Below are 893,704 nucleotides of genomic sequence, written 5' to 3'. Positions count from 1 at the left end.
CGGCGTCGCGCTGCGGACGCTTGCGCAGCGCGGTGGCGCGGCCCGAGAAGCTGGCGCCGCCGGCGGCCAGCCAGTCGCGGTATGGCTGGCGGAAGGCCTCGTAGGTGTCGAAACCCAACTGGCGCGCCAGGCGCAGCATGACGCCGGCCTGCACGCCGGCATGCCCGGCCGCGGCGCGCATCGACTCCAGCGCGATGTCCTTGGGATGATCGATCGCGTAGCGGGCCGCCTGCCGCAGCCTGGGCGGCAGGGCGGAAAACTGGGCTTCGATCAGTTTGTCGATGGCGGCTTTATCCATCTGCGCTCCGGGTAAGGTGCCGCGTATTATGGCGTATCGTCGGCCAGCGCCTGATCGATCGCGCGGGCCAGCGCGTCCACCGCGAAGGCCAGCTCGTCGGCGGTGCTGATGTAGGGCGGGGCCAGCAGCACATGGTCGCCATGCGTGCCGTCTATGGTGCCCGCGCCCGGATAGCACAGCAGGCCGAACTCGCGCGCCTGCGTCTTGATGCGCGCGTGCAGGCGGCGCTGCGGCGCGTAGGGACGCAGGCTCGCGCGGTCCTCGGCCAGCTCCACGCTCCAGAACATGCCGCGGCCGCGGATGTCGGCCACGTGCGGATGGCCGCCCAGGCGCACGCCCAGCATGGCGCCGAACTGCGCGCCGAGTTCGCCCACGCGCTGCACCAGGCCGTCGCGCAACACGATGCGCTGCACCGCCAGCGCGGCGGCGCAGGCCACCGGATGGCCGACATAGGTATGGCCGTGCTGGAACGCGCCCGAGCCCGCGTTGATGGCCCCGATGACGCGGTCGTGCGCCAGCACGGCGCCGATGGGCAGATAACCGCCGCCCAGGCCCTTGGCCAGCGTCAACAGGTCCGGCGTCACGTCTTCCTGCTCGAAGGCGTGGTAGCTGCCGGTGCGCCCCAGCCCGCACATCACCTCGTCCAGGATCAGCAGCACGCCGTGGCGGTCGCACACCTGGCGGATTTTGCGGAAGTAGCCGGGCACCGGCGCGACCGTGCCGGCGGTGGCGCCCACCACGGTTTCGGCGATGAAGGCGGACACCGTGTCCGGGCCCAGCCGCAGGATCTCGGCCTCCAGTTCGGCGGCCAGGCGGTCGCCGTACTGCTCGTCGGTTTCGTCGGCCTCGCGGTAGTGCAGCGGGAAGCAGGGCGAGACATGGTGGCTCTCGATCAGCACGGGCTGGTAGAGCGCGCGCCGGCCGGCGTTGCCGCCCACCGACAGGGCCGCCAGCGTGTTGCCGTGATAGCTCTGGCGCCGGGCGATGTAGCGGTAGCGCCCCGGCTCGCCGCGCTCGACGTGGTATTGGCGCGCCATCTTCAAGGCGGTCTCGACCGCTTCCGACCCGCCCGACACGAAATAGGCGTTGCCCAGGCCGGCCGGGCTGTTGGCGGCCAGCAGCTCGGCCAGCTCTTCGGCCGCCGGCGTGGTGAAGAAGCTGGTGTGCGCATACTCCAGCGCGTCCAGCTGCGCGACGGCCGCGGCCCGCACTTCGGCATGCGCATGTCCCAGGCACGAGACCGCCGCGCCGCCGGAGGCGTCGAAATAGCGGCGGCCGGTCTGGTCGACGATGAAACAGCCCGCGCCCTTGACGGCGACGGGCAGGGGACTGGCGTTGCGATGGATGATGCGGCTCATGGTGTAGGCGAGAGGGTTCGTCAAATAAAACACATGGTATATTTGTTGAAAAAATAAACCAAACGGTTTTATTGCCGTATCGGCGGATTCGCTCAAGGGGGCGTCATGAACTTTTCCAGTCTGTTGCGTGTTTGGACTTTGGGGATCGCGGCGGCCGCCGCCTTGGGCGCGGCGGGGCCGGCCCAGGCCTGGCCGGACCAGCCGCTGCGGCTGGTGGTGCCGTTCGCCGCCGGCGGCACCACCGACCTGCTCGGCCGCCTGATGGCCGAGGGCCTGGGCGCCGAACTCGGGCAGACCGTGGTGGTGGTCAACAAGGCGGGCGCGGGCGGCAGCCTGGGCGCCGCCGAGGTGGCGCGCGCGCCGGCCGATGGCTACACCCTGCTGCTGGGCACGCCCGGCACGCAGATCATCAACGCCTACGTCTACAAGCAGATCGGCTACGACCCCGCCAGGGATTTCGCGCCGGTCGCCTACGTGGCGCAGGTGCCCAACGTGGTGCTGACGCATCCGGGCTCCGGCCTGAAGAACATGGACGACCTGCTGCGCACCGCGCGCGCCGAGCCCGGCCGCCTGAACTGGGGTTCGCCGGGCGTGGGCAGCTCGGGCCATCTGGCGCTGGAGATGGTCAAGCGCATGGGCAAGGTGGACATCCGCCACGTGCCGTACAAGGGCGCAAGCCAGGCCAACAACGACCTGCTGGGCGGGCAGATCGACCTGTCGGCCGACAACCTGCCCACCGCCCTGCCGCTGATCAAGGCCGGCAAGCTGGTGGCCCTGGGCGTGACCTCGGCCCGGCCGGTGCCCGCGGCGCCGGAGGTGGCGGCCATCGCGCAGGCCCTGCCCGGCTTCGACCTGACCTCATGGTTCGTCATCATGGCGCCCGCCGGCACGCCGCAACCGGTCGTCGACAAGCTCAACGCCGCCGCCCAGCGGGTGCTGGACGCGCCCGCCACGCGCCAACGGCTGGCCGCGCTGGCCGCGCAGCCGATGGGCGGCCCGCCGCAGGCGCTGGCCCGGCACCTGGAGGCCGAACGCGAGAAATACCGCGTGCTGATCGAGGGCACGGGCATCCGTCCGGAATAGGCAGGGCAGGGGACACGCATGGGCAAGGGCACGAAAAAACGGCTGGCGGTGGCGCGTTTCTGGTACGAAGGCAACGCCTTCTGTCCGGTTCCCTGCGTCATGGCGGACTTTGAACGGCGCGAGTGGCGCAAGGGCGGCGACGCGCTGGCCGCGGCCGCCGGCACGGCCACCGAATTGGGCAAAGTGGCGGAATTCGCCCGCGCGCATCCCGACTGGGAGGTCGTCGTCCTGCGCTGCGCTTCCGCCTTGCCCGGCGGACCCATCGAGGACGCCGTGCACCGCGCCTTCATGGACGACGTGCTGGCCGACCTGGCGGCGGGCGAGGGCTGGGACGCGGTGTACCTGTCGCTGCATGGCGCGGCCATCACCGACCGGCGGCAGGCGCCCGACCTGGACTTCGTGCGCGCGGTGCGCGCCCTGCTGCCCGGCGTGCCCCTGGGCGCGAGCTTCGACCTGCACGCCAACCTGTCTCCCGCCCTGGACGGCCTGCTGGATTGCGCCAGCGGATACAAGACCTATCCCCATATCGACATGCGCGAGGCTGCAGGGCGCGTGCTGGACATGCTGGTCCGCACGCAGGCCGGCGCGCTGTCGCCGCGCGTGCTGCTGGCCAGGCCGGACCTGCTGCTGTCCAGCTTCAACATGCGCACCGATGCCGGTCCGATGCGCGAACTGCAGGATCTCGCCGCCGCGCAGGCGCAGGGCGGCGTGGCCGAGGTCGCGGTGTTCGGCGGCTTTCCCTACGCCGACACGGCCGACACCGGCGCCTCGGTGCTGGTGGTGGCGGACAGGGCCCGCGATGCCGATGGCGCGCAGGCCGAGGCCGCGGCCGCAACCCTGATGGCGGCCATGCGGCGCCTGGCGCCGCAATTCGCGGTCAGCCTGCCCACGCCGCAACAGGGGCTGGCGCAGGCCGTGGCCCTGGCGCGCGCCGGCGGCGGCCTGGTGGCCGTCACCGATCCGGGCGACAACCCGCTGTCGGGAGGCGTGTGCGACACGCCGGAACTGTTTCGCGCGCTGCTCGACGCGCGGATCGAGCTGCCTTGCGTATTCGCCAGCTTCGCCGATCCCGACGCGGTGCGGCGCGCGCACGAAGCGGGCCTGGGCGGGCTGTGCGAACTGGCGCTGGGTGGGCGCGTGAGCGCCGATTTCGGTCTGCCGGTGCGCGCCGCGTTCCGGGTCGAGCGCTACACAGATGGCGAATTCAGCAACATCGGACCGATGGAGACCGGCGTGCGCACGAGCTGCGGACGCACCGCGCTGCTGTCGCTGCGCGACCGGCCGAACCTGCGGGTCATCGTCACCGAGTCGGTGGCGCCGGCCAACGATCCGGGTTTCTTCGCGCTGCACGGCATCGCGCTCGATCAGGTGCGCCTGCTTTGCGTGAAGGCCAAGAACCATTTCCGCGCGGCCTTCCAGCCGCTGTGCGCGGCCATCATCGACGTGGACGCGCCCGGCCCCGCGGCGCTGGACCTGCGGCTGCTGCCGTTCCGGCATGCGCGCGCGCCTCGGCCTCGGTGTTGACCCGGCGTTACAGGGCGGGGGGCCTTGCGCTATATTGCGACCCTTGTGCGCAAGTCCCGCCGGGCGGGGCGCACGCGCGTTGAACCCTCTTACCCGGAAGCCGCTTTATGCCCCAGACACTTGAAGTCATCGCCACCCTGTTGTTTGCCGTGGCGGTTCTTCATACTTTCTCGGTCCCCGTCTTCGCGCGCCTGGCGCACCGCGGCGGGCCGCATGCGGGCATCTGGCATCTGTTCGCCGAGGTCGAGGCCGTCTTCGGCGTCTGGGCCTTCGTGCTGATCGTGGCGATGGCGGCGTTGGCCGGGCCGACGCACGCCATCGAGTACATGGACACGCGCAATTTCACCGAGCCGCTGTTCGTGTTCGTCATCATGGTGGTGGCGGCCAGCCGGCCCATCCTGGAACTGGTGGGGCTGCTGGTGCGCCTGGTGGCGCGCGTGCTGCCGCTGCCGCGCGAGCTGGCCACGTTCTTCGTGGTCATGTCGCTGGTGCCGCTGGGCGGTTCGTTCATCACCGAGCCGGCCGCCATGACGCTGGCCGCCATCCTGCTGCGCGACGCCTATTTCCGCACCAGCGGGCGCGCCGGCTTCAAGTACCTGACCCTGGGCGTGCTGTTCGTCAACGTGTCCATCGGCGGCGTGCTGACCTCCTACGCCGCGCCGCCGGTGCTGATGGTGGCCTCCACCTTCGGCTGGGATTCCAGCTTCATGATGCAGCATTTCGGCTGGCGCGCCGCGATCGCCGTGTGCCTGAACGCCGCCCTGCTCACGATGCTGTGCCGCAAGGCGCTGCTGGAACGCTCGGTCGGCACGGGCGGCGGCGTGGACGGTCCGGAAGGCGCGGACAAGCGTCCGCCGGTGCCCGTGGTGGTCATGCTGGTGCACGTCGCGTTCCTCGTCGCCGTGGTGCTCAGCGCCCACCATCCGGCCATCTTCCTGGGCCTGCTGATGATGTTCATCGGCTTTGCCGAAGCCTACAAGCGCCACCAGAGCCGCCTGATGATCAAGGAAGGCCTGATGGTGGGTTTCTTCCTGGCCGGGCTGGTGGTGCTGGGCGGCCTGCAGAAATGGTGGCTGCAGGACCTGCTGGGCGGGCTGGAGCCTTTCGTCCTGTTCTGGGGCGCCACCGCGCTCACGGCCATCACCGACAATGCGGCGCTGACCTACCTGGGCTCGCTGGTCGAGGGCACCGGCGAGGCCTGGCGCTACATGCTGGTGGCCGGGGCGGTCACCGGCGGCGGCCTGACCGTCATCGCCAACGCGCCCAATCCGGCCGGCTTCGCCATCCTGAAAAACCACTTCCCGGACGGCAGCATTTCGTCCGGCCGGCTGTTCCTGTCGGCCCTGGCGCCGACCCTGGTGGCGGCCGTGATGTTCCTGCTTCCGGTCTGAGACGGCGGTTCGGGAAGGCCCGCCGGCACGTGCCGGCGGGGACGGACACCGGCGGTTCAAGAAAAACCGCTAAAATTCAAGACTTTCCCCGTTTTTTCCGGCCTCGCCCACCCGCCGCTTTGGCCCGGATCAGGTTTTCCACCCGGTCCGAACCCGGACCTTGCGTCCGGCGCCAGGCGGTTTTTGATTTGCCGGGCCCGCGCCTGGGAGCCCCTTGATGCCCATCTACGCTTACAAATGCAGCGCCTGCGGCCATGCCAAAGACGTCTTGCAGAAGATTTCCGATGCGCCGCTTTCGGTTTGCCCCGAGTGCGGCCAGAGCACGTTTTCCAAGCAGGTGACCGCGGCTGGATTCCAGCTCAAGGGCTCCGGCTGGTATGTCACGGACTTCCGCGGCAACGGCAGCGCGCCGGCCGGCGCGCCGGCTCCGGCCGCGGGCGCCGCGCCGGCGGCAGCCGCCCCGGCCGCCCCGGCCGCGCCCGCGCCCGCCGCGCCCGCCGCCGGCAGTCCCGCCTCCTAGAGCGCGCGCGATGCGTATGCGCGTCATCAAGAAGTACTTCATCACCGGCCTGCTGATCTGGGTTCCCCTGGTCATCACGGTGTGGGTGCTGGGGCTGCTGGTCGCCACCCTCGAAGGGTTCGTGCCCGGCTTCCTGTCGTCCGAATCCCTGTTCGGCATCGACATCCCCGGCTTCCGCTTCGTCCTGGTCGTGGTGGTGGTGCTGCTGACGGGCATATTCGCGGCCAACCTGATCGGCCGCACCATGGTGGACCAGTGGGAAAGCCTGCTGGGCCGCATACCGCTGGTGCGGTCCATCTACAACTCGGTCAAGCAGGTCAGCGATACCGTGCTTGCGCCGAACGGGCAGGCGTTTCGCCGCGCGGTGCTGGTGCAGTATCCCCGGGTCGGCAGCTGGACCATCGCCTTCGTCACCGGCACGCCGGGCGGCGAAGTCGCCGACAACCTGCCCGGAGATCACATCAGCGTCTACGTGCCCACGACGCCGAACCCGACCTCGGGCTTTTTCCTGATGATGCCGCGCGCCGATACCATCGACCTGCAGATGAGCGTGGACGCGGCCCTGAAGTACATCGTTTCCATGGGCGTGGTCGCCCCGGTCCAGGCCTCCGGGCCTGCGGGCCGGCCGGCCGCGCCCGTCCCGGCGCCCGGCGAATCCGATCCGCCCCGCGCCGATTCGTAACCCTTACGCTACTACCAAGCACATAAACGGAGTCATCCCGCATGCGTACCTGCTACACCGGCCAGGTTTGCCGTGACCATCTCGGCCAGACTGTCACCCTGTACGGCTGGGTGAACCGCCGCCGCGACCACGGCGGGGTCATCTTCATCGACCTGCGCGACCGCGCCGGCCTGGCCCAGATCGTGTTCGATCCGGACAACGCCGCCTTCGCCACCGCCGAGCGCCTGCGCAACGAATTCTGCATCCGCGTCACCGGCCTGGTGCGCGAGCGTCCGGCGGGCACCGCCAACGCCGAGCTGGCCTCGGGCGAAATCGAAGTGCTCTGCAAGGAAGTCGAAATCCTGAACGCCTCGGTCACGCCGCCGTTCCAGCTCGACGACGACAACCTGTCGGAAACCACCCGCCTGACGCACCGCGTGCTGGACCTGCGCCGCCCGCAGATGCAGCGCAACCTGATGCTGCGCTACCGCGTCTCCATCGAAGTGCGCAAGTTCCTGGACCAGCTCGGCTTCATCGACATCGAAACCCCGATGCTGACCAAGAGCACGCCCGAAGGCGCGCGCGACTACCTGGTGCCCTCGCGCGTGAACGCCGGCCACTTCTTCGCGCTGCCGCAGTCGCCGCAGCTGTTCAAACAGATGCTGATGGTCTCGGGCTTCGACCGCTACTACCAGATCACCAAGTGCTTCCGCGACGAAGACCTGCGCGCCGACCGCCAGCCCGAATTCACCCAGATCGACTGCGAAACCTCGTTCCTGAACGAAGTCGAGATCCGTGAAATCTTCGAAAGCATGATCCGCCACGTGTTCAAGGTGGTGCAGGACGTGGACCTGCCCACCCCGTTCCCGATCATGCCCTGGACCGAAGCCATGCGCCGCTACGGCTCGGACAAGCCGGACCTGCGCGTGAACCTGGAATTCACCGACATGACCGACGTCATGCGCGACGTGGACTTCAAGGTCTTCGCCGCCGCCGCGGCCGCGCCGGGCAGCCGCGTGGTCGCCCTGCGCGTGCCGGGCGGCGCCGAAATGTCGCGCAGCGAAATCGACGGCTACACCCAGTTCGTCGGCATCTACGGCGCCAAGGGCCTGGCCTACATCAAGGTCAACGACGTGGCCAAGGGCCGCGACGGCATGCAGTCGCCCATCGTCAAGAACCTGCACGACGCCGCGCTGGCCGAACTGGTCAAGCGCACCGGCGCGCAGGACGGCGACATCATCTTCTTTGGCGCCGACCGCGAGAAGATCGTCAACGACGCCATCGGCGCGCTGCGCGTGAAGATCGGCCACAGCGAATTCGGCAAGAAGGCCGGCCTGTCCACCGGCGGCTGGAAGCCGCTGTGGGTGGTCGACTTCCCGATGTTCGAATACGACGAGGAAGACGGCCGCTACACCGCCGCCCACCATCCCTTCACCAGCCCCAAGGACGGCCACGAGGACTTCCTCGAATCCGATCCCAGCAAGGCCTACGCCAAGGCCTACGACATGGTGCTCAACGGTTGGGAAATCGGCGGCGGCTCGGTCCGTATCCACCGCGAGGAAGTGCAGAGCAAGGTGTTCCGCGCGCTCAAGATCGGCCCGGAAGAAGCCCGCGAGAAGTTCGGCTTCCTGCTGGACGCGCTGCAGTACGGCGCGCCGCCGCACGGCGGCATCGCCTTCGGCCTGGACCGCATCGTCACCATGATGACCGGCGCCGAATCGATCCGCGACGTGATCGCCTTCCCCAAGACCCAGCGCGCGCAGTGCCTGCTGACGCAGGCGCCCTCCGAGGTCGACGAGAAGCAGCTGCGCGAACTGCATATCCGCTTGAGGTGACCCCCCCCGGAGCGCCTGCGGCGCTTCCCCCCAGGGGGGCGCCGCGCGGGACCGGCAAAGCCGGCTCCCGGCGGCCCCGCTTGAGTGGCATTGCGTGCTTGCGCAGGGCGGGTCTCGAAGGCGCAGGTTTTTGACGTTTGCATCGGTTTGAATTGGAGTAATCTGGCAGACGCCGTCTGAGTCGGCGGTTTTTCTGTTTTGAAAGGCGCCATCGCTTCCATGTCGCTCATCCGTGTCGTCAGCTACAACATCCACAAGGGCCGCTCGGCGCTGGGCCGGCGCGACTCGCTGAATGAACTGCGTCTGGGTCTCTACGGCCTGCGTCCCGATCTGGTTTTCCTGCAGGAAGTCCAGGGCCGCAATGAACAGAAATCGCTGCTCGACGCGCAGCACGAATCGCTGGCCGCGGCCTTGCGGCTGGACGTGGCCTACGGGCGCAACGCCGTCCGCCACGAGACCGACCACGGCAACGCGCTGTTGTCGCGCTTTCCCATCCTCGACCACGAGAACCAGGACATCTCGGACCACCGCCTCGAACAGCGCGGCCTGCTGCATGCGCGCATCGAGCTCGACGGGCGCGCGGTGCATTGCTTCGTCGTGCACCTGGGCCTGTTCGCCGGCAGCCGCAGCCGCCAGATCCTGGCGCTGACCGAGCGCATCCGGCGCATGGTGCCGGACGGTGAACCCATCCTGATCGCGGGCGATTTCAATGACTGGGGCGATCGCCTGGCGCCTCTGTTCGTGCAGCAGCTGGGCCTGTACGAAGTGTTCTCGCATGCCCCGCGCAGCCACGGCGGCGAACTGCCGCGCCTGCGCGATTCGGTCAAGCGCCTGAGCAACGCGCTGCGCGGCCTGCCCAACGGCGGCATCTCCGTCATGGAGCGCACCAACCAGCTGGGCATGGACGGCAGCTCGCGCCTGCTGCTGCCGCCGCCGCGCACGTTTCCCGCCGTGTTCCCGTGGTTCCGCCTGGACCGCATCTACCAGCGCGGATTCGCCGTGCGCAGCGCACGCGTGCTGCGCGGCCGGGAGTGGGCGCGCCTTTCCGACCATTCCCCCCTGCTGGCGGAGCTAGAGCTGCCGTGAGGGCCGAGCAGTCCCAGCTGGACTGGACGCTGGGCAACGACATCCGGTTGCTGCAGAACGGTTCCGACTTTTTCCCGGCGCTGTGCGCGGCCATCGACGCGGCCCAGGTCAGCGTGCACCTGGAAACCTACATCTTCATGCCCGACCGCACCGGCGCGCGCGTGCTGGACTGTCTGGAGGCGGCGGCCCGGCGCGGCGTCAAGGTGCGCGTCGTGCTCGACGGCTTCGGCAGCGCCGAGAACGTCGACCTGCTGCGCACCCGGCTGACCAACGCCGGCGCGCAATGCCGCATCTTCCGCCCCGAGCCGCGCTGGTTCGCGCGCTACATCCCGTCGCGCAGCCGGCTGCGGCGCCTGCATCGCAAGGTCACCGTGGTCGACGGGCAGATCGCCTTCATCGGCGGCATCAACATCATCGACGACTACGACGACAGGGACCCCACCGACGGCCTCACCGGGCCGCGCTACGATTTCGCGGTGCAGGTGCAGGGGCCGCTGGTGACCGCTGCCGCCTATGCGCAGGAACTGCTGTGGGTCAGGCTGAACTGGGCGCGGCTGCGCCGCCATCCGCGCGACTGGAACCGCATGCGGCTGCTCAAGCCGCGCCACGCCTCGGCCGCGCCGCGCGGCCATCTGCGCGCCGCGCTGGTGCTGCGCGATAACCTGCGCTTTCGCCAGACCTTCGAGCGCGCCTATCTGTACGGCATCTCGCAGGCGCGCCGCGACATCCTGATCGCCAACGCATACTTCTTTCCGGGACGCCAGTTCCGGCGCGCACTGGCCAAGGCCGCCGCCCGCGGTGTGCGCGTGCGCCTGCTGCTGCAGGGCAAGATCGAATACCGCATGCAATACCACGCCACGCGCTCGCTGTACGACCAGCTGCTGCGCGACGGCATCGAGATCTACGAGTACATGCCCAGCTACCTGCATGCCAAGGTCGCCGTCATCGACAACGTGGCCACCGTGGGCTCGTCCAACCTGGATCCCTTCAGCCTGCTGCTGGCGCGCGAGGCCAACGTGGTGGTCGACGACCAGCCGTTCGCCTGGGACCTGCAGGAACGGCTCGAAGCCGCCATCCGCGAAGGCGGGCGCTTCATCCGGCCGCTGGACTACCAGCGCCGCGGCTGGCTGCGGCGCTGGGTCGACGCGGTTTCCTACACGCTGCTGCGCATCGGCGTGGCGTTGACAGGCACGTCCGACAAATACTGAGCCGGCGCGTTCAGCGGCGCCGCTTGAACAGGTCCAGCGCCAGCGCGGTGCCGACCAGGATGATCGCCGCGCCGGCGGCGATCGATCGCGTGATGCGCTCGTCCAGCAGCCAGGCGCCCCACACCACGCCGAACACCGGCACCAGGAACGTGACGCTCACCGCGCCGGTCGGGCCGACGTTGGCGATCAGGCGGAAGAAGATGATGTAGGCCGCGCCGGTGCAGACCACCGCCAGCAGGATCGTGGAGATCCACGCCTGCGGCGAAGCCGGGGCCGAAGGCCAGAACGCGATCGCCAGCGGCAGCAGCGCCAGCGACGCGCCCACCATGCTGCCGGTCGCGTTGGCCAGCGGGTCCACGCCGCTCAGGAAACGCTTGGTCCAGTTGGCCGCGATGCCGTAGAACACCGGCGCCGACACGGCGGCCAGCACGGCGGGGCCGGTGCCGCCCTGGCCGAAGTCCAGCTTGTCCCACACCAGCACCACGATGCCGGCCACGCCTATCATCAGGCCGAGCGAACGGGTCCAGGCCAGCCTGTCCTTCAGCCACAGCCAGCCGATGACCGCGCCCCAGACCGGCGTCACCGCGTTGGCGACGGACAGGAAACCCGCGCCCAGCGACTGGGCGGCGTAGGCATACAGCAGGAACGGCACGGCGGCGTTCAGGATGCCCACCATCAGCAGCGCCTTCCAGTGCCGCGCGATCACCGCCAGCTTGCCGCGCCACATGGCCGCCGGCAGCAGCACCAGCGCGGCCAGTCCCACGCGCAGCTCGATCAGCGCCACCGGCCCGAAGTCGGCGACGGCCACGCGCATGAACAGAAAGGAGCCGCCCCAGACGGCGGCCAGCAGCAGCAGGTCCAGCAGATCGCGTTGACGCATGTTCGGTTCCGGGCGGGTTGACCGCCGCGTTTCACTTCCGGTTGGAGGCCAGGTTCTTCATCTTGACCCGGTGCGCCAGCAAGGCGCAGGTCAGCGACAGCACGATACACAGGACCAGCCCGGCGCGCACTCCGTTTAGTACCGTGCTGTGCGAAATAATGATCCCCACCACCGCCGTGCCCAGCGCGCTGCCGATGGCGCGCGTGGTCTGCACCAGCGCCGAGGCCACGCCGACGTCGCGCCGCTCGCTCAGCATCTGCATGAACAGGGTCAGGTTCGGAAGCAGGAACCCCAGGGCGCAGCCGTTGACGAAAAACGCCGCCAGGATCCACCAGGCCGAGGTGCCCGGGGAGATCAGCAGCACCATCAGCGAACCGGCCGCCAGCAGGCCGCCGCCGAACACCATCAGGCGCTGCGGCTCCGACTGCTTGGGAAAAAGCCGCCCGTTGATGATGCTGCCGACCGAAATCGCGGCCACCAGCGGCGTCAGCAGCAGCCCGGCCTGGCTGGGCGTGTAGCTCAGCACCTGCTGCAGCAGCAGCGGGCTGTAGAAAATCAGCACGAACATCACCGCGCCCACCATCATCGCCGCCACGTTCAGCAGGCGCGACTGGCTCGCCGCCAGCACGCGCAGCGGAAAAATCGGCGAGCGCACGCGGCGCTCGATGGGGATGAGTATGGCGATGGCCGCCGCGCCCGCCAGGGCCAGCGCCACGCCCAGCATGGGCTGAGCATGGTCGCCGCTGGCGAACGCAAGCTCCAGCGCCGCCAGCGGCGCGCCCACGGCGATGCAGAGCAGGATCGCGCCCAGCCAGTCGATCTTGCGGCTGGCGTCGTGCACGGGCCGGATGCGGGGAAAGTAGCGCGCCACCAGGAAAAAAGCGCCCGCGGCGGCGATCGGCGCAATGAAGAAGGCCGCCCGCCAGCCCAGCGCCTGCGTCGCGGCTCCGCCCAGCACCGGACCGATGCCGCTGGCCATGGCGAAGGCCGCCGACACCAGCGCCATCCAGCGCACCCGCTGCTTGGCGTCGGGAAACAGGTCGGCCGGCGCGGCGAAGGCCGTGGCGATCATCATCCCCCCGCCTATGCCCTGCAGCGAGCGGAACACGATCAGCTGCATCATGTTCTGCGCCAGGCCGCAGGCGATCGAGCCCAGCGCGATGATGAGCACCGACAGCAGCATCAGGGGCTTGCGCCCGAACATGTCGCCCAGGCGCCCGAAGACCAGGATCGAGGCCGCCGTGGTCAGCAGATAACCCGTGCCCACCCAGGCATAGAGCGCCATGCCGTTGAGCGCCTCCGCCACCCGCGGCAGGGTGGTGCTGATGATGGTGGAATCCAGGGCGGCCAGGACGACGGTGGCGGACACCCCCGCCATCCCCATCAAGAGATCGCGTCGCGTATGGGCGGGGGGAGCAGGGGGTGTATCGGGCGGCATCGTCATGCCGCAGAGCATATCACCGGCGCGTCAGGGTTTTTACTTGTAGAACGTGTGGTAGCCCAGGAACACCGCGATGACCAGCAGCACCATGATCCACGACCAGCGCGAATTCGACAGCCCGCGCGGTTCCGGTTCGGGCGGCGGGGGCGGCGGCGCGAGCCGGGGCTGGCTCGCCATATGGTCGATGAAGGCGGCGAAGAACTTCTGGATGATCTTGTCGCAGCCTTTGAGCAGCACGCTCTCGCCGCACTCGGCCAGCTTGCCGCCGGCCATGCAGGCCACGGTATAGGCCAGCCGCGTGCCGTGGTCCTTGGCGCTGAGATTGATCTGCGCGGTCCCGATGGCCAGGCAGGCGGCGCGGCCCTTGCCCTCGAAAGCCAGGGTACAGCTGTTGTGCGGGTCCACGTCGGACATCAGGATCTCGCCGTCGTAATCGGTGTCGATCCCCGCGACCTTGGCGCGCAGCTTGAACGCATACTCGGTCGGACTGAGCCGGACCACCTCCACGCAGCCGGGTATGCATTTCTGCAACACGACCGGGTCCGTCAACGCATCCCAGGTCTGGTGCTGGGTAGAAGGAATCCACTGGGCATCTGCAATGCGCATGGTGTTCTCCTTGGAAGGGCCATGTATGCATTCTCACCCCAGTTTGGCAATTTGACCATAGATCGCCCCGCACGCTGGGTTATTGCCGGCCGGATTGCGCCGGCCCCTGTGCTTCTGATTCCGAACGGCACAGCGCCAGGAACCAGGCTAACAAGGTGACGTAAAGCGAGACGTTCTGCATGGAACGGAACATCAATTCAGTGAGGCCGAAGACTGCGAAACCCAGGGCCAGTGCCGCGCCCATCGTCGCGGCAGCTCGCAGCGGCGCTGGATTGGGAGCGGCGAGCCGGCGCAGAAAGAAGCCGGCGGGGACGCAGTAGAGCAATGCCAGTCCCAGACCTCCGAGCAGACCGTAACTGCTTAGCATCTGCAGCATGTCATTGTGGGGTTCACCGAAATCCTGCGCCACGAACGGTGAGACCACACCGCGGGCCACTCGTGCCTGCAGTTCCGGAATGAAGCGGGCCGGGGTGCCAAGTCCGACCAGGGGCTCCGCCTCGATCATTTCGACGCTCGCCCGCCACAACTGCAACCGAATGCAGACGGAGGTGTCCGCCGTCGCCTTTGCGCCATGGCATTCCTGCAACTCGTGGACGCCCTGCGCCACGCGACTGCGCAGGGCCTGACTGGTTGAGCCCAATGCGACGAGGATGGCGAGGCTGGCGGCCAGCACACCTAGCGCGCGCCACGGCCGCTGCATGTGGCAAAATAACCACATTCCCAGAAACAGAAACAAGGGGATTGCCATCCATGCTGTGCGGGTTTGCGTCAGGATGACGCCGGCGAAGCCACAGGCGACCGTCAGCAACTTGAAGCACTGTTCGAGCCGAGGGCGCTTCAAGAGGGGCCAATGCATGCCATACAGGGTAATGAACAGCCAAAGCATCATCAGGTTGGCATATCCCACGGCGTTGTACTGCGGCGTATCTGGACGGTTCCATGCGGGCAGCGACAGCCACAGAACCGTTGCGGTGGATGTCCACAACGCGGCTGCTATACCCCAGAACGCATGACGCAGGCGTGCTGTTTCGATGCTGAGCAATGCTCCCAGAATGACGGGTAGCCCGATACCGATTCTCAGGCCGCGCTCGAGCGAGGGGCCGTGGAACAGGCCATGCGCATACTGGCTGAGCGCGATAGCGCACAAGGGCACGGACATCGCGACGATCACGATACGGTAGGAACGCAGGCTGTGCAGCGTTTCGCGCCAGCCTCCGGGGCGGCTCAAACAACGCAGCGAACAAAGTAGCGCCATTGCGTAGAAAAGGGCGCTGCCGCCGCCGACGGTCATGGCGGCGACAGGCATGGCGCACAACAGCGCCGTAAGAATCAGCGGCAAAGAGACCATCGGGAAATCCGGCCAAGACCGCAGTCGTCACACGATGTGGAACCGCCGATGAAAATAGCGAAGGCGCATCGATTTGGCATCTTCAATAGATCTTTTGGGATAGTTGTAACGACAAGAGAGTTACACCGTTACGGCTTTGTCGCAATCGTACTGCAGGAGGACTCGGCCGGAAGCATTAGGAGGCGTGCTCCCACTTTTTATCGATATGAATTCTCATTACTGCTGCGAGACCTTCATACTGGAGGCCGCGACGACAGCGGCACTCGGACATCTGGCGCGGAAACCGTTAAACGGATCAACCGTAGTGGTGAGCGCGTCATCGGTCCCCAAATTTCTTGAAGGATTTCTTGGCAAGTGCCTACTCCTTATTACGCCCCTGCCTAACGGCGAAAGTGCGATAATTGCGCCATTGTTGCGCCTGGGTGATGGCCAGGACGTAGCGGGTAGGCTTGTAGACGCAAGAGCCGCCAGCAGGTAGAACCTATTTTTCTGCCGGCGCCGCAAAGAAACGGTGAAGAGGTTGATGTACGCAGTCCCTCGTTAAGCGTGGTTAAAGGTCAAGCCGCTGATGCGACTGAGATATTCGGACGGCGTGCCTAACATTAGAAATTCATCATATAACGGCGCTTAAATAGAATATGCTTTATTTGCTTGTGGCGTTCATTGTCTCTTTGGTTTCTACGTTGTTGGTATTGCGATTTAATGCAGTTCATGGAAGATTTACCGCCGACCACGATACCAAGGGGGTGCAAAAGTACCACGACAAGCCAGTGCCGCGGGTGGGAGGGGTGTCCCTCGTATTTGCGATGTTATGTATTTTCATACTGGCCACGATACGCGAATCCTCTTTGACCTACGAGCCCTTGACATTGCTGGCAGTGGCTATGCCGGCCTTTCTCGGCGGCCTCGCGGAAGACATAACCAAGCGTGTGAGGGCGGTGCAAAGGCTGTTGCTGGCGATGATCTCCGGCATGGCGGCCTATTATTTCCTGGGTGCCACGCTGACCCGGCTGGATATCTATGGGGTCGATTGGCTCTTGCAGTTCGGGCCGATTTCCTTTGTGGTCACGGCATTCGCCATTGCTGGTGCGGCAAACGCCATAAATATTATCGATGGTTACAACGGGCTGGCCGCGGTCGTGTCGGCGATGATATTCGCGGGATTTTCGTATGTTGCCTACTATCTGGGCGATCGCCTGCTACTGGTCACTTCGGTCGGAATGATCGGCGCTATCCTCGGGTTTTTGCTCTGGAACTACCCGCGCGGCCTGATCTTTCTCGGCGATGGCGGAGCCTATTTCATCGGCTTCATGATCGGCACGGTTTCGGTGCTGATGCTGGCACGTCACCCCTATGTTTCGGCGTGGTTTCCGCTGCTGCTCTGTATTTATCCGGTTTTCGAAACCCTGTTTTCCATCTATCGTAAGAAATGGCTGCGGGGCGTATCTCCTGGAGCGCCCGATGGTGTCCACCTGCATATGCTCATCTACAAGCGGGTGGTGCGTTGGGCGGTCGGCTCCAGGGAATCCCGCCATCGCAACCAGCGCAATTCGATGACCTCGCCGTATCTGTGGCTGTTGTCGTCCATGGCGGTCATTCCCGCCGTGCTGTTCTGGCAAATGCCCTATGTGCTGATGGCCTGTGCGGCGGCCTTTTCCGTCACCTACATTCTGTTGTATCGCAAGCTGGTGTTGTTCCGCATGCCGCGATGGATGATTATCAAGAAGCGCAGTCGCCACGGCTCGAGTCGCTCACTGCGCAAATGATATTTTTTGTCCGCTCCTATATCGCCGACTTCGACGCCCGTTTGGGGAAGTACTTCGCCGCCCTGGCCGAGGCCGGGATCGGCTTTGGTTTCATCGGCTGGAAAAAGGACGAACAGCAGGCCCAGGAGCGTGCTGGTTTTCATTATTTTTCCAGGCGCGCCCGGCTGGGCGCCGGATGGAAAAATGCCGTCGCGCTGCTTCATTGGAATCTCTACGTATTCTGGAAGCTGGTAAAAGAGCGTCGCAGGATCTGCGCTGTGCATGCAGTCGACCTCGATGCCGGTCTATCGAGCTGGTTGTTCTGCCTGCTGTTCAGGCGGCCGTTGGTGTTGGATCTGTATGATAAATACACCGCCGTGCGCAATATCAAAGGACCGGTAGGACAGATTCTGGACCTCCTGGAAAAGCTCATTGCCCACGCTGCCGCCCTGACGATCATCGCAAGTCCGGAGCGTTATATTCAGCACGGCCTCCGGCCCGGAGATTCCAGGGTCTTGGTTCTGGAAAACGTTCCGAACGCAGCCGTCGAACCTGTTTCGCCCTGGCAGGCGAGCAAGCCGTGGAACATCGGCTACTTCGGCGTTCTAGAGGAGCGCCATCGTGGTCTGGAAGCGTTGCTGGCCGTCTGCAAGGGGCGCGCCGACGTACAGTTGCACGTCGCTGGTTACGGCCGCCTGGCGCCGCAGTTCGCCGCGGCCACCGAAACCGAGGCGAATGTGCATTATTACGGAGCCATGGACAGCCAGGCGGGCCTTGACCTGATGGCGAGAATGGATGTTGTCGTAGGCATGTATTACCTGTCCGTTCCCAATCACCGGTACGCCTCTCCGAACAAGTACTATGAACATCTGATGCTGGGCCGGCCCTTGCTGACGTCCGCCGGAACACCGCCGGGAGCGCGTGTCGAGCAGGATATTTCGGGCTGGGCCGTTGCCGAAGGCGAGCCGCCGCTGGAACAGTGGCTCGGCGGGTTGGACGCCGCCGCGATCATGGCGCGCGGCGGCCGGGCGGTTCGGATTTGGAACGAGCGCTATGCTACGTACTACCGGTCGCACTATTGCGGCCAGTACGTCACGCGGATAAGGCGGCTGTGCGATGGTGGGCGGCGCAATGGCTAATGAGAAACACCCGATTGTTTCTGTGGTGATGCCTGCATACAATGCGCGGCGGTTCATCGGCGAGGCCGTTCAGTCCGTGCTTGACCAGACATACGGGGCCTGGCAGCTGATCGTGGTCGACGACGCCTCCACCGACAATACGGCGGAGATCGTTGAGTCTTACCGGCGGGATGACGAACGGATCTTGTACGTGCGCAATCCCGGCAACATGGGAGTGGTGCATAGCCGGAACCGGGCGCTCGACCTGGCCAGCGGAAAGTATGTCGCGTTCCTGGACGCGGACGATGTCTGGAAACCCGCGAAACTGGCGACCCAGGTTTCGTTCATGGAAGAAACCGGAACATCGGTCTCCTATGGCAGCTATCTTCGAATCGATGGCGACGGGCGGCCAGTCGGCACAGTCCTGGCGCCGGACGGGTTGAGCTACGACGATATGCTGAAGTCCAATTTCATCGGCAATCTGACCGGCATATTTCGCCGAGCGGATCTGGGCGATCTGAGATTCGAGGACATCAGGCATGAGGATTACGTATTCTGGTTGAGGGCGCTGGACAGGGTGGGCTCGGCCCGCGCCACGCCGTCGAGCGAGCCATTGGCGGGCTACCGGGTAAGCGCCGGCTCGCTGTCGGCCAATAAGTTCAAGGCCGCCAGATGGCAGTGGGTGATTTACCGCTCGGTGCTGGGCCTATCCGTTCTTCGCAGTACGTCGTGTTTCATCTGGTATGCATGGTTTGCAGTGATGAAGCGTGGTGTATGGCGAAAATCAATCAATAAAGTCAACCTGTAGGAACTATTGCGCGTGTCTCAAAAGTCAAAACACCGTGCATCTCCACTGTCGCTGCTGAGAAGTCTGGTCAGAAACCGTCAGCTTATCTGGAGTCTCGTCAGGCGTGAGGTTATCGGCCGCTATCGTGGTTCGGCACTTGGGCTGTTGTGGTCATTCTTCAACCCGGTGTTTATGCTTCTGGTCTATACGTTCGTATTCAGCGTGGTCTTCAAGGCGAGGTGGCCCGGCGGCACCGAATCAAAAACCGAATTTGCTTTGGTGCTGTTCGCCGGCCTGATGCTGTTCAATTTCTTCGCGGAATGCATCAACCGCGCGCCGTCGCTGATTCTGGCCAATGTCAACTATGTGAAGAAGGTGGTGTTTCCCCTGGAGATCCTGCCTTGCGTCGCATTGGGCTCGGCGTTCTTCCACCTGTTGATAAGCCTTTCCGTCTGGATGGTGTTTTATGTCGTTTTCTATGGTGTGCCACACCTAACGGTGCTGCTGTTCCCCGTGGTCGTTTTTCCGTTGGTTGTCGTGGTACTGGGTCTGAGCTGGTTCCTGTCGTCGCTGGGCGTATTCCTGCGTGATGTTTCGCAGTTCATCGGCATCCTCACAACGGTGCTGATGTTCATGTCGCCCATTTTCTATTCGGCATCCATCCTGCCCGCAGAATATCAGGGCTTTCTGCACCTGAGCCCGCTTACCGTAGTGGTGGAGCAGGCGCGCAATGTGCTTTTTTGGGGGCGGGGGATCGATTGGGGCATATGGTCGATGTATACAGTGGCCGCTTTCCTGATCGCAGCATTGGGTTATGCATGGTTTCAACGTACCCGAAAAGGCTTCGCCGATGTCCTCTGATAATTTGGCAATCGCAGTCCGGAATCTGAGCAAGTGCTTTCATCTCTATGACAAGCCGCGCGATCGCCTATTGCAAATGGTCTCCTTCGGCCGTAAGCAGTATTATCGTGATTTCTGGGCGCTGCGCGATCTGTCGTTCGAAGTGCAGCGCGGCGAAACCATAGGCGTTATCGGTCGTAATGGGTCGGGTAAATCGACCTTATTGCAGATGATATGTGGAACGCTCACGCCGACTACAGGCGAGATCTGGACGCGAGGCCGCATTGCCGCGCTTCTGGAGCTCGGGGCGGGCTTTAACCCGGAGTTTACGGGCCGTGAGAACGTATACCTAAACGCTTCTATCCTCGGGCTTACGAATCGCGAGACTGACGAGCGCTTTGACGATATTGCGGCCTTCGCGGATATCGGGAGCTTCATAGATCAGCCGGTAAAGATGTATTCGAGCGGAATGTATGTCCGTTTGGCCTTTGCCGTTGCGATCAATTCAACTCCCGACGTTCTGATCGTGGATGAGGCGCTGGCCGTTGGCGATACCCGCTTCCAGTACAAGTGCATGCGGCGTATCAAGGAGATACAGGGCTCGGGTGCTGCGGTCTTGTTCGTCAGCCATGACGTCGGTTCGGTGCGCACGCTTTGTCAACGGGCGGTGTGGCTCGATAAAGGCGGGCTGCGCATGATAGGCCAAGTCGCGAACGTGACGAGCCGGTACGCCGAATTCATGTATCACGACGAAAATGGCACGGAGCCGCCGGCCGAGGTTGCGGCAGGGCAAGAGGAACCGGCCGCGGCCGTCGACGAGGTTACACAGCCGGCGACCGCGACCATGCCTGAGGCGGTGTCGCAGGAGTCCGACGCGTTGCATCTGGACGCGAAGCCTGCCTCGCACTGGGGCAAGCAGACGGGGCTGATCAGCCACGCCGCGGTCCACAGGGCGACGGGGGAGCGCAGAGACGTATTCGAATGGGGTGAAAGCCTCTGCGTGAGGGTCATTTTCCGCCCACCGGTTGGGGTGGATATCGACAAGGTGGGCGTGGCCTTCTCCATCAAAAACGAGAAAGGCATGGATCTGCTCGTGACCAGCACGCAAGAGGACGCAGCTTTTGCGGTGCCCGGTGACCGCTCTTCGGTTCAAGTGGAGTTTCGATTTGACAATTATCTGGTGCCAGGCAAGTACATGCTGGTGGCAGCGCTGGAGGACGCCAGTTTGGGGGATAGATCCTATTTCGAGTACGTGGAAGGCGCACATTATTTCTCCGTCACGGCTCCCACCAGATTCATGGGCGTGTTCCGCCCGGAAGTGACCACAACATGTATTGGAGGGGCTGTATGACCTCGACGGATATCAATAGCCACGAATATTGGAACGGCCGGTTCGACAAAGACTGGGAATCCAATCTCGGAAAGGAACAATCCCGTTTCTTCGCCAGCGTAGCGCTGGCCAACATGCCTCAATGGTTGAGGCCGGTGGCCAACCAGGAAAACTGGACGGTGTGTGACTGGGGATGCGCGCAGGGCGACGGAACCGACGTCCTGGCGAGTCACTTCATTCGGGAACGAGTGACTGGAGTGGATTTCGCCGAGTCGGCGGTCGAGAAGGCTCGTGCCGCTTATCCCGGCCTGCGCTTCGAGGCGGAGGACTGGATCGCGGAGGACGGCGTCGGCGGAAAATTCGATATCGTATTCTCGTCCAATACCCTGGAGCATTTCTTCGATCCATTCAGTGTATTGTCGAAATTGTTCGAGCATGCCGAGCATTGTGTGATACTTGCTCTGCCTTACCGTGAGCTTGACCGGATATCGGAGCATTTTTTCACGTTCACTGCCGAGAACATCCCGCTGGTTGCCGATTCCGATTGGCTATTGGTTCATTCTGCAGTGGCTAACTGCCGAGTAATGGAGCCGACCTATTGGCAGGGTGATCAGATCATTCTGGTATATGCCAACCGCGTATGGGCGCAACAGAAGAAAATCGCTCTGGCGGATGGCGCGTTGGCTTCCGACGCGGTGGAGATACCTGTCGATATCATGCCCGAGCAGATGAGCGCCCTGCGCCAGGAGAACGAGCGCCTGGCCAGCGGCATTTTGGAGATCAAGGAGTTGCTGCATCAACAATCGCAGCAGCTGGAGCAATCCGCGCAATCCGCAGCGCAATCAGCAGCACAGTCCGCAGCGCAATCGGCCGCCCAGTCGGCAGCGCAATCCGCTGCCCTGTCCGCCGAGCATGAAGCAGAGATCCAACGCCTGGAAGGGGAACGGCAACGCCTCGAAGGGGAGCGGCAACGCTTGGAGATCGATCGGGACCAGATGGCGGGAATGCTGGAGCAGATGAAATGCAGCATGTCGTGGCGTGTGACCGGACCTTTCAGAGCCGTGTCGGCAAGCCTGCGAAAGCTGTTCAAAGGCTGAGTCGACCCAGGCACCGGATGCCCCCATTAATGCAGCCGATAAATAGCGCGGCTGCGGTATGGCTGAGTCGGCATCAGAACGACGGATGGCTGCAAACGACTCAAACGGTTCATCGATAAATCGATCTTCGCCATCCGGAATTTTGGCGACATATTTCGAAAATTGCTGGATGCGTTCAAAATATATGGCGGAGCATTTTTAATTTGTGGATTGATTTCAAGTATTAACCGATTTACAAATTTTGTTTTGTCGTGATGATCAGTAATTTTTCCGATCGCTTTTCAGGACCAGTGAAAATAGAGTATCGTGCGGCTAGCCAGGCTGGGAATGCACGGCAATAGATAAGATGCCAACTATATGAATAACCTCAACGGATTCGCAGTTTCTTGGTTTTTTGCACCCTACGTCGGGTCTGCAGATACCGACTTTTTCAAGCGCATAAAAGATACGAGGATATCGTATCTGGTCGCACAGGTGGCTCGTGATACTCGCGATGATTCCATGCTGCGCTATGCGTCCACCGACATCGAACGAGTCGAGATCGAACTGGATCACCAGAATCCGCGTAATATTTCCGTACGTGCGCGTTTCTGTGAAGAGGTTTTAAGGATCTTCAAGGAGTCGAAACGAAAATTCGACTTCCTGATTTCTCATTCCAATGAGCTGGTAAGCCACGAGGCAGTTGGAAAAATAAAGAAACTGCGCCCCGACTTGCCGTGGGTTGCCTATTTCGGCGATCTTTTCGTGCGCAATCCGTATATCCGTCATATGCCAGGCTATCCTCTGGTGGCGGAAGATAGCGCGATCGAGCGGGAGACGCTGCGTGATGCCGACCTGATCATCCTGAATAACGAATATCAGCGCGACCTGATGTTCACGGGAAATCTGGCCACGTTCAAGCATAAGGCCGTGATCATTCCGCATTGCTATGACCCGGCGATGTACCCGGCTGACGTCGTGCCAAAGAACGATAAGTTCGTCTTTTCGCATCTGGGGACGCTGTATTACGTCAAGCGCACCGCCGAGCCGGTGCTTCGTGCGGTCGATCGTCTGCTCGAAATCTATCCGGAATACCGCGGGAAGTTCGAGCTGCGTTTTTACGGCGCCAGCCCTTGCGATAGCGATCGGGCATGTCATGAGGCGATGCGCAATCCCAGCCATGTACGTTTTCTCGGGCCGGTCTCTTACTCCGAAAGCCTGCGCCTGATGGCCGAGTCCGATGCGCTGCTCCTGATAGACGGCCTGTTTTCCGAGGCGGACGACGGTCTGGACTGCAATCCGTTCTTCCCTGGGAAATTGACGGACTACATGGGGGCGCGCCGACCGATAGCGTCGATTACGATGGCCAAGGGGCCCACCGCGGATATTATGACCGAATCAGGAAACCTGATTGCGGACAGCCGCCTGGATCGCGTCGCGTATGTCTTGAAGAGATATATCGACCGAAAAATCCAGCCCAAGTATGACGTATACGATAATTATTCCGTCGGCAAAGTAGCGGGACTGATGGAAGACGCGATCAAATCTATATTGAAGGTGTGAAATGAAGCACTACGACGTAATTATAGTTGGAACGGGTTTTGCGGGCTCCATACTTGCCGAGCGCCTGGCCTCTCAAATGGATCGCAAAGTGCTGCTTATCGAGCAGCGCGACCATATTGCCGGCAATATGTACGATTATAAGGATGAACACGGGGTAATGGTGCATAAGTATGGGCCGCACCTGTTCCGCACGAATAGCCCGCGAGTCCTGTCATATATTTCGCAGTTTACCGACTGGGAGCCATATCAGCACCGAGTCCTGGCGCACGTGCAGGGACAGCTCGTGCCGGTGCCGTTTAATCTGACATCCTTGGAAAAGCTGCTGCCTGAACAGGCCGAGGAACTGAAGTCCATTCTGATCGCCGAGTTCGGCATGGATGTCAAGGTTCCGGTTTCTGTGCTGCGCAAGCACGCAGATGTCCGGGTGCGTGAGCTGGGCGAGTTCATTTTCCAGAACATCTATCTCAACTACACGACCAAGCAGTGGGGCGACAAGCCCGAGAACCTGGATTTTGAGACCATCACCGCGCGCGTGCCGGTGCACTTGTCCTACGACGACAGATATTTCCAGGAAAGTCATCAGGCCTTGCCCAAGCAGGGATATACAGCCATGTTCGAAAGAATGCTGGCCCATCCGAATATCGAGGTTCGCCTGAATACCAAGGCTTCGGAATTGTTGGAGTTCGACTCCAGCAGCGGCAAGGTGCTGTTTGAAGGTCAGCCTTTCGAAGGCGATTTGATCTATACGGGTCCGGTAGATGAACTGTTTGGATATGTATACGGCGAGCTGCCGTACCGTTCGCTGCGTTTCGATCTGGAAACACACGACATGGAGTACTACCAGCCCACGACTACGGTGAACTACCCGAACACCGAACGTTTCACGCGCATCACGGAATACAAGCACTTGATGGGCGATAAGCCGGAAAAGACCACCATCATGAAGGAGTATCCGCAGGAGTACGACCGGAATGTGCCCGCTCAGAGCATTCCGTACTACCCGATACCGAAGGACGCCAGCGCGGCGTTGTATGCGCGCTATGTCGACCTGACGCGCAAGTTCCAGAATCTCAAATTGGTGGGACGGCTGGCCGAATATCGTTACTACGATATGAACAACATCATCGAACACGCGCTTGATGTGTTCGAAAACGACTTCCAGCGGAGCGCGCAGGAATGAGACCCAAGGTAAGCGTAGTGGTTCCGGTCTACAACCTCGAGTTCTATATCGAGCGTTGTCTGGCGTCGCTGGCCAACCAGACTTGCAAGGATATTGAGGTGTTGGTCATCAACGATGGCGGCACCGATGATAGCCAGTTGATCATCGAGGAATTCGTCGCGCAGTATCCCGGAATGTTCCGGTCGTTCGTCAAGCCGAACGGCGGCCATGGCGCCGCCTGCAACTACGGAATCGACAGGGCTAATGGGGAATACATCATCATCGTTGATGGCGATGATTTCCTCGACGAAGATGCGATCGAGTTCATGTACGACAAGGCGCAGAAGACCGGCGCGGACCTGCTCATCGGCAACCTGCGCTATTACTTTACCGATCACACCGCCCAGTTCAAGCCGATTCCCCTCGATTCGGAACGTGAATTGAACGATGCCGATCGCGATCTGCTTTACCGCAACTGGGCCACGCCTTGCGGTCGGATTTACCACCGCTCGATCTTCGAGGATCCTGATGTGCGCCTGCTGCCAGGCATCCTGTTCGCTGACGCGAATTTCGTGCCCAAGAGCTATCTGGTGGCCAAGAAGATTTACTACGTCGACAAGGAACTGTACAACTACGACAATACGCGGCCGACCCAGTCGATGAAGCAGACGGACAAGCGTATTCTGAATATTGTTCCGGCGCTCAATGATATGTTGGCCTTCTACAGGAAGAAGGGCGCTTTCGAAACCAAGCGCAAGCAGCTGATGTGGTATGTCGGCATGCACTGCGTGGCGTGGATCCGGAGGGTGCAGACGCTAGTCGGCTATCCGAAGCTGAAGGCACTGCGCGAGATCTTTGCCGTGGCTGACGGAAACTTTGGCTCTGATTGGCTCAAGACGGGCATCATCTGGGACGTGTTTGGCGTCAACGTGCATCGTGCCATCAAGATTGCACGCATGTTCCAATACGCACCCATTACTCTTTGCTGGCGCTTTGTCGGCGTATGCCGGCGGGTCGACGGCCGAATCGAGCGAGTGCTTGGCTTGCCGTTGCGTGGGTATAAGTGGTTCAAGCGCGGGCTGCGATCACGCCTTGGAGCCTTGCCATGAGTACGACCGGTAAACCCGGGCATATGCGCCGCGTGCTGGTGGCTGGAGGGGCGGGCTTCATTGGCACACATACGCTGGTCAGCCTGGTGGAGAATGGTTATCAGCCGATTGTGCTGGACAATTTTTCCAACAGCTCTCCCGAGGCCTTGGCACGGGTATGCCAGATCACCGGGGTCGAGGTATCGGCCGTGAATGGCGACATTCGCGATCGGACAGCGTTGGACCAATTGTTCCAACGCTGCGCCGATGAAGGCCGCCCGATCGAATGTGTGCTGCATCTTGCCGCGCTCAAGGCTGTGGGGGAGTCTTCGGTCAAGCCGTTGGAATACTACGACAACAATGTGACCGGGACATTGCGCCTGCTCGAGGCAATGCTCGCGGCCGGGGTCATGCGCCTGGTGTTCAGTTCATCCGCGACCGTATACGGCGAACCCGAGTCGCTGCCGTTCCAGGAACAACACCGTATTGCGCCGACCAATCCTTACGGTCAGACCAAGGCCATGGTCGAACAGATCTTGCGCGACCTTTGCGCGGCTCAACCGGACTTCGCGGCCGTCTGCCTGCGTTACTTCAATCCCATCGGTGCGCATGAAAGTGGACTGATTGGAGAGGATCCGCGCGGCGAACCCAATAACCTGTTTCCTTACATCATGCGGACGGCTGTTGGAAAGGCGCCGTTTCTGCGAGTCTTCGGTGATGATTACCAGACGGTCGACGGCACCGGCGTCAGGGACTATCTGCACGTTTCGGATCTGGCGGACGGCCATTCGAAGGCGATCGACTACATCTGCACCGGGAAAGCGGGGGCGAACTTTTCGGCTTTCAATCTCGGTACGGGGCGCGGCACCTCGGTGTTGGAACTGGTCGCGGCGTTCGAACGCGAGAGTGGCGTTCGCGTGCCGTACCAGGTCACGGCACGCCGGCCGGGCGATATCGCCGAAGCATGGGCTGACCCCTCGCAGGCCAACCAGGTGCTGGGATGGGCTGCCCGGAGAACCGTGGACCAAATGTGTCGCGACGGCTGGAACTGGCAGAAAAACAATCCGGATGGATATCCGGAATAGCATGCGGCTTGTCAACCGCATGGGCACGGAGAACAAATGAGCAGTTTGAAATCCATGACGCAGAGCCTGTTCGGCCCTGTGTACCGCGCTTTGCCGCAAGGTGCGCGCGACCTGCTGGCGCCATTGAAGCGCGCCATCCTGGGGGCGGCGGCGGCTCCGCGCACGGAGCCGGTGGCCGAAACAGCGCCGGTCGCACGCACGCCGAAGCAGTTGCACGATATCGATTGGCCGACCTTTCGCGATACCGTGCTGTCCCGACGGCATGAATACAAAGGCGTGTTCATCCAGAACCGTACCATCGATTGGGATGTACCGCTGTTCCAGCGGCCACAGCATATCTGTATCGCTTTTGGCAAGCTGGGATATTTGGTGATCTATCGGACGATCAACGGCGAGTTCGATGACGTGATCGGTTTCCGTCACATGGGCGGAAACGTCTGGCTGACCAACAGCCCCGAAATCGATTCGATCGAGGGAGCTGTGCGATCCATCTACAGTACCGTGGATCCGACTCCGCCCGAGGCCCTGGCGGATTTCCGCAAGAAGGGAAAAATTGTCTACGAATACATCGATCATATCGACGAGGCGGTGTCCGGAGCCACGCGGTTGAAGATGCTGGCCGATGCGCGCGATCATGCATTCGAGAGCGGCGTGGATGTTGTGGTGGCTTCGGCCCGCATGCTGGAGAACGAGGCGCTGGCCAAGCGCCCCAGGGATGAAGTCATTTACGTGCCCAACGGTGTGGATTGTTCCCATTACCGAAAGGATTGGTCTCACATTCCATTGCCGCAGGAATATCGAGACTTCCTGGCGCGCCACGACAAGATCGTCGGCTATTTCGGCGCGCTGGCTCCCTGGCTCTGGTATGACCTGATCCGGGATATTGCAGCGGCACGGCCGGATTATGGCTTCGTGTTCATCGGGCCAGACTATTTTGGCGGGTCCGATAACTTGCCGAAGGCGGACAATTTCATATGGCTGGGGCCGGTCGATTACCGCATATTGCCGGCCTATGCGAAGGAGTTCGATGTCGCCATCATTCCGTTCGCGCATAGCGATGTCGCCCGTACGACGTCGCCCTTGAAACTTTTCGAGTATTTCGCGATGGAGGTGCCAGTCGTGGTGACCTCCTCCATGGACGAATGTTGTGCCTATGACGTTGTTTTGTCTGCGGAAAATGCGCAGGAATACGTGCAGGCTATCGACAAGGCATTTGAGTTGCGCGACGACTCCGGCTATCGGCGTTCGATGGCGGCGCTCGCCGATCAAAACGACTGGATCGTTCGAGCGCAATCGATGGAAGCGGTCTTCAAGCGCCTTTGATCGCCGCAGCGCGCCCGGACCAGTCCGTGAGGACCGGTCCGGATGCGTCGATCAGGATTGGACTTGCTTCAGGCTTTCCACGATGCGGGCACTCGCAGCGCCATCGCCATATGGATTATGGGCGAAGCTCATGGCTTCGTACGTCGCCTGATCTGTCAGCAGCAGGGCCAACTGACCGGTGATGGCATCCACATCGGTTCCCACCAGCTTGACCGTGCCGGCGGCGACCGCTTCCGGACGCTCGGTGGTGTCGCGCATGACCAGCACAGGTTTGCCCAGTGAGGGCGCCTCCTCTTGAATGCCCCCTGAATCCGTCAGGATAACGTGGGAGCGATCCATCAGGTAGACGAAGGGCAGGTAGTCGAGCGGTTCCACCAGGAACACGTTGTCCAGCCCGGTAAGCAGTCGGTTCACCGGCGCACGAACATTAGGGTTCAAATGCACCGGGTAGATGAAATCGTGGTCGGGAAATTGCTTGGCCGAGGCCGCGATGGCCTGGCAAATGCGTTCGAAGCCTGCGCCGAAACTTTCACGGCGGTGGCCCGTGATCAGCACGACACGGCGTCCTTCACGCAGGAACGGAAGCTGCGCCGCGACATGGGCGCGCAGCGCTTCGTCTTGCTGGAGCTTGTTTTGCACCCAGAGCAGCGCGTCGATGACGGTATTGCCGGTGATGACGATGGAAGCAGGCGAAACGCCTTCACGCACGAGATTGTCATGCGAGGTCTGGGTGGGTGCGAAATGCAGGTTGGCTAACGCGCCGGTGAGCTTGCGGTTGGCTTCTTCCGGCCACGGCGAGTAAATATTGCCCGTGCGCAGGCCGGCTTCGACGTGGCCAACGGGAATGCGCTGGTAGTAAGCCGCCAGCGAAGCGGCGAACGTCGTGGCTGTATCGCCGTGGACCAGGATATAGTCCGGGCGGTAGTTTTGCAGCACGTTGCGCATGCCGAGCAGAATGGCGCTGGTTACGTCTGTAATGTCCTGGCCCGCCTTCATGATATCGAGGTCGAAATCCGGCCGGATCTCGAACAGGGACAAGACCTGGTCCAACATTTCGCGGTGCTGGGCGGTCACGCATACGCGTGCCTCTATGGTCGGATCGTGCGCCAGTGCATGTACGAGAGGCGCCATTTTGATGGCTTCGGGGCGAGTGCCGAACACGGTCAGGATTTTCATGAATCGGATCTGGGCTGAAGTTGTTGCAGTGGGCGACGCTGCGCGGCGCTGGCAATTGGGTTTGTAGCCGATTCTACTCCGGGGGCGTCCGGACGCTTCTCCCTGTGTTTCCCCGGGATTTTGTGTTGTACATTCCATCTTTCATCGTATTGCCCAATTCTTGATGCCCACCCGCATTCTCATCGTCCGCACTTCGTCCCTGGGCGACCTCGTCCACATGCTGCCGGCTATCACCGATATAGCCCGGCACGTTCCTGACGCCGAGATCGACTGGGTAGCGGAGGAGGCCTTCGCGGAGATTCCCGCCTGGCATCCGGCGGTCAATGAGGTCATCAAGGTGGCGCACCGGCGCTGGCGCAAGGCCTGGTGGTCGCCCCAGGTGCGGGCCGAGCGGCACGCCCTGAAAGAGCGGCTGCGGGCCAAGCAGTACGACGTGGTGCTGGACATGCAGGCGCTGTTGAAATCGGCCTGGCTGGTGCGCCAGACCCGCGGGGTGCGCCACGGGCTGGACTGGCGTTCGGCGCGCGAGCCGCTGGCGTCGCTGTTCTATAACGTGCGCCATCGGGTGGAATTCTGGCAGCCGGCGGTCATCCGCCAGCGCAAGCTGGCCTCGCTGACGTTCGGCTACCAGTACGCCGGCCAGCCCGATTTCGGGCTGCAGGCGTTTTCGCGCCAGGCCGCCCAGGCCCGCGAGGACGAGGCGGGGGCGGACCAGGGCCAGGCCGAGCCGCCGCGCCTGCATCACGTGGATACGGATCACGGCTACGCGGTCATCATGCCGTCGGCCAGCCGCGACGACAAACTCTGGCCCGAGGACGATTGGCGCGCGGTGTTCCGCCGCCTGCGCGACGCGGGCTGCACGCTGCGCCTGCTCTGCGGCAACGAGCAGGAGGCCGAACGCGCCAGGCTGCTGATCGCCGGCATGGACGGGGCGGAAGTGCTGCCACGCATGGATCTGACCTCGGTGGCCCGGCTGCTGGCCGGCTCGCGCCTGATGGTGGGCCTGGACAGCGGCCTGACCCATCTGTCGGCCGCGCTGGGCCGTCCCACCATCGGCATCTACCGGGCTTCGACCCCGGTGCGCACGCCGCTGGTCGGGTCGAACTACACCGCCAGCCTGGGCGACCGCGGCGCGTCGCCGTCGCGCGAGGCCGTGATGGCGTCGGTGGAGCAGGCGCTGGCGGCCCAGTGACATGAACCGCGGCGTCTACACACTGGCGCTTCGGGCCCTGTCGCCGCTGATCTGGCTGTGGATGGGCCATCGCGCCCGGCGCGCCGGCGGCCAGTGGGAAATCTTTTCGCCGCAGCGGTTCGGCCGGCTGCCGGCCGCTTCCTCTTCCGATTCCCAGGCGGCGCCGGTGTGGGTGCACGCCGTGAGCCTGGGCGAGACCCGGGCCGCGCAGCCGCTGTTGCAGGCGCTGCTGGACCGCGGCCTGCCGGTGCTGCTGACCCACGTGACGGCCACCGGACGGGCCGAGGGCGCGCGGCTGTTCCAGGACGCCATCGGCCGCGGGCAGTTGCGCCAGGCGTGGCTGCCGTACGATTTTCCGGGGGCGACCCGCCGTTTCATGGCGGCCAGCAGGCCGCGCTGCGGCCTGCTGATAGAGCGCGAGGTGTGGCCCAATCTGCTGGCCGCGGCGCGCGCGGCGGGCGTGCCGATGGGGCTGGTCAGCGCGCGGTTCTCGGCTTCTTCGTTGCGCCAGGCGGGCCGGATGGGCGGCGTGATGCGCGAGGCCCTGGCCGGGCTGGACGCGGTGCTGGCCCAGACCGCCGAGGACGCCGCGCGGCTGGCGCAGGCCGGCGCCCGGCAGCCCGTGGTGACCGGCAACCTGAAGTTCGACCTGGCGCTGCCGCCGACGCAGGTGCAGGCCGGCCAGGCCTGGCGCCAGCGCCTGGGCCGGCCCGTGGTGGCCGTTGCCAGCACGCGCGAGGGCGAGGACGGCGCCTTCATCGAGGCCATCAAGCGCCATGTCAAAGTATCAGGGACGCATGATGCGCCCCTGTTTCTGCTGATTCCGCGCCATCCCCAGCGTTTCGACGAGGCCGCGCGCCTGCTGGACGAGGCCGGCCTGGCGTATGCGCGGCGTTCGGCGGGCGCGGAGCCCGGCGCGGACACCACGGTGCTGCTGGGCGATACGCTGGGCGAAATGGCTTTCTACTACGCGGCCTCGGACGTCGCGATCGTGGCGGGCAGCTTCGCGCCGCTGGGCGGGCAGAACCTGATCGAGGCCTGCGCGGCCGGGGTGCCGGTCATCGTCGGGCCGCATACGTTCAATTTCAAGCAGGCGGCCGAGGACGCCATCGAGGCGGGCGCGGCGCAGCGCGCGCCGGATGCGGCGCAGGCGGTGGACGCCGCGATGGCGCTGCTGGCCGACGAGGCGCGGCGGCGGCGCGGCGGCGAGGCGGCGCGGGCCTGGTTCGGCGCGCACGCGGGCGCGACCGGGCGCACGCTGGACGCCTTGGCGTCCTGGCTGGACTAGGACCCGCTGCGGGGAACCAGCTTGACCGCGCCGGGGTTCAGTTCCTGGCTGAAACGGCGGGTGTCGCGTCCTTCGTCCTCGGGGCGCATGCCCAGCCAGCCCTGGCCGAGCGCGTAGACGCCCAGGTTCGCCAGCAGGATGAGTACGAAAAGCACGCGCATGCAGGCCTCTCAGTCGGCGGCCGGCGGGTTGGCGCGCGCGATCGCGGCCAGCCCGTCCAGCACGGGATGATCCAGGTAGACCGGCACGGGCGTCGCGCCGAATGCGCCGCCCGCGTCGGCCAGCAGGCGTTCGATTTCCTGGTGGACTTCGGGCCAGCCGCCGCCGGCGGCAAAGATCTGCGGCGTCTGGCCGTAGCGCTGGCGTCCGGCCAGCCATTGGCGCACGACCGCGCCGGCCTGCGCCGCGGCGATACCCGAGGCGATGGCTTCGTGCGTGTCGGCGGGGTAGGCCACGACCTGGCCGTTGGCCACCGGCAGGTTGGCGGTGCCGTGCGCCAGGGCGTTGCGCATCATGGCGGGGCCGGGCAGGATCAGGCCGCCGGCGAAGACGTTGTCGGGGCCCACGGTGTCGATGGTGGTGGCGGTGCCGAAGCTGGCCAGCACGAAAGGCGGGTGGTCTTGCGGCAGGCGCGACAGCACGCCCAGCAGCGACGCCCAGCGGTCGGCGCCCAGCTGCGTGGGCTTGCGGTAGCCGTTGACCAGTCCCAGCGTCGCGGCCTGGGAGGGCGACCAGGTCATGCCGCAGCCGTGTTTTTCGAGGATGGCGGCGATGGCCTTGCCGCGGGCCTCGCCGGCGACGTTCACGCCTATCGCGCGCTGCGGGCGGCGCGGCAGCGCGGCCAGCCAGCGATCCAGGGCGTCCAGGTCCACGCCCTCGAAGGCGACCGCCGCCGGTTCGCGCGGCGCGTCGGCGTTGGCGGCGTCCAGCCAGCCTACCTTGAGACGGCTGTTGCCGGAGTCGATGAGAATAATCATGCTTGGCGTCGGATCGAGATTTCGCCGACCAGGATCGGCTGGGCGCCCTCGGGCGTTTGCACCAGCAGGCGGCCGTGGTCGTCCACGCCGCAGGCGGTGCCGCTAAGAAGGATAGCGCCCTTGTCCAGGACGTTGACCTTGCGGCCGGCCAAAGCGTCCACCTGGCCGAAACGCTGCCTGAATGCGCCGAAGCCCGCGCGCTGCAGCTCCCGGACCGCTTCGTGCCAGGCCGTGGCGCTGGCGCAGACCAGGTCGGCGGCGCTGGCGGCGCGCCCCTGCACCTGGCTCCAGTCGGCGACGTCGCGCCCGAGTTCGGCCGACAGGCGCTCCGCGTCGCGCAGGTTCACCCCCATGCCGATGACCACGGTGTAGCCGGCGTCCGGCCCGCCCGGGTTGCGGGTGGTCTCGACCAGCACGCCGGCGAGCTTGGCGTCATGCCACTGCACGTCGTTGGGCCATTTCATGCACAGTCCCGCCGATTCCGGGCCGGCCACGGCACGCAGGGCCTCGCACGCGGCCACGCCGGCCAGCGGCGACAGCGCGGGCAGTTGCGCGGCGGGCAGGTGCACGTCGAAGGCGCAGGAGAACATGAGATTGGCGCCCGAGCGGTTCTGCCAGGGACGGCCCGCGCGGCCGCGTCCGGTCTCCTGCAGGTGCGTGCCCAGCAGCCAGGGCTTGCCGCCCGCGCCCGCGCGGGCGCGGGCCAGCAGGTCGGCGTTGGTCGATCCGGTGCTGCCGGTCCAGGAGACGTCTTGAAACGCGGGCAGGCGCGTGGCCAGTTCCCGGGCCAGGTCATCGGGCGCGGGCAGATCGATGGTTCGGGCTTGAGCGGACATGGCGGCGATTGTAGGGCACGCAAGCCCGCGCTCGCGGTCGGCACGCGCCTGCGTATATCATTAACGATACATTTTGCATTGGTAAGCTCCCTGCATGCCGCATTCCGTTTCGTCCGCACCCGTCGCCACGCCCCTGCGCCATGAAGGGGGCGTCTGCCATGTGGCCGGCGACTGGAGCGTGCTGGCGCTCGCAGAACCCGGCGAGGTGGAGCGCCGCCGCCAGGCCCTGGCGCAGGCGGCCCGCGATGGCGCGCGCTGGGACCTGCACCGCATCAGCCGGCTGGACACCATCGGCGCGCTGCTGATCTGGCAGGCCTGGGGCGAAAAGCTGCCCGAGCGCGTGCGCTGGTCGCCGGGGCCGCAGGACGTGTTCAACGCGCTGGCCATGAACAAGGGCGGCACGCCGCAGGCCGCGCCCAAGGGCGATCCCTGGGCCTGGCTGCGCGCGGTGGGCGACGCGGTATTCAAGGCGGCCGCCAACGGCCGCGCGCTGCTGACCATGCTGGGGCAGCTGGTGCTGGACCTGGGCGGGCTGCTGCGCCGCCCGCGGCTCGGGCCCTGGCGCGAGATCTCGGCGCAGATCTACCGGACCGGCGCGCAGGCGCTGGGCATCACGGCGCTGGTGGGCTTTCTGATCGGCGTGGTCCTGTCCTATCTGTCGGCGCAGCAGCTGCAGATGATCGGGGCCGACCGCTTCATCGTGCGCCTGCTGGGCGTGTCCATCGTGCGCGAGCTCGGGCCGGTGCTGGCCGCCATCCTGGTCGCGGGCCGGTCGGGCTCGGCGATCACGGCGCAGATCGGCGTCATGCGGGTGACGCAGGAGCTCGACGCGATGCTGGTCATGGGCATTTCGCACGGGCAGCGCCTGATCCTGCCGCGCGTGATCGCGCTGGCCGTGACCATGCCGCTGCTGGTGCTGTGGACCGACGCGATGGCCATCCTGGGCGGCATGCTGGCCGCGCAGGTGCAGCTGGGCGTGTCGGCGCAATGGTTCCTGCAGTCGCTGCCGGACGCCATTTCGCTGACCAATTACTGGATCGGCATCATGAAGGGCGTGACCTTCGGCATGCTGATCGCGCTGATCGCATGCCACTTCGGGCTGTGCATCCAGCCCAACACGGAAAGCCTGGGGCGCGGCACCACCACTTCGGTGGTCACGTCCATCACCGGCGTGATCCTGCTGGACGCGCTGTACGCCGTGGCCTTCAGTTCGGTGGGCATCTGATGGACAGCGTCGCCCAGCACCGGCTGTTCGCGCAAGACGACGTCACCGTCGAGCCCGTCATCACGGTGCGCGGCCTGCGCACCGCCTTCGGCGACCACGTGGTGCACGACAACCTGGACCTCACGGTGTTTCCCGGCGAGATCCAGGTGCTGGTGGGCGGATCGGGCACCGGCAAGACCGTGCTGCTGCGCCAGATCATCGGGCTGGAGCAGCCGGCGGCCGGCTCGATCAAGGTGCTGGGGCACTCGCTGTCCGAGCTGAGTCCGGCCGAGCGCCGCAGCCTGTCGTACCGCTGGGGCATGCTGTTCCAGGCCGGGGCGCTGTTCTCGGCGCTGTCCGTGTACGACAACATCGCCTTGCCGCTGCGCGAGCTGCGCACGGTGCCCGAAGACCTGGTGCGCGACGTCGTCATGTGCCGGCTGGCGATGGTGGGCCTGTCCTCGCGCGATGCCGACAAGCGGCCCTCCGACCTGTCCGGCGGCATGGTCAAGCGCGTGGCGCTGGCGCGCGCGCTGTCCCTGGACCCGGAATTGCTGTTCCTGGACGAGCCCACGGCCGGCCTGGACCCGCTGCGTTCCGACGAGTTCGTGGACCTGGTGCGCAACCTGCACCGGCAGCTGGGCTTTACCGTGGTCATGGTGACGCACGACCTGGATACGCTGCTGGCCCTGGCCACGCGCGTGGCCGTGCTCGCCGACAAGCGGGTGATCGTGAACGACACCGTGCAGGAAGTCCTGAAGGTCGATCACCCGTTCATTCATACGTTCTTCCTGGGCGAGCGCGGCCTGCGCGCGCTGGGAGACATGGCGCCGAAGGGATTGCATCATGGAAAACCGTAGTCATGCGCTCATGGCCGGTATCTTTACGCTGGTCTTGCTGGCCGCCGCTGCGCTGGCGGCCATCTGGATCGGCCGCGACCGGACCCAGCTGCAACCATACGAAATCATCTCCGCCACCGCCGTCAGCGGCCTGAATCCGCAGTCCACCGTGCGTTACCAGGGCGTGCCCGTGGGCAAGGTGCAGTCGCTGGCGCTGAACCCGGACAAGCCGGGGCAGGTGCGCATCCGCATCGGCATCGCGCCGAACACGCCGATCACCGAATCGACCTGGGCCGAACTGGGCGTGCAGGGCGTGACCGGCATGTCCAACATCGAGCTGCGCGACGACGGCACGTCGAGCAAGCGGCTGGAATCCTCGGCGCTGCATCCGGCCGCCATCCCGCTGCGGCCGGGCTTTCTCGAGCGCCTCGGGCAGCGCGGAGACCAGCTCATCTCGAACGTCGAGCAGGTCTCCGAGCAGATGCGCCGCATCCTGAGCGAACAGAACGTGCAGGCGCTGACCGCCAGCCTGCAGAACGTCACCGACCTCACGCAATCGCTGAAAGAGGCCAGCAGCGGCCTCGGCCCGGCGATGGCCAAGCTGGGGCCGCTCATGGAATCGCTGAACGCCACTTCGCGCCAGGCCGATCACGCCGCGCGCGAAGTCGGCGGCCTGGCGCTGCAGGCGCGCCAGTCGCTGGCGCGCCTGACGGCGCCCGGCGGCGCCTTGTCGGTCGCCACCAGCAGCCTCAACGACATCGCCCTGGCCGCCGCGCGGCTGGACGGCGAAACCCTGCCGGCCATCACCGGCATGGCGGCCAGCGTCAACGAGGCCGCGCGCGGCGCGGCCATGACCCTGCGCCGTGTGGACAACACGCCGCAGTCCTTATTGTTCGGCCCGGCGCCCCGCGAGCCCGGACCCGGCGAGGCTGGCTTTGCCGGTTTCGGGAGATAGCCCATGATCAAGATGCGTAGCGCCGTTTTCATCCTGACCCTGGCCTTGGCGGGCTGTGGCTTTGGCCGCGTGCCCGCGCCGCCCACGGTGTTCGACCTGGGCCTGGACGCCGCGCCGGTGCCGGCGCTGCCGTCGCGCGAGCCGATCGCGATGACGTTCCAGGCCGTGCCCAGCCTGTCCGATACCAGCGTGATCTGGCGCGTGGGCGACAGCGCCGCGCCCAAGGCCTATGCCACCTACCGCTGGGCCTCGTCGCCCACCGAGCTGCTGCGCCAGCGCATCGCCGAGCGCCTGTCGCGCCAGGGGCCGGTGCTCAACGAACGCGTCAGCCTGCAGACGCCGCAGCTGCAGGTGTTCCTGTCGCAGTTCGAGCAGGTGTTCGCGGCCGACGGCAGCGCCAGCGAGGGGCGCATCCTGCTGCAGGCCGTGCTGGTGCAGGGCCGGACGGTGCTGGGCCAGAAGCGCATCGTGGCGCAGGCCGACGCGCCCACGCAGGACGCCGCCGGCGGCGTGGCCGCCTTGCGCCAGGCCAGCAATGACGCCGCCGACCAGCTGGCGCAATGGCTGGCTGCGACTCTGAAGCCCGCGCCCAAGGCGGGCGGTTAACATCCTCCTCTTCTTTCCGCTTTACGAGTTTCGCCATGTCCGCACGCACTGAAACCCACGCATTCAACGGCCCCGCAGGCCGCATCGATTGCGCCGTAGACTGGCCCGCCGGCGCGCCGCGCGGCTGGGCGCTGGTGCTGCACCCGCATCCGCTGCAGGGCGGAGCCCGCGAGAACAAGGTCGTCACGACCGTGTCGCGCGCCTGCGTGCAGCACGGCCTGGTGGCGGTGCGCCCGAATTTCCGCGGCGTCGGGCTGTCCGAGGGCGAGTTCGACAAGTCCGTCGGCGAGACCCAGGACATGCTGGCCGTGGTCGCGCAGATGCGCGAACTGCATCCGGAGCTGGCGCAGGCGCCGTGGGTGCTGGCCGGCTTTTCGTTCGGCACCGCCGTCGCCGCGCAGACCTATGCCGCGCTGGCCGAGCAGGGCGACGCGGTGCTGCCGTCGGCGCTGATGCTGATGGGGCCCGCGGTCAACCGCTTCCAGTCGCACGAGGTGCAGGTGCCGGACGACACGCTGATGGTGCATGGCGAAGAGGACGAAGTCGTGCCGCTGTCCGAGGCCATGGACTGGGCGCGCCCGCGCTCCATTCCGGTGGTCGTGGTGCCGGGCGCCTCGCATTTCTTCCACGGAAAATTGCTGGTGCTGCGCCAACTGGTGCAAGCGCGACTGAAGGTCTCCCTAGACTGAACGGGTTGCATCAAGTTGCATGTTTTCGCGGCGGCGGGAACCCTGCCCGGGCTGAACGGGTCTTAGCGTCTGCCTATAATTGTCAGCCACCTGACCCGCGCCGGCGGGCGTCAATCCTGGACCCACGTTGCCGATGAAGAATTTGCCCCACCCCGTTCACTCCCCCGCAGTCTTTACCCGCCGCCTGCTTAGCGGCGCGGTGTTGTCGGCGATGCTCGCGGCCTCGATGCCGGCCTGGTCGCAGCAACAGCAGGCGCCCGCCGCCGCGGCGCCGGCCACAGGCGCGGCCGCTCCCGCGCCCTCGGCTTCGGGCGTGGTGCCGGTGGGCGAAGTGTCGGCGGTGCCGGCGCCCACGATCGCGGCCAAGGCCTGGATCGTGATGGACGTGAACAGCGGCCAGACTCTGGCGGCCTCCAACCCGGACATGAAGGTCGAGCCGGCCTCGCTGACCAAGATCATGACGGCCTACGTCGTCTTCAACGCGCTCGAGGAAAAGCGCCTGACGCTGGAGCAGACCGTGCCGGTTTCCGAGCACGCGTGGCGCACCGGCGGTTCGCGCATGTTCATCGAGCCGCGCAAGCCGGTCACCGTGGACGAACTGAACCAGGGCATGATCGTGCAGTCCGGCAACGACGCCTCGGTGGCCCTGGCCGAAGCGGTCGGCGGCAGCGAAGGCGCGTTCGCCTCGCTCATGAACCAGGAGGCCGAGCGCCTGGGCATGCGCAACACGCACTTCATGAACGCCACCGGCCTGCCCGATCCGCAGCACATGACCTCGGCGCGCGACCTGGCGATCCTGTCGTCGCGCCTGATCACCGATCACCCGGACTACTTCCACTACTACAAGCAGAAAAGCTTCACCTACAACAAGATCACCCAGCCCAACCGCAACCGCCTGCTGTGGGCCGATCCGTCGGTGGACGGCATGAAGACCGGCCATACCGAATCGGCCGGCTACTGCCTGGTGTCGACCGCGATGCGCGGCGACCGCCGCATCCTGGTGGTGGTGGTGGGCACCGACAGCGAAGCCACGCGCGCCGAGGAAAGCCTGAAGCTGCTGAACTGGAGCTTCCAGAATTTCGACACCGTGAAGCTGTTCGACAAGAGCCAGCCGGGCATCGACGCGCGCGTCTGGGAAGGCGTGGCCGAGAACGTCAAGCTGGGTCCGCCCAACCCGGTGTCGATCGCGGTGCCGCGCGGCAAGGCCGGCGAGCTCAAGCCGGTGGCGCAGCGCACCGACCCGCTGATCGCCCCGCTGGCCAAGGGCCAGCAGGTCGGCACCCTGCAGTTCACGCTGGACGGCAAGGTGCTGCGCAGCGAGCCGCTGGTGGTGCAGGACGCGGTCGAACGCGCGGGCTTCTTCGGCCGCATGGTCGATACGGTCAAGCGCTGGTTCGAATAACAGAACGGCCGGGGGCGCGGCCGCGCGCCCCGTGGGTGTAAGCTAGCGACGGGCGTTTCGTGATGAAACGCCCGTCTTCATTCCCGGGGCGGACCTGCCGGTGCGCCCCTATCCTTCGATTCTCAGGAGTGCGTCATGATTCCGGGCGTGCCGGGCGATAGCCAGGTGTATCTCAACGGTGAGTTCCTGCGGGTGGACGAGGCCAAGATCTCCGTCCTCGACCGCGGCTTTATTTTCGGCGACGGCATCTACGAAGTCGTGCCCGTGTACCAGGGCAATGCGTTCCGCATGGCCGAGCATCTCGACCGCCTGGACCGCAGCCTGGCGGCGCTGCGCATCGCCCAGCCCTTCGACCGCGCCGGCTGGATCGACCTGATCCAGCAACTGCTGGCGCGCACCGAGCTGGAAACCTGCATCGTCTATCTGCAGGTGACGCGCGGCGTGGCCAAGCGGGACCACCAGTTCCCGTCGGTTCCCGTGACGCCCACCGTCTTCGGCATGGTGTCGGCCTGGTCGCCGCCGGCCGCCGCGCAGCGCGCCCAGGGCCTGTCCGCCATCAGCATCCCCGACGAGCGCTGGCTGCACTGCGAGATCAAGTCGGTCTCGCTCCTGGGCAACGTGCTGGCCAAGCAGCAGGCGGTCGACGCGCAGGTCGACGAGGTGCTGCAGTTCCGCGACGGCTACCTGACCGAAGGCTCGTCCACCAACATCTGGGTGGTTTCCGGCGGCAAGCTGCTGGCCCCGCCCAAGAACAACCTGATCCTGGAAGGCATCCGCTACGGCCTGATGGGCGAGCTGGCGGCGGAGGCGGGCATCCCGTTCGAATCGCGCCGCATCTCGCGCCAGGAGGTCGAGCAGGCCGACGAACTGATGCTGTCTTCGGCCACCAAGGAAGTGCTGGCCATCGTCTCGCTGGACGGCAAACCGGTGGGCGCGGGTAAGCCCGGCCCCGTTTTTGAGCAACTGCGCGCGGGTTATGATGCCCGCATCGCCGCGCTCTAGGCTTCAAGGCCTTCGGGCCTGCGGCATCGGGCGGCCCCGGCGGGGCCGCGCCGGCGGCCTTGCCGGTGCGCTGCCCGGCTCAAGGTTAAAAGGTAGATCATGCATATCCCGCCCGAAGAGTCCCTCATCGAATATCCCAGCGACTTTCCCATCAAGGTGATGGGCAAGCAGCATCCCGATTTCGCGCAGACGCTGACCGAAGTCGTCCTGCAGTTCGACCCCGGCTTCGACGCCGCGACGGTGGAAATGCGGCCCAGCAAGGGCGGCAACTACATGGGGCTGACCTTCACCGTGCGCGCGACCTCGCGCGAGCAGCTGGACGCGCTCTACCGCGCCCTGCACGGCCATCCCATGGTGTCCATCGTTCTCTGAAGCAAGGCGTGTCGTGATCAAGTGGCTCGCGCGGCCGGCGGATTACCTGTCGACCTGGCAGGAGATGCAGGCTTATACCAACCTGCGCGGCGCCGATACGCCCGATGAGATCTGGCTGTGCGAACACGCGCCGGTCTACACCCTGGGCCAGGCCGGGCTGCCGCAGCATGTGCTCAACCCCGGCAACATCCCCGTCGTGCGCTGCGACCGCGGCGGGCAGGTCACCTACCACGGCCCCGGCCAGGTGATGGCGTACGCGCTGTTCGACCTGCGCCGCGCCGACATGTACGTCAAGGAATACGTGAACCTGCTGGAAGGCGCGGTCATCGACACGCTGTCCGATCTGGGCGTGGCGCACGCCTGTCGCAAGCCGGGCGCCCCGGGGGTATATGTGCCCGACCCGGACGGCGGCGGCGAGCTGGCCAAGATCGCCGCGCTCGGCATCAAGATCCGCAACGGCCGCGCCTATCACGGCGTGTCGCTCAACGTCGCAATGGACCTGGTGCCTTTTCTGGGCATCAATCCCTGCGGCTACCAGGGCCTGCGCACCGTCGACATGGCCAGCTGCGGCGTGCGCTGCGCGCCCACCGAGGCCGGCGACGCGCTGGCGCGCAATCTGCAGCAGGCCTGGCGGCGCGCGAGGGAAACGGCATGAAGACCTACAGCGCGGCCGACGTCGCCGCCACCACGCCCGAGCAACTGGCCCGCCTGCGCGAACAGGGCCCGCCCGAGGAGTACGCCGCCTGGATCGGCGCGGCCGCCGAGCTGGGCCTGGCCGAGGCCCAGGCCATCTACGGGCAGATGCTGCTCGACGGCGCCGGCGTCGAACGCGACCAGGCGGCCGGCCTGGCGTGGTTCAAGCGCGCCGCCAACGCCGACCACCCCATGGCCATCAACATGGTCGGGCGCTGCTACGAGAACGGCTGGGGCGTGGCGCCGGACGATACCGTGGCGGCCTACTGGTTCCGGCTGGCCGCCGATCGCGGGCTGGACTGGGGCATGTACAACTACGCCCACATGCTGCGCAGCGGCCGCGGCGGCGTGGCGCAGAATTCCGCCGCCGCGCTGGCGCTATACCAGCAGGCGGCGCAGGCCGGCCACGTCAAATCCATCGGCATGGTCGGGCGCTACTACGAAGCGGGCGACGTGATCGCCCAGGACATGGAACGCGCCTTCGACTGCTACCAGCGCTGCGCCGAAGGCGGCGATTTCCGCGGCATGTTCCACCTGGGACGCCTGCTGCTGTTGCGCGGACGCAAGGAAGAGGCCGTGCAATGGCTGGTCCGCGTGCCCGAAACCGCCACCCCCGCCTTTCTGCGGGAAGCCAACGCCATGCTGCAGGCCAGCGGATTCCCGGCGTTGTACGAGGGCGTGTAGCCCCGTTACGTGCTCAACCGCTCCTCGAATACGGCCTCGATCGTTTCCCGTTCGCCGGCGGCGCGTTCGCCCTGCAGGCGGTCGAGCAGGAACCGGGCGGCGCGCCGGCCCAGGTCGGCGGCGTCCACGGCCAGGGTGGTCAGGCCTTGCGCCCATTGGGCCGCGCTGCCGTCGTCGCTGAAGCCCAGCACCGCCAGGTCCTGCGGCACGTGCAGGTCGCGGTTATGCGCTTCCGATACGGCGGCGGCGGCCAGCAGGTCGGAGCCGCAGAACACCGCGTCGAAGATGGTGTTGGTGGCCAGCAGGCGCAGAAAGGCCATGCGGCCGTCGTTCAGGTGCTGCACCTCGGGCTGCACGATGTCGGCCACCAGTTCCAGCCCCAGCGCGGCGGCGCTGCCGATGAAGCCGGCGCGCCGCGCGCGTTCCCAAGGGCAGTCGGCGCTGACGCAGGCCACCCGCGCGTAGCGTTTGGCCGCGAAGTGCCGCGCGGCCCGGCGTCCCGCTTCCTCGTTGTCCACCACGACCGCGCCGTCGGGCGGCTGCGCCGAGGCGCTCCAGGTCTCGACCAGCGGGATCTCCAGCGCGGCTACCGCGGCCCGCAGGCCGGGGTCGTCCAGCGGGCCGATGACCAGCGCGGCCGCCGGGCGCAGCGCGTCCAGCATGGCCAGCGCCGCCGGGTCCTGCCAGGGCGCGGCGGCCAGATAGTAGCCGGCGGGCGCCAGCGCTTCGGCGCAGGCCTGCATGGCGCGGGCGGCCGGGGCGGCGTCCAGGCGCGGTGCGATCAGGGCGATGGGGCGGGGCGGGAGCAGGCTGGCCATGGGGAAAACCGGGATTCGTCAGGCGTGACGATAACCCAGGCGGGCCGGCCGCGAGGCGGGCCGTCCGTCCTGGGATCGGTCCGCTTCGGGGGCGTTTCCGGCCGCCAGGGGTAAAATGCCATTTTTGTCCCAAAGCCGGCCCGTTCGCGCGCCGGCCGTGAAGGTGTCCAATGTCCACGCTCGCCGAGTCTCCTGTGCCCTCGAACGAATCCGCCGCCACGCCCGCGGACGCGGCCTACGATCCGACGCAAAAGCAGAAATCGCAGGCCAAGACGGCGCGCATTCCCATCAAGATCGTTCCGGCCGAACGCCTGAAGAAGCCCGAGTGGATCCGCGTGAAGGCCGCCGCGCCCGGTTCGCGTTTCTACGACATCAAGCGCATCCTGCGCGAACACAACCTGCACACGGTCTGCGAGGAAGCCTCCTGCCCCAACATCGGCGAGTGTTTCGGCAAGGGCACGGCCACCTTCATGATCATGGGCGACAAGTGCACGCGCCGCTGCCCGTTCTGTGACGTGGGCCACGGCCGTCCGGACCCGCTGGACACCAAGGAACCCGAAAACCTCGCGCGCACCATCGCCGCGATGAAGCTGAACTACGTCGTGATCACCTCGGTCGACCGCGACGACCTGCGCGACGGCGGCGCCGGCCACTTCGTCGACTGCATCACCCACATCCGCGAACTGTCGCCCACCACCCGCATCGAGGTGCTGGTGCCGGACTTCCGCGGCCGCCTGGACCGCGCGCTCACCATTCTCAACGCCGGCCCGCCGGACGTGATGAACCACAACCTGGAAACCGTGCCGCGCCTGTACAAGCAGGCGCGTCCGGGCTCGGACTACATGCACTCGCTGAAGCTGCTGGCCGAGTTCAAGAAGCTGCATCCCGAAGTCCCGACCAAATCCGGCCTGATGCTGGGCCTGGGCGAGACCGACGAAGAAATCCTGCAGGTGATGCGCGACATGCGCGCGCACGGCGTGGACATGCTGACCATCGGCCAGTACCTGCAGCCGTCCGAACACCACCTGCCGGTGCTGCGCTACGCGCATCCCGACACCTTCGCCATGTTCGAGCGCGAAGCCTACGCGATGGGGTTCTCCCACGCGGCGGTGGGCGCGATGGTGCGTTCTTCGTACCATGCCGACGAGCAGGCGCATGCGGCCGGGGTGAACTGATTCAGTAGAGCGGCGCGTCGCCGAGCAACGCGCCGGCGCGGTCCTTGTCGGACAGTCGCGGCGCCTGTTCGCAGGGCCAGTCTATCGCCAGCGTCGGATCGTCCCAGCGGATGCAGCGCTCGTGCTGCGCCGCGTAATAGTCCGTGGCCTTGTACAGCACCTCGGCCACGTCGGACAGCACCAGAAAGCCGTGGGCGAAGCCCTCGGGTATCCATAGCTGGCGCTTGTTATCGGCGCTCAGCACGGCGCCCACCCATTTTCCGAAGGTGGGCGAGGCGCGCCGCAGGTCCACCGCCACGTCGAAGATTTCACCGGCGCAGACGCGCACCAGCTTGCCCTGCGCCTGGGCGACCTGGTAGTGCAGGCCGCGCAGCACGCCCCTGGCCGAGCGCGAGTGGTTGTCCTGCACGAAGCTGCGTTGCAGGCCGGTGGATCGTTCGAAATCGCGCTGGTTGAAGCTCTCGAAAAAAAAGCCGCGCTCGTCCGCCAGGACGCGGGGCTCCAGGACCATCACGTCCGGAATGGCTTGCGGGATGGCTTGCATCAGAACACCTTGTCGACCAGGATGCGCATCAGGTATTGGCCATAGCCGCTCCTGGCCAGCGGGCGTGCCAGCTGTTCGAGCTGGTCGGCGCTGATCCAGCCCTGGCGGAAGGCGATTTCCTCGGGGCAGGCCACCTTCAGCCCCTGGCGGTGTTCCAGCGTGGCGATGAACTGGCTGGCTTCGAGCAGCGATTCATGCGTGCCGGTGTCCAGCCAGGCGTAGCCCCGGCCCATGATTTCCACCGCAAGCCGGCCCTGTTCGAGATAACGCTGGTTGACGTCGGTGATTTCGAGTTCGCCACGGGCCGAAGGCCGGATGCCGCGGGCGATTTCGATGACGTCGTTGTCGTAGAAATACAGGCCGGTCACCGCGTAGCCCGAGCGCGGCTGAGCGGGTTTTTCCTCGATGGACAGCACCTTGCCGCCCGCATCGAATTCGGCCACGCCGTAGCGTTCGGGGTCCTGAACGTGATAGGCGAAGACGGTGGCGCCGTCCGGGCGGGCATGGGCGCGCTGCAGCAGCCTGGGCAGTTCGTGGCCGTAGAAAATATTGTCGCCCAGCACCAGCGCGCAGGACTCGCCGCCGATGAAGGGCGCGCCGATCAGGAAGGCCTGCGCCAGGCCGTCGGGCGTAGGCTGCACGGCGTATTCGAGGTTCAGCCCCCATTGCGATCCGTCTCCCAGGAGCTGGCGAAAGCGCGGCGTGTCCTGCGGCGTCGAGATGATGAGGATCTCGCGTATGCCCGCCAGCATCAGCGTGGCGAGCGGGTAGTAGATCATCGGCTTGTCGAATACCGGCAGCAGCTGCTTGCTGATGGCCAGGGTGGCCGGGTGCAGGCGGGCGCCCGAGCCGCCCGCCAGAACTATGCCTTTGCGCGCCATGCGGAATCTCCGGGTTCGATGAGCTGGTCGAGCACGCGGTCGACGTGCTCGGTCCATGCGGACAGCGTCAGGTCCAGCGCGCGCGACAGCAGGGTGGTGTCCAGCCGTGAGTTGAGGGGCCGCCGCGCGGCGGCGGGATAGTCGCGCGTGGCGACCGGACGGATGCGTTCGGGGGCCAGCGCCAGGGCCGCGCCGCGCGCCGCGGCGCCCGCCACGATGTATTGCGCGTAGCCGTGCCAGGTGGTCGAGCCGCCGGCGGCCAGATGGTAGGTGCCGGCGGGCAGCCGGGCGTCCAGGCGCCGGCGGATGGCCAGCGCCGTGATGTCGGCGACCAGCGCCGCCGAGGTCGGCGCGCCATGCTGGTCGGCCACCACGTCCAGGCAGTCGCGGCTGCGGGCCAGATGCAGAATCGTCTTCAGGAAGTTGCCGCCGTGCGCGGAATGGATCCAGCTGGTCCGGAACACCAGGGCGTCGCAGCCCGCGTCCCGGATGGCCTGTTCGCCGGCGAGCTTGGTCGCGCCGTACACGTTGATCGGGTTGGGGGCGTCGGTTTCCACATAGGGGCGGGCGGCCGCGCCGTCGAATACGTAATCGGTCGAATAGTGCACCAGCAGGGCGCGCGTGGCCGCGGCATGGCGGGCCAGCACGCCAACCGCTTCGGCATTGACGCGGGCCGCGGCCGCGCGGTCGGTTTCGGCCCGGTCCACCGCGGTGTAGGCCGCGGCGTTGACGATCACGCCGGGCCGGCGCGCTGACAGGACCGCGCCCAGGCCGTCGAGGTCGCACAGGTCCGCCTCGGCGCGCCCCAGCGCCGCCAGCTCCCCCACAGGAGCCAGCGCGCGGCACAGCTCGCGGCCCACCTGGCCGTTCTTGCCCAACAGTAGGATTTTCACGCCGCCCTTGCTATGTCTCGTACTGTTCTTTCGCCCAGTCGCGATAGGCGCCACTGGTGACGTTCGCCACCCACTGGGGATGGCCCAGATACCAGAGTACCGTTTTTCTGAGGCCGGTTTCGAAGGTTTCGGCCGGCATCCAGCCCAGCGTGCGCTGCAGGTGGCCCGCGTCGACCGCATAGCGGCGGTCATGGCCGGGGCGGTCGGCGACGTGGACGATCTGGTCCGCGTACGGGCGCCCGTCCGGCCGCGGGCTGAGTTCGTCGAGCAGGGCGCACAGCTGGCGCACGACGTCGAGATTGGTCTTTTCGTTCCAGCCGCCCACGTTGTAGGTCTCGCCGGGCTTGCCGGCCTCCAGGATCTTGCGGATCGCGTCGCAGTGGTCGCTGACGTAGAGCCAGTCCCGGATCTGCCGGCCGTCGCCATACAGCGGCAGCGGCTTGCCGGCCAGCGCGTTGTGGATGACCAGCGGGATGAGCTTTTCGGGGAACTGGTAGGGGCCGTAGTTGTTGGAGCAGTTGGAGGTCAGCACCGGCAGGCCGTAGGTGGTGTGGAAGGCCCGCACCAGGTGGTCGCTGGCCGCCTTGCTGGCGGAATAGGGGCTGTTCGGCGCGTATCGCGTGGTCTCGGTGAACGGCGGGGCGCCCGCGTCCAGCGAGCCGTAGACCTCGTCGGTGGACACGTGCACGAACCGGAAGCCGGCCCTGGCCTGCGGCTCCAGTCCGCTCCAGTAGTCGCGCACGGCGTCCAGCAGGCGCGAGGTGCCGACGATGTTCGCCTGGACGAAGGCCTCGGGGTCGGCGATGGAGCGGTCGACGTGGGTCTCGGCGGCGAAGTTGATCACCGCGCGCGGCGCGTGCTTGCGCAGCAGGCGCGAGACGGCCGCGGCGTCGCCGATGTCGCCGCGCACCAGGGCATGGCGCGCGTCGCCGCGCAGGCTGGCCAGGTTGTCGGCGTTGCCGGCGTAGGTGAACTTGTCCAGCGTGACGACGGGTTCGTCGCGATGGGCCAGCCAATCCAGTACGAAATTGGAACCGATGAAGCCGGCTCCGCCGGTGACGACTATGCTCATGTTCTTGGAGCGGGGCTAGCGGCGCGCCTGGGCGCCCGCCCAGTACGTGTCTTTCTGGCCCGCATGCAGGTTGATACAACGCGCCAGTACGAACATCAGGTCCGACAGGCGGTTCAGATATTGCCGGACCGGCGGGTTGACCGGCTCGGTCGCGGCCAGCGTCACGACCGCGCGTTCGGCGCGGCGGCAGACGGTGCGGGCCACGTGCGCCTGCGCGGCGCCGCGCGATCCCCCGGGCAGGATGAATTCGCGCAGCGGCGGCAAGCTGGCATTGTAGTGGGCCAGGCGGGCGTCCAGGCGGGCGATATGGGCCTCGGACAGCGCTGTGTGGCCGGGTATGCACAGCTCCGCGCCCATGTCGAAGAGGTCGTGCTGGATCGCCAGCAGGTCGGCGGAAATTTCCGGCGGCGGCGATTCGGCCAGCAGCAGCCCGATGACGCTGTTCAGCTCATCCACGTCGCCCAGCGCGGCGATGCGCGGCGCGTCCTTGGGCAGCCGCGACCCGTCTCCCAGTCCGGTGGTGCCGTCGTCCCCCGTGCGGGTGGCTATGACTGATAAACGGTTGGCCATGCGTGCGTCCTGGAAGGGCTAAAGGAGAATGCGGTTTGCGTCCGGCGGTAAGTCTATGCCCCGGCTCGCGGGGCGGCGCGCAATCATCGGTCAGGATTGTTGCGTTCTGCCGCAGGAACTGTTTCATATCAGCGGTATCCTAGCACTGTGGAAAGCGGCGGGGGCGCCCCGCGCTTTCGCTGTTCAATGGAGGACGCCTAATGGCTTTTGACCGCAAATATGCAACACCCATGGCCGTGGCCACCGCCATGGCCGTCGTTTCGCTGGCCACGCCGCTGGCATTCGCCCAGCAGGCCGACGCCAGCGGCGAAGTGCGGCGCGTGGACCCGGCCGCGGGCAAGGTCACCATCAAGCACGACGCCATCAAGGAACTGGACCTGCCCGCGATGACGCTGGTCTACGAGGCCGATCCGGCGCTGCTGGCCAAGATCAAGGCGGGCGACAAGGTGCGTTTCACCGCCACGCGCCAGGGCGGCAAGTACGTCGTCACGGCGATCACCAACTAGCATCCATGTAAAAACGCCGCCCGCCGCGGCAGCGGTGGACGGCGTTTTGCTGCCGGACAGGGCAGGGCTTACAGCACGTAGCGGGCCAGGTCCTGGCTGCTGGCGGCTTCGGCCAGTTGCGCGTTGACGTAGGCGGCGTCGATCTTGACGTGCTTGTCCTGGCTGGACGTGGCGTCGAACGACAGTTCCTCGAGCAGCTTCTCCATCACTGTGTACAGGCGGCGGGCGCCGATGTTCTCGGTGGTTTCGTTGACCTCGAAGGCCAGTTCCGCCAGGCGGCGCACGCCGTCTTCGGTGAACTCCAGCTCCAGGTCCTCGGTGGCCATGAGGGCCTTGTACTGCTTGGTCAGCGAGGCGTCCGTGTCGGACAGGATGCGCACGAAGTCTTCGGCGGTCAGCGATTCCAGTTCGACGCGGATCGGGAAGCGGCCCTGCAGCTCGGGGATCAGGTCGGACGGGCGCGACAGGTGGAACGCGCCGGAGGCGATGAACAGGATGTGGTCGGTGCGCACCATGCCGTAGCGCGTGTTGACCGTGGTGCCTTCGACCAGCGGCAGCAGGTCGCGCTGCACGCCCTGGCGCGACACGTCGGCGCCGCCGGATTCCTGGCGCGCGGCGATCTTGTCGATTTCGTCCAGGAATACGATGCCGTTCTGTTCGACGTTGTTGATCGCCACGGTGCGCAGGTCTTCCTCGTTGACGCGCTTGGCGGCTTCTTCGTCGACGATCAGCTTGAAGGCTTCGCGCACCTTCATTTTCTTGGGCTTTTTCTTGTCGCGGGCCATGCCGGCGAACATGCCGCGCAGCTGCTCGGCCATTTCTTCCATGCCGGGAGGCGTCATGACGTCCATCTGCGGCACGGCCTGGGCCACTTCGATCTCGATTTCGAGATCGTCGATCTTGCCTTCGCGCAGGCGCTTCCTGAAGGTCTGGCGGGCGCTGTTGTCCTCGCCGCGCTCGGGTTCGCCGGAGGCGCCGCGCGCCGGCGGCACCAGGGCGTCGAGGATGCGGTCTTCGGCGGCGTCCTCGGCCTGGGTGCGCACGCGGCGCATTTCCAGTTCGCGGGTCTGCTTGATCGAGTATTCGGTGAGGTCGCGGATGATGGTGTCGACGTCGCGGCCCACGTAGCCCACTTCGGTGAACTTGGTGGCTTCGATCTTGATGAAGGGCGCGTTGGCCAGCTTGGCCAGGCGGCGCGCGATTTCGGTCTTGCCCACGCCGGTGGGGCCGATCATGAGGATGTTCTTGGGGTGGATTTCATGGCGCAGGGGTTCGGCGACCTGCTGGCGGCGCCAGCGGTTGCGCAGCGCCACGGCCACGGCGCGCTTGGCGCGGTTCTGGCCGACGATGTACTTGTCGAGTTCGGAGACGATCTCTCCGGGCGTCATGTTGGATGCGGACATGAGGGCGAATCCTTGAAGCGAGAGCAGGCTGGGGGGCGGCGCGGCGCCGCGGGTTACTCGCCCAGCGTTTCGATGACGTGGTTCTGGTTGGTGTAGATGCAGAGGTCGCCGGCGATTTCCAGCGATTGCTTGACGATGTCCTCGGGCGGCAGCTCGGTGTTGCGCAGCAGGGCCAGCGCCGCCGACTGGGCGTAGGCGCCGCCGGAACCGATGGCGGCCAGGCCGTGTTCGGGCTCGAGCACGTCGCCGTTGCCGGTCAGCACCAGGGTGTGCTCGGCGTCGGCCACGATCAGCATGGCTTCGAGCCGGCGCAGCACGCGGTCGGTGCGCCAGTCGCGGGTCAGTTCGACCGCGGCGCGCATCAGGTTGCCCTGGTGTTTTTCGAGCTTGGCCTCGAAGCGTTCCTGCAGCGTGAATGCGTCGGCCGTGGCGCCGGCGAAACCGGCAAGAATCTTGTCGTGGTACAGGCGGCGGATCTTGCGGGCCGTGCCCTTGATGACGATGTTGCCCAGGGTGACCTGGCCATCGCCGCCCAGTGCGACGCGGTTGCCGCGGCGCACGCACACGATGGTGGTGGCGTGAAATTGTTCCATGCGTTCCTTCCTATGAAGGGATTAGCTGGGGGCGGCCGCGGAAAAATCAAGACGAGAAAAAAGGCCATGCCGGAAAACCAGCATAGCCTTTTCGGGACGGGGCGAATACGGGACGGATCAGTCGCCGTACAGCTTCTGGCGCATTTCGCGGCGCTCCTGGGCTTCCAGCGACAGGGTGGCCGTGGGGCGGGCCAGCAGGCGCGGAATGCCGATGGGTTCGCCGGTTTCTTCACACCAGCCGTATTCGCCGCTGTCGATGCGGGCGATGGACTGTTGCACCTTCTTCAGCAGCTTGCGCTCGCGGTCGCGGGTGCGCAGCTCGAGGGCGTGTTCTTCTTCGATCGTGGCGCGGTCGGCGGGGTCGGGCACGAACTGCGTTTCACGCAGGTGCTCGGTGGTTTCGCCGGCGTTGGCCAGGATGTCCTGTTCGAGTTGTTTGAGCCGTTCCTTGAAGAACGCCAGCTGGCGGTCGTTCATATAGTCGGACTCGGGCATGGCCAGCAATTCTTTTTCGCTGGGCAGATCAATCGCCGTATCGCTCGTCGACTTGCTTGGTTTCTTGGTTGCTGCCTTGGTAGCCATGAAAACACTCCACTATGAATCGATCCTGGCGCGGGCGTCCATTCCCCGTCCGTTACTTGTTGCCTACGCTATTCGTACCTCACAGTACTGCCTTCGTCGCATCGCGTCACGTCAGGAAGGGGGATTACCCCGCCAGGCACTGCTCCAAGCCCCGGGTAAAAATCTCCTGGGGCAGCTTGCGTCCGATGAACACCATCTTGGTGGACGGTTTCTCGGCCGCGGTCCACGGCTTGCCGGGTTCGGCGCCCATCATCATGTGCACACCCTGGAACAACATGCGGCGGTTGATGCCCTTCATGTACAGGATGCCCTTGTAGCGCATCAGGTCGGGACCATAGACCTGCACCACGCCACCCAGGAATTCCTCGAGCCGGGCGGGATCGAACGGCTTGTTGGAGCGGAACACGAACGCGCCGATTTCATCGTCGTGCTGGTGGTGGTGGTGATGGTGGGCATGATTGCAGTGCGCCCCGCATTCGCCTTCGTGGTCATGATCGTGATCGTGGCCATGATCGTGGCCGTGGTCGTGATCGTGCCCATGGGAATGGGCGGCGTCGGGGTGCTCATCGGCCAGGAATTCCGGGTCGATGTCCAGAATGGAATTCAGGTTGAAGCCGCTGATGTCGATGATGGACTTCAGGTCGGCGTCGCCGAAGTTGACGGGGGTGATCGGCGCGCGCGGGTTCATGTGAACCAGGCGGTGGCGCAGCGCTTCGTAGTCGACTTCGTTGACCAGGTCTTTCTTGGAGACCAGGATGCGGTCGGCGAAACCGACCTGCTTCTGGGCCTCGGGCTGTTCGTCGAGGGTGGCCATGCCGTGCTTGGCGTCGACCACGGTGATCACCGCGTCCAGGCGGTAGTACTCGGCGATGTCGTCATCCATGAAGAACGTCTGGCAGACGGGGCCGGGATTGGCCATGCCGGTCGTTTCGATGATGACGCGTTCGAAATTCAGTTCGCCGGCTTCGCGCTTGGCGCGCAGTTCGCCCAGCGTGCGCATCAGGTCGCCGCGCACCGTGCAGCAGACGCAGCCGTTGGACAGCTCGATGATTTCCTCGTTGCTGTCCTGCACCAGCAGGTCGTTGTCGATGCTTTCCGGCCCGAATTCGTTTTCGATGACCGCGACGCGGCGGCCATGATATTCGGTCAGGATGCGTTTGAGCAGGGTGGTCTTGCCCGCACCGAGAAAGCCGGTGAGGATGGTGACGGGAACCATTTTGTCCAAACTGCGCGGGGTATTCATGGCGAAGCTGCTAGCGTGAAGTCAAGGCGTTAAACGGAACTCTCGGCGCCGGGACTGCAATTCCGGAAGGTGTGATTCCGGCGATTGCCCTGCCCTGTGGACCGGAGTTTCCGATCCTGGCCGAAAGGCGTGTTTGCCACGGGCTGCAAAGGCCGCCGACAGCGGCCGGACGCAGGATTACAGCACAGTCGGGGGCAGGGGGCAAACCCAGGGTCAACCCTTGGCCCGCGGCCTCCCGGATCGCGGCCGTACGCCGTCGCGTGCCCGGCGATAACCCTATTTTGGGACGGTTTTCCGGATTTCAAGAGCGGATCGGTCCGCATGGCCGAGCAGGCCGGCGCGGCGCTACGCCAAAAGCATGAGACCGCAGGGATGAAGCGAGGCGCGGCGGCGCGATTCAGTGCTGGTGGTGATGGTGGCCGGCGGCCTCGGCGGGCTGCTTTTTCTGGCATTGCGGGCACAGCGCGCGGATTTCGGTTTCGTGCGTGGCCAGGGCATAGCCGGTCTGGGCGACGCGTTCGGCCAGCTGCCGGCTCATGGCCGGGTCGGACACTTCGGCGACCGCGCCGCAGCCGGTACAGACCACCAGCAGGTCGTGCGGGGCGCCGCCGGCGTCATGGCAGGCGCTCCAGGCGTTGACCGCGTCCAGGCGGTGGATCAGGCCCTCGTCCATCAGGAAGTCGAGCGCGCGGTAGACCGTGGGCGGCGCGGCGCCGGGGTGCACCGCGCGCATGGCGTCCAGCAATTCGTAGGCCTTCAGGCTGCGGCCATGGCGCAGCAGCAGCTCCAGCACCTTGCGGCGGATGGGGGTGAGGCGGCGTCCGCGCTGCTCGCACAGCGTCTCGGCGACGCCGAGCTGGGCGTCCACGGTGTCGCTGCGGGGAGAGCGGGGCGTTGCGGGCATGGCTGGCTTCATGTGTATGGCTGACGCGCGCGATGCGCGCGAGATGCCTGGAAGGTAGCAGAAAACACCCAGATGCGGGCGAAACCCGGTCAATCAAGATTTTAGTTATGATATAACATAATAAAATCTTCGATCCCATTGCCCGATCTCCGATGTCGCATTTCACGCTGCTGCCCGCGCGGCCCGGCGCCGCGCCGCCCGCGCGCTCCGCTTTTCTCGTCTCCGCCTGGCGCCGCATGGCGATCGCGCTGGCCGTGGCCGCGGTCTTGTGGGCCCTGACCGGCTGGGCGCTGGACTGGTGGCCGCGATGAGCGCGCCCATCGCCATCGAGCTCGACAACGTCTCTTTCGGCTGGCATGGCCATGCCGCGCTGAAGTCGGTGTCGGGACGTTTCGCGGCCGGCGGCATGACCGCCGTGGTGGGGCCCAACGGCGCCGGCAAGTCCACGCTGATCAAAGGCATCATGGGCGTGCTGCGCCCCATGAGTGGCAGTGTGCGCGTGACCGGCGCCGGCCGCGCCGGGCTGGCGTGGCTGCCGCAGGCCGCCGAGCTGGACCGCTCGTTTCCCGCCACGGTGCTGGAACTGGCAGCCATGGGCGCGTGGCGCCGCGTGGGCGGATGGCGCCGCGTCGCGGGCGAGGAACTGGAGCGCTGCATGGCCGCGCTGGAAACGGTGGGCCTGGCCGACGCGGCCGGGCGCGCCGTGGGCGCGCTGTCCGGCGGCCAGATGCAGCGCGCGCTGTTTGCGCGCATGCTGGTGCAGGACGCGCCGGTACTGCTGCTGGACGAGCCCTTCGCCGCCGTCGACAGCCATACGGCCGACGAACTGATGGCCTTGCTTTGCGGCCTGCACGGCCAGGGCCGGACCGTGATCGCGGTGCTGCACGACCTGGACCTGGTGCGCGATCACTTTCCCGAATGCCTGCTGCTTTCAGGCTCGGTGGTGGCCTGGGGCGATACCGCCGGCGCGCTCGACGACGCGCATCTGCGGGCGGCGCGCGCCTGGCGCGCGGAGTTCGCGGCATGAGCCTGGCGCAATGGGTGGTGTCGCCCTTCCTGGACTACGGCTTCATGCGGCGGGCGCTGGCCGGCGCCTGCGCGCTGTCGCTGGGCGCGGCGCCGCTCGGCGTGTTCCTGGTGCTGCGGCGCATGAGCCTGATGGGCGATGCGATGTCGCACGCCATCCTGCCCGGCGTGGCGGCGGGTTTTCTGCTGTCGGGCCTGTCGCTGGGCGCGATGATGCTGGGCGGCATCGCCACGGGCCTGGCCGTGGCCCTGCTGGCGGGCCTGGTGGCCAGGCTCACGCCGCTGCGCGAGGACGCCAGCTTCGCCGCGTTCTACCTGATCTCGCTGGGGCTGGGCGTGCTGCTGGTGTCGCTGCGCGGCTCCAACATGGATCTGCTGCACGTGCTGTTCGGCACGCTGCTGGGCCTGGACGACGCGGCGCTGCTGCTGGTGACGGCGGTGGCCAGCGCGACCCTGCTGGCGCTGGCCGCGATCTACCGGCTGCTGGTGGCCGAATGCCTGGACCCGGGCTTTCTGCGCGCCGCCGGCGGCGCGGGCAGCCGCGTCCACATGGGCTTTCTGGTGCTGGTGGTGGTGAACCTGGTGGCGGGGTTCCAGGTGCTGGGCACCTTGATGGTGGTCGGGATCATGATGCTGCCCGCCGCCGCGGCGCGGTTCTGGGTCCGTTCCGCGGCCGGCCAGATCGGGCTGGCTGCGGGCCTGGGCGTGGCGGCGTCGGTGGCCGGGCTGCTCGTGTCGTACCACTTCGACGTGCCGGCCTCGCCCGCCATCATCCTGGCCGCCGGCGCCGGTTATCTGTTTTCCGTCGTGGGCGGCCCGCAAGGCGGGCTGCTGCGCACCCCGCGCCGCATGCGGCCGGCCTGATTCAAAAGGAGATTCGACATGGGTTCCGTTTTCCGCGCGCTGCTGGCCGCGGCCGGTTTCTCTCTTGCGGCTGCGTCCGGCGCCGCGCCCGCCGATGCACCGCTGCGGGCGGTGGCCAGTTTTTCCATCCTGGGCGACATCGTGCGCGAGGTGGGAGGCGACGACGTCAGCGTGGCCACGCTGGTCGGCCCCGATGGCGACGCCCACGAGTACGAGCCCACGCCCAGCGATGCGAAGCAGCTGTCCGCCGCCCGCGTGCTGTTCGTCAACGGCCTGGATTTCGAGACCTGGATGCCGCGCCTGGCGAAGTCCGCGGGCTTTTCCGGCCTGACCGTGGTGGCCTCGCAGGGCGTGGCCCCGCGCAAGTTCGCCGGGCCGCGGGAAGAACACGATCACGACCACGACCACGGCCACGGCCACGGCCACGATCATGACGACGACGCCGGCCACGATCACGACCACCATCACGGCGACCTGGACCCGCACGCCTGGCAGGACCTGTCCAACGGCGTGATCTACGCCCGCAACGTGGCCGAAGGCCTGGCCGCCGCCGACCCGGCGCGCGCCCCGGCCTACCGCCAGCGCGCGCAGGCCTACATCGCGCGCCTGCAGGCGCTGGACGCCGAGACCCGCAAGACCTTCGCCGCGATCCCGGCCGAGCGCCGCAAGGTCGTGACCTCGCACGACGCCTTCGGCTATTTCGGCGACGCCTACGGGGTGGACTTCATTGCCGCGATGGGCGTGTCCACCGACGCCGAGCCTTCGGCGGCCGAGGTGGCGCGCATCATCGGGCAGGTCAGGCGCGAGCGCGTGCCGGCGGTGTTCGTGGAAAATATCAGCAGCCCCAGGCTGGTCGAGCAGATCGCGCGCGAAACCGGCGCCAGGGTGGGCGGCACGCTGTATTCCGATGCGCTGTCCAAGGCCGGCCAGCCCGGCGCTACTTATCTGGAGATGTTCGAATGGAACGCACGCCAGCTCGCCACGGCCTTGCGGCCCTGAGCGCCGCCGCGTCCTTGCTGGCCGCCGGCGACGCCGGCGCGCATCCGCATATGTGGATAGACGCCCGCGCGGCCGTCGAGATCGACGCCGGGCGGCGCATCACGGCGCTGCGGCAGGTATGGCTGTTCGACGAGATGTTCGGCGCCTACGCCACGCAAGGCCTGAAGAAGGACCGCAACGGCGCGCTGGCGCCGGATGTCCTGCAGGGCATGGCGCAGGATTGGATGAAGGCGCTGGGCGAACCCGTCACGCACTACTTCACCCGCGTCACGGTGGACGGCAAGAGCCTGGCCTTCGGCGCGCCGCAGGACGCGCGCGTCGACTGGAACCCCAAGACCGGGCGGCTGAGCCTGTCCTTCACGCTGCCCCTGGCCGAGCCGGCGGCGCCGGGCGCGGCAGGCGCGCAAGTGGACATCTACGACCCGACCTACTTTGTCGCCTACGCCTTCGACGCCAAGGACGCGGTCGCGCTTGGCGGCCCGCAAGGCGCGTCCTGTACGTCGGCGTACCGCAAGCCCAAGGAACTGGATTGGAAAACCCTGCAGCAACTGGCCGCGATACCGGCCGACCCGGACGCGTTGCCCGACGAACTCTTCGCCATCACCAAGGGGCTCACGCATCGCATCGAGGTGCGCTGCCTGTAGCTGCGGCCGCGCTGCTGCTGTGGCTGGGATGGAGCGCGGCGGCGGCGCAGGGCGCGCATCCGTTCGGCGTGCCGGAAAGTGGCGGCGCGGGCGGGCCGGGCTGGCTGTCGGGCGTCTTCGGCCAGGTCGCCGTCTGGCAATCGCATTTCTATCGCCAGCTGACGGGCGCGGTGCGCGCCTGGCAGCAGGACGGCGGCGCGGCCTGGGCCCTGGTCGGGCTGTCGTTCGCCTACGGCGTGTTCCACGCGCTGGGGCCGGGGCATGGCAAGGCGGTGATCTCCTCCTATGTGCTGGCGAACCGCCAGACCGCCCGCAACGGCGCGCTGCTGGCGCTGGTGTCCGCGCTGGTGCAGGCGCTGGTGGCGATCGCGATGGTGGCGGTGCTGGCGCTGGCGTTCAACGCCACGGCCGCGCTGATGAACGCGGCTACGCGCTGGCTGGAACTGGCCTCGTATGCGCTGGTGACGGCGCTGGGCGCCTGGCTGGTCTGGGCCAGGGCGATCCGTCCGCTGCGCGCGCGCGCCGCCACTTCCGCGCACGTCCACGCGCACGCACACGATTGCGGCTGCGGGCACGCGCATGCGCCCGAGGCGGCAAGCGTGGCCGGCCCGCTGGACCGCCGGCGCGCCGTGTCGGCGGTGCTGGCCGTGGGCCTGCGGCCCTGCAGCGGCGCGCTGATCGTGCTGGTGTTCGCCTTGTCTCAGGGCTTTTTCCTGGCCGGCGTGGCCTCGGCGCTGGCGATGGGCGCGGGCACGGGCCTGACCGTCGCGGCGCTGGCCATGCTGGCCGTGGCGGCCGGCGGCGCGGCCGACCGCCTGGGGCGCCGGCTTTCGGGCGCGGGCGCGGCGCGCCTGCGCTACGGCGTGCAGGCGCTGGCGGCGCTTGCCGTGCTGTTGCTGGGGGTGATGCTGCTGGGCGGCGCGCTGGCCGCGGGCGGCTAGGTCAGGACTTGCGGCCGGCGCGCGGATGGGCCTGGTCGTAGGCGCGGGCCAGATGCTGGAAGTCCAGCCGGGTGTAGACCTGGGTGGTGGAGATGTTGGCGTGGCCCAGCATTTCCTGCACGGCGCGCAGGTCCTGCGCGGATTGCAGCACGTGGCTGGCGAAGCTGTGGCGCAGCACGTGCGGATGCACGTGGGTGGGCACGCCGGCCGCTTGCGCCACGCGCGCCAGCTGCAGCTGCACCACGCGCGGCGAGATGCGGCGTCCGCGCGCGCCCAGGAACAGCGCGGCGGCGTCGGCCGGCGGCGCGCTGAAGGGCGCGAGCTGCGGGCGCGCGGCGATCCATTTGCGCAAGGCTTCCAGGGCCGCGTGGCCGACCGGCACGGAGCGGCGCTTGCCGCCCTTGCCCAGCACCACGACCTCGGCTTCGTCCAGGTTCAGCCAGCCGCGCGATTCATAGCCGTCGGCGCGTTCGTAGCGCAGGTCCAGCCCGACCAGCTCCGACAGCCGCAGGCCGCTGGAATAAAGCAGTTCGAACATGGCCTGGTCGCGCAGCGCGGCGGGCTCGGTCGCCACCTGCGCGGGGGCGCGGTCCAGCAGCGCCTGCGTCTGTTCCACCGACAAGGCCTTGGGCAGGCCGCGCGGGGCCTTGGGCGCGCGCACGCCCGCCACCGGATTGCCGGCCAGCCCGGCCGCCGGCGCCCACCATTGATAGAAGCCGCGCCAGGCCGCCAGCGTGCGAGCCAGGCTGCGCGGGCCGCGGCCCTCGGCGTGCAGGCGCGCCACGAACTGGCGGATGTGGCCGTTGCCGACCTGCTCCAGCGGCAACCCGGCCTTGTCGGCCAGGGCGCGCAGGAAGTGCAGTTCGCGGCGGTAGCCGTCCAGCGTATGGGGCGAATAGCGGCGGTTGGCCGCCAGATGCTGCAGCCACGCGCACATCGCGTCGGGCAGGGGCGCCGGGGCGGTGTCGTGGGCGGCCTCTGCCATGCTAGGCCTTGGGGCTGGCCGGATTCAGGCGGTGCAGCGCGGCCGAGGCCAGCTGGGCGATGGACTCCAGGAAGGTGGTGCCCATTTCCGGCGTGAAGCGGGCGGGGTCGTCCGAGCCCAGCACCAGCAGGCCGACGGCCGGGCCGTCGGCTTCCAGGCGCAGCGGCACCAGCGCCAGCGACTGGGGCTTGGCGTCCAGCCAGCCGGCGGCTTCGAAGCCGGTGTCGTTGCCGCAGTACGGCGTCTTGAGGCTGTCGGTGAAGGTGCGCACGTCCTGCGAGACGGGCTCGCCATAGCCGGTCGGGGGCAGCTCCGACAGGTCCCACAGGCGCAGCGCCACGTGGTTCAGGTCGAACTGTTCGGCCAGGCCCAGCGCGATCTCGCCCGGCACGCGCTGCGGGTCGCATTCGGACAGCATGCGGCTGCACCACTTGGCCACGTGCGTGCCGATGGTTTCGTTGGCGGTGGCGTTGCGCACCAGCTCGTTGAGGCGCCATTCCAGTTCGCGGTTGCGCTCGCGCAGCGTCATGATCTGGCGTTCGCCTAGCGAAATCGCGCGCGAGCCGTGCGGATGGGGCACTTGCAGCGTGGCGAAGACGTCGGCGTGTTCGTCGAAAAAGCCCGGGTTGTCCTGCAGGAAGACGGCGATGTCCTGGGCGGTGAGAGCGGTATCAGTCATGGCTTATCGGTTCAGCCCCATGGAGAAAACGAGCTTGTCGATGTCGACCTGCCCCGTGTAGACGGATTGCGCCGGGCCCGTCATGCGCAGCTGTTCGCCGTTCCAGGCGACGGTCAGCGTGCCGCCGCGCGTCTGCACGCCCACCGGGGAATCGAGCAGGCCGCGGCGGATGCCGGCGGCGACGGCGGCGCAGGCGCCGGTGCCGCAGGCCAGGGTTTCGCCCGCGCCGCGTTCGAACACGCGCAGGCGGATATTGCCGCGGTCCAGCACCTGCATGAAGCCGGCGTTGACGCGGCGCGCAAAGCGCGGATGGGTCTCGATCAGCGGGCCGAGGATGGCGACGGGCGCGGTGTCCACGTTTTCCACGACCTGCACGGCGTGCGGGTTGGAGATCGCCACCGCCGAAAGCCAGACGCCGCGCGGCAGGCCGGCGGGCGCGTCGAGTTCCAGCTGCCACAGCGTGTCCTCGCCCTCGGGGCGCGAGGCCAGGCCGGCGGTGTCGAAGGGCAGGGCGGCCGGATCGAAGCGGGTGCTGCCCATGTCGACCGTGACCTGCTCGTCGTCGCCTTCGTCCAGGACCAGGATGCCGGTGGCGATCTCGGCGCGCAGCGGATTGCGGTCGGACAGGCCCTGCTCGTGCACGAAACGCACGAAGCAGCGCGCGCCGTTGCCGCAGTGTTCGACTTCGCTGCCGTCGGAATTGAAAATCCGGTAGCGGAAATCGGCGTCGGACCGGGTGGCCGGCTCGACCAGCAGGATCTGGTCGGCGCCGATGCCGAAATGCCGGTCGCCCAGGGCGCGCGCGCGCTCCGGCGTCATTTCGATGGTTTGGCGCACGCCGTCGAGCACGACGAAATCGTTGCCCGCGCCATGCATTTTGGTGAAGTTCCAGTTCATCACCGGATTATCGCCCATTATCGGGGCGCGGGCCGCGCGGCCGGGCTCAGTAGAGCTTGGGCTCGCCCGGCGGGCGCGTCTTGAAACGGCGGTGGACCCAGTAGTACTGGCTGGGGCAGCGGCGCACCCACGATTCGAGTTCGCGGTTCAGGCGGGCGGTGGCCTCCTCCAGCGAGTCCTCGCCCGGGAAGTCGGCCAGCGGCGGCAGCACGTCGATGTGATAGCGGCCGGTTTGCGGATTCCAGAAGCCCACGATGGGCATGACCGCGGCGTTCCACTTCTTGGCCAGTTGCGCGGTGGCCAGCAGGGTGGCGGCCGGCACGCCGAAAAACGGCACGAACACCGAGCCCTGGCGGCCGAAGTCCATGTCGGGCAGGTAGTAGACCGGGCGCGGCGCGCGCAGGTGGCGCAGCAGCTCGCGCACGCCGTCCTTGCGGCTGACCAGAAAGACCTCGTTGAAGCGGGCGCGGCCCGCGGCCACCACCGCGTCGATGTGCGGATCGCTTTGCGGGGTGTACATGGTGGCGCCGCTGGGCACCTCCATGGTGAGCCGGGTGGCGGCGGCGTCGAGCGCGATGAAGTGCGGGGCCAGCAGGATGACCGAGCGGCCTTCGGCCGTCAGGGCGTTGATGCGCTCGCTGCCGGTTTCCGTCACCATTTCCTTGATGGCCTCCGGCGTGCCGTACCAGAGCACGCCGCGGTCGACGATGGATTGCGCCAGCGCGCGGAAGTGTTCGGCCAGCCAGCGCTCGCGCACCGCTTCGGGCTGGTCGGGAAAGCACAGTTCCAGATTGCGCCGGACGATGCGCGCGCGCGACTTGGCCAGGCGCGGCGCCAGCCAGCCCAGGCAGGCGCCGATACGCAGCCGGGTCGACGGTTTGGCGCGGCCGAACCATTTCATCAGGGAGACCAGCGCGCGCGTTTTGAAATCAGTCATAAGTATCAGCAGGGAAACGGGCGGGGGGCGCGGCGGGATTCAACCCGCCGTGGAGTCCGGCGCCGGCGGCGCCCCGCGCGGCGTCTTGTAGCGGTTGTAGCTCCAGAGGTATTGCTCGGGGCAGCGGCGGATCAGCGTTTCCATGGCGGCGTTGAGCAGCGCGGCCTGGGCCTGGGGATCGGCCGGCAGCGGTTCGGGCACGCGCACGTAGTGGATGCGCCAGCCCCGGCCCTTGGGCAGCCGTTCGCCAGCGGTCAGGATGATGGAAACGCCGGTCTGCGTGGCCAGCTTGCCGGGCAGCGTCATGGTGTAGGCCATGCGCCCGAAGAACGGCGCCCACACGCCGTCGCCCACGCTGGGCGCCTGGTCGGGCAGCATGCCCACGGACTCCCCGCGGCGCAGCGCGCGCACGAACTCGCGCACGCCCTGCATGGTGGCCGGCACCGCGTTGACGGCCGAGCTGTTGCGCGCGGTTTCCAGCAAGGGAGCCAGGATGTCCTTGCGCGGCGGGCGGAACATGACCGTCATGGGCATCTGGCGCGCCAGGTAGCGGGCGGTGATCTCGAAGCAGCCCAGGTGCGGGGTCAGGAAGAGGATGCCGCGGTTCTCGGCGCGGGCCGCGTCGACCACCGCGTTGTCGTCCGACACCACCTTGGCGAGGCTGTCCTCGTTGCGGAACCAGACCCGCGGGCTTTCCAGGATCATGGCGCCGATCTCGCCGGCGGCGCGGCGCGCGAAGGCCGGCGAGGGATAGCCGGCCTGGGCCGCGTTGGCCTGCAGCCGGCGCCGGTACTTCCCGGGCCAGGCGTAGATCGCGCGTCCGGCCAGGCGCCCCAGCGCGTGCGCAACGGGAAGAGGAAGGGCGGCGAATAGTCTGAACAGGAAGAGCAGCATGCGGCAATGGGATGGAGCGGGCAGGGGCGCGCCCGGGGCCGGAGCACGGGCGGGCGCCCCGGCGCGAGCAGCAGAACGGCATTTTCGCTTAAAATAGCGCAGTCGCCGAGTTAACCGACAACTTGCGGGGCGACGGCAGGGGGCAGCGCATGCGCGAGTCCTTTGCCAAATCCGCTAAAGCGTCGCGCCCAGATCAGTCATGCATGCCCCCAGGCATGCGATCCGGGGTGCTACGCGCCTCGTGAACCTATGCGCCGGCCAGGCCGGACACGTAAGGACGCATCTGTGGCCAACAACGACTTTCTCTTTACCTCCGAATCCGTCTCTGAAGGGCATCCCGACAAGGTTGCCGACCAGATCTCCGACTCGATTCTCGACGCCATCTTCACGCAGGACCCCAACGCGCGCGTCGCAGCCGAAACGCTGTGCAATACGGGCCTGGTGGTGCTGGCCGGCGAGATCACCACGACCGCCAACGTCGACTACATCCAGGTCGCGCGCGACACGATCCGCCGCATCGGCTACGACAACACCGACTACGGCATCGACTACAAGGGCTGCGCGGTGCTGGTCGCCTACGACAAGCAATCGCCCGACATCGCCCAGGGCGTGGACCGCAGCTCGGAGGACTACCTGAACCAGGGCGCCGGCGACCAGGGCCTGATGTTCGGCTACGCGTGCGACGAAACGCCCGACCTGATGCCGGCCCCGATCTGGTACGCGCACCGCCTGGTGCAGCGCCAGAGCGAACTGCGCAAGGACGGCCGCCTGCCGTGGCTGCGCCCGGACGCCAAGTCGCAGGTCACGTTCCGCTATATCGACGGCCGCCCGGCCGAAGTCGATACCGTGGTGCTGTCGACCCAGCACGCGCCCGAAGTCTCGCAGGAAACCATCCGCGAGGCCGTGATCGAAGACATCATCAAGCCCAGCTTCCCCGAAGGCCTGATCACGCCCAAGACCAAGTTCCTGGTCAACCCGACCGGCCGCTTCGTCATCGGCGGCCCGCAAGGCGATTGCGGCCTGACCGGCCGCAAGATCATCGTCGACACCTACGGCGGCGCGTGCCCGCACGGCGGCGGCGCGTTCTCGGGCAAGGACCCGTCCAAGGTCGACCGCTCAGCTGCCTACGCCGCGCGCTACGTGGCCAAGAACATCGTGGCCGCCGGCCTGGCGCGCCAGTGCCAGGTGCAGGTCAGCTACGCCATCGGCGTGGCCGAGCCCATCAACATCACCGTCTACACCGAAGGCACCGGCGTCATCCCCGACGACCAGATCGCCAAGCTGGTGCGCGAGCACTTCGACCTGCGTCCGAAGGGCATCGTCAACATGCTGGACCTGCTGCGCCCGATCTACGCCAAGACCGCCGCCTACGGCCACTTCGGCCGTTCCGAACCGGAATTCTCGTGGGAAGCCACGGACAAGGTGCCGGAACTGAAGAAGGCGATGTAAGCCTTCCAGGCCAGGTGAACGCCCTCGCGCTGCGAGGGCGTTTTCATTTCAGCCCGGGCTCAATGCCACGGCGGCGGCAGGTCCAGGCCGCGGGCGACGCTTTCCAGCTCGCGCGCCACGGCTTCGGGAATGCGCAGGCCGTCGGCAAGCGCGGCCTGCTCACAGGCCGCGGCGCGGGCGCCCGGTAGGCGGGCCTGCGCGCCGCCGCGCTGCTGAAAGCCCGCGGCCCATTCACGCATGTAGTCGGCAAAGGTAGACGAACCGGCGCGCTGCGGATTCACCAGCCAGATCAGGGTGCTTTGCGCGCCGGCGGCGCCGCTGCGCGGTGCGTGCTGCACTTTCTGGCGCGACTCGGGTTCGCCGCCGGCCAGCGCGCCGGCCAGGCATTCGGCCATGATGGCCAGTCCCATGCCCTTGTGGTCGGCCATCGGCAGCAGCGAGCCTTCCAGCGCGGCCTCGGCGTCGGTGGTGGGGCGGCCTGCGCCGTCCAGCGCCCAGCCGGGCGGAATCCCGCGGCCTTCGCGCGCGGCCAGCAGGATATGGCCGCGCGCGGCCACGCTGCACGCCATGTCGAACACCAGCGGCGGCCCGTCCGGGACCGGGCAGCCGAAGGCGATCGGATTGTTGCCGACCGCGCGCCCCGCATAGCCCGGCAGGGCCATGAGCGGCGGCGTGCGCTGGACCACCAGCGCGATGTGGCCGCGCTCGGCCGCCAGCAGGGCGTAAAGCCCCAGCGCGCCCAGGTGCCCGCAATCGCGGATGCGGCATATGACGGAGACCTCGGTCTCCAGCATCGCCAGGCCTTCCTCGATGGCGGTCAGGGCGGCCACCTGGCCCAGGGCGCCGTCGGCGTCCACGGTGCAGATGCCGGGGCTGCGCTGCACGCGGATGCGGGGCGTGGGATTCACTTCGCCGGATTGCAGCTTTTCCAGATAGGAGGCCAGGCGCGTCAGGCCGTGGGTGGCGACGCCGCGCAGCTCGGTGCGCACCATGGCGCCGGCGGCCAGCGCCGCATGCGCGGCGCCGACGCCGGCGCGCCGCAGCACGGCTTCGACCCAGCCGGTCATCAGGGACGCGGCAACGATGCGGGCGCTCATGGCTGCAGCTCCGGCGCGTGTTCGCGCAAGTGGCGCATGAAGCCCAGTTCGATGCGCGAGATGGAGATCTCCGTGTCGCCCAGCACTTCGCTTTGCGTCATGCGGCCCGCGGCCACGCGCAGCATGGCCTCGCGCAGCGCGGCGGCGGCCTGCTCCAGCGTCTGCCCGTCCGTCAGGATGCCGCTGACGTCCACGTCGATATTGTCGGCAAAGCGCTGCGCGGTGGCCGGGTTGCCGGTGATCTTGACGGTGGGCGACAGCGGATGGCCCACCGGATTGCCCACCCCGGTATTGAACAGGATCAGGTGCGCGCCGCCGGCGGCCAGCGCGGCGATGTTCTCGACGCCCGGCGCCGGCGCATCCATGAACACCAGTCCCTTGCGGCCGGGTTTCTCGCCATAGCCGACCACCTCCTGCAACGGCGAGGTGCCGCCCTTGCGCACCGCGCCCAGCGACTTTTCCTCGACCGTGGTCAGGCCGCCGGCGATATTGTCTTCGCCCAGCGGCCACAGCTGTAGCCCCTGGAACGCGGACAAGGCCTCCAGGCGCGCCACCGCGGCCAGCAGCCGCGCGGCCACTTCCGGGTTGGCGGCGCGCGCCGCGAGGCTGGCCTCGGCGCCGACGATTTCATCGGTCTCCGACAGCATCACGACCCCGCCGGCCTGCACCAGCCAGTCCGCCACCAGCCCGGTGGTGGCGTTGGCGGTCAGGCCCGAGGTGGCGTCCGAGGCGCCGCATTCGACGCCGATCACCAGTTCGCTCAGCGGCATGGGCGCGCGCTCGATGTCCGAGCTTGCGACCACCAGCGCGGCGGCGGCGCGTATCCCCTGGGCGACCGCCTCGACGGTGCCGCCGGCGCTTTGCACGTCCAGCACCCGCACCGGGCGGCCGGCGGCCGCCACCGCGTCGGCCAGCCGCTGCGACGTTACCGGTTCCAGGCCCACGATGAGCACGGCGGCCACATTGGGATGGGTGGCGTAGTTCAGCAGCACGCGATCGTGCCGCGCCAGATCTTCGCCGAACTGGCCGCGCCCGTAGGCCACGCAGACCGGCACTGTGCCCTTGACCGATTCGCAGATCCGGCGCGCCACCGGATTGACGTTGTCCATCGCCGCGATGACGGCGACATGGTTGCGGATGCCGAAGCTGCCGTCGCCGCGCGGATATCCCCAGATGGTTGCGGTCATGAACGGTCCCCCCTGCCGCGCAGGCTTTCCAGATTGTGCAGATGGATGTGCGCGCCCGCGGGAATGGCGCACAGGGCGCGCCCGATGCAAGCGCCGTATTTGCGCACTTCGCCGCCCGCGGCGATGTCGGTGACGGCGAACTTGTGCCCCGACGGGATGGCGTCGCGCAGGGTAATCCGGTAGGCGGCGGGGCCGGCCTGCACCGCGATGGCGTCGCCGGCGGCCAGCGCCGCGAAGGCCGTGGCGACGTGGTCGCCGGGGTCGATCAACAGGGCGAGATTGGCTTTCATCATTGAACCTTGTAGCGAAGAATGGCGTTGCGGTAGTAAGCGGATTCGGCCTGGAGCGCCTGCGAGAACGCGGCCTGCTGCAGCCCCGTGACCTGCACGCCCAGCGCCTGCAGCCGGGCTCGCACCGGTTCCCGGCCCAGCAGCCGTCCGAATGCGGCGGAGATCCGGTCCACTTCGTCGCGGTCCGCCTTGCCCGGCATGAAGAAGCCATACCAGACCTGCGGCAGGTCCTGCTGCTTGAGGTCCTGCTCGCCGATCGCCGGCACCTGCGGCAGCAGCGCGGACCGCTGTTGCGCCAGCACCGCCACGGGGACCAGGCTGCCCGCGTCGAGCAGGGGCTTGGCCGCCGAATAGCCGACCGCGCCGTATTGCGTGGAGTCCGACATCACGCCGGCCAGCACGTCCGGCGCGCCCTTGTACGGCACGGCCAGGAACTGCCCGCCGATCTGGTGCGCCACGTCTTCCAGCGCGACGTGCATGGGCGTTGCGCGGCCGGGGATGCCGATGGACAGGTCTTGCCGTTTTTTCAGGCCCTGCAGCAGGACGGCCGGGCTGGCGTCGGCGCCCGCCTTGGCCACCACCACCGACGGCACCACGCCGACCTGCAGCACCGGCGTCAGGGTTTGCAGCGGCCGGTAGCCGGGGCCTTTCAGCAGGTGTGGCGCGATCGTGATTTCCTGGTTGCCGCCGGCCAGCAGGGTGGTCTGGCCGGCGGGCGCGTTCATGACCGTGCGGGCGGCGATGGTGCCGCTGCCGCCCGGGCGGTTTTCCACCACTACGGTGCGTTGCAGCTCCGTGCCCAGCTGCTGGCCCAGATAGCGCGCCACCGCGTCCACGCCGCCGCCGGCCGGCAGCGAGACGACGATGCGGATGGCCGGGTCCTGGGCCTGCACGGAGCCGGCCAGCAGCGCCGCGCCCAGCGCCGCCAGGACCGCGTGCCGCCGCTTGTGCGTTTCAGACATGGTGTTCTCCTTTCAGCGCTCGGCGTATGGCTGGGCCGCGCTGGAAAAAAAGCGGGATTCGCGGCGTAGTTCCTCCGCGAACGGCTGCGGCGCCAGGGGCCGCGCCTCCAGCCCCGCGCGTTGCAGCGCCTGCCCGACTTCCGCTTCCTGCACGACCTGCTCCAGTTCCGCCGCCAGCCTGGCGCGCACTGCCGCGGGCGTATGCGCCGGCGCGAACCAGCCGAACCATACCGATGGCAGATGAGGAACCTGGACCCCGCCGGCTTCCTGCACCGTGGGCACGTCGGGCACCAGCGGGCTGCGCTCGTCCTGCAATACCGCCAGCGCGCGCAGGCGTCCCGTCTGGATTTGGCCGATCACCGTCGACAAGGTGATGGCCAGCATGTCTATCTGTCCGCCCATCAGGTCGGACATGGCCCGGGCGCCGCCGTTGTAGGGAATGTGGTGCACGCGCACGCCGGAGGCCGTGAAGATGCTGTCCATCATCAGGTGCATGGGTGTTCCTATCCCCGGTGTGGCGTACGAGAGCGTGTCCGGGGCCTGTTCGGCCGCGTCCAGCAATTGCCGCAGGCTGGCGCTTTGCGCGCCCTGTTCGCGCACGACCAGCACGATGGGGGCGGTCGCCGTGCGCAGCAAGGGGACGAGATCGGCGTCCGGGTCGTACGGCAGCGAGGGCCGCAGATGGCGCACGATCGTGAGTTCCGGGTTGGTGGCCGCCAGCAGGGTGTAGCCGTCGGGCGCGGCCCGGGCGACGAAATTGGCGCCGATGGTGCCGACGGCGCCCGGATGGTTTTCCACCACCACGGACTGCCCCAGGCGCGCGGCCAGGCGTTGCGCGGTGATGCGTGTGGCCACGTCGGCCGCGCCGGCCGGCGGATAAGGCACCACCACGCGCAGCGGCTGCCCTGGCCAGGGGCGCTGTTGAGCCATCGCCGCGGGCAGCGCGACGGCGGCGCACAGCATGGCCGCCGCGGCGCGCCGCATCCATGCCGCGCGGCCGGCGCCGCTGGGCTTGATTCGGTGCATGTTGTCTCCAGTGTTATCGGTCTATGCGCCGCGCACGCTCGTCATCTGCCTATAGTGTGTCGAATACCGGGCGCACTGTGCGGTGGCGCAGCAGCCATTGCCCGTTCTCCAGGCATAGCTGGTCGCGGTACTCCGCGATGGTTTCCGGCGGCCGCGCGGATACCGGCAGCGCCGGCGGCACCGGCTCCTGGCCCAGGTGCCGGTAGACGGAGACATAGCTGAAGGCCGCGATCCGGCCGGGGCCGGCGGGCTCCAGCAGCACGTTGCTGATGACGTGGCGCGTCAGGCGCTGGACCGGGCGCGTCTTGAAGGACGAGAGCAGCGCCTGGCGGCCTTCGATGCGCTCATTGGGGCGCTGCAGCACGCCATCGACGGCGAACAGCTGCGCGGCCTCTTCATACCTAGCGGCGTCCACCAGCATCGCGAAGCGTTGAATGGCGGCCACGCAGGCCACGTGGTCCTGCGGTGTGATCGATTGCGGATTCATGGTGCGGGGCGTCTCCTTTGGCGCTGGCCTTATTTTTGCCGCGTTTTTTCTAAACTTGTCGCCATTGATCGTTAGAATTTCTAATGTGACCAATCGAATTGCTTGATCTGCGCCCGACGATGAGCCGCAAACTTCCTCCCTTGAAAGCACTGCAGGCGTTCGAGGCCGCCGCCCGCCTGCGCAGCTTCGCCCAGGCTGCGCAGGACCTGCACGTCACCCCTGCGGCCGTCAGCCAGCAGATCAAGAGCCTGGAGGAATGGCTGGGCTTCGCGGTGTTCCGCCGCTCGCGCGCGGGGCTGGAGCTGACCGAGCGCGGCGAGACCCTGGCGCCTTCGCTCAAGAGCGCCTTCGACCTGATCCAGACCGCGACCGAGGACGTGACCGGCGCCGAGGCGGCCGCCACGCTGACCCTGAGCGTGCTGCCCAATTTCGCGATGCGCTGGCTGATTCCCCGGCTGCCCGATTTCACGCGGCGCCATCCCGGAATCCAGATCAGGCTGCTGTCCGTGACCCATGCGCTGACCGACCTCTACGACACCTGCGATCTGGCCATCCGCGCCTACGAGCACGATCCGCAGTTCTGCTTCGAGCCGCTGGTCAGCCCCGACATGGTGCCGATGCTGTCGCCGCAGCTGTACCGCCGCGGCGCGCTGCGCCAGCCCGATGAACTGCTGCGCTTTCCCCTGCTGCACATCACCACCTCGCCGGAGGACTGGCCGCGCTGGTTCCGCGAGACGCGGCAAGACGGCGAGCGCCAGCCCGATCCCGCGTTGCTCGCCAAGGGGCACCAGTTCGATTCCTACGTGGTGGCGGTCGAGGCCGCGATCGCCGGCCTGGGCGTGGTGCTGGGCCGGCCCTCGTTCGCGGCCGCGATACTGCGGCGCAAGGAACTGCTGATCCCGTTCGAGCGCCGCATCGCCAGCAACAAGAGCTGGTACCTGGTGTATCCGCGCGCCGAGCTGCCGCGCAAATGCCGGGCGTTCCGCGACTGGCTGCTGGAGGCCTGCGCAGCCGGGGCAGGGCTGCCCGAAGGGTGACGGGCGTGGACCGGGGGCGGCGTCACCACACCGCGCCGTCCGAGCCCGGCGCCCGCAGGTGGCGGGCGAAGCGCTGCGCCAGGAATTCGACGAAGGCCAGGGTCTTGGCCGGCAGGTTCAGGCGTTCCGGATACAAGGCGTGGATGTCGGCCGGCGGCGTGCGCCAGTCGGGCAGCACCACGCGCAGGCGGCCGGCGCGCAGGTGCGCGGCCGTCTCCCACTCGGAGCGCATCACGATGCCGTGCCCGTCCAGCGCCCATTCCAGGGCGCTCTGGCCGTCGTTGGAGCTGACCGGGCCGCGCACCTTGACGGTCTCCGCGCGCAGGCCCGATTCCAGCCGCCAGGTGCCGTAGGCCACGTCGTTTTCGCGCACCACGATGCAGCGGTGGCGCTGCAGGTCGCCCGGGGCGCGCGGTTCGCCATAGGTCTCCAGATAGCGCGGCGAGGCGCAGAGCAGGCGCCGGTTCGAGGCGATCTTGCGCGCGGTCAGGCGCGCGTCCGGCAGGTCGCCGAAACGCACCGCCACGTCGAAGCCTTCCTCGATCAGGTTCAGCGGCCTGTCGGTCAGGCGCATCTGCACTTCCACCTCGGGGTACTGGCGCGCGAAGTCGGACACGGCCGGCACGATATGGGCGCGTCCGAAGCCGAAGGTGGCGTTCAGCCGCAGCAGGCCCTGGGGCTGCGCGCGGGCGCTGGACACCGAGCGTTCCAGGGCTTCGAGGTCGGCCAGGATGCGTCCGCCCTCGGCCAGGTACAGCTCGCCTTCCTGGGTGACGCTGACGCGGCGCGTGGTGCGGTTCAGCAGCCGCACGCCCAGGCGCTGTTCCAGCTTGGCCAGCCGCGTGCTGACCGCCGGCGGCGTCAGGCCCAGTTCGCGCGCGGCCGCGGACAGGTTGCCGTGCTTGACCACCAGCGAGAAAAAAGCGAGGTCCGATAGGGCGTCCATGGGCTTATTTATAAATCATATTTAATAAAGCTTTATTCGGATTATTAATTATAAGAATCCAACAGGCCTATACACTGGACTCGCCATACAGAGCCGCCTATCGCGGCCACACGAGGAGACCAGGAATGAAGATCAACACCGCGGCCGGCGCCTTGTGCGCGGCCCTTGCCGTCGCATCCTGTTGGACCCAGGCGGCGGCCGCCGCCGGCGCGTTTCCCGAACGCGCCGTCACGCTCATCGTGCCGTTCGCGCCGGGCGGCAGCGTGGACATCGCCGCCCGCCTGATCTCCGACGCCTGGGGCCGCGCGCTGGGGCAGAGCGTGGTGGTGGAAAACCGCGCCGGCGCTTCCGGCAATATCGGCATGGCCGCCGTGGCGCGGGCCCAGCCCGACGGCTACACGCTGGCGATCAACACCATGTCGCTGGCCATCAACCCGGCGCTGTTCCAGAGCATGCCGTTCGACACGAAGAAAGACCTGCGCTCGGTGGGCACGGTGGGAACCTCCCAGCACGTGCTGACGGTGACCAACGGCCTGCCGGTGGCCAACGTCGGCGAGCTGCTGTCCTACGTGCGCGCCCGGCCGGCCAACGACCTGAGCTTCGGTTCCGCGGGCACCGGCAGCACCTTCCACATGGCCGCGGAACTGTTCAAGTCCGTCTCGCAGACGCAGATCCTGCACGTGCCGTACAAGGGCGGCGGTCCGGCCATGCTCGACACCATCAGCGGCCAGGTGCAGATGAGTTTCCCGGTGCTGTCCGCGGCCAAGCCGCAAGTCGACGGCAAGAAGCTGCGCGCGCTGGGCGTGACCGGCACGCGGCGCTCGCCGCTGTTGCCGGACGTGCCCACCATCGCGGAATCGGGCCTGCCCGGCTACGAATTCAATACCTGGTTCGTCATCAGCGCGCCCGCCAATACGCCGCAGGCGGTGATAGACACGCTCAACGCCAAGCTGGAGCAGGCGCTGCGTTCGCCCGAGCTGGCGCAGCGCATGGGCAAGGAAGGCTTCGATCCGCTGATCTCCACGCCCGCCAGGACGGACGCGATGGTGGACGAAGAAATGACGCGCTGGGCCGGCATCGTCAAGCAAGCCGGCATCAAGGCCAACTGATTCAAGGATGCAAGACATGCCCGGCATGACGCTGTACGACAAACTGGTGGCCAGCCATGAGGTGGCCCGGATCGACGACGAGCACGTGCTGCTGTACGTCGATCTGCACATCATGAACGAATACACCAGCCCGCAGGCCTTCAGCGGCCTGGCCGCGCGCGGGCGCGCGGTGCTGCGCCCCGGGCAGCAGATGGCGGTGGTGGACCACGTCATCCCCACCCATCCGGTCGCGCCGGCGCTGCGCGTCATCGCCGACGAGGCGTCCTCGCGCCAGGCGGGCAACCTCAAGCGCAATTGCGATGCGCAGCAGATCGCGCTGTTCGACACCACCGATCCGCTGCAGGGCATCGAGCACGTGATCGCGCCCGAGCACGGCATGGTGCTGCCGGGCATGGTGGTGCTGTGCGGCGACAGCCACACCACCACCTACGGCGCGCTGGGCGCGCTGGGCTTCGGCATCGGAACCTCGGAAGTCGAGCACATCCTGGCCACGCAGACCCTGGTGTACCGAGTGGCGCGTAACATGCGCATCCGCATCGACGGCACGCTGGGCCGCGGCGTCACGGCCAAGGACCTGGTCATCTGCGTGGTGCATCGCATCGGCGCGCAGGGCGCGCGCGGCCATGCCGTGGAGTTCTGCGGCGAGGCGATAGACGCGCTGTCGGCCGAGGCCCGCATGACCCTGTGCAACATGACGGTCGAGGCCGGCGCGCGCGCCGCGCTGATCGCGCCGGACGCCACCACCGACGCCTATGTCGCCGCGCACGCGCCGCAGTTGCGGGGCGACGTCCTGGCGCAGGCGCGCGCCAGCTGGGCCGGATTGCGATCGGACGCCGACGCCGTCTTCGACGTGGAGTACGTGCTGGACGCCGCAACCATCGCGCCCTTCGTCACCTGGGGCACCAGCCCGGACCAGGCCGTGCCGATCGATGGCGTCGTGCCCGACCCGCAAGCCGAGCCCGACGCGCTCGCCCGCCTGGCGCTGGAGAAGGCCATGGACTACATCGGCCTGACGCCGGGCGCGCCCATCGCGGGCCTGCCGATAGACCGGGTGTTCATCGGCTCCTGCACCAACGGCCGCATCGAGGATCTGCGCGCCGCGGCCAGCGTGGTGCGCGGGCGCAAGGTCGCGGCCGGCGTGCGGGCCATGGTGGTGCCGGGCTCGGGTGCGGTGCGCGCCCAGGCCGAGGCCGAGGGCGTGGCCGCGCAATTGATCGAGGCGGGCTTCGAGTGGCGCCAGCCGGGCTGCTCCATGTGCCTGGCCATGAACGACGACGTGCTGAGCCCGGGCGAGCGCTGCGCCTCCACCACCAACCGGAATTTCGAAGGCAGGCAGGGCCGGGCGGGGCGCACCCACCTGATGAGTCCGGCCATGGCCGCCGCCGCCGCGCTGGCCGGCCGCATCGTCGACGTGCGCGAATGGGAGAAATGAATGAACCCGATGATCGAAGGCGTGGCCGCGCCCCTGCCTTTTTCCAATCTGGACACCGACCAGATCATGCCCAAGCAGTTCCTGCGCATTATCGACAAGTCGGGCCTGGAGCGGGGGCTGCTGTATGACCTGCGCTTCGACGCCGACGGCGCGCCGCGGCCCGGTTTCGTGCTGAACCAGCCGGCCTACGCCGGCGCGCGCATTCTGGTGGCGGGGCCGAACTTCGGCTGCGGCTCCAGCCGCGAGCATGCCGTGTGGGGCCTGCAGCAGTTCGGCATCCGCGCGGTGATTGCGCCCAGCTTCGGCGAAATTTTCTACTTCAACGCGGTCAACAACGGCTTGCTGCTGGTCAGCCTGGCGCCAGCCGAGGTCGATGCGCTGCTTGCCCGGGTATCCGATACGGCCGCCAACCGCGTGAGCATCGACGTGGCGGCCGGCCGTGTCAGCGCCGCCGACGGCTGGACCGCCGGTTTCACGCTGCCCGAACGCCATCGCCGGATGTACGCTCAGGGCCTGGACATGGTGGGCGCGTCGCTGCAGCGGCTGGACGAAGTGCAGCGTTTCGAGGCCGGACATTGGGCGCGCCATCCATGGATGAAAGACGTGGCGCGCCGGGTGCGCGACCGCCTGGACGCCGGCCGCGCAGACTGAGGCAGACCCATGACCGATTTCTTCGACCTACCCATCCGCCGCATCGCCGTCGACGGCGTGCGCATCGCCGCGCGCATCGACGGCTCGGGGCCGCCGCTGCTGCTGCTTCACGGCCATCCGCAGACCCATGCCATCTGGCACCGCGTGTGGCCCGAGCTGACGCGGCACCGCACCTGCGTGGCGGCGGACCTGCGCGGCTATGGCGACAGCGACAAGCCGCCCGCCAGCGCCGGCCACGCCGCGCATTCCAAGCGCGCAATGGCGGCCGACATGGCGGGGCTGATGCAGGCGCTGGGCCATGCGCGCTTCGAGGTGCTGGCGCACGATCGCGGCGCGCGCGTGGCGCACCGGCTGGCGCTGGACCATGCCGCGGCGCTCCAGCGCATGATGCTGCTGGACATCGCGCCGACCCTGGACATGTACGAAGGCACGACGCGCGCTTTCGCCCAGGCCTATTTCCACTGGTTCTGGCTGATCCAGCCGGCGCCGCTGCCGGAAACCATGATCGAGCGCGACCCCGTTTTCTACCTGCGTTCGGTCATGGGCGGGCGGCCCGGCGGGCTGGCGCATTTCTCCAAGGAGGCGATGGCCGAGTACGAGCGCGCCGCGCGGCTGCCGGGCTGGGCCACCGGCATCTGCGAGGACTACCGGGCCTCGGCCACCCTGGACCTGGAGCATGACCGCGCCGGCCGCAAGGCCGGCGAGCGCCTGACCCAGCCGCTGCGGGTGCTGTGGGGCGAGCGCGGCGCGGTAGGCAGGAATTTCGACGTGCTGGGCCTGTGGCGCGCGGTGGCCGACGACGTGTCGGGCGGCCCGCTGCCGGGGGCGCACTACCTGGCGGAGGAGTGCCCCGAGGCGCTGATGGCGCAGGTGCGGGCGTTCTTCGGATGGGACGGCGATCCGGCCCCTTAGCCCACGGGGGCAAGCCTGGACGCGGAGTAGGGCCATCCAAAAAGGGACGCACCGTGGATGTTAACCTTCGGCCCATGAATCGCTACACCGTCGACCTCTCCGAGCTGCCCGCCGCCGAAGACGCGCAACGCGCCTTCAAAGCCACCGATTCGCCCTGCGTGGCGGTGTGCTCCACGCTGTTCGACGAAATCTGCCGCGGCTGCGGCCGCACGGCCATGGAAGTCGCCAACTGGGTCTTCATGACCGAGGAAGAAAAACGCGAGGTCTGGGTGCGCATCAAGGCGCAGGGCTATCCGCGCCGCAACAACTAGTGTGCTGTCCCGTAGATACGCCCGCACGAAATTCCCCCCTTGACGCCAGGGCGTCGTTGCAAATCCTCGCGATACCTACGGGTATCGCTGCGGTTTGCGCCTAGCCCTGACGCCAAGAGGAGAAATTTCGTCGTGCGGACGCATCTACGGGACAGCACACTAGCCGGGCGTTGCGCGGCCGCACAGGCCGTCTTGGGCGTGTCACATGGAGCGGGCTAAATCGCGCTTGTCATCCATTTCCGGCCCCCGCCACCGGCTCCATCATGCGCATCGTCCTGGTCACGGATGCCTGGCATCCGCAAGTCAATGGCGTCGTCCGCACCTGGACGACCATGCAGCAGATCCTGAGCGAATGGGGCCACGAGCTGATCGTGGTGAATCCCCAGGGCAGCCGCACGGTGCCCGCGCCATCTGAGCCGGACCTGCGCCTGTGCCTGCAACCCGGCCGGCAGCTGCGCCGCATCCTGGGCGAGACCGTGCCCGACGCGCTGCACATCGCCACCGAAGGGCCGCTGGGCCTGGCGGCGCGCCGGCTGGCGCTGGCGCGGGGCTGGCGCTTCACCACCTCCTTCCACACCATGTTCCCCGACTATCTGCAGGCGCGCATGGGCATTCCGGCGGCCTTGCCGTGGCGCTACCTGCGCTGGTTCCACCGGCCCTCGCAGCGCGTGCTGGTGCCCACGCCCACGGTGCGCGACGTGCTGGCGCGGCGGGGGCTGGCCAATCTGCGGATCTGGTCGCGCGGGGTGGACCCGCGCAAGTTCCGGCCTGGCGCCGGCGCGGTGTTCGAAGGCCTGCCCCGGCCCGTGTTCCTGAGCGTGGGGCGCGTGGCGCGCGAGAAGAATCTGGACGCCTTCCTGGAGCTGGACCTGCCGGGCAGCAAGGTGGTGGTCGGCGCCGGTCCGGACGAGGCGCGCCTGAAAAAGCGCTTTCCCGGCGCGGTCTTCATGGGCATGCAGCAGGACCCCGCGCTGCCGGCGCTGTATGGCGGCGCCGACGTGTTCGTGTTTCCCAGCCTGACCGACACCTTCGGCCTGGTCATGCTGGAGGCCATGGCCTGCGGCACGCCGGTGGCCGCGTTTCGCAGCGAGGCGCCGCTGGCGGTGGTGGCGCAGGGGGTGACCGGCGTGCTCGACGAGGACCTCGGCCACGCCTGCCGCGCGGCGCTGTCGCTGGACCGCCACGCGGTGCGCGAGCACGCGCTGACCCGCAGCTGGGACGCGGTGGCCTCGGACCTGCTGGCCGCGCTGGTGCCGCTGGACGGCACCGCCCGCGGCGCGCACCTGTTCAGCATGCCGGAGAACGCTGGCCGGCCGGCGCAGCAATAAGCGCCCGTGGCCCCGCGCCTGCTGCCCGCGGCACGGTTCCCGGGTACAATGCTCGGCAATCCTGAGGAGCGTTGCGACGACCCAGCGGTCGCCAGGCTCAGGAATCCTTGTTCAAGCGGCGCGCCCTCGGCGCGGCGCTGCAGCAACGGCGCTCACCTTTGTCGCATATGGCGGAAAAGGCGGGCACTCGACTGTCGTGGTGTATTCGCGTTGTCCGGCCATCTTGCGCGCCGTTCGTATTTCACGTGGAGCCTACACACCATGAACGCTGTGACTGACAAATCCTTCTCCGACTACATCGTCGCCGACCTGTCGCTGGCCGGCTGGGGCCGCCGCGAGCTGGCCATCGCCGAAACCGAAATGCCCGGCCTGATGGCCATCCGCGAGGAATTCGCGGCCCAGCAGCCGCTCAAGGGCGCCCGCATCGCCGGCAGCCTGCACATGACCATCCAGACCGGCGTGCTGATCGAAACGCTGGTGGCCCTGGGCGCCGAAGTGCGCTGGGCTTCGTGCAACATCTTCTCCACGCAGGACCACGCCGCCGCCGCCATCGCGGCCTCGGGCACGCCGGTCTTCGCCGTTAAGGGCGAGACGCTGGAAGAGTACTGGCAGTACACCCACAAGATCTTCGAATGGCCCAACGGCCAGCACGCCAACATGATCCTGGACGACGGCGGCGACGCCACCTTGATGCTGCACCTGGGCACCAAGGCCGAGAAGGACATCTCGGTGCTGGCCAACCCGGGCAGCGACGAAGAACGCATCCTGTTCGCCGCCATCAAGGAAACGCTGCAACGCGATCCCAAGTGGTATTCGACGCGCCTGGCCCAGATCAAGGGCGTGACCGAGGAAACCACCACCGGCGTGCACCGCCTCTACCAGATGTCGCAGAAGGGCGAACTGGCCTTCGCCGCCATCAACGTCAACGACTCGGTCACCAAGTCCAAGTTCGACAACCTGTACGGCTGCCGCGAATCGCTGGTCGACGGCATCAAGCGCGCCACCGACGTGATGGTCGCGGGCAAGATCGCGGTGGTGGCCGGCTACGGCGACGTGGGCAAGGGCTGCGCCCAGGCGCTGGCCGCGCTGCGCGCCCAGGTCTGGGTCACCGAGATCGACCCGATCTGCGCCTTGCAGGCCGCCATGGAAGGCTTCAAGGTCGTGACCATGGAAGAGGCCGCCGCGCACGGCGACATCTTCGTCACCGCCACGGGCAACTACCACGTCATCACGCGCGAGCACATGAACGCCATGAAGGACCAGGCCATCGTGTGCAACATCGGCCACTTCGACAACGAAATCGACGTCGCCAGCCTGGCCGACTGCAAGTGGGAAGAGATCAAGCCGCAGGTCGACCACGTCATCTTCCCGGACGGCAAGCGCATCATCCTGCTGGCCCAGGGCCGCCTGGTGAACCTGGGTTGCGCCACCGGCCACCCGTCGTTCGTGATGTCCTCGTCGTTCGCCAACCAGACGATCGCCCAGATCGAGCTGTACACGCGCAACGAGGCCTACAAGTCGGGCGAAGTCTACGTGCTGCCCAAGCACCTGGACGAGAAGGTCGCGCGCCTGCACCTGAAGAAGCTGGGCGTGAAGCTCACCACCCTGCGCCAGGAACAGGCCGACTACATCAGCGTGCCGGTCGAAGGCCCGTACAAGCCCAACCACTACCGTTATTGAGGGTTGTAGCAAAATAGGGGAAGTACCGCGCCATGTCGGCGCGGGCTTACCGGTCCGCAGCTCCCTCTCGCGACCGCATTGCGGCCGCGAGGCCGGCGGACCCAACACAGGAGGTCGAACATGGCATTGATACTCGTCTGGATCCTGAACGCGGTGGCCCTGCTGGCGGTTGCCTATCTGCTGCCCGGCATCACCGTGGCCAGCTTCGGTTCTGCACTCATCGCCGCGCTGGTGCTGGGCCTGGTCAACATGCTGGTCAAGCCGGTGCTGGTGCTGCTGACGCTGCCCATCACGATCGTCACGCTGGGCCTCTTCCTCATCGTCATCAACGCCTTGTTGTTCTGGTTCGTCGGCTCCGTGCTGAAGGGCTTCCAGGTCAACGGGTTCTGGTGGGCCGTGGGCGGTGCGATCCTGTACAGCATCATCTCGGGCCTGCTCACCAAGCTGATCCCCTAGAGTCGATCCCACCCCCGAGCGCTGCGCGCTCCCCCTCAAGGGGGCATGCCGGCGGACCGGCGAAGCCGGCTCCGCGGCATCCCAGTGGGGCGCACCCGGTTCATGCGGGACGCGTAGTGCTTATAGATAACTGCTGATATGTCCGATTCGATTTCTCCTGCTTTCAGTCTGGAATTTTTCCCCCCGCGCGACCTGGCCGGCCAAGAACGGCTGGTGCGCGCGGCCAAGCAGATGCTGGCCATCCAGCCCAAGTACGTCAGCGTGACGTTCGGCGCGGGCGGCTCCACGCGTGCGGGCACGGCGGACGCCGTGCGCACGCTGCGCAACCTGGGCTGCGATGCGGCGCCGCACCTGTCGTGCGTCGGCGCCTCGCGCCAGGACCTGCGGGACATCCTCCAGGCCTACAAGAGCGAAGGCGTGCGGCGCGTGGTCGCCCTGCGCGGCGACCTGCCCTCGGGCATGGGCGGCGATGCGGGCGAGCTGCGCTACGCCAACGAACTGGTGACGTTCATCCGCGAGGAGACCGGCGACTGGTTCCACATCGAAGTGGCGGCCTATCCCGAAATGCATCCGCAGGCGGCCAACCCCTCGGCCGACCTGGACCATTTCGTGCGCAAGGTGCGGGCCGGCGCCAATGCCGCCATCACGCAGTACTTCTTCAACGCCGACGCCTACTTCGACTTCGTCGACCGGGCCCAGGCCAAGGGCGTGGACGTGCCCATCGTGCCGGGCATCATGCCCATCACGAACCACACGCAGCTGCTGCGCTTCTCGGAAATGTGCGGCGCGGAAGTGCCGCGCTGGATCCGCCTGCGCCTGGCGGAGTTCGGCGACGACAAGGCCTCCATCCGCGCCTTCGGCGTGGACGTGGTGACCGAGCTGTGCCAGACGCTGCTGGACAACGGCGCGCCGGGCCTGCATTTCTACACCCTGAACCACGCCGAAGCGCCGATGGCGGTGTGGCGGGAATTGTCGCGGCAGGGATGAGGGCGGGGGCTTTGGGCGCCTGATGGGTTCCGCGCGCTCGAGCCTTGATTTCTTGTGTCGAATATCGCGCGCTGCACCCATCCTACGGCCTCACCACCGTAGGATGGGCGCAGCGCGAGAACGCCTGGGCAAGAACACGAATATCGAACGCGCGTAGCCCATCGGCCCCCCGGGCCGCCTATTCCGGCTGAATCCCCGCCTGGCGGATCTGCTCGCCCCAGGCTTCATACTGCGACCGGACGAATTGCTGCAAAGGCTCGCCGACCGCCAGGTCCGGCTCCATGCCCATCGCGCGCAGCCGTTCCTGGACGGCGGCATCGCGCATCGTCGCGCTCAACTGGTCGGCCCACCACTTGGCCGCCTCGGGCGCCAGGCCGGCCGGGCCGGCCACGCCGATCCAGCCGGTCAGGTCCAGGCTGCCCATGCCCAGCTCGCCGGCCGTGGGCACCGCGGGCAGAATCGTCGAGCGCTTGCTGGAGACCAGCGCCACGGCGTTCAGGTTCTGCGCGCGGATCTGCGGCAGCACCGCGCCCAGGTCGGCCGCCACGAAATCGATGCGCCCGCCCAGCAGGTCGGTCACGGCGGCGGGCTGGCCCTTGTAGGGCACGCCCAGCACCTCGGCGCCGGCGGCGCGGCTGAAGGCGGCCGCGACCACCTGGCCGGTGCCCGAGCCGTAGCCGCTGGTCACCGACTGCGGCTTCTGCCTGGCCGCCGCCACCAGCTGGCGCGCGTCGCCGTACGAGCCGCTGGCGCGCGTGACGATCACCACGTCGAACCGGACCACCCGGCCCACCTGGGTGAAGTCCTTGATCGCGTCATAGCGCTGGAACGCCTTGGACAGGTAGGGGCCCGAGGAACTGGTGGCGCTGGAGCTGGGCATCATGGTGTAGCCGTCGGGCGCGGCCCGGGCCACGGCGTCCACGCCCAGCACGCCCAGGGCGCCCGGCTTGTTCTCGACGACGATCTGCGCGCCGGTGCGGGCGCGGATGTCGTCGACCACCACGCGCGAGACGTTGTCGATGGTGCTGCCGGCCGGAAAACCGACGATGAAGCGTATGGGCTTGTCGGCCTGCGGGTAGCCGCCGGCGGCGGCCAGCGCGGGCACGCAGAGCGCGGCCGCCGCCAGGGCGGCTCGGATCGGGTTGTGCATGGTTGTCTCCTCTGTTTCTTTGTGCGGGTCAGCGAGCTTGGCCGGCGCGCGCCAGCGCCAGGATCTCGTCGGTGTGTTCGCCCAGCCCCGGCGGATGCCGGCGGATCTCGCCCGGCGTGCGGCTGAACCTGACGGGCAGGCCGGCCTGGATCAGGCGTCCTTCTGTGGGATGCTCCGATTCATGCCAGAAGCCGGTGGCCTTGAGATGGGGGTCGGCCAGCAGCTCCTCGAAGCCGTTGACCGGCGCGAAGGGGATGTCGGCGCTGGCCAGCAGTTCGGTCCATTGCGCGGTGCTGCGTTCGGCCAGCACCGTCTCCACGTAGCGGTACAGCTCCGGGAAATGGCGGCTGCGGCTGTTGAGGGTCTGGTAGCGTGGGTCCTGCGCCATCTCGGGATGGCCGGTCAGGTCGAAAAAGCGCTGCCATTGCGGGGTGGTGTAGGGCACGACGCTCATGTAGCCGTCGCGCGTGCGGAACGGGCGGCGGTATTCGTTGAGCAGGCGCGTGTAGCCCGCCGGGCCCTCGGGCGGCACGAAGGTCAGGCCGGCCAGATGTTCCGGCGCCAGGAAGGCCACCATGCATTCGAACATCGGCACCTCGACCGCCTGGCCGCCGGCGCCGCGTTCGCGCGCCAGCAGCGCGCTGGTCACGGCGTTGGCCACGTACAGGGCCACCACCTTGTCGGCGACCACCGAATTGACGTAGCAGGGCGCGCCGGCGCCCGCGCCGCCTTGCAGCCAGGCCATGCCCGAGGCCGCCTGGATGGTGTCGTCGATGGCGGCGCGTCCGGCGTACGGGCCGGCTTCCGAATAGCCGTAGCAGGCGCAATACACCAGCTCGGGAAAGCGCGCCGCCAGCGTCGCGTAGTCCAGGCCCAGGCGGCGCATGGCGGGCGCGCGCATGTTGGAGATGAACACGTCGGCCCCGCCGATCAGCGCGTCCAGCTGCGCGCGGCCCTCGGCGGTCTTGACGTCGATCACCGCGCTGCGCTTGTTGCGGTTGAGGTTGAGGTGGGTGTGGCTCATGGCGGCATGGCGCTGCGGCGTGACGTGGCGGAACACGTCGCCTTCGGCGGACTCGATCTTGATCACGTCCGCGCCCATGTCGCCGAGCATCTGGGTGGCCATGGGCCCCATGCCCACGCTGGTCATGTCGATGACGCGTATGCCGTGCAGCGGTCCGGGCATGCTCAGTCCTCCCCCAGCAGGCGGCGCGCCAGGCGCAGGTGCGGCCGGTCGATCATCTTGCCGTCCAGCCGCAGCGTGCCCGCGCCGGGATGCTGCGCGAACGCGTCGATCACGGCCCGCGCCCATTGCAGCTGCTGCGCGTCGGGCGTCAGCGCGGCGTTGACGGCGTCGACGTGGCGCGGATGGATCGCCATCTTGCCGACGAAGCCGTCGCGGAAAGCCTCGCGGGACTCGTCGGCCAGCACGTCAGGCGCGTCCAGGTCCACGCAGACCGTGTCGATGGCGCGCACGCCGGCGGCGGCCGCGGCCATCAGGCACAGCGAGCGCGCCAGCCGGAACGGTTCGGTATAGCGGCCGGCATCGCGGTTGCGCAGCGCGCCCACGTCGGCGGCCAGGTCTTCCCCGCCCCAGGACAGGCCCCAGAGGCGGGCGGTGGCGTCGCGGTAATCGTGCAGCCCGAACAGCGACTGCGCGGTTTCGGTGACGATGGCCAGGATGCGGGTGGCGCCGGCGGCGGCGCCCGCGGCCGCCTCGAACGCGTCCAGGTAGTGCGCAAGCTGGCGCATGTCTTCGCGGCTGCGGCACTTGGGCAGCACGATGCCGCAGGGAGCGGCCGGCATCACGGCCGCCAGGTCGGCCAGCGCCGCGCCGCTGTCCAGCGCGTTGATCCGCACCCACAGGGACTTGCCGGCCGCGCCGCGTTCCAGCATGGCGCGCACCTGGGCGCGGGCTTCGGCTTTCTGGTCCGGCGCGACGGAATCCTCCAGGTCCAGGATCAGCGCGTCGGCCGCGCTGGCGGCGGCATGCTCGAATTTGCGCGCGGAATCGCCGGGCACGAAGAGCAGGGATCGGGTCATGGCGAGCCTCCTAGGGCTGCTTGCGCATCAGGGCCGAGCGCTTGCAGGTGGCGACCACTTCGTCGCGGTGGTTCAGGGCGGTGTGCTCGAACTCGACGATGCCCGCGTCCGGGCGCGAGCGGCTCTCGCGCATGGAGAGCACGCGGGTGCGCACATGCAGCGTGTCGCCGGCGAAGACCGGCTTGGGGAAATTCACGTCGGTCATGCCGAGGTTGGCCACCGTGGTGCCCAGCGTGGTGTCGTTGACCGTCATGCCGATCAGCAGGCCCAGCGTGAACAGGCTGTTGACCAGCGGCTTGCCGAATTCGGTCTTCGCGGCGAAATGCGCGTCCAGGTGCAGCGGCTGCACGTTCATCGTCAGCGAGCTGAACAGCACGTTGTCCATCTCGGTCAGGGTGCGGGTCCAGGCGTGATCGAAAGCCTGTCCGACGGAAAACTGTTCGTAATAGAGGCCAGCCATGTTTCTTCCTTCTGGGGGAGAGCGCCGGGCGCCAGCCCGGTTCCGGAGTCGCCGCAACAGAGGGGATTCCGGCGGCGTTCTTACTCTTGAACAAAAGTTTATAGTCATGAACGCGTATCGGCAACGCCCGGGCCTAGGCGTAAACCCGCATGGCGTCGCCGCGGGCCTGGCGGGCGGCCGCGGGAATCCGGGGAAGGAAAGGGGGAAACCGCGCCCGGGAACCGGGCGCGGGCAGCGGCAGGGGAAGAGCCCTACCGGGCGAGCGGGGCGGGGGTGTCGATGCGCTGGGCCAGCTGGCGGCTGGCGGCCAGCAGGGTCTGGCCGATGGCGTCGGCCTTGGCCGCCGACCGGTCCAGCGGCGCGCCCACCACCAGCGCCAGCACCGTGCCGTACAGCACCAGGGGGGCGGCGACCGACAGCGTGTCGGCCTGGTGTTCCGCCAGGTTCACGTGCCAGCCGCGCTCGGCCTCGGACGCGATCAGGCGCAGCAGCTGCTTGTGGGTCTTGACGGTCTGGCTGGTGTAGCGGTCCAGGCTCAGGCGCGCAGCCAGCGCCTCGCGCTCGGCGGGCGCCATGGCGCCCAGCAGGGCGCGTCCGGAGGCCGAGGCGTGCAGCGGCTTGCGCTGGCCGGCCTTGGCCGTGAACCGCACGATGCGTTCGGGTTCGACGACGTCCAGGTAGACCACGTGGTCGCCGGCGCGCTGCGCCAGGATCAGCGTCTCGCCCAGCTCGTCGCGCAGCGCTTCCAGCGTAGGCCGGATGCGCGTGGTCAGCTGGTCATGTTCGGCCACCGTGCTGGCTTCGTTCAGCCAGCGCCGGGTCAGGTAATAGCGCCCCGCGGTCTGGTGCGCATAGCCATCGCCTTCCAGCGTGTCGAGCAGGGCCAGGCAGCTGGATTTGGGTATGCCCAGCCCCGCCGAAATCTGCGACAGGGTGGCGGGCGCCTGGGTGGCGGCGAAGAACTGCAGGATGTCCAGCACCCGCCGGGCGCTTTTTACGTCGTTCGTACTCATGCACGGCAATATATATTCATGAACGGGCACCGGCAACCGCCGCTGCCCGCCGTGCTTCAGTCGGCGTATACCCCCGCCTTGCGGATCACGCCGCCCCACTTGTCGACCTCGCTCTTGAGCCAGGTCTGCAGGCCTTCGGGCGTCTGCTTGGATTCCGGCACGATCTCGGCGCCCAGCTCGGCCATCTTCTGCGTGAAGGCCGGGTCCTTGAGCGCGGCGCGCAGGGCCGCGTTGAACTTGGCGATGGCCTCGGGCGGCGTGCCCTTGGGCGCGTAGACGCCGTGCCACACCTTGACCTCAAAGCCCTTCAGGCCGCTTTCCTGCAAGGTCGGCGCATCGGGCAGCGTCTTGATGCGTTCCAGCGTGGTGACGCCGTACAGCTTCACGCGGTCGGCCTTGATTTGCGGAATGGTCTGCGTGGTCTGGTCGCACAGCACGTCGACCTGGCCGCCCAGCAGCGCGGTCATCGCCGGCGCGGTGCCGGCGTAGGGCACGGTGGTGAACTGCACGCCCAGCGATTCCTGCAGCAGCATGCCGCAAAGCTGCGACACGGCGCCCAGGCCGGCATTGGCCAGGTTGATCTTGTTGCCGTTTTCGCGCGCGTACTTGATGAAGGCCGGCATGCCGTCGGCCGGCAGGTCCTTGCGGCCCAGCAGCGTCATGGGCACGTCGGCCACCTGGCCGACATAGGCGAAGTCGGTCAGCGGATTGAACGACAGCTTGCGGTACAGCGCCGGCGCGGTGGCCATGCCGTTGTGATGGATCAGGAAGGTGTAGCCGTCGGGCGCGGCGCGCGCCACGTGCTGCGAGGCCAGCGTACCGCCGGCGCCCGTGCGGTTCTCGATGACGATGCTCTGGCCCAGCGTCTTGGCCATGGATGCGCCCAGACTGCGCGCGACTACGTCGGTGGGTCCGCCCGCGGCGAAGGGCACGACCAGCGAAATCGGATGGTTGGGATAGGCGCCTTGCGCGGCCGCATTGCCGGCCGCCAGGCACGAAAGGGCCAGGACCGGCCAGGCGGCGCGTCGGGCCGCGCGCATGAAAATAGGGGGCATGTCTCGCTCCTCGTGGTTTTATCGGGGGCCCCCAGGGCAAAGCATGACGGGCCATGGCCAGTGTGGCCCACCTGCGCCCGGATGAGAATTCGCGGTTCTGCAAGCCGGGTTTCGGTAGCTGGAAAGGAGGGTTTATACGGAAGGCTGGCTACCCGCGGGCATCGCTGGCCGTTCGCATCGTTCCAGGCCGCTGCAGGGCAGGGCGACCGCCTGCAGCCGATCGTAAAAGTAGCGGTGGAATATCTCCCAGTCCCGGTACTGGCTGGACGCCACCTCATACGCGCACGGGCGGCCCACCAGACCACAGATCCAGTCCGCGCACTGCAGCGTCTGGAAAAGATGGCTCTCGCCTTGGATCAGCGGCTCGATCAGGGTTCTGCATCGGTGGGCGGCATCTTCGAACATTGCCAGCGTGCAGACCTCCACGTTCATTTCGCGCCAACTGCCGCCGGCTTGTTGCTCGTCGACCAGGAGCATGAAGGTGGCCTGCCGCGCCGAGAAGAAGCGGTCCGCACGTCGGACAATGCGTAGCAGCTGGTGTTTGAAGCGTTCTGCGGACTGGTGCCGCGAGGTGCTGGCCGTCTTGCGTTCGCCGCTGTAGACCACGTGCCCGCCGATCTGCCGGATATGGTTGAGCAATCGGCCCGTGGCGGTCCGCAGTTGGCTGTATCGCTGCACATTCCTGACGGTATAGCGCAGTGTATTGCGCGGGAGCCGGTTGTTTACCCTTCAGTGCATGGAAATGTCACGCATGAAGCGGCCCGGACCAAAACACGAAAGCCCGCCGCAATTCATTGCGGCGGGCCTCGGAAGGTGGGCACATGACGGGCATATGCGTTGGCGAAAATGTAGTCCCCTGCGCGCTCCGGTGCAAGAAGCCGGGCGCCTCGACACCCCTGTATTGGACTGAATCCCGCCAACGAGGGCTAGCGGCCGGATTCGATGGCCCGACGCTAGCCCGCCTGCTTCTTGCCCGGGTCTTCGGCGAGCGACTGCGGCGCGGGGTGGCTTGCGCCCGTTTCGCCGACCGGTTCGGCGCGCAGCGGCTGGTGCACGCGGCTGGGCGGCACCAGCGAGGTCGGGGCCTCGGGGCTGGTCCACAGCGGAGCGGGGATTTCGGCGAAGACCTGGCGCAGGCGCTCGCCCCAGCTGCCGCGGATCATGCGGAAGTATTCATTGTTCTCGTCGATGCAGGCGAAATGCGTGACGCGCAGCGTATCGGCGCCGTAGACCAGCAGATCCAGCGGCAGGCCGACCGAGATGTTGGAGCGCAGCGTGGAGTCCATGGAGATCAGCGCGCACTTGGCGGCTTCGTCCAGCGAGGTGTCGGGGCGCAGCACCCGGTCCAGGATGGGCTTGCCATACTTGGCCTCGCCGATCTGGAAGTACGGACATTCCTGGCCGGCCTCGATGAAGTTGCCGGCCGAGTACACCTGGAACAGCCGGCAGCGCTCGGCGCCGATCTGGCCGCCGAAGATCAGGCTGACGTTGAAGTCGACATGCTGCTCGTGCAGGGCGGCGGCTTCGTGGCGGTAGACCTCGCGCACCGCCGCGCCGACCACGCAGGCGGCCTCGAACATGTCGGGCGCGCTCCAGAGCGTTTCGCAGCCTTCGGGGCGAGGGCGCGTGAGCGCGTTCAGCACGGCCTGGCTGACCGCCAGGTTGCCCGAAGTCATCAGCGTCATGACGCGGTCGCCGGCGCGCTCGAAAACCGTCATCTTGCGAAAGACGCTGATCTGGTCGACGCCCGCATTGGTGCGGGAGTCGGAAAGGAACACCAGGCCGGAATCGAGACGGGCCGCGACGCAATAGGTCATGATCGGAACCGGGAAAAGCCATGCCGCATTCATTGTATTGCGGGGCGTTCCGGCGCGCGTTACGGTTTGCACCGTTTTGGTGCAAACCGCAGGCCGTCGCGGCGGCGTCAGCTCAGGCGGTAGCTGTGCAGCGTGGTGCCGCCGGCGCCGCCTTGCTCCAGCGGCGCGGCGGGCACCCAGCCGTCCTCGGTCAGGACCGCGTCCAGCGGGAAGTCATGCGCGGCCGGCGCGTAGCCGGCGTCCAGCGCGCCGCAGCTCCAGGCGATGCCGATGGCGATGAACGGGTGGCCGCGGTCGCGCAGCGCGGCCAGGCTGCGGTCGTAGTAGCCGCCGCCGTAGCCCAGGCGGTCGCCTTGGGCGGTGTAGCCCAGGGTGGGCACCAGCACCACGTCGGGCAGCAGTTCGGCGCCGTGCACCGGTTCCTGGATGCCGTAGGGGCCCGCGCGCAGTTCGGCCTCGGGCGTCCAGGGCAGGAAGGCGAGCGGCGCATTGCGTTCGCGCACCACCGGCAGCGCCACGGCCACGCCGCCGTCGGCCCATTGCTGCAGCAGGGGGCGCAGGTCGGGCTCGTCGGCCATGGGCCAGAACGCGGCCACGGTGGCCGGCGCGGCGCGGCCGGCGCGGACCGCTTCGTCGCGCGCCGCGTTCAGCCAGGTGAACAGCCGCGCGCGCATCAGCAGGGCGCCGCGGCCGCGCTGGTTTTCAGGCAGTTCGGCGCGCATTTTCCGCAATCGCGCGCGTAGCTGGACTGCGGTATTCTCTGGAATATTTTGCGTACTCATGCGGTGGTAGTGACAGGAATGGACAAAGATGGCGGAAGTGGCGGCGGCTTTGGCGGTCGAATGAGGGACGGCGCATGACACAAACTCTCCAAACCGGACGGTATCAGAAATCCGCGCACAAGGCCGCGGGCCCCGTCGCCGGAGCCGGGCTGCGCCGCTGGTTGCCGCTCCTGGCGCTGTTCACCGCGGCCTGTGCGCCGGTGGACGCGCAGCAGCGCAACGCGTCCATCAATGCCCAGCCGCAGGCCGCCGCCCAGGCCGCGCAGCCTGTCATTTCCGTGCCGCCCGCCGTGCTGGCGGGCCTGCCGCCCACCAACGATACGCCCGCGCTGGCCGCCGTGGTGGCCGCGCGCGAGGCCATGCAGCGCAAGCAGTGGTCCATCCTGGGCGCGCTGGTGCCGCAGGCCAAGTCCGACCCGCTGGGCATGTATCCCGAATACTGGCTGCTGCGCTATCAGCTGTGGACGCCGCCGGCCAGCGGCAGGCCCACCGCCGCGCTGCAGCAGTTCGTCAGCAGCAATCCGGATTCCTATCTGGCCGACCGGCTGCGCGGCGACTGGCTGCTTGCGGCCGCGCGCAGCGGCGACTTCGAAACCGTGCGCAAGCTGGCGCCGGTGAAAAACAGCAACGCCCAGATCGAATGCGCCATCCTGGACGCCCAGCACATGACCGGCAAGCGCGTCACCGCCGCGCAGGCCACCAGCGCCTTCGCGCCGGGCTCGGCCTGCTGGGCGCTGTATGACCAACTGGTGGCCGACGGCGTGCTCGGCTGGCAGGAGATCGAGCCGCAGCTGCGCGACGCCATCGAGGCCAACAAGACGACCGATGCGCGCAAGTTCGTGCAATACATCTTCGAGCCCGGCGACCTGAAAGCCTACGATCAGCTCATGAAGGATCCGATGCGGTGGCTGACGCGCCAGGACCGCCTGCCCGTGGGCCGCAACGAAAAAGAGCTGGTGACCATCGCGCTGGCCCGCCTGGCGCGCTCTGATGTCAGCGTGGCCGATTCCTACCTGCGCCGCGAATGGTCCAAGTCCGGGGAGTGGTCCAAGGCGATGGCCAAGTCGAACCTGGCCTGGGTCCGCAGCCAGTACGCGCTGACCGCCGCGCTCAAGCTCGACAGCCGCGCCGACGACTGGTATCGCGAGGCCGGCCATATCCGCATGACGGAATACAACGCCGCCTGGAAGGTGCGCGCGGCCCTGCGCCAGCCCAAGATCGACTGGAAGTGGGTCATCGAATCCATCGACCAGATGCCGCCGGCGCAGCAGGCGGACCCTTCGTGGGTGTACTGGAAGGCGCGCGGCCAGGCCGCGCTGGGCAACAAGGAACAGGCCGCGGCCGCCTACGCCAGCATCGCGGACCGCTTCGACTTCTACGGCCAGCTGGCGGCCGAGGAGCTGGGCCGGCGCATCAACGTGCCGCCGCGTCCGGCGCCCGTGACCGACCAGGAAATCGCCGAGGCCCGCGCCAACCCGGGCCTGCGCCGCGCGGTCCAGCTGTTCCGCCTGGGCTGGCGCGCCGAGGCGGTGCCGGAATGGAATTACAGCCTGCGCGGCATGAGCGACCGCCAGCTGCTGGCCGCCGCCGAACTGGCCCGGGCCGAGAACATCTACGACCGGGTGGTCAACACGTCCGACCGCACCGAGAAGGAATTCGATTTCAGCCAGCGCTTCATCGCGCCCTTCGAGGGCCGCGTCACCGCCAAGGCCAACGCCATCGCGCTGGACCCGGCCTGGGTCTACGGCCTGATCCGCCAGGAATCGCGCTTCATCATGGACGCGCGTTCGCACGTGGGCGCCTCCGGCCTGATGCAGCTGATGCCGGCCACCGCCAAGTGGGTGGCGGGCAAGATCGGCATGAGCGACTTCACGCCCGACAGCGTCAACGATTTCGACACCAACACCGTGCTGGGCACCAACTACCTGAACATGGTGCTGCGCGACCTGGACGGCTCGCAGATGCTGGCCAGCGCCGGCTACAACGCCGGTCCGCGCCGCCCGCACAACTGGCGCTCGACCTTCACCCATCCGGTCGAGGGCGCGATCTTCGCCGAGACCATCCCCTTCACGGAAACGCGCACCTACGTCAAGAACGTGATGTCCAACGCGGTCTATTACGCCGCCATGTTCAGCGGCCAGCCCCAGTCCCTGAAAGAACGCCTGGGCAGCGTCGTGCCGCTGGGCGCCGAAACCACCGCGCTGCCATGAGCCGCGATCCCGCCATCGCGGGCCTGCGGGTCTATATCGTGGGCGGCGCGGTGCGCGACGCGCTGCTCGGCCTGCCGCCCGGCGACCACGACTGGGTCGTGGTGGGCGCCACGCCGGAAGACATGGCGCGGCGCGGCTTCATACCGGTGGGCGGCGATTTTCCCGTGTTCCTGCATCCGCGCAGCAAAGAGGAATACGCGCTGGCGCGCACCGAGCGCAAATCGGGCCGCGGCTACAAGGGCTTCACCTTCTATACCGGCTCCGACGTCACGCTGGAGGAAGACCTGCGCCGGCGCGACCTGACGGTCAATGCCATTGCCCAGACGCCCGAGGGCGAGCTGGTCGACCCGCTGGGCGGCGTGGCTGACGTGCGCGCCCGCGTGCTGCGCCACGTGGGCGAGGCCTTCGAGGAAGATCCGGTGCGCATCCTGCGCCTGGGCCGCTTTGCCGCGCGCTTCGGCGATTTCACCATCGCGCCCGAGACCCTGGAACTGTGCCGGCGCATGGTCCAGGCCGGCGAGGCCGACGCGCTGGTGCCCGAACGCGTCTGGAAGGAACTGTCGCGCGGGCTCATGGCGTCCACGCCATCGCGCATGCTGGGCGTGCTGCGCGATTGCGGCGCGCTGGCCCGGGTGATGCCGGAGCTGCAGGAGGTGGACGTCACGGCCGCCGACGTGGACCGCGCGGCCGGACTGGGCCTGCCGTTGCCCGGCCGCTATGCGCTGCTGTGCCGCCTGACGCCGGAACGCGAGGCGCTGGGCCGCCGGCTGCGCGTGCCCACCGAGTGCAACGACTACGCGCGCCTGCTGCCCGAGGTGCTGGCCGGGCTGGACGCAGCGCAGCAGGCGGCCGACGCCGCCGACGCGCAGCTGGCCTTGATGGAACGCGCCGACGCGCTGCGCAAGCCGCAGCGTTTCGCCGATCTGCTGGAGACGGCGGCGGTGTTGCGTCCGGTGGACCGGCAGGCGTGGCGCGCGCGCGTGGAAGCGGTGCGTGGCGTGGATGCGGGCGCGATCGCGCGGGCCAGCGCCGGCGATCCGGCGCGCATCAAGGAAGGGGTGCGCGCCGCGCGCCTGCAGCAGCTGCGCGCGGGCGCCGCGCCGCTATAGCTTGCCCAGCCGGTCGCCGCGCGCGAAGCCGGCCAGCGGCTGCGCGATGCCGCGCCCCACCGCCAGCACCTTGAACAGTTCGCCCATCTCCGCTTCGGACAGCAGCTTCTGCACGGGCGCGACGGTCTTGGCGTAGTTCTGCACGTCGGCCGGATCGAGCTGCGCGAGCAGCTCCATCAGCCCGGCGTTCATGAGGAAGCGGGCCTGCGAGGTATAGCCCAGGACCTGCAGGCCGGCGGCCTGCGCCGCGTCGGCCATCGCGGTGAAATCGACGTGCGCGGTGATGTCCTGCAGGCCGGGGGCGGTAAAGGGATCGCCGTGCGCGTGATGGCGCAGATGGCACATGAGCGTGCCGCCGGCGCGTTGCGGGTGGTAGTACTCGCCTTGCGGAAAGCCGTAGTCCACCAGCAGCGCCGCGCCGCGTTCGAGCCAGCGGCCCATCGCGGCGATCCAGGCTTCGGCCTGCAGATTGATCTCGGACACGTAGCCCGGCAGCGGCGGCATGCGGTCGGCCACGGCGGCGGCCAGCGCCGGCGGCGCCGGCCGGTCTTCCCAGACGAAGCCCTGCGCATCGTCGACCGCCACGCCGCGTTCCAGCACGGCGGCGCCGTCGTCGCTCCAGCGAAAGAGCGAGACCGGCATCGCGTCCAGCACTTCGTTGGCCAGCACGCAGCCGGCAAAGGCCTCGGGCAGCGCGTCCAGCCACTGCACGCGGTCGCCGAACGGCGCCAGTCTTTCGGCCTGGCGCGCGCGCAGGTCGGCCGACACTTCCAGGATCAGGTAGCGGGTCTGCGCCAGCCCCAGCGCATCCAGCTCGCGCAGCACGCCTTCGGCCAGCGCGCCGGTGCCGGCGCCGAACTCCAGCACGGCGTCGGCGCCGGTCTGGCGCAGCACCTCGGCGGCCTGGCGCGCCAGCGTGCGGGCGAACAGCGGCGTCAGCTGCGGGGCCGTGACGAAGTCGCCCGCCGGTGTGGCGGCGGAGGCGTCCGCCTCGGCCAGCTTGACGTTGCCTGCCGCGTAATAGCCCAGGCCGGGCGCGTACAGCGCCTGCGCCATCCAGCGGTCGAACGGCAGCCAGCCGCCATGGGCCGCGATGGCATCGCGCAGATGGGCGGCCGCGGCCTCGGAATGTTCGAGGGCGGCGGGCGACAGGGTGGGGAGATTGGCGGGGGCGGAGCGTTGCATGATCGGATGAGGCGGTGGCAGGCCGCCATTTTAAGAAAACCCCGCGTCCGTTACCGGAGCGCGGGGTTTGCGTGGCTCAGACCGTCGGATCAGCCGCGGCGGTCGAAGCGCTTGGGGCCGCCGGGGCGCTTGTCGAACGAGGGCTTGCCGCGGAAACCGCCTTCCGGACGGTCGCCGCCGCGGAAGCCGCCTTCGCGTTGCGGGCGGTCGCCGAAGCTGGCGCGGTCGTTGTAGCTGTGGCGCGAATCGCGGTCGCCGCCGCGGAAACCGCCTTCGCGCGGGCCGCGCTCGCTGAACGGACGCGGATCGCGCTGCGGACGGTCGCCGTAGCTGGGACGATCGTTGTAGCCGCGCGCCTCGCGCTCGCCGCCGCGGAAACCGCCCTCGCGCTGGGGACGGTCGCCCCAGGAGCGGTTGCCCTGGTAGCCGCCCTCGCGCTGGGGACGGTCGCCGAAGCTGGGACGGTCGCCGAAGGAACGCGCCGGACGGTCGCCGAACGGACGATTGCCCTGGTAGCCGCCCTCGCGCGGGGCGCTGTCGCGGTGGCCTTGGTAGCCGCCTTCACGCGGCTTGAACTCGCCGCGCGGGCCGCCGAAGGAACGGCCTTCGCGATGGCCCTGGTAGCCGCCGCCGGGACGCTTGCCGAACGGTTTGCCACCGCGCGGGCCGCCGGTGGACGGACGCGGGGTGCGCTTGGGCTCCAGGCCGGCGATCACTTCGGGCGTGATCGACTGGCCGATGTAGTGCTCGATGCGGCGGACCTTGTGGCGCTCGGAATGCGTGGCCAGCGTGAACGCCAGGCCGTTGCGGCCGGCGCGGCCGGTGCGGCCGATGCGGTGCACGTAGTCCTCGGCCTGCATCGGCAGGTCGAAGTTGACGGCGTGGCTGATGCCCTGCACGTCGATGCCGCGGGCGGCCACGTCGGTGGCCACCAGGATGCGCAGCTGGCCGCGCTGCAGCTGCGACAGGGTGCGGGTGCGCTGGCGCTGGTTCATGTCGCCGTGCAGGGCGGCGGCGGCGAAGCCCTGGTCGGCCAGGTGGTCGGCCAGATCGTCGGCGCCGCGCTTGGTCGAGGTGAAGACGATGGCCTGGTCCAGCGAGGCGTCGCGCAGCACGTGGTCCAGCAACTGCATCTTGTGGCTGGCGTCGTCGGCGTACAGCAGGCTTTGCGTGATGTTGGTGTGCTTTTCCTTGTGGCCGGCGATCTCGATGCGTTGCGGCTCGCGCATCATGCGCGCGGCCAGCTTGGCGACGGTGCCGTCCAGCGTGGCCGAGAACAGCAGCGTCTGGCGGCCTTCGGGCAGGCGGCCGACGATGGTCTCGATGTCTTCGATGAAGCCCATGTCCAGCATGCGGTCGGCTTCGTCCAGCACCAGCGTGTGCACGGTGTTCAGCTTGACGCGGCCCGAGTTCAGGTGGTCGATCAGGCGGCCCGGGGTGGCGACCAGCACGTCCACGCGGCGCGACAGCGCCTTCAGCTGCGCGCCGTAGGGCATGCCGCCGACGACGGTGGCGGTGCGCAGGTCGGCCAGCTTGCGGCCGTAGGTGGCGGTGGCGTCGGTGACCTGCAGGGCCAGTTCGCGGGTCGGGGTCAGCACCAGCACCTGCACGCCCACGCCCTTGTTGGCGGGGTGCTGGGCGATGCGGTGCAGGGCCGGCAGCATGAAGGCGGCGGTCTTGCCGCTGCCCGTCTGCGAGGACACCATCAGGTCGTGGCCGGCCAGCGCCTGCGGAATGGCGGCGGCCTGGACGGCGGTGGGGGTGGTGAAGCCAGCTTCTTGGACGGCCGACAACAGGGCGGGAGCGAGACCCAGGTTTTCGAAAGACATTACTTTCCCTTGCCGCAATCAATGCGACGCAATGCTTGGTCGGGCCAGGGGATTAGGCGGCCGGATCCAGGCGACGGTTGATGGAGCATCGTGCCGACCGGATCAACCATGCGCGTGGCGCGTTCTCGTGTACTGACTGGAACGCAGGGCGAAAGGAAAGGGGTCAGGAATCGATGATAGTTCGGCATGGGGCCGGGGCGGTTGCCCGGCGAACTGCGAAAACTTCCGCTAAATCAAGGCGGTAAATGCCGAACTCGTTTTGTGCAGTGCGGCGATCATAACCCGAATTCGCCTTGCAAGGGAATTATTTTTTTGTCCAGCTCCCAATCAATAGGGTTTTTCCCTTGGTTGGCCAGCCATTCGTTGGTTTTCAGGAAATGGCCGCAGCCCAGGAAGGGCACGGGCGGCCTTCTGGCCGACAGCGGCGAGGGGTGGTTGGCCATCAGGACCAGGTGGCCGCTGTCGGCCGGCAGCAGGGCCTGCTTGGCCTGGGCGTGGGCGCCCCACAACATGAAAACCTTGGGGGACGGATCGCGCGCGACCAGGGCGATCAGCGCGTCGGTCACGGTTTCCCAGCCGCGCCGGGCGTGGGAGGCGGGCTGGCCGTCCTCCACGGTCAGCGCCGTGTTCAGCAGCAGCACGCCCTGTTCGGCCCAGCAGCTCAGGTCGTTGCCGGCCGGCACGCGGGATCCCGGGTACTCCAGCGCGATTTCGTTGAAGATGTTGCGCAGGCTGGGCGGGCGCTTGCAGTCGTCCGGCACCGAGAAGGCCAGGCCCTGGGCCTGGCCGGGGCCGTGGTAGGGGTCCTGGCCCAGGATCACCACGCGCACGTCCGAGGGCGCCAGGCCGTGCAGGGCGCGAAACGGCGTGGCGGGATAGACGGTGGCGCCTTCGGCCAGGCGTTTTTCCACGTGGGCGGTCACCGCGGCCAGCGCGTCGGCCACCGGCCGGTCGGAAAAGGCCGCCAGCCAGGCGGCGGGAAGTTGCGCCGTCTGGGCGGCGAGGGCGGCGGGAATCAGGCGGTTGTCGGTCGGCATGGGCGCGATTTTGGCACACGGCGCGGCCGCGCCTCAGGCCGGCCAGCCGGCCTGGCGATAGGCCGAGTCCCAGAACATCCATTCCAGCTGGGCCGCGTGCGTGTAGGCCTGGTGCATCGCCGCCAGCGTCTGCGCCGAGGCCGATTCCGCGGCGCGATCCACCGAGGCGATCACGGCCCGCACCAGCGCATGGAATTCGTCGCCCGCGTAGGTGTCGATCCAGGCGGCGTAGGGATTGGGCCGGGTGGCGCGCGCGTGGATCTCGCGGCCGATCTCGGCGTAGATCCAGAAGCACGGCAGCAGGGCGGCCAGCGCCACCGGGTACGGCGCGCTCCAGGCGGTGGCGATCAGGAAGCTGGTGTAGTGGTGGCTGGCCGGCGTCAGCGGCGTGGCTTCGAAGGTGGCGGCGTCGATGCCGTACTGCTTCATGAAACCTTCGTGCAGCGAGCGTTCGGCGACCACCGCGCCGCGGGCGGCTTCGGCGAACTGCACCACGCCGTCGGCGTCGTCGGCCTTGGCGGCGGCGATGGCCAGCGCGCGTCCGAACGCCACCAGATAGTGCGCGTCCTGGATCATGTAGTGCTTGAACGCGCTCTCGTCGAGCTGGCCGCTGGCCAGTTCGCGGTTGAACGGCATGTCGCGCGTTTTTTCGTAAAGCGCGGCGTTGCGCGCCCAGGCGTCGGAGCTGAAAGACATGGGGATTCCTCGAGGCGGGTGGGCAGGCTGCCCGGCCAAAGGAGGCTAGGGTACCAAAGACCGGCGCGCCCCGAGGCGGGCCTCAGGCGTGGCGCTTGCCGTGCCGTTGGGCGTAATCCAGCAGCGCGTCGCGCAGCACCACGGCCTGGTTGTGCTCGGCGTCGTGGGCGCCATAGAGCAAGGTCAGCGGCCGCTTGCCGGCGGCCTGCAGCAGGGCTTCCAGGCGGGCCTGCTGCTCGGGCGCGGCCAGCTCGGCCAGGTATTTGCGGCGGAACTCGTCCCAGCGTTCCTCGACGTGGTTGAACCACTTGCGCAGTTCGGTGGTGGGCGCGAGGTCGCGGGCCCATTCGTCCAGCCCCAGGTCGTCGCGGCGCAGCCCGCGCGGCCACACGCGGTCCACCAGCGCGCGGTAGTTGCCTTGCGGTCCGGTGCCTTCGTAGACGCGTTGCAGGGTGATGGCGGGCGGTTTCATGGCGGCTCCTCGGGGTCGTGGCGGCTGACCCCGTCTACCGTCTACTTTAGCGCCGCCCGCCCGTCGTCATGGCGTTTCGGCGCGGCCGCCGGCGCGCAGCAGCACGAACCCCACGATGGCCGAGGCCAGCGAGCCCGTCAGCACGCCGATCTTGGTGGCGTCCACGGCGGCCGGGTCGGTGAAGGCCAGGGCGCCGATGAACAGGCTCATGGTGAAGCCGATGCCGCACAGCAGCGCGACGCCGTAGAGCTGGGTGTAGGTGGCGTGGCGCGGCAGGGTGGCGAGGCCGCTCTTGATGGCCAGCCAGGCAAAGCCGAACACGCCCAGCTGCTTGCCCAGGAACAGGCCCAGCGCCACGCCCAGCGGCACCGGCTGCGCCAGCGTGGCCAGCCCCAGGCCGGCGAAGGAGACGCCCGCGTTGGCGAAGCCGAACACCGGCACGATGAGCAGGGCCACCGGCTTGTGCAGCGCGTGTTCCAGCGCATGCAGCGGGGAATATTCGCCGGTATCGCCCTGGTTCTGCGGGCGCAGCGGGATGGCCAGGGCCAGAGCCACGCCGGCCAGCGTGGCGTGCACGCCGGATTTCAGGACGAAGTACCACAGCACCGCGCCGATCAGCAGATAAGGCGCCAGGCGCAGCACGCCCATGCGGTTCATGCAGAACAGCACGACCAGCAGGGCGCCCGCCATGCCCAGCGCGAAGGTATTGAGCGTGGACGTATAGAAGAGCGCGATGATGACGATGGCGCCCAGGTCGTCAAGAATGGCCAGCGCGGTCAGGAAGACCTTCAGCGAGGTCGGCACCCGGCTGCCCAGCAGCGCCAGGATGCCCAGCGCGAAGGCGATGTCCGTGGCTGCCGGGATGGCCCAGCCGCGCAGCGTCTCGGGGCTGCCGGCATTGATCAGCACGTAAATCAGCGCAGGCAGCACCATGCCGCCCACCGCCGCGATGCCCGGCAGCACGATGCGGGCCGCGCCGCGCAACTGGCCGTCCAGCACCTCGCGCTTGATTTCAAGGCCGACCAGCAGGAAGAACACCGCCATCAGGCCGTCGTTGATCCAGTGCAGCACGCTTTCCTTGAGCACGACCGGGCCGGCCTGGAAGCCGAACTTGGTTTCGAGCGCGCCGAAGTAGTACGGCGCGGCCGGACTGTTGGCGACGATCAGCGCGACCAGCGCGGCCAGCATCAGGACATAGCCGCCGAGCGCTTCGGACTGCAGGAAGGCCTGGAAGAGGGAGGGGGATCTGGGGGTGGACGAAGCCGGTCGATTCACTTTTTACGGCCTTGATTACATTTTGATAATATACGCGGCGAGAACCTGAATTTTACCTGAATACATGAACGATGGCGCTCTATTTCGGATATCTTCGCTGATTTTCAGCAAAAAACGGGCGATTCGCATTCAATCTTTATCCCGCGGTCTCGGACCGATTCCCCTGCCGTATCCGAAAATCCTCTACTAGAGTCTGGCCCAGGCGCATGACCGCGCGATAACCATCCGCCGATTCCCGCAATCGGCCTTTCCCGACATTCCGATCCGCCCCTCGGTCGAGCCGTCCCGGCAACGCCGGCCAGTACATGCCTTTATCTCCTCTCACGGTATTGACCTACACCCCCGCCCGGCCCGGCGCCGCCAGCCGCCTGGTAGATGTCGGCGACGCCCTCGTCGTGCCGGCCGGCCCCATCGCCCACGGCGTTTACCGAACCCACAGGCTCGCGCCCAGCGCGCGCCTGCTCGCCTGGGCCCGTGCCGGGGCGCGTTTCGACCTCTCCCGCACGGGCGCGGCGCGCGTCTGGGCGGACGGCAGCCTGCAGGCCTCCGAGTGCCCGCATGAATGTTGCGCCACGGGTGCGGCCGCGCTGGACCCCGAAGACATCGCCTACCTGGGCGCGTACCTGATGCACCAGGGCCGCCGCTGGAGCGATACGGACGACGCCTCCCCATCATGCTGAACGCCGCCGAAACGCCGCGTCGGCCCGCCGCGGGCCTGCGCATCCTGCATACCGAAGCCGCCACTTCGTTCGGCGGGCAGGAGTTCTGCATCTACAAGGAAATGATCGCCATGCGCGAGCGCGGCCACCATCTCGAGGCGCTGTGCCAGCCCGAGGCGGAACTGGGCCGCCGCCTGCGCATGGCGGGGTTCACGGTGCACCTGATGCCCATGGACGGCCTGCACAATTTCCTGCGGGGCGTGGCGTCGGTGCGGCGCCTGCTGCGGCGCGGGGGCTTCGACGTGGTCAATACGCACAGCCGGCGCGACACCGTGCTGGCCGCGATCGCGGCGCGCCTGGCCGGCACGCCGCTGATCGTGCGCACGCGGCATCTGGCCAAGCCCATCAATTCGCTCTATGCCTACACCTGGCTGGCGCATCGCGTCATCGCGGTCAGCGCCTATGTGCGCAAGCAGCTGCTCGACGGCGGCGCGCGGCCCGCGTCCATCGCCACCATTTATTCGCCGGTGGCGCTGCCGCAGGCGCGCCAGGGCGTCTGCGTCCGGCGCGAACTGGGCCTGGCCGCGGACGACCTGGTCATCGGCTGCGTGGCCGTGATGCGGGCGGACAAGGGCCACGCCGACCTGATCGAGGCCTTCCACCGCATTTCCGGCGCGTTCCCGCAGGCCCGGCTGGTGCTGGCGGGCGACGGCATGCCGCTGTTCGAGCGCCTGCAGGCGCAGGCGGCTTCGCTGGGGCTGGCGCCGCGCGTGCATTTCCTGGGCCGGCGCGACGACATCGGCGACGTGATGGCGGCCTTCGACGTGTTCGCGCTGCCCACACAGCGCGAGGCGCTGGGCACCGTCTTTATCGAGGCCGCGGCCATGGGCGTGCCGGTCATCGGCGGCAACGTGGGCGGGGTGCCGGAAACCATGCAGGCGGACGTGACCGGCCTGCTGGTGCCGCCGCGCGATCCGGCCGCGCTGGCGGCGGCGCTGGAGCGCCTGCTGGCCGACCCCGGGCTGCGCCGGAGCATGGGCCGGGCAGGCAGAGACTGGATACGCGGGCAGGGGTTGTTCTCGGCGGAAACCGCCGCCAGCCAGGTCGAGCAGGCCTACTCGCGCTGGCTGGCCGAACTGGGCGCGCGCTAGTGCGCTAGTGTGCTGTCCCGTAGATGCGTCCGCACGACGAAATTTCTCCTCTTGGCGTCAGGGCTAGGCGCAAACCGCAGCGATACCCGTAGGTATCGCGAGGATTTGCAACGACGCCCTGGCGTCAAGGGGGGAATTTCGTGCGGGCGTATCTACGGGACAGCACACTAGTGCCAGAGCAGGGCGTTCATCGCCTCGACCAGCCGGTTGCGGTAGCGCGGCAGCAGGGCCTGCAGTTCCGCGCGCCGCGCCTTCCATTCCTCGGATTCCGCGCCCTGCGCCACGCGCGGCGGCGCCCAGATCGCGTCGGGGAAGTGGCGGTCGCCGCGCCAGCGCGGGATCACATGCCAATGCAGGTGCGGCACCATATTGCCCAGCGAGGCCAGGTTGACCTTGTCGGGCGACAGTATCGATTGCTGCGTTTCCTCCACCACGTACACGGCCCGCATCAGCAGGTCGCGTCCATGCGTGGACAGGCTGGTCATTTCGGCCAGGTGGCCGTTCCAGACCACCCGCGTGAAGCCGGGATAATCCGGATCGGCGACTTCGATGATGCGCAGGTGCGGGCCGCGCCACAGCAGCGCGCCGCCGTCTTCCTGGCACAGCGGACAGTTGGGATCACGTGCGCTCATGTCAGCGTTTTCCGGTATTGAATGAAGCCGGAGCGGTCGGCGATGCGGTCGTACAACTGAATGGCGGTGGCGTTGGTTTCATGGGTCAGCCAGTATACGCGCGCGCAATTGGCCGCGGCCGCCTGCGCGTAGACGTGTTCGATCAGCTTGCGGCCCGCGCCGGCGCCGCGCACGTCCGGGGCCACGTACAGGTCCTGCAGATAACAGTAGTCGCCGGCGGTCCAGGTCGAGCGGTGGAAGATCCAGTGCACCAGTCCGATGGCGCGGCCGCTGTCGTAGGCCAGCGCGGCGTGCATGGGCTGCGCGCCGTCCAGCAGGCGCGCCCAGGTGTTGCGCGTGACGGCGTCGTCGATGTCGACGCGGTAGAAGTCCTGGTAGCCCTTCCACAGCGGCAGCCAGGCGTCGAAGTCGGCGGCGACGATGGGTCGGATCTCTACGGTACTCATGGCGGGGCCCTCCGGCGGGATTTCAGAGCTGGGTTTCCAGGGCTTCGACGATGTGCCGCAGCACCTGCACGCGAGCGTAGCGTTTGTCGTTGGCCGAGACCACATGCCAGGGCGCGCGGGCCACGTCGGTGCGGGCCAGCATTTCGTTGGCCGCGGCCGCGTAGTCCTGCCATTTGTCGCGGTTGCGCCAGTCCTCGGCGGTGATCTTGAAATTCTTGAACGGCGATTTCTCGCGTTCCTTGAACCGTTCCAGCTGCACGTCCGGCGTGATCGCCAGCCAGAACTTCAGCACCAGCGCGCCGCTGGCGGCCAGCTGCCCTTCGAAGTCGTTGATCTCGGCATAGGCCCGGCGCCATTGGGCCGGCGGGGTCAGTTTCTCGACGCGTTCGACCAGCACGCGGCCGTACCAGGACCGGTCGAAGATGGCGATGCGCCCATGGCGCGGCACCTGGCGCCAGAACCGCCACAGATAGGGGCGGGCCAGCGCTTCGCTGCCTGGCGCGGCGATGGGCGTGATGTCGAACTGGCGGGCGTCCAGCGCATGCGTCACGCGCCGGATGGCGCCGCCCTTGCCGGCGGCGTCCTGCCCCTCGAACACCAGCACCAGCGAACGCTCCTGGAACTTGCGCGAGCGCGCCGCGCGCGCCAGCCGGCCCTGCAGCAATCCGAGTTCGGATTCGTAGTCGCTCTTGTCGAGGCGCGCGTCATAGTCCAGCTGGCCCAGCCGGTCCGCCACGCGCGTCGGCCGCGAGTGGGGCACGAAGCTGGCCGGAATGCGCGGCACGCCGCGCTGGCGCATGGCGGCCAGCACCGCCTCGGCCGTGCGCGCCGTGCGCATCTGCTCGTCGGCGCTGGGGATCACGACCCAGGGCGCATGGCCGCTGTCGGTATGGTTCAGCACCGTCTGCCCGGCGTTGCGGATGCGGTCGTACTTCTTGTAGACCTTGAGGTCGACCGGGCTGACCTGCCACGAGGTCTCGGGGCTGGCCAGCAGGCGCTTGGCGCGCGCCTTCTGGGCCTGGGCCGACAGGTGGAACCAGAGTTTCACGATCTGCACGCCTTCGGCGGCCAGCATCGCCTCGAAGCGCCGGATCGCGACGGCCTGCGCCTCGATGCTGTCCTGGTCGGGCCGCTTGCGCATGGCCTCCAGGATCATCGGCGCGTACCAGGAGCCGAACACGATGCCGGTGCTGCCCTTGGGCGGCAGATCGTTCCAGTAGCGCCACAGCGGCGGACGTTCCAGTTCCTCGCCGACGCGCGGGCCGTAGGCCAGCGTCTTGATGTGGCGCGGGTCCATCCATTCGTTGAGCAGGTTGATGGTGGCGCCCTTGCCGGCGCCGTCGATGCCGGCCACCACCACCAGCAGCGTCTTGTCGGCCTTGGCCAGACGCTGGTATTGCGCATTCAGCAGGGCGACGCGCAGCCGCGCCTCCATCGGCTTGAATGCCTCTTTCGAGAGGCTGGGGTCGGCTTCGGCTTCGGCAAACATGGACGGTCCGTCGGTCGGCATTTCTGCGATCGGCCGATCTTGCGGGATAAGTCCGGGGCACGCAAGCCCGGGGCGCAAGCCCGCGCCGTTCAGAGCGCGTCGACGGGTATCTTCAGGTAGCGCACGCCGTTGTCTTCGGCCGGCGGGAAGTGGCCGGCGCGGATGTTGACCTGGATGGCCGGCAGGATCAGGGTGGGCATGGAAAGCGTGGCGTCGCGCCGCGTGCGCATGGCCACGAACTCGTCCTCGCCGATGCCGTCGCGCACATGGATGTTGGCGCGGCGCTGTTCGGCCACCGTGGTCTGCCAGGCGGCTTCGCGGCCGGCGGGCGGGTAGTCGTGGCACATGTACAGCTTGGTCTCGGCGGGCAGGCTCAGCAGGCGCTGGATGGAGCGGTACAGCTGATGGGCGTCGCCGCCGGGGAAGTCGCAGCGCGCGGTGCCCACGTCGGGCATGAACAGCGTGTCGCCCACGAAGGCGGCGTCGCCGATCAGGTAGGCCATGTCGGCCGGCGTATGCCCCGGCACGTGGATGGCCTGCGCCGTCAGCGCGCCGATGCGGAAGGCCTCGCCGTCGGCGAACAGGTGGCCGAACTGCGAGCCGTCGAGCTGGAACGCCGGCTCCAGGTTGAAGATCTTCTTGAACACGCCCTGCACGGTCTGGATGCTTTGCCCGATGGCGATGACGCCGCCGAGCTGCCGCTGCAGATAGGGCGCGGCCGAAAGGTGGTCGGCGTGGGCGTGGGTTTCCAGCAGCCATTCGGTCTTCAGGCCGTGCTGGCGCACGTAGTCGGCCACGCGATCGGCGCTGCCGGTGCTGGTGCGGCCCGACTTGGGATCGTAGTCGAGCACGGAGTCGATGATGGCGCAGGCGCCGCCCGGGGCCGTTTCATGGACCACGTAGGTGATGGTGGCGGTGACGGGGTCGAAAAAGCCTTGGATATGAGAGGGCATGGACGCTCGCCTGGCAGCGCATTGCTGCGTGCATAAAACAATATATGTTTTTCAATAATATTGTTGAATATTCTATCGGTCAATATAATGATCAACATCCTCCAGGCAGATTGATGCTCATCAAATGAACGAAGTGCTGACCGAATGCGAGGTCGCCGTCCTGCGCGAATCCGCATCCCAGGCCTGCGCGCTGCTCAAGGCGCTGGCCAACGAAGACCGTCTGCTGCTGCTGTGCCAGCTGGTGCAGAACGAACGCAACGTCGGCGAACTCGAGGCGCTGACCGGCATCCGCCAGCCCACGCTGTCGCAGCAGCTGGGCGTGCTGCGCGACGAAGGGCTGGTGGCGACGCGGCGCGTCGGCAAGTATGTGTACTACCAGATGGCCAGCTTCGAGGTCAGCCAGGTCATGAAGACCCTGTCCAGCCTGTATTGCGGGCGCGCCATGGAGTCGCTCAAGTGACGCTGGACTGGCCGGCCTTCACCCCTGTTGCCTCCGCCCTGGGCGGCCTGCTGATCGGCGCGGCCGCGGTGCTGATGATGGGCGGCGCGGGCCGCATCGCCGGCATCAGCGGCATCCTGGGCGGACTGCTGGGGCCCGCGGGCGCGGGCCGGAGCTGGCGGCTGTCCTTTCTGGCGGGCCTGTTCGCCGCGCCCTGGCTGTACCGGCTGGGCGCGGCGCTGCCCGCCATCGCCGTCGAAGCCGGCACGGCCAGGCTGATCGCCGCCGGCCTGCTGGTGGGCCTGGGCACGCGCTATGCGTCGGGCTGCACCAGCGGCCACGGCGTCTGCGGCATATCTCGCGGCTCGCCGCGTTCGCTGGCGGCGACCGCGCTGTTCATGGCGGCGGGCTTCGTCACCGTCTACGCCTTGCGCCACCTGGGAGGCAGCTGACATGGCCGCCTTGTTCGCATTCGCATCGGGCCTGGTGTTCGGCCTGGGACTGATCGTCTCGGGCATGGCCAACCCCGCCAAGGTGCTGGGTTTTCTGGACCTCGCCGGCGCCTGGGACCCGTCGCTGGCCTTCGTGATGGGCGGCGCGGTGCTGGTGACGGCGGCCGGCTTCGCCGTGCTGCGGCGCCGTCGCGCCAGCCTTTCGGGCGAACCGCTGCACTGGCCGACCGCCGCTCGCATCGACAGGCGCCTGGCGCTGGGCAGCCTGACGTTCGGCGCGGGCTGGGGCCTGGCCGGCTTCTGTCCGGGCCCCGCGCTGGTGGCGGCGTCGGCCGGCGTGCGCGAGGCGCTGGTGTTCGTGGCCGCCATGCTTGCCGGCATGGCGGTATTTTCAATCCTTGAAAGAATCAAAAGCCGGTAGACCGGCATGGAGACAAGCATGCCCATGACGCAAAGCCAACGAGATTTCGACGTGCTTGTGGTGGGCGGGGGCGCGGCAGGCATAGGCGTGACCGCCAGCCTGCTGCGCCGGCGTCCGGACCTGCGCATCGGGGTCATCGAGCCCAGCGACAAGCACTATTACCAGCCCGCCTGGACCCTGGTGGGCGGCGGCGCTTTCGACGTGGCCAAGACCGTGCGCGCGACCCGCGACGTGATGCCGGCGCGCGCCACCTGGCTGCAGGCCGCCGCGGCCGGCTTCGAACCCGAGGCCGACCGCGTGCTGCTGGCCGACGGCCGCGCCGTGACCTACCAGCATCTCATCGTCTGCCCCGGCCTGCGCCTGGCCTGGGAACAGGTGGACGGCCTGACCGAGACGCTGGGGCGGCAGGGCGTCACGTCCAACTACCGCTACGACCTGGCGCCCTACACCTGGGAACTGGTGCGCGGCCTGAAGGGCGGGCAGGCGCTTTTCACGCAGCCGGCCATGCCCATCAAATGCGCCGGCGCGCCGCAAAAAGCGATGTACCTGGCGTGCGACCACTGGCGGCGCAGCGGCGTGCTGGACCGCATCGAGGTCGAGTTCGACCTGGCCGGCGCCGCGCTTTTCGGCGTGCCGACCTTCGTGCCGCCGCTGATGCGTTACGTGGAAAGCTACGGCATCGCGCTGGCCTTCAATTCGGCGCTGGTGGCCGTGGACGGCGGCGCCCGCAAGGCCTGGTTCGACGTGAAGGGCGAAGACGGCGCGGTGGCGCGCGTGGAGAAGTCTTTCGACATGCTGCACGCCGTGCCGCCGCAGACGCCGCATGCCTTCATGAAGAACAGCCCGCTGGCCGACGCCGCCGGCTGGTGCGAGGTCGACCCGGCCACGCTGCGCCACGTCCGCCACGCCAACGTGTTCGGGCTGGGCGACGGCATCTGCACGACCAACGCCAAGACCGCGGCGGCCGCGCGCAAGCAGATCGTCACGGTCGCCGAAAACCTGCTGGCGCTGCGCGAAGGCCACGCCATGCCGGTGGCCTACGACGGCTACGGCTCCTGCCCGCTGACGGTGGAGCGCGGCCGCGTCGTGCTGGCGGAATTCGGCTACGGCGGCAAGCTGCTGCCGACCTTCCCGCTGGACCCGACCGTGCCGCGCAAGAGCGCCTGGTTCCTCAAGGCCAGGATGCTGCCGTGGATCTACTGGAACGGCATGTTGAAGGGCCGTGAATGGCTCGCCCGGCCGTTCGGCAACTGAGCGCGCGTCCATGATCGCGACAGTCTGGGCGGCCAGCGCGGCGCTGGGCGGCTGCGTGGGCCTGATACTCGGGCTGACCGGCGCGGGCGGGGCCATCATGGCCGTGCCCCTGCTGGTCTTCGGCCTGCATCTGCAACTGGCGCAGGCCGCGCCCATCGCCCTGCTGGCCGTGGGCCTGTCGGCCGCGCTCGGCGCGGTGCTGGGCCTGCGCAAGGGCCAGGTGCGCTACCGGGCGGCGGGCTTCATGGCGCTGACCGGCATCATCGTGTCGCCGCTGGGGCTTTGGGCCGCGCGGCGCCTGCCGAACGCGCCGCTGTCCATTGTTTTCGCAGGCGTGCTGGGCCTGGTGGCGTGGCGCATGTGGCGCCAGGGCGCTGGCGCCGCGGCAGCGGCCGTGCAGGCGACGCGCGTGCCGCCGTGCCAGCTCAACGCCGGCACCGGCCGGCTGCGCTGGACCGCGCCCTGCGCGCGCGCCTTGACCGGCACGGGCGTGATCGCCGGTTTCCTGTCGGGGCTGCTGGGCGTGGGCGGGGGCTTCGTGATCGTGCCGGCGCTGCGCCGCGCGACCGACCTGCCGATGCAGGCCATCGTGGCCACCTCGCTGGGCGTGATCGCGCTGGTGTCGGCCAGCGGCGTGGTGGCCGCGGCGGCGGGCGGTCACCTGGACTGGGCGATCGCGGCGCCGTTCACGGCGGCCGCGGTGCTGGGCATGCTGGCCGGGCGCGCGGTCGCCGACCACTTCGCACCGCGCCGCCTGCAGCAGGGTTTCGCGCTGTTCGCCGCCGTGGTGGCCGCGGCGATGCTGGCCAAGGGCGTGATGGCGCTGGCCGCCTATTCGTAGGTGCGCACGTCGTCGATGACCTTGCCGTCGTTCGGCAGGCTGCCGACGTCCACCCATTGCACGTCGCTGCGCAGCTTGGTGACGTCGCGCACCGATTCCGCGATGCGCTGGCCGAGTTCCTCGCTGCGGTCCTGCGATTCCACCTTGAGCACCATGCGGTCGGACCCGGTGTTGCCGCTGATCACCAGCCGCGCGCGCAGGATTTCCGGATGGCGGCGCGCCACGTCGGCCACCTGCGACGGATGCACGAACATGCCGCGCACCTTGGTGGTCTGGTCGGCGCGGCCCATCCAGCCCTTGATGCGGGTATTGGTGCGCCCGCAGGGCGACAGGCCCGGCATGACGGCCGACAGGTCGCCGGTGCCGAAGCGCACCAGCGGGTAGTCGGGATTGAGCGTGGTGACCACGACCTCGCCGACTTCGCCGTCGGGCACCGGCTCGCCGGTGCCGGGGCGCACGATCTCGACGATGATGTCCTCGCCCAGCACCAGGCCTTCGCGCGCCGGCGTCTCGAAGGCCACCATGCCCAGGTCGGCGCTGCCGTAGGCCTGGTAGCCCTCGATGCCGCGCGCCGCCAGCCAGTCGCGCAGCGACGGCGGGAAGGCCTCGCCCGAGACCAGCGCGCGGCGCAGCGAATCCAGCTTCACGCCGAGTTCGTCGGCCTTCTCCAGGATGATCTTGAGAAAGCTGGGCGTGCCGGTGTAGCCGGTGGGCGCGAGATCCTGGATCGCGCGCACCTGCTGTTCGGTCTGCCCGGTGCCGCCGGGAAACACGCTGCAGCCGACGGCGTGCGCCGCGGTTTCCATCATGGAGCCGGCGGGGGTGAAGTGATAGGAGAAACAGTTGTAGGCCAGTTCGCCGGCGCGGAATCCCGCCGCGTGCAGGGCGCGCGCGAAGCGCCAGTAGTCGGCGCGCGCGCTTTCCGGTTCGTAGATGGGGCCGGGCGAGGCGAACACGCGCAGCGCCTCGCCCCAGCCGATCGCGGAAAAACCGCCGAAGGCCTTGCGCGGCCCGGCGGGCGCGGCCGCGTCGCCGCGGCTGTGCTGCTGGCGTTCCAGCAGCTCGTGCTTGCGCAGCACCGGCAGGCGCGCCAGCGCGGCGCGCGAGGTGATGGTGGCGGGGTCGACGCCGCGCAATTGCTCGGCGATGGCCGGCGCCCGGGCCATGGCCCGGGCGATCGCGCCGGGCAGGGCGGCCATCAGATCGCGCTCGCGCTGCTCGGGCTGGCGGGTTTCCAGAACATCGAAAAACTCGGACATGGGATCGCACCCTCTCGTGTGCCGTACTGCGGTGTCGTTGCCGGCGGCGGGCCGGGCCGCGCCGGCTTCGCCGCGTCAGGAATCAGGCCAGCCAGCGTTTGCGGCGGCGGTAGAACTTGTTGTCCCGGAAACTCTTGCGCTCGCCGCTGGAGATGCCCAGGTAGAACTCTTTGACGTCCTCGTTCTCGGCCAGGTCGGAGGCGGCGCCGTCCATCATCACGCGGCCGTTTTCGAGGATGTAGCCGTAGTCGGCGTAGCGCAGCGCGATGTTGGTGTTCTGCTCGGCCAGCAGGAAGCTGACGCGCTCGCGCTGGTTCAGGTCGCGCACGATCTCGAAGATCTCTTCCACGATCTGCGGCGCCAGCCCCATGGACGGCTCGTCCAGCAGGATCATGTTGGGATTGGCCATCAGCGCGCGGCCGATGGCGGTCATCTGCTGCTCGCCGCCCGAGGTGTAGCCGGCCTGGCTGGCGCGGCGCTGCTTCAGGCGCGGAAAATACTGGTAGACCCGGTCCAGCGCCGCCGCGGTGTCGCCGCGCCCCATGTTGCGCGTATAGGCGCCGGTCAGCAGGTTCTCTTCGATGGTCAGGTGCGCGAAGCAGTGGCGGCCTTCCATCACCTGGACCACGCCGCGCTTGACCAGCTCGGCCGGAGACAGCTTTTCGATGCGCTGGTCGCGGTACTGGATATAGCCCTTGGTCACGTCGCCGCGCTCGCCCTTGAGCAGGTTCGAGATCGCCCGCAGCGTGGTGGTCTTGCCCGCGCCGTTGGCGCCCAGCAGCGCCACGATCCGGCCTTCCGGCACCTGCAGGGACACGCCCTTGAGCACCAGGATGACGTGGTTGTAGATCACCTCGATGCCGTTGACGTCGAGCAGCACCTTGGGGGCGTCAGCGGCGGCGATATTGGTGGCGTTCATGATCGTTCCTGCTGCGTGGTGAAAGTCGGCCCGCTAGGACCGGCCATCGATTCATACGAAAGTCGAAAGAAAGAGAAAGAACTTCCCCGAAGCACGCCAGACACCGCATGTAGCCAGCGCCCCCAAGCGGGGCCGCGGCAGATCCGGCTTTGCCGGTCTCCTGCGGCGCCCCCCCTGGGGGGGAAGCGCCGCCGGCGCTTCGGGGGGGGGGTCTACTTGCACTCGCGGGGCGTGATGTTCTTTTCCTTGGCGTACTTCGCGGCGCCTTCCTTCACCATCGGGTCCAGGATGGACTTGTCGGATTGGTACCAGTCGGAGACGACCTTGAACTTCGCGCCGTCCCACTGCACGATGCGGGCCCAGTCGTCGCCCATGTGGTTGCCGCAAGAGGTCTTGACCGGGCGCATGATCTTGCCGAAGCCCAGCTTGTCGAGCTTCTCCTGCGTCAGGTCGAGGTTCTCGAAGCCCCAGCGCACCTGTTCCGGCGTGAGCGCCTTGCCCTTGCCGTACTTTTCCTGCGCGGCGCGGATCGCCTCGACCTGCAGCATCGAGATCATCATGCCGCGCGTGTGCGCGATGGTGCCCAGCGTGGTGTTGCCCGACTTGTCCGAGCCCTGGCCCTTGTCGTAGACGTACTTCTTCAGGTCGTCGTAGACCTTGTCGTGGTCGGCGCCGCTGTTGTGGATGGTGATGGCGTTGTAGCCCTTGGCGACGTCGCCGAGGTCCTTCACGTCGCCTTCGGAGCCGGCCCACCAGATCGCGTACATCTTGTCCCGCGGATAGCCGCTGGCCTGGGCTTCGCGGATGGCGGTGGGCGTCATGATGCCGGCGCTCCACAGCAGCACGTAGGCCGGACGCGCCTGGCGGATCTGCAGCCAGGTGGACTTCTGTTCTACGCCGGGGGCGGTCACGGGATAGAGCAGCAGCTCGAAGCCTTCCTTGGCCGCGCGCTTCTGCAGCAGCGGGATCGGCTCCTTGCCGTAGGGCGAATCGTGATAGACCAGGGCGATCTTCTTGCCCTTGAGCTTGGCCATGCCGCCTTCTTTCTTGGCGATGTCCTGGATCATCACGTCGGCCGCGGTCCAGTACGTGCCCAGCAGCGGGAAGTTCCATTCGAACACGCTGCCGTCGACCGACTGCGACAGGCCGTAGCCCATGGTCTCGACCGGCACCTTGTCGACCATGGCCTTGTCGCTGACGGCGAAGGTAATGCCGGTGGACTGGGTATCGAAGCCCGAGGCGCCGGTGCCCTTGCCCTTGAGGCGTTCATAGCACTCCACGCCGCGGTCGGTGGCGTAGGCGGTTTCGCACTCTTCGTACGTGATCTTGACGCCGTTGACGCCGCCGTCGCGTTCGTTGACCAGCTTCAGGTAGTCCAGCTTGCCGTCCGCCCAGGGAATCCCCAGCGGGGCGAAGGATCCGGTGCGATACACCAGCAGCGGAACGAACTGCTCTTCTGCCGCCATCGCCGGCGTGGCCACGGCGCCAACGGCGCCGGCTGCGGCCACCAGGGCTGCCGCCAACTTCAGGTTAAGACGCTTCATCTCCATTTACCTCCTGCGTGGTGTTGGGTCCATGAACCCTGGGACACCGGGGTTGGCCCGGTCTTGAGCCGGGTATTCAGTACAGCAATGTGCTAGTGGGGGAAGGGCCAGATGCGGAGTTTTTCCTTGCCGATGCTCCACAGGCGGGCCAGTCCATGCGGTTCCGCGATCAGGAAGAACACGATCAGCGCGCCGAACACCATGTGCTCGACGTGCGCCGCGGTGTCCACCGACAGCGACAGGCCCAGCATGTGCGGCACGTTGGTCAGCGCCACCGGCACCAGCACGATGAACGCGGCGCCGAAGAAGCTGCCGATGATCGAGCCCAGCCCGCCGATGATGACCATGAACAGCAGCTGGAACGAACGCCCCAGGTCGAAGGCCAGCGGTTCCCACGAACCCAGGTGGATGTAGCCCCACAGCGCGCCGGCCACGCCGACGATGAACGAACTGACCGCGAACGCCGTGAGCTTGGCGTACATGGGGCGGATGCCGATGACCGAGGCCGCCACGTCCATGTCGCGGATCGCCATCCACTGGCGGCCGATGGCGCCGCGCACCAGGTTCTTGGCCAGCAGGCTGAATACCACCACCAGCGCCAGCACGAAGAGATACTTCTCCAGCGCGCTCTGCACCGGCAGGCCGAAGAAGTGCAGCGGCGGCACCGACACGTTGCCCGACGAGGAGTAGTTGGTGAAGAACGGGATGCGCAGGAACGCCCAGTCCACGAAGAACTGCGCCGCCAGCGTCGCCACCGCCAGGTACAGGCCGCGGATGCGCAGGCTGGGTATGCCGAAGACCACGCCGACGATGGTGGCGAAGAAGCCCCCCAGCAGGATCTGCACGATCAGCGGGATCTCGGGAAAGCGCACGCCGAAGTTCCACGCCGCATAGGCGCCGACGGCCATGAAGGCGCCGGTGCCCAGCGAGATCTGGCCGCAATAGCCCACCAGGATGTTCAGGCCCACGGCGGCCAGCGCCAGGATCAGGAACGGGATCAGGATGGCGCGCAGCAGGTAGTCGCTGGCCAGCGCCGGCACGGCGATGAAGGCCGCCGCCAGCAGCAGCCAGATGAAGATGCGGTCCTGGCGGATCGGGAAGATCTGCTGGTCGCTGCGATAGCTGGTCTTGAATTGGCCGTTTTCGCGATAGAACATGTTTTATTCCTCAGACCCGGTCGATGATCTTCTCGCCGAACAGCCCTTGCGGACGGAACAGCAGGAACACCAGCGCAAGCACATAGGCGAACCAGATTTCGATGCCGCCGCCCACGAGCGACCCCAGGTAGACCTCCGACAGTTTTTCTCCGACGCCGATGATCAGGCCGCCCAGGATGGCGCCCGGCACCGAGGTCAGCCCGCCCAGGATCACCACCGGCAGCGCGCGCAGCGCCGCGGTCGAGAGGGTGAACTGCACGCCGAACTTCGAGCCCCAGATCACGCCGGCCACCAGCGCCACCAGGCCCGCCACGCTCCAGACGATGACCCAGATGCGGTTCAGCGGAATGCCGATGGATTGCGCCGCCTGGTGATCGTCGGCCACCGCGCGCAGGGCGCGGCCGGTCGAGGTGTACTGGAAGAACAGCGCCAGCGTCGCCACCAGCAGGGCGGCGATCACGGCCGCGGTCAGGTCTTCCAGGTTGATCAGCAGGCCGCCCTCGAACACGGAGTCCAGGATCAGCAGCGGGTCCTTGGGCATGCCGACGTTGATGGAATACACCGAGCTGCCGAAGGTGATCTGGCCCAGGCCGTCCAGGAAGTAGCTGATGCCCAGCGTGGCCATGAGCAGGGTGGTGGCCTCCTGGTTGACCAGGTGGCGCAGCACGTAGCGTTCGATGGCCATGGCCAGCAGGAACATCACGCCGGCGCTGACGATGAAGGCCAGCACGTTGGCCAGGATCATGTTGTCGAAGCCCAGCCATTGCGGCAGCCACTCCGAGAAACGCGCCATGGACAGCGCGGCCACCAGCACCATCGCGCCCTGCGCGAAGTTGAAGACGCCGGAAGCCTTGAAGATCAGCACGAAGCCCAGGCCGATCAGCGCGTACAGCATGCCGCTCATCAGGCCGCCGAATAAGGTCTCTAGAAAAAATCCCATGTCTGTCCGCCTCAGTGCGACACGCCTAGATAGGCCTTGACCACTTCTTCGTTTGCCCGGACCTCGTCCGGCTTGCCGTCGCCGATCTTCTTGCCGTAGTCCAGCACCACCACACGGTCGGAGATGTCCATGACCACGCCCATGTCGTGCTCGATCAGCACGATGGTGGTGCCGAATTCGTCGTTCACGTCGAGGATGAAGCGGCTCATGTCCTGCTTTTCTTCGATGTTCATGCCGGCCATGGGCTCGTCCAGCAGCAGCAGGCGCGGCTCCATCGCCAGCGCGCGGCCCAGGTCCACGCGCTTTTGCAGGCCGTAGGGCAGCCGGCCCACCGGGGTCTTGCGGTAGGCCTGGATCTCCAGGAAGTCGATGATGTTCTCGACGAACTCGCGGTGCTGGATTTCCTCGCGCTCGGCGCGGCCCAGGCGGAAGGCCTGCGCCAGCAGCCCGCACTTCATGCGCAGGTTGCGGCCGGTCATGATGTTGTCCAGCACGCTCATGCCCTTGAACAGCGCCAGGTTCTGAAAGGTGCGCGCGATGCCCATTTCGGCGGCGCGGCGCGGATTCATGCGCGAGAAGTGCTCGCCGCGGAAGGCGATGGCGCCTTCCTGCGGCGTATAGACGCCGTTGATGACGTTGAGCATCGAGCTCTTGCCGGCGCCGTTGGGGCCGATGATGGCGCGGATCTCGTGTTCGCGCACGTTGAAGGAAATGTCGGTCAGCGCCTTGACGCCGCCGAACGACAGGGAAATGTTCTGCATGTCCAGCATGACGTCGCCGATACGCTGGTCGCGGTCGTTGTGGCTCATGGTCTACGCGGCTCGGGCGGTGATGGCGGGAAACGTCTTTACCGGGCGGATTTTCAGGTCCGCCGAAATCTTGCCGGTGCGTCCGTCTTCGAATTTCACTTCGGTCTCGATGAACTGCGACTGCTTGCCGCCGTACAGCGCGTCGATCAGCACGCCGTACTTCTGCGCGATGAAGGCGCGGCGCACCTTGCGCGTGCGGGTCAGTTCGTCGTCGTCGGGATCGAGCTCCTTGTGCAGGATCAGGAAGCGGCTGATCTGCGAGGCCGACAGCTTGGGATCGGTGGCGAGATCCGCGTTGACCTGCTCCACGCAGTCGGCGATGAGCTGGTAGACCTCGTCCTTGGAGGCCAGGTCGGTATAGCCCGCGTAGGGCATGCCGCGGCGCTCGGCCCAGTTGCCCACGGCCTCCAGGTCGATGTTGATGAAGGCGCAGACGTCGTCGCGGTTGGCGCCGAAGGCCACGGCCTCTTTGATGTGCTGGAAGAACTTGAGCTTGTTCTCGATGTACTTGGGCGCGAACAGGCTGCCGTCGGCCAGCTTGCCCACGTCCTTGGCGCGGTCGATGATCTTGAGCTGGCCATCGGTGTCCAGATAGCCGGCGTCGCCGGTATGGAACCAGCCGTCGGCGCTGCGGGCCTCGGCCGTCGCTTCCGGGTTGCGGTAGTACTCCTTGAAGAGGCCGGGGCTCTTGACCAGGATCTCGCCGTTTTCGGCCACGCGGATCTCCACGCCGTCGACCGGCGGGCCGACGGTGTCGTCGCGCACGTGGCCGTCGGGCTGCACGCAGACGAACACCGAGGTCTCGGTGGAACCATACAGCTGCTTCAGGTTGATGCCGATCGAGCGGTAGAACACGAACAGGTCGGGGCCGATGGCCTCGCCCGCCGTGTACGCCACGCGCACGCGGCTCATGCCCAGCGCGTTGCGCAGCGGGCCGTAGATCAGCACATTGCCCAGCGCGTAGCGCAGGCGGTCCCACGCGCCGACGGATTCGCCGTCCAGGATGCGGGTGCCGACGCGGCGCGCCAGCTTCATGCAGCTGGCGAACAGCTTGCGCTTGATGAGGCCGGCGTCTTCCATGCGGATCATCACATGGGTCAGCAGGCCTTCGAGCACGCGCGGCGGCGCGAAGTAATAGGTGGGGCCGATGTCGCGCATGTCGATGGACACGGTGTCGGGCGACTCGGGATGGTTGACGGTGAAGCCGGTGACCAGCAGCTGCGTGTACGAGAACATGTTCTGGCCGATCCAGGCCGGCGGCAGATAGGCCAGCACGTCTTCCTGGTCGGTCAGTTTTTCCAGTTCGGAGACGGCGCGCGCACGGTCGATCAGCGCATGGTGGGTCAACACCACGCCCTTGGGCTTGCCGGTCGTGCCCGAGGTGTAGAACATGGCGGCGGGGTCCTGCGGCTGCACCGCGGCGATGGCGGCGTCCAGAAAGCCGGGGTGCCTGGCCGCGTATTCGTCGCCCAGCGCTTCCAGCTTTTCATACGACATCAGCATGTCGTCGGCGTAGTGGCGCAGGCCGCGCGGATCGTCGAACACCACGCGCCCGAGCGCGGGGCACTGTTCGCGGATCTCCAGCATCTTGTCGACCTGTTCCTGGTCCTCGACCACGGCGACGCTGATCTCGGCGTCCTGCAGCACGTAGACCATTTCCTGGGCTACGGCGTCCTGGTAGAGCGGCACCGGGATCGCGCCCAGCGACTGCGTGGCCATCATGGCCATGTACAGGCGCGGCCGGTTCTCGCCGACCACGGCCACGTGCATGCCGGGCTGGATGCCCAGGGCGGCCAGGCCATTGGCGACGCGCCGTACGTGCTCGGCCACTTCCGACCACGTAAGGGTTTGCCAGATCCCCAGATCTTTTTCGCGTATCGCGGGCCGCGACCCGCGCACCTTGGCATGCGTGAACAGCAGCGCCGGAAAAGTATCCGACGCCGCCGGCATCCGGGCGGATGCGGGCGGTGTATGTGCCACGTTGTCTCCTCCGGTTTGGGCGCTACGGGCCGGGGCCGCGCGGGGCGGCGCTGGCGATGGGCGCTTGACCAGTTGGTTTTAGATTTACGGCAGGACTTAAGGTATAAGGTTGGGTTGCTACCAACTGTCACCATCGCGACATTCAAGGACCTTTTAGGGTATTCCCGATGCAGCTAGCCGACTCCCTGCAACTCGCCGCGGCCTGGTTTCGCGTGCTCGACCGCGACCAGCAATCGCGGGTCGAGCGGGACCTGACCGTGCAGCAGGCCGCCGCCGGCTCGATCATAGAGCGCAAAGGGGAGCTCGCACAGGCTTGGATCGGCGTGCTGGCGGGGCTGGTCAAGGTGTCGGTGGGCAATGCCGAAGGCAAGGTCGCATCGCTGACCGGCGTGCCGGCCGGCGGCTGGATCGGCGAAGGTTCGCTGCTCAAGCGCGAGATCCGCAAATACGACATCGTCGCGCTGCGCGACTCGGTGGTCGCGCGCCTGCCGGCGGCCACCTTCGACTGGCTGCTCGACACCAGCATTCCCTTCAACCGTTATCTGCTGCATCAGTTGAACGAGCGCGTCGCGCAGTTCATCGGCAAGGCCGAATACGACCGCCTGCTGGACCCGGACGCGCGCGTGGCGCGTTGCCTGGCCGAGCTGTTCAACCCCTTGCTGTATCCCGGCATGGGGATGCGATTGACGATTACGCAGGAAGAGGTCGGCTATCTGGCCCGGGTATCGCGCCAGCGCGCCAACCAGGCCCTGCGCAAGCTGGAAGAAGCCGGCCTGCTGAATGTGGAGTACGGGGCGGTGCGGGTGCTGGACCTGGACGGGCTGAAAGGGTATGGGTCGGATCGTGGGGCGGAGGATGGGACGGGCGGCGCCTGATGGGTTGCGCGCGTTCGGCCGCGGGTTTCTTATGTTGAATGTCTCGCGCTACACCCATCCTACGGATATCGAACGCGCGCAACCCATCTGCCGCCCTCCCTAATGCGATCCCCCCAGATACGCCGCCACCACCGCCGGATCGTGCTTGAGCTTGTCGGCGCTGCCGTGCACCGAAATCCGCCCGTTCTCCAGCACGTAACCATAGTCGGCGACGTTCAGCGCGGCGGCGGCGAATTGCTCCACCAGCAGCATCGTCACGCCCTCGCTCTTGAGCCGCTCGATGATCCTGAATACTTCTTCCACCAGGATCGGCGCCAGCCCCATCGACGGTTCGTCCAGCAGCACCACTTCGGGGTTGAGCATCACGGCGCGGGCCATGGCCAGCATCTGCTGCTCGCCGCCGGAGAGCGTGCCGGCGAGCTGGGTGCGGCGTTCCTTCAGGCGCGGGAACAGGTCCATGGCGCGGCCCAGGTCGGCCTGGACGTCGCCTTTGGGGCGGCTGCCGCTCAGGCGCGGAAAGGCGCCCAACAGCAGGTTGTCGGTCACCGACAGGGTGGGGAACACGCGCCGGCCCTCGGGCGAGTGCGCCAGCCCCAGCCGCGCGATACGGTGGGACTCCAGCCCGTCGATGCGCCTGCCGCCCAGCGTGACCTCGCCCGCGGCGGGGCGGATCATGCCCGAGAGCGCGCGCATGGTGGTCGTCTTGCCGGCGCCGTTCGAGCCGATCAGCGTCACCACCTTGGCCTTGGGCACCTCCATGCTGATGCCGTGCAGCACCTTCACCTTGCCGTAGCCCGCTTCCAGATTCTTGATCGATAGCATGTTGTCGTCTCCCTGGCGTCAGGCGGGCGCGCCGCCCAGATACGCCTCGATGACCTTGGCGTCGCTTTGCACTTCGTTGGGCAGCCCCTCGGCGATCTTCTGCCCGAAGTCCAGGACCGACACGGTGTCGCAGACCCCCATCACCACGTCCATGTGATGTTCGATGAGGATCAGCGTGAGGCCGTGGTCGCGCACCTTGCGGATGATGGCGAGCAGTTCGACGATGTCGGGCGCGGTCAGGCCGGCCGCCGGCTCGTCGAGCAGCAGCAGCTGCGGGTCCAGCGCCAGCGCGCGCGCGATCTCCAGCAGGCGCTGCTTGCCGTAGGGCAGGTTGCGGGCTTCTTCGCCGGCCAGGGACTGGAGGCCGACGAATTCCAGCAGCGCCATGGCGCGCGCGCGGGCGCGCCGTTCCTCGTCCTTCCATCGGGACGTGCGCAGCGCGATGCCGGCCAGTCCGGTGGTAAAGGTGTGGTGCAGGCCGACCAGCACGTTCTCCAGCGCGGTCATTTCGCCGAACAGCTGCACGTTCTGGAAGGTCCGCGCGATGCCCGCCTCGGCGATGTCCGCCGGCGCCAGGCCCACCAGCGACTTGCCGGCGAATTCCACCGCGCCGGCCGTCGGCACGTAGATGCCCGTCAGCACGTTCATCATGGTGCTCTTGCCCGAGCCGTTCGGTCCGATCAGGCCGTGGATGGTGCCGCGCCTGACGGTCAGGTCGACCTGGTTCAGCGCCTTCAGGCCGCCGAACTGCATCAGCACGCCCTTGGCCGCCAGCAGGGTTTCGTTCTTGCCGCGGGCCGCGTCGGGCACGGCGTCCTGGGTTCTGACCAGCTCCGATTCGACCGCCAGCGCGCTGCGGCGTCCCGAGAAGAACAGATTGCGCACGAAACCCACGATGCCGTCCGGCAGGTAGTACACGACGAACAGGATCATGGCGCCGAAGATCGTCAGGCGCCAGTCGGTCACGGCATCGAGCCAGTACGCGAAAATCGCCAGCACGATGGTGCCGGCCACCGGCACGGCCACCCGGCGCGGTTCGGCGCGGCCCTTGGAGACGGCCACCGCGCTGCCGATGGCGACCACGATCGCCACGCCGAGCGCGATCAGGCGGAAGGTGGCGATGTCGTCCAGCATCTTGGGCAGCAGCACGATGATGGCGGCGCCCAGCAGCGCGCCCGTGCGGCTCTTGCGCCCGCCCATGATGATGGCCAGCAGGAACAGGATGGTGAGCTCGAAGTTGTAGGTGTTGGGCGAAATGTACTGTTCCGAGTACGAGTACAGCGCGCCCGCCAGCCCGGCGAAGCCGGCGCTGATGACGAAGGCGAACACCTTGTGCCGGTACACCGACACGCCCATGCAGTCCGAGGCGATCGGGCTGTCGCGCAGGGCCTCGAACGAGCGGCCCAGGTGCGATTTCAGGATGCGGTGCACCACGATCAGCGACAGCACCAGCAACGCGGCCACCAGCCAGAAGTACTCGCTCTTGGTCAGGATGTGCCCGGCGATCGACGGTTTCGGGATCTTGATGCCCAGCGGGCCTTCGGTCAGGAAGGTCATCTCGTTGATCAGGATCTGGATGATGGTGCCGAACGCCAGCGTGACCATGGCCAGGTATGGTCCCGTGACCCGCAGCGCGGGCAGCGCCAGCACCGCGCCGAAGGCCGCCGCGATCAGGATGGCCGCCGGAAGTGTGGCCCAGATCGGCAGCTGCAGATGGAAAAACAGCGCGCCGGCCACGTACGAGCCGATGCCGAACAGGCCGGCATGGCCGAGCGAGACCTGGCCGGTATAGCCCACCACGATGTCGAGCCCGAACAGCAGGATCGCGTAGATCATGATGGTTTCGATCAGGTGCAGGTAGTACGTGTTGGTGACGCCCAGGGGCACGGCGGCCAGGCAGGCCACGGCCACGATGGAAAGCAGGAGGTGCAGGGGTTTCATCGTCACACCTTCTTGATCGCGGTCTTGCCGAACAGGCCGGCGGGTTTGAACGTCAGCACGAGCAGAAGCAGCACCAGTCCGGGCACGTCCTTGTACCCCGTCGACAGATAGAAGCCGGTGGTCGTCTCGGCGATGCCCAGGATGAGTCCGCCCACCACCACGCCCATGCCGCTGGACAGGCCGCCGATGATGGCGACCGCGAAGGCCTTCAGGCCCAGCACCGCGCCCATGGTGGCGCCAGTCAGCGTCAGCGGCGCCACCAGCACGCCGGCGAATGCGGCGGTCAGCGAAGACAGCGCGTACGAGAACGTGATGACCATGCCGGTGTTGATGCCCATCAGGCCGGCGGCGTCGCGGTCGTTCGAGGTGGCGACGAAGGCCTTGCCGTAGATGGACTTGCGGTTGAACAGCTCCACCAGCAGCATCATGGCCAGCGCGCCGAACACCACCAGCAGCTCCATCGGCAGAACGTTGGCGCCCAGCACCTGTATCGGCGCCTCCGGCAGGGGCGAAGGGAAACGCAGGTCGTCGCGGCCCCAGATGTTCTCGGCCACGTTCTTGAAGATGATGCCCAGCGCGATGGTGGCCATGATCCAGCCGAACTCGGAGCGGGTCTTGATGGCGGGCCGCACGCCCACGCGTTCGACCAGCGCGCCCTGCGCGAAGCCGAAGATGCAGACGATGGGAATCATCACCCAGTAGTTCACGCCCAGTCCGACCAGCGTGAGGCCGACGAGCGCGCCCAGCATGAGGGCTTCGCCCTGGCCGAAGTTCAGGGTGCCCGAGGTGGCGAAGGTGAGCTGGTATCCGAACGCGATGACGGCATAGATCATGCCCAGCGCGATACCGCTGTAGACAAGCTGTAGAAGAATCATGGTGTCAGTGTGGTGTAGCGGGACGGAACGCGGCTTGCGGGCGGCACGAGGCCCGCGCCCCGGCGGCCGGGGCGCGGATGGCGGCGCGGCCGCCGCGATGCGTTGCTAGTTGGCTTTGACGACGCGGCCGCTCTTGACCTCGCCGATGACCACTTCCTTGGCGGTGATCGCGTCGTGGTTGTCGTGGCTGAACGGCTTGTTGTAGGTCATCACCACGCCTTCGACCGGCGTCTGCAGGTTCTCCAGCGCTTCGCGGACCTTGGGGCCGTCGGTGGAATTGGCCTGCTTGATCGCGGCCGCCAGCAGGAAGATCGAGTCATAGCCCTGGGCCGCCGACACCGGGGAATCGATGCGGTCGTTCTTGGGCTTGAACTTGGCCAGATAGGCGTCGATGAAGGCCTTGCGCTTGGGCGTGTCCGGGTCCTGGATGAAGGTCTGCGGCATGCGCGCGCCTTCCCCGTTGGCGCCCGAGTTATCGATATAGTTGGCCATCGACAGGGTCCAGCTGCCGATCATCGGCACCTTCCAGCCCAGCTTGGTCATGCCGTTGGCGATCTGGGCCAGCTCGGGTCCGATGCCATAGGTCAGCACGGCTTCGGCGCCGGCGGACTTGGCCTTCAGCAGCTGGGCCGTCATGTCGACGTCCTTGATGTTGAACTTCTCCACGGCCACCGGCTTGATGCCCTTGCTGGCCAGCGCCTTCTCCAGGTCTTCGCGGCCGAGCTGGCCGTAGTTGGTGGAATCGGCCAGGATCGCGACCTTCTTGTAGCCGCGGCGGGTGATCGCCTCTTCGACGATCATGGGCGCCTGGATGCTGTCGTGCGCCGCGTTGCGGAACACGTAGTTGTCCGGGTATTCGGGCGCCTGGAACTGATGCGTGATGACGCTGCCGGTGGCCACGTTGTTGAACACCGGGATCTTGGCGTCCTGGTAGAAGCGCTGCGAGGCCAGCGCCACGCCGGTATTGATGTAGCCGACGGTGGCGGTCACCTGTTCCTTGTTGATCAGCTCCTGCGCGATCTGCACGCCGCGTTCGTTCTTGGCTTCGTCGTCGCGTTCCACCGCGACCAGCTGCCGACCCAGCACTCCGCCGTTCTTGTTGATTTCTTCGATGGCCAGGCGCACACCGTCACGCATGCTCACGCCCATGGAGGACGACCCGCCGGTGTAGGGACCGGCGACGCCGATCTTGATGGGGTCGGCGGCGTGGCTGACGGCCGTTGCGGCAAATGCGAGGGTTCCTGCAAGCAGCTTCAAACGAAAATCCATGGATGTCTCCGTTGTAATTGGTAGGACTGCGTGGAAAACCGAATGCCGGCGCGTAGGTGCTGCGGCGCGCTCTATGTTGCAAGGGTGTGACTGTCTGCCCTATCACTTACGCGAATCTGACGCGATGGGGCTTGTGCGCGTAAATACCTACGCGTGGACGAGGACGCCGGAAACGGCGCCGCGCGCGCCTGGCCAGGGCGGCGGCGCCTTAGGCGGAATATCGTTCCGCCTCTTGCTGGAAATTTATTCCTGACTGGTCCGCGCGCCGCGCGGCCATTGCGATACCCGCCGGCATACGTCGTGCAGCCAGTCGGAGAACGCCTGGCGCGCGCGGGTCAGCGGACGCGAGGCTTCGGTGCAGAGGTAGTACTGGGATTCGCCGGGGATCTCGATGTCGAAGACGCGCACCAGCCTGCCTTCGTCCAGCCACTGCGCGGCCAGGGTGCGGCGCGTAAGCGCGATGCCCTGGCCGGCGCGCGCGGCTTCCAGCGTCATGCCCAGATCCACCAGCCACACGCCGCGCGACGGCTCGGGCCAGTCCAGCCCGGCCGCGTCCAGCCAGGGGCGCCAGGGCTCCATCGGACAGCGCAGCAGCTGCGCCCGCGCCAGGTCCGCGGGCTGTCTGAAGGGACCGTGCGCGTCGAGATAGCCGGGCGTGCAGACCGCGAACACCGGGTCGGCGGTGAGTTGGCGCGTGTGCAGCCCCGGATACTTGCTGCTGCCGAAGCGGACCCAGACATCCGCGTTCGGCGGCATGATTTCCAGGTAGGGGATGGAGAGCATGATCTCCAGCTCCACGTCGGGATGCGCGGTGGTGAACTCGGCCAGGCTGGGGATCAGGACCTGGCGCGCGAAGGTCGGCGTGGACACCACGCGCAGCGTTTCGGGCTTGGGCTCGCCGCGCTTGTGCAGCGAGGCGTCCGACAGCAGGTCCAGCGCGGTGCGGACCTGTTCCAGGTATTCCTGTCCGGCCGAACTCAGGGTCGCCCCGCGGCGGCTGCGTATGAAGAGCGAGACGTCCAGCAGCGCTTCGAGCATGGCGATGCGCTTGCCGATGGCGCTGGCCGTGACGAAGAGTTCTTCGCTGGCGCGCTCGAAGGAGCCGAGCCGCGCGGCCGCTTCGAACGCCTGGATGGCGGCCAGCGGCGGCAGGCGCACGTCTTTGGAGGAGGGTCCGCGCATGATCGTCTGGCGGGCCGGCGCTGCGCCCGACGCAAGATTGGCAAGGGGCCGATTATAAGGACGGCGCCCTTGCCGGGCTGCGCGTCATACGCCCTTGAGGGCCAGGCTCACCGCCAGCGCCGCCATCACCACCGCGATGATGCCGTCCAGCACGCGCCAGGCCGAGGCGCTGGCGAAGAACGGGGCGAACAGGCGCGAGCCGATGCTGAGCACGGCCAGCCACAGCAGGCTGGCGGTGAGCGCGCCGGCGGCGAACGCCATGCGGGCGTCCTCGAAGCCGTGCGCCAGCGAGCCGACCACCACCATGTCCAGCCAGAAGTGCGGATTGAGCAGCGAAAAGCCCAGCGCGCCCAGCATGGCGGCGCGGCGCGACGGCACCACGTCGCGGGCGGCGGCCAGCCCGCCGTTGGCGGTCCAGGCGCGGCGCGCCGATTGCAGGGCGTACCAGGACAGGAAGGCGACGCCGAACCACAGCACGGCGGTCGTCAGCCACGGAAACCAGGTGGTCAGGGCCTGCAGCCCGGAGACGCTGGCGAAGATGAAGACGGCGTCGATCAGCGCGCAGATCGCGACCACGCTCAGCAGGTGCGCCCGCATCAGCCCCTGGCGCAGGATGAACGCGCTTTGCGCGCCCACGACGGCGAACAGGCCCAGCCCGGTGGCCGTTCCGCTGGCCCAGGCAGTGAAGAAGAGGGGGGAAGACAACGTGGCGAACATGACGCAAACACCTTATGACTGCTACGCCTGTGGCGGCGCTTGATTTGGCGCCGGCAGCGGCGGGGCGTGCCGGCAATGCGTCATTTTCCCTTGCCGGATAGATGAAATAAAACTAATTTTCCTTCACTATCTTAAGCAAAGCTAATGATATGAAACTCGATCACGGCAACCTCAGGGCCCTGGCGGCGGTGGTGCGCGAAGGCAGCTTCGAGCGCGCCGCGCTGTCGCTGAACGTCACCCCGTCGGCGGTGTCGCAGCGGATCAAGGCGCTGGAGGACCGCATGGGCCGCCTGCTGGTGCAGCGCACGGTGCCGGCGGCGGCCACCGCCGACGGCCAGGTGCTGGTGCGGCTGGCCGAGCAGACCGCGCTCCTGGAGCACGACGCGCTCAGCCGGCTGGGCGTGGCCGACGACGACGTGCCCTATGCCAGCATCCCCGTGGCGGTGAACCACGACAGCCTGGAAACCTGGTTCGTCGACGCGGCGGTGCAGTTCTCGGCGCGTACCCGCGCCACGCTGGACATGCAGTCCGAAGACCAGGACCACACCGCCGCCTTGCTGCGCAACGGCTCGGTGCTGGGCGCGGTGACCGCGCTGGCCGAGCCGGTGCAGGGCTGCCGCATCCATGCGCTGGGCAGCATGCGCTACGTCGCGACCTGCACGCCGGCATTCCACAAGCGCTATTTCTCGCAAGGGGTCAACGCGCAGACGCTGGCGCAGGCGCCGGTGCTGGTGTTCAACCGCAAGGACGCCCTGCAGGCCCGCTTCGCCCACAAGATCGCCGATCCGGCGCCGTGGCAGCCGCCGGTCTGGTGGGTGCCGTCGACGCGCGCCTTCGTGCAGGCCACGCTGGGCGGGCTGGGCTGGACCATGAATCCGCTGCCGCTGGTGCAGGAGCACCTTGACGCAGGTCAGCTGATGCTGCTGCGCGGGCGCGCCTGGGAGGATGTGCCGCTGTATTGGCAGCATTGGCGGGTAAACTCCGAAGCCATGGAAGCCCTGACCGATTCGGTTCTGTCAGCCGCCCGCAGCCTGGTCAGGAGGCGTTGACCCGCGGCGTTAACCCTTAGGAGTACTAGTCATGAACATCCGCAAGTTCGCTGTGATCGCCGCCCTGGGCCTGTGCACGGCCGGCACGGCCTGGGCGAAGGACTACAAGGTCGGCCAGATCGAGATCGACGACCTGTGGGTGCGCGCCTCGGCGCCGGGCCAGTCCAACGGCGCGGGCTATATGGACATCGACAACGACGCCAAGACCGAGGACCGCCTGCTGTCGATCACGTCCGACGCCGCCGAACGCGTCGAGCTGCACACCGTCCAGACCGAAAACGGCGTGTCCAAGATGCGCCAGGTCGAAGGCGGCATCGCCTTGCCCGCCGACACCGAGGTCAAACTCAGCCCGGGCGGCTACCACGTCATGTTCATCAAGCTGAAAGCGCCGTTCGCCGAAGGCGCAACCGTGCCCGCCACCCTCAAGTTCGAAAAGGCCGGCGAAGTCGCGGTCCAATTCAAGGTCAAACCCGCCACCCACAACCCCGGCATGAACATGAACCACGGCACGATGAAGCATTAAGGAGCACGAAGGCGCGCGCCGCGCGCCTTCGCCCCACGGGGCAAACCCTCCCCAAGAGCGCGGGGCCGCACGGATCCGGCTCCGCCGGTCCGTAGCGGCGCCCCCCTGGGGGGGAAGCGCCAAAGGCGCTTCGGGGGGGGTCTAGTACAAGCCTTGCTGCCGCATAGCGTCAGCCACCTTCACGAAACCGGCGATGTTCGCGCCGTCCAGGTAGTTGACGTATTCGCGCTCGGTGTGGCCGTGGCGCACGCAGTTTTCATGGATGTCGCGCATGATGGCGTGCAGGCGGGTGTCGACTTCCTCGCGCGTCCAGGACAGGCGGGCCGAGTTCTGGGCCATTTCCAGGCCCGATACCGCCACGCCGCCGGCGTTGCTGGCCTTGCCCGGGGCGTACAGCACGCGGGCCGCGACGAAGGCCTTGGCGGCCTCCAGGGTGGCCGGCATGTTGGCGCCTTCGGCCACGCACAGCACGCCGTTCTTGATCAGCGTCTTGGCGTCGTCCAGCTCCAGCTCGTTCTGGGTGGCGCAGGGCAGGGCCACGTCGACCGGCACGTGCCACGGACGCTTGCCGGCTTCGTATTGCAGGCCGAATTCGCGCGCGTAGGTGTCCAGGCGGCCGCGCAGGTCGTTCTTGATGTGCATCAGCGCGACCAGCTTTTCATGGGTGAAGCCGGCTTCGTCGACCACGGTGCCGTTGGAGTCGGAGACGGTGACCACCTTGGCGCCCAGCGCCATGGCCTTCTCGATGGCGTACTGGGCGACGTTGCCCGAGCCCGACACCGAGACGCGCAGGCCGTCGAACGAACGGCCGACGCGCTTGAGCATTTCTTCGGCGAAATAGACGGTGCCGTAGCCGGTGGCTTCGGGGCGGATCAGGCTGCCGCCGAAGGTCAGGCCCTTGCCGGTGAACACGCTGGCGGTCGAGTTCGACAGCTTTTTCATCATGCCGGCCATGAAGCCGACTTCGCGCGCGCCCACGCCGATATCGCCGGCCGGCACGTCGGTGTCCGGACCCAGGTGGCGGTACAGCTCGATCATCAGGGCCTGGCAGAAACGCATGACTTCGGCGTCGGACTTGCCCTTGGGGTCGAAGTCCGAACCGCCCTTGCCGCCGCCCATGGGCAGCGTGGTCAGCGAGTTCTTCAGGGTCTGTTCGAAAGCCAGGAACTTCAGGATCGACAGGTTCACCGAGGGGTGGAAGCGCATGCCGCCCTTGAACGGGCCGATGGCCGAGTTGTGCTGGATGCGGAAAGCGCGGTTGACCCGGGCCTGGCCGCGGTCATCGGTCCAGCACACGCGGAACTGGATCACGCGTTCCGGCTCCACCAGGCGCTCGAGCAGGGCGTGCTCGGCGTAGTGCGGGTGCTTCTCGATGAAAGGCCACAGACTCAGCATCACCTCCTGGACGGCTTGCATGAATTCAGGTTGTTGCGGGTCGCGCGCGGCAACGCCACGCAGGAAGTCGTCCAGACTCTGCACTTTCAACATGTTCTCCTCGGGGGTGCTTCGAATAGGTGCGGGGTGGCCCCGGATTGGGGCGCGATAGACACGGGTTTGGTGCAAGTTCGCACCCGTATGGTGCGGAATTGTAGGGCTAAATTATTGCCCTGCGCAAAGCCGTGAAATGCTGCATCACATTGATATCAAAGCGATTTTTTGCGACCCAGTAATTGGGGCCGCATCATGTCGAAATGGGCGGCTCACGTCTGGAAAATTCCCTGGTCCGGTGGAATTCCGTTGAATTTCCTGGGGGAAACAATATGTCCCCAAATAATTGCACAGGGAGAAATCGGCGCCGGGCAGGCCGGGCCGCACGTAAATCGGACCATTAGCCATGCCTGGAAGCCTCATCAGGCGGACAGTCCGATTTAATGCGTCCCCATTATTAATTTGAGAAAAGTCACACGCAGGCAACAGTTCAGACCTGCGCGACCGCCAGCGCGCCGCCCAGGGCCATCAGCACGGCCCCCACCACCCGGTCCGCGGTGCGCTGATGGTCCAGCAGCGCGCGGCGCAGCACGGGCGAGGAAACCGACCATGCCACGACGCTGAACCACGCCCAGTGCGCGAACGACATGAACAGCCCGTAGCCGAATTGCCGGGTCAGCGGCGTGCCCGGCGAAACCAGCTGGGTGTAGGTGCTGACCACGAACAGCGTGGTCTTGGGATTGAGGGCGTTGGTCAGAAAGCCGTCGTAAAGCGCCCGCCAGGCCGAGATGGCCGGGCGCGCCGACAGGTCGCGGTCGACCGGCGTGCGGTTGAAAAACGTCTTCCAGCCCATGTAGATCAGATAACAGGCGCCGGCCAGCTTGATGCCCTGCAGCACGGGCCGGGCGTAATGGGCCAGCAGGCTGACGCCGAACATGGTGTAGAACACGTGCACCTGCACGGCCAGCGCAATGCCGGCGGCGCAGGTCAGGCCGGTGCGCCGGCCATACAGATAGCTGTAGCGGGTCACCATCGCGAAGTCCGGCCCGGGGCTGATGACGGCAAGAACGGTGATCAGGGCGACGGCTATCAGTTCGGTCATGGAAGGGAAGCGCAAGCAAGAGGGAGCCGGTATTGTCCGGCGCTGGCGCACGCCCGAAAAACGATTTTTAATGCCGGATATACGTCAGAAAAACTCACCGATAACCATGAAACTCCCGCCGCTCAACGCGCTGCGCGTCTTCGACGCCGCCGCCCGCCACCAGGCCTTCGGCAAGGCCGCAGAAGAGCTGAACGTGACCCATGGCGCGGTCAGCCGGCAGATCCGGCTGCTGGAGGACAGCCTGGGAATGCGCTTGTTCGAGCGGCGCAACCGGGGTGTTTTCCTGACTGATCGAGGCGGGCAGCTGCACGAGCTGACCCGCGCGCTTTTCGAGCAGCTCGCCACGGGCCTGGCCAGGCTGCGCCAGCCGGCGCCGGACGCGCCCCTGGTGCTGTCCTGCGAGCCCACGATCGCCATGATGTGGCTGATTCCGCGCCTGCCGGATTTCCAGCGCCTGCATCCGGCCGTGCAGGTGCACCTGTATGCGGCCGGCGGTCCGCTGGATTTCGCGGCCCAGGGCGTGGACGTGGCGCTGCGGCGCAATGATTTCGAATGGGACGCCGCGCTGCATGCCGAGCGGGTGTGCGAGGAATGGACCGGGCCGGTATGCCGGCCGGGCCTGCTGGGTGCCGCCGGCGAGGGCTGGGACGGCGCGCCGGCGCTGGGCAGCGCGACGCGGCCGCAAGCCTGGCGGCAGTGGTCCCAGGCCGCGGGCGGCAGGCCGCCCAGGCGCGCCGGGCCGGCCTATGAGCATTTCTACCTGAGCCTGCAGGCCGCCGCCGCGGGGCTGGGCGTGGCCATCGGGTCAGCCCTGATGGCCTGCGACGCCGTGCGCGACCGCCGCCTGGAGGCGCCGCGCGGCTTCGTGCGCGACGGCTCCGCCTATTTCCTGCTGTCGCCCCGGCCGTATGCCGAGGATCCGCGGGCGCGGGTCTTCCTGCAATGGCTGCGCCGGGAGGCCGCCGAGTCGCTGCGGCAATCCGGCGCCGGGGCCGGCCATCAGAGCGTGGCGTCGTAGTCGATCGTCAGCGGCGCGTGGTCCGAGAAGCGTTCGTCCTTGTAGATGGCGACGCTGCGGGCGCGGGCCGCGATGCCCGGCGTGGCGATCTGGTAGTCGATGCGCCACCCGACGTTCTTGGCCCAGGCCTGGCCGCGGTTGCTCCACCAGGTGTACTGGTCGGGCCGGTCGTCGATGGTGCGGAACACGTCCACGAAGCCGCGCTTGTCGAACACGTCGGTCAGCCAGGCCCGCTCTTCGGGCAGGAAGCCCGAATTCTTCATGTTGCCCTTCCAGTTCTTCAGGTCGATTTCCTTGTGGGCGATGTTCCAGTCGCCGCAGATGATGAACTCGCGGCCGGTGGTCCGGTGCTCGTGCATCAGGGCGTCGATCCAGGGACCGAACCGGTCCAGGAACCGGTACTTGGCCTGTTGCCGCTCGTCGCCGCTGGAGCCGGACGGCAGGTAGGCGCTGATGACGGACAGGTTCTTCCAGTCGGCGCGGATGATGCGGCCCTCGGGGTCGAATTCCTCGCATCCCAGGCCGGTGTGCACGCGTTCGGCGGCATTGCGCAGATAGATGCCGACGCCGCTATAGCCTTTCTTCACGGCATGGTGGAAGTGGCCGGTATAGCCGGGCGGGTGGCGCAGGTCTTCGGTCAGGTCGTCGTGGGAAATCTTGATCTCCTGCAGGCACAGCACGTCCGCGGCGTGCTTTTCCATCCAGGGTTGCAGGCCCTTGCGAAAGGCGGACCGGATTCCGTTGAGGTTGATCGAGGTAATGCGCAGCAAAGCGAAACTCCTATAGGCGGGGCGCGAGGCCCGGGCAATGCCAGGAATTTAACCGACTCGGCGCCCAGGCCAGGGAAAAGCCCCGACAACGGATAAAATGCCGGGGTTTGCCATCTACCGGATCCCTCGCATGACCGCCGCCCAATCCTCCGCCACCGCTCTCGACTTCGTCCGCTTCGCCCTGAACGAGGGCGTGCTGCGTTTCGGCAGCTTCAAGGTCAAGTCGGGTCGTATCAGTCCGTATTTCTTTAACGCGGGGCTGTTCAACAACGGCGGTTCGGTCGGCAAGCTGGCGCAGTTCTACGCGCAGGCGCTGCTGGATTCGGGCGTGGCCTTCGACATGCTGTTCGGCCCGGCCTACAAGGGCATTCCGCTGGCCACCGCCACCGCCGTCGCGCTGGCCGGCCACCCCGACATGCAGGGCAAGAGCGGCGTGCCCTTCGCCTACAACCGCAAGGAAGCCAAGGACCACGGCGAAGGCGGCACCCTGGTGGGCGCGCCGCTTGCCGGCAAGGTCGTCATCATCGACGACGTGATCACCGCGGGCACTTCGGTGCGCGAGTCGGTGGAAATCATCCGCGCCGCGGGCGCCCAACCGGCGGCCGTGCTGATCGCCATGGACCGCATGGAACGCGCCGGCCCGGACGACGCCCTGTCGGCGCACTCGGCCGTGCAGGACGTGTCCAAGACCTACGGCATCCCGGTGGTGGCCATCGCCTCGCTGGCCGACATCCTGGCGCTGCTGCAGGACGACGCATCGTTTTCCGAACACCGCGACGCGGTGCTGGCCTACCGGACGAAGTACGGGGTGTAGCCGGTGCGCAGGGCGCTGCAACCGATTTCGACGTAATCGGTTGCCGGCGGGATGCCATAGTGAGCAGTGGGCTCCTCGAGCTTGTCGGCTAGCGTCGTCTCGAGGGATACGCCGCAGGTGCCGGCAGCCTGCGCCAGCCGCTTGTCAAAGGTGGCAAGTGGCGCGCCGTGGAACATGGCGAGTTCCAGATAAGTGGCGTCATAAACCGTGATCCGGTGTTCTCTTGCGATCGACACGCTGCTGGCGAGCCAGGCTTGCGTGGGGCGCGACTCGATGATGACCGGCGCGCTTTGCACCAAGTCCGAGAACCTGGCCAGTGCGCTTTCCGTCACCGCCTTGGATCGTTCCACGCGCAACGCCCCGTGAGCGACTTCCAGCGGCCATATCATCGGCACGTACGCGGGATTTTTGTGCAGGAGGCTCAGGATGGTCATGGCTTCCGAACTGAAAGGCTGGGTTGGCAGTTGCAGCCAGCTCAGGGCCACTGAGGCGTCGAGCACGAGTTTCATTCGGGCGCCCCTTTGATGATATGCCACCAGGTCGCTTCGTCCATCTCGATCTTGGGGAAACGCTTGAGTTCTTCAATCGCGTTGTGCGCCTCTTCGGTCAGCAGCGGATTGACTTGGCAGATCTGCGCATGAGCCTGGCCGTTGCGGGTGATGACGACGCGCGCGCCGTCTCGCGCAGCCTGAATCATGTCGTCCAGGCAACTGGCTAGCTCTTCCTGCGGGATGGCGACGTAAGGAATGGCCATGAAGGCGTCTCCGGTCTGGGGCGATCCGGAAATTCTTCGCCAAACAAAAGGCCGCAGCAAGATGCTGCGGCCCTTCGTTTCGTCTGGTACGGGCGCTTGCGCGGCCCGTGATCCATCAGCTGTCCAGCTTCTGCTTGAGCAGTTCGTTGACCTGCTGCGGGTTGGCCTTGCCGCGCGCGGCTTTCATGATCTGGCCGACCAGCGAGTTGAAGGCCTTCTGCTTGCCGGCCCGGTACTCTTCCACGATGGCGGGATTGGCCGCCAGCACCTCGTCGATCATGGCGCCGATGGCGCCGGTGTCGCTGATCTGCTTCAGGCCGCGGGCCTCGATGATGGCGTCGGGCTGGCCGCCGTTTTCGCCGGCCCACATGGCGCCGAACACTTCGCGGGCCATCTTGTTGGAGATGGTGCCGTCGATGATGCGGCCGATCAGGGCGGCCAGGGCCGGGGCCTGCACGGGCGAGTCGGCGATGTCCTTTTCTTCCTTGTTCAGCGTCGCGGCCACTTCGCCCATGATCCAGTTGGCCGCCAGCTTGGCCTGGCCGGCCGGCAGGGCCTGCGCCACCGCCTCGAAGTAGGCGGCCAGGCCGCGGCTGGCGGTGAGCTGGGCCGCGTCGTAGGCGCTCAGGCCGTAGTCGGACTCGAAGCGGGCGCGCAGCGCGGCCGGCAGTTCGGGCATGGCGGCGCGCACTTCGTCGACCCAGGCGCTGGAGATCACCAGCGGGGGCAGGTCGGGGTCGGGGAAGTAGCGGTAGTCGTGCGCGTCTTCCTTGCTGCGCATGCTGCGCGTCTCGTCGCGGTCGGCGTCGTACAGGCGGGTTTCCTGCACCACCGTGCCGCCGTCCTCGATCAGCTCGATCTGGCGGCGCGCTTCATAGGCGATGGCGCGTTCCAGGAAGCGGAACGAGTTGACGTTCTTGATCTCGGTGCGGGTGCCGAATTCCTTCTGGCCCACCGGCCGCACCGACACGTTGGCGTCGCAGCGGAACGAGCCTTCCTGCATGTTGCCGTCGCAGATGCCCAGCCACACGACCAGGCTGTGCAGGGCGCGGGCATAGGCCACGGCCTCGGCGGCCGAGCGCATTTCGGGTTCCGTCACGATTTCGAGCAGCGGCGTGCCGGCGCGGTTCAGGTCGATGCCGCTGCCGGGCGAGCCGTCGGCCAGGCGGAAGTCGTCATGCAGCGATTTGCCGGCGTCTTCTTCCAGGTGCGCGCGGGTCAGGTTGACGGTTTTTTCTTCCTCGCCGACGAAGAAGGACAGCGAACCGCCCACGACCACGGGCAGTTCGTACTGGCTGATCTGGTAGCCCTTGGGCAGGTCGGGGTAGAAGTAGTTCTTGCGCGCGAACACCGAGCGCGGCGCGATGGTGGCGCCCACCGCCAGGCCGAAGCGGATGGCGCGTTCGGCCGCGCCGCGGTTCATGACCGGCAAGCTGCCCGGCAGCGCCAGGTCGACTTCGTTGGCGTGGGTATTGGGCGCGGCGCCGAATTGGGTGCTGCTGCCCGAAAAAATCTTGGAGTCGGTGGAAAGCTGGGTGTGCGTTTCCAGGCCGATGACGATTTCCCAGTTCATATTAGGCGTCCTGCTGAGCGGGCGTTTCTTTGTGCCAGCCGGTGACTTGTTGGTAGCGGTCGGCGATGGCCAGGAGGCGGCCTTCGTCGAAGTAGTTGCCGATGATCTGCAGGCCGACCGGACGGCGTTGGTCCTGCCCCCCGAAGCCGCAGGGCACGGACATGGCGGGCAGGCCGGCCAGGCTGACGCCCAGCGTGTAGACGTCGGCCAGCCAGTCGGCGGTGGGGTCGTCGCGGTTGTCGCCGATGTTCTTGGCCACGGTGGGCGTGACCGGGCCCATGATGACGTCGCACTGGCCGGCGAAGGCGCGCTGGAAGTCCTGCGCGATCATGCGGCGCAGGCGCTGGGCCTGCAGGTAGTAGGCGTCGTAGTAGCCGTGGGACAGCACGTAGGTGCCGATCAGGATGCGGCGCTTGACCTCGTCGCCGAAGCCTTCGGCGCGCGAGCGGCTGATCATTTCGTTCAGGTCGCCGTACTGGGCGGCGCGATGGCCGTAGCGCACGCCGTCGTAGCGGGCCAGGTTGCTGGAGGCTTCGGCCGGCGCGATCACGTAGTAGGCGGGGATGGCCAGCTCGGTGCGCGGCAGCGACACCGGCACGCGCACGGCGCCGAGTTCTTCGTAGCGGGCCAGCGCGGCCTCGACCGCGGCGGCCACGTCCGGCGCCAGGCCGGCGCCGAAGTATTCCTCGGGCACGCCGATACGCAGGCCCTTGAGCGGCTGGCTGCCGGCGGCGTCGAAGCGGGCCTGGGCGGCGTCGAAATCGCGCCGCACCCGGCCGGGCTTGTTGGCCGCGCCGTCGCACTGCTGCAGGCTGGTGGCGTCGCGCGGGTCGAAGCCGCTGATGACGTCCAGCAGTTCGAGCAGGTCGCGGGCGCTTTCGGCCAGGGGGCCGGCCTGGTCCAGGCTGGAGCCGAAGGCCACCATGCCGTAGCGCGAGACCGTGCCGTAGGTGGGCTTGATGCCGCTGACGCCGCACAGGGCGGCGGGCTGGCGCACCGAGCCGCCGGTGTCGGTGCCGGTGGCCGCGGCCACCAGGCGGGCCGCCACGGCGGCGGCCGAGCCGCCCGAGGAGCCGCCGGGCACGGCGGCGTGGTCCCAGGGGTTCCTGACCGCGCCGTAGGCGGAGTTCTCGTTGCCCGAGCCCATGGCGAATTCGTCGCAGTTCAGCTTGCCCAGCGACACGGCGCCGGCCTGGGCCAGGCGTTCCACGACGGTGGCGTCGAAGGGGCTGACATAGCCTTCGAGCATCTTGCTGCCGGCGGTGGTGCGCCAGCCGCGGGTGACGAACGCGTCCTTGTGGGCGATGGGGATGCCGGCCAGCGGGCCGGCCGAGCCGGCGGCCAGCGCGGCGTCGGCGGCGCGGGCCTGTGCCAGCGTCAATTCGGCGTCAATATGTAAAAAGCTATTCAGGCCGCTGGCCGCTTCGGCCGCCGCCAGGGCGCTTTGGGCCAGCTCGACGGCGCTGACCTGGCGTTGCGCGAGGGCCTCGCGCAGGCCGGCGATGCCCTTGAATTGGGTGTGCAGTGCGGGTTTCGTCATGTCTCAGTCCAGGACCTTGGGGACCAGGAACAGGCCGTCCTGGGCGTCGGGCGCGTTGGCCAGCAGTTCCTGGCGGCGGGCTTCCGAGCTGGTTTCGGTCACGGCGTCTTCGCGCAGGCGCAGCACGATGTCCTCATGGGCGGACAGGGGGTGGGCCAGCGGCTCGACGCCCTGGGTGTCGACCGACTGGAGCCGTTCGATCAGGTGGAGGATGCCGTTGAGCTCGGCTTGCGCGAGGGTGCGCTGGTCGGGAGTCAGTTCGATTCTGGCCAGCCGGGCAATGCGGGCCACATCTGTGTCATTGAGCGCCATGGGGAGTGCAAAATCGATAAGCGAAGGCCGAAGGGCGGGACGGGCCAGTATGCATATGCCGAACCCGTTACAAAGCTTGAATAGCCTGCATTTATGCGCTATTTCCGCGGAAATTATAAGTTATGATTCACGGTTTAATCGTCGCGAAGACAGGCGGACCCGTCCCCATCCGGGCCCTACGCCCCGCGGCATGTACCCAATTCCCCCCCAGAGTTAGCTGAGCTCCCATGTTCGGATTCCTGCGCAGTTATTTTTCCAGCGATATGGCGATCGACCTCGGTACCGCCAATACGCTGATCTACGTCCGCGGCAAGGGCATCGTGCTCGACGAGCCGTCCGTGGTCGCGATCCGTCATGAAGGCGGCCCGCACGGCAAGAAGATCATCCAGGCCGTCGGCCACGAAGCCAAGCAGATGCTCGGCCGCGTTCCCGGCAACATCGAAGCCATCCGGCCCATGAAAGACGGCGTGATCGCCGACTTCACGGTCACCGAGCAGATGCTCAAGCAGTTCATCCGCATGGTGCATCCCCGCAACATGCTGGCTCCCAGCCCCCGGATCATCGTCTGCGTGCCCTGCGGTTCGACCCAGGTCGAGCGCCGCGCCATCCGCGAATCGGCGCTGGGCGCGGGCGCCTCGCACGTGTTCCTGATCGAGGAACCCATGGCCGCGGCCATCGGCGCCGGCCTGGCCGTCTCCGACGCCAGCGGCTCGATGGTGGTCGACATCGGCGGCGGCACCACCGAAGTGGCGGTCATCTCGCTGGGCGGCATGGTCTACAAGGGTTCGGTGCGCGTCGGCGGCGACAAGTTCGATGAGGCCATCGTCAACTACATCCGCCGCAACTACGGCATGCTGATCGGCGAGCCCACCGCCGAACTCATCAAGAAGGAAATCGGCTCGGCCTTTCCCGGCTCCGAAGTCCGCGAAATCGAGGTCAAGGGCCGCAACCTGGCCGAAGGCGTGCCGCGCAGCTTCACGGTCTCGTCCAACGAGATCCTGGAATCGCTGACCGACCCGCTCAACCAGATCGTTTCGGCCGTGAAGATCGCGCTGGAACAGACGCCTCCCGAACTGGGCGCCGACATCACCGACAAGGGCATCGCCCTGACCGGCGGCGGCGCGCTGCTGCGCGACCTGGACCGCCTGCTGCAGGAAGAAACCGGCCTGCCCGTGGTGGTGGCCGACGATCCGCTCACCTGCGTCGTGCGCGGTTGCGGCGAGGCGCTGGAACATCTTGAAAAGCTGGGCGCCATTTTCATCAACGACTAATTCCGCGCGCCAGCCCGGAGCCCCGCAGGTTCGCGGCTCCGGCCGCTGCCGCAGCGATGGGCGCGGGCGTCCGGGCTGAAATTCATGCAACGACAAGGGACTCCCCCCCTATTCAGGCGCGGCCCTCCTGCGGAGGTGCGGCTGGTCGTCCTGGTCTTGCTTGCTCTGGCCCTGATCGTCATGGATTCGCAGTGGCGCATGCTGGAACCGGCGCGCCGGGCGGTGTCCGTGGCGCTGTATCCCTTCCAGCGCGCCGTCATGGCGCCGCGCGACCTGGTCGAACAGGTCAACGAATGGGTCAACGCGGCCAATCTCATCCGCAGTGAAAACGAAGCCCTGCAGCGCCAGCGCATCGAACTGGCCCAGGTGGCCACGCACGCGGCCCAGCTGGCCGCCGAGAACGCGCAGCTGCGCCGCCTGCTGGGCGTGACCGATACCGTGGCGCAGGCCGCCGTGGTGGTCGAGGTCATGTACGAACCCACCAACGCCTTCACCCAGCGCCTGGTCTTCAACAAGGGCAGCAAGGCCGGCCTGGCGCCGGGCATGCCGGTGATCGACGAAGGCGGCGTGGTCGGCCAGATCGTGCGCGTCACGCCGATGACGGCCGAGGCCGCGCTGGTCACCGACGAGCAGGTCTCCATTCCCGTGCAGCTGCTGCGCAACGGCCTGCGGCTGATCGCCTTCGGCGGCAACTCGCCGGGCAAGATCGAAGTCCGCTACCTGGCGGCCAATGCCGACATCAAGGAAGGCGATACCATAGTCACCAGCGGCGTGGGCGGCCTGTTTCCGGCCGGCCTGCCGGTGGCCAAGGTGACCTCCGTCGAGCGCGATACGGCCTCGGGCTTCGCGCGCGCCGTGGGCGAACCGCTGGCCCATCCCGAACGCTATCGCCACTTCCTGGTGCTGCAGGTGGACGTGGCCCGCGCCGAATCCAACCGTCAGGAGGTCGATTCCGGTGGATCGGACTAATCAATCCGCGGCCCGGCCCCGCCGCCTGGGCACGCCCAGCAACGTGGAGCCCGACCGCCTGTCCGGTCCGGCGCACGGCCTGTTCGTCTGGGGCACGGTGCTGCTGGTGTGGCTGGTGTCGCTGCTGCCGTGGCGGCTGTGGCAGGGCGCGCCCGACGTGCTGCTGCTGATCATCGCCTTCTGGTGCGTGCACGAGCCGCGCCGGGTGGGCCTGTTCACCGCCTTCTTCTTCGGCCTGCTGATGGACGTGCACGACGCCGGCCTGCTGGGCGAGCACGCGCTGTCCTACACGCTGGTGGCCTACGGCGCGGTGGTGCTGCATCGCCGGCTGCAGCGCTTCGACCTGTGGAGCCAGGCGATGCACATGCTGCCGGTGTTCTTCCTGGCGCGCCTGCTGACGCAGATCATCCACGCCTGGCTGGCCGGCAAATGGCCGGGCTGGGACTGGGGCGTCAGCGTGCTGCTGACCGCGGCCCTGTGGCCCCTGGCGGGCTGGGTTCTGCACCTGCCGCAGCGCGGCGCCGACGACGCCGAATCGTCCTCCGCCTGAGGGCGGCGCCGCGTCATGTTCGAATTCAAAAAAACCGGCCAGCAGCAGAAGCAGCGGTTCCGCCTGCGCGCCTGGGTCGGCGGGCTGTTCGCGCTGGCGTGTTTCGGGGTGCTGGTCGGGCGCTTCTGGTATCTGCAGGTGGACCGCTACGAGGGCCTGTCCGAGCGCGCCGACCGCAACCGCATCGCGGTCGTGCCGATTCCGCCGCGCCGCGGTGAAATCCTGGACCGCAACGGCGAAGTGCTGGCGCGCAATTACCGCACCTATACGCTGGAAGTGGTGCCGGCGCAGGCCGGCAACCTGAACGAGCTGTTCGAGCGGCTGACCGAGGTCGTGTACATCAGCCCGGCCGACCAGCGGCGCTTCAAGCGCCGCGCCGCCGAGTCCAGCCGCTACGCCAGCCTGCAGCTGCGCAACAATCTCAACGACACCGAGGCCGCCTGGTTCGCCGCGCATTCCTTCCAGTTCCCGGGCGTGGAACTGCGCGCGCGCTGGGTGCGCGAGTATCCGCAAGGCGTGTCGGCGGCCCATGTGGTGGGCTATATCGGCCGCATCGCCGAGGGCGACATCGAAGAGCTGGACCGCACCGGCCAGATGGGCAATTACCGCGGCACCGACGTCATCGGCAAAAAGGGCATCGAGAAGACCTGGGAAGAACAGCTGCACGGCAAGACCGGGCTGGAAGAGGTCGAGGTGACCGCCGGCGGGCGTCCCATGCGCACGCTGCGCCGCATCGACCCGGTGCCCGGCTCCGACATCATGCTGTCGATCGACCTGGGCCTGCAGAAAGTGGCCGAACAGGCGTTCGAAGGGCAGCGCGGCGCGCTGGTCGCGCTCGATCCCGACACCGGCGAGGTGCTGGCCTTCGTGTCGCAGCCGTCCTTCGATCCCAATCTGTTCGTCGACGGCATCGACGTGGACAACTGGCGCATGCTGAACGAATCGCCGGACCACCCGCTGATCAACCGGCCGCTGTACGGCACCTATCCCATCGGCTCGACCTACAAGCCCTTCGTCGGCCTGGCGGCGCTGGAGCTGGGCAAGCGCCGGGCCACCGACCGCATCTCCGATCCGGGCTACTTCGAGTTCGGCGGCCAGAAGTTCCGCAACGCCGGCGGCGCGGCCTACGGCATGACCGACATGCACCGCGCCATCGTGGTGTCGTCCGACACCTACTTCTATTCGCTGGGCCCCGAGATCGGGGTGAACGCGCTGCACGATTTCACCAAGCAGTTCGGTTTCGGCCAGATCACCGGCATCGACCTGGAAGGCGAGAAGCGCGGCGTGCTGCCCTCGACCGACTGGAAGCGCTCGGCCTACAAGGACAAGGAGCGCCAGCGCTGGTACGCGGGCGAGACGATTTCGGTGGCGGTCGGCCAGGGCTACAACGCCTTCACGCTGCTGCAGCTGGCGCAGGGCACCTCCACGCTGGCCAACAACGGCCTGTACCGCCGTCCGCACCTGGTGCACGCGGTGCGCGATCCGCGCAGCGGCGTGGCCAAGCCGACCGAATCGACGCCCGACTACCGGATTCCCCTGAAGCAGGCCAACGTCGACGTCATCAAGAACGCGATGGCCGACGTGGTGCGCGTGGGCACGGCGCGGCGCGCCTTCGCCAACACGCCTTACCAGGCGGCCGGCAAGACCGGCACCGCGCAGGTGTTCAGCCTGCGCGGCGGCCATTACCGCGCCAGCGCGATCGACGAGCGCCTGCGCGACCACGCCCTGTTCATGGGCTTCGCGCCGCTGGAGCACCCCCGCATCGCGGTGGCGCTGATCGTGGAGAACGCCGGCTGGGGCGCCAGCGTGGCCGCGCCGGTCGCGCGCAAAGTGTTCGATTACTGGCTGGCCAAGGAGCGCCAGGACCAGGTCGCGCAGCCGCGGCCGCAGCCGCAGCCCGCCGATCCCCTGGCTTCGGTCGAAGCCATAGCCTCCGACGTGGTGCGCCAACGATGAAACGCCTGGGTCTCATTCTGCTGCGGGTGTTCACCGCCTTCGACTGGCCGCTGCTGGCGATCCTGCTGATGTTCGCGGCGCTGGGCCTGACCGTCATGCATTCGGCGGTGGGCGGCACCGACTGGCGCTTCGCCGAGCAGTCGCGCAATTTCGTCATCGCGTTTTTCGCGATGTGGACCATGGCCCTGATTCCGCCGAAGTGGCTGATGAAGCTGGCCCTGCCGTTCTATGTGGTGGGGGTGGTGCTGCTATTGGGGGTGGAGTTTTTCGGCGAGACCAGCAAGGGGGCGACCCGCTGGCTGAACCTGGGCGTGACCCGCATCCAGCCGTCGGAAATGATGAAGATCGCGGTGCCGATGATGCTGGCCTGGTATTTTCAGCGCCATGAGGGCGCGGTGCGTATCCGCGACTTCCTGGCCGCGGCGGCGATGCTGGCCGCGCCGTTCGGCCTGATCGTGCTGCAGCCCGACCTGGGCACGGCGCTGCTGGTGTTCGGCGCGGGCTTTTTCGTGATCTATTTCGCGGGCCTGTCGTTCAAGCTGCTGGTGCCGGTGATGCTGGCCGGCATCCTGGCCATCGGCACGCTGGTCTATTACGAGGACCAGCTGTGCGAGCCGGACGTGGACTGGGTGGTGCTGCACGACTACCAGAAGCACCGGGTCTGCACGCTGCTCAATCCCAGTTCCGATCCGCTGGGCAAGGGGTTCCACACGATCCAGTCGATGATCGCGGTGGGCTCGGGCGGGGTGTACGGCAAGGGCTACATGAAGGGCACGCAGACGCATCTGGATTTCATCCCGGAACGGACGACGGACTTCATTTTCGCGGTGTACGCGGAGGAGTTCGGGCTGTACGGGGGGATTGCGCTGCTGGTGCTGTACGGCTTGATGATGGCGCGCGGGTTGACGATCGCGGCGCGGGCGTCGTCTCAGTTCGGGCGGCTGCTGGCGGGGGCGTTGACGATGATGCTGTTCATCTACGTATTCGTGAACGTGGGGATGGTGACGGGGATTCTGCCTGTGGTGGGAGTGCCGTTGCCGTTCATGAGCTATGGGGGGACGGCTTTGTTCACCATGGGGATTGCGTTCGGCATCATGATGAGTATCAGTCGGCATCGGTCGGCTAAGACCTAGCCGCATTTTGTGCGCTTGCGCGAATGCGCTGGGGGGTGATGGGTGGCGCGGGCGCCACCCATCCGGCGGTGGACGGCTGCTCAGCCTTTTTGCGGCAGTGCCTCGGGGACGCCCAGGTCCACGGCCAGTTTGGTCAGGCCTTCCCAGATGCGGGTGTCGAATTCCACGGTGTCCGCGTTGATGGCGCGGTTGCGGGCTTCGTATTCGCCGGGATATTGCACCGATTCGACGCCGGGTTGGGGCTTGCAGGCGTGCAGGTAGTCGATGAAGGCGCCGACTTCCAGGGAGCGCCAGTCGGTGTTGAAGTCCACCTGCGGGTCCAGCAGGAGCGCGAACATGTTGTTCGTGGCCACGCCGTTGCGGGGGTGTTCCGGCTGGATCGTGCCGCCGCCGGACAGGACGCCGGCCAGCAGCTCGGCCACTAGGCCCAGGGCGTAGCCCTTGTGGCCGCCGAAGGGCAGCAGGGCGCCGGGCGGGTCGGTGAAGAGTGCGCCGGGGTCGGTGGTGGGGTTGCCCTGGGCGTCGATCAGCGCGCCTTCGGGGGCGGGTTCGCCCTTGGCGGCCAGCACGCGGGCTTTGTTGACGGCGATGGAGCTGGTGGCCATGTCCACGATGAAGGGCGGGCGGCCTCCGGGCAGGGGGCCGGCGAAGCACAGCGGATTGGTGGTCAGGCAGGCCTGCGCGCCGCCGAAGGGGGCCACGGTGGGGGCGCGGTTGATCACGTTGGTGAAGGCCAGCAGGATCAGGCCCTTGGCCGCCACCATTTCACCGAAGTGGCCCATGCGGCCCAGGTGGTGGCTGTGGCGCAGGGTCAGGATGCACTGGCCGTGCTCCTGGGTGCGCTCGATGGCTTTTTCGATGACCACTTTGCCGACGTACTGGCCCAGGCCGTTGTGGCCGTCGTAGGCCAGCATGGCGCCGCGGTCGTTGACCAGTTCGGGGCGGCCGTCGGGGCGGGCCAGGCCCTCGGACAGCACGCGGCGGTAGTTCGTCAGGATGGACAGGCCGTGGCTGGCGTAGCCCACGCGGTCGGATTCGACCAGGTGTTCGGCCACGTCGCGGGCGATGTCCTCGGGCACGCCTTGCGCCATCAGCACGCGGCGGCCGTATTCATAGGCTTGGGCGATGGAGAGCTTTTTCATGATGCGCGCTCCTTACAGCCAGCCCAGCCAGCGCCAGTAGGTCGCGCCCATCAGCATCATCAGCGCGTAGCCGATGATGGTGACCAGGATGCCGACCTTGGCGAACTGCTTGGCGTTGAAGGTTTCCGTGCCCAGGCACACCATGTTCTGCGGCGCGTTGATGGGCAGGATGAAGCCGTAGCTCACCACGAAGCCCAGCAGCATGGTCATGCCCAGGCGGCTGAAGTCGCCCGGCAGCGTGGCCAGCACCGAGATCAGGATGGGCAGCATCGCCGAGGTCAGCGCGGTGGCGCTGGCGAAGCCCAGGTGGATGATGATCAGAAAGGCCGACAGGATGGCGAAGATGGCCAGCGGTCCCAGGTGGTCCAGGCCGGTGTGGGCCACGACCTGGTTGCCCAGCCATTGGCCGGCCTGGGTGGTCAGCAGGGCGGTGCCCAGGCTGATGCCGACGCCGAACACGATCACGGTGCCCCATGGGATGCGCGATTGCACGTCTTTCCAGGTCATCACGCCGAAGCGCGGCAGCAAGAGGAGCACCAGGCCGAAGTAGGTGGTGGAGGTGGTGTCGAAGCGGTGCAGCTTGCCTTCGGTCGACCAGAACAGCAGCAGCAGGATGGACACGGCCATCAGGCGTTTTTGCGCGCCGGTCATGGGGCCGAGTTCGAGCAGCGATTTCTCGACGGCTTCCTTGCCTCCCGCGATGCTGTCGCTTTCCGGCGGCAGCAGCTTGAGCACGATGATGATGAGCACGGCCGACATGATCAGCGACCAGGGGGCGCCGGCGATCAGCCAGTCCGACCAGGCCACGCGCTGGCCCAGCATTTTTTCCATGAAGCCGACAGTCAGCAGGTTCTGCGCGGCGGCGGTCTGGATGCCGACGTTCCAGATGCTGGTGGCCTGAGCCACGATGATCATGATGCCGGCGGCGATGTTGGAGCGCTTGTCCACGCCGAAGGCCGCGATCACGCCCATCATGATGGGCACCACGGCCGCGCTGCGCGCGGTGGCGCTGGGCACGACCAGGCTGAGCACGATGGTCACGGCGATGCAGCCGATCAGGATGCGGCGCGTGCTGGTGCCGACCCGGGACAGGGTCACCAGCGCGATGCGGCGGTCCAGCCCGGTGAAGGTCATCGCCGCGGCGATGAACAGCGCGCCCGTGACCAGCGCGAGCGCCGAGTTGGAAAAGCCGTTGAGCGCCATGCTGATCGCGGCCGAGGTGCCGTACATCACCTGGGGGTCCTTGATCGTCGGAGCCGTTCCCAGCAGGAAAGCCATCAGCGTGGTGATCATGATCGCGCTGGCTTCGTAGGAAACGGCTTCGGTGATCCAGACCACGACGGCGAACGCGAGGATGGCGAGCATCCGGTGGCCCGCGACCGGCAGGTCGGCCGGCAGAGGCAGCATCAGCACGCCTATCAGCGCGATGATGCCGGCGATCAATCCGATGGGGATTTTGGTTTTCTTTGGCGCCTGTGTGGCAGGCGCGGCGGCTTGCGCGGTCATATCCATCTCCGGTTGAGGTCAAACTGACGACATGCCGCCCCGCGAGCTCGGGCCCTGTTCAATTCGGCATGTCGATGCTACAGAATGATCGTGACGGCATTAAGGAAAACCCGTATTGATGGAGATCAATCGAACTACGAATCACGCTTGTGGAAAACTTGCCTCGCGCATTATGCTCATCGGCCCCCGCCGGCGGCAAGGCGTCTACCCCAGCGCCAGGCGCAACTGTTCGTCCAGGTGCAGCGTGGGCGCAACACGCCAGCCGCTCTGCGCATAGCGCAGCCAGCGGCCCAGCACCAGGTGCGTCAGCAGGCTGGCGTGCGCCGACACATTGGCCTGCGGCGGCAGGCCGCCGTCGCTGACCGCGATGCGCAGCGACTGCTTGAGCGAAGCCTCGATGCGGTCGTTGATGTGGTTGATGCGTTCCTGCAGGCGGTTGTCTTCGGTCACCAGGGCGTCGCCCGTAAGCACCCGCGTCATGCCCTTGTTGCGCTCGGAGAAGGTCAGCAGCATGGCGACCGTCTGGTGCGCCTGGGCCAGGCCCTGCGGCTCGGCCGCGGCGATCTGGTTGACCAGCGTGAAGATGCTGGTCTCGATGAATTCGATCAGCCCTTCGAACATCTGGGCCTTGCTGGCGAAGTGCCGGTACAGCGCGGCCTCCGAGACTTCCAGGCGCGCGGCCAGGGCGGCCGTGGTGATGCGGGAGGCGTGCGGCTGCTCCAGCATCTCGGCCAGGGTCTGCAGAATCTGGGTCTTGCGCTCGCCGGGTTTGCTCGCCATGGAAGTGTCTGCTCTCGCGCAGGCTGACGGTGGAGGGGAGGGAGGAGCGCGCCGCTACCGCAGGGGGCGTCGGCGTAACAGCAAATCACTGACGCAGTTTACCCGCAAGTCCACGTAGGCCGGACGCTGCGAGCGGCCGCGGGAGAACGGCGTGCCCGGGTGATACACATGGACGGTGCGCAGGCCGGCGCTGCGTGCGCCGCGCAGGTTGGCCAGGGTGTCCTCCACCAGCACCGCGCGGCGCGCCGGCACGCCTTCGCGCGCCAGCACGTAGCGCAGCAGGGCGGGCGAGGGCTTGGGCCGGAACTCGCCGTGCAGCTGCATGTGCTCGATGGCCCACAGGCTGTCGAACTGGCGCAGGATGCCCAGCCGCGCCAGCACCGCGCGGGCGTAGTGCAGCGGCGCGTTGGTCAGCAGCACCTTGCGCCCCGGCAGCCGGCGCAGCTTGTACGCCAGCGCCTTTTCCGCCCGCACCAGCGGATTGACGTCGAAGTCATGGCTGCGGTGCAGGAACTCGTGCGCGTTCACGCCGTGGTGCCGCACCATGCCGATCATGGTGGCGCCATAGCGTTTCCAGTACAGCGACCGCACCCGGTTGGCGGTATCGACGTCCACGCTCAGCGCCTCGGCCACCGCCATGGTCATGCCATGGTCGATCTTCGGAAAAATCGCGTGCGAAGTATCGTGCAGCGTATTGTCCAGATCGAACAGCCACAGCCGCTCGGACGCATCCGCGCCCGTGCGCCGCGACCGGCGCACCCGCACCCCCGGCCGCAGCAACTGACGATGAACCCGCATCAAAAACTCCGTGACCCGAACGAGAAAGCCTGACACAAGCACCAGCAAGAACTAGGCGCTCCAAATCCAGCACCCCCTCCACGAGCCGGGCCGCGCGGATCCGGCTCCGCCGGTCCGCAGCGGCGCCCCCCTGGGGGGGAAGCGCTCCCGGCGCTTCGGGGGGGGACCCTCAATGCGAGCTGATCATCGTGCCCACGCCCTGATCCGTCAGGATCTCCAGCAGCAGGCAGTGCGGCACGCGGCCGTCGACGATGTGCACGGAATTCACGCCGTTCTTGGCGGCGTCCAGCGCCGACGAGATCTTGGGCAGCATGCCACCGGAAATCGTGCCGTCGGCGAACAGTTCGTCGATGGTCTGGGCCGACAGGCTGCGCAGCAGCTTGCCGCCCTTGTCCAGCACGCCCGGGGTGTTGGTCAGCATCAGCAGCTTTTCGGCTCCCAGCACCTCGGCCATCTTGCCGGCGACGACGTCGGCATTGATGTTGTAGGCCGTGCCGTCCTCGCCATAGCCGATGGGCGAGATGACGGGGATGAACTGGTCGTCCTGCAGGGCCTTGACCACGGCCGGCTCGACCGTGGTGATGTCGCCGACGAAGCCGATGTCGATGGGTTCGGACGGGTTGTCCTTGTTGTCCATCAGCTTCTTGCGGGCCTGGATCAGGCCGCCGTCCTTGCCGGTCAGGCCCACGGCCTTGCCGCCGACCTCGTTGATCATCATGACGATGTCCTGCTGGACCTGGCCGCCCAGCACCCATTCCACGACTTCCATGGTCTCGGCGTCGGTGACGCGCATGCCCTGGATGAAGGTGCCCTGCTTGCCGATGCGGCGCAGCGCGTCGTCGATCTGCGGACCGCCGCCGTGGACCACCACCGGGTTCAGGCCCACCAGCTTCAGCAGCACGACGTCGTGCGCGAAGCTGCGCTGCAATCGCTCTTCCGTCATGGCGTTGCCGCCGTACTTGACCACGATGGTCTTGCCGTGGAATCGTCGGATGTACGGCAGCGCTTCGGACAGTACGGCAGCTTTGACGGCAGGAGACGAAACGGCAGCAGGGTCGGGGGTGTCGGTCATGGCAGCTAAGTCGGCAAAATAAATATATGAAAGATTAGAAAAAATGCCTGCACAAAAACGCGTTCGGAACGCGGTAGCGCAAGCATACGACGGATTGTAGTACCCACAGGTTTCTTATGCTTTAAACCCATGTTCATATGCCCGACAAATAACCGCCATTCAGGTAAATTGTGGCGCTCAGGCCCACGGGCTATGTTGGCCGGACAAATTGTCCCCAATTTTTAATTCCTACATAAGAGGCAACACATGCGTTTGAATCTTGTCCGCTCGGCCCTGCTGGCCTCGGCCTTCCTGGTGGCGGCCAACGCGGCCCACGCCGAAAAAGTGGTGGTGGGCGCAACCCAGGTGCCGCACGCCGAGATCCTCGAAGTCGTGAAACCCAAGCTCGCCAAGGAAGGCGTGGAGCTCGACATCAAGGTCTTCAGCGACTACGTGCAGCCCAATCTGCAGCTGGCCGACAAGCAGCTCGACGCCAACTTCTTCCAGCACAAGCCCTACCTGGACTCGTTCAACAAGGACCGCAAGGCCAATCTGGTGCCGGTGGCCCTGGTGCACGTCGAGCCTTTCGGCGGCTACTCCAAGAAGGTCAAGAGCCTGGCCGAACTGAAGGACGGCGCCAGCGTCGCCATCCCGAACGACCCGTCCAACGGCGGGCGCGCGCTGGTGCTGCTGCAAAAGCAGGGCCTGATCAAGCTGAAGGACCCCGCCAACATCCTCGCGACCGCGGCCGACGTGGTCGAAAATCCCAAGAAGCTGAAGTTCCGCGAACTGGAAGCGGCGATGCTGCCGCGCTCGCTGGATGACGTGGACCTGGCGCTGATCAACACCAATTACGCGCTGGAAGCCGGCCTGGTGCCGACCAAGGACGCGCTGTTCATCGAGGGTTCCGATTCGCCCTACGCCAATATCCTGGTGACCCGCGAGGACAACAAGAACGCGCCGGGCATCAAGAAGCTGGTCGACGCCCTGCACACGCCTGAAGTCAAGACGTTCATCCAGGACAAGTACAAGGGCGCGGTGGTGCCGGCCTTCTGAGGCCGCCACCGCGGCGGGCGGGCTCAGCCCGCCAGCGCCTTTTCCACCGTGGCGTGGAATTCGGCGACGTCGTATTCGCCCAGGTAGCGCTTGATGATGTTGCCCTTCTTGTCGATCAGGAAGGCGGTGGGCGTGAGGCGGATGTCGCCGAAGGCGCGGGCGATGTCGCCCTTGGTGTCCAGCGCCACCGGGAACGGCAGCTTGCGCGTCTCGGCGAAATTCAGCACGAAGTTGGGCGGATCGTAGTCCATGGCGACGGCGACCGCCTCATAGCCCTGGTCTGCGTACTGCTTGTAGGCCGCGATGGTCTCGGGCATCTGCTTCACGCAGGTCACGCAGCTGGTGGCCCAGAATTTGACCAGCACGACCTTGCCGCGCAGGTCCTGCATGGAGAAGGTCTTGCCTTCCAGGGTCGTGAAGGTGACGTCGGGCGCGGTCTGGGTGGGCCGCAGCACGAACCAGGCGCCGATGCCGACCGCCACCAGGACGGCGAGCGCTACGATGGCTTTTTTCATTTGATGGGCATGACCTCAACGCCGCCGCCCGTGCCGCCCGCGTTGCCGCTGGGCGCGCCGGAGCCGCTTTCGATGGGCGCTTTGGATTCCGTGGTGGGGTTGGACGAGGAACCGCTGTTCGACAGCCGGATCGCTTCCTCGCGGCTGATCGTTTCAAACAGTTTAACCACCTTGGCCACGCCGCCGACGTCGGCGGCGGCATTGGCCGCGTACTCGCCTTCGGTCTGGGTCAGCTTGCCCATCAGGTAGACGACGCTGTGGTCGGTGGTGACGGCGATGGTGCCCGACGGCACGTACTTGGTGTTGAGCAGGGCGGTCTTGACCTTGGAGGTCAGCCAGGTGTCGTTGGAGCGCACGCTGAACGAGGCGATGGGGCCGACCGTCAGCTGGTTGACGACCTGTTTGACGTTTTCCACGCCCTGGGCGATGGCGGTGGCCTGGCTCTTGGCCTCTTCGGAGGGCACGTCACCGGTCAGCAGCAGGTGGCCGCCGTAGGCCATGGCGTTGACGCGGGCGGTTTCGCCCAGCTTCTGCGAGATCTGGCTTTGCGCCTTGAAGGCGATGTTCTGGTCCTCGAGCTGGACGCCGGAGGTCCGGCGGTCGGTCACGACGACCGCCGTGGTGGCGGCGGCGCCGCCCACGATCAGCGGCGCGCAGGCCGTCAGCGACAGGGCGGCGGTGGACAGCGCCGCGGCGAGCATCAGCGGACGGGCAGCGGTACGGACGTCAGAAATCATTCGGTGTCTCCAAGCAGAAGAGCGTCTATGCCGTCGCACAGCGCGTGCAGCAGCAGAATATGGACTTCCTGGATGCGCATCGTGCGATCGCTGGGAACACATAGATGGACGTCCATGGGCGTGATGAGTTCCCCCATGACGCCGCCGCCCTTGCCGGTCAGGGCGAGCACGTGCATTTCACGGGCGCTGGCGGCCTCCATGGCGCGCACCACATTGGGAGAGTTGCCGCTGGTGGAGATCGCCACCAGCACGTCGCCGGCCTGGCCGAAGGCGTTGACCTGGCGCTCGAACACCTCGTCGAAGCCGTAGTCGTTGCCCACCGCCGTCAGGATGGAGGTGTCGGTATTGAGCGCGATGCCGGCCAGGGGCAGGCGCTCGCGCTCGAAGCGGCCCACCAGTTCGGCGATGAAGTGCTGCGCGTCGGCGGCCGAGCCGCCATTGCCGCAAGCCAGAATCTTGCCGTTGTTCGCCAGGGCGCCGAACAGCACGTCCACCGCTATCGCCAGCGGTTCGGCCAGCACGTTCATGCTTTGTTCGTAGGCAGCCATGGCGTCGCGAAAGTGCGACGTCATTCGAGAGGTCATGTCCATGGCCGCGATTATCTCACGGTGCCGTACCGCCGTTCTGTCCAGGCGTAACCGTGGCGGGCGCGGCGTTACGGCCCGGACTCAGTCCAGCGCGAAGGCCGCGCGCAGCCATTCGGCGCGGCCGGCCTCGAAGACCACGGCGTCGAAGCGGGCCGGCGGCAGCCGGCCGTGCCAGTGGCGGCGCGCCAGTTCGGGCAGCCAGTGGGCGGCGGCGCGCGCCAGCCGGGCCTGTTTTTCGGCCCCGATGCTGGCCGCGGCGCCGCCGTAGCGGCCGGCCCGGCGCGCGCGGACCTCGACGAACACCAGCGTGTCGCCATCGCGCATGGCCAGGTCGATCTCGCCGGCTGGGGTGCACAGGTTGCGCGCCAGCAGCGTCAGGCCGCGGGCCAGCAGCAGGCGCAGGGCGGCGGCCTCGTGGCGGTCGCCGCTGCGCTGGGTGGGCGAGCGTTGCGGACAAGGGCGCGGGGCCGGCGTGCTTCGCGCGCGCCGGCGGCGTTTGGCGGCGCGGCGGCGCGCGGCCAGGGCCAGTTCGCAGGCCAGGCGCAAGGTCTCGTCGTTCATGGGAGGCTCCGGGGGCATGGGCGGCTGCGGCTACACTGACATGGTTTTCCGTGTCAGTAGGCAGCAATGAATTCAAATGTCTCACCCGCGTCCGCCGGCGATGCCTGGTCGCGCGTCGCCGAGCGCGTGACCGAGCAGCATTGGCCGGCCGCGACGCTGTACGTCGTGGCCACGCCGATCGGCAATCTGGGCGACCTGGGCCTGCGCGCCTGGCATGCCTTGCAGCGCGCCGATGTGATCGCCGCCGAGGACACGCGCGCCAGCCGCACGCTGCTGGACGCCTGGGGCGTGGCCACGCCGCTCATGGCGGCCCACCGCCACAACGAGGCCGCGGCGGCCCAGGCTATATGCGAGCGGCTGCAGCAGGGCCAGCGCGTGGCCCTGGTGTCCGACGCCGGCGCGCCGGCGGTCAGCGATCCGGGCGCGCGCATCGTGCGCGCCGTGCGCGAGGCCGGCTTCAAGGTGGTGCCGGTGCCGGGGCCCAGCGCCGTGATCGCCGCGCTCATGGGCAGCGGCGTCACCACGGACGAAAACCCGGCCTACGCCTTCGCGGGATTCGCGCCGTCCAAGGCGGCGGCGCGCCAGCGCTGGCTGCGCACCTGGTGCGCCCTGCCGGCGCCGGTGGTGATGTTCGAGTCGCCGCACCGCCTCGCGGCGACGCTGGCCGACCTGCTGGAAGTCTGCGGGCCGCAGCGCCGCCTGACCGTGGCGCGCGAACTGACCAAGCGCTTCGAGGAAATCGCCACCTTCGCGCTGGAAGCGGGCGCGGCCTGGCTGGCCGCCGACGCCCATCGCGAGCAGGGCGAATTCGTGCTGATCGTGCACGCCGACGAAACACAGCCCGAGCAGGACGAGGCCGACCCGCGCACCGACGCGCTGCTCGACGCCCTGCTGGAATCGCTGTCGCTGCGCGACGCCGCCCGCGTCGCGGCCAAGGTCTCGGGCCTGCCGCGCGACGTGCTGTACAACCGGGCGCTGGCCCGCAAGAAATCATCGGAATAAGCCATGACGTACCCGACCGTGGTGTCCAGGCCCGCCGATTCCGGCGAACGGCTCACCTACCGCGACATCCCCACGCCGCTGGGCGACATGCGCCTGGTCGCCAGCGCCAAGGGCCTGCGCGGCGCCTGGTTCACCGACCAGGACCTGCTGCCTTCGGCCGAGGGCTGGCTGTTGACGCATTCCGATCCCATCCTGGAGCAGGCCCGCCGCGAACTGGACGAGTGGTTCGCCAGCCGCCGCCGCGGATTCGAGGTGCCGCTGGACCCCGTGGGCACGGCTTTCCAGCACCAGGTCTGGCAGGCCCTGTGCGATCTGGAGTTCGGCGTGCTGGCCAGCTACGGCGAACTGGCGCGCCGGGTCGGCCGGCCCAAGGGGGCGCAGGCGGTGGGCGGGGCGGTCGGGCGCAATCCGGTCAGCATCATCATTCCGTGCCACCGCGTGATCGGGGCGGATACCTCGCTGACCGGCTTCGGCGGCGGCTTGCCGCGCAAGCAGGCGCTGCTGGCGCACGAGGGCAACCTGTACCGCAGCCGCAATGCGCGCGCGCGCCGCGTCTGCGACGGGCAGGCGGAACTGCCCTGGTAGCGCTGCGGCCGGGTTATTGCGCGGCGATGCTGGGCAGGATGCCGATGCGCTCGGACACCAGCTGCACGGCGTCCAGCGCGCTCTGGCGGTCGGGGTAGGGCCCGATCTTGACCCGATAGAGATTGTTCGACTGTTCCATCAGGGCCGGCGGCGCGCCGGCCGTGCCCAGCTGCGTGTTGATGCGGCTGACCAGCGATTGGGCGTTGGCCGGCTGGCTGAACGCGCCCACCTGCAGATAGACATTGCCCAGGCCCGCGGCCGGCGCCTGGCGGACCGGCGCGGAGCCGGGCGCGGGCGCCGTCAGCGGCTGGGCCGTGAGCGGCGCGGGGGCGGCGGCGATGGGCGAGGGCACCGGCATCGAGCCGGTGGCGGATTCGGGTTCCGGGGCGGCGGCCGGCGCGCCCTGCGAGGCCAGGCGCCGGATCTCGTCGGGCGGGATGGCCTCGACGACCACCTGCCCGCTGCCGGGGCCGACGATGCCCAGCTTGTGCGCGGCGGCGTAGGACAGGTCCATGATGCGGTCGCTATGGAACGGGCCGCGGTCATTGACGCGGACCACGACGGTCTTGCCGTTGACCATGCTGGTCACGCGCGCGTAGCTGGGCAGCGGCAGCGTGGTGTGGGCGGCGGTCATGGCGTACATGTCGTAGGTTTCGCCGATGGACGTGGAATTGCCGTGGAACTTCTTGCCGTACCACGAGGCGATGCCGCGCTTTTTATAGGGCTGGCCGCTGGTGTCCGGCACGTAGCGCTGGCCGAACACCACGTAGGGCCGGTTCGCGCCGCTGGCGTAGGGTTCGATTTTGGGCACCGCGTCGGGGATCTGGTCCAGGTTCGAGGGCGGATTCGCGTCCGGCCCGTCGTCCTTGTAGTAGCCGCCCTTCTTGCGTCCGCCGGTGGAGGAACAGGCGGCCACGGCGAAGGCCAGCAACAGCGTCAGGATCAGGCGCAGCGGTCGGGACAGGGTCATGCGGATTCGTCGGGCAGTTGGGTGCGGTGGCGCACCAGCAGCGGGTCGTGGTCGGCGAAGCGCAGCGCCAGCTGCTCGACCACATAGACCGAACGGTGCTGGCCGCCGGTGCAGCCGATGGCGACGGTGAGGTAGTTGCGGGTGTCCTGCGTGTATTGCGGCAGCCAGCGGTTCAGGAAACCGGCGATGTCATCGATCATCTGCCCGACCTGGTCGAAGCCTGCCAGCCACGCGGCCACGGGTTCGTCGCGGCCGGTCAGGGGGCGCAGGTTGCGGTCGTAATAGGGATTGGGCAGGCAGCGCACGTCGAACACCAGGTCGGCGTCGCGCGGCACGCCGCGCTTGTAGGCGAAGGATTCGAACGTCAGCACCAGCGGCGCGCGGTCGGCGTGGATCAGGTCGCGGATCCAGACCCGCAGCTGCCCCGGCGTCAGGTCCGAGGTGTCGATGACGTGTTCCTGTTCGCGCAGCGGGGCCAGCAGTTCGCGCTCCAGCGCGATGCAGTCGGTCAGCGAGGGCGCGGTGCCGCCGCGCTGCAGGCGGTCGGTGAGCGGATGGCGGCGGCGGGATTCGGAATAGCGCTGCACCAGCGTGGCGGTGCTGGCGTCCAGGAAGACCACGCGCAGGCTGGTGCCCATGGCGCGCAGCGCGGTGACCACGTCCGGCAGCTCGGCCAGTTCGCCGGGCGAGCGCACGTCGATGGCGACGGCCACGCGCTCCAGGCCCTCGTCGCGGGCGTTGGCGATGAACTCGGTCAGGAACCGCACCGGCAGGTTGTCGACGCAGGTATAGCTGGCATCCTCGAGCATGCGCAGGGCGACGGACTTGCCGGAGCCTGAGATGCCGGTGACTAGGACGACTTTCAACATGGACATGATTGTGGCACGCTTTTCCAGGGCGATGCGGCAAGGCGGCATCTGATATGGCCGTAAACTCGAAATCTGATCTGTACCTTTTTTGCGCCGGTGGCGTAAAGTTGGCCGGCATCAGACAGACTTCATCGACAGATTTCACATACGCGCCCCGCCGTCATGCGCTTCGGGGGGATTGGAATTCGACATAGATGTTAGCCTTCATTTCCTTTCGTAGTGTTTCACTGCCGCGGTTTTGGGCAATTCCGATCCTCGCCGCCGCTTTTGCGGCCACGCCAGCCCAGGCCCAGGAGACCCTGCGCCCGGACACCATGGCGGCGCGCGTGGCGGCCTGTACGGCCTGCCACGGCGAGCAGGGCCGCGCCGGCGCCGACGGCTACTATCCGCGCCTGGCCGGCAAGCCCCAGGACTATCTGTACCACCAGCTGCTGAATTTCCGCGACGACCGGCGCCAGTATCGGCCCATGACGCACCTGCTCACCGGGTTGCCGGACGAATACCTGCGTGAAATGGCGGCGTATTTCGCCGGGCAGCACGTGCCGTATCCGCCGCCGGCCCGCCCCGAAGTGTCCGCCGCCACGCTGGAGGCCGGCCGCAAGCTGGCGCTCGACGGCGACGCGGCGCGCGGGCTGCCCGCCTGCGCGGCCTGTCACGGCGCCGCGCTGGGCGGCGTGCTGCCGGCCATCCCGGGCCTGCTCGGCCTGCCGCGCGACTACATCGGCTCGCAGATCGGCGGCTGGAAGAACGGCCTGCGCCGCGCCGCCGAGCCGGACTGCATGGCCGACGTCGCCGCCAAGCTCACCCCCGCCGACATCGGCGCGCTGGCCGCGTGGCTGTCGTCGCGGCCCGTGGTCGAACCTTATGCTCCCGAGCCCGCGGGCTCGCTGCGCCTGCCGGCCGAATGCGGCAGCCAGGCGCAACGCTAGGGAGCCGCGATGAAACTCATGAAGAAAGTCCTGTGGGTCCTGTTGCTGGCGCTGGTCGTGGCGGCCGGCGGCCTTTACTGGGCGGGCACGCGCGACGACGCCAGCACCGGCCCGGCGGCCGCCGCGCAGGACGCGGCCACGCTGGTCGAGCGCGGCCGCTACCTGGCGCAGGCCGGCAACTGCATGGCCTGCCACACCAGCCGCGGCGGCCAGCCGCTGGCTGGCGGCACGCCCATCCCGACGCCGTTCGGCACGGTGTACGGCCCCAACATCACGCCCGACGAACAGACCGGCATCGGCGCCTGGACGGCCGACGATTTCTGGCAGGCGCTGCACAACGGCAAATCGCGCGACGGCACGCTGCTCTATCCCGCGTTCCCGTACACCGAGTACACGCGCATCACGCGCGCGGACGCCGACGCCTTGTACGCCTACCTGCGCAGCGTGCCGCCGGTCAGCCGCGCGAACCGGCCGCCCGAGCTCGAATTCCCGTACGACCAGCGCGCCCTGCTGGCCGCCTGGCGCGCGCTGTACTTCAAGCCCGGGGTGATGGAGCCCGACGCCGGCCAGTCGCTGCAATGGAACCGCGGCCGCTATCTGGTCGAAGGGCTGGGGCATTGCGCCGCCTGCCATACGCCGCGCAACAGCATGGGCGCGCTGCGTTCGGAGCAGCCGCTGGGCGGCGGCGTGATTCCGGTGCTGGACTGGTACGCGCCGCCGCTCACGAATGACATGCAGACCGGCATGGGGCGCTGGTCGGCCGAGGACATCGCCACGCTGCTCAAGACCGGCGTGTCGCGGCATTCCAGCGTCAGCGGGCCGATGGCCGAGGTGGTGCTGGGCAGCACGCAGCACCTAAGCGACGACGACGCGCTGGCCATCGGCGTCTACCTCAAGTCGCTGCCGGCCGCGCCGGCCGCGGCGCAGCCGCTCAAGGCGCCGGTGTCGCCGGCGGCGATGGAACTGGGCGGCAAGCTGTACCAGCAGCAATGCGTGCAATGCCACCAGGCCGAAGGCCAGGGCAGCGGCATGGCCTGGCCGGCGCTGGCCGGCAATCCCACGGTGACCGCGCCGTCGCCCGTCAACGCGATCCGCATGGTGCTGGACGGCGGCTACGCGCCCGCCACGGCGGCCAACCCGCGGCCCCACGGCATGCCGCCGTTCGGGCAATTGCTGAACGACAGCGATGTCGCCATGCTGGTGTCGTACATCCGCAATAGCTGGGGCAACGAGGCCGGGGGCGTGACGCCGCTGGAGGTCAAGCGGGCGCGCGCGGCGTCTACGCGGAATTAGGGGGTGGTGTTGCCTGATGGGTTTCGCGCGTCCGGCGCTTGATTTCTTATGTCGAATATCTCGCGCGGCACCCATCCTACGAGTTGCATCGCAGGATGGGTGCAGCGCGAGAATCTTTGGACAAGAACGCGAACATCGAGCGCGCGAAACCCATCACGCTATTTGCTGCTCTGCAGGATCGCCATCGCCTGGCGTTCCATGAATTCGCCCAGCGTGTCGATGCCGCGCAGCTTGAGGATGGTGTTGCGCACGGCGGCCTCGACCAGCACGGCCAGATTGCGGCCCGCGGCGACCTGCAGCATCACCTTGCGCACCGGCAGGCCCAGCATGTCCTGGGTGATGTCCTGCAGCGGCAGGCGTTCGAACTTGTCCTGCGCGGTGGCGCGCACTAGGTGCACGATGAGCTTGAGGCGCATCTTGCGGCGCACGGAGGTCTCGCCGAAGATGGTGCGGATGTCCAGCAGGCCCAGGCCGCGTACTTCCAGCAGGTTCTGCAGCAGCTGCGGGCAGTGGCCTTCGATCATGTTGGGCGCGGTGCGCGAGAACTCCACCGCGTCGTCGGCCACCAGGCCGTGGCCGCGCGAGATCAGTTCCAGCGCCAGTTCGCTCTTGCCCAGGCCGGATTCGCCGGTGATCAGCACGCCCAGGCCGAGCACGTCCAGGAACACGCCGTGGACCGTGGTGGTGGGCGCCAGCTTCTTGCCGAGGTAGATGCGCAGCAGGTCGATGAGCTGCGCGGCCGCGACCGGTGTGGACAGCAGCGGCACCTGGTGCTGGTCGCACTGGTCGATCAGGTCCTGCGGCGGGCTCAGGCCGTCGGCCAGCAGAATGGCCGGAACGCCGCCGATCAGCAGCTCGTCCATGTGGTGCATGCGCCGGCGCAGGTCGAAGCGGGTGTAGTACGCCAGCTCTTCCTGGCCGAAGACCTGGATGCGCGACGGGTGGATCAGGTTCAGGTGGCCGACCAGGTCGGCGGCCGACATGCCGTCGTCGGGAATCGCGCGGTCCGCCGCGCCCTGGCCCGAAATCCAGTTAAAGGGGATTTTGTCGGCGTTGTCGTCGACGAGTTCCTGCACCGTGAGCATGGCAGCGTGTCCGCGAGTGGATCAGAGTTGCCCGGTCGTCAGCATCTTGTGGACGACGGCCGGATCGGCTTCGGTGGCCAGGGCCTCGCGCAATGCCTTGTTGGACATGAGCTGGGCCAGTTCGGCCAGGATGTCCAGGTGCTGCTGCGTGGCCGCTTCGGGCACCAGCAGGCAGAGCAGCATCGAGACCGGCTGGCCGTCGGGCGCATCGAAGGCGATGGGCTGGGCCAGCCTGATGAAGGCCGCCAGCGCCTGCTCCAGGCCCTTCACGCGGCCGTGCGGCACCGCCACGCCCTGGCCCAGCGCGGTGGACCCCAGGCGTTCGCGGGCGAACAGGCTGTCGAAGACGAGCGCGCGCGCCAGGCCGTGGTTGTTTTCGAAGAGTAGGCCGGCTTGTTCGAACGCACGTTTCTTGCTCGTGGCGAGCATATCGAGCACGACGTTGCCGGCGGGAAGGATGCGCGACAAATGATTCATCGGATCATTATATGGTTATATGACGCAGTGCAATAATCGGCCTCTGGACGCGTCCCCTGCGAAGGCGCGCCGTGGGACGGCAAGAGCGACAGCATAGACCGTAAGCGCCGGATTGTGGGCATTCTTGCGCCGTGCGCCACGGCGTGGACGGGGAATTCGGGGGGCGGGCGGGAAAACGGGTGCGCCGGGCGGGCCGGTACCGGGGAAAACGCTGGGGGGAGGGGGGGAAGCCGGGAGGGGGAAGTTTGCCGATGCCCCGGCTGGACGCGTGGTCTAGCGGGACACCGGGACTCAGGCAGGATTCGAGAATCGCTGTTTCGTTAGCCGCACATGGCGAGCTGTCGTGAGGCGCGTTACTGCTGGGTTGGCGAGAGGTTCGCCGCTTGCCGCTTCACTGACTCGGCCGTGTGGCTTCGTACCTTGTCCTTGTGCTTGATGACCTGACGGTCGACTTTGTCTGCCAGAAGATCTATGGCCGCATAGAGATTTTCATCGGTAGCTTCACAATGAATGTCCTTACCGCTCAGACGCATGGTGATTTCGGCTCTATGCCGCAGGGGCTCTACCGAGAGCATGACCTGGGTATCGATGACGTGATCGAAATGCCGCAGCACTCGCGCCAGTTTGTTCATGACATATTCCCGGATGGCCGGGGTGACGTCGAGGTGACGACCGCAGATGCTCAGGTTCATAGTGTGCTCTCCTTCTAAAAGAGGGAAAAAAATTGCGCAGAAATGCGCGGCTTGTGCGTTAGGCGTTCTCCTTGAATTCAGCGGTTTCGGTTAGTACTAGTGTATAGACTCGGGCCGATAAAACAAGCTGAGCTAGCGCAATAACATGTCATTTTTATGGCTGAGTCCCTAGGATGTACCGGCGGCCCGCCTAGGGTCTTCCCGGACCCGCCGGTTACATGCGGAAGTGTTCGCCCAGATAGACGCGGCGCACCGCGGGATCGCCCACGATTTCCTCGGGATGGCCGTCGGTCAGCACCTTGCCCTCGCTGATGATGTAGGCGCGGTCGCAGATGCCCAGCGTCTCGCGCACGTTGTGGTCGGTGATCAGCACGCCGATGCCGCGCCCCTTCAGGAAGCGCACGATGCGCTGGATCTCGATCACGGCGATGGGGTCGACGCCGGCGAAGGGCTCGTCCAGCAGGATGAAGCGCGGGCTGGTGGCCAGCGCGCGCGCGATCTCGACGCGGCGGCGTTCGCCGCCCGACAGCGAAATGGCCGCATTGCTGCGGATATGGCCGATCTGCAGTTCTTCGAGCAGGGATTCCATCTGCTCGTTGATCTTGGCCGTGGACAGCGCGCGCCCATCCGGCCCCGTTTGAAGCTCGAGCACCGCGCGGATGTTCTGCTCCACCGTCAGGCGGCGGAACACCGAAGCATCCTGCGGCAGGTACGACAGCCCCATGCGCGCGCGCTTGTGGATGGGCATGGCCGTGATGGCGGCGCCGTCGATCTCGATGCGGCCGGCGTCGGCGGGCACCAGGCCCACGATCATGTAGAAGCTGGTGGTCTTGCCGGCGCCGTTGGGGCCGAGCAGGCCGACGACTTCGCCGCTGACGACGGACAGGGAGACGTCCTGCACCACCGTGCGGCCGTTATAGGTTTTGCGCAAGCCGGTTGCGCGCAGGCTGCCCTGCTTGACGCCCGTCGGGGCGGAGGTCACGGGAGTCTGCACTGTGGGTTGGTTCATCGTGGCTGCGTATGGTGTGGCTGGGAGGCGCTTCAACGCCCTTTCTTGGCGGCCTGCTGCTTGCGGCATTCCGCGATGGCGGCGTCGGACTTGGCGCGCGGCTCGGCGACCGAACGCACCCGCCCGCCGGGGGCCGACGAGTTGGGGCCGCCCTGGGCTTCGTAGGTGCCGGTCTTTTCGTTGTAGCGCACCCGTTCGCCGCGGATGGTGTCGAAGGGTTTGCCACAGACGTAGCGGATCACGACCGCCTGGCCGATCAGGTCGAACGTGCTCTTGGAGCCGTCGTACTCGGCGCGCAGGCCCTTGCCTTCGATGAGCTCGAAGGTCTCGGGGCGCTCCTGGCGGATGGTCACGACCTTGCCCTTGTTGGCGGTGGCCGTGCCGAACTGGTTGCCCTTCGCGTCCTCGTTGACCTCCAGCACGTCCGAGGTCAGCGTCATGAGCCCGCGCGTCAGGCTGACGTTGCCCGTGAAGACGCTTTTCTTCTTCACGTCGTCGTAGTGCAGGGTCTCCGACAGGATCAGCGTGCTGGGCTCTTCGGCCGCAGGCGCCGATTTGGAACCCTGTTCCGCGGCGTGGACCGGCGCCAGCGCCGCGGCCGCCAGCAGGGCGGCGCCGATCAGGCGGGTCGTCGGGGCAAGGAGAATCCGGAGGTCGGTCATGGTTTTTTCTGGTCAGTGTTGTTGGCGGGAACGCCGTTCCGGGGCTGCTGCTTGCCTTCGGAACCGGCGATTTCCACATCGGTCGATGCCGAAACCTGCAGCTGGCGCGTTTTGTTGTTGTAGCGCATGCCCTTGCCGTTCATGCGCGAACGGCCCTTGAGGACCTCCGCCGGCAGGTCGGTATAGACCACGTCCTCGTCGGGCAGGATGATCAGTTGCTGGCTGCGCACGTCCAGCATGTCGTTGTTGGCGTCGGGCTGGCGGTGCACGTGCGCGTCGCCGTTCATGACGATGCGCTTGCCGCCTTGCTCCATCACGGCCGTCTTGGAGACGGCCACCGTGATGGGGTTGGTCTCGCGCTGGCCCACCGCGCGCGGCGCGGTGATGTGATAGGAGTCGTCGTCGGGGAAGTGTTCCGCGTACTGGCCTTCGAGCCGGTTGATGGGCCGGCCGCTGGGATCGGTGCGCAGCATGACGAAATCGCGCGACCAGGCGTCCATCTCGTGGGTGACGCGGCGCGGCGGGTCCACCGGGATGGCCCGCTGCGCGTAATCGGCCGCCCACCAGGAGCTGGTGACCAGCACCACCAGCAGGAACAGGGCGATCAGAGAGGGAAAACGTTCTTTCATCGGGTTCGCCGCAAGGGCGTGTCGGTTGTCGCGGCGGTCATTGGATGGCGCCCGGGCCCAGCAGGCCCGGCGCCGCCAGGAATGCCCCCAGGCGTCCCTGGGACGCCAGCAGCAGGTCGCAGCATTCGCGCACCGCGCCGTTGCCGCCGGCCTGCGTGGACACCCAGTGGGCGGCCTGGCTGACGTAGCCCGGGGCGTTCGGCACGCTGGCGGCGAAGCCCGCGCGCTGCATGGCCGGCAGGTCGATGATGTCATCGCCCATATAGCCGGTCTGGTTCAGTTGGACACCGCAGCGTTGCGCAAGTTCAGCCAGCGCGCCGCCCTTGTCGCGCACGCCCTGGACCACCTCGGCGATGCCCAGTTCGGCGGCGCGGCGCGCCACGATCGGGCCCGAGCGGCCGGTCATCAGCGCCACCGTCAGCCCGCCTTCCATCAGCAGGCGCAGCCCGTGGCCGTCCAGCGCGTTGAAGCGCTTCTGCAGTTCGCCGCTTTCGCCGTAATAGAGGCTGCCGTCGGTCAGCACGCCGTCCACGTCGAACACCATCAGGCGCACGGTGGCGGCGCGTTCGCGCACGGCGGCGGGGATGCGGGCGAGGACCAGCGCGTCGGCCGGGTGAGTCACGGAAGCAGGAAGAGTCATAGTCATACCACTTTAGCGGCCATCAGATCATGCATGTGCAGGGCGCCGAGCAGGGCGCCGTCGGCATCCAGCACCAGCATGTGGTTGAGCCGTTGTTCGTCCATTTGCTGCGCGGCCTCGACGGCCAGCGCGTCGGGATTGATGCTGCGCGGCGAGCGCGTCATGCCGGATTCCACGGTCAGGCTGCGGATGTCGCCGTGCCGCGCGATCAGGCGGCGCAGGTCGCCGTCGGTGAAGATTCCCAGGGGGCGGTGCTGCGCGTCGGTCACGACCGTCATGCCCATGCCTTTGGCGGACATGACCTCGAGCGCCTGCGACACCGGCGTGCCGGCCAGCACGATGGGCAGGGCGTTGCCCTGGCGCATCACGTCGCGCACGTGCGTCAGCAGGCGGCGGCCCAGCGCGCCGCCGGGGTGCGAGCGCGCGAAATCCTGCGGGCCGAAGCCGCGCGCCTCCAGGCAGGCCACGGCCAGCGCGTCGCCCAGGGCCAGCGCGGCGGTGGTGCTGGCCGTGGGCGCGAGGTTCAGCGGACACGCCTCCTGGGCCACGCTGGCGTCCAGGTGCACGTCGGCGAGCTCGGCCAGTTCCGAACGCGGATTGCCCGTGATCGCGACCAGGCGCGCGCCCATGCGGCGGGCCACCGGCAGGATGGTCAGCAATTCCTGGCCGCTGCCCGAATACGAAATCGCGATGATCACGTCGTCACGGGTGATCATGCCGAGATCGCCGTGCACGGCCTCGGCCGCGTGCAGGAAAAAGGCCGGCGTGCCGGTCGAGGCCAGCGTTGCCGCGATCTTGCGGGCGATATGGCCGGTCTTGCCGATGCCGCTCACCACCACGCGGCCGCGACAGGCCAGCAGCATGGCGACCGCCTGCGCAAAGCTGTCGTCCAGCCGGGCCGACAGGTCCAGCAGCCCCTGGCTTTCGATTTGCAGCGTTCTGCGCGCAGATGCCAGCGCGGTCTCGGACGTAGTGGTGGGATGGTCAGTCATGGGCGGATTTTAATATCAGTATGCGGGTTTGCCCCGAGCAGGGGGGTATGGCATCCTGGCGGCTCTTTTCAACGGCTTCCAAACTCTCCTGCAGGTTCGTCCATGTCCAGCCTTCCCAGCCCCGTTCTAGGCACGCCTTTGTCTCCCCTGGCCACCCGCGTCATGCTGCTCGGGGCGGGCGAGCTGGGCAAAGAGGTCATCATCGCCCTGCAGCGGCTGGGCGTGGAGGTCATCGCGGTGGATCGGTATGCCGACGCCCCGGGCCACCAGGTGGCGCACCGGGCGCATGTGGTCTCGATGACCGACCCGCAGGCCTTGCGCAAAGTCATCGAACAGGAGCGGCCGCACGTTATTGTCCCCGAAATCGAGGCCATTGCCACCAATTTGCTGGTCGACCTGGAAGCGGCCGGCGTGGCCCGGGTGACGCCGACCGCCCGCGCCGCCCAGCTCACCATGAACCGCGAGGGCATCCGCCGCCTGGCGGCCGAAACCCTGGGCCTGCCGACCTCGCCCTACCGCTTCGTCGACACCGAGGCCGAGCTGCGCCAGGCCATCGACGGCGGCATCGGCTATCCCTGCGTCATCAAGCCGGTCATGTCGTCCTCGGGCAAGGGCCAGTCCCTGATCAAGAGCGCCGACGACATCGCCGACGCCTGGCGCTACGCCCAGGAGGGCGGCCGGGTAGGGGGCGGGCGCGCCATCGTCGAGGGCTTCATCCGCTTCGACTACGAAATCACCCTGCTCACCGTGCGCGCCCGCGGCGCCGACGGCCAGATCGAGACCCGCTACTGCGAGCCCATCGGCCACAAGCAGGTCGACGGCGACTACGTGGAAAGCTGGCAGCCGCACCCGATGTCGCCCGCGGCGCTGGAGCGCGCGCGCGAGATCGCGCTGGCCGTCACGTCCAACCTGGGCGGTTTGGGCATCTTCGGGGTGGAACTGTTCGTCGCCGGCGACCAGATCTGGTTCTCGGAAGTCAGCCCGCGCCCGCATGACACCGGCCTGGTCACCCTGATCACCCAGGTCCAGAGCGAGTTCGAACTGCACGCCCGCGCGCTGCTGGGGCTGCCGGTGGACACCAGCCTGCGTCAGCCGGGCGCCAGCAGCGTGATCTACGGCGGCGTCGACGCCGCGGCCGTGTCGTTCCACGGCGTGGCCGAGGCGCTGGCCGAGCCCGGCACCGATATCCGCCTCTTCGGCAAGCCCGAATCCTTCGTCAAGCGCCGCATGGGCGTGGGCCTGGCCGTGGCCGACGACGTCGCGGCCGCGCGCGCCAAGGCCAAGCGGGTGGCCGCCGCCGTGTCGGTCCAGGCCGGCTAGCCGCTTTTTCTTCGGTTTTCACCAGCAGCCCCCGCCCAGGCGGGGGCTGCTTGCGTTCGTCCGCCGTCGATGCCCGTCCCGCTTGCGTGCATCCCCATGCCGCCGGTGTGGTTTGCGCTTTCTCATGGTTTGTTCGATAATTTCAGAAATTTCTGAAAGTGACGTAACTGGATTTGTCTGGTTCGCCGCTTCCGTACCGCTGGCGCAGGATCGATCATGGCTCTCACCCCGCAAAACGAACGCTTCATCCTGCATTTCGGGGAAATGGGCAGCCGCTGGGGCGTGAACCGCACGGTCGGCCAGATCTACGCCCTGCTGTTCCTCTCCCCCAAGCCCCTGAACGCCGACGACATCGCCGACGCGCTGGGCTTTTCGCGCTCCAACGTCAGCCTCGGCCTGAAAGAGCTGCAGTCCTGGCGCCTGGTCAAGCTCATCCACCAGGTGGGCGACCGCCGCGACTACTTCGAAACCCCCAAGGACGTCTGGGAGATCTTCCGCACCCTGATGGAAGAAAAGCGCAAGCGCGAGATCGATCCCACGCTCTCGCTGCTGCGGGACACCCTGCTGGAGCCGCCATCCGGGCCGGATGAGGCTTACGCGCAACAGCGCATGACCGAGATGCTGGAGCTCATCGAGCTCTCCACCGGATGGTTCGACGAGGTCCAGCGTCTGCCTCCCGAAACCCTGCAGAACCTGATGAAACTGGGTTCCAAGGTGCAGAAGGTGCTGGGCTTCGCCGGCAAATTGCGCGGCAAGGAATGAAAGTGATCTGTCCTGAATTTATGGATAACCCCTATGAAGTTGTATCCAACGCCCTTACCATTGGGCGCAGACGGCCTGGGAACCATGCCGGTTGCCGTGGCATCTCTTTGGGAGCGCCCCGATGATTGATCTCGACGTCGTGAACCTGTCGCGATTCCAGTTTGCCGCGACCGTCCTCTACCACTTCCTGTTCGTTCCCCTCACGCTCGGCCTGTCTTTCATCCTGGCCATCATGGAAAGCGTGTACGTCATGACCGGCCGCCCGATCTGGCGAAAGATGACCATGTTCTGGGGCACGCTGTTCGGCATCAACTTCGCGCTGGGCGTGGCCACCGGCGTCGTGATGGAATTCCAGTTCGGCATGAACTGGTCCTACTACAGCCACTACGTGGGCGACATCTTCGGCGCGCCGCTGGCCCTCGAGGGGCTGATGGCCTTCTTCCTCGAAGCCACCTTCGTCGGCCTGTTCTTCTTCGGCTGGAACCGCATGTCCAAGGTCAGCCACCTGGTGGTGACCTGGCTGGTGGCGTTCGGCACCAACTTCTCGGCGCTGTGGATCCTGATCGCCAACGGCTGGATGCAGAACCCGGTGGGCGCGGTCTTCAATCCCGACACCATGCGCATGGAGATGACCGACTTCGCCGCGGTGATCCTCAACCCGGTGGCCCAGGCCAAGTTCGTGCACACGGTCAGCGCGGGCTACGTGGCCGGCGCCATGTTCGTCATGTCGATCAGCGCGTGGTACCTGCTGAAGGGCCGCCACATCGACCTGGCCAAGCGCTCGATGGCGGTCGCGGCCAGCTTCGGCCTGGCCTCGGCGCTGTCGGTCGTGGTGCTGGGCGACGAAAGCGGCTACCTCACCACCGAACACCAGAAGATGAAGATCGCGGCCATCGAGTCCATGTGGCACACCGAGCCGGCGCCCGCGTCCTTCAACCTGGTGGCCTGGCCCAACCAGGAAGAGCGCAAGAACGACTTCGCCATCGAGATCCCGTACGTCATGGGCATCATCGGCACGCGCTCGCTGACCACGCCGCTGCTGGGCATCGACGACCTGATCCTGCGCGCCGAGAACCGCATCCGCGACGGCATCGTGGCGTACGACGCGCTGCAGAAAATCCGCGCCAATCCCAAGGACGTGGACGCGCGCATGGTGTTCGACCGGACCTGGCCCGATCTGGGCTACGCGCTGCTGGTCAAGCGCTACCAGCCCGACATGAGCAAGGTCACCGAGGCCGACATCAAGCAGGCCGCGGTGGACACGGTGCCCACGGTGGCGCCGCTGTTCTGGACCTTCCGCATCATGGTGGCGGTGGGCATGTACCTGATCGTGTTCTTCGCCGTGGCCTTCTGGCTGGCCTCGCGCGGCCGCCTGGACAGCCGCCGCGGCCTGCTCAAGGTGGCGCTGTGGAGCCTGCCGCTGCCCTGGATCGCCATCGAAAGCGGCTGGTTCGTGGCCGAGTACGGACGCCAGCCCTGGGTGATCGAAGGCGTGCTGCCGACCTACTACGCGGCCTCGGGCCTGACCGTCATGGACCTGGTCATCTCCCTGGCGATCTACCTGGTGCTGTACACGGTGCTGGCCATCATCGGCGTCAAGGTGATGCTGCACGCCATCAAGGCCGGACCGAAGTCCGATCAGCCGGCGCCCGACAGCGCCGCCGATCCCGTCCACGCCGCCGTGCGCGCCTGAGGAGAGCATCATGGAAAATCTGATCCCCTTCGACTACGGCACCCTGCGCGTGGTGTGGTGGGTGCTGATGGGCGCGCTGCTCATCGGCTTCGCCGTGATGGACGGCTTCGACCTCGGCGTGGCCGCACTGCTGCCGGTGGTCGCCAAGACCGACGTGGAGCGCCGGGTGGTGATCAACGTGGTTGGCCCCGTCTGGGAAGGCAACCAGGTGTGGCTCATCACCGCGGGCGGCGCCATCTTCGCCGCGTGGCCGCTGCTGTACGCGGCCTCGTTCTCCGGGTTCTACCTGGCGATGATGCTGGTGCTGATCGCGCTGATCCTGCGGCCCGTGGGCTTCAAGTACCGCAGCAAGATGGAAGACACCCGCTGGCGCAGCCGCTGGGACGCCGTGCTGTGCTTTTCGGGCGTGCTGGCCTCGCTGGTGTTCGGCGTGGCCATGGGCAACATCATCCTGGGCGTGCCGTTCACGTTCGACCCCGTCACGCTGCGGCCCATCTACGAAGGCCACTTCTACCAGCTGTTCATGCCGTTCGCCTTGCTGGCCGGCGTGCTGAGCGTGGTGATGCTGGCCATGCACGGCGCCGTGCTGCTGGCCTGGCGCACCGAGGGCGCGGTGGCCGAGCGCGCCCGCAACTGGGGCCGGCTGTGCGCGTTGCTGACCGCCGCGCTTTTCATCGTCGGCGGCTTCTGGGTGGCCGGCGGCATCGGCGGCCACGTGATCACCAGCGCCATCGACGTGGCGGCCCCTTCCAATCCCATGCAGAAGACCGTGTCGGTGCAGGACGGGGCATGGATGGCCAATTACGCCAAGTGGCCGCTGATGTGGATCGCGCCCGCGCTGGGCGTGGCCGGGGCGGTGCTGGCGGCGCTGCTGCTGAGCGTGCGCGCCAACATGCTGGCGTTCCTGGCCTCGGCTACGTCCATCACCGGCGTGATCCTGACGGCGGGCTTTTCGCTGTTCCCGTTCATCATGCCCTCGTCGACCAGACCGCAGGCCGGGCTTACGGTCTGGGACGGCTCGTCCAGCCACTTGACGCTGTGGATCATGGTCATCGCGGTCGCCGTCTTCCTGCCGATCGTCACCGTCTACACCGCCTGGGTCTACCGCGTCATGCGCGGCAAGGTCACCGAGGAATCGGTCGGCGGCACGCCCAACTCATACTGACTTAGGAGCCTCCACCATGTGGTATTTCTCGTGGATACTCGGCCTGGGCCTGGCGTGCGCATTCGCCATCCTCAACGCGATGTGGTTCGAACTGCGCGAAGGCCATGCGCATGACCCGCGCGCCGGCCGCGACGACGAGTGAGGGGCGACACCAGCGCCCTCGAGCACGATCCCTCCGCAACGCTGGGCAAACCGCCGCGTGAACAGTCGCGGTGGCTGGCGGCGCTTGCCAGGGCCGCCCGGCTGCCGCTGATACTGGCGGGCGCCGCGCCGCTCGTCGGCGGCATCCTGATGGTGGCGCAGGCCTGGCTGCTGGCCAGCGTGCTGGACGCGGCCATCGTCGGGCAGGCGCCCCGGCACGAACTGATCGGCGGCATTCTCGGCATCGCCGCGCTCATGCTGGTCCGCGCGGCCATCGCCTGGGCGGGCGAGCGCGCCGGCGCCGAGGCCGCGGAACGCATCAAGCTGCACGTGCGGCTGTCGCTGTTCCGGCGCCTGCTGCGCCTCGGGCCGCACTGGAGCCGGGGCCGCGCCGCCGGCGAACTGGCCAGCGCGGTGGTGGACCAGGTCGAGGCGCTCGACGGCTATTTCGCCAAGTACCTGCCGGCCATGGCGGCGGCGGCCATGCTGCCGGTGGCGTTCTCCGTGGTGCTGCTGCCGGTGGACGTGATCGCCGGGCTGCTGCTGCTGGTCACCGCGCCGCTGATTCCGCTTTTCATGGCCCTGGTGGGCTGGGGCGCCCAGGGCGCCAGCCGCCGCCACCTGCGCGCGTTCGCGCGGCTGTCGGGCTTTTTCGCCGACCGCCTGCGCGGGCTGTCGACCCTGAAGCTGTATGGCCGGGCCGAGGCCGAAGCCGCCTCGGTGGCCGCGGCCAGCGACGCCCTGCGCCAACGCACCATGTCGGTATTGCGCATCGCCTTCCTGTCGTCGGCGGTGCTGGAGTTCTTCGCCGCGCTGGGCGTGGCGGGCGTGGCCGTCTATATCGGTCTGACCTATCTGGGCTTTCTGGACGTGCGCTGGACGCCGCTTACCCTGCAGGCGGGCCTGTTCTGTCTGCTGATGGCGCCGGAGGTCTATGCGCCGCTGCGCCAGTTCGCGGCGCACTACCACGACCGCGCCACGGCGCTGGCGGCGGTCACGCAGATCGCCGCCTTGTTCGACGGCCTGCCGCAGGACGACGGAACCGGCGATCGCGTCGAAACCGGCGTCCACGCCGCGCCCGCATCGCGCGTCGCGGGCGCGGCGGTGGCCGTGGCGGGCCTGGGCGTGCAGGCGCCGGGGCGCAGCCGCCCGGTGCTGTCCGGCGCCGCGCTGGCGCTGGCCCCGGGCGAGCATGTGGCGCTGATGGGGCCCAGCGGCATCGGCAAGTCCACGCTGCTGGAGGCGCTTGCGCGCCTGCGCCCGGCCGAAGGCGATATCCGCATCGACGGCCTGCCGCTGGCCGAATGGCGCGAAGCGGACCTGCGCGAACGCGTGGTGCTGATCGGGCAGAAGCCGCAGCTGCTGGCGGGCTCCATCGCCGACAACATCCGCCTGGGCCGGCCCGACGCCAGCGACGCCGAGCTGCGCGAAGCCGCCAGGCGCGCCTGCGTGCTGGAATTCGCCGAGGCGCTGCCGCAAGGGCTGCAGACGCGGCTGGGCGGGCGCGGCCACGGACTGTCCGGCGGGCAGGCGCAGCGCGTGGCGCTGGCGCGCCTGTTCCTGCGCGATCCGGGCCTGATCCTGCTCGACGAGCCCACGGCGTACCTGGACGAGGACACGCAGGCGCGCGTGCTGGACGAGATTCTGGCCTTTTCGGCCGGCCGCAGCCTGTTGCTGGCGACGCATGCGCCGGCCGTGGCGGCGCGGCTGGGCCGGACCTTGCGCGTGGCCGACGCGAAAGTGGAAGACGCATGAAGAACCTGTTGCTGCTGCTGCCGCTGTATGCCCGCCGAAAAAGCGGGCTTTTGCTCGCATTATTCTGCGCGCTGGCCACGGTGGCGGCGGGCGTGGGCCTGCTGGGCGTGTCGGGATGGTTCCTGACCGGGGCCGCGCTGGCCGGCGCGGGCGCCGCGTTCAATCTGTTCGCGCCGTCGGCGCTGGTGCGCGCGCTGTCGTTCCTGCGCATCGTGGCGCGCTACGCCGACCGCGTCGTCGGCCATGCCGCCACGCTGCGCCTGCTGGCGGACCTGCGCGCCGTGGTGTTCGCGGCGCTCACGCGGCTGACGCCGCGGCAACTGGCGCGCTACCGCGACGGCGACCTGGTGGCGCGCATGACGGGCGACGTGGACGCGCTGGACACGGTATTCCTGTTCGTGCTGGCGCCGCTGGCCACCGCGCTGCTGGGCGGCGCCATCCTGACCGCGGTGCTGGGGCGCTGGGTGCCCGCCGCCGCGCTGGCGTTCGCGCTGGCGCTGTTGACGGCCTGCGTGCTGGTGCCCCTGTGGCTGTTGCGGGCCGCGCGCCGGCCGGGCGCGGCGGCGCAGGAAAGCGCGGCCGGACTGCGCGCGGCCACGCTGGACGCGGTGGATGGGCATGCCGACATGGTGGCGTTGCACGCGCAGGCGCAGACCACGGATCACTTCGAGCGGCTGTGCCAGGCCAGCGCGGCCGCGCGCGGCGGCCAGGCGCGGGTCGCGGCCCGGGGCCAGTTCTTCCTGCAGTTCGCCGCCGGCGCGGCGGTGCTGGCCTGGCTCTGGTTCGGCCTGGACACGCTGGCCACCGGACGGATCAGCGGTCCGGTGCTGGCCGGCCTGCTGCTGGCGGTCATCGGCATCTTCGAAGTGGCCGGTCCCATCATGCGCGGCGTCTCGCGCATGGGCTCGGCGATGTCGGCGGCGGCGCGCATCCGCGAGGTGACGCAAAGCCAGCCCGACATGCTCGATCCCGATGCGCCGCAGGCCCTGCCCGAGACCGGCGCGCTGGAGCTGGACGGCGTGCGCTTCGCCTATCCCGCCGCGCCCGGGGAGCCGGCGCCGGCGGTGCTGGAAGACGTGAGCCTGCGCGTGGCGCCGGGCGAAAGCGTGGCCGTCCTGGGGGCGAGCGGCGCCGGCAAATCGACCCTGCTGCATCTGCTGCTGCGCCTGGAAGATCCGCAGGCCGGGCAGGTGCGTTTCGGCGGCGTGGACGCGCGCGCCTGCGCGCAGGCCGACTGGCACCGCCGCGTCGCCTTGCTGTCGCAGGAGGCGCCGGTGTTCCTGGGCACGCTGCGCACCAATCTGCTCATCGGCGATCCGCAGGCCGACGACGCCGCGCTGTGGCGCGCGCTGGACGCGGCGCGCCTGGGCGATTTCGTGCGCGGCCTGCCCGAAGGGCTGGACACCTGGGCGGGCGAAACCGGTTCGCGGCTGTCGGCAGGCCAGGCGCGCCGCCTGTGCCTGGCGCGCGCGCTGCTGTCGCCGGCCGCGGTCATCGTGCTGGACGAGCCCACCGCCGGCCTGGACGCCGCCGCCGAAACCGCGTTCTTCCAGGACCTGCGAGCCGCGGTGCGCGGGCGCGCCGTGGTGCTCGCCACCCACGCGGCCTTGCCGCCGGGGGCGGTCGACCGAAGCTACCGATTACGCGCCGGCCGCCTGCATGAACATGGTCGGAACGCCGTCCTGGCTTAAGCGCGGCCGCGAGGTTATAGTTCGCCTTGCTTCAATTCTTCAGGGCCGTCTTCCATGCAGACCGACTACGCCGAGTACATCCGGCGCACCATCCGCAGCGTTCCAGACTGGCCCCAACCCGGTGTCGTTTTTCGCGATATCACGCCGGTGCTGCAGGATCCGCGCGCATTCCGGGTGCTGATCGATCTCTTCGTCTACCGTTACATGCGCCAGCGCCTGGACCTGGTGGCCGGGATCGACGCGCGCGGGTTCATCGTGGGCAGCGTGCTGGCCTATGAACTGAACCTGGGCTTCGTGCCCGTGCGCAAGAAGGGCAAGCTGCCGTTTCGCACGGTGGCCGAGGAATACTCGCTGGAGTACGGCAACGCGTCCGTCGAAATGCACACGGACGCGGTGCGCACCGGCCAGCGCGTCCTGCTGGTGGATGACCTGATCGCCACCGGCGGCACCATGCTGGCCGCCATCAACCTGCTGCAGCGCCTGGGCGCCAACGTGGTCGAGGCCGCGGCCATCATCGACCTGCCCGGCCTGGGCGGTTCGGCCAAGGTCGCCGCCACCGGCACGCCGCTTTTCACGGTCTGTCAGTACGGGGACGATTGATCACGCATCCAGCAACCGCGGCTGGATGAAGTCCAGGAACGCCTTGGTCTTGGCCGGCAGCATGCGCGAGGGCAGCAGCGCGAACAGCGGCAGCGGCGTCAGGCTCCAGTCGGGCAGCACGCGCACCAGGCTGGATTGCTGGATGGCGCGCTCCATGGCGTCGAACACCAGCAGCGGCGTGATGCCCAGGCCCTGGCTGGCCAGGCGGGCGAGCATGCCGACGTTGTTGGCCGACAGCCGCCCCGACACCTGCACGCGTTCCACCTTGTCGCCCGAATGCAGCATCCAGAAGGATGAGTCCTCGCGCATGGTGGGCCGCAGGCATTCGTGGTGGGCGAGATCGGCCGGCGTGCGCGGTTCGCCGTGGCGGGCCAGGTAGTCGGGCGAGGCGTACAGCTGGTGCGCCATCAGCACGATCTTGCGCGATATCAGGCTGGAGTCCGGCTGCTGGCCGAAGCGCAGCACCAGGTCGAACGGATTGCTGATGGGATCGATCGGCCGCATGCTCAGATCGAAATCGCATTCGATGTCCGGATGCTGTTCGCGGAATTCGCGGATCACGGCGGGCAGGAATAGCTGCGCCAGGCTCGTGGGCAGGGAAATGCGCAGCCGGCCCTTGGGCTGCACCGCCATGTCCAGCAGCTGGTCGTGCGCGATGCGCGCCTCTTCCACGATGTGGCGGCAGCGCTCGAAATAGACGGCGCCGGCTTCGGTCAGGTCGATCTTGCGGGTGCTGCGGTTGAGCAGCCGCATTCCGATGCTGCGTTCCAGTTCGCTGACCCGGCGCGAGAGGGTGGAGGTTGGAATATTCAAGGCTTCGGCCGCGTGGCTGAAGTTCTTGCGCTTGGCGACTTCGACGAACAGGGCGATGTCGTTAAGCTGTATATCCATAGGTCCTCGTCATTCAAAATTCCATTTCTGGCAGATTCATATCATAAATGTAATTATTGTCCCGTCAGCAGGAATGTCTATTCAGCGCGGGATAAAAGTCCGGGGCGCGCATGGCGTAATCCGGCGCCGTTACGTAGCTTGCGCGTGGCTGAATGCCGGACAGGCTTGCGGCACAACGGTTTTTCCAAGTCTTGTGCAAAAATTGATCGGGTTTGGCCGGCGATAGCCAGGAATTATCCCGTTCATGAAAATATGTTCGCCAAATTAAGGGTTTTTACTAGGTCGCAATCGCCAGATACTTCGTCCCAGCAATCAAATTGTCATATCGCGGCGCCAGCCTGGCGCCTGCGGTGTGCAAGGTTTAGGATGGAGTCGTCTCAATGAAAGCCCTAGCTACCGCCCTTATGGTTACCGCCACGCTGGTAGGCATGTCCGCCGCTCACGCCGATGGCAAGACGCGTGAACAAGTCCAACAGGAACTGCAGGCCGCCAAGGCCGCCGGCCAGGTCACGTTCGGTGAACTGGATTACCCGCCTGCCGCCGCCGAGCGCAGCGGCATGTCGCGCGAGCAGGTCCAACAGGAACTGCAAGCCGCCCAGGCCGCCGGCCAGGTGACCTCGGCCGAGCTGGACTACCCGCCCAAGGCCGCCGTGTCGCAATCGGCCGGCAAGACCCGCGAGCAGGTCCGCCAGGAACTGGCCGAGGCCAAGGCGCGCGGCGAATACACCTTCGGCGAACTGGATTACCCGCCCCAAGGCAAGTAAGCCGCTCGCGCCGCAAGGCCGTCGAGAACCCCTCGCGCATGCAGGCCGAGGGGTTTTTCTTTGGCGCGCGCGGATCGATAGTGTTGCGCGCGCGCATCGGAATTGGACGGCGGCCGCGACAACTGTTGTGGGCCGACCTGGGCGCGCCAACAATATCCGGGACGGTCGTTCTCCGAATGCGTGCAATGATTCACATTTGATATCAGTGCGTTAGCGGCGGTTTCCAGAAATCGCCTGACCGGCGGCGCCGGCCATTATTCCAACCATGGAAAGTTGTTCTTCGAAATCCGGGTTACTTCGAATTGGCGCAGGCAGGACACTAGCTTCAGTGCATGCGCCGCGGCGTGCCGCGGCACGCAAATTCCGGCCCGCTTGCGTGGTGGGTTTGCGATTTGCCTTTATCTCGCCATATTGGGGACTTATATGAAGAAGACGTTATTGGCCGCAACGCTGCTGGCCGGCTTTGCCGGCGCAGCGCAGGCCGCCGACTCCGTGACGCTGTACGGCTTGATCGACGCCGGCGTCGGCTACGAAAGAGTGAAGTTCGACGGCCATGCGCAAAGCCGCTTCGGCGGCGTGCAGGGCGTGAGCAGCGGCTCGCGTTTCGGCCTGCGCGGCACGGAAGACCTGGGCGACGGCCTGCGCGCCGTCTTCACGCTGGAAGGCGGCTTCGGCCCGATGAACGGCAACTCGCTGCAGAACGGCCGCCTCTGGGGCCGCCAGGCCACCGTCGGCCTGGACAGCGATAGCTGGGGCCGTCTGGAATTCGGCCGCCAGACCAACCTGGCGTCCAAGTACTTCGGTTCGATCGACCCGTTCTCGATCAGCTACAACACCGCCAACATGGGCACCACGTTCGGCAGCGCCAACACGATGCGCCTGGACAACATGGTGCTGTACCAGACCCCCAGCATGGGCGGCTTCAAGGTTGGCGTGGGCTACTCGTTCAGCGCCGATGACACGGTCACGGACAGCAAGCAGACCGGCTTCGAAAGCGGCAACAACAACCGCGTGCTGACCGCCGGCATCCAGTACGTCAACGGCCCGCTGAACCTGGCCGCCGCGTACGACCGCTTCAACCCGTCCAACGACAGCGCCGGCGGCAAGTCGTCCGCGCGCATCCAGGAATACATCGTCGGCGGTTCGTACGACTTCGAAGTCGTGAAGCTGGCCGCCGCGTTCGGCCAGACCCGCGACGGCTGGTTCGTGGGCCAGAACATGGGCACCACGCCGGACGGCATGGAGAAGCTGGGCACGTTCAAGCTGGCCGATGGCTTTCGCGCCAACTCGTACATGATCGGCGCGACCGTGCCGCTGGGCCGCCACGCCGTGTTCGGCTCGTGGCAGCGCGCGACCCCCAGCAACGACAGGCTGACCGGCGACGACGCGACCTTCAACGTCTACAGCCTGGGCTACACCTACGACCTCTCCAAGCGCACCAACCTGTACGCGTACGCCTCCTACGGCGACAACTACGCGTTCCAGCGCGATGCGACCGACACCGCCGTTGCGGTGGGCGTGCGCCACCGTTTCTGAGCGACAGTACGTCCGGCCGATACCTTGCTGAATGCGCGGCCCGTCTCCGCGGGCCGCCGAGTGACAGCGAACCCCCCCTCCCAGGTTGGGGCCGGACGTATCTGGAGCAGGAAAGGGAAGGGCCTCCGCAAGGAGGCCCTCTCGTTTTTCCGCCGCCGCGCCGAGGCGCGCGCCGGCCGCTACAGGAACAGCTTGTAGGCCGGGTTGTCGGTCTCGTTCCAGTGCGGATAGCCGAGCTCGGCCACGAAGCTGCGGAACTGCTTCTTGTCGGCCGGCGGCACCTGGATGCCGATCAGGATGCGGCCGTAGTCGGCGCCCTGGTTGCGGTAATGGAACAGGCTGATGTTCCAGTCCGGATTCATCGCGTTCAGAAAGCGCATCAGCGCGCCCGGGCGTTCCGGGAACTCGAAGCGGTACAGCAGTTCGTTGCGCGCCAGCGCCGAACGTCCGCCCACCATGTGGCGCAGGTGGGTCTTGGCCATTTCGTCATGCGTCAGGTCCAGCGTATCGAATCCGTGGCGGCGGAAATTGGCCGCGATCTTGTCCGGCTCGGCCGCCGACGACACCTGGATGCCGACGAAGACGTGCGCGCGGTCCGAATCCGAGATGCGGTAGTTGAACTCGGTGACGCTGCGCTCGCCCACCAGTTCGCAGAAGCGGCGGAAGCTGCCGCGTTGCTCGGGCATGGTGACGGCGAAGATGGCTTCGCGCATTTCGCCCACTTCGGCGCGTTCGGACACGAAGCGCAGGCGGTCGAAATTCATGTTGGCCCCGCAGGCGATGGCCACCAGGGTCTTGCCCTTCAGGTTCTGCTCGGCCGCGTATTGCTTGGCGCCGGCCACCGCCATTGCGCCAGCCGGCTCGAGCACGCTGCGCGTGTCCTGGAACACGTCCTTGATGGCTGCGCAGATCGCGTCGGTATTGACCACAACGAAGTCGTCGACGTACTGGCGCGTGAGCTTGAAGGTTTCCGCGCCCACCATCTTCACCGCCGTGCCGTCGGAAAACAGCCCCACGTCGTTCAACTGCACCCGCCGGCCCGCGCGCACGCTGCGCAGCATGGCGTCGGAGTCTTCGGTCTGCACGCCGATGATCTTGATTTCCGGGCGCAGCTGCTTGATGTAGGCCGCCACGCCCGCGATCAGGCCGCCGCCGCCGATGGCCACGAAGATGGCGTCGATCGGGCCGGGATGCTGGCGCAGGATCTCCATGCCCACCGTGCCCTGGCCGGCGATGACATCGGGATCGTCGAAGGGATGGACGAAGGTCAGCTTTTCCTTCTTTTCCAGCACCTGCGCGTGCGCGTAGGCGTCGGAGAAGCTCTCGCCGGCCAGCACCACCTCGCCGCCCAGCCGGCGCACCGCGTCGATCTTCACCTGCGGGCTGGTGGTGGGCATGACGATGACGGCCCGGCAGCCCAGCCGGCTGGCCGCCAGCGCCACGCCTTGCGCGTGGTTGCCGGCGGAAGCGGCGATCACGCCGCGGCTGCGCGCCGCCGGGCTCAGGTTGGCCATCTTGTTGTACGCCCCGCGCAGCTTGAAGCTGAACACCGCCTGGGTATCTTCGCGTTTGAGCAGAACCGTGTTCGAAATCCGCTGCGACAGCAGCGGGGCCGCCTCCAGCGGGGATTCGACCGCGACGTCGTAAACCTTGGAAGTCAGGATGCGTTTCAGGTAATCGGTGGACATGGGGCGTGCAGAGTAGGGAAGTGGGGGAGATTATTGCAGACGGCCGGGCGCGGCTACACTCGCCCCACTATGGAAGAAAGTCTGTTGTCCGCCGTTCACTGGATGCTGGGGGTGCTGGCGCTGCCCTCGGTCGGCCTGTCCGCGATCTTCACGGTTTCGCTGGTGTCGGCGACCCTGCTGCCGATGGGCTCCGAGCCCGCCGTGTTCGGCTATATCAAGCTCGCGCCCGACATGTTCTGGCCGGCCGTGCTGGTGGCCACGCTGGGCAACACCATAGGCGGGGCCATCAGCTACGCGATGGGGCTGGGCGCCGAGCGCGCCGTGCAGCGCTGGAAGGAAAAACACCCCCATCCGCACCCCGACGCCACCGAAAGCGGACGCATGCGCGGGCGCTGGAACGAGCGGGCCCACGACTGGATCCACCGCATGGGCCCGCCGGCCCTGCTGCTGTCCTGGCTGCCCGCGGTGGGCGATCCGCTGTGCGCGGTGGCGGGGTGGCTGCGGCTGCCCTTCTGGCTCTGCGTGCTCTACATGGCCATCGGCAAGTTCCTGCGCTATCTGGTCATGACGGCCAGCCTGCTGTGGTTTTTCCCGGGGCAGATCTAGCGCCGGCGTCCCGATAAATAGGGGACGCATTATTTCGGATTTTCCGCGGTTCCATGCCCGTTCCTGGGGGTATTCAGGGACAGACATGAACGATGGCATAAAATGTTTTTTTACGGGCCCCTCTTGCAGCCATGAACGCCCCACTCGCTAGCCACATCTTGAACGGGGCGATGCCGCCCGCAGCACCCGCGCGCTTGCGCGAAATCCCCTACAACTACACCTCGTTCTCCGACCGCGAGATCGTCGGCCGGTTGCTGGGCGACGATGCCTGGAGCCTGTTGACCGACCTGCGCGGCGAACGCCGCACCGGACGCTCGGCCCGCATGCTGTACGAGGTGCTGGGCGACATCTGGGTGGTGCGCCGCAATCCCTATCTGCAGGACGACCTGCTCGACAACCCCAAGCGCCGCAAGCAGCTCATCGAAGCCTTGCATCACCGCCTGGCCGAGATCGACCGCCGCCGCGAGCCCGACGTGCCTGCCGAGGCCGGCCACGACCCGCACCGCGACGAGAAGGTCGTCGGCCTGCTGGCGCGGGCCCGTTCGGCCATCGCCGCCTTCGAGGGCGAGTTCGACCAGACCGCCATGATGCGCAAGCAGGCGCAGAAGGCGCTGGGCCGCATCACCGCGCGCGACAACATCAAGTTCGACGGGCTGTCGCGGGTCTCGCACGTCACCGACGCCACCGACTGGCGCGTGGAGTATCCCTTCGTGGTGCTGACGCCGGACTCGGAAGACGAAGTCGCGGCGCTGGTCACGGCCTGTATCGAGCTGGGCCTGACCATCATCCCGCGCGGCGGCGGCACCGGCTATACCGGCGGCGCGATTCCGCTGACCTGGAAGTCGGCCGTCATCAACACCGAGAAATTCGACAAGCTGGGCCAGGTCGAGTCCTGTATCCTGCCCGGGCTCACCGAGCCCGTGGCGGTCATCCATGCCGGCGCCGGCGTGGTGACCAAGCGGGTCTCCGAGGCCGCCGAGGCGGCGGGCTTCGTCTTCGCCGTCGACCCGACCTCGGCCGAGGCCTCGTGCGTGGGCGGCAACATCGCCATGAACGCCGGCGGCAAGAAAGCCGTGCTGTGGGGCACCGCGCTGGACAACCTGGCCTGGTGGCGCATGGTCGACCCCAACGGCAACTGGCTCGAAGTCAGCCGCCTCGACCACAACATGGGCAAGATCCACGACGTGGACGTGGCCCGCTTCGAACTCAAGTGGTTCGACGGCCGCGGCAAGCCGGGCGAGCGCCTGCTCAAGACCGAGACGCTGGAGATCCAGGGCCGCGTGTTCCGCAAGGAAGGCCTGGGCAAGGACGTCACCGACAAGTTCCTGGCCGGCCTGCCGGGCATCCAGAAAGAAGGCTGCGACGGCCTGATCACGTCGGCGCGCTGGGTGCTGCACCGCATGCCGCGCCATACGCGCACGGTCTGCATGGAATTCTTCGGCCAGGCGCGCGACGCGATCCCGTCGATCGTCGAGGTCAAGGGCTACCTGGACGGCGAGGGCCGCGCGCGCGGCGCCATCCTGGCCGGTCTGGAGCACCTGGACGAACGCTACCTGCGCGCCGTGGGCTACGCCACCAAGAGCAAGCGCGGCGTGCTGCCCAAGATGGTCCTGATCGGCGACATCGTCGGCGATGACGAGGACGCGGTGGCCGCGGCGGCCAGCGAGGTCGTGCGCCTGGCCAACACCCGCCACGGCGAGGGCTTCGTGGCCGTCAGCCCCGAAGCGCGCAAGAAGTTCTGGCTGGACCGCTCGCGCACCGCCGCCATCGCGCGCCACACCAACGCCTTCAAGATCAACGAAGACGTGGTGATTCCGCTGCCGCGCATGGGCGAATACACCGATCACATCGAGCGCATCAACATCGAGCTCTCGACCCGCAACAAGCTCAAGCTGCTGGGCGCGCTGGAGGCCTATCTGCGCACGCCGCTGCCGGTGGGCAAGGCCGACGACAGCGAGACCGACATCGCGGACACCCGCGCCGAGGCGCTGGCCGAGCGCACCCGCCAGGCGCTGGAGCTGCTGGCCGGCGCACGCCGCCGCTGGCAGTGGCTGCTGGACAACCTGGACATGCCGCTGGCGCAGGCCTTGCCCGAGCTGCACGGCCTGGGCATGGGCGAACTGCAGGCCACGCTGTCGGACCGCGTGGCGGCCCAGCCCGGCGCGCGCCTGTTCGACGTGGTGCAGGACCGCAGCATCCGCGTGTCCTGGAAGGCCGAAGTGCTGGCCGGGCTGCAGCGCACCTACTCGGGCGCGGCCTACAAGAAGATCGTCGACGAGCTGATCGCCATCCACGGCCGCGTGCTCAAGAGCCGCGTGTTCGTCGCGCTGCACATGCACGCCGGCGATGGCAACGTGCACACCAACATCCCCGTCAACTCGGACGACTACGAGATGCTGCAGGAGGCCCACCAGGCCGTCGAGCGCATCATGCAGATCGCCCGCGACCTGGACGGCGTGATCTCCGGCGAGCACGGCATCGGCCTGACCAAGTACGAATTCCTGACCGACGCCGAACTGGCGCCGTTCCAGGAATACAAGCGCCGCGTGGACCCCAACGGCCACTTCAACGCCGGCAAGCTCATGCCCGGCGCCGACCTGCGCCACGCCTGGACGCCCAGCTTCAACCTGATGGGCCACGAGTCGCTCATCATGCAGCAAAGCGACATCGGCGCGATCTCGGAATCCATCAAGGACTGCCTGCGCTGCGGCAAGTGCAAGCCGGTGTGCGCCACGCACGTGCCGCGCGCCAACCTGCTTTATTCGCCGCGCAACAAGATCCTGGCGACCTCGCTGCTGGTGGAGGCCTTCCTGTACGAAGAGCAGACCCGCCGCGGCGTGAGCCTGAAGCACTGGGAAGAATTCGAGGACGTGGCCGACCACTGCACGGTCTGCCACAAGTGCTACAACCCCTGTCCGGTCGACATCGACTTCGGCGACGTATCCATGAACATGCGCGCCGTGCTGCGGCGCATGGGCCGCAAGTCCTTCAATCCCGGCACGGCCAGCGCCATGTTCTTCCTGAACGCCAAGGACCCGGCCACCATCAACGCCACCCGCAAGGCGATGGTGGGCGTGGGCTACAAGGTGCAGCGCGCCGCGCACGACCTGCTCTCGGGCCTGGTCAAGAAGCAGACGTCGGCGCCGCCGGCCACGGTCGGCAAGCCGCCGCTGCGCGAGCAGGTGGTGCACTTCGTCAACAAGAAGATGCCGGGCGGGCTGCCCAAGCAGGCCGCGCGCAAGCTGCTGGACATCGAAGACGCCAACTACGTGCCCATCATCCGCGACCCCAAGGCCACCACGGCCGACACGGAAGCGGTGTTCTACTTCCCGGGCTGCGGCTCGGAGCGCCTGTTCTCGCAGGTCGGCCTGGCCACCCAGGCCATGCTGTGGCATGCGGGCGTGCAGACCGTGCTGCCGCCGGGCTACCTGTGCTGCGGCTATCCCCAGCGCGGCAACGGCATGACCGACAAGGCCGAGCAGATCATCACCGATAACCGGGTGCTGTTCCACCGCGTCGCCAACACGCTGAACTACCTGGACATCAAGACCGTGGTGGTCAGCTGCGGCACCTGTTACGACCAGCTGGCCGGCTACGAGTTCGACAAGATCTTCCCCGGCTGCCGCCTGATCGACATCCACGAATACCTGCTGGAAAAAGGCATCAGGCTCGAAGGCGCCAAGGGCGTGCGCTACATGTACCACGACCCCTGCCACACGCCCATGAAGCTGCAGGAGCCGATGAAGACCGTGCGCGCGCTGGTGGGCGAGGGCGCGGTCAAGAGCGACCGCTGCTGCGGCGAATCCGGCACGCTGGCCGTCACCCGGCCGGACATCTCCACGCAGGTGCGCTTCCGCAAGCAGGAGGAACTGCTCAAGGGCGACGCCGCACTGCGCAGCGACGGTTTCACGGGCGACGTGAAGGTGCTGACCTCGTGCCCGTCGTGCCTGCAGGGCCTGTCGCGCTATCAGGGCGACACCGGCATGGACGCCGACTACATCGTGGTCGAGATGGCGCGCCACATCCTGGGCGAAAGCTGGATGGAGGACTACGTCCGCCGCGCCAACGCGGGCGGCATCGAGCGCGTGCTGGTGTAAGTCGGACACACGCGCCCGGCGGCATTGCGCCGGGCGCGTTCATTGACGTGGCGCAATGCGGCGCGGCCCGGCTTCATGTTGAGATTCGTTTTTAAATAAAATCGATTCTCATTATTGAGTCCGGACACCCGTATTGCGCCATGCCCGCTTCTTCCAGAACCACCATCCTCGCCGCCGCCCTGGCGGCCGCGGCCAGCCTGCCTGCCGGCGCCGCCCTGCAGCCCATGTCCGAAGCGCCGCTGGCCGGCGAGGCCGAACTCCAGTGCCGCTTCGGCGAGGACAACAGCACCGAGTGCGTCAGCACCTACCGGTACACCATTCTGACGCCGGCCGGGCGCGACGTGGTCTCGCGCATCGACCGCAGCTATCCGGAGACCGACAGCCTGGAAGTCTTGCGCGCGGAACTGATCCAGCCGGGCGAGCCGCCGGCGCCGCTGGCCGACGAACAGATCGACACCCGCATGGCGCCCAATCCGGACCAGGGCTTTCTGCGGTTCAAGCAGACCTCGCTGGCCTTTCGCAATCTGCGGGTGGGCAGCACCATCGTCTTCACGCTGCGGGAACGTTCCGCCGGCATCGCGCAGGCCACGCAATTCCATTACCGGCTCAATCTGACGCCGGCGCAGGTGCGCCAGGACCGCTTCCGGGCCGAGTTCAGCGCCGGCCGTCCGATGGTCTGGCGCGCCGAGGCCATGGACGACTATCGCATCGAGGCCTCGCCCGACGCCAGGCGCATCACCGTGGCGCTGAAAACCACGCCGTACTACCACGCCTACGTCAATGAATCCGACAACGGCTATCTGCGCCGGCCCCCGCGCCTGGAGATCGGCAGCGCCGCCGGGCTGCAGGATTATTTCGGCCCGTTCGCCGCGCGCTACAACGAGATCCTGTCGGCGCCGCTGCCGCCGGCCGCCGTCCAGGCCGTCCAGGCGCAGCGCGGCAAGACGCCGCAGCAGGCCGTGGCCGGCCTGATGCGCCACATCCACGAACGCTACCGCTACCTGGCCGACTGGCGCGGCAGCGAACGCGGGTTCATTCCGTTCACGCTGGACGAGATCGAGCGCCGCGGCTACGGCGACTGCAAAGACCTGACCGTGCTGCTGACCGCCATGCTGCGCGCGGCCGGCATCGCGGCCGAGCCCGCCCTGGTGGTGCGCGGCGCCGTGGCCCCGAGCGTGCTGCTGCCGGGCATGGCGGCGCCCAACCACTCGGTCGTGCGGGCCCGCGTGCAGGGCAAGACCTGGTGGCTGGACCCGACCAATCCGGTCTTCGTGCCCGACTTCATCATGCCCGACATCCAGCAGCGTTGGGCCTTCGTCATGGACGCCCAGGGCCGCATGCGGCGCGAGGACATTCCGCTGGAGCGGCCGATGCCCAGCTTCGCCGCCACCCGCCGCGAGCGCTTCCTCCAGGACGGGCAGGCCGAGGTCCGCGCCTCGGTGGATCTGGCCGGCATGGCGGCGGTGCAATTGAGCCTGGGCGACCGGCAAGCGGGCACGACGGCGATGGACCAGGTCCTGTGCCGCAGCTTTGCCCCCGAAAACCGCGATTGCAGCCTGCGCCGTCCGGCCAGCGGCTTCGTGATGCCGCCTGTCTATCGCATCGACGCCACGCTGGTGGACCTGCAGGCGCTGGAACGGGCCGGCGCCGGGTACGTGCGCACGCAGTCCGCGCTGGCCGAGGACTGGGAATTCTTCGCGCGCTATCGCCGCACGGGCCAGCTGGCGGACATCTATCTCGGCGCGCCGGAAGTCCTGTCCCATGACGTGACGCTGACCGGCGCCACAATCGATGCGCCGGCGCTGCGCTGCCGCGTGCGTTCGCCCTGGATCGACGTGGACCTGGAAGGCGCGCCGGCCGGGTCGGACTATCGCTACCGCTACCGCAGCCTCAGGAAGGTAGGCTGGTTCAGCCACGCCGACATCACGTCGGAGGCCTTCGGCCAGGCCATCGAACAGGGCAGGAAGTGCGTGGCGTCGCTGCGCATGACGGTCGCGCCGCCGGACCGGTGAGCGCGCCCGCGCCCAAGTAAAAAACGCGGCCGCAAGGGCCGCGTTTTCATTGCCTGCGAAAAGCCGGCTTATTCGAGCTTGATGCCCGCCTTCTTGATCACGTCCGCCCAGGCGCTGCGCTCCTGCTCGGCGTAGGCCTTGAATTCCTGGGCCGACAGCGGCATGGGGATAACGCCCATGTCCAGCATCTTCTGGGACACGGCCGGGCTCTTGAGCGTGGCGTCCAGGTCGGCCGAGAGCTTCTTGACCACGTCGGCCGGCAGGCCGTCCGGGCCCACCAGGCCTTGCCAGGCGTACGCGACGAAATTGGCCACGCCCTGCTCGGCCATGGTCGGCGTGTCGGGCAGCACCGGCAGGCGCTCCGGCGTGGCGGCCGCCAGCACGCGCAGCTTGCCGGCCTTGACGTTGGGCAGGCCGGCGGCCAGGTCGATGAACATCAGGTCCACCTGGCCGCCCAGCAGGTCCTGGATGGCCGGGGCCGCGCCCTTGTAGGGCACGTGCAGCACGTCCGCGCCGGTGCGCTGCTTGAACAGCTCCAGCGCCAGGTGGTGGGGCGAGCCCGCGCCGGCCGACGCCGCCGTCAGCTTGCCCGGTTCCTTCTTGGCGGCCGCCAGCACCTCGTCCACCGTCTTGTACGGGGAATTGACGTTCACCGCCAGCAGCAGCGGGAACTTGGCGATGCCGCCGATATAGGTGAACTTGGCCGGATCGTAGGACAGCTTGGCGTACAGCGACGAGTTGAAGGCCAGGGTGCCGGAGTCGGCGGTGCCGACCACATAGCCCGAAGGTTCGGCCTGGGCGATGGCGGTGGCGCCGATGATGGTGGCGGCGCCCGGGCGGTTCTCGACCACGATGGTCTGGCCCAGCGTCTTTTCCAGGCTGTTGGCGACGGTGCGGGCCACGACGTCGGTGCCGCCGCCGGCCGGGTAGGGCACGATCCAGCGCACGGGCTGGGTGGGCCAGGATTGGGCGCTGGCCGCGCCGGCGGCCAGGGTCAGGGCGGCGAGCGCCAGCAGGCGCTTCATGGGCTTGTGCATGGGGTGTCTCCTTGTGCGGAAGGGCTAAAGCGCGGCGGTCGCAGCCTTGGTCGCCGTCGAATTCACGCCGCTTTTTCTTGCGCCGCCATTATGCCTTGCGCTTGCGCAAACAAACCGGAAAAAAACCCCATGCCCGGCGCGGATCACTGCGGATCGGGGTAGGTCCGGGCGCCGAACACGGCCGTGCCGATGCGCACCTCGGTCGAGCCTTCCTCGATCGCCAGCTCGAAATCCCCGCTCATCCCCATCGACAGCCGGTCCAGGCCGACGCCGGGGATAGGGTCCTGGCGCAAGCGGTCGCGCAGCTCGCGCAGGGCACGGAAACAGGCCCGCACCTCGGCCGGGTCCGGCGAGTTCACGGCCAGCGTCATCAGCCCCTGCACGCGCAGGGTGGGGAAGTCGGCCGCGATCCGCCGCAGAAAGGCCGGCACGTCGGCCGGCGCCATGCCGTACTTGCTGGGCTCGGAGGACGTCTTGACCTGCACCAGCACGTCCAGGACCCGGCCCTCGTTCTGCAGGCGCCGGTGCAGGGCCTCGGCCAGTTCCACGCGGTCCAGCGACTGGACCTCGGCCGCGTCGCGCGCGGCGTCGCGCGCCTTGTTGGTCTGCAGATGGCCGATCAGCACCCATTGCAGGCCCTCGCCGGCCAGCGCGGCGGCTTTTTGCCGGATCTCCTGCGTCTTGTTTTCGCCGAAGCGCGTCAGCCCCAGCGCCATGGCCTCGCGGATGGCTTCCACGCCGAAAGTCTTGCTGACAGGCAGCAGCGTCACGCTTTCCGGCGGGCGGCCGGCGCGCGCGCAGGCCTCGGCGATGCGTTGCTGGATACGGGCCAGGCGCCCGGCCATGGTGTCTACGGCGGTCATGCAGCTCTCTTGCGGAAACGGAAACGCCTCATAGTGTAGGACCGCGCGCGAGGCTTGCGCCACGAGGCCGGCCGCGCCGTTGACCCTGCGTAATCGGCAGGCTTAGAATTTGCAGATATTTGTTTATATTTCAATCTTTTATGCCCTCCGGCGCCGCTTGCGGCACGGCCCCTCAGCCCTTTCCCCGTCCCTCCGCCATGTCCAGCGCAGCGCCCGAATACGCTTTTGCCCAGCCATTTTGCAACCCGCCGGCCTCGCCGATCCGTTCGCTGATGCCATACGCCATGCGGCCCGGCACCATTTCACTGGCGGGTGGCTATCCGGCCCAGGAACTGTTCGACATCGAGGGTCTTACCATCGCCTCGACCCAGGTCATGGCGCGCCTGGGCGCCTGCCTGCAGTATTCCAACATCGACGGGCAGGCCAGCCTGCGCCATGAACTGGCGCGCCTGTCGGCCGAACGCGGCCTGGTCTGCGACGCCGACACCGAGCTGGCCGTGACCGGCGGCTCGCAGCAGGCGCTGGCGCTGCTGAGCCGCGTCATGCTGCAACCGGGCGACCACGCCATCATCGAATCGCCCGCCTTCCCCAATTCCGTCCAGGCGCTGCGCTACACCGGCGCCACCGTGCACACCGTGCCGTCCGGACCCGAAGGCATCGACGTGGACGCGCTGGACGCGCTGGCCGCGCAGGTCAAGCCCAAGATCGTCTGCGTCGTCGCGTCGTTCTCCAATCCCTGCGGCGCCACGCTGACGCGCCAGCGCCGCCTGCGGCTGCTGGAGCTGGCGGTCAAGCACCGCTTCCTGATCGTCGAGGACGATCCCTACAGCGAACTGCGTTTCGCCGGCGAGGCGGTGCCGCCCATCGCGGCCCTGGCCGAAGGCGAGGCGCGCCACTGGGCGGTGTACCTGGCCAGCATGTCCAAGACCATGGCGCCGGCGCTGCGCATCGGCTGGCTGGTCGCGCCGGCCGAGGTCCGCCGCCGCTGCGTCGGCGCCAAGGCCGCCGACGACATGGCTTCCTCGGCCTGGATACAGGAAGTCGTGGCCCAGTACCTGGCCAACGGCCGCTATGCCGAGCACGTGCCGCGCATCCGCGCCGCCTACGGCCAGCGCTGCGACGCCATGGCCGAATCCCTGGCCCGCGAACTGGACGGCCGGATCACGTTCAGCAAGCCCGAGGGCGGCATGTTCTTCTGGGCGCGCCTGACCGGCGAGGTCGACGCCACCCGCCTGCTGCCCTACGCCATCGAACACGAAGTGGTGTACGTGCCGGGCAAGGCGTTCTATGCCGATCCCGCCCAGGCCGACCTGCACGCCATGCGCATGTCGTTCGCCACCATGAACGAAACCCAGATCGCGCAGGGCATGCAGCGGCTGGGCCGCGCGCTTCAGGCCTGCGAGGCCAACGAGCCGGTTTCGATCTCGCTGGCGGCCTGAGGGAGCGCCGGCGCATACCCAAATAAGCGCCGGTTGTTTGGCGCGCGCGCTTCATGTCTATAAGATTGTTGGCTTCGGCGCGCTCCCGCGCCCTGAAGCACAACAGGAAACAGGTCATGAAGATTGCAAAAGGCTTGATGGGCGCGGCGCTCCTGATGGCGGCCGCGCAAGGCGCGCAGGCGGCCACGCTGGACGTGGTGCGCCAGCGCGGCGCGGTGGCTTGCGGCACGACGACCGGCTTCGCCGGGTTTTCCGCGCCCGACGCGCAGGGCAAGTGGCAGGGGCTGGACGTGGACCTGTGCCGCGCCATCGCCGCGGCCGTATTCGGCGACGCCAACAAGATCAAGGTCGTGCCGCTGAACTCGCAGCAGCGCTTCACCGCGCTGCAATCCGGCGAGGTCGACGTGCTGACCCGCAACACTACCGTGACGCAGCAGCGCGACACCGCGCTGGGCATCATCCACGCCGGCATCAACTTCTACGACGGCCAGGGTTTTCTGGTGCCCAAGTCGCTGGGCGTGAAAAGCGCCAAGGAAATCAACGGCGCCACGGTCTGTCTGCAGACCGGCACCTCGAACGAAAACACCCTGGCTGACTGGGCGCGCGCCAATAACGTGAGCTACAAGCCGGTCGTGATCGAAACCTTCAACGAGGTGGTCAACGCCTTCGCGGCGGGCCGCTGCGACGTCTTCAGCACCGACGCCTCGGGCCTGGCCTCGATCCGCATCTCCAAGCTGCAGAATCCCGACGACTACGTCGTGCTGCCCGAGATCATCTCGAAAGAGCCGCTGGGCCCGTTCGTGCGCCAGGGCGACGACGCCTGGCTGAACGTGGTGCGCTGGTCGCTGTCGGCCATGATCGAGGCCGAGGAATACGGCGTGACGTCCGCGAACGTGGACGAGCAGGCCAAGAGCGCCAACCCCAACATCAAGCGCATCCTCGGCGTGACCCCCGGCAGCGGCGCGAACCTGGGCCTGGACGAGAAGTGGGCATACAACATCATCAAGCAGGTGGGCAACTACGGCGAGAGCTTCGAGCGCAACGTCGGCCAGGGCAGCCCCCTGAAGATCCAGCGCGGCCTGAACGCGCAATGGACGCAGGGCGGGCTGATGTACGCCCTGCCGATACGCTGACGCGGCGCCTTCAGGCGCCGGGATGGCGGTAGAGTTCGGCGATCTTCATGAAGGCGGCGCGCAGTTCGCGCGTGCCGCCCTGGAAGATCATCGGCCGCCCGCGATGCGTGAACACCACCAGGCGCTTGGAGAACACCATGGGCACGAAGCGCGCGTAGCGCACGTCTTCCCAGGCCACTTCGCGGCGCGTGAACCAGGTCTGGCGCAGGCCGCGTTCGTCTATGGTGGTGATCGAGGTCTGCATGTGCCAGGACACGAACAGCAGCCCCAGGAAGCACAGCGCCACCACCACCATCAACAGCGTGTCGTAGGGCTGCGAAGGCGCGCGGATGGCGGTGGTCACCACCTGCACGCCCAGCACGGCCAGGATCACCCAGGTCAGGATGCGCACCCAGTCCGGCCATGCCTGCCCCGACAGCGGCAGCGGGCCGATCGCGCGCAGCAGCGCCGCGCGGTCTTCGGGAGCGGGTGCGCCAGTCGAAGCGCTCATGCCGCCCGTTTCGCGGCAATGGCGTTGCCGGCCCGGCTGGAGCCCTTGCGGTTCAGGTGGGCCGACATCCATTGCCCGATATCGACCACGGCGTCGAAGTCCACGCCGGTGTCGATGTCCAGGCCGCGCAGCATGTACAGCACGTCCTCGGTGGCCACGTTGCCGGTGGCGCCCTTGGCGTAGGGGCAGCCTCCCAGGCCGGCCACCGACGTGTGGAAGATGGAAATGCCGGTCTCCAGCGCCGCCAGGATGTTGGCCAGCGCCTGGCCGTAGGTGTCGTGGAAATGGCCGGAGACGCGCGCCGGATCGGCCACCCGCGTCACGGCGGCCATCACCTCGCGCACGCGCTTGGGCGTGCCCACGCCGATGGTGTCGGCCACGTCGATCTCGTCGACCTGCATGGCCAGGTAGCGCTGCACCACGTCCACCACGGCCTCGACCGGGACCTCGCCCTGGTACGGGCAGCCCAGCGCGCAGCTGATGCTGCCGCGCACGCGGATGCCGGCTTCGCGCGCGGCCTGCACCACGGGTTCGAAACGGGCGATGGATTCGGCGATGGAACAGTTGATGTTCTTTTGCGAAAAGGCCTCGCTGGCCGCGCCGAAGATCACGATTTCATCCGCGCCGGCGGCGCGCGCGCCCTCGAAACCCTTCATGTTGGGCGTGAGCACCGAATAGATGGTGCCGGGGCGGCGCTGGATGCGGGCCATCACGTCGGCGCCGTCGGCCATCTGCGGCACCCACTTGGGCGACACGAAGGACGCGGCTTCCACATTCGGAAAGCCGGCGGCGCTGAGCCGGTCGACCAGTTCCACCTTGATGTCGGTCGGCACGAATTCCTTTTCGTTCTGCAGGCCGTCGCGGGGCGACACCTCGACGATCTTTACGCGGGAGGGCAAAGCCATGTGTGTTCCTGTTCCGGGGTGCAATGGGCGCCGTGTGGCGGCGCGACCGTTCAATATTAGCGCCTACTTCAGGCGCTGGTATCGGCCGTCGTCCAGCCTGGCGATCCGTCCCTGGAGTTCCAGTTCCAGCAGTTGCGCCTGCAGCTCGCCGGTGGACAGCGCGCAGCGGGCCTGTATGGCGTCCAGGTGCAGCGGATCGAAGCCCAGCGCGTCCAGCACGGGATGGTCCGGCAGCGCGGCGGGCGCGGCCTGCGTGCCGCGCGCCGCGGGCATGGGGCCGCCGCCGAGTTCGTCGGTGATGTCGCTGGCGGTCTCCACCAGCTTGGCGCCCTGGCGGATCAGCGCATGGCAGCCGCGCGACAGCGGCGAATGGATCGAACCGGGGATGGCGAACACCTCGCGCCCGCTTTCGCCGGCCAGCCGCGCGGTGATCAGCGAGCCGCTCTGCCTGGCCGCCTCGACCACCAGCACGCCGCGCGCCAGCCCCGCCACGATGCGGTTGCGCTTGGGAAAGTGCTGCGGCTGCGCGCCGGTGCCCAGCGGCAGTTCGGACACCAGCGCGCCGTGCGCCGCGATGCGGTGCGCCAGCTCGCGGTGGCGCGCGGGATAAATGCGGTCGATGCCGGTGCCCATCACGGCCACCGTGCCGGCGCCGTCCGGGCCGGCCTCCAGCGCGCCCTCATGGGCCGCGCCGTCGATGCCCAGCGCCAGCCCGCTGACCACGCGCCAGCCGTGCGCGGCCAGGTGGCGCGCGAAGGCGCGCGCATTGTCGCAGCCGCCCGGCGTGGCGTTGCGCGCGCCCACCACCGCCAGCGAAGGCCCTTGCAGAAACGCCGGGTCGCCGGCCACGTACAGCAGGATGGGCGGGTCGGCGATGGTGAGCAGGCTTTGCGGATAGGTCGGGTCCGCCAGCGTCACCAGGTAGCGGCCGGGGGCGGCGGCCCATTCCAGCGCCTGCTCGACCTGCGCGGCCATCCCGGCCGGCATCGGCGCGGCCAGCTGGCGCGCCAGCGCCTCGGGCAGATGACGCGCCAGCGCCGTGGCGCGCTGCGCGTAGATCTGCTCGGGCAGGCCCAGCGCGCTGAGCAGCGTGCAGGCGGTGGCGGAACCGACGCCCGGCTCCAGGGACAGCCGCAGCCAGGCGGCGAGTTCGGAAGAAGATTGCGTGAGCGGCATGTCGCGGGCGCGTGCAGGATGATTCGGTGCGTGAGTGTCGCATGCGGTGTCGCATGGGCGCGCGCGCCGGCCGCGCCGGGTGGACGGAATTGCGCGCCGGCGGGGCGCCGGCAACCGGGGACGCGGCAATCCCGCCAATCCTGAAATTAGGCGAAAACTATTAGAAATCAAGACTCTAATGAATTAAACTCTTACTCAGCATCATTACCAGGCTCCCCCTTTTCAATGGCTTTACTTCCTATTCTTCGCTACCCGGACCCGCGCCTGCACAAAAAGGCCAAGCCGGTCGCCGAGGTCGATGACCGCATCCGCCAGCTCGTGCGCGACATGGCCGAAACCATGTACGACGCGCCGGGGGTGGGCCTGGCCGCAACCCAGGTCGACGTGCACGAGCGCGTCGTGGTGATCGACGTATCCGAGGAAAGCAACCAGCTGCTGGTCCTGATCAACCCCGAGATCACCTGGCGCAGCGACGACTACAAGGTCTACGAAGAGGGCTGCCTGTCGGTGCCCGGCATCTACGATGAAGTCGAGCGCGCCTCGCGCATCCGCTGCAAGGCTCTGGACATCGACGGCAAGCCCTTCGAGTTCGAAGCCGACGGCCTGCTGGCCGTCTGCGTGCAGCACGAACTCGACCACCTGGACGGCAAGGTGTTCGTCGAATACCTGTCCAACCTCAAGCAGAACCGCATTAAAACGAAGCTGAAAAAGGCCGAGCGCGAAGCGCTGAGAGCTTAACGGATAGGCCCACCCCCTACCCGCTGCGCGGGCCCCCTCAAGGGGGCGGCGCTGGCGGACCGGCGAAGCCGGCTCCGCGGCGCCCCGGATCGGGCAGGGCATCTGCATGCGCGGAAGCGCTATTCTTTGAGCCCCTGTTTCATTCTTTTCCAATTCCCATGCGCCTAGTCTTTGCCGGCACGCCGGAATTCGCCCGCATCGCCTTCGACGCCTTGCGGGCCGCCGGCCACGAAATTCCCCTGGTCATGACCCAGCCCGACCGTCCGGCCGGACGCGGGCTGAAGCTCACGCCCAGTCCCGTCAAGCAGGCGGCGCTGGACGCCGGCATCGAGGTGGCGCAGCCGCGCAGCCTGCGCCTGGACGGCCGCTATCCCGACGAGGCCGCGCAGGCGCGCGCGCTGTTGCAGGAAGCGGCGCCCGACGTGATGGTGGTGGCGGCCTATGGCCTGATCCTGCCGCAGTGGGTGCTGGACCTGCCGCGCCTGGGCTGCCTGAACATCCACGCCAGCCTGCTGCCGCGCTGGCGCGGGGCCGCGCCCATCCAGCGCGCCATCGAAGCGGGCGACGCGCAGACCGGCGTGACCATCATGCAGATGGATCAGGGCCTGGACACCGGCGACATGCTGCTCGAGCACGTGGTGCCGATCACGGCCGACACCAATGCGGCGCAGCTGCACGACGCGCTGGCCCAGGCCGGCGGCGAGGCCATCGTCGACGCGCTCGCGGCGCTGGCGCGGGGCGCACTGACCCCGCGCAGGCAGCCCGATGAAGGCGTCACCTACGCGGCCAAGCTCGACAAGGCCGAGGCCGCGCTGGACTGCGCCCAGCCGGCAGAACTGCTGGCGCGCCGGGTGCGCGCCTTCAACCCGGTGCCGGGCGCCAGCATCCGCCTGCCCGGCCTGGCCGATCCGGTGAAAGTGTGGCGCGCCCAGGCGCTGGACGAGACGTGCCCGGCCGAACCCGGCAGCGTGCTGCGCGCGGACGCCGCCGGCGTCGACATCGCCACCGGCCGCGGCGTGCTGCGTCTGCTCGAATTGCAGAAGGCGGGCGGCAAGCGCCAGCCCGTGGACGTGTTCGTGCGCGGCTGGCAGCTCGCCTGAATCCGCGGCCGGCCGTCAGGGCTGGCCGGCCAGCAGATCCAGATAGGCGCCGGACACCAGATGCTCGGGCGCCACGCCCAGCGCCTGCATCAGGCTGCGGGCCTCCTGCATGCCGGCCTCCACCGTTTCGCCGTCGCGCAGCACCACTTCCAGTTCCAGGAATTCGCCCAGGCCTTCGACCCGGTCCAGGTGGATGCGGGTGCGTCCGGTGATGTACAGCAGGCGCTGCTTGCGCACGCGGCCGATCGCGCCGTAGGCCAGCGCCAGCGTTTCGCGCAGCGCGTCGGGCGCGGCGGTCGGCGTGATGATATAGAAGCTTTCCTTGGGCCCGGTTTCGTCGTTGCGGCGGTAGAAAATCAGTTCGCCCGAGCCGTCGGCAAAGGCGCGCAGCTTCAGCCGGCCCCGGGCGCAGGCAAAGAAGGTGTCGTCCTGCGCGATATGCGTGGGCTCCTGGCCCGACAGCGCCGCCGCCAGCGGTTCGATGGCCGCGAGGCCGGGCACCCGGGCCTTGATCTCGACATTGCGCGCCATGCGGAGCCTGCCGGGTTTCAGTACAGGGTGCTGGCCGCCCGCGCGGGCAGCTCGCGGTCGTAGGCCACGCCGTCGATGGTGCCGGACGACAGGTCGGCCAGGATGCGGCCGGTGCTGGGCAGCGCGCTGCGCGGCACCTGCGTCTGCGGGTCCCACAGCTTCGAGCGCAGCAGTGCGCGCGAGCACTGGAAGAACACGGTCTGCACGTCGATGACCAGCACCGAGCGCGGCAGCTTGCCGTCCATCTCGAAGCGCGCGAGCAGGGCCGGCTCCACGCTGATGCGCGCGGTGCCGTTGACCCTCAGCGTCTCGCCCACGCCCGGCACCAGGAACAGCAGGGCGATGCGCGGATCGGCCAGCACGTTGCGCAGCGTGTCGATGCGGTTGTTGCCGCGGCGGTCCGGCAGCAACAGCGTCTTTTCGTCCTCCACCACCACGAAGCCGGCCGGGTCGCCGCGCGGCGAGGCGTCCAGCCCGCCGGGGCCGGCCGTCGCCACCATGGCGAAGGGCGCGGCTTCGATGAAGGCGCGGTAGTGCGGATGCACGTGATCCACTTCCTTCTTGATCGAGGCCTCGCCGGGCTCGCCGTATAGGTCCTTCAGGGCGGCGGCGTCGGAAATCAGGTGGGCGGGATCGAGATGCATGGCGATGGGCTCCGGTTCAGGCCAGGGTGGCGGGCAGGTCGGCGACAGTCAGGAACAGCTCGTCGGGGCTGCGCTCGCGCAGCGCCTCGACGTGGTTATAACCCCAGGCGACGGAGCCGACGCGCACGCCCGCCTTGCGGGCGGCGTCGATGTCGCGCATTTCGTCGCCCACCAGCAGGAAGCGTTCCGGCGCGGTGCCGTGCTGCCTGAGCAGGCGGTCGATCTTGGCGGACTTGCCGAACAGGTCGGTGCCGCATTCGAAATCGTCGAACAGCGCGGCGGTCTGCTCGCCCAGCACGCGCCGCACGTTCTCGATGGAATTCGAACTGACCACGGCCAGGCGCAGCCCGGCCGCCTTCAGCCGCGCCAGCGCGTCCGGGATGCCGTCGAACAGCTGCACGCTGGGGTCGATCTCCTGCATCAGCGTGCGCACGTGGGCCATGATGGCCGGCAGCTTCCACAGCGGAATGCCGAGGTACTTCAGGATCTCGGCGGCCTCGCGGTGGCGCAGCTGGTCGCGCTCGGCGGCGTCGATCTTGCGAAAGCCGTATTTGTCGGCCACCGTGTTGAGGATGGAATTGAACCAGGGCATGGTGTCGGCCAGGGTTCCGTCGAAGTCGAAAGCGGCGAGGTCGTATTTCAAGTGCAGGGTCCAGTGCGCGTCCGGCGCCGGCGTCAGACGCCGTCGGGGTGGAGGAGGTAGTGCACGACCGGCGCCAGGGCTTCCAGCGGCGGGGCGCCGGCCACGACGCGGGCCGCGTCGGTCCACGGATAGTCCAGCGCCAGCAGCCAGCCGAAGACCGCGTCGGCGTCGGCGGCGGGCAGCGTCACCATGGTCTCGATGGTGATGACCAGGCTGGAGGCGCGGTAGGGCTGCGGCTGGAATTCCCAGTCATAGCGGCCACAGCCCACGCGCACGTTGCCGCTGGCCTTTTCGGTCATGCCGACGATCCAGTCGCAGCGGTAGCCCGGCAGCTGCGCGCCGGCCTCGGGCCGCGACAGATAGAAGGTGTAGACGTTGTCGTAGGTCTGGCCGAACTTGCGCACCAGCGTGTCGGCGATGGCCGCCAGGCCATGCGATTCCGGCGGGAAGGCGATGGCCTGCGTGCGCAGCGCCATCTTCAGCACCGCGTCCGGCGCGAACGCGCGCGCCATGTAGTGCGGGCGGTTCTCGTCCTTGGCGTGGAAATAGTCGCGCAAGACGGATTCGGTGCTGGCGGGGGGCAATGTAGCGGGGGACATCGCAAGAGCTTCCATGAATTGGGGGCGTCAGGCCTTGACCGGGTCGAACCACTTCGAGACGTTGGGCGGCTCGTAGATGGCGTAGCGGTCCAGCAGCAGGGCGGGGTCGGATTCCACCACCAGCATGTCGCGATGCTGGGGGCGGATGAATTCCTCGTCGACGGCGTGGTCCACGAACCGGACCAGCGCGTCGTAATAGCCCGCCGTGTTCAGCAGGCCGCAGGGCTTCTGGTGCATGTTCAGCTGCGCCCAGGTCCAGACCTCGAAGAATTCTTCCAGCGTGCCGGCGCCGCCGGGCAGCGCGATGAATCCATCGGCCTTCTCCATCATCATGGCCTTGCGCTCGTGCATGCTCTGCACCAGGTGCAGCTCGGTCAGGCCGCGGTGCGCCTGTTCCTTTTTCTGCAGCAGTTCCGGGATCACGCCGATCACGCGGCCGCCGCCGGCCAGCACTTCATTGGCCACCACGCCCATGATGCCGACCACCGATCCGCCGTACACCAGCCCCAGATCGCGCTTGACCAGCTCCCTGGCCAGCACGCGGGCCTGCTCGATGTAGTCCGGCCGCGATCCGGGGTTGGAGCCGCAATACACGCAAATGTTCTTCAGAGTCATAGGGTTCGGGCGACGCTGTCCCGTTACAGATTGCGTCACGGGTTTTCGGGAAGCCCATAGTTTACGCAAGGTTCCCGAAGCATCCCCGGCCGCCGCCGTATTCGGGGCCAGGGGCAATGTTTCGACACAGCATGTTCCGCCACGATCGGTAGACTGGGAGCTACGGATCGACTGGAAGCCCCAGGTCGCAGCGCTTTCACTTAACCCAAGAGGAGCCACGATATGGAACAAGCAACCCGTACCCGCCCGTTCGACATGGACGTCAAGGCCATACGCGCCAAGGCCCGCCAGGACATCGAATCCGGCGCCGTCACCGACACCTACCGCGCCGACCGGCAGACCGTGCTCAAGCTGCTCAACGAGGCGCTGGCCACCGAAATCGTCTGTGTGCTGCGCTACAAGCGCCACTACTTCATGGCGCGCGGCCTGAACGCCGAACCCGTCGCCGCCGAATTCGCCGAACACGCCACGCAGGAACAGGAACACGCCGACCGGCTGTGCGAACGCATCGTGCAGCTGGGCGGCGAGCCCAACCTGTCGCCCAAGGGCCTGCTCGACCGCAGCCATTCCGAGTACGTCGAAGGCACTACGCTGGTGGACATGATCAAGGAGAACCTGATCGCCGAACGCATCGCCATCGACAGCTATCGCCAGATGATCGAGTACATCGGCGAGCAGGACTCCACCACGCGCCGCCTTCTTGAAGAGATCCTGGCCGTGGAAGAGGAGCATGCCGACGACATGTCGGACTTCCTGGCCAAGCGTTGAACGGCGGCGCGCGCCGTCAGAGGGCGTCGGCCCAGAGGTCGTACTCGTCGGAATCGGTGACGCGCGCGCGCACCATGTCGCCCGCCTTCAGCGGGCGCTCGGCGCTCACGTAGACGCAGCCGTCGATCTCCGGCGCGTCGCCGGCGCTGCGGCCCACGGCGCCGTCCTCGTCCACTTCGTCGATCAGCACGTCGATCTCGCGGCCCACCTTGCGTTTCAGGCGGGCGGCCGAGATGGACTGCTGCAGCTCCATGAAGCGCTCCCAGCGTTCCTGCTTGACCTCGTCGGGCACCGGGTCGGCCAGCTGGTTGGCGGGCGCGCCTTCCACCGGTGAATACTGGAAGCAGCCCACGCGGTCCAGCTGCGCTTCCTGCATCCAGTCCAGCAGGTACTGGAAGTCCTCTTCGGTTTCCCCGGGGAAACCGACGATGAAGGTCGAACGGATCGTCAGGTCCGGGCAGATCTCGCGCCAGCGCTTGATCCGCGCCAGCGTCTTGTCTTCGAAGGCCGGACGCTTCATGGCCTTGAGGATGCGCGGGCTGGCGTGCTGGAACGGGATGTCCAGGTACGGCAGGATCTTGCCTTCGGCCATCAGCGGAATCACCTCGTCCACGTGCGGATACGGATAGACGTAGTGCAGGCGCGTCCACACGCCCATCTCGGACAAGGCCGTACAGAGTTCGGTCATGCGCGTCTTCACCGGGCGGCCGTTCCAGAAGCCGCTGCGGTACTTCACGTCCACGCCGTAGGCGCTGGTGTCCTGCGAAATCACCAGCAGTTCCTTCACGCCGGCCTTGACCAGGCGTTCGGCCTCGTTGAGCACGTCGCCCACCGGCCGGCTGACCAGGTCGCCGCGCATCGACGGGATGATGCAGAAACTGCAGCGGTGGTTGCAGCCTTCCGAAATCTTCAGATAGGCGTAGTGGCGCGGCGTGAGCTTCACGCCCTGCGGCGGCACCAGGTCCAGGTAGGGGTTGTGGTCCTTCCTGGGCGGCGCGGCCTCGTGCACGGCGCGCACGACCTCTTCGTACTGCTGCGGCCCGGTCACCGCCAGCACGCTGGGGTGCACGTCGCGGATCACCGATTCCTCCACGCCCATGCAGCCGGTCACGATGACCTTGCCGTTCTCGGCCAGCGCCTCGCCGATCGCTTCCAGCGACTCCGCCTTGGCGCTGTCGATGAACCCGCAGGTATTGACCACCACCACGTCGGCGTCATCGTAGTCGGGCGTGACCTGGTAGCCTTCGGTGCGCAGCTGGGTCAGGATGCGTTCGGAATCGACCAGCGCTTTCGGGCAGCCGAGCGACACGAACCCTACGCGCGGCACGCGGCCGTCTGCGGCGGCCGCGGCGATCGCGTCGCCCAGTTGCTTGCCGGTTTCGTTCGCGGGCGCCTTGACGTCAGCGTTGACGGAGCCTTTGCCGGCCCGGGATTTTTCCTGAATTTCCAATCTAGTTCACCGTAGTGTTCGTGTCGTCCGCATGCCAGGGCGGCAGGTCGCGCAGTGTTTCCGGGTGCAGGATGGCGACGCGCAACAGGGTCTTGGCCGCGCCCGAAGGGTTGCGGCGGCCCTGTTCCCAGTCCTGCAGGGTACGCACGCTGACGCCCAGCAGTTCCGCGAAATCCGCCTGGGGCAGGCCGACGCGGCTGCGTGCTTCGCTGATGCGCGACGGCTGCCACCGGGCGGCATGTGCCGGTGGGGCTGCTTTTTTCATGACTCGTTCGAAGGTCGGGCGGCGCCTGGCTGCGGCCGCCCAGGGATACAGACCGTCGTGCCGGGGAAGGCGACGAGGGGTAGGGCGTGATTATACGGCATTGCCGTAGGCGCGCATTTGAGGGGCGTGCAACGGCGCCGCCGATCGGCCCGTGCGCGCGAGCGGGCGTCTGCCCTGAGCAGACGCGGCCGCTGGCCAGCCTAAAGATACCTATCGGTACCTTTGTGATAGCGTCCATTTATTCTTATAAATACCTATTTATTAAGGGTAATTTCCTAGGGTATGCCCTCAAATTGACTTATCTAGATACTGCATAGTATGTTCTACCCAGAAAGTGACCCCGCAGGAGACAGGCGCGCGTAGGGTTCACTCACCGGCTCACCAACCCATGGCAAGGATGTCTGGAAATATGGATACCCCACGTTGGAAGCAGCGTCCGGAGGGGTCGAATTGGGGCGATTTCGGCCCCGACGACCAAATCGGCCGCATGAATCTGCTGACCCCGCAAACCCGCTTGCGCGCATTTCGCGAGGTTCAGGAAGGCTTGGCCTTCTGCCTCAGTCTGCCGCTCGACTATCCCGGCGGGAACACCTTGTTCCAGCATCGCCGCGAACCGCAGTTCTCTTACGACAGGCGCGGCGATGGCTACAACTACAACTACCGCCTGTCGCAGGTCTGTCCCTGCTTCAACGACGTCGTCTCCGACGATGCGGTGCTGATGTTCCTGCAGTACTCGACCCAATGGGACGGACTGGGTCATGTCGGGCAGATGTTCGACGCCAATGGCGACGGCCTTCCCGAAAAGGTCTATTACAACGGCTACCGGGGCGGCCTGGAGGTGGTCGGCCCGGACGACGCCAAGAGCGGCCTGGGGGCCAAGGCCATCGGCATCGAGCGCATGGCGACCGCCGGCGTGCAGGGGCGGGGGGTGATGGTCGATCTGGAACGCCGCTACGGGCGCGAGCGCGCCCTGGTCGGCTATGACGAGCTCATGGCGGCCCTGGAGGGCGTCACGGTGTTGCCGGGCGACTTTCTTTGTCTTTATACGGGTTTCGCCGACCTGGTCCTCGAAATGAACAAGCAGCCCGACGGGGAAGTCCTGGCGCGCTCCTGCGCCGTGCTCGACGGCCGGGATGAGCGGTTGCTGCAATGGATTACCGATTCCGGCATCGTGGCGATCTGCGCCGACAACTTTGCGGTAGAGGCGTATCCGGCCACGCCGGGCAAGGGCGAGCACTACCCGGGCCTGCCCTTGCATGCGCACTGCCTGTTCAAGCTGGGGCTGCATCTGGGTGAGCTCTGGTACTTCGCCGAGCTGGCGCAATGGCTGCGCGAGCATGGGCGCAGCACTTTCCTGTTGACCGCGCCGCCCCTGCGCCTGCCCGGCGCGGTGGGTTCGCCCGTCACGCCAGTCGCCACCGTCTGACTCCGCCGGGCGGGATGCCCGGCTTTCAATTGCTTTTATTCGGAGACCGCAATGCTCGCTCGCATTCCGGCCTGGACCCTCGCGGTCCTGGCCAGCCTCGCGCCGCTGGCGCACGCCGCCCCGGGTTATCCCGACAAACCGGTAACGCTCGTCATCCCTTTCCCGCCCGGGGGCACCAGCGATGTGGTGGGCCGGCAGCTCGCCATGCAGCTGGGCGAGGAACTGGGCGGAACGTTCGTCGTGAACAACAAGGCCGGCGCGTCCAGCATGATCGGCGCCACCTTCGTGGCCCGCGCGCCCAAGGACGGCTACACCTTGCTGCTGTCGTCCGGCAGCACCTTCACCGTCACGCCGCACCTGATGACGCAGATGTCGTACACGCTGGACGACTTCGCGCCGGTCTCGGCCGTTGCAACGGTGCCGTTCGCCTTCGTGGTGAAGAAGGACTTTCCGGCCCGGACCGTGGCCGATTACGCCGCCTACGCCAAGGCCCATCCCGGCAAGATCAACAATGCCACCAATGGGCTGGGCAGCATGGTGCACCTGCTGGGCGAGCTGGCCGCAACCGGCATGGGCGTGGAGGTGACCCAGGTGCACTACAAGGGCGCCGCCCCGGCGACCGTGGACATGATCGGCGGCGTGGTCGATTCCAACGTGGAGGCGCTCACCAGCGCGGTGCCGAATGTGCGGGCGGGGCAGTATCGGGCGCTCGCCGTGTTGAGTCCGCAGCGCCAGCCGTTGTTGCCCGACGTGCCCACGTTCGCCGAACTGGGCTATCCGGAGATCGTCGGGGAAACCTGGTACGCGGTGTTTGCGCCGGCCGGCACGCCGCCCGCGGTGGTGGAAAAGCTGAACGGCGCATTGCGCAAGATCACGGCATCGCCGCAATTCGTCAAGACCATGCAGCAGATCGGCAATCAGCCGCGCAGCAGCAGTCCGGAAGAGCTGCGGGAGATCACCCTGCGCGAAAGCCGGCGTTGGGGCGATCTCATCGAGAAACTGAATATCCCGCCCGTGCAGTAGGCGCAGGGACGGGGCGCCCCGGCGGCGCCCCGTTCAGCGCGGCAGATAACCCAGCGCCTGCATTGCGCGCAGATGATCGAGCACCGCCTCCTCGCTATCGATGCAGTCGCCGAAACCCGCCTGGCGCAGCTTGATGGTCGATACGAGCGGGGGCAGCGGCAGCGGATGTTGCGCCGACCATGTCGCATCGGCGTACTGCCACGACAGCCCGATAAGGTCCGAAAGTTCCTCCACCCGCAGCCGTTCGCGCCGCGCGATCCCGCGCCACGCCCGGGCTTCGCCCGGCATGGCTTCGCGCATGCGGGTGCGCACCGGCTCTCCCAGCGGCATGTCGAAGAACTCCGCCAGGCGTTCGAACAGCTGGCGCCAGACGATCACGTCGCCATTGGCGATATTGAACGCTTCGCCCGAGGCCTGCGGCGCGTCCCAGGCCCATTCGACCGCCCGGGCGATCAGGCGCGCGTCAGTACACTCCGTCAGCAGCTCCGGATGTCCCGGGTAGGCCAGCGGCTGCCCGGCCTCGCGCAACAGCGCGGCGTACGCTCCCAGCGTGGCGACCGGATTCATGGCGCTGCCCAGGGCAACCCCAAGCACGATCTGGGGGCGGAAGATCGTCCAGCCGAATCCCCGCCGCCGCGCCAGTTCGGCCACCAGGTCCTGCTGGTCGAAATAGAAGTTCGCGTGGTCGCGCACGGCGTCCTGCTCGCGCGCCGGAACGTGCCTCATCTGGCCGTTATGCACGCCGTATGCCTTGGTCCCCTGCAACAGGGTTACGTGCGCGAGGGGCGCGCCGTCCAGCGCCGACAGCGTGTTGGCCAGCATCCGCGTGTTGAGGGCGACATTGTCCGGGTCCCGCCAGCCTTTGAGCAGGTCGGCCTGCTCATTCAGGGCGGCGTAGACCAGGTGGGTCGTGTCGCGGTGGCCGGCCAGGGCCCGCCGCGTCGCGTCGGCGTCCCGGAGGTCCGCCGAAATCCAGGTCGCTGCCGGCGCGAAGTCGGCCGTGCGGCGCGACAGCCCCGCGCACTGTATGCCCGGCCTGCCCCCCATATGCTCCATGACGGCCCGGCCCACCACCCCGAGGGCGCCCACCACCAGCACTTTTCTCGCTGTCATTGGCCTGCTCCGAATTCCAACGCGCCGTTATCGATGGCTATCGCGTCGCGTTCGGCCACCACGGCGCAAAAGCGCGCCCGCCCGGGTTCGTCCTGCCACACGTCCAGCCGCAGCGTCTCGCCGGGATAGACCGGCGCGCGAAACCGGCCGCTCATCGCGCGTAACCGTTCCGGCGCGCCGCCGCAGCACAGGCGCACCAGGCCATGCCCGGCTACGCCGAAACTGGCCATGCCGTGCAGGATGGGACGGTCGAATCCAGCCGCGCGCGCGGCCGCGGGATCGATGTGCAGCGGGTTCAGGTCGGCCGAAAGGCGGTAGATGAGCGCTGCCTGCGGCGAGGTCGGGCATTCGGTGCGCTGATCGGGCTCGCGCTCGGGCAAGGGCGCAGGCGCCGGGCGCACCGATGGCGCGCCGCCGAAGCCGCCATCGCCGCGGCAGAACACGGTCTGCTGCATGGTGGCCACCAACGCGCCATCCTCCATGTCGAACAGATCGCGCTCGGCGTACAGCAAGGCGCCTTTGCCTGGCCCCTTGTCGGCCAGGTCGACGATGCGCGTCGCGCTCCTGACCCGCCCCTGGGCGGCGAGCGGCCGGTGCAGCCGGATGGACTGCTCGCCATGCACCGTGCGCCGCCAATCCAGGCCCAGCGGCAGGTCGCGCAGCCAGAAGCCGGGATCGGCCAGCACATTGACCAGGGTGGGCTGGACCTTCAGGCGGGTTTCGTCGACGAAGGCGAGATCCGCCTCGTCGGCCGGATGCATGCCGGCGCCGAGCGCGAGCGAATAGAGCACGCAGTCGCGCCAGCCGTACTGCTGAACGGAGTCGGGGATGCGCGCGGCCAGCAGCGCTTCTGGATCGATGGGCATACGGGCCTCACAAGGTGTCGGCGGTGCCGAGGATGGCCGTGGCCTGGCTGGACAGCACGCCGCCGTTGGCATGCGCCAGCGAGACGCGGGCATCCGGCACTTGCCGTTCGCCCGCCTCGCCGCGCAGTTGCTGCACCGACTCCAGCAGGGTGAACAGGCCATACATGCCGGGATGATTGCAGGAGAGGCCGCCGCCATTGGTATTCACCGCCAGCCTGCCCCCGGGCGCGATCGCGCCGCCGGCGACGAAGCTTCCGCCTTCGCCCTTGGCGCAGAAGCCCAGGTCCTCCAGGAACAGAATGGTATTGATGGTGAAGGCGTCATAGAGCATCACGTGGTCGATATCGCGCGCCGACAGCCCGGCCATGGCGTACGCACGCTGTCCGGACTCGACCGCGCAGGTGGTGGACAGATCCGGCATCGCCGAGATCTGGCGGTGGCTGACCGCCACGCCCGTTCCCAGTACGTAAACGGGCGGCCGGCGCAGATCGCGCGCCCGTTCCGCGCTGACCAGCACCACGGCCGCGCCGCCGTCGGTTACCAGGCAACAGTCCGCCTTGCTGAGCGGGTCGCTGATCATGCGCGAGGCCAGCACGTCGTCGCGTGTGAGCGCGCCGCGCGCGTAGGCGTCGGGATTGCGCTGCGCCCACAGGCGGGCCGCCACCGCCACGTCGGCCAGCTGTTCGCGGGTAGTTCCGTATTGGTGCATGTGCCGGGCGGCCGCGAGCGCATAGCTGGAAATCGGATAGCGCGGCGCGAACGGCGTTTCGTAGGGCTGCGGATCGGGCATGGAGGCCAGCTTGCCGCCGGCCGTCAGCTGATTCGAGCCGTAGCAGATCAATGCCACGTCGCAAAGGCCTGTCTCCAGCGCGGCCATGGCCGATTGCAGGTGGAACAGGAACGATGCGCCGCCCACCATGGTGCCGTCGGCCTGGCGCGGGCGGATGCCCAGGCGCTCGGCCACGTTGAGCACGGGCAGCCCGGACGTGGACATGGCGCAGTAAAGGCCGTCGACGTCGCGCAGTCCCAGTCCGCAATCCTCCAGCGCCAGGACCGCCGCTTCCTGCAGTTGGTCGAAGGGCGAACGATCGGGGGAATTCCAGCGTCGGGTGTTGCCGATCCCCGCGATCGCGCAACGGCCACGCAGGCGGGCGCTCATGGGCGTTCTCCTGCGGCGTCGAACACGACGTAGGCGCCTTCATCGCCGGAAACGATGCGGGCGCGGACAGGCAGGCCGATCGCGGGCGAGGAAGCGCCTTCGATGCGCGTCATCATGCGGGCACCGCCTTCCACTTCGACCAGCGCCACGTTGTAATCGCCGGCGCGGTCGCGTACGGTCGTCGTCGAATACACCACGCCCAGTCCGGGCGATTCCCGCCACGTCAATCGCGGACTGCCGCAAGCCCGGCACACCAGGGCAGGCGGAAACCGCACGCTGGCGCAGTCGTCGCAGTGCTGCAACAGAATCCGGCCTTCCAGCAGGCCCGCCTGATGATGGGCGTCAGGCCCCGGCCCATCGAAACGCGCGTCGCTTGCCATGTCCTACCTCCCTTGCCAGATGGGGGCGCGCTTCTCGGCGAACGCTGCCGAACCTTCGCGCGCGTCGGCCGAGGTGAAGACGTGTTCGGTCAGTTCGGTCTGGCGTTGCCAGATTTCATCCGCCGGCCAGCCCTGCGACTCCACGATGACGCGCTTGCTTGCCGCCACCGCCAAGGGCCCGTTGGCCACGATGCGGCGCGCCAGCTCGCGGGCGCGCTGGAGCGCTTCGCCAGGGGCGCTGACCTGATTGATCAGGCCATAGCCCAACGCCCGCGTTGCGGGGAACATGTCGCCGGTGAGCGCCAGTTCCAGGGCCACCCGATAAGGCAGTTGCCGTGGCAGGCGCACGAGGCCGCCCGCGGTGGCGGCCAGGCCGCGTTTGACCTCGGGCACGCCGAACTGGGCATTTTCGGCGGCAACCACCAGATCGCAGGCCAGCACCAGCTCGAAACCGCCCGCCAGCGCGTAGCCTTCTACGGCGGCGATGAGCGGCTTTTTCGGCGGACGCATGGTCAGGCCGCCGAATCCGCGACCCTCGATGCTGGGACGCTCGCCGCGCAGGAAACCTTTCAGGTCCATCCCGGCGCAGAACGATCCGCCGGCGCCCGTCAGGATACCGATGCGCAGATCGTCGCGGGCATCCAGTTCGTCCACGGCCGCCGCGATCGCGCGCGCCACGGCCAGCGTCACGGCGTTGCGGGCCTGGGGCCGGTTGATGGTGATCGTCAATATGCCTTCGCTGCTTTCCAGCAATACTTCGTCCTGCTCCATGGCGGTCTCCTGTTCGTGTCAACGCGGGGCCATGCGCAGGGCACCGTCCAGACGGATGGTTTCGCCGTTGAGCATGGGATTGGCAATGATGTGTTCGGCCAGCAGCGCATATTCCGCCGGCGTCCCCAGGCGCGCCGGATGAGGCACCGATGCGGAAAGGGTCTTGCGGGCGTCTTCGGATACGCGGGCCAGCATGGGGGTGTCGAAGATGCCGGGCGCGATCGTGCACACGCGAATGGCCTTGCTGGCCAGGTCGCGGGCCGCCACGATGGTCATCCCCACGACCCCGGCCTTGGACGAGGCGTAGCCGATCTGGCCGATCTGGCCTTCATAGGCCGCCACCGACGCCGTCAGGATGCAGACGCCGCGCTCGCCTTCGGCGTCCGGCGCATTGCGGGCCATGTGCGCGGCCGCGATCCGCAGCGTGTTGAATGTTCCGATCAGGTTGATGCGGACGATGTCCGTATAGGTCTCCAGCGATCCTGGATTTCCCTCTTTGTCGACCAGCCGCACCGGTCCGCCCCGGCCCGCGCAGTGCACCAGCACACGCAAGGGGCCGAGCGTGGCCGCCCATTCGCAGGCCGCCTGTACGTCCGCTTCGACGGTGACGTCGGCGGGCGCGAACCGCGCTCCGATCTCGCCGGCCACGCGCTCGCCGTCGGACCCCGGCAGGTCCGCGATCACCACCTTTACACCCTGGGCGGCAAGGCGCCGCGCCGTTGCCAGGCCTAGCCCGGACGCGCCGCCCGTCACGAGCGCGCTACTGCCTTCTGTCTTCATGCCATCGACTCCTTGCCAAAAAGGGAGAACCCATAATACATACCATACGGTATCTTTTCAACGAAGAAGTTAAGTCGATATTTTTACTAGGGAAAATGCCTATGAATAAATTAAAAGGCGGAGATTGACCTTTAAAGATACCGAATGGTATGTTTGCGTCGAGACGCGATTCCAACCAGGCGCAGCCCCGGAAAACAGTCGCCGTCGACCGTTGCACCACGCAGTCCCCCTTCACGCAGCACGGGCGGCCTCGGCCGCCGCAGCGCCGGCGCAGACCGGCGATACAAGACGAGGAGACAGGCATGAAGCGGTTACAACAGTTGTTGCAGATGGCGCTCCCGCTGGCGCTGGCAGCCACGATGGCGGTTCCTGCCGGAGCCGCTCCGGCGCCCATCAAGGTGGGAGTCATCTTCCCGTTATCGGGCGGCGCGGGTCCGCAGGGCCAGCACGTCACGCAGGCCATCCAGGCCATGGCGGCGGTGATCAACGAAGACGGCGGCGTGCTCGGCCGTCCGATCGAGATCGTGTCGCGCGACGACGAATCCACGCCGGCCGTCGGCGTGTCGCGGGCCACGGAACTGGTCAGCGCGGGGGTGTCGGTCATCATCGAGGGCTGGAACAGCCCTGTGACGCTGGCGATGCAGCCGGTGATCGCCCGCGCCGGCGTCCTGGACATCACCGCGATATCCAAGGCGGACCCGATACTCTCCGGCGAAGGCAATCCCCTGGCCATCCGGCTGAACAGCTCCAACGCCCAGGACGGAGCGATCATTGCCGATTACATCGCCAGGACGGCGGGCGCCAAGCGCGTCGCTTTTCTGACCGAGAACGATGCCTATGGCAATGGCGCGCAGGAATCCATCGAAAAAGCCCTGAAGGCGCTCGGCCACCCCTACGAGAAAGTGGCCGAGGAGAAATTTCCTTTCACGCAGGCCGATTTCCGGGTGGCCATGACCAACGTGCGCGCGGCCAAGCCGGACGTTACCGTCGCCATCAACGCGAACGAAGGGCTGGGCATGCCCGCCATCATCCGCCAGGCCCGTCAATCGCGGCTGCCGGGCCAGCTTGTGAGCGCGGTGGGCACCGTGGCGCCCAGCGTCATCAACGTGGCCGGCGATGCGTCGGACGGCCTGATCGGCGCCGACATCTATTTTCCCGACGTGGAGCCCTTCGCGTCGAATCCCGCCAACAAGCGGTTCGTAACGAAGACCCAGCAAATGTTCAAGCTCACGCCCGACAAGTTCATGGCGCTGGGCGCGACCTCGCTGCAGGTATGGGCCCTGGCGGCCAACGAGCTCAAGACGCTGGACCGCGAGCCTGTGGCCAAACGCATCCGCGGCGGCAGCTTCAAGGGCACGCTCATGGGCGACATCACCTTCGACCCCAATGGCCAGCTGCAGTCGCACTACTACCTGTTCACGGTCAAGAACCGCAAGATCGTGGTCAAGCCATGACATCGCCGGCCATGACCGCCGCCTTGCGCGTGCAGGGCCTGGGCGTGTGCTACGGCGCCCTGGTCGCCCTGGAGGACGTCAGCTGGGAAGTCAGCCGGGGCGAGCTGCTGGGCATCATCGGCCCCAACGGCGCCGGCAAGAGCTCCTGCTACGACGCGGTGTCGGCGCTGATTCCCCGGCGTGGCAGCGTTTATCTGCATGGACGCGATATCAGCCGCGTGCCGGCGCACGGCCTGGCGCGTCTGGGCATCAAGCGGGCGTTTCAGCAGAACGCCTTCTTCGACCAGCTGACGGTGCGCGACAACATGGTGGCGGCGCTTGGCGGCACGGCCAGCCTCGGAACCAGCATCTTGCGTCCGCTGGCGGCGGGCCGCCACGCGCAGGCGCTGCGCGAGCAGGCCGGCGATTGCCTGGAGCGGTTCGGCCTGCCGCGGGAAAGCTATGGCCTGCGGCCCCACGAGATCTCGTACGGCATGCAGCGCATGCTGTCGATCGCGCTCGCCTACGGCGCGGGCGCCGAGGTGCTGCTGCTGGACGAACCGGCGGCCGGGCTGGGCGGCACCGACATGACCGCGCTGACCGCCTTGCTGCATTCGCTCAAGGCCGAGGGCGTGGCCCTGGTGGTCATCGAACATCACATGGATCTGATCATGTCGGTCGCCGACCGGATCTGCGTGCTCAACCTGGGCCGGCCGCTGGCCTGCGGGACGCCGGCAGAGATCCAGCGCGATCCGCGCGTGCTGCAGGCCTACCTCGGAGGCGAGCAATGACTTCCTCAACCCCTGTATTGAGCGCGCGCCGGCTGGAAGTCTCGTACGCCGGCAACCGGGTGCTCCAGCTCGACCAGCTGGATATCCGTGCCGGCGAGATCGTCGGCGTTATCGGCGCCAATGGCGCGGGCAAATCGACGCTCATCAACGCGATGCTGGGCTGGTCGCGCGGCCGTCCCGCCGTGAGCGGCGAGGTCTCGCTGTCGGGCAGGCCGGTAGGCCGGCTGCCGACGCACGAGCGCGTGCGCGCCGGCCTGCTGCTGGTGCCGGAATCGCGGCTGGTGTTTTCGCAGATGACCGTCCAGGAGAATCTCACTCCCGCCGTCGCGCCGGTGGAGGAGCCGGGGCGCCGCTACTACCGCCGCGACGACGTCTATGCGCTTTTTCCGCGCTTGCAAGAGCGCCGCCACCATCTCGGCGGGCAGCTGTCGGGAGGCGAACGGCAGATGCTGGGCATCGGCCGATCGCTCATGATGGGGCCGCGCGCGTTGTTGCTGGATGAACCTTCCATCGGACTGGCGCCCATGCTGGTGACGCAGGTGCTGCAAAGCCTGCGCGCCCTGGCCAGCGCCGGCCTGGCCGTCCTGCTGGTCGAACAGAACGTGCGCGCCGCCTTGCAGGTGGTCGACCGCCTGCTGCTGCTCGAGCGCGGCAGGCTCGTGCTGCAGGGGCCCGCCGCCGAAGTCGGCGCGGACCCGCGCATCGCGCAGGCCTATCTGGGAGCACATACGGCATGAGCCTGCTACAACAACTGATCAATGGCCTGGTCCTCGGCCATGCCTATGCCCTCATCGCCATCGGCTGGACTCTGTTGCTGGGCGTGGCCCGGCTGGTCAACTTCGGCCACGGCCAGATGTACATGCTGGGCGCCTTCGTCACCTGGTGGGCCACCACCACCGCCGGCCTGCCGTATCTGCTGGCCTTGCCGCTGGCCATGGCCGCCGGCGCGCTGATCGGACTTTTCATGCAGCGCATCATGCTGCGCGCCACCTTCGAACAGAACCTGGTGTCGATCATGATCATGACGCTGGGCTTCGGCTACGTGATGCACGGGGCCGCGTCGCTGGCCTTCGGATCGACCGGCCAGATCCTGGACACCGCATGGTCCCGGCACGATATCGAATTCGGCGAGCTGTGGCTGACGTGGCAGGACGCGGCCATCGTGGCGGCCGCCATCCTGCTGTTCCTGCTGCTCAAGCGCGCGCTCGATGGCAGCCGCGCAGGCCGCCTGGTCCGCATGGTGGCCGAGGATCCCAAGCTCGCACAGCTGGCGGGCATCAACGTGCGCCGGGTCTATTACGGCGTGTTCGCGTTCGAAGGCGCGGCGGTCGCGCTGGCGGCCGGCCTGGTGGCGCCGCGCACTCCCATCCTGACCTCCATGGGTTTCGAGGAGGTGATCATCACCTTCGTGGTGGTGGTGCTGGGAGGCATCGGGAGCGTGACCGGCAGCTATGTCGCCGGGGTCGCGCTCGGCGTTTTCACCGCGCTGTTCAGCGCGTTGATCTCGCCCGCCTATGCGACGGCCGCCGCGTTCGCCGTGCTGATCGCGGTCCTGGTGCTACGCCCCGGTGGCCTGAGCGCCGGCGCCATGAAAGGAGTCCATTGATGGCCACGTTATCCGTCTCCCGCCTCGCGCTGCTGCCGGGCGCCGCCGTCGTGTTCTTCCTGCCCGCCTGGCTGGGCGGCAGCCAGGCCCTTTATAGCGCCGCCGTGCTGATCGCGATCATGGCCGTCATGGCCTATGGCCTGGACGTCATCGTCTCCGACCTGGGCGAGGTCAGCCTCGGCCACACCGTCTTCTTCGCCGCGGGCGCGTATGTGACGGCCTTGCTCGCCACCCGCACCGGAGCGGGCGCCTGGCTGACGCTGGCCGCGTCCATCGTAGTGGCGCTCGGCCTGGCCGCCCTTGTCGGCCTGGTCACGCTGCGCCTGCGCGAATTCGTCTTTTCGCTGGTGACGTACGCCGTCTCGGTGGTGGCGGTGACCTTGGCCGCGAACTGGGCATTCCTGGGAGGCTCGGACGGCATCCGCGGCCTGCCGACGCTGGATCTGTCGATCGGCCCCTGGCCACTGACCGCGGGCAATGACGAGGCGCTCTGGCCCTATGCGTTCGCACTGCTGGCGGTCACGCTCTATCTGGTGGACCGCTTTCGCCATTCCCGCCTGGGACAGGCCGCGCTCATGGTGCACCTGAATCCGCGCCTGGCCACCATGAACGGCATCGATCCGCTCAAGGTACGCCTGCAGGTATTCCTGTTCTCCGCGCCGATCACGGCCTGCGCGGGCTGGCTCTATGCCTACCAGCGCGCCTACGTGAGCGCCGACATCCTGGAGACCTATTTCCTCATCCTGATGCTGACCGCGGTCGTGCTTGTCGGCCGCCGCCAGCTGCTCGGACCGTTGCTCGCCACGGCGCTGGTGCTGATCCAGGAGAAGTTTTTTTCATTCGGCGGCTATGTCGACAAGATCGTGCTCGGCAGCCTGCTGATCCTTGTTCTGGCCTTTTTCCCGCAAGGGCTCATGGGCCTGCTGACGACGCGTCGCAAGCAGCCCCGAGCCATGGCGACCACACTGGAGAACTCGAAGTGACCGTGATCTGGAATCCGACGCTGGACGATACCGCCACCCGCTGGCAAACCCTGGCCCATCGATTGGGCGCCGAACGCTTCGCGCCGCTGGCGCCCGAGCTGGACCGCGAGCAGCGCTACCCCTGGGAGACCATCTCGGCGCTGGTCGAGCACAAGTTCGCGGGCCTGTTCCTGCCCACCCAATGGGGCGGGCAGGGCGCCGACCTCGTCACCACGGTGGCGGCGGTGGAGGCGCTGGGCACGCACTGCGCGTCGACGGCGGCCATCATGTGCGCCTACCAGCTGGGCGCCTTCCCGCTGCTGCTGGCCGGCACGGACGAGCAAAAGTCCTTCTACCTGCGCGAAATGGCCGAGGGCCGCGCCACCAGCTTCGCCCTTTCCGAGCGGATCGCGGGCTCAGACGCCGCGGCCATCGAAGCCACGGCCGTGCGCGAAGGCGACGGCTGGCGGCTGCGCGGCGAGAAATACTGGATCGGCAATGGCGGCGCCTCGCGCTACTACGTCGTGTTCGCCAAGACCGATCCCGCGGCCGGCGGGCGCGGGATCAGCGCCTTCATGGTCGACAAGGAGCAGGAGGGCGCCGTCATCGACGAACTGTCGGACAAGATGGGCATCCGCGGCACCCAGACTTCGAACCTCAAGCTCGATCTCGTGGTGCCGGAAAGCGCCCGGGTGGGCGAACTCAACCGCGCGCTGCGCCTGGCGCTCCAGACGCTGAACGTCGGCCGCATCATGGTTGCCGCCCAGTCGCTGGGCGTGGCGCTCGCCGGCTACCGCGAGGCGGCCGCCCGCGCGGTCGAGCGGCGGACCTTTGGCCAGCCCATCGGCGAAAACCAGGCCATCGGCTTTCGCCTGGCCGACATGGCGACCGAGATCTCCGCCGCCCGCATGATGCTCTACCAGGCTGCGCAAGCCTATGACCGGGGGGAAGACGTGTCCAACCTGGGCGCGATGACCAAACTGTTCGCTTCGGAGGTTTCGCACCGGGTGGTGGACAATACCGTCCAGATCTGGGGCGGGCTGGGCTACTGCAAGCCAACGGTGGCAGAGCGGCTGTACCGCGACCAGCGCATACTTGAAATCTACGAGGGTTCTTCCGAAATCCAGCGGCTGGTGCTGTCGCGAGCGGTTCGCAAGGAGGCGGAAGAGCTGACTAATTGACCCGAATCCGACACGAGGTAGTAATGGTGAGTGCACAACAGAACCCGGCAGAGATGAGCGGCGGCGAGTCGCGAGAGGAAATTCTGCAGGCGGCCGCCGAACTCTTCATGGAGTTCGGCTACGCCGCCACCTCCATCGATGCGGTCGCCCAGCGCCTGGGCGCCACCAAGGGCCGCATCTATCACCATTACCGGAGCAAGGCCGACCTGTTTTTTGACGTGCAGGTGGCGGCGATGACGCGCCTGACCGACCAGATCGAGCCCATCGCCCGCAGCGGCGGCGATGCGGTCGAACGGCTGTCGGCCATGGCGCTGCGCCATACCCAGATCCTGCTCAAGGAACTTCCGATGCAGAAGGTCGCGGTCCAGGGGCTGGAGCGCCATCTGCTCGAAGCGTCCGCGGCGGCCAAGCGGCTGCGGTCCGTGGTGAAGATGCGCGATGACTACGAGCAGATGTTCGTCGAGGTGATCGACGACGGCATCCGCGCCGGTTCGTTTGTGGATCTTCCCGCCAGGCTGTTGAGTAAACCTTTCTTCGGCGCGCTGAACTGGGCCACGGTGTGGTACAGCCAGCGGCGCCTGCAGAGCGAAGAGGCGATCGACGATATCGCGCACACCCTCGCGGCCTATGCGCTGCGGGGTCTACTCAAGGACTCCAACGATGAAGCAGCAAGAGCAACCCCCTTATTCCAATATCATTTGGGATGAGGTCGAAACCTGGTCGCGGGACCGCATCGAAAGTTTCCAGCTCGATGCCCTGCGCAGGCAATTGCGGCGCGTGGCCGACAGCAGCGCGCATTACAGAAAGGTCTTCGCGGACATGGGCTTCGTGCCCGAAGACCTCAAGACCCTGGCGGACCTGAGGCGCCTGCCTTTCACCCACAAACGCGACTATCTCGACGGCCTGCGCGCCGATCCGCCATTCGGCACGCTGGCCGCCGTCCGGCCCGGCGAGGCCGTCCGGGTGCACTTTTCCTCGGGAACCACGGCCCAGCCCGCGCCCGTGCTCTGGACCCAGCATGACGTGGACCGCTGGGCCGAACTCTACGCAAGATATCTCTATGGCCAGGGCCTGCGGCGCGGCGATGTCTTCCAATGCATGTTCAATTACGCCTGGTTCGTGGGCGGCCTGGGGGCGACGCTGGCCGCGCAACGGGTCGGCGCGCTCGTGATCCCGGCTTCATCGGGAGACACGCAGCGCCAGGTGGAAACCATCTTCGAATATGGCACGGACTGCGTCATCGGCACGCCGTCTTTCATGGCCCATATGGCCGAAACGGCCCAATCCATGGGCCGCGACCTGCGCGAAGCGCGGGTGCGCATGGTCTGCGTCGGCGGCGAGCCCGGCGCTAGCGTCGCCGGCACGCGGGAACGCATCGAACGCCTCTGGGGCGCAAAGATGTTCGATTGCTACGGCGCGCTGGAATGCCAGCCCATCGGCTGGGATACCGCGGCGCAGCTCGGTCCCACGCTGGCCGAAGATTTCATCTACGTCGAGGTCCTGCACCCGGACACGCACGAGCCGGTGGCCGACGGCGAACGCGGCGTGCTGGTGCTCACCCACCTCGACAAACAGGCATGTCCGCTGGTGCGCTGGTGGACCGGCGACATCGTGGTGCGCGACAGCCGCCCCGCGCCGGACGGGCGCACCCACGCCCGCCTGCCGGGAGGCGTGCTGGGCCGCGCCGACGACATGCTGATCGTGCGCGGCGTGAACCTCTTTCCGTCCGCCATCGAAGACGTGGTGCGCAGCTTCGCCGGCGTCAGCAACGAGTACGTCATCATCATCGATGACAGCGTGAAAGACCCCAAAACCGGGTTCCTCACCGGCGTGAAGCTGCGGGTCGAACGCGAACCCGGCGCGGGCGCCGATTTGAGCGAGCAGCTGGCGCGGCTGTTGCGCGACCGCCTGAAGGTGCGCTTCCACGTCGAAGTGGTCGAGAACGGCACGCTGCCGCGCACGATCCACAAGGCGAAGCGGGTGCTCCATGTCTGAGCCCGCGACCCCCAGGCCGCTGGCGGGCAAGCGCATCGTCGAACTCTCGCAGTTCATCGCCGGCCCCACTGCGGCTCAGTATCTCGCCGACTTCGGCGCCGACGTGCTGAAGATCGAGTCGCCGCGCGGCGATGGCGTGCGGACTTTGCCGGGCAACGATTTCGGCAGCTTCTATGCGCGCAGCTTCAACACCGGAAAGCGCAGCGAGGTGCTGGACCTGGCCTCGCCCGAAGGGCGCCAGGCCCTGGAAGCGCTGCTGGCGCATGCCGATGCGTTCATCTGCAATCTCGCTCCGGGCTCGCTGGCCCGTCTCGGTCTCCAGGGCGAGGCGCTGCGCGCCCGGCATCCGGGCCTGACCGTCGTGCTCATATCCGGCTACGGCCAGCACGACGACCGCATCTGCATGGACACCATTGCGCAGTGCGAGTCGGGGTTCGCGCTGCTCAACGGCGACGAGGACGGTTCGCCGCGCCTGTCCACCGGCTGGCCGGTGGATATGTTCAGTGGCATGTACGCGGGACTGGCTTGCGCGATGGCGGTGCTGGAAGGCCGCGGACGGCTGATAGACCTTTCCATGATGGAGGTGGCCTCGGCGATGCTGCTGGGGCCGGCGGCGCTGGCGCTGAGCGAAGGCGAGACGCTGGACCCGCCCATGGGCAACCGCGACCGCGCCTCCGCGCCGTCCAGCATTTACCGCTGCGCCGACGGTCACGTCTACATCCTGGGCGGACTCGACAGCTATTGGGCGCGTCTGCGCCCGCTGGTCGGCGCCGACGATGCCCCCATCAAGGAACGCATACGCCGGGCGGCGCATTTCGATGCTCAGGTGGAGGCCTGGACCCTGCCGCAGACCCGCGAAGCGGTGCTCAGGCAGATGCGCGAGCTGCAGATTCCGGCCGGCAACGTCCGGCCGCCCGCCGAAGCGCTGGCGCTCATCCGCGCAATGCGGCCGGGTGCGGTATCGCACGTGCTCGCCAGCGGCGAGCACGTGCCGGCTTTCCCCGCCCTGTTCGACGGCCAACGCATCCCCCGCAGCCCCACGCCTGCCATCGGCGGCGCGCTGCGGCCCCTCTCTTGAATTGAACCCCTGTCTTCAGGTGAGCACGATGAATACTTCCACTTGTACGGATTCGACCCAGGTCATGCGGCCGGGGGTGTTGACAGGCCGCAGCGCGCTGGTGACCGGCGCGGGCTCCGGCATCGGCCGCGGCATCGCCCTGCGTTTGCTGGAACTGGGCATGGACGTGTTTGGCGTCGGGCGGCGCGAAGAGCCGCTGGCCGAAACGGCGGCGATGGCTGAGCGCCTGCCCGGCAGCTTCGGCTACGCCACCGCCAACATCCGCGACACCGCGGCCATCGAGGCGCTGATCGCCGAGGTGGGGGAGCGGCAGGGCATCGATCTGCTGGTCAACAACGCCGGCGGCCAGTTTTTCGCTCCGGCCACGCAGATCAGCCGCAAGGGCTGGGATGCGGTGATCGACACCAACCTGAACTCGGTCTTCGTCGTCACCAAGGCGGCCTACCCGTATCTTAGAAAGCGCAAGGGAGCGGTCGTCAATATTTCATTGTCGGGCGTGGAGCGCGGCTCCATGGGTATCGCCCATTCGATCGCCGCGCGCGCCGGCGTGCTGGGCCTGACGCGCACCCTGGCCCTGGAATGGGCCGCCGACGATATCGCGCTGAACTGCATTGGCCCGGGAGCGGTGATCACGGAAGGGCTGGCGGGCGAGGCCGCGCAGGTCATGCTGGACCGCCTGATCGCCGCCACGCCGATGGGCCGTGCCACTCCCGTCGAAGATGTCGCCGAACTGGTTGCCTTTCTCGCCACGCCGGCCGGCCATCTGATGACCGGCCAGCTATTGCAGATCGACGGAGCCGCCCATCTGGGCAGCGGCTTGCACATGCTGGCCGCATAGCCGGGGGAAGCGATTTATCTGTCCCCTAATTTTGATCCGGAGGGGCCTCAGGGACCGCTGCGCCGATACAGCGCCAGCGTCCCCGCCAGCCCGATCAGCAGCCCGCCGCAGATGCGATTCAGCCAGCGCAGGCCGGTGCCGCGCAGGGCGCGCACCATCTGCGCGCCGAGGACGGCGTAGGCCAGCATCACTGCGATGTTCATGAGCGCCATGACGCCGGCCAGGATGGCGTATTGGGCGAACAGGGGCGCGGCGGGGTTGATGAATTGCGGCAGGAAGGCGGACATGAAGAGCAGCGCCTTGGGGTTGGTTAGGGCCACCGCGAAGCTGCGCAAGCCCAGGGCCAGGCCGCCGGGGTGGGCGGCGTCGGGCTGGGCGGACGGCATGATGGGGGCGGCGTCGGTGCGCAGCATTTTCCAGCCCAGCCAGGCCAGGTAGGCCGCGCCCGCCCATTTGATGAACTGGAACGCGACCTCGGAGGCGGCCAGCACCACGCCCAGGCCCGAGGCCACGGTCCCGATCAGGACCAGGTCGGCCAGCACCGCGCCGCCCATGCCCCAGCAGGCCGCGCGCACGCCGTGGCGCGAGCCGTTGCTCATGGCGAGCAGCACGGTGGGGCCGGGGGTGACGATGATGGCGGCCGAGGCCACGATGAAGAGCAGCAGGGTGGCTAGGGTCATGGCGGGGCTCCGGAACTGGAAACAGTTTGCCGCCGCGGCGGCGATCCGTCCAGGTCCGGCTACCATAGCGGTCTTGTCTTCTGAATCTGCATTATGTCCACGCGTCCCGACTCCCCCAATCTGGCCCCCCCGCTTTCCGCCGTCCTGCTTTCCAGCGCGGAGGTGGTCGAGAGCGTGCTGGACGGCCGCTCGCTGACGGACGCGCTGGCCGATGTGGAATCGTCGCTGCGCCCGGCCGTGCAGGCGGTGTCGTTCCATGCGATGCGTTATCTGGGCTGGGCCGACGCCGTGGGGCGCGAACTGGTGCAGCGCTATCCCAGCGTGCTGTTCGAATCGCTGCTGCTGGTGTCGCTGACCCTGCTGAAGGAAGAGGGCGAGGCGGCCGCGGCCTTGCCGGGCATGCCGGTCTACGCGCCCCATACGGTGGTGGACCAGGCGGTGACCGCCGCCGCGCGCAAGCGCGCGCTGGCCTCGTACAAGGGCATGCTCAACGCCTGCCTGCGCCGCTTCCTGCGCGAACGCGCCGCGCTCCAGGCTGCGGTGGCCGACAGCCCCGAGGCCGAATGGAACCATCCGGGCTGGTGGGTGAAGCAGCTGCGCGTGGCCTATCCGCAGCAATGGCAGGAGATCCTGGCCAGCGCCAACGTGCCGGCGCCTCTCACCCTGCGCGTGAACCGCCGCCGGGCCAGCCGCGAGCAGGTGCTGGCCGCCTTCGAGGCGGCGGGCCTGCAGGCCGAGCCGGTGGGCCAGTCCGGCCTGGCGCTGTCCACGCCGCGGCCCGTGGCCCAGCTGCCCGGATTCGCCGAGGGCTGGTGGTCGGTGCAGGACGCCGGCGCGCAGCTGGCGGCCGAACTGCTGGCGCCGGCCGACGGCATGCGGGTGCTGGACGCCTGCTCGGCGCCGGGCGGCAAGACCGCGCACCTGCTGGAGCTGGCCGATATCGACCTTCTGGCGCTGGACGCCGACGCCGGGCGACTGGCCCGCGTGCAGCAGAACCTGGACCGTCTCGGCCTGGCCGGCGGCCACGTGCGGCTGAAGGCGGCCGACGCCGCCGACCTGGACAGCTGGTGGGACGGCAAGCCGTTCGAGGCGGTGCTGGCGGACGTGCCGTGCACGGCCTCGGGCATCGTGCGCCGCCATCCCGACATCCGCTGGCTGCGGCGCGAGAACGACGTGCGCCGCACGGCCGCGCTGCAGGCCAGGATCCTGGACGCCCTGTGGCGCACCGTGGCGCCCGGCGGCCGGTTGCTCTATGTAACGTGTTCGGTGTTCCCGCTGGAGGGCGTGCGCCAGGCGCTGGAGTTCGCGCAGCGCCATCCCGAGGCGATCCGGCTCGATGCGCCCGGCCAGCTGCTGCCAGTTGCGCTCGATGCAACACCCGCGGCGCAGCGCGACGGTTTTTTCTATGCCTTGTTTGCCAAGCAGTCCTGAATCGCCAAGAATAGGGGCATGACGTAGTCTCGGTGTCGTATGTCCATTATCTCGCGCGTATTTCTTGGGTTGTTGCTGGCATCTGCCTTGCTTTCGCTCGTGCCGGGCGGAGCGGCCCATGGGGCCGAACCCAAGGTCACACAGGTGCGTCCGATGGTACGCGACGGCAAGCTCGAGATCGACGCGGACATCGAATTCGGACTGAACGACCAGTTGCGCGACGCCGCCCAGCGCGGCGTGCCGCTGTATTTCACGGCCGATCTCACCATCACGCGCGAGCGCTGGTGGTGGTTCGACAAGTCCCTGGTGGACACCTCCCGGACCTGGCGCATCGTGTATAACGCGCTGACCCGGCAGTGGCGCGCCGGCGTGGGCGAACTGTCGTTCCCGGTGGCCTCGCTGGACGAGGCCATGAGCGTGGTCCGGCACGTGCGCAACTGGCCGGTGGCCGACGCCGCCGAGTTCGACGCCGACGTGCTCTACGGCGGCCAGCTGCGCCTGCGCCTGGACACCTCCATGCTGCCGCGGCCGTTCCAGGTCAATGCGCTAAATAGCAGTTCCTGGGTGCAGACCACGCCCTGGACCGACTTCTCGTTCGTGCTGAGCGACAAGGAGAAAAACCCCTCATGAGGCTGTTGCTTCGGCTGGCCCTGATGATCGGCGCGGTGAGCGGCCTGGCCCTGCTGGGGTTGCTGGCCTGGTCTACCGGCAATGCCTCGCGCTTCGCGCGCTATTACGACACGCTGCTGGTGCTGAACGGGATTTTCGCGCTGGCGCTCTTCGTCTGGGTGGTGGCGCTGACCGTGCGGCTGGCCCGGCAGATCCGCCGGCGCCAGTTCGGCGCGCGGCTGACGGCGCGCTTCGCCCTGGCGTTCGCCCTGATCGGCGTGGTGCCCGGCGCCCTGATCTACACCGTGTCGGTGCAGTTCATGTCGCGCTCCATCGAATCCTGGTTCAACGTGCGCGTGGACACCGCGCTGGAGGCGGGCCTGAACCTGGGCCGGGCGGCGCTGGATTCGCTGCTGGCCGACCTGGATGCGCGCGCCCGCTCCATGGCGATGGAACTTAACCGCAGCAGCGACAGCGCGGTGGCGCTGACCCTGACCCGGCTGCGCGAGGCCAACGGCGTGCAGGAAGCGATGGTGTTCACCGGCAGCGGGCGCATGGTGGCGTTTTCCACCAGCCAGTACGGCCAGCTGCTGCCGGCCATGCCGCCGTCCACCGTCATGAACCAGCTGCGGCTGGCGCGCGGCTACTCCGCGGCCGAGGCCGACGATCCCATGACGCCCGGCGCCGAAGGCGGGCTGCACCTGCGCGTGGTGATCCCGCTGACCGGCCCGGACCGCTACGACAACCTGCTGGGCACGGCTTCCGAACCGCGCTGGCTGCAGCTGCTGCAGCCCGTGCCGGAGCAGATCGCGCACAACGCCAACCAGGTGCAGCAGGGCTTTCGCGACTACCAGGAACTGGCGCTGTCGCGGCTCGGCCTGCGCAAGCTGTACGGCATCACGCTGACCCTGGCGCTGCTGCTGGCGGCGTTTGGCGCCATCGCGGTGGCGCTGTCGCTGTCCAAGCGGCTGGTGCGCCCGCTGCTCAGCCTGGCCGGCGGCACGCAGGCGGTGGGGGTGGGCGACTACCGTCCGCTGCCCGAGCCGCCGGAGCGCGACGAAGTGGGCCAGCTGACCCGTTCCTTCAACGCCATGACGCGCCAGCTCGACGAGGCGCGCCGCATGGTCGAGAGCAACCGCCAGCAGCTCGAACGCTCCAACGTCTACCTGGAAAGCGTGCTGTCGAACCTGTCCTCCGGGGTGCTGGTGTTCGACGAATCGTTCCGGGTCACCACCGTCAACCAGGGCGCCCAGACCATCCTGGGCGCCGACCTGCGCTCGGTCATCGGCCGCCCGCTGGAGACGGCCGACGGCATGCTGGAATTCGCCAATATCGTGCGCCAGGCGTTTTCCGCGCATGCGGCGGTGGGCTCCGAGCGCCAGCACTGGCAGCAGCAGTTCGAGATCAGCCCGGTGCAGGGCGGCGCGTCGGCCGCGCCGCAGCCCCTGACCCTGCTGGCGCGCGGCACCCACCTGAAGGTGGACGGGCGCGGCAACGGCTACCTGGTGGTGTTCGACGACATCACCGAAGTGATATCGGCCAACCGCACGGTGGCCTGGGGCGAGGTGGCGCGGCGGCTGGCGCACGAGATCAAGAACCCGCTGACCCCGATCCAGCTGTCGGCCGAGCGCCTGGCCATGAAACTCGAAGGCAAGCTGCCCCCGGCCGAGGCCCAGATCGTCGAGCGCTCCACCAACACCATCGTCAACCAGGTGGCCTCGCTCAAGCAGATGGTGGACGACTTCCGCGAATACGCCCGCACGCCGCCGGCCGTGATGCAGCGGATCGACTTCAACGCGCTGGTGGCCGACGTGCTGTCGCTGTACGGCTGGGAACCCGACGGCGGCTCGCCGCGGCATGGCGAAAAGGCGCTGAACCTGGACGTGACGCTGGGGGCCGACCTGCCGGCCATCGAGGGCGATCCGACCCAGCTGCGCCAGGTGATCCACAACCTGCTGTCCAACGCCCGCGACGCCATCGCCGAGCAGGGCGGGCAGGGGCGGGTCAGCGTCACCACGCAGCTCATGCGCAGCGAACAGCCCGATCGGGCCGATCAGAAGGCGCTCCGGTTCACCGTGGCCGACACCGGGCCGGGCTTCCCGCCCCAGGTGATGCAGCGCGCGTTCGAGCCGTACGTCACCACCAAGTCCCACGGGACTGGGTTAGGATTGGCCATCGTGCGCAAGATCGTGGAAGAACACGGCGGGCGCATCGACCTTGCCAACCGCAAGGACGGGGGCGCGCGGATCTCCATATTGTTGACCCGGCTGGCTTCCGAGGCCGATACTATGGACGCGACCGCGCAAGAAAAGGATAATGCGGCTACGCAATAGGTGGATGCTTTATGGCCAGAATTCTGGTGGTTGACGACGAAGTCGGTATTCGCGAGCTTTTGTCGGAGATCCTTTACGACGAAGGACACACGGTCGAGCTGGCTGAAAACGCCGCGCAGGCGCGCGCGGCAAGGCTGCGCATGCGTCCCGACCTGGTGCTGCTGGACATCTGGATGCCCGACACCGACGGCGTCAGCCTGCTCAAGGAATGGGGCTCGCAAGGCCTGCTGGACATGCCCGTCATCATGATGAGCGGCCATGCCACCATCGACACGGCGGTCGAGGCCACGCGCATCGGCGCCATGGATTTCCTCGAAAAACCCATCACGCTGCAGCGCCTGCTGAAAACCGTGGCCGCCGGCCTGGCGCGCGGACGCGCGCCGCATCCGGCGCCCGTGGCCGCGCATCCGGCGGCCGCCAGCCCCGCCGTGGCGCTCGAAGACGAACTCGATCCCCCCGCCCTGGCCGCCGCCGCGCCGGCCAACGAGATCCCGGCCACCTCCAACGGCCAGCTGGGCAGCATCTCGCTGGACCAGCCGCTGCGCGAGGCGCGCGACGAATTCGAGCGCATCTACTTCGAATACCACCTGGTCCGCGAAAGCCACAGCATGACCCGGGTGTCGGAGCGCACCGGCCTGGAGCGCACCCACCTCTACCGCAAGCTCAAGCAATTGGGCATCGAGTCCGCCCGCAAGCGGAGCACATGAAGATCCTGATCATGGGCGCTGGCCGCGTGGGAACCAGCGTGGCCGAGAACCTGGTGTCCGAAGAGAACGACATCACGGTCGTCGATTCCGATCCCGCCCAGCTTCAGTACCTGCAAGAACACTTCGACCTGCGCGTGGTCCATGGCGACGGCTCGCAGGTGTCGGTGCTGGAAGCCGCCGGCGCCGCCGACACCGACCTGCTGATCGCCTGTGCGGCCTCCGACACGGCCAATATGGTGGCCTGCAAGATCGCGCGCCAGCTGTTCAACATCCCCCGCCGCATCGCCCGGATCCGCTCGGTGGAGTTCGCCGAGCATCCCGAGCTCATGAGCGAAGAGGGCTTCTGTATCGACGCGCTCATCAGTCCCGAGCGCAGCGTCACCACCTACCTGCACAGCCTGATCGAGTTCCCCGAAGCCCTGCAGGTGGTGGAATTCGCCGAAGGCCGCGTCAGCGTCGTGACGGTGCGGGTCGGGCACGGCAGCCCGATGGCGCATTCGCCGGTGGATCGGCTGCGCGACGTCTGGCCCGACGTGAAGGCCCGCGTCATCGACGTGCTGCGCGGCGGACGGCCGCTGCGCGCCGGCAGCGGCACCGTCATCGCCCCGGGCGACGAAGTGGTGCTGGTGGTGGACTCGCGCGACGCGCGCCGGGCGGTGCGCCAGCTGCGCGAAGCCGAGCGCGACGTGCGCCGGGTGATGATCGCCGGCGGCGGCAATATCGGCCTGCGCCTGGCGCGCGAGCTGGCCGAGGAGCAATACAGCGTGCGCATCATCGAGCGCGACCTCAAGCGCTGCGAGTACCTGGCCACGCAGCTGCCCGACAGCGTGCTGGTCCTGCACGGCAGCGGCACCGACGAGGCCCTGCTGGAACGCGAAAGCATCGAGGACATGGACACCTGGCTGGCGCTCACCAGCGACGACGAGGACAACATCATGTCCTCGCTGCTGGCCAAGCGCCTGGGCGCGCGCAAGGTGATCGCGCTGATCAACCGCCAGGCCTATGGCGAACTGATGCAGGGCAGCCATATCGACATCGCGGTATCGCCGTCCCAGGCCACCATGAGCGAGCTGCTGCGCCACGTGCGCCGCGGCGACGTGGCCGCGGTGCACCGCCTGCGCCAGGGCGTGGCCGAGGCGCTGGAAGCCATCGCCCACGGCGACCGCTCCAATTCCAAGGTGGTCGGGCGCAAGGTGGGCCAGATCAGCCTGCCCAAGGGCGCCAGCATCGGCGCGCTGGTGCGCGGCGACGAGATCATCCTGCCCGATGCGGATACCGAAATCGAATCGGACGACCACGTCATCGTCTTCGTGCCCTCGCGCCGGCAGATGCCGCGCGTCGAAAAGCTGTTCCAAGTCTCAGCGTCGTTCTTCTGATCCATGAAGCGCGTCCTGGCGACCCTCTACATCCTGGGCCTGACGATGGTGATGTTCGCGCTCACCATGCTGATCCCGCTGGGCGTGGCCTATGTGGGCGGCGACGCGGCGCGCGACGCTTTCCTGGACGGATTCCTGATCTCGGTGGGCATCGGCGGCGGCCTGGCGGTGCTGACCCGCCGCGCCCGCTGCGAGCTGCGCGCGCGCGACGGCTTCGTGCTGGTGTCGGCGGTCTGGGCCGGCCTGCCGCTGCTGGCGGCCATTCCGCTGCTGCTCTACTTTCATGGCGCGGGGCTGCCGCTGTCGTTCACCGGCGCCTATTTCGAGGCCATGTCGGGCCTGACCACCACCGGCGCCACGGTCCTGTCCAACCTGGATGCGCTGCCGGCCTCCATCAACCTGTGGCGCGCCACCCTGATCTGGGTGGGCGGCATGGGCATCCTGGTGCTGGCCGTGGCCATCCTGCCGCTGCTCGGCGTGGGCGGCCACCAGGTGGTGCGGGCCGAAACGCCGGGGCCGATGAAGGACGAACGGCTGACGCCGCGCATCGCCAGCACGGCCAAGGCGCTGTACGCCGTGTATTTCGCCTTCTCCATCCTGTGCTTCCTGGCCTACCGCGCGGTCGGCCTGTCGTGGTTCGAGGCCTGGTGCCACATGGCCACGACCATGGGGCTGGGCGGCTTCTCCACCTGGGACGACGGCTTCGCCCATTTCGATTCGGTGGCCGTGGAAATGGTGGCGATGGTGTTCATGCTGATCGCCGGCATCAACTTCGCCACCCATTTCAACGCCTTGCGCCAGCGCAGCCTGCGGGCCTATGTGATCTGCCCCCAGGCGATTCCGTACCTGGTCCTGGTGCTGGGGACGGGGCTGGTCATCTCCGTCTTCATTTTCTGGAAAGGCGTCTATGCCGATCCGCTGCAGGCGCTGCGCTACGGGATGTTCAACACCATCTCCATGGCCACCACGACCGGCTACGCCAACACCGATTTCGCGCAGTGGCCGCTGTTCGCGCCGCTGACGATGCTGCTGTTGTCGGGCGTGGCCACCTCGGCCGGGTCCACCGGGGGCGGCATCAAGATCATCCGCGCCATCCTGCTGGTCAAGCAGGCCCGCAACGAACTGGTGACCATGCTGCACCCGCACGCGGTCAGCCCGGTGCGGATCAACGGCAGGGCGGTCGAAGCCCGCACCATGTCCTCGGTGCTGGCCTTCATGCTGTTCTACGGCCTGTCCATCGCCGTGTTCACCAGCCTCCTGCTGCTGTCGGGCCTGGACCCGATCACGGCGTTCTCGGCCGTGTTCGCCAGCATCAACAACACCGGTCCCGGCCTGGGTCCGGTCGGCCCCATGGGCAATTTCGCGGTGCTGTCCGACTTCCAGATCTGGGTCTGCACCTTCGCCATGCTGATCGGCCGCCTCGAGCTGCTGACCGTGCTGGTGCTGTTCACGCCGATCTTCTGGCGCAAGTAGCCCGGCAGGCCTCAAATTTATTGGGGATAACCCTATATAGGGTTATCCCTCTCATCCTCCGAAGCCCCGTCCAGACTGGCCTGGCGAGCACCGCAGGCCGGAAACCCGCGCCATTTCTATGCGGTAAGCGCTCGCTCACTTTCTCTCGCAGGGAAAAACCGAAGGTTTCCTGATGTTGCACATAAATGTCACGATTTTCCTTCGTTTTGCCACAAAGTAGCGGCTATCATGCAAGCACAAGCTGCCGTCTAGTGCCCCCCGGGAAGTTGCCGGGCTTCAAGGTCGAACGGCGCACTCCCTCATCAAACATTCAAAGGAGTCCGAGATGGAACAGATTCCGTTCATTTCGTCGGCCCCCAACACCCTGGGCATCGAGCTCGAGCTGCAACTGATCGACCCCCGCAGTTTTGACCTTACCGCAGCCTCTGACGAGCTGCTGGCCCAGATGGCCAACCACCCCATCGCCGACCGCGTCAAACCGGAAATCACGCGCTCGATGATCGAATTGAATTCGTCGGTGCACGAGCACCCGATGGGCCTGCTGGCCGAGATGCGCGAGATGCGCGATGCGCTTGTCGAGGCGGCCGACGCCGTCGGTGTGTCCGTTGCGGGCGGCGGCGCCCATCCCTTCATGCGCTGGCAGGAGCGCTCCATTTCCGACACGCCGCGCTTCCAGTACCTGGCCGAAATGTATGGTTACCTGGCGCGTCAATTTACTGTCTTCGGCCAGCACATCCACCTGGGCGTCCGAAACGGCGACGACTCCATCAAGCTGCTGCGCCGCCTGTCGCCCTACGTGCCGCACTTCATCGCGCTGTCGGCCTCGTCGCCGTACTGCGAGGGCGTGGACACGCTGTTCGCCTGCTCGCGCCTGAACGCGGTCAACAGCTTCCCGCTGGCCGGCCACATGCCGCCCGAGGTCAAGGACTGGTATCAGTTCGAGGCCCATCTGGCGCAGCTGCGCGCCTACGGCCTGGCCGAGAGCATCAAGGACCTGTACTGGGACATCCGCCCCAAGCCGGAGTTCGGCACGGTCGAGATCCGCGTCTGCGATACCCCGCTGACGGTCGAGCGCGCCTGCCAGATCGCGGCCTTCGCCCAGGCCCTGGCGGTGCTGCTGATGCGCGAGGACGATCCCAGCGACAACGCCTGGCTGTCCTACCGCAGCAACCACTTCCAGGCCTGCCGTTTCGGCCTGCAGGGCAGCTACGTCACGCCGGACGGCCAGCGCCTGCGCCTGATGGACCATCTGCGGGTGCTGTTCCAGCGGCTGATGCCGGTGGCCGAAGAGCTGGGCACGGGCGACATGATCGCCACGTTGCGCGACGAGTCCATGCGCAGCGGCAACGATTCGCGCTGGCTGCGCAGCCAGTTCCACCGCCTGCGCGACCTGCCGCTGCTGGTCGAGGCCATGTCCAACGCCTGGCGCGGCGTGGCCGCCGGCGCCCAGGCGCCGGCCGAGCCCACCGCGGTGCTGCGCCGCCGTATCCGGGCCACGTCCGAGCCCATGCAGGCTCTGCCGGCCTCCGAGCCCGGGGTCAGCGTGCCCATGCCGGACCGTCTGCACTAGCCTGCCGCGCAACCCCGCTTCAGGGGTTGCCGCGCTGGCGCCCGCCGATCGCGCTGACCGACAGGCGGGTCTCGCCCGCCGTCGTGCGGTGCGCGGCGGCGCGCCAGGCGTGGCCATAGGCCACTTCGATGCTTAGCGCGATCACGCCGTCCGGGCGCCGTTGCGCCTCCAGCGCGGCGCACAGCCGGTCGCGCCAGTCCCGGCCCACCAGCCCGCCGCGCCGGCCTTCGGCTGGGTTGCCGCCCAGCGCGCGCACGTCCTGCAGCAGCTTTTCGGGGCTGCGGTAGGTCAGGGTCAGGATCTCCTGGTCCATCACCGGGTCGGCAAAGCCGTTTTCCACCAGCAGATCGCCGAAATCGTGCATGTCCACGAAGGACGGCGTGGCCGTGCGCAGCCCGGCGTCGTCCAGCGCCTGGCGCAGCTCCCGCAGCGTGGCCGGTCCCAGACAGGAAAACATGGCCAGCCCGCCCACCTTCAGGATGCGCCGCCATTCCGCCAGCACGGCGTGCGGCGCGCGGTGCCAGTGCATGGCCAGGTTGGACCACACCAGCTCCAGCGATTCGGGCGCCAGCCCCGTGGCCGCCAGGTCGGCCTGCACGAAGGCCGGGGCGGGCGGGCCGCGGCGCGCCAGCTTGCCGATCCAGGCCGACAGGCCGGCCGGCGCGTGGCGCCTGCGGGCCTCGTCCAGCAGCGGGCCGCAATTGTCCAGCCCGGTGTAGGCGGCCTCGGGATAGCGCTCGCGCAGCAGGGGCAGGTTGTCGCCGGCGCCGCAGCCCGCGTCCAGCATGGCCTGCGGCTGCAGGCGGATGTATTGCAGGCGGCCGAGCATGCGGCGGGCGATTTCGCCGTACAGGAACTGGGCCTCGGCAAGATCGCCGCGGCGGGCGAACTGCCTGGGCACGTCGGCGCTGACGATGGGCAGGGTGGGTAGCGTTGCGGGTTCGGGCAGGGACATTTCGGTCGCGCCTGCGCCCTGCGGGCGCGGCGGATCATGGTTTCATGAGGAATGGCATCCATTATTACGCATCCTGGCCGCGGGCCCCGATTGTCCCTACGCGGCATGGCGCGGCGCCTGCTGTCCCGGATCGGCTGCGACTGCCCGCTGTGCGGCGCGCGGGTGGCCGGGGCCAGACTTTGCGCCGGCTGCGAGGCCGACATCCTCTACGTGGCGCCGGACGCGCCGCCGCGCTGCCCGCGTTGCGCGCTGCGGCTACGGCCTGGCGCGCCCTGCTGCGCCGCCTGCCTGGGCACGCCCCGGGCCTTCGCGCGCACCGTGGCGGCCTTCGACTACGAGCCGCCCGCCGACGCCCTGGTCCGGATGCTCAAGGTCCAGCTCCGGCTCAGCATGGCGCCGGTGCTGGCGCGGTTGATCGCCGCCGCCGTCGCGCGCGACGGCCGCCTGCCTGCCGGCGCCCTGCTATTGCCGGTGCCGGCGGGACGGGCCTCGCTCCTGCGGCGCGGCATGAATCCCGCCGCCGAGATCGCCCGCGGGCTGGCCGCGGAACTGGACCTGCCCCTGGCGCACGGCGTATTGCTGCGGCGGCGCGAAACGCCGCGCCAGACCGGCAGGAGCCGCCAGGCCCGGCGTCGCGGCGCGGTGGGTGTGTTCGCTTGCGCAGGCGGCGTGCAAGGCCGGCACGTGGCCGTGGTGGACGACGTCATGACCACGGGCAGCACGGCCGACGCCGCGGCCGCCGCGCTGCTGGCCGCCGGCGCGGCCGAGGTGACGCTGCTGGTGGCGGCGCGCACGCCGTAGCGTCGGGGGCCGGCAAATCGGCGACAATGCCGGCATACCGGCCATCCGCTTCATCCGCCATGTTTCACGTCATCCTGGTCTGCCCCGAGATCCCGCCCAATACCGGCAACGCCATCCGCCTGTGCGCCAATACCGGCGCGCAGCTGCACCTGGTGCGTCCGCTGGGCTTCGAACTGGATGACGCCCGCATGCGCCGCGCGGGGCTGGATTACCACGAATGGCAGCCGGTCCGGGTGCACGACAGCCTGGAAGAGGCCCTGGCCGACACCGGCGCCGCCCCGTCCAGCATCTACGCGCTGACTACGCATGCGCAGCGCAGCGTGGCCGACGTCGGCTTCAAGCCGGGCGATGTGTTCGTGTTCGGCCGCGAAACCGCCGGCCTTTCGGAAGCGCACCAGGCGCTGTTCCCGCCCCAGCAGCGCCTGCGCCTGCCCATGCGCGCCGGCCAGCGCAGCCTCAACCTGTCCAACGCCGTGGCCGTCACGGTGTTCGAGGCCTGGCGCCAGCAGGGGTATGAAGGCGGGGTGTAGGCGGCCCGCCTGCCCGCTCAATCCAGCGACAGCTTCAGCTTTTCGATGACCTGGTCCCACCGCGCCTTTTCATTCTTGATCCGCGCGGTCAGGGCTTCGGGGGTGGACGGCGCCGGCGTGAAGTACTGCAGCGCCAGCTGCTTGCGCACGGCTTCGCTGTCGATGATGCGGGCCAGTTCGCTGTTGAGCCGTTCGATGATCGGGGTGGGCGTGCCGGCCGGGACCAGCACGGCGTTCCACGAAATCGCCTCGAAATCCGGATAGCCCTGGGACGCCATGGTCGGCACGCCCGGCAGCGCGTCGCTGGGCTGCAGGCTGGTCACGGCCAGCAGCTTGACCTTGCCGTCGCGCGCCTGGGGCACGGCGATGGCGGGCACCATGAAGCCGGCCTGCACGTCGCCGCCGATGATGGCGGTGATGACCTGCGGGAAGCCCGAATAGGGGATGTGCGCCAGGTCGACGCCGGCGCTTTCCTTGAACATCTCCATCGCCAGGTGGGCCGAACTGCCCGGACCCACGGAGCCGTAGTTCAGCGAATTGCCGCGCTGCTTGACCAGCGCGACGAAGTCCTTGACGTTGTCGACCTGCAGGCCGGCGGGCACGACCAGCACGTTGGGGCTGGTGCCCACCAGGGACACCGGCGCCAGGTCGCGCAACGGGTCGTAGCCCAGGGTTTTCTTGTAGAGCGTGGGCGCGGTGACCAGCGGGCCGTTGATCGTGTAGAGCAGCGTGTAGCCGTCGGGCTTGGACTGGGCCACCACGCGGGTGCCGATGTTGCCGCCGGCGCCCGGCTTGTTGTCGATCACGATGGGCTGGCCCAGGGCCTGGGACAGCGGCTCCGAAATCGTGCGCGCCAGCAGGTCGGGCGAGGACCCGGGCGGGAACGGCACGACCATGTGGATGGGACGGTCGGGCCAGTCGGCGTGGGCGGCGGCCGGCAGGATGGCGGCCAGGCTCAGGCACAGGCCGCGTAGCAGCTGGCCGACCCGGAACTTGCGGGTTTGCGTCATGTAGCGTGTCTCCTCGGTGTATGGGATGTCGGGTCGTGGGTCAGCTGGGCGATTCGTCCGGCAGGCCCGCGCCGCTTTCGTAGCGGGCGTCGCGGGCGAGCAGGGCGGAGACCGCCGTCATGGGGGCCACGCCGTCGAACAGCACGGCGCAGACGGCCTCGGTGATCGGAAGTTCGACCTGGATGGCGCGCGCCCGCTCCAGGGCCGCGCGCGCGCAGCGCACGCCTTCGGCGGTGATGCCGCTGGCCAGGATGTCGGCCAGCTTGCGGCCGGCGCCGATTTCCAGGCCGACGCGGCGGTTGCGCGAGAGTTCGCCGGTGGCGGTCAGCACCAGGTCGCCCAGGCCGGTCAGGCCGGCGAAGGTCTCGGCCTGCGCGCCCAGCGCGACGCCGAAGCGGGTCATCTCGGCCAGGCCGCGGGTGATCAGCGCGGCGCGCGCATTGGTGCCCAGGGCCAGGCCGTCGCAGATGCCGCAGGCCACGGCGATGACGTTCTTCAGCGCGCCGCCCACTTCCACGCCGACCAGGTCGGTGCTGGCGTAGACGCGCAGCGCCGCGCCGTGGAAGGCGGCGATGGTGGCCGCGCGCAGCGCCGGGCTGTCGCTGGCGACGGTGAGCGCCACGGGCAGGCCCTGCGCGACTTCGCGCGCGAACGAGGGGCCGGACAGGGCGCCGCCGACGGCGCCGGGCAGGGCCTCGCGCATGATTTCGTGGGGCAGCCTGGCCGTGTCGGCTTCGAAGCCCTTGCACGTCCAGACGATGGGGGTGTCCTGCAATCCCAGCGCGGGCAGCCGGCGCGACAGCTCGCCGCACAGCGCGGTCAGCCCGGCCACGGGTACGCCCAGCACGATGAGGGCTTGCGCGCCGTCGTCCTGCAGGCTGCGCAGGGTGGCGTCGAGATCGGAGGAAATAGTCAGGGCCTGGGGCAGGGGAACGCCAGGCAGGTAGCGCGCATTTTCATGCGTGGCGGCCATGTCGGCCGCCTGGGCGGCGTCGCGCGCCCAGAGCACGGTGGTGTGGCGGCGGCTGGCGGCCGCCGCCAGCGCGGTGCCCCAGCTTCCCGCACCCAGGACGGCGACGCGCAGGCGCGGGGTGGGCTTCATGGGGCGGCTTGCTTACTGGCGGGTCGCGCCGGGGGGCAGGATGATGCCCGAGTCGCCGCCGTTGCCATTGCCGTTGGCCGCGTTCTGCTGTTGCTGCAGTTCGGCCAGGCGCTGCTCGTACAGGGCCTGGAAGTTGACTTCGGTCAGGTGCAGCGGCGGCATCGAGGTGCGGGTGATCGCGTCGGCGATGTTGGCGCGCAGGTACGGGTACAGCATGGTCGGGCAGACGATGCCCAGCAGCGGGTCGAGCTGCTCTTCGGGGATGTTGGCGGCCTCGAAGATGCCGGCCTGCGTGCCTTCGACCAGGTACACGACCTTTTCGTTGACGCGGGTGGTGACGGTCACGGTGACCGTGGTCTCGAACACGGTCTCGGCCAGGCGCTGCCCGCCCACGGTGATGCTCACTTCGACCTGGGGCGCTTCTTGCTCCAGGAAGACGTGAGGCGCGTTCGGCATTTCCAGCGAAAGGTCTTTCAGGTAGACGCGCTGCAGATTGAACGAGGGCGCGTCGTTGCTGCCTTCTTGCTGGGTGTTTTGGTCTTGATCAGCCATGAGTGTTTCCGTTGGTGGGAGGGGCAAAAAGGGAGCGGGTTCAGCCGGCCAGCAGGGGAGCCAGGCCGCCTGCGCGGTCCAGCGCCATCAGGTCGTCGCAACCGCCGACATGGGTATCGCCGATGAAAATCTGCGGCACGGTGCGCCGGCCGGTGCGCTGGATCATGACGTCGCGCTGGGCCGGGTCACGGTCGATCTGGATCAGTTCCAGGTCGGTCACGCCACGTTGTTCCAGCAGCGACTTGGCGCGCGCGCAAAACGGGCAATAGTCCTTGCTGTACATGACGACTTTTTTCATGGGCGCTCCTGTGCTGTGGATACAAGTATGGGCAGATGGGGGCGCAGCCCTGGGATTCAACCCTTGCGGGTGACGGGCAGGCTGGCGGCGGCCCAGGCGCGCATGCCGCCTTCCAGCGGCACCACGTCGGTGTAGCCCTGCGCGCGCAGCTTGGCGGCGGCGCGGGCCGAATCCCGGCCGTTGTCGCAAACTACCACCAGAGGCTTGTTCTTGGGTAGAGAGGCAGCCTTCTGCTCCAGCTCGGCGGCCGGCACGTTTCGTGCCTGGGCGATGTGGCCGGCCTGGAACTGCTCGGCGGGGCGCACGTCGACCCACACGGCCTGGCGCTGGTTGACCATCTGGATGGCTTCGCCCGTGCTGACGGCCGAGCCGGCGCGGCCGCGGCGCAGGGCCGGAATGACCAGCATCACGCCGGAAACCACGGCGACGGCGACAATGAAGATGTTGTTTTTATCGAGCAAGAATTGCAGAAGGTCCACGGGGCATCCTGAAGAGCGGCGGCTAGCCTGGTATTGGCGAACCCTGGGCGAGCCGGACCGAAATCGGGGTGCGCCAGGGCCAAATCAAGGGCAAAATCACTCAATTATAAAATGAGCGCATTCCCAGACCATTTCCTAACTTTAACCCGCGATAAACGCGCGCCTAACCATGCATAAACTTGTCCTGATGCGCCACGGCGAAAGCCAGTGGAACCTGGAAAACCGCTTCACCGGCTGGACCGACGTGGACCTGACCGATACCGGCCGCGAGCAGGCCCGCAAAGCCGGCGAGCTCCTCAAGAAAGAGGGCTACACCTTCGACCTGGCCTACACCTCGGTGCTCAAGCGCGCCATCCGCACCCTGTGGATCGCCCTGGACGCCATGGACGCCATGTACACTCCCGTGGGCGTGAACTGGCGCCTGAACGAACGCCACTACGGCGCGCTGCAGGGCCTGAACAAGTCCGAAACCGCGGCCAAGTACGGCGACGAGCAAGTGCTGATCTGGCGCCGCGCCTACGCCATCGCCCCGGAACCGCTGTCGCTGGACGACGAACGCCACCCGCGCTTCGACAGCCGCTACGCGCGCATCCCGGCCGACCAGCTGCCGGCCACCGAGTGCCTGAAAGACACCGTGGCCCGTGTGCTGCCGTTCTGGAACGAATCCATCGCCCCGGCCATCCGCGCCGGCCGCAAGGTGCTCATCGCCGCCCACGGCAACAGCCTGCGCGCCCTGATCAAGCATCTGGACAATGTGTCGGACGACGACATCGTCAACCTCAACATCCCCACCGGGCAGCCGCTGGTGTATGAATTGGATGATGACCTGAAGCCCATCCGCCACTATTATCTGGGCGATGCGGCCGAGATCGAGGCTGCCATGGCGGCCGTGGCCGCCCAGGGCAAGGCCAAGAAGGGCTGATATCCACAGAAGGACTGATATTTCCATGTGTCGCGCGGCGGGGTTGTTGTTGGCGGTCATGCTGGCCGGAGGGGCGTTGCCGGCCGGCGCCGCAACCGACGACCTTGCCGGCCGTCAGTCCGATGCCGAAAGGCAGCAGGCCGCCCTGCGCGACCGCATCGAAAACCTGCAGAAGGAAATCGACGACCGCGAGGCCGCCCGCAAGGAAGCGGCCGACGCGCTCAAGCAGTCCGAGTCGGCCATTTCCCGGATCAACCTGCGCCTGCGCGAACTGGCCGAGGCCAACCGCCAGGCCCAGTCCGACCTGGCCGGCCTGGAACAGCAGATCGACGCCCAGCAGGCCGTGCTGGCCAAGCGCCGCACCGAACTGGCCGAGCAGCTGCGCACGCAGTACACCAGCGGCCTGTCGCCCTGGACCGCGCTGCTGTCCGGCGACGATCCCCAGGTGCTGGGACGCAACCTGGGCTACCTGGATTACGTCTCGCGCGCCCGCGCCGCCGCGGTGCAGGCCCTGAGGGCCGACATCGACCGCCTGGCCGCGCTGCAGGGGCGCGCCGACGCCCGGCGCGCCGAGATCGAAAAGGTCGTGGCCGAGACCTCCGAACAGAAAACCGCGCTGGTCGCGCAGCAGAAAGAGCGCGCCACGCTGCTGGCGCAGCTTGAAGGCCAGATCGCCGCCCAGCGCGCCGAGGCCAACAAACTGGGCCGCGACGACCAGCGCCTGTCGCGCCTGATCACCGACCTGGACGCGGCCATCGCCCGCCAGATCGAAGAGGCGCGCAAGGCCGAAGAAGCCCGCAGAAAGGCCGAAGAGGCCCGCCGGGCCGAGGAAGCGCGCCGCGCGGCCGCCGAAGCCGCCCGCAAGCAGGCCGAGGCCGAACAGGCCCGCAAGAAAGCCGAGGCGGACCGCCTGGCCGCCGCCGACAAGGCGCGGCGCGAACGCGACGCCCGTGAAGCGGCCCAGGCCCGCGAGCAGGTCGAGGCGGCCTCGCGCCAGAACCGCGGCCCGGTGGCCCTGGCCGATCCGGACGCCGCCGGCCTGCGTCCGGCCGAACAGCGCGAATCCCGCGTGATCGTGCCGCCGGCGCCGCCCGTGGAAAAACCCGAGCCGGCGCCGCAGAAAGCGGAACCCGCGCCCGAGAAACCCGCTCCAACCCGCAGCGAGTCCGCGCAGCAGACGACGCGCGCCGCGCCGCTGGGCGGCGGCAACGGCCTGCGCCGCGGCCTGGCCATGCCGGTGCGCGGGCAGGTGCAGGGCCGCTTCGGGGTCGACCGCCCCGACGGCGGCGTCTGGCGCGGCGTGGTGCTGCGCGCGCCCGAGGGCACGCCGGTCAAGGTGGTGGCGCCCGGCACCGTGGTCTACGCCGATTGGCTGCGCGGTTTCGGCAACCTCATCATTGTGGATCATGGGCAGCAGTACCTGACCGTCTATGCTTACAACCAAAGCCTGCTCAAGCGGGTGGGAGATTCGGTGACGGGTGGCGACACGATCGCCACGGTCGGCGCAACCGGCGGCCAAGTGGAATCCGGCCTATACTTTGAAATTCGCCATCGCGGCGCGCCTGTCGATCCAGCCCAGTGGCTGGCGCAGTAAGCGCCGTCGGCAAATGCGTGTCGTTGGCAATTATGTGTCGTTGGTAGAAAACCGTTGGTAAATTTCAAACCCTACCAAACCCCAACCCATCGGCGAAAACACAATTCGGGAAGTGTGCATGGGCACTCGTAAGTTTCGCGGTTTCGGTCTGATTGCCATCGGTGCGGTGGCTGGTGTGTTGCTCAGCGTGGGCGTGACGGCAGTCGCGCAGCGCGGCAGTCCCCTGCCTCTGGACGAGCTCAGGCAACTGAGCAACGTATTTGCCGCCATCAAGAACAACTACGTCGAGGCTGTCGACGACAAGACCCTGATCGACAATGCCATCTCCGGCATGGTGTCGAACCTGGACCCCCACTCCGCCTACCTGGATGCCGACGCGTTCCGCGAAATGCAGACGGCCACGCAGGGCGAGTTCGGCGGGCTGGGCATCGAGGTCGGCGCCGAGGACGGTTTCGTCAAGGTGATCTCGCCCATCGAGGACACGCCCGCCGCGCGCGCCGGCGTGATGGCCGGCGACCTCATCATCAAGATCGACGACACGCCCACCAAGGGCATGACGCTCAACGACGCGGTCAAGCTGATGCGCGGCGCGCCCAAGTCGCCGATCACGCTGACCATCATGCGCGCCGACCGTCCGCAGCCCATCGTGCTGAAGATCGTGCGCGACATCATCAAGGTGCGCAGCGTGCGCAGCAAGATGCTGGACAACGGCGTGGGTTACGTGCGCATCGCCCAGTTCCAGGAAAAGACCGGCGCGGACCTGGCCAAGCAGCTCAAGGACCTGGGCGCCAAGGAAGCTCCCAAGGGCCTGGTGCTGGACCTGCGCAACGACCCGGGCGGCCTGCTGACCAGCGCCATCGGCGTGGCCGGCGCCTTCCTGCCGCCCGATGCGCTGGTGGTGTCCACCGACGGCCGCACGCCCGACGCGCGCCACAAGTACCTGGCTACCCCGTCCGAGTACGCCCGCGGCGAAAGCAACTACCTGGCCGGCCTGCCGGCCTGGACCAAGAAGGTGCCGATGGTGGTGCTGGTCAACGTCGGTTCGGCCTCGGCTTCCGAGATCGTGGCCGGCGCGCTGCAGGACCACAAGCGCGCCAAGGTCCTGGGCAACCGCAGCTTCGGCAAGGGCTCGGTGCAGGTGATCCTGCCGCTGTCGGAAACCACCGCGGTCAAGCTCACCACCTCGCGCTACTTCACGCCCAGCGGCCGCTCGATTCAGGCCACCGGCATCGAGCCCGACTACGTCGTGGCCGACACCGCCGACGGCGACCTGTTCCGCCTGCCGCGCGAAGCCGACCTGCAGCGCCACCTGTCGAACCAGCAGACGGCCAACGAAGTGAAATCCAACGCCGACCAGGACAACGTCGACGTGCCGGCCAAGGTGTTCGAATTCGGCGGCAAGGACGACTTCCAGCTGCAGCAGGCGCTGAACCTGCTGGCCGGCAAGCCGGTGCAGAAGGGTTCGGCCCGCGCCCAGGCCAAGGCCGATTCCAAGCCCGGCGTGGGCGCCGCCCAGCGCATGACGATCACGCCGACCGGAGTCGAGCCCGTCAAGACCAAATGAACGACGAGCAACTGCTGCGCTACGCCCGCCACATCCTGCTCGACGAGCTGGGCATAGAAGGGCAGGAAAAACTGCTGGCGGCGCGTGTGCTCATCGTGGGGGCGGGCGGACTGGGTTCGCCTGCCGCGCTCTACCTGGCCACCGCCGGCGTGGGCGACATCACCCTGGCCGACGACGACGTCGTCGAGCTCAGCAACCTGCAGCGCCAGATCCTGCACACCAACGCCAGCGTCGGCCGCCGCAAGGCCGAGTCCGGGCGCGACATGCTGGCGGCCTTCAATCCGCAGACGCGGGTCCACGCCCGCGTCGAGCGGCTCGCGGGCCAGGCCCTGTCGGACGCGGTCGCGCAGGCCGACCTGGTGCTGGACTGCACCGACAACTTCACCACCCGCCACGCCATCAACCGCGCCTGCGTCCAGCACCGCAAGCCGCTGGTGTCCGGGGCCGCGATCCGCTTCGACGGCCAGGTCAGCGTCTACGACCTGCGCGACGACGACGCGCCCTGCTACCACTGCCTGTTTCCCGAAGCCGACGACGTCGAAGAGGCCAATTGCGCCACCATGGGCGTGTTCGCGCCGGTGGTGGGCATCATCGGCAGCATGCAGGCCGCGGAGGCCCTCAAGCTGCTGTCCGGCGTGGGCGAGAGCCTGTCGGGGCGGCTGCTGTGGCTGGACGTGCGCACCATGCAATGGCGCAGCGTCAACGTGCAGCGCGATCCGGAGTGCGCCGTCTGCGGCCATCGCGGGCGCTGAACCGGCCCGGGTATTGAACCCGCGGACAATATTAAAGGCGTCACAGACCTGCTATAACGCCAGCCTGCCCATCTGAACCCGGATGGACGTGGCCAGGGACGTGACAGCGTGGATACTGCACTGAAGTTCAGCTTGCCCAGATGGCGCCTGACGCGCTGGCTCACGCATTCCGGGCACGATACGCCGGCGGACATCCGCGCGGCGCTGATCGCCAGCCTGTTCGGCACGCTGCCGATCTTCGCCGGCGGCGTCATCAACACCCTGATGATCTCGGGCGTGGTCGCCTGGCGGCGTCCCGAGCCGCTGTACCTGTCCTGGCTGGCGATGGAAGTCCTGCTGGCCGTGGTCCGCGTGACCGTGCTGCGCTCCGCGCTGAAGGCCGCGCCCCGCGGCGGCAACACCCATACCGACATCTACATCCTGCTGGCCCTGCTGTGGGCCTTCAGCGTCGGCTACGGCGTCTTCGTCACCTTCCTCAACGGCGACTGGCTGGCCGCCACGCTGGCCGGGGTGTCCTGCGGCGCCATGGCCGGCGGCATCTGCTTTCGCAACTACGGCGCGCCGCGGCTGGTCGGCGCCATGATCTTCCTCAGCCTGGGGCCGATGTGCCTGGGCGCGCTGTTCACGGGCGAATACGTCACCGCCATCGTGTTCATCCAGATCCCGTTCTACCTGGTCAGCATGAGCATCGCGTCGCACCGGCTCAACCGCATCCTGGTGTCGACCATGCTGGCCGAGCGCGACAGCGAACGCCGCGCCAGCCAGGACGCGCTGACCGGCCTGGCCAACCGCGCCGGCCTGCAGGCCGCGCTCGAACGCGTCTGCGCCAGCGCGCGCAGCCAGGACAGCTCGGCGGCGCTGCTGTACATGGACATGGACGACTTCAAGCTCATCAACGACACCTACGGCCATGCCGCGGGCGACCAGGTGCTCATGACCATCGGCCAGCGCATGCGCGCCATGCTGCGGGTCGACGACATGGCCGCGCGCATCGGCGGCGACGAATTCATCGTGCTGGTGACCGGCATCGACGCCACCTCCGCGCTGCGCCTGGGCGAGCACCTGCTGCACGACGTCTCGCAGCCGATCACGCTGGCCGACGGCACCCGCGTCAGCGTGGGCCTGTCCATCGGCATCTCCATCGTGTCGGGGGCCAACCGCAGCCCGCAGGCGGCGCTGGATTCCGCCGATGCCGCGCTGTATCGCGCCAAGGCGCGCGGTGGACGCTGCTGCGCGGTGGCCGGCGGCGGCGAGCCGGGCGCGGCCGATGGCGGCGTGCTGCCGGACGGCGCGCGCGCGGTGGCCTGAAACGCCGCACCGGTATGCGGGCATCGTTTTCAATAAAGTTATCAGATAACCTGAAAAGTCTGTCTATAATCGCCCCATGCTGAGCAAGAGCCTGACCCTGACCGAACAGGTCGCCCGCCGAATCGCGGGCGACATCGCCGAGGGCGCCCATCCCGTGGGCGCCAAGCTGCCGCCCGGGCGCGTCCTGGCGCAGCAGTACGGCGTCAGCGCCGCCGTCATCCGCGAGGCCACCGAGCGCCTGCGCGCCCAGGGCCTGATCCAGAGCCGCCAGGGCTCGGGCAGCGTGGTGGTGTCGCGCACCGGCGCGCAGGGCTTTCAGGTGTCGGCTGGCATCGCCGACCGCGAACAATTGGCCAGCGTGTACGAACTGCGCATGGAACTGGAAGGCGGCGCGGCCGCGCTGGCGGCGCTGCGCCGCAACGCCGCGGACCTGGCGGCCATGGGGCAGGCCCTGGCCGCGCTGCAGCAGCATCTGGACGATCCGGAGCAGGGCGTGGAGCACGACATCGCGTTCCACGTCGCGATCGCCGCGGCCACCCACAACCGCTACTACCAGGACCTGCTGCAGTACCTCAACCTGCAGCTGCGCCTTGCCGTCAGCACCGCGCGCAGCAACAGCCGCCGCCAGGCCGGCCTGACCGCGGCCGTGCACCAGGAGCACGTGGCCGTGTTCGAGGCCATCAGCGCCGGCGACGCCGAGCGCGCCCGGCTGGCGGCCACCCGGCATTTGCAGCAGGCGGCCAGCCGCCTGAACCTCGAACTCTTCTTTCCGGCCGCAAGGCAGACATCATGAGCGCAACCGACTTCACGCAACGCCTGGTCCAGGCCCTGGGCCCCGACACCGTTCTCACCGCCGAGGCCGATATCGCGCCCTGGCTTTCCGACTGGCGCGGCCTCTACAAGGGCCAGGCCCAGGCCGTGGTGCGCCCGCGCAGCACCGAAGAAGTCGCGACCTGCCTGGCGCTGTGCCAGCAGGCCGGCGTGCCGGTGGTGCCGCGCGGCGGCAACACCGGGCTGTGCGGCGGCGCCACGCCGGACGCGGGCGCGGCCAACGTAGTGCTCAGCCTGGACCGCATGAACGCCGTGCGCGCCATCGACACCGTGGCCAACACGATGGTGGCGGAAGCCGGCGCCATCCTCGGCAACCTGCGCCGCGCGGCCCAGGAAGCCGGCCGCCTGCTGCCGCTCAGCCTGGCGGCGGAGGATTCCAGCCAGATCGGCGGCAACGTGGCCACCAACGCCGGCGGCGTGAACGTGGTGCGCTACGGCATGGCGCGCGAACTGGTGCTGGGCCTGGAAGCGGTGCTGCCCACCGGCGAAATCTTCCACGGCCTGCGCACGCTGCGCAAGGACAATACCGGCTACGACCTCAAGCAGCTGCTGATCGGCTCGGAAGGCACGCTGGGCGTGATCACGGCGGTGGCGCTGCGCCTGTTCCCGCGCACCGACGTGCGCTCGGTGGTGCTGGCCGCGGTGGAGTCGCCGGCGCAGGCCCTGCAGCTGTTCGAGATCCTGTTCGAGCAGTGCGGCGCGCGCCTGCAGGCCTTCGAGTACTTTTCGGGCGATTGCCTGGACCTGGTGCTGGCGCACGCCGAAGGCGTGCAGGAGCCTTTCGCGCAGCGCTACCCGGGCTATGTGCTGGTGGAACTGGCCGATACCGCCGACGAGACGGCCCTGACGAATCTGCTGGAGCACGTGATCGGCGCCGCGCTGGAGCGCGGGCTGTGCCTGGACGCGGCGGTGTCGGCGTCGCTGGCGCAACTGCAGGCGCTGTGGAAGCTGCGCGAAGAGATATCAGAAGCGCAGCGCGCCGACGGTCCGCACCTCAAGCACGATGTGTCGCTGCCCATCGAACGCATCCCGGAATTCATGGAGTCGGCCGAGGCGCGGGTGCGGGCGCTGTTCCCGGACATCCGTCCGTTCATCTTCGGCCATTTCGGCGACGGCAACCTGCACTACAACCTGTCGCGGCCGGCCGGCGCCGACCGCGACTGGGTGGCGGTGCATGGAGAGGCGATCACGGACGCCGTGCTGGACGAGGTGAATCGCTACGGCGGAAGTATTTCGGCCGAGCACGGAATCGGGCAGCTCAAGCGAGCGCATTTCCTGCATAGCAAGGACCCGCTGGAGCTGCGCTTGATGCGCCAGATCAAGGCGGTGCTGGATCCGGCCGGGATCATGAATCCCGGGAAGTTGCTGTAGGAGGGGTGCAGCGCGAGAGTCCTTGAGCAAGAACTCATATCTCAAACGCGCGTAACCCATCAGGCGGCGCCAGCCGCCGTTTTTCGTAGCAAGAGACAAACGGCCGGCTCTCGCCGGCCGATGGGTTACGCGCCGCCTGTCACTGCCGGTGATAAACCTCGGCTCCCTTCTTCACGAACTCCACCGACTTCTCCTGCATCCCCTTCTGCAGCGCGTCCTTCTCGCTCACGCCCTGCGCCGCGGCGTAATCGCGCACGTCCTGCGTGATCTTCATGCTGCAGAAGTGCGGGCCGCACATGGAGCAGAAGTGCGCGACTTTCATCGAGTCCTTGGGCAGGGTCTCGTCGTGGAACTCCTTGGCGGTGTCGGGGTCCAGGCCCAGGTTGAACTGGTCGTCCCAGCGGAACTCGAAGCGCGCCTTGGACAGGGCGTTGTCGCGGATCGCGGCGCCGGGGTGGCCCTTGGCCAGGTCGGCGGCATGGGCGGCGATTTTGTAGGTGATGATGCCGTCCTTCACGTCCTTCTTGTTCGGCAGGCCCAGGTGCTCCTTCGGCGTGACGTAACAGAGCATCGCGGTGCCGTACCAGCCGATCAGCGCCGCGCCGATGCCGGAGGTGATGTGGTCGTAGCCGGGGGCGATGTCGGTGGTCAGGGGGCCCAGCGTGTAGAACGGCGCCTCGTGGCAGTGCTCCAGCTGCAACTCCATGTTTTCCTTGATCATCTGCATCGGCACGTGGCCGGGGCCTTCGATCATGACCTGCACATCGTGCTTCCAGGCCACCTGGGTCAGCTCGCCCAGGGTCTTGAGTTCGGCGAATTGCGCTTCGTCGTTGGCGTCGTAGCCCGAGCCGGGACGCAGGCCGTCGCCCAGCGAGAAGCTGACGTCGTAGGCCTTCATGATTTCGCAGATTTCCTCGAAGCGCTCGTAGAGGAAGCTCTCCTTGTGATGGGCCAGGCACCACTTCGCCATGATGGAGCCGCCGCGCGAGACGATGCCGGTCATGCGGTCGGCGGTCATGGGGATGAACGGCAGGCGCACGCCGGCGTGAATGGTGAAGTAGTCCACGCCTTGCTCGGCCTGTTCGATCAGGGTGTCGCGGAAGATCTCCCAGGTCAGTTCCTCCGCCTTGCCGTCGACCTTCTCCAGCGCCTGGTAGATCGGCACGGTGCCGATGGGCACGGGCGAGTTGCGGATGATCCATTCGCGCGTTTCGTGGATGTGCTTGCCGGTGGACAGGTCCATGACCGTGTCGCCGCCCCAGCGGATCGCCCAGGTCATTTTCTCGACTTCCTCGCCGATGCCGGAGCTGACCGCGGAGTTGCCGATGTTGGCGTTGATCTTCACCAGGAAATTGCGGCCGATGGCCATCGGCTCGATTTCGGGGTGGTTGATGTTGGCCGGGATGATGGCGCGGCCGCGCGCGATCTCGTCGCGCACGAACTCGGGCGTGATGGCCGCGGGAATCGAGGCGCCGAACGATTGGCCGGGATGCTGGCGCAGCAGGCGCTTGACCATCTTCTCGCCGTCGGGACCGCTGTCGCGCAGCGACTGCAGGTATTGCTCGCGGCGCAGGCTTTCGCGGATCGCCACGTATTCCATTTCCGGCGTGACGATGCCGCGGCGCGCATAGTGCATCTGGGTCACGTTGGCGCCGGCCTTGGCGCGGCGCGGCGGACGCTGCAGGTCGAAGCGCATGGCCGTCAGCTTGGGATCGGCCAGGCGCGCCTTGCCGTAGTCGCTGGTGGGGCCGGCCAGCACCTCGGTGTCGCCGCGTTCCTCGATCCAGGCGCGGCGCACTTCGGGCAGGCCGCGGCGGATGTCGATGCGCACGTTCGGGTCGGTATAGGGGCCGCTGCAGTCATAGACCGTGAGCGGCGGGTTCTTCTCGCCGCCGAACATGGTCGGCGTGTCGGCCTGTTCGATCTCGCGAAACGGCACGCGGATGTCGGGCCGCGAACCGGTTTCGTACACCTTGCGCGATTTGGGCAGCGGCGCGACGGCGGCCGCGTCCACTTCTGCGGTGGCGGCCAGGAATTTGGGATTTGCGTTCATGGAAAGCTCCAAGCGAGTGGTTGGAGCCGATCGGGAAGGAATTTCCGCCGCGCGCGGGCGGACGGAAATACGGCTCCCAGCATCGGCATTATCCGTACTGGTACGAAGGGACTCTCTCAACACGTCGCGGCGTTTAAGCCGCGGCGAGTACCCCTGCACGAAAGCGGAGTATAGATGCTGGCGGGCGATTCCGACGAATCGCGGCGTGCGCGGCCGGCGAGCAGGCTGGTATTACCGCTTTACAATTGGAATCAGACTGCGGCGACACGCCGATTCAGGTTCGGTACACTTTTCAGACGTGCCGGGCGCGCGCCGCGACCTGGTCTTAGTCCACTTGAGAAGGAATCGAGCATGCAACTTACCTTACGCAAATTGGCGCCCGCCCTGGTTGTCGTGACGTTGGCGCTAGCGGGTTGCAAGACCGCCCCGACCAAGACCTCCGACACCGGCGCCACCGCGCCCGCGGCCGGCCAGCAATCGACCACGCCGGCCACCGCCGCCAGCGTGGACTTCTACCTGGCCCACAAGCAGCCCGGCGCGGGCCTGCGTGAAATCAGCCTGCCCGACGGCAAGCTCTACATGCAGGAAGTGCCCGTGCTCACGCGCGCCGACCTGACCGACGCCGCCGCGCTGGTCGACCGCCAGGGCCAGAACTTCGTGGGCCTGCGCTTCTCCGAAGCCGGCGCGCGCAAGCTCAACGACGTCAGCTCCAAGAACGTCGGCAACATGCTGGCGCTGGTGATCGACCGCGAACTGGTCGCCGCTCCGCTGATCGGCGAACCGCTGAACCGCGGCGTGCTGGCCTTCGGCGTGCCCTCGGCCAAGGCCGCTTCGGAAATCGCCGCCAAGATCCGCGGCGACGCCGCGGTGCCCGCCACCAGCACGACGCCGGCCGCCAAGCCCTGATCGGCTCGCGCACGAAAGCCCGCTACGGCGGGCTTTTTTTCGTTTGAAATAGGACCACGATACGGCCCCGATCGTCAGCCGCTCTTGCGGCCGCGCGGCTTGGCGTTGCGGCGGATGCGCAGGACCTGTTCGATATAGGTCTGCGCAATGGCTTCCAGTCCGATGCGTTCGTCGGATGTGAGCGATTCCACCTGGGCTGGCGATATATTGAAGAACGGCCAGGGCGCATGCGGACGATGCCGGCCGCTGGCGCGCGGCGGACCTTCCGCCACGCCGGTGACCGGTAGTGTGTCGCTCAGGTCGTATCCGTCCATGGGCAGTTCCATCGGGCCCTTGCCGGTCTCCAGCCATTCGGCTTCGACCTTCAGCACCTGCGCCAGCTTGCGCGAAGAACGGCTGGAATGCCGCAGTCCGCTCTCATAGCTGCCGATGGCGCTTTGCGAAAGGCGCGCCATACGGGCGAGCGTTTTCTGCGTGTGGCCACGCAAAAGACGCGCATGCTTCAGCCGGTCCGAGAATGTCTTCACAAGGCGATTGAAGCGTGGCGTCAGTTTACGTTGGTAGTTATAAATATTACCTAAGTGATAAACGTATTGATGGGCAGGAGGACGGCATGCAGCAACGAGGCAGCGTTTTCGTACTCGCAAGCGATGGTGCGGCTCGCGATCTGGTCGCAATGTTGCGCACGTTCCATTGGACGGTTTGCGCGTTTGATTCCCTGGCGGCGCTACTGGACGGCCTGCAGGCCCAGATGGTCGATGTGCTGGTGTTGCAGGGCAGTTGGCCGGACGTGGCCGAGCGCGTGGTTTCGCTGGGCCGAGCGGTGCCGGCGGCGGCGCTGGTCTGGCGGGTGCGCGGCGGCGTCACGGTCGAGCGGCGCATCGCGGCGCTGGATGCCGGCGTGGACGTCTGCGTCGAAGCCGGCATGCCCGGGCCGGAATGGGATGCCTTGCTGCGCAGCCTGTGCCGGCGCGGGCGCCGGGGCGGCTCGCCGTGGCGCGTCGACCTGCAGGCCGGCGCGCTGGCCGGGCCTGCCGGCCAGCGCGTGCCCCTGACTGCGGCTGAATGTGCGTTTCTCGTCCGCCTGCTGAACGCGCCCGGCCACAGGCTGCCGCGCGAAGCGCTGCTGCCCGAGGAAGTGCGCGGCTCGCAGGTCGGGATGCGGCGGGTGGACGTGCTGGTGTCGCGGCTGCGCGCCAAGGCGCGCCGCCTCAATGTGGAATTTCCGGTGCTCGCGGTGCGCGGCTGGGGCTATATGCTGCTGCCCGACGGCAGTTAGCGCCTTGCCGCTACAGCACTACCAGGTTGTCCCGGTGCATGAGTTCCGGTTCGGTCATGCTGCCCAGAATGCGTGCAATCTGAGACGAAGGCTGGCGCAGGATGCGCCGCGTATCGGCCGACGAATAATTGATCAGCCCGCGTGCGCATTCATGTCCCTGGCTGTCCACGCAGGCCACCACGTCGCCGCGGCCGAACTCGCCTTCCACGTCGGTCACGCCGATGGGCAGCAGGCTCTTGCCTTCGCGCAGCAGCGCCCGCACGGCGCCGTCGTCCAGCACCACGCGGCCGCGCAGGCGCAGGTGGTCGGCCAGCCATTGCTTGCGCGCCGACCACACCGGCAGCACGGCGCGCAGTTCGCTGCCTATGCATTCGCCTTCGGCCAGCCGCGTGAGCACGTTACGCTCGCGGCCGGACGCAATCACCGTGTGCGCGCCGCTGTGGGCGGCGCGCTTGGCCGCCAGCACCTTGGTCAGCATGCCGCCGGTGCCGATGCCGCTGCCGGCGCCGCCGGCCATGGCTTCCAGCGCCGGATCGCCGGCCTGGGCGTGCGCCATGAACTTGGCGTCGGGATTCTTGCGGGGGTCGGAATCGTACAGGCCACGCTGGTCCGTCAGGATGATCAGCGTGTCGGCTTCGATCAGGTTCGTGACCAGCGCGCCCAGCGTGTCGTTGTCGCCCAGCCGGATTTCATCGGTGACCACCGTGTCGTTTTCGTTCACGATGGGCACCACGCCCAGGCGCAGCAGCGCGAACAGCGTGCTGCGCGCGTTCAGGTAGCGGTGGCGGTCGGCCAGGTCTTCGTGGGTCAGCAGGATCTGCGCGGTGCGCAGGCCGAATTCGGCGAACGCGGCCTCGTAGGCCTGGCACAGCCCCATCTGGCCCACGGCGGCGGCGGCCTGCAGCTCATGCATCACCGACGGGCGCTTGCGCCAGCCCAGGCGCGCCATGCCTTCCGCGATGGCGCCGCTGGAAACCAGCACGACCTGCTTGCCCTGCTTGTGCAGGGCGGCGATCTGCGCGGCCCAGTGGGCCACGGCGGCGCGGTCCAGGCCGCGGCCTTCGTTGGTGACCAGCGACGAGCCGACTTTGGCGACGAGGCGCTGGGCTTGTGAGACGACGGAAACTGCGGGTGATTCGGCAGACATGATGGCGGCGGGCTGCGGCGCGGAAAAAAGGCGTAATCGTAAGGACTGCGATTATGGCTTATTCGTCGCCGCTGCGCGGCGTGGAACGCGGGTCGGCGTCCGAGCGCTTGTCGTCGAAGCGGGGGTCCGGCGCCACGTAGCTGCCATCGGCCTGGTCCTGCGCCAGCTGTTCCTTTTCACGCTCGGCGTCCAGGTAATCCTGCAGCGCGTAGATCAGGTCCTGCGTGCCCTCGCCGGACAGGCCGGAGATGCCGAACACCGGGCCCTTCCAGCCGTACAGTTCCAGGAAGCGGCGCTTGGTGTCCTCGGAGTCGGCCACCATGTCCAGCTTGTTCAGCACCAGCCAGCGCGGCTTGGCGGCCAGCTCGGGATCGTAGCGGCGCAGCTCCTCGACGATGGCGCGGGCATCGGTGACGGCCTGTTCGACCGGGTCCGCATCGGGATCGGGCGTGGACACGTCCACCAGGTGCAGCAGCACACGGGTGCGCGCCAGGTGGCGCAGGAACAGGTGGCCCAGGCCGGCGCCCTCGGAGGCGCCTTCGATCAGGCCGGGAATGTCGGCCACGACGAAACTGCGCGACGGCGAGGTGCGCACCACGCCCAGGTTGGGGTGCAGCGTGGTGAACGGGTAGTCCGCGATCTTCGGCTTGGCGTTGGAGATGCGGGTGATCAGGGTGGACTTGCCGGCGTTGGGCAGGCCGAGCAGGCCCACGTCGGCCAGCACCTTCAGCTCCATGCGCAGGTAGCGGTGCTCGCCTTCCTTGCCCGGCGTCCACTGGCGCGGCGCGCGGTTCACGCTGGACTTGAAATGGATGTTGCCCATGCCGCCCTGGCCGCCGGCGGCCAGCACCACCTTCTGGTCGTGCTGGTTCAGGTCGAACAGGACTTCGCCGGTTTCCGCGTCATGGATGACGGTGCCGACCGGCACGCGCAGCGTGATGTCGGGCGCGGCCGCGCCGTACTGGTCCGAGCCGCGGCCGTTTTCGCCGTTCTTGGCGCGGTGCAGGCGGGCGTAGCGGAAATCGATCAGCGTATTGATGTTGCGGTCGGCCACCGCGTAGATGGAGCCGCCGCGACCGCCGTCGCCGCCGTCCGGGCCGCCCTTGGGGATGAACTTTTCGCGGCGAAAGCTCGCCACGCCATTGCCGCCTTTGCCGGCGACGACCTCGATGGTGGCTTCGTCTACGAATTTCATGGTGTCCGTGCGTATGAAAAGTGAGGGCAGGGCGGGACGTCCCGGCCGCTGCCTTGAAACAAAAAAGCCCTGCCGCATGCGACAGGGCTTTGCCGAACGCGGCGGACCGCGTTGCTGACCGTGCTCTTGCCGATTACTCGGCGGCGACGATCGAAACGGTCTGCTTGTTCAACGCGCCCTTGAAGCCGAATTGAACCTTGCCGTCGACCAGCGCGAACAGGGTGTGGTCCTTGCCCATGCCGACGTTCACGCCAGCGTGGAAACGGGTGCCGCGCTGACGCACGATGATCGAACCGGCGGGGATCAATTCACCGCCGAATGCCTTGACGCCCAGACGCTTCGATTCTGAGTCGCGTCCGTTTCGCGTAGAGCCGCCGCCCTTTTTCTGTGCCATGTTTAGCTCCTGCTAAGTGGTACCGAGTCGCTACTTAAGCCGTGATGGCTTCGATGCGGATTTCGGTGTAGTTCTGACGGTGGCCCTGACGCTTCTGGTAGTGCTTGCGACGGCGCATCTTGAAGATCTTGACCTTGTCGTGGCGGCCTTGCGCAAGAACCGTTGCCTTGACCACGGCGCCGGAGACGAGGGGCGTGCCAACTTTCAGCTGGTCGCCTTCGCCCACGGACAGCACTTGGTCCAGGGTGATTTCTTGCCCAATGTCAGCCGGTATCTGTTCTATCTTGAGTTTTTCGCCAGCGGCAACGCGATACTGCTTGCCACCGGTTTTTACGACCGCGTACATGGGGTGTTCCTTAAATAGGTAAAAAGGTCCATTTGCCTGGCCGGCCCCGTTGGTGTCTTGCTGGGCGGGCTGCGCGCTGTGCCCGCCTGCCGTGCTCCGGATTGCAGGAGCACCACGTGCATCTGGCACAAATCACTCGGCATAAATGAAACCGACGTAATTCGGCCATTGCTGACCGAATCGAGGATATTAGCCCGAGATGCGCGGAAAGTCAAAAAGCGCTTGCAGGGTAAGGGCTTAGGTGTGGCGTACAGGCTTCATGCGGCATCGCCAGGCCTTGCGCCTTCGGTCCCAGAGTTCCGCCCGGCCGGCCGCCGGCGGCCCGGCGCGCGCCCGCGCACGTTACTCCCCGTATAATCGCTGGTCGAATCCCCCGGCCTGGTCCGGCGGTCCAGCGGTAAGAGCCGTCACGCGTACACCCTACGGCTCGTTTCACACTCCGGATACGTCTTGAATCTCCCCGCGCTCATTGCCCCCATTGCTGACGATATGAAAGCCGTCGATGCGGTTATCCGCGAGCGGCTGAACTCCGACGTGGTCCTGATCCGCACCATCGGCGACTACATCATCGGCGCCGGCGGCAAGCGCATGCGGCCGGCCATGGTGCTGATGGTGGCCCGCGCGCTGGGCTATGAAGGGACGCATCACCAGCTGCTGGCCGCGGTGGTGGAATTCATCCATACCGCCACCCTGCTGCACGACGACGTGGTCGACGAATCCGACCTGCGCCGCGGCCGCGAAACCGCCAATGCGGTGTTCGGCAACGCCGCCAGCGTGCTGGTGGGCGACTACCTGTATTCCCGTTCCTTCGAAATGATGGTCGAGGCCGACTCGATGCGCGTCATGAGCATCCTGTCCGAGGCCACCACCGTCATCGCCGAAGGCGAGGTGCTGCAGCTGCTCAACGTGCACGACCCCGACGTCTCGCAGGAGCGCTATCTGCAGGTCGTGCGCTACAAGACCGCCAAGCTGTTCGAGGCCGCCGCCCAGGTCGGCGCCGTGCTGGCCGGCGCCACGCCCGAGCAGGAAGCCGCCGCGGCGGCCTACGGCCGCCATGTCGGCACCGCCTTCCAGCTGGTCGACGACGTGCTGGACTACAGCGGCGACGCCGCCGCGCTGGGCAAGAACGTGGGCGACGACCTGCGCGAGGGCAAGCCCACGCTGCCGCTGATCCGCGTAATGGAAGTCGGCACGCCCGAACAGCAGCAACTGATCCGCGACGCCATCAAGACCGGTGACGCCGACTTCGCCGCCGTGGCCGCCGCCATCCAGGCGACCGACGCCCTGGAACACGCCCGCCAGGCCGCGATCGCCGAGGCAGAACTGGCCAAAAAAGCACTTTCCGACTATCCCATTTCCCCTTTTCAAAAATCTCTGTTAGAATTCTGCGCTTTCGCGGTAAACAGAGATCGCTGAACAAATTCAGCGGTATCGGAAACCAAGAAAAAATAAGAAGCACGCAGGAATAAAAGCAGGACAGCCCAGCCGTACTGAGCACGGCGAAGCTGAAAGTAGTTGAAGTAAATCGGGGCGTAGCTCAGCCTGGTAGAGTACTGCGTTCGGGACGCAGGAGTCGGAGGTTCGAATCCTCTCGCCCCGACCACTCAATGTGGTCGAATTCATGAAGGTGTTTCCCGACGCCTCAAGCTGAAAGCCGGTATCGCACAAGCGCTGCCGGCTTTTTTGCGTTCGCTTGCGCAAAGACCGTTTACATGCAGGCGCGCGGCATTTCGTTCCTCATCTTGTCCCAGCTGTTCAACAAAATGCCTATCGAGTTCCGGGTTGCCGCAGCAAAACCCCCTACGGTCAATCGACTTCGAGAAGGGCACGAATTGGAACGCCATGCCGTGTCAGCCCTTATCGGCCTTCGACTTGACGCAGGATCTTTTTCCGCGTCGCCGCCGCCCGTTTGAGCGCGGCCGTCGGTTCGGATGATTCGGCGTCAATCGCTGCGGCGATTGTTTCGGAGTCCCGTTTGGACAGCCGCAAAATCACCTGATGCTCGATCTGGCGCAGTGCGGCCTGGTGGGCCGCGTGCACCACGAAGTCGGAGAGCGAGCGGCCGGAAATATCGGCTGCGCGTTGAATGACAGCGCGTTCTTTCGCGGTCAATCTGGCGTCCAGGCGAGCGGTTCGGGGCTCGTCCACGCGCTCAAGTTCCTGGCCGATGAGCTCGCGTAGACAGGCGATGACGTCGCTCGGCACCTGCTCTGTGATTCGCGTTTCCTGGGACGGGTTGTGTTCCGGGCCGGGGTGTTTGCGCTTGGGCTTTTGCTTGAGCGCCGCAATGATGCTTTCTTCGTGCTGTGTGGTCATGGCGCATTCTCTGTGTGGTCATGGCGCATTCTTCATGTACGGAAAATCACGTACAAAAATGTAGTGTACGGAAAAATTCGTACCTGCTCAACGCCCAACCGCCTCCCCGTCCGGCGCGACGCTCGCCACCGCTTGCAGGCATTCGATCAGCCCCCGCATGTGCGCAGACAGGTCCAGGCTGCAATGGCGGACCAGGCCGATGGGGCCGAAGACGGGCGGCAGGTCGATGTCGAGGATGGCCAGGCCCTGGCCGCGGGCCAGGTGGCGGGCCACGCAGCGCGGCATGAGCGACAGGGTGTCGCTGCTGTTCATCAGGATGGTGTTGTTCAGCGCGGACGCCGATTCGATCCGGGCGTAGGGATAGACGCCATGGCGTTGCAGCAGCATGTCCAGGCCGATGCGCACCGGGCTGCCGCGCGGCGGCATGATCCAGGGGTAGGCGGCCAGCCGTTGCCACGGCACGCCCGGTTCGCCGGCCAGCGGATGGCCGGCGCGCGCGCAGACGCACATCGGCTCTTCATACAGCACCTGGCTGGCGAGGTCGGGTTTGCGCACGGCCTCGCCCAGCCTGGCGACCAGCAGGTCGAGCTTGCGGGTGTACAGCTCCGGGGCCAGCGCTTCGAGCGAGCCTTCGCGCACCAGCACGTTGACGTTGGCGGCCTGCTGCTTGAACCGCAGCAGCGCGCGCGGCACGAGGAAGGCGGCGGCGGTGGAGTTGACGCCGATGCTGATGGTCTCGACGTCCAGGTCCGGCGCGCCGGACCATTCGCCGCTCATGCGTTCCAGGTCGCCCAGCACCCAGCGCGCATGGCGGATCAGCGATTCGCCGTGGCGCGTGGGGAAGGTGCCTTTGGGCGTGCGGTCGAACAGGCGCGCGCCGAGCATGTCTTCGAGTTCGGCGATCATGCGCGATACGGCCGGCTGGGTGGTGGCCAGGCGCCGGGCCGCCAGGCCGACGTTGTGGACTTCGTCCAGCACCCGCATCAGGTGCAGGTGGCGCAGCCGCAGCCGCCCGCGCAGATACCAGCCGGGCGGCAGGGCGGGGGAGTCGTCGGCGGGCTGCATCTACATATCAACATTGATATGGAAAGGCCAAAATATATCATTGGACCGGAATGTGCCGCTGTTCCATGATCGTCATGACCAGCGCGCCCGCCGACGAGGCGCGCGGCGGGAAGGAGACGATCATGCTGAAGTTCATACGCGCGCCGCTGGCCATGCTGTGCCTGGCGATTCCGCTGGCCGCCGCCGCGGCCTACCCCGACCGGCCGATCACGCTCATCGTGCCCTCCGTGCCCGGCGGCGGCGCGGACGTGGCGGGCCGGCTGGTGGCCGCGGAGCTGGCCAGGCGGCTGGAGGTGCCGGTCATCGTCGAGAACCGGGCCGGGGTCGCGGGCATCATCGGCTCGCAGGCCGTGGCGCGGGCCAGGCCCGACGGTTATACGCTGCTGCTGGGCCTGGACGCTTCGTTTACCGCGGCGCCTTATCTGATGGAGGAGGCGCCGTACCGGACGGAGGATTTCGCGCCCATCGCCACGCTGGCCACCTTGCAGTACGTGCTGGTGGCCTCGCCCTCGGCGCCGTTCGGCTCGCTGCGCGAGCTGCTGGACCAGGCGCGGGCGCGCCCGGACACGATCACCTACGCCAGCGGCGGGCCGGGCTCGACGCATCATCTGGCCATGGCGCTGTTCGAGCACGATGCCGGCATATCGCTCAAGCACGTGCCGTACAAGGCCGCGCCGCAGGGCTTCGTGGGGGTGATGGGCAGCCAGGTCGATCTGATGTTCATCGTGGCCAGCACGGCGTTGCCGCAGGTCCGGGCGGGCAAGGTGCGCGGGCTGGCCAACGCCGGCACGGCGCCCATCGCGGGCGCGCCCGATCTGCCGATGATCGAGGAGGCCGTGCCCGGCTACACCTTCTATAGCTGGTTCGGCCTGTTCGCGCCGGCCAGGACGCCGGCGCCGGTGGTCGAGGCGCTGGGCAAGGCGGTGGCCGCCGCGCTCAAGAGCCCCGAGCTGCGCGACAAGATGCAGGCCCAGGGCATGATCGTGGGCGACGAAGGCGCCGAGGGCCTGCGCCAGCGCATCGCCCGCGACACCCGTGTTTTCGCTCCCATGCTCGCCGACATCAAGACCGCAGCCGCCAGACAGCCATGAAACCAGCCATGAAACGTCCCAATATCCTGCTCATCACCACCGACCAGCATCGCGGCGACTGCCTGGGCTACGCCGGACGGCGGGTCAAGACGCCGCACATCGACCTGCTGGCGCGCAACGGCACGCACTTCTCGGCCTGCATCACGCCCAACGTGGTCTGCCAGCCGTCGCGCGCGTCCATGCTGACGGGCCTGCTGCCGCTGACGCACGGGGTGTGCGACAACGGCATCGACCTGGACCTGCGCACCGGCGAGGCCGGCTTTGCCGGCAGCCTGGCCGCCGCGGGCTACGACACGGGCTTCATCGGCAAGGCGCATTTCTCCACTCACCACACCTTCGAGGCCACGGGGCGTCCGGAGTGCCAGTACAGCGAGGCGGCCCTGGGGCCGGGCTGGAACGGCCCGTACATGGGTTTCGAGCACGTGGAGCTGGTGGTCGAGGGCCACAACTACTGGCTGCCCACGCCGCTGCCGGGCGGCCTGCACCATTCGCGCTGGCACTACGGCGACGGGCAGGGGGAACTGCGCAACCAGCTCTACCAGAAGGACCTGGGGCCGCCCAGCGGCGCGCCGCAGACCTTCAATTCGGCGCTGCCGGCGGCCTGGCACAACTCGGCCTGGATCGGCGACCGGACCATCGAATACCTGCGCCGGCATGGCCAGGAGCGGCCGTTCTGCCTGTGGGCCTCGTTTCCCGATCCGCACCATCCTTTCGATTGCCCCGAGCCCTGGTCGCGCCTGCATCATCCCGACGAGGTCGATCTGCCGCGCCATCGCAGCACCGACTACGACCGCCGGCCGTGGTGGCACCGGGCCAGCATGGAAAGCAAGCCCATGGGCAATGCCGAGGTGCAGGCGCTGCGCCAGAACTTTTCGCGCATGCCGACGCCGTCCGAAGCGGCGCTGCGGCGCATCACCGCCAACTACTACGGCATGATTTCGCTGGTGGACCACCAGGTCGGGCGCGTCATGAAAGCGCTGGGCGAGTACGGGCTGGACCGGGATACCATCGTGATCTTCACGTCCGACCACGGCGAGTGGCTGGGCGACCACGGGCTGATGCTGAAAGGGCCGATGCCGTACGAGGGCCTGCTGCGCGTGGCCATGGTGGCCAGCGGTCCGGGCATCGAGGCCGGCCGGCAGGTGGCCGATCCAGTATCGACGCTGGACCTGGCCGCCACCCTGTACGACTACGGCGGCGCCTCGGCCCTGGGGCCGGTGCACGGGCGCAGCCTGCGTCCGCTGCTCGAAGGCCGGGATGCCGGCCGCGCGTTCGCGCTCAGCGAATGGGACGTGGCGGCCTCGCGCTGCGGGGTCGAACTGAAGCTGCGCACGGCCCGCACCCGCGACTGGAAGCTGACGCTGGAACTGGATAGCGGCGCGGGCGAGATGTACTGCCTGGCCGAAGATCCGGACGAGATGGACAACCTGTTCGACGATCCCGGCTACGCGGCCCGGCGGCGCGAACTGACCGACATGATCAGGAGCCGTCCCGCCGACCAGCTGCCGGCGCGCCTGCCGGCGTCGGGCATCGCCTGAAGGCGCGCGCCGGCATTTGCTTTATATTCCCTGCGAATACCAATTTCCAGGGATACCCGGCCGGCTGCGACTGCGTCATAGTCTGGCGTGGGCAATACCGCCCGCGCCTTTCTCATGACCGTCGCCATGCTTGCTTCCGAGTCGACCCTGCCTGCCCCGGTGCTGCTGGTGGAGGACGAACCCCTGATCTGCCGCCGGCTCGAAGGCCTGCTGCTGCAGCTCGGGTATGCGCCCGAGGCGCTGGTGTTCGCCGCCACGCTGGCCGAGGCGCGCGCCTGCCTGGCCACGCAGCCCGTGGCCCTGGCGCTGGTGGACCTGGGCCTGCCCGACGGCAACGGCACCGAACTGATCGCGGAAATGCACGCGGCCGATCCGGGGCTGGCGATACTGGTCATTTCGGCCTGGAGCACCGAGGACGCGATCCTGGCGGCGCTGCGGGCCGGGGCCACCGGCTATGTGCTCAAGGAGCGCGACGACCTGGAGGTGTCGCTGTCGATCCGCAGCGTGCTGCGCGGCGGCGCGCCCATCGACCCCTTCGTCGCGCGCCGCATCATCGAGGAATTGCGCCCCAGGCCGGCGGAGCCGGCCGGCGCGGCCGCCGGCGAGACGCTCAGTCCTCGCGAAAACCAGATTCTTCGCCTAGTATCCGAGGGGCTGGGAAACCGCGAAATCGCCGAGGAACTGCACCTGTCGCGCTACACCGTCGAATGCCACGTCAAGCACATCTACCGCAAGCTCGCCGTTTCCTCGCGCACCCGGGCGATCCACGCCGCGCGGTCGCGGGGGCTGCTCGATTGAGGCTGGCGATCCGGCTGGCGGTCTTGTGGCTGGCGCTGGCGTTTTCCCCGGTATGGGCGCAGGCGGAATGCACGGCCCAGGTGCTGTCGACCCAGTCGGCGCAGGGCGATGCCGAGGGCGGCCGTCCCGGGCCGGACGCATGGCGGCCGGTGACGCTGCCCGATGACTGGACCGCGCGCTGGCCCGGCTACAGCGGTACGGCCTGGTATCGCATCGACTGGCGGGCGCAGTGCCCGGACGGGCGCGCCGGGCCGGTGGCGCTGGTGCTCGAATCGGTGGTCATGGCTGGCGAGGTCTACGTCAACGATGCGCGCATCTGGAGCGATCCGCAGCTGAGCGAGCCCCTGTCGCGCAGCTGGAACATGCCGCGCTACTGGCTCATCCCCGAGGCCCTGATGCGCGATGGCGTGAACACGCTGTGGCTGCGGGTGGTGGGCGTGGCCGAGCAGACGCCCGGCCTGGGGCCGGTCTACCTGGGAGAACCCGGCCCGCTGCTGCGGCGCTACGAGGACCTGCGGTGGCGCAACCGCACGCTGTTCATGCTCAACCTGATCGTGTCGGCCGTCCTGGGCGGGCTGTGCTTCTGCATCTGGCTGATGCGCCGCGAGCAGCGCGCCTTTGGCTGGTATGCGCTGATGGCGCTGTTCTGGGTGCTGTTCATCGCCAACGTGCTGGTCACCAGCCCCTGGCCATTTGCCGACAGCATCGGGGCGGCGCGCGCCAACGCCATGGTGCTGGTGCTGTACGTGGCGTGCTTCTGCATTTTCACGTGGCGCTTCGGCGAGCAATCGCTGCCGCGCACCGAAAAGGCCTTGTGGATACTGTCCGCGGCGCTGCTGGCGGCGGTGGCCCTGGCGCCGCGGGCGCAGCTGCCCGAGATCCGGCTGGCCGCGGTGCTGACCGCGTCCGCCATTTTTTTCGCGAACTGCCTGCAGTTCCCGTTCCACGCCTGGCGCACCCGGCGGCCCGAAAACCTCATGCTGGCGGCCTGCCTGCTGGTGTTCCTGGCCGTCAGCGTCCATGACCTGCTGCGCATCCTCAAGCTCATCGCCAGCGACACCGCGTATACGCCGTTCACCAGCGTGGTGGTCACGCTGTGCATATCGGCCGTGCTGGGCCTGCGCCACGCGCGCAACGTGCGCCGCATCGAACGCTTCAGCCAGGATCTGGCCGTGGGCATCGCGCAGGCGCGCACCGAGCTGGCCACGACGCTGGAGCGCGAGCACGCGCTGGCGCTGGCCAATGCGCGCCTGCAGGACCGCCTGCAGATCGCCCACGACCTGCACGACGGCCTGGGCGGTTCGCTGGTGCGCATGATGGCCGCGGTGGAGCAGGCCAGCCAGCCGGTGCAGAGCCAGCAGTTCCTGTCCATGCTCAAGCTGCTGCGCGACGACCTGCGCCAGACCATAGACAGCGGATCGAGCGCGGGCGTGAAGGTGCCGGCCACCCCGCGCGAGTGGATCGCGCCGCTGCGCCACCGTTTCATGCAGCTTTTCGACGAACTGGAGATCCGCGCGAGCTGGGCGGTCCCGGCGCAGTGGCGCACGCCGCCCAGCGCCTTGCAGTGCATGGCGCTGACCCGGCTGGTCGAGGAGTCGCTGGTGAACGTGCTCAAGCACAGCCGCGCGCGCCGCGTCGAGCTGGCGCTGCGCCAGCCCGAATCCGACAGCCTGGAGCTGCTGATCGAGGACGACGGCGCCGGTTTCGATGTGGCGGCGGTGCTGCGGGCCGGTATCAGCGTGGGCATGCGCAGCATGCACACCCGCATCGAGCGGGTGGGCGGCAGGCTGGAGGTGGCGTCCCGACCGGGACGGACCGCGCTGACCGCCACGCTGGCGCTGCGCGCGTCCCAGCCCTGAGGCGCGCCGCTACCGGTTTTCGTCGCCTATCGTCAGCCCGCCGGCCTTCATGATGCGTTGGGCGATTTCTTCGGCGGACTTGCCTTCGAAGCCATGTTCGCCCGCGACGATGCGCAGGTTGTCGCTTTCCAGCGGGGCCATGAGGGTGGCCGACGACAGCACCACGCCGTCGGCGCGCAGCTGGATGCGCTGGCCGACGCGCGCGCGGGTGAAGTCGGCCAGTGCCTTGGCGCTTTCCGGCTTCAGCGTGATTTCCACCGTGCGGGCCGAGGTGGCCGGATCGGCGCTCGCCGTCGCCTGCTGCGCCTGCAGCATGACCGTCTCGGCCTGCGCCGCGCAGGGCAAAAGCGCGGCCAGCAGGGCGGCGCGCAGCAAATGGCGGATGGGCGGCATGGAACTCTCCTTCCGGGCAACGGCCCGCGTTTTCGCATCCTAGCCTATCCCCTGGTGTTGTTAATCGGCCAGAAAATTCGACAAAAATGACGAATTTCTGAATTAAGCCTGACAAATAGTTGAATGCAATAATGGTAATGAATATCATTGGCCTTCTTATAAAACCAAGAGCGCATCCATAGCGCACCCGCCGCGGGGCGGTTTCCGAAAGAGTCCAATGAGCAAAGCAGAGAGTTTGACGGCCGGCGCCAAGGCCGGCGGCAGCATTTCGTCTACGAATTCCACGATCTACGCCGCGGTCTGCGGCGCCCTGATGTCGCCGGGCCTGGTCCTGGCGCAGGGCAGCCTGGCGCCGGGAGCGGTGCCGGAACTGTCGCCCGTGCAGGTGCAGGGCCAGGCGGTCAGCGACGGCTACGAGGCGAACGTCGCCTCGTCTCCCAAGATGACGGCGCCCCTGCTGGACACGCCGCGCTCGGTGACCGTGATCACCGAGCAGCTGATGCGGGACCGCGCCGCCTCGTCGCTGATGGACGTGCTGCGCACCGCGCCCGGCATCACTTTCGGCGCGGGCGAGGGCGGCACGCCCGCCGGCGACCGGCCCTTCGTGCGCGGCTACGAGGCCAGCACCGACATGATGGTCGACGGCATGCGCGACCTGGGCCGCTTCTCGCACGAGACCTTCAACCTGGAATCGGTCGAGATCCTGAAGGGCCCCAGCTCGGCCTACAGCGGGCGCGGTTCGACCGGCGGCAGCATCAACCTGGTCAGCAAGACGCCCAAGCTGGAAAACTTCGTCGAAGGCACGGTCGGCGTCGGCACCGACAAGAACTGGCGCCTGACCGGCGACGCCAACTGGGGGCTGGGCGAGAGTTCGGCGTTCCGCCTGAACTTCATGAAGCAGGGCGGCGACATCCCGGGCCGCGACCACGTCGAGACCGACCGCTGGGGCGTGGCGCCGTCGTTCACCTGGGGCCTGGGCACGCCGACCCAGGTCACGCTCAGCTACTACCACCTGCAGAACGACGACACGCCCGACCTGGGCATCCCGTTCAAGAACGAATCGCGCCCCGGGCGCGTGACGCCGCCCGACGTGGACCGCGACAACTACTACGGGCTGGTCGGGCGCGACTACCGCAAGAACCAGGCCGACATGGGCACCCTGATGGTGGAGCACAAGTTCAGCGACAGCCTGAAGCTGCGCAACGGCACGCGCTACACCCAGTCCAGCAACGAATACGCCATGACGCGCCCCTCGTTCGACAACTGCGCGGCGCGTACGGGCGGGCGGCCCAATCCGGCCTATGGCGTGGCGCCGTGCTCCACCGAGGCGCCGGGCGTGCAGATGACCAAGGCGCTGCGCACGCTGAACCAGACCAACCGGTCCTTCATCAACCAGACCGACCTGTTCGGCGAATTCCTCGCTGGCGGCGTGCGCCACAGCTATGCGGCCGGCCTGGAATACAGCAACGAGAAGATCATCAAGCGCGACGGCGTGCCCCGCGGCGGCTTCGACAAGGCCCTGATCGACGATCTCTACCACCCGAACCCGCACCAGGCCTATACCGGCAGCCTGAGCTGGGGCCCCAGGTACGACGCCGCCGAAACCATCACCCGCGCGGCCTACCTGTTCGACACGATGAAGTTCAGCGAGCAATGGGAGGCCAACGTCGGCCTGCGCTATGACAACTACCGCGTCACCAGCGGCGACGCGCAGCGCACCGACAATATGTGGAACTACCAGTTGGGCCTGGTCTACAAGCCCGCGCCCAATGGCAGCATCTACGTGTCCTACGGCACTTCGTCCAACCCGTCCGGCGAAACCGCGGCCCAGTCGGGCGGCGCCGACGGCGCGGCCGGCGGCCGCCTGACCGCGGACACGGCGCAACTGGCGCCGGAAAAGAGCCGCAGCATCGAAGTGGGCACCAAGTGGGACGTGTTCGACGAGCGCCTGTCGCTGACGGCGGCGGTGTTCGAGACCCGCAAGACCGACGCGCGCAGCGCCGACCCGATCACCGGCGACGTGACGCTGTCGGGCAGCAACCGCGTGCGCGGCATCGAACTGGGCGCGGCCGGCGCCATCACGCCGAAATGGCAGGTGTGGGCGGGCTACAGCTACATGGACCCCAAGGTCACCAGCTACCAGAGCGGCGGCACGGACTACAGCGGCAACCAGATGAAGTTCATTGCGCGCCAGAGCGCCAGCCTGTGGAGCACCTACCGCCTCATGCCCGAGCTGACGGTGGGCGCCGGCGCCACCTATACCGGCAAGCGCTACGTGGACGACGCCAACGTCTACCAGCTGCCCTCGTACTGGCGCTACGACGCGATGGCGTCCTACCAGTTCAACCGCAACTTCAGCCTGCAGCTCAACCTGAACAACCTGACCGACGAGACCATATACGAAGCCTCGCACGTGGGCCTGTTCAGCTACGTGGCGCCGGGCCGCTCGGCCATGCTGACCGCCACCTTCCGCTACGACTGAGGCGCGAAGCCGGCCCCGCCGCGGGGCCGGCCATGATTGCGCGCCGGTCCGCCATGGTCAAGAATGTTGCTCACCGAGTGTCGGCAACATCAAAGGAGCAACCATGGCAGACATCAAATCCGAAACCCAGGCCCTGTTCGACCAGGGCCTGGAACTGCGCCGCGAGGTGCTGGGCAGCGAATACGTGGACGGCTCGATGGCCCGGGCCAACGAGTTCATGATGGCGTTCCAGCACATCACCACCGAGTGGTGCTGGGGCTACACCTGGGGCCGGCCCGGCCTGGAGAAAAAGACCCGCAGCATGCTGAACCTGGCCATGCTGACGGCGCTGAACCGTCCGGCCGAAATCAAGCTGCACGTCAAGGGCGCGCTCAACAACGGCGTGACGGTCGAGGAGATCAAGGAGATCCTGCTGCAGGCCACCGTGTACTGCGGCATTCCGGCGGGCCTGGACGCCTTCAAGGCCGCCAATCAGGTGCTGGAGGAAGAGGGCGCCTTCAAGGCTGACGCGCCGTAAGCCGGCGCCGCCCGCGGCGGCGGGCATGAGTCTGATAAAGCGCGGCGGCGTCCCGGACGCCGTGCTTTCGCTGGCATAGTCTGCGGCACTTCAACGGACGGATTCCGTCGCGCCAGCCGCATGACCCTACCACCGCAGTCCTTCCCGCGGGCGCTTCCATGAGCGCCGTCATCACGCTGCTGCGTCCGCAGCAATGGCTGAAGAACGGCTTCGTGCTGATCGGGCTGATCTTCAGCAACGGCTGGGCCGATCCCCGCCTGGTGTTCGCCGTGTGCGTGGGCTTCGTGGCCTTCTGCCTGGCGTCCAGCGCGGCCTACGTGCTGAACGACTACCACGACCGCGGCGCCGACGCCGCGCATCCCGTAAAGCGCCATCGTCCCATCCCGGCTGGCCGGGTCGGGCTGCGCGAGGCGCGCGCGCTGATGCTGCTGCTGGCCTGGGGCGCCCTGGCCATTCCGCTGGGCACGGGGCAGTGGGCGGTGGCGCTGGCCGTGGCGGTCTATCTGCTGCTCAACGTCGCCTACAGCCTGAGCCTGAAGCATCACGTGCTGGTGGACGTGTTCTGTATTTCAGGCGGCTTCATGCTGCGGCTGGCCTGCGGCACGTATGCGGTGGGCGTCGCGCCCTCGCGCTGGATGCTGCTGTGCAGTTTCATGCTGACCCTGTTCCTGGGGTTCGCCAAACGCCGCGCCGAAATCGCCGTGCGCGCCGAAGGCGCGCGCAGCGTGCTGCAAGACTACAGCGCGCAGCTGCTGGACGCGCTGGTCGCCATCACCGCCTGCGCCAGCCTGCTGGCCTACGGGCTGTACACCGTGGACCCGGAGGTCGCGGCGCTGCACGGCACCGACCATCTCATCGCCACCCTGCCCATCGTCACCTTCGGGGTGTTCCGTTACCTGTACCTGCTGTACCGGGAAGGCGCGGGCCAGGAGCCGGGCCGCGATCTGCTGGCCGACGGCCAGATCCGCCTGGCGGTGCTGGCCTGGGCGGCGGCGGCCATCCTGTTGCTGGGAGCATGAACATGACCGCGCTGGCGCGAATGTTCGCCTTCGAGCGTCCGGGCTTGCGCCGGTTCCTGCTGTGCTGCGCCTATGTGGTGGTCGCGGCCGCGGCGTTCAACGGCTTCTACACCAAGTGGCGGCTCAATGACGGCAATCCGGCCCTGAGCCTGGCGCACATGGTGGAGGGCACGGCCCACCGTCCCTATGTGTACCGGCAATTCGTGCCCGCGCTGGCCAACGGCATCCAGGCGCTGCTGCCGCCGGCGATGGTGGCGCGCATCTCCGCGCGTCTGGCGCGGCCGGAGCGGGTCGACAGCCGCTGGGGCCTGGCGATGCGCTATCCGGCCTCGGAATCGCTGATCCCCGCGGTCGCGCTGCGCTATCACCTCGTCTATTACCTGGCCTTCCTCGCGCTGGTGGCCGCGCTTTTCGTCATGCGGCGCGTATGTCTGCGGGCCGGCGCCGACCGGATGGGCGCGACCCTGGCGCCGGCCGCCGTCGCGCTGCTGCTGCCGTTCTTCCTGACCGGGGGCGGCTATTTCTACGACTTCTTCGAACTGCTGTTCATGATGGGCGCGGTGCTGCTGGCGCTGGGCGCGGATCGCCGCCGGCCGCTGCGCATGCTCGGGCTGCTGGTATTGACCGGCGTGGCGGCCTGGAACAAGGAAGCCTTTTTCTTTTTCGCGCTCTCGCTCTATCCGCTGTTGCGCCGCGGGCTGCCGCGCTGGCAGGCCGGCGCGCTGGTGATGGGCATGCTGGCAATAAGCGGCTGCGTATACCTGGCGCTGCGCTTGCGTTATGCCGGCAATCCGGGGGGAACCGTCAGTTATCAGCTGTTGCATACCCTGCGCTTTTACGTCAATCCGGGCAACTGGCTGCTGACGGAAAGCACCTACGGCGTGCTGCTGCCGCGCGGCTTCGGCATCGTGAGCGCGCTGGCGCTGGCCGGCGTGGCGGCCGCCGGCTGGGAGCGTCTGCCGCCGGCGCTGCGCCGGCACGCGCGCCTGGCCCTGTGCATCAATCTGCCGCTCTTCCTGCTGTTCTGCTCGCCGGCGGAAATGCGCAACCTGAGCATGCTGTACCCCACGCTGACATGCCTGATGGCCCTGGCGCTGGATCGGTGGGCGCGGGAACGGCCGCCGCCAACGGGTTAGCCCTAGGTGTGGGGAATCGTCAAAGTTGTATGATGACCCGATTACTTCCAGCGCTGTTTCCCATGTCCGAAGAAGCCCGCATCCGCGAAGAAATCTGCACGGTAGGCGCCAGCCTGTACGACCGCGGCTACACGGTCGGGGCGGCCGGCAACATCAGCGCGCGGCTCGACGACGGCTGGCTGATCACGCCCACCGACGCCTGCCTGGGCCGGCTGGACCCGGCGCAGCTGGCCAAGGTGGACGCGGCCGGCAACTGGGTGTCGGGCGCCAAGCCTTCCAAGACCCTGGCGCTGCACCAGGGCATTTACCGCGCCAGCCCGCAGTCGCGCGGCGTGGTCCATACGCATTCCACCCACCTGGTGGCCCTGACCCTGGCCGGCGTGTGGCGGACCGACGAAGTGCTGCCGCCCATCACGCCTTACCAGGTCATGAAGGTGGGGCGGATTCCGCTGATCGGCTATCGCCGTCCGGGCGATGCGCAGGCCGCGGCCGAGGTCGCGGCCGTGGCGGCGCAGGTGCGCGGAGCCTTGTTCGAGCGGCTGGGGCCGGTGGTGTGGGAGCGCTCCGTGTCGCACGCCTCTCATGCGCTGGAAGAACTGGAAGAAACGGCCAGGCTGTGGCTGATGAGCGATCCGCGCCCGCAGCCGCTGAGCGCCGAGGCCATCGAAGAACTGCGCGCCGTCTTCGGCGCGCGCTACTAGGAGCCGCCATGCCGCGCCTGGCCGCCAACCTGAGCATGATGTATGCCGAGCACCCGTTCCTGGACCGCTTCAAGGCGGCGGCGGACGATGGATTTGCCGGCGTGGAGTTCCTGTTTCCCTACGAATTCGCGGCGGCCGACCTCAAGGCGCGGCTGGCCGATCACGGCCTGACGCAGGCCTTGTTCAATGCGCCGCCCGGCGATTGGGAAGCCGGCGAGCGGGGCATCGCCTCGCTGCCCGGCCGCGAGGACGAATTCCGCCGCGGCCTGGACCGGGCGCTGGAATATGCGGCCGCGCTGGGCTGCCGCCGGCTGCACGTGATGGCCGGCCTGATCCGCCCGGACCAGGACCGCGAGGCGCATCGCCAGGCCTATCTGGAGAACCTGGCGCGGGCCGCGCTGGCGGCGGCGCCGGCAGGCATCACCGTGGTGATAGAACCCATCAACCCGCGCGACATGCCGGGCTTTTTCCTCAACCGGCAGGACGAGGCCCAGGCCATCTGCGCCGAAGTCGGCGCCGACAACCTCAAGGTGCAGTTCGATATCTACCACTGCCAGATCGTGGAAGGCGACATCGCCATGAAGCTGCAGCGCGACATGGTGGGCATCGGCCACATCCAGATCGCGGGCGTGCCGGACCGCCACGAGCCCGACCTGGGCGAGCTGAACTACCCCTATCTGTTCGAGCGCATCGACGCGCTGGGCTACGCCGGCTGGATCGGCTGCGAATACCGCCCCAAGGCCGGCACCTCCGCCGGCCTGCGCTGGGCGCGACCCTATCTTTGCGGCACTGGGCACTCATCATGAAAATACTGATTACTGGCGGCGCGGGCTTTCTGGGCCAGCGGCTGGCGCGCAAACTGCTGGAACGGGGCGCGCTGGCGCTGGATGGCGGCGCGCCCCAGCCCATCGGCCGGATCGATCTGCTGGACGTGGCCGAGGCGGGCGCCTGCGCCGATCCGCGCATGCGGTCGCTGGTCGGCGACATCGCCGATCCGGCCGTGCTGCGCCAGGCCATCGACGCCGATACCCGCGTCATCTTCCACCTGGCCGCCATCGTCAGCGGCCAGGCCGAGACCGACTTCGACCTGGGGATGCGGATCAACCTGGACGCCTCGCGCGCGCTGCTCGAAACCTGCCGCCAGCTCGGCCATCGCCCGCGCGTGATCTTCACCAGTTCGGTGGCGGTGTACGGTGGCGACTTGCCCGAGACGGTGCGCGACGACACCGCGCTCAATCCCCAGTCGTCCTACGGCACGCAAAAGGCGATTGCCGAGCTGCTGCTGGCCGACTACACGCGGCGCGGCTACGTCGATGGCCGCGTGTTGCGCCTGCCGACCATCAGCGTGCGCCCGGGCCGTCCGAACGCGGCGGCCTCGTCGTTCGCCAGCGGCATGATCCGCGAACCGCTCAACGGCGAGGCGGCGGTCTGTCCGGTCGGCCCCGATACCCGGCTGTGGCTGCTGTCGCCGCGCGGCGCGGTCCAGGCGCTGATCGCCGGCTGCGAGCTGCCGGCCGCGGCAGTGGCCGACCGCCGGCCGATCAACCTGCCGGGCGTGTCCGTCACCGCCGGCGACATGCAGCAGGCGCTGCGCGAGGTGGCCGGCGACGAGGTCGCCGACCGCATCGCCTGGCAGGCGGACGAACGGGTCGAGCGCATCGTCGGCAGCTGGCCCGGACGCTGGGACACGACGCGCGCGGCCGCGCTGGGGCTGCAGGGCGAGCGCGATTTCGCCGAAATCATCCGCGCCTACCTGGCCGACGACCTGCCGCGCTGATCGCCGGGCTTTCTGGATCTCCATACCATGAACCATTCGCAGACTACTCCGCGCCGCGTCGGCGTGATCGGCCTGGGCGCCATGGGCGCGGGCATCGCGCAAAGCCTGCGCCGCGCCGGCCACGAGGTGCATGCCTACGACATCCGGCCCGGCGTGGCCGAGGCCTACGCGGCCGAGGGCGGCGTGGCCTGCGCCTCGCTGGCCGAGATGGCGCAGGCCTGCGACATCGTGATCAGCGTGGTCGTCAACGCGCAGCAGACCGAGGCGGTGCTGTACGCCGACGGCGGCATCGCCGCCGCGCTGCGCCCGGGCGCCGTGTTCGTGATGTGCTCCACCGTGGACCCGAACTGGTCGGTCGCGCAGGAGACGCGCCTGGCCGGGCTGGGCGTGCTGTACGTGGACGCGCCCATCTCCGGCGGCGCGGCCCGTGCCGCCGCGGGCGAAATGACCATGATGACCGCCGCCCGGCCGGCCGCCTACGAGGCCTGCGGCGGCGTGCTGGAATCGATGGCCGGCAAGGTGTATCGCCTGGGCGACCGGGCGGGGGCGGGCAGCAAGGTCAAGATCATCAACCAGCTGCTGGCCGGCGTGCATATCGCGGTCGCCGCGGAGGCCATGGCGCTGGGCCTGCGCGAAGGGGTGGACGCCGACGCGCTGTACGAAGTCATCACCCACAGCGCCGGCAACAGCTGGATGTTCGAGAACCGCATGGCCCACGTCCTGGCCGGCGACTACACGCCGCTGTCGGCGGTGGACATCTTCGTGAAGGACCTGGGCCTGGTGCTGGACACTGCGCGCCACAGCAAGTTTCCGCTGCCGCTGGCGGCGACCGCGCACCAGATGTTCATGCAGGCCTCGTCGGCCGGGCATGGCCGCGAGGACGACAGCGCCGTGATCAAGATTTTTCCGGGAATCCTCCTGCCGGAGCCGAAATGAGCCTCAAACTGGGTTGCATCGCCGACGATTTCACGGGGGCCACGGACCTGGCCAACAATCTGGTGCGCGCCGGCATGCGCGCGGTGCAGACCATCGGCGTGCCGGGCGCGCCGCTGCGCGGCGACGCCGACGCGGTGGTGGTGGCGCTGAAAACCCGCACCCTGCCCGCCGACGAGGCCGTGGCGCAGTCGCTGGCGGCGCTGGACTGGCTGCAGGCGCAGGGCGCCGAGCAGATCTATTTCAAGTACTGCTCCACCTTCGACAGCACGCCGCGGGGCAATATCGGTCCGGTCATCGACGCCCTCATGGCGCGCCTGGGCACGGATTTCACCATCGCCACGCCGGCCTTTCCGGACAACGGGCGCACGGTGTTCAAGGGCTATCTGTTCGCCGGCGACGTGCTGCTGAACGAATCGGGCATGCAGCATCATCCGCTCACGCCCATGACCGATCCCAACCTGGTGCGCGTGCTGTCGGCGCAGACCTCGCGCAAGGTCGGGCTGATCGACTATGCCGTGGTGGCGCGCGGCAGCGACGCGATCGGCGCGCGCATGCGCGAGCTGGCATCCGAGGGCGTCGGGATCGCCATCGTCGATGCGGTCGGCAACGCCGACCTGCTGGCCCTGGGCCCGGCGCTGCGCGGCATGCCGCTGGTGACCGCCGGCTCGGGCGTGGCGATCGGCCTGCCGGCCAACTGGGGTTTGGCGCCCGGCGGGCGCGCCGCACTGGCGCGCGTGCCGGGGCCGCAGGCGGTGCTGGCCGGCAGCTGCTCGGCCGCCACCAACGGGCAGGTCGCGGCCTTCATCGAAAGCGGGCGGCCGGCGCTGGCGCTGGACCCGCTGCGGCTGGCGGCCGGCGACGACGTGGCCGGCGAGGCGCTGGCCTGGGCTGCGCCGCGGCTGGCCGACGGACCGGTGCTGATCTATTCCACCGCGCAGCCCGAGCAGGTGCGCCAGGCCCAGGGCGCGCTGGGCGCCGAACGCGCCGGCGCGCTGGTCGAGGCGGCGCTGGCGCGCATCGCGGCCGGGCTGGTCGAACGCGGCGTGCGACAGCTGATCGTGGCCGGCGGCGAGACCTCGGGCGCGGTGGTGCAGGCGCTGGGCCTGGAGCAGATCGCCATCGGCGAACAGATCGATCCGGGCGTGCCGTGGTGCGCGGGCTATGCGCCCGCCGCGCAAGGGGACATCAGCATTGCGCTGAAGTCGGGAAACTTCGGTACACGGGATTTTTTCATCAAGGCATTCGCCAAGGCGTTTGCCTAACGATGCGCCTGCCGCAGCCGCCTGGCTGCGTTCACCATATGGATGCGGGCCGCTTCGCGCGCGCCGTCGACATCCTTGTTGCGTATGGCTTCGACGATGGCGGCGTGTTCCTGCAGTACGTCGCGCATGAGGTTGGCGTGGCGCGCCTCGTTGCCGCGCGTGACGCGGGTGGCGGCTTCGAGGAACTGGCTGACGAAGGCCAGCGTGGTCAGGAAGTACGGGTTGCCGGTGGCGCGCGCGATGCTGCGGTGAAACGCCACGTCTTCTTTCACGCCGTCGCCGCCGTCCGCGACCGCCTGCGAGATCGCGGCCAGCGCCGCGTCGATGTCGGCCATGTCCTGCTTCTTGCGCATGGCGGCGGCCTGCGCGGCGATTTCGGTTTCCAGCGCGCGGCGCAGGTCCACGATATGCAGCACCGCCTCGATCGAGGACAGCTCGGCCGCGTCGATGCGCAGGGGGCGGTTGCCGGTGGCGGCGGTGACGTACACGCCGCTGCCCTGGCGCGCCTCGACCACGCCGTCCTGGCGCAGCCGGGACACGGCTTCGCGGATGACGGTGCGGCTGACGCCGAACTGCTGCGCCAGCGTGGTCTCGGGCGGCAGTTTGGCGCCGGGCGGCAGGCGGCCCGTGTCGATCTCGGCGCGCAGCTGCTTGGCGACCGTATCGGTCAGCGTGGGCGGGGAGGGAAGTCGGGGAAACGACATGGATGCGCAGCGCCTGGGAATGAGCCGCTCACGAGTCGGCGGGGCAGCGTCGATGATAACCGCTAGGCGCGCGCCGCGCGGCTCAGGGTTGCGCGGGCAGGCAGCCCTGGCTTTCCAGGTATTGCAGGAAACGCTGGTCGGCGGGGCTGAGGCCGGCCTGTTCGTGGCGGGCCAGGTAGACCGGCAGGACGATGGGCGGCAGCGGCAGTTCGGCCATGCCGGGGTCCTGCGCGGCATAGCGCCTGGGCAGCGCGCCGATGCCGGCGCCGGCGCGCACCAGCGCGGCCAGCGATTCGCAGTCCGGCGCCTCGGCCACGGTGGGGCCTTCCAGGCCGGCGCGTATGCGGTGCACGGACAGCGCGGCCAGCGGCGAGCCGGTCTGCTCGTCCTCGAAGCCGATCACCGGCGCGGCGCGCGGACCATCGGCGCCGTGGACCGCGCCGTGGCCCGTATAGTGGCCCATCTCCTGGTCGAACAGCTTGCGCTGCACCAGCACCGGGCGCGCGTCGCGCGCCGACACCACGCCCAGCGTGGCGTGCTTCTGGGCGAGCTGGCCGAGGATGTCGGCGCAGGTTCCGCGCTTGACGCGAAAGCGCACCAGCGGATAGTGCTGGCGGTAGCCGGCGATCAGGGCCGGCAGTTCCGGCCAATGGATATGTCCGCTCAGGTGCAGCGTGACGATGCCCTGCACCACGCCGTGGGCGGCGTCCAGCGCCTTGGGCAGCGCCGTGACGATGCCGTAGATATCGGCGCAGTGCCGGTACAGCACCTCGCCGGCGGCGGTGGGCTGGAAGGCGGCGGCGCCGCCGCGTTCGATCAGGCGACGTTCCAGGCGCTCCTCCAGCCGGCGCAGCGCGGCGCTGACTGAAGGCTGGGTCACCGACAGGCGGTGCGCGGCCAGCGTGATGCTGCGCTCCTGCACGATCACCATGAAGGTGCGCAGCAGGTTCCAGTCCAGCTGATTGGCGAATTTGTCCAGGAGAGCGGTCATGCCGGGCGACTCGTATCAGCGTGCAGTTTTACCATTCCCGGTCCGGCTTCGGTGTCAGGGCGCCGGCGCATACAGGTGGCAGCGCGCCTCGTGCGCCGCCCCGGTGGCGTACAGGCCGGGCTGCGCGGCGTCGCAGCGGCCCGCGATGGCCTTGCCGCAGCGCGAAGCGAAGGCGCAGCCGCGCGGCAGGTCGATGGGCGAGGGAATGTCGCCCTGCAGCGTGATGCGCCGCTCGGGCTGGCGGCCCTCCGGCACGGGGATGGCGTCGATCAGCGCCTCGGCATAGGGATGGCGGGGCTGGACGAACACTTCTTCGGTGGGGCCTTGTTCGACGATGCGGCCCAGGTACATGACCGCCACGCGCGGGCACAGGGCGCGGATCACGGCCAGATTGTGCGAGATGAACAGATAGGAAAGGTTGAAGCGCGCCTGCAGCTCTTTCAGGAAGCTCAGGATCTGCGCCTGCACCGATACGTCGAGCGCCGAAGTGGGTTCGTCCAGCACCAGCAGCCTGGGCTTGAGCGCGATGGCGCGCGCGATGCAGACGCGCTGCTTCTGGCCGCCGGACAGCTCGTGCGGATAGCGGCTCAGGAACTGGGCCGGCAGGCCGACCATCTCCATCAGTTCGGCCGCCTGCGCGCGCAGGCGCGCGCCGCGCAGGTCGGTGTGCAGGATCAGCGGCTCGGACACGCTGCGCAGAATCGTCATGCGCGGATTCAGCGCGGAATGCGGGTCCTGGAAAATGAACTGCACCGAGCGGCGCAGCGCGCGCAGGTCGCGCGGGCTCAGCCGGGTCACGTCGCGGCCGTCGAAGTGCACGCTGCCGCTGGTGGGGTCCAGCGCCCGCGCGCACAGGCGGCCCAGCGTGGACTTGCCGCAGCCGGACTCGCCCACCAGCCCCAGCGCCTGGCCGGGTTCGATGCCGAAGCTCACGTCGCTGACGGCGTGCAGGCTGCGGCCGTCGTTCATGCGGAATTCTCGGGAGACGGAGCGCAGTTCAAGCAGCATGGGCATCGGGCTCGTGGGCCGGGCGCCGGGCCAGCAGCAGGCAGGCGGCGCTGTGTTGAGGGGCTAGGGAAACCGTGGCCGGCCGCTGTTGGCTACAGGCGGGCACGGCCGCGCTGCAGCGCGCCTGGAAACGGCAGCCGGCCGGCGGATGCAGCAGGTTGGGCACGGTGCCGGGGATGCCGGCCAGCATCTGCGCCGGCTTGCGCGGATGCGGCACGGACGCCAGCAGGCCGCGGGTGTAGGGATGGCGCGGATCGTCGAACAGGCTGGCGACCGGCGCGGTTTCGACCACGGTGCCGGCATACATCACCGCGACGCGGTCGCACACGCGCGAGATCACGCCCAGGTCGTGGGAGATCAGCAGGATGGCCAGGCCCAGATCGCGCCGCAGTTCGTCCAGCAGGTCCAGGATCTGCGCCTGGATGGTGACGTCCAGCGCCGTGGTGGGCTCGTCGGCGATCAGCAGCGACGGCGAGCCGGACAGCGCCATGGCGATCAGCACCCGCTGGCGCTGGCCGCCGGACAGCTGGTGCGGATAGCGGGCCAGCTGCGTGTCCGGATTGGGCAGGTGCACGCGCGCCAGCATGTCCGCGGCCAGTTGCCGGCGCTGGCGCGCGCTGCGGCGTTGCGCGCGCGGCTTGGCGGCGTCGTGCGCGGCGATCACGGCCGACATCTGGTCGCCGATGGTGAACAGCGGATTCAGGTACGTCATGGGGTCCTGGAAGATCATCGCGATCTCCACGCCGCGTATCCTGCGCATGGCGGCTTCGTCCAGGCCCAGCAGGCTCTGCCCGCGGTAGCGCAGGTCGCCGCCGGCCACGCGCGCCGGCGGGCTGGGCACCAGCCCCAGCACGCTCTTGGCGGTGACCGACTTGCCGCAGCCGGTTTCGCCCACGATGCCCAGGCTTTCGCCCGGGGCGATGCTGAGCGTGACGCCGTCGAGCGCCTGGTAGCAGCCGTCGAAGGTGTCGAAATGCAGGCGGAAGTCGTCGAATTCCAGCAGGGGAGCCGTCATGGTGTCAGCTCCGCTGCTTGGGATCGAGCACGTCGCGCAGGCCGTCGCCGATCAGGTTGAAGCCCAGCACCGTGAGGTAGATGGCCAGGCCAGGAAAGGCCGAATACCACCACCATTGCGGCAAATAGTTGCGTCCCACGGAAATCATCGCGCCCCACTCCGGCGAGGGCGGCTGCGCGCCCAGGCCCAGAAAGCCCAGGCTGGCCGCGCTGAGAATCGCCATGCCCATGTCCATGGACGCCTTGATGACGATGGGCGAGACGCAGTTGGGCAGGATGTGCACGAACACGATGCGCAGCGGCCCGGCGCCCATCATGCGGGCGGCGTCGATGTAGACCTCGCCCTTGAGCGACAGCGTCTTGGCCTGGACCAGCCGCACATAGCCCGGCCACCACACCAGCGACAGCGCGATCATGGCGTTCAGGATGCCCGGCCCCAGCGCGCCCACGATGGCGATGGCCAGCACCAGCCCCGGCACCGACAGGAAGATGTCGGTGACGCGCATGATCAGCTCCTGCACGCGGCCGCCGAAATAGCCGGCGATCACGCCCAGCGGCACGCCGATCAGCACGGCGATGCCGGTGATGGTCAGCCCGATCTGCAGCGAAGTGCGCGCGCCCAGCAGCACGCGCGACAGGATGTCGTTGCCCATTTCGTCGGTGCCGAACCAGTGCGCCGGGCTGGGCGGCAGCAGCTTCTGCGCCAGCTTGACGGAGCCGGCCGCGTCTTCCGGATAGGGCGCCAGCCAGGGCGCGAACAGCGCCACCAGCAGGAAGCCGACGACGATGGCCAGCCCCAGCATCGCGGACTTGTTGCGCGCGAAGGTGGCGGCGTACAGCCGCAGCTGGCGCGACAGCCCGTGGCGGGCCGGTTGCGGCTGCGGCGGGGAAATGGCGGTGGTGGTGGACATGAGGCTCAGCCCTGATGACGGACGCGCGGGTCCAGCGCGCCGTAGACGATGTCGATGACGAAGTTGATCAGCATGAAGCTCGCGCCCAGCACCAGCGTGACGCCCATGATGGGCTGGAAGTCCGAGTTCATCGTGGCCTGCACCGCGTATAGCCCGATGCCGGGCCAGTCGAACACCGATTCGATCAGCACGGTGCCGCCCAGCATCCAGCCGAAGCGCAGGCCTATCATGGCCAGGGTCGGCAGCATGGCGTTGCGCAGGGCGTACTTGGCGATCACGCGCCACGGCGCCACGCCGTGCGCGCGCGCCGCCACGATGTAGTCCTGGCGCAGCACTTCCAGCATCTCGGCGCGGTTGACGCGGATGATGGACGCCAGCGCCGGAAACGCCAGCGCCAGCGCCGGCAGGATCATGTAGCCCAGGGCCGAGGCGAAGGTCTCGACGTCGCCATGCAGCAGGCTGTCCACAGTGTAGAAGCCGGTGATGGTGTCGGGCGGAAAGGCCAGCATGTCCAGCCTGCCGCCCAGCGGCAGCCATTCCAGGTGCTGCGCAAACACGTATTTCAGCAGCAGCCCCAGCGAGAACATCGGAAAGGCCACGCCCGAGGTCGACAGCAGGCGGATGAGGTGGTCGGGCCAGCGGTTCTGCGTGGCCGCGGCCACGGTGCCCAGCAGCACGCCGCCCACGATGGCCAGTAGGATGGAGAAGCACACCAGTTCCAGCGTGGCCGGGAAAAAGCGCAGCAGGTCCTGGAACACCGGCCGGGTGGTGGTGATGGAGCGCCCCAGGTCGCCCTGCACCACGCCGCCCAGGTAGGTGGCGAACTGCGCCAGCACCGGGCGGTCCATGCCGTATTCCTCCCGGATGGTCTGCACCATGGCCTCGGTGGCGTTGGGGCCGGCCGCCAGGCGGGCCGGGTCGCCCGGCGCGACATGCGAGATGGTGAAGGTGATGGCCAGCAGGCCGGCCAGCATCAACAGCATGAACGCCGAGCGTTTGACGATGAAGCGCAGCATGCTAGCGGCCGATGTACAGCGGATACAGGTCGAATTCGCTGGCCATGCGGATCGGCGAGTCCACCAGGCCCTGCACGTAATCGCGCGAGGCCGTGGTGCGGTCGCGGATCATGCCGAAGATCTCGGGCTGGGCGGCCACGATGCGGCGCTGGATGTCCTCGTACAGCGGCTTGCGCTCGGACCAGGCGGACAGCGTGCGGGCGCGTTCGATCAGCGCGAACAGTTCCGGATCGTTCAGGAAGTGCGTGCCGTAGTACTGGCCCCAGGAACCCTTGTGGTACATGTAGGCGACCGAATCGGGATCGATCGACATGACCGAGGTGAACGAGGCGAAGATGTCGGGCGAGGTCTCGGCCTTGGCGCCGCGCGCCACCATGTTGGGCCAGGTCAGCGGCACCATGCGCACGCCGATGCCCAGCGGCTTGAGGTTGTCGATCAGCAGCAGGCCCATCTGGCGTTCTTCCTCCAGGCCCTGCACGTACACGTATTCCAGTTCGATGCCGCCCTGCGGCCATTTCGATTTGGCCAGGTACTGGCGCGCGCGCTCCATGTCGCGGCGCGGCATCTCCGGCATCGCCATGTATCCCTGCACCGACGGCGAGAACGGGCTTTCCATCAGGCGCGCCTTGCCGTTGTAGATCTTCAGCAGCGACTCGTAGTCGAACGCGTAGGCCAGCGCGCGGCGCAGGTTCAGGTCCGACATGTACTTGCCCTGGGTGTTGAACTTCAGGCCGAATCCGCCCATGCCGGGCTTGCGTCCGATCTTCACGCCCTTGACCGAAGAGAGCTGGTCGATGTCCTCGGGCGAGAGGCTGGCGGCGATGTCGATCTCGCCGCGCGCCAGCGCCGCGCGGCGGCTGGAGTTCTCGGTGATGACGCGGTAGATGATGCCGCCCAGGCGCGCCTTCTCGGGCTGCGACCAGCCCTTCCAGTAGTCGTTCCAGGTTTCCAGCTCGTACAGGGAGTTCGGCTCCACGCGCTTGACGCGGAACGGGCCGGAGCCGGCCGTGTGTTCGGTCAGCCATTGCTGGCCGTAGTCGCCGTTCTGTTCGTGTTCCATCGCCTGCTTGACGTTGACGATGTACCACCACGGCATCAGGCCCAGGAACGCGGCGTAGGGGCGCGTGAGCTTGAAGCGGATGGTCTGCGGGTCGTCCACCACGATGTTCTCGGGCTTGAGGAAGTCCGCGTACATCCAGGCCGGTCCCTTGTTCAGCTTGAGCGTGCGCTCGAACGAGGCCTTCACGGCGGCGGCGTCGACGGGGTCGCCGTTTTGGAAGCGGGCGCGCGGGTCGAGCTTGAAGGTCCATTCCGAGGCGTCGGCGTTGGACGACCACGAGGTCGCGAGCCAGGGCTTGAGTTCGGGCGGATCGCCTTCGTACTTGAGCAGCGCGTCGTAGGTGGCCTGCTGGATGGTGCGGATGGACAGGTCGTATTTCTGCGCCGGGTCCATCACGGAGACGGCCTGCTGGCCTCCGATGACGAGGATGCGCTTGCCGTTGGAGGTTTCGAACGCATGCGAGGCCATCGGCGCGCAGGCGATGGTCGCTGCCAGAAGAAAGGTGCTGAGGCGTTGCCGCATTGGTGTTTCCCCTTGTATATCGCTTGCCGGTCGGTGCCGGAGGCCGTGGCCCGATATTTGCAGATGCATCAGGCCACGGCAAATAAATACGAAGAATGCGGCACATAGGTTCAACACATGCAGGCGCATGATTTGGGTCTATGCGAGACATGCGCATATTCAATTTGCCCGCCGTATTCGCAGCGAAGTAAGGTTTGTTTCCCATTCCGGCTCACTTCTGACTTCATCGAACCATGCTATCTGTAGCCGCAAGCACGAACACCGGAACGCGCGTCGTTTCCGCCGAAGAGATGGAAGCCCTGGCCGTGGGCGCCTGGATTCTGGGCACCGGCGGCGGCGGCGATCCCTACCAGAAACTGTTGAACATGCGCCAGCTGTACAAGAAGGGCTACAGCGTTTCGCTGCTGGACCCCATGTACCTGGAAGACGAAGACCGCGTGGCGGTGGTGTCGGGCATGGGCGCGCCGCTGGTCGGTCAGGAACGCCTGGCCGATCCGCATTTCGCGGTCAAGCCGGTGCGCATGATGGAGGAGTATTGCGGCGCGCGCTTTCGCGCCGTGATGGCCCTGGAGATCGGCGGCGGCAACGGCCTGCAGCCCTTCATGGTGGCGGCCCTGACCGGCCTGCCGGTGGTCGACGCCGACAGCATGGGCCGGGCCTATCCCGAAGCCCAGATGACGAGCTTCGCCGCCAACGACCTGCCCATGTATCCGCTGGCGGTGGCCGACATCCGCGACAACGAAGTCATCGTCACCCGCGCGGCCTCGGCCACCTGGGTCGAGCGCCTGAGCCGCAAGGTGGTGGTCGAAATGGGCTCCACGGCGGCGACCTGCAAGACGCCGCGCCGCGGCAGCGAGGTCAAGGACCACGGCATTCTCTACACCGTCAGCAAGGCCATCCGCCTGGGCGAAGTGGTGCTGCGCGCGCGCCGCCAGCATGCCGACGTGATCGGCGCCGTGCTGCAGGAGACGGCCGGCAAGCGCATGTTCAGCGGCAAGGTCATCGACGTGGAGCGCCGCACCACGGCCGGCTTTCTGCGCGGCCGCGCGGTGCTGGAAGGGCTGGGCGAGGACCGCGGTTCGCGCTACACGCTGCACTTCCAGAACGAATTCTCGGTGGGCGAGCGCGACGGCGTGCCCGAGGTCATGACGCCCGACCTGATCTGCGTGCTGGACTCGGTCAGCGGCGACGGCATCGGCACCGACGTGCTGCGCTTCGGCCAGCGCGTGAGCGTGCTGGCGCTGCCCGCGCCTGCCGTTTTCACCACGCCGCGCGGCCTGGAACTGGTCGGTCCGCGCGCCTTCGGTTTCGACTTCGACTATCGCTCGGTCTTCGCATAGAGCCCTCACATGAAACACATAGGCATAGACGTAGGCGGCACCAACACGGACGCCGTATTCGTGCAGGACAACAAGGTGCTGGGCGCGGTCAAGTCGCCCACCACCGCTGACGTCACCAGCGGCGTGCGGCGCGCGCTGGCCGCGCTGATCCAGGCCTGCCCGCAGGCCGGCGAGCCCGACGCGGTGATGATAGGCACCACCCATTTCACCAACGCCGTGGTGCAGCGGCGCGACCTGGAGCCGGCCGCCGCGCTGCGCGTGTGCCTGCCGGCCGCTGCCTCGCTGCTGCCGTTCTGCGACTGGCCGGAGGACCTGGCGCAGAAGGTCAACGGCGGCACCTACCTGGTGCAGGGCGGCCATGAATTCGACGGACGCGAACTGATGCCGCTGGACGAACGCGCGGTGCGCGACGCCGCGCGCGCCATCCGCGCCTCGGGCATTTCCACGGTGGCGGTCAGCGGCGTGTTCTCGCCGCTGATCGGCGCGGCCGAACTGCGCGCCGGCGAGATCCTGCTGCAGGAGCATCCCGATTGCCGCATCACCTATTCGCACCAGCTGGGCCGCATCGGCCTGCTGGGCCGCGAGAACGTGGCGCTGTTGAACGCCACGCTGATCGACCTGGCGCACAAGACCACCGACGCCTTCGTGCTGGCGCTTGCCGACAGCGGCATCCGCGCGCCGCTCTTCCTGACGCAGAACGACGGCACGGTCACGCTGGCCGAGAACGCGCGCGATTTTCCCGTGCATTCCTTCGCGTCCGGCCCCACCAACTCCATGCGCGGGGCCGTGTTCCTGGCCTCGATCAACGACGCCGTGGTCTGCGACGTGGGCGGCACCACGGCCGACGTGGGTTATGTGCACAACGGCTTTCCGCGCCAGGCCAACAACATGGTGGAAGTGGGCGGGGTGCGCACCGCGTTCCGCATGCCCGACCTGCTGTCCATCGGCGTGGGCGGCGGTACGCTGGTGGACCCGCAGACGCTGCAGGTCGGCCCGGTCAGCGTCGGCCACCGCCTGCTCGAAGAGGCGCTGGTGTTCGGCGGCACGCAGCTCACCTGCACCGACATCGCGGTTGCCGCGGGCCTGGCGGACATCGGCGACCGTTCCCGCGTGGCGCATCTGGACCCGGCGATGGTGCGCGGCGCGCTGGCGCGCATGCACGACGCCATTTCCGAAGCCTGCGACCGCATGAAAAGCGACGCGCGCGAGGTGCCGCTGATCGCGGTGGGCGGCGGCTCGGTGCTGATCCCGGATCGGGTCGCGGGCTTTTCCGAAGTGGTGCGCGTCGAGAACCACGCCGTGGCCAACGCGGTGGGCGCGGCCATCGCGCAGGTCTCGGGCGAGGTCGACCAGATCTTCACCAACCTGGGCCGCGAGGAACTGCTGGAGCGTGCGCGCGGCATCGCGGTCGAGCGCGCCGTGGCCGCCGGCGCGGACCCCGCCACGATCAGCGTGATCGAACAGGAAGACATTCCGCTGGCCTACCTGCCGGGCAACGCCGTCCGGGCGCGGGTCCGCGTGGTGGGCGAGATCGCCGGCCGCGCGCACTAGGCACGGGAACCTGGGTTGCACCTGCCGCCGCCATTTCCGGCGTCGGGTTGCACCCGCGCGCGGCGGGCGCGCCGCCGCGCGCATGCAAGAGGCTCGCAATAATGGGTTATCCCTAGTTGAGCCGCGCAGCAACCCGTCGATATGCTCTGGTTAACCGTAGATACCGCAGGTTTCTACCCAGGATACTAGCCGGCTGCTGCTGACAAGGAACCAGGGATTTGCATAACGCGCCTCCTTTGAACTCGGCCGCCACGGCCGTCCGGGACCGGACCCTGCGGGTGATTCCGTGGGCGACGTGGTTGCATCGCGTCTTCGTCGTGCTCATGTACGCGTTCATGCTCAGCCCCATCGTGCTGGTGGTCTGGCTGAGCTTCTTCAAGGACGCCATTCTCTACTTCCCGCCGTCGGGCTATACGCTGTCCTGGTACGTGAAGGCCTGGGAAAACCCGGCTTTCGCCAACGGCTTCATCTTCAGCCTGCAGGTGTCGCTGGTGGCGGCCGCCATCGGCGTGGCCCTGGGCGTGCTGGCCGCGGTCGGCATCGCGCGCTACCGCTTCAGCGGCAGCAAGAGCATCAACACCCTGCTGCTGTCGCCGCTGCTGATTCCCGGCATCGTGGCCGGCGTGGGCATCTACCTGTTCTATCTGCGCGCCGAAGAAGCGCTGGACCAGGACATCATCGGCACCTTCGGCGGGCTGGTGATCGCGCACATCTGCCTCACCATTCCGTGGACGGTCCGGCTGGTCACGGCCGGCATGGCTGGCCTGGACGGCTCCATCGAAGAGGCCGCGCGCAACCTGGGCGCCAGCGCGCCGGTCGCGTTCATGCGGGTCACGCTGCCCATGCTGCGCCCGTCCATCGTGGCCGCGGCGCTGTTCAGCTTCGTGGTGTCGTTCGAGAACCTGGAGCTGTCGCTGTCGCTGGTCGGCCCCGGCCGCACCACCTTGCCGATCGCGATCATGCAGTACCTCGAATTCAACCTGGACCCGACCATCGCCGCGGTGGCCTCGGTGCAGATTCTGCTGTTGGGCATCATCATGCTAGTGACCGACCGCTACGTGAAACTCAGTCAGGTGGTATAGAAGATGGCGAAGGTCTCTATCGAAAACATCCGCAAGCAGTTCGGGCAGGCGGTGGCGGTATCCGATTTCTCGCTGGAGATCGGCGACGGCGAACTGGTGGCGTTCCTGGGCCCCAGCGGCTGCGGCAAGACCACCACGCTGCGCATGATCGCCGGCTTCATCGCGCCCACGGCCGGACGCATCCGCATCGGCGACATCGACGTGACGCGCCTGCCGGTGCACAAGCGCGACACGGGCATGGTGTTCCAGCGCTATGCGCTGTTCCCGCACATGACGGTGGCCGAGAACGTGGCCTTCGGGCTGGAGATGCACAAGGTTCCCAAGGCCGACCGCGACGCCAGGATCAGGCGTGTGCTGGACATGGTGCGCATGAGCGAGCTGCGCGAGCGTTATCCGCGCCAGCTCTCCGGCGGGCAGCAGCAGCGCGTCGCGATCGCGCGCGCGCTGGCCATCGAGCCCAAGGTGTTCCTGCTCGACGAGCCCTTGTCCAACCTGGACGCCAAGCTGCGCGTGGAAGTGCGCGAGGAGATCCGCGCGCTGCAGCAGCGCCTGGGCCTGACCACGGTATTCGTCACGCACGACCAGGAAGAGGCGCTGGCGATCGCCGACCGCATGGCCATCATGCACGACGGCATCGTGCAGCAGGTCGGCTCGCCGGACGCGCTGTACGAGCGGCCGGCCAATCTGTTCGTGGCCGATTTCCTGGGCAAGATGAATGTGTTCAAGGGGCGCGGCGAAGCCGGCAACGTATTCCAGACCGACGCCGGCCAGCGCATCGCGGCTCCCGGCGGCGCCGGCGCCACGCACCTGGGCGTGCGCCCCGAGCGCGTGAGCCTGCGCGCGCAGCCGGCCGGCGGCAACGCGCTGGCGGGCGTGGTCGAGTCCTCGCTGTACCTGGGTTCGGTGCTGGAGGTGCGGGTGCAGCTGGAAGGCGGCGAGCGCATGCTCAGCCAGGTCGTCAACGCCGGCGCGCGCCAGCCGCAGCCGGCGGCCGGCGAGCGCGTCTACGCGTGCTTCGAGTCGGACGACTGCGTGGCGTTCACGCAATAGGAGCCGCCATGACGACCGCGACGCAGAACGGGCCCCGCCGGGGCTGGCTGGGGCCGGGGCTGGCGTTTCCGGCCTCGCTGGTGGTGCTGGCCATCATCATGGTGCCCATCCTGCAGCTGGCGCGCTACAGCTTCAACCGTTTCGATCCCGCGGAGCTGATGCAGTCCGCCTTCACCTTCGACAACTACGCCAAGTTCTTCGGCGACCCCTACTACCGCGACGTATTCCTGACGACGCTGGGCATCGCCGGGCTGTGCACCGTGCTGGCGCTGGTGCTGGGCTTTCCGGTGGCGTATTTCCTGGCGCGCACGCAAAGCCGCTACAAGAGCCTGTTCGTGATCCTGCTGGTGTTTCCGCTGATGGTGGGCAACGTGGTGCGCGCCGCCGGCTGGATGGTGGCGCTGGGCAACGCCGGGGTGGTGAACGCCGTGCTGCAGGCAATGGGCCTGATCGACGGTCCGCTGACCATGATGTACACGCCCACGGCCGTGGTGATCGGCACCACCGCCGTGGTCATGCCGTACCTGATCCTGACGCTGCAAAGCGTGCTTGAAGGCATGGACCTGTCGGTGGAAGAGGCCGCGCGCAACGTGGGCGCCAGCTTTTTCACCACGCTGCGCCGCATCGTGCTGCCGATCGCCGCGCCCGGCGTGGCGGCGGGAACCATGCTGGTGTTCATTCTGTGCATGAACGCCTATGCCACGCCGGTGCTGCTGGGCGGCTCCGGCCTGACCATGATGGCGCCGGCGCTGTACGACCAGATCACCAAGGCCTCGAACTGGCCGTTCGGCGCCGCGCTGGCCGTGGTGCTGGTCTGCGGCACCCTCGTCATCGCCCTGATTTCCAACTGGCTGATCCATCGCCGCTACCTCAAGACCATGGCGTCCTGAGTCCGGCGCCACACAAGGAATTCCTCATGGCTTCTGTACTGTTCAAGAACGCGAACCTGCTCGATCCCTTGCAGGCGGAATTGCTGGAAGGCCAGCACGTGCTGGTCGAGGACAGCGTCATCAAGGAAGTCTCCGACCGGCCGATCGCGGCGGCGTCGGCGCGCGTGATCGACGCCGCCGGCCGCACGCTCATGCCGGGGCTGATCGACCTGCACGCGCACGTGATGGCCACGCAGCTCAACCTCAGCGCCCAGGGCGTGCTGCCCGACGCGCTGGTGATGATGCGCGCCGTGCCCATCATGGCCGCGATGCTGCGCCGCGGCTTCACCACCGTGCGCGACGCGGGCGGCGCGGGTTGGGGCCTGAAATGCGCCGTCAACGAAGGCACGGTCCAGGGGCCGCGCCTGTTCATCTCGGGCCGCGCCATCAGCCAGACCGGCGGCCACGGCGACCCGCGGCCGCGCTCCGACCATCTGCGCCCCATGAGCTTCTGCGGCTGCTGCTTCCGCGCCGGCGACATCGGCCGCGTGGCCGACGGCATCGACGATGTGCGCAAGGCGGTGCGCCAGGAACTGCAGATGGGCGCCGACCAGATCAAGATGATGGCCTCCGGCGGCGTGGCCTCGCCGACCGACCCGATCGCGTCCTACGGCTATTCGGAAGATGAAATCCGCGTGATCGTGGAGGAGGCGGCCGGCCGCCAGACCTATGTGATGGCGCACTCCTACACGGCCGACGCCATCGAGCGCGCCGTGCGCAACGGCGTGCGCACCATCGAGCACGGCAACCTGGTCGACGAACGGGTGGCGCGCTACATGGCCGAGCGCGGCGCCTTCGTCGTGCCCACGCTGGTCACCTACGAAGCGCTGGCCAACGAGGGCGCCGACTACGGCCTGCCGCCGGACTCGGTGGCCAAGATCGCCACCGTGCGCACCGCGGGCCTGCATTCGCTGGAAATCTACAAGAAGGCCGGCGTGAAAATCGGCTTCGGCTCGGACCTGCTGGGGCCGTCGCAGCGCCTGCAGAGCGACGAGTTCCGCATCCGCGCCGAGGTGCTGACGCCGCAGGAAGTGATCCAGTCCGCCACCACCACCGCCGCCGAGGTGCTCAACCAGGTGGGGCAACTGGGGCGCATCCAGGCCGGCGCGCTGGCCGACGTGCTGCTGGTCGACGGCAATCCGTACCGCGACCTTTCCTGCCTGCTGGGCCAGGGCGAACACCTCGCGCTCATCATGAAGGGCGGCGTCATCGAACACGACGGACTGGGGGCATAGGCGCCATGAGCGATCCCACGCAACTGCAATCCGAGGTCGGCGAAGAGTCGCGCGACGTCAACGCCGCCAAGGGCTGGCATCCGCCTTCGGCGCCGGCGCCGCGCGACCGCGGGCTGGGTCCGTTTCCGCGCCTGATCCTGCGCGGCGCCACCGTGATCGACGGCACCGGCGCGCCGCCCTGGGGCCCGGTGGACATCGTGATCGAGAACGAGCGGATCACGGCGCTGGTCAACGTGGGCACGCCGCACAAACCCATCGACCCCAAGCGGCGCCCCGGCCCGGGCGACCACGAGATCGACTGCCACGGCAAGTTCGTCACGCCGGGGTTCGTGGACGCGCACGCGCACATCGGCACGCCGTACCACGCCATGAGCGGCATCGTGCCGCCGGCCGACTACATCTACCGGCTGTGGCTGGCGCACGGCGTGACCACGGTGCGGGAAATGGGCGCCATGGGCGGGCTGGGCTGGACGCTGGAGCAGCGCGAGCTGTCGGCGGCCAACAAGATCGCCGCGCCGCGCATGATCGTGCATTCGGTGTTCCCCGCGGTCAACGACCGGGTCAAGACCATCCACACGCCTGAGCAGGGGCGCGAGTGGGTGCGCAAGCTGGCCGCGCGCGGCGCCGACGGCATCAAGTTCTTCGGCGCGCCGCCGGCCATCATGCAGGCCGCGCTGGACGAGGCGGCGCAGCTGGGCCTGCGCTCGGGCTGCCACCATGCGCAGATGGCCGTCACCCGCGTCAACGCGCTGAAGTCGGCGCGCTGGGGCCTGACCAGTTCCGAGCACTACTACGGCCTGCCCGAGGCCTTGTTCGAGGACCGCGTGGTGCAGTCGTTTCCCACCGACTACAACTACAGCGACGAGTACTACCGCTTCGCCGCCGCCGGGCAGACCTTCATGCAGGCCGCCCAGCCGGGTTCGGCAAAATGGCGCCAGGTCATGGACAGTTTCCTGGAACTGGGCCATACCTTCGTGCCCACCTTCAACATCTACGACGCCAACCGCGACCTGATGCGCGCGCGCCGCGCCGACTGGCACGACCAGTACACCTGGAAGGCGGTGTGGAAATACTTCCAGCCGCAGCGCGGCGGGCACGGCGCCTACTGGTACCGCTGGAGCACCACCAACGAGATCGAGTGGAAGCAGAACTACCGCCTGTGGATGCAGTTCATCAACGAGTACAAGAACCAGGGCGGGCGCGTGTGCGCCGGCAGCGACTCGGGCTTCATCTACCAGATCTACGGCTTCGGCTTCATCCGCGAACTGGAACTGCTGCAGGAAGCGGGCTTTCATCCCATCGAAGTGCTGCGCGCCGCCACCTCGCAGAGCGCGGCGCTGCTGGGCATCGACGACGACACCGGCTCCATCGACGTGCAGAAGCGCGCCGACCTGCTGATCCACAACCAGAATCCGCTGACCGACTTCAAGCTGCTGTTCGGCACCGGCGCCATGCGCCTGAACGACGAGACGGCGCAGGTCGAATGGCAGCGCTGCCTGGAGACTACGATCAAGTCCGGCGTGGTGTACGACACGGCCGAACTGCTGGCCGACGTGCGCAACATGGTGCGCGACAGCTGGGCGGGCGATCCGGACGGCGAACGTCCGCCCTTGGGCGGCTCGCCCGCCGGTTCGCCGTGCGACGACGGACAGGCGGCGCCCTGACATGGCGGTCGATCTGTTCCTGCTTTGCGGGTTCCTGGGCAGCGGCAAGACCACGCTGCTGGTGGACTACCTGCGCACCGGCGCGGCCGATACCGGCGTGATCGTCAACGAGGCGGGCGAGGTCGGCGTGGACGGGGCCATCGTCGCCAACGACAGCGACAGCGTGCCGATGACCCTGCTGGCCAACGGCTGCGTCTGCTGCTCGCTGCGCAGCGACCTGGTCCATACGCTGAGCGCGCTGCTGGACGCGCCGCGCCCGTCCGGCGCCGGGCCGCTCAAGCGCGTCATCCTGGAGTGCAGCGGCCTGTCGCGCCCTGGGCCGGTGATCGCGTCGCTGGCCGATCCGGAGCTGGCCAGGCGCGGCCTGCGGCTGACAGTGGTCTGCACCGACGACTGCGGACGCGATCCCGATGCGCTGGCCGAAATGGACGAGGCCATGGCGCAGTTCGGCGCGGCCCATCGCATCGTGCTGACCAAGACCGATCTGCTGCCCGCGGCGGCCCTTGCCCAACGCGCGGCGCGCGCCGCCGCGCTCAATCCGCTGGCCGCGGTCATCGCCGAGCCGGACCGCGAGCGCGCCGTGGCGGCGGCGTTCGCGCCCGCGCAGGGCACGGCCGATCTGGCCGCGCTGGCCGCGCACATGCTGGCCGCCGGCGGCGCGGCGGCGGCGCATCCGCGCATCCGCGTCATGGCGGCGCGCGCCCGCGCCGGCATCAGCTGGACGGACTTTTCGGAATGGCTGGACGACCTGGCCGGCTTTTGCGGCGAGCGCCTGCTGCGCGTCAAGGCCGTGGTGCGGGTCAGCGACTGCGCCGAGCCCATCCTGATCCAGTCGGTCGGCGCCACCTTCAGCGCGCCGCAGCGCCTGACGCGCCAGCCCGACGCGCGCGACGCCATCATCGTCATCGCCCGCGACATCGACGCCGAGGCGATCCGGGCCTGGGCGCCCGCCGCGCCGGTGGAGATGCTTGCCTGATTTTTCGCAGTAAACCGTCAGTTCTCTTCGATACGAGGTCGTTATGCAAGACAAAAACCTGACTCGCCGTGGCTTCATCAAGACGGCCTCCGGCCTGGCGCTGGCTCCCGCCCTGGGCTGGGTGCCGGGCATGGCGCAAGCCGCGGGCAAGGAAATCGTCGTGGGGACCTGGGGCGGCGACTACCAGAACCTGCTGCAGCAAATCATCAATCCCATCGTCGGCAAGGACGGCGTGAACGTGGTGTACGACACCGGCAACGCCGTGGGCCGCGTGACCAAGCTGCGCGCCGAAAAGAATTCGCGCCGCGGCAGCATGGACGTGGCGCTGCTGGGCGAAGTGGACATGTACGACGCCGAGCGTTCGGGCGCGCTGGCGCCGCTGGACACCGCCAAGCTGCCCAACCTGGCGCACGCCATCGGCGCGTTGAAGACGCCGTATTCCATCCCGCACATCTTCAGCGCGATGACGCTGGTCTACAACACCGAAAAATTCCCTACTCCGCCGGATTCGCTGGAGGTGCTGCTGGACCCGAAATGGAAGGGGCAGGTGGGCTTCTCGGACATCCTGTACCTGTACAACGCCGTGTTCGTCGGCCTGGGCGCGGGCGGCGACACCAAGAGCTTCGAAGGCGGCAAGCGCTTCCTGGCCAAGCTCAAGCCCAACGCGCCGCGGATCTATCCGTCCAACGAGGCGGTGGCGGCGGCCTTCAAGTCGGGCGAGATTGCGATTGCCTGCATGTGGAAGGCGCGCGCGCTGCAATGGCGCGACAGCGGCCTGCCGCTGGGTTTCGTGATCCCGAAGGAAGGTTCGGTGCCGGTGGCGTTCGAGGCCGCCGTGGCCAAGAACAGCCGCAACAAGGACGCGGCCTGGGCATACCTGAACGCCATGCTCGATCCGCAGGGCCAGATCGCGTTCGCCGAGAAGATGGGCTATGCGCCCACCGTCACCAACGCCACGCTGCCCGAGCCGCTCAAGCGGGTGGGCTTCTCGGACGCCGAGGTCAAGCTGCTGCACGCCTACGACCTGAAGGGCCTGACCGAAAAGAAGGCCGACATCCTGGAATTCTGGAACAAGGAATTCAAGGCGGGCTGAGCGCGCCGGCTTGCCGCAAAAGGGGCGTCCCGCAAGGCCGGGGGCGCCTTTTTTTTTGTCCGTAGTGATTGAGATGTTATATCATTCGATTTTTATTTGTAATGATATAACATTTAGAGGATCATCATGCGTGGCAAAAAGCAAGGGCGGGAACATGGACGGGAGTTTCGCGGCAGGCTGGCGCCGCTGGCCTGCGCGCTGATGCTGGCCGCGCCGGCGGCCCAGGCGCAGGAAGAGGGCGCGGCGACGCTGGCGCCCATTACGGTGTCGGCCAATCCGCTCGGCCTGGACCTGAACAGCACCACGCTGCCGGCCTCCGTGCTGGAAGGCGGCGAGCTGACCGAGCAGCGCACTGGGACGCTGGGCGAGACCCTGAAAAACCTGCCCGGAGTCAATAGCGACACGTTCGGGGCCGGCGCCAGCCGTCCGGTGATCCGCGGCCAGACCGCGCCGCGCGTGAAGGTCCTGTCCGACGGTTCCGAAGTGATGGACGCGTCCAGTATCTCTCCCGACCACGCCGTGACGGTCGAGCCGCTGCTGGCCGAGCGCATCGAAGTGCTGCGCGGCCCGGCCACGCTGCTGTATGGCGGCGGCGCCATCGGCGGGGTGGTCAACGTGGTGGACAAGAAGGTCCCCACCGCGGTGCCCGAGCGCGGCGTCGAAGCCGAAGCCGAGCTGCGCGGCGCCACCGGCACGCGCGAACGGTCGGGCGCGGTCGGCATCACGGCCGGGGCCGACAATTTCGCCGTGCGGGTCGAGGGCCTGAAGCGGCGCAGCAGTGACTACGACGTGCCGGACTGGCCCGGCGGCAAGCTGGAAGGCTCGTACAGCGAATCCTCGCAGGGCTCGGTCGGCATGTCGTGGATCACGCCGCGCGGCTATGTCGGCCTGGCTTTCACGCACCTGGAAAGCAAGTATGGGCTGCCCGGGCACAACCACGAATACGAAGGCTGCCACCCGCATGGCACGCACCTGCATTGCGGCGGCCATGATCACGGCGAGGAGGAGGACGGCCACGACCACGATCACGAGCATGAGCACGGCGGCGTGCCCTACGTGAAGCTGCGCAGCAACCGCCTGGACCTGCGCGCCGAATACCAGGACCCGTTCGCGGGCTTTGAAAAAATCCGCCTGCGCGGCGGCCTGACCGACTACCAGCACGACGAGATCGAAGGCGGCGAGGTTGGCACCCGCTTCAAGAACAAGGGCTACGACCTGCGCCTGGAACTGCAGCACAAGCCGATGGCGGGCTGGCGCGGCGTGGTCGGGTTGCAGAACGCCTACAGCGATTTCAGCGCCGACGGCGAAGAGGCGTTCCTGCCGCGCAGCACGACCCGTTCCTACGGCCTGTTCGTGCTGGAGGAATACCAGTTGAACGACTGGCGTTTCGAGCTGGGCGCGCGCCAGGACTGGCAGCGCATTTCGCCGGCGGGCGGCAACCCCCGCAGCAGCCTGTCGGGCACGTCGTTCTCGGCCGCGGCCATCTGGGACTTCGCGCCGCAGTATTCGCTGGCGCTGTCGCTGTCGCGCTCGCAGCGCCTGCCCAGCGCGCAGGAGCTTTATGCCGACGGCGTGCACCTGGCCACCAATACCTATGAACTGGGCAACCCGGACCTGGGCCGCGAGACCTCGCACAACATCGACCTGACCCTGCGCAAGCACGCCGGCGACACCACGTTCTCGGCCAGCGTGTTCCACAACCGGGTGAAGAACTACATCTATGCCGACACGCTGGACCGCTACGAGGACTTCCGCCTGATCGAGTACGCCCAGCGTGACGCCGAATTCACCGGCGTGGAAGGCGAGCTGCGCCACCAGTTCACCCCGGTGTTCTCGGCCGCCGTGTTCGGCGACTACGTGCGCGGCAAGCTGACTGGCGGCGAGGGCAACCTGCCGCGGATTCCGGCGGCCCGCGCCGGCGTGCGCGGCAACGTCAAATGGGGGCCGTGGTCGGGCGGCGTGGAGTACGCGCGCGTGTTCGCGCAGAAGGACATCGCGGCCTATGAAGACAGCACGCCCGGCTACAACATGGTCAATGCGGTGGTGGCCTACCGCGGCCAGTACGGCGGCGCGGGTTACGAGGTCTACCTGCGCGGCACCAATCTGCTGAACCGCCTGGCCTATAACCATGCGTCCTTCATTTCCTCGGTGGCGCCGCTGCCCGGACGCAGCGTGCTGCTGGGCGTGCGGATGACATACTGAGGCAGCCGTTGTGCTATTTTCCAGCCATGCCGCCCGGTCCGGAGTCCGCCATGCTGAAGTTCGCCGCCAATCTCTCGATGCTGTATCCGGAACTCGCGTTCCTGGACCGCTATGAGGCCGCCGCGGCCGACGGCTTCGCGGGGGTGGAATGCATGTTCCCGTACGAGGCGCCGGCCGCGCTGGTGCGCGAACGCATCGACGCGGCCGGCGTCGCCCAGGTGCTGTTCAACGCGCCGCCGGGCGTGGCCGGGCGCGGCGAGCGCGGCCTGGCCGCCTTGCCCGGACGCCGGGACGAGTTCCAGGCCGGGATCGAGCTGGCCCTGTCCTACGCCACGACGCTGGCCTGCCCCAACGTGCACGTGATGGCGGGCCTGGCGCCGCAGGGCGCATCGCGCGAGGCCATGCTGGACTGCTATCGGGAGAACCTGGACTGGGCCGCGCGCCAGGCGCGTTCGGCCGGCGTCAACGTGCTGATCGAACCCATCAACACGCGCGACATCCCCGGTTATTTCCTGAACCGCCAGGAAGACGCGCACGCCGTGGTCCAGGCCGTCAACGCGACCAACCTGAAAGTGCAGATGGACCTCTACCACTGCCAGATCGTCGAAGGCGACGTCACCGCCCGGCTGCGCCAGTACCTGCCCACCGGGCGGGTCGGCCATCTGCAGATCGCCGGCGTGCCGCTGCGCCAGGAGCCGGACCGCGGCGAACTGGACTACGGCTGGGTGTTCGGGGTGCTGCGCGAGCTGGGCTACGACGGCTGGATCGGCTGCGAATACCGCCCGGCCGGCGCCACGTCCTCCGGCCTGCGCTGGCTGGCGGCCGCGCGCGCCTGACGCGCGCGGCGCGGCATGCGTAACAGGCGGCGCAAGGTGTAACGGCGGCGTGCGCGCCGGCGGCGAAAGCGTACGATGAAGCCATGTCGATCCTGCCCGGCGCGCCCGGGCGAGGAGCCTATCATGTCTCTGATCGTAGCTGCCCGCTTCGAGGGCTTCGAAGCGGCCCAGGCCGCGGCCGCGCGCCTGTCCGCCAACGGTTTCCCAGACTGGGACGTCAACATCTTCTATGTCAATCCGGCCGGCGAGCATGGCCGCTATCCGCTGGGCGGCGACCGCCGTTCGGACCCGGACGCGGGCCGCGCCGACATGGGCGCCTTCCTGGGCGCCGGCGGCATGGGGGCGGGGTTCGCGGTGTTCGGCGGCTTCGTGATGTCGGAGCTGAGCGACTCCACGCCGCTGATCCTGGCGGCCGCGGGCGTGGGCGCCTATCTCGGCTCGCTTTTCGGCGCGCTGTGGGTGACCGGCCACGGCAGCACCCAGCACGGCTATTTCAATCCCGATGCGCACGCCGAGATCCGCCAGGCCGGCGTCATGGTGGCGGTGCGCGCGCGTCCGCAACGTGAGCTGCTGGCCTGCCGCGTGCTGCGCGACGCCGGCGGCGCCGACGTCGAACACGCCAACGGCCGCTGGCGCAATAACCATTGGGAAGACTTCGACCCGCTGCGGCCGCCCCAGCGGGAAGTGGGTTTCGGCTAAGACCCGGTTTGGCGCCGGCGCGCGTTCTGGCGGCGGGCCGTGGCCGCGCAGCCGGCCGAGGCCACGATGATGCCGCCGATGGCCAGCCATTGTGTCTTGTCCAGGTGCTCGTTGAGCACCACCACGCCGGCCAGCGCGCCCATGGCCGGCTCCATGCTGAGCAGCACCCCGAAGGTCTTTTGCGGCAGGCGCTTGAGCGCCACCATTTCCAGCGAATAGGGCAGGGCGCTGGACAGGATGCCGACGGCGATGCCGGCCAGGATCAGCTTGGGGTCGAGCAGGGCCGCGCCGGCATGCACGGCGCCGATGGGCAGCGCCACCAGCGCGGCCGCCGTCAGGCCCAGCGAGGTCGCCTGCCCGCCGTGCACGTTGCCGGCCATCTTGCCGAAGATGATGTACAGCGCCCAGCACACCGCCGCGCCCAGCGCGTAGGCGATGCCGACGGGGTCCAGGTCGTGCACCGACTGGCCCGTGGGAATCAGCAGCACCAGGCCGGCGGCCGCGCAGGCGATCCAGACGAAGTCGATGGCGCGCCGCGACAGCGCCACGGCCAGGGCCAGCGGCCCGGTGAATTCGATGGCGATCGCCACGCCCAGCGGCAGCGTGCGCAGCGCCATGTAGAACAGCAGGTTCAGGCAGGCCAGCGTCACGCCGTACAGCGCGATCTTGCCGGCGTCGCGGCGCGTGAGCGGAAAGCGCCACGGCCGCCAGAACGCCAGCAGGATCAGCGCGCCGATGGCGATGCGGTAGGCGGTGGTGCCCTGCGCGCCCACCAGGGGGAAAAGCGACTTGGCGAAGGACGTGCCGATGCACAGCGACGCCATCGCGCCGATCAGCGAGAGGGTGGGCAGCAGGGTGGACGGGGAGGCGTTGCGGCCGGTGTTCAAGGTTGCGGTGGTCATGGAAAAAGGCGGCGCGGGCGGATCAGGGCAGGGTTGCGGTGGTGGAATACAGCACGTACAGCGCCAGGGCCAGCATGATGGCTCCCAGCAGGCCTTGCTGCGTGCGCAGGAACCACGGATTGCGGCCGACCCAGCCGCGGATGCGCGAGGCGCCGTAGGCGAAGCCGCTGCCATAGGGCAGGCTGAGCGCCTTCATGGTGATGCCCAGCACCAGCATCTGTATCCAGACCGGCCCGTTTTCCGGACTGGTGAACTGCGGCAGGAACGCGATCATGAAAAGCAGCACCTTGGGGTTCAGCAGATTGGTCATGAAGCCCTGCCAGAACGCGTCGCGCGCATCGCCCGGGCGCGCCGCCAGCGACACCTCGGCCGAGCGGGCGCAGCGCACGATGGCCTTGACGCCCAGATAGCCCAGGTACAGGCCGCCGGCGGCCTTGATCCCGACGAACAGGGAAGGAAAGGCCCGCAACACCGAAGCCAGCCCCAGCACCACCGCCGGCACCTGGATGAACCCGGCGGCGACGTTGCCCAGCACGCTGTGGAAGGCGGGCCGGAACCCCTGCGTCATCCCCCGCGTGAGGGTCAGGGCCATGTCGGGGCCGGGCGTGAGCTTGAGCGCCGCGTCGGCGGCGAGAAATAGCAGGAAAAGCTGGAGTGACGGCATGATACGAGGGAGCGGCCCGCCCGCGGCGCGGACGGAGGGCTCCAAGTGTAAGCAAGCCGGCTGATTAATTCCTGCATCCGGAGGCGTCGCAATGAGGTTTCCCGTCGAAATGGGGGCGGATTGCGGCGCGGCTCGGCTTAGAATCGACGGCGGGCCCGTCCCGCCCGCTTTCAATACGTTCCGAGACCTTTATGGAACTAGACGATTTCGATCTCCAGATCCTGCAAAGCCTGCAGGAAGACAACCAGCGCACCAGCCAGGAGGTCGCGCAGCGCGTGAACCTGTCGCCGGCGTCCTGCCTGCGCCGGATGAAGCGGCTGCGCGAGACCGGCGTGGTCATGGGCGACGTGTCCGTGGTCGACCCGGCCGCCGTCGGACGCGGAATCATGATGGTGGTGCTGGTCACGCTGGAGAGCGAGCGCGCCGACAAGCTGGACCATTTCAAGCGCGCCATGCTGGGGGCGCCGGAAATCATGCAATGCCTGTCGGTCACCGGGGACGTCGATTTCGTGCTCACCCTCACCATGCGCGACATGGACGAATACGAGGCCTTCGCCCAGCGCCATTTCTGGGGCAACCCCAACGTCAAGCGCTTCTCCACCCTGGTGGTGATGAACCGGGCCAAATACGGGATGACGGTCCCGATCGGCTGAGGCCGGAACGCGGCGCTCGCTCGCGACATCCAACCCCATATGCAAGCGCGTTTCGCGCCATTCCGGCGCGCCGCCACGCCTGCATCCATCGTCTTGGGGGGTGAAATGAAAGCGATTCAGACTACATGGTTCTGTGCCCTGGTCCTGGCCGGCGCCAGCGCGTTCGCGCACGGCAACGGCCCGACCGACCCGCAGATCGCGGCCATCGTCGTGGTGGCCAACCAGGTGGACGTGGACGCCGGCAAGCTGGCGCAGCAGAAATCCGACGCCAAGGAAGTCCGCGAGTTCGCCGCGCTGATGGTCACCGACCATACGGCGGTGAACAAGTCGGCCGGCGAACTGGTGCAGAAGCTCAAGGTCACGCCCGAGGCCAATCCCACCAGCGCCAGCCTGCAGAAAGGCGGCGACGAGAACCTGGCCAAGCTCAAGGGCCTGAAGGGCGCGGCGTTCGATAAGGCCTACGTCGACCACGAAGTGGCCTATCACGAGGCGGTCATCCAGGCCCTGGACGGCACCCTGATCCCGGGCGCGCACAACGCCGAGCTCAAGGCCCTGCTGGTCCAGGTGCGGCCCGCGTTCATCGCGCACCTGGAGCATGCCCGCCAGTTGCAGAAGAGGCTCGCCGGTGGCTAGGGCGAACCTGCCCGCAGTGTGGCGGCGCGCCGGCGCCGCCGCGCTCTGCGCGGGCCTGCTGGCCGGCGCGCCGGCGCGCGCCGCGGACGGGTCGGCGGCCGAACACGTCGTGACCATAGAAGGCATGCGGTTCGTCCCGGCCACGCTGGCGGTGCGGCGCGGAGACCGGGTGACCTGGGTCAACAAGGACCTGGTGCCGCACACCGCCACCGCGCAGTCGAAGGCCTTCGATTCGGGGGCCATCGCCGCCGGCGCGTCCTGGACCTACACTGTCGACGAGACGGGCAGCATCGCCTATGTCTGCCTGTTCCATCCGACCATGCAGGCGACCCTGGTCGCGCAATGACGAGGCGGAGGTTGAACGCATGAACACCGTGGCGGCGCCGGCCGCAGTGCTGGCCGAAGAGAACGACCTGGCGCTCGCGCGCCGCATCGCGGCGGGCGAGGCCGCCGCGTTCGAACTGATGATGCGCCGCCACAACCGGCGGCTGTACCGCCTGGCGCGCGCCACCCTGCGCAACGACGCCGACGCCGAAGAGGCCTTGCAGGAAGCGTACCTGGCCGCGTACCGCTCGATCGCGCGGTTCCGCGGCGACGCCTCGCTTTTCACCTGGCTGTCGCGGCTGGTCCTGAACGAGTGCTATGGCCGCCTGCGCAAGCGCGGACGCCGCGAGGCGCTGTGCCCCATGGCCGACGACATCGACGACGAGGCTGACGCGATGACGATCAACGACTTCGATCCGCCCTATCACGCGGCGGCGCGCGCGCAACTGCGCGCCTTGCTGGAGGCGCGCCTGGACGCGCTGCCGGTCGCGTACCGGACCGTGTTCGTGCTGCGCGCCGTCGAGGAACTGTCCGTGGAGGAAACGGCGCGCAGCCTGGGCATTCCCGAGGCCACCGTGCGCAGCCGCCACTTCCGCGCCAACGCGCTGCTGCGCGAAGCGCTGTCGCACGATATCGACGCCACCGAAAAAAGCCTGTTCGAGTTCGACGGCGACGACTGCGACCGGCTGGTGGCAGCCACGCTGGCGCGCTTGCGCGCGTAAGCGGCGGCCGTTTTTTACCTGGCGCCGCGCAGCCGCAGCGCGTTGAAGATCACCGAGGCCGAACTCAGGCTCATGGCCAGCGCCGCGAGCATCGGCGACAGCAGCCATCCCGTGAACGGGTAGAGCAGGCCCGCCGCTATCGGCACGCCGATGCCGTTGTAGACGAAGGCGAACATCAGGTTCTGCCGCATGTTGCGCACGGTGTCGATGGAAATCTGGCGCGACACCGCGATGCCGCGCAGATCGCCCTTGATCAGCGTGACCTGGCCGCTGTTCATGGCCACGTCGGTGCCCGTGCCCATGGCCACGCCGACGTCGGCGCGCGCCAGCGCCGGGGCGTCGTTGATGCCGTCGCCGGCCATCGCCACCACGTGGCCGTCCTGCTGCAGCTTTTCCACCAGGGCCAGCTTGTCCGACGGCTTGACCTCGCCATGCACCTCGTCGATGCCTAGCGCCGCGCCGACCGCCTGTGCGGTGGTCAGCCCGTCGCCGGTGGCCATCACGATGCGCAGGCCGCTGTCGTGCAGGCTCTGGATGGCCTCATGGGTGCTGGGCTTGATCGGGTCGGTCACGGCCAGGATGCCGGCGAAGCGTCCGTCCACCGCCAGGTGCATGATGCTGGCCCCTTCGCCGCGCAGGCGTTCGCCGTCGGCCTGGAGCGCGGCCACCGGCACGCCTTCCTGTTCCATCAGCGCCGTGTTGCCCAGCGCCAGGCGCCTGCCTTGCACCGTGCCGCGCACGCCGATGCCGCTGGCGGAGTCGAAATCCGCCGCCGGGACCAGCGCCAGGCCCTGCTCGCGCGCCGCGCTGACGATGGCGTCGGCCAGCGGGTGTTCGCTGCCCTGGTCCAGGCTGGCCGCCAGCCGCAGCACCTCCTCCGGCGTATAGCCCTGCGCCGCGATCGCGACATCGAAAGCCGGCCGGCCTTCGGTCAGCGTGCCGGTCTTGTCCACGATCAGCGTGTCCACCTCGCGCATCTTCTCGATCGCGCCGGCGTCGCGAAACAGCACGCCCTGCGTGGCCGCGCGCCCGGTGGCCACCATCACCGACATGGGCGTGGCCAGCCCCAGCGCGCAAGGGCAGGCGATGATCAGCACCGCCACGGCGTTGATCAGGCCGAACACCCAGCTCGGCTCCGGCCCGAACAGGCCCCAGGCCAGCAGCGTGGCCAGCGCCACCAGCACCACCAGCACCACGAACTTGCCGGCCACCACGTCGGCCATGCGCTGCATCGGCGCCTTGGAGCGCTGGGCGGACGCGACCATCTGCACGATCTGGGCCAGCATGGTGGCCGAACCCACTTTCTCCGAGCGCATCACCAGTGTGCCGCTGGTGTTCAGCGTGGCCCCGATCAGCGCGTCGCCAGCGCGCTTGCTGACCGGAATCGGCTCGCCGGTCAGCATGGACTCGTCCACCGCGCTGCCGCCCTCGGTGACGACGCCGTCCACCGGAATCTTCTCGCCCGGACGCACCCGCAGCAGGTCGCCCACGTGCACGTGCGCAAGCGGCACGTCCTCTTCGCTGCCGTCGGCGTTGATGCGCCGCGCCGTCTTGGGCGCCAGGCCCAGCAGCGACTTGATCGCCGCCGAGGTCTGCGAACGGGCCTTCAGTTCCAGGATCTGCCCCAGCATGGTCAGCGAAATAATCACCACCGCGGCCTCGAAATACACCGCCACCCGGCCCATGGACATGAACGAATCGGGGAAAACGCCGGGCGCCAGCGTGGCGACGACGCTATAGACAAAGGCCGCCGCCGTGCCCAGGCCGATCAGCGTCCACATATTCGGGCTGCGCCGCGCGATCGACTGCCAGGCCCGCACGAAGAACGGCCAGCCCGTCCACAGCACCACCGGCAAGGAGAGCACCAGTTCCAGCCAGGACTGCGTCGCCATGTCGAACCAGCCCAGCCGGTGGCCGAACATCGCCAGCACCGTGACCGCCACCGTCAGCGGCAGCGTCCACCAGAAGCGCCGCTGGAAATCCCGCAGCTCGCCATCGTCCTCCGCCTCCAGCGGAATCAGCGGCTCCAGCGTCATGCCGCACTTGGGACAGTTGCCCGGATGATCCTGGCGGATCTCCGGATGCATGGGACAGGTGTAGATCGTGCCGGGCGGCGTCTCGGCCGGCGCCGGCGCTGGAGGCGTCGCCTGGTGGTGCGCGCTGTGCTGGGGGGAGTGCTGCGAATGATGCCGATGGTCCATGCCTGTCCCTCGAGTCCCGGAGCGGTGCCGCTCCCTGATTACGCAGAATTTCCAGTGTGACGGCGCGATGATGGCGCGGGGGTTACGCGGGGATTACTTTTTTGTAATCTTTTCCTAGGGATAGCGCTTGCATAAAATCGCTTCATCGGCGATATTCGCAATTCGCGAATAGCGAATATTGCTCTGAAATGGAACTAAAACCCCAGGACCTGCTCGTGTTGCTGAAGGTGGCCGCCCATCCGCCGCAGCGCTGGACCTATGCCGCGCTGGGCGCTGCGCTGTCCATGAGCGCCTCGGAAACCCACGCGAGTGTGCAGCGCGCCGTGGCGTCGGGCCTGGCCGTGGCGCCGGCACGCGGCCAATGGTCACCGATCCGGGCCAACCTTCTGGAGTTTGTCCTGCATGGCGTGCGCTACGTATGGCCCGCCATACCTGGGCCGGTCAAGCGTGGAGTACCGACGGCCTTCGGCGCCGAACCTCTGGCCAGCCAGTTGACGGCGGCGCCAGGCGAGGCCCCCGTCTGGGCACACCCCAAGGGCACATCCAAAGGCCCCACGCTTTCGCCGCTCTACCGCACAGCACCGCAGGCTGCGCTTGCGGACCCGGCCCTGCACCGCCTGCTGGCGTTGTTGGATGCCTTGCGCACGGGGCGCGCCCGCGAGCGTGCACTTGCGGCCAAACTGATGCAGGCCGAACTGATGCGTCTTGACGCAGGAGATGTCGATGCGAGCAGATGATCCTAACCTGCCCCACTTGCGCAGCATTGCCGAAGCGCTGGGCGACCTGCGCGAGCAAGTCGTATTCGTCGGAGGCGCCGTAGCAGGCTTGCTGATCACGGACCCATTGGCCGATCCCGTACGCGCCACGCGAGACGTGGACGCGGTGCTGCAGGCTGATCGCGCCATGTTCCATCGCTTCGAAGAGTCCGTGGCGGCGCGCGGATTTGCACGCGATGTGAGCAGCGACGTCATTTGCCGATGGGTACACAAGGATTCTGGCGTGCTTTTCGATCTTATGCCCGTTCAGCCCGAGATTCTGGGTTTTTCCAATCGCTGGTACCCCTACGCGGTCGAGACCGCCGTCGCCACGGACCTGGGACGGGGTGTCACGATCCGACTGATAAGCGCCGTGGCCTTTGTCGCCACCAAGCTGGAAGCTTTCGCTGGTCGAGGAGGCGGCGACCTCATGAATAGCCATGATCTGGAAGATGTGTTGAACATCATCGATGGGCGTGAGGAGCTGGCCGCAGAAATGGCCGCCGCGCCCGCCGAGTTGCGCCAGGCCGTGGGCGCCGCATTCGCGCGGCTGCTCAAGAATCCCGACTTTGCCAATGTTTTGCCAGGCCTTATTGCCGAGCCGGAGCGCGCCGGCCTCATCATGGAGCGGCTGAATACCCTGAGCCAGTAAGTTTGCGTCACGAGCAGCGGCGCATTCCGTGTCCCGGCGCACCGTCAGAAACCCGACAGGCCAAAGCAAAAATCCCCGCGCAAGGCGGGGATTCTGGAATTCTGGTGGCCTGGGGCGGAATCGAACCACCGACACAAGGATTTTCAATCCTCTGCTCTACCGACTGAGCTACCAGGCCAACGAAGTCCGCAACTATACACAAAATTCGCCTCAGAAGGGGCCGGGCGGCTGTTCGGGTCCGGAAGCGGGACGGCGGGCCTGGGCCAGCGTGGCGCCGGCGGCCTCGGAGATGCTGCGCAGGTGCAGGTCGGTCTGGGGGTAGGGGATCTCGATGCCGGCCTGGGTCAGCGCGGCGTACATGCGCGACAGCAGGTCGCTGCGCACCACCAGGGAACGGTCGAAGTCGGGCGTCCAGGCGCGCAGGCTGAAGTCCAGGGTGCTCTGGCCGAAGCCCATGAAGAGCGCCAGCGGCGCCGGCTGCACCGAGACGCCGGGCGTGGCGCGGGCGGCCTCGGTGAGCAGTTCGAGGGCGCGGGCGGGGTCCGTGCCGTAGGCCAGGCCCAGGTTGATGTCGATGCGGCGGTTGCGGTCCAGCATGGTCCAGTTGGTCAGCTTTTCCGAGAGCAGGGTGCCGTTGGGCACCACCACGTCGGCGCCGTCGAAGGTCCGGATGCGGGTGGCGCGCATGCCGATGTCGCGCACTTCGCCCGAGGTGCCGCCGATGTCCACGGCGTCGCCCGGCTGGATGGGGCGCTCGAACATCAGGATCAGGCCCGAGACGAAGTTGTTGACCACGTTCTGCAGGCCGAAGCCGATGCCCACGCCCAGGGCGCCGAGCACGATGGCGAGCTGGCTGGCCTTGACGCCGGCCGCCGACAGCGCCACCGCCAGGCCCAGCAGCAGCACCGAGTAATAGCTCAGCGAGGCCACGCTGTTGCCCACCCCGCGCGGCAGCGGCATGCGGTTGAGCAGTTCGTCGTGCAGCAGCAGGCGCACCGTGCGCGCGGCCCAGAACGCGATCAGCACCGAAACGACGAACACCAGGATATTGCCCAGGCTGATCGTGATGTTGCCGACCGCCAGCGTGTACGACAGCGTTTGCGTCACGATGCCGTAGACCGCGCGCAGGATGCGGAAGCGGTCCATCGTGTAGACGGCCCAGCCGATGACCGCGCCGACCGTCACCAGCCGGATCAGGAGCTGCACCAGGGGCGGGGCGTGCTCGCGCGCGATCCGGAAGCGCGACACGCCTGGGCGGGCCAGCAGCAATTGCAGCAGCGTGACGATGATGGTGACGCCGGCATACAGCATGAGGCCGAAATAGCCGCTGCTGACCACCGCGCTGGTCAGCATCTCGGCCAGCGACAGGTTGCCGACGATGTTGGCGATCGCGGAAATGGCCAGCAGCGCCGTGGCGCCCCAGGCGATGGCGTGCAAGGCCTTGCGCAGGCGGCCCGAGGCCTGGGCGTCGGGGGCGCGGCGCGCGCGCGCCAGCAGCCAGAGCGAGGCCGCCAGCGCCAGCAGGGTCAGCACCAGGCTGTGGAGCCGATACCAGGTCTCGCTGACCAGGAACAGCACGCCCAGCCGTTCGATCAGATACAGGCCGGTAATGGCGTAGGGCCACAGGCCGAGCTGCTGGCGCGTGGCCGGCGGGAGCAGCCGCAGCACCGGCACCACCGCCAGCAGCAGCGCCACCTGCTGGACGATGAGCGGCGCGTCCGCCTCCAGCAGCAGCACGCCCATCATGGCCAGCAGCAGCCATGCGGACAGCGGGCGGCCCAGCACCCGGGCGGCCGTTACGCTCATCTCCTGCGCGCGGATCGCGGCGCGGCTGCGCCACGCCAGCCAGAGCAGCAACGGCAGCAGCACGGCCTGCAGCACATGCAGGGCGAGCTGGTTGCTGGTGTCGGCCGCGGCGTACTCGCGCGCGAAGCGCAGCTCCAGTTCCAGGCCGGTGCGCAGCAGCGCCAGCGCCTGGCCGGGGGCCACGGGCTGGTCGGCGACGCGCCATAGCGGCGCGGCGTCGAGCTGCAGCAGGCGCGCGTCGATATCGTCGATGGCGCTGGCGACTTCGCGCTGTCCCGCCATGATCCGGCTTTCGACGGCGGCGCCGCGCTGGCTCAGCGCGATCTGGCGGGCCAGCGGGCCGGACAGCGCGGCTTCGGCCTGCGCCAGTTGCGCGATGACCGCGTCCACGCTGCTCATCAGCGCCGGCGGCAGGCGCGCCGCGCCGGGCGAATTGCGGATGGCCTGCCAGGCGTCGCTGCGCCGCGCCAGTTCGGCGGCCTCGGCGGCGTATGCCGCGGTCGCGCGCTGCATGTCGGCCTGCCAGCGATCGAAGCGGCGGGCATCGAACATCCAGTGCCGTTCCAGGCTTTCCAGCCGCATCACGGGCAGGGTGCGCAGCTGGGCGGGCTGGAACTGGTGGAGTTTCTCGTCGCTGGAGCGGGCGATCGCCTCGAGCCGGGGCGCGAGCCTGTCGGCGGGATCGCTGGCCGTGACGTTCTCGATCACGCCTTCGGCATAGCGGTGATCGGTATCGGCGCGCAAGGGAATGTCCGCCACCTGGATCGCCGCGGCGGAAGCGGGCGCCGGCTGGGCGGCCGGCGCGGGCTTGTCCTGCCCGTAAGCGCAGCCCAGGGCCGCCATCCACAATGCGATCAGGCTGAAAAGCGTCTTGGCATAGGCGCGCATGTCGCGGTTCCGGGGGATGAGAGCGGTCGAGGAGAACGGCGGGGCCGCGCAAGGCGCAGGCGCCTCTTACGATATCCCGGAAGCGTCAGTAAGGGGAGGGGGCGCTGCTATTCAGATCTGGTCGCCCAAGTCCAGACCTTGCTGGCCGTCCAGCCGGAAAGCGCCGGGGTCGTAGCCAGCCGACAACAGGATGGTGCGTACCTGGCAAGCCCCGGTATCGCGTAGCCGCTCGCAATACTTATGCAGGGACGAGGCGTCCTCCGTCAGGAGGAACGGGATGCGTTCGTGGCAGGCTTGGGCGATCAGTTTTATGTCGTCGCGCGCCACGGGGCGGGTAGTCTTGTCGTCGCGTGGATCGAAAAGGCATAAAAAATCCCCGCTCAAGGCGGGGATTCTGGAATTCTGGTGGCCTGGGGCGGAATCGAACCACCGACACAAGGATTTTCAATCCTCTGCTCTACCGACTGAGCTACCAGGCCAACGAAGTCCGCAACTATACACAATTTTTTGGACTTGTGCCAGCCGGCAGGAAAATCCCTGGATATTGTCCGCCTGGAGGCGCGAATGGCCGGCGGTCCGGGCCGCCGCTGTTGTTTGGCGGAGACGTTGGCCGTTGCTGCGGCCCGCGGAAGCCGCGGGCTGGCCTGGGGATAACCCGCAGGAGTATAATCGCTAGCGGTCTGCCGCAGCGCACGTGCCTGTATCCCCCGCCCGTTGCGACGCTTGTCGGCGGCAGTTCTTAACTTACCCGCGGATGGCCTGGCCGTCCTTCCCTCATGTCGGTAGCAGTCCTTGCCTTCGGTCTGAATCACACGTCCGCGCCGGTTTCGGTCCGCGAACGCGTGTCCATGCCCGTCGATCTGGTGAAGCCCGCGTTGGAAGGGCTGCGTTCGGCGTTCGGCGGTTCGGTGCGCGAAGCCGCGATCCTGTCGACCTGTAACCGGACCGAGATCTATTGCGCGGCCGACGGCCACGTGGCCGATCAACTGCCGGCCTGGCTGGCCGAGCACAACCGCCTGGACGCCGGCACGCTGCGTCCGCACCTGTACCGCCACCACCAGGACGACGCCGTGCGCCATGCTTTCCGCGTGGCCAGCGGGCTGGATTCGATGGTGCTGGGCGAGACCCAGATCGTGGGCCAGATGAAGGACGCGGTGCGCGCCGCCGGCGAGGCCGGCGCCCTGGGCACGCTGCTGCACCAGATGTTCCAGCGCACCTTCTCGGTGGCCAAGGAAGTGCGGTCGCAGACCGCCATCGGCGCGCAGTCGGTGTCCATGGCCGCCGCCGCGGTGCGCCTGGCCGAGCGCGTGTTCGGCAATCTGGACCAGGCCCGCACGCTGTTCATCGGCGCGGGCGAAATGATCGAACTGTGCGCCACGCACTTCGCCGCGCAGCGTCCGCGCAGCATGGTGGTGGCCAATCGCACCGCCGAGCGCGCCGAAATCCTGGCCAACCGGTTTTCCGCCAGCACGATGAAGCTGTCCGACCTGACGGACCGGCTGTCCGAATTCGACGTCATCGTGTCCTGTACTGCGAGCTCCCTGCCCATCCTCGGCCTGGGGATGGTGGAACGGGCCACCCGGCTGCGCCGCCACCGGCCGATGGTCATGATAGACCTGGCCGTGCCGCGCGATATCGAGCCCGAAGTCGGCCGCCTGGACGACGTCTATCTGTATTCGGTGGATGACCTGGGCCGGCTGGTCCAGACCGGCACGGACGCGCGCCGCGCCGCCGTGGTGCAGGCCGAAGCCATCATCGAAACCCGCGTCCAGGGCTTCATGCACTGGATGCAGTCGCGCGAAGTGGTGCCTGTCATCCGCGACCTGCACCAGGCCGCCGAGGACGTCCGCAGCGCCGAGCTGGAGCGCGCCCGCAAGCTGCTGGCGCGGGGCGAATCGCCCGAGGCCGTGCTCGAGCAGCTGGCCCACGGCCTGACGCAGAAATACCTGCACGGCCCGCTGGCGGCCCTGAACCGCAGCGAAGGCGAGGACCGCAAGCAGCTGCTTGCCTGGATGCCGCGCCTGTTCCCCGGCCGCGACTCGCGCCGTTAGCGACGCTGTCCCACGTCCCGCCCTCTCTGGCGGGCGTTCCGTTTCTGGGCGCCCGCTGTCCTGCTTTTCTTTTTGGTCATTCCCCATGAAATCTTCCATGCGCAGCCGGCTGGAGCATCTGTGCCACCGCCTCATCGAGGTCGACGCCATGCTCGCCGAACCGGAAACCGCCTCCGACATGGAGCGCTTCCGCAAGCTCTCGCGCGAACGCGCCGAACTGGAGCCCGTGGTCGAGGCGTTCACCGCCTTCACGCGCACCGAGGAGGACCTGGCGGCCGCCCAGGAGATGCTGGCGGACCCGGACCTGAAAGCCATGGCCGAGGACGAACTCAAGTCCGGCCGCGCCAGGCTGGAGGAGCTGGAAGCGGCGCTGCAAGTGCTGCTGCTGCCGCGCGACCCCAACGACGGCCGCAGCGTGTTCCTGGAAATCCGCGCGGGCACGGGCGGCGACGAGAGCGCGCTGTTCTCGGGCGACCTGCTGCGCATGTACACGCGCTACGCCGAGCAGCGCGGCTGGCGCGTGGAGCTGATGTCCGAAAGCCCGTCCGAACTGGGCGGCTACAAGGAAGTGATCGCGCGTATCGACGGTGACGGCGCCTACGGCCGCCTGAAGTTCGAATCCGGCGCGCACCGGGTGCAGCGCGTTCCCGCCACGGAGGCGCAAGGCCGCATCCATACGTCGGCCTGCACCGTGGCGATCATGGCGGAAGCCGACGAGATGTCGGACATCGTCATCAACCCGAACGACCTGCGCATCGACACCTTCCGCGCCAGCGGCGCGGGCGGGCAGCACATCAACAAGACCGATTCGGCCGTGCGCATCACCCACCTGCCTACCGGCCTGGTGGTCGAGTGCCAGGACGACCGCTCGCAGCACCGCAACAAGGACAAGGCCATGCAGGTGCTGGCCGCGCGCCTGAAGGACAAGGAAGTCCGCGAGCGGCAGAGCAAGGAGGCGGCCGAGCGCAAGAGCCTGATCGGCTCGGGCGACCGCTCCGAGCGCATCCGCACCTATAACTATCCGCAGGGCCGCGTGACCGACCACCGCATCAACCTGACGCTGTACAAGCTGCAGCAGATCATGGAAGGCGATCTGGAGGAACTGACCGGCGCGCTGATCGCCGAACACCAGGCCGAGCAGCTGGCGGCGCTGGGCGACGATCTCTGACCGGAGCCGCGCCATGACGCCGCCGCAGCTCAAGACCCTGCTGCTCGATGCGCGCCTGCCGCGGCTGGAGGTGCGCATGCTGCTCGAGCACGTGCTTGGCAAGCCGCGCGCCTGGCTGCTGGCGCATGACACCGATGCGCTCGCGCCGGAAGTCGCGGCCGCCTACGAGGCGCTGGCGCAACGCCGCCTGGCCGGCGAGCCCATGGCCTATCTGGTGGGCCATCGCGAGTTCATGGGCCACCGCCTGCGGGTCACGCCGGACGTGCTGATTCCGCGCCCGGACACCGAGGTGCTGGTGGAAACCGCGCTGGAATGCCTGGCCGGCCTGTCCGCGCCGGCGGTGCTGGACCTGGGCACGGGCAGCGGCGCGATCGCGATTTCGATCGCGCTGGCGCGCCGCGACGCGCGCGTGATGGCTTCGGACGTCAGCGCGGCCGCGCTGGCGGTGGCGGCGGGCAACGCCTGGGACCTGGCGGCCTCGGTCCGGCTGGTCGAGGGCAGCTGGTACGAGGCGGTGCCGGCGGGCGAGGGTTTCGACCTGATCGTGTCCAACCCGCCGTACGTGGCCAGCAACGATCCGCACCTGGAGCAGGGCGACGTGCGCTTCGAGCCGCGCGGCGCGCTGACCGACGGCGCCGGCGGCCTGCAGGACCTGTCCCGCATCGTGCAGGGCGCGCGGCGCCACCTGAAGCGCGGCGGCTCGCTGTGGCTGGAGCATGGCTGGGACCAGGCGCAGGCGGTGCGCGACATGCTGGCCGCCGCCGGATTCGAGGCCGTGCACAGCCGGCGCGACCTGGCCGGCATCGAGCGCATCTCCGGCGGCCGGCTCCCCGCCTGAACGATACCCCGGGCCGCTCCCGGGGTATCCGGGCGATTTTTCCCGCTGTACCTATAATTGACGTATTCCCCTACGCCTGTCCAAGAGACCACCATGAGCGACGTTCAAGAATTCATCCGCGAAACCGTGACCCAGCACCCCGTCGTGCTGTTCATGAAGGGCACCGCCCAGTTTCCGCAATGCGGCTTTTCCGGCAAGGCCATCCAGATCCTGAAGAGCTGTGGCGTGAAGAAGCTGGTCACGGTCAACGTGCTGGAGGACGAGGAAGTCCGCCAGGGCATCAAGGAATTCTCCAGCTGGCCCACCATTCCGCAGCTGTACGTGGGCGGCGAATTCGTCGGCGGCTCGGACATCATGAATGAGATGAACGAGTCCGGCGAACTGAAGACCCTGCTGGAGCAATCCGGCGCAATGGCCTGAGCAAGCCCGTGCGGCGGCTGGTCATCGGCATCACGGGCGCCACCGGGGCGCTCTACGCGGTGCGCATGCTGCAGGCGCTGCGCGGCGTGGACGACGTGGAGACGCATCTGGTGGTGTCGGCGTCCGGCGTGCTCAACATCAAGCACGAGCTGGACGTCAGCCGCCACGACGTCTACGCCCTGGCCGACCACGTGCACAGCGTGCGCGACGTGGGCGCCACGCTGGCCAGCGGCGCGTTCCAGACCGCCGGCATGGTGATCGTGCCCTGTTCGATGCGCACGCTGGCGGCCGTGGCCCACGGCCTGTCGGACAATCTCATCACGCGCGCCGCCGACGTCACGCTCAAAGAGCGGCGCCGCCTGGTGCTGATGGTGCGTGAAACCCCGTTCAACCTGGCACACCTGCGCAACATGACGGCCGTCACGGAAATGGGCGGCATCGTCTTTCCGCCGCTGCCGGCCTTCTATCACCGCCCCGCGTCCATCGAGGAAATGGTGGATCACACCGTGGCGCGCGTGCTGGAACTCTTCGATATCGCCGTGCCCGGCCCCCACTGGGAAGGCATGAAGTAGGTCCTACTGGACCAGGCCCAATCCGTTCAGCGCCGCCAGGTTCTCCGGCCATTGCCGGGCCCTGGCATTCTGCAGTTCGATGCGCGCCCAGGCCATCCATCCGGCCCATTCGATGCGCTTGTCCCAGGCCGTGCCCCAGGCCTGCAGGGCCGCGAGGCCGGCGGCGGCATGCGCCTGCGCGGCGTCGAAGTCGCCCGCGGTCAAGGCCAGCTGCGCGAGCAGCAGGCGCGGCTCTCCCACCCAGGGATTGTGCGCCACGGCGGCTTCCAGCAAGTGGCGCGCGCTGTCCATTTCGGTCATCGGGTGCATGCGGGTCACGACCTGCCAGTACAGCGCGCTGGCGGCGGCTTCGTCGCGCGGGCTGAGGGTGGCGCGGCAGCCGTCGAACGCGGGCGGGACCGGAATGCCGGTGTCGGCGGGCATGCGCGACAAGGGCGCCAGCAGGTGCGACAGCATGGACAGGATGTTCGACGGCGGCTTGAGCGGACCGGGCCACATCGAGGCGGTCCAGTTCGTCTTCAGGTCGCGGCGCTGCTGCTGCGGATAGCCGGCGAAGATCTCGTCCTGCCAGCTGTGCCATTGCTCGCCGATGTCGGCGGCCGACACGACGATGAAAGCGGCGACCTGGCGCGGCGTGAGCGCATAGACCTGGCCGTCCGCGCCTTCCAGCTTCAGCCCGTCCGGGCCCGCGCCCTGGCCTTGCAGGATGGCCTGCACGAACTTCGTGCGCGGCATGGCGCAGAACAGGCTCACCCATTCCTCGGCCTCGGCGCCCAGCGCCTCGCGCAGCGTGTTGCGCTCGCGCTCGCGGTCGAACAGGGTGAGGTCCACGTATTCATTGCCGTAGACGCTGTGGAACAGGCCCAGCAGGCGCACTTCGCGCGGCTGGTTCCACAGCGCCAGCGTGCGGTAGACGCCCAGCAGGTGGTGCTTGAAGGTGCCGGCCTTGTGCCAGTCTTCGCCGGCGCTGCGGGCGAACAGCAGGTCCAGCAGGGCGGGCAGGTCGGCGTCCACGGCGGCGTAGTGGTCGGAGAGCAGGGCGCGCGCGTGGGGGTGGAGTTCTGTGGTGGCGGACATGGGATCGCGATGAATGAAAGCAAGCCCGTATTGTGTCCGGATGCCGCCGGCTTGTCATGGCGCGCGGCTTTATATCGTAATTCGCATATCAATATGAGTATTCATCGCTTCCGGTTTTGAAGCCCGCTCACTAGAATGCGGGGTCTTTCCTACCGACTTTGCGAGACTCGTATGCGCCTACGCCATTTCCTGGCCGTTTTCACCGCCCTGGCGGGCTTTGCCGGCACCCAGGCCATGGCGCAGGACGCCGAACTGACGGTGGGCGTGACCGTCGGCCCGCACGCGCAGATCGGCGAGGTCGCGCAGCGCGTGGCGGCCAGGGACGGGCTGAAGGTCAAGCTGGTGGAGTTCAGCGATTTCATCCAGCCGAACGCGGCGCTGGACGCCAAGGAGCTGGACCTCAACATCTACCAGCACAAGCCCTTCCTGGATTCGCAGAACAAGGCGCGCGGCTACAAGCTGGTGCCGGTGGCGACCGCCGTGGTGCAGCAGATGGGCATCTATTCCAAGCGCCTGAAGTCGCTGGACGAGCTGCCGCAGGGCGGCAAGGTGGCCATCCCGAACGATCCCACCAACGGCGCGCGCGCCCTGCTGGTGCTGGCCGCCGCCAAGCTGATCACCCTCAAGGACGGCGTGACCGTGACGGCTTCGCTGTTCGATGTGGAGCAGAATCCGAAGAAGCTGAAGTTCATCGAGATCGAGGCCGCGCAACTGCCGCACTCGCTGTCGGACGTGGACGCGGCCGCGGTGAATTCGGCCTACGCGATCCCGGCCGGCCTGTCGCCGGCCAAGGACGCGCTGGCCCTGGAAAGCAAGGACGCGCCCTTCGCCGCGGTGGTGATCGCGGCCCGCGAGGACAACAGGAACGACCCGCGCGTCGCGCGCTTCATCAAGGCCTACCAGTCGGACGAGGTGAAGGCCTTCGTCGCCCGGCAGTTCCCCGGCGCCTATTCGACCTCCTGGTAAGCCCGCCGTTTACGCGTACTTGCCGGTAAGTCCGCCGTCCACGACCAGTTCCGTGCCGGTGATGTAGGACGCTTCATCCGACGCCAGGAACGCGACGGCATTGGCCACTTCCCACGGCGTGCCCATGCGCCCCATCGGGACCTGCTTGTCGCGCGCCGCGCTGGCGGCCTTGGCGTCGGCGTCGAACATGCGCGCCACATTCTTCGCCACGCGCGGCGTGTCGATCAGGCCCGGAATCACGGTGTTCACGCGGATGCGGTCGGCGGCGTATTGCTGCGCGGCCATGCGGGCGAAGTGGATCACGGCCGCCTTGGTCACGCTGTACGCCAGGTGCGGATAGCCCGTGTAGCGGATGCCGGCCACCGACGAGACAGTGACGATGGCGCCGCCGCCTTGCCCGCGCATCAGCGGGGCCAGCAGGCGCGTGGCGATGAGCAGGCTGGTCACGTTGACCTGCTGGATGCGGTCCCAGTCCTGCAGCGAGATGTCCTCGGGGCCGCCGACCTTGCCGATGCCGGCGTTGGCCTGCAGCACGTCGATGCGGCCATAGCGGCGCAGCGCCGCGTCCACCGCGGCCTGCATCGCGTCCGGATCGGCGACGTCGGCCTGCACGGGCAGGGCGCTGCCGCCGGCCAGCTCGACTTCGTGGGCCGCGTCTTCGGCCGCTTCCATGCTGGCGTCCAGCGCGACGATGGAGGCCCCCTGGCGCGCCATGGTCACGCAGCTGGCCTTGCCGATGCTCCAGCCGGCGGCCGAGGCGCCGGCGCCGGCCACCAGCACGATCTTGCCCGCCAGGCGGGTGTCGTTGACGGCGGTCATGACTGTTCCCCGCCCTGCTGGTGCGACTTGCCCGCGCCCACGTACGGAATGGCGTGGTCGATGGTTTCCCAGATATAGCGGCCCGAGGGGCTTTGCTGTTCTTCGGCCACGTGCGACACCAGGCCGGCGGCGCGCGAGATCACGGCGAAGCCGCGCATCAGGTCGGTGGGCACGCCGATCTCGCTCAGCAGCGCGGCCACCGCGCCGGTGGCGTTGATGGTGATGTGCTTGCCGTAGGTGGCGTCGATGGCCGAGGCCAGCAGGCGCAGCGCCTTGAGCGAGTCTCCCGGCAGATCCGGCTCGGCCTCGGCCAGCGCCAGCAGCTTGATCGAGCGCGGATCGTCCGGCTTGTGCAGATGGTGGCCGAAGCCCGGCAGGGGGCGGCGCGACTCGCGGAATTCGCGCGCGATGGCCAGCGCCTCGGCCTCGCCGTCGGCGGCCTGGCGGATGCGGTCCAGCAGGCGCGAGCAGTTCTCCATGGTGCCGACGAACTGGCTGCCGACCGCCATCAGCCCGGAGGCCACGGCGCCCTGCAGGTTTTCCGGCGCGCTCATGTAGATCAGGCGCGTGGTGATGGCGCTGGGCGTCAGGCCGTGTTCCATCAGCGTGACCAGCACCGCGTCGACGATGCGCAGGTCCACCGGGCGCGCCTCGCGGCCCAGGATCTGCATGATCATGACTTCGGTGAAGGTCTTCTTGCCGATCAGGTCCTCGACCAGATCGACGTCGCGGTAGGACATGCCGGTGAGATGATGCGCGCACAGGCGGGTTTCGGGCGTTTTCATGCTGTCTCCTTGAGGGCCGCGTCGCGCACGGCGTTCTTCAATACCTTGCCCACGTTGGAGCGCGGCAGGCTGTCATGGATATGGAACTGCTTGGGCGTGGCCACCGGCCCGAGCAGGCCGCGCACGTGCGCCTTGAGCTCGTCGGCGCTGGCCTGCGCCCCGGGATGGAACTGGACGGCGGCGTGCACGGCCTCGCCCCATTTGTCGTCGGGCAGGCCGAAGACCGAGCATTCGTACACGGCGGGATGCGCCGACAGCGCATTCTCGACGTCCACGGGATAGATGTTGAAGCCGCCGGTGATGATCACGTCGCGCAGGCGGTCTTTCAGGAACAGGTAGCCGCGCGCGTCGATCAGGCCGGTGTCGCCGGTATGCAGCCAGCCGTCGACGATGGTCTCGGCGGTCTTTTCCGGCAGGCGCCAGTAGCCGGACATCATCAGGTCGCCCTGCACCACGACTTCGCCGATTTCGCCGCGCGGCAGCAGCGCGCCGTCCGGTCCCATGATGGCCACGTCGCTCAGCCAGGTGACGCGCCCGACCGAGGCGCGGTTCTCCGGCGCTTCGAGGTCGGCGGGGCGCAGCACGGTGACGATCTGCGGCGCTTCGGTCTGGCCGTAGGTGGTGCCCAGCACCGGGCCGAAGAAGGCGCGCGCCTTGTCGATCTTTTCGACGGGCATGGGCGCGCCGCCATAGATCAGGTTGCGCAGGCGCGGAAAGTCCGCGCGCGAGACGCCCGGCTGCGCCATGATCATGTAGATCAGCGTGGGCGGCATGAAGCACAGCGTGCCGCCGCGTTCGCGGAAGGCGGCGGTGATGCTGGCCGGGTTGACGGTGTCGAGCAGCAGATGGGTGCCGCCCTGGGCCAGGACCGGCAGCAGGTAGGTGCCGGTGCCGTGCGTGACGGGGGCGGCCACGACGTAGCGGTCGTCCTCGGTCAGTTCCCAGCTGGCGATCTGGTTGACGATGCCGGCGTTCCAGGCGTGGTACGGCTGCATCACGCCCTTGGGCAGCCCGGTGGTGCCGCCGGTGAACTTGATGGCCTGGGTGGCGTCGCGCGGCAGCGCGTGCCGCACCGGCGTGCGTCCGGCGTTGCTGGCCAGCAGGGCGTCCAGGGCCAGCGGCGCCGAGCCGTCTTCCAGGTGGATGCGATGGCGGCCCTGGGCCTCGGGCGCCAGGGGCGCGCCCACGCCGTCCACGATCACGATGGACGGCTCGGTGGCCTCCAGGATGCGCCCGATCTCGCGCTCGGTGCTGCGGTAGTTCAGCGGCACCCAGACCTTGCCGCTGGCCAGCACGGCCAGCAGCGCCAGGATGTGCCGCGCGGAATTGCCGGCGCAGATCGCCACGCGGGTCTGCGGCGCCGGGTCCAGCTCCTGCAGCGCGGCCGCCAGGGCGCGCACTTCGGCGGCCAGCCGGGCATACGTCGCCTGGCCCTCGGGGCCGTCCAGCGCGATGCGGTCCGGATGGCGTTCGGCGGCGCGGAAGAAGAAATCGATCGGGTACACCTGTGCTCCTTGGTCTTGATAAGGCCTAGTTGGCCTTGATGTCGGCGCTCTTGATGACGGCGCCCCACTTGTCGATTTCGCTGGCGATCTTCTTGCCGAACGATTCGGGCGTATTGGGGGGCTGCGGCGCATAGAAGCCCGACTGCTTGTAAGAGGCCTGCAGCGCCTGGCCGGCCAGCGCCTTGTTCAGCGCCTGGTTGAGGCGGTCGATGACCGGCTTGGGCGTGCCCGCGGGCGCGACTAGGCCGAACCAGGATTCCACGTCGAAGCCGGGCAGGCCGGATTCGGCCAGCGTGGGCGTATCGGGCAGCGAGTCCAGGCGCTGCGGCGACGTCACGCCGATGGGGCGCAGCTTGCCGGCCTGCACGTGGGGCAGCGACGAGGGCAGGTTGTCGAACATGGAGTCCACCTGGCCGCCCAGCAGGTCGGCCACCGCCGGGCCGCTGCCGCGGTAGGGCACGTGCAGGATGTCGGCGCCCGTCTTCATCTTGAACAGTTCGCAGGACAGATGGATGGACGAGCCGGTGCCCGAGGACGCGCAGGTCAGCTTGCCGGGATTGGACTTGGCGTAGGCGATGTATTCCTGCACCGTCTTGACCGGCACCTTGGGGTTGACCACCAGGATGTTGGGGATGGTGGCCAACAGGCCGATGGGCTCGAATCCCTTGACGAAATCGTAGTTCAGCTGGCTGTAGAGCGTGCGGTTGATGGTGTTGGCGATGGAGCCCACGTACAGCGTGTAGCCGTCCGGCGCGGCGCGCGAGACGATTTCCGCGCCGATGTTGCTGTTGGCGCCGGTCTTGTTCTCGATCACGAAGGGCTGGCCCAGCTCCTCGGCCAGGGATTTGGCCACCAGGCGCGCGACGATGTCGGTGGCGCCGCCGGCGGCATAGCCGACCACCAGCGTCACCGGGCGTTCGGGATACTGGCCCGCCAGGGCGGGGGCCGCGAACATCGTAGTCAGGGCAGCCGCCGCGGCCCACCGCTTGCTGAAAATCTTCATTGTTGTCTCCGTCCTGTGTTGTCTAGAATTTGGACAGTTCTTTGCCTGTCCCGCCCCATAATGGGCTTTGATAGGGTCCCCATCAACGCAACTTGTCCAAAAATTGAACAACACGGAACCGGAATCGGAAGGCTCGGGCCCGCGCGTGCTGCGCCGCGGCCTGCGCGTGCTGGGCGTGCTGCGCCAGGCCGGCGCGGCGGGCATGCACGTGGTCGACATCGCGCGCGCCGCCGGCATGCAGCGCTCCACTGTCTATCGCTACCTGGACGTGCTGGTGGAAGAGGGCTATGCGCTGCGCGAATCGGAGGCGCCGCGCTGGCGCGTGGCCGAGCTGGGCGTGATGATGGCGGGCGATCCCCATGCGCAGGCGGTGCGCGGCCTGCGGCCGGTGCTGCGCCAGATCAGCGACGTGAGCGGCGATTCGGTATTCCTGATCTGCCGGGCGGGCAGCGATTCGCTGTGCCTGCACCGCGAGGTCGGGAACTACCCCGTGCAGGTGCTGGCCGTGACGGTGGGACACCGCCAGCCGCTGGGCGTGGGGGCGGCCGGGCTGGCGCTGCTGGCGGCGCTGCCGCCGGACGAGGCCGAGGAAGTGATGGCGCAGAACGAACGGGCGTTGCGCGCCTACGGCGGCATGACGGTGGCGCAGATGCGCCGCCTGGTGGAGAACACCCGTGGCCGCGGCTGGTCGGTGGTGGGCAACTCGGCGGTGCCCGGCGTGCTGGGCGTGGGCGTGGCGCTATGCGACGCCGGCGGCTATCCGCGCCTGGCGGTCAGCGTGTCCAGCCTCATCGACCGCATGCAGGCGCAGCGCCAGCGCAGCATCGCCGACCTGATCCGCGCGCAGCTGGCGCCCGTGCCGATGTTCTAGGCGAGCGCCGGCTCGGGCACGCGGTAGGTCTTCTGGTAATGCACGGTGAACGTCCGGAAGGCCTCCAGCGCCTTGTGCGGATCGTGGCCGGGCTTGACCAGGAAGCTGTCGAAGCCGACCCGCGCCTGGTAGTGGATGGTGTCGATCATCACGTCGCCGACCGCGCGCAGCTCGCCCTGCCAGCGATAGCGGGTGCGCAGCAATTGCGCCAGCGAATAGCCGCGGCCGTCGGTGTAGACCGGAAAGTCCACCGCAATGAAGGCGATGCCGGCGGGGTCCAGCACGCCGTCGGCATCGGCCAGCTCGCGCAGGTCGGCGTCCGGCTCCAGCAGGATCGCGACCGGGTGGCGGTGGCGGCGCAGCGTGGCGCGCGAGGTCTTCCAGACCGCCAGCGGCACGATCCAGCCCGGCTCGTCGCCGGGCACCTGGCCTTCGGCGGCCACCTCGGGTTCGGGCACGAACGGGCGGGACGTGTCGGCCTCCAGCCGGCCGCCGCGGATCAGGTGCGGGCCGGGAGCGTCGTGGGCGTAGATCTCAGACATGGGCGGGTTGCTCGATGGGCGCGGGTTTGGCGAAGGCGGGGTCCGAATACACGTCCTGCTTGAACGGCTCGATCCCGACGCGGTCGACCACGTCGATGAAGCGTTCCGCCTCGCTGTCGCGCAGGCCCAGGTAGGTGCGGATCAGGCGGTCGACCACGCCGGCGACCTGGTCGCGCGCGAAAGACGGGCCGATGATGCGGCCGATCGCGGCGCCGCCGCCGCGCGTGGATTCGATGTCGGGCAGCGGCTTGGCCGCGCCGTTCTGGCGTCCGCCTATGGTGACCTGGTACCACTCCTCGCCGGCCTTGTCGACGCCGAGGATGCCGATATGCCCCACGTGATGGTGGCCGCAGGAGTTGATGCAGCCCGAAATGTTCAGGTCCAGCTCGCCGATCTCGAACAGGTAGTCCAGATCGTCGAAGCGGCGCTGGATCGCTTCGGCCACGGGGATCGACACGGCATTGGCCAGCGCGCAGAAATCCCCGCCCGGACAGGCGATGATGTTGGTCAGCAGGCCGATGTTGGGCGTGGCCAGGTTGAGCGCCTCCAGCGCCTTCCACAGATCGTGCAGGCGCGCGCGGCGCACGTCGGCCAGGATCAGGTTCTGCTCGTGCGAGACGCGCAGCTCGCCGAAGCCGTAGTCGTCGGCCAGGTCGGCCACCGCGTCCATCTGGTCGGCGGTGACGTCGCCCGGCGGCACGCCGGTGGCCTTCAGCGACACGGTGACGGCGGCGTAGCCGGCCACTTTGTGCGGATGCACGTTGGTGCGCAGCCAGCGGGCGAAGCGCGGGTCGGCGGCCGCCTGCGCGGCGGTGTCGTCGGGTTCCTGCGCGGCCGCGGCGTCGTACTGCGGCCACACGAAACGCGACTTGATGGTGTCGACGAATTCCTGCGTGATGGTGTCCGGCCCGCCCTTGATCAGCTGCCACTGTTCATCGACCTGCTGGGCGTAGACCTCGGGGGTCAGGTCCTTCACCAGGATCTTGATGCGCGCCTTGTACTTGTTGTCGCGGCGGCCGTGCAGGTTGTAGACGCGCAGCGCCGCCTGCAGGTAGGTCAGCAGGTCCTGCCATTCGACGAAGGGATTGATCAGCTTGCCGACGATGGGCGTGCGGCCCAGGCCGCCGCCGATCCAGACGCGAAAGCCCAGCTTGCCGTCGCGCTCGACCGCCTGCAGGCCGATGTCGTGCACGCCGACGGCCGCGCGGTCCTGCACCGCGCCGCTGACCGCGATCTTGAACTTGCGCGGCAGGAAGGCGAATTCGGGGTGCAGCGTGGACCACTGGCGGATGATTTCGCACCACACCAGCGGATCGACCAGCTCGTCGGGCGCGACGCCGGCGAAGTGATCGGTGGTGGTGTTGCGGATGCAGTTGCCGCTGGTCTGGATGGCGTGCATCTGCACCGTGGCCAGTTCGGCCAGGATGTCGGGCACGTGCTCCAGCCTGGGCCAGTTGAACTGGATGTTCTGGCGCGTGCTGAAATGGCCGTAGCCGCGGTCCCACTTGCGCGCGATGTGGGCCAGCGTGCGCAGCTGGCGCGAGGCCAGCATGCCGTACGGGATGGCCACGCGCAGCATGGGCGCGTGGCGCTGGATGTACAGCCCGTTCTGCAGGCGCAGAACGCGGAATTCGTCTTCGGTGAGCTGGCCGTCGAGAAAGCGGCGCGTCTGGTCGGCGAACTGCGCGACGCGCTGCTCGACGAGCTGCTGGTCGACGGGGTCATACACGTACATGTCACTGCCCTTGAAGTCTTCTCGGTCTGGGCCCCTCTGGCCGGTCGGCGCAAAGCGCGGGGGGTTCATAACCGTAGCAGGCAGCCGCCGGGGCCGTCTAAGTCATTGTGGTAATAAGGTAATGTCGCTTGACTCGGCGCAAGAAACCGGATGACGGGGAGCCGGCTTACTCGACCGTATCGGAAGTCGCCGCCGGCGAGGCGCCGATGCCGCGCACGATGTGCTCCAGCAATTCGCGCGCGGCCGGGGAAATGTGACGGCCGGCGCGGCTCAGCACCTGCAGGCTGCCCTGGTTCAGGATGGGGTTGGCCAGCGGCAGGCTGGCCAGGCGCCGGGCGCGCATGTCGGCCGTGACCGCGATGGGCGGGGTCAGGGCATAGCCGATGCCGGCGGCGGCGAACTGCCACAGCGCCTTGAACGAGGAGGTGGTCAGCACGTTGCGCAGCCGCACCTGCTCGCTGATCTCGGCGGCCTGGATGTGCTGGCGCACGCCGAAGCCTTCCTGCATCGCGGCCCCGGGATACTCGGCCAGGTCGGTCAGCAGCAGGGGGCGGCGCAGGCGGGCCAGCGGATGGTCCTGGCGCACGATGGCGCGGATCGGCTCGGGGCGCGCGTAATGGGCGCGCAGCCGGGCGTCGTTGGGCGGCTGGAACACCAGGCCGATATAGGCGCGGTCGTCGACGATGCGCTGCACGATCTCGGAGGTGCGGGCCACGTCGATGTCCAGCGTGACTTCCGGATGGCTGCGCCAGTAGCCGGGCAGCACCTGGTCGAACATCAGCTCGACGAAGCCTTCGCCCAGCACCAGGTCGATATGGCCGCGCTCGGCGTTGCGCAGGCTGTCGATCTCGGAGAAAAAGCTCTCCTGGATGTTCTGCTGGCGCTTGACGTAGCGCGCCAGGATGTGGCCGGCGTCGGTGGGCACCACGCCGCGGCCGCGGCGTTCGAACAGCGTCATGCCGCAGTCGCGCTCCAGGGCGGCGATGGCGCGGCTGACCGCCGAGGGGTCCATGTCCAGCGCCTCGGCGGCGCCGCGCACGGAACCCCGGCTCATGACCTGCATGAAGTAATGGGTGCGTCGGGCGTCCAGTTTTTCGTCCATGGCGGCGGGAAGTGCGGCGGCAGGTCCACAGGTCGATGCTAGGGTTTACCCTTGCTTTATCCGGGATCATGCAAAATTTTCCCTGGAAAAGCATATGTGTTGCATTTTACGCAACGCTTGGACGCTTGTCCTGTCATGGTTGCATGCCAGCCCCGGGGCGAAAATCGGCCCTGCCGCGCGCAACGCCGGCGCCTGCGGTCCGGCCAACCGTCGCCGCGACCCATTCACGTTCACCAGGGGAATCCGATGTCTCTAGCCAGCGCCAGCCTGGCCGCGCCCACCATGCCGCTTTCCAGCCGCATCCGCATGCTTGCCGCCATCTTGCTGGTGGTGGTGATTGCCGAAGCGATCGGCAGCCTGACGTTCACGGTGGGCCCGGGCAAGATCATCCTGCAGCCGATGCTGTGGGCCATCTTCATCGGCGCGATCGTGGCGGCCTTCGGCCAGCGCCTGCCCGCCGCCGCCGGCGTCGACACCGCCATGCAGACCCGCATCAGCGGCTATCTGCAATATGCGCTGCTGCCGTTCCTGGCCAAGCTGGGCCTGATGGTCGGCGGCGCGCTGCCGCAGGTGCGCGAAGCCGGCTGGGCCCTGGTGTTCCAGGAGTTCGGGCATTTCTTCGGCACCATGGCCGTGGGCCTGCCGCTGGCGCTGCTGCTGGGCATCAAGCGCGAGGCCATCGGCGCCACTTTCTCGGTGGGCCGTGAGCCCAGCCTGGCCATCATCGGCGAGCGCTACGGCATGAACTCGCCCGAAGGGCGCGGCGTGATGGCCGAGTACATCACCGGCACGGTGATCGGCGCGCTGTTCGTGGCGCTGATGGCCGGTTTCATCACCAGCCTGAATATCTTCGACCCGCGTTCGCTCGCCATGGGCGCCGGCGTGGGCTCGGGCAGCATGATGGCCGCGGGCGTGGGCGCGATCGCCTCGCAGCAGACCCCCGAGATGGCGCACCAGGTGGCCGCGCTGGCGGCCGCCGCCAATCTGCTGACCACGGTGGTGGGCGTGTACTTCACGCTGTTCATCTCGCTGCCGACCACCATCTTCCTGTACGGCAAGCTGGAGCCGGTGCTGGGCCGCTTTTCGCGCGGCAAGGCGCCGTCGGCCGTCGAGGACGGCGTGTCCGAAGACGCGCCGGTCCACGGCGCCAAGCTGGGCTTCGGCGACCGCCTGACGGCCTACATCGTGTGCGGCCTGTTCGCGCTGGTGGGCAACCGCCTGGGCTATGGCGTGCCGTTCGCCGACGCCTTGCCGGGCATGGCCATCATCGTGCTGCTGGTCGTCATTACCGACCTGGTGCTGCGCGTGGTGCCCAAGCTGCCGGCCGTGTTCGTGCTGTCGGTGATCGCCATGACGGCGGGCTGTCCCGGCGTGCTGCCGTACTCCGACCAGATCATCGCGATGGTCGGCAAGGTGAATTTCCTGCCCTTCACGACCGTGATCCTGGCGATGGCCGGGCTGTCCATCCTCAAGGACCTGCCGGCCTTCCGCAAGCTGGGCTGGAAGATCGTGGTGGTGTCCCTGGCCGCCAACGCCGGCACCTTCCTGGGCGCGACGATGATCGCCGAGTTCTTCCACTAAGACCAAGGCTGAGGCGCGAAGCCCGGACGGTAGCGCGCCTGGTCGGTGGCGTTTTCCGTGGCGCCGATGCTGGCGACCTTGGGCACGACCGCGCCCATGGCCTTGGCGGCCGCGGCGGCCTGCCATTCCTGCACCTGCGGGTTGCCCATGGCCAGGCGGTAGGGCTGCAAGGGCGCCAGGCCTTCTATGGTGCCCCAGTCGTTGGCCCGGGCCGCCGCCTCGGCAGGCGCGGCGGCGTAGTCGGCGATGGCGCGGCGCATGCGCGCCTCGGCGTACTGGTCGCGCAGCAGGTCCGGGTCGGGGCGCGGCGCCATGCCGGCGATGGGGGCGGGCGGCGCCTGGTCGCGGCTGCGCGCAGGCAGCGGGGCGGGCGGGCTTTCAGCCGCTTCAGCCGCCCGCGGCGTCGCCCAGGCGGGCCGGGTCTCGTCGATCAGCGGCACGCGCGCCGGGTAGGGCGCGGCGACGCGGGCAATGGCGGGGATCGCTGCAATGTCCATGCGAGGCTCCCTGTCGTGGCCGGTCCGCGGGCGGGCCGGTTCAGCGGGTCACAAGTCCAATGTAGCAGGAAACGCCCCGGCGCTCCGGGGCCGCGGCTTATTCGACGATGCCGGTTTCCAGGCAGGGATTGAATTCGCCCGTCTTGGGATCGCGCAGGAACAGCACGCCGGTGGCCACGCCGAAATAGGTGCCGTGCAGCTCCAGCTCGCCCTTCTGCACGCGGCGGCGGATGGACGGGAACGTCATCAGATTCTCCAGGCTGTGCTCGACCGTGGCCAGCTCCAGGCGCTTGAGGTTGGCCTGGCGGTCGCCGGTGGCCGGGCCGAGGCGTTCGGCCACGGGCTCGATCTGCGACATCCACTTGCCGATGAAATCGCCCTTGGACAGCGGCTTGGCGCCGTCGAAGAAGGAGCGGATGCCGCCACAGGAGGCGTGGCCCAGCACCACGATGTGCTTGACGTTCAGGCCGTTGACGGCGAATTCGATGGCGGCGCTGGTGCCGTGGTAGGAGGATTCGGTGTCGGGGTCGCAGGGCGGCACCAGGTTGGCGACGTTGCGGATCACGAACATTTCGCCGGGGCCGGCGTCGAAGATGACTTCGGGCGAGACGCGGGAGTCGCAACACCCGATGATCAGGATTTCCGGGCTTTGCCCAATTTCGGCCAGTTTCTGGTATCGGCTGCGTTCCGAGTGGAAACGGCCTTTCAGGAATGATTGATAGCCTTCAGAGAGTCTTTTTGGAAACATGATCTTTTCTTCCTCGTTGCGCCGACATACGCGACAAGGGGCTTCGTTGGAAGCCCCTTTTATCGAGTCGACAGCCGTGATTTTCCCACACCTGGACCCGCGCCACGGCCGCTAAACCCTGATGAAATCAGGGTTTTTGGCGGCGGGCTGGCCGGCTAGCGGGCGTCCACGTCCAGCGCCGTGACGCGGGCGAACCGCAGCGGCGTGACCGCCCGGATCGGCTTGATCTGACCGGGCGCAAGCGGCCCCGGCACGTCGTTGCGCAGGCGGCCCACTTCGCGGCCCTGCTCGTCGTACAGCACGAAGGTCAGCCAGACGCCGTCGATGGCGCGGTCGGACTGGTTGGCCAGCAGGCCGGTGATGGCCGAGAGGTTCTGGTTGACGTCGCGCACCGCCTGGACGTTGCCCAGCGTGACGCCATAGACGAGATCCTGCGCGCCGGCCGCAAGAGGCAGGCCGGCGAGCAGTGCGCAGGACACGAGTACGGATTTCATGGCGCTCTCCTGTGCGGCCGGGACGGATTGCGCCTATCTCACACCTTTCCGGGCGCGGACACAACAGGGCAAAGGTATGAATCGCCGCCTTGGCGATTCTTGACTTTCCGGGATCTTGCGGCGGCGTCCGGTTTGTTCGATGATGACCGGGCCGGCGATTGGGCCGGCGGATCGAGCGGTCCGCGTCGCGCCTGACCCCGAGGCGCGCGGACGCCCAAGGGAGGAACCATGCTTTCCCGTACCAGCCAGTTTGCTTCTGCCGTTCTGCTGTCGGCCTGTTTCGCCGGCGCGTCCTGGGCCCAGACGCCCGCCGCGACCACGCCCGCCAAGACCCCCACGCCGCAGCAGCAGCGCATGACGGACTGCAACAAGTCCGCCGAAGGCAAGAAGGGCGACGAGCGCAAGGCCTACATGAGCAGCTGCCTGAAGGGCGAGACCGCGCCGGCCAAGCAGCTCACGCCGCAGCAGCAGAAGATGACGGACTGCAATGCGAAAGCCGGCGAGCAGAAGCTCACCGGCGACAAGCGCAAGGCCTTCATGAGCACCTGCCTGAAGGGCTAGCGCCGCGGCTCGGCGCCTCGGCCTACACCGTCGCGACCGGCGTCACCGGCGAACCGATGGCGTGCGGCAGGCGCAGCGGCGGCGCCGTCAGCATGAAGCGGTGGCGGCCGTTGGCGTGCAGCCAGTCGGCCAGCTCCTTCAGATACCACAGCTCCGCCAGGGGCAGGCCCAGCTTGAACAGGCAGTGGTGGTGCAGCGGCAGCATGGCGCGCGGCCCGCTTTTTTCGCGGGCCGGGTAGGCCTCGACCGCGTAGTTGTCGGCGCAGATGGCGGCGATGCCGCTGTCGGTGATCCATTGCAGCAGCGCCGCGTCGGTGCCGTCCAGCGCGGCGCCGTAGCCGTGCAGCACTTCGGCGTCGGGCTTGCCGTTCATGGCGACAACCGCTTCGGCGTAGCCGGTGCGCAGCACCAGCATGTCGCCGGCCTCGATCTCGATGCCGTCGGCCTCGAGCGCGCGGATCAGTTCCGCGTGGCCGATCAGCGTGCGCCCGGGGCCGTAGTGGCGCAGCAGGTCCACCAGCACGCCGCGGCCCTGCATGCCTTTCTGGGCCAGGTTTTCCACGCCCAGCTTCAGCGCCGCCGAGGGGCCGCCGCTGTTGCAGCCGCAGCCGGTGTGGTCGCCGTCGGCCGGGCCGATCACGTCCACGCCGGCCTGGTAGCCGTTGTAGTAGCGCAGTTCCGGCTTGCCGTCGCCGTCGGCGTCGAACAGCGCGCCGACGTGGGCCAGCGCGTCCCACTGGGTGGAGTACTGCATGGACAGCAGCACCTGGTCGTCGCTCAGCACGTCCACGGCGTCCGGGTTGACGTTGCGCAGCGGAAAGTTCAGGTACGGCGTGTCCGCCAGGCGGGTGGGGCTGAGCTGCGGCGGATGGCGCCGCGGGTTGAGCACGTTGCCGCCCGGCAGGTCCAGCGGCAGCGACAGGCAGAAGGTCTTGCCGGCGCGGATTTCGCGCGCGCCCTTGAGGACCTGTTCTTCGGTGATGAGATTCAGGCGGCCGAGTTGGTCGTCGGGCCCGAAGTCGCCCCAGTTGGAGCCTTCGGGCCGCTGTTTCCAGCGCTGCATGCGGGTTACTCCGTCAGGAAGTCGAGCACCGCGCGGGTGAAGGCTTCCGGTTGCTCCCAGTTGGAGATGTGGGAGGTGTTCAATTCGAGATAGCGCGCGCCCGGGATGGCGGCGGCCAGTTCCTGGCCCTGGGCGGGCGTGGCGGCCAGGTCGTGCGTGCTGCTGATGACCAGCGTGGGCGCCGAGATGGAGGCCACCTGTTCGCGGAAGTCCGCGTCGCGCAGCGCGGCGCAGTTGCCGCAATAGCCGGCGTCCGGCGTGCGGCGCAGCATGTCGACCAGCACCTGGGTCAGGCCCGGCTCGGCGGCGCGGTAGCCGTCGGTGAGCCAGCGCTCGACCAGCGTCGGCGCCATGTTCTCCAGCTTCTGTTCGGTGACCGCGGCGATGCGGGCGCTCCAGCCTTCGGCCGAGCCGATGCGCGCGGCGGTGTTGCACAGGATCAGCCGGTCCACCAGTTCGGGGCGCGCCAGCGCCAGCCACAGGCCGGTGGGGCCGCCCATCGACAGGCCGCAGAAGTGCGCGCGCTTGATGCCCAGGTGCGCCAGCAGTTCGGCGACGTCGTTGCCCAGTTGCTCGAAGCTGTATTCGCCTTCGGGGACCGAGGATTTGCCGTGGCCGCGGGTGTCGTAGCGCAGCACGCGGAAATGCTTGCTCAGTTCGGGGATCTGGCGGGCCCACATGTCGGCGCAGGTGCCCAGCGAATTGGAGAGCACGAGCACCGGCGCGTCGGCGGGGCCATCGATGACGTAGTACAGCCGGGCCTGGCTGAGATCGGCGTAAGACATGTGGGTTTCCTTCAATTACAGATAGCAGGCGCCGTCGACGTAGGCCTTGCGCCAGCGCGTGATGGTCACGCGTTCGAACAGGTCGGCCTTGGAGAACGGATCGGCGTCGATGAATTGCTGCGCGGCTTCGCGGCTGTCCAGGTCGACCACGTACAGGCCGCCGCCGGCGTCCGTGCCGTCGTCATGCAGCTTGGCGCCGCAGGCCAGCAGCAGCCGCTTGTTGGCGTCCAGGAATTCCAGGTGGGCGGCGCGGTGCTGCTTGCGCACCTCCAGGTGGCCGGGCTTGTCGAAGGTTTCGATGATGTACGGCATGGACGCCTCCGTTCAGATCGCCGAGGGATGGCGCGCCAGCGCCGTCACCTGGATGTCCATGTAGGGGAACAGCGGCAGCGACGACAGCAGCGTGTGCAGCTCGTCATTGCTTTCGACGTCGAAGATGCTGACGTTGGCGTAGCGGCCGGCCACGCGCCAGAGGTTCTTCCACTTGCCGTCGCGCTGCAGCTGCTGCGCCAGCGCCTTTTCGTCGGCCTTGAGCTTGTCGGCGCGCTCGGCCGGCATGTCGACGGGAAGATTGACCTGCATTTGGACCATGAACAGCATGATGATTCTCTCCGTAAAAAAATCCGCCCCGGCGGGACCGAGGCGGCGCTTCGAAACTCAGTTGGAAAACTTCAGCGGCAGGCCGGTCAGGCGCAGCAGCTCGTCGGCGGTGGTGCCGCCGAACATGTCGGTGACGGTCACGCCGTCGGCGCCGATGTCGAACACCGCCACGTCGGTGTAGACGCGCGACACGCAGCGCACGCCGGTCAGCGGATAGGTGCAGGCTTCGACCAGCTTGCTCTGGCCGTCGCGGGTCTGCAGCTCCATCATCACGAACACGTCCTTGGCGCCGATGGCCAGGTCCATCGCGCCGCCCACGGCGGGGATGGCGTCGGGCGCGCCGGTGTGCCAGTTGGCCAGGTCGCCGTGCTGCGACACCTGGAAGGCGCCCAGCACGCAGATGTCCAGGTGGCCGCCGCGCATCATCGCGAACGAGTCGGCGTGGTGGAAGAAGGAGCAGCCGGGCAGCTCGGTCACGGGCTGCTTGCCGGCGTTGATCAGGTCATAGTCTTCCTCGCCCTTGGCCGGCGCGGGGCCCATGCCCAGCATGCCGTTCTCGGTGTGCAGGATGACTTCGCGGTCGGCCGGCAGGTGGTTGGCCACCAGCGTGGGCAGGCCGATGCCGAGGTTGACGTAGGCGCCTTCGGGGATGTCCCGGGCGACGCGGGCGGCGATCTGGTCGCGGGTCAGTTTGGTGCTCATTGCTGCTCCTTGGGGGCGGGGCGGGCATCGATCTGCACGACGCGCTTGACGAAGATGCCGGGGGTCACGACGGTTTCGGGGTCCAGTTCGCCCAGTTCCACCACTTCGCGCACCTGGGCCACGGCCACGCGCGCGGCGCTGGCCATGATGGGGCCGAAGTTGCGGGCCGTCTTGCGGTACACCAGGTTGCCCCAGCGGTCGCCGCGCTCGGCCTTGATGAGCGCGTAGTCGGCATGCAGCGGATATTCCAGCACATACTGGCGGCCGTTGATTTCCCGGGTTTCCTTGCCGTCGGCCAGCGGGGTGCCGTAGCCGGTGGGCGAGAAGAACGCGCCGATGCCGGCGCCGGCGGCGCGGATGCGCTCGGCCAGGTTGCCCTGCGGCACCAGTTCCAGCTCGATCTTGCCGCTGCGGTACAGGCCGTCGAAGATCTGCGAGTCCACCTGGCGCGGGAACGAGCAGATGATTTTGCGCACGCGGTTCGCGCCCAGGAGGGCGGCCAGGCCGGTGGTGCCGTTGCCCGCGTTGTTGTTGATGATGACCAGATCCTTGGCGCCCTGTTCGAGCAGCGCGTCGATCAGTTCCATGGGCTGGCCGGCGGTGCCGAAGCCGCCGATCATGACGGTGGCGCCGTCGGGGACGTCGGCGAGGGCGTCCGCAGCGCTTGCAACGAGTTTAGAGATCATGGTGTTCGCTCATAAGGTGGCGTGTCATAATTTGTTCTCAATTAGAACTTTCGTTCTTCAGAAGAACATTGATTTCATGGGGGATGGCAATGCTGCGCCGCCCCGGTACAGGGTTGCCGACCAGGGCAACGTTTCTCTTCGCGGTAGACGGATGGCCGAGCAAATCACCCAGCAACCCAGCGACAGCTACGTTCAATCCTTTGCGCGCGGCCTGTCCGTGATCCGGGCCTTCGGCCCCGAGCGTTCGCAGATGACGCTGTCCGAGGTGGCGGCGGTGACCGGCCTGACGCGCGCCGGCGCGCGCCGCATCCTGCTGACGCTGGAGCACCTGGGCTACGTGACCGTGGACGACCGCAAGTTCTCGCTCACCCCGCGCATCCTGGAGCTGGGCTACGCCTACCTGTCCGGCACGCCGCTGTGGAATCTGGCGCTGCCCTACATGGAAGAGGTGGCCGAAGAGACCCGCGAATCCTGCTCCGTGTCGGTGCTGGAGGGCGCGGACATCGTCTATATCCTGCGCCTGTCCACCCACAAGGTGATGACCATCAACCTGGCGGTGGGCAGCCGCCTGCCCGCCTGGGTCACGTCCATGGGCCGCGTGCTGCTGGCCGGCCTGACGGAACCGGAGCTGGACCGGGTGCTGGCGATGAGCCAGATCCGGACCTATACGCCGCACACCATCACCGGCATCGACGCGCTCAAGCGCGTGCTGGCCGGCGTGCGCGCCGACGGCTACGCCTGCGTGGCGCAGGAACTGGAGCCGGGCCTGCAATCGGTGGCCGTGCCCATCATGGACCGCAGCGGCCGCGTGATCGCCGCGATGAACGTCAGCGGCCATGCCAACCGCTATTCGCGCCAGGAAATGCTGGCGGCGTTCCTGCCGCCGCTGCGCCGCGCCGCCGACCAGATCAACCACGCCCTGCTGCGCCGCTAGGCGGCGCAGGCAGGACGGGAGGAAGGACGGCGTGCGCATGGCGGGCCTCAGACGGGCGCGACGCCCAGCGTCGTGCCGCCGCAGACGTACAGCGTCTGGCCGGTGACGAAGCCGTTGTCCGGCGACAGGAAGAACATCGCCGCGCGCGCCACGTCTTCGGGCGTGCCCAGGCGCTTGACCACGATGCTCTTGATGATGCGCTCGGTCTGCGGGGCGCCGGCGGGATTGCTCTTGGTGAACAGTTCGGTGGCGATGGGGCCGGGGCCGATGGCGTTGACCGTGATGCCGTCGCCGCCCAGCTCCATGGCCAGCGTGCGCGTCAGGCCCAGCAGGCCCGCCTTGGTGGCCGAATAGACCACGCGGTCGGGCTTGCCCAGCGCCGCGCGCGAGGCCATGTTGACGATGCGCCCGAAGCCGGCCGCGCGCATGGCCGGCAGCACCGCCTGCACCAGGATCAGCGCCGTGCGCAGGTGCAGGTTGACCACATAGTCCAGGTCCGCCAGCGTGGCGGTGTCGGCCGAGCCCGGGCGCGTCGCGCCCGCGTTGTTCACCAGCCCGACGATGTCGTAGGCGTCGGTCACTTCCTTGGCCACCGCCTTGGTGCGCGCTTCGTCGGTCAGGTCGGCCTGGTACGACACCAGCCCGGCGGGCGGATTCTCGGGCAGCTTGTAGTCGATGTTGACGACCTTGTGGCCGGCATCGAGCAGCATGCGGATGATGGCCGCCCCGATCCCGGCGCTGCCGCCGGTCACGAGATACGCGGTAGGTTTGCTCATATCGTTTCCCTATGCCAACTTTAAAACTTCGCTGGAACGTCGTCGTTCCGATGCATTGCAACCTCCCCCGATCGGGGACACCGCCAGATCCGGCTCCGCCGGTCTGCAGGTGTCGCCCCCTGGGGGGCGCGCGTCAGCGCGTACGGGGGGCTCATCCAGGTGGCTCAATGGGTCAGATAGCCCCAGAGGAGGACGGCCGTGATGTGGATCACGCCGACCCACAGCATCATGATGACGGTATAGCCCATAACATCGCGCAGTTTCAGCTTGGACAGCGCCAGCGCCGGCAGAATCCAGAAGGGCTGCACCAGGTCGTTCCAGGCGTTGCCCAGCATGACGGCCATGGTGGTCTGGTTCAGGGCGCTGCCGATTTCCTTGGCGGCGTCGATCATGAACGGACCCTGGATGACCCAGTGGCCGCCGGCCGACGGCGCGAAGAAGTTGATGACGAAAGAACTGATCAGGCCCCAGAACGGCAGCGTCTCGGGCGTGGCCACGTCGACGAAGACCGCGGAAATCGTGGTGACCAGCCCCGAGGCGGCCATGATGGCCATGATGCCGGCGTAGAACGGGTATTGCAGGATGATGCCGGAAATCGTCTTGATGCCTTCGGTCAGCTTGGCCACGTAGGCGGCCGGCGTGCCCAGCAGGATGATGCCCAGGAACAGGATGATGAAGTTGATCAGGTTCAGGTCCAGCGAGCCGCCGTCCATGAAGTGGAACACCACGTAGGCCACGCCCAGCGCGCCGATCAGCAGGCTCAGCAGGCGGCTGTTGTTCAGGCGCGAGGCCAGCGTGCCCTTTTCCAGCAGGTCTTCGGCGGCGTTGGCGGCGGTGGTGTCGCGGTCGATCGCGGGATCGACCTCGATGACCTTCTCGCCCTTTTTCGGATGCAGCCAGGCGTTGAGCAGCGGCAGCGTGACGATGATGACCAGGCTGGTGATCAGCATGGGCATCGAGAAAATCGTTTCCGACAGCGGGATGGTGCCCATCTGCTTGGCGGTGGGATGGTTGGGCGTGGCCACCAGCACCGGGATGCTGGCCGACAGGCCCAGGCCGTACATGGTGAAGCCGCTGTACGCGGCGGCGATGATCAGCGGGTAGTGCACGCCCTTGACCTTCAAGGCCAGCTTCTTGGCGACGATGCCGCCGATGACCAGGCCGAAGCCCCAGTTCAGGTAGCTGCCGATGCCGCCGACCAGCGTCGCCACGATGATGGCGGTGTGCGGCTTGTGCACGTGGCTGACGATGCGGTTGAGCATGCGGTCGGTCAGCGGGGCGGTGGCCAGCACATAGCCCATCGCCAGGATCACCGCCATCTGGGTGGTGAAGGCCAGCAGGCTCCAGAAGCCGTTGCCCCAGGCGCGGGTGATGTCGCCCAGGCCCTTGCCTTCGACCCCCATGGCCAGCAGTACGGTAAGCAGGGTCAGCGCGATGGCGAAGACAAAGGGATCGGGCAGATACTTGCGCATCAGCTCCGTGAAAAATGAAGCCAGTTTATTCATGGTGCCTCCAACGAACTCCGGTAAGGCTGGTTTTCTGTGATCGGTTTTCTTTGTGTGGCGGGGCCTTGGGGCCCGACGGCGCGGTAGCGGCAGGCTCCGCGCCTTATGTAGTAATGGGTATGCGCCGGCCTCAGGCGTCGTCGGCCCGGGCGTTGAGCCAGGCGGCCAGTTCTCCGAGCGCCGCGCTCTTCTCGCGCAGCACGCGTTCGCGGCGCTCCGGGCTCCAGGTGTAGAAACCCTGGCCGCTCTTGGCGCCGATCTGCCCGCTTTCGACCTTGCTCTTCAAAAGCGCCGAGGGCTCGGTGCGGTTGTCGAGATCCTTGTAGAGGTAGCTGGCGATGGCGTAATGCACGTCGATGCCGTTCATGTCGCGCTGCTCCAGCGGGCCGGACAGCGCAAGCCGGATGCCCAGGCTCCACTTGACCACTTCGTCGATGTCCTCCGCGCTGGCGACGCCTTTTTCCAGCAGCGAAATGGCTTCGCGCGCCAGCGCGTGCTGGATGCGGTTGGCGATGAAGCCGGGAATGTCCTGGCGCACCAGCACCGGCCGCTTGCCGGCGTGGCGCAGCGTGGCCATGACGCGCGCCACCGTCTCGTCGGACGTGGCGTCGTTGCGCACCACCTCCACCAGCGGAATCACGTCGGCGGGGGTGAAGAAGTGCGTGCCCACGAAGCGGTCGCGCCGCAGCACGGCGGTGGCGATGGCGTTGATGGACAGGCCGGAGGTATTGGTGGCGAAAAGGGTGTGCGCCGGGCACAGCGCGTCGAGCCGGGCGAACAGGTCGCGCTTGAGCTCGAGGTTTTCGGGTACGGCCTCGATCACCAGGTCGCTGTTGCAGGCCGCTTCCAGGCCGGGCGACAACTGGATGCGCTGCATGGTTTCCTGGACCCGGCCGGGCGCGTAGACGTTCAGTTGGCGGTCTATCGTCTTGAGCGCGCGCTCCAGCGCGCCTTCGACCGGGTCGATGAGGACGATGTTCAGTCCCTTCGAGGCGAACAGGGCCGCGATGCCGCTGCCCATGGCGCCTGCGCCGACGATGGCGAGATTTTTGAGGGGAGTATCCATGATGGTTCGCTCGGGCTGACTCGCCGGGCTTGCGGCGGGCACGCGCGGAACCAGGGATTGCCGTCTCTTCCGGGTGTGCCTTCCTGTGCGCCTGGCCAGAAAAATCGTTATGTTCTAGATACGAACATTTGTGCGTATATAGAATTAATGAAAACGATAGTACTAAATGTCGCGGGGGGCGGACAAATCAGGGATTTTGGGTGTCCGGCTGGTGGACGGGGCGTGGGAACGTAGGATGGGTGCAGCGCGGCACCTCCCGGGTAAGAAGCCGGACGCCGAACGCGCGTAACCCATCGGCCGGCGAGAGCCGGCTTTATCTCTTGCCACGAAGCGCAAGCCGGCTTTGTCTCTTGCCACGAAAAGCGGCGGCTGGCGCCGCCTGATGGGTTACGCGCGTTCGATATTTGAGTTCTTGCTTATGGGCTCTCGCGCTGCGCCCATCCTACGCCCCGTCCACGATCAGCCTGGCCCGGCGCTGTTGGACCAGCCCTTGGACAGCTCCACCGCCTGCCGCCAGCGCGCCATCCGCGCTTCGCGTACGGACGCGGGCCAGCTCGGTTCGAACGTGCGTTCGGCCTGCCACTTGGACGCGAATTCGTCCTGGCCGGACCAGAAGCCCACGGCCAGGCCGGCCAGGCCGGCCGCGCCCAGCGCGGTGGATTCGGGCACGCGGGGGCGCACGACCGGCACGCCCAGCAGGTCGGCCTGCATCTGCATCAGCAGGTCGTTGCGGGCCGCGCCGCCGTCGACGCGCAGCTCGGTCAGGGCGATGCCGCTGTCGGCGTTCATGCAGGTCAGCAGTTCGGCGCTTTGCAGGGCGATGGATTCGAGGGTGGCGCGCGCGATGTGGGCGCGGGTGGTGCCGCGGGTCAGGCCCACCAGGGTGCCGCGCGCGTAGGGGTCCCAATGCGGCGCGCCCAGGCCGGCGAAGGCCGGCACCATGAAGACGTCGTCCGTGCTGGACACGCTGGCGGCCAGCGCCTCGATCTCCTCGGAGCGCTGGATGATGCCCAGGCCGTCGCGCAGCCACTGCACCGCCGCGCCGGCCACGAACACCCCGCCTTCGAGCATGTAGGTGGGCTGCCAGCCGCCGCCGTCGCGCGGCAGGCCCCAGCCCACGGTCGACAGCAGGTTGTTGCGCGACTGCACGGGCTGCCCGCCCACGTTCATCAGCATGAAGCAGCCGGTGCCGTAGGTGTTCTTGGCCATGCCCGGCCTGTAGCAGGCCTGGCCGAAGGTGGCGGCCTGCTGGTCGCCCGCCACGCCGGCGATGGGGATGGCGCCGCCCAGCCATTCGGGCAGGGTGTCGCCCACCACGGCGCTGCTGGGGGCGATCCGTGGCAGCACGCTGCGCGGGATCTTGAGCAGCGCCAGGATGTCGTCGCTCCAGTCCTGGGTATGCAGGTCGAACAGCATGGTGCGCGAGGCGTTGCTGGGGTCGGTGCTGTGGACCGCGCCGCCGGTGAGCTGCCACACCAGCCAGGTGTCGACGGTGCCGAAGGCCAGTTCGCCGCGCTCGGCGAGCTGGCGCGCGCCGGGCACGTGGTCCAGCAGCCAGGCCAGCTTGGTGCCCGAGAAATAGGCGTCCACCACCAGGCCGGTGCGCGATTGCAGGAAATCGGCGTGGCCGTCCTGGCGCAGCTGGTCGCACATGGGCGCGGTGCGGCGGTCCTGCCAGACGATGGCGCGGGCCAGCGGCCGGCCGGTGGTGCGTTCCCAGATCAGCGTGGTTTCGCGCTGGTTGGTGATGCCGAGGGCGGCGATGTCGGCCGCGGCCGCGCCGGCGTTGCGCAAGGCCTCGCGGGCCACGTCCAGCTGGCTCTGCCAGATTTCGCCGGCGTCGTGCTCGACCCAGCCCGGACGGGGATAGTGCTGGCGGAATTCGCGCTGGCCTACGCCGCGCACCACGCCTTCGCGGTCGAACACGATGGCCCGGGAGCTGGTGGTTCCCTGGTCCAGGGCCAGGACAAATTCATTCGTCGTCACGATTCTTTGCGCCGTTCAGGTGAGCCCCGGCCAGCGGGTCGAGGCGTCCAAATGAGAAGACCGAGGCCATGCACAGCACGCCGATGACGATGAAGCCCGCGACCACGTCCCGTATCGCCAGCGTCTCGGCGCCGCGCAGGGCCATGCTGATGTTCAGCGTGACCGCCGCCACGCCCACGCCCAGGCTGATGCCGAGCTGCTGCGCCATGGCGGCGAAACTGCTGGCGCGGCTCATCTGGGTCGGGGGAATGTCGGCATAGGTTAGCGTATTTACCCCCGTGAACTGCAGCGAGCGGAAAAACCCGCCCACCAGCAGCACGGCGATCATCAGCCAGACCGGCGTGGCGGGCGTGAAGGCGCCGCAGACCACGATGAAAATGCCGGTCAGCAGCGCGTTGACGGTCAATACCCGACGAAATCCGAAGTGCTGCACGATGGGGGTGGCGACGAACTTCATCAGCAGCGCGCCCGCGGCGCTGGCGAAGGTGATCAGCCCGGCCGAGAACGGCGACAGGCCGAAGCCCACCTGCAGCAGCATGGCCAGCAGAAACGGCGTGGCGCCCACGGCGAAGCGGCACAGATTGCCGCCCAGGGTGGCGATGGCGAAGGTCGGTATCCGCATCAGGGACAGATCGATGATGGGATGGGGCGCCCGGCGCGCGTGCCAGCCGTAGAGCAGGCCGCAGGCCAGGCCGGTGGCGATCAGGCCCAGCAGCATGGGCAGCGGCATCACGTCGCGGCCGATCGCCTCGAAGCCGCTGACCAGCGTCGCCAGGCAGATGGCGCTGAGCAGAAAGCCCGGCCAGTCCAGGCGCGGGGCGCCTTCCACGCGGATTTCCTCCACGTAGCGCAGCACCAGGAAAATGCCCAGGATGCCGATGGGAATGTTGATCAGGAAGATCCAGTGCCACGACATATAGGTGACCATGAAGCCGCCCAGCGGCGGCCCGATCACCGGCCCCAGCAGGGCGGGGATGGACAGGAAGGACATGGCCTTGAGCAAGTCCTGCTTGGGCACGGTGCGCAGCAGGATGATGCGCCCCACCGGCACCATCATCGCGCCGGCCATGCCCTGGACGACGCGGGCCGCCACCAGCTGCGGCAGGTCCTGCGACAGGGCGCAGGCCACGGAGCTCAGGGTGAACAGGCCGATGGCCGCCACGAACACGCGCCGCGCGCCGTAGCGGTCGGCCGCCCAGCCGCTGACGGGCACGAACACGGCCACCGACAGCAGGTAGGAGGTGATGGCCACGTTCAGCCGCACCGGGGTCGAGCCCAGGGCCCGCGCCATCGCCGGCAGGGCCGTGGCGACCACCGTGGCGTCCAGCATCTGCATGAACAGCGCGCAGCCGACGATGAAGGGAATCATGCGTGCCGCGCGCATCGCTTCCGGGGTGAGTGAGGGAGCGGGATGGGCGGCGGCGGCGGATTCTGCGGACATGGGCGAGGATACGTAGGGGGCCCCCAGATTGTAACGCCGGGGGAGGGGCCGTCGTGAAGTAAACTCCCCTCATCCGAAACCCACTGAAATTGGCGTCATGGCGACCAACTACGAATCCGAGATCACCCGTTTCCTGAAAGACTACAAGCAGTCGCATCCCGGCACCGAAGAGCGCCAGCGCGAGGGCCGCGCCCGTCTTTGGGACAAACCGCAGGACCCGGAGCTGCTGGAGGCCTTCCGCGCCGGCCGCGTGCCGCAGAAGCCGTACGTATACCAGGCCGACTGAGCCCCTTGCGGCAACCATGGCCCAGAACGCTTTCCCGGGCGACGCCCTGGCCGCGCTAGTGGAACCGCCCGTCGACAGCACCCCCGACACGGTAGACAGCGTGGCGTTCGCGCGCCTGTACGGCGAGCCGCTGTTCCAGATGCCGACCGACCTGTACATCCCGCCGGATGCGCTGGAGGTCTTCCTGGAGGCGTTCGAAGGGCCGCTGGACCTGCTGCTCTACCTGATCCGCAAGCAGAACTTCAACGTGCTGGACATCCCGATGGCGGATGTCACCCGGCAATACCTCTCGTACGTCGAGCAGATCCGCATCCACAACCTGGAGCTGGCCGCCGAATACCTGCTGATGGCGGCGATGCTCATCGAGATCAAGTCGCGCATGCTGCTGCCGGTCAAGAAGACCGACACCGGCGAAGAGCCCGAGGACCCGCGCGCCGAACTGGTGCGCCGCCTGCTCGAATACGAGCAGATGAAGCTGGCGGCCCAGAAGCTCGACCGGATGCCGCAGCTCGGCCGCGACTTCGTCAGCAGCCAGGCGGTGGCAGACCTGAGCGTCGAGCGCATGCTGCCCGAAGTCAGCGTGGACGACCTGCGCGCGGCCTGGGCCGACATCATGAAGCGGGCCAAGCTGAACCAGCACCACCACATCACGCGCGAACAGCTGTCGGTGCGCGACCACATGACGCACATCCTGCGGCGCCTGAACGACGTGCGCTTCATGGAGTTCGGCGACCTCTTCATGGAGCGTATCCGCGAAGGCGCGCCCGCGGCGGTGGTCGTGGTGCATTTCATCGCCATGCTGGAACTGGCCCGCGAATCCCTGCTCGAGATCACGCAGGCGGAACCCTACGCGCCCATCTACGTGCGCCTGGCCTATACCAGCGTGGCGGCGGTCGCGGCCTGAGGCCGGGCTGCGCGTTCCTACTTCCGGAGACTCCCCTTGAAAGTCGTACACACCATCCAGGAATTGCGCGACCACCTGCGCGGACAGAACCGCGTATCGTTCGTGCCCACCATGGGCAACCTGCACGAAGGCCACCTGGCGCTGATGAAGCTCGCGCGCCAGCATGGCGATCCGGTGGTGGCCAGCATCTTCGTCAACCGCCTGCAGTTCGGTCCCAACGAAGACTTCGACCAGTATCCGCGCACGCTGGCCGCCGACATCGAGAAACTCGAACGCGAGCGCGACGTCTACGTGCTGTTCGCGCCCAACGAGCGCGAAATGTATCCCGAGCCGCAGAATTTCCGCGTGCAGCCGCCCGACGACCTGGGCGACATCCTCGAAGGCGAATTCCGTCCCGGCTTCTTCGCGGGCGTGAGCACCGTGGTGCTGAAGCTGTTTTCCTGCGTGCAACCGCGCGTGGCCGTGTTCGGCAAGAAGGACTACCAGCAGCTCATGGTGGTGCGCAACATGTGCCGCCAGTTCCAGCTGCCGGTGGAAGTGCTGGCGCACGAAACCGTGCGCGCCGAGGACGGCCTGGCGCTGTCCTCGCGCAACCGCTACCTGAGCGAGGCCGACCGCGCCGAGGCGCCGGCCCTGTACGCCGCCCTGCAGCAGCTGGGCCAGCGCCTGGCCCAGGGCGAGCGCGACGCCGCCGCGCTGGAGCGCGAAGCCATCGACGGCCTGACCCGGCGCGGCTGGCAGGTGGACTACGTGGCGCTGCGCCGCCAGCGCGACCTGAAGCGCCCCGAAGCCGCCGACCTGCAGGCCGGCGAGCCGGTGGTGGCGCTGGCCGCCGCCAAACTCGGCGCCACCCGCCTGATCGACAATCTGGAACTGGTCTACACGGCCTGAGGCCCGGGCAGGGGGGGGGCGTTTATGTCCACCCTGACAGAATTGCCAGCTTCCGGCGGCTGGCGCGGCGGGGCAGACTCGATGCAAATCTACTTTGCAGGAGACAAGCCCCATGCAGCCCCGCCCCGACCTGGACGACGTCCTCGCCATCCTGACCCCGCGCGAACGCCAGATCGTCGCCTACGTGGCGGCGGGCAGCCCGAACAAGGTCATCGCCATCGACCTGGGCATTTCGCTGCGCACCGTCGAAGCCCATCGCGCCCGCATCTTCACCAAGCTCCGCGCCCGCAACGCCATGCAACTGGCCTGCCGGCTGTGCGCCCACCGGCGTTCGGGCGCCTCGCCCGTGCCGCTCATGCCGGAGGGCGATCCGCACGGCGGGGCCGTCACCCTGCATGAACAGCCCTCGCCCCGATACGCACCGGCCAAGCCATGATGCCTGCGCGCTCAAAAACATCGGGCCCGGCGAACGAGGCGTTCGCCGGGCCCGATGCCAGGCATGGATTCAAGCGCGCGCGGTGCTCAGGGGCACTTGGGCGCGGCGGCCTTGGCCAGCTCGTCGATGGGGTCCAGGTCCGGCTGGCGGGTCAGGTTGTAGTTCAGGTTCGGCGTCTGGCCGGCGATGGAGCGCACGCGCAGCACGTTGTTGGCGGCCACCACGAACTCGACGCGGGCGTTGCCCTGGCCGTCCATCAGGATGACGCGCGGCGGGCGTTCGTCGGTGGCGTCCCAGCAGCCTTGTTCGGCCACTGGCTGGCCCTTCTGGGGATCGTTCTCCAGGTAGGCGGTGCGGCCGCGCCAGCGGCCGTTGGGCGCCAGCGTCAGCGTCACGCGCTGCGCCGTGCACTGCATGACGGGCGAGAAGCACGGCAGCGTGCCCATGTAGGTCTGGGGTTGCGGCACCAGGCTGTGCGCGGCGGCATTGGGCGCCGGCGCGGGCGCGGCGGTCGCTGCGCCGGCGCTACCGCCACCGCCCTCGGCGTGCTCGGGTACGGCCTGGCCGTCTTCGGTGGTTTCCGCGCCTGCCGCGGCCGCTTGCTGGGCCTGGTTCTGCGGCTTGCGGGCATCCGGCTTGAGCGCGATCTGCACCTGCGAAGGCGCGCGGATCACGGTGCGGTAGCCGGCGCCGGAGCCCTGGTACTGCGCGTCGGTCACGGTGCTTTCCGCGGGCGGGTCGTAATAGCCCTCGGTCTTCTGCTGGGCGCAGCCCGCCGCGCCTATGGCGGTGCCCGCCAGCAGCAGCCCCATGACGCTTAGTTTGCGGGAGCGGGTAACAATGTTGTCGACGCGCGCGGTCATGGCAGCTTATCCGTGAATTGAGTCTGTCTCCGATTTTACGCACTTATGCGAAGATTCGATACGTTGCCCTAGCCGCTCCTGGGTGTATTCCGCACTTTATGCACAAATTACGACATGGCCGCCGCCGGCCGGTTCTACATCGCGTCCCGGGCCCGATCGCGCACGTCGCCGGCGCGCGCTTCGGATGACGGCGATGCGCTACGTCTTCGACCTGCCCCCGGGCCTGTTCATCGTCCTGGCGGCGCTGGCGGGCCTGGCCGTGGGCAACTGGCTGACGCTGCTGACGCACCGGCTGCCGCGCATGATGGAGCAGGAGTGGCAGGCGCACTGCCAGGAGGCGGCCGGCCAGGCGCGCACCGAAAGCCGCTACGGCCTGTGGTCGCCGGCGTCGCACTGCCCGGCCTGCGCCGCGCCGGTGACGGGCTGGCGCCGTGCGCCGCTGCTGGGCTGGCTGCTGCTGCGCGGACGCTGCGCCGCCTGCGGAACCGCGATAGGCTGGCGCTACCCGGCCATTGAACTGCTGACCTGCGCGCTGTTCGCCGCCTGCGCCTGGCGCTTCGGCGCCACGCCGCCGGCGCTGTGCGCGATGGGCCTGTCGGCCACGCTGGTGGCGCTGGCCTGGATCGATTTCGAATCGACGCTGCTGCCCGATGCGCTGACGCAGCCGCTGCTGTGGGCGGGCCTGCTGGCCAATCTGTTCGACGCCTACACCAGCGTGCAGATGGCGGTGGCCGGCGCGGTCGCGGGCTACGTGTTCCTGTGGGTTATCTTTCATATATTCCGCCTGCTGACCGGGCGCGAAGGCATGGGCCATGGCGACTTCAAGCTGCTGGCCGCCCTGGGCGCATGGTTCGGCATCGAGACCCTGCCGATGCTGCTGCTGGGCGCGTCGCTGCTGGGCGTGCTGATCGGCGGCGCGCTGACGCTGAGTGGACGCGCCAGCCGCGGACAGCCGCTGCCCTTCGGCCCTTATCTGGCGCTGGCCGGCATCGCGACGCTGCTGGCGGGCGGGCCGCAGGGGCTGTGGCAATGGCTGGGCTAGTACGCGACACGATGGGACGAGCGGCATGTACAAGATAGGACTGACTGGCGGTATCGGATCGGGCAAGACCCGCGTGGCGGACATGCTTGCGCAGTGGGGCGCGTCGGTGGTCGATACCGACGAGATCGCGCACATGCTGACCGCGCCGCAGGGCGCGGCCATGCCGGCGATCGAACGCGAATTCGGCCCGCGGGCGCTGACGGCCGACGGTGCGCTGGACCGCGCATGGATGCGCGAGCAGGCGTTCTCCGATCCGCAGGTGCGGCTGCGGCTGGAAGCCATCATGCATCCGGCCATCGGCCAGGAGACCGAACGCCAGGCCGCCGCGGCCGCCGGATCGTATCTGGTCTTCGTCGTGCCCTTGCTGGTGGAGTCGCTGCCGCGCTGGCGCGCGCGCCTGGATCGCATCTGCGTGGTGGATTGCGATCCCGAGGCGCAGGTGGCCCGCGTGCGCGCGCGCAGCGGGCTGACGGAGCCAGCCATCAGGCGTATCATGGCAGCACAGGCTGCGCGCGCAAGCCGGCTGGAAGCCGCCGACGACGTCATCGTCAACGATGGCGCCACCACGCCCGAGCAACTGCGCGCGCAGGCGAAGACCCTGCACGACCGCTGGCTGGCGCTGGCGGGCACGACAGACCGGCAAGCCCTGGGCCAGGCCGGCACCCCTGAATAACATTGGCCTGCCGGCCAACCACAGATGGGCCTGTAAAAAAGCGTGATTGTTTACGAATATCCCTTCAACGAGCGTATCCGCGCTTATCTGCGGCTGGAATTCCTGTTCGACAGGTTGTTCTTCTTTGCACGCGAGGGGGATTCACGACTGCACCAGGTCGCCGTCACCGCCTTGTTCGATCTGCTCGACGCCTGCGAACGCACCGACGTCAAGGGCGCCTTGCTGCAGGACCTGGAACGCCAGCGCCTGGCGCTGGTCGGCCTGCGCGACCATCCCGGCGTGGCGCAGGACGCGCTGGAATCCATGCTGCGCGAAATGGAAAAGGTCACCGGCGCGCTGGCCGTGCCCGGCAAGACCGGCCAGCCCCTGCGCGAGAACGAATGGCTCACCAGCCTGCGTGGGCGGCTGTCCATGCCCGGCAACGCCACGCAGGTCGACATGCCTTCGTATTTCGCCTGGCAGAACAAGCCCGAGGCGGCCCGCTGCGCCGACCTGCAATCCTGGATCGCGCCCTTCATTCCCCTCTACGACGGCCTGACCCTGGCGCTGCGCCTGCTGCGCGAATCCGGCCGCAAGACCGACATCGTGGCCGAGCAGGGCGCCTACCAGCAGATGCTGGGCGGCAAGCAGTTCCAGCTGCTGCGTGTGTGGGTGGACCCCGCCCACGGCGTATTTCCCGAGATCAGCGCCAATAAGTACATGATCTGGATACGTTTTTCCACGCAGGATGGCGAATTCAAGCCCCAGCAGGTGGCCCGCGACGTGGGGTTCCAGATGACGTTGTGCAACTCGTAGGATGGGTAAAGCGCGAGCGCATCTGAGCAAGAACCCGGCTCTCCAGCGCGCGACACCCATCAGGCGGCGCCAGCCGCCGCTTTTCGTGGCAAGAGACAAACACCCGGCTGCCGCCGGCCGATGGGTTACGCGCGATGGGCAATTGAGTGCTTGCCCAAGAATTCTCGCGCTACACCCATCCTACGCAGAACCCACGTAGCCCCCCGGTACGCAGGAGGGACCCACCCACCCCCCCATTACCTGTTGCGGGGAGTTTCAACCGCCGCTCCCGGTGCTGGACTACGCGATGGTCTAGTAGACAATACGGCTTTCCCTGCCCGCGTCTGCAACGTACATGCCTGAAAGCCGTCCCGTTTCTCCGCCCGCCCATAGGTCCCGCCGCCGCCTGGCCGTGCTGGCGCTGTTGCTGCTTGCCGGGGCCGGCATCGCCTGGCTGTTGCTGCGGCCGGCGGCCAAGCCGGCGGGCGGGGGCCGTCCGCCCGGGGCGGCAATGGCGAACATGGCGGTGCCGGTGCGCATCGCCACCGCCGTCCGGCAGGACATCGACATTTTCCTGAAGTCGCTGGGCACGGTGACGGCCTACAACACGGTCACCGTGCGCAGCCGGGTCAGCGGCGAGCTGGTCGAGGTGGCCTTCCAGGAAGGCCAGCGCGTGAAGGCCGGCGACCTGCTGGCGCAGGTGGACCCGCGCGCCTTCCAGGTGGCGCTGGACCAGGCGCGCGGCACGCAGATGCAGAACCTGGCGCAGCTGGAGAACGCGCGCCGCGACCTGCAGCGCTACCAGGCCCTGTACAAGCAGGATTCCATCGCCAAGCAGCAGGTCGACACGCAGGCGGCGCTGGTGCGGCAGTACGAGGGCACGGTCAAGAGCGACCAGGCCAACGTCGACAACGCCCGGCTGCAGCTGGACTACGCGCGCATCACCGCGCCCATCGACGGCCGTCTGGGCCTGCGTCAGGTGGACCGCGGCAATCTGGTGTCCAGCTCGGACACCAACGGGCTGGTGGTGATCACCCAGACCCAGCCGATTTCCGTGGTGTTCACGCTGCCCGAGACCCAGCTGCCCGAGGTGCGCGCCGAACTCGCCGCCGGCCGCAAGCTGGCCGTGGACGCCTACGACCGCGCCGACACCCGCCGCATCGCCACGGGCCAGCTGGAAACCCTGGACAACCAGATCGACGTGACCACCGGCACCCTCAAGCTCAAGGCCCGCTTCGACAACACCGACGACGCGCTGTTCCCCAACCAGTTCGTCAACGTGCGGCTGCACGTGCTGACGCGCAAGGACGTCACCGCCGTGCCCACCGCCGCCATCCAGCAGGGTTCGGCCGGCGCCTTCGTATTCCTGGTGCAGCAGGACAACACGGTGCTGGTGCGCCAGGTGAAGCTGGGCGCGATCAACAACGGCATGGTGGCGGTCAACGAGGGTCTGCAGCCCGGCGACCGGGTGGTGGTCGAAGGCACCGACCGCCTGCGCGCCGGCGCCAAGGTGGAAGTGGTGGGCGACGCCGGCGTGATTCCGGCTCCGCGCGACAAGTCGCTGGGCGCGGGCGCGCCGGCCGGCACCACGCCGCCGTCGAAATAGACCGGGAAACGCCGTGAGTCCGTCGCGCCTGTTCATCCTGCGTCCGGTGGCCACCACGCTGTCGATGGTGGCCATCCTGATCGCCGGCTTCATCGCCTACCGGCTGCTGCCCGTCTCGGCCCTGCCGGAAGTGGACTATCCGACCATACAGGTGGTGACGCTGTACCCCGGCGCCAGCCCCGACGTGATGACCTCGCTGGTCACCTCGCCATTGGAGCGGCAGTTCGGGCAGATGCCGGGCCTGAACCAGATGTCGTCGACCAGTTCGGGCGGCGCCTCGGTCATCACGCTGCAATTCAATCTCACCCTGCCGCTGGACGTGGCCGAGCAGGAAGTGCAGGCGGCCATCAACGCCGCCTCCAACCTGCTGCCCGGCGACCTGCCGGTGCCGCCGACCTACAACAAGGTCAACCCGGCCGACGCGGCGGTGCTGACCCTGGCGATCACCTCGCCCACCATGCCGCTGCCGCAGGTGCGCGACCTGGTCGACACGCGGGTCGCGCAGAAGCTGTCGCAGATCTCCGGCGTGGGCCTGGTCAGCGTGGCGGGCGGGCAGCGGCCCGCGGTGCGGGTGCAGGTCAATCCGCAGGCGCTGGCGGCCAACGGGCTGTCGCTGTCGGACCTGCGCACGGCCATCGTCGGCGCCAACGTGAACCAGCCCAAGGGCAACCTGGACGGTCCGCTGCGCTCGACCACCATCAACGCCAACGACCAGCTCAAGACGCCCACCGACTACAACGACCTGATCATCGCCTACCAGAACAACGCGCCGCTGCGCCTGTCGGACGTGGCGCGCGCGGTCGAGGGCGCCGAAGACGTGCGGCAGGCGGCCTGGGCCGGCGACAAGCCCGCCATCCTGCTGAACATCCAGCGCCAGCCGGGCGCCAACGTGATCGACGTGGTCGACCGCATCCAGGCGCTGCTGCCGCAGTTGCGGGCTGCCCTGCCGGCCACGCTGGACGTGAGCGTGGTGTCCGACCGCACCCAGACCATTCGCGACTCGGTCGCCGACGTGCAGTTCGAAATGCTGCTGGCGGTGGCGCTGGTGGTCATGGTGACCTTCGTGTTCCTGCGCAGCCTCACGGCCACGCTGATTCCCAGCGTGGTGGTGCCGCTGTCGCTGGTCGGCACCTTCGGCGTCATGTACCTGGCCGGATTCTCGGTCAACAACCTGACCCTGATGGCGCTGACCATCGCCACCGGCTTCGTGGTGGACGACGCCATCGTCATGATCGAGAACATCGCCCGTCATCTCGAAGAGGGCGAGACGCCGCTGCAGGCCGCGCTTAAGGGCGCGGCGCAGATCGGCTTCACGCTGATATCGCTGACGTTCTCGCTGATCGCGGTGCTGATCCCGCTGCTCTTCATGACCGAGGTGGTGGGACGGCTGTTCCGCGAGTTCGCGATCACGCTGGCCGTGTCCATCCTGATCTCGCTGGTGGTGTCGCTGAGCCTGACGCCCATGATGTGCGCGCGCCTGCTGCGCGCCGAGTCGGCGCAGAAGCACGGGCGCTTCCATCGCGCCACGGGCGCCTTCATCGACCGCGTCATCGCCGGCTACGACCGCTGGCTGCAGGTCGTGCTGCGGCACCAGCCGCTGACGCTGCTGGTGGCGCTGGCGACCTTCGCGCTGACGGTGCTGCTGTACCTGGCGATCCCCAAGGGCTTTTTCCCGCAGCAGGACACCGGCCTGATCCAGGCCATCACCCAGGCGCCGCAGTCGATTTCGTTCAAGGCCATGGCCGAGCGCCAGCAGGCCGCCGCGCGCCTGGTGCTGGAAGATCCCGACGTGCAGGCCGTGTCCTCCTTCATCGGCGTGGACGGCAGCAACGCCACGCTCAGCGCCGGACGCCTGCAGATCGCGCTCAAGCCGCATGCCGAGCGCGACGGCGACCTGCGCACGGTGATGGCGCGCCTGGACCGGGCGCTGGCCGCACAGGACGGCCTCACGGTCTATATGCAGCCGGTGCAGGACCTGACCATCGAAGACCGGGTCAGCCGCACGCAGTACCAGATGACGCTGTCCAATCCGGACCTGAAGGTGCTGAGCGAATGGACGCCCAGGCTGGTCGAGCGCCTGCGCCAGGTGCCCGAACTCAAGGACGTGACCGACGACCTGCAGGACGAAGGCCTGCAGGCCTGGGTCGAGATCGACCGCGACGCGGCCTCGCGCCTGGGCATCACGGCCGCCGTGATCGACGAGGCGCTGTACAACGCCTTCGGCCAGCGCCTGATCTCCACGATCTTCACGCAGTCCAACCAGTACCGCGTGGTGCTGGAGGTGCAGCCGCAGTTCCAGACGACGCCGTCCTCGCTGGGGCAGATCCGCGTGCCCACCGCCTCGGGCGGGCAGGTGCCGCTGTCGTCGGTGGCGCGCATCACCGAAGGGCGCACGGTGCTGGCCGTGAACCGGCTGGACCAGTTCCCCATGGTGACGGTGTCGTTCAACCTGGCGCCGGGCGCCTCGCTGTCCGGCGCGGTCGAGGCCATTACCGCGGCCGAGGCCGACATCGGCATGCCCACCGGCGTCGAGACGCGCTTCCAGGGCGCGGCGCTGGCGTTCCAGAATTCGCTGTCGAGCACGCTGTGGCTGATCCTGGCCGCGGTGGTCACCATGTACATCGTGCTGGGCGTGCTGTACGAAAGCTATATCCATCCCATCACCATCCTGTCGACCCTGCCGTCGGCCGGGGTCGGGGCGCTGCTGGCGCTGCTCATCAGCGGCACCGAGCTCGACATGATCGGGATCATCGGCATCATCCTGCTGATCGGCATCGTGAAGAAAAACGCCATCATGATGATCGACTTCGCGCTGGACGCCGAGCGCAAGCGCGGCCTGACCCCGCTGGCGGCCATCCATGAGGCGGCGCTGCTGCGCTTCCGTCCGATCCTGATGACCACGCTGGCCGCGCTGTTCGGCGCGCTGCCGCTGATGCTGTCGTCCGGCACCGGCGCCGAGCTGCGCCAGCCGCTGGGCCTGGTGATGGTCGGCGGGCTGCTGCTGTCGCAGGTGCTGACGCTCTTCACCACGCCGGTGATCTACCTGATGTTCGACCGCATGTCGCGCCGCTGGCGCGGGGCGCGCGCCGCCGCGGCGGAGGATGCGTCGTGATCCTGTCGGCGCCCTTCATCGTCCGGCCGGTGGCGACCACGCTGCTGAGCCTGGCGGTCGTGCTGGCGGGCCTGCTGTGCTATTTCCTGCTGCCGGTGGCGCCGCTGCCGCAGGTGGACATCCCCACCATCTCGGTGTCGGCCAGCCTGCCCGGGGCCAGTCCCGAGACCATGGCCTCCAGCGTGGCCACGCCGCTGGAGCGCTCGCTGGGCAGCATCGCCGGCGTCACCGAGATGACCTCCCGCAGTTCGCAGGGCTCCACCCGCATCACGCTGCAGTTCGATCTCTCGCGCGACATCAACGGCGCGGCCCGCGACGTGCAGGCCTCCATCAACGCGGCGCGCTCGCTGCTGCCGACCGGTCTGCGCAGCAATCCCACGTACCACAAGTCCAATCCCTCGGACGCGCCCATCATGACGCTGGCGCTGACCTCGGACACGCTCAGCCAGGGGCAGCTCTACGACATCGCCTCGACCATCGTGGCGCAGAAGCTGTCGCAGGTGGAGGGCGTGGGCGAGGTGACGGTGGGCGGCAGTTCGCTGCCGGCGGTGCGCGTCACGGTGCTGCCGGGGGCGCTGGCCAACCGCGGCGTGTCGCTCGACGAATTGCGCGCGGCCCTGGCCAACGCCAACGCCAACCGGCCCAAGGGCGTGCTGGAGAACGACCGCTACCACTGGCAGATCATGGCCAGCGACCAGCTCAGCCGCGCCGAGCAGTACCGGCCGCTGATCGTGGCCTGGCGCGACGGCGCGCCGGTGCGCGTGTCGGACGTGGCCAAGGTGGAGGACTCGGTCGAGGACCTGTACCAGACCGGCTTCTACAACCACAGCAAGGCCATCCTGATGATCGTGCGGCGCCAGGCCGACGCCAACATCATGGAGACGGTGGACGCGGTGCGCGCCCAGCTGCCGGTGCTGCAGGCCCTGATGCCGGCCGACGCCAACATGTCCGTGGCGCAGGACCGCACGCCCAGCATCCGCGCCTCGCTGCACGAGGCCGAATTGACGCTGATCATCGCGGTGGGCCTGGTGGTGCTGGTGGTGCTGCTGTTCCTGCGGCGCTGGCGCGCGGCCCTGATCCCCAGCGTGGCGGTGCCGGTGTCGCTGATCGGCACCTTCTGCATCATGTATCTCAGCGGCTTCACCCTCAACACGATTTCGCTGATGGCGCTGATCGTGGCCACCGGCTTCGTGGTCGACGACGCCATCGTGGTGCTGGAGAACATCATGCGCCACGTCGAGCGCGGCATGTCGCCCATGCGCGCGGCGCTGCGCGGCTCGCGCGAGGTCGGGTTCACGGTGCTGTCGATGAGCCTGTCGCTGGTGGCGGTGTTCATACCCATCCTGCTGATGGGCGGCGTGGTCGGGCGCTTTTTCCGCGAGTTCGCCGTGACGCTGTCGGCCGCCATCCTGGTGTCGCTGGTGGTGTCGCTGACCCTCACGCCGATGATGTGCGCGCGCCTGCTGCAAAACGAACCGCGCGAGCCGCGTCCGCCCGGCAGGCTGGCGCGCTGGGCCGAGCGCGGCTTCGAGGCCATGCTCGGCGGCTATCGCCGTACGCTGGGCTGGGCGCTGGCGCACGGCCGCCTGATGATGCTGACCCTGGCCATCGCGGTGGGGCTGAACGTCTACCTGTACACGGTGGTGCCCAAGGGCTTCTTCCCGCAGCAGGACACCGGCCAGCTGCTGGGCTTTTTCCGGGTCGACCAGGGCACCTCGTTCCAGGCCACCGTGCCCAAGCTGGAAGCGCTGCGCAAGGTGGTGCTGGCCGATCCGGCGGTGCAGAGCATGACCGGCTACGCCGGCGGGCGCGGCGGCAGCAACAGCAGCTTCATGCAGATCCAGCTCAAGCCGCTGGAGGAGCGCAAGGTCTCGGCCGACGTGGTCATCAACCGGCTGCGCGGCAAGCTGCAGAACATGCCGGGCGCGCGCATGTTCCTGGTGTCGCAGCAGGACATCCGCATCGGCGGACGCCAGAGCCAGGGTTCGTACGACTACACGCTGATGTCGGGCGACCTGCAATTGCTGCGCACCTGGATGCCCAGGGTGCAGCAGGCCATGGCCAAGATTCCCGAAATCACCGACGTGGACGCCGACGTGGAGGACAAGGGCCGCCAGATCGACCTGGTGATAGACCGCGACGCGGCGACCCGGCTGGGCGTCAGCATGTCCACCATCTCCACGGTGCTGAACAACTCGTTCAGCCAGCGCCAGGTCTCGGTGATGTACGGGCCGCTGAACCAGTACCACGTGGTGCTGGGCGTGGACCCCAAGTTCGCGCAGGACATCGAATCGCTCAGGCAGGTCGAGGTGATCACGGCGGCCGGCGCGCGCGTGCCGCTGTCGGCCTTCACCCGGCTGGAGAACACCAACGCGCCGCTCAGCGTGCAGCACCAGGGGCTGTTCGTGGCCGACACCATTTCGTTCAGCCTGGCGCCGGGCGTTTCGCTGGGCCAGGCGACCGCGGCCATCGACGCGGCGGTCGCGCGCATCGGCCTGCCGTCGGATCAGATCCAGGCGGGCTTCCAGGGCACCGCCGCGGCCCTGCAGCAGACGCTGGCGCAGCAGCCCTGGCTGATCCTGGCGGCGCTGGTCACCATGTACATCGTGCTGGGCATTCTGTACGAGAGCTTCGTGCATCCGCTGACCATTCTGTCCACGCTGCCGTCGGCCGGGCTGGGCGCGCTGCTGGCCCTGCTGCTGCTGCGTTACGACTTCACGCTGATCGCGCTGATCGGGGTCTTCCTGCTGATCGGCATCGTCAAGAAGAACGCCATCATGATGGTGGACTTCGCGCTGGAGGCGGAACGCAGCCAGGGCATGAGCCCGCGCGACGCAATCTTCCAGGCCTGTCTGACGCGCTTTCGCCCCATCATGATGACGACCATGGCCGCCATCTTCGGCGCGCTGCCGCTGGTGCTGGCCACCGGCGCCGGCGTCGAGATGCGCCAGCCGCTGGGCATCACCATCGTCGGCGGCCTGGTGCTGAGCCAGATCCTCACGCTGTACACCACGCCCGTGGTCTATCTTTACCTGGACCGTTTCCGCCTGTGGGCCGCGCGCGGACGCGCCCGCCGCGACGGATCGGCCGCCTCCATAGAACAAACATGATGCGCAACGCCATGCTGTCCGTGAATCGCCTTCTTCCCCGCGGCGCCGCCGCGGCCGCGCTGTGCGCGCTGCTGGGCGCCTGTGCCGTCGGTCCCGACTACCAGCGTCCGGCGCTGGACGTGGGCGCGGCCTACAAGGAAGGCCAGGTCCAGGTCGACGGCTGGAAGCCCGCCCGTCCGCGCGACGAGGCCGAGCGCGGCCAGTGGTGGCGGGTCTACGACGATCCCGTGCTGGACGATCTGGTCGCGCGCCTGAACGCGTCGAACCAGACCATCGCGCAGGCCGAGGCCAACTACCGGCAGGCGCTGGGGCTGGTGCGCGGCGCGCGCGCCGGCTTCTTCCCGACCGTGGGCGCGGGCGCCGGCATGAGCCGCTCGGGCAGCGGCGGCGGGCAGGGCGGCGCGACCTCCGCCTCCGGCGGCAACGTGTCCAACCAGTATTCGCTGACCGGCAGCGTCAGTTGGGAGGCGGACCTGTGGGGGCGGGTGCGGCGCAGCGTCGAATCCTCGGAAGCCAGCGCCGCGGCCAGCCTGGCCGACCTGGGCGCCACGCGCCTGAGCGCGCAGGCCGCGCTGGTGCAGTCCTACCTGCAGCTGCGGGTGCTGGACGAACAGAAACGCCTGCTCGACGCCACCGTGGCGGCCTACGAGAAATCGCTGCAGCTGACCCAGAACCGCTATGCCGTGGGCGTGGCCGGCCAGGCCGACGTGGCCGTGGCGCGCACGCAGTTGGAAAGCACGCGCGCGCAGTCCATCGACCTGGACTGGCAGCGCGGCCAGCTCGAGCACGCCATCGCCGTGCTCATGGGCCAGGCGCCGTCGCAGTTCAGCCTGGCGCCGGCCGTGTTCACGCTGCGCCTGCCGCAGATCCCGGTGGGCCTGCCGTCCGAACTGCTGGAGCGCCGCCCCGACGTGGCGGCGGCGGAACGCCGCGCCGCGGCCGCCAACGCCCAGATCGGCGTGGCGCAGGCCGCCTGGTTCCCCACGCTGACGCTGTCGGCCGACGGCGGGTTTCGCAACGGCCAGTTCGCCGAGCTGCTGACCGCGCCGGCGCGCTTCTGGTCGCTGGGACCGGCGCTGGCGCTGACCATCTTCGACGGCGGCGCGCGCCAGGCGCAGGTCGAACAGGCCCGCGCATCCTACGACGCCCAGGCCGCGGCCTACCGGCAGACGGCGCTGACCGGCCTGCGCGAGGTCGAGGATTATCTGATCCAGCTGCGCGTCATGGAGCAGGAGCAGGCCGTGCAGCGCCGCGCGCTGGAAGCGGCGCGCGAATCGCTGCGGCTGATACAGAATCAATACCAGGCGGGCCTGGTGGATTACCTCAGCGTGGCCGTGGTGGACGCCACCGCGCTGGGCAGCGAGCGCAACGCGCTGAGCCTGCTGGGCAACCGCCTGGCCGCCAGCGTCAACCTGATCGTGGCGCTGGGCGGCGGCTGGGAGCCGCAGCCGGCCGTCGCCCAGGCGCGGGATGCCGCGCCCGCGGCCGACTAGCGCGGCAACGGCGGCTACAGCCCGATCGCGGCGAGGCCGGGCCGGCGCAGGTGCCAGTCGGTCTGCGCCTGGAACGCCATGCCGATGCGGCCCAGCGCGCCTTCCCCGTTGGGCTTGCCCAGCAGCTGCACGCCGATGGGCAGGCCGTCCGCGGTGAATCCCGCGGGCAGCGCCAGGCCCGAGGCGTTGACGTAGTTGCCGGGCCGGGTGAAGGCCGCCAGCGGCGTGGCGGCCTCGTCCACTTCCTCCAGCGGGCAGGCGGCGAAGGGCAGGCAGGGCGCCAGCAGCGCGTCGTAATCGCGCATCCAGTTGCGCCAGTCCTCGCAGGCGGCGGCGTGGGCCTGCAGCGCGCGGATGTAGTCGGCGGCGCTCACGTGCTTGCCGGCCAGCACCCGCGAGCGCACGTGAGGGCCCAGGGGCAGGTTCCCGTCCTCGATGTAGTCGCGATGCTGCGCATAGGCTTCGGCGGCGATGATCTGGCCGTTGCGCAGCATCATGTCGTGGAAATCGAAGGGGAAGGGCGCCTCGACCAGGTCCGCGCCCAGCCCCGCCAGCACGCGCCGCGCGTCGTCCAGGGCGCCTTGCACGGCCGCGTCCACCGCGATCGGATATTGCGCCGGCGGCATGAGCGCGATGCGCACGCCGCGCAGCGGCTGCGCGCCCGCGGCCGGTTCATGGAAGCGGAAGGCCGGCACGGCCTGCGTCACGGGATCGCGCGGATCGGGGCCGGACAGGGCCTGGGTCAACAGCAGCGCATCGCGCGTGTCGCGCGTGAGCGGGCCGATGGAGTCCAGCGTGTGCGACAGCGCCACCGAGCCGTGCAGACTGATGAGTCCGCGCGTGGTCTTCAGGCCGGTGATGCCATTGAGCGCAGCCGGAATCCGCACCGAGCCGCCGGTGTCGGAGCCCAGCGCGGCCGGCGCCAGGCCCGCGGCCACCGCCACGCCCGAGCCGCTGGACGAGCCGCCGGGTATGCGGGCGCGGGCCAGGTCCCAGGGATTGCGCGGCGTGCCCATCACGGGATTCGTGCCCCAGCCGCCGAAAGCGAACTCCACCATGTGCGTCTTGCCCAGCACCACCATGCCGGCGTCGACCAGCCGCGTCACCGCCGTGGCGGTGACCGCGCTGCGGCGCTGCGTCCACGCCTGCGAGCCGGCCGTGGTGACCTGGCCTTCGATGTCGCACAGGTCTTTCACGGCCACGGGCAGGCCGTCCAGCGGACCGAGCAGCCCGTAGCCCGCGCGGCGCCGCGCGTCGGCGGCCTCGGCCAGCTTGAGCGCGCCTTCGCGGTCGACGCTGACGTAGGCGCCCAGCGCCGGATTGGCGCGGTCGATGCGGTCCAGGTAAAGCCGCGCCAGTTCCACCGAGCTATAGCGGCCCGCGGCCAGCCCGCGCGCCAGTTCGCCCAGCGTGGCAAATGCGATGTCAGACATGTTTTCCTCAGAAGATGGACGAGCGGCACGCACCACCGTGCCCCCCGGCAAAAAAAAGTTCCTGCCCCAACTTGCAACTGGCCCCCCCAAAGCGGGGACACCGCCAGATCCGGCTCCGCCGGTCTGCAGGTGTCGCCCCCCTGGGGGGGCGCGCGTAAGCGCGTAGGGGGGGGGACCTCTACCTCGCCTTCCAGTCAGGAGCCGGGTAAACCGGCTTCTGCGTGGCGACGTCCGCCGGCCACACCGGCACCATGCCCTTGCCGGGCAGCAACTGCACCACGGGGAAGGGCATCAGGAGCTGCTTGCCCGTGTCGTCGATGGCGTACGGACCGGCCATGACGGTGAGCTTGCCGGACAGGTCCAGCGAGGCCTTCTTGAGCGCGGCGGCGTCGGTGCCGCCGGCCTTCTTCACGATTTCCTCGGTCAGCGCGCCCGCGCCGTAGGCCAGCGCGGTCTGGAAGTCGGGCGGGAACTCGGCCTTGGGGAACTTGCGGTCATAGGCCGCGGCGAACTGCTCGCGCGTCATGCCGGCGTTGACGTTCCAGTTGATGGCGGGGTGGTAGTTGGTGTGGCTGTAGATGTAGTTGGCGTCCGCGCCGATGGCCTGGAACTGCGGCGTGGATGCATAGACCATGAAGACATACGGGAAGTTGATGTCCAGCTGCTTCATCTGGCGCGTCATGCTGATGAGGTCGCCTTCGTACGAGGTCGGCACCAGCGCCTCGGCGCCGGCCGCGCGCGCCTTCTGCAGGATGGTGCTGAAATCCTTCTGGCCCTTGGGATACTTCTCGAACAGCACCACCTCCATGCCGTTCTTGGTTGCCTGTTCGCGGCCGCCTTCGGCCAGGCCGGCGGGAAACGGTTCGTCCGAATACAGCAGCGCCACCTTCTTCACGCCCTGTCTGGCGGCCAGCTCCATGTTGGCGCGCAGCATGGCCGAGACCGGCATCTGCGTGCCGGACACCATGTTCTTGAAGCCCTGCTTGTAGAGATCGTCGCTGGCGGCCGACCAGACCATCATGTACTTGCCCAGGCGTTCGGTCACGGTGGCGGCCGCGGCCGTCAGCGTGGAGCCGAAGGGCGCGAACACCAGATCGACTTTTTCATCGACAATCAGGCGTTCGTAAACACGGGTCACCATCTGCTTGTCGCTGCGGTCGTCCAGCTTGACCAGTTCTACCGGGTATTTCTTGCCGTTGAGTTCGATGCCGCCACGGCGGTTGACGTCGTCGACCCACAGCTCCACGCCGCGCACGCCGGATTGCGAGGCCAGCGCGAAGCTGCCGGTGGACGACACGGTCATGCCCACCCGGATCTTGTCCGAGGTCTGGGCGGCGGCGAGGGAGGGCGTCAGGGCGGCCAGGGCCAGGGCCACGGCCGGTAAGCGGAACAGCCAGGATTTCGCGAACATGGGTTGTCTCCTATCGTTTTTGGACGTGGGCACTGTCTCCCGCGCAGCTTGAGCGCCAGGCCCGGTGTTGGGCAATAATTGCCCAACACCCGAGAAAGCGTATAACAAATAGGCATGGAGTGCACGCCTTGAATAAATTGAACTACCGGCAGACCGAAATGCTCTGGGCCATCGTGATGGCCGGGTCGATCAGCGGCGCGGCGCGCCTGTTGAACATTTCGCAGCCGGCGGTCAGCCGGATGCTGGCGCAGACCGAGAAATCCCTGGGACTCACGCTGTTCGAGCGGGTGCGCGGGCGGCTGCGGCCGACGCCGCAGGTGCACAGCCTGTTCGAGGAGATCGAAAAGACCCAGCGCATGATGCAGCGCGTCAACGATCTGGCCGACGCCCTGTCCGAGCACGGCACCGGCGTGCTGCGGCTGGCTTCCATCCCCAGCCTGGCGCAGTTCCTGGTGCCGCGCGCCGTGGCGCGTTTCCAACAGCGCCATCCCGAGCTGCTGCTGCGGCTGAACACCAGTGCGCTGCCCAGCCTGATCACCGAGGTGCTGCAGGGCGAGGCGGAGCTGGGGCTGGTGGTCATGCAGGCGGATCATCCTTTCCTGACGTCCGAGCTGCTGCACGTGGGGCGCATGGTGGCGGCGATCCCGAAATCGCACCCGCTGGCCGGGCGCAGCCTGGTCAGCCTGGCCGACCTTTCCCCGCATCCGCACATCGTGGTGGGCACGCGCATGCCCTTCGGCATGCTGGTGCTGGGGGCGTTCGAGCAGGCCGGGCTGCCGTGCAATATGTGCGCGGACGTGCCCTGGAGCCAGCTGGCCTGCGCCCTGGTCAACGCTGGCGTGGGCATCGCCATCGTGGACGAATTCACCGTCATGCAGAACACCATGCCCGACGTGGTGATCGTGCCGCTGGCCGAGCGCATCCCGCTGAACATCTCGGCCGTCTACGCCAGCGGCCGCGAGCCCTCGGCGATCGCCGTGGAGTTCATCAAGGGGCTGCGCCAGGTGCTGGCGGAGGCCTTTCCGGCCGAAAATCAGGGTTAATACTTAACCTAAAGTTATGGTTGTGTAGGCCATAATCTCCTCCAAAGAAATCGGCCGTCCACCCCGGACGGGCCCGGAGGAAGACACCATGAGCAGCAGTCCCGCCCTGGCGGCGGGCGCGGCTTCGCATCGCGCGCAGGATCAGCGCGCGGTGCGATTGCGCACCCGCATCGCAATCACCGTCTTTGTCGCGCTGACCGCCATCCTGGCCGCGATCCCGCTGGCGACCTCGAACATCTCGTTCGCGTTCTACCTGATGCTGTGGATCACCATGGCCAGCGCCATGAACATCTGCGTGGGCTTCACCGGCTACCTGCCTTTCGGCTATGTGGTGTTCTACGGGGTGGGCTCGTACGCCACCGGCATCTGCTACAAGATCCTGGGCTGGCCGATCCTGCCCTCGCTGCTGGCGGCCGGCGGCGTGGGCCTGGCGATCGCGCTGCTGCTGGCGCCCACGCTGCGCCTGCGCGGGGTGTACTTCGGCATCGTCAGCCTGGCGCTGGCCACCATCGTCAAGCTGGTCATCTCCAACCTGCCGCAGTCCTTCACCGGCGGCAGCATGGGCATCATCCTGTCCAACGCCAACAATCCCTCGCACAGCTACTACGCCATGCTGATCGTCATGGGCGCCACGCTGGCCACCGTGACGTGGCTGTCGGCCTCGCGCCTGGGCCGCGCGCTCAAGGCGATCCGCGACGACGACGGCGCCGCCGCCTGCGTCGGCATCCACGTTCCCAATACGCGGCTGAAGGCCTGGCTGCTGGCGGCGCTGTTTCCGGCCCTGGCCGGCGGCATCGAGGCCTGGTACACGAACGTGGTGGACCCGGAGTACGCCTTCCACGTGCTGATCACGGCCAAGAGCATCATCTACGCCATGGCCGGCGGCTTCGGCACCATCCTCGGGCCGGTGGTCGGCACCCTGGCGCTGCTGGGCATCGACCACATGATCTGGCAGAAATTCCCGGTGGTGAACCTACTGCTGCTGGGCCTGATCATCGTGCTGCTGATGCTGTTCCTGCCGCGCGGCATCGTCGGCAGCCTGATCAAGCGCAAGCCGCAACTGCGCCGCTACATCGCCTGAGGAGGCCGCCATGACCGGACTGATAATCCAGGGCCTGATGAACGGCCTGATCCTGGGGGCCATCTACGGCCTGATCGGCGTGGGCCTGAACGTGGTGTTCGGCGTGCTGCGCGTGGTGAACTTCGCGCACGGCGAATTCCTGGTGCTGGGCGCCTATTTCGCCTACTACCTGATGGAGTACGCCGGCATCAATCCGCTGCTGGCGCTGCCGCTGGCCTTCGCCGCCTTCTTCCTGGCGGGCTACCTGCTGTACTTCGTGCTGATCCCGCGGCTGAACAAGGCGGACGATCCCGAGATCAGCTCGCTGCTGCTGATGTTCGGCGTGTCCATCATGCTGGGCGCGCTGATGCTGCTGGCCTTCGACGCCGACGCGCGTTCGCTGCCGTACGAGATCGATCCGGTGTTCCTGAAGTTCGGGCCGGTGCTGATTCCCACCGTGCGCCTGCTGGCGCTGGTCATCGCGCTGGCCATCATCGGCGGCCTGACCGTGTTCCTGTACCGCAGCCAGGTGGGCAAGGCGCTGCGCGCCATCATCATGAACCGCGATGCGGTGCGCATCGTGGGCATCAACGCCGAGCGCCTGTCCGGCGTGGCCTTCGGCCTGGGCGTGGGCCTGGCCGCGGCCAGCGGCGTGCTGGTGGCGATGGTGTTCCCGGCGTTCTCGCCCTTCATGGGCAACGACTACACGCTGATCGGCTTCATCGTCATCGTGCTGGGCGGCCTGGGCCATCCGGTGGGGGCGCTGGTGGGCGCGCTGCTGTACGGCATCACGGAGCAGGTGTCGGTGGTGTTCTTCAACCCGTCCATCGCCACCATCTGCGGCTTCGCGCTGATGGTGGCGATGATCTTCGTCAAGCCCAGCGGCCTGTTCGGCCGCCAGGCGCTGCGCTGAACGGGAGCCGTACATGTTGAAAGTCACGAATCTGAAGAAGCGCTTCGGCGGCCTGGTGGCCCTGCAAGGGGTGGACCTGCACGTGCCGCGCGGCTCCATCCTGGGCGTCATCGGCATGAACGGGTCGGGCAAGACCACCTTGCTCAACTGTATCAACGGCATCTACACGCCGGACGAAGGCCGTATCGAGCTGGAGGGCCGGGACATCGCCGGCCGCCAGATCCACGAGGTGGCGAGGCTGGGAGTCGGGCGCACCTTCCAGGTGCCGCGCATCTTCCGCCAGCTCAGCCTGTTGGACAACCTGGACGTGGCGCAGCAGCAGGCCGGCCGCAGCGCCGACGAGCGCTATGCGCTGTCGGAGTACTGGCTGCACAAGGTGGAGTTGCACCGGCTGCGGCACAACTATGCCGAGGAGCTGTCCGGCGGGCAGCAGAAGCTGGTGGAACTGGCGCGCATCATGGTGGCGCGGCCCAAGGTCGTGCTGCTGGACGAGCCGTTCGCGGGCGTGAACCCGGCGCTGGCCGAGCTGCTGATTTCGGTGATCCGCGAGCTGCCGACCGAGCATGACTGCTCGGTGGTGCTGGTGTCGCACGACCTGACGTCGATCTACCAGCTGTCGCACCACATCATCGTGATGAACGAAGGCGCGATCCTCTGCGAGGGCGACGCGGACCGCGTGCGCACCGATCCGCGGGTCGTCGAAGCCTATCTGGGAGCCTGACATGAGCACGCCTATCATCGCGCTGGAGGACGTGACGGTCGCCTATCACGGCGACATCACGATCCTGAACCGCATCAACGTGCAGGCGCGCGCGGGCAAGGTCACGGGCGTGATCGGACCCAACGGCGCGGGCAAGTCCACGGTGCTCAAGACGCTGTTCGGCTTTCTGCCGCCGCGCACGGGCCGCATCGTGCTGCGCGGACAGGACATCAGCGCGCAGCCCTCGCATGAACGCGCCGGCCACGGCGTGGCGTTCGTGCCGCAGCACCGCAGCCTGTTCGGGGACCTGTCGGTGCACGACAACCTGCTGCTGGGTTGCTGGCCGTTCCGGCGCGACAAGGCGCGGGTGCGCCAGCGGATCGATTCGGTCTATGACCGCTTTCCGATCCTGGCGCAGAAGCGCAACGATCCCGTGTCGAGCATGAGCGGCGGTCAGCAGCGTTTCGTGGAGTTCGGGCGGGCCCTGCTGATCGAGCCTTCGGTGATCCTGCTGGACGAGCCCACGGCGATGCTGGCGCCCAAGATTTCCAAGGAGATCTACGGCTTGATCCGCGGGTTCGCCGACGAGGGGATGACGGTGGTGCTGGTGGACCAGAACGTGCGGCGCTGCGCGGAGGTGGCCGACTATATGTACATCCTGGAGCTGGGGCGCAACAAGGCCGAGGGCGGGCGCGAGTCTTTCGAGGACGGCGGCGGCCTGCGGGAGATGGTCGCGTCCTGGATGGATTACAGGATCGATTGACGCCGTGCGCGGCGCGGCCGCGCGCACGGCGTTTCTGGAACGCGAATCAGAGCAGGCCGCGTATCCCGGCGATGCCGTGCGCGCCATGGCGCAGCGCCGCCGACAGCGTGGCGGCGGACTGGCCGCCCAGCGCGAAGACCGGGATGCCGGCGTCGCGGTTGCCGGCGACGAAGCCTTCCCAGCCCAGCGTGGGCGCGCCCGGATGCGAGGCGGTTTCCAGGACCGGCCCCAGCACGGCGAAGTCCGCGCCGAGTTCGCGCGCATGCACGACTTCGGCGTTGTCGTGGGCGGATACGCCCACCAGCGCGCCGGCGGGCAGGGCGGGGCGGGTGTGCAGGCGGGCCGCGTCGGCGGCGCGCAGGTGCACGCCGTCGGCTTCCTTCCACCAGGCCGCGGGATGCACGCTGTTGACCAGCACGCGCGCGCCGGCGGCGCGGCAGCGCTTGAGCACGCTTTGCAGCACCTCATGCAGCGAGCTGGCACCCACGCCGTCCGGCCATTGCGGCTCGCGCAGCTGCACCAGCTTCACGCCGCGCGCCAGCGCCGCCTCCAGGCGGCCGAGAAACGCGGGCACGCCGGCGCGCGAGCCGATGCCGCTGATGGCGTAAGCGGTGGGCAGCTGCAGCCAGCGCAGCGGCGGCAGCGTGGCGGGCAGCAGGTCGCCGACCGCGCCGGCCTCGGCCGGGTCCACCCATTCCAGGCGCTGGTTCTCCAGGCCGCGCGGCTCGCCTTCCCAGCCCGTGACGTGGCAGAAGGCCAGGCGCACGGTCGTATGCGGATAGGCGTGCACGTAGGTGACCCAGGGGCGCGACTGCGTGACGCGGATGCCGATCTCTTCGTGCAGCTCGCGGGCCAGGGCTTCGAGCACGGTCTCGCCGGGTTCGAGCTTGCCGCCCGGCAGTTCCCACCAGCCGGCCCAGGGCTTGCCTTCGGGACGCTGGCCCAGCAGCAGTTTGCCGTCCGGACGCAGGATCAGGCCGGCGGCGACGTCGACGATTTTTTCAGACATGCCGGGCCGCCCAGTCGCGCGCGAATTGATAGGCCACGCGGCCCGAGCGCGAGCCGCGTTCGATGGTCCACTGCAGGGCCTCGGTGCGCGAGGGCTCGATCTGCGCTTCGGGACAGCCGAGTTCGCGCAGCCAGTGGTAGACGATGTCGAGGTAGTCGTCCTGCTTGAAGGGGTAGAACGACAGCCACAGCCCGAAGCGCTCGGACAGCGAGATCTTTTCCTCGACCGTCTCGCCGGGGTGGATCTCGCCGTCGGGCTGGTGCTTGGCCGCCAGGTTCTCGCTCATGTATTCCGGCATCAGGTGGCGCCGGTTGGAGGTGGCGTAGATGAGCACGTTGTCGCCCGAGGCCGAAACCGAGCCGTCCAGCACCGACTTCAGCGCCTTGTAGCCGGCCTCGCCTTCCTCGAAGGACAGGTCGTCGCAGAACACGATGAAGCGTTCGGGCCGGGCGGCCACCAGTTCGACGATGTCGGCCAGGTCGCCCAGGTCGGACTTGTCCACTTCGATCAGGCGCAGGCCGCGCTCGCCGTAGGCGGCCAGCATGGCCTTGACCAGCGAGCTCTTGCCGGTGCCGCGCGCGCCCGTCATGAGCACGTTGTTGGCGGGCTTGCCGGCGATGAACTGCTGGGTGTTGCGGTCGATGATGGCCTTCTGGCGCTCGATGTGCTGCAGGTCTTCCAGGTCGATGCGCGCCACGTGGCGCACGGCGTCCAGCCAGCCGCGCGAGCCGCGCTTGCGCCAGCGGAACGCGTGGGCGGTCCAGTCGATTTCGGGCGGGGCGGGGGGAAGCCAGGCTTCCAGCTGGGCCAGCACGCGCTCGGCGCGCTGGATGAGGGTCGAGAACTCGTTTGCGGTCACGGCTGCGGTCCGGAAAGTGCGGGGTTCAGGAACGGTAGTCGGCGTTGATCGACACGTACTCGTACGAGAAATCGCAGGTATAGACCGTGTCGCTCACCTGGCCGCGGCCCAGCGCGATGCGCACCTGGATCTCGGCCTGCTTCATGACGCGCTGGCCGTCGGCCTCCTGGTAGTCGGGATTGCGGCCGCCGTCCTTGGCCACCAGCACGTCATCCAGCCACAGGCGGATGCCGGACACGTCCAGGTCGTCGATGCCGGCATAGCCCACCGCGGCCAGGATGCGGCCCAGGTTGGGGTCCGACGCGAAGAAGGCGGTCTTGACCAGCGGGGAGTGCGCCACCGCGTAGGCCACCTTCAGCGCCTCTTCGGTGCTGCCGGCTTCTTCGACGCGGATGGTCATGAACTTGGTGGCGCCTTCGGCGTCGCGCACGATCTTGGTGGCCAGGTCCAGCGCGGCGGCGGTCAGGGCTTCGCGCACGGCCGCGTAGGCGGCGTCGGACTCGCTGAGGACCTCGACGCCGGACTTGCCGGTGGCGGCGATGATGAAGGAGTCATTGGTGGAGGTGTCGCCGTCGACCGTGATGCGGTTGAACGAGGCGTCGGCGATCTCGCCGGCCAGCTTGGCCAGCAGCGGCTGGGCGATGCCGGCGTCGGTGGCCAGGAAGCTCAGCATGGTGGCCATGTTGGGGCGGATCATGCCGGCGCCCTTGCTGATGCCGGTGAAGGTGACGGTCTTGCCTTCGATCTGCACGCGGGCCGAGTAGATCTTCGGCAGGGTGTCGGTCGTCATGATGCCGTGGGCGGCGCTGGACCAGTGGTCCGGGCCGAGGTCGGCGATGGCGCGGGGCAGGCCGGCGACCAGGCGGTCCAGCGGCAGCGGTTCGAGGATGACGCCGGTGGAGAACGGCAGGATCTGGGCGGCGGGCACGCCCAGCAGCTGGCCCAGGGCGGCGCAGGTGTCCTGCGCTTTCTTGAGGCCTTCGGCGCCGGTGCCGGCGTTGGCGTTGCCGGTGTTGATGATCAGCGCGCTGATGGGGCCGCCGGCGGCCAGGTGGGCCTGGCAGACCTGCACCGGGGCGGCGCAGAAGCGGTTGCGCGTGAACACGCCCGCGACGCTGGTGCCTTCGGCCAGGCGGAACACCGTCAGGTCGCGCCGGTTGGCCTTGCGGATGCCAGCCTCGGCGACGCCGATTTCTACGCCGGCAACAGGGAAAATTTCGGACTCGGAGGGGATCTGCAGGTTAACGGCCATGACTTCGTCTCATGAATGAGCAGGACGGAATCGCCGCCAGGCGAGGCGGCGTACGAGGGAAAGCTTTGTATTATCCCACCGCTTTGGGGCGCCCGATGGGTTTCGCGCGCTCGATGGTCGCGTTCCTGTTTAAAGGATCTCGCGCTGCACCCATCCTACGATCATCGGTCGGTTCGTAGGATGGGTGCAGCGCGAGGCCCCTCGAGCAAGAACCCCGATATCGAGCGCGCGAAACCCATCAGGCGCCGCCAGCCGCCCACACCTCCCCATCAAGGCCCCATCCGCATCGCCGCAACGTCCAGAACGCCCGCTTCCCGGTTGCTGAGCACGCTGCGCACGGCGCCGTCCGGCGCCTGCAGCACCGATTGGCCGGCGGGCACGTCCTCGCCGCCGGCGCGCCGCGCCGAGCGCCCGCGCGAAGGGGAGAACAGCAGGTCGCCCGGCCGCGCGCCGGGCAGGCCGGCGCGCGCGGCCAGCACCCGCGTGCCGGCGGGATAGGTCATGTCGCCCAGCGCGGTTTCGCGCGCCAGCAGGCCCTCGAAATCCAGCATGCGGCGCTGGCCGTCGAGCTGCATGTCGACCTTGAGCAGCGGCAGGGCGGCGACTTCCAGCGCGCCGCTGCCCTCGGTGCGCAGCAGCCAGCGCGGCGAGTTCGGCGCGGCGGCGTCGAGCGCCTTGAGCCAGGCGCCCGGGGGCACGGGCTGCTGGCCGAGGGTGTTGCCGATGGCCAGGTGGCAGCTGGCGAAATGCGGATTGCCGTCGTGCAGCGCGAACTCGACGCGGTGGCCGTGCGCGCACAGCCAGCCGTCCAGCGCCTGGTCCCGGGCGATCTCCGCCGACAGCGTCTCGGGCTGCCTGGCGTTGGCCGGGTAGCGGAACAGGCGCGTGGCGCTGACGCCCAGGATCGAGGCCGGCTGCGTCTCGGGAAAGACGGCGCGGTCGAACGAGTCCAGGTCGCCGGGCGTGGCCAGGCGCAGCTCGGTGCCGGCCGGCATCTCCACGCCGGCCAGCCGCGTGGCCTGGGCCAGCACGGTCTTGCGGCCGGCGTCGGCCTGCGCGTCGCGCTGGGCCGCGAACCAGATACTGAATTGCTGATAGGGAAAAATCGAGCCGATGACGGCCAGCAGCGCCAGCAGCGTGGCGCCGGTGCGGCGATGGCCGCCCAGCCAGCGGCGCGCGCTGCGCGTGGTCGCCAGCACGGCCAGCCAGGTCAGCAGCGTGGACAGGCAGGCCAGCGAGACCGCCATCAGCACGTAGTAATTACCGCCAGGGAGGGAAACCGGAATCATGGCGGCAATTATGCGCCTATCGGCGGCCCTCCATCGGCTCAGTTCTTGGCCGCCGCCGAGCGGGTGGCGACCACCTGCAACTTGAGTTCGCCCAAGGCCTGAAACAGCGCATTGCGGGTGGACTCGGGCAGGTCGCCGAACATGGACTTGACCCAGGATTCATGGGCGCGCGCCATGCGCGCGAAGCTCTTCCTGCCCAGCGGCGTCAGCTTGATGAGCGAGCTGCGGCGGTCGGATTCGACCTTGGTGCGCACCACCAGCCCTTCTTTTTCGAGCTGGTCCGTGATGCCGGTGATATTGCCGTTGGTGACCATCATGTGGCGCGACAGCTCGCCCATCTTCATGCCCTTGGGCGCGCGCTGCAGCTGCGCCATCAGGTCGAAGCGCGGCAGCGTGGTGTCGAACTCGGTGCGCAGGCGGCTGCGGATCTCGCTTTCGACGAGATTGGCGCAGGTCAGCATGCGCAGCCACAGGCGCAGCGCATGGTGGTCGTCCGGCGCGGCGCGGGATTCCAGGTCGGGGGCGTTGATCATGGTGGATTACCGGACGGTTGCCAGACCCATCTGCTCGAAGATGGCGCGGGTCAGCGGGCTGTTGGGATCGTTCAGACTGAGCACGATGTCGTAATGGTTGGTGCCGGGCATCGGCACATAACGGCCGGGGAACCCGCGTTCGCGCCAGGCGGCGAGATAGTCGTCGGACTGGCGCTTGAACTCGTCGGTCTCGGTTTCGCCGTAGCTCACCAGCAGCGGGCAGCCCGTTTGCGGCAGCTGCAGGGCGGGGCTGTTGCGGATGGCGTCGGCCTCGCTCATGCGTATCCACTCATTGATATGGGTGTGCACCAGCGGACGCAGGTCGAACAGGCCCGACAGCGGCGCCGCGCCGCGGATCACGTCGGGCGGGACCTCGTAGCCGGCATGCCAGCCGCCGGCCAGCAGCGCGCCCACCAGATGCCCGCCGGCCGAACTGCCGCAGATGTGGATGCGCGCCGGGTCGCCGCCGTATTCGGCGATATGGCGGTGGACCCAGGCCAGCGCGCGCCGGTTCTGGTCCACGATGCGGTCGAGCGTGACGGCCGGCGCCAGCGAATAGTTCACCGCCACCACCACCGCGCCGGCGCGGGTGAAGGCCGGCGCCATGTTGCTGGAATCGCTCTTGGACAGCAGGCGCCAGTAGCCGCCGTGGATGTATACGAACACCGGCGCGCCGCGCGCGCCGCCGGCGGCCGGGAAGATGTCCAGCGATTCGTCGGCATGCTCGCCATAGGACACGTCCAGCACGCAGTCCAGCGTGCGCCGCGCCAGCGCGCTGTCCTCGGCGTATTGCTTGAGTATGGGCTGGATGTCGGGTACTGTCGCGCGAGCGTTGTACTGGACGTCCAGCGCGGCGCGGTCATAATTGCGGTAGAGGGTGGCCATGGCGGTCGCGGTTCGTGAACCCGTTGGTAAAAACCCTAGACTTGTTTTGGGGGATACTTTAAACCTAAACTATGAACCACGCCAGCTTTCCCCCGTGCAACGACGGGGGATCGGGGTAGCCCCGGAGACGGCGCAAAACGCCGGCAGGCCGGGCACAGAAGTCTTTCGCATCGCACCCTGAAGAAGAACAACCTCTGCGCGGCTCGCGCACGGAGCACACCACCATGCGTTTGATCACTTCCCTTCTGGCCGCCGCGGCCCTGGCGCCGGCGCTGGCCGGCGCCGACACCATCAAGGTCGGCATCGCCAACGACATCTCCGGCCCGTTCTCGGCCCTGGGCGCCGAAGCCCGCGACGGTTTCAACCTGGCCATCAAGCAGCTCGGCGGCAAGCTGGGCGGACAGCCCGCCGAATTCCTGCAGACCGACATGGGCGGCAACCCCGATCAGGCGCGCCAGCTGGTCACGCGCTACATCCAGCGCGAAAAGATCGATTTCTTCACCGGCCCCATCGGCTCGAACGTGGCGCTGGCCGTGGGCCCGGCGCTGTTCGCGGCCAAGGTGCCCTACCTGTCGAACAATCCCGGCCCCAGCCAGTTCGCCGGCTCGCAGTGCAACGCCTACTGGTTCGGCACCTCGTACCAGAACGACGCCTTCCACGAGGCGGCCGGCAAGGTCGCCGCGGACCGCGGCTTCAAGAAGATGTTCATCATGGCCCCCGACTACCCGGCGGGCAAGGACGCGCTGGCCGGCTTCAAGCGCGGCTACAAGACGCCGCCGGGCGACGAGGTCTACACCAAGCTCGGCCAGATCGACTATGCCGCCGAACTGGCGCAGATCCGCGCGGCCAAGCCCGACGCCGTCTACATCTTCCTGCCCGGTGGCATGGGCATCAACTTCGTCAAGCAGTTCGTCTCGACCGGCCTGTCGCAAAGCGTCAAGCTGATCGGCCCGGGCTTTTCCGCCGACGAGGACGTGATCCAGGCGGTGGGCGATCCCATGCTGGGCATGTACAACACCGCGCAATGGGCGCATGACCTCGACGTGCCGCAGAACAAGGCCTTCGTCGAGGCCTTCCGCAAGGAATACAACGGCCGCTATCCCTCGGTCTACGCCGCCCAGTCCTACGACGTGATCATGGCCATGGACGCCGCCGTCAAGCAGGCCGGCGGCAAGGCCTCGGACCGCGCCGCCATCATCAAGGCGCTGGAGAAGGCCGACTATCCCTCGGTGCGCGGCAGCTACACCTACGGCAAGAACCACTACCCGATCCAGGCCTATTACCTGCGCGTCGTCGAGAAGGACGGCAGCGGCCGCGTCACCAACAAGCTGGTGGGCAAGGTGTTCGACAAGTACCAGGACGTGTACGTGGGCGACTGCAAGCTATAGGACGTTGCGGTTGTACGGTGCGGGGTCGCACGGAGCCGGCTTTGCCGGTCCGTCGCGACGCCCCCTTGAGGGGGAAGCGCGCAGCGCTTCGGGGGTGGGCTCTCCAGAGGAAATTTCATGACGTTTACGCTGATCGTCGAGCAATTGCTGAACGGTCTGCAGTTTGGGTTGATGTTGTTTTTGATCGCGGCCGGGCTGACCCTGGTGTTCGGCATCATGGACATCATGAATCTGGCTCACGGCTCGCTCTACATGGCCGGCGCCTACGTGGCGGCCGAGACCATGCAGCGCACGGGTTCATTCACCGCCGCCGTCCTGGTGGCGGCCGTCGCCACCGGCCTGGTCGGCGTGGTGCTGGAACTCGTGCTCATCCGACGCCTGGCGCTGCGCGACCACCTGGCCCAGGTGCTGGGCACCTATGCCGTCATTCTCATCGCCAATGACCTGGTCAAGATGATGTGGGGCCCGGCCCCGGTCATGCTGAACATGCCGGCCGCCCTGTCCGGGCCGGTGCGGCTGCTGCCCGACCTGCTGTACCCGGCCTACCGCCTGATGATCATCGTGTTCGGCGTGGCCGCGGCCGCGGGCCTGTACTGGTTCGTCACGCGTACCCGCGCCGGCGTCCTGGTGCGCGCCGGCGCGTCCAACCGCCAGATGGCCACGCTGATGGGCGTGCGGGTGCCGCTGCTGTTCCTGGGCGTGTTCGCGCTGGGCGCCATGCTGGCCGCCGTGGCCGGCGCGCTGCTGGGTCCGATCACCTCGGTGCAGGTGGGCATGGGCGAGGAAATCCTGATCCTGGTGCTGGTGTGCATCGTCATCGGCGGCATCGGCTCGATCCGTGGCGCCTTCGTCGGCGCGCTGCTGGTGGGCATGGTCGACACGGCGGGACGCGCCTTTCTGCCCATGCTGCTGCGCCAGGTCTTTTCGCCGGCCGTGGCTTCCAGCGTCGGACCGACGCTGGCGGCCATCGCCATTTACGTATTGATGGCGGCGGTGCTGGTGTTCCGGCCGTCGGGCCTGTTTCCGGCGCGGGGTTGAGGATGAGATCGATCGTCTGGACCGTGGTCCTGCTGGCCGCGCTCGCGGTGTTCCCGCTGGTCGCGCCGGCCCTGGGCCTGGACTTCTACATTTCCTTCGTGCGGCGCGTGCTGATCTACGCCCTGGCCGCCACCAGCCTGAACCTGATCCTGGGCTATGGCGGCATGGTGGCGCTGGGCCACGCGGCGTTCTTCGGCGCCGGCGCCTACGCGGTGGGCATCCTGGCCATGTCGGGCGTGACCTCGGCGCTGGTCGCCTGGCCCGTCGCCATGCTGCTGGCCGCGGTGCTGGCCTGCATCACCGGCGCGATCTCGCTGCGCACGCGCGGCGTGTACTTCATCATGATCACGCTGGCCTTCGCGCAGATGCTGTTCTACATCTTCATCTCGCTGCGCCAGTACGGCGGCGAGGACGGCCTCAACCTGCCGGGCTATTCCAGCCTGCCCGGCATCGACCTGGCCAATGACGTCAGTTTCTATTACCTGGTGCTGGCGCTGTTCGCGCTGATCATGTGGGTGTTCGGACGCGTGGTGGCCTCGCGCTTCGGCACGGCGCTGCAAGGCATACGCGAGAACGAATCGCGCATGGAGTCCATGGGCTATCCGGTCTACCGCCTCAAGCTGACCGCCTTCACGCTCAGCGGCGCGGTGGCCGGGCTGGCCGGCGCGCTGCTGGCCAACCACAACCTTTTCATCTCGCCCAGCCTGATGCACTGGACCCAGTCCGCCAACCTGCTGATCATGGTGCTGGTCGGCGGCATCGGCCTGCGCTATGGCGGCGTGGCGGGCGCGGTGGTGATGCTGACCCTGGAGGAAGTGCTGCGGCTGTGGACGGAATACTGGCACCTGCCGCTGGGCGTGCTGCTGCTGTGCGTGGTGTTCGGCGCCCCGCGCGGCCTGGTCGGCCTGTTCGGCCCGCTCTTCGGTGGCCGCGCCGCCGCGCAATCCGGCAAGGTGGGATCATGAACGCGTCCGCAACCCCGGCCCTGCAGGCCACGTCGCTGGTGCGCCGCTTCGGCGCGCTGGTGGCCACCGACAACGTCTCGTTGACGCTCCGTCCCGGCGAGATCCACGCCCTGATCGGGCCCAACGGCGCCGGCAAGTCCACGCTGATCCATCTGCTGTCGGGCACGCTGGCGGCCGATTCGGGCACGCTGCTCGTGGGCGGGCGCGACGTCACCGGCATGAACGCGCACCAGCGCGTGTCCGCCGGCCTGTCGCGCTCCTACCAGATCACCAATATCTTCAAGCAGTCCAGCGTGCTGGACAACCTGGTGCTGGCGGTGCAGGCGCACGCGGGCTCCAGCTTCCGCTTCTGGAAGGCGCGCGCGGCCGAGGCCGCGCTGTACGAGCAGGCGCGCGAACTGGCGCGCGAGTGCGCCATCGACGCCAGCCTGCTGGCGCGCCCGGCCGGCACGCTGCCGCACGGCGAACAGCGCAAGGTCGAGTTCGCGCTGGCGCTGGCCGCAAGGCCGAGCGTGCTGCTGCTGGACGAGCCCATGGCCGGCATGGGGCCGGACGAGACCGTGCGCCTGACCGAACTGATCGAATCCCTGCGCGGGCGCGCCGCCATGCTGCTGGTCGAACACGATATGCAGGCGGTGTTCCGCCTGGCCGACCGCCTGTCGGTGCTGGTGTATGGCCGCGTCATCGCGACCGGCGCGCCGGACGAAATCCGCGCCAATCCCGAGGTGCGCCAAGCCTACCTGGGCGACGAGGAGACCGTGTGATGCTGACCATCGAAGCGGCCAAAAGCGGCTACGGCGCCAGCCAGGTGCTGTTCGGCGTGGACCTGCAGATCGGCGCCGGCCAGGTGGTGACGCTGCTGGGCCGCAACGGCATGGGCAAGACCACGCTGCTGCGCACCCTGTTCGGCCAGCTGCCGCTGCGTGGCGGCAGCATCCATTTCGCCGGGCAGGACATCAGCGGCTGGAGCCCGGACCGCATCGCGCGGACCGGCATGGCCATCGTGCCGGAAGGGCGCCAGTGCTTTCCCAACCTGACCGTGCGCGAGCACCTGACCGCCTTCACGGCCGGGCGGAACCCCGACATCGGCGAGCCCTGGACGCCCGAGCGCGTATTCGAGCTGTTTCCGCGCCTGCAGGAGCGCGCGCGCAACATGGGCAACCAGCTCTCCGGCGGCGAGCAGCAGATGCTGGCCATCGGGCGGGCGCTGGTGACCAATCCCCGGCTGCTGATTCTGGACGAGGCCACCGAAGGCCTGGCGCCCAAGATCCGCGAGGAGATCTGGAACTGCCTGGCGCGGCTGCGCCAGGCGGGGCAGACCATCCTGGTCATCGACAAATATGTCGAAAGACTGCTGAGCCTGGCCGACCGCCACGTGATCCTGGAGCGCGGCAAGGTGGTGTGGACCGGCGACTCGCAGGCCCTGGACGCCGACCGCGGGCTGTGGGAGCGCTATCTGGGCGTGTAGCGGGAAAGCTGCAGTGGCATGATGCCCGGCGGATTTGGATTGATATAAATTGCAATAAACCAGTATTTATATTGCAAATTTGAAACTTCCTCCGCCGTGAATGCTTACACTCGTTTTCGACTGTTTCATTTACATCTACTGTTATCTACACTTGTCGCGCCGGGCAAGCCGCGTGGTGCGCCCGCAACCGGAAGGCGGGGCGATCGCGCGGCAAATGGCCGTTTTTTGGCTGCGGCAAAGCTCGCGTCCCCTTTTTACGCACATCGCGTCTTATTCGAGCTGTCAGGAAGACTTCGCATGGCGAAATGGGGTTTGCGCAAAAAATCGTTGATGGCGCTGTTGCTGGCCTGTGTGGTCGCGCTGGCGCCGGCGGCCTTGATCGGCTGGCAGGTGCTGGACGGGGTCCGGGAATACTTCGGACGGGCCTACGCCGATAATTTCACGCAGTTGAGCCGCCAGCGCGTGCTGGCCCCGATCTCGCGCGAGCTGGCGCTGTCGCTGCGGCTGGCCGACAGCGAAGTGACGCGCCGCTGGCTGCGCCACGAAAGCGATCCGGCCGCGCGCGAACTGTTCTTCCGCGAAGCCGACGGCTACCGCCGCGACCTGCTGGGCCGGGCCTATTTCATCGCCAGCGCCGCTTCCGGCAATTACTACTTCAACGACGACCAGCCGCTGTCCGAGACGCCGCGCTACACGCTCAGCCAGACCGCGGCCGATGACGGCTGGTTCTACCTGACGCTGAAGTCGCCGGCCAAATACAACATCAACGTCAACCCGGACCTGAAGCTGCAGACCACCAAGGTGTGGATCAACGTGCAGGTGCGCGACGGCGACCGGGTCATGGGCCTGACCGGCTCGGCGCTGGACGTCGGCGGCTTCCTGCGCGAGTTCGTGCACAGCGGCCAGCCCGGCGTCACGCCCATCATCGTCGATGCCGACGGCGCGATCCAGGCGCACATGGACGCCTCGCTGATCGCCTACAACTCGGGCGCCGGCGGCGCCGACCAGGGCCGCGGCAAGGTGTTCAACCTGATCGACGGCAAGGGCGGGCGCGAGCGGCTGGCCGCGGCCATGCAGGCCGCCCAGGCCGATCCGCAGTCGGTGCAGTCGGCCTGGGTGACGATGGGCGGCGTGCGCCAGCTGGTGTCGGTGGCCTACATGCCGGAACTGCACTGGCACGTGCTGACCATGGTGGACCTGGGCGCGGCGCGCGTGCTGAACACGGACTGGGTATGGCCGGCGGCGATCGGCCTGGTGGTGCTGTTCGCGGCCATGCTGCTGTGCTTCGGCTACGCCATCGAGCGGCTGATGCTGCGCCCGCTGCGCCGCCTGCAGCAGTCGGCGCGGGCCATCGCCGACGGCAGCTACGACGTGCGTCTGCCGCCGGGCGGGCAGGACGAGATCGGCGACCTCAGCCGCGCCTTCGGCGTGATGGCCGACAAGGTGCGCCAGCACACGGCCGAGCTGGAGACCAAGGTGCGCGAACGCACCTCCGAGCTGGAGGACGCCAACCGCGCCATGGCCGCGGCCCACAAGAAGATCGACGACTCCATCGACTACGCCAGCCTGATCCAGCGCGCCATCCTGCCGGACCGCCAGATGACGCAGTCGCTGGGCGCGCACCATTTCGTGCTGTGGAAGCCGCGCGACGTGGTCGGCGGCGACTTCTACGTGTTCCGCTCCGACGGCGCCAACTGCCTGCTGGGCATCATGGACTGCGCCGGCCACGGCGTGCCCGGCGCGCTGATGACCATGCTGGCGCGCGCGGCCATCGACCTGGCCATCACCGAGGCCGGACCGGCCGATCCGGCGGCCATCCTGGGCCGCACCGACGGCGCGATCCGCGCCATGCTTGCGGACGCGCAACTGCCGCGGGCGCTGGCCACCAATACCGATGCCGGGCTGGTATATATTGACCGCCACGCTGGCCGGCTGCGCTACGCGGGCGCCAAGATCAGCCTGTACGCAAGCAACGGCGAGGCGCTGCAGGAAGTGCCCGGCGGCAGGCGCGCGCTGGGCGACAAGCGCAGCGCCGTCTACGAGAACGTCGAATTGAAACTGGAGCCCGGCTGGACCTATTACCTCGCCACGGACGGGTTCCTGGACCAGGCCGGAGGCGAGCATGGCTTCGGTTTCGGCAACACGCGCTTCGCCGCCATGCTCAAGCGGCATGCGCGCCTGCCGTTGAGCGAACAGGCGGCCGCCTTCACCCAGGCGCTGGCCGAGTACCAGGGCGGACTGCCGCAGCGGGACGACATCACCTTGCTGTCGTTCCGTTTCGAATAATCGTAATCAGGGCGTAACCCTCATGAATGCCTCCGATCTCTACGCATTGGGCGAACGATTCAACCAGAATCGCACCTTGCTGTGCTTCAACGGACCGATTTCCCGCAGCCTGATCGAAGAAATCGGCAATGCGCTCAAGAACTACCTGAACGCCGAGCACGCCCGGCCGGCCGAGGCCATGGACGTGTTCTCGGTCTACATCGAGATGATCCAGAACATCCGCCAGTACGCCGCCCTGCGCGGCGACGGCGATGCGTCGGCCACCGTCGTGATCGGCCGGCGCGACGACAGCCGCTACGTGGTGTCGGCCGGCAACCTGGTCAGGGACGAGGACGGCCAGCAGCTGGTCGCGCGCATCCAGGAACTGGCGGCGCTGGACAAGCCGGCGCTGAAGGCCGAATACAAGCAGCAGCTGCACAAGCCGCGCGCCCAGGGCGTCGCCTCGGGCGCGGGGCTGGGACTGATCGACATCGCCCGCCGCGCCGGCGCGCCGCTGCAAGCCAGCCTGACGCCCGCCGCGGGCGCGGGGCAGGCCTTCTTCAGCCTGAGCGTCGTGATTTGAAAGCGCGAGCGCCCCAGCCATATTTTCGGAGTAACGCATGAAAGACCTCAACATTCCCGGGACCCAGTCCACGCCCGCCATCGATACGGATGCCGCCGCCGGCGTGCTGTCGATGCGCGGCGACTCCTATCCCGAGAATTCCTTCGAGCTGTTCGGCCCGGTCATCGAATGGGTCGAGGCCTACCTGCAAGGCGGCACGGCGCCGCTGAAGCTGGAGCTGGAACTGCTGTACCTGAACACCAGCAGCATCAAGTCCGTCATGGACATCTTCGACCTGCTGGAGGCGGCGCACGGCAAGGGCCGCGAGGTCAGCGTGACCTGGTACTACGACATGCGCAACGAACGCGTGGGCGAGCTGGCCGAAGAATTCAAGGAAGACTGCACCTTTCCCTTTTCCGTCGTCGGCCGCCAATGAAACCCAACGCCGCCCTGCTGGACCAACATATCGCCGAGCTGCTGGCCGACCCCGCCTACGCGGGCCATCCGCTGCGCGAGGCGTTGGAGGCGCTGTGGCGGCATACGGCCGAGCAGATGGCGCGCATCGAGCGCGTGACGCAGCTGTCCGACGCCTACCAGAGCATGGCGCACGAGCGCGAACTGGGCCTGTGCGACCGCTTCGACCGGCAGCTGCGCAGGCTTACCCGCATCGCGCGGATCTCCGATCACTACCAGAGCATGATGCGCGACCTCAACGTCGCGCTCCTGGAGACCTCCAACCGCGATCCGCTGACGGGCCTGCTGAACCGGCGCGCGCTGATGGACATGATCAAGCAGGAGGTGCAGCGCGCGTCGCGCGGCGGCGAGAGCTTCGTGGTGGCGATGCTGGACGTGGACCACTTCAAGTCGGTCAACGACCGCTACGGCCACGAAACCGGCGACCGCGCGCTGGTCGAGCTGGCCGGGGTGCTGTGCAAGAACCTGCGCGAATACGACCTGTGCGGCCGCTGGGGCGGCGAGGAGTTCCTGGTGCTGCTGCCCAGCACCCAGGCCGAGGCGGCCCAGCGCGTCATGGACCGGCTGGTCGGCGCGGTGCGGGCCTTGAGCATCGCCGCCGGCGACGGCATGCTGCGGCTGACCATCAGCATAGGCATGGCCTACCACCAGTTGGGAGAGACTTTTTCGGAGACGTTGAGCCGCGCGGACCAGGCCCTGTACCTGGCCAAGCAGGACGGTCGCGACCGTGTCGCGCTGGGTTTTCCCAAGCGTTGAATGAAGCCGGATCAGCCGCTATCCGGCATGGAGCCCCTTATGCTTGAATCCAATCCAGGCGTTTCCCGAGAGCAGCAGCGAGGCGCCGCCTGGAGCACGGACCATTACCTGACTTCGATGGATCGGGCGCTGCTGCTGTTCGATTTCGATCCGGCCGGCGCCTTGCTGAACGCGAACGAAAACTTCCTCGCCGCGGTGGGCCATGACCGCGCCGAAGTCCCCGGCCTGCGTCACGACATGCTGTGCGACAGCATGGACGAGGGCAAGGGCATCGTCGGCGGCGAACAGATCTGGGCGCGCCTGCTGGGCGGCCGGCACTTCTCGGGCACCTGCCGCTACCGCTGCAAGCAGGGCGGTTTCCTGTGGATCGAGGCCACCTACCTGCCGATCCGCGGCCAGGACGGCGAGGTCGCCCGGATTTCCGTCATTTCGCGGCGCTCCATCGCCGACGCCGAGCGCCAGGAAGAGATCCGCCTGCTGCTGCTGGGCATCAACGAGACCGGCAACGCCGTCGCCGTGTCGGGCCGCGACGGCCGCATCGTCTATGTCAACGACGGCTTCAAGCGCATGCTGGGGTTCTCCCGTGGCGACGCGGTGGCCCAGGAGCTGGGCGAACTGCTGTCGGGCGGACGCCAGGACGGCGGCACGCGCGAAGAGCTGGCGCGCCGCATCGCCTGCCGCGACGGCTACCACAAGGACGTGCTGGTCTACGACCGGGTAGGGCGGCCGATGTGGGTGTCGGTGATGGCCAACTCCGTATTCGACGACCGCGGCGCGCTGGTCAATATCGTCGACGTGCTGACCGACATCACGCCCACCAAGGTGCACGAGGTGCTGCAGCGCCGCGTGCTGCAGGCCATGGTGAACGAGGCCTCCGTGGTCGAGGTCATGAACATGGTGTGCCGCGAGGTCGAGCGCCTGGCCCCCGAGCTGGCGGCCTGCGTGCTGCGCGTGGACGAGGCCGGCCTGCTGCGTCCGCTGGCCGCGCCCAGCCTGCCGGCCGCCTACACCGACGCGCTCGACGGCGCGGCCATCGGCCCGCAGGCCGGCGCCTGCGGCACCGCGGCCTTTCTCGGCCGGCCGGTCATCGTGCCGGACATCTCCACCGATCCGCTGTGGGACGGCTACCGCGACCTGCCGCTGCCCGAAGACATCAAGGCCTGCTGGTCCTCGCCCATCAAGTCCAGCGACGGCCGCGTGATCGGCACCTTCGCCTTCTATTTCCGCGAACGCCGCCTGCCCGACGATTTCCACCACCGGCTGGTGGACGTATGCGTCTACCTGTGCGCGCTCGCGCTGGAACGCGAAGAGGCCCGCGCCCGCATCCGCCAACTGGCGTTCTACGACGAACTGACCGGCCTGCCCAACCGCAACCTGCTGCTGGCGCAGTCCGAACAGGCCATCGCGCGCGCCGAACCGGAACGCAAGCGCGTGGCGGTGCTGTTCCTGGACCTGGACCGCTTCAAACAGGTCAACGACACGCTCGGCCACCCGGTGGGCGACGCGCTGCTGCGCGACGTGGCCCAGCGCCTGCGCCGGCTGGTGCGCCCCAGCGACATCGTCGGCAGGCTGTCCGGCGACGAGTTCGTGATGCTGATGCCCGACTTCGAGCACGGCCGCCTGACCGCCGCCGCCGAACAGGTGCTGGTGACGCTGGCCCAGCCGTTCTCGGTCGGCGGCATCACGCTGAACCCGTCGGTCAGCATCGGCATCAGCGTGTTCCCCGAGAACGGCCGCGACATGGACACGCTGCTGCGCCATGCCGACATGGCGATGTACCAGGCCAAGACGGCCGGACGCAACCGTATCTCCTTCTTCAGCGCCGAAATGAACCGCCAGGCCCAGGAACGCCTGGCGCTGGAAGCGGCCCTGCGCGACGCGCTCGAAGAAAAGGCGCTGCGCCTGCACTACCAGCCCCAGGTCGGCCTGAAAAACGGCGCGCTCTACGGGGTGGAGGCGCTGGCCCGTTGGCGCCACCCGAACCTGGGCGACATCTCCCCCGCGCGCTTCGTGCCCCTGGCCGAGGAATGCGGCCTGATCGGCGACCTGGGCGACTGGGCCCTGCGCGAGGCCTGCTCGCAACTGGCGATCTGGCGCGGCAAGGGCCTGCAGGTCCCGTCGGTGTCGGTGAACCTGTCGGCGACCAACTTCCACAACCTCAACCTGCCGCGCATGATAGAGCTGACCCTGACGGAGTTCGGCCTGGCCCCCGCGGACCTGATGCTGGAAATCACCGAAAGCGTGGTGCTGGACGCCACCGCCGGCACGCTGCGCACCATCGCCGAACTGCACCGCCTGGGCGTGCGCCTGTCCATGGACGACTTCGGCACCGGCTATTCCAGCCTGGGCCACCTGCGCCGCCTGATCGTGGACGAACTCAAACTGGACCGCAGCTTCGTCCAGGGCCTGGAAAGCGACGACGCCGCCCGCGCCCTGACCAGCGCCGTCATCCGCATCGGCGAAAGCCTGAGCCTGCCCGTGGTGGCCGAAGGCGTGGAAAACGAGGAACAGCGCCGCTTCCTGATCGAACAAGGCTGCGCCGCCGGCCAGGGCTTCCTGTTCTCTCCGCCGCTGCCCGCCGACGACCTGGAAGACTGGCTGCGAAGCAGATCCTAAAAGGCAAGCGTCAAAGCGGCGGGCAACCGCGCGCCGCCCATCACCCCCCCCACAAAAACCGAAGATCCATTAGCAAGCACCTCTGCGCAAGCGCGCAAGCGAACCCCCGCCCGCCACAAACATAGGCATATGCCGTTTTCGGCCGCCCGCGCGGCCGAAAACGGCGACCCTGCAAATCTCGTCGCAATCCCAGGCGCAGCAGCGCCACGACCCAAGATGAACGAGCCCGCCCGGACGGGCGGCCCAAGCAAGAAAAAGCACCGCACCCCCCGCCACAAAATACGTCCCCATTTAATACCGCCCAAGCCAAGGACGATCTAGATACTTTCCCCATTTGCACACCCCCACCATCAGGTATATATTTCAAGCCTAAACTATCAAGGTTTAAATTTCCGCGACCGCGGAACACAGAGACATCCGTCGCACATCACGGAGCGCATACGGCAATGAAGATAGTCTGCATAGGCGGCGGCCCCGCCGGTTTGTATTTCGGTCTGCTCATGAAACTGCAGAACCCCGAGAACGAAGTCACCGTGATCGAACGCAACCGACCGTATGACACCTTCGGCTGGGGCGTGGTGTTCTCCGACGCCACCATGCAGAACCTCCGTGACGCCGACCCCGTTTCCGCCCAGACCATCGGCGACGCCTTCAACCACTGGGACGACATCGACATCCACTTCAAGGGCCGCAGCATGCGCAGCAGCGGCCATGGCTTCATCGGCATCGGCCGCAAGAAACTGCTCAACATCCTGCAGGCCCGCTGCGAAGACGTAGGCGTCAAGCTGGTATTCGAGAGCTTCGTGCAGGACGACCAGGCCATCGCCCGCGAATACGACGCCGACCTCGTCATCGCCTCCGACGGCATCAACAGCAACATCCGCACCCGTTACGCCGACACCTTCCACCCGGACATCGACCAGCGCCGCTGCCGCTTCGTCTGGCTGGGCACCAAGAAAGTGTTCGACGCCTTCACCTTCGCCTTCGTTCAGACCGAGCACGGCTGGTTCCAGGCCCACGCCTACCGCTACGAAAACGGCATGTCCACCTTCATCGTGGAGACGCCCGAGGAGACCTGGCAGGCCGCCGGCATCGAACAGATGAGCCAGGAAGAAGGCATCGCCTACTGCGAAAAACTGTTCGCCCCGTGGCTCGACGGCAACCGGCTGGTCAGCAACGCCACCCACCTGCGCGGCTCGGCCATCTGGATCCGCTTCCCGCGCGTCATCTGCAACACCTGGGTCCACTGGAACAGCCTGCAGACCGCCCGCGGCCAGCGCCGCGTGCCGGTGGTGCTGATGGGCGACGCCGCCCATACCGCCCACTTCTCGATCGGCTCCGGCACCAAGCTGGCGCTGGAAGACGCGATCGAGCTGGCGCGCTGCCTGAGCGGCGCCGAAGGCAGCCTGGAGGCCGGCCTGAAGCACTACGAGGAAGTGCGCAGCGTCGAGGTGCTGAAGATCCAGAACGCCGCGCGCAACTCCACCGAATGGTTCGAGAACGTCGCCCGCTACGCCGACCTGGAGCCCGAACAGTTCGCCTATTCGCTGCTGACCCGCTCGCAGCGCATCTCGCACGAAAACCTGCGCATGCGCGATCCCGCCTGGCTCGAAGGGTTCGAGCGCTGGATCGCCGAGCACGCGGGCGCCGCCCCGGCGCCGGGGCAGCGTCCGGCCCTGCCCATGCTCACCCCGTACACGGTGCGCGGGGTGCGGCTCAAGAACCGCATCCTGGTCTCGCCCATGGCCATGTATTCCTGCACCGACGGCGTGCCGGGCGACTTCCACCTGGTGCACCTGGGCGCGCGCGCCATGGGCGGCGCCGGCCTGGTGATGGTGGAGATGACCTGCGTCTCGCCCGACGCCCGCATCACCCCGGGCTGCCCCGGCCTGTGGAACGACGCGCAGCGCGACGCGTTCGCCCGCATCGTCGGCTTCGTGCACGCCAACAGCGACGCCCGCATCGGCATGCAGCTGGGCCACGCCGGGCGCAAGGGTTCCACCCAGCTGGGCTGGCAGAAGATCGACCATCCGCTGCCCGAGGGCAACTGGCCGCTGATTTCGGCTTCCGCGCTGCCGTACATCGAAGGCGTGTCGCAGACGCCGCGCGCCATGACGCGCGCCGACATGGACGAGGTGCGCGACAACTTCGTGGCCGCGGCGCGGCGCGCCGAGCAGGCCGGCTTCGACTGGCTGGAGCTGCATTGCGCCCACGGCTACCTGCTGTCGAGCTTCATCTCGCCGCTGACCAACCACCGCGAGGACGAATACGGCGGCAGCCTGGAAAACCGTCTGCGCTTCCCGCTGGAGGTGTTCCACGCCGTGCGCGCCGTCTGGCCCGAGAACAAGCCCATGTCGGTGCGGATCTCCGCCAGCGACTGGGTCGAGGGCGGCATCACGCCCGACGACGCGGTGGAGATCGCGCGCCACTTCAAGGCCGCCGGCGCCGACATGATCGACTGCTCCTCCGGCCAGGTCAGCAAGGAAGAAAAGCCGGTCTACGGCCGCATGTTCCAGACTCCGTTCGCCGACCGCGTGCGCAACGAGGCCGGCATTCCCACCATCGCGGTGGGCGCGATCTTCGAGGCCGACCACGCCAACGCCATCATCGCCTCGGGGCGCGCCGACCTCTGCGCGCTCGCGCGGCCCCATCTGGCCGACGCCTCCTGGACGCTGCGCGAAGCGGCGCGGGTGGGCTACCGTGACGTAGGCTGGCCGAGCCAGTATTTCGCCGGCAAGCGCCAGCTGGAGACCAATTTCGAACGCGCCGCCGCCATGGCGCAACTGGACATCAAATGAACGCAACTCCGCTTCCCCTGGCCGGGCGCCACGCCCTGGTGACGGGCGGGGCCCGCGGCATCGGGCTGGCCTGCGCCCGCGCGCTGCTGGCGCGCGGCGCCCGCGTCACGCTGCTGGGCCGCGACGGCGCGGCGCTGGAGGCCGCGGCCGACGGCCTGGCCCGCATGGGCCAGGTGCAGGCCGTCAGCGCCGACATCGCCGACGAGGCCTCGGTGCGCGCGGCCTTCGCCCAGGCCGAGGCCGAATTCGGGCCGGTCCTGGTGCTGGTGAACAACGCCGGCCAGGCGGTCAGCGAACGCTTCGACCGGACCGACGCGGCCTTGTGGAATTCCATGATTGCCGTGAACCTGACCGGCACGTTCCACTGTATCCAGGCGGCCCTGCCGGGGATGCTGAAAGAGAAATGGGGGCGGGTCATCAACGTGGCCAGCACCGCCGGCCTGATCGGCTACGGCTACGTCAGCGCGTATTGCGCGGCCAAGCATGGCGTGGTCGGGCTGACCCGCTCGCTGGCGCTGGAAACCGCGCAGAAGGGCGTGACGGTCAACGCGGTCTGCCCCGGCTACACCGAAACCGACATCGTGCGCGGGGCGGTGTCGAACATCGTCGACAAGACCGGCATGAGCCCCGAAGCCGCCCGCGCCAAGCTGGCCGAACGCAACCCGCAGGGCCGCCTGGTGCAGCCCGAGGAAGTGGCCGAGACGGTCGCCTGGCTGGCGCTGCCGGCCTCGGCCTCGATCAATGGCCAGGCCATCGCCGTCGACGGCGGCGAGGTGATGACCGGCTGAGGCCGGCGTCGCGTCCACCGAACAACCCTGAATGGAGACACCATGAGCACCCAGCCCGAAGAGCACACCATGAAGCACCACAAGCGTCCGATGGCCGGCTACCAGGCCAGGACGTTCCTGTGGCAGGTGTCGGCCGACGGCAAGATCGGCTCGATCACCCTCAACCGCCCCGAGCGCAAGAACCCGCTGACGTTCGACTCCTATGCCGAGCTGCGCGACCTGTTCCGTTCGCTGGTGTACGCCACCGACATCAAGGTGGTCGTGGTGACGGGCGCGGGCGGCAACTTCTGCTCGGGCGGCGACGTGCATGAAATCATCGGCCCGCTGACCAGAATGTCCATGCCCGAGCTGCTGGACTTCACGCGCATGACGGGCGATCTGGTCAAGGCCATGCGCGCCTGCCCGCAGCCCATCGTGGCCGCGGTCGACGGCGTCTGCGCCGGCGCCGGCGCCATGGTCGCGCTGGCCGCCGACATGCGCCTGGGCACGCCGGCGGCGCGCACCGCCTTCCTGTTCACGCGGGTCGGCCTGGCCGGCGCCGACATGGGCGCCTGCACGCTGCTGCCGCGCATGATCGGCCAGGGCCGCGCGTCGGAACTGCTGTACACCGGCCGCGCCATGACCGCGGAAGAGGGCGCCAGCTGGGGATTTTTCAACGCGCTGCACGAGCCCGGCGCGCTGGCCGAGGCCGCGCAGGCGCTGGCCGCGCAGCTGGCCGCGGGCCCGACCTTCGCCCACGGCGTGACCAAGAAGCTGCTGCACCAGGAATGGAACATGGGCGTGGACGAGGCGATCGAGGCCGAAGCCGAGGCCCAGGCCATCTGCATGCAGACGCGCGATTTCCACCGCGCCTACGAGGCTTTCGTGGCCAAGCAGAAGCCGGTATTCGAAGGGAATTGATCATGCGCGACGCAAGCTGGCTGGACTGGCCGTTTTTCGACGATGCGCACCGCAAGCTGGCGCGCGAGGCCGACGCCTGGTGCGAGGCCTCCCTGGGGGACGTGGATCACCATGACGCCGACGGCGCATGCAAAAAGCTGGTGCGGGCCATGGGCCAGGCCGGCTGGCTGCGCTACGCCGTGGCGGCCGGTCCCGGCGGGGCCTGGGGCGGGGCGCTGCCCGAGGTGGATTCGCGCGCGGTCTGCATCCTGCGCGAGACCTTCGCCCGCCACGAAGGGCTGGCGGACTTCGCCTTCGCCATGCAGGGCCTGGGCAGCGGCGCGATTTCGCTGATGGGCTCTGAGGAAGTGCGCCAGCGCTACCTGCCGCGCGTGGCGCGCGGCGAGGCCATCGCCGCCTTCGCGCTGTCGGAGCCCGAGGCCGGCTCGGACGTGGCCGCGCTGGCCTGCGAGGCCCGCCAGGACGGCGACCACTACGTGCTCAACGGCGCCAAGACCTGGATCTCCAACGGCGGCATCGCCGATTTCTATTGCGTGTTCGCGCGCACCGGCGAAGCGCCCGGGGCGCGCGGCATCAGCGCCTTCGTGGTGGACGCCGGCACGCCCGGCTTCGAGATCAGCGAGCGCATCGAGCTGATCGCCCCGCATCCGCTGGCCACCATCACGTTCGACAACTGCCGCATCCCGGCCTCGCAGCGCCTGGGCGATGCGGGCCAGGGCTTCAAGCTGGCCATGATGACGCTGGACATCTTCCGCGCCTCGGTGGCCGCGGCCGCGCTGGGTTTTGCGCGCCGGGCGCTGGACGAGGCCCTGACGCGGGCGCGCTCGCGCCGCATGTTCGGCCAGACCCTGGCCGACCTGCAGCTGACCCAGGCGGCGCTGGGCGACATGGCGGCCGCCATCGACGCCTCGGCGCTGCTGACGTACCGCGCGGCCTGGATGCGCGACGTGCAGAAGCAGCGCACCACGCGCGAAGCGGCCATGGCCAAGATGACCGCCACCGAATCGGCCCAGACCGTCATCGACCGCGCGCTGCAGATGTTCGGCGGCGCCGGCGTGGTGTCGGGCATGCCGGTGGAGAAGTTGTATCGGGAAATCAGAGCGCTGCGCATCTACGAAGGCGCCACCGAAGTGCAGAAGTTGATCATCGCCCGCGAACTGCTGAAAACCTAAAAATGCCGACCGGCTCCGCCAAGGGGAATTCCATGGAAGCATCCGCCCACATCGACACTTTCGCCCGGGACAACCTGCCCCCGGCCGAACAATGGCCCGAGTTCCTGCTCGACGGTCCCGACGTGGCCTATCCCAAACGCTTCAATTGCGCCGTCGAGCTGGTGGACGCGATGGTGGGCCGCGGGCATGGCGAACGCGTGGCGCTGCGCTGGCGCCAGGACGGCAAGCCGGCCGCCATGACCTACCGCGAGCTGGCCGCGCTGAGCAATCGCATCGCCCGCGTGCTGGTCGAGGACATGGGGCTGGTGCCCGGCAACCGCGTGCTGCTGCGCGGGCCGAACAACCCCATGATGGCGGCGTCCTGGCTGGCCGCGATCAAGGCGGGCCTGGTCACCGTGCCGACGATGCCGCTGCTGCGCGCCAAGGAGCTCAAGCAGATCATCGACAAGGCGCAGGTGCAGGCGGTGCTGTGCGACGTGCGCCTGAAGGACGAGGCCGAATTCTGCGTGCAGCCCGGCCACGAGCACCATTGCCCGGCGCTGTCGCGGGTCATGTATTTCAACGATGCCGCGCCCGACGCGCTGGACGCGCTGGCCGCGGGCAAGCCGGACGACGCCTTCCAGGCCTGCGACACGGCCGCCGACGACGTCTGCCTGATCGCCTTCACCAGCGGCACCACGGGCGCGCCCAAGGGCTGCATGCACTTTCACCGCGACGTGCTGGCGATGTGCGACCTGTTTCCCAAGCACGTCATCAAGCCGGGCCCGGACGACATTTTCTGCGGCACGCCGCCCCTGGCCTTCACCTTCGGCCTGGGCGGGCTGCTGTGCTTCCCGCTGCGGGCAGGCGCCAGCGCCGTGCTGGCCGAGAAGCTGACGCCGGAAAGCCTGCTGCAATTGATCCAGGATTTCCGCGCCACCATCGTGTTCACCGCGCCGACCTTCTACCGGCAGATGTCCGCGCTGGCGGGCAAGTTCGATATTTCCTCGCTGAAGAAGAGCGTGTCGGCCGGCGAGGCGTTGCCCGACGCCACCCGCCAGCTGTGGAAAGAGGCCACCGGCATCGAGATGATCGACGGCATCGGCGGCACGGAAATGATCCACGTGTTCGTGTCCAGCCCGCCCGAGTCGGTGCGCCGCGGCGCCATCGGCCGCGTGGTGCCGGGTTATGTGGCGCGCATCGTGGACGACAAGATGCAGCCGGTGCCCAATGGCACGGTGGGCCGGCTGGCGATCAAGGGCCCCACCGGTTGTCGCTACCTGGCCGACGAGCGCCAGCTGCGCTTCGTGCAGGACGGCTGGAACCTGCCGGGCGATACCTTCGTGCAGGATGACGACGGCTATCTGTTCTATCAGGCGCGCAATGACGACATGATCGTCTCGGCGGGCTACAACATCGCCGGCCCCGAGGTGGAGGACGCGCTGCTGCGCCACGAGGCCGTGGCCGAGTGCGGGGTGGTGGGCGCGCCGGACGACGAACGCGGCCAGGTGGTCAAGGCTTTCGTGGTGCTCAAGCCGGGCTACGAGGCCGGCGGCGAGCTCACCACGGCGCTGCAGCAGTTCGTCAAGGCCACCATCGCGCCTTACAAGTATCCGCGCGCCATCGAGTACGTGGATGCGCTGCCGCGCACCGAGACCGGCAAGCTGCAGCGTTTCGCGCTGCGCAAGATGGCTTGAACAGACCGGAAGGAAACATCATGGCAGCTCCGTTCATCAGCCAGGTAGAGGTGCGTTTCCGCCACTGCGATCCGGCGGGCATCGTGTTCTATCCGCGCTATTTCGAGATGATCAACGATTTCGTCGAGGAGTGGTTCGACAAGGGGATGGGGCTGCCGTTTCATGCGCTGCACGTGGAGCGCCACATCGGCACGCCGACGGCGTCGGTGCAGTGCGATTTCAGCGCGCCGAGCCGCTGGCACGAGCGTCTGCGCCAGGTGCTGGAGGTGCAGCGCATCGGGGGGGCGTCGTTCAAGGTGCTGGTGAAGTTCGAAGGCCCGGACGGCCAGCTGCGGCTGGCGGCGACGCTGACGATCGTGACGGTGGATTTGCGGACGATGAAGTCCATGCCGCTGCCTGCGGACTTGCGCGAGCGGATGCAGGTCTACCTGGTCCCCGCCGCCTGAGCGGCGGGGACCGCCCTGTAGTTTGTTTTTTTGATAATAGGATGACGTTATGAAGATTCTGCAACCGCCGGATTGGATGGCGCCCCGGGGCTATTCGAATGGTGTGCTCACCGAGATGCAGGTGGGCAGCAAGCTCGTTTTCGTGGGCGGACAGGTGGGGTGGAATGGCCAGCAGCAGTTCGAGTCGGACGACCTGGCGGAGCAGGTGCGCCAGACGCTGGCGAACATCGTCGCGATCCTGGCCGAGGGCGGCGCGAAGCCCGAGCATATCGTCCGCATGACGTGGTACGTGACGGACAAGGACGAGTATGTGGCGGCCTATCCCGCCATCGGCAAGCATTACCGGGAGTACATCGGCCGGCACTTTCCGGCGATGACGGCGGTGGAGGTGGCCGATCTGGTTGAGGACCGGGCCAAGGTCGAGATCGAGGTGACGGCGGTGGTGCCGGCTTGATGGGCGCTTCTATAAACGCCCGTCGCGCGGGGCTGGCCTCCGGTTCTTGAGACGCCCGTCGCGGCGGGGCCCCGGGGTGCGCGGGGCCACGATTGCGGTCCGGAGCCTTCGCTCCGGACTACCCCTTCGTCATCTTCGTCACCGCCTTCGGCGGTTCCTTCAGATTCCCTCGGGCTTATCGACGCCCCGCGCACCCCGGGGCCCCACCACGCCGTGCTGCATCGGCCCTAATGTGGCGTTCGCCGGGAACGGGTGGTGTGCTTGGCATTCTGTTCGCGGGCGGCTGTGTTGCGAAGATCTTGCGGGGTCCGCCCCATGTCGGCCGCGCGGGCGGCCTCATGGGGCTTGCAGGCGTCTTGCGGCGCGGATTCGTTGAACCGGTGGTGTACGGAACGTTGGGCCGTAGGATGGGTGCAGCGCGCCAAGGACTAGGCAAGAATTCAATCGCCAAGCGCGCGTAACCCATCGGCCGGCGAAGCCGGCATCCAGCCCCGGCATTCAAACCCGCCGCGTCTCCCGCGGCAATTCCCCGAACCGTTCCCGGTAATACTCCGAAAACCGCCCCAGGTGTCCGAAGCCCACGCCCAGCGCCACTTCGGTGACGCTGGCGCCGGCGTCGGATTTCAGTTTCTGCCTGGCCGTGTCCAGCCGCAGCGCGCGCAGCGCGTTCATGGGGGTGGTGTCGCGGTGTTCCTGGAACAGCCGCGTCAGCGCGCTGGCGCTGGCGCCGGCGTGGCGGGCGATGTCCATCAGGGTCAGGGGGGCGGACAGGTGCTCGCGCATGTAGGACTCGGCCAGGGCCAGGCGGCGGGGGACCGCCGAAGCCAGGCCGGCGCGCGCCTGCCAGCTGTTGGGCTGGTTGTAGAGCAGGTGCAGCATCAGGGTGTCTTCCAGATGTTCCAGCCACGCCGCGGGCGGGCGCGGCGCGCCGTCGTCCAGCGTGGGCAGCAGATGGATCAGGCTTGCGACCATGCTGCACCAGGCGGCCCCTACGGGCGTGTCCATGCGCAGCGCGGGGGCGAAGTCCAGCGGGCCGGCGGCGGCTTCGCCGAAGGCGCGCAGGCCGATGGCTTCGAGCTTGCCGCGCGGAATCTTGAGCAGCAGCTGTTCGCAGCCGGCTTCCCAGTGCAGGCGCAGCGGGCGGTTGGGGGCGATGACGGCGGCGCAGTCGGGGCCGGCGTCGACGCGGTCGACGCCGCATTCGATGCAGGCGCGGCCGCGCAGCGGCACCTGCACCAGCATGAAGTCCTGGAGGCGGTCGGGTTCGATGTGGACTTCGGCGCCGTAGCGCAGCGTACAGACGGTCAGCGAGCCGAAGCGGGCGCGGTTGAGCTGCGCGTCCACGCGTCCGCCTTTCCAGGTCAGGCGGTGCTCCTTCAGCGCTTCGGACACGAGCGTGCGCGTCTCGTCCTGCTGCGTGGAGCTGAAGACGCGCCGCTGCAACAGGGGCGCCAGCGTGGATCGGGACCAGCCATGCATGCATGCCTCCGGCACGGGAACCCTCCCGTATCTGCGGCCAGGGTAATGTAAAGCGCGCGCGCGTGGAATTAAGTGAATCCCGGATAAGGCTGACAGGAATCGGATAGAGCCGCCCGGCCCGCCGGCCTAAGCTGGCAGGACGGCAGGGTGGACCGTGGCAGACGGCTTCTGTCAGCGTTGCGCCGGCGCGGCCGGCGGGGAAAACGGGGTGGCTCATGAATCGAAACCTATGGCGCCGGCGCGCGCTGGCGGCGCTGGCCTGTATGGCCGCCGCGGCGCATGCGTCGGCGGCCGACCAGATCAAGATCGGCCTGCTGACCACGCTGTCCGGGCCGGGCGCGGCGCTGGGCAACGAGATCCGCGACGGCTTCAATCTGGCGCTGCAGCATACGGGCGGCAAGCTGGGCGGGCTGCAGGCGGAAGTGGTGGTGGCCGACGACCAGCAGAAGGCCGACACCGGGCGCCAGGCGGTGGAGCGCCTGCTCAAGCGTGACCGCGTCGACGTGATGACCGGCATCGTGTTCTCGAACGTGCTGCTGCCGGTGATGCCCGCCATCCTGCAGTCGGGCACGATCTACCTGAGCACCAACACCGGTCCGGAAAACTACGCCGGCGCAGGCTGCAACCCCAACTTCTTCGCCGTGGCCTGGCAGAACGAGGACATCCCGGCCGCGATGGGCAAGTACGCCGCCGACCAGGGCTACAAGCGCGTGGCGCTGATCGCGCCGGACTATCCCGGCGGGCGCGAGTCGCTCAACGGCTTCAAGCGGCTGTACAAGGGCGGCCTGTCCGAAGAGATCTACACCCAGCTCGGCCAGCTGGACTACGGCGTGGAAATCACTCGGCTGCGCGCCAGCAAGCCGGACGCGGTGTTCTTCTTCCTGCCCGGCGGCATGGGCGTGAATTTCATCAAGCAGTTCAACGGCGCGGGCCTGGGCAAGGAGATCGCGCTGCTGGCGCCGGGCTTCTCGGGCGACGAGGACACCATCGCCGCGGTCGGCGCGCCCATCGAGGGCCTGCGCAACACGGCCCAGTGGGCCGCCGAACTGGACAACCCCGCCAACCGCAAGTTCGTCGAGGATTTCACCAAGACCTACAAGCGCAGCCCCACGCTCTACGCCTCGCAGGGTTATGACGCGGCCATGCTGCTCGACAGCGCGGTGCGCCAGACCGGCGGCAAGCTCGGCGCCGACGCGCTGCGCCCGGCCTTGCGGCGCGCGGACTTCAAGTCGGTGCGCGGCGATTTCAAGTTCAACACCAACCACTATCCGATACAGAACTACTACCTGCGCATCGTCGAGGCGGGCGCGGGCGGCAAGCTGTCCAACAAACTGTCGGGCACGGTGCTGACCCAGTACCACGACCCGTTCGCCGCTTCCTGCCGGATGAAGTAGGGCGGATGCCCGCAACCAGGAGACACGCATGACCCCCAGCATTACCACGCGCGACGTGACGGTCGCCTCGCACGACGGCAAATCCTTCGGCGCCTATCTGGCGGTGCCGGCCTGCGGGCACGGCCCGGGCCTGGTCCTGTGCCAGGAGATCTTCGGGGTGAACGACTTCATGCGCCGCGCCGCGCAGCTGCTGGCCGAGGAAGGCTACGTGGTGCTGGTGCCCGACCTGTTCTGGCGCCAGCAGCCCGGCATCCAGCTGACCGACGGCCCGGCCGACATGCCGCGCGCCTTCGAGCTGTACCAGGGCTTCGACGTGGAACTGGGCCTGCGCGACATCGGTTCGTCCGTCGCCGCGCTGCGCGATCTGCCCGAGCAGCGGGGCGGCGTGGGCGTGCTGGGCTACTGCCTGGGCGGCAAGCTGGCCTATCTGGCGGCGTGCAGGCTCGACGTGGACGTGGCGGTGGGCTATTACGGCGTGGGCATCGAACAGAGCCTGGACGAGGCCGCCGGGCTGCGCGGCCGGCTGGTGCTGCACATCGCCGAGCAGGACGGCTATTGCCCGCCGCCGGCGCGCCAGCGCATCCTGGAGGCGCTGGGCGGCAAGCCCGGCGTGGAGCTGTACGTCTACCCGGGCGTGGACCACGCCTTCGCGCGCACCGGCGGCGAGCACTACGACAAGCCCTCGGCGCTGATGGCGCACCAGCGCAGCATGGCCGCGCTGCAGCGCGCCATCGGGCCGGAGTTCGATTATTCGCACCTGTGGGACAAGCATTGCGAATACGAATTCGGCACGCGCGACGTGGCGGCCACCATGGCCACGATGGTGGCCGAGCCCTATGTGAACCATATCCCCACCATGACCGGCGGCGTGGGCTACAAGGAGCTGAGCCGCTTCTACCAGCATCACTTCGTTAACAACAACCCGCCCGACACCCGCCTGGTGCCGCTGTCGCGCACGGTGGGCGCCACGCAGATCGTGGACGAGCTGCTGTTCTGCTTCACCCACACCACCGAGATCGACTGGCTGCTGCCGGGCGTGAAGCCCACGGGCAAGTACGTGGAGATCCCGCTGGTGGCCATCGTCAAGTTCCGCGGCGACAAGCTCTACCACGAGCACATCTATTGGGACCAGGCCAGCGTGATGGTGCAGGTGGGGCTGCTGGACCCCAAGGGCCTGCCCACCGCCGGCCGCGAGACGGCGGCCAAGCTGCTCGACGAGACGCTGCCGTCGAACACGCTGATGGCGCGCTGGCAGGAAAGCGCGGGCAAATAGGAGGAAGGCATGTCATACACCGAAGCGCAACTGGCCGCCCTGGTGCGCGGCGACAGCGTGCATCGCGCGGTCTACACCGACCCGGCCATTTTCGACCTGGAGATGCAGCGCATCTACGGCCGCGCCTGGATCTACGTGGGCCATGAAAGCCAGGTGCCCAGGACCGGCGACTATCACACCACCCGCGTGGGCGACCAGGACGTGCTGATGGTGCGCGCCGCCGACGGCCGCGTGCACGTGCTGTACAACCGCTGCCCGCACAAGGGCGCCAAGGTGGTGGCGGACGGCGACGGCTGCGCCGGCAAGTTCTTCCGCTGTCCCTACCATGCCTGGACCTTCAAGCTGGACGGCAGCCACCTGGGCGTGCCGCTCAAGCAGGGCCTGGAGGGCACGGCCTACGACCCGGCCGATCCCGCGTTCTCGATGCGCCGGCTGGCGCGGGTGGAAAGCTACCGCGGCTTCGTGTTCGCCAGCCAGTCGGCCGAGGGGCCGGGGCTGGAGGAATTCCTGGGCGGCGTGCGCTCGTCCATCGACAACCTCTGCGACCGCTCGCCGGTGGGCGAGGTGGAGGTCGCCGGCGGCATTTTCCGCGTCATGCAGCGCTCGAACTGGAAGGTGTTCTACGAGAACCTGCACGACACCATGCACGCCCGCGTCACGCACGAGTCGTCCTATGCCGCCGCGCGCGACGAGGCCAAGGAGCTGGGCGAGATGCCGCTGGAGCTGCACATCATGGACGGCAACGGCGAGCCTTATGAATTCTGGGAAAAGCTGGAGCTGCGCGCCTACGCCAACGGCCACGGCTACATGGAAGGCATCTTCAACCCCGGCGCGGCCGAGCGCGATCCGGTGTCGCGCGCGCATTTCGAAACCCTGACGGCCGCCTATGGCGAGGCGCGGGCGCGCGAGATCCTGGGCATGAACCGCCACAACACCGTGATCTACGGCAGCGGCTCGCCCCACACCGTGTTCCAGCAGTTCCGCGTGATCCGGCCCATCGCGGTGGACCGGACCATGATCGAGATCCAGACCTTCCGCTGCAAGGGCGCGCCGGACGGCGTGTTCAAGCGCGCCATGCTGTACGCCAACGTCATCAACTCGCCCTCGTCGAACGTGATGCCGGACGACATCGAGCTGTACAACCGCTGCCAGGAAGGCAACGCCACGCGCGGCGGCGAGTGGGTCAGCATGCACCGCTACCACGGCGCCGACCGCAGCGACCCCGACGGCATGGTGTCGGTCAACGGCACCAGCGAGCTGCCGATGCGCAATCAGTTCCACGCCTGGAAGACTTATATGCAAGCCGGCGCCACCACCACCGCCGAGGGAGACCGAGCATGTTGCTAGACCTGGATTTCGACGTCGCCACCGACGGCCTGGCGCCGGCCGAGGTCCCGGCCGACGCCTATCACCGGATCGCGCAGTTCCTGTACCGCGAGGCGCGCCTGCTGGACGAGCGCCGCTACGCCGAATGGCAGGCGCTGTGGACGGACGACGGCATGTACTGGATGCCGCGCGTGCCCGGCCAGCAAAGCCCCTACGACCACATTTCGCTGTTCTGGGAGGACCGCATGCTGCGCGACGTGCGCGTGCGCCGGCTGGAGCATCCGCGCAACTGGTCGCAGCAGCCGCCCACGCGCAGCGTGCGGCTGGTGGGCGGGGTGCAGGTCGAGGGCGTGGACGCCGGCGGCAACCTGGTGGTGCATTCCGTTTTTCAGATGACCGAATGGCGCAAGCGCCAGCCGCGCCAGCTGGCCGGACGCTACACGCACAAGCTGGCCGCCGAGGGCGACAGCTGGCGCATCCGCATGAAGCGCGTGGACCTGGTCAATTGCGAGGACGTGCACGACGTGTTCGAGGGCTTCGTGTGACGGCGGCCGATACCGCGGTGCTGGCGCTGCACTACCAGAACGACGTGCTGCATCCGGCCGGCAAGATCCGCGTCGGGCTGGACGCCGACGGCGACACGCGGCGGCGCGTGCTGGAAGGCGCGGCGGCGCTGCTCGCCGGCGCGCGGGCCGCCGGCCTGCCCATCGTGCACGTGCGCATCGCGTTCCGGCCCGACTACGCCGACCTGCTGCCCAATTGCGCCATCTTCCGCAACGTGGCGGCGATCGGCGCGGTGCCCGACGGGCAATGGGGCAGCGAGTTCTACGAGGGCCTGCAGCCGCTGGCCGGCAGCGCGCGCGAATTCGTGGTCAAGCACACCCGCATCAGCGCCTTCTACGGCACGCCGCTGGAAGAAACGCTGCGGCTGCTGGGCGCGCGCCGGCTGGTGGTGGCGGGCGTGGCCACGCATTCGGTGGTCGAGGGCACGGTGCGGCATGCGGCCGACATCGGTTTCGACGTCATGGTGGCGCAGGACGCCTGCGCCGCGGCTGACCCGGCGGCGCACCAGGCCTCGCTGGCCAGCATGCGCCTGATCGCGCGGATCGGCACGGTGGCGGACGCGCTGCGCTGGGCGGCCGCGCCGCCTGGATAAGGAAGAATCATGGACTACACGGGTTTTCCAGGCGTGGCGGGCAGGACCGCCATCGTGACCGGCAGCACCCAGGGGCTGGGCGCGGACATCGCGCGCGGCCTGGCCGCGGCCGGCGCCAACGTGGTGCTGGTCGGGCGCAATGCCGAGGCCGGCCGGGCGCTGGAGCGCGAGCTGGGCGAACGGGCGCTGTACTGCGAGACCGACATCGGCCAGGACAGCCAGATACGGCGCTGCATAGACGCCGCGCTGGCGCGCTTCGGGCGGCTGGACATCCTGGTCAACAACGCCTGCCAGTACGCGGACCGCGGGCTGGCCTCCAGCCGCGAGGAGTGGCACCGCACGCTGGACACCAACCTGGTGTCGGCGGCCATCTTCACGCAGCTGGCCGCGCCGCTGCTGTCGCGCGGCGGCGTGGTGGTGAACCTGGGCAGCACGGGCGGCAAGTTCGGCGCGGCCGGGCGCGCGCTGTATCCGGCCTCCAAGGCGGCGCTGCTGCAGATCACCAAGAATTTCGCGGTGGAACTGGCGCCGGCCGGCGTGCGGGTGCTGGCGGTGTCGCCGGCCTGGACCTGGTCGCCGTCGGTGCAGCAGTTGTCGGGCGGCTCGCGCGAGACGGCCGACGCCGTCGGCGCGCATTTCCATCCGCTGGGCCGGGTCGGTTCGGGCGAGGAGGTCGCGGCGGCGGTCTGTTTCGCCTGTTCCGACGCGGCGTCATGGATGACGGGCGTGGACCTGCCGGTGGACGGGGGATTCTCCATCCTGGGGCCGGACCGCGGCATTTCGCCGCGCGCCTGGTTCCAGGAACTGGCGCCGCAGGACGGCGTCAGCGGATGACGATCTGGCCTTCCTCCAGGCCGGCCTTGCCGCCGATCTGGTCTTCCAGGAATTCCTGCATCTTGTTGCCCAGCTGAATCGTCACGCCGCTGCAAAAGCGCCGCGCCGCGACGATGGTGGCGGTCTGCAGCGGCTGCAATTCACGCGCCAGCTGGGCCTCTTCGGCTTCCAGTTCGGTCAGGTCCTGGCCGAGCTTGAGGTGCGTGTTGCGCGCGCGCTCGGCCACGTCGGCCGGGGCGCGCTGCGGATTGGCCTGCAGAAAGGTCAGCAGCTTTTCGAGCTTGGCCTTTTCCTCGTTCATCTGCTGGCGCTTGCGGTTCAGCGCCGAACGCTTGATGTCGGCGTGCGGGTCCAGGCCGGCCTGCACCAGCGTCGGAATGCCCGAAGGCGCGCCGATGGTGCCGGCGCGCACGCCGGTCAGCGCGCGTGTCTGGCCGCCCACGATGGCGGTCTGCTGCGTGTTGGGCGGGCCGACGTTGATGCTGCCGCCGGCGGCGATGCTGCTTTGGCGGATCTCGCGCTCCACCTCCACGTTGCGGCCGGCGCTGACGATGGCGTTGGTGATGAAGCGGGCGCGCACCTCGCCGCCGCAGATGATGCGGGCGGTGCGCGCCGCGGCGGCGGCGTTCTGCAGCGCCTCGGCCGTGCCGATGATGCCGCCCTTGACCGTGACGCTGCCGCCGGCTTCCACCAGCGCGGCCTCCATCGTGCCGTTGACGACCACGTCGCCGGTCACGCGCACCTCCATGGTGGCGCTGATGTCGCCGCGCACCTGCAGCGAGCCCTCGAAATTGATGTTGCCGGTGGACAGGTCGACGGCGTCGACTTCCACCACCGGATTGACCTGCACGCCGTGGCTGACCAGGGTGGGCGTGCCCGAGACGGTGGCGCGCAGCAGCAGCGGGTCCTCGGGATCGACCTCGACGCCGGCCAGCTCCTTGGCGAAGGGCGTGTCGGGCATTTCGTCGGGCAGCACCGGCTGGCCCAGCACGTCGGTGCCGTCCACGCCGGGCAGGGGCGGCACGCGCCGCATCAGCGGCGTGCCCGGGGTGACCAGCAGCAGATTGCCCAGGTCGCGGTAATCGACCTGGGCCAGTTCGTCGATGTCCTCGCCGCGCGGTTTCAGGCGGTCCAGCAGGCTTTCGAAGCGGGTGGGCGTGCCGCGCACGGGCGGGGTGCCGCGCGCGACCTCCACGGTTCCGGGGGCGCCGCGCTCCAGCGCCGCGGCCAGTTCCTCTTCCAGCACGCCATGGACGATGCCCTGGTCGGCCAGCGCCTGGCGCACGTCGGCCAGCGCCACGGGCTTGCCGCCCTTGGGGGCGTGCAGGGTGAGCAGCGCCGACATGCGGGCGGGGTCGAGTTCGAGTTCGAAACTGCCGTCCACGACCATGCCGACCGCGCCCTCGACGCCGTCCTGGGCCTGGCGGCATTGCTCGATGAAGGCCTGGACGGCGTGGGCGTCGAGCGCTTCGGCGTTCCAGCCCTGCGCCGTGACGGCGGCGCTCAGCGTGTCCCAGGTGGGCAGATCGGCGGGGAAGCGGGGCGCATCGGCGGCCGGAAGATCGGGCGTCTCCGGGACGTCGGCCGGCTCCGGACGAGTCGGCGGCATGTAGCTTGCCGTCAGGACCCGGGTACTGGCGTCCAGCGCCAGCCGGAGCGTGTTTGTTGCGTCCATTTCAGCCTCTCCGCTTGGCACTGGCGGCCAAGTTCTTCATTTGGTAATGATGCGAAATATTAAGACATATTCTAGCGCAGGATTAGGACGTAGGTAGGAGCGACAAAACCGGCGGTCCGCAGCAGCATATGAGCTCGCCCCCGCATCCGGAGCCCGACCCTATGCGCAGCCCCCTCCGCCCCTTTCTACCGGCCCTGCGCGCCCGCCTGGCGCGCGCCGGCGGCATCGCGGCGCTGGCGTGCGTCATCGGCGGGCCGCTGGCGTTGGCGCCCGCCGCCCCGGTCCAGGCGGCCGAGGTCTATCGTTACAAAGATCCCTATGGCGTCTGGCGGGCCATGAAGGTGCCCAACGGCTACGCCAAGCACTACAAGCGGGCCCAGGTCCGCGCCGGCTGGCGCAGCGCCGGCAAGCCGCTGTGCGTGACCTGCGAACCCCAGCCCGGCGACGGCGCGCGCCAGGCGCCGCTGGCGCCGGCTTCGCGCGCGGCGTACTGGGAAGGCAAGGGGGCCAGCGCGCACGACACACTGATCGCGCGCGCGGCCCAGGATTCGGGAGTGGACCGGGCGCTGCTGACGGCGGTCATCGCCATCGAATCGGGTTTCCGCAGCGACGCGCGTTCGCCCAAGGGCGCGCTCGGCCTGATGCAGCTGATGCCGGCGACGGCGGCCACGCTGCTGACGGTGGACGACGTGGAGACGGCGCTGGTGGACCCCGCCACCAACGTGAAGGCGGGCTCGCGCCACCTGCGCCGCCTGCTGGACCAGTATCCGGGCCGGCTGGACCTGGCGCTGGCGGCCTACAACGCGGGCGAGGGCGCGGTGCGCCGCTACGACGCTGTGCCGCCCTATGCCGAGACCCAGGCCTACGTGCGCGACGTCACGGCCCTGTACGAGCACTACAAGGCGCCCTGAGCGGGCGCCCGGCTCACAGCGAGGCGAAGACCTTTTCCGCGATGTCCAGCGTGGACTGGATCACGGCGTCGTCGTGCGTGGCCGAGACGAAACCGGCCTCGAACGCCGAGGGCGCGAAATGCACGCCCTGCTCCAGCATGGCGTGGAAGAAGCGGTTGAACGCCGCCGTGTCGCAGGCCGAGACCTGGGCGAACGAGGCGGGCACCTGGTCGCTGAAGTAGAGGCCGAACATGCCGCCCACCGAATCCGCCGAAAACGGCACGCCGGCGGCGCGCGCGCGTTCCTGCAGGCCCTGGGCCAGCTTGGCGGTCTGGGCCGACAGCTGCTCGTAGAAGCCCGGCGCCGCGATCAGGCGCAGCGTGGCCAGGCCGGCGGCCACGGCCACCGGGTTGCCCGACAGCGTGCCGGCCTGGTAGACGCCGCCCAGCGGGGCGATGTGCTTCATGATCTCGGCGCGCCCGCCGAAGGCGCCCACCGGCATGCCGCCGCCGATCACCTTGGCCAGCGTGGTGAGGTCGGGCTGCACGCCGGTCAGGCCCTGCACGCCCTGCGGGCCCACGCGGAAACCGGTCATCACCTCGTCGAAGATCAGCAGCGCGCCGTGCTGCGTGCAGACTTCGCGCAGGCCTTCCAGGAAGCCCGGGGCCGGCTTGATCAGGTTCATGTTGCCGGCGACCGGCTCGACGATGATGCAGGCGATGTCGGCGCCATGCTTTGCGAAGGCCTCGCGCACCGCGTCCAGGTTGTTGTATTCCAGGGTCAGCGTGTGCGAGACGAATTCGGGCGGCACGCCGGCCGAGCTGGGGTTGCCGAAGGTCAGCAGACCAGAGCCGGCCTTGACCAGCAGGCTGTCCGAGTGGCCGTGGTAGCAGCCTTCGAATTTCACGATCTTGGCGCGGCCGGTGGCGCCGCGCGCCAGCCGGATGGCGGTCATGGTGGCCTCGGTGCCCGAGCTGACCAGGCGCACCTGCTCCAGCGAGGGCAGGCGCGAGATCAAAACTTCGGCCAGCTCGATTTCCGCTTCGGTGGGTGCGCCGAACGACAGGCCGTCGACGGCCGCTTCCTGCACCGCGCGCACCACCTCGGGATGCGAATGGCCCAGGATGGCCGGGCCCCACGAGCCCACGTAGTCGATGTACTGGCGGTCTTCGGCGTCCCACACGTACGGGCCTTGCGCGCGCTTGATGAAGCGCGGCGTGCCGCCCACGGAACGGAAGGCGCGCACGGGCGAGTTGACGCCGCCGGGGATGCTGCGGCAGGCGCGTTCGAAAAGCTGGGCGTTACTGGACATGGCGTTCAAGGCTTGCGAGTGGGGTTGGCGGAATAGGGCGCGGCGCAGGCCGCGGCGGCGGCGCGGATGCTGGGCGCTTCGAAAAGGCCGGTGATGACGGCGATGGCATCGGCGCCGGACTGCGCCACCAGCGCGGCGTTGTCGGGCGTGATGCCGCCGATGGCGACGACCGCGGGGCGGGGCGCGTCGCGCTGGTCGGCCAGCTGGCGCGCCGCGGCCAGCACCGAGAGCGGCGCGCGCACCGTGTCCGGCTTGACGGTGGAGGGGAACATGGCGCCGAAGGCGATGTAGTCGGCGCCGGCGTCGAGCAGGGCCTGGGCGCGGTCCAGGTCGTCGTAGCTGGAGCCGCCCAGGATCAGGTCGGGACCGGCCTCGGCGCGGATGCGCGCCAGGCTGTCGTCGTCGCGGCCCACGTGGGCGCCATCGGCGCCGACTTCCAGCGCCAGACGCCAGTCGTCATTGATGAGGAACACCAGGCCCAGCTCGCGGCACAGCGGCGCCAGCGCGCGCGCCTGTTCGGCGCGCACCGCGTCGGGCACGTTCTTGCGGCGCAGCTGCAGCGAGCGCATGCCGCCTTCGGCGGCCTGGCGGACCGCCCGCAGCAGGCGGTCGGTGTCGTCCCATTCGGGGGTCACGCCGTACAGGCCGGCGGGGAAACGCAGCGCTTTCATTGGGGAGGAATCCGGTTGGGTATGCGCCGGCCCATGCCGGGCAGGAAACTGGCGGCGATCGCGCTGTCGGCGTGCGCCAGGCCCTGGCGTACGGCCTCCGGCATGTCCAGGCCGCGGGCCAGCATGGCCGCGATCGCGGTGGCGGCCACGCCGCCGGCGTCGCCGTTGCGGTCGGGCGGCGCCTGCCAGGGCAGGGTGGCGGTCTGGCCGTTGGGGCCCAGCAGCATGTTGGCGTAATGGCCGGGACGCTGCGGGCTGCCCAGCACCAGCACCCATTGGGCGCCGGCGGCCACCAGGGCGTGCATGGGCGAAGGTGCGTCCCCGATATCTATGTCGCCGTCGGCGTGCCATTGCGCCAGGCGCAGGTGCTCGATGACCAGCAGGTCGGTCTGCGGCAGCACCAGCTCCAGCGTGGCGGCCAGCAGATCGTCGGCCTCGTCCTCGTCGGCGGCGTTGGCCGGCGGCTGGGCGCGCTGGCCCAGGTGCAGCACCAGCGGCACCTGGCTGTAGTCGGCCGCGACCTGCGCGGCTACGCTGGCCGTTTCGGCAGTGTATAGTCCGCCCACCTTGATGGCCTGCACCGGCATGTCTTCGAGCAGGCAGCGCGCCTGGTCGTCGAGCAAGTCGGGCGAAACGGGATGGATTTCTTCGATACCGGCGGTATCCCGCACGGTGAGGGCGGTCACGGCCGCCAGGCCGTGGCAGCCGAGGGCGGCGCAGGTGACGGCGTCCGCCGGCAAACCATCGGAGCCCGAGGGATCGAGCGGACCGAAGACCAGAACGAGAGGGGGAGTAACGGGGGCCACGTGCACAGCGCTTGAGTATGGCTATCCGGACTCATTTACGATGAATCAGGGGAAGCCCTATTGGGTTTCGGTAAGATTGTCCCCATTCTAATGGAAGCCCCTCACCTTTGCCCCGCCGCCGGGGCGCGGGCCGGGATTTGATGTAAGAGAGAACTATGCGTACATGGATGTGTTTGATTTGCGGCTGGGTCTACGATGAAGAAGCCGGCCTGCCCGACGAGGGTATTGCTCCCGGCACCCGCTGGGAAGACGTGCCGCCGAACTGGGTCTGTCCCGAATGCGGCGCGCGCAAAGAGGACTTCGAACTGATGGAAATCTGACGCGGCACTGCCGACAACTTCCGCCAAGGCTCGTAAGATGGGATCAAGCCCCATCCCTCGCGACCACGGGACGGCCAGGATGCGTTTGCGCGGCCGGTCCCTCGGTTCTCTCAGACTACCCACGAAGGGGTTGCCATGACGGAAAAGCACCAAGACGACACTACGACGCAGGCGGCCAATTTCGCCAACCAGTTCCTGATCGCCATGCCGGGCATGGTCGAAGGCAGCCTGGCGGGCTCGGTCATCTATGTCTGCGAACACACGGAACGTGGCGCGCTGGGCCTGGTCATCAACCGGCCCACCGACCTGACGCTGGGCACCCTGTTCGAGCGCATCGACCTGACGCTCGAAATCGGCCCCGTGAAGGACTCGCTGGTTTACTTCGGCGGGCCGGTGCAGACCGACCGCGGCTTCGTGCTGCACGCGCCGGCCGGCGACTACAGCTCCAGCATCAAGCTGGGCGGCATGGCGCTGACCACCTCGCGCGACGTGCTGCAGGCGGTGGCCGAGGGCAACGGGCCGGCGCGCATGCTGGTCACGCTCGGCTATGCCGGCTGGGGCGCGGGCCAGCTCGAAAGCGAGATGGCCCAGAACGCCTGGCTCAGCGTGGGCGCCGACGACAGCATCATCTTCGACGTGCCGCCCGAGGACCGCTACCCGGCCGCGCTGAAGCTGCTGGGCATCGATCCGGTGATGCTGGCGGGCGACGCGGGCCATGCCTGAAGAGACCCTGCTTGCCTTCGATTTCGGCGAGAAGAAAATCGGCATCGCCATCGGCAACACGCTGACGCGCCACGCGCGGCCGCTGGAAATCATCTTCAGCGAAGTCCGCGAGGCGCGCTTCGGCCGCATCGCGGCGCTGCTGCAGGAATGGCAGCCGCGCCGCGTGATCGTCGGGCTGGCCCTGGACGCCGACGGCGGCGAACAGCCGGCCACCGCGCGCTGCCGCCGCTTCGCCAACCAGTTGCACGGCCGCTTCGGCGTGGCCGTCGAACTGGTCGACGAACGCGGCTCCAGCATGGAGGCGCAGCGCCTGCTGGGCACCAACGCCGCCGATGACGCGATGGCGGCGGCTGTTATTCTGCAACGCTACCTGGATGCCTTGCCGGCGGCCTGAGGCCCGCGAACCGCCCCGCCTATGCTCAATCCGCAACTCGATCGCCGCGGCGAACCGATACACCTGCTGACCACGGAAGGCCTGCCCCGCCGCCACGTCGAGCGCCTGCTCGACATGGCGCTCGCGGCTCCACCCGCCGTGCGCGCGCAGCCGGCCTATCTGTGCCTGCCGGACGACGCCGCGACCGAGCGCGATGCGTACTCGGCCGCGGCCGCAAGCCTGGGCCTGCGCCCGGTGGCGCTGGCCGCCGACGCCGGCGAGACGCTGGCGGACGTGGCCGCCGCCCTGGAGCCGGGCCTGCTGGTGCTGCGCCACGCCGCCAGCGGCGCGGCGCATTGCGCCGCCGCCCATGCCGCGCCCGGCGTGCGCGTCATCAACGCCGGCGACGGCGGCCACGCCGATCCGCTGCCGGCGCTGGCGCTGCTGCAGGCGATGCGCGAAGCCCGCCAGGACCTGGCGAATCTTTCCGTGACGCTGGTGGGCGACCTGAGTCACTCGCGCGTGGCGCGTTCGGCCATCCACGCCATGACCACGCTGGGCGTGGCGCAGGTAAGCGCGGCAGGCCCGGGCACCCTGCAGCCCGAAGGCCTGGCGCAACTGGGCGTGCGCGCCTGCGCCTCGCTGCGCGAGGGCCTGGACGCCGACGTCATCGTCATCCTGCCGCTGGACGTGGAACGGATCAGCGGCGCGCTGCTGCCCTCGGCCCGCGAATACGAACAATCCTTTGGCCTGACGCCCGCCATCCTGGCCGGGGCCCGCGCCGACGCCTTGCTGCTGCCCGCGGGCGCGCTGACGCCGGGCGTCGAGGTCGACGCCGACGTCGCGGCCAGCCTGGCTCCCACGCAGGCGCGCCTGGCCGCACTCACGCAGCAGCTGCGCGTGGCGGCCCTGGCCATGCTGGCCGGAGACGCGCCATGAGGCTGCACATCGCCAACGGCCGCCTGATCGACCCGGCCAACGGCGTCGACGGATTGCACGATCTCTACCTCGCGGACGGCCGCGTCGCGGCGGTGGGCCGCGCGCCCGACGGCTTCCAGGCCGACCGCCGGCTGGACGCGGCGGGGCTGGCGGTGCTGCCGGGCCTGGTCGATCTGTGCGCGCGGGTCGCGCAGCCCGGCGCGGCGGCCTTCGCGCCGACCGAACTGCGCGCGGCCCTGGCCGGCGGCGTCACCACGCTGGTGCTGCCGCCCGACGCCGCGGCGCCGCTGGACGAGTCGGGCAAGGCCGAGGCGCTGCTGCGGCAGGCGCAGCCCGGCCAGTGCCGGGTGCGCCCGCTGGGCGCGATGACGGTGGGACTGGCCGGCGAAACACTGGCCGAAATGGATCTGCTGGGCCGGGCGGGCTGCCTGGCCTGCGCCCAGGGCGAGCATGGCATCGCCGACACCCGCGTGCTGTGGGGCGCGATGCGCTATGCCAGCGCCCTGGGCCTGGCCTTGTGGCTGCGGCCGCAAGACCCGTGGCTGTCCCGCGGCGCGGCGGCCGCCGCCGGCGCCTATGCCGAACGCCTGGGCCTGCACGGCCTGCCGCCGCAGGCCGAGACGCTGGCCCTGCACACCATCTTCGAATTGCAGCGCGCCACCGGCGCGCGCGTGCACCTGACGCGCCTGTCCACCGCGGCCGGCATCGAACTGCTGCGCGCCGCGAAGCGCGAAGGCCTGCCGGTCACGGCCGACGTGTCGGCCAACAGCCTGCATCTGTGCGACGTCGACATCGGCTTTTTCGACACCCGCTTCCACCTGTCGCCGCCGCTGCGCGGCCAGCGCGACCGCCAGGCGATCCAGGCCGCGCTGGCCGAAGGCCTGGTCGATGCGCTGTGTTCGGACCATGCGCCGGTCGAGGCGCGCGCCAAGGCCATGCCCTTTCCGCAGTCCGAGCCCGGCGCCACCGGGCTGGAGCTGCTGCTGTCGCTGGCCCTGAAGTGGGCGCGCGACGCCCGCCGGCCCGTGGCCGACGCGCTGGCGCGCGTCACCTGCGGTCCGGCCGCCGTGCTGGCCGCGATCGCGCCGCAGGCGGCGCCCGTCGGCCAGCTGGGCGTGGGCGCGCAGGCCGACCTGTGCCTGGCCGACCTGGAAGCCGAATGGATGGTCGCGCCCGGCGCGCTGCACAGCCGCAGCGGCCAGACCCCGTTCGCGGGTATGATGCTGCCCGGCCGAGTACGCGCCACCGTCGTGGGTGGCAGCCTGGCCTGGGAGACTCCGGTTTGAAGCTGTTGCGCTTTGTCCTAAGGCTGGTCCTCGTGCTGCCCTGGATCGTTCTCGGCCTGCTCTGCGTGGGCCTGGCGTATCCGCTGCTCGGAATCCGCTCGCGCGCCTGGCTCAACCGCCACTGGTCGCGCTGCCTGATGGCGTTCTGCGGCCTGCAGGTCATCATCAAGGGCGAGCCGCGCCTGACCGGGCCGGTGCTGCTGGTGGCCAACCATGTGTCCTGGATCGACATCTTCGTGCTGAATTCGGCGCGCGCCACGTCCTTCGTCGCCAAGAGCGAGATCCGCAGCTGGCCCGTCATCGGCTGGCTGGTGGCCGGCGCCGGCACCCTGTTCATCGAGCGCGGCCAGCGCCACGCGGTGCACGCGATGGGCGAGGCCATGCAGGGGCGCTTCAAGCAGGGCGACGCGGTCGGCCTGTTCCCGGAAGGCACCACCAGCGTAGGCTTCGAGCTGCTGCCGTTCCACGCCAGCCTGTTCGAGCCGGCGCGCGCCGCCGCCGTGGAAATCCAGCCGGTCGCGCTGCGCTTCCTGCAGCACGGCAAGCGCAGCGGCTATGCCGCCTTCGTCGGCGAGGAATCGCTGGTGGCCAATCTGTGGCGGGTGCTGGGAGTTACCGGACTGGCCGTGGAAGTGGTGTTCCTGCCGCCGCTGCCGGCGCGGCATCCGGACGGCAGCCTGCCGACGCGGCTGGAGCTGTCGCACCAGGCCAGGGACGCGATTTCGCGGGTGTTGTGAAGGGGGGCGATGGGTTCCGCGCGCTCGATGGTTGAGTTCTTGCTTAAGGATTCTCGCGCTGCACCCATCCTACGCTGCGAATCCACGGCTCGACCGTAGGATGGGTGCAGCGCGAGAAATTCGACGCAATAACCCCACCGTCAAGCGCGCGGAACCCATCGACCCAAACCCTCATTCAGACAACGGGTCCTGGAACTGCGAGCATTTCACCTGCACCAGTTTGCGGTCCTGCAGGCGCAGCGCCGTCAGCGACCCGCCCCACACGCATCCGGTATCCAGGCAGATCGCGTCCGGCCGCAGCAGCAGTCCCAGCGTCGACCAGTGGCCGAACACCGTCGTGACGTCGCGGGTGGCGCGGTTGGGCACGTCGAACCACGGCACCAGCCCCGCGGGCCAGGCGCCCGGCGTCACCTTGGTGGCGAATTCCATGTGGCCGTTGGGCGTGCACAGGCGGATGCGCGTGAGCGCATTGATGATGACGCGCATGCGCTTGCCGCCCTTGTGGTCTTCCTTCCAGGTGGCCGGCTCGTTGCCGTACATCTTCTGCAGCGCCTTCTGCCAGTTCGGCCCGCGCAGCGCGTCCTGGACCTCGCCGGCCAGGGCCAGAGTCTTGGCGACGTCCCATTTGGCCAGGGTGCCCGCGTGCACCAGCAGATGGTTCTGCTCGAAATGCGCCAGCGGACGGAAGCGCAGCCAGTTGATCAGGTCGTCGGCGTCCGGCGCCCGCAGTATCGCTTCGAGCGTGTCCGACTTCGAGGGCTTGCGCACGCCGGCCGCGGTGGCCAGCAGGTGCAGGTCGTGATTGCCCAGCACCGAGGTGGCGCGGTCGCCCAGGTCGATGATGCGCCGTAGCGTCTCCAGCGACTGGGGGCCGCGGTTGACCAGGTCTCCGGCGAACCAGAAGCGCGATTGCGGATCGCCGACCACGTCGGGATGGGACAGCAAGCGATCCAGCGGCGAGCAGCAACCTTGCACGTCGCCGATCATCCAGATACTGCCGTTCATGCGGGACTTTTACTCCAGGGCCAGCGTTGTTGGATGACGCGAGTGATGGTGTGGCGGTATTCCATGTAGCTCATGGCTCCCAGCGCCAGGATCACCGCGCCCAGGTTCGGCCCCAGCGCGGTGAGCCAGGGCGGCCATTTGCCCAGCATGCCCACGTTCAACGCCAGCTGGTTGACCATGAAGAAGGCGACGCCGAGCAGAATGCCCACGAACACCTTGGCCCCCACGCCGCCGCGGCGGGTCTGCATCAGGCCGATGGGCGCCGCGATCGTGATCATGACGAGCAAGGTGAACGGATATGCCAGTTTGCGCCATAGGGCGACGACCTGGCGACCATATTGCAATTGGTTGTTGCGGAGATACTCCACATAGTCCAGCAGCGTCACGATGGACATGCGTTCCGGCGTCAGCACGCGCGCGATCAGGCGTTCGGCGCTGAGCGTGGTGTCCACCGTGCGCTCGGGCACCTTCATCACGGTGGCCGGCGGCTGCTTGGGCGGGCGCGCGTCGGCCAGCGCTTCGGCGGCGTTGTCGTCCAGCCGAGTTTCGGACACATCCTTGAGCACCAGGTCGCCGTGCGAGAACACGCCGGTGGGCGCGGTCGACAGGGCCGACAGCGTCAGGTCCTTCTTGAATTCGTAGAGCGTCACGGCGTTGACCTGGCCGTCGCCGCGCAGTTCGCCGATATTGATGATGCGGGTGCCGCCGTTGGCGGTGGGTTCCTTGAACCAGTAGCCGCTCTTGAGGCGGTCGCCGCCGGCCTTGCCGCGGAACATCAGGTTGGCCTCGCCGGACTTGATTTCGGCCCAGGGGGTGACGTATTCGGACAGCAGGGTGGCGCCTATCATCAGCGGGATCGTGACGATCCACAGCATGCGCAGCAGCTTCATGCCGCTGACGCCCGAGACCCGCAGGATCACCAGCTCGTTGCGCTGCGCCAGCCCCGCCAGCGCCAGGATGGCGCCGATCAGCAGGCCGATGGGCAGCAGGTCGTACAAGCGGGTGGGAATGGCCAGCGCCTGCATGTAGAGCAGGGCCATCATGGAGAACTTGTCGCCCACGTTGTCCAGGTCGTCCACCAGCGCGAAGAACGTGAAAAGGCCCAGCAGGGCCATAAGGACCACTGCGCAAGAGCGATAGATCTCGCGGGCCAGGTAGCGACGTGCGGTACGCATGTAGGAAAGAGGGAGCGCGTAAACGTGAAAGCTTAACAAATCCTGCCGTCCCGGTCCGGGCCCGGAGGGTCCCGGCCGACGGCGCCTGTATCAGGGAATGTCGACCATGCGCATGCGGCGGGTCAGGACGCCGACCCGGGAGTTCAGGTAGCGGGAATTGCGGTGGCTGTCATAGAAGCGGGGGTTGGGCAGCATGGCCGCCAGCCGGGCCGACTGACTGGCGCCCAGGCCGGCGGCCGAGGTGTTGAAATAGTGCCGGGCGGCGGCCTCGGCGCCGAACACGCCCACGCCCCATTCCGCCACGTTCAGATACAGTTCCAGTATCCGCTCCTTGCTCATGACGTGTTCGATCATGTAGGTCAGGACCAGTTCCTGGCCCTTGCGGATATAGCTGCGCGAACTCGACAGGAACAGGTTCTTGGCCAGCTGCTGGGTGATGGTGGAGCCGCCGCGCATCTTGCTGCGCCCGGCTTCCTGCTGCTTCTGGTTGTATTCCCAGGCCTTGCGGATGGCGTCCCATTCGACGCCGTCGTGCTCGGTGAAATTTGAGTCCTCGGAGGCCACCACCGCGCGCTTGAGGTTGCGGTTGATCTTGTCGTAGGGCACCCACTCGTACTTCAGCTCCAGGGCCGGATTGGTCTCGCGCAGGCGCGACAGTTCTTCGCGCATGATGGCGCTGCTGCCCGGGTCGCGGTAGTTGTACCAGACGACCTGGGCGAACAGCCAGAACTGGTAGAGCAGGATGGCGCACACCAGCGCCATCAGCGCGCCGGTGACGATGCGGAACCAGGAGCGGCCCTTGCGCGTCGCCATGCCGCTCACTGGCCGGCCGCGAGGTCCGCGCGCAACGCCGCGAGGACCGGCGCGGGATCGGGCCGCAGGCCGTGCCAGATGAAGTAGCTCTCGGCCGCCTGGCCGACCAGCATGCCCAGGCCGTCGGCCGTGAGCGCGGCGCCGTCGGCCCGGGCCTGGCGCATGAAGGCCGTGGGCCGTGCGCCGTACATCATGTCGTAGGCGGCCGCGCCGGGGGCGTACAGGCCCGCGGGCAGGTCGGGGGCGGCGTCCTGCAGGCCGCTGGCGGTGGCGTTGATGACCAGGTTCCAGCCGCCGGGGGCGGCGGCGTCGGCCAGGCCGCCGGCGCTGACCCGGGTCTCGGGCGATACCCCGCTTTCGCGCCAGGCGTCGGCCAGCGCCTGGGCGCGCGCCGCGGTGCGGTTGACGATGTGGATGCGGGCGCAGCCGGCCTGCGCCAGCGGCTGCAGCACGCCGCGGGCCGCGCCGCCGGCGCCTACCAGCAGCACGCCGGCGCCATTCAGGCGCACGCCCAGGCGCATCAGGTCGGCGACCAGGCCGACCCCATCGGTGTTACAGCCGTGCCAGGCGCCGTCGCGCCAGGACAGGGTGTTGACCGCCCCGGCCAGCCGGGCGCGGGCCGACAGCCGGCCCGCGGCCAGGGCGTAGGCGTCCAGCTTGAAGGGCACCGTGACGTTCAGGCCGACCCCGCCGTCGGCCACGAAGGCCGCCACCGCCTCGGCGAAACCATCCACCGGCGCCAGCAGCCGGTCATAGCGCAGCGGCTTGCCGGTCTGGCGGGCAAACATGGCGTGGATCTGAGGCGAGCGGCTGTGCGCAATGGGGTTGCCGATGACGGCATATCGGGCAAGAGGGGGCGCCTCGGTCATGGGGCTTCGGTTTCCAGGGTGTCGTTGACGAAATGCCAGGTCCGGGTGATGACCAGCACGTCGGTGTCGCGGGCGACGTCGGGCGGGAAGGGCGGGAAGGGCGCGGCCAGCTGCACGATGCGGCGGGCGGCCTGGTTCAGCACGGCGTGCGGCGAGGGCTGGTCGATCTCGACGTCGGCGATGCTGCCGTCGGCGCGCACCGACACCGTGATCCGCAGCGAGCCGTAGATGCGGCCGCGCGCCTCGTCCGGGTAGTGCTGGGTGCCGACGGTTTCGATCCGGGTGCGCCAGGCGTCCAGGTAGGCGGCGTAGCGCGAGGCCTCGGCCGACGGCGCCACGAACTGCTTGCGCGGTTCGGCGCTGTACTGCTGGACGCGGGCCGCCAGGGCCGCCACCTGGGCGTTCTGCACCAGGCTGGCCTGGTCCTCGGCGTCGCGGCCGAGGTCGGCGCCGTCCGGCCAGGGATTGACGGCCTGGCGCTCGGCGCCGGCCTTGTCGGCCGAGCGCAACTGGGTCATCAGGCGGGTCTGCTCGGCCTCGAGCTGCACCTGGCGGCGGCGCATGGCCTCCAGCACGATGGTCTCGGCCGATTCGCCGGTGCGCGGCAGCGGCGTGGTGGACATGCCGCGCTCGGCGTTGCCGCCGCCGCTCATCTGCTGCTGGGCCTGCGCGCGCGGCGTGTCCGGCGGGGTTTCGCTGCGGGCGTTGAGCAGCACGATCTCCAGGCTGGTGGCCGGCGGGCGCGAGGGCGCCGGCGCGCCGAAGCGCCACGCCAGCGCGCCGGCGTGCAGCAGCAGCGAGATCGCGATGCCGATGCGCAGGTGCTGCTGGGCAGGCGCGCCCAGCCACCGCAGGTAACGGCTCAGCGGAGAGGGGTGGTCAGCAAGACGTTGCACGCACGCATTGTAGAGCGACTCCCGCTCCCGCGGGCGCCGGGGCGCCCGGGGCCGCCCGCGCCGACGAGCGGCCTACGAAGAAGAGGCCACGGCCGTCAGGACAAACAAACCCGCCTTACGACTCCCCGCCGACAGCAGGACTGACAACCCCCACATACCGGCAATCCAGCTCCAGCGACAACTCATCCATCCCCAGGATATCCAGCTCCACGGCAGTCCCCCGTTCCAGCTCCGGCATCCCGCCGACCCGCGTCACCAGCGGCGCATTGGCGAAGCGCACCAGGTCCTCCCGCAGCACGTGGGCCACCGTGCGCGTCACGTTGTGCTGCTTCAGCCAGCGCAGGCACCAGTAGCGCTCCATCGCGCTCTGGAATTCCGCCCACGCGGCGTATTGCGCGTCGAACGCGCCGATGATGGCGAACAGATCGGCGTCGCGCGGCTTGAACGGCGCCACCAGGCGCGCCGATACGCCATGCTCCACCGCCGCGATCAGCTGCCATTGGTTCACCAGGTCCACGTAGCGGCGCAGCGGCGAGGTGCTCCAGGCGTATTGCGGCACCCCAATGGCTTCGTGCGGCAGCGCCTGCGTGCTCATGCGCACGCGCCCGGCCTGCTGCGAGCGGTAGATGCCCGGCACGCCGTGCTGGTGCAGCAGCCCGCCCCACAGGTTGTTCGCCAGAATCATGTACTCGGCCACCATCCGGTCCAGCGGCGCGTTGCGCTGGCGCGGCACCAGCCGCACCGGGGTGTCGGGATCGTCGGGATCGCCGTCCAGGTAGAAGCTGTATTCCACACGCGAATTGTTCTCGGGCTTGCCGCGCACGTTCTCGCGCTGCGCGCACAGCGCCTGCGCCAGCTTCCACAGCGGGCGCAGCCAGTCGCCGTAGGGCAGTTCGGCCGAGGGATCGGCCAGGCTGGCCTCCGTGACGTGGGCGTCGAGCATGTTGTGGCGCAGGTTCTCGCGCACCACCAGGCGCTCCAGGCGCGTCTCCGACTCGATGATCTCGCCGGTCTCGGGGTTGGCCACCACGTACAGCGACAGCACCGGCGCCTCGCGCCCGGCGTCCAGCGAAAACGCCTGGATCACGTTGTCCGGCTGCATCGGAATCTTGTCGCCCGGCATGTAGACCGTGGACAGGCGCGCCCGCGCCAGCTTGTCGAAGTCGCTGTCGCGCGTCACGCTCAGGCCGGGGGCGGCCACGTGCACGCCGACGCGCACGCGGCCGTCGGGCAGGGTGCTGACCGACAGCGCGTCGTCGATTTCGGTGGTGGTGACGTCGTCCACCGAATAGGCCACGGCGTCGGACAGCGGCAGATCGCGGTCGATCGGCGGCAGTTCCAGCTCCGGAAAGCCCACGCCGCGCGGGAAGTTGGTGGCCAGGAAGCGGCGCTTGTGCAGCGCCAGCGCATGCGGCCAGGCGCCCAGCTCCAGCAGCAGGCGGTCGGGGCTCTTGCCCAGCTTGGCGCAGGCGGCGTCCAGGGCCTTCCATTGCTGGGAGTTCTTGTCGGGGCGGATCAGCAGGGACTCGGCGGCCTGCGCGATCGGTTCGGGCAGGCGCCCGGCGGCCATTTCGTCCACCCATTGCTGCTGCTGTTCGGCCTGGCGCTGCTTTTTCTCCAGCGCGGCCAGCGCGGCGGCGAGGATGTCGGGCGGGGCGGGGCGGTAGCGGCCCTTGCCGCGGCGGTGGAAATAGGCCGGCGCGCCGTGCAGGCGCATCAGCAGGGCGGCCTGTTCGACCGGCGTGGGCGCGTGGCCGAAGTAGTCGGCGGCCAGGGCCGGGGCGTCGAATTCTTCCTGCGGCGCGCATTCCCACAGGAACTGCAGGTCCAGCGCCTCGGCGGCCGCCGCCGCCTGGCTCATCAGCGCGGCCGGTTCCGGCGCGGCGAAGGTGAACAGCGTGTTGGCGCGCTTGATCTTGCTGCGCTTGCCGGATTCCGACTCCACCTGCAGGCTGGCGTCGGTCTCCGACAGGATATTGCCGGCCTTGAAGCTGCCGTCGTCTTCGTAAAACACATACATGGTGGGAATCGTCCTGGGCGGCGCGCACGCGCCGCCTTGCGCAGCTATATAGATAGGGTGTTGATGTTTGAAACTGATTATTGGGGGCGAACCTGCTCGTCGCCAAGGGCGAATTCAAGCACCTCCGGCATCCAGCGCTCGAAATCGGACAGCCCGTGGTCGCTGCCTTGCACGATGCGCTGGCGGCAGCCCGCGTACCGGTCGCGCATTTCGCGCCAGTCCAGCACCTCGTCGCCGGTGGCCGCGACCAGGAAGTAGCGGTCTGGCCGGGTGACGCGGGCGACGCGGATCGCAGCGAGCTCGTCCACGTAGCCGGGCAGGAAGGTGAACGGCGCGTCGGAATGATACATGCGGTGTTCGCCGACCTGAGTGGCCAGGTCGCGCGCGGCCTCGACGGCGGGGTTGAGCAGCACGGCCTTGCAGCCCAGCTGCTCGGCCAGCCAGGTGGCGTAGTAGCCGCCCAGCGACGAGCCGATCACGGTCAGCGCCCGCGCGCACGCCGCGCCTTCGAGCTGGCGCCGGGCGATGTCCAGCGCCAGTTCCACGGCCTCTTTGGGGCTGGGCGGCAGCTGCGGGCAGGCCCAGGCCGCCGACAGGCCGCGCGCGGCCATGGCGTCGGCCATCATCCGGGCCTTGAATGAGGTCGGCGAGGAACGGAAACCGTGCAGATAGAGAATCATGTCTCGCCTTTGCCTTGGGGTCTGGATCAGGGGCGCGCCTGCAGGGCGTCCAGCAGCTTGCCGTGCACGCCGCCGAAGCCGCCGTTGCTCATCACCAGCACCTGGTCGCCCGGACGGGCGGCGGCGGCCACCGCGGCCACCAGCGCTCCGAGGTCATCGTAGCTCGAAGCCCGCTCGCCCAGGGGCGCCAATACTTCCGCGGGATTCCAGCCCAGCGCGTGCTTGCCCGAATGGGCGCCGAAGCAGAACACCAGGTCGGCGTCGGCCAAGGCCTCGGGCAGGCGCGCCGCCATGGTGCCCAGCTTCATGGTGTTCGAGCGCGGCTCCAGCACCGCCAGGATGCGCGCCGCGCCGACCTGGCGGCGCAGCCCCTCGATGGTGGTGGCGATGGCGGTGGGGTGGTGCGCGAAATCGTCGTAGACCTTGATGCCGTTGACCGTGCCGCGCAGCTCCATGCGGCGCTTCACGCCGGCAAAGCGGGTGAGGGCCTCGATGCCCTGCGCCGCCGGCACGCCCACGTGTTCGGCGGCGGCCAGTGCGGCCAGCGCGTTCATCCGGTTGTGCTCGCCGCCGAGGTTCCAGCGCACCGTGCCCGCCGGCTCGCCGGCGCGCAGCACCTCGAAGGCGCCGTCCGCGTCCGGCGCGCCCGCCTGCCAGGCGCCATCGGCACCGAACGTGACGGTTTCCGACCAGCATCCGCGCGCAATGACGCGGTCCAGCGCCTCGCAGTGCGTGGGCCGCACGATGCGCCCGGAGCCGGGAATGGTGCGCACCAGATGATGGAATTGGGTTTCGATCGCGGCCAGATCCGGGAAGATGTCGGCGTGATCGTATTCGAGATTGTTCAGGATGGCCGTGCGCGGACGGTAATGGACGAACTTGGAGCGCTTGTCGAAGAACGCGGTGTCGTACTCGTCCGCCTCGATCACGAAGGGCCGGCGGGCCGGATCGTAGCGGGCCGATACCTGCAGGTCCTGCGCCACGCCGCCGATCAGGAAGTTGGGCGCCAGGCCGGCGGCCTCCAGCACCCAGGCCAACATGGAGCTGGTGGTGGTCTTGCCGTGGGTGCCGGCCACGGCCAGCACGTGCGCGCCGGGCAGGATGTTGTCGCCCAGCCATTGCGGGCCCGACACGTAGCGCGCGCCCGACTCCAGTATGGCCTCCATCAGCGGATTGCCGCGGCTGACCACGTTGCCGATCACGTACAGATCGGGTTTGAGCGCCATTTGTTCGGGGCCGAAGCCTTCGATCAGCTCGATGCCTTGTTCGGCCAGTTGCGTGCTCATGGGCGGGTACACGCCCGCATCGCAACCGGTGACCTTGTGGCCGGCCGCGCGCGCGATCAGCGCCAGGCCGCCCATGAACGTACCGCAGATGCCTAGTATGTGCAGGTGCATTGAAAACTCTCCTGCCCTGCATTGTATATATAGCGACCCGGCGCCTGCCGCGGCCTTGCGCGTGCGCAGCGACAAGAAAAGGCGCAAACGGTTATGATCGCGCCATGAATCGACGTCTACTCCTGTCCGCCGGCGTGGCCATCGCGGCCGCTGTCGCTGGCGGCTATACGTTCATGGAACGCAAGGCGCCGGCGCCCGCGGCAGGGCCTGCCGGCGGCGGCGACCCGGTAGCCGACCTGATGCAGCTGCAGCTGCCCGACCTGGCCGGGGCGTCCCATTCGCTGGCCGGCTGGAAGGGCCAGCCCATCGTGGTCAATTTCTGGGCGACCTGGTGCGCGCCCTGTGTGCGCGAGATGCCGGAACTGGACGCGCTGCAGAAAAAATACCCGGATATCCGCTTTGTCGGTATCGGTGTCGATTCCGCAGCGAACATTCAGAAATTCGTCGAGAAAGTGCAGGTTTCCTACCCCTTGTGGGTAATCGGCGCGGGAGCGATAGATACACTCCGCAAGCTGGGAAATCCCGCCGGAGGCCTGCCTTTTACTATTGTTTTCAACGCAGATGGCAGTATTAACCGGAAGATATTGGGTGAAATCCAGCCAGACGATCTGGACAAGACCTTATCTGGTTTAAAGGCGTAAGTCTGTTGGACAAATAGTAGGAATTGGCGTAAAAAGCTGGTTTATCGACTGTTTTGCCAACAATTGGCAAACCACTCTTGGTCAAGCGCATGGCGCAAAACATACTGGTATTGCATGGCCCGAACCTGAACCTGCTCGGCACCCGGGAACCTCACATCTACGGCAGCCTCACGCTGGCCCAGATCAATGAGGGACTGGAACTGCTGGCAGGCGAATTGGGCGCCACGCTGACAGCGTGGCAAGGCAACCACGAAGGCGCGCTGGTCGACCGTATCCAGGCGGCCCGGCAGGACGGCACTGACTTCATCATCATCAATGCGGCGGCCTATACGCATACCAGCGTTGCGATCCGCGATGCGCTGGCCGGGGTCGCGATCCCATTTATTGAAGTACATTTGTCCAATCTGTATAAGCGAGAGCCGTTCAGGCATCACTCTTATCTGTCCGATCTGGCGGTAGGCCTCATCAGCGGCCTCGGCGCGGACGGCTACGAGGCGGCGCTGCGTTACGCAGTGCGGCACTGATCTCGCACCAACTCACAGCAACTACATATCTTTACGGCGCGCGCCCGATGCAGGGACGTTGCCGACACTATCTCGGGAAGCAGCTTCTATGGACCTTCGAAAACTCAAAACCCTGATCGACCTGGTGGCTGAATCGGGCATCGCCGAGCTGGAAATCACCGAAGGCGAAGGCAAGGTAAGGATCGTCAAGTTCTCGCAAACCTTGCAGCCGGTCGCCTACCACCAGCCGGAAGCGGGCGTGCCCGCCGCGCCCGTGGCCCAGCAGCCCGCCGCCCCGGCCGCTCCCGCCGCCGAGGCCGCCCCGGTCATCCAGGGCCACGTGGTCAAGGCCCCCATGGTCGGCACCTTCTACCGCGCGCCGAACCCGGGCGCCGCGCCGTTCGTGGACGTGGGCGCCACCGTCAAGGAAGGCGACCCGCTGTGCATCATTGAAGCCATGAAGCTGCTCAATGAAATCGAGGCCGACAAGTCCGGCGTCATCAAAGAAATCCTGGTCGAGAACGGTGAGCCCGTCGAGTACGGCCAACCCCTGTTCGTCATTGGCTGATAGCTGAACATGTTCGAAAAAATCCTGATCGCCAACCGGGGCGAAATCGCCCTGCGCATTCAGCGCGCTTGTCGCGAGCTGGGCATCAAGACCGTGGTCGTGCACTCCGAGGCCGACCGCGAAGCCAAGTACGTGCGCCTGGCCGATGAATCCGTGTGCATCGGGCCCGCGCCGTCGCGCGAAAGCTACCTGAACATGCCGGCCATCATCTCGGCCGCCGAAGTCACGGATTCCGAGGCCATCCACCCCGGCTACGGTTTCCTGTCCGAGAACGCCGATTTCGCCGACCGCGTCGAGAAAAGCGGCTTCGTGTTCATCGGCCCGCGTCCCGACACCATCCGCCTGATGGGCGACAAGGTCAGCGCCAAGCGGGCCATGATCGAAGCCGGCGTGCCGGTGGTGCCGGGCTCGGAAGGCGCGTTGCCCGACGATCCGCAGGAAATCCTGCGCGTTGCGCGTGAAGTCGGCTATCCGGTCATCATCAAGGCCGCCGGCGGCGGCGGTGGCCGCGGCATGCGCGTGGTGTACACCGAGGCCGCGCTGCTCAACGCCGTCACCATGACGCGTTCGGAAGCGGGCGCCGCGTTCAACAACCCGGAAGTCTATATGGAGAAGTTCCTCGAGAACCCGCGCCATGTGGAAATCCAGGTGCTGGCCGACGGCGGACGCAACGCCGTGTGGCTGGGCGAGCGCGACTGCTCCATGCAGCGCCGCCACCAGAAGGTCATCGAAGAAGCGCCCGCGCCGGGCATCGCGCGCCGCCTGATCGAGCGCATCGGCGACCGCTGCGCCGACGCCTGCCGCAAGATGGGCTACCGCGGCGCCGGTACGTTCGAGTTCCTGTACGAAAACGGCGAGTTCTATTTCATCGAAATGAACACCCGCATCCAGGTCGAGCACCCGGTCACCGAGCTGATCACCGGCGTGGACCTGGTCCAGCAGCAGATCCTGATCGCCGCCGGCGAGAAGTTCACGCTGCGCCAGCGCGACATTTCGTTCAAGGGCCACGCCATCGAATGCCGCATCAACGCCGAAGATCCGTTCCGCTTCGTGCCCAGCCCGGGGCGCATCACCAACTGGCATACGCCGGGCGGCCCGGGCGTGCGCATCGATTCGCACGCGTTCAACGGCTATTTCGTGCCGCCGAACTATGATTCGATGATCGCCAAGGTCATTACCTACGGCGATACGCGCGACCAGGCGCTGGCGCGCATGCGCATCGCGCTGTCGGAAATGGTGGTGGAAGGCATCTCCACCAACATCCCGCTGCATCGCGAACTGTTGCAGGACGCCCGCTTCATCGAGGGCGGCACCAGCATCCACTACCTGGAAAACAAGTTGGCGCAGCGTCCCTGACCAACGATTCTGGGGCCTCACGGCCCCTTTTTGCGCCAAGGAACCCGTCTCTGCGGAGCCGCTCCAAAGCGATAGGGCCGACGGGCCGCGGCATGCGCCGCGGCCCGTCGGCCAGATGGAAGAACTATCATGCGTGAACTCATGCTCCATTGCCTGGAGGCTCAGGCCGAGGCCCTGTCCGATGCGCTGCTCGAAGCGGGCGTGCTGTCGGTGTCGGTCGAAGACGCCGACCTGGGCACCGATGACGAGCGCCCCTTGTTCGGCGAGCCGGGCACCGAGCCCGACGTCCAGGCCTGGGACCGCAACCGCGTCGTCGCGCTGTTGCCCGATGGCGCCGATCCGGCCCAGATCATGGCCGAGGCCGCCGAGGCCGGCGAGCTCGACCCGGTGCTGTTCGCCGGCTGGAGCCTGCGCGAAGTCCCCGACGCGGACTGGGTGCGCCTGACGCAGTCGCAATTCGGCCCCATCCACATCGCCGAACGCCTGTGGATCGTGCCCAGCTGGCATCGCGACAATCCCGACGTGCCCGGTTTCGAGCCGGACGCGCCGGTGCAGGACGGCGCGATCCACATCGAGCTCGATCCCGGCCTGGCCTTCGGCACCGGCAGCCATCCGACCACGCACCTGTGCCTGGCCTGGCTCGAAGCCGACATGCCGCAGGGCGCCACGCTGCTGGACTACGGCTGCGGCTCGGGCATCCTGGCCATCGCCGCGCGCAAGCTGGGCGCGGGTCCGACCCTGGCGGTCGACATCGACGCCCAGGCCGTGCAGAGCACGGCCTTCAACGCCGGGGTCAACCAGGTCGAACTCCAGGCCATGCTGCCCGACGCGCTGCCCGAAGGCACGTTCGGCGTGGTGGTGGCCAACATCCTGTCCAATCCGCTCAAGGTGCTGGCTCCCATGCTGGCCGGGCGCGTTGCCGCCGGCGGCCATCTGGTGCTGTCGGGCGTGCTCGAGCGCCAGGCCGAGGAAGTCGCCGCCGCGTACGCGCCCTGGATCGCCATGTCGGTCTGGCGCGCCCGCGACGGCTGGGTCTGCCTGCACGGCCGCAAGGCCTGAGCGCCCGCGCCGCGTGACCGCGCCATGGCACTGACCACCCGCTGCCCGCAGTGCGGCACCTCCTTCAAGGTGGTGCCCGACCAGCTTCGGGTGCGCAACGGCCTGGTGCGCTGCGGAGCCTGCGCGACCGTGTTCGACGGCCGCGCCTGCCTGCTGCCGGAGGCGGGCGCACCGCCCGTCGCGCCGCCGCCCGCGCCGCCGCCCGCGGCGCCGTCCGTGCCGCCCGCGCATGCCAACGCCGCGCCGGTGCTGACGCCGCCGGCCGCTCCCGTCGCCGCTCCCGCGGAAATCCCTCCCTGGGAAGACGAGCCGCACATTCCTGCCGTCGCGCCCGAGCCGCCGCCTGCCCCCGCGCCGTCGCCCGCCGTGCTGCGCGGCCGCGACGACATCCGCCGGCGCGCCGAACCCATGATCGGCCCGTATACCGATCCGGACGGCCGCAGCCGGCACGTGGACGTGCGCGACGAAGCGCGCGACGACGAGTACGAGGACGAAGACGAATACGCGCAGGACCAACGCGAGGACTACGACGATCCGCGCGAGCCGGTGCTGGGCGACACGCGCACGCGCTATTCCAGCGCCACCGACGTGGGCCGCGCGCCGCCCGAGTTCCTGGACCAGGACCGCGAGGACCGCCGCAGCCTGATCGGCAAGCTGTGGGGCGCGGCCTGCCTGGCCGGCCTGATCGCGCTGGCCTTCCAGTTGCTGTACGTCTATCGCAGCGACATCGCCAACGCCGTGCCGGCCTTGCGGCCGGTGCTGGAAAGCGTGTGCCGGCCGCCCCAATGCACCGTGGGCTACGCGCGCCGCATCGAGCGCATCGCGATTTCGTCGTCGTCGCTGCAGCCGCCGGCCGGCGCCGCCGCCATCGACGACGGGCGCACCCGGCTGGTGCTGCGCCTGGTGCTGCGCAACCGCTACGACAAGCCGCAGCACTGGCCGGCGCTGGTGCTGGACCTGACCGACCTGTCGGACACGGTGGTCGTGCGCCGCGTGCTGATGCCCGAAAACTACCTGACTCCCGAGCAGCTGCGCGGCCCGTTCGCGCCGGCCGGCGAGCTGAAAGTCTCCGTACCCATTGAAGTGACCGGCGTGCAGGTCAATGGCTACCAAATCGATAAATTCTTTCCTTAAAGGATGACAAGCATGGCGACCCCCGTTCTGGTCTGCGGTTCGATGGCGTTCGACACCATCGCGGTGTTCGAAGGACGCTTCAAGGAACACATCCTGGCCGACCGCGTGCAATCCCTGAGCGTGTCGTTCCTGGTGCCCAGCATGCGCAAGGAATACGGCGGCTGCTCGGGCAATATCGCCTACAACATGCAGCTGCTGGGCGGCAAGCCGGTGCCGGTGGCCACCGTGGGCGAGGACGCCGGCGAATACCTGGAGCGCCTGTCCGGCCTGGGCATCGACGTCAGCCGCGTGAAGGTCGTGCCCGGCACCTTCACGGCGCAATGCTTCATCACCACCGACCTGGATGACAACCAGATCGCGGCCTTCCACCCGGGCGCCATGTCGCACTCGGCCGACAACGACCTGAGCGACGCCGACGCGGCCTGGGCCATCGTCGCGCCCGACGCCAAGGAGGGCATGTTCGCCCACGCCGAGCGCCTGAACAAACGCGGCATCCCGTTCATTTTCGACCTGGGCCAGGCCATGCCGCTGTTCGACGGCGCCGACCTGGAGCGCATGCTCGGACTGGCGCAGGCGCTGGCCGTCAACGATTACGAGGCCGGCGTGGTGGAGCAGCGCACCGGCCGCAGCATGGCCGATATCGCCCGCTCGCTGCAGGCCGTGGTGGTGACGCGCGGCGGCGAAGGCGCCACGCTGCTGACCGAAGGCAAGACCATCGAGATCGAGCCGGTGCGCGCCGCCGCCGTGGTGGACCCCACCGGCTGCGGCGACGCGCAGCGCGGCGGCCTGCTGTACGGCCTGACCAGCGGCTGGAGCTGGCAAGACAGCTGCCGCCTGGGCAACGTCATGGGCGCCATCAAGATCGCTTCGCGCGGGCCGCAGAACCATGCGCCGTCGCGCGCCGAGATCGACGCGGTGCTGCACGCCACCTACGGCATCCGCCTGCCGGCCTGAGCGGCCGGGAACCCGGCGGCGCGGGCCAGGTCGAATCATCGTCGGGACGGCCGCCGCGCGGGCTGCGCTGTTTGCAGCTTCTGGCCTTGCGTTTCAGTATGTTGCAGCAGCGTGAACCGTCCCTCGCGGGCAGAGTATGATCGAATAGTCGTCGGCCTTGCCGATCGAGGAGTCCAAATGAACCAAAGCAAATCCATTACCCTGGCCGCGCCGCGCACCGGCCGCTGGCTCGCCATCGCCGCCGTCGTCACCTCGCTGGCCGTGCTGGGCGGCTGCGCCAACCGCAGCGCTTCCAGCGGCGTCTACAGCTATGACCAGGCGCAGCGCGAACAGATCGTGCGCACCGGTACCGTCACCGGCGTGCGCCCCATCGTGATCCAGGACGACAAGTCCAGCGGCGTCGGCATGGTTGCCGGCGGCGCGCTCGGCGGCGTGGCGGGCAACGCCATCGGCGGCGGCACCGGCCGCACCATCGCCACCGTCGGCGGCGTCATCCTGGGCGCGCTGGCGGGCAATGCCGTTGAAAACCGCGTCGGCAAGAGCTCCGGCTACGAAATCACCGTGCGCCTGGACAACGGCGAAACCCGCGTGGTCGCCCAGGAAGCGGACGTGCCCATCAGCGTGGGCCAGCGCGTCCAGGTGATCAGCGGCTCCGGCCCCACCCGCGTCACGCCGATGTAAATTGCCGCCATCCCGGCACCAAGCCCGCGCAAGCGGGCTTTTTTTCGGCCTGTCGCGGCGCCGCAACGCGGCGTCTCGGGACTTACCCGCAAGCGCCCGCCTACCGCAAAAGTTCAATGGCGGTCCGGCCTGCGTAGTGACATGATTGCGCCTGCGATCGACGCCGCCGCGCGTACATCATGTAACCATCTGCTTCGCGGCGTCGTTCATGGCGGGCTGGAATTTCAGTTCGGTTTCAGCATTTCCTCAGTAATCTCATCGTCCTCTATCCCAGGGCAGGGGACGTTCGCCCACAAGGCAACGCAACGCTGCACGAACCATGCATTCCGAGCAAGAACTCCACACCAGGATCGGCGAGATCGTCGAGTCGATCGTCATGAAGAAAGTCACTCCCGACACGCAACTGATCGCCAGCGGCCTGGTCGACTCGCTGGCCGCCGTCGACATCACGCTGGCGGTCGAGTCGGAGTACGGTTGCAGCATCCCGGCTCCCGAGATCGCGGAGCATCTACAGTCGGTCCGCACGCTTGCCGGCTATGTCGCTGCCCATACTGCGTAATTCGCGCTTCTGTTCGCACGTCGCGGCCGCCGCGACGGCGGTGGCGCTGGCCATCGGCGCCTATTGCGGCGCCGACGAGCTGCTCAGCCGCATGGTGGTCCCCACGCAGCAGGCCGCGGTCGCGGCCGGCAGAAGCAACTACCTGCCCAACCTGGGGCCGGACTGGGGCACGCAGCACGTCAACCTGGAGCGCCTGGGCAACGCCCTGAGCGACGGCACGCTGGTCGTGCTGGGCTCGTCGGAATTGTCCAGCCATGACCTGCGCTTCGTGCCCTACCGCTTTTTCCCGCAAGAGCTGAAGGTGCCCACGCTGGCCTATGGCCACGCCATGTTCCAGTCCTACGGCATCGTCAGCGTGCTGGAGTCGGTGGCGGATTCGCTCACGCCCAACACCCGGCTGGCGATCATGCTCTCGCCGGCCTGGTTCGCCTCGGGCGGCCAGTTGCCGCGCAGCGCCTTCGCCGAGCACGTGACCGGCCCGGTCTGGGACCGCCTGTGGGACCGCCCCAGCACGCGCGAGCAGATGCAGAACTGGATCACCGACAACGCCAACTGGGGCCTGCTCTGGCTGATCGCCAACGGCCAGGTCGCCGAGCTCAAGGACAAGCTGGCGCTGTGGTGGCAGGCGCGCAAGGAGCCGGCGCCCGACCGTCCGCGCAGCAAGCTGTCGGTGCCGGCGCACCGCTACGTGGCCTGGCCGTCGGCGGCGCGCCTGGACGCGGGCCAGTGGAGCCGGATCACGCACCAGGCCCGCGAAGTCGAGCGCAAGCTGGGCGGCCACAATCCCTACGACGTGCGCGACGATTATTACCAGCAGTACCTGGCGCCCCTGTATTCGCCGGCCCGCAACGAGTTCGCCGACGTGGATCCCATCACCCGGGCCGAACTGGGCGACCTGTCGCGCGTCATGGCCTTGCTGCAGAAGCGCAAGGTTCACGCCTATTTCGTCATCCAGCCGTTCAATCCCAAGCTCATCCTGGACGTCGAGCGCTTCGATCCGGTGGTGGCCGCCATCACCGGCATGTGCGCGCGCTACCAGATGGGCTGCCTGGACCTCTACAGCATCCCCTTCGAGCCGGGCATGCTGCGTGACGACATGCACCTGGCCGAGCTCGGCTGGGCGCTGGCCGACCAGGGCATTGCGGAGTACTTTTCCCGATGAACAAATTGTTCCACTGGGCCAGGCCCAAGGCGGGCGATCCCGCGCAGGGTCAGGCGACCCGCAAGGCCGCCGCCGCATGGGGGCGGCGCTTCCTGTGGCACCTGTGCCTGTATCTCGGGGTGATCCTGGTGTTCGTGCTGCAGGCGCAGCCCACCACGGGCAGCGGCGGACCGATCAAGGTCGAATTCCAATACCAACAGTTCTGAGCCCGGCATGGAATTGTTCGCAAGCCTGAGTTTTTTCGGCGGCGCCCTGTGCGGCGGCCTGGGCCTGTTGGCGTACCGCTTCTTCGGCATGCCGATGCGCATCGGCTACCGGCACATCATCGGCGTGGTCTGCCTGGGCGTCTGGATGGCGGTGTTCTGGGCGCGCCCCTACCAGCCCATCGCGCTGATGGCCATCGCCGGCGGCGCGCTGTGGGCGGTGCGGCGCGGCTACATCCCGACCTGGCTGGGCGTGATCGTGACGATGGCGCCGCTGCTGCTGGTGAAGACCGGCGTGTCGCACCTGGGCGCCATGCTGGGCCTGTCGTTCGCGACTTTCCGCGCCATCGACGTGCTGCTGTTCGCGCAGCGCAACGAGCGCGTCTCGCCGCTGGACTACTTCATCTACCTGTTCTTCCCGCTCGCGCTGCTGGCCGGCCCCATGTACCGCTGGCGCAATTTCCAGGCGGATCTGAAGCGCGGCTACGAAGGCGTGAACCTCAACACCTGGCTGGCCGGGCTGGAGCTGATCATGCTGGGCGTGATCCAGAAGTTCGGCCTGGCCGAGCTGATCTGGCGCTACGGCCTGGCGACGCTGGACGCGCACGACTATTCGCTGACCGGCGTGGCGCTCAATGCCTCGCTGTACAGCGCCTACCTGTTTTTCGATTTCGCCGGCTACTCGACCATGGCGATCGGCATCGGCATGCTGTTCGGCTTCACGCTGCCCATCAATTTTCGCAATCCGCTGGCGACGCTGAATCCGCAGGACTTCTGGCGGCGCTGGCACATCAGCCTGTCGGAATGGCTGCGCGACGTGGTCTTCATGCCCATCTACAAGGCGCTGAGCAAGACCGCGTACTTCTCGCGCCACCGCCTGGCCGCGCAGAACATCGGCATCTTCGCGACCCTGCTGGCCATGGGCGTGTGGAACGGCCTGTCGCTGCATTACATCGTCAGCGGCCTGATGTTCGGCGCCTATTCGGTGGGCCACAACCTGCTGGTCAACGCCGCGCGCACCCGCCCTGCATTGCAGGCCGCGCTGGCGCGCCCGCTCATGCGCCTGCTCGGGCGCGTGCTGACCCTGGTCCTGGCGGCGCTGGCGCTCTACGTGTTCAGCGGCCGCAGCCCTATTTGACGCCGGGAGCATCGGCATGCGTTTCGACCTGAAATCCTTCCGTTTCGCGGATTCCGAACTCGCGCCCGAGGCGCTTGCCGTCGCCGGCGCCGACCGCAGCCTGAGCTGGGCGCAGCTGCGCGACGAAGCGGCCGCCTGGGCCGGGCAGGCGCGCCGCCACGGGCTGGGGCCGGACGTGCCGGTGGCGATATACGGCCACAAAGAGGCGTCGTTCTTCGTCGCCATGGTCGGGGCGCTGTCCATCGGCGCGCCGTTCGTGCCGGTCGACACCATCTATCCCGCCGAGCGCCTGCGCCGCATCGTCGAGATCGTGCGCCCCGGCGCCGTCTACGACGCGGCCGCCGGCACGTTCGCGCCGCACGAGGGCGCCATGCTGCAGGAGCGCGGCCTGGCCTACGTCATGTTCACCTCGGGCAGCACGGGCGATCCGAAGGGCGTGCAGATCGGCCGCGAAAGCGTGGGGCTGCTGGGCGACTGGATGCTGGGCAGCTTCGGCCTGGGCGAGGCGCCGGTGTTCATGAACCAGGCGCCGTTCAGCTTCGACCTGTCGATGTACGAGGTGTTCGCCACCCTGGCCTCGGGCGGCAGCTGCGTGCTGAACGCGCGCGAGCAGATCGCGCAGGCCGCCGCCTGGGTGCCGCGGCTGGCCGCGCATGGCGTGACGGTCTGGGTGTCGACGCCGTCCTTCGCGCACCAGCAGCTGGCCAACCGCGATTTCTCGCCGGCCGCGCTGCCCACGCTGCGCACCTTCCTGTTCTGCGGCGAGCCGCTGCCGGCGGCGCTGGCGCGCAAGCTGCGCCAGCGCTTTCCCGACGCGGTCATCCTGAACACCTACGGCCCGACCGAGGCCACCGTGGCCACCACCTGGATCGAAGTCACCGACGCCGTGCTGGCCGCGCACGACCCGCTGCCGGTGGGCCGCGCCAAGCCGGACAGCGTGCTGCTGGTCGACGAGGGCGGCGAGATCTGCATCGTGGGCGACCACGTCATGCGCGGCTATCTGAACCGCGCCGACCTGAACCAGGCCAAGCTCTACACCTATGCCGACGGCCGGCGGGCGTTTCGCACCGGCGACCTGGGGCAGATGGGGGAGGAGGGGCTGCTGTTCTGCCGCGGCCGCATGGACGACCAGATCAAGCTGAACGGCTACCGCATCGAACTGGCCGAGATCGACGAGGCGCTGCACGGCCTGCCGGGCGTGGAGGGCGGCGCCTGCGCCGTGCTGCGCCGGCCCGACGGCACGGCGGTGCGCCTGATCGGCTTCGTGGCCGGCGTGGCGCCGGCGGACCAGCCGGCGAGCCTGCTGGCGCCGCAGGCCCTGGATGACTGGAAGGCGCGGCTGGCGCAGCGCCTGCCGCCTTATATGGTGCCGTCCGAACTGGTGGCCTGCGCGGCGCTACCCATGTCGAACAACCACAAGATCGACCGCAAGAAGCTGGTCGAGATCTACAGCGCGATTCCGGTGTAGCTAGATGCCCATCATGCCGTAGCTCAGGCGGGCCAGGATCATCAGCAGGATCTGCGCGGCCACCAGCAGCACCAGCGGCGAGAAGTCGATCGAGGTGCGCGGCAGCACGCGGCGGATGGGGTTGAGCAGCGGGTCGGTCAGCGCCTGCAGCAGCGGCATCATGGGCGCCATCGGATTGACCCACGACAGCACCGCCTGGATCAGCGTCAGCCAGACCACCAGGTTGAGCGCCCATTTGGCCGCCAGGATCAGCGCCGAGCCCATGGCCGCGGGCAGCAGCTCGGCGGGAATCAGCGCGCCGATGGCCACCAGCCAGATCAGCACCAGGTAGACCAGCGCCGACAGCCATACGGCGACCAGGCTGGTCCAGTCGATCTTGTTGCCGGCGGGAATGATCTTGCGCAGCGGCGACACCAGCCAGTTGGTGGCCTGGTAGACCGCGCGGGCCAGGGGATTGAAGGGATGCAGCCGTATGGCGTGCATCCATGCGCGGGCGATCAGCGCCGCGCCGAACAGCGTGAACAGGATTTCGAGAAGGAAACGGAAGATTTCACCGAGCATGGACACGTTCACCCTGAAAAAGAGGAGTCAATTGTCGCACGCGCCACCGTGAAAAAAACCCCTCCATGCGGCCGGTGCAGACGGCCTCGCGACAAAAAAGCCGCCCGGCATGGGCCGGGCGGCTTCTGGCGAAGCTAGGGCTTCGAACCGTCCTGATTAGGGACGGCCACCGGTCGGGAACGGCCACGACGCGGCGGGGTTCAGCGCGGTCTTCGCGCCCGGGGCGGCAGCCGTGGACGGCGGCGTTACGGGCTTCTTCGGAGCGGCTTTCTTCGCGGCAGGCTTCTTGGCAGCGGCCGGCTTCTTGGCAGCAGCAGGCTTGGCGGCAGCGGGAGCCTTCTTGGCGGCGGGGGCCTTCTTGGCAACCGCCTTCTTGGCGACGGCCTTCTTGGCTACCGCTTTCTTGGCAACGGCCTTCTTGGCAGGCGCCTTCTTGGCGACGGCCTTCTTGGCAACCGCCTTCTTGGCGACGACCTTCTTGGCTACCGCTTTCTTGGCGACGGCCTTCTTGGCAGGCGCCTTCTTGGCGACGGCCTTCTTGGCTACCGCTTTCTTGGCGACGACCTTCTTGGCTACTGCCTTCTTGGCGACGGCTTTCTTGGCAACCGCCTTCTTGGCGACGGCCTTCTTGGCTACCGCTTTCTTGGCGACGGCCTTCTTGGCGGCAACCTTCTTGACTGCCGGCTTCTTGGCGGCAACCTTCTTCACTGCCGGTTTCTTGGCGGCGACTTTCTTGACGGCTACCTTCTTGACGGCAGCTTTCTTGGCCGGGGCGGCCTTCTTAGCTACTGCCTTCTTGGCGGCGGGCTTTTTCACCGCTTTCTTTACGGCTTTCTTGGCTGTTGCCATGGTCATGCTCCTTAGGTTCAGGGGTCCCAGAACTTAAACCCGTGCCCCGACCCACCCTTCGGCGGACCGTGCCCGGGCTATTCATCGGCGCATGCCGCTGTCCTGTGCGAGCAACAGCTACTACGGTTTGCGCTAATGAATTCGGCACAGCCATTTGATATGGCCCCCGCTCCTTTGGCGCGAGCCATTTCAAATGGCGCCGGCCGGCAGCCCGATCACGGGCCCCGACCGCTTGTTCTACGTGTTCGAAAACGATTCCGGAACACCCTGACCAGAGAGCGCATCATCGAGCCTGTCGCGAACGCGACGCCCCTGGTTCAGGGGCGTGCCCGCGCCGGGCCCGATGGCGTACTGCCTTACTCCCAGCTCAGCGTGCCACCGGTTTGGTATTCGATCACGCGAGTTTCAAAAAAGTTGCGTTCCTTTTTAAGGTCGATCATTTCCGCCATCCACGGGAAGGGATTCTCTTCCTGCGGGAACAGCGGCTCGATACCGATTTGCTGGCAACGGCGGTTGGCGATGAAGCGCAGGTAGGACTTGAACATGGGTGCGTTCAGGCCCAGCACGCCGCGCGGCATCGTGTCTTCGGCGTAAGCGTATTCGAGTTCGACCGCTTTGCGGAAGAGTTCTCGGATTTCTTCGCGGAATTCCGGCGTCCACAGATGCGGATTTTCCAGCTTGATGGTGTTGATGAGGTCGATGCCGAAGTTGCAGTGCATGGATTCATCGCGAAGGATGTACATGTACTGCTCGGCCGCGCCGGTCATCTTGTTCTGGCGGCCCAGCGCCAGGATCTGCGTGAAGCCAACGTAGAAGAACAGGCCTTCCATCAGGCAGGCGAAGACGATCAGCGACTTCAGCAGCGTCTGGTCGGCTTCGGGAGTGCCCGTCTTGAAGTTGGGGTCGGCGATCGCGTCGATGAACGGGATCAGGAATTCGTCCTTGGCGCGGATGGACGGGACTTCGTTGTAGGCGTTGAAGATCTCCGCCTCGTCCAGGTCCAGGCTTTCGACGATGTATTGATAGGCGTGCGTGTGGATCGCTTCCTCGAACGCCTGGCGCAGCAGGAACTGGCGGCACTCGGGCGCCGTGATGTGGCGGTAGGTGCCCAGCACGATGTTGTTCGCGGCCAGCGAGTCGGCCGTGACGAAGAAGCCCAGGTTGCGCTTGACGATGCGGCGCTCGTCCTCGGTGAGCCCGTTCGGGTTCTTCCAGAGGGCGATGTCGCGCGACATGTTGATCTCTTGCGGCATCCAGTGGTTGGCGCAAGTGGCCAGGTACTTCTCCCATGCCCACTTGTACTTGAAGGGCACGAGCTGGTTGACGTCCGTCTGGCCGTTGATGACGCGCTTGTCGGCAACCTTCACGCGTTGCGAGGTGGCGGAGCCGCTGACCGCCAAGCCGGCCGCGTGTTCAGGCGCGGCAGGCGTGGGCAGGGCGGCGTCGCCGAACACGCCGGTCGCGGCCCGCACGGCGGGCTCGGCCTGGCCGCCCGCCGCGGGAGCGGGCGATTGCGCAGGTTGCGTGGCGATGTTGTCGTCTTCCCAATTAATCATGATTCATTCTCCGGAGGCGGTTATTGGCAGGCTTCGCACTCTTCGAAGCCGGGGTCGCCCGGCCGCATGGTGCAAACCGCCCCGAGAACTTCGGGTTCCGGCAAAACAGTTGCGGCAGCCACGGCAGGCGCCGTGGATTGGACTCCCGCGCTGACGGCGTTCAGTTCGCCGCCGCGACCCGTGGACTTCTCGGCGCTGGTGGCGCCCAGGGTGCGCAGGTAGTAGGTCGTCTTCAGGCCACGCTTCCAGGCCAGCTTGTAGGTGTCGTCCAGCTTCTTGCCCGAAGCGCCGGCCATGTAGATGTTCAGCGACTGGGCCTGATCGATCCACTTCTGGCGACGCGAAGCGCATTCCACCAGCCAGCTCGGTTCGACTTCGAACGCGGTGGCGTAGAGTTCGCGGAGTTCGGAAGGTACGCGATCGATGCGGGACAGGCTGCCGTCGAAGTACTTGAGGTCGGCGACCATGACTTCGTCCCAGAGACCGAGTTTCTTCAGGTCACGCACGAGGTAATCGTTAACGACCGTGAACTCGCCGGAGAGATTCGATTTGACGTACAAGTTCTGGAAAGTGGGTTCGATGCACGCAGATACACCAATGATATTGGAAATAGTCGCGGTTGGGGCGATTGCGATGCAATTGGAGTTGCGCATGCCGTGTTCTTTGATGCGCGCGCGCAACGCATCCCAATCGAGCGTGCTCGACTCATCGACGTCGACGTGACCGCCGCGCTCATCGCGCAGCATCTTCAACGTGTCTTGCGGCAGGATGCCGCGCGACCACAGCGAGCCTTCATACGATTGATAGCGGCCGCGTTCTTCGGCCAGCAGGCTCGAAGCCCAGTACGCGTGATAGCACACGGCTTCCATCGAGGTGTCGGCGAATTCGACGGCGGCCTGCGAAGCGTAAGGCACGCGCATCATCTGCAGGCAGTCCTGGAAGCCCATGATGCCCATGCCCACCGGACGATGGCGCGCGTTCGAGTTGCGGGCCTTGTCGACGGCGTAATAGTTGATGTCGATCACGTTGTCGAGCATGCGCATGGCGATGCGCACCGTGCGCTTGATCTTCTCGTGGTCGAGTTCGAAACCGCCGCCGGCGGCCGGCTTCATGTGCGCGACCAGGTTCACCGAACCCAGGTTGCACACCGCGATTTCGGATTCGTTGGTGTTCAGCGTGATCTCGGTGCACAGGTTCGAGCTGTGGACCACGCCCACGTGCTGCTGCGGCGAACGGATGTTGCACGGATCCTTGAAGGTGATCCACGGGTGGCCGGTTTCGAACAGCATCGACAGCATCTTGCGCCACAGCGAGACGGCCGGCATCTTCTTGAAGAGCTTCAGTTCGCCGCTGGCGACGCGGGCTTCGTAGCCCAGGTAGGCGCGCTCGAATTCCTGGCCGACCTTGTCGTGCAGGTCAGGGCAGTCCGACGGCGAGAACAGGGTCCATTCGCCGTTTTCCATGACGCGCTTCATGAACAGGTCGGGAATCCAGTTCGCCGTGTTCATGTCGTGGGTGCGGCGGCGTTCGTCGCCGGTGTTCTTGCGCAGTTCGAGGAATTCCTCGATGTCCAGGTGCCACGTTTCCAGGTAGGTGCAGACGGCGCCCTTGCGCTTGCCGCCCTGGTTCACCGCGACCGCGGTGTCGTTGACGACCTTCAGGAACGGCACCACGCCCTGGCTTTCGCCGTTGGTGCCCTTGATGTGGCTGCGCAGCGCGCGCACCGGGGTCCAGTCGTTGCCCAGGCCGCCGGCGTACTTGGCCAGCAGCGCGTTTTCCTTGATGGCGTCGTAAATGCCTTCCAGGTCGTCGGAGACGGTGGTCAGGTAGCACGACGACAGCTGCGAGTGCAGGGTGCCCGAGTTGAACAGCGTCGGCGTCGAGCTCATGAAGTCGAACGAGGACAGGATCTCGTAGAACTCGATGGCGCGCGCTTCGCGGTCGGTCTCGCGCAGCGCCAGGCCCATGGCCACGCGCATGAAGAACACCTGCGGCAGTTCGATGCGGGTGCCGCGGATGTGCAGGAAGTAGCGGTCGTACAGCGTCTGCAGGCCCAGGTAGCTGAACTGCAGGTCGCGCTTGGCGTTCAGGGCCTGGCCCAGCTTGGCAAGGTCGAAGCTGGCCAGTTCGGGCGACAGCAGGCCGCCTTCGATGCCGCGGGCGATGAAGGTGGGGAAGTATTCGGCGTAGCGGGTGCTCATGCCGTCCTGCGAGACTTCTTCGCCCAGCACTTCCTTGCGGATCGTGTGCAGCAGCAGGCGCGCGGTGACCTGGCTGTAGGCCGGGTCTTTTTCGACCAGCGCGCGCGCCGACAGGATGGCGGACTTGAACACTTCGTCGACGGGGATGCCGTCATACAGGTTCTTGACCGTTTCCTTCAGGATCGCTTCGGTGTCGATGAATTCGGCCAGGCCTTCGCCAGCGGCGACGATGGTGGCGCGCAGTTCGGCCAGGTTCAGCGGACGGCGCACGCCGGCGTCGGTCACGTTCAGCGCGTGTTCCTGCGGCGCGGCGGCGGCCTTTTCCTGGCCTTCGGCGGCGGCGGCAGCGGCGCGTTCCTGGGTGCGCTTTTCGCGGTACAGCACGTAGGAGCGGGCGACGTCATGCTGGCCCGAGCGCATCAGCGCCAGTTCGACCTGGTCCTGCACGTCTTCGATGTGGAAGGTGCCGCCGCCGGGGCGATTGCGCACCAGCGCGTTGACGACCTGCGAGGTCAGCGATTCCACCAGTTCGCGCACGCGCGCGGACGCGGCGCCCTGGCCGCCGTTGACCGCCAGGAAGGCCTTGGTCATGGCGATGGCGATCTTGTTGGGTTCGAACCCGACCACCGAGCCATTGCGGCGGATCAGGTTATAGCTGGCCCATTGCCCGTTGTCGGCGGCGGGGGAGTCGGTTTGCGAGGGCGGCACGGCCGTGGGCCGGGTCACAGAGGCGATCGTAGTCTGCATGGAAGCTCCTGTGCGAAAAGCGCGTAGATGACGACATGACGGGGTCATGTCCGGTACGAAATCGGGTCTTTTTGAGGGGAATCGCGACGCTTGGACGCCTAGTCCAAATGGCGTGGCTGAAGGGAATCAGCGCATAAGCGACCACAATATGTAGTGTAGCATCCCTCGATGGACACTAATTCTAGTGATCGAGTGCGACAGCGACAAGAAGAAGATAAGACGGGATTCACAAAAGTTGTTACCAAATGCACTGGGCGCGCCCAGCAAGGCGCGCCCAGGAAGCTGCGGCTGAAAGCAAGCGTTTATGCGGTCTTGCGCAGGGGCATGTCGTGCGGGGCAGGCGCCGTATAGCTTTGCATCAACCGGCTTAACTCGGTCCGATACTTTTCGACGCTTGCCGCCTTCACGTGGCCGTACCCGCGTATGGTTTCCGCAAGGGCGGCGATTGTAGCCGCTTGGCCGATATTGTCCCGGTTCAGGCCCGCAAGCAGCTGCTGCACGGTCTGGCGGTACTCGCCGATCAGCGCCCGTTCCATCCTGCGTTCGGCGGTGCGGCCGAACGGATCGAACCAGGTGCCGCGCAAGCCCTTCAGGCGCGCCAGCGCCTTGAGCGCCGTCATGGTGCGCGGGCCCAGCGTGACCTTGCGCGGCACGCCGGTGCGCGGGTCCTTGCGGGCGAAGATCGGCGGCGCCATGTGAAAGCGCAGGCTGTAGTCGCCCTCGAACTGGCTGTCGAGCTGCGCCTGGAAGGCCGGGGCGGTGTAGAGCCGCGCGACTTCGTACTCGTCCTTGTAGGCCATGAGCTTGAACAGCCCGCGCGCCACCGCCAGCGCCAGGCGCGGGCTGCGGGCGTCGGGCGCCAGTTCGCGCTCGCGCGCGGCCACCGCCTCCACCGTCGCCTGGAACTCGCGCGCGTAGGCGGCGTTCTGGTAGGCGGTCAGGTCCTCGATGCGCCGCGCCACGGCGCGCTCGAAGGTCTCGGGCATGTGCAGCTGCACCACCTGGGCGCGCGGGCGCAGCGCGCCTTCCAGCGCGTCGGGCTGGTGCGCGGCCAGGCGGCCGTTGTCGAACGCGGCGCGGTTGGCGGCCACGGCCACGCCGTTCAGTTCGATGGCGCGGTAGATGGCGGCCTGCGACAGCGGCACGCCGCCGCGCTGCCAGGCATAGCCCAGCATGAACATATTGGACAGGATGCTGTCGCCGAACAGCGCCAGCGCGGCGGCGTGCGCGTCGATCTCGGCGGTGCAGGCCTCGCCGGCCGCGTGGCGGATCTTGGCCAGCAGCGCCTCGGGCCGCATGGCGACGTCCGGATTGCGCGTGAACTCGGACACCGGCGCCACATAGGTGTTGACGGTGACCTTGGTGTGGCCGCGGCGCAGCGCGCCCAGCGAATCCGGCGCCACCGAGGCCACCGGGTCGCACAGGATCGCGGCATCGGCCTGCTGCCAGTCCAGGCGCACCGGGCCGGCGGGCGCGCCGGCCGGGGCCAGCCGGATATGGCTGACCACCGTGCCGCCTTTCTGCGCCAGCCCGGTCAGGTCCAGCACGGCGGCCGACAGGCCTTCCAGGTGCGCCGCCATCGACACGATGGCGCCGATGGTGATGACGCCGGTGCCGCCCATGCCGGCCACCAGCAGGCGGTAGGGCTGCTCCAGCGCCGGCACGGCCGGCAGCGGCAGTTGCGCGATCAGCTGTTGCAGGCGGTCCTGGTCGGCCTTGGGCGCGGCGCTCTTTCTGGGCTTGCCGCCCATGACCGAGACGAAGCTGGGGCAGAAGCCCTCCACGCACGAGTAATCCTTGTTGCAGCTGGACTGGTCGATGGCGCGCTTGCGGCCGTAGGGCGTCTCCAGCGGCACCACCGACAGGCAGTTCGACTGCACGCCGCAGTCGCCGCAGCCTTCGCAGACCGCGCTGTTGATCAGCAGGCGGCGCGCCGGATCGGGGAACTGGTTCTTCTTGCGGCGGCGGCGCTTTTCGGCGGCGCAGGTCTGGTCGTGGATCAGCACGGTCACGCCGGGGATCTCGCGCAGTTCGCGCTGCAGCGCGTCGAGTTCGCGGCGGTGGTGCACCTTGATGCCGGGCCCCAGGTTCACGCCCTGGTACTTTTCCGGCTCGTCGCTGGTGACGACGATGCGGGCCACGTTCTCGCCGCGCAGCTGCTGGCAGATCTGCGGCACCGAGATCGGGCCGTCGACGGGCTGGCCGCCGGTCATCGCCACCGCGTCGTTGAAGAGGATCTTGTAGGTGATGTTGGCGCGCGCGGCCACGGCCTGGCGGATCGCCAGGTAGCCCGAGTGGTAATAGGTGCCTTCTCCCATGTTCTGGAAGATGTGCGGCATCTCGGTGTAGCGCGACAGGCCGATCCAGTCCACGCCTTCGCCGCCCATCTGGGTCAGGCCGCCGGTGTGGCGGTCCATCCAGGCGGCCATGTAGTGGCAGCCCACGCCGGACAGCGCCTGGCTGCCTTCGGGCACCTTGGTCGAGGTGCTGTGCGGACAGCCCGAACAGAAATAAGGGCGGCGGCGCATGCCGTCGGCGTCGTTGGACAGCGGCGCCTGGCATTCGAAGGCGGCCAGGTCCGCGGCCAGCGGCAGGCCGGCCGCGCGGCTGAGCCAGCCGGCCAGCGGGCGCGCCAGCAGCGAGGGGCGCAGCTGGCCGGCCGAGGGCACCATGGGTTCGCCGTCGAAGCCCTTCTTGCCGACGACCGTGGGCCGGTCCGGCAGATTGAACAGCAGGTCCTTGATCTGGCTTTCGACCACCGCGCCTTTTTCCTCGACCACCAGGATGTGCGAGAGGCCGCGCGCGAACGCCAGCAGGCGCTCCGCGTCCAGCGGCCAGGTCAGACCGGGCTTGTAGATGCGCACCGGCGCGTTGGCGGTGACGGTGTCCACGCCCAGGCGCGACAGCGCCTCCATGGTGTCCAGGTGCGCCTTGCCCACCGTGACGATGCCGACGGCGGCCTTGGGCGCCGCGCAGACCAGGCGGTCGATGCTGTGGCGGCGCGCGAACGCGGCCACCGCCCGCATGCGCAGGTTCATGCGCGTCTCGACGGCCAGCGACAGGAAATCGCGCGCCGAATATTCCAGCGATTCGGGCGGCAGGTCCGGGTCGGCCGGCATGTCGTACGAGACCGGCTGCGCCGGCGTGAAGGAGTGGCCGCTCTCGATGGTCTCGGACACCGCCTTGAACGCGACCCAGGTCCCCGAATGGCGCGACAGGGCCCAGCCCCACAGCGCGAAGGTTTCGTATTCGTCGATCGAGGCGGGATGCACGATGGGCATCTGCCAGCCGATCAGCGAGGCCTCGCTGGCGTGCGGGATCGAGGACGAGACGGCGGTGTGGTCGTCGCCCACCACCACCAGCACGCCGCCGTGACGCGAGGCGCCCGCCGCGTTGCCGTGGTGCAGCGCGTCGCCGGCGCGGTCCACCCCCGGGCCCTTGCCGTACCACATCGCGAACACGCCATCGACCTTGCGGTCGGCGCGCATGCCGGCCTGCTGCGTGCCCATGACGGCGGTGGCCGCCATGTCTTCGTTGATGCCGGGCAGGAAGCTGATCTGGTTGTCGTCCAGCGCCTTCTTGGCCTTCCACATCGCCATGTCCACGCCGCCCAGCGGCGAGCCGCGGTAGCCCGAGACGAAACCGGCCGTGTTCAGGCCGCGCTCGCGGTCGAGCCGGCGCTGGGTGAGCATGATGCGCACCAGCGCCTGCGTGCCGGTCAGGAAGATGCGGCCGGCGCTGCGGGTGAGGTTGTCGGCCAGCTGGTAGTCGAGGTCCAGCTCGGGTTCGGCGGCGGGGGTACCGTCCATAGTGAATACTCCTGGTTTTCGGCACTATGATAGGTTCGCCCCGGAGCCGATTCATTGCGTTATCGGATCGTGCTATCCCTATAATTCGAAATAAACATTTCGTTTGTATAAAACCAGGAGACAACGCATGGACAAGACCGATATCGGCATACTCAAGGCCTTGCAGGAGGATGGCCGGGCCTCGGCGCAGCAACTGTCGGAAAAGGTCGGCCTGTCGGCCGCGCCGGTGTGGCGGCGGGTCAAGGCGATGGAGGCCAGCGGGGTGATCCAGGGCTACAGCGCCCAGGTGGACCGCAGCAAGGTCGGGCTGGGCTGCATGTTCGCGCAGATCAGCCTGGAGCGGCATTCCGCCAATACGGTCGAGAACTTCGAGCGCTCGGTGCGCGACGCGCCCGAGATCCTGGAATGCTATGCGGTCACGGGGGATTCGGATTTCCTGCTGAAGATCCTGGTGGAAAGCCCCGAGGCCTACGACCGCTTCCTGCACCGCTTCCTGTTCAACATGCCCGGCATCCGCCAGACGCGCACCATCGTGGCGCTGCGCGAGATCAAGCACGAGCAGCGCCTGCCGCTGTAGCGGCGCCGCCCTCTATATAGATATAGAGGGCGGCGGCTTTATTGCGGCTGGATGCCGGAGATGCGGATCCATTCCTTCCAGCGCTGGGCGTCTTCCTTCACGAAGGCATCGAAGCGCGCCACGTCCATCGATTCCGGCGTCAGGCCGAGCGCGCGCAGCTTGTCCGAAGTGGCCGGGTCCCGCACGGCGGCCTGCAGGTGGGCGTTCATCCGTTCCACGATGTCCGGCGGCGTGCCCTTGGGGGCGGACAGGCCGAGCCAGCCGGCCACCACGAAATCCGGATAGTAGGAAGCCATGGTCGGCACCTCGGGCCAGGCCGGCTGCGCCTGCGCGCCGGTGACGGCGATGGGGATCAGGCCCTTGCCGTCGATCTGGCCCATCGCGGTCAGGTAGTCGACGAAGGCGAAGCCGATCTGCTTGCCGCGCAGGTCGGTGATGATCTGCGTGATGTTCTTGTAGGCCGCGCCGGTGATCTCGATGCCGGCGCGCTGCTTGAACAGTTCGGACGGCACCTGCGACGACGAGCTGTAGTAACCGAAGAACACTTCGCCCGGATGCTTCCTGGCGTAGTCCACCAGCTCGGGCACGCTGCGGTACGGCGCGCCCGGCGCCACCACGCCCACGGTGCCGAAAGTGCCCAGCAGGCCGACCTGGCTGAAATCCTTTTGCGCGTCGTAGGGCAGGCTCTTGTATAGGTACTGGTTGGCGGCGTGGGTGGAATTGGTCGACAGCAGGAAGGTGTAGCCGTCGGGCGCGGCGTTGCGCGCGGCATTGGTGCCGACGATGCCGCCGGCGCCGGGACGATCCTCGACGACCACGGTCTGGCCGGTGCGCTCGCCCAGGAACTGGGCGAAGGTGCGCGCGGTGAGGTCGGCCGCGCCGCCGGCGGCCGACGGCACGATGAGGGTGACGGTCTTCTCGGGCCAGCCGGCGGCCTGCGCCGCCGAGGCCAGCAGCAGGCCGGCGCCGATCAGCGCCGGGCGTAGGAATCGGGAAATGGGCATGGGGGTCTCCTGTTTATGAGCTTGCGCGTGTGGGCGCTGCCGTTGTCGTCATGGGCCGAAGGAATCAGCCGAATTGCGTGCGGTGCCATTGCAGGATGGCGCGGGCGCTGGTCTGCCAGTCGTCCGCGTACATCATGCAGTGCGGCTGGCCGGCAAGCACCGCGTGCGAAAAGCCATAGCGCCGCGCGATGGCGAGGTCCTGGCCGGGCGGATGCCGGTCGTGGGTGTCCAGCCCGGCTTCCAGGCACAGGCCGGGCGCGCCGAAGGGAGCGTCGCCGATCGCCACGCGCAGCAGATAGCGGTCATTGAGCACTTCGGGGCTTTCGGCGCACAGGCGCCGGATCACGGCGTCGACGTCGCGGTCCGGCGCCGTCGCCAGGAAGCGGGCGCGGATCTCGGCGGCCTGCGGCGCCGGGCGCGGCGCGGCCGGCGGCACCGGAGGCAGGGCCAGCGCGCCGGGCAGGTCGCCGGGCGGCGAGGGCGCCAGCAGCACCACGCCGGCCACCGCGCGCCGGCGCGCGGCCAGCAGCGCCGGCAGCGCGCCCATGCTGTGGCCCACCACCACCCAGGACCCGGCCAGCGCATCGAGCGCGTCGGCCACGTCCTGGCCCAGGTCGGCGATGGTGGCGGACGCGAACGCCGCGTCCTGCGCCAGCGCGCCGTGGCCGCGCAGATCCAGCGCGGCGCAGCCCAGGCCGGCGGCGGCGAAATAGGCCAGGTAGTGCGCGTAGCACCAGGCGCCGTGATAGGCGCCCGGCACGAACAGCAGGCCGGGCCGGGCGTCGCCGGGCCGCGCGCCGATCACCAGCCGGCCGCGGCCGGCCTCGTGCGCCGGCAGCCGGTCGATGAGGCTGAAGTCCAGCGGGTCTGCGCCGGTGTCCGAGAGTAAGGGGGAGAGGGCTGCGGTATTCATCTTGCGGCCATGTTAAGTGCCGGCTGCTGATGAGAAAACTTTATTTTTCCTATGCTTTGATAAGATTTCCAAATTGCATCCCCGCCGCTGAACCATGCCCTCGCTGCCCGACCTGTCGATCACGCACTACCGGCATTTCCTGCTGGTGGCCGAACTGGGCAGCTTCCGCGCCGCGGCCGCCCGCGCGTTCCGCTCGCAGCCGGCGCTGTCGCTGTCCATCCGCGAAATGGAGCAGCGCCTGGGCCAGCCGCTGTTCGAGCACGGCAACCGCGGCACGCTGACGCGCTTCGGCCAGGACTGCCTGCCGCTGGCGCGCGAACTGGTGGAACACCACGACCGCGTGGCTGGCGCGCTCGCCGGGCTGGCCACCAGCGGCGCGGGCACGCTGGCCATGGCCTCGGTCGCCACCGTGGCCACGCACTGGCTGCCCGAGCTGGTGGCCGCCTACCGCGAGCGCTATCCGGCGGTGGCGCTGCGCCTGTTCGATGACAACTCCGAAGGGGTCGAGCGCATGGTGCTGGCCGGCGAGGCCGAACTGGGCGTGTGCAGCCCGGTGTCGCGCGACCGCCGGCTGGCGTTCGAACCCTTGCTGCGCGACGCCTTCGGGCTGGTGTGCCACCGCGGCCATCCGCTGGCCGGGCGCAAGTCGGTGACCTGGCGCGAGATCGCCGACCTGCCGCTGGTGGGCACCATCGCGCATCGCCAGCTTGCCGGCTATCCGCAGGCGGCCTTCATGCTGGACCGGCAGGTGTTCGTGTCCAACATGATGTCGCTGCTGGCCATGCTGGAGCGCGGCGTGGGCGTGACGGTGCTGGCCCGGCTGGGCGTGCCGCCGGATTCGCCCGAACTGGCGTTCGTGCCGCTGGCGCGTCCGCGCATCGAACGCGAATTGGGCATTACCCGGCTGGCCGGGCGCAGCCTGTCTCCGGCGGCCGCGCGCATGGAGGAAATGCTGCGCGCGAAAGCGCGCCGCAGCGGCCGCGGTGTCGTTTGAAACCAACGCATTTTTGCGGATTCCGGCGCTAAAACCGGCTTGCCGCCGGCCGCACTGTTGCGCAATTGCACTAGGCGCGGATCGGCGTTGATTCTTGCCTGACGGCTCTTTAGAGTGCGGAGTGTTTGCTGCGCGAGGGTGGTGCCGGTGTGATCGGCGCGGCGCGTCGACAGACGTGTTGAGGAAGTCATGAGCAGTGTGTATTTGCGTTCGGCCGGCGTCGCTTGCGCCGTCCTGATCCTGGCGGGCTGCGCCGCCAGGAAGCCCGCCGCCATCGCCGAGGCCCAGCCGGCGCAGGCCTCGAAACCGGTGGTTTGCACCCCCGCAAAAAGCGGCGATCCCATGATCGGAACCTGGCTGTCGAATTCGCGCCCGCGCGACGTCAGCGGCGAATTCCGGGCGCTGACGGTGCTGTCGGCCGACGGCACCATGTCGTACGAAACCCAGTTGAAGATCGGCCGCAAGACGCGTCCGGCCCTGCGCGAGACGGGCTGCTGGAGCGTGGCCGACGGCGTCTACACCATGCAGACCACGCGGTCCAACGGCGAGGACGTGGACACCAAGGACCCGATCTACCTGAACCGCTATCGCATCGAGCGCGTCGAGCAAGCGAAGCTGACGCTGCGCGAAATCAAGGCCGGCGGCCAGGTCGTGACCGCGCGCCGCATGCCGGCGGGCTACCGCCTGCCGTACTGAGGCATCGCAAGGCACGCCAGGCGGACACGGCGCCCGGCGTCTTCGCCAAGCCGGCCCGGCTGCGGTAAGGTGCGATCTTCGCCTTTTGCAGCAGCGCCGCCGATCCATGTCCGCCCCATCTTCCGAAACACGCGCCATCGCGCTGCTTGCGCTGGCCGCCTTCGTCAGCGCCAGCGCGTTCCGTATCTGCGATCCCATGCTGCCGCAGCTGGCGGCGGAGTTCGACACCACCACCGGCCAGGCCGCGCGCGCCGTGACCGCGTTCGCGGTGGCCTACGGCGTGCTGCAGATGTTCTTCGGCCCGCTGGGCGACCGCTACGGCAAGTACCGGGTCGTCAGCGTGGCGACCCTGGCCTGCGCGCTGGGCAGCGCAGGCGCCGTGATGGCGCGCTCGCTGGACGTGCTGGTGTTCTTCCGCGTGCTGTCCGGCGCGGCCGGGGCCGGCATCGTGCCGCTGTCCATGGCCTGGATCGGCGACAACGTGCCTTACGAGCGCCGCCAGGCGACCCTGGCGCGCTTTCTGACCGGCACCATCCTGGGCATGTCGGCCGGCCAGCTGGTCAGCGGGCTCTTCGCCGATACGGTGGGCTGGCGCTGGGCCTTCGCGGCGCTGGTCTGCGGCTATCTGATAGTGGGCCTGCTGCTGCTGGCGGAAGTGCGCCGCCAGCGCGCCGCCGGCCTGGGCCGCGTCGATCCGGGCGCGGCGCGGCTGAGCTTCGTGGCGCAGGCGCGGCTGGTGCTGGGCACGCCGTGGGCGCGCGTGGTGCTGGCCACCGTCTTCATCGAAGGCCTGCTGGTCTTCGGCGTGCTGGCCTTCGCGCCGGCCTATCTGCATGAACGTTTCGGCATTTCGCTGACCGCCGCCGGCGCGCTGGTGGCGGTCTACGCCGTGGGCGGCCTGGCCTACACGGTGGTGGCCGGCCCGCTGCTCAAGCGCCTGGGCGAACGCGGCCTGGCCATCGCCGGCGGCCTGGTCCTGGGCGTGGCGTTCCTGTCCTATCTGCTGGGTCCGGTCTGGGCCTGGAGCCTGCTGGCAAGCGCGCTGGCCGGCTTCGGCTATTACCTGCTGCACGCCACCTTGCAGACCAACGCCACCCAGATGGTGCCGTCGGCCCGCGGCACGGCGGTGGCCTGGTTCGCGTCCTGCCTGTTCATGGGGCAGGCGGCCGGCGTGGCGCTGGCCGGCGCCTTGCTCGACCGCGTGGGCGCGGCCGCCCTGTTCGGCGGTTCGGCGCTGTTGCTGCCGATTCTGGGAATGGGGTTCGCGCGGGCGCTGCGGGGGCGGGTGGCTGGGGGGGGCTGATGGGTTTCGCGCGTTCGATATTGGAGTTCTTGCGTTGAGGCGCTCGCGCTGCATCCATCCTACGGTCTTGCCATCGTAGGATGGGTGCAGCGCGGCACCATCAGCGCAAATAATCCGACGCCGACCGCGCGAAACCCATCAGGCGGCGAAATCAAAAACCGATCAGATCCCCGCCAGCCGCTTCAACACCGCCTGCTTGCCCAGCAGCGCAAGCACCGCGTCCACGGCCGGCGTCTGCGTCTGGCCGGTGACGGCCACGCGCAGCGGAATGGCGAGTTGCGGCATCTTCATGCCGCGGTCGGCCAGCACGGCCTTGATCAGCGCCGACAGGGCCTCGCGGGTCCAGTCGATGTCCTGGGCGCGGGCGGCGAAGTCGGCCAGCGCTTCGCGCGCGGCGGCGGTCAGGTGCTGTTCGGCGAGTTCGGCCGGCGCGCCCTTGAATTCGGCGCAGAACAGCATCGCGCCGTCGGCCAGCTGTTCCAGGGTTTCGGCGCGGTCCTTGAGCAGGCCCATGACGCCCGGCAGGTCGATCTTCTCCGGATGGCCGCCGCGGTTCGCCACGCGCGGGGCGACGCGCTCGGCCAGTTCGGCGTTGTCCATCTGCTTGATGTAGTGGGCGTTGACCCAGTTCAGCTTCTTCGGGTCCCACTGCGAGGCCGACTTGGACAGGTGTTTGGCGTCGAACCACGACACCAGCTGCTCGCGGCTGAACAGCTCGTCGTCGCCGTGGCTCCAGCCCAGGCGCGCCAGGTAGTTGACCATCGCCTCGGGCAGGTAACCCTCGTTGTCGTACTCCATCACGTTGACCGCGCCGTGGCGCTTGGACAGCTTTTCGCCGTCCGGGCCCAGGATCATGGGCACGTGGCCGTATTCGGGCAGCGTGGCGCCCAGCGCGCGCAGGATGTTGATCTGGCGCGGGGTGTTGTTGACGTGGTCGTCGCCGCGCAGCACGTGGGTGATGCCCATGTCCCAGTCGTCGACCACCACGCAGAAGTTATAGGTGGGCGTGCCGTCCGGGCGCGCGATGATCAGGTCGTCCAGCTCGGCATTGTCGAAGCTGATGGTGCCCTTGACCATGTCGTTCCAGGAGGTGGCGCCTTGCTGCGGGTTCTTGAAGCGCACCACCGGCTTGCGGCCCTCGGGGATGGCGGGCAGCGTCTTGCCGGGTTCCGGACGCCAGGTGCCGTCGTAGCGCGGCTTGTCGCCGCGCGCGCGGGCGGCCTCGCGCATGGCTTCCACTTCCTCGGGCGTGCTGTAGCAGTGGTAGGCGGTGCCGGCGGCCAGCATCTGCGCGACCACTTCGCGGTAGCGGTCCATGCGCTGCATCTGGTAGAACGGGCCTTCGTCGGGCTGCATGCCCAGCCACTCCATGCTGTCCAGGATGGCCTGCACCGCCTCCGGCGTGGAGCGCTCGACGTCCGTGTCTTCGATGCGCAGCACGAAGGTGCCCTTGTGGTGGCGCGCGAAGGCCCAGGAGAACAGCGCCGTGCGGGCGCCGCCCAGGTGCAGGAAACCCGTGGGCGAGGGCGCGAAACGGGTGCGAATGGGGGAAGAGGCGTTGGAAGTCATAGATGGCAATGATAGCGGCTGCGGCGCCACAATACGGCGTCAGGCTTGGCCCGGGTCAAGCGCAAGGCGGGCTGGTCTTGTTACGATGAACGGTATTTTAGATTAGGCCCTGGGCCCCGGCCCGCGACCCCTATGCTGCGACACGCTCTCGCCCCGATGTTCGAGCCCAGTTCGCTGGTGATCGTTGCCGACCGGCCCCTGCCGGCGGCCGCTTCGCTGTCGGCCGCGCTCAAGGCCAGGACCACGGTGGTGGCATGCGAACCGGGCGCCGCGCCCGAGCTGCCGGCGGCCCTGCAGGGCCTGGCGGCGGGCGAGCGGCCCGATCTGGCCCTGGTTTGCGTATCGCCGGCCGTGCTGCCGGAGACGCTGCGGCGCCTGTCGCCGCTGGCGCCGCGCTCGGTGATCCTGCTGCCGCACGAGCTGCCCGATCCCTATCCGCGCGGCACGCTGGCGCTGTGCCGCGCCTGGGCCGAGGAAAACCGCTGCGAGCTGCTGGGCCCGCGCTCCTTCGGCGCGCAGCGTCCCCACGCCGGCTTCAATCTCAGCCAGCATCCGGTGCTGGCGCGCGCCGGCCGCGTGGCGCTCGCGGCGCAGTCGCGCTCCATCATGGCCGCGGTCATGGACTGGGCAGAGGACGTGCACATCGGTTTTTCCACCGTCGTGTCGCTGGGCGACGAGGCCGTGGTCGGCCTGCCCAAGGTGCTGGACTATCTGGCCAGCGACCCGCGCACCGACAGCATCGTGCTCTATCTGGAAGACGTGGGCCCGGCCCGCGAATTCATGAGCACGCTGCGCGCGGCCGCCTCGATCAAGCCGGTGATCGTGCTCAAGGCGGGCCGTTCCGACGCCGACGGCGGCGACGCCATTTTCGACGCCGCCCTGCGCCGCGCGGGCGCGGTGCGGGTGCGCTACTTCGTGCAGCTGTTCTCGGCGGTCAAGGTGCTGGGCTACACGCGCCGTCCCAAGGGTCGGCGCGTGGCGCTGATCTCCAACGGCAGCGGCCCGCCCCAGCTGGCCATGGACCTGATCGGCCCCGAGGCCGCGGTGCTGCGCGCCGAGTTCGCGCCCGCGACCCAGCGCGCGCTGGCCGCCATGCTGGAGCCGGACGCGGCCACCAGAAACCCCGTCATCACCTTCACCCCGCTGACGCCCGAGCGCATCCGCGCCATGCTGGACGCGGTGCTGGACGACAGCGGCGTGGACGGCGTGCTGGTGCTGCTGGCGCCCGACGCGCTGGCCGACATGCAGGCGGTGGCGCGCGAACTGGCGCAGATCGCGCCCAAGGCCAAGAAACCGGTGGTGACGTGCTTCATGGGCGACGCCGGCATGCGGCCGCTGCGGCGCATGCTGGACGACGCCGGCACCCCGGCGTTCCGCACGCCGGAGTCGGCCGCGGACGCCTTCGGCGTGCTGGCGACCCACCACTACAACCAGCAGCTGCTGCTGCAGACGCAGCCGCCGGAGCCGGCCAGCCACGTGCCCGACCTGATCACCGCGCGCGAGGTGCTGGCGCGGGTGCGCGCCGACGGCCGGCGCGAACTCACCAGCTCCGAGATCCGCACGCTGCTGGCGCTGTTCTACGTGCCGCTGCGCGACATGCCCATGGACATCATGGCGGCCGAACCCGAATCGCGTCCGATGGCGATCCGCGTGCGGCGCGATCCGCAGTTCGGCCCGGTCATCCGTTTCGGCGCGGGCGGCCCGGACGCGGCGCTGTCGCAGTCGGACCGCGGCGTGGACCTGCCGCCGCTCAACGGCTTCCTGGCGCGCCAGCTGATCGAGCGCAGCCGGCTCTGGCGCCGCGTGCTGGCGCCGCGCATCGGCCATATGGCGGCCGAGGCGCTGCAGCAGGCGCTGGTGCTGGTATCCGAAATGGTCTCGGAACTGCCCGACATCGAAACCCTGGACATCGATCCGCTGTACGCCGGCGAAACCCATCTGCGCGCCGGCGGCCTGCGCATGACGCTGACCGAAAAGCCCGGTTGCGGTTCGCCCCAGGCCGAGGGCTATCCGCATATGGCGATCCACCCGTATCCAGCGCGGCTGGTGCAGGTGCGCCGCTTCGACGACGGCATCCCCTGGGTGCTGCGGCCGATCCGGCCCGAGGACGCCGAGCCGCTGCAGGAGTTCATCCGCGGCCTGTCCGAGCGTTCGCGATACATGCGTTTCGTGTCCATGATGCGCGAGCTGACCCCGCGCATGCTGTCGCGCTATACCCAGGTCGATTACCACCGCGAACTGGCGCTGGTGGCCGCCACGCAAGTGCCCAACCCGGCCAACCGCGGCCATCCGCGGGAGGTGCTGGTGGGCTTTGCGCACTACCTGCGCAACCCCGACGGGCGCGGCGCCGAGTACGCGCTGGTGATCGGCGACGACTGGCAGCGCCGCGGCCTGGGCCGTCAGCTCATGACGGCCCTGATCGACGCCGCCCGCGAACAGGGCCTGGAATACATCGACGGCCTGGTGCTTTCCAGCAACCGGCCCATGCTGGCGCTGATGACCAGCCTGGGCTTCACCAACGACGCGGACCCCGAGGACCCGACCATGCGCCGGGTCTGGCTCAACCTGGCCTGAGCCTGTCGGTGGCCTCGTCCACCGACAGCACGTCGCCGAAGAACATGATCCAGCCATGCAGCGCGTGCTCGTGCTCGGCCGGCGTCACCGCCGCCAGCGCGTCGTCGATCATGATGCTGCGGAAGTCGCGCATCATCGCGTCGCGCCCGGTGGATTCGCAGCATACGTTGGTGACGGTGCCGGCGATCAGCAGGGTGTCCACGCCGCGCCCGCGCAGCAGCGGTTCCAGCTCGGAAGATCCCGGCGCCATGGCGCTGTAGAAGCGCTTGACCACCCGCAGGTCCGAGTCGTGGGCGCGCAGGTCCGGGTGCAGCGCGAAGCCGGGCGAGTCGCGGCGCAGCGTCTGCAGGCGCCTGGCGCTGCGTTCGGGCGTCAGCATCACGCCGTGGTGGTGCGACCAGAACGAATCGGCGTTGTCGGACGCGGTCTGCACCCAGACGATGGTGCCGCCGGCGGCGCGGACCGCTTCGCACAGGCGGTTGATGGGGCCGATGATTTCGCGCGCGGGCGCGCATTCGCCCTGGTAGCCGGGCAGCGTGAAGTACTGCTGCATGTCGATCACCACCACGGCCAGGCGCGAGGCCGGCAGCTCGTCGTAGGGATGCAGGCAGCCCTGGCGGGCCACCACGCGGTCGCGCACCCACTGCGGGAATTCCATGTCGGCTCCTTATCCGTAGCGCCGCGCGATGGCGGCTTCGATGCGGTAGACGGCCAGGTACATCAGGCTGGAGATCACGGCCAGCACGGCGATCGCGGTCATGACGATATTCAGCTTGAAGATCTGGCTGCCGTTCATGATGAGAAAGCCCAGCCCGGAATCGGCCGACTGGAATTCGCCCACGATCACGCCCACCAGCGCCAGGCCGATGTTCATCTTCACGGCCGCGATCAGCGTGGGCACGCTGCCGGGCAGCACCACCTTGGTCAGCACCTGCCAGCGGCTGGCGCCGAAGGTGTGGGCGAGCTTGACCTTGTTCAGGTCGATGCCGCGAAAGCCCGCGTAGACCACCATGATGGTCACGAACACCGCGATCGCCACGGCCATGCCGTACACCGCGTAGTCCGAGCCCAGCCACAGGTAGAAGATCGGCACGAACGCGATCTTGGGCATGGCGTTGGCCACCACCAGGAACGGGTCGAGCACCTTGTACAGGAAGTCCGACCACCACAGCGCCGCCGCCACCGCGATGCCGATCAGCATGCTCAGGCCGAAGCCCACCAGCGTGGCCGACAGCGTGGTCAGGATGTGCTTGCCCAGGTTGCCGTTGTTCCACAGTTCGATGAAGGTGGGCCACAGCGCGCTGGGATAGCTGGTCAGCATGGGGTTGAGCACGTGCATGCGCGGCAGGATCTCCCAGGCGCACAGGAACAGCGCCAGCAGCAGGACCTGCGCCACGCGGATGTGGCGGCGGCGCGCGCGGTCGCGCCGCAGGTAGTCCAGGTATTTCTCGCTGGGCGCGCGCACGGCGCGCAGCGGCACGGTATTGGCGACGGGGGCGTTCATGGGTCAACCCTCCACGTGGACGTCCAGCTCGTCCCAGAGCTGTTTGAAGTAGGCGTTGAATTCCGGACGCGAGCGCGCCTGGAACGGCGTCGGCCGCGTCTGGCCTTCGTAATGGATGCGGTACTGGCTCTTGAGCCGCCCGGGCCGGCGCGACAGCACGATGACGCGGTCGGTCATCGCGATGGCCTCGCCGATGTCGTGGGTGACCAGCACCACCGTCTTGCCTTCGCGGCGCAGGATGTCCACCACTTCGTCGGAGATCGCCAGCCGGGTCTGCGAATCCAGCGCGGAGAAGGGCTCGTCCAGCAGGATCACGTCGGGCTCGGTGACCAGCGTGCGGGCCAGCGCGGCGCGCTGGCGCATGCCGCCCGACAGCTGGCGCGGCGTGTGCGACAGGAACGCGCCCAGCCCGCATTTCTCCAGCAGGTGCACGGCGCGCGCTTCGCTGCGCGCGTCGCGCCGGCCCTGGATCTCGGCGCCGAGCATGACGTTGTCGAGGATGGTGCGCCACTCGAACAGATAGTCCTGCTGCAGCATGTAGCCGATGCGCGGATTGGGCTTGGTCACGGCCTGGCCGTCTATCGCCACCGAGCCGGAGGTGGGCGGGATCAGCCCGGCGATCAGCGACAGCAGGGTGCTCTTGCCGCAGCCGCTCTGCCCGATCAGGCTGACGAACTCGCCGGCGGCCAGCGTGAACGACACGTTCGACAGCGCCTCGGTTTCGCCTTCCTGCGTGAAGTACGACAGACAGACATCGCGCAGCTCGATCTTCGCGGTGGCCGCGCCGGGTTTCAGGTTGTGGACGACGGCTCCCATCATTGCGCCTTCCTTGCAAAGTCGGTCACCACCACGTCCTCGTACTTGACGCGCGCGCCGTCCTTCATGACCGCGCTGGCGACCAGCATGTCCTGAAGCTGGTTCATGGCCTCGGCCGTCACCAGCGGCGTGCGCTTCCAGATCTGGTACTTCTTGTAGCGCTCGATCGCCTCGGTCACCGCGGCCTGGTCCATGCCGGGGAAAAAGCTCATGATCTGCGGCGTCAGGGCGGCGGCCGGCGTGTCCTGGACGTATTTCTCGGCGCGCGCCACCACGTCGGTCCAGGCCTGTATCACCTTGGGGTTGTCGCGGATGTATTTGTCGGTGGCGGTGAACACGGTGTAGTCCACCTGGCCCACTTCATGGCCGACCGAGGCCACGATATAACCCTTGCCATTGCGCACCAGTTCCCCGGCCTCCGGCTCCAGGAAAATGCCGTACTCGCCCTGGCCCGCCATCCAGGCCCCGGCGCGCGCCGGAATGCCGATGTTGTTCAGCAGCTTGACGTCCTTCTGCGGGTCCACGCCATGCTTGCGCAGCGCCGTCTCCAGGAACACCAGCGGATTCGAGCCGGGCCGGAAACCGATGATCTCCTTGCCCTTGAGCATGGACCAGTCGAACTTCTCCACCGGCTTGCGCGACAGCAGGAAGAAGCCGTCGGTGGCGGTCAGCCCGGCGAAGATCCGCGGCTTGACCGGCGATTCGCTGTTCTGCACGTAGATGGAGGCTTCCGGACCGATCAGCACGATGTCGGCGCTGCCCGAGAGCAGGGCGGTCATGCCCTTGTCGGTGCCCTGCGAGGTCTTCATGGAGACCTCCAGGCCGGCGTCCTTGAAGTAGCCCTGCGACAGGGCCACGTACTTGGGCACATAGAGGATGGAGCGCACCACCTCTTCGTAGCGCACCTTCACGGGGGGATTGAGGGCTTCGGCCTGGGCGGCCAGGGGGGCGAGCAGCGCGAACAGCGCCGCGCCCGCCAGTCGGGGCGATGGCAAGGATTTCACGGGACTTTCTCCTGCGTCTTGAATGCCACGCCGCTACCCGGCGCAACACACGGCCAAGGGAATGGATCGACTGCAACAACAGGAAAGCCCGAACACCTGCAAGCTCGGGCCGATACGGCTTGGATCGAATACTATATTCAATACAAACAGGCGACAAGCCCTTTTGGTGTTGTGGTATCTCTCTATGGACGAGCGGGGAGAAGCCCTGAAGAATTCAGGGTTGAATTGCAGTTGGTATACAGAATGGGAGGGCGCCGGCGTTTGCCGCTGGCCACGAAAGGCGGCGGCCGGGGCCGCCTGATGGGTTACGCGCGCTCGATATTTGGGTTCTTGCCCAAGAACTCTCGCGCTGCACCCATCCTACGCCAGCACTTCCTTCAAGAACCCCGAAATATCCCGCACTTCCTCGGCGCAGACCGAGTGCGGCATCGGGTAGGTGTGCCAGCGCACGTCGTAGCCCAGGCGCTGCAGTTCGGCCAGCGAAGCCTGGGCGCGGGCCAGCGGCACGACCGGGTCGTACTGGCCGTGGGCCAGGAAAATCGGGGTGTCCCGGTTGGCGCCGTCGCGCTCGGCCTCGGCCGTGTCGATGAGGGGCAGGTAGCCCGACAGGCCCATCATGCCCGCCAGCTTCTCGGGCAGGCGCAGGCCGGTGTGCAGGGTCATGGCGCAGCCTTGCGAGAAGCCGGCCAGCACGATCTTGGAGGTCGGGATGCCGCGGGCGTTCTCGCGCGCGATCAGCTTGCGGATCGCGGCTTCGGAGGCGCGGATGCCGCGGCCGTCCTCGACGCGCACCAGGTCCATGACCAGGATGTCGTACCACGACCGCATCGCCATGCCGTTGTTGATGGTCACGCGCTGCACCGGCGCGTTGGGGAACACGAAGCGCACGGCGGCGCCGGCCGGCAGGTCCAGTTCCGGCACGATGGGCGCGAAGTCGTTGCCGTCGGCGCCCAGGCCGTGCAGCCAGATCACGGCATGCGTGGGGTTGGGGGCGGTTTCGATCTCGATGCAATCGAGCAGGTCGGTCGGAGCGTTCATGGACGGCGGCGGAGGAATCAGGGGGTAAGGGTCTTGAGCGCCTGGAACAGCGCGCGGTAGTGCTTTTTCTGCGGTTCCTGGCCCTGCAGCAGCGAGGCGTTGGCCAGCCGCTCCTTGCGCGCGGCGCGGATCAGGGCGCGCAGCTGCTGCGCGTCGGCCTGCGGATTGTTGTTCAGCAGGCGGGTCAGGGCGTCGTCGTCGTCGAGCAGGCGGTCGCGCAGGGTTTCCAGCCGGTGCATGGCGGCGGTTTCCTCGCGCGAGCCGTTTTCCCAGATGTCGAGCTGGGCGCGGATTTCGTCGGCCGGCGCGTCGCGCATCAGCTTGCCCACGAAGTGCACCTGGCGGCGCTTGCCTTCGCGGCCGGTGGTGCGCTGGGCCATGCGGATCGCCTCGTAGAGGCGTTCTTCGAGGGGCAATTGCTTGAGGCGCTCGGGCGACAGTTCGATCAGCTGCTTGCCCAGGTCCAGCAAGGCGTGCATTTCGCGCTTGATCTGGGATTTGCTGGGGCGGTCGTAGCCGTTCTCGTCGTAGCCGTCGCCGGCGGATTCTTCTGCGGGGTGGGAATTCATGGAAAACTGCGCAATGACAGACTTGGCTATGATAACCGTCTCTGCAAATTGGACAGCAATGGTTAAAACTTCCTCATCCTTGCCGCTGGCGGCGAATCACGCGCGTTTTTCCGAACTCGTCGAACAAACCCTCGCCTACGCGCGCCAGATCGGCGCGTCGGACGCCGCGGCGGAAGTCTCGGAAAGCCTGGGCCTGTCGGTTTCCGTGCGCAAGAACGACATCGAAACCGTGGAGCAGACCCGCGACCGTTCGCTGGACCTCACGGTCTACGCCGGCCAGAGTCGCGGTTCGGCCTCGACTTCCGACTTTTCCGAAGCGGCGCTGCGCCAGACGGTGGAAGCCGCGTGGCACATCGCCCGCCATACCGCCGCCGACCCGGCCGCCGGCCTGCCCGACGCCGACCAGCTTGCCACCGAATTCCCCGACCTGGACCTGCACCACGCCTGGAGCGTGTCGACCGAAGAGGCGGCCGAACTGGCGCTGCGCGCCGAGCGCGCGGCCCGCGAGGTCGACGCCCGCATCACCAACACCGACGGCGCTACCGTGGGCACCTACGAAGGCCAGTTCGTCATGGGCAACACCCGCGGCTTCCTGGGCGGCTATCCGTACTCGCGCCACAGCCTGTCGGTGGCGCCCATCGCCGGCCGCGGCAACGGCATGCAGCGCGACTACTGGTATTCGTCCGAGCGCGACCCGGCCAAGCTGGCCTCGCCCGAGGCCGTCGGCCGCTACGCCGCCGAGCGCACGCTGTCGCGCCTGTCGGCCCGCCGCATCCGCACCGGCAAGTTTCCCGTCCTGTTCGAGGCGCCGCTGGCGCTGGGCCTGGTCGGCGCGCTGACCCAGGCCGCCAATGGCGGCGCGCTGTACCGCAAGGCCAGCTTCCTGGTGGACGCGCTGGGCAAGCCCATCTTCCCCGAGCACATCAACCTGACCGAAGACCCGCACGTCCGCGGCGCCATGGGCAGCTCGCCCTTCGACGACGAAGGCGTGCGCACGCGCCGGCGCAACGTGGTGTCGGCCGGCGTGCTGGAAGGCTACTTCCTGTCGTCCTACACCGCCCGCAAGCTGGGCATGGCCACCACCGGCAACGCCGGCGGTTCGCACAACCTGGTGTTCAGTTCCACGCGCACCCGGCGCGGCGACGATTTCGAGGCCATGCTCAAGAAGATGGGCACGGGCTTCCTGGTGACCGAACTCATCGGCCAGGGCGTCAACTACGTGACCGGCGACTACTCGCGCGGCGCCTTCGGCTACTGGGTGGAAAACGGCCAGATCCAGCACGCGGTGCAGGAAGTCACCATCGCGGGCAACCTGGCCGACATGTTCAAGCAGATCGTCGCCGTGGGCGCGGACGCCATTTCGCGCGGCACCAAGACCACCGGCTCGATCCTGATCGAGGAAATGGCCATCGCCGGGATCTGACCGCCGCCGCAACTGCTTTGCCGCCTGTTCTTTGCAATCCCTTACCGGAACAGGCCTTCCTTTCTGTCCCCATCTCGGCGTGTAATATCCGGCGGGTATCGCTCGATGTCCCAGGTGTCGCTGTAAAGGAGCAAAGAGATGCAACGACGTTCGTTCTTGAAGCGCGCCGGCTTGGGCGCGGTCGCAAGCGGTGCCGCCATCAGCGCGCCCGCGTTCGCCCAGGACATGCCGTCCGTCAGCTGGCGCCTGGCGTCGGGGTTTCCCAAGGCCCTGGACCTGCGCATCGACACCGGCGAACGCTTCTGCAAGTACGTCTCCGAGGCCACCGCCGGCAAATTCAATATCCGCCACTTTCTCGAAGGCGAGGTCGTGGCCGCGCCGGACGTGATGGACGCCGTGTCCACCAAAAAGGTGGAATGCGGCCACGTCTCGTCGCGCGCCTATTACGCCAAGAACCCCGTATTCTGCTTCGACGCCGCCGTGCCCTTCGGGTTGAACGCGCGCCAGATGAACGCCTGGATGAGCGAAGGCGAGGGCCTGCGCCTGACCCGCGAGCTGTTCAAGCCCGAGAAGATCATCAACTTCCCGCTGGGCAACACCGGCGCCCAGATGGGCGGCTGGTTCGTCAAGGAAATCAAGCGTCCCGGCGACCTCAAGGACCTGAAAATGCAGGTCGGCGGCCTGGCCGGCATGGTGCTCGAGCGCATGGGCGTGGCGCCGCAGCAGCCGGCGCCGGGCGGGCTGGCCGAGGCCTTCGAAAAGAACGGACTGCAGGCCGTGGCGGGCGCCGGCGCCTACGACGACGAAAAGCTGGGCCTGAATAAAGTTGCCAAGTATTACTACGCACCCGGCTGGTGGGCCGGCGGCGAGCAGCTCTCGCTGTACGTCAACGAAGAGGCCTGGAACGCGCTGCCCAAGCATTACCAGGCGCTGCTCGAAGCCGCCGCGCAGGCCGCGCACGCCGCCGCCACCGCCCGCTACGACGCGCGCAACCCCGCCGCGCTGGCGCAGCTGGCCGCCAACGGCGCGCAAATCCGCGCATTTCCGCGCTCCATCATGGACGTGGCGTTCGAGACCACGCAGCAGGTCTACAAGGATTTAGGCGCCAAAGACCCCAGGTTCCAGGCGATGCACGATAGTTACATGGGCTTTCGCGACAGCGAGATGCCGTGGTTCCGCCTGACCGAAAGTGCCTACGGCCAGTACCTGGGCGTGGCGCTATCGGGCAGAATATAGGGCGCCCGCCGACGCTGAATGGCGTTCGGCAAGCGTTAGGGTTTTTGCTAGTAACCTCGCATTTTTTACAAAAAAATGGGCGGTTTGTAGGCTTTTGTTGAATGGCATTCGAGTTTCGGCCTGATACAAAGGAGTAATATCCCGGGTCTTGACGCGCAAACATGGCGCCTTTAGGCGGCATCCGACGTCAATCCGGCAGGATTACATCAGCCCGGATTACCAATATTCCGAGACAGACTTTAAGGTGGTACCAACCATGCAATCCAAGACCAAGAAGCTGCTGGCCGCGCTGATCGCCGCCGGTGTCGTTCCGGCCGCCTATGCTGCCGACATCAAGATCGGCGTGGCCGAAGCCCTGTCCGGCGGCGCCGCCCAGTACGGCGTGTCGATCCGCAACGGCTTCCAGCTCGCCGCCGATGAAATCAACGCCGCGGGCGGGATCAACGGCAACAAGATCGTGCTCGTGATCGAAGACGAGCAGGGCAAGAAAGAAGAAGCGATCAACGTCTTCAAGAAGCTGATCTTCAAGGACAACGTCCTGATGGTCTTCGGTCCCACCCTGTCGAACTCGGCCCAGGCCGCCGACCCGATCGCCCAGGCCGCCAAGACCGTGGTCTTCGGCACCTCCAATACCGCCGACGGCATCACCTCCATCGGCAACTACGTGTTCCGCAACTCGGTCACCGAAGCCGACGTGCTGCCGGCCACCATCTCCACCGTCAAGGCCAAGACCGGCCTGAAGAACGTCGCCGTCCTCTACGGCAACGACGACGTCTTCACCAAGAGCGGCTACGACAACTTCAAGAAGGCCCTGGAAGACCAGAAGATCCCGGTCACCACCACCGAAACCTTCGCCAAGGGCGACGTGGACTTCAAGGCCCAGCTGACCAAGATCAAGGGCACCAACCCCGACGCCATCGTGCTGTCCGCGCTGCTGGCCGAAGGCGCCCCGATCATGGTCCAGGCCCGCCAGCTCGGCCTGAACGTGCCGGTCATCGGCGGCAACGGCATGAACTCGGTCAAGATCTTCGACCTGGCCCCCGGCGGCGCGTCGAACAATCTGTGGATCGGCAGCCCGTGGTCGATCGAGAACAAGGCCCCCGAGAACGTCAAGTTCATCGACGCCTACAAGGCCAAGTTCAACGGCGCGCCCGACCAGTTCGCGGCCCAGTCGTACGACGCCATGTACATCGCCGCCCAGGCCCTGAAGAACGTCAAGATCAGCGGCGAACTGGCCAAGGACCGCGCCGCCGTGCGCGACGCCCTGCCGTCGGTGACCTGGACCGGCGCCACCGGCCCGTTCAAGTTCCGCCAGGCCAAGGACCGGGCCGGCAAGCCCGCCGGCTACGACGCCGACCAGGCTCCCATCGTCAGCGTGACCAAGGACGGCAAGTACGTCATCGAGAAGTAAGCTGACACGCATCCCCGCGCGGGGGATGTGCCTTGTGGACGGCCGAGGCCGTCCACAAGGCGTTTTTTGATCGCAAGGGCCCGTTCAGGACGAAGACCCCCTCAGGGGGCGGAAAGTCCACGCCAGGGGAGCGGCGTGCGGGCCCGGGTCCCCGGATGAAAGTGCGTCCCTGGAACAGGGGCAGCCGGCCCACGCAGAGGACGTCGCGTGGACGCCTTTTATACAAAGGGCCGCCCCTCGGGGGCCTTATTTTTTGATTTGGAACGTCCCATCATGTTGGAACAACAATTCGTCAACGCCTTGTCGCTGGGCTGCGTGTACGCGCTGTTCGCGCTGGGCTTCACGCTGGTCTTCGGCGTGCTCGGGGTGATCAACCTGGCGCATGGCGCCGTGTTCATGGTCGGCGCCTACGCCGCGCTGACCGTGGTCCAGCACTTCAGCCTGCCCCTGTGGGCCGCGCTGATGGTCGCCTTCTTCGTCGCCGGCTTCACCGGCGTCATCATCGACTACCTGGTGCTCAAGCCGCTGCGCAAGCGCAACGCGCCCCACCTGATCCCCATGATCGCCACCATCGGCGTGGGCATCATCCTGAACAACGGCGCCCAGGGCATCTTCGGCGCCAGCAACCTGCGCTTCCCGCACGGCACCGTGCCGGAAGAGGTGATCGAAATCGCCGGCCTGCACCTGACGGTGATCGAGCTGGGCATCATCTTCCTGTCGTTCGCGCTGATGGCGGTGCTGATGTTCGTCATGCGCCGCACCCAGTTCGGCCGCGCGCTGCGCGCCATCGCCGAATCGCCCAAGGCCGCCTGGCTGCTGGGCATCAACGTCGAACGCCTGTTCGTCACCACCTCGTTCGCCGCCGCCGCGCTGGGCGGGGTGGCCGGCGTGCTGATCGGCCTGTACTCGAACGCGCTGTTCCCGCTGATGGGCCAGCCGATGCTGCACAAGGGCATCGCGGTCATCATCCTGGGTGGCATGGGCGACATACGCGGCGCCATGCTGGGCGGTCTTTTCCTGGGCTTCGCCGAGGTGCTGTCGGTGGCTTACATCGGCTCCACCATGCGCGACGCGGTGGCTTTCGGCCTGCTGTTCCTGATCCTGCTGGTGCGCCCGCAAGGTCTGTTCGGCAAAGTGGTTCAACGCAAGGCTTGAGTATGAGCGGATTCGAAAACTTCTGGGCCATCTATGGCAACCTGGTGCTCACGCTGGGCACCAACGCATTGTTGGCCCTCTCCATCTGGCTGACCCTGGCCTGCGGCATGCTGGCCATGGCCAACGCCGCCTTCATGGGCATCGGGGCGTACACCGCCGCGCTGCTCACCATGAACTACGACGCGCCGTTCACCGTCGCGCTGGCCGGCGGCATGGCCGCGCCCGCGCTGGTGGCGGCCCTGATCGGCCTGCCCACCCTGCGCCTGTCCGGGGTCTATCTCGCGATGGCCACGCTGGGCTTCGGCGAAGTGGTGCGCGTGACGGTGCTGAACACCGAATCCATCACCGGCGGCGCCCTGGGCCTTAACGGCATTCCGCAGCTGACGCAGTGGTGGCACGTGCTGCTGGCGGTCGTCATCGTGCTGCTGGTGCTGTGGCGCGTGCGCGCCTCCAAGGTCGGCCGCGCCTTCGACGCCATCCGCGGCGACGAAACCGCCGCCGGCCTGATGGGCATCGACGTGCGCGCCAACAAGATGCTGGCCTTCGTGGCCGGCGCCGTGATCGCGGGTCTGGCCGGCGCGCTCAACGCCCACCTGACCTTCTTCATCGGCCCCAACGAATACGGCTTCGACCGTGGCGTGGAAATCCTGACCATGGCCATCCTGGGCGGCATCGGCGGCCTGACCGGCCCCGTGCTGGGCAGCTTCATCATCACGGTGCTGCCCGAACTGCTGCGCGGATTCGCGGATTTCCGCCTCGTCCTCAACGGAGTGATTCTGGTGGTGATAGTGCTGTTCCTGCCGCAAGGCATCTGGGATCCGGCGCGCTTCAAGCGCTGGATGCGTCAAGGAGGCAAGCGCCATGCTTGAGCTCTCCTCCGTCTCCAAGAACTTCGGCGGCCTGCACGTGCTGCATGACGTCAGCCTGTCGGTGCCCGAAGGCGCCATCTTCGGCCTGATCGGCCCCAACGGCGCCGGCAAGACCACGGTGTTCAACCTGATCACCGGCCTGCTGCCGCCCAGCGGCGGCGCCATCACCTTCCAGGGCGAGAGCGTGCTGCGCAAGAAGCCGCACAGCATCACGCGCATGGGCATCGCCCGCACCTTCCAGAACATCCGTCTCTTCAAGGAGATGACGCTGCTGGAGAACGTGGTGGTGGGCGCCTACCGCCACATGAACTACGGCTTTCCCGGCCTGCTGCTGGGCCTGCCGGGTTACCGCGAGGCCGAGCAGCGCGCCCGCGAGCGCGCCCACGAACTGTTGACCTGGATGCGCCTGGACCACAAGGCCAACGACCTGGCGGATAACCTGTCCTACGGCGAACAGCGCCGCCTGGAGCTGGCGCGCGCGCTGGCCACCGAGCCCAAGCTGCTGCTGCTGGACGAGCCCGTGGCCGGCATGAACACCGGCGAGCGCGCCGAACTCATGCGCGAGATCCTGGCGATCCGCGACCGCGGCTACACCATCCTCATGATCGAGCACGACATGCGCTTCGTCATGGGCCTGTGCGAACGCATCGCGGTGCTGAACTTCGGCAAGATCATCGCCTGCGGCGGTCCCGAGGAAATCCGCAACAATGAGCAGGTCATCGAGGCCTACCTGGGCCGCGAAGACGACGACGACACCGAACTGGCGGAGGGCGCGAAATGAGCGCAATGCTGGAAGTCCGCGGGCTCGAGGTCAATTACGGCCACATCGAAGCTGTCCGCGGCATAGACCTGGATCTGAACGCCAAGGAAATCACCGCGCTGGTCGGCGCCAACGGCGCCGGCAAATCGACCACGCTGCTGGCGCTGTCGGGCCTGCTGCCCAAGGCGCGCGGCCGCATCACGTTCGAAGGCGAGGACATCACCAACCTGGCGCCGCACCAGCTGGTGGCGCGCGGCATCGTGCAGGTGCCCGAAGGCCGCGCCATCCTCACCACCATGACGGTGCTGGAAAACCTGGAGCTGGGCGCCTACCGCCGCGGCCTGAAGAACGTCGGCGACGACCTGGAATACGTGTTCAACCTGTTCCCGCGCCTGAAGGAGCGGATCACGGGAATCGCCGGCAACCTGTCCGGCGGCGAACAGCAGATGCTGGCGATCGGCCGCGCCCTGATGGCCAAGCCGCGCCTGCTGCTGCTGGACGAACCGTCCATGGGCCTGGCGCCCATCGTGGTCCAGGAAATCTTCCGCTCGCTGCGCGCCATCAACGCCGACGGCCTGACCCTGTTCCTGGTGGAGCAGAACGTGCGCCAGGCGCTCAAGATCGCGCAGCAGGGCTACGTGCTGGAAAACGGCGCCATGGCGCTGACCGGCACCGGCCGCGAACTGCTGGGCCATCCCCGCGTGCTGGAAGCCTATCTCGGCGGCTGATACGGGGCAGGGGGGATGCGTCCCTCCTGTCGGATTCTTCCGTGTGCGCACGGGGTTGCCCATTTTTTGAGCAACTGTGCTAGAATCGTTGGCTTTCCCTCATTTTGGCCAGAAGCACGGGCGGGTAATAACGCTTAGGCAGACGCCGATATGGGCTGGAGTTGCCGGTTTTTTTTCCGGCAATTCGGCTTAGTTGGGGAAAAAACCTGGTTGGATGGTCCAGCCAGAGAAAATTTTTACTAGGAACCATCATGAAGACCTTTGTGGCCAAGCCGCATGAAGTCCAACGTGACTGGTTTGTGATCGACGCCAAGGGCAAAGTCCTCGGTCGTGTGGCCAGCGAAGTCGCACGTCGTCTGCGTGGCAAGCACAAACCTGAATTCACGCCGCACGTTGATACCGGTGACTACATCGTCATCATCAACGCTGCCGATATCGTCGTTACGGGTAGCAAGGCGAAGGACAAGAAGTACTTCCGCCACACCACGTACCCGGGCGGTATCCGTGAAACGAACTTCGAGAAGCTCCAAGAGCGTTTCCCCGGCCGCGCCATCCAGAAGGCTGTCAAGGGCATGCTGCCCAAGGGTCCTCTGGGCTACGCCATGATCAAGAAACTGAAGGTGTACGCCGGTGCCGAGCACCCGCACACCGCCCAGCAGCCCAAGACGCTGGATATCTAAGGAAACGCCATGATCGGTAACTGGAACTACGGAACCGGCCGTCGCAAAACCTCGGTGGCTCGCGTTTTCATCAAGAAGGGCACGGGCAAGATCGTCGTCAACGGCAAGCCCGTCGACGAGTTCTTCGCTCGCGAAACCGGCCGCATGATCGTGCGCCAGCCGCTGGAACTGACCGGCCACCTGGAATCGTTCGACATCAAGGTCAACGTGCACGGCGGCGGTGAAACCGGCCAGGCCGGCGCAGTCCGTCACGGCATCACGCGTGCCCTGATCGACTACGACGCCACCCTGAAGTCCGCGCTGTCGCAAGCCGGCTTCGTGACCCGCGATGCCCGCGAAGTCGAACGCAAGAAGGTCGGCTTCCGCAAGGCGCGCCGTCGCAAGCAGTTCAGCAAGCGCTAAGGCGCTCTGCACCAAAAGCCCGCTTCGGCGGGCTTTTTTCATATGGCCGCCGCGGGCCGGCGCGGAACTCCGCGCCTCGGCCGCGGTCCGAACCTGGTGTTGCGGCGCCATCCCGGCCGCTGTGCCGCAACGCCGCTGTCCCGAGCGATACAATCTATCCTCGTTCTTCGAAGAGCACTTACCATGGCCCAAGCATCGAACACCCGCATCAAGGTCGGCATCGTCGGCGGCACCGGCTATACCGGCGTCGAACTGCTGCGCTTGCTGTCGCAGCACCCCAACGTGGAACTGACCGCCATCACGTCCCGCAAGGAAGACGGGCTGCCTGTCGCCGACATGTATCCGAACCTGCGCGGCCGCGTGAACATCGCCTTCTCGGCGCCGGAAAAGGCCACGCTGACCGATTGCGACGTGGTGTTCTTCGCGACGCCGCACGGCGTGGCCATGGCCCAGGCCCAGGAACTGATCGCCGCCGGCACCCGGGTCATCGACCTGGCCGCGGACTTCCGCCTGCAGGACATCCCCACCTTCGAACGCTGGTACAAGATTCCCCATACCTGCCCCGACATCCTGGCCGAATCGCAGTACGGCCTGGTCGAACTGAACCGCGAAGCCATCGCCAAGGCGCGCGTCATCGGCAACCCGGGCTGCTATCCCACCACCGTGCTGCTCGGCCTGGCGCCGCTGCTCGAAGGCGGCAAGAAGCTGGTCGACGCGCAGACCCTGATCGCCGACTGCAAGTCGGGCGTGTCGGGCGCCGGCCGCAAGGCCGAAGTGGGTTCGCTGTTCTCGGAGGCTTCCGACAACTTCAAGGCCTATGGCGTGGCCGGCCATCGCCACCACCCCGAAATCGTCGCCCAGCTGGAAAAGATCGCCGGCGGCAAGGTCGGCCTGACCTTCGTGCCCCACCTGGTGCCGATGATCCGCGGCATGTTCTCCACGATCTACGCGCGCATCCTGCCCGAGGCCCGCGACACCGACTTCCAGGCGCTGTTCGAAGAACGCTACGCGAACGAGCCCTTCGTCGACGTGATGCCGGCCGGCAGCCTGCCCGAGACGCGCTCGGTGCGCGCGTCCAACAACCTGCGCATCGCGCTCAGCCGTCCCGGCAACGGCGACCAGCTCATCGTGCTGGTGGTGCAGGACAACCTGGTCAAGGGCGCCGCCGGCCAGGCGGTGCAGAACATGAACCTGATGTTCGGCGTGCCCGAATCCACCGGCCTGGACCAGGTCGCCATCCTGCCCTGACGTAAACAAGGTCCGCGGCCCGGCCGCGGGCCGCCGTCCTTCATGCCTCCAGACCCCAACGCAACGCCCCAGACCCGCCCGGCCGGCGGGCTGCTGCGCGTGTTCGCGGGCCTGCTGGCGGGCGTGCTGCTGGGCGGCTCCGCGGGCTATTTCTACGCCCGCCAGCTCTACCGGCCGCAGGACGCCGTCGTCATCAGCGCCCGCCAGGCCGAGGCCCAGGAAGAGTCCATGCGCCAGCAGGCCACGCAGCTGCGCTACGTCCAGGGACAGCTCGACGCCGCTGACGGCGAACTGGTCATCGAGCGCGCCGCGCGCCAGGAACTCGAAACCGAGCTGCGCGCCGTCCAGGCCGAAGTCGGCCGGGTGCGCGACCAGCTGGCGTTCTATGAGCAGCTGCTGCCGCCGGGCCCCGAAGGCGCCGTCGACATCCGCGGCGTGCAGATCGACCGCGGCGGCGGCGGCCTGCGCTACAAGGTCCTGCTCATGCGCAGCGGCCGCAATGGCGGTACGCCGTTCGCCGGGGCCTTGCGGTTCCAGGCCACCGGCACCCTCCAGGGCGAGACGGTCACCGTCGAGCTGGCGCCGCTGCAGGTCAAGGCCGAATCCGGCCCGGTGACCAATACCGGCGAAAGCACCGCCGCGGCCTCGCTGGCCCTGCAGTTCGACCAGTACCAGCGCAGCCAGGGCGTGCTGGCGCTGCCAGAGGGCTTTGTCCCCGAAAGCGTGACCGTCAGCGTGCTGGAAGGCGAAACCGTGCGCGCGTCGCGCAACGTCAAGCTGGAACTTTGAGTCTGCGCAAAGCGTGCGCTATAGTGACAACATACGGGCGGCGAGGCCGCTCACCGAAATATGGCCGAACCGGCCAGGAGTGAACCATGAATGCAGTGACCGAAACCGTCGACCTGCAGGCCGCCCCGCCTGCTCCCTTGCTCTTTACCGACTCGGCCGCGGCCAAAGTGAAGGATCTGTTGGCCGAAGAGGGCAATCCCGAGCTCAAGCTGCGCGTATTCGTGCAGGGCGGCGGCTGTTCGGGCTTCCAGTACGGCTTCACCTTCGATGAAGTCGTCAACGAAGACGACACCGTGCTGGACAAGGCCGGCGTGCAGCTGCTGGTCGATCCGATGAGCTTCCAGTACCTGGTCGGCGCCGAAATCGACTACAAGGAAGACCTGGAAGGCGCGCAGTTCGTCATCCGCAATCCCAACGCCAGCACCACCTGCGGCTGCGGTTCCTCGTTCTCGGTGTAAACCGCCGGTTCCGAGTCGCCAAGAAAAGCCCTTCGGCATGCCGAAGGGCTTTTTTGCGTGTGAGGGGTTGATGCCAGCCCACAGCCCCCCTTTTCATCCCGCCTAAGCCGGATAAAGCCCCCCCAGAATACGCTCCCCCCGCGCTCCCGTGACCGCGGGCATGCCCGCCGGCCGCCGCTCCAGGAACGCCTGCGCCAGCCACGCAAACGCCAGCGCCTCGACTTCCTGCGCCGGCACGCCCAGCGCGTCGGTGGCCTGCACCGGCCGCTGCAGGCAGTACGCCAGCTCGCGCATCAGCCCCGGATTGCGCGCGCCGCCGCCGCAGACGTACACCTCCTGGGTGCCGGGTGCGGCGGCGTCGATGGCATTGGCCACGCTGCGCGCCGTCAGCCGCTCCAGCGTGGCCTGCACGTCCTGCGGGGCCGGGCTGGGGCCGTCGTAGGCCGCCAGCCGGCTGTCCAGCCATTGCATGTTGAACAGGTCGCGGCCGGTGGATTTGGGCGGCGGCAGGGCGAACCAGGGCTCGCCGGCGATCAGCTGTTCCAGCAGCGGCGCCAGCACCCGGCCGGTGGCGGCCCAGCGGCCGTCGGCGTCGAATGGCGCGCCCAGGTGGCGCTGGCACCAGCCGTCGAGCAGCACGTTGGCCGGGCCGGTGTCGAAGCCGCGCGGGGGCTGGCCGGGCGCGAGCAGCGTCACGTTGGCGATGCCGCCCAGGTTGAGCACGGCGCGGCCGTGGGCGGCGCCGAAGACGGCTGCGTGAAAGGGCGGCACCAGCGGCGCGCCCTGGCCGCCGGCGGCCACGTCGCGGCTGCGGAAGTCGGCCACCACGTCGATGCCGGTCAGTTCGGCCAGCAGGGCGGGCGCGTTGAGCTGCACGGTATAGCCGCGATCGGGGCGGTGCCGCACCGTCTGGCCGTGGGCGCCGATGGCCGCCACGTCCTGCGCCGCCACCGCGGCGTCCTGCAGCAGCGCGGCCACGGCCTGGGCATACAGGCGGGCCAGCGCATTGGCGGCCAGCGCGCCACGCGCCAGTTCGTCCTCGCCGGGCTGGTTCAGCGCCAGCAGTTCCTGGCGCAGGCCGGCCGGCATGGGCAGGCTGGCGCTGGCCAGCACCTGGGGCGGCTGCCCGCCGCCCAGGCGCGCCAGCACGCCGTCGACGCCGTCGACGCTGGTGCCCGACATCAAGCCGATGTAGAGCCTGGAATCCTTGGAGACTCGGGAAGTCACGGGATGGCCTCTCGCAATAAAAAAAGCGGCCGCGCAGTGATCGTGCGGGGCCGCCTTCGGGGTGACGTCTTGCCTAGCGGCTGGCCACGTTGGTCAGCGCGTCGGGCAGGGTCTGCTGGAACTGGGTCAGCAGCTGGATCTGCTGCTTGTACGGCGCCACGGCCTGGTTGAACGCGCGCACTTCGGCGGGTTCCAGGCTGCGCGCCACGGGCAGGTCCACGGCCAGCGGGTCGACCGGCTGGTTGGCCACGCGGAACTCGTAGTGCAGGTGCGGGCCCGTGGCCCAGCCGGTGGAGCCGACGTAGCCCAGCAGCTGGCCTTGCGAGATCTTCGCGCCCTTGGTGATGCCCTGGGCGATACGGCTCTGGTGCGCGTACAGCGTCGAGTACTTGCCGTGGTGCTTGACGATGACCACGTTGCCGTAGCCGTTCTGCCAGCCGGCGAATTCGACCGTGCCGTCGGCGGTGGAGTGGATCGGGGTGCCGGACGGCGCCGCGTAGTCCACGCCCTTGTGTCCCGTCCAGGTCTTGTGGATGGGGTGCATGCGCATGCCGAAGGTGGAGCTGATGCGGCTGAACTTCAGCGCGGTGCGCAGGAAGGCGCCGCGCAGGCTGGTGCCGTCGAAGTCGTAGTACGAGCCGCTCTTGTCGTCGGGGCTGAACCAGACGGCGCTGTAGGTCTTGCCGCCGTTGATGAATTCCAGCGCCAGCACGCGGCCGGCGCCGGCGTAGCGCCCGTCGTGCGAGCGCACTTCGTAGACCACGCGGAACTGGTCGCCCTGGCGCAGGTCGCGCAGGAAGTCGATCTTGGCGCTGAGGATGTCGGCCATCTGCATGGTGACCGAATCCGGGATGCCGGCCTCGTCGGTGGCGCCGAACAGCGAGGAGCGGATCGTGCCCACGGCCACGCGGGTCTGGCGCTCGGTGTTTTCGGTGACTTCCTCGGCCTTGTAGCTGTCGCCCGACGGCGCCACGTGCAGCAGGCGCGTGACGATCTGGCCGTCGGCCTCGTTGCCGGGGGTGTGGATGTAGCGCAGCCAGAGCAGCTTGCCGTCTTCGTCGGTCGCGGCCTGCACGGAGCGGCCGGGGTACAGCTTGTAGATGCTGCGGGCGCTGGCGTCGTGGGTCAGGAAGGCCTGCAGGTTGGGCGCGTCCAGGTCCAGGCGCTGCAGCACGGCCGACAGCGTGTCGCCCGGGCGGATGCGGGTCTCGCTGATGTAGGGCGCGGCGCTGGGGGCGCTGACTTCGACCTGCTCGGCGCTTAGCGGCAGGACGCTGCGGATGATGCGCGACGGGGGGAGTTCGGTGCGGTCGGGTTGCTGCACCATGCCGAGGGCGGCGGCGCCGGCAAACAGGCCGAGTGCGGTGACGAGAAGAGTGCGACGGAAAAGTCCCGAGCGGTGCGGCTTGGGTTCTACGGGCGCAAACAGGGCAGCAACTTTGCGCTTGATGCTACTCGCCAGTTCGTGGAGGCCACGAGTCATCGTGAAGTTACCCTCTCAGGTGGCAGGAGCTCGCAGGGTGCGTATGCGGACATACCCTCGCGCGCCACGGTTTCCGGGGCAAGGGCAGGCGCGAGGCGCATCTTGTGAACAACGGGTGAGTGAAACGGAAAAAACCGGGGTAAAGCGGCCGCAACTGCGTATAGCTGGCAATTGCGTATGATTAGGGCGGTATCCTAGCCGATTCGGCTAGAATTTTCGATAGTTTTCGTCACTTTTTACACCTTTTTGTCGGCCAAAGCCGCGTCAGTCCCCCTGCCATGTCATCCTCAGAAGCCCCCATCACTCCCGAAGTCGAAGCCGATCTGCGTATAGCCCAGCGTGGCTGCGACGAACTCCTGGTCGAATCCGAGTTCGTCCGCAAGCTGGCCCGCAGCCGCGCCACCGGCGTGCCGCTGCGCATCAAGCTGGGGCTGGACCCCACCGCGCCCGACATCCACCTGGGCCACACGGTGGTGCTGAACAAGATGCGCCAGCTGCAGGACATGGGGCACAACGTCATCTTCCTGATCGGCGATTTCACCTCGACCATCGGCGACCCCAGCGGCCGCAACAACACCCGCCCGCCGCTGACCCGCGAGCAGATCGAGGCCAACGCCCAGACCTATTACGCCCAGGCCAGCCTGGTGCTGGACCCGGCGCGCACCGAGATCCGTTACAACTCCGAGTGGTGCGATCCGCTGGGCGCGCGCGGCATGATCCAGCTGGCCTCGCGCTACACCGTGGCGCGCATGATGGAGCGCGAGGACTTCACCAAGCGCTTCAAGAACGGCGTGCCGATCTCGGTGCACGAATTCCTGTATCCGCTGATGCAGGGCTATGACTCGGTGGCGCTGAAGTCCGATCTGGAGCTGGGGGGCACCGATCAGAAGTTCAACCTGCTGGTCGGCCGCGAGCTGCAAAAGGAATATGGCCAGGAGCCCCAGTGCATCCTGACGATGCCGCTGCTGGTGGGCACCGACGGCGTCGAGAAGATGTCCAAGTCCAAGGGCAACTACATCGGCATTTCGGAGTCGCCCGACTCCATGTTCGGCAAGCTCATGTCGATTTCCGACACGCTGATGTGGCGCTACTTCGAGCTGCTGTCGTTCCTGTCGCTGGACGCCATCGCCGCGCTCAAGCAGGAAATCGACGGCGGGCGCAACCCGCGCGACGCCAAGGTCATGCTGGCCCAGGAAATCATCACGCGCTTCCACTCGGCCAAGGCCGCCGAAGCGGCGCTGGCCACGTTCGAGGCCCGCTTCCGCGACGGCGCCATCCCCGACGACATCCCCGAAGTGAACATCGGCGGCGCGCCGGTGGGCATACTCAAGCTGCTGCGCGAAGCCGGCCTGGTGGCGTCCGGCTCGGAGGCGCAGCGCAACGTGGAGCAGGGCGGCGTGCGCGTCAACGGCGACCGCGTGGAAGACAAATCGTTGCAATTGCCCGCGGGGTCTTACGTGGTCCAGGTGGGCAAGCGCAAGTTCGCGCGTGTTAATTTGAAGCCGTGACAATCAGGATTTGATACCCTGTGAGCGTACGGGCAGGGGCTGTGGGGCCTTTGCGGCAAATCTAGGAGCACGACATGGAACTCTCGAGTTTGTCCTTTTCCGATCACGAGTCGATTCCGGAGCGCTACGCGTTCGGCAAGATCGATGCGCAATCGCACGTCGCGCTGGCAGACAACTACAACCCGCAGTTTTCCTGGGACGACGTCCCGGCGGGTACGCAGTCGTTCGCCCTGATCTGCCACGATCCCGACGTCCCCTCCAGTCCCGACGACGTCAACCAGGAAGGCCGCGAAGTGCCGGCCGACCTGCCGCGCGTGGACTTCTTCCACTGGGTGCTGGTGGACCTGGCCGCCGACATGCGCGAAATCGACGAAGGGGCCTTCTCCAACGGCATCACGCCGCGCGGCAAGGGCGGCCCGCTGGCGCCCATGGACACGCGCCAGGGCATCAACTCGTATTCCTCGTGGTTCGCCAATGACCACGACATGAGCGGGGATTATTTCGGCTATGACGGCCCGTGCCCGCCCTGGAACGACGCGCTGGTGCACCGCTATGTGTTCACCCTGTACGCGCTGGACGTGCCGACCCTGAACCTGCAGGGTTCGTTCACCGGCGAGGACGCGCTGCGCGCCATGCAGAACCACGTGCTGGCCAAAGCCTCGCTGACCGGCACCTACACGCTCAACCCCAGGCTTGCGCCCAAGCAGATCGGCGCCACCTCGGCCTCCTGAGGCCGCGCCGCCGGCAAGGGGCCGCTTTATGCGGCCCTTTTTTTCTTGCCGGCTTGCATGAAAGTTCCTCAAGCCGGCTTGAGGCGTTTTGCCGTACGCGCCGCGATGCCGTGGTTTTCGCGCCCGTCGAGGCATTTTTGCCCGGGTTGCGCGCATTTTGGCGGCAATTTGCCCGGCCCGACGCGGTAAACTATCCGCCATTGTCCGGGTTTACCCCGTCCGACGCCGTTTTCCTCTCTTTCTTACCGTCTCAGGAACCCCCCGTCATGTTTGACCGCAACCTCACCCTGTCCAAGGCTGACCCGGACGTTTGGGCCGCCATCCAGAAGGAAGACGTGCGCCAGGAGCAGCACATCGAGCTGATCGCTTCGGAAAACTACGCCAGCCCGGCCGTCATGGAAGCCCAGGGCACGCAGTTCACGAACAAGTACGCCGAAGGCTACCCGGGCAAGCGCTACTACGGCGGTTGCGAGTACGTGGACGTGGTCGAACAGCTGGCCATCGACCGCCTGAAGCAGATCTTCGGCGCCGAAGCCGCCAACGTGCAGCCCAACTCGGGCTCGCAGGCCAACCAGGGCGTGTACATGGCCGTCCTCAAGCCGGGCGACACCGTGCTGGGCATGAGCCTGGCCGAAGGCGGCCACCTGACCCACGGCGCTTCCGTCAACGCCTCGGGCAAGCTGTACAACTTCATCTCGTACGGCCTGGACGAAAACGAAGTCCTGAACTACGCCCAGGTCGAGCAGCTGGCCAAGGAGCACAAGCCCAAGCTGATCGTCGCCGGCGCCTCGGCCTACGCCCTGCACATCGATTTCGAGCGCATGGCCCGCATCGCCCACGACAACGGTGCGCTGTTCATGGTCGACATCGCCCACTACGCCGGCCTGGTCGCCGGCGGCGTCTACCCCAACCCGGTGCCGCACGCCGACTTCGTCACCTCGACCACGCACAAGTCGCTGCGCGGCCCGCGCGGCGGCGTCATCATGATGAAGGCCGAGTACGAAAAGATCATCAACTCGGCGATCTTCCCCGGCATCCAGGGCGGCCCGCTGATGCACGTCATCGCCGGCAAGGCCGTGGCCTTCAAGGAAGCGCTGGAACCCGAGTTCAAGACCTACGCCGAGCAGGTCGTCAAGAACGCCAAGGTCCTGGCCGACACGCTGGTCAAGCGCGGCCTGCGCATCGTTTCCGGCCGCACCGAAAGCCACGTGATGCTGGTGGACCTGCGCTCCAAGGGCATCACCGGCAAGGAAGCCGAAGCCGTGCTGGGCCAGGCCCACATCACGGTCAACAAGAACGCCATCCCGAACGACCCGGAAAAGCCCTTCGTGACCAGCGGCATCCGCCTGGGCACGCCGGCCATGACCACCCGCGGCTTCAAGGAAGCGGAAGCCGAGCTGACCGCCAACCTGATCGCCGACGTGCTGGACAACCCGCGCGACGAGGCCAACATCGCCGCCGTGCGCGCCCGCGTCAATGAACTGACCGCGCGCCTGCCGGTCTACGGCAAGAAGTAAGCCCGCCTGCGGGCCGCGCGCCCGCACTGGCCTGGCTAAGGGACGGTCCCGCAAGGCGCCGTCCCTTCGCTTTTTTGCGGGCCCCGGCCTTGCGGCCTGGCCTGTATGGATGGCTGCGGGTCGCCGTTACAATATGCTTAACTATTGCCTCCAGCGCCTTTAGGGATCACACATGCGGTGTCCATTTTGCGGCAATGCCGAAACGCAGGTCGTCGACAGCCGGGTCTCCGAAGAGGGCGACGCCATCCGGCGTCGCCGCCGCTGCCTGTCCTGCGACAAGCGGTTCACCACGTATGAACGGGTGGAGCTCGCCATGCCTTCGGTCGTCAAGCGCAACGGCAGCCGCAGCGATTACGATCCCGGCAAGCTGCGCGCCAGCCTGAGCCTGGCGCTGCGCAAGCGGCCGGTCAGCACCGAAGACGTGGACGCCGCGGTCGCCCGCATCGAAGAGCAGCTGCTGGCCAGCGGGCTGCGCGAGGTGCCCACCGAGCAGATCGGCGAACTGGTCATGAACGAGCTGCGCAAGCTCGACAAGGTGGCCTACGTGCGCTTCGCCTCGGTCTACAAGAGCTTCGAGGACATCGGCGAATTCGTCGAGGCCATCCGCGAGATGCAGGGCCCGCTGCTGCCGGGCAAGCTGCGCAAGGACTAAGCCCCGTCCCGTCAGTGTTCGGCCGCCGCGCGCGCCAGGCTGGGCGTGAGCGGCTGGAACTTGCGCCAGACCCGCCGCATGTGCTGGGCCGAGCCGAAACCCGATTTTTCGGCCACGCGCTCCAGGTCCAGCCGGGTGTCGCGCAGCAGGTCGCGCGCCAGCGCCACGCGTATCTGGTAGAGATAGTCCATCGGCGTGCAGCCCGCGTGCTCGCGGAACAGGCGGGTCAGATGGCGCGCGCTGGTATGCGCGTGGTCGGCCAGCGATTGCGCCGACCACGGCGCCGCCGGATCGCGGATCACGGCGTCCTGCACCCGGTGCACGCCCGGATGCAGGTGGCTGCGGTGGTCCAGCCAGGGCGACAGCGCCGAATCGGTGCCGGCGCGCCGCTGGTAGACCACCATGTCGCGCGCCACCTCGCTGGCCACCCGCGGCCCGCAATGGCGCGACACCATGTGCAGCGCCAGGTCGATGCCGGCGGTAATGCCGGCGCTGCTGACCAGTTTGCCGTCCTCGACGAAGATGCGGTTGTCGTGCAGCCGCGCGCTCGGGTCTATGGCCGCCAGCTGCTGCAGGCAGCTGTGGTGCGTGGTGCATTCGCGCTGCCGCGTCAGTCCGGCGCGGGCCGCGAACAGCGCGCCCGCGCACACGGTCATCAGCGTGAAGCCGTCGGCCGGGTGGCGCTGCGCGAGCCACTCGATGATGGCGCGGGCCTGCGGTTCGTCCAGGCGCGTGGGCTGGCCCACCACGCCCGATACGATGACCAGCGCGTGCGCCGGCAAGGCTGCCGGCAGCGGCTTGACCTGGGCCAGGTGCAGGCCGGGCAGGCCGCTCTCGACCTCGCGCGACGGGCCGCAGAAATGCAGTTCGAACGCGCCGGGGCAGAGTTTGTTGGCCACGCGGAACGCTTCGGCCGGGCCGGCCACGTCCAGCAGGACGACGCCTTGCGACAGCACGAAATACACCGGCACCATGCGCGGCTCCTAGCCCGCCAGCGCGTCGGCGGCCCGCGCGATGCGGGCGAAGCGCCCCTGCAGCACCAGTTCGGTGCGGTCGCGGATCTCGGCCGGCGTGTAGTTCTTGCCGGACGGACTCTGCATGGCGAAGGTCAGCGTGGCGTCGGTCGGGAATACGACCTTGAAACCGGCGTCGCTGGCGTGGCGGGCCGTGGTTTCGCAGCACTGCTCGGTGCGGATGCCGCAGACGATGACGCCCTCGATGCCGTGCTCGCGCAGCCAGTCGTGCAGGCTGGCGCCGTCGGCGTCGACCGCGTAGAGCGAGGAATGCACGGTCTTGTGGAACACGGCGGAGGGGGCGAGGTGCAGCTCCTTCAGCGTGCGCACGTGGCCGGAAGCCAGCGAGAACGGGTTGGCCGGGTCGTTGGCGGCGCTGGTGTGGAACACCTGCAGCACCGGCATGTCCCGGGCGACGGCGGCGTCGATCAGGGACTGGATCTGCCCGAGGAACGCCGGATATTCCGTTTCGTCCCAAAACGGACGCAGCCGGAAAGATTCTTGTACGTCGATGACGATCAGCGCTTGTTTCATGGACCGGCTCCAGGCAGTGGAATAAAAAGGGGTGTAGCGACAGTTTTACTGCAATCCCGGCCCCGCCGGCGCGCCGCGAAAGACGCCTATCGGCCCAAAACGGACATTCACTGCTGGCCCCGTCGCAGGCGGCCGGCGCGGCATACAATCCTGGGCATGATGACCCCGAGCGACCCCGACGACGTTTTCTGGATGCGACGCGCGCTGGACCTGGCGCGCACCGTCATGTACTCCACCGCGCCCAACCCCCGGGTCGGCTGCGTGATCGTGCGCGACGGGCGCGTGCTGGGCGAAGGCGCGACCCAGCCCCCCGGCGGTCCCCATGCCGAAGTCTGCGCCCTGCGCGACGCGCAGGCGCGCGGCGAGTCGGTGGCCGGCGCCACGCTGTACGTGACGCTGGAACCCTGCAGCCATTACGGCCGCACGCCGCCCTGCGTGGATGCGGTGCTGGCGGCGCGTCCGGCGCGCGTGGTGGCGGCGCTGGGCGATCCGAATCCGCTGGTCAACGGGCAGGGCCTGGCGCGGCTGCGCGAGGCCGGCATTGCGGTCACCACCGGCGTGTGCCGGGAAGAAGCGCTGGCGGTCAACGCGGGCTTTATTTCCCGCATGAGCCGCGGGCTGCCCTGGGTGTGGATGAAAATGGCGGCCTCGCTGGACGGCCGCAGCGCCCTGCATAACGGCGTATCGCAATGGATCACCGGCGCGGACGCCCGCGCCGACGGCCATCGCTGGCGCGCGCGCAGCTGCGTGGTGCTGACCGGCATGGGCACCGTGCTGAAGGACGACCCGCAGCTGAATGTGCGCGGCGTGGATACGCCGCGCCAGCCGCGCAAGGCGGTGGTCGACGGCCGCTTCGAGATCCCCGAGCACGCCAGGCTTTTCGACGGCGCCGAAGTCATCGTCTTCACCGCCCGCGAGGACGCGGCCAAGGCCGCGCGGCTGCATGCCATGAACGCGCGCGTCGTGCCGCTGCCCGGCGCGACGCCGGACCGGGTGGACCTGCCGGCGATGATGCGCTGGCTGGCGGCCGAGCAGATCAACGAAGTGCACGTGGAGGCCGGCGCCGGCCTGAGCGGCGCGCTGGTCGCGGCAGACTGCGTCGACGAACTGCTGCTGTACATGGCGCCGGTGCTGCTGGGCGATGCCGCCGGCATGGTGCGGCTGCCGATGCTGGAGCACCTGGAAGCCGCCCGTCGCTACGAATTCATCGACGCCGAACGGGTGGGCGCGGACCTGCGCGTGCGTGCCCGGGTCGCCGAAACGTGGCGCCAGCTCATGCAGCGCGTGGAATTGCCCGCGCTGTCCTGAGGCGCATAAACCGCACTGGCGCAAGGGCTGCTAGCACTCGGCATGTGCGGCTGCCAGCCGCGCAACGCCGCGCGCGCGATGCGATGACGCCAAATTCGCGAGCTTTTATCCGCATGTTTCGTGCCGCCGATGCGCGCCGCCGCGCATGCCAAGATACGGACTATTTTGGGCATTGCGCAAAATGAATTGCCACAAAACCTTCAATTGGCTATAGCATAGGCACATGACTAGGCGATACGTCCTGAAGGCTTAAACCGCTCAGTGCCACATGCCCTCGTCACCACGGATTCCCGTGCCGCGTTATCGGCGCTTTTTCACGACCGGAGCGGCACGCTGCTGAACGAAGACGCCACGCGCCGTTCAGACCGTCCGCTGCCATCGCATAGCGGGCGCATCGGGTTTGGCCCGAATCATAAGAATCCTCGGGATATCGCTCTTCCCTTCAAATCATTGCCGAGCATTTCATTGCAGGCGCGCTTATCGTGCGCGCATACGGCGATATGCTGACAGCGAATGAGCGAACATTCTTCACGTAAGTTGCAATCCCTGACGGAACTTGTGTCCGAAGGGTGCAGCCTAAACGGAAAGGGCCTGATCGTGCTCATGGTTGATGTGTGGCGAAAGCAACATACCTTCCGGCCAACAATGCATATCGCGAGATTGTCTAGTAATGCGCGAGCGCTGAGGCACAATGGGGACACGTAGGGACGTATTGGATTTTTCGCGTGTTGTAGGAGGTTTCCGTGCAAAACATCGTCGAAGGCTTCAAGTCGCAGTATGCAAAAGAGCAGGAATCAGAACTCTCCCTCGAGGAGTACCTGAATCTCGCGAAACGCGATCCCATGGCGTACGCCAGTCCCGCTGAGCGCATGCTGGCCGCGATCGGCGAACCCGAGATCGTGGATACGCGTAACGACCCACGTCTTTCCCGTTTGTTTTCCAACCGGACCATCCGGCGCTATCCGGCGTTCCAGGAGTTCTACGGCATGGAGGACGTGATCGGGCAGATCGTTGCGTTCTTCAAGCACGCGGCCCAGGGACTGGAGGAGCGCAAGCAAATCCTGTATCTGCTGGGGCCCGTGGGCGGCGGTAAGTCGTCCATCGCGGAGCGGCTCAAGGCCTTGATGGAGACCTATCCCATCTATGCCTTGAAGGGCTCGCCGGTCAACGAATCGCCGCTGGGCCTGTTCCATCCGGAACGGTTCGGCGACATGCTGGAAAAGGAATACGGCATTCCGCGCCGCTACCTGACCGGCATCATGTCGCCGTGGGCCGTCAAGCGCCTGAAGGAATACGACGGCGACATCTCGCAGTTCCGCGTGGTGCGCCTGAATCCGTCGGTGCTGCGCCAGACCGCCATCGCCAAGACCGAACCGGGCGACGAGAACAACCAGGACATCTCCTCGCTGGTCGGCAAGGTCGACATCCGCAAGCTCGACCGCCATTCGCAGGACGACCCGGACGCCTACAGCTATTCCGGCGGCCTGTGCCTGGCCAACCAGGGCCTGCTCGAGTTCGTGGAGATGTTCAAGGCCCCGATCAAGATGCTGCACCCCTTGCTCACGGCCACCCAGGAAGGCAACTTCAAGGGCACCGAAGGCTTCTCCGCGATCCCGTTCAACGGCATGATCCTGGCCCACTCGAACGAATCGGAATGGCAGACCTTCCGCAACAACAAGCACAACGAGGCGTTCCTCGACCGTATCTACATCGTCAAGGTGCCGTACTGCCTGCAGGTGTCGGAAGAGGTCCGCATCTACGAGAAGCTGCTGCAGCACAGTTCGCTGTACTCGGCGCCGTGCGCCCCGGGAACGCTGGACATGATGGCGCAGTTCTCGGTGCTGACGCGCCTGAAGGAACCCGAGAACTCCAGCATCTACTCGAAGCTGCGCGTCTATGACGGCGAAAGCCTGAAGGACGTGGACCCGAAGGCCAAGGCCTTGCAGGAATACAAGGACTACGCGGGCACCGACGAAGGCATGGCCGGCGTCTCCACGCGTTTCGCCTACAAGATCCTGTCCAGCGTCTTCAACTACGACCAGACCGAAGTGGCCGCCAACCCGGTGCACCTGATGTACGTGCTGGAGCAGCGCATCGGCCGCGAGGACTATCCCGACGAAATCCGCCGGCGCTACCTTGAATTCATCAAGGGTTACCTGGCGCCGCGCTATGCGGAATTCATCGGCAAGGAGATCCAGACCGCCTACCTGGAGTCGTACTCCGAGTACGGCCAGAACATCTTCGACCGCTACGTGACCTTCGCCGACTGCTGGATCCAGGACGAGGAATTCCGCGACCCGGAAACCGGCGAAAGCTTCGACCGCAGCGCGCTCAACGACGAACTGGAAAAGATCGAAAAACCGGCGGGCATCGCCAACCCCAAGGACTTCCGCAACGAGATCGTCAACTTCGTGCTGCGGGCGCGCGCCAACAACAACGGCCGCAACCCCACCTGGACCAGCTATGAAAAGCTGCGCGAAGTGATCGAGAAGAAGATGTTCTCGAACACCGAAGACCTGCTGCCGGTGATTTCGTTCAACGCCAAGGCCTCGGCCGAGGACAAGTCGAAACACCAGAGCTTCGTCGATCGCATGGTGGAAAAGGGCTACACGGAAAAGCAGGTCAGGCTGCTGTGCGAGTGGTATCTCCGTGTGAGGAAGTCCTCCTGAGCGAGGTGAATCATGAATTCACTGATCGATCGCCGTCTCAACGGGCGCAATAAAAGCGCCGTCAACCGGGAGCGTTTTCTCCGGCGCTACAAGGACCAGATCCGCAAGGCGGTGCACGGGATGATCCGCGACCGCTCGATCCAGGACATGGACCAGGGCGGTGAAATCAACCTGCCCGCCCGCGACATCTCCGAGCCGACCTTCCGGCACGGCACGGGCGGCGACCGCGAGATCGTGCACCCCGGCAACCGCGAGTTCGCCAAGGGCGACACCTTCGACCGGCCGCAGGGCGGGCAGGGCGAGGGCGGCTCCGAGCCGGGCGAAGGCGAATCGGTGGACCAGTTCACCTTCAGCCTGTCGCGGGCCGAGTTCCTCAACCTGTTCTTCGAGGACCTGGAGCTGCCGCACATGGCGCGCACGCAGCTGGGCGAGGTCAGCCAGAAGAAGTGGCAGCGCGCGGGCTACACCACCACCGGCTCGCCCAGCATGCTGAGCATCAGCCGCACGCTCAAGTCCTCGCTGGCGCGGCGCGTCGCGCTCGGCGTGAAGGCCCGCGCCGACCTCGAGGACGCCGAAGAACGCCTGGCCAAGGCGCGCGAGGCGGGCGCCTCCGCCGCCGAAATCCAGGTGCTGGAACAGGAAGTCGAGGACTGTCGCGAGCGCCTGGCGCGCGTGCCGTTCCTCGACGACCTGGACCTGCGCTACCGCAACCGGGTGTCGGTCGCCATCCCCATGGCGCGCGCCGTCATGTTCTGCCTGATGGACGTGTCGGGCTCCATGGACGAAGGCAAGAAAGACCTGGCCAAGCGCTTCTTCTCGCTGCTCTACCTGTTCCTGTCGCGCAAGTACGAGCACGTGGACCTGGTTTTCATCCGCCACACCGACAACGCCGAGGAAGTGGACGAGCAGACCTTCTTCTACGACCCCAAGAGCGGCGGCACCATCGTGCTGTCCGCGCTGGAGCTGATGCGCGACATCCTCGAAAAGCGCTATCCGCCGGGGTCCTGGAACGTCTATGCGGCGCAGGCCAGCGACGGCGACTCGTTCGGCGCCGACGCGGGCAAGAGCGCGCGCTTTTTGGCCGAGCACCTGCTGCCGGCCACCCGTTACTTCGCCTACATCGAAGTGCCCGACTCGCAGGAGGCGCGCAAGAGCAGCCTGTGGGCCGAATATGAACAGAAACTGGAGCCGCATTTCGTGATGCGGCGCATCTGCGAACGCAGCGAAATCTTTCCTGTGTTCCATGATCTGTTCAAGAAGGAGACCGCATGAACACCCACGTCGGAGCACTCGTGGAGCCGGAGACCGCCGGCGGCGCCCGGCCGATCTCCCAAGGTTCCGAATGGACGTTCGAACTGATCCAGTCCTATGACGAGGCGATCTCCAAGGTCGCCGCCGAATACGGCCTGGACACCTATCCGAACCAGATCGAGGTGATCACCTCGGAGCAGATGCTGGACGCCTATGCCTCGGCCGGGCTGCCCATCGGCTATCCGCACTGGTCATACGGCAAGGAGTTCATCCGCAACGAGCAGTTCTACCGTCGCGGCATGCAGGGCCTGGCCTACGAGATCGTCATCAACTCCAACCCCTGCATCTCGTACCTCATGGAAGAGAACTCCATGACGATGCAGGCGCTGGTGATCGCGCACGCCTGCTACGGGCACAACTCCTTCTTCAAGGGCAATTACCTGTTCCGCCAGTGGACCGACGCCGACGGCGTGCTGGATTACCTCGTCTTCGCCCGCAAGTACGTGATGTCCTGCGAGGACCGCTACGGCATCGACGCCGTGGAGGCGGTGCTGGACTCGTGCCACGCGCTCTCGCACCACGGCGTGGACCGCTACAAGCGTCCCACCCCGATCTCCTACAAGGAAGAGGCCGCGCGCCAGGCCGAGCGCGCCGAGCACGCCCGTCTGCAGTACAACGACCTCTGGCGCACCCTGCCGCGGCTCGAGGACGAAAAGGACACCCGCGTCGAGGCCTCTGTGTTCCCGCCCGAGCCCGAGGAGAACCTGCTGTACTTCATCGAGAAGTACTCGCCCAAGCTCGCGCCCTGGCAGAAGGAACTGGTGCGCATCGTGCGCAAGATCGCCCAGTACTTCTACCCGCAGACCCAGACCAAGGTCATGAACGAGGGCTGGGCCACGTTCTGGCACTACACCATCCTCAACCGGCTGCATGAAAAAGGCCTGGTCAACGACGGCTTCATGATGGAGTTCCTGCAAAGCCACACCAACGTCGTCAGCCAGCGCGGCTTCGACGAACGCGGCTACGGCGGCATCAACCCGTACGCGCTGGGCTTCGCCATGATGTCGGACATCCGCCGCATCTGCGAAGCGCCCACGCCCGAGGACCGCCAGTGGTTCCCGGACATTGCCGGCGGCGATTGGCTGAAGACGCTGGACTTCGCCATGCGCAACTTCAAGGACGAGTCCTTCATCTCCCAGTACCTGTCCCCGCGCCTGATCCGCGAGTTCCGCTTCTTCGCCATCTCCGACCACCAGGCCAACCCCAAGCTCGAAGTCGCCGCCATCCACGACGACGAAGGGTACCGCGACATCCGCCGCCTGCTCGCCGCGCAGCACAACCGCGACAACCAGGTGCCGGACATCCAGGTGGTGCGCTTCAACCGCGACTCCGACCGCTCCCTGGTCCTGCGCCACCTCAAGACCCGCGGGCGCCCGCTGGCCGGCGAGGACGCCGAACAGGTCATGAAGCACCTGGCGCGCCTGTGGGGCTTCCGCGTGCGCCTGGAAGAGACCGAGACCGACGGCACCGTCAGCTCCTACCGCGAACAGGACCCGCCCGCCGCCACGTAGAGGCCGAAGCGCAACGAGGGGGACGCTACGGCGTCCCCTATTTTTGCAGCCCTTGCCGCGCCCGCGCCCAATCTGCTAGAATCGCGGATTCGCATTTTTCGCAGCGGCGAATGCCGCCCGCGCAAGACGCAGATAGGACAGGTGGCCGAGTGGTTGAAGGCGCACGCCTGGAAAGCGTGTATACGTGAATAGCGTATCGGGGGTTCGAATCCCCCTCTGTCCGCCAGGAATTCATAAAAGCCCCTGATCTCATCGAGATCAGGGGCTTTTTGTTTGCATCCGCCGATCGATGGGTTACGCGCGACAGGCAGCGGTTATCCTGCGACGGGGGTGCCGCGCTGCACCCATCCTACGGCATCGGTTCGTAGGATGGGTGCAGCGCTAGCATCCTTAAGCAAGAACCCGAATACTCAACGCGCGAAACCCATCAGGCGGGGCCTCAGCCGCCATCCGGGACTTAGGCGCCGACCGGCTTGCCGTCGGTGCGGCGCACGACGATCGTGGCCGAGCGGGCGTCGCCGCCGCCGGCGCGCAGCGTGTTCCAGCTGGCGTTGGGGTGCTGGATGTTGATGAAGAACGTCGTCAGGTCGGGCGTGTAGGCGATGCCGGTGATTTCGCAGCCCAGCGGGCCGACCAGGAAGCGCTTGGATTCGCCGGTCTGCTGGTCGATGTAGTACATCGAGTTGTTGCCGAAGAAATCGGTGGTCGACGTGCCGGTGCCGGCGTCGGTCTGCACCCACAGGCGGCCCTTGGGATCGACGCGGATGCCGTCCGGGCTGGAGAAGGTGTCGCCGTTGACGTTGCCGGTCAGGTTGGGCGCCGCGCCGTCGGCGGGGTCGCGGCCGGCCAGCAGCAGCAGGTCCCATTCGAAGGTCGTCGCCAGCGGCGAATCGCCGCGCTCGTGCCAGCGGATGATCTGGCCGTGCGAGTTGTTCACGCGCGGGTTGGCGGCGCTGGTGCGCTGGCGGCGGCTGTTGTTGGTCAGCGTGCAGTACACGGTCTTGTCCACGCCGACCGTGATCCACTCGGGGCGGTCCATCAGCGTGGCGCCGGCCACGCGGGCGGCGGCCTGGGTCTTGACCAGCACGTCGGCCTGCGTATTGAAGTCGACCAGCGTGCCGGTGATGACGGTGCCGCTGGCGACCTGGGTGAAGTTGCCCGGATCGGTGGCGCCGGTCGTGAGGTTGTTCTTGCCCACGGTCAGCTCGACCCAGTTGCCGCTGCCGTCGTCGTTGAAGCGCGCGGCGTACAGCGTGCCTTCGTCGAGCAGATTCATGTTGTTGGCGCGGTTGGCCGGGTCGTAGGGCTTGCTGGGCACGAACTTGTAGATGCAGCCGGGCGTGGTGTCGTCGCCCATGTAGAACGCGACGCGGTTGTTCTCGTCCAGCATGTAGGCCGTGTTCTCGTGGCTGAAGCGGCCCATGGCGGTGCGCTTGACGGCGGTCGAGCCGGGATTCTGCGGATCGATTTCCACCACCCAGCCATAGCCTTCGTCGGCCGGCTGGCCGGCGTCGCCGGACTTGTAGTGGTAGTTGTTCAGCGTTTCTTCACAGGTCAGGTACGTGCCCCACGGCGTGTTGCCGCTGGAGCAGTTGTTCAGGGTGCCGACGACGGTGGCGCCGACCACCGATTTGGCCGGGCCGCTGACGTTGTAGACCGTGTTGCCGGTGTAGCGCTTGTTGTAGCGCGAGTCGGTCTTGACCGACCACTTGCCGTCGGCGGCGCGGGCGATTTCGACGACGGATACGCCGACGTTCGACAGCCGGGTCTTCAGGCCTTCGACGCTCTGGTCCAGGGTGGCGTCGTCGAGGGCTTCGTGGTTCACCACCAGCAGGCCGCCCTGGTTGGGGTCCACGCCTTCGAGCGGGTAGAAGTGCATGCCATCGTGCTGGCCGCCGGACTGGGTTTCGGTGGCGGGGTAGGACTGCGGAATGCCGGTGTAGCCGACCGAACCGATCACGCACTTGTCGCCGGCCGAGTACAGCACCTCGGCCACGTAGCCTTCGGGCACCGTGACGGTGTCGGCGACGATCTTGTCTTCCAGGGGCTTGAACGTGACGGAGTAGTCGGGGCCTGCCGGCTCCGGTTCCGGCGTCGGGGTGGGCGTGGTGCCTTCGCCGGTGTCGCCGCCGCCGTCGCCGCCGTTGGAGGGCGCGTCGTCGTCATCGTCATCGCCGCCACAGGCCGTCAGCAGCGAGGAGGCGCCGAATACCGACAGCATCGACAGGCCGAAGCTGTTCTTCAACAATGTGCGGCGTTCCGGGTTCGCGGCGACGATGTCTTCCAGCATCTGGCCCGGAACCGTGACTTCTCCCTGGGCTTCACGATGGGGGGCGCGCAGTTTGTCGGTCAAGTAGGACATTCCAACCTCAATAGAGTAGCGAACAATTCGCTAAGTTATTTGTCAGGATTGCGGCAGCGAGGTTAGAAGCTGCGCATGACACCGGGGTGACGGATGGATGAATTCCAGATGCCGCGTTCACATTCTGGCGGGAGGCTCGGCCCGCGAGTAGCGGGCCGGTGGGATTACATCGTTTGGAGAGACTGGCCGACGATGGGAGCGACGTCCAGCACGTACATCTGGCGTTCGCCTTCATGCACGGAGTCGATGCAGACCTGGGTGCCGTCGCGGCTCCAGCGGGGATGCAGGTCGCAGCGGTTTTCCTTGGACAGCGCGGGATCGGCGTAGAAGCTGCCCAGGGCGTGGCGCTGGCCGCTGTGCATGTCGTAGAGGAACAGCACGCGCTCGTGGGTGCGCGAGTCGGGATAGGTGTCGCTGAGCAGCCAGCGCGGGTTCACCGGCGAGAAGGTCATGTGGCCGTTCTCGGTCAGCACGCCGTCGCCCACGACCTCGACGCGGCCGTCGGGCGCGTCCTCGTAGAGATGGTAGTGGATGCTGCCGGCGTGCGGGCCCCAGACGATGATGCTGCGGTCGTCGCGCCACAGCGGATGCGAGATCTGGTATTCGGACTTTTCGTAGTCGAAGGTGCCGACCGCGGTGGGGTCGAAGTCGTCGGCCAGTTGCGGTAGCGGATGGTCGGAGCATTCCAGCAGGCGCATGTCGCTGCCGTCGGCGTTCATGGTGATCAGCCGGTGCAGAAAGCAGGTCTCGTCCTCGACGCGTTCGGTCCAGCGGTGCAGGAACAGGATGCGGGTGGAGGACGGGTTGACCTCGATGTGGCTGACCCAGTGGATGGCGCGCGCCATCGAATCGCGCGGATGGAAGTTGCGCAGGTCGGCGTAGCTGACCAGCAGCCGGTGCTCGCCGCTGTCCAGGTCGAGGCGGCGGATGCCGTCGTCGGCCGGCGCGTTGGCGACCGGGCCGGGCGCGTGTTCGCTGTAGCCGATGGTCTGGTGCGTGATGTAGAGCCGGCGGTAGTCCACGCAAAGCGCGTAGCGGCTGTCGGGCGCGGCCACGTAGATGGGCAGCGGCAGGATGCGCGTCTGGCCGGTGGCCAGGTTGTGGATGGCCGAGCGGAAGCCGGGATACACGCCGCTGTCGTCGCCGCTGCGGCAGTTGTAGATCAGCTGCGGTTCGGCCAGGCCGTCTAGCCATTGCAGCTGGCAGCCCATCTGCCAGTTCCATGCCGTGGTGGTCCCCACGGCATGGTAGCGGTCGCCGTCGCGCAGGTCGAAGTAGCCCACTTCGGCGCTCAGTTCGGGCGTCAGCCGGGCGTCCTTGAAGGCGGTGCGATTGGCCAGCAGATAGCGGCCGTCTCGGTGCCAGACGGTTTTGTTGTAGTAGCCGAAGAAATGGTGGTGCGGCGTGGCGCCCAGGCGGCGGCAGGCGGTGGACGTGGCAAGCATGCGGTTCATGAGAATCAAAGGGGGCGGCGCTCAGCCGGCGGTGATGTGTTCGGTTTCGATGACTTTGTTCCAGCGGGCGCGCTCGCGTTCGACGAACTCGCGCGCTTCGGCCGGGCTGTTGCCCACCGGCGTCATGCCCAGGCGTTCGAGGCCGGCGCGGAAGGCCGGGTCGGCGTAGACGCGGCGCAGGTCCGCGCTGATTTTTTCGATGAGGGCGTCGGGCACGTCCTTGCTGGCGGCCAGCGTGGTCCACGAGGTCACCGTCAGGCCGGGCAGGCCGGCTTCGGCGGCCGTGGGCACGTCGGGCAGGGCGGGCGAGCGCGTCGCGCCCGTGATGGCCAGGGCCTTGAGCTTCTTGGCCTCGATATAGCCGATGGTGGTGGGCACGTTCTCGAAGAGCAGCTGGATCTGGCCGCCCAGCAGGTCATTGGTGGCGGCGGAGCTGCCGCGGTACGGAATGTGCACGATGGGCGCCTGCGCGGCCATTTTGTAGAGTTCGCCGACCATGTGCACCGACGAGCCCACGCCCGCCGAACCGAAGTGCAGTGTCTCCGGCTGGGCGCGCGCCAGCGCGGTCAGTTCGGCCAGGGTATTGGCCTGCAGCGAGGGGTTGGCCACCACCACGTGCGGCATTTCGGCCACGACGGTGATGAGCTTCAGGTCCTGCGCCGGGCGGTAGTTGAGGCTTTTGTAGACGCCGTAGGTGGCGTGCAGGCCGATGGAGCCCAGCAGCAGGGTGTAGCCGTCCGGGCCGGAGTCGGCCACGAACTTGCCGCCGATGTGCCCGCCGGCGCCGGGCCGGTTCTCCACCACCACGGACTGTCCATAGAGCTTGCCCAGGTGCTCGGCCAGCAGCCGGCCCTGGATGTCGGAGCTGCCGCCCGCGGTGAACGGCACGATGATGCGGATCGGGTGGTCGGGATAGTTGGCCTGGGCCTGCGCGGCCAGCGGCGCGACGGCGGCGGTGGCCAGGCACAGTGTTTGAACGAGCTTGCGCCAGTAGCGGCTGGGATTCATGGGGCTTCCCCTGGAAAGTTGGGATCGCGGGCGCGTCTGCCGGCACCCTGGGAAGCCCAGTGTAGGAGGCTGCATGTATTTGAAAAAATTCTTTTTTACGCATAGGCTATGCAGAATTGCCATACTCTATGCCGCCCATGAGCCGTCCGCTGAATTTCCGCCAGATCGAAGCCTTCCACGCGGTGATGCTGGCCGGCACCACCACCGGCGCGGCGCAGATGCTGCGCACCACGCAGCCGTCCATCAGCCGCCTGCTGGGCCAGGTGCAGCAGGCCAGCGGCCTGAAGCTGTTCGACATGGAGCGCGGCCGCCTGCGGCCCACGCGCGAGGCCAAGGACCTGTTCGATACGGTCAAGCGCCATTTCGTGGGCCTGGAACGCATCGAGGACCGCCTGGCCGCCATGCGGCGCAGCGGCAGCGGCGTGCTGCGGCTGGCCTGCACGCCGGCGCTGGGCCTGGGCGTGCTGCCCGGCGCGGTCGAGGCGTTCGCGCAGCGCTATCCCGAGGTCCACATCAATATGCAGACCATGGGCAGCCAGTACCTGCGCGAGGGGCTGCTGCACGGCACTTACGACGTGGTGGTGACGGCGGCGCCGCTGGACGGCGCGCTGCTGGACCTGCACGTGCTGCACGAGAGCGAGGCGGTCTGCGTGATGCGCCCGGACCACGCGCTGGCCGCGCAGGACGGCATCGACATCCTGGACCTGAACGCGCGCAGGCTGCTGGTGCTGAACGCGGACGACGACGTCTACCTGCAGTTGCGCGGCGCGATGCAGGCCCACCGCGTGCAGCCGGCCTCGGAGATCGAGACCACGTATTCCTCGACCATCTGCGCGCTGGCGGCCGCCGGCCACGGGCTGGGCGTGGTCAACCCGTACATTGCGGCGGTGTTCGCCGACCGGCTGGCGATACGCCCGTTCACGCCGCGCCTGCCGGTCCGCGTGTGTATGGCCTATCCGGCGCAGACGGCGGTATCGACGGTGACCGAGGCGTTCGTCGAGATCCTGGCGCAGCGCTTTCGCGACCCGGGTATCATCTCGCCATCCTGACGGGCTCAGCCCTTGCGCTGTTCGTACGAGGTGTCGAGCAGGTCGTCCTCGGGCGTGATGATGCCGGGTTCGCCGGGCTCCACGATGGCGCGTCCGCGCCGCGGCATGCCGGCGACCAGCGGGTTGCGTTCGTCGGGCATGGGCATGATTTCAGTGCCTTTGCGCGGATCGGCGGGGACCGGTTTCTCGGCTTCGGCGGGTTTGGCGAGGTTGGGATCTGGGGCAGTTTTCAACATGACGATTGCTCCGCTTGCGGGCGCCCCGGGATGGCGGCGCGCCTGATTCCACATCCATCTTAGGCCCGCGCGGCGCCGCCGTGGCGCGTCAGGCTGTCACGTTTGCAAGGGGCTGTTGCAGCGCCCGAACCTTATAATTTGCCGCGCCGCCCGGACACCGGGCTTCACTCTTTTCCACACGCCTACTTTGACCGAATCCGCCGAACGCTCCCTTCATGCAGAACTCGTCGCCGTGCTGGTTGCCGTCACCAACGGCGAGCCGCGGGTGCTGACGACCGAGGATGCGCGCGCGTTGCCGGCCGGGCCGTTCGAACTGTCGCACCGTTCGCTGCAGGCCGGCCTGCGCGCCTGGGTCGAAGCGCAGACCCATCATCCGCTGGGCTATGTGGAGCAGCTCTATACCTTCGCCGACGGCGACCGTTCCGACGAATCGGGCGCGCGCGTCATGTCGGTGAGCTACCTGGGCCTGACGCGCGAGGCCGGCGAGACCGGCGTGGCGCAGGTGGGCTGGCAGGACTGGTATCGCTATTTTCCGTGGGAGGACCGGCGCGCCGGCACGCCCGCGCTGGTCGAGCAACTGATCGTGCCGCGGCTGGCCGCCTGGTGCGAGGACAGCGCCGACGCGGCCCTGCGCAAGCGCCGCCGCCAGCGCGCGGCGGTCACCTTCGGGCTGGATGGCGCGTCCTGGAACGAGGACATGGTGTTGCAGCGCTACGAACTGCTGTTCGAGGCCGGGCTGGTGCCCGAGGCGGCGCGGCGCGGCCGCGGCAGCGGCGCCGTGGTGCCGGGCGAGCCCATGCGCCACGATCACCGCCGCATCCTGGCCACCGGCATCGCGCGGCTGCGCGCCAAGATCAAGTACCGGCCGGTGGTGTTCGAACTGATGCCCGAACAGTTCACCCTGTTGCAGCTGCAGCTGGCGGTGGAGGCCCTGGCCGGACGCGGCCTGCACAAGCAGAATTTCCGCCGCCTGATCGAGCAGCAGGCGCTGGTCGAGGAAACCGGCGAGATGGCCACCGGCACGGCAGGGCGGCCCGCCAAGCTGTTCCGCTTCCGGCGCGACGTGCTGATCGAACGCGCCATCGCCGGCAGCAAACTGCCGCTGTCGCGCGCGCTCTGAGGCTTGACACGGTTTATGCTCGGTCTTAGCATAAGTGCTGCGCAATCGTTGCGCGCCTTTTTTTACTCTCAAAATACTCAAAATGAGCATTAAAGCCGCAGCCTCCTCGACCGTCTCCCGACTGGCCGTTCCCCCCTTGCCGGAAGTCATGCTGGAGCCGCTGGTGCGCGCGGCGCTGCTCGAAGACCTGGGCCGCGCGGGCGACCTGACCACCGACGCCATCGTCCCGGCCGACGCCATCGCCGAGACCCGGCTGGTGGCGCGCCAGGACGGCGTGCTGGCCGGGCTGGACCTGGCGCGCCTGGCGTTTCGCGCGATGGACCCGGGCATCGAATTCGCGGTGTCCCAGCGCGACGGCGCGGACCTGCGGCCCGGCACGGAAATCGCGCGCATCCGCGGCAACGCCCGCGCCATGCTGAGCGCCGAGCGCGTGGCGCTGAATTTTCTTTGCCACCTGAGCGGCGTGGCCAGCGCCACGGCCTCGATCGCGCGCGCCATCGCGGGCTACGGCGCGCGCGTGACCTGCACGCGCAAGACCATGCCGGGCCTGCGCGCGGTGCAGAAGTACGCGGTGCGCGTGGGCGGCGGCAGCAACCATCGCCACGGCCTGGACGACGCGGTGCTGATCAAGGACAACCACATCGCCCTGGCCGGGGGCGTCGCCATCGCGGTCGAGCGCGCCCGCGCCGGCGTCGGCCACATGGTGAAGATCGAGCTGGAAGTGGACACGCTGGAGCAGCTGGAAGTGGCGCTTTCGCTGGGCGTGGACGTGGTGCTGCTGGACAACATGAGCCTGGACGACCTGCGCCGCGCCGTCGCCATGGCGCGCGGCCGCGCCATCACCGAGGCCTCGGGCCGCATCACGCCCGAAACCGCGGCGGCGGTGGCCGCCACCGGCGTGGACCAGATCGCCGTGGGCTGGATCACGCACAGCGCCAAGGTGCTGGACATCGGCCTGGACGCCTGAGCCTCGCAACCAACCGGTCCGCAAGATGAAACGCCTGCTGCGCGCCCTGGCGCCGATGCTCGTCCTGTCGCTGGCCGCCTGCGGCAACCCGCCGTCCGGCGAAGCGCCCAAGGACGCCGCCTATCCTGCCCATCCCATCACCATTGTCGTGACCTTTCCGCCCGGCGGCGGCACCGACCTGCTGGCGCGCCGCATCGGCGCCGAGTTGCAGGAGACGCTGGGTCAGCCGGTGGTGGTGGAAAACCGCCCCGGCGCCAGCGGCAATATCGGCGCGCGCGTCGTGGCCGAGTCGCCGCCCGATGGCTATACGCTGCTGATGGTCAACAGTTCCTTCGCCATCAACCCCGGGGTCTACCGCCATCTGGGTTTCGATCCGGCGCGTGACTTCGCGGCCGTCATCAACGTGGCCTTCGTGCCTTCGGTTTTCGTGGCGCCGGCGCATTCCGGCCTGCGCGGCCTGGACGACGCGCTGGCCGCCGCCCGCGCCGGCCAGCCGCTGCCGTTCGCGTCCTGCGGCAACGGCACGCCGCAGCACCTGGCCGGCGAGATGCTGGCGCGCGCGGCCGGCGGGTCGTTGCAGCACGTGCCCTACAAGGGCTGCGGGCCGGCGCTGACCGACGTCGCGGCGGGTCAGGTCGCAATGGGCGTGGTCACCGCGTCCAGCGCGGCCCCGCTGATCGCGGCCGGCAAGCTGCGGGCCCTTGCCGTCACGTCGCCGGCGCGCTCGCCGCTGATGCCGACCGTGCCCACGGTGGCGGAGCAGGGCGTGCAGGGCTACGCGCTGGACCAGTGGCATGGGCTGCTGGCGCCGGCGGCCACGCCGCCCGCGGTGGTGGCCAAGCTGAATGCGGCGGTGGCGCAGATCGTGCAGCGCCCGGCCATGCAGGCGGCCCTGCGCGAACAGGGCTTCACGCCCGCCACCAGCACGCCGCGCGAGTTCCAGGACATGATCGCCGCGGACATGCGGCGCTACGGCGCGCTGACCGCCGCGATCGGGCTGCGCGCGGACTAGGCGGCCGGCGTCCGGGCGTGCTGCTCCAGCTGTTCCTTGAGGCCGGGCTGCAGCTTGAGCTGGCGCGCCAGTTCGTCCAGGTAGGCGCGCTCCATATAGCTTTCCTCGTCCACCACCAGCAGGCTGGCCAGGTACATTTCGGCGGCCATTTCGGGGGTCTGGGCCGACCGGGCCACGGTGGCCGGGTCCAGCGGACGCGAGAGTTCGGTTTCCAGCCATTGCCGGTCCTGCGCGTCGGAGGACAGCTTGGCCAGCTCGGTTTCGAGCAGGGCGCGTTCTTCCGGGCCGATGTGGCCGTCGGCCTTGGCCGCGCCGATCATGGCGGTGAGCACGGCGGTGCTGTGCTGCTCGGCCTGCGGGGCGGGCAGGCGGTCCAGCGTCTGGGGGGCGGGGGCAGCCGCGCCGCCGGCCTGGCTGCGCTGCCAGTCGCCATAGGCGCGGTAGGCCAGCGCGCCCAGCGCCGCCATGCCGCCGTACATGGCGACCTTGCCGCCGATCTTGCGGGCCTTCTTGCTGCCCAGTAGCAGCCCCAGCGCGCCCGCGCCGAGCGCGCCGCCGCCCAGGCCGGTCAGGAAGGACGAGCCCTTGCCGCCCGTGGCGTTCTGCACGCGGCTGGTGGTGTCGGAAAGCAGGCCTTGCCCGGACTGCAGCAGTTGATCGAGGAGTTGTCTGGCGCTCATGCGGCCCCCTATAGGTGTATTCCGGATAGAAATATCCGACCGTGTCCGCATCAGGAAGTTCAGCGTCCAGTCAGGTGTGGCGCAGCGCCGCCTGGTGTTACAACGTCGATTGGGGCCGCCGCGGCGGCCATCCACCGAACCCCAGCCAGGAGACTTCACCCATGAGCAGCATCCGCTTGCGCCAGAACGCGCCCAATACCCTGCAGTTCACCGCCACGGCCGAAGGCCATGAGCTTCCGCTGGCGATGCCGCAGCCGCAGGGCGAGGGCCCCGATCCGCACGATTACTTCGATACTGCGCTGGGCGGCTGCAAGGCGCTGACCCTGATGGTGTATTCGCAGCGCAAGGGGCTGCCGCTGGAATCGGTGGGCGTGGAGGTGGTGCGCGACGACAGCGAAGAGCGCAAGGGGATCTACCGCCTGACCGCCAAGCTGACGCTGCATGGCGAGCTGTCCGATGCGCAGATCGACGAGCTGCTGGCGGTGGCCGAGAAATGCCCGGTCCACAAACTCATGACCGCGGTGGACGTGCAGGTTTCGACGCTGGTGGTGCGTCCGGCCTGAGCGGCCGGACGCGCCGCCGGTTTCAGTCTTCCATGCCCGGGACGACGGTGGAGAAGCCGCCGTCCACGTGGGTGATTTCGCCCGTCACGCCGGCGGCCAGGTCCGACAGCATGAAGGCGGCGACGTTGCCCACGTCTTCGATGGTGATGTTTCGGCGCAGGGGCGCCTGGGCCTCGACGAACTTCAGGATGGCCGAGAAGTCCTTGATGCCGCTGGCGGCCAGCGTCTTGATCGGGCCGGCGGAAATGCCGTTGGCGCGGATGCCGCGCGGGCCCAGCGCCGTGGCCAGGTAGCGTACGCTGGCTTCGAGCGAGGCCTTGGCCAGGCCCATGGTGTTGTAGTTGGGAACCACGCGCTCGGCGCCCAGGTAGGTCAGCGTCAGCACCGAGCCGTTGCGGCCTTCCATGAGCGGCAGGGCGGCCTTGGCCATGGCGGGGAAGCTGTAGGCCGAGATGTCGTGCGCCACGCGGAAGGCTTCGCGCGACAGGCCGTCGAGGAAGTTGCCGGCGATGGCTTCGCGCGGGGCGAAGCCGATGGAATGCACCAGGCCGTCCAGGCCGTCCCAGTGCTGGCCGAGTTCGGCGAAGGCGGCTTCGATCTGGCTGTCCTCGGCCACGTCGCAGGGCAGCACGATCTTGCTGCCGAATTCGGCGGCGAATTCGCTCACGCGGTCCTTGAAGCGGTCGCCCACGTAGGTGAACGCCAGTTCGGCGCCTTGCTGGTGACAGGCGCGCGCGATGCCGTAGGCGATGGAGCGGTTGGAAAGCACCCCGGTGACCAGGATGCGCTTGCCGGCGAGAAAGCCCATATTTCTATCCTTTGATTTTTTCCCTTCTGGAGACCGCCTATTTTAAAGAGTTTGGCGGCCCCTCCATTAAAAAGAAAAGGGCGCGCCCGTCGGGGTGCGCCCTTTTGCCGTGCCGTTGCGCTCAGCCCCGCGCGTTGGTGCCGGGGACCCGCAGCGGCGTGCCGACCTTCAGCGCGCTGCCCTTGAGGTTGTTCAGCGCGCGCAGCGCGTCGATCGAGGTGCCGTATTGCTTGGCCAGCGAGTACAGCGTGTCGCCCTGGCGCACCTTGTGGGTGCGCACGTTGGGACGGGCGCTGGCGACGCGGGCGCTTGCCACGCGCGCGGCGGGCGCCTGCTGGGCGCGGCCGCGCGTGGCCGGGGCCTTCTCGGCGGCGGGCGCCGCGTCCAGCACCGGCGGCGCCAGCGAGGCCAGCTGCACGTTGCCGGCGCTGTCGCCCGGCACCAGCAGGGACTGGCCGGAAGCGGATTTCTGGCGCGAACCGATGTCGTTGATCTGGCGCAGCCGGCTTTCGGTCACGCCGAAACGCTTGGCGATCGAGGCGTAGGATTCGCCGCGGCGCGTGTGGTAGACCTTCCAGGCGCTCAGGTCGCCCTTGTAGTTGGTCAGGTTGGCGTTGAAGATTTCGACGCGGTCGGCCGGCAGCAGCAGGGTGGGGCCGTGGTCGCCGCGGATCAGCGGGCGGTTGAACGACGGGTTGAGCGCCTTGAATTCGTCCAGCGGCATTTCGGCCAGCTTGGCGGCGATTTCGAGGTCGATGTCGCTGTTCTTCTGCACCGTCACGAAGTAGGGCGTGTTGCCCACCGGCGGCAGGGCCACCGCATAGCGCTGCGGGTCGGCGATGATGTTCTTGATGGCCTGCAGCTTGGGCACGTAGTTGCGGGTCTCGTCGGGCATGCTCAGCGACAGGTAGTCGGTGCGCAGGCCGGCGGCCTCGTTCTTGGCCATGGCGCGCTGCACCGAGCCTTCGCCCCAGTTATACGAGGCCAGGGCCAGATACCAGTCGCCCTGCATTTCGAACAGTTTTTCCAGGTAGTCCAGCGCCGCGTTGGTCGAGGCGATGGGGTCGCGCCGCTCGTCGCGCCACCAGTCCTGCTTGAGGTTGAAATGCTGGCCGGTGGCCGGCACGAACTGCCACAGGCCCGAGGCCTGCGAGCGCGACAGCGCGGTGGGGTTGTAGGCGCTTTCGACGAAGGGCAGCAGCGCCAGCTCGGTGGGCAGGCCGCGGCGGTTGATCTCGTCGACGATGAAATACAGGTACTTGCCGGCGCGTTCCGCCATGCGCTGCACCGACTCGGGGTGGGCCGCGTAGTAGTCGGTCCACTGCTGCGAGAGGTCGGTGTTCAGGTTGGGGATGGCGAAACCGCGGCGGATGCGGTCCCAGGCGTCGGCGGGAGGATTGGTGAGGTCCACCGTCCGGGAAGTGTCGCGGGCGATGTAGCGCCCTTGGGAATTGGTGGTGAGATTCTTGCTATCGGGGGATTTGGTTCCTGCGCAACCGGCGAGGACTGCCAGCATCAGCGGCAGAAGGAGTCGGGATAGATTCATCGGGCTGTCACTTGAATTCGTTCTTCCATTCGCGAAGGGAGGCAAATACCTCTACCGGCGTAGCAAGGCTGTGGCCGGCCCAGCGCTCTGCGGCGCGGACGACCTCGGGTTGTTGCGTGCGCAAAAACGGGTTCGTCGCGCGTTCCTGACCGATGGTCGACGGAAGCGTGGGAAGGCCTGCTGCTCTTAATTGCCGGGCCCGCTGATGCCATTGCTGCAGGTTGCGGTTGGCCGGTACGACTGCCGACGCCCAGCGCAAGTTCGCTAGAGTGTACTCGTGTGCGCAAAAAACCTGTGTATCCGCCGGTAAAACAGAAAATTTTTCCAAGGAATCAAGCATTTGCGCGGGGGTGCCTTCGAACAGCCGGCCACAGCCGCCGGCAAACAGGGTGTCGCCGCAGAAAAGAACCGGCTCCACGCCGGCCGCCCGGCCGGTGTAGGCGATGTGGCCGGCCGTGTGGCCGGGCACATCCAGCACGGCCAGGTCCAGGTCCAGTTCGGGTATCAGCACGCGGTCGCCCTGCGCCAGCGGCACGTCGCAGCGCGGCAGGCGTTCTTGCGCCGGGCCATATACGGTAAGGCCTTCGATGCGGGACAATTCGGATACGCCGCCGACGTGGTCGCCGTGGTGGTGCGTGAGTAGAATGGCGCGCAGTCTCAGGCCTTGCTGCTCGAGCAGCCGCAGCACCGGGCCGGCCTCGCCCGGATCGACCACGGCGGCCTGGCCGTCGCGCACGATCGCCCAGATGTAGTTGTCGGTGAAAGCGGGTAGCGGCAAGACCGCGGCGTTGCGCTCGCGGCCGCCGTCGGAGGCGGTCAGGGCTTGCATGGGATTCGAAGGATAGAACGTGGCAGAAGAAGATACTCCGCCGATTGTAGAACTGGCCGAATGGTTCCAGACGCCGCCGGGACAATACGTTCTGGCCTGGGAGCGGGCGCAGTTCGACGCGGCTGTCGCGGACGTATTCGGATATTACGCCTGGCAGGTCGGCCTGGCCGACATGAACCTGCTGGGCGCCAACCGCATGCCGTTCAAGGGATACGTGGGCACCGAGGCGCCCTCGGCCGAGAGCGCGGCCGGCTGGCAGTCGCGGGTGGTGATCGCCCAGCCCGAAGCCCTGCCGTTCGAATCGCAGAGCGTGGACCTGCTGATCCTGCCGCACGCCTTCGAATGCACGCAGGAACCCCACAACGTGCTGCGCGAGGTCGAGCGCGTGCTGGTGCCGGAAGGGCGCGTGGTGATCTCGGGCTTCAATCCCTGGAGCATGTGGGGGGCGCGCACGCGCATGCCGGGCATGGAGCCGTGGCTGCCGCAGCCGCCTTCGTCGCAGGTGTCGCTGCCGCGCCTGAAAGACTGGTTCAAGCTGCTGTCGCTGGAGGTCGAGCAAAGCCATTTCGGCTGCTATGCGCCGGCCTGCCGCAGCGAAAAATGGCTGCAGCGCTGGGCTTTCCTGGAGTCCGCCGGCGCGCGCTGGTGGAGCGTGGGCGGGGCCGTCTATCTGGTGTCCGCCGTCAAGCGCGTGGCCGGCATGCGTATCATAGGCCCCGCCTGGAAGACCAAGCCCAAGCGCGCGCGCGCCGCGTCGGTGGTGGTCAACCGCCAGGCGGACGACGGCTACGACCGCTCCTGAGCGGCCGGCCGGCAACGAATCAAGCACGAAGGAACTCCGGGCAGCACCATGCAGGACAGCAAAGCGAACGAACAGAAAGTGGAAATGTGGACCGACGGCGCCTGCAAGGGCAATCCGGGGCCGGGCGGCTGGGGCGTGCTGATGCGCGCCGGCAGCCACGAAAAAACCCTGCACGGCGGCGAACTCCAGACCACCAACAACCGCATGGAGCTGCTGGCGGTCATCCAGGGGCTGCGCGCGCTCAAGCGCCCCTGCGCGGTCACCATCCACACCGATTCGCAGTACGTCATGAAGGGCATGACCGAGTGGCTGGCCAACTGGAAGCGGCGCGGCTGGATGACGGCCGACAAAAAACCGGTCAAGAACGCCGAGCTGTGGCAACTGCTGGACGAGCAGGTGGGCCGCCATACTGTGTCCTGGCGCTGGGTCCGCGGACACGCCGGCGACCCGGGCAACGAACGCGCCGACCAGCTCGCCAACCAGGGCGTGGAAGCGGCCCGCCGCGCCTGAACGCCCGGGCGCCGGCCCGCAGGGCATTGGGATATACCCTTAAATCGCTTCATCGGGCGAATTTAGTTCTTTCATCCGGCTTCTGGATTGTTCCAGTATGTAAATCCGGGTGCTAAAGTGCCAACCCTCATTCTCCCTTCCTGCGGCGCCCGGCCCGCGCCGCGCGACCGCCACATTCGCGCATGAAAAAAGCAGTATTGCTGGCCGCCGTAGCGGCGGGATTGGCTGCGGGAGCGGCGCTCGGTGTGCTGGTGCCGCGCTGGCTCGCGCCTGCGCCGCCCGCCGTCCAGGCCGCCGCCCAGGCTCCCGTCGCGCCTGCCGCGCCGGTGCGGGTCGAGGTGGCCGCCGTCAAAGAAATCCCGTTCGCGCGCGGCCTGTCGGCCGTGGGCAGCCTGCGGTCCGACGAATCGGTGGTGCTGCGCCCGGAAGTCGCCGGCCGCATCCAGTCCATCGGCTTCAAGGAAGGCCAGCCGGTCAGGCAGGGCGAGGTGCTGATCCGCCTGGACGATTCGGTGCCGCGGGCCGAGCTGGCCCAGGCGCGGGCCAATCTCACGCTGGCGCAAAGCCATTTCCGGCGCTCGGTGGAGCTGCAGGGCAAGGGCTTCGTCAGCCAGCAGGCGCGCGACGAGGCCGCCAGCAACCTGAAGGTGCAGGAAGCGGCCGTGGCGCTGGCGCAGGCGCGGCTGGACAAAATGACGATCAGCGCGCCGTTCGGCGGCATCGTGGGCCTGCGCAGCGTGTCGGTGGGCGACTACGTGAACCAGGGCCAGGACCTGGCGCCGCTGGAGGCGATCGACCCGCTCAAGGTGGATTTCCGCGTGCCCGAAATGTATTTGAGCAAGGTGGGCGTGGGCCAGCAGCTGACCCTGCGCCTGGACGCGCTGCCGGGCCAGGAGCGCCAGGGCATGGTCTACGCCGTCAGCCCGCTGGTCGACGCCGGCGGCCGTTCGATCCTGCTGCGCGCCACCGTCGCCAACAAGGACGCGGTGCTGCGCCCGGGCATGTTCGCCCGCGTGCAGTTGCTGTTCAGCCAGGACAAGGCGCTGGTGGCGCCGGAAGCCGCGCTTTCGCCCTCGGGCGAGACGCAGTACGTTTACCGGGTCAGGGACGGCGTGGCCGAGCGGCGCGAGGTCACCATCGGCGAGCGCCGCGAAGGCCGCGTGGAGATCCTGACCGGCGTGGCCGCGGGCGACCAGCTGGTGGTCTCGGGCCTGCAGCGGGTGACGGACGGCGCGGCCGTGACCGTGCTGGGCAACGGCGCCTGAAGCCGGCCTTTTTCTCTTTTGGGCGGTGGCGCAATGCGTATTTCGGAAACCTGTATCAAGCGGCCGGTATTCGCGTCGGTCCTGTCGCTGATCATCGTGCTGATCGGCCTGATCTCGTATTCGCGCCTGACCGTGCGCGAGTATCCGAAGATCGACGAGCCCATCGTCTCGGTGGACACCACCTACAAGGGCGCCTCGCCCGAGGTGATCGAATCCCAGGTGACCAAGCCGCTGGAGGACCAGCTCGCCGGCATCGAGGGCGTGGACGTGATGACTTCGCGCAGCCGCTCCGAACGCAGCCTCATCAACATCAAGTTCAACCTGTCGCGCGATCCCGACGCGGCCGCGGCCGAAGTGCGCGACAAGGTCTCGCGCGCCCGCCGCTTCCTGCCCGACGAGATCGACGAGCCCATCATCGGCAAGGTCGAGGCGGACTCCCAGCCCATCATCTACATCGCGGTGGAGTCCGGCACGTACTCGGCGATCCAGACTTCCGACTACATCAACCGCTACATCAAGACCCGGCTGTCGGTGCTGCCGGGGGCGGCGGAAGTGCGCGTGTTCGGCGAGCGCCTGCCGTCCATGCGCATCTACGTGGACCGCGACAAGCTTGCCGCCTACGGCCTGACCGTGCAGGACGTGGAGGCTGCGCTGCGCAGCCAGAACGTGGAAATCCCGGCCGGGCGTATCGAGTCCCGGGCGCGCGAATTCTCGGTCGTGTCCTCGACCGACCTGCAGACGCCGGCGCAGTTCGAGGACGTGATCGTCGCCAACGTCAAGGGCTATCCCGTGCGCCTGCGCGACGTGTCCAAGGTGGAAATCGCCGCGGCCAACGACCGCATCCTGTCGCGCTTCAACGGCAAGCCGGCGATCAACATCGGCCTGACGCGGCAGTCCACCGCCAACCCGCTGGAGCTGTCCAAGGCGGCCCGCGAGGAGGTCGAGCGCCTGAACGAGAACCTGCCGGCGGGGATGCGGCTGAACATCGCCTACGACTCGTCGGTGTTCATCGAACGCTCGATCGACTCGGTGTTCAACACCATCGGCGAGGCCATCGTGCTGGTGGTGCTGGTGATCTTCTTCTTCCTGCGCAACCTGCGCGCCAGCATCATCCCCATCGTCACCATCCCGGTATCGCTGGTGGGCGCCTGCGCGCTCATGTATCTGTTCGGCTTTTCCATCAATACGCTGACCCTGCTGGCGATGGTGCTGGCCATCGGCCTGGTGGTGGATGACGCCATCGTGGTGCTGGAGAACATCTTCCGCCACATCGAGGACGGCATGCCGCGCAAGGAGGCCGCGCTGCGCGGCTCGCGCGAGATCGGCTTCGCGGTGGTGGCGATGACGATGACGCTGGTCACCGTGTACGCGCCGCTGGCGTTCGCCACGGGCCGCACCGGGCGGCTGTTCATCGAATTCGCGCTGGCGCTGGCCGGCGCGGTGCTGGTGTCCGGCTTCGTCGCGCTGACGCTCACCCCGATGATGTGTTCGGTGCTGCTGCGCCACCAGAGCAGCCACAGCCGCTGGTACAACCTGATCGAAGGCTGGCTCGACGCCCTGAGCAATGGCTACCGGCGGGTGCTGGCGGCCTCGCTGCGCCATCGCTGGATCGTGGTGGCGGTGGGCCTGGCGGTGGCGGCCGCCAGCGGCGTGCTGTTCAAGGTGGTCAAGAGCGAACTGGCCCCCGTCGAGGACCGCGGCGTGGTGTTCGGCATTGTCAGCTCGCCCGAGGGCGCCACGCTGAACTACACGCTGGAAAGCATGCTGGGCATCGAAAAGTTCTACGCCGATATCCCGGAGGCCAGCGGCAGCCAGGTGACCGTGGGCTTTCCCACCGTGACCGACGGCACCGCCATCCTGCGCCTCAAGCCCTGGGAAGAGCGCGGCCGCCGGCAGCAGGCCATCACCCAGGAGCTGCAACCGCTGTTCGCCTCGCTGCCAGGCGTGCGGGCGTTTCCCACCAATCCGCCGTCGCTGGGCCAGTCCGCGCGTTCCAAGCCGGTGCAGTTCATCATCATGAGCCAGGCCTCGTACGTGGAGCTGGCGCGCCTGACCGACGTATTCATGGCCGAGCTGCGCAAGTATCCCGGCCTCATCAACCTGGACACCGACCTGCGCCTGAACACGCCCGAGCTGCGCGTGCGCGTGGACCGAGACAAGATGGCCGACGTGGGCGCCAACGTGGACACGGTGGGGCGCACGCTGGAATCCATGCTGGGCGGACGCCAGGTGACCCGCTACAAGGACGAGGGCGAGCAGTACGACGTCATCGTCCAGGTCACGCCGCGCGACCGCGCCAATCCCACCGACATTTCCGGCATCTATGTGCGCGCGCGCGACGGCAGCATGGTGCAGCTGGACAACCTGCTGGGCGTGCACGAAGGCGTTTCGCCGCAGTCGCTGAACCACTTTAACCGGCTGCGCGCGGTCAAGATCGACGGCGCCGTGGCGCCGGGCTACGCGCTGGGCGAGGTGCTGGCGCACATGCACCAGGTGGCGCGCGACGTGCTGCCCAACACCATCGTCACCGACCTCGACGGCCAGTCGCGCGAGTTCCGCGACTCCTCGGGCAGCATCTACCTGGTCTTCGCCATGGCGCTGGCCTTCATCTACCTGGTGCTGGCCGCGCAGTTCGAGAGCTGGCGCAACCCGTTCATCATCATGCTGTCGGTGCCGCTGTCCATGACCGGCGCGCTGCTGGCGCTGTGGCTGACCGGCGGCACCCTGTCCATCTACAGCCAGATCGGCCTGATCACCCTGGTCGGGCTGATCACCAAGCACGGCATCCTGATCGTCGAATTCACCAACCAGCTGCGCGACGAGGGCAGGGAACTGTTCGAGGCCGTCATCGAGGCCAGCGTGCTGCGGCTGCGCCCCATCCTGATGACCACCGGCGCCATGGTGCTGGGCACCGTGCCGCTGGCGCTGTCCTCGGGCGCGGGCGCGGAATCGCGCCAGCAGATCGGCTGGGTCCTGGTGGGCGGGCTGATGCTGGGTACACTACTGACCTTGTTCGTCGTGCCGGTGGCCTACACGCTCATCGCCACCGCACGCAAGAAACCCGGCCAGGCCGGCAGCGCAGCGCATTCCGCGGATTCCGTTCCGTCCCCGCATACGCCGCCGGCCGCGCCCGCCCAAGCGTCGGAATAGTTTTATGCGCCAGATCATCTTTGACACCGAAACCACGGGACTGGATCCCGCCCAGGGCCACCGCATCGTCGAAATCGGCTGCGTGGAGCTGGTCAACCGGATGGCCACGGGCAACAACCTGCACATCTACCTGAACCCGGACCGCGACAGCGACCCCGAGGCGCTGGCGGTGCACGGCCTGACCACCGAATTCCTGTCCGACAAGCCGCGCTTTGCCGACATCGCCGATGAATTCGTGCAGTTCATCCAGGGCGCCGAGCTGATCGCGCACAACGCCGCGTTCGACGTGAAATTCTTCAACGCCGAACTGGCCAGGACCGGCCGCGGCCCGATCAGCGATTTCTGCGAGACGGTCACCGACTCGCTGCTGCACGCACGTTCGCTGTTCCCCGGCAAGCGCAACTCGCTGGATGCGCTGTGCGACCGTTTCGGCATTTCCAACGCCCACCGCACGCTGCACGGCGCCTTGCTCGACTCGCAGCTGCTGGCGGAAGTCTGGCTGGCCATGACGCGCGGCCAGGACGCGCTGCTGATCGACGTCGAAGAGGGCGACTCGGCGGGCGCCGACGGCCTGGTGCTGGGCAGGTTCGACGCCTCCGGCCTGCCGGTGATCAAGGCCAGCGACGAAGACCTGGCCGAGCACGAAGCCTATCTGGCCGCGCTGGACAAGGCCGTGGGCGGCGAATGCATCTGGCGTAAACTGGACGCGCCGGCGCCGGCCGCATAAAGTTTTTCGGGGTGACTTGCACACGTTCAAAAAAACGTGCTAATATTTTGCCTCTTTCGGGGTGGTTAGCTCAGTGGTAGAGCACTGCCTTCACACGGCAGGGGTCACTGGTTCGAACCCAGTACTACCCACCAAAGACCCTTGAGAGACAACGCCAGGCCACCAGCCGGCCGTTGTCGGCGTCCAAGGTAAAACGACGCAGCAAAAATAGCCAACCCTTGCGGTTGGCTTTTTTGTTTTTCGCCTATGTTTGGCCGGGTGTTGATATTGCACAACCCCGCGCGCGCCGATTGAGCCGCGCGGCCTGCCAGCTGTCTATGATGGATACCGCGGGGACATATCCACAATAAACCCGCGCAAACTGGAGATGGCGATGTTCGCGAATACCAATACCATGATCATCATCATCGTCACGGCCGTGGCCCTCATGCTGGTGGGCTTCGGGCTGCGTGACCGCAATATCGGCATGGGGCTGATGGGGCTGGGCCTGGTGACGGCGCTGGGCACCATTATCTACAAGGCGTACATCACGTTTTATTGAGCTGGCGCGCCGCGCGCGACAGCAGGGCGTCGAGCTGGTTGGCGAAGGCCTTGCGGTCGGCGTGGCTGAACGAGGCGGGGCCGCCGGTGTCCACGCCGCCGGCGCGCAGTTCTTCCATCATGTCGCGCAGCGCCAGCCGTTCACGGATGGTGTCGGGCGTATAGCGTTCCCCGCGCGGGTTCAGCGCCATCGCGCCTTTTTCCAGGACTTGCGCGGCCAGCGGGATGTCGCCGGTGATCACCAGGTCGCCGGGCGCGGCGCGTTCGGCGATGTGCGCGTCGGCCACGTCGAAGCCGCGCGGCACCTGCACGGCGCGGATCAGCGGCGAGGGCGGGGTGCGCAGCGGCTGGTTGGCCACCAGGGTCAGCGGCCGCTGCCAGCGTTGCGCGGCGCGGAACAGGATGTCCTTGATGACCGCGGGGCAGGCGTCCGCATCGACCCAGATGTGCATCGCGTTACGCGCCCAGCGCCTTGCGCAGCGCCTCGGCCACGATCTCGTTGGTGGACACGCCGCGCTCGGCGGCCGCGGCGCGCAGCCGGTCGGCGTCGGCCTGCGACAGCTTCAGCGGGAACGGCACCAGGCCGGCGGCCTGGTCCAGCTTGCGCTGCTCGCGCCGGTCGGGCGCGTTCGAGGCGCTGCCGTAGCGGTCCGGCGTGCCGGCCTGCTTGAGCTGGCCGGCCAGTTTCAAGGCCTGGTTTTTCTGCAGATCGAATTTATTCATGGGGTTTCCTGATGAGGAGCGCCATCATAAGCGCAACGGCCTCATCGCGGCTTGGCCTTCTCCAGTTCCGTCAGGCCCTCCTGGGCGCCGTCGTGCAGCGGCACGGTCAGTCCGCGCCGCGCGGTGGCGATGGAGACCTGGCTGCCCTGGGTCGATCCCGCGGCCAGCAGGTCCTGTCCGGTCGAATAGACGGCGCGCACGATCACCAGGGCTTCGTCGCGGGTCAGGTCCGCGGTGGTGAGCAGCAGGGCGGCCATGCCGACGGTGGGGATCGCTTCGACCTGGTTGGGATAGGTGCCGGCGACGATGTCCAGCGGCATCAGCGAACTGTCGGCTGCCGTCAGCGCCTTGATGGCGGCGGGATCGAGCGGCAGCAGCTTCAGCCGGGCCTGGGTCAGCGCGTCGCGCAGCGGCGTGGCCGGCACGCCGATCACCTGGGCGGCGGCGTCGACCGCGCCGGAATTCAGCGCCGGCAGCGAGGCCGCGAACGGGGTGTCTGCGACCTTGTAGTCGCGTCCGGCCTGCAGCCCGTGCGCGGCCAGTACCGCCTCCAGCGTGGCCCGCACGGCCGAGCCCTCCGGACCCAGCGCGACGGTCTTGCCCTTCAGGTCGCGCACGCCGCGCACCGAGGCGTCGTCGCGCACCACGATGTGGACCAGTTCCGGATACAGGCTGCCCAGCGCCCGCAGGCCGGTGAACGGCCCCTGGGCCGCGAACGGGCCCTTGCCGTCATAGGCCAGCCGCGCCGTATCGGCCTGGGCCAGTCCGACCACCGCGTCGCCGCTGCGCAGCAGCGCGATGTTCTCGGCGCCGCCGCCGGTGATGAGCGGGGCGACGCGGACCTGCCGCGAGCGGGCCACGTCGCGCAGCGCGCGCGCGAACGCCACGTATTCGCCGCGGTCGGGGCCGCCGGCCAGCGGATAGCCCTGCTGCATGCGGGCCAGCCGGCCGTTGATGCGCGCCACCGAGCGTTCCAGTTCCTGCTGCACCACGTGCTGGGCGGTGCTGGAGCCGGTGTAGGCGACGGAATGGGTGATCTGGTCCAGCGAGTCGAGCAGCTGGCGCGTGACCGGCGGCGGCGCGCCGGTGTCCAGGCTGGGGGCCTGGGCCGCCTTGAAGCCGGCCGGCGTCACCAGCTTCCAGTCCTGGCCGTCCTGCCGGTAGATCGCGCTGGCGTGCGCCACGATGCGGTCGCCGGCCTGGTTGCCGCCGGATTTCACGCCGCTGATGCTGCGCGGACCCGCGCCCAGCAGCGTGACCAGCGAGGCCGCGCCCGGCTGGTCCCAGGCGCCCAGCGAGACGTCGCGGGCCAGGTCCAGCGCGACGTCGTAATAGACCACGCGGCGGGTTTCGCCGGCGGGCGCGCCGTTGTCGACGGCCGATCCCATGCGCTTGAGTTCGGCGATCCGGAACAGCCCTTCGCCATAGGCGGCGTTCAGGCTGCGCTCGACGTCGCCGCGCAGCGCGTCGGCGTCCGGCGCGCGGCCGCAGGCGGCCAGCGTCAGGCACAGCAATACGAGGATGAGACGTTTGAACATGCTTACATCCCTCCCACGAACGGCAAGGAGATCAGCGAGGTCAGCACGATCACGTTGAGGATGTCGACCAGGAACGCGCCGGTGACCGGCACCACGATGAAGGACTCCGGCGCGGGGCCGTGGCGGCGCGTGAGCGCCTGCATATTGGCGATGGCGGTGGCGGTGGCGCCCAGCGAGAAGCCGCAGAAGGCGGCCGACATGACGGCCGCTTCGTAGTCGCGCTTGAGCAGGCGGAACACCACCCAGGCCGCGTACAGCGCGCAGAACGCCGTCTGCACCACCAGCATCAGGGCCAGCGGGCCGGCCAGGCGCGCCACGCTGGACAGGTCCAGCGTCATCATGGTCATGCCCAGGAACAGCGACAGCGAGATGGTGCCGATGATGTCGGTGACGCGGTCGTCCAGTTTCAGTCCCAGGCGCTCGCCGCCGTTGCGGATCACCACGCCCGTGGCCAGGCACCATAGGAAATTGGGCAGGCTGACCGGGGCGTCCTCGACCAGCGCGGCCAGGTAGCCGCCCACCACCAGCGCGACGAAGGCGGCCGTCAGCGACACGATGAAGGAGCCGGCGGTGGTCGGGCCCTGGTCTTCGGTCAGGTCGGGGGCGTCATGCTTGTCGCCGGGCGCGTGGTCCAGGCTGCCGGCCAGCTTGTGGCGCCGCATGATCCATTCCGCGACCGGGCCGCCCACCACGCCGCCCAGCACCAGGCCCAGCGTGGCCGAGGTCATGGCCAGCGCCATCACGTCCTGGATGTTGTTGAAGTCGGCGAAGCGCGTGGCGTAGGCCGCGCCCGTGCCGTGCCCGCCCACCAGCGTGATGGTGCCGCCCAGCAGGCCCATCAGCGGATGCATGTCCAGCAGCCAAGCCATGCCCAGTCCCACGGCGTTCTGCAGGACCAGGAACGGGATCAGGGCCAGCAGGAACGCGATCAGCCTGGGGCCGCCCTTGGCCAGCAGCTTGAGGTTGGCGGTCAGGCCGATGCAGCCGAAGAACAGCAGCAGCAGGGTGGGTTTGATGCTGGTTTCGAGCGAGACGGAGATTCCGCCCCAGGTCGACAGCAGGTAGGCGATCACCGCGAAAAGCAGGCCGCCCACGATGGGATCGGGAATGCTGTAGCGGGCAAGAAACCCGATGCGGGTGGTGAGCACCCGTCCGACGACGAGCACCAGGCAGCAGGCCAGGAGTGATTGAACGGGCGAAAGCGAGATCATAGATACCTTTGCGCCCTGTCGGGGCGCAGTTAGATTTCCGGCTTCGGGAACCCTGCCGCCTCACACACGTGCGGCTTATGTTACGTCCGCGGCGGCAACGTTGTACATGGGGGGACGGAAGCGGCGCTACAGCGGCAGCGCGCGGGACATGTAAAGCGCTTGCGGGCCGTAGCCGGCAAGCTTTTCGGCCAGGCCGGCCGCGGCGACGTCCATCGGCGCGTAGCCGTGGCGCCGCCAATAGCCGGTCGCCGATTCCAGCGATACCAGGCTGGCCCGGCGCAGGCCAGCCTGCCCGGCGGCCGCCGCGGCGGCGCGCAGCAGCGCCTGGCCGACTCCCAGGCCCTGGGCCTGCGGCACCACCGCGCAATCATGCAGGAACCAGTGATCGGCCTTCGACGGCAGCGCTGTCAGCGCGACGTCGAGGGCCGGCGGCAGGCCCGCGTCCCAGGGATAGGAGATCAGATAGCCCAGGAGGTCGCCGCCTTCGGCGCGCGCGACCCAGCAGTGGGCAGGCGCGAGCGCCAGGCGGTTGAGGAAGAACGCCGCGCTCTCCAGCAGGAAATCGGGATAGGCCAGGGTCTGGGCGGCGAGGATGCCGTCCACGTCGCCGGCAAGCATGGGCCTGACTCGGTATTGCATGACTAACGGGAAAAACTGGAATCGGGCGCATTGTAGCGATGCCAACCTGTCCCCGCTTTGCTTGCGGCATTTCATGAAAATTCGACGAGCCCCTGCGCATACTGCCCGCCATAGTGTCCTGCAATCCGAGTTCAGCATTCCATGCATATCCAATTCCGGTCCGATCCCATAGCCGCCCAGGTGCTGGCCAAATCGTTTCCCGTGGAAGCGTTCTGGTCGACGCAGGCGGCCAACGTGCCGTACGACACCTGCGTGACCTGCGTCATCCCCTGCCTGAATGAATGCGACAACCTGCGGGTGCTGCTGCCCCTGCTGCGCAGCCGCCTCACGGCGCTGTGCTCCAGCTGGGAAGTGATCGTGGCCGACGACGGCAGCACCGACGGCACCGAGGCGCTGATGGCGCAATGGACCGAGCACGCCGGCTTTCGCTACGTGCAGCTGTCGCGCAATTTCGGCAAGGAGGCCGCGCTCAGCGCCGGCCTCGAGGCCGCCGCCGGCAATGTGGTGATCTGCCTGGACGCCGACCTGCAGCATCCGCCGGCCCTGATCGAGCAGATGCTGGCGCGCTGGGCCGCTGGCGCCGAAATGGTCTATGCCGTGCGCGAAAGCCGCGCCGACGAATCCTGGCTCAAGCGCTGCGGCGCGCGCTGGTTCTACAAGCTGCTCAGCGGCGCGCGCGGCGTGGACGTGCCGCCGCACGCCGGCGATTTCCGGCTGATGGACCGTAGCGTGGTGGACGCGCTCAACGCGCTGCCCGAACGCACGCGCTTCATGAAGGGCCTGTACGCCTGGGTCGGCTTCAAGGGCGAGGCGCTGGCCTATACACCCGACGAACGCATGCACGGCGACAGCCGCTTCAGCGGCATGCGCCTGTTCCGCCTGGCGCTGGACGGGCTTACCGCCTTCACCACCTGGCCGCTGCGCCTGGTGAGCCTGGTGGGCGTGGCGTTCGCCCTGATGGCGCTGGCCTACGCGGCCTATCTCGTGGCCGACTACCTGCTGTCCGGCAATCCGGTATCGGGCTGGACCACCATCGTCACCGCCGTGCTGTTCTTCGCCGGCGTGAACCTGATTTCCCTGGGCGTGGTGGGCGAGTACGTCGCCCGCATCTTCGACGAGGTCAAGGGCCGCCCCTTGTTCGTGGTGCGCCGCCGCCAGGGCCGCACCTGCCATCCGGACCAGGACCCGCACTGACATGTCCGCCATGACGCAACCGGGGCGTTCCAACTGGACCCCGCCGGCAGGACGCTTCCTGCTCGCCGTCGGCGCCTGGCTGGCGTGGCTGGCCTGGCTCAGGCCCCTGACGCTGCCCGACGAAGGCCGCTACGCCGGCGTCGCCTGGGACATGCTGCGCAGCGGCTCGCATGCCGTGCCGCTGCTGGACGGCATGCCGTACTTCCACAAGCCGCCGCTCTATTACTGGCTGACCGAGCTGTCCTTTTCCGTCTTCGGCGTGCATCCGTGGGCGGCGCGGGTGCCGTCCTGGCTGGCGGCCTGGGCCACGGCGGCGGCGCTGTACGGTTTCGTGCGCCGCTACCGCGACGCGGCGGCCGCCACGCTGACCGTGCTGATCCTCGCCACCATGCCGTTCTTCTACGGCGGGGCGCAGTTCGCCAACCTGGACATGCTGGTCGCCGGCATGATCGCGCTATGCCTGCTGGCCGCGGCCGACGCGGTGCTGCGCGCCGAGCGCGGCCAGGCCTGGCGCCGGATGTCGCTGGCCGCCGCCGCGCTGGCGGCGCTGGCGGTGCTGGCCAAGGGCCTGATCGGCGTGGTGCTGCCGGGCGCGATCCTGTTTCTCTGGCTGGCGTGGAGGCGGTACTGGCGCGGCCTGGCCGTGCTGCTGTGGCCGCCGTCGATACTGCTTTTCATCGCGCTGGCCGCGCCGTGGTTCGTGCTGATGCAGCTGCGCTATCCCGGCTTCTACGATTACTTCTTCGTCTACCAGCATTTCCAGCGCTTCGCCGCCGGCGGCTTCAACAACGCCCAGCCATTCTGGTTCTATCTGCCGGTGGTCGCCGGGCTGAGCCTGCCCTGGTCCTTGTGGGGCGGCGCCATCCTGCGCAAGTCGTTCTGGGCCGACGGCCCGGCGCGCGACCTGAGGCGCTTCGCGCTGTTGTGGCTGGGCGTCGTGATCGTGTTTTTCTCGCTGCCGCATTCCAAGCTGGTGGGCTACGTGCTGCCGGTGCTGGCGCCGCTGGCCTTTTTGCTGTCGGAAGCCATCCTGGCGGCCTGGCGCCGCGAGACCGAGCCCGTCACGCAGCGTCTGGTCCGCCTGAGCGCGGCCGTGGCCGCCGGCATCTGCGTGATCGCGGTGGGCATCGCCGCGCACAATGCGCGCGGCAGCGCCAGCCCGCTGGCCAAGGTGGTGCGCGAGCAGGCCAGGCCGGGCGACACCTTCGTGTCCCTGCACTCCTATCCGTTCGACCTGGCCTTGTACGCCCGGGCGCCGCGGCCGATGTGGGTGGTGGACGACTGGCTCAACCCCGAGGTGCCGGTGCGCGACAACTGGCGCAAGGAACTGTACGACGCCGCCAAGTTCGATCCGCAGACCGGTGAGCAGGTATTGCTTGGCGCGGCCGAATTCAACCAGCGGCTGTGCCGCGCGCCTGACGGAGCGCGCTACTGGGTATGGGGCACCGCCTCGGACAATCAGGCCTATCTGCCGCTGCAAGGCCTGGCGCCCGCGGTCACCAGCGCGAAGTACATGATGTGGCGGGTGGAAGTGGACGCGGCCCTCAGGCAGCGGGTTTGTGGCGGAATGCCCAGAGCCGGCCTGCAATAAAGGTCGCGACGGCAAGCCCGGCCAGTATCAGGGCGAGCAGGACATCGTAGCGGATGGCCGTGCTGTGCAGCAGCCACGCGTAAGCGGCTTCGTTGATGGCGAAGCCGGCGGCTGACACGAGAAAGAAACGGCGCGCTGCTACTGTCCAGGGAATAGTCGAATGTCGGAACGTCAGACGATAGTGGCCCAGGAAGGAAACCACGAAGGCGATCAGCCAGCCGATCAGGTTGGCGGCCAGCGGCGGCATCCCGAAGGCCTCCACGCAGCCCACGGCGACAGCCCAATGGGTGGCGGCGGCGGCGCATCCGACGGCAATGAAGGTGCTTACTTGTTGCAGCAGGGCGCGCATGGAAAGCGTGGCGAAATGGAAGTAAGGGGTATTGCGATGAGCAAACGTATCGTGGTCTGCGGGGACGATTTTGGCATGAATGCCGATATCGATGAAGGCATGATCGAACTGGCCGGCATGGGCCGCCTGAGCGCGGTCAGCTGCCTGTCGCAAGGGCCGTCGTTCGCCGCCCACGTGCGGCGGCTCGCGCCGCTGGACGTGGACGTCGGCCTGCACGTGAACTTCACCGAACAACTCGACCCGAACGCCGAAGCGCTGCCCGCGCTGGGCCGCCTGATCCTCAACGCCTACGCCGGACGCCTGGACGCCGCCTGGATCGACGCCCGCCTGCAGCGCCAGTTCGACGCCTTCGAGGCCGCCACCGGCCGCGCGCCCGATTACGTCGACGGCCATCAGCACGTGCACCAGCTGCCCGGCATCCGCGCGCGCCTGTTGCTGCTGCTCAAGCGCCGCTATGGCGAGAACCGGCCGTGGCTGCGCCAGACCGCGCCCGGCATGCAAAGCGGCATCCCGCTGCGCGAAGCGTTCAAGGCCCGCGTCATCGGCGCGCTGGGCGCGGCCGCGCTGGCGCGCGAGGCGCGCGCCGACGGCCTGCGCACCAATCGCCGGCTGCTGGGCGTCTACGGCTTCGAAGGCGGCAAGCGGCACTACGCCGGCCTGCTACAGAACTGGCTGTTCAACGCGCGCGACTGCGACCTGCTGATGTGCCATCCGGCCGCGGCCAGCCAGGACGGCTGCGCCATGTCGCGCCAGCGCCGCGCCGAATTCGACGTGCTGGCCAGCCCCAAGCTGGGTGATTGGCTCAACGTCAACGGCGTGCATATTTCGCGGCTGCCGGCTGGGGCGCGCTAAGGCCGCCGCTGGGGCGGAAAGCTAGCCGCTGGTCAGGCTCTGCAGCAGCCACGCCCCGGCCGGCCCCAGCGCCCGGCGCCGCGACCAGACCGCATCGACCCGGATGTGGCGCGGCCAGCCCGGTGCCTTCAGCTCGGTCAGCTGGTCCTGCCCGAACCGCTGGATCATCCAGCGCGGCAGCTCGGTCCAGCCGAAACCCCGGCTGGCCATTTCCAGAAGCATCAGATAACCCGGCGCCGACCAGGTCGAATAGGCCGGCTCGGTGTCCTTGTCGCCCAGCTCGAAGGTGCTCAGGCGCAGCGCGCGCTCGGACTTCAGCTGGTCTTCGGTGACGCTGGGCAGCTTGGCCAGCGGATGGTTGCGGCCCACGCACAGCACGATCTCCGACAGTTCCGCCAGCGTGGCGTGGGCCACGTCGGGCGGATAGGTATCCTGCGCGGCCATCAGGCCCAGGTGCGCGCGCCCCTGCTGCACCAGGGCCACCACGTCCTCGTATTCCGCGATCAGGCATTCGAAGCGCAGCGCCGGATAGCGCTGGTCGATCTGGCTGAGCATGGTCTCGAAGGTTTCCGACTGGAACGTATCGGACAGCACCAGGGTGAGCCGGGGCTCCAGGCCCTCGGCCAGCTGGCTGGCGCTGCGGTTCAGGCGATCGTTGGCGGCCAGCACCTGCAAGGCCTGCCCCAGCAGCACCTGGCCGGCCTCGGTCAGGGTGGGCTGGCGCTGGCTGCGGTCGAACAGGGCCACGTTCAGGTCCACCTCCAGGTTGGCAATGGTTTCGCTGATGGTGCTCTGGCTTTTGCCCAGCTTGCGGGCCGCGGCGGAAAACGTGCCTTCCGAGGCGACCTGGGCGAAAGCGGCCAGGGATTCCAGTGAATGGCGCATGGGATGTCCGGCAAAATAGATATCGGTTTTTCCGATGAAAACCATCTTTATCGTACCGGAAATATCGTGGAAAATCCGTTCCGTTCAGTAGTAACCGACCTCAGGTGGGTCATGACGCAAGCCAAAAAATCCCTCAAAGAACGCTTTTTCCACGCCTTTCTGTTCGAAGTCCTGGCCATCGGCCTGTGCGCGCCGGCGGCCGCCTGGGCCATGGGCAAATCCCTGTTCGAGATGGGCGTGCTGACGGCCGTGATCGCCTGGATCGCGCTGGTCTGGAACATGATCTACAACGCTGGATTCGACCGAGTCGAGAACCACTACGGCTGGACCCGCAACCTGAGGGTCCGGGTGCTGCACGCCTGCGGCTTCGAGATCGGCCTGATCCTGATCGTGATCCCGCTGGCCGCCTGGTGGCTGAGCATCAGCCTGTGGCAGTCCTTCGTGCTCGACATCGCGCTGGTGCTGTTCTATCTGCCGTACGGCTTTCTGTACAACCTGGCCTACGACCGCTCGCGTCCCTACGTCATGAAATGGCTGAGCCGCAACGAGCCGGTCGCGGTCGCGCGCCAGACGCCCTGCGCGTAAGCGCGCCGGCGCGGCTTCAGCCCGCGCGGCCGCGGTAGGCGCGGCTGGCGTCGCGCATGAAACTGCCGACGGCGGTTTCGTACTGCGCGCCGCTGCGGAAGGCGCCCGAATGCGAGGCGCCTTCGATCTTCACCAGGCGCTTGAGGTCCGGCGCCACGTTGCGCGCGGCGGCGTAGAGCTCGTCGCTCATCGTATGCGGCACGACGCGGTCGGCGGTGCCGTGCATGAACAGCATGGGCGTGTGCAGGCTGGCCAGTTTCTCCACCGAATCGAAGGGCTGGGTGACCAGCAGGCCGGCGCCCGGCATCTTGCCCCAGCGCAGCGTGGCCAGCATCGCGCCGATGCTGGTGAAGCTGGATTCCACGATCAGGCCGGCGAAGTCCGGCTGTTCCGGACGCGCGGCCAGGTCGATGGCGATCGCGCCGCCCAGACTGTGGCCATAGATGAAGCGGCGCGCCGGGTCCGGCTGCAGCCGGGCCAATTCCTTGAGACCCGCGATGGCGTCTTCCTGGGCGGTGCGCTCGGAAGGCAGCAACGCGGTCGAGGCCCCGAAGCCGCGGTAGTCGATGGCCAGTACGGAATAGCCCATGCGCGTCCAGCCCTCGATGCGAAAGGCGCTGCCGTTCAGATTCCAGCGCGCGCCGTGCAGGTACAGCACGGTGGGGGCGTCGGCCCGCGGGCTCTGCCAGTACCAGGCGCGCACGTGATCGCCGCCGGCCAGCGGCAGGTCATATACCTGGGTGCCGGCGGCCGGCTCGCGCCACCAGGTCTGGGGTTCGGCCTGGGGCGAGAAAATCGTCTGGCGTTGCCAGGAGTCGAGCTGGGTGCAGCCCACCACGCCGGCGCCCGTGAGCAGGGCGGCGGCCAGCAGTCGGCGCAGGGCGGGGCGGGATAGTGCGGGCATGAACGATATGACCCGGGCAGGGCGGCGGGGTTCCGGCATCAGCATACTAGCGGGTCAGCGCCAGCCAGGCCTGGGCGGCGTGCGACAGATAGCCGCCGCGGCGCCAGACCAGCACCATTTCCCAGTCCGTGCCCGCGTCGCGCAGCGGGACGCGGGCCACGCCGGCATGCAGTTCCTCGCGCGCCTTCAGGCGCGGCAGAAAGGCCACGCCCAGGCCGGCCGCCACCAGCGCCACGATGAAATCCACCTGGCTGCTGCGCGCCGCGATCGTGGGGGCGAAGCCGGCGCGCTGGCAGGCGTCATGCAGGATGCGGTTGAGTGCGAAGCCGGTCTCGAACAGGATGAAAGGCGAGTCCCGCAGCTCGCGCAGGCTGACCGACGCGGCGCCCGCCCTGGGATGGTCGGCGGGCATCAGCGCCACCAGGGGCTCGCGCGCCACGGGCTGCCACTCGAAATGCTCGGGCACCGGCTTGAGCGAGGCCGCCAGCTCGATTTCGCCGGCCATCACCATTTCCTCCAGGCGCCGGCTGCCGTGTTCCACCAGGCTGATTTCCACCTGCGGATAGCGGCTGCGAAAGCGCGCGAAAAGCGGCGCGAACAGCGTGCTGCTGCCCAGCGGCGGCAGGCCCAGCCGCAGCACGCCGCGCTTGAGGCCCTTCAGTTCGTCCAGCTCCGCGTACAGGTCGTCGCGCTGGGCCAGCATGGCCTGCGCGCGGCGGTAGACGATTTCGCCGGCGGCCGTCAGCCGCGGCGGCTGGGCGTGGCGGTCCAGCAACGGCATGCCCAGCTCGTCCTCGAGCTGGCGCACCGCCTTGCTGACGGTGGGCTGGGTGGCGTAGACGGCCTTGGCCGCCTGGGAAAAACCGCCCTGGCGGACCACCTCGACCAGCGCGCGCAGGGGGCGCAGTTCCATGGTTATGCCTGATTGGAATACGGTGGATTCAATGAATTCATTTTATCTATGGCGCGCGCCGGCGTAAAACATAGGCATGCCGCTGGAAGTCCTGCCGATGTTTTTGTCCCGTTATTCCATCCTCGCGCGCAGCGCCCTGCGCCGCAGCCGCGTCCTGCAAATCTGCCTGATCGTCCTGTTTTCCTGGCTGGGCCAGGCGCTCGCCGGGTGGCTGGGGCTGCCCATACCGGGCGCGGTCATCGGCATGGCCATCGTGCTGCTCCTGCTGGCCACGCGCCGCCTGCCGGTGCGCAGCGTGCACCGCGGCGCCAGCTGGCTGCTGGGCGAAATGCTGCTGTTCTTCGTTCCCGCGGTCATGTCGCTGCTGGACCACCGCGAATTCCTCGGGCTGCTGGGGCTGAAGCTGCTGGCCGTCATCGTGCTGGGCACCGTGCTGGTGATGGCGGGCACGGCGCTGACCATAGACCTCTGCTACCGCTGGATGAACCGCCATGCCGGTTGATTTCAATCTGCTGTTCTGGCCGGCAGCGACGGTGCTGGCCTACGCCGGCGCCCGGCTGTTCTACCGCCGTTACGCCTATTGGTGCACCTCGACGCTGGTGGTGGCGCCGGCCCTGTTGCTGGCGCTGGCGATCGCGCTGCACACCGGCTATCGCGACTACATGGCCGGCTCGCACTGGCTGATGGCGATGCTGGGTCCGGTGATCGTGGCGTTCGCGCTGCCGCTCTACCAGCAGCGCGCGCTGATCCGCCGCTACTGGCCGGTGCTGGCCGCCGGCGTCGCGGTCGGCAGCCTGGTGGCCGGCGCCAGCGCGTGGATGCTGGGCAGCCTGCTGGACCTGCCGCCCGACCTCCGGCTGAGCCTGCTGCCGCGTTCGGTGGCCACGCCTTTCGCCGTGGAAGTGTCCACGCACGTGGGCGGCATGCCCGACCTGACCGCGGTGTTCGTGATCGTGACCGGCGTGTTCGGCGCGGCCATCGGCCAGCTGATGCGCCGCTGGCTGCCGCTGCGCTCGGCCCTGGCGCGCGGCGCGCTGTTCGGCATGGGCGCCCACGGCGCGGGCACCGCCAAGGCCCGCGAGCTGGCGGCCGACGAGGGCGCGGTGGCCGGCCTGGTCATGGTGATGGCGGGCCTGTTCAACGTGCTGGTCACGCCGGCCGTGGTGGTGGCTTTGCGGGCCTAGTCCGGCAGGGTCAGTGCACCAGTTCGAGGGCCACCGGATACAGCGAGGCCACCAGCAGCAGCGCCATGCTGATGTTGAAGGCGCGGATCGCCCAGGGCCGGTGCAGCACGCGGCGCAGCGCCGTGCCGAAGGTGACCCAGATGCCGACGCTGGGCAGGTTGACGATGCCGCAGACCAGGGTGGCGATGACCAGGTTGGTGAAGAAGCCGTTCTGCGGCGTGTAGGTGGCCACCACGCCCACGGCCATCACCCATGCCTTGGGGTTGACCCACTGGAAGGCCGCGGCCTGCAGGAACGTGAAGGGCTTGCCGCGCACCTCGCCGTCCTCCATGGCGCCCGAATTGGCGATCTTCCAGGCCAGGTACAGCAGATAGGCCGCGCCCACGTACTTCAGCACGGTGTACAGCTGCGGCATCTGCTGGAATACCGAGCCCAGCCCGATGCCCACCAGGAAGATCATCAGCGTGAAGCCGAGGTTCACGCCCAGCAGGTGCGGCATGCTGCGGCGAAAGCCGAAGTTCAGGCCCGAGGACGCCAGCATCACGTTGTTGGGGCCGGGCGTGATCGAGCTGACCAGCGCGAACATGGCCAGCGGACCGAGCAGGGACAGCGACATCAGGGGCGCGTCGGCCCATTGGGAAGAGAGCAGATTCATTTAGGGGTCCTGACTATGGCGCGGCGTCCGCCGGCGATCACGACGATCACGGCGGCGGCGAAGAAGAAGGTCGCCGTTTCCACGGATTCGTCAAACAGCGCTGCCGCGGCCACCACCGTAAGAAAGGGTTGCAGCAACTGAACTTGTCCCACGCGGGCGATCCCGCCCACGGCCAGGCCGCGATACCAGGCGAAGAATCCCAGGAACATCGAGCCGAACGCCAGGTAGGCGCAGGCCAGCACGACCGACGAGCTGGGCCAGCTGGCCTGCGCGGCCATCCAGCCTACGGGGGCCGCCACGACCGGGGCGCTGATCACCAGCGCCCAGCATATTGTGCGCCCGCCGCCCAGCGTGCGCGAGGCCCGCGCGCCTTCGGCATAGCCCATGCCGCCCAGCACCACCGCCACCAGCAGCCACAGATCACCCAGCGACAGCGTGCCGTGGCCCTGGCGCAGGGCGTAGGCGGTGACCAGCGCGGCGCCCAGCAGGGCCCAGGCCCAGAATGCCGGCGACGGGCGCTCGCCGCTGCGCAGCGCCGCGAAGGCCGCCGTCGACAGCGGCAGCAGGCCGTTGAACACTGCGCCGTGCGACGAAGGCACGGTCTGCATGGCGAAGGAGGAGGCCAGCGGCCAGCCCACCACGATGCCCAGCGCGGCCAGGATCACGCCGGGCCATTCCTCGCGGTTCGGCCGCCGCGCGCGCGTCAGCCACAGCAGCGCCACGGCCGGCACCGCCGCCACCAGCGCCCGGCCCAGCCCGATCAGCAGCGGGTCCAGTTCGGCCACGGCCAGCCGCGTCATGGGCAGCGTCAGGGAAAAGACCAGCACGCCCAGGAAGCCATAGGCGTAGCCCTCCCAGACGGGGCCGGCCGCCTTGGCGGCGGCCGGGGAGGAGGGATAGAACGCAGGACGGGTCATGGGCGCCACCAGTTGCAGGTTTTCGTGATTGCTGCCACTCTACGCATAGTCATCGGTACAGTACCGGTACACTTTGGCATATCACTTTAATCACTGGCCTGGTGAAATCTCCATGACAGTTGCCCCCGCGCTCTCATCCTCCCCGCCCTGGCAGCCCGTGCGCCAGGCCGACGCCACCCTGGTGACGCAGCTGGCCGACGGCCTGGCCCGCCGCATCGACGAGCAGGGCCTGCGGCCCGGCACCCGGCTGCCGTCCATCCGCAAGATGGCCGAACAGTCCGGCGTCAGCCGCTTTACGGTGGTGGAAGCCTACGACCGGCTGGTGGCGCGTGGCCTGGTGCAGTCGCGCCGGGGCGCGGGGTTTTTCGTGCGGGCGCGCAGCGGCCCGCTGGCGGCCTCCGCCACGGCGCCGTCCGCCGCTTCGCTGGCGCCGCCGGCGCGCATCGACGTGGCCTGGCTGCTGCGCAGCATGTTCCGCGAAACCGCCGCGCTCGGCATGCCGGGCGGCGCGGGCCTGCTGCCGCCGGACTGGCTGGACCCCGAAATGGTGGCCGGCGCGGTGCGCGCGGTCGGGCGCTCGGTGCGCGGCCACCTGGTCAGCTACGGTCATCCCCAGGGCTTCGCGCCGCTGCGCCAGCAGATCGCCGCCTCGCTGCAGAACGACGGCGTGCCGGCGCATCCGGAGCTGAACCTGCTCACGACCAACGGCGTCACGCACGGCCTGGATCTGATCGCGCGGCACCTGGTCAAGCCGGGCGACACCGTGCTGGTCGAAGACCCGGCCTGGTTCGTCATTTTCGGCCGCCTGGCGGCCTTCGGCGCGCGCCCCATCGGCGTGCCGCGCGGCCCCGACGGCCCCGACATCGCGCTGCTCGAACAGCTGGCCGCGCAGCACAAGCCCAAGCTCTTCATCGTCAACAGCGCGGTGCACAACCCCACCGGCCATACCCTGTCGGCCGGGGCGGCCTACGACATCCTGCGCATCGCCGAGCGCCACGATTTCATGGTGGTCGAAGACGACACCTACGGCGAACTGCATCCCGGCGGGGCCATGAAGCTGGCGGTGCTGGACCGCCTGAAACGCGTGATCCTGGTGGGCGGCTATTCCAAGATGCTGGCGGCCAGCCTGCGCGTGGGCTATCTGGCGGCCAATCCCGACATCCTGCAGAAGCTGGCCGACCTGAAGATGCTGGCCGGCCTGACCTCGCCCGAACTGGGCGAACGGGTCGTGCACCGGGTGCTGATGGAAGGGCAGTACCGGCGCCATATCGAACGGGTGCGCGCGCGCGTGGACGAGGCCCGCCAGCGCTGCCTGAAGGGCCTGCTCAAGCTGGGAATGACGGTGCATCACGAACCGAATGCGGGCATGTTCGTCTGGGCCGATTGCGGCCGCGACAGCGAGGAGCTGGCGCGGGTGGCGGCCGACCACGGCATGCTGCTGGCGCCGGGCACGCTGTTCTCGCCGTCGCAGGCGCCCTCCAGCATGCTGCGTTTTTCGGTCACCATCGCCGATCACCGGGGAATCTGGGCGGACCTGGAAAAAATCTTCGCGCAAACCGGCGCGGGCATTCAATAATATAAAAAGCCCTCATTACCAAGCCATATAAGGAATCGTCATGTCCGCACCCATCAAACCCCTGACCCAGAATTTCGCCGTCGCCCCGCAGCTCGGCCCGGACGACATGGCGGACGTCGCCGCCGCCGGCTACAAGAGCGTCATCATCAACCGTCCCGATTTCGAAGGCGGCCCCGACCAGCCCACCGCCGCCGACGTGTCCAAGGCCGCGCAGGCCGCCGGCCTGCAGATCGAGTACCAGCCCGTGGTGGGCAGCGCCATGACCGCCGCCGACGTCCAGCGCTTCGCCGAACTGCTGCGCACGCTGCCCGGTCCGGTACTGGCGTATTGCCGCACCGGCACCCGCTGCACCAACCTGTTCGCCGCCGCGCAGCAACTGGGGTGAGGCCGCGCTTGACGCGCATCAAGCACATCGGGTTCACATTGATGTACGCGTAGCGGGTTTCCGGTAGCATGGAGACTCCTCTCAAACAGGAGCAGGCAGATGTTCAAGAAGATCCTGATTCCCACCGACGGCTCGCCGCTGTCGGCGCAAGCCGCCAACGCGGGTATTTGTTTTGCGCGTTCCGTAGGCGCTGAAGTCGTCGCGCTGTACGTCACGCAGCCGTTCGCGGCCACCATCGGCTTCGACGGCATGGCCGCGGCCTATGCCATCACCGACGAAGACTACGAAAAGGCCTCGGCCGAACAGGCCGACAAGTACCTCAAGCAGATCACCGACCGCGCCGACACCGCCGGCGTGAAGTCCGAGGCGCGCGCCGTGTCCAACTTCAACGTGGCCGACGGCATCGTGCAGGCCGCCGCCGATGCCGGCTGCGACCTGATCTTCATCGGCAGCCACGGCCGTAGCGGCCTGTCGCGCCTGCTGCTGGGCAGCGTCACGGCCAAGGTGCTGTCGCTGGCAAGCACCGCCGTGCTGGTCTACCGCGTCAAGGAAGACAAGAAGTAAGTCCTTCCGCGCAGGTCGCCCCGAACCCCTCCGCAGCGAGGGGTTTTTTTGCGCCCGGCGCGGCGCGCAAGCGGGCCGCGCGCGTCTTTGTATCTTGCGGCGGCGGGCGTAATATTCATGCATCAGCGCGGGCGCGGCCTCGCCACTACGAAGTCCTTCACGCGGCCTCGCGCCCGCCGCGGCAAGGCCCGGTCGGGCCTGCCGTCTTTGCCTGGCGACTTCAAAGGAAGAGGCCATGACTCGCAAGACGCGTATCGAGCTATACCGCAACATCGGCATCAGCGCCCACATCGACGCGGGCAAAACGACGACCACCGAGCGCATCCTCTTCTATACCGGCATCACCCACAAGATCGGCGAGGTGCACGATGGCGCCGCGGTGATGGACTGGATGGAGCAGGAGCAGGAGCGCGGCATCACGATCACCTCGGCCGCCACCACCGCGTTCTGGAAAGGCATGGCCGGCAACTATCCCGAGCACCGCATCAACATCATCGACACGCCCGGCCACGTGGACTTCACCATCGAGGTCGAGCGCTCCATGCGCGTGCTGGACGGCGCGGTCATGGTGTATGACGCGGTCGGCGGCGTGCAGCCGCAATCCGAGACCGTCTGGCGCCAGGCCAACAAGTACAAGGTGCCGCGGCTGGCCTTCGTCAACAAGATGGACCGCGTGGGCGCGGACTTCCTGCGCGTGCAGCGCCAGATCGCCGAGCGCCTCAAGGGCGACGCCGTGCCGATCCAGCTGCCGGTGGGCGCCGAAGACCATTTCGAGGGCGTGATCGACCTGGTCAAGATGAAGGCCATCATCTGGGACGAGGCCAGCCAGGGCGTGCGTTTCGAATACCAGGACATCCCGGCCGCGATGCAGGCGCAGGCCCGGGAATGGCACGACAAGATGGTCGAGAAGGCCGCCGAAGCCAACGAGGCGCTGCTGGAGAAATACCTGGCGGGCGAGCCGCTGACCGAGGAAGAGATCAAGCAGGGCCTGCGCCAGCGCACGGTGGCCAACGAGATCGTGCCCATGCTGTGCGGCAGCGCGTTCAAGAACAAGGGCGTGCAGGCCATGCTGGACGCGGTGCTCGACTACCTGCCGTCGCCGGTCGACGTGCCGGCCATCAAGGGCCATGACGAGCGCGACCGCGAGATCGAGCGCCATCCCGCCGACAACGAGCCGTTCTCGGCCCTGGCCTTCAAGATCATGACCGATCCCTTCGTCGGCCAGCTGGTGTTCTTCCGCGTGTATTCGGGCGTGGTGAAGTCGGGCGACTCGGTGTTGAACCCGGTCAAGGGCAAAAAGGAAAGGCTGGGCCGCATCCTGCAGATGCACGCCAACGAGCGCCGCGAAATCACCGAGGTCTATGCCGGCGACATCGCCGCGGCGGTGGGGATCAAGGACGTCACCACCGGCGACACGCTCACCGATCCGGCGCACGTCATCATTCTGGAACGCATGGTCTTCCCGGAGCCGGTGATATCGCAGGCGGTCGAGCCCAAGACCAAGGCCGACCAGGAAAAAATGGGCATCGCGCTGGGCCGTCTGGCGCAGGAAGACCCGTCCTTCCGCGTGCGCACCGACGAGGAATCGGGCCAGACCATCATCTCGGGTATGGGCGAGCTGCACCTGGAAATCCTGGTGGACCGCATGAAGCGCGAGTTCGGCGTCGAGGCCACGGTGGGCAAGCCGCAGGTGGCCTACCGCGAAACCATACGCAAGACCTGTGCCGAGGTCGAGGGCAAGTTCGTCAAGCAGTCCGGCGGGCGCGGCCAGTACGGCCACGTGGTGCTGAAGCTCGAACCGCAGGAACCCGGCAAGGGCTATGAGTTCGTCGACGCGATCAAGGGCGGCGTGGTGCCGCGCGAGTTCATCCCGGCGGTGGACAAGGGCGTGCGCGAGGCGCTCAACGCCGGCGTGCTGGCCGGCTATCCCGTGGTGGACGTGAAGGTGACGCTGTTCTTCGGTTCCTACCACGACGTGGATTCGAACGAGAACGCGTTCCGCATGGCCGGCTCGATGGCGTTCAAGGAAGGCATGCGCCGGGCCGACCCGGTGCTGCTGGAACCCATGATGCAGGTCGAGGTGGAAACGCCCGACGATTACACCGGCAACGTCATGGGCGACCTGTCCTCGCGCCGCGGCATGGTCCAGGGCATGGAGGACATCGCCGGCGGCGGCGGCAAGCTGGTGCGCGCCGAAGTGCCGCTGGCCGAGATGTTCGGCTATTCGACCTCGCTGCGTTCGCTTACCCAGGGCAGGGCGACCTACTCCATGGAGTTCAAGCATTACGCCGAGGCCCCGCGCCAGGTGGCGCAGGAAGTGATTGCGGCCCAGGGCACGGGCCGCTGAGGCGGCTCAGGCCGCCGCGGCGGCCGCGCCCGTCGCGGCCGCGCGCCGGCGCGTCGAGGCCAGCCGCACGCCGAACAGAATCATCACGAAGCCGTAGGCGTGGAACAGCTGCGGCGCCTCGCCCAATAGCGGCCAGGCCAGCAGCGCCGCATACACCGGCACCAGGAACATGGCCAGTCCGGCCGTGGCCGGGCCGGCCTGGCTGATCAGCCGGCCGTATACGTAGTAGGCGCCCAGGCTGGGCACCACGGCCAGGAACAGCAGCGTCGCCGCCAGCCGCGGATCGGTCCATGGCGGCACGGCGCCGCTGGCCGCCTCGATCGCCGCGAACGGCGCCAGCGCCAGCACGCCACCCAGCATCAGCGTCGCCAGGCGCGCGCTGTCGGGCACCGCCGCCGGCAGGCTCAACCGCTTCTGCAGCACCGTATAGAGCGCCCAGCCGGTGGCCGCCAGCAGCACCCACAGGTCGCCCTGGCCGAAAGCCAGGCGCGCCAGCGCCTGCGCATCGCCGCGCGACAGCACCGTCAGCACGCCGCCCAGCGCCAGCGCCAGGCCCGCGGCGCGCAGGGCAGACAAAGGCTTGCGCCAGATCGCCGCTTCCAGCAGGGCCACCAGAATGGGGCTGCACGAGAAAATCAGCGCGATATTGGTGGCGCTGGTGGTCTGGGCGCCGATGTACTGCGGCGCCACCGCCACGCCCATGCCCAGCACCGCCAGCGGCAGCAGCGACGGCAGGCTGCGGCGCAGCGTGCGGCGGTGCGCGCGCAGCGCCGGCGCGGCCAGCGGCAGCAGGATCAGCAGGGCGATCAGCCAGCGGCCGAAGGCGAGAAACACAGGGGGGAGGCTGGCGTCGTGGGCCCAGCGGGCCGCGACCATGTTGGAGGCGAATAGCGCCGGGGCGGTAAGAAGCATGGCGGTGCCGGACAGGCCCAGGCCGGATCTTGCGGGTGCTGCTGCGAAGGACATGATTTCCCGCCGCGCGGATCGGCGCGCGGCATGATGCGTTGGAACTGCCGGCGCGCGCGCCGGGTTGTGCCGCAGCGAGCGCGCCGAAATCCGACGGCCGGGGTAGGCGGCCGTCTTGCAGGAAAGTCTACGGCGGGTAGCGAAAAATAGGTTTCCTGATTCACGCCTGATTGGCGGATATAGGAAAATATCTATCCTCTAGAATTGATATTCAGAGAGATTTTCTCCTGGAGCGCCTGCCATCGTGTCCGCCATGCCCAAAATCGACGAAACCGACCGCAAGATCCTGCGCGCGCTGCGCGCCGACGGGCGGCTCACCAACCTGAAGCTGGCCGAGCAGGTGGGGCTGTCGCCCACGCCGTGCTGGAACCGCGTGAAGGCGCTGGAAGAGGCCGGGGTGATCGAGGGCTACGCCGCGCTGTTGAACCAGAAGGCGCTGGGCCTGCCCGATACCGTCATGATCGAGGTCACGCTGGAGCACCACGACGACGACACGCTGGCGCGCTTCGGCGAGGAAATCACGCGCCTGCCGGAAGTGGTCGAGGCCTTTCTCGTGACCGGCGAGTACGACTACCTGATCAAGGTGGCGGTGGCGGGCACCGAGGGCTACGAGTCCTTTCTGCGCAAGCGCCTGTACAAGCTGCGCGGCGTGCGCCACAGCCGCTCCACCTTCGTGCTGCGGCGGCTCAAGCACACGCCTTCGGTCGAGCCCTGATCAGCCGCCGATGAATTCCTCGATGGCGCCGTTGAAGGCGCGCGGATTGCCCAGGTTCATGCCGTGCGAGGAGCCGGCGATGGTCACCCGGTGCGCGTGCGGCAGCCATTGCGCCAGCGCGTCGAGCACGGCGGGGTAGGGGGCGGGGCTCAACGCGCCGCCGATCAGCAGCGTGGGCATTTTCAGGGAGCCGATCTGCTGCGGCGTCAGCGCGGCGGGCGTCTCGCGCGCCTGGCCGAACAGCGTGCCGACGTTGTCGCGCACCATCTCCTTGAACCAGGGCACCATGCGCTGCCAGGTGTTGGGGCCGGTCACGGTATCGACGAACAGCGCCAGGCCGGCTTCGGTTTCGCCGGCGCGGATGAGCTCCAGCGCCCGCAGCCGGAAACCGCCGCGGTGGTCGTCCGCGCCGGGCAGCGGCAGGCCGGGATCGGCCAGGGTCAGGCTGCGCAGCGCGTCGGGACGGCGCAGCGCCGCTTCCAGCGCCACGCGCCCGCCGCGGGAATGGCCCACCAGATGGGCCGGGCCGCCGGCCACGGCGTCGATGAATTCCAGCACGTCGCTGGCGTGCTGCTCGATCGAAAAGCCGTCGCCCGCGCCGTCCCAGGCTTCCGGCCAGTAGCGGCGCAGGCATACCGCCAGCACGCGGAACGACCGCCCCAGCGGCGCCATCTGCGACTTCCAGTAGCGGCTGTCGGACAGGGAGCCATGCACCAGCACCAGCGGCGCGCCGCTGCCATACTCGGTGTAGGACATGGCATAGCCGCCGATCGGCGCGGTTTGCAGGGGCAGGACGGGTTCGGAACGCATGGGAGTCTTGTGCAAAAGCCAGGTGCGCATTCTAGCTCCCCAGCCATCGCGGGCCGGCGCTGATAAACTCGTTTTCCGTTGCGCCGGCCTATCCCAGCGCCGGCATCGCCTGAAACGGAGCCCGCCACGATGTCCCCCGAGTCCCTCGCCGCCCTGCCCGAATCCGCTCGCCGCGTCGCCCAGCTGCTGCTGGACCTGGGGCACGACAAGCCCGTCGTGGTGCTGCCGCAGACCGGCAAGACCTCGGCCGAAGCAGCGGCCGGGCTGGGCTGCGAAGTGGCGCAGATCGCCAAGTCCATCATCTTCCGCCGCGCCGCCGACGATGCGCCGGTGCTGGTGATCGCCAGCGGCGTGAACCGGGTCGACGAGGCCAAGGTGGCCGCGCAGGTCGGCGAACTGGCCAAGGCCGACGCCAAGTTCGTGCGCGACATGACCGGCTATGCCATCGGCGGCGTCTGCCCCATCGGCCACACGGTCAAGCCGGTGATGCTGCTGGACGCGGACCTGTTCAACTACGAAAGCCTGTGGGCCGCCGCCGGCCATCCTCATGCCGTGTTCAATCTGACGCCGCGGCAATTGGCGGACATGACCGGCGCGCCGGTCGCCGACGTGGCGCAGCGCGCCTGAGCCGTCCTTAGCGCGGGCGCGCCTCCAGCCCGTCTATCAGCACCTGCCGCAAGCCGCGCGAGCAGGTTTCGACGCGCCCCTGCACCCCATACACCGCCGCCAGCGAGGCCGGCGTGATGACTTCGGCGGGGGCGCCCGCCGCGTGCAGCCGTCCGCCGTGGATCATGACCGCGCGGTCCGCGTGCTGCAGGGCCGCGTTCAGGTCGTGCAGCACGATCAGGCTGATGAGGCCGTGCTCGCGCGTTTCCTGCCTGAGCAGGCGCATCACGTGGAACTGGTAGTTCAGGTCCAGCGCCGACAGCGGTTCGTCCAGCAGCAGCACGCGCGGATGGCGCACCAGCGCCTGCGCCAGGCCGACCAGCTGCTTCTGCCCGCCGGACAGCGCATCCAGGTAGTGCAGCGCCAGATGGGCGATGCCCAGCCGTTCGAGCAGCCGCTCGACGCTGCGGGCATCGGCCGCCGCGGCGTCGCCGCCGCTGGCCCGCGCCGCCACCAGCACCGATTCCAGCACCCGCAGGTGCACCGCAGCGGGCAGGCTCTGCGGCAGATAGACCACGTGGCGCGCGCGTTCGCCGAAGTTCAGCCGGATCAGGTCCTGTTCGCCCAGCCGGGCGCTGCCGGCGCGGGTCCGGACCAGGCCGGCCAGCGCCTTGAGCAGCGTGGACTTGCCGCTGCCGTTGGGGCCGAGCAGGGCGGTGACTTCGCCGGCGGCCAGCGCCGGCAGGCCCAGCCCGTGCAGCACGTCGCCGCGCCCGTAGCCGGCGCAGAGCCCTTCGATGGCGAGTTGCGGGCTCATGGCAGTTGCCGGCGCAGGACCACCGCCACGAAGAAGGGGATGCCGACCAGCGCGGTCACGATGCCCACCGGCACGATCACGCCGGGCACGAGGTTCTTGGACGCGATCGAGGCCAGCGACAGGATCACCGCGCCCACCAGCGCGCTGCCGGGCAGGTAATAGCGGTGATCCTCGCCGAACAGCCGGCGCGCGATATGGGGCGCCACCAGCCCGATGAAGCCTATCGTGCCGACGAAGGCGACGGCCAGCGACGACAGCAGGCTGACGCGCGCCAGCGCCGCGACGCGCACGCGGCGCACGTCCACGCCGAAGCTGGCGGCGCGGTCTTCGCCCAGCCGCAAGGCGGTCAGCTTCCAGGACTGGCGCATGGCCAGCGGCAGGGCCAGCGCAACGGCGGCCGCCAGCACGGCCACCGCGGCCCAGCCCGGGCGCGCCAGGCTGCCCAGGGTCCAGAACACCAGGTTCTGCAGGGCTTCGGCGCTGGCCATGAACTGCACCAGCGAAACCAGCGCGTTGAAGGTGAACAGCATGGCGATGCCGAACAGCACCACGGTCGACGTATTCATGCCGCCCCAACGGGTCACCGCGTCCAGCAGCAGCGCGGCCAGCAGCGCGAACAGAAACGCGTTGCCGGCCACCAGCCAGCCGTCGGGGATGCCCGGCACGCCCAGCTGCAGCACGATGGCCAGCGAGGCCCCGAAGGCGGCGGCCGAGGACACGCCCAGCGTGAACGGGCTGGCCAGCGGATTGTTCAGGATGGTCTGCATCTCGGCGCCCGCCAGGCCCAGCGCCATGCCCACCAGGGCGGCCAGCAGGGCCGAGGGCAGGCGGATGTCCCAGACGATGACGCGGGCGGTGGGATCGGCGGCGGCGGGCGCGGTCAGCGTCTGCCACAGGTCGCGCCACGGCAGGCCGGAAGGGCCCAAGGTGAAATCGGCCAGCAGCGCCATGAAAATCGCCGCCAGCAGCAGGGCGATCAGCCCCGCGCGGCGGCGCAGGATATGCCGGTAGGCGGCAACCGCCATTACTGGAGCAGCTGCAGGCGGCTCTTGGCGGTGCCGGCGGCCGGCGTGGTGGGGTAGTCGCGCACGATGCGCTGCAGCGTCGTCTTGGCGCCGGCGCGGTTGTTCAGCTCGATCTGGCTGCCGGCGATGACCAGCAGCGCATCGGGGGCGCGCGCGTTGTCGGGGGATTTTTCGACCATGGCGTTGAGCTGTTCGATGGCGCCCTTGAAGTCCTTCAGCGCGTAGCGGCTGCTGCCCAGGTAGAACTGGGCGCTGGGCGCGAGCTGGCTGGAGGGGTAGAGCGCGGTGAACGCGGCGAACGACTCGGAGGCGTCCTTGTACTGGCCCTTGCGGAAGAGGTCGATGGCGCCGTCATAGGCGGCCTGTTCCTGCGGGTCGCCGGCATTGGCGCCCGGCGGGTTGGTGCTGCCGGCGGCGCCGCCCGGGCGCGCGCTGGGCTGCTGGCGCGACACCAGTTCGAGCTGGTCGCGCAGTTGGGCGATTTCCTGCTGCAGGGACTGGATCTGGTCGGCAAGCTGCAGCTTGGCGCGCTGGTTCTGCTCGTTCTGCTGCTGAACCTGCTTGCGCAGATCCAGGATGGCCCGACGGGCCTCATCGTCGGAAAAAGCGTGGGCCGGCGCCGTCAGGGCGGCAAGCACCAGGCCGGTGGCCACAATAAGGGGACGCAGGGACAGAACGTTATCGCGCATGAAAATTCCCGGGTATAAAAACAAACGTCGGGACGGCCGGCTGACCGTCCCGACGCGTGGTAGGACACTCGACTATACGGAAAGTTTAGCGGCGATAGACGATATCGGCACGGCGGTTTTCCGCAAAATCGGCTTCCGACGTACCGGTCGCCTTCGGCTTTTCCTTACCGAAGCTGATGGTTTCGATCTGGTTGTCGCTGACGCCCAGCAGGGTCATCATGCGGCGCACGGCGTCGGCACGGCGCTGGCCCAGGGCCAGGTTGTACTCGGAACCGCCGCGTTCGTCGGTGTTGCCTTCGATCTTGATGTTTTGCTGCGGGTGCGAGGCCAGGTACTTCGCGTGGGTTTCGACCAAACCGCGGTACTGGTCCGACACCGTGTAGCTGTCGAAGTCAAAGTACACCGAGCGCTGTTGCGCCAGGATGCTTTGGGGGTTGAAGGGATCAAGGATTTCGCCGGAGCTCGACGACGATCCTTGGCCAGCGCCTCCGCCCTGACCCGCTTTATCGTCGAGAGGGACGGAGCTGCAGGCTGCCAGGGCGGCAGCCAGAGCGGCGATGGTTAGGCTTTTGGCAATGCGCGACTTCATGATAGTTCCTTTGCAAAGAGAGTCACACGTGTTATCGGGTAAATGGGCCCCAAGTCGGTTCACGTATTTCCCCGTTCAGTACCGATAGCGTCTGCCGTACGCGGCCATCGCTCGAGACACCTGCAAGCACGCTACGACCGTTTTGGACGGCGGCGTAAAGCACTTGCATTCCATTAGGCGCGAAGCTAGGGGACTGATCGTCACGACCATCGGTCAGCAAAGTCTCGGCACCTGAGGACAGGTTCAACGACGCGATACGAAACGCGCCGTCGCGTTTCGCAACGTACAGCAGCGTCGATCCGTCGGGGGAAATTCGGGGTGAGATGTTGTAACCACCATTAAACGTGAGGCGGCGGGCTTCGCCGCCACTCGAGCCGGTCTGGTAGATCTGCGGCCCGCCGCTGCGGTCACTCGTAAAGATAATGGATGCCCCGTCCGGCGTAAAGCGCGGTTCGGTGTCGATGCCGGGAGAACGCGTCACACGGGTCGGATTGGAGCCGTCGGACGCATTAACGATGTAAATTTGCGACAAACCATCGCGGGTCAGAGCCACCGCGAGCTTGGAGCCGTCGGGCGACCAGCCGGGTGCACTATTGTTACCTTTGAAGTTGGCGACGGGAACGCGCGCGCTGGAAGCCAGATTGTGCACGTACACGACAGGTTTGCCGGATTCGAAGCTCACGTAGGCCAGCTTGGAGCCATCGGGCGACCAGGACGGCGAGATGATGGGCTCGCGCGAGCGCAGGGCCACCTGCGGGTTCTGGCCGTCGGCATCGGCCACCTGCAGTTCGTAGGTGGTGCCCTTCTTCAGCACGTAGGCGATACGGGTCGAGAACACGCCGCGAACGCCGGTGATCTTCTCGTAAATGCGGTCGGCGATCTGGTGGGCGACGCGGCGCAGTTCCTGCTCGGTGCCCGAGAACGCGACACCGTCGAGCTGGCCCTTCTTGACCGTGTCGGCCAGGCGGTAGCGGACGTCGTAGCGGCCGTCGGCCCCGCGCGAGATGCTGCCGTAGGCGATGAAGTCGGCGCCCTTGGCGCGCCAGTCGTCGTGCGAGATGGGGGAGTCGACGTTCAGGCCGGAACCGGCGGCGTTGATGAGGCGGAACTGGCCGGTGCGGGTCAGGTCGGCGCGGATGACTTCGGCCAGCGCGCGTCCGTGGGTGTCGTCGACGGCGAAATCGGCGATGGCCACGGGGTACTGGGTGGCGCCGGTCCCCGAGATATCGACGCGCAACTGGGCCTGGGCGGGTCGCATGGCCATCAGGCAGGCCAGCGCCAGCATCAGCAGCCCGAGTCCATACGATCGCCAGAGAGCGAGCTGGGGTACTCGTCGGCTATAAGCGGGAGTCATATTCGTCAATCTCCTGTCAATCATACATTCTGTACACAACGTCAATAATGGGTTCGTAGCGGCCCGTGGAAGGCTTGGGGAAGGGGTTGCAACGGCGGATGCCGGTTTCGACCGCGCGGTCGAAGCCTGCAATGCCCGAAGACCGGGTCAACGTTACGCCGTTGACCTTCCCGTCGGAACCTAACTGTACCCGGTATTGTGCCGTGGGATTTTCCGATCCGCTGCGCGGCGGGGGCGGATAGGCCACCCCGGGCTGCACGCAGGCGCGCACCTTGGCGCCGTAGCCGCTGTCGCGCCCGCCGCCTGCCTGGTTGCGGTCGGCCGTGCCGCCGGGGATGCCGGCGGCGCCCAGGGCGTCGTTGCGGAACGCCTCGCGGAGGGCCTTGTCGGCGGCCGCCTTCTTGGCGGCTTCTTCCTTGGCCTTCTTCTCGGCGGCGGCCTTTTTCTCGGCTGCGGCCTTTTCGGCAGCAGCCTTTTCGGCGGCAGCCTTCTTCTCGGCGGCCGCTTTTTCCTCGGCCGCCTTCTTTTCGGCAGCCGCCTTCTCGGCAGCAGCCTTTTCGGCGGCGGCCTTCTTGGCGGCTTCTTCCTTGGCCTTTTTCTCGGCGGCGGCCTTCTCGGCCGCGGCTTTTTCGGCGGCAGCCTTCTCGGCGGCCTGGCGTTCCTGCTCCAGGCGCTTCTTCTCTTTCAGTTCGGCCTGCTTGCGCTCTTCCTCGAGGCGCGCCTTTTCCTTGGCGGCTTCGGCGGCCTGGCGCGCCTTTTCCTCTTCCTCGCGCTTCTTCTTGGCTTCCTGGAGCGCGATTTCGGGGTCGACCTCCTCGGTCTTGGGCTGAACCTGGGGTTCCGGCTCGGGCGGAGGCGGCGGGGGCGGCGGAGGCGGCGGCTCGGGCGCTTCTTCAGGCTCGGGCTTGGGCTGCGGCTTGGGTTCGGGCTTGGTCGGTTCGGGTTCGGGCGTGGGCGGCGGCGAGTCGGGCGAATTGCCGTCGGCCCAGAGTTCCACCTGCACGGGGCCGGGGTTCTCCGAGCGCCAGCTCACGCCGAAGATCAGCACGATCAGCAGCAGCACGTGCACCGCCACGGCCAGCAGCAATGCCTTGCGGTTGTCGTGATGGGGCGGGGGGGCCGGGGGGCCGCTGCGGTGTCGGATAATGGGTGGCGTCATGGGCGTTGCATGCCTTCGGCGCCGGCCGAAGGCGTCGCGTTAGCGTTTCTTCGCGGGGGCGGGCTGGTTCTGGCCGGCGGATTGGTCCACCAGCAGACCCAGGCGGGTGATGCCGTTGGTGCGCAATTCATCCATGACCTTCACTACCGTCTCGTACGGCACCTTGCCGTCGGCGGCGATGACCACCGGGGTTTCAGCCGTAATGCGCGAGCGCACTTGCGCCACCAGTTCGGGACGCGCGATGTCCTGCGGCGTCGCGCCGGGTTCGCGCATGCGCAGGGCGAGCTTGCCGTCTTCCGAAATCTGGACTTCCAGCGGCTTGACCGGCACCTCGGAGGCGGCGCCGACCGAGGGCAACTGGATCAGGCCGGGCGTGATGAGGGGCGCGGTCACCATGAAGATGACCAGCAGCACCAGCATGACGTCGATGTAGGGCACGACGTTGATGTCGGCCTTCATGCGGCGGCCGGCCCGGCCGCGCGAGCTTACCGAGGGCATTAGCGTACCTGCCGTTGCAGAATGTTCAGGAATTCATCGACGAAGCTGTCGAAGCGGATCGAGATGCGGTCGATGTCGTTGGTGAAGCGGTTGTAGGCGACCACGGCCGGAATGGCGGCGAACAGGCCGATGGCGGTCGCGATCAGGGCTTCCGCGATGCCGGGGGCCACCGAGGCCAGCGTGGCCTGCTGCATGTTCGACAGGCCGATGAAGGCGTGCATGATGCCCCAGACCGTGCCCAGCAGGCCGATGTACGGCGAAACCGAGCCGGCCGAGGCCAGGAAGTTGAGATGCGATTCCAGCGAGTCCATTTCGCGCTGGTAGGCCGCGCGCATGGCGCGGCGCGGGCCGTCGAGCAGGGCGATGGCGTCGCCCGTGGCGTTGCCGCGGCGGGCCTTCAGGAATTCGGTCATGCCGGCATCGAAGATGCGGGCCAGCGCGCCCTGTTCGTCGCGGCGCGAGGCCACGGCCTGCTGCAGCATGGACAGGTCGCCGCCGGACCAGAAATCGTCTTCGAAACGGCGGGTCTGCGCATGGGCGCGCTTGATGGCCAGGCGCTTGGCGAAGATGTAGGTCCAGGACATGATCGAAATGCCCAGCAGCAACAGCATGATCAGCTGGACCGGCACGCTGGCGTCGGTGATCAGGGTAAGCAACGACATGTCGTTGGTGACTTGCATGGTTATTCCTGAATGAATTTCAGTTTGGCGCGAACGTCGGCCGGCAGTTCCGCCGGCCGCATGTGGATGGCATCGACGCAGCAGACTTGGATATTGCCTTCGGCAAGCAGTTCCCCGTCACGCTCGGCGCGCTGCGCGAAGTGTATCGAAGCGCGGCCCAGTCGTGTGATCCGGCTGCGTATGGTAAGCAGGTCGTCCAGCCTGGCCGGTTTGCGGTAGGACATGTCCAGGGAGTGGACGACGAAAAGCCGTTGCTCGCTGGCCGCCAGGGCGGACTGGTTGACTCCCAGGTCGCGCAGCCACTCGGTGCGTGCGCGCTCCAGGAATTTCAGGTAGTTGGCATAGAAAACCACCCCGCCCGCGTCCGTGTCTTCGTAGTAGACACGGACCTGCAGGATGGATTCGGGGAACTTCGGGGCGGTCACGGTACGGATAGGCAGATGTCGGACGGGGCCGATAAGCCCGTAGTTACTATAAGGTTAAAGGGTGTCGAGTTTGCTCAGCACGGCCTCGAGCGCGGACTCTACCGGAATCTTGGCGGCTTCGGTTTCCCGACGGGCCTGCAATTCCAACACACCATCGTTCAGGCCGCGTTCTCCAACTGTTACACGCAGCGGCGCGCCGATCAATTCCCATTCGGCGAACATCACGCCGGGGCGGGCGTCGCGGTCGTCCAGGATGACGTCCACGCCGCGCGCCAGCAGCGATTCATAGAGCTTCTGGGCGGTGTCACGCACGGTTTCACTTTTGCCCCAGCCCACCGGGCAGATCACGACTTCGAAGGGCGCGATCGCGCGCGGCCAGATGATGCCGCGGGCGTCGTGGTTCTGTTCGATGGCCGCGCCCACGATGCGGGTGACGCCGATGCCGTAGCAGCCCATCTCCAGCACCGCCGGCTTGCCGGTCTCGTCCAGGAAGGTGGCCTTGAGCGCTTCGGAGTACTTCTTGCCCAGGTAGAAAACGTGGCCCACTTCGATGCCGCGCTGGATCGACAGCGTGCCCTTGCCGTCGGGCGAAGGATCGCCGGCGACGACGTTGCGCAGGTCGGCGACCAGCTCGGGCTCGGGCAGGTCGCGGCCCCAGTTCACGCCGCGGATGTGGAAATCTTCCTTGTTCGCGCCGCAGACGAAGTCGGCCATGTTGGCCACGGTGCGATCGGCGACGACGTGCACCGGGCGCGCGGTCTTGACCGGGCCCAGGTAGCCGGGCTTGCAGCCGAAAGCCTCGACGATCTCGCTTTCCGTGGCGAAGCGGAAGCCCGCCAGGCCCGGCAGCTTGCCGGCCTTGATCTCGTTGAGCTCATGGTCGCCGCGCAGCAGCAGCAGCCAGATGTCGGCGCCTTTTTCGCCGTCGGTGGCCAGCACGATGGACTTGATCGTGCGCTCCAGCGGCATGTCCAGCAGGCGGGCGACGTCTTCGCACTTGGCCGCGCCCGGGGTGGGCACTTCGGCCATGGCCTCGGCCGGCTCGGCGCGCGTGGCGTACAGCGCGGGCGCCTCGGCCAGCTCGATATTGGCGGCGTAGTCGGACTCGGCGTTGTAGACCAGCAGGTCCTCGCCGGTTTCGGCGATGACCTGGAATTCATGGCTGCGCGAACCGCCGATCGAGCCCGTGTCGGCCGCCACCGCGCGGAATTCCAGGCCCAGTCGGCCGAAGATGCGCATGTAGGCGTTGAACATGATGTCGTAGCTGCGCTGGGCGCCGGCCTCGTCGCGGTCGAACGAGTAGGCGTCCTTCATGGTGAATTCGCGGCCGCGCATCAGGCCGAAGCGCGGACGGCGCTCGTCGCGGAACTTGGTTTGGATGTGATAGAAGTTCAGCGGCAGCTGGCGGTAGCTGTGGATCTCGTTGCGCGCGATATCCGTGATCACCTCTTCGGACGTGGGCTGCAGCACGAAATCGCGCTGGTGCCGGTCCTTGATGCGCAGCAGTTCCGCGCCGTACTGCTCCCAGCGGCCCGACTCCTGCCAGAGCTCGGCGGGCTGGACCACCGGCATCAGCAGCTCGATGGCGCCCGCGGCGTTCATTTCCTCGCGGACGATGGCCTCGACCTTGCGGATGATCTTCAGCCCCAGGGGCATGTAGGTGTAGATGCCGCCCGCGAGCTTGCGGATCATGCCGGCCCGGGTCATCAGTTGGTGGCTGGCGACTTCGGCTTCCGAAGGGGCTTCTTTGAGGGTGTTGATGTGGTAGTTGGATGCGCGCATGTTTAAAGGTGGCAGCAGATACGTATAATCGTCCGTAATTGTATTGAATTCGGTGGGGGTGGCCCATGCTTGACCGCGAAGGCTACCGCCCCAATGTCGGCATCATTCTCGTCAACACCAAAAACGAGGTCTTTTGGGGCAAGCGTATCAGGGAACATGCATGGCAGTTCCCCCAGGGCGGCATCAAGTACGGCGAAAGCCCGGTGCAGGCCATGTATCGCGAGCTCCATGAAGAGGTGGGCCTGAAGCCCGAGCATGTCCGCATTTTGGGGCGTACACGCGATTGGTTACGTTATAACGTGCCCGATCACTTCGTCCGGCGTGAGTGGCGCGGCCACTATAAAGGACAAAAGCAGATTTGGTTCTTGTTGCGCCTGGTCGGCCGTGACAGCGACGTTTGCCTGCGCGCGACGCAGCATCCGGAATTCGACGCCTGGCGCTGGAGCCAGTACTGGGTTCCGCTGGATGCCGTGATCGAGTTCAAGCGCGACGTCTATACCCAGGCGTTGAACGAGTTGTCGGCGATCCTCTTTCGGCGTCACCACGAAACCCGCTACTTGCGCCAGCGGGTGCACGGACAACGTGCGGCTGAGAATTTGCCCGAAGGAACGGACGGTCATGCGCATATTGTTGGTTGAAGACGAACGGGACATGGCGTCCTGGTTGATGCGCGCGCTCGCCCAGAGCGGGTTCGTGCCCGACCACGCGGCCGATGCCCGGACGGCCGAAGCCTTCATGGCCGGCACGGAGTACGACGCCATCGTCATGGACCTGCGCCTGCCCGACAAGCACGGGCTGGTGGTCCTGCGCGAGATGCGCAACCGCGACGACCGCACGCCGGTGCTGCTCTTGACCGCGCAGGGCGCGCTGCAGGACCGCGTGCGCGGCCTGAACCTGGGCGCCGACGATTTCCTGACCAAGCCCTTCGCCCTCGAAGAACTGGAAGCCCGCCTCACCGCCCTGGTGCGCCGCAGCCGCGGCCGCCAGCATCCGCGGCTGCAGTGCGGCTCGCTGTCCTACGACAGCGAAAGCCGCGCCTTCACGCTGGACGGCTCGCTGCTGTTTCTCACGCCGCGCGAACACGCCGCGCTGGCGGCCCTGCTGACCCGCAGCGGCTACCCGGTGGACAAGTCGCAGCTGTTCGGCAAGGTCTTCACCCACGACAGCGAAGCCAACCCCGACGCCATCGAGGTCGTGCTGCACCGGCTGCGCAAGAAGCTGGCCGGCAGCGACGTGCGCATCGTCACGGTCCGCGGGCTGGGGTACATGCTGGAAAGCGTCGCCAGCGAGTCGGCCTAGATGAAGTTGCCGCGCGTCGGCATCCGTGCGCTGCTCATCATCCTGCTGCTGCCGGGCGTGGTGGTGCTGCTGGTCGTCGACAGCCTGAACGACTACCGCACGCTGGCCGAAATCACCAACGAAGCCTACGACAGCGCGCTGGTCGAGCCGGCGCGCGTGCTCGAAAGCAGCCTGGAATTCACGCCCGAGGGCAGGCTGCAGGTGGCCACGCCGCTCTATGCGCAGGTCATGCTGGAATCGCGCGCCGGCCTGCGCAAGTATTTCCGCATCGAAGAAATGGACCCGCCGCTGCCGGACGGCTCGCCGGTGCCGCAGGACCAGGGCAAGACCTTGCTGGGCATGCCCGAAATGCCGCGTCCGCCGAGCTGGCCGCGCTCCAACGGCCAGCCGGTCTTCTACGACAGCGTCTACCGCAACGACCCGGTGCGGGTCGTTGCGGTGGTGCGCGATCTCTACTACAAGGGGCAGCACCGGCAGGTGCTGGTGGTGGTGGCCGAAAGCACCGGCAAGCGCATCGAGGCCGAGAACCGCGCGCGCCGCCAGGAAATCCTGCGCGACACGCGCATGCTGGCCCTGGTGGCGCTGCTGGTGTGGTGGGGCGTGTCGTGGGCCCTGAAGCCGCTGCGCCGGCTGCGCAACGATATCCGCGGGCGCCGGCCCGACGACCTGACGCCGCTGGACGCCTCGCGCGTGCCCAGCGAGGTCAGCCCGCTGGTCGACGCCGTCAACCACCATATCGCGCGCTACCGCCGGGTGCTGGACGAGCAGTCGCACTTCCTGGCCGACGCCTCCCACCAGTTGCGCACGCCGCTGGCCATCATGCTGACGCAGGCGCAGTATGCGCTGCGCGAGCGCGATCCGGCGCGCGCGCAGGAGGGCCTGCGCGCCATCGTCGACCAGCTGGGCCGCACCCGCCGCCTGACCGAACAGCTGCTGTCGCTGGCGCACGCCAACCAGGCCGATCCGCTGCCGCGCCAATTGCTGGACCTCAACGCCGTGTCGCGCGAGGTGGTGCTGCAGTACCTGCCGCTGGCGCACGAGAAACAGCAGGACCTGGGCTGGGTGCCGGCCGGCGCCGAAGAAGGGCAGGAAACCCCCGTGCCGGTCTCGGGCAACGAGGCCGAGCTGCACGAGGCCCTGTCCAACCTGGTCCATAACGCCATCCACTACACGACCCCCGGCGCGCGCATCACCGTATCGGTCTGCCGCCAGGACGGCCGCGCCGAGGTCGCCGTGTCCGACAACGGCCCCGGGCTGGACCCGGTGCTGCGCCAGCGCGCGTTCGCGCGCTTCGAGCGGGTCGGCACCGACAAGCCGGTCGCCTCCTCGGGCTCGGGCCTGGGGCTGGCGATCGCGCGCGCCTACGCGCGCCGCAACGACGGCGACATCGAACTGCGCGACGGCGAGCCCAACGCGCAGGGCGGCGTCGGCCTGGCTTCCGTGCTGTGGCTGCCGATCGCCTCCACGGTCTCGCAGTATCCGCGCCCGGCCGACGTCGAACTCAAGGGCGAGCAATAGCGCGCCGTCACCGTCGCTTACGCGTGCGACACGCCCGCCGCTCAGGGATTACCCCTGGATTCAGCAAGGCGACAGCGCACAGAAAGCGAATCCGCAGCTTCCTTCCGTAATCTGCCCTCCGGCCTGTCGCAAGCGGCCGCGGCGTCCGTTCCGGGCGGCGCATTCAGGGCTGCAAAGGCCTGTGAGGAAGGAGGAAGACGTGCAAAAAACCATCAACAGAAAGGACTATTACGGCGGCGCGCTGATGGTCCTCATCGGCCTGGGCGCCATATACGGCGGCACCGACTATCACGTCGGCACGCTCAGCCACATGGGCCCCGGATTCTTTCCGGCGGCGCTGGGCGGACTGCTGGCGCTGACCGGCGTGCTGATCGCGCTGTCGGCGCGTTCCGGCGAAAGCGGCGGCGCCGCGCCGGGCGAGGGCCACGCCCACGGCCTGCCGGACCTGCGTGGCGGCGCCTGCATCCTGCTGGGCATCCTGGCATTTCTGCTGCTCGGCCACTACGGCGGCCTGCTGCCGGCGACCTTCGCCATCGTGTTCATATCCGCGCTGGGCGACCGCAAGAACACGGTCAAACAGGCGTTCCTGCTGTCGATCGCCATGGTCGCGATCGCGGTCGTCGTTTTCTGGTGGGCGCTGCAACTGCAGATGCCGCTGTTTCGCTGGGGTTGAAGCGCCATGATCTCCCAATCCTTGATGGACCTCTGGTACGGCTTCGGCGTCGCGTTCCAGTGGCATAACCTGATGTGGTCGTTCTTCGGCGTGCTGGTGGGCAACCTCATCGGCGTGCTGCCCGGCATGGGCGCGCTGTCGGCCATTTCGATCCTGCTGCCGCTGACCTATGTGATGCATCCGGTGCCCGCCATCCTGATGCTGGCCGGGATTTTCTACGGCTCGCAATACGGCGGCGCCATCGGCGCGATCCTGCTCAACCTGCCTTCGCATCCGCCGCATGCGGTGACCTGCCTGGACGGCTATCCGCTGACCAAGCAGGGCAAGGGAGGAACGGCGCTGGGCATCACCATGATCTGCTCGTTCTTCGCCGCATCCGTAGGCATCATCGTCATGATCTTCGCCTCGCCGCTGCTGGTGGAGGTGGCGTTCAAGTTCGGCCCGACCGAGATCTTCTCGATCATGCTGCTGGGGCTGCTGGCCGGCGCGACCATGTCGCGCGGCTCGCCGCTGAAGGGCGTGGCGATGACCCTGTTCGGCCTGATGTGCGGGGTGGTGGGCACCGACGTCAACACCGGCACCATCCGCTTTTCGTTCGGCCTGCTGGATCTGTCCGACGGCCTGGAGCTGGTGGCGATCTCGATGGGCCTGTTCGGCGTGGCCGACTTCCTCATGAGCGTCAACCGCATGAGCATCATCGGCAGCGGCGCCAAGCTGCGCCTGAAGGACATGCGGCCCAGCCGCCAGGAGCTCAAGACCGCCTTCTGGCCCATGGTCCGCGGCACCACGGTGGGCACGCTGTTCGGCGCCATGCCGGGCACCGGCCCGACGATCACCACCTTCGTGTCCTACGCGCTGGAACGCAAGATCTCCAAGACGCCGGAAAAATTCGGCACCGGCATGATCGCCGGCGTGGCCTCGCCCGAAGCCTCGTCGCACTCCAAGACGCAGGTCGACTTCATCCCGACGATGAGCCTGGGCATTCCGGGCGACGCGGTGATGGCGCTGATCCTGGGCGCGCTGCTGATCCAGGGCATCCAGCCCGGCCCGCAGCTGATCACCGAACATCCGGACATCTTCTGGGGCCTGATCGCCAGCTTCTGGGTCGGCAACGTGCTGCTGATGGTGCTGAACGTGCCGTTGATCGGCGTGTGGGTGAAACTGCTGCAGGTGCCTTACCGCTACCTGTTCCCGTCCGCGCTGTTCTTCATCGCGGTGGGGGTGTTCAGCACGCAGAACAGCCTCTTCCAGATCTGGGAGGTGCTTGCTTTCGGCGTGATCGGCGCCATCCTGATGACGCTGGAATTCTCGGTCGCGCCCATCCTGCTGGGCTTCGTGCTCGGGCCGATGGTGGAAGAGAATTTCCGCCGCGCGCTGCTGCTGTCGCGCGGAGATCTGGGCGTGTTCATCGAGCGTCCGATCAGCGCCTGGTTCATCGCGGCCAGCGCCTTGCTGATCGCGCTGCAGGTGTGGGCCTTCCTGCGCCGCGGCCGCGGCAAGGGCCGCGGCAAGCCCGAAGTGCCGCAGGCGGCCTGAACGGCGCGATCCGGATCGGCCCGGCGCTTTCGCCGGGCCGTTTGATTTGTCGGGCGGCATCCCTCATGCTTGGGGGTTCCTGAGTTCCGCATACGAAAGCCGCCATGCACATCCTGTTCGCCTGTCCCCACCACGATCCCGACGCCTGGGTGCCCCTGCTGGAGGCCGCCATGCCCGGCTGCCGCATTTCGGTATGGAACCCCGAAGGCCCGCCGTCGGGCGCCGACGTCGCGCTGGTGTGGCGTCCGCCGGCCGAACTGTTCAGGCACGAGACCGGCCTGACCACGCTGTTCAACCTGGGGGCGGGCGTCGACGCCCTGCTGAAGATGCCCGAGATCCCGCCGCACGTGCGCATCGTGCGCCTCGAAGACGCGGGCATGGCGCTGCAGATGGCCGAGTATGCGTTGTACGCGCTGCTGCGCGTCTCGCGCGATTTCGAAGCCTTCGACCGCGCCCAGGCGCGCCAGCACTGGGAGCCGGGCGAAGGCAGCCGGCCGGCCGACTGGCCGGTGGGCGTACTGGGGCTGGGCCAGGTGGGCCTGCGCGTGGCGCAGACGCTGGCCGGCTTCGGCTATCCGGTGGCGGGCTGGTCGCGTTCGCCGCGCGACATCCCGGGCGTCGAGTCCTATGCGGGCATGGACGCGCTGCCGGCGTTCCTGGCGCGCACGCGCTTCCTGGTCAACGTCCTGCCGCTCACGCCGGATACGGCCGGCATCCTCAATCGGGACACGCTGTCGCAGCTGCTGCCCGGCGCCCATCTGGTCAACGTCGGCCGCGGCGAGCACCTGGTCGAGGACGACCTGGTGCAGATGCTGGAAGAGGGCGAGATCGCCGGCGCCACGCTGGACGTGTTCCACACCGAGCCGCTGCCGCGCGACCATCCCTTCTGGCGCGACGCGCGCGTGCACGTCACGCCCCATATCGCGGCGCGCACGCTGCGCGACGAAAGCATCGCCCAGATCGCGGCCAAGGTCGCGCAGTTGCAGCGCGGCGAGGCCATCAGCGGCGTGGTGGAGCGCGAGCGCGGCTACTGAGCCGCCGCGGTCGGCGCCTTTTCCAGCCGCTGATACATGGACGGCAGGCGCTCGGACAGGAAATCGAGCAGCGCGCGCACCGCGGGCATCATGCCGCGGCGCGACGGGTAGATACAGTGCACGATTCCTTCGGGCGACTGCCATTGCGGCAGCACCTGCACCAGCTGGCCGCGGCGCAGCTCTTCATGCGTGGCGATCGACGGCAGCAGCGCGATGCCGCGGCCGCGCACCGCCGCCTCGGTCAGCACGATGAAGTCGTTGCAGGACAGCTGCGGCTTGAGCTCGATGCTCACCTCTTCGCCCTTGTCGTTGCGCAGCGGCCAGCGCACTTCGTGCTGCGGGTCGCTGAAGCTCAGTGTGGTGTGGGTGGCCAGGTCCTGCGGGCTGTCGGGCGTGCCGTGGCGCTGCAGGTAGCCCGGGCTGGCGACCAGCGTGCCGCGTCCGGTGCCGAAGTGGCGCACCACCAGTTCCGCGTCCGTATCCAGCTTGGTGCGCACCCTGAGCGCCAGGTCCACGCCCTCGCGTATCAGGTCCACGCGGCGGTTGGTCACCAGCAGCTGCACCGATATCGCCGGCCAGGCGTCCAGGAATTCCGGCAACAGCGGCGCCAGCACGTCCTGGGCGATGGAAACCGGGCAACTGACGATCACGGGACCGCTGGGCTCGGACTGCAGCTGGCGCATGGCCTCGTCGGCCGCGCGCGCCGAAGCCGCCATTTCGCGGCAATAGTGCAGATAGCGCTCGCCGGCCGAAGTCAGTCGCAGACGCCGCGTCGTGCGTTGCAGCAGGCGTACGCCCAGGCTTTCCTCCAGGTGGGAGATCCGGCGCGACAGGCGGGATTTGGGGATGTCCAGCGCCCGCGCCGCGGCGCTGAAACCGCCTTGCTCGACGACCTGGGAAAAATAATAGAGATCATTGAGGTCTTGCATGATTGTTCTGCACTTGGAACGAACAGTTCATCATAACCCCATTTATATGTGCAATCAGCCCAGTTACAGTGAGGCCATGCATTCGGCGCCTGCCCGAGCCAAGACAGCGACAGGCCCCCGCCCACTGGAGATATTTGCAATGAAGACCCTGGTTATCCTTTCCTCGATTCTCGGCGATCGTTCCAACAGCAAGCAATTGGCCGATCACCTGATTGCGCGCATCAAGTCCGCCAACCCCGCCGCGGCGGTCAAGATCCGCGACATCGGCGCCCAGCCCCTGCCGTATTTCGACGGCGCCACCGTCGGCGCGCTGTTCACGCCGTCCGACGCCCGCACGGCCGAGCAGCACCGTATCGTCGAACTGGGCGATGCCCTGATTGCCGAACTGATGGAAGCCGACCGCATCGTCTTCGCCGTGCCCGTCTACAACTTCAGCCTGCCCGCGCAGTTCAAGACCTACCTGGATTACGTCGCCCGCGCCGGCGTCACCTTCCGCTATACGTCCGAAGGCGTGCCGGAAGGCCTGGTCAAGGGCAAAGAGGTGCTGGTGCTGACCGCCCGCGGCGGCAAGGCCGAAGGCACGCCCGCCGATACGCTCACGCCTTACCTGCGTCAGATGCTGGGCTTCCTGGGCATGGACGACGTGACCTTCATCGCCGCCGAGGGCATGGCCATGGGCGAAGTCGCGGCGCTGGAAGGCGTGGCGCAGGCCAAACAGCGCATCGACGCGCTGCTGGCCGACGCGGCGCCGGTCGGCATCGCTGCATAAGCCCGGTCGTCGGGCCAAAAAAAGGCGAGCCCCAGGGCTCGCCTTTTTGCTTGACTGCGGCGTTCAGTCGCGCAGGCGCTTGATCAGGCTGGACGTGTCCCAGCGGCCTCCGCCCATCTTCTGGACGTCGCCGTAGAACTGGTCCACCAGGGCCGTCAGCGGCAGGCGGGCGCCGTTGTGGCGCGCCTCCGCCAGCACCAGCCCGAGGTCCTTGCGCATCCAGTCCACCGCGAAGCCGAAATCGAACTTGTCGTCGACCATGGTGCCGCCGCGGTTCTCCATCTGCCAGCTTTGCGCCGCGCCCTTGCTGATCACGTCCAGCACCAGCTTCATGTCCAGGTCGGCGGCCTGGCCGAACGCAATGGCTTCCGACAGCCCCTGCACCACGCCGGCGATGCAGATCTGGTTGACCATCTTGGCCAGCTGGCCGGCTCCCGGAGGGCCCACCAGCGTGACGGCGCGGCCGAAGCACTGCGCCACCGGCTTGATCGCGTCGAACACGGCCGGCTCGCCGCCGCACATGATGGTCAGCACGCCGTTGACCGCGCCCGCCTGTCCGCCGGACACCGGAGCGTCGATGAAGTTCAGGCCCAGCTCCTTGGCCTGCGCGTAGAGTTCGCGCGCCACGTCGGCCGAGGCCGTGGTGTGGTCCACGAACACCGCGCCCGGCGCCATGCCCGCGAACGCGCCGTCCGGCCCCAGCACCACGCTGCGCAAGTCGTCGTCGTTGCCGACGCAGGCGAACACGATCTGCGCGCCGGCGACGGCTTCGCGCGGCGTGGCCGCGCTCTTGCCGCCGAATTCGGCCACCCAGGCCTGGGCCTTGGCCGGCGTGCGGTTGTAGACGGTGACGTCATGGCCCGCGCGGGCCAGATGGCCGGCCATGGGCAGGCCCATCACGCCCAATCCGAGGAAAGTGACTTTCTGGGCTACCGCCGCGTCGTAGCTCTTGGTACCGATCGTTGCCATGCAGGACTCCGCTCTATGAGGGTAAGGTCAGTCTGAGGACAGTAACCTTAACGCAATCAAAAGCCGGCGGCGAGCCCATCGCGCCTGCCGTCGCTGGCGCCGACATAGCCATCGACGGCCGGATCGCCCAGCCGCCAGATGAATTGGCCCGACCCGAAATCCTGCCCCGGGTCTTGCGCGGCCAGCAACGCGTGGCCCCGCGCCAGCAGGCCCTGCGCCACGGACGGCGCCAGGCCCGATTCCACGTCCAGCGTCTGGCCGTGGCGCCATCTCCAGCGCGGCGCGTCGCAGGCGGCCTGCGGCTGCTGGCCGTAGTCCAGCATGCGCACCAGCGCCTGCACCTGCCCCTGGGACTGCATGTCGCCGCCCACGACGCCGAAGCTCATCACGGGCGCGCCGTCGCGCATCAGGAAAGCCGGCAGGGCGGCGTGCGCCGGCCGCTTGCCGCCGGCCACCGCGTCCGGATGGCCGGCATCGGCGCTGAACCCGTGGCCGCCGTTTTGCAGGCTGACGCCGGTGCCGGGCACCACCACGCCCGAGCCGAATCCCATGTGGCTCGACTGGGCCAGGCTCACCATCATGCCGTTGCGGTCGACCGCGCTCAGGCAGATCGCGTCCGCACGCGGCGCGTTGCCGCCCGCGCCGCGCCGGGCATGGGCCGGATCGATCAGCCGCGCGCGCTCGGCCAGGTGCCCGGCCTGGAGCAGGTCTTCGGGCGTCATGCCCGGGCGACGCGCGGCGGCGTCGGCCTGGGCCAGCTTCATGGCCTCGATCAGCAGGTGCTGCGTGTCGGGATGGTCGACGGGGCGGGCGGCCACGTCGAAATGCTGCAGCATGCCCAGCGCGAGCAGGGCGGCGATGCCCTGGCCGCCGGGGGCCAGCTGATGCAGCGTATGGCCGCGGTACGTCTGGCCGACGGGGCAGGTCCATTGGGGCGCGTAGTCGCGCAGGTCGGCCAGGGTCAGCACGGCGTCATGCGCCTGGGCATGCGCGACCAGCTTGTGCGCCGTTTCCCCTTCGTAGAAATCGCGTCCGCCGCTGGCGGCGATGCGCTTGAGCGTGGCCGCGGCCCCCTGCAGCACGAAGTGCTCTCCGACCTGAGGCGGGCGGCCGCGGGGCAGGAAGTGCTCGGCGTATCCCGGCTGCGGCTGCAGTTCGTCGGCCTGGGCCGCCCATTTCCGCTGGACGGCCGCGGAGACGGCGTAGCCGCGTTCGGCGTATTCGATGGCCGGTTCGAGCACGTCGGCGAAGGACATGCGGCCCAGCTTCTCGTGCAGGGCGGCCCAGCCCGCCACGCAGCCCGGCACCGTGACGCTGTCCCAGCCGCGCGCGGGAATCCGCCCCTGGTGCTTGCGCCGGAAATAATCCAGGTTCCAGGCCGCGGGCGCCGCGCCCGATGCATTCAGCCCGTGCAGCCTGGAGCCGTCCCAGACGATCGCGCAGCAATCCGAGCCCAATCCGTTGGCGGCCGGCTCGGTCAGGGCCTGCGTGGCCGCCGCCGCGATGGCGGCGTCGACCGCGTTGCCGCCGCGGGCCAGGATACGCAGGCCGGCCTGAGCCGCCAGCGGCTGCGAGGCCGCGACCATATTGCTGGCGTACACCGGCCGGCGCGTGCCGGGGTAGGGGTTGTTCCAGTCGAAATTCATCTCGAATGCCGCATGGGGTAAACCCGTAGCTTAACGTAGGAGATCGGCGCGGCGGAACAATTTGTATTGCGCAGTATCGATTGGTCGCGTCCTGGGACTGTCGGAAAGGCAAAAAAAATCCCCGGCCGGGGCCGGGGATCTTGGCTGGCGTGCGCCGCGGGGCGGCGCGCCGGGATCAGTCTTCTTCGACGAAGGTCTCTTCGCGCTTCTTGCGGATGGCCGGCAGGGCCACCAGCACCACCAGGAACACGGCCACAGCCAGCAGCGAGGCCGACAGCGGACGCGTCACGAAGGTGCTGAAGTCGCCGCGCGACAGCAGCAGGGCGCGACGGAAGTTCTCTTCCATCATGGGGCCCAGCACCAGGCCCAGCAGCAGCGGGGCGCCTTCGCACTTCAGCTTGGACCACACGTAGCCGATGATGCCGAAGATGGCGGTGGTGAAGATGTCGAAGGTGTTGTAGTTCAACGAGTACACACCGATCGTGCAGAACACCAGAATCGCCGGGAACAGGATGCGGTAGGGCACCTTGAGCAGCTTGACCCACAGGCCGATCAGCGGCAGGTTCAGCACCACCAGCATCAGGTTGCCGATCCACATCGAGGCGATCAGGCCCCAGAACAGCTCCGGGTGGCTCGTCATGACTTGCGGGCCGGGCTGGATGTTGTGGATGGTCATCGCGCCGACCATCAGCGCCATCACGGCGTTGCCCGGGATACCCAGGGTCAGCAGCGGGATGAACGAGGTCTGGGCGGCGGCGTTGTTGGCCGATTCCGGACCGGCCAGGCCGGCCGGGTGACCCTTGCCGAAGCGCTCCGGATTCTTGGAGATCTTCTTTTCCAGCGTGTAGGAAGCGAACGACGACAGCACCGCGCCACCGCCCGGCAGGATACCCAGCGCCGAACCCAGGGCCGTGCCGCGCACGACGGCGGGAGCGGCTTCCTTGAATTCCTGCAGGTTCGGGTACAGCGTGCCGATCTTGTCGGTGATGTCGACGCGGTTTTCCTTCTGCTCGAGGTTGGTCATGATTTCGGCGAAGCCGAACACGCCCATGGCCACGATGGCGAAGTCGATGCCGTCCTGCAGTTCGGGAATGCCGAAGTCGTAGCGGGCCACGCCCGAGTTCACGTCGGTGCCCACCATGCCCAGCAGCAGGCCCAGCAGGATCATGCAGATGGCCTTGGGCAGCGAACCCGAAGCCAGCACCACGGCGCCGACCAGGCCCAGGCACATCAGCGAGAAGTACTCGGCGGGGCCGAACTTGAACGCGACTTCAGCCAGCGGGGGCGCGAACGCGGCCAGCAGCAGGGTGGCCACGCAGCCGGCGAAGAACGAACCCAGGGCGGCGATCGCCAGGGCCGCGCCTGCGCGGCCGTTGCGCGCCATCTGGTGCCCGTCCAGCACGGTCACCACCGCGGATGTCTCCCCTGGCAGCGCCACCAGAATGGCCGTCGTGGAGCCGCCGTACTGGGCGCCGTAGTAAATGCCCGCAAGCATGATGAGACCGGCGATCGGCGGCAGCACGTACGTGATCGGCAGCAGCATCGCGATGGTCGGGACCGGGCCGATGCCCGGCAGCACGCCGATCAGCGTGCCCAGAATGCAGCCCAGCAGGGCGTAGGCGAGGTTTTCGGGCGTGAACGCCACGCCGAAACCCAGCATCAGGTGATCCAACAGTTCCATGGCCGATTACTCCTTAATTCATGCCCAGGAAGGACGGCCACAGCGGGAAAATCAGCCCCAGCCCCTTGACGAACGCCAGATACGAGAAGATCACCAGGAAGATGCCGTTGGCGACGGCGACCTTCAGGTTGAACTCGTGGCTGGCCAGGCTGCTGACCACAACCAGGATGAATACCGAAATGTAGATGCCCAGCAGTTTGAGGATGAAGCCGTAGAGCACGACCGATCCGACCACCAGGAAGACGATGCGCCAGTCGAACTTGTCGACGTGCGTTTCATGGGCTTTCTTGGACAGCGAGCCGAGCAGCACGATGGCGCCCAACAATGCCAGAACAATACCTAGCCAGAAAGGAAAATACCCTGGGCCCATCCGTGCGGCAGTACCCATTTGGTAGCTGCTGGCCTGCCAGGCGAATCCCAGTCCGAGGACGATGAACATCACCCCCGACCAGAAGTCCTGTCGATTGCGTAGCTGCATGATTGCTTGGCTCCTGTTTACAGCATGTAGAGAAAAAAAGTTTGTGGCCCGACGGCTTCGCGAAAGGCGGGTGACAGGCACAAAAAAGGCACTTCAGGGTGCCATTTATTCTTTTGAAAGCGACGGCGTGGTTTCTTGGAAGGGCGAATGGTAATGGACGCCTGCCACGCTGCAAACCCTGTAAGTTCGGTGAAAGCCTGGGGTTTTCCCTAAAATTCGGGTACTCCCGAACCTCAGTTGTAACGAGCGGGGAGGTTTGAGGGCTTTTTGAAAGCTAAGTGAAAGTTTATAGAAAGAAATGCGAAAGCCGGATCGGCCAGATGAGGGATTCTTTCCGTGCGCCGGATTCGAGGGTTTCTTTTTCCGGCTGGAATCGGGTAAGGTCGCATCCCGAAATTTCAGACGTAATTCCTACTGAATATTGCCGGGTTTCTCACCTTGCGTGAAGAGGCCCCGTCCAACCCAGGATGGTTTACGATAGCGCCCATGCTGCAAGATCTAGACCAACTCGCTGCCCGCATCGGGCAACTGGTGCAACGCACCCGCCAACTCCACGCAGAGCGTGACGCGTTGCGCGCCCGTCTTAACGAATCCGAAGCTGAGCAGCGCGTGCTGAAGCAGCGCGCCGCCGAGCGCGAGGCCGAGATCGTCACGCTGCAAAGCAAGCTTCAGGAACACGACGGCGCCGTCACCGCCATGCTCGAGCAGGCCCAGCAGGCCGAGGCCGCGCTGCGCGAACAACTGGCCCGCGAGACCGCCGAGCGCCAATCGCTCGAATCGCGTTTCTCCGCCAGGGAAACCGAACTGCAGGGCAGCCTGCAGAACCGCGACACCGAACTACAGCGCTTGCGCGTGGCCGCCGCGACGGCCCGCGAGCGCATCGACGCCGTGCTGGCCCGTCTGCCGGGCGCGCCGTCTGGAGAGCAACACTGATGGAACGCGTAGATGTAACGATACTGGGGCGCGACTATTCCCTGGCGTGCTCGGCCGAAGAAAAGCCGACGCTGGTCGCCGCCGTGCGCCACGTCGACCAGCTCATGCTGCGCATTCAAGGCACTGGCAAGGTCTCCAGCAACGAGCGCATCGCCGTGATGGCCGCGCTGCAGATCGCGGGCGAACTGCTTGCGATGAAAGCGCCCGATGGTCCCCTGGGCGGTTTGGCGGTCGGCGACTTCAAGCGTAGAATCGAGGACATGAATGCAGTGCTCGATGACGCCTTGTCGGGTCAGGAAAAGCTGCTCTAGCATTCGCCAGCTGCAGCCATCAACGCTGCAGTCCAGATTTTTCAGTTTGTCCCTGCCGTGTTCGTGACTAGGCCATACATTCTCTGAACCTATGTCTTATGGCATATTGGTTGCGGGAGTGCAGAGCTGGAGTGATCGTCTCTCGCAGACGAACCCGATGCTCTACGGAACGCGACCACCTTGAACCTCAGGGTTCGAGATGCCGGCCTTGACGGCACAGGCGGGGCATCTATCCCAGCGGGCCTGCCATCGGCGCAGGTCCGCGCCGGGCGCCTCACCCCTCCCCATCGTCCTCTCTCCTAGGACTCGTCCATGTTCAAACACCCTGTTTTTTCGCTGACCAAATTGGGTGCGGCGTGCGCAGCCGTGGCCGCGCTCGCCGCCGTGCAACCGGCTCATGCGCAGGCCCAGGCGCCCGCCGCCACGGAAGCGTCCGCCAGCCGTGCGCCCGAACTGTCCTTGCAGGCCACCGCGTCTTCCGAGGTCAAGCAGGACACCGTGCGCATCACCCTGTCGGCCGAAGTCGACGCGCCGGACCAGCCAGCCGCCGGCAAGAAGCTGAGCGCCGCGCTGGACGACGTGGTCAAGCGCGCGCGCGACGTCAAGGGCGTGGAAGTGCGCACCGGCAGCTACAACGTCTGGCCCAACACCAATAACAAGGGCAAGATCGCATCGTGGCGCGGCCACGGCGAAGTCGTGCTCGAATCCAAGGATTTCGCGGCCGCCGCCGCGCTGGCTTCCAAGCTGTCCGACAAGACCGCCATCTCCAATATCGGCTTCCTGCTGTCGCGCGAGGCGCGCGAAGCCGAAGAGCGCAAGCTGCTCAAGGAGGCCGCGCAGGCCTTCAAGGAGCGCGCGCTGGCGGCGTCCAATGCTTTCGGATTTTCCGGCTACCGCCTCAGCAAGCTCGAGCTGGGCGGCTCCGGCGGGCCGATGCCCATGCCCCGCATGATGGGGGCGGCCATGGCCAAGGATGCTTCGGCCGGCTACAGCCCGGACGTCCCGCTGGAAGCGGGAGACGTCACGGTCAGCATCGCCGTCAACGGGACGATCGTTTTGCAGTAAGGCTGAACATGATGGCGCCCAGGGCGACCATCGGCACGGACAGCCACTGTCCCATGCTCAGCCCGCCCGCGAGCAGGCCCAGGAAATTATCCGGCTCGCGGGTGAACTCCACCAGGAAGCGGAACGTTCCGTAGCCCATCAGGAACAGCGCGCTCACCTGGCCCAGCGGCCGCGGCTTGCTCGAAAACCACCACAGCAGCACGAACAGCACGATGCCTTCCAGGCCCAGCTCATAGAGCTGCGAAGGATGGCGCGCCAGGCCGTCGCCGCTGCCCGGAAACACCATGGCCCAGGGTACGTCGGTGGGCCGGCCCCACAGTTCGCCGTTGATGAAATTGCCCAGGCGGCCGAACCCCAGCCCCAGCGGAATCAGCGGCGCGATGAAGTCGCTGATCGCGAAAAACGGCAGCTTCTTCTTGCGCGCGAAGAGCAGCATCACCAGGATCACGCCGATCAGGCCGCCGTGAAACGACATGCCGCCCTGCCACAGGTACAGCACTTCGAGCGGGTTGGACAGGTAGTAAGAGGGCTTGTAGAACAGCACATAGCCCAGCCGTCCGCCCAGCACCACGCCCAGCACGCTATAGAAAATCAGGTCTTCCAGATCGCGCACGTTCAGCGTGGTGGTGTGGCCGCTGGTGATGCGCCGGCGGCCCAGCAGGTACACCAATGCGAAGCCCAGCAGGTACATCAGCCCGTACCAGTGGATGGCCAGCGGCCCGATCTGCAGGGCCACGGGGTCGAATTTCGGATATTGCAGCATGTTCTGCCCGACACAATGAAGTTGAATGATAATAACCGGCGAGCCCTGAAGATTCGCGAGCCAGCGAGCCAGCTCCCCCGGGGCGCGGCCACCTGCTCCGCGCCCGGCGGCCGACAGGAGACACAGACCATGCCGCATAACGAACGTTCCCGCCACATCACCGAAGGCGTCGCGCGCGCGCCCAATCGCGCCATGTACTACGCGCTCGGTTATCAGCAATCGGATTTCGCCAATCCCATGATCGGCGTGGCCAACGGCCATTCCACCATCACGCCGTGCAATAGCGGCCTGCAGCGCCTGGCCGACGCCGCCATCGACGCCATCCGGGCCTCCAGCGCCAATCCCCAGGTGTTCGGCACGCCCACCATCTCCGACGGCATGTCCATGGGCACCGAGGGCATGAAGTACTCGCTGGTTTCGCGCGAAGTCATCGCCGACTGCATCGAGACCGCGGCGCAGGGGCAGTGGATGGACGGCGTGGTCGTGATCGGCGGCTGCGACAAGAACATGCCGGGCGGCATGATCGCGTTGGCGCGCACCAACGTGCCCGGCATCTACGTCTATGGCGGCACCATCAAGCCGGGCCATTACAAGGGCAACGACCTCACCATCGTGTCCGTCTTCGAGGCCGTGGGCGAATACACCATGGGCCGCATGCCCGAAGCCGACTTCAAGCAGATCGAGAAATGCGCCATCCCCGGCTCCGGCTCCTGTGGCGGCATGTACACCGCCAACACCATGAGCTCGGCCTTCGAAGCCATGGGCATGAGCCTGCCGTACTCCAGCACCATGGCCAACGAGGACGAGGAAAAAGTCGCCTCGGCCGCGGAATCGGCGCGCGTGCTGGTCGAGGCCGTCAGGCGCGGGCTGCGTCCGCGCGACATCATCACGCGCGAGTCCATCGAGAACGCCGTATCCGTCATCATGGCCACCGGCGGCTCCACCAATGCCGTGCTGCACTTCCTCGCGATCGCCCACGCCGCCGAAGTGCCGTGGACCATCGACGACTTCGAGCGCATCCGCAAGCGCGTCCCGGTGCTGTGCGATCTCAAGCCTTCGGGCAAGTACGTCGCGACCGACCTGCATCGCGCCGGCGGCATCCCGCAGGTCATGAAGCTGCTGCTCAACGCCGGCCTGCTGCATGGCGATTGCATCACCATCACCGGCAAGACCGTGGCCGAGACCCTGGCCGACGTGCCCGACGCGCCGCGCGCCGACCAGGACGTCATCATGCCGCTGGACCGCGCGCTCTATCCGCAGGGGCACCTGGCCATCCTCAAGGGCAACCTGTCGCCCGAAGGCTGCGTGGCCAAGATCACCGGCCTCAAGAACCCGGCCATCACCGGGCCGGCGCGCGTCTTCGATTCCGAGGACGAGGCCATGGCGGCCATCATGGCGCGCCAGATCCGCGACGGCGACATCGTGGTCATCCGCTACGAAGGTCCCAAGGGCGGCCCGGGCATGCGCGAAATGCTGGCGCCCACCTCGGCGCTGGTCGGCCAGGGCCTGGGCGAAACCGTGGGCCTCATCACCGACGGGCGCTTTTCCGGCGGCACCTGGGGCATGGTCGTGGGCCACGTCGCGCCCGAGGCCTTCGTCGGCGGTCCGATCGCGCTGATCCGCGAGGGCGATTCGGTTACCATCGATGCCCACAAGCTGCTGCTGCAGCTCAATATCAGCGACGAAGAAATGGCGGCTCGTCGCCAGGCCTGGGTCCAGCCCAAGCCGCGTTATACACGCGGTGTGCTTGCCAAGTTCGGCAAGCTCGCCAGCACCGCGAGCCGTGGGGCCGTAACCGATGCATTTGAAGAGTAATCTGTTGTTGGCCGTCGCCTGCGCGTTGGGCGCGGGCGCGGCGCAGGCCCAGACCACCGGTCTGGACCTGGCCAAGAGCAAGGCCTGCATGGCCTGTCACCAGGTCGAGGCCAAGCGGGTCGGCCCGCCCCTGAAGAGCGTGGCCGAACGTTATGCGGGGCAGGGCGACGCCATGGTGGACTACCTGGCGGGCAAGATCCGCGGCGGCGGCCGCGGCGCCTGGGGCGCCGTGCCCATGCCCGCCCAGACCCAGGTCAGCCAGGAAGACGCCCGCCTGCTGGCGCAATGGATACTGTCGCTGGCGCCGGCCAAGCCGTAAGTCTCTAGAAAAAGGAATCGTCATGGCAGAACAACCCTCTCCCGGCAACGAGGTCGCCGTCCTCGGCGGCGGCTGCTTCTGGTGCGTCGAAGCGGTGTTCACCGACCTGCGCGGCGTCAAGAGCGTGCTGCCCGGCTACAGCGGCGGCCACGTGGATCATCCCAGCTACGAGCAGGTATGCGGCAAGAACACCGGCCACATCGAGGTCGCGCGCATCGAGTTCGATCCGGCCGAGCTGTCCTACAGCGACCTGCTGCGCGTGTTCTTCGCGACCCACGATCCGACCACCCCGGGCCGCCAGGGCAACGACGTCGGCCCGCAATACGAATCCGCCATCTTCTGGCAGGACGAGGCCCAACGAGAGCAGGCCGAGGCCGTCATCGCCGAGGTCGAAGCGCAGAAGGTCTACGACGCGCCCATCGTCACGCGCCTGCTGGCGCCGGCCACTTTCTGGCCGGCCGAAGACTACCATCGCGACTATTTCGCCCTGCATCCCGAACAAGGCTATTGCCAGTTCGTGATCGCGCCCAAGGTCGCCAAGTTCCGCAAGCAGTTCCAGGACCGGCTGAAAAAATAAGTCGGCCACGCAAAAAAAACCTCACCGCGATGGTGAGGTCTGAAGGCCGGCGAGGGCGCTTGCGCGCCACGCCGAGCCGGGGAAGGACGGTATTGGCGGCGTCGGCGTTCAGTCCACCGACTTGACCACGCCGCGGCGCATCTGGTCGAGCTCGATCGATTCGAACAAGGCCTTGAAGTTGCCTTCGCCGAAACCGTCGTTGCCCTTGCGCTGGATGATCTCGAAGAAGATCGGGCCGATCTGGTTCTCGGTGAAGATCTGCAGCAGCAGGCCGCCGCCGGGGGCGCCGTCGAGCAGGATGCGGTTCTTCTGCAGGCGCGCCACGTCCTCGCCATGGTTGGGCAGGCGGCGGTCGAGCAGCTCGTAATAGGTATCCGGCGTGTCCAGGAACACCACGCCATTGGCGCGCAGCGCCTCGATGGTGCCGTAGATGTCTTCCGTGGCCATGGCGATGTGCTGGATGCCTTCGCCGCGGTACAGGTCCAGGTACTCCTGGATCTGGCCCTTCTCGTCGGTGCCTTCCTCGTTGATCGGAATGCGGATATTGCCGCAGGGCGAGGTCATGGCCTTGGACTTCACGCCCGTCACCTTGCCCTCGATGTCGAAATAACGCACTTCGCGGAAATTGAAGAGGCGCTCGTAGAACTCCGCCCACTCGGCCATGCGGCCCTTGTGCACGTTGTGCGTCAGGTGATCCACCAGCGTCAGGCCGGCGCCGCGATGGTTCAGGTCCGCCTGCGCGTTGGCCGGGTCCACCGGCACGAAGTCCACGTCATAGATGCTGATGTCGCCGATGCCGCCGTGGCCTTCCTTGCCGTTCCAGCGGTCCACCAGGTAGATCAGCGAATCGCCGATGCCCTTGATGGCGGGAATGTTCAGTTCCATCGGGCCGCTGTGCGAATCGAAGCCCCAGGCGCCCAGCTCCAGCGCCCGCTTGTAGGCCGCGTTGGCGTCCTGCACGCGAAAGCCGATTGCACAGATCGAGGGGCCGTGCAGGCGGGCGAAACGCTGGGCGAACGAATCCGGCTCGGCATTGATCAGGAAGTTCACGCCGCCCTGGCGGTACAGCGTCACGTCCTTGTGGCGGTGGCGGGCGATGGCCTTGAAGCCCAGCAGCTCGAACACCTTGCGCAGCGCGACGGGGTCCGGCGCCGCGTATTCAATGAATTCGAACCCGGCGGTGCCCATCGGGTTGTCCCAGGGTTGGAAAGCGCTGCTCATAAGTCTGCTCCCTTGCATCGTTTTAAGGATGACCTGTTGATTCAAGTCTAGAGGGAGATTGTAGGAAGGAACGGCAGGCAGACAATTGCAAATATGGCTCAAAAGCCAGTACTCTGAGCAATAATATTGCCGTGATTTGAAAGTTGGGGGCTAAAAATGTCTGGCATCGAGCTCGATAGGACAGATCTAAGGATTTTGGCGGAATTGCAGCGCGACGGACGCCTGAGCAACCAGGAACTGGCCGACCGCGTTTCGCTATCGCCCAGCCCTTGCCTGCGCCGGGTCCGCAGGCTCGAGGAGCAGGGCTTCATCAAGAAATACGTGGCGCTGATCGACGCCGAAAAAGTCGGCCTGGGCTTGCTGGCCTACGTGAACATCCGCCTGAACAAGCACAGCGGCTCCAGCCACGCGCCCATGAGCGACTTCGCGCGCGACGTGCAGCTGTGGCCGGAAGTCGTCGAGTGCTACGCCATGTCCGGGGACATGGACTATCTGTTGCGCATCCAGGTGGCGGACCTGGCGCACTTCTCGCGCTTCGCCATGGATACCCTCATGCGCCATCCGGCGGTGGTGGACATGCGTTCCTTCTTCGCGCTCCAGCAGATCAAGGAAACGACGGAGCTGCGCATCTAGCGCCCGGGCTTTGCTTTTCGTCCCCCTCTATATAGAGGGGAAGGGCTGGCGGACCGAGTGCGTCCCCCAAAAAATTCATTTTTCTGAAAAAAGAGTGTCATGCTGGCGACACACGTTTAAATTCTGTGCTATAGTCTCGCTCCTTCGCAGTTCAAACAGTTTTTCGGGCAGCGAAGCAAGCAGTAAAGCCGGTCCGGCAGGGCGATAGCCCCAAAGGACCGCCGCGAGACGATCAGGTAAGCGTTTAGCGGTTTTGCAAGATAGGATGCAAATTAGGCAGAAGCCAGTTGCAAAATCTGCAAAAGCTGTGTTATAGTTTCAGGCTTGGCAGTTGCCGAAAACTTAGGGTTAACCCTGATGTTTCGATAGCTGGTAAGTAATACAGCAGTACCGCTCTTTAACAATTGAACAACCGATAAGTGTGGGCGCTTGATGCGAGTGCGCAGTGGTCAGGTTTTAAACCTGGTCACAAGCACAAGAAATCAAGTGCTCACTAGAAGTGAAGTACCTTAGATGAAAACGTCAATGTCAAGTCTAAGAATAACCTCACTTCCTTTGAGCAGCGACGTATGACTCGGTTCTTCGGAACCAAGGAAATACGAAACAAAACACAGAGATTGAACTGAAGAGTTTGATCCTGGCTCAGATTGAACGCTAGCGGGATGCCTTACACATGCAAGTCGAACGGCAGCACGGACTTCGGTCTGGTGGCGAGTGGCGAACGGGTGAGTAATGTATCGGAACGTGCCCAGTAGCGGGGGATAACTACGCGAAAGCGTAGCTAATACCGCATACGCCCTACGGGGGAAAGCAGGGGATCTTCGGACCTTGCACTATTGGAGCGGCCGATATCGGATTAGCTAGTTGGTGGGGTAACGGCCTACCAAGGCGACGATCCGTAGCTGGTTTGAGAGGACGACCAGCCACACTGGGACTGAGACACGGCCCAGACTCCTACGGGAGGCAGCAGTGGGGAATTTTGGACAATGGGGGAAACCCTGATCCAGCCATCCCGCGTGTGCGATGAAGGCCTTCGGGTTGTAAAGCACTTTTGGCAGGAAAGAAACGTCGCGGGCTAATACCTCGCGAAACTGACGGTACCTGCAGAATAAGCACCGGCTAACTACGTGCCAGCAGCCGCGGTAATACGTAGGGTGCAAGCGTTAATCGGAATTACTGGGCGTAAAGCGTGCGCAGGCGGTTCGGAAAGAAAGATGTGAAATCCCAGAGCTTAACTTTGGAACTGCATTTTTAACTACCGGGCTAGAGTGTGTCAGAGGGAGGTGGAATTCCGCGTGTAGCAGTGAAATGCGTAGATATGCGGAGGAACACCGATGGCGAAGGCAGCCTCCTGGGATAACACTGACGCTCATGCACGAAAGCGTGGGGAGCAAACAGGATTAGATACCCTGGTAGTCCACGCCCTAAACGATGTCAACTAGCTGTTGGGGCCTTCGGGCCTTGGTAGCGCAGCTAACGCGTGAAGTTGACCGCCTGGGGAGTACGGTCGCAAGATTAAAACTCAAAGGAATTGACGGGGACCCGCACAAGCGGTGGATGATGTGGATTAATTCGATGCAACGCGAAAAACCTTACCTACCCTTGACATGTCTGGAATGCCGAAGAGATTTGGCAGTGCTCGCAAGAGAACCGGAACACAGGTGCTGCATGGCTGTCGTCAGCTCGTGTCGTGAGATGTTGGGTTAAGTCCCGCAACGAGCGCAACCCTTGTCATTAGTTGCTACGAAAGGGCACTCTAATGAGACTGCCGGTGACAAACCGGAGGAAGGTGGGGATGACGTCAAGTCCTCATGGCCCTTATGGGTAGGGCTTCACACGTCATACAATGGTCGGGACAGAGGGTCGCCAACCCGCGAGGGGGAGCTAATCCCAGAAACCCGATCGTAGTCCGGATCGCAGTCTGCAACTCGACTGCGTGAAGTCGGAATCGCTAGTAATCGCGGATCAGCATGTCGCGGTGAATACGTTCCCGGGTCTTGTACACACCGCCCGTCACACCATGGGAGTGGGTTTTACCAGAAGTAGTTAGCCTAACCGTAAGGAGGGCGATTACCACGGTAGGATTCATGACTGGGGTGAAGTCGTAACAAGGTAGCCGTATCGGAAGGTGCGGCTGGATCACCTCCTTTCAGAGCTTAGCGCTCGTGTTAAGCGTCCACTCTTATCGGTTGTTTGATGTAGCTGGGATCGGGTTTTTCCGGTCCAGCGTAGAAGCTAACTGATAGCGCTGCTTGCAGCCTTATCAGTTGGGTTTTACCCAACAGCTATATTTTGTTCTTTAACAATCTGGAAGAAGCACAACGAAATGTGCTCATCGAGTAATCAGCGTTTGCTGATGAAGATGGGTACGGGTTGTGATTGCATTAATTTTGTTCCAAGTTCTCAAGACTGGGGTGAATAACCTCAGACTGCTTTGAAACTTATGAACGGCACAAACGCGAATACTCAGGTCCTATAGCCTACAGCGTTATAGGATCAAGCGACTAAGTGCATATGGTGGATGCCTTGGCGATCACAGGCGATGAAGGACGTAGTAGCCTGCGAAAAGCTGCGGGGAGCTGGCAAACAAGCTTTGATCCGCAGATGTCCGAATGGGGAAACCCACTGCGCAAGCAGTATCCCTGGCTGAATACATAGGCCAGTGGAGGCGAACCGGGTGAACTGAAACATCTCAGTAGCTCGAGGAAAAGAAATCAACCGAGATTCCGAAAGTAGTGGCGAGCGAAATCGGAAAAGCCTTTACGTTTTAGCATTCAGGATAGTCGAACGGGATGGAAAGCCCGGCCGTAGCAGGTGATAGCCCTGTAGACGAAATTCTGAGTGTGGAACTAAGCGTAAGAAAAGTAGGGCGGGACACGTGAAATCCTGTTTGAAGATGGGGGGACCATCCTCCAAGGCTAAATACTCGTGATCGACCGATAGTGAACCAGTACCGTGAGGGAAAGGCGAAAAGAACCCCGGAAGGGGAGTGAAATAGATCCTGAAACCGTATGCATACAAACAGTAGGAGCCTCCTTGTGGGGTGACTGCGTACCTTTTGTATAATGGGTCAGCGACTTACATTCAGTGGCGAGGTTAACCGAATAGGGAAGCCGTAGCGAAAGCGAGTCCGAACAGGGCGATTCAGTCGCTGGGTGTAGACCCGAAACCAGATGATCTATCCATGGCCAGGTTGAAGGCACGGTAACACGTGCTGGAGGACCGAACCCACTAATGTTGAAAAATTAGGGGATGAGCTGTGGATAGGGGTGAAAGGCTAAACAAATCTGGAAATAGCTGGTTCTCTCCGAAAACTATTTAGGTAGTGCCTCAAGTATTACTGCGGGGGGTAGAGCACTGTTATAGCTAGGGGGTCATGGCGACTTACCAAACTATGGCAAACTCCGAATACCCGCAAGTACAGCTTGGGAGACAGAGCACCGGGTGCTAACGTCCGGACTCAAGAGGGAAACAACCCAGACCGCCAGCTAAGGTCCCAAATTATCGCTAAGTGGGAAACGAAGTGGGAAGGCATAGACAGTCAGGAGGTTGGCTTAGAAGCAGCCATCCTTTAAAGAAAGCGTAATAGCTCACTGATCGAGTCGTCCTGCGCGGAAGATGTAACGGGGCTAAGCGATAAACCGAAGCTGCGGGTGTGCACTTTTAGTGCACGCGGTAGGAGAGCGTTCTGTAAGCCTGCGAAGGTGGCTTGTAAAGGCTGCTGGAGGTATCAGAAGTGCGAATGCTGACATGAGTAGCGATAAAGAGGGTGAAAAGCCCTCTCGCCGTAAGTCCAAGGTTTCCTGCGCAACGTTCATCGGCGCAGGGTGAGTCGGCCCCTAAGGCGAGGCAGAGATGCGTAGCTGATGGGAAGCTGGTTAATATTCCAGCACCGTCGTACAGTGCGATGGGGGGACGGATCGCGGAAGATCATCAGGGTGTTGGATGTCCCTGTTGACGCATCGAAGATGGCGCTTAGGCAAATCCGGGCGCGTAAATCAAGGGTGTGGCACGAGCGAGCATTGCTTGCGAAGTGATTGGAAGTGGTTCCAAGAAAAGCCTCTAAGCTTCAGCTGTACGAGACCGTACCGCAAACCGACACAGGTGGACGGGATGAATATTCCAAGGCGCTTGAGAGAACTCAGGAGAAGGAACTCGGCAAATTGATACCGTAACTTCGGGAGAAGGTATACCCCGGTAGTGTGAAGCGCCTGCGCGCTTAGCATGATGGGGTCGCAGAGAATCGGTGGCTGCGACTGTTTATTAAAAACACAGCACTCTGCAAAGACGAAAGTCGACGTATAGGGTGTGACGCCTGCCCGGTGCCGGAAGGTTAAGTGATGGGGTGCAAGCTCTTGATCGAAGCCCCGGTAAACGGCGGCCGTAACTATAACGGTCCTAAGGTAGCGAAATTCCTTGTCGGGTAAGTTCCGACCTGCACGAATGGCGTAACGATGGCCACACTGTCTCCTCCTGAGACTCAGCGAAGTTGAAGTGTTTGTGATGATGCAATCTACCCGCGGCTAGACGGAAAGACCCCATGAACCTTTACTGTAGCTTTGCATTGATCTGTGAACCGGCCTGTGTAGGATAGGTGGGAGGCTTTGAAGCGTAGTCGCCAGATTACGTGGAGCCATCCTTGAAATACCACCCTGGTTTGTTTGCGGTTCTAACCTTGGTCCGTTATCCGGATCGGGGACAGTGCATGGTGGGCAGTTTGACTGGGGCGGTCTCCTCCCAAAGTGTAACGGAGGAGTTCGAAGGTACGCTAGGTACGGTCGGAAATCGTGCTGATAGTGCAATGGCATAAGCGTGCTTGACTGTGAGACTGACAAGTCGAACAGGTGCGAAAGCAGGACATAGTGATCCGGTGGTTCTGAATGGAAGGGCCATCGCTCAACGGATAAAAGGTACTCTGGGGATAACAGGCTGATACCGCCCAAGAGTTCATATCGACGGCGGTGTTTGGCACCTCGATGTCGGCTCATCTCATCCTGGGGCTGTAGCCGGTCCCAAGGGTATGGCTGTTCGCCATTTAAAGAGGTACGTGAGCTGGGTTTAAAACGTCGTGAGACAGTTTGGTCCCTATCTGCCGTGGGCGTTGGATACTTGACGGAGCCTGCTCCTAGTACGAGAGGACCGGAGTGGACGTACCTCTGGTGTACCGGTTGTCATGCCAATGGCATTGCCGGGTAGCTAAGTACGGAAGAGATAACCGCTGAAGGCATCTAAGCGGGAAACTCGTCTGAAGATTAGGTATCCCGGGGACTTGATCCCCCTGAAGGGTCGTTCGAGACCAGGACGTTGATAGGTCGGGTGTGGAAGCGCAGTAATGCGTTAAGCTAACCGATACTAATTGCCCGTGAGGCTTGATCCTATAACACTGATGGTTATGACCTGGTTATAGCGTTCCAAGTGTCGTTCAATACAAAATCTGGCTGCACCGTCGGCAGCCAGCCAACATCACATCCCATCGTGCGCGATCATCGAGCTCGACTCTGATCGCCACGCGTTGTGTTTCTTCCCAGATTGGAGCTGTTGCGCTTAGCCGCAGCTGCTCAACCAGTTACGCCTGACGACCATAGCGAGTTGGTCCCACTCCTTCCCATCCCGAACAGGACAGTGAAACGACTTTGCGCCGATGATAGTGGACGGACGTCTGTGAAAGTAGGTCATCGTCAGGCTTTTATTGCGCAAAACCCCACAGGTGAGCCTGTGGGGTTTTGTCTTCTAGTGTGAGACTATGCTCGTTGCGGGATAGTATGCAAATTAGGCAGAAGCCGATTGCATGAACTGCAAAAAACGTGTTATAGTTTCTGACTTGGCTGTTATCGAAAAATCAGGGTTTTCCCTGGTGTTTCGATAGCTGCTAAAGAGGAAAGAGGCTGAAGAGGCCGCGGCAGGAAAGCAAAGCGATAAGCGACGCTGACTTGACAAGCGATAAAAACTTCTTCATAATCTCGTTTCTCTGCTGACACAGCGACCGGCGCGAAAGCGAAGTTGCTGCGAGGCAGGCAGTAAAGAATTTAGCAGTACCGCTCTTTAACAATTGAACAACCGATAAGTGTGGGCGCTTGATGCGAGTGCAGTGGTTGGGTTTAGGCCTGGCTACAAGCACAAGAAATCAAGTGCTCACTGAAGTGAAGTACCTTAGATGTCAAGTCTAAGCACATACCTCACTTCCTTTGAGCAGCGACGTATGACTCGGTTCTTCGGAACCAAGGAAATACGAAACAAAACACAGAGATTGAACTGAAGAGTTTGATCCTGGCTCAGATTGAACGCTAGCGGGATGCCTTACACATGCAAGTCGAACGGCAGCACGGACTTCGGTCTGGTGGCGAGTGGCGAACGGGTGAGTAATGTATCGGAACGTGCCCAGTAGCGGGGGATAACTACGCGAAAGCGTAGCTAATACCGCATACGCCCTACGGGGGAAAGCAGGGGATCTTCGGACCTTGCACTATTGGAGCGGCCGATATCGGATTAGCTAGTTGGTGGGGTAACGGCCTACCAAGGCGACGATCCGTAGCTGGTTTGAGAGGACGACCAGCCACACTGGGACTGAGACACGGCCCAGACTCCTACGGGAGGCAGCAGTGGGGAATTTTGGACAATGGGGGAAACCCTGATCCAGCCATCCCGCGTGTGCGATGAAGGCCTTCGGGTTGTAAAGCACTTTTGGCAGGAAAGAAACGTCGCGGGCTAATACCTCGCGAAACTGACGGTACCTGCAGAATAAGCACCGGCTAACTACGTGCCAGCAGCCGCGGTAATACGTAGGGTGCAAGCGTTAATCGGAATTACTGGGCGTAAAGCGTGCGCAGGCGGTTCGGAAAGAAAGATGTGAAATCCCAGAGCTTAACTTTGGAACTGCATTTTTAACTACCGGGCTAGAGTGTGTCAGAGGGAGGTGGAATTCCGCGTGTAGCAGTGAAATGCGTAGATATGCGGAGGAACACCGATGGCGAAGGCAGCCTCCTGGGATAACACTGACGCTCATGCACGAAAGCGTGGGGAGCAAACAGGATTAGATACCCTGGTAGTCCACGCCCTAAACGATGTCAACTAGCTGTTGGGGCCTTCGGGCCTTGGTAGCGCAGCTAACGCGTGAAGTTGACCGCCTGGGGAGTACGGTCGCAAGATTAAAACTCAAAGGAATTGACGGGGACCCGCACAAGCGGTGGATGATGTGGATTAATTCGATGCAACGCGAAAAACCTTACCTACCCTTGACATGTCTGGAATGCCGAAGAGATTTGGCAGTGCTCGCAAGAGAACCGGAACACAGGTGCTGCATGGCTGTCGTCAGCTCGTGTCGTGAGATGTTGGGTTAAGTCCCGCAACGAGCGCAACCCTTGTCATTAGTTGCTACGAAAGGGCACTCTAATGAGACTGCCGGTGACAAACCGGAGGAAGGTGGGGATGACGTCAAGTCCTCATGGCCCTTATGGGTAGGGCTTCACACGTCATACAATGGTCGGGACAGAGGGTCGCCAACCCGCGAGGGGGAGCTAATCCCAGAAACCCGATCGTAGTCCGGATCGCAGTCTGCAACTCGACTGCGTGAAGTCGGAATCGCTAGTAATCGCGGATCAGCATGTCGCGGTGAATACGTTCCCGGGTCTTGTACACACCGCCCGTCACACCATGGGAGTGGGTTTTACCAGAAGTAGTTAGCCTAACCGTAAGGAGGGCGATTACCACGGTAGGATTCATGACTGGGGTGAAGTCGTAACAAGGTAGCCGTATCGGAAGGTGCGGCTGGATCACCTCCTTTCAGAGCTTAGCGCTCGTGTTAAGCGTCCACTCTTATCGGTTGTTTGATATATAGCTGGGATCGGTTGTAGGCTTGGGTCGAGGGAATCTTCCCTGGGTCTTCAGCCACCTGACTGCTGATCCGAAAAGGTTTTGGGTCTGTAGCTCAGTCGGTTAGAGCACCGTCTTGATAAGGCGGGGGTCGTTGGTTCGAATCCAACCAGACCCACCAAGTATTCTGCCAGGCAGGATATGGGGGTGTAGCTCAGCTGGGAGAGCGCCTGCTTTGCAAGCAGGATGTCATCGGTTCGATCCCGTTCACCTCCACCACCGGTTCTTATGATCCTGGGTGCAGCGTAGAGGCCAACTCATAGTGTCGTGCTCCACGATGTTATGAGTTGGGTTTTACCCAACAGCTATATTCGTTCTTTAACAATCTGGAAGAAGCACAACGAAATGTGCTCATCAAGTAATCAGCGTTGCTGATGAAGATGGGTACGGGTTGTGATTGCATTAATTTTGTTCCAAGTTCTCAAGACTGGGGTGCAAACCTCAGACTGCTTTGAAACTTATGAACGGCACAAACGCGAATACTCAGGTCCTATAGCCTACAGCGTTATAGGATCAAGCGACTAAGTGCATATGGTGGATGCCTTGGCGATCACAGGCGATGAAGGACGTAGTAGCCTGCGAAAAGCTGCGGGGAGCTGGCAAACAAGCTTTGATCCGCAGATGTCCGAATGGGGAAACCCACTGCGCAAGCAGTATCCCTGGCTGAATACATAGGCCAGTGGAAGCGAACCGGGTGAACTGAAACATCTCAGTAGCTCGAGGAAAAGAAATCAACCGAGATTCCGAAAGTAGTGGCGAGCGAAATCGGAAAAGCCTTTACGTTTTAGCATTCAGGATAGTCGAACGGGATGGAAAGCCCGGCCATAGCAGGTGATAGCCCTGTAGACGAAATTCTGAGTGTGGAACTAAGCGTAAGAAAAGTAGGGCGGGACACGTGAAATCCTGTTTGAAGATGGGGGGACCATCCTCCAAGGCTAAATACTCGTGATCGACCGATAGTGAACCAGTACCGTGAGGGAAAGGCGAAAAGAACCCCGGAAGGGGAGTGAAATAGATCCTGAAACCGTATGCATACAAACAGTAGGAGCCTCCTTGTGGGGTGACTGCGTACCTTTTGTATAATGGGTCAGCGACTTACATTCAGTGGCGAGGTTAACCGAATAGGGAAGCCGTAGCGAAAGCGAGTCCGAACAGGGCGATTCAGTCGCTGGGTGTAGACCCGAAACCAGATGATCTATCCATGGCCAGGTTGAAGGCACGGTAACACGTGCTGGAGGACCGAACCCACTAATGTTGAAAAATTAGGGGATGAGCTGTGGATAGGGGTGAAAGGCTAAACAAATCTGGAAATAGCTGGTTCTCTCCGAAAACTATTTAGGTAGTGCCTCAAGTATTACTGCGGGGGGTAGAGCACTGTTATAGCTAGGGGGTCATGGCGACTTACCAAACTATGGCAAACTCCGAATACCCGCAAGTACAGCTTGGGAGACAGAGCACCGGGTGCTAACGTCCGGACTCAAGAGGGAAACAACCCAGACCGCCAGCTAAGGTCCCAAATTATCGCTAAGTGGGAAACGAAGTGGGAAGGCATAGACAGTCAGGAGGTTGGCTTAGAAGCAGCCATCCTTTAAAGAAAGCGTAATAGCTCACTGATCGAGTCGTCCTGCGCGGAAGATGTAACGGGGCTAAGCGATAAACCGAAGCTGCGGGTGTGCACTTTTAGTGCACGCGGTAGGAGAGCGTTCTGTAAGCCTGCGAAGGTGGCTTGTAAAGGCTGCTGGAGGTATCAGAAGTGCGAATGCTGACATGAGTAGCGATAAAGAGGGTGAAAAGCCCTCTCGCCGTAAGTCCAAGGTTTCCTGCGCAACGTTCATCGGCGCAGGGTGAGTCGGCCCCTAAGGCGAGGCAGAGATGCGTAGCTGATGGGAAGCTGGTTAATATTCCAGCACCGTCGTACAGTGCGATGGGGGGACGGATCGCGGAAGATCATCAGGGTGTTGGATGTCCCTGTTGACGCATCGAAGATGGCGCTTAGGCAAATCCGGGCGCGTAAATCAAGGGTGTGGCACGAGCGAGCATTGCTTGCGAAGTGATTGGAAGTGGTTCCAAGAAAAGCCTCTAAGCTTCAGCTGTACGAGACCGTACCGCAAACCGACACAGGTGGACGGGATGAATATTCCAAGGCGCTTGAGAGAACTCAGGAGAAGGAACTCGGCAAATTGATACCGTAACTTCGGGAGAAGGTATACCCCGGTAGTGTGAAGCGCCTGCGCGCTTAGCATGATGGGGTCGCAGAGAATCGGTGGCTGCGACTGTTTATTAAAAACACAGCACTCTGCAAAGACGAAAGTCGACGTATAGGGTGTGACGCCTGCCCGGTGCCGGAAGGTTAAGTGATGGGGTGCAAGCTCTTGATCGAAGCCCCGGTAAACGGCGGCCGTAACTATAACGGTCCTAAGGTAGCGAAATTCCTTGTCGGGTAAGTTCCGACCTGCACGAATGGCGTAACGATGGCCACACTGTCTCCTCCTGAGACTCAGCGAAGTTGAAGTGTTTGTGATGATGCAATCTACCCGCGGCTAGACGGAAAGACCCCATGAACCTTTACTGTAGCTTTGCATTGATCTGTGAACCGGCCTGTGTAGGATAGGTGGGAGGCTTTGAAGCGTAGTCGCCAGATTACGTGGAGCCATCCTTGAAATACCACCCTGGTTTGTTTGCGGTTCTAACCTTGGTCCGTTATCCGGATCGGGGACAGTGCATGGTGGGCAGTTTGACTGGGGCGGTCTCCTCCCAAAGTGTAACGGAGGAGTTCGAAGGTACGCTAGGTACGGTCGGAAATCGTGCTGATAGTGCAATGGCATAAGCGTGCTTGACTGTGAGACTGACAAGTCGAACAGGTGCGAAAGCAGGACATAGTGATCCGGTGGTTCTGAATGGAAGGGCCATCGCTCAACGGATAAAAGGTACTCTGGGGATAACAGGCTGATACCGCCCAAGAGTTCATATCGACGGCGGTGTTTGGCACCTCGATGTCGGCTCATCTCATCCTGGGGCTGTAGCCGGTCCCAAGGGTATGGCTGTTCGCCATTTAAAGAGGTACGTGAGCTGGGTTTAAAACGTCGTGAGACAGTTTGGTCCCTATCTGCCGTGGGCGTTGGATACTTGACGGAGCCTGCTCCTAGTACGAGAGGACCGGAGTGGACGTACCTCTGGTGTACCGGTTGTCATGCCAATGGCATTGCCGGGTAGCTAAGTACGGAAGAGATAACCGCTGAAGGCATCTAAGCGGGAAACTCGTCTGAAGATTAGGTATCCCGGGGACTTGATCCCCCTGAAGGGTCGTTCGAGACCAGGACGTTGATAGGTCGGGTGTGGAAGCGCAGTAATGCGTTAAGCTAACCGATACTAATTGCCCGTGAGGCTTGATCCTATAACACTGATGGTTATGACCTGGTTATAGCGTTCCAAGTGTCGTTCAATACAAAATCTGGCTGCACCGTCGGCAGCCAGCCAACATCACATCCCATCGTGCGCGATCATCGAGCTCGACTCTGATCGCCACGCGTTGTGTTTCTTCCCAGATTGGAGCTGTTGCGCTTAGCCGCAGCTGCTCAACCAGTTACGCCTGACGACCATAGCGAGTTGGTCCCACTCCTTCCCATCCCGAACAGGACAGTGAAACGACTTTGCGCCGATGATAGTGGACGGACGTCTGTGAAAGTAGGTCATCGTCAGGCTTTTATTCCTCAAAACCCCACAGGTAAATCCTGTGGGGTTTTGTTTTTTATGAGAGCCCTCCGCGGGCGCTTGTCGAGCAAGTCTCCAGGCGCGCGCCGGCAGGGCCGGCTCCAGAATCGGAGCGTTTGCCAGCATGGGCAGGCGTTCGAACAGCTATGCCTGACAACCATAGCGAGGTGGTCCCACTCCTTCCCATCCCGAACAGGACAGTGAAACGCCTTTGCGCCGATGATAGTGGACGGACGTCCGTGAAAGTAGGTCATTGTCAGGCGCCAATCCCGAAACCCCACAGCTCGCGCTGTGGGGTTTTTCTTTGTCTTGCGCAAACCTGCGATCAGGCTGCAAGCCGCGCCAGCATTGAATGTGCCGAAATAACAACGGCCGTGGGCGGGTCGACTTTGTGCGGTAAGATTGACCGAGTCAATTCGTTGGAGCGTTATCGTGAGTGATCCCCAGACCCCCGTGCCCGGTACGACTTTAGATCTGCGCACGCTGACCCACGTGGCCTACGGCCTGTACGCGCTGGGCTTTCTGACGAGTGGATTTCTGGGCATCGCCACGCTGGCCGCCGTCGTGCTGATGTACGTCAAGCGCTCCGACGCCGCGGGCACCGTGTACGCCTCCCACTTCGACTGGCTGCTGCGCACCTTCTGGTGGGCCTTGCTGTGGCTTGCCATCAGCGCGATCGCCACGCTTATTTTCATCGGCTGGATCGGCCTGGCCGCCACCGTGGTGTGGGTGCTGTATCGTCTCATCAAGGGCTGGCTGGCGCTGCTGGAAGGCTCTGCGCCCACCACGTACGCCTGATTCGCGCAGACCCACGCAAAGGCCGGCATATGCCGGCCTTTTCCATTGGACGGCCGCAAGCAGCGCTCAGGCGCGAAGGCTTGGAAAGGAAGTGTGGAGGTAGGGGAGTCGCTGCGCTGCCGGCATGGCTGCCGCAGGCGGAGGAAGGCGCCAGGCGTGGGTCGGGAGGCTCGCCCGGCACTGGAGCCAGGGCGTCGAGGCGAGCTGGAGGCAGGGACGTACGGGGTACGCCCTTTGCCTGCTTACTTCAGATGTGCGTTGACCAGTTTGGTCAGTTCGAACATCGTGACCTGATCCTTGCCGAAGATCGGGCGCAGCTTGGCATCGGCGTTGATGTTGCGCTTGTTGCTGGCATCTTGCAGGTTGTGCTTCTTGATGTATTCCCAGATCTTCTTGGTGACCTCGGTACGCGGCACGGCTTCCGAGCCGATGACAGCAGCCAATTCGGCGCTGGGGGTCAGGGGCTTCATGAATGCAGCGTTCGGCTTGCGCGCGGTCGCGGGTTTGGAGGTTGTGGCCATAATGCGGCGCTCCTTCTCTGGCTGTTGGAAAAATTGTCCTGCGGCCGGAGCATAACGTGTCTCTACCCTAAAGACAAAGGCATTTATCCTCTGTAGCAACTAAAATGCACAGATTCTTCCTACTCTATCGTCTTTCTGTAACCTCCTATGTACGCACGTTCTCCGTTGGAATCGATTCGGCTGTTTCATGACGAATTGACGGCGCTGCGGCGCGATTTGCACGCGCATCCCGAGCTGGGTTTCGAGGAAGTGCGGACGTCCGGGATTGTCGCGGGCGCGCTGGAGGCGCTGGGGATCGAGGTGCACCGTGGCATCGGCAAGACCGGCGTGGTGGGCGTGATCCGCGGCAAGCGCTGCGACAGCGGGCGCATGATAGGGCTGCGCGCCGACATGGACGCGCTGCCGATGACGGAAGACAACGACTTCGGCCACAAGTCGACCAAGCCCGGCCTGATGCACGGCTGTGGCCACGACGGCCACACGGCCATCCTGATCGGCGCGGCCAAGTATCTGGCGCAGACGCGCAATTTCGACGGCACCGCGGTGCTGATTTTCCAGCCTGCGGAAGAAGGGCGCGGCGGCGCGCGCGCCATGCTGGAAGACGGCCTGTTCGATACCTTTCCGTGCGACGCGATCTACGCGCTGCACAACTGGCCCGGCCTGAAGCCGGGCACGGTGGGCATCAATCCCGGACCGATGATGGCCGCGGCCGACCGCTTCGAGATCCAGATAACCGGACGCGGCGGCCACGGCGCGCATCCGTATCAGACCATCGACCCCGTCACCATCGCGGGACAGATCATCACGGCCTTGCAAACCATCGTGTCGCGCAACGTGAATCCGCTGGATTCGGCGGTGGTGTCCATCGGCTCGCTGCAGGCCGGCCATCCCGGCGCGATGAGCGTGATTCCGCGCGAAGCGAAGATGGTGGGCACCGTGCGCACGTTCCGCAAGTCGGTGCAGGAAATGGTGGAGACGCGCATGCGCGAGCTGGTCTCGGCCATCGCCGGCGCGTTCGGCGGCACGGCCGAAGTGATCTACGAACGGATCTATCCCGCCACCTTGAACACGCCGCAGCACGCGAACCTGGTGGCCGACATCGCCACCGAAATGATAGGCAAGGAGAACGTGGTGCGCGACCTGGTGCCGTCCATGGGCTCCGAGGATTTCTCTTTCATGTTGCAGAGCAAGCCGGGCGCCTATTTCCGGCTGGGGCAGGGCGGAGCCGATTCCGGCTGCGTGCTGCACAACTCGCATTTCGATTTCAACGACGCCGTCATTCCCCTGGGCAGCGCGATGTTCTGCGCGCTGGCCGAACGGGGCATGCCGCTGGCAGACTAAGAAGCTTTCCATGTCCACGCAAAACACGACCCAGCTCACCATCACCCGGCCGGACGACTGGCACCTGCACCTGCGCGACGGCGCGGCGCTGGAGGCGGTGGTGGCCGACACCGCGCGGCAGTTCGCGCGCGCCATCATCATGCCGAACCTGCGTCCGCCGGTGACCAACACCGAACAGGCGCTGGCCTATCGCGGCCGCATCCTGGAGGCGCTGGCCAAGGCGGGCGGCAATCCCGCCGCGTTCACGCCGCTGATGACGCTCTACCTGACCGACAACACCTCGGCCGAGGAGATCTTCCGCGCGCACGAGTCGGGCCAGGTCTATGCGGTCAAGCTGTACCCCGCCGGCGCCACGACCAACTCGGACGCGGGCGTGACCGATCTGCTGGGCAAATGCACCAAGGCGCTCGAGGCGCTGGAAAAATGCGGCATGCCGCTGCTGGTGCATGGCGAAGTGACGGACCCGTCGATCGACGTGTTCGACCGCGAAGCGGTGTTCGTCGAGCGCGTGATGCTGCCGCTGCGCCGCGCCTTCCCGGCGCTGAAGGTCGTGTTCGAGCACATCACCACCAAAGAGGGCGCGCATTACGTGCGCGACGCCGAAGGGCCGATCGCCGCGACCATCACGCCGCAGCACATGCTGTACAACCGCAACGCGATCTTCCAGGGCGGCGTGCGTCCGCACTGGTACTGCCTGCCGATCCTCAAGCGCGAAACGCATCGCCAGGCGCTGGTCGAGGCCGCCACCAGCGGCAGCCCGCGCTTTTTCCTGGGCACCGACAGCGCGCCGCATGCGCGCGGCCTGAAGGAACATGCCTGCGGCTGCGCCGGCTGCTACACGGCGCTGCACGCGATGGAGCTGTACGCGACCGCGTTCGACGCGGCCGGCAAGCTGGACAAGCTGGAAGGCTTCGCCAGCTTCCACGGCCCGGACTTCTACGGCCTGCCGCGCAACACCGGCACGCTGACGCTGGTGCGCGAAGCCTACACGGTGCCCGAGGACCTGCCTTTCGGCGACACCACGCTGGTGCCGCTGGCCGCGGGCGAGGCGCTGGCCTGGCGCGCCCACGTCTGAGACGGAAAAAGGGCTGCCTCGCGGGCAGCCCTTCGCAGGTGCGCTATATAGATATGGCGCGTCGGATCACAGCGAGCTTTCGCGCCGCGCTTCCAGCAGTTCCCAGCGCGCGAAGCGTTCTTCGAGCTCGCTTTCCAGCTTGGCCAATTCGCTGTTGATGCGTTCGACCTCGGCCGGCGCGTCGCGGTACAGGCTGCCGTCGGCCAGCTTGCCGGCCAGTTCGGCCTGCTGCGCTTCCAGCGCCGCGATGGCGTCGGGCAGGCCTTCCAGTTCACGCAGCTCCCACGAGTTCATCTTGGCGGCGCGCGCCGGCTTGGGACGCGCGGCCTTGGCGCGCGCCGCGCCGTCGTCGGCCGGCCTGGCGGCGGGCGCGGCCTCCTCGGCGGGCGCGGCCGGCGCGGGCCGCTGCGCGAGCCATTCGTCGTAGCCGCCGACGTAGTCGCGCCAGCGGCCATGGCCTTCGTAGGCGATGGTCTGGGTGACCACGTTGTTCAGGAAGGCGCGGTCGTGGCTGACCAGCAGCACGGTGCCTGCGTATTCCTGGAGCAGCTCTTCGAGCAGCTCCAGCGTTTCGATGTCGAGATCGTTGGTGGGCTCGTCCAGCACCAGCACGTTGGCGGGCCGCGCGAACAGGCGGGCCAGCAGCAGCCGCGCGCGTTCGCCGCCCGACAGGCTGCGCACCGGCGAGCCGGCGCGTGCCGGTGAGAACAGGAAATCGCCCAGGTAACTCATGACGTGCTTGCGGGCGCCGCCGATTTCGACCCATTCGCTGCCCGGGCTGATGATGTCGACCAGCGTGGCGTTCTCGTCCAGCTGCGCGCGCATCTGGTCGAAGTAGGCGACCGAGACGTTGGTGCCCATGCGGGTGGCGCCGCTGTCGGGCTGCATTTCGCCCAGGATCAGCTTGAGCAGCGTGGTCTTGCCGGCGCCGTTGGGGCCGATGATGCCGATGCGGTCGCCGCGCAGGATGGTGGTGGAGTAATCGTCCACCACGACTTTTTCGCCGAAGGCCTTGCTGACGTGCTCGAGTTCGGCGACCAGCTTGCCGGAACGCTGGCCCTCGGCCAGCGCCAGCGATACGTTGCCCACGCGCTCGCGGCGTTCGGCGCGTTCGACGCGCAGGCGCTCCAGGCGGCGCACGCGGCCTTCGTTGCGGGTGCGGCGCGCCTCCACGCCCTTGCGTATCCAGACTTCCTCCTGGGCCAGCAGCTTGTCGAAGCGGGCCTGCTCCAGCCGTTCGGACTCCAGCCACTGGGCCTTGCGTTCCTGCCATTGCGAGAAATTGCCGGGAAAGCTCAGCAGCCGGCCGCGGTCCAGTTCGACGATGCGGGTGGCGATGGCGTCCAGGAAGCGGCGGTCGTGGGTGATGATGACCGCGGCGCCCTTCCAGCCGCGCAGCATGTCTTCCAGCCAGGCGATGCCGTCGAAGTCGAGATGGTTGGTGGGTTCGTCGAGCAGCAGCAGATCGGGTTCGTCGACCAGCGCGCGGGCCAGCGCGACGCGCTTGCGCGTGCCGCCGGACAGGCCGGCGATCTGCGCGTCGGCGGGCAGGCCGAGCTTTTCGATCACGGCGCGCACGCGCGAAGGGCGCTGCCAGTCTTCGTGGTCGCCTTCCACATTGCAGACCACGTCGAAGACCGTGGCGTTCTCGTCGAGCTCGGGTTCCTGCTCGACGGTGGCCACGCGCAGGCCCGAGCTGCGGGCGATGTCGCCGTCGTCGGGCAGGGTGCGGCCGTCCAGCAGCCTCAGCAGGGACGACTTGCCGGCGCCGTTGCGGCCGATCAGGCCGATGCGCTCGCCGGCCTGGATGGCGAAATCGGCGTGGTCCAGCAGCGGATGGTGGCCGTAGGCGAGCTGGATGTCGGTAAGGGTGATGAGAGTAGCGAGTGCCATGTAATGGAGCAGCGTCTGCGTCTGTGCGAATCAAGGCGTATTGTCGCAGGAACCCGCGCGGGCGTCGGCGGTGGCGCGGGCCTTGGGGGACGGAGCCGCCACCTGTACTAGAATACGAACCGCAAGACGGGTCGGGCGATCGCGGTGGATGCGAATCCATCGAGGAAGGTCCGGACTCCACAGGGCAGGATAACGGCTAACGGCCGTCCGGCCGCGTCCCCGGGCGCGGTTGAGGAACAGGGCCACAGAGACGAGTCTGCGGGGCGGGCGCGCGGCGCGCGCACAGGTACGGCCATCTCCGTATCGCGCCGTCCGGCAACGGGCGGCGGCATCGCAGGGTGAAACGCGGCAACCTCTATCCGGAGCAACATCAAATAGGCATGCGTGCGGCCTTCGGGCCGCGAAGGGCGGCTCCGTCCGAGCATGCGGGTAGATGGCTACAGCGGCCCAGCAATGGTCCGCGCAGAGGAATGATCGTCCGCCAGGGCAACCTGGTGTACAGAATCCGGCCTATAGACCCGTCTTGCAACTCATTCTCGAATGCGCGGCCGTCCCGGCGCCGGGCGGACCGGGCTGCGCCATTTTTCGGGCGGCCCCGGACGCCGCAGGCGGTGGGAAGCCTCGCCAATAGGAGCGAAGGACCGATCGTAAAACAATGCAAAGCCATTGTTAGCCGCTACTTCTGAAGAAGGACTTTTAGATAGTGCCGCAACCTCCTGATTTATTGGGAGGTTTTTGTTTTTGCGGATTTACATATTGGCCTAAGTCCTTGTTGTGATTGAAAAAATTGCAACCTCTCCCTTGACCGCCCCTTTCCCATACCGTAGAGTGGGAAATAGTAGGAAATTGTGCAATTAAGTGGGGTAAAAGTGGTGTTTCAGGGAAGCAGCGCGCTCACGCTGGATGCCAAGGGACGGATCTCGATTCCGACCCGGCATCGTGACGCGCTCATGTCGCAGGCCGATGGCCGGCTGACCCTGACTCGCCACCCCGACGGCTGTCTGCTGGTCTACCCGCGGCCCGAGTGGGAAAAGAAGCGCGAGCAGATCGCCGCGTTTCCCATGTCGGCCCGCGCGTTGCAGCGGCTGTTGCTGGGCAACGCTCAGGACGTGGAACTGGACGGCTCGGGCCGGGTCCTGATCGCGCCTGAACTGCGCAACGCTTCCGGTATGACGCGCGATGTGATGCTGCTCGGATTGGGCGCGCACTTCGAGCTGTGGGACGCCGCTACCCTGGCCAGCCGCGAGGCTGAGGACCTGGCCAAGGGTATGCCGGATGTGTTGAATCAGTTTTCGTTCTGAAAAAGTTATGGAATTCGAACATCGGCCCGTCTTGCTGGAGCCGACGGTGGACGCGTTACTGCTGGCCGGCTTCGGCGGCAAGGGCGCGGCACGGTCGCAAGAGCAAGGCGGGCCGGCTGCGGCTACGCGGGCGCAAAGCGGCGTCTTCGTCGACGGCACTTTCGGCCGCGGCGGGCACAGCCGCGAGCTGCTCGGCCGTCTCGGCCCGGACGCGCGGCTGGTGGTGTTCGACAAGGACCCGGAGGCGATCGCCGTCGCCAATGTATTGGCGGCAGCGGACCCGAGGGTCACCGTGGTGCATGGCGGCTTCGCCACCATGGCCGAAGAATTGCAGCAGCGCGGCATCGGCAAGGTCGATGGCGTGATGCTGGATCTGGGCGTTTCGTCGCCTCAGATCGACGATGCCGAGCGCGGTTTCTCGTTCATGCGAGACGGCCCGCTCGACATGCGGATGGACACCACTCGTGGTCCCACGGTGGCGGATTGGCTGGCGCAAGCCAGTGTGGATGAGATGCGGGAGGTCATAGCGGATTATGGCGAAGAACGGTTTGCTTTTCAGGTTGCAAAGGCGATTGCTGCTCGCCGCGCAACAAGGCCGCTGCGCACCACGCTCGAGCTTGCCGAGTGCGTCGCCGGCGCCGTCCGCACGCGCGAAAAGGGGCAGCATCCGGCCACACGCACCTTTCAAGCTTTACGGATTTACATCAATCGGGAACTCGAAGAGCTCGCGCGCACCCTCGCGGCAGCTCTAGACCTGCTGGCTCCGGGGGGGAGATTGGCGGTGATCAGCTTTCATTCGCTCGAAGACCGTATGGTCAAGCAGTGCATCGCGGCGGCGGCTCGTCCGGCTGCCGCGCATGCGCGCCTGCCGCTGCGTGAAAGCGAAATGCCCCAGCCGGTGCTGCGTTCCCTGGGCCGCGTGGTGGCCGAGGACGACGAAGTCTCGGGCAACGCGCGCGCCCGCTCCGCCATCCTGCGCGTGGCCGAACGCACGGAAACCCCGCTGCCCGCAGAGGGCGGCGCCGCGTTCGTCAAGATCGGCTCCCTGCCGGGCAGCGATCTGGCTCCGCCGCCGCGGCGCGGCGGCAAGGGAGGGCGCCGCTGATGGGTCGCGTCAACCTGATCGTTGCGGCTTTGCTGATGCTGTCGGCCATTTCCCTGGTCACCAGCCGGTATCAGTCGCGCCAGCTCTTCATCGAGCTGGGGCGCGATCAGGCCCAGGCGCGCGACCTGGAAACCAACTGGCGGCGCCTGCAGCTGGCGCGCGCCGAACTCGCCCGCAACGCGCGGGTGGACGCCATCGCGCGTGAGGGCCTGAAGATGATCTCCATCGTTCCGGACCGCACGCTCTATCTGAACCAGGCGCCCGTCTCCACCGCCGGAGGTGCCCAATGAAGCGGGTGCCCTTCTTCGACAACCCCGTGCTGCGCGGGCAATTGCCCACCTGGCGCGCGCGCCTGGTGCTGATCCTGCTGTTCGGCGGGTTCGTCGTGCTGGCCGGCCGCGCCCTGTTCCTGCAGGGGCTGTCCACCGAATTCCTGCAGCAGCAGGGCGAGCGCCGCTACGAGCGCACGCTGACCCTGCCCGCCACGCGCGGCAAGATCCTGGACCGCAACGGCGCGGTGCTGGCCTCCAGCGTGCCGGCGCGCGCCATCTGGGCGATTCCCGAGGACGCCAAGCAGGCCACGGCGGCGCAGCTCGACTCGCTGGCCAAGCTGCTGGAGATGCCGGTGGCCGACCTGCGCCGCCGCCTGGTCGACGAGGACAAGAACTTCGTCTACCTGAAGCGCCAGGTCGCCATGGACGTGGCCGACCAGATCAAGCAATTGGGCCTGCCCGGCATACATCAGCAGCCCGAAACCCGCCGCTACTATCCGGACGGCGACGTGATGGCCCACGTGGTGGGCTTCAACAGCGTCGAGGACCAGGGCCAGGAAGGCGTCGAACTCACGTTCAACCAGCAGCTCTCCGGCCGCCCGGGCAGCCGCCGCGTGATCAAGGACCGGCTGGGCCGCGTCATCGAGGACGTGCAGGCCGTGACCCTGCCGGTCGACGGCCGCGACCTGCGCCTGTCCATCGACACCCGCCTGCAGTACCTGGTGTTCAAGGCCCTGAAAGACGCCATGGACAAGCACCAGGCCAAGGGCGCGACCGCCGTGGTCGTGGACGTGCATACCGGCGAGATCCTGGCGCTGGCCAACGTGCCGACCTTCGATCCCAACAAGCGCGAAACCTTCCACGGCGCCAACCTGCGCAACCAGGCGATCACCGATACCTTCGAGCCCGGCTCCATCATGAAGCCGTTCACCGCCGCGCTGGCGCTGGACCTGGGCCGCATCAGCACCAAGACCCTGTTCGAGACCGGCAATGGCCGCTTCCAGTACCAGGGCAGCACGATCAGCGACGTGAGCCGCAACGGCACGCTGGACGTGGCCGGCGTGCTGCGCAAGTCCAGCAATATCGGCATGACCATGATCTCCGAGAAGCTGGAATCCCGCGAGATGTGGGACCGCTTCACCGAACTGGGCCTGGGCCAGGCCCCCCAGGTGGGATTCCCCGGCGCCGCGCCCGGCCGCCTGCGTCCCTGGGACCGCTGGCGCCTGATCGAAAAGGCCACCATGGCCTACGGCTACGGCCTGTCGGTGTCGCTGCTGCAGGTGGCGCGCGCCTATACCGTCTTCGCGCGCAACGGCGACATGGTCTCGCTCACGCTGGTCAAGCGCGACAGCGATCCCACCAGCGTCAAGATCTATACGCCCAAGACCACCGCGCTGGTGCGCGGCATGCTCGAGGCCGCCGCCGGTCCCGAAGGCACCAAGGCCGCGCAGGTGCAGGGCTACCGCGTGGCCGGCAAGAGCGGCACCGCGCGCAAGATCGTCGATGGCAAGTACAGCAAGCAGCGCTACCGCAGTTCGTACGTGGGCTTCGCGCCGGTGTCCGATCCCAAGATCGTCGTGGCCGTGTCCATCGACGAACCGACCGTCGGCGGCTATTACGGCGGCGCGATCGCCGCGCCGGTGTTCTCCCAGATCGTGGGAGGCGGCCTGCGGCTGATGGGGGTGCGTCCGGACGCGCCCTTCGAATCCACAATTGTTGCTGGTCTCAAGGAGCCAGGCAGATGAGCGCCAAAGGCTTCCTCTCTACTTCCCCCGCCGCCACGGTCGCCGAGATCGTGGCGTGGTTGCATGCGCGCGTCTCGCTGACCGCGCACCTCAAGCTGGACTCCCGCGATATCGAGCCGGGCGACGTGTTCGTCGCCTGCCCGGGCCTGTCCAGCGATGGACGCCTCTATATAGATAAGGCATTGGCGCTGGGCGCCAGCGCGGTCCTGTTCGAAGCGCCCGCCAGCGCGGCCGTCGAGGCCGCGGCCGGGCAGGCGCAGATGCTGCCGGTGACCGGCCTGCGCGCCCTGCTGGGCGAGCTGGGCGACACCTGGTACGGCCGGCCGTCGGCCGCGCTGGCGGTGGTGGCCGTGACGGGCACCAACGGCAAGACGTCTTCGGTGCAATGGATCGCCCATGCGCTCAGCCGCAACGACAAGCCCTGCGGCACCATCGGCACGCTGGGCGCGGTGCTGCCCGACGGGCAGACGCTGGGCGGCGAGCTGACCACCCCCGACGTGCTGACCGTGCACCGCACCCTGGCCGCCATGCGCGACGCCGGGGCCAAGGCGGTGGCCATGGAGGCCTCGTCCATCGGCATCGAGCAGGGCCGCATGGACGGCGTGCGCGTGGCGTTGGCGGCGTACACCAACCTGACGCGCGACCATCTCGATTACCACGGCACCATGGAGCGCTACGAAGCGGCCAAGGCGCGCCTGTTCACGTGGCCTGGCCTGACCGCCGCCGTGATCAACGCGGACGACGAGGCCGGCCGGCGCCTGATCGCCAGCCTGCCCGCGGAGCTGGCGATGGGCTACAGCCTGAGCGACGCGCCGGAGGTCCCTGCCCGGATGCGCGCGCGCGACCTGCAGGCGACCGCCCAGGGCCAGATCTTCACGCTGGTGTCGCCGCATGGCGAGGCCCAGATCGTCACGCGCCTGCTGGGCGCGCACAACGTTTCCAATCTGCTGCTGGTGGCGGGCGTGCTGTATCAGCTGGGCCTGCCGTTCGCGCAGATCGCCCGCGAGCTGGCCGCCACCGATCCGGTGGACGGCCGCCTGCAGACCGTGGAGCCGCTGGGCTCGAACGGCGCCCAGGCCGGCACCGGCCGCGGCCCGCTGGTGGTGGTGGATTACGCCCATACGCCCGACGCGCTGTCGCGGGCGCTGTCCGCGCTGCGCGCCGTCGCTGCCGCGCGCTCGGGCCGCCTGGTCTGCCTGTTCGGCTGCGGCGGCGAGCGCGATCCGGGCAAGCGTCCCGAGATGGGCCGGATCGCGGCCGAGCTGGCCGACCACGTGGTGGTGTCCAGCGACAATCCGCGCCGCGAATCGCCCGAAGACATCGTCCGGCAGATCCTGGCCGGCATTCCCGAGTCCGCGCATGCCGTGGTGCAGGTCGATCGCGCGCGCGCCATCATGCAGACCATCTGGGCCTCGGCGCCCGAGGACGTGGTGCTGCTGGCCGGCAAGGGCCACGAGACCTACCAGGACATCGGCGGCGAGAAGCTGCCGTTCGACGACCGCGAATGGGCGCGCCTGGCGATGCTGCTGCCGCAGGTCAAGGGCGTGTCCACCGACACGCGGCGCATCGACGCCGGCGAGCTGTTCGTGGCGCTGGTGGGCGAGAATTTCGACGCGCACGATTACCTGGACCAGGCCGAGGCGCGCGGCGCCTGCGCGGCCGTGGTGGCGCATCCGGTCGCCGGCGCGCGCCTGCCGCAGTTGGTGCTGGGCGATACCCGCGTGGCGCTGATGCGCATCGGCGCGGCCTGGCGCGCGCAATTCTCGCTGCCGGTCATCGCCGTGACGGGCAGCAACGGCAAGACCACCACCAAGGAAATGATTTCGGCCATGCTGGCCGAGTGGCGCGGCGCGGAAGGCCGCCTGGCCACCGCCGGCAACCTGAACAACGACATCGGCGTGCCGCTGACGCTGCTGCGCCTGCGTCCCGGCCATCGCGCCGCGGTGTTCGAGCTGGGCATGAACCACCCCGGCGAAATCGCCCAGCTGGCGGCGCTGGCCGCGCCCACGGTGGCGCTGGTGACCAACGCCCAGCGCGAGCACCAGGAATTCATGCACAGCGTGGAAGCGGTGGCGCACGAGAACGGCGCGGCCATCGCCGCGCTGCCCGACGACGGCGTGGCCGTCTATCCGGGCGACGAGCCGTATTCGACGGTCTGGGATGCGCTGGCCGAGCCGCGCCGCGTGCTGCGCTTCGGCCTGCAGCCCGGCCTGGACGTGTACGCCGAGCAGATCCTGGCCGACGTCGACGCCACGCGCTGCCGCGTGGTGACGCCGGTCGGCACGGCCGACCTGGCGTTGCCGGTGCCCGGCCTGCACAACCTGCGCAATGCGCTGGCGGCCATCGCCAGCGCCATCGCGGCGGGGGCGCCGCTGGACGCCGCGGTGCGCGCGCTGGCGGGTTTCAGCCCGGTGGCCGGCCGCATGCAGCGCAAAAAATTGAGTGACGGAACGTTGCTCATCGACGACACCTACAATGCGAACCCCGACTCGGTTCGCGTGGCCATCGAAGTGCTGGCGCGCGTCGACGGCACGCGCGTCCTGGTCCTGGGCGACATGGGCGAGGTTGGGGACAACGGCCCCGCCATGCATGAAGAGGTGGGCAATTACGCGCGCGAGCATGGGCTCGACGCGCTCATCACGCTAGGCGAAGCCAGCCGGGCGGCAGCGGCCGCATTCGGTGTGGGCGCGCACGCCTGCGCATCGGTAGACGAAGTCGTTGCCGCGTTGCGCGGCTTGCGCCCGTCCTGCGTATTGGTAAAGGGATCGCGCTTTATGCGCATGGAGCGGGTAGTGACGGCTTTTTCGACGAATGAAGGGATGACGGCCAAGGGGCAGGGAGAGCACGATGCTGCTTGAAATCGCCCGCTTGCTTTCGGATGACGTGCGCGCGCTGGGGGTGTTCGAATACATCACCATGCGCGCGGTGCTGGCCTGCGCGACGGCGCTGCTGATCGGCCTGGTGGCCGGCCCGCGCGTGATCCGCAAGCTGACCGAAATGAAGATCGGCCAGGCCGTGCGCTCCTATGGCCCGGAGTCGCACCTGGTCAAGACCGGCACCCCCACCATGGGCGGCGTGCTGATCCTGATTTCCATCGCCATCAGCACCTTGCTGTGGGCGGACTGGACCAACCGCTTCGTGTGGGTGGTGTTGTTGGTGACCTTTGGTTTCGGCTGGATCGGCTGGATGGACGATTACCGCAAGGTGGTCTATCGCGATCCGGAAGGCATGCCGGCGCGGCAGAAGTTCTTCTGGCAGGCCACCATCGGCATGGTGGCCGCCGTGTATCTGGCGTTCGCGGTGTCGGCACCGGCCAATACCGAACTGTGGCCGCTGTTCAAGGCCTGGGTCGGCAGCGGCTTCACGATGTCGCTGCCCACGCGCGCCGACCTGATCGTGCCGTTCTTCAAGACCGTGAGCTATCCGCTGGGCGTGCTGGGCTTCGTGGCGCTGACCTGGGCGGTCATCGTCGGCACCAGCAACGCCGTGAACCTGACCGACGGCCTGGACGGCCTGGCCATCATGCCCACCGTCATGGTGGGCAGCGCGCTGGGCATCTTCGCCTACGTGGTCGGACGGGTCGACTATTCCAAGTACCTGCTGTTTCCCTACATCCCCGGGGCGGCCGAGCTGATGGTGCTGTGCGCCGCGATCGGCGGCGCCGGCCTGGCGTTTTTGTGGTTCAACGCGTATCCGGCGCAGGTCTTCATGGGCGACGTCGGCGCGCTCGCGCTGGGCGGCGCGCTGGGCACCATCGCCGTGATCGTGCGCCAGGAAATCGTGCTGTTCATCATGGGCGGCGTGTTCGTGGTCGAGACGCTTTCGGTGATGCTGCAGGTGACCTGGTTCAAGTACACGAAGCGACGTTATGGAACAGGTCGACGCATATTCCGCATGGCTCCGCTGCATCATCACTTCGAAGTGGGCGGCTGGAAAGAAACCCAGGTGGTCGTGCGTTTCTGGATCATCAGCATGATGCTGGTGCTGATTGGCCTCTCTACCTTGAAGTTGCGATGAATACGATGGAAACCTCCCGTGACGGCGCGCCGCTCGTCCTGATCCTCGGATTGGGCGAGACGGGCGCGGCCGCCGCAAGCTGGTGCGCCCGCCAGGGCGCCCGCCTGCGCGTGGCCGACACGCGCGCCGAACCGGGCGGACTGGCCTCGCTGCGCGCCGCGCTGGCGCAGGCCGAAGTGGAATACCGCCTGGGCTGCGACGGGTCTTTCGACACCGCGCTGCTCGACGGCGTGGACCAGGTGGTGCTCAGTCCCGGCCTGGCGCCGACGCAGGCCCCGGCCGCCGACCTGCTGCGCGAGGCCGAGGCCCGCGGCATCGAGATCGTCGGCGAGATCGAACTGTTCGCACGCGCGCTGGCCGAACTGGCCGAGACGCGCGAATACCGTCCGCGCCTGCTGGCCGTGACCGGCACCAACGGCAAGACCACCGTCACCGCGCTGACGCGCCAGCTGATCGAGGCCGGCGGCCTGTCGGTCGTGGCCGCGGGCAACATCAGCCCGGCGGCGCTGGCCGCGCTGATGACGGCGCTGGACGCCGATGCGCTGCCGCAGGTCTGGGTGCTGGAGCTGTCGAGCTTCCAGATGGAAACCACGCGCTCGCTCAAGGCCGACGCGGCCGTGGTGCTGAACGTCACGCAGGACCACCTGGACTGGCATGGCGATATGCAGGCCTACGCGGCCGCCAAGGCGCGCCTGCTGAAGATGGCCCGGGTGGCCATCGTCAACCGCGAAGATCCGTACACCATCGACATGGTGCCGGCGCTCGACGCCATGAACGTGCGCACATTCGGCCGCGACATGCCGGAGCTGGTCGGCGACATGGGACTGGAGCTGGGCCAGGGCGTGGCCTGGCTGACCGCCTGCGAGCCCAACGATTTCGACGAACCCGCGCCGCCCACGCGCCGCAAGAAGGACGCGCCCGAGCCGGTGCGCGCCAAGGGCCGCATGAGCCGGCTGATGCCGGTCGACGCCCTGCGCATCCGTGGCATCCATAACGCCTTGAACGCGCTGGCCGCCCTGCAGCTGGCGCGCTGCCTGGACCTGGGCTGGGGCCCGATGCTGCGCGCGCTGCGCGACTACGCGGGCGAGCCGCATCGCGCCGCGTTCGTGCGCACCATCGGCGGCGTGGACTACATCAACGACAGCAAGGGCACCAACGTGGGCGCCACCGTGGCCGCGCTGGAAGGCCTGGGCCAGCAGGTGGTGCTGATCGCCGGCGGGCAGGGCAAGGGCCAGGACTTTTCGCCGCTGATTCCGGTGGTCTCGCGCCACGCGCGCGCCGTGATGCTGATCGGCGTGGACGCGCCCGAGATCGCCCGGGTGCTGGCCGCCACCGGCGTGAACTGCGTGACCGTCGAGACCCTGCGCGATGCCGTGCGCGGCGCCGCCGAACTGGCGCAGCCCGGCGACGCCGTGCTGCTGTCGCCGGCCTGCGCCAGCCTGGACATGTTCCGCAACTACCCGCATCGCGGGCAGGTGTTCGTGGAAGAGGTCGAGGACCTGGCCCGCGACCGTGGAGAGATCGCATGAGCCTGATCGCCGATCTCACCGCCAGCGTCAACGCCGTACGGCCCGGCCGTACCAAGATGCGCAACTTCGATCTGCCGCTGGTCATCGCGGCCTCGACGCTGCTGCTGCTCGGCCTGCTGATGGTGTATTCGGCGTCGATCGCGCTGGCCGACGGCCCGCGCTACGCCTCCTATGGCCGCTACTATTTCGTGATCCGCCACGGCCTGTTCGTCACCGCCGGCCTGATCGGCGGGGCCGTGGTCCTGGCCATCCCCATCCGCGTCTGGCAGCGCCTGGCGGTGCCGCTGTTCGGGGTGGCGATCGTGCTGCTGGTCGCCGTGCTGATTCCCGGCATCGGCCGCGAAGTCAACGGCGCGCACCGCTGGATTCCGCTGGGGCCGCTGAACTTCCAGCCTTCCGAACTGATGAAGCTGGCCGCGCTGCTCTACGCCGCCGACTATACGGTGCGCAAGCAGGAACACATGCAGGCGTTCGCGCGCGGCTTCATGCCCATGGCGGTCGCGCTGGGCGGCGTGGGCATGCTGCTGCTGCTGGAGCCCGACCTGGGCGCCTTCATGGTGATCGTGGCCATCGCCATCGGCATCCTGTTCCTGGGCGGCATCAACGGCAAGTACTTCAGCAGCCTGCTGGCGGTGCTGGTCGGCACCTTCCTGATGCTCATCTGGCTGTCGCCGTGGCGCCGCGCGCGCCTGTTCGCCTACCTGGACCCCTGGAACGAAGACAACGCCTACGGCAGCGCCTACCAGCTGTCGCATTCGCTGATCGCGCTGGGCCGCGGCGAATGGCTGGGCGTGGGCCTGGGCGCCAGCGTCGAAAAACTGCACTACCTGCCCGAGGCGCACACCGACTTCCTGATGGCCGTGGTGGGCGAGGAGCTGGGCTTTGCCGGCGTGATGCTGGTGATCATCCTGTTCGCCATCATCGTGTACCGCGGCTTCGACATCGGCCGTCAGGCCATCGCCATGGAACGCACTTTCGCGGGCCTGGTGGCGCACGGCGTGGCGATGTGGATCGGCGTGCAGGCCTTCATCAACATGGGCGTGTGCCTGGGCCTGCTGCCCACCAAGGGCCTGACCCTGCCGCTGATGAGCTACGGCGGTTCCGGCGTGGTGATGAACCTGTGCGCGCTGGCCATGCTGATACGGGTCGACGTGGAAAACCGCATCATGATGCGCGGAGGACGGGTATGACGGCCGCGCGCACCATCCTCATCATGGCCGGCGGCACCGGCGGGCACATCATGCCCGGCCTGGCCGTGGCCGACGTGCTGCGCGCGCGCGGCTGGCGCGTGCTGTGGCTGGGCAATCCCGACAAGATGGAAGGCCGGCTGGTGCCGCCGCGCGGCATCGAGCTGGTCCCGCTGCGCTTTGCCGGCGTGCGCGGCAAGGGGGCGGCGGCGCTGCTGAAGCTGCCGTTCCTGCTGGTGCGCGCGTTCGCGCAGGCCTGGTCGCGCTTGTCCGAGGTGCGCCCCGACGTGGTGCTGGGCATGGGCGGCTACGTGGCCTTTCCCGGCGGCGTGATCGCGGCGCTGCGCGGCACGCCGCTGGTGGTGCACGAGCAGAACGCCGTGGCCGGCACCGCCAACAAGTGGCTGGCCCGCATGGCGCGCCGCGTGCTCAGCGGCTTCCCCGGCGTGCTGTCCAAGGGCGAGGCCCTGGGCAACCCGGTGCGCGCCGACCTGTGCGCGCTGCCCGATCCGGCCGCGCGCTACGCCGGCCGCAGCGGCGCGCTGCGCCTGCTGGTGGTGGGCGGCAGCCTGGGCGCCCAGGCGCTGAACACCACGCTGCCGCAGGCCTTGGCGCTGCTGCCGCAGGACCGGCGGCCGGAAGTCGTCCACCAGGCCGGCGAACAACATCTGCCCGCGCTGCAGCAGGCCTACGCCCAGGCGGGCGTGGCGGCCGACTGCCGCGCTTTCATCGACGACATGGCGGGCGCGCTGGGCCAGGCCGACCTGCTGATCTGCCGCGCCGGCGCCATGACGGTGTCCGAAGTGGCGGCGGCGGGCGTGGCGGCGCTGTTCGTGCCGTTCCCGCATGCCATCGACGACCACCAGACCGCCAACGCGCGCTTCCTGAGCGACGCGCAGGCCGCCTGGCTGCAGCCGCAGACCGCCTTGACGCCCGAGTGGCTGGCGCAGTGGCTGGGCCAGCGCAACCGACAAGAACTCCAAGCCGTCGCAGAACGGGCCCGCGCGCATGCGCGCCCCGAGGCGGCGGCGCATATCGCCGACGCATGTGAACAAGCAGCGGGGCGCGCATCATGAAGCACAGAATCCAACATATCCATTTCGTAGGCATCGGCGGCTCGGGCATGAGCGGCATTGCCGAAGTGCTGCTCAACCTGGGCTACACCATCAGCGGCTCCGACCTGCACGAGTCGGCCGTGACTCGCCGCCTGGCCGAGCTGGGCGTGAAGATCGCCATCGGCCACGTGGCCAGCAACGTCACCGGCGCCGGCGCCATCGTGACCTCGACCGCGGTGGCCGGCGACAACCCCGAAGTGATCGCGGCGCGCGCCGCGCGCATCCCGGTGGTGCCGCGCGCCATCATGCTGGCCGAGCTGATGCGCCTGAAGCGCGGCATCGCGGTGGCCGGCACCCACGGCAAGACCACCACCACCAGCCTGGTGGCCAGCATCCTGGCCGCCGGCGACCTGGACCCCACCTTCGTGATCGGCGGCCGGCTGAATTCCGCCGGCGCCAATGCGCGGCTGGGGCAGGGCGACTACATCGTGGTCGAGGCCGACGAATCCGACGCCTCGTTCCTGAACCTGTTGCCCGTGATGGCCATCGTGACCAATATCGATGCCGATCACATGGATACCTACGGCCACGACGTGGCGCGCCTCAAAAGCGCCTTCATCGAATTCACGCAGCGCCTGCCGTTCTATGGCAGCGCGGTGCTGTGCCTGGACGACGCCAACGTGCGCGAGATCATGCCGTTCGTGTCGCGTCCCATCACCACCTACGGCCTGGCCGAAGAAGCGATGGTGCGCGCCTACGAGGTGCAGGCCGAAGGCACGCGCATGCGCTTCAACGTGCAGCGCACCCACCTCGACACGCTGCTGCCCCCGCTGGAAGTGGAGCTGAACCTGCCGGGCCTGCACAACGTGCGCAACGCGCTGGCGGCGATCGCCGTGGCGACCGAGCTGGGCGTCTCCGACGAAGCCATCCGCGAGGCGCTGGCCTCGTTCAAGGGCGTCGGCCGCCGTTTCACGCAGAGCGGCGAATTCGCGGTGCCCGCCGCCCACGGCGGCGGCAGCTTCACGCTGATCGACGACTACGGCCACCATCCGGTGGAAATGGCCGCCACGCTGGCCGCGGCGCGCGGCGCGTGGCCGGACCGCCGCATCGTGCTGGCGTTCCAGCCGCACCGCTACACCCGCACGCGCGACTGCTTCGAGGATTTCGTGCGCGTGCTCGGCTCGGCCGACGCCGTGCTGCTGACCGAGGTCTACGCCGCGGGCGAGCCGCCGCTGGTGGCCGCCGACGGCCGCGCCCTGTCGCGCGCGCTGCGCGTGGCCGGCAAGGTCGAGCCCCTGTTCGTCGAGGACGTGGCCGAACTGCCGCAGGCGGTGCTGGACTTCGTGCGCGACGGCGACGTGGTGATCGTCATGGGAGCGGGTTCGATCAGCAAGGTCCCCGCCCAGGTAGGAGAGCTGGCATGAATAAGCAATTCGGCAAAGTGGGCGTGTTGTACGGCGGACGCTCCGCCGAGCGCGAGGTGTCCCTGATGTCGGGCGCCGGCGTGCACCAGGCGCTGCTGAGCGCCGGCGTGGACGCGCACCTTTTCGACACCGGCGAACGCAGCCTGGCCGAACTGGCGGCCGAAGGGTTCGAACGCGTCTTCATCGCGCTGCACGGCCGCTACGGCGAGGACGGCTCCATCCAGGGCGCTTTGGAACTGCTGGGCATTCCCTACACCGGCAGCGGTCCGCTGGCTTCCGCGCTGGCCATGGACAAGACCATGACCAAGCGCGTGTGGCTGCAGCAAGGCCTGCCCACCCCCGAATTCGAAGTGCTGGACGCCGATACCGAGCTGCGCCTGGTGCCCGACCGCCTGAACCTGCCGCTCATCATCAAGCCGCCGCACGAAGGTTCGACGGTCGGCATCACCAAGGTGGTGGGCTATTCCGACATGAAGGAAGCCTATGCCGCGGCCGCGCGCTTCGACAGCGAGGTGCTGGCCGAGCAGTTCATCGCCGGCCGCGAGCTGACCGTGGCGGTGCTGGGTTCGGGCAAGACGGCGCGCGCGCTGCCGGTGATCGAGATCGCCGCGCCCGGCGGCAACTACGACTACGAGCACAAGTACTTCTCGGACGACACGCAGTACTTCTGCCCCGCGACCCTGCCCGCCGAGGTCGCCGAGGAAGTCGCGGCCATCGCCGTCAAGGCCTACCGGGCGCTGGGCTGCGAAGGCTGGGGCCGCGCGGACTTCATCCTCGATCGCGACAACCGGCCGTGGCTGCTCGAAATGAACACCTCGCCCGGCATGACCAGCCATTCACTCGTCCCCATGGCCGCCAAGGCCGTGGGCATCAGCTATGCCGAACTGTGCGTGGCGATCCTGGCCGAGGCCGCGTGCAAAGTGCGCAGCCCCGCTCGCAACGCTTGACCTGGACATTCTGTGTGGAACGACGCCCGAACTACCAACCTGATCGCCAACACGCTAGCCGTGCTGGCGGTCTGCGCCATGCTCGTCGCGGGCGTGGTGTGGGTAGCGCAGCGCCCGTACTTCACGCTGTCGGCCATCGAGCTGGAATCGATGCCGGACACCGAGCTGCACTACGTGTCGCCGGGGGCGGTGCGAGCCGCGATCGCCGGCCGCTTCAAGGGCAACTTCTTCACGGTGGACCTGGACGACGCGCGCGAGATCTTCGAATCGGTGCCCTGGGTGCGGCATGCCACCGTGCGCCGCATCTGGCCCAACGTGCTGCGCGTGCGGATCGAGGAGCAGCAGCCGCTGGCGCTGTGGAACGAGAACCAGATGATCAACACCTGGGGCGAGGCCTTCACGGCCAACACGGGCGAGGTGGACGACGACGTCGTGCTGCCGCAGTTCGTCGGGCCCGAGGGCACCGAGTCGCTGGTGGTGCAGCGCTACGCCGAGCTGGCGCGCTGGTTCGCCCCGCTGGACATGCACGTCAAGCAGCTGGAGCTGAGCCCGCGCTACGCCTGGCGCGTGGTGCTGTCCAACGGCATGCTGCTGGACCTGGGCCGCGATCCGGGCGCCGACGCGCCGGACCCGCACGGCCTGCCCGGCGCCTTGCCCTTCGCCGCCCGAATTCAACGCTTCGTGCAAGCCTGGCCCGACGTGGCGGGGCGCCTGGAAGGGCGCACCGTGACGCAGGCCGACTTGCGCTATCCCAATGGTTTCGCACTGGCGCTGGCTCCGTTGCCGGCGTCGGAAACCAAAACCAAATCCACACCGAAACCTCCGAAGAAACGCTAACGCCATGACCCGTGACATCAAGGACCTTATCGTCGCCCTCGATATCGGCACCAGCAAGGTGGTGGCTGTGGTGGCTGAAATTTTGCCTGAAGGGCGATTCGAAGTGCTGGGCCTCGGCCAGCACGAGTCGCGCGGCATGCGCAAGGGCGTGGTCGTCAATATCGAGACCACTGTGAATTCCATCCAGCGCGCGCTTGAAGAAGCCGAGCTGATGGCAGATTGCAAGATTCGCGACGTCTACACCGGCATTGCCGGCAGCCATATCCGCAGCTTCAATTCCAGCGGCATGGTCGCCGTGAAGGACAAGGAAGTCACCGCCACCGACGTCGCCCGCGTCATCGAGACCGCCAAGGCGGTGAACATCCCGACCGACCAGCAGGTGCTGCACGTGCTGACGCAGGAATTCATCGTCGACGGCCAGGAAGACATCCGCGAGCCCATCGGCATGAGCGGCCTGCGCCTGGAAGTGCGCGTGCACATCGTGACGGGCGCGGTCAGCGCCGCCCAGAATATCGTCAAGTGCGTGCGCCGCTGCGGCCTGGAAGTGCAGGACCTGATCCTGCAGCCGCTGGCCTCCAGCCTGGCCGTGCTGACGGCCGACGAAAAGGAGCTGGGCGTCGTGCTGGTGGACATCGGCGGCGGCACCACCGACGTGGCCATCTTCACCGGCGGCGCGATCCGCCACACCGCCGTGCTGCCCATCGCCGGCGACCAGATCACCAACGACATCGCGGCCATGCTGCGCACGCCCACGCCCGATGCCGAGGAAATCAAGCTGCGCTACGGCGTGGCCAAGCAGGTGCTGGCCAGTCCCGACGAGTCCGTGGAGGTTCCCGGCCTGGGCGACCGCGGCCCGCGCCAGGTCAAGCGCCAGGCGCTGGGCGCGGTGATCGAGCCGCGCGTCGAAGAACTGTTCACCCTGGTGCAGCAGGTGGTGCGCGACTCCGGCTACGAGGACCTGCTGGCTTCCGGCGTGGTGCTGACCGGCGGCTCGGCGCAATTGCCCGGCATGGTCGAGCTGGCCGAGGACGTGTTCCTCAAGCCGGTGCGCGTGGCGGTGCCCGAATACGAAGGCAGCCTGGCCGACGTGATGCGCAATCCGCGCTTCTCGACGGTGATGGGGCTGTTGCAGGAAGCGCGCATGCAGCGGGTGCGCGGCCGCAAGGTCGCCGCCCAGACCGGCAACTTCAAGAGCCTGCTGGCGCGCATGAAGGAATGGTTCATGAACTAGGTTGAGGGGGGCAGGTTGGGGCCTGCTCCTTGGTCCGGTCGGCTGGCGGTATCGCAGGCCGGGCCAGAAGAGGGGAGGCGCTTCAAACCCGCTGCGGGCGACGCCGGCGACGTGTTTGAGGCGATTCACAAAAAATAGGTTGTTGGGGAATTTTTGTGATTTGCAAAATCGGACTTGTGAGGGAGTCATCATGATGAACTTTGAGATGCTTGAAAACACCACCAAAGGGACCGTTATCAAGGTCGTTGGTGTGGGCGGTGCGGGCGGCAATGCCGTCGCGCACATGATTCGCAACGGCGTGCACGGCGTGGATTTCATCTGCGCCAACACCGATGCGCAGGCGCTGGCGGCGACCAACGCCCCGGTGCAGATCCGTCTGGGCCGCACCGGCCTGGGCGCGGGCGCCAAGCCCGAGCAGGGCCGTGCCTCGGCCGAAACCGCGCGCGAAGAGATCCGTGCCGCCCTGAACGGCGCGCACATGGTCTTCATCACCGCCGGCATGGGCGGCGGCACCGGCACCGGCGCCGGTCCGGTCGTGGCCGAAGTGGCCAAGGAACTGGGCATCCTGACCGTGGGCGTGGTCACCAAGCCCTTCACCTTCGAAGGCAACAAGCGCCTGAAGATGGCCGAGGACGGCATCGCCGAACTGGCCAAGCACGTGCATTCGCTCATCGTGGTGCTCAACGAGAACCTCTATGAACTGATGGACGAGGACGCGACGCAGGAAGACTGCTTCCGTTCGGCCGACGACATCCTGCACAACGCTTGCGCGGGTATCGCCGAAATCATCAACGTCGAAGGCAACGTCAACGTCGACTTCGAAGACGTCAAGACGATCATGGGCGAGCAGGGCCAGGCCATGATGGGCACGGCGTCGGCTTCCGGCGCGGACCGCGCCCGGGTCGCCGCCGAGCAGGCCATTGCCTGCCCGCTGCTCGAAGGCGTGGATCTGAACGGCGCGCGCGGCGTGCTGGTCAACATCACCGCCAGCCGCTCGCTGAAGATGCGCGAAACGCGCGAAATCATGGAAACGATCCGCAGCTACGCTTCGGACGACGCCACCGTGATCTTCGGCACCGCCTACGACGAGTCCATGGGCGAAACCCTGCGCGTGACCGTGGTCGCGACCGGCCTGGGCCGTGCGCAATCGCGTCCGCAGCTCGTGCAGAACACCGCCGAGGTGCTGCGCACCGGTACCGACAACATGCCCATGGGCGCGATGCCGGCCGGTCAAGGCGACTACCGCAACCTGGACATGCCCTCGGTCATGCGCAACCCGCGCAGCCAGGCTTCGGCCCAGGTGCGCGCGCTGGAAAGCTCGGGCATGGATCATTTCGACATCCCGGCGTTCCTGCGCAAGCAGGCGGATTGAACCAAAGAGCCCATTCCGGGCTCTAAAGCGCACTCCCTCATCTCCGGCCCGCCTGTCCCCTCGGGCGGGCCGGAGGCGGAGCGGTCCGTGTCTCCCTTGCACGGCATAAATAAGGGGACGGAGGTATAGGTCGGTCCGGACGCCTGATGGCGCCAGGGATCGGACAGCGTTACAATACGTCAGTTACGCCGGCAATCTATTGGTTATCTTGCCGGCTTTCTGGCTCAAATCACCCAAGTCTCATGTTCCGACAGCGCAGCATTCAGAATCTCGTCCGCACGACAGGCGTCGGCGTCCACTCCGGACGGCGGGTCGAGCTCACCTTGCGCCCGGCACAACCCAACACCGGTATCGTTTTCCATCGGGTCGATCTGCCCGAGGTCGTGGACCTGCCTGCCCAGGCGTCCGGCGTGGGCGACACGCGCATGGCGTCCGTGCTGCAGCAGGGCAACGTCCGCGTCTCCACCGTCGAACACCTGATGTCCGCCCTGGCCGGACTCGGCATCGACAACCTGCACGTCGACCTGACCGCGGAAGAAGTCCCCATCATGGACGGCAGCGCGGCGACCTTCGTCTACCTGCTGCGCTCGGCCGGCATCGTCGAACAGAACGCGCCCAAGCAGTTCATCCGCGTGCTCAAGCCCGTGGAAGTGCGCGAAGGCGAAGGCCGCAACGAGAAGTGGGCGCGCCTGGAGCCGCACGAAGGCTTCGCGCTCGCGTTTTCCATCGACTTCCGCCACCCCGCGATCGACTCCACGGCCAATTTCGCCGAGATCGATTTCGCCACCCATTCCTACGTGCGTGAGATCGCCCGCGCGCGCACCTTCGGTTTCGTCAACGAGGTCGAGGCCCTGCGCTCGATGGGCCTGGCCCGCGGCGGCAGCCTGGACAACGCCATCGTGATGGACGAGTACCGCGTGCTCAACAGCGACGGCCTGCGCTACGACGACGAGTTCGTCAAGCACAAGATCCTGGACGCCATCGGCGACCTGTACCTGCTGGGCAAGCCCCTGGTTGCGCGCTACGTGGCGTGCAAGTCTGGCCACGGCCTGAACAACCAGCTGGCGCGCGCGCTGCTGGCCCAGCGCGACGCCTGGGAACTGATCAGCTACGAATCGCAGGCGGAGGCGCCCCAGGCGTTCCGCCACGAGTGGAAGCTGGCCTGAAGGCTCCCCCCCTACGCGCTTACGCGCGCCCCCCAGGGGGGCGACACCTGCAGACCGGCGGAGCCGGATCTGGCGGTGTCCCGGCTTGCTCTAGGTAGCACCGATTTAATGCGATGGCTCCCCTTGGACGATGGGGGGCGTCATCCTCTCGCGCTTAGGGCGTAAACCGGTGGCAAACCATAGTATGGCTCCGTCCGAGAACTTGGTTTCGCTTGGTTTCGGGGCGCGGCTGTGGCCGCACAAGCGGGGCGGGTTCAGCTACTCTTGTGGTGCCTGAGCAGTTTGGCGACCGCGTCGGCCAGCGGTCCGGGACGCAGCTTGCCTTGCAGCGTTTCGAAGGCGCCCAGCGCGGTTGCGCCCAGCGGTTGCGCTTCCTTCGGGGGGCGGGGCTGGCGGGCGCCGGGCGTGGGCAAACCCGCTTGTACCTTGACGGCGATTTCGTTAAGGTTCCAGCCTTGGTCGGCCAGAGTCCGCGCGATGCGCGGGGCCAGCTGACGCATCTTGGCCGCATGAGCGGCACTCGGCACCACCAGGTGCAGGCACTGGTTTTCCAGCTTGCCCACCTGGCAGACGGCGCCCAGCGGGGCGGGCAGAACCGCCGCCACCGCGTACTGGATTTGCAAGTGCTTGCGGGCGGTCGCCAGGACGCCGGCGCCCCGCATGTCATGACCCAGCCATCCCAGGGCGGTATTGTCCTCGCGCCGGCTGGAACTGGAACGTTGGCGGTATGAAGTGGGTCTATTCATGCCGGCTCTATGAATTAGGAAGCAAACCTTGAAAATCGTGATTATGCACGCCCGTGACGGGAAGGACGGGCATTTCACCCTGGGCGGCGGCCACCTCGCGCTGTTCCTGGGGCTCGCCTTGATCACGGCCGCCATCTGCGGCGCCGCGCTACAACGATACCTTACTCCGGTATCGCCGGCCGTACACACCGTGGGCTGGCCCCTGGCCAGCCAGCCGGGGCGCGACGCCGATTTCCTGCGCGGCAACATGAACCTGCTGGCGGCCAAGGTCGGGGCGCTGCAGGCCAAGCTGGTCAGCATCGACGGCCTGGGCCAGCGCGTGGCCAAGGTCGCCGGCGTGGCCTACACCGATCCCGAACTCGCCAAGCAGCTGGCCGTGGCCCAGCCGGAAGCGCTGATCCAGCCCGAGGCCACCGAGGTCATGGACGACCTCTTCACCGACCACCCGCCGCCCAGCGCCGCGTCGGCCGAAGCCCTCGGGCGCCAGCTCGACGAGATCCAGGCCAGATTGTCCCAGCAGACCGACAACCTCAAGCTGCTGGACGCGGCGCTGACCCGCCGCTCGGCCGACCAGGCCCGCATGCCGACGGCCATGCCGATCACCGACTATCCCTACCTCAGCTCCTCCTACGGCTGGCGCCGCAACCCGGTGACCGGCCGCAGCGCCATGCACGAGGGCCTGGACTTCGCCGCGCCCTCGGGCACGCCCATCCTGGCTGCCTCCGGCGGCGTGGTGCTGGAATCCAAATACCATCCGGGCTACGGCAATATGGTCGAGATCGACCACGGCGACGGCCTGATCACCCGCTACGCCCACGCCTCTTCGCTGCTGGTCAAGCAGGGCCAGCTGGTCGACCGCGGCCAGCCCGTGGCCCGCGTCGGCAGCTCGGGACGCTCCACCGGCCCGCACCTGCACTTCGAAGTGCGCCTGGCGGGCCAGCCGCTGGACCCGCGCCTGTTCCTGGGACCGCAGCAGAACGCGCCGCCCGCCGTGGCCCACGCCTCGCGCTGAACTGCCGCTGAACTGGCGGCACTCTGGCCGGTCAAACTGCCCGACAGTGCTACCCTGGTGTTGATAGATCCAGGCTATTGCGCTTCAGGTGCGTTAAACTGGTTCGTTTCCCAGCGGACCCCCGCTCAACCAATAACATCAAGTCACGGGCGACGCTGCCCATCCCTGGCGACAGGGCGGCGTGTCCCGTGCGGCCGACATACGCATGGTTTCTCTGCTCAAAAAACTCATAGGCAGTCGCAACGACCGGCTGCTTAAGCAGTATCGCAAGCTGGTAACCCAGATCAATGGGCTCGAGTCCAAGATCTCCGCGCTCTCCGATGCGGAGCTGGCGGCCAAAACCGAGGAGTTCCGTTCCCGCCACGCCCAGGGCACGTCCCTGGACGAGCTGCTGCCCGAGGCCTTCGCCGTGGTGCGCGAGGCGGGCAAGCGGGTGTTCGGCATGCGCCATTTCGACGTGCAGATGCTGGGCGGCATCGCCCTGCACAACGGCAAGATCGCCGAAATGCGCACGGGCGAAGGCAAGACGCTGATGGCGACCCTGCCGGTCTACCTGAACGCGATCGCCGGCAAGGGCGTGCACGTGGTCACGGTGAACGACTACCTGGCCCGCCGCGACGCCGAATGGATGGGCCGGCTGTACCGCTTCCTGGGGATGAGCACGGGCGTGGTGGTGCCGCAGCAGCCCAACGAGGAAAAGAAGGCCGCCTACGCCGCCGACATCACGTACGGCACCAATAACGAGTTCGGCTTCGACTACCTGCGCGACAACATGGAATACCGTGTTGAGGACCGCCGCCAGCGCGGCCTGTTCTACGCCATCGTCGACGAGGTGGACTCGATCCTGATCGACGAGGCCCGCACCCCGCTGATCATCTCCGGCCAGGCCGAGGACCACACCGAGCTCTACATCCGCATGAACGCGGTGCCGCCGCTGCTCAAGCGCATGGCCGGCGAACCCAAGCCGCAGGAACCGGAACCCGAAGGCGACTACTGGGTCGACGAAAAGAGCCAGCAGGTCTACCTGTCCGAAGCCGGGCACGAGAACGCCGAGGGCATCCTGGCCCGCCTGGGCATCCTGCCCGAAGGCGAATCGCTGTACGATCCGCGCCACATCGCGCTGATGCATCACCTGATGGTGGCGCTGCGCGCCAACACGCTGTTCTTCCGCGACCAGCAGTACGTGGTGCAGGACGGCGAAGTGGTCATCGTCGACGAATTCACCGGCCGCCTGATGGTCGGCCGCCGCTGGTCCGACGGCCTGCACCAGGCGGTCGAGGCCAAGGAAGGCGTGAAGATCCAGCACGAGAACCAGACGCTGGCCTCGATCACGTTCCAGAACTACTTCCGCATGTACGAAAAGCTGTCCGGCATGACCGGCACGGCCGACACGGAAGCGTACGAATTCCAGGAAATCTACGGGCTCGAAACGGTCATCATCCCGACCAACAAGCCCATGGTCCGCAAGGACCAGAACGACCAGGTCTTCAAGACCGACCAGGAAAAGTACAACGCCATCCTCAACGACATCCGCGACTGCCACGAGCGCGGCCAGCCGGTGCTGGTGGGCACCACCAGCATCGAGAACTCCGAGCTGCTGTCGGGCCTGCTGAAAAAGGCCAAGCTGCCCCACGAGGTGCTCAACGCCAAGCAGCACGCGCGCGAAGCCGAGATCGTCGCCGAGGCCGGCAAGCCGGGCCACATCACCATCGCCACCAACATGGCCGGCCGCGGCACCGACATCGTGCTGGGCGGCAGCGTCGACAAGCAGGTCGACCTGATCCGCGCCGACGAATCGCTGTCCGAGGAAGAAAAGCAGGCCCGCATCGAAAAGGTGCGCGCCGAATGGAAGCCGCTGAACGAGCAGGTCAAGGCCGCCGGCGGCCTGCGCATCATCGGCACCGAACGCCACGAATCGCGCCGTATCGACAACCAGCTGCGCGGCCGCGCCGGCCGCCAGGGCGACCCCGGTTCCTCGCGCTTCTACCTGTCGCTGGAAGATTCGCTGATGCGCATCTTCGCCGGCGACCGGGTGCGCGCCATCATGGAACGCCTCAAGCTGCCGGAAGGCGAGCCCATCGAGGCCGGCATGGTGACGCGTTCGATCGAGACCGCGCAGCGCAAGGTCGAAGGCCGCAACTTCGACATCCGCAAGCAGCTGCTCGAATACGACGACGTGGCCAACGACCAGCGCAAGGTGCTGTACTCGCAGCGCAACGACGTGCTGGAGGCCGCGAGCGTGGGCGAGACCGTGCAGAACCTGCGCGACGCCGCCGTGATCGAGATGTTCAACGTCCACGTGCCGCCGGAATCGGTGGAAGAGCAGTGGGACGTGCCGGCGCTGCAAAAGGCGCTGGAAGCCGATTGGCACGTCCAGCTTCCGCTGGTGGAAATGCTGGAAAAAGAGGCCAACCTCACCGACGACGACCTGCGCGAACGCGTGGTGGCCGCCGCGCGCGATGCCTACCAGGCCAAGGTCGACCAGGTCGGCCAGGAATCGTGGTCGCAGTTCGAGCGCTCCATCATGCTGCAGGCCATCGACACGCACTGGCGCGAGCACCTGTCGGCGCTGGACTACCTGCGCCAGGGCATCCACCTGCGCGGCTACGCGCAGAAGAACCCCAAGCAGGAATACAAGCGCGAAGCCTTCGAACTGTTCTCGGGCATGCTGGACCGCATCCGCGACGACGTGGTGCGCGTGCTGATGACGGTGCGCGTGCAGTCGCAGGAGCAGGTCGACCAGGCCGAGGCCGAAGCCGCCCAGTCGCACGTGCAGAATGTGCAGTACCATCATTCCGACTACGACGAAGCGCTGGCCCAGCAGGATTCCGAGGGCGGCGCCCAGCCGGTGCGCAACGTGGTGCCCAAGGTCGGCCGCAACGATCCGTGCCCCTGCGGCAGCGGCAAGAAGTACAAGCAGTGCCACGGCAAGCTCGTCTGAACCCGGAGACCTGACCATGCTGCATCCCGTCGGCCGTACCGAATTCGATCACGCAGTGGTCATGGTGCGTGACCGGCTGGATGCGTTGGCGCCGCATTTCGAGCGCCAGGGCTTTCGCCTGAGCGACAAGTCGGTGCACAACCTGGGGTCGTGCAACCGCCTGATCGTGCTGGAAGGCGCTTACGTCGAACTCCTGGGCTGGCCGCCCGGCGCGCCGCCGGCGCGCAAGGAGATCGCCGACTCGCCCTTCGGGCTGGAGGCGCTGGTGTTCCGCACCTACGACGCCGAGGCCACCTACGAACGCCTGCGGGCCGCGGGGTTCGCCGTCAATCCGGTCCAGGAACTGACCCGCGCGGCCATGCTGGACGGCGAGGAAGTCCAGGCCCGTTTCCATACCGTGCGTTTCGCCGAGCAGCCGCTGCCCGGCATCCGCATGTATTTCTGCCGCCACCTGACGCCGGAATGCGTGTGGCAGCCCGACCTGATGGCGCATCCCAACGGCGCGCGCAGCCTGCTGCGCATCGACGCCCGCGCCGCCGACGCGCGCGCGGTGGCCGAGCGCCTGGCGCAGGTCGCCGACGTCGTCGCGGAGCCGGCCGGCGAAGGCTGGGACGTGCCGCTGGCCAACCTGCGCATCCACGTGCGGCCCGACGAGTCGGCCGCCCGGCCGGTGCTGTGCTCCCTTACCCTGGAAAACCGCGACGGCGCCCATTACGCGCTGGATACGGGGCTGTAATACCGTAGGTCGTTCACGTCCCGCCCCGGACAAACCCGCATTGCCGCCCAAAGTGTATGCACTTTAGTATGCACTTAATCCGACCACGCAATCCGGCGGCGCCATGCCCACTCCCAACCCGATCCGTCCCGCCGGCCGCACGCAGGCGGCCCAGGCCGAACTGTACGGCGCCGTCAAGGCGATGGCCGTGCGGTTCGAGTTCAAGCCTGGCGAGCGCATCAACGAGGTGGAGCTGGCGCGCCGGCTGAACGTCAGCCGCACGCCGCTGCGCGAGGTGCTGAACCAGCTGATGGTCGAGGGTTTCCTGACGCGCTCGGTGAACCGGGGCTTCATCGCGCGCCTGCTCGACGCCAAGCAGATCCACAGCCTGTACGAGTACCGCGCGGTGCTGGAGGCCGGCATCGTGCGCGCCGCCTGCGAGCGCGCCAGCGACGAAGAGCTGGCCGGCCTGCGGGCCTTCGTCGAGCGTTCGCGCGACGTGCCCGAGGACAGCGAGGCCACGCGCCTGCTGGAACTGGACGAAGCCTTCCACCTGACGCTGGCGCGCTATTCGCGCAACGAGGAATTCGTGCGGGCGCTGGAAAGCGTCAACGCGCGCATCCATTTCGTGCGCTGGATCGACATGCAGCAGGGCCGCCGCGGCCATACCCAGGGCGAGCACCTGCGCATCGTCGAGGCGCTGGAGCGCCGCGACATCGAGGCGCTGCCGGGGCTGATGAGCGCGCACATCGGCCGCCGGCTGGACCAGATCACCGACGTCATCCGCACCGGTTTTTCCACGATCTACATGCGGGACCAGGCCGAACCCGCATCGCCAACGCCGGCCAACACCATATCAGCAGGGGAAAAGCAATGAACCACAGCTTGAAACGCGGACTGGCGGCGTTATGCGTGCTGGCTGCCGCAGGGGGCGGCCTGGGCGCGGCGCCCGCCTGGGCGGAAGAGCGGCCGCTGGTGATGGTCGTGCCCTATCCGCCGGGAGGCAGCACCGACATCCTGGCCCGCATCCTGCAGCCGCGCCTGTCCGAGGAACTGGGCGGGCGTCCGGTGGTGGTCGAGAACCGCCCGGGCGCGGCCAGCCAGATCGCCACCGCCTTCGTGGCGCGCGCCGAGCCCGACGGCAATACGCTGCTGGTCAGCTTCGACAACCACGGCATCAATCCCGCCGTAAAGCCCAAGCTGCCGTACGACACCTTCAAGGACTTCGTCGCGATCTCGCAGACGGTGCGCTTCCCGCTGGTGATCGGGGCCAACCCGAGCGTGCCGGGCAAGACGCTCAAGGAGTTCCTGGCGGCGGCGGCCAAGCAGCCGCCCAACAAGTTCAACTACGCCTCCACCGGCGTCGGGTCGCTGAATCACCTGGCGCCCGAAGAGCTCAAGCGCCTGTCCAAGGTCGAGCTGCTGCATGTGCCGTACGGCGGCGGCGGGCCGGCCATCCAGGCCGTGGTGGGCGGGCAGGCCAGCATGACCTGGCTGAGCTTCGCGGCGCTGCGCGGGCAGATCCAGGCCGGCAAGATCAAGCCGCTGGCCGTGGCCGGCGACAAGCGCCTGCCCGACCTGCCCAACGTGCCGACGGTGGCCGAGTCCGGCTTTCCCGGTTTCGTCGCCTATTCGTGGAGCGGCATGTTCGCGCCCAAGGGCACGCCCGAGGCCACGGTGAAAAAACTGACCGCGGCGTTCCAGGCCGTGCTGGCCGATCCCGCGATCAGGAAGAAAGTGACCGAGGCAGGCTTCGAGATCGTGGCCTCCGACGGCCCGGCGCTGGACGCCTACGTGAAGTCGGAATACGAGCGCTGGAGCGCCTTCATCAAGAGCAGCAAGATCAACCTGGACAACTGAACGGCGCGCGGCCGGCATGCCCGGCCGCCGCGCGAGCCACAACACTGGAGACGACATGGAAAACCTGACCGGCGCCGAAGCAATGGTGCGGATGCTGCAGCACAACGGCGTCAAGCATATTTTCGGCCTGTGCGGCGACACCAGCCTGCCGTTCTACGACGCGCTGTACCGCCTGGACCACGGCATGCGCCACATCCTGACGCGCGACGAGCGCAGCGCCGGCTACATGGCCGACGCCTATGCCCGTGTGACCGGCAAGGTCGGCGTGTGCGAAGGCCCCAGCGGCGGCGGCGCGACCTATCTGCTGCCGGGCCTGGTGGAGGCCAATGAATCGTCCGTGCCGGTGCTGGGCATCACCTCCGACGTGGCGGTGGGCTCGCGCGGCAAGTACCCGCTGACCGAGCTCGACCAGGAGGCGCTGTACCGCCCGCTGACGAAATGGAACCGCACGATCGACCGCGCCGACCAGATCCCCGGCTTGGTGCGGGCGGCGTTTCGCGCGATGACGACCGGCAAGCCGGGCGCGGCCCACCTGTGCTTCCCGTACGACGTGATGAAGCAGCAGGTGGACGCCTCCGACATCTGGGCCCAGCCCGAGCACGGCAGCTACCCGGCGATGCGCTGCGCGCCGGACCCGGCCGACGTGGCGCGCGCGGCGCAGCGGCTGGTCGGCGCGCGTTCGCCGGTCATCATCTGCGGCGGCGGCGTGGTGATCGCCGGCGCCAGCGCCGCCCTGCAGCAGCTGGCCGAGGCGCTCAAGGCGGCGGTCTGCGTGACGGTGAGCGGGCAGGGCAGCCTGGCCGACACGCATCCGCTGAACGCGGGCGTGGTGGGCTCGAACGGCGGCGTGATGGCGACGCGCGAAGTGGTCGCGGCCGCCGACGCGGTGCTGTTCGTGGGCTGCCGCGCCGGTTCGACCTCGACCGAGCACTGGCGCTTCCCCAACCGCGACGTGCCCATCCTGCACATCGACATCGACCCGATGGTGATCGGCGCCAACTACCTGACCGAAGTCGGCATGGTGGGCGACGCCAGGCTGGCGCTGGAGGCGCTGGGCGCCGAAGTGGCCGAGCGCCTGGCCCATCGCCCCGCCGACGCGGTCGACGGCGCGGTGCTGGCCGGCCGCGCCAAGGCGGCGCGCCGCGCCCAGCTGGAGCCGCTGGCCGGCAGCCTGGACACGCCCATCCGCCCCGAGCGCGTGGTGCAATCGCTCAACCGCCTGCTGCCGGACGACGCCGTGGTGTGCGCCGATCCCGGCACGCCTTGCCCGTATTTCTCGGCCTATTACGACGTGTCGCGCCCGGGGCGCCACTTCATCACCAACCGCGCGCACGGCGCGCTGGGCTTTTCCATGTCGGCCGCGCTCGGCGCCTGGGTGGGCCGGCCGCAATCCAAGTGCGTGTCGGTGATGGGAGACGGCAGCTTCGGCTTCACCGTGGGCGAGCTGGAGACCATCGTGCGGCACAAGGCGCCGCTTTTGATGGTAGTGTTCTCGAACTCGGTCTACGGCTGGATCAAGGCCAGCCAGAAAGCCGGCTACGACAAACGCTACTACAGCGTGGACTTCGATCGCACCGACCACGCGCGCATCGCCGAGGCCTACGGGGTGAAGGCATGGCGCGTCGAGGACCCGGCCAAGCTGGACGCGGCCATCAAGGCGGCCATGGAGCATGACGGTCCGGCGCTGATCGACGTGGTGGCCCAGCCGCTGCAGGACGCCGCGGCGCCGGTCAGCCAGTGGATGGGTTGAAGGAGACAGGCATGGATCTGGGCATCAGCGGCAAGACGGCACTGGTATTCGGCGGCAGCCGCGGCATGGGCCGGGCCTGCGCCCTGCAGCTGGCGCGCGAAGGCGTGGCGGTCACGATCGCCGCGCGCAATCCGGCGACGCTGGAGCAGGCCGCTGCCGAGATTTCGCGCGAGACCGGCGTGGGCGTGGGCTGGGTGTCGGCCGACCTGACCCTGCCGCAGGGCCGCGACGCCGCCATCGCCGCCTGTCCGCGGCCCGATATCCTGATCAACAACGCCGACGGGCCGCTGCCGGGCGACTTCCGCGACTGGTCGCACGAGGACTGGATGGCGGCGCTGGACGCCATGATGCTGGGGCCCATCGACATGATCCGGCGCGTGGTGGACGGGATGATCGAACGGCGCTTCGGCCGCATCGTCAACATCGTCTCGCGCAGCGTCAAGGCGCCGCACGCCGAACTGGGCCTGTCCAACGGCGCGCGTTCGGGGCTGATCGGCTTCGTGGGCGGGCTGGCCCGGCAGACCGTCAGGCACAACGTCACCATCAACAACCTGCTGCCCGGCGCCTTCGCCACCGATGCGCAGGTCAGGCACATCCAGGGCATGCTCGAGCAGTCCGGCGGCAAGACCTTCGAGCAGTTGTGGGACGAGCGCGGGCGCTCGAACCCGGCGGGCCGCTACGGCCAGCCCGAGGAGCTGGGCGCGCTATGCGCCTACGTCTGTTCGGCCCACGCGGGCTACATGACGGCGCAGAACATCCTCATCGACGGCGGCGGCTACCCCGGCACGTACTGAGCGCTTCAGAACTGCCAGCGGCCGAACATGAACAGTACGTTGCCCGCGCCGCTGGAGCCCGGGATGTAGGTCGCGTAAAGCATGGCGTCCTTGTAGCCCGCGCTCACCAGCGGCAGGATGCCGGGGAAAGGCACGTAGCTCATGATGTCGCTGCGCGCCGTCAGGAACACGGTATAGCCCGCGCCCAGGCGGAAGTTCTCGCTGACCTGGCCGATCTTCAGGAAGCCGTAGCCGGCGATGGGCTCGATCTTGCTGTGCGAATCCAGGAAGGCCATGGCGTACAGACCCTGCCAGTCGCCGTCTTCGTCGTAGATGCTGCGTCCGTAGCCGCCGCCCCAGGCCAGTTCGTTGAAGCTGTCGATCTTCTCTTTGCTGTAGGTGGCGCGGTTATGCCACGAATAGCCGGTCAGGTAGAGATCGTTGCCGCCTTCCGACCAGATCTGGTCCAGGCGGTTGCAGGCCGATTGCGCCCACGAGGGCATGCTGTCACAGGCTTGGGCGGCGGAGGCGAAGAAGGAGAGCAGCAGACAGAGGAGCGCTGCCCGGAGTCTGGCGGTCATTGCGGGCGCTGATGGGATGGATATGACAATCCCATTACTGTAATGGAATGACCGCCGCCATCCCTGTCAGCTAGCTGTCAAGAACGCCGTCCCCCTGGGAGAGCCAGGAGGACGGGCGCCGCAATGTGTTGCAGGCAGGCTACAGGAGGAAGATGGTCGCCAGGCCGAGGAAGATGAAAAAGCCCAGCGAGTCGGTGGCGAAGGTCAGCAGCACCGAGGAGCCCATCGCCGGGTCCTTGCCGAAGCGGGCGCGCACCATCGGCACCAGCACGCCGACCGAGGCGCCGACCAGCATGTTGCAGATCATGGCGGCCATCATCACCAGCGCGATCGACACCGAGTGCGAGATCGCCCAGGCGAACAGCGCGGCCACCACGCTGCCGCACAGCCCCACCAGCAGGGTCACGAAGAGCTCGCGCTTGACCAGCTGCCACAGGTTGCGTCCGGTGATGCGGCCCATGGCCAGCGCCCGGATGATGAGCGTCATGGTCTGGTTGCCGGAGTTGCCGCCGATGCCGGCCACGATGGACATCAGGAAGGCCAGGATGACGATCTGGCTGACCGTGCCTTCGAACTGCGAGGCCACGAACGAAGCCGTAGCCGCGGTACAGAGATTGAACAGCAGCCACGGCGCGCGGTTGCGCAAGGCGGTGGCGACCGGCGCGAAGATGTCTTCTTCCTGCAGACCGGCGCGCGACAGCGCCTGTTCCTGGGAGTCCTCGCGCATCACGTCCACCACGTCGGCGATGGTGACGCGGCCGATCAGCCGGCCCTGGTCGTCCATCACGGGGGCGGACACCAGATCGTAGCGTTCGAACGCGCCGGCGGCGTCGGCGTCGGAATCCAGCGGATTCAGCGTCAGGAAATCCGAGTTCATGACCGCGCGCACCTCGGTCTCGGGCTCGCTGACCAGCAGGCGCGACAGCGGCAGGATGCCTTGCAGCTTGTCCTGGCGGTCGACCACGAAGATCTGGTCGGTGTGGTCCGGCAGCTCGTGCAGGCGGCGCAGGTAGCGCAGCACGACCTCCAGCGTCACGTCCTCGCGCACGCGGACCATTTCGAAGTCCATGATCGCGCCCACGCTGTCTTCCGGATAGCCCATGGCTTCCAGCAGCTGCGCGCGTTCTTCTTCGGTCAGGCCCTTCTGGACTTCGGCCACCACGTCCGGCGGCAAGTCGGGCGCCAGGTCGGCCAGCTCGTCGGCGTCCATGCTGCCGGTGGCGGCCACCAGGTCCTGGCGGTCCATCGCTTCGATCAGCGATTCGCGCACCCAGTCTTCGACTTCCAGCAGCACGTCGGCGTCGTGCTCCGGGCTGACCAGCGCCCAGATCGCCTGGCGCTCGTCTTTGGGCAGCGATTCGAGGATGAAGGCGATGTCGGCCGGATGCAGCCCGTCCAGCAGCGTCTTGAGTTCGGCTTCGTGCTGGCGGTGGACCAGGTCTTCGACCAGCGAGGCCTTCGAGTCGCCTTCTTCCTGGCGATGCACGAGGTCGGCGACCAGCTGCTGGCGGCGCAGGCGCTCCTGCACTTCGGCCAGGGCGTGCTGGGCGTCTTCCGGGTCGAGGCGGCGGGGCGTCGCGGGCGGTTTCTGCGCGGCGGCGGACTGCGTCATGCGTTACGGCTCAAAGGGTGGGGAGGGGGCGGCCGCGCCGCGCTTCGTCGGTGGCGACGTAGGTCAGCGTGGCTTCGGTGACCTTGACGATCTCGGCGTCCAGGCGCTGGCGTTCCGCGTAGACCTCGACCGACACCGTGATCGAGGTGGTGCCGGTTTTGATGATGGAGGCGTAGAAGCTGAGCAGGTCGCCCACGAACACGGGCTGCTTGAACTGGAAGGCGTTGACCGCCACGGTGGCCACGCGTCCGGCGGCGCGCCGCGCGGCGGGGATGGAGCCGGCGATGTCGACCTGGGACATGATCCAGCCGCCGAAAACGTCCCCGTGGATATTGGCGTCCGCCGGCATCGGCATGACGCGCAACACCGCGTCGCGGTCGGCGGGCAAGGTCGTGGTAGGGGTTTTGTGGCTGGAGGCCATGCGGCTGACTCCGCTGCAAGAGAACCAGCCGATTATGCAGGAAAAATGCGACTGCCGCGTGCGTGCGCAAGGCCCGCCGCGGCAAGCAGCCGCGGCGGGCGCGCATCAGTAGGCCAGCTTGACGATGGCGTAGCCGCCGGCCAGCAGCCACACGTACAGGATCAGGCCCAGCGCCATCACGCGCGGGCCGGCCTTGCGGATCTGGGCGAAGCGGGTTTCGATGCCCAGCGCCGTCATGGCCATGGTCAGCGCGAACACGTCCAGGCGGCGGATGGCGGCCACGATGTCGGCGGGAATGATGTTCAGCGAATTGACGATGGCCAGCACCAGGAAGCCGACCGCGAACCAGGGGATTGGCAGCTTGGCGCCCTTGGCCTGGCCGCCGGCGTGCGAGGCCGCGCTGCGCAGGTACATGCCCAGCACCAGCAGGACCGGCACCAGCAGGGCGACGCGCGTCATCTTGACGATGGTGGCGACTTCGGTGGTGGCGGGGTCGACGTTGCTGGCCGCGCCGACGACCTGCGCCACTTCGTGGATGGTGCCGCCGATATAGATGCCCAGCGCCTGGGTGTCAAAGCTCAGCCAGCCCGCGTGGTAGAACACCGGGTACAGGAACATGGACAGCGTGCCGAACAGCACCACCGTGGCGACGGCCACCGCGCTCTTGTGCGGCGCGGCCCGCAGCGTGGGCTCGAAGGCCAGCACGGCGGCGGCGCCGCAGATGGCGCTGCCGGCGGCGGTCAGCATGGCGGTGTCGCGGTCCAGGCCCAGCAGGCGCTGGCCGGCCACGGTGCCGATCAGCAGGGTGCTCAGCACCACCGCCACCGAAACGGCCAGCCCCGGCAGGCCGACGGCCGCGATCTGCTGGATGCTGATGTTCAGGCCGTAGAAGGCCACGGCGATGCGCAGCAGGCGGCGGGCGGTGAAATTGACGCCCACGCCCCAGTCGGCCGGCATGGTGCCGCGCAGGAAGTTGCCATACAGCATGCCGCAGACGATGCCCACCACCAGGGGCGAAAAGCCCAGCTGGCGGATGGCGGGCAGGTCGGCCAGCTGCATGACCGCGGCCGACATCAGGCCGACGAACAGCACGCCGTTGAGCTTGTCGCGCCAGGGCGTGGCCGCGGCGGCCGCGGACACCGGCGGCGTGGCGGGCAGGGGGGCGGCGGCGGTGCTGGAGGAATTGCTCATGGTTGGACCTGGTACATATCTAAATAACTAGACGAAATATTAGGGGTTGGCCTGTTATTTGAAAAATTGTTATTTTGAATATTTAATATCGGATTAACTGATAATTAGCCCGCCATGACTCCGGACCAGCTGCTTACCTTCGCCTCGGTGGCCGATACCGGCAACATCAGCCGCGCCGCCCTGGTGCTGAACCTGTCCCAGCCCGCGGTGTCGGGCCAGCTGCGCATGTTGCAGGAATGGTTCGGCGAGCCCCTGTACCGCCGGAGCGGGCATGGCATCGTCCTGACCGAGGCCGGCGAGCGCCTGGCCGAACAGGCCCGGCAACTGCGCCAGGTGTACCGCCAGGCGCAGGCCGTGCGCGAATCCTGGCGCGGCCTGGAAACCGGCGCCCTGCGCCTGGGCGCCAGCACCACGCCGGCCAGTTATCTGTTGCCCAGCCTGGTGGCGGACTTCCGCCGCGCCTTTCCCTCGGTCAGCCTGCATCTGTCCGACGGCAACACCCGCGAAATCGTCGAGCGCCTGCCGGCCCTGGACCTGGCCTTCATCGAGGGCGACGTGCCGACGGGCCTGCCGGCGGACACGGCGGTGCACGCCTGGCGGCAGGACGAAGTGGTGGCCATCGTGCGGGCGGACCACGCGCTGGCGGGCAAGGGGGCGGTGACCCTGCGCGACCTGGCCGCTTCGGCGCTGGTCATGCGCGAACCCGGTTCGGGCGTGCGCCGGCTGGTGGAACGCGCGTTTTCGGACGCCGGGCTGGCGCCGTCGGTGGGCCTGGAACTGGCCGGGGTGGAAGGCGTGAAGCAGGCGGTGCGCGCGGGCCTGGGCGTGGGCTTCGTGTCGGTCATGTCGATGCGCCACGAGGACGGGGCGCTGGCGGCCCTGCGCCTGTTGCCGCGGCCGCTGACGCGGACCCTGAGCATCCTGGTGCCGCACGCGGACGCGGCGGCGCGGGCGGCCGAACGTTTCCTGGCGATGTGCCTGGCGGTCGGCGCGCCCGAAGCGGTATAGCAGGCCCTAGGCCTTGGCCAGGCGCTTGAGCGCCAGCTGGACCCAGTAGGTGCCGCCCAGCGGCAGCAGCTCGTCGTTGAAATCGTAGCTGCCGTTGTGCAGCATGCACGGGCCCAGGCCGTGGCCGCTGTCGCGGTGCTCGCCGGTGCCGTTGCCGATCCAGACATAGCAGCCCGGCAGCTCCTGCAGCATGAAGGCGAAGTCTTCCGCGCCCATGGTCGGCTGCACGTGGTCGTTGACGTTGTCCTCGCCGACGATGTCGCGCAGCACCTCGGCACAGAATTCGGCCTCGGCGGGGTGGTTGATGGTGGGCGGATAGTTGCGCTGGAATGTGAATTCCATTTCGCAGTCCATGGCCGCGCAGGTATGGCGCGCGATCTCTTCCATACGGCGTTCGATCAGGTCCAGCGTCTCCAGCGTGAACGTGCGCACGGTGCCGCGCAATTCGGCATGGTTGGGCACCACGTTGTCGGCGCTGCCGGCATGGATCTGGGTGATGCTGAGCACCGCGGCGTCCAGCGGATTGCGGTTGCGCGTGATGATGGTCTGCAGCGACTGGGCCAGCTGCACGGCCGCCATGACCGGGTCTATGCCCAGGTTGGGCATGCCGGCGTGCGAGCCCTTGCCCTTGACGACGATGGAGAACTCGTTGCTGGAAGCCATGATGGGGCCGGGGGTCAGGCCGAACTGGCCGGGCTTCATGCCGGGCCAGTTATGCATGCCGAACACGGCTTCCATGGGGAAGCGCGTGAACAGGCCGTCGTCGATCATGCGCTTGGCGCCGCCGCCGCCTTCCTCGGCCGGCTGGAAGATCACGTAGACGGTGCCGGCGTAGTCGCGGTGCTGCGACAGGTAGCGCGCCGCGGCCAGCAGCATGGCGGTGTGGCCGTCGTGGCCGCAGGCGTGCATCTTGCCCTCGTGCTTGCTGGCGTGCGCGAAGGTGTTGACCTCCTGCATGGGCAGCGCGTCCATGTCGGCGCGCAGGCCCACGGCGCGTTCGCCCGGCAGGTTGCCGCGGATGATGCCGACCACGCCCGTGCCGCCCAGCCCGCGATGGATTTCGATGCCCCATTCCTGCAGTTTCGCGGCGACCACGTCGGCCGTACGGAACTCCTCGAAAGCCAGTTCGGGATGGGCGTGGATGTCGCGCCGGATCGTGGAAATATCGCGGTGCCACGCGACGATGGGTTCGAGCAGTTTCATGGCATTGCACTCGGGCGGAATATGGGAACGCAACAAGGTTATCATCAATCAAAAATCGATTTAATGGAGACAACTACCATGACGCGTCCGTGGCTTGCCCATTACCCGCAAGGCGTTCCGGCGGAGATCTCGACCGAGGGATATTCCTCTCTGACCGACCTGCTGGACCGGGCCTGCAAACAGTATGCCTCCCGCATCGCGTGCACCGCGATGGGCAGCGACATTACGTACGCGCAACTGGACGCCCATGCCCGCGCATTCGCGGCCTGGCTGCAAAGCCTGGGCCTGCCCAGGGGCGCGCGCGTGGCGCTGATGATGCCCAACGTGCCCGCCTATCTGGTCAGCATGCTGGGCACGCTGCGCGCCGGCCTGGTCGTGGTCAACGTCAATCCCCTCTACACCGCCGAAGAACTGCAGCGCCAGCTGCTCGACAGCGGCGCCTCGGCCATCGTCATCCTGGAGAACTTCGCGCATACGCTGGAGCGCGTGACCGACCGCGGGCAGCTCAAGCACATCGTCGTGACCGGCCCCGGCGACCTGCTCGGCGGCCTGAAGGCGCCGCTGGTGAACCTGGTCGCCCGCCACATCAAGAAGCTGGTGCCCGCCTGGCGCATCGACGGCGCCCACGAACTGCCGCGGGTGCTAAGCGACGGCGCGAAGCTGTCTTTCAAGCCGCCGGTCCTGTCCATGGACGACGTAGCGGTGCTGCAGTACACCGGCGGCACCACCGGCGTGCCCAAGGGCGCCATGCTGTCGCACCGCAACCTGACGGCCAACGTGCTGCAGACCGAGGCCGTGGCCCAGCCCGTGGTGCACGACCTCGCCGGCCAGCAGCTCACCATCATCAGCGCGCTGCCGCTCTATCACGTGTTCGCGATGACGGTCTGCGGGCTGTATGGCCTGTACGCCGGCATGCGCAACGTGCTCATCATCAATCCGCGCGACCAGCCTTCGCTGATCAACGCGTGGCGCAAGACGCCCATCAACATTTTTCCGGGCGTCAATACGCTGTTCAACGCGCTGGCGCACAACGAGGATTTCGCCCGCCTGGACTTCTCCGCGCTGCGCCTGACGCTGGGCGGCGGCATGGCGGTGCAGCGCCAGGTGGCTGAGCGCTGGCTCAAGATCACGGGCCGGCCGCTGGTCGAAGGCTACGGCCTGTCCGAGACCTCGCCGGTGGCCACCGTCAATCCCACCAACGCGACCGAGTACTCCGGCTCCATCGGCCTGCCGCTGCCGTCGACCGACGTGGCCATCATGGACGACGAGGGCCGCGAGGTGCCGCTGGGCGAGCGTGGCGAAGTCTGCATCCGCGGTCCCCAAGTCATGCTGGGGTATTGGCAGAAGCCCGAGGAAACCCGCCAGTCCATGACGGCTGACGGCTATTTCCGCACCGGCGACATCGGCATCATGGACGAGCAGGGCTATACCCGCATCGTCGACCGCAAGAAGGACATGATCGCGGTGTCGGGCTTCAAGGTCTATCCGAACGAAGTCGAGGCCGCCGTGGCGCAGCATCCGGGCGTGCTGGAGTGCGCGGCCATAGGCGTGCCGGACGAGCATTCCGGCGAGGCCGTCAAGGTGTTCGTGGTGAAAAAGGACCCGTCTCTTACCGAGGCCCAGATCCAGGAATGGTGCCGCGAACGGCTCACCGGCTACAAGCGTCCGCGCTTCGTGGAATTCCGCGACGAACTGCCCAAGAGCAACGTGGGCAAGATCCTGCGCCGCGAACTGCGGCCCGATGCGCCGGCGTCGGACCCGGGCAAGGCCGCCTAGGCGGCGGCGCCGAGGTGCGGCGCGATCATCTCGTGCAGGGCGCGCTCGACGGCGCGGTTGCCGGCCACGACGCGCCCGCCGATGGGCCAGGGATCCTGCCGATGCATGTCCGAGCAGGCGCCGCCGGCCTCGCGCACGATGAGCGTGCCCGCGGCCACGTCCCAGGGCGCCAGCCCCATTTCCCAATAGCCGTCGTAGCGGCCGCAGGCGGTCCAGGCCAGGTCCAGGGCGGCCGCGCCCATGCGGCGCACGCCGCGCGAGCGGTTGATGGCGTCGTGCAGCATGGGCATGTACTGCGCGGCGAATGAAAAGTCGCGGAACGGGAAGCCGGTGGCCAGCACCGCGTCCTCGATGGTCTGGGTGCGCGAGCACTGGATGCGCCGGCCGTTGAGCCAGGCCCCCAGCCCGTAGACCGCGGTGAAGAGCTCTTCGCGCTGCGGGTCGTAGACCGCGCCGGCCACGGGGGTGTCCTGTTCCAGCGTTTCGGTGGCCGAGACCGCGGTGCCGGCGTGGGCCACCAGCGCGATCGACACGGCGTAGTGCGGAATGCCGTGCAGGAAATTGGTGGTGCCGTCCAGCGGGTCGATGTACCAGGTGGCGTCGCCCTGGGGCTTGCCCCCGGTTTCCTCGGCGACGATGCCGAACTGGGGCGTGCGGGCTTGCAGTTGCTCGATGATGGCGGCTTCGGCCTCGCGGTCCGCCTGGGATACCAGATCGTTGCGCGCCTTGCGGTCGATCACCAGGTCGCTGCGGTGATGCGCGTAGGATTGCAGGATGGCGGCGCCGGCATGCGAGGCTGTGACGGCCGCGTCGATCGCGGCGCACAGGTCGATGGGCGAGGCCAGCGAACGGGGCTGATCGTAAGTATCCATGAATCGAGTGTAAGCCCATGTATGAGTCAAATCGGTGGCAAGCGGCCGGAAACCGCGCCGCCGCGTGGCTTTCGCCCAACGTATGGACCGCGGTCCGCCGATAATTTGCGTTTATCCCGAATTTCCGGGCTTGGCCCGATACTGTTTGTTTCCGCCGCACCCAATGTCCGTTACCTATTCCCCCCTGATTCCCGCCGTGGCCGAGTTCGACGCCGAAGGCAGGCTGTTCAGCCCCGCCTATGGCGACGTCTACCATTCGCCCTCCGGCGCGCTCGGGCAGGCCGAACACGTGTTCCTGCGCGGCAACGGGCTGCCCGGGCGATGGCGCGGCCGCGGCGCCTTCACGGTCTGTGAAACCGGCTTCGGGCTGGGACTGAATTTCCTGGCGCTGTGGAGCGCCTGGCGCGAGGACCCCCAGCGTTCGGCCGCCCTGCACGTGCTCGCCATAGAAGGACACCCCTTTGCGCGCGCCGACCTGGCGGCCCTGCTGGAGCGCTACGCGCCCGAACCGCTGGCCGGCCTGGGGCGGCAGCTCGCCGATCGCTGGCCGGAGCTGCTGCCCGGACTGCACCGCCTGGAATTCGAAGGCGGGGCCGTCACGCTGACGCTGGGCTTCGGCGAGGCGCAGGCGCTGGCGCCCCGGTTGAGCGCGCGGGTGGATGCTTTCTTCCTGGACGGCTTCGCGCCCGAGCGCAATCCCCGCATGTGGGCGCCGCCGCTGCTGCGCGATCTGGCGGCGCTGGCCGCGCCGGACGCCACGGTGGCCACCTGGGCCTGTACCGGCGAGCTGCGCCGCGCCTTGCAGGAAGCGGGCTTCAACGTGCGCCGCGCCCCGGGCTACGGCGGCAAATGGCACATGACGGCGGGCGAGGCCGCGCGGGAAGGCGCGGTGGCCGCCGGGCTGCGTCCCGTGGCCCACCGCCACGCCGTGGTGGTGGGCGCCGGCCTGGCGGGCGCGGGCATCGCCCAGGCGCTGGGCCTGCGCGGCTGGCGCGTGACCGTGGTCGACGCCGGCCGCGCGCAGGGCGCGCCCGCGCATGCCGGGCACGTCGCCGCGGCGCTGACCCCGGTGCTGGCGCGCGACGACAATGCGCGGGCGCGCCTGTCGCGTGCCGGCAGCCAGCGGGCGCAGGCGCGCTGGCTGGGCCTGGCGGGGGACGCCGCCCCGCGGGTCTGCGGCACCGTCCAGCTCGAACGCGACGCCGGTCGGTCCGCGGCGATGGCCGGCACCCTGGAGGCGCTGGCGTTTCCGGCGCAATGGGTGCGCCAGGTCGACCGCGACGAGGCCAGCCAGCTGGCCGGCCTGCCGCTGGCGCGCGGCGGCGTGTTTTTCGCGCAGGGCATGCTGGTGCAGCCCGGGCGGCTGATAGAAGCCCTGCTGGCCACGCCCGGCGTCACGGTCCAACCCGGCGCGGCGGCGCGGGTCGAGCGGGCCGGGCAGGGCTGGCGCGTGCTGGACGCAGCCGGCGCCGAACTGGCGCAGGCCGATACCGTGATCCTGGCCAATGCGGCGGGGGCGCAGGGCGTGCTGGCGGCCAGCGGACTGCTGGAGCCGCTGCCACGGTTGGCGCAGATGCATGCGCTGGCCGGGGAGGTCACGCTGGTGCCGGCCGCGGCGCTGGCGGGCGGACCGCGCTGCATCGTCGGCGGCGAAGGCTATCTGCTGCCGGACACCGGCGCGGGCTGCGTGGCCGGCAGCACTTATGTGCATGGCGCCGCCGAGGCCCGGGTGAGCGCCGAGGGCCAGCGCGTCACGCTGGACAAGGCCGCGGGCCTGCTGGGCAGCGTGCCCGCGGCGTTCCAGGCCCTGGAGCCGGGCAGCCTGCCGGGCTGGGCGGGATGGCGGGCGGTGCTGCCCGGCCGCCTGCCGGCGGTGGGCGAACTGCCTCAGGCGCCCGGCCTGTGGCTGGCCGTGGGCTATGCCTCGCGGGGGCTGTCGTGGTCGGCGCTGATGGGCGACTTGATCGGCGCCCGGCTGCAGGGCGAACCCGCGCCGCTGGAGACCGACCTGGCCAGGCTGGTGGCGCCGCGCTGAAAAAGTCGGGACGCAGGGCGGGGCGCACGGGGACGGTGGCGTAGAATGCTGGAATTGCCAGGATTTGACGCCAATTGGGCCGGAATTGGTGCCACACCCGGCGCGTCGAGGGCCCGGCAGGCATTCCGCCCGTGGGCGATGACCGGGGGCTTTAGACCCCTTTTTTGGACGATATGGCCGTCCAAAAGAGGGACCGAGTTTATTTCAAAGCCCAAATCCGTCAAAATAGCGTCTTTTGATGGTTTTTGGCTTAAGCCGGGGGATGCTCTGTGCCGCCCAAGTTCGACTTTGCCCATACTACCCAGCTCGATACCGTCGAGCTGCTGACGTCCCGTCCCAGTCGCATAGATTTCGACGCGGGCGATGGGTTGCACCTGGTAGTCGAGGCGCATGCGCCTGGTGTGTTCCGCCTGCGCTGCGGCGAGGCGAATCACCTTACCGATGACAAGCCCACTGCGCGCGCCCGCGCCGTGGCGGAGATGCTGCTCGCGCGCCAGGAAGCGGTGGGTGAAGCCACCGTCGCCCCGCGCGACGACGGCGACGGCTGGCGCATCGCCCAGGGCGACGTGGTGCTGGAGCTGCTGTCCAACCCCGTGCGAGTGGCGCTCTACCGCAACGAAGAGCGCGTGCTGGAATCCGAGGTCTCCGCGCATACGCCCGCGTTCGGGCACAACGCGCTGGACCAGGCCGAAGACGCCGTCTGGACGGCCGGCTTCACGCTGCAGGCCGACGAGCGCGTGTACGGCCTGGGCGAAACCCCGGGCGACCTGAACCGCCGCGAAGAGTCCGTGGTGTCCGACGATCCGGAGCACCGCGCGCTGCCGCTGGCCTGGAGCCCGCGCGGCTGGGGCCTCTATGTGAATTCCATGCGCCGCGTCGAGCACTCGGTCGGCGTCGCGCCGGCCGATTCCGCCTACGTGCTGACGCTGGACGACGCCGTCCTCGACCTGTTCCTGTTCGTCGGCGAGCCGGGCGAAATCCTCAACCAGTACACCGCGCTGACCGGCCGCGCCGGCCAGCCCTCGCTGTGGGCGATGGGCGCGTGGCTGCAGCAGGCCTCGGGCGAAATGCCGACCGAGACCGTGGCGCTGGTGGCGCGCATGCGCGAGAACCAGATCCCGGTCGACGCCGTGACGCTGGCGCAGCCGGCGGCCTGGGGCTTCCAGGCGGACAAGACCGTATTCGAATGGGACGCCCAGCGCTTCCCGGACGCCAAGCAGATGCTGGCGCTCTTCCACAAGCACAACGTGCACGTCGCGGCCTCCGGTTTTCCCGGCGTGCTCAAGACCAGCCCCTTGTTCGAGGAACTGGAAGACCGCGGCTGGCTGCTGACCAGGGACGACGGCTCGGCCCAGGTGTTCGACGGCAACGCCGCCACCTCGGGGCAGCCCTACGGCCTGCTGGACCTGACCTACCGCGACATCTATAACCTGTGGGTGGAGCGCCATCGCCAGCTGGTCGAAGACGGCCTGGACGCGCCCGCGTGCGACGCCCAGATCGCCATTCCCGACGGCGTGAGCGCCCGCAACGGCGAAACCGGCCCGGCGCTGCGCAGCATGTACCCGCTCCTGGTGCGCCGCGCGCTGTTCGACGCGGTCGCCGGCCTCAAGGTCCCGCCCGAGGGCGTGGTGCCCAGCGCCGACCTGTTCCCGGCCGCGCAGCGCCTGCCGTGGCAGGTGGGGCCGCAGGTCGAGAACAGCTGGGAAGGCCTGCGCCATACCCTGCGCACCGCCTTGTCCATCGGCGCCAGCGGCGTGCCGGTGCAGGTGCACGGCATCGGCTCGGCCTCGCGCGACCGCGCCGGCATGACGCCCGAACTCTATTTGCGCTGGCTGACCGCCGGCGTGTTTTCGTCCAACTTCTCGTTCCAGGGCGTGGCAGGCCTGATGCCCTGGGACTTCGGCGAAGAGATCCTGGGGCACGCCAAGACCTGGCTGCAATGGCGCTACCGCCTGGTGCCCTACGTGCTGGGCGCCATCGAGGATTCGGCGCGCACCGGCCTGCCGGTGCAGCGCTCCATGGCCATGTCGTTCCCCAACGATCCCCATGCCCACGACTGGGACCTGCAATACCTGCTCGGCCCGGCGCTGCTGGTGGCCCCCGTGACCGAGCCCGGCAAGCAGGTCCGCGTATACCTGCCCAAGGGCGAGGCCTGGTGGGACCTGAACACCGGGCACCGCTACGAAGGCGGCACCACCTGGACCATGGATTGCGACTTCGGCCAGTTCCCGGTGTTCGGCCGCGAGGGGCACATGCTCTGTCTGGGACCGGCCGCGCAGCATACGGGCGAGTTCAACTCGGCCCGTATCCTCGACGAGGTCTGGATGTTCGGCATGCCGGTGCACAATCCGGTCGTCATGCGCAACAAGATCCGCGTGATGCAGATGCAGGGCTCCAGCTACATCAAGGGTCTGGAAGGCCTGCGCATTTCCCCGTCCGAGGGGCTGGAAGTCAAGCGCCGCGGCGCCGAGGTCCGCATCTCGCGCGCACGTTGATCGCGGGGCCCGCCTCCACGGAGGCGGTCCGGAAAGCAGATGGGCAGTCAGGAGGACATTCCTTCCCGGCTGCCCATTTCCGCCTTTATGAAGGACACTTGCCGCAGGGCCGGCAAGCGCGGATTCGGGCCTTTATATTACTTAAAGTTATAAAAAATGGAAAAAACGGTCGTTCTCTTTAGAAGAGAGAAGATACAAAATCGCTTGCCATGATTCACATCGAGAACCTATCCAAGACCTATGCCACGCCGCATGGACAATTCCAGGCGCTGCGGGGCATCAACCTGCACATCGCGCAGGGCGAGGTCTTCGGCATCATCGGCCCCAGCGGGGCCGGCAAAAGCACGCTGGTCCAGTGCATCAACCTGCTGGAGCGGCCCAACGAAGGTTCGATCGCCATCGGCGGCCAGCCCCTGACCGGCCTGTCCGAGGCGCAGCTGCGCGCCCAGCGCCGCCGCATCGGCATGGTGTTCCAGGGCTTCAACCTGCTGTCGCGCCGCACGGTGTACGGCAACGTGGCGCTGCCGCTGGAAATCGCCGGCGTGGACAAGGCCGAGATCCCGGCGCGCGTCGAGCGCCTGCTGGCGCTGGTCGGCCTGGAGCACCTGCGCGACCGCTATCCCAGCCAGATCAGCGGCGGCCAGAAGCAGCGCGTCGGCATCGCCCGCGCCCTGGCCAACAACCCCGACGTGCTGCTGAGCGACGAGGCCACCTCGGCGCTGGACCCGGAAACCACGCACAACATCCTGGCCCTGCTGCGCGACATCAACCGCAAGACCGGCGTGACCGTGGTCATGATCACGCACCAGATGGAAGTGGTGCGCGAAGTCTGCGACCGCGTGGCCGTGCTGTCGCAGGGCGAAGTGGTCGAGATGGGCAGCACGCGCGAAGTGTTCGCGCAGCCGCGCCATGAAGTGACCCGCGCCATGGTCTCGGCCGCCACCGCTTCCGAACTGACCGACGCCACGCTGGCGGCGGTCAGGCAGCGCATCGAGACGCTGGCCGCGGCCAAGCCGGACCAGGCCCTGCGCCTGCTGCGCCTGTCGCTGACCGGCAACGACGCATCCGGGTCGTTCCTGTCCGACCTGACCAAGCAGCATTCGCTCGACGTGGACCTGATCCAGGCCCGTGTCGAAGACATCCAGGGCGTGGCCGTGGGCACGATGTTCGTGCTGGCCCAGGGCGCGCCCGCCGCGGTCAAGGACGCCATCGCCGCCCTGACCGCCCGTGACATCTCCGTAGAAGAAATCGCCCATGAGCCCGCAACTGATCGACCTGCTTATTACGTCGCTGCTTGACACCCTCCTGATGGTGGGCGTGGCCAGCGCCATCGCGGTGGTGGTCGGCATTCCGCTGGGCGTGGTCCTGACCGTGACGGCCCGCGGCAACATGCTGGAAAACCAGTCCGTCAACCACGTGCTGGGCGCCATCATCAACGCCACGCGCTCGGTGCCCTTCGTCATCCTGATGGTCGCCATCATCCCGTTCACGCGCTTCGTGGCCCAGACCTCGATCGGCACCACCGCCGCCATCGTGCCCCTGTCGGTCGCCGCCATCCCGTTCATGGCCCGCATCGCCGAGAACGCCATGCGCGAAGTCGATCCGGGCCTGATCACCGCGGCGCGCGCCATGGGCGCCTCGCCCATGCAGATCATCCTCAAGGTGCTGCTGCCCGAATCCCTGCCCGGCCTGGTGGCCGCCACCGTGGTCACCATCGTCAGCCTGATCGGCTATTCCGCGATGGCCGGCGCCATCGGCGGCGGCGGCCTGGGCGACCTGGCCATCCGCTACGGCTACCAGCGTTTCCAGTCCGACGTGATGGCCGCGGTCGTCATCGTGCTGATCGTGCTGGTCCAGGTGGTGCAGAGCCTGGGCGACCGCTACGTGCGCCGCATCTCGCACCGCTGAGCGATTTTCTTCCCCCCCACTTCCGATATTCGGGATACACGCAACATGAGCATCAAGGTTTTGAAGTCGCTGGCCGCGTTCGCCCTGGGCGCCGCCGTATTCGCCCAGCCCGCGCTGGCCCAGGACAAGCCGCTGAAAATCGGCGTGACCGCCGGCCCGCACGCCCAGATCTTCGACGTGGTCAAGCAGGAAGCCGCCAAGCAGGGCCTGAAGATCGAAGTCATCGAATTCTCCGACTACGTGCAGCCCAACGTGGCCCTGGCCTCGGGCGACCTCGACGCCAACAGCTACCAGCACCAGCCCTACCTGGACAACGCCAACGCCGACCGCGGCTACAAGCTGGCCAGCATCGCCAAGACCGTGATCTTCCCCATCGGCATCTACAGCAAGAAAATCAAATCGCTGTCCGAGCTGAAGGAGGGCGCCCGCTTCGCGCTGCCCAACGATCCCACCAACGGCGGCCGCGCCCTGTTGCTGCTGCAGGCCAACGGCCTGATCAAGCTGCGCCCCGACGTTGGCCTGAAAGCGACCCCGATCGACGTGGTCGAAAACCCCAAGAAGCTGCGCTTCATCGAACTGGACGCCGCCCAGCTGCCGCGCTCGCTGGACGACACCGACGCCTCGGCCGTGAACACCAACTTCGCCCTGGAAGCCGGCCTGAACCCGGCCAAGGACGCCATCGCCCAGGAATCGCCCGACTCGCCGTACGCCAACGTGCTGGTGGTGCGCGAAAAGGACAAGGACCGTCCCGAATTCGCCAAGCTGGTCAGCGTCTACCACAGCCCGGCCGTGAAGCAATTCATCGAGACCAAGTACAAGGGCGCCGTGGTCGCGGCCTGGTAAGCACGGCAAGTCGGGAATCATTTTTTTGACAAACTTCCCGTAACACGCCATAATGTCTGGCTTCGGTCGGGTTGATAGCTCAGTCGGTAGAGCAGCGGACTTTTAATCCGTTGGTCGCGAGTTCGAGTCTCGCTCAACCCACCACCCCTTCCTTTTTTAGGAAGGCAGAAGAAGGCAGAAGAGAATCAAGCACTTGCGAGCAATCGCGGTGCTTTTTTTTCGCCTGTAGTGAACGAAAGCGGCAGCCGAGCCCGCCATCCATGAAATGACTATTTTCAATGGTCATTTTTGATAAGATGAACGGCATCATCCATCCATCCATGGGAGGCCGTCATGTCGACCCTGCACGTGTCGAAAACCGAGTTCAAGGCCCGGGCGCTGGAGCTTTTCCGGCAGGTCGAAGCGACGGGCGAGCCCATTGTCGTAACCGACCACGGCAAGCCCGCGCTGGAAATCCGGCCCTATCGGGCGGCGCCGCAACGGGACCCGCTCGAGGTGTTGCGCGGGTCCGTTTTGCGGTTCGACGATCCCTTGTCTCCCGTCGGCGATGATGTGTGGGAGGCAGCGCAATGATCGTATTGGACACCCATGTGCTGATCTGGTGGGCGGCGGGCGATCCGCAGCTTAGCCGCACCGCGCGCGACGCCATCGAGGCAGAGGCCCAGGATGGCGAAATCCTGGTCTCGGCCATCAGCGCTTGGGAAGTGGCGATGCTGGCCAAGGCCGGGCGTCTGGCTTTGACCATGGAGGCCGAGGCCTGGCTGGATACGGTCGCCCAGGTGCGCGCAATCCGGTTCGTTCCGGTGGATGTCGGCATTTCGATCCAATCTGTCCAGCTGCCCGGAGAGTTTCACAAGGACCCGGCGGACCGCATCATCGTGGCCACGGCGCGGCGTCATTCGGCCCCTCTGATCTCTGCTGATATGAAGATTCGTGATTACCCTCACGTTCAGACTATCTGGTGAGGCACCCTCCATTAGGGCGCGCCGTATCAATCCTTGCCCGCGACTTCTCTTAATGTGCTCATGAGCAATTCGGCCGGTCGCGACAGGGACCTGCCGGCGCGCCGCAGGATGCCGATATCGCGATACAGCGGCGGGTTGTCGATGGAGATGCGGCGCAGGCGGCTGGTGTCGCCGCCGCGCACCACCAGTTCGGACAGTATGGCCACGCCCAGGCCTTCGGCCGCCATCGCCATGATCGTCGAGTTGTAGACCGCCTCGTAGGCGGCAGGCAGCAGTATTTTCTTTTTGTCGGCGGCCGCTTCGATATGCATGCGGATGCTGCTTTCTCTGACAGGCAGGATCAGCGGCGGGCCCGCTAGGTCGCTGAGCGTGACCGTGTCTTGGGTGGTCCACGGATAGTCCAGCGAGACGAACGCGCAGAAGCGGTCGGTCATCAATTTCTCCCAGACCAGTTCAGGGTCGCGCTTGACCGGGCTGCCCACGCCGAAATCGACCTCGCCGTTGCGGATCATGAAGGTAAGGCGCGAGGCGACCGTGTCGCGGATGCGGACGGTGATGCGCGGATAGTCGCGGTTGAGCCTGCGGATGGCGTGGGGCAGCACGCTCGCGGCCAGCGAGGGCAGGGCGGCCACGGTGACGGCGCCGCGGTCGGGGTCACTGGTGTCGCGCGCGTGGGTGACCAGGTCTTCGATGTCGCTCACCAGGCGCTCGATCCGGGGGAACAGCTCCAGACCTTGCGGCGTCAGGCTGACGCAGCGGCGGTTGCGGTCGAAAAGCTGTGTGCACAGATGCGATTCCAGCTGCTGGATCTGTATGGTCAGCGCCGATTGGGAGATATTGAGTTCGTAGGCGGCCCGGGTGAAGTTGCCCAGGCGGGCGATGGCGAGAAACGCGCGTAGCTGCTTGAGATCACCCAGCATGGCCTGACTCCGTCGGTGGAGCCGATAGCTTGAACTATCGGTTTTTTTAAAAACTCTATTCGCTTATTTGAATTTTACCAATCGTACGCATGTCGGTACATTGTGATCCAGCACTTAACCGAACCTGCAGGCAGGAAAAAAAATGAGCAGCGTCAATAAGGTTGTTGTGGTGGGAGGAGGGACCATGGGGTGCGCGGTCGCGGCCATGTTCAGCGTGGCTGGCTGGGCCGCGCACGTGGTCGAGAGCGACGCATCGGCGCGGCTGGCGGCGCCCGGAAAGGTGGATGCGGCCGCGCGCGCGCTGGGTGCCGATGGCGCCGTGAGCGCGCCGACCGTATATGGTGCGCTTGCTCAGGTCGATTGGGTGGGCGTGGATATCGTCATCGAATGCGTATTCGAGGACCTCGCGCTCAAGCAGGCGGTATTCGCCGAACTCGAGGCGCTGTGTCCGGCCCCGACTCCCTTGACCAGCAATTCGTCCAGTTTTCCGATCAGCCGGATCGGTGCCGGCCTGGCGACGCAGCAGCGCATGCTGGGCCTGCATTTTTTCATGCCGGCCCACCTGGTGCCGGCCGTCGAGGTGATCCGCAGCGAGGTTTCCGACGAGGCGACGGCCGCGCGCGTCAGCGAGATCATGCGCGCCGTCGGCAAGAAGCCGATCCGGGTCAAGCGCGATATTCCGGGATTCCTGGCAAACCGTATTCAGCATGCCTTGATGCGCGAAGCGATTGCGCTGGTCGAAGAGGATTTCGCCTCGGCCGAGGACGTCGACGCCGCGGTGCGTTACGGCTTCGGTTTCCGCTATATCGCGGCCGGTCCGCTGCTGCAGAAAGACCTGGCCGGAATCGATATCCATTGCGCTGCGGCGACCACCATGTATCCCTACCTGCGCACCGACCAGGAACCGAGCGCCTATATGCGCAAGCTGGTGGCCGACGGCAACGTGGGGGTGAAATCGGCGTCGCTGCGCGGTTTCTATCAATGGACGCCCGAGCAGGTGGCCGTGGAGCAGAAACGCTACGAAGCCGCCCTGATCAAGGCCGCGCGCATTCTCCAGGAGGAAGAGGCCGGCCAGTAAATTGTTCAGTCCGAACGCTCGCGGTAAATAAAAAAATAGCGCCGATAACACGATCTGCAATGCAGATTTCGCTTCAAAGCGAGGAGGAGGGGTAATGAAACGAGACAGAAAAGCAGGGGGCACATCATGACTGGCCGCTCCCCCTCGCACCAGAGGTTTCTGGCGCTGCAGCGCTTCATGACATCCGTGAACAATGTTGCCGAAAAATGCGCCGGGCTTTTTTTGCTGGGCATGATCGTGGCCATTTCGGTTTCGGTGTTCGCCCGGCTGCTTTACACCTACACGGGCATTCCGCTGTCCGCGCCCTGGGCCGAGGAGCTTGCTCGCTACTTGATGGTGGGCAGCGTTTTCATCGGCGGCGCGGTGGCGGCCTATCATCTGCGCCTGATCGGCGTGGACGTGTTCGTCAGCATGGTGCCGGAATCCGTCGCCCGCTGGCTGCGGCTGCTGTCGCATCTGCTGACTCTGGCGTTGGCGTTGCTGCTGGTGTGGAAGTCCGCCAGGCTGATCGAACTCGGTCTGAAGCAGTGGTCGCCGGCGATGGAACTGCCCATGGCCTACGTCTATGCGCTGATGGCCGTCGGCTGCGTGCTCATGTGCGCCAACACCCTCACCAACGCCGTCAGGGAACTGCTGAACGTGCAGGCGCAGTCCTCGGAGTCGGCGGAAATGGCGGAGGCCATGGAAATCAAGAACAGTATCGAGGGGGCACTATGATCGCCGTCCTTGGCTTGTCGTTTTTCGCGATCATGCTGATCGGCGCGCCCATCATGACGGCGCTGGGTCTGTCGGCCGCGATGGCCCTGCAGTCGGGCGACCGTTCGTTGCTGATCGTGGTGCAGATGGCGTTCCAGTCGCTGGATTCGTTCAGCCTGATGGCCGTGCCGTTCTTCATCCTGGCGGGGCATCTGATGCAGTCGGGAGGCGTCGCGCGCCGCCTGGTCCAGCTGGCCAACGCCGTGGTGGGCTGGATCAGGGGAGGGCTGGGCGCGGTGGCGGTATTGACGTCGTTGCTGTTCGCCACGGTGTCGGGCTCGTCGTCGGCCACGACCGCCGCGATCGGGTCGGTTCTGATTCCCGAAATGGAGAAGAAGGGCTATCCGCGGGCATTCGCCGCCTCGATCGCGGCCTCGTCCGGCGAGCTGGGGGCCATCATTCCGCCCTCGATCCCGATGATCGTCTACGCACTGACCGCCAACGTCTCGGTTGGCGCGCTGTTCATCGCCGGCATTCTGCCCGGCCTCCTGATCGCCGTGTCGCTGATTCTTACGGTCTGCGTGGTCGCCAGCGTCAAGGGCTGCGACGAGGTGCGCCCGGTCAGCCTGTCGCAATGGATCAAGGGCGTGCTGGTCGCCCTGCGCGACGCCACGCTGGCGCTGATGATGCCCGTCATCATCCTGGGCGGCATCTACGGCGGCCTGTTCACGCCCACCGAAGCCTCCTGTATCGCCGTGCTCTACGGCCTGGCGCTGGGGATGTTCGTCTACAAGGAGATCGCGCCCAGGGATCTGCTGGGCATATTCGGGCGTGCGGCGGTGATGTCCGCGATCATCCTGCTGATCGTGGCTTTCGCGGCGGTGTTCGCCTACCTGTTGACGATCAACCAGGTGCCGCAGCGCGTGGCCGCCATGCTGGGTTCGGTCACCTCCAGTCCCGTCGTGTTCCTGCTGCTGGTCAACGCCATGCTGTTCGTGGTCGGCATGTTTATCGAAGCGCTGGCCGCCATCCTGATCATCGTGCCCATCCTGGCGCCCATCAGCGCGAGCTTCGGCATCGATCCGGTCCATTTCGGCATGATCGTGATCACCAACCTGGCGGTCGGCATGGTCACGCCGCCGGTGGGCGTCAACCTGTTCGTGGTGTGCGAGGTCGCGCAATTGCGGATGCACCAGCTGGCGCGCTACCTGGTCATCTTTCTTGCGGTGCTGGCGGTGGACATCCTGATCATCTCTTACGTGCCCGCTCTCAGTACGGCGTTCTTGTAGGCAATCAGAACTAGAAAATCCGGAGAAAAAAATGCAAGCATTCAAGAAAATGATCGGCGCGGGCATATTGGGCGCGCTGATGCTGGCCTCGCCTTCCTATGCGCTGAACATGGACGTGGGCCATACGCTGACCACGGACAGTCCGTTCCACGTCGGCACGCAGAAGTTCGCCGACATCCTGAAAGAGAAGTCCAAGGGCAAGATCAACATCACGGTGTTTCCGCATTCGCAGCTCGGAGGCGAACTCACCATGATCCAGGGGGCGGTGGCCGGCGCCACCGACCTGTTCGTCACCGGCCAGCCGGCGCTGAACAACGTGGTCAAGGAATACCTGGTTTTCGACGTGCCGTTCCTGTTCGACAACGTGCAACAGGCCAACGAAATCCTGAGCGGACCGGTGGGCGACAAGTTTCTCGACATCCTGCCCAAGTACGGCCTGGTCGGCCTGGGCTGGTTCTCGGCGATCGAGCGCAATGTTTTCGGCAATCGGGCGGTCAATTCCGCGGCCGACCTGAAAGGCATGAAGATCCGCGTTATCCAGTCTCCGGGCTACGTGGAAAGCTACAAGGCGCTGGGCGCGCAGCCTACTCCCATGGCTTATTCGGAGCTGTACCTGGCCTTGCAGCAGAAGGTCATCGATGGCGGCGAGACCACGCCAGACCAATTCGTGTCCGACAAGTTCATCGAGGTGTCGAAGTACTTCAACATGACGCACGTGAATATCCATCCCGCGCTGCTCATCATGTCCAAGACCCGCTGGGATTCTTTTTCGCCGGATGAACAGAAGATGATCAGGGAAGCCGCCGACGAAGCCATGGCCTATGCGCGGGACTATTACAAGAAGGTTTATGACGACGGTATGAAAACCATGGCCGAACGCGGGGTGACGGTGGTGTATCCCTCCGACCTGCCTTCGCTGGCGAAGGCGACGGAGCCGGTCGCGAAAAAGCTGATCGGCGAGGCGCCCGACGGCCAGCAGCTTTATGATGCGCTGATGGCAGCCAAGCAAAAGGCCGGCAAGTAAGTCGCGGTTCAACCCTTAAACGGAAATGGACAGTCCGATGACGTGTTTCACCAAACCCGAAGGCCTGCGCGTGCTGATTACCGGGGCCGCCGGCAACATAGGAAAATGTCTGCGAGAGCAATTGCGCGGCCGGTATGCCTTGCTGCGCCTGGCTGACATCGCCCAACAGGAGCCCGCCCGGGAAGGCGAGGAGATCTGCGCCATCGACGTGCGCGACATCGATTCGGTCGAGCGCTGCATGCAGGGCATCGACTGCGTCATCCACCTGGCCGGCATACCTGGCGTGGACACCTGGGAAAATATTCTTCCGCTGAATATCGACGGCTGCTACAACGTATTCGAGGCGGCCCGCCGCCAGGGCGTGCCGCGCGTCATATTCGCCAGTTCGAATCACGCGGTGGGCTATCACAGGCGCGAGAAATTCCTCGACAACACCGTGCAGCCTAGGCCCGACTCGCTCTACGGCGTGTCCAAGGTATTCGGCGAGGCGCTGGGCCGCATGTACGCGGACAAATTCGGCATGTCGGTCGCGTGCCTGCGGATCGGCACCTTCCGCACGCCCGACCATCCGAGCGAGTCCCGCCAGTTGCTGACCTGGATCAGCCACCGGGACATGGCCGAGCTGGCGCGCTGCTGCATCGAGCACGAGTCCTACCACTTCGTGGTGGTCTATGGCGTGTCGAACAATCTGCGCAACCGTTGGGACAATTCCAACGTGAAATTCCTGGGCTACCAGCCGCAGGACGACTCCGAAGTGTTTGCCGCCGAGATACTGGCCAGGAACATTCCGGAGGATCCCATCGCCGCGCAGTTCCACGGCGGTTTCTATTGCCCGCTGGAATTCGTCGGTACGACCGAAAGGATCTCGTGATGTACGCCGCACCACCCGCAATTCGGGCGCAGGTATTCACCCGCCTGCCCGACGAGTTCAGAAAGCCGGAAGGCACTTCCGAGTGGCATCGCTACCAGCCGGGAAACCAGCCACCGCATTCGCTGCTGGAAGGGCCGTCCTTCGACACGCAGGGCAGGCTGTATTGTGTGGATGTGCCTTGGGGGCGCGTGTTCCGGATCGACCGGGAAGGCGGATTCAAACTGATCGCCGACTATGATGGCGAGCCCAACGGCCTGAAAATCCATCGCGATGGGCGGATATTCATTGCGGATTACGCGCGCGGCATCGTCCTGCTCGATCCCGAGACGGGTGAAATCAAACCCGTCATCGAACGCGTACATCTGGAACGGCTCAAGGCGGTCAACGACTTGGTGTTCGCTTCTAATGGCGACCTGTATTTCACCGACCAGGGCCTGACTGGCTGGCAGGACCAGACCGGCCGGGTATTCAGGCGCCGTGCCGACGGCCGTGTCGAATGCCTGCTGGACAACATTCCCAGCCCCAACGGTCTGGTGCTGGACCCTAGCGAGTCCGTCCTGTATGTGGCGGTGACGCGGGCCAATGCGATCTGGCGGGTGCCGCTGGCTAGCGATGGCGGCGTGACCAAGGTCGGCACCTTCATTCAGATGTCGGGCGGTGGCGGTCCCGATGGACTGGCCATCGACGAGGAAGGCAATCTGGCCGTGGCGCACGTGGGCATGGGCGCAGTATGGCTCTTCAGCCATCGCGGCGAACCCATGCTGCGCATCAATTCCCCGCTCGGCGCGCTCACGACCAACATCGCCTTCGGCGGCGCGGACCGCAAGACCCTCTACATCACCGAATCCGAATCGGGTTCCATCCTGACCGCGCCCATGCCGGTTCCCGGCCGCGTCATGTATTCGGGCGTTTAGTCGTGAAGTGTCAAGAGGTTGTATACATCCATCTTGAGTCTGGAGATAGGACATCGATACAACCTATTGAATCTTCACACCCAGGCTGGATTTGCAGCAACACTTTGACCCTTCGAGCCGTCATCACGCGGTCAGAACAGCCGGTCACAATCGCGCATTCTTTTCAGTCGCCTTCAGCGAGATGCGCAGCACCCGTGCCACTTCCCATGACGTGACCCGCCGACCGGGCGTGATTGCCTGGTGGCGCCGCCTGCGCGCGATGTTGCAGGGGCTGTTGGGGCTGGGGCTGATCGCGGCGCAGGCGCCGTCGGTTCAAGCGCAGGCCGTGCCGCAACATTGGATCGGCTATGCACAGTTGGCCAGTAACCAATTCCAGGCCTGGCTGAGCGACCCCGACAACGAAGCCGTGGTGCGCCTGCACGAAAAAATGCAGGATCGCCTGTTGAACAGTCGCTCGTCGACGCCGCCGGGGCCGCTGGTGGTGCGGGTATGGGTGGCGGCGGACGGCAAGGTGTATCGCGTGGAGTTCGCGAGCCTGGGCGATGCGCAGGCCGATGCGGACCTGCACCGGATATTGACGGCACAGCCGTTGTCAGCGCCGCCGCCGCGCGATATGCGCCAGCCGATGGCGCTGCGTCTGAACCTGGAATTTCCGACCTGAGATCCCGCTTTCTTTGAACGTCAGGGGCGGGGCGGGCGCTGCGGCCGGGCCGATGCGCCGAAGGTGTTGCCCATGCGATTGGACGTCGCCGCGCGATTGAACTGGCCGATCTGGTTGCCGGGGCGCGAGACGATGTCTTGGGACGCCAGCGCGGGGTTGTCGCGCGGCGCGTTCGGCGCAGGCGCGATCTGGGCGTTGAGGCACTCGTACGACAGGGCGCGATAGCCATTGACCTCGACATCGACACAGGCGGAATCGGCGGGCTTTCGGGCAGAGGCGGCCTGCTGGGCGGTGGCCGCGACGGGCAGGGCCAGGCCAAGCAGCAGTAACCATTTGGGCGTAAGGGCAACGGACATGAAACGGCTCCTTCAGTGCTACCGAGCGCGAACACAGTGTAGTGTTACCTGCTGCGGCGTGCCGTGAAAGATTCATGTCATGCGCCGGCTGCAAGATGTTGCATCCTTTTTCCGCGCCCCTGTTTTGTCGATGCCAGCACTTGGGCAATCCCCCTTTTTCCTCTGCTCCCGCCATCCATGCGCGTGGTCTGGTTGTTGACGATGACGGTCATGCTGTGGGCGGCCGGGGCGTCGGCATGGGCGCAAGCGTCGGCCGAGACGCACGTGTTCGATCTGCCGGCCCTGCCGTTGGAGCAAGCCTTGCGGCGCTATGGCGAAATCACGGGGCTGTCGATTTTCTTTGACACCGAGCAGGTGCGCGGCAAACGCAGCCCGTCCGTTCGCGGCCGTTATGCCCGGACCGAGGGTTTGAGCCGTTTGTTGAAGGGCACGCAGATGCGCGCGCAGTCGGTGTCTTCGGGCGTGGTCACCGTCGTGCCGTTGGAGGCAGAGGCGCCCGCGCCGGATCGAGGCAATGTGCTGGCGCTGTCCTATGACGGATACCTGCAGCAAAGCATCTTGCATGTGTTGTGCGCGCAGCCTGGCTTGCAGGCCGACCGTCTACGCATCGCATTGCGCTTCTCCATCAATAAGGATCGCCGCGTCGAAGACCTGCGCGTGCGGGTCCAGGCGCGGCCCGAGCTGGAGCCCGTCGTGCGCCAGGCCCTGTCGCAGGCGCGCCTGCGTCCGCCGCCGGCCGGCCTGGCGCAACCCATGATCCTGCTGGTGTCGCCGCAGGCCGCCGCCCGGTGGGGAGGCTGCCAGCGATGAGCAGGAAGGGGGTGGAGCGCCTGCAGCAGCTGATCACGCAGGGTTACGACGCTTTGCGGCGGCAAGTGGCCTACCGTCTCGGGGGCTCGTCGGACATGGCTTCGGACGCGTTGCACGAAGCCTATGTGCGCCTGGCGTCGCAGGACAATCTCGACGAGGTGCGCCACCCGCACGCCTATCTGGTCAATACCGCCGTCAATGTGGCGATCGACCGCATCCGCAGCGACGCCCGCCTGCTGGGCGACGATGAGATCGAGGCCGTGTTCGAGCAGGCGCGCGGCGCGCAGCCGGGGCTGGATAGCGACCTGGCTTCGCGCCAGCGCCTGGACACGGCGATGCGGGCGCTGCAGGACATGCCGCCGCGCCAGAGCGCCTTGCTGATCGCACATCGCGTCCACGGCGAAGATACCGAAAGCCTGGCGCGCCGCTGGGGCATCTCGGCGCGCATGGTGCGCCGCGAGATCCAGACCGCCGCTCAAACCTGCATGGCCGCCATGGAGGCTCGCGATGTTCCGAAGAAAACCCGATGACCGGTTCCGGTTTTGCGCCGTCAATCGTCTGGTCTGTTGATAGCACTTATTTTTGAACGATGAACAAGGCCTTCATGGCGACCGAACCCAACGCTCCAGACGATGACGTCCTGCGTCAGGCGCGCGCGTGGGCGGTATTGCTCAAGACCGGCCAGCCGACCACGCGCGATCTGGAATCCCTGAAGGCCTGGTGCGCGCAAAGCGCCGGGCACGCCCGCGCCTGGTCGCAAGCCGCGCACGAATGGCAGGCCGTCGAGACCGCCGCGCGGCGCGTTCCGCAGGCCCGGCCTGCGCGCAAGGTCCACGGTTTCGCGGGTGCGCGCGCCGGGCGCCGCGCCTTTCTGGGCGGCGCCGTGGCCGCTGGCGCGGCGTATCTGGCCGTGAGCCCGCCCTGGGGGCTGTGGCCATCCTGGTCGGAGTTCAGGGCCGACTACCGTACAGGCGCGGGGGAACAACGCTCGCTGGAGCTGCCGGGCCAGGTGCGCGTCACCTTGAATACGCGCACCAGCATCACCGTGAACGACGCCGCCGCCAGGCCGCGCATCGACCTGATCAGCGGCGAGGCCGCCGTGTCCGCGCCCGCTTGTGAAATCGTGGCGGGCGTGGCCAGCGTCAGGCTCGACCACGCCGATATCGAAATGCGCCAGCTGGAAGACGGCCGCGTGCGCGTGCGCTGCCAGCGCGGCGCGGCCGAGTTGCGGCATCCGGCCGGCAGGGTGGCGTTGGCGGCGCAACAGGAAGCCTTTTACGACGAAAGACGCGTCGGCCCCGCGACGCCGCTGGCCAAGGCAGCGTCGGCGTCCGCCTGGCGCGAGGGGGTGGTGGTGTTCGATGACCTGCCGCTGGATCAGGCGGTGCAGGAGATCAACCGCTATCGGCCGGGCAGGGTGGTGCTGGTCGACGACGCCTTGGCCGATCGACGGTTCTCGGCGCGCGTGCGGGTAAGCGACTTGGACCAGGCCCTGGAGCTGCTGCGGACGGCGCATCACATCCGTTTGCGCCGCGTGGGTGAGCTGGTGCTGATCGGCTGAGTGTCACAAAAGCCTGTCATGAAAGATTCATGGCTTGGTATTTCCGCGTTTCGCGCGTCGAACGTCTAGTGGAAAAGCGTCCGCCCCGATGCTGCCATTTTCACGCTAGATCCTGGAACCGTCGCACATGACTCACCCCGCTGTTTCCGCTCGCTATCGCTTGACCCCTCTGGCCGCGTCGCTGTCGGCCTTGGCCATGCTGAGCGCATTGTCGCTGGGCAGCGCATCCGTTGCGCACGCTTCCGGCGCGTGGTGGGTCGGCGCGGACGTCGCCAAGCAGACGCGCACCCTGCGCCAGAACTCGCCGGGCCTGAGCGCGCAGACGGCGGCCGAACAGCGCCGCCAGGCGACGCAGCAACTGCGCCGTTCGGTCGACAACCTCAATCGCGTGGCCGGCGAAGCGGGCGCCATCGCCCAGGCCCAGGCGCGCCAGACAGCCGCCTGGCAGAAGGAGCGCAATCGCCCGGCGCAGGCCGGCGACTCCCCCGACGGCCTGACGCAGGGCGGCTTGTGGGACAAGGACGCCAACGGTCAGGCGCTGCCCTGGATCGGGGTGTCCGACAAACGCGCCGTGGCCAGCAATGCCCAGGGCAAGACCACGGTGACCATCGAGCAGACCCAGGCCAAGGCGATCCTGGACTGGGACACTTTCAACATCGGCCGCAACACCGAGGTGGTGTTCGATCAGGCGACTTACGCCAACGCGGCCGCCCGCAGCGGCGCGCGAACCGCGCAGTCGGAGTGGGCGGTGCTCAACCGCGTGGTCGGGGCCTCGGCCAAGCCCAGCCAGATCCAGGGTTCGATCCGCGCCGATGGCTCGGTCATGGTGGTCAATCAGAACGGCGTGATTTTCACCGGCAGCAGCCAGGTCAACGCGCGCAACCTGGTGGCGGCGGCGGCCAGGATCAGCAACGACCAGTTCCTCAGCCGCGGCATCTACGGCGCCGACGCCAACACGGCCTCGTTCACCGAAGCCCTGGGTAATGTCTCGGTGCAGGCGGGCGCATTGATTCAGACCCATGAGCCCGCCAGCGTGACGCAGGGCGGCGGCTATGTGCTGCTGATGGGCCAGGAAGTGCGCAATGACGGCGACATCCGCACCCGCAAGGGCCAGACGCAGTTGGCGGCGGGCGACAGCTTCGTGATCCGCAAAGGACTGGTCACCAACAGCACCGATGGCGGCACGACCTACTCGACCACGCGCGGCAATGAAATCGCGCCCAAGGCCGACGCCAATCTCGACCTCGCGCGCATCGACCCGGCGATTCAGCGCGGCCTGGTGCAGAACACCGGCCTCATCCAGGCCCGCGAAGGCGACATCACCCTTGCCGGCCACGACGTGCGCCAGAACGGCGTGGCGCTGACAACGACCTCGGTCAACGCGCGCGGCACCATCCATTTGCTCAATAGCGCGGGCGACGCGCAAGGCCAGGTCACGCTCGGCAAGGATTCCATTACCGCCATCCTGCTCGAAGACGATGGCCAGTCCGCCTTCGATGGCCAGCGCAATGCCTTGATCGAAGCGTCCGCCACGCTGGACCAGCAGCGGCGGGGCATCAGCGGCACCTTCGATAATCTGTCCAAACAGTCCGACCGCCGGGACCAGTCCCGAATCGAGATCGTCTCGGGCCAGAACGTGGATTTCACCGACGGCAGTCTGACGCTGGCTACCGGCGGCCAGGTGGCGGTGAGCGCCGAAGGCAGCGCCACGATCCACGCCGGCGCGGCCGTGGACGTCTCGGGCGCCGTGGGCGTGCAAGTGGCGATGGCCTCGAACAACGTCCAGATCAACATCCAGGGCAACGAGCAGCGCGACGCCTCGGGCAATCGCGAGTCCGGCAATCTGAACAACACCAATGTGTGGGTGGACCGCCGCTACCTGGTGCTGGTGCCGGCCGGTACGGGCGGCTATGAAACCGACCGATGGTATACCCAAGGCGGCCTGCTGGAAGTGGGCGGGTACCTGGGCACCACCGGCCATACCATCGGCGAGTGGATGGCGCAGGGTGGCACCGTCAACTTTGCCGGCGGCGGGGTGACGACGCGAGCGGGCTCGAGCATCAATCTCTCGGGCGGCTCGCTGGACGTGCAAAGCGGCTATCTCAACCAGAGTTGGCTGCGCGGCGGCGACGGCCGTCTCTATACCGTGGATCGCGCGCCGGGCGATCTGCTCTTTCCCGAGGACGCCTCGTACACGGGCTATGAACGCAAGAGCGTGCGCTGGGGGCGCACGGACACCTTCCTCAATCCCTTGATCGCCAAGGCGCAGCGCTGGGAGGAAGGCTACACGGTGGGCCGCGACGCGGGCCGCCTGATCATCGGCACGCGCCAGGCCACGCTGGACGGCGATGTGGAAGCCAAGGCTTTTCAGGGCGTGCGGCAGATCAACGCGCCGCAGTCGCGCCTGGACGGCTATCAGCAGAGCCAGACGGCCGCGCCGCGTCGCGCGGGCCTGATCCTGGGCAGCTGGCAGCCGGTGTATGACGAGGCCTCGGGCAATCTGCGTTATACGCCGGGGGCGGTGGCTGACGAGATCGTGCTGGGCATGCCGCGCGATCCGGAGGACGCCGAGGCGGCATCGACGCAAACCGACCCTGCGCGCATCACACTGAACGCAGACTGGCTCAATGGTCTGGAACTGGGCGAGTTGCGCGCCTACGCGAACGGCGCCGTGCAGGTCGACGGCGCGGTCAAGGTGGCGGCGGGAGGCGAGATCGCGCTGCATGCGACGCAAGTCGACGTCAATGCAGACCTGACCGCGCGCGGCGGCGTCATCACCTTGGGCGACATGGTCGAGCAATACCCCAACGTCAGCTCGGGTTGGCAGGACCTGCCGTTGGCGACGACGGCGCCGGCGGGCTATACGGCGCGTGTGTCGATCGGCGAAGGCGTGACCCTGGACGCGCGCGGCGTCTGGAGCAATCTGCAGCAAGGCGACGGCAACCTCGGCGGTCTGCCGTACATCGACGGCGGTCGCATCGTCGCGCGCAGCAGCGGCGACGTCACCGTCGGCAAGCGCGCACTGTTGGATGTGTCCTCGGGCGCGGCGCTGCTGGGCGATGACAGTCTGCTCGGAGGCAAGGGCGGCGACATCGCGCTGGCCGCCGATGCCTACGCGGCGGCCACCGCCGCCAAGGGAGGGCTGACGCTGCAAGGCGAATTGCGCGGTTACGGCGTCGAAGGCGGTGGCACGCTGACCCTGCAAAATGGCAGCGCCGTCGTGATCGGCGGACTGGTGGCTGGCGCCGACGGCGCCTTGCAGGCAGGCCAGAGCGCGCCGGTGGACCTGGTCACGAGCGAAGATTTCACCATTGCCGAAGGCGCGGTGTTGCCCCTGGACTACCACTCCATCCGCACGCACGCCAATCCCGGCGAGGCGGTGGGCGGCGCGCCAAGAGTGATCGCGAGCGATTCGTCGACCTGGCTGACGGTGGGAGCCGATTGGACCCTGCCCAAGGCCAGCAGCGAAAACGCCTCCTATAGCGTCAACCTGTCGAACGGCCAGTCCCTGAGGGTCGCGGGCTATACCGGCAGCTGGTACGTGCCGCCGACGTTGCCTGCGGGTACGGTCATCACAGGGATCGTCAACCCGGCGAACTTCCCGACCAACTATGTCGTGGATGCCGCGATACATGCCAATGGCATACCGCTGGCGCCCACGCCGGTTGTGATCCCGGCGGGTAATCTCGCGCCCACGGATGTCACCTTCTCGGCCGGGACCTTGATCCGCGCGGGCGCGAGCCTGCCGCGCGCGGTAGCGGTCGAGCCCTTGCTGCTGCTGGACGCCGGCCTTTTCCAGCAGGGGTTCTCGCATTACGCGGTGACGGGCGGCGATGGCCTGGCCGTGGCCAAAGGCGCCGATCTGCGCGTGACCATGCCGGTCTTGCAGGCCGACTTCTCCATCGCGCGCGGCGTCGCCACCGGCGCCGATCCGCACGCGGCGCTGGCGATGTGGCTGCCGCCTTTGTTCACCGAAAGCCCGGCGCGGGGCGCGCTGACGCAGCGAGGCGGCGCAAGCCTGACCCTGGCCGCCGGCAACGCGCGCAGCACGTTGGAGAACGCCGATGCGCCGCCGCTCGTCATCGCCGAGGGCGCGCGCATCGAGGTCGATCCGGGCAAAAGCATCGTGTTGCGGAACAACGGCCAGATCACCATCGACGGTACGCTGCGCGCGGCGGGCGGACGCATCGGCGTCTACGGCCTGGGCGCCGGCGCGCAGGACGTCACGCGTCTCAAGGGGCATGACGGCTCGGTGTGGATCGGGCGCGAGGCGGTGCTGGATGTCGCGGGCCTGGCTCAAAGCGCGCTGGATAGCCAAGGCCGTCGTTACGGCACGGTGCTCGATGGCGGGCGCATCGAGATCGGCGGCGCGTACCGGGCGTACGCCACCGAGGCCGACGCCATGGACAATTTCATCGTCATCCGCGAGGGCGCGCGCCTGGACGCCTCGGGTGCGGCGACGACGCTGGATATGAACGGAATGGGCGCGTTGCGGGTGGCCTCCGACGGCGGCGTGATCCATCTGGCCAGCTTCAACGGCCTGTATCTGGATGGAGAGATGACGGCCGCCTCGGGCGGCGCGGGCGCGGCCGGCGGCACGCTGTCGCTGGCGCTGGAGTCGCCCAACTACCGCATCGGGGGCAGACCGGCAGACCGCGTGCTGGCGCCGCGTGAGTTTCAGTTGCTGCGGGAGCAGACGCCGGAAGGCCTGGCGGCAGACCTGCGGCCGGGGCAATCCGATGCCGGGCTGGTCTATGGCCATGGCCGCATAGGCGCCGACCGCATCAAGGCAGGCGGTTTCGATAACCTGTCCTTGTTGGTCAGCGGCGTCTTGTCGCTGGAAGGCGGCGTCGATCTGACGCTCGGCCAGGGGCTGAACCTGGCCGCCACGGCCTTCGCGCTGACCGACGGCGCTTCCGCCGGCAGCCGCGTCGCGCTGGCCGCGCCCTATGTGCGCCTGGCGGGCGCCTCGCGTCTGGGCAAGGACCAGCACATCATGCCGGCCCTGAACGCACCCACCTCGACCCAAGGCGGCATGGTCGAACTGGGCGACGCCACGCAGCTGCGCGTGGAAGCCGGCGTGCTGGATGTCATCAACAAGGTTGCGTTCGGCGCCTATGGCTATTCGATGCAGGGCGACAAGGCACTGGTGTCGCGCCAGGGATTCGAACTGGTGGAACTGCGCAGCAGGAACGATCTGCGGTTCCTGAAGCATACGGTCGGCGACCGTACGTCCCTGACGACCGAAGGCGATCTGTTGCTGGCGGCCAGCCAGATCTATCCGGCCACCGGCGCCCTGGGCGAGGTGATCGCCGGGCGTAGCGGCGCGTTCAACCAGTGGGGCTCCTATGAAACCCGTTACGACGCCGCGCGCAGCCTGCGTATCGAACGTAGCGGAGACGGCGCCGCGCCGCCCACGCCGTACTCGGCCTTCGGCACGTTGCGCCTGTATTCGGCCAATATCGAACAGAGCGGCGTGCTGCGCGCGCCGCTGGGTATCCTGGAACTGGGCATCGCCCCGAGCGGCGGACAACCGCCGGGCACGATCACCCTGCGTCCGGGCAGCATCACTTCGGTGAGCGCGGCGGGCCTGCTCATGCCTTATGGCGGCACCGTCGACGGCCTGACCTATAACTACGCGGGCGCGGATGCCTTCTATGCCGGCCTGGGCGGCGCGCTGGGCAATGTGAGCCTGACGGCCGACAGTATCGAGGTCCAGTCCGGCGCGCGGATCGATCTGTCCGGCGGCGGCGAGCTGACCGGCGCGGGCTTCTTGACGGGGCGGGGCGGGTCGACCGACGCGCGCCTGAATCCGTTGATGCAGGTGAAGTGGGATGGCAGCGGTTTTACGCTGCCGTCGCTGTCCAGCAACCCGGTCTACGCCATCGTGCCCGGCGCGCAGCCTGCCGCTGCGCCCATCGCGGCGGAGAAGGGCGCGGGCGATCCGATGATCGGCCGGCAGATCACCGTCGGCGACGGCGTGCCGGGCCTGGCGGCCGGAACCTATACCTTGTTGCCGTCCACCTATGCATTGCTGCCTGGCGCTTTCCGCGTCGAGTTGAATGGCCGGGCCGTCGGCAACGCCGCGTTCGGCAGCGGCGGGCGCATGCGCAATGCGTCCTACACCACGGCCGCCCGCCTGGGTTTCGCCAATACCGGCATTGCCGACGTGCAGACCACCTCGGTGGTGTTGACGCCGGCCGACACGCTGCGCACCTACTCGAACTTCAACGAGACGAGTTACGCGCAGTTCGGCCAGAATTGGGCGCTGCGCGACGGCGCGCCGCGCCCGCAGCTCGAGCGCGACGCGCGGCAGCTGAACCTCACGCCGGGCAGCCGGCTGGATGTCGCCGCCGGCACGGTGGACTTCACCCCCGCCAAGGACGGGCGAGGCGGCGCCGCGGTTCTGAACGGCAGCCGCATCGAGATTCTGGCCGACGGCGCCACGCCCACCGAAGGCTTTGCGGGCACGTCGGTTCATGCCAGCACGCTCAACAACTTGAAGGCGGCCACCATCAGCATCGGCGGCGCGCCGACCTCCACCTTTGTCACGCAGACCGCCAGCGGATTCTCCACAGAAAATTCCTGGCAGGTCGGCCTCGGCAGCGCCACGACCGGCGAGCTCATCCTGCGCCGGGGCGCCATGCTGGAAGCCGGCTCCGTCTTCCTGGTGGTGAGCAACAAGGAACAAGGCCTGACCATCGAGCAGGGCGCGGGCATCAATACGCTGGGACAGGGCAGGACGGCCTGGGATTCGAACGACGGTTATGTGCTGCGACCAGGACAGGCGGGCGTGCTGGCCGTCACCAACGGTTGGCTGAACCTGACCTCGCCGACGGCTGACGATTACGGCATGAACGGGGCGGGCTATCTGCACATCGGCACTTGCGCGGCGGGCGCAAGCTGCGCGGGCGATACCATGCTGTATTCGGAAGGCAGCATCACCGCCGCGACCAATAAATCGCTTGAACTGGGCGAGTCGGTACGCTACGGAACGCGCAACCTGACGCTGGCCGTGGGCGGTATCAACATCGGCACGACCGCGACGCTGGCGCAGGCCAAGGCCGCGGGTGTCCTGCCTGCCGGCCTCACGCTGAACCAGGACGTGCTGTCGCGCCTGTTGCGCGGCGACATCAGCACCGGCGCGCCGGCGCTGGAGAACCTGATACTTACCGCAAGCGACTCGGTCAATTTCTACGGCAGCGTGGACCTCAGCACCATCGACAAGGCGACGGGAAAATCGTCGCTCGAGCGCCTGGTGCTGGGCGCGCCGGCCTTCTACGGGCATGGCGGCGCGGGCGACGTGGCCCGCATCGAGACCGGCACGCTGGTCTGGAACGGCGCGACCACGCCTGCCGGCAATGTCATCGCGGGCGGCGCGGGCACGGGCAGCGGCCGCTTTGTGGTCGATGCCCGGACCATCGAGTTCGGCTACGGCCCGCTGAGCCAGCCCGACACCGTGGGCACGCATGAGCGTCTGGCATTGGGCTTTGCCGGCGTCGACCTCAACGCCAGCGAGCGTATCACCGCCAACCATAAGGGCACGCTGTCGGTCTATCAATCGCAGGGGGCCTGGGACGAGGCGGCCAAGGCCTGGACCTACAGCGGCGGCAATCTGCGTCTCAACACGCCGCTGCTCACGGGTCAGGCGGGATCGGTCAACAATATCAAGGCGGGCGGCGCGATCGTGGTTGCCGCGCCGGCCGGTTCGGCGTCGCCCCTGGCCGACAACGCGACCCTGGCGAATGCGCTGGGCGCGACGCTGGGCCTGGATGCCGGCACGCGCCTGACGCTGGATACCGCCGTGCTGCTGCCCAGCGGCAAATTCACCGCATCGGCGCAGCAGGATGTGGTGCTGGAAGACGGCGCGCAGCTGGACCTGGCCGGGCGTGAACTGCATTTCTTTGACGTCAGCAAGTACAGCTGGGGCGGCGACGTCGTTCTCGACAGCCGTCAGGGCAGTGTCGTGCAACAAGCTGCGTCGACCATTGACCTGTCGGCGAAGCAGAACCGCGCGGGCAGGCTGACGGTGCTCGCCCTGGCGGGTACGGCCGACCTGAACGGCACGATACGCGGCGGCAGCACCGGCCATTACGATGCGGGCGGCACGCCCGTGCCATATGCGGCAGGCTACATCGACGTACGAGCCGGGCGGATCGCGGATTTCTCCGGCCTGAACTTGCGCCTGACCGAAGGCGAAGTCTTCGGCGGCCGCAGCTTCCAGCTCAAGCAAGGCGATCTTGTCATCGGCAGCGAACTCAAGGCCCGCGAGATCAACATCTCGGTCGATAACGGCAGCCTGACGGTCAACGGCACGATCGACGCCAGCGGAGAACGCGCCGGCAGCATCCGCCTCGCCGCCAACCAGGGCGTGACGCTTGCCGGCGGCGCCGTGCTCGACGCCAGCGCCAGCGTATTGCGCCGCGACAGCTACGGCCAGATCATCGAGGCGCCCAACCGCGCCATCGTGGAGATCGACTCGGGCTATGGCCGTCTGACATTGGCCGACGGTGTGCGCATGGACCTTGCCGTGGACGGCGCAAGCGCGAACTACGGCACGGTGACCTTGAATGCCCCGCGCCTGGGCGGCGCCAGCGGCAACGACGTCGACATCGACGCCCGGGGCGCGGTAGTCATTACCGGAGCCAGGTCCATCGCCGTCAACGCCTTCCATTCCTATGACGATGCGCCGGTTGGCACGGACGCCTCTGTCGACGGCCGCAGCTATCAACGCATAGACCAGGCCTACCTGGACGCCAAACACGCCGACAGCATTGCCTTCGTCAACAATGCCCTGGCCAACGACACGCTGATGCAGGGCAAGCTCGCGGGGCTGCGCGGCTATGCCGAGCAGTTCCACCTGCGCCCCGGCGTGGAGATCGTCAGCAACGCGGCGGTCAATCCCCATGGGGATCTGCACGTGGATGGCGATATCGATCTCTCGGGCTATCGCTATGCCAGCGTCAACCCGGGTACGCAGCGCACCGGCGTCTACGGTTCGGGCGAGGCTGGCGCGCTGGTGCTGCGCGCCCAGGGCGATCTGACGCTGTTCGGCAGCATTACCGATGGCTTCGATACGACCCGGCTGGGGGTGACGAACGACGACAACGGCTGGGTCCTGCCCGCCGGCCGCATGCCCTTCGGCGGCGATCTCGTCATCCCGCACGGCGGCATGGCGACGCTGGATGCGGGCACGCAATTCGCCAGCGGCCGCACGCTGAACTATGACTTGCCGGTCGACGGCCTGACGCTGCCTGCGGGAACGCGTCTGCCCGTCACCATGCCGCTGGCGCAGCGCTTGACGCTGCCCGCCGGCACGGTGCTGGCCTCGGCGGTGCTGGATGCCTCGGGCAATGTCGTTCACCCCGCCGGCTCGGTGGTGCAAACGCCGCTGACGCTGGACGCCGGCATGCAGCTGGCCGCGGGCTTCCGCCTGCCCGCGCAGGCGGAGATCGGCGCCACCATCTGGCCCAAGGGCGTCATGCTGCCGGTGGCGATGAAGCTGTCACGGCCGCTGGCGCTGGCCAAGGGCGCGCTCGTGCCTTCCGAGACCGACGTGGTGCTGCCAGGCGGCGTCGAGATGGTCAACTTGCGGCCCACCGGCGCCGATGGCACGCAGGGCCGCAATCTTGCGCTGGCGCCGATGCTGCCGGCCGGCTCGCAGTCCTGGGACCTGCGCCTGGTGGCGGGCGCCGATCTGCAGGCCGCGGACACGCGCCTGACCCTGGCGAACACGACGGCCCAGCTGCGCCTGGCGGATCCGCATTTCGGCCTGGGCGCCATGGTCACCGAGGTCCCGGGCACCGGCGGCAAGCCCTCTTACGTATGGGGCGACCTGAGCCAGTTCCAGGCCTTCATGGACATGATGGGGGTCGCGCTCAGCTCGCCGCCGGTATCGGGCGAGCCCGTCACGCAGGCGCAGATCGACGAGCTGGTGGCGTTCGGGCTCATCGGTTCGACTCCCGACGAACTGAATGTCTACGGCATGGGAGAGATGGTCAATGTGAAGGCTCCGGGTTTTGCGTGGGCCGACCTGAGCCAGTTCCAGGCCTTCATGGACATGATGGGAGTCGCGCTCAGCACGCCGCCGGTATCGGGCCAGCCTGTCACGCAGACGCAGATCGACGAGCTGATCGCGTTCGGGCTGATCGGTTCGAGTCCCGATGAATTGAATGTCTACGGCATGGGAGAGATGGTCAGCGGGTCGGCCGGCGGTCCGCCGGAGACGGTCACGTCCTATCATCCCGCGCGCCAGCAGCTGTTCAGCGTGCTGCGCACCGGCGCGGGCGACCTGGACCTGGTGTCCGGGGGCGATTTCAATATGACCTCGCTTTACGGCGTCTATACGGCGGGCACGCCGTCGGCCTCGATGGGCGACGCCTATCACCGGGCGCGGGGGCGCTTGAGCGACGGCACGATATTGCGCGCCGAAGGCGCGGGCTTCGAGTCGCTGGTCGATGGCGGCGCCCAAAGCCTGTACGCGGCCTGGTATCCGGAGCGCGGCGGCAACGTGCTCCTGCGCGCGCAAGGCGATATCAAGGGCGACCTGATCGGCGGCAACGAGAACTACGGCGATCCTGCGGGTTATAAGTTCTGGAACTCGCGCGAGCAGATTCCCACGGTCACGGTGGGCAGCTGGTTATGGCGCCAGGGCACGGGCAGCATCGGAACCGGGCCCGAAGCCACGCCGGCTTCGTGGTGGATCAACTTCGGCACCTATGTGGCGGGCGATGCCAGAGGCACCTACGACGCGTTCGGTTCACGCTTGTTCAACAACGATCCGTTCCTCGTGGGCTTTACCGGCATCGGCACGCTGGGCGGCGGCAATCTGACCGTGGAAGCGGGCGGCGACGCCGGCATCATCGATGCGCGCGGCATCGCTTCGAGCTGGAACCTGCGGGCGCATACACCGCGCAGCCAGGGCCTGCACCTGGCCGTGGCCGGCACCGGCCGCATCACGCCGGCCGGCGAGCTGGTGCAGACCGGCGGCGGCGATCTTACCTTGCGCCTGGGCGGGGCGCTCAACCCCAACCCGCAATTGCGGCGCAACGAATACGACCTCAACGGCACTTTCGTCAACCTGCGCGGCGCCACGGCGATTCATGCCGGAACTGTCGGCGGCGTGAAGGTGAACTACGGCGGCGGGCGGGACCAGATGGACTCGCGCCTGGGCAACGTGTATACGGCCGCGGGCGGTGTGGCCGCCGGCGGCCCCATCCTGGTGCTGGGCGACTCGGCCGTCCGTATCGATACGCGCGGCGACCTGGTGCTGGGCGGCGCGGCCGATCCGGGCCGCACGATGCAGCTCAGCGCGACGCCATTCACCTACCAGGGCGCGGCGCATGACGGCGACGGCTGGAGCTGGTTCTCCCTTTGGACGCCGGCCACCGCGATCGATCTGTTGAGCGCGGGCGGCAATCTTACGCCGACCTCGGCCTGGGATGACATCGCGGGCAGTGAAGACGCGCGTTGGGACAGCGCGGGACATAATCAGTCGGCCAACGGCGACGGCTCGTTCTATCCGTCGATCCTGCGCGCGGTTGCGGCCAACGGCAGCCTGTACTACGGCGCCAGCGCAAGCGGCGCGACCGCCGCCATCCAGGGCCCGGTCCTGCGCTATGGCCACGGCACCGTACTGGCGCCGTCGCCGGTGGGCGCACAGTTTGTCAACGCCACCGGCAAGGGCGAACTGCAATTGCTGGCGCAGGACTCTATCCTGGGCGCGGGCTATGTGCTCTCGGCCTCCACGGCCGATCCGCTGGCCATGGCCAGCCCCTTCCGCCCCGGGTTTGTCGGCAAGCTGGCCGAGACCGGCGGCGGCCCCTGGGGCGGGTCCGCCCTGTTGGTCACCAACGCCGCTGCCGAATCGCAGCCCTACAACGACTGGATCACGATCGGGTACAGCGGCGCGCCGAACCCCGATGGCGGACGACGGAATACGGCTGCGCTGTTCACCTTTGGCAGTCCCGCGACCATCGCGGATGCGGTCGCGGGGCGTGCGCCGGCGCGCTATTACGCGGTGCAGGGCGATATCGTCGGCTTGCGCGTCGGCCAGGCGGTGCTGCCCAGTTTTCAGGCGGATTTCGAGCAAGGGCGTTATGAGGCGTCGATCCCGGTGTCGATCCGCGCCGGCCGGGATATTGTCGGGTCCGGCACCACGCTGGGCGAGAAAGACGCCACCGTGGGCGCCGCCAAGGCGGGTAACGCTTCGACGCGCGGCAACCTGATCGCGCATGCCTATGCCGACGAGATATCGGTGGTGGAGGCCGGCCGCGATGTCCGTGACAGCAGCTTCTACATCATGGGGCCCGGCCTGCTCGAAGTGTCGGCGGGCCGTCACGTCTACCTGGGCAACAAGGGTGAAATCAAGAGCCTGGGGCCGATCGGCGGCGGCGCCGCGTCGGGGGATCGCAGCGGCGGCGCCGGTATTTCGGTGTCGGCCGGCATGGGCGAGGGCGTGTACTGGAACGCCTTTGCCGAGCGCTATCTGAATCCGGCCAATCAGGCAGCGCTGGATCTGCCGCTGGCCGACCAGCCGGGCAAAGTCGTGACGGTCTACGGCGGCTCGCTGAAGCTGGAGCAATGGCTGCAAGACGAGTTTGGCTATACCGGCGACGCGTCGGGCGCCGAGGCTTTCCTGACGCAGAAGCAGGCCGAGCTGGATGCGGCGCGCGCGGCCGCGCTTGCCGAGGGGCGTACCGCCAGCAGCCGTTCGCTGGCGCGCGAGTTCCAGCGGGAGAGCCAGCTGCATCTGGTGAACTGGTTGAGCGAGCGCTTTGGCGGCGCCAACGGTCTCGCCCTGCATTACGATGCGGCGACCATGGACGCGCGGACCTTCTTCGACGCGCTGCCGGCGCAGCAGCAGCGCGCCTATCTGCGCAATGTCTACTACGCCGAGTTGCGTGAGTCCGGCCGCGAATACAACGAGGCCGGGGGCAAGCGCGCCGGCAGCTATCTGCGCGGCCGCGAAGCCATCGCCACGCTGTTCCCCGCGCAGGACGCGCAGGGCAAGGCGTTGAGTCATGAAGGCGACCTCACCATGTTCAGCAGCGCGATCTACTTCAACGCTGACTACGTGAGCAACCCCATCGGGCAGTCACGTCCGCGCGCGGGCGCCAAATACATCACCAAGGCGCAGTGGGAGGCCATGGGCAGCCCCGGCTACAACGTGTCGTTCTATGACGTGTTGGACGCGGGCATCCACACCAACTTCGGCGGCGACATCAACCTTATGACGCCGGGCGGGCGCACGCTGGTCGGCATAGACGGCGGCTTCAACCCGGGGCCGGGTTCGGGCGTGATCACGCAGGGCGACGGCAATATCAACATCTATGCGATGGACAGTATCCTGATGGGTCAGAGCCGCGTCTTCACGACCTTTGGCGGCAGCATCCTGGCCTGGTCGGCGCAGGGCGACATCAACGCCGGTCGCGGCAGCAAGACCAGCATGGTCTACACCCCGCAGCGCCGCGTGTACGACAGCATCGGCAACATCGCGCTGTCGCCGACGGCGCCCAGCACCGGCGCAGGTATCGCGACGCTGAATCCGATCCCCGAGGTTCCGCCGGGCGATATCGATCTGATCGCGCCGCTGGGCACCGTCGACGCGGGCGAAGCGGGTATTCGCGTCTCCGGCGATGTCAACGTGGCCGCCTTGCGCGTGGTCAACGCGGAAAATATCCAGACGCAGGGCGAGGCCACCGGCATTCCGGTGATCGCCGCGGTCAACGTCGGCGCGCTCACCAGCGCGAGCACGGCGGCCTCGAACGCGGCCACGGCCGCCTCCGATGCGGCCCAGGGTGCGCGCGCCGCCGCGCAGAAGGCCCTGCCGTCGATCATCAGCGTGCAGATCCTGGGCTTTGGCAATGAACCGCTTTCGGGCGGCGCCCCGGCGACCGAGCCCACCAGCGCGGTGCCTCCGGCCGGGCAGCAGGCGCAGCGCTATACGCCCAACCACATGGTCCAGGTGCTGGCCCGCGGCTCCCATCCGCAAGGCGACGTGTCGAGCCTGACGCCGGACGAGTTGCGGAGTCTGGGCTTGTAAGCCCGATGCGGGATGGCGAGTCAGGCCGCGGCGGCAGGGGACGCGCCGCGGCCAAGGCGCGCGCCCCGCTTCCGCGGATTTCTGCATGAAGTTTTTGTGACATCGAGCACTCCGCACGATCGCCGTTCGTCTAGGAATGTGTAAATGAGCATGACAGCCGGTTTGCTGGCGTATCTGCCCGAGCCACGGCTGTCTCCATTCCTAAACCAACCGGTATTGAGTGCGGTTCCATGCATCAGTTGAAAAACGCAGGACAGGGCGTGTGGTTCAAGGTCTTGGGCGCGGCATTGCTGGCGCTGGGCATGCAGCCCGGCGCCCACGCCCAGGATGGCGCAGACGAGGCTGCCGCGCCGCCTTCCCGGCAAACGGACGAGCGCCGCGTCAACATCAGCGAATACATCGTGCGCGGCAACTCGGTGCTCAACGCGACCGATATCGAAAAAGCCGTCTACCCATTCCTCGGGCCTGAACGCACGATGTCCGACATCGAGTCGGCCCGTAATGCTTTGCAAGACAGCTATCACCAGAAAGGTTATCAATCCGTGTACGTCGACCTGCCCGAGCAGCAGGTGACGGGCGGGGTCGTGATTCTGCAGGTGACCGAGACCAAGGTGGGGCGTTTGCGCGTGGTGGGCGCGCAGCACTATTCGCCGCTGGAGATCCGCGAAGAGGTGCCGGCGCTGCAGGAAGGCGAGGTGCCCAACTTCAACAAGGCGCAGGTCGAGCTGACGGCGCTCAACCGTACGTCCAGCCGCCAGGTCATGCCGCTGGTGCGGGAGGGCAAGTTCCCCGGCACCATGGACGTCGACCTCAAGGTCGAAGACAAAAGCCCCTGGAGCGCCAGCGCGGGCCTGAACAACGATTACAGCGCCGACACCGAGAAGCTGCGCGCCATGTTCACGCTCGGCCATGACAACCTGTGGCAGCGCGGCCATGCATTCTCGCTGACCTTTTTCACCGCGCCCCAGGAACCGTCCAACGCCCGGGTTTGGTCGGGCTCGTACTCCATGCCCCTGTCCGACCGTTGGAGCCTGCAGTTCGCGGGCTACAAGTCCGACAGCGACGTGGCCACCATCGGGGGCACCAATGTGCTGGGCCGCGGCCACTCGTTTGGCGCGATGGCGACCTACAGCATGGAGCCGTTGGGCAATTGGTACAACAGTTTCTCCTTCGGCCTGGACTACAAGGATTTCGACGAGCAGATCCGTTTCGGCGATGACCGCGATCGCGTGCCGCTCAAGTATCTGCCGTTCACGCTGTCGTACGACGGCTATCGCTATACGGAGATTGCGCAGAGCTCGGTCAGCATGAGCCTGGTCGCGGCCTCGCGCAGCATGTTCGGCGTGGGCAGCAGCGAAGAAGACTTCGACTACAAGCGCTACATGGCCAGCCCCAGCTTCGCGCTGTTGCGCGGCGATCTGACCCACACCCAGAACTTTGGCCGCGATTGGCAGCTGTTTGCGCGCGGCGGCTTCCAGCTGGCGTCAGGCGCGCTGGTGTCCAACGAGCAGTTCTCGGCTGGCGGCGCGACCAGCGTGCGGGGCTACCTGGCCGCGGAACGCGCGGCCGATGAAGGCCTGATGGCGTCGCTCGAATTGCGCACGCCATCGCTGTCGCGCTGGACCGGCCCGCTCGTGAATGAATGGCGCTTCTTCGCTTTCGCCGATTGGGCATTCCTGCGCCTGCGCGATCCGCTGCCCGAGCAACAGCATTCCTTTGGCCTGGCCAGCGTCGGCCTGGGTACCCGCATACAGGTTTTCGACTGGCTGTACGGCGGCCTTAGCTGGGGCTATGCCCTGCGCGACGGCGACGTCACCAAGAAAAACGATTCGCGCCTCAACTTCAATCTGCGCGCCACCTATTAACCCATACGGATGAAGGCCTTCCGGAGCACGACTACCATGCAACGCTTACTCTTTCTGATGCTGACCCTGGTCGTCAGCGCGTTCCCGCTGACCGCCAAGGCTTGGTGGCAGGCGGATTGGAACTTTCGCAAGCAGATCTCGGTGGATACGACGGCGCAGGCCGGCGCCATCAATGACAACGTGGGCCGCGTGCCGCTGCTGGTGCGCCTGCACACCGGCAACTTCGCCTTTGACGGCGTCAATGAAAACGGCTCGGACCTGCGCTTTGTCGCCAGCGACGACAAGACCGTGCTGAACCATCAGATCGAAAGGTTCGATCCGCTCTTGGGCATGGCGCTGGTCTGGGTCGACATTCCGGAGGTCGTGGGCGCGCAGCGCCAGGATATCTGGATGTACTACGGCAACCAGCAGGCGCCGGCGACTTCCAACGGCCAGTTGGCTTTCGACCCCAACTACACGCTGGTGTACCACTTCAACGGCGCGCCCGACGCGCCGCCGCGCGATGCCACCGCCTACAGCAACCACGCGCAGACCGCACCGAACGGCCTGGTGGACGGCGTGATCGGTCGCGCCGCGCAGTTTTCCGGCGGCGCGCCGCTGATGCTGCCCGCCAGCCCCTCGATGGCGCTGCCTTCCGCCGGCGCCTTCACGTTCAGCGCCTGGGTGCGCGCCGACCAGCCCGCCGGCACGCAGCTCGTCTATGCCCGTCGCGATGGCGGCAATTCGCTGCTGATCGGCTTGGACAATGGCGTGCCCTTTGTCGAGGTCAGCGGCCAGCGCTCGCAACCCGGCCAACCGCTGTCGCCGGCCGCCTGGCAACACCTGGCCGTGACCGCCGATGGCAGGCAGGTCGTGCTGTACGTCAACGGGCAGCCCGCCGCCACCCTGGGCGTCAGCCTGCCCGCGCTGAACACGGTCGCCGCGATCGGCGGCAACGTGCCCGGGGCCGCGGCGGCGGTTCCTGCTGCCGCGCCCGCCGAAGGCGATGCGGCGACGGCTGTTCCCGCCGTTGACGCGCAAGCCTCCGCGCCTGTGACGCCTGCAGCGGTTTACGCGCCGTTCATCGGGGCCATCGACGAAATCCGCATCTCCAAGATCGCGCGTCCGGCGGCGGTCATCAGGGCCGACGCGTTGGCCCAGGGCGCCGAGTCGCGCCTGGTGGCCTACGGCGCCGACGAAGAGCAATCGGGCTTCGGCTTTGGCGGCCTGGGCTATCTGCTCAATGCCGTCCCGCTGGACGCCTGGATCGTGATCGCCGTGCTGGTCTTCATGATGATCCAGTCGTGGGTGGTCATGATCTCCAAGAACCGCAAGGTTGCGCGCGTGGAAGAAGGCAATGCCCGGTTTCGCCAGGCTTTCTCCAAGGTCGGCAACCGTCTTGAGATGCTGATGGACGACGCTGCGCTGAAGGGCGCCTTGGGCGAGGCTCCGCTGTGGCGTCTGTACGAAGTCGCCGTCAACGAACTGCGGGTGCGCCGTGCGCAGGGCGCCGACACCTCGTCGATCTCCGGCGCCACCATAGAAGCCATCCGCGCTTCCATGGACGCCGTTCGCACCAGAGAAGCGCAGACGCTGGGCCGCCGCATGGGAGTGCTGTCCAACGCCATCGCCGGCGGCCCGTACATCGGCCTGCTGGGCACGGTGCTGGGGATCATGGTGGTGTTCCTGGGCACCGCCATGGCGGGCGACGTGAACATCAACGCCATCGCGCCGGGCATGGCGGCCGCGCTGCTGGCTACCGCCATGGGGCTGTTCGTCGCGATCCCGGCGCTGTTTGGCTACAACCGGCTGCAGGGTCGCAACAAGGACGTGGGCGCCGACATGCGCGTGTTCGTCGATGAGTTCGTGACCCGCCTGGCCGAGGTGCATGGCGAAAGCCAGGTCGCCGAAATCGCTCGTGCTGCTTAAGGAGATTCGACATGGCATCCGTGTCCACGAGCGATGACGATGACGGCGCGCCGGTCGATGGCATCAACATCACGCCGCTGGTCGACGTGCTTATGGTGGTGCTGGTCATGTTCATCCTGACCGCCACCGCCCAGATCTCCGGCATCCAGGTCAAGCTGCCCAAGGCCAGCAGCACGGTGTCGCTGGCCCAGCCCAAGACCAAGGCCATTTCCATCAACGAGGCCGGCCAGGTGTTCCTGGACGCCTATCCGGTGACCCTGCAGGAGCTGGAAGACCGTCTGCGCACCGAGAAGGCGCTGAATCCGGACTTTCCGATCATCGTGCGCGGCGACGCCGTCGTGCAGTACCAGAAAGTGGTCGAGGTACTGGATCTGCTGCGCCGTCTCGAACTCTCCCAGGTTGGCCTGGTAACCGGCAAGCCGACCCCTTAGAGCGCGCAACATGTCGTCGAACTTTCCTGATCCAGCCGAACGCAAGGGCAAGCGCCGGGCGGTCCGCATCGCCAAGGGCGTGGGGATCGTGGCGGTGCTGGCCGCGCTGGGCTATTTCGCCTGGCAATGGGCCAACGATATGGCGGGCGTGAAGCGACAGGCGCCGCAGGTGCCCGCGATCATTCCGCTGCCGCCGCCTCCGCCGCCGCCTCCGGAACCCGAACAGCCGCCGCCCGAGCCCGAGACAAAGCCGGAAGAAGTGGTCGAGCCGGAACCGCAGCCCGAGCCCGAGCCGATGGAAGAAGCACCCAAGCCCGAGGACAACGCGCCGCCTTCGCCGTCGGACGATCTGGCCGACCCCATGCAGATGGACGCCGATTCGCAGGCGGGCAGCGACGCCTTCAATATCGGCGCGGGCCAAGGGCGCGGCATGTCGGGCTCTGGCGGCGGCCGCGCCGGCAACGCCACTTACAGCCAGTACATGGCCTACGCCCTGCAGAAGATCCTGCGCGAGGACGATCGGACCCGCAATCTGATTTTCCGCATGAACGTCGACATCTGGCTGAACCAGGCCGGGCAGATCCTGCGCGTCGAGCTGACCCGTTCCAGCGGCGATGCCGAGATCGACGAAAAAGTGATAGCCGCGCTGCGCGCCGTGCCCTCCGTGGGCGAACGTCCGCCAGCCTCGGTCAGCATGCCCATCCGCGCGTCCTTGTCGGGCCGCCGCCCATCCTGACCGCATTGTCCTGAACGTGATTCCTAGATTCGGAGTTTGAAGATGAAATTTGAATCCACACGATTGGCCGTTGCATTGGCCGTCGCTATGGTGATGGGCGCGAACCCTGGCGCCGCGCAGGCGCAGACCTCCTCCAACGCCACGATCAACCTGATCCGCATGCTGGTCGAGCAGGGCGTGCTCAAGCAGGAGCAGGCTGACGCCCTGGTCAAGCAGGCCGAGGCCGAAGCCGCCCAGGCCCAAAAGACCCAGACGGCGCAGACGGCCCAGATCGGCGCGGCGGGCGCCGCTATCGCCCAGCCGGGCGACGTGCGCGTGCCCTACATCCCCGAGTCCGTGCGCGCCAGCATCCGCGACGAGGTCAAGCAAGAGGTCATGGTCCAGGCCAAGGCCGAGAACTGGGCCCAGCCCAATACCTTTCCCGACTGGGTCTCCCGCATCACGGTCGAAGGCGACGTGCGGGCGCGCTACGAGTCGCGCCTGTACGACTCGTACAACGCCGACAACATCATCAACTTCAACGCGTGGAACAACAACGGCCCGATCCGCATCACCGCCAACGGCCAGGATTACTCGCTGGATTTCCCGTACACCAACACCCGCCAGGATCGTCGCAATATGCTGCGCGTCCGCGCGCGCCTCGGCGTCAAGGCCCAGATCTCGGATCAATGGCTGGCCGGCGTGCGCCTGGCTTCGGGCAGCGATGACAGCCCCGTGTCCACCACCCAGACGCTGGGCGGCGGCATGAGCAAAAAAGACGTGTGGCTGGACCAGATGTACATCGCATATCGCCCCAGGGAGTGGGTCAACATGACGGCAGGCCGGGCCGCCAACCCCTTCCTGTCGACCGACATGCTGTATTCGAACGACTTGAACTTCGACGGCGTTTCGGCCGTGTTCAAGCAAGCCCTGGCCGACCGTCCGGTCACGATGTTCGGCACCCTGGGCGCATTTGCCCTGGAACAGACCTTCGGCAAGTGGTCCGACAGCAGCTGGAGCGAAGGCGAGACCGAGAACAAATGGCTGTTTGGCGCGCAGGTCGGCGCCAAGTGGGAAATCAACAAACGCAACACGCTGACCGGCTCCCTGGCCTATTACCGCTTTGACAATATCTCCGGTCAGCGGTCGTCGCCTTGCCGCACCGACTACGCGGTCTGCGATACCGATTGGTCGCGCCCGGCCTTCATGCAGCAAGGCAACACCGCCTTCCTGCTGCGCAACCTGATTCCCGCCATTCCCGGGGACCCGACCAACGCCGCCAACGACCAATACCAGTACGTCGGCCTGGCCTCGAAGTTCAACCTGCTCGATATGAACCTCATCTGGGACACCGAGGCTTTCGACGGTCTGGGCCTGCGTCTGCACGGCAACTACGTGCGCAACCTGGCCTACGACGAAGGCGAGATGCGCAGCCGCGCCGGCGGTGTCGGAAACATCGTCAACAATCGCGCGGGCGCGAACGGCGCGTCGATAGAAAGCGGCCCCAATGCCTGGATGCTGCAGGCGGCGTTGGGCCGCGGCCTGGACTTGCGCAACAAAGGCGACTGGATGGTGTTCGCGGGCTACAAGTACATCCAACCCGACGCCATGCCGGACGGCTACAACGATTCCACGTTCCATCTGGGCGGCACCAATGCGCGCGGCTACTTCCTGGGCGGCGGTTACGCCTTTGACGACAACGTCTACGGCCTGGTGCGCTGGACCAGTTCCAAGGAAGTCTACGGCGCGCCGTACGCGGTCGACATCGTGCAAGCGGAAATCAACGCGCGCTTCTGATGGGAAAGGCAAACATGAGAACTTCAGTTCGTACTCGCATGCAGGCGCCGGGCCGCCTGGCGGCATTGGGGCTCGCGCTCGCGGCGGTCCTGGGCGCGCCCGTGACGGCCCAGGCGCAAAGCATGGAAGAGCGCCTGCGCACCGAGCTGCGCAGCGTCACGCAACAACTGCAACAGCTGCAAAGCGAACGCGCCCAGCTCAACGCCGCCAAAAGCACGGCCGAAGCGCAACGCGACGCCGCGCAAAAAGAGATCGAGCAACTGCGCGGCCAAGGCAAGCAACTGCAGCAAAAGCTGGAGGCGGCGCAGACCGAAGCCGGCAAGTTGGACCAGGTGCGCGAAGCTGCCCGGGAACAGGTCGCCGCCAGCCAGGCGCATGCCGCCCAGGTGCGCGGCGCCTACGACGAATTGCTGGGCATGGCGCGCGCCAGCGAGGCCAGGCGCAACAGCCTCGAAACCGCGCTCAAAGCAAGCGAAGGCCTGCTGACGATGTGCGAAAGCAAGAACGCCGATATGTATGCCGCCGGCAAAGAACTGCTGGCGGCCTACGAGTCGTTCGGCACGGGCGACATGCTGAAGATCCGGCAGCCCTTTGCCGGCAAGGCGCGAGTCCTGTTCGACGAGCAGGCCCAGGCCTATGGCGACAAGCTGTACGACGCGCAGTTCATTAGAGACGCGCGCCAGCCGCCGGCCGCCGCGGAATCCAGGCCCGCGGATTGAGTTTTCATTTTTCTTACATGGAAGCAACACACAATGACTGACAGCACTTCTCTCATTCAGACCGTCACGGCCGACAGCCTGACCGAGCTGCTGCAAGACGCCGGCCTGCGAGTGAGCCGTTCCGATCAGAACGGCGCGGTGCAGTTGCTGAGCGCCAGCCAAGGGGCGGGATTTTCCGTGCGTTTCGGTAACCCCGGGCCGAAGGAGGGCGAGTTCGTCGACTACACGTTCAGGTGTGCGCTGCACGTACAGGGCGAACTGCCCGACGACCTGGTGGGCTCATGGAACGTGGGCAAGCGTTTTGCGTGCCTGACGGTGCAGGGCGGCTCCTTCCTGGTGCTGGAAATGGACGTGGTCGTCGCCGGCGGCGTCAGCCAGAACCACCTGCGCGCCATGATCGAACTGTGGGACCGCCTGCTGCAGGAGTTCTTGATGTTCCTGCGCCAGTATGTTCGGCAGGAGGGCGGGCAGCAGCCGGAGGCGGCCGAGGCCGCGGCGCAAGAAGAGGGGGGAGCGGCCAGCCACGCGGCGCAGGAAGCCGTCGCGTGATCGTGATCAGTCCTTTTCGAGAACGTTTATGAACGAATGCAATATCTTGCGCGCGGTGGCGGCAGCGGGTTTGAGCGTGGTCTTGCTGGGCGCCTGCGGCGACAAGAGCGAAGCCCAGGCCAAAACGTCGGAAAAAGCCGCCGCACCCGCGCAGGCCAGCGCCGACGGGACGCCGGCGGCCAGGCAGACCGCGACGCCTGCAGACAAGCCTGTCGCCACGCTGGGCGAGGTCTCGATCTCGCGGGCCGACATCGAGGACGTCCTGCGCGGCCTGACCATCGAGCAACGGACGCAGCTGCAGGCGGACCGGGCCTCGCTGGACCAGTGGCTGCGCGCGCGCCTGGCCGAAAAGGCCCTGATCGCGCAAGCCGGCAACCAGGGGTGGGCCAGCCGCCCGGAGATTCGCCGCGCGCTGGAACTGACCCGCGACCAGGTCGTGCTGCGAACCTATCTGGAGTCTGTCAGCGAACCGCCCGCGGACTACCCTTCCAGGCAGGAACTGCAGGCCGCCTACGATCAGAACAAGGCGCGTCTGACCGTGCCGGCGCGCTATCGCATCAGTCAGATCTACCTGGCCGCGCCGTATACCGACGGGCAGGCCGTGGCGCGCGCCAGCAAGCAGGCCGCCGATCTGGTCAAGCGCGCCCGCGCCGAGAAAGCGGATTTCGCCGCCCTGGCGCGCGAGTACTCGCAAGACAAGACCACCGCGGAAAAAGGCGGGGACAGCGGCGAAATGGCGCTGCAGCAGTTGATCCCGGGCCTGCGCGAAGTCGTGCAGAAAATGGCCGAGGGCGAGGTCAGCGATCCGATCCAGCTGCCCGGCGGCATCCACATCGTCAAAGTCGTGGACGTCCGCGAAGCGCAGGCGCAACCTCTGGCGCAAGTGGAAGATCAACTGCGCGCCGCGTTGCGCACCCAGCGCCAGCAGCAAGCCGCGCGCGCCTACCTGGAGGGTCTGATCAATGGCGGAACAGTCAGTATCGATGGCGGGGAAGTCAACGCCGCTTTCGAGGCGGCATCTCATCCAGCAGTCAGCGCGGCGAGCCCCCCTTCATCCCCGGTGGCCGTTCAATAAGGACGATGCCGGGCAGGGCGCGCGCGTCCGGCTCAACCTGCGCATCCGGGCGTCGCTGGGCTATGTCAGCTCGCCCAGGTCCGTCGCCATCGGGCCGGCGCTGCTCGACGCCCTCCAGGACAGCCTCACGCCGGAACGCCTGGCGCGGCTGTTGCCCCAACCCGGGCCCGCCGCGATGAGTCGCGAGTATGTCGTCGCGCTGTACCGGGGCTTGCGCGTCGTCTGGCTGGCCGAGTTGGTCTTTGGCGATCGGGACGCGGCCCGCGCCTGGCTGGACCAGCCCAAGGTCCGCCTGCAAGGCCGCGCGCCGCTGGACTCGGCGCGCACCGCGAGAGAAGCGGATTTGCTCGAACGTTGGCTGATCATGATCGACGAAGGCAGCTTGATATGACGACACTTTGGCGCTTGAGCAACCGCGACGCGCTGATCGGCACGGCGCCCCTGGCGAGCCGTTGGACCCACGCCGGCGCGCCGGTCATCGTGCTGGATGCGTCTCCCGTCGCCGCGTTGCTCGCGCGCCTGGCCCTGGTCGAGGTTCGACGTCCCGACGAGCTTCCGCGCGGCTATCGCCTGCTCGAAGTGCAGGTCCCGGCGCGCTGCATCGCCAGTCCCGAGCCGCCGCGTTTCTGGCCGCACGACCTCGGCGTCACCCGCGCCTTCGGCCGCAAGTGGCTGGAACAAGGCCCCTTGCTGCTGCGGGTGCCTACCATGGCAGGCGCCCCGCAGTTTCTGCTGAACTGCGCGCATTCCGATTTGTCCCTGTGCAAGACCAGGGAGGGAGAGGCGCATCCTTTCCTGGGGATGATGGGTGCCGTCGAGTCGGTGCTCGCGGACGGCAGCGACTGGTTGAGCTATTCGTAGGCTTCGGAACGCCGTCGGCCATCGCGGGAAATCCTGTCCTATGCCAACAGGACTTATTGGCATGGGATTTTCTGCAGAATGGGCGCGAGCCAGTATCGCGGCGCGCCGACGGACGACCGGCCAGGTCGAGTCTCCCGCGCATGTTGGCCGCACTAGCCAAGGAGACAGACTTGAACCGACGCCACTTTCTTGAAGCGCTCGCGGTCACGGCCATGGCCGCCGCCCCGCTGGCCCGCGCACAGGGCACCTATCCCAACCAGGTCATCAAGTGGGTGGTGCCGTACTCCGCCGGCGGCGGCTCAGACACCCTGGCGCGCACGCTGGCCGAGGCCATGCGGCCCATGCTGGGCCAGCAGATCATCGTGGAGAACCGGCCCGGAGGCGCAACCAATATTGCCGCGGAATACGTGTCCCACGCCAAGCCCGACGGCTACACCATCATGTCCACGGGCAGCGGCGTGTTGGCCTTCAACGAGCACCTGTTCAAGAAGCTGTCTTTCAGTCCGGAAAACGACTTCACCTATATCGGCGCCATCGGCAAGTTTCCGCTGGTGCTGGTGGCCAGCCCGGAGTTTCCGGCAAAGGACTTCAAGGCTTTCCTGGCCATCGCGAAAGAAGCCCCGGGCAAGCTGGATTACGCGTCGCCCGGACATGGATCGTCGCACCGCCTGGCCATGGAGCTGCTGCAGCGCCAGACCGGCACCCGCATGACCCACGTGCCCTACCGGGGCGCCGCCCCGGCCATCCAGGACCTGCTGGGCGGCCGGGTGCCGGTGATGTTCCTGGACCTCGCGTCGGGCGGCTCGATCATCAAGGCGGGCAAGGTCAGGCCGCTGGCCATCGGCTCCAAGGCGCGTTCCCCGCTGCTGCCCAACGTGCCCACGCTGGCGGAACTGGGCGTGCCGGACGCCGAAGTCTTCGCGTTCCAGGGACTGCTCGGCCCGGCGGGCCTGCCGCAGGACGTCGTCGCGCGGCTGAATCTGGCCTTGAACGCGGCGCTGACTTCTCCGGCGGTGGTCAAGCGTTTCACGGACTTCGGCTTCGAACCCCTGCTGGGCTCTCCCGAGGCCTTCAAGACGCTGGCCCGCGCCGAAGCGGCGCGCTGGGGCAAGGTCATCCGCGCCAACAACATCTCGCTCGATTGAGACGGCGGGCGGTCAGTCCACGATGAAGCCGCCCGGCCCGCTCTGGCCGAGCAGTTCGCGCGCGCACTGCGTGGCCTGGTCCCGGGTCGCGACCGCCAGGAACGGCAGGCCGAAAGCGCGCGTCATTTTCTCGCTGCGCTGGCGCAGCTTGCCCAGCATCTCGGCGTTGCTTTCCACCGCGATGAACGCCCGGCAGCGGGCCTTCAGGCGCGGCATGTTCACGGTCTGCCACTCGATCATGGCCTTGCGGTCGTCCTGGCCGGCTTCGTGCTGCATGTCGGGCACCACCATGACGAAGGGGCGGGGATTGTCCACCAGCAATTCCATCTCGCGTATCCAGTCGGCCGAATAGCCGGCCGGCGCGCCGGCGTGCTTCGAGGTGACGATGGGAAAGCGGGATAGGTCGTGGAAGCGAAACTGTTCTGGATTCATTCGAAGGCTCCATGTAGTGGGGTGGGGGCGTCGCGCCGGCAGCCGCAGGCGCCATACAGCACCAGGCTGTAGGAATCCAGCAGGAAGCCGCTGCGCTTGGCGATCTTTCTGACCAGCTGCGCCATGGCGGGGTCGCTGGACTCCAGGATGCGGCCGCAATGCGTGCAGACCAGGTGGTCGTGATGCCCCTTGTCGTTGAGCTCGTACACGGTGGTGTGCGTGTCGAGCTGAGTCCGTTTGAGCAGGCCGACGGCTTCAAGTTGCGTAATCACGCGATAAACCGTGGCCAGGCCGATGTTGCTGCGGTCGGAAATCAGGTAGCGGTAGACGTCGGCCGCGCTCAGGTGCAGGCCGGCGTACTGGTGGAAAATGTCCAGGATTTTCATCCGGGGGAAAGTGGCTTTGATGCCGGCATGGCGCAACGGTGTGTGGTCCATGGGAATATCTCGGTCGGGAGTCGTTGATGAGAATGATGTACATTTTCAAAAACTCCCGCTCGCCGGAAACCGTCAACCTGTAGCTCAAACCTGCCAACCATGCTCCACGTCGCCACCGTTCCTTCCTTGCCGGACGTATTGCTGACGCCGTTCAACGTCCATGGCCCGCGCGAATCCAAAGGCATCGCCGTGCCCGAGCACGTCCATGAAGAGGGCATGCTGGTGCTGGTGCACGCCGGCCTGGTGGTGGTGCAGGCCGGCGCCGAAGTCTGGACGGTGATGCCGGGCAGCCTGGGCTGGATTCCGCCCGACGTGCAGCATGGCGCGCGCTGGTTCGGCGAGGCGCGCGGATCGTTCCTGTACGTGCGGCGCGACGCCTGCGGGCGCCTGCCGCCGGTCTGCCGGTCGTGGCCGTCGTCCAGGCTGGTCGAGGCCCTGATCGACCGCTTCACCGGGCCCGACGCGCAAGCGGTGCCGCCGGCCTACCAGGCGCAGCTGTTCGACGTGCTGCTGGAAGAACTGAGGCAGCGCGAGCACGAACCCGTGCCGCTGCCCATGCCGACCGATCCGCGCCTGCAGGAACTGGCCCATACGCTGCTCGACACCCCGGACGACACCGCCGGTATCGACGAATGGGCCCAGCGGCTCAATATGTCTTCGCGCACCCTGATGCGGCGCTTCCGCCATGAAACCGGCGTCACGCTGGGGCAGTGGCGGCAACGGGCCCGCCTGCTGCGCGCGCTGGAATTGCTATGCCGCGGCGGTTCGGTCACCGAGGCCGGACTGGCGGTGGGATACGAAAGCACCAGCGCGTTCATCGGCAGCTTCCGCGCGGCGTTCGGCGCCACGCCCACCCGCTACCTGGCCGGGCGCGGGTAAAGACGGGCGCTCAGGCCGCGGCCGGCTGGTTGGGGTGCATCGGCCCTTGCGGGTCGTTCTCGGCGTCCGGGCGCGGCGGCACCGGCGCCAGGCCGATCGCCAGCCGCAGCCGCTGGCAGTCCGGATTGGGCGAGCCGTCGGGCATCCAGATGTCGAATTCCCGGCACGGCGTGGGGCGGTTTTCGTAGATGGCGCAATGGATGCCGGGCTGGCCCAATTCGCCGCGCAGCGCGATGCAGCGGCCTCCGCCGGTTTCGGTACCTTTCATGCAGGCGCGCAGCGGGCTCATCTGGGTCACCAGCTCGACAGGGACCTGGCCGCCGCTCTCGCCGGCGAGTTCGCCGCAATAGAACGAAACCCGGAAATGCGCGCAGCATGCGCCGCAGTCCAGGCACGGATTGGCGGCCGGGTCGTCGCCGGCCAGGACGGCGGGGGAGACGAAGGTGATGAGGGAGGAGTCGAGCAGGGACATGGCGCGAGTGGGGCGAAAACCCGGGCGGGGTGCAAATATTAGCTGGAGAGGCGCCCCGCCCGCCACGGTTTTTTCGCGCCCGCTGCGGTAGCATCTGAGGCCGAACGCAGGAGCCCGAATTGAACGCCAAAACCGAATTTCCCGACGGCCTGGCCCGTTGCGGCTGGGTCGACACCTCGGCCGAATACATGGCCTACCACGACACCGAATGGGGCCGCCCCGAAGCCGACGACCGCGCGCTGTTCGAACAGCTCTGCCTGGAGGGTTTCCAGTCCGGGCTGAGCTGGCGCACCATCCTGGCCAAGCGCGAGGCGTTCCGCCGCGGCTTCGCCGGTTTCGATCCGGCCAGGGTGGCGCGCTTCGGCGAAAAGGAAGTGCAGGCGCTGCTGGCCGATCCCGGCATCGTGCGCCATCGCGGCAAGATCGAAGCCGTGATCAACAACGCCGCCCGGGCGCTGGAAATGATCGAGCGCGAAGGCTCGCTGGGCGCCTACCTGTGGCGCTTCGAAGCTCCGCCCGGCGCGCCGTCCACCTATGGCGCATCCACCTCGGCGCAATCGGACGCGCTGTCCAAGGCCTTGAAGAAGCTGGGCTGGAAGTTCGTGGGGCCCACCACGGTCTATGCGTTCATGCAGTCCGTGGGCATGGTGAACGACCACAGCCCCGGCTGCCATTGCCACGCGGCCAGCGAACGGGCGCGCAAGGCGTTCAAGCGGCCGGCCTAGCGGCTCAGGGGGCCGGTCCGGGTACGACGGCGCCGGGCAGGCAATAGCGGCCTTCCCGGTAAGCCCAGCTCGGCCACAGCGCATGCGCCAGCGCCTCGCGGGCCAGGGCGGGGTCCAGCGCCACGGGCGCGTAGTCTTCGGGCGCGGTGTAGCGGTACTGCACCGGCGTCTTGTTGGGCGCCATCACCAGCAGCTCGTCTTCCTTCAGGTAGCCATAGGTGTTGTCGTACTGCATGATGGCCCGGCCGGGAGAACTGCGGGTCAGGTCGTGGCCGATCATCGGATGTTCGGTGTCCACGCCGATCAGCGACAGCAGGGTCGGCGGCAGGTCGACCTGGCTGATCAGGCGGTCGTCGCGGCGCGCTTCGATGCCGGCGCCCAGGATCACGGCCGGGATGTGAAAGTGCCGCACCGGCACCAGGCTGGCGCCGAAGACCCGCGAATCGTGGTCGGCGGCGATCAGGAACACGGTGTTTTCCCAGTAGGGCGCGGCCTTGGCGCGTTCGAAGAAGCGGCCCAGCGCCCAGTCCGCATAACGCACCGTGTTTTCCACCGTGGCGGGGTTGCCGTCGGTCTGGATGCGTCCGGCCGGGTACTCCCAGGGCGAATGGTTGGATACGCTGAAGGCCAGCGTGAAGGTGGGCCGGTCCGCGTCGGCGCGCAGCAGCCGGTCCAGCTGGTTGAACATGTCCTCGTCCGAGGCGCCCCAGGTGCCCACGAACGCGGGTTCGACGAAGTCGGCGCGGTCCACGATCTCCCGGAAGCCGTTGCCCAGGAAAAAGCCCTTCATATTGTCGAAGTGCGATTCGCCGCCATAGATGAAGCGCGAATGGTAGCCGTGGCGTCCCAGCAGGTCGGCCAGCGAGAAGAAGCCGCGCTGCGAGCGCGGCAGCTTCAGCACGGCCTGCGCCGGCGTGGGCAGGAAGCCGGTCGTCACCGCTTCCAGCCCGCGCACCGAGCGCGTGCCGGTGGCGTAGGCCCGGGTGAAGGCCCAGGCCTCGCGCGCCAGCGCGTCCAGCTCCGGCGTCAGGTTGGCCCCGCCCAGCGCGGCGCTGTACTGCGCGCCCAGGCTTTCCTCCAGGATGATCACCAGGTTGAGCGGGCGCGCGGTCTGCCGGCTGGCGGGCTGGCGGTGCAGGCTGGGATAGTCGGCGTTGGCCGGAGGGTGGGGCAGGCCGGCCTGCGCCAGCACCAGCCGGTGCATCTCGTCGTCGTCCATGTTGCCGTAGACGGCCGAGGCCGACTTCTCGTTCTTCATGCTGTAGACGGCATAGAAGACGTTGTAGAGCGAATTCAGCGCCAGCGTATTGAGCATGCCGTCCGAGCAATAGGCCACCGAGGACGGGTTGATCGGGCGGTGGCCCAGGGTGCCGCGGATGGCCAGGATCACCAGCGCCAGGATCGCCAGGCTGGCCAGCGGCATCTGCCACCAGGTCAGCGGCGCGTCCGGCCGGGCGTGGCCGAACAATCCGTAAGCGGCCCAGCCGATCAGCGCCAGCGCGGCCAGCCCGCCCAGCAGCGCCGTCTTGTAGCCGCGCCACAGCATGCCGGAGACCTCGCGCGGGTGCTTCAGGTATTCGACGAACAGGCGGTTGGGGCGCGAATCGTATTCCAGGATGAAGGGCGGCGTGGCCACCTCCAGGAAGGCCAGCAGCACGAACGCGACCAGATACCAGTACCCGGCCAGCGTGGCGGCCAGCGGTATATGACCCAGCAGCGGCGACAGCACCGCCGGCAGCGCCGCCAGCACCGCGATCTGGTGCGCGTCGATGCGCAGCCCGCCCAGCAGCAGCGGCAGCAGGCCCCGGGCGTTGCGCACGCGCCGGTACTGCCAGGCGGCCAGCGCCAGGCGGCTGAGCGTCAGCAGCGCGAATGCCGCCGCCACGAAAATCAAGGTCGAATGCCGCATCGGGCCTCCAGGTTAATCAGCCAAACGGCGTGCGGGGCCGGACGGCGCCAGGGTTGGGACATTTGAACCATGCCGGCGCCAAAAATTCACCCGCCGCGGGTATGCGGCATGACTTCATTTTGTAACCGCCCGCTTCGCCCGCGGGCACGCTTCCTGCTGCGCAAACGCCGGACGAGACGCGACTTGCGTCGCCGCAGGGGCGTTTCGCCATGGAAAGATCCGCATACATTATGGGGCCGGTAGGCCCGAAGGGCGCTGCCGGGCGCGCTACCCTTAAAGGGCAGCGTAAGCCGGCAGCGGTAGGCCGGCCGCAACGGCAAGGATCAAGACCATGACGCGCTCAAGAAAAATAGCGATCGGGATTGTAGGGGCAGCGGGGCTCCTCGTGGCGATACTCGCGGTAGGGATCGCCACTTTCGACTGGAACCGCGCCCGGCCCATGATCAACGAACGGGTCAGCGCCGCGATCGGACGCCCCTTCGCCATCAACGGCGATCTCGCCGTCAAGTGGGAGCGCCAGCCCGACGAAGGCGGCTGGCGGGCCTGGGTGCCGTGGCCGCGCATCATCGCCAACGACATCTCGGTGGGCAACGCGCCCTGGGCCAAGGCGCCGCAGTTCGCCACCCTCAAGCGCGGCGAATTCAGCCTGGCGCCGCTGCCGCTGCTGCGCCAGCGCGTGGTCATCCGCCGCATCCAGCTGACCGAGCCCGCCGCCGACCTGGAACGGCTGGCCGACGGCCGCGCCAACTGGGAATTCACCCTGCCCGAGACCGGCGAACCCTCGCCCTGGGTGCTGGACATCAACGAAATCGGTTTCGACAAGGGCCGCGTCGGCCTGGTCGACGAAATCCTCAAGGCCGACCTGACCGTGCAGGTGGACCCCCTGGGCAAGCCCGTGCCGTTCGCCGACGTGGCCGGCGCGGCTTTCGCCGGCGAGCCGGACAAGCAGGAAGCGGACGCCAAGGCCGCGCCGCGCGACTACGTCTTCGGCTGGAAGGTGGCCGGCAAGTACAAGGGCCTGGCCACCAAGGGCGAAGGCAAGGTCGGCGGCATGCTGGCGCTGCAGGACGACAAGCAGCCCTTCCCGGTGCAGGCCGACGTGACCATAGGCGGCACCCGCGCGGCCGTGGCCGGCACCCTGACCGACCCCGCCAACCTGGGCGCGCTCGACCTGCGGCTCAAGCTGTCGGGCGCCTCCATGGCCCAGCTGTACCCGCTTACCGGCGTCACCCTGCCCGACACGCCGCCGTACTCGACTGACGGCCACCTGGTCGCCAAGCTGCGCAACCCGGGCGGCGCGGTGTTCGACTACAAGGGCTTCAACGGCAAGGTCGGCAACAGCGACCTGCACGGCGACATCGCTTTCGCCCTGGGCGCGCCGCGGCCCAAACTGACCGGCAAGCTGTCGTCCAGGCAATTGCGCATGGTCGACCTGGGGCCGCTGATCGGCGTGCCTTCGGGCAAGGTCGCCGGCGCCGAAACCGACAAATCCAAGGACGCGCCCGCCAAGCCCAAGGGCGGCAAGGTCCTGCCCACCCAGGCTTTTCGCACCGACCGCTGGCGCGACATGGACGCCGACGTGGCGCTGGAGGCCGGCCGCATCGTGCACGACAGCAAGCTGCCGCTGTCCGACCTCAGCGTCCACGTGATCCTGCAGGACGGCAAGCTCACGCTGGACCCGCTGCGCTTCGGCATGGCCGGCGGCAGCATCAATTCCACGATCCGTCTCGACGGCGCCGGCGCGCCCCTGACCGGCCGCGTGGAACTGCATGCGCGCCGCCTGCGGCTCAAGCAGCTCTTTCCCGCCACGCCCGCCATGCAGAAGACATTGGGCGAACTGAACGGCGACATGGCGGTGAGCGGCACCGGCAACTCGGTCGCCGCGCTGCTGGGCTCGGCCACCGGCGACGTCAAGATGCTGGTCAACGACGGCGTCATCAGCCGCAGCCTGATGGAGATCGCCGGGCTGAACGTGGCCAACTACGTCGTCTCCAAGCTGTTCGGCGACGACGAAGTGAAGATCAATTGCGGCGCCGCCGACCTGGCCATGAAGAGCGGCGTCATGACTCCGCGCGTGTTCGTGTTCGACACCGAAAACGCCTTGATCAGCATCACCGGCACGGCCGACTTCAAGAATGAAACGCTGAACATGGACGTCACGCCGGACAGCAAGGGGTTTCGCATCTTCTCGCTGCGTTCGCCGCTGTATGTCAAGGGCACCTTCGGTTCGCCGGACGTGGGCGTGCACGCGCTGCCGCTGGCCGCGCGCGGCGCCGGCATGGTGGCCCTGGGGGTGCTGCTGACGCCGGCGGCCGGCCTGCTGGCCCTGATCGCGCCCAGCGCCAACGAAGAAAACGCCTGCGGCCCGCTGCTGGAACAGATGCGCAAGCCGCCCAAGGCGCCGGCGCCGGGCAAGAAATAACGGAGAAGGGGACTCAGGCGGGCGTTGCGGTCAGCGCGTCCCAGGCGCACATGGCCTGACGCGCCACCGCCTGCAAGGTCTTGCGGCTCGCGCCGTCGCGCGCCTGGATCGACATGCCGTGCAGCACCGTGGTGTAGAACGCGGCCAGGGCCTTCAGATCCGCGTCGGGCGGCAGTTCGCCCGCGGTGGCGCCGGCCTGCAGGCGCGCCAGGATGCGGCCTTGCATCTCGCGGCGGCTGTCGCTCAGGAAATCGCCCACGCTGGCGTGGTTCACGCAGCCCGCGGGCGCGCCCAGCACGATCATGCATCCGTGCGGATGGCCCGGCGCGGTGAAGCGCTCGGCCGAGGCCAGCAGCATGGCCTCGATGGCCGCGCGCGCCGTCGGCGCGTCCTGCAGCGCGCGCCGGCCCGCGCCGCCCTCGGTCTCGCGGTACAGCTCCACCGCTTCGCGGAACAGGCTTTCCTTCGAGCCGAAAGCGCCATAAAGACTGGGCGAGTTGATGCCCATCGCTTCCGTCAGATCGGTCAGCGATGCCGCTTCATATCCCTTCGACCAGAACACATCCATGGCCTTGCGCAAGGCCTGGGCCCGGTCGAAGTTACGAGGACGCCCGCGTTCTGCCATGACCGGGATTTTACCCGCGACGTGAATTTTGTGTCGGTCGATAAAAAAATCATTGACGCCCGGTCATCCGTTCGGCGAATATATTTGTACCGATCACTACAAATATGGATCCCGTCATGCACAAGCTCACTGGAAAAATCGCCTTCGTCACCGGCGGCAGCCGCGGAATCGGCGCCGCCATCGTGCGCCGCCTCGCCGCCGACGGCGCCGACGTGGCCTTCACCTACGTCAGCGCCTCCTCGGCCGCCGCCGCGCAGGCGCTGGCCCAGGAACTGTCCGCCGACGGCCGCCGCGTGCGCGCCATCCAGGCCGATGCCGCCGACGCCGCCGCCGTCAAGCAGGCCGTCGAACGCGCCATCGCCGAACTCGGCCCGATCGACGTGCTGGTCAACAACGCCGGCGTCTTCCTGGCGGGCGTCATCGGCGAAGCCAGCTTGGACGACTACGAGCGCACCATGGACATCAACGTCCGCGCGCCCTTCGTCGCGATCCAGGCGGCCCAGGCGTCCATGCCCGACAACGGCCGCATCATCAACATCGGCAGCTGCCTGGTGGAGCGCGCCGGCCGCCCCGGCGTAGCGCTGTACGCCGCCAGCAAGGCCGCGCTGGTCGGCCTGACCCAGGGCCTGGCCCGCGACCTGGGCGCGCGCGGCATCACCGCCAACGTCGTGCACCCCGGCCCGATCGACACCGACATGAACCCCGCCAACGGCGAACGCGCCGACGCCCTGGTCGCCACCCTGTCCCTGCCGCACTACGGCGAAACCCGCGACATCGCCGGCATGGTCTCGTTCCTGGCCGGTCCCGACGGCCGCTACGTCACCGGCGCCAGCCTGGCGGTCGACGGCGGCTACGCAGCCTGACGCGCGATCCGCCAGATTTTTTGCAGCTGACTTGCACAAACCAAAAAAGCTGCATATAATCTTTCTTCTTCGCACTGCACGCATCGCTGAACGAGCTTCGGGGTTGTGTGGATTGCAAGGGCTGTTAGCTCAGTTGGTAGAGCAGCGGACTCTTAATCCGTAGGTCGAGTGTTCGAGCCACTCACAGCCCACCACCAAGATTCGAGATCGGGCACCCCAGTTGGGGTGCCCGATCTCATTTCCGGCGCGTGTTCTTCGGCACCGCCAGGGTTGATTTCTTACCCAGAAATGGGTAATTTGTTCACAGATAGATGAACCGGGGCCTGAGAAGGCGTCTATCTGCCTCCTGGCAACAGGATCCAGCCGTGCTGGTATTTCAAAGAGCGCCCGCGACACATGAGGCCCCGTTCTACGGGGCCTCACCTTTTCTGGCTTGCGAATCAACGCCGATTGCGGCCCGGGTCGCGCAGCGGCTCTCCGCGGGCGATCTTGGCGGCCATCACCTGAAACCGTATCCGGCCTTTGCGTGCATGGGGAATGCCCGGACCAGGTGAACCGGGTGCGCGAACGTAGGCGCTTTCGACCACCATGCGCAGTGTGTGCTCGCCCAGGCGGCGCAGGCGGAAGTAAATCTCATAGTCCACCTCCCGGCCCTGATCGTCGATGGCCCGGATAACCAGCCAGTTTCCCTGGCCGGTGAAGTTGCAGTCGTGGCGCTCGATGGTGCGGATCAGGTCGGGCAGGGACAGCGACCAGCGGTAGCGATCGAAGCAAAAGGCGCGAGCTACGTTTCGATGGTCGAGAATTCGGCGGTCCTGGCCGAGGACGTCGAAATCGAGGGCCTGGTCTGCTTTAGGCCCGAACGATACGCAATGCGAGGTGAATTCCACTTGGATACGCAACAGCAAGGCCCGATAGCGCGGCGTTGCTGCGATGGCAAGCTCCAAGACGGGGCCATGCATGTGCATGAGATCGTAGCGTTGGCTCTCTACTTCTATGAAACCCTGCTGCAGATACTGAATCCACCTCATGTTGGAGCCACCCAATGAACCCGGATACCAAGCGTCTTGCGAAGCGTAGATCAGCGGCTGGCATGTAGTAGAGACCGACTGCGTCCTATTTCTCTCGCATCCATCGCCGCCCGTCCTCCCGATCCCGAAAATGTGCCAAATTCGACCCTGTCGCCGACAGGTGGCGGGGCGCAGCGGGTTTTGGCGTACGGGGAATCCGGCCAGCAAGCAACAAGTCCCGGTCCGCCAGAATTGATAGAGATCAATGCCGAAACATCGATACTGAAAGAGGGTAACGGCTTCCCATTCTCTCCTCGTCGCCTGGTCGGCGGCACCTGCAGGCGGTGCATGGTGCTTCGCGGTCTTCGGGGTCCATTGGTTGGTTTTATGAGTTTTCTCCATCACTTCTCCGGCGCGTTGGCGCTGCTGGCGTTCTTGCCGTTTGCGCATGCGCAGCCGACGCCTGCCCCGTCGTCGCGGGACACGGGTTCTATCTTTCAGGCGCAGGATGAGGGGGCGCGGAAGCATTGCAAGGCCTTGCAGCGCAAGATCGAGCAGGCGCGCAACAATCCTGGCAATGAAGCCAACCGGGTGGTGCCGCCGGGTTCCATGTCGCGCTCCCAGCGGGAGTTGGCCAGGCAGGGCTTGCAGGACAACCGCCATGCCTTCGAGCGGCAATGGCTGGAGGCGGGCTGCGACGCGCCGTGAACCTATCCGGGTTTTCCCATGGCCCGGCATTCCGCGCGGTTGATGGGAGTCAAGGATTCCGGGCTGTCCATGTCGATACCATGGGTTGCAACGGTCCGCGCGGCACATCGGGAGGCATCGTGTTCGTCAATTTGATCTACTTTCCGGAAATCAAGAAAGGCAAGGAGGAGGCCTTTCTTGCGTGGTTCGACGAGTCCAACCGGCGGCTGTCGAGCTTTCCGGGGTTTGTGCGGCGCACGCTGCTGGAGCCGGTCAGCGCGGGGCAGTACGTCGGGTTGATCGAGCATGCGAGCAAGAAGACGTTCATGGACATGCATCACAGTCCGACGCAGGCGGAACTGCGCATGCTGGGGCGAAGCATTTTCGACGGCGAGCCCGACCCGCAGTTTTACGAAATCGTGCGGGGCGTCTGAGCCGCATTAAGCTGCGACTTAATCGTGGCTAAACCCGCGGTTCACCATGGAGCGCGCGGCGATATTTATAGTGGGCCTCTGTCTTTTATGGAGAGCGCGCCGCATGTCCCATCCATCCGCCTATCCCCGTGTGGTGCTGTTCGACCTGCTGACCGCCTTGCTCGATTCGTGGACGGTCTGGAACCGGGCCGCGGGCTCGGAATCCGCCGGCCGGGCCTGGCGCGCGGAATATTTGCGCATCACTTATGGCTGCGGCGCCTATCGGCCCTATGAGCAGCTGGTGGAGGAGGCTGCGGCCGCCGTGGGCCTGCCGGCCTCGGCCGCGGCGGCGCTGGAGGCGCAATGGGACGGCCTGCCGGTCTGGGACGGAGCGCGCGAGTTGTTGGCGGCGTTGCGTCCGCATTGCCGGCTGGGCGTGGTGACCAACTGCTCGAACCGGCTGGGGCGGCGCGCCGCCGCCTTGCTGGGCGTGGATTGGGACGTGGTGGTGACCTCGGAGGAGGCCGGCTATTACAAGCCTGACCCGCGCCCTTATGCGCTGGCGCTGTCGCGTCTGCAGGCCGAGCCGGCGCAGGCGGCCTTCATCGCTGGTTCGGGCTACGACATGTTCGGCACGCGCCAGGTGGGGCTGCGCACGTACTGGCACAACCGGGCGGGGCTGGCCTTGCCCGAAGGGGCGACGCGGCCCGAGCTGGAGTCGCCGCGGCTGGAGGCGGCGCTGCCGTGGCTGGCCGGTTTCAGCGCCGGGTGACCGGTCCTGCCGGGCAATACAAAATGTTGCCTGTTGTCGCAGTGGCGCTTGCTAGCATGGGCAGGCCGGAATGATCCGGCATACCGATGGGCTAAGTGGAGGTTGCCATGCGTTCAAGAACAATATTCAACCGTATCGCAATTGTTGCGGCATCTGGGGCCTTGCTGGCGGGATGCGCCACGCAACAGCAGACCAATACGGCCGTGGGCACGGGCGCCGGGGCGGCGATCGGCGCGGGCATAGGCGCGCTGATCGGGCACGGCAAGGGTGCGGCCATCGGCGCCGGCATCGGCGCGGTGGCGGGCGGGCTGGTCGGCTATAACTGGAAGGTCGTCAAGGAAGACGTGCAGAATTCGGGCGCGTCCTCGCTCGGGATCGACGTGGTGGAAATGCCCGACGGCAGCCTGAAGGTCAATATTCCCAGCGGCGTGTCGTTCGATACCGACAAGACGCAGCTCAAGCCCGCCTTGCTGCCCGTGCTGGACAGCGTGGCGCGCTCGCTCAACCAGCATGCCGAACTGCGGGCGAAGGTGGTCGGCCATACCGACAGCACCGGTTCGCTGGCTCACAACCAGACCCTGTCGGTCAACCGGGCCAAGAGCGTGACGGACTACCTGAGCAAGCAGGGCGTGGCCGCCAGCCGGCTGTCGGTGGAAGGGCGGGGGCCCAACGATCCGATCGGCGACAATGCGACCGCCGAAGGCCGCGCGCTGAACCGGCGCGTCGAAATCTACCTTTACGCAGTGAAGCAGTAATGCGGGCCTAGGCCCCTGTTCCTGTGTTCCGGGCGGCCGGCGCGTTGCGCGGGGCCGCCCTTTGTTTTTTCAGGAGTCCGTCATGAGCATGTTTCCTCCCGCCCGTATAGGCACCGATACCGCGGTCGCCGCGCTGTCCGGCTGGCAGGCGGTGGCGATGCGAGACGCCATCGAGAAGCGCTTTCGCTTCGCCAGTTTCAACGCCGCGTTCGGCTTCATGGCGCGCGTGGCGATGTTCGCGGAGAAGCTGAACCATCATCCCGAATGGACCAACGTCTATAACCGGGTGGACGTGATCCTGACCACGCACGATGCCGGCGGGGTGACCGAGCTGGACGTGCGCATGGCGCAGTTCATGGACGAGGCCGCCGCGCAACTGGGCGCGACCGCGCCGAAGGCGCACGGGGCCTGAGCGAAAAAAAACCCGCCGTCGGTCGGGCGGGTTTCTGCGGGGGCCGGAGCCGGTTCAGTTGCGCACGTAGTAGATGCGCATCGCGTGCTGCTTCTGCGCGGCGTCCACGACGCGCAGCGTCACGACCTTGGAGGTGAAGCCGTCGGGCAGCTTGAGCTGGCCCATCGCGTAGTCGTAGCGGTCCACGTTCACCGGAGCGCCTTCGGGCGTGATGGTGGCGGAACGGCCGTTGGGGTAGGTGCCCTGGATGGAGAAGGTCAGCGTGCCCTGGAACGGAGCGCCCTGGCGGTCTTCGCGCATGACCAGGACCTGGAAGTCGAGCAGGCCGGGGGCGCGCTTGAAGGTGGCCGAGCGGATGCCGAGGTTGCCGCCGCGCGGGTCGGCGGGCATGGCGTCCTGGAACAGGACCAGCTCCTTGTTCAGGGTTTCGATCTTGCTGCGGGCCGCGGCCAGGTCGGTGGTCAGCTTTTCATGGGTGGACTTGTTGGCGTCGCGCTGCTGCGTGGCTTCTTCGAGCTGGCTTTGCAGGCGCTGGCGCTCGAGGTTGGCCGCGCTCAGTTCGCTGTGCAGCTGCTCGGATTGCTCGACGGTCAGCCGTTGCGGGCCGTAGTTGGTCTGCAGGAAGAGCACGCCGCCCGCGCCCAGGGCTATGCCTACCAGCAGCAGCACCAGCCAGCGCGGCATGCGGCGCGTGCGTTGGCCCGGCTGGTATACGGAGGGCTTGAACACGGCCCGTTGCGATCTTCCGAACATCCCCATTTCCTAGAAAACTTCCTGTAGTGATTGCCCGCTGTGCGAGTGCCGACTGAGGTTTTGCCCGCGCCTTGCGCGCGGCAAAACGCAGAAGAATACCCCGTCAGCCCGGGCGGTTGGGTGCGCGGACAATCCTGGTTGCGCACGTTGATATTGTGAAATATGTGGACATCAGCGGACCGTACCGGCCAGTTCGGCGTCCAGGTCGGCCAGCCGCTGCGGCGTGCCGACGTCGGTCCAGCGGCCGTCGTGGCGGGCGCCGCGCACCAGGCCGCGGGCCATGGCCTGCCTGAGCAGCGGCGCCAGCGGCGCCGCCGTGCCCGCGGCGATGTCCGCGAATAACGAAGGATGGTAGACGCCGATGCCGGCGAAGGTCAAACGCGGTTCCCCCTGGGCATGGACGCGGCCGTCGGCCGCCAGATGGAAATCGCCGGCCGGGTGCTGCACGGGGTTGTCCGCCAGCAGCAGCCAGGCGCCGCCCGCCGGCAGCTCGCGGGCCAGGCCGGGCGCCCGGGCCGGGTCCCAGTCGCACCAGACGTCGCCGTTGATGACCAGGAAGGGCGCGTCGCCCAGCAGCGGCAGCGCCTGGGCGATGCCGCCGGCGGTTTCCAGGGCGCTGGCCTCGGCCGAATAGCGGATGCGCACGCCCAGGGCGCCGCCGTCGCCCAGGGCGCGTTCGATTTCGTGGCCGAGCCAGGCATGGTTGATGACCACGTCGCGGATGCCGGCGGCGGCCAGCCGCCGCAGGTGCCAGACGATCAGCGGCTGGCCGCCCACGGACAGCAGCGGCTTGGGCAGGCGGTCGGTCAGCGGGCGCATGCGCTCGCCGCGGCCGGCCGCAAGTATCATGGCCCGCATCAGAAGGTGTATCCGACGGTGACCTGGCGGTCGTCCAGCTGGTCCAGCAGGCGCAGCAGCGGCGTGAACACGCCGTAGCGCTGGGCGACCTGGCGCACGTAGCCGTTCACCCGGGGCATGTGGGCCAGGTAGTGCGCCTTGCCGTCGCGATGGTTCAGGCGCGCGAACACGCCCAGGATGCGCAGGTTGCGCTGCAGGCTCATCCATTCGTAGGCGCGGTGGAACTCGGCGAAGTCGGCGTCCACCGGCAGGCCGGCCTTGCGCGCCATTTCCCAGTAACGGATGGCCCAGTCCAGCTGCTGGGGTTCTTCCCAGGTGGTGCGGGCGTCGGTGACCAGCGAGGCCAGGTCATAGGTGATGGGGCCGGCCAGCGCGTCCTGGAAGTCGATGATGCCGGGATTGGGGCCGTACTGCGGCTGGTCACAGACCATCAGGTTGGGCGAGTGGTAATCGCGGTGCACCAGCACGCGGGCCTGGCCGCCGTTGCTGGCCGAGAGCAGCGCGAAGATCTTGTCCAGCGCGTTGGCGGTCTTGTCGTCCAGCGTGACGCCGTGGTGCCGGCCTACGTACCATTCGGGAAACAGCTTCAGTTCTTCGGCCAGGCGCGCCGTGTCGTAGACGCCCAGGCCGGCGGTGGAGGCCTGCTGCAGCTGGACCAGCGCGGCCAGGGCCTCGCGGTACAGCGTCTGGAGCTGGGCGTCGGTCAGTCCGGCCTGGATGCGCTGGTAGTAGGTCTGCTCGCCCAGGTCGGTCAGCAGCATCAGGCCGAGGTCCAGGTTCTTTTCCAGCACCGCGGGCACGTTCAGGCCGGCGTCGGCCAGCAGCTGGCCCACGTGCAGGAACGGGCGGGAATCTTCGTGCTCGGGCGGGGCGTCCATTACTATCAGGGTGCGCTCGCCGGCGTCCAGCCTGAAGTAGCGCCGGAAGCTGGCGTCGGCCGAGGCCGGGCGCAGCGTGTCCACGGCGAGATTCAGGGCGGCGGGCAGGCTGCCCAGCCAATTGCGGATCAGCTCCAGGCGGGGGTCGTGATCGTTTTTCAAGAAAGATCCGTATCAGAAAGGCAATATTGCAGAAGTGTTTCGTGCGCGCGCGGGCGGCATGCCGTGAGCAACCGGGGCTGGGCCTGTGGCGCGGCTTCTCTATAATACCGGCTCGTTTCCGTTAGCATTGGCCCTTCGTGGGTGCCGGTGTCGGGTTTCCCCATCGTCGAAAAGGGCTGTTTACACTCGTGCGCAAGGTTCGCTGGTTGATCCTCTCCGCTGTCGGCATGGCCGCCGGGGCCGTCCAGGCTCAGGGCAGCCAGGGCGCCGTTCCCGCCGCCACGTCGGCCACGCAGGCGCCGGTGCTGCGTACATCGCCCGGGCTGCGGATGCACCGGCTGCCGGACGACGACATCCCGGCCTTCATGGAAGCGGACACGATCGAGGGCGATCCCGAGTCGGACCTGACCCTGTCGGGCAACGCGCAGGTGCGCCGCATCGACGGCGTGATCAAGGGCGACCGCATCAATTACCGCAAGGACACGGGCGAAGTCGACGTCCAGGGCAGCGCGCGCATGATGCGCGACGGCACCCTGGTGACCGGGCCGAACGCCAAGTTCAACGTGGACAAGTATTCGGGCGAGGTCGAAAAGCCGAATTTCTGGATGGGCGCCACCGGCGGCTTCGCGGTCGCCGAGCACGCGGACATTTTCAGCAAGTCGCAGATGCGGCTGCATACGGTGACCTACAGCGGCTGCGCCTGCGAGACGCCGTCCTGGTACATCAAGGCCAAGACCGTCGACGTGGATTTCGACGAGAACGAAGGCGTGGCGCGCAACGGCGTGCTGTATTTCAAGGATTTCCCGATCCTGGCCTCGCCCTACATGACCTTCCCGGTCAAGAAGGAGCGCAAGTCGGGTTTCCTGGTGCCGACCTACGGCACCACCAGCCAGGGCGGCATCGACATTTCGCTGCCGTACTACCTGAACCTGGCGCCCAACTATGACATGACCATCCAGCCGCGCTATTTCTCCAAGCGCGGGCTGCAGCTGGGCGGCGAGTTCCGCTACATGGGGTACACCTACGCGGGCACCCTGAACGGCACCTACCTGCCCAACGACAACGTCACCGGCGACGACCGCTGGATGTACTGGTGGCGCCACCAGCAGCAGTTCTCCCACGGTTTCTACACGGATTGGGACATCGCCAAGGTATCGGACGACGATTACTTCCGCGATATTTCCCAGCTGGGGCTGAACCAGGCGTCCACCACCTATCTGCCGCAGCGCGCGCGGGTGGGCTGGGCCTCCACTTACTGGAGCGCGTACGCCCAGGTCTACAAATACCAGACGCTGCAGGACCCCGAAGCGCCGCTGACGCCGCCGTACGACAAGGTGCCCGAGCTGTACCTGCGCGGCGCGCGCTACGACTGGGGCGGTTTCGACGTCGACTGGACCTCGACCGCCGTGCGTTTCAGCATTCCCAAGGTCGGCGGCGTGCGCCAGGGCCCGCAGGGCGACCGGCTGCAGAGCTATCCGACGGTGTCCTATCCGATCGTCAAGCCGGGCTGGTTCATCGTACCCAAGGCGGGCGTGAACTACACGCAGTACCAGACCAACTGGTATGGCCGCGACTGGCTGGGCCTGAACGCCGGGACGCCCGACGCGACCACGTCGATGGGGTATCCGCGCTCGCAGTCGCGCACCGTGCCCATCATGTCGCTGGACACCGGCCTGATCTTCGAGCGCGACACCACGCTTTTCGGCAAGGCCTCGACCCAGACGCTGGAGCCGCGCCTGTACTACCTGTACGTGCCGTACCGCGACCAGTCCAAGATGCCGGTGTACGACACCTCGCTGGCCGACTTCAGTTTCTCGCAGGCCTTCGAGGAAAACATCTATACCGGCGGCTGGGACCGCATCTCCAACGCCAACCAGCTGACCGCGGCGCTGACCACGCGCTGGCTGGACGCCAACACCGGTTTCGAGCGCATGTCGCTGGCCGTGGCGCAGCGCCTGTATTTCGCCGACCAGAAGGTGACGCTGCCCGGCGAGACGCCGCGCGAGAACGTGCGTTCGGACTTCCTGGTGGGCGCCAGCGCCGCCCTGACCGATACGCTGACGACCGAGGTCGCGGCCCAGTACAACCCGTACGACAACAACTGGTCGCGCGGCCTGGTGAGCGCGCGCTGGACGCCGCAGCGCCTGACCACCGTGGCGCTGTCCTACCGCTACCAGCGCGATCCCCAGCAGGGCGTCGCCTACCAGCCGCAGGGCCAGAACCAGGTCAGCCTGGCGTTCCAGTGGCCGTTCAGCAAGCGCTGGTACGGCGTGGGCCGGGTCGACTACTCCTTGCGCTCCGGTCCCTCCAGCACGGTCGCCAACACCACCGAGTCTCCCCGCGTGACGCAGGCCATCGCCGGCCTGGAGTACAAGGGGGATTGCTGCTGGGTGGGCCGCGTGGTCTACCAGCGCTACGCCGTGTCGGCCACGGACGCCAACTCCGCGGTGTTCCTGCAATTGGAGCTGACCGGCCTGGGTTCCCTGGGAACCGACCCGATGAACCTGCTGAACAGAAGCATCCCCGGCTACTCGCGCATTACGCCGCCTGTACCCACCGGGACCACATTTGAAAGGTATGAATGATGCGTAGGTTGCACTCTTTGCGCCGCCTCTCCCGCAATGCACTGCTGCTGGCCGTCTGCGCCGGCTTGCCTGCCGCGTATGCGGCCGAGCAGAACGGCAAGGGCACGAACAACGGCGCCAAGCCCGCCTCCGCACAGAACGGCGCGAAGACAGCGGCCGCGCAGAAGAACGCCGCTCCCGCGGCGCCGCGCGAGCAGTTCGTCGACGGCATCGCCGCGGTGGTCGACAAGGACGTGATCACGCTGCGCGAGCTGCGCGAGGCGTCCCTGCGCATCAGCGGCGAGCTGAAGGCGCGCGGCATCCAGGTGCCCGACGACCAGACGCTGCAGCATCAGGTGCTGCAGCGTCTCATCATGGAGCGCGTGCAGCGCCACGAGGCCGACCGCATGGGCATCCGCGTGGACGACGCTCAGGTCGACAAGGCCGTGGAGGCCATCTCCGCGCGCAACAAGATCACCGTGGCGCAGTTGCGCCAGGAGATCGAGAAATCCGGCATCACCTGGGACGCCTATCGCAAGTCGCTGCGCGAAGAGATCCGCTCCGACCGCCTGCGCCAGCGCGCGGTGGACTCGACCATCGTGATTTCCGACGCGGAAGTCGACGCCTTCCTGAAGGACCAGCGGCGCAATCCGGCCTTCGGCGCGGCGCCCGCGGCGCAGCAGCCCCAGGCGCAGCCGCAACCCGCGCCCGAGCAGGCGCAGGCGCCTGCCGGCCCGATGCTTTACGCGCTGGCCCAGATCCTGGTGCGGGTGCCGGAAGGCTCCTCGCCCGAGCAGCTGGCGGTGCTGCGCAAGAAGGCCGAAGGCCTGCTGGCGCGGGCCAAGCGCGGCGACGACTTCGCCAGCCTGGCCGCGGCGTCCTCGGACGGCCCCGAAGCGCTGCAGGGCGGCGTCATGGGCGTGCGTCCGCTGGACGGCTGGCCCGACCTGTTCGTGCAGGCCATCAGCAATCTGCAGAAAGGCCAGGTCAGCGGCCTGATCCAGAGCGGCAACGGTTTCCACATCATCAAGGTGATGGACCGCGGCTCGGCCCAGCCGGCGCCGGCCCGCACGGCCCGCGCCCCGGCGCCCGCTCCCGCGCCGGCGCCCGCCGCGCGCCCGCAGCCGGCGCAGCAGGGGCCGGTCGAAGTGGTGCAGACCCGCGCCCGCCACATCCTGATCAAGACCTCCACCGTCATGAGCGACGAGCAGGCCCGCCAGCGCCTGGAACAGGTGCGCCAGCGCCTGGTGAGCGGCAGCGCCAAGTTCGAGGACATGGCTCGCCAGTACTCGCAGGACGCGACCGCTCCGCAGGGCGGCGAGCTGGGCTGGTTGAACCCGGGCGAAACCGTGCCGCCGTTCGAGGCCGCCATGAACGCGCTGCAGCCGGGCGAGATCAGCCCGCCGATCCAATCGCCTTTCGGCTGGCACCTGATCCAGGTCGAAGAGCGCCGCCAGCATGACGCGTCCGACGAAGTGGCGCGGATGAAGGCGCGCCAGGTGCTGTTCGAGCGCCGCGCCCAGCCCGCATTCGAAGACTGGCTGGAGCAGCTGCGCGCGCAGGCGTATATCGACAACCGCCTGGAAAAGCAGCAGCAGATCCAGCAGAACAACCGCTAAACGCATTACGGGCCTTACATGTCTCAGCACCAGGCGCGCAAGCGTTTCGGCCAGAACTTCCTGACCGACGAAAGCGTGGTCGAGTCCATCGTCCGGGCGGTGGCTCCCGCCCGCGGCGATACCGTGGTCGAAATCGGCCCGGGCCTGTCGGCGCTGACCCGGCCGCTGCTGGAACGCCTGGACCACCTGACCGCGGTCGAGATCGACCGCGACCTGGCGGCCCGCCTGCGCAAGCAGTTCGAACCCGGCCGCCTGACCGTGGTCGAGGCGGACGCCCTGACGGTGGATTTTTCCCAGTTCGGCGGCGCGCTGCGCGTCGTGGGCAATTTGCCCTACAACATCTCCAGCCCCTTGCTGTTCCATCTGATGACCTGGGCCGACCACGTGCGCGACCAGCATTTCATGCTGCAGCGCGAAGTGATCGACCGCATGGTGGCGCAGCCGGGTTCGGGCGACTTCAGCCGGCTGTCGGTGATGCTGCAGTCGCGCTACCGCATGCACAAGCTGTTCGACGTGCCGCCCGAGGCCTTCGACCCGCCGCCCAAGGTGGTGTCGGCGATCGTGCGCATGGTGCCGCTGCCGGCCGAGCGCCTGCGCCCGGTCAGCGAACGCGCTTTTGAAACCGTGGTCGCGCGCGCGTTCTCGCAACGCCGCAAGATGCTGCGCCGGGTGCTGGCCGACTGGGCCGCGCAAGTGCCATGGGAAGCGCTGGACATCGCGCCCACCGCCCGCGCCGAGGATATCTCGGTGGACCGCTACATCCGCCTGTCGGATGCGCTGGTCGAGGCGGGGGTGTTGCAGGCGGCGTGATGGTGAAGGATATTGCGCGGGGGCGTAGGATGGGTGCAGCGCGAGAGTGCTTAACCAAGAACTCAAGTCTCCAACGCGCGTAACCCATCAGGCGGCGACAGCCGCCGTTTTTCGATGCGGGCAAACAAATGCCGGCTTTCGCCGGCTGATGGGTTACGCGCGTGGGACGCCTGGTTTCTTGTCCAACATGTCTCGCGCTGCACCCATCCTACGACATCCACGACATCCACGACATCCGCAACACTCACAACATCCGTTTCTGCGCCGCCATCCACAGTTGCATGACGTCGCGCGCGCGCTCGGTCAGCAGTTTTTCCGCGTCCGTCAGCGCCTGTTGCAGCGTGATGGGGCCGGGCGCCAGGCTGAACGCGGCGCTGATGCCGGCCGCGTGCAGGCCTTCGTAGCCGGCGCCCAGCGAGCCGGCCAGCGCCACCACGGGCACGCCGGCGCGCTGCGCAATCCGGGCCACGCCAGCGGGCGTCTTGCCGCGCAGGGTCTGCGCGTCCATGCGGCCTTCTCCGGTGAAGACCAGCGCGGCGCCTTCGACCGCTGCGGCCAGGCCGCCCAGTTCCGCCACGATCTCCACGCCCGGACGGAAGCGGGCGTTCAGGAACGCCTTGGCCGCGAAACCCAGGCCGCCGGCCGCGCCGGCGCCGGGGTCGTCGCGGTGGTCCGCCGCCAGATGGCGCGCGCACACGTCGGCGAAGTTCGCCAGCATACGGTCGAGGATTTCCACCTGTTCCGGCGTGGCGCCTTTCTGCGGGCCGAACACGTGCGAGGCGCCCTGCGGGCCGCATAGCGGGTTGTCCACGTCCGAAGCGATGTCGATCCGGATCTGCGCCAGGCGCGGGTCCAGGCCGCGGGCGTCGATGCTGGCCAGCCTGCCGAGCGCGCCGCCGCCCGGCGGCAGAGTGCGGCCGTCGGCGTCGAGCAGCCGCACGCCCAGCGCGGTCAGCATGCCGGCGCCGGCGTCGTTGGTGGCCGATCCGCCCAGGCCCAGGATGATGCGGCTGGCGCCGGCGTCCATGGCGGCCAGCATCAGCTCGCCCACGCCGTGGCTGCTGGCGCGCATCGGGTCGCGCCGCGCGGGCGGAATCAGTTCCAGGCCGGCGGCGGCGGCCATTTCGATCACCGCCGTGCCGTCCGCCAGCAGGCCCCAGTCCGCGTCCACCTTGTAGCCCAGCGCATCGTTCACCGTCTGCTGGCGGGCCTGGCCGCCGGTGGCCGCGAGCACGGCCTCGACCGTGCCTTCGCCGCCGTCGGCCATGGGGATGCAAACGGTATGGGCGCCGGGGAAGGCGAGCTTGACGCCGCGCGCGATGGCCGCGGCCGCGTCGGGCGCGGAAACGCTTTCTTTGAAAGAGTCGGGGGCGATGACGATTTTCACGGGTTCGGACAGGTCTGTTGGGGTTGTCTGATCACCATGATACCTGCGCGCGCGCAGCCGGCGTACCATAACGCTTTTGTCGTTTTAGCGAGAGTGGACCGTCATGCCCGTACTGCGCCGCACCAAAATTGTCGCCACCCTGGGACCCTCGACTTCGACGCCGGAACGCATCGAAGCCATGATCCGCGCCGGGCTGGACGTCGCCCGTCTCAACTTCTCGCACGGCAGCGCGGACGACCACCGCGCACGCGCCCGGCTGGTGCGCGAGATCGCCGCCAGCCAGGGCCGCTTCGTGGCCATCATGGGCGATCTGCAAGGGCCCAAGATCCGCATCGCGCGCTTCATCGACAAGCAGGTGCAGCTGCAGGTGGGCCAGCCTTTCACGCTGTCGCGCGCGCATCCCAAGGAGGCCGGCACCGCCAGCATCGTGGGCATCGATTATCCGGAGCTGGTGCAGGACTGCCGGGTGGGCGACGAGCTGCTGCTCGATGACGGGCGCGTGGTGCTGGTGGTCGACCGGGTCGAGGGCGACGAGGTCCACACCACCGTGACCGTGGGCGGCCCGCTGTCGAACAACAAGGGCATCAACCGGCGCGGCGGCGGCCTGTCCGCGCCCAGCCTGACCGACAAGGACCGCGTCGACATCAAGCTCGCCGCCGAGATGGAGCTGGACTACGTGGCGGTGTCGTTTCCGCGCTATGGCAGCGATATCGAAGAGGCCCGCACGCTGCTGGCGGCGGCCGGCAGCCAGGCCTGGATCATCGCCAAGATCGAGCGCGCCGAGGCCGTGGCCGACGACGAGGCGCTGGACTCGCTGATCCGCGCCAGCGACGGCGTGATGGTGGCGCGCGGCGACCTGGGCGTGGAAGTGGGCGACGCCGAGCTGGTCGGCATCCAGAAGCGCATCATCCAGCACGCGCGCACGCTGAACAAGGTCGTCATCACGGCCACGCAGATGATGGAGTCCATGATCTCCAGCCCCATGCCGACGCGGGCCGAGGTGTCCGACGTGGCCAACGCGGTGCTGGACTACACCGACGCCGTCATGCTGTCGGCCGAAAGCGCCTCGGGGCAGTATCCGGTCGAGACGGTGCAGGCCATGGCGCGCGTCTGCCTGGGCGCCGAAAAACACCCCACCTCGACCAAGTCGCACCATCGCCTGGGCGAGACCTTCTCGCGCTGCGACGAGACCATCGCGCTGGCCGCGATGTACGCGGCCAACCATTTCCCGGGCGTCAAGGCCATCATCTCGCTGACCGAAAGCGGGCACACGCCGCTGATCATGTCGCGCATCCGTTCGGGCGTGCCGATCTACTGCTACAGCCCGCACAGCGTCACGCAGAACCGCGTGGCGATGTTCCGCGGCGTCTACACCATCCCGTTCGCGCCGTCCGACTACGATCCGGCCGATCTCAGCAATGCCGCCATCGACGAGCTGCGCCGCCGCAACCTGGTGCAGACCGGCGACTGGGTGATCCTGACCAAGGGCGATTTCTACCGCGACAGCGGCGGCACCAACGGCATGAAGATCCTGCTGGTGGACTGAGGCCGCGGCGGCCTCAGCCGAAGAACCAGTAGCACACGCCGATGGCCGCCAGCACGCCGGCCAGGTCGGCGACCAGCGCGCAGCCCACGGCGTGGCGCGCGCGCAGGATGCCCACCGAGCCGAAGTACACCGCCAGCACGTAGAAGGTGGTCTCGGTGCTGCCCTGGACCACCGCCGACAGCAGTGCCGGGAAGCTGTCCACCCCGAAATGCGTCATGGTCTCCAGCATCATGGCGCGGGCCGCGCTGCCCGAGAACGGCTTGACCAGGGCCGTGGGCAGGGCGTCCACGAAGCGCGTGTCCCAGCCGGCCGACTGCGCCAGCCAGCGGATGCCGTCGAGCAGGAAGTCCAGCGCGCCGGAGGCGCGCAGCACGCCCACCGCGCACAGCATGGCCACCAGATACGGCAACAGGCTCTTGGCGATGTCGAAGCCTTCCTTGGCGCCTTCGATGAAGGCTTCGTAGACCGGCACCTTCTTCCAGGCGCCCGCGATCAGGAACGCCAGCAGGATGCCGAACAGGGTCAGGTTGCCCAGCAGCGAGGACAGCGACGCGATGGCGGCGGCCGACATGCCCGCCAACAGCGTCATGAAGCCGCCCATCAGCAGCGCCGCGCCGCCCAGCCACAGCATGACGACCGGGTCGGCCAGGCGCAGGCGCTGGCAGGCCGCCACCGCCAGAAAGCCGGCCAGCGTCGAGGCGCTGGTGGCCAGCAGGATGGGCAGGAACACCAGGGTCGGGTCGGCCGCGCCCTGCTGCGCGCGGAACATGAACAGCGTGACCGGCAGCAGGGTCAGCGACGAGGCGTTGAGCACCAGGAACAGGATCTGCGCGTTGCTGGCGGTCTCGGGCGTGGGGTTGAGCGACTGCAGCTCGCGCATGGCGCGCAGCCCGATGGGCGTGGCGGCGTTGTCCAGCCCCAGGCCGTTGGCCGCGAAGTTCAGCGTGATCAGGCCGATGGCGGGATGGTTGCGCGGCACTTCCGGCATCAGGCGCGCGAACAGCGGCCCCAGCAGATGCGCCAGCTTTTCCACCAGCCCGGCGCCCTCGGCGATGCGCAGAAAGCCCAGCCACAGGGTCAGGGTGCCGAACAGCAGCACCATCACCTCCACCGACACGCGCGCCATGTCGAACAGGCTGGTCACCATCAGGTGGAACACTTCGGGTTCGCCGGCGATCAGCCAGCGGTACAGCGCCGCCGCTGCCGCGGTAAGAAAAAAGCCCAGCCAGAGTTTGTTCAGCATGCGGAAGTTGCCCGGATAGCGATTCGTTGCGCCGCCCATTGTCGCATCCCGACAGGGCTAGGATTGGTCCGAGGGCTGCAATTCTGGTACTTTGGCCCCAAGGGGAGCAACCCGTCACTGCGAGGACCGCTCATGGATTTCAATGCCTGGCGCCGACGCCGCATTTCGGAACCCGCGTACCGCTGGGCGCGCAAGGCGCTGCCGCCGATGTCGGCCACCGAGCGCGAAGCCATTGAGGCCGGCGACACCTGGTGGGACGCGGACCTCTTCACCGGCAACCCCGACTGGCGCAAGCTGCTGGACGTCCCCGCCGCCGCGCTCACCCCGGATGAACAGCGCTTCATCGACGGCCCGGTGGCCCGGCTGTGCGCCATGCTGGACGAATGGGACATCACCTGGACGCGGCGCGACCTGCCGCCCGAGGTCTGGGCCTTTCTCAAGTCCGAACGCTTTTTCGGCATGATCATCCCGCGCCGCTACGGCGGCCTGGGTTTCTCCCCCTATGCGCATTCCGAGGTGGTGCGGCGGATCTCGGCCTATTCCATCACCGCCGGCGTGACCGTCATGGTGCCCAACTCGCTGGGGCCGGGCGAACTGCTGCTGCAGTTCGGCACCCCGGAACAGCGCGACTACTGGCTGCCGCGCCTGGCCGACGGCACCGAAGTGCCGTGCTTCGGCCTCACCAGTCCGGAGGCCGGCTCGGACGCGGCCTCGATGGTGGACACGGGCGTGGTCTGCAGGCAGGTGGTGGACGGGCGCGAACTCGTCGGCATCCGGCTGAACTGGCGCAAGCGCTACATCACGCTGGGGCCGGTGGCCACCGTGCTGGGCCTGGCGTTCAAAATGTCGGACCCGGAAGGCATTCTGGGCGGCCCCGAGGACATCGGCATTTCGGTGGCGCTGGTGCCCACCGACGCGCCCGGCGTGGAGATCGGCCGCCGCCATCTGCCGGCCATGCAGGTGTTCCAGAACGGCCCCAACCGCGGGCGCGACGTGTTCGTGCCGCTGGACGCGCTGATCGGCGGGGCGGGGCGCGCCGGCCACGGCTGGCAGATGCTGATGAGCGCGCTGGCCGCGGGGCGCGGCATTTCGCTGCCGTCGCTGTCGGCCGCCGCCGCCGTCATGTGCGCGCACACCACCGGCATGTACGCGCGCGTGCGCGAGCAGTTCGGCATCCCCGTGGGCAAGTTCGAAGGCGTGCAGGAGCGGCTGGCCGCCCTGGCGGGCAACGCCTATCTGGTGGAGGCCGCGAGGCGCCTGACCTGCGCCGCGCTGAACCAGGACGTCAAGCCGGCGGTGGTGTCGGGCATCATGAAGTACCACGCCACCGAACGCATGCGCGGCTCGGTCAACGACGCGATGGACATCCACGCGGGCCGCGCCGTCATGGACGGCCCCGGCAACTACCTGGGCGCGCTGTATCGCGCCGTGCCCATCGCCATCACGGTCGAGGGCGCGAATATCCTGACGCGCAACCTGATCATCTTCGGCCAGGGCGCGATCCGCGCCCACCCCTACCTGATGCCGGAAATGCTGGCGCTGGCCAACCCCGACGAGGAGCGCGGCATCGCCGTGTTCCATGACGTGTTCTGGCGCCACCTGCGCCATGCGGCGCGCAACGCGCTGCGCGCGATCGGCCGCGCCTGGACCGGCGGGGTGCTGGCGCCCGCGCCGGTCTCCGGCCCCACGGCCGGGCATTACCGCCGGCTGGGCCGCTACGCCGCGGGCTTCGCCCTGCTGGCCGACGCCACGCTGGCGCAGCTGGGCGGCGCGCTCAAGCGCCGCGAGATGATCTCGGCCCGGCTGGGCGACATCCTGTCGGAGCTGTACCTGCAGTCCGCGGTGCTCAAGCGCTGGGAGGACGAGGGCCGCAAGCACGACGACCTGCCCCTGGTGCACTGGTGCCTGGAGCAGGGCTATGCAAGCATCGAGAAAAGCATGGACCAGGTGCTGCGCAATCTGCCCGGGCGCGCGCTGGCCTGGGGCCTGCGCGCGGCCATCCTGCCGCTGCGCCTGGCGCGCGGGCCGGGCGACGCGCTGACGCGCGAATGCGCCGAACTGCTGCTCAGGCCTTCGCCGACCCATGCGCGGCTGGCCGCCGACCTGCAGCGCGAGCCGGGCGGCGCGCAGGCCGGCGACGATCCGGTAAGCCTGCTGACGCGCGCCTTCGCGCTGGCCGACGCGGTGCAGCCGCTACGCGACCGGCTGCGCCAGTCCGGCGTGCGCGACTGGCGCGAGGCGCACCGGCGCGGCGCCATCACGGATACCCAGGCCGCTCAGATCGAGGAGGCCGAGACCGTGGTGTCGCGGGTGTTGCAGGTGGATGATTTCGCGCCGGAGGAATTGACGCCGCCGGACGGCGTCAATCGTCCTGCTTCGGGTCCATGCCCGGAAACAGGATCTCGGTGAATCCGAACTTCGAGAAATCCTCGATGCGCGACGGGTACAGGCGGCCGATCAGGTGGTCGCATTCGTGCTGCACCACGCGGGCGTGGAAGCCCTCGGCCTCGCGTTCGATGAGCTGGCCGTAGGGGTCGCGTCCGCGGTAGAGGATGCGGCGGTAGCGCGGCACCAGGCCGCGCAGGCCCGGCACCGACAGGCAGCCTTCCCAGCCGTCCTCGCGCTCGTCGGACAGCGGCGTGATGACGGGATTGCACAGGATGGTCTGCGGCACCGCGGGCGCGTCGGGATAGCGCTCGTTGCGGTCGAAACCGAAGATCACCAGCTGCAGGTCCATGCCGATCTGCGGCGCGGCCAGGCCCACCCCGTGCGCGGCGGCCATGGTCTCGAACATGTCGTCGATCAGCGCGTGCAGCTCGGGCGTGTCGAAGCGTTCCACGGGCGCGGCCACGCGCAGCAGGCGCGGGTCGCCCATTTTCAGGATGGGGTGGATCATGGGCTGGCCTCTTGGCGCTCAGTCTTCGCGGCCTTTCTTCTCGATGAACTCGATCTTGTAGCCGTCAGGGTCCTCGACGAAGGCGATGACGGTCTTGCCGTGCTTCATGGGGCCGGCCTCGCGCGTGACCTTGCCGCCTTTCTGCTTGACCTTTTCACAGGCCTCGTAGGCGTTGTCCACTTCCAGGGCGATGTGGCCGTAGCCGGTGCCCAGGTCGTATTTGTCGGTGTCCCAGTTGTGGGTCAGTTCGATGACCGCGCCTTCGGACTCGTCTTGATAACCCACGAAGGCCAGCGTGAACTTGCCGTCGGGATAGTCCTTGCGGCGCAGCACGCGCATGCCGAGCACGTTGGTGTAGAAGTCGATGGATTTGTCGAGGTTGCCGACTCGCAGCATGGTGTGGAGCATACGCATGGAGATATTCCTTGTACGGTGGAGAGGCGCGCCGCCTCAGAACTGAGGGAGGGACGCGGGATCGTGGCGCCGCAGGATCTTCTTGGCGTCTTCGAAGCCGGGCAGGATCTGTCCCACTTCGCGCCAGAAGTCCTGACTGTGGTTCATTTCGCGCAGATGGGCAAGTTCGTGCGCGATGACGTAATCGATGATGGCGGGTGCGAAATGAATCAAGCGCCAGTTGAGCATGATGTTGCCGTCGCTGGTGCACGAGCCCCAGCGCGTGGCGGCCGAGGACAGGCGCCAGCGGCGGATCTTCAGCCCGCTGATTTGCAGGAAATGGGCCAGGCGCGCGCCGAACCAGGCGCCGGCCCGCTGCTGCAGCCAGGCCTGGGCGGCGTCGCGGATGCGGCCCTGATCGGCCGACGAAGGCAGCGCCAGCCACAGCGTGTCGCCGTCCTCGGGGGCCTCGGCGTCGCCCGACAGATAGGCCTGGCGGCTGTCGCCGCCCACGCCGATGACGATGCGCTTGCCCAGGTAGGGCAGTTCGCCGCCGGGCTGCCAGCGGGTGTGCGCCATGGCCAGCTGCTGCTTGCGGGAATGCCATTCGCGCAGCTTGGTGAGGATCCAGCGGGATTTTTCGCGCACGGCGTCGTCGACCTGCCCCAGCGTGACCCAGTTGGGGGCGGTGACGCGCAAGCCGTCGTCCGTGACCACGAAGCCGATGCTGCGGCGGCGCGAGCGCAGCAGCACGAAGCCGATGGGCTGCTGCTCGGTCGCGACTTCGCGCCAGCGCGCGCCGGGCGGCAGCGGATCGGGGCAGGGCGTGGGCACGCGCGAGGCGGCGTTGGGAGACAGCGTCAGCAGCGGCTCGCCGGCGGCAGCGGAAGGCTGCGGGGCGCCGGGGTGGAGCGGTTTGGGCGGGACCGGCCTGGGCGCGGACGCGGCGGGTCCGGCGGGCGGCCGCGAGGCGCCTTCGGGCGCGCCTTGCGGCTGCACGTCGAACAGGAGCTCTAGCTGGTCAGGGCTGGACATACCTTTCAGGATTGAGACGCCGCATTTCCCCTTCGATCCAGTCCTGAACCTTCTGGTTCAGTTCCTCGGGGGAGAGTCCCTGGGATTCTATCGCGGGTCCGATCGACAGGGTGACCATACCCGGACGCTTTACGAAGGCGTTGCGCCGCCAGCATTCGCCGGCGTTGTGCGCCACCGGGATGACCACGGCGCCGGTGCGCGAGGCCAGCAGCGCGCCGCCCATCTTGTAGCGGCCGACCTTGCCGGGCGCGACCCGGGTGCCCTCCGGGAACAGCAGCGGCCAGCGGCCTTCGTCCAGGCGGGTCTGGCCCTGCCTGACCACCTGTTCGAAGGCGTCGCGCCCTTTGGCGCGGTCGATGGCGATCATGCGCAACAGCGCCAGGCCCCAGCCGAAGAACGGCACCATGTGCAGTTCTTTCTTGTAGACGAAGCAGACCTCGCGCGGCATATAGGCCGGGAAGAACAGCGTTTCCCAGGCGGACTGGTGCTTGGACAGCAGCACCGCCGGGCCGTCGGGCAGGTTTTCCCAGCCCTTGACCTGCCAGCGGATGCCGCAGAAAAAGCGCGCGCCCCAGATGGCCAGGCGCGGCCAGCCCACCGTCAGCCTGTAGCGCCAGTGCAGCGGCAGCGGCGCCCACAGGATGCAGGCGAAGGCGTAGGGGATGACCGTGACGGCCAGGAACAGGGCGTACAGCAGCGAACGGAGCCAGGCCATCGGGTCAGGCGTCCTGCAGCAGGGCGTCGACCACGGCCGACAGGTCGTCGCACACCCGCGTGTTCTCGGGCAGGCCGCCCTTGGCCAGCGCCTTCCTGCCGTTGCCGGTCAGCACCAGCCACGGCGAGCAGCCGGCCGCCGACGAGGCCTGCAGGTCGCGCAGCGAGTCGCCCACCGCCGGCACGCCGGCCAGGTCCACGTCGTAGCGGTGCCCGATCTGCTCGAACATGCCCGGCCGCGGCTTGCGGCAGCTGCAGTTGTCGTCGGGGCCGTGCGGGCACATGAAGATGGCGTCGATGGCGCCGCCCACGGCGGCCAGTTCGCGGCGCAGCTTGGCGTGGATGGCGGTCAGCGTGTCCATGTCGAACAGGCCGCGCGCCAGCCCGGACTGGTTGGTGGCGACCACCACTCGCCAGCCGGCCTGGTTTAGCCGGGCGATGGCCTGCAGGCTGCCGGGCAGGGCGATCCATTCGTCGGGATTCTTGACGAACGCATCGCTGTCCTGGTTGATGACGCCGTCGCGGTCGAGGATGATGAGTTTCACTGTGCGAGCCTGGAAATGTCTGCCACCTGGTTCATCAGGCCATGCAGCTGCGCCAGCAGGGCCAGCCGGTTGGCGCGCACGGCCGGGTCTTCGGCCATGACCATGACGTCGGCGAAAAAGGCGTCCACCGGCTCGCGCACCTGCGCCAGCGTGCTGAGGCTGCCGGCGAAGTCGCCGGCGGCCAGCTGCGCCTCGGCCTGCGGGCGCAGCGCCGACACGGCGGCGGCCAGCGCTTTCTCGGCGGGCTCGGCCAGCGTGGCCGCGTCGACCGCGCCGATCTCGCCTTCGGCCTTCTTCAGCAGGTTGCCGATGCGCTTGTTGGCGGCCGCCAGGCTGGCGGCCTCGGGCAGCTGCGCGAACGCGGCGGCGGCGCGCACGCGCTCGGCGGCCTGGTGCAGCGGCGGGGTCAGGGCGATCACGGCTTCCACCGCGTTGCGGTCGAAGTCGTTGATGAGCTGGTTGCGATAGCGCTCGTAGATAAAGGCGCGCACCTCGGCCAGCGTGCCGGCCGGGATCTTGCCGGCCGGGAAGGTGCCTGCGGCCAGTTCCAGCAGGCCGTCCAGCGACAGCGGACCGTCTGCGCTGATCTTCAGCCAGCCGCCCGCGGCCAGCTGCTCGAACGCGCTGATCAGGCCGAGCGCCGCGCGGCGCAGGCCGAACGGATCGCGCTCGCCGGTGGGGGCCAGGCCGATGGCCCAGATGCCGACCAGGGTTTCCACGCGTTCGGCGATGAACAGCACGGCGGCGGTCAGCGACTCCTGCGTGACGGGCGTGTCGTAGCGGTTGCGGTACTGGTTGCGCAGGGCCTGCACCACGCTGTCGGGCTCGCCGTCGCCCGCCGCGTAGTACGCGCCCATGACGCCCTGCAGCTCGGGGAATTCGCCCACCATGTTGGAGCCCAGGTCGGCCTTGGCCAGCAGGGCGGCGCGGTCGGCGGCGGCGACGTCGCCGCCCAGCTTTTCGGCCACGCCGCGGGCGATGGCGCGCACGCGCTCGACGCGTTCGAGCTGGGTGCCCAGCTTGTTGTGGTAGACGATGGAGCCCAGCTGCTCGACGCGCGCGGCCAGCGGCGTCTTGCGGTCGGTCTCAAAGAAGAACTGCGCGTCGGCCAGGCGCGGGCGCACCACGCGCTGGTTGCCTTCGATGATGTTCACCGGATCGTCCGTGCGCATATTGCTCACGATCAGGAAACGGTGGGTCAGGCGGCCGGTGGCCGGATCGAACAGCGGGAAGTATTTCTGGTTCAGCCGCATGGTCAGGATCAGGCATTCCTGCGGCACTTGCAGGAACTGTTCCTCGAACTGGCCGACGTAGACCGTGGGCTGCTCGACCAGCGCGGTGACTTCGTCCAGCAGCGCCGCCACTTCCGGGTCGTCGCCCAGGGTGGCGGACAGGCGGGCGGCGTGGTCCTGCAGCTGGCGCGCGATTTCGTCGCGGCGGCCTTCGAACGAGGCCACCACGTTGCCGCGCTCGGCCAGCGTGGCGGCGTAGGCGTCGGCGTCGGTAAAGGAAACGGGGCCGGCGCTCATGAAGCGGTGGCCCAACGTTTCGCGGCCGGCCGCCAGGCCCAGCGCCGACACCGGCACCACGTCGGCGCCGAACAGCGCCACCAGCCCGTGCGCCGGGCGCACGAACTTGACGGTGGTGACCCCGTCGGCCAGCTGGTAGCGCATGACCTTGGGGATGGGCAGGCCGTCGATGGCGGCGTCCAGGCCTTCCTGCAGGCCGGCGGCCAGCTGCGCGCCGGGGGCCGTGCCGCGGGCCACCAGGTAGTCCTGCTTGCCGTCGGACTCGCGTTCCAGCTTGGCGACGTCCAGGTGCTCCAGGCCCTTGGCGGCCAGCTTCTTCTGCAGCGCGGGCGTGGCGCTGCCGTCTTCGGCCAGGCCGATCTTCACCGGCATCAGTTTTTCGGCGTAGGGCTGGTCGGGCGCCTGCGCCAGCACGGCCGACAGATGCACGGCCAGGCGGCGCGGCGTGGCGTAGGCGGTCGCGGCGCAGCCCTCGGCCAGCAGGCCGTGGCGTTCGAGCGTGGCGCGCACGCCTTCGGCAAAGGCCTGGCCCAGCTTTTGCAGGGCCTTGGGCGGAAGTTCTTCGGTCAGCAGTTCGACCAGCAGCGGGCGGATGTTCGTCGTCATTTATGCTGCCTCCCCGGCGGCCTTGTCGCGGCCCAGCATGGGAAAGCCCAGTCGTTCGCGGGAATCGTAATAGGCCTGTGCGACGGCGCGCGACAGGTTGCGGATGCGGCCGATGTAGGCGGCGCGCTCGGTCACGCTGATCGCGCCGCGCGCGTCCAGCATGTTGAAGGTGTGGGCGGCTTTCAGCGCGGCCTCATAGGCCGGCAGCGCCAGCGGCACGTCCATCAGGCGCTTGGCCTCGGCTTCGTAGTCGTTGAAGTGCGCGAACAGCATCTCGGCCGAGGAGTGCTCGAAGTTGTAGGTGGACTGCTCCACCTCGTTCTGGTGGAACACGTCGCGGTACAGCACGCGGTTGCCGTTGGCGCCTTCGGTCCAGACCAGGTCGTACACGCTTTGCACGTCCTGCAGGTACATGGCCAGGCGTTCCAGGCCGTAGGTGATTTCACCGGTGGTCGGGGTGCAGTCCAGGCCACCCACCTGCTGGAAGTACGTGAATTGCGTGACTTCCATGCCGTTGAGCCAGACTTCCCAGCCCAGGCCCCAGGCGCCCAGCGTGGGGTTTTCCCAGTCGTCCTCGACGAAGCGGATGTCGTGCTGCGCGGGGTCGATGCCCAGCGCCTTGAGCGAACCGATGTACAGATCCAGGATTTCGGGCGGCGCCGGCTTCAGCACGACCTGGTATTGGTAATAGTGCTGCAGGCGGTTGGGGTTTTCGCCGTAGCGCCCGTCCTTGGGACGGCGCGAGGGCTGCACGTAGGCGGCGCGCCAGGGTTCCGGGCCGATCGCGCGCAGGAACGTGGCGGTGTGCGAGGTGCCGGCGCCGACTTCCATGTCGTAGGGTTGCAGCAGGGCGCAACCCTGCTTGTCCCAGTATTCCTGGAGCGTAAGGATGATTTGCTGAAAGGTGAGCATAGGATTCTTGGAATTCGGCCGCCGGGCAAGGCCTGCCCTGGGCGTGGGAAACCTGGCATTTTAACTGGCGCCGGGCCGGGCCGCCGGCGGGCGGCGCATGGACGGTTACATTCCTGCCCGCGCGGGGCCGGAAGCAGGGGTCAACCAATGGTCGTATGATTCCGGGTTGAGCCAAGTCTTATATAAAAGCCAGGAACCCGATTCCTCGGAATCCCGAAAAAGGAGCAGCCCCTCATGTCCGACCTGATCAAGGTAGAAGTCACCGACGGCATCCAGATCATCACGATCAACCGTCCCGAGGCCAAGAACGCCATCAACCTGGAAACCGCGCAGGCCCTGGCCGCGGCGCTGGACCAGCTCGACGGCAGCGACGACATCCGCATCGGCATCCTGACCGGCGCCGGGGGCACGTTCTGCTCGGGCATGGACCTCAAGGCCTTCGCCGCCACCGGCCAGCGCCCCTACGTGGACGGCCGCGGTTTCGGCGGCCTGGCCGAACGCCCGCCCAAGAAGCCGCTGATCGCCGCGGTCGAAGGCTACGCGCTGGCCGGGGGCTGCGAGCTGACCCTGGCCTCGGACCTGATCGTGGCCGCCAACAACGCCAAGTTCGGTCTGCCTGAAGTCAAGCGCGGCCTGGTGGCCGGCGCCGGCGGCATGCTGCGCCTGCCGCGCCGCCTGCCGTACCATATCGCCATGGAGGTCATCCTGACCGGCGACATGTTCACGGCCGAGCGCGCCCACGCCTTCGGCCTGGTGAACCGCCTGACCGAGCCGGGCGGCGCCCTGGCCGGCGCGCTGGAGCTGGCCCGCACCATCGTCGAGAACGGTCCCTTGTCGGTGCAGACCGCCAAGAGCATCGTGTCGCAGTCCGGCGACTGGACGCAGGAAGAAATGTTCGACCGCCAGCGTCCGCTGGCCGCCCACATCTTTACCTCGGCCGACGCCAAGGAAGGCGCCACGGCTTTCGCCGAGAAGCGCAAGCCGGTCTGGCAGGGGAAATGAGCCCCTCTTCTTTTCGTTATTTTCTTTAGCCCGTATATAGCCATGTCCGTCATCATCAAAGAAGAAGACTTCATCCAGTCGATCGCCGACGGGATCCAGTTCATCAGCTACTACCATCCGGTGGACTACATCCGCCATCTGGCCCGCGCCTACGAGCGCGAGGAAAGCCCGGCAGCGCGCGACGCGATGGCCCAGATCCTGACCAACTCGCGCATGTGCGCCGAAGGCAAGCGTCCGCTGTGCCAGGACACCGGCATCGTCAACGTGTTCCTGAAGGTCGGCATGGACGTGCGCTTCGACACCAAGCGCACCCTGCAGGAACTGTGCGACGAAGGCGTGCGCCGCGGCTACCTGAACCCGGACAATCCGCTGCGCGCCTCCGTGCTGGAAGACCCGCTCTTCACGCGCAAGAACACCCGCGACAACACGCCCTGTATCCTGCACGTCGAACTGGTCCCGGGCGACAAGGTCGACGTGCAGCTGGCCTCCAAGGGCGGCGGCTCCGAGAACAAGTCCAAGTTCGCCATGCTCAACCCCAGCGACTCGCTGGTGGACTGGGTGCTCAAGACGGTCCCGACCATGGGCGCCGGCTGGTGCCCGCCGGGCATGCTGGGCATCGGCGTCGGCGGCACCGCCGAAAAAGCCATGCTGATGGCCAAGCAGTCGCTGATGGAAGACATCGACATGTACGAGCTGCTGGCGCGCGGCCCGCAGAGCAAGCTGGAAGAGCTGCGCATCGAGCTGTACGAAAAGGTCAACGCGCTGGGCATCGGCGCCCAGGGCCTGGGCGGCCTGACCACGGTGCTGGACGTCAAGATCAACACCTTCCCCACGCACGCGGCCTCCAAGCCCGTCGCCATGATCCCGAACTGCGCCGCCACCCGCCACGCGCATTTCGAGCTGGACGGCTCCGGCCCGGCGCGCCTCGACCCGCCGGCCCTGTCGGAATGGCCGGAAGTGCACTGGGCGCCCGACTACAACAAGTCCAGGCAGGTGGATCTGAACACGCTGACCAAGGAAGAAGTGGCCAGCTGGAAGCCGGGCCAGACCCTGCTGCTGTCGGGCAAGATGCTGACCGGCCGCGACGCCGCGCACAAGCGCATCCAGGACATGCTGGCCAAGGGCGAGCCGCTGCCGGTGGACTTCACCAACCGCGTCATCTACTACGTCGGCCCGGTCGATCCGGTGCGCGACGAAGTGGTCGGCCCGGCCGGCCCCACCACCGCCACCCGCATGGACAAGTTCACCGGCATGATGCTGGAGCAGACCGGCCTGATCGCCATGATCGGCAAGTCCGAGCGCGGCCCGGTCGCCATCGACGCCATCAAGAAGCACGGCTCGGCCTACCTGATGGCCGTGGGCGGCGCGGCCTACCTGGTGTCCAAGGCCATCCGCGGCGCCAAGGTGCTGGGCTTCGCCGACCTGGGCATGGAAGCCATCTACGAGTTCGACGTGAAGGACATGCCGGTGACGGTGGCGGTCGACGCCCAGGGCACCTCGGTCCACACGACGGGACCGAAGGAATGGCAGGCCCGGATCGGCAAGATCCCGGTCGCCGTGGCGTAATTACGGGGCCTTCAACCCGGCGCGGTATGCGGCGATGTCCTGCGGCGATTTGCCCAGGACGTCGCGCAGCACTTCCTCGGTGTGTTCGCCCAGCAGCGGCGGCGCATTGCGGTACCGCACCGGGGTTTCCGACAGGCGCAGCGGGCTGGCCGTCACGGCCGCCTGTCCGCCCGCGGGATGCGGCAGGTCGCGGCGCAGCTGCCGCGCCTCGGCCTGCGGATGCGCGAAAGCCTGCGCGATGTCGTTGATGGGGCCGCAGGGCACGCCCGCGGCTTCCAGTTTCGCGATCCACTCGTCGCGCCGTCCCTGGCGCATGATCGCGGCCAGCATGCCGACCAGCAGCTCGCGGTTGGCGATGCGCAATCGGTTGGTGGCGAAACGCGGATCGTCGCCCAGCTCCGCCGCGCCGATGGCGGCGCAATACGCGCGGTACTGCGATTCATTGCCGGTGGCCACGATCAGATGGCCGTCGCTGGCGGCGAACACCTGGTAGGGCACCACGTTCTGGTGCGCGTTGCCGGCGCGCGAGGGCGCCACGCCGGAGTTGAAGTAATTGGAGTTCTGGTTGGCCAGCATCGCCACGTGGCTGTCGAACAGCGCGATGTCCAGGTGCTGGCCCAGGCCGCTGCGATGGCGCTCGTTGAGCGCGGCCAGTATCGCCACCGTGGCGTACATGCCGGTGATGATGTCGGTCACCGCCACGCCGGCCTTTTGCGGCCCGCCGCCGGGCAGGTCGTCGCGTTCTCCGGTGATGCTCATCAGGCCGCCCAGGCCCTGGATCATGAAGTCATAGCCGGGACGGCCGGCATACGGGCCGTCCTGGCCGAAGCCGGTGACCGAGCAATAGATCAGGCGCGGGTTGATTTCCCTGAGGCTGGCGTAGTCCAGGCCGTACTTGGCCAGCCCGCCCACCTTGAAATTCTCGACCAGGATGTCGCTGGCCGTCGCCAGCTCGCGGATCAGCGCCGCGCCCGCGGGCGTGGCCATGTCGGCCTCGATCGAGCGCTTGTTGCGGTTGGCGCTGAGGTAATAGGCGGATTCCTCGGTGTCGCGGCCCTCGCCATCCTTCAGGAACGGCGGGCCCCAGGCGCGGGTGTCGTCGCCCACGCGCGGACGCTCGACCTTGATGACGTCGGCGCCCAGGTCGGCCAGGTTCTGCGTGCACCAGGGGCCGGCCAGGATGCGCGAAAGGTCCAGCACGCGGATGCCGTCCAGGGCGGGAGCGCGCGTCATGGCCGCAGCTCCGCGGTGCCGTTGCTCAGCACCACCACGTCGCGCTCGCGGGCGCGGGCCAGGAAGCGGATCTGCCCGTCCGGCATGCGCCAGATGTCGCACTGCAGGGTCTCGCCGGGATAGACCGGCGCCGAGAAGCGCGTGTTCAGGCTGACAAGGCGCGAGGCGTCGTAGTCGCAGCAGCTCCTGACGATGGCGTGCGCCGCCATGCCGTAGGTGCACAGCCCGTGCAGGATGGGGCGCGGATAGCCGGCGCGGCGCGCCACTTCCGGATCGGCATGCAGCGGATTGCGGTCGGCGTTCAGGCGATACAGCAGCGCGGCGTTGGGCGCGATGCGCAGCTCGCAGCGCAGGTCCGGATCGCCGTCCGGGGCGGCCGGAAGCGGCGGCGGGCCGGCGTCGCCCTGGCCGAAGCCGCCGTCGCCGCGGCAGAAAGTGCTTTGCTGCAAGGTCGCCAGGCAGGCGCCGTCCTCGCCGTGCAGCGTGCGTTCGGTGACGATGAGCGCGCCCTTGTCCGCACCCTTGTCGATCACGTGGATGTTGCGGCTCCTGCCGACGACCACGCCGCTGGCCGGCAGCGGCGCGTGCAGCGTCAGGCGCTGTTCGCCGTGCACCACCTTGACCCAGTCGATGCCGGCGCGCGGGTCCTGCACCCAGAAGCCGGGATAGCCCAGCACCACGCTCATGGTGGGAAAGGCCTGCAGGCCCTGTTCGTAGACGTAGCGCAGCTGGCCGGCGTCCTCGGGGTCCTGCCCCAGGCCGATGCCCAGCGCATAAAGCATGGCGTCTTTCTCGTCGTAGCGCTGGCGCACTTCGTCGAAGCGCCAGTTCTTCACGGTTGCATAGTCCAGGGGCATGGCGGCCTCAGATGGGGTCCCAGTCGATCACGTCGGGCGAACGCTCCAACGCATAGAAGTGCTTGCGCATCGCGGGCACGGCGATTTCGGCGATCAGTTCGGGCGTCCAGCCCTCGCCGTGGTGCACGCTGCGCAGCGGCCGCGGCTGGCTCATCAGCATGATCTCGTTGGCGCGCACCGCGAAGATCTGCGCCGTGACTTCGCGGGCCGCGTCGCTGGCCAGGTAGACCGCCAGCGGCGCGACCTTGCCGGCCTCCATTTTCTTGAGCTTCTCGACGCGCGCCTTCTCCGCGTCGGTTTCGGCGGGAATCGAGCTGGTCATGCGGCTCCAGGCGAACGGCGCGATGCAGTTCGAGCGCACGTTGTAGCGCGCCATGTCCAGCGCGATGGACTTCGACAGCGCGACGATGCCGAGCTTGGCCGCCGCGTAATTCGCCTGGCCGAAGTTGCCGATCAGGCCGGAGGTGGACGTCATGTGCACCAGCGCGCCGGACTCCTGTTCGCGGAAATAGGGGGCGGCGGCGCGGCTCATGTAGAACGAGCCGTTCAGGTGCACGTCCAGCACCTGGCGCCATTCCTCTTCGCTCATCTTGTGGAAGACGCGGTCGCGCAGGTTGCCGGCGTTGTTGACCACCGCGTCGATGCGTCCGTACGCGTCGATCGCGGTCTGCACGCAGCGGCTGGCGCTGTCGTAGGCGGCGACGCTGTCGGTGTTGGCCACCGCCTGGCCGCCGGCCGCCACGATCTCCCTGACCACCGCCTGCGCCGGGCCTTCCGTGCCGCCTTCGCCCGTCAGCGATACGCCGATGTCGTTGACGACCACCTTGGCGCCGGCCTGCGCCATGGCCAGCGCGATGCTGCGGCCGATGCCGCCGCCCGCGCCGGTAACGATCACCACCTTGCCGGAAACGATACCGCTCATTGAAGCTGACTCCTGTGCCATGTGAAAACAGTTCCGCATCATCCCTTCTGGTTTGCGGGCATGGCCCATGGTAGATTCGTGACGGCATTCGCAGAATTCAAAATTAGAAATGCCCCCCTTCTGCGTGGTGGAACATGAGACATGACCTGACCGACCTGCGTTTGTTTCTGAACGTAGGCGAGACCCTCAACCTGACCCGCGCGGCCGAGCGCACCTTTCTGTCCCTGCCCGCCGCCAGCGCCCGGGTCAAGAACATGGAAGAAGCCTTCAAGGCCCGGCTGCTGGTGCGCATGGCCACGGGCGTGGCGCTGACTCCGGCCGGCGAAGTGCTGCTCAAGCACGCCAACGCCATCTTCCGCCAGCTCGAATGCCTGAACGCCGACCTGCAGCCCTACGCAAGCGGCCTCAAAGGGCGTCTGCGCCTGCTGGCCAACACCACCGCCACCAATTCCTTCCTGGCCGACGCGCTCTCCACGTTCCTGGCCGAGAACCCGGACGTGGACGTGGAGCTGGAAGAGAAGATCTCGGGCGACATCGTCATCGCGATCCGCGCGGGCGCCGGCGACCTGGGCCTGGTGGCCGGCAATATCGACGTCGAAGGGCTGGACGTCACGCCGCTGTTCCGCGACGAGCTCACCGTGGTGACGGCGCTGGACCATCCGCTGGCCGCGCAGGCGTCGGCGCATTTCGTGGACCTGGTGGACAACTACCAGTTCGTCGGCATCCATCCCAACAGCGCCATCCAGAGCTTTCTCGAAGACATCGCCAGCGGCCTGGGCAAACGCCTGTGCCAGCGCGTGCACGTGGGCAGCTTCGAGGCGGTGTGCCGCATGGTCGAAGCCGGCGCCGGCATCGCCGTGGTGCCGCGCGCCTGCGTCGCGCGCTACAGCCGCGCGGACGCGCTGCACGTGCTCCGGCTGGAGGACCCCTGGGCGCTGCGCGACCGCCTGCTATGCCGCCAGCGCGGCCGCGACCTGCCGAGTTTCGCGGAGCGCTTCATCGAGCATCTGCAGCGGGCGGCGCAGGCGTAGGCGCGCCAACCCGCAGCAAGGCCTCCCGGTACTCCGCCGCCAGCTGATCCACCAGCGTCTCCACCGGCAGAATCTCCTGCGCCGCGCCGACTCCCTGGCCCGCGCTCCACACGTCCTTCCAGGCCTTGGGCCGTGAGCTCTTGTCCAGGTTCGGCTCGCGGTCCGCGCCGGCGCCGGCAAGCGCAGCCGGGTCCAGACCCGTGGCCTGGATGCTGGCCGCCAGGTAGTTCGCCGGCACTCCGGAAAAATACGGCGTGTAGACCACGTCGGCGGCCTGCGCCTGCAGCACCATCTCGCGGTAGGCGTCGCCGGCCAGCGATTCCTGCGTGGCGATGAAGCGCGTTCCCATGTAGGCGAAATCGCAGCCCATCACCTGCGCGGCCAGGATGTCCTTGCCGTGGCTGATGCAGCCCGACAGCGCCAGCGGGCCGTCGTAGAAGGCGCGGATCTCGTTGACCAGCGCGATCGGGTTGACCTGGCCGGCATGGCCGCCGGCGCCGGCGGCCACCAGGATCAGGCCGTCCACGCCGGCGGCCAGCGCGCGCTTGGCATGGCGCACCGTGGTCACGTCATGGAACACCAGCCCGCCGTGCGCGTGCATGGCGCGCACCACGGCCTCGGGCGGATGCAGCGACGTGATCACCAGAGGCACCCTGCGCTCGGCGCAGATCGCCAGATCGCCTTCCCAGCGCGCATTGCTGGGATGGACGATCAGGTTCACGCCGTACGGCGCCACCCTGGCCGACGGGTCCGCGCGGCGCCGCGCGGCCAGCCCGTCCTCGATGCGGCTGATCCAGGCGTGCAGCTGTTCCTGGGGCCGGGCGTTGAGCGACGGAAACGTTCCGACGATGCCGGCGGCGCATTGCGCGATCACCAGCTCGGGGCCGGAGACCAGGAACATCGGCGCGCCGATGACCGGCAAACGGGTTTGGGCATGCAGCGAGGAGGGATTCGTCATCTAGTTTGCTTGAATGTTGGCGGTCTTGATCACGTCGGACCACAAGGCGTACTCGCGGTCGATGCGAGCCTGCAATGCCTTGGAATCGCCGTTGTTGATGGTGTAGCCGCCGTCGGTCATGGCCTGGCGGAACGCGGGATCGGCGGATACCTCGGCCAGCGCGCGCGTCAGCCGCCCGGATACGGCCTCGGGCAGTTTCCTGGGCCCGACCAGCGCGTACCAGCCGACCACTTCGTAGTCCTTCATGCCGGCCTCCATCATCGTGGGCACGTCCGGCAGCTCGGGGTTGCGCGTGCGCGAGGTGACCGCCAGCGCGCGCGCCTTGCCGCTCTTGATGAACGGAATGGCGGTGCTGGTGATGTCGAACATAAAGGTCACCTTGCCGCTGACCACGTCCATCATGGCGGGCGAATTGCCGCGATAGGGCACGTGCAGCATCGGCGCCTGGGCCTGCGATTTCAGCAGCTCGGCCGACAGGTGGTTGGAGGCGCCGATGCCGGCCGACCCGAACGAGACCGCGTCCGGATGCGCGCGCGCATAGCTCACCAGTTCGCCCACGTTTTTGGCCGGGATCTGCGGGCCGATCAGCAGCACGTTGGCGTAGTCCACCACCAGACCGATCAGCGTGAAGTCCTTGCGCGGGTCGAACAGCGTGCTGCGCTGGACCAGCGGCGACATGGTGAGCGTGGGGCTGGCGGCGAAGCCCAGCATGTAGCCGTCCGGCGCCGCCTTGGCGGTCGCGTCCGAGGCGATCATGCCGCTGGCGCCGGCGCGGTTCTCCACCACCACGGGCTGGCCCAGCTTGTCGCCCAGGTACTTGGCGAACACGCGCGCCGTGGTGTCGACGGGGCCGCCGGGGGAATAGCCCACCAGCAGGCGGATAGGGCGGTCGGGATAGGCGGACTGGGCCCAGGCCGCCTGGCCGGTGGCGATCGTCGCCGCGGCGGCGGCCGCGGCGAACAAGGTCTTGATGCGCATGCTCATGTCTCCTTGTGTGCGTGGCCGGTCGTGCCGCGTGGCGTAGCGCCCGCCTTACGTCAGCCTTTCTCTCAGCGGCTGCTTCAGGATCTTGCCGCTGACTGTGGTGGGAATCGTGTCGATCGGAATGATCTGCGCCGGCCGCTTGTACGGCGCCAGCTGGTTCTGCAGGTGCAGCGCCAGCAGCCGCAGGTCGAGCGTCGCGCCCGGCAGCGGTTCGACGAAGGCGACGACTTCCTCGTTGTGGTCGGCAGTGGCGCGGCCCACCACGGCGGACAGGCGCACGCCGGGAAAGGCGTTGATCACGGACTCGACTTCCAGCGGATAGACGTTGAAGCCGGAGCGGATGATCAGGTCCTTGGAGCGCCCGGAGATGAACAGCGCGCCGTCGGCGTCCACATAGCCGATGTCGCCGGTATGCAGCCAGCCGCCGGGCAGCAGCGCCTGGGCCGTCTGCGCCGGGTTGCGGTAGTAGCCCAGCATCACGCCGGGGCCGCGGATCAGGATGTCGCCGCGTTCGCCGGGCTGGGGCGCGCCGCTGTCGGGCGTGCCGATGCGCAGCTCCACGCCGTCGACGGCGTAGCCGGCGGAGCAGTCGGCGCGCGGCGCGTCGATCGGCGTGATGAACATGGAGCCGGCGTACTCGGTGATGCCGTAGCCGTGGTGCATGGGCACGCCGAAATAGCGTTCCACGTCGCGCTTCTGGGTCGGGTCCAGCGCCGCGCCGCCGGTGTACACGTAGCGCAGCGCGGGCGCGCGCAGCGCGGCCTTGGGCGGGGCTGCGGCCAGCATGCGGCTGAACATGGTGGGCACGCCCTGCAGGATGCTGATGCCCGGACTGGCGAGCGCGCGGAACGCGTCCTCGGGATCGAAGCGGCTGCGCAGCACGAGGCTGGCGCCGGCCTGCACGGTGGCCATCAGCACCGTGGCGATGCCGAAGATATGCGACATGGGCAGCGCCGCGTAGCCGATGTCCTGCGGACTCAGGCGGCGCGAGGCCGCCGACACCCGGGCGAAGTGCAGCAGGCCCCGGTGCGGCACCATGACGCCCTTGGGCGCGCCGGTGGTGCCGGACGTGTAGATCAGGGTGGCCACGGCCTCGGCCTGCTCGCCCGTCTCCGGCTCGGTGGGCGCGGCGGCCCGCCGCGCCCGGATGCCGGGGCCCCAGACTTCAGGATCGGCCTGATCGGCGCCGGCGGCGTCGGCATGGTCGCGCGCGGCCGGGGAGATGCCGCTGGTGTAGAGCGTCAGTTCCGGCTGCGCGTGCCGGCCGATGGCGTCGATCTCGCGCGCCGACAGCCGGGCGTTCACGCCCACCGGCCAGGCGCCGGCCAGGCTGCAGCCGAACAGGGCCGCGATCATGGCGCTGCAGTTTTCGCCCACGACCATGACGCGGTGGCCGGGCCGCACGCCCTCGCGCGCCAGCCAGGCGGCGACGTCCTGCACGCGCCGCCAGCATTGCGCGTAGCTCAGGATGCCTCCGCCTTCCTCGTACAGCAGGACGGCGTCGGGCTGGCGGCTCGCCTGCTGCGCCAGCAATTGGTGGATGCGGGTGTGGGGAGAAGTCTGCGGCATGGGACGTATCGTTTCGTTCAAAGCGTGGCCTGGGTGCCCAGGATGGCGGTGGACTGGCTCGACAGCGTGCCGCCGTTGCCATGCACCAGCGCCAGCTGCGCGCCGCCGACCTGGCGCGCGCCGCATTCGCCGCGCAACTGCCGCACCGCCTCGATCATGATGAACACGCCGTACATGCCGGGATGCACGCAGCACAGCCCGCCGCCGTTGGTGTTCACCGGCAGCCGCCCGCCCGGGGCGATGGCGCCGTCGGCGATGAAGTCCTTGCTTTCCCCCTTGGCGCAGAAGCCCAGGTCTTCCAGGAACAGCAGGGTGTTGATGGTGAAGGCGTCGTAGAGCTCGACCACGTCGATGTCGGCCGGCGCAAGCCGCGCCATCTCGAAGGCGCGCCGGCCCGATTCGGTGGCGGCCGTGACCGTCAGGTCCTCCATGGACGAGATCTGGCGGTTCCAGACCGCCGTGGCGTTGCCCAGCACGTAGACCGGCGGGCGCGGCAGGTCGCGCGCGCGGTCGGCGCGCACCAGCACGTAGGCGCCGGCGCCGTCGGTCACCAGGCAGCAGTCGCGCACGCTCAAGGGGTCGGACACCATGCGCGCGGCCAGGATCTGCTCCAGCGTGGCCGGCTCGCGCAGCTGCGCCTCCGGATTCAGCTGCGCCCATTGGTTGGCCGCCAGCGCCACCTGCGCCAGGTGCTCGCGGCGCGTGCCGTACTGGTGCATGTGGCGCGAGGCGGCCAGCGCATAGGAAGACAGCGGGCTGAGCGGGTCGTAGGGCGTCTCGTAGGGCTGCGGGTCGAACTGCTTGCGGACCCGGCCGATCTCGGCGCGGCTCAGCGTGGACGTGCGCTGGGTGCTGCCGTAGCAGACCAGCACCGCGTTGCACTGGCCCGAGGCCAGCGCGTGCAGCGCCGGCAGCAGGTGCGCGACGAAGCTGGAGCCGCCCAGCATGGTGCTGTCGATGAAGCTGGGCCGGATGCCCAGGTGCTCGATGACGGGCATGGCCCACATCGGCGCGGCCACGCTGGCGGTGCAGATGCCGTCGATGTCGCGCATCGAGAGCCCGGCGTCGGCCACCGCGCGCTGCGCGGCCTGCACCAGGATTTCCATTTCGGTGAAGCCGTTCGCCTGTCCCAGGCCGGCGTGGCCCACGCCGGCCACCGCCACGGCGCCGCGCAGATCGTCGAGTGTCATTGCGCCTCCCGATTGGCAGTGGATGCGGGCACGAACACCACCAGGCCGCGCCCGTCCTGCTGCGCCACCTGGGCGCGCACCGCCATGCCGATCCGCACGGCCTCGGGCGCCACGCCCTCCACCCGGCTCATCATCCGGACGCCTTCCTGCAGGTCCACCAGGGCCACGTTGTAGTCGCCGCCGGCTTCGGGCTTGCGCCGCACCACGGTGGTGGCGTAGACGGTGCCGCGCCCGTCGGGCGCGACCCAGTCCAGCGCGCCCGCGCCGCAATGCGGGCAGATCATGCGGGGATAGAACACGGCGCGCTCGCAGCCGGCGCAGCGCTGGATGAGGAAGCGGCCCTGGTCCAGCGCCTGGCGGTATTGCGCCTCGGCGCCCTGGGGCGCGGTTTCCGGGATATCGGCAACGGTCATGATGCGATGGGACTCTTCTGGTGTGGACAGGCCCATAGTGTCGGCACAGGCGCGGCGCAGGGCCATTCTTCATTGCTGAAGCTGGGCTTTTGCCGGCCCGTAGAGTCCGCCGCCCTACGTCCCGCCCGAAGCCGGGCTTCGGCACAGGCAGATTGCCGCCGTGGCCGGGCCGTGGCTAGATAGCGGCAAAGGAGGTAGACCATGAACCTGACCTGGACGCCGCAAGAGCGTCGATTCCGCGAGGAGGTGCGCGCCTTCGCCGAGGCCAAGCTGCCGGTGGACATCCGCGACAAGGTGCTGCGGCACCAACGGCTGGAACGCGACGATTACGTGCGCTGGCACAACATCCTGGCCGACCAGGGCTGGGGCGCGCCGAGCTGGCCCGTCGAACACGGCGGCACCGGCTGGAACGCCTTGCAGCGCCTGATTTTCGAGGTGGAGTGCTTCAAGGCGGGGGCGCCGCGCCTGCTGCCGTTCGGGCTGTCGATGATCGGTCCGGTGCTGATGAAGTACGGCAGCCCCGCGCTGCAGGCCCGCTTCCTGCCGCGCATCCCCCGAGTCGAGGACTGGTGGTGCCAGGGCTATTCGGAGCCGGGTTCGGGCTCCGACCTGGCCTCGCTGAAGACGCGCGCCGTGCGCGACGGCGACGATTACGTGGTCAACGGCCAGAAGACCTGGACCACGCTGGCGCAGTATGCGGACTGGATGTTCTGCCTGGTGCGCACCGATCCCGAGGCGCGCGCGCAGCGCGGCATTTCCATGCTGCTGCTGGACATGGGCTCCCCGGGCGTCACCGTGCGGCCGATCCGCACGCTGGACGGCGGCCACGACGTCAACGAAGTGTGGCTGGAGAACGTGCGCGTGCCCGCGGCCAACCTGGTGGGCGAGGAGAACCAGGGCTGGACCTACGCCAAATACCTGCTGGGCCATGAGCGCACCGGCATCGCGGGGCTGGGCCACTGCCACCGGGAACTGGGCGTGCTCAAGCGCATGGCGGAAAACGCCCGCTCCCATGGACGTCCGCTGCTGTCGGACAGCCGCATGCGCGACCGCATCTCGCGCATCGAGGTGGACATCATGGCGCTGGAGATGCTGCTGCTGCGGGTCGCCTCCAGCAACGACGGCTCGCCCGGCCCGGAGGCCTCGGTGCTGAAGATACGCGGCTCCGAAATCCAGCAGGACCTGGCCATGCTGCAGATGGAAGTGGCGGGGCCGGACGCCTGGCCCTACGACCCGGACTGGATGATCGCCGAATCGGAATATCACGGCCCCGGTCCCGAGATGGCCGCGGCGGCGGGCGCGGGCTATGCCGACATGCGCAAGACTTCCATCTACGGCGGCACCACCGAGGTGCAGAAAGGCATCATCGCCCGCCAGGTGCTGGGCCTCTAGAGGAACGCGACGCATGGACTTCATCTATACCGAAGAACAGCGCATGCTGGCCGACAGCCTGCGCCGCCTGGTGGACCAGGCATGGACCTTTCCCCAGCGCCGCGCCCGGCAGGCCGCCGGCGCGCTGGATCCGCAGGCCTGGGGCGCGCTGGCCGAGCTGGGCGTGCTGGGCCTGAACATTTCCCAGGATTTCGGCGGCTTCGGCGAAGTGCCGGCCAGCCTGCTGCCGGTGCACCTGGAGCTGGGGCGCGGGCTGGTGTCCGAACCCGTCATCCCCAGCGCCGTCATGGGCGCGGCGCTGATCGGGGCCTGCGGCGAGGCGGCGCAGGCGCGCTGGCTGCCGCCGATCGCGGCGGGCGAGGCCATCGTCAGCGTGGCCTACCAGGAGCCGGGCCGCCGCTACGACACCGATCCGCAGGACTGCCGCGCTGTCGAGGCCGCCGACGGCTGGCGGCTGGACGGCGCCAAGCACCTGGTCTGGCACGGCGCGGCCGCCTCGGCCTGGCTGGTGAGCGCGCGCGCCGCCGACGGAACGCCGCTGCTGCTGGCGGTGCCGGCCGATGCCGGCGGGGTGCGCGTCACGGACACGCCCACGCTGGACGGCGCGCGCTGCGCCCGGCTTGATATGGATGGCGTGCGGGTGCCGTCCGAGGCCCTGCTGGCGCGCGGCGAGGCGGCGCAGCAGGCCCTGGCGCTGGCGCTGCAATGGGGCACGGCGGCCTTGTGCGCCCATGCGGCGGGCGCCATGGAGCGGCTGCTGGAGATCACGGTCGATTACCTGAAGACCCGCAAGCAGTTCGGCCAGCCGCTGGCCTCGTTCCAGGCCCTGCAGCACCGCCTGGCCGAGATGCTGGTGGCCAAGGAACTGGCCCTGTCCATGGCCTACGTGGCGGTGGCGGCCCTGACCGAGCCCGACGCCGCGCAGCGCCGGCGCATGATCGCCTCGGCCAAGCTGGAGGCCGCGCGCGCCGGCCGCCAGGTGGCGCAGATGGCGGTGCAGCTGCACGGCGGCATGGGCATGACGGACGAGCTGGAGGTGGGCGACTACTTCAAGCGCCTGACGATGGTGGACCAGCTGCTGGGCGACACCGCCGAACAGCTGGCCGTGCTGGAGGCGCTGGCCTGATGCGTCGCCGGCGCGGCCTTCAGGCCGCGCGCGGCGCCTGGATCTGCTCGATCAGTTCGCGCGCGCAGCCGGGCAGGGCGTCGATGTCGCGCACCAGCAGCTTGCGCTCGCGCACGACCCAGGGCTCGTCCAGCTCCAGCACGCGCAGCTTCATGTCCGCGCCGTAACGGCGCGCGGCGGAATCGGGGATGACGCCGATGCCCACGCCCGCCTGCACCATCCGGCAGATCGAATCGAAGCTGTACAGCTGGATGCGCTGCGGCAGGCGCTGCCCGACCCGTTCGAGCTGGTCGCGCAGGAACGCCACCAGCGTGGAGCCTTCGTGCATGGTCACGAACGGATAGCGCACGGCGTCGACCAGCTTGATTCTTTCCTGGTCCTGCAGGGGATGGCCGTTGGGCACCACCACCACCAGTCGGTCGGTGCTGAAGTGGATGGTCTGCAGTTCGGGCGCGTCGACCGGCCCGGCCACGATGCCCAGGTCGGTGGTGCCGTCGAGCACGCCGCGCACGATGTCGCGCGTCAGCCGTTCCTGCAGGTCCACCGTGACGCCGGGATGGACCGACAGGAATTGCGCCAGGATGTCCGGCATGAACTCGGTGACCGCCGTGGTATTGGCGAAGATGCGGATGTGGCCCGCGTCGCCGTCGGCCTGTTCCTGGAAGTCGTGCTTCAGGTGGTCCACCTGGCGCATGATGACCCGGGCGTGCTGCAGCAGCTTCTGGCCGGCGGGCGTGATCTCCACGCCGCGGCTGTCGCGGTACAGCAGCCGGGTGTTCAGCTGGTTTTCAAGCGCCTTGATCCGCACGCTGACCGCCGCCAGGGACAGGTGCGCCCGCTTGGCGGCCTGGGTCAGGCTGGGGGATTCGGCGATGTGGATGAACAGGCGGAGGTCGGCGAGGTCGAAGTGCATGGGCCATATATTACGGCGGGCGGGGCCGATTCAGGCGCCGCAAACCCCGCCTTGAGGAAAAACGAATTCACAACGGGAACGGCTTGCGGGCATGCTTCAGGCTGTGAAAAAACCCACCAGAGGACATGGGAATGACGACTAATGATCCGACCGCCTGGATCGGCAGCGGCGAACGCATGGCGGACGCCATGGACCCCGGCCACGCCGCGCGCATCGCGGCCACCCTGGGCGCGCCCGCGCCGGGCCAGGGCGAGGCCTTGCCGCCGCTGTGGCAATGGGCGTTTTTCATCAGCACGGTAGGCATGGACGGATTGGGGACGGATGGACATCCGGCGCGCGGCGGCTTTCTGCCGCCGGCCCACGACCGCAACCGTATGTGGGCCGGCGGGCGCGTGGAATTCCGCCAGCCGCTGAAGGTCGGCGTGCCGGCCGAGCGGGTGTCGCGCGTCATCGACGTCAAGGAAAAGACCGGCCGCACCGGCGCGCTGCTGTTCGTGACGGTGAGCCACGACTACCACCAGGCCGGCGAGATCGCCATCCACGAAGAGCAGGACATCGTCTACCGCCAGCCCACGCCGCCCAAGCTGACGGGCAGCGAGCCGGCGCCCGAGGCGCAATGGCGCGACACGGTCGAGCCGTCCTCGGTGCTGCTGTTCCGCTATTCGGCGGTGACCTTCAACGGCCACCGCATCCATTACGACCATCCCTACGTGACCGGCACGGAAGGCTATCCGGGCCTGGTCGTGCACGGCCCGCTCATCGCCACGGAAATGGTCGCGGCCTTCGTGCGCGCCCATCCCAAGGCGCGCTTGACCCATCTTTCGTACCGCGGCCTGCGCCCGCTGATCGCGCCCAGGCCCTTCCAGGCGGCCGGCCGCTTGACCGAGCCGGGCGTGGCCCAGCTCTGGGCCGAGCAGGACGGCACCCTGGCCCACCAAGCCGAACTGAGGTTTTCCGAATGAGCAATCAGGCTCCCCGTCCGCTGGACGGCATCACCGTCGTCAGCCTGGAACACGCCATCGCCGCGCCTTTCTGCACCCGCCAGCTGGCGGACATGGGCGCGCGCGTCATCAAGATCGAGCGCCCCGGCAGCGGCGACTTCGCGCGCGGCTACGACGAACGCGTGCGCGGCCTGTCCTCGCACTTCGTCTGGACCAACCGCTCCAAGGAAAGCCTGACGCTGGATCTCAAGCGCGAGGAAGCCGGCGGCATCATGGAGCGCCTGCTGGCCTCGGCCGACGTGCTGGTGCAGAACCTCGCGCCCGGCGCGGCCGCGCGCCTGGGGCTGTCGTTCGAAACCCTGCACCGGAAGTATCCGCGCCTGATCGTCTGCGATATTTCCGGCTACGGCGAGGGCGGCCCCTACCAGGACAAGAAGGCCTACGACCTGCTGATCCAGAGCGAAAGCGGTTTCCTGTCGGTGACCGGCACCCAGGAAGATCCGGTCAAGGCGGGCAGCTCCATCGCCGACATCGCCGCCGGCATGTATGCCTATTCGGCCATCCTGAATGCGCTGCTGCTGCGCCAGAAGACCGGCCTGGGCAGCCGCCTGGACGTGTCCATGCTGGAGAGCATGGTCGAGTGGATGGGCTTCCCGATGTACTACGCGTTCGAGGGCGGCTCGCCGCCGGTGCGCGCCGGCGCCTCGCACGCCTCGATCTATCCCTACGGGCCGTTCCCGGTGGGCGGCGGCGCCACCATCATGCTGGGCGTGCAGAACGACCGCGAATGGCGCGTGTTCTGCGCCCAGGTGCTGCGCCAGGCCGAACTGGCGGAAGACCCGCGCTTTACCTCGAATTCGCTGCGCACCGCGAACCGCGCGGACCTGCGCGCGCTGATCGTGGCGGCCTTCGCCGACCTGTCCATCGAGCAGGTGACCCAGCGGCTGGAGGACGCGCAGATCGCCAACGCCCGCGTCAACGACATGGCCGGCGTCTGGGCCCATCCGCAGTTGCAGGCGCGCGCGCGCTGGAGCCGCGTCGACAGCCCGGCCGGCGAGCTGCCGGCGCTGCTGCCGCCGGCCAGCAGCAGCGCGTTCGCGCCGCGCATGGGCGCCGTGCCGGCGGTAGGCCAAAACACGGATGCGGTGCTAGCATCCTTGGGATACGCGCCCGAACAAGTGGCGCAATTCCATGCCTCGGAGGTCGTGTGACCCATCCTGTCGTCCGTAGCGCGCTGTTCGTGCCCGCCTCGCGGGCCGAGCGCATTCCCAAGGCGCTGGCCGCAGGCGCCGATACCGTCATCGTCGACCTGGAAGACGCGGTCGAGCACCTGGCCAAGGACGCGGCCCGCGAAGCGCTCTGCGATTTCCTGGGCACGCATCCGGGCGTGCGGCTGTGGGTGCGGATCAACGACGCCTCCACACCCTGGCACGACGACGATCTCAAGGCCTGCCGCGGCAAGGCCGGCGTGGCCGGCATCCTGCTGCCCAAGGCCGAAAGCCTGGCGCAGGTGCGCCACGTGGCCCAGACCGGGCTGCCGGTGATCCCGCTGCTGGAAACCGCCCAGGGCATACTCAACGCCGCCGAGGTCGCGGCCACGCCCGGCGTGGCGCGGCTGGCCTTCGGCAGCCTGGACTACGGGCTGGATCTGGGGCTGGCGCCCGACACGCCGGGCGCCGCGGCGGTGCTGGACCAGGCGCGCGTGCAGGTGCTGCTGCACACCCGCGCCGCCGGCCTGGCGCCGGCGCTGGACGGCGTGTTCCCCGGCGTGCAGGACCAGGCCGGGCTGGCCCAGGCCGCCGGCCGCGCACAGCAGATGGGGTTCGGCGGCATGCTGTGCATTCATCCGACGCAGGTCGGCATCATTCATGCGGCCTTCGTGCCGGCGCCCGATGAGCTGGACTGGGCGCGCCGCGTCGTCGCCGCGCACCGCGATACCGCCGCCGGCACCTTCATGCTGGACGGCAGGATGGTCGACGCCCCCGTCGTCGCGCGCGCCCGCGTGGTGCTGGCGCAGGCGGGGGAATCCGGCGCCTAGCCGGCAGCTCTTTCCGGCGGCCCCATGCGAGAAGCGCTCTTCATCGGACATACCTACATCGACGTCACCGTGCTGGCCGACCATTGGCCCAGCGGCGACGAGAAGAGCGTGGCGCGCGACTACGCCGTGTCCTTCGGCGGCAACGCCGTCACGGCCGCGTTCGCCTGCGCGCGCCTGGGCATGCCGCCCGACCTGATCTGCACGTTGGCGCCCGACTGGCTGGGCCACATGTACAGCGACATGGCGGCGGCGCATGGCGTGTCGGTGCACGCGCGCCAGGTGCGGCGCTCGTCGCTGTCGTTCATCATGCCCAACGGCGGCAAGCGGGCCATCGTGCGCGCCCGCGACACGGAATACCTGAACGATTTTCCGCGCCTGGACATCGGCGGCTACCGCGCCCTGCACCTGGACGGCCACCAGCCCGATGCCGCGCTGCACTACGCGCGCGCCTGCCGCGAGGCGGGCGTGCTGACCTCGCTGGACGGCGGCGGCGTGCGCGAGAACACCGATGAACTGCTGCGCTACATCGACGTGGCGGTCTGCGCCGAGCGCATGTGCGAACAGCTCGGCCTGTCGCCGCAGGAAATGCTGGACCTGCTCAAGGCGCGCGGCTGCCGCATCGGCGCCGTGACGATGGGCGAACGCGGCATGCTCTGGTACGACGAGAGCGGCACGGTGGCCACGCTGCCCCCGCTGGACGTGCCCGCCGCGCGCATCGTCGACACCTCGGGAGCGGGCGACGTGTTCCACGGCGCCTATGTCTGGTCCTATCTGAACCGGCCCGAACAGCCCTGGGCGGAACACTTCACCTTCGCGCGCGCCGCGTCCGCCCACAAGATCCAGCACCTGGGCAACGAGGCGGGCCTGCCGCGGGTCGAGGACGTGGAGCGGGCGATGATGCGTTTTGCGCCGAAGGCGTGAGGGTGTAGCGCGCGATTGTCTGAATAAGAACTCAAGTCTCGAGCGCGCGTAACCCATCGGCCGGCGCAAGCCGGCATTCTCCTGGTGAAAAGAACTGGCCTCTTGCCACGAAAATCGGCGGCTTGCGCCGCCTGATGGGTTACGCGCGGTTGAGATATGCGTTCTTGCTTAAGGATTCTCGCGCTGCACCCATCCTACGCAACCCGCGCTATCGCCTGGTCGTGGATTTCGCCGAGCCAGTCGTCCAGGCGCCTGCCTTGCAGCGTCAGGTCGGGGGCCAGGTCGCGCAGCGGCAGCAGCACGAAGGCGCGCTGGTGCATGCGGGGATGGGGCAGGGACAGGCGCTCGTGCGCCATGGCGGTGTCGCCGTACAGCAGCAGGTCCAGGTCCAGCGTGCGCGGCGCGTTCTTGTAGGGGCGCTGGCGGCCGTGGCGGTTTTCCAGCGCCTGCAGCGCATCCAGCAGCGCCAGCGGGGCCAGGCGCGTGTCCAGCGCCGCGACCGCGTTGACGAAGTCCGGGCCGGTCGCTTCCACCGGCGCGCTGCGGTAGAACGGCGAAGCCGTCACCGCCAGCACGCCTTCGGTGTCGCGCAGCTCGGCCAGCACCTGGCGCAGCGTGGCCGCGCCGTCGCCCAGGTTGGCGCCCAGGCCGACGTAGGCGCGCGCGGGGGCGGTCGCCATGTCAGCCGGCGCTGGGCGCGCTGCGCGGGCCGGAACGGCGCGGGCGGCGGCGCTTGCGCGGGGCCGGGGCGTCGCCGGCGTCGCGCGGCTGGCGCGCGACTTCTTCGATCATTTCGGCGCGGGCCACGTCGTCGGCGTTGGCCAGGTCCATCCACCATTGCGCCAGCACGCTGTCGAACTCGCCGGCGGCGGCGCGCAGCTGCAGGAAGTCGCAGGCCGCGCGGAAGCGCGGCTGCTCGATCATGCGGAAAATGCTCTTGCCCATGCGGCGCTCGAAACGCGGCTGCATGAACCAGATCTCGCGCATGTCCGAGGAAAAGCGGCGTTGGATCGCGAGCTTCTCGGTCTGTTCGTCGAGCACCGAGTCGGCCGCCTGCGACAGCGCCGGTATGGTGTGCTCGCCCTGGGCGCGCAGCTGCTTCCAGCGCACGTCCACCTGCTGCCACAGCAGCGCGGCGAACAGGAAGCTGGGGCTGATGGTCTTGCCCGCGCGCACGCGCGCGTCGGTGCGTTCCAGCGCCAGTTCCACGAAATGCTCGCCGCCGGGCTGCTCCAGCACCACGTCCAGCAGCGGCAGCAGGCCTTTGTGCAGGCCGTCGGCGCGCAGTTGGCGCAGGCAGTCCATGGCATGGCCGCAGGTCAGCAGCTTGAGCATTTCGTCGAACAGGCGCGAGGCCGGCACGTTCTCGATCAGGTCGGCCATCGTGCCGATGGGTTCGCGCGTGGCCGGGTCGATGGAGCCGTTGAGCTTGGCGGCGAAGCGCACCGCGCGCAGCATGCGCACCGGGTCTTCGCGGTAGCGCCGGGCCGGATCGCCGATGATGCGGATCTGGCGCTTCTTCAGGTCGGCCACGCCGTTGTGGTAGTCGATGACTTCCTCGGTATGCGGGTCGTAGTACAGCGCATTCATGGTGAAGTCGCGGCGCTTGGCGTCTTCTTCCTGGGTGCCGAACACGTTGTCGCGCAGGATGCGGCCGTGCTCGTCGGTCTCCTGGTCTTCCGAGGCGGGCGCGCGGAAGGTGGAGGTCTCGATGATCTCCTGGCCGAACACCACGTGCACCAGCTGGAAGCGGCGGCCGATGATGCGGGCGCGGCGAAACAGCGGCCGGATCTGCTCGGGCGTGGCGTTGGTGGCGACGTCGAAGTCCTTGGGTTCCAGGCCCACGATCAGGTCGCGCACGGCGCCGCCGACGATATAGGCCTCATAGCCATGCTGGCGCAGGACCTCGCAGACCTTGATGGCGTGGCGCGACACGTTGCGGCGGTCGATGCCGTGCTTGTCGCGTGCGATGCGCTGGGGTCCCCGGGGAGCCGGCGCGAACAGTCGGCCGACGAATTTTTTTATGGTTTCTGTGATCATTTAGGACTTCGCATCTTCCATGTGGTCGAACAAGTCGATCACTTGCCAGCCGCGTTCCTGCGCGATCTTGCGCAGGGTGGGGCTGGGGTTGGCGGCGATCGGACGGGTGACTTTCTCGAGCAGCGGAACATCGTTTACCGAATCGCTATAGAAGAACGATTCGGAGAAATCCGCAAGTCCCAGGTCCATGCCGGCCAGCCAGTGGTTGACGCGCAGGACCTTGCCTTCCTTGAAACTGGGGATGCCGAGGATGCGGCCGGTGTAGCGCCCGTGCAGGTATTCCGCGTCGGTGGCCACCAGGTGGGGCACGCCGAAGGCGCGCGCGATGGGCGCGGTGACGAAGCTGTTGGTGGCGGTGACGACCGCGCACAGGTCGCCGGCTTCCAGGTGCGATTGCACCAGCTCGCGCGCCGCCGGCGTCATGGACGGGCGGATCACCTCGTTCATGAAGGACTCGTGCCAGGCGGCCAGGTCGTAGGGCGCGTGCGCGGCCAGCAACCCGAGCATGAACTCGGCGGCCTGTTCGGCGGTGAGTTCGCCGCGGTTGTAGCGGTCCATCAGGTCGTCGTTGCGGCGGCGGGCGGCGTCGGGATCGCCCGCGCGGCCCGTGCGTGCCAGATAGTCGGCCCATTGATAGTCGCTGTCGAGCGGCAACAGGGTGTGATCCAGGTCGAACAGGGCGAGACGTCGGGAGGTCATTTGGGTTGCGAATCAGGGTCTGCGAGCATGGCGCGCAGCAGGGGCAGGGTGATGGGACGGCCGGTGGCCAGGGAATAGCGGTCCAGCGCGTCGAGCAGCGCCGTCAGCTTGCGGATGTCGCGTTCGTGGTGCGTGAGCATCCAGTTGATGATTTCCGGCGCCAGCTGCATGCCGCGCTCGGCGGCCTTGGCCGACAGGGCCGCCAGCTTGTCGGCGTCGGAAAGCGGATCGAGGCGGAAGACCAGGTCCCAGCCCAGGCGCGTGCGCAGGTCCTCGCGCAGCGGCATGGACAGCGGAGCGCGGTCGCCGGCCAGCGCCAGCGCGAAGGCGCGGCCGGTGGCCGCGGATTCGCGCCAGCGGTTGTACAGCGCGAACAGCGCCGCCTGGCGGCTGTCGTCCATGCGGTGCACGTCGTCGACGGCCACGAACTTGGGCATGGGCGACTTGGAATCGGCCTCGGCCAGGCGGCGCAGCATGTTTTCGCCGGTGGGGGCGTCGATGTAGACGGCGTCCCGGCGCGCGGTCAGGGCGCGCAGCAGGTGGCTGCGGCCGCAGCCCGCGGCGCCCCAGATGTACAGGGCGCGGCCGGGCGCGAGCGCGCGCACGGCGGCGAGCGCTTCGCCGTTGGGGCCGGCAATATAGTTGTTCAGCGATGGCGCTGGCGCGGGAAGAACGTCGAGCAGCAGCTGGCGGTTCATGAGAGCTTATCAATCAGGCTTTTGCGAAAGCGGGCGGTCCACATGGCGGGATTTCCGCGAGCGACTGGCCGGGTAGCGCGTCACCGGGGCCGAAAAGCCAAAAAACGGGTCCGGCGAACCCTACACTTTAAACCACCTGGGGCAGCGGTGTCGCGCCGGCCGGAAAGGGCCTGCCGGCGCGCGTTCCCGGCGCCCCGGGCGGCTTATCGCTGCCCGGGCCCGCAACATCGTAAAATGCAGGGCGTTCCACCCAAATCCCAGCAATTGTTACATACCCCACGGCATTTCACATGACGAATCAACCTACCGCCCCTCTGACCTACCGCGACGCCGGTGTCGATATCGACGCAGGCGACGCCCTGGTCGACCGTATCAAACCGCTTGCGGCCCGCACCATGCGTGCCGGAGTGCTGGCCGGTATCGGCGGCTTCGGCGGCTTGTTCGAAGTGCCCAAGACCTTCAAGGAGCCGGTGCTGGTCTCGGGCACCGACGGCGTGGGCACCAAGCTGCGCCTGGCGTTCGACTGGAACCGCCACGACACCGTGGGCATCGACCTGGTCGCCATGAGCGTCAACGACATCCTGGTGCAGGGCGCCGAGCCGCTGTTCTTCCTGGATTACTTCGGCTGCGGCAAGCTCTCGGTGGACACGGCGGCGGCGGTGGTGGGCGGTATCGCCAAGGGCTGCGAACTGTCGGGCTGCGCGCTGATCGGCGGCGAGACCGCCGAAATGCCGGGCATGTACCCCGACGGCGAGTACGACCTGGCCGGCTTTGCCGTGGGCGCGGTCGAAAAATCGGCCATCATCACCGGCAAGACCATCAAGGCCGGCGACGTGGTCCTGGGCCTGGCGTCCAGCGGCGCGCACTCCAACGGCTACTCGCTGCTGCGCAAGATCCTGGAACGCGCCAACGCCAAGCCCGACGACGATTTCCACGGCCAGCCGCTGGCCGACGTGGTCATGGCCCCGACCCGCATCTACGTCAAGCAGGTGCTGGCCGCGCTGGCCAAGCACGGCGCCGCCATCAAGGGCCTGGCCCACATCACCGGCGGCGGCCTGCTGGACAACGTGCCGCGCATCCTGCAGCCCGGCCTGTCGGCCAGGCTGCACCGCGCCAACTGGGAAATGCCCAAGCTGTTCCAGTGGCTGCAGCAGCAGGGCGGCGTCGAAGACACCGAGATGTACCGCGTGTTCAACTGCGGCATCGGCATGGTGCTGGTGGTGGACCCGGCCCAGGCCGAAGCCATCGCCGCCACGCTGCGCGAGCAGGGCGAAACCGTCAGCACGCTGGGCGAAATCGTCGAGCAGCAGGAAGGCATGGCGCAGACCTTCGTCGTCTGACCGCCGTCTTTCGCGGAAAGAAAACCGCAAGGCCCGATGAGGGGCTTGCGGTTTTTTTTCGTCCCGGCCGACCGTCAGTGCGGCAGGACGGCCGCCACCGCGTCTATGGTCCGCGCCACGGCGTCGGCCGCCAGGCAGTCCACGATGACGCGCCCGGGTTGGGCGCGCAGCCAGGTGATCTGGCGCTTGGCCAGCTGGCGCGTGGCGGCGATGCCCTGTTCGCGCGCGGCGTCCAGGTCGATCTCGCCGTCCAGGTGCGCCCACATCTGCCGGTAGCCCACGCAGCGCACGGAAGGCAGGCCCGGATGCAGGTCGGCCCTGGCGTGCAGGCCGCGCACCTCGTCGAGCAGGCCCTGTTCCAGCATGGCGTCGAAGCGCTGCGCGATGCGCGCATGCAGCGCGGCGCGGTCCGAGGGTTCCAGGCTGATGGTGAGATAGCGGTGGGCGCCCTCATCGGGCTGGCGCTGGCCGCGCAGCAGCAGGGCGGACATGGGCTGGCCCGAAAGCATGCAGACCTCGAGCGCGCGCTGGATGCGCTGGCTGTCGTTGGGCGCCAGCCGCGCCGCGGTGGCCGGGTCGAGCCGCGCCAGTTCGGCATGCAGCGCCGGCCAGCCTTGCTGCGCCGCGCGCGCCTCGAGTTCGGCGCGCAGCGCCGGATCGGCCCGGGGCAGGTCGTCCAGGCCGTCGCGCAGGGCCTTGTAGTACATCATGGTGCCGCCGGCCAGAAGCGGAATGCGGCCGCGCGCGCGGATCTCGTCGATCAGACGCTGCGCGTCGGCCACGAACTCGGCCGCCGAGTACGACTGGGCCGGATCGCGGATGTCCAGCAGGTGCTGCGGCACCAGGGCCTGTTCGGCCGGCGAGGGCTTGGCCGTGCCGATGTCCATGCCGCGATAGATGGTGGCCGAGTCCACGTTGACGATTTCCAGCGGCCAGCGCCGCGCCAGCGCCAGCGTGGACGCGCTCTTGCCGGCCGCGGTGGGGCCGGCCAGGCAGATCACCGGCGGCGCCGGATGGGAAAGGGAAGCGGAAGACAAGGCTATTGCCCGCGCAGGAAGAGTTTGTCCAGGTCGGACACCGACCACTGCACCCAGGTGGGGCGGCCGTGGTTGCACTGGTCTGCGCGTTCGGTCGCTTCCATCTGGCGCAGCAGCGCGTTCATTTCTTCGAGCGTGAGCTTGCGGTTGGCGCGCACCGAGCCGTGGCAGGCCATGGTGGCCAGCAGCTCGTTGCGCTGTTCGGTCAGCAGGCGCGACACGCCCACCGCGCCCAGGTCGCGCAGCACGGCGCGCGCCAGGGTTTCGATGTCGCCGCGCGCCAGCAGCGCCGGCACGCTGCGCACCGCGATCGAGGTGGGGCCCGACGGACGCAGTTCGAAGCCGAGTTCATCGAGCTGCGCTTCGAACTCCTCGACCAGCGCCACGTCCTTTTCCTGGGCGTGGAACACCACCGGCACCAGCAGGTCCTGGCGCGGCAGGCTGCGCGCGTCCAGGGCCTGCTTGAGCTGTTCGTAGACCACGCGTTCGTGGGCGGCGTGCATGTCCACCAGCACCATGCCGCGGCGGTTCTGCGCCAGGATGTAGATGCCGTGCAACTGCCCCAGCGCCATGCCCAGCGGATGCTCTTCGTCGGCGGGCAGGGGCGCGGCCGGCGCCGCCGCTGCCGGAGCGGGCTCGCGCAGGGTCTGGGCCTTGGGAGCCATGCCGTCGTCCAGCGGGCGGTAGAGCGATTTCCAGTCAGCCGCCGGTATGCCGGCGGGCTCGGCGTGCAGCCGGAACGGGACCTGGGTGTGCGGGCGTTGCGGCGCGGGCGAGGGTCGCAAGCCGTAGGATGCCGCGGCGCCGCCGTCGTGGGACGGCCTGGCGGGCTCGGCGGGACGGGGCGCGGGGGCCGGGGTCGAAGCCGGCGGCGCAACGGCCTGCGTCTCGAAGCCGGCGTCGTCCGGCTCGTTTGGCGTCACCGCCGACGAGCCGCCGGTCTGCGCCAGCGTCTGGCCGACGGCATGGGACACGAAGCGATGCACCGCGCCGCTGTCGCGGAAGCGCACCTCGTGCTTGGCGGGGTGGACGTTGACGTCGACCGCGGCCGGATCGATGTCCAGGAACAGCACGTAGGCCGGCTGGCGGTCGCCGTGCAGCACGTCCGCGTAGGCCGCGCGCAGCGCGTGGCTGACGGTGCGGTCGCGCACGTAGCGGCCGTTGACGTACAGGTACTGGCGGTCGGCCCGGGCGCGCGCGGCGGTGGGGCGGGTGATCATGCCGGCCAGGCTGACATTGCCCACCGAGTGCGACAGCAGCAGGCCGTGCTCGGCGAACTCGGCGCCCAGTACGTCGCGGATGCGCTGCGGCGGCTCGGCCGGCAGCCATTGGCGCTGCGCGCGGTCGTGGTGGAACAGGCGGAACGCGATCTGCGGGTGCGCCAGCGCGATGCGCTCCATCGCGTCGACGCAATGGCCGAACTCCGTGGCCTCGGAACGCAGGAACTTGCGGCGGGCCGGCACGGCGTCGAACAGCTGGCGCACGTCCACCGTGGTGCCGGGCGGGCCCGAGGCGGGGCTGACCTGCATGCTGCCGGCGTCGATCTGCCAGGCGTGCTCGCCGTCGCGGGTGCGGGAAATGATGCTTACCTGCGCCACCGACGCGATCGAGGCCAGGGCCTCGCCGCGAAACCCCATGGAAGCCACCGACTCCAGCTCGTCGAGCGAGCGGATCTTGCTGGTGGCGTGGCGCGCCAGCGCCAGCGGCAGTTCCTCGGGCGGGATGCCGCCGCCGTCGTCCGTGACGGCGATGCGGCGGATGCCGCCGCCTTCGAGCCGCACTTCGATCGCGCGCCCGCCCGCGTCGATCGCGTTCTCGAGGATTTCCTTGAGCACGGAAGCGGGCCGCTCGATGACCTCGCCGGCAGCGATCTGGCTGATCAGCAGGTCGGGAAGCGCAAGAATGGAACGGCGGTCGGTCATGTGGCTGGATATTTCTGGCATGGCTATGCGGACGATTTTAGCGTCATGGATGCCTGGGCTATAGTCGCTGACACGTTCCCACCTCAAGGTTGGCTTGATGCTCGAATTTTTCAATATGGTGCTCCACATCGACCAGACGCTGGGCGTCTGGGTCGAGCAATACGGCGTGTGGGTGTACCTGGTGCTGTTCCTGATCGTCTTCGCGGAGACGGGGCTGGTGGTCCTGCCCTTCCTGCCCGGGGATTCGCTGCTCTTCATCGCCGGGGCGTTCGGCGCCACCGGCCACATCGATCCCTTCCTGATGGCGGCGCTGCTGATCGCCGCGGCCATCATCGGCAATACCGTCAACTACACGATCGGCCGCTATATCGGGCCGAGAGTGTTCTCGATGAACCTGCGTTTCCTGGACCGCGGCGCGCTGATGCGCACGCACGCGTTCTATGAAAAGCACGGCGGCAAGACCATCGTGATGTCGCGCTTCATCCCGGTCGTGCGCACCTTCGCGCCCTTCGTGGCCGGCGTGGCCGACATGTCGCTGGCGCGCTTCCAGATGTTCAACATCCTGGGCGCGCTGCTGTGGGTGGTGAGCCTGGTGGCCGCGGGCTATTTCTTCGGCAACATCCCGCTGGTGCGCGAGCACCTGAACACCATCGTGCTGATCGGGCTGGCCGCGGCCATCGTGCCGGTGGTGGGCGCCGGGCTGTTCAAGCTGATCAAGGCCCGGCGGGGCAGCTAGCTCACATCCCCCAGCCGCGCCAGCGGCGGGTTGGCGGTGAAATACCGCTGGATGCCGGTCATCATGGCCTGCGCCAGCTTGTCCTGGTGCGAGGCGCTGCGCAGCAGCGCTTCTTCCTGCGGGTTGCTGATGAAGGCGGTCTCGACCAGCACCGAGGGGATGTCCGGCGCCTTCAGCACCGCGAAGCCGGCCTGTTCGACGCTGTTCTTGTGCAACCGGTTGATCTTCTTGATTTCGTCCAGGAAGGCGCTGCCGACCTTGAGCGAATCGTTGATCTGCGCGGTGGTGGACAGGTCCAGCAGCACCTTGGCGACCTGGCGGTCGTGGCCGCCCAGGTTGACGCCGCCGATCAGGTCGGCCGCGTTTTCCTTGTCGGCCATCCAGCGCGCCTGGGCGCTGGTGGCGCCGCGCTGCGACAGCGCGAACACCGAGGAGCCGTTGGCCGAGGGCTTGACCCAGGCGTCGGCGTGGATCGAAATGAACAGGTCGGCGCGCACCCGTCGCGCCTTCTGCACGCGCACGTGCAGCGGCACGAAATAATCGTCGTCGCGCGTCAGGTAGGCGCGCATGTAGGGCTGGCTGTCGATCAGCGCCTTCAGGCGCCGGGCGATGCGCAGCACCACGTCTTTCTCGCGCAGGCCGCTGCGGCCGATGGCGCCGGGGTCCTCGCCGCCGTGGCCCGGGTCTAGCGCGATGGTCAGCATGCGCTGCTTGCCGCGGCTGGCGGTGGCCGGCGGCGGCTTGGGCGTGGAGGGCAGGGGCGCGGCGGGCTGCTGGCCCGGTACGCGCGGCGGTTCGGGCGGATCGGCGCGGGTCACCGGGTTGCGCTGGATGTCTTCGAGGATGCGCGCCAGCGGGTCGTCCACGTCGGGGCCGCTCTGCTTGTTCAGGATGGCGATCAGCGGGTCCTGGGCGATCTTCGGGTACAGGTCCAGCACCAGCCGGTACTGGTAGTCGGCCACGGGCTTGAGGGTGAACACCTGCGGCGCCACGGGCTGCTTCAGGTCGAACACCAGGCGCACCACGTTGGGGCGGTTCTGCGCCACGCGCAGGCTCTGGATGTAGGGATCGTCCGGCCGCACCTTGGAGATCAGGTCGTTCAGCGCGGCGCTGATGGTCAGCCCTTCGATGTCCACCACCAGGCGGTGGGGGTTTTCCAGTGTGAATTGTTCGGCCTTGAGCTCGCTGTCGAGTTCGAGCGTGACCCGGGTGTATTCGTCGGCCGGCCAGGTCCGCACGGCGAGGATGGTCGCGGCCTGGGCCAGGCGCGGCAGGACCGGCAGGACGAGCAGGGTGGCTGCGACGCTGATCAGGCGGCGCCGGGTGGCGCCTGCCGAGGGGAGGGCGCCGCTGGGGGCGGGGGGACAATCGCGTTCAACCATGTTTGTCCTCGGGCGGTGTACGCGGTCAGGGTTGCGTCGCGTCCCTCGCCGGCGTAGGCCAGGGAAATCAGCAGGTCGGGCGGGGGTAAAAGACCCTCCGCCCGTTCAGGCCATTCGATCAAAACGACCGCGTCGTCACGCAGCAAATCCCGGAATCCTGCGTCCAACCATTCGCGCGAATCACTAAATCTATAAAAATCAAGGTGATAGAAGTATAAGTTAGAAACTTTATAGGATTCAAGTAGGGCGTAGCTCGGACTTTTGATTCGGCCGGTGATGCCGCATTCGCGCAACAATGCCCGTGTGAACGCCGTTTTTCCGGCTCCGAGGTCTCCGCGCAGGTGGATATGGGCGCCCGCCGGTCCGCCCTGGCGGCCGGACACCATGGGGGCGAGCTGGCGCGCCAGCGACTCGGTGGCGGCCTCGGAGGGCAGGTGCAAGTTCAGGCTGCAGAGAGGGGCGGACATGGCGCGGGGCGAGTGGTAAAAACAGTGAAGAAAGCTCGAAGGTACGCGCAATTATAGGAATGCGGGTTTCTGCTAACCTAGTATTGATTGTCATTCTCAATTTTACGTGGCCGGCGCGCCGCAGCCGGCCGCGATCGACGTAGCCACGGAGTTGCAAGCGCCATGAAGACCCGCATCGAAAAAGACACGTTCGGCCCCATCGAGGTGCCCGAAGACCATCTCTGGGGAGCCCAGACGCAGCGCTCGCTGCATTTCTTCGCGATTTCCACCGAAAAAATGCCGGCCCCGCTGGTCGAGGCCATGGCGCGCCTGAAGCGCGCGGCCGCCAAGGTCAACGCGGACCTGGGCGAACTCGATCCCAAGATCGCCGACGGCATCGTCCGCGCGGCCGACGAGGTGATCGCGGGCAAATGGCCCAATGAATTCCCGCTGTCGGTCTGGCAGACCGGCTCGGGCACGCAGAGCAACATGAACATGAACGAGGTGCTGGCCAACCGCGCCTCCGAGCTGCTGGGCGGCGTGCGCGGCGAAGAGCGCAAGGTCCACCCCAACGACCACGTCAACCGCGGGCAGTCGTCCAACGACACCTTCCCCACCGCCATGCACGTGGCGGCCGCCGTGCAGGTCGAGCACCACCTGCTGCCCGCGCTGAAGGCCTTGCGCGCCACGCTGGCCGCCAAGAGCGCGGCCTTCTACGACATCGTCAAGATCGGCCGCACCCACCTGCAGGACGCCACGCCGTTGACCCTGGGCCAGGAACTGTCGGGCTACGTCGCCCAGCTCGACCTGGCCGAGCAGCAGATCCGCGCCACGCTGCCGGGCCTGCACCAGCTCGCCATCGGCGGCACCGCGGTCGGCACCGGGCTGAACGCGCATCCGCAGTTCAGCGCCAAGGTGGCCGCCGAACTGGCGCACGCCACCGGCACGGCCTTCGTGTCGGCCCCCAACAAATTCCAGGCGCTGGCCTCGCACGAAGCGCTGCTGTTCGCGCACGGCGCGCTCAAGTCGCTGGCGGCCGGCCTGATGAAGATCGCCAACGACGTGCGCTGGCTGGCCAGCGGCCCGCGTTCCGGCCTGGGAGAGATCAGCATTCCCGAGAACGAGCCGGGCAGCTCCATCATGCCGGGCAAGGTCAATCCCACGCAGTGCGAGGCCGTCACGATGCTCGCCGCGCAGGTGATGGGCAACGACGTGGCGATCAACATCGGCGGGGCCAGCGGCAATTTCGAACTCAACGTGTACAAGCCGCTGGTGATCCACAACTTCCTGCAGTCGGTGCGCCTGCTGACCGACGGCATGGCCAGCTTCGACCAGCATTGCGCCGCCGGCATCGAGCCCAACCGCGAACGCATCGCCGAACTGGTGGACCGTTCGCTGATGCTGGTGACGGCGCTCAACCCGCACATCGGCTACGACAAGGCCGCGCAGATCGCCAAGAAGGCCCACAAGGAAGGCCTGTCCTTGAAGGAGTCGGCGCTGGCGCTGGGTTATCTGACCGAGGCGCAGTTCGCGGAATGGGTCGTTCCGGCGGCTATGACTAATAAATAGGTCCCCCCCGAAGCGCTGCGCGCTTCCCCCCCTGGGGGGGCGTCGCTGCGGACCGGCGGAGCCGGATCCGCGCGACCCGGGTCGGGGGAGGGCGGCTGTTCAGGGGAGGGCGTGCTTCGGAGGGCGATTCTTCAGCCCGTCAGCATCAGCCACAACGGGATCGACAGCGCCGAGAACAGCGTTCCCAGCGAAATCAGCACCGCGACCATGCGGCCGTCGCCGCCCATACGCATGGCCAGCACGTAGGCCGCGGAGGCCGTGGGCAGCGCCGCGAACAGCAGCAGCATGCGGGCTTCTAGCGGCGGCAGACCCAGCAGGCGCGCCACCAGCCACGCAATCGCGGGCAGCGCCAGCAGCTTGACCGACAGCATCCAGCCGATCAGCGCGCCATAGCTCTTGCCGCCTTCCCAGGACAGGCTGGCGCCCACGCAGATGATGCCCAGCGCGATGGCGGCCGCGCCCAGCCTGGCCAGCACCGTGTCCACCGGGCCGGGCAGTTGCAGCCCGGCCAGATTACAGGCCAGTCCCAGCAGGGTGGAGACCAGCAGCGGATTGCGCGCCAGTTCGCGCAGCAGGCTGCCGCCGCTGTGGCGCGCCAGTCCGTAGACCGCGGCGAGGTTGGCCATGGGCACCGCGAAGCCCACGATCAGCGCCATGACGGTCTGGCCCTGCGTGCCGCCCAGGCTGGCCGACAGCGCCAGGCCGATATAGGTATTGAAGCGATAGCCGCATTGCGCCGACGAGGCCAGCGCCAGCGACGAGGGCCGCAGCACCAGCCCGGCCAGCCACGACAGCGCCACGCCCGAGCCGATGACGGCGGCCGTGGCCTGCAGCAGCATGGCGGCGTTGCCGGCCGTGATGGGCGTGCGGATGATGGATTGGAACAGCAGCGCGGGGAACAGCACGAAGTAGACGAGCCGTTCCGTTCCGGCAAAGAATTCGCGCGAAAAACCGAGTTTGTGACGCAGCGCCCAACCTAGCGCAACCAGCATGAAATCAGGGAAAACCAGGAGGGCTACCGACATGGGCGAGTACGATTTGATGGGCGTCAAGCGCGCCGCGGCGCGCTATGCGACTGTAAGCATTTGCTGCTATTCTCCGACATTCTGGCGGCCGCGTGTGCCACAAGCAACCAACAAAAGCAGTGCGATTCGACCAGCACCCTAGCCGCGCGCCGTCTAAGTCAATGGCTGACCCGTCTACAGGCGGGCACATCACGCAGGGTCCCGTTCACATACGGGCTCGCATTATTGGAGGAAACACTTCTATGAACAACGTCCGCTCCCTGGCTGCGGCCATCGCTCTGGCCGCCGGCGCCCTCGGCGTTTCAGCCGCCCACGCCGCCGACGCATACCCGAGCAAGCCGATCCGCGTCATCGTTCCGTTCGCGCCTGGCGGTTCCACCGACATCATCGCGCGCCTGGTGACGCAGCGCATGAGCCAGGAACTGGGCCAGCCCATGGTCGTGGAAAACAAGGGCGGCGCCGGCGGCGCCATCGGCGCTTCGGAAGCCGCGCGCGCCGATGCCGACGGCTACACGCTGTCGATCGCCACCGTGTCGACGATGGCCGTCAACCCCGCCTGCCGCCCCAATGACCTGCCCTACGATCCGATCAAGGATTTCCAGCCGGTCACCAACTTCGCCAACACCGCCAACGTGGTGGCCGTGAACCCGAAGTTCCCCGCCAAGGACTTCAAGGGCTTCCTGGAAGAGCTGAAGAAGAACCCGGGCAAGTACTCCTACGGCAGCTCGGGCACCTGCGGCGTGCTGCACCTGATGGGCGAATCGTTCAAGATGGCCACCGGCACGGACATCGTGCACGTGCCGTACAAGGGTTCGGGCCCGGCCGTGGCCGACGCCGTCGGCGGCCAGATCGAAATCATCTTCGACAACCTGCCGTCGTCGATGCCGCAGATCCAGGCCGGCAAGCTGCGCGCCATGGCCATCGCGTGGCCGGACCGCATCGCCGCCATCAAGGACGTGCCGACCTTCAAGGACGCCGGCTTCCCGGTGCTGAACCAGCCGGTCTGGTACGGCCTGCTGGCGCCCAAGGGCACGCCGATGGACGTCGTGAACAAGCTGCGCGACGCCGCCGTGGTGGCCCTGAAGGACCCCAAGGTCATCAAGGCGCTGGACGACCAGGGCTCGGCCCCGTCGGGCAACACGCCCGAGGAATTCGCCAAGGAAATCAAAGAGCAGTACGACTGGGCGAAGGACGTCGTGAAGAAGCAGAACATCAAGCTGGACTGATGGCGCGCGGGGCGGCGCTGTCCGCCCCGGCTGCATGAATCACGGGCGCCTTCGGGCGCCCGTTGCATTTTGCGCGCGGCCCGCCCGCGTCAGGCGATATCGTCGAGCGCGGCCAGGCGCGCGGCGCAGCCGGCCTTGAGCCGGTCGATCAGGTCGCGGTGCAGCGCCGACAAGGGGTCCTGGTTGCGCACCATGATGCTGATGGGCACGCGCAGCGGCGGGTCCAGCCGGCGCAGGTGCATACCGGGGCGCAGCATGGCCTGCGCGGTGATCGCGTCCACGATGGCGTCGCCGCAGCCGGCGTCCACCAGCGCGCAGCCCACGTAATGGGTCTGCACCTGGATGGCGACCTGCGGGTCCAGGCCCTGCGCGTCCAGCGCCATCTGCAGCAGCGCGCCGGAGGCGTCGCACGCGTCCAGCACGATCAGCGTATTGCCGGCCATGTCGGACAGCTCGGCCAGCCGCAACGGCCCGCGGCCGGGCTTGCGGCTCAGGTGCACCAGCTCGGTGTGGCCCAGGCCCATGCGGGTCAGGCCGGGATAGTCGTTGGTGTCGAAGGTGATGGCCAGGTCCAGTTCGCGCGTGAGCAGGCCTTGCACCAGCTCGGCGCTGTGATGGGTGTGGATGTCGAAGGTGATGCCGGGCTGCGCGTCGCGGCTGTCGCGCACCACGCCGGGCAGCAGCCCCAGGCCCAGCGCGGGCGCGCAGCCCAGGCGCAGATGGCCGTGGGGGCGGTCGCGCAGGCTGGCGGCCAGCCGGCGCACGCTGTTGAGGTCCTGGTTCAGGCGCGCGACCTCGGGGGTGAGGATCTCGGCCTCGCGCGTGGCCACCAGCCGGCCCTTGACGCGTTCGAACAGCTTGAAGCCCAGCTGGGCCTCGGCGTGCGCCAGCAGCTTGCTGGCCGCGGGCTGCGAAATGTGCAGCGCGGCGGCGGCCTCGGTCAGCGAACCGGTGCGGCGGATCGCTTCGAAAATCTCGATGTGGCGCAGGCGCATGGCACGGGCGGGAAAGTCGATGAAAAACCGGATTCTATGCCGGATACGGCGGCGCGGCGCGTTGCTATGATGGACGCCTGCCGCCATGCCGGCGAACCAAGGAGCTTCCCATGCGCGCACCCGGTCCCGCCGCAGCGATCCTGCTGGCCGCCGTCCTGGCCCTTCCGACCGCCATGTCCTCCGCCTGGGCGCGCACGCCCCAGGCGGCCGAAGACCTCAATCCCGAAGCCGCCAGCGGCACGCAGGCGCGCCAGCTGGCCCGCGCAAAGCATTTCATGATGGCCTCGGCCAATCCGCTGGCCACGCGCGCCGGCGACGAGATGCTGCGCCGCGGCGGCAGCGCGGTGGACGCGGCCATCGCGGCCCAGCTGGTGCTGAACCTGGTCGAGCCGCAATCGTCCGGCATCGGCGGCGGCGCCTTCATGGTGCTGTATACGGCCGGCGGCGGCGCCATCCAGACCTACGACAGCCGCGAGACCGCGCCCGCGGCCGCCCGCCGCGACCGCTTCCTCGACGCCGCGGGCAAGCCGCTGCCGTTCGCGCAGTCGGTCAACAACGGCATGGCGGTGGCCGTGCCGGGCCTGCTGCGCGGCCTGGAACTGGCGCACCGGGAGCACGGCGTGCTGCCCTGGGCCGAGCTGTTCCAGCCGGCGATCCGGCTGGCCGAGCAGGGCTTCGCCGTATCGCCGCGCCTGCACAAGCTGCTGGCCGGCAACAAGGAACTGCCCAGGCAGCAGGCCGCCGCGGCCTATTTCTACGCGCCCGACGGCTCGCCCTGGCCGGTCGGGCACATGCTGAAGAATCCCGAATTCGCGCGCACGCTGCGCGCGGTGGCGCAGCAGGGCGCGGACGCGTTCTACCAGGGCGAGATCGCGCGCGACATCGTCGCCGCGGTGCAGGGCCATGCCGTGCCCGGCGACCTCACCGAGGCCGACCTGGCCGCCTACCGCGCCGTCAAGCGCGATCCCGTCTGCGGCGCCTATCGCGGCTATCGGCTGTGCGGTATGGGGCCGCCCAGCAGCGGCCCGCTGGCCGTGCTGCAGATGCTGGGCGAACTCGAGCAATACCCCATCGGCCGCTACGCGCCGGGCAGCGTGGAGGCGGTGCATTACTTCTCCGAGGCCGGCCGGCTGGCGTTCGCCGACCGCGATTTCTACGTGGCCGACCCGTCCTTCGTGCAGGTGCCCGTGAACGCCTTGCTGGACCCCGCCTACCTGCGCGCGCGCGGCGCGCTGATACGGCCGGACCGCAGCATGAAGGTCGCCTTGCCCGGCGACCCCGAAGGCAAGCTGCTGTCGCTGGGCAAGGACGACGCGCTGGAGCTGCCCTCCACCAGCCATCTGGTGGCGGTCGACGCCAAGGGCAACGCGCTCAGCATGACGACCACCATCGAAAGCGAATTCGGCAGCAAGATCTTCGTGCGCGGCTTTCTGCTGAACAACGAGATGACGGACTTTTCCTCGTCCTACCAGGACCCCGAAGGCCGGCTCGTGGCCAACCGCATCGAACCCGGCAAGCGCCCGCGCAGCTCGATGGCGCCCATGATCGTGCTGCGCGACGGCAAGCCGTACCTGCTGGTGGGCTCGCCCGGCGGCAGCGCCATCATCAATTACGTCGCCAAGACGGTGGTGGGCGTGCTGGACTGGGGCCTGGACATCCAGGCCGCCATCGACCTGCCCAACATGGGCAGCCGCAACAAGGACACCGAACTCGAAAAAGGCACGCCGCTGGAGGCGCTGGCGCCCGAGCTCGAACGCATGGGGCATCCCGTGCGCATCACCGAGTTTCCCAGCGGCATCCACGGCATCGTGATCGGGCCCGAGGGGCTGCAGGGCGGGGCGGACCCGCGGCGCGAAGGCGTGGCGTCGGGAGGGTAGGATGGGTGTAGCGCGAGACTATATGAATAAAAATTCGAATTCCGAGCGCGCGTAACCCATCGGGCGGCGCGAGCCGCCATTTTTTATGCTTGCCACGAAAATCGGCGGCTTTCGCCGCCCGATGGGTTGCGCGCGCTCGATACCTGAGTTCTTGCTTAAGGATTCTCGCGCTCCACCCCTCCTACGACCCGTCTCCCCGCGCTCCCTCGGCCCCGAGATCCGGCGGCAATCTCCGCAGCGTCGCCGGCGTGCGCGACAGCTTGATCGGGGAGCCGACCCCGCGGTAGTCGCCCTGTTCCAGCACCATGCCGCGATGCCGGGTATGCGGGTGCGCCAGCGCCTGGTCCACGGTGAGCACGGCGGCGGCGGGCACGCCGTTGCGCAGCAGGCGGTCGGCCAGTTCGGCGGCGTCGAATCCGGCCAGCAGCGCCGACAGGTCGGCGCGCAGCGCCTGGCGGTTTCGCAGGCGGTCGGCGTTGGCGGCGTAGCGCGGGTCTTCGGCCAGCGCGGGCGCTTCCAGCGTCTGCGCCAGCAGCGCGAACTGGCGGTTGTTGCCCACCGCCAGGAAGATCGGGCCGCTGGCCGTGGGCAGGGTTTCGTAGGGCGCGATGTTGGGATGCGCGTTGCCGCTGCGCGCCGGCACCTTGCCGCTGTAGAAGTAGTTGGGCGCGTGCGGATGCAACAGCGACAGGGCGCAGTCGTACAGCGTGATATCGAGGAACTGGCCCAGGCCGCTGCGCACGCGCTCGTTGAGCGCGAGCAGGATGGCCACCGCCGCGTTCAGGCCCGTCACCATGTCCACCACCGGCAGGCCGACGCGGGTGGCTTCGCCGTCGGCCTCGCCGTTGACGCTCATCAGCCCGCACATGGCCTGGGCGCAGGCGTCGTAGCCCGGCAGGCCGCCCAGCGGCCCGTCGGCGCCGAAGCCGCTGACCCGGCAATGGATCAGCGCGGGGAATTCCTGTTTCAGCGTCTCGTATCCCAAGCCCCATTTCTCCAGCGTGCCGGGCTTGAAGTTCTCCACCAGCACGTCGGCGTCGACCAGCAGCCGGCGCAGCAGCTCCTGGCCCGCAGGCTGCGACAGGTCCAGCGTCATGCCTTCCTTGTTGCGGTTCACGCCGACGAAGTAGGAGGCCGTGGCGCCCAGGAAGGGCGGCCCCCAGCCGCGCGTCTCGTCGCCGCCGGGCGGCTCGATCTTGAGCACGTCGGCGCCGTGGTCGGCCAGGATCTGCGTGCAATAGGGGCCGCCCAGCACGCGCGACAGGTCGATGACCTTGCAGCCGGCCAGGGCGCCGGCATTGGGGAGGGTTGCTGCCATGGAAAAGTCCTTCAGTCGATGGAGACGTGGGCGCTGGCGATGACGTCGCGCCACTTGGGCACTTCGGCCGTGATGAAGGCGGACAGGCCTTGCGGCGTCTTGTCCTGCGCCTCGACGATGCCCTGGCTGCGCAGCGTGTTGGCCACCTCGGGGTCGGCCAGCGCGCTCTGGAAGGCTTTGTTCAGGGTCTCCACGACCGGCGCCGGGGTATTTTTTGGCGCGACGATGCCGAAGAACACGCTGACGTCATAGCCCTTGAGGCCCTGTTCGGACAGCGTGGGCAGGTCGGGCAGGGCGTCGGAACGTTGCGCGCTGGCCAGGCCGATGGCGCGCAGCTTGCCGGCCTTGACGTAGGGCAGCGCGGTCAGGATGTCGGTGAACGACATGGACACCTGCCCGCCCAGCAGGTCGTTCAGCGCCGGGCCGGTGCCCTTGTAGGGAATGTGCATGATCTGGGTGCCGGCCATGCGGTTGAACAGAATGCCGGCCAGGTGCGAGGACGCGCCGTTGCCCGACGAGGCGTAGCTCAGCGCGTCCGGGTTTTTCTTGGCGTAGGCGATCAGTTCCTGCACGTTGGTGGCCGGCACCGACGGGTTCACCACCAGGATGTTGGGCAGGTGGCCGATACGGATGATGGGGGCGAAGCTAGTCTGCGGATCGTAGCCCTGCTTCTTGTACAGGCTGACGTTGATGGCCAGCGGCCCGGAAGTGCCGAACAGCAGCGTGTAGCCGTCGGGCTTGGCGTTGGCCACGTATTCCGAGCCGATATTGCCGCCCGCGCCGCTGCGGTTCTCGACGATGACGTTCTGCTTCAGCGGCTGCCTGAGCTTGTCGGCCAGGCGGCGCGCCAGGGCGTCGGTGGGGCCGCCGGGCGGGAAGGGCACGACCAGGGTGACCGGGCGTTCCGCGGGGAAGGCCTCGGCCGCCAGCGCGGGCGCCGCGGGCAGGGCCGCGGCGGCGGCCAGCAGCAAGGGGGCGAAGTAGCGGTTCATGTTTGTCTCCAGTGGTGGATGCGCGCCGGCTGTGCCGCCGGCGTCGGTTTACAGCGCGTATTGCAGGATTTCCCGGCAGGCGGCGCTTTCGTCGGGCGGGATGGCGTAGGGATCGCGCGGGCCCAGGCGATGCAGCAGCACCTGGTCGGCCAGCCTGGCGCGAGCGGCCAGCGCCGGGTCCGCGGCTTCCCAGCGCAGCGCGGCCAGGGACACCGCGTGGTACAGCAGCGACGCGGCCTGGCGCGCCAGCTCGGCGCGGTTTTCCCGCGCGGCGTGTTCGGCCAGCGCGTAGGTCTGTTCCAGCGCGCGGGCCTGCATGTCGGCCAGTTCGGGCGGGCAGGGCGCGCCCTCGGCCAGCAGGCGCTCGATGTGGGCGCGCAGCGCCGGCAGCGATTGTTCGCGCGTGATGGCGCGCAGCACGTCCAGCGCCACGATGTTGCTGGTGCCTTCCCAGATCGAGCCCAGATGCGCGTCGCGCACCAGACGCGGTTCGGTCCACTCCTCGATATAGCCGCAGCCGCCGCGCACCTCCATGGCGTCGCCGGTCACTTTGCGGGCGTCGCGGCAGGCGCGGAACTTGATGAGCGGGGTCAGGATGCGCGCCAGCGCCGGATCGCCGCCGCCCTGGTCGGCCTCGGCCAGCGCGCGCGCGGTCTGGAACATGACGCTGCGCGCCTGTTCGGCCCAGACCGTCATCTTGACCAGCTGGCGCTGCATCAGCGGCATGTCGATGAGCCGCTTGCCGAAGGCGCGGCGGTGCTGCGAGAAATACACCGCCTCGGTGACGGCGCGGCGCATCAGGCCGGCCGCGCGCATGCCGTTGGACAGGCGCGAGTTGTTGATCATGTCGGCCATTTGCTTGAAGCCGCGGCCGCGTTCGCCCACCAGCCAGGCCACGGCGCCTTCCAGGCGGATTTCGCCGCTGGCCATGGAGCGCGTGCCCAGCTTGTCCTTCAGGCGCAGGATGCGATAGTGGTTGTGGCCGCCGCCGGGCAGGTCGCGCGGCAGCAGGAACAGCGACACCCCCTTCAGGCCGGGCTGCGGCTCGCTGCGGGCCAGCACCATGGCGTAGCCCGCGTCGGGGTTGGAGCAGAACCACTTGTCGCCCGACAGGCGCCAGCTGCCGTCGTCCTGCCGTTCGGCCGTGACCTCCGTGGCGCTGACGTCCGAACCCGCGCCTTGCTCTGTCATGAACATGGCGCCCTGGCGCAGCGCGTCGAAATCCTGCGTGGTCACTTGCGGCAGCACGCGCGCCACGAGGTCGGCGTCGCCGAACTTGCGCAGCGTGCGGGCCAGCGAATCGGTCATGCTGACCGGGCAGCACAGGCCGAACTCGGCCTGCACGAACAAATGGCTCAGCGCGTATTTGGCGGCGGCCGGCATGGGCTCGGGCCAGCCCAGCACCCCGCCGCGGTGCGACAGCGCGGCCAGGCCGAACTCGCTGTAGGCCAGGCGTTCCAGTTCCACATAGGCCGGGTGCTTGTCGATGCGGGATTCGTCCTGGCCGGCGCGGCTGCGCACCGACAGCGTGGGCGGATGCTTGTCGGCCGTGGCGGCCAGCTCGTCCATCAGGCCGCCGGCCAGCTCGCCCAGCCGCTCCAGGTGCGGCAGCAGGTGCGCGTGCAGCGCCGGCGGCAGGTAGCGCCGGCACAGCGCCGCGGCATAGGGGTCGGCGTGGAACAGGTTCAGGCCGCGCGCATCCGGAATCGGGGTGGCGGCGGGCGTGGCGGTCTTGACGGGGGCATCCATGGCGGCATCCTGCGCAAAACGGGGGATGCCTCATGGTGCTTGCCTGGATTAATCTATACAAATACTGTTTTGATTTAGAACAATCCAAAAAAAGTATAGATAGGCAAATCAAAGGGAACGCGCATGGATCTGGACCCCCGCCTGCTGCGGTATTTCATCGCCGTGGCCGAAGAGCGCCATTTCAGCCGGGCCGCCGTGCGGCTGCACATCTCGCAGCCGCCGCTGAGCTACGCCATCCGGCAGCTGGAGGAAAACGTCGGCGCGCGCCTGCTCAACCGCAGCAGCCGCCACGTGGAACTGACCGACGCCGGCCAGGTGCTGTACCGCGAGGCCCAGACCCTGCTGCGCCAGGCCGAGGACGTGCGCACGCTGGTGCAGCGGGTGGACGCCGGCCTGCGCGGCAGGCTGCGCATCGGTTTCGTGGGGTCGATGCTGTACCGCGGCCTGCCCGCGCTGCTCAATGCGATGCGGGCCGAGCTGCCCGACGTCGAGCATGTGCTGACCGAGCTGAACTCGCACGACCAGATCGAGGCGGTGCGCCGCGGCGAGCAGGACCTGGGCTTCATCCACGCCAATCCCCTGCCGCCGGGCGTGCAGGCGCGCGACCTGGTGGCCGAGCCTTTCGTGGTGTGCCTGCCGCAGGACCACCGGCTGGCCGGCCGCGAATCGCTGCGGCTGGACGAACTGGCGGGGGACGATTTCGTGTTCTTCGCCCGCGCGGCCTCGCCCAGCTACTACGAGACGGTGCTGGCCATGTGCGTATCGGCCGGCTTCATGCCCGTGATCCGCCACGAGGTGCGGCACTGGCTGAGCGTGGCCTCGCTGGTCTCGCAAGGGCTGGGCGTGTCCATCGTGCCCGCCTGCCTGTCGCGCAGCGGCCTGGCGGGCACGCGCTTCATTGCCTTCGAGCACGCCGCGCGCTCGGTCAGCCAGGCGATCTGGCCGCAGGCCATGCGCACGCCGCTGCAGGAAAAAGCCCTGGAACTGGTGGCGCGGCACTATGCCGGGGCCGGGACATTGGGGGTACACTGACCCGGCCATGTCCTACCGATCGATCCAGCCGCTGACGCGCCGCAAGCGTTTCATTACCCGGCTGCGCCACTGCGGCCCTCCGGCGAAGCACTGAAACCCGTTCCAGGGCTTTTCGGTTTCTTCTCCGGAGTCGATCGTGGATCTTCCCTTTTCGTTTCGTCCGCGCCTCTTGAGCGCGTTGCGTGGTTACGACCGCATCCGTTTCGTGCAGGACCTGGGCGCCGGCCTCACGGTCGCCGTGGTCGCGCTGCCGCTGGCCATGGCCTTCGCCATCGGCTCGGGCCTCAAGCCGGAAGCGGGCCTGTTCACCTCCATCATCGCGGGCTTCCTGGTCGCCCTGCTCGGCGGCAGCCGGGTGCAGATCGGCGGGCCGGCGGGCGCGTTCATCGTCATCGTCTACGACATCGTGCAGCAGTACGGCGTGGCCAACCTCATCATCGCCACTGCGCTGTCCGGCGTGCTGCTGTTCGTGATGGGGCTGCTCCGGCTGGGCACGCTGGTGCGCTTCATCCCGGTGGCCGTCATCATCGGTTTCACCAACGGGATCGCGGTGCTGATCGCGCTGTCGCAGGTCAAGGACTTCCTGGGCCTGGCGATCCCCGAGATGCCGGGTGATTTCTTCGGCATCCTGGGCGCGCTGGGCAGCCACCTGTCCTCCTTCAATCCCTGGGCCGCGGGCGTGGCGCTGGCGTCGCTGGCGCTCATCGTGGCCTGGCAGCGCTGGCTGCCGAAATGGGGCGGACCCAGGGCCGCGCCGCTGGCGCGGGTGCCGGGCTCCATCGTCGCACTGGTGCTGGCCACGGCCGCGGTGGCCCTGTTCGGCCTGCCGGTGGAGACCATAGGCAGCCGCTTCGGCGGCATACCGGCGGCGCTGCCGGACTTCACGCTGCCGGCGTTCAGCTGGGAATCGGCCCGCTACCTGCTGATGCCCACGATCACGCTGGCGCTGCTGGGCGCGATCGAATCGCTGCTGTGCGCGCGGGTGGCCGACGGTATGATCGGCGACCGCCACGACCCCAACCAGGAACTGATGGCGCAGGGCATCGCCAACTTCGCCACGCCGTTCTTCGGCGGCATGCCGGCCACCGGCACCATCGCCCGCACCGTGACCAACGTGAAAAGCGGCGCCACCAGCCCGATCGCGGGCATGACGCACGCCGTGGTGCTGCTGCTGGTGATCCTGGTGGCCGCGCCGCTGGCGTCTTCCATCCCGCTGGCCACGCTGGCGGCCATCCTGATGTTCGTGGCCTGGAACATGGGCGAGTGGCGCGAATTCGCGCGCCTCAAGACCTACCGGCTGCCTTACCGCGTGACCCTGCTGTCGGTGTTCCTGCTGACGGTGGTGTTCGACCTGACGGTGGCGGTGCAGTTCGGCATCTTCGCCGCCTGCCTGACCTTCATCTACCGCATTTCCAGCCTGTCGCGCGCCGAACGCCTGACGCCGGCCGAGCAGCCGGCGCTGGCCGGGCTGGAGGCGCAGGTGGCGGTATGGCGGCTGTACGGCACCGTGTTCTTCGGCGCGACCAAGCTGGTGGAGTCGCTCGAGGACCATTTGCCGGCGCGCGCGCTGGTGCTGGACCTGAAGAACGTGATCTACGTGGACTCGACCGGGGCCGAGGCGCTGGAAAGCCTGAGCCGGGCCTGCGAGGCGCGCGGCGTGCGGCTGATGGTCTCGGGCCTGCTGGGCCAGCCGCTGGACATCGTGCGCCGCGTCGGCCTGTACCAGCGGCTGCTGGGCGACCTGCGGCCGGACGTGGCCGGCGCCACGGCGGCGGCCGTGGCGCTGGCCCGGGGGGAGCGGCAGGATTCCTAGCGGAACACCACCGTCTTGTTGCGGTTCAGCAGGATGCGGTGTTCGACGTGGCTGCGCACGGCGCGCGACAGCACCAGGGATTCGATGTCGCTGCCGACTTGGGTCAGGTCCTGGGCGGTCATCGTATGGTCCACGCGCTCGATGTCCTGGTCGATGATGGGGCCTTCGTCCAGGTCCGAGGTCACGTAGTGGGCGGTGGCGCCGATGATCTTGACGCCGCGGGCGTGCGCCTGGTGATAGGGGCGGGCGCCCTTGAAGCTGGGCAGGAAGCTGTGGTGGATGTTGATGGCGCGGCCGTTGAGCGCGCGGCACATGTCCTCCGACAGGATCTGCATGTAGCGGGCCAGCACCACCAGGTCGATGTTTTCCTGCTCGACCAGGGCCAGCACCTGGCGCTCCTGCTCGGCCTTGGTGTCGGGCGTGACCGGCAGGTGGTGGAACGGGATGCCGTAGGAGGCCGCCAGGCCGGCGTAGTCGTTGTGGTTCGACACGATGGCCGCCACTTCGGCGTGCAGGTGCCCGCTGTGCACGCGGAACAGCAGGTCGTTCAGGCAGTGGCCCTGCCTGCTGACCATGATGAGCAGGCGTTCCTTGCGGCGCGCGTCGTGCAGCTTCAGCTCCATGCCGTATTCCTCGGACATGGGCGCCAGGCGGGCGCGCAGGTCGGCGGCGGCCACGCCGGCCGGCGCGTCGAAGTGCACGCGCAGGAAGAAGCGGCCGGTTTCTTCGTCGCCGAACTGCTGCGAATCCAGGATGTTGCAGCCCAATTCGAACAACAGGCCGCTGACGCGGTACACGATGCCCGTGCGGTCGGGGCAGGACAGGGTCAGGATGTAGTCGTTGTGCTGCATGTGCGTAAGAAAGGGCTGAATGGAAAGTCGTGGAGGTCAGGCGGCCAGGCGGGCCAGGGTTTCTTCGGCCAGGGCCAGGCTGGCCGTCAGGCCGGGAGATTCGATGCCGAATAGGTTCACCAGGCCGGGCACGCCGTGCGCGGCCGGGCCGGCGACGACGAAGTCGGCCGCCGGTTCGTGCGGGCCGGAGATCTTGGGCCGGATGCCGGTGTAGCCGGGCGCCAGCGCGCCGTCGGGCAGGGCCGGCCAGTAGCTGCGCACGGCCGCGTAGAACACGTCGGCGCGGGCCGGATCGAGCGTGTAGTCCTCGACGCCGATCCACTCGGTGTCGGGACCGAACTTGGCCTGCCCGCCCATATCCAGCGTCAGGTGCACGCCCAGGCCGGCATGCTGCGGCACCGGGTAGATCAGGCGCGAAAAGGGCGCGCGGCCGGACAGCGTGAAATAGCTGCCCTTGCACAGGTAGTCGGCCGGGATGCTGGCGGGCGGCACGCCGTCGATGCGGCGCGCCAGCGCCGGCGCATGCAGGCCGGCCGAATTGATCAGCACATTGCAGCTCAGGCTCATGGCCTCGTCGCCGCCGAACTGCAGCTCGACGCCGCCCTCGGGGCGCACGCGGCCCGACACCAGCGGCGTGTGGAACACGCACTGGGCGCCCGCGTTCTCGGCGTCGCCCTGGTACGACAGCATCAGCGCGTGGCTGTCCACGATGCCGGTGGACGGCGAGGACAGCGCGGCCGCGCATTGCAGCGCCGGCTCCAGGCGCATGGCGTCTTCGCCCGACAGGAACTGCAGGTCGTCCACGCCGTTGGCGCGGGCGCGCTGCGCGATGCTTTCCAGCTGCGCGGCCTGTTCGGCGTCCGCGGCGACGATGAGTTTGCCCAGGCGCTTGTGCGGCACGCCGCGTTCGGCGCAATAGGCGTACAGCAGGTGCTTGCCGCGCACGCACAGGCGGGCCTTGAGGCTGCCCGCCGGATAGTAGATGCCCGCGTGGATGACTTCGGAGTTGCGCGAGCTGGTGCCGGTGCCGATGGCCTCGGTGGCCTCGGCCACCAGCACTTCGCGCCCGGAGCGGGCCAGCGCCCGCGCGATCGCCAGGCCCACCACGCCCGCGCCGATGACGACGCAATCGATATCTGCGCTCATGGGCTACCCCTTTTTTTCCGCGCGGTCGCCGGCCGGCGTCAGGTCGAAGCCGCCGGCATGGAAGACCAGCGGCGGCTCGGCGCTATGGCCGCAGCGCTCCACCTCGCCCACCATGATGATGTGATCGCCTTCGACGTAGCGGCTGCGGTTGTGGCATTCGAACCAGGCCGCGCAGTGGCCGTCCAGCATGGGCGTGCCGCCGGGCGCGCGGTGCACCGGCAGCCCGGCGTAGCGGTCCGGGGTCTTGCCGGTGGCGAAGCGGCGCGCCAGCGCGATCTGCTCGGCGCCCAGCACGTTGACGACGTAGCGCTCGCACTGCTCGAAGGCCGCCAGCGAGGACGAGCCGCGCGACAGGCTCCACAGCACCAGCGGCGGGTCCAGCGACACGGAGTTGAAAGAGCTCACCGTCAGCCCGATGGGCGCGCCGTCCAGGCCGGCGGTCGTCACGACGGTCACGCCCGTGGCGTAGCGGCCCAGCGCGGTGCGGAAAAAAGCAGCGTCAAAATCAGGGGAGGAGGCGGTCATGCAATCATGGATAGGGGGCGCGCCCGGCATCAGGGCGACAGGCGTTCGATCTTCCAGGCCGGGCCGTCGGCGACGTAGCGCAGGCGGTCGTGCAGCCGCGAAGGCCGGCCCTGCCAGAATTCGAAGGCGGTGGGCTTCAGGCGGTAACCGCCCCAGTGCGGCGGGCGCGGCGGCGCGTCGCCGTAGCGTTCGCGGAATTCCTGTTCACGGGCTTCCAGCTCTTCGCGGGTGATCGGCTGGCTCTGGCGCGAGGCCCAGGCGCCGATGCGCGAGCCGGCGGGCCGGCTGTGATAGTAGGCGTCCGACTCCTCGGCGGGGACTTTTTCGACCACGCCTTCGATGCGGACCTGGCGCTCCAGCGGCTGCCAGAAAAACAGCAGGCTGGCGCGCGGCTCGGCCTGCAGGTCCAGGCCCTTGCGCGATTCGTAGTTGGTGAAGAAGGTGAAGCCGCGCTCGTCGAATCCCTTGATCAGCACGATGCGCGCGCTGGGCTGGCCGTGGGCGTCCACCGTGGCCAGGGTCATGGCGTTGGGCTCGGGCACCTTGGCGGCCAGGGCCTCGTCGAACCAGAGCGCGAATTGCGCGAACGGCGAAGCCAGGGCCTGGCTTTCGAGCAGGACATGCTTCTCGTAGCTTTGACGCAGATCAGAGACGGACATGGGAGTAAGGGTCAGCGTTGATAACAGGAAGTTTATACCGCTTGGGCGACTGTCCCTATATTGACCCTGCTCAGGCCGCCGGCAAGCGCCGTCCGGCGGCGCGGCGGCGGCTTCAGGCGCCTTCCGGCAACGGGTGCCCTTCCTGCTCGAGCCGGCGCGCGATGGCGTCCAGGCGGGCGTCGTGGATGCCCGCGGCGCGCAGCGCCTGGGCGGTCTGCACCACGTAGTCGGTGCAGGGGCCGTAGCGGCCGGCGGCGCGGCGCACGATGGCCAGCAGTTCCGGTTCGGGCAGCGCCCGGATGTAGGCCGGATTGTCGCGGTTCATGATGAAGACCAGCGCCCGGACGTTGCCGCCGTCGGTGGTGCAGTTGATCCAGCGCGGCAGATAGGCGCCGGTGGACATTTCGCGCTCCCAGAGCGCCGGGAAGTAATTGGGCACCTGGCTGCCGGCCAGCCGGTAGACCACGCCGCGGCAGGAGCCGCCCCGGTCCAGGCCGAACACCAGGCCCGGGCATTCCGGCGTGCCGCGGTTGACGCGCGACCACAGGCACAGCGCCCGGTGATGGCCGCGCAGCGTGGCCAGCCGGCGCTCCACGAAGTCGAAGTCGGGGCGCCAGATCAGCGATCCGTACCCATATACCCATACGTCCTCGCCCGACTGCCAGTGGCGCAAGGCCTCGTCCAGAGAGGCCTGCCGCTCTTCGGGGGTCCAGAGGCGAAACGGCAGGCTGGCGCCGGAGGGAATGGGGGATGGGGTATTCACGGCTTACGGTCGGATTCGATCGGGGGATTGCGATTGGCCCAGCCGCCGGCCATCAGCGCCAGCGAATAGGCCCAGAACAGCGGGGCCACGCCAATTACCGCACCGAGCGCGCCGAAGGTCAACGGCAGGGAAACCTGGGAACCGTTGATCAAGGCCATGCGCAGGCCCACGGCCTCGGCCGCGCGCCCCGGGGGCGAGTGCTGGTGCAGCAGAGACAGCATGCTCGGCTGGCAACAGCCCAGGGCCAGCCCCAGGATGAAAGACAGCACGATCAGCACGGTAACGTCGGTGAACAGCGGGTAAAGCATGAAGTCGATGGCGGCCGTGGCCATGGCCGCGCGGACCAGCGTCCAGGAACGGACCCGGCGCTGGATCAAGGGCAATACCAGGCGAATGACGAAAGTTGCCGCCGCAAACGAAGCAAGAATGACCCCGATGGTGGTGGCCGACAGGCCGATGGCCACGCCGAAGATGGGCACGACGAACAAGTGGGTGTCCCAGGCGCCGGACAAGATGGTGTTCACCATCAGGATGCGGCGCAGCGCCGGCACGGCCAGCAATTCGGTGACGCGGCGGCGTTCGGCCTCTTTTGCGCCGGAAAGCAGCGCATCTGCCGCCTTCAATTGGTGACGCAGCATGTAAAGCCCGCCCGCCGACAGCAGCGGGCCCAGGGCCAGCAGCCCGAAGGCCAGGCGCGTGCCCAGGTGGTCGATGGCCAGGCCGGCGATCAGCGGGCCGGAGAAGCCCGAACCGGCCAGCGCCAGCGACATGAAGGAGAAATTGCGCAGGCGCTGCGCGGGTTCGGCATGGCCGAGCAGGTCCTGGGTGGCCACCTGGTGCAGCATGAAGCCGATGCCGATACAGCACGAGGCGATGAGCAGCGCCAGCTGCGTCTGGAAGACAAAGGGCAGCAGGGTGCCGACGGCGACCAGCGAGGTGCCCAGCACCAGCGGGCGGACGATGCCGACCCGGTCCACCCAGCGCCCGGCGCGCACCGAGAACAGCATGGGCAGGACGGCGAAGACCGCGACCAGCGTGCCGACCTTGAAGGTGGACAGCCCCATCTGCAGCGCCGTCAGCGAGACAGTAATGCGTCCCCCTGTCAGCGCCACGTGATTCATCATGGCCAGCACGCACAAGAGCGCCGCCCCGGAAAACTCCGGGGAACTTGGGGAAGAAGAGGGGGATCTAGGGGAACTGGACACGGCCACGACGTAACTGCAGCCATTCTGTCCCCAACGTCTACCAATGTCGAGGCAAGCTTGTTTTGCGCTGCCGCAAACGGTGGCGTGTAGAGGTTTCACGATAGGCATCATGTAGAGGCAAACTCCGGGGCTTATGGTGCAAGATGCCGGCGTGTTCGGCGCTTCTGGGCGCATTCAGCATGAGTATCCGCCGAAGCCGAACGCTGTATCGTTCTCACAACGGAACAATCAGACTGGTCCGGCCGCATCTTGCGGCTTTACGGTTTTTCACGGTTTCGACACAGATTGGCCATGGTTTGGGCCGGCCATGCGTTTAGGATGCACACATCGCGCCGGGGCCCGTCCCCGGCCCGCAACGCAATACCGGCACGGGCGCCGTCCCGCGCCCCATCCGACAGGTTCAATGAAAAAGTCCCGCAGCAAATTCAAACGCAACCTTCTGATCGTCGTCCTGGTCCTGCTCGCCGGCTTCGCGGTGCGGGCCGCATTTTTCTCGGCGCCGCCGCCGCCCACCTTCGGGGTGGCCGAAGTGACCCGCGCCAATATGGAAGACAGCGTGCTGGCCAGCGGCACCATAGACGCGATCGAGCGGGTCAGCGTGGGCGCCCAGGTCTCCGGCCAGCTGAAATCCCTCAAGGTGGCGCTGGGCGACCGGGTCAAGAAGGGACAGCTGGTGGCCGAGATCGACGACCTGACCCAGCAGAACGAACTGCGCAACGCCGAAGCCGCCCTGCAGACGCGGCGCGCCGAAAGGGCCGCCAAGGTCGCCATGCTGAAGCAGGCCGAGCTGGCCTTCCGCCGCCAGCGCCAGATGCTGGCCGCGGACGCCAGTTCGCGCGAAGCCTACGAGAACGCCGAGGCCACGCTGGGCGTGACCCGCGCCGAGATCGCGTCGCTGGACGCCCAGATCGCGCAGGCCGAGATCCAGGTGGACACGGCCCGGGTCAATTTGGGCTACACCCGCATCGTCTCGCCCATCGACGGCGTGGTGGTGGCGGTCGTCACCAAAGAGGGCCAGACGGTCAACTCGATCCAGAGCGCGCCCACCATCATCAAGGTGGCGCAGGTGGATACCATGACGGTCAAGGCCCAGATCTCGGAAGCCGACGTGACCCGCGTCAAGCCCGGCCTGCCGGTCTACTTCACCATCCTCGGCGAGCCGGACGAGCGCTACCACGCCACGCTGCGCGCGGTGGAGCCGGCGCCGGACTCCATCCAGAAGGAAGACGCGGCCTCGTCGCTGACCGGCTCGTCCAACGGCAATTCCACCAGCGCCGCCGTCTACTACAACGGCCTGTTCGACGTGCCCAATCCCGACGAGAAGCTGCGCATCTCGATGACGGCGCAGGTCTTCATCGTGCTGGGCGAGGCCAAGAACACCGTGGTGGTGCCGTCCTCGGCCCTGGGCAAGCGCGGCGAGGACGGCCGCTACGTCGTGCGCGTGGTGCTGAAGGACAACAAGACGGAAGAGCGCCAGGTCCGCATCGGCATGAACAACAACGTCCAGGCGCAGGTGCTGGAGGGGCTGGAGGTGGGCGAGCGCGTGGTGTCGGCCGAAGCCGCCCCGGCCGTCCCGGGGGCCTGAGATGAGCGGTCCTCTCATCGAGCTGGCCGGCGTGCGCCGCGAATTCCCCGCGGGCGAGCAGACCATCGCCGTGCTGAAGGACGTGGACCTGTCCATCGAGGCCGGCGAAATGGTGGCCATCGTCGGCGCATCCGGCTCGGGCAAGTCCACGCTCATGAACATCCTGGGATGCCTGGACCGGCCCACCCGCGGCGAATACCGGGTGGGCGGGCGCAGCACCGGGGCGCTGGACCCGGACGAACTGGCCGAACTGCGCCGCGAGCACTTCGGCTTCATTTTCCAGCGCTATCACCTGCTCTCGGACCTGAGCGCGCTGGGCAACGTGGAAGTGCCGGCCGTCTATGCCGGCAAGCGGCGCGAGGCGCGCCTGGCGCGCGCCGAGACGCTGCTGGAACGCCTGGGGCTGGGCGAGCGCGCCGGGCATCGTCCCGGCCAGCTGTCCGGCGGCCAGCAGCAGCGCGTCAGCATTGCGCGGGCGCTGATGAACGGCGGCGACATCATCCTGGCCGACGAGCCGACCGGCGCGCTGGACACGCACACCGGCCAGGAGGTGCTGCGCATCCTGGAAGAGCTGAACGCCGCGGGGCACACCATCATCATCGTGACCCACGACATGAACGTGGCGCGCCATGCCCAGCGCATCATCGAGATCAGCGACGGCGAGATCGTGTCCGACCGGCGCAATCCCGACGCCGCGCGCCCGCCGGCCGCCCGCGATGAGCCGCCGGCGCTGGCGCAGCGGCCCGCGTGGCAGGCCTATCTGGACCGCTGCGGCGAAGCCCTGCGCATGGCGCTGCTGGCCATGAACGCGCACCGGCTGCGCACGTCGCTGACCATGCTGGGCATCATCATCGGCATCGCTGCGGTGGTTTCGGTGGTCGCGCTGGGCGAGGGCTCGCGCCGCAAGATCCTGGACGACATCAGCGAGATCGGCACCAACACCGTGGAGATCTTCCCGGGCAAGGACTTCGGCGACGAGAAGGCGGTCAACATCCGCACGCTGGTGGCGGCCGACGCCGACGCGCTGGCGCGCGAGTCCTATGTGGACAGCGTGACGCCGGAGGTCTCCACCAGCAGCACGCTGCGCTACCGCAACGTGTCGGTCAACGGCTCCATCCAGGGCGTGGGCGAACAGTACTTCAGGGTGCGCGCCATCAAGCTGGCGCAGGGCAAGTTCTTCGACGGCGTCAGCGTGACGCGGCGCGCCCAGGAAGTGGTGATCGACGACGGCACGCGCCGCAAGCTGTTCGGCTCGCACACCGATCCGATCGGCCAGGTGGTGTTCCTGGGCTCCATGCCGGCGCGCGTGATCGGCGTGACCGAGAAGAAGGACACCGTGTTCGGCAGCAACGACACGCTCAACGTCTGGATACCCTACACCACGGCGCTGTCGCGGGTGCTGGGCCAGCAGCATCTCAAGAGCATCACGGTACGGGTCAACGACGCCACGCCGCCGGCCGCCGCCGAGCAGGCCATCGTGCGCTTGCTGACGCGGCGCCACGTGACCAAGGACTTCTTCGTGTTCAACACGGACGCGATCCGCAAGACCATCGAACGCACCACGGCCACCATGACGCTGCTGGTGTCGATGATCGCGCTGATTTCGCTGATGGTGGGCGGCATCGGCGTCATGAACATCATGCTGGTGTCGGTCACCGAGCGCACCCGCGAGATCGGCGTGCGCATGGCGGTGGGCGCACGGCGCAGCGACATCATGCAGCAGTTCCTGATCGAGGCGGTGCTGGTGTGCCTGATCGGCGGGGCGATCGGCATCCTGCTGTCGCTGGGCCTGGGCGTGCTCGTGTCCAAGGCCACGGGCGGCTCGTTCCAGATGATCTATTCGACGGCGGCGATGGTGGCGGCGTTCACCTGCTCGACGCTGATCGGCGTGCTGTTCGGCTATCTGCCGGCGCGCAATGCGGCGCGCCTGGACCCCGTAGAGGCCCTGGCGCGCGAATGAGGATGACGATGGCGGTTTCTTTCCTACGCAAACCCGCGGCCCTGACGCTGCTGCTCGCGCTGGCCGGCTGCGGCAGCCTGCTGCGCAGCGACTACGAAACGCCGGCGGTCAGGCTGCCCGCGGCGTGGTCCCATGACGGCCAGGCGCCCGGCGCCGGGACCGTGGCGCAGTCCCAGGGCGGCGCCTGGTGGCGCAATTTCAACGACCCGGTGCTGACCGGTCTGGTCGAGGGCGCGCTGGCGCGCAACAACGACCTGGCCGCCGCCGCCATCCGCGTGCGCCGGGCGCAATATCAGGCGGGCCTGTCCGAAACCCAGCTGTGGCCGCAGCTGGGCGGCAGCGCCAACGTCACCCGCACCCGCACGCTGAGCGGGGACCGCATGACCACGCGCAGCAACGCGGCCGAGCTGACCGTCAGCTACGAAGCCGACCTGTGGGGCAAGCTGTCGCGCCAGCGCGACGCCGCGCAATGGGCGGCCGAGGCGACCGAGCAGGACCGCCAGAGCGCGGCGCTGTCGCTGGTGGGCACCACCGCCACGCTGTACTGGCAGACCGCGTTCATCAACCAGCGCATCGCCAGCAGCGAACAGAGCATCGCCTACGCCCGCAAGACCCAGGACCTGGTGCGCGCGCAATACGCCGCCGGCGGCGCGTCCGCGCTGGAACTGGCCGAAGCCGAACAGACCGTGGCCAGCCAGCAGGCCGCGCACGCGCTGCTGGTGCAGGCGCGGGTCGAGTACGCGAACGCGCTGGCGATCCTGTTCGACGGCCCTCCCGACCGCAGCATGGCCAACCCCGCCCGCCTGCCGCCGTACCCACTGCCCGAGGCCCGCGCCGGCGTCCCCGCCGACCTGCTGGGCCGCCGCCCCGACCTGCGCGCCGCCGAACTCCGCCTGCGCCAGGCCCTGGCCACCGCCGACGCCACCCGCGCCAGCTTCTATCCCCCCTTGACCCTGACCGGCGCCCTGGGTAGCGCCAGCCCGACGCTGTCCAACCTCCTGCAAAATCCGATAGGCACCCTGGGCGCGGGCCTGACGCTGCCGTTCCTGCAATGGAACCAGATGCAGCTCAACATCAAGATCTCCCAGGCCGACTACGAGGAACGCGTGGTCACGTTCCGCCAGTCGCTCTACCAGGCGATGGCGGACGTCGAAAACGCGCTGTCCAACCGCACCCAACTGGCGCTTCAGGCCGAACAGCTCGACGCCTCGCTGCAGGCGGCGCGCCAGGCCGAATCCTTGTACGAAATCCGTTACCGGGCGGGGGCGGTGTCGCTCAAGGACTGGCTGGACGCGCAGGAGAAACGCCGAATCGCGGAAGTGGCGCGGGACGAGAACATGCTGAACCGGCTGGTGAATCAGGTGACTGTTTATCAGGCGCTTGGTGGGGATGATGTTCGGGAGGCTGCTGGTTCTTGACCCGCCCGGCACGGCGGCGCCCTGGGCTGCGCGGCGCCGCCGCCGTGCCGGGCGTCTAAAGAACCCACCCGCAAAGAACCAACGCACAACCTCCACCCCGACAAACTATAAAATCCTCCCCCATGAACTCCCTGGATTCCCCCCCCGATCTGGCCCGCCGCTTCGGAAGTCTGTCGCGTTTGTATGGCCCCGAAGCCCCGGCCCGCCTCCAGAACTCGCATGTGGCGGTGGCGGGGTTGGGCGGCGTCGGCTCCTGGACCGTCGAGGCCCTGGCGCGCTGCGGCGTCGGCGCGCTCACGCTGATCGACCTCGACCACATCGCCGAATCCAACGTCAACCGGCAGATCCACGCGCTCACCTCCACCCTGGGACAATCCAAGGTCGAGGCCATGGCCGAACGCGTACTGGCCATCAACCCCGAATGCCGCATCACCCGCGTCGACGACTTCGTCTCGCCCGACAACGTGGCCAACGTCCTGCCCGGCCCCTACAGCGTCATCGTCGACTGCACCGACCAGGCCGCCGCCAAGATCGCCATGATCCTGCACGCGCGCGCGCTCGGCGTGCCCATGCTGCTGTGCGGCGGGGCCGGCGGCAAGACCGATCCGCTGGCCTTGCGCGCCGGCGATCTGTCGGCGGCCGTCAACGACGCGCTGCTCGCCAAGCTGCGCAACAAGCTGCGCCGGGAGCACGGGTTCGCGCGCGCCAGCGACCGGCATGGGCGCGCCCTGAAGCGCGTGCCCAAGATGGGCATCCACGCCTTGTGGTTCGACCAGCCGGCCATCCTGCCCGACGCCTGGACCCGTCCCACCGAGGGCGAGGACGACATGGGCGCGGCCGGCCAGGCGCCGGCGCCGCAAGGGCTGTCCTGCGCCGGCTACGGTTCGGTCGTGACGGTCACCGCGGCGATGGGCATGGCCGCGGCCAACGAGGCCTTGCGCCTCGCGCTCTGATCTTCAAAGCGCCACGAACACCACGCCGTCCTCGATCCTGACGGGATAGGTCGCGAGGTTGTCGCGCAGCGGCGAGCACAGCGCCCGGCCGTCGCGCACGTCGAAGCGGCCCTGGTGCAGCGGGCACTCGATTTCGTGCCCGGTCAGGAAACCGTCGCACAGCCGCGCGCTGCCGTGCGTACAGAGGTTGTCGGTGGCGTAGACCTCGCCGTCCACGCCGTACAGCGCGATCTCGCGCCCGCCGGCCTCCACGGCGATCACGTCTTCCTGCGGCACGTCGGCCAGCGCGATGGCCTTGATCCATTGCATGCTCATTGTGGCGTCCTGTCAGATGGGATAGATAAGTGAATTCGGCACCAGCTCGCTGTCGAAGATGCACAGCCTGGATTCGAACTTCAGGCCGTCGGGGCCGCGCCGCACCACGTCCAGGTAGCGGCCCACGTTGAACACCGTGGTCAGCTGGCTGGGCTTGGTGCGGAACACGGCGTAGTTGGCTTCCGATTCGATGCGGTCGCCCTGCACCGACAGCACGCGCGGCGCGCCCACCACGTGGCGCTGGTAGTAGGGATCGTGGAAGATCGTGTCGGTGGCGCCGTAGATGCGGTCCTTGAGCATGCCGCGGCTTTCGAACGCCATGGTCGCCAGCGGATAGCCGCGCTCGTGGTTCTCGCGCGGCAGCACCTTGTAGACGCAGTCCTCCAGGAAGAAGTCGGGCCACTTCTCCCATTCTTCGGCGTCCAGCGCGGCGGCGTAGTCGTTGTACAGGCAGGTCAGTTGGTAATAGAGCGGAAGGTCCAGCATCTCAGGCCTCCATGACGCGGCGCCAGTACGCGTACATGCCGCGGATCAGCGTCTCGGTCACCATGTGGTCGGTGTTCTCGGCCGTCTTGCCGCCCAGCTCCGCCACGCTGCGGTGCCAGGGCTTCTGCTCGAAGCCGGCCTGCGAGAATTCGATGACCTCGCCGTCGTCGGCCGACACGAAGCCCGCGGGGCCGAACAGATTGGCCTGGCGCAGCCGGCGGCGCGTCATCTCGGGGCTGTCGTCGGCGAAGCCGAAATGCGTCCAGACGAAATCGAAGGCGTCGTGGCCCACCGGCTGGGTGTGGCGGGTGGACAGCGAATTGACCTGCTGCTGGATGATGACGCTGGGAAACAGCGTCATCAGCACGGCGGTGGGGCCGTTCCACCACGGCTCGGGCACGATGTCCAGGAAGCGGTCGTCGTTCAGCGACATCTGCTCCTTGAAGCTGGAGACGCCGCTGGTCACGCTGCCCTTGCCGCCCTGGCCGCGCGTGGAGATCATGGCGGCGTGGCGGAAATGGCCGTCCATCTTCAGTTCGGAGCGGTTGTCCGCCCGCCACAGGCCGAAGGTGACGAACCAGGTGTGCAGCAGCCCCGGATGGTAGGGGTCCTTGATGTTCTCCTGCATCAGCTTCCAGTTGCCCGGGATGCGCTGGCGGCTGTAGCCGTGGATCACCAGTTCGCGGCCGTCGAAGACGCGGTCGAAGTAGTGCAGGATGTCCGGCCCCAGGTAGTCCTCCAGCGGCTCCACGTCGTGGTCGAAGGAGGCGAACACCACGCCGTTGCGGCAGGCCACGGCCAGCTTGGTCAGGCCGTGCTCCTCGGGCTTGAAGTCCGGCGGCATGCCGCCGTTGACGCGGCCGTCCTGCTTGACGCCGCGGCGAAACGGCACGCCGATCAGGTTGCCCTGCAGGTCGTAGTTCCATTGGTGGTAGGGGCAGACGAATTCGCTGCGGTTGCCGGCGCGCTCGCGGCAGAACTGCACGCCGCGATGGGCGCAGACGTTCTCCACCACGCGCACCTGGCCGTCGTTGTCGCGCAGCAGGATGACCGAGCGTTCGCCCACGGCGGTGCGCTTGAAGTCGCCCGGCCGCGGGATCTCGGCCTCCAGGCCCACGTAGCACCAGTGCGAACGGTAGAAGAAGCGCTCCATCTCGCGCTGGTGCAGCGCGGCGTCGGTATAGACGCCGAAGGGGATGCGGTGGGAGCCGTCGCCCTGCCAGGGCGGCACGAATTCGAGCGGGCTTTCGGCGGCGGCGGTTGTGCTCATACAGGACTGCATGGCGGGTCTCCTTGGTTCGGCGGGCCAGTGCGGCCCGGCAGAGCCGGCGCGGCATGGGCGCAGGCGTTTGCTGCATGATCGGGCAGCATGCGAAATAAATAAATAGAATCTGCTTGATGAGATAAATCACCAGAATCAATATTGGTGGAGACAAGCGCATGAACCTGCAAGACGTGGACCTGAATCTGCTGGTCGTCTTCAACGAGCTGCGCAGGCACGGCCGGGTCGCGGCCGTGGCCGACAGCCTGGGCATTTCGCAGCCGGGGGTCAGCAACGCGCTGGGCCGGTTGCGCAAGCTGCTGGGAGACGAGCTATTCCTGCGGACTTCGCGCGGCATGGTGCCCACGCCCTATGCCGAGTCGCTGGCGCGGCCGATCGCCGACGCCCTGGACGCGCTGCACAGCACGCTGAACGCGCGCGCGGCCTTCGATCCCGGCCATAGCGAACGCGCCTTCGTGATCGGCGTGAACGACGTGGGCGAGACTTACTTCCTGCCCAGGCTGATGCGCGCGCTGGAACGCGCGGCGCCGGGCGTGACCGTGCGCACGGTGCGCACGACCTCGATCGACGTGAAGGACGAGATGGAGCGCGGCCGGATCGACCTGGCCATGGGCTTTCTGCCTGCGCTGAAAAGCGGTTTCTTCCAGCGGCTGCTGTTTCGCCAGCCGTATGTGTGCATCTTCCGGCGCGACCATCCGCTGGCCCGCACCGGGGTTTCGGCCCGCCAGTTCCGCGCGGCCGAACAGGTGGCCATCGTGTCGGAGGGCACCGGCCACGGGGTGGTGGACGAGGTGATCGCACGCGCCGGCATCCGTCGGCGCGTGCGCCTGACGGTGCCGCATTTCATGGCGGTGGGGCCGGTGCTGGCCGCCACCGACATGGTCGCGGTGGTGCCGCGGCGTTTCGCGGACTGCGCCTGCGGGCCGTTCGGCCTGGCCACCGCGGCCTGTCCGGTGAAGATTCCGGAGTCGGTGATCAACGTGTTCTGGCACGCCCGCAACCACCGCGATCCGGCCAATCAATGGCTGCGGCAGGTGGTGGTGGACGAGTTCGCCGACTGAGGCGCGGCGCGGACCTCAGCGGCTGCGCAGGGTGACCGGGAACCAGCCGCGCAAGGCGTTGGACAGACGGATTTCCTCGGCGGCGTGCAAGTCGGCCAGGGACAGCACGCGCTCTTCGACGCGGCCCGTGTCCAGCAGTTCGGCGCGCTGCACGCCGGGCAGGCAGCCGCAGTCCACCGGCGGCGTGTACCAGTCGCCGTCCAGCCGCAGGTAGACGTTGCTGCGGCTGCCTTCGCACAGCTCGCCGCGCTCGTTCAGGTAGAGCAGGTCGAATATGTGCGGATGCGAGGGCAGCCATTCTATGGTCTTGGTGTACCAGGGCCGGTAGGTGGTTTTGTAGCGCAGCAGCGGTTCGGAGGCGCGCAGCGCCTCGGGCGCCAGCATGGCTTCCTGGGCGGGCGCCAGCGGGGGCAGGGGAGCGGTCTGGATGCTGCGGCTGCCGTCGCGCGCCACCAGCAGGCGCAGGCGGTGCGGTCCCGGCGTGGACAGGCCCAGCGCGGTGATCATGATGTCGCCCTCGACCGCGCGCCCGCCCCAGGCGTAGCCCAGCGCCTGGCATGAGGCTTCGAGCCGGGCGAGATGGCGGGCTAGCAGCGGCACGCGGCGTTCGGCGTCGACCAGGATGGTCTCGATCAGTTCGGGTTGCATGGGACTCCCCTGGTGCACATGAGCGGCCGATGGCCGCGCTCTATCCTACTACCGCCGCGCCCGTCCCGGGCGTTCAGGCCCGCAAAATCCGGGCTTTCCAGTGGCATTCCTGCCATTCCTCGGCGGGGTCCGAATCCTGCACGATGCCGCCGCCCACGCTGTAGACGCCGCGGCCGTCGGCCTGCAGCACCAGGGTGCGGATCGCCACGTTCAGCGAGAAATCGCCGTCCGGGGCCAGCCAGCCGATGCTGCCGCAGTACAGGCCGCGCGGCGCCGCCTCCATCTGACGGATGCGGCGCATGGCCGCGACCTTGGGCGCGCCGGTGATGGAGCCGCAGGGAAACAGCGCGCGCAGCACGTCCTCCAGGCCGGCGCGCGGGGCCAGCGCGGAAACGGTGGAGGTCATGGTCCAGACGGTGGGATAGCGTTCCAGCGAAAACAGCGCGTCCACCCGCACCGAGCCCGGTTCGGCCAGCCGGCCCAGGTCGTTGCGCAGCAGGTCCACGATCATCAGGTTCTCGGCGCGGTTTTTTTCGCTGGCCAGCAGCGCCTGGCCGAGCCGTTCGTCCTCGGCCGGGTCGGCGTGGCGCGGGGCCGTGCCCTTCATGGGCCGCGTGGTCAGGCGCGGGCCGTCGCGGCGCACGAACAGCTCGGGCGAAAACGACAGCACCGTGCGCGCGCCGTCCTGGATGAAAGCGCCGTGCGCCACCGGGTTGCGCGCCGCGATGCGCCGGTACAGCGTGGCGGGATCGCCCTGGTGGCGCAGGTCCAGCGGCTGGGTGAAATTCAGCTGGTACAGCTCGCCGGCGCCGATCAGTTCGCGCACCGCTTCGATCCGGCGCGCGTAGTCGGGCTCGGTCATGCGCGGCGCGGGCAGGCTGATGGACGCGGCGGGGCTGCCGGCGTCCGGGGCGTCCCAGGGCGCCTCGTCGATGGCGCGTTCGAACACCAGCGCGGTCAGGCGCGCCTGGCCGTCGTCGCGCGGCGCAGTCCAGGGGCCGGAGGGCGGGGCCTGCGTGGCTTCCGGCAGCAGCCATTCGCCCAGTTCGTAGTCCAGCAGCAGCGCCACCCAGCGGCCCTGGCGCCGCGCCGCCTCGATGGCGGCCAGCGCCGGCCCTACCTCGGCGGCGGCGCGCGCCTCGATGCGGGCGCAGTAGCCCTCGAATCGCAACGCGCGGCCGGCCAGCCGGTCTTCAAAACGACATTCCATGCTTTTACTGCTCGGGTTACTGCTGTTGATGCGCCAGGAATTCCTTCAGGACCCGGCCCGTGTGGGAATGGTCGCTCAGGGTCATCACGTGCTCGGGCGAGCCTTCGGCCACCAGCTTGCCGCCGCCGGTGCCGCCTTCGGGGCCCAGGTCCAGCAGCCAGTCGGCTTCGGCGATCACGTCCAGGTTGTGCTCGATCACCACCACCGTGTTGCCGGCTTCCACCAGGCGATGCAGCACGTGGATCAGCTTTTCCACGTCGGCCATGGACAGGCCGACGGTGGGCTCGTCCAGCACGTACAGCGTGTGCGGGATGCGCGAGGCGCGGCCGGTCTTGATCAGGCCGTCGGTCAGCCTGGCCTTGGACAGCTCGGTCACCAGCTTGATGCGCTGAGCTTCGCCGCCGGACAGGGTGGGCGAGGGCTGGCCCAGGGTCAGGTAGCCCAGGCCCACGTCCTGCATCAGCTGCAGGGGGCGGTGGATCTTGGGGTGCGCCGCGAAATAGCCGATGGCGTCGTCCACTTCCATGGCCAGCAGCTCGCCGGCGTTCTTGCCGCGCATCTGCACGCCCAGCGTGTCGCTGTTGAAGCGCGCGCCGTTGCAGGCGTCGCACGGCACCTTCACGTCGGGCAGGAAGTTCATTTCGATGGTGCGCATGCCCTGGCCTTCGCAGATCGGGCAGCGGCCGTCGCCGGTGTTGAACGAGAAGCGCGCCGCGGTCCAGCCGCGCATGCGGGCTTCGCGCGTGTCGGCGAACTGCTTGCGCACGTCGTCCCAGAAGCCCACGTAGGTGGCCGGGCACGAGCGCGGCGTCTTGCCGATGGGCGTCTGGTCCACTTCCAGCACGCGGTCTATGGCCTGCCAGCCCGTGATCTCTTCGCAGCCGGCCCAGGCGGGCGCCTTGCCCTTGGACACGGCCTGCATCAGGTTGTCCAGCAGCACTTCGCGCGCCAGGGTCGACTTGCCCGAGCCGGACACGCCGGTGACCACGCTCAGGCGCCCGACCGGGATGCGCGCGTCCACGCTGCGCAGGTTGTGCAGGCGCGCGCCCCTGATCGAGATCATGGGCGTGTCCGGCTCGACCGCGCGGCGGCCCTGCAGCGGGTGCGCCAGCGGCTTGGCCAGATAGCGGCCGGTGACCGATTCGGGCGCGTCCACCAGGTCCTGCGCCGTGCCCTGCGCCACCACGCGGCCGCCGCGGATGCCCGCGCCCGGACCGATGTCGATGATGTGCGAGGCGCGGCGGATGGTGTCGTCGTCGTGCTCCACCACCACCAGCGTATTGCCGTTGCCTTCCAGGCGCGCCAGCGCGTCCAGCAGGATGCGGTTGTCGCGCGGGTGCAGGCCGATGGTGGGCTCGTCCAGCACGTAGCAGACGCCCTGCAGGTTCGAGCCCAGCTGCGCGGCCAGGCGGATGCGCTGCGCCTCGCCGCCGGACAGCGTGGGCGCGGCGCGGTCCAGCGCCAGGTAGTTCAGGCCCACTTCCTGCATGAAGTTCAGGCGGCCGCGGATTTCCGTCAGGATGTCGCGGGCGATCTCGCCTTCGCGGCCGCGCGCCACCAGTCCGGTGAAGAAGGTGTGCGCGTCCGACACCGGCAGCGCGGCCAGCTCGGCGATGGACTTGTCGCGCCAGCGCACGGCGCGGGCCACGCGGTTCAGGCGCTCGCCGTTGCACTGGGTGCAGACCTTGGCCTCGCCCTCGTACCAGGCGTTCCAGGCGGTTTCCTCGCCGGTCTGCGCTTCGTCGAAGCCTTGCAGCTGCAGGCCGGTGCCGTAGCAGCCGGTGCACCAGCCATGCTTGGAGTTGTACGAGAACAGGCGCGGATCGGGCTCGGGGAAGCTGGTGCCGCACGAAGGGCAGGCGCGCTTGACCGAGAAGTGCTGCTGCTGCAGTTCGCTGTCCAGCGCCTCGTGCAGCCTGTTCACCGGCCAGACCACCGACATGACGCCCTGGCCGTTCTCCAGCGCGCTCTTGACCGCCGCGCGCAGCTCGGCCTCGTTGGCCGGGTCCACGACCACGTCGGCGATCGGCAGTTCGATGGTGTGTTCCTTGTAGCGGTCCAGGCGCGGCCAGGGCGCCACGGGGATGAACTCGCCGTCCACGCGCAGGTGCGTGTGGCCCTTGGAGCCGGCCCACTTCGCCAGGTCGGTGTAATAGCCCTTGCGCGCGGTGACCAGCGGCGACAGCAGGCCGATGTGCTCGCCCTTGTGCTCGCGCAGCAGCCGCGCCACGATCTGGTCGGCGTTCTGCGGCTCCACCGCCACGTTGCAGTCGGGGCAGTACTGCGTGCCCAGCTTGACGTACAGCAGGCGCAGGAAGTGGTGGATCTCGGTCATCGTGGCCACGGTGGACTTGCGGCCCCCGCGGCTGGTGCGCTGCTCGATGGCGACCGTGGGCGGAATGCCGAAGATGGCGTCCACGTCCGGCTTGCCGGCCGGCTGCACGATGGCGCGGGCGTAGGCGTTGAGCGACTCCAGGTAGCGGCGCTGGCCCTCGTTGAACAGGATGTCGAAGGCCAGCGTGGACTTGCCCGAGCCGGACACGCCGGTGATGACCGTGAACTTGTCGCGCGGGATTTCCACGCTGACGTTCTTCAGGTTGTGCTCGCGCGCGTTGCGGATCTCGATGGCCATGCTGGCCTGGCGGCGCTCGCGCACCAGCGACTGCAGCGGGCGGCCCACGTCCGCGGCGTAGGTTTCGCCGGGCTCGGCGATGCGCGCGGTCAGGCCGGCCTGCTCGGCCTCCTGGGCGTCGGCGTCGCTGCTCACCAGCACGTCGGCCGGCAGGATGCTGACCTCATAGTCGCGCAGCGCCGCGCCGGTGTGCGACGCCGGGTTGTCCATCAGGTCCTGCGGCGTGCCCGTGCCCACGACCTGGCCGCCGGCGTCGCCGCCTTCGGGGCCCAGGTCGATCAGCCAGTCGGCCGCGCGGATCACGTCCAGGTTGTGCTCGATGACCAGCAGCGTGTGGCCGGCAGCCAGCAGCTTGCGGAAGGCGCGCATCAGGCGCGCCACGTCGTCGAAGTGCAGGCCGGTGGTGGGTTCGTCGAACAGGAACAGGCTGCCTTTCTTGGCCACCTTGGCGGTCGAGATGCCGCTGCGCGCGGCCTCGGCCAGGTGGCCGGCGAGCTTGAGCCGCTGCGCCTCGCCGCCCGACAACGTGGGCACCGGCTGGCCCAGCCGCACGTATTCCAGGCCCACGTCGGCCAGCGGCGCCAGGCCCGTCTGCACGTCGCGCAGGCCCTTGAAGAAGTCCAGCGCCTCGCTGACCGTCATCTCCAGCACTTCGTCGATGGACGCGCTCTTGCCCAGGTGTTCGACGCGCACTTCCAGCACTTCGGGGCGGAAACGCTTGCCGTCGCAATCGGGGCAGCGCAGGTATACGTCGGACAGGAACTGCATCTCCACGTGCTCGAAACCGGTGCCGCCGCAGGTCGGGCAGCGGCCGTCGCCGCCGTTGAAGCTGAAGGTGCCGGCGGTATAGGCGCGCTCGCGCGCCAGCGGCGCCTGCGCGAACAGCTTGCGAATCGCGTCGAACGCGCCCACGTAGCTGGCCGGGTTGGAGCGGGTGGTCTTGCCGATGGGCGTCTGGTCCACCATGACCACGTCGGCGATCTGCTCGGCGCCCAGCAGGCGCTCGAACGGGCCCGGGGCCTCCGAGGGACGGCCCTTCTGCTTCAGCAGCGCGGGGTAGAGCACGTCCTGCACCAGGGTGGACTTGCCCGAGCCGGACACGCCGGTCACGCAGACCAGGCGGCCCAGCGGCAGTTCGACCGACACGTTCTTCAGGTTGTGCGCGGTCACGCCTTCGAGCAGCAGGCGCGGGGTGTTGGCCGCCACCGGCATGGGGCGCGGCGCTTCCACGCGCTGGCGTCCGCCGAGATAGTCGCCGGTCAGGGTGGGGGCCGCGCGCAGCTGCGCCGGCGTGCCGTCGAACACGATGCGTCCGCCGCGCTCGCCCGGGCCGGGGCCGATGTCGATGATGCGGTCGGCGGCCACCATGACCTGCGGGTCGTGCTCCACCACCACCAGCGTGTTGCCGGCGTTGCGCAGCCGGTGCATGACCTCGACCACGCGGTGCATGTCGCGCGGGTGCAGGCCGATGGACGGCTCGTCCAGCACGAACAGCGTGTTCACCAGCGAGGTGCCCAGCGCCGTGGTCAGGTTGATGCGTTGCACTTCGCCGCCCGACAGCGTGCGGCTCTGGCGGTCCAGCGTCAGGTAGCCCAGGCCCACGTCGCACAGGAACTTCAGGCGCGCGCGCACCTCGGTCATGAGCAGGTCGGTGGCGGCGTCCAGCGCGCCCGAAAACGACAGCGTGTCGAAGAACAGCCGCACCCGCTCGATGGGCAGCAGCATCACGTCATGGATGGACAGCCCGCCCAGCCCGTTGAGCTGCTCGCGGCTCCAGTTGGCGCCGACCGGCATGAAGCGCTGGTAGCGGCCTTCCTGCGGCGGCAGCACGGTGTCGGCTTCTTCCTTGGTGCCCAGGCGCCAGAGCAGCGCGTCGGGCTTGAGGCGCGCGCCGTTGCACGTGGGGCAGGGCGTGTAGCTGCGGTACTTCGACAGCAGCACGCGCACGTGCATCTTGTAAGCCCGCGTTTCGAGCCAGTCGAAGAAGCGCTGCACCCCGTACCACTGGTGCTTCCAGGCGTCGTTGCCGCCCTTCCAGTCGGGCGCGCCGTACAGCACCCAGCGCTTGTGCTCCTCGCTCATCTTTTTCCAGGGCACGCCCAGCGGCACGCCGGCCTTGGGCGCGTATTTCTGCAGGTCGTCCTGGCATTCCTTGTACGAGGGCGTGGTCCAGGGCTTGATCGCGCCTTCCAGCAGGGTCTTGTTCTCGTCCGGGATGACCAGCCCGAAGTCGATGCCGATCACGCGGCCGAACCCGCGGCAGGCCTCGCACGCGCCCAATGGCGAGTTGAACGAGAAGCTGCTGGGCAGCGGGTCGGTGTATTCGATGTCGCAGTCGGCGCAGTGCAGGCGGTCGCTGTACTTCCACACATGGGCGTTGCCGCCTTCGGCGTCCATGGCGTAGACGGCCAGGTGGCCGGCGCCCATGCGCAGCGCGGTGTCCAGCGCCTCCATCACGCGTTCGCGCTCGGTGTTGGCGTAGCGGAAGCGGTCCTGGATCACGTGCAGGATGCGGCGCGCTTCGGTGGCGGGCCTGGCGCTCTTGCCTTTCTTGGCGCCCTTGGCCGCGGCGGCCGCGCGCGGCTCGGCGTTTTCTTCGGCGTGCACGCGGGTGTAGCCCTGCTGCTCCAGAAAGCCGCGCACTTCCTCTTCGGTGAAATTGGCCGGCACGGCGATCGGGAAAGTCACCACCAGCCGCGGGTCGCCGGCGGCCGCGGCGCGCTCGGCCAGCGAGTGGCAGATCGAGTCCGGCGTGTCGCGCCGCACCACCTTGCCGCAGCCGCGGCAGTACAGCCGCGCGCCGCGCGCGAACAGCAGCTTGAGGTGGTCGTTCAGTTCGGTCATCGTGCCGACCGTGCTGCGCGAGCTGCGCACCGGGTTGGTCTGGTCGATGGCGATGGCGGGCAGGATGCCCTCGATGCGGTCCACCTGGGGCTTGTCCATGCGGTCCAGGAACTGGCGCGCATAGGGCGAAAAGGTTTCCACGTAGCGGCGCTGTCCCTCGGCGTACAGGGTGTCGAAGGCCAGCGAACTCTTGCCGGACCCCGATACGCCGGTCACGACGACCAGTTCGCCCGTGGCGATGGTCAGGTCCAGGTTCTTGAGATTGTTCTGGCGGGCGCCAACGATGCGAATTTGAGAGCTCATGGACGGTATCGTAGCCTGACGGAAGAGGCCGGCCCGAACGACGATCCGTCGCTGGTTCCGGACGCGGCGATATGGAATAATTGACTATATTGTGAGGCATGCGTCCATAATATGGACAACTCAAGCATCACTAGCTGTACAAATAAACAGTATCGCAGATTCGTCCGAAATTCGCGCTATCGGCCTTGCAATTTGTCAGCCTGGCGCCCTGGGATGATTCGCATACGCTGGAGACCCACTTTGCCGGAAACCAAGGTCGCGGGCGCTGCGGCGTTCGCCAAGTTCATGACGGTGCTGCAGGCGGTGGCCGACGCGCCGCAGCCGCCCACCGCCGCGGCCCTGGCGCGCAGCTGCGGCTTTCCCCGGCCCACCGTCTACCGCATCGTCGCGGCGCTGGCCGAGCAGGGCATGCTGGCCGACGCCGGCGGCGCCTACCGGCTGGGGCCGCGCCTGATGTCGCTGGCCAGCCGCGCCTGGTCGCAGTTCGACCTGCGCGCCGCGCTGGCGCCCGAACTGCAGGCCCTGCGCGACGCCACCGGGGAAACCGTGCACCTGGCGGTGCCGGCCGGGCGCGAAATGACCTATATCGACAAGCTCGAAAGCCCCGGCCCGGTGCGCATGGCCTCGCGCGTGGGCGCGTCGGTGGCGCTGCATTCCAGCGCGGTCGGCAAGGCCTACCTGGCGGCGCTGGACGAGGCCTCGCGCGAGCGCCTGCTGCGCGAACTGCCGCTGGCCGCGCGCATGCCCGGCACCGCCACCAGCCTGCCCGCGCTGCGCGCCCTGCTGCAAGAAACCGCGGCGCGCGGCTACGCCACCGACAACGAGGAAAACGAAGCCGGCATCGTCTGCTACGGCGTGGCCCTGTGCGACGCCGCCGGCCGTCCGGTGGCCGGCGTCAGCGTCAGCACGCTGCTGTTCCGCCGGCGCGAAGATCCCCAAACCGCCTATATCGAACCCCTGCTGCGGCTGCGCGACGCCGCCGCGGCCAAACTGGCCGTGCTGCCGGCATCGCCCGGCGGCGCCTGACGCGTCTACAAGGAATCCCATGACCGCTCCTACCGCCTCCAAACTTGCCGCCCTGATGGCCGCGCGGGTCGTGCCCGTGTTGCGCTACACCGATGCGGCCGCCGCCGCCTATGCGGCCGAAGTGGCCGTGGCCGCCGGCTGCACCACCCTGGAACTGACCTGGACCATCCCCAACGTCACCGACCTGCTGCGGGCGCTGCGCGACAAGCACGGCAGCGCGCTGCAGCTCGGCGTGGGCACCGTGCTGGACGAGCAGCAGGCGCGCGAGGCGCTGGTGGCGGGGGCCGACTTCCTGGTCTCGCCCGCGCTGGCCACCGACATCGTCGACCTGGCCCACGCCGCCGACGCGCTGTGCCTGCTGGGCGCCTTCACGCCCAGCGAAGTGCTGGCGGCGCGCCGGGCCGGCGCCGACATCGTCAAGATCTTCCCGGCGGACACCGGCGGCCCCCGGCACCTGGCCGCGCTCAAGTCCGTCTATCCGGACACGCCGCTGTGCCCCACCGGCGGCGTGACCGAGGAAAACATGGGCGCGTACTTCGCCGCCGGCGCGGCGCTGGTGGGCATAGGCAGCAACCTCTACGACAAGGCGGCCTTCGCCGCCCGCGACACCGCCGCGCTGGTGGCGCAGATCGTCCGCACCCGCGAGGCCGCCCATGGCTGACTTCGACATCGTCGCGCTGGGCGAGCCCCTGGTCGAGCTCAACCAGACCCACAAGGACCAGCGCCAATACCTGCAGGGCTACGGCGGCGACACCTCCAACGCCGTCATCGCCGCGGCGCGCCAGGGCGCGCGCTGCGCCTACCTGACCCGCGTCGGCGACGACGCCTTCGGCCGGCAGTTCCTGGAACTCTGGCAGGCCGAAGGCGTGGACACCTCGGGCGTGCGCGTCGACGGCGAGGCCCACACCGGCCTGTACTTCGTGCAGCACGGCCCCCAGGGACACGCCTTCAGCTACCTGCGCCGCGACTCCGCCGCCAGCCGCATGACCCCGGCCGACCTGGACTGCGGGCTGGTCGAACGCGCGCGCTTCCTGCACGTCTCGGGCATCAGCCTGGCGATCAGCACCAGCGCCTGCGACACCGTATTCGCCGCCATCGAGCGGGCGCGCGCGGCCGGCGCGCAGGTCAGCCTGGACTCGAACCTGCGGCTGCGCCTGTGGCCGGTGGACCGCGCCCGCGCGGTGCTGCGCGAGACCATGCGCGCCGCCGACCTGTTCCTGCCCAGCATGGACGACATGCAGCACCTGACCGGCAACGACGACCCCGAGCGCACCCTGGACTGGATCCGCGACGGCGGCGCCGCGGGCGTGGTGGTGCTCAAGCTGGGCAAGGACGGCTCCATCATCGACGACGGCGCCCGGCGCACCGCCATGCCGGCGCTGCGGGTGCAGGCCGTGGACGCCACCGGCGCCGGCGACTGCTTCGCCGGCAGCCTGCTGGCGCGCCGCTGCCAGGGCGATTCCTGGGAAGACGCCGTGCGCTACGCCAACGTCGCGGCGGCGCTGTCCACCCAGGGCTACGGCGCGGTCGACCCCCTGCCGCGCGCCGCCGAGGTGCTGGCCCGCATGAAGCCGCCCGCCGGCTGAGCGCCGGTTTTCCGCCGATTGGCGCGTTCGGCTAATTTCAGGCTAAAATGCCAAGTTACCCGAATTTTCCGCCAGCCCAGAGTACTCGGTTGTGCGGTTCTCGTTTACTGCCGTAGTACCAAACTACCTACCGCACAATCTTCATCAGGAGAATAAACATGGCCGAACGCAAACGCGTGCGTCGCAACACCCTGGAACGCCGTTGCCTGGGCAAGGCTTTCAAGCGCCTCTTCGTCAAGTCGCCGAAGGGCGTCTTCAAGATGCTGGAAAAGATCAAGCGCGTCTAAGCCGCGCGCCAGGCCGAGCCGCCTGGCCTCGATCGAAAAAACCCGCTGGCCTGGCGCCATGCGGGTTTTTTATCGTCTGGCCGGAAGCCGATGGCTAACCGGCTTTCGAAGCGTCGTCGCGGGGCGGTCCCAGCTTGGGCAGGATGAAATCCATGAAAGCGCGGGTCTTGGCCGGCTGGATGCTGGACGGATACACCACATAGATGGAGATCGGGTCGACCGACCATTCGGGCAGCACGCGCCTGAGCGAATTGCGCTTGATGATGGGCTCCAGCGCCTGGCAGCGCGGCATGCGCGTGATCGCCAGGTCCAGGCCCGCCAGCGTGCCGGCGATGCTCATGTTGTTGGCCGCCAGGTGCCCCCGCACCGGCACGCGCACCGTCACCGCGCCCTGGCGCAGCGTCCAGTACGAATGCGCGTCGTCGATGGTGGTGCGCAGGCATTGATGCTGCGTCAGGTCGCCCGGCGTCTTGGGCTCGCCGTAGCGCTCCAGATAGCGGTCGGACGCATACAGGTGGTTGTCCAGCGAGACCAGTTCCTTCGCCACCGAGCCGTTCTGCGCCGCGTTGCTGCCGGAGTCCATGATGGACAGCGGGTGCAGGTCGTTGCTGAAGCGCAGCACCACGTCGAACGGCGTGCCCTGGGCGTCCGACGCGGTCAGCATGCTCAGGTCGAATTCGCACTCCACGTCGGGATAGCGCTGCATGAAATCGTTGATGGTTTCCGGCAGCAGCCAGATCGCCAGGCTGTAGGGCATGGACACGCGCAGCGTGCCGGACGGCCCGCCCGACAGCATCTGCAGCTGCTCGTGGGCCAGCCGGGCCTCGTCGATCAGGCCCTGGCAGCGGCTCATGTAGGCCGCGCCCGCCTCGGTCAGGTCCAGCCGCCGCGTGTTGCGGTTGATCAGGCGCAGCCCGATGGCCCGTTCCAGTTCATTGATGCGACGCGACAAGGTCGAGGTCGGCATGTTCAGCGCGCGCGCCGCCATGCTGAAGCTCTTGCGCTTGGCAACCTCCACGAACAAGGCGATGTCATTGAGCTGGACAGTCGAAGCTTCCATAGGCATTCCGAATTGGGCCGCCCGAGTTTACGCCACTCGCGCGCGCCATCCCAAGCCTTGCGCGCCCGCGGCGGCGGCAAGTCCGGCCGGTTTTGTCAGATTTGATTGCAAATTCGAAAGACGCGGCCTCTGTACGCCCAGGCATATCCCCTAAACTTCAGGCGAATACATATAAATACCAAGACCGCAGCGGTTGATCGAAATCGCAAAGGGGCACAGTGGGCATGAATGACACGCCAACATTTTTTACCGTTCTAACGCCCACCTACAACAGGGCGGGAACGCTGCACCGGGTCTATGAATCCCTTTCCCGGCAGACTTTCCGGGGTTTCGAATGGGTGGTGGTGGACGACGGCTCCACCGACAATACCCACGAATCGATTCTGGACTGGCAGGCGCGCGCAGATTTCCCGATCCGTTATTTCTGGCAGAACAACCAGCACAAGAAAACCGCCTTCAACCGCGGCGTGCGCGAAGCGCGCGGCCAGCTCATCGTCGCCCTGGACAGCGACGACGAAATGCCGCCCGACGCCCTGGCCATCTTCAAAGAGGCCTGGGAAAGCATCCCGCCGGCGCGGCGCGACTCCTACGTGGCCGTCACCGGCCTGTGCGCGCGCCCCGACGGCAGCATCGTGGGCGACCGTTATCCGCAGGACGTTTTCGACAGCACCGCGGTCGACGTCTATTTCCGCTACCGCATCAAGGGCGAAAAATTCGGCTGCATGCGCACCGACATCCTCAGGGCCTATCCCTTCCCCGAGGACGTGGCCGGCTTTGTGCCGGAAAGCCTGGTGTGGTGGGCCATCGCGCGCGCCGGCTACCTGAGCCGCTTCATCAACCGCGTCGTGCGCACCTACCACGACACGCCCGGCGGCCTGAGCCAGGCCGCGGTATCGGCCGCCAACAACGCCCAGGGCCTGTACCTGCTGGCCTGGGACATGCTGCAGCATCACCTGGAGTTCTTCCGCTACCGCCCGCGCGAATTCATCATGGCGGCGGCGCGCTACACGCGATTTCGCCTGCACCTGAAGCATTCCGGCGTGCCCACCGCGGTCCAGGCCTACCGGCTCACCAACCCCGTCGCCCGCTTCATGGTGGCGGCGATGTGGCCGCTGGGCTATGCGCTGTACCGCCGGGATCGCCGCAGGGGGGTGGCGTAGGGCGCCGGCCCCCCGTCAGGCGGCCCCGGCCGCCCCATGCCCCAGCCCCAGATAAACCTCCACCACCCGCGGGTCCTGCGCCACCTGCGCGGCCGGCCCGGCCAGCGTGACCGCGCCGGTCTCCAGCACATAGGCATAATCCGCCACTTTCAGCGCGGCCCGGGCGTTCTGTTCGATGAGCAGGATGGACACGCCCATCTCGCGCAGCCGCGCGACGATGCGGAACACTTCCTGCACGATGCGCGGCGCCAGTCCCAGGCTGGGTTCGTCCAGCATCAGCAGCCGCGGCTTGGCCATCAGCGCGCGGCCCACCGCCAGCATCTGGCGTTCGCCGCCCGATAGCGTGCCGGCCAGCTGCGCGCGGCGCTCCTGCAGCCGCGGAAACAGGTCGTAGACTTCGGCCAGGGTCTGGTCGCGGTCGCGCAGTCCGCTGCGCCAGCGGTGGAACGCGCCCAGCATCAGGTTGTCCTCCACGGTCATCTCGGCGAACAGTTCGCGCTTTTCCGGCACCAGGTTCATGCCGGCGGCCACCATCTCCTCGATCTCGGCATGCTGCTGCGGCTTGCCGCCGAAGACGATCTCCCCGGCCGAGGGCAGCACGCCCATGATGGCCGACAGCAGCGTCGTCTTGCCCGCGCCATTGGGGCCGATCACGGTGACGATCTGGCCTTCGCCCACCTCCAGGCTCACGCCCGAGACGGCCTCGACCTTGTCGTAGGCCACGCGCAGCTCGCGCACTTCCAGCAGTTTCGCGCTCATCTATTCCACTCCGCCCAGATAGGCTTCCAGCACCGCGGGGTTGTGCTGCACTTCGGCCGGCAGGCCCTCGGCGATCTTTTCGCCGAAGTCCATGACGACCACGCGGTCCACCAGGCCCATCACGAAGTCCATGTCGTGCTCGACCAGCAGGATGGCCATGCCTTCGGCGCGCAGCTTCTTCAGCAGTTCCGCGAGCTCGCATTTCTCCTGGTAGCGCAGCCCGGCCGCGGGTTCGTCCAGCAGCAGGATGCACGGATCGGACGCCAGCGCCCGCGCGATTTCCAGGATGCGCTGCTGGCCCAGGGCCAGCGAGCCGGCTTCGTCGTGCAGGTGGCGGCCCAGGCCGACGCGTTCGATCTGCCGCGCGGCCTCGGCCAGCAGGCGCGCCTCTTCGGCGCGGTCCAGCCGCCAGGCCGCCGGCAGCACGCCGCGGTGGCCCCGCAGGTGGGCGCCGATGGCGACGTTCTCCAGCACGCTCATGCGGCCCAGCAGGCGCACGTGCTGGAAGGTGCGCGACAGGCCCAGCCGCGCGATCCGGCGCGCGCCGGCGCCGGCCACGGCATGGCCCAGCAGCGTGACCTGGCCGGAGGTCGGCGTGTCCACGCCGGAGATCTGGTTGAACATGGTGCTTTTGCCGGCGCCGTTGGGCCCGATCAGGGCCAGGATCTCGCCGGCGTGGACTTCCAGGTTCATGGCGTTGTTGGCCACCAGGCCGCCGAACTTGCGCGTCACGTCCACGGCCTTTAGCACCACTTCGCCGCGGGGCGGCATGGGCTTGCGCGGCAGCGGCTCGGCGTTCATGTCCAGTTCGCGGACCTTTTTCTTCAGCGGCACGCAGCGCACCAGCACCGGCCACAGGCCGCTGCGCGCGCGGTGCAGCAGCAGCACCATGCCGAAGCCGAAGACGATCACCTCGAAGTTGCCGGTCTGGCCCAGCAGTCGGGGCATCCAGTCCTGCAGCCACTGCTTGAGCACCGTGAACACGCCCGCGCCGACCAGCGCGCCCCACACCTGTCCGGCGCCGCCGATGACGGTCATGAACAGGTATTCGATGCCCATCTGCAGGCCGAAGGGGTTGGGATTGACGAAGCGCTGCATGTGCGCGTAGAGCCAGCCCGAGGCGCAGGCCTGCAGCGCGGCGATGATGAAGATCACCATGCGCGAGCGCGCCGTGTCCACGCCCATGGATTCCGCCATTACGCGCCCGCCCTTGAGCGCGCGGATGGCGCGGCCCTCGCGCGAATCCAGCAGGTTCTGCGTGGACCAGACCGCCACCAGCAGGAAGGCCCAGATCAGGTAATAGATGTTGTCGCCCTGGTTCAGCGTCCAGCCGAACAGCTCGATGGCGGGAATGTCGGGAATGCCGGTGTGGCCGCCCAGGCCTTCGACCGAGCCGAACACGAAGTACAGCGACAGGCCCCAGGCGATGGTGCCCAGCGGCAGGAAGTGGCCGGACAGCTTGAGCGTGATGGCGCCCAGCAGATAGGCCACCGCCAGCGTCAGCGCCAGCCCGGCCAGCAGGGTCAGCCAGGGCGAGGCGCCCAGCCATGCCAGCCAGGCGGGCAGGGCCTCGGCGCGCGTGGTCAGCAGCGCCGTGGTGTAGGCGCCCACGCCCACGAAGGCGGCCTGGCCGAAGCTGGTCAGCCCGCCGACGCCGGTCAGCAGCACCAGGCCCAGCGCCACCAGCGCGTACAGGCCGATGTAGTTCAGCAGCGTCACGTAGAAAGGCGGCAGGGCCAGCGGCGCCAACGCCAGCAGCGCCAGGAATGCGTAGAGGATGTGGCGCGGATTCATTCGTCTTCTTCCTCGACGTGATGGCTTTTCAGCGAGCGCCAGAGCAGCACGGGGATGATCAGCGTGAACACGATGATTTCTTTGTAGGCGCTGGCCCAGAACGAGGAGAAGGCCTCGATCAGCCCGACCAGCACCGCGCCGGCGGCGGCCAGCGGATAGCTCACCAGGCCGCCGATGATGGCGCCCACGAAGCCCTTGAGGCTCACCATGAAGCCGGAATCGAAGTACATGGTGGTGATGGGGGCGATGAGAATGCCCGACACCGTGCCGATCAGCGCGGCCAGGAAAAACGTGGCCTTGCCGGCGAAGATCGGCGAGATGCCCATGAGCCGCGCGCCCAGGCGGTTGAAGGCGGCCGCGCGCAGCGCCTTGCCGTACATGGAGCGTTCGAAGAACTGGTAGAGCACCACGATGAGCAGCGCCGACACCGCCAGCACCCACAGCGCCTGGCTGTTGACGTTGAGCGGCCCCAGCGTCAGGCTGGCGTCGCTGAACGGCGCGGTGCGCGCGCCCTCGGCGCCGAAGGCGAGCAGCCCCAGCCCGACCAGCGCCAGGTGCACCGCGATGGACACGATCAGCAGCACCAGCGTCGAGGCCGACGCGATCGGCTGGTAGAACAGGCGATACAGCTGCGGCCCCATCGGCACCACCAGCAGCAGCGTCAGCAGCGCCTGCGCGGCCATCGGGAGCTGCGCCAGCGGCAGCTTGTAGAACAGCGCGGCCAGCGCCAGCGGATAGGCCAGCTTGGCCGCCATGCGCCACGCGCCGCGGCCGCGGCCCGGCCGTTTGCGCCGCGCCAGCAGGTCGGCGCCGACCTCGGCCAGCGCGAAGGCGAACAGCAGCCAGACCAGCAGCACCGGCTTGCCGGCCTGCAGCGCGGCCATGGTCAGCGCGCCGAAGGCCACGAACTCTCCCTGCGGGATGAACAGCACGCGGGTAACGGTAAACACCAGCAGGATGGACAAGGCCAGCAGCGCATAGATCGCGCCGTTGGTGATGCCATCCTGCCCGAGTATCAGGGCAATCTGAGCATTCATGCAGAATTCCGACTAGTACAGCGCCGCACAGGCGCCAGCGGGATGCCGCGGATCCGGCTCCGCCGGTCCGCAGGCATGCCCCCCTGGGGGGGAAGCGCGCAGCGCTTCGGGGGGGGACCTATTTCACCAGAGTCCAGGCCCCGTCCTTCACCGTAATCAGCTCGCGCCCGCGCTCGTCGAACCCGCTATGGTCGGCGGCCGTCATGTTGTAGACGCCCTGGGTGCCGACCAGCTCCTTGGTCTGTTCCAGCGCGTCGCGCAGCGCGCTGCGGAACTCCTTGGTGCCCGGCTTGCCGGCTTTTTCGGCCAGCGGCACGGCCTGCTGCAGCAGCAGGCCGGCGTCGAATACGTTGGCGCCGAAGGTGGCCGGACGCGAGCCGTTGAGCTTTTCGTAGGCCGCGATGTAGTCGGAAGCGACCTTCTTGGAGGGGTTGCTGTCCGGCATTTCCGGCAGCACCAGCATCAGGCTGGCGGCCAGCACCGTGCCCTCGACCTTCTTGCCGCCCAGCTTGAGGAAGTCGGGCAGGGCCGCGCCGTGGGTCTGGTAGAACTTGCCCTTGTAGCCCTGGTCGTACAGCGTGGTCTGCGGCAGCACGCTGGCCGCGCCGGGGGCGGCCACCAGCACCGCGTCGGGCTTGGCGGCCAGGATCTTCAGGGCCTGCCCGGTGACCGAGCTGTCGAAGCGCAGATAGCGTTCGTTGGCGGTGATCTTCAGGCCCTTCTCGGCGGCCATGCCGGAGAAGACCTTGTACCAGTTCTCGCCATACGGATCGTTCAGGCCGATGAAGCCGACCGTCTTGATGCCGGACTTGACCATGTGGTCCACCAGCGCGCGCGCGATGATGTCGTCGTTCTGGGTGGTCTTGAAGACCCACTTCTTCTGTTCGTTCATGGGCAGCACCACGGCGGCCGTGCCCACCGGCGCCAGCATCGGCACGCCGGCCTCGGCGGCGAACTGGATCACGCCCATGGCGTTGGGCGAACCCGACGGGCCGATCAGCGCGTCCACGTTCTGCTCCGAGATCAGCTTCTTGAAGGCCGTGACCGAGTTGGTGGAATCGCTGGCGTCGTCCAGCGAAATGTATTCCACCGTCAGGCCGCCGATCTGCTTGGGCAGCAGCGGCACGGTGTTCTTCTGCGGGATGCCGACCAGCGCGGTGGGGCCGGTGGACGAGGTGACGACGCCGACCTTCATCTGCGCCAGGGCGGGCAGTGCGAACAGCGCGGCGACCGCAGCGGCGGCGGCCAGGGGGATTTTCTTCGACAGCATGGCAAGACCTCCGGATAGGGAGCAGGGTGGGAGTGCGGCTGGAAAACGGAGAAAACGGGAACTGCGAAAAATGCTTGTTACTTAAAATTTCTGTTGCGCAGGCTCTGCACTGTAGACCCGGGCGTCGCGCTTACCTATCGGTCAAAACCCGAAGCGCGGCTCCCGTGCGGTTCAGATGGTGATGGAGCTGACGCTCGCGCCGCCGCACACGAACAGGGTCTGGCCGGTGACGAAGCTGTTGGCCGGATCGGCGAAGAACATCACGGCGCGCGCCACGTCGTCGGCGCGGCCCAGGCGCTTGACCGGAATGCCGGCGGCCAGCTGCTTTTCGCGCTCGCTGCCGGGGTCGATCACTTCATAGAACATGTCCGTCTGGATCGGGCCGGGCGCCACCACGTTGACCGTGATGCCGTGGGGCGCCAGCTCCAGCGACCAGGTGCGCGCCATGCCCACCATGCCGGCCTTGGTGGCCGAATACGCGGTGCGCGTGGGCAAGCCCAGCGCGCCGCGCGAGGACATCAGCACGATGCGGCCGAACCTGCGCTCCTGCATGCCGGGCAGGGCCGACTGCACCAGACTGATGGCCGCGCCCAGGTGGATCTGGGTCAGGCCGTGCAGTTCTTCCTGGGTGACCTGCGGCAGCAGGTTGGGCCAGATCACGCCGGCGTTGTGGATCACGTGGCTGATCGGAAACCGGGCCGCGGCCTCGGCCCCGGCCTGCGCGGTGGCCTCGGCGTCCAGCAGGTCGACCTGGATGTTGTGCAGGCGCGGATGGCTGAAGTCGGCGGCGCGGCGCGCCATGGAGACGACCTCGTAGCCGGCCTCCAGCATGCTGCGGCAGATTTCGGCGCCGATGCCGGCGCTGCCGCCGGTCACCAGCGCGACGTGGTTTTGCGTCATGGTTTCCCCCTTTTCTTGTCGTCGTTCAGGCCTTGGGCGCCAGCGCCAGCACGCGCAAGGGGCTGCCCGAGCCGCTGCGGATCTTGAGCGGCGCCGAGAAGATCACCGCGCCGGTGGGGGGCAGCTGGTCCAGATTGGTCAGGCACTGCAGGCCGTAGCGGTTATTGCCGTGCATGTAGTAATGGCAGGGATAGGGCGGGTCCAGGTGCTGGGCCTGGCCGGCGTCGGTGCCCACCGATTCGGTGCCGAAGCCGTGCACGTCGCGCTCCTTGATGAGCCAGGGCACGACCTCGGCGTCCGGGCCGGGCGAGTGCGCGCCGTCGTCCTGCATGTTGAGGTATTCGGCCGGCTTGGCGCGCTTGGACCAGTCGGTGCGCATCAGCACCCAGGAGCGCGCGGGTATGCGGCCGTGGCGCTCCTCCCACCGCTGCACGAAGTCGACGGTCAGCAGGAAGTCCGGATTGTCGCGGGCCTCGGCCGAGCAGTCGATGACGCAGGCGTTGGCGATGAAGGCCTCGATCGGGATGGTGTCGACGGTATTGTCGGGCTGGTCCTTGCCGGTGATCCAGTGCACCGGCGCGTCGAAGTGCGTGCCGGTGTGCTCCGAGCAAGAGAAGTTATTCCAGTACCAGCCCGGGCCGCGCTCGTCATAGCGCGAGATCTCTTCAATGCGGAAGGGCCAGGCCTGGCCGAATTCCGGCGGCAGCACGATGGTGGGAAATTCCGGCGTCAGCGTCTCGGTCAGGTCCACCACGCGGATGCGGCCCGAAACCAGTTCGGCCATGAATTGGGCGAGTATGGGTTGGCTCACTGTTTGCTCCTGTCGTTCGTATCGTCGGGGCGGCGGCCTTAGGCCCCCAGTTCCCGCTCCAGTCCCTTGGGGTTCTGCGCCAGGCGCGCGCGGAACTCCTGCGCCACGTCGCCGACGTAGACGTCCTCGGTGCCTTCCTTCAGGGCGCGCACGATGGCGGCGGCCAGCGCGGCCGGCGCCACGCGCGGCGGCGGCGTGCGCTGCTCCCATTCGTGGTCCACCGGCCCGGGGAACACGTTCACCACCCGCACGCCCGCGCCGCGCATTTCGGCGCGCAGGCACTGCGCCAGCGACAGCGCGGCCGCCTTGGACGCCGACCACATGCCGCGCGAGGGCAGGTTCATGTGGGCATAGATCGACAGCACATTGACCCAGGCCGCGGCGTTGTTCACGCCGTCGGCCGCGCGGCCGCACAGCGCCGGGCCGAAGCCCTGGGCCAGGCGCATCAGTCCCAGCACGTTCACGTCCATGGCGTCGCGCGCGGTGTTCACGTCCTTGCGCCCGAGCAGGCCGCCTTCGCGTTCCAGGTCGGCGGTGTTGACCAGGATCTCCACCTTGCCGCCGATCGACGCGGCCACGCGCTCGACCGAGTCGGTATCGGTCACGTTCAGGTCCACCGCCTGCACCCGCGGGTCGGACGCCAGCGCGTCGAACGCGGCGTCGCGGCGCCAGGGCTGCGGATCGCCCAGGAACACCATGGGGCTGCCGGCATCGAGCAGGGCGCGCGCCACGGCCTGGCCCACCGCCGACTTGCCGTCGGTGACGAGCGCGCGGCGGAACTTCGGATCGCACGAGGTCTCGCGCAGGGTCTTGTCGTCTTCCATGTTGGGCGTGTTCCTTTCGGGCAGGGCGATCATCACGGCCTGGCCGCTGCGGTCGAGCTTGAGCGCCAGCCGCACGCGGCCGCCGTCGGCGCAATCCTGGTGCACGTGGGCCACCACCGAGGGGCCGGCGGCCATGCGCACCGTGCCCACGCGCCAGGGCAGGCGCTCGCGGAAATACAGGTCGTTGCTGTGGTGCAGGACGGTGCTCGCCAGCAGCACGCCGGCGGGATCGACCGCAAGCCACGGCAGGCGTTCGGACAGGCAATGGCCGCAGACCTCGCGCGGCGGGTACTGCACCGTCCCGCAGTCGGCGCAGGTCTGCAGTTCGAAGCGGCCTTCGGCGGCGGCCGCGGTCAGCCCGAGCGCGGCGCGGCTGCGCGAGCCGGGCGGCAGCGTCGGCTGGCGCGTGCGCGCGACGGGATTCTTGCGGGGCGGCCTGGCCAGCGGTTCCGTCATGCCTCGCTCCTTGCCAGGATGGCCGCGGCGGTGCACAGCCCGCGGTCGTAATTGATCATGCCGAAGCCGCTGACCATGCCTAGGCGCGCGTCGGCCACCTGCGTGCCGCCGGCCGTGCCGGTCAGCTGGCGCAGGGCCTCGACCAGCCCCAGGTAGCCGCCGGCCGCGCCGGCCTGGCCCACCGACAGCTGCCCGCCGTTGGTATTGAAGGGAAAGCTGCCGTCCACGGTGAAGCTGTGGCGGCGCACGAAGTCCGGCGCCGCGCCTTTTTCGCAGAAGCCCAGGTCTTCGATCTGCATCATGTTGATGACTGGGTAGTCGTCGTAGGCCTGCAGGAAATCCATGTCGGCCGGCGCGACGCCGGCCTGTCCGTACAGTTCGTCCACGTCCATGGTCCAGCCGCCGCGCGTCTGGATGGGATCTTCGATCCAGGCGTTGTGGCGCTCGATGGTGGAGAGGATGCGCACATGCGGCAGGCCCAGCGCGCGCGCCCGGTCCTCGCTCATGACCAGGAAGGCGTCGGCGCCGGCGCAAGGCATGACGCAGTCGAACAGGTGGATGGGGTCGGTGATGACGCGCGCGTCCAGGTACTGGGCCAGCGTCAGCGGCTTTTTCATCAGCGCATGCGGAAAGCGCAGCGCGTTGTCGCGCTGCGCCACGCACAGCTTGCCGAAATCGGCGCGCGTGGCGCCGGTGGCGCGCATGTAGTTGGCCGTCAGCAGCGCGAAGCTGGCGTTGGGGCCGCCCGCGCCGTACGGATACACCGCGTCCTGCGCGAAGCGCGAGAACTGGCTGACCGTGTTGCGAAACGAGTCCACGTGGTTGGTGTCGCCCGCCAGGCAGGCCACGATGCCGGCGTCGCCGGCCTGCACGGCGCGGGCGGCGCGGCGCAGGGCCGCCACGCCGCTGGCCCCGCCCATGGGGATGTGGTCCAGCCAGCGCGGGCTCATGCCCAGATGCTGCACCAGGCCGACCGCGGTGTCGGGCGCCAGCGTGAAGCTGGACACGCAAAGCCCATCCACCTCGGCCTTGGCGATGCCGGCCTGGCGGATCAGCGCGCCCAGCGCGCGTCCCAGCCACCAGTGGGCGGCATGGGTGCAATAGCGCTCGTACGGGATGGTGACGGGCAGGGCCGCCACCACGCCGTCATAGCCCAGGCGCGCGCTCATCGAAGCGGCTCCTGCGGCTGCGCGGCGGGCCGCTTCTTCATCGAGCAGGTATCCACGCAGCGGGCCGTGCCGGGCAGGGTGGGCGCCAGCGCCTTCATCTCGCCGCGCTGGATCTTGTTGGTGGTGGTGAGCGGCAGGGCGTCCACGAAGGCCACATAGCCCGGCGCCTTGTAGTACGCCAGCTGTTCCAGGCTCCATTGCACGATGCTGCGCGCGGCCTCGGCCAGCTCGGCGTCGGAGGCGGGCTGGGTCTCGGGCACCACGCAGGCCAGCACCTCGTCGCCGCGCACGGTGTCGGGCACGGCGGCCACCGCCACCGCCTTGACCAGCGGATGCTGCATCAGCACGCTTTCGACTTCCACGGCCGAGATGTTCTCGCCGCTTCTGCGGATCACGTTCTTCTTGCGGTCCACGAAGCGCAGCGCGCCGTCGGCCTCGCGGCGCACGATGTCGCCGGTATGGAACCAGCCGCCTTCCCAGGCCTGAGCCGTGGCGGCCTCGTCCTTCAGGTAGCCGGCGAAAAAGCCGTAGCGCGGGTCGTCGCCGGCATGGCGCACCAGCAGCTCGCCGGGCTCGCCGATGGCGGCCTCGGCGCCGGCGTCGTCGACGATGCGCACCTGCACGTCGTCTTCCTCGCGGCCGAAGCAGCTGCTGCCGATGTGACGCGGCTCGCGGTTGGCGATGATGACGGCGCCCGCGCCGGTCTCGGTCATGGCCCAGGCCTCCAGCAGCGGAAAGCCGAAGCGCGCCTCGAAAGGCTGGTGCAGCTTGCGGTCCACGCCGGCGCCGAAGCCGAAGCGGATGGCGGGCTGCAGATCGCGCGGCGACGCCTCGGCCTTCATCAGGATGGCGGGCATGACGCCCAGGTAGTGCAGCACCGTGGCGCGCGATTCGCGCACGCTGTCCCACCAGGTCCTGGGATGGAAGCGGTCCAGCGGGATCAGGCAGCCGCCGGTCAGCAGCATGGCCATGGCCGAATACGCCATCGCGTTCATGTGCACCAGCGGCAGCGGCGTCAGCATGCGTTCCTCGCCGGGCCGCAGGGCGGCCAGGCCGCCGATGCGCGCATACCAGCCGCCGGCATGCAGGAAGTAGCGGTTGGGCAGGATGCAGCCCTTGGGGCGGCCGGTGGTGCCGGACGTGTAGAGCAGGGCGCATTCGGTCAGGACATCCGGCTCGCTGCCTGCCAGCGGCGCGCCAAAGGGCGCGGGCGGGGGCGCGTCGTCCGGGCCCATCACGCGCAGCTCGCGGCCGGCGCGCCGGGCGGCCGCGATCAGGTCGTCGTGGCGTTCGGGCAGGGCCACCGCCAGCGCGATCTCGGAGTGCCCCGTCAGGTATTCGAGTTCCGCGGCGCGCAGGTCCGGGTTGATCGGCACCACCGACACGCCCAGCGCGTTCAGCGCGAACCAGTGCAGGAAGAACGCGGGGCGGTTCTCCAGCAGCAGCCCGGCGCGGTGGCCGTGGCCGTAGCCGGCGCGGGCGTAGGCCGCGCGCAGCGTCTCGACGGCGCTGGCGGCCTGGGCGTAGCTCAGCTCGCCGGCGCCGACGCCATAGGCCTGCGCCGTCTCCGGCAGTATGCACAGAAAGGGCCGGGCGCCGTGGCGCGCGGCGGTGTCGAGCAGTGCCTGATGGACCGTGGTGTTCACGAGCCGCTCCTACATGAACAGTTGGATATTGCCGAAGGCCGCGTCGCAGTTGACGAGGTCCACGCGCTTGAGCTGGATGCGCAGGCCGCCGTCCTGCTCCACCAGGTGGTGGGTGGCCCAGCCGGCGTACAGCGTCTGCGTGTCGAGCCGGGTCTCCACGTAATGAAAGGCGGTGCGCACCACGTGGCGGCCTTCGGCTGGCGCGGCTTCGGGGTGGCCGTGCTCGACGGTGGGCGCCTGCAGCAGGTGGTGGCAGCGGCTCCTGGGCTGCTGCGAGTAGGTGCGCTGGCCGGCCAGCCGTTGCACGCGCACGCGCAAGAGCAGCTTGTCTTCGTACATCAGCGAGGCGTGCAGCCTGGGGTCGGTCTGGCCGTGGGCCAGCGGCATCCAGTAGCGGCCGTCCTCGGTGTACAGGTCCAGCCATTCCTCGAAGCGCTGCTCGTCCAGCATGCGCGCCTCGGCGTAGACGAAATCGATCAGTTCACGGTCGCTCGCGCTCATACCGGCTCCGTTGCGGTCATGTAGCGGCCCCATGCGCGGTACTGGTTGCGCATCTGCCATTCGTTGGTGCCGTTGGTGGTGACGTTCTTGCGGCCGGTCTCGTCGGGCGAGTAGAGCCGGCCGACGTTCACCCATTCGCGCGCGCGCGAATGCAGGCCGTCCTGCGCGCGCTCGTACATTTCCAGGTCGTCATGGCCGACCACCGAGGTCGGCGCGTTGATCAGCCGGTTGTACATGAGGGTGCGCTCCAGCAGCAGGTCGGGCGCGCCCACCAGGCGGAAGGTCCAGGACTCCACCAGCGTCCGGTCGGCCGCGATCGGCTTGAACACGCGCAGCGTCTGGATCGGGCCCTTGACCATGATGTTGGGGAAGTACACGGTGTTGTGGCGCACGTCGCCCAGGATCTGGCCGGCGCGTTCCTCGCCGTAGGCCGCCACCATGGCGTCCCAGTAGCCCGGAATGCCGGAATAGGAAGCGTGGATGGAGTCGGCCACGCCGGTGTGGCCGTGGCCGTTTTCCCATACGCGTATGCCCATGTTCTCGAAGAACTCGTAGGGCGAGATGAACGGCGCGAACAGTTCCACGGCCATGGGCTTGGGCGTGCCGGCGGGCGCCTGCTCCCAGACCTTGACCGCGGTGCCCGCCGACGATTCGTGCGCCACCATCGGGTGGCAGGTGTCGGTCTGGTTATCGACCAGCATCTTCCAGTTGCAGCGGTGCATGTAGCGCATCACGCCGCCGGCGACTTCCAGCCGGCCTTCGGGCGAGCGGTCGACCATGTTGTCCAGGGTCGACAGCGAATCGCCGAAGAATTCCTCGAACGACTGGCCCTGCGGATTGAGGCGGCAGAACACGAAGCCGCGGTGGTTGCGCACGTCCTGCACGGCGGCCATGCCCTTGCTGGCCTCGCAGTGCTCCAGGCCGGTGTTTTCGTAGCCTTTCTTGAGCGGGATGGACAGCAGGCTGCCGTCGGTTTTGAAGGTCCAGGCGTGATACGGGCAGCGGAAGAACTTGCCGGTGTTGCCGCAGGCGTCGCCGGCGACCATCGTGCCCTTGTGCGGGCAGCGGTTGTGCAGCACGCGCACGCTGCGGTCGCTGTGGCGCACCATCACCACCGGCTGGTCGCCCACCGTGGTGGTGATGTAGTCGCCCGGGTTCGGCACCTGGCTGTCGTGGCCCACGTAGACCCAGGTGTTGGCGTACAGGCGCTCCATTTCCAGCTCGAACAGTTCCTGGTCGACGAACAGGTCCTTGTGCACTTCGGTCTCGCGCAGCAGGGCGCGGATGGCGTCGGGGTTGTCGCGGTATTTGCTCATGATGGCGCTTCCTTGCGTCGTGCCTACAGATCCAGCACCAGGCGCGCGGATTTCGCGCGCGAGATGCAGATCTGGATGATCTTGCCGCTGGCCTTCTCGGTGTCCGAGAGGTAGTAGTCGCGGTGGTCGGGCTCGCCCTCCAGCACCGTGGCCTGGCAGACCCCGCATTCGCCGCGCTTGCAGTCGTACATCGGATCGCAGCCGGCTTCCTCCATGACCTCGATGATGGTCTTGTCCGCGGGGATGGTCAGCACCTGGCCGGACTGGCGCAGCTCGACCTCGAAAGCCTGGTCGCCGGCCTGCGGCGCGGCCGTGGTGAACAGTTCGAAATGGATGTGGGCGTCGGGCCAGTGGCGGGCGCGGGCTTCGTGGATGACGGCGTCGATCAGGCCCTTGGGGCCGCACACGTACAGGTGCTGGCGCGGCGAGGCCGAATCCAGCAGCGCGCGCAGGTCGAAGCAGCAGTCGGGCTCGTCGTCGGCGTGCAGGCTCAGGTCGGCGCCGGCCAGCGCCTGCAGCTCGGGCAGGAAGGCCAGCTGGCCGCGGCTGCGGCCGCAATAGTGCAGATGGAACGCGCGGCCGGCGGACTTGAGCGCGGCGGCCATGGAGGCGATGGGCGTGATGCCGATGCCGCCTGCGATCAGCAGCACGGGTTCGTCGCCGGCGGGCGCTTCGTGCAGCGGAAAGTCGTTGCGCGGGCCTTCGGCCGTGATCAGGTCGCCCTCGGACAGCGCGTGCATGTAGCGCGAACCGCCCTGGCTGGCTTCTTCGAGGCGCACGCCCAGGCGGTATTCGAGGGGCTGGGCGTAGCGGCCGGCGTCGGGCGCGAGCTGCACCAGCGAGTAGCAGCGCGGCTCGCGCTGGCCCGGCACCGACACCTTCAGATGCGCGCCCGGCCCGAAGGCGGGAAGGGGGCCGCCGTCTTCACGGGCCAGCCGGAAAGAGCGGATCAAGGGCGATTCCTGGCGGACTTCGCGAACGATGAGTTTCAATGTTTGCACGGCGTCTGTCTCTCTCTTTGTGCGGATTCGCCGGGGCCGCCGCGCTGGCGGCGGTCCGTCGCTCAGGCCGCCAGCTTTTCGGCCAGCTGGCGCTCCATGGGCTCGCATTTTTCGTGGGCCAGGGCGGTGTCGCGCAGTTCGCGCAGCGTCGCCGCGGCGTTGGGCTGGCCGGCCAGCCGTTCGGCGGCGGCGATGAGCTGGCGGTACTTGCCGCCGCCGCGCACGTGGGTGTCGCTATAGCCCTTGACCAGGCGGCGGCAGTTGACGGTTTCGACGGCCAGCGCGTAGTCGCGCGGCGCCAGCCTGGCGATCAGGTCCAGCCATTGCCGCAGGCCCGCGGCCTCGGTCTGGTGGCGCAGCGTGCCGCGGCGGAACCGCCGCATGCCGGCCAGCGCGTACAGCATCAGAAAGCCGCTCAGCGTGCTGCTCTGCATGCGGCGCCCGCGGCCCAGACGGCGCGCGACGAAACCGCCGAAGGCCTTGGAGCCCTCCAGCCAGCGGCCCAGCCCGGCCGGCAGCGTGCCGCAGATTTCCTCCAGCCGCGGGTGCATGAATTCGGTGGTGTAGACCAGCTGGTCCGGACGCGCGCCCACTTCCTGGCGCACGCGCTCGAAGCGCGTGCCGCGGGTTTTCAGGTCGGCGACGCGGATCACGTCGTCGTAGGCCATGGCCGTGGCCACATAGCGCGCCGCCGCGCAGGTCAGCGCCCACTGGCGCGCGTCGCCGCCGTGCGCGGCGTCCAGGTCGCGGATGGCTTTCATGTGGCGCAGATAGTCGCCGGCGTAGGCCAGGTCCTGGAACTCGATCTGGCGGCGCACGCCGGCCACCAGCATGGGCTGCGCACAGGCGGGGAAATCGCGCTTGATGGCGTCCAGCAGGGCCTGCGCGCGCGGGCTGGCGGCCGTCTCGGGCAGCGCCGGCAGCGGCCGTTCCAGGTCGATGGCGGCGGGCTGCGCGGGGGCCTGGTCGGCCGCTTCGAAACCCAGCGCGAAGGCGCGCAGGCTGGCCTCCACGCCCAGGCCGGCGCGCCGCACCGTGGCCTCGAAATCGTCGCGCGCGAACGGCAGCGCGCCGCTGCCCGCCACCGCGCCGAACAGGCTGGCGCTGATGACGCTGCCGGCCCGGTCGGCCAGGTCCTGCAGGTCGAAGCAGAGAAAGCGACGGGCCGCCGCGCGGCCGGCTTCCAGCACTTTGTTGGGATCGGCGATGCCGTTGCCGGGCGCGGATTTTTCGCTGACGGCGTAGCTGCGGTGCGACGAGGCCAGCAGCACCGTGCGCTCGGGCGTGACCAGGCCGCGCTGGATCGCGCGCCCGCCTTCCATCAGCTCGGCCGCCACCACCAGGTCCACGTCGCCGGGCGTGGGCATCAGCGCCAGCGCCGGCTGCCTGCCGGCGCGCCGCACTTCGGCCTCGGGCATCAGCTCCACGTAATAGATGGTGGCGCCGGTGCGCTGGGCCACGCCGGGCACCGAAGTGGTCTGGGCCCACCAGCCGGCGTGCTCGGCCATGTCGACGATCCAGTCGGCCAGCACGCCGCCGCCCTGGCCGCCCATGGCCAGGATGGCGATCTTGATCGGGTTGGCTTGCTGCATAGCGGCCGCGTTCATGGAGCAGGGTTCCTCAAAGGGCGTCATGGGTCAGGCGCGCGGCGCGGCGCCGTTGCAGAAAGCCGATCACGGCGCCGCGCATGCGCGCCATGAAGCGGTCCCGGCCGGTCGGGTTGTGGACGATGTCGGCGCGGTAGAACGACGGGCACAGCACGGCGGCATGGGCCACTTCGCCGCAGTTGCCGCAGCCCACGCAGCTGCTTTCGACGTGCGCGACCGGATCTTCCTTGAGCGGATCGCCGCTGTCCTTGACCGTCAGCGACGGACAGCCCGACAGGCGGATACAGGCGTGGTCGCCGGTACAGACGTCGGGGTCCACGCCGAAGCGTTCCTTGACCGCGCGCTTGCCCGCCTTCACCGCCTGGTTGAATAGCGGCTTGACGCGGCGCTGCTTGTTCAGCATGCATTCGGACTGCGCGATGATGACCTTGGGGCCCTTGACGTCGGTGGTCAGCGCCTCTTCGAGGGTGGCGCGCACCTTGGCCACGTCGTAGGTGCGGTCCAGCGTGCGCACCCATTTCACGCCGACCCCGCGCACGGCCTCGTCGATGGGGTTGTTGGTCGAGCGGTCCGGGTTGTCGGCGCGCGAGGACAGGATGTCCTGGCCGCCGGTGGCCGAGGAGTAGTAGTTGTCGACGATGACGATCACGCCGTCGTACTTGTTGAACACCGCGTTGCCGATGCCCGAGGCCAGCCCGTTGTGCCAGAAGCCGCCGTCGCCCATGATGGAAATGGGCCGCTTGGCCGCCGGCACGTTGAACGCCGCCGCGCTGGAGGCGCCCAGGCCGTAGCCCATGGTGGTGGCGCCCAGGTTGAAGGGCGGCAGGATGGAGAACAGGTGGCAGCCGATGTCGCACGAAATGTGGTGCTGGCCCAGCTTATCCTGCGCCAGGGTCAGCGCCGAGAAGATCGGCCGCTCCGGACAGCCGGTACAGAAGCCCGCCGGCCGCGGCGGCACCACCGCCGCCAGGCCTTCGACGTGCTTGTGGAAAGTGATGGGCTGCTCGGCCGGCCGGGCCGGCCTGGGCCGCGCTAGTTCGGTGATTTCGAGCTGGCGTTCGGCGGCCTGGGCGTCGGCCGCCACGGCAGGGTGCGTCTGCAGCGATTGCGGGCGGTTGCGCTTGAGGAATTCGCGCAGACCGTCGCGCATGACCTGGGTGGTGTACTCGCCGGCCATGGGCAGCACGTCCTTGCCGGACAGCCGCGTCTGGACGCCGGCGCGGCGCAGCACCGCGTGCAGGTTCTGCTCGATATAGTCGGGCTGGCCTTCTTCCAGCAGCAGCACGGCGCGCTTGCCCCGGCAGAACTCGACGACCTCGTCCTCGATCACGGGATAGGTCACGTTCATGACGTACAGCGGAATGCGGCTGTTGCCGAAGTGGTCGGCCAGGCCCAGCAGCTGCAGCGCGCGGATGACGCCGTTGTAGAGGCCGCCCTGCAGGATCAGGCCCACGTCGTCCTGCTCGCCGTCGAAGAACTCGTTGAGCCTGTGTTCCTTGATGTAGCGGATGGCGGCGGGCCAGCGCTCCTTGATCTTTTCCTGCTCGTGCAGGAACGAGGCCGGCGGCAGCACGATGCGGCTGGTGTCGCGCTCGGGGCTTTCCAGCGCCTGGGCCAGCGAAAACGCAGGACGCTTGTTTTCCTTGGCGATGAAGCGGCCATGCACGTGGCAGCCGCGGATGCGCAGCTGCAGCATCACCGGCGTCTTGCTGGCCTCGGACAATTCGAACCCGTCCTCGACCGCCTTGACCATGCTTTCCAGGTTGGGACGCGGGTCCAGCAGCCAGATCTGCGACTTCATGGCGAACGCGTGCGAGCGTTCCTGCATGATGGACGAGCCTTCGCCGTAGTCCTCGCCCACGATCACCAGCGCGCCGCCGGTGACGCCGCCCGAGGCCAGGTTGGCCAGCGCGTCGGAGGCGACGTTGGTGCCCACGGTGGATTTCCAGGTGACCGCGCCGCGGATCGGATACATGACCGAGGCCGCCAGCGTGGCGGCCGCGGTGGCTTCCGAGGCGCTGGCCTCGAAGTGCACGCCGAGTTCCTGCAGGATGTCGTTGGCGTCGGCCAGCACGTCCATCAGGTGCGAGATCGGCGAACCCTGGTAGCCGGCGACGTAGCCCACGCCGGATTGCAGCAGGGCCTTGGTGACCGCAAGAATCCCCTCGCCGCGGAACTCTTCGCCCGCGCCGATTCGCAGTTGCTGGACTTCTTTCTTGAAAGACCTTTCTGCCATCAGGAACTCCTTGCGGGCCCGGTCGTCGGGTCCTCAGCCGTTGCTGCTGCGCAGCATCGCCACGTCATGGAAAATTCATCTAAAAAATACTTTAGGAGTCAACGTTTTAGCTGTCAACAAAAAAGATGAAATTTCATGGAAAGAAAAAAATATCGCAATAAAACAAGGATGTATATACTCGTTGATCACTAGTTTGGGGCACGCCGCGCGCCCCGTCAGAGTGCAAAAACGGGTTGCGATTCCGGGTATACCCTGTGTTGCGCAACAGCATGCGCCCGGGCGCGGACATCGGAGCAGAACAGCATGGAATTGCAGAAGCAGCGGGACACTTCCACGGCGGCGCGCGGCGCTCCCCGTTTCGTCGACGGCTACCTCGCCTATCTGCTGGCGCAGGCCAGCCAGCGCATTTCGGCGGAGTTCCACCTGCAGGTCAGGGCGGCCGGCCTGTCGGTGACCCAGTGGCGGGTGCTGGCCAGCCTGCAGGGCAGCGAGGGCGAAACCATAGGCTCGCTGGCGGTGCTGGCCATCACCAAACAGCCCACGCTGAGCAAGGTGGTGCAGCGCATGGAGGCCGAAGGCCTGGTGGCGCGCAACGGCGTGCGGGCGGACCGGCGCCAGACGCGCGTGCGCATCACGGCCAAGGGATCGAACCTGATCGCCTCGCTGTGCGAGCAGGCCATGCAGCACCAGAAGGCGGTGCTGGCGCCCTTCGGCGAGGAAAAGGCCGCGCAGCTGATCGAGATGCTGGAAGTGCTGATGACCGAGCACGTGCCGCTGGAACTGCCGATTGCAGAAGAAGAATAGGCGGCACAAAACCGAACAGCGTTCGTCCTATTTTTTTGTTACAAGCATATGCGTCCCTAATAGTTTTCCCTCTGGGAAAACCTGTTCCGGTACGCATAAACCCTGAATTGACGGGGGTTCCGCGGGTAGGCAATATCGCGCCGGTATTCAGACTACTGTCAGGAGTTGATCCTATGCGCCGCACTTTGATTGCTATCGCGATCGCCGCAGCCGCCGTGGCCGCGCCCTCGATCGGGCAGGCCAAAACCTTCCGCTGGGCCGCCCAGGGCGACATCCTCACCTTCGACCCGCACTCGCAGAACGAAGGCATGACGATCGCCGCCAACAGCTATATCTACGAACCGCTGGTGGACTACGACAAGTCCTTCAAGCTGACCCCGCGCCTGGCCACCGAATGGCAGCAGGTCTCGCCCACGCTGTACCGCTTCAAGCTGCGCCCGAACGTGAAGTTCCACGACGGCGCCGCCTTCACCGCCGACGACGTGGTGTTCTCGATCCACCGCGCGATGGCTCCGACCTCGAACTACAAGGCCTACACCACCGGCATCAAGGAAGCGCGCAAGGTCGACGACCTGACGGTCGAGGTGGAGACCTCGGCACCCAATCCCGTGCTGCTGCGCCAGCTGACCAATGTGTTCATCATGAACAAGGCCTGGGCCGAGAAGCACAACATCGCCAAGCCGCAGGACTTCGTCAACAAGGAAGAAACCTACGGCGCGCGCAATACCAACGGCACCGGCCCCTACAAGCTGAAGTCGCGTGAAGTGGACGTGCGCACCGTGTTCGAGGAGAACAAGGACTGGTGGAACAAGGCCGGCAAGGTCGGCAACGTGACCGAAGTCGTGTTCACGCCGATCAAGCAGAACGCCACGCGCACCGCGGCGCTGCTGTCGGGCGAGATCGACTTCGTGCTGGACCCGGCGGCCCAGGACCTGGATCGCCTGCGCCAGTCGGCCAAGGTGGTCGAGGGCAACGAATACCGCACCATCTACCTGGGCCTGGACCAGAAGCGTCCCGAGCTGCAGTACTCCACCATCAAGGGCAAGAACCCGTTCCAGGACGTGCGCGTGCGCGAGGCGCTGTACCGCGCCATCGACGTGGACGCGATCAAGCGCGCCGTGATGCGCGGCCTGTCCGCGCCCACCGGCACCATGATCGCGCCGCAGGTGCACGGCTGGGCCGAGTCGCTGCACAAGCGCGTGCCCTACGACGCCGACAAGGCGCGCGCGCTGCTCAAGGAAGCCGGCTACGACGGCACGCTCAACTTCACGCTGGACTGCCCCAACAACCGCTACATCAACGACGAGGCCATCTGCCAGGCCGTCATCGGCATGTGGGCCAAGGTGGGCGTGAAGGCCACCATGAACGCCATGCCGCGCGCCACCTACTTCCCCAAGGTGCAGTCGTACGACACCAGCGCCTACCTGTTCGGCTGGGGCGTGCCCACCTTCGACGCCATGTACACGCTGCAGAACCTGATCCGCACCAAGGGCGAAGGCGCGGACGGCATGTACAACCTGGGCAACTACAGCAACAAGGAACTGGACGCCGTCATCGACCGGATCAAGACCGAGACCGATCCGGCCAAGCGCGACGCCGACATCATCAAGGTGCTGGAAGGGCACGCCAAGGACTTCGGCCACATCCCGCTGCACGACCAGGTCATTCCCTGGGCCATGCGCAAGAACGTGACGGTGGTGCACCGCGCCGACAACCGTCTGGTCGCCGACTGGGTCAAGGTCGACTGATCCCGTCCAGGGTTGAAAGACCCTAATCCAGGGCGGGGCCCTTCCGGGGCTCCGCCAATTCGCCTTTTCTCCTATGTTTGCTTTCATACTGCGCCGCCTGCTGCAGGCCGTGGCGGTGATGCTCACCGTCGCGCTGCTGGCATTCGTGCTTTTCCAATACGTCGGCGATCCCGTCACCATCATGCTGGGGCAGGACGCCACCGACGCCGAACGCATGGCACTGCGTGAACGCCTGGGCCTGAACGAGCCGGCCATCGTCCAGTTCGGCCACTTCGTGGCCAACGCCGTGCAGGGCAATTTCGGCATCTCCCTGCGCCAGAGCGAACCCGTATCCGCGCTGCTGAAGTCGCGCCTGCCGGCCACGCTGGAGCTGTCCGTCGTGGCCGCGCTGCTGGCGCTGCTGCTGGGCGTGCCGCTGGGCGTCTACACCGCGCTCAAGCGCAACAGCCTGCTGTCGCAGCTGCTGCTGGCCGGCTCGCTGCTGGGGGTGTCGCTGCCGACCTTCCTGATCGGCATCCTGCTGATCCTGGTGTTTTCCGTGCAACTGGGCTGGCTGCCCAGCTACGGGCGCGGCGATACCGTCGGCATCGGCTGGTGGACGTCGGGGCTGTTCACCGTCACGGGGTGGAAGCACCTGATCCTGCCGTCCATCACGCTGTCGCTGTTCCAGATGACGCTGGTGCTGCGGCTGGTGCGCTCCGAAATGCTGGAGGTGCTGCGTTCGGACTACATCAAGTTCGCGCGCGCCCGCGGCCTGAAGCGCCGCGCCATCCACTTCGGCCACGCGCTGAAGAACACGATGGTGCCGGTCATCACCATCACCGGCCTGCAGCTCGGCGGCATCATCGCCTTCGCCATCGTGACCGAGACGGTGTTCCAGTGGCCGGGCATGGGCCTGCTGTTCATCCAGGCGGTGCAATTCGCCGACGTGCCGGTCATGGCCGCGTACCTGTGCCTGATCGCGCTGGTGTTCGTGGTCATCAACCTGGTCGTCGATCTTCTGTATTTCGTCGTGGACCCGCGCCTGCGCTCCGGGCTGACACGCGGGGGGGCTCACTGATGCGCGCCGTACTCAAACGCTGGTGGGACAGCGACATCGCCTGGGCCTGGCGCCGGGCTCCCGTGGCCATCGCCGCCACCGTGCTGCTGGCGCTGCTGCTCGTCTGTTCCTTCGGGGCCGGCTGGGTGGCGCCGCACAACCCCTTCGACCTGACCAAGGTGGAGCTGCTGGACGCGCTGCTGCCGCCGGTCTGGGAGGCCGACGGGCAGTCCACCTATCTGCTGGGCACGGACAGCCAGGGGCGCGACCTGTTTTCGGCCATTCTGTACGGCACGCGCGTGTCGCTGCTGATTGGCCTGGCCTCGGTGCTGCTGTCCATGCTGATCGGCATCGTGCTGGGCCTGGTGTCGGGATACGCGGGCGGGCGGATCGACGCCTTCATCATGCGCGTGGCCGACGTGCAGCTGTCGTTTCCCGCCATCCTGATCGCGCTGCTGATCGACGGCGTGGCGCGCGCCGCCGTGCCGCGCGAAATGCACGAGCTGATCGCCTTTCCCGTGCTGATCGGCTCGATCGCGCTGGCGGGCTGGCCGCAATACGCGCGCACGGTGCGCGGCTCCACGCTGGTGGAGAAGAACCGCGAATACGTGCAGGCGGCGCGGGTCATCGGCGTGGCCTCGCCGGTCATCATGTTCCGCCACGTGCTGCCCAACGTGCTGGGGCCGGTGCTGGTGCTGGCCACCGTGCACCTGGCCACTGCCATCATCACCGAGGCGACGCTGTCGTTCCTGGGCGTGGGAGTGCCGCCGACGGCGCCTTCGCTGGGCACGCTGATTCGCATCGGCAATGACTTCCTGTTTTCCGGAGAGTGGTGGATCACCATTTTCCCGGGCGCGGCGCTGGTGCTGCTGGTGTTGTCCGTCAATCTGCTGGGCGACTGGCTCCGCGACGCGCTCAACCCCAAACTGAATTGAGGTGTCGCGCATGAGCGCTTTACTTGAAGTCCGCAACCTGCGGGTGGAATTTCCCACCCGCCGCGGCACGCTGCGCGCGCTGGACGACGTGTCGTTCTCCATCCAGGAAGGCGAAGTGCTGGGCGTGGTGGGCGAGTCCGGGGCCGGCAAGTCGCTGACCGGCGCGTCCATCATCGGGCTGCTGGAGCCGCCGGGGCGCGTGGCCGCGGGCGAGATCCTGCTGGCCGGCCGCCGCATCGACAACCTGCCCGACGAGCAGATGCGCCGCGTGCGCGGCCGCGAAATCGGCGCGGTGTTCCAGGACCCGCTGACCTCGCTCAATCCGCTGTACACGGTGGGCCGGCAGCTGGCCGAGACCATCGTCACGCATCTGGACATGAGCTGGTCGCAGGCGCGCAACCGCGCCGTCGAGCTGCTGGCGGCCACCGGCATTCCGGCGGCGCGCGAGCGCATCGACCACTATCCGCACCAGTTCTCGGGCGGCATGCGCCAGCGCGTGGTGATCGCGCTGGCCCTGGCGGCCGAGCCCAAGCTGGTGGTGGCCGACGAGCCGACCACGGCGCTGGACGTATCGATCCAGGCGCAGATCATCGAACTGCTCAAGCGCCTGTGCCGAGAGCACGGCACGGCGGTGATGCTGATCACGCACGACATGGGCGTGATCGCCGAAACCGCCGACCGCGTGGCGGTGATGTACGCCGGGCGCGTGGCCGAGATCGGCCCGGTGGCCGACGTCATCCACAAGCCGCGCCATCCTTACACGGCGGGGCTGATGGGCTCCATTCCCACACTGGACGCGCATGCCGACAGGCTGGTGCAGATCGACGGCAGCATGCCGCGGCTGAACGCGATTCCGCCCGGCTGCGCCTTCAATCCGCGTTGCGGGCAGCGCCTGCCGCGCTGCGAGCGCGACCGGCCCGAACTCATGCCCGCAGGAACGTCACAAGCGGCCTGCTGGCTCCATGAAAACAAAGCGGAGGTGGCGGCATGAGCACCCCCCTGGTTGAAGTCAAGGACGCGGCCCGCTGGTTCGACGTGTCGCCGCCCTGGCTGGAACGCAAGCTGGCGCGCAAGCCGCAGGTGATGCTGCGCGCCGTGGACGGCGTGTCGTTCGAGATCGCGCGCGGCGAGACGCTGGCGCTGGTGGGCGAATCGGGCTGCGGCAAGTCGACCGTGGCGCGCATGCTGGTCGGCCTGTACGAGCTGACGCGCGGCGACATCCGCTTCGACGGCCAGCCCCTGTCGCGCATGGCGGAGCCGGGCGGACGGGCGCTGCGCAAGCGCCTGCAGATGATTTTCCAGGACCCCTATGCCAGCCTGAATCCGCGCTGGCGGGTCGGACGCATCATCGCCGAGCCCATGCTGACCCATACGCGGATGACGCCCGCCGAGCGCAGCGCCCGCGTCGGCGAGCTGCTGCGGCAGGTCGGCCTGGACCCGGCGGACCAGGGACGCTATCCGCACCAGTTCTCGGGCGGCCAGCGCCAGCGCATCTCGATTGCGCGGGCGCTGGCGGTCAATCCGGAATTCCTGGTGTGCGACGAGCCGACCTCGGCGCTCGACGTGTCGGTGCAGGCCCAGGTGCTGAACCTGATGAAGGACCTGCAGCGCGAGCTGGGGCTGACCTATCTGTTCATTTCCCACAACCTGGCGGTGGTGCACCACGTGGCCGACCGGGTGGGAGTGATGTACCTGGGTCGCATGGTGGAAGTGGCGCCGCGCGACGAGCTGTTCGCGCGGCCGCGGCATCCGTACACGCGGATGCTGCTGCAGGCCATTCCCGACATCAACGGCGCGGGCAAGCCGCGCACGGCGGTGGCGGGCGAGGTGCCGAATCCGCTCAATCCGCCGTCGGGCTGCACGTTCCATCCTCGCTGCCCGCACGCCAATGACCGCTGCAAGCGCGAAGCGCCGGCCGCGCTGGCCTCGGGCGTGTCGGTGGTGGCCTGTCACGCGGTGCAGGAGGGGCGGATCACGGTGTGATCCGCGCGGGGCGGTCAGTGGCGGCGGGCGTCGCCGTCCGCTTCTTCGCCCTCATCCTCGTCTTCGTCGTCTTCATCGTCGTCTTCGTCCGGATCTTCCGGCATGGGCTCTTCGGTGAGCGCGAACGGCAGCACGTCTTCCAGGCTGTCGGACCAGGCGGATTCTTCGCCGTCCTGGTCGAGCTTGACGAAGCGCTCGCCTTCGTTGAGCGAGATTTCGATGGCCCAGAGATACAGGCAATCGTAGCTATCGTCGTCGGACGGCGGCAGCCCGCCGCGGTTGCCCAGCAGACGCGCGCCGGGGCCGCCGAGCTGGACGTGGGTCTGCTCGTCGTCGGGCTTGGCGTTCTCGTCCACGGGCACGCCATAGGTCACCCATTCGGTGCCTTCGTCGCCCAGCACCACCTCGGCCAGCACCGGCTTGCCCAGATAGGCGCTCAGGGCGTCGGCGGTCTTGGCCAGCATGTCCAGTTCGGCGGCGTTGAAATGGGTCAGGGAAGCTGGGGGAGTGGCGGAGGCGGACATGAGAGGTTCCTGGGCGCGATGAAGCCGCGACGGCACGGCAATACGAAAGTAAACCGTATTGTCTCGCGATCGGCCCGCGCTTGCATCCGACGCTTGGCCGACGCGATTTTCCCGGGTCAGGGCAGGACGTCGCGGCGGCGCGCGCTGTCGGGCGACGTGCCGGTCAGCCGCTGGAACATGGCGATGAAGGCCGACGGCGTGCTGTAGCCCAGCTCATGCGCCACCGACTGGACCGATCTGCCCGCGTCCAGCAGGCCCAGCGCGCTCACGACCCGCAGCCGCAGGCGCCATTCGTTGAAGGACATGCCCAGGTGCTGCTGGCAGCGGCGCAGCAGCGTGCGCTCCGTGACGCCGGCGCTGGCGGCCCAGTGCGCGGCGCCGCGCTTGTCGCCCGGATGCCGCTGCAGCGCCGCCAGGATGGGCGCGAGCAGCGGGTCGCCGGTGGACGGCAGATAGCTGGCGTAGGCGCGCGCCTGGCGCGCCTGGTCGATGACGATCTGCGCCATCCGCCGGTCTTCGGGCGTATCCGGATAGGTGACCGCCCGCCGTTCGAAGTCGGCCAGAATCGCCCGCATCACCGGACTGATCTCCAGCGTGCAGGGCTGTTCGGGCAGGCCGGCGCATGCCGCCGCCGGAATGTCGATGCAGGCGTAATGCACTTCGTCCTGGTTCTGGCAGCAGTGTTCGACGTGCGGCGGTATCCAGATGGCGTACTGCGGCGGAGACAGGTAGCTGACGCCGCCTATGCCGATTTCCATGATGCCGGAGATCGCGAAATTCAGTTCCGCCCATGGCGAGGCATGGCGGCGCATGCGCGAACGGGGCGTGAAATGCAGGATGCGGCAGGCCAGCGGATAGGGCAGGTGGCCGGCAAGCTGCGGCGCGGAATCGGCGGACGGCATGTCGGAACTTCGCAGGATTTGTCTGTTTCTCATTATATACATCGGGTCAGACACGTCCTACACTTGCTCGCTCCCGTTCTGTTTCGATGTCCCCGCCATGCCCACCCCCGCCGCCGCGCACCCGCCCGCCCGTTATCTGCTGTTTCCCCTGCTGGCGGCCCTGATCTGGTCGGTCAACATGATCGTGACCAAGATGGCCGCCGGCGTGATCGCGCCCGCGGCCATCGGGTTCTACCGCTGGGCGCTGGCCGGCGTGATCCTGACCCCGTTCGCGCTGCCCGGCGTATGGGCGCAGCGCCGCCAGATCCGGCCCAACCTGCTGAAGTTCGCGGTGCTGGGCGGGCTGGGCATGGCGCTGTACCAGGGCCTGGCCTATGTGGCGGCCGCCAGCACCACGGCCACCAACATGGGCATCATCACCGCCATGATTCCGCTGATGACCATCGCCGTGGTGGCGGTGGTGCTGCGCGAGCGGCCTTCGGCGATGGCGATGCTGGGCGGCCTGCTGTCGCTGGCCGGCCTGGCGCTACTGATAGGCGAGGGCGATCCGGCCCGCCTGCTGGCGGTGGGCGCCAATCGCGGCGACGTGCTGATGGGCATAGGCGCGCTGGCGTACGCGCTGTACGGCGTGCTGCTGCGCCGCTGGGCGCTGCCCGTGGGGCCGTGGCAGTCGCTGTACGTGCAGGTCGGCTTCGGCGTGCTGTTCCAGCTGCCGGCCTTCCTGCTGGCGCCGGCCTCGCCGCTCAACGGCGAGAACCTGCCGCTGGTGCTGTACGCCGCGCTGTTTCCGTCGCTGTTCGCGCCTTTCCTGTGGATGCAGGGCGTCAAGCACCTGGGGCCGAACCGCGCCAGCATCTTCCTGAACGTGATGCCGGTGGCCACGGTCGCCATCGCCGCGCTGTTCCTGGACGAAAAGCCGCACGTGTTCCACATCGTCGGCGGCGCGATGGCGCTGGCCGGCGTGATGCTGGCGCAGATGCGCGTCGGCCGCGCGGCGCAGCAGCCCCGCGCGGCCTGACGGCGCGCGCGCCCGCGGGCCGGGGTTCCGGCCTACAATCAGCGGTTTATCAGCTATATCTCCGATACGAGCCCATGGCCCAATACGTCTACACCATGAACCGCGTCGGCAAGATCGTGCCGCCCAAGCGGCAGATCCTGCGCGACATCTCGCTTTCGTTTTTTCCTGGCGCCAAGATCGGCGTGCTGGGCCTGAACGGCTCGGGCAAGTCGACGCTGCTGAAGATCATGGCCGGCGTCGATAAGGAAATCGAGGGCGAAGCCATCCCCATGCCGGGCCTGAACATCGGCTACCTGCCGCAGGAACCGCAGTTGAACCCCGAGCACACCGTGCGCCAGGCGGTCGAGGAAGGCCTGGGCGCCGTCGTCACCGCCAAGAAGCGCCTCGACGAGGTCTATGCCGCCTATGCCGAGCCGGACGCCGATTTCGACGCGCTGGCCGCCGAACAGGCCGAGCTCGAAGCCATCATCGCCGCCGCGGCCTCCAGCGGCGCCGACGACATCGAGCACCAGATGGAAATCGCCGCCGACGCGCTGCGCCTGCCGCCCTGGGACGCCGTGATCGGCAACCTGTCCGGCGGCGAGAAGCGCCGCGTCGCGCTGTGCCGCCTGCTGCTGTCCAAGCCCGACATGCTGCTGCTGGACGAGCCCACCAACCACCTGGACGCCGAAAGCGTGGAATGGCTGGAGCAGTTCCTGCACAAGTTCCCGGGCACCGTGGTGGGCGTGACCCACGACCGCTACTTCCTGGACAACGCGGCCGAATGGATCCTCGAACTGGACCGCGGCCACGGCATTCCCTGGAAGGGCAACTACAGCTCGTGGCTGGAGCAGAAGGAAGACCGCCTCAAGCAGGAAGAGGCCTCGGAATCCGCGCGCCAGAAGACCATCAAGAAAGAACTGGAATGGGTGCGCCAGAACCCCAAGGGCCGCCAGGCCAAAGCCAAGGCGCGCCTGGCCCGCTTCGAGGAACTGTCGTCCTACGAATACCAGAAACGCAACGAAACCCAGGAAATCTTCATTCCCGTGGGCGAGCGCCTGGGCAACGAGGTCATCGAATTCAATAACGTCAGCAAGGCCTACGGCGACCGCCTGCTGATCGACAACCTCAGCTTCAAGGTGCCGCCGGGCGCCATCGTCGGCATCATCGGCGCCAACGGCGCCGGCAAGTCGACGCTGTTCCGCATGATCGCCGGCCGCGAGCAGCCGGACTCGGGCGAGGTCAAGATCGGCCAGACCGTGAAGCTGGCCTACGTGGACCAGTCGCGCGACGCGCTGGAAGACAAGAAGACCGTGTTCGACGCCGTGGCCGACGGCGCCGACCTGCTGACGGTGGGCAAGTTCGAGATGTCCTCGCGCGCCTACCTGGGCCGCTTCAACTTCAAGGGCGGCGACCAGAACAAGCTGGTGGGCCAGCTGTCCGGCGGCGAACGCGGCCGCCTGCACATGGCCAAGACGCTGATCGCCGGCGGCAACGTGCTGTTGCTTGACGAACCGTCCAACGACCTCGACGTCGAAACGCTGCGCGCGCTGGAAGACGCCTTGCTGGAGTTCCCCGGCAGCGTCATGGTGATCAGCCACGACCGCTGGTTCCTGGACCGTATCGCCACCCACATCCTGGCTTTCGAAGGCGATTCGCAAGTGGTGTTCTTCGACGGCAACTACCAGGAATACGAAGCGGACAAGAAGCGCCGCCTGGGCGAAGAGGGCGCCAAGCCCAAGCGCCTGCGGTACAAGGCCTTGAAGTAGGATGGGTGCAGCGCGAGAATCCTTAGGCAAGAACCCAGGTATCGAACGCGCGTAACCCATCAGGCGGCGCCAGCCGCCGCCTTTCGTGGCAAGAGACGAATGCCGGCTTTCGCCGGCCGATGGGTTACGCGCGCTCGATACCGGAATTCTTGCCCGCAAGTCCGCGCGCTGCACCCATCCTACAATCACCATCACGCCCGCAACCGCAACCCGGCACCTTCCTTCAGGAGTCCAGACCATGCTGCTTTCCGCCGCCGATTCCACCTTGCTGATCGTCGACATGCAGGGACGGCTGATGCCGGTGATCCACGAAGGCCAGGCCGTGCTCGACGCCGCGCACAAGCTGGCGCAGGCCGCGCGGCTGCTGGACGTGCCGGTGGCCGCCACCGAGCATCACGCCAAGATGCTGGGCGCGACGGTCGAGCCGCTGCGCGCGCAGGTGCAGACCACTTTCCAGAAAATGCATTTCTCTTCGGCGCTCGAACCCGGTTTCGAGGCCTGGCTGCCGGCGGGACGCAAGACGGTGCTGGTGGCGGGTTGCGAGGCGCACATCTGCGTGCTGCAGACCGTGATCGGCCTGCTCGACCTGGGCTATCACGCGGCCCTGGTCAGCGATGCCGCGGGTTCGCGCAAGCCGTCCGACCATCACGCCGCGCTGCGCCGCGCGCGCGCCCACGGCGCTGAAATCGTCACGTCGGAAATGGCGATTTTCGAGTGGATGCGCACTTGCGAGCACCCGCGCTTCCGCGAGGTGTTACGTCTGGTCAAATAGCGCCGGCCGCCTGCAACACAGTCCCCGGGGGATGCAAAGATTCTCTCGCCCTTTGACACAATTCATGGGCAAACCTAACAGCCAGCGCAAGAATATTTTGCGATCCTGAAGGTTCCAAACCCGCAAGGGAACCGCGTGCTCGCGTCCTGTTTCATAGGCGCGGTCCCGGGTATGAGAATAGGAACCACACCATGAAAATCGCATCTCTCTCCAAAATCTGTGTCGCGCTGGCGATGACCGCCGCCATGGCCGGCTGCTCTTCCTGGGACGGCATGAGCCATCGCCAGAAAAGCGCCGTCGGCGGCGCTGCGTTGGGCGGCGTGGCTGGCGCCGTGATCACCAACGGCGGCGTCCTCGGTACGGTGGGCGGAGCGGCGATCGGCGGCGTGATCGGCGATCAGGTCGGCAAGCGGCGCTAAGCACGGCCCGCCCCATGCAAAACGCCCGGCATCGCCGGGCGTTTTTTGTGGCCGCGCGGGGGCGGTCTCAGGTTTCGTTCTGCGGCATTTCGATCTTCACCTCCAGCACTTCCAGCGTGTCCTGGCGTTCCAGGTGCACCTTGATGTCGTTGGGGTTGATCTTCACGTATTTCGAGATGACGGCGATCAGTTCCTGCTGCAGCTGCGGCAGGTAGTCGGGCGAGTCGCCGCGGCCGCGCTCGTGGGCCAGAATGATCTGCAACCGCTCCTTGGCGACGGAAGCGGAGGTCTTCTTTTGACCGAGTAGAAACGACAGGAAGGACATTGCTTACTTGCCTCCGAACAGGCGTTTCAGGAAACCGGGCTTTTCATAATCGGTAAAGCGCAGGGCCTTGTCTTCGCCAAGGTAACGGGCCACGACGTCCTTGTAGGCTTCGGAGACGTCGGAGTCTTTCAGGTGGATGGCCGGCAGGCCCTGGTTCGACGCCTGCAGCACCGATTCCGATTCGGGGATGACGCCGATCAGCTTGATGCGCAGGATGTCTTCGATATCGGTCAGCGACAGCATTTCGCCGTCGACCACGCGCTTGGGGCTGTAGCGCGTCAGCAGTAGGTATTCCTTGACCGGCTCGTCGCCCTCGACCGCGCGCTTGGACTTGGCCGACAGGATGCCCAGGATGCGGTCGGAGTCGCGCACGGACGAGACTTCCGGGTTGGTCACGACCAGCGCGTCGTCGGCGAAGTAGGCGGCCATCAGCGCGCCCGTCTCGATGCCGGCGGGCGAGTCGCAGACGATGTACTCGAAGCCCATGCCCTTGAGGTCGTTGATGACCTTTTCCACGCCTTCCTGCGTCAGCGCGTCCTTGTCGCGCGTTTGCGAGGCCGGCAGGATGAACAGGTTCTCGAGCTGCTTGTCCTTGATGAGCGCCTGGTTGAGCGTGGCTTCGCCCTGGATCACATTGACGAAGTCGTACACCACGCGGCGCTCGCAGCCCATGATCAGGTCGAGGTTGCGCAGGCCGACGTCGAAGTCGATGACCGCGGTTTTGTGGCCCCGCATCGCGAGTCCCGCAGAAAAACTGGCGCTGGTCGTGGTCTTGCCCACGCCGCCTTTGCCGGAAGTCACCACAACAATGCGTGTCATGACGATCAAACCCTTATGTTCGAATAAATCGCGTTATCGTAAAGCAAAAAGCCTTTGTAAGGCTTCTTACAGGATGTGTTGAAAGTTGCGCAGTCGCAATGCCGGCGCCGGTTCCAGGCCCGCACGGCTCACGCCTTCAAGGCCTCGATGCGCAGCGTGTCGCCGTCCAGCCGCACCAGCGCCGGCTGGTTCTGCAGGCTGCGGTCCAGCTTGTCCTCGACCACCCGGTAGACGCCGGCCACGGCCAGCAGCTCGGCATCCAGATGCGTGGTGAAGACGCGCGCCGACGTGTCGCCGCGCGCGCCGGCCATGGCCTTGCCGCGCAGGGGGCCGTAGACGTGCACGTTGCCGTCGGCGATGACTTCGGCGCCCTGGCTCACCATGCCGATCACCACCAGGTCGGTGTGCCGCGCATAGACGCGCTGGCCGGAACGCAGGGGCCGGGTGATGACCAGCGCCGACGACGAATGCGGCACGGCGGGCGTGGGGCTGGCGGCCGCGGTGGCGCCGCTGGCTTCGCGCTCGGGCAGGGGCTCGCTGTCGGGCTTGGCCGCGGCCGGTTCGGCCGGCGCGGGCGCGGTTTCGATGGCGGCGGCCGGCACCGAAGGCACGGGCGTGGCGACGTCGTTGGGCGGCGCGGTGTCGATGACCGGGGCCGGACGGGCCGCGGGCGTGGACAGCTCCACCGGGGTCAGCCCGGCGGCGCGGGCGGCCTCCAGGTTGGCGCCTTCGGCCACGACGCCGATGGGGGGCAGGTTATGGCCCCGCAGCGCCGCCAGCAGGGCGGTCCAGTCGATGGTCTCTTCGACGCGGCTGGCGTCGATGACCACCGGTTCGTTCTCGAAGAAGCTGCCGGCGTCCGTCATGCGCTTGGCCAGGGCGGCTTCCAGGCGTTCGGGATCGGCGCTGTGCAGAACCACCCTGATCGCATACAGAGTGGCGCTTTTGAAGTCCAGGGCTAGGGATTCAGTGTTCATCTTGGTCGTGGCTGCTGGCGGTCCGGGCGTCTGAAACGGCAGGCGCGCGGCCGGCTGCGGGATGTCGGGCATGATAACCCGCCGTACGTCCCAGGGGAGTGTTTCCACAGGGGGAGCGGGCAAGGAAAAGGCGCCTTGCGGCGCCTTTCGCGGACAGTGCGGATCCGGGGCGCCTCAGCCCTGGGCCCAGGAGTCGCGCAGGGTCACGATGCGGTTGAGCACCGGCGCCTCGGGCGTGGAATCCTTGGCGTCGGCCACGAAGTAGCCCAGGCGCTCGAACTGCCAGGTCGCGCCCGGCGAGGCCACGGTGCCCGGTTCCAGCCAGGCCGTGACGGTCTGCTTGGAATTCGGGTTCAGGCAGGTCAGGAAGTCCTTGTCGCCGGCGTCGGGACGCGGGTCGGCGAACAGCCGGTCGTACAGGTGGATCTGGGCCGGCACCGCGTGGGCCGCGCTGACCCAGGTGATGTTGCCCTTGACCTTGACGCTGTCGGCGCCCGGCGTGCCGCTCTTGGTGTCGGGCAGGTACTCGGCATGGACCTCGACGACCTCGCCCGCTTCGTTCTTGACGAAGCCGGTGCAACGCACCACGTAGCCGTACTTCAGGCGCACGGTGTTGCCCGGGAACAGGCGGAAGTACTTCTTGGGGGCTTCCTCGCGGAAATCGTCGCGTTCGATCCAGAGCTCGCGCGACAGCGGGAACTCGCGCTGGCCGGCCTGCGGATCGTGCGGGTTGCGCGGCGCGGTACAGATCTCGCTCTGGCCTTCCGGATAGTTGGTGAGGACCAGCTTGATCGGGTCCAGCACCGCCACCGAACGGGCGGCCACCGGGTCCAGGTCGTCGCGCACGGCCTGTTCGAGCAGGCTGTAGTCGATGCGCGAGTCGGACTTGGAAACCGCGGTGCGGTCGCAGAACAGGCGGATCGACGACGGCGTGTAGCCGCGGCGGCGCAGGCCGAAGATAGTGGGCATGCGCGGGTCGTCCCAGCCGTCCACGTAGCCTTCGCGCACCAGCTGCAGCAGTTTGCGCTTGCTGGTGACGACGTAGCTGAGATTCAGGCGCGCGAATTCATACTGGTGCGGCAGCGGGCGGGCCAGCTTGCCCAGCTCGGCCAGGCGTTCCAGGATCCAGTCGTAGAACGGACGCTGGTCTTCGAACTCCAGCGTGCAGACGCTGTGCGTGATGCCTTCGAGCGCGTCTTCGACCGGATGCGCCCAGCTGTACATCGGATAGATGCACCACTGGTCGCCGGTGCGGTGGTGGGTGGCGTGGCGCACGCGGTACATGACCGGGTCGCGCAGGTTGATGTTGGGCGAAGCCATGTTGATCTTCGCGCGCAGCACCAGGCTGCCGTCGGGATGCTTGCCATCGCGCATTTCGCGCAGCAGGGCCAGCGATTCCGCGGCCGGGCGGTCGCGCCAGGGCGAGTTGACGCCCGGCTCGGTCAGCGTGCCGCGGTTGGCGCGGATCTCGTCGGCGCTCTGTTCGTCGACGTAGGCATGGCCGGCCTCGATCAGCGCTTCGGCGAACTCGTACATGTAGCCGAAGTAGTCGCTCGCGAAATACAGGTTGTCGTTGCCGTCGGCCTTCCAGTCGAAGCCCAGCCAGTGCACGGCCTCGATGATGGCGTCGACGTATTCCTGGTCTTCCTTTTCGGGATTGGTGTCGTCGAAGCGCAGGTGGCAGACGCCGCCGAAGTCGCGCGCCAGCCCGAAGTTCACGCAGATGCTCTTGGCGTGGCCGATGTGCAGGTAGCCGTTGGGCTCCGGCGGAAAGCGCGTGCGGATGCGGGCCGGATCCAGACCGCCCTGCTGTTGCTGCGCCGCCGGGCCAGGCTTGCCGGCCCAACGCTTGCCAGCGTAGCGGTTGGCGTCGAGATCGTCCTGGACGATGTTCAGCAGGAAGTTTGAGGCGGCGGGGGTCGGCGTCGTGGCGGAGGTCATTCTTGAAAGAATAGGAAAAAGCGGCGACAAAGCGTCAATTTTGCCATGTTCCGCCGCAGATCCCTTTTCAGGGCTGGCGCAACCGGTTTCAAACTGTCCCCACAGTCTTGTAACTGGCTCTACACTACGGCCCATCATGGACATATCCACCTTATCCCTGGCCCGCGCGCAGTTCGTGGCCAGCCTGAGTTTCCTGGCGCTGTTCCTGGCTGTTTCCCTGGCGCTCGCCTGGGTGCTGCTGTTTTTCAAGGTCCGGGCGCGCTGGTCCGGCCTGCCCGGTTGGACGGCCGCCTACCGCTTCTGGGTGCGCATCTTCGCGCTCGCCTTCGTGCTGACGCTGGCGGCCAGCGTGCCCGTGCTGATCCAGCTGGGCAGCCTGTGGGCCGGGCTGATGGACAAGGTCGGCAACGTGGCCGGCCCCTTGCTCGGCTACGGCATTCTTTCCGTGTTCATCCTGAAATCGTGTTTCCTGGGCGTGATGCTGTTCGGCCAGCGGCGCGTGTCCGACGGCGCGCACACGATGGCCGTGCTGATGGTGGCGGTGGGGCAGCTGGTGGCGGTGTTCTGGGTGCTGGCCCTGCAATCCTGGATGCAGACGCCCGACGGCGCGCTGCTGGTCGACGGCCGCTACCAGGTCTACGACTGGGTGGCCGTGGTGCTGAACCCCTCGGTGGGGTGGCGCATGGCCGTGGTGGCGGTGGGCGCGGCGCTGGCCGCCTCGTTCCTGATGATGGGCGTGACCGCCTTGCAGGCGCTGCGCCGCCCGCTGGGCGACGGCGAGCGCAACGCGTTCAAGACCGCGCTGGTGGTCGCGCTGGTAGCCGCCTTCCTGCAGATCCCGGTCGCGACCGGCGCCGGCCAGCTGGTCGCCAAGCTGCAGCCGGCCAAGGCGGCCGCGGCGGCCGGCTACTGGGAAAGCGGCGCCGAGCCGGAGCTGGTGCTGTTCGGCTGGCCCGACGCCCGCAACCATCGCAACCTGGCCGACGTGACCGTGCGCAATGCGGGCGGGATGTGGCTGCACCGCAATCCTGACGGCACCTACCAGGGGCTGGACAAGTATTCGGGCATGCTGCCGCCGGTCGCGCTCACCTTCCTGTCGCTGCGCGTGGCGGCCGGGCTGGGCCTCTTGATGCTGGCCGTGGCCTGCGTGACCTTTCTGTGGACGTTCCGGCGCGGGCTGGACCTGTCCACGCTGCCGCGCTGGTGGCAGCGGGTGGTGTGCGGCATGATGTTCTCGGGCGGCATCGCCGTGGTGGCGGGCTGGTGGGTGTCGGTGATCGGGCTGCAGCCCTTCGTGGTCAACGGCACCGTCACCCAATCGGAAGTGCTGGGTTCGGTTTCGTCCAACACCGTGCTGTACGGCCTGATCGGCTACGGCGTGTTGTACGCCGTGCTGCTGGCCGCATTCGCCGGCATGCTGTTCCACGCGGCGCGCTACGGCGTGGTGCCGGTGCGCAAGCTGGCCGGAGGTGCGCCATGATCGCCATGCTGGCCGCTTCGCAAGGCCTCAATCCCGACGACCCCTCGTTCTGGATGCCGCTGGCGTTCATGGCGCTGCTGTTCGTGGTGATCGCCGCGGGCATGGTGCTCGATGGCTTCGACCTGGGCGTGGGCATCCTGCTGCAGCTCGCGCCCGAGCACGAGCGCGGCCGCATGATGAGCCTGCTGAGTCCGTGGCGCGACGCCAACGAGTTCTGGCTGCTGCTGGGCATGGGGCTGTTCGCCTCGGCCTTTCCGTTCGCCTGGGGCGCGGTGCTGGGCAAGCTCTACGGGCCGCTCACCTGCATGGTGCTGGGCGTGGTGCTGCGCAGCGTGGCGTTCGAATTCCGCATCCGCGCGCGCAACGAAATGAAGCCGCGCTGGATCTTCGGCTTCTGGGCCGGCTCGCTCATCACCGCCTTCGGCCAGGGCATGCTGCTGGGCCGCATCGCCACCGGCTACCAGTCCGACGCCGGCTACGGCTGGTTCTCGGTGTTCGTGGGCCTGTGCGCGGTGGCGGCCTATATCCTGCTGGGCGCGGCCTGGCTGGTCATGCGGGTCGACGGCGACCTGCAGCGGCGCGCGGCCAACTGGGCGCGCCACGCCATCCGCTGGACGGCGGTGGGCATGGTGTCGATCGCGGTGACGCTGGGGCTGGCCAACGCCGGCATCTTCTACAAATGGAGCAACATCGCCCACCTGAGCGTGGCCGCCACGGTCTGGGTGCTGATGCTGGCCGGCTTCGTCGCGGCCGAAATGCTGCTGGCGCGGCTGCCCGGCAAGGCGGACCGTTTCAGCTGGCTGCCCTTCGTGCTGTGCGTGGCCCTGTTCCTGCTGATGCTGAGCGGCCTGGCCTACAGCCTGTTCCCCTATCTGATCCTGGACGACATGACGATCTGGGACGGCGCGGGCGCGCTGGGCTCGATGCGGCTGGTCCTGGCCGGCGCGGTCGTGGGCGTGCCGGTGGTGCTGGTGTTCAACATCCTGGCCTACCGCTCGGTGTTCGGCAAGGAACGCCCGCCGGTGCCGCTGCTGCCGCCGCCGGCGTGAGGGGTGGGGGCGGCCGTGATGCCGATTTGATGCGGGCCGGGATGCCGACTGGGATGCTGGCCGTGATGTCGACGGTGATGCCGGCCGTGATGCCGACGGTGATGCCGGCCGTGATGCTTGCGTAGGATGGGTGCAGCGCGAGGGGATTTGGAAAAGGACGCGGGCCTCCAGCGCGCGGAACCCATCGGCCGGCGCAAGCCGGCATTTGTCTCTTGCCTCGAAAAGCGGCGGCTTGCGCCGCCTGATGGGTTACGCGCGCTCGACAGCTGAGTTCTTGCTTAAGAATTCTCGCGCTGCACCCATCCTACGGCCCCCCGCCAACCACACCCTCATCAAACGATCGGCCTGGACACCCGCTGCAGGATTTCCTCGCCGTAGGCTTCCAGCTTGCGCGCGCCCACGCCGCTGATGTGGCTCAGCGCGTCCATGGAGTCGGGCTGGGCCAGCGCGATTTCGCGCAGCGTGGCGTCGTGGAAGATGACGTAGGCCGGCACGCCGTGGCTCTTGGCCACTTCGCCGCGCCAGGCGCGCAAGGCTTCGAAGACGGGCTGCAGTTCGGGCGGCAGGTCGATGGCGGCGGCCTTGGGGCGGCCGCTGCCGGTCTTGCCCGAGCGCGGTTTCTTTTCCGATTCGCGGCGCAGCATCAGCTGGCGCTCGCCCTTGAGCACGGCGCGGCTGCCTTCGGTCAGGGCCAGCGTGCCGTAGCCTTCGTTGTCCACGGTCAGCAGGCCCTGCGCCAGCAGCTGGCGCAGCACGCCGCGCCATGCGGTGTCGCTGAGGTCGGCGCCCACGCCGAAGACGCTCAGGGTTTCATGGCCATGCTGCCTGGTGCGGTCGGTGACCTTGCCGCGCAGGATGTCGATGATGTGGCCGGCGCCGTAGCGCTGGCCGCGTTCCTTCCATAGCCGGTAGACGGCCGACAGCACTTTCTGCGCCGCGACGGTGCCGTCCCAGGCCTGGGGCGGGTCGAGGCAGACGTCGCAGTTGCCGCAGGCCGTGATCTGCTGGCCGAAGTAGGCCAGCAGCCGCACGCGCCGGCATTCCACGGTTTCGCACAGCCCCAGCATGGCGTCGAGCTGCTGGCCCAGGCGCCGGCGGTAGGCGTCGTCGCCGGGCGATTCGTCGATCATGCGGCGCTGCTGCACCACATCCTGCAGGCCGTAGGCCAGCCAGGCGGTGGCGGGCAGGCCGTCGCGGCCGGCGCGGCCGGTTTCCTGGTAATAGCCTTCCACGGACTTGGGCAGGTCGATGTGCGCGACGAAGCGCACGTCGGGCTTGTCGATGCCCATGCCGAAGGCGATGGTGGCCACCATGACCACGCCGTCCTCGCGCAGGAAGCGCGCCTGGTTGGCCGCGCGCACCTGCGCGCTGAGCCCGGCGTGGTAGGGCATGGCGTCTATGCCCTGGTTGCACAGGAATTCGGCGGTCTCTTCCACCCGCGCGCGCGACAGGCAGTAGACCACGCCGGATTCGCCCTCGTGTTCGGTGCGGATCAGGTCCAGCAGCTGCTTGCGTACCTCGTTTTTCTCGACGATGCGGTAGCGGATGTTGGGGCGGTCGAAGCTGGCGACGAAGTGGCGCGCCTCGTCCAGCGACAGGCGCTGCGCGATTTCGCGGCGGGTGGCGTCGGTGGCGGTCGCGGTAAGCGCGATGCGCGGCACGTCGGGCCAGCGCTCGTGCAGCATCGACAGGCCCAGGTATTCCGGCCGGAAGTCGTGGCCCCATTGGGACACGCAGTGGGCCTCGTCGATGGCGAACAGCGCGATGCGGCCGCGTTCCAGCAATTGCAGGCAGCGGTCGGTCAGCAGGCGTTCGGGCGCCACGTAGAGCAGGTCCAGCTCGCCGGCCAGGAAGGCCTGTTCGACCTCGCGGGCCACGCGCCATTCCTGGGTGGAGTTCAGGTAGGCGGCGCGCACGCCCAGTTCGGTCAGGGCGTCGACCTGGTCCTGCATCAGGGCGATGAGCGGCGACACCACGATGCCGGTGCCTTCGCGCACCAGCGAGGGCACCTGGTAGCAGAGCGATTTGCCGCCGCCGGTGGGCATGAGCACCAGCGCGTCGCCGCCGCCGATCACCTGATCGACAATGGCTTGCTGGTCGCCGCGGAAGGATTCGTAACCGAAAACGCGCTGCAATACGCTGAGGGCGCGCGCGTCAGACATGGGGGTAGGCCGGAAGCATCATGGCAGGGATTTTAAGCCCCAAATCCGGCGGGCCGTCGCGCCAGGGAGATTTCCGTCCGCTACCAGTTCAGCCAGGTGCCGCGCATGAAGGTGTCGACCGGCATGCTGAGGTTGGCGCGCCACTCGTAGTCGCCCGACAGGATGTCGCGGTCGGCGCCGACGGCCAGCTGGACCTTGGGCGCCACGAACATGCTGTGCGACAGCCCGACGCGCTGTTCGGCCTGGGTCGAGCCTTCGCGCAGGCCCGAATAGGTGCCGCTGAAGGTGCCCCAGCCCGAAATGGGGACGCCCGCCGACAGCGTGTTGCGGGTCTGGCCCGTGGCGGCCGCGCCGTCGGCATACATGGACAGGTCGCCGAAACCCGCGCCCACCTGTTCGGCCGTATAGCCCAGGTGGACCAGGTTGGCCACCTCCACGTTGTAGCCGAAGCGGTAGCGCCAGGCGTTGACCGCGTCGAACGAGCTTTGCGTGGCCCCGGCCTGGAAGGTGCCGTATTCGCCGGCGGCGTAGGTGGTGCCCATGCCGCGGGTGGTGAGCGAAGGCGCACTCTGCATCTGGCCTTCCAGGGTGAGGGCCGGCGTGAGGCCGTAGCGCACGCTGCCGCTGCCTGCCGAGGCCCCGTAGTCGACGGCGCCCGAGCGCGCCGCCGGGTCCATGTTGTTGAGCAGGCCGACGGACGAGGAATAGCCGAAGGCGCCTTCGGCGATGGTGGGGCCCGTCCCGGCCCAGTTCGAGATCTGCAGCCCGCCCACGGGGGCGCCGCTGCCCCAGGCCGGGGCGGCGGCGGTGATGTTGCCGACCGCGATGGAGGGGCCGGCCGTGTTGCGGTAGACCCAGTTGCGGCTGCCGCCATAGCGCAGGCCGTCCTGGCCGCTGACCGAGGCGAACCAGGGCCGGGACGGGCGCGCCACACCCGAGATCACGACCACGGGAATGTCGCCTTCCTCCAGCGCGAAGGAGTAGTCGGGCGCGGCCTCCTCGGGGGCGGTGAGGGCGCGGCAGTCGACCGCCGGCGGCCGGACGTCGCCCGACAGCTCGGCCCCGGTGCCGGGAATGCTCAGTTCCGGCGTCTGGCCGTCGCCGCCGCCGTGCACGCGGGTGTCGATGGCGGGTTCCAGGGTCTGCAGGTCGCAGGGGGAGGGGTCCAGCGGCACCGCGCGCGCGCCGATGGCGGGCGCGGGACGCACGGGGATGGTCTGGACCGGCGCCAGCGCGCCGATGCCGCGCACCCAGCCGGCCGGCGTGCCGGACGCGGGCAGCAGGGCGTCCGCCGCGCTGCCGGCAGCGGCCGGCAGCGGGCCCAGCGCGGCCGCGGCCAGGATTGCGCGCAGCAGCCAGTTTCGCCGGAAGAATGCAGGGGCGGGCATAGAAACCAGTGTAGAAAGGGAGCGCCGCGGATGCTGTGAACGTTCATGGGCTGTCCGCGGCTGGGCAGGATTCATTTTATCGCCTCGATCGGCTTCCGATAAAAGCGCCGGAAACGGCGTTCTACATCGTGCAACAGGTATATTTCAGTTGATTTCCTGCCTCTTGCGGCCCGACGCGCCGCGCCCCACTATGGCATCCATGGACAATCCCCACACCAAGCTGCTGGTCGTCGACGACGATCCGGCCCTGCGGCAGCTGCTTGCCGACTACCTGAACCGGCACGGCTACGACACGCTGCTGGCGCCCGACGCCACCGACCTGTCGGCCCGCATCACCCGTTACGCGCCCGACCTGCTGGTGCTCGACCGCATGCTGCCCGGCGGCGACGGCGCCGACGCCTGTCGCCGCCTGCGCGAACAGGGCGAGGACATCCCCGTCATCCTGCTGACCGCCCGCGACGAGGCGGTGGACCGCATCATCGGCCTGGAGGCCGGCGCCGACGATTACGTCGGCAAGCCTTTCGATCCGCGCGAACTGCTGGCCCGCATCGAGGCCGTGCTGCGCCGCAAGCGCGGCCCGTCCGCCCTGACCAAGGACGCGCCGGTCTCGTTCGGCCCGTTCCTGTTCGATCCGTCCACGCGCCAGCTCTCGCGCGACGGCACCGTGGTCAAGCTGACGGGCGGCGAGATCAACCTGCTCGAAGCGCTGGTGCGCAACGCCGGCAAGCCCTTGTCGCGCGAACGCCTGCTGGCCCTGGCGCGCGACGACGACGCCGGCGAACGCAACGACCGCGCCATCGACATCGCCATCCTGCGCCTGCGCCGCGTGATCGAGGACGATCCCAAGCAGCCGCGCTGGATCCAGACGGTCTGGGGCATCGGCTACCGGTTTTCGCCCTAGAGCCCCGTCCCGATGCGCTTTTCTCCCGGTTTCCTGATGCCGCGCTCGCTACGGGCAAGGCTGATCCTGCTGATCCTGGGCGCGGTGCTGCTGACGCAGGCGGCCACGCTGGTGACGGTGTCCTACTTCCGCCACAAGTTCATGGAAGAGGTGGCGATCGGCTACATCGTCACCACCATCCGCACGCTGCGGGCCGCCGTGTCGCAGGTGCCGGCCGACGAACGCGCCGATTTCGTGCGCACGGCCTCGCAGAACCAGTGGCGCCTGTGGTCGCGCGTGCTGCCGGCCGAAGCCAAGCTGCAGCGTTTCAACGGCCGCCGCGCCAAGCCGCCGCCCAAGCCCGCGCCCACGCCGCCCTCGCCGCCGTCGGCCGATCCGCAGCTGCACGGCCCGCCGGCGCCGCCGCCGCCCGAAGTGCGCGACGACGACCGCGACGAACGCCGCGCGGAGCAGGAGTTCAGGCGGCGCCACAAGCCCGAGCCGGACGACATCCGCCAGGACCTGCGCGGGCTGGTGCAGCAGCTCAACGAGCGGCTCAACGACGGCACGCGCGTGGCCCTGTCGCGCGGGCCCACGCCCGAAATCTTCATTTCGCTGGCCCCCAATTCCAACACCGAGGACGTGCCGCGCCTGCGCGAGTGGCTGGTGATCCCGCTGGACCGGCTCGACCCGCCCGTGACCACGCCCTTCATCGCCGCCTGGCTGGGCGGGCTGGGCCTGCTGCTGCTCCTGGCCGTGGGTTTTTCCTGGCACATCACGCGCCCGATCACGCGGCTGGCCGACGCCGCCGACCGGCTGGCCGCGGGGCAGCCGCAGCGGGTCGACCCCTCGGGGCCGCACGAGACGCGGGTGCTGGGCGAGCGCTTCAACGCCATGCTGGACGCGCTGGCCGAATCCGATTCGGTGCGCCGCACGCTGCTGTCCGGCCTGCCGCACGACCTCAAGGGGCCGCTGTCGCGGATGTGGCTGCGCATCGAGCTGGCCGACGATTCCAAGCTCAAGGAAGGCCTGCGCGCCGACCTGCAGGACATGCAGCACATGGTCGACCAGTTCATCGGCTTCGTGCGCGGAACCGACCCGGCCGCCTACCGCTACGCCTCGATGGTGCTGGGCGACTGGCTGATCGAGCGCGTGGGCGCCTGGCAGGGGGCGGGCACCGACATCCGCCTGCGCAACGGCGCCGACGACGACGCGGCGCTGGTGGTGCAGGCCGACGCGGTGGCGCTGGGCCGGCTGCTGGACAACCTGATCGGCAACGCCCTGAACCACGGCGCGCCGCCGGTCGACGTGACGCTGAGCCGCGAAGGGCGCTACGCGGTGCTGGACGTGGCCGACCACGGCGCCGGCATCGCGCCGGAGCGCCGCCGCGAGGCGCTGCGCCCGTTCAGCCGGCTCGACGACGCGCGCACGCGCACCGGCAGCGTCGGGCTGGGCCTGGCCCTGGCCGAGGCCATCGCGCGCGCCCACGGCGGCTCGCTGGAGCTGCGCGCGGCCGATTCCGGCGGCCTGTGCGTGCGGGTGCGGCTGCCCCTGTCGGAAACCGTCTAGGGTTACGGTACGATGCATCCTGCTTTCTCCTTTGCCGTTTCCGCACCATGGCCATCCAGTCCGATTCGCTTTCCTCCCGCCCCGACGCCCCCCGTATCGTGGCGCCGCAGCCGGTATCTCCCAACGAGGAGTCGATCGAACGCGCGCTGCGGCCCAAGGCCCTGGACGAGTACGTGGGGCAGCAGCGCGCCCGCGAACAGCTCGAAATCTTCATCGCCGCCGCCAGAAAGCGCGGCGAGGCGCTGGACCACGTGCTGCTGTTCGGCCCGCCGGGCCTGGGCAAGACCACGCTGGCCCACATCATCGCCCATGAAATGGGCGTGCAGCTGCGCCAGACCTCCGGCCCGGTGCTGGAGCGCCCGGGCGACCTGGCCGCGCTGCTGACCAATCTCGAAAAGAACGACGTCCTCTTCATCGACGAGATCCACCGCCTGTCGCCCGTGGTCGAGGAAATCCTCTATCCGGCGCTGGAGGACTTCCAGATCGACATCCTGATCGGCGAAGGGCCGGCCGCGCGCAGCGTCAAGCTGGACCTGCAACCCTTCACGCTGGTGGGCGCGACCACGCGCGCCGGCATGCTGACCAATCCGCTGCGCGACCGCTTCGGCATCGTCTCGCGGCTGGAGTTCTACGACGCCGCCGACCTGGGCCGCATCGTCACGCGCAGCGCCGGCCTGCTCAACGCCGGCATCACGCCGGAAGGCGCGGCCGAGGTGGCGCGCCGCGCCCGCGGCACGCCGCGCATCGCCAACCGGCTGCTGCGCCGCGTGCGCGACTACGCCGAGGTCAAGGCCGGCGGCATCATCGACGCGGACGTGGCCGGCCGCGCGCTGGCCATGCTGGAAGTCGACCCGCAGGGGCTGGACCTGATGGACCGCAAGCTGCTCGAAGCCATCGTCCACAAGTTCGATGGCGGCCCCGTGGGCGTGGACAGCCTGGCCGCGGCCATCGGCGAAGAGCGCGACACCATCGAGGACGTGATCGAACCCTACCTGATCCAGCACGGCTACCTGCAGCGCACGCCGCGCGGACGCACGGCCACGCTGACGACCTGGCGCCACCTGGGGCTGACCCCGCCGGCCGGCAGCGCCAGCGGATCGGGCGACCTGTTCGGCAAATAGGCCCGCCCGCGCCCGAGGGGCGGCGGCGGGTTTATCATCCTGGGGTTCCGTTTCCCTTCAAGGACCGATTTCCCATGCAGCCCGAATTGCCCTCTTACGACGACGTCGCGCGCGCCAGCGAGCGCCTGGCCGGCAACGCGCACCGCACGCCAGTGCTGACCTCGGCCACCGCCGACGCGATCAGCGGCGCCTCGCTGTTCTTCAAGTGCGAGAACTTCCAGCGCATGGGCGCCTTCAAGTTCCGCGGCGGCTACAACGCGATCGCGCGCCTGACGCCCGAACAGCGGGCCGCGGGCGTGGTCACGTTCTCGTCGGGCAACCATGCCCAGGCCATCGCGCTGGCCTCCAGGCTGCAGGGCGTGCAGGCCACCATCATCATGCCGCTGGACGCGCCGGCGGCCAAGCGCGCCGCCACCGAGGGCTACGGCGGCAAGATCGTCACCTATGACCGCTACACCGAGGACCGCGAGGCCATCGCGCGCCGCATCCAGGCCGAGACCGGCGCCACGCTGATCCCGCCCTACGACCACGCCGACGTCATCGCCGGCCAGGGCACCGCGGCCAAGGAGCTGTTCGAGGACGTGGGCGAACTGGACTATCTGTTCGTCTGCCTGGGCGGCGGCGGGCTGCTGGCCGGCTCGGCCTTGTCCGCCTACGCGCTGAGCCCGCGCTGCCTGGTCTACGGGGTCGAGCCCGAGGCCGGCAACGACGGCCAGCAGTCCCTGCGCAAGGGTGAAGTCGTCCGCATTCCGGCGCCCAAGACCCTGGCCGACGGCGCCGCCACCACGCACCTGGGCAATCTGACCTTCCCGCTGATCCAGAAGCACGTGCGCGACATCGTCACGGTGACCGACGAGCAGCTGGTCGCCACCATGAAATTCTTCGCGGAACGCATGAAGATGGTGGTTGAACCCACCGGCTGCCTGGGCGCGTCCGCGGTGATGCAGAACGTGGTGCCGGTGCGCGGCGCCCGGGTCGGGGTGATCATCAGCGGCGGCAACGTTGATCTCCCGGCCTACGCCAGACTGCTGGCGGGCTGACGCACGCCGGCGGCGGCCGGCGCGGCCGGCCGCCGATGCGCGCTTGCGGTTGTCGCCCGTGCAGGGCAGAATCGGGGCTGAATCCTGACGAACAGGGGCTGCGCATGCGTATTCTTGTCATTGGCGGCACCGGTTTCATCGGTCGCCACCTGATCGCGCGGCTCAGCGCGCAGCCGCAACAAATCATCGTGCCCACCCGCCGTTTCAGCCGTGGGCGCGATCTGCAGATCTTCCCCACCGTCACCCTGCTCGAACGCGACGTCCACGACGACGCCACGCTGGACGCGCTGGCGCGCGGCTGCGACGCGGTCGTCAACCTGGTGGGCATCCTGCATGGCAATTCAGGCCGGCCCTATGGCTCGGACTTCGCGCGGGCGCACGTGCTGCTGCCGCAGCGCATCGCGCAGGCCTGCCGCCGCCAGGGCGTGCCGCGCCTGCTGCACGTCAGCGCGCTGGGCGCCGACCCGCAGGGCGACAGCATGTACCAGCGCTCCAAGGGCGATGGCGAGGCCGCCATCAAGCAGGAATTCGCCGGCTGGCGCGAAGGCGGCTGGACCATTTTCCGCCCCTCCGTCGTGTTCGGCCCCGACGACCAGTTCACCAATATGTTCGCCCGGCTGGCGCGCTGGCTGCCGGTGCTGCCGCTGGCCGGCGCCCACGTGCGCATGCAGCCGGTGTACGTGGGCGACGTGGTGGCCGCGCTGATGGCGGCGCTGCGCGACCCCGGCGCCCGCGGCAAGACCTATGAACTGGGCGGCCCGCAGGTCTATACGCTGGGCGAGATCGCGCGCCTGTGCGCCGCCTGGAGCGGCCATCCGCGGCCGGTGCTCAACATGCCGATGGGCGTGGGCCGCATGCAGGCCATGCTGTTCGAATGCCTGCCCGGCACGCCGCTGATGTCGCGCGACAACCTGGACTCCCTGCGCCGCGACAACGTCTGCGGCGGGCCGATAGCGCCCGAGCTGCACGTGGTGCCGACCGGCCTGGAAGCCGTCGCGCCGCGGTATCTGTGACGGGCGGCGGGCCCCGCTCAGCGCACCAATGCCTTGAGCGCCTGCTTGATCCCGTCGGACACGCCCACGCCTTCTGGCAGGGTCTTCAGCGCCGACAGCGATTCCTTCTCGGAGTAGCCCAGCGCCAGCAGCGCGTTCAGGATGTCCGACTGGCTGTCGGGCGCGGCGTGCGGGGTCGCGCCGATGTCGGCGCCGAGCTTGCCGCGCATTTCCAGCAGCAGGCGTTCGGCGGTTTTCTTGCCGATGCCGGGCACGCGGGTCAGGCGTCCGGATTCCTGCAGGGTGATGGCCTGGGCCAGGTCGGCCACCGACAGCCCCGACAGGACCGCCAGCGCGGTGCGCGCGCCGATGCCGCTGACCTTGATGAGTTCGCGGAACGCGCTGCGTTCGCCGGCGGTGGCGAAGCCATACAGGATGTGGGCGTCCTCGCGCACGGTCAGGTGGGTGTAGAGCGTGACGCGCGCGCCGTTGTCCGGCAGGGCGTACAGCGTGCTCATGGGCACGTCGATGTCATAGCCCAGACCGCCCACGTCCACGCAGATGGTGGGCGGAAGTTTTTCGATCAGGGTTCCGGTGATGCGTCCGATCATGGTGATGGCAGGCCTGGCAAGAGTGGAACCGCGCGCGATGCGCGGCGAATGCGGGGATTCTATACGCTGGGCGCTAGGGCCTGTGCGTGGCTCCTTTTAGTGTGAACAGGCCCTAGCCCAGCAGGCGGCCGTTGCGGATACGGGTCTTGCCGCCCATGTGCAGGGCGCCGCCCAGGCGGTCGAGCTTGTCCTGGAGGGGGCCGACGTGGGCGTGGCAGATCGCGCAGGCCAGCGCGTCGGCCGAGTCGGGCGAGGGCGCGCCGTCCAGCGCCAGCAGGTGCTGCACCATCATCTGCACCTGCTCCTTGGCGGCGCGGCCGGTGCCGACCACGGCTTTCTTGATCTGCAGCGCGGTGTATTCGTGCACCGCCAGCGAGCTGTCGGCCAGCGCGCACAGGGCCGCGCCGCGCGCCTGGCCCAGCAGCAGGGTGGAGGCCGGGTTGGTGTTGAGGAAGATGATTTCCAGCGCGGCCACGTCGGGCCGCGTGTCGCGCGCGACCTCGCGCAGATTGTCCAGGATGACCTTGAGACGTTCGGGCAGGGACAGCGCCGGTGGGACCACGATGGTCCCGCTGGCGACGTAGCGCAGCCGCGGGCCGTCGGCATCGATCACACCGAAGCCGGTGCGGCGCAGGCCGGGATCGATGCCGAGGACGCGCATCAGTGGCGGAAGTGGCGGGTGCCGGTCAGCACCATGGCGATGCCGTGCTCGTCGGCCGCCGCGATCACTTCGTCGTCGCGCACGCTGCCGCCGGGCTGGATCACGCAGGTCGCGCCCGCCGCCACCACCACGTCCAGGCCGTCGCGGAACGGGAAGAAGGCGTCCGAGGCCACGGCCGAGCCCTTCAGGGTCAGGCCGGCGTTTTCCGCCTTGATCGAGGCGATGCGGGCCGAGTCGATGCGGCTCATCTGGCCGGCGCCCACGCCCAGCGTCATGCCGCCGCCCACGAACACGATGGCGTTGGACTTGACGTACTTGGCGACCTTCCAGGCGAAGGCCAGGTCGTTCATTTCCTGCTCGGTGGGCTGGCGCTTGGTGACCACCTTGAGCGCGTCGCGCGGCACGTTGTAGGCGTCCGGGCTCTGCACCAGCCAGCCGCCGCCCACGCGCTTGACGTCGAAGGCGTTCTGGCCCGTGCCCATCGGCACTTCCAGCACGCGCACGTTCTTCTTGGCCGCCAGGATGGCCAGCGCGGCGCCGTCATAGGCCGGCGCCAGCAGCACTTCCAGGAACTGCGAGCTGACGGCTTCGGCCGTGGCCGCGTCGACCGGGCGGTTGAAGGCGATGATGCCGCCGAAGGCCGAGGTCGGGTCGGTCTTGAAGGCCTGCTGGTACGCGCCCAGCGTGTCGGCCGCGACCGCCACGCCGCAGGGGTTGGCGTGCTTGACGATGACGCAGGCCGGGGCCTCGAAGCTGCGCGAGCATTCCCAGGCGGCGTCGGCGTCGGCGATGTTGTTGTACGAGAGTTCCTTGCCCTGCAGCTGGCGGTAGTTGCCCAGCAGGCCGGCCGGACGTTGCGCGTCGACGTAGAAGGCGGCGGTCTGGTGGGGGTTCTCGCCGTAGCGCAGCGCCTGCTCCTGCTTGACCTGCAGCGTCAGCGTGCCCGGCCATTCGTTGCGCGCCGGCACGGCGTCCTGCTTGGGCTCGGCGTCGGCCAGGCTGCTGAGGTAGGCGGCGATGGCGCCGTCGTAGGCGGCGGTGTGGGCGTAGACCTTGGCGGCCAGCGCCAGGCGCAGGCCGTAGGAGGTGGCGCCGCCCTGGTCCATTTCGGCCAGCACGCGCGAGTAGTCGACCGGGTCGATCACCACCGTCACGCCGCCGGCTTCGGTGCCGTGGTTCTTGGCCGCCGCGCGCAGCATGGCCGGGCCGCCGATGTCGATGTTCTCGACCGCGTCGGCGAAGGTGCAGTCCGGCTTGGCCACGGTTTCGCGGAACGGATACAGGTTGACCACCAGCATGTCGATGCGATCGATGCCCGCCGCCTTGATGGTGTCCATGTGCTCGGCGCTGTCGCGGCGCGCCAGCAGGCCGCCGTGGATCTTGGGATGCAGCGTCTTGACGCGGCCGTCCAGGATCTCGGGCGAGCCGGTGTGGGCGGCCACTTCGGTGACGGTCAGGCCGGAGTCGGCCAGCAGCTTGGCGGTGCCGCCGGTCGACAGCAGGCGCACGCCGCGCGCGGCCAGCGCGCGGGCAAATTCAACGATGCCGGTCTTGTCGGACACCGAAAGCAGGGCGGTTTCGATTTTCATGGTGAGGGACGGGAGTGGGGCGGGACGCCTTTCTCGTTCTGGTCAGATGGGAAATCTTGAAGGAGCGGGCGGCGCGCCGCGGCGCCTCTCCCGCGCGGGAAAGCTATACCTGGATATTGTGCGCCAGCAGCTTCTTGCGCAGCGTGTTGCGGGTGATGCCCAGCATTTCGGATGCGCGCGACTGGTTGCCGCCCGAGCGCTCCAGCGCCACTTCGAGCACCGGGCGTTCGACGCAACGCATCACCATGTCCCACATGTCGTGGGGCTCGGATTCGCCCAAGTCTTCGAAATAGCGCTCCAGGCTGGCGCGCACGCATTCTTCCAGGACATCTTTCTTGCTCATTTGAGTACAGATATTTTTATGTTGGTGGTGTTGAGGCGGTTATGCCGCCAGCAGGGCTTCTGCGATCGGCGCCGGATGAGGCCCGCCGTCGCGCGAGATGAGGTCGAACCAGTCCGACACCGCCCGCCACTGGTCTCGGGTATTGTCGATCAGATTCATGCGGGCGCAGAACGAATCCGCTCCCGGCAGGCCGTCCAGATACCAGCCGATGTGCTTGCGCGCCGTGCGTACGCCGGTGTGCTCGCCATAGAACCGGTAGTGGTCGTCGAGATGTTCGAGCAACAGCTCGCGCATTTCCCCGTATGAGGGAGGGGCCAGTGTTTCGCCCGTGCGCAGGTAGTGGTCGATTTCGCGGAAAATCCACGGACGGCCCTGGGCCGCCCGGCCGATCATGACCGCATCGGCGCCAGTGTAATCCAGGACGCGCCTGGCTTTTTCAGGAGTATCGATATCCCCGTTGGCGACCACGGGGATGTCCAGCTCCGCCTTGACGGCCCGGATGGTGTCATATTCCGCCTCGCCCGTATAGAGGTCGGCGCGCGTGCGGCCATGCAGGGTGAGGGCGGCGATGCCGGCCTCCTGCGCCATTTTCGCGATGCGCAAGGCGTTGCGGTTCTCCCGGTCCCAGCCGGTGCGGGTCTTGAGCGTGACCGGCACGCCCAGCGGCGCGCAGGCCGACACCACGGCATCGAGAATGCGGGCCACCAGGTCTTCGTGGCGCAGCAGCGCCGACCCGGAGGCGACGTTGCAGACCTTCTTGACCGGGCAGCCCATGTTGATGTCGATGATCCGGGCCCCTTTATTCGCGTTGAACACCGCCGCCTCCGCCATCATGGCGGGATCGGCGCCGGCGATCTGCACCGAGACCGGGGCGATTTCGCCGTCGTGGTTCAGGCGGCGCGAGGTCTTGACGCTATCCCACAGCTTCGGGTTGCTGGCGGCCATTTCCGAGACGGCGTAGCCGGCCCCCAGCTTCTTGCAGAGCTGGCGGAAAGGACGGTCCGTCACGCCCGCCATGGGCGCGACCAGAACGTTGTTGGGAAGGGACCATTGGCCTATGCGCATGCTCACATTTTAACCGGCTCGATCGCGCCCTCATTTTTCCGGCCGGCAAACGGCTGGTAACGATGGACGACCAAAGCAAACCGAGCCGCCCCGACAGGGGACGGGTCGAGAGGACTCAGGCGCGGAACCCCTGCAGCAGATGCTGGGCCAGCGGCGCGCGCAGCGGCGAGGCCAGGTCCAGCGCCAGCAGGGCCAGGCCGCAGGCGTGCTCGACCGGCGCCAGGCCGGTGGCGAAGACCCGCGGCATCAGGTCGGTCAGGCCGGCGGTGAGGGCGCGGTCCACGTGGCGGGCGCGGGCGAACTCGGTCAGGGCCGCGGCCGGGCTGCCCTGGGGATGGGCCAGCCAGCCGCCCAGCGTCTGGGCCAGGCGGGCGGCGTCGCGCAGCCCCAGGTTCAGGCCCTGGCCGGCGACCGGGTGCAGGGTCTGGGCGGCGTTGCCGATGGCCGCCACGCGGCCGTGGACCTGCGCGCGGCGCGCGCTCAGCGCCAGCGGGAAGACGTGGCGCGGCGCCTGGCTCGACAGGCGGCCGAGGCGGTCGCCGAAGGCCGCGGACAGGGCTTGCGAAAACGCGGCGTTGTCCAGCGCGGCGAGTTCGGCGGCGCGTTCCGGCGCGCAGCACCAGACCACCGAATAGGCGTCCGGCGTCTGCGGATGGGGCAGCAGGGCCAGCGGACCCTCCGCGGTGAAGCGTTCCCAGGCCCAGCCGCGGCGCGGCAGCGTGGCCTGGGCGCTGGTCAGCACGGCGTGCTGGCCGTAGTCGCGGCGCAGGTCGGAAGCGCCCGCGCCGTCGGATTGCACGGCGACCTGGCACAGCAGTTCGGTCTCGCCCTGCCGGATGCGCACGCCGTCGCCGTCCTGGCGGTCGATCCGGGCGGGCGGCCCGGACAGCACGGTCACGCCGCTGTCGGCCACGCGCTCGTCCAGTTTCGCGTACAGCCCGGCGTAAGCGACCACGCTGCCCAGCTGGGGCACGCCGAAATCGGTGTTCTGGATCAGGGTGCGGCCCAGCCGCCCGCGCTGCGACACATGGATGTTGCGGATGTCGGCCGAGCGCTCGGGCCAGGCCTGCAGCGATTCCAGCAGCACGCGGCTGCCGTGGTTCATGGCCAGCACCCGCGGGTCCGCGGCCGGCGCAGCGGCCGCCGCGGCCGGGGCGGGCGCGTTGCCCGCGAGCAGGGCGATGCGGGCCGGGTCCGGCGCCACGCGCGCCAACATCAGGGCCAGCACCCGGCCCACGGGGCCGGCGCCGAGTATCGCAATGTCGAAGGCGGATGAGGTCATCCGCGGATTTTAACCGTCCACTACAATCGCACGCAGAGCCGGCGCGCCCAGGCGCCGGCGTTCCCCTTACCGGTTGATCGACATGACGCAGGCCCAGGCGCAATCCTCCCCGTTGTCCACCGCATCCGCCCGCCGTCCCCGCGGCAAGGTCGCCGTGGGCCTGCTGGCCTGTTTCTTCGGGTGGATGGGCGCGCACTGGTGGTATCTGGGCCGGCGCCACGCCTGGGTGGTGACCGCGCTGGCGCTGGTCAGCGGCTTTTGCGCACTGCGTTTCTATCCGGTCTGGTACGACAACCCCGCCTTCTTCCTGCTGTTCATTCCGATGATCGACGGGTTCATCGAAAGCGCGGTGTTCTCGCTGATGCCGGACGAGAAATTCGACCGCCTCTACAACCCCGGCCTGGGCCGGCCCAGCAACACGGCCTGGGGGCCGGTGCTGGTGGCCCTGCTGGCCTGCCTGGTCGGCGCGATCGCGTCGATGGGCGCGATCGCGATGGTGGTGGTCTATACCTGGGTGGCGATGGGCTGGCTGGACGGCTACGTGTTCTAGCGCCCGCTATTCCCGCATCAGCGCCTCGATCTCGCCGGCCTGCACCGGCACGCCCCGCGTGATGATCTCGCAGCCCTCGTCGGTGACCAGCGCGTCGTCCTCGGTGCGGATGCCGATGTTCCAGTAGGCCTCGGGCACGTCGCCGGCCGGCCGCACGTAGATGCCGGGTTCTATGGTCAGCATCATCCCGGCCTCCAGCCTGCGCCATGGACGCTCGGCGCCCTGGGCGGGGCCGGGCTGGCGGTAGTCGCCCACGTCGTGCACGTCCAGGCCCAGCCAGTGGCCGGTGCGGTGCATGTAGAACCGGCTGTAGTCGCCGGATTCCAGCACGCCGTCGAGCGAGCCTTTCAGCAGTTTCAGGTCCAGCATGCCCTGCGCCAGCACGCGCAGCGCCGCCTGGTGGGCGTCGTTGAAGCCGCGCCCGGGCGCGGTGGCCTGGGCGGCGGCCTCCTGGGCCGCCACCGTCAGGTCGTACAGCGCGCGCTGCGGGCCGCTGTAGTGGCCGTTGACCGGAAACGTGCGGGTGATGTCGCTGGCGTAGCTGTCCACCTCGCAGCCGGCGTCGATCAGGACCAGGTCGCCGTCGCGCAGCACGGCCTCGCCGGCCGGATAGTGCAGCACGCAGGCGTTGGCGCCGGCGGCCACGATGCTGTTGTAGGCCACCGACTGCGCGCCGTGGCGGCGGAATTCGTAGAGCAGTTCGGCTTCGAGTTCGTACTCGTGCATGCCGGGGCGGCACACGCGCATGGCGCGCGCGTGGGCGCCGGCCGAGATCTTGGCCGCGCGGCGCATCGCCGCGATCTCCGAGGCGTCCTTGACCAGCCGCATCTCGGCCAGCACCGGCCGGATGTCCTGCTGGCGCGCGGGCGGCGCGTGGCCGCCGCGGCTGGCCTCGCGCGCCGCCGCCAGCCAGCGGTGCAGCCGCCCGTCGGTGCGCTTGTCGCCCGCCAGCGGGGCGTACAGGGTAGGGTGGTCGAGCAGCAGCGTGGGCATCAGCTCGTCCAGCGCGTCGACGGGATGGGCGTCGTCGAAGCCGAAATGCGCCGCGGCGGCCTCGGGGCCGAAGCGCTTGCCTTCCCAGATTTCGTGTTCGGCGTTGCGCGGCCGGCAGAACAGCAGGGCGCGGTCGGACGCGCCGGCGATCAGGACCAGCCACGCGTCCGGCTCGGTGAAGCCGGTGAGGTAGAAGAAATCGCTGTCGTGCCGGTACGGATATTCGGCGTCGCGGTTGCGCACGGCCTCGGGCGCGGTCGCCAGGACGGCGATACCGCCTCCCGCGGCGCGCATCTGTTCCATCAGGCGCTGGCGGCGGGCGGCGAAGGGGGCGATATCGTCGGGAGGCAGGCTCATGGCGGGCGGGGGCGCAAGCCCCGGCAAGGGTTGGGGATGGCGTTTACTTTACCTGCCATACCGCAAACACGACACCCCGCGCGGTCATGCCGAAATGACTGGACGGATCGGCGCGGGCTGCTACAATCGCCGCTCTGTCATTGGGGAGTAGCCATCCTTTGCCCCCTCAAAGGAGCTAGCGTCAACAGACTTGGTGGTTCAGCGCTGCGGAGCAGCCGCTAGAACTCCATGGCGTTAGCGGTTTCCATGCTCGGCGGCGCGCCCGCCGCATGGATCAGCCAGGCGAGACCTTTGGCCGCATTGCGTTCACCCCTGGCCGGGCGAGCCGCGATGTCGCGCCAATGGTTTCTGCTCGTCCGGCTGCGTCTATATGTTCCTCACCCTGTTCCTGTTCTTCCTGTCTGCGGCAGTGATCTACTTCGCCTGCGAATTCTTCGTCAACGGCGTCGAGTGGGTCGGCCACCGCTTCCAGCTCGGCGCCACCGCCACGGGCACCGTGCTCGCGGCGTTCGGCACGGCCTTGCCCGAGAGCGCGGTCACCTTCATGGCCGTGGTCTTCGGCGACACCCCCGAGCAAAAGGACATCGGCGTCGGCGCCGCCATGGGCGGGCCGCTGGTGCTGGCCACGCTGGCCTATGCCGTGGTCGGCCTGGCGCTGTGGCGCGCGCGCCGCGGCCGCGTGAGCCAGGCCGACTGTATCAATGCGGACCAGCGCAGGCTGGCCCGCGACCAGGCCTGGTTCATGGGGATCTTCGTGTTCAAGGTCGGCCTGGGCCTGCTGGCGTTCGCCTGGAAACCGTGGCTGGGCATCCTGTTCCTGGCCACCTACGCCCTCTACGTCAAGCGCGAACTCAGCAACGACGAGGAAAGCCTGGACAGCGAAGACCTGGAGCCGCTCAAGCTGCGCCCGCGCGACGAGGACCCGTCGCTGTCCTGGGCGATCGTGCAGACGGTGCTGGCGCTGGTGGTGATCGCGGGCGCCTCGCACGTGTTCGTGAACCAGATCGAGGCGCTGGGCGTGGCGATGGGCGCCTCGCCCCACGTCGCGGCCCTGCTGCTGGCGCCGGTGGCGACCGAACTGCCCGAAATCATGAACGCGCTCATCTGGGTGCGGCAGGGCAAGGAGCGCCTGGCGCTGGCCAACATCTCGGGCGCCATGATGATCCAGGCCACCATACCCAGCGCGCTGGGCATCTTCATGACGCCGTGGCTGCTGGACGCGCCGCTGCTGGTGGCCGGCCTGTTCACCATGCTGTCGATCGGCCTGCTGTGGCTGCGCTTCCAGCGCGCGGCCATGAGCGTGCCGGCGCTGTCGGCGGTGGGCGGCCTGTACCTGGCCTTCGCGGCCTACCTGGGCTGGCATTTCTACGCCTGATGGCGGGCGGCGCGCAAACCGTCCGCGCCGCCCCTTTTTCAAGCCGTGAATGGCCGCTGGCCCAGGGTCTCCATGACATAGTCCACGAAGCAGGTGATGCGCGCCGCCAGCGCGGTATTGCGGTAGTAGACCGCGTTGATGGATTGGCGCACGTCCAGTGTCTCGGCGGCAAACAACTGCACCAGCTTGCCGCTCTTGCGGTCTTCGCGCGTCATGAAGTCCGACAGGCAGACGATGCCCAGGCCTGCCAGGGCCATGTGGCGCAGGGTTTCGCCGCTGGAGGAGGCTATCGTCGGCTGGATGCGCAGGGTGTCGCCGGCCGGGCCGCGCAGCGGCCAGTCATTGAGCGATTCGGGCTGGGTGAAGCCCAGCAGCGAATGCCGGGCCAGCTGTTCCGTGCCGGTGGGCGTGCCGTGGCGCTTGAGGTAGGCCGGACTGGCCAGAACGCGCACCTGGCTGCTGCCCACGGGGCGGGCGTGCAGCGTGGAGTCCTTGAGGACGCCGATGCGAAAGGCCACGTCGGTGCGTTTTTCGATCAGGTCGATGATGCCTTCGTTGGAGTTCATTTCCAGTTCCACCTGCGGATAGCGCTCGCGAAAACCGGCTATCAGCGGCACCAGCACATGCAGCATGAAAGGAGTGGCCGCATCGACGCGCAGCCGCCCGGCCGGGCGCATGCGGCGCGCGGCCATCTGTTCCTCGGCTTCGTCGACCGAGGCGATGATGGCGCGGGCGCTCTGCAAAAAGCTGGCGCCTTCCTCGGTCAGTTCCAGACGGCGCGTGGTGCGGCGTAGCAGCGTGGTCTGAAGCTTTTCTTCTAGCCTGGCCAGCGTGCGGCTGGTGGCCGAGATCGTAAGGCCCAGCAGCTCCGAGGCGGCGGTGATGGAGCCCGTGTCCACGACCGCCACAAAAGCCTGCAACTCATCGAGGGTGGTCTTCATTATTGAACTTAATTCAAAAGAATTTGTTTGATATTGGGCTTAATCCGCAAATATAAACCGAGGACACTGCAAGCCATTGAAAAATATCACTGGATCGCAGCCATGCCTCTCGCCCTGCTTGCCCTCACCCTGGCGGCCTTTGCCATCGGGACCACCGAATTCGTCATCGTCGGATTGATTCCGACCATCGCCTCCGATCTGAGCGTTTCCCTGCCTTCGGCCGGTCTGCTGGTCAGCCTGTATGCGCTGGGCGTGGCCATCGGCGCACCCGTTCTGACGGCGCTGACCGGCCGCGTGCCGCGCAAGCTGTTGCTGGTCGGCCTCATGGCCTTGTTCACCGCGGGGAACCTGGTGGCCTGGCTGGCGCCCGGCTACGAAACGCTGATCGTGGCCCGCCTGCTCACCGGCCTGGCCCACGGCGTGTTCTTCTCGGTGGGCACCATCGTCGCCACCAGCCTGGTGCCGCGCGAGAAGGGCGCCAGCGCGATCGCGACCATGTTCAGCGGCATGACCGTGGCATTTGTCACCGGGATTCCGCTGGGTACGTTCATCGGCCAGCATTTCGGCTGGCGCACTACCTTCCTGGTCGTCGCGGCCTTTGGCCTGGTGGCGATGATCGGCGCATGGGCCCTGGTGCCGCGCAATATCGCGCATGCCCAACCGGCGCCGCTCAGCCGCCAACTGCGCGTGCTGCTGCAGCCGCGCCTGCTGCTGGTCTATGCCATGACGGCCGTGGGCTACGGCGGTTCGCTGATCGCCTTCACCTTTCTGGCGCCGATTCTGGAAGACATCACCGGCTTCAGTCCCAACATGGTGAGCCTGGTGTTGCTGGCCTACGGCGTTTCGGTGGCCGTCGGCAATTTCTGGGGCGGCCGCCTGGCCGACCGCAAGGGTCCGGTGGTGGCGCTCAAGCTCATCTTTGCGCTGCTGGCCGCCGTGCTGCTGGTGTTGACCTTCACCGCGCCCAGCAAGCCGCTGATGCTGCTGACCGTGCTGGCCTGGGGAGCCGTGGCCTTCGGCAACGTGCCCGGCCTGCAGGTCTATGTGGTGCGCCTGGCGGAAGAAGTGGCGCCCGAGGCCACCGACGTGGCCACCGGCTTCAATATCTCCGCCTTCAATCTGGGCGTGGCCGGCGGTTCCTGGGCCGGCGCCCAGGTCGTCAGCCACCTAGGCCTGGCCCACACCCCCTGGGTTGCAGCGCTGGTGACGCTGGGCGCCCTGGGCCTGACCGTGCTGTCGGGGCGGCTGGACCGCCGCGCCGCCTCCCGGCAGCTGGCCAGCGCCTGAAAGTCCATGGCGGGCGCGGGCGCCGCGAACCTGAGGCCAGTCGTTCGACTGGCTTTTTTTTTGCTCCGATATTTGACTTTATTTCAAAAGAATTTGTTCGATAAGGGGCTTAATTGGCAAATATGAAAAGCGCAAACTGCAGCCTATCGGGAAACCACCCCGCCTTTCACATCATCCCAGGAGTCCTTCCATGAGCAATATTCCTTCCTTCGGCGTCGGCACCTTCCGCCTGAACGGCCAAGTCGTGATCGACTCGGTCCGCAACGCCCTGGACGTGGGTTACCGCGCCGTCGATACGGCGCAGATCTACGGCAACGAGGCTGAAGTCGGCCAGGCCATCGCCGAAAGCGGCGTGCAGCGCACGGACCTCTTCGTGACCACCAAGATCTGGGTCGAGAACTACAGCAAGGCCAGGCTGGTCCCCAGCCTGCAGGACAGCCTCAAGAAGCTGCGCACCGACTATGTGGACCTGACCCTGATCCACTGGCCCGCGCCCGGCAATGGCGTGGAGTTGTCCGAGTACATGGAAGCCCTGGCCGATGCCAAGGCCCGGGGCCTGACCCGCCAGATCGGCATCTCCAACTTCAATATCGAGCTGACCCGCCAGGCCATCGCCGCCGTGGGCGAGGGCGAGATCGCGACCAACCAGATCGAGCTCAGCCCCTACCTGCAAGGCCGCAAGCTGACGGCTTTCCTGAAGGAGCAAGGCATCCAGGTCACCTCCTACATGACCCTGGCCTACGGCAAGGTGCTCAAAGACCCGGTGCTGGCCCGCATCGCCGCCAAGCACAACGCCACGGTGGCGCAGGTGGCGCTGGCATGGGCGCTGCAACTGGGCTATGCCGTGATTCCGTCCTCGACCAAGCGCGAGAACCTGGCCAGCAACCTGCTGGCGCGCGACTTCAAACTGGACGCCGAAGACATGGCCCTGATCGCCTCCCTGGAGCGCAACGGCCGCGAAGTCAGCCCCGAGGGCCTGGCTCCGGTGTGGGACTAAGGAGCGCTTGAAATGGCGACTCTGGCTCGCTTGACCGAAGGCGGCTTCAGCATAGGCATCGAGGCGCCGCTGGACAACGACTGGACGCCCGCGGGCGAACAGGCGCGACGGCAGGACGGCCGCCTGCCCGGCGAGCCGGACCTGCGCCGCCATGCCGAACTGGCCCGGCTGGCCGACAAGCTCGGCTTTCGCGCCCTGTGGGTGCGGGACGTGCCGCTGTACGACCCGTCCTTCGGCGATGCGGCCCAGGTGTTCGAGGTGTTTTCCTACCTGGGCTACCTGGCCGGCGTCACGCAGGACATTCTGTTGGGCACGGCCGCCGTGGTGCTGCCGATTCGTGAGCCGCTGCTGACGCTCAAGTCCGCCGCCACCGTGCAGCGCCTGAGCGGCAACCGCCTGCTGCTGGGCGTGGCCAGCGGCGACCGTCCCGTGGAGTATCCGCTGTTCGGCCGCGACTTCGCGGGCCGCGGCGCGAGCTTCCGCGAGCAGGTGCAGCTGCTGCGCGACAGCGCGCAGGCCCGTTTGCCGGGTGGGCTCGATGTGCTGCCGCGCATGGACGCGGCGCTGCCGCTGCTGGTGGCCGGCCTGGCCCAGCAGACTCCCGACTGGGTGGCTGAAAACATGGACGGCTGCCTGGCCTACCCGGGCACGCCCGAGGACCATGCGCGCCGCGTGGCGGCCTGGCGCGCCGTGGCGGGCGGCAAGCCATACGCCAGCTTCATCCATCTGGATTTGACCGAAGACGCCGACGAGCCGCTGCAACGCTGGCGCTTCGGCCTGCGCGGCGGCCGCCGGGCCCTGATCGCCGAACTGCACGCGCTGCGCGCGGCCGGCGTCGATCACGTGGGCCTGCATTTCCGCCGTAACCAGCGCCCGCTCGACGAGACTTTCCATGAGATCGCCGAGCACGTGCTGCCTGTTTTTCATCGTTCAGCGGCCAAGGTGACAGCGCCGGCCGAGGAGATTTGCAATGCCTGATATCCAAGACCCCTTGTTCAAGCCATATTCGATGGGCGGCCTCGACCTGCCCAACCGCATCGTCATGCCCCCGATGACGCGTTCGCGCGCCAGCCAGCCCGGCGACGTGCCCAACGCCCTGATGGCCGAGTACTACGCCCAGCGCGCCAGAGCCGGCCTCATCGTCAGCGAAGGCACCTGGATCTCGCCGCTGGGCAAGGGCTATGCCTGGACGCCCGGCATCCATACGCCGGAGCAGATAGCAGGCTGGCGCCTGGTGACCGAAGCCGTGCACGCCGCCGGCGGCCGCATCTTTGCTCAGCTCTGGCACGTGGGCCGCTTGAGCCACAGCAGCCTGTTGAATGGCCAGTCGCCCGTGTCTTCCTCGGCCATCCAGGCCCAGGGCGTGAATGTGTTCGTGGCCGAGGCCGACGGCAAGCCCGGCTTCGCCCAGGCGTCCATGCCGCGCGCACTCAGCGTCGACGAGATCCACGCCATCGTGGCCGACTACCGCCAGGCCGCGCGCAACGCCATGGCAGCCGGTTTCGACGGCGTGGAGCTGCATGCGGCCAACGGCTACCTGGTCAACCAGTTCATCGACTCCAACGCCAACGACCGCACCGACGAGTATGGCGGCGCGCTGAAAAACCGCCTGCGCTTCCTGGGCGAAGTGACCCAGGTGCTGATCGAGGGCACGGGCGGCGCCGGCCGCGTCGGCATTCGCCTGGCGCCGCTGACCACGCTCAATGGCTGTGTGGACGCCGACCCTGAAACCACTTACCTGGGAGCGGCCCGGCTGCTGGCCGGCATGGGCGTGGGCTATATCCACATTGCCGAGGCCGACTGGGAAGACGCGCCGCTCATGCCGGTGAACTTCAAGCAGCGCCTGCGTCAGGCCTTCCCCGGCGCCATGATCTATGCCGGCGGCTACACGGCCGAGCGCGCCCGCCAGGCCCTGGAGCAGGGCTGGGCCGACCTGATCGGCTTTGGCCGGCCTTTTGTCGCCAACCCCGACCTGCCCGAGCGCCTGCGCACCGGCGCGCCGCTGAACCTGCATGACCGCGAAACACTGTTCGGCGGCGGCGAGTGCGGCCTGACCGACTACCCCGCACTGGAAACCGAAGAAGCCTGAGCCATGAACATGAACACCGACAGTCTTGCCGCCCCCAAGCGCATGTCCGCACCGACCGCGATCGGCTTCGGCACGGCGCCCCTGGGCAACATGTACCGCAACATTCCCGAGCAGGAAGCGCTGGCCACGGTGGAGTCCGCCTGGCAGCAGGGCATACGCTACTTCGACGCAGCCCCGCTGTATGGCGCGGGCCTGGCCGAGCTTCGCCTGGGCGAGGCGCTGCAGCACCATCCGCGCAGCGAATACGTGCTGACCACGAAGGTGGGGCGCCTGATCCTGGACGAGGTGGAGGACACCTCCAAGCGCGACCTGGGCGAGAAGGGCGGCCTGTTCGAGCACGGTCTGCCCAACAAGATCGCCTACGACTACACGGCCGACGGCACCATGCGCGCCATCGAGGGCAGCCTCAAGCGCCTGAAGACCGACCACATCGACCATGTCTTCATCCACGACCCGGCCGTGGATTTCCACGGCGACAGCTGGAAGGACGTGTTCCAGGTAGCCATGGACGGCGCCGCCCGGGCCTTGACCCGCCTGCGCGAGCAGGGCGTGATCAAGGGCTGGGGCCTGGGCGTGAACCGCGTCGAGCCCTGCGAGATGGCGCTGGAGCAGTCCGATCCCGACGGCTTTCTGCTGGCGGGCCGCTACACGCTGCTCGACCATGCCGACGCACTGCGCAAGCTGATGCCGGCCAGCCTGAAGCGCGGCGTGGGCATCGTGGTGGGCGGTCCGTACAACTCCGGCGTGCTGGCCGGGGGCGATCACTACGAGTACCAGAAGGCATCGCCGGAAGTCCTGGAGCGCGTGGCGCGCCTGCGCCGCTTGAGCGAGGAGCACCAGGTGGACATCCGTGCCGCGGCCCTGCAGTTCTCGCTGGCCCACCCCGCGGTGATCGCGGCCATCCCCGGCGCCAGCCGCCCCGAGCGCATTGCCGAGAACCTGGCGTTGGCCAAGGCGCCGATTCCGGCCGCGTTCTGGACGGCGCTGCGCGATCAGGGCCTGGTGTCGGCCCACGCGCCTCTACCTCTCTGATCGAAGCCATGAGCACCACTACCCCCTCCCGCCCGTTGTTCGCCGGGCGCAGCTTTCGTGTCGACTACGACGGTCTGTCGGCGCACAACATCTATTCGGAAGACGGCAAGACGATCCGCTACGCCATCGTCTCGGGCGCCTACGCCGGCGCCAGCGGCGAGGCGCAATGCCAGTGGCAGGAGGTCAGCGATGGCGTTTACGCGATCTCCTGGCAGGAAGCGGATGGCGCCACCGTCGTGCATATCGACGATTTCATCCGCGGCCGTTCGCAGGCCTTCTTCACCGCCGCCGATCTGAGCTTTTACCGCATGCAGGGGCCGCTGACCGAGCTCCGCTGAAAAAGGAAGCAAGCATGAACACCATGCAAGCCTGGTTGCTGAACCAGCAGCAGATCCGCCTGGGCCGCAAAACACGGCCCAGCCCCACCGGCGCCACGGTGCTGGTGAAAAACCGCGCCATCGGCCTCAATCCCGTCGACTGGAAGCTGATCGACGGACGGCTGGGCCGTTTCGACACCGACACCATTCCGGGCGTGGACGGCATGGGCGTGATCGCCGCCGTCGGGGATGCGGCATCGCAACTGCGCGTGGGAACGCGGGTGGCCTACCACACCGATCTGCGCAAGGACGGCAGTTTCAGCGAATACACGCTGGTCGACGCCCGCGCGCTGCTGCCCGTGCCCGACAGCCTGAGCGACGTGGCTGCCGCGGCTTTTCCGTGTCCGGTGCTGACCGCCTGGCAGGCGCTGCAGAAGTTGCCAGCCATTGCCGGCAAGACCATTCTGGTGAACGGCGCGGGCGGCGCCGTGGGCAGCGCGATCTGCCAACTGCTGGCCCAGCGCGGCGCCAAGGTCTATGCCACGGCCAGCCCGCGGCGCCATGCCTTCCTGGCGCAAGCCGGCGTGGTGCAGGCGGTGGACTACCGTGACGAGCGCTGGGCCGAGCGCTTCGCGGGCATGCGGTTCTATGCCGCCTTCGATACGGTCAGTGGCGACAGTGCCCGGGGGCTGGCGGCCATGCTGGAGTACTACGGCCATCTGGTCTGCATTCAGGACCGGCTGGACGCCTCGCCGGTCGCGCCTTTCAGCAGCTGTATTTCGCTGCACGAAATCGCGTTGGCCGCCCAGCACGGCCATGGCAGCGATGCGCAGTGGAGCGAACTGGTCGCCGCCGCAGCGCAGCTGCTGCAGCAGGTCCAGCAGGGCAAGCTGGTGCTGCCGGCCATCCAGACCGTGGCCTTCGAGCAGCTGGATACCGCCCTGGCCCGGCTCAAGGCAAACAACGACGGCAGCAAGTACGTGGCGGTTTTTGCGTAGGCCGGCGCTCTCAGGGCGGCCCATATGGATGCCGGGCATTTTTTCTGTGGATAACCCTTGTCCATAAGTGGAAACCCGGCTAAAATCTTGGGCGTTATCCATCCCAGGAGCAATCTTCGTGAATACCGATTCCGGCGAAAGTTGTCGATCTTGCATCGACGCCGCTGTCTGACAGGTCCACGCAGAACTCCGTCTGCCGCAGCCTGTTGAACAGGTTGCGGTCTTCCCGGTCGCATCAGGCTTACCGGGAACCTCCCCAACGTATACACCGGCGTACCAACCGCCAGAACCGCCGCTAGCCGCAGCGCCCGCGTACGCGCACGCCTGTTTCGTGCCGTGCTTCCAGCGCCGCGCAGGCCTGCGCGCGTATTCGCGATCACGCTCCCCGTTCCTGCAATGGAGGTCGTTATGCGTTTCTTCGACTTGTTCCTGCGCCGCGCCGGCGTGGACCGTGCCGCCGCCCTGAGCCGCCGCCGCGGCACTTCGCGCCTGACCGTCATTTGTCCGCGCGGCGAACTGGGCGCCCTGCGCAAGCAGATCTATCTGGACTTCAGCGCCGCCGGCCTGGCCGTCTCGCAAGTCCAGATCGAACCGGGCCACGACCCCGACACGGCATCGGCCTGCATCACGGTCAATTGCCCCCCCGAGCTGCGCGGCGAGCTGATGTCGCAGGCCCGCCGCCTGAGCGCCAACCCCGCCGTGCGCCGCGTGCATTTCGGCGCGCAGGCCGCGATGGCCTGAGCCGTCCGGCCCAAACCAGGAGAGATCCATGCCCAGTGCCTTAGACCCTGAATCTCGATTGCGCCGTGCAGTGCGCGGCACCGGCATGCCTGTCTGACCCGTCTTCTCGCTGCGAGCCGACGATCGGACAGCCGTTCCGGTCCGTACGGAGCCCGCAGCCCAGGATCCCCGGCCTGGCCCACGCCACGTGAGCCGCTAGCGCCGCCCCGGATTCCTTCGCCAGCCTTTCTTCCGTTTTCCGCACCCGGCGCATCTACGACGCGATCCGGACACCGGCAACATCGCCCCGGCGTCTGCGCACGCCCGTAAGCGGAACGACGACCTGCCCCCCGCAGGCCGTGGCCCGCGGCCGGCCGCACGCAGCCGCGGGCGGAAGCGTCAGTGTCTCCGACAACACCAGAAAAACCGGAGCACTCCAATGTTCAAGTTCCTTCATTCCTTCTTTTCGTCGGCGGCCGGCCTGCGCCATGTCGCGCGCCATTTCCGCCGCACGCCCATGCCGTTGCGGGCCGGCGACGCCGCCGCGTCGGTCGAAGCCGGCCGCCGCGCCAACCGCCAGATGCTGGCGCTTGCGCGGCTGGACGACGACGCCCTGTTCGCCCGCTACGGCAGCAGCCGGGCGGGGCTGAGCGAAGACCAGGCCCGCGCCGCGCGCGAGCGCCACGGCGCCAACGAGGTCGACCACGAAAAGCCGCTGTCCTGGCATGCCCATCTGTGGCTGTCCTACCGCAATCCGTTCAACCTGCTGCTGACGGCGCTGGCCGTGCTGTCGTGGCTGACCGACGTGCGCATGGCCGCGCCGGCCGAACAATCGTGGACCGCGGCCCTCATCATCGGCTCCATGGTGCTGATCTCCACCGTGCTGCGCTTCGTGCAGGAGCGGCGCTCCAACCGCGCGGCCGAGGCGCTCAAGGCCATGGTGCAGAACACCGCCACGGTGCTGCGCAGCGATGCCGGCCCGGCGCCGCGCCAGTTCGGCGGCGCGCAGGCCGGCGGGCCGCGCCAGGCGGAAGTGCCCCTGGCCGCCCTGGCGCCGGGCGACGTGGTGCTGCTGTCGGCCGGCGACATGATTCCGGCCGACTGCCGCATCCTGGCGGCCAAGGACCTGTTCGTGGCCCAGGCCGCGCTGACGGGCGAATCCCTGCCGGTCGAGAAGCACGCATGCCAGCGCACCCCGGCCGCCGCCGCGCTGGAGCTGGAAAACATGGCGTTCATGGGCACCAACGTGGTCAGCGGCTCCGGCCTGGCCCTGGTGGTGGCCACCGGCGCGCGCACCTATTTCGGCCAGCTCGCCGGACGTGTGACGCAGGCCAGCCGCCAGCCCACCCAGTTCCAGCAAGGCATCAACCGGGTGAGCTGGGTGCTGATCCGCTTCATGCTGGTGATGGCGCCCATCGTCATGCTGATCAACGGCTTCACCAAGGGCGACTGGCTGGAGGCGCTGCTGTTCGCGCTGGCCATCGCCGTGGGGCTGACCCCCGAAATGCTGCCCATGATCGTCACGGCCACGCTGGCCAAGGGCGCGCTGCGCATGTCGCGGCGCAAAGTGGTGGTCAAGCGCCTGGACGCCATTCAGAACCTGGGCGCGATGAACGTGCTGTGCACCGACAAGACCGGCACTCTGACCCAGGACCGCATCGTGCTGGAGCGGCACATCGACGTCTACGGCGCGAGCTGCGACGAGGTGCTGGCCTACGCCTATCTCAACAGCTACTACCAGACCGGGCTGAAGAACCTGCTGGACGTGGCCGTGCTGCAGCACGCCGAAGTCGAGCGCAGCCTGGAGCTGGCCGCGAAGTACCGCAAGGTCGACGAGATCCCCTTCGACTTCGCGCGCCGCCGCATGTCGGTCGTGGTCAACGAAACCGAGAACGGCCGCGACCACCACGAGCTGATCTGCAAGGGCGCACTGGAGGAAGTGCTGGCCGCCTGCACCCGCCTGCGCGTGGGCGGCGAGACGCATCCGCTGACCGAGGCGCGCCGGCAGGACATCCGCCGCGTGACGGCGGCGCTGAACCGCGACGGCCTGCGCGTCATCGCCGTGGGCGTGAAGGAAATGCCACCGGCCGGCCGCGCCTACGGCGTGGCCGACGAGTCCGACCTGGTGCTGGTGGGCTACATCGCGTTCCTGGACCCGCCCAAGGAGTCCACCGCGCCCGCGCTGGCGGCGCTGCGCGAGTCCGGCGTCGAAGTGAAGGTGCTGACCGGCGACGTGGAGCTGGTCACGCAGAAGGTCTGCCGGGAGGTCGATTTCACGGTGCGCAAGGTCTACCTGGGCGCCGAGATCGAAGAGATGGACGAGCGCCAGCTGGCCGCCGCCGTGCGCGAGGCCAACGTGTTCGCCCGCCTGACGCCGGCGCACAAGGAAAGAATCGTGCGCAGCCTGCGGGCGCAGGGCTGCACCGTGGGCTTCATGGGCGACGGCATCAACGACGCGCCGGCGCTGCACGCGGCCGACGTGGGGATCTCGGTGGACTCGGCGGTCGACATCTCGAAAGAGGCCGCCGACATCATCCTGCTGGAGAAAAGCCTGATGGTGCTGGAGGACGGCATCATCGAAGGCCGCAAGACCTTCTGCAACATGCTCAAGTACCTCAAGATGACGGCCAGCTCGAATTTCGGCAACGTGTTTTCGGTATTGGTGGCCAGCGCCTTTCTGCCGTTCTTGCCCATGCTGCCCATCCACCTGCTGCTGCAGAACCTGATCTACGACATCTCCCAGGCCGCGATCCCGTTCGACAACGTGGACGCGGAACTGCTGCGGCGGCCCCAGCAATGGGACCCCGACGGCCTGGGGCGGTTCATGGTCTTCTTCGGCCCGATCAGCTCCATTTTCGACATCGCCACGTACGCCCTCATGTGGTACGTGTTCCAGGCCAACGCCCCCGAGCACCAGACGCTGTTCCAGTCGGGCTGGTTCGTCGAAGGGCTGCTGTCGCAGACGCTGGTGGTGCACATGATCCGCACGCGCAAGATTCCGTTCCTGCAAAGCCGTCCCGCCTGGCCGCTGGCGGCGATGACGCTGGCGGTCGTGGGCGTGGGGCTGCTGCTGCCGTTCTCGCCGCTGGCCGGGTATTTCCAGCTGCAGGCGCTGCCGTGGCGCTATTTCCCCTGGCTCGCGGGTATCCTGCTCAGCTACTGCGTCCTGACGCAGCTGCTGAAAACGATCTGGGTGCGCCGTCATGGCTGGCAATAGCCGCGGGCGTCCGTGGCCGTATCGGGAGACCGGCATGAAAAACTTCTGCATGGGCGCGCTGGCCCTGGCCGGCGCGGTTCTGGCGCCCTGGGCGCAGGCCGCGGACGCGGCGAGCGGCGCGCTCCTGTACGGGGTGGTGGACGCCGGCGTGGCCGTCACCAGCACCTCGGGCAAGGGCAGCCGCGCCGGCCTGCTCGACGGCGGGCTCACCGACTCCCAGTGGGGGCTGATGGGCGCCGAAGAGCTGGGCGGCGGCTGGCGGTCGCGCTTCCAGCTGGAAAGCGGCTTCGACCCGTCCTCGGGCCGGCGGGCCGACGGCGACGGCAAATTGTTCGACTACGCCGCCTGGGTCGGGCTGGCCAGCGACGACTATGGCGAGCTGCGGCTGGGCCGCCAGCACCCGGTGGGCCAGCTGTACGGCAGCGCGCTGGAAATCGCTTCCTGGAAGGAAATGGGCATGGGCGCCACCTTCAAGGCTTCGGACAACTACCAGCTCGACAATATGGTGAATTATCTTTCGCCGACGTGGAGCGGTTTCCAGGCCGGCCTCGGCTATTCCTTCGACGCCGACGGCCAGGATCGCTTCCGCACCGCGGCGAACAACCGGGCCGTCAGCGCCGGCCTGAAGTACGAGCAGGGGCCGCTGCTGGCGGTCGCTACCTGGGACCAGCTGCGGCTGGCCGACGGCCCCGAGGCCGGCGGCCGTCCCCAGGCCGTGCAGCTCGGCGCGGCTTACGACTTCGAGGTGCTGAGGCTGTCCGTGGCCTGGTCTCGCCAGCGCAACGGCTATGCCGGGCTGGACGAGGGCCGCCGGCGTTCGCGCGCGGCGGCACGGTCGACGCCTGGCTGATCGGCGCCAGCGTGCCGGCCGGGCCGGGTACGCTGCTGCTGCAATGGTCGCTGGCGCATCCGGACTGGCGCTGGGACGACGGCGCCCGGGCGCGCAACGCGCAGGTGGCCACGCTGGGCTATACCTACGGCCTGTCGCGGCGGACCACGCTTTATGCGTTTGCGGGCTATGCCTCGAACTACACCCTGGAAGAACAGTTCGATCCGGCCCATTCCCACACCATCCGGTGCGGCGCCGGCATCTCCCACCGTTTCTGAGCTCCGCAGCTACAATCGACGGGATGCGGCGCCTGGCGCCGGTCCTCGTCATCCCCGCAGTTTTCCGGACGGTTTGCATGGATAGTCTCGAATGGCTCGTACCCTGGGAGTTCTCTCCCACGCTGGTGGCTTCCTTTGCGGTCGCCATCGCGCTGTTCGTGCGCGGCCAGCGCGTCCATCGCGTGACCGGCGCGCGCAAGATCCTGTTCTGGGCGGGCCTGGTGCTGCTGTACCTGTCCATGCATACCCGGCTGGACTACTACGCCGAGCGCATGTTCTTCATCCACCGCATCCAGCACCTGGTGCTGCACCATCTGGGGCCGCTGCTGGTGATGGCGGCTTTCCCGGGGCAGGTCATGCGGGCGGGCCTGCCCATGGCCTGGCGGCTGCGGCTGCGGGACTTCCTGCGCACCGGCGCGGGCCGCGCCACGGTGGCGGTGCTGACCAACAAGATCTTCGTGCCGTCGCTGTTCGTGTTCCTGGTGCTGGTCTGGCTGATCCCGTCGGTGCAGTTCTATTCCATGCTGGACTGGCGCCTGTACCGCCTGATGAACTGGTCGGTGGTGATCAGCGGCTTCATGTACTGGAACCTGATCCTCGACCGCCGGCCCGCGCCGCCGGCGGCCATGACGCCCGGCGGCCGGGTCATTTCGCCGGTGCTGACGATGCTGCCGCAGATGGTGGCGGGCGCGGTCATCGCCTTCACGGAAAGCGATATCTACCCTTTGTTCGAGTTGTGCGGCCGCGCCATCGCGATGTCGGCCCAGACCGACCAGACCATCGGCGGGCTGACGATGTGGATTCCCGCCGCGCTGGTCGAGGTGATCGGCCTGATGGTGGCCCTGGGAACCTTGATGCGGCTGTCGGCCAAGGGGCGCCTGCGCAAGGCCGACCGCGACGCCCAGGCCCGCGCGCGGGCCAAGAGCCGTGCGCTGTCGGCCTAGCCGCCTAGGGCGGGTTCATTCCGGTTCGAGGCCGTGGTACTTCTTGCCCAGCGCCACGGTGGCCTGGAACATGCCAGCCTTGCTGCCGCAGTCGTAGCGCACGCCGTCGTAGCGGTGCGCGTACACGGCGCGTTCGCGCATCATCGAGGCGATGCCGTCGGTGAGCTGGATTTCGTTGCCGGCGCCCATCTTGGTGGAGCGCAGATGATCGAAGATGGCGGCTTCCAGCACGTAGCGGCCCACCACCGCCAGCGTGGACGGGGCGACTTCGGGATCGGGCTTTTCAACGATGTGCGTGACGCGCTCGGTGCGGCCGTCGGCGCGGGACTCGCCCTCGCGGGTGGCCACGATGCCGTACTTGCGGGTGTCGGCGCGGGGCACGTCCTGCACGCCCAGCACGCTGGCGTTCTGCGCCACGGCCACGTCCACCAGCTGCTTCAGGGCTGGCGTGTCGGAGTCGATCAGGTCGTCGGCCAGCAGCACGGCGAAGGGCTCGTCGCCCACGGCCGGGGCGGCCGACAGCACGGCGTGGCCCAGCCCGAGCGGGGCCGACTGGCGGATGTACAGACAGTTGACGTGCGCGGGTAGAATGCCGCGCACCATGGCCAGGAGCTCGTGCTTGCCCTTGCTTTCCAGGTCGGATTCAAGCTCGGGGGCGGAATCGAAGTGGTCTTCGATTGCGCGCTTGTTGCGTCCTGTCACGAAAATCAGGTCGGTGATGCCGGCGGCGACGGCCTCTTCGACAGCATATTGGATGAGCGGCTTGTCGACCACGGGCAGCATTTCCTTGGGCATCGCCTTGGTGGCGGGCAGGAAGCGCGTGCCCATGCCAGCGACGGGGAAAACGGCTTTACGGACAGGACGCATTGAGACCTCGTTGGGGAGTCGATGAAACATTTTAATCTCATCGCTATCATAGGCTTATGAACCGCAGGAAAATGCCATCCATTTGCTCGATTGCGAAACGAGGCGCAATTTTCGGCCTCTGTGCGGCGCTGGCCGTGCCGGGGTTGCCGGCAACCGCCTGGGCGCAGCCGATGGGGCTGCCCTCGATGGGCGCGGCCTCGGCGGCCGAACTCTCGCCCATGCTGGAGCGCAGCCTGGGCCAGGCCATCATGGCCCAGGGGCGGCGCGACCCCACCTATATCGACGACCCCGAACTCAGCCAGTACCTCACCACCATGGGGCGCAAGCTTGCGTCCTACGCGTCGGGCGCCGTGCCCGAGGTGGAAATGTTCGGCGTGCGCGACCCCGAGATCAACGCCTTCGCCATGCCCGGCGGCTACATCGGCGTCAATACCGGCCTGATCGTGTCCTCGGCCAGCGAATCCGAACTGGCGGCGGTGCTGGCGCACGAAATCGGCCACGTCGTGCAGCGCCACATCGCGCGCGGCATGACGCAGCAGAACCAGAACGGCATGGTGATGCTGGCCAGCCTGGCCGGGGCGCTGCTGGCCGCCCTGGCCGGCGGCGGCGGCAACCTGGCGGTGGGCGTGGCCGCGTTCGGCCAGGCCGCGGCCATCAACCGCCAGCTGGGCTTCTCGCGCGACGCCGAGCGCGAGGCCGACCGCGCCGGGGTCCAGATGCTGACCAAGGCCGGTTACGACGCCAGCGGCATGTCGCAGATGTTCGCGCGCCTGATGAACGCCTCGCGCCTGAACGAAGGCGCCGGCGGCGGCTCCTGGGCCAGCACCCACCCGCTGTCCATCGAGCGCATGTCGGACATCCAGAACCGCGTGCGCGGCATGCCGGCCTCGCGCCATATCGACAGCGACGATTTCTGGTACTTGCGCGCCAAGATGCGGGTGGTGCAGGGGCGCGACGCCGTCAGCCTGCGTTCGGCCGCCCAGCAGCTCCAGGACGAGGCGCAGGCGCTGTCCGGCGTGCGCCGCTCTGCCGCCTACTACGGCCTGGCGCTGCAGGCCTTCCAGCGCAACAACCTGGCCGAAGCCGAACGCAACCTGGAACTGGCCGCCGCGGACGGACGCAACTCGCCCCAGCTGGCCAAGCTCGGCATCGACGTGGCGCTGGCGCGCAAGACCTACCCCAAGGCGCTGGAACTGGCGCAGGCCGCCACCAAGCGCTGGCCCGACCAGCGCGCGCTCGGCATCGCCTACGCCCAGGCGCTGCAAAGCGTGGGCCGCCACGCCGAGGCGCAGGACTACCTGCGGGCCAAGATCAAAGTCTGGGGCAGCGACGAGCCCAGCCTCTACCAGATGCTGGCGCAAAGCGAGGAGCGCAACGGCAAGCCCGTGCAGGCGCGCCGCGACCTGGCGCGCTTCTATGTCATGACCGGCGCGTTCGCCGCCGCCGAATCGCAGCTGCAGCAGGCGCGCGGCATGTCCAACGATTTCTATGAGCAGTCGCAGATCGACGTGCAGATCAAGGAAGTCAAGGACAAGCTGGCCGAGGAACGCCAGCTGCTGGAGCGCTTCAAGTCGGGCTGAACCCTACAGCCCGGTTTCGAAAAAGCGCCCCAGCCGCTGCGGCAGCCAGTTCAGGTGGGCCGGGAAGCTGCCCGTGGGAAAGCCCGCGTGCCCGCCGTCCGTAGGTTGGTGCAGCAGGATGGAAGGCGAGCAGTCCTGCGGCGTGGGCAGCGAGGCGGCCGGGATGAAGGGGTCGTTGCGCGCATTGAGCACCAGCGTGGGCACGGCGATCTTCGGCAGCCAGGGCTTGCTGGAGGCGCGCGTCCAGTAATCGAGCGCGTTGCGAAAACCGTGCATGGGCGCCGTGTAGGTGTCGTCGAATTCGCGCAGGTCGTGCGCGTGCGCGATGCGCATGACGTCGACGGCGCCCGGAAAGCGGTGCGCCTTCTCCAGCACCTTGTGCTTGAGCGTCTTCAGGAAATGCGCGGTATAGACGCGGCGGTTGAAGACGCCCGTGGACAGGGTCTTGCCGCAGGCCACCAGGTCCAGCGGCGCCGAGACGCCCGCGCAGGCGTTCAGCCAGCGGGTTTCCTCGTGGTGCTCCCCCAGGTACTTCAGCAGCGCGTTGCCGCCCAGCGAGACGCCCACGGCATGCCAGCGCGCGTGCGGGATGCGCTGGCGCACGGTCTCCAGCATGAAGCCCACCTCGGCCGAATCGCCCGAGTAATAGGCCCGCGCCAGGCGGTTCGGCACGCCCGAGCAGCCGCGGAAGTGCGCGATCACCACGATCCAGCCGCGCGCGCGGAAATGGTGCGCGATGGACTGCGCGTAGCGGCTGCTGCTGCCGCCTTCCAGGCCGTGGAACAGGATCAGGGCGGGGGTGTCGGGGTTGTGCGGCAGGGATTGCCAGTCGGCTTCGGTCATCCACCTGGCCGCGGCGGTCTTGCCGTTGGCCACCGGACGCTGGCCGCTGACCGGCGCGCCGTCGGCGGCCTTGTGCGGAAACAGCCCCGGGCCGGTCCAGTCGAAATCGACGAAGTCGGTGTCGGGTGTATCGACCCGCTCGCGCACGAAGGCGATGCGGTGGTACTGCGCGAACAGGGCGGCATAGACCGTCTGGCTATCGCCTCCGGGCAGCCAGGAAGGAACGGGGCAGGGTGTTGTATCCAGGCGAGCAGCGGCCAACGAGAAATCCACCCCGGTCAATGCAGCATGTCGGGTACGTCGTGCAGGTCGAGCACCCCGGCTTCCGTGGGCGCCGGCGAAGCGTGGTGCATGACCATGCGCCACCCCGTGGGGCCCTTGTGGTAGATGTTGGTGGCGTAGCAATTGGCGAATTGCGTGCCTTCCCGGGTGCGCATCGCCACCTGTTCGACCAGCACGTGCACCGCGCACATCATGCTTTGCATGACCAGCGGGCGCAGCGGGCGGATGTGCAGGGGGCCGTTGGCCAGCACCTGCTGCCACGACTCCTGCACCGCCGAGTGCCCGACGATGCGCAGGCCTCCCGGATGGATGCAGACGACCTCTTCGTCGTCGGCCCAGATCTGCATCAGGCGAACGCTGTCCGCCTGTTCCAGGGCTTCGTAGAACGCGTGTTCTGCTTCTTCGGGCGTGGCGAACATGGTGACGGAAACGGGTATGCGTTGTAAGGCCGGCTCAGTGCCCGTGGCCGTGCAGCACGGTGCCGGGCTTCAGGCGGTACTGGGCGCCGCAATAGGCGCAGCTGGCCGAACCGGTGCGGGCCACGTCCAGGAAGACGCGCGGGTGCATGCTCCAGAGCGGCGCCTTGGGGCCGGGGCAGAAAACGGGCAGGTCTTCGGCGCCGACTTCGATGACTTCGTGGGAGTGGGGGACGGCGGCCGGGGCAGCAGCGGTCATGGATATTCCTGAATAAAAAAACCGGTAAACGGCAGGTTGTGGCGATGGCGCGGCCCGATCGCGGGCCGGGCCGCTGGGATCAGACTTTGCTCAGCCAGTGATGGTACTTCGGGTTGCGTCCATTCACCATGTCAAAAAACGCTTTCTGCAGCTGTTCGGTGATGGGGCCGCGCCGGCCGGAGCCGATCTGGCGGTTGTCGACCTCGCGGATGGGCGTGACTTCGGCGGCGGTGCCGGTGAAAAAGGCCTCGTCGGCAATGTAGACGTCGTCGCGGGTCAGGCGCTTGGTGACCACGCGCAGGCCGAAGTCGGCCGCCAGCGCGTGGATGGTGCTGCGGGTGATGCCGGTCAGGGCGGAGGCGATCTCGGGCTCGCAGAGCACGCCGTCCTTGACGATGAAAAGATTCTCGCCCGAACCCTCGGCCACGAAACCCTCGGTATCCAGCAGCAGGGCTTCGTCGTAGCCGTCCTGCAGGGCCTCGGTGTTGGCGAGGATGGAATTGGCGTAGGTGGTGGCCACCTTGGCGCGCGGCATGGTGACGTTCACGTGCTGGCGCGCATAGGACGACACCTTGACCCGGATGCCCTGCGACAGGGCTTCTTCGCCCAGGTAGGCGCCCCAGGGCCAGGCGGCGATGGCCACGTGCACGCGCGCGCCCTTGGGGGACACGCCCATTTTTTCCGGACCGTAGAACACCAGGGGGCGCAGATAGCCGGATTCGAGCTGGTTTTCGCGCACCACCGTCCGCTGGGCCTCATTGATCGTGTCGCGATCGAAAGGCATGGGGATCTGGTAGATGTGCGCCGAGTTGAACAGACGGTTGGTGTGGTCTTCGAGGCGGAAGATGGCGGTGCCGATCTCGGAGCGGTAGGCGCGCACGCCTTCGAATACCGACAGGCCGTAGTGCAGGGAATGGGTCAGGACGTGCGTGGTTGCGTCCCGCCACGGGACGAGTTTGCCGTCATACCAGATGAATCCGTCGCGGTCTGCCATCGACATGGTCTTCTCCCCGGGTCTGCTTCCCGTCTGCTCCTCTATAGAGGCGCATATTGTATCAAGCAGCGAGGGTACAATACGCGCCTATTCCGCGCCCTGGCGCGGCGCCGCCAGCGCATTGTGCCGCCGGCGGGCGAACGGGTTGTCGTGCGTTCCTTTCCTTAGAGTTTCCATGTCGTCCTGTCCGAATCGCCAGGGGGCTGCCGTTGTCCTCTGAATCTGCGCTTTCCGAAACCGAAGACCCGGCCGTGCACCGGCGGGAACGCGTCACCGCCTTCCGTGCCGGCGTCCACGCCATCGTGCCGGCCCTGATCGCCACGGCCACCTGGGGCCTGGTCACCGGCGTGGCGATGGTCAAATCGGGCCTGACCGAATCCATGGCGCTGGCCATGACGCTGCTGCTGTACGCGGGCTCGGCCCAGCTGACCTCGCTGCCGCTGATCGCCACCGGCGCGCCGCTGTGGCTGATCTTCGCCGCCGGCTGCGTGGTCAACCTGCGGTTCCTGATCTTCGGCGCGGCCCTGCAGCCTTATTTCCGCCATCTTTCCTGGCCCAAGCGGCTGGGCCTGGGTTATTTCACCACCGACATGGGCTTCGTGCTGTTCATGCCGCGCTATGGCGACGCCGCCGAGCGCGGCACGCGCGAGCAGCTCTGGTACTTCATCGGCGTCATCACGCCGGGCTGGTTCGTGTGGCAGGGGTCTTCCATCATCGGCATCTACCTGGGCACGATGGTGCCCGCCGCCTGGTCGCTGGACTTCGCGGCGGTGCTGGCGCTGCTGGCGATCACGGTGCCGCTGGCCAACTCGCGTCCCATGCTGGTCTCCATGCTGGCCGCCGGCGTGGTCGCCTGGGTCGGCCAGGCGCTGCCGCTGCGCCTGGGCCTGGCGGCCGCCGTCGTGGCCGGCGTGGTCGCCGGCATCTGGGCGGAACGCTTCTTCAAGGGCCGCGCATGACCCTCTGGCCTTCCGAGATCTACGTCTATTCCGCCATCCTGCTGCTGGCGCTGTGCAGCGTGCTGACCCGCGCCGGCTTCATGCTGTTCGGCGACTACATCCCGCTGCCCGAAGGCGTGCGGCGGGCGCTGCGCTACGCGCCCGCGGCCGCCCTGACCGCCATCATCGTGCCCGATCTGCTGCCCTGGAAGGCCGGGCTGGGCCCGGTGTTCGACTACAAACTGGTGGCCGGCGTGCTGGCGGTGCTGGTGTTCCTGCGCACCCGCAGCGCGGTGCTGGTCATCATCGTCGGCATGCTGGCCCTGTGGGGCCTGCGCTGGCTGGCGGGTTGACGGCCGTTCCGTTCCGGGCGTCCATCAGGTGGACGCTTCCGGCCTGCCTGCCGGACGCTTGCATCCGGCCGCGCAGGGGCCTTGTAACGGCTTTCGAAAGCCGGTTTGACAGCGGCGTAATCCGGCTGCGCTAAAATCAGCCGATACACAGCAATCCGGGCCTGGTACTGCCCTCATAGGTATCGAATCCAGAACGCGCCGCCTGGCCTGCAAGGGCAGGACCCACATGGCGCGTGTTCAGGCTGTCCCGATGCATATGCAGGGCAGTGCGTGCAGCACTCTCGTTTTGTTCTTTTTCATTGGTCCCGGTATCTGCCTAACCCTGATGACTGAATCCACTCAACCCGTAGCACCCGCCTCCGAAGCGCCCGCGCCGACGTTCGCCGACTTCGGGCTGCATCCCCTGCTGTTGCAGTCCATCGCCGAAACCGGCTACACGACTCCCACGCCCATCCAGGCCCAGGCCATCCCCGTAGTGGTGGAAGGGCGCGACGTCATGGGCGCGGCGCAGACCGGCACAGGCAAGACGGCGGCCTTCACGCTGCCCATCCTGCACCGCCTCATGCCGCTGGCCAACACCAGCGCATCGCCCGCGCGCCATCCGGTGCGCGCGCTGATCCTCACGCCCACGCGCGAACTCGCGGACCAGGTGTACGAAAGCGTCAAGCGCTACAGCAAGCAGACGCCGCTGCGCAGCGCGGTGGTGTTCGGCGGCGTGGACATCGGGCCGCAGAAAGAAGCTCTGCGCCGCGGCTGCGAAGTGCTGGTGGCCACGCCGGGCCGCCTGCTCGACCACGTCGAGCAGAAGAACGTGAATCTCAGCCAGGTCGGCATCCTGGTGCTGGACGAAGCCGACCGCATGCTGGACATGGGCTTTCTGCCCGACCTCGAACGCATCATCCGGCTGCTGCCCGCGCAGCGCCAGGGCCTGCTGTTCTCCGCCACGTTCAGCAACGAGATCCGCAAGCTCGGCCGTTCCTACCTGAACCATCCGGTCGAAATCGAAGTCGCCGCGCGCAACGCCACCGCCGCGACGATCACGCAGATCGCCTACAAGATGCCCAGCGACGCCAAGCGCGCCGCCGTCGTGCATCTGGTGAAGTCGCGCGGACTGAAGCAGGTCATCGTGTTCTCGAACACCAAGATCGGCACCGCGCGCCTGGCGCGCGAGCTGGAGCGCGACGGCGTCAAGGCCGAATCGATCCACGGCGACAAGACCCAGGCCGACCGCATGAAGGCGCTGGAAGCCTTCAAGGCCGGCGAGCTGGAAGTGCTGGTGGCCACCGACGTGGCCGCGCGCGGCCTGGACGTGGCCGGCGTGCCCTGCGTCATCAACTACGACCTGCCGTACAACGCCGAAGACTACGTGCACCGCATCGGCCGCACCGGCCGCGCCGGCGCCTCGGGCGAGGCCATCGCGCTGTTCACGCCCGACGAAGAACGCTTCCTGCTCGACATCGAAAAGCTGATCAAGCGCGAAGTGCCGCGCGGCACGCTGGACGTGCCGGCCGACCTGGTGGCGCGCAGCCACCGCCGCAGCGACGACCGCCGCGGCGGCTCGTCCTCGCGCGAAGGCCGCGGCGAACGCGGCCGTTCGGGCGATCGCCGCTCCAGCTACGCTGGCGCGCCGCGCCAGCCGGTGGACGATTTCTTCCTCAAGCCCTACGAGCCCTCGGCGCCGTCGGCGCCGGCCGAAGCGCCCGCCGCGCCCAAGAGCAACCCGTCGGCGCCCAAGCGGCAGCTCGCCGTGCTGCTGGGCGGCAGCCGCAAGCCCTGAGTCCTCCCATGAAAAAACCGCAAGCCCTCGATGCGAGGCCTTGCGGTTTTTTTATGGACGGGCGCTTCAGGCGGCCAGCAGCCGCGGCAGGTCGGGCAGCGCCGTCTGCACCGTCGCGCTGTTTTCGTCCAGGCTTTCGAGCAGGCGCTCGAGATGGCCGATGTGCGGCAGCATGGGTCCGTAGAACACCACGCGCGGGCCGATCTGCACCAGCAGCGTGGGGAAGTTCTCCACGTCTTCCTCGCCCAGCAGCTCCGCGTGGTCTTCGATGTCTATCCATGCGAAGACGTGTTGCGGCATGGCCTGGGCCAGCGCCTGCAGCTTGGGCTTGTACCGTTCGCAGGTATCGCACCAGGCCGCGCAGAAACAGGCGACCAGCCAGGTGTCGGGCGACGAGGCCAGGCGCGCCCGCAGCGCGGCCTGATCGGTATCGGGTACGAGTAGAGACATGTGGGCAGATCGAGGCGTGTTTGACTATCATACCCGGGATGTCCACCGCCTCTTTGTCCACGCCATGACCGTTATGCGCACCGATTCCCCCACGCCCGAGCAGGACCGTCTTTCCAGCGCCGGCGCGGGCGCGGCCAACGTGGGCCAGGCGTTCAAGCGCGCGCTGGTGTCGCAATGCCACCCGACGATGCTGTTCGCGGTCCTGCTGCCTTTCCTGATCGCGCTGGTGGGCGCCTTCCTGCTGCTGTGGCTGTTCTGGACGCCGCTGACCGATTGGCTGCGCGCCGAGGTCTCGCACTGGGACGTGGTCAACCGGGTCGACGAATGGCTGGTCGCCGTCGGCCTGTTCTCGCTCAAGATCTATCTGATCCCGGTCATCGCCGCGGCCATCCTGCTGCCGGTCTCGGGCATTCTGGGGCTGGCCATCGCCGCCGTCTTCGTCATGCCGCTGGTGCTGCGCCACGTGGGCCAGCGCGAGTACGCGTCGGTCAGCCGGCAGGGCAAGTTTTCCACCGCGGTCAGCGTCTGGAACGCGGTGTGGGTGTCGGTCGCCTTCGCCGTGGGCTGGACGCTGACCTTGCCGCTGTGGCTGGTGCCGCCGATGGCGGTGGTGCTGTCTATCTTCTGGTGGGCCTTCGCGTTTTCGCGCATGATGCGCGTGGACGCCATCGTCGAACATGCCAGCCCGGCCGAGCGCAAGCTCATCCTGGAACGCAACAACGGCGGCTTCTGGACCATCGGGCTGATCTGCTCGCTGCTGAACCTGTTGCCGCCGGCGTGGATCATCCTGCCGGTGTTCTCGGCCCTGGTCTACGCGCACTACGGACTGGAGGCGCTCAAGCGCCTGCGCCAGGACCGCGTCATCGACGCCTGAGGCGTCATTCTTCTCACCACTCTGGAACCGTACATGGCCGCAGAACCCGCCGCCCGCCGCATCGGCCTCATCATCGTGGGGGATGAAATCCTCTCGGGCCGCCGTCAGGACAAGCATTTTTCCAAAGTCGTCGAGCTGCTGGGCGCGCGCGGCATGCAGCTGGGCTGGACCGAGATCCTGCCCGACGACCGCGACACGCTGACGGCGGCGTACCGCCGCAGCTTCGCCTCGGGCGACGTGGTGTTCTCCTGCGGCGGCATCGGCGGCACGCCGGACGACCACACCCGGCAGGCAGCGGCCGCCGCGCTGGACCTGCCGCTGGCGCTGCATCCCGAGGCCGAGCAGGCCATCGCCCAGCGCACCGCCGAGCTGGCCGCCAAAGGGCAGGGCACGGCCGACATGAGCGCGCCCGAGAACCAGCAGCGCCTGCAGATGGGCGTGTTCCCACAGGGCTGCGAGATCGTGCCCAACCCCTACAACCGGATTCCGGGCTTCTTCATCCGCGACCATACCTTCGTGCCCGGCTTTCCCGTCATGGCCTGGCCGATGCTGGAATGGACGCTGGACACCCGCTATCGTGCGCTGCAGCATGTGCGCGTCCACGCCGAGCATTCCTTCCTGGTGTTCGGCATGCCGGAGTCGCGCATCACGCCGGCCATGGTCAGCGTGGAAACGCGCTGGCCGGGCGTGCGCGCCTTCAGCCTGCCCAGCGTCGGCGAGACCGGCGGCGCCCCGCATATCGAGCTGGGCGTGAAGGGCGAGCCCGAGGGCGCGGCCGAGGCCCTGGCCTTCCTGCGGGCCGAGGTCCTGCGCCTGGGCGGCAAGCTGGAAGCGCCGGCCGGCGTCTGACGGCCGGCAGGCGGATAAGGTGTGGCCCCGTTTTATTTACGAAAAATCCATTGCCAAACAGGCTGGTAAATTTCACAATACGGGATAGAAATGTTTGTTGCGTCGCCGCAAGCAGTTCGCCTGCGGCGCAGACCCACATCATCCCATGGCCCGTCTTTCGCCCTCCCGCAATCCCCTGGACGCCGAAACCGAAGGCGCTTCCGCCCATCCCATCGCCATCCAGGTGATCGAGCGCGCCATGCGCCTGCTCGACGCCCTGGCCGCGCAGCCGGACCCCGTGACGCTCAAGGAATTGTCCGCCACCACGGGCCTGCACGCGTCCACCGCGCACCGCATCCTCAACGATCTGGTGGTCGGCCGGTACGTCGAGCGGGTCGACAACGGCCTGTACCAGCTGGGCATGCGCCTGCTGGAGCTGGGCTCGCTGGTCAAGGGGCGCCTGAACGTGCGCGAGGCGGCCATCTCCGCCATGCGTTCGCTGCACAAGCTGACTGGGCAGACCATCAACCTGTCGGTGCAGCAGGGCGACGAGATCGTGTACATCGACCGCGCCTGGAGCGAGCGCTCGGGCATGCAGGTGGTGCGCGCCATCGGCGGACGCGCGCCGCTGCACCTGACCTCCACCGGCAAGCTGTTCCTGTCCACCGGCGATGCGCGCCTGGTGCGCGCCTACGCGCTGCGCACCGGGCTGGCCGGCCACACGCGCAACAGCATCACCGACCTGGACCGCCTGGAGCGCGAGCTGGCGCTGGTGCGCCGCCACGGCTATGCGCGCGACAACGAAGAGCTCGAACTGGGCGTGCGCTGCATCGCCGCGGGCATATTCGACGATACCGGCAAGCTGGTGGCCGGGCTGTCGATCTCGGCGCCGGCCGAACGCCTGCAGGACGAATGGATCAAGGCGCTGGTGGACACCGCCGCCAGCATCTCCGAGGCGCTGGGCTACGAGCCGTCGGTGTCCGCCAGCTTCAACGGGCTGGGCATGGCGGCCGAGGCGCTCAGGGGCTGACCGTCCCGCGCTCAAAAAGAAAAGCCCCGCGGGGCTTTTCTTTTTTGCATCCGCCTGAGCGGGCGAGGCGGCCTTATTGCGCTTCGACGCCGGCCTTCTTGAACAGCTCGGCCCATTGCGGGACCTGCTGCTTGACCTTGGCTTCCAGCGCCTGCGGGTTGGCTTCGGCCGTCAGGACCGTGGCGCCCAGCTGCTTCATGCGTTCCTGGAACTTGGGGTCGGCCAGGCCGGCCTGCAGGCTCTTGACCAGCTTGTCCACGACCGGCTTGGGCGTGCCCTTCGGCACCCACATGCCATGCCAGATGCCGACTTCGAAGCCCTTGTAGCCGGACTCGTCCATGGTCGGCAGCTTGGGCAGCGTGGGCACGCGCTTCAGGCTGGTGACAGCGTAGGCCTTGACCTTGCCGCTGTCGATCTGCTGCGTGGTGTTGGTGGTCTGGTCGCAGAGCAGGTCCACCTGCTTGCCCAGCAGGTCGTTCATGGCCGGCGCGGTGCCCTTGTACGGGATGGTCAGCAGCTGCACGCCCAGCGCTTCGACCAGCATGGTGCCGCACAGGTGGCTGGCGGCGCCGATACCGGCGTTGGCCAGCGAGACCTTGTCCTTGTTCTTTTTGACGTAGTCGGCCAGTTCCTGGATGTTGTTGGGCGGGAAGTCCGAGCGCGCGATGATGGTCATCGGCACGTCGACCACCAGGCCGATGGGCTCGAAGCTCTTGTAGGGGTCATACCCGGGGTTCTTATACAGCGACGGCGCCGTCGAAAAACCGGCGTGCATCAGCAGGACGGAATAGCCGTCGGGCTGCGCGCGCGCCACCTGGGTGGTGCCGATCGTGCCGCCGGCGCCGCCCTTGTTTTCGACCACGACTGTCTGGCCCAGCGCGGTCCGCATGGCCTCGGCCAGCGAGCGCGCGACGTTGTCCGTCGGGCCGCCTGCGGCGAAAGGCACCACCATATTGACGGGGCGATCCGGGTATTCCGCCTGGGCTGCGCCGGCAGCGAGCATGGCGCTTGCGGCGAGCAGGGCCGACAGCGTGCGGGGAATGAGGGTCATGGAGTCTCCAGTTGCAGGGTTTTGCTTGCTGCGATTTAGTTATTGCCGGCTGACTTGTCGATTATGTTTTTTTCAGCGGCGTGAAAGCAGTGTAGAAAAGAATTGATACGCCGTCACGTCCGGTTTTTCCCCAAGCGGGGGGCTGTTTGTCTTGGATCAAACGCCGGTCCGCGGGGCCTCGCCGGGAAAGTGCAATCATTTATTGCGCCGCACAAAAACTCCTTGACAAGTTTTTTTCCCAGCCTAGAATGGCAATTGTGCAGTGCATCAAACGAGCCGGCGGTAGCTTGTAGTACCAGTTTCCGCGCACGTTTACCCCTTCGTCGCAGACAACCAATCCTTATTTGCCGGATCGCCCCCCGGCTACCTCCCAAGGAGCATTCTATGAGCGCCATTCCGCAACAAGTCCTGGACCGTCAAAAGGCCAACATCAACACCCTCGTGGCCGCTCAATCGGCTGTGTTCGCCGGTTTCGAAAAGCTGGTCGAGCTGAACCTGAAGGTCGTCAAGGCCACCCTGGACGAAGTCGCCCAGAAGTCGCAGCAAGCCGCCGAACTGAAGGACCCGCAGGAAGCCGCCGCTTTCGCCTCGGGCCTACTGCAGCCGGGCGCCGAAAAGGCCATGGCCTACACCAAGCACGTGTACGACATCGTCGCCGGCGTGCAAGGCAGCCTGGTCAAGCTGACCGAAGAACAGATCGCCGAAAGCCAGCAACAGCTGAGCGAAGTGGTCGACCAGTTCTCCAAGAACGCCCCGACCGGCTCCGAAAGCGCCGTCGCCCTGATCAAGTCCTCGCTGGCCACCGCGACCAGCGCCTACGATTCGATGAGCAAGGCCGCCAAGCAGGCCGCCGAAGTCGCCGAGTCGAACCTGAACGCCGCCGCCAACGCCACGTTCAAGGCCGCCACCGACGCTGCCGAGGCCGCCAACAAGGTCGCCAGCCGCAGCCGCCGCAGCGCCGCCTGAGCCTTTGGCGCGCGCACCGGCGCGCAAACCGCTAGTGCGCAAACCGCAGTAATGTAGTACTGTTGAGTGACAGAGCAGAGCTGGAATTAGGGCCACCCGATGGGTGGCCCCTTTTTTTTCCCGGTCAGCGGGCCACCGCCCGCACGCATTCGCCCACCAGGGCCGGGCCGCGGTAGATCAGGCCGGTATAGAGCTGCACCGCATCGGCGCCGGCTTCCAGCTTCTCGCGGGCCTGGCGGCCCGACATCACCCCGCCCACCCCGATGATGGCCAGGCTGCTTCCCAATTGCTGCTTGAGCCGGCGGATGACTGCCAGCGACAGTTCGTGCACCGGCGCGCCCGACAGGCCGCCGGCTTCTTCGGCATGCGGCTGGCCGGCGACCGCGTCGCGCGAGAGCGTGGTGTTGGTGGCGATGACGCCGTCGATGCCGTGGCGCGGCAGGGCGTCGGCGATGGCGTCGATCTGTTCCTGCGTGAGGTCCGGGGCGATCTTCACCGCCATCGGCACGCGGCGCTGGTGCCGGTCTTCCAGCGCCTTGCGCTTGTCGGCCAGCTGCGCCAGCAGCGCCGACAGTTCGTCGCCGCCCTGCAGCGCGCGCAGGTTCTTGGTGTTGGGCGACGAGATATTGACCGTCACGTAGTCCGCGTGCGGATACACGCCTTCCAGGCCGATCAGGTAGTCGTCGGCCGCGCGTTCTATCGGGGTGTCGGCATTCTTGCCGATGTTCAGGCCCAGGATGCCGCCCTGGGTGCGCCAGGTGCTGCGCTGCACGTTGGCCAGGAAGGCCGGCAGGCCCTGGTTGTTGAAGCCCAGCCGGTTGATGAGCGCGTTGGCGCGCGGCAGCCGGAACATGCGCGGCTTGGGATTGCCGGGCTGGGCGCGCGGCGTGACCGTGCCCACTTCGATGAAGCCGAATCCCAGGTTCCCGAGCGCGTCGATATAGGCGCCGTTCTTGTCCAGCCCCGCGGCCAGCCCGATCGGGTTGGCCAGCTGCATCCCCATCAGCGTGCACGGCGCCTTGGGCTGCGCGTGCAGCAGCTTGCGCGTGGCGCCGCAGTCATAGGCGCGCTGCAGCCCCGACAAAGTGACTTCGTGGGCGGTTTCCGCGTCCATGGCGAACAGCGCCGGGCGGGCCAGGGGATAGGCGTGGAAGAGAATAGACATGGGGCGGAATTGTAGAGCGAATTCGGCCGGCCCTGCGCCCGCCGCCGGGATCAGGCGGCCGGCGGTTCGGGCTGGTCGCGCCAGGCGCCGTCGACCAGGAACTGCGCGGGATGGAAATTCGACTTGTAGGACATCTTGCGGCTGGCGGCGATCCAGTAGCCCAGGTACAGCCAGGGCAGGTTCAGGATGCGGCATTGCTCGACCTGCCACAGGATGCTGTAGGTGCCGAGGCTGCCGGGGTGGTCCGGGTCGTAGAACGTGTAGACCGAGGACAGGCCGTCGTCCAGCACGTCGATGATGGACACCATGACCAGCTCGCCCTCGGGGCTGCGGAATTCCACCAGCCGGGTATTGACGCGGCTGGTGAGCAGGAATTGCGCATACTGGGTGCGGCTGTCCTCATCCATGCCGCCGCCGGGATGGCGGCCTTGCTGGTAGCGCGTATAGAGCCGGTAGTGCTCGGGCGACCAGGCCAGTTCGGCGACGAAGGACTGCAGGTCCTGGTGCGCGCGCCAGGCGCGGCGCTGGCTGCGGTTGGGCGCGAAGCCGGCCGCGTCCACCCGCACCGGAATGCAGGCCTGACAGTTGTCGCAATGGGGGCGGTAGGTGAACAGCCCGCTGCGGCGAAAGCCCTGTTCCACCAGCTGCGAGTACGTGCCCGCGTTGATCAGGTGACCGGGCGCGGCGACCTGCGAGCGGGCCTGGCGGCCAGGCAGATAGCTGCAGGGGTAGGGAGCGGTTGCGTAGAACTGCAGGGTCGAGAAGGGAAGTTCTTTAAGCTGGCTCATGGCGATCCCGGAAGACGGCGGCGAGTCCGCGACGGGACGGCTACATAGTAACGCCGTTCCCCGGTCCGCAGGCGCCGTCCGGATGCAGGCGTCCGGCGCTGTCGAGCGTGCCGCGCGTCCACGGCGGCCCGGGCTGCGCGGTGGCGCCGCGCACATGCTGCAGGAACGCGACGCGCGAGATCGGGCGCGCGCCCAGGCTCGCCAGGTGGCGGGTCTGCTGCTGGCAGTCGATGCGCTGCACGCCGTGCGCGGCCAGGTAGCGCACCAGGTAGGCCAGCGCCACCTTGGAGGCGTCGGGGCGGCGGACGAACATGGATTCGCCGAAGAACATGCGGCCCAGGCTGATGCCATACAGGCCGCCGGCCAGTTCGCCATCGATCCAGGTTTCGATGCTGTGCACGTAGCCGGCCTCGTGCCAGGCGCGGTAGGCCTGCTGCATCGCGCCGGTGATCCAGGTGCCGGGCTGGCCGTCGCGCGGCGCGGCGCAGGCGGCCATGACCCGCTCGAACGCGGTGTCCACGCGCACCTGCACGCGGGCCTGGCCCGCGGCCTCCTCGCGCGCGAGCCTGCGCAGCAGCTTGCGCAGCGAGTGCGAGGGCGCGAAATCCCTGACCGCCAGCACCATGCGCGGATCGGGGCTCCACCACAGAATGGGCTCGCCTTCCGAATACCACGGGAAGATGCCGTTGGAGTAAGCCTGGATCAGCCGCGGGATGGACAGGTCAGCGCCCGCGGCCAGCAGGCCGTCGGGGTCCGTCAGCGCGAACTCGGCAGGCGGGAACGGCGTATCGACGGCGAGCCAGGGCAGTTTCAACGGTGCGATTCTAGGGTGTAGTGGTGAGGCGAGAACACGCCGGACTTGCGGTCCTCGAAATAGTGGCGCAGCGTGGTGGCCACGGTGCGGAACGCCAGGTCGTCCCAGGGGATTTCGGATTCTTCGTAGTAGCGCGCTTCCAGGCTCTCGGGGCCGGGGTCCAGGTCGGGCGACAGGGCCTGGGCCAGGTAGAACACGTGCACCTGGTCGATCTGCGGCAGGTCGATGACGGTGTAGAGCTCGCCCAGCTGGATGCGGGCGCCGGCTTCTTCCAGCGTTTCGCGCGCGGCGCCCTGCGCCGTGCTTTCGCCCAGTTCCATGAAGCCGGCGGGCAGCGTCCAGGTGTTGTAGCGCGGCTCGATCGCGCGCCGGCACAGCAGCACGCGGTTTTCCCAGACCGGCACGGTGCCGACCACGAGGCGGGGGTTCTGGTAGTGGATGGCCCCGCAGTGGTCGCAGATGTCGCGTTCGCGGTTGTCGCCCTCGGGCACCCGGCGATTGACGGGCGAGCCGCATTGGCTGCAGAAATGCGAACGGCGCGGCGCGGGGAAGTATTCGATGGGCGATTTGGCGGTCATGGGTAGGATTCTACCGGCTGCGGCGGGGACTGGCGCGCCGGCCCGGCACGGGCGGGGGCGCCGCCCCGTAGCGCGCTTCCAGGTGTTCGACGAAGGACCGCACCTTGGGCGACAGAAAGCGCCGGTGCGGGTAGAGCGCGTACATGGAGATCGGGGTGTGCGCGTAGTCGGTCAGCAGCGCCACCAGCCGTCCGGCGCGCACGTCTTCGCCCACCAGGAAGTCGGGCTGCAGGATGATGCCGTGCCCGGCCAGCGCCGCGGTGCGCAGCACGTCGCCGTTATTGGCGCGCAGCGCGGCGTTCACGCGCACCAGGTGGGTCACGCCGTCCTTCTCGAAATGCCATTCGTTGCCGGTGCTGGCGTAGGCGTAGTGCAGGCAGCGATGCTGCCTGAGTTCTTCCGGGCTTTGCGGCGTGCCGTGGCGCGCCAGATAGGACGGGGCCGCGCACACCAGCAGCTGCTGCGGCGCCAGCGGACGCGCCACCAGCGAAGAGTCCAGCAGCGGGCCGATGCGCACCGCCACGTCGAAGCCGTCTTCCACCAGGTCGACAACGCGGTCGTTCAGGTCCAGGTCGATGACCACGTCGGGATAGCGCTGCAGGTATTCGGCGATGGCAGGGCCCAGGTGCAGGATGCCGAAGGACACCGGCGCGCTGACGCGCAGCCGGCCGCTGGGACGCTGGCCCTCGGCCTGCAGCGACTGCTCCAGGTCCGCCACTTCGGCCAGGATGGGGCGCACGCGCTCGTAGAACGCGCGGCCGGCGTCGGTCATGCTGAGCTTGCGGGTCGTGCGGTTCAGCAGCCGCACGCCGTAGCGCTGCTCCAGGTAGGCGATCTGGCGCGTGACGACGGAACGGGCCAGGCCCAGCTTGTCGGCCGCCGCCGCGAACGAGCCCAGTTCCACCACCTTGGCGTAGGTCTGCATGGCGGTATGCGTGTCCAAGATTGTTTCCTATCGAGGAACAATAATTTGCGATTCTCCATCTTTATCATTGTTTTTGGAATCGCAAGAATAGCGCTCCCGAATGATCGCTCCAGGAGAGTGCAATGGTTGATACCCGTACCGCGCCCTATGCCGCGCTGCTGCTGCGCTTGGCGCTAGGCGCCATGTTTCTGGCCCATGGCCTGACCAAGCTGCTGGTGTTCACGCTGCCCGGCACGGCCCAGTTCTTCGCCAAGATCGGCTTCGCCGGCTGGCTGGCCTATCCGGTGACCTTCTTCGAGATCGGCGCCGGCGTGTTGCTGATCCTGGGCGTGGTGCCGCGCTGGATCGCCACCATCGCCGCGGTGCAGCTATTGGTGGCCTCGACCGTGCATTTCGGCAACGGCTGGAGCTCCGGCAACCCGGGCGGCGGCTGGGAATACCCGGTCTTCCTGACCGTGGCGGCTGCCGCGCTGGCGCTGCTGGGCGACGGCAAATTCGCGCTGTACGGCAGCCGCCGCGGCTGAGCGCCGCGCGCGGCCCATAGAATGGAACGGTCGTCCCCAAACACCGGAGTTGCCATGTCCTTGCCCCTGTCGTTTCTCAAGCGCGCCGCGGCCGCGTCGCTGCTGGCCGCCGCGCTGTCGCCATTGGCCGCCCATGCGTCGGCCGAACAGGAAGCCGCCAACAAGGCGGCGGTGCTGGCCTTCTACGAGAAGGGCCTGAACCAGAAGGATGCCGAGGCGGCGCTGAAATACGTGGGCGACCGCTATGTGCAGCACAACCCGAACGCGGAAGACGGGCCGGACGGCTTTCGCAAGTTCATCGCCTTTCTGCGCGACAAGTATCCGCAGTCCCGGAGCGAGATCAAGCGCGCCTTCACCGACGGGGACTACGTGATCCTGCATGTGCACGCGGTGCGCGAACCCGGCACGCGCGGCAGCGCCATCATCGATATCTTCCGCCTGGAACAGGGCAAGATCGTCGAGCACTGGGATGCGGTCCAGCCCATCCCCGAGCGGTCCGCCAACGCCAACGGCATGTTCTGAGCCGCCGCTCAGGCCGCGGGCGGCCGGGGATCGGGATCGAACCCCAGCTCCCGCGCGACGTCGGCCTGCGCGACCGGCGCCAGCGGCGCGGCCGGATAGGCGCCGGGCCATGCGACCTGGATCGCGCCGCCGGGCGCCAGCTCGTCCAGCGCTTCCAGCAGCGGCGCGCCGTCGCCGGTGACCAGCTTTTCCAGCAGCGGCGGCAGGTCGCGGTCCAGCACGACGCCCGCGCCCAGCGGTGTCATGGCGTAAAGCCGGCCGGCATCGTCCAGCCGCCAGCCGGTCACCGCCTCGACCGCGGCGTCCGTGTGGGTGAGCAGGGCGCCGGCCTCATCGTCGAGCCGCAACACGTAGGGCGCGGCATCCAGGCGCAGGTACACGCGCTGCGGGCCGTTCTGGAAATACCAGCGGCCGGCCTCGTCATGTTCGTAATTGCGGTTGATGAACGCCAGGATCTGGCTGTTGGTAATGGATTCGCCCGGCCCGCCCTGCGCGGACAGGCCCTGCGGATGCAGCCGCCAGCGGCCCCTGGCGTCCAGCGACAGCCAGCCGTACACCGCGGGCACGTCGGGCCAGCGGGCGAGAGCGTCTTTTACTGATTGGTCCATATTCCCCGTGCCGCAATGGCATGCGTCGCGCAGCCGATGGTCAGCAGGCAAGAATAGCGGAAAAGGGGGGAGACTGGAGAAGCTGCTGGAGGCGCAAGCCGGAATCGAACCGACGTACACGGATTTGCAATCCGCTGCATAACCACTCTGCCATTGCGCCAGCATTTCAAGAAAAAAGGAAGCTCGGTATAGGCCGTTGCTTCCTTTTTATAATTTGGAGCGGGAGACGAGTCTCGAACTCGCGACCTCAACCTTGGCAAGGTTGCGCTCTACCAACTGAGCTACTCCCGCATATGCATTGCATTCGATGCCCTGCATGTGTTTTTGGTGCGTTTTTCTTTTTCAAGAAAAAGGCCGTGTTCACCAAAGACAGCGATTATACACAGAATTTCGGACTTGTGCCAATAACGGGATTCAGTGCGTTTCCGCCGCGGGCGCGGCTTCAGCCTCGGCCTGCGGCGCGGCGTCGGCGGCCGCATCGGGCTTCGGCGCGGGCGCGGCCTTGGCGCGCGGCTTGCCGGCGGGGCGGCGGCTGGCCTGGCGGCGCGCGTAGGCGGCCTGCTGTGCGGTCACCTTGCCCACGGGCTGGCCTTGCAGGTCGATGCGCGGCGCGTCTTCGGTCAGGCAGGCCCAGTAGCGGCTGCCCTTGCACCATTCGGCGATGGCCAGCTTGAGCTGTTCCTGCGTCATGGACAGCGCTTCGAGGTGTTGGGCGGCATCGGCCAGGATGCCCTCCTTGAGCGGCACCTTGGGCGCGGGATTCTTGGGGAAGGCCAGCGGGAACTGCTTCTGCAGGCGCCAGATCGCCTCGATCGTGGGATCGACCGGCTCGCGCTTCCTGGCCTCCTGCTTGCGGGCGGGATTGCGTTGCTGCTTGGCGGCATCGCGCTTTTTCGACTGGCCTGCGGCTTTCGGTTGGGCTGGCGCCGCTTGCTGGGCTTGCGCCCGGAGCTGCTCTCGCAGGTCGGCAAGTTTTTCAAAACCCATTGTTCTTTCCAACACCTCTGACTTGTGCAACCAGAAGGTTACCCCATGTCCGTGACCGGGGCACTGCGAGTGGTTGCGGATGGGCCGGGCGATAAAAAAAGGGCCCGAGGGCCCTTTTCACCGGGATTTCCCAAAAACCGCGCATGCGTTTTCGGAAATCGAAATCTGGAGCGGGAGACGAGTCTCGAACTCGCGACCTCAACCTTGGCAAGGTTGCGCTCTACCAACTGAGCTACTCCCGCATCGTTGCCTGGACCGTCTGCGATCACGGGGACCGGCGGCGGCTTGTGGCAAGCGAGGCGGAAGTATACCCAATTTTTTCGGAAACGCCAGCCGCGCAGGCGACGGCCCATTGAGATTGATCCACATCAAGATTCTGCGCATGTGTTGATGGACAGGGCCGGGCGGCTGGTCCCATACTCTGCTTCGAATTAAGTGATACAGAAAAATGTAGATAACAAAAAATTCAGTATCACTTAATCGGGTCGCGACACTTCGCGATCGCACGACGCCCATCCGATCAAGGAGGAGAGGAAAGCCATGGAAAAGCAACGTTATGCCGCCACGCAGGAACTGCCGCCGCCGATAGAGCAGCCCAACGTCTATCCGCTGTCGTGGGTCTGCAAGACCCGCAAACTTCAGGAGGTCTGGGAAGCATCCCTGCGAGAGAACTGGGACCCGGAGAAACTGCCCTGGGACACCCTGGACCTGGAAAGCTACAGCTGGGAAGAACGCGAGGCGATCGCCTATTGGTGGACGCTGTTGTCGGTGTTCGACGCGTCGGCGCCGCCGGTATTCGCCGAGGCCCTGGTCAAGACCTACGAGGTCCATGAAGAGGACGTCGTGCGCAAATGTTTTTTCTCGGTCACGCGCGACGAACAGAACCACGAGATCATGTGCGGTCTGGCCATCACGCGGCTGCTGGAGCATCCCGACCCGCTCACCTACACGCCCAAGACCGAACTCGGCAAGCGGCTGCAGAAGAACGCGCAGTGGCTGTACTTCAACGGCTCGCGCTACTGGACGGGCTACAAGAAGGCGGTGCCGAAATACGATCTCGCGGTGCTGTTCAGTTCGTTCCTGATGGGCGAGATCGCGGCCGCCACGATCTTCAAGCAGATGTACGAAAACTCGCGCGAAGCCGTGTTCAAGGAAGGTTTCAAGAACATCGGCCGCGACGAGGGCCGCCACATGGCCATCTGTATGGCCGTGATGGAGCGCGACTATCCCGGCCTGAAGGACGACGTCAAGGCGGTGGTGACCAAGCAGATCCGCGCCGGCTATCTGTTCCTGTCGGCCGTGCTGTTCGAGCCGCCGATGGAGTTCTGGGACCTGCCGGCCGACTTCATCGCCAACCAGCGCGAGGCCGAGGAAGTGGCGCGCGAGGCCGGCTTCGGCATTCCCACCCATGAGGCCAAGCTGGAGAACTGGCGCAACGCCATGCTCAACCTGAAAGGCGTGCTGGACCGCTACAACATTCCGTTCCCCGCCATCCCCGAAGTCGGCATCACCGGCCAGGAAGTGTCGGACGTGGACCTGGAAGACATCATCCCGGTGTTCTGACCTCATGACATGACTACCATCACCATACAACCCTCCGGCCGGACGGTGGAATGCCTGCCCGGCGACACCGTGCTGACGGCGCTGGAGCGGGCGGGCTACGCCCTGCCCAACAACTGCCGCGCCGGCGCCTGCGGCGAATGCAAGGTCAAGGTGCTCGCCGGCGCGTTCGATCAGGGTACCGTGCTGGACATGGCCTTGACCCCGCAGGAGCGCGCCCAGGGCTACGGCCTCATGTGCATGGCCAAGCCGCTGGACGACGCGCTGGAGATCGAATGGGGCACGGCCGACGCGCGGCCCAAGCTGTTTCCGCCGCGCGAAAACCAGCTGTTCGTGGTCACCGACAAACGGCCGCTGGCCCCGCGCGTCATGGAGCTGCGCCTGCGGCCGCTGGGCAAGCCCATGCGCTACTGGCCCGGCCAGTACGTGATGCTGGGCGACCCCGGCGCGGGCGTCGCGCCGCGCGCGTACTCGATCTCCAACGCGCCGCGGCCCGACGGCGAACTGGTGCTGCAGATCGCGCGCCAGGACGGCGGCGCCACCAGCGTGTGGGCGCACGATACGCTGATGCCGGGCGACAACATCAAGCTGGCCGGCCCCTACGGCACTTTCATCGGCGATCCCGCCGTGGACGCGCCGATACTGTGCCTGGCCGCCGGCACCGGGCTGGCGCCCATCCTGGCGCTGACCGAAGCGGCCATGCGCCGCGGCTTTCGCCAGCGCGTCATGCTGGTGGTGTCGGCGCGCACCCATGCCGACGTATACGGGCTGGGCATGCTGGCGTGGTGGCGAGCCCGTCACCGCAAGTTCGATTACCGCATCGCGCTGACCCGCGAGCAGCGCGACGGCTGCCTCGCGGGCCACGTCCAGGACGTGCTGGCGGAGGTGGCGGCGGACCTGTCGCGGCACACGGTGTTCGCCGCCGGCAGTCCCGGTTTCGTCGGCTCGGCCGTGGCCGCGGCCACGCGCCTGGGCGCGCAACCGGACGCGATCTACACCGAAGGTTTCCACGCCCAGCAGCGGCCCACGGTGGCCGACGACGCCCATTTGCTGTCGGGCGCCGCGGCCTGACGGGGCGCTATCGGCGCGGCGCCGGCCTGAAAGCCGGCGCGGCCAGCAGCAGAAAGCCGCCCGCGATCGCCAGGTTCTTCAGGAAGTTGTTCAGCTGGCCGGAGAACTGCGCCGGTTCCGCGGCCCAGAACGGATGGCCGATGAAGGCCGTGAGCACCGTGAACGCGCCCATCGCCAGCGCCACGTCGCGCAGCCGCCAGCCCAGCGCCACGGCGACGGCCCCGCCGATTTCCACCAGGATCACCATGATCGCCAGAAGCTCGGGCGCCGGCAGGCCGAGCTTGGCGAAATAGCCCGCCGTGCCGCCGAAGGCGAGGGCCTTCCTGATGCCCGCGACCAGGAAAAGCAAGGCCAGCAGCAGGCGTGCGGCGAGTTGAAGGCGGTTTTGGTCCATGTCACTTTGCTCCTTGTGGTGATGTGATGGTTGCGTGGTGGACGTTCTGCGCGGCGAGCAGGTCGGCGTACAACTGCTGTGTCTGTGCGACGAAACCCTGCACGCCGAATTCGGCCACGCTCTTGGCGCGGGCCTCCTGGCTCATGGCGTCGAGCCGCGGCCGCTGCGCAAGAATGCGGGTCAGGCATTGCGCGATGTCCTGCGGCGAGGATGGCTTCACTAACCAGCCGTTCACGCCGTCGTCGATGTTCTCGGGCAGGCCCGCGTAGCGGCTCACCATGACCGGCTTGCCCATGGCCATCATTTCGCGGCAGGCGAACGAGATGGTCTCGATGCGGCTGGACAGCACGAAGCCCAGGTCGAACTCCGCCACGAAAGGCCGCACGTCGGTGAGTAGCCCCGCGTAGTACACCTGGCCCATCATGTCCAGTTCCTGGATGCGCGCGAGCTGCGCGGCGCTGGGCGGCTGGCCGGCGACCGCCACCAGCGCCTGTTCGCGCAGGTGCCGTGGCAGCAGCGCCACCGCCTCCACCATGTGCAGCCAGTTCTTGTAGTCCGCCGTGCCGGCGTTGCTGCCGATCACCAGGCGGCCCCGGATCGGGATGGGCCATACCGGGGAGTCCGAGGGCGGGCGCGGCCGGTAGTATTCCGTGTCCACGCCGTTCTTGATGGTGCTTATGGGGCAGCGCGCATAGGGCGAGGCGCGCAGCCTGCGCGCCGTGTCGTCGCATACCGCGATGACCTGGTCGGTGCCCAGGCCGGCGCGCAGCCGCGCGCCCAGCCCGGAAATTTCATGGTTGTCGTGCTTGGTGTAGACGATGCGGGGGCGCGGCCCGCGCATGCGCATGCGCGCCAGCATCACGCAGCGGTGGTCCAGCGGGCCGTTGACGTGCACGATGTGAAAGCGCTCCGCCTCCATGAGCGCCTTCAGCCGGGCGACCAGCGCGGGCGTGCGCCAGATGCGGCTGGAGTATTCCACCGCCACCTTGCGGCTCATGCCGGCCAGGCTGGAATCGCGGTAAAGCCGGCTCGACGCGGGCACGGCAAGCGTCAGGTTGTGCAGCCCGCCCAGCTGCCGGATGAGGGTGGACAGGTAAGTGGTGTGGCCGCCGCCGTCGCCTTTGTGGTAGTTGGTGTACAGAATCTTCATGGATCTCGGGCCCGCATTTCCCGCCGGATGTGCATGTTTCCGCACTCTATGCAAGGGCCGCTGACCCCAGCGTGACCCAGGCCTGACACGAACATGACGGCAGGCTGACCGGCCCGTTTCCTGACAATTGCGTCAGGTTCGAGTCATGCTGCTGACGGCGCCGGCGGTATAAATTCAGGAGGCGCCCCGTGACGGCGGCCGGCGCATCGAAAGCAAATCTCGAAGGAAACCCATGCGCCTGCTGGTAGTGGAAGACGAGCCCAAGACGGCTTCGTACATCAAGCGTGGGCTGACCGGCCTGGGCTACACCGTGGACGTCTCCGGCGACGGCGTCGACGGCCTGTTCCTGGCCCTGGAACACGAATACGACGGCATCGTCCTGGACGTCATGCTGCCAGGCCAGGATGGCTATGCCTTCCTGGAGCGCCTGCGCGCGCGCAAGCAGACGCCGGTGCTGATGCTGTCGGCCCGCGGCTCGGTGGACGAGCGCGTCAAGGGCCTGCGCAAGGGCGCCGACGACTACCTGCCCAAGCCGTTCTCGTTCACCGAGCTGGTGGCGCGCATCCAGGCGCTGCTGCGCCGCCGCGGCGGAAACGGCGTCGACATGACGCTGCTGCAGGTCGACGACCTGCAGGTCGACATGATGGCGCGCCGCGCCACCCGCGCCGGCCAGCGGCTGGATCTCACGGCCAAGGAGTTCGCGCTGCTCAGTCTGCTGGCGCGCCATCAGGGCGAAATCCTGTCCAAGCTGATGATCGCCGAACAGGTCTGGGACATGAATTTCGACAGCGACGCCAACGTGGTCGAAGTGGCGATGCGGCGGTTGCGCGTCAAGGTCGACGCGCCCTACGAAAAGAAGCTGCTGCACACCGTCAGGGGCATGGGCTACCTGCTGGAAAGCCGCGACGAAACTGCGTCCGACGCCTCATGAGCCCCTCGATTTCGTCGCGCCTGGCGCTGATGTTCGCCTTGTCGGTGGCCTTGATCGTTTCCGTCTGCGCGGTGCTGCTGCAGGGCTCGCTCAAGATGTCGCTGCGACAGCAGATGGAAAACGAGCTGGAGCTGCGCCACGCCTTCCTGGACCCGCTGGTGATGTCGCGCGAGTCGCCCGCGATGTGGCCCAAGCTGGTCTCCCGGCTCGGCGCCATGACGCCGGACGACGGGCTGGACGCGCAGCACTGGATCATCAGCGACGATCCGCGCTACCGCTACGGCGGCCCGGCGCCCGAGGGCGTGGAGTGGAGCCGCGTGCCCGACGGCTTTTCGGTCCTGCCCGGCAACAAGGGCTGCTGTCCGCTGAACGTCCTCATCACCACCATCGGGCCGGCCGGCGACCGCCCCTCGGTGCGCCTGGTCGTCGCGCTGGATTCCACGCCGTACATGAAGACGCTGGGCGATTTCACCAGCGTGCTGATCGCCATCTCCATCGCCGGCGTGCTGCTGGTGGCCTTGCTGGGCTACGGCATCGCGCGGCTGGGGCTGGCGCCGGTGCGGCTGTTGAGCGGCCAGGCGCACGGGCTGGCGCCCGGCAACAACGGGCAGCGCCTGGACATCCGCCGCCTGCCGGCCGAGATCAAGGACCTGGCGGTGTCCTTCAATGGCGTGCTGGAGCGGCAGGAGGTGGCCTGGCGCCAGCTGGAGAGCTTCAACGCCGATGTGGCGCACGAACTGCGCACGCCGCTGACCAACCTGATCGGGCAGACGCAGCTCGGGCTGGCGGTGGGCAAGGACCGGCAGGAATTCAAGGAACTGCTGCAGTCCAACATGGAGGAGCTGGAGCGCATGACCTCCATCGTCAACGACATGCTGTTCCTGTCGCACGCGCAGGTCGGCAGGATGGCGATGGACCTGGGCGAAGTCTCGCTGCGCGAAGAAGCCGCCAAGACCGCGGAGTACGTCGAGCCGCTGTTCGTCGAGAAGGAACTGACGGTCCTTATGCAGGGCGACGCCCGCGCCTGCGTGGACCGCAGGCTGTTTCACCGGGCGCTGGCCAACCTGCTGGAGAACGCGGCCTGCTATGCCGATCCCGGCACCGAAATCGGCGTGACGATGCGCGAGCGGCAGGGCTACGCTTACGTCGAAGTCTCCAACCGCGGCGCGCCGATAGATCCCCAGATCCTGCCGCGCCTGTTCGAACGCTTCTTCCGCGCCGAGTCCGCGCGCAGCCAGAGCGGCAAGCACCACGGTCTGGGTCTGGCGATCGTCAAGGCGATTGCCTCGATCCACCGCGGCGACGTGTTCGTGCGCAGCGAGGGCGGAGTCAATACGTTTGGGTTTTCAATGGCGAGCGGGGAGGCGAGGGCGGGCGGGGAGTGAGGCTGGACCGCGCGTTCACAGGCCGAAATCTTCCCGAAGGCGGTCGATCCGGTGCATCCGTTCGTGGAGTGTCGTCACGATGCCGATATCGTTGTTGGAGAGCCGGCGCCAGTAGGCGAAGTGTTGCTCGTAGCGAAAAAAATAACCGTCTATGCCGAATTCGGCCGGTACGGGACCCGATGGCGTCTTGCGGGTTTCGATTCCGTCGAAAGCCTTGAACAGGCCGGTGATATAGCGGTCGGCCTGCTGAGTGCCCCAACGGTTCCGCGTATATCGATAGATCTCGTCGAGCCGGTAGGCCGCGGCCTCTTGGACTCGTATCCTTGTCTGCGCCACGCTGTCAGGCCCGGTTGCGCGCGATCACCTCGGCCGCTGACAGCGGCAGGTACGAAGATTCGGGAGCGGCGTAAGCAAGGGCCAGTTCCGCTTTCAAGCGGTCGGATGCCTCCTGTTCCACGCGCTCCTTGTCTCGTCGGATCAGATCGCGCACGTATTCGCTGACGTTCTCATAAGCGCCATGCTCGCCGACGTTGGCGGCGACGAAATCGCTAAGCGGGCCGCTAAGGCGGACCGTCATGGTCGTAGTGGTCTTGGGCATGATTGATTCCCATGAGGGATTTGTATTCAATATTATTAAATTTGAATACAACAACAAATCCTGGGACGACGCTTTGCCGGGCGGGGCGGAAAAGCAAAAAGGCCCAAACCGAAGTCTGGGCCTTTTCTGGAATCTGGAGCGGGAGACGAGTCTCGAACTCGCGACCTCAACCTTGGCAAGGTTGCGCTCTACCAACTGAGCTACTCCCGCGTGGGTTTCGTGCCATCACACTCTGCAATGCCGAAACCGGTTTCTTATTCACTCCGATCAACTTGGTTATCGATCGGAAGGCGCGCATTCTACATGATTTTTTTGAGCTTGTCATTTGATCTGTGCCGTCCAGTCTTGTTCACTGCACGGGGTGCGGATAAGACAAGGCAGGCAAAAGCCAGATCAAACACTCAATCAAGTAATATGAGCGAAGACAGAAACTATAGCATACACAGTCGTGCCCATGTCAAATTCCTTCGCTGACGCCGTCGCGCCGATTTCCATGTCTCCGGTCAGCCAGGATCTCACCCGGCTCAATACGCTGGGCCTGGCGTCGCGGGCCGAGGCCTTCGTCACGCTGGACGATCCGGCCCAGCTGCCGGCGCTGTCGCGCCTGGCGCGGCAGGCGTCGTCGCTGCTGGTGCTGGGCGGCGGCAGCAACCTGGTGCTGCCCGAGCGGGTGCCGGGGCTGGTGGCGCGGGTCGGGTTCAAGGGGGTGCGTCTGCTGCAGGCGGGGCCGGATGCCTGGCTGGTCGAGGCGGCGGGCGGTGAAAACTGGCATGGCTTCGTGCAGACCTGCATCGAACAGGGCTGGGACGGGCTGGAGAATCTGGCGCTGATACCCGGCACCGTGGGGGCGGCGCCGGTGCAGAACATCGGCGCCTACGGCGTCGAGCTGCGGGAGCGTTTCCACGGGCTGACCGCCTGGGACGTGCGCGAGGCGCGCTACGTCGACATGGACGCGGCGGCTTGCCGGTTTTCGTACCGCGACAGCGTGTTCAAGCATGACGAGCCGGGGCGCTGGATCATCGTGAGCGTGCGTTTCGCCTTGCCGCGGCCCTGGCGGCCGGTGCTGAACTACCCCGACCTGCAGCGCCATGCGCGGCTGGCGGCGCAGGCGCCGACGGCGCGCGCGATTTTCGACGCGGTGTGCGAAATCCGCCGCGCCAAGCTGCCCGATCCGGCGGTCACCGGCAACGCCGGCAGCTTTTTCAAGAATCCCATCGTGCCGGCCGACGTGCGCGACGCGCTGGCCGAACGCCATGCGGGCCTGGTGTCCTACGCGCAGCCGGACGGCCGCTACAAGCTGGCCGCGGGCTGGCTGATCGACCAATGCGGGTGGAAGGGGCGGGCGCTGGGCGCCGCCGGCGTGCACGACCGCCAGGCCCTGGTGCTGGTCAACCGGGGAGGCGCCGGCGCGGCCGACATCATGGCCCTGGCGCGCGCGATCCAGGAGTCGGTGTTCGAGCGCTACGGCGTGCGGCTGGAGCCCGAGCCGGTCGTCGTGTGATCCGGCTGGTTCCGGGCAGAAAAAAAGGACCTTGCAGGTCCTTTTTTTGTCGGGGCGCGGACTCAGAGGCCGAGCACCGATTGCATGTCGTACAGGCCGTTGTGCTTGTCTTCGAGGAAGCGCGCCGCGCGCAGCGCGCCCTGGGCGTAGGTGGCGCGGCTGGAAGAACGGTGCGTGATCTCGATGCGTTCGCCGACGCCGCAGAAGGACACGGTGTGATCGCCCACGATGTCGCCGCCGCGCAGCACGGAAAAGCCGATGGTGCCGGGCTTGCGCACGCCGGTGTCGCCGTGGCGGCTCCAGGTGGCGACGTCGGGCAGCGCGACGTCCCAGGCCGAGGCGATGGTCTCGCCCATCTTGAGGGCGGTGCCGGAGGGCGCGTCGACCTTGTTGCGGTGGTGGGCTTCGAAGACTTCGACGTCGTAGCCGGCGTTCAGGATGCGGGCGGCCATGTCGAGCAGCTTGAGCGTGGCGTTGACGCCGACGCTCATGTTGGGCGCGAACACGATGCCGGTCTTCTGCGCGGCGACTTCGATCGCGGCGCGGCCATTGTCGTCGAAACCGGTGGTGCCGATGACGGCCTTGACGCCGTGCTTGACGCAGGCCTGCAGGTGTTCGAGCGTGCCTTCCGGACGGGTGAAGTCGATCAGGCAGTCGGCCTGGGCCAGCGCGTCGAGGTCGTCGGTGATGGCCACGCCCGTCTGCTTGCCCAGCGTGGCGCCGGCGTCCTGGCCCAGCGCGGTCGAGCCGGCGCGGTCGAGCGCGACCGTGAGCTCCAGGTCGGGGGCGTTCAGGACGGCGTCGATCAGCATCTGGCCCATACGGCCGCTGGCGCCGGCAATTGCAATACGCATGGCGGGGTCCTTGGAATTAGTTGAGCGGCTGGGGCGCGTTGCCCGGCTGGCCGGGGTATTGGTTCAGCGGGCTGACGGGCGCATCGGCCTCGCGCCGGCTCTCGGCTTCGTCCTGTTTCTGGCGGGCCTCGTCCTCGCTCAGGCGCTTTTCCGCCTTCTCGTCGGCGGCGGCGTCGGGCGTGTTGATCTGGTAGGGCTGCAGGTCGGGCTGCTTGTCGCCTTCCCAGCGGACCAGGCGGTCGTTTTCGAACCAGACGGTGAACTTGCGCTCCTGGGCGTCGCCGTAGCCGGGCTTGAAGTAGTAGGGGTAGTCCCAGCGATTGGCGTGCAGCACGCTGGTCAGCGTCGGGCTGCCCAGCGCGAAGCGCACCTGTTCCCGCGTCATGCCCGGCTGCAGCAGGGCGACCTGTTCCTGGGTGATCCAGTTTCCTTGCTGGACGGGGGCCTTGTAGGGGAAGCCCCACTTGTCGCCCGAGCATCCGGCCAGGGCGACGGCCAGGGCGGCGACGGCCAGGCCGGTCTTCAGCGAACGGGAGGGAATTCGTGCAATCATGGACACTACGCGCCCCTATTATTTGGAAGCAGACAAAACCGTTATCATAAAGGTTTCATAAGGATAGTTCCGCGTGGCGGCATGAATTCGGTGAGCCGGCTCGCGGTGAACCCATCCTTGCCCATGCCAACGCGGACGGAGAGCGATTACACCATGAGCGACCAAAGCGAATTGAAGAACATGGGTTTGAAGGCGACTTTCCCGCGCCTGAAAATTCTTGATATTTTCCGCAAATCAGACCAACGGCACCTCAGCGCCGAAGACGTCTATCGCGCCCTGATCGGCGAAAACGTCGAAATCGGGCTGGCCACCGTGTACCGCGTGCTGACGCAGTTCGAGCAGGCCGGCATTCTTGCCCGCAGCCAGTTCGACAGCGGCAAGGCAGTGTTCGAACTCAACGACGGCGATCACCACGATCACCTGATCTGCACGAATTGCGGCAAGGTGGTGGAGTTCTCGGATCCGGAAATCGAAAAGCGCCAGCAGAAGATTGCCAAGGACAACGCCTTTGCCCTGGAAAGCCACGCCATGGTGCTTTACGGCATCTGCGGCAGCTGCCTGAAAGGACGCTGATCCGATCCTCCGGCCCGTGGCTGCGCTCGCGGCGGGCCAGTGAGTTCCAAAACCTCTTCAAATTGAAGGGGTTTTTTTATTGCAGGCGGTATTGCCGACGGGTCAGGCCGGCGCCTGCCCGAAGCCCTGGAGCATCTCGCGCGCATGTTCGCGCGTGGTGGCGGTGAGCTTGATGCCGCCCAGCATCCGGGCGATTTCCTCGACGCGGGCCGACGGGTCCAGCTCTTCGATGCTGGAGCGCGTGGTGCCGCGCGATTCGGCCTTGCTGACCAGGAACTGGTTGTTGGCGCAGGCCGCGACCTGCGGCAGGTGGGTCACGCACAGCACCTGGTGGCGTTCGCCGAGTTCGCGCAGCAGCTTGCCCACGACTTCGGCGACCGCGCCGCCCACGCCGCTGTCGACTTCGTCGAAGATCAGCGTGGGCACGCGCGCGGCGCGGCTGGCGATGACCGACAGCGCCAGCGAGATGCGCGACAGCTCGCCGCCCGAGGCCACCTTGGCCAGGGCGCGCGGGGTGGTGCCGGCATGGCCGGCCACCAGGAATTCGACCTGCTCGTTGCCGTGGGCGGAGGGCGCGGCGGGCGCCAGCGTGGGCTCGAACCGGCCGCCCTGCATGGCCAGCGTCTGCATGGCCTGGGTGACCAGCTTGCCGAGATCGCGGGCGGTCTTGCGGCGGGCCGTGGTGAGCTTGGCGGCGGCGGCGTCGTACTGGGCCTGGGCGGCCTGCGCTTGCGCCCGCAGCGCCTCGACGTCGCCGGCAGCCTGCAGGGCCGCGAGCTGGGCGTGCAGGTTTTCGCGCAGTTCGCACAGGGCGTCGGGCTCGGTGCGGAACTTGCGGGCGGTCTCGAACACCAGGCCCAGGCGGCTTTCCACGGCGCTAAGGCGTTGCGGATCGAGATCGACGCGGCTGACGTAGTTGTTCAGGTCGGAGACGGCCTCGCTGATCGCGATGCGCGCGGATTCGAGTTCGTCGTACACCCCTTGCAGCCCGGGGTCGTGGCGCAGCATCTGCTGGATGCGCTGGTTGGCCTGGGTGACCCGGTGGTGCGCCGAATCGCCTTCGCCGTCCAGGGCTTCGAGAATCTGGCTGGCGCCGTCGAGCAGCGATTGCGCGTGCGACAGGCGCGTGTGCTCGGTCTGCAGCGCGTCCCATTCGTCCGGGCCGAGGGCCAGCTGGTCGAGTTCGTCCACCTGCCATTGCAGGCGGTCGCGTTCGGTCGCCAGGCTGGCGGCGTCTTTTTCGGCGGATTCCAGCTGGCGCGCCAGGGCGCGCCATTGCTTCCAGGCCTGCGACACGGCCTGGCGCAGCTCGCCATGGCCGCCGTGGGCGTCGAGCAGGTCGCGCTGCGCGTCGGCGCGCATCAGGCTCTGGTGCGCGTGCTGGCCGTGGATGTCGACCAGGCTGTCGCCCAGTTCGCGCAACTGCGCGACGGTGGCGGGCGTGCCGTTGATGTAGGCGCGGCTGCGCCCCTGGGCGTCGATCACGCGGCGCAAGGCGAGTTCGTCGTCGGCGTCGATCTCGCGTTCTTCGAGCCAGGCGTGCAGCGTCTTGGGCGTGTCGAAGACGGCGGTGATGTCGGCGCGCGCCGCGCCTTCGCGCAGCATGCTGGCGTCGCCGCGCTCGCCCAGCGCCAGCGCCAGCGCGTCCACCAGGATGGACTTGCCTGCGCCGGTCTCGCCGGAGAAGACGGTGAAGCCGGGGCCGAAATGGATCTCGGTCTGTTCGACGATGACGAAGTCGCGGATATGCAGGGTGCGCAGCATGTCGGGGCGCTTACTACTCTACGTTGTCGGTGGCCTGGGGCATCAGGTTCCAGTGCAGCTTGCGGCGCAGCGTGGAGAAGAAGCTGTAGCCTTCCGGATGCACGAAGCGGATGACGTAAGGGGCGCGCTGCACGACGATGCGGTCGCCCGGCTGCAGGTCGGACCAGGTCTGCATGTCGAAATGCACGCTGGCGCCGACCTCCACGCGGCCCATGGCCGTGAGCGTCATGTTGAGCACGCCCGTGTCGGGAATCACGATGGGGCGGTTCGACAGCGTCTGCGGGGCCACGGGCACCAGCACCATGGCGTTCATGCCGGGGTGCAGGATGGGGCCGTTGGCCGACAGCGCGTAGGCGGTCGAGCCGGTAGGGGTGGCGATGATGAGGCCGTCGGCGCGCTGCGTGTACATGAAGGCGCCGTCGAGTTCGACCCGGACCTCGATCATGCCGCCGCGCCCGGCGCGGTTCAGGACCACGTCGTTCAGGGCGGTGGCGGAATACATCTGCTGGTCGCCGCGCCACACGCTGCCTTGCAGCAGCGTGCGTTCCTCGATCTGGAAGCTGCCTTCGAGCACGCGCGCCAGCGCGCCGTGCGCGTCCTGCAGCGCGATGTCGGTGATGAAGCCCAGGCGGCCGTGGTTGATGCCGATCAGCTGCACGCCGTAGGGCGCCAGGTGGCGGCCCGCGCCCAGCACGGTGCCGTCGCCGCCCATGACGACGGCCAGCGAGGCGGTCTGGCCGATTTCCTCGAGCGTGGCCACGGGGTATTCGGTCAGCCCGGTATTGCGCGCCGTGTCGGCGTCGATGAGCACATGCCGGCCGGCCTGCGCCAGCGCGTGGGCGAGGGCTCTCAGCGGTGTGTCCAGGCCGGTGTCCTGGTATCTGCCGATCAGGGCGACGGTAGGAAAGTGCATGGCTGCTTGCGTATCCAGAAAGGGCGGGCGCGGGCCGAAATCCGCCCGGAATGTGCTATTAAGCCGATTATATGGGGCCGCATATTGGCTTGCGGGACAAAAATCGCCTCAATCGGAAAAGTTTCCCTAAAATACCTGTTATGGATGACCGTGCACGCGCCCTACTGAAGGCGTTGATCGAACGCTATATCGCCGATGGGCAGCCAGTCGGCTCGCGGACGCTATCGAAAGTATTCGATCTGTCTCCGGCCACGATCCGCAACGTCATGGCGGACCTCGAAGAACTGGGCCTGATCCACAGCCCGCATACCTCCGCCGGCCGCGTGCCCACGCCGCGGGGCTATCGCATGTTCGTCGATTCGCTGCTGGCGGTGCAGTCCTACCAGCTCGAGCCCCACAACATGGGCGAGATGCTGGCGGCGGCCGAACCCACCCGCGCCGTCAACGCCGCGGCGGCGCTGCTGTCGAACCTCACCCAGTTCGCCGGGGTGGTGCTCACGCCCAAGCGCGCGCAGGTGTTCCGCCAGATCGAATTCATCCGCCTGTCCGACAAGCGCGTGCTGCTCATCATCGTCACGCCCGACGGCGACGTCCAGAACCGCATCCTGTTCGTCCAGCGCGATTACTCCGAGACGGAATTGCTGGAAGCCGGCAATTTCTTCAACATGCATTTCGCCGGCAAGTCCTTCAACGTGGTGCGCCAGACCCTGTCGACCGAGCTGGCCCAGCTGCGCGAAGACATTTCGCGCCTGATGCAGGCCGCCGTCGAGGCCAGCGCCGAGGCGGCCGAGGACGGCGACGCCATGGTGATCTCCGGCGAGCGCAAGCTGCTCGACGTGACCGACATCGCCTCCGACATGGACCGGCTGCGCAAGATGTTCTCGCTGTTCGAGAAAAAAACCGACCTGCTGCAGCTGCTGGACGTCTCCAGCCGCGCGCAGGGCGTGCAGATCTACATCGGCGGCGATTCGCAGCTGGTGCCCATGGAGGAAGTGTCCGTCATCACCGCGCCCTACGGGGTCGACGGCAAGGTGGTGGGCACGCTGGGCGTGATCGGCCCGACCCGCATGGCGTACGAGCGCGTCATTCCCATCGTGGACATCACGGCGCGCCTGTTGTCCAACGCCCTCAGCCACAACCAGTAGGCCCATTCAAAACGACATCCTCCTTGCGGAGGAAGGGGAGTGTTTGTGTTTCTTCGCCTGTTCAAATACTTGTGGCCTGAACGGTATCTGCCCGAGCCCGAGCAGGACGACCCCTTCGACGAAGATCCGCCGCCGCGCGAGGCCGGGCGGGTCGGCGTGCTGCTGGTGAACCTGGGCACGCCCGATACGCCGGGCAGGAAGGACATCCGCAAGTACCTGGGCGAATTCCTGTCCGATCCGCGCGTGATCGAGATTCCCCGCTACCTCTGGAAGCCGATACTGCATGGGCTGGTGCTGACCATGCGGCCCAAGAAGCTGGAGCCGCGCTACGCCGGCGTCTGGCTGCAGGAAGGTTCGCCGCTGATGGTGTACAGCCGGCGCCAAGCCGACGGCGTGCGCGCCGCCCTGCGGGCCGCGGGCGTCGACGCCGTGGTCGAGCTGGGCATGCGCTACGGCAATCCTTCCATCCCGGACGCCATCGCGCGCCTGCGCGCCCAGGGCTGCGAGCGCATCCTGACCGTTCCGCTCTATCCGCAATACGCGGCCAGCACCACGGCCACGGCGGTGGACGCGGTAACCCGGCATGCCGGCCGGCTGCGCGACCAGCCGGAGCTGCGCTTCATCAAGCGCTTCCACGAAGAGCCGGCCTACCTGGACGCGCTGGCCGGCCATATCGAACGCTATTGGCAGGAGCACGGCAAGCCCCAGAAGCTGGTCATGAGCTTTCACGGCCTGCCGCGCTATTCGATCGAGCTGGGCGACCCTTACTACCGCGACTGCATGGAAACCGCGCGCCTGCTGTGCCAGCGATTGTCGCTGCCGCGCGCCCAGATCGAGGTGACTTTCCAGAGCCGTTTCGGCTCGGCCCGCTGGCTCGAACCCTATACGGAACCGACCCTCAAGGCGCTGGCCGCCTCGGGTACGACGGAGGTCGATGTGGTGTGCCCGGGTTTTGTGGCAGACTGTCTGGAAACCCTGGAAGAGATCAGCCTGGAATGCCGCGACGCCTTCATGGCGGCGGGCGGCAAGCGCTTCCGCTACATTTCCGCGCTCAACGACGATCCGGCCTGGATCGCGGGGCTGGCCGGCCTGGTGGAACGGCACTTGCAGGGATGGCTCACGCAGTCCACCGACTTGAAGGAGAAGGCGCATGCACCATGATCCCAAGACTGGCAAGACGGTAAAAAAGGGGACGGTTAGCACTCCCGTAGACGAGGATCAGGTCGAGCACGAACTCGACGAGGCGCTTGCGGAGACCTTTCCGGCCAGCGATCCCATTGCGGTCAACCCCGAGCCCGACGATGAAGAGGAGCGCATGGACCGCGCGCTCAAGGAGAGTTTCCCGGCCAGCGATCCGGCCGCGCCGGCGCAGCCTCCCAAGAAATAGCGGGGAGGCGTCGGGGAATATTTCGTTTTCCCGGGCTTGAAATAGGGGTATTGGCCCCCATTCATGTCTGCGAAAGCCATTCTTTTTGGAGGATTCCCCATGACGGCACCCCACGAGCCTGCGGACCAGGCGCCCGAGATCGGCCAGAACGCCGACGCGGCTCCCGCCGGACAGGACGCCGCGCAGGCCGAGCTGAACGAGTTGCGCGCCCAGCTGGACGCCGCCCAGGCTACCGTCAATGAACAGCGCGACCAGGTGCTGCGCGCGCACGCTGAAGTCGAGAACATGCGCCGCCGCGCCCAGGAAGACGTGTCCAAGGCGCGCAAGTTCGGCATCGAGTCGTTCGCCGAAAGCTTGGTCCCGGTGAAAGACAGCCTGGAAGCCGCCCTGGCCCAGCCCGACCAGACGATCGAGGCGCTGCGCGAAGGCGTGGAAGTCACCCTCAAGCAGCTGTCGGCTGCCTTCGAGCGCAACCTGCTCAAGGAAATCGCGCCGGCGCAGGGCGACAAGTTCGACCCGCACCTGCACCAGGCCATTTCATCCATTCCCAACGAGCAGCCCGCCAATACCGTGGTGCAGCTGCTGCAGAAAGGCTATTCCATCGCCGACCGGACGCTGCGCCCGGCGCTGGTGGTGGTGTCGGCCGGCCAGGGCTGAGGCATCTCATGAACGATCCCCGCTTCGACCCCGCCCAGGTATTCCAGGTGTTCGGCATGCGTCATGTCGACTCCGACGGATTCGACCGGGCGGTGATCGAGGCGCCGGGAACGGATTTGCGCTGCGTGTTCCTGTGGGGCCAGGATTGCTACAACTGCAACCTGTTCAAGCAGGCCGCGCTGCTGCACCGGGAGACCCTGCTGGGGCTGGGCCTGACGTGGTTCGAGGCCGACGTCTACGCCGACGAACCCCTGGGCCGGCGCTTTTCCCTGCATGGCGTCCCCACTTTTGTGCTGTATCGCGCCGGCAAGCGGCTGGGGCGCATCACCGGCTGGCCCGGGCTGCCCCAGTTCACCGAGGCGATCCGGCGCCAGCAGGAAACGGCCGCGGAAAATTCTGGCCCGGCGTCTTGAAAAACCTTACGGGCAGCCCCAGTTATGTGGGGACAAGACGTTTCCCCCTATTTACACAGATTCAATCAAGGTAACCCACCATGAGCAAGATTATCGGCATTGACCTGGGCACGACCAACAGCTGCGTGGCTGTCATGGACGGCGGGCAGGTCAAAATCATCGAAAACGCGGAAGGCGCGCGCACCACCCCCTCCATCGTCGCCTACATGGACGACGGCGAAACGCTGGTCGGCGCCCCGGCCAAGCGCCAGGCGGTGACCAACCCCAAGAACACCCTGTACGCGGTGAAGCGCCTGATCGGCCGCAAGTTCGAAGAAAAGGCGGTGCAGAAGGACATCAACCTGATGCCCTACGCCATCGTCAAGGCCGACAACGGCGACGCCTGGGTGGAAGTGCGCGGCAAGAAGATGGCGCCTCCCCAAGTGTCGGCCGACGTGCTGCGCAAGATGAAGAAGACCGCCGAGGACTACCTGGGCGAAGAAGTGACCGAGGCCGTCATCACCGTGCCCGCGTATTTCAACGACAGCCAGCGCCAGGCCACCAAGGACGCCGGCCGCATCGCCGGCCTGGACGTCAAGCGCATCATCAACGAACCCACCGCCGCCGCGCTGGCGTTCGGCCTGGACAAGACCGAAAAGGGCGACCGCAAGATCGCCGTCTATGACCTGGGCGGCGGCACGTTCGACGTGTCCATCATCGAAATCGCCGACGTCGATGGCGAGAAGCAGTTCGAAGTGCTGTCGACCAACGGCGACACCTTCCTGGGCGGCGAAGACTTCGACCAGCGCATCATCGACTACATCATCGGCGAGTTCAAGAAGGAACAGGGCGTCGACCTGTCCAAGGACGTGCTGGCCCTGCAGCGCCTGAAGGAAGCCGCCGAAAAGGCCAAGATCGAGCTGTCCTCGGCCCAGCAGACCGAAATCAACCTGCCGTACATCACGGCCGACGCCTCGGGTCCGAAGCACTTGAACCTGAAGATCACGCGCGCCAAGCTGGAAGCGCTGGTCGAAGAACTGATCGAACGCACGATCGAGCCCTGCCGCGTGGCCATCAAGGACGCCGGCGTGAAGGTTTCCGACATCGACGACGTGATCCTGGTCGGCGGCATGACCCGCATGCCCAAGGTCCAGGAAAAGGTGAAGGAATTCTTCGGCAAGGATCCGCGCAAGGACGTGAACCCCGATGAAGCCGTCGCCGCCGGCGCCGCGATCCAGGGTTCCGTGCTGTCGGGCGACCGCAAGGACGTGCTGCTGCTGGACGTCACCCCCCTGTCCCTGGGCATCGAAACCCTGGGCGGCGTGATGACCAAGATGATCCAGAAGAACACGACGATCCCGACCCGGTTCTCGCAGACCTTCTCGACCGCCGACGACAACCAGCCGGCCGTGACGATCAAGGTGTTCCAGGGCGAGCGTGAAATCGCCGCGGGCAACAAGGCCCTGGGCGAGTTCAACCTCGAAGGAATCCCGCCGTCGCCTCGCGGCATGCCGCAGATCGAAGTCACGTTCGACATCGACGCCAACGGCATCCTGCACGTGTCGGCCAAGGACAAGGGCACCGGCAAGGAAAACAAGATCACCATCAAGGCCAACTCGGGTCTGTCGGAAGACGAGATCCAGCGCATGGTCAAGGATGCCGAGGCCAACGCCGAGGAAGATCACCGCGTCGCCGAACTGGCCCAGGCGCGCAACCAGGCCGACGCGCTGGTGCACGCCACCCGCAAGTCGCTGACCGAGTATGGCGATAAGCTCGAAGCCTCCGAAAAGGAAGGCATCGAAGCCGCCATCAAGGAACTGGAAGACACGCTGAAGGACGGCGACAAGGCCGCCATCGACGCCAAGGTGGAAGCCCTGTCCACGGCCTCGCAGAAGCTGGGCGAGAAGATGTACGCCGACATGCAGGCGCAGCAGGCTGCCGGCCAGCAACAGGCCGCTGACAACGCGAAGCCGGTGGACGACAACGTGGTCGACGCCGACTTCAAGGAAGTCAAGCGCGACCAATAATGGCCAGGCGCTGACCTGCCTCTGCCGCCCGGTAGCCGGAGAAATCCGGCTACCGGGCGCACTCATTCTGTAGCACTGAAAAGAAGGCTCGATTCGAGCCCACGGATCATGGCAAAACGTGACTATTACGACGTTCTGGGCGTGGCGAAGAACGCCTCGGACGACGAACTCAAGAAGGCCTATCGAAAGCTGGCCATGAAATACCATCCGGACCGCAATCCGGACAGCAAAGAAGCCGAAGAGAAGTTCAAGGAAGCCAAGGAAGCCTACGAGGTCCTGGGCGACGAACAAAAACGCGCCGCCTACGACCGCTACGGCCACGCGGGGGTGGACCCCAACGCCGCCGGCATGGGCGGGGGCATGGGCGGCGGTTTCGCCGACGCCTTCGGCGATATTTTCGGCGAGATCTTCGGCGGCGGCGGCGGCCGTCGCGGCGGCGGTCCGCAGGTCTATCGCGGCGCCGACCTCAAGTACGCGCTGGAGATCACGCTGGAACAGGCCGCGGCCGGCTTCGACACCGAGATCCGCGTGCCCAGCTGGGAAAACTGCGACATCTGCCACGGCTCGGGCGCCAAGCCCGGCACCTCGCCCAAGACCTGCCGCACCTGCGGCGGCTCGGGCGCCGTGCGCATGCAGCAGGGCTTTTTCAGCGTCCAGCAGACCTGCCCGACCTGCCACGGCAACGGCAAGGAGATCACCGATCCCTGCCAGGCCTGCGACGGCGTCGGCCGCATCCGCCGCAACAAGACCCTGCAGGTCAAGATTCCGGCCGGCATCGACGACGGCATGCGCATCCGCTCCAGCGGCAATGGCGAGCCCGGCATCAACGGCGGGCCTCCGGGCGACCTGTATGTGGAAATCCACATCAAGCAGCACAAGATCTTCCAGCGCGACGGCGACGACCTGCACTGCGAACTGACCATCCCGTTCACCACCGCGGCCCTGGGCGGAGAGCTCCAGGTCCCGACGCTGGGCGGCAAGGCCGAGATCTCCATCCCCGAAGGCACCCAGTCCGGCAAGACCTTCCGCCTGCGCGGCAAGGGCATCCGCGGCGTGCGCGGCAGCTACCCGGGCGACCTGTACTGCCATGTCGTGGTGGAAACGCCGGTGCGCCTGAGCGACGACCAGAAGAACATCCTGCGCCAGTTCGAGGCCTCGCTCAACGACGGCGGCGACCGCCATTCGCCGCAGAGCAAGTCCTGGACGGACCGCGTGAAGGAATTCTTCAGCTGAGGCCGCGCCCGAGGCGCCAGGAACGCAAAAAGCCGCGACAGCCGTCGCGGCTTTTTCTTTGCGCGCAAGAAAAAACCGCGGCTTGCGCCGCGGTTCGTACTGCTACTGCTACTGCTACTTCAACTTCGACTTCAACTTCTACTGCTGCTACTTCTACTGCTACTTCAAGCGCCGCTGTCGCCGAAAAATACCGGCCTCAAGCCATGATGCCGCCTGAGGCCGGTCGGGCCACAGCAAGCAGCTCACCGGGCGATCGGCGGGTATTCCAGCTCGCCGAACGTGTATTGGCCGTTGGCCTTGGCCTGGGCCAGCTCGGCCTGGACCTCGGCGCGCGTGAGGCCGGCGGCAGCGGGCTTCGCGGCGGGCGGGTATTCCAGTTCACCGAACGTGTACTGGCCGTTGAACTTGGCTTCCTGCAGCTCGGCCTGGACCTGATCCGAACTCAGGCTGGCGGCCTGCGGCCGGGCGGGCGGGTAATCCAGTTCACCGAAGGTGTATTGGCCGTTGGCCTTGGCTTCCTGCAGTTCGGTCGCCACTTGGGCGCGGGTCTTGGCCTGCTCGATGCCGGCAGCCTGGGCGCCGACGCCGGCCAGGGCCAGGGAAAGCAGGAGAGTGGTGGCTAGGGTTTTCATGGTTGACCTCCAATTCGTTTTGGGTGGGGACCGAATCCGGCGGCCTTCCGTCGTGGTTCGTTGTCTGTTCCCGATGACTGAATTCTGCGCGTTATCCCACCTGGGATAAACCCTGATTAGTTGAAAACATCTTTTCAAATTCATGGCTAATCGGATTTTATTTATCGATTGCCCCCATGGGTGGCATGGTGGCCATGAATTCAGACGGCTCCAGCGCGGGCCTGCAATAAAAAACCCGCCGGCGGGCGGCGGGTTGGAAGCCGGGAGGCGGGGACGGATCAGGGGGTGGCGTTCTTCTTGAAGTCGCCGGCCACCGCCGTGCTGAAGCCGTCGGCGCGCAGGTACTTGCGCAGGGCGGCGTTGACCGCCTCGGGCGTGAGCGCGGAGATCTTCTGGTCCATTTCGGCCGACCAGGCGAACGTGCGGCCGCGCTGCAGGTAGTCCAGCCAGGTGCTGGCCAGGATGTCGTCCTGGGCGCGGGCCAGGTTGCGGTAGTTCAGCAGCGCGTGCTTGCCGTCGGCGATTTCCTTGTCGGTGAAGCCGTCTTTCAGGACCCGGGCCAGCTCTTCGCCGATCGCCTTTTCCAGCCGTTCGCGGTTCTGCGGCGCGTAGATGGCGTACATGGTCCAGCTGGCGGTGGGTTCGAACGACGAGACCGACAGCGAGCTGCGCACGTTGTAGGACAGGCCTTCGGTCTCGCGCACCCGGTTCCACAGGCGCGAGGTTTCCGAGGCGCCGAACAGGTAGTTGGCCAGGTACAGCGCGGCGTAGTCCGGGTCCGTGTCCTGCAGCTTCAGCGGCATGCGCGAGATGTAGAAGGCGTTGGCCTTGTCGGGCGTGGCGATCTCGAACTGCTTGGCGGCGATGTCGCGGTACGGATTGGGCACGCGGGTGTAGGCGGGCGCCTTCTTCCAGCCGGCCAGGCCGGTCTTGAGCGCCTTCTCGACGGCCGCGGGCTCGAAGTCGCCGACGGCCGCGTACTCGATGTCGCCGGCGCCGTAGAAGCGCGAATGGAACTTGACCAGGGCGTCGCGGGACAGGCCCTGCGCGCTGGCCAGCGCTTCATCGAAGGTCGGCACGTAGCGTACGTCGTCGACGGGCCAGGGGTTGTCCTGGCGCGCCAGGGCGCGTCCGGCCAGGGCCGAGGGCTCGGTCATGGCGTTGCGGATCGAGGTTTCGAGCTGGCGCTGGTATTCCTCGAGCTGCTCTTGGGGGAAATTGGCGTTGCGCACGATGTCCAGCGCCAGTTCGGTGAGCGCAGGCAGGTTCTCGCCCTTGGTCGACATGGCGACCTTGAGCGTGGTGCCGCTGCCGCTGAAGCCCAGCTCGGCCTGCAGCGCGTCCAGGCGGTCCTGGATGTCCTGGCGCGACAGCCTGGGCGTGCCGCGCATCAGCAGATCGGCCGTGGCGTCGGCGTTCACGCGCTGACCGCGCAGATCCTTTTCGTTGCCGAACTGGATCAGCATCTGCGCCTGCACCCGGCTGCCGCGCGTGGCCTTGGGCAGCAGCGCCAGCTGCACCGGGCCGTTGGGCAGATCGAGCTTGCGGCGCTGGGTCAGCTTGTCGATGTTCTCGGGCGAGGGATCGAAGGCCGAGGCGGCCTTGAAGTCCGGGTCGCCCTTGTAGTCCTTGAACACGGCCGTCAGGTCCACGCGCTGCGCCTGCGGGGCGCGCACGGGTTTTTCCGTGGGGATGTAGCGGCCTTCGATGCGGTTGCTCTGGACCAGGTAGGCGGTGGCGGCCTGCTGCACTTCGGTCAGCGTGGCCTTGCGGGCGCGGTCGCGCTGCAGGAAAAAGAGGCGCCAGTCGCCGGCGGCGATGGCTTCGGACAGCGCCACCCCGACCTGTTCGGGATCGCTGTACGTCTGCTCCCAGGCGGTCAGCCACTTGCTGCGGGCGCGGTCCAGCTCCTGCTGGGTGAAAGGCTTCTTGGCCAGCGATTCCAGCGTGCCGGTCAGCGCCTTCATCGCGGCGTCCATGTCCTTGCCCGGGGTCAGTTGGGCGGCGAACATCGCCAGGCCCGGGTCCAGGTTCTCCATGGTGAAGCCGAACACGCCCGAGGCCAGCTTGGTCGGGACCAGGGCGTGGTACAGGCGGCCCGAAGGCGTGTCGGCCAGGATGGTGGCGGCCAGGTCCAGCGGCACGTAGTCGGGGCTGCCGGCGGCGGGGATGTGGTACATGGCGGCCACCAGCGGCGTGCCGCCGGCGCGGCGCAGCGTCACCGCGCGTTCGCCGTCCTGCGCGGGCTCGACGGTGTATTCGGGCGGCAGCTTGCGATCGGGCTTGGGCAGCTTGCCCAGCGTGGCCTCGATGTCGGCCAGCGTGGTCTGCGGATCGAACTTGCCGGCCACGATCAGCACCGCGTTATCGGGCTGGTAGTACTCGTGGTAGAACGCGCGCAGCTGGCCGATGTCGACGTTTTCAACGTCGGAGCGCGCGCCGATCGTGGTCTTGCCGTAGCTGTGCCACTGGAACGCCGCCGACTGCATCTTCTGCATCAGGATGCGGAAAGGGCTGTTCTCGCCGCTTTCCATCTCGTTGCGGACCACGGTCATTTCCGAATCCAGGTCTTCCTTGGCGATCAGGGAATTGACCATGGCGTCGGCCTGCCAGCCCAGGTACCACTTGAGCGTGTCGGGGTTGGCGGCGAAGCTGGCGAAGTAATTGGTGCGGTCGCTGGAGGTCGAGCCGTTGGCCTGCAGGCCGCGGCGCGAGAACTCGCCCATCGCGTTGCGCGTGGTCGAGGTGCCTTTGAACAGCATGTGCTCCAGCAGGTGGGCCATGCCCGTCTGCCCGTAGTTCTCGTTGCGCGAGCCCACCAGATAAGTCATGTTGACGGTGGTGGAGGGCTTGGATTCATCGGGTACCAGCAGCACCCGCAGGCCGTTGGCCAGGCGGTACTCGGTGATGCCTTCGATCGAGGCGGCCTCCGAGACGCCGGCCGGCAGGCTGGCGGCCCCGGCCTGAAAGGCCAGGAAGGAGGTGAACAGCAGCGCGCCCAGCGGACGCGGCAGCTTCGACAGGGAAAGGCGCATGGCAGATAATTCCTTAGGCATGGCAGAATCCGTTGGAGTGTATACGCTGGCATTGGTTCAGGGACGCCCGGTTAGGCGCGCCCGGCCAGGGGCGCCGCTGGCCCCCAAGACTCAAGGAAACCCCGCATGTCCCTGTCCATCGACGTCGAAACGCCGCGCCTGCTGCTGCGGCAGTGGCTTGCGGCCGACCGCGAACCTTTCGCGGCGCTGAACGCGGACCCCGAGGTCACCCGATACCTGCTGCCGCTGGCCAGGCCCGAGAGCGATGCGCTGGCCGACCGCCTGGCCGCCGGCATCGACGAGCACGGCTGGGGGTTCTGGGCGGTCGAGGCGCCGGGCGTTGCGCCCTTCATCGGCTTCGTGGGCATCAAGCCGCTGGCTCCCGCGCTGCCGTTCGCGCCCGGCGTGGAGATCGGCTGGCGCCTGGCGCGGCCATACTGGGGCAGGGGCTACGCCTGCGAGGCGGCGCAGGCCGCGCTGAAGGTGGGGTTCGAGCAGGTGGGGCTGGACGAGATCGTGGCGTTCACGGCCACCGGCAACCTGCGCTCGCGCGCCGTGATGGAGCGCCTTGCGATGCGCGCGGACGCGGCGCCCTTCGACCATCCCGCCGTGCCGCCGGGCCATCCGCTGCGCGAGCACGTGCTCTACCGCATCGCCCGCCGGGACTGGCGCGCGCGGGAAAATGGTGACACGGACCCCGGCGACGCCCCGGTGGCGGCCGCCTGATTTGAGGCGTCCGGGCTTGCGGGTGTAAGATTTTCAGCACGTAGTAGCTGTCCGCCGACGGGATGCGCGATAGCCGCCTACAGGCTTCCCGTCCAACGCCAGGCGCCGCCCCTTGCGCGCGGCGCCGGCGCTTGTCGTTCGCGCCTTCGCTGCCGGCATTCTGCCGGCGCATCTTTCGGAGGAACGACCCATGCTGACCGAGATCGTCACGCGTGCGCTGTCCCAATTGACCGGAACCCCCCTGAGCGGCGACGGAATCAAAGGGCAGTTTCAGTACGCCTATGCCAGCGATGACGGCCAATTCGTGGCCATACTGACCCACGACATGACCACCTACGTGGTGGACTTGAACACGCAACGATATTTTGCCGAGTGCGGCGGTTCGCCCAGGGGGTTTGCCGGGCACGTGCTCGAGATGGAAGGCACCGCGGCGCGCAGCCACCCCTGGCCCGCGGCCAACGACCTGTTCGACCTGGACATGGACGCCGACGAGCTGTCGTGGCGCAAGTGCCCGGGCCTGCGGCGCACGCCGCCGGCCGACCGATCAGTGGAGAGCCGCGCCGCCTGAGAGTGGCCAGAAGCGGCAACAAAGTTCATTGAACCGGCGCTTGCGCCGGTTTTTTTGTCGCCGGCGTGCGCAGTATGGGGGCATCTCCTATCTGTGCGGCCGGCTCGCTAAAATCAGCGCCATGACTACGCCCGCCCCAACCCGCGCGCCCGAAGGCGCCATCCTGGTCGATTGCACGCACGAGCGCCATGCCGACCAGATCCTCGCCATTTTCAACGAGGCCATCGCCACCTCCACCGCGCTGTACGACTACAAGCCGCGGCCGCGCGAGGCGATGGCGGGCTGGTTCCAGGCCAAGCGGCAGGGCGGCTTTCCGGTGGTGGGCTACGAAAACGCCGAAGGCGAGTTGATGGCGTTCGCCAGCTACGGCACGTTCCGCGCCTGGCCGGCCTACAAGTATTCGGTCGAGCATTCCGTGTACGTCGACAACCGCTTTCGCGGCCGCGGCCTGGGCATTGCGCTGATGCGCGAACTCATCGAACGCGCGCGCGCCCAGCAGGTGCACGTGCTGGTCGGCGGCATCGACGCGGCCAACCAGGGCAGCATCGCGCTGCACGAGAAGCTCGGCTTCACGCACGCAGGCACCATCCGCGAGGCCGGCTTCAAGTTCGGCCGCTGGCTGGACCTGGCGTTTTATCAGCTGGTGCTGGAGACGCCGGAACAGCCGGTGGATGGGTGAGGGCGCGGCCTACTTCGACAGCACGCGCATGGCCTGTTCCAGGCCGGCGACGGTGACCGGGTACATGCGGTCCTGCATGATGTCGCGCAGCAGCGCGATGGACTGGCGGTACTGCCAGGACGCGGTGGGCTCGGGATTGAGCCAGACCGATTTGGGCCAGGCTTCCAGCAGGCGGCGCAGCCATTCGGCGCCGGGTTCCTTGTTGTAGTGCTCGACCGAGCCGCCCGGCTGCAGGATTTCGTACGGGCTCATGGTGGCGTCGCCGACGATGATCAGGCGCCAGTCGGGGTTGTACTTGCGCAGCACGTCCCAGGTGTCGAAGCGTTCGCTCTGGCGCCGGCGGTTGCTTTGCCACAGGCTTTCGTACGGGCAGTTGTGGAAGTAATAGACCTCGAGGTGGCGGAACTCGCTGCGGGCCGCCGAGAACAGTTCCTCGACGCGCGCGATGTGGTCGTCCATGCTGCCGCCCACGTCCAGCAGCATCAGCACCTTGACCGTGTTGTGGCGCTCCGGGACCATGCGCAGGTCCAGGTGGCCGGCGTTGCGCGCGGTGCTGGCGATGGTGTCGTCCAGGTCCAGCTCCATGTCGGCGCCCTGGCGCGCGAAGCGCCGCAGGCGGCGCAGCGCGACCTTGAAGTTGCGCGTGCCCAGCTCGACCTGGTCGTCGTAGTCCTTGAACTGGCGCATGTCCCAGACCTTGACCGCGGTACGGTTGCCGGCCGACGCGCCGCCCACGCGGATGCCTTCCGGGTGGTAGCCGCCGTTGCCGAAGGGCGAGGTGCCGCCGGTGCCGATCCACTTGCTGCCGCCGGCATGGCGTTCCTTCTGCTCTTCCATGCGCTCCTTGAAAAGCTCCATCAGCTTGTCCCAGCCGTGCTTTTCGATGGCGGCCTTTTCTTCCGGCGTCAGGCTTTTCTCGAACTGCTTGATGAGCCAGTCCAGCGGGATTTCCTTGCCCGCCGGCAGGGCGGCCGCGATGCCCCGGTAGTAGGCGCCGAAGGCCTGGTCGTAGCGGTCGTAGAGCGCTTCGTCCTTGACCAGCGCGGCGCGCGCCAGGAAGTAGAAATCGTCCAGCGTCGGCGCCATGAGGTTGTGGCGCAGGGCGTCCACCAGGGTCAGGTATTCCTTGACCGAGACGGGCAGCTTGTGCGCCCTGAGGTGGTAGAAGAAGTCGATCAGCATGTGCGAACCGCCACGGATGGTGCGCCGGATCAGCGGCGCTGGCCGCCGCGCGTCATGGCCGCCAGGCGCTCCAGCAGATGCACGTCCTGCTCGTTCTTGAGCAGGGCGCCGGCCATCAGCGGCACCGCCGTGGCGGTGTGCGCGTCGATCTCGGCGGCGCTGGCGCCTTCGGCCAGCAGCAGGCGCAGCCAGTCCAGCAGTTCGGAGGTGGAGGGCTTTTTCTTCAGGCCCGGCGCCTCGCGCAGCGCGAAGAAGGTGTCCAGCGCCGCGCGCAGCACGTCCTGCTTGAGGTCGGGATAGTGCACGGCGACGATGTCGCGCATCGTCTCGCGGTCGGGGAAGCGGATGTAGTGGAAGAAGCAGCGCCGCAGGAACGCGTCGGGCAGGTCCTTCTCGTTGTTGGAGGTGATGATGACCAGCGGGCGGTGCCGCGCCGAGATGGTCTCGCGCGTTTCGTAGACATGGAATTCCATGCGGTCCAGCTCGCGCAGCAGGTCGTTGGGGAATTCGATGTCGGCCTTGTCGATCTCGTCGATGAGCAGCACCGCCGGCTCCGGCGACTGGAAGGCCTGCCACAGCGTGCCCTGTACGATGTAGTTGCGGATGTCGCGGACTTTCTCGTCGCCCAGCTGCGAGTCGCGCAGGCGCGAGACGGCGTCGTATTCGTACAGGCCCTGGTGCGCCTTGGTGGTGGACTTGATGTGCCATTGCAGCAGCGGCCGGCCCAGCGCGCGGGCGACCTCTTCGGCAAGCATGGTCTTGCCGGTGCCGGGTTCACCCTTGATGAGGAGCGGGCGCTGCAGGATCAGCGCGGCGTTGACGGCGAGTTTCAGGTCATCGGTGGCGACATAACTGTCGGTCCCGTCGAAGCGGTCAGGCGTGGCGGAAGTGGCGGGCTGAGCTGCGGACATGGTTCGATGGCATCCGGGTTTTGATGATGGTCAATACCATATTAAGGTATTAATCCTGAGCAAGTATCGTACAATCAGGCGGTTTTGCTTTGGGTTCGACCCGCAACATGTTTGCCGAGGGCCTTTCTTGCATGCAGGCCCTAGTCCTTAGCCATACGAAGAAGAGCCACTCCAATGAAGTTGCGAACCTCTCTGAAGTACAAGCTATCCCTGTTGGCCGCAGCGGCATCCTGTGCGATCGCCGGCCAGGCCGTCGCGGCGGAAGCCGCCGCCGTGGTCGGTAATGTACAGAACGCCCGCGACAAGGTCTCGATGTGCATCGGTTGCCACGGAATCGAAGGCTACAAGGCGACGTTTCCCGAGCTCTACCACGTTCCGATGATTGCCGGCCAGAACGCCAAATACATCGAAACCGCCCTCAACGAGTATAAGAAAGGCGCGCGCAGCCATCCCACGATGGACGCCATCGCCGGCAGCCTGTCGGACCAGGACATCGCCGACCTGGCCGCGTATTACTCGAATCTCAAATAAGGGGCACACATGAATCGCACCATGCTTGCCCTCGCGGGCGCGACCCTGGCCGTGGCGGGCGCCGCGGCCCAGGCCCAGGACCTGGCGGCCGGCAAGGCCGTGTTCGACAAATTCAATTGCGCGTCCTGCCACGGCGCCGACGCCAAGACGGCCGTGGACCCGGCGTACCCGACCCTGGCCGGGCAGCACGCGGACTACCTGGCCCATGCCCTGAAGGCCTACAAGCGCGGCGCCTCCGGCAGCGCGGCCACGGCCAACGTGCGCAAGAACCCGATCATGGGCGCCTTCGCCACGCAGCTGTCCGACCAGGACATCACCAACGTCGCGGCCTGGCTGTCCACGCTGCCCAGCGACCTGGGCGTGCGCAAATAACGGCCCGAAGCAAAGGTCCGAAAAAAGGCGGTACCCAGAAAAAACCCCGGCACGATGACCGGGGTTTTTTTCAGCGTCCCGCGCGCTGGCGGATCAGGTCGATGTAGGTGTCGCTGTCCAGCGGCGTGCCCAGCCGCTGGGCTTCCCAGACCACCTGGCCCAGGCATTCCATGATCTCGTGCGCCGCCTGGTGCGCGTCGCTGCGCGCCACCAGCTGCTGGTAGGCGTTGCGGATGCCCGGCGGATGGTCGATGGACAGCTGCTCGGCGATGGCCAGGTGCATGGACAGGTGCAGAAACGGGTTGGTGCGCCCCTTCTCCACGGAGTATTCCGCGGTCATGGCGTCGGGGCTTTCCAGGTCGCCGTGGTATTCCGGATGTTCGATGATCCAGTCCAGCGCGATGGCCTCGAGCGGGGTCAGCACCTCGGCCGCGCGGTGCTTGCGCCAGGTTTCGATGAAGAATTCGCGGACTTGGTCGCGGGAGGGATTGAACATCTGGAAGGGACGGAAAGCGGGCTGAGGATGCATTATTTTACCGCCCGGCGCGGCCCGCCGGGCCGGCCGGCCCCGTTGCGATATAGAATGGGTTGCTATCCGCCATCCGGTGTGCGGTTCCCCAGGACGGGTTTCCCCGGGAGCCGGACGCTTCCCGATGCCGGCGCGTGCAGAAAAATCACCCGGAGCAAATGGAGCATTCATGTCCTACCAACATATCAAGGTTCCCGCCGGCGGCCAGAAGATCACGGTCAACGCCGATTTCTCGCTGAATGTGCCCGAGCAGCCCATCGTTCCCTACATCGAGGGCGATGGCACGGGCGCCGATATCACCCCCGTGATGATCAAGGTCGTCGACGCGGCGGTGCAGAAGGCCTATGGCGGCAAGCGCAAGATCCACTGGATGGAAGTCTATGCCGGCGAAAAGGCCACCAAGGTCTACGGCCCGGACGTGTGGCTGCCCGATGAAACCCTGGATGTCGTCAAAGACTATGTGGTGTCCATCAAGGGCCCGCTGACCACCCCGGTCGGCGGCGGCATCCGCTCGCTCAACGTGGCGCTGCGCCAACAGCTGGACCTGTATGTCTGCCTGCGCCCGGTGCGCTATTTCAAGGGCGTGCCCTCGCCGGTGCGCGAGCCCGAAAAGACCGACATGGTGATCTTCCGCGAGAACTCCGAAGACATCTACGCCGGCATCGAATACATGGCCGAAGGCGAGCAGGCCAAGGAACTGATCCAGTTCCTGCAGACCAAGCTCGGCGTGAAGAAGATCCGTTTCCCGAACACCTCGTCCATCGGCATCAAGCCGGTCTCGCGCGAAGGCACCGAGCGCCTGGTGCGCAAGGCCCTGCAGTACGCCATCGACAACGACCGCAGCTCGGTCACGCTGGTGCACAAGGGCAATATCATGAAGTTCACCGAGGGCGGGTTCCGCGACTGGGGCTATGCCCTGGCGCAGAAGGAATTCGGCGCGCAGCTCATTGACGGCGGCCCGTGGTGCAAGTTCAAGAACCCCAAGACGGGCCGCGAAATCACCGTCAAGGATTCGATCGCCGACGCCTTCCTGCAGCAGATCCTGCTGCGTCCGGCCGAATACGACGTGATCGCCACGCTCAACCTCAACGGCGACTACATCTCCGACGCGCTGGCCGCGCAGGTGGGCGGCATCGGCATCGCCCCGGGCGCCAACCTGTCCGATTCGGTGGCCATGTTCGAAGCCACCCACGGCACCGCGCCGAAGTACGCGGGCAAGGACTACGTGAACCCCGGTTCCGAAATCCTGTCGGCCGAAATGATGCTGCGCCACATGGGCTGGACCGAAGCCGCCGACCTGATCATCTCCAGCATGGAGAAATCCATCCTGTCCAAGAAGGTCACGTATGACTTCGCCCGCCTGCTCGAAGGCGCGACCCAGGTGTCGTGCTCGGGCTTCGGTCAGGTCATGATCGAAAACATGTAACCCTCGATAGGCCACTTGCGAGCAAGTCCTGGACGAAATCCGCCCGCCGTCATGGCGGGCGGTTTTGTCTGCATGCTCGGCAGGGCGCAGATGTTCCGCTACGTTTTTCCAGGTTGATTGTTGTGCCCCGACTGTACGTTTCCTTGGCCACCTGGCTGGTGTTGCTGATTCCCGCGCTGGCGTTGACCAGTCCCGTGGGCGGGCCGGCCATTATTTATCTCACCGGCCTGATCGCGCTGGCGGCGCTCGCCGCCAATGCGATCAAGCGCTATGAACCGATGGATTTCCAGGCCCTGTGGCCGATCGCCCTGGCGCTGCTGCTGCCGCTGGCCTGTATGTTCATCACCTCCGCTGTGCGGGGCGTGTGGAGCGGCTCCGAACTCGAGAAACTGCTGCGCTTCGCGCTGGCGGTGCCGGTCCTGTGGCTGTTGCTGAGAGCGCCCCAGCAATGGCTCAGGCAGATCCAGTGGAGCCTGCTCATCGGCGCGCTCGCCGGCTCGATCATGCTGATCGTCACCATGACCTGGTGGGAGCGCGCCACCGTGGCGGAGATCGGCGGGCGCTATAACGCCGTGGCCTTCGCCAACCTGACGCTGCTGTTCGGCATGATGTCGCTGCTGTCCATAGGCTGGGGCGCGACCACGCGCTGGCCGCGCGCCGAAGCCGCCGTCAAGGTGCTGGTGGCCGTGCTGAGCGTGTGGGGCACCTGGGTGTCCGAGACGCGCAGCAGCTGGATGCTGCTGCCCATCCTGGCCGTGGTGTTCCTGCTGGGCCTGCGCGGCTGGCGGCGGCGCCACAAGGTGTACTGCGCGCTGGGGCTGGCCGTGGCGCTGGCGGTCTCCGCGGTCGGCATCTGGAACTTCAGCAGCCGCATGCACGAGATCCAGAGCGACCTGCATGGTTTCACCACGTCGAGCAACCGCGACACCTCGTTCGGCATCCGCCTGCAGTTGTGGGAAGCGTCGCTGCTGATGTTCGAGAAAAGCCCGGTGGTGGGGCTGGGGCCGAACCAGTTCCGCAGCGAACTGCTGGCGCTGGAGAAGCAGGGCGTGGTGACGCGCGAGGTCGTCGACGGCTTCGGCGAGCCGCATAACGACATGCTCGCGGCCCTGGCGGGCTACGGGCTGCTGGGCCTGGCGAGCATCCTCACCCTCTACCTGCTGCCGGCGGCGGTGTTCCTGCGCAGAATGGCCAGCGACGACCGCGTGATACGCGTCGGCGCCCAGATGGGCCTGTTGTTCTGCCTGGGCTATTGCGCCTACAGCCTGACCGAAATGATGTTCCGCAACATGCGCAGCGTGCCTACCTATGCGCTGATCATGGTGGCGCTGATCGCGCTGACCACGCCGCGTCCGGCCGCGCCGCGCCAGCCCTGAGCCGGGCCCCGGTTCAGGCCGTCTGCAGCCGGCCGGGGCTTGCGTGCAGCGCGTCCATCGCCCGTTGCAGGCGTGCGCCCAGTTCGCGGCTGGCGCTGGTCATGGGCAGGCGCAATTCGTCGGCGATCAGCCCCTGCATGGCGAGCGCGCGCTTGATCGGCGCCGGATTCGGTTCGGCGTACAGCAGCCGGATCAGGCCGCGCAGCGGCTCGAACAGTTCGCGCGCGGCCTCGGCATCGCCGTCGCGGGCCAGCTGTGCGATTGCGACGTAGCGCTCGGGATACAGATGCGCGGCGGCCGGGATGGCGCCGCGGCCGCCGGCCAGGAAGTGGTCCAGCAGCGCGGGTTCCGTGCCGCACAGCGCCGGCAACGCGCCGCGCGCATTCAGCGCCGCCAGCACCGATGGATTGCATTCCTTGACCGCGCTGAAGCCGGGCAGGGACGCCAGCGCCTCCATGGTCTCCACCGTCATCGCGACGCCGGCGCGCTTGGGGATGTTGTACAGGATGATGGGCTGCCGCGTGGCCCACGCGATCTGCCGGTAATGCCACAGGATGCCGGCCTGGGACGGACCCAGGTAGTAGGGCGGCGGCACCAGATAGCCGGCGGGCCGGTACTTGTCCAGGCGGCGGATCGCGGCGGCCACCCCGCGCGTGTCCACGCCGCCCGCGCCGAACACCAGCGGCAGCGCGTGCGGGTCGCTGGAGATCGCCTCGATCATCTCGATCTTCTCCGGCAGGCTCAACAGGCTGCCTTCGCCCGTGGAGCCGAACAGCACCAGGCCCGCCATGCCGGCGTTACGGTAGTAGCGCGCCAGCGCCTGCGCGGCGTCCAGGTCCACGCGGCCGGCGCGCATCGGCGTGACCATGGGCAGCCAGATGCCCTCGAAGGCGGTCTTGGTCGGCATGTCCATGGCTCAACGCGCCGTGTACGCGGGGGCGGCGAGCACCGGGCCGAATTCCGCGCGCGGCAATCCGGACATGACCGCATGCATCAGCGCGTCCAGCTGGCCGCGGCCGCATTGCAGCTGCAGCGCGCAGCGCGCGCCGGCGCCATCGACCGACAGCACATAGACGCCAATGCGCTCGCCCAGCGCGCGGTGCAGGGCCAGGCGCAGATTGAGGGCGTCGAGCGTGTCTATCGTGACGGTCAGCGCGACCCGGTCGTTGCGCGGGGCGGGCAGGGGGCGGCGGCGCGGTTGCAGTCTGGGGATCATGGCGGGGGCGGGATGGACGCGCCGCTGGCGGCGCTTCGGTATCCGGTTGGTTGATGACGGTTTCACTATAGGAAGCGCGCCATAAAAGCTGCCGATAAATGCGAACGGGACGCGTAAAAAACGCGTCAATGCCCGCGGCGGATCAGAACGTCTTGGTCACGGATAGCAGGCCCGCGGCGCGGCCCATGTCGCGCCCGCGCGTGTTGGTGTAGACGGCGCGGTCGGCGTCGGTGTCCAGATAGGCCAGCGACACCGACAGGCCCTGGCCGAAGTCTTTCGTCAGCCCCAGCTTCCAGTCGGTGTACGAGCCGTCGTCCACGTTGCGCACCAGTTGGCGGCCGACGTGGGCATTGAGCGTCAGGCCCCAGATGCCGGTATCGATATTGCCGGACAGGTCGAAGTACTGGCTGTACTTGCTGTCGGCGAATCCGAACAGGTTGGTCATGGCGATGGAGTACTTGAACGTGAGCGGGCCATAGCCGATGCCGGCGTACAGCTCGGTGGTATCGGGGCTGGTGTAGTGCGACGGGTAATCGCCGGGGTAGTAGTACTGCAGGACGCCCAGGTCGACGGGCACGTCCTGCGCCAGATTGGCTTTGTAGCCTCCGTAGAAATCCATTTCCACGGGCGCGGAGACGCGGCTGTCGGCGTCGTTGAGCCAGCTGATGCTGGAGTTCCAGTTGCCGAGGTAGAAGCCGCTGGCGTGGACCACATCGAATCCGCCCTGGATGGCGGGCTTGTTGTTGGTCTGCATCAGACCGCGATAACGGTACTGGCTGGCCAGCGTGACGTTCGCGGTCAGCGTAAAAGCGGGCGCGGCGGGCGGCGCTTCGGCGGCGCACGCATGGCCGGCGTGCGCGGCGGCAAGGGTCAGCAGCGCGGCCGCGGCGAGTGAGTGGCGGGGCATCGGAATCTCCTGTTGTTGGATGGGACCGCAACAATAGGATCAACCGCATAAAGGCCGAGACAACACTTGCCGGCCGCGCGTAAACGCGGCGTCAACGCCAGGCGCGCGTTTCAGCCCGCGAAGCGGTAGCCCACGCCGATCTCGGTCAGCAGATAGACGGGCTGGGCGGGATCGGCCTCCAGCTTCTGGCGCAGGTGGCCCATGTAGATCCGCAGGTAGTGGTTGCTTTCGACGTGCGAAGGCCCCCATACCTCGCGCAGCAGTTCGCGGTGCGTCATGACCTTGCCGCGATGCGCCAGCAGCGCCGCCAGCAGCCGGTACTCCATCGCGGTCAGGTGCACGTGGCGTCCGCCGCGCTCGACCACGCGGCGGGCGAAATCCACGCGCACGTCGCCGAACACGATCTCCGCCGCATTGCCCGCGCCGCCGCGGGCGTGGCGCCGCAGCAGCACGCGCAGGCGCGCCAGCAGTTCGCTGACGCCGAACGGTTTGGTCAGGTAGTCGTCCGCGCCGGCATCCAGCGCGGCGACCTTGTCGGCCTCGGCGCTGCGCGCCGACAGCACCAGCACCGGCACCTCGGTCCAGCCGCGCAGTTCGCGGATCAGGGTCATGCCGTCCTCGTCCGGCAGGCCCAGATCCAGCACCACCGCGTCGGGCTGGCGGGTGCCGGCCTCGATCAGGCCGCGCCTGACGGTGTCGGCCTCATGCACGACGCAGCCCTCGGTTTCCAGGGCCTGGCGCACGAAGCGCCGGATATGGGCGTCATCCTCGATGAGCAGGAGGGTCGGCTGGTAATCGAACATGCGGGGCGGCGCTCAGGCGGTTTCGGGTTGGATCGGGGGCGGCGTGCCCAGCGGGAGCGTGAAGACGAACTGCGCGCCGGCCTGCTGGCCCGGCGCGTGCTCGACCCAGATTCTGCCACGGTGGGCGGCGACGATGGCCTCGCAGACGGCCAGGCCCAGGCCCACGCCGGGCGTGGCGGACTCGCGTTCGCCGCGCGTGAATTTCTCGAAGATGCGGCGTTCGGCGCCCGGCGGCACGCCGGGGCCGTTGTCGCAGACGGCCACGCGCAGCTCGCCGTCGCCGGCCGCCGCCGACAGGCGCAGCGTGCTGCCGGGCGGCGTGTACTTGGCCGCGTTCTCCAGCAGGTTGCACAACACCCGCTCGATCAGCACGCCGTCGCATTCCACCAGCGGCAGCTGCGACAGGCTGTCGACGACGACCTGGTGCGCGGCCAGCGGCTCGCGCATGGCGGCCAGCGCCGCGCCCACCAGTTCCTCGATGGACTGCCATTCCAGCCGCAGCGGCGTGTCGCGGTTCTGCAGCCGCGCCATGTCCAGCAGGTTGGCGACCAGCGCGTGCATGCGCTGGGCCTGGTCGCGCATGGCGCGGATGGTGTCGTGTACGTCGGGCGGCAGCGCCGCCTGCTGGCGCATCAGCGTGTCGGTCATGCCGACCAGGCTGGTCAGCGGGGTGCGCAGGTCGTGCGACACCGCGGCCAGCAGCGAGTTGCGCAGCTTCTCGGATTCCATGCTGACCAGCGCCTGCTGCGCGACCTCCACGTAATGCAGGCGTTCGAGAGCGATGGCGATCAGGGTGGCGTAGGCTTCGATCTGGCGGCGCGAATCGGGATCCGAAAACAGGCTGCGCCGCGCCGCCGCCAGCGCCAGCACGCCGCGGATGCGCATGGGCGCTTTCAGCGGCAGGTACAGCAGCGCGCCGTGCGCCAGCGTGGCGGTGCCCGCGCCGGCCGGCTGGCCGTGGTCGTAGACCCATAGGGCCACGGCGGATTCCGGCGGCGGCATGTCGGGCTCGGGCGGCGAGGCCAGTTGCAGGCGCTCGTCCATGCCCAGGATGTACAGCGCGCAGCGCGAGCCGAAGGTGGCGTGCACGAACGCGCCGGCCAGCGCGACGATCTGTTCGGGCAGCAGCGCCGACGAGAGTTCGCGTGCGAATTCGTAAAGGCTGCGGGCGTCGGCTTCGCGCTTGACCGAGGCCTGCGCCTGCAGGCGCAGCCCGGCCGTCAGCTGCCCGATCAGCAGGCCCACCGACAGCAGCACGCCGAAGGTCAGCAGGTACTGCACGTCCGACACGGCGAAGGACGCCAGCGGCTGCACGAAAAAGAAATCGAACAGCCCCACGCTGACCACCGAGGCCAGCGCCGCCGGCCCGCGGCCGTGGCGCAGCGCCACGGCCACCACCGCCAGCAGGAACAGCATGACGATGTTGGTCTGGTGCAGGGTGGGAAAGGCCAAGGCAGACAGCGCGGTGGCGCCGGCGCAATAGCACAGCGCCCAGGCGTAGCCGGCCAGCGGGCGCGCGCCGCGCTCGTCGCCACGCCCCTTCGGCGCCAGCGCGTCGCGCACGGAGGCGGCGCTGGCGGGCAGGGGCGGGGCACCCAGGCGGATCACATCGATCTCGGGGCAGCCGGCCGCCAGCATGTCGGCGAAGCTGTGGCGGCGCCAGAGCCAGCCCGGCGCGAGGGCGCTGGTCAGCGCGGCCGACAGCGACAGGCGCAGGCGCTGCAGGCCGGCGGCGCGGGTGCGGCCGATGACGGCCTTGGTGATGTTGTGGCGGCGCACGTAGCGCACCACCGCGTCGACCATGTCGTCGCCGGCCAGCGTTTCGCTGCGCGCGCCCAGCGAATCCGCCAGGGCCAGGCTGCGCTGCATGCGTTCGCGTTCGGCCTGCGGCGGCGGGGCCGCGCGCGGCGTGTCGATGGTGACCACGTGCAGGTCGCAGTCCAGCTGCCGGCTCAGCTGGTGGGCGCTGCGGATCACGTACTCGGCGTCGATGTCCGGGCCGATGCAGGCGACCACGGCCTCGCGCGTGCGCCATACGGATTCGATGGCGCGGTCGCGCCGGTAGGCCTGGACGTCGTCGTCCACGTGGTCGGCCGTGCGGCGCAGCGCCAGCTCGCGCAGCGCGATCAGGTTGCCCTTGCGGAAGAAGTTGCGGGTGGCGTGGCGCGCCTGCTCGGGCACGTAGACCTTGCCTTCTTTCAGGCGGCGCAGCAGCTCGTCGGCCGACAGGTCGACCAGGATCACTTCGTCGGCCGAATCGAAGACCGCGTCCGGCACGGTCTCCCAGACCCGCACCCCGGTGATGCTGCCGACCGCCATGTTCTGGCTGTCCAGGTGCTGCACGTTCAGCGTGGTCCAGACGTCGATGCCGGCCGTCAGCAGTTCTTCGATGTCCTGCCAGCGCTTGGCGTGGCGTGAGCCGGGCGCGTTCGAATGCGCCAGCTCGTCCACCAGCACCAGGTCCGGGCGCCGCGCCAGCGCGCCGTCCAGGTCGAATTCCTTCAGCAGGTGGCCGCGGTACGGCGCCTCCTTGAGCGGGAGGACGGGCAGGCCTTCGAGCAGCGCCGCGGTTTCGCGCCGGCCGTGGGTTTCGACCACGCCGGCCAGCACGTGCGCGCCCTGCGCGGCCTGGGCGCGGGCCGCCACCAGCATGGCGTAGGTCTTGCCCACGCCGGCCGAAGACCCGAAGTAGATGCGCAGCCGGCCGCGCGCTGCCTGGCGCGCGGCATCGTCCAGCGTCTTCAAGAGCGCGTCGGGGTCCGGACGCGCGCCGGCGGTATCAGCCATGAAAATAGTGTGGGGTGACGGCTGGCAATACTATACGCCGCGCCATCAGCGCGCCGGCGCCAGCCGGTCCAGCGCCAGGTTCAGCGTCAGCACATTGACCGCGGGCTCGCCCAGCACGCCCAGCCAGGGCTTTTCGGTATGCGCCTGGATCAGCGCGTCGACCTGCGCGCGCGGCAGATGGCGCGCGCGCGCCACGCGCGCGGCCTGGTAGGCCGCCGCGGCCGGGCTGATGTGCGGGTCCAGTCCGCTGCCGGACGCGGTGACCAGGTCCACCGGCACGGGCACGGGGTTGTCGGGATCGGCCGCCTTCAAGGCGGCGATGCGCGCCTGGATGGCCTCGGCCAGCGCCGGATTGCGCGGCCCCAGGTTCGAGCCGCCGGAGTTGGCGCCGTTGTATGGCGCGGGCCCGGTGGCCGACGGCCGGCCCCAGAAGTAGCCGGGCGCGCTGAACGATTGGCCGATCAGTTCGGAGCCGACGAAGCGGCCGTCCTGCTCGATGAGCGAGCCGGCCGCTTCGCGCGGAAACACGGCGGCGGCGATGCCGGTGGTCAGGAACGGATAGGCCAGGCCGGTCACCAGCGACAGCGCGGCGAAGACGACCAGCGCCGGGCGCAGGATGCCGGCTTGGCGCGGCAGGGTAGCGGAGGATTTCATGATTGGTTCCTTGGAATAAGCCCGGGCCTAGGCCCAGCCCAGCGCGGCCAGCACCATGTCGATCAGCTTGATGCCGGCGAACGGCACCAGCAGGCCGCCCAGGCCGTAGATCAGCAGGTTGCGGCGCAGCAGCGTCGCCGCGCCCAGCGGGCGGTAGCGCACGCCCTTGAGCGCCAGCGGAATCAGCGCCACGATGATCAGCGCATTGAAGATCACGGCCGACAGGATGGCCGAGGCCGGCGTGGCCAGGCCCATCACGTTCAGCACCTGCAGCTGCGGATACACGGCGGCGAAGGCGGCGGGAATGATGGCGAAGTACTTGGCCACGTCGTTGGCCACGCTGAAGGTGGTGAGCGCGCCGCGGGTCATCAGCATCTGCTTGCCGATCTCCACGATCTCGATCAGCTTGGTGGGGTTGGAGTCCAGGTCCACCATGTTGCCGGCCTCCTTGGCCGCCTGGGTGCCCGAATTCATCGCCACCGCCACGTCGGCCTGCGCCAGCGCGGGTGCGTCGTTGGTGCCGTCGCCCGTCATCGCCACCAGCCGGCCTTCGGCCTGGTAGGTGCGGATCAGCTTGAGCTTGGCCTCGGGCGTGGCCTCGGCCAGGAAGTCGTCGACGCCGGCCTCGGCGGCGATGGAAGCCGCCGTGAGCTTGTTGTCGCCGGTGATCATGACGGTCTTGATCCCCATGCGGCGCAGCGCCGCGAAGCGCGACTGGATGCCGGGCTTGACGATGTCCTTCAGTTCGACCACGCCGAGCGCGCGGCTGCCGTCGCTGACCATCAGCGGCGTGCTGCCGCGGCGCGCGACGTCCTCGGCCAGCTGGCGCGCCTGCGCCGGCACCGCCGAGTCCTGCGCCGCCAGCCACGACTGGACGGCGTCGACCGCGCCCTTGCGGATGCTGCGGCCGCCGGCGTCCACGCCGCTCATGCGCGACTGGGCGCTGAAGGGCACGAACTGCGCGCCCGCCATGGGCGCGGCCGGCGCGCGCAGGAGCTTGTCGGCCAGGGCCACGATGCTGCGGCCCTCGGGCGTTTCGTCGGCCAGCGAGGCCAGGCGCGCGGCGTCGGCCAGTTCGCGTTCGGACACGCCGGGCGCGGGCAGAAAGGCCGAGGCCTGGCGGTTGCCGAAGGTGATGGTGCCGGTCTTGTCCAGCAGCAGCACGTCCACGTCTCCGGCGGCCTCGACCGCGCGGCCCGAGGTGGCGATGACGTTGGCGCCCATCATGCGGCTCATGCCGGCCACGCCGATGGCCGACAGCAGCCCGCCGATGGTGGTGGGGATCAGGCAGACCAGCAGCGCCACCAGCACGGTCACGGTGACCGCGGCGCCCGCGCCGGCGGCGTCGACCGCGTAGATCGAGAACGGCAGCAGGGTCGCCACCACCAGCAGGAACACCACCGTCAGGCCGACCAGCAGGATGGTGAGCGCCAGTTCGTTGGGCGTCTTCTGGCGCTTGGCGCCTTCGACCATGCCTATCATGCGGTCCAGGAAGCTCTCGCCCGGGTCGGCCTCGATGCGCACGAAGATCCAGTCAGACAGCACCCGCGTGCCGCCGGTGACCGAGGAGAAGTCGCCGCCGGACTCGCGGATCACCGGCGCGGATTCGCCGGTGATGGCGCTTTCGTCCACCGAGGCGACGCCGGCCAGCACCTGGCCGTCGCCGGGTATGGTCTCGCCGGCTTCGACCAGCACCACGTCGCCGCGGCGCAGCAGGCCGGACGGCTGGCTGACCGCCAGGCCGCGCCATTCGGCCGGCTGCGCGTGGCGCGCGTCGGCCTCGCGCCAGCCCTTGAGCAGGCGGGCGTTTACGGTGGTGCGCAGGCCGCGCAAGGCGGCGGCCTGCTGCTTGCCGCGGCCTTCGGCCAGGGCCTCGGCGAAATTGGCGAACAGCACGGTGAACCACAGCCACGCGGCGATCGCCAGGATGAAGCCGGCGGGCGCGTCGGCCATGCCGCGCAGGGCCATGACCCACAGCACGGTCGTCAGGATGCTGCCCGCGTAGACCGCGAACATCACGGGGTTCTTCAACTGCGCCGCCGGCGACAGCTTGCGCAGGCTTTCCAGCAGGGCGGGGGCGACCAGCGCGCCCGACCACAGTCCGAAGCCGCGTTCCTGCGGGGCGGCGGCAGGGACGTGGGCGGCGCCGCCCGCGGCGCCGAAGGCGGAGGTTTCAATCTTGGCCATTTTCATATTCCAGTTATGCGGCGCTACCGCATCAAGTGTTCGGCGACCGGCCCCAAGGCCAGCGCGGGCACGTAGGTCAGCGCGCCCACCATCAGCACCGCGCCGATCAGCAGGGTCACGAACAGCGGACCGGTCGTGGGCATGCTGGCCGGACCGGCGGGCAGGCGGCGCTTGGCGGCCAGCGAGCCGGCCAGCGCCAGCACCGCGACGATGATGGCGAAGCGGCCGAACCACATGGCCGCGCCGAGCAGGACGTTGTAGAAGGGCGTGTTGGCCGACAGGCCGGCGAAGGCGCTGCCGTTGTTGTTCGCCGCCGAGCTGAGGGCATAGAGGATTTCCGAAAAACCGTGGATGCCCGGGTTCAGCACGCCGGCCTGGCCGGCGGCGACCGACACGGCCAGCGCCGTGCCGCCCAGCACCAGCAGCGGCGTGGCCAGGATGACGATGGACACCATCTTCATGTCGTGGGCCTCGATCTTCTTGCCCAGGTATTCGGGACTGCGGCCTATCATCAGCCCGGCGATGAACACGGCCAGGATGGCGCAGGCCAGCATGCCGTACAGGCCCGAACCCACGCCGCCGAAGACTACCTCGCCCAGCTGCATCAGCAGCATCGGCGTGAGCCCGCCCATCGCGGTGAACGAATCGTGCATGCCGTTGACCGCGCCGCAGGAGGCCGCCGTGGTGACGGTGGCGAACAGCGAGGTCGCGGCGATGCCGAAGCGGGTTTCCTTGCCCTCCATGTTGCCGCCGGACACCGAGGCGCCGGCCTGCGCGGCCATGGGATTGGGCTGCTGCTCGAAGTAGCCGGCCGACAGCGCGAACGCGCCGAACAGCAGCGTCATGGCCGCCAGGATCGCAATGCCCTGGCGCCGGCTGCCCACCATCTCGCCGAACGAGAAGCACAGCGCCGCCGGGATCGCCAGAATGGCCAGCATCTCCAGGAAGTTCGCCAGCGCCGTGGGGTTTTCGTACGGATGCGAGGAGTTGGCGTTGAAGAAGCCGCCGCCGTTGGTGCCCAGCAGCTTGATCGATTCCTGCGAGGCCACCGGGCCCATGGCCAGCGTCTGGGTCTGGCCGGCCAGGGTCTGGACTTCCTGGTAGGCGCTGAAGTTCTGGATCACGCCCTGGCTGACCAGCGCCAGCGCCAGCACCAGCGACAGCGGCAGCAGCACGTACAGCGTGCAACGCACCATGTCGGCCCAGAAATTGCCCACCGTAGTGGAGCAATGGCGCGCCAGGCCGCGCACCAAAGCGAACAGCACGGCGATGCCGGTCGCGGCCGAGACGAAGTTCTGCACCGTCAGCGCCAGCATCTGGGTCAGGTAGCTCATGGTGGACTCGCCGCCGTAGCCCTGCCAGTTGGTGTTGGTGACGAAGCTGATGGCGGTGTTCAGCGCCGAGTCCGGCGCCACCGCGCCCAGGCCGGCCGGGTTCAGGGGCAGCACGCCCTGCAGGCGCTGCAGGGCGTAGACCGCCGCGATTCCCACGATATTGAAGGCCAGCACGGCCAGGGCGTAGCGCTGCCAGCCCATTTCGGCCTGGGGGTCTATGCCGGCCAGCCGGTAAATGCCGCGTTCCAGCGGGCGGCCCCAGGCCGTCAGCCGGGACTGCGGGTTTTCCATGGCCGCGCGGATATACCGCCCCAGAAACGGCGCGACGGCCAGCAGGACCGCCAGGTAGGCGGCGAGCAATCCGATGAATTCGGCGGACATCAGAATTTCTCCGGTTTGAACAGCGCCACCAGCAGGTAGACGAACAACAGGGCGGCGGTCACGCCGCTCAGCCAATAAAGCGCGTTCATGCCCGTGCTCCCGAAGACAGGGCCAGGCAGAAGCGCAGCAGGGCGTAGGTCAGCCCCGCAAGCACGGCGAAAATGGCGATATAGATGGCATCCACGTTTTTCTCCCGAAAGCGGACGGCCCGCGCGCCGGCAGGCGCGGCCAGGGCCGATCAGGACACCGGCAGGTTACGCAGCGGGGGGTAAAAACGGGGTATAGGTTTGGCGGGGCGGGATAAATGAAACGTAAAAACAAAAAATCCCAATATTTAGGATGTTTCGATCGAAATGCACTTATATGGTGCAGCGAATATGTAAATGAATGCTCCTTCTTAGGGCATTCCCCTAGTGTGACAATCCCGCTACTGGTGCAGAATCTCATCCCATGCAGGTGAGGAGACAAAGCCCTGCATGGGCAAATACCGGCGGCACCGGTATATAAAAAAAGTAAGCAGTACCCAGAAAAAAAGCAAAACGCACAACGGCTGGCACCTGGTAGTGCCAGCCGTTGTCGCATAAAAAGCCGGCATTGCTTCCGCAGGGGGCTTTTCAAGCGCCGCGTTTTCGCGACATTCAGGCGGAGCCCCGCTCACCCTAGTTATGCCGGAATCGCGTCATTCACACCCTGATCCCGCACCGACTCCCTATTGGCGCCGCAACCTGCGGCTGATTCTGCTGCTGCTCGCCATCTGGGCGGCGCTGACCTTCGTTCCCTCGTATTTCGCCCGCAGCCTGAGCTTCGGCTTCCTGGACTGGCCCTTCGCGTTCTGGATGGCCGCCTACGGCGCGCCGCTGGCCTATCTGGTCATCATCGCCGTCTACGCCCGGACCATGAATCGCGCCGATGAACGCGCCGACGAGGCCGGGGAGGAGCGCTGATGCCGTTTTTCAGCGGCGACACGCCCCAGCAGTTCCGCCTGCGCCTGCGGCGCATCTACGTGCTGTACACCGCCGGCTTCGCGCTGATGATCCTGCTGATGGCGCTGGCCGAGATCCTGGGCATGCCGCGCAACTGGATCGGCTACGTGTTCCTGCTGGTGACGGTCAGCCTGTACGCGGGCATCGGCATCGTCTGCCGCACCTCCGACCAGGTGGAGTACTACGTGGCCGGGCGCCGCGTGCCCGCCATCTACAACGGCATGGCCACCGCGGCCGACTGGATGTCGGTGGCTTCCTTCATCGGCGTGGCCGGCACGCTGTACCTGACCGGCTACGGCGGGCTGGCCTACATCATGGGGTGGACCGGCGGCTACGTGCTGGTGGCGATGCTGCTGGCGCCCTATCTGCGGCGCTTCGGCCAGTACACGATTCCCGACTTCATGGGCGCGCGCTACGGCGGCAACATGCCGCGCATGGCCGGCGTGGCCTGCGCGATCCTGTGTTCCTTCACCTATCTGGTGGCGCAGATCTACGGCGTGGGCATCATCACCACGCGCATGACCGGCATATCGTTCGAGCTGGGCATTTTCGTGGCGCTGGGCGGGATGCTGGTGTGCTCCTTCCTGGGCGGCATGCGCGCGGTGACCTGGACGCAGGTGGGCCAGTACATCATCCTGGTCATCGCCTACCTGGTGCCGGTGATATGGCTGTCGGTCAAGCACACCCACATGCCGGTGCCGCAGCTGTCGGCCGGCGCGGTGCTGCAGCAGGTCACCGAGAAAGAGGTGTACCTGCAGAACGACCCCTCGGAGATCGAAGTGCGGCGCCTGTGGCAGCAGCATGCCGACGACATGGCGCGGCGCGTGGCGGCCCTGCCGGAATCCTGGACCCTGGAAAAGGACAAGCTGCGCAGCCGGCTGGCCCAGCTGAACGCGAGCGAGGCGCCGATGGTCGAGATCCGTTCGGCCGAGCGCGAACTGGCCAGCTACCCGGCCAGCGTGGAAGAGGCGCGCACGGTGTGGTCGCAGGCGCGCGCCACGTTCGAGGCGCGCGCCGCGCCGCCCACCCCGCATGCCGAGCCTTTTCCGGCCAAGGACGCCGAAGAGCGGCGCAATATGCGCGTGAATTTCCTGGCGCTGGTGCTGTGCCTGATGCTGGGCACCGCCGGCATGCCGCATATCCTGATGCGCTCGTACACCACGCCCTCCATCATCGAGGCGCGCCGTTCGGTGTGCTGGTCGCTGCTGTTCATCCTGCTGCTGTATTTCATGGCGCCGGCGCTGGCGCTGCTGGTGAAGTACGAGGTCTATACCCAGGTGGTGGGCTCCAGCTTCCTCAGCCTGCCCAACTGGGTGCACGCCTGGAGCGCGGTCGACAGCAACCTGCTGGACGTCACCGACCTCAACCGCGACGGTATCGTGCAGCTGAGCGAGATCAGCATGGGGGCGGACGTGGTGGTGCTGGCCATGCCGGAGATCGGCGGGCTGCCCTATGTGATCTCGGGCCTGGTGGCGGCGGGCGGGCTGGCCGCCGCGCTGTCCACGGCCGACGGGCTGCTGCTGACCCTGTCCAACTCGCTGTCGCACGACATGTGGTATCGGATGGTGTCGCCGCGCATGTCGGCCGCGCGCCGGGTGATGGTGTCCAAGATCCTGCTGCTGCTGGTGGCGTTCGGCGCGGCCTGGGTGGCGGCGCGCAAGCCGGCGGACATTCTCTTCATGGTGTCGGCGGCGTTCTCGTTCGCCGCCTCCTCGTTCTTCCCGGCCCTGGTGATGGGCGTGTTCTGGCGGCGCGCCAACAAATGGGGGGCGACGTTCGGCATGGCGGCGGGCCTGGCTGCGACTTTCGCCTATATGACGCACACGCATCCGTGGCTGCGCGAATGGGTGCTGGGCGTGTCGCGCACGCAGCCGGTGGACCTGTGGTGGGGCATCCAGCCGATCGCCGCCGGCGTCTTCGGCGCGCCGGTGGCGTTCCTGACGATTATCGTGGTGTCCCTGCTGACGCCGGCGCCGGACAGGGCCACGCTGGCGCTGGTGGACTACCTGCGTAGCCCGGGCGCGGCCCGGCCGCAGAGCGAGAATCCCTAGCAGGCGCCGGGGTCGGGATTGCGCGGGTCGGCGCAGGCCGCCCACGCCCGTTGCGGCATGGCGGGCAGCAGCGCATAGATCTGGCCCGGCGCCCACAGCCAGTGCACCAGGCCGGGCGACTGCCGGATTGCATCCCAGATGCGCCGGCCCTGGGCGGATGACAGCGTGAAGCGGCCGTCGCCGCCGCTGGTGCCGCTGGCGAGCACGGCGGCGGGATCGCTGGCGGCCGCGTACAGGCTGGCGTCGTCCGCGTCGCGCGTCTGCACGATGGACCAGGCGTAGCCATACGAATCCAGTGCGGGCGGCGTCCAGTCGGGGCCCGGCACGATGAGCGCGGGATTGGCGGTTTCCATGGCCCGGTACGGCAGGGCGCCGTCCTGCCGCAGATAGCGCCGGGCGGGCCGGCCCTGCTCGTCGTATACCACCACTTCCTGCGGCTGGTCGCGGCCTTCCGGATAAAGCAGGGTGCGCAGCAGACGGCCCGCCGCGTCGTGCACATAGCGGGCCTGGGGCCGCGGAGCACCGTTGCACGAGCCCTTGCCCAGTTCGGCCAGCCAGCCGTGCTCGTCGTAGCGCAGGCAGTGGCGTTCGGACTGGCTGCGGCTGCCGTCCCAGGCGCGCCAGCGCTGTTCGTAGCCGCTCAGGCGGCTGGTTTCGTCGTAGTAATAGCGGATTTCCTGGTCGGGCGCAGGCAGGCTGGCGGAGGGCGAGGCGAGCGCTTCTTCCACGGTGCGCGGGTTGTACAGGGCGATGCCGCACAGATGCCTGGCGCCGTCGGCGCCGCGTTCGTAGCGCAGCAGCGTGGTCGCGATGCGCGCGCCGGGTTCGGCGGCATAGACCGACCAGTCCACCCGTTCGGCCCAGATGTAGGGGACGGCGCGCGCGCCGGTTTCCACGCCCGCCGGGGGCTGCCAGGTCTCGATCCGCGAGCCGTCCAGGCCGAGCAGTGTATTTGTTTCGTCGAGCCGGACGTCGGCCGCCAGCGTCTCTTTATGGCCGGACGCGGCCAGCGGCGTGCACAGGGCATGGGCCAGCCCCGGGGCCAGCAGCAGCGCCGTCAAGGCGGCCAGGGCGGTTCGGTCAGAGCGCGGCATTGTGCAGATGGACGATGAGGCCCCAGAGTTCGCTGCTGACGCCGCCCAGGCGCAGCGTCCCGTCGCGCGATTCCATCAGCAGGAAGGGATAGGCCTTGCGTTCCAGCGTGCCGGCCGGCGGCAGCCGGTAAGGGGTGAAATTCTCGGGCGATTTCAGGTAAGTGTTGGCCATGTCGCCCGCGTCCACGTGCATGTACCAGACCGTCAGCTCGGGGCCTTTCAGGGCGGGGTCGGTTTCGGGATAGACGCCGCCCTGGCCGGCGGGGATGGCGTTTTGCAGCACGCCCATGAAGACCCGGCGCGGGCCGTAGCGGGCAACGTACGTGCCGTCGTCGCCGCGCTGCGTGAAAGTGCCCCGGATGAACGCCGCCGCGCGCGACCCCGGCACCACGGTGCGTGCGAACAGCGCGTCCAGCTGCGCGTCGCTGAGCGGCCGGCGGGCGGCCGACAGCCGCTCGATGTCCTGCGTGAAAGCCTGGAACCAGGCCCGGTAGCGCTTCAATTCAGCCGCCCGGTTGAACTCCTGCGCCAGAGCCGCGCGCGAAAGCAGGCCGCCCAGCCAGCCCAGGCAGAATCCGGCCGCCAGCAGCCGGCGCCGGGCCGTGTGCGCGGAGGCGTTCAATGCGCGACGGATTTGGAGAACACGTTCATCACCACCACGCCGGCGATGATGAGCCCGATGCCGATCAGGGCCGGCGCGTCCAGGTGCTGCTTGAACAGCACGGCGCCGGCGATGGAGATCAGCACGATGCCCACGCCGGACCAGATGGCGTAGGCGATGCCCACCGGGATCACGCGCAGCGTGAGCGACAGGAAATAGAACGAGATCAGGTAGCCGACCACGGTGACGATGGAGGGCGTCAGCCGGGTCAGTCCATCGGACGCCTTGAGCGCGCTGGTCGCGAAGATTTCCGCGATGATGGCCACGGCCAGGTACAGCCACTTCATTTGCGGGCTCCTTCGGATTGGCGCAGCAGCACCAGCAGCGCGCCGGCGCCGCCTTCGCGTTCGGGCGCTTCGGAAAACGCCATGACTTCGGCCTTCTGCACCAGCCAGGTGCGCGCCTTGTCCTTGAGCACCGGCTCCAGCCCCTGCGAGCCGTAGCCCTTGCCGTGCACCACGCGCACGCAGCGGATGCCGTGTTCCAGGCATTCGTCCAGGAACGAGAGCAGGGCGTGGCGGGCCTGTTCCACGCGCAGGCCGTGCAGGTCCAGTTCGGCGCCCGCGCGCCATTGGCCGCGGCGTAGGTTGCGCGCGGTGTCGGGGGCCGCGTCGCCGCGCACGAAGGCGGTGCCGCCTTCGGATAGCAGGTGGGTGATTTCGCCGCCGTCGGAGACCCCGGCGTCGGCGCGCGCGGGCGTCTCGCCTAGCGCGTTGGCGCGGCGCAATGCCGGGGCGGGCTGCGCCGGCGGCTTGTGCGCCACGCGCGCGGATTGCGACGGCTTGAGCGGCGTGACCGACTTGAGCGTGCGCCGGAACGCGGCCAGGTCGTCCTCGGGCGCGGCTTCGGCCTTGGCCGGCGCCGCGCGCGGCGGGGCCAGGGCGGCGCGCTCGCGTTCTTCCTGGAGGTCTTTCTTCAGGCGCTTGAGGTCGGCCAGGCCGACCTTACTGCCCCGCATTCTCCAGCCACCGCTGTGCGTCCAGGGCCGCCATGCAGCCGGTGCCGGCGCTGGTGATGGCCTGGCGGTAGACGTGGTCCTGCACGTCGCCGGCGGCGAACACGCCCGGCACCGAGGTCATCGTGGCCATGCCGGACAGGCCGCTCTTGGTGACGATGTAGCCGTCCTTCATTTCGAGCTGGCCCTGGAAGATCTCGGTGTTGGGCTGGTGGCCGATGGCGATGAACGCGCCGGTGGCCGCCATGTCCTCGGTGGCGCCGGTCTCGACGTGGCGCACGCGCACGCCGGTGACGCCGCCGTCGTCGCCCAGCACTTCTTCCAGCGTATGGAACAGCTTCAGTTCCATATTGCCGTTCTCGACCTTGCTCATGAGCTTGTCGACCAGGATGGGCTCGGCGCGGAACTTGTCGCGGCGGTGGATCAGGGTGACCTTGCGGCAGATGTTGGACAGGTACAGCGCCTCTTCGACGGCGGTGTTGCCGCCGCCCACCACGACCACGTCCTGGTTGCGGTAGAAAAAGCCGTCGCAGGTGGCGCAGCCCGACACGCCGCGGCCCATGAAGGCCTGCTCGGAAGGCAGGCCCAGGTACTTGGCCGACGCGCCGGTGGCGATGATGAGGGCGTCGCAGGTGTAGACCTTGCCGGTGTCGCCCGTCAGGGTGAAGGGACGCTTGGAGAGATCGACCTTGGCGATGTGGTCGAACAGCATCTCGGTGTTGAAGCGCTCGGCGTGCTTCTGGAAGCGCTGCATCAGGTCCGGACCCTGCACGCCGTCGGCGTCCGCCGGCCAGTTGTCCACGTCCGTGGTGGTCATGAGCTGGCCGCCTTGGGCCAGGCCTGTAACAAGTACCGGGTTCAGGTTGGCGCGTGCCGCATAGACGGCCGCCGTGTAACCGGCGGGGCCGGAACCGAGTATCAAAACTTTAGCGTGCGTGGCAGTGGACATGGGCGGGATCTTTAGCAGGTATCTTTAGGTTGACGCCCAATTATAATGAGCCGCATGCCGCGTATCTCGACTGCTTCTCCGCGCGCTTCGCGCAATACCCGTAACGGGCCTTCGCCCCTGCAGACGCGTCTGTCCGCGTTGCTGCGCGAAGCCCGATGGATTCTGTTCGCCGCCCTGGCGGCCTGGCTCACCCTGGTGCTCGCCACCTGGAGTCCGTCCGATCCTGGCTGGTCGCATTCCGTCCCCGCCGGCGCCATCCACAACCGTGGCGGCACGCTGGGCGCCTATCTGGCCGACATCCTGCTTTATCTGTTCGGTTTTTCCGCCTGGTGGTGGGTGGTGTTGCTGCTGCACCGCGTGCGCGCGGGCTACCGCCGCCTGGCCAGCCATCTCAAGGTAACGAACGGTAAGCAACCGGAAGTGCTGCCCCGCGTCCACTGGGAAGAGGGCATCGGATTCTTCCTGCTGCTGGTCGGCTCGCTGGGCATGGAGGCCCTGCGCCTGGCCAGCCACGGCACGCGCCTGCCGGGGGCGTCCGAAAACGCCAGCGGCGCCGGCGGCGTCATCGGCCAGACCCTGGCCGACCTGATCGGCCGCAGCATCGGCTTCACCGGCAGCACGCTGGCCTTCCTGGTCATGCTGGCGATCGGCCTGAGCCTGTTCTTCTCGTTCTCGTGGCTGTCGGTCGCCGAGCGCGTGGGTTCCTGGCTGGAGGGCCTGCTGCGCCGCGTGCGCGATTCCTACACCGCGCGCCAGGACCGCAAGGTCGGCGAGGTCGCCAAGGCCGTGCGCACCGAGCAGGTGGTGGCCAAGCAGGAAAAACTGGTCCACGAGCAGCCGGTGCGCATCGAGCCCGCCATCACCGTGGTGCCCAAGTCCGAACGGGTCGAAAAGGAAAAGCAGCAGTCGCTGTTCTTCGCCCCGTCGGGCGGCGCCGAGGGCGACCTGCCGGCCATCAGCCTGCTGGACCCGCCGCTGGCCAACCAGGAAACCGTGTCGGCCGAAACCATCGAATTCACCTCGCGCCTGATCGAAAAGAAGCTGGCCGACTTCGGCGTGTCCGTCACGGTGGTGGCGGCGCAGGCCGGCCCGGTCATCACGCGCTACGAAATCGAACCGGCCACCGGCGTCAAGGGCAGCCAGATCGTCAACCTGGCCAAGGACCTGGCGCGCGCGCTGAGCCTGGTCAGCATCCGCGTGGTGGAAACCATCCCCGGCAAGAACCTGATGGGCCTGGAACTGCCGAACCCGCGCCGCCAGATGGTGCGGCTGTCCGAGATCCTGGGGTCGCAGACCTACCACGCCAGCCATTCCGTCGTGACGATGGCGCTGGGCAAGGACATCGCCGGCAACCCGGTGGTGGCCGACCTGGCCAAGATGCCGCACCTGCTGGTGGCGGGCACCACCGGTTCGGGCAAGTCGGTGGGGATCAACGCCATGATCCTGTCGCTGCTGTACAAGGCCGACGCCTCCCACACCCGGCTGATCCTGATCGACCCGAAGATGCTCGAAATGAGCGTCTACGAAGGCATCCCGCACCTGCTGGCGCCGGTGGTCACCGACATGCGCCAGGCGTCGAACGCGCTGAACTGGTGCGTGGGCGAGATGGAAAAGCGCTACCGCCTGATGAGCAAGATGGGCGTGCGCAACCTGGCCGGCTACAACACCAAGATCCGCGAAGCCATCAAGCGCGAGGAACCGATCCCGAATCCGTTCTCGCTGACGCCGGACGCGCCCGAGCCGCTGTCGCCGCTGCCCACCATCGTGGTGGTCATCGACGAACTGGCCGACCTGATGATGGTCGTGGGCAAGAAGATCGAAGAGCTGATCGCGCGCCTGGCGCAGAAGGCGCGCGCGGCCGGCATCCACCTGATCCTGGCTACCCAGCGCCCCAGCGTGGACGTCATCACCGGCCTGATCAAGGCCAACATTCCCACGCGCATCGCCTTCCAGGTCTCGTCCAAGATCGACTCGCGCACCATTCTCGACCAGATGGGCGCCGAAACCCTGCTGGGCCAGGGCGACATGCTCTACATGCCGCCGGGCACCGGCCTGCCGGTGCGGGTGCACGGCGCCTTCGTGAACGACGATGAAGTCCACCGCGTGGTCGAAAGCCTGAAGTCGCAGGGCGAGCCCAACTACATCGAAGGCCTGCTCGAAGGCGGCCTGGACGGCGACGGCGAAGGCGCCAGCAGCGTCACCGGCATCGGCGGCGACGCCGAATCCGATCCGATGTACGACCAGGCCTGCGAAGTGGTGCTCAAGCACCGCCGCGCCTCGATCTCGCTGGTGCAGCGCCACCTGCGGATTGGTTACAACCGTGCGGCGCGGTTACTGGAGCAGATGGAGCAATCGGGTATGGTGTCGGCGATGCAATCCAACGGCAATCGCGAGATCCTGGTTCCCGCGGCGGCCGCCCGTGAGGAAGCCTGATGAAGACGTTACGCCGACTGGCCGCCGTGGCGGCCCTGACCCTGGCGCCCGCCGTGGCGCTGGCCGCCAGCGCGCAGGAACAGCTGCGCGCCTTCGTGGCCACGGTTTCGTCCGCCACCGGTTCGTTCTCGCAATACACCGTGAACAACCAGGGCCGCACGCAGCCGGCCCAGACCGGCGTGTTCTCGTTCCAGCGCCCCGGCAAGTTCAAATGGGCCGTGCAAAAGCCCTATGAGCAGCTGGTGGTGTCCGACGGCCGCAAGGTATCGCAGTTCGATCCCGACCTGGCGCAGGTGACCGAGCGCAAGGTCGACGCCGCCATCGGCACCTCGCCGGCGGCCATCCTGTTCGGCTCGGGCTCGCTCGAACAGTCTTTCGACGTCTCGGCGCTGCCGTCCAGGGACGGCGTCGACTGGCTGCGCGCCAAGCCGCGCACCGCGGACGCGGGGTTCTCGCGCGTGGACATCGGCATGAAGAACAACCTGCCGGTGCGCGTCGAACTGCTGGATTCCTTCGGCCAGACCACGCGCGTGGACCTGTCCGACATTTCCGCCAATCCCCAGCTTTCCGCCAAGGAATTCGAATTCGTCGCCCCGAAGGGCGTCGATGTCGTGAAGATGTGAGCGGCGCGGGGCGCGCGGCGCCCCACGAGCCACGACCTTTCGTCAGCCGGCGCGCTTGTACGCCACGCAATCCACCTCGACCTTGGCGTCGACCACCAGCGACGACTGCACGCAGGCGCGGGCCGGCGGATGGTCGCCGAAGTACTCCCTGAACACCTTGTTGAACGAGGCGAAGTCGCGCGCGTCGTCCAGCCACACGCCGCAGCGCACCACGTGCTCGCGCCCGTAGCCCGCTTCGTGCAGGATGCCCAGCACCTGTTCGATGGCCTTGCGGCTCTGGGCGACGATGCCGCCTTCGATGACTTCGCCATGTTCCATCGGCACCTGGCCGGACACGTACAGCCAGCCGTCGGCCTCGACCGCGCGGGCGAACGGCATGTGCGAGCCGCCCTGGCCGGTGCCGCCGGCGACTCCGTAGCGCTTGATGCCGTTATCGTCGGCGGTGGAAGCGTTGCTCATGGCTTTCTCCTTGGAATGATGATGCGCGGTTAAACGAAATTCCTGCGCAGGTCGCCGTTGCGCGGCAGCCAGCGGCCGGCGCGCTCGCCGGTGGGCTGGCCGTGGCGGTACGACAGCGCGCCGTTGACCCACACCGCCTCGATGCCGGCGGCGGTCTGCACCGGAGCGTCGAAGGTGGCGCGGTCGATGACCGTGGCCGGATCGAACAGCACCAGATCGGCATGATAGCCCTCGCGCAGCAGGCCGCGTTCGGCCAGGCCGAAGCGCGCCGCCGACAGGCCGGTCATCTTGTGCACCGCCTCGGCCAGCGGAAACAGGCCCACGTCGCGGCTGTAGTGGCCCAGCACGCGCGGAAACGCGCCCCACAGCCGCGGGTGCGGCATGGGATCGTTGGGCAGGCCGTCCGATCCCACCATGGTGAGCCGGTGCGACAGCACGCGGCGCACGTCGTCCTCGTGCATGTTGTGGTAGACGGCGCCGGCCGGCTGCAGCCGCGCGGCCGCCTCCAGCAGGCTCACGCCCCAGTCGGCGGCGATGGCGGCCAGCTTGCGGCGGGCCTGCTCGGGATGCGGCACGGACCAGGTGATGTCGATGTCGAACTCGTCGGTGACCTGCTTCAGATCCAGCGTGGACGAGCTGGCCGAATAGGGATAGCAGTCGCAGCCCACGTGCTGCAGCCGTCCGGCGTTCTCCAGCGAGGACAGCACTTCGCGCGTGCGGCCCCAGTTGCCGGCGCCGGCGCATTTCAGGTGCGACACCACCACCGGCACGCGCGCATGGCGCGCGATGTCGTAGGCCTCCTGCATGGCTTCCAGGATGGCGGCGAATTCCGAGCGCAGGTGGGTGGTGTAGAGCGCGCCGAATTCGTCCAGCGCCTCGGCCAGCAGCTTGACTTCGTCGGTGTCGGCCTCGAAGGCGGAAGCGTAGGCCAGGCCGGTGCTCAGGCCGATGGCGCCGTGGGCCAGCGCGTCGCGCAATTGCGCGCGCATCGCCAGGATTTCGGCATGCGTGGCGGGCCGGTCGAGCCGGTCCATGTGGTTGCTGCGCAGGGCGGTATGGCCCACCAGCGCCGCCACGTTGACGGCGGGGCCGGCGGCCTCGATGGCGCGGGTGTAGTCGGCGAAGCTGGGGTAGCTGAAGTCTTCGCGCCCGCCCAGCAGGTTCATCGGGTCCGGCGGTTCGCCGCGCAGGGTCACGGGCGAGGCGCTGATGCCGCAGTTGCCCACCACCACGGTGGTCACGCCCTGCGACAGCTTGGGCAGCATGCCGGGCGTGCGGATGACGTTGGTGTCGTCGTGCGTGTGCACGTCGATGAAGCCGGGCGCCAGCGCCAGGCCGGCGCCGTCGATGCGCTGGCGCGCCTGCGCGCCGGGCAAGTCGCCGATGGCGGCGATGCGTCCGCCGTCCAGGGCCACGCTGGCCCGGTAGGCGACGCCGCCGGTGCCGTCCAGGACCTGCACATTGCCGATGAGGGTGTCGTACATCTCGTGTTTCCGTTCAATCGCCCAGCGGCAGGCGGTTGGGGCCGCCCCGGTGTTCGTCCAGCACCAGCTTGATGCGGCGCAGGCGTTCGCGGTTTTCTTCCTGGTTCAGCATGGCCAGCTCGGTCGAGAGCAGGTCGATGGCCAGCATCATGGCGTAGCGCGAGGCCGAGGGCTTGTAGATGAAATCGGTTTCGTCGGTGCGGATCGGCAGCACCACGTCGGCCAGCGCGGCCAGCTCGGAGGTGGCGTCCGTGATGGCCACCAGGCGCGCGCGGTACTGCTTGACGATGCGGGCCGCGCCCACGATTTCCGGCGTCAGGCCGGAAGCCGACAGCACCAGCACCGCGTCGCGCTCGTCCAGCGTGGCCGCCACCATGCGCAGCAGCACGGCGTCGCTGTAGACCGCGATGGGATAGCCCAGCCGCACCAGGCGCGACTGCACTTCCTGCGCCAGCATGGCCGAGGCGCCGCCCATGCCGAATACGTAGATCATGCGCGCGCCGTCCAGCCTGGCGGCGGCGGCCTCGAACAGCGGCTCGGTGAAGACCGGCAGATGGGCGCGCAGCGTGCTTTCGATGTCGCCGTAGATGCGCGCGTAGAACGTGCTTTCCTCGGCCGGCGCGCTTGGATCCAGGAAGCGGCTGCCGACCGTGCTGGCCTGGGCCAGCTTCATCTTCAGGTCGCGCGTATCGTCGCAGCCGACGGTGCGGGCGAAGCGCGAGATGGTGGCGATGCTGACGCCGGCCTTGGCCGCCAGCTGGTCGACGGTGGCGCTGGCGCTCCAGATGATGTCGTCCAGGATGGCGTCGGCCACCTTGCGCTCGGTCACGCTCAGTGCGTCGCGCCGGCTGCGTATCTGGAAGACGATGTCGCGGATGATGTTCATGGAGATTCCTGGTTTACCGGGCCAGCTCGGGATCGTCGAGGCGCGAACAGGCCGCGTAATGGCCGGGGCCCACGTTGATCGTCTGGACGGCGGTCGTCGCGCAGGCCTCGATCGCGTGCGGGCAGCGCGTGCGGAACACGCAGCCGGAGGGCGGATCGACCGGGCTGGGAATGTCGCCCTTGAGCAGGATACGCGAACGCGGGGCGCGCGGATCGGGCACGGGCGCGGCCGACAGCAGCGCGCGGGTGTAGGGATGGCGGGGGCTGGCGTAGACCTCGCGGGTCGGGCCGCGCTCCATCACGCGGCCCAGGTACATCACCACGACCTCGTCGCACAGGTAGTCCACCACCGCCAGGTCATGGGCCACGAACAGCATGGTCAGGCCCAGGTCGCGCTGCAGGTCCTGCAGCAGGTTCAGCACCTGCGCCTGCACCGACACGTCCAGGGCCGAGACCGGCTCGTCGGCCACGATGAAGTCCGGCTCCACCGCCAGCGCGCGGGCGATGCCGATGCGCTGGCGCTGGCCGCCGGAGAACTCGTGCGGATAGCGGCGGGCGTGGTCGGCGTTCAGCCCCACGCGCTCCAGCAGTTCGCCGATGCGGGCGGCGCGGCGGTGCTGCGCCAGCTTGTGGGTGTCCAGCGCCTCGCCCAGGATCTCGGCCACGGTCATGCGCGGATTGAGGCTGGCGTACGGGTCCTGGAACACGATCTGCATGCGGCGGCGCCACGGCAGCATCTGTTTTTCGGAAAGCGTGGTGATGTCCTCGCCGTCGAACAGGATGCGGCCGGCGGTGGGGGCGAACAGGCGCAGCAGCGCGCGGCCCGTGGTGGTCTTGCCCGAGCCGGATTCGCCGACCAGGCCGACGATGGTGTTGCGCGGCACGTCGAAGCTGACGCCGTCGACCGCGCGCACCACGGGCGCGTGGCGCGCCTGCGACGTGGGGAAATGGACCTTCAGGTCCTGGATCTGCACCAGCGGCGCTTCGGCGCGTACGGGAGCCGGTCGGTTCGTCATATCGGGTTCACCTTGATGCAGCGCGCGCGGTGGTCGTTCTGCACCGGCACGAGTTCGGGCACGGCCGCCAGACAGTCGTCGGCGGCCAGCGGGCAGCGCGGCGCGAACGTGCAGCCCGGCGGCAGCGACAGCACGCTGGGCACGTTGCCGGGAATGGCGCGCAGGCGCTCGCCCGAGGCCAGCAGCGCGGCGGTGGGAATGCAGGACAGCAGACCGCGGGTGTAGGGGTGGCTGGGCTTTTCGAACAGGTCGTAGACGTCCGCGTCCTCGACCACGCGGCCCGCGTACATCACGGCCACGCGATGCGCGATCTCGGCCACCACGCCCAGGTTGTGCGTGATGAACAGGATGCTCATGTTCATCTCGGCCTGCAGCCGGCGCAGCAGGTCCAGGATCTGCGCCTGCACGGTCACGTCCAGCGCGGTGGTGGGCTCGTCGGCGATCAGCACCGCCGGATTGCAGGCCAGGGCCAGCGCGATCATCACGCGCTGGCGCATGCCACCCGACATCTGGTGCGGATACTCCTTGACGCGCCGGTCGGCGGCCGGGATTTCGACGCGCTCCAGCATTTCGCGGGCGCGCTTGAGCGCCGCGGCGTACGAGCCGCCTTCATGCTGCAGCACGGCTTCGGCGATCTGGTCGCCCACCGTGTACAGCGGATTCAGGCTGGTCATGGGCTCCTGGAAGATCATCGCGATCTCCGCGCCGCGGATGCGGCGCAGCGTCGCCGCCGAAGCGCGGGCCAGATCGTGCTGCGCGCCCTGGCGGTCGCGAAACAGGATGCGCCCGCCTTCGATGCGGCCGGCCGGCTTGGGCAACAGGCCCATGATGGAAAGGCTGGTCACGGACTTGCCGGAGCCCGACTCGCCGACGATGGCCAGCGTCTCGCCGCGGGCCAGCTCGAAGGTCACGCCGTCGACCGACTTGGCGACGCCGTCGCGGCTGTGGAACCAGGTCTGCAGGCCTTCCACGGAAAGCACGATGTCTCGGGTGCTTGCGGTCATGATTACAGCTCCTTGCGCAGGCGCGGATCGAGGACGTCGCGCAGCCCGTCGCCCACCAGTTGCAGCGACAGCACGGACAGCACGATGGCGATGCCGGGGAAGATCATGATCCAGTCGGCCGAGCCCATGTACTGCTGGCCGGCGTTGATCATGGTGCCCCAGGTCGGAATGTCGGGCGATACGCCCACGCCGAGAAACGACAGCCCGGCTTCGGCCAGGATGGCGTAGGCGAAAATGAAAGTGCCCTGCACCAGCAGCGGCGAGACCAGGTTGCGCAGCACGTGCACCGTGACGATGCGCCAGGTCGGCACGCCCAGCGCGCGCGCCGCTTCCACGAAAGGCAGCTCGCGGATCACCAGCGTCGAGGCGCGCACGATGCGGGCCAGGCGCGGCGTATAGACGATGCCCAGCGCGATCACCACGTTGATCAGCGACGGGCCGAGCGCGGCCACCAGCGAGATCGCCAGCAGGATGTCGGGAAAGGCCATCATGGCGTCGATCAGCCGCGAGACGAACTTGTCGGCCGAACGGAAGAAACCGGCGGCCAGGCCCAGCGCGATGCCCAGGATGCTGGAGACGATCACCACGGAAAAGCCCACCATCAGCGACAGCCGGCCGCCGTAGATGACGCGGCTGAACACGTCGCGGCCGAAATCGTCGGTGCCGAACCAGTGCGCCGCGCCCGGCGCCTTCAGCCGGTTCATGATGGACAGCTTGAACGGATCGTAGGGGCTGACCCATGGCGCCAGCAGCGCCGCGGCCACCAGCACGGCGATGACGATCAGGCTCACCAGCACCGTCTTGCGCGCCACCAGCAGGCGCAGCACCTGCCAGCGGTCGACGCCGGAATTCGGGGAAGTTGCGATAGCCATATCAGATCAGTAACGCACTCGAGGATCGACCAGCAGGTACAGCAGGTCGATGAAAAGATTGATCAGGACGTAGATGGCCGCGATGATCAGCAGCGCGCCCTGGATGACGGGGTAGTCGCGGCGCAGCACCGCCGACACCACCAGGCTGCCCACGCCGGGCAGGCCGAACACGGTCTCGGTCACGACCGCGCCGCTGATCAGCAAGGCGGTGGTCAGGCCCAGCACCGTCAGGATCGGGATCAGCGCGTTGCGCACGGCGTGCTTGAGGATCACCTTGCGCTCGGGCAGGCCCTTGGCGCGCGCGGTGCGCACGTAGTCGTCGCGCAGCACGTCCAGCATGCTGGCGCGGATGAAGCGGGTGATCAGCGCCGAGTTCACCAGGCCCAGCACCACCGCCGGCAGGATCAGGTGCGACATGCGCGTGGCGAGCGAGGCGTCCGGGCCGCCGTAGCCGGCCACCGGCAGCCAGCCCAGCTTCACCGAGAACAACTGCATCAGCAGCAGCCCCAGCCAGAAGCTGGGCACGCTGGAGGTGAACATCGAGAACGACAGCACCGACTGGTCCAGCGTGGTGCCGCGCTTGACCGCCGACAGTATCCCCACCGGCAGCGCGATGGCGCTGGCGATCAGCAGCGACAGCAGCGTCAGCAGCAGCGTGGGTTCGGCGCGGTCGGCCAGCGCCGCCAGCACCGGCTTGTTCATGAAGATGGACTGGCCTAGGTCGCCCTGGGCCAGCTTGCCCAGCCACGACAGGTACTGCACCGCCATGGGCTGGTCCAGCCCCAGCTGCGCGCGCAGCGCGGCGATGTCCTGCTGGCTGGCCTGCGGGCCCAGCATCACCGCGGCGGGATCGCCCGGCGTGATGCGGATGATCACGAACACGATGGTCGCGACGATGAACATCACGGCCACCAGCCCGACCAGCCGGTTCAAGAGATAGCGCAACACGATGAAAGCCCCGAAAAAATTGGAACGCCGAAGGACGTGGAGGGCGGCGCGAACCGCCATGCCCCCCGCGCCCTCAAACCATTACTTCGCCGCCTTCCACGCATTCCAGAAGTACGGCCACGGCACGGCCCGGGTCCCTTGCAGCGACGGCGAGCGCGCGGCCTGCGCATTGAAGTCGCCGACCTTGATGAAAGGCACCTCGTCATACACCGCCTGCTGCACGTCGGCCCAGCGCTTGACGCGTTCTTCCTGCGTGCGGGCCTGATTGAAGGCGTCCAGCACCTGGTTGCGGCGCGGCGTGTCCCACCAGCCCGGCGCGTCCTTGGACGGGAAGTCGATCAGCGCGGGCTCGGGCAGGAACGGGCTGTGCGTAATGAAGATGTCCCACAGCGCCGGGTCCTGGCGGCGCTGGGTCAGCGTGGCCCAGTCCACCACCTGCATGTCCACCGTGAAGCCGGCGGCCTTCAGGTATTCGGCGGCCACCAGCGCCATCTTGTAGTGGAACTCATACTGCTGGCTGGTCAGGATGCGGATCTTGCGGTCCTGCACCTGCGCGCCGTCCACCAGCTTCTTGGCCGCGGCGGCGTCGCCCTTGTTGTAGACCTTGCCGCCCAGCGAGGTGGCCCACGGGAAGCCTTCGGGATACAGGTCGCCGTTGAGCTTGTAGAAATCCTTGTTGCCGAACGCGGCGTACAGCATGTCCTCTTCGTTCAGCGCGAGCTGCACCGCCTGGCGCACGGCCAGGTTGGACATGATGCCCTGCTTGGTGTTGAGCACCAGCCGGGGCCAGCCGAAAGGCTTGAGCATGACCGGATCGGAACGGCCGTTCTTGAGCTTGGGCAGCGACTCCACCGGCAGGGCGTCGACATAGTCGAACTGGCCGGCCACCGCGCTTTCGACGCGGGTATTGGCGTTGCTGACCGGCACGAAGCGGATTTCGTCCAGGTATTGCTTGCGCGCGCCGCCGTAGCCGTCGGGCTCGCCATCGCGCTGCTTGTAGCCTTCGAAGCGGACCAGCTGGATGTACTGGTCGGGCACGCGCGCCTTCAGCTGATAGGGGCCGGTGCCGACGAACTCGGTCAGGGCGGGCGCGATCTTGCCCTTGGGCATGATGATGGCGGCGCTGTTGTTCATCGCCAGCAGCGCGGTCAGCGGCGCATAGGGCTGCTTGAGCGTGATGCGGACGGTGTTGGCGTCCGGCGCCTCGATGGCGCTGATGATCTTGGCGGCCATCTTGCCGCGCGTGGCGGTTTCGGTCCAGCGCTTGAGCGAGGCCGTCACGTCGGCCGAATCCATCCTGGAGCCGTCATGGAAAGTGATGCCCTGGCGCAGGGGAATGGTGTAGACCAGCCCGTCGGGCGACACCTCGGGCATCTTGTCGGCCAGCAGCGGCGTCAGGTTCCATTTGGCGTCGAAGGTGTACAGCGTTTCGAAGAAATGCTGCGTCAGGATGCCCACCAGGTCGGCCGTGCTGGTCATCGGGTCCAGCGTCGGCGGCTCGCCGACGGTGGCCACCGAGATCGTGCCTCCCTTGACCGGCGCGGCACTCAGGGCGGGGGACGACAATGCGGTCAAACCAATTGCGCCGGCCAGCAGCAGGCTATTGAGCCTGCCGCCTCGCGGGGAGGTGCGGAAGTTCATGATGCTCTCTCCAGAGGGTAGAAAACAGGATGTCGCGTGCGGATCGGGATTGCCCCGCGAGGGGGGCGGGAGGTCAGAAGAAAGTCGCGGCCACGTCGATGACGCCGTAGTGTTCGTCGACCAGCAGCACCTGGCGCCACTTGTCGAAAGTCAGGCAGGGGTGGGAGATGTCGAAGGCGATCATGTCGCCGACCTGGATGTCGTCGTCCGCGCCGATCTGCATGAAAGCGTGCTGGTCCATCATGGCGGTAAGCTTCCAGTGCGCGGGCGCGGCGTCCGGGGCCTGCGCGCCGGGGCGGTAGCGCAGGGCGGGCGTGGGCAGGCCGGCGTCGAAGGCGGCGTCGCGCTTGCCCAGCGCGACGATGGCGCGGCCCGGTTCGGGCAGCGATTGCACATAGGCCCAGACCTGCAGCGCCGGCTGCAGGCCGGGTTCCATGCCGCGGGCCACCGGATTGTTGGCGTTGATGCGCTCGGCCGCCGAGCGGTAGATGCCCACGTCGTGCGACAGGTAGCAACCGGGGCGCAGCACGATTTCCAGCGGCGCGCCGATATCGACCTGCGAGAATTCCTCGGCCACCACGTCGAACCAGGCCGAGCCCGCGCCCGAGATCAGGGCGGGACCGTTCCTGCGCAGCCGGCCGGCGGCCGCCAGTTCGCCGAGCGCGCCGGTGGCGCGGCGCAGGAAGGGGCGGATGGCGCTTTCTTCCTGCAGCACGCCTTCGTAGACCTCGATGCCGGCCAGCGCCAGGCCGGGCCAGCGCGCGATCTCGTCGGCCACGGCCTGCAGCTGCGCCTCGTCGCGCACGCCGGTGCGCCCGCCGGCCGGGCCCAGCTCGATCAGCACCGGCAGCACCAGGCCCTGCTCGCCGAAATAGGCGCCCAGCTGGGCGGCGTTGGCGGGCGAGTCCACGATGCAGAAGTAGGTGAAGGACGGATCGCGCAGGAGCCGCGCGATGATGGCCATGTTGGCGCGGCCCACCAGCTGGTTGGCCATCAGCACGCGGCGGATGCCGTGGCGGTAGGCGGCCAGCGTCTGCGGCGCCGTGGCCAGCGTGATGCCCCAGGCGCCGCCGTCGATCTGGCGCTGGAACAGGGCCGGACTCATGGTGGTCTTGCCGTGCGGCGCCAGCTTGACCTTGTAGGCCTCCATGAAGCGCTGCATCCATTGCAGGTTGTGCCGCACCCGCGATTCGTACAGCACGGCCACCGGCAGGCTGACGTCCTCGCGCAGCAGATTCCATTGCAGCCCGGCCACGCCGGCGGCGTCACAGGATTCGGGGAAGGCGCCCAGGCCTTTGCCGTTCGGGTCCAGCGGGGCGGGGGAGGAGGAGGGCGTCATGGCGGCTTCCTGGAAAATATTTACCGTCAAATCGGATTTTTTTCATTATCCTGAAAGAAATTTACAAGCGGCAGCTAGGAGTTTCCCGTAGTGCGCGGCGGCGCGACAATGGAACGAACGCTCGGTCTCAGGAAAAGGAAACGTCATGCTGAAAGTCGCTTTGGGCCAGTTCGCCGTCAGCCGCGTCTGGGAAGAAAACGCGCAGGTCTGCATCGACCTGATGGAACGCGCCCGCGCCGGCGGGGCCGGGCTGCTGGTGCTGCCCGAGGGCGTGCTGGCGCGCGACATCACCGATCCGCAGATCGTCCTGAAGGCCGCGCAGCCGCTGGACGGCCCCTTCATCGGCAAGCTGCTGGAGGCCAGCCGCGGATCGCCGCTGGCGACCATGATGTGCGTGCACGTCCCGACCGGAGAAGGGCGGGTCTGGAATACGCTGGTCACCCTGCAGGACGGCCGCATCCTGTCGCAGTACCGCAAGCTGCATCTGTACGACGCCTTCACCATGAAGGAATCCACCAACGTCACCGCCGGCGACGAGATCCCGCCCCTGCTCGACATAGGCGGGCTGCGCGTCGGCCTGATGACCTGCTACGACGTGCGCTTTCCCGAATTGGCGCGTCGCCTGGCGCTGGACGGCGCCGACCTGCTGGTCCTGCCGGCCGCCTGGGTGCGCGGCCCCTTGAAGGAAAAGCACTGGGAAGTGCTGGTCACGGCGCGCGCGCTGGAGAACACCTGCTACGTGGCCGCCACCGGCGAATGCGGCGAGCGCAACATCGGCTGCAGCATGGTGGTGGACCCGCTGGGCGTGGTGACGGCGCGCGCGGGCGAGGCGCCGGCGCTGGTGTACGCCGACATCGATCCCGAGCGCCTGGCGCACGCGCGCAAGGTGCTGCCGGCGCTGGCCAACCGCCGCTTCGCGCCGCCGCAGTTGGCCTAGGGCGCGGCATGGTGTAATGCTGGATTGATTATTCGCTTTCTTCCCCCATCTGCTGCCAATGAGCAATGATCTCTTTGCGGCCGATCCCGCGCATCGGCCCTATGTGCCCCTGGCCGAACGGCTGCGCCCGCGCACCCTGTCCGACGTGGTGGGGCAGTCGCACCTGCTGGGTCCGGACAAGCCGCTGCGCGTGGCTTTCGAATCCGGCCGCCCGCACTCCATGATCTTCTGGGGGCCGCCCGGCGTGGGCAAGACCACGCTGGCGCGCCTCATGGCCGACGGTTTCGACGCGCAGTTCATCGCCATCTCGGCGGTGCTGGGCGGCGTCAAGGACATCCGCGACGCGGTCACGGTCGCGCAGGTGGCGCAGGGCCAGGGCCGCCGCACCATCCTGTTCGTCGACGAGGTGCACCGCTTCAACAAGTCGCAGCAGGACGCCTTCCTGCCCTATGTGGAAAGCGGGCTGTTCACCTTCATCGGCGCCACCACGGAAAATCCCTCGTTCGAGGTCAACTCGGCGCTGCTGTCGCGCGCCCGCGTCTACGTGCTGCAATCGCTGACGGCCGAAGAACTGCAACTGCTGGTCGACCGCGCCGAGCAGGCGCTGAACGACGGCCGCGAGCCCGGCGAGACCATCCGCATCGAGCCCGACGCGCGCGAACAGCTGGCGGCCTGGGCCGATGGCGACGCGCGCCGCCTGATCAGCGCGGTGGAAGTGGTGGCGGAATCCGCCCAGTCGGCCGGCCGCGACAGCGTGGACGCGGCCTGGCTGGAGATTTCGCTGTCGCAGAACCTGCGCCGCTTCGACAAGGGCGGTGACGCGTTCTACGACCAGATCAGCGCCCTGCACAAATCGGTGCGCGGCTCCAATCCGGACGCCGCGCTGTACTGGTTCTGCCGCATGATCGACGGCGGCGCCGATCCGAAATACCTGGCCCGCCGCCTGGTGCGCATGGCGGTCGAAGACATCGGCCTGGCCGATCCGCGCGCCACCGACCTGGCCGTCAACGGCGCCGACATCTACGAGCGGCTGGGCTCGCCGGAAGGCGAACTGGCGCTGGCGCAGGCGGTGGTCTACATGGCCTGCGCGGCCAAATCCAACGCCGTCTACAACGCCTACAACCAGGCGCGCAAGTTCGCCGCCGAGCACGGCAGCGCGCCGGTGCCCATCCACCTGCGCAACGCGCCCACCAAGCTGATGAAGCAGCTGGGCCACGGCAAGGCCTACCGCTACGCGCACGACGAGCCCCACGGCTACGCCGCCGCCGAGCAATATTTCCCGGATGGACTGAATCCCTCCTTCTATCGGCCGACCGATCGCGGCCTGGAGGCTAAAATCCAGCAAAAGCTGGCATTCCTGCGTGAGCTGGACGCGCAGGAACGTGCCAGGAAACGCTAACGGGCCGCGCCCGTTGTCTCTCGCAACCTCACCGACCAAACCATGCTAGACCCGATACTGCTGCGCAAAGACCTGCAAACCGTCGTAGACCGCCTCAAGACCCGCGGCGTGTCCTTCGACACGGAACGGTTCAACGACCTGGAATCCCGCCGCAAGGCCGTCCAGACCGAAACCGAATCCCTGCAAGCCCGCCGCAACGCGCTGGCCAAGCAGATCGGCCAGCTCAAGGCCAAGGGCGAGGACGCCAGCGCCGTCATGGCCGAGTCGCAGGCCGTGCCGGTGCGCCTGAAGCAGCTGGAAGAAGAACTGGCCGCGCTGCAGCAGCCGCTCAACGATCTGCTGATGTCGGTGCCCAACCTGCCGCACGCCAGCGTGCCGCAAGGCGAGTCGGCCGACGACAACGTCGAGGTGCGGCGCTGGCTGCCCGGCCCGGCCGGCGCCGATGGCAATCCGCCGGCCCTGCCGTTCGAGGCGCGCGACCACGTCGCCGTGGGCGAGCCGCTGGGGCTGGATTTCGACACGGCCGCCAAGCTGTCGGGCGCCCGTTTTTCGTTCATGCGCGGCCCCATCGCGCGCCTGCACCGCGCGCTGGCGCAGTTCATGCTGGACCTGCAAACGGGCACGCACGGCTACACCGAGTGCTACACGCCGTACATCGTCAACGCCTCGACGCTTTACGGCACGGGCCAGCTGCCCAAGTTCAAGGACGACATGTTCGCCGTGTCCAAGGGCGGCGGCGACGACGATCCGAAACAGGATGAACAGGGCAAGCCCTATGTGCGCGAAGACCAGTACCTGATCTCCACTTCCGAAATCACGCTGACCAGCGTGGCGCGGGATACCATCCAGGCCGCGGCCGACCTGCCGCTCAAGCTCACCGCCCACACGCCGTGCTTCCGTTCCGAAGCCGGCAGCGGCGGGCGCGATACGCGCGGCATGATCCGCCAGCACCAGTTCGACAAGGTCGAAATGGTGCAGATCACGCATCCGGACCAATCGTACGAGGCGCTCGAAGAGATGGTCGGCCACGCCGAGCGCGTGCTGCAGCTGCTGGGCCTGCCGTACCGCGTGATGCTGCTGTGCACCGGCGACATGGGCTTCGGCGCGGCCAAGACCTACGACCTGGAAGTGTGGCTGCCGGCCCAGAACACCTGGCGCGAGATTTCTTCGGTCTCCAATTGCGAGACCTTCCAGGCCCGCCGCATGCAGGCGCGTTTCCGCAACGCCCAGGGCAAGCCGGAATACGTGCACACGCTCAACGGTTCCGGCCTGGCGGTGGGCCGCACGCTGGTGGCGGTGCTGGAAAACTGCCAGCAGGCCGACGGCAGCGTGCTGGTGCCTGAGGCCCTGCAGCCTTATATGGGCGGCCTGACGGTCTTGAAACCTTAGGTCCATCCACCGTTTGGAGGATAAAAAGGCGGAGTCTGCGGGCTCCGTTTTTTTTTTATTATGTGGACATATTCCTGTCGCCGCCGGACATTAACCTAGCGGCGCTGGTGGCTGATTTTGATGTGAACAGTTGTGTATTGCAATAAAAGGGCCGGATAGTTGAGGCACAATACGCAATGTGTTCGACACGCTTCATTCACTTAAATAAAAAGGAGTTGTCCATGACTTCAAGAATGATTGGAGATTTTCGTGTGAGATGCTCCGTGGCCCGTGAAGACGAACAGGGCTACCGCGTGCAGATATGGACTCGCCGCATCGGCGGCACTGCGCCGGAAAAATGCTGGACCGTCCCGGGGCAGGCGCCTTTCGCCAACCTGCAAGAGGCCGAGCAGCAGAGCCAGCAGTTGTTCCAGGGCATCAATGGCGTGCGTTTCAACGGTGAACCGGAGTTTGCTCATGCGTCCGCATAATGGCTGGTGGCGGGCGTCGAGTACGCCGCGCCGATGGATCGACCTCGTCCAGGAATCGCCCCGCTGGGCCGACGGCAAAACCGGCCAGGCGCCGCAGCAGCCGCCCGCGCTGGCGGCCAAACCCGCGCAGGCCCCGGCGGCCTGAAGGCAGTTCCCCCGGGGCACCGGACATGCCCCGAACGCCGCGGCTATTTCCGCGGCAAAAAAAGGCCACTCGCGAGAGTGGCCTTGGTATTTCCGGCGCTGGCGTCCGATCAGTCGCGGTCGTGTCCGCGGCCGCGATGGTGATGCTTGTAGCCGCCGTGGCGATAGTAACCGCCGCGGTCGTAGTAGCGGCCGCCGCGATAATAGACCGGCGCCGGATAGACTACCGGAGGCGCGACGTACACGGGCGCCGGACGGTAATAGACCGGGGGCGGCGGCGGCACGTACACCGGCTGGGGCGCCACGTAGACCGGCGCCGGGAAAACCACCCCGGGCACGCCGATGGAAATGCCCACGTCCACCCGGGCCAAGGCGGCGCTCGAGATCAGCAGACCCGCAGCACCGGCACCAGCGATAAGCCATTTTTTCATGTTGCACCTGCCTGCTGCATGACGCAGCAAAGTTGAGTATTCGTTGAGCCTATTTTCCGGCTTTTTCGCCGGCCATTGGTAAGCGAGCCGGCCTCAATCGCGACAATCCGCAACCGTCCCCCAACCCCCGTTCCCCGCCTTGCTGCCCTGCAGCAGCCGTCGCCCGCTATGGTGAAACGGATGATGAAATCGATTGAAATCGGCTGGAATGCGGTGTAGTGGGACGCCACGGTTACAGGCGGTCACGATCGGCGGGCGATTTCACGCGCGGGTGTTGCAGGAATGCGCCATTGCCGCGGCCGTCAGCCCTGCTGGCAGCGGAATTCGACCACCCAGACCCAGGGATTGGCGGCCCAGGCGTGGGCGCCGTAGCGTTCGCACCAGGTCAGGGCGAAGGCGGTTTGCAGCGGCACCCCGGGCAATAGCGACGAGGATTGGTAGAGCGCCGGGATGCCTTCGGCCCGGGCGTCGGCGTCGGACAAGTTTTGCAGCCGCTGGATGCGCACGCCCACGATCACGGCCGATGTGAAGGGATTGCCGGCCTCGTCGGTCAGGAGAATGCTTTCGCCCGATTTTCCGTACGGACATCGGACCCAGCTGGAAGTTTTCCGCAGCTCGGCGGGATTATCCACGGACGGCCCCATGGCCACCCATCTTCCGGAATCCGACGCGTCGGCATACCAGACGGTAGTCGGTTTGGTAGGCTGCGGTTTCAAGATACGCCGGCTCTGTACTTTATCGCCGTTCAATACAGCCTGTTTAAGCGGTTCGCTGAATTGAAGAGATTGCCTTTTCATACACTCGCGGTTCCTCTCACGATCAAGGCATGCGCCACAGCGGCATTTGCCCAGCCGGCGCATGCGAGAGCGCGGTCCGAGCCTGGCATCTTGCAGTATGCCGCCTAGCGGTCATCATGTCAGGGGTTCGCAAGGGATGTGTGTCATTTTGAATACGTTGCGAGGAAGTTTGTATACTCGAAGCATGAACACAGACCTGCACGATCTCAAGCCGGGTTACTACTGGTACACCATGGCGAACGACCCGCTGGCCATCATCCATATTCATGAGGATGGCGGCGCCACGCTGATGGGCACGGATTACCGTATCGGCGCCGAAGGCGTGGCCGATATGGTGCGCCAGGGCGAACGCTTTTTCTGGATCGAGCCGCCTCAAGTCTGAGCCGCCGGCGCACCGTCCACCATGACCGACCTCTTATTGAAAAACGTCCGGGCCGGTCGCGATCCGGTGGATGTGCTGGTGCGCGGCGGGCGCATCCGGAAAATCGGCCCGGCGCTGGAAGCCGAGCCCGGCATGGCCTTGGAAGACGGCGGCGGCGCCTTGCTGCTGCCCGGCCTGATCGAAGGCCATACCCATCTGGACAAGACCACCTGGGGTTCGCCCTGGTACGTGAACCAGGTGGGTCCTGCGCTGACCGACCGCATCCACAACGAACGGCAATGGCGCGCCAGCACCGGCCATGACGCCGCCAGCCATGCGCGCGCGCTGGCGCTGGCGTTCCTGCGCGAAGGCGCGACCCGCATCCGCACCCACGTCGACGTCGATACCGATGCCGGGCTGCGCCACCTGGACGGCGTGCATGCCACGCGCCAGGAACTGGCCGACCGCGTCGAGATCCAGACCGTGGCCTTTCCCCAGTCGGGCCTGCTGGTGCGGCCCGGCACCGCCGAGCTGCTGGACCGGGCGCTGGCGAACGGGGCCGATGTGCTGGGCGGACTGGACCCTTCGGCCATCGACCGCGATCCCGCGCGTTCGCTGGACGTGCTGTTCGGCCTGGCCGACAAGCATGGCAAGCCCGTGGACATCCATCTGCACGAACCGGGCGAACTGGGCGCGTTCACGCTGGAACTGATCCTGGACCGCACCCAGGCGCTGGGCATGAACGGCAAGGTCGTCATCAGCCACGCATTCTGCCTGGGCGGGGTGGACGCGAAGCGCCTCGAGGGCCTGCTGGGCCGGCTCGCCGCGCTGGACGTGGCGCTGCTGACCACCGCGCCGCCTTCGCGTCCGGTGCCTTCGCTGCGCGCCTGCCGCGACGCCGGCGTGACGCTTTTCGGCGGCAATGACGGCATCCGCGACACCTGGACCCCTTACGGCAGTCCCGACATGCTGGCGCGCGCCATGCTGATCGGGCTGCGCAACGACCTGCGCCGCGACGACGAGGTCGAATGGGCCTTCGATTGCGTGACCGCCGCCGCGGCCCGCGCCTGCGGCTTCGCCGATTACGGCCTGGCGCCGGGCGCGCGCGCCGACCTGGTGCTGGTCGACGCCAGCTGCGTGGCCGAAGCCGTGGCGCAGCGCGCGCCGCGCCGGCTGGTGGTGTCGCGCGGCGCAGTCGTGGCGCGCGACGGCCGCGACGCCTAGTCCCGGGCCAGCCCGAGCTGCGTCTCGGTCAGTTCCACGAAGGCCTGCATCAAGGCCGAACGCACGCCCGCGCGCGGCCAGATCGCGCCCACGGTGCGCACCGGGCAGGGCGCCGGCAGCGGCCAGCGCCTGACGTCGGCGGCCGGCGCGTCCGTGCTGGCCCAGTCCGGCAGCAGCGCGACGCCCAGCCCTTCCGACACCAACCTCGCGATGGAGTCGATGCCATCGAGCTCGAAGCGCACGTGCGGGCGCAGATTGCGCGCGCGCAGATAATCCTCGGCCATCTTGCCGCCCACCACGCTGCGGTCGTAGCGGATGTACGGCTCGCGCGCGAGCACGGCCAGCGGGTCGCGCACTTTCATGCTGGCCGGGGTCACCAGCACCAGCGGCTCGCGCCGCAGGTCGCGCCACGCGCAGGTCTTGGGAATGGAAAACAGGGGGTGCACCAGCAGCGCGCCGTCCAGTTCGCCGGACAGCACCTTGCTGTAGAGCAGGGTGGTGGGGGCGGGTTCTATGTAGATCTCGATCTGCGGATGGCGCGCCACCCAGGTCCGCAGCACCGGCGGCATGATGCCGGTCAGCGCCGTGGGCGTGGCCCCCAGCCTGAGCGGGCCGGCGGGCAGTTCGGTGTCCGAGGCCGCAGAGCGCAGGTCGCGCACGTCGCGCAGGATGGCGCGGGCGCGTTCGAGGATGCGCAAGCCGGCCGGCGTGGGCTTGACGGTGCGGCCCGAGCGCGCGATGAGCGCGCTGCCCATGTCGGCTTCGAGCGCCCGCAGCCGCTGCTGCACGGTGGCCGGCGTCAGGCCCTGGTGGCGCGCGGCCTGGGCGATGGAACCGAGTTCCACGACGTGCACGTAGGTTTGCAGAAAACGCGAGTCCATGGCGGCGGCAGCCCTGTG

838 protein-coding genes, 13 tRNA genes, 7 rRNA genes, 2 other RNA genes, 3 pseudogenes and 2 riboswitches (1 of these 865 only partly in view) are annotated in these 893,704 nt (G+C 67.8%); of the genes and pseudogenes, 469 read left to right on the top strand and 394 right to left on the bottom strand.

All coding sequences use genetic code 11. From position 1 onward, the window contains the following. Together AC1M14_RS25830 and AC1M14_RS25825 are read right to left on the bottom strand one after the other, a co-directional pair. A protein-coding gene (locus tag AC1M14_RS25830; protein ID WP_479730681.1) for a MurR/RpiR family transcriptional regulator crosses the window boundary here: on the bottom strand, positions 1-298 show its start. Its footprint begins 575 nt before the window's first position; 298 of the gene's 873 nt are visible here — the first part of the coding sequence; its start codon is at positions 296-298; the stop codon falls past the left edge of the window. Between the two features lie 26 nt (positions 299-324). Next, positions 325-1,656 (bottom strand): aspartate aminotransferase family protein, encoded by a 1,332-nt coding sequence (locus AC1M14_RS25825; RefSeq protein ID WP_479731839.1) that lies wholly within the window; start codon positions 1,654-1,656, stop codon positions 325-327. Between the two features lie 105 nt (positions 1,657-1,761). On the opposite strand from AC1M14_RS25825, the gene AC1M14_RS25820 reads away from it, so the two are divergent. The 8 genes from AC1M14_RS25820 to clsB all read left to right on the top strand — a co-directional run bounded on the left by AC1M14_RS25820 (position 1,762) and on the right by clsB (position 10,964). Beyond that, the gene (locus tag AC1M14_RS25820) at positions 1,762-2,739 is read left to right on the top strand and encodes a Bug family tripartite tricarboxylate transporter substrate binding protein (RefSeq protein ID WP_479730680.1); all 978 of its coding nucleotides are present in this window, start codon (positions 1,762-1,764) and stop codon (positions 2,737-2,739) included. 18 nt (positions 2,740-2,757) lie between these two features. Continuing rightward, on the top strand, positions 2,758-4,263 hold the full coding sequence (locus AC1M14_RS25815; RefSeq protein WP_479730679.1) for a M81 family metallopeptidase: 1,506 nt from the start codon (positions 2,758-2,760) through the stop codon (positions 4,261-4,263). Between the two features lie 107 nt (positions 4,264-4,370). Then, positions 4,371-5,654, top strand: coding sequence for a putative Na+/H+ antiporter (locus tag AC1M14_RS25810; RefSeq protein ID WP_102775085.1), 1,284 nt, complete (start codon positions 4,371-4,373; stop codon positions 5,652-5,654). A gap of 217 nt (positions 5,655-5,871) precedes the next feature. Beyond that, on the top strand, positions 5,872-6,174 hold the full coding sequence (locus AC1M14_RS25805; protein WP_479730678.1) for an FmdB family zinc ribbon protein: 303 nt from the start codon (positions 5,872-5,874) through the stop codon (positions 6,172-6,174). A 16-nt stretch (positions 6,175-6,190) separates the two neighbouring features. After that, a complete protein-coding gene (locus AC1M14_RS25800; protein WP_168202298.1) occupies positions 6,191-6,856 on the top strand; it encodes a DUF502 domain-containing protein in 666 nt (221 codons plus the stop codon). A 41-nt stretch (positions 6,857-6,897) separates the two neighbouring features. Beyond that, positions 6,898-8,670 carry an aspartate--tRNA ligase gene (gene aspS / locus AC1M14_RS25795; protein ID WP_102775088.1) on the top strand — a complete coding sequence of 591 codons (1,773 nt, stop codon included), beginning with the start codon at positions 6,898-6,900 and terminating at the stop codon, positions 8,668-8,670. A gap of 219 nt (positions 8,671-8,889) precedes the next feature. After that, the gene (locus AC1M14_RS25790) at positions 8,890-9,756 is read left to right on the top strand and encodes an endonuclease/exonuclease/phosphatase family protein (protein WP_102775373.1); all 867 of its coding nucleotides are present in this window, start codon (positions 8,890-8,892) and stop codon (positions 9,754-9,756) included. After that, positions 9,753-10,964, top strand: a complete 1,212-nt coding sequence (gene clsB / locus AC1M14_RS25785) for a cardiolipin synthase ClsB (RefSeq protein WP_111826936.1) — start codon at positions 9,753-9,755, stop codon at positions 10,962-10,964. Before AC1M14_RS25790 ends, clsB begins: the two co-directional genes overlap by 4 nt. Positions 10,965-10,974: 10 nt before the next feature. Here the strand turns inward: clsB and AC1M14_RS25780 are convergent, their stop codons facing one another. The 4 genes from AC1M14_RS25780 to AC1M14_RS25765 form a co-directional block, all read right to left on the bottom strand. Further along, on the bottom strand, positions 10,975-11,844 hold the full coding sequence (locus tag AC1M14_RS25780) for a DMT family transporter (protein WP_479730677.1): 870 nt from the start codon (positions 11,842-11,844) through the stop codon (positions 10,975-10,977). A gap of 31 nt (positions 11,845-11,875) precedes the next feature. Beyond that, positions 11,876-13,228 carry an MFS transporter gene (locus AC1M14_RS25775; protein ID WP_479731838.1) on the bottom strand — a complete coding sequence of 451 codons (1,353 nt, stop codon included), beginning with the start codon at positions 13,226-13,228 and terminating at the stop codon, positions 11,876-11,878. 93 nt (positions 13,229-13,321) lie between these two features. Further along, on the bottom strand, positions 13,322-13,891 hold the full coding sequence (locus tag AC1M14_RS25770; RefSeq protein ID WP_102775092.1) for an SRPBCC family protein: 570 nt from the start codon (positions 13,889-13,891) through the stop codon (positions 13,322-13,324). 79 nt (positions 13,892-13,970) lie between these two features. Continuing rightward, positions 13,971-15,239: an O-antigen ligase family protein gene (locus tag AC1M14_RS25765; protein ID WP_479730676.1), complete on the bottom strand. Its 1,269-nt coding sequence runs from the start codon at positions 15,237-15,239 to the stop codon at positions 13,971-13,973. Between the two features lie 638 nt (positions 15,240-15,877). Here AC1M14_RS25765 and AC1M14_RS25760 point away from each other — a divergent pair. The 11 genes from AC1M14_RS25760 (at position 15,878) to AC1M14_RS25710 (ending at position 28,353) form a co-directional block, all read left to right on the top strand. Continuing rightward, positions 15,878-17,005: an MraY family glycosyltransferase gene (locus AC1M14_RS25760; protein WP_479730675.1), complete on the top strand. Its 1,128-nt coding sequence runs from the start codon at positions 15,878-15,880 to the stop codon at positions 17,003-17,005. Further along, positions 16,948-18,123, top strand: a complete 1,176-nt coding sequence (locus AC1M14_RS25755) for a glycosyltransferase family protein (protein ID WP_479730674.1) — start codon at positions 16,948-16,950, stop codon at positions 18,121-18,123. Before AC1M14_RS25760 ends, AC1M14_RS25755 begins: the two co-directional genes overlap by 58 nt. After that, positions 18,116-18,910, top strand: coding sequence for a glycosyltransferase family 2 protein (locus AC1M14_RS25750; protein WP_479730673.1), 795 nt, complete (start codon positions 18,116-18,118; stop codon positions 18,908-18,910). Before AC1M14_RS25755 ends, AC1M14_RS25750 begins: the two co-directional genes overlap by 8 nt. A 12-nt stretch (positions 18,911-18,922) precedes the next feature. After that, positions 18,923-19,750, top strand: a complete 828-nt coding sequence (locus tag AC1M14_RS25745; protein WP_102775096.1) for an ABC transporter permease — start codon at positions 18,923-18,925, stop codon at positions 19,748-19,750. After that, positions 19,704-21,080, top strand: coding sequence for an ABC transporter ATP-binding protein (locus AC1M14_RS25740; protein WP_479730672.1), 1,377 nt, complete (start codon positions 19,704-19,706; stop codon positions 21,078-21,080). The genes AC1M14_RS25745 and AC1M14_RS25740 overlap by 47 nt, the downstream gene beginning before the upstream one ends. Next, positions 21,077-22,156, top strand: a complete 1,080-nt coding sequence (locus tag AC1M14_RS25735) for a class I SAM-dependent methyltransferase (RefSeq protein ID WP_479730671.1) — start codon at positions 21,077-21,079, stop codon at positions 22,154-22,156. Before AC1M14_RS25740 ends, AC1M14_RS25735 begins: the two co-directional genes overlap by 4 nt. 357 nt (positions 22,157-22,513) lie before the next feature. After that, positions 22,514-23,698 (top strand): glycosyltransferase family protein, encoded by a 1,185-nt coding sequence (locus AC1M14_RS25730; RefSeq protein ID WP_146196945.1) that lies wholly within the window; start codon positions 22,514-22,516, stop codon positions 23,696-23,698. Position 23,699: 1 nt separating this feature from the next. Then, entirely contained in the window at positions 23,700-24,878 is a 1,179-nt protein-coding gene (glf, locus tag AC1M14_RS25725; protein WP_479730670.1) for a UDP-galactopyranose mutase, read from the top strand. A gap of 17 nt (positions 24,879-24,895) precedes the next feature. After that, complete coding sequence (locus tag AC1M14_RS25720; RefSeq protein WP_479730669.1) at positions 24,896-25,966, top strand: glycosyltransferase family 2 protein; 1,071 nt, start codon at positions 24,896-24,898, stop codon at positions 25,964-25,966. Beyond that, positions 25,963-27,030, top strand: coding sequence for a UDP-glucose 4-epimerase GalE (gene galE / locus AC1M14_RS25715; RefSeq protein WP_479730668.1), 1,068 nt, complete (start codon positions 25,963-25,965; stop codon positions 27,028-27,030). The genes AC1M14_RS25720 and galE overlap by 4 nt, the downstream gene beginning before the upstream one ends. Before the next feature lie 36 nt (positions 27,031-27,066). Further along, positions 27,067-28,353 (top strand): glycosyltransferase, encoded by a 1,287-nt coding sequence (locus AC1M14_RS25710; protein WP_479730667.1) that lies wholly within the window; start codon positions 27,067-27,069, stop codon positions 28,351-28,353. Positions 28,354-28,404: 51 nt separating this feature from the next. Here the strand turns inward: AC1M14_RS25710 and wecB are convergent, their stop codons facing one another. Further along, positions 28,405-29,529: a non-hydrolyzing UDP-N-acetylglucosamine 2-epimerase gene (gene wecB / locus AC1M14_RS25705; protein WP_479730666.1), complete on the bottom strand. Its 1,125-nt coding sequence runs from the start codon at positions 29,527-29,529 to the stop codon at positions 28,405-28,407. Positions 29,530-29,692: 163 nt separating this feature from the next. On the opposite strand from wecB, the gene waaC reads away from it, so the two are divergent. Both waaC and AC1M14_RS25695 read left to right on the top strand, forming a co-directional pair. Then, complete coding sequence (gene waaC, locus AC1M14_RS25700; protein ID WP_102775105.1) at positions 29,693-30,721, top strand: lipopolysaccharide heptosyltransferase I; 1,029 nt, start codon at positions 29,693-29,695, stop codon at positions 30,719-30,721. A 1-nt stretch (position 30,722) separates the two neighbouring features. Then, complete coding sequence (locus tag AC1M14_RS25695; protein WP_479730665.1) at positions 30,723-32,009, top strand: 3-deoxy-D-manno-octulosonic acid transferase; 1,287 nt, start codon at positions 30,723-30,725, stop codon at positions 32,007-32,009. Here AC1M14_RS25695 and AC1M14_RS25690 read toward each other — a convergent pair. From AC1M14_RS25690 to AC1M14_RS25680, 3 genes are read right to left on the bottom strand one after another with little or no spacing between them, the layout of a single operon-like run. Beyond that, the gene (locus AC1M14_RS25690; RefSeq protein ID WP_181391047.1) at positions 32,006-32,170 is read right to left on the bottom strand and encodes a hypothetical protein; all 165 of its coding nucleotides are present in this window, start codon (positions 32,168-32,170) and stop codon (positions 32,006-32,008) included. The two genes, AC1M14_RS25695 and AC1M14_RS25690, sit on opposite strands and share 4 nt — an antisense overlap. Before the next feature lie 9 nt (positions 32,171-32,179). Beyond that, the gene (locus AC1M14_RS25685; protein WP_102775107.1) at positions 32,180-32,986 is read right to left on the bottom strand and encodes a type III pantothenate kinase; all 807 of its coding nucleotides are present in this window, start codon (positions 32,984-32,986) and stop codon (positions 32,180-32,182) included. Continuing rightward, positions 32,983-33,822 carry a biotin--[acetyl-CoA-carboxylase] ligase gene (locus AC1M14_RS25680; protein ID WP_102775108.1) on the bottom strand — a complete coding sequence of 280 codons (840 nt, stop codon included), beginning with the start codon at positions 33,820-33,822 and terminating at the stop codon, positions 32,983-32,985. The genes AC1M14_RS25685 and AC1M14_RS25680 overlap by 4 nt, the downstream gene beginning before the upstream one ends. Positions 33,823-33,916: 94 nt before the next feature. On the opposite strand from AC1M14_RS25680, the gene AC1M14_RS25675 reads away from it, so the two are divergent. From AC1M14_RS25675 to AC1M14_RS25630, 10 genes are all read left to right on the top strand, one after another. Then, entirely contained in the window at positions 33,917-35,047 is a 1,131-nt protein-coding gene (locus AC1M14_RS25675; RefSeq protein WP_102775109.1) for an MlaE family ABC transporter permease, read from the top strand. Next, on the top strand, positions 35,047-35,886 hold the full coding sequence (locus AC1M14_RS25670; protein WP_102775110.1) for an ABC transporter ATP-binding protein: 840 nt from the start codon (positions 35,047-35,049) through the stop codon (positions 35,884-35,886). The genes AC1M14_RS25675 and AC1M14_RS25670 overlap by 1 nt, the downstream gene beginning before the upstream one ends. Beyond that, a complete protein-coding gene (locus AC1M14_RS25665) occupies positions 35,873-36,820 on the top strand; it encodes an MlaD family protein (protein ID WP_181391048.1) in 948 nt (315 codons plus the stop codon). Before AC1M14_RS25670 ends, AC1M14_RS25665 begins: the two co-directional genes overlap by 14 nt. A 6-nt stretch (positions 36,821-36,826) precedes the next feature. After that, positions 36,827-37,426: an ABC-type transport auxiliary lipoprotein family protein gene (locus tag AC1M14_RS25660; RefSeq protein ID WP_111826981.1), complete on the top strand. Its 600-nt coding sequence runs from the start codon at positions 36,827-36,829 to the stop codon at positions 37,424-37,426. 35 nt (positions 37,427-37,461) lie between these two features. Next, positions 37,462-38,115: an alpha/beta hydrolase gene (locus AC1M14_RS25655; RefSeq protein ID WP_102775112.1), complete on the top strand. Its 654-nt coding sequence runs from the start codon at positions 37,462-37,464 to the stop codon at positions 38,113-38,115. A 133-nt stretch (positions 38,116-38,248) separates the two neighbouring features. Then, positions 38,249-39,517, top strand: a complete 1,269-nt coding sequence (locus AC1M14_RS25650) for a D-alanyl-D-alanine carboxypeptidase family protein (protein ID WP_102775113.1) — start codon at positions 38,249-38,251, stop codon at positions 39,515-39,517. A 135-nt stretch (positions 39,518-39,652) separates the two neighbouring features. After that, entirely contained in the window at positions 39,653-40,519 is an 867-nt protein-coding gene (locus AC1M14_RS25645; protein WP_479730664.1) for a D-amino acid aminotransferase, read from the top strand. 99 nt (positions 40,520-40,618) lie between these two features. Further along, a complete protein-coding gene (locus AC1M14_RS25640; protein WP_102775115.1) occupies positions 40,619-40,891 on the top strand; it encodes a YbeD family protein in 273 nt (90 codons plus the stop codon). 13 nt (positions 40,892-40,904) lie between these two features. Next, positions 40,905-41,546 (top strand): lipoyl(octanoyl) transferase LipB, encoded by a 642-nt coding sequence (gene lipB, locus AC1M14_RS25635; protein ID WP_479730663.1) that lies wholly within the window; start codon positions 40,905-40,907, stop codon positions 41,544-41,546. Beyond that, positions 41,543-42,268, top strand: a complete 726-nt coding sequence (locus AC1M14_RS25630; RefSeq protein ID WP_102775117.1) for a tetratricopeptide repeat protein — start codon at positions 41,543-41,545, stop codon at positions 42,266-42,268. The genes lipB and AC1M14_RS25630 overlap by 4 nt, the downstream gene beginning before the upstream one ends. A 5-nt stretch (positions 42,269-42,273) precedes the next feature. Here AC1M14_RS25630 and AC1M14_RS25625 read toward each other — a convergent pair whose 3' ends face one another. Further along, positions 42,274-43,086, bottom strand: coding sequence for a LacI family DNA-binding transcriptional regulator (locus tag AC1M14_RS25625; RefSeq protein WP_479730662.1), 813 nt, complete (start codon positions 43,084-43,086; stop codon positions 42,274-42,276). A gap of 170 nt (positions 43,087-43,256) precedes the next feature. On the opposite strand from AC1M14_RS25625, the gene lipA reads away from it, so the two are divergent. After that, the gene (gene lipA / locus AC1M14_RS25620) at positions 43,257-44,261 is read left to right on the top strand and encodes a lipoyl synthase (protein WP_102775119.1); all 1,005 of its coding nucleotides are present in this window, start codon (positions 43,257-43,259) and stop codon (positions 44,259-44,261) included. Between the two features lies 1 nt (position 44,262). Here the strand turns inward: lipA and rfbC are convergent, their stop codons facing one another. The 5 genes from rfbC to AC1M14_RS25595 are packed head-to-tail and all read right to left on the bottom strand — an operon-like array spanning position 44,263 to position 48,221. Further along, the gene (gene rfbC, locus AC1M14_RS25615) at positions 44,263-44,805 is read right to left on the bottom strand and encodes a dTDP-4-dehydrorhamnose 3,5-epimerase (RefSeq protein WP_479730661.1); all 543 of its coding nucleotides are present in this window, start codon (positions 44,803-44,805) and stop codon (positions 44,263-44,265) included. After that, the gene (rfbA, locus tag AC1M14_RS25610) at positions 44,805-45,686 is read right to left on the bottom strand and encodes a glucose-1-phosphate thymidylyltransferase RfbA (protein WP_479730660.1); all 882 of its coding nucleotides are present in this window, start codon (positions 45,684-45,686) and stop codon (positions 44,805-44,807) included. The genes rfbC and rfbA overlap by 1 nt, the downstream gene beginning before the upstream one ends. Then, positions 45,668-46,579 (bottom strand): dTDP-4-dehydrorhamnose reductase, encoded by a 912-nt coding sequence (gene rfbD / locus AC1M14_RS25605; protein ID WP_479730659.1) that lies wholly within the window; start codon positions 46,577-46,579, stop codon positions 45,668-45,670. Before rfbD ends, rfbA begins: the two co-directional genes overlap by 19 nt. Positions 46,580-46,589: 10 nt before the next feature. Beyond that, entirely contained in the window at positions 46,590-47,651 is a 1,062-nt protein-coding gene (gene rfbB / locus AC1M14_RS25600) for a dTDP-glucose 4,6-dehydratase (RefSeq protein ID WP_111826913.1), read from the bottom strand. A gap of 15 nt (positions 47,652-47,666) precedes the next feature. Then, positions 47,667-48,221: a cob(I)yrinic acid a,c-diamide adenosyltransferase gene (locus tag AC1M14_RS25595; RefSeq protein WP_111826912.1), complete on the bottom strand. Its 555-nt coding sequence runs from the start codon at positions 48,219-48,221 to the stop codon at positions 47,667-47,669. 200 nt (positions 48,222-48,421) lie between these two features. Between AC1M14_RS25595 and AC1M14_RS25590 the strand changes: the two genes are divergently transcribed. After that, positions 48,422-48,727, top strand: a complete 306-nt coding sequence (locus AC1M14_RS25590; RefSeq protein ID WP_102775125.1) for a copper-binding protein — start codon at positions 48,422-48,424, stop codon at positions 48,725-48,727. A 68-nt stretch (positions 48,728-48,795) separates the two neighbouring features. Here AC1M14_RS25590 and hslU read toward each other — a convergent pair whose 3' ends face one another. The 5 genes from hslU to AC1M14_RS25565 form a co-directional block, all read right to left on the bottom strand. Then, positions 48,796-50,130 (bottom strand): ATP-dependent protease ATPase subunit HslU, encoded by a 1,335-nt coding sequence (gene hslU / locus AC1M14_RS25585; protein WP_102775126.1) that lies wholly within the window; start codon positions 50,128-50,130, stop codon positions 48,796-48,798. A 53-nt stretch (positions 50,131-50,183) separates the two neighbouring features. After that, positions 50,184-50,723, bottom strand: coding sequence for an ATP-dependent protease subunit HslV (hslV, locus tag AC1M14_RS25580; RefSeq protein ID WP_479730658.1), 540 nt, complete (start codon positions 50,721-50,723; stop codon positions 50,184-50,186). A 117-nt stretch (positions 50,724-50,840) separates the two neighbouring features. Continuing rightward, on the bottom strand, positions 50,841-51,305 hold the full coding sequence (gene dksA / locus AC1M14_RS25575; protein WP_102775128.1) for an RNA polymerase-binding protein DksA: 465 nt from the start codon (positions 51,303-51,305) through the stop codon (positions 50,841-50,843). A gap of 124 nt (positions 51,306-51,429) precedes the next feature. Continuing rightward, the gene (locus AC1M14_RS25570; RefSeq protein ID WP_111826909.1) at positions 51,430-52,548 is read right to left on the bottom strand and encodes a CobW family GTP-binding protein; all 1,119 of its coding nucleotides are present in this window, start codon (positions 52,546-52,548) and stop codon (positions 51,430-51,432) included. 397 nt (positions 52,549-52,945) lie between these two features. Continuing rightward, on the bottom strand, positions 52,946-53,452 hold the full coding sequence (locus AC1M14_RS25565) for a Fur family transcriptional regulator (RefSeq protein ID WP_102775130.1): 507 nt from the start codon (positions 53,450-53,452) through the stop codon (positions 52,946-52,948). A 152-nt stretch (positions 53,453-53,604) separates the two neighbouring features. Here AC1M14_RS25565 and AC1M14_RS25560 point away from each other — a divergent pair, with 152 nt between their 5' ends. From AC1M14_RS25560 to AC1M14_RS25535, 6 genes are read left to right on the top strand one after another with little or no spacing between them, the layout of a single operon-like run. Further along, positions 53,605-53,763 carry a hypothetical protein gene (locus AC1M14_RS25560; protein WP_168202284.1) on the top strand — a complete coding sequence of 53 codons (159 nt, stop codon included), beginning with the start codon at positions 53,605-53,607 and terminating at the stop codon, positions 53,761-53,763. After that, the gene (locus tag AC1M14_RS25555) at positions 53,760-54,479 is read left to right on the top strand and encodes a metal ABC transporter ATP-binding protein (protein WP_479730657.1); all 720 of its coding nucleotides are present in this window, start codon (positions 53,760-53,762) and stop codon (positions 54,477-54,479) included. The genes AC1M14_RS25560 and AC1M14_RS25555 overlap by 4 nt, the downstream gene beginning before the upstream one ends. Continuing rightward, the gene (locus tag AC1M14_RS25550) at positions 54,476-55,342 is read left to right on the top strand and encodes a metal ABC transporter permease (RefSeq protein ID WP_102775132.1); all 867 of its coding nucleotides are present in this window, start codon (positions 54,476-54,478) and stop codon (positions 55,340-55,342) included. Before AC1M14_RS25555 ends, AC1M14_RS25550 begins: the two co-directional genes overlap by 4 nt. Positions 55,343-55,360: 18 nt before the next feature. Next, positions 55,361-56,341 carry a metal ABC transporter substrate-binding protein gene (locus AC1M14_RS25545; protein ID WP_111826907.1) on the top strand — a complete coding sequence of 327 codons (981 nt, stop codon included), beginning with the start codon at positions 55,361-55,363 and terminating at the stop codon, positions 56,339-56,341. A 50-nt stretch (positions 56,342-56,391) separates the two neighbouring features. Further along, complete coding sequence (locus AC1M14_RS25540) at positions 56,392-56,985, top strand: DUF1007 family protein (RefSeq protein ID WP_247747779.1); 594 nt, start codon at positions 56,392-56,394, stop codon at positions 56,983-56,985. Then, complete coding sequence (locus AC1M14_RS25535) at positions 56,976-57,926, top strand: nickel/cobalt transporter (protein ID WP_479731837.1); 951 nt, start codon at positions 56,976-56,978, stop codon at positions 57,924-57,926. The genes AC1M14_RS25540 and AC1M14_RS25535 overlap by 10 nt, the downstream gene beginning before the upstream one ends. Before the next feature lies 1 nt (position 57,927). Here the strand turns inward: AC1M14_RS25535 and xerC are convergent, their stop codons facing one another. The 5 genes from xerC to AC1M14_RS25510 are packed head-to-tail and all read right to left on the bottom strand — an operon-like array spanning position 57,928 to position 62,318. Next, a complete protein-coding gene (gene xerC, locus AC1M14_RS25530; RefSeq protein WP_479730656.1) occupies positions 57,928-58,911 on the bottom strand; it encodes a tyrosine recombinase XerC in 984 nt (327 codons plus the stop codon). Position 58,912: 1 nt separating this feature from the next. Further along, complete coding sequence (locus AC1M14_RS25525) at positions 58,913-59,590, bottom strand: DUF484 family protein (RefSeq protein WP_102775136.1); 678 nt, start codon at positions 59,588-59,590, stop codon at positions 58,913-58,915. Positions 59,591-59,593: 3 nt separating this feature from the next. After that, the gene (gene dapF, locus AC1M14_RS25520) at positions 59,594-60,505 is read right to left on the bottom strand and encodes a diaminopimelate epimerase (RefSeq protein WP_479730655.1); all 912 of its coding nucleotides are present in this window, start codon (positions 60,503-60,505) and stop codon (positions 59,594-59,596) included. Positions 60,506-60,533: 28 nt separating this feature from the next. Further along, positions 60,534-61,424: a lysophospholipid acyltransferase family protein gene (locus AC1M14_RS25515; RefSeq protein ID WP_102775138.1), complete on the bottom strand. Its 891-nt coding sequence runs from the start codon at positions 61,422-61,424 to the stop codon at positions 60,534-60,536. 39 nt (positions 61,425-61,463) lie between these two features. Further along, positions 61,464-62,318 carry a lysophospholipid acyltransferase family protein gene (locus tag AC1M14_RS25510; RefSeq protein WP_209165861.1) on the bottom strand — a complete coding sequence of 285 codons (855 nt, stop codon included), beginning with the start codon at positions 62,316-62,318 and terminating at the stop codon, positions 61,464-61,466. Between the two features lie 285 nt (positions 62,319-62,603). Between AC1M14_RS25510 and metK the strand changes: the two genes are divergently transcribed. Beyond that, entirely contained in the window at positions 62,604-63,767 is a 1,164-nt protein-coding gene (metK, locus tag AC1M14_RS25505) for a methionine adenosyltransferase (protein ID WP_111826903.1), read from the top strand. A gap of 59 nt (positions 63,768-63,826) precedes the next feature. Here metK and AC1M14_RS25500 read toward each other — a convergent pair whose 3' ends face one another. Genes AC1M14_RS25500 through AC1M14_RS25475 form a run of 6 tightly spaced genes read right to left on the bottom strand, consistent with a single transcriptional unit; the run spans position 63,827 to position 68,816 of the window. Then, positions 63,827-64,864 carry an Ldh family oxidoreductase gene (locus AC1M14_RS25500; protein ID WP_479730654.1) on the bottom strand — a complete coding sequence of 346 codons (1,038 nt, stop codon included), beginning with the start codon at positions 64,862-64,864 and terminating at the stop codon, positions 63,827-63,829. Next, positions 64,861-66,051 carry a UxaA family hydrolase gene (locus tag AC1M14_RS25495; RefSeq protein ID WP_479730653.1) on the bottom strand — a complete coding sequence of 397 codons (1,191 nt, stop codon included), beginning with the start codon at positions 66,049-66,051 and terminating at the stop codon, positions 64,861-64,863. Before AC1M14_RS25495 ends, AC1M14_RS25500 begins: the two co-directional genes overlap by 4 nt. Next, positions 66,048-66,341 carry a UxaA family hydrolase gene (locus AC1M14_RS25490; protein WP_479730652.1) on the bottom strand — a complete coding sequence of 98 codons (294 nt, stop codon included), beginning with the start codon at positions 66,339-66,341 and terminating at the stop codon, positions 66,048-66,050. The genes AC1M14_RS25495 and AC1M14_RS25490 overlap by 4 nt, the downstream gene beginning before the upstream one ends. Next, a complete protein-coding gene (locus AC1M14_RS25485) occupies positions 66,341-67,303 on the bottom strand; it encodes a Bug family tripartite tricarboxylate transporter substrate binding protein (protein WP_479730651.1) in 963 nt (320 codons plus the stop codon). The genes AC1M14_RS25490 and AC1M14_RS25485 overlap by 1 nt, the downstream gene beginning before the upstream one ends. Before the next feature lie 12 nt (positions 67,304-67,315). Further along, entirely contained in the window at positions 67,316-68,329 is a 1,014-nt protein-coding gene (locus tag AC1M14_RS25480) for a Bug family tripartite tricarboxylate transporter substrate binding protein (RefSeq protein ID WP_479730650.1), read from the bottom strand. 49 nt (positions 68,330-68,378) lie between these two features. Continuing rightward, the gene (locus AC1M14_RS25475; RefSeq protein ID WP_102775145.1) at positions 68,379-68,816 is read right to left on the bottom strand and encodes a nuclear transport factor 2 family protein; all 438 of its coding nucleotides are present in this window, start codon (positions 68,814-68,816) and stop codon (positions 68,379-68,381) included. Between the two features lie 140 nt (positions 68,817-68,956). On the opposite strand from AC1M14_RS25475, the gene AC1M14_RS25470 reads away from it, so the two are divergent. Next, entirely contained in the window at positions 68,957-69,853 is an 897-nt protein-coding gene (locus tag AC1M14_RS25470; RefSeq protein ID WP_479730649.1) for a LysR substrate-binding domain-containing protein, read from the top strand. Between the two features lie 22 nt (positions 69,854-69,875). Here the strand turns inward: AC1M14_RS25470 and AC1M14_RS25465 are convergent, their stop codons facing one another. Beyond that, entirely contained in the window at positions 69,876-70,799 is a 924-nt protein-coding gene (locus tag AC1M14_RS25465; protein ID WP_209165860.1) for a LysR family transcriptional regulator, read from the bottom strand. Between the two features lie 125 nt (positions 70,800-70,924). Between AC1M14_RS25465 and AC1M14_RS25460 the strand changes: the two genes are divergently transcribed. From AC1M14_RS25460 to metF, 9 genes are all read left to right on the top strand, one after another. After that, the gene (locus AC1M14_RS25460) at positions 70,925-71,908 is read left to right on the top strand and encodes a tripartite tricarboxylate transporter substrate binding protein (protein WP_111826895.1); all 984 of its coding nucleotides are present in this window, start codon (positions 70,925-70,927) and stop codon (positions 71,906-71,908) included. A 16-nt stretch (positions 71,909-71,924) separates the two neighbouring features. After that, positions 71,925-73,340, top strand: a complete 1,416-nt coding sequence (leuC, locus tag AC1M14_RS25455; protein ID WP_479731836.1) for a 3-isopropylmalate dehydratase large subunit — start codon at positions 71,925-71,927, stop codon at positions 73,338-73,340. Next, a complete protein-coding gene (gene leuD, locus AC1M14_RS25450; protein WP_209165858.1) occupies positions 73,341-73,991 on the top strand; it encodes a 3-isopropylmalate dehydratase small subunit in 651 nt (216 codons plus the stop codon). Between the two features lie 9 nt (positions 73,992-74,000). Continuing rightward, on the top strand, positions 74,001-74,903 hold the full coding sequence (locus AC1M14_RS25445; protein ID WP_479730648.1) for an alpha/beta fold hydrolase: 903 nt from the start codon (positions 74,001-74,003) through the stop codon (positions 74,901-74,903). Positions 74,904-74,977: 74 nt separating this feature from the next. Beyond that, the gene (locus tag AC1M14_RS25440) at positions 74,978-75,214 is read left to right on the top strand and encodes a DUF1289 domain-containing protein (protein ID WP_062683348.1); all 237 of its coding nucleotides are present in this window, start codon (positions 74,978-74,980) and stop codon (positions 75,212-75,214) included. Between the two features lie 263 nt (positions 75,215-75,477). Continuing rightward, on the top strand, positions 75,478-76,542 hold the full coding sequence (locus tag AC1M14_RS25435; protein WP_479730647.1) for a glycosyltransferase family 4 protein: 1,065 nt from the start codon (positions 75,478-75,480) through the stop codon (positions 76,540-76,542). A 57-nt stretch (positions 76,543-76,599) separates the two neighbouring features. Next, a riboswitch (S-adenosyl-L-homocysteine riboswitch) is annotated at positions 76,600-76,703 on the top strand. A 100-nt stretch (positions 76,704-76,803) separates the two neighbouring features. Next, positions 76,804-78,222 carry an adenosylhomocysteinase gene (gene ahcY / locus AC1M14_RS25430; protein WP_111826892.1) on the top strand — a complete coding sequence of 473 codons (1,419 nt, stop codon included), beginning with the start codon at positions 76,804-76,806 and terminating at the stop codon, positions 78,220-78,222. Positions 78,223-78,342: 120 nt separating this feature from the next. Further along, positions 78,343-78,678, top strand: a complete 336-nt coding sequence (locus tag AC1M14_RS25425) for a phage holin family protein (RefSeq protein ID WP_006389784.1) — start codon at positions 78,343-78,345, stop codon at positions 78,676-78,678. A gap of 138 nt (positions 78,679-78,816) precedes the next feature. Next, the gene (gene metF / locus AC1M14_RS25420; protein WP_479730646.1) at positions 78,817-79,665 is read left to right on the top strand and encodes a methylenetetrahydrofolate reductase [NAD(P)H]; all 849 of its coding nucleotides are present in this window, start codon (positions 78,817-78,819) and stop codon (positions 79,663-79,665) included. A 178-nt stretch (positions 79,666-79,843) separates the two neighbouring features. Here metF and AC1M14_RS25415 read toward each other — a convergent pair whose 3' ends face one another. The 9 genes from AC1M14_RS25415 to AC1M14_RS25375 form a co-directional block, all read right to left on the bottom strand. After that, the gene (locus tag AC1M14_RS25415; protein ID WP_102775153.1) at positions 79,844-80,815 is read right to left on the bottom strand and encodes a Bug family tripartite tricarboxylate transporter substrate binding protein; all 972 of its coding nucleotides are present in this window, start codon (positions 80,813-80,815) and stop codon (positions 79,844-79,846) included. Positions 80,816-80,843: 28 nt separating this feature from the next. Continuing rightward, positions 80,844-82,001 carry a CaiB/BaiF CoA transferase family protein gene (locus tag AC1M14_RS25410; protein WP_102775154.1) on the bottom strand — a complete coding sequence of 386 codons (1,158 nt, stop codon included), beginning with the start codon at positions 81,999-82,001 and terminating at the stop codon, positions 80,844-80,846. A gap of 2 nt (positions 82,002-82,003) precedes the next feature. Then, complete coding sequence (locus AC1M14_RS25405) at positions 82,004-82,858, bottom strand: HpcH/HpaI aldolase/citrate lyase family protein (RefSeq protein ID WP_102775155.1); 855 nt, start codon at positions 82,856-82,858, stop codon at positions 82,004-82,006. 10 nt (positions 82,859-82,868) lie between these two features. Beyond that, complete coding sequence (locus tag AC1M14_RS25400; RefSeq protein WP_102775156.1) at positions 82,869-83,318, bottom strand: MaoC family dehydratase; 450 nt, start codon at positions 83,316-83,318, stop codon at positions 82,869-82,871. 251 nt (positions 83,319-83,569) lie between these two features. Then, complete coding sequence (locus AC1M14_RS25395) at positions 83,570-84,331, bottom strand: IclR family transcriptional regulator (protein ID WP_209165854.1); 762 nt, start codon at positions 84,329-84,331, stop codon at positions 83,570-83,572. A gap of 56 nt (positions 84,332-84,387) precedes the next feature. After that, on the bottom strand, positions 84,388-85,386 hold the full coding sequence (locus AC1M14_RS25390) for a tripartite tricarboxylate transporter substrate-binding protein (RefSeq protein WP_102775158.1): 999 nt from the start codon (positions 85,384-85,386) through the stop codon (positions 84,388-84,390). 132 nt (positions 85,387-85,518) lie between these two features. After that, positions 85,519-86,025 (bottom strand): DUF3800 domain-containing protein, encoded by a 507-nt coding sequence (locus AC1M14_RS25385; protein WP_479730645.1) that lies wholly within the window; start codon positions 86,023-86,025, stop codon positions 85,519-85,521. 314 nt (positions 86,026-86,339) lie between these two features. After that, the gene (locus tag AC1M14_RS25380) at positions 86,340-87,203 is read right to left on the bottom strand and encodes a proteasome-type protease (protein ID WP_479730644.1); all 864 of its coding nucleotides are present in this window, start codon (positions 87,201-87,203) and stop codon (positions 86,340-86,342) included. Between the two features lie 107 nt (positions 87,204-87,310). After that, a complete protein-coding gene (locus AC1M14_RS25375; protein WP_102775161.1) occupies positions 87,311-87,985 on the bottom strand; it encodes a 5-formyltetrahydrofolate cyclo-ligase in 675 nt (224 codons plus the stop codon). A gap of 74 nt (positions 87,986-88,059) precedes the next feature. On the opposite strand from AC1M14_RS25375, the gene AC1M14_RS25370 reads away from it, so the two are divergent. Together AC1M14_RS25370 and AC1M14_RS25365 are read left to right on the top strand one after the other, a co-directional pair. Beyond that, positions 88,060-90,195, top strand: a complete 2,136-nt coding sequence (locus tag AC1M14_RS25370) for a lytic transglycosylase domain-containing protein (RefSeq protein ID WP_479730643.1) — start codon at positions 88,060-88,062, stop codon at positions 90,193-90,195. Then, the gene (locus AC1M14_RS25365) at positions 90,192-91,304 is read left to right on the top strand and encodes a tRNA nucleotidyltransferase/poly(A) polymerase-related protein (protein ID WP_111826887.1); all 1,113 of its coding nucleotides are present in this window, start codon (positions 90,192-90,194) and stop codon (positions 91,302-91,304) included. Before AC1M14_RS25370 ends, AC1M14_RS25365 begins: the two co-directional genes overlap by 4 nt. Here AC1M14_RS25365 and AC1M14_RS25360 read toward each other — a convergent pair. The 6 genes from AC1M14_RS25360 to nhaA all read right to left on the bottom strand — a co-directional run bounded on the left by AC1M14_RS25360 (position 91,299) and on the right by nhaA (position 97,798). Then, positions 91,299-92,489 (bottom strand): class I SAM-dependent methyltransferase, encoded by a 1,191-nt coding sequence (locus AC1M14_RS25360; RefSeq protein WP_102775164.1) that lies wholly within the window; start codon positions 92,487-92,489, stop codon positions 91,299-91,301. The genes AC1M14_RS25365 and AC1M14_RS25360 overlap by 6 nt on opposite strands. Positions 92,490-92,578: 89 nt before the next feature. Continuing rightward, positions 92,579-94,318, bottom strand: a complete 1,740-nt coding sequence (locus tag AC1M14_RS25355; RefSeq protein WP_479730642.1) for a DEAD/DEAH box helicase — start codon at positions 94,316-94,318, stop codon at positions 92,579-92,581. Positions 94,319-94,593: 275 nt separating this feature from the next. After that, a complete protein-coding gene (locus tag AC1M14_RS25350) occupies positions 94,594-95,355 on the bottom strand; it encodes a uracil-DNA glycosylase (RefSeq protein WP_102775166.1) in 762 nt (253 codons plus the stop codon). Between the two features lie 33 nt (positions 95,356-95,388). Continuing rightward, a complete protein-coding gene (gene tenA / locus AC1M14_RS25345) occupies positions 95,389-96,051 on the bottom strand; it encodes a thiaminase II (RefSeq protein WP_111826884.1) in 663 nt (220 codons plus the stop codon). 82 nt (positions 96,052-96,133) lie between these two features. Continuing rightward, positions 96,134-96,523 carry a DUF488 domain-containing protein gene (locus AC1M14_RS25340; protein WP_479730641.1) on the bottom strand — a complete coding sequence of 130 codons (390 nt, stop codon included), beginning with the start codon at positions 96,521-96,523 and terminating at the stop codon, positions 96,134-96,136. Between the two features lie 66 nt (positions 96,524-96,589). Next, complete coding sequence (gene nhaA, locus AC1M14_RS25335) at positions 96,590-97,798, bottom strand: Na+/H+ antiporter NhaA (protein ID WP_479730640.1); 1,209 nt, start codon at positions 97,796-97,798, stop codon at positions 96,590-96,592. A gap of 305 nt (positions 97,799-98,103) precedes the next feature. Between nhaA and AC1M14_RS25330 the strand changes: the two genes are divergently transcribed. Both AC1M14_RS25330 and AC1M14_RS25325 read left to right on the top strand, forming a co-directional pair. After that, positions 98,104-98,478, top strand: coding sequence for a hydrogenase (locus AC1M14_RS25330; protein WP_479730639.1), 375 nt, complete (start codon positions 98,104-98,106; stop codon positions 98,476-98,478). Beyond that, a complete protein-coding gene (locus tag AC1M14_RS25325; protein ID WP_479730638.1) occupies positions 98,472-99,608 on the top strand; it encodes a glycosyltransferase in 1,137 nt (378 codons plus the stop codon). Before AC1M14_RS25330 ends, AC1M14_RS25325 begins: the two co-directional genes overlap by 7 nt. Positions 99,609-99,775: 167 nt before the next feature. Here AC1M14_RS25325 and AC1M14_RS25320 read toward each other — a convergent pair whose 3' ends face one another. The 4 genes from AC1M14_RS25320 to AC1M14_RS25305 form a co-directional block, all read right to left on the bottom strand. Beyond that, positions 99,776-100,240 (bottom strand): HIT family protein, encoded by a 465-nt coding sequence (locus AC1M14_RS25320; RefSeq protein ID WP_102775172.1) that lies wholly within the window; start codon positions 100,238-100,240, stop codon positions 99,776-99,778. Then, positions 100,237-100,686 carry a GNAT family N-acetyltransferase gene (locus AC1M14_RS25315; protein WP_102775173.1) on the bottom strand — a complete coding sequence of 150 codons (450 nt, stop codon included), beginning with the start codon at positions 100,684-100,686 and terminating at the stop codon, positions 100,237-100,239. Before AC1M14_RS25315 ends, AC1M14_RS25320 begins: the two co-directional genes overlap by 4 nt. Before the next feature lie 22 nt (positions 100,687-100,708). Beyond that, positions 100,709-102,175, bottom strand: a complete 1,467-nt coding sequence (gene pap, locus AC1M14_RS25310) for a polyphosphate:AMP phosphotransferase (RefSeq protein ID WP_102775174.1) — start codon at positions 102,173-102,175, stop codon at positions 100,709-100,711. An 89-nt stretch (positions 102,176-102,264) separates the two neighbouring features. Then, positions 102,265-103,128: an MBL fold metallo-hydrolase gene (locus AC1M14_RS25305; RefSeq protein ID WP_102775175.1), complete on the bottom strand. Its 864-nt coding sequence runs from the start codon at positions 103,126-103,128 to the stop codon at positions 102,265-102,267. A gap of 124 nt (positions 103,129-103,252) precedes the next feature. On the opposite strand from AC1M14_RS25305, the gene AC1M14_RS25300 reads away from it, so the two are divergent. Genes AC1M14_RS25300 through AC1M14_RS25280 form a run of 5 tightly spaced genes read left to right on the top strand, consistent with a single transcriptional unit; the run spans position 103,253 to position 106,535 of the window. Beyond that, positions 103,253-103,588 carry an ArsR/SmtB family transcription factor gene (locus tag AC1M14_RS25300; protein WP_102775176.1) on the top strand — a complete coding sequence of 112 codons (336 nt, stop codon included), beginning with the start codon at positions 103,253-103,255 and terminating at the stop codon, positions 103,586-103,588. Further along, positions 103,585-104,019 (top strand): YeeE/YedE family protein, encoded by a 435-nt coding sequence (locus tag AC1M14_RS25295; protein ID WP_479730637.1) that lies wholly within the window; start codon positions 103,585-103,587, stop codon positions 104,017-104,019. The genes AC1M14_RS25300 and AC1M14_RS25295 overlap by 4 nt, the downstream gene beginning before the upstream one ends. 1 nt (position 104,020) lies before the next feature. Then, a complete protein-coding gene (locus tag AC1M14_RS25290; RefSeq protein ID WP_479730636.1) occupies positions 104,021-104,440 on the top strand; it encodes a DUF6691 family protein in 420 nt (139 codons plus the stop codon). 18 nt (positions 104,441-104,458) lie between these two features. Beyond that, the gene (locus tag AC1M14_RS25285) at positions 104,459-105,694 is read left to right on the top strand and encodes an NAD(P)/FAD-dependent oxidoreductase (protein WP_479730635.1); all 1,236 of its coding nucleotides are present in this window, start codon (positions 104,459-104,461) and stop codon (positions 105,692-105,694) included. Positions 105,695-105,704: 10 nt separating this feature from the next. Then, positions 105,705-106,535, top strand: a complete 831-nt coding sequence (locus AC1M14_RS25280) for a sulfite exporter TauE/SafE family protein (protein ID WP_479730634.1) — start codon at positions 105,705-105,707, stop codon at positions 106,533-106,535. Here AC1M14_RS25280 and AC1M14_RS25275 read toward each other — a convergent pair. The 7 genes from AC1M14_RS25275 to AC1M14_RS25245 all read right to left on the bottom strand — a co-directional run bounded on the left by AC1M14_RS25275 (position 106,526) and on the right by AC1M14_RS25245 (position 115,143). Beyond that, a complete protein-coding gene (locus AC1M14_RS25275; RefSeq protein ID WP_111826873.1) occupies positions 106,526-107,794 on the bottom strand; it encodes a phenylacetate--CoA ligase family protein in 1,269 nt (422 codons plus the stop codon). The genes AC1M14_RS25280 and AC1M14_RS25275 overlap by 10 nt on opposite strands. An 82-nt stretch (positions 107,795-107,876) precedes the next feature. Then, entirely contained in the window at positions 107,877-108,713 is an 837-nt protein-coding gene (locus tag AC1M14_RS25270; protein ID WP_102775182.1) for an ABC transporter ATP-binding protein, read from the bottom strand. Between the two features lie 212 nt (positions 108,714-108,925). Continuing rightward, positions 108,926-110,263, bottom strand: coding sequence for an ABC transporter substrate-binding protein (locus tag AC1M14_RS25265; protein ID WP_102775183.1), 1,338 nt, complete (start codon positions 110,261-110,263; stop codon positions 108,926-108,928). A gap of 86 nt (positions 110,264-110,349) precedes the next feature. Next, entirely contained in the window at positions 110,350-111,414 is a 1,065-nt protein-coding gene (locus AC1M14_RS25260; protein ID WP_102775184.1) for a branched-chain amino acid ABC transporter permease, read from the bottom strand. 10 nt (positions 111,415-111,424) lie between these two features. Continuing rightward, positions 111,425-112,354, bottom strand: coding sequence for a branched-chain amino acid ABC transporter permease (locus tag AC1M14_RS25255; protein WP_479730633.1), 930 nt, complete (start codon positions 112,352-112,354; stop codon positions 111,425-111,427). Between the two features lie 11 nt (positions 112,355-112,365). Beyond that, a complete protein-coding gene (locus AC1M14_RS25250; RefSeq protein WP_102775186.1) occupies positions 112,366-113,163 on the bottom strand; it encodes an ABC transporter ATP-binding protein in 798 nt (265 codons plus the stop codon). Between the two features lie 3 nt (positions 113,164-113,166). Then, complete coding sequence (locus tag AC1M14_RS25245; protein ID WP_209165849.1) at positions 113,167-115,143, bottom strand: AMP-binding protein; 1,977 nt, start codon at positions 115,141-115,143, stop codon at positions 113,167-113,169. A gap of 167 nt (positions 115,144-115,310) precedes the next feature. Here AC1M14_RS25245 and AC1M14_RS25240 point away from each other — a divergent pair, with 167 nt between their 5' ends. Then, positions 115,311-116,018 (top strand): Crp/Fnr family transcriptional regulator, encoded by a 708-nt coding sequence (locus AC1M14_RS25240; protein WP_102775188.1) that lies wholly within the window; start codon positions 115,311-115,313, stop codon positions 116,016-116,018. A 99-nt stretch (positions 116,019-116,117) separates the two neighbouring features. Here the strand turns inward: AC1M14_RS25240 and AC1M14_RS25235 are convergent, their stop codons facing one another. The 6 genes from AC1M14_RS25235 to AC1M14_RS25210 all read right to left on the bottom strand — a co-directional run bounded on the left by AC1M14_RS25235 (position 116,118) and on the right by AC1M14_RS25210 (position 122,824). Then, on the bottom strand, positions 116,118-116,840 hold the full coding sequence (locus AC1M14_RS25235) for an ABC transporter ATP-binding protein (RefSeq protein WP_102775189.1): 723 nt from the start codon (positions 116,838-116,840) through the stop codon (positions 116,118-116,120). 18 nt (positions 116,841-116,858) lie between these two features. Beyond that, positions 116,859-118,781 (bottom strand): branched-chain amino acid ABC transporter ATP-binding protein/permease, encoded by a 1,923-nt coding sequence (locus tag AC1M14_RS25230; protein WP_102775190.1) that lies wholly within the window; start codon positions 118,779-118,781, stop codon positions 116,859-116,861. A gap of 2 nt (positions 118,782-118,783) precedes the next feature. Then, a complete protein-coding gene (locus AC1M14_RS25225) occupies positions 118,784-119,656 on the bottom strand; it encodes a branched-chain amino acid ABC transporter permease (RefSeq protein ID WP_102775191.1) in 873 nt (290 codons plus the stop codon). 105 nt (positions 119,657-119,761) lie between these two features. After that, positions 119,762-120,925 carry an ABC transporter substrate-binding protein gene (locus AC1M14_RS25220; protein WP_102775192.1) on the bottom strand — a complete coding sequence of 388 codons (1,164 nt, stop codon included), beginning with the start codon at positions 120,923-120,925 and terminating at the stop codon, positions 119,762-119,764. A gap of 243 nt (positions 120,926-121,168) precedes the next feature. Next, a complete protein-coding gene (locus tag AC1M14_RS25215) occupies positions 121,169-122,107 on the bottom strand; it encodes a LysR substrate-binding domain-containing protein (RefSeq protein ID WP_479730632.1) in 939 nt (312 codons plus the stop codon). Between the two features lie 84 nt (positions 122,108-122,191). Beyond that, on the bottom strand, positions 122,192-122,824 hold the full coding sequence (locus AC1M14_RS25210) for a LysE/ArgO family amino acid transporter (RefSeq protein WP_102775193.1): 633 nt from the start codon (positions 122,822-122,824) through the stop codon (positions 122,192-122,194). A gap of 149 nt (positions 122,825-122,973) precedes the next feature. On the opposite strand from AC1M14_RS25210, the gene AC1M14_RS25205 reads away from it, so the two are divergent. Both AC1M14_RS25205 and AC1M14_RS25200 read left to right on the top strand, forming a co-directional pair. Next, positions 122,974-123,873, top strand: coding sequence for a LysR family transcriptional regulator ArgP (locus AC1M14_RS25205; RefSeq protein WP_102775194.1), 900 nt, complete (start codon positions 122,974-122,976; stop codon positions 123,871-123,873). 31 nt (positions 123,874-123,904) lie between these two features. Further along, a complete protein-coding gene (locus tag AC1M14_RS25200; RefSeq protein ID WP_102775195.1) occupies positions 123,905-124,396 on the top strand; it encodes a copper chaperone PCu(A)C in 492 nt (163 codons plus the stop codon). Positions 124,397-124,537: 141 nt separating this feature from the next. Here the strand turns inward: AC1M14_RS25200 and gdhA are convergent, their stop codons facing one another. Further along, positions 124,538-125,884: an NADP-specific glutamate dehydrogenase gene (gene gdhA / locus AC1M14_RS25195; protein WP_102775196.1), complete on the bottom strand. Its 1,347-nt coding sequence runs from the start codon at positions 125,882-125,884 to the stop codon at positions 124,538-124,540. A gap of 430 nt (positions 125,885-126,314) precedes the next feature. Then, entirely contained in the window at positions 126,315-126,926 is a 612-nt protein-coding gene (locus AC1M14_RS25190; protein ID WP_209166949.1) for a LysE family translocator, read from the bottom strand. 106 nt (positions 126,927-127,032) lie between these two features. On the opposite strand from AC1M14_RS25190, the gene AC1M14_RS25185 reads away from it, so the two are divergent. After that, positions 127,033-127,944 (top strand): LysR substrate-binding domain-containing protein, encoded by a 912-nt coding sequence (locus AC1M14_RS25185; RefSeq protein WP_479730631.1) that lies wholly within the window; start codon positions 127,033-127,035, stop codon positions 127,942-127,944. On the opposite strand, the gene AC1M14_RS25180 is transcribed toward AC1M14_RS25185, so the two are convergent. Continuing rightward, the gene (locus AC1M14_RS25180) at positions 127,926-128,714 is read right to left on the bottom strand and encodes an exodeoxyribonuclease III (RefSeq protein WP_102775199.1); all 789 of its coding nucleotides are present in this window, start codon (positions 128,712-128,714) and stop codon (positions 127,926-127,928) included. The genes AC1M14_RS25185 and AC1M14_RS25180 overlap by 19 nt on opposite strands. Positions 128,715-128,811: 97 nt before the next feature. Here AC1M14_RS25180 and pyrE point away from each other — a divergent pair, with 97 nt between their 5' ends. After that, positions 128,812-129,528, top strand: a complete 717-nt coding sequence (gene pyrE, locus AC1M14_RS25175) for an orotate phosphoribosyltransferase (RefSeq protein ID WP_479730630.1) — start codon at positions 128,812-128,814, stop codon at positions 129,526-129,528. Here pyrE and AC1M14_RS25170 read toward each other — a convergent pair. From AC1M14_RS25170 to gatC, 5 genes are all read right to left on the bottom strand, one after another. After that, positions 129,504-130,037 (bottom strand): type II toxin-antitoxin system VapC family toxin, encoded by a 534-nt coding sequence (locus AC1M14_RS25170; protein ID WP_102775201.1) that lies wholly within the window; start codon positions 130,035-130,037, stop codon positions 129,504-129,506. The two genes, pyrE and AC1M14_RS25170, sit on opposite strands and share 25 nt — an antisense overlap. Further along, positions 130,034-130,282, bottom strand: coding sequence for a hypothetical protein (locus AC1M14_RS25165; RefSeq protein ID WP_102775202.1), 249 nt, complete (start codon positions 130,280-130,282; stop codon positions 130,034-130,036). The genes AC1M14_RS25170 and AC1M14_RS25165 overlap by 4 nt, the downstream gene beginning before the upstream one ends. 115 nt (positions 130,283-130,397) lie before the next feature. After that, on the bottom strand, positions 130,398-131,855 hold the full coding sequence (gene gatB, locus AC1M14_RS25160) for an Asp-tRNA(Asn)/Glu-tRNA(Gln) amidotransferase subunit GatB (protein ID WP_479730629.1): 1,458 nt from the start codon (positions 131,853-131,855) through the stop codon (positions 130,398-130,400). Position 131,856: 1 nt separating this feature from the next. Beyond that, complete coding sequence (gene gatA / locus AC1M14_RS25155) at positions 131,857-133,395, bottom strand: Asp-tRNA(Asn)/Glu-tRNA(Gln) amidotransferase subunit GatA (protein ID WP_479730628.1); 1,539 nt, start codon at positions 133,393-133,395, stop codon at positions 131,857-131,859. Positions 133,396-133,398: 3 nt separating this feature from the next. Beyond that, complete coding sequence (gatC, locus tag AC1M14_RS25150; protein ID WP_102775205.1) at positions 133,399-133,707, bottom strand: Asp-tRNA(Asn)/Glu-tRNA(Gln) amidotransferase subunit GatC; 309 nt, start codon at positions 133,705-133,707, stop codon at positions 133,399-133,401. Positions 133,708-133,934: 227 nt separating this feature from the next. Here gatC and AC1M14_RS25145 point away from each other — a divergent pair, with 227 nt between their 5' ends. The 5 genes from AC1M14_RS25145 (at position 133,935) to rodA (ending at position 139,586) form a co-directional block, all read left to right on the top strand. Further along, positions 133,935-134,978 (top strand): rod shape-determining protein, encoded by a 1,044-nt coding sequence (locus AC1M14_RS25145; RefSeq protein WP_006216320.1) that lies wholly within the window; start codon positions 133,935-133,937, stop codon positions 134,976-134,978. 84 nt (positions 134,979-135,062) lie between these two features. Then, a complete protein-coding gene (mreC, locus tag AC1M14_RS25140) occupies positions 135,063-135,947 on the top strand; it encodes a rod shape-determining protein MreC (protein ID WP_102775206.1) in 885 nt (294 codons plus the stop codon). Further along, positions 135,934-136,497 (top strand): rod shape-determining protein MreD, encoded by a 564-nt coding sequence (gene mreD / locus AC1M14_RS25135; RefSeq protein WP_168202279.1) that lies wholly within the window; start codon positions 135,934-135,936, stop codon positions 136,495-136,497. The genes mreC and mreD overlap by 14 nt, the downstream gene beginning before the upstream one ends. A 15-nt stretch (positions 136,498-136,512) precedes the next feature. Next, positions 136,513-138,453 (top strand): penicillin-binding protein 2, encoded by a 1,941-nt coding sequence (gene mrdA, locus AC1M14_RS25130; RefSeq protein WP_111826866.1) that lies wholly within the window; start codon positions 136,513-136,515, stop codon positions 138,451-138,453. After that, entirely contained in the window at positions 138,450-139,586 is a 1,137-nt protein-coding gene (gene rodA / locus AC1M14_RS25125) for a rod shape-determining protein RodA (protein WP_102775209.1), read from the top strand. The genes mrdA and rodA overlap by 4 nt, the downstream gene beginning before the upstream one ends. A gap of 80 nt (positions 139,587-139,666) precedes the next feature. On the opposite strand, the gene AC1M14_RS25120 is transcribed toward rodA, so the two are convergent. The 5 genes from AC1M14_RS25120 to argB form a co-directional block, all read right to left on the bottom strand. Beyond that, entirely contained in the window at positions 139,667-140,728 is a 1,062-nt protein-coding gene (locus AC1M14_RS25120) for an Ldh family oxidoreductase (RefSeq protein ID WP_479730627.1), read from the bottom strand. Between the two features lie 12 nt (positions 140,729-140,740). Further along, the gene (locus AC1M14_RS25115) at positions 140,741-142,234 is read right to left on the bottom strand and encodes a DASS family sodium-coupled anion symporter (RefSeq protein ID WP_102775211.1); all 1,494 of its coding nucleotides are present in this window, start codon (positions 142,232-142,234) and stop codon (positions 140,741-140,743) included. Between the two features lie 204 nt (positions 142,235-142,438). Beyond that, the gene (slmA, locus tag AC1M14_RS25110) at positions 142,439-143,014 is read right to left on the bottom strand and encodes a nucleoid occlusion factor SlmA (RefSeq protein ID WP_102775212.1); all 576 of its coding nucleotides are present in this window, start codon (positions 143,012-143,014) and stop codon (positions 142,439-142,441) included. A 54-nt stretch (positions 143,015-143,068) separates the two neighbouring features. Continuing rightward, on the bottom strand, positions 143,069-143,812 hold the full coding sequence (locus tag AC1M14_RS25105) for a pyrimidine 5'-nucleotidase (protein ID WP_479730626.1): 744 nt from the start codon (positions 143,810-143,812) through the stop codon (positions 143,069-143,071). Positions 143,813-143,981: 169 nt separating this feature from the next. After that, positions 143,982-144,884, bottom strand: coding sequence for an acetylglutamate kinase (gene argB / locus AC1M14_RS25100; protein WP_102775214.1), 903 nt, complete (start codon positions 144,882-144,884; stop codon positions 143,982-143,984). A 246-nt stretch (positions 144,885-145,130) separates the two neighbouring features. Between argB and AC1M14_RS25095 the strand changes: the two genes are divergently transcribed. Next, positions 145,131-145,919, top strand: a complete 789-nt coding sequence (locus tag AC1M14_RS25095; RefSeq protein ID WP_479730625.1) for a MetQ/NlpA family ABC transporter substrate-binding protein — start codon at positions 145,131-145,133, stop codon at positions 145,917-145,919. A gap of 23 nt (positions 145,920-145,942) precedes the next feature. Here the strand turns inward: AC1M14_RS25095 and AC1M14_RS25090 are convergent, their stop codons facing one another. From AC1M14_RS25090 to AC1M14_RS25075, 4 genes are all read right to left on the bottom strand, one after another. Beyond that, positions 145,943-146,434: a peroxiredoxin family protein gene (locus tag AC1M14_RS25090; RefSeq protein WP_102775216.1), complete on the bottom strand. Its 492-nt coding sequence runs from the start codon at positions 146,432-146,434 to the stop codon at positions 145,943-145,945. Continuing rightward, entirely contained in the window at positions 146,431-147,171 is a 741-nt protein-coding gene (locus AC1M14_RS25085; RefSeq protein WP_102775217.1) for a BON domain-containing protein, read from the bottom strand. Before AC1M14_RS25085 ends, AC1M14_RS25090 begins: the two co-directional genes overlap by 4 nt. Then, complete coding sequence (locus tag AC1M14_RS25080) at positions 147,168-147,761, bottom strand: phosphoheptose isomerase (RefSeq protein WP_165359025.1); 594 nt, start codon at positions 147,759-147,761, stop codon at positions 147,168-147,170. Before AC1M14_RS25080 ends, AC1M14_RS25085 begins: the two co-directional genes overlap by 4 nt. A gap of 78 nt (positions 147,762-147,839) precedes the next feature. Then, the gene (locus AC1M14_RS25075; RefSeq protein WP_479730624.1) at positions 147,840-148,319 is read right to left on the bottom strand and encodes a YraN family protein; all 480 of its coding nucleotides are present in this window, start codon (positions 148,317-148,319) and stop codon (positions 147,840-147,842) included. Between the two features lie 66 nt (positions 148,320-148,385). Here AC1M14_RS25075 and rsmI point away from each other — a divergent pair, with 66 nt between their 5' ends. Together rsmI and AC1M14_RS25065 are read left to right on the top strand one after the other, a co-directional pair. Further along, the gene (gene rsmI, locus AC1M14_RS25070) at positions 148,386-149,321 is read left to right on the top strand and encodes a 16S rRNA (cytidine(1402)-2'-O)-methyltransferase (RefSeq protein ID WP_209166956.1); all 936 of its coding nucleotides are present in this window, start codon (positions 148,386-148,388) and stop codon (positions 149,319-149,321) included. 3 nt (positions 149,322-149,324) lie between these two features. Continuing rightward, positions 149,325-149,906, top strand: a complete 582-nt coding sequence (locus AC1M14_RS25065; RefSeq protein ID WP_102775221.1) for a methylated-DNA--[protein]-cysteine S-methyltransferase — start codon at positions 149,325-149,327, stop codon at positions 149,904-149,906. A 13-nt stretch (positions 149,907-149,919) separates the two neighbouring features. Here AC1M14_RS25065 and AC1M14_RS25060 read toward each other — a convergent pair whose 3' ends face one another. Together AC1M14_RS25060 and rapZ are read right to left on the bottom strand one after the other, a co-directional pair. Then, positions 149,920-150,876 (bottom strand): septal ring lytic transglycosylase RlpA family protein, encoded by a 957-nt coding sequence (locus AC1M14_RS25060; RefSeq protein ID WP_102775222.1) that lies wholly within the window; start codon positions 150,874-150,876, stop codon positions 149,920-149,922. Next, positions 150,873-151,745 carry an RNase adapter RapZ gene (rapZ, locus tag AC1M14_RS25055; protein ID WP_102775380.1) on the bottom strand — a complete coding sequence of 291 codons (873 nt, stop codon included), beginning with the start codon at positions 151,743-151,745 and terminating at the stop codon, positions 150,873-150,875. Before rapZ ends, AC1M14_RS25060 begins: the two co-directional genes overlap by 4 nt. Positions 151,746-151,939: 194 nt before the next feature. Here rapZ and AC1M14_RS25050 point away from each other — a divergent pair, with 194 nt between their 5' ends. Continuing rightward, positions 151,940-152,674: a c-type cytochrome gene (locus tag AC1M14_RS25050; RefSeq protein ID WP_102775223.1), complete on the top strand. Its 735-nt coding sequence runs from the start codon at positions 151,940-151,942 to the stop codon at positions 152,672-152,674. Positions 152,675-152,683: 9 nt separating this feature from the next. After that, positions 152,684-153,967, top strand: a complete 1,284-nt coding sequence (locus AC1M14_RS25045; RefSeq protein ID WP_479730623.1) for a c-type cytochrome — start codon at positions 152,684-152,686, stop codon at positions 153,965-153,967. Positions 153,968-154,125: 158 nt separating this feature from the next. On the opposite strand, the gene hprK is transcribed toward AC1M14_RS25045, so the two are convergent. From hprK to AC1M14_RS25005, 8 genes are all read right to left on the bottom strand, one after another. Beyond that, positions 154,126-155,052 carry an HPr(Ser) kinase/phosphatase gene (gene hprK, locus AC1M14_RS25040; RefSeq protein ID WP_102775225.1) on the bottom strand — a complete coding sequence of 309 codons (927 nt, stop codon included), beginning with the start codon at positions 155,050-155,052 and terminating at the stop codon, positions 154,126-154,128. A 21-nt stretch (positions 155,053-155,073) separates the two neighbouring features. Next, entirely contained in the window at positions 155,074-155,529 is a 456-nt protein-coding gene (locus tag AC1M14_RS25035; protein WP_102775226.1) for a PTS sugar transporter subunit IIA, read from the bottom strand. 353 nt (positions 155,530-155,882) lie between these two features. Further along, positions 155,883-156,221, bottom strand: coding sequence for a ribosome hibernation-promoting factor, HPF/YfiA family (gene hpf, locus AC1M14_RS25030; protein WP_209166691.1), 339 nt, complete (start codon positions 156,219-156,221; stop codon positions 155,883-155,885). A gap of 214 nt (positions 156,222-156,435) precedes the next feature. Continuing rightward, positions 156,436-157,230, bottom strand: a complete 795-nt coding sequence (gene lptB, locus AC1M14_RS25025; protein ID WP_102775227.1) for an LPS export ABC transporter ATP-binding protein — start codon at positions 157,228-157,230, stop codon at positions 156,436-156,438. 32 nt (positions 157,231-157,262) lie between these two features. Then, positions 157,263-157,892, bottom strand: a complete 630-nt coding sequence (gene lptA, locus AC1M14_RS25020) for a lipopolysaccharide transport periplasmic protein LptA (RefSeq protein ID WP_102775228.1) — start codon at positions 157,890-157,892, stop codon at positions 157,263-157,265. Beyond that, positions 157,889-158,521: an LPS export ABC transporter periplasmic protein LptC gene (gene lptC, locus AC1M14_RS25015; RefSeq protein ID WP_102775229.1), complete on the bottom strand. Its 633-nt coding sequence runs from the start codon at positions 158,519-158,521 to the stop codon at positions 157,889-157,891. Before lptC ends, lptA begins: the two co-directional genes overlap by 4 nt. 37 nt (positions 158,522-158,558) lie before the next feature. Then, positions 158,559-159,167, bottom strand: coding sequence for a KdsC family phosphatase (locus tag AC1M14_RS25010; RefSeq protein ID WP_181391051.1), 609 nt, complete (start codon positions 159,165-159,167; stop codon positions 158,559-158,561). Then, positions 159,164-160,153 (bottom strand): KpsF/GutQ family sugar-phosphate isomerase, encoded by a 990-nt coding sequence (locus tag AC1M14_RS25005; protein ID WP_102775231.1) that lies wholly within the window; start codon positions 160,151-160,153, stop codon positions 159,164-159,166. Before AC1M14_RS25005 ends, AC1M14_RS25010 begins: the two co-directional genes overlap by 4 nt. Before the next feature lie 102 nt (positions 160,154-160,255). On the opposite strand from AC1M14_RS25005, the gene purT reads away from it, so the two are divergent. The 8 genes from purT (at position 160,256) to AC1M14_RS24965 (ending at position 169,280) form a co-directional block, all read left to right on the top strand. After that, complete coding sequence (gene purT, locus AC1M14_RS25000) at positions 160,256-161,473, top strand: formate-dependent phosphoribosylglycinamide formyltransferase (protein ID WP_102775232.1); 1,218 nt, start codon at positions 160,256-160,258, stop codon at positions 161,471-161,473. A 216-nt stretch (positions 161,474-161,689) separates the two neighbouring features. Beyond that, positions 161,690-162,235: a GbsR/MarR family transcriptional regulator gene (locus AC1M14_RS24995; protein ID WP_102775233.1), complete on the top strand. Its 546-nt coding sequence runs from the start codon at positions 161,690-161,692 to the stop codon at positions 162,233-162,235. A gap of 121 nt (positions 162,236-162,356) precedes the next feature. After that, complete coding sequence (locus AC1M14_RS24990; RefSeq protein ID WP_102775234.1) at positions 162,357-163,928, top strand: cytochrome ubiquinol oxidase subunit I; 1,572 nt, start codon at positions 162,357-162,359, stop codon at positions 163,926-163,928. 10 nt (positions 163,929-163,938) lie between these two features. Continuing rightward, complete coding sequence (cydB, locus tag AC1M14_RS24985) at positions 163,939-165,093, top strand: cytochrome d ubiquinol oxidase subunit II (protein ID WP_102775235.1); 1,155 nt, start codon at positions 163,939-163,941, stop codon at positions 165,091-165,093. A 16-nt stretch (positions 165,094-165,109) separates the two neighbouring features. Then, a complete protein-coding gene (cydX, locus tag AC1M14_RS24980) occupies positions 165,110-165,235 on the top strand; it encodes a cytochrome bd-I oxidase subunit CydX (RefSeq protein ID WP_102775236.1) in 126 nt (41 codons plus the stop codon). Then, on the top strand, positions 165,232-166,989 hold the full coding sequence (gene cydD / locus AC1M14_RS24975) for a thiol reductant ABC exporter subunit CydD (RefSeq protein WP_479730622.1): 1,758 nt from the start codon (positions 165,232-165,234) through the stop codon (positions 166,987-166,989). Before cydX ends, cydD begins: the two co-directional genes overlap by 4 nt. After that, entirely contained in the window at positions 166,986-168,680 is a 1,695-nt protein-coding gene (cydC, locus tag AC1M14_RS24970; protein WP_479730621.1) for a thiol reductant ABC exporter subunit CydC, read from the top strand. Before cydD ends, cydC begins: the two co-directional genes overlap by 4 nt. A 54-nt stretch (positions 168,681-168,734) precedes the next feature. Next, the gene (locus AC1M14_RS24965) at positions 168,735-169,280 is read left to right on the top strand and encodes an adenine phosphoribosyltransferase (RefSeq protein ID WP_102775239.1); all 546 of its coding nucleotides are present in this window, start codon (positions 168,735-168,737) and stop codon (positions 169,278-169,280) included. On the opposite strand, the gene AC1M14_RS24960 is transcribed toward AC1M14_RS24965, so the two are convergent. After that, entirely contained in the window at positions 169,281-170,171 is an 891-nt protein-coding gene (locus AC1M14_RS24960) for a LysR family transcriptional regulator (protein ID WP_111826856.1), read from the bottom strand. A 380-nt stretch (positions 170,172-170,551) separates the two neighbouring features. Between AC1M14_RS24960 and AC1M14_RS24955 the strand changes: the two genes are divergently transcribed. Next, positions 170,552-170,935, top strand: coding sequence for a DUF4148 domain-containing protein (locus AC1M14_RS24955; RefSeq protein WP_209166688.1), 384 nt, complete (start codon positions 170,552-170,554; stop codon positions 170,933-170,935). Between the two features lie 423 nt (positions 170,936-171,358). Continuing rightward, entirely contained in the window at positions 171,359-172,471 is a 1,113-nt protein-coding gene (locus AC1M14_RS24950; protein ID WP_102775242.1) for a porin, read from the top strand. A 179-nt stretch (positions 172,472-172,650) separates the two neighbouring features. Here AC1M14_RS24950 and ilvA read toward each other — a convergent pair whose 3' ends face one another. After that, the gene (gene ilvA / locus AC1M14_RS24945; protein WP_102775243.1) at positions 172,651-174,159 is read right to left on the bottom strand and encodes a threonine ammonia-lyase, biosynthetic; all 1,509 of its coding nucleotides are present in this window, start codon (positions 174,157-174,159) and stop codon (positions 172,651-172,653) included. Between the two features lie 69 nt (positions 174,160-174,228). On the opposite strand from ilvA, the gene AC1M14_RS24940 reads away from it, so the two are divergent. The 3 genes from AC1M14_RS24940 (at position 174,229) to AC1M14_RS24930 (ending at position 180,874) form a co-directional block, all read left to right on the top strand. Next, on the top strand, positions 174,229-174,765 hold the full coding sequence (locus AC1M14_RS24940; protein WP_479730620.1) for a YqaA family protein: 537 nt from the start codon (positions 174,229-174,231) through the stop codon (positions 174,763-174,765). A 131-nt stretch (positions 174,766-174,896) separates the two neighbouring features. After that, positions 174,897-178,862, top strand: coding sequence for a DUF3683 domain-containing protein (locus AC1M14_RS24935; protein ID WP_102775245.1), 3,966 nt, complete (start codon positions 174,897-174,899; stop codon positions 178,860-178,862). Between the two features lie 140 nt (positions 178,863-179,002). Further along, positions 179,003-180,874 carry a DUF3857 domain-containing transglutaminase family protein gene (locus AC1M14_RS24930; RefSeq protein ID WP_479730619.1) on the top strand — a complete coding sequence of 624 codons (1,872 nt, stop codon included), beginning with the start codon at positions 179,003-179,005 and terminating at the stop codon, positions 180,872-180,874. Positions 180,875-180,942: 68 nt separating this feature from the next. On the opposite strand, the gene AC1M14_RS24925 is transcribed toward AC1M14_RS24930, so the two are convergent. Together AC1M14_RS24925 and AC1M14_RS24920 are read right to left on the bottom strand one after the other, a co-directional pair. Then, positions 180,943-181,911 carry a Bug family tripartite tricarboxylate transporter substrate binding protein gene (locus tag AC1M14_RS24925; protein WP_479730618.1) on the bottom strand — a complete coding sequence of 323 codons (969 nt, stop codon included), beginning with the start codon at positions 181,909-181,911 and terminating at the stop codon, positions 180,943-180,945. A gap of 143 nt (positions 181,912-182,054) precedes the next feature. Further along, a complete protein-coding gene (locus AC1M14_RS24920) occupies positions 182,055-182,774 on the bottom strand; it encodes a YggS family pyridoxal phosphate-dependent enzyme (protein ID WP_102775248.1) in 720 nt (239 codons plus the stop codon). A gap of 197 nt (positions 182,775-182,971) precedes the next feature. Between AC1M14_RS24920 and AC1M14_RS24915 the strand changes: the two genes are divergently transcribed. Together AC1M14_RS24915 and AC1M14_RS24910 are read left to right on the top strand one after the other, a co-directional pair. Beyond that, positions 182,972-184,213: an aminotransferase-like domain-containing protein gene (locus AC1M14_RS24915; protein ID WP_102775249.1), complete on the top strand. Its 1,242-nt coding sequence runs from the start codon at positions 182,972-182,974 to the stop codon at positions 184,211-184,213. Positions 184,214-184,329: 116 nt separating this feature from the next. Beyond that, positions 184,330-185,346, top strand: a complete 1,017-nt coding sequence (locus tag AC1M14_RS24910; protein WP_111826852.1) for an amino acid ABC transporter substrate-binding protein — start codon at positions 184,330-184,332, stop codon at positions 185,344-185,346. A gap of 10 nt (positions 185,347-185,356) precedes the next feature. Here AC1M14_RS24910 and AC1M14_RS24905 read toward each other — a convergent pair whose 3' ends face one another. The 3 genes from AC1M14_RS24905 to dprA form a co-directional block, all read right to left on the bottom strand. Then, on the bottom strand, positions 185,357-185,836 hold the full coding sequence (locus AC1M14_RS24905) for a hypothetical protein (RefSeq protein ID WP_111826851.1): 480 nt from the start codon (positions 185,834-185,836) through the stop codon (positions 185,357-185,359). Beyond that, positions 185,833-186,741, bottom strand: a complete 909-nt coding sequence (locus AC1M14_RS24900; protein WP_102775252.1) for a hydroxymethylglutaryl-CoA lyase — start codon at positions 186,739-186,741, stop codon at positions 185,833-185,835. Before AC1M14_RS24900 ends, AC1M14_RS24905 begins: the two co-directional genes overlap by 4 nt. 63 nt (positions 186,742-186,804) lie before the next feature. Then, a complete protein-coding gene (gene dprA, locus AC1M14_RS24895) occupies positions 186,805-187,917 on the bottom strand; it encodes a DNA-processing protein DprA (protein ID WP_102775253.1) in 1,113 nt (370 codons plus the stop codon). 225 nt (positions 187,918-188,142) lie between these two features. Here dprA and def (AC1M14_RS24890) point away from each other — a divergent pair, with 225 nt between their 5' ends. Next, positions 188,143-188,655, top strand: coding sequence for a peptide deformylase (def, locus tag AC1M14_RS24890; protein WP_479730617.1), 513 nt, complete (start codon positions 188,143-188,145; stop codon positions 188,653-188,655). Between the two features lie 158 nt (positions 188,656-188,813). Continuing rightward, on the top strand, positions 188,814-189,755 hold the full coding sequence (fmt, locus tag AC1M14_RS24885) for a methionyl-tRNA formyltransferase (protein WP_479730616.1): 942 nt from the start codon (positions 188,814-188,816) through the stop codon (positions 189,753-189,755). 15 nt (positions 189,756-189,770) lie between these two features. Here the strand turns inward: fmt and AC1M14_RS24880 are convergent, their stop codons facing one another. From AC1M14_RS24880 to AC1M14_RS24860, 5 genes are read right to left on the bottom strand one after another with little or no spacing between them, the layout of a single operon-like run. Then, entirely contained in the window at positions 189,771-190,286 is a 516-nt protein-coding gene (locus AC1M14_RS24880) for a class IV adenylate cyclase (protein WP_102775256.1), read from the bottom strand. Between the two features lie 17 nt (positions 190,287-190,303). After that, positions 190,304-190,930: a pyridoxamine 5'-phosphate oxidase family protein gene (locus AC1M14_RS24875; protein WP_102775257.1), complete on the bottom strand. Its 627-nt coding sequence runs from the start codon at positions 190,928-190,930 to the stop codon at positions 190,304-190,306. 16 nt (positions 190,931-190,946) lie between these two features. Beyond that, a complete protein-coding gene (locus AC1M14_RS24870; protein ID WP_102775258.1) occupies positions 190,947-191,573 on the bottom strand; it encodes an HAD hydrolase-like protein in 627 nt (208 codons plus the stop codon). Between the two features lie 32 nt (positions 191,574-191,605). Then, positions 191,606-192,172, bottom strand: a complete 567-nt coding sequence (locus AC1M14_RS24865) for a hypothetical protein (RefSeq protein ID WP_209166683.1) — start codon at positions 192,170-192,172, stop codon at positions 191,606-191,608. A gap of 27 nt (positions 192,173-192,199) precedes the next feature. Next, a complete protein-coding gene (locus AC1M14_RS24860; RefSeq protein ID WP_102775260.1) occupies positions 192,200-192,787 on the bottom strand; it encodes an LOG family protein in 588 nt (195 codons plus the stop codon). Positions 192,788-193,009: 222 nt separating this feature from the next. Between AC1M14_RS24860 and AC1M14_RS24855 the strand changes: the two genes are divergently transcribed. After that, the gene (locus tag AC1M14_RS24855; protein ID WP_102775261.1) at positions 193,010-193,555 is read left to right on the top strand and encodes a ferritin-like domain-containing protein; all 546 of its coding nucleotides are present in this window, start codon (positions 193,010-193,012) and stop codon (positions 193,553-193,555) included. 16 nt (positions 193,556-193,571) lie between these two features. Here the strand turns inward: AC1M14_RS24855 and rimO are convergent, their stop codons facing one another. Continuing rightward, the gene (gene rimO, locus AC1M14_RS24850; protein WP_111826977.1) at positions 193,572-194,882 is read right to left on the bottom strand and encodes a 30S ribosomal protein S12 methylthiotransferase RimO; all 1,311 of its coding nucleotides are present in this window, start codon (positions 194,880-194,882) and stop codon (positions 193,572-193,574) included. A 124-nt stretch (positions 194,883-195,006) separates the two neighbouring features. Further along, a complete protein-coding gene (locus AC1M14_RS24845; protein WP_102775269.1) occupies positions 195,007-195,270 on the bottom strand; it encodes a helix-turn-helix domain-containing protein in 264 nt (87 codons plus the stop codon). 409 nt (positions 195,271-195,679) lie between these two features. Between AC1M14_RS24845 and AC1M14_RS24840 the strand changes: the two genes are divergently transcribed. Together AC1M14_RS24840 and AC1M14_RS24835 are read left to right on the top strand one after the other, a co-directional pair. After that, positions 195,680-196,696: a cyclase family protein gene (locus AC1M14_RS24840; RefSeq protein ID WP_111826847.1), complete on the top strand. Its 1,017-nt coding sequence runs from the start codon at positions 195,680-195,682 to the stop codon at positions 196,694-196,696. Between the two features lie 51 nt (positions 196,697-196,747). Then, positions 196,748-197,719: a Bug family tripartite tricarboxylate transporter substrate binding protein gene (locus tag AC1M14_RS24835; RefSeq protein WP_102775271.1), complete on the top strand. Its 972-nt coding sequence runs from the start codon at positions 196,748-196,750 to the stop codon at positions 197,717-197,719. A gap of 33 nt (positions 197,720-197,752) precedes the next feature. On the opposite strand, the gene AC1M14_RS24830 is transcribed toward AC1M14_RS24835, so the two are convergent. From AC1M14_RS24830 to AC1M14_RS24805, 6 genes are read right to left on the bottom strand one after another with little or no spacing between them, the layout of a single operon-like run. Beyond that, positions 197,753-198,832 (bottom strand): NAD-dependent epimerase/dehydratase family protein, encoded by a 1,080-nt coding sequence (locus tag AC1M14_RS24830; protein WP_111826846.1) that lies wholly within the window; start codon positions 198,830-198,832, stop codon positions 197,753-197,755. After that, on the bottom strand, positions 198,829-199,698 hold the full coding sequence (locus AC1M14_RS24825) for a MaoC/PaaZ C-terminal domain-containing protein (RefSeq protein ID WP_479730615.1): 870 nt from the start codon (positions 199,696-199,698) through the stop codon (positions 198,829-198,831). Before AC1M14_RS24825 ends, AC1M14_RS24830 begins: the two co-directional genes overlap by 4 nt. Positions 199,699-199,705: 7 nt before the next feature. Beyond that, on the bottom strand, positions 199,706-200,857 hold the full coding sequence (locus AC1M14_RS24820; RefSeq protein ID WP_479730614.1) for a thiolase: 1,152 nt from the start codon (positions 200,855-200,857) through the stop codon (positions 199,706-199,708). Continuing rightward, entirely contained in the window at positions 200,854-201,237 is a 384-nt protein-coding gene (locus tag AC1M14_RS24815; protein WP_111826843.1) for a Zn-ribbon domain-containing OB-fold protein, read from the bottom strand. The genes AC1M14_RS24820 and AC1M14_RS24815 overlap by 4 nt, the downstream gene beginning before the upstream one ends. 3 nt (positions 201,238-201,240) lie before the next feature. Next, complete coding sequence (locus tag AC1M14_RS24810) at positions 201,241-202,008, bottom strand: crotonase/enoyl-CoA hydratase family protein (protein ID WP_102775276.1); 768 nt, start codon at positions 202,006-202,008, stop codon at positions 201,241-201,243. A gap of 18 nt (positions 202,009-202,026) precedes the next feature. After that, positions 202,027-202,788, bottom strand: coding sequence for an SDR family NAD(P)-dependent oxidoreductase (locus AC1M14_RS24805; RefSeq protein ID WP_479730613.1), 762 nt, complete (start codon positions 202,786-202,788; stop codon positions 202,027-202,029). 302 nt (positions 202,789-203,090) lie between these two features. On the opposite strand from AC1M14_RS24805, the gene AC1M14_RS24800 reads away from it, so the two are divergent. The 10 genes from AC1M14_RS24800 to AC1M14_RS24755 are packed head-to-tail and all read left to right on the top strand — an operon-like array spanning position 203,091 to position 212,672. Further along, on the top strand, positions 203,091-204,242 hold the full coding sequence (locus AC1M14_RS24800; RefSeq protein WP_102775278.1) for an ABC transporter substrate-binding protein: 1,152 nt from the start codon (positions 203,091-203,093) through the stop codon (positions 204,240-204,242). Between the two features lie 11 nt (positions 204,243-204,253). Further along, positions 204,254-205,012, top strand: a complete 759-nt coding sequence (locus AC1M14_RS24795; protein WP_479730612.1) for an ABC transporter ATP-binding protein — start codon at positions 204,254-204,256, stop codon at positions 205,010-205,012. Further along, complete coding sequence (locus AC1M14_RS24790; RefSeq protein ID WP_102775280.1) at positions 205,009-205,749, top strand: ABC transporter ATP-binding protein; 741 nt, start codon at positions 205,009-205,011, stop codon at positions 205,747-205,749. The genes AC1M14_RS24795 and AC1M14_RS24790 overlap by 4 nt, the downstream gene beginning before the upstream one ends. Continuing rightward, positions 205,746-206,618, top strand: a complete 873-nt coding sequence (locus AC1M14_RS24785) for a branched-chain amino acid ABC transporter permease (protein WP_102775281.1) — start codon at positions 205,746-205,748, stop codon at positions 206,616-206,618. The genes AC1M14_RS24790 and AC1M14_RS24785 overlap by 4 nt, the downstream gene beginning before the upstream one ends. Then, a complete protein-coding gene (locus AC1M14_RS24780) occupies positions 206,618-207,601 on the top strand; it encodes a branched-chain amino acid ABC transporter permease (protein ID WP_479730611.1) in 984 nt (327 codons plus the stop codon). The genes AC1M14_RS24785 and AC1M14_RS24780 overlap by 1 nt, the downstream gene beginning before the upstream one ends. Then, positions 207,598-208,761, top strand: a complete 1,164-nt coding sequence (locus tag AC1M14_RS24775) for an acyl-CoA dehydrogenase family protein (RefSeq protein WP_111826840.1) — start codon at positions 207,598-207,600, stop codon at positions 208,759-208,761. The genes AC1M14_RS24780 and AC1M14_RS24775 overlap by 4 nt, the downstream gene beginning before the upstream one ends. A gap of 23 nt (positions 208,762-208,784) precedes the next feature. Continuing rightward, a complete protein-coding gene (locus AC1M14_RS24770) occupies positions 208,785-209,468 on the top strand; it encodes a TetR/AcrR family transcriptional regulator (protein WP_102775284.1) in 684 nt (227 codons plus the stop codon). Further along, a complete protein-coding gene (locus AC1M14_RS24765) occupies positions 209,422-210,756 on the top strand; it encodes a phenylacetate--CoA ligase family protein (RefSeq protein ID WP_479730610.1) in 1,335 nt (444 codons plus the stop codon). Before AC1M14_RS24770 ends, AC1M14_RS24765 begins: the two co-directional genes overlap by 47 nt. After that, positions 210,749-211,834, top strand: coding sequence for a CoA transferase (locus AC1M14_RS24760; RefSeq protein WP_102775286.1), 1,086 nt, complete (start codon positions 210,749-210,751; stop codon positions 211,832-211,834). Before AC1M14_RS24765 ends, AC1M14_RS24760 begins: the two co-directional genes overlap by 8 nt. Before the next feature lie 28 nt (positions 211,835-211,862). Continuing rightward, on the top strand, positions 211,863-212,672 hold the full coding sequence (locus tag AC1M14_RS24755) for an SDR family NAD(P)-dependent oxidoreductase (RefSeq protein WP_102775287.1): 810 nt from the start codon (positions 211,863-211,865) through the stop codon (positions 212,670-212,672). A 47-nt stretch (positions 212,673-212,719) separates the two neighbouring features. On the opposite strand, the gene AC1M14_RS24750 is transcribed toward AC1M14_RS24755, so the two are convergent. After that, positions 212,720-213,352: a LysE family translocator gene (locus AC1M14_RS24750; RefSeq protein ID WP_479730609.1), complete on the bottom strand. Its 633-nt coding sequence runs from the start codon at positions 213,350-213,352 to the stop codon at positions 212,720-212,722. A gap of 93 nt (positions 213,353-213,445) precedes the next feature. Here AC1M14_RS24750 and rsmB point away from each other — a divergent pair, with 93 nt between their 5' ends. The 7 genes from rsmB (at position 213,446) to AC1M14_RS24715 (ending at position 222,851) form a co-directional block, all read left to right on the top strand. Further along, positions 213,446-214,783, top strand: a complete 1,338-nt coding sequence (gene rsmB, locus AC1M14_RS24745; protein ID WP_209166681.1) for a 16S rRNA (cytosine(967)-C(5))-methyltransferase RsmB — start codon at positions 213,446-213,448, stop codon at positions 214,781-214,783. A 39-nt stretch (positions 214,784-214,822) separates the two neighbouring features. Then, positions 214,823-215,413, top strand: coding sequence for a DUF4390 domain-containing protein (locus AC1M14_RS24740; protein ID WP_102775290.1), 591 nt, complete (start codon positions 214,823-214,825; stop codon positions 215,411-215,413). Then, positions 215,410-217,725, top strand: coding sequence for a sensor histidine kinase (locus AC1M14_RS24735; protein ID WP_102775291.1), 2,316 nt, complete (start codon positions 215,410-215,412; stop codon positions 217,723-217,725). The genes AC1M14_RS24740 and AC1M14_RS24735 overlap by 4 nt, the downstream gene beginning before the upstream one ends. 11 nt (positions 217,726-217,736) lie before the next feature. Next, the gene (locus AC1M14_RS24730) at positions 217,737-218,432 is read left to right on the top strand and encodes a response regulator (protein WP_102775292.1); all 696 of its coding nucleotides are present in this window, start codon (positions 217,737-217,739) and stop codon (positions 218,430-218,432) included. Further along, on the top strand, positions 218,429-219,808 hold the full coding sequence (gene trkA, locus AC1M14_RS24725) for a Trk system potassium transporter TrkA (protein WP_102775293.1): 1,380 nt from the start codon (positions 218,429-218,431) through the stop codon (positions 219,806-219,808). The genes AC1M14_RS24730 and trkA overlap by 4 nt, the downstream gene beginning before the upstream one ends. A 3-nt stretch (positions 219,809-219,811) precedes the next feature. Next, positions 219,812-221,281, top strand: coding sequence for a TrkH family potassium uptake protein (locus AC1M14_RS24720; protein ID WP_102775294.1), 1,470 nt, complete (start codon positions 219,812-219,814; stop codon positions 221,279-221,281). A 325-nt stretch (positions 221,282-221,606) separates the two neighbouring features. Further along, positions 221,607-222,851, top strand: a complete 1,245-nt coding sequence (locus AC1M14_RS24715) for a YbdK family carboxylate-amine ligase (RefSeq protein WP_102775295.1) — start codon at positions 221,607-221,609, stop codon at positions 222,849-222,851. Positions 222,852-222,870: 19 nt separating this feature from the next. Here the strand turns inward: AC1M14_RS24715 and AC1M14_RS24710 are convergent, their stop codons facing one another. After that, positions 222,871-223,806, bottom strand: coding sequence for a methyltransferase domain-containing protein (locus AC1M14_RS24710; protein WP_102775296.1), 936 nt, complete (start codon positions 223,804-223,806; stop codon positions 222,871-222,873). Positions 223,807-223,911: 105 nt separating this feature from the next. Between AC1M14_RS24710 and AC1M14_RS24705 the strand changes: the two genes are divergently transcribed. After that, positions 223,912-224,607, top strand: a complete 696-nt coding sequence (locus AC1M14_RS24705; RefSeq protein WP_479730608.1) for a phosphoribosyltransferase family protein — start codon at positions 223,912-223,914, stop codon at positions 224,605-224,607. A gap of 59 nt (positions 224,608-224,666) precedes the next feature. Further along, positions 224,667-225,137 carry a tRNA (cytidine(34)-2'-O)-methyltransferase gene (locus tag AC1M14_RS24700; protein WP_209166678.1) on the top strand — a complete coding sequence of 157 codons (471 nt, stop codon included), beginning with the start codon at positions 224,667-224,669 and terminating at the stop codon, positions 225,135-225,137. A 17-nt stretch (positions 225,138-225,154) separates the two neighbouring features. Here the strand turns inward: AC1M14_RS24700 and AC1M14_RS24695 are convergent, their stop codons facing one another. From AC1M14_RS24695 to AC1M14_RS24675, 5 genes are read right to left on the bottom strand one after another with little or no spacing between them, the layout of a single operon-like run. Further along, on the bottom strand, positions 225,155-226,147 hold the full coding sequence (locus AC1M14_RS24695) for a Bug family tripartite tricarboxylate transporter substrate binding protein (protein ID WP_111826834.1): 993 nt from the start codon (positions 226,145-226,147) through the stop codon (positions 225,155-225,157). Between the two features lie 40 nt (positions 226,148-226,187). After that, on the bottom strand, positions 226,188-227,249 hold the full coding sequence (locus tag AC1M14_RS24690; protein ID WP_479730607.1) for an NAD(P)H-dependent glycerol-3-phosphate dehydrogenase: 1,062 nt from the start codon (positions 227,247-227,249) through the stop codon (positions 226,188-226,190). 12 nt (positions 227,250-227,261) lie between these two features. Then, entirely contained in the window at positions 227,262-227,801 is a 540-nt protein-coding gene (gene secB / locus AC1M14_RS24685; protein WP_102775301.1) for a protein-export chaperone SecB, read from the bottom strand. A 40-nt stretch (positions 227,802-227,841) separates the two neighbouring features. Continuing rightward, positions 227,842-228,099: a glutaredoxin 3 gene (grxC, locus tag AC1M14_RS24680; protein ID WP_102775302.1), complete on the bottom strand. Its 258-nt coding sequence runs from the start codon at positions 228,097-228,099 to the stop codon at positions 227,842-227,844. 56 nt (positions 228,100-228,155) lie between these two features. Then, a complete protein-coding gene (locus tag AC1M14_RS24675) occupies positions 228,156-228,578 on the bottom strand; it encodes a rhodanese-like domain-containing protein (protein WP_168202277.1) in 423 nt (140 codons plus the stop codon). A gap of 169 nt (positions 228,579-228,747) precedes the next feature. Between AC1M14_RS24675 and gpmA the strand changes: the two genes are divergently transcribed. The 7 genes from gpmA (at position 228,748) to AC1M14_RS24640 (ending at position 236,920) form a co-directional block, all read left to right on the top strand. Next, a complete protein-coding gene (gene gpmA, locus AC1M14_RS24670) occupies positions 228,748-229,500 on the top strand; it encodes a 2,3-diphosphoglycerate-dependent phosphoglycerate mutase (RefSeq protein WP_102775303.1) in 753 nt (250 codons plus the stop codon). A 25-nt stretch (positions 229,501-229,525) separates the two neighbouring features. Then, positions 229,526-231,094 (top strand): murein hydrolase activator EnvC family protein, encoded by a 1,569-nt coding sequence (locus AC1M14_RS24665; protein ID WP_479730606.1) that lies wholly within the window; start codon positions 229,526-229,528, stop codon positions 231,092-231,094. A 118-nt stretch (positions 231,095-231,212) separates the two neighbouring features. Continuing rightward, positions 231,213-232,658: a S41 family peptidase gene (locus AC1M14_RS24660; protein WP_102775305.1), complete on the top strand. Its 1,446-nt coding sequence runs from the start codon at positions 231,213-231,215 to the stop codon at positions 232,656-232,658. Further along, entirely contained in the window at positions 232,655-233,410 is a 756-nt protein-coding gene (locus tag AC1M14_RS24655) for a HesA/MoeB/ThiF family protein (protein WP_102775306.1), read from the top strand. Before AC1M14_RS24660 ends, AC1M14_RS24655 begins: the two co-directional genes overlap by 4 nt. Positions 233,411-233,518: 108 nt before the next feature. Next, the gene (locus AC1M14_RS24650; protein WP_102775307.1) at positions 233,519-234,718 is read left to right on the top strand and encodes a GGDEF domain-containing protein; all 1,200 of its coding nucleotides are present in this window, start codon (positions 233,519-233,521) and stop codon (positions 234,716-234,718) included. A gap of 76 nt (positions 234,719-234,794) precedes the next feature. Continuing rightward, on the top strand, positions 234,795-235,511 hold the full coding sequence (locus AC1M14_RS24645; RefSeq protein WP_102775308.1) for a FadR/GntR family transcriptional regulator: 717 nt from the start codon (positions 234,795-234,797) through the stop codon (positions 235,509-235,511). Then, positions 235,508-236,920, top strand: coding sequence for an FAD-binding oxidoreductase (locus tag AC1M14_RS24640; protein WP_479730605.1), 1,413 nt, complete (start codon positions 235,508-235,510; stop codon positions 236,918-236,920). The genes AC1M14_RS24645 and AC1M14_RS24640 overlap by 4 nt, the downstream gene beginning before the upstream one ends. Before the next feature lie 139 nt (positions 236,921-237,059). On the opposite strand, the gene thiC is transcribed toward AC1M14_RS24640, so the two are convergent. Continuing rightward, the gene (gene thiC, locus AC1M14_RS24635) at positions 237,060-238,973 is read right to left on the bottom strand and encodes a phosphomethylpyrimidine synthase ThiC (protein WP_102775310.1); all 1,914 of its coding nucleotides are present in this window, start codon (positions 238,971-238,973) and stop codon (positions 237,060-237,062) included. Between the two features lie 351 nt (positions 238,974-239,324). Between thiC and AC1M14_RS24630 the strand changes: the two genes are divergently transcribed. After that, positions 239,325-239,879: a SecDF P1 head subdomain-containing protein gene (locus AC1M14_RS24630; RefSeq protein ID WP_102775311.1), complete on the top strand. Its 555-nt coding sequence runs from the start codon at positions 239,325-239,327 to the stop codon at positions 239,877-239,879. A 74-nt stretch (positions 239,880-239,953) separates the two neighbouring features. Here the strand turns inward: AC1M14_RS24630 and AC1M14_RS24625 are convergent, their stop codons facing one another. Continuing rightward, entirely contained in the window at positions 239,954-240,406 is a 453-nt protein-coding gene (locus AC1M14_RS24625; RefSeq protein WP_102775312.1) for a helix-turn-helix domain-containing protein, read from the bottom strand. 149 nt (positions 240,407-240,555) lie between these two features. Here AC1M14_RS24625 and AC1M14_RS24620 point away from each other — a divergent pair, with 149 nt between their 5' ends. Then, positions 240,556-241,158, top strand: a complete 603-nt coding sequence (locus AC1M14_RS24620; protein WP_246842536.1) for a winged helix-turn-helix domain-containing protein — start codon at positions 240,556-240,558, stop codon at positions 241,156-241,158. 10 nt (positions 241,159-241,168) lie between these two features. Here AC1M14_RS24620 and proB read toward each other — a convergent pair whose 3' ends face one another. The 4 genes from proB to rplU form a co-directional block, all read right to left on the bottom strand. After that, positions 241,169-242,305, bottom strand: coding sequence for a glutamate 5-kinase (gene proB, locus AC1M14_RS24615; RefSeq protein ID WP_102775314.1), 1,137 nt, complete (start codon positions 242,303-242,305; stop codon positions 241,169-241,171). A 58-nt stretch (positions 242,306-242,363) separates the two neighbouring features. Then, complete coding sequence (gene obgE, locus AC1M14_RS24610; protein ID WP_479730604.1) at positions 242,364-243,500, bottom strand: GTPase ObgE; 1,137 nt, start codon at positions 243,498-243,500, stop codon at positions 242,364-242,366. A 133-nt stretch (positions 243,501-243,633) separates the two neighbouring features. Then, the gene (gene rpmA, locus AC1M14_RS24605) at positions 243,634-243,894 is read right to left on the bottom strand and encodes a 50S ribosomal protein L27 (protein ID WP_006389959.1); all 261 of its coding nucleotides are present in this window, start codon (positions 243,892-243,894) and stop codon (positions 243,634-243,636) included. A gap of 34 nt (positions 243,895-243,928) precedes the next feature. Next, a complete protein-coding gene (gene rplU / locus AC1M14_RS24600) occupies positions 243,929-244,240 on the bottom strand; it encodes a 50S ribosomal protein L21 (RefSeq protein WP_006216228.1) in 312 nt (103 codons plus the stop codon). Positions 244,241-244,690: 450 nt separating this feature from the next. Between rplU and ispB the strand changes: the two genes are divergently transcribed. Both ispB and AC1M14_RS24590 read left to right on the top strand, forming a co-directional pair. Further along, positions 244,691-245,656: an octaprenyl diphosphate synthase gene (gene ispB, locus AC1M14_RS24595; protein WP_102775316.1), complete on the top strand. Its 966-nt coding sequence runs from the start codon at positions 244,691-244,693 to the stop codon at positions 245,654-245,656. Between the two features lie 110 nt (positions 245,657-245,766). Further along, positions 245,767-245,843, top strand: a tRNA-Pro gene (locus AC1M14_RS24590). 254 nt (positions 245,844-246,097) lie between these two features. Here AC1M14_RS24590 and AC1M14_RS24585 read toward each other — a convergent pair. Further along, positions 246,098-246,556, bottom strand: a complete 459-nt coding sequence (locus AC1M14_RS24585) for a type II toxin-antitoxin system TacA family antitoxin (RefSeq protein ID WP_479730603.1) — start codon at positions 246,554-246,556, stop codon at positions 246,098-246,100. 87 nt (positions 246,557-246,643) lie between these two features. Then, on the bottom strand, positions 246,644-247,621 hold the full coding sequence (locus AC1M14_RS24580) for a LysR family transcriptional regulator (RefSeq protein WP_479730602.1): 978 nt from the start codon (positions 247,619-247,621) through the stop codon (positions 246,644-246,646). Between the two features lie 122 nt (positions 247,622-247,743). Between AC1M14_RS24580 and AC1M14_RS24575 the strand changes: the two genes are divergently transcribed. The 4 genes from AC1M14_RS24575 to AC1M14_RS24560 all read left to right on the top strand — a co-directional run bounded on the left by AC1M14_RS24575 (position 247,744) and on the right by AC1M14_RS24560 (position 252,907). Next, complete coding sequence (locus tag AC1M14_RS24575) at positions 247,744-248,712, top strand: tripartite tricarboxylate transporter substrate binding protein (protein WP_479730601.1); 969 nt, start codon at positions 247,744-247,746, stop codon at positions 248,710-248,712. Positions 248,713-248,720: 8 nt separating this feature from the next. Continuing rightward, positions 248,721-250,250, top strand: a complete 1,530-nt coding sequence (locus AC1M14_RS24570; RefSeq protein ID WP_479730600.1) for a sulfatase-like hydrolase/transferase — start codon at positions 248,721-248,723, stop codon at positions 250,248-250,250. A 114-nt stretch (positions 250,251-250,364) separates the two neighbouring features. Beyond that, positions 250,365-251,048 (top strand): response regulator transcription factor, encoded by a 684-nt coding sequence (locus tag AC1M14_RS24565; protein WP_209166538.1) that lies wholly within the window; start codon positions 250,365-250,367, stop codon positions 251,046-251,048. Beyond that, entirely contained in the window at positions 250,958-252,907 is a 1,950-nt protein-coding gene (locus AC1M14_RS24560) for a sensor histidine kinase (protein ID WP_479730599.1), read from the top strand. Before AC1M14_RS24565 ends, AC1M14_RS24560 begins: the two co-directional genes overlap by 91 nt. Before the next feature lie 9 nt (positions 252,908-252,916). Here AC1M14_RS24560 and AC1M14_RS24555 read toward each other — a convergent pair whose 3' ends face one another. After that, positions 252,917-253,300, bottom strand: a complete 384-nt coding sequence (locus AC1M14_RS24555; RefSeq protein WP_111826812.1) for a SecDF P1 head subdomain-containing protein — start codon at positions 253,298-253,300, stop codon at positions 252,917-252,919. A gap of 217 nt (positions 253,301-253,517) precedes the next feature. Between AC1M14_RS24555 and AC1M14_RS24550 the strand changes: the two genes are divergently transcribed. The 9 genes from AC1M14_RS24550 (at position 253,518) to otnK (ending at position 263,130) form a co-directional block, all read left to right on the top strand. Next, positions 253,518-255,782 carry a TonB-dependent receptor gene (locus AC1M14_RS24550; RefSeq protein ID WP_479730598.1) on the top strand — a complete coding sequence of 755 codons (2,265 nt, stop codon included), beginning with the start codon at positions 253,518-253,520 and terminating at the stop codon, positions 255,780-255,782. A 103-nt stretch (positions 255,783-255,885) separates the two neighbouring features. Continuing rightward, the gene (locus AC1M14_RS24545; protein ID WP_479730597.1) at positions 255,886-256,299 is read left to right on the top strand and encodes a carboxymuconolactone decarboxylase family protein; all 414 of its coding nucleotides are present in this window, start codon (positions 255,886-255,888) and stop codon (positions 256,297-256,299) included. Positions 256,300-256,457: 158 nt separating this feature from the next. Then, complete coding sequence (locus AC1M14_RS24540) at positions 256,458-257,318, top strand: decaprenyl-phosphate phosphoribosyltransferase (RefSeq protein WP_479730596.1); 861 nt, start codon at positions 256,458-256,460, stop codon at positions 257,316-257,318. A 2-nt stretch (positions 257,319-257,320) separates the two neighbouring features. Beyond that, on the top strand, positions 257,321-258,454 hold the full coding sequence (locus AC1M14_RS24535; RefSeq protein ID WP_479730595.1) for a hypothetical protein: 1,134 nt from the start codon (positions 257,321-257,323) through the stop codon (positions 258,452-258,454). 62 nt (positions 258,455-258,516) lie between these two features. Continuing rightward, entirely contained in the window at positions 258,517-259,155 is a 639-nt protein-coding gene (otnC, locus tag AC1M14_RS24530) for a 3-oxo-tetronate 4-phosphate decarboxylase (protein ID WP_111826808.1), read from the top strand. Between the two features lie 8 nt (positions 259,156-259,163). After that, entirely contained in the window at positions 259,164-259,961 is a 798-nt protein-coding gene (otnI, locus tag AC1M14_RS24525) for a 2-oxo-tetronate isomerase (RefSeq protein ID WP_479730594.1), read from the top strand. Beyond that, positions 259,958-260,932 carry a D-erythronate dehydrogenase gene (denD, locus tag AC1M14_RS24520; RefSeq protein ID WP_209166533.1) on the top strand — a complete coding sequence of 325 codons (975 nt, stop codon included), beginning with the start codon at positions 259,958-259,960 and terminating at the stop codon, positions 260,930-260,932. Before otnI (AC1M14_RS24525) ends, denD begins: the two co-directional genes overlap by 4 nt. A 27-nt stretch (positions 260,933-260,959) precedes the next feature. Continuing rightward, a complete protein-coding gene (ltnD, locus tag AC1M14_RS24515) occupies positions 260,960-261,868 on the top strand; it encodes an L-threonate dehydrogenase (RefSeq protein ID WP_209166532.1) in 909 nt (302 codons plus the stop codon). Further along, positions 261,865-263,130: a 3-oxo-tetronate kinase gene (otnK, locus tag AC1M14_RS24510; RefSeq protein ID WP_102775331.1), complete on the top strand. Its 1,266-nt coding sequence runs from the start codon at positions 261,865-261,867 to the stop codon at positions 263,128-263,130. The genes ltnD and otnK overlap by 4 nt, the downstream gene beginning before the upstream one ends. Here otnK and AC1M14_RS24505 read toward each other — a convergent pair. The 7 genes from AC1M14_RS24505 to AC1M14_RS24475 all read right to left on the bottom strand — a co-directional run bounded on the left by AC1M14_RS24505 (position 263,127) and on the right by AC1M14_RS24475 (position 270,356). Next, on the bottom strand, positions 263,127-263,834 hold the full coding sequence (locus AC1M14_RS24505) for a FadR/GntR family transcriptional regulator (RefSeq protein ID WP_102775332.1): 708 nt from the start codon (positions 263,832-263,834) through the stop codon (positions 263,127-263,129). The genes otnK and AC1M14_RS24505 overlap by 4 nt on opposite strands. Before the next feature lie 82 nt (positions 263,835-263,916). Continuing rightward, positions 263,917-264,825 carry a LysR family transcriptional regulator gene (locus AC1M14_RS24500; RefSeq protein WP_209166531.1) on the bottom strand — a complete coding sequence of 303 codons (909 nt, stop codon included), beginning with the start codon at positions 264,823-264,825 and terminating at the stop codon, positions 263,917-263,919. Positions 264,826-264,879: 54 nt separating this feature from the next. Beyond that, positions 264,880-265,833, bottom strand: a complete 954-nt coding sequence (locus AC1M14_RS24495; RefSeq protein ID WP_246842534.1) for an ABC transporter ATP-binding protein — start codon at positions 265,831-265,833, stop codon at positions 264,880-264,882. Further along, positions 265,823-266,848, bottom strand: a complete 1,026-nt coding sequence (locus AC1M14_RS24490) for an ABC transporter ATP-binding protein (RefSeq protein WP_102775335.1) — start codon at positions 266,846-266,848, stop codon at positions 265,823-265,825. The genes AC1M14_RS24495 and AC1M14_RS24490 overlap by 11 nt, the downstream gene beginning before the upstream one ends. A gap of 4 nt (positions 266,849-266,852) precedes the next feature. Continuing rightward, a complete protein-coding gene (gene nikC, locus AC1M14_RS24485; RefSeq protein ID WP_102775336.1) occupies positions 266,853-267,758 on the bottom strand; it encodes a nickel transporter permease in 906 nt (301 codons plus the stop codon). A 5-nt stretch (positions 267,759-267,763) separates the two neighbouring features. Then, the gene (locus AC1M14_RS24480; RefSeq protein WP_102775337.1) at positions 267,764-268,774 is read right to left on the bottom strand and encodes an ABC transporter permease; all 1,011 of its coding nucleotides are present in this window, start codon (positions 268,772-268,774) and stop codon (positions 267,764-267,766) included. A 1-nt stretch (position 268,775) separates the two neighbouring features. Next, positions 268,776-270,356: an ABC transporter substrate-binding protein gene (locus tag AC1M14_RS24475; RefSeq protein ID WP_102775338.1), complete on the bottom strand. Its 1,581-nt coding sequence runs from the start codon at positions 270,354-270,356 to the stop codon at positions 268,776-268,778. Positions 270,357-270,646: 290 nt separating this feature from the next. Between AC1M14_RS24475 and AC1M14_RS24470 the strand changes: the two genes are divergently transcribed. From AC1M14_RS24470 to AC1M14_RS24415, 12 genes are all read left to right on the top strand, one after another. Continuing rightward, a complete protein-coding gene (locus tag AC1M14_RS24470; protein ID WP_246842533.1) occupies positions 270,647-271,696 on the top strand; it encodes a DUF917 domain-containing protein in 1,050 nt (349 codons plus the stop codon). Between the two features lie 9 nt (positions 271,697-271,705). Then, entirely contained in the window at positions 271,706-273,247 is a 1,542-nt protein-coding gene (locus tag AC1M14_RS24465; RefSeq protein WP_479730593.1) for a hydantoinase/oxoprolinase N-terminal domain-containing protein, read from the top strand. A 323-nt stretch (positions 273,248-273,570) separates the two neighbouring features. Continuing rightward, entirely contained in the window at positions 273,571-274,329 is a 759-nt protein-coding gene (locus AC1M14_RS24460) for an ABC transporter permease (protein WP_246842540.1), read from the top strand. Positions 274,330-274,332: 3 nt separating this feature from the next. Then, on the top strand, positions 274,333-275,379 hold the full coding sequence (locus AC1M14_RS24455) for an ABC transporter ATP-binding protein (protein WP_479730592.1): 1,047 nt from the start codon (positions 274,333-274,335) through the stop codon (positions 275,377-275,379). Positions 275,380-275,387: 8 nt separating this feature from the next. Further along, a complete protein-coding gene (locus AC1M14_RS24450; protein ID WP_102775342.1) occupies positions 275,388-276,269 on the top strand; it encodes an ABC transporter permease in 882 nt (293 codons plus the stop codon). 26 nt (positions 276,270-276,295) lie between these two features. Then, the gene (locus AC1M14_RS24445) at positions 276,296-277,543 is read left to right on the top strand and encodes a metal-dependent hydrolase family protein (protein WP_479730591.1); all 1,248 of its coding nucleotides are present in this window, start codon (positions 276,296-276,298) and stop codon (positions 277,541-277,543) included. Between the two features lie 5 nt (positions 277,544-277,548). Continuing rightward, complete coding sequence (locus AC1M14_RS24440; RefSeq protein ID WP_102775344.1) at positions 277,549-279,207, top strand: amidohydrolase family protein; 1,659 nt, start codon at positions 277,549-277,551, stop codon at positions 279,205-279,207. Position 279,208: 1 nt separating this feature from the next. After that, positions 279,209-280,183 carry a CobW family GTP-binding protein gene (locus AC1M14_RS24435; protein ID WP_479730590.1) on the top strand — a complete coding sequence of 325 codons (975 nt, stop codon included), beginning with the start codon at positions 279,209-279,211 and terminating at the stop codon, positions 280,181-280,183. Positions 280,184-280,226: 43 nt separating this feature from the next. After that, the gene (locus AC1M14_RS24430; RefSeq protein ID WP_102775346.1) at positions 280,227-281,276 is read left to right on the top strand and encodes an ABC transporter substrate-binding protein; all 1,050 of its coding nucleotides are present in this window, start codon (positions 280,227-280,229) and stop codon (positions 281,274-281,276) included. Positions 281,277-281,402: 126 nt separating this feature from the next. Continuing rightward, the gene (locus tag AC1M14_RS24425; protein WP_479730589.1) at positions 281,403-283,478 is read left to right on the top strand and encodes a TonB-dependent receptor domain-containing protein; all 2,076 of its coding nucleotides are present in this window, start codon (positions 281,403-281,405) and stop codon (positions 283,476-283,478) included. 50 nt (positions 283,479-283,528) lie between these two features. Continuing rightward, entirely contained in the window at positions 283,529-284,314 is a 786-nt protein-coding gene (gene otnI, locus AC1M14_RS24420) for a 2-oxo-tetronate isomerase (RefSeq protein ID WP_111826798.1), read from the top strand. A gap of 123 nt (positions 284,315-284,437) precedes the next feature. Then, positions 284,438-285,013: a hypothetical protein gene (locus tag AC1M14_RS24415; protein WP_102775348.1), complete on the top strand. Its 576-nt coding sequence runs from the start codon at positions 284,438-284,440 to the stop codon at positions 285,011-285,013. Here AC1M14_RS24415 and AC1M14_RS24410 read toward each other — a convergent pair. Beyond that, positions 285,010-285,915, bottom strand: coding sequence for an EamA family transporter (locus AC1M14_RS24410; protein ID WP_479730588.1), 906 nt, complete (start codon positions 285,913-285,915; stop codon positions 285,010-285,012). The two genes, AC1M14_RS24415 and AC1M14_RS24410, sit on opposite strands and share 4 nt — an antisense overlap. 22 nt (positions 285,916-285,937) lie before the next feature. Then, on the bottom strand, positions 285,938-286,579 hold the full coding sequence (locus AC1M14_RS24405) for a LysE family translocator (protein WP_102775385.1): 642 nt from the start codon (positions 286,577-286,579) through the stop codon (positions 285,938-285,940). A 191-nt stretch (positions 286,580-286,770) separates the two neighbouring features. Here AC1M14_RS24405 and AC1M14_RS24400 point away from each other — a divergent pair, with 191 nt between their 5' ends. The 4 genes from AC1M14_RS24400 (at position 286,771) to AC1M14_RS24385 (ending at position 288,911) form a co-directional block, all read left to right on the top strand. Further along, on the top strand, positions 286,771-287,232 hold the full coding sequence (locus tag AC1M14_RS24400) for an Lrp/AsnC family transcriptional regulator (RefSeq protein WP_102775350.1): 462 nt from the start codon (positions 286,771-286,773) through the stop codon (positions 287,230-287,232). Positions 287,233-287,337: 105 nt separating this feature from the next. Further along, complete coding sequence (locus tag AC1M14_RS24395) at positions 287,338-287,865, top strand: DUF4142 domain-containing protein (RefSeq protein WP_102775351.1); 528 nt, start codon at positions 287,338-287,340, stop codon at positions 287,863-287,865. Further along, complete coding sequence (locus tag AC1M14_RS24390; protein WP_479730587.1) at positions 287,858-288,211, top strand: cupredoxin domain-containing protein; 354 nt, start codon at positions 287,858-287,860, stop codon at positions 288,209-288,211. The genes AC1M14_RS24395 and AC1M14_RS24390 overlap by 8 nt, the downstream gene beginning before the upstream one ends. A gap of 19 nt (positions 288,212-288,230) precedes the next feature. Further along, positions 288,231-288,911, top strand: coding sequence for an RNA polymerase sigma factor (locus AC1M14_RS24385; protein WP_209166526.1), 681 nt, complete (start codon positions 288,231-288,233; stop codon positions 288,909-288,911). A gap of 14 nt (positions 288,912-288,925) precedes the next feature. Here the strand turns inward: AC1M14_RS24385 and AC1M14_RS24380 are convergent, their stop codons facing one another. Then, positions 288,926-291,112, bottom strand: coding sequence for a copper-transporting P-type ATPase (locus tag AC1M14_RS24380; protein ID WP_479730586.1), 2,187 nt, complete (start codon positions 291,110-291,112; stop codon positions 288,926-288,928). 188 nt (positions 291,113-291,300) lie between these two features. Here AC1M14_RS24380 and AC1M14_RS24375 point away from each other — a divergent pair, with 188 nt between their 5' ends. Both AC1M14_RS24375 and AC1M14_RS24370 read left to right on the top strand, forming a co-directional pair. Beyond that, entirely contained in the window at positions 291,301-291,849 is a 549-nt protein-coding gene (locus AC1M14_RS24375) for a hypothetical protein (RefSeq protein ID WP_479730585.1), read from the top strand. Continuing rightward, the gene (locus AC1M14_RS24370; RefSeq protein WP_102775354.1) at positions 291,836-292,519 is read left to right on the top strand and encodes a hypothetical protein; all 684 of its coding nucleotides are present in this window, start codon (positions 291,836-291,838) and stop codon (positions 292,517-292,519) included. The genes AC1M14_RS24375 and AC1M14_RS24370 overlap by 14 nt, the downstream gene beginning before the upstream one ends. 102 nt (positions 292,520-292,621) lie before the next feature. Here the strand turns inward: AC1M14_RS24370 and AC1M14_RS24365 are convergent. The 4 genes from AC1M14_RS24365 to AC1M14_RS24350 all read right to left on the bottom strand — a co-directional run bounded on the left by AC1M14_RS24365 (position 292,622) and on the right by AC1M14_RS24350 (position 295,692). Then, positions 292,622-292,697 (bottom strand) — tRNA-Phe (locus AC1M14_RS24365). A 32-nt stretch (positions 292,698-292,729) separates the two neighbouring features. Further along, entirely contained in the window at positions 292,730-295,213 is a 2,484-nt protein-coding gene (locus tag AC1M14_RS24360) for a mechanosensitive ion channel family protein (protein WP_479730584.1), read from the bottom strand. A gap of 111 nt (positions 295,214-295,324) precedes the next feature. Then, the gene (locus AC1M14_RS24355) at positions 295,325-295,597 is read right to left on the bottom strand and encodes a hypothetical protein (RefSeq protein WP_479730583.1); all 273 of its coding nucleotides are present in this window, start codon (positions 295,595-295,597) and stop codon (positions 295,325-295,327) included. A 19-nt stretch (positions 295,598-295,616) separates the two neighbouring features. After that, positions 295,617-295,692: transfer RNA gene (locus AC1M14_RS24350), tRNA-Phe, on the bottom strand. 297 nt (positions 295,693-295,989) lie between these two features. Between AC1M14_RS24350 and hemA the strand changes: the two genes are divergently transcribed. The 5 genes from hemA to AC1M14_RS24325 all read left to right on the top strand — a co-directional run bounded on the left by hemA (position 295,990) and on the right by AC1M14_RS24325 (position 300,262). After that, positions 295,990-297,264 (top strand): glutamyl-tRNA reductase, encoded by a 1,275-nt coding sequence (gene hemA / locus AC1M14_RS24345; protein ID WP_102775665.1) that lies wholly within the window; start codon positions 295,990-295,992, stop codon positions 297,262-297,264. Between the two features lie 85 nt (positions 297,265-297,349). Next, the gene (prfA, locus tag AC1M14_RS24340) at positions 297,350-298,432 is read left to right on the top strand and encodes a peptide chain release factor 1 (protein ID WP_102775666.1); all 1,083 of its coding nucleotides are present in this window, start codon (positions 297,350-297,352) and stop codon (positions 298,430-298,432) included. Positions 298,433-298,445: 13 nt separating this feature from the next. Next, positions 298,446-299,270: a peptide chain release factor N(5)-glutamine methyltransferase gene (gene prmC, locus AC1M14_RS24335; protein ID WP_102775667.1), complete on the top strand. Its 825-nt coding sequence runs from the start codon at positions 298,446-298,448 to the stop codon at positions 299,268-299,270. A gap of 93 nt (positions 299,271-299,363) precedes the next feature. Next, a complete protein-coding gene (grxD, locus tag AC1M14_RS24330; protein WP_102775668.1) occupies positions 299,364-299,690 on the top strand; it encodes a Grx4 family monothiol glutaredoxin in 327 nt (108 codons plus the stop codon). An 8-nt stretch (positions 299,691-299,698) separates the two neighbouring features. Then, on the top strand, positions 299,699-300,262 hold the full coding sequence (locus AC1M14_RS24325; RefSeq protein WP_102775669.1) for a UbiX family flavin prenyltransferase: 564 nt from the start codon (positions 299,699-299,701) through the stop codon (positions 300,260-300,262). A gap of 3 nt (positions 300,263-300,265) precedes the next feature. Here AC1M14_RS24325 and AC1M14_RS24320 read toward each other — a convergent pair whose 3' ends face one another. Next, the gene (locus AC1M14_RS24320) at positions 300,266-301,339 is read right to left on the bottom strand and encodes a DUF6817 domain-containing protein (protein ID WP_479730582.1); all 1,074 of its coding nucleotides are present in this window, start codon (positions 301,337-301,339) and stop codon (positions 300,266-300,268) included. Positions 301,340-301,510: 171 nt separating this feature from the next. On the opposite strand from AC1M14_RS24320, the gene AC1M14_RS24315 reads away from it, so the two are divergent. Then, positions 301,511-302,305 (top strand): MetQ/NlpA family ABC transporter substrate-binding protein, encoded by a 795-nt coding sequence (locus AC1M14_RS24315; protein WP_479730581.1) that lies wholly within the window; start codon positions 301,511-301,513, stop codon positions 302,303-302,305. A 9-nt stretch (positions 302,306-302,314) separates the two neighbouring features. On the opposite strand, the gene AC1M14_RS24310 is transcribed toward AC1M14_RS24315, so the two are convergent. From AC1M14_RS24310 to AC1M14_RS24295, 4 genes are read right to left on the bottom strand one after another with little or no spacing between them, the layout of a single operon-like run. Then, the gene (locus AC1M14_RS24310) at positions 302,315-303,124 is read right to left on the bottom strand and encodes an SDR family NAD(P)-dependent oxidoreductase (RefSeq protein WP_102775672.1); all 810 of its coding nucleotides are present in this window, start codon (positions 303,122-303,124) and stop codon (positions 302,315-302,317) included. After that, positions 303,121-303,909 (bottom strand): citryl-CoA lyase, encoded by a 789-nt coding sequence (locus tag AC1M14_RS24305; protein WP_102775673.1) that lies wholly within the window; start codon positions 303,907-303,909, stop codon positions 303,121-303,123. Before AC1M14_RS24305 ends, AC1M14_RS24310 begins: the two co-directional genes overlap by 4 nt. Then, positions 303,906-305,414 (bottom strand): class I adenylate-forming enzyme family protein, encoded by a 1,509-nt coding sequence (locus AC1M14_RS24300; RefSeq protein WP_479730580.1) that lies wholly within the window; start codon positions 305,412-305,414, stop codon positions 303,906-303,908. The genes AC1M14_RS24305 and AC1M14_RS24300 overlap by 4 nt, the downstream gene beginning before the upstream one ends. Positions 305,415-305,439: 25 nt before the next feature. Then, positions 305,440-306,417 (bottom strand): Bug family tripartite tricarboxylate transporter substrate binding protein, encoded by a 978-nt coding sequence (locus AC1M14_RS24295; protein ID WP_102775675.1) that lies wholly within the window; start codon positions 306,415-306,417, stop codon positions 305,440-305,442. A 103-nt stretch (positions 306,418-306,520) separates the two neighbouring features. Here AC1M14_RS24295 and AC1M14_RS24290 point away from each other — a divergent pair, with 103 nt between their 5' ends. Next, positions 306,521-307,288 carry an IclR family transcriptional regulator gene (locus AC1M14_RS24290; protein ID WP_479730579.1) on the top strand — a complete coding sequence of 256 codons (768 nt, stop codon included), beginning with the start codon at positions 306,521-306,523 and terminating at the stop codon, positions 307,286-307,288. On the opposite strand, the gene AC1M14_RS24285 is transcribed toward AC1M14_RS24290, so the two are convergent. From AC1M14_RS24285 to AC1M14_RS24275, 3 genes are all read right to left on the bottom strand, one after another. Beyond that, complete coding sequence (locus tag AC1M14_RS24285) at positions 307,285-307,830, bottom strand: DUF934 domain-containing protein (RefSeq protein ID WP_102775677.1); 546 nt, start codon at positions 307,828-307,830, stop codon at positions 307,285-307,287. The genes AC1M14_RS24290 and AC1M14_RS24285 overlap by 4 nt on opposite strands. Then, a complete protein-coding gene (locus AC1M14_RS24280) occupies positions 307,823-309,565 on the bottom strand; it encodes a nitrite/sulfite reductase (RefSeq protein ID WP_111826785.1) in 1,743 nt (580 codons plus the stop codon). The genes AC1M14_RS24285 and AC1M14_RS24280 overlap by 8 nt, the downstream gene beginning before the upstream one ends. A 166-nt stretch (positions 309,566-309,731) precedes the next feature. Next, the gene (locus tag AC1M14_RS24275; protein WP_102775679.1) at positions 309,732-310,667 is read right to left on the bottom strand and encodes a LysR family transcriptional regulator; all 936 of its coding nucleotides are present in this window, start codon (positions 310,665-310,667) and stop codon (positions 309,732-309,734) included. A 246-nt stretch (positions 310,668-310,913) separates the two neighbouring features. On the opposite strand from AC1M14_RS24275, the gene AC1M14_RS24270 reads away from it, so the two are divergent. Further along, the gene (locus AC1M14_RS24270; protein ID WP_479730578.1) at positions 310,914-312,248 is read left to right on the top strand and encodes a DUF3100 domain-containing protein; all 1,335 of its coding nucleotides are present in this window, start codon (positions 310,914-310,916) and stop codon (positions 312,246-312,248) included. Here the strand turns inward: AC1M14_RS24270 and AC1M14_RS24265 are convergent. The 3 genes from AC1M14_RS24265 to AC1M14_RS24255 form a co-directional block, all read right to left on the bottom strand. Then, positions 312,245-312,745, bottom strand: a complete 501-nt coding sequence (locus AC1M14_RS24265) for a hypothetical protein (protein WP_479730577.1) — start codon at positions 312,743-312,745, stop codon at positions 312,245-312,247. The genes AC1M14_RS24270 and AC1M14_RS24265 overlap by 4 nt on opposite strands. A gap of 97 nt (positions 312,746-312,842) precedes the next feature. Then, a complete protein-coding gene (locus AC1M14_RS24260) occupies positions 312,843-313,493 on the bottom strand; it encodes a carbonic anhydrase (protein ID WP_102775682.1) in 651 nt (216 codons plus the stop codon). Between the two features lie 155 nt (positions 313,494-313,648). Then, positions 313,649-313,987 (bottom strand): FxLYD domain-containing protein, encoded by a 339-nt coding sequence (locus AC1M14_RS24255; protein ID WP_102775683.1) that lies wholly within the window; start codon positions 313,985-313,987, stop codon positions 313,649-313,651. A 228-nt stretch (positions 313,988-314,215) separates the two neighbouring features. Between AC1M14_RS24255 and AC1M14_RS24250 the strand changes: the two genes are divergently transcribed. After that, positions 314,216-314,548, top strand: a complete 333-nt coding sequence (locus tag AC1M14_RS24250; RefSeq protein WP_102775684.1) for a PsiF family protein — start codon at positions 314,216-314,218, stop codon at positions 314,546-314,548. A gap of 22 nt (positions 314,549-314,570) precedes the next feature. Here the strand turns inward: AC1M14_RS24250 and AC1M14_RS24245 are convergent, their stop codons facing one another. The 6 genes from AC1M14_RS24245 to AC1M14_RS24220 are packed head-to-tail and all read right to left on the bottom strand — an operon-like array spanning position 314,571 to position 318,384. Next, positions 314,571-315,611, bottom strand: coding sequence for a cyclase family protein (locus AC1M14_RS24245; protein ID WP_111826781.1), 1,041 nt, complete (start codon positions 315,609-315,611; stop codon positions 314,571-314,573). A gap of 5 nt (positions 315,612-315,616) precedes the next feature. Beyond that, positions 315,617-316,396, bottom strand: coding sequence for a 3-oxoadipate enol-lactonase (gene pcaD, locus AC1M14_RS24240; RefSeq protein ID WP_102775685.1), 780 nt, complete (start codon positions 316,394-316,396; stop codon positions 315,617-315,619). Between the two features lie 15 nt (positions 316,397-316,411). Beyond that, positions 316,412-316,708, bottom strand: a complete 297-nt coding sequence (locus AC1M14_RS24235) for a YciI family protein (protein ID WP_102775686.1) — start codon at positions 316,706-316,708, stop codon at positions 316,412-316,414. 12 nt (positions 316,709-316,720) lie between these two features. Continuing rightward, the gene (gene catC / locus AC1M14_RS24230) at positions 316,721-316,996 is read right to left on the bottom strand and encodes a muconolactone Delta-isomerase (protein WP_102775687.1); all 276 of its coding nucleotides are present in this window, start codon (positions 316,994-316,996) and stop codon (positions 316,721-316,723) included. Positions 316,997-317,053: 57 nt separating this feature from the next. Further along, a complete protein-coding gene (locus tag AC1M14_RS24225) occupies positions 317,054-317,698 on the bottom strand; it encodes a 3-oxoacid CoA-transferase subunit B (protein WP_102775688.1) in 645 nt (214 codons plus the stop codon). Continuing rightward, on the bottom strand, positions 317,695-318,384 hold the full coding sequence (locus AC1M14_RS24220; protein ID WP_102775689.1) for a 3-oxoacid CoA-transferase subunit A: 690 nt from the start codon (positions 318,382-318,384) through the stop codon (positions 317,695-317,697). The genes AC1M14_RS24225 and AC1M14_RS24220 overlap by 4 nt, the downstream gene beginning before the upstream one ends. A 151-nt stretch (positions 318,385-318,535) precedes the next feature. Here AC1M14_RS24220 and AC1M14_RS24215 point away from each other — a divergent pair, with 151 nt between their 5' ends. Next, positions 318,536-319,318: an IclR family transcriptional regulator gene (locus AC1M14_RS24215; RefSeq protein WP_102775690.1), complete on the top strand. Its 783-nt coding sequence runs from the start codon at positions 318,536-318,538 to the stop codon at positions 319,316-319,318. Between the two features lie 47 nt (positions 319,319-319,365). On the opposite strand, the gene AC1M14_RS24210 is transcribed toward AC1M14_RS24215, so the two are convergent. The 5 genes from AC1M14_RS24210 to AC1M14_RS24190 form a co-directional block, all read right to left on the bottom strand. Then, positions 319,366-320,094, bottom strand: a complete 729-nt coding sequence (locus AC1M14_RS24210) for an SDR family oxidoreductase (RefSeq protein ID WP_209166924.1) — start codon at positions 320,092-320,094, stop codon at positions 319,366-319,368. A gap of 164 nt (positions 320,095-320,258) precedes the next feature. Then, complete coding sequence (locus AC1M14_RS24205; RefSeq protein ID WP_111826779.1) at positions 320,259-321,599, bottom strand: short-chain fatty acid transporter; 1,341 nt, start codon at positions 321,597-321,599, stop codon at positions 320,259-320,261. A 130-nt stretch (positions 321,600-321,729) separates the two neighbouring features. Continuing rightward, on the bottom strand, positions 321,730-322,665 hold the full coding sequence (locus AC1M14_RS24200; protein WP_111826778.1) for a 3-hydroxyacyl-CoA dehydrogenase family protein: 936 nt from the start codon (positions 322,663-322,665) through the stop codon (positions 321,730-321,732). A gap of 459 nt (positions 322,666-323,124) precedes the next feature. Beyond that, on the bottom strand, positions 323,125-324,651 hold the full coding sequence (gene glpK / locus AC1M14_RS24195; RefSeq protein ID WP_479730576.1) for a glycerol kinase GlpK: 1,527 nt from the start codon (positions 324,649-324,651) through the stop codon (positions 323,125-323,127). Then, a complete protein-coding gene (locus AC1M14_RS24190; protein WP_111826777.1) occupies positions 324,638-326,092 on the bottom strand; it encodes an MFS transporter in 1,455 nt (484 codons plus the stop codon). The genes glpK and AC1M14_RS24190 overlap by 14 nt, the downstream gene beginning before the upstream one ends. 97 nt (positions 326,093-326,189) lie before the next feature. On the opposite strand from AC1M14_RS24190, the gene AC1M14_RS24185 reads away from it, so the two are divergent. The 4 genes from AC1M14_RS24185 (at position 326,190) to AC1M14_RS24170 (ending at position 328,609) form a co-directional block, all read left to right on the top strand. Next, positions 326,190-326,378, top strand: coding sequence for a DUF3460 family protein (locus tag AC1M14_RS24185; RefSeq protein WP_102775696.1), 189 nt, complete (start codon positions 326,190-326,192; stop codon positions 326,376-326,378). A gap of 16 nt (positions 326,379-326,394) precedes the next feature. Further along, positions 326,395-327,282, top strand: coding sequence for a segregation and condensation protein A (locus tag AC1M14_RS24180; RefSeq protein ID WP_102775697.1), 888 nt, complete (start codon positions 326,395-326,397; stop codon positions 327,280-327,282). Between the two features lie 36 nt (positions 327,283-327,318). Continuing rightward, positions 327,319-328,173 carry a pantoate--beta-alanine ligase gene (panC, locus tag AC1M14_RS24175; RefSeq protein ID WP_102775698.1) on the top strand — a complete coding sequence of 285 codons (855 nt, stop codon included), beginning with the start codon at positions 327,319-327,321 and terminating at the stop codon, positions 328,171-328,173. A gap of 112 nt (positions 328,174-328,285) precedes the next feature. Continuing rightward, on the top strand, positions 328,286-328,609 hold the full coding sequence (locus AC1M14_RS24170; protein ID WP_479730575.1) for a response regulator transcription factor: 324 nt from the start codon (positions 328,286-328,288) through the stop codon (positions 328,607-328,609). An 86-nt stretch (positions 328,610-328,695) separates the two neighbouring features. Here AC1M14_RS24170 and AC1M14_RS24165 read toward each other — a convergent pair whose 3' ends face one another. After that, on the bottom strand, positions 328,696-329,472 hold the full coding sequence (locus tag AC1M14_RS24165) for a copper resistance protein NlpE N-terminal domain-containing protein (protein ID WP_479730574.1): 777 nt from the start codon (positions 329,470-329,472) through the stop codon (positions 328,696-328,698). A gap of 193 nt (positions 329,473-329,665) precedes the next feature. Between AC1M14_RS24165 and AC1M14_RS24160 the strand changes: the two genes are divergently transcribed. From AC1M14_RS24160 to AC1M14_RS24130, 7 genes are all read left to right on the top strand, one after another. Continuing rightward, a complete protein-coding gene (locus AC1M14_RS24160) occupies positions 329,666-330,514 on the top strand; it encodes a prepilin peptidase (RefSeq protein WP_479730573.1) in 849 nt (282 codons plus the stop codon). A gap of 25 nt (positions 330,515-330,539) precedes the next feature. Then, positions 330,540-331,187 carry a dephospho-CoA kinase gene (gene coaE, locus AC1M14_RS24155; RefSeq protein ID WP_479730572.1) on the top strand — a complete coding sequence of 216 codons (648 nt, stop codon included), beginning with the start codon at positions 330,540-330,542 and terminating at the stop codon, positions 331,185-331,187. A gap of 42 nt (positions 331,188-331,229) precedes the next feature. After that, positions 331,230-331,982, top strand: a complete 753-nt coding sequence (zapD, locus tag AC1M14_RS24150) for a cell division protein ZapD (RefSeq protein WP_209166927.1) — start codon at positions 331,230-331,232, stop codon at positions 331,980-331,982. A gap of 334 nt (positions 331,983-332,316) precedes the next feature. Further along, positions 332,317-333,567: an MdtA/MuxA family multidrug efflux RND transporter periplasmic adaptor subunit gene (locus AC1M14_RS24145; protein ID WP_102775704.1), complete on the top strand. Its 1,251-nt coding sequence runs from the start codon at positions 332,317-332,319 to the stop codon at positions 333,565-333,567. Between the two features lie 13 nt (positions 333,568-333,580). Next, complete coding sequence (locus AC1M14_RS24140; RefSeq protein ID WP_479730571.1) at positions 333,581-336,679, top strand: MdtB/MuxB family multidrug efflux RND transporter permease subunit; 3,099 nt, start codon at positions 333,581-333,583, stop codon at positions 336,677-336,679. Further along, positions 336,676-339,789, top strand: a complete 3,114-nt coding sequence (locus AC1M14_RS24135; RefSeq protein ID WP_479730570.1) for a multidrug efflux RND transporter permease subunit — start codon at positions 336,676-336,678, stop codon at positions 339,787-339,789. The genes AC1M14_RS24140 and AC1M14_RS24135 overlap by 4 nt, the downstream gene beginning before the upstream one ends. Next, positions 339,789-341,282 (top strand): efflux transporter outer membrane subunit, encoded by a 1,494-nt coding sequence (locus AC1M14_RS24130; protein WP_479731835.1) that lies wholly within the window; start codon positions 339,789-339,791, stop codon positions 341,280-341,282. Before AC1M14_RS24135 ends, AC1M14_RS24130 begins: the two co-directional genes overlap by 1 nt. Positions 341,283-341,296: 14 nt before the next feature. On the opposite strand, the gene AC1M14_RS24125 is transcribed toward AC1M14_RS24130, so the two are convergent. Together AC1M14_RS24125 and AC1M14_RS24120 are read right to left on the bottom strand one after the other, a co-directional pair. Next, entirely contained in the window at positions 341,297-342,715 is a 1,419-nt protein-coding gene (locus AC1M14_RS24125; RefSeq protein WP_479730569.1) for an amidase, read from the bottom strand. A 178-nt stretch (positions 342,716-342,893) separates the two neighbouring features. Then, positions 342,894-344,126 (bottom strand): amino acid ABC transporter substrate-binding protein, encoded by a 1,233-nt coding sequence (locus AC1M14_RS24120; protein ID WP_111826771.1) that lies wholly within the window; start codon positions 344,124-344,126, stop codon positions 342,894-342,896. 119 nt (positions 344,127-344,245) lie between these two features. Here AC1M14_RS24120 and AC1M14_RS24115 point away from each other — a divergent pair, with 119 nt between their 5' ends. The 5 genes from AC1M14_RS24115 (at position 344,246) to AC1M14_RS24095 (ending at position 348,605) form a co-directional block, all read left to right on the top strand. After that, the gene (locus tag AC1M14_RS24115; protein ID WP_102775710.1) at positions 344,246-345,169 is read left to right on the top strand and encodes a LysR family transcriptional regulator; all 924 of its coding nucleotides are present in this window, start codon (positions 344,246-344,248) and stop codon (positions 345,167-345,169) included. An 88-nt stretch (positions 345,170-345,257) separates the two neighbouring features. Next, complete coding sequence (locus AC1M14_RS24110) at positions 345,258-346,250, top strand: branched-chain amino acid ABC transporter permease (RefSeq protein ID WP_102775711.1); 993 nt, start codon at positions 345,258-345,260, stop codon at positions 346,248-346,250. Positions 346,251-346,260: 10 nt separating this feature from the next. Beyond that, positions 346,261-347,142, top strand: coding sequence for a branched-chain amino acid ABC transporter permease (locus tag AC1M14_RS24105; RefSeq protein WP_102775712.1), 882 nt, complete (start codon positions 346,261-346,263; stop codon positions 347,140-347,142). Positions 347,143-347,155: 13 nt separating this feature from the next. After that, a complete protein-coding gene (locus AC1M14_RS24100) occupies positions 347,156-347,863 on the top strand; it encodes an ABC transporter ATP-binding protein (RefSeq protein WP_102775713.1) in 708 nt (235 codons plus the stop codon). A 1-nt stretch (position 347,864) separates the two neighbouring features. Further along, positions 347,865-348,605: a branched-chain amino acid ABC transporter ATP-binding protein gene (locus AC1M14_RS24095; RefSeq protein ID WP_102775714.1), complete on the top strand. Its 741-nt coding sequence runs from the start codon at positions 347,865-347,867 to the stop codon at positions 348,603-348,605. 46 nt (positions 348,606-348,651) lie between these two features. Here the strand turns inward: AC1M14_RS24095 and AC1M14_RS24090 are convergent, their stop codons facing one another. The 6 genes from AC1M14_RS24090 to AC1M14_RS24065 form a co-directional block, all read right to left on the bottom strand. Then, entirely contained in the window at positions 348,652-349,614 is a 963-nt protein-coding gene (locus AC1M14_RS24090; protein ID WP_479730568.1) for a Nudix family hydrolase, read from the bottom strand. Further along, positions 349,607-350,473: an ATP-binding protein gene (locus tag AC1M14_RS24085; RefSeq protein WP_102775716.1), complete on the bottom strand. Its 867-nt coding sequence runs from the start codon at positions 350,471-350,473 to the stop codon at positions 349,607-349,609. Before AC1M14_RS24085 ends, AC1M14_RS24090 begins: the two co-directional genes overlap by 8 nt. 25 nt (positions 350,474-350,498) lie before the next feature. Further along, positions 350,499-351,725 (bottom strand): bifunctional glutamate N-acetyltransferase/amino-acid acetyltransferase ArgJ, encoded by a 1,227-nt coding sequence (gene argJ, locus AC1M14_RS24080; protein WP_479730567.1) that lies wholly within the window; start codon positions 351,723-351,725, stop codon positions 350,499-350,501. A gap of 269 nt (positions 351,726-351,994) precedes the next feature. Continuing rightward, a complete protein-coding gene (locus AC1M14_RS24075) occupies positions 351,995-353,014 on the bottom strand; it encodes a hypothetical protein (RefSeq protein WP_479730566.1) in 1,020 nt (339 codons plus the stop codon). A 38-nt stretch (positions 353,015-353,052) separates the two neighbouring features. Beyond that, positions 353,053-353,547, bottom strand: coding sequence for a MarR family winged helix-turn-helix transcriptional regulator (locus tag AC1M14_RS24070; RefSeq protein WP_102775719.1), 495 nt, complete (start codon positions 353,545-353,547; stop codon positions 353,053-353,055). 6 nt (positions 353,548-353,553) lie between these two features. Further along, positions 353,554-354,432, bottom strand: a complete 879-nt coding sequence (locus tag AC1M14_RS24065; RefSeq protein ID WP_479730565.1) for an alpha/beta hydrolase — start codon at positions 354,430-354,432, stop codon at positions 353,554-353,556. 224 nt (positions 354,433-354,656) lie between these two features. Here AC1M14_RS24065 and AC1M14_RS24060 point away from each other — a divergent pair, with 224 nt between their 5' ends. From AC1M14_RS24060 to AC1M14_RS23975, 18 genes and pseudogenes are all read left to right on the top strand, one after another. Further along, on the top strand, positions 354,657-355,820 hold the full coding sequence (locus tag AC1M14_RS24060) for an ABC transporter substrate-binding protein (RefSeq protein WP_102775721.1): 1,164 nt from the start codon (positions 354,657-354,659) through the stop codon (positions 355,818-355,820). A gap of 117 nt (positions 355,821-355,937) precedes the next feature. Next, a complete protein-coding gene (locus AC1M14_RS24055; protein WP_479730564.1) occupies positions 355,938-356,858 on the top strand; it encodes a branched-chain amino acid ABC transporter permease in 921 nt (306 codons plus the stop codon). A 2-nt stretch (positions 356,859-356,860) separates the two neighbouring features. After that, positions 356,861-357,823, top strand: coding sequence for a branched-chain amino acid ABC transporter permease (locus AC1M14_RS24050; RefSeq protein WP_102775723.1), 963 nt, complete (start codon positions 356,861-356,863; stop codon positions 357,821-357,823). Positions 357,824-357,900: 77 nt separating this feature from the next. Beyond that, positions 357,901-358,302 (top strand): annotated as a pseudogene (locus AC1M14_RS24045) (ATP-binding cassette domain-containing protein); the annotation flags it as partial. A gap of 54 nt (positions 358,303-358,356) precedes the next feature. Then, a complete protein-coding gene (locus tag AC1M14_RS24040) occupies positions 358,357-358,587 on the top strand; it encodes an ABC transporter ATP-binding protein C-terminal domain-containing protein (RefSeq protein ID WP_479731834.1) in 231 nt (76 codons plus the stop codon). Next, the gene (locus AC1M14_RS24035) at positions 358,587-359,291 is read left to right on the top strand and encodes an ABC transporter ATP-binding protein (RefSeq protein ID WP_102775725.1); all 705 of its coding nucleotides are present in this window, start codon (positions 358,587-358,589) and stop codon (positions 359,289-359,291) included. The genes AC1M14_RS24040 and AC1M14_RS24035 overlap by 1 nt, the downstream gene beginning before the upstream one ends. Before the next feature lie 297 nt (positions 359,292-359,588). Beyond that, on the top strand, positions 359,589-361,577 hold the full coding sequence (gene siaA, locus AC1M14_RS24030; RefSeq protein ID WP_219929620.1) for a biofilm regulation protein phosphatase SiaA: 1,989 nt from the start codon (positions 359,589-359,591) through the stop codon (positions 361,575-361,577). Between the two features lie 22 nt (positions 361,578-361,599). After that, on the top strand, positions 361,600-362,139 hold the full coding sequence (siaB, locus tag AC1M14_RS24025; RefSeq protein WP_479730563.1) for a biofilm regulation protein kinase SiaB: 540 nt from the start codon (positions 361,600-361,602) through the stop codon (positions 362,137-362,139). A 37-nt stretch (positions 362,140-362,176) separates the two neighbouring features. Next, complete coding sequence (gene siaC, locus AC1M14_RS24020) at positions 362,177-362,554, top strand: biofilm regulation phosphoprotein SiaC (RefSeq protein ID WP_111826766.1); 378 nt, start codon at positions 362,177-362,179, stop codon at positions 362,552-362,554. Next, a complete protein-coding gene (gene siaD, locus AC1M14_RS24015; protein WP_209165597.1) occupies positions 362,551-363,348 on the top strand; it encodes a biofilm regulation diguanylate cyclase SiaD in 798 nt (265 codons plus the stop codon). The genes siaC and siaD overlap by 4 nt, the downstream gene beginning before the upstream one ends. A 39-nt stretch (positions 363,349-363,387) precedes the next feature. Further along, positions 363,388-365,964, top strand: coding sequence for a sensor domain-containing protein (locus AC1M14_RS24010; protein WP_479730562.1), 2,577 nt, complete (start codon positions 363,388-363,390; stop codon positions 365,962-365,964). Positions 365,965-366,410: 446 nt separating this feature from the next. Continuing rightward, positions 366,411-368,762 carry a bifunctional salicylyl-CoA 5-hydroxylase/oxidoreductase gene (locus AC1M14_RS24005; protein ID WP_209165599.1) on the top strand — a complete coding sequence of 784 codons (2,352 nt, stop codon included), beginning with the start codon at positions 366,411-366,413 and terminating at the stop codon, positions 368,760-368,762. Then, positions 368,759-369,550 carry an SDR family NAD(P)-dependent oxidoreductase gene (locus AC1M14_RS24000; RefSeq protein WP_111826762.1) on the top strand — a complete coding sequence of 264 codons (792 nt, stop codon included), beginning with the start codon at positions 368,759-368,761 and terminating at the stop codon, positions 369,548-369,550. Before AC1M14_RS24005 ends, AC1M14_RS24000 begins: the two co-directional genes overlap by 4 nt. Before the next feature lie 42 nt (positions 369,551-369,592). Then, positions 369,593-370,450, top strand: coding sequence for an enoyl-CoA hydratase family protein (locus tag AC1M14_RS23995; RefSeq protein ID WP_102775732.1), 858 nt, complete (start codon positions 369,593-369,595; stop codon positions 370,448-370,450). A gap of 2 nt (positions 370,451-370,452) precedes the next feature. Continuing rightward, positions 370,453-371,622: an acyl-CoA dehydrogenase family protein gene (locus AC1M14_RS23990; protein ID WP_102775733.1), complete on the top strand. Its 1,170-nt coding sequence runs from the start codon at positions 370,453-370,455 to the stop codon at positions 371,620-371,622. A 32-nt stretch (positions 371,623-371,654) separates the two neighbouring features. Then, positions 371,655-373,298, top strand: a complete 1,644-nt coding sequence (locus AC1M14_RS23985) for an AMP-binding protein (RefSeq protein WP_479730561.1) — start codon at positions 371,655-371,657, stop codon at positions 373,296-373,298. Positions 373,299-373,318: 20 nt separating this feature from the next. After that, a complete protein-coding gene (locus AC1M14_RS23980; RefSeq protein ID WP_111826759.1) occupies positions 373,319-373,744 on the top strand; it encodes an acyl-CoA thioesterase in 426 nt (141 codons plus the stop codon). A gap of 49 nt (positions 373,745-373,793) precedes the next feature. Beyond that, on the top strand, positions 373,794-374,198 hold the full coding sequence (locus AC1M14_RS23975) for a RidA family protein (protein WP_102775734.1): 405 nt from the start codon (positions 373,794-373,796) through the stop codon (positions 374,196-374,198). A gap of 498 nt (positions 374,199-374,696) precedes the next feature. Here AC1M14_RS23975 and AC1M14_RS23970 read toward each other — a convergent pair whose 3' ends face one another. Further along, entirely contained in the window at positions 374,697-375,677 is a 981-nt protein-coding gene (locus AC1M14_RS23970) for an AraC family transcriptional regulator (RefSeq protein WP_479730560.1), read from the bottom strand. Positions 375,678-375,892: 215 nt separating this feature from the next. Between AC1M14_RS23970 and AC1M14_RS23965 the strand changes: the two genes are divergently transcribed. The 6 genes from AC1M14_RS23965 to AC1M14_RS23940 are packed head-to-tail and all read left to right on the top strand — an operon-like array spanning position 375,893 to position 381,660. Further along, positions 375,893-377,071: an ABC transporter substrate-binding protein gene (locus tag AC1M14_RS23965; RefSeq protein ID WP_111826758.1), complete on the top strand. Its 1,179-nt coding sequence runs from the start codon at positions 375,893-375,895 to the stop codon at positions 377,069-377,071. A 28-nt stretch (positions 377,072-377,099) separates the two neighbouring features. Then, positions 377,100-378,344: a dienelactone hydrolase family protein gene (locus tag AC1M14_RS23960; protein ID WP_102775737.1), complete on the top strand. Its 1,245-nt coding sequence runs from the start codon at positions 377,100-377,102 to the stop codon at positions 378,342-378,344. A gap of 9 nt (positions 378,345-378,353) precedes the next feature. Further along, entirely contained in the window at positions 378,354-379,691 is a 1,338-nt protein-coding gene (locus AC1M14_RS23955) for an aromatic ring-hydroxylating dioxygenase subunit alpha (RefSeq protein WP_479730559.1), read from the top strand. After that, a complete protein-coding gene (locus AC1M14_RS23950; RefSeq protein ID WP_102775739.1) occupies positions 379,682-380,215 on the top strand; it encodes an aromatic-ring-hydroxylating dioxygenase subunit beta in 534 nt (177 codons plus the stop codon). The genes AC1M14_RS23955 and AC1M14_RS23950 overlap by 10 nt, the downstream gene beginning before the upstream one ends. Continuing rightward, on the top strand, positions 380,212-380,826 hold the full coding sequence (locus AC1M14_RS23945; protein ID WP_102775740.1) for a cysteine hydrolase family protein: 615 nt from the start codon (positions 380,212-380,214) through the stop codon (positions 380,824-380,826). Before AC1M14_RS23950 ends, AC1M14_RS23945 begins: the two co-directional genes overlap by 4 nt. Before the next feature lie 9 nt (positions 380,827-380,835). Continuing rightward, the gene (locus AC1M14_RS23940; protein ID WP_479730558.1) at positions 380,836-381,660 is read left to right on the top strand and encodes an SDR family oxidoreductase; all 825 of its coding nucleotides are present in this window, start codon (positions 380,836-380,838) and stop codon (positions 381,658-381,660) included. On the opposite strand, the gene AC1M14_RS23935 is transcribed toward AC1M14_RS23940, so the two are convergent. Further along, positions 381,650-383,335 (bottom strand): DUF342 domain-containing protein, encoded by a 1,686-nt coding sequence (locus tag AC1M14_RS23935; protein WP_102775742.1) that lies wholly within the window; start codon positions 383,333-383,335, stop codon positions 381,650-381,652. The genes AC1M14_RS23940 and AC1M14_RS23935 overlap by 11 nt on opposite strands. A 161-nt stretch (positions 383,336-383,496) precedes the next feature. On the opposite strand from AC1M14_RS23935, the gene AC1M14_RS23930 reads away from it, so the two are divergent. Then, a complete protein-coding gene (locus AC1M14_RS23930; RefSeq protein WP_102775743.1) occupies positions 383,497-384,246 on the top strand; it encodes a lytic transglycosylase domain-containing protein in 750 nt (249 codons plus the stop codon). Between the two features lie 13 nt (positions 384,247-384,259). Here AC1M14_RS23930 and hemL read toward each other — a convergent pair whose 3' ends face one another. From hemL to AC1M14_RS23915, 3 genes are read right to left on the bottom strand one after another with little or no spacing between them, the layout of a single operon-like run. Then, entirely contained in the window at positions 384,260-385,537 is a 1,278-nt protein-coding gene (gene hemL, locus AC1M14_RS23925; RefSeq protein ID WP_102775744.1) for a glutamate-1-semialdehyde 2,1-aminomutase, read from the bottom strand. A 5-nt stretch (positions 385,538-385,542) separates the two neighbouring features. Then, entirely contained in the window at positions 385,543-386,208 is a 666-nt protein-coding gene (gene thiE, locus AC1M14_RS23920) for a thiamine phosphate synthase (RefSeq protein WP_102775745.1), read from the bottom strand. Then, on the bottom strand, positions 386,205-387,014 hold the full coding sequence (locus AC1M14_RS23915; RefSeq protein WP_181391079.1) for a hydroxymethylpyrimidine/phosphomethylpyrimidine kinase: 810 nt from the start codon (positions 387,012-387,014) through the stop codon (positions 386,205-386,207). The genes thiE and AC1M14_RS23915 overlap by 4 nt, the downstream gene beginning before the upstream one ends. Positions 387,015-387,169: 155 nt before the next feature. Between AC1M14_RS23915 and AC1M14_RS23910 the strand changes: the two genes are divergently transcribed. The 6 genes from AC1M14_RS23910 (at position 387,170) to AC1M14_RS23885 (ending at position 391,392) form a co-directional block, all read left to right on the top strand. Then, positions 387,170-387,334: a rubredoxin gene (locus AC1M14_RS23910; protein WP_003814980.1), complete on the top strand. Its 165-nt coding sequence runs from the start codon at positions 387,170-387,172 to the stop codon at positions 387,332-387,334. Positions 387,335-387,469: 135 nt separating this feature from the next. Beyond that, positions 387,470-388,057 carry a YqgE/AlgH family protein gene (locus tag AC1M14_RS23905; protein ID WP_111826754.1) on the top strand — a complete coding sequence of 196 codons (588 nt, stop codon included), beginning with the start codon at positions 387,470-387,472 and terminating at the stop codon, positions 388,055-388,057. Then, positions 388,050-388,451 (top strand): Holliday junction resolvase RuvX, encoded by a 402-nt coding sequence (gene ruvX / locus AC1M14_RS23900; RefSeq protein WP_102775748.1) that lies wholly within the window; start codon positions 388,050-388,052, stop codon positions 388,449-388,451. Before AC1M14_RS23905 ends, ruvX begins: the two co-directional genes overlap by 8 nt. A 21-nt stretch (positions 388,452-388,472) precedes the next feature. Next, positions 388,473-389,369, top strand: coding sequence for an aspartate carbamoyltransferase (locus tag AC1M14_RS23895; protein ID WP_479730557.1), 897 nt, complete (start codon positions 388,473-388,475; stop codon positions 389,367-389,369). Then, positions 389,366-390,655 carry a dihydroorotase gene (locus AC1M14_RS23890; RefSeq protein ID WP_479730556.1) on the top strand — a complete coding sequence of 430 codons (1,290 nt, stop codon included), beginning with the start codon at positions 389,366-389,368 and terminating at the stop codon, positions 390,653-390,655. The genes AC1M14_RS23895 and AC1M14_RS23890 overlap by 4 nt, the downstream gene beginning before the upstream one ends. Continuing rightward, a complete protein-coding gene (locus tag AC1M14_RS23885) occupies positions 390,652-391,392 on the top strand; it encodes a lysophospholipid acyltransferase family protein (RefSeq protein WP_479730555.1) in 741 nt (246 codons plus the stop codon). The genes AC1M14_RS23890 and AC1M14_RS23885 overlap by 4 nt, the downstream gene beginning before the upstream one ends. A gap of 171 nt (positions 391,393-391,563) precedes the next feature. Here the strand turns inward: AC1M14_RS23885 and AC1M14_RS23880 are convergent, their stop codons facing one another. The 8 genes from AC1M14_RS23880 to mpl form a co-directional block, all read right to left on the bottom strand. Further along, positions 391,564-392,397 (bottom strand): symmetrical bis(5'-nucleosyl)-tetraphosphatase, encoded by an 834-nt coding sequence (locus AC1M14_RS23880; RefSeq protein WP_102775752.1) that lies wholly within the window; start codon positions 392,395-392,397, stop codon positions 391,564-391,566. Beyond that, positions 392,394-393,572, bottom strand: coding sequence for an LPS export ABC transporter permease LptG (lptG, locus tag AC1M14_RS23875; protein ID WP_102775753.1), 1,179 nt, complete (start codon positions 393,570-393,572; stop codon positions 392,394-392,396). The genes AC1M14_RS23880 and lptG overlap by 4 nt, the downstream gene beginning before the upstream one ends. 90 nt (positions 393,573-393,662) lie before the next feature. Next, entirely contained in the window at positions 393,663-394,385 is a 723-nt protein-coding gene (mtgA, locus tag AC1M14_RS23870; protein WP_102775754.1) for a monofunctional biosynthetic peptidoglycan transglycosylase, read from the bottom strand. Positions 394,386-394,390: 5 nt separating this feature from the next. Continuing rightward, entirely contained in the window at positions 394,391-395,254 is an 864-nt protein-coding gene (aroE, locus tag AC1M14_RS23865; RefSeq protein WP_479730554.1) for a shikimate dehydrogenase, read from the bottom strand. After that, on the bottom strand, positions 395,251-396,150 hold the full coding sequence (locus AC1M14_RS23860; protein WP_111826748.1) for a TonB family protein: 900 nt from the start codon (positions 396,148-396,150) through the stop codon (positions 395,251-395,253). Before AC1M14_RS23860 ends, aroE begins: the two co-directional genes overlap by 4 nt. 115 nt (positions 396,151-396,265) lie before the next feature. Next, positions 396,266-398,170: a ribonuclease catalytic domain-containing protein gene (locus AC1M14_RS23855; protein ID WP_111826967.1), complete on the bottom strand. Its 1,905-nt coding sequence runs from the start codon at positions 398,168-398,170 to the stop codon at positions 396,266-396,268. Between the two features lie 77 nt (positions 398,171-398,247). Further along, on the bottom strand, positions 398,248-398,850 hold the full coding sequence (locus AC1M14_RS23850) for a YqiA/YcfP family alpha/beta fold hydrolase (RefSeq protein WP_102775763.1): 603 nt from the start codon (positions 398,848-398,850) through the stop codon (positions 398,248-398,250). 26 nt (positions 398,851-398,876) lie between these two features. After that, entirely contained in the window at positions 398,877-400,247 is a 1,371-nt protein-coding gene (gene mpl, locus AC1M14_RS23845; protein WP_209165615.1) for a UDP-N-acetylmuramate:L-alanyl-gamma-D-glutamyl-meso-diaminopimelate ligase, read from the bottom strand. Between the two features lie 104 nt (positions 400,248-400,351). On the opposite strand from mpl, the gene AC1M14_RS23840 reads away from it, so the two are divergent. The 13 genes from AC1M14_RS23840 to AC1M14_RS23780 all read left to right on the top strand — a co-directional run bounded on the left by AC1M14_RS23840 (position 400,352) and on the right by AC1M14_RS23780 (position 411,673). Next, positions 400,352-400,888: a TlpA family protein disulfide reductase gene (locus AC1M14_RS23840; protein WP_479730553.1), complete on the top strand. Its 537-nt coding sequence runs from the start codon at positions 400,352-400,354 to the stop codon at positions 400,886-400,888. Positions 400,889-400,977: 89 nt separating this feature from the next. Further along, positions 400,978-401,412 (top strand): type II 3-dehydroquinate dehydratase, encoded by a 435-nt coding sequence (gene aroQ, locus AC1M14_RS23835; protein WP_102775880.1) that lies wholly within the window; start codon positions 400,978-400,980, stop codon positions 401,410-401,412. Positions 401,413-401,500: 88 nt separating this feature from the next. Further along, positions 401,501-401,959 carry an acetyl-CoA carboxylase biotin carboxyl carrier protein gene (gene accB, locus AC1M14_RS23830; RefSeq protein WP_102775766.1) on the top strand — a complete coding sequence of 153 codons (459 nt, stop codon included), beginning with the start codon at positions 401,501-401,503 and terminating at the stop codon, positions 401,957-401,959. Between the two features lie 9 nt (positions 401,960-401,968). Continuing rightward, positions 401,969-403,315: an acetyl-CoA carboxylase biotin carboxylase subunit gene (gene accC / locus AC1M14_RS23825; protein WP_102775767.1), complete on the top strand. Its 1,347-nt coding sequence runs from the start codon at positions 401,969-401,971 to the stop codon at positions 403,313-403,315. Between the two features lie 129 nt (positions 403,316-403,444). Further along, positions 403,445-404,374 (top strand): 50S ribosomal protein L11 methyltransferase, encoded by a 930-nt coding sequence (gene prmA, locus AC1M14_RS23820; protein ID WP_479730552.1) that lies wholly within the window; start codon positions 403,445-403,447, stop codon positions 404,372-404,374. A gap of 24 nt (positions 404,375-404,398) precedes the next feature. Continuing rightward, entirely contained in the window at positions 404,399-405,508 is a 1,110-nt protein-coding gene (locus tag AC1M14_RS23815) for a DUF3426 domain-containing protein (protein ID WP_479730551.1), read from the top strand. A 12-nt stretch (positions 405,509-405,520) separates the two neighbouring features. Beyond that, positions 405,521-406,462: a carbohydrate kinase family protein gene (locus AC1M14_RS23810; RefSeq protein ID WP_102775770.1), complete on the top strand. Its 942-nt coding sequence runs from the start codon at positions 405,521-405,523 to the stop codon at positions 406,460-406,462. A gap of 177 nt (positions 406,463-406,639) precedes the next feature. Beyond that, positions 406,640-407,143, top strand: a complete 504-nt coding sequence (locus tag AC1M14_RS23805) for an outer membrane lipoprotein (RefSeq protein WP_102775771.1) — start codon at positions 406,640-406,642, stop codon at positions 407,141-407,143. A gap of 319 nt (positions 407,144-407,462) precedes the next feature. Next, positions 407,463-407,702 (top strand): acyl carrier protein, encoded by a 240-nt coding sequence (locus AC1M14_RS23800; protein ID WP_102775772.1) that lies wholly within the window; start codon positions 407,463-407,465, stop codon positions 407,700-407,702. After that, positions 407,680-408,864: a D-alanyl-lipoteichoic acid biosynthesis protein DltD gene (locus AC1M14_RS23795; RefSeq protein ID WP_102775773.1), complete on the top strand. Its 1,185-nt coding sequence runs from the start codon at positions 407,680-407,682 to the stop codon at positions 408,862-408,864. Before AC1M14_RS23800 ends, AC1M14_RS23795 begins: the two co-directional genes overlap by 23 nt. Then, on the top strand, positions 408,861-409,070 hold the full coding sequence (locus AC1M14_RS23790) for a hypothetical protein (protein WP_168202267.1): 210 nt from the start codon (positions 408,861-408,863) through the stop codon (positions 409,068-409,070). The genes AC1M14_RS23795 and AC1M14_RS23790 overlap by 4 nt, the downstream gene beginning before the upstream one ends. Positions 409,071-409,077: 7 nt before the next feature. Next, positions 409,078-410,205, top strand: a complete 1,128-nt coding sequence (locus AC1M14_RS23785) for an MBOAT family O-acyltransferase (protein ID WP_209165619.1) — start codon at positions 409,078-409,080, stop codon at positions 410,203-410,205. Positions 410,206-410,221: 16 nt separating this feature from the next. Continuing rightward, a complete protein-coding gene (locus AC1M14_RS23780) occupies positions 410,222-411,673 on the top strand; it encodes a D-alanine--poly(phosphoribitol) ligase (protein WP_111826741.1) in 1,452 nt (483 codons plus the stop codon). On the opposite strand, the gene AC1M14_RS23775 is transcribed toward AC1M14_RS23780, so the two are convergent. The 5 genes from AC1M14_RS23775 to AC1M14_RS23755 all read right to left on the bottom strand — a co-directional run bounded on the left by AC1M14_RS23775 (position 411,674) and on the right by AC1M14_RS23755 (position 421,396). After that, positions 411,674-412,234: a YggT family protein gene (locus AC1M14_RS23775; protein ID WP_102775776.1), complete on the bottom strand. Its 561-nt coding sequence runs from the start codon at positions 412,232-412,234 to the stop codon at positions 411,674-411,676. A gap of 156 nt (positions 412,235-412,390) precedes the next feature. Further along, entirely contained in the window at positions 412,391-413,083 is a 693-nt protein-coding gene (locus AC1M14_RS23770; protein WP_111826740.1) for a histone H1-like DNA-binding protein, read from the bottom strand. A 356-nt stretch (positions 413,084-413,439) separates the two neighbouring features. Then, positions 413,440-414,639 (bottom strand): ribonucleotide-diphosphate reductase subunit beta, encoded by a 1,200-nt coding sequence (locus AC1M14_RS23765; protein ID WP_102775778.1) that lies wholly within the window; start codon positions 414,637-414,639, stop codon positions 413,440-413,442. A 20-nt stretch (positions 414,640-414,659) separates the two neighbouring features. Then, positions 414,660-417,587 (bottom strand): ribonucleoside-diphosphate reductase subunit alpha, encoded by a 2,928-nt coding sequence (locus tag AC1M14_RS23760; RefSeq protein WP_102775779.1) that lies wholly within the window; start codon positions 417,585-417,587, stop codon positions 414,660-414,662. Between the two features lie 302 nt (positions 417,588-417,889). Then, a complete protein-coding gene (locus AC1M14_RS23755; RefSeq protein WP_479730550.1) occupies positions 417,890-421,396 on the bottom strand; it encodes an indolepyruvate ferredoxin oxidoreductase family protein in 3,507 nt (1,168 codons plus the stop codon). A gap of 127 nt (positions 421,397-421,523) precedes the next feature. Between AC1M14_RS23755 and AC1M14_RS23750 the strand changes: the two genes are divergently transcribed. Then, positions 421,524-421,973 (top strand): Lrp/AsnC family transcriptional regulator, encoded by a 450-nt coding sequence (locus tag AC1M14_RS23750; protein WP_008159001.1) that lies wholly within the window; start codon positions 421,524-421,526, stop codon positions 421,971-421,973. A 38-nt stretch (positions 421,974-422,011) separates the two neighbouring features. On the opposite strand, the gene AC1M14_RS23745 is transcribed toward AC1M14_RS23750, so the two are convergent. Further along, positions 422,012-422,977: a tripartite tricarboxylate transporter substrate binding protein gene (locus tag AC1M14_RS23745; RefSeq protein ID WP_209165622.1), complete on the bottom strand. Its 966-nt coding sequence runs from the start codon at positions 422,975-422,977 to the stop codon at positions 422,012-422,014. Between the two features lie 64 nt (positions 422,978-423,041). Continuing rightward, positions 423,042-423,890: an alpha/beta fold hydrolase gene (locus AC1M14_RS23740; RefSeq protein ID WP_479730549.1), complete on the bottom strand. Its 849-nt coding sequence runs from the start codon at positions 423,888-423,890 to the stop codon at positions 423,042-423,044. Positions 423,891-423,984: 94 nt separating this feature from the next. Here AC1M14_RS23740 and AC1M14_RS23735 point away from each other — a divergent pair, with 94 nt between their 5' ends. From AC1M14_RS23735 to AC1M14_RS23725, 3 genes are all read left to right on the top strand, one after another. Beyond that, positions 423,985-424,884, top strand: a complete 900-nt coding sequence (locus AC1M14_RS23735) for a LysR family transcriptional regulator (RefSeq protein ID WP_102775782.1) — start codon at positions 423,985-423,987, stop codon at positions 424,882-424,884. Between the two features lie 189 nt (positions 424,885-425,073). Then, complete coding sequence (locus AC1M14_RS23730) at positions 425,074-425,580, top strand: hypothetical protein (protein WP_102775783.1); 507 nt, start codon at positions 425,074-425,076, stop codon at positions 425,578-425,580. A gap of 106 nt (positions 425,581-425,686) precedes the next feature. Continuing rightward, positions 425,687-426,883 carry an MFS transporter gene (locus tag AC1M14_RS23725; protein WP_479730548.1) on the top strand — a complete coding sequence of 399 codons (1,197 nt, stop codon included), beginning with the start codon at positions 425,687-425,689 and terminating at the stop codon, positions 426,881-426,883. 162 nt (positions 426,884-427,045) lie between these two features. Here the strand turns inward: AC1M14_RS23725 and gltX are convergent, their stop codons facing one another. Next, on the bottom strand, positions 427,046-428,452 hold the full coding sequence (gene gltX, locus AC1M14_RS23720; RefSeq protein WP_111826736.1) for a glutamate--tRNA ligase: 1,407 nt from the start codon (positions 428,450-428,452) through the stop codon (positions 427,046-427,048). A 132-nt stretch (positions 428,453-428,584) separates the two neighbouring features. On the opposite strand from gltX, the gene AC1M14_RS23715 reads away from it, so the two are divergent. Further along, a complete protein-coding gene (locus AC1M14_RS23715; protein ID WP_479730547.1) occupies positions 428,585-431,026 on the top strand; it encodes a bifunctional acetate--CoA ligase family protein/GNAT family N-acetyltransferase in 2,442 nt (813 codons plus the stop codon). On the opposite strand, the gene AC1M14_RS23710 is transcribed toward AC1M14_RS23715, so the two are convergent. The 6 genes from AC1M14_RS23710 to yjgA all read right to left on the bottom strand — a co-directional run bounded on the left by AC1M14_RS23710 (position 431,013) and on the right by yjgA (position 435,957). Further along, a complete protein-coding gene (locus tag AC1M14_RS23710; protein ID WP_102775786.1) occupies positions 431,013-431,684 on the bottom strand; it encodes a cysteine hydrolase family protein in 672 nt (223 codons plus the stop codon). The genes AC1M14_RS23715 and AC1M14_RS23710 overlap by 14 nt on opposite strands. Positions 431,685-431,693: 9 nt before the next feature. After that, positions 431,694-432,530, bottom strand: coding sequence for an ABC transporter permease (locus AC1M14_RS23705; protein WP_102775787.1), 837 nt, complete (start codon positions 432,528-432,530; stop codon positions 431,694-431,696). Positions 432,531-432,533: 3 nt separating this feature from the next. Continuing rightward, positions 432,534-433,346 carry an ABC transporter ATP-binding protein gene (locus AC1M14_RS23700; protein WP_102775882.1) on the bottom strand — a complete coding sequence of 271 codons (813 nt, stop codon included), beginning with the start codon at positions 433,344-433,346 and terminating at the stop codon, positions 432,534-432,536. Next, positions 433,346-434,350: an ABC transporter substrate-binding protein gene (locus AC1M14_RS23695; protein WP_111826733.1), complete on the bottom strand. Its 1,005-nt coding sequence runs from the start codon at positions 434,348-434,350 to the stop codon at positions 433,346-433,348. The genes AC1M14_RS23700 and AC1M14_RS23695 overlap by 1 nt, the downstream gene beginning before the upstream one ends. A gap of 360 nt (positions 434,351-434,710) precedes the next feature. After that, the gene (locus AC1M14_RS23690; RefSeq protein WP_102775789.1) at positions 434,711-435,388 is read right to left on the bottom strand and encodes an alpha/beta hydrolase; all 678 of its coding nucleotides are present in this window, start codon (positions 435,386-435,388) and stop codon (positions 434,711-434,713) included. Between the two features lie 17 nt (positions 435,389-435,405). Further along, a complete protein-coding gene (gene yjgA, locus AC1M14_RS23685) occupies positions 435,406-435,957 on the bottom strand; it encodes a ribosome biogenesis factor YjgA (protein WP_111826732.1) in 552 nt (183 codons plus the stop codon). A 58-nt stretch (positions 435,958-436,015) separates the two neighbouring features. Here yjgA and pmbA point away from each other — a divergent pair, with 58 nt between their 5' ends. The 12 genes from pmbA (at position 436,016) to erpA (ending at position 447,116) form a co-directional block, all read left to right on the top strand. Then, entirely contained in the window at positions 436,016-437,380 is a 1,365-nt protein-coding gene (gene pmbA / locus AC1M14_RS23680) for a metalloprotease PmbA (protein ID WP_111826731.1), read from the top strand. A gap of 138 nt (positions 437,381-437,518) precedes the next feature. Then, complete coding sequence (locus AC1M14_RS23675; RefSeq protein WP_111826730.1) at positions 437,519-438,616, top strand: TRAP transporter substrate-binding protein; 1,098 nt, start codon at positions 437,519-437,521, stop codon at positions 438,614-438,616. 256 nt (positions 438,617-438,872) lie between these two features. Further along, a complete protein-coding gene (locus AC1M14_RS23670; RefSeq protein WP_102775793.1) occupies positions 438,873-440,027 on the top strand; it encodes an ABC transporter substrate-binding protein in 1,155 nt (384 codons plus the stop codon). Between the two features lie 273 nt (positions 440,028-440,300). After that, positions 440,301-441,182, top strand: coding sequence for a branched-chain amino acid ABC transporter permease (locus AC1M14_RS23665; RefSeq protein ID WP_102775794.1), 882 nt, complete (start codon positions 440,301-440,303; stop codon positions 441,180-441,182). A gap of 2 nt (positions 441,183-441,184) precedes the next feature. Then, entirely contained in the window at positions 441,185-442,051 is an 867-nt protein-coding gene (locus tag AC1M14_RS23660) for a branched-chain amino acid ABC transporter permease (RefSeq protein WP_102775795.1), read from the top strand. Next, positions 442,044-442,832: an ABC transporter ATP-binding protein gene (locus AC1M14_RS23655; RefSeq protein ID WP_102775796.1), complete on the top strand. Its 789-nt coding sequence runs from the start codon at positions 442,044-442,046 to the stop codon at positions 442,830-442,832. Before AC1M14_RS23660 ends, AC1M14_RS23655 begins: the two co-directional genes overlap by 8 nt. After that, complete coding sequence (locus AC1M14_RS23650) at positions 442,829-443,539, top strand: ABC transporter ATP-binding protein (RefSeq protein WP_102775797.1); 711 nt, start codon at positions 442,829-442,831, stop codon at positions 443,537-443,539. Before AC1M14_RS23655 ends, AC1M14_RS23650 begins: the two co-directional genes overlap by 4 nt. 251 nt (positions 443,540-443,790) lie before the next feature. After that, positions 443,791-444,219, top strand: coding sequence for a 50S ribosomal protein L13 (gene rplM, locus AC1M14_RS23645; protein ID WP_043544818.1), 429 nt, complete (start codon positions 443,791-443,793; stop codon positions 444,217-444,219). Positions 444,220-444,228: 9 nt separating this feature from the next. Then, on the top strand, positions 444,229-444,621 hold the full coding sequence (gene rpsI, locus AC1M14_RS23640; RefSeq protein ID WP_042796334.1) for a 30S ribosomal protein S9: 393 nt from the start codon (positions 444,229-444,231) through the stop codon (positions 444,619-444,621). Positions 444,622-444,804: 183 nt separating this feature from the next. After that, entirely contained in the window at positions 444,805-445,869 is a 1,065-nt protein-coding gene (gene argC, locus AC1M14_RS23635) for an N-acetyl-gamma-glutamyl-phosphate reductase (RefSeq protein ID WP_102775798.1), read from the top strand. 42 nt (positions 445,870-445,911) lie between these two features. After that, positions 445,912-446,658, top strand: a complete 747-nt coding sequence (locus AC1M14_RS23630; protein ID WP_102775799.1) for a DUF6776 family protein — start codon at positions 445,912-445,914, stop codon at positions 446,656-446,658. A gap of 86 nt (positions 446,659-446,744) precedes the next feature. After that, positions 446,745-447,116: an iron-sulfur cluster insertion protein ErpA gene (gene erpA / locus AC1M14_RS23625; RefSeq protein ID WP_102775800.1), complete on the top strand. Its 372-nt coding sequence runs from the start codon at positions 446,745-446,747 to the stop codon at positions 447,114-447,116. 102 nt (positions 447,117-447,218) lie between these two features. Here erpA and AC1M14_RS23620 read toward each other — a convergent pair whose 3' ends face one another. Continuing rightward, positions 447,219-448,298 carry an anhydro-N-acetylmuramic acid kinase gene (locus AC1M14_RS23620; RefSeq protein WP_111826727.1) on the bottom strand — a complete coding sequence of 360 codons (1,080 nt, stop codon included), beginning with the start codon at positions 448,296-448,298 and terminating at the stop codon, positions 447,219-447,221. A 118-nt stretch (positions 448,299-448,416) separates the two neighbouring features. Further along, on the bottom strand, positions 448,417-449,826 hold the full coding sequence (locus AC1M14_RS23615) for a M23 family metallopeptidase (RefSeq protein ID WP_102775802.1): 1,410 nt from the start codon (positions 449,824-449,826) through the stop codon (positions 448,417-448,419). 278 nt (positions 449,827-450,104) lie between these two features. Here AC1M14_RS23615 and tyrS point away from each other — a divergent pair, with 278 nt between their 5' ends. From tyrS to nrdR, 4 genes are all read left to right on the top strand, one after another. Further along, a complete protein-coding gene (gene tyrS / locus AC1M14_RS23610) occupies positions 450,105-451,334 on the top strand; it encodes a tyrosine--tRNA ligase (RefSeq protein WP_111826726.1) in 1,230 nt (409 codons plus the stop codon). A gap of 74 nt (positions 451,335-451,408) precedes the next feature. Next, positions 451,409-452,065: a YbhB/YbcL family Raf kinase inhibitor-like protein gene (locus AC1M14_RS23605; RefSeq protein WP_102775804.1), complete on the top strand. Its 657-nt coding sequence runs from the start codon at positions 451,409-451,411 to the stop codon at positions 452,063-452,065. A 266-nt stretch (positions 452,066-452,331) separates the two neighbouring features. Beyond that, on the top strand, positions 452,332-453,582 hold the full coding sequence (gene glyA, locus AC1M14_RS23600) for a serine hydroxymethyltransferase (RefSeq protein WP_102775805.1): 1,251 nt from the start codon (positions 452,332-452,334) through the stop codon (positions 453,580-453,582). Positions 453,583-453,754: 172 nt separating this feature from the next. Then, on the top strand, positions 453,755-454,234 hold the full coding sequence (gene nrdR, locus AC1M14_RS23595; RefSeq protein WP_102775806.1) for a transcriptional regulator NrdR: 480 nt from the start codon (positions 453,755-453,757) through the stop codon (positions 454,232-454,234). Positions 454,235-454,245: 11 nt separating this feature from the next. Here nrdR and AC1M14_RS23590 read toward each other — a convergent pair whose 3' ends face one another. After that, a complete protein-coding gene (locus AC1M14_RS23590) occupies positions 454,246-455,208 on the bottom strand; it encodes a GlxA family transcriptional regulator (RefSeq protein ID WP_102775807.1) in 963 nt (320 codons plus the stop codon). Positions 455,209-455,217: 9 nt separating this feature from the next. Next, on the bottom strand, positions 455,218-455,781 hold the full coding sequence (locus AC1M14_RS23585; RefSeq protein WP_102775808.1) for a cysteine hydrolase family protein: 564 nt from the start codon (positions 455,779-455,781) through the stop codon (positions 455,218-455,220). Positions 455,782-455,973: 192 nt separating this feature from the next. On the opposite strand from AC1M14_RS23585, the gene ribD reads away from it, so the two are divergent. The 5 genes from ribD (at position 455,974) to AC1M14_RS23560 (ending at position 462,806) form a co-directional block, all read left to right on the top strand. Continuing rightward, positions 455,974-457,089 carry a bifunctional diaminohydroxyphosphoribosylaminopyrimidine deaminase/5-amino-6-(5-phosphoribosylamino)uracil reductase RibD gene (gene ribD / locus AC1M14_RS23580; RefSeq protein ID WP_209165647.1) on the top strand — a complete coding sequence of 372 codons (1,116 nt, stop codon included), beginning with the start codon at positions 455,974-455,976 and terminating at the stop codon, positions 457,087-457,089. A gap of 752 nt (positions 457,090-457,841) precedes the next feature. Then, positions 457,842-459,758, top strand: a complete 1,917-nt coding sequence (locus AC1M14_RS23575) for a PrkA family serine protein kinase (protein WP_479731833.1) — start codon at positions 457,842-457,844, stop codon at positions 459,756-459,758. A 12-nt stretch (positions 459,759-459,770) separates the two neighbouring features. Then, positions 459,771-461,030, top strand: a complete 1,260-nt coding sequence (locus AC1M14_RS23570; protein WP_102775810.1) for a YeaH/YhbH family protein — start codon at positions 459,771-459,773, stop codon at positions 461,028-461,030. Beyond that, positions 461,027-462,580: a SpoVR family protein gene (locus AC1M14_RS23565; protein ID WP_102775811.1), complete on the top strand. Its 1,554-nt coding sequence runs from the start codon at positions 461,027-461,029 to the stop codon at positions 462,578-462,580. Before AC1M14_RS23570 ends, AC1M14_RS23565 begins: the two co-directional genes overlap by 4 nt. A 135-nt stretch (positions 462,581-462,715) precedes the next feature. Further along, a tRNA-Ser gene (locus AC1M14_RS23560) sits at positions 462,716-462,806 on the top strand. A gap of 231 nt (positions 462,807-463,037) precedes the next feature. Here the strand turns inward: AC1M14_RS23560 and AC1M14_RS23555 are convergent. The 3 genes from AC1M14_RS23555 to AC1M14_RS23545 all read right to left on the bottom strand — a co-directional run bounded on the left by AC1M14_RS23555 (position 463,038) and on the right by AC1M14_RS23545 (position 467,404). Next, positions 463,038-464,942 carry a PhoX family protein gene (locus AC1M14_RS23555; RefSeq protein ID WP_111826724.1) on the bottom strand — a complete coding sequence of 635 codons (1,905 nt, stop codon included), beginning with the start codon at positions 464,940-464,942 and terminating at the stop codon, positions 463,038-463,040. 164 nt (positions 464,943-465,106) lie between these two features. Next, positions 465,107-466,396, bottom strand: coding sequence for a TolB-like translocation protein (locus AC1M14_RS23550; RefSeq protein ID WP_479730546.1), 1,290 nt, complete (start codon positions 466,394-466,396; stop codon positions 465,107-465,109). A gap of 21 nt (positions 466,397-466,417) precedes the next feature. After that, complete coding sequence (locus AC1M14_RS23545) at positions 466,418-467,404, bottom strand: Bug family tripartite tricarboxylate transporter substrate binding protein (RefSeq protein WP_479730545.1); 987 nt, start codon at positions 467,402-467,404, stop codon at positions 466,418-466,420. A 137-nt stretch (positions 467,405-467,541) separates the two neighbouring features. Here AC1M14_RS23545 and AC1M14_RS23540 point away from each other — a divergent pair, with 137 nt between their 5' ends. Further along, entirely contained in the window at positions 467,542-468,453 is a 912-nt protein-coding gene (locus AC1M14_RS23540) for a LysR substrate-binding domain-containing protein (RefSeq protein ID WP_102775817.1), read from the top strand. Positions 468,454-468,458: 5 nt separating this feature from the next. On the opposite strand, the gene AC1M14_RS23535 is transcribed toward AC1M14_RS23540, so the two are convergent. Next, the gene (locus tag AC1M14_RS23535) at positions 468,459-468,689 is read right to left on the bottom strand and encodes a hypothetical protein (RefSeq protein WP_102775818.1); all 231 of its coding nucleotides are present in this window, start codon (positions 468,687-468,689) and stop codon (positions 468,459-468,461) included. A gap of 187 nt (positions 468,690-468,876) precedes the next feature. Here AC1M14_RS23535 and AC1M14_RS23530 point away from each other — a divergent pair, with 187 nt between their 5' ends. The 3 genes from AC1M14_RS23530 to AC1M14_RS23520 all read left to right on the top strand — a co-directional run bounded on the left by AC1M14_RS23530 (position 468,877) and on the right by AC1M14_RS23520 (position 471,788). Next, positions 468,877-469,809, top strand: a complete 933-nt coding sequence (locus AC1M14_RS23530) for an NUDIX hydrolase (RefSeq protein ID WP_102775819.1) — start codon at positions 468,877-468,879, stop codon at positions 469,807-469,809. Positions 469,810-469,891: 82 nt separating this feature from the next. Beyond that, positions 469,892-470,776 (top strand): carboxylating nicotinate-nucleotide diphosphorylase, encoded by an 885-nt coding sequence (gene nadC, locus AC1M14_RS23525; RefSeq protein WP_111826720.1) that lies wholly within the window; start codon positions 469,892-469,894, stop codon positions 470,774-470,776. Positions 470,777-470,801: 25 nt separating this feature from the next. After that, positions 470,802-471,788 (top strand): tripartite tricarboxylate transporter substrate binding protein, encoded by a 987-nt coding sequence (locus AC1M14_RS23520; protein WP_479730544.1) that lies wholly within the window; start codon positions 470,802-470,804, stop codon positions 471,786-471,788. Here AC1M14_RS23520 and AC1M14_RS23515 read toward each other — a convergent pair. After that, positions 471,785-472,468 (bottom strand): tellurite resistance TerB family protein, encoded by a 684-nt coding sequence (locus tag AC1M14_RS23515; protein WP_479730543.1) that lies wholly within the window; start codon positions 472,466-472,468, stop codon positions 471,785-471,787. The two genes, AC1M14_RS23520 and AC1M14_RS23515, sit on opposite strands and share 4 nt — an antisense overlap. 161 nt (positions 472,469-472,629) lie before the next feature. Between AC1M14_RS23515 and AC1M14_RS23510 the strand changes: the two genes are divergently transcribed. Next, a complete protein-coding gene (locus AC1M14_RS23510) occupies positions 472,630-473,031 on the top strand; it encodes an OsmC family protein (protein WP_102775821.1) in 402 nt (133 codons plus the stop codon). Positions 473,032-473,053: 22 nt separating this feature from the next. Here the strand turns inward: AC1M14_RS23510 and fabI are convergent, their stop codons facing one another. The 3 genes from fabI to gloB all read right to left on the bottom strand — a co-directional run bounded on the left by fabI (position 473,054) and on the right by gloB (position 476,214). Then, positions 473,054-473,839, bottom strand: coding sequence for an enoyl-ACP reductase FabI (gene fabI / locus AC1M14_RS23505; protein ID WP_102775822.1), 786 nt, complete (start codon positions 473,837-473,839; stop codon positions 473,054-473,056). 121 nt (positions 473,840-473,960) lie between these two features. Beyond that, on the bottom strand, positions 473,961-475,385 hold the full coding sequence (locus AC1M14_RS23500) for a transglycosylase SLT domain-containing protein (RefSeq protein ID WP_102775823.1): 1,425 nt from the start codon (positions 475,383-475,385) through the stop codon (positions 473,961-473,963). Positions 475,386-475,392: 7 nt separating this feature from the next. Then, the gene (gloB, locus tag AC1M14_RS23495) at positions 475,393-476,214 is read right to left on the bottom strand and encodes a hydroxyacylglutathione hydrolase (RefSeq protein WP_111826718.1); all 822 of its coding nucleotides are present in this window, start codon (positions 476,212-476,214) and stop codon (positions 475,393-475,395) included. Between the two features lie 19 nt (positions 476,215-476,233). On the opposite strand from gloB, the gene AC1M14_RS23490 reads away from it, so the two are divergent. The 7 genes from AC1M14_RS23490 to AC1M14_RS23460 all read left to right on the top strand — a co-directional run bounded on the left by AC1M14_RS23490 (position 476,234) and on the right by AC1M14_RS23460 (position 483,209). Then, positions 476,234-477,016, top strand: a complete 783-nt coding sequence (locus tag AC1M14_RS23490; protein WP_102775825.1) for a class I SAM-dependent methyltransferase — start codon at positions 476,234-476,236, stop codon at positions 477,014-477,016. A 48-nt stretch (positions 477,017-477,064) separates the two neighbouring features. After that, the gene (rnhA, locus tag AC1M14_RS23485) at positions 477,065-477,526 is read left to right on the top strand and encodes a ribonuclease HI (RefSeq protein ID WP_102775826.1); all 462 of its coding nucleotides are present in this window, start codon (positions 477,065-477,067) and stop codon (positions 477,524-477,526) included. 182 nt (positions 477,527-477,708) lie between these two features. Next, positions 477,709-478,791 (top strand): efflux RND transporter periplasmic adaptor subunit, encoded by a 1,083-nt coding sequence (locus tag AC1M14_RS23480; protein WP_102775827.1) that lies wholly within the window; start codon positions 477,709-477,711, stop codon positions 478,789-478,791. A gap of 33 nt (positions 478,792-478,824) precedes the next feature. After that, positions 478,825-481,941, top strand: coding sequence for an efflux RND transporter permease subunit (locus AC1M14_RS23475; RefSeq protein WP_102775828.1), 3,117 nt, complete (start codon positions 478,825-478,827; stop codon positions 481,939-481,941). A 4-nt stretch (positions 481,942-481,945) separates the two neighbouring features. Next, on the top strand, positions 481,946-482,668 hold the full coding sequence (dnaQ, locus tag AC1M14_RS23470; RefSeq protein ID WP_479730542.1) for a DNA polymerase III subunit epsilon: 723 nt from the start codon (positions 481,946-481,948) through the stop codon (positions 482,666-482,668). Between the two features lie 59 nt (positions 482,669-482,727). Next, positions 482,728-482,802 (top strand) — tRNA-Val (locus AC1M14_RS23465). 239 nt (positions 482,803-483,041) lie between these two features. After that, the gene (locus AC1M14_RS23460) at positions 483,042-483,209 is read left to right on the top strand and encodes a hypothetical protein (protein WP_168202271.1); all 168 of its coding nucleotides are present in this window, start codon (positions 483,042-483,044) and stop codon (positions 483,207-483,209) included. Here the strand turns inward: AC1M14_RS23460 and AC1M14_RS23455 are convergent. The 5 genes from AC1M14_RS23455 to AC1M14_RS23435 all read right to left on the bottom strand — a co-directional run bounded on the left by AC1M14_RS23455 (position 483,196) and on the right by AC1M14_RS23435 (position 487,298). Then, positions 483,196-483,660: a YaiI/YqxD family protein gene (locus AC1M14_RS23455; RefSeq protein ID WP_102775831.1), complete on the bottom strand. Its 465-nt coding sequence runs from the start codon at positions 483,658-483,660 to the stop codon at positions 483,196-483,198. The two genes, AC1M14_RS23460 and AC1M14_RS23455, sit on opposite strands and share 14 nt — an antisense overlap. Before the next feature lie 4 nt (positions 483,661-483,664). Next, entirely contained in the window at positions 483,665-483,931 is a 267-nt protein-coding gene (locus AC1M14_RS23450; protein WP_102775832.1) for a ribbon-helix-helix protein, CopG family, read from the bottom strand. Between the two features lie 41 nt (positions 483,932-483,972). Next, positions 483,973-485,469, bottom strand: coding sequence for a TAXI family TRAP transporter solute-binding subunit (locus AC1M14_RS23445; protein WP_102775833.1), 1,497 nt, complete (start codon positions 485,467-485,469; stop codon positions 483,973-483,975). A 2-nt stretch (positions 485,470-485,471) separates the two neighbouring features. Further along, positions 485,472-486,680, bottom strand: coding sequence for a sodium/glutamate symporter (gene gltS, locus AC1M14_RS23440; protein WP_102775834.1), 1,209 nt, complete (start codon positions 486,678-486,680; stop codon positions 485,472-485,474). A 126-nt stretch (positions 486,681-486,806) separates the two neighbouring features. Continuing rightward, a complete protein-coding gene (locus tag AC1M14_RS23435; protein ID WP_102775835.1) occupies positions 486,807-487,298 on the bottom strand; it encodes a GNAT family N-acetyltransferase in 492 nt (163 codons plus the stop codon). Between the two features lie 162 nt (positions 487,299-487,460). Between AC1M14_RS23435 and AC1M14_RS23430 the strand changes: the two genes are divergently transcribed. Together AC1M14_RS23430 and AC1M14_RS23425 are read left to right on the top strand one after the other, a co-directional pair. Continuing rightward, positions 487,461-488,513, top strand: a complete 1,053-nt coding sequence (locus AC1M14_RS23430) for a glycosyltransferase family 2 protein (RefSeq protein ID WP_102775836.1) — start codon at positions 487,461-487,463, stop codon at positions 488,511-488,513. A gap of 1 nt (position 488,514) precedes the next feature. Further along, positions 488,515-490,104: an ArnT family glycosyltransferase gene (locus AC1M14_RS23425; protein ID WP_102775837.1), complete on the top strand. Its 1,590-nt coding sequence runs from the start codon at positions 488,515-488,517 to the stop codon at positions 490,102-490,104. On the opposite strand, the gene AC1M14_RS23420 is transcribed toward AC1M14_RS23425, so the two are convergent. Further along, a complete protein-coding gene (locus tag AC1M14_RS23420; protein ID WP_479730541.1) occupies positions 490,058-490,453 on the bottom strand; it encodes a GtrA family protein in 396 nt (131 codons plus the stop codon). The genes AC1M14_RS23425 and AC1M14_RS23420 overlap by 47 nt on opposite strands. Positions 490,454-490,489: 36 nt before the next feature. Here AC1M14_RS23420 and AC1M14_RS23415 point away from each other — a divergent pair, with 36 nt between their 5' ends. Next, positions 490,490-491,305 (top strand): ChbG/HpnK family deacetylase, encoded by an 816-nt coding sequence (locus AC1M14_RS23415; protein WP_479730540.1) that lies wholly within the window; start codon positions 490,490-490,492, stop codon positions 491,303-491,305. Positions 491,306-491,326: 21 nt separating this feature from the next. Here AC1M14_RS23415 and AC1M14_RS23410 read toward each other — a convergent pair whose 3' ends face one another. After that, complete coding sequence (locus AC1M14_RS23410; protein WP_111826966.1) at positions 491,327-492,190, bottom strand: LysR family transcriptional regulator; 864 nt, start codon at positions 492,188-492,190, stop codon at positions 491,327-491,329. Between the two features lie 111 nt (positions 492,191-492,301). Here AC1M14_RS23410 and AC1M14_RS23405 point away from each other — a divergent pair, with 111 nt between their 5' ends. Next, on the top strand, positions 492,302-492,775 hold the full coding sequence (locus tag AC1M14_RS23405; RefSeq protein ID WP_479730539.1) for a multidrug/biocide efflux PACE transporter: 474 nt from the start codon (positions 492,302-492,304) through the stop codon (positions 492,773-492,775). Positions 492,776-492,791: 16 nt separating this feature from the next. On the opposite strand, the gene AC1M14_RS23400 is transcribed toward AC1M14_RS23405, so the two are convergent. Then, a complete protein-coding gene (locus tag AC1M14_RS23400; protein ID WP_111826965.1) occupies positions 492,792-493,679 on the bottom strand; it encodes an alpha/beta hydrolase in 888 nt (295 codons plus the stop codon). A 46-nt stretch (positions 493,680-493,725) separates the two neighbouring features. Then, positions 493,726-494,592, bottom strand: a complete 867-nt coding sequence (locus tag AC1M14_RS23395) for a LysR family transcriptional regulator (RefSeq protein WP_102775841.1) — start codon at positions 494,590-494,592, stop codon at positions 493,726-493,728. Positions 494,593-494,689: 97 nt separating this feature from the next. Between AC1M14_RS23395 and AC1M14_RS23390 the strand changes: the two genes are divergently transcribed. Then, on the top strand, positions 494,690-495,094 hold the full coding sequence (locus AC1M14_RS23390; protein WP_102775886.1) for a CidA/LrgA family protein: 405 nt from the start codon (positions 494,690-494,692) through the stop codon (positions 495,092-495,094). Then, positions 495,084-495,776: an LrgB family protein gene (locus AC1M14_RS23385; protein WP_209165641.1), complete on the top strand. Its 693-nt coding sequence runs from the start codon at positions 495,084-495,086 to the stop codon at positions 495,774-495,776. Before AC1M14_RS23390 ends, AC1M14_RS23385 begins: the two co-directional genes overlap by 11 nt. Before the next feature lie 10 nt (positions 495,777-495,786). Here AC1M14_RS23385 and AC1M14_RS23380 read toward each other — a convergent pair whose 3' ends face one another. Together AC1M14_RS23380 and AC1M14_RS23375 are read right to left on the bottom strand one after the other, a co-directional pair. Then, positions 495,787-496,431, bottom strand: coding sequence for a LysE family translocator (locus AC1M14_RS23380; RefSeq protein ID WP_479730538.1), 645 nt, complete (start codon positions 496,429-496,431; stop codon positions 495,787-495,789). Next, positions 496,428-497,348, bottom strand: coding sequence for a DMT family transporter (locus AC1M14_RS23375; protein WP_209165643.1), 921 nt, complete (start codon positions 497,346-497,348; stop codon positions 496,428-496,430). The genes AC1M14_RS23380 and AC1M14_RS23375 overlap by 4 nt, the downstream gene beginning before the upstream one ends. Before the next feature lie 112 nt (positions 497,349-497,460). Here AC1M14_RS23375 and AC1M14_RS23370 point away from each other — a divergent pair, with 112 nt between their 5' ends. The 4 genes from AC1M14_RS23370 to fusA all read left to right on the top strand — a co-directional run bounded on the left by AC1M14_RS23370 (position 497,461) and on the right by fusA (position 502,220). Further along, a complete protein-coding gene (locus AC1M14_RS23370) occupies positions 497,461-498,924 on the top strand; it encodes an aminotransferase-like domain-containing protein (RefSeq protein WP_168202270.1) in 1,464 nt (487 codons plus the stop codon). 40 nt (positions 498,925-498,964) lie between these two features. Continuing rightward, positions 498,965-499,309, top strand: a complete 345-nt coding sequence (locus tag AC1M14_RS23365; protein ID WP_043544931.1) for a protein tyrosine phosphatase family protein — start codon at positions 498,965-498,967, stop codon at positions 499,307-499,309. 99 nt (positions 499,310-499,408) lie between these two features. Then, entirely contained in the window at positions 499,409-499,873 is a 465-nt protein-coding gene (locus tag AC1M14_RS23360) for a universal stress protein (RefSeq protein ID WP_102775846.1), read from the top strand. A gap of 235 nt (positions 499,874-500,108) precedes the next feature. Beyond that, positions 500,109-502,220, top strand: a complete 2,112-nt coding sequence (gene fusA / locus AC1M14_RS23355; protein WP_479730537.1) for an elongation factor G — start codon at positions 500,109-500,111, stop codon at positions 502,218-502,220. A 6-nt stretch (positions 502,221-502,226) separates the two neighbouring features. Here the strand turns inward: fusA and AC1M14_RS23350 are convergent, their stop codons facing one another. Next, the gene (locus AC1M14_RS23350; RefSeq protein ID WP_246842528.1) at positions 502,227-503,186 is read right to left on the bottom strand and encodes a DMT family transporter; all 960 of its coding nucleotides are present in this window, start codon (positions 503,184-503,186) and stop codon (positions 502,227-502,229) included. A 253-nt stretch (positions 503,187-503,439) separates the two neighbouring features. Between AC1M14_RS23350 and AC1M14_RS23345 the strand changes: the two genes are divergently transcribed. Then, positions 503,440-503,901 (top strand): Lrp/AsnC family transcriptional regulator, encoded by a 462-nt coding sequence (locus tag AC1M14_RS23345; protein WP_247747728.1) that lies wholly within the window; start codon positions 503,440-503,442, stop codon positions 503,899-503,901. On the opposite strand, the gene AC1M14_RS23340 is transcribed toward AC1M14_RS23345, so the two are convergent. Continuing rightward, a complete protein-coding gene (locus tag AC1M14_RS23340; protein WP_209165644.1) occupies positions 503,902-504,711 on the bottom strand; it encodes an alpha/beta fold hydrolase in 810 nt (269 codons plus the stop codon). Positions 504,712-504,840: 129 nt separating this feature from the next. Here AC1M14_RS23340 and AC1M14_RS23335 point away from each other — a divergent pair, with 129 nt between their 5' ends. Further along, complete coding sequence (locus AC1M14_RS23335) at positions 504,841-505,338, top strand: YbaK/EbsC family protein (RefSeq protein WP_102775850.1); 498 nt, start codon at positions 504,841-504,843, stop codon at positions 505,336-505,338. A gap of 7 nt (positions 505,339-505,345) precedes the next feature. Here AC1M14_RS23335 and AC1M14_RS23330 read toward each other — a convergent pair whose 3' ends face one another. The 10 genes from AC1M14_RS23330 to AC1M14_RS23285 all read right to left on the bottom strand — a co-directional run bounded on the left by AC1M14_RS23330 (position 505,346) and on the right by AC1M14_RS23285 (position 514,335). After that, positions 505,346-506,134, bottom strand: coding sequence for an ABC transporter ATP-binding protein (locus tag AC1M14_RS23330; RefSeq protein ID WP_102775851.1), 789 nt, complete (start codon positions 506,132-506,134; stop codon positions 505,346-505,348). Then, a complete protein-coding gene (locus AC1M14_RS23325) occupies positions 506,131-507,159 on the bottom strand; it encodes a FecCD family ABC transporter permease (RefSeq protein ID WP_479730536.1) in 1,029 nt (342 codons plus the stop codon). The genes AC1M14_RS23330 and AC1M14_RS23325 overlap by 4 nt, the downstream gene beginning before the upstream one ends. Further along, on the bottom strand, positions 507,159-507,848 hold the full coding sequence (ybgF, locus tag AC1M14_RS23320; RefSeq protein ID WP_102775853.1) for a tol-pal system protein YbgF: 690 nt from the start codon (positions 507,846-507,848) through the stop codon (positions 507,159-507,161). Before ybgF ends, AC1M14_RS23325 begins: the two co-directional genes overlap by 1 nt. 85 nt (positions 507,849-507,933) lie before the next feature. Next, positions 507,934-508,437 carry a peptidoglycan-associated lipoprotein Pal gene (gene pal, locus AC1M14_RS23315; RefSeq protein WP_102775854.1) on the bottom strand — a complete coding sequence of 168 codons (504 nt, stop codon included), beginning with the start codon at positions 508,435-508,437 and terminating at the stop codon, positions 507,934-507,936. Positions 508,438-508,468: 31 nt separating this feature from the next. Further along, positions 508,469-509,791 carry a Tol-Pal system beta propeller repeat protein TolB gene (gene tolB, locus AC1M14_RS23310; protein WP_102775855.1) on the bottom strand — a complete coding sequence of 441 codons (1,323 nt, stop codon included), beginning with the start codon at positions 509,789-509,791 and terminating at the stop codon, positions 508,469-508,471. A gap of 16 nt (positions 509,792-509,807) precedes the next feature. Beyond that, on the bottom strand, positions 509,808-510,950 hold the full coding sequence (gene tolA / locus AC1M14_RS23305) for a cell envelope integrity protein TolA (protein ID WP_102775856.1): 1,143 nt from the start codon (positions 510,948-510,950) through the stop codon (positions 509,808-509,810). 39 nt (positions 510,951-510,989) lie between these two features. Beyond that, positions 510,990-511,448 carry an ExbD/TolR family protein gene (locus AC1M14_RS23300; RefSeq protein ID WP_111826710.1) on the bottom strand — a complete coding sequence of 153 codons (459 nt, stop codon included), beginning with the start codon at positions 511,446-511,448 and terminating at the stop codon, positions 510,990-510,992. Beyond that, complete coding sequence (gene tolQ, locus AC1M14_RS23295) at positions 511,448-512,128, bottom strand: protein TolQ (protein ID WP_102775858.1); 681 nt, start codon at positions 512,126-512,128, stop codon at positions 511,448-511,450. Before tolQ ends, AC1M14_RS23300 begins: the two co-directional genes overlap by 1 nt. Before the next feature lie 2 nt (positions 512,129-512,130). Beyond that, entirely contained in the window at positions 512,131-512,553 is a 423-nt protein-coding gene (ybgC, locus tag AC1M14_RS23290; RefSeq protein WP_102775859.1) for a tol-pal system-associated acyl-CoA thioesterase, read from the bottom strand. A gap of 54 nt (positions 512,554-512,607) precedes the next feature. Continuing rightward, positions 512,608-514,335: a proline--tRNA ligase gene (locus AC1M14_RS23285; RefSeq protein WP_102775860.1), complete on the bottom strand. Its 1,728-nt coding sequence runs from the start codon at positions 514,333-514,335 to the stop codon at positions 512,608-512,610. Positions 514,336-514,400: 65 nt separating this feature from the next. Between AC1M14_RS23285 and AC1M14_RS23280 the strand changes: the two genes are divergently transcribed. From AC1M14_RS23280 to AC1M14_RS23255, 6 genes are all read left to right on the top strand, one after another. Next, positions 514,401-514,973, top strand: a complete 573-nt coding sequence (locus AC1M14_RS23280) for an RNA pyrophosphohydrolase (protein WP_102775861.1) — start codon at positions 514,401-514,403, stop codon at positions 514,971-514,973. Next, entirely contained in the window at positions 514,954-515,634 is a 681-nt protein-coding gene (locus AC1M14_RS23275) for a response regulator (protein ID WP_062681263.1), read from the top strand. Before AC1M14_RS23280 ends, AC1M14_RS23275 begins: the two co-directional genes overlap by 20 nt. Next, the gene (locus tag AC1M14_RS23270; RefSeq protein ID WP_111826709.1) at positions 515,635-517,152 is read left to right on the top strand and encodes a sensor histidine kinase; all 1,518 of its coding nucleotides are present in this window, start codon (positions 515,635-515,637) and stop codon (positions 517,150-517,152) included. A gap of 244 nt (positions 517,153-517,396) precedes the next feature. Next, complete coding sequence (locus AC1M14_RS23265) at positions 517,397-517,825, top strand: tripartite tricarboxylate transporter TctB family protein (protein ID WP_102775888.1); 429 nt, start codon at positions 517,397-517,399, stop codon at positions 517,823-517,825. Between the two features lie 6 nt (positions 517,826-517,831). Then, a complete protein-coding gene (locus tag AC1M14_RS23260; RefSeq protein WP_102775863.1) occupies positions 517,832-519,361 on the top strand; it encodes a tripartite tricarboxylate transporter permease in 1,530 nt (509 codons plus the stop codon). Between the two features lie 104 nt (positions 519,362-519,465). Further along, positions 519,466-520,395: a 2-hydroxyacid dehydrogenase gene (locus AC1M14_RS23255; protein ID WP_479730535.1), complete on the top strand. Its 930-nt coding sequence runs from the start codon at positions 519,466-519,468 to the stop codon at positions 520,393-520,395. Here the strand turns inward: AC1M14_RS23255 and AC1M14_RS23250 are convergent. Further along, entirely contained in the window at positions 520,389-521,324 is a 936-nt protein-coding gene (locus AC1M14_RS23250) for a LysR family transcriptional regulator (protein WP_102775865.1), read from the bottom strand. The genes AC1M14_RS23255 and AC1M14_RS23250 overlap by 7 nt on opposite strands. A 139-nt stretch (positions 521,325-521,463) precedes the next feature. Between AC1M14_RS23250 and AC1M14_RS23245 the strand changes: the two genes are divergently transcribed. After that, positions 521,464-522,093 (top strand): FMN-dependent NADH-azoreductase, encoded by a 630-nt coding sequence (locus AC1M14_RS23245; RefSeq protein ID WP_102775866.1) that lies wholly within the window; start codon positions 521,464-521,466, stop codon positions 522,091-522,093. 63 nt (positions 522,094-522,156) lie between these two features. Here the strand turns inward: AC1M14_RS23245 and AC1M14_RS23240 are convergent, their stop codons facing one another. From AC1M14_RS23240 to AC1M14_RS23225, 4 genes are all read right to left on the bottom strand, one after another. Further along, positions 522,157-523,062 (bottom strand): NAD(P)-dependent oxidoreductase, encoded by a 906-nt coding sequence (locus AC1M14_RS23240; RefSeq protein WP_102775867.1) that lies wholly within the window; start codon positions 523,060-523,062, stop codon positions 522,157-522,159. Between the two features lie 56 nt (positions 523,063-523,118). Beyond that, the gene (locus AC1M14_RS23235) at positions 523,119-524,708 is read right to left on the bottom strand and encodes a gamma-glutamyltransferase family protein (RefSeq protein ID WP_479730534.1); all 1,590 of its coding nucleotides are present in this window, start codon (positions 524,706-524,708) and stop codon (positions 523,119-523,121) included. A 175-nt stretch (positions 524,709-524,883) separates the two neighbouring features. Continuing rightward, the gene (locus tag AC1M14_RS23230) at positions 524,884-526,389 is read right to left on the bottom strand and encodes a tripartite tricarboxylate transporter permease (RefSeq protein WP_102775869.1); all 1,506 of its coding nucleotides are present in this window, start codon (positions 526,387-526,389) and stop codon (positions 524,884-524,886) included. Positions 526,390-526,402: 13 nt separating this feature from the next. After that, a complete protein-coding gene (locus AC1M14_RS23225; protein ID WP_102775870.1) occupies positions 526,403-526,867 on the bottom strand; it encodes a tripartite tricarboxylate transporter TctB family protein in 465 nt (154 codons plus the stop codon). Positions 526,868-527,353: 486 nt separating this feature from the next. Between AC1M14_RS23225 and AC1M14_RS23220 the strand changes: the two genes are divergently transcribed. From AC1M14_RS23220 to AC1M14_RS23205, 4 genes are all read left to right on the top strand, one after another. Then, the gene (locus tag AC1M14_RS23220; protein ID WP_168202269.1) at positions 527,354-527,800 is read left to right on the top strand and encodes a hypothetical protein; all 447 of its coding nucleotides are present in this window, start codon (positions 527,354-527,356) and stop codon (positions 527,798-527,800) included. Further along, positions 527,800-528,111 (top strand): cell division protein ZapA, encoded by a 312-nt coding sequence (locus AC1M14_RS23215; RefSeq protein WP_043542394.1) that lies wholly within the window; start codon positions 527,800-527,802, stop codon positions 528,109-528,111. The genes AC1M14_RS23220 and AC1M14_RS23215 overlap by 1 nt, the downstream gene beginning before the upstream one ends. A gap of 46 nt (positions 528,112-528,157) precedes the next feature. Then, positions 528,158-528,342: non-coding RNA, 6S RNA (ssrS, locus tag AC1M14_RS23210), on the top strand. Positions 528,343-528,423: 81 nt separating this feature from the next. Beyond that, positions 528,424-529,176: an SIMPL domain-containing protein gene (locus AC1M14_RS23205; RefSeq protein ID WP_102775872.1), complete on the top strand. Its 753-nt coding sequence runs from the start codon at positions 528,424-528,426 to the stop codon at positions 529,174-529,176. On the opposite strand, the gene lgt is transcribed toward AC1M14_RS23205, so the two are convergent. Then, entirely contained in the window at positions 529,151-529,939 is a 789-nt protein-coding gene (lgt, locus tag AC1M14_RS23200; protein WP_102775873.1) for a prolipoprotein diacylglyceryl transferase, read from the bottom strand. The two genes, AC1M14_RS23205 and lgt, sit on opposite strands and share 26 nt — an antisense overlap. 129 nt (positions 529,940-530,068) lie before the next feature. Here lgt and ilvD point away from each other — a divergent pair, with 129 nt between their 5' ends. The 3 genes from ilvD to msrA are packed head-to-tail and all read left to right on the top strand — an operon-like array spanning position 530,069 to position 532,650. After that, positions 530,069-531,754 (top strand): dihydroxy-acid dehydratase, encoded by a 1,686-nt coding sequence (gene ilvD / locus AC1M14_RS23195; RefSeq protein WP_479730533.1) that lies wholly within the window; start codon positions 530,069-530,071, stop codon positions 531,752-531,754. After that, positions 531,738-532,073 carry a c-type cytochrome gene (locus tag AC1M14_RS23190; protein WP_102775889.1) on the top strand — a complete coding sequence of 112 codons (336 nt, stop codon included), beginning with the start codon at positions 531,738-531,740 and terminating at the stop codon, positions 532,071-532,073. Before ilvD ends, AC1M14_RS23190 begins: the two co-directional genes overlap by 17 nt. Positions 532,074-532,095: 22 nt before the next feature. After that, entirely contained in the window at positions 532,096-532,650 is a 555-nt protein-coding gene (gene msrA / locus AC1M14_RS23185; RefSeq protein ID WP_209167032.1) for a peptide-methionine (S)-S-oxide reductase MsrA, read from the top strand. Between the two features lie 108 nt (positions 532,651-532,758). Here the strand turns inward: msrA and hppD are convergent, their stop codons facing one another. Next, positions 532,759-533,871: a 4-hydroxyphenylpyruvate dioxygenase gene (hppD, locus tag AC1M14_RS23180; RefSeq protein ID WP_102775876.1), complete on the bottom strand. Its 1,113-nt coding sequence runs from the start codon at positions 533,869-533,871 to the stop codon at positions 532,759-532,761. A gap of 156 nt (positions 533,872-534,027) precedes the next feature. Here hppD and AC1M14_RS23175 point away from each other — a divergent pair, with 156 nt between their 5' ends. The 11 genes from AC1M14_RS23175 to AC1M14_RS23125 all read left to right on the top strand — a co-directional run bounded on the left by AC1M14_RS23175 (position 534,028) and on the right by AC1M14_RS23125 (position 546,882). Further along, positions 534,028-534,504, top strand: coding sequence for an Lrp/AsnC family transcriptional regulator (locus AC1M14_RS23175; RefSeq protein ID WP_111826704.1), 477 nt, complete (start codon positions 534,028-534,030; stop codon positions 534,502-534,504). Between the two features lie 619 nt (positions 534,505-535,123). Next, positions 535,124-536,654: ribosomal RNA gene (locus tag AC1M14_RS23170) — 16S ribosomal RNA — on the top strand. 344 nt (positions 536,655-536,998) lie between these two features. Then, positions 536,999-539,881, top strand: a 23S ribosomal RNA gene (locus AC1M14_RS23165). Between the two features lie 194 nt (positions 539,882-540,075). Continuing rightward, a 5S ribosomal RNA gene (gene rrf, locus AC1M14_RS23160) occupies positions 540,076-540,188 on the top strand. A 565-nt stretch (positions 540,189-540,753) separates the two neighbouring features. After that, positions 540,754-542,284: ribosomal RNA gene (locus AC1M14_RS23155) — 16S ribosomal RNA — on the top strand. Between the two features lie 133 nt (positions 542,285-542,417). Continuing rightward, a tRNA-Ile gene (locus AC1M14_RS23150) sits at positions 542,418-542,494 on the top strand. A gap of 22 nt (positions 542,495-542,516) precedes the next feature. Further along, positions 542,517-542,592 (top strand) — tRNA-Ala (locus AC1M14_RS23145). Between the two features lie 292 nt (positions 542,593-542,884). Further along, positions 542,885-545,767: ribosomal RNA gene (locus AC1M14_RS23140) — 23S ribosomal RNA — on the top strand. A gap of 194 nt (positions 545,768-545,961) precedes the next feature. Then, positions 545,962-546,074, top strand: a 5S ribosomal RNA gene (gene rrf, locus AC1M14_RS23135). Between the two features lie 159 nt (positions 546,075-546,233). Further along, positions 546,234-546,346 (top strand): 5S ribosomal RNA (rrf, locus tag AC1M14_RS23130). The 16S, 23S and 5S rRNA genes sit together here with 2 tRNA genes alongside, the layout of an rRNA operon. 170 nt (positions 546,347-546,516) lie before the next feature. Further along, positions 546,517-546,882 carry a DUF4870 family protein gene (locus tag AC1M14_RS23125; protein WP_168202223.1) on the top strand — a complete coding sequence of 122 codons (366 nt, stop codon included), beginning with the start codon at positions 546,517-546,519 and terminating at the stop codon, positions 546,880-546,882. A gap of 242 nt (positions 546,883-547,124) precedes the next feature. Here AC1M14_RS23125 and AC1M14_RS23120 read toward each other — a convergent pair whose 3' ends face one another. After that, on the bottom strand, positions 547,125-547,403 hold the full coding sequence (locus AC1M14_RS23120) for an SWIB/MDM2 domain-containing protein (protein ID WP_006217453.1): 279 nt from the start codon (positions 547,401-547,403) through the stop codon (positions 547,125-547,127). 147 nt (positions 547,404-547,550) lie between these two features. Between AC1M14_RS23120 and AC1M14_RS23115 the strand changes: the two genes are divergently transcribed. Continuing rightward, entirely contained in the window at positions 547,551-548,744 is a 1,194-nt protein-coding gene (locus tag AC1M14_RS23115; protein ID WP_062685144.1) for a M20 aminoacylase family protein, read from the top strand. A 10-nt stretch (positions 548,745-548,754) separates the two neighbouring features. Further along, on the top strand, positions 548,755-549,819 hold the full coding sequence (gene pyrC, locus AC1M14_RS23110) for a dihydroorotase (RefSeq protein ID WP_102775392.1): 1,065 nt from the start codon (positions 548,755-548,757) through the stop codon (positions 549,817-549,819). A 66-nt stretch (positions 549,820-549,885) separates the two neighbouring features. Here pyrC and AC1M14_RS23105 read toward each other — a convergent pair whose 3' ends face one another. Continuing rightward, on the bottom strand, positions 549,886-551,712 hold the full coding sequence (locus tag AC1M14_RS23105) for an ATP-binding cassette domain-containing protein (protein ID WP_479730532.1): 1,827 nt from the start codon (positions 551,710-551,712) through the stop codon (positions 549,886-549,888). A 123-nt stretch (positions 551,713-551,835) separates the two neighbouring features. On the opposite strand from AC1M14_RS23105, the gene rnpB reads away from it, so the two are divergent. The 16 genes from rnpB to lpxC all read left to right on the top strand — a co-directional run bounded on the left by rnpB (position 551,836) and on the right by lpxC (position 570,900). Further along, positions 551,836-552,241, top strand: an RNA gene (gene rnpB, locus AC1M14_RS23100) — RNase P RNA component class A. Between the two features lie 343 nt (positions 552,242-552,584). Next, positions 552,585-553,013 carry a division/cell wall cluster transcriptional repressor MraZ gene (gene mraZ, locus AC1M14_RS23095; protein ID WP_043542651.1) on the top strand — a complete coding sequence of 143 codons (429 nt, stop codon included), beginning with the start codon at positions 552,585-552,587 and terminating at the stop codon, positions 553,011-553,013. A gap of 7 nt (positions 553,014-553,020) precedes the next feature. Then, on the top strand, positions 553,021-554,118 hold the full coding sequence (gene rsmH / locus AC1M14_RS23090) for a 16S rRNA (cytosine(1402)-N(4))-methyltransferase RsmH (RefSeq protein WP_102775394.1): 1,098 nt from the start codon (positions 553,021-553,023) through the stop codon (positions 554,116-554,118). Beyond that, positions 554,118-554,408: a cell division protein FtsL gene (gene ftsL, locus AC1M14_RS23085; RefSeq protein ID WP_111826356.1), complete on the top strand. Its 291-nt coding sequence runs from the start codon at positions 554,118-554,120 to the stop codon at positions 554,406-554,408. Before rsmH ends, ftsL begins: the two co-directional genes overlap by 1 nt. Further along, a complete protein-coding gene (locus AC1M14_RS23080) occupies positions 554,405-556,135 on the top strand; it encodes a peptidoglycan D,D-transpeptidase FtsI family protein (RefSeq protein ID WP_102775396.1) in 1,731 nt (576 codons plus the stop codon). Before ftsL ends, AC1M14_RS23080 begins: the two co-directional genes overlap by 4 nt. Beyond that, a complete protein-coding gene (gene murF, locus AC1M14_RS23075; RefSeq protein ID WP_479730531.1) occupies positions 556,132-558,993 on the top strand; it encodes a bifunctional UDP-N-acetylmuramoyl-L-alanyl-D-glutamate--2,6-diaminopimelate ligase MurE/UDP-N-acetylmuramoyl-tripeptide--D-alanyl-D-alanine ligase MurF in 2,862 nt (953 codons plus the stop codon). The genes AC1M14_RS23080 and murF overlap by 4 nt, the downstream gene beginning before the upstream one ends. Further along, complete coding sequence (gene mraY, locus AC1M14_RS23070; protein ID WP_102775398.1) at positions 558,983-560,152, top strand: phospho-N-acetylmuramoyl-pentapeptide-transferase; 1,170 nt, start codon at positions 558,983-558,985, stop codon at positions 560,150-560,152. The genes murF and mraY overlap by 11 nt, the downstream gene beginning before the upstream one ends. Further along, positions 560,149-561,681, top strand: coding sequence for a UDP-N-acetylmuramoyl-L-alanine--D-glutamate ligase (gene murD / locus AC1M14_RS23065; RefSeq protein WP_479730530.1), 1,533 nt, complete (start codon positions 560,149-560,151; stop codon positions 561,679-561,681). The genes mraY and murD overlap by 4 nt, the downstream gene beginning before the upstream one ends. Continuing rightward, positions 561,678-562,871 (top strand): putative lipid II flippase FtsW, encoded by a 1,194-nt coding sequence (gene ftsW / locus AC1M14_RS23060; RefSeq protein WP_111826359.1) that lies wholly within the window; start codon positions 561,678-561,680, stop codon positions 562,869-562,871. Before murD ends, ftsW begins: the two co-directional genes overlap by 4 nt. Continuing rightward, complete coding sequence (murG, locus tag AC1M14_RS23055) at positions 562,868-563,944, top strand: undecaprenyldiphospho-muramoylpentapeptide beta-N-acetylglucosaminyltransferase (RefSeq protein ID WP_479730529.1); 1,077 nt, start codon at positions 562,868-562,870, stop codon at positions 563,942-563,944. Before ftsW ends, murG begins: the two co-directional genes overlap by 4 nt. Then, entirely contained in the window at positions 563,941-565,347 is a 1,407-nt protein-coding gene (gene murC, locus AC1M14_RS23050; protein ID WP_102775402.1) for a UDP-N-acetylmuramate--L-alanine ligase, read from the top strand. Before murG ends, murC begins: the two co-directional genes overlap by 4 nt. Then, positions 565,344-566,294 (top strand): D-alanine--D-alanine ligase, encoded by a 951-nt coding sequence (locus AC1M14_RS23045; protein WP_479730528.1) that lies wholly within the window; start codon positions 565,344-565,346, stop codon positions 566,292-566,294. The genes murC and AC1M14_RS23045 overlap by 4 nt, the downstream gene beginning before the upstream one ends. Positions 566,295-566,306: 12 nt before the next feature. Next, positions 566,307-567,131 carry a cell division protein FtsQ/DivIB gene (locus AC1M14_RS23040; RefSeq protein ID WP_102775404.1) on the top strand — a complete coding sequence of 275 codons (825 nt, stop codon included), beginning with the start codon at positions 566,307-566,309 and terminating at the stop codon, positions 567,129-567,131. 4 nt (positions 567,132-567,135) lie between these two features. Beyond that, complete coding sequence (gene ftsA, locus AC1M14_RS23035; RefSeq protein WP_102775405.1) at positions 567,136-568,362, top strand: cell division protein FtsA; 1,227 nt, start codon at positions 567,136-567,138, stop codon at positions 568,360-568,362. Between the two features lie 190 nt (positions 568,363-568,552). Next, the gene (ftsZ, locus tag AC1M14_RS23030) at positions 568,553-569,734 is read left to right on the top strand and encodes a cell division protein FtsZ (RefSeq protein ID WP_102775406.1); all 1,182 of its coding nucleotides are present in this window, start codon (positions 568,553-568,555) and stop codon (positions 569,732-569,734) included. A 242-nt stretch (positions 569,735-569,976) separates the two neighbouring features. Beyond that, positions 569,977-570,900, top strand: coding sequence for a UDP-3-O-acyl-N-acetylglucosamine deacetylase (lpxC, locus tag AC1M14_RS23025; RefSeq protein WP_102775407.1), 924 nt, complete (start codon positions 569,977-569,979; stop codon positions 570,898-570,900). Positions 570,901-571,154: 254 nt separating this feature from the next. Here the strand turns inward: lpxC and AC1M14_RS23020 are convergent, their stop codons facing one another. Then, a complete protein-coding gene (locus AC1M14_RS23020) occupies positions 571,155-571,562 on the bottom strand; it encodes a DciA family protein (RefSeq protein WP_102775408.1) in 408 nt (135 codons plus the stop codon). Between the two features lie 127 nt (positions 571,563-571,689). Between AC1M14_RS23020 and AC1M14_RS23015 the strand changes: the two genes are divergently transcribed. From AC1M14_RS23015 to AC1M14_RS22985, 7 genes are all read left to right on the top strand, one after another. Beyond that, on the top strand, positions 571,690-572,658 hold the full coding sequence (locus AC1M14_RS23015; protein WP_102775409.1) for a M23 family metallopeptidase: 969 nt from the start codon (positions 571,690-571,692) through the stop codon (positions 572,656-572,658). Between the two features lie 205 nt (positions 572,659-572,863). Beyond that, the gene (gene secA / locus AC1M14_RS23010; RefSeq protein ID WP_102775410.1) at positions 572,864-575,599 is read left to right on the top strand and encodes a preprotein translocase subunit SecA; all 2,736 of its coding nucleotides are present in this window, start codon (positions 572,864-572,866) and stop codon (positions 575,597-575,599) included. Positions 575,600-575,615: 16 nt separating this feature from the next. Then, positions 575,616-576,335, top strand: coding sequence for a VOC family protein (locus AC1M14_RS23005; RefSeq protein WP_111826363.1), 720 nt, complete (start codon positions 575,616-575,618; stop codon positions 576,333-576,335). A gap of 103 nt (positions 576,336-576,438) precedes the next feature. Beyond that, complete coding sequence (locus tag AC1M14_RS23000; protein ID WP_479730527.1) at positions 576,439-577,191, top strand: GntR family transcriptional regulator; 753 nt, start codon at positions 576,439-576,441, stop codon at positions 577,189-577,191. Continuing rightward, positions 577,188-578,174, top strand: a complete 987-nt coding sequence (locus AC1M14_RS22995) for a tripartite tricarboxylate transporter substrate binding protein (protein ID WP_102775413.1) — start codon at positions 577,188-577,190, stop codon at positions 578,172-578,174. Before AC1M14_RS23000 ends, AC1M14_RS22995 begins: the two co-directional genes overlap by 4 nt. Before the next feature lie 55 nt (positions 578,175-578,229). Further along, positions 578,230-579,924 (top strand): thiamine pyrophosphate-binding protein, encoded by a 1,695-nt coding sequence (locus AC1M14_RS22990; protein ID WP_479730526.1) that lies wholly within the window; start codon positions 578,230-578,232, stop codon positions 579,922-579,924. Between the two features lie 11 nt (positions 579,925-579,935). Continuing rightward, entirely contained in the window at positions 579,936-580,718 is a 783-nt protein-coding gene (locus AC1M14_RS22985) for an SDR family oxidoreductase (RefSeq protein ID WP_111826365.1), read from the top strand. A gap of 5 nt (positions 580,719-580,723) precedes the next feature. Here the strand turns inward: AC1M14_RS22985 and pagP are convergent, their stop codons facing one another. The 4 genes from pagP to AC1M14_RS22965 all read right to left on the bottom strand — a co-directional run bounded on the left by pagP (position 580,724) and on the right by AC1M14_RS22965 (position 584,502). Beyond that, entirely contained in the window at positions 580,724-581,278 is a 555-nt protein-coding gene (gene pagP, locus AC1M14_RS22980; RefSeq protein WP_102775416.1) for a lipid IV(A) palmitoyltransferase PagP, read from the bottom strand. 139 nt (positions 581,279-581,417) lie between these two features. Then, positions 581,418-582,890 (bottom strand): magnesium transporter, encoded by a 1,473-nt coding sequence (gene mgtE / locus AC1M14_RS22975; RefSeq protein ID WP_102775417.1) that lies wholly within the window; start codon positions 582,888-582,890, stop codon positions 581,418-581,420. 10 nt (positions 582,891-582,900) lie between these two features. Then, positions 582,901-583,311, bottom strand: coding sequence for an acyl-CoA thioesterase (locus AC1M14_RS22970; protein ID WP_102775418.1), 411 nt, complete (start codon positions 583,309-583,311; stop codon positions 582,901-582,903). Positions 583,312-583,416: 105 nt separating this feature from the next. Beyond that, on the bottom strand, positions 583,417-584,502 hold the full coding sequence (locus tag AC1M14_RS22965) for a YeiH family protein (RefSeq protein ID WP_246842499.1): 1,086 nt from the start codon (positions 584,500-584,502) through the stop codon (positions 583,417-583,419). 114 nt (positions 584,503-584,616) lie between these two features. Here AC1M14_RS22965 and AC1M14_RS22960 point away from each other — a divergent pair, with 114 nt between their 5' ends. Beyond that, positions 584,617-585,510, top strand: coding sequence for a LysR family transcriptional regulator (locus AC1M14_RS22960; RefSeq protein ID WP_111826366.1), 894 nt, complete (start codon positions 584,617-584,619; stop codon positions 585,508-585,510). Positions 585,511-585,516: 6 nt separating this feature from the next. Here AC1M14_RS22960 and AC1M14_RS22955 read toward each other — a convergent pair whose 3' ends face one another. Continuing rightward, positions 585,517-586,713: a M20 aminoacylase family protein gene (locus AC1M14_RS22955; RefSeq protein ID WP_102775420.1), complete on the bottom strand. Its 1,197-nt coding sequence runs from the start codon at positions 586,711-586,713 to the stop codon at positions 585,517-585,519. A gap of 78 nt (positions 586,714-586,791) precedes the next feature. On the opposite strand from AC1M14_RS22955, the gene AC1M14_RS22950 reads away from it, so the two are divergent. Continuing rightward, a complete protein-coding gene (locus tag AC1M14_RS22950) occupies positions 586,792-588,489 on the top strand; it encodes a long-chain-fatty-acid--CoA ligase (RefSeq protein ID WP_479730525.1) in 1,698 nt (565 codons plus the stop codon). On the opposite strand, the gene AC1M14_RS22945 is transcribed toward AC1M14_RS22950, so the two are convergent. After that, complete coding sequence (locus tag AC1M14_RS22945) at positions 588,486-589,361, bottom strand: inositol monophosphatase family protein (RefSeq protein WP_102775422.1); 876 nt, start codon at positions 589,359-589,361, stop codon at positions 588,486-588,488. The two genes, AC1M14_RS22950 and AC1M14_RS22945, sit on opposite strands and share 4 nt — an antisense overlap. 163 nt (positions 589,362-589,524) lie before the next feature. On the opposite strand from AC1M14_RS22945, the gene mnmC reads away from it, so the two are divergent. From mnmC to AC1M14_RS22915, 6 genes are all read left to right on the top strand, one after another. Beyond that, positions 589,525-591,396 (top strand): bifunctional tRNA (5-methylaminomethyl-2-thiouridine)(34)-methyltransferase MnmC2/FAD-dependent 5-carboxymethylaminomethyl-2-thiouridine(34) oxidoreductase MnmC1, encoded by a 1,872-nt coding sequence (gene mnmC / locus AC1M14_RS22940; protein ID WP_479730524.1) that lies wholly within the window; start codon positions 589,525-589,527, stop codon positions 591,394-591,396. A 269-nt stretch (positions 591,397-591,665) separates the two neighbouring features. Beyond that, positions 591,666-593,891 (top strand): glycoside hydrolase family 31 protein, encoded by a 2,226-nt coding sequence (locus tag AC1M14_RS22935; RefSeq protein WP_102775424.1) that lies wholly within the window; start codon positions 591,666-591,668, stop codon positions 593,889-593,891. Between the two features lie 209 nt (positions 593,892-594,100). Then, positions 594,101-595,189 (top strand): methionine ABC transporter ATP-binding protein, encoded by a 1,089-nt coding sequence (locus AC1M14_RS22930; RefSeq protein ID WP_102775425.1) that lies wholly within the window; start codon positions 594,101-594,103, stop codon positions 595,187-595,189. After that, positions 595,146-595,799 (top strand): methionine ABC transporter permease, encoded by a 654-nt coding sequence (locus AC1M14_RS22925; protein ID WP_102775426.1) that lies wholly within the window; start codon positions 595,146-595,148, stop codon positions 595,797-595,799. The genes AC1M14_RS22930 and AC1M14_RS22925 overlap by 44 nt, the downstream gene beginning before the upstream one ends. A 45-nt stretch (positions 595,800-595,844) precedes the next feature. Next, positions 595,845-596,642: a MetQ/NlpA family ABC transporter substrate-binding protein gene (locus AC1M14_RS22920; RefSeq protein ID WP_479730523.1), complete on the top strand. Its 798-nt coding sequence runs from the start codon at positions 595,845-595,847 to the stop codon at positions 596,640-596,642. A gap of 68 nt (positions 596,643-596,710) precedes the next feature. Beyond that, positions 596,711-596,786 (top strand) — tRNA-Lys (locus AC1M14_RS22915). Here AC1M14_RS22915 and AC1M14_RS22910 read toward each other — a convergent pair. Further along, a complete protein-coding gene (locus AC1M14_RS22910) occupies positions 596,776-596,952 on the bottom strand; it encodes a hypothetical protein (RefSeq protein ID WP_479730522.1) in 177 nt (58 codons plus the stop codon). The two genes, AC1M14_RS22915 and AC1M14_RS22910, sit on opposite strands and share 11 nt — an antisense overlap. A 23-nt stretch (positions 596,953-596,975) precedes the next feature. Between AC1M14_RS22910 and AC1M14_RS22905 the strand changes: the two genes are divergently transcribed. Together AC1M14_RS22905 and AC1M14_RS22900 are read left to right on the top strand one after the other, a co-directional pair. After that, a complete protein-coding gene (locus AC1M14_RS22905) occupies positions 596,976-597,215 on the top strand; it encodes a type II toxin-antitoxin system Phd/YefM family antitoxin (protein WP_168202226.1) in 240 nt (79 codons plus the stop codon). After that, the gene (locus tag AC1M14_RS22900; RefSeq protein WP_479730521.1) at positions 597,212-597,607 is read left to right on the top strand and encodes a type II toxin-antitoxin system VapC family toxin; all 396 of its coding nucleotides are present in this window, start codon (positions 597,212-597,214) and stop codon (positions 597,605-597,607) included. Before AC1M14_RS22905 ends, AC1M14_RS22900 begins: the two co-directional genes overlap by 4 nt. A gap of 26 nt (positions 597,608-597,633) precedes the next feature. Here the strand turns inward: AC1M14_RS22900 and AC1M14_RS22895 are convergent, their stop codons facing one another. Beyond that, positions 597,634-598,527, bottom strand: a complete 894-nt coding sequence (locus tag AC1M14_RS22895; RefSeq protein ID WP_479730520.1) for a LysR family transcriptional regulator — start codon at positions 598,525-598,527, stop codon at positions 597,634-597,636. A gap of 142 nt (positions 598,528-598,669) precedes the next feature. On the opposite strand from AC1M14_RS22895, the gene AC1M14_RS22890 reads away from it, so the two are divergent. The 7 genes from AC1M14_RS22890 (at position 598,670) to AC1M14_RS22860 (ending at position 605,060) form a co-directional block, all read left to right on the top strand. Next, entirely contained in the window at positions 598,670-599,605 is a 936-nt protein-coding gene (locus AC1M14_RS22890; RefSeq protein WP_479730519.1) for a 3-hydroxyacyl-CoA dehydrogenase family protein, read from the top strand. Between the two features lie 126 nt (positions 599,606-599,731). After that, on the top strand, positions 599,732-600,322 hold the full coding sequence (locus tag AC1M14_RS22885) for a TRAP transporter small permease (protein ID WP_479730518.1): 591 nt from the start codon (positions 599,732-599,734) through the stop codon (positions 600,320-600,322). Then, on the top strand, positions 600,319-601,590 hold the full coding sequence (locus tag AC1M14_RS22880; protein ID WP_102775432.1) for a TRAP transporter large permease: 1,272 nt from the start codon (positions 600,319-600,321) through the stop codon (positions 601,588-601,590). The genes AC1M14_RS22885 and AC1M14_RS22880 overlap by 4 nt, the downstream gene beginning before the upstream one ends. A gap of 31 nt (positions 601,591-601,621) precedes the next feature. Beyond that, the gene (locus AC1M14_RS22875) at positions 601,622-602,614 is read left to right on the top strand and encodes a TRAP transporter substrate-binding protein (RefSeq protein WP_102775433.1); all 993 of its coding nucleotides are present in this window, start codon (positions 601,622-601,624) and stop codon (positions 602,612-602,614) included. Between the two features lie 37 nt (positions 602,615-602,651). Beyond that, positions 602,652-603,485 carry an NAD-dependent epimerase/dehydratase family protein gene (locus AC1M14_RS22870; protein WP_479730517.1) on the top strand — a complete coding sequence of 278 codons (834 nt, stop codon included), beginning with the start codon at positions 602,652-602,654 and terminating at the stop codon, positions 603,483-603,485. Beyond that, positions 603,485-604,399, top strand: a complete 915-nt coding sequence (locus tag AC1M14_RS22865) for an SMP-30/gluconolactonase/LRE family protein (protein WP_102775435.1) — start codon at positions 603,485-603,487, stop codon at positions 604,397-604,399. Before AC1M14_RS22870 ends, AC1M14_RS22865 begins: the two co-directional genes overlap by 1 nt. A gap of 91 nt (positions 604,400-604,490) precedes the next feature. Then, positions 604,491-605,060, top strand: coding sequence for a hypothetical protein (locus AC1M14_RS22860; protein WP_479730516.1), 570 nt, complete (start codon positions 604,491-604,493; stop codon positions 605,058-605,060). 20 nt (positions 605,061-605,080) lie between these two features. On the opposite strand, the gene AC1M14_RS22855 is transcribed toward AC1M14_RS22860, so the two are convergent. Further along, positions 605,081-605,416, bottom strand: coding sequence for a hypothetical protein (locus AC1M14_RS22855; RefSeq protein WP_479730515.1), 336 nt, complete (start codon positions 605,414-605,416; stop codon positions 605,081-605,083). Positions 605,417-605,593: 177 nt separating this feature from the next. Here AC1M14_RS22855 and AC1M14_RS22850 point away from each other — a divergent pair, with 177 nt between their 5' ends. The 15 genes from AC1M14_RS22850 to AC1M14_RS22780 all read left to right on the top strand — a co-directional run bounded on the left by AC1M14_RS22850 (position 605,594) and on the right by AC1M14_RS22780 (position 632,896). After that, on the top strand, positions 605,594-606,226 hold the full coding sequence (locus tag AC1M14_RS22850) for an STN domain-containing protein (RefSeq protein ID WP_111826374.1): 633 nt from the start codon (positions 605,594-605,596) through the stop codon (positions 606,224-606,226). Further along, entirely contained in the window at positions 606,223-606,756 is a 534-nt protein-coding gene (locus AC1M14_RS22845) for an RNA polymerase sigma factor (RefSeq protein WP_102775439.1), read from the top strand. The genes AC1M14_RS22850 and AC1M14_RS22845 overlap by 4 nt, the downstream gene beginning before the upstream one ends. Positions 606,757-606,830: 74 nt before the next feature. Further along, positions 606,831-607,787 (top strand): FecR family protein, encoded by a 957-nt coding sequence (locus AC1M14_RS22840; RefSeq protein ID WP_258231540.1) that lies wholly within the window; start codon positions 606,831-606,833, stop codon positions 607,785-607,787. A gap of 160 nt (positions 607,788-607,947) precedes the next feature. Then, a complete protein-coding gene (locus tag AC1M14_RS22835; protein WP_479730514.1) occupies positions 607,948-621,831 on the top strand; it encodes a filamentous haemagglutinin family protein in 13,884 nt (4,627 codons plus the stop codon). A 230-nt stretch (positions 621,832-622,061) separates the two neighbouring features. Next, complete coding sequence (locus tag AC1M14_RS22830) at positions 622,062-623,696, top strand: ShlB/FhaC/HecB family hemolysin secretion/activation protein (protein WP_479730513.1); 1,635 nt, start codon at positions 622,062-622,064, stop codon at positions 623,694-623,696. Between the two features lie 36 nt (positions 623,697-623,732). Then, positions 623,733-625,604, top strand: coding sequence for a DUF2341 domain-containing protein (locus tag AC1M14_RS22825; RefSeq protein WP_479730512.1), 1,872 nt, complete (start codon positions 623,733-623,735; stop codon positions 625,602-625,604). An 11-nt stretch (positions 625,605-625,615) separates the two neighbouring features. Beyond that, positions 625,616-626,035 carry an ExbD/TolR family protein gene (locus AC1M14_RS22820; protein ID WP_102775444.1) on the top strand — a complete coding sequence of 140 codons (420 nt, stop codon included), beginning with the start codon at positions 625,616-625,618 and terminating at the stop codon, positions 626,033-626,035. Positions 626,036-626,045: 10 nt separating this feature from the next. Continuing rightward, a complete protein-coding gene (locus tag AC1M14_RS22815) occupies positions 626,046-626,771 on the top strand; it encodes an energy transducer TonB family protein (RefSeq protein ID WP_102775445.1) in 726 nt (241 codons plus the stop codon). 93 nt (positions 626,772-626,864) lie between these two features. Then, positions 626,865-628,547 (top strand): putative porin, encoded by a 1,683-nt coding sequence (locus AC1M14_RS22810; RefSeq protein WP_479730511.1) that lies wholly within the window; start codon positions 626,865-626,867, stop codon positions 628,545-628,547. A 14-nt stretch (positions 628,548-628,561) separates the two neighbouring features. Beyond that, positions 628,562-629,266, top strand: coding sequence for a DNA repair protein (locus AC1M14_RS22805; protein ID WP_168202229.1), 705 nt, complete (start codon positions 628,562-628,564; stop codon positions 629,264-629,266). Positions 629,267-629,299: 33 nt separating this feature from the next. Further along, positions 629,300-629,815, top strand: coding sequence for a YbjN domain-containing protein (locus AC1M14_RS22800; protein ID WP_479730510.1), 516 nt, complete (start codon positions 629,300-629,302; stop codon positions 629,813-629,815). A gap of 55 nt (positions 629,816-629,870) precedes the next feature. Next, positions 629,871-630,890, top strand: a complete 1,020-nt coding sequence (locus AC1M14_RS22795; RefSeq protein WP_479731832.1) for a peptidylprolyl isomerase — start codon at positions 629,871-629,873, stop codon at positions 630,888-630,890. Next, positions 630,799-631,281, top strand: coding sequence for an MbcA/ParS/Xre antitoxin family protein (locus tag AC1M14_RS22790; protein ID WP_479730509.1), 483 nt, complete (start codon positions 630,799-630,801; stop codon positions 631,279-631,281). Before AC1M14_RS22795 ends, AC1M14_RS22790 begins: the two co-directional genes overlap by 92 nt. A gap of 14 nt (positions 631,282-631,295) precedes the next feature. Further along, a complete protein-coding gene (locus tag AC1M14_RS22785) occupies positions 631,296-631,751 on the top strand; it encodes an RES domain-containing protein (protein WP_102775450.1) in 456 nt (151 codons plus the stop codon). A 170-nt stretch (positions 631,752-631,921) separates the two neighbouring features. Beyond that, positions 631,922-632,896 (top strand): Bug family tripartite tricarboxylate transporter substrate binding protein, encoded by a 975-nt coding sequence (locus AC1M14_RS22780; RefSeq protein ID WP_102775451.1) that lies wholly within the window; start codon positions 631,922-631,924, stop codon positions 632,894-632,896. Between the two features lie 12 nt (positions 632,897-632,908). Here the strand turns inward: AC1M14_RS22780 and AC1M14_RS22775 are convergent, their stop codons facing one another. Further along, entirely contained in the window at positions 632,909-633,328 is a 420-nt protein-coding gene (locus AC1M14_RS22775) for a hypothetical protein (protein ID WP_102775452.1), read from the bottom strand. Next, positions 633,325-633,765 carry a Fur family transcriptional regulator gene (locus AC1M14_RS22770; RefSeq protein ID WP_102775453.1) on the bottom strand — a complete coding sequence of 147 codons (441 nt, stop codon included), beginning with the start codon at positions 633,763-633,765 and terminating at the stop codon, positions 633,325-633,327. Before AC1M14_RS22770 ends, AC1M14_RS22775 begins: the two co-directional genes overlap by 4 nt. A 99-nt stretch (positions 633,766-633,864) precedes the next feature. On the opposite strand from AC1M14_RS22770, the gene AC1M14_RS22765 reads away from it, so the two are divergent. Next, positions 633,865-634,644: a helix-turn-helix domain-containing protein gene (locus AC1M14_RS22765; protein ID WP_102775454.1), complete on the top strand. Its 780-nt coding sequence runs from the start codon at positions 633,865-633,867 to the stop codon at positions 634,642-634,644. 10 nt (positions 634,645-634,654) lie between these two features. Here AC1M14_RS22765 and AC1M14_RS22760 read toward each other — a convergent pair whose 3' ends face one another. Beyond that, on the bottom strand, positions 634,655-635,116 hold the full coding sequence (locus AC1M14_RS22760) for a YkgJ family cysteine cluster protein (RefSeq protein WP_102775455.1): 462 nt from the start codon (positions 635,114-635,116) through the stop codon (positions 634,655-634,657). Positions 635,117-635,235: 119 nt separating this feature from the next. Between AC1M14_RS22760 and AC1M14_RS22755 the strand changes: the two genes are divergently transcribed. After that, positions 635,236-635,841, top strand: a complete 606-nt coding sequence (locus AC1M14_RS22755) for a DNA-3-methyladenine glycosylase I (RefSeq protein WP_102775456.1) — start codon at positions 635,236-635,238, stop codon at positions 635,839-635,841. 4 nt (positions 635,842-635,845) lie between these two features. Here the strand turns inward: AC1M14_RS22755 and AC1M14_RS22750 are convergent, their stop codons facing one another. After that, entirely contained in the window at positions 635,846-637,750 is a 1,905-nt protein-coding gene (locus AC1M14_RS22750; RefSeq protein ID WP_111826381.1) for an LTA synthase family protein, read from the bottom strand. A gap of 331 nt (positions 637,751-638,081) precedes the next feature. Here AC1M14_RS22750 and AC1M14_RS22745 point away from each other — a divergent pair, with 331 nt between their 5' ends. Then, on the top strand, positions 638,082-640,172 hold the full coding sequence (locus tag AC1M14_RS22745) for an AsmA family protein (protein WP_479730508.1): 2,091 nt from the start codon (positions 638,082-638,084) through the stop codon (positions 640,170-640,172). Positions 640,173-640,185: 13 nt separating this feature from the next. On the opposite strand, the gene AC1M14_RS22740 is transcribed toward AC1M14_RS22745, so the two are convergent. Beyond that, positions 640,186-640,797 (bottom strand): TetR/AcrR family transcriptional regulator, encoded by a 612-nt coding sequence (locus tag AC1M14_RS22740; protein WP_479730507.1) that lies wholly within the window; start codon positions 640,795-640,797, stop codon positions 640,186-640,188. Between the two features lie 116 nt (positions 640,798-640,913). Between AC1M14_RS22740 and AC1M14_RS22735 the strand changes: the two genes are divergently transcribed. After that, positions 640,914-641,660 carry an SDR family oxidoreductase gene (locus AC1M14_RS22735; RefSeq protein ID WP_111826678.1) on the top strand — a complete coding sequence of 249 codons (747 nt, stop codon included), beginning with the start codon at positions 640,914-640,916 and terminating at the stop codon, positions 641,658-641,660. Between the two features lie 118 nt (positions 641,661-641,778). Next, positions 641,779-641,854 (top strand) — tRNA-Lys (locus AC1M14_RS22730). A gap of 246 nt (positions 641,855-642,100) precedes the next feature. On the opposite strand, the gene AC1M14_RS22725 is transcribed toward AC1M14_RS22730, so the two are convergent. Then, positions 642,101-642,691 (bottom strand): hypothetical protein, encoded by a 591-nt coding sequence (locus AC1M14_RS22725; RefSeq protein WP_479730506.1) that lies wholly within the window; start codon positions 642,689-642,691, stop codon positions 642,101-642,103. Positions 642,692-643,057: 366 nt separating this feature from the next. On the opposite strand from AC1M14_RS22725, the gene AC1M14_RS22720 reads away from it, so the two are divergent. The 5 genes from AC1M14_RS22720 to AC1M14_RS22700 all read left to right on the top strand — a co-directional run bounded on the left by AC1M14_RS22720 (position 643,058) and on the right by AC1M14_RS22700 (position 645,709). Then, on the top strand, positions 643,058-643,378 hold the full coding sequence (locus tag AC1M14_RS22720; RefSeq protein WP_146748013.1) for a hypothetical protein: 321 nt from the start codon (positions 643,058-643,060) through the stop codon (positions 643,376-643,378). A 119-nt stretch (positions 643,379-643,497) separates the two neighbouring features. Beyond that, on the top strand, positions 643,498-643,791 hold the full coding sequence (locus tag AC1M14_RS22715) for an antibiotic biosynthesis monooxygenase family protein (protein WP_102775645.1): 294 nt from the start codon (positions 643,498-643,500) through the stop codon (positions 643,789-643,791). 103 nt (positions 643,792-643,894) lie between these two features. Beyond that, the gene (locus AC1M14_RS22710; protein ID WP_479730505.1) at positions 643,895-644,542 is read left to right on the top strand and encodes an HAD family hydrolase; all 648 of its coding nucleotides are present in this window, start codon (positions 643,895-643,897) and stop codon (positions 644,540-644,542) included. A 107-nt stretch (positions 644,543-644,649) separates the two neighbouring features. Next, on the top strand, positions 644,650-645,297 hold the full coding sequence (locus AC1M14_RS22705) for a YiaD family glycine zipper/OmpA-like lipoprotein (protein WP_102775463.1): 648 nt from the start codon (positions 644,650-644,652) through the stop codon (positions 645,295-645,297). An 82-nt stretch (positions 645,298-645,379) separates the two neighbouring features. Beyond that, the gene (locus AC1M14_RS22700) at positions 645,380-645,709 is read left to right on the top strand and encodes a 4a-hydroxytetrahydrobiopterin dehydratase (RefSeq protein ID WP_111826384.1); all 330 of its coding nucleotides are present in this window, start codon (positions 645,380-645,382) and stop codon (positions 645,707-645,709) included. 54 nt (positions 645,710-645,763) lie between these two features. Here AC1M14_RS22700 and AC1M14_RS22695 read toward each other — a convergent pair whose 3' ends face one another. The 3 genes from AC1M14_RS22695 to AC1M14_RS22685 form a co-directional block, all read right to left on the bottom strand. Continuing rightward, positions 645,764-646,462, bottom strand: coding sequence for a DUF6776 family protein (locus AC1M14_RS22695; RefSeq protein ID WP_102775465.1), 699 nt, complete (start codon positions 646,460-646,462; stop codon positions 645,764-645,766). Between the two features lie 171 nt (positions 646,463-646,633). After that, the gene (gene murU / locus AC1M14_RS22690) at positions 646,634-647,320 is read right to left on the bottom strand and encodes an N-acetylmuramate alpha-1-phosphate uridylyltransferase MurU (RefSeq protein ID WP_111826385.1); all 687 of its coding nucleotides are present in this window, start codon (positions 647,318-647,320) and stop codon (positions 646,634-646,636) included. Continuing rightward, entirely contained in the window at positions 647,320-648,360 is a 1,041-nt protein-coding gene (locus AC1M14_RS22685; protein ID WP_111826386.1) for an aminoglycoside phosphotransferase family protein, read from the bottom strand. The genes murU and AC1M14_RS22685 overlap by 1 nt, the downstream gene beginning before the upstream one ends. Before the next feature lie 188 nt (positions 648,361-648,548). Here AC1M14_RS22685 and AC1M14_RS22680 point away from each other — a divergent pair, with 188 nt between their 5' ends. Genes AC1M14_RS22680 through rsmA form a run of 3 tightly spaced genes read left to right on the top strand, consistent with a single transcriptional unit; the run spans position 648,549 to position 653,353 of the window. Next, positions 648,549-650,945, top strand: a complete 2,397-nt coding sequence (locus AC1M14_RS22680; RefSeq protein WP_102775468.1) for an LPS-assembly protein LptD — start codon at positions 648,549-648,551, stop codon at positions 650,943-650,945. Continuing rightward, entirely contained in the window at positions 650,942-652,543 is a 1,602-nt protein-coding gene (locus AC1M14_RS22675) for a peptidylprolyl isomerase (protein WP_102775469.1), read from the top strand. The genes AC1M14_RS22680 and AC1M14_RS22675 overlap by 4 nt, the downstream gene beginning before the upstream one ends. A gap of 18 nt (positions 652,544-652,561) precedes the next feature. After that, positions 652,562-653,353, top strand: a complete 792-nt coding sequence (gene rsmA / locus AC1M14_RS22670; RefSeq protein ID WP_102775470.1) for a 16S rRNA (adenine(1518)-N(6)/adenine(1519)-N(6))-dimethyltransferase RsmA — start codon at positions 652,562-652,564, stop codon at positions 653,351-653,353. 244 nt (positions 653,354-653,597) lie between these two features. Here the strand turns inward: rsmA and AC1M14_RS22665 are convergent, their stop codons facing one another. Next, positions 653,598-654,740, bottom strand: coding sequence for a glycerate kinase (locus AC1M14_RS22665; protein WP_479730504.1), 1,143 nt, complete (start codon positions 654,738-654,740; stop codon positions 653,598-653,600). Between the two features lie 103 nt (positions 654,741-654,843). On the opposite strand from AC1M14_RS22665, the gene pyk reads away from it, so the two are divergent. Beyond that, positions 654,844-656,286: a pyruvate kinase gene (gene pyk, locus AC1M14_RS22660; RefSeq protein ID WP_111826390.1), complete on the top strand. Its 1,443-nt coding sequence runs from the start codon at positions 654,844-654,846 to the stop codon at positions 656,284-656,286. Between the two features lie 13 nt (positions 656,287-656,299). On the opposite strand, the gene AC1M14_RS22655 is transcribed toward pyk, so the two are convergent. Beyond that, positions 656,300-657,529, bottom strand: a complete 1,230-nt coding sequence (locus AC1M14_RS22655; protein WP_479730503.1) for a nucleoside recognition domain-containing protein — start codon at positions 657,527-657,529, stop codon at positions 656,300-656,302. A 132-nt stretch (positions 657,530-657,661) separates the two neighbouring features. Here AC1M14_RS22655 and AC1M14_RS22650 point away from each other — a divergent pair, with 132 nt between their 5' ends. After that, positions 657,662-659,938, top strand: coding sequence for an acyl-CoA dehydrogenase (locus tag AC1M14_RS22650; RefSeq protein WP_102775473.1), 2,277 nt, complete (start codon positions 657,662-657,664; stop codon positions 659,936-659,938). Here AC1M14_RS22650 and def (AC1M14_RS22645) read toward each other — a convergent pair. The 7 genes and pseudogenes from def (AC1M14_RS22645) to glyQ all read right to left on the bottom strand — a co-directional run bounded on the left by def (AC1M14_RS22645) (position 659,892) and on the right by glyQ (position 666,159). Then, a complete protein-coding gene (def, locus tag AC1M14_RS22645) occupies positions 659,892-660,425 on the bottom strand; it encodes a peptide deformylase (RefSeq protein WP_209166234.1) in 534 nt (177 codons plus the stop codon). The genes AC1M14_RS22650 and def (AC1M14_RS22645) overlap by 47 nt on opposite strands. An 18-nt stretch (positions 660,426-660,443) precedes the next feature. Continuing rightward, positions 660,444-660,839, bottom strand: coding sequence for a lactoylglutathione lyase (gloA, locus tag AC1M14_RS22640; protein WP_102775475.1), 396 nt, complete (start codon positions 660,837-660,839; stop codon positions 660,444-660,446). Positions 660,840-660,875: 36 nt separating this feature from the next. Continuing rightward, a complete protein-coding gene (locus AC1M14_RS22635) occupies positions 660,876-661,853 on the bottom strand; it encodes a M48 family metallopeptidase (RefSeq protein WP_102775476.1) in 978 nt (325 codons plus the stop codon). Next, positions 661,840-662,568 (bottom strand): lysophospholipid acyltransferase family protein, encoded by a 729-nt coding sequence (locus tag AC1M14_RS22630; RefSeq protein ID WP_102775477.1) that lies wholly within the window; start codon positions 662,566-662,568, stop codon positions 661,840-661,842. The genes AC1M14_RS22635 and AC1M14_RS22630 overlap by 14 nt, the downstream gene beginning before the upstream one ends. Positions 662,569-662,572: 4 nt before the next feature. Then, positions 662,573-663,172: pseudogene (gene gmhB, locus AC1M14_RS22625) on the bottom strand (D-glycero-beta-D-manno-heptose 1,7-bisphosphate 7-phosphatase); the annotation flags it as partial. Continuing rightward, a complete protein-coding gene (gene glyS / locus AC1M14_RS22620; protein WP_479730502.1) occupies positions 663,109-665,247 on the bottom strand; it encodes a glycine--tRNA ligase subunit beta in 2,139 nt (712 codons plus the stop codon). The pseudogene gmhB and the gene glyS, both read right to left, overlap by 64 nt. After that, a complete protein-coding gene (glyQ, locus tag AC1M14_RS22615) occupies positions 665,248-666,159 on the bottom strand; it encodes a glycine--tRNA ligase subunit alpha (protein WP_102775480.1) in 912 nt (303 codons plus the stop codon). 234 nt (positions 666,160-666,393) lie between these two features. Here glyQ and AC1M14_RS22610 point away from each other — a divergent pair, with 234 nt between their 5' ends. Together AC1M14_RS22610 and AC1M14_RS22605 are read left to right on the top strand one after the other, a co-directional pair. Next, entirely contained in the window at positions 666,394-667,161 is a 768-nt protein-coding gene (locus AC1M14_RS22610) for a crotonase/enoyl-CoA hydratase family protein (protein ID WP_102775481.1), read from the top strand. Between the two features lie 42 nt (positions 667,162-667,203). Continuing rightward, positions 667,204-668,727 carry a fumarate hydratase gene (locus tag AC1M14_RS22605; protein WP_111826394.1) on the top strand — a complete coding sequence of 508 codons (1,524 nt, stop codon included), beginning with the start codon at positions 667,204-667,206 and terminating at the stop codon, positions 668,725-668,727. Here AC1M14_RS22605 and AC1M14_RS22600 read toward each other — a convergent pair whose 3' ends face one another. Genes AC1M14_RS22600 through AC1M14_RS22590 form a run of 3 tightly spaced genes read right to left on the bottom strand, consistent with a single transcriptional unit; the run spans position 668,728 to position 671,739 of the window. Next, positions 668,728-669,960: a CaiB/BaiF CoA transferase family protein gene (locus AC1M14_RS22600; protein ID WP_209166237.1), complete on the bottom strand. Its 1,233-nt coding sequence runs from the start codon at positions 669,958-669,960 to the stop codon at positions 668,728-668,730. Next, complete coding sequence (locus AC1M14_RS22595) at positions 669,957-670,817, bottom strand: MaoC/PaaZ C-terminal domain-containing protein (RefSeq protein ID WP_479730501.1); 861 nt, start codon at positions 670,815-670,817, stop codon at positions 669,957-669,959. Before AC1M14_RS22595 ends, AC1M14_RS22600 begins: the two co-directional genes overlap by 4 nt. Positions 670,818-670,824: 7 nt before the next feature. Further along, positions 670,825-671,739 carry an SDR family NAD(P)-dependent oxidoreductase gene (locus AC1M14_RS22590; RefSeq protein WP_102775485.1) on the bottom strand — a complete coding sequence of 305 codons (915 nt, stop codon included), beginning with the start codon at positions 671,737-671,739 and terminating at the stop codon, positions 670,825-670,827. Between the two features lie 134 nt (positions 671,740-671,873). Here AC1M14_RS22590 and AC1M14_RS22585 point away from each other — a divergent pair, with 134 nt between their 5' ends. Then, positions 671,874-672,770: a LysR family transcriptional regulator gene (locus AC1M14_RS22585; RefSeq protein ID WP_102775486.1), complete on the top strand. Its 897-nt coding sequence runs from the start codon at positions 671,874-671,876 to the stop codon at positions 672,768-672,770. On the opposite strand, the gene AC1M14_RS22580 is transcribed toward AC1M14_RS22585, so the two are convergent. The 5 genes from AC1M14_RS22580 to AC1M14_RS22560 are packed head-to-tail and all read right to left on the bottom strand — an operon-like array spanning position 672,736 to position 677,884. Next, on the bottom strand, positions 672,736-673,728 hold the full coding sequence (locus tag AC1M14_RS22580; protein WP_111826397.1) for an NAD(P)H-dependent flavin oxidoreductase: 993 nt from the start codon (positions 673,726-673,728) through the stop codon (positions 672,736-672,738). The two genes, AC1M14_RS22585 and AC1M14_RS22580, sit on opposite strands and share 35 nt — an antisense overlap. Then, a complete protein-coding gene (locus AC1M14_RS22575) occupies positions 673,729-674,706 on the bottom strand; it encodes a Bug family tripartite tricarboxylate transporter substrate binding protein (RefSeq protein WP_102775488.1) in 978 nt (325 codons plus the stop codon). Positions 674,707-674,760: 54 nt separating this feature from the next. After that, positions 674,761-676,281: a class I adenylate-forming enzyme family protein gene (locus tag AC1M14_RS22570; protein WP_479730500.1), complete on the bottom strand. Its 1,521-nt coding sequence runs from the start codon at positions 676,279-676,281 to the stop codon at positions 674,761-674,763. 17 nt (positions 676,282-676,298) lie between these two features. Then, positions 676,299-677,471, bottom strand: a complete 1,173-nt coding sequence (locus tag AC1M14_RS22565) for a thiolase (protein WP_479730499.1) — start codon at positions 677,469-677,471, stop codon at positions 676,299-676,301. Next, positions 677,468-677,884: a Zn-ribbon domain-containing OB-fold protein gene (locus AC1M14_RS22560; protein WP_102775647.1), complete on the bottom strand. Its 417-nt coding sequence runs from the start codon at positions 677,882-677,884 to the stop codon at positions 677,468-677,470. The genes AC1M14_RS22565 and AC1M14_RS22560 overlap by 4 nt, the downstream gene beginning before the upstream one ends. Positions 677,885-678,085: 201 nt before the next feature. Here AC1M14_RS22560 and AC1M14_RS22555 point away from each other — a divergent pair, with 201 nt between their 5' ends. Continuing rightward, positions 678,086-679,276: an acyl-CoA dehydrogenase family protein gene (locus tag AC1M14_RS22555; RefSeq protein ID WP_209166243.1), complete on the top strand. Its 1,191-nt coding sequence runs from the start codon at positions 678,086-678,088 to the stop codon at positions 679,274-679,276. A gap of 13 nt (positions 679,277-679,289) precedes the next feature. Next, the gene (locus AC1M14_RS22550) at positions 679,290-680,402 is read left to right on the top strand and encodes an acyl-CoA dehydrogenase family protein (protein WP_102775492.1); all 1,113 of its coding nucleotides are present in this window, start codon (positions 679,290-679,292) and stop codon (positions 680,400-680,402) included. A 19-nt stretch (positions 680,403-680,421) separates the two neighbouring features. Here the strand turns inward: AC1M14_RS22550 and AC1M14_RS22545 are convergent, their stop codons facing one another. Beyond that, complete coding sequence (locus AC1M14_RS22545) at positions 680,422-681,315, bottom strand: LysR family transcriptional regulator (protein WP_102775493.1); 894 nt, start codon at positions 681,313-681,315, stop codon at positions 680,422-680,424. 131 nt (positions 681,316-681,446) lie between these two features. On the opposite strand from AC1M14_RS22545, the gene AC1M14_RS22540 reads away from it, so the two are divergent. Genes AC1M14_RS22540 through AC1M14_RS22525 form a run of 4 tightly spaced genes read left to right on the top strand, consistent with a single transcriptional unit; the run spans position 681,447 to position 685,215 of the window. Further along, positions 681,447-682,277: an HTD2 family dehydratase gene (locus AC1M14_RS22540; RefSeq protein WP_479730498.1), complete on the top strand. Its 831-nt coding sequence runs from the start codon at positions 681,447-681,449 to the stop codon at positions 682,275-682,277. Beyond that, complete coding sequence (locus AC1M14_RS22535; RefSeq protein ID WP_479730497.1) at positions 682,274-683,467, top strand: CaiB/BaiF CoA transferase family protein; 1,194 nt, start codon at positions 682,274-682,276, stop codon at positions 683,465-683,467. The genes AC1M14_RS22540 and AC1M14_RS22535 overlap by 4 nt, the downstream gene beginning before the upstream one ends. Next, positions 683,464-684,294 (top strand): HpcH/HpaI aldolase/citrate lyase family protein, encoded by an 831-nt coding sequence (locus tag AC1M14_RS22530; protein WP_111826404.1) that lies wholly within the window; start codon positions 683,464-683,466, stop codon positions 684,292-684,294. Before AC1M14_RS22535 ends, AC1M14_RS22530 begins: the two co-directional genes overlap by 4 nt. A gap of 24 nt (positions 684,295-684,318) precedes the next feature. Beyond that, complete coding sequence (locus tag AC1M14_RS22525) at positions 684,319-685,215, top strand: sugar kinase (RefSeq protein ID WP_479730496.1); 897 nt, start codon at positions 684,319-684,321, stop codon at positions 685,213-685,215. 194 nt (positions 685,216-685,409) lie between these two features. Here the strand turns inward: AC1M14_RS22525 and AC1M14_RS22520 are convergent, their stop codons facing one another. From AC1M14_RS22520 to hda, 4 genes are read right to left on the bottom strand one after another with little or no spacing between them, the layout of a single operon-like run. After that, positions 685,410-685,895 (bottom strand): 2-amino-4-hydroxy-6-hydroxymethyldihydropteridine diphosphokinase, encoded by a 486-nt coding sequence (locus tag AC1M14_RS22520; RefSeq protein WP_111826405.1) that lies wholly within the window; start codon positions 685,893-685,895, stop codon positions 685,410-685,412. A 1-nt stretch (position 685,896) separates the two neighbouring features. Continuing rightward, complete coding sequence (gene pcnB, locus AC1M14_RS22515) at positions 685,897-687,255, bottom strand: polynucleotide adenylyltransferase PcnB (protein ID WP_102775498.1); 1,359 nt, start codon at positions 687,253-687,255, stop codon at positions 685,897-685,899. Beyond that, on the bottom strand, positions 687,256-687,954 hold the full coding sequence (locus AC1M14_RS22510; RefSeq protein WP_102775499.1) for an HAD family hydrolase: 699 nt from the start codon (positions 687,952-687,954) through the stop codon (positions 687,256-687,258). Then, entirely contained in the window at positions 687,951-688,652 is a 702-nt protein-coding gene (hda, locus tag AC1M14_RS22505) for a DnaA regulatory inactivator Hda (RefSeq protein ID WP_102775500.1), read from the bottom strand. Before hda ends, AC1M14_RS22510 begins: the two co-directional genes overlap by 4 nt. Positions 688,653-688,942: 290 nt before the next feature. Here hda and purM point away from each other — a divergent pair, with 290 nt between their 5' ends. Continuing rightward, complete coding sequence (gene purM, locus AC1M14_RS22500) at positions 688,943-689,992, top strand: phosphoribosylformylglycinamidine cyclo-ligase (RefSeq protein WP_102775501.1); 1,050 nt, start codon at positions 688,943-688,945, stop codon at positions 689,990-689,992. Between the two features lie 74 nt (positions 689,993-690,066). Here the strand turns inward: purM and miaA are convergent, their stop codons facing one another. Further along, complete coding sequence (miaA, locus tag AC1M14_RS22495) at positions 690,067-691,029, bottom strand: tRNA (adenosine(37)-N6)-dimethylallyltransferase MiaA (protein WP_209166249.1); 963 nt, start codon at positions 691,027-691,029, stop codon at positions 690,067-690,069. Positions 691,030-691,031: 2 nt separating this feature from the next. Continuing rightward, positions 691,032-692,951 carry a DNA mismatch repair endonuclease MutL gene (mutL, locus tag AC1M14_RS22490; RefSeq protein WP_102775503.1) on the bottom strand — a complete coding sequence of 640 codons (1,920 nt, stop codon included), beginning with the start codon at positions 692,949-692,951 and terminating at the stop codon, positions 691,032-691,034. A 97-nt stretch (positions 692,952-693,048) separates the two neighbouring features. Here mutL and AC1M14_RS22485 point away from each other — a divergent pair, with 97 nt between their 5' ends. Further along, the gene (locus tag AC1M14_RS22485) at positions 693,049-693,687 is read left to right on the top strand and encodes a VTT domain-containing protein (RefSeq protein WP_102775648.1); all 639 of its coding nucleotides are present in this window, start codon (positions 693,049-693,051) and stop codon (positions 693,685-693,687) included. Here the strand turns inward: AC1M14_RS22485 and AC1M14_RS22480 are convergent. Together AC1M14_RS22480 and tsaE are read right to left on the bottom strand one after the other, a co-directional pair. After that, positions 693,684-695,069 carry an N-acetylmuramoyl-L-alanine amidase gene (locus AC1M14_RS22480; RefSeq protein ID WP_146196949.1) on the bottom strand — a complete coding sequence of 462 codons (1,386 nt, stop codon included), beginning with the start codon at positions 695,067-695,069 and terminating at the stop codon, positions 693,684-693,686. The two genes, AC1M14_RS22485 and AC1M14_RS22480, sit on opposite strands and share 4 nt — an antisense overlap. After that, entirely contained in the window at positions 694,997-695,536 is a 540-nt protein-coding gene (gene tsaE / locus AC1M14_RS22475; RefSeq protein ID WP_479730495.1) for a tRNA (adenosine(37)-N6)-threonylcarbamoyltransferase complex ATPase subunit type 1 TsaE, read from the bottom strand. The genes AC1M14_RS22480 and tsaE overlap by 73 nt, the downstream gene beginning before the upstream one ends. A 162-nt stretch (positions 695,537-695,698) precedes the next feature. Between tsaE and fumC the strand changes: the two genes are divergently transcribed. Next, a complete protein-coding gene (gene fumC, locus AC1M14_RS22470) occupies positions 695,699-697,084 on the top strand; it encodes a class II fumarate hydratase (protein ID WP_479730494.1) in 1,386 nt (461 codons plus the stop codon). Between the two features lie 131 nt (positions 697,085-697,215). On the opposite strand, the gene AC1M14_RS22465 is transcribed toward fumC, so the two are convergent. Then, the gene (locus AC1M14_RS22465; RefSeq protein WP_479730493.1) at positions 697,216-698,109 is read right to left on the bottom strand and encodes an AEC family transporter; all 894 of its coding nucleotides are present in this window, start codon (positions 698,107-698,109) and stop codon (positions 697,216-697,218) included. Between the two features lie 242 nt (positions 698,110-698,351). On the opposite strand from AC1M14_RS22465, the gene AC1M14_RS22460 reads away from it, so the two are divergent. Continuing rightward, the gene (locus AC1M14_RS22460) at positions 698,352-699,335 is read left to right on the top strand and encodes a tripartite tricarboxylate transporter substrate binding protein BugE (RefSeq protein WP_102775506.1); all 984 of its coding nucleotides are present in this window, start codon (positions 698,352-698,354) and stop codon (positions 699,333-699,335) included. Between the two features lie 89 nt (positions 699,336-699,424). Here AC1M14_RS22460 and AC1M14_RS22455 read toward each other — a convergent pair whose 3' ends face one another. Further along, entirely contained in the window at positions 699,425-700,330 is a 906-nt protein-coding gene (locus tag AC1M14_RS22455; RefSeq protein WP_209166813.1) for a LysR substrate-binding domain-containing protein, read from the bottom strand. A gap of 110 nt (positions 700,331-700,440) precedes the next feature. Here AC1M14_RS22455 and ggt point away from each other — a divergent pair, with 110 nt between their 5' ends. Further along, on the top strand, positions 700,441-702,207 hold the full coding sequence (gene ggt, locus AC1M14_RS22450) for a gamma-glutamyltransferase (RefSeq protein WP_479730492.1): 1,767 nt from the start codon (positions 700,441-700,443) through the stop codon (positions 702,205-702,207). Between the two features lie 181 nt (positions 702,208-702,388). Here ggt and AC1M14_RS22445 read toward each other — a convergent pair whose 3' ends face one another. From AC1M14_RS22445 to AC1M14_RS22435, 3 genes are read right to left on the bottom strand one after another with little or no spacing between them, the layout of a single operon-like run. Next, a complete protein-coding gene (locus AC1M14_RS22445; RefSeq protein ID WP_479730491.1) occupies positions 702,389-703,525 on the bottom strand; it encodes a CaiB/BaiF CoA transferase family protein in 1,137 nt (378 codons plus the stop codon). Positions 703,526-703,536: 11 nt separating this feature from the next. Continuing rightward, a complete protein-coding gene (locus tag AC1M14_RS22440; protein ID WP_111826412.1) occupies positions 703,537-704,517 on the bottom strand; it encodes a Bug family tripartite tricarboxylate transporter substrate binding protein in 981 nt (326 codons plus the stop codon). 48 nt (positions 704,518-704,565) lie between these two features. Then, positions 704,566-706,266 carry an acyl-CoA dehydrogenase family protein gene (locus AC1M14_RS22435; RefSeq protein WP_479730490.1) on the bottom strand — a complete coding sequence of 567 codons (1,701 nt, stop codon included), beginning with the start codon at positions 706,264-706,266 and terminating at the stop codon, positions 704,566-704,568. A gap of 123 nt (positions 706,267-706,389) precedes the next feature. Here AC1M14_RS22435 and AC1M14_RS22430 point away from each other — a divergent pair, with 123 nt between their 5' ends. Continuing rightward, the gene (locus AC1M14_RS22430) at positions 706,390-707,298 is read left to right on the top strand and encodes a LysR family transcriptional regulator (RefSeq protein WP_102775511.1); all 909 of its coding nucleotides are present in this window, start codon (positions 706,390-706,392) and stop codon (positions 707,296-707,298) included. A gap of 136 nt (positions 707,299-707,434) precedes the next feature. After that, positions 707,435-709,111: a SulP family inorganic anion transporter gene (locus AC1M14_RS22425; RefSeq protein ID WP_479730489.1), complete on the top strand. Its 1,677-nt coding sequence runs from the start codon at positions 707,435-707,437 to the stop codon at positions 709,109-709,111. Here AC1M14_RS22425 and purU read toward each other — a convergent pair. The 6 genes from purU to AC1M14_RS22395 form a co-directional block, all read right to left on the bottom strand. After that, the gene (gene purU / locus AC1M14_RS22420) at positions 709,108-709,962 is read right to left on the bottom strand and encodes a formyltetrahydrofolate deformylase (protein WP_111826415.1); all 855 of its coding nucleotides are present in this window, start codon (positions 709,960-709,962) and stop codon (positions 709,108-709,110) included. The genes AC1M14_RS22425 and purU overlap by 4 nt on opposite strands. A gap of 36 nt (positions 709,963-709,998) precedes the next feature. Then, positions 709,999-711,108 (bottom strand): NAD(P)/FAD-dependent oxidoreductase, encoded by a 1,110-nt coding sequence (locus AC1M14_RS22415; RefSeq protein WP_479730488.1) that lies wholly within the window; start codon positions 711,106-711,108, stop codon positions 709,999-710,001. 3 nt (positions 711,109-711,111) lie between these two features. Further along, positions 711,112-711,633 carry a flavin reductase family protein gene (locus tag AC1M14_RS22410; protein ID WP_102775515.1) on the bottom strand — a complete coding sequence of 174 codons (522 nt, stop codon included), beginning with the start codon at positions 711,631-711,633 and terminating at the stop codon, positions 711,112-711,114. Positions 711,634-711,662: 29 nt separating this feature from the next. After that, entirely contained in the window at positions 711,663-712,292 is a 630-nt protein-coding gene (pdxH, locus tag AC1M14_RS22405) for a pyridoxamine 5'-phosphate oxidase (protein WP_479730487.1), read from the bottom strand. Positions 712,293-712,404: 112 nt separating this feature from the next. Further along, entirely contained in the window at positions 712,405-713,055 is a 651-nt protein-coding gene (locus tag AC1M14_RS22400) for a gamma-glutamylcyclotransferase (RefSeq protein WP_209166817.1), read from the bottom strand. After that, positions 713,052-714,179 carry an MFS transporter gene (locus tag AC1M14_RS22395; protein ID WP_168202233.1) on the bottom strand — a complete coding sequence of 376 codons (1,128 nt, stop codon included), beginning with the start codon at positions 714,177-714,179 and terminating at the stop codon, positions 713,052-713,054. The genes AC1M14_RS22400 and AC1M14_RS22395 overlap by 4 nt, the downstream gene beginning before the upstream one ends. 484 nt (positions 714,180-714,663) lie before the next feature. On the opposite strand from AC1M14_RS22395, the gene macA reads away from it, so the two are divergent. From macA to AC1M14_RS22375, 4 genes are all read left to right on the top strand, one after another. Further along, entirely contained in the window at positions 714,664-715,845 is a 1,182-nt protein-coding gene (gene macA / locus AC1M14_RS22390; protein WP_111826419.1) for a macrolide transporter subunit MacA, read from the top strand. A gap of 1 nt (position 715,846) precedes the next feature. Continuing rightward, positions 715,847-717,805 carry a MacB family efflux pump subunit gene (locus tag AC1M14_RS22385; protein ID WP_479730486.1) on the top strand — a complete coding sequence of 653 codons (1,959 nt, stop codon included), beginning with the start codon at positions 715,847-715,849 and terminating at the stop codon, positions 717,803-717,805. Between the two features lie 8 nt (positions 717,806-717,813). Then, positions 717,814-719,223, top strand: coding sequence for an efflux transporter outer membrane subunit (locus AC1M14_RS22380; RefSeq protein ID WP_479730485.1), 1,410 nt, complete (start codon positions 717,814-717,816; stop codon positions 719,221-719,223). 122 nt (positions 719,224-719,345) lie between these two features. Then, entirely contained in the window at positions 719,346-720,176 is an 831-nt protein-coding gene (locus AC1M14_RS22375; RefSeq protein WP_209166819.1) for a tRNA threonylcarbamoyladenosine dehydratase, read from the top strand. A gap of 3 nt (positions 720,177-720,179) precedes the next feature. Here AC1M14_RS22375 and AC1M14_RS22370 read toward each other — a convergent pair whose 3' ends face one another. Genes AC1M14_RS22370 through AC1M14_RS22360 form a run of 3 tightly spaced genes read right to left on the bottom strand, consistent with a single transcriptional unit; the run spans position 720,180 to position 722,247 of the window. Continuing rightward, positions 720,180-720,491, bottom strand: a complete 312-nt coding sequence (locus AC1M14_RS22370) for a non-heme iron oxygenase ferredoxin subunit (RefSeq protein WP_102775522.1) — start codon at positions 720,489-720,491, stop codon at positions 720,180-720,182. Positions 720,492-720,503: 12 nt separating this feature from the next. Continuing rightward, positions 720,504-720,977, bottom strand: a complete 474-nt coding sequence (locus tag AC1M14_RS22365) for an aromatic-ring-hydroxylating dioxygenase subunit beta (RefSeq protein WP_479730484.1) — start codon at positions 720,975-720,977, stop codon at positions 720,504-720,506. A gap of 1 nt (position 720,978) precedes the next feature. Further along, positions 720,979-722,247: an aromatic ring-hydroxylating dioxygenase subunit alpha gene (locus tag AC1M14_RS22360; RefSeq protein WP_479730483.1), complete on the bottom strand. Its 1,269-nt coding sequence runs from the start codon at positions 722,245-722,247 to the stop codon at positions 720,979-720,981. Positions 722,248-722,417: 170 nt separating this feature from the next. On the opposite strand from AC1M14_RS22360, the gene AC1M14_RS22355 reads away from it, so the two are divergent. Further along, positions 722,418-723,320 carry a LysR family transcriptional regulator gene (locus tag AC1M14_RS22355; protein WP_479730482.1) on the top strand — a complete coding sequence of 301 codons (903 nt, stop codon included), beginning with the start codon at positions 722,418-722,420 and terminating at the stop codon, positions 723,318-723,320. A 15-nt stretch (positions 723,321-723,335) separates the two neighbouring features. On the opposite strand, the gene AC1M14_RS22350 is transcribed toward AC1M14_RS22355, so the two are convergent. The 3 genes from AC1M14_RS22350 to uvrA form a co-directional block, all read right to left on the bottom strand. Beyond that, positions 723,336-723,968, bottom strand: coding sequence for an aminotransferase class IV family protein (locus tag AC1M14_RS22350; protein WP_102775526.1), 633 nt, complete (start codon positions 723,966-723,968; stop codon positions 723,336-723,338). Between the two features lie 73 nt (positions 723,969-724,041). Then, complete coding sequence (locus tag AC1M14_RS22345) at positions 724,042-725,178, bottom strand: aminodeoxychorismate synthase component I (protein ID WP_102775527.1); 1,137 nt, start codon at positions 725,176-725,178, stop codon at positions 724,042-724,044. A 16-nt stretch (positions 725,179-725,194) separates the two neighbouring features. Continuing rightward, positions 725,195-730,957, bottom strand: a complete 5,763-nt coding sequence (gene uvrA, locus AC1M14_RS22340; protein ID WP_479730481.1) for an excinuclease ABC subunit UvrA — start codon at positions 730,955-730,957, stop codon at positions 725,195-725,197. A 240-nt stretch (positions 730,958-731,197) separates the two neighbouring features. Here uvrA and AC1M14_RS22335 point away from each other — a divergent pair, with 240 nt between their 5' ends. The 4 genes from AC1M14_RS22335 to AC1M14_RS22320 all read left to right on the top strand — a co-directional run bounded on the left by AC1M14_RS22335 (position 731,198) and on the right by AC1M14_RS22320 (position 733,856). Continuing rightward, positions 731,198-731,983: an IclR family transcriptional regulator gene (locus AC1M14_RS22335; protein WP_247747911.1), complete on the top strand. Its 786-nt coding sequence runs from the start codon at positions 731,198-731,200 to the stop codon at positions 731,981-731,983. Between the two features lie 19 nt (positions 731,984-732,002). Further along, on the top strand, positions 732,003-732,644 hold the full coding sequence (locus tag AC1M14_RS22330; RefSeq protein WP_111826426.1) for a bifunctional 4-hydroxy-2-oxoglutarate aldolase/2-dehydro-3-deoxy-phosphogluconate aldolase: 642 nt from the start codon (positions 732,003-732,005) through the stop codon (positions 732,642-732,644). Next, the gene (locus AC1M14_RS22325; RefSeq protein ID WP_479730480.1) at positions 732,637-733,569 is read left to right on the top strand and encodes a sugar kinase; all 933 of its coding nucleotides are present in this window, start codon (positions 732,637-732,639) and stop codon (positions 733,567-733,569) included. Before AC1M14_RS22330 ends, AC1M14_RS22325 begins: the two co-directional genes overlap by 8 nt. Positions 733,570-733,727: 158 nt before the next feature. After that, positions 733,728-733,856, top strand: coding sequence for a hypothetical protein (locus tag AC1M14_RS22320; protein WP_006226408.1), 129 nt, complete (start codon positions 733,728-733,730; stop codon positions 733,854-733,856). A 94-nt stretch (positions 733,857-733,950) separates the two neighbouring features. Here AC1M14_RS22320 and AC1M14_RS22315 read toward each other — a convergent pair whose 3' ends face one another. Continuing rightward, a complete protein-coding gene (locus tag AC1M14_RS22315) occupies positions 733,951-734,916 on the bottom strand; it encodes a LysR family transcriptional regulator (protein ID WP_479730479.1) in 966 nt (321 codons plus the stop codon). A gap of 224 nt (positions 734,917-735,140) precedes the next feature. On the opposite strand from AC1M14_RS22315, the gene AC1M14_RS22310 reads away from it, so the two are divergent. Next, the gene (locus tag AC1M14_RS22310; protein ID WP_479730478.1) at positions 735,141-736,076 is read left to right on the top strand and encodes a glycosyltransferase family 2 protein; all 936 of its coding nucleotides are present in this window, start codon (positions 735,141-735,143) and stop codon (positions 736,074-736,076) included. A 15-nt stretch (positions 736,077-736,091) separates the two neighbouring features. Here the strand turns inward: AC1M14_RS22310 and AC1M14_RS22305 are convergent, their stop codons facing one another. From AC1M14_RS22305 to AC1M14_RS22240, 14 genes are all read right to left on the bottom strand, one after another. After that, positions 736,092-736,835, bottom strand: a complete 744-nt coding sequence (locus AC1M14_RS22305; protein ID WP_479730477.1) for an ABC transporter ATP-binding protein — start codon at positions 736,833-736,835, stop codon at positions 736,092-736,094. Next, a complete protein-coding gene (locus AC1M14_RS22300) occupies positions 736,836-738,629 on the bottom strand; it encodes a branched-chain amino acid ABC transporter ATP-binding protein/permease (protein ID WP_479730476.1) in 1,794 nt (597 codons plus the stop codon). Continuing rightward, a complete protein-coding gene (locus tag AC1M14_RS22295; protein WP_111826430.1) occupies positions 738,626-739,666 on the bottom strand; it encodes a branched-chain amino acid ABC transporter permease in 1,041 nt (346 codons plus the stop codon). The genes AC1M14_RS22300 and AC1M14_RS22295 overlap by 4 nt, the downstream gene beginning before the upstream one ends. A gap of 118 nt (positions 739,667-739,784) precedes the next feature. Next, on the bottom strand, positions 739,785-740,936 hold the full coding sequence (locus AC1M14_RS22290) for an ABC transporter substrate-binding protein (protein ID WP_209166826.1): 1,152 nt from the start codon (positions 740,934-740,936) through the stop codon (positions 739,785-739,787). A 171-nt stretch (positions 740,937-741,107) separates the two neighbouring features. Continuing rightward, the gene (locus AC1M14_RS22285) at positions 741,108-741,836 is read right to left on the bottom strand and encodes an SDR family NAD(P)-dependent oxidoreductase (RefSeq protein WP_111826432.1); all 729 of its coding nucleotides are present in this window, start codon (positions 741,834-741,836) and stop codon (positions 741,108-741,110) included. A 25-nt stretch (positions 741,837-741,861) separates the two neighbouring features. Beyond that, the gene (locus tag AC1M14_RS22280) at positions 741,862-742,647 is read right to left on the bottom strand and encodes a cyclase family protein (protein ID WP_102775539.1); all 786 of its coding nucleotides are present in this window, start codon (positions 742,645-742,647) and stop codon (positions 741,862-741,864) included. A gap of 38 nt (positions 742,648-742,685) precedes the next feature. Beyond that, positions 742,686-743,927, bottom strand: coding sequence for an SDR family NAD(P)-dependent oxidoreductase (locus AC1M14_RS22275; protein ID WP_102775540.1), 1,242 nt, complete (start codon positions 743,925-743,927; stop codon positions 742,686-742,688). Then, positions 743,924-745,096, bottom strand: a complete 1,173-nt coding sequence (locus tag AC1M14_RS22270) for a thiolase family protein (RefSeq protein WP_479730475.1) — start codon at positions 745,094-745,096, stop codon at positions 743,924-743,926. Before AC1M14_RS22270 ends, AC1M14_RS22275 begins: the two co-directional genes overlap by 4 nt. Then, positions 745,093-746,742 (bottom strand): AMP-binding protein, encoded by a 1,650-nt coding sequence (locus AC1M14_RS22265; RefSeq protein ID WP_209166829.1) that lies wholly within the window; start codon positions 746,740-746,742, stop codon positions 745,093-745,095. The genes AC1M14_RS22270 and AC1M14_RS22265 overlap by 4 nt, the downstream gene beginning before the upstream one ends. A 9-nt stretch (positions 746,743-746,751) precedes the next feature. Further along, a complete protein-coding gene (locus AC1M14_RS22260) occupies positions 746,752-747,243 on the bottom strand; it encodes an aromatic-ring-hydroxylating dioxygenase subunit beta (RefSeq protein WP_102775543.1) in 492 nt (163 codons plus the stop codon). Beyond that, positions 747,240-748,559, bottom strand: coding sequence for an aromatic ring-hydroxylating dioxygenase subunit alpha (locus AC1M14_RS22255; protein WP_102775544.1), 1,320 nt, complete (start codon positions 748,557-748,559; stop codon positions 747,240-747,242). Before AC1M14_RS22255 ends, AC1M14_RS22260 begins: the two co-directional genes overlap by 4 nt. 23 nt (positions 748,560-748,582) lie before the next feature. Next, the gene (locus tag AC1M14_RS22250; RefSeq protein WP_209166830.1) at positions 748,583-749,560 is read right to left on the bottom strand and encodes a PDR/VanB family oxidoreductase; all 978 of its coding nucleotides are present in this window, start codon (positions 749,558-749,560) and stop codon (positions 748,583-748,585) included. Between the two features lie 62 nt (positions 749,561-749,622). Further along, positions 749,623-751,167: an indolepyruvate oxidoreductase subunit beta family protein gene (locus AC1M14_RS22245; protein WP_209166831.1), complete on the bottom strand. Its 1,545-nt coding sequence runs from the start codon at positions 751,165-751,167 to the stop codon at positions 749,623-749,625. A 13-nt stretch (positions 751,168-751,180) separates the two neighbouring features. After that, a complete protein-coding gene (locus AC1M14_RS22240; protein WP_479730474.1) occupies positions 751,181-753,403 on the bottom strand; it encodes a thiamine pyrophosphate-dependent enzyme in 2,223 nt (740 codons plus the stop codon). 303 nt (positions 753,404-753,706) lie between these two features. Between AC1M14_RS22240 and AC1M14_RS22235 the strand changes: the two genes are divergently transcribed. The 6 genes from AC1M14_RS22235 (at position 753,707) to AC1M14_RS22210 (ending at position 759,912) form a co-directional block, all read left to right on the top strand. Beyond that, positions 753,707-754,207: a MarR family winged helix-turn-helix transcriptional regulator gene (locus tag AC1M14_RS22235; protein ID WP_479730473.1), complete on the top strand. Its 501-nt coding sequence runs from the start codon at positions 753,707-753,709 to the stop codon at positions 754,205-754,207. Between the two features lie 173 nt (positions 754,208-754,380). Further along, positions 754,381-755,955 (top strand): ABC transporter substrate-binding protein, encoded by a 1,575-nt coding sequence (locus AC1M14_RS22230; RefSeq protein WP_102775549.1) that lies wholly within the window; start codon positions 754,381-754,383, stop codon positions 755,953-755,955. Between the two features lie 73 nt (positions 755,956-756,028). After that, a complete protein-coding gene (locus AC1M14_RS22225) occupies positions 756,029-757,015 on the top strand; it encodes an ABC transporter permease (RefSeq protein ID WP_102775550.1) in 987 nt (328 codons plus the stop codon). Further along, positions 757,015-757,929: an ABC transporter permease gene (locus tag AC1M14_RS22220; RefSeq protein WP_479730472.1), complete on the top strand. Its 915-nt coding sequence runs from the start codon at positions 757,015-757,017 to the stop codon at positions 757,927-757,929. The genes AC1M14_RS22225 and AC1M14_RS22220 overlap by 1 nt, the downstream gene beginning before the upstream one ends. Positions 757,930-757,939: 10 nt before the next feature. Beyond that, on the top strand, positions 757,940-758,920 hold the full coding sequence (locus AC1M14_RS22215; protein WP_111826682.1) for an ABC transporter ATP-binding protein: 981 nt from the start codon (positions 757,940-757,942) through the stop codon (positions 758,918-758,920). Beyond that, positions 758,917-759,912 carry an ABC transporter ATP-binding protein gene (locus tag AC1M14_RS22210; RefSeq protein ID WP_479730471.1) on the top strand — a complete coding sequence of 332 codons (996 nt, stop codon included), beginning with the start codon at positions 758,917-758,919 and terminating at the stop codon, positions 759,910-759,912. The genes AC1M14_RS22215 and AC1M14_RS22210 overlap by 4 nt, the downstream gene beginning before the upstream one ends. 14 nt (positions 759,913-759,926) lie before the next feature. Here AC1M14_RS22210 and AC1M14_RS22205 read toward each other — a convergent pair whose 3' ends face one another. Beyond that, positions 759,927-760,436: a hypothetical protein gene (locus AC1M14_RS22205; protein ID WP_102775553.1), complete on the bottom strand. Its 510-nt coding sequence runs from the start codon at positions 760,434-760,436 to the stop codon at positions 759,927-759,929. Positions 760,437-760,552: 116 nt separating this feature from the next. Further along, entirely contained in the window at positions 760,553-761,338 is a 786-nt protein-coding gene (locus AC1M14_RS22200; protein ID WP_479730470.1) for an AraC family transcriptional regulator, read from the bottom strand. A 97-nt stretch (positions 761,339-761,435) separates the two neighbouring features. Between AC1M14_RS22200 and AC1M14_RS22195 the strand changes: the two genes are divergently transcribed. The 4 genes from AC1M14_RS22195 (at position 761,436) to AC1M14_RS22180 (ending at position 765,295) form a co-directional block, all read left to right on the top strand. Next, positions 761,436-762,356, top strand: a complete 921-nt coding sequence (locus AC1M14_RS22195; RefSeq protein ID WP_102775555.1) for a DMT family transporter — start codon at positions 761,436-761,438, stop codon at positions 762,354-762,356. A gap of 74 nt (positions 762,357-762,430) precedes the next feature. Next, positions 762,431-764,104, top strand: a complete 1,674-nt coding sequence (ettA, locus tag AC1M14_RS22190; RefSeq protein ID WP_102775556.1) for an energy-dependent translational throttle protein EttA — start codon at positions 762,431-762,433, stop codon at positions 764,102-764,104. A gap of 238 nt (positions 764,105-764,342) precedes the next feature. Continuing rightward, positions 764,343-764,876, top strand: a complete 534-nt coding sequence (locus AC1M14_RS22185; protein WP_102775557.1) for an isochorismatase family protein — start codon at positions 764,343-764,345, stop codon at positions 764,874-764,876. Between the two features lie 191 nt (positions 764,877-765,067). Next, positions 765,068-765,295 carry a glycine zipper 2TM domain-containing protein gene (locus AC1M14_RS22180; RefSeq protein WP_102775558.1) on the top strand — a complete coding sequence of 76 codons (228 nt, stop codon included), beginning with the start codon at positions 765,068-765,070 and terminating at the stop codon, positions 765,293-765,295. A 67-nt stretch (positions 765,296-765,362) separates the two neighbouring features. Here the strand turns inward: AC1M14_RS22180 and minE are convergent, their stop codons facing one another. The 4 genes from minE to AC1M14_RS22160 form a co-directional block, all read right to left on the bottom strand. Beyond that, positions 765,363-765,620, bottom strand: coding sequence for a cell division topological specificity factor MinE (minE, locus tag AC1M14_RS22175; protein ID WP_102775559.1), 258 nt, complete (start codon positions 765,618-765,620; stop codon positions 765,363-765,365). 3 nt (positions 765,621-765,623) lie between these two features. Beyond that, entirely contained in the window at positions 765,624-766,439 is an 816-nt protein-coding gene (gene minD / locus AC1M14_RS22170) for a septum site-determining protein MinD (protein WP_102775560.1), read from the bottom strand. Positions 766,440-766,567: 128 nt separating this feature from the next. Then, a complete protein-coding gene (gene minC, locus AC1M14_RS22165; RefSeq protein WP_102775654.1) occupies positions 766,568-767,416 on the bottom strand; it encodes a septum site-determining protein MinC in 849 nt (282 codons plus the stop codon). A 174-nt stretch (positions 767,417-767,590) separates the two neighbouring features. After that, positions 767,591-769,357, bottom strand: coding sequence for a glutamine--tRNA ligase/YqeY domain fusion protein (locus AC1M14_RS22160; RefSeq protein ID WP_102775561.1), 1,767 nt, complete (start codon positions 769,355-769,357; stop codon positions 767,591-767,593). Positions 769,358-769,493: 136 nt separating this feature from the next. Between AC1M14_RS22160 and AC1M14_RS22155 the strand changes: the two genes are divergently transcribed. Both AC1M14_RS22155 and AC1M14_RS22150 read left to right on the top strand, forming a co-directional pair. Then, complete coding sequence (locus AC1M14_RS22155; protein WP_479730469.1) at positions 769,494-770,837, top strand: cytochrome ubiquinol oxidase subunit I; 1,344 nt, start codon at positions 769,494-769,496, stop codon at positions 770,835-770,837. After that, a complete protein-coding gene (locus tag AC1M14_RS22150) occupies positions 770,834-771,886 on the top strand; it encodes a cytochrome d ubiquinol oxidase subunit II (protein WP_102775563.1) in 1,053 nt (350 codons plus the stop codon). Before AC1M14_RS22155 ends, AC1M14_RS22150 begins: the two co-directional genes overlap by 4 nt. A gap of 332 nt (positions 771,887-772,218) precedes the next feature. Here AC1M14_RS22150 and recQ read toward each other — a convergent pair whose 3' ends face one another. Further along, positions 772,219-774,048 (bottom strand): DNA helicase RecQ, encoded by a 1,830-nt coding sequence (recQ, locus tag AC1M14_RS22145; RefSeq protein WP_102775564.1) that lies wholly within the window; start codon positions 774,046-774,048, stop codon positions 772,219-772,221. Positions 774,049-774,128: 80 nt separating this feature from the next. Continuing rightward, complete coding sequence (locus AC1M14_RS22140; RefSeq protein WP_209166739.1) at positions 774,129-775,436, bottom strand: fimbria/pilus outer membrane usher protein; 1,308 nt, start codon at positions 775,434-775,436, stop codon at positions 774,129-774,131. Between the two features lie 199 nt (positions 775,437-775,635). Here AC1M14_RS22140 and AC1M14_RS22135 point away from each other — a divergent pair, with 199 nt between their 5' ends. The 5 genes from AC1M14_RS22135 (at position 775,636) to AC1M14_RS22115 (ending at position 781,059) form a co-directional block, all read left to right on the top strand. After that, positions 775,636-776,337 (top strand): response regulator, encoded by a 702-nt coding sequence (locus AC1M14_RS22135; RefSeq protein WP_102775566.1) that lies wholly within the window; start codon positions 775,636-775,638, stop codon positions 776,335-776,337. Positions 776,338-776,349: 12 nt separating this feature from the next. Further along, positions 776,350-777,885: a sensor histidine kinase RisK gene (risK, locus tag AC1M14_RS22130; RefSeq protein ID WP_479730468.1), complete on the top strand. Its 1,536-nt coding sequence runs from the start codon at positions 776,350-776,352 to the stop codon at positions 777,883-777,885. A 47-nt stretch (positions 777,886-777,932) separates the two neighbouring features. Further along, positions 777,933-779,006 carry a Holliday junction branch migration DNA helicase RuvB gene (gene ruvB / locus AC1M14_RS22125; protein ID WP_102775567.1) on the top strand — a complete coding sequence of 358 codons (1,074 nt, stop codon included), beginning with the start codon at positions 777,933-777,935 and terminating at the stop codon, positions 779,004-779,006. 74 nt (positions 779,007-779,080) lie between these two features. Next, entirely contained in the window at positions 779,081-780,046 is a 966-nt protein-coding gene (locus tag AC1M14_RS22120; RefSeq protein WP_102775568.1) for a threo-3-hydroxy-L-aspartate ammonia-lyase, read from the top strand. A gap of 104 nt (positions 780,047-780,150) precedes the next feature. Further along, the gene (locus AC1M14_RS22115; RefSeq protein WP_102775569.1) at positions 780,151-781,059 is read left to right on the top strand and encodes a complex I NDUFA9 subunit family protein; all 909 of its coding nucleotides are present in this window, start codon (positions 780,151-780,153) and stop codon (positions 781,057-781,059) included. Positions 781,060-781,076: 17 nt separating this feature from the next. Here the strand turns inward: AC1M14_RS22115 and ruvA are convergent, their stop codons facing one another. From ruvA to AC1M14_RS22085, 6 genes are all read right to left on the bottom strand, one after another. Further along, positions 781,077-781,649: a Holliday junction branch migration protein RuvA gene (gene ruvA / locus AC1M14_RS22110; RefSeq protein ID WP_102775570.1), complete on the bottom strand. Its 573-nt coding sequence runs from the start codon at positions 781,647-781,649 to the stop codon at positions 781,077-781,079. Between the two features lie 112 nt (positions 781,650-781,761). Continuing rightward, a complete protein-coding gene (gene ruvC / locus AC1M14_RS22105) occupies positions 781,762-782,310 on the bottom strand; it encodes a crossover junction endodeoxyribonuclease RuvC (protein ID WP_102775571.1) in 549 nt (182 codons plus the stop codon). Continuing rightward, entirely contained in the window at positions 782,310-783,899 is a 1,590-nt protein-coding gene (gene purH / locus AC1M14_RS22100; protein ID WP_102775572.1) for a bifunctional phosphoribosylaminoimidazolecarboxamide formyltransferase/IMP cyclohydrolase, read from the bottom strand. The genes ruvC and purH overlap by 1 nt, the downstream gene beginning before the upstream one ends. A gap of 103 nt (positions 783,900-784,002) precedes the next feature. Next, positions 784,003-784,242: a helix-turn-helix domain-containing protein gene (locus AC1M14_RS22095; protein WP_006217670.1), complete on the bottom strand. Its 240-nt coding sequence runs from the start codon at positions 784,240-784,242 to the stop codon at positions 784,003-784,005. Between the two features lie 39 nt (positions 784,243-784,281). Beyond that, a complete protein-coding gene (gene dusB, locus AC1M14_RS22090) occupies positions 784,282-785,307 on the bottom strand; it encodes a tRNA dihydrouridine synthase DusB (RefSeq protein WP_168202257.1) in 1,026 nt (341 codons plus the stop codon). A 115-nt stretch (positions 785,308-785,422) separates the two neighbouring features. Next, positions 785,423-786,589: a UbiH/UbiF/VisC/COQ6 family ubiquinone biosynthesis hydroxylase gene (locus tag AC1M14_RS22085; RefSeq protein WP_111826445.1), complete on the bottom strand. Its 1,167-nt coding sequence runs from the start codon at positions 786,587-786,589 to the stop codon at positions 785,423-785,425. A gap of 82 nt (positions 786,590-786,671) precedes the next feature. On the opposite strand from AC1M14_RS22085, the gene AC1M14_RS22080 reads away from it, so the two are divergent. Further along, a complete protein-coding gene (locus AC1M14_RS22080) occupies positions 786,672-787,139 on the top strand; it encodes an NINE protein (protein WP_102775656.1) in 468 nt (155 codons plus the stop codon). A gap of 6 nt (positions 787,140-787,145) precedes the next feature. Here the strand turns inward: AC1M14_RS22080 and AC1M14_RS22075 are convergent, their stop codons facing one another. Next, a complete protein-coding gene (locus AC1M14_RS22075; protein WP_102775575.1) occupies positions 787,146-788,489 on the bottom strand; it encodes an aminopeptidase P N-terminal domain-containing protein in 1,344 nt (447 codons plus the stop codon). A gap of 129 nt (positions 788,490-788,618) precedes the next feature. Continuing rightward, positions 788,619-788,816, top strand: a riboswitch (yybP-ykoY riboswitch). 43 nt (positions 788,817-788,859) lie between these two features. On the opposite strand from AC1M14_RS22075, the gene AC1M14_RS22070 reads away from it, so the two are divergent. Beyond that, entirely contained in the window at positions 788,860-789,864 is a 1,005-nt protein-coding gene (locus AC1M14_RS22070) for a sodium:calcium antiporter (protein ID WP_102775576.1), read from the top strand. Between the two features lie 38 nt (positions 789,865-789,902). Here AC1M14_RS22070 and AC1M14_RS22065 read toward each other — a convergent pair whose 3' ends face one another. Next, positions 789,903-790,805, bottom strand: coding sequence for a LysR family transcriptional regulator (locus tag AC1M14_RS22065; RefSeq protein WP_102775577.1), 903 nt, complete (start codon positions 790,803-790,805; stop codon positions 789,903-789,905). A 102-nt stretch (positions 790,806-790,907) separates the two neighbouring features. Between AC1M14_RS22065 and AC1M14_RS22060 the strand changes: the two genes are divergently transcribed. The 11 genes and pseudogenes from AC1M14_RS22060 (at position 790,908) to AC1M14_RS22010 (ending at position 803,513) form a co-directional block, all read left to right on the top strand. Beyond that, positions 790,908-792,092, top strand: coding sequence for an MFS transporter (locus AC1M14_RS22060; RefSeq protein ID WP_479730467.1), 1,185 nt, complete (start codon positions 790,908-790,910; stop codon positions 792,090-792,092). Positions 792,093-792,282: 190 nt separating this feature from the next. After that, entirely contained in the window at positions 792,283-793,089 is an 807-nt protein-coding gene (gene dkgB / locus AC1M14_RS22055; RefSeq protein WP_479730466.1) for a 2,5-didehydrogluconate reductase DkgB, read from the top strand. A 12-nt stretch (positions 793,090-793,101) separates the two neighbouring features. Beyond that, entirely contained in the window at positions 793,102-794,067 is a 966-nt protein-coding gene (locus tag AC1M14_RS22050; RefSeq protein ID WP_479730465.1) for a TIGR03571 family LLM class oxidoreductase, read from the top strand. Next, entirely contained in the window at positions 794,060-795,178 is a 1,119-nt protein-coding gene (locus AC1M14_RS22045) for an alkene reductase (protein WP_479730464.1), read from the top strand. Before AC1M14_RS22050 ends, AC1M14_RS22045 begins: the two co-directional genes overlap by 8 nt. 3 nt (positions 795,179-795,181) lie before the next feature. Continuing rightward, entirely contained in the window at positions 795,182-796,210 is a 1,029-nt protein-coding gene (locus tag AC1M14_RS22040) for an aldo/keto reductase (protein ID WP_479730463.1), read from the top strand. An 8-nt stretch (positions 796,211-796,218) separates the two neighbouring features. Then, a complete protein-coding gene (locus tag AC1M14_RS22035; RefSeq protein WP_479730462.1) occupies positions 796,219-796,548 on the top strand; it encodes a phenolic acid decarboxylase in 330 nt (109 codons plus the stop codon). Between the two features lie 14 nt (positions 796,549-796,562). Next, entirely contained in the window at positions 796,563-797,525 is a 963-nt protein-coding gene (locus tag AC1M14_RS22030; RefSeq protein ID WP_479730461.1) for an alcohol dehydrogenase catalytic domain-containing protein, read from the top strand. Positions 797,526-797,933: 408 nt separating this feature from the next. Further along, positions 797,934-798,266 carry a hypothetical protein gene (locus tag AC1M14_RS22025; protein WP_102775585.1) on the top strand — a complete coding sequence of 111 codons (333 nt, stop codon included), beginning with the start codon at positions 797,934-797,936 and terminating at the stop codon, positions 798,264-798,266. Positions 798,267-798,684: 418 nt separating this feature from the next. Further along, a complete protein-coding gene (gene mgtA, locus AC1M14_RS22020) occupies positions 798,685-801,462 on the top strand; it encodes a magnesium-translocating P-type ATPase (RefSeq protein WP_479730460.1) in 2,778 nt (925 codons plus the stop codon). Positions 801,463-801,496: 34 nt separating this feature from the next. Next, a pseudogene (locus AC1M14_RS22015) lies at positions 801,497-802,569 on the top strand (porin). A 77-nt stretch (positions 802,570-802,646) separates the two neighbouring features. Continuing rightward, the gene (locus AC1M14_RS22010) at positions 802,647-803,513 is read left to right on the top strand and encodes a cytochrome c oxidase assembly protein (RefSeq protein WP_102775588.1); all 867 of its coding nucleotides are present in this window, start codon (positions 802,647-802,649) and stop codon (positions 803,511-803,513) included. A gap of 15 nt (positions 803,514-803,528) precedes the next feature. On the opposite strand, the gene galU is transcribed toward AC1M14_RS22010, so the two are convergent. Then, positions 803,529-804,380: a UTP--glucose-1-phosphate uridylyltransferase GalU gene (gene galU / locus AC1M14_RS22005; RefSeq protein ID WP_102775589.1), complete on the bottom strand. Its 852-nt coding sequence runs from the start codon at positions 804,378-804,380 to the stop codon at positions 803,529-803,531. A 56-nt stretch (positions 804,381-804,436) separates the two neighbouring features. Here galU and AC1M14_RS22000 point away from each other — a divergent pair, with 56 nt between their 5' ends. Next, entirely contained in the window at positions 804,437-805,960 is a 1,524-nt protein-coding gene (locus AC1M14_RS22000) for a M48 family metalloprotease (RefSeq protein WP_258231543.1), read from the top strand. A gap of 3 nt (positions 805,961-805,963) precedes the next feature. On the opposite strand, the gene AC1M14_RS21995 is transcribed toward AC1M14_RS22000, so the two are convergent. The 4 genes from AC1M14_RS21995 to AC1M14_RS21980 form a co-directional block, all read right to left on the bottom strand. Further along, positions 805,964-807,064, bottom strand: a complete 1,101-nt coding sequence (locus AC1M14_RS21995; protein WP_111826453.1) for a YheT family hydrolase — start codon at positions 807,062-807,064, stop codon at positions 805,964-805,966. A 17-nt stretch (positions 807,065-807,081) separates the two neighbouring features. Next, positions 807,082-807,504: a YybH family protein gene (locus AC1M14_RS21990; RefSeq protein ID WP_102775591.1), complete on the bottom strand. Its 423-nt coding sequence runs from the start codon at positions 807,502-807,504 to the stop codon at positions 807,082-807,084. 34 nt (positions 807,505-807,538) lie between these two features. Further along, a complete protein-coding gene (locus AC1M14_RS21985) occupies positions 807,539-807,760 on the bottom strand; it encodes a zinc-finger domain-containing protein (protein ID WP_102775592.1) in 222 nt (73 codons plus the stop codon). A gap of 79 nt (positions 807,761-807,839) precedes the next feature. Beyond that, positions 807,840-808,760 (bottom strand): branched-chain amino acid transaminase, encoded by a 921-nt coding sequence (locus AC1M14_RS21980; RefSeq protein ID WP_102775593.1) that lies wholly within the window; start codon positions 808,758-808,760, stop codon positions 807,840-807,842. A gap of 203 nt (positions 808,761-808,963) precedes the next feature. Here AC1M14_RS21980 and AC1M14_RS21975 point away from each other — a divergent pair, with 203 nt between their 5' ends. The 3 genes from AC1M14_RS21975 (at position 808,964) to AC1M14_RS21965 (ending at position 811,822) form a co-directional block, all read left to right on the top strand. Next, positions 808,964-809,713, top strand: a complete 750-nt coding sequence (locus tag AC1M14_RS21975) for an AzlC family ABC transporter permease (protein WP_168202235.1) — start codon at positions 808,964-808,966, stop codon at positions 809,711-809,713. Next, entirely contained in the window at positions 809,710-810,045 is a 336-nt protein-coding gene (locus tag AC1M14_RS21970) for an AzlD domain-containing protein (RefSeq protein WP_102775595.1), read from the top strand. The genes AC1M14_RS21975 and AC1M14_RS21970 overlap by 4 nt, the downstream gene beginning before the upstream one ends. A gap of 325 nt (positions 810,046-810,370) precedes the next feature. Continuing rightward, positions 810,371-811,822 (top strand): DEAD/DEAH box helicase, encoded by a 1,452-nt coding sequence (locus AC1M14_RS21965; RefSeq protein ID WP_102775596.1) that lies wholly within the window; start codon positions 810,371-810,373, stop codon positions 811,820-811,822. 66 nt (positions 811,823-811,888) lie between these two features. Here AC1M14_RS21965 and AC1M14_RS21960 read toward each other — a convergent pair whose 3' ends face one another. Beyond that, the gene (locus AC1M14_RS21960) at positions 811,889-812,272 is read right to left on the bottom strand and encodes a thioredoxin family protein (RefSeq protein ID WP_479730459.1); all 384 of its coding nucleotides are present in this window, start codon (positions 812,270-812,272) and stop codon (positions 811,889-811,891) included. 64 nt (positions 812,273-812,336) lie between these two features. Between AC1M14_RS21960 and AC1M14_RS21955 the strand changes: the two genes are divergently transcribed. The 3 genes from AC1M14_RS21955 to AC1M14_RS21945 all read left to right on the top strand — a co-directional run bounded on the left by AC1M14_RS21955 (position 812,337) and on the right by AC1M14_RS21945 (position 815,004). After that, entirely contained in the window at positions 812,337-813,146 is an 810-nt protein-coding gene (locus AC1M14_RS21955; protein WP_102775598.1) for an EI24 domain-containing protein, read from the top strand. 33 nt (positions 813,147-813,179) lie between these two features. Then, on the top strand, positions 813,180-813,995 hold the full coding sequence (locus tag AC1M14_RS21950; protein WP_102775599.1) for a competence/damage-inducible protein A: 816 nt from the start codon (positions 813,180-813,182) through the stop codon (positions 813,993-813,995). Between the two features lie 145 nt (positions 813,996-814,140). After that, positions 814,141-815,004: an IclR family transcriptional regulator gene (locus AC1M14_RS21945; protein WP_102775600.1), complete on the top strand. Its 864-nt coding sequence runs from the start codon at positions 814,141-814,143 to the stop codon at positions 815,002-815,004. 73 nt (positions 815,005-815,077) lie between these two features. On the opposite strand, the gene AC1M14_RS21940 is transcribed toward AC1M14_RS21945, so the two are convergent. Beyond that, the gene (locus AC1M14_RS21940; protein ID WP_102775601.1) at positions 815,078-816,055 is read right to left on the bottom strand and encodes a tripartite tricarboxylate transporter substrate binding protein BugD; all 978 of its coding nucleotides are present in this window, start codon (positions 816,053-816,055) and stop codon (positions 815,078-815,080) included. Between the two features lie 384 nt (positions 816,056-816,439). Here AC1M14_RS21940 and AC1M14_RS21935 point away from each other — a divergent pair, with 384 nt between their 5' ends. Then, positions 816,440-817,021 (top strand): phasin family protein, encoded by a 582-nt coding sequence (locus tag AC1M14_RS21935; RefSeq protein ID WP_102775602.1) that lies wholly within the window; start codon positions 816,440-816,442, stop codon positions 817,019-817,021. A gap of 124 nt (positions 817,022-817,145) precedes the next feature. Here the strand turns inward: AC1M14_RS21935 and AC1M14_RS21930 are convergent, their stop codons facing one another. From AC1M14_RS21930 to AC1M14_RS21910, 5 genes are read right to left on the bottom strand one after another with little or no spacing between them, the layout of a single operon-like run. After that, positions 817,146-818,186 (bottom strand): quinone-dependent dihydroorotate dehydrogenase, encoded by a 1,041-nt coding sequence (locus AC1M14_RS21930; protein WP_102775603.1) that lies wholly within the window; start codon positions 818,184-818,186, stop codon positions 817,146-817,148. 50 nt (positions 818,187-818,236) lie between these two features. Then, positions 818,237-818,974, bottom strand: coding sequence for an arginyltransferase (locus AC1M14_RS21925; RefSeq protein WP_102775604.1), 738 nt, complete (start codon positions 818,972-818,974; stop codon positions 818,237-818,239). Between the two features lie 40 nt (positions 818,975-819,014). Next, positions 819,015-819,788 carry a leucyl/phenylalanyl-tRNA--protein transferase gene (gene aat / locus AC1M14_RS21920; protein ID WP_479730458.1) on the bottom strand — a complete coding sequence of 258 codons (774 nt, stop codon included), beginning with the start codon at positions 819,786-819,788 and terminating at the stop codon, positions 819,015-819,017. Further along, positions 819,785-820,366, bottom strand: a complete 582-nt coding sequence (locus AC1M14_RS21915) for an NUDIX hydrolase (protein WP_102775606.1) — start codon at positions 820,364-820,366, stop codon at positions 819,785-819,787. Before AC1M14_RS21915 ends, aat begins: the two co-directional genes overlap by 4 nt. A 10-nt stretch (positions 820,367-820,376) precedes the next feature. Then, positions 820,377-821,309 carry a LysR family transcriptional regulator gene (locus AC1M14_RS21910; protein ID WP_479730457.1) on the bottom strand — a complete coding sequence of 311 codons (933 nt, stop codon included), beginning with the start codon at positions 821,307-821,309 and terminating at the stop codon, positions 820,377-820,379. Between the two features lie 104 nt (positions 821,310-821,413). Between AC1M14_RS21910 and AC1M14_RS21905 the strand changes: the two genes are divergently transcribed. Both AC1M14_RS21905 and AC1M14_RS21900 read left to right on the top strand, forming a co-directional pair. Further along, on the top strand, positions 821,414-821,815 hold the full coding sequence (locus AC1M14_RS21905; RefSeq protein ID WP_479730456.1) for a DoxX family protein: 402 nt from the start codon (positions 821,414-821,416) through the stop codon (positions 821,813-821,815). Between the two features lie 54 nt (positions 821,816-821,869). Continuing rightward, a complete protein-coding gene (locus AC1M14_RS21900) occupies positions 821,870-822,337 on the top strand; it encodes a nuclear transport factor 2 family protein (RefSeq protein WP_111826454.1) in 468 nt (155 codons plus the stop codon). 8 nt (positions 822,338-822,345) lie between these two features. Here AC1M14_RS21900 and AC1M14_RS21895 read toward each other — a convergent pair whose 3' ends face one another. The 5 genes from AC1M14_RS21895 to AC1M14_RS21875 form a co-directional block, all read right to left on the bottom strand. Next, positions 822,346-822,945, bottom strand: coding sequence for a DUF2946 family protein (locus AC1M14_RS21895; RefSeq protein ID WP_479730455.1), 600 nt, complete (start codon positions 822,943-822,945; stop codon positions 822,346-822,348). A gap of 86 nt (positions 822,946-823,031) precedes the next feature. Beyond that, a tRNA-Cys gene (locus AC1M14_RS21890) sits at positions 823,032-823,105 on the bottom strand. Between the two features lie 55 nt (positions 823,106-823,160). Further along, positions 823,161-823,236: transfer RNA gene (locus tag AC1M14_RS21885), tRNA-Gly, on the bottom strand. A gap of 123 nt (positions 823,237-823,359) precedes the next feature. Then, complete coding sequence (locus tag AC1M14_RS21880; RefSeq protein WP_102775636.1) at positions 823,360-823,932, bottom strand: ProQ/FinO family protein; 573 nt, start codon at positions 823,930-823,932, stop codon at positions 823,360-823,362. Positions 823,933-824,098: 166 nt separating this feature from the next. Then, a tRNA-Gly gene (locus AC1M14_RS21875) sits at positions 824,099-824,174 on the bottom strand. Between the two features lie 298 nt (positions 824,175-824,472). Here AC1M14_RS21875 and AC1M14_RS21870 point away from each other — a divergent pair. Both AC1M14_RS21870 and AC1M14_RS21865 read left to right on the top strand, forming a co-directional pair. Continuing rightward, positions 824,473-825,495 carry a hypothetical protein gene (locus AC1M14_RS21870; RefSeq protein WP_111826456.1) on the top strand — a complete coding sequence of 341 codons (1,023 nt, stop codon included), beginning with the start codon at positions 824,473-824,475 and terminating at the stop codon, positions 825,493-825,495. Between the two features lie 9 nt (positions 825,496-825,504). Then, positions 825,505-826,563, top strand: coding sequence for a 2Fe-2S iron-sulfur cluster-binding protein (locus AC1M14_RS21865; RefSeq protein WP_479730454.1), 1,059 nt, complete (start codon positions 825,505-825,507; stop codon positions 826,561-826,563). A 7-nt stretch (positions 826,564-826,570) separates the two neighbouring features. Here AC1M14_RS21865 and AC1M14_RS21860 read toward each other — a convergent pair whose 3' ends face one another. Then, a complete protein-coding gene (locus tag AC1M14_RS21860) occupies positions 826,571-826,957 on the bottom strand; it encodes a DoxX family protein (protein ID WP_479730453.1) in 387 nt (128 codons plus the stop codon). A 1-nt stretch (position 826,958) separates the two neighbouring features. Beyond that, positions 826,959-828,107 carry a glycosyltransferase family 4 protein gene (locus tag AC1M14_RS21855; protein WP_111826459.1) on the bottom strand — a complete coding sequence of 383 codons (1,149 nt, stop codon included), beginning with the start codon at positions 828,105-828,107 and terminating at the stop codon, positions 826,959-826,961. A 232-nt stretch (positions 828,108-828,339) separates the two neighbouring features. On the opposite strand from AC1M14_RS21855, the gene AC1M14_RS21850 reads away from it, so the two are divergent. Next, a complete protein-coding gene (locus tag AC1M14_RS21850) occupies positions 828,340-829,038 on the top strand; it encodes a heavy metal response regulator transcription factor (RefSeq protein ID WP_111826460.1) in 699 nt (232 codons plus the stop codon). Further along, on the top strand, positions 829,035-830,423 hold the full coding sequence (locus AC1M14_RS21845) for a heavy metal sensor histidine kinase (protein WP_479730452.1): 1,389 nt from the start codon (positions 829,035-829,037) through the stop codon (positions 830,421-830,423). Before AC1M14_RS21850 ends, AC1M14_RS21845 begins: the two co-directional genes overlap by 4 nt. Before the next feature lie 15 nt (positions 830,424-830,438). Here AC1M14_RS21845 and AC1M14_RS21840 read toward each other — a convergent pair whose 3' ends face one another. The 3 genes from AC1M14_RS21840 to AC1M14_RS21830 form a co-directional block, all read right to left on the bottom strand. Continuing rightward, positions 830,439-830,759: a type II toxin-antitoxin system RelE/ParE family toxin gene (locus tag AC1M14_RS21840; protein WP_111826462.1), complete on the bottom strand. Its 321-nt coding sequence runs from the start codon at positions 830,757-830,759 to the stop codon at positions 830,439-830,441. 4 nt (positions 830,760-830,763) lie between these two features. Beyond that, the gene (locus AC1M14_RS21835; protein ID WP_111826463.1) at positions 830,764-831,021 is read right to left on the bottom strand and encodes a ribbon-helix-helix domain-containing protein; all 258 of its coding nucleotides are present in this window, start codon (positions 831,019-831,021) and stop codon (positions 830,764-830,766) included. Between the two features lie 134 nt (positions 831,022-831,155). After that, a tRNA-Gly gene (locus AC1M14_RS21830) sits at positions 831,156-831,231 on the bottom strand. Positions 831,232-831,475: 244 nt separating this feature from the next. On the opposite strand from AC1M14_RS21830, the gene murB reads away from it, so the two are divergent. Continuing rightward, complete coding sequence (gene murB, locus AC1M14_RS21825; protein WP_479730451.1) at positions 831,476-832,522, top strand: UDP-N-acetylmuramate dehydrogenase; 1,047 nt, start codon at positions 831,476-831,478, stop codon at positions 832,520-832,522. Positions 832,523-832,584: 62 nt separating this feature from the next. On the opposite strand, the gene dapB is transcribed toward murB, so the two are convergent. Both dapB and AC1M14_RS21815 read right to left on the bottom strand, forming a co-directional pair. Next, complete coding sequence (dapB, locus tag AC1M14_RS21820) at positions 832,585-833,376, bottom strand: 4-hydroxy-tetrahydrodipicolinate reductase (RefSeq protein ID WP_111826465.1); 792 nt, start codon at positions 833,374-833,376, stop codon at positions 832,585-832,587. Positions 833,377-833,392: 16 nt separating this feature from the next. After that, positions 833,393-833,929: an outer membrane protein assembly factor BamE gene (locus AC1M14_RS21815; RefSeq protein ID WP_102774195.1), complete on the bottom strand. Its 537-nt coding sequence runs from the start codon at positions 833,927-833,929 to the stop codon at positions 833,393-833,395. Between the two features lie 153 nt (positions 833,930-834,082). Between AC1M14_RS21815 and fur the strand changes: the two genes are divergently transcribed. Then, positions 834,083-834,502, top strand: a complete 420-nt coding sequence (gene fur, locus AC1M14_RS21810; RefSeq protein ID WP_062679813.1) for a ferric iron uptake transcriptional regulator — start codon at positions 834,083-834,085, stop codon at positions 834,500-834,502. A gap of 102 nt (positions 834,503-834,604) precedes the next feature. Here the strand turns inward: fur and recN are convergent, their stop codons facing one another. Both recN and AC1M14_RS21800 read right to left on the bottom strand, forming a co-directional pair. Next, complete coding sequence (recN, locus tag AC1M14_RS21805) at positions 834,605-836,266, bottom strand: DNA repair protein RecN (RefSeq protein ID WP_479730450.1); 1,662 nt, start codon at positions 836,264-836,266, stop codon at positions 834,605-834,607. A 13-nt stretch (positions 836,267-836,279) separates the two neighbouring features. After that, positions 836,280-837,179, bottom strand: a complete 900-nt coding sequence (locus tag AC1M14_RS21800) for an NAD kinase (protein WP_479730449.1) — start codon at positions 837,177-837,179, stop codon at positions 836,280-836,282. A 140-nt stretch (positions 837,180-837,319) separates the two neighbouring features. Between AC1M14_RS21800 and hrcA the strand changes: the two genes are divergently transcribed. The 7 genes from hrcA (at position 837,320) to dnaJ (ending at position 844,020) form a co-directional block, all read left to right on the top strand. Continuing rightward, positions 837,320-838,324, top strand: a complete 1,005-nt coding sequence (hrcA, locus tag AC1M14_RS21795; protein WP_102774198.1) for a heat-inducible transcriptional repressor HrcA — start codon at positions 837,320-837,322, stop codon at positions 838,322-838,324. Positions 838,325-838,369: 45 nt separating this feature from the next. Next, positions 838,370-839,485 (top strand): ferrochelatase, encoded by a 1,116-nt coding sequence (hemH, locus tag AC1M14_RS21790; RefSeq protein ID WP_479731831.1) that lies wholly within the window; start codon positions 838,370-838,372, stop codon positions 839,483-839,485. After that, on the top strand, positions 839,475-839,711 hold the full coding sequence (locus tag AC1M14_RS21785) for a hypothetical protein (protein WP_111826467.1): 237 nt from the start codon (positions 839,475-839,477) through the stop codon (positions 839,709-839,711). The genes hemH and AC1M14_RS21785 overlap by 11 nt, the downstream gene beginning before the upstream one ends. A gap of 99 nt (positions 839,712-839,810) precedes the next feature. After that, the gene (grpE, locus tag AC1M14_RS21780) at positions 839,811-840,368 is read left to right on the top strand and encodes a nucleotide exchange factor GrpE (protein WP_479730448.1); all 558 of its coding nucleotides are present in this window, start codon (positions 839,811-839,813) and stop codon (positions 840,366-840,368) included. Between the two features lie 8 nt (positions 840,369-840,376). After that, on the top strand, positions 840,377-840,781 hold the full coding sequence (locus tag AC1M14_RS21775) for a thioredoxin family protein (protein ID WP_102774201.1): 405 nt from the start codon (positions 840,377-840,379) through the stop codon (positions 840,779-840,781). 80 nt (positions 840,782-840,861) lie between these two features. After that, on the top strand, positions 840,862-842,787 hold the full coding sequence (gene dnaK, locus AC1M14_RS21770; RefSeq protein ID WP_102774202.1) for a molecular chaperone DnaK: 1,926 nt from the start codon (positions 840,862-840,864) through the stop codon (positions 842,785-842,787). A gap of 108 nt (positions 842,788-842,895) precedes the next feature. Then, complete coding sequence (gene dnaJ / locus AC1M14_RS21765) at positions 842,896-844,020, top strand: molecular chaperone DnaJ (protein ID WP_479730447.1); 1,125 nt, start codon at positions 842,896-842,898, stop codon at positions 844,018-844,020. Between the two features lie 242 nt (positions 844,021-844,262). Here the strand turns inward: dnaJ and AC1M14_RS21760 are convergent, their stop codons facing one another. Both AC1M14_RS21760 and AC1M14_RS21755 read right to left on the bottom strand, forming a co-directional pair. Further along, a complete protein-coding gene (locus AC1M14_RS21760) occupies positions 844,263-844,652 on the bottom strand; it encodes a DUF4148 domain-containing protein (RefSeq protein ID WP_479730446.1) in 390 nt (129 codons plus the stop codon). A gap of 278 nt (positions 844,653-844,930) precedes the next feature. Further along, on the bottom strand, positions 844,931-847,687 hold the full coding sequence (locus tag AC1M14_RS21755; protein WP_479730445.1) for a M16 family metallopeptidase: 2,757 nt from the start codon (positions 847,685-847,687) through the stop codon (positions 844,931-844,933). A 126-nt stretch (positions 847,688-847,813) separates the two neighbouring features. On the opposite strand from AC1M14_RS21755, the gene AC1M14_RS21750 reads away from it, so the two are divergent. The 3 genes from AC1M14_RS21750 (at position 847,814) to AC1M14_RS21740 (ending at position 849,660) form a co-directional block, all read left to right on the top strand. Continuing rightward, positions 847,814-848,413 (top strand): GNAT family N-acetyltransferase, encoded by a 600-nt coding sequence (locus AC1M14_RS21750; RefSeq protein ID WP_111826470.1) that lies wholly within the window; start codon positions 847,814-847,816, stop codon positions 848,411-848,413. A gap of 190 nt (positions 848,414-848,603) precedes the next feature. Next, positions 848,604-848,981, top strand: coding sequence for a hypothetical protein (locus tag AC1M14_RS21745; protein ID WP_111826471.1), 378 nt, complete (start codon positions 848,604-848,606; stop codon positions 848,979-848,981). A gap of 121 nt (positions 848,982-849,102) precedes the next feature. Beyond that, positions 849,103-849,660 (top strand): GNAT family N-acetyltransferase, encoded by a 558-nt coding sequence (locus AC1M14_RS21740; protein WP_102774207.1) that lies wholly within the window; start codon positions 849,103-849,105, stop codon positions 849,658-849,660. Positions 849,661-849,669: 9 nt separating this feature from the next. On the opposite strand, the gene AC1M14_RS21735 is transcribed toward AC1M14_RS21740, so the two are convergent. Together AC1M14_RS21735 and AC1M14_RS21730 are read right to left on the bottom strand one after the other, a co-directional pair. Further along, positions 849,670-850,842, bottom strand: a complete 1,173-nt coding sequence (locus AC1M14_RS21735) for a vWA domain-containing protein (protein WP_102774208.1) — start codon at positions 850,840-850,842, stop codon at positions 849,670-849,672. 29 nt (positions 850,843-850,871) lie between these two features. Beyond that, positions 850,872-851,753 (bottom strand): AAA family ATPase, encoded by an 882-nt coding sequence (locus AC1M14_RS21730; protein ID WP_111826473.1) that lies wholly within the window; start codon positions 851,751-851,753, stop codon positions 850,872-850,874. Between the two features lie 174 nt (positions 851,754-851,927). On the opposite strand from AC1M14_RS21730, the gene AC1M14_RS21725 reads away from it, so the two are divergent. Both AC1M14_RS21725 and AC1M14_RS21720 read left to right on the top strand, forming a co-directional pair. Continuing rightward, positions 851,928-852,284, top strand: a complete 357-nt coding sequence (locus tag AC1M14_RS21725) for a c-type cytochrome (protein ID WP_102774210.1) — start codon at positions 851,928-851,930, stop codon at positions 852,282-852,284. A 9-nt stretch (positions 852,285-852,293) separates the two neighbouring features. Continuing rightward, positions 852,294-852,656, top strand: coding sequence for a c-type cytochrome (locus AC1M14_RS21720; protein WP_102774211.1), 363 nt, complete (start codon positions 852,294-852,296; stop codon positions 852,654-852,656). Between the two features lie 70 nt (positions 852,657-852,726). On the opposite strand, the gene AC1M14_RS21715 is transcribed toward AC1M14_RS21720, so the two are convergent. Next, entirely contained in the window at positions 852,727-853,152 is a 426-nt protein-coding gene (locus tag AC1M14_RS21715; RefSeq protein WP_102774212.1) for a DUF1841 family protein, read from the bottom strand. Positions 853,153-853,354: 202 nt separating this feature from the next. On the opposite strand from AC1M14_RS21715, the gene icd reads away from it, so the two are divergent. Together icd and AC1M14_RS21705 are read left to right on the top strand one after the other, a co-directional pair. Then, complete coding sequence (icd, locus tag AC1M14_RS21710) at positions 853,355-854,611, top strand: NADP-dependent isocitrate dehydrogenase (RefSeq protein ID WP_102774213.1); 1,257 nt, start codon at positions 853,355-853,357, stop codon at positions 854,609-854,611. A gap of 122 nt (positions 854,612-854,733) precedes the next feature. Next, positions 854,734-855,987, top strand: coding sequence for an O-antigen ligase family protein (locus AC1M14_RS21705; RefSeq protein WP_102774214.1), 1,254 nt, complete (start codon positions 854,734-854,736; stop codon positions 855,985-855,987). 13 nt (positions 855,988-856,000) lie between these two features. Here the strand turns inward: AC1M14_RS21705 and AC1M14_RS21700 are convergent, their stop codons facing one another. From AC1M14_RS21700 to kdpF, 9 genes are all read right to left on the bottom strand, one after another. After that, complete coding sequence (locus AC1M14_RS21700) at positions 856,001-856,900, bottom strand: 4-hydroxy-tetrahydrodipicolinate synthase family protein (RefSeq protein WP_479730444.1); 900 nt, start codon at positions 856,898-856,900, stop codon at positions 856,001-856,003. A 3-nt stretch (positions 856,901-856,903) separates the two neighbouring features. Then, positions 856,904-857,203: a hypothetical protein gene (locus tag AC1M14_RS21695; protein ID WP_102774216.1), complete on the bottom strand. Its 300-nt coding sequence runs from the start codon at positions 857,201-857,203 to the stop codon at positions 856,904-856,906. 142 nt (positions 857,204-857,345) lie between these two features. Beyond that, positions 857,346-858,110 carry a TorF family putative porin gene (locus AC1M14_RS21690; protein ID WP_479730443.1) on the bottom strand — a complete coding sequence of 255 codons (765 nt, stop codon included), beginning with the start codon at positions 858,108-858,110 and terminating at the stop codon, positions 857,346-857,348. Between the two features lie 110 nt (positions 858,111-858,220). Then, entirely contained in the window at positions 858,221-858,913 is a 693-nt protein-coding gene (kdpE, locus tag AC1M14_RS21685) for a two-component system response regulator KdpE (RefSeq protein WP_479730442.1), read from the bottom strand. A 12-nt stretch (positions 858,914-858,925) separates the two neighbouring features. Continuing rightward, positions 858,926-861,700 (bottom strand): DUF4118 domain-containing protein, encoded by a 2,775-nt coding sequence (locus AC1M14_RS21680; protein WP_479730441.1) that lies wholly within the window; start codon positions 861,698-861,700, stop codon positions 858,926-858,928. Positions 861,701-861,745: 45 nt separating this feature from the next. Further along, entirely contained in the window at positions 861,746-862,354 is a 609-nt protein-coding gene (gene kdpC, locus AC1M14_RS21675; RefSeq protein WP_111826479.1) for a potassium-transporting ATPase subunit KdpC, read from the bottom strand. 27 nt (positions 862,355-862,381) lie between these two features. Next, on the bottom strand, positions 862,382-864,541 hold the full coding sequence (gene kdpB / locus AC1M14_RS21670; RefSeq protein ID WP_479730440.1) for a potassium-transporting ATPase subunit KdpB: 2,160 nt from the start codon (positions 864,539-864,541) through the stop codon (positions 862,382-862,384). Positions 864,542-864,564: 23 nt separating this feature from the next. Next, on the bottom strand, positions 864,565-866,256 hold the full coding sequence (gene kdpA, locus AC1M14_RS21665; protein ID WP_111826481.1) for a potassium-transporting ATPase subunit KdpA: 1,692 nt from the start codon (positions 866,254-866,256) through the stop codon (positions 864,565-864,567). After that, positions 866,256-866,345, bottom strand: coding sequence for a K(+)-transporting ATPase subunit F (gene kdpF, locus AC1M14_RS21660; protein WP_102774222.1), 90 nt, complete (start codon positions 866,343-866,345; stop codon positions 866,256-866,258). The genes kdpA and kdpF overlap by 1 nt, the downstream gene beginning before the upstream one ends. Positions 866,346-866,921: 576 nt before the next feature. Here kdpF and AC1M14_RS21655 point away from each other — a divergent pair. Beyond that, positions 866,922-867,200, top strand: coding sequence for a DUF4212 domain-containing protein (locus tag AC1M14_RS21655; RefSeq protein ID WP_102774223.1), 279 nt, complete (start codon positions 866,922-866,924; stop codon positions 867,198-867,200). Continuing rightward, on the top strand, positions 867,200-869,290 hold the full coding sequence (locus tag AC1M14_RS21650; RefSeq protein ID WP_102774224.1) for a sodium:solute symporter family protein: 2,091 nt from the start codon (positions 867,200-867,202) through the stop codon (positions 869,288-869,290). The genes AC1M14_RS21655 and AC1M14_RS21650 overlap by 1 nt, the downstream gene beginning before the upstream one ends. On the opposite strand, the gene AC1M14_RS21645 is transcribed toward AC1M14_RS21650, so the two are convergent. From AC1M14_RS21645 to trxB, 5 genes are read right to left on the bottom strand one after another with little or no spacing between them, the layout of a single operon-like run. After that, complete coding sequence (locus AC1M14_RS21645) at positions 869,287-870,384, bottom strand: hypothetical protein (protein WP_479730439.1); 1,098 nt, start codon at positions 870,382-870,384, stop codon at positions 869,287-869,289. The two genes, AC1M14_RS21650 and AC1M14_RS21645, sit on opposite strands and share 4 nt — an antisense overlap. Continuing rightward, complete coding sequence (locus AC1M14_RS21640; protein ID WP_247747636.1) at positions 870,371-871,006, bottom strand: hypothetical protein; 636 nt, start codon at positions 871,004-871,006, stop codon at positions 870,371-870,373. Before AC1M14_RS21640 ends, AC1M14_RS21645 begins: the two co-directional genes overlap by 14 nt. Beyond that, positions 871,003-871,332: a DMT family transporter gene (locus AC1M14_RS21635; RefSeq protein WP_102774226.1), complete on the bottom strand. Its 330-nt coding sequence runs from the start codon at positions 871,330-871,332 to the stop codon at positions 871,003-871,005. Before AC1M14_RS21635 ends, AC1M14_RS21640 begins: the two co-directional genes overlap by 4 nt. After that, a complete protein-coding gene (locus tag AC1M14_RS21630) occupies positions 871,329-872,003 on the bottom strand; it encodes a Smr/MutS family protein (RefSeq protein ID WP_111826484.1) in 675 nt (224 codons plus the stop codon). The genes AC1M14_RS21635 and AC1M14_RS21630 overlap by 4 nt, the downstream gene beginning before the upstream one ends. Continuing rightward, positions 871,990-872,949: a thioredoxin-disulfide reductase gene (gene trxB, locus AC1M14_RS21625; RefSeq protein ID WP_102774228.1), complete on the bottom strand. Its 960-nt coding sequence runs from the start codon at positions 872,947-872,949 to the stop codon at positions 871,990-871,992. The genes AC1M14_RS21630 and trxB overlap by 14 nt, the downstream gene beginning before the upstream one ends. Before the next feature lie 54 nt (positions 872,950-873,003). On the opposite strand from trxB, the gene AC1M14_RS21620 reads away from it, so the two are divergent. Together AC1M14_RS21620 and lolA are read left to right on the top strand one after the other, a co-directional pair. Next, complete coding sequence (locus tag AC1M14_RS21620) at positions 873,004-875,382, top strand: DNA translocase FtsK (protein WP_102774229.1); 2,379 nt, start codon at positions 873,004-873,006, stop codon at positions 875,380-875,382. Then, complete coding sequence (gene lolA, locus AC1M14_RS21615) at positions 875,382-876,005, top strand: outer membrane lipoprotein chaperone LolA (RefSeq protein ID WP_479730438.1); 624 nt, start codon at positions 875,382-875,384, stop codon at positions 876,003-876,005. The genes AC1M14_RS21620 and lolA overlap by 1 nt, the downstream gene beginning before the upstream one ends. Before the next feature lie 42 nt (positions 876,006-876,047). Here lolA and AC1M14_RS21610 read toward each other — a convergent pair whose 3' ends face one another. The 9 genes from AC1M14_RS21610 to AC1M14_RS21570 all read right to left on the bottom strand — a co-directional run bounded on the left by AC1M14_RS21610 (position 876,048) and on the right by AC1M14_RS21570 (position 885,653). Further along, positions 876,048-876,464 (bottom strand): RidA family protein, encoded by a 417-nt coding sequence (locus AC1M14_RS21610; protein ID WP_102774231.1) that lies wholly within the window; start codon positions 876,462-876,464, stop codon positions 876,048-876,050. Between the two features lie 29 nt (positions 876,465-876,493). Continuing rightward, the gene (locus AC1M14_RS21605; protein WP_479730437.1) at positions 876,494-877,948 is read right to left on the bottom strand and encodes an N-acyl-D-amino-acid deacylase family protein; all 1,455 of its coding nucleotides are present in this window, start codon (positions 877,946-877,948) and stop codon (positions 876,494-876,496) included. A gap of 13 nt (positions 877,949-877,961) precedes the next feature. Next, positions 877,962-878,834, bottom strand: coding sequence for a MurR/RpiR family transcriptional regulator (locus AC1M14_RS21600; protein ID WP_102774233.1), 873 nt, complete (start codon positions 878,832-878,834; stop codon positions 877,962-877,964). Positions 878,835-878,847: 13 nt separating this feature from the next. After that, positions 878,848-879,849: an ABC transporter ATP-binding protein gene (locus AC1M14_RS21595; RefSeq protein ID WP_479730436.1), complete on the bottom strand. Its 1,002-nt coding sequence runs from the start codon at positions 879,847-879,849 to the stop codon at positions 878,848-878,850. After that, entirely contained in the window at positions 879,846-880,853 is a 1,008-nt protein-coding gene (locus tag AC1M14_RS21590; RefSeq protein WP_479730435.1) for an ABC transporter ATP-binding protein, read from the bottom strand. Before AC1M14_RS21590 ends, AC1M14_RS21595 begins: the two co-directional genes overlap by 4 nt. A gap of 2 nt (positions 880,854-880,855) precedes the next feature. Next, positions 880,856-881,725: an ABC transporter permease gene (locus tag AC1M14_RS21585; protein ID WP_479730434.1), complete on the bottom strand. Its 870-nt coding sequence runs from the start codon at positions 881,723-881,725 to the stop codon at positions 880,856-880,858. Positions 881,726-881,731: 6 nt separating this feature from the next. After that, entirely contained in the window at positions 881,732-882,673 is a 942-nt protein-coding gene (locus AC1M14_RS21580; protein ID WP_111826688.1) for an ABC transporter permease, read from the bottom strand. An 81-nt stretch (positions 882,674-882,754) separates the two neighbouring features. Continuing rightward, entirely contained in the window at positions 882,755-884,314 is a 1,560-nt protein-coding gene (locus AC1M14_RS21575; RefSeq protein WP_102774237.1) for an ABC transporter substrate-binding protein, read from the bottom strand. Positions 884,315-884,387: 73 nt separating this feature from the next. Then, a complete protein-coding gene (locus AC1M14_RS21570) occupies positions 884,388-885,653 on the bottom strand; it encodes an amino acid deaminase (RefSeq protein WP_479730433.1) in 1,266 nt (421 codons plus the stop codon). Between the two features lie 145 nt (positions 885,654-885,798). Between AC1M14_RS21570 and AC1M14_RS21565 the strand changes: the two genes are divergently transcribed. The 5 genes from AC1M14_RS21565 (at position 885,799) to AC1M14_RS21545 (ending at position 889,993) form a co-directional block, all read left to right on the top strand. Further along, positions 885,799-886,590 carry a deaminated glutathione amidase gene (locus tag AC1M14_RS21565; RefSeq protein WP_102774238.1) on the top strand — a complete coding sequence of 264 codons (792 nt, stop codon included), beginning with the start codon at positions 885,799-885,801 and terminating at the stop codon, positions 886,588-886,590. A 58-nt stretch (positions 886,591-886,648) separates the two neighbouring features. Next, the gene (locus AC1M14_RS21560; RefSeq protein WP_102774239.1) at positions 886,649-887,989 is read left to right on the top strand and encodes a replication-associated recombination protein A; all 1,341 of its coding nucleotides are present in this window, start codon (positions 886,649-886,651) and stop codon (positions 887,987-887,989) included. A 42-nt stretch (positions 887,990-888,031) separates the two neighbouring features. Further along, a complete protein-coding gene (gene serS / locus AC1M14_RS21555; protein WP_102774240.1) occupies positions 888,032-889,378 on the top strand; it encodes a serine--tRNA ligase in 1,347 nt (448 codons plus the stop codon). Positions 889,379-889,599: 221 nt separating this feature from the next. Further along, positions 889,600-889,848, top strand: coding sequence for a hypothetical protein (locus AC1M14_RS21550; RefSeq protein WP_102774241.1), 249 nt, complete (start codon positions 889,600-889,602; stop codon positions 889,846-889,848). Further along, positions 889,835-889,993 (top strand): hypothetical protein, encoded by a 159-nt coding sequence (locus AC1M14_RS21545; protein WP_168202239.1) that lies wholly within the window; start codon positions 889,835-889,837, stop codon positions 889,991-889,993. The genes AC1M14_RS21550 and AC1M14_RS21545 overlap by 14 nt, the downstream gene beginning before the upstream one ends. Positions 889,994-890,102: 109 nt before the next feature. Here the strand turns inward: AC1M14_RS21545 and AC1M14_RS21540 are convergent, their stop codons facing one another. Then, the gene (locus AC1M14_RS21540; protein WP_102774242.1) at positions 890,103-890,423 is read right to left on the bottom strand and encodes a virulence factor; all 321 of its coding nucleotides are present in this window, start codon (positions 890,421-890,423) and stop codon (positions 890,103-890,105) included. Between the two features lie 302 nt (positions 890,424-890,725). Beyond that, positions 890,726-891,220 (bottom strand): ASCH domain-containing protein, encoded by a 495-nt coding sequence (locus tag AC1M14_RS21535; RefSeq protein WP_209165097.1) that lies wholly within the window; start codon positions 891,218-891,220, stop codon positions 890,726-890,728. Between the two features lie 184 nt (positions 891,221-891,404). On the opposite strand from AC1M14_RS21535, the gene AC1M14_RS21530 reads away from it, so the two are divergent. Together AC1M14_RS21530 and AC1M14_RS21525 are read left to right on the top strand one after the other, a co-directional pair. Then, a complete protein-coding gene (locus AC1M14_RS21530; RefSeq protein WP_043543675.1) occupies positions 891,405-891,602 on the top strand; it encodes a hypothetical protein in 198 nt (65 codons plus the stop codon). Between the two features lie 21 nt (positions 891,603-891,623). Further along, complete coding sequence (locus AC1M14_RS21525) at positions 891,624-892,805, top strand: amidohydrolase family protein (protein WP_209165095.1); 1,182 nt, start codon at positions 891,624-891,626, stop codon at positions 892,803-892,805. On the opposite strand, the gene AC1M14_RS21520 is transcribed toward AC1M14_RS21525, so the two are convergent. Further along, positions 892,802-893,686, bottom strand: a complete 885-nt coding sequence (locus AC1M14_RS21520) for a LysR family transcriptional regulator (protein ID WP_479730432.1) — start codon at positions 893,684-893,686, stop codon at positions 892,802-892,804. The genes AC1M14_RS21525 and AC1M14_RS21520 overlap by 4 nt on opposite strands. Positions 893,687-893,704: the final 18 nt, after the last annotated feature.

The organism is Achromobacter sp. SX5 (assembly GCF_056711425.1).
The sequence above is the reverse complement of the archived record's forward strand: the minus strand, read 5'-3'. Positions and strand labels throughout refer to the sequence as shown.

Excerpts from the sequence above, each read along its gene's own strand:
- AC1M14_RS25825 (WP_479731839.1), bottom strand. The coding sequence starts at position 1,656 with ATGAGCCGCATCATCCATCGCAACGCCAGTCCCCTGCCCGTCGCCGTC.
- AC1M14_RS25820 (WP_479730680.1), top strand. The coding sequence starts at position 1,762 with ATGAACTTTTCCAGTCTGTTGCGTGTTTGGACTTTGGGGATCGCGGCG.
- AC1M14_RS25815 (WP_479730679.1), top strand. The coding sequence starts at position 2,758 with ATGGGCAAGGGCACGAAAAAACGGCTGGCGGTGGCGCGTTTCTGGTAC.
- AC1M14_RS25810 (WP_102775085.1), top strand. The coding sequence starts at position 4,371 with ATGCCCCAGACACTTGAAGTCATCGCCACCCTGTTGTTTGCCGTGGCG.
- AC1M14_RS25805 (WP_479730678.1), top strand. The coding sequence starts at position 5,872 with ATGCCCATCTACGCTTACAAATGCAGCGCCTGCGGCCATGCCAAAGAC.
- AC1M14_RS25800 (WP_168202298.1), top strand. The coding sequence starts at position 6,191 with ATGCGCGTCATCAAGAAGTACTTCATCACCGGCCTGCTGATCTGGGTT.
- aspS (WP_102775088.1), top strand. The coding sequence starts at position 6,898 with ATGCGTACCTGCTACACCGGCCAGGTTTGCCGTGACCATCTCGGCCAG.
- AC1M14_RS25790 (WP_102775373.1), top strand. The coding sequence starts at position 8,890 with ATGTCGCTCATCCGTGTCGTCAGCTACAACATCCACAAGGGCCGCTCG.
- AC1M14_RS25780 (WP_479730677.1), bottom strand. The coding sequence starts at position 11,844 with ATGCGTCAACGCGATCTGCTGGACCTGCTGCTGCTGGCCGCCGTCTGG.
- AC1M14_RS25775 (WP_479731838.1), bottom strand. The coding sequence starts at position 13,228 with ATGGGGATGGCGGGGGTGTCCGCCACCGTCGTCCTGGCCGCCCTGGAT.
- AC1M14_RS25770 (WP_102775092.1), bottom strand. The coding sequence starts at position 13,891 with ATGCGCATTGCAGATGCCCAGTGGATTCCTTCTACCCAGCACCAGACC.
- AC1M14_RS25765 (WP_479730676.1), bottom strand. The coding sequence starts at position 15,239 with ATGGTCTCTTTGCCGCTGATTCTTACGGCGCTGTTGTGCGCCATGCCT.
- AC1M14_RS25760 (WP_479730675.1), top strand. The coding sequence starts at position 15,878 with ATGCTTTATTTGCTTGTGGCGTTCATTGTCTCTTTGGTTTCTACGTTG.
- AC1M14_RS25755 (WP_479730674.1), top strand. The coding sequence starts at position 16,948 with ATGGATGATTATCAAGAAGCGCAGTCGCCACGGCTCGAGTCGCTCACT.
- AC1M14_RS25750 (WP_479730673.1), top strand. The coding sequence starts at position 18,116 with ATGGCTAATGAGAAACACCCGATTGTTTCTGTGGTGATGCCTGCATAC.
- AC1M14_RS25740 (WP_479730672.1), top strand. The coding sequence starts at position 19,704 with ATGCATGGTTTCAACGTACCCGAAAAGGCTTCGCCGATGTCCTCTGAT.
- AC1M14_RS25735 (WP_479730671.1), top strand. The coding sequence starts at position 21,077 with ATGACCTCGACGGATATCAATAGCCACGAATATTGGAACGGCCGGTTC.
- AC1M14_RS25730 (WP_146196945.1), top strand. The coding sequence starts at position 22,514 with ATGAATAACCTCAACGGATTCGCAGTTTCTTGGTTTTTTGCACCCTAC.
- glf (WP_479730670.1), top strand. The coding sequence starts at position 23,700 with ATGAAGCACTACGACGTAATTATAGTTGGAACGGGTTTTGCGGGCTCC.
- galE (WP_479730668.1), top strand. The coding sequence starts at position 25,963 with ATGAGTACGACCGGTAAACCCGGGCATATGCGCCGCGTGCTGGTGGCT.
- AC1M14_RS25710 (WP_479730667.1), top strand. The coding sequence starts at position 27,067 with ATGAGCAGTTTGAAATCCATGACGCAGAGCCTGTTCGGCCCTGTGTAC.
- wecB (WP_479730666.1), bottom strand. The coding sequence starts at position 29,529 with ATGAAAATCCTGACCGTGTTCGGCACTCGCCCCGAAGCCATCAAAATG.
- waaC (WP_102775105.1), top strand. The coding sequence starts at position 29,693 with ATGCCCACCCGCATTCTCATCGTCCGCACTTCGTCCCTGGGCGACCTC.
- AC1M14_RS25695 (WP_479730665.1), top strand. The coding sequence starts at position 30,723 with ATGAACCGCGGCGTCTACACACTGGCGCTTCGGGCCCTGTCGCCGCTG.
- AC1M14_RS25690 (WP_181391047.1), bottom strand. The coding sequence starts at position 32,170 with ATGCGCGTGCTTTTCGTACTCATCCTGCTGGCGAACCTGGGCGTCTAC.
- AC1M14_RS25685 (WP_102775107.1), bottom strand. The coding sequence starts at position 32,986 with ATGATTATTCTCATCGACTCCGGCAACAGCCGTCTCAAGGTAGGCTGG.
- AC1M14_RS25680 (WP_102775108.1), bottom strand. The coding sequence starts at position 33,822 with ATGTCCGCTCAAGCCCGAACCATCGATCTGCCCGCGCCCGATGACCTG.
- AC1M14_RS25675 (WP_102775109.1), top strand. The coding sequence starts at position 33,917 with ATGCCGCATTCCGTTTCGTCCGCACCCGTCGCCACGCCCCTGCGCCAT.
- AC1M14_RS25670 (WP_102775110.1), top strand. The coding sequence starts at position 35,047 with ATGGACAGCGTCGCCCAGCACCGGCTGTTCGCGCAAGACGACGTCACC.
- AC1M14_RS25665 (WP_181391048.1), top strand. The coding sequence starts at position 35,873 with ATGGAAAACCGTAGTCATGCGCTCATGGCCGGTATCTTTACGCTGGTC.
- AC1M14_RS25655 (WP_102775112.1), top strand. The coding sequence starts at position 37,462 with ATGTCCGCACGCACTGAAACCCACGCATTCAACGGCCCCGCAGGCCGC.
- AC1M14_RS25650 (WP_102775113.1), top strand. The coding sequence starts at position 38,249 with ATGAAGAATTTGCCCCACCCCGTTCACTCCCCCGCAGTCTTTACCCGC.
- AC1M14_RS25645 (WP_479730664.1), top strand. The coding sequence starts at position 39,653 with ATGATTCCGGGCGTGCCGGGCGATAGCCAGGTGTATCTCAACGGTGAG.
- AC1M14_RS25640 (WP_102775115.1), top strand. The coding sequence starts at position 40,619 with ATGCATATCCCGCCCGAAGAGTCCCTCATCGAATATCCCAGCGACTTT.
- AC1M14_RS25630 (WP_102775117.1), top strand. The coding sequence starts at position 41,543 with ATGAAGACCTACAGCGCGGCCGACGTCGCCGCCACCACGCCCGAGCAA.
- AC1M14_RS25625 (WP_479730662.1), bottom strand. The coding sequence starts at position 43,086 with ATGGCCAGCCTGCTCCCGCCCCGCCCCATCGCCCTGATCGCACCGCGC.
- lipA (WP_102775119.1), top strand. The coding sequence starts at position 43,257 with ATGTCCACGCTCGCCGAGTCTCCTGTGCCCTCGAACGAATCCGCCGCC.
- rfbC (WP_479730661.1), bottom strand. The coding sequence starts at position 44,805 with ATGCAAGCCATCCCGCAAGCCATTCCGGACGTGATGGTCCTGGAGCCC.
- rfbA (WP_479730660.1), bottom strand. The coding sequence starts at position 45,686 with ATGGCGCGCAAAGGCATAGTTCTGGCGGGCGGCTCGGGCGCCCGCCTG.
- rfbB (WP_111826913.1), bottom strand. The coding sequence starts at position 47,651 with ATGAGCATAGTCGTCACCGGCGGAGCCGGCTTCATCGGTTCCAATTTC.
- AC1M14_RS25595 (WP_111826912.1), bottom strand. The coding sequence starts at position 48,221 with ATGGCCAACCGTTTATCAGTCATAGCCACCCGCACGGGGGACGACGGC.
- AC1M14_RS25590 (WP_102775125.1), top strand. The coding sequence starts at position 48,422 with ATGGCTTTTGACCGCAAATATGCAACACCCATGGCCGTGGCCACCGCC.
- hslU (WP_102775126.1), bottom strand. The coding sequence starts at position 50,130 with ATGTCCGCATCCAACATGACGCCCGGAGAGATCGTCTCCGAACTCGAC.
- hslV (WP_479730658.1), bottom strand. The coding sequence starts at position 50,723 with ATGGAACAATTTCACGCCACCACCATCGTGTGCGTGCGCCGCGGCAAC.
- dksA (WP_102775128.1), bottom strand. The coding sequence starts at position 51,305 with ATGGCTACCAAGGCAGCAACCAAGAAACCAAGCAAGTCGACGAGCGAT.
- AC1M14_RS25570 (WP_111826909.1), bottom strand. The coding sequence starts at position 52,548 with ATGAATACCCCGCGCAGTTTGGACAAAATGGTTCCCGTCACCATCCTC.
- AC1M14_RS25565 (WP_102775130.1), bottom strand. The coding sequence starts at position 53,452 with ATGCCCGCAACGCCCCGCTCTCCCCGCAGCGACACCGTGGACGCCCAG.
- AC1M14_RS25560 (WP_168202284.1), top strand. The coding sequence starts at position 53,605 with ATGTCGCATTTCACGCTGCTGCCCGCGCGGCCCGGCGCCGCGCCGCCC.
- AC1M14_RS25555 (WP_479730657.1), top strand. The coding sequence starts at position 53,760 with ATGAGCGCGCCCATCGCCATCGAGCTCGACAACGTCTCTTTCGGCTGG.
- AC1M14_RS25550 (WP_102775132.1), top strand. The coding sequence starts at position 54,476 with ATGAGCCTGGCGCAATGGGTGGTGTCGCCCTTCCTGGACTACGGCTTC.
- AC1M14_RS25545 (WP_111826907.1), top strand. The coding sequence starts at position 55,361 with ATGGGTTCCGTTTTCCGCGCGCTGCTGGCCGCGGCCGGTTTCTCTCTT.
- AC1M14_RS25540 (WP_247747779.1), top strand. The coding sequence starts at position 56,392 with ATGTGGATAGACGCCCGCGCGGCCGTCGAGATCGACGCCGGGCGGCGC.
- xerC (WP_479730656.1), bottom strand. The coding sequence starts at position 58,911 with ATGGCAGAGGCCGCCCACGACACCGCCCCGGCGCCCCTGCCCGACGCG.
- AC1M14_RS25525 (WP_102775136.1), bottom strand. The coding sequence starts at position 59,590 with ATGACTGATACCGCTCTCACCGCCCAGGACATCGCCGTCTTCCTGCAG.
- dapF (WP_479730655.1), bottom strand. The coding sequence starts at position 60,505 with ATGGGCGATAATCCGGTGATGAACTGGAACTTCACCAAAATGCATGGC.
- AC1M14_RS25515 (WP_102775138.1), bottom strand. The coding sequence starts at position 61,424 with ATGACTGATTTCAAAACGCGCGCGCTGGTCTCCCTGATGAAATGGTTC.
- AC1M14_RS25510 (WP_209165861.1), bottom strand. The coding sequence starts at position 62,318 with ATGCTGCTCTTCCTGTTCAGACTATTCGCCGCCCTTCCTCTTCCCGTT.
- AC1M14_RS25500 (WP_479730654.1), bottom strand. The coding sequence starts at position 64,864 with ATGAGCGCCCGCATCGTTGCCGCGTCCCTGATGACCGGCTGGGTCGAA.
- AC1M14_RS25495 (WP_479730653.1), bottom strand. The coding sequence starts at position 66,051 with ATGACCGCAACCATCTGGGGATATCCGCGCGGCGACGGCAGCTTCGGC.
- AC1M14_RS25490 (WP_479730652.1), bottom strand. The coding sequence starts at position 66,341 with ATGAAAGCCAATCTCGCCCTGTTGATCGACCCCGGCGACCACGTCGCC.
- AC1M14_RS25485 (WP_479730651.1), bottom strand. The coding sequence starts at position 67,303 with ATGTCTGAAACGCACAAGCGGCGGCACGCGGTCCTGGCGGCGCTGGGC.
- AC1M14_RS25480 (WP_479730650.1), bottom strand. The coding sequence starts at position 68,329 with ATGCACCGAATCAAGCCCAGCGGCGCCGGCCGCGCGGCATGGATGCGG.
- AC1M14_RS25475 (WP_102775145.1), bottom strand. The coding sequence starts at position 68,816 with ATGAATCCGCAATCGATCACACCGCAGGACCACGTGGCCTGCGTGGCC.
- AC1M14_RS25465 (WP_209165860.1), bottom strand. The coding sequence starts at position 70,799 with ATGGACGCCCTATCGGACCTCGCTTTTTTCTCGCTGGTGGTCAAGCAC.
- AC1M14_RS25460 (WP_111826895.1), top strand. The coding sequence starts at position 70,925 with ATGAAGATCAACACCGCGGCCGGCGCCTTGTGCGCGGCCCTTGCCGTC.
- leuC (WP_479731836.1), top strand. The coding sequence starts at position 71,925 with ATGCCCGGCATGACGCTGTACGACAAACTGGTGGCCAGCCATGAGGTG.
- leuD (WP_209165858.1), top strand. The coding sequence starts at position 73,341 with ATGAACCCGATGATCGAAGGCGTGGCCGCGCCCCTGCCTTTTTCCAAT.
- AC1M14_RS25445 (WP_479730648.1), top strand. The coding sequence starts at position 74,001 with ATGACCGATTTCTTCGACCTACCCATCCGCCGCATCGCCGTCGACGGC.
- AC1M14_RS25440 (WP_062683348.1), top strand. The coding sequence starts at position 74,978 with ATGAATCGCTACACCGTCGACCTCTCCGAGCTGCCCGCCGCCGAAGAC.
- AC1M14_RS25435 (WP_479730647.1), top strand. The coding sequence starts at position 75,478 with ATGCGCATCGTCCTGGTCACGGATGCCTGGCATCCGCAAGTCAATGGC.
- ahcY (WP_111826892.1), top strand. The coding sequence starts at position 76,804 with ATGAACGCTGTGACTGACAAATCCTTCTCCGACTACATCGTCGCCGAC.
- AC1M14_RS25425 (WP_006389784.1), top strand. The coding sequence starts at position 78,343 with ATGGCATTGATACTCGTCTGGATCCTGAACGCGGTGGCCCTGCTGGCG.
- metF (WP_479730646.1), top strand. The coding sequence starts at position 78,817 with ATGTCCGATTCGATTTCTCCTGCTTTCAGTCTGGAATTTTTCCCCCCG.
- AC1M14_RS25415 (WP_102775153.1), bottom strand. The coding sequence starts at position 80,815 with ATGCACAACCCGATCCGAGCCGCCCTGGCGGCGGCCGCGCTCTGCGTG.
- AC1M14_RS25410 (WP_102775154.1), bottom strand. The coding sequence starts at position 82,001 with ATGCCCGGACCGCTGCACGGCATACGCGTCATCGACATGACCAGCGTG.
- AC1M14_RS25405 (WP_102775155.1), bottom strand. The coding sequence starts at position 82,858 with ATGACCCGATCCCTGCTCTTCGTGCCCGGCGATTCCGCGCGCAAATTC.
- AC1M14_RS25400 (WP_102775156.1), bottom strand. The coding sequence starts at position 83,318 with ATGGCTGGCCTCTATTACGAACAGTTTTCCGTCGGACAGGCTTTCGAT.
- AC1M14_RS25395 (WP_209165854.1), bottom strand. The coding sequence starts at position 84,331 with ATGAGTACGAACGACGTAAAAAGCGCCCGGCGGGTGCTGGACATCCTG.
- AC1M14_RS25390 (WP_102775158.1), bottom strand. The coding sequence starts at position 85,386 with ATGCCCCCTATTTTCATGCGCGCGGCCCGACGCGCCGCCTGGCCGGTC.
- AC1M14_RS25380 (WP_479730644.1), bottom strand. The coding sequence starts at position 87,203 with ATGACCTATTGCGTCGCGGCCCGTCTCGATTCCGGCCTGGTGTTCCTT.
- AC1M14_RS25375 (WP_102775161.1), bottom strand. The coding sequence starts at position 87,985 with ATGAGTACGCAAAATATTCCAGAGAATACCGCAGTCCAGCTACGCGCG.
- AC1M14_RS25370 (WP_479730643.1), top strand. The coding sequence starts at position 88,060 with ATGACACAAACTCTCCAAACCGGACGGTATCAGAAATCCGCGCACAAG.
- AC1M14_RS25365 (WP_111826887.1), top strand. The coding sequence starts at position 90,192 with ATGAGCCGCGATCCCGCCATCGCGGGCCTGCGGGTCTATATCGTGGGC.
- AC1M14_RS25360 (WP_102775164.1), bottom strand. The coding sequence starts at position 92,489 with ATGCAACGCTCCGCCCCCGCCAATCTCCCCACCCTGTCGCCCGCCGCC.
- AC1M14_RS25355 (WP_479730642.1), bottom strand. The coding sequence starts at position 94,318 with ATGTCTTTCGAAAACCTGGGTCTCGCTCCCGCCCTGTTGTCGGCCGTC.
- AC1M14_RS25350 (WP_102775166.1), bottom strand. The coding sequence starts at position 95,355 with ATGCCGACCGACAACCGCCTGATTCCCGCCGCCCTCGCCGCCCAGACG.
- tenA (WP_111826884.1), bottom strand. The coding sequence starts at position 96,051 with ATGTCTTTCAGCTCCGACGCCTGGGCGCGCAACGCCGCGCTTTACGAA.
- AC1M14_RS25340 (WP_479730641.1), bottom strand. The coding sequence starts at position 96,523 with ATGAAACCGCCCGCCATCACCCTGCAACGCGTCTACGAAGGCACCGGA.
- AC1M14_RS25330 (WP_479730639.1), top strand. The coding sequence starts at position 98,104 with ATGCCTTTATCTCCTCTCACGGTATTGACCTACACCCCCGCCCGGCCC.
- AC1M14_RS25325 (WP_479730638.1), top strand. The coding sequence starts at position 98,472 with ATGCTGAACGCCGCCGAAACGCCGCGTCGGCCCGCCGCGGGCCTGCGC.
- AC1M14_RS25320 (WP_102775172.1), bottom strand. The coding sequence starts at position 100,240 with ATGAGCGCACGTGATCCCAACTGTCCGCTGTGCCAGGAAGACGGCGGC.
- AC1M14_RS25315 (WP_102775173.1), bottom strand. The coding sequence starts at position 100,686 with ATGAGTACCGTAGAGATCCGACCCATCGTCGCCGCCGACTTCGACGCC.
- pap (WP_102775174.1), bottom strand. The coding sequence starts at position 102,175 with ATGTTTGCCGAAGCCGAAGCCGACCCCAGCCTCTCGAAAGAGGCATTC.
- AC1M14_RS25305 (WP_102775175.1), bottom strand. The coding sequence starts at position 103,128 with ATGCCCTCTCATATCCAAGGCTTTTTCGACCCCGTCACCGCCACCATC.
- AC1M14_RS25300 (WP_102775176.1), top strand. The coding sequence starts at position 103,253 with ATGAACGAAGTGCTGACCGAATGCGAGGTCGCCGTCCTGCGCGAATCC.
- AC1M14_RS25290 (WP_479730636.1), top strand. The coding sequence starts at position 104,021 with ATGGCCGCCTTGTTCGCATTCGCATCGGGCCTGGTGTTCGGCCTGGGA.
- AC1M14_RS25285 (WP_479730635.1), top strand. The coding sequence starts at position 104,459 with ATGCCCATGACGCAAAGCCAACGAGATTTCGACGTGCTTGTGGTGGGC.
- AC1M14_RS25280 (WP_479730634.1), top strand. The coding sequence starts at position 105,705 with ATGATCGCGACAGTCTGGGCGGCCAGCGCGGCGCTGGGCGGCTGCGTG.
- AC1M14_RS25275 (WP_111826873.1), bottom strand. The coding sequence starts at position 107,794 with ATGTCCGAGTTTTTCGATGTTCTGGAAACCCGCCAGCCCGAGCAGCGC.
- AC1M14_RS25270 (WP_102775182.1), bottom strand. The coding sequence starts at position 108,713 with ATGAACGCCACCAATATCGCCGCCGCTGACGCCCCCAAGGTGCTGCTC.
- AC1M14_RS25265 (WP_102775183.1), bottom strand. The coding sequence starts at position 110,263 with ATGGAGATGAAGCGTCTTAACCTGAAGTTGGCGGCAGCCCTGGTGGCC.
- AC1M14_RS25260 (WP_102775184.1), bottom strand. The coding sequence starts at position 111,414 with ATGTTCTATCGCGAAAACGGCCAATTCAAGACCAGCTATCGCAGCGAC.
- AC1M14_RS25255 (WP_479730633.1), bottom strand. The coding sequence starts at position 112,354 with ATGGGATTTTTTCTAGAGACCTTATTCGGCGGCCTGATGAGCGGCATG.
- AC1M14_RS25250 (WP_102775186.1), bottom strand. The coding sequence starts at position 113,163 with ATGAGCCACAACGACCGCGACCAGCGTATCGGCGACGTCATGCTGGAC.
- AC1M14_RS25240 (WP_102775188.1), top strand. The coding sequence starts at position 115,311 with ATGCAGCTAGCCGACTCCCTGCAACTCGCCGCGGCCTGGTTTCGCGTG.
- AC1M14_RS25235 (WP_102775189.1), bottom strand. The coding sequence starts at position 116,840 with ATGCTATCGATCAAGAATCTGGAAGCGGGCTACGGCAAGGTGAAGGTG.
- AC1M14_RS25230 (WP_102775190.1), bottom strand. The coding sequence starts at position 118,781 with ATGAAACCCCTGCACCTCCTGCTTTCCATCGTGGCCGTGGCCTGCCTG.
- AC1M14_RS25225 (WP_102775191.1), bottom strand. The coding sequence starts at position 119,656 with ATGATTCTTCTACAGCTTGTCTACAGCGGTATCGCGCTGGGCATGATC.
- AC1M14_RS25220 (WP_102775192.1), bottom strand. The coding sequence starts at position 120,925 with ATGGATTTTCGTTTGAAGCTGCTTGCAGGAACCCTCGCATTTGCCGCA.
- AC1M14_RS25215 (WP_479730632.1), bottom strand. The coding sequence starts at position 122,107 with ATGCGCGGACCCTCCTCCAAAGACGTGCGCCTGCCGCCGCTGGCCGCC.
- AC1M14_RS25210 (WP_102775193.1), bottom strand. The coding sequence starts at position 122,824 with ATGTTCGCCACGTTGTCTTCCCCCCTCTTCTTCACTGCCTGGGCCAGC.
- AC1M14_RS25205 (WP_102775194.1), top strand. The coding sequence starts at position 122,974 with ATGAAACTCGATCACGGCAACCTCAGGGCCCTGGCGGCGGTGGTGCGC.
- AC1M14_RS25200 (WP_102775195.1), top strand. The coding sequence starts at position 123,905 with ATGAACATCCGCAAGTTCGCTGTGATCGCCGCCCTGGGCCTGTGCACG.
- gdhA (WP_102775196.1), bottom strand. The coding sequence starts at position 125,884 with ATGTTGAAAGTGCAGAGTCTGGACGACTTCCTGCGTGGCGTTGCCGCG.
- AC1M14_RS25190 (WP_209166949.1), bottom strand. The coding sequence starts at position 126,926 with ATGACCGAACTGATAGCCGTCGCCCTGATCACCGTTCTTGCCGTCATC.
- AC1M14_RS25185 (WP_479730631.1), top strand. The coding sequence starts at position 127,033 with ATGAAACTCCCGCCGCTCAACGCGCTGCGCGTCTTCGACGCCGCCGCC.
- pyrE (WP_479730630.1), top strand. The coding sequence starts at position 128,812 with ATGCCGGGGTTTGCCATCTACCGGATCCCTCGCATGACCGCCGCCCAA.
- AC1M14_RS25170 (WP_102775201.1), bottom strand. The coding sequence starts at position 130,037 with ATGAAACTCGTGCTCGACGCCTCAGTGGCCCTGAGCTGGCTGCAACTG.
- AC1M14_RS25165 (WP_102775202.1), bottom strand. The coding sequence starts at position 130,282 with ATGGCCATTCCTTACGTCGCCATCCCGCAGGAAGAGCTAGCCAGTTGC.
- gatB (WP_479730629.1), bottom strand. The coding sequence starts at position 131,855 with ATGAACTGGGAAATCGTCATCGGCCTGGAAACGCACACCCAGCTTTCC.
- gatA (WP_479730628.1), bottom strand. The coding sequence starts at position 133,395 with ATGACGAAACCCGCACTGCACACCCAATTCAAGGGCATCGCCGGCCTG.
- gatC (WP_102775205.1), bottom strand. The coding sequence starts at position 133,707 with ATGGCGCTCAATGACACAGATGTGGCCCGCATTGCCCGGCTGGCCAGA.
- AC1M14_RS25145 (WP_006216320.1), top strand. The coding sequence starts at position 133,935 with ATGTTCGGATTCCTGCGCAGTTATTTTTCCAGCGATATGGCGATCGAC.
- mreC (WP_102775206.1), top strand. The coding sequence starts at position 135,063 with ATGCAACGACAAGGGACTCCCCCCCTATTCAGGCGCGGCCCTCCTGCG.
- mrdA (WP_111826866.1), top strand. The coding sequence starts at position 136,513 with ATGTTCGAATTCAAAAAAACCGGCCAGCAGCAGAAGCAGCGGTTCCGC.
- rodA (WP_102775209.1), top strand. The coding sequence starts at position 138,450 with ATGAAACGCCTGGGTCTCATTCTGCTGCGGGTGTTCACCGCCTTCGAC.
- AC1M14_RS25120 (WP_479730627.1), bottom strand. The coding sequence starts at position 140,728 with ATGAAAAAGCTCTCCATCGCCCAAGCCTATGAATACGGCCGCCGCGTG.
- AC1M14_RS25115 (WP_102775211.1), bottom strand. The coding sequence starts at position 142,234 with ATGACCGCGCAAGCCGCCGCGCCTGCCACACAGGCGCCAAAGAAAACC.
- slmA (WP_102775212.1), bottom strand. The coding sequence starts at position 143,014 with ATGGCGAGCAAACCCGGCGAGCGCAAGACCCAGATTCTGCAGACCCTG.
- AC1M14_RS25105 (WP_479730626.1), bottom strand. The coding sequence starts at position 143,812 with ATGCGGGTTCATCGTCAGTTGCTGCGGCCGGGGGTGCGGGTGCGCCGG.
- argB (WP_102775214.1), bottom strand. The coding sequence starts at position 144,884 with ATGACCGACACCCCCGACCCTGCTGCCGTTTCGTCTCCTGCCGTCAAA.
- AC1M14_RS25095 (WP_479730625.1), top strand. The coding sequence starts at position 145,131 with ATGCGTTTGAATCTTGTCCGCTCGGCCCTGCTGGCCTCGGCCTTCCTG.
- AC1M14_RS25090 (WP_102775216.1), bottom strand. The coding sequence starts at position 146,434 with ATGAAAAAAGCCATCGTAGCGCTCGCCGTCCTGGTGGCGGTCGGCATC.
- AC1M14_RS25085 (WP_102775217.1), bottom strand. The coding sequence starts at position 147,171 with ATGATTTCTGACGTCCGTACCGCTGCCCGTCCGCTGATGCTCGCCGCG.
- AC1M14_RS25080 (WP_165359025.1), bottom strand. The coding sequence starts at position 147,761 with ATGGACATGACCTCTCGAATGACGTCGCACTTTCGCGACGCCATGGCT.
- AC1M14_RS25075 (WP_479730624.1), bottom strand. The coding sequence starts at position 148,319 with ATGAACGACGAGACCTTGCGCCTGGCCTGCGAACTGGCCCTGGCCGCG.
- rsmI (WP_209166956.1), top strand. The coding sequence starts at position 148,386 with ATGAATTCAAATGTCTCACCCGCGTCCGCCGGCGATGCCTGGTCGCGC.
- AC1M14_RS25065 (WP_102775221.1), top strand. The coding sequence starts at position 149,325 with ATGACGTACCCGACCGTGGTGTCCAGGCCCGCCGATTCCGGCGAACGG.
- AC1M14_RS25060 (WP_102775222.1), bottom strand. The coding sequence starts at position 150,876 with ATGACCCTGTCCCGACCGCTGCGCCTGATCCTGACGCTGTTGCTGGCC.
- rapZ (WP_102775380.1), bottom strand. The coding sequence starts at position 151,745 with ATGTTGAAAGTCGTCCTAGTCACCGGCATCTCAGGCTCCGGCAAGTCC.
- AC1M14_RS25050 (WP_102775223.1), top strand. The coding sequence starts at position 151,940 with ATGTTAGCCTTCATTTCCTTTCGTAGTGTTTCACTGCCGCGGTTTTGG.
- AC1M14_RS25045 (WP_479730623.1), top strand. The coding sequence starts at position 152,684 with ATGAAACTCATGAAGAAAGTCCTGTGGGTCCTGTTGCTGGCGCTGGTC.
- hprK (WP_102775225.1), bottom strand. The coding sequence starts at position 155,052 with ATGCTCACGGTGCAGGAACTCGTCGACGACAACGCCGACAAAATCCCC.
- AC1M14_RS25035 (WP_102775226.1), bottom strand. The coding sequence starts at position 155,529 with ATGAATCATTTGTCGCGCATCCTTCCCGCCGGCAACGTCGTGCTCGAT.
- hpf (WP_209166691.1), bottom strand. The coding sequence starts at position 156,221 with ATGAACCTGAGCATCTGCGGTCGTCACCTCGACGTCACCCCGGCCATC.
- lptB (WP_102775227.1), bottom strand. The coding sequence starts at position 157,230 with ATGAACCAACCCACAGTGCAGACTCCCGTGACCTCCGCCCCGACGGGC.
- lptA (WP_102775228.1), bottom strand. The coding sequence starts at position 157,892 with ATGACCGACCTCCGGATTCTCCTTGCCCCGACGACCCGCCTGATCGGC.
- lptC (WP_102775229.1), bottom strand. The coding sequence starts at position 158,521 with ATGAAAGAACGTTTTCCCTCTCTGATCGCCCTGTTCCTGCTGGTGGTG.
- AC1M14_RS25010 (WP_181391051.1), bottom strand. The coding sequence starts at position 159,167 with ATGACTATGACTCTTCCTGCTTCCGTGACTCACCCGGCCGACGCGCTG.
- AC1M14_RS25005 (WP_102775231.1), bottom strand. The coding sequence starts at position 160,153 with ATGACTGACCATCCCACCACTACGTCCGAGACCGCGCTGGCATCTGCG.
- purT (WP_102775232.1), top strand. The coding sequence starts at position 160,256 with ATGTCCAGCCTTCCCAGCCCCGTTCTAGGCACGCCTTTGTCTCCCCTG.
- AC1M14_RS24995 (WP_102775233.1), top strand. The coding sequence starts at position 161,690 with ATGGCTCTCACCCCGCAAAACGAACGCTTCATCCTGCATTTCGGGGAA.
- AC1M14_RS24990 (WP_102775234.1), top strand. The coding sequence starts at position 162,357 with ATGATTGATCTCGACGTCGTGAACCTGTCGCGATTCCAGTTTGCCGCG.
- cydB (WP_102775235.1), top strand. The coding sequence starts at position 163,939 with ATGGAAAATCTGATCCCCTTCGACTACGGCACCCTGCGCGTGGTGTGG.
- cydX (WP_102775236.1), top strand. The coding sequence starts at position 165,110 with ATGTGGTATTTCTCGTGGATACTCGGCCTGGGCCTGGCGTGCGCATTC.
- cydC (WP_479730621.1), top strand. The coding sequence starts at position 166,986 with ATGAAGAACCTGTTGCTGCTGCTGCCGCTGTATGCCCGCCGAAAAAGC.
- AC1M14_RS24965 (WP_102775239.1), top strand. The coding sequence starts at position 168,735 with ATGCAGACCGACTACGCCGAGTACATCCGGCGCACCATCCGCAGCGTT.
- AC1M14_RS24960 (WP_111826856.1), bottom strand. The coding sequence starts at position 170,171 with ATGGATATACAGCTTAACGACATCGCCCTGTTCGTCGAAGTCGCCAAG.
- AC1M14_RS24955 (WP_209166688.1), top strand. The coding sequence starts at position 170,552 with ATGAAAGCCCTAGCTACCGCCCTTATGGTTACCGCCACGCTGGTAGGC.
- AC1M14_RS24950 (WP_102775242.1), top strand. The coding sequence starts at position 171,359 with ATGAAGAAGACGTTATTGGCCGCAACGCTGCTGGCCGGCTTTGCCGGC.
- ilvA (WP_102775243.1), bottom strand. The coding sequence starts at position 174,159 with ATGTCCACCGATTACCTGAAACGCATCCTGACTTCCAAGGTTTACGAC.
- AC1M14_RS24940 (WP_479730620.1), top strand. The coding sequence starts at position 174,229 with ATGGAAGAAAGTCTGTTGTCCGCCGTTCACTGGATGCTGGGGGTGCTG.
- AC1M14_RS24935 (WP_102775245.1), top strand. The coding sequence starts at position 174,897 with ATGAACGCCCCACTCGCTAGCCACATCTTGAACGGGGCGATGCCGCCC.
- AC1M14_RS24930 (WP_479730619.1), top strand. The coding sequence starts at position 179,003 with ATGCCCGCTTCTTCCAGAACCACCATCCTCGCCGCCGCCCTGGCGGCC.
- AC1M14_RS24925 (WP_479730618.1), bottom strand. The coding sequence starts at position 181,911 with ATGCACAAGCCCATGAAGCGCCTGCTGGCGCTCGCCGCCCTGACCCTG.
- AC1M14_RS24920 (WP_102775248.1), bottom strand. The coding sequence starts at position 182,774 with ATGACCGCCGTAGACACCATGGCCGGGCGCCTGGCCCGTATCCAGCAA.
- AC1M14_RS24915 (WP_102775249.1), top strand. The coding sequence starts at position 182,972 with ATGTCCAGCGCAGCGCCCGAATACGCTTTTGCCCAGCCATTTTGCAAC.
- AC1M14_RS24910 (WP_111826852.1), top strand. The coding sequence starts at position 184,330 with ATGAAGATTGCAAAAGGCTTGATGGGCGCGGCGCTCCTGATGGCGGCC.
- AC1M14_RS24905 (WP_111826851.1), bottom strand. The coding sequence starts at position 185,836 with ATGAGCGCTTCGACTGGCGCACCCGCTCCCGAAGACCGCGCGGCGCTG.
- AC1M14_RS24900 (WP_102775252.1), bottom strand. The coding sequence starts at position 186,741 with ATGGCTTTGCCCTCCCGCGTAAAGATCGTCGAGGTGTCGCCCCGCGAC.
- dprA (WP_102775253.1), bottom strand. The coding sequence starts at position 187,917 with ATGCCGCTCACGCAATCTTCTTCCGAACTCGCCGCCTGGCTGCGGCTG.
- def (WP_479730617.1), top strand. The coding sequence starts at position 188,143 with ATGGCTTTACTTCCTATTCTTCGCTACCCGGACCCGCGCCTGCACAAA.
- fmt (WP_479730616.1), top strand. The coding sequence starts at position 188,814 with ATGCGCCTAGTCTTTGCCGGCACGCCGGAATTCGCCCGCATCGCCTTC.
- AC1M14_RS24880 (WP_102775256.1), bottom strand. The coding sequence starts at position 190,286 with ATGGCGCGCAATGTCGAGATCAAGGCCCGGGTGCCCGGCCTCGCGGCC.
- AC1M14_RS24875 (WP_102775257.1), bottom strand. The coding sequence starts at position 190,930 with ATGCATCTCGATCCCGCCCACCTGATTTCCGACGCCGCCGCCCTGAAG.
- AC1M14_RS24865 (WP_209166683.1), bottom strand. The coding sequence starts at position 192,172 with ATGTCCCCCGCTACATTGCCCCCCGCCAGCACCGAATCCGTCTTGCGC.
- AC1M14_RS24860 (WP_102775260.1), bottom strand. The coding sequence starts at position 192,787 with ATGACTCTGAAGAACATTTGCGTGTATTGCGGCTCCAACCCCGGATCG.
- AC1M14_RS24855 (WP_102775261.1), top strand. The coding sequence starts at position 193,010 with ATGGAACAAGCAACCCGTACCCGCCCGTTCGACATGGACGTCAAGGCC.
- AC1M14_RS24845 (WP_102775269.1), bottom strand. The coding sequence starts at position 195,270 with ATGAAAAAAGCAGCCCCACCGGCACATGCCGCCCGGTGGCAGCCGTCG.
- AC1M14_RS24840 (WP_111826847.1), top strand. The coding sequence starts at position 195,680 with ATGGATACCCCACGTTGGAAGCAGCGTCCGGAGGGGTCGAATTGGGGC.
- AC1M14_RS24835 (WP_102775271.1), top strand. The coding sequence starts at position 196,748 with ATGCTCGCTCGCATTCCGGCCTGGACCCTCGCGGTCCTGGCCAGCCTC.
- AC1M14_RS24830 (WP_111826846.1), bottom strand. The coding sequence starts at position 198,832 with ATGACAGCGAGAAAAGTGCTGGTGGTGGGCGCCCTCGGGGTGGTGGGC.
- AC1M14_RS24825 (WP_479730615.1), bottom strand. The coding sequence starts at position 199,698 with ATGCCCATCGATCCAGAAGCGCTGCTGGCCGCGCGCATCCCCGACTCC.
- AC1M14_RS24820 (WP_479730614.1), bottom strand. The coding sequence starts at position 200,857 with ATGAGCGCCCGCCTGCGTGGCCGTTGCGCGATCGCGGGGATCGGCAAC.
- AC1M14_RS24815 (WP_111826843.1), bottom strand. The coding sequence starts at position 201,237 with ATGGCAAGCGACGCGCGTTTCGATGGGCCGGGGCCTGACGCCCATCAT.
- AC1M14_RS24810 (WP_102775276.1), bottom strand. The coding sequence starts at position 202,008 with ATGGAGCAGGACGAAGTATTGCTGGAAAGCAGCGAAGGCATATTGACG.
- AC1M14_RS24805 (WP_479730613.1), bottom strand. The coding sequence starts at position 202,788 with ATGAAGACAGAAGGCAGTAGCGCGCTCGTGACGGGCGGCGCGTCCGGG.
- AC1M14_RS24800 (WP_102775278.1), top strand. The coding sequence starts at position 203,091 with ATGAAGCGGTTACAACAGTTGTTGCAGATGGCGCTCCCGCTGGCGCTG.
- AC1M14_RS24795 (WP_479730612.1), top strand. The coding sequence starts at position 204,254 with ATGACCGCCGCCTTGCGCGTGCAGGGCCTGGGCGTGTGCTACGGCGCC.
- AC1M14_RS24790 (WP_102775280.1), top strand. The coding sequence starts at position 205,009 with ATGACTTCCTCAACCCCTGTATTGAGCGCGCGCCGGCTGGAAGTCTCG.
- AC1M14_RS24785 (WP_102775281.1), top strand. The coding sequence starts at position 205,746 with ATGAGCCTGCTACAACAACTGATCAATGGCCTGGTCCTCGGCCATGCC.
- AC1M14_RS24780 (WP_479730611.1), top strand. The coding sequence starts at position 206,618 with ATGGCCACGTTATCCGTCTCCCGCCTCGCGCTGCTGCCGGGCGCCGCC.
- AC1M14_RS24770 (WP_102775284.1), top strand. The coding sequence starts at position 208,785 with ATGGTGAGTGCACAACAGAACCCGGCAGAGATGAGCGGCGGCGAGTCG.
- AC1M14_RS24765 (WP_479730610.1), top strand. The coding sequence starts at position 209,422 with ATGAAGCAGCAAGAGCAACCCCCTTATTCCAATATCATTTGGGATGAG.
- AC1M14_RS24760 (WP_102775286.1), top strand. The coding sequence starts at position 210,749 with ATGTCTGAGCCCGCGACCCCCAGGCCGCTGGCGGGCAAGCGCATCGTC.
- AC1M14_RS24755 (WP_102775287.1), top strand. The coding sequence starts at position 211,863 with ATGAATACTTCCACTTGTACGGATTCGACCCAGGTCATGCGGCCGGGG.
- AC1M14_RS24750 (WP_479730609.1), bottom strand. The coding sequence starts at position 213,352 with ATGACCCTAGCCACCCTGCTGCTCTTCATCGTGGCCTCGGCCGCCATC.
- rsmB (WP_209166681.1), top strand. The coding sequence starts at position 213,446 with ATGTCCACGCGTCCCGACTCCCCCAATCTGGCCCCCCCGCTTTCCGCC.
- AC1M14_RS24740 (WP_102775290.1), top strand. The coding sequence starts at position 214,823 with ATGTCCATTATCTCGCGCGTATTTCTTGGGTTGTTGCTGGCATCTGCC.
- AC1M14_RS24735 (WP_102775291.1), top strand. The coding sequence starts at position 215,410 with ATGAGGCTGTTGCTTCGGCTGGCCCTGATGATCGGCGCGGTGAGCGGC.
- AC1M14_RS24730 (WP_102775292.1), top strand. The coding sequence starts at position 217,737 with ATGGCCAGAATTCTGGTGGTTGACGACGAAGTCGGTATTCGCGAGCTT.
- trkA (WP_102775293.1), top strand. The coding sequence starts at position 218,429 with ATGAAGATCCTGATCATGGGCGCTGGCCGCGTGGGAACCAGCGTGGCC.
- AC1M14_RS24720 (WP_102775294.1), top strand. The coding sequence starts at position 219,812 with ATGAAGCGCGTCCTGGCGACCCTCTACATCCTGGGCCTGACGATGGTG.
- AC1M14_RS24715 (WP_102775295.1), top strand. The coding sequence starts at position 221,607 with ATGGAACAGATTCCGTTCATTTCGTCGGCCCCCAACACCCTGGGCATC.
- AC1M14_RS24710 (WP_102775296.1), bottom strand. The coding sequence starts at position 223,806 with ATGTCCCTGCCCGAACCCGCAACGCTACCCACCCTGCCCATCGTCAGC.
- AC1M14_RS24705 (WP_479730608.1), top strand. The coding sequence starts at position 223,912 with ATGGCGCGGCGCCTGCTGTCCCGGATCGGCTGCGACTGCCCGCTGTGC.
- AC1M14_RS24700 (WP_209166678.1), top strand. The coding sequence starts at position 224,667 with ATGTTTCACGTCATCCTGGTCTGCCCCGAGATCCCGCCCAATACCGGC.
- AC1M14_RS24695 (WP_111826834.1), bottom strand. The coding sequence starts at position 226,147 with ATGACGCAAACCCGCAAGTTCCGGGTCGGCCAGCTGCTACGCGGCCTG.
- AC1M14_RS24690 (WP_479730607.1), bottom strand. The coding sequence starts at position 227,249 with ATGAAGCCCACCCCGCGCCTGCGCGTCGCCGTCCTGGGTGCGGGAAGC.
- secB (WP_102775301.1), bottom strand. The coding sequence starts at position 227,801 with ATGGCTGATCAAGACCAAAACACCCAGCAAGAAGGCAGCAACGACGCG.
- grxC (WP_102775302.1), bottom strand. The coding sequence starts at position 228,099 with ATGAAAAAAGTCGTCATGTACAGCAAGGACTATTGCCCGTTTTGCGCG.
- gpmA (WP_102775303.1), top strand. The coding sequence starts at position 228,748 with ATGCATAAACTTGTCCTGATGCGCCACGGCGAAAGCCAGTGGAACCTG.
- AC1M14_RS24665 (WP_479730606.1), top strand. The coding sequence starts at position 229,526 with ATGTGTCGCGCGGCGGGGTTGTTGTTGGCGGTCATGCTGGCCGGAGGG.
- AC1M14_RS24660 (WP_102775305.1), top strand. The coding sequence starts at position 231,213 with ATGGGCACTCGTAAGTTTCGCGGTTTCGGTCTGATTGCCATCGGTGCG.
- AC1M14_RS24655 (WP_102775306.1), top strand. The coding sequence starts at position 232,655 with ATGAACGACGAGCAACTGCTGCGCTACGCCCGCCACATCCTGCTCGAC.
- AC1M14_RS24645 (WP_102775308.1), top strand. The coding sequence starts at position 234,795 with ATGCTGAGCAAGAGCCTGACCCTGACCGAACAGGTCGCCCGCCGAATC.
- AC1M14_RS24640 (WP_479730605.1), top strand. The coding sequence starts at position 235,508 with ATGAGCGCAACCGACTTCACGCAACGCCTGGTCCAGGCCCTGGGCCCC.
- thiC (WP_102775310.1), bottom strand. The coding sequence starts at position 238,973 with ATGAACGCAAATCCCAAATTCCTGGCCGCCACCGCAGAAGTGGACGCG.
- AC1M14_RS24630 (WP_102775311.1), top strand. The coding sequence starts at position 239,325 with ATGCAACTTACCTTACGCAAATTGGCGCCCGCCCTGGTTGTCGTGACG.
- AC1M14_RS24620 (WP_246842536.1), top strand. The coding sequence starts at position 240,556 with ATGTTGCGCACGTTCCATTGGACGGTTTGCGCGTTTGATTCCCTGGCG.
- proB (WP_102775314.1), bottom strand. The coding sequence starts at position 242,305 with ATGTCTGCCGAATCACCCGCAGTTTCCGTCGTCTCACAAGCCCAGCGC.
- obgE (WP_479730604.1), bottom strand. The coding sequence starts at position 243,500 with ATGAAATTCGTAGACGAAGCCACCATCGAGGTCGTCGCCGGCAAAGGC.
- rpmA (WP_006389959.1), bottom strand. The coding sequence starts at position 243,894 with ATGGCACAGAAAAAGGGCGGCGGCTCTACGCGAAACGGACGCGACTCA.
- rplU (WP_006216228.1), bottom strand. The coding sequence starts at position 244,240 with ATGTACGCGGTCGTAAAAACCGGTGGCAAGCAGTATCGCGTTGCCGCT.
- AC1M14_RS24585 (WP_479730603.1), bottom strand. The coding sequence starts at position 246,556 with ATGACCACACAGCACGAAGAAAGCATCATTGCGGCGCTCAAGCAAAAG.
- AC1M14_RS24580 (WP_479730602.1), bottom strand. The coding sequence starts at position 247,621 with ATGCAGCCCGCCGACGACTCCCCCGCCCTGCCGCCCGGCTGGTATCTG.
- AC1M14_RS24575 (WP_479730601.1), top strand. The coding sequence starts at position 247,744 with ATGCTGAAGTTCATACGCGCGCCGCTGGCCATGCTGTGCCTGGCGATT.
- AC1M14_RS24570 (WP_479730600.1), top strand. The coding sequence starts at position 248,721 with ATGAAACGTCCCAATATCCTGCTCATCACCACCGACCAGCATCGCGGC.
- AC1M14_RS24565 (WP_209166538.1), top strand. The coding sequence starts at position 250,365 with ATGACCGTCGCCATGCTTGCTTCCGAGTCGACCCTGCCTGCCCCGGTG.
- AC1M14_RS24560 (WP_479730599.1), top strand. The coding sequence starts at position 250,958 with ATGCCACGTCAAGCACATCTACCGCAAGCTCGCCGTTTCCTCGCGCAC.
- AC1M14_RS24555 (WP_111826812.1), bottom strand. The coding sequence starts at position 253,300 with ATGCCGCCCATCCGCCATTTGCTGCGCGCCGCCCTGCTGGCCGCGCTT.
- AC1M14_RS24550 (WP_479730598.1), top strand. The coding sequence starts at position 253,518 with ATGAGCAAAGCAGAGAGTTTGACGGCCGGCGCCAAGGCCGGCGGCAGC.
- AC1M14_RS24545 (WP_479730597.1), top strand. The coding sequence starts at position 255,886 with ATGGCAGACATCAAATCCGAAACCCAGGCCCTGTTCGACCAGGGCCTG.
- AC1M14_RS24540 (WP_479730596.1), top strand. The coding sequence starts at position 256,458 with ATGAGCGCCGTCATCACGCTGCTGCGTCCGCAGCAATGGCTGAAGAAC.
- AC1M14_RS24535 (WP_479730595.1), top strand. The coding sequence starts at position 257,321 with ATGACCGCGCTGGCGCGAATGTTCGCCTTCGAGCGTCCGGGCTTGCGC.
- otnC (WP_111826808.1), top strand. The coding sequence starts at position 258,517 with ATGTCCGAAGAAGCCCGCATCCGCGAAGAAATCTGCACGGTAGGCGCC.
- otnI (WP_479730594.1), top strand. The coding sequence starts at position 259,164 with ATGCCGCGCCTGGCCGCCAACCTGAGCATGATGTATGCCGAGCACCCG.
- denD (WP_209166533.1), top strand. The coding sequence starts at position 259,958 with ATGAAAATACTGATTACTGGCGGCGCGGGCTTTCTGGGCCAGCGGCTG.
- ltnD (WP_209166532.1), top strand. The coding sequence starts at position 260,960 with ATGAACCATTCGCAGACTACTCCGCGCCGCGTCGGCGTGATCGGCCTG.
- otnK (WP_102775331.1), top strand. The coding sequence starts at position 261,865 with ATGAGCCTCAAACTGGGTTGCATCGCCGACGATTTCACGGGGGCCACG.
- AC1M14_RS24505 (WP_102775332.1), bottom strand. The coding sequence starts at position 263,834 with ATGTCGTTTCCCCGACTTCCCTCCCCGCCCACGCTGACCGATACGGTC.
- AC1M14_RS24500 (WP_209166531.1), bottom strand. The coding sequence starts at position 264,825 with ATGACCGCTCTCCTGGACAAATTCGCCAATCAGCTGGACTGGAACCTG.
- AC1M14_RS24495 (WP_246842534.1), bottom strand. The coding sequence starts at position 265,833 with ATGCTGCTTGAACTGCGCTCCGTCTCCCGAGAATTCCGCATGAACGAC.
- AC1M14_RS24490 (WP_102775335.1), bottom strand. The coding sequence starts at position 266,848 with ATGACGGCTCCCCTGCTGGAATTCGACGACTTCCGCCTGCATTTCGAC.
- nikC (WP_102775336.1), bottom strand. The coding sequence starts at position 267,758 with ATGTCCACCACCACCGCCATTTCCCCGCCGCAGCCGCAACCGGCCCGC.
- AC1M14_RS24480 (WP_102775337.1), bottom strand. The coding sequence starts at position 268,774 with ATGCTGCGCTTCATCGTCAAACGCTCGGCGTTCATGCTGTTGATGCTG.
- AC1M14_RS24475 (WP_102775338.1), bottom strand. The coding sequence starts at position 270,356 with ATGCGGCAACGCCTCAGCACCTTTCTTCTGGCAGCGACCATCGCCTGC.
- AC1M14_RS24470 (WP_246842533.1), top strand. The coding sequence starts at position 270,647 with ATGGAAGCCCTGGCCGTGGGCGCCTGGATTCTGGGCACCGGCGGCGGC.
- AC1M14_RS24465 (WP_479730593.1), top strand. The coding sequence starts at position 271,706 with ATGAAACACATAGGCATAGACGTAGGCGGCACCAACACGGACGCCGTA.
- AC1M14_RS24460 (WP_246842540.1), top strand. The coding sequence starts at position 273,571 with ATGTACGCGTTCATGCTCAGCCCCATCGTGCTGGTGGTCTGGCTGAGC.
- AC1M14_RS24455 (WP_479730592.1), top strand. The coding sequence starts at position 274,333 with ATGGCGAAGGTCTCTATCGAAAACATCCGCAAGCAGTTCGGGCAGGCG.
- AC1M14_RS24450 (WP_102775342.1), top strand. The coding sequence starts at position 275,388 with ATGACGACCGCGACGCAGAACGGGCCCCGCCGGGGCTGGCTGGGGCCG.
- AC1M14_RS24445 (WP_479730591.1), top strand. The coding sequence starts at position 276,296 with ATGGCTTCTGTACTGTTCAAGAACGCGAACCTGCTCGATCCCTTGCAG.
- AC1M14_RS24440 (WP_102775344.1), top strand. The coding sequence starts at position 277,549 with ATGAGCGATCCCACGCAACTGCAATCCGAGGTCGGCGAAGAGTCGCGC.
- AC1M14_RS24435 (WP_479730590.1), top strand. The coding sequence starts at position 279,209 with ATGGCGGTCGATCTGTTCCTGCTTTGCGGGTTCCTGGGCAGCGGCAAG.
- AC1M14_RS24430 (WP_102775346.1), top strand. The coding sequence starts at position 280,227 with ATGCAAGACAAAAACCTGACTCGCCGTGGCTTCATCAAGACGGCCTCC.
- AC1M14_RS24425 (WP_479730589.1), top strand. The coding sequence starts at position 281,403 with ATGCGTGGCAAAAAGCAAGGGCGGGAACATGGACGGGAGTTTCGCGGC.
- otnI (WP_111826798.1), top strand. The coding sequence starts at position 283,529 with ATGCTGAAGTTCGCCGCCAATCTCTCGATGCTGTATCCGGAACTCGCG.
- AC1M14_RS24415 (WP_102775348.1), top strand. The coding sequence starts at position 284,438 with ATGTCTCTGATCGTAGCTGCCCGCTTCGAGGGCTTCGAAGCGGCCCAG.
- AC1M14_RS24410 (WP_479730588.1), bottom strand. The coding sequence starts at position 285,915 with ATGACCACCGCAACCTTGAACACCGGCCGCAACGCCTCCCCGTCCACC.
- AC1M14_RS24405 (WP_102775385.1), bottom strand. The coding sequence starts at position 286,579 with ATGCCGTCACTCCAGCTTTTCCTGCTATTTCTCGCCGCCGACGCGGCG.
- AC1M14_RS24400 (WP_102775350.1), top strand. The coding sequence starts at position 286,771 with ATGGAACTAGACGATTTCGATCTCCAGATCCTGCAAAGCCTGCAGGAA.
- AC1M14_RS24395 (WP_102775351.1), top strand. The coding sequence starts at position 287,338 with ATGAAAGCGATTCAGACTACATGGTTCTGTGCCCTGGTCCTGGCCGGC.
- AC1M14_RS24385 (WP_209166526.1), top strand. The coding sequence starts at position 288,231 with ATGAACACCGTGGCGGCGCCGGCCGCAGTGCTGGCCGAAGAGAACGAC.
- AC1M14_RS24380 (WP_479730586.1), bottom strand. The coding sequence starts at position 291,112 with ATGGACCATCGGCATCATTCGCAGCACTCCCCCCAGCACAGCGCGCAC.
- AC1M14_RS24375 (WP_479730585.1), top strand. The coding sequence starts at position 291,301 with ATGGAACTAAAACCCCAGGACCTGCTCGTGTTGCTGAAGGTGGCCGCC.
- AC1M14_RS24370 (WP_102775354.1), top strand. The coding sequence starts at position 291,836 with ATGCGAGCAGATGATCCTAACCTGCCCCACTTGCGCAGCATTGCCGAA.
- AC1M14_RS24360 (WP_479730584.1), bottom strand. The coding sequence starts at position 295,213 with ATGCGCGCCTATGCCAAGACGCTTTTCAGCCTGATCGCATTGTGGATG.
- hemA (WP_102775665.1), top strand. The coding sequence starts at position 295,990 with ATGTCGGTAGCAGTCCTTGCCTTCGGTCTGAATCACACGTCCGCGCCG.
- prfA (WP_102775666.1), top strand. The coding sequence starts at position 297,350 with ATGAAATCTTCCATGCGCAGCCGGCTGGAGCATCTGTGCCACCGCCTC.
- prmC (WP_102775667.1), top strand. The coding sequence starts at position 298,446 with ATGACGCCGCCGCAGCTCAAGACCCTGCTGCTCGATGCGCGCCTGCCG.
- grxD (WP_102775668.1), top strand. The coding sequence starts at position 299,364 with ATGAGCGACGTTCAAGAATTCATCCGCGAAACCGTGACCCAGCACCCC.
- AC1M14_RS24320 (WP_479730582.1), bottom strand. The coding sequence starts at position 301,339 with ATGTCCGCCACCACAGAACTCCACCCCCACGCGCGCGCCCTGCTCTCC.
- AC1M14_RS24315 (WP_479730581.1), top strand. The coding sequence starts at position 301,511 with ATGCGCCTACGCCATTTCCTGGCCGTTTTCACCGCCCTGGCGGGCTTT.
- AC1M14_RS24310 (WP_102775672.1), bottom strand. The coding sequence starts at position 303,124 with ATGACCGCCGTCAACGACACCCGCCTGGCGGGCAAGATCGTGCTGGTG.
- AC1M14_RS24305 (WP_102775673.1), bottom strand. The coding sequence starts at position 303,909 with ATGAAAACGCCCGAAACCCGCCTGTGCGCGCATCATCTCACCGGCATG.
- AC1M14_RS24295 (WP_102775675.1), bottom strand. The coding sequence starts at position 306,417 with ATGAAGATTTTCAGCAAGCGGTGGGCCGCGGCGGCTGCCCTGACTACG.
- AC1M14_RS24285 (WP_102775677.1), bottom strand. The coding sequence starts at position 307,830 with ATGTCTGAGATCTACGCCCACGACGCTCCCGGCCCGCACCTGATCCGC.
- AC1M14_RS24280 (WP_111826785.1), bottom strand. The coding sequence starts at position 309,565 with ATGTACGTGTATGACCCCGTCGACCAGCAGCTCGTCGAGCAGCGCGTC.
- AC1M14_RS24275 (WP_102775679.1), bottom strand. The coding sequence starts at position 310,667 with ATGGACGAAAAACTGGACGCCCGACGCACCCATTACTTCATGCAGGTC.
- AC1M14_RS24270 (WP_479730578.1), top strand. The coding sequence starts at position 310,914 with ATGTCTCTAGCCAGCGCCAGCCTGGCCGCGCCCACCATGCCGCTTTCC.
- AC1M14_RS24265 (WP_479730577.1), bottom strand. The coding sequence starts at position 312,745 with ATGGACATTGCAGCGATCCCCGCCATTGCCCGCGTCGCCGCGCCCTAC.
- AC1M14_RS24260 (WP_102775682.1), bottom strand. The coding sequence starts at position 313,493 with ATGTTTCCAAAAAGACTCTCTGAAGGCTATCAATCATTCCTGAAAGGC.
- AC1M14_RS24255 (WP_102775683.1), bottom strand. The coding sequence starts at position 313,987 with ATGAAATCCGTACTCGTGTCCTGCGCACTGCTCGCCGGCCTGCCTCTT.
- AC1M14_RS24250 (WP_102775684.1), top strand. The coding sequence starts at position 314,216 with ATGCTTTCCCGTACCAGCCAGTTTGCTTCTGCCGTTCTGCTGTCGGCC.
- AC1M14_RS24245 (WP_111826781.1), bottom strand. The coding sequence starts at position 315,611 with ATGCAGCGCTGGAAACAGCGGCCCGAAGGCTCCAACTGGGGCGACTTC.
- pcaD (WP_102775685.1), bottom strand. The coding sequence starts at position 316,396 with ATGTCTTACGCCGATCTCAGCCAGGCCCGGCTGTACTACGTCATCGAT.
- AC1M14_RS24235 (WP_102775686.1), bottom strand. The coding sequence starts at position 316,708 with ATGCCGTACATCATCGAAACCTTCGACAAGCCCGGCCACCTGGAGGTG.
- catC (WP_102775687.1), bottom strand. The coding sequence starts at position 316,996 with ATGCTGTTCATGGTCCAAATGCAGGTCAATCTTCCCGTCGACATGCCG.
- AC1M14_RS24225 (WP_102775688.1), bottom strand. The coding sequence starts at position 317,698 with ATGAGCACCAAACTGACCCGCGACCAGATCGCCGCCCGCGTCGCCCGG.
- AC1M14_RS24220 (WP_102775689.1), bottom strand. The coding sequence starts at position 318,384 with ATGATCTCTAAACTCGTTGCAAGCGCTGCGGACGCCCTCGCCGACGTC.
- AC1M14_RS24215 (WP_102775690.1), top strand. The coding sequence starts at position 318,536 with ATGGCCGAGCAAATCACCCAGCAACCCAGCGACAGCTACGTTCAATCC.
- AC1M14_RS24210 (WP_209166924.1), bottom strand. The coding sequence starts at position 320,094 with ATGAGCAAACCTACCGCGTATCTCGTGACCGGCGGCAGCGCCGGGATC.
- AC1M14_RS24205 (WP_111826779.1), bottom strand. The coding sequence starts at position 321,599 with ATGAATAAACTGGCTTCATTTTTCACGGAGCTGATGCGCAAGTATCTG.
- AC1M14_RS24200 (WP_111826778.1), bottom strand. The coding sequence starts at position 322,665 with ATGGATACTCCCCTCAAAAATCTCGCCATCGTCGGCGCAGGCGCCATG.
- AC1M14_RS24190 (WP_111826777.1), bottom strand. The coding sequence starts at position 326,092 with ATGTCCGCAGAATCCGCCGCCGCCGCCCATCCCGCTCCCTCACTCACC.
- AC1M14_RS24185 (WP_102775696.1), top strand. The coding sequence starts at position 326,190 with ATGGCGACCAACTACGAATCCGAGATCACCCGTTTCCTGAAAGACTAC.
- AC1M14_RS24180 (WP_102775697.1), top strand. The coding sequence starts at position 326,395 with ATGGCCCAGAACGCTTTCCCGGGCGACGCCCTGGCCGCGCTAGTGGAA.
- AC1M14_RS24170 (WP_479730575.1), top strand. The coding sequence starts at position 328,286 with ATGCAGCCCCGCCCCGACCTGGACGACGTCCTCGCCATCCTGACCCCG.
- AC1M14_RS24165 (WP_479730574.1), bottom strand. The coding sequence starts at position 329,472 with ATGACCGCGCGCGTCGACAACATTGTTACCCGCTCCCGCAAACTAAGC.
- AC1M14_RS24160 (WP_479730573.1), top strand. The coding sequence starts at position 329,666 with ATGCGCTACGTCTTCGACCTGCCCCCGGGCCTGTTCATCGTCCTGGCG.
- coaE (WP_479730572.1), top strand. The coding sequence starts at position 330,540 with ATGTACAAGATAGGACTGACTGGCGGTATCGGATCGGGCAAGACCCGC.
- AC1M14_RS24145 (WP_102775704.1), top strand. The coding sequence starts at position 332,317 with ATGCCTGAAAGCCGTCCCGTTTCTCCGCCCGCCCATAGGTCCCGCCGC.
- AC1M14_RS24130 (WP_479731835.1), top strand. The coding sequence starts at position 339,789 with ATGCGCAACGCCATGCTGTCCGTGAATCGCCTTCTTCCCCGCGGCGCC.
- AC1M14_RS24125 (WP_479730569.1), bottom strand. The coding sequence starts at position 342,715 with ATGTCTGACATCGCATTTGCCACGCTGGGCGAACTGGCGCGCGGGCTG.
- AC1M14_RS24120 (WP_111826771.1), bottom strand. The coding sequence starts at position 344,126 with ATGTTCGCGAAATCCTGGCTGTTCCGCTTACCGGCCGTGGCCCTGGCC.
- AC1M14_RS24110 (WP_102775711.1), top strand. The coding sequence starts at position 345,258 with ATGAGCAGCAGTCCCGCCCTGGCGGCGGGCGCGGCTTCGCATCGCGCG.
- AC1M14_RS24105 (WP_102775712.1), top strand. The coding sequence starts at position 346,261 with ATGACCGGACTGATAATCCAGGGCCTGATGAACGGCCTGATCCTGGGG.
- AC1M14_RS24100 (WP_102775713.1), top strand. The coding sequence starts at position 347,156 with ATGTTGAAAGTCACGAATCTGAAGAAGCGCTTCGGCGGCCTGGTGGCC.
- AC1M14_RS24095 (WP_102775714.1), top strand. The coding sequence starts at position 347,865 with ATGAGCACGCCTATCATCGCGCTGGAGGACGTGACGGTCGCCTATCAC.
- AC1M14_RS24090 (WP_479730568.1), bottom strand. The coding sequence starts at position 349,614 with ATGTCTGAAAAAATCGTCGACGTCGCCGCCGGCCTGATCCTGCGTCCG.
- argJ (WP_479730567.1), bottom strand. The coding sequence starts at position 351,725 with ATGGCCGTTAACCTGCAGATCCCCTCCGAGTCCGAAATTTTCCCTGTT.
- AC1M14_RS24075 (WP_479730566.1), bottom strand. The coding sequence starts at position 353,014 with ATGATTCCGGTTTCCCTCCCTGGCGGTAATTACTACGTGCTGATGGCG.
- AC1M14_RS24070 (WP_102775719.1), bottom strand. The coding sequence starts at position 353,547 with ATGATCAACGCCCCCGACCTGGAATCCCGCGCCGCGCCGGACGACCAC.
- AC1M14_RS24065 (WP_479730565.1), bottom strand. The coding sequence starts at position 354,432 with ATGGCCACCCTCTACCGCAATTATGACCGCGCCGCGCTGGACGTCCAG.
- AC1M14_RS24060 (WP_102775721.1), top strand. The coding sequence starts at position 354,657 with ATGCGTTTGATCACTTCCCTTCTGGCCGCCGCGGCCCTGGCGCCGGCG.
- AC1M14_RS24055 (WP_479730564.1), top strand. The coding sequence starts at position 355,938 with ATGACGTTTACGCTGATCGTCGAGCAATTGCTGAACGGTCTGCAGTTT.
- AC1M14_RS24050 (WP_102775723.1), top strand. The coding sequence starts at position 356,861 with ATGAGATCGATCGTCTGGACCGTGGTCCTGCTGGCCGCGCTCGCGGTG.
- AC1M14_RS24040 (WP_479731834.1), top strand. The coding sequence starts at position 358,357 with ATGGCCGGCATGGGGCCGGACGAGACCGTGCGCCTGACCGAACTGATC.
- AC1M14_RS24035 (WP_102775725.1), top strand. The coding sequence starts at position 358,587 with ATGCTGACCATCGAAGCGGCCAAAAGCGGCTACGGCGCCAGCCAGGTG.
- siaA (WP_219929620.1), top strand. The coding sequence starts at position 359,589 with ATGGCGAAATGGGGTTTGCGCAAAAAATCGTTGATGGCGCTGTTGCTG.
- siaB (WP_479730563.1), top strand. The coding sequence starts at position 361,600 with ATGAATGCCTCCGATCTCTACGCATTGGGCGAACGATTCAACCAGAAT.
- siaC (WP_111826766.1), top strand. The coding sequence starts at position 362,177 with ATGAAAGACCTCAACATTCCCGGGACCCAGTCCACGCCCGCCATCGAT.
- siaD (WP_209165597.1), top strand. The coding sequence starts at position 362,551 with ATGAAACCCAACGCCGCCCTGCTGGACCAACATATCGCCGAGCTGCTG.
- AC1M14_RS24010 (WP_479730562.1), top strand. The coding sequence starts at position 363,388 with ATGCTTGAATCCAATCCAGGCGTTTCCCGAGAGCAGCAGCGAGGCGCC.
- AC1M14_RS24005 (WP_209165599.1), top strand. The coding sequence starts at position 366,411 with ATGAAGATAGTCTGCATAGGCGGCGGCCCCGCCGGTTTGTATTTCGGT.
- AC1M14_RS24000 (WP_111826762.1), top strand. The coding sequence starts at position 368,759 with ATGAACGCAACTCCGCTTCCCCTGGCCGGGCGCCACGCCCTGGTGACG.
- AC1M14_RS23995 (WP_102775732.1), top strand. The coding sequence starts at position 369,593 with ATGAGCACCCAGCCCGAAGAGCACACCATGAAGCACCACAAGCGTCCG.
- AC1M14_RS23990 (WP_102775733.1), top strand. The coding sequence starts at position 370,453 with ATGCGCGACGCAAGCTGGCTGGACTGGCCGTTTTTCGACGATGCGCAC.
- AC1M14_RS23985 (WP_479730561.1), top strand. The coding sequence starts at position 371,655 with ATGGAAGCATCCGCCCACATCGACACTTTCGCCCGGGACAACCTGCCC.
- AC1M14_RS23980 (WP_111826759.1), top strand. The coding sequence starts at position 373,319 with ATGGCAGCTCCGTTCATCAGCCAGGTAGAGGTGCGTTTCCGCCACTGC.
- AC1M14_RS23975 (WP_102775734.1), top strand. The coding sequence starts at position 373,794 with ATGAAGATTCTGCAACCGCCGGATTGGATGGCGCCCCGGGGCTATTCG.
- AC1M14_RS23970 (WP_479730560.1), bottom strand. The coding sequence starts at position 375,677 with ATGCATGGCTGGTCCCGATCCACGCTGGCGCCCCTGTTGCAGCGGCGC.
- AC1M14_RS23965 (WP_111826758.1), top strand. The coding sequence starts at position 375,893 with ATGAATCGAAACCTATGGCGCCGGCGCGCGCTGGCGGCGCTGGCCTGT.
- AC1M14_RS23960 (WP_102775737.1), top strand. The coding sequence starts at position 377,100 with ATGACCCCCAGCATTACCACGCGCGACGTGACGGTCGCCTCGCACGAC.
- AC1M14_RS23955 (WP_479730559.1), top strand. The coding sequence starts at position 378,354 with ATGTCATACACCGAAGCGCAACTGGCCGCCCTGGTGCGCGGCGACAGC.
- AC1M14_RS23950 (WP_102775739.1), top strand. The coding sequence starts at position 379,682 with ATGTTGCTAGACCTGGATTTCGACGTCGCCACCGACGGCCTGGCGCCG.
- AC1M14_RS23940 (WP_479730558.1), top strand. The coding sequence starts at position 380,836 with ATGGACTACACGGGTTTTCCAGGCGTGGCGGGCAGGACCGCCATCGTG.
- AC1M14_RS23935 (WP_102775742.1), bottom strand. The coding sequence starts at position 383,335 with ATGGACGCAACAAACACGCTCCGGCTGGCGCTGGACGCCAGTACCCGG.
- AC1M14_RS23930 (WP_102775743.1), top strand. The coding sequence starts at position 383,497 with ATGCGCAGCCCCCTCCGCCCCTTTCTACCGGCCCTGCGCGCCCGCCTG.
- hemL (WP_102775744.1), bottom strand. The coding sequence starts at position 385,537 with ATGTCCAGTAACGCCCAGCTTTTCGAACGCGCCTGCCGCAGCATCCCC.
- thiE (WP_102775745.1), bottom strand. The coding sequence starts at position 386,208 with ATGAAAGCGCTGCGTTTCCCCGCCGGCCTGTACGGCGTGACCCCCGAA.
- AC1M14_RS23910 (WP_003814980.1), top strand. The coding sequence starts at position 387,170 with ATGCGTACATGGATGTGTTTGATTTGCGGCTGGGTCTACGATGAAGAA.
- AC1M14_RS23905 (WP_111826754.1), top strand. The coding sequence starts at position 387,470 with ATGACGGAAAAGCACCAAGACGACACTACGACGCAGGCGGCCAATTTC.
- ruvX (WP_102775748.1), top strand. The coding sequence starts at position 388,050 with ATGCCTGAAGAGACCCTGCTTGCCTTCGATTTCGGCGAGAAGAAAATC.
- AC1M14_RS23895 (WP_479730557.1), top strand. The coding sequence starts at position 388,473 with ATGCTCAATCCGCAACTCGATCGCCGCGGCGAACCGATACACCTGCTG.
- AC1M14_RS23890 (WP_479730556.1), top strand. The coding sequence starts at position 389,366 with ATGAGGCTGCACATCGCCAACGGCCGCCTGATCGACCCGGCCAACGGC.
- AC1M14_RS23880 (WP_102775752.1), bottom strand. The coding sequence starts at position 392,397 with ATGAACGGCAGTATCTGGATGATCGGCGACGTGCAAGGTTGCTGCTCG.
- lptG (WP_102775753.1), bottom strand. The coding sequence starts at position 393,572 with ATGCGTACCGCACGTCGCTACCTGGCCCGCGAGATCTATCGCTCTTGC.
- mtgA (WP_102775754.1), bottom strand. The coding sequence starts at position 394,385 with ATGGCGACGCGCAAGGGCCGCTCCTGGTTCCGCATCGTCACCGGCGCG.
- aroE (WP_479730554.1), bottom strand. The coding sequence starts at position 395,254 with ATGACCGAGGCGCCCCCTCTTGCCCGATATGCCGTCATCGGCAACCCC.
- AC1M14_RS23855 (WP_111826967.1), bottom strand. The coding sequence starts at position 398,170 with ATGTATGTGTTTTACGAAGACGACGGCAGCTTCAAGGCCGGCAATATC.
- AC1M14_RS23850 (WP_102775763.1), bottom strand. The coding sequence starts at position 398,850 with ATGATTCTCTATCTGCACGGTTTCCGTTCCTCGCCGACCTCATTCAAG.
- mpl (WP_209165615.1), bottom strand. The coding sequence starts at position 400,247 with ATGCACCTGCACATACTAGGCATCTGCGGTACGTTCATGGGCGGCCTG.
- AC1M14_RS23840 (WP_479730553.1), top strand. The coding sequence starts at position 400,352 with ATGAATCGACGTCTACTCCTGTCCGCCGGCGTGGCCATCGCGGCCGCT.
- aroQ (WP_102775880.1), top strand. The coding sequence starts at position 400,978 with ATGGCGCAAAACATACTGGTATTGCATGGCCCGAACCTGAACCTGCTC.
- accB (WP_102775766.1), top strand. The coding sequence starts at position 401,501 with ATGGACCTTCGAAAACTCAAAACCCTGATCGACCTGGTGGCTGAATCG.
- accC (WP_102775767.1), top strand. The coding sequence starts at position 401,969 with ATGTTCGAAAAAATCCTGATCGCCAACCGGGGCGAAATCGCCCTGCGC.
- prmA (WP_479730552.1), top strand. The coding sequence starts at position 403,445 with ATGCGTGAACTCATGCTCCATTGCCTGGAGGCTCAGGCCGAGGCCCTG.
- AC1M14_RS23815 (WP_479730551.1), top strand. The coding sequence starts at position 404,399 with ATGGCACTGACCACCCGCTGCCCGCAGTGCGGCACCTCCTTCAAGGTG.
- AC1M14_RS23810 (WP_102775770.1), top strand. The coding sequence starts at position 405,521 with ATGGCGACCCCCGTTCTGGTCTGCGGTTCGATGGCGTTCGACACCATC.
- AC1M14_RS23805 (WP_102775771.1), top strand. The coding sequence starts at position 406,640 with ATGAACCAAAGCAAATCCATTACCCTGGCCGCGCCGCGCACCGGCCGC.
- AC1M14_RS23800 (WP_102775772.1), top strand. The coding sequence starts at position 407,463 with ATGCATTCCGAGCAAGAACTCCACACCAGGATCGGCGAGATCGTCGAG.
- AC1M14_RS23795 (WP_102775773.1), top strand. The coding sequence starts at position 407,680 with ATGTCGCTGCCCATACTGCGTAATTCGCGCTTCTGTTCGCACGTCGCG.
- AC1M14_RS23790 (WP_168202267.1), top strand. The coding sequence starts at position 408,861 with ATGAACAAATTGTTCCACTGGGCCAGGCCCAAGGCGGGCGATCCCGCG.
- AC1M14_RS23785 (WP_209165619.1), top strand. The coding sequence starts at position 409,078 with ATGGAATTGTTCGCAAGCCTGAGTTTTTTCGGCGGCGCCCTGTGCGGC.
- AC1M14_RS23780 (WP_111826741.1), top strand. The coding sequence starts at position 410,222 with ATGCGTTTCGACCTGAAATCCTTCCGTTTCGCGGATTCCGAACTCGCG.
- AC1M14_RS23775 (WP_102775776.1), bottom strand. The coding sequence starts at position 412,234 with ATGCTCGGTGAAATCTTCCGTTTCCTTCTCGAAATCCTGTTCACGCTG.
- AC1M14_RS23770 (WP_111826740.1), bottom strand. The coding sequence starts at position 413,083 with ATGGCAACAGCCAAGAAAGCCGTAAAGAAAGCGGTGAAAAAGCCCGCC.
- AC1M14_RS23765 (WP_102775778.1), bottom strand. The coding sequence starts at position 414,639 with ATGATTAATTGGGAAGACGACAACATCGCCACGCAACCTGCGCAATCG.
- AC1M14_RS23760 (WP_102775779.1), bottom strand. The coding sequence starts at position 417,587 with ATGCAGACTACGATCGCCTCTGTGACCCGGCCCACGGCCGTGCCGCCC.
- AC1M14_RS23755 (WP_479730550.1), bottom strand. The coding sequence starts at position 421,396 with ATGGACGGTACCCCCGCCGCCGAACCCGAGCTGGACCTCGACTACCAG.
- AC1M14_RS23750 (WP_008159001.1), top strand. The coding sequence starts at position 421,524 with ATGGACAAGACCGATATCGGCATACTCAAGGCCTTGCAGGAGGATGGC.
- AC1M14_RS23745 (WP_209165622.1), bottom strand. The coding sequence starts at position 422,977 with ATGCCCATTTCCCGATTCCTACGCCCGGCGCTGATCGGCGCCGGCCTG.
- AC1M14_RS23740 (WP_479730549.1), bottom strand. The coding sequence starts at position 423,890 with ATGAATACCGCAGCCCTCTCCCCCTTACTCTCGGACACCGGCGCAGAC.
- AC1M14_RS23735 (WP_102775782.1), top strand. The coding sequence starts at position 423,985 with ATGCCCTCGCTGCCCGACCTGTCGATCACGCACTACCGGCATTTCCTG.
- AC1M14_RS23730 (WP_102775783.1), top strand. The coding sequence starts at position 425,074 with ATGAGCAGTGTGTATTTGCGTTCGGCCGGCGTCGCTTGCGCCGTCCTG.
- AC1M14_RS23725 (WP_479730548.1), top strand. The coding sequence starts at position 425,687 with ATGTCCGCCCCATCTTCCGAAACACGCGCCATCGCGCTGCTTGCGCTG.
- gltX (WP_111826736.1), bottom strand. The coding sequence starts at position 428,452 with ATGACTTCCAACGCCTCTTCCCCCATTCGCACCCGTTTCGCGCCCTCG.
- AC1M14_RS23715 (WP_479730547.1), top strand. The coding sequence starts at position 428,585 with ATGCTGCGACACGCTCTCGCCCCGATGTTCGAGCCCAGTTCGCTGGTG.
- AC1M14_RS23710 (WP_102775786.1), bottom strand. The coding sequence starts at position 431,684 with ATGGAATTCCCGCAGTGGGTGCGCGACCGCGTGGTGGCCCGCCAGGGC.
- AC1M14_RS23705 (WP_102775787.1), bottom strand. The coding sequence starts at position 432,530 with ATGAACGCCCCCGTCGCCAATACCGTGCCGCTGCGCGCCGTGCGCGCG.
- AC1M14_RS23700 (WP_102775882.1), bottom strand. The coding sequence starts at position 433,346 with ATGGGAGCCGTCGTCCACAACCTGAAACCCGGCGCGGCCACCGCGAAG.
- AC1M14_RS23690 (WP_102775789.1), bottom strand. The coding sequence starts at position 435,388 with ATGAACGCTCCGACCGACCTGCTCGATTGCATCGAGATCGAAACCGCC.
- yjgA (WP_111826732.1), bottom strand. The coding sequence starts at position 435,957 with ATGAATTCCCACCCCGCAGAAGAATCCGCCGGCGACGGCTACGACGAG.
- pmbA (WP_111826731.1), top strand. The coding sequence starts at position 436,016 with ATGGTTAAAACTTCCTCATCCTTGCCGCTGGCGGCGAATCACGCGCGT.
- AC1M14_RS23675 (WP_111826730.1), top strand. The coding sequence starts at position 437,519 with ATGCAACGACGTTCGTTCTTGAAGCGCGCCGGCTTGGGCGCGGTCGCA.
- AC1M14_RS23670 (WP_102775793.1), top strand. The coding sequence starts at position 438,873 with ATGCAATCCAAGACCAAGAAGCTGCTGGCCGCGCTGATCGCCGCCGGT.
- AC1M14_RS23665 (WP_102775794.1), top strand. The coding sequence starts at position 440,301 with ATGTTGGAACAACAATTCGTCAACGCCTTGTCGCTGGGCTGCGTGTAC.
- AC1M14_RS23660 (WP_102775795.1), top strand. The coding sequence starts at position 441,185 with ATGAGCGGATTCGAAAACTTCTGGGCCATCTATGGCAACCTGGTGCTC.
- AC1M14_RS23655 (WP_102775796.1), top strand. The coding sequence starts at position 442,044 with ATGCTTGAGCTCTCCTCCGTCTCCAAGAACTTCGGCGGCCTGCACGTG.
- AC1M14_RS23650 (WP_102775797.1), top strand. The coding sequence starts at position 442,829 with ATGAGCGCAATGCTGGAAGTCCGCGGGCTCGAGGTCAATTACGGCCAC.
- rplM (WP_043544818.1), top strand. The coding sequence starts at position 443,791 with ATGAAGACCTTTGTGGCCAAGCCGCATGAAGTCCAACGTGACTGGTTT.
- rpsI (WP_042796334.1), top strand. The coding sequence starts at position 444,229 with ATGATCGGTAACTGGAACTACGGAACCGGCCGTCGCAAAACCTCGGTG.
- argC (WP_102775798.1), top strand. The coding sequence starts at position 444,805 with ATGGCCCAAGCATCGAACACCCGCATCAAGGTCGGCATCGTCGGCGGC.
- AC1M14_RS23630 (WP_102775799.1), top strand. The coding sequence starts at position 445,912 with ATGCCTCCAGACCCCAACGCAACGCCCCAGACCCGCCCGGCCGGCGGG.
- erpA (WP_102775800.1), top strand. The coding sequence starts at position 446,745 with ATGAATGCAGTGACCGAAACCGTCGACCTGCAGGCCGCCCCGCCTGCT.
- AC1M14_RS23620 (WP_111826727.1), bottom strand. The coding sequence starts at position 448,298 with ATGTCGGGCACCAGCGTCGACGGCGTCGACGGCGTGCTGGCGCGCCTG.
- AC1M14_RS23615 (WP_102775802.1), bottom strand. The coding sequence starts at position 449,826 with ATGACTCGTGGCCTCCACGAACTGGCGAGTAGCATCAAGCGCAAAGTT.
- tyrS (WP_111826726.1), top strand. The coding sequence starts at position 450,105 with ATGTCATCCTCAGAAGCCCCCATCACTCCCGAAGTCGAAGCCGATCTG.
- AC1M14_RS23605 (WP_102775804.1), top strand. The coding sequence starts at position 451,409 with ATGGAACTCTCGAGTTTGTCCTTTTCCGATCACGAGTCGATTCCGGAG.
- glyA (WP_102775805.1), top strand. The coding sequence starts at position 452,332 with ATGTTTGACCGCAACCTCACCCTGTCCAAGGCTGACCCGGACGTTTGG.
- nrdR (WP_102775806.1), top strand. The coding sequence starts at position 453,755 with ATGCGGTGTCCATTTTGCGGCAATGCCGAAACGCAGGTCGTCGACAGC.
- AC1M14_RS23590 (WP_102775807.1), bottom strand. The coding sequence starts at position 455,208 with ATGGTGCCGGTGTATTTCGTGCTGTCGCAAGGCGTCGTCCTGCTGGAC.
- AC1M14_RS23585 (WP_102775808.1), bottom strand. The coding sequence starts at position 455,781 with ATGAAACAAGCGCTGATCGTCATCGACGTACAAGAATCTTTCCGGCTG.
- ribD (WP_209165647.1), top strand. The coding sequence starts at position 455,974 with ATGCGACGCGCGCTGGACCTGGCGCGCACCGTCATGTACTCCACCGCG.
- AC1M14_RS23570 (WP_102775810.1), top strand. The coding sequence starts at position 459,771 with ATGAATTCACTGATCGATCGCCGTCTCAACGGGCGCAATAAAAGCGCC.
- AC1M14_RS23565 (WP_102775811.1), top strand. The coding sequence starts at position 461,027 with ATGAACACCCACGTCGGAGCACTCGTGGAGCCGGAGACCGCCGGCGGC.
- AC1M14_RS23555 (WP_111826724.1), bottom strand. The coding sequence starts at position 464,942 with ATGTCCTACTTGACCGACAAACTGCGCGCCCCCCATCGTGAAGCCCAG.
- AC1M14_RS23550 (WP_479730546.1), bottom strand. The coding sequence starts at position 466,396 with ATGAACCGCATGCTTGCCACGTCCACCGCCTGCCGCCGCCTGGGCGCC.
- AC1M14_RS23545 (WP_479730545.1), bottom strand. The coding sequence starts at position 467,404 with ATGAATCCCAGCCGCTACTGGCGCAAGCTCGTTCAAACACTGTGCCTG.
- AC1M14_RS23540 (WP_102775817.1), top strand. The coding sequence starts at position 467,542 with ATGAGCCGTCCGCTGAATTTCCGCCAGATCGAAGCCTTCCACGCGGTG.
- AC1M14_RS23535 (WP_102775818.1), bottom strand. The coding sequence starts at position 468,689 with ATGTTGAAAACTGCCCCAGATCCCAACCTCGCCAAACCCGCCGAAGCC.
- nadC (WP_111826720.1), top strand. The coding sequence starts at position 469,892 with ATGAGCATTAAAGCCGCAGCCTCCTCGACCGTCTCCCGACTGGCCGTT.
- AC1M14_RS23520 (WP_479730544.1), top strand. The coding sequence starts at position 470,802 with ATGAAACGCCTGCTGCGCGCCCTGGCGCCGATGCTCGTCCTGTCGCTG.
- AC1M14_RS23515 (WP_479730543.1), bottom strand. The coding sequence starts at position 472,468 with ATGAGCGCCAGACAACTCCTCGATCAACTGCTGCAGTCCGGGCAAGGC.
- AC1M14_RS23510 (WP_102775821.1), top strand. The coding sequence starts at position 472,630 with ATGAGCAGCATCCGCTTGCGCCAGAACGCGCCCAATACCCTGCAGTTC.
- fabI (WP_102775822.1), bottom strand. The coding sequence starts at position 473,839 with ATGGGCTTTCTCGCCGGCAAGCGCATCCTGGTCACCGGGGTGCTTTCC.
- AC1M14_RS23500 (WP_102775823.1), bottom strand. The coding sequence starts at position 475,385 with ATGAATCTATCCCGACTCCTTCTGCCGCTGATGCTGGCAGTCCTCGCC.
- gloB (WP_111826718.1), bottom strand. The coding sequence starts at position 476,214 with ATGCAAGCCCTGACCGCCTCCGACGGCGGCCGCGAGCGCAACGCCGCG.
- rnhA (WP_102775826.1), top strand. The coding sequence starts at position 477,065 with ATGCAGGACAGCAAAGCGAACGAACAGAAAGTGGAAATGTGGACCGAC.
- AC1M14_RS23480 (WP_102775827.1), top strand. The coding sequence starts at position 477,709 with ATGAAAAAAGCAGTATTGCTGGCCGCCGTAGCGGCGGGATTGGCTGCG.
- AC1M14_RS23475 (WP_102775828.1), top strand. The coding sequence starts at position 478,825 with ATGCGTATTTCGGAAACCTGTATCAAGCGGCCGGTATTCGCGTCGGTC.
- dnaQ (WP_479730542.1), top strand. The coding sequence starts at position 481,946 with ATGCGCCAGATCATCTTTGACACCGAAACCACGGGACTGGATCCCGCC.
- AC1M14_RS23460 (WP_168202271.1), top strand. The coding sequence starts at position 483,042 with ATGTTCGCGAATACCAATACCATGATCATCATCATCGTCACGGCCGTG.
- AC1M14_RS23455 (WP_102775831.1), bottom strand. The coding sequence starts at position 483,660 with ATGCACATCTGGGTCGATGCGGACGCCTGCCCCGCGGTCATCAAGGAC.
- AC1M14_RS23450 (WP_102775832.1), bottom strand. The coding sequence starts at position 483,931 with ATGAATAAATTCGATCTGCAGAAAAACCAGGCCTTGAAACTGGCCGGC.
- AC1M14_RS23445 (WP_102775833.1), bottom strand. The coding sequence starts at position 485,469 with ATGTTCAAACGTCTCATCCTCGTATTGCTGTGCCTGACGCTGGCCGCC.
- gltS (WP_102775834.1), bottom strand. The coding sequence starts at position 486,680 with ATGATCTCGCTTTCGCCCGTTCAATCACTCCTGGCCTGCTGCCTGGTG.
- AC1M14_RS23435 (WP_102775835.1), bottom strand. The coding sequence starts at position 487,298 with ATGCTTGCCGGCGACGTGGACGGCATCCTCGCCGCCCAGACCCTGGCC.
- AC1M14_RS23430 (WP_102775836.1), top strand. The coding sequence starts at position 487,461 with ATGCATATCCAATTCCGGTCCGATCCCATAGCCGCCCAGGTGCTGGCC.
- AC1M14_RS23425 (WP_102775837.1), top strand. The coding sequence starts at position 488,515 with ATGTCCGCCATGACGCAACCGGGGCGTTCCAACTGGACCCCGCCGGCA.
- AC1M14_RS23420 (WP_479730541.1), bottom strand. The coding sequence starts at position 490,453 with ATGCGCGCCCTGCTGCAACAAGTAAGCACCTTCATTGCCGTCGGATGC.
- AC1M14_RS23415 (WP_479730540.1), top strand. The coding sequence starts at position 490,490 with ATGAGCAAACGTATCGTGGTCTGCGGGGACGATTTTGGCATGAATGCC.
- AC1M14_RS23410 (WP_111826966.1), bottom strand. The coding sequence starts at position 492,190 with ATGCGCCATTCACTGGAATCCCTGGCCGCTTTCGCCCAGGTCGCCTCG.
- AC1M14_RS23405 (WP_479730539.1), top strand. The coding sequence starts at position 492,302 with ATGACGCAAGCCAAAAAATCCCTCAAAGAACGCTTTTTCCACGCCTTT.
- AC1M14_RS23400 (WP_111826965.1), bottom strand. The coding sequence starts at position 493,679 with ATGCCCGCACTATCCCGCCCCGCCCTGCGCCGACTGCTGGCCGCCGCC.
- AC1M14_RS23395 (WP_102775841.1), bottom strand. The coding sequence starts at position 494,592 with ATGGAACTGCGCCCCCTGCGCGCGCTGGTCGAGGTGGTCCGCCAGGGC.
- AC1M14_RS23390 (WP_102775886.1), top strand. The coding sequence starts at position 494,690 with ATGTTTTTGTCCCGTTATTCCATCCTCGCGCGCAGCGCCCTGCGCCGC.
- AC1M14_RS23385 (WP_209165641.1), top strand. The coding sequence starts at position 495,084 with ATGCCGGTTGATTTCAATCTGCTGTTCTGGCCGGCAGCGACGGTGCTG.
- AC1M14_RS23380 (WP_479730538.1), bottom strand. The coding sequence starts at position 496,431 with ATGAATCTGCTCTCTTCCCAATGGGCCGACGCGCCCCTGATGTCGCTG.
- AC1M14_RS23375 (WP_209165643.1), bottom strand. The coding sequence starts at position 497,348 with ATGACCCGTCCTGCGTTCTATCCCTCCTCCCCGGCCGCCGCCAAGGCG.
- AC1M14_RS23370 (WP_168202270.1), top strand. The coding sequence starts at position 497,461 with ATGACAGTTGCCCCCGCGCTCTCATCCTCCCCGCCCTGGCAGCCCGTG.
- AC1M14_RS23365 (WP_043544931.1), top strand. The coding sequence starts at position 498,965 with ATGTCCGCACCCATCAAACCCCTGACCCAGAATTTCGCCGTCGCCCCG.
- AC1M14_RS23360 (WP_102775846.1), top strand. The coding sequence starts at position 499,409 with ATGTTCAAGAAGATCCTGATTCCCACCGACGGCTCGCCGCTGTCGGCG.
- fusA (WP_479730537.1), top strand. The coding sequence starts at position 500,109 with ATGACTCGCAAGACGCGTATCGAGCTATACCGCAACATCGGCATCAGC.
- AC1M14_RS23350 (WP_246842528.1), bottom strand. The coding sequence starts at position 503,186 with ATGTCCTTCGCAGCAGCACCCGCAAGATCCGGCCTGGGCCTGTCCGGC.
- AC1M14_RS23345 (WP_247747728.1), top strand. The coding sequence starts at position 503,440 with ATGCCCAAAATCGACGAAACCGACCGCAAGATCCTGCGCGCGCTGCGC.
- AC1M14_RS23340 (WP_209165644.1), bottom strand. The coding sequence starts at position 504,711 with ATGCGTTCCGAACCCGTCCTGCCCCTGCAAACCGCGCCGATCGGCGGC.
- AC1M14_RS23335 (WP_102775850.1), top strand. The coding sequence starts at position 504,841 with ATGTCCCCCGAGTCCCTCGCCGCCCTGCCCGAATCCGCTCGCCGCGTC.
- AC1M14_RS23330 (WP_102775851.1), bottom strand. The coding sequence starts at position 506,134 with ATGAGCCCGCAACTCGCCATCGAAGGGCTCTGCGCCGGCTACGGGCGC.
- AC1M14_RS23325 (WP_479730536.1), bottom strand. The coding sequence starts at position 507,159 with ATGGCGGTTGCCGCCTACCGGCATATCCTGCGCCGCCGCGCGGGGCTG.
- ybgF (WP_102775853.1), bottom strand. The coding sequence starts at position 507,848 with ATGCGCGATAACGTTCTGTCCCTGCGTCCCCTTATTGTGGCCACCGGC.
- pal (WP_102775854.1), bottom strand. The coding sequence starts at position 508,437 with ATGAAGTCGCGCATTGCCAAAAGCCTAACCATCGCCGCTCTGGCTGCC.
- tolB (WP_102775855.1), bottom strand. The coding sequence starts at position 509,791 with ATGACTCCCGCTTATAGCCGACGAGTACCCCAGCTCGCTCTCTGGCGA.
- tolA (WP_102775856.1), bottom strand. The coding sequence starts at position 510,950 with ATGACGCCACCCATTATCCGACACCGCAGCGGCCCCCCGGCCCCCCCG.
- AC1M14_RS23300 (WP_111826710.1), bottom strand. The coding sequence starts at position 511,448 with ATGCCCTCGGTAAGCTCGCGCGGCCGGGCCGGCCGCCGCATGAAGGCC.
- tolQ (WP_102775858.1), bottom strand. The coding sequence starts at position 512,128 with ATGCAAGTCACCAACGACATGTCGTTGCTTACCCTGATCACCGACGCC.
- AC1M14_RS23285 (WP_102775860.1), bottom strand. The coding sequence starts at position 514,335 with ATGCGCGCATCCAACTACCACATCAACACCCTCAAAGAAGCCCCTTCG.
- AC1M14_RS23280 (WP_102775861.1), top strand. The coding sequence starts at position 514,401 with ATGCTTGACCGCGAAGGCTACCGCCCCAATGTCGGCATCATTCTCGTC.
- AC1M14_RS23275 (WP_062681263.1), top strand. The coding sequence starts at position 514,954 with ATGCGCATATTGTTGGTTGAAGACGAACGGGACATGGCGTCCTGGTTG.
- AC1M14_RS23270 (WP_111826709.1), top strand. The coding sequence starts at position 515,635 with ATGAAGTTGCCGCGCGTCGGCATCCGTGCGCTGCTCATCATCCTGCTG.
- AC1M14_RS23265 (WP_102775888.1), top strand. The coding sequence starts at position 517,397 with ATGGTCCTCATCGGCCTGGGCGCCATATACGGCGGCACCGACTATCAC.
- AC1M14_RS23260 (WP_102775863.1), top strand. The coding sequence starts at position 517,832 with ATGATCTCCCAATCCTTGATGGACCTCTGGTACGGCTTCGGCGTCGCG.
- AC1M14_RS23255 (WP_479730535.1), top strand. The coding sequence starts at position 519,466 with ATGCACATCCTGTTCGCCTGTCCCCACCACGATCCCGACGCCTGGGTG.
- AC1M14_RS23250 (WP_102775865.1), bottom strand. The coding sequence starts at position 521,324 with ATGCAAGACCTCAATGATCTCTATTATTTTTCCCAGGTCGTCGAGCAA.
- AC1M14_RS23245 (WP_102775866.1), top strand. The coding sequence starts at position 521,464 with ATGAAGACCCTGGTTATCCTTTCCTCGATTCTCGGCGATCGTTCCAAC.
- AC1M14_RS23240 (WP_102775867.1), bottom strand. The coding sequence starts at position 523,062 with ATGGCAACGATCGGTACCAAGAGCTACGACGCGGCGGTAGCCCAGAAA.
- AC1M14_RS23235 (WP_479730534.1), bottom strand. The coding sequence starts at position 524,708 with ATGAATTTCGACTGGAACAACCCCTACCCCGGCACGCGCCGGCCGGTG.
- AC1M14_RS23230 (WP_102775869.1), bottom strand. The coding sequence starts at position 526,389 with ATGGAACTGTTGGATCACCTGATGCTGGGTTTCGGCGTGGCGTTCACG.
- AC1M14_RS23225 (WP_102775870.1), bottom strand. The coding sequence starts at position 526,867 with ATGCAGCTACGCAATCGACAGGACTTCTGGTCGGGGGTGATGTTCATC.
- AC1M14_RS23220 (WP_168202269.1), top strand. The coding sequence starts at position 527,354 with ATGCTGCAAGATCTAGACCAACTCGCTGCCCGCATCGGGCAACTGGTG.
- AC1M14_RS23215 (WP_043542394.1), top strand. The coding sequence starts at position 527,800 with ATGGAACGCGTAGATGTAACGATACTGGGGCGCGACTATTCCCTGGCG.
- AC1M14_RS23205 (WP_102775872.1), top strand. The coding sequence starts at position 528,424 with ATGTTCAAACACCCTGTTTTTTCGCTGACCAAATTGGGTGCGGCGTGC.
- lgt (WP_102775873.1), bottom strand. The coding sequence starts at position 529,939 with ATGCTGCAATATCCGAAATTCGACCCCGTGGCCCTGCAGATCGGGCCG.
- ilvD (WP_479730533.1), top strand. The coding sequence starts at position 530,069 with ATGCCGCATAACGAACGTTCCCGCCACATCACCGAAGGCGTCGCGCGC.
- AC1M14_RS23190 (WP_102775889.1), top strand. The coding sequence starts at position 531,738 with ATGCATTTGAAGAGTAATCTGTTGTTGGCCGTCGCCTGCGCGTTGGGC.
- msrA (WP_209167032.1), top strand. The coding sequence starts at position 532,096 with ATGGCAGAACAACCCTCTCCCGGCAACGAGGTCGCCGTCCTCGGCGGC.
- hppD (WP_102775876.1), bottom strand. The coding sequence starts at position 533,871 with ATGAGCAGCGCTTTCCAACCCTGGGACAACCCGATGGGCACCGCCGGG.
- AC1M14_RS23175 (WP_111826704.1), top strand. The coding sequence starts at position 534,028 with ATGTCTGGCATCGAGCTCGATAGGACAGATCTAAGGATTTTGGCGGAA.
- AC1M14_RS23120 (WP_006217453.1), bottom strand. The coding sequence starts at position 547,403 with ATGGCCACAACCTCCAAACCCGCGACCGCGCGCAAGCCGAACGCTGCA.
- AC1M14_RS23115 (WP_062685144.1), top strand. The coding sequence starts at position 547,551 with ATGTACGCACGTTCTCCGTTGGAATCGATTCGGCTGTTTCATGACGAA.
- pyrC (WP_102775392.1), top strand. The coding sequence starts at position 548,755 with ATGTCCACGCAAAACACGACCCAGCTCACCATCACCCGGCCGGACGAC.
- AC1M14_RS23105 (WP_479730532.1), bottom strand. The coding sequence starts at position 551,712 with ATGGCACTCGCTACTCTCATCACCCTTACCGACATCCAGCTCGCCTAC.
- rsmH (WP_102775394.1), top strand. The coding sequence starts at position 553,021 with ATGGAATTCGAACATCGGCCCGTCTTGCTGGAGCCGACGGTGGACGCG.
- ftsL (WP_111826356.1), top strand. The coding sequence starts at position 554,118 with ATGGGTCGCGTCAACCTGATCGTTGCGGCTTTGCTGATGCTGTCGGCC.
- AC1M14_RS23080 (WP_102775396.1), top strand. The coding sequence starts at position 554,405 with ATGAAGCGGGTGCCCTTCTTCGACAACCCCGTGCTGCGCGGGCAATTG.
- murF (WP_479730531.1), top strand. The coding sequence starts at position 556,132 with ATGAGCGCCAAAGGCTTCCTCTCTACTTCCCCCGCCGCCACGGTCGCC.
- mraY (WP_102775398.1), top strand. The coding sequence starts at position 558,983 with ATGCTGCTTGAAATCGCCCGCTTGCTTTCGGATGACGTGCGCGCGCTG.
- murD (WP_479730530.1), top strand. The coding sequence starts at position 560,149 with ATGAATACGATGGAAACCTCCCGTGACGGCGCGCCGCTCGTCCTGATC.
- ftsW (WP_111826359.1), top strand. The coding sequence starts at position 561,678 with ATGAGCCTGATCGCCGATCTCACCGCCAGCGTCAACGCCGTACGGCCC.
- murG (WP_479730529.1), top strand. The coding sequence starts at position 562,868 with ATGACGGCCGCGCGCACCATCCTCATCATGGCCGGCGGCACCGGCGGG.
- murC (WP_102775402.1), top strand. The coding sequence starts at position 563,941 with ATGAAGCACAGAATCCAACATATCCATTTCGTAGGCATCGGCGGCTCG.
- AC1M14_RS23045 (WP_479730528.1), top strand. The coding sequence starts at position 565,344 with ATGAATAAGCAATTCGGCAAAGTGGGCGTGTTGTACGGCGGACGCTCC.
- ftsA (WP_102775405.1), top strand. The coding sequence starts at position 567,136 with ATGACCCGTGACATCAAGGACCTTATCGTCGCCCTCGATATCGGCACC.
- ftsZ (WP_102775406.1), top strand. The coding sequence starts at position 568,553 with ATGATGAACTTTGAGATGCTTGAAAACACCACCAAAGGGACCGTTATC.
- lpxC (WP_102775407.1), top strand. The coding sequence starts at position 569,977 with ATGTTCCGACAGCGCAGCATTCAGAATCTCGTCCGCACGACAGGCGTC.
- AC1M14_RS23020 (WP_102775408.1), bottom strand. The coding sequence starts at position 571,562 with ATGCGGGGCGCCGGCGTCCTGGCGACCGCCCGCAAGCACTTGCAAATC.
- AC1M14_RS23015 (WP_102775409.1), top strand. The coding sequence starts at position 571,690 with ATGCACGCCCGTGACGGGAAGGACGGGCATTTCACCCTGGGCGGCGGC.
- secA (WP_102775410.1), top strand. The coding sequence starts at position 572,864 with ATGGTTTCTCTGCTCAAAAAACTCATAGGCAGTCGCAACGACCGGCTG.
- AC1M14_RS23005 (WP_111826363.1), top strand. The coding sequence starts at position 575,616 with ATGCTGCATCCCGTCGGCCGTACCGAATTCGATCACGCAGTGGTCATG.
- AC1M14_RS23000 (WP_479730527.1), top strand. The coding sequence starts at position 576,439 with ATGCCCACTCCCAACCCGATCCGTCCCGCCGGCCGCACGCAGGCGGCC.
- AC1M14_RS22995 (WP_102775413.1), top strand. The coding sequence starts at position 577,188 with ATGAACCACAGCTTGAAACGCGGACTGGCGGCGTTATGCGTGCTGGCT.
- AC1M14_RS22990 (WP_479730526.1), top strand. The coding sequence starts at position 578,230 with ATGGAAAACCTGACCGGCGCCGAAGCAATGGTGCGGATGCTGCAGCAC.
- AC1M14_RS22985 (WP_111826365.1), top strand. The coding sequence starts at position 579,936 with ATGGATCTGGGCATCAGCGGCAAGACGGCACTGGTATTCGGCGGCAGC.
- pagP (WP_102775416.1), bottom strand. The coding sequence starts at position 581,278 with ATGACCGCCAGACTCCGGGCAGCGCTCCTCTGTCTGCTGCTCTCCTTC.
- mgtE (WP_102775417.1), bottom strand. The coding sequence starts at position 582,890 with ATGACGCAGTCCGCCGCCGCGCAGAAACCGCCCGCGACGCCCCGCCGC.
- AC1M14_RS22970 (WP_102775418.1), bottom strand. The coding sequence starts at position 583,311 with ATGGCCTCCAGCCACAAAACCCCTACCACGACCTTGCCCGCCGACCGC.
- AC1M14_RS22965 (WP_246842499.1), bottom strand. The coding sequence starts at position 584,502 with ATGAGCAATTCCTCCAGCACCGCCGCCGCCCCCCTGCCCGCCACGCCG.
- AC1M14_RS22960 (WP_111826366.1), top strand. The coding sequence starts at position 584,617 with ATGACTCCGGACCAGCTGCTTACCTTCGCCTCGGTGGCCGATACCGGC.
- AC1M14_RS22955 (WP_102775420.1), bottom strand. The coding sequence starts at position 586,713 with ATGAAACTGCTCGAACCCATCGTCGCGTGGCACCGCGATATTTCCACG.
- AC1M14_RS22950 (WP_479730525.1), top strand. The coding sequence starts at position 586,792 with ATGACGCGTCCGTGGCTTGCCCATTACCCGCAAGGCGTTCCGGCGGAG.
- AC1M14_RS22945 (WP_102775422.1), bottom strand. The coding sequence starts at position 589,361 with ATGGATACTTACGATCAGCCCCGTTCGCTGGCCTCGCCCATCGACCTG.
- mnmC (WP_479730524.1), top strand. The coding sequence starts at position 589,525 with ATGTCCGTTACCTATTCCCCCCTGATTCCCGCCGTGGCCGAGTTCGAC.
- AC1M14_RS22930 (WP_102775425.1), top strand. The coding sequence starts at position 594,101 with ATGATTCACATCGAGAACCTATCCAAGACCTATGCCACGCCGCATGGA.
- AC1M14_RS22925 (WP_102775426.1), top strand. The coding sequence starts at position 595,146 with ATGAGCCCGCAACTGATCGACCTGCTTATTACGTCGCTGCTTGACACC.
- AC1M14_RS22920 (WP_479730523.1), top strand. The coding sequence starts at position 595,845 with ATGAGCATCAAGGTTTTGAAGTCGCTGGCCGCGTTCGCCCTGGGCGCC.
- AC1M14_RS22910 (WP_479730522.1), bottom strand. The coding sequence starts at position 596,952 with ATGATGCCGTTCATCTTATCAAAAATGACCATTGAAAATAGTCATTTC.
- AC1M14_RS22905 (WP_168202226.1), top strand. The coding sequence starts at position 596,976 with ATGTCGACCCTGCACGTGTCGAAAACCGAGTTCAAGGCCCGGGCGCTG.
- AC1M14_RS22900 (WP_479730521.1), top strand. The coding sequence starts at position 597,212 with ATGATCGTATTGGACACCCATGTGCTGATCTGGTGGGCGGCGGGCGAT.
- AC1M14_RS22895 (WP_479730520.1), bottom strand. The coding sequence starts at position 598,527 with ATGCTGGGTGATCTCAAGCAGCTACGCGCGTTTCTCGCCATCGCCCGC.
- AC1M14_RS22890 (WP_479730519.1), top strand. The coding sequence starts at position 598,670 with ATGAGCAGCGTCAATAAGGTTGTTGTGGTGGGAGGAGGGACCATGGGG.
- AC1M14_RS22885 (WP_479730518.1), top strand. The coding sequence starts at position 599,732 with ATGACTGGCCGCTCCCCCTCGCACCAGAGGTTTCTGGCGCTGCAGCGC.
- AC1M14_RS22880 (WP_102775432.1), top strand. The coding sequence starts at position 600,319 with ATGATCGCCGTCCTTGGCTTGTCGTTTTTCGCGATCATGCTGATCGGC.
- AC1M14_RS22875 (WP_102775433.1), top strand. The coding sequence starts at position 601,622 with ATGCAAGCATTCAAGAAAATGATCGGCGCGGGCATATTGGGCGCGCTG.
- AC1M14_RS22870 (WP_479730517.1), top strand. The coding sequence starts at position 602,652 with ATGACGTGTTTCACCAAACCCGAAGGCCTGCGCGTGCTGATTACCGGG.
- AC1M14_RS22865 (WP_102775435.1), top strand. The coding sequence starts at position 603,485 with ATGTACGCCGCACCACCCGCAATTCGGGCGCAGGTATTCACCCGCCTG.
- AC1M14_RS22855 (WP_479730515.1), bottom strand. The coding sequence starts at position 605,416 with ATGTCCGTTGCCCTTACGCCCAAATGGTTACTGCTGCTTGGCCTGGCC.
- AC1M14_RS22850 (WP_111826374.1), top strand. The coding sequence starts at position 605,594 with ATGCGCGTGGTCTGGTTGTTGACGATGACGGTCATGCTGTGGGCGGCC.
- AC1M14_RS22845 (WP_102775439.1), top strand. The coding sequence starts at position 606,223 with ATGAGCAGGAAGGGGGTGGAGCGCCTGCAGCAGCTGATCACGCAGGGT.
- AC1M14_RS22840 (WP_258231540.1), top strand. The coding sequence starts at position 606,831 with ATGGCGACCGAACCCAACGCTCCAGACGATGACGTCCTGCGTCAGGCG.
- AC1M14_RS22830 (WP_479730513.1), top strand. The coding sequence starts at position 622,062 with ATGCATCAGTTGAAAAACGCAGGACAGGGCGTGTGGTTCAAGGTCTTG.
- AC1M14_RS22825 (WP_479730512.1), top strand. The coding sequence starts at position 623,733 with ATGCAACGCTTACTCTTTCTGATGCTGACCCTGGTCGTCAGCGCGTTC.
- AC1M14_RS22820 (WP_102775444.1), top strand. The coding sequence starts at position 625,616 with ATGGCATCCGTGTCCACGAGCGATGACGATGACGGCGCGCCGGTCGAT.
- AC1M14_RS22815 (WP_102775445.1), top strand. The coding sequence starts at position 626,046 with ATGTCGTCGAACTTTCCTGATCCAGCCGAACGCAAGGGCAAGCGCCGG.
- AC1M14_RS22810 (WP_479730511.1), top strand. The coding sequence starts at position 626,865 with ATGGGCGCGAACCCTGGCGCCGCGCAGGCGCAGACCTCCTCCAACGCC.
- AC1M14_RS22805 (WP_168202229.1), top strand. The coding sequence starts at position 628,562 with ATGAGAACTTCAGTTCGTACTCGCATGCAGGCGCCGGGCCGCCTGGCG.
- AC1M14_RS22800 (WP_479730510.1), top strand. The coding sequence starts at position 629,300 with ATGACTGACAGCACTTCTCTCATTCAGACCGTCACGGCCGACAGCCTG.
- AC1M14_RS22790 (WP_479730509.1), top strand. The coding sequence starts at position 630,799 with ATGGCGGGGAAGTCAACGCCGCTTTCGAGGCGGCATCTCATCCAGCAG.
- AC1M14_RS22775 (WP_102775452.1), bottom strand. The coding sequence starts at position 633,328 with ATGAATCCAGAACAGTTTCGCTTCCACGACCTATCCCGCTTTCCCATC.
- AC1M14_RS22770 (WP_102775453.1), bottom strand. The coding sequence starts at position 633,765 with ATGGACCACACACCGTTGCGCCATGCCGGCATCAAAGCCACTTTCCCC.
- AC1M14_RS22765 (WP_102775454.1), top strand. The coding sequence starts at position 633,865 with ATGCTCCACGTCGCCACCGTTCCTTCCTTGCCGGACGTATTGCTGACG.
- AC1M14_RS22760 (WP_102775455.1), bottom strand. The coding sequence starts at position 635,116 with ATGTCCCTGCTCGACTCCTCCCTCATCACCTTCGTCTCCCCCGCCGTC.
- AC1M14_RS22750 (WP_111826381.1), bottom strand. The coding sequence starts at position 637,750 with ATGCGGCATTCGACCTTGATTTTCGTGGCGGCGGCATTCGCGCTGCTG.
- AC1M14_RS22745 (WP_479730508.1), top strand. The coding sequence starts at position 638,082 with ATGACGCGCTCAAGAAAAATAGCGATCGGGATTGTAGGGGCAGCGGGG.
- AC1M14_RS22740 (WP_479730507.1), bottom strand. The coding sequence starts at position 640,797 with ATGGCAGAACGCGGGCGTCCTCGTAACTTCGACCGGGCCCAGGCCTTG.
- AC1M14_RS22735 (WP_111826678.1), top strand. The coding sequence starts at position 640,914 with ATGCACAAGCTCACTGGAAAAATCGCCTTCGTCACCGGCGGCAGCCGC.
- AC1M14_RS22725 (WP_479730506.1), bottom strand. The coding sequence starts at position 642,691 with ATGAGGTGGATTCAGTATCTGCAGCAGGGTTTCATAGAAGTAGAGAGC.
- AC1M14_RS22720 (WP_146748013.1), top strand. The coding sequence starts at position 643,058 with ATGAGTTTTCTCCATCACTTCTCCGGCGCGTTGGCGCTGCTGGCGTTC.
- AC1M14_RS22710 (WP_479730505.1), top strand. The coding sequence starts at position 643,895 with ATGTCCCATCCATCCGCCTATCCCCGTGTGGTGCTGTTCGACCTGCTG.
- AC1M14_RS22705 (WP_102775463.1), top strand. The coding sequence starts at position 644,650 with ATGCGTTCAAGAACAATATTCAACCGTATCGCAATTGTTGCGGCATCT.
- AC1M14_RS22700 (WP_111826384.1), top strand. The coding sequence starts at position 645,380 with ATGAGCATGTTTCCTCCCGCCCGTATAGGCACCGATACCGCGGTCGCC.
- AC1M14_RS22695 (WP_102775465.1), bottom strand. The coding sequence starts at position 646,462 with ATGTTCGGAAGATCGCAACGGGCCGTGTTCAAGCCCTCCGTATACCAG.
- murU (WP_111826385.1), bottom strand. The coding sequence starts at position 647,320 with ATGCGGGCCATGATACTTGCGGCCGGCCGCGGCGAGCGCATGCGCCCG.
- AC1M14_RS22675 (WP_102775469.1), top strand. The coding sequence starts at position 650,942 with ATGATGCGTAGGTTGCACTCTTTGCGCCGCCTCTCCCGCAATGCACTG.
- rsmA (WP_102775470.1), top strand. The coding sequence starts at position 652,562 with ATGTCTCAGCACCAGGCGCGCAAGCGTTTCGGCCAGAACTTCCTGACC.
- pyk (WP_111826390.1), top strand. The coding sequence starts at position 654,844 with ATGCCCGTACTGCGCCGCACCAAAATTGTCGCCACCCTGGGACCCTCG.
- AC1M14_RS22655 (WP_479730503.1), bottom strand. The coding sequence starts at position 657,529 with ATGCTGAACAAACTCTGGCTGGGCTTTTTTCTTACCGCGGCAGCGGCG.
- AC1M14_RS22650 (WP_102775473.1), top strand. The coding sequence starts at position 657,662 with ATGGATTTCAATGCCTGGCGCCGACGCCGCATTTCGGAACCCGCGTAC.
- def (WP_209166234.1), bottom strand. The coding sequence starts at position 660,425 with ATGATCCACCCCATCCTGAAAATGGGCGACCCGCGCCTGCTGCGCGTG.
- gloA (WP_102775475.1), bottom strand. The coding sequence starts at position 660,839 with ATGCGTATGCTCCACACCATGCTGCGAGTCGGCAACCTCGACAAATCC.
- AC1M14_RS22635 (WP_102775476.1), bottom strand. The coding sequence starts at position 661,853 with ATGTCCAGCCCTGACCAGCTAGAGCTCCTGTTCGACGTGCAGCCGCAA.
- AC1M14_RS22630 (WP_102775477.1), bottom strand. The coding sequence starts at position 662,568 with ATGGCCTGGCTCCGTTCGCTGCTGTACGCCCTGTTCCTGGCCGTCACG.
- glyS (WP_479730502.1), bottom strand. The coding sequence starts at position 665,247 with ATGACGACGAACATCCGCCCGCTGCTGGTCGAACTGCTGACCGAAGAA.
- glyQ (WP_102775480.1), bottom strand. The coding sequence starts at position 666,159 with ATGCTCACCTTTCAGCAAATCATCCTTACGCTCCAGGAATACTGGGAC.
- AC1M14_RS22610 (WP_102775481.1), top strand. The coding sequence starts at position 666,394 with ATGTCCGACCTGATCAAGGTAGAAGTCACCGACGGCATCCAGATCATC.
- AC1M14_RS22605 (WP_111826394.1), top strand. The coding sequence starts at position 667,204 with ATGTCCGTCATCATCAAAGAAGAAGACTTCATCCAGTCGATCGCCGAC.
- AC1M14_RS22600 (WP_209166237.1), bottom strand. The coding sequence starts at position 669,960 with ATGACGCGCGCTCCCGCCCTGGACGGCATCCGCGTGCTGGACCTTTCG.
- AC1M14_RS22595 (WP_479730501.1), bottom strand. The coding sequence starts at position 670,817 with ATGCCCCTGGACTATGCAACCGTGAAGAACTGGCGCTTCGACGAAGTG.
- AC1M14_RS22590 (WP_102775485.1), bottom strand. The coding sequence starts at position 671,739 with ATGAGCGGTATCGTTTCCGGCAAGGTGGTGATCGTTACCGGCGCGGGC.
- AC1M14_RS22585 (WP_102775486.1), top strand. The coding sequence starts at position 671,874 with ATGAGACATGACCTGACCGACCTGCGTTTGTTTCTGAACGTAGGCGAG.
- AC1M14_RS22580 (WP_111826397.1), bottom strand. The coding sequence starts at position 673,728 with ATGACGAATCCCTCCTCGCTGCATGCCCAAACCCGTTTGCCGGTCATC.
- AC1M14_RS22575 (WP_102775488.1), bottom strand. The coding sequence starts at position 674,706 with ATGCGCATCAAGACCTTGTTCGCCGCGGCCGCCGCCGCGGCGACGATC.
- AC1M14_RS22570 (WP_479730500.1), bottom strand. The coding sequence starts at position 676,281 with ATGCCGCAGACTTCTCCCCACACCCGCATCCACCAATTGCTGGCGCAG.
- AC1M14_RS22565 (WP_479730499.1), bottom strand. The coding sequence starts at position 677,471 with ATGACACTCGACGATCTGCGCGGCGCCGTGGCGGTGGCCGGCGTGGGC.
- AC1M14_RS22560 (WP_102775647.1), bottom strand. The coding sequence starts at position 677,884 with ATGACCGTTGCCGATATCCCGGAAACCGCGCCCCAGGGCGCCGAGGCG.
- AC1M14_RS22555 (WP_209166243.1), top strand. The coding sequence starts at position 678,086 with ATGAACCTGACCTGGACGCCGCAAGAGCGTCGATTCCGCGAGGAGGTG.
- AC1M14_RS22550 (WP_102775492.1), top strand. The coding sequence starts at position 679,290 with ATGGACTTCATCTATACCGAAGAACAGCGCATGCTGGCCGACAGCCTG.
- AC1M14_RS22545 (WP_102775493.1), bottom strand. The coding sequence starts at position 681,315 with ATGCACTTCGACCTCGCCGACCTCCGCCTGTTCATCCACATCGCCGAA.
- AC1M14_RS22540 (WP_479730498.1), top strand. The coding sequence starts at position 681,447 with ATGACGACTAATGATCCGACCGCCTGGATCGGCAGCGGCGAACGCATG.
- AC1M14_RS22535 (WP_479730497.1), top strand. The coding sequence starts at position 682,274 with ATGAGCAATCAGGCTCCCCGTCCGCTGGACGGCATCACCGTCGTCAGC.
- AC1M14_RS22525 (WP_479730496.1), top strand. The coding sequence starts at position 684,319 with ATGCGAGAAGCGCTCTTCATCGGACATACCTACATCGACGTCACCGTG.
- AC1M14_RS22520 (WP_111826405.1), bottom strand. The coding sequence starts at position 685,895 with ATGGCGACCGCCCCCGCGCGCGCCTACGTCGGCCTGGGCGCCAACCTG.
- pcnB (WP_102775498.1), bottom strand. The coding sequence starts at position 687,255 with ATGATCACAGAAACCATAAAAAAATTCGTCGGCCGACTGTTCGCGCCG.
- AC1M14_RS22510 (WP_102775499.1), bottom strand. The coding sequence starts at position 687,954 with ATGACCTCCCGACGTCTCGCCCTGTTCGACCTGGATCACACCCTGTTG.
- hda (WP_102775500.1), bottom strand. The coding sequence starts at position 688,652 with ATGAACCGCCAGCTGCTGCTCGACGTTCTTCCCGCGCCAGCGCCATCG.
- purM (WP_102775501.1), top strand. The coding sequence starts at position 688,943 with ATGACGAATCAACCTACCGCCCCTCTGACCTACCGCGACGCCGGTGTC.
- mutL (WP_102775503.1), bottom strand. The coding sequence starts at position 692,951 with ATGACCGACCGCCGTTCCATTCTTGCGCTTCCCGACCTGCTGATCAGC.
- AC1M14_RS22485 (WP_102775648.1), top strand. The coding sequence starts at position 693,049 with ATGCTCGAATTTTTCAATATGGTGCTCCACATCGACCAGACGCTGGGC.
- AC1M14_RS22480 (WP_146196949.1), bottom strand. The coding sequence starts at position 695,069 with ATGGTTGAACGCGATTGTCCCCCCGCCCCCAGCGGCGCCCTCCCCTCG.
- tsaE (WP_479730495.1), bottom strand. The coding sequence starts at position 695,536 with ATGTCCGCCCCTCTCTGCAGCCTGAACTTGCACCTGCCCTCCGAGGCC.
- fumC (WP_479730494.1), top strand. The coding sequence starts at position 695,699 with ATGAAGACCCGCATCGAAAAAGACACGTTCGGCCCCATCGAGGTGCCC.
- AC1M14_RS22465 (WP_479730493.1), bottom strand. The coding sequence starts at position 698,109 with ATGTCGGTAGCCCTCCTGGTTTTCCCTGATTTCATGCTGGTTGCGCTA.
- AC1M14_RS22460 (WP_102775506.1), top strand. The coding sequence starts at position 698,352 with ATGAACAACGTCCGCTCCCTGGCTGCGGCCATCGCTCTGGCCGCCGGC.
- AC1M14_RS22455 (WP_209166813.1), bottom strand. The coding sequence starts at position 700,330 with ATGCGCCTGCGCCACATCGAGATTTTCGAAGCGATCCGCCGCACCGGT.
- ggt (WP_479730492.1), top strand. The coding sequence starts at position 700,441 with ATGCGCGCACCCGGTCCCGCCGCAGCGATCCTGCTGGCCGCCGTCCTG.
- AC1M14_RS22445 (WP_479730491.1), bottom strand. The coding sequence starts at position 703,525 with ATGGCAGCAACCCTCCCCAATGCCGGCGCCCTGGCCGGCTGCAAGGTC.
- AC1M14_RS22440 (WP_111826412.1), bottom strand. The coding sequence starts at position 704,517 with ATGAACCGCTACTTCGCCCCCTTGCTGCTGGCCGCCGCCGCGGCCCTG.
- AC1M14_RS22435 (WP_479730490.1), bottom strand. The coding sequence starts at position 706,266 with ATGGATGCCCCCGTCAAGACCGCCACGCCCGCCGCCACCCCGATTCCG.
- AC1M14_RS22430 (WP_102775511.1), top strand. The coding sequence starts at position 706,390 with ATGGATCTGGACCCCCGCCTGCTGCGGTATTTCATCGCCGTGGCCGAA.
- purU (WP_111826415.1), bottom strand. The coding sequence starts at position 709,962 with ATGCAGCACAACGACTACATCCTGACCCTGTCCTGCCCCGACCGCACG.
- AC1M14_RS22415 (WP_479730488.1), bottom strand. The coding sequence starts at position 711,108 with ATGAGCGCAGATATCGATTGCGTCGTCATCGGCGCGGGCGTGGTGGGC.
- AC1M14_RS22410 (WP_102775515.1), bottom strand. The coding sequence starts at position 711,633 with ATGACCGCCTCCTCCCCTGATTTTGACGCTGCTTTTTTCCGCACCGCG.
- pdxH (WP_479730487.1), bottom strand. The coding sequence starts at position 712,292 with ATGTCCGTCTCTGATCTGCGTCAAAGCTACGAGAAGCATGTCCTGCTC.
- AC1M14_RS22395 (WP_168202233.1), bottom strand. The coding sequence starts at position 714,179 with ATGATGAATCACGTGGCGCTGACAGGGGGACGCATTACTGTCTCGCTG.
- macA (WP_111826419.1), top strand. The coding sequence starts at position 714,664 with ATGAAAAAGTCCCGCAGCAAATTCAAACGCAACCTTCTGATCGTCGTC.
- AC1M14_RS22385 (WP_479730486.1), top strand. The coding sequence starts at position 715,847 with ATGAGCGGTCCTCTCATCGAGCTGGCCGGCGTGCGCCGCGAATTCCCC.
- AC1M14_RS22380 (WP_479730485.1), top strand. The coding sequence starts at position 717,814 with ATGGCGGTTTCTTTCCTACGCAAACCCGCGGCCCTGACGCTGCTGCTC.
- AC1M14_RS22375 (WP_209166819.1), top strand. The coding sequence starts at position 719,346 with ATGAACTCCCTGGATTCCCCCCCCGATCTGGCCCGCCGCTTCGGAAGT.
- AC1M14_RS22370 (WP_102775522.1), bottom strand. The coding sequence starts at position 720,491 with ATGAGCATGCAATGGATCAAGGCCATCGCGCTGGCCGACGTGCCGCAG.
- AC1M14_RS22365 (WP_479730484.1), bottom strand. The coding sequence starts at position 720,977 with ATGCTGGACCTTCCGCTCTATTACCAACTGACCTGCCTGTACAACGAC.
- AC1M14_RS22360 (WP_479730483.1), bottom strand. The coding sequence starts at position 722,247 with ATGAGCACAACCGCCGCCGCCGAAAGCCCGCTCGAATTCGTGCCGCCC.
- AC1M14_RS22355 (WP_479730482.1), top strand. The coding sequence starts at position 722,418 with ATGAACCTGCAAGACGTGGACCTGAATCTGCTGGTCGTCTTCAACGAG.
- AC1M14_RS22350 (WP_102775526.1), bottom strand. The coding sequence starts at position 723,968 with ATGCAACCCGAACTGATCGAGACCATCCTGGTCGACGCCGAACGCCGC.
- AC1M14_RS22345 (WP_102775527.1), bottom strand. The coding sequence starts at position 725,178 with ATGGAATGTCGTTTTGAAGACCGGCTGGCCGGCCGCGCGTTGCGATTC.
- uvrA (WP_479730481.1), bottom strand. The coding sequence starts at position 730,957 with ATGAGCTCTCAAATTCGCATCGTTGGCGCCCGCCAGAACAATCTCAAG.
- AC1M14_RS22330 (WP_111826426.1), top strand. The coding sequence starts at position 732,003 with ATGACCGCTCCTACCGCCTCCAAACTTGCCGCCCTGATGGCCGCGCGG.
- AC1M14_RS22325 (WP_479730480.1), top strand. The coding sequence starts at position 732,637 with ATGGCTGACTTCGACATCGTCGCGCTGGGCGAGCCCCTGGTCGAGCTC.
- AC1M14_RS22320 (WP_006226408.1), top strand. The coding sequence starts at position 733,728 with ATGGCCGAACGCAAACGCGTGCGTCGCAACACCCTGGAACGCCGTTGC.
- AC1M14_RS22315 (WP_479730479.1), bottom strand. The coding sequence starts at position 734,916 with ATGGAAGCTTCGACTGTCCAGCTCAATGACATCGCCTTGTTCGTGGAG.
- AC1M14_RS22310 (WP_479730478.1), top strand. The coding sequence starts at position 735,141 with ATGAATGACACGCCAACATTTTTTACCGTTCTAACGCCCACCTACAAC.
- AC1M14_RS22305 (WP_479730477.1), bottom strand. The coding sequence starts at position 736,835 with ATGAGCGCGAAACTGCTGGAAGTGCGCGAGCTGCGCGTGGCCTACGAC.
- AC1M14_RS22300 (WP_479730476.1), bottom strand. The coding sequence starts at position 738,629 with ATGAATCCGCGCCACATCCTCTACGCATTCCTGGCGCTGCTGGCGTTG.
- AC1M14_RS22295 (WP_111826430.1), bottom strand. The coding sequence starts at position 739,666 with ATGAATGCTCAGATTGCCCTGATACTCGGGCAGGATGGCATCACCAAC.
- AC1M14_RS22290 (WP_209166826.1), bottom strand. The coding sequence starts at position 740,936 with ATGCTGTCGAAGAAAATCCCCCTGGCCGCCGCCGCTGCGGTCGCCGCG.
- AC1M14_RS22285 (WP_111826432.1), bottom strand. The coding sequence starts at position 741,836 with ATGACGCAAAACCACGTCGCGCTGGTGACCGGCGGCAGCGCCGGCATC.
- AC1M14_RS22275 (WP_102775540.1), bottom strand. The coding sequence starts at position 743,927 with ATGACGGAACCGCTGGCCAGGCCGCCCCGCAAGAATCCCGTCGCGCGC.
- AC1M14_RS22270 (WP_479730475.1), bottom strand. The coding sequence starts at position 745,096 with ATGAGCGCGCGCCTGGGCTATGACGGCGTGGTGGCGGCCCTGCCCGTC.
- AC1M14_RS22260 (WP_102775543.1), bottom strand. The coding sequence starts at position 747,243 with ATGAGCGCGAGCGACCGTGAACTGATCGATTTCGTCTACGCCGAGGCG.
- AC1M14_RS22255 (WP_102775544.1), bottom strand. The coding sequence starts at position 748,559 with ATGAGCAAATACCGCGACAACCCCGACGCCATCCGCGCCCTGCTGCGC.
- AC1M14_RS22245 (WP_209166831.1), bottom strand. The coding sequence starts at position 751,167 with ATGAACGCGGCCGCTATGCAGCAAGCCAACCCGATCAAGATCGCCATC.
- AC1M14_RS22240 (WP_479730474.1), bottom strand. The coding sequence starts at position 753,403 with ATGGCAGAAAGGTCTTTCAAGAAAGAAGTCCAGCAACTGCGAATCGGC.
- AC1M14_RS22235 (WP_479730473.1), top strand. The coding sequence starts at position 753,707 with ATGGAATTGCAGAAGCAGCGGGACACTTCCACGGCGGCGCGCGGCGCT.
- AC1M14_RS22230 (WP_102775549.1), top strand. The coding sequence starts at position 754,381 with ATGCGCCGCACTTTGATTGCTATCGCGATCGCCGCAGCCGCCGTGGCC.
- AC1M14_RS22225 (WP_102775550.1), top strand. The coding sequence starts at position 756,029 with ATGTTTGCTTTCATACTGCGCCGCCTGCTGCAGGCCGTGGCGGTGATG.
- AC1M14_RS22220 (WP_479730472.1), top strand. The coding sequence starts at position 757,015 with ATGCGCGCCGTACTCAAACGCTGGTGGGACAGCGACATCGCCTGGGCC.
- AC1M14_RS22215 (WP_111826682.1), top strand. The coding sequence starts at position 757,940 with ATGAGCGCTTTACTTGAAGTCCGCAACCTGCGGGTGGAATTTCCCACC.
- AC1M14_RS22210 (WP_479730471.1), top strand. The coding sequence starts at position 758,917 with ATGAGCACCCCCCTGGTTGAAGTCAAGGACGCGGCCCGCTGGTTCGAC.
- AC1M14_RS22205 (WP_102775553.1), bottom strand. The coding sequence starts at position 760,436 with ATGTCCGCCTCCGCCACTCCCCCAGCTTCCCTGACCCATTTCAACGCC.
- AC1M14_RS22200 (WP_479730470.1), bottom strand. The coding sequence starts at position 761,338 with ATGCCGTCCGCCGATTCCGCGCCGCAGCTTGCCGGCCACCTGCCCTAT.
- AC1M14_RS22195 (WP_102775555.1), top strand. The coding sequence starts at position 761,436 with ATGCCCACCCCCGCCGCCGCGCACCCGCCCGCCCGTTATCTGCTGTTT.
- ettA (WP_102775556.1), top strand. The coding sequence starts at position 762,431 with ATGGCCCAATACGTCTACACCATGAACCGCGTCGGCAAGATCGTGCCG.
- AC1M14_RS22185 (WP_102775557.1), top strand. The coding sequence starts at position 764,343 with ATGCTGCTTTCCGCCGCCGATTCCACCTTGCTGATCGTCGACATGCAG.
- AC1M14_RS22180 (WP_102775558.1), top strand. The coding sequence starts at position 765,068 with ATGAAAATCGCATCTCTCTCCAAAATCTGTGTCGCGCTGGCGATGACC.
- minE (WP_102775559.1), bottom strand. The coding sequence starts at position 765,620 with ATGTCCTTCCTGTCGTTTCTACTCGGTCAAAAGAAGACCTCCGCTTCC.
- minD (WP_102775560.1), bottom strand. The coding sequence starts at position 766,439 with ATGACACGCATTGTTGTGGTGACTTCCGGCAAAGGCGGCGTGGGCAAG.
- minC (WP_102775654.1), bottom strand. The coding sequence starts at position 767,416 with ATGAACACTGAATCCCTAGCCCTGGACTTCAAAAGCGCCACTCTGTAT.
- AC1M14_RS22160 (WP_102775561.1), bottom strand. The coding sequence starts at position 769,357 with ATGACCTCCGCCACGACGCCGACCCCCGCCGCCTCAAACTTCCTGCTG.
- AC1M14_RS22155 (WP_479730469.1), top strand. The coding sequence starts at position 769,494 with ATGGACATATCCACCTTATCCCTGGCCCGCGCGCAGTTCGTGGCCAGC.
- AC1M14_RS22150 (WP_102775563.1), top strand. The coding sequence starts at position 770,834 with ATGATCGCCATGCTGGCCGCTTCGCAAGGCCTCAATCCCGACGACCCC.
- recQ (WP_102775564.1), bottom strand. The coding sequence starts at position 774,048 with ATGTCTGACGCGCGCGCCCTCAGCGTATTGCAGCGCGTTTTCGGTTAC.
- AC1M14_RS22140 (WP_209166739.1), bottom strand. The coding sequence starts at position 775,436 with ATGCCCGCCCCTGCATTCTTCCGGCGAAACTGGCTGCTGCGCGCAATC.
- AC1M14_RS22135 (WP_102775566.1), top strand. The coding sequence starts at position 775,636 with ATGGACAATCCCCACACCAAGCTGCTGGTCGTCGACGACGATCCGGCC.
- risK (WP_479730468.1), top strand. The coding sequence starts at position 776,350 with ATGCGCTTTTCTCCCGGTTTCCTGATGCCGCGCTCGCTACGGGCAAGG.
- ruvB (WP_102775567.1), top strand. The coding sequence starts at position 777,933 with ATGGCCATCCAGTCCGATTCGCTTTCCTCCCGCCCCGACGCCCCCCGT.
- AC1M14_RS22120 (WP_102775568.1), top strand. The coding sequence starts at position 779,081 with ATGCAGCCCGAATTGCCCTCTTACGACGACGTCGCGCGCGCCAGCGAG.
- AC1M14_RS22115 (WP_102775569.1), top strand. The coding sequence starts at position 780,151 with ATGCGTATTCTTGTCATTGGCGGCACCGGTTTCATCGGTCGCCACCTG.
- ruvA (WP_102775570.1), bottom strand. The coding sequence starts at position 781,649 with ATGATCGGACGCATCACCGGAACCCTGATCGAAAAACTTCCGCCCACC.
- ruvC (WP_102775571.1), bottom strand. The coding sequence starts at position 782,310 with ATGCGCGTCCTCGGCATCGATCCCGGCCTGCGCCGCACCGGCTTCGGT.
- purH (WP_102775572.1), bottom strand. The coding sequence starts at position 783,899 with ATGAAAATCGAAACCGCCCTGCTTTCGGTGTCCGACAAGACCGGCATC.
- AC1M14_RS22095 (WP_006217670.1), bottom strand. The coding sequence starts at position 784,242 with ATGAGCAAGAAAGATGTCCTGGAAGAATGCGTGCGCGCCAGCCTGGAG.
- dusB (WP_168202257.1), bottom strand. The coding sequence starts at position 785,307 with ATGCGCATAGGCCAATGGTCCCTTCCCAACAACGTTCTGGTCGCGCCC.
- AC1M14_RS22085 (WP_111826445.1), bottom strand. The coding sequence starts at position 786,589 with ATGACCTCATCCGCCTTCGACATTGCGATACTCGGCGCCGGCCCCGTG.
- AC1M14_RS22080 (WP_102775656.1), top strand. The coding sequence starts at position 786,672 with ATGACGCAGGCCCAGGCGCAATCCTCCCCGTTGTCCACCGCATCCGCC.
- AC1M14_RS22075 (WP_102775575.1), bottom strand. The coding sequence starts at position 788,489 with ATGAGCCTGCCTCCCGACGATATCGCCCCCTTCGCCGCCCGCCGCCAG.
- AC1M14_RS22070 (WP_102775576.1), top strand. The coding sequence starts at position 788,860 with ATGTTCCTCACCCTGTTCCTGTTCTTCCTGTCTGCGGCAGTGATCTAC.
- AC1M14_RS22065 (WP_102775577.1), bottom strand. The coding sequence starts at position 790,805 with ATGAAGACCACCCTCGATGAGTTGCAGGCTTTTGTGGCGGTCGTGGAC.
- AC1M14_RS22060 (WP_479730467.1), top strand. The coding sequence starts at position 790,908 with ATGCCTCTCGCCCTGCTTGCCCTCACCCTGGCGGCCTTTGCCATCGGG.
- dkgB (WP_479730466.1), top strand. The coding sequence starts at position 792,283 with ATGAGCAATATTCCTTCCTTCGGCGTCGGCACCTTCCGCCTGAACGGC.
- AC1M14_RS22050 (WP_479730465.1), top strand. The coding sequence starts at position 793,102 with ATGGCGACTCTGGCTCGCTTGACCGAAGGCGGCTTCAGCATAGGCATC.
- AC1M14_RS22045 (WP_479730464.1), top strand. The coding sequence starts at position 794,060 with ATGCCTGATATCCAAGACCCCTTGTTCAAGCCATATTCGATGGGCGGC.
- AC1M14_RS22040 (WP_479730463.1), top strand. The coding sequence starts at position 795,182 with ATGAACATGAACACCGACAGTCTTGCCGCCCCCAAGCGCATGTCCGCA.
- AC1M14_RS22035 (WP_479730462.1), top strand. The coding sequence starts at position 796,219 with ATGAGCACCACTACCCCCTCCCGCCCGTTGTTCGCCGGGCGCAGCTTT.
- AC1M14_RS22030 (WP_479730461.1), top strand. The coding sequence starts at position 796,563 with ATGAACACCATGCAAGCCTGGTTGCTGAACCAGCAGCAGATCCGCCTG.
- AC1M14_RS22025 (WP_102775585.1), top strand. The coding sequence starts at position 797,934 with ATGCGTTTCTTCGACTTGTTCCTGCGCCGCGCCGGCGTGGACCGTGCC.
- mgtA (WP_479730460.1), top strand. The coding sequence starts at position 798,685 with ATGTTCAAGTTCCTTCATTCCTTCTTTTCGTCGGCGGCCGGCCTGCGC.
- AC1M14_RS22010 (WP_102775588.1), top strand. The coding sequence starts at position 802,647 with ATGGATAGTCTCGAATGGCTCGTACCCTGGGAGTTCTCTCCCACGCTG.
- galU (WP_102775589.1), bottom strand. The coding sequence starts at position 804,380 with ATGCGTCCTGTCCGTAAAGCCGTTTTCCCCGTCGCTGGCATGGGCACG.
- AC1M14_RS22000 (WP_258231543.1), top strand. The coding sequence starts at position 804,437 with ATGAACCGCAGGAAAATGCCATCCATTTGCTCGATTGCGAAACGAGGC.
- AC1M14_RS21990 (WP_102775591.1), bottom strand. The coding sequence starts at position 807,504 with ATGTTCGCCACGCCCGAAGAAGCAGAACACGCGTTCTACGAAGCCCTG.
- AC1M14_RS21985 (WP_102775592.1), bottom strand. The coding sequence starts at position 807,760 with ATGACCGCTGCTGCCCCGGCCGCCGTCCCCCACTCCCACGAAGTCATC.
- AC1M14_RS21980 (WP_102775593.1), bottom strand. The coding sequence starts at position 808,760 with ATGTCGATGGCAGACCGCGACGGATTCATCTGGTATGACGGCAAACTC.
- AC1M14_RS21970 (WP_102775595.1), top strand. The coding sequence starts at position 809,710 with ATGACCCTCTGGCCTTCCGAGATCTACGTCTATTCCGCCATCCTGCTG.
- AC1M14_RS21965 (WP_102775596.1), top strand. The coding sequence starts at position 810,371 with ATGACTGAATCCACTCAACCCGTAGCACCCGCCTCCGAAGCGCCCGCG.
- AC1M14_RS21960 (WP_479730459.1), bottom strand. The coding sequence starts at position 812,272 with ATGTCTCTACTCGTACCCGATACCGATCAGGCCGCGCTGCGGGCGCGC.
- AC1M14_RS21955 (WP_102775598.1), top strand. The coding sequence starts at position 812,337 with ATGACCGTTATGCGCACCGATTCCCCCACGCCCGAGCAGGACCGTCTT.
- AC1M14_RS21950 (WP_102775599.1), top strand. The coding sequence starts at position 813,180 with ATGGCCGCAGAACCCGCCGCCCGCCGCATCGGCCTCATCATCGTGGGG.
- AC1M14_RS21945 (WP_102775600.1), top strand. The coding sequence starts at position 814,141 with ATGGCCCGTCTTTCGCCCTCCCGCAATCCCCTGGACGCCGAAACCGAA.
- AC1M14_RS21940 (WP_102775601.1), bottom strand. The coding sequence starts at position 816,055 with ATGACCCTCATTCCCCGCACGCTGTCGGCCCTGCTCGCCGCAAGCGCC.
- AC1M14_RS21935 (WP_102775602.1), top strand. The coding sequence starts at position 816,440 with ATGAGCGCCATTCCGCAACAAGTCCTGGACCGTCAAAAGGCCAACATC.
- AC1M14_RS21930 (WP_102775603.1), bottom strand. The coding sequence starts at position 818,186 with ATGTCTATTCTCTTCCACGCCTATCCCCTGGCCCGCCCGGCGCTGTTC.
- AC1M14_RS21925 (WP_102775604.1), bottom strand. The coding sequence starts at position 818,974 with ATGAGCCAGCTTAAAGAACTTCCCTTCTCGACCCTGCAGTTCTACGCA.
- AC1M14_RS21915 (WP_102775606.1), bottom strand. The coding sequence starts at position 820,366 with ATGACCGCCAAATCGCCCATCGAATACTTCCCCGCGCCGCGCCGTTCG.
- AC1M14_RS21905 (WP_479730456.1), top strand. The coding sequence starts at position 821,414 with ATGGTTGATACCCGTACCGCGCCCTATGCCGCGCTGCTGCTGCGCTTG.
- AC1M14_RS21900 (WP_111826454.1), top strand. The coding sequence starts at position 821,870 with ATGTCCTTGCCCCTGTCGTTTCTCAAGCGCGCCGCGGCCGCGTCGCTG.
- AC1M14_RS21895 (WP_479730455.1), bottom strand. The coding sequence starts at position 822,945 with ATGGACCAATCAGTAAAAGACGCTCTCGCCCGCTGGCCCGACGTGCCC.
- AC1M14_RS21880 (WP_102775636.1), bottom strand. The coding sequence starts at position 823,932 with ATGGGTTTTGAAAAACTTGCCGACCTGCGAGAGCAGCTCCGGGCGCAA.
- AC1M14_RS21870 (WP_111826456.1), top strand. The coding sequence starts at position 824,473 with ATGGAAAAGCAACGTTATGCCGCCACGCAGGAACTGCCGCCGCCGATA.
- AC1M14_RS21865 (WP_479730454.1), top strand. The coding sequence starts at position 825,505 with ATGACTACCATCACCATACAACCCTCCGGCCGGACGGTGGAATGCCTG.
- AC1M14_RS21860 (WP_479730453.1), bottom strand. The coding sequence starts at position 826,957 with ATGGACCAAAACCGCCTTCAACTCGCCGCACGCCTGCTGCTGGCCTTG.
- AC1M14_RS21855 (WP_111826459.1), bottom strand. The coding sequence starts at position 828,107 with ATGAAGATTCTGTACACCAACTACCACAAAGGCGACGGCGGCGGCCAC.
- AC1M14_RS21850 (WP_111826460.1), top strand. The coding sequence starts at position 828,340 with ATGCGCCTGCTGGTAGTGGAAGACGAGCCCAAGACGGCTTCGTACATC.
- AC1M14_RS21845 (WP_479730452.1), top strand. The coding sequence starts at position 829,035 with ATGAGCCCCTCGATTTCGTCGCGCCTGGCGCTGATGTTCGCCTTGTCG.
- AC1M14_RS21835 (WP_111826463.1), bottom strand. The coding sequence starts at position 831,021 with ATGCCCAAGACCACTACGACCATGACGGTCCGCCTTAGCGGCCCGCTT.
- murB (WP_479730451.1), top strand. The coding sequence starts at position 831,476 with ATGTCAAATTCCTTCGCTGACGCCGTCGCGCCGATTTCCATGTCTCCG.
- dapB (WP_111826465.1), bottom strand. The coding sequence starts at position 833,376 with ATGCGTATTGCAATTGCCGGCGCCAGCGGCCGTATGGGCCAGATGCTG.
- AC1M14_RS21815 (WP_102774195.1), bottom strand. The coding sequence starts at position 833,929 with ATGATTGCACGAATTCCCTCCCGTTCGCTGAAGACCGGCCTGGCCGTC.
- fur (WP_062679813.1), top strand. The coding sequence starts at position 834,083 with ATGAGCGACCAAAGCGAATTGAAGAACATGGGTTTGAAGGCGACTTTC.
- recN (WP_479730450.1), bottom strand. The coding sequence starts at position 836,266 with ATGCTGCGCACCCTGCATATCCGCGACTTCGTCATCGTCGAACAGACC.
- AC1M14_RS21800 (WP_479730449.1), bottom strand. The coding sequence starts at position 837,179 with ATGCACTTTCCTACCGTCGCCCTGATCGGCAGATACCAGGACACCGGC.
- hrcA (WP_102774198.1), top strand. The coding sequence starts at position 837,320 with ATGGATGACCGTGCACGCGCCCTACTGAAGGCGTTGATCGAACGCTAT.
- AC1M14_RS21785 (WP_111826467.1), top strand. The coding sequence starts at position 839,475 with ATGCACCATGATCCCAAGACTGGCAAGACGGTAAAAAAGGGGACGGTT.
- grpE (WP_479730448.1), top strand. The coding sequence starts at position 839,811 with ATGACGGCACCCCACGAGCCTGCGGACCAGGCGCCCGAGATCGGCCAG.
- AC1M14_RS21775 (WP_102774201.1), top strand. The coding sequence starts at position 840,377 with ATGAACGATCCCCGCTTCGACCCCGCCCAGGTATTCCAGGTGTTCGGC.
- dnaK (WP_102774202.1), top strand. The coding sequence starts at position 840,862 with ATGAGCAAGATTATCGGCATTGACCTGGGCACGACCAACAGCTGCGTG.
- dnaJ (WP_479730447.1), top strand. The coding sequence starts at position 842,896 with ATGGCAAAACGTGACTATTACGACGTTCTGGGCGTGGCGAAGAACGCC.
- AC1M14_RS21760 (WP_479730446.1), bottom strand. The coding sequence starts at position 844,652 with ATGAAAACCCTAGCCACCACTCTCCTGCTTTCCCTGGCCCTGGCCGGC.
- AC1M14_RS21755 (WP_479730445.1), bottom strand. The coding sequence starts at position 847,687 with ATGCGCCTTTCCCTGTCGAAGCTGCCGCGTCCGCTGGGCGCGCTGCTG.
- AC1M14_RS21750 (WP_111826470.1), top strand. The coding sequence starts at position 847,814 with ATGTCCCTGTCCATCGACGTCGAAACGCCGCGCCTGCTGCTGCGGCAG.
- AC1M14_RS21745 (WP_111826471.1), top strand. The coding sequence starts at position 848,604 with ATGCTGACCGAGATCGTCACGCGTGCGCTGTCCCAATTGACCGGAACC.
- AC1M14_RS21740 (WP_102774207.1), top strand. The coding sequence starts at position 849,103 with ATGACTACGCCCGCCCCAACCCGCGCGCCCGAAGGCGCCATCCTGGTC.
- AC1M14_RS21735 (WP_102774208.1), bottom strand. The coding sequence starts at position 850,842 with ATGCTGATCGACTTCTTCTACCACCTCAGGGCGCACAAGCTGCCCGTC.
- AC1M14_RS21730 (WP_111826473.1), bottom strand. The coding sequence starts at position 851,753 with ATGTCCGCAGCTCAGCCCGCCACTTCCGCCACGCCTGACCGCTTCGAC.
- AC1M14_RS21725 (WP_102774210.1), top strand. The coding sequence starts at position 851,928 with ATGAAGTTGCGAACCTCTCTGAAGTACAAGCTATCCCTGTTGGCCGCA.
- AC1M14_RS21720 (WP_102774211.1), top strand. The coding sequence starts at position 852,294 with ATGAATCGCACCATGCTTGCCCTCGCGGGCGCGACCCTGGCCGTGGCG.
- AC1M14_RS21715 (WP_102774212.1), bottom strand. The coding sequence starts at position 853,152 with ATGTTCAATCCCTCCCGCGACCAAGTCCGCGAATTCTTCATCGAAACC.
- icd (WP_102774213.1), top strand. The coding sequence starts at position 853,355 with ATGTCCTACCAACATATCAAGGTTCCCGCCGGCGGCCAGAAGATCACG.
- AC1M14_RS21700 (WP_479730444.1), bottom strand. The coding sequence starts at position 856,900 with ATGGACATGCCGACCAAGACCGCCTTCGAGGGCATCTGGCTGCCCATG.
- AC1M14_RS21695 (WP_102774216.1), bottom strand. The coding sequence starts at position 857,203 with ATGATCCCCAGACTGCAACCGCGCCGCCGCCCCCTGCCCGCCCCGCGC.
- AC1M14_RS21690 (WP_479730443.1), bottom strand. The coding sequence starts at position 858,110 with ATGCCCCGCCACTCACTCGCCGCGGCCGCGCTGCTGACCCTTGCCGCC.
- kdpE (WP_479730442.1), bottom strand. The coding sequence starts at position 858,913 with ATGTTCGATTACCAGCCGACCCTCCTGCTCATCGAGGATGACGCCCAT.
- AC1M14_RS21680 (WP_479730441.1), bottom strand. The coding sequence starts at position 861,700 with ATGGCTGATACCGCCGGCGCGCGTCCGGACCCCGACGCGCTCTTGAAG.
- kdpC (WP_111826479.1), bottom strand. The coding sequence starts at position 862,354 with ATGAAATCCTCCGCTACCCTGCCGCGCCAAGCCGGCATCCTGCGCCCG.
- kdpB (WP_479730440.1), bottom strand. The coding sequence starts at position 864,541 with ATGGCCAAGATTGAAACCTCCGCCTTCGGCGCCGCGGGCGGCGCCGCC.
- kdpA (WP_111826481.1), bottom strand. The coding sequence starts at position 866,256 with ATGTCCGCCGAATTCATCGGATTGCTCGCCGCCTACCTGGCGGTCCTG.
- kdpF (WP_102774222.1), bottom strand. The coding sequence starts at position 866,345 with ATGAACGCGCTTTATTGGCTGAGCGGCGTGACCGCCGCCCTGTTGTTC.
- AC1M14_RS21655 (WP_102774223.1), top strand. The coding sequence starts at position 866,922 with ATGCCGGAATCGCGTCATTCACACCCTGATCCCGCACCGACTCCCTAT.
- AC1M14_RS21650 (WP_102774224.1), top strand. The coding sequence starts at position 867,200 with ATGCCGTTTTTCAGCGGCGACACGCCCCAGCAGTTCCGCCTGCGCCTG.
- AC1M14_RS21645 (WP_479730439.1), bottom strand. The coding sequence starts at position 870,384 with ATGCCGCGCTCTGACCGAACCGCCCTGGCCGCCTTGACGGCGCTGCTG.
- AC1M14_RS21635 (WP_102774226.1), bottom strand. The coding sequence starts at position 871,332 with ATGAAGTGGCTGTACCTGGCCGTGGCCATCATCGCGGAAATCTTCGCG.
- AC1M14_RS21630 (WP_111826484.1), bottom strand. The coding sequence starts at position 872,003 with ATGCGGGGCAGTAAGGTCGGCCTGGCCGACCTCAAGCGCCTGAAGAAA.
- trxB (WP_102774228.1), bottom strand. The coding sequence starts at position 872,949 with ATGTCCACTGCCACGCACGCTAAAGTTTTGATACTCGGTTCCGGCCCC.
- AC1M14_RS21620 (WP_102774229.1), top strand. The coding sequence starts at position 873,004 with ATGCCGCGTATCTCGACTGCTTCTCCGCGCGCTTCGCGCAATACCCGT.
- lolA (WP_479730438.1), top strand. The coding sequence starts at position 875,382 with ATGAAGACGTTACGCCGACTGGCCGCCGTGGCGGCCCTGACCCTGGCG.
- AC1M14_RS21610 (WP_102774231.1), bottom strand. The coding sequence starts at position 876,464 with ATGAGCAACGCTTCCACCGCCGACGATAACGGCATCAAGCGCTACGGA.
- AC1M14_RS21605 (WP_479730437.1), bottom strand. The coding sequence starts at position 877,948 with ATGTACGACACCCTCATCGGCAATGTGCAGGTCCTGGACGGCACCGGC.
- AC1M14_RS21600 (WP_102774233.1), bottom strand. The coding sequence starts at position 878,834 with ATGAACATCATCCGCGACATCGTCTTCCAGATACGCAGCCGGCGCGAC.
- AC1M14_RS21595 (WP_479730436.1), bottom strand. The coding sequence starts at position 879,849 with ATGACGAACCGACCGGCTCCCGTACGCGCCGAAGCGCCGCTGGTGCAG.
- AC1M14_RS21590 (WP_479730435.1), bottom strand. The coding sequence starts at position 880,853 with ATGACCGCAAGCACCCGAGACATCGTGCTTTCCGTGGAAGGCCTGCAG.
- AC1M14_RS21585 (WP_479730434.1), bottom strand. The coding sequence starts at position 881,725 with ATGGCTATCGCAACTTCCCCGAATTCCGGCGTCGACCGCTGGCAGGTG.
- AC1M14_RS21575 (WP_102774237.1), bottom strand. The coding sequence starts at position 884,314 with ATGAACTTCCGCACCTCCCCGCGAGGCGGCAGGCTCAATAGCCTGCTG.
- AC1M14_RS21570 (WP_479730433.1), bottom strand. The coding sequence starts at position 885,653 with ATGACGCCCTCCTCCTCCCCCGCCCCGCTGGACCCGAACGGCAAAGGC.
- AC1M14_RS21565 (WP_102774238.1), top strand. The coding sequence starts at position 885,799 with ATGCTGAAAGTCGCTTTGGGCCAGTTCGCCGTCAGCCGCGTCTGGGAA.
- AC1M14_RS21560 (WP_102774239.1), top strand. The coding sequence starts at position 886,649 with ATGAGCAATGATCTCTTTGCGGCCGATCCCGCGCATCGGCCCTATGTG.
- serS (WP_102774240.1), top strand. The coding sequence starts at position 888,032 with ATGCTAGACCCGATACTGCTGCGCAAAGACCTGCAAACCGTCGTAGAC.
- AC1M14_RS21550 (WP_102774241.1), top strand. The coding sequence starts at position 889,600 with ATGACTTCAAGAATGATTGGAGATTTTCGTGTGAGATGCTCCGTGGCC.
- AC1M14_RS21545 (WP_168202239.1), top strand. The coding sequence starts at position 889,835 with ATGCGTCCGCATAATGGCTGGTGGCGGGCGTCGAGTACGCCGCGCCGA.
- AC1M14_RS21540 (WP_102774242.1), bottom strand. The coding sequence starts at position 890,423 with ATGAAAAAATGGCTTATCGCTGGTGCCGGTGCTGCGGGTCTGCTGATC.
- AC1M14_RS21535 (WP_209165097.1), bottom strand. The coding sequence starts at position 891,220 with ATGAAAAGGCAATCTCTTCAATTCAGCGAACCGCTTAAACAGGCTGTA.
- AC1M14_RS21530 (WP_043543675.1), top strand. The coding sequence starts at position 891,405 with ATGAACACAGACCTGCACGATCTCAAGCCGGGTTACTACTGGTACACC.
- AC1M14_RS21525 (WP_209165095.1), top strand. The coding sequence starts at position 891,624 with ATGACCGACCTCTTATTGAAAAACGTCCGGGCCGGTCGCGATCCGGTG.
- AC1M14_RS21520 (WP_479730432.1), bottom strand. The coding sequence starts at position 893,686 with ATGGACTCGCGTTTTCTGCAAACCTACGTGCACGTCGTGGAACTCGGT.